The organism is Bombilactobacillus sp. ESL1094 (genome assembly GCF_058107425.1).
Genome location: NZ_JBYLUM010000001.1, coordinates 807,403 through 1,730,148 on the forward strand (window position 1 = coordinate 807,403; position 922,746 = coordinate 1,730,148).

Sequence of the window (922,746 nt, forward strand, 5' to 3'; positions counted from 1 at the left end):
TAGATTTAGTGTTACTCCACCAACCATTTAATGACTACTATGGTGCTTATCGTGCTTTAGAAGAGTTATATCAAGCTGGGCAAATTCGGGCGATTGGTGTTTCCAACTTTTTACCTGATCGTTTTGTTGATTTAGCAGAATTTAACGATGTTCAACCAGCAGTGAACCAATTAGAAACGCACGTTTTCTATCAACAACGTACTGCCAAAAAATATTTAGATCAATACCAAACCCAACTGATGGCGTGGGGACCTTTGGCTCAAGGTCAAAATGATTTATTCCATAATCCCACCTTGGTCCAAATCGGACAACAACATCACAAAACAGCGGCGCAAGTTGCTTTGCGCTACTTGATTCAATTAGGCATTGTCATTATCCCGAAGTCAATTCATCCTGACCGCATGCAACAAAATTTAGATTTATGGGATTTTGCATTAACACCTGAACAAATGCAGCAAATTCAAAAACTAGATGCGCCGAATGCGCCCAGAAAAGATCGGCGTGCTCCAGAAAATGTCAAGTTCTATAAAGACTACGATCAAAATAATCGACCTTCCTAATTAGCTCCGACAGCTGATTAACAAAGAATTACAAATCAAAAAAGACTGGTTCTAGTCATTGATCCTTAAAAACCACTAGCTACAATGCTAGTACGCAATTAACGTGGATCATTGTTCGGCTGATTGCTCCAGTCTTTTTTTGATATACATAGCGAACTAATATTTTATTCAGCAGTCATTTCATTAGTAATCAGGCGAATCTTACTTTGGCCCTGACCCGTAGTCTGAATACGAATTTGATTAGGAATTTGTTCCCGCAATAAATCGACATGACTGATAATTCCGATCAGCCGATCTTGACTTTCCAATTGTTCCAAGGCCGTGAGCGCCGTCGTTAAAGTAGCTTGGTCTAAAGACCCGAAACCTTCGTCAATAAACAGCGTTTCAATACTAATACCACCAGCCTGTTGCTGAATCACTTCCCCCAATGCTAAGGCTAAACTCAAAGCTGCTAAGAAACTTTCTCCTCCCGACAACGTATGAACACTCCGTACTTGGCCGACGTGATCATCATAAACATCAATTTCTAAACCGGTATTTTTCTGATAAACACCTTTTTGTTGGTGCAACAACATGTAATAACGCCCCGAACTTAACTGCTGTAAATGTTGATTCGCGACTTCCAAAATTTCGGCTAGTTGGGCCTGCAAAACAAAACGTTCTAAGCTTAACTTGACTTCATTGTTGCCCGACATTGTTGTCACTAATAAGGTTAATTGCTCTAGTTTTTGCTGAATGGCTTGCAACTTTTGCGCACTAGTTTGGATCTGTTGCAGGAGTTGTTCATTGAATAGAACTTGTTGCTGCAATTGGTCGCAAGATTGTGTTTGTTGCACTAATTGAGCTTGTAGCTGATCCAATTGTGCTTGCAGCTCCTGTAAATCAATCATTTCTTGTTGACCGACTAAATTTTGGTAAATATCAATTTGATTATTCACCTGCTGTAATTGTTGCTGATACTGTGTAAGTTGTGTTTGTAAAGTCGGCAATTGGTCCAGTTGCGATAATAATTGCTGCCATTGTTGTTGCGCATTCTGCGTAAAATGGTCCTGGAGGCGTTGCTGCCAATCAGCGGTTTGCTTGGTCAATTCCGCCGTTAATTGTTGGACTTGTTGAGTTAAAACTTGCGCTTGTGCTTGCGCGGTAACTAGTTGTTGCTTGGTCGTAGCTTGTTGGTGTTCTAGCAACGCTTTTTGATCATTAAATTGGTTAATTTGCTGTTCTAACTCTTCCATACGTTGCTCTAGTTCAGCCTCATGAGGCCATTTGATCGTCAATTGCGCTTGTAAATTCTGCTGTTGACTCTGCAAAACTTGAAGTTTTGTAGTCTGCTCTTGTAATTGTTGCTGTGTAGCCTGTTTTTGAGCAAGTTCTGTTTGCCAAGCTTGGCGTAATTGTGGCAACTCTTGGGTTTGCTGTTGCCAGTGAGTCCAACTAGCGGTACGTTGTTTAATTAATTGTTGGTGCTGAGTAATTTGTTGCGTTAACTGCGACTGTAATTGCTCCAGCGTCACAGCTGAATCCCATGTCAGATTGATACTTTGCCATAATTTTTGTAATTGTTGCTGAGATTGTTGGTAGTCTAACTGTTGGTTTTGTAATTGCTGCGTTTGCTCTTCTACAATAGTTTGCAAACGAACTAACTGTTGTTGGTGTTGCTGTAATTGCGTATTTGTTGCTTGCCACTGCTGTAAACTAACAGTAGCTTGCGTAATCACCGGCGGTTTGGGATGCTTGCGACTACCACAAACAGGGCAGGGCTGGTTAGTTTGTAATTGTGCGGCCAAAGTTTGAATTTGTTGGTGTTGACGTTGGCGCTCTTGCTGTGCGGATTGTTGCTGCCAGTGGCGCACATTTTGTTGCTCTTGTTGCAATGCTTGTTGCTGAAGCTTTTGATCCGCCTGCAATTGTACTTGTTTTTGTTGCAGTGTACTTAATCGTGCGACCTGAGTTTGCATGGTCTGCATGGTTTGCAATTTTTGCCGGTCTGTAGCGATTTGGCTGAGATCTTGTGGCGGACTTTGTAGTTGGGTTTGAACTTGCTCATACTGCGATTGTGTTTGTTCGACCACTAACTGTTGCTGCTGCAATTGTTCTTGCAAGGTTTGTACTCGGGGCTGCAATTGTTGAATTTGTTGCAGTGTTGCTTGCAACTTAGTCAAAATCGGCTGCTGCTGTTGTAAGAGTTCCAATTCCTGCTGCTGGCGGTCTTGTTGGGCTTGCTGTTGTTGTAATTTACTTAATTGTTGCGTTTGTTGTTGATAAATTTGCTGCTGTTGGCACACTTCTTGCTGGACTTGTTGTAATTGCTGTTGCGAAGATTGTTGACGGTCTTGTTGCTGGTGGATCATTTGTAATAAAGGCTGTTGCTGTTGCACCCACTGCAATTGCGTAATTGTTTGTTGCATTTGCGTAAATTTTGGTTGCTCTTGCTTTAATTTATGCTGCTCAGCCTTTTTTTGCTGCAACAATTGAATTTGCTGATTCAATGTTTGAGCATGTGTTAATAACTGCTGCTGTTGTTGTACTTGTTGCTGTAGTTTGGTTTGAGCGCTTTTTTGCTGTGCCAATTGTTGCTCGTCATGGTCTTGTTGTGTCGTTAACTGGGATATTTTACTATCTACATCACTAGTAGTTGGTTTGACCGCCCAGTGAACTTTATCCAATAACAACTTCAATTCTTGCTGCAAATTAGTCTGTGTTTTTTTATAATCTTTCAATTGTTCATTTAAGACTTGCGTCCATTTTTGATACAACTGTGTCCGAAAAATTTTACGTAAAACTGTTTCTTTATCATTACTAGACGCCATTAAAAAGCGTTGAAAGTCTCCTTGTGGCAATAACACAATCTGCACAAATTGTTGGCGGGACAGCTGTAAAACATCGAGTAATTTTAAATTAATGTCTTTGATTTTGGTCAATTCCGCGATTTGTTGGCCCTGTTCAAAAATTGCTAACCGCCCGGTGCTTTCGTAAACTTTTTGTCCCACCCCGCGCTTTTTGGGTAGAACCTGCTTAGGACAGCGAGTAATTTGATACTCACGTTGTTGATGTACAAAGTTTAATTGCACTTGGGTGGGTTCACTGGCAGATGCAAAATCCGAACGAAAACTCTCCGGTGTCCGCGCATCGGTGGTTGTTGCTCCATATAAAGCAAAAGTCAAAGCTTCAAAAATAGTGGTTTTACCACTCCCCGTCGGACCGGTAATTAAAAACAAGCCCGAATGTGCGAAGGTCGTAAAATCCACCGTTTCGTGGACATAAGGTCCAAAATTTTGCATTACTAATTTTAATGGCCGCAAAGCTTACACCTCTTTTTGAGCCGTTTTTAAAGCTGCAGTGGCCCACTTTAATTGCTCAGTTGTTAAAGTTCTTTGTGTGGTTTGTTGATAAAACTTGGTTAATAATTGCATCGGATCTTGATGTAAATCCGGCCGCTTTTTTAAGGTCGTCTGCGGCAGTTGAATGGCTGTTGCCCGTTGCACGCTCAAAATTTTCGGATAAATTTTTCGTAAACGAGATAATACATTGGGAATGATTTGCTGATCAGTTAAGATAAAGCCAAAATAATCATCTAAATTTAACTGCTGATAATAAGTTGGCGTGATTAAAGTTTGAAAATCCTGCGTTAGTTGGTGGACATCATGCAAGGGTTTTAAGGGCATAAAGGTTAAGTGAAAAGGTTCGGTATCCACTAGCCAAACTCCCTTAGTTTGCTGGGATTCGGACAATGAGAATTTAATTGGTGAACCACTATAACGAGCATTCGGCAATCTTAAAGCATCCTTACCATGTAAGTGCCCTAAGGCAACATAATCAAAATCGGCTAACAAGTTTTCTGGTACCGCGGCCAAGCCCCCAATTTTTAATGGCGTTTCGGAATTGGTTTGTAAACTCCCCGCCACAAAAAAATGTGCCACTAAAATATGCTTTTTTTGCGGATGAAACAACTGCTTAATTTTTTGCAACACCGGCACAATCGCTTGCTGTAAGGTCTTAAGCTGAGCGTCCGCAAAATATTGGCGGACGGCGAACGGTTCAAAATACGGCAATAAAAAAATCTGCGTATCCGCTAATTCAATCGGTTCAAACGCCTGTGCCAATTGGGTCGCCAGATACAAATTAGTATTTTGGTACCATGAACTACCTGTTGCCAGCCGCGTGGCACTGTCGTGATTGCCCGCAATCGCATAAATCGGCAAATGATCAACTAAATTAAGTTGCTTTAATTGCTGATTAAAGAGCGCTACTGCTTGTTCGGATGGTAAAGTTCGATCATATAAATCTCCTGCAATAATTATTCCATCGACATGTTGTTGCAAAGCAATTTGTTCAATTTGCTGAAAAGCAAACTCTTGCTCCGCTTGTAAACTAAAGCCGTGTAATTTTCGTCCTAAATGCCAATCGGCCGTGTGTAAAAAACGCATATTTTAACCTCTTTTAATTCATTGTACACTGAAATTTATGTACAACAAAAAAAGTTCGGTTCCATTAACTAGCGACATTAATTTACAATAGGACTGTTTTGAAAATTCCCTTAGCAAACTTTTTTACGTAAAGGATAATTGAAAATCGTGACTATTAAAAAGTCGATGATTAAAAATTCGATTACTAATTAATCCCAAGGCAATGGGTAAGAACAGAAATAAACTTAAAACAATAATCCAGTTAGAACTGGTAGCGCCCATTGTTTCTAAGGCCGTAGCTGGACCAATCAAACCAGAAAAACCAAATCCTGCACTTTGTGTCGTTCCAGTCACTTTAAAGATGGCGCCTACAGCTCCTAGGAAACCAGAATTAATCAATACCGGAATTAATAACTTCGGCTTGGCCATTAAGTTAGGCATCTGCATTTTGGGTGAACCTAAAAAATGGGCCAACGACGTGCCAATGGAATTAACCTGCCAGCCATAAATTGCTAAGGCAAAACTAGCCGCCGTAATCCCCAAATTAGCGCAACCAGCAGCCACACCACTAATTCCAATGGCCGAAGCGATTCCCACTGAAGAAATGGGGGACAAAATCAATAAAGCAAAAATCATTCCCACTAAAGTTCCCATCACAATTGGTTGAAAAGCCATTAATTGTTTAACCCCGAAGCCAATGAAGGCCGTTACTTGTTGGACGTAAGGCAACGTCATTAAGCCAATTCCTCCAGCAATGACAATGACAATTAAGGGGACCAATAAAATGGTATAAGCTTTTAATTTTTGGCCTAAATATAAGATCACCGCCTCAGCAAGCATAATCGTTATCGCTATATTAATCACATCACCACTACCTTGGACCACTAACTGTTGATGACTTAATTTCACATTTCCGGCGCCACACATAGCCGCAATAGCGACAGCTCCAGTTTGAATGGGTGTTAATTTTGCAGTCATCCCCACACAAATTCCGCCCATCACTGGTAATAAGCTGGTCGCAATTCCCGTTAAAAAATTTAAAATTTGAATTTGTGGCCAGATGGGAGTTAGCCACTTCACCAATAAACTGACTAAAACTCCGGGTACCAAGGCTAATACAATTCCCGTCGATAAACCGTTAATTGTTTCCCAACAAATTTTTTTAACATTTGACATTTTGATTCCTCCATCGCACTAAAAAAGCCTACATGTTTGACCATGCAGGCTTTTGACTTCTTACTCCAGCACTACACAGTTCAAAAGATGATGTTTTGATCTGTGTAGTCGTATAACAAAGAATACTGGTACTCAGATCAACGATCGAAAGTACCGGTAAAAATGAATATTCAACTGTCGGTTAATACTTAAACGCATCATGTTCACCTCAAATTGAATTTTAATTAAATATACTTAATTTATGATTAAAAAGCAAGAACTTTTTTTAATTTTATATTGCTTGCTTTCCGCAGATAACCTCTTTAAAGTAATGATTATTAATTATGAAGGAGAAACTTTATGAGTTATTTATACTTGCTCATTGCCGTCATTGGTGAAATCATTGGTACTTCATTACTGAAAGCCTCAAATGGTTTTACCCAATTATTTCCTACTGGTGGGGCCTTAATCTCTTACGGAATTTGTTTCTACTGTCTGTCATTATCGTTACGCAGTATCAACTTAAGTATTGCTTATGCGTTATGGTCAGGCGTAGGGATTATTGCCACCACCATCATTGGCGTCTTATTATGGCATGAAAAATTAAATTGGATGAGTGTTTTAGGTTTACTGTTGATCCTCATGGGCGTCATCTTAGTTAATTTATTCAATCACCATTGACCTAACTTTCTAGTAAATTTTTTCTTGGACAACTATGGTTGTTCTCAAACGTTTCACGTGAAACGTTTTCTTAGTAATAGACTCAAAAAGCCCCAATTACCAGCCATTCAACCGTAATTGGGACTTGCTTTTTTAAGCTTGTTTTTGATCAAATTTACATTGATGCAGTAGTACTTGATAGGACTGTTCTTGCATTTTGGAAATAGTTTTTTGATCCCACGCGTAAAAACCTTGCTTAGATTTAACGCCTAGTTGGTCCGTCATAACTTTATTTTGCAAAACCCAGTCCGTCTGTTTAGCACTGGACAAATTAGAATAAAGATAACTGCTCAAACGCTCCAACACATCTAAACCAATTACATCAGCTTGTGTTAGTGGACCCGCAGTTTGCCAATAACGGGCTAAACCATATTTAAAAATCGTATCAATCGTTTGGGCATCCACTACGCCGTGATCAATCAACGAAGTAGCCTCTCTCAGCACTGCCATTTCTAAGCGCTCACTAATAAAGCCTGCCCCCTCAGCAGTTAAATGCACCGGTTTTTTATTTAACGAAATAAACCAATCCATTAAGTGTTCGACGACCGCTTGAGCGGTCAATTGCCCAGACATAATTTCTACTAGCGGGATTAAATAAACTGGATAGCCAAAACATAGTCCCACAAAACGTTTGGGGTATTGTAATTGCTTTTGAATATCCGTCGGACACAAGTAAGTATTACAGTCAGCCAAGATGGCGTTTTGACTGACCAAGGGTTCAACTTCCTGCCAAAAATGCTGTTCCGCGAGCATCGTCATATGGTTGGTAACAAATACAATATCTGCATCTTGAAAAGCGGTGGCAGCTTGAATTACTAGATGAATATCATTCCAAACTTCTGTCAAAGTTGTTTGTAATAATTTTTGTTGCACCAAATCCGTTAATTGTTGTTGAATCTTTTGGTGGCATGTATCTAAATCAGCTTGCGGTACGATTAAATTAACCTGGTAACCGGACCCAGCCAATTGAATTGCTAAAGAACAACCCAATTTGTTGGAACCAACGATACAGCAGTTGTTTATTAGATTTGACTTCATCAATTAGCCTCCTAATTAATTAAACGTCAAATAATCAATTTAACCCATATCTTCCCCTAGCTTCATCATAGTCTGGTTCGATAACGATTACAAGCGTAACTTGGTGTGAACTTTCTGAAGCCGAGTGGAGAGTAACCTTACGAACCTTCAGCTGTTCAAACAAGACGAGACAAAAAAATGTTCGTATCAAATGATACGAACATCACACTGCTCTAGGGGTCAGCAGTTTATATTTTTTCTGAGTGCTTTTAGTTCTAAATTGTTACTATCAATGAAAAATTTCAGCTTACTTTTCCACTGCTTGTAAATCTTGATTACCATCTAGTTCTGATTTACCAGCAAGATGCTTTCGTTGTAAGAAATCCATACTTAAATATAACAAAGCCAAACTGATCACGATAATTGATACTAAGACAATCACTGCTTGCACAAAGGTATTGTAACCTAATCCCGAAGTCAAAGCTTCCCGAAAACCATTAATTGAATAAGTCATTGGCAAGTAAGGATGAATTACATTATAAAAATGACTCGTAATTGGCATAGGGAAAGTTCCACCAGAACCGCCTAATTGAAGCATCAACAAGACCATTGCTAAAAAGCGTCCTGGATTATCTAATAACATCGCCAAAAACATAATTAGGAACATCGACGTCAGCGAGAATAAAATGGCAATCGTAAAGTACTCGCCTAAATTATCTGGTTGCAGTCCACCGACTAACATCAAGCCTGCATTTAACACGCCCATTGCGACAGCAATCACTGCTCCCACACTAATTTTACTTAAGAACCATTGCCAAGAAGGTTTTCCTGTCTCAGAAACACGACGAATCGGATAAATAAAGTTAAAGACGATAGAACCAACATATAATGCCACTGACAATACATACGGTGCTAGCGCATGACCATAATTAGATACGCGGCTGTAATGATGCTGTTTAACCTTAGTCGGCGCAGCCATCATCTGAGCATTTTTAGTAGTTGGTTTAATTTGACTTAACGTCTGTGAACCTTGATTCAAGGCTTGACCTAATTGACCACTACCACTGAGTAATTGTTGCGCACCCGCGGTTAACGGCTCACCACTAGATGCCAGTTGGCCGGTGGCACTAGCCAACTGTTGCACACCTGAACCCAATTGCTGACTACCAGCATCTAATTGATCAATCCCGTTAGTTAATGTTGGTACAGATTGATTGAGTTGTGACAAACCACTAGCTAACTGATTAGCACCCGAGGTCAAACCTGCCTGTGTACCCGTACCATTTAAAGCACTTTGAATGCCTTGCACACCCGAGTTCAATTGGTTGATTGCCTGACTAGCACCGGGTAAAGCTAAGTTAGAAGCTTGTGCTAATTGTTGGACGCTACCTTGTAGTTGACCTAATTGACCTTGAATTTGTTGTAATTGCGGTTGTGCTTGTTGCACTGCTTGTAAGTTAGCTCCAATGCCTTGTGTAGCGGCACTGGCTGCCTGCAAATTACCAGCTACACTTTGTAAAGCTGGTTGCAAGTTACTGGAAGCACTACTATCAGTTCCTTGAGCTAAACCAGATTGTACCGCTTGACTAACAATAACTTGTTGATCAGCCGTCAGTGGCGTTCCTTGATTAGCTAATTCTTGATTGATTTGACCAATAATTGCTTGGGAACTGGTTGCCACATCAACTCCACTACCGGTATTTGTATTCAAACTGGCCAAAGTTTGACTAGCTTGTTGTAAATTACTACCAATCGTTTGCGTTTGGCTACCAATTCCTGCTAAATTATTTTGAAAATTACCTAAGGCACCAGTATTTGTTTGTTGTAAGGTTTGATTTAATTGTTGCAAACCAGAATTGATTTGAGGTAAAGCCGCAACAACTTGTTGTAATTGTGCTTGTTGACTGCCAGAAGCGCTCGCGCTCACAGCATTTTGTAACTGGGCCAAGCCGGAACTTAATTGATTAGCACCGTTACTTAATTGGCTGACACTGCTTGCTAGAGGTTGCACTTGTTGTTTTAATTGCGCAATCCCGTTCGTTAATGGCGCAACATTTAAACTCAAAGTTTGCACACCATCATTAACCTGGGATACTGCCGCCGTATATTGATTCAAACCATCGCTCAATGTGACCGTACCAACGTTGAGTTGACTAGCACCACTCGCTGCCTGTTGCATGCCATGGGTAATCACATTTAAACCAGCAAACATGGCCTGCGCATAAGCTTGAGTGACCGCAGATCGAACTTGAGAATTTAACTTAGTAACTCCCATCTGACTAATCACACTGCCAATATAATTCAAGGAATCATTAGTTTGGTATTGTAACTTCATTTTCTTAGGATGTTTGTCTAAAGCAGTTGCCGCATTTTTAGAAAAATCCTTCGGAATCGTCACCACTGTAAAATATTTTTGATCTTTCAGACCCTTTTTTGCTTGTTTAGCGGAGACAAAGCGCCAGCCTAACTGGTGATTTTTTTTCAATTTTTTCACCGTTTGCTGCCCTACCGCTAACTTTTTCCCCTCATAGTGCACTGGCTTATCTTCGTTAACCACGGCGACAGGAAGATGTTGCGTTTCACCATACGGATCCCAAACTGAACGCAAGAAGAAAATGGAATACAAAAAGGGAATTAATGCAATGGCAATCAATGAAATCCAAATCATATGGTGTTTGCCAATAAATTTCCATTCTTTTTTAATCATAAATAACAAACTACTCCTTATTAATTTCTCTTAGTTATTCAATAATTTCATTGAGCTGCAACGCCAGAAGTTCTTGAAATGACTGTTGGCGTTGCTTTTGTTCAGATGGTAAGAAACCCATCATTTCAATAGCGGTAAAGCCGAGTACCGCGCTAATAAAAGTTTGGACAAAATTCTTCGCATGCATATGCTTCAAATGCACCCCCGTGACCAATTTATCCAAGATTTGCCAATTACGGGCTGTCTTTTGATAAAACAGGCTATCATGACTAAAGCGATGGACTTCATAAACTAGTTCCACCAGTTTACCCTGACTTTCAAAATAATGATGGGCCACTTCCCCATACTTTTGAAACGCCGCTTTGCCGGACAGACCAAGCAAATTATCCATAAATAATTGATACAAATTGTCCATAAAGTCCGCACCAATCTGATTGATTAAATCTTGCAGATTCTTAAAGTAATTGTACAAAGTTTGCGAACGAATATCCAATTTTTGGGCGATGAGTGGAAATGATAGCGAACGAATGCCATCATCAAAAACGATTTGCTGCGCAACTTGAACAATCTGCTCCTTAGTTACACGTCGATTAACCATTTTCCATCTCCTTATATTTGTAAAAACAATATTACAATGTGTAATTTTAATATAAATTTTTTCGGCTTTCAAGCACAAAATCTTCAAACTTTCAAAATAGTTCTACCAAACAAAAAGTTCTATAATAATGAACATTGGAGGTTCTCTTATGATTCTAGAACGTAATAATTTTTTAAGTATTGACCAAATTGAAATGCAGATTAGTTCCGTCCTCATGAAAGATCAAGACATTGATCTCACTCAACTAATTAACCTATATATGTTACGCCGTTCTGCCATTAAAGAGATCGGCACGAAGTTAGAAAACTTAGATGATGAGTATTCCATCACGCACCATCACAATCCGATTAATCTCATTGAAGAGCGAATCAAAAGTCCCGCCAGTTTATTTGATAAACTAGAACGCAAACAGCTCCCTTATTCAATTGAAAGTATCAATAAAAACATGCTCGATATTGCTGGCATTCGTGTTATTACCAATTATCTGGATGATATTTTGCGCGTTAAAGAAGCCTTAATTAATCAAGACGACGTCAAATTAATCAAAAGCAAAGATTACTTAAATCACCCTAAACCTAACGGTTACCGTGGGTTGCACTTAGTTGTTAGTGTCCCGGTCTTTTTAGCCAATCAAACGCACAAAGATATTCCCGTAGAAGTGCAATTACGCACTAGCGGCATGAACATGTGGGCTAGCCTCGAACATAAATTACATTATAAAAACCTCACTAGTACCGCTAAAGCTGATACCTATACTGATAAGCTCGGCGAATACTCCCAGCGGATCAACGATATTGAAGTCGGAATGCAACAAATTGCTAAAGATTTAGATAAATAGTTCCTACAATATATTTTCACTTTTATCATGATCATTAATCATAAGGTTATCATCAGCCGAATTTATGAAAGTTATGTGACTATGCAAATTGCTTGAAGCCAAGTCTACTGGCCTGAAAATGTTCCTGATGAAATCGTTGAAGGTCATTTTTCCCATTTAGCTTCAGCAAAAGAGCGTTGTTCAACTTGGAAGTTGAACAACGCTCTTTGAATATTCCAATTATTTATCGGAGCCTTGATTAATCACCGAAAACATTGCCTGGCGGGCTTGATTAATTTGTTCAGCCGTAATTTCAATCTCAGTTGAGACAATATACTTAATCACAGAAATGGCATTAATACTAACCAACGACGACTGTAATGAATCCGGCGACCATTGATACTTTTGGTGTAATAATTCTTTAAAAGATTGCGCCAATTGACTCTCAAAATCTTGATGTTGTGAATAAAATTTACTATTAAATAATGCTTGAATCAACTCACGATGTTCAAAAAAATAATGAATGTGCTCAGCACTTTGGTTTGTGATCGCGTTGTCTAACACGTCCTTAGAATCTACAATAAATCTCTGACTTAATTTTTCTACTAAATCTTCTTTATCTTCAAAATAGTTATAAAACGTATTGCGATTAATCATTGCTTTTTGGGCTAATTGATTAATCGTTAATTTGTGATAGCCGTTTTTATTAACCAATTCTATAAAGGCCTCTACAATAGCTTTTATTGTCTTTTTTTTACGTAAATCCATATTTTCTCCTCAAATAGTGAGCACTTTGCTTAAAAATGTCGCAAAACGAACATTTTCAGAAAAATTAACTAATGATTTTTAATATTAATGTGGCTAAAATGGAACAATCACACAAGCAAAGGAGTTTTCACAAGTATGAAATTTTTCAATTTCTTAAAAGCTAAAGGCTTTTGGATTGCGATAATTGCTGCCACCTTAATGGTAACCTTTTTAGGCGGTATTCAAATCGGTGTCCGCAATAACGTAGCTGTTAAAAAATTACCCGTGGCAGTGGTTGATCTGGACAAAGGTCCCCAGTCCCAGAAAATCGCTGATAAATTACATGATGCTGGCACCAAAAAAGATGCCAAAATCAAATTTATTAAAAAAGATTCTGTTTCAACTGCCAAAAAGGCAATTAACGAACACAAGGCTTACGGAATTATTGTTTTCCCAAAGAATTTCTCACAAAAACAAAAACAAATTGGCACTTACGTACAGCAAGTGGCTATCGCCAGTATGACCAACAAGCCGGAGCCAGCTGCGCCACAGCCGATTAAAGTTAAAATCATTATTAGCCAAGGTTCGAACGTCTCAGCCAGTTCTGCTTTAACTACCGGCCTCCCGGTCTTAATTAATAAATTAAACGCAGGAATGAGTAAACAAATCAACCTACAACTTGCTCAAAAATCCGTTAAATTGTCACCACAAGCTTACTCCGCACTTAATAATTTAATGGTGCCCCAAGTTAAGAATATCAATAAAGTACCTGATAAATCAATGAGCGGCATGATGCCAATGATGACCACGGTCTTTATCTGGATTGGAGCCATGATGGGTAACATGATGCTATGGCGCTATTTGAAAGCCCAAACCAAGACCAAGCGTTTAACCACTAGATTAGTAGGACAGCAAGCTGTCTCTGGTATTTTATTAGCTGCTATTGTTACACTAGTAATTTACGGAATTAGCAGTGCCTTCTCCGTACCAATTCCAAATACTGGATCTTATCTCGGAATACTCTTTACCTCAGTCTTAGTCTTCTTCTATTTACTCAGTGCCCTCTTTGATTGGTTGGGGATGGGCGGTCAATTAATCGCAATGGCCGTTTGGATGTTATCAATGGCTGTTGCTGCTTATCCTAAGGAAGCCTTAACCGCATTCCAAAGAGACTTTATCTTTAGTTGGACCCCAATTAAATTCCCAATGGAAGCTTTAACCAATATTTTCTATCTACCTAATGGTAGCACAACTGGTAGTATGATGAGCATCATGGCCGTGATTGGTATTATCTGCTTAATTGTAATGTTCTTAGCTAGTCTAGGACAAAAAGATAAGACCGTCACTGCTTAGAATTAGCTATTTTCAGTCAGTAAAAAGAGTAGAACAAAAGTGAGCAACTTTTTGTTCTGCTCTTTTTTTGTATATAAATATGAGTTTAATAATGAAAATAACTACTAAAATTAAAGCAAAAGTACCTACTCTAGATAACCTGTAACAAACAATAATGGAACCCAGCTAGGCATCTGTAAATAAAACCAGGATGTTGGGATGATGCCGTTAATCTAGCTTTACAAATTCCAGCTAGGCATCTGTAAATAAAACCAGGATGTTGGGACAATAACATTAATTAATTTCTTTCATTACAATGGCAATTTTTAATTAGGTTTGCCAGCAATTACTTTTTTAAGTATACCAGCCGTTTTTAGGACAATTTTCTCCAAAAGAAAAAGATTGAATGTAAAAGCTTAAACAGCAAACTTCACTTCAATCTCTATTATTTCCAAAAATTAAAATTTCTACCGTCCGGTAAACGAACTAAACGTAATATGATAATACTTCCGAAAGCCCCAGCGAGCTGCATAAGCTACGATGGCAATTACTATTTCAGCCCAAGCTGGTAAAATCGGATTGAGGACTGGTGGGACAAGCACCGTTAACATCCAGACAAAGAACATGATCAACAAACCAATAATGATAATCAAAATGGTTTTCCAGAAAGGTTCGCGTTTGTGATCCTCTGCTAACATGCGTTTATTCAACCAACCGAATAAAACGCCCCAAACAATCGCAATCACTAAAATAGATAAAATTCCACTTTGGTTTTGCCGACTAGGATGCTTAATGAATAAGCTCATCACTCCATACATAATGGCAAAAATCGCTACAAATAACAAGGAATTATCCACCGCCATTTGCCAAGTCGGTGTATTGGAAGCTGTAGCCTTCGGCGCCTTTTTATGAATCAACGAATCGATTTTCGTCGTTACGGAACCATAAAGTTGGCGCGCCGGAATCCCCTTAATTTGATTATCAAGGACTTCTTGTAGCAAACCATCAACCAATGTTTGGGCTTGTTGTGGCGTTTTTCCTTGCTGTGTCAGCCCTTTTTGCAACCGAAATAAGTAATCTTCATTTTTATTACTTAGTTTTTGACGTAATTGTTCGGGCGTGGCATCTTTAATTTGCTCTTCAACTTCTAATTGATGTTCTCGTTTTTGAGTACGTTGCTGCTGTTGTTCTTGTTGGTGTTGTTGTGCTTGTTTATTTTTATCTCTGGGATCCATAGCTACTCCTAAACATTAAACCGGAATTCAATAATATCTCCATCTTGAACTACATAATCTTTACCTTCAAGCCGTAAACGTCCAGCTTCTTTGACTGCTTGCATACTACCATATTTGTCTAAATCGGCATACGAAACCGTCTCAGCTTTAATAAAGCCCCGTTCAAAATCTGAATGGATCACTCCAGCCACTTGGGGAGCTTTCATTCCTTGCTTAAACGTCCAAGCTCTGGTTTCTGGACCACCAGCCGTAAAGAACGTCGCTAAACCTAATAAATGATAGCTAGCACGAATCAACCGATCTAACCCGGATTCTTCTACACCTTCAGCTTCCAAAAAGACTTGGCGTTCATCATCATCTAATTCCGCAATTTCTTCTTCCGTTTTGGCTGAAATACCAATCACTTCTGCATTTTCCTTTGCAGCATAGTCTGCAACTTGTTGATAATATGGTGATTGAGTAGGATCGGCCATGTCATCTTCAGCAATATTAGCTACGTATAAAACTGGCTTGGCGGTTAATAAAAATAACCCCTTAACGATTGGCTGCTCTTCCTCACTGAAATCAATACTCCGCACGGCACCGCCTGCTTCTAAGACTGGTTGAATTTTTTGTAAAACGGCTAATTCTGCCACTGCCGCTTTATCTTTGGTGCGTGCTACTTTTTCAACTTTAGCTAAGCGCTTATTGACACTATCCAAGTCCGCAATACTTAATTCCAAATTAATCGTTTCAATATCATCCAAGGGATCAATTTTACCATTGACATGAGTGATATTATCATCAGCAAAGGCCCGCACCACGTGCACAATTGCATCCACTTGGCGAATATTTTCTAAAAATTTATTACCCAAACCTTCACCTTGGCTAGCACCCTTAACAATCCCGGCGATATCCGTAAATTCAAATGTGGTATGAACAATTTTCTTAGCGGGAATTAATTCATCAATCCGCTTTAAACGCGCATCTGGCACCTCAACCATCCCGACATTGGGATCAATAGTGGCAAAGGGATAATTAGCCATTTCTGCTCCTGCTTTGGTAATTGCATTAAATAAAGTTGATTTACCCACATTAGGTAAACCAACGATTCCTGCTGTTAAAGCCATGATCTAAACTCCTTATTAATTTAATTGATTAGGTATTTTTAGTTTTGCAGTTGCGATATAAAATTCTTCTTGAGCGGTTTTAACTTCGTGCTCTTTGGTAATAATTTTTTTGAATTTTTTATTAAATTCCGCCCGAGGCATCATCACTTGGTGGCCGCAGCCTAAACACCGGATCTTAATATCGGCACCTAAGCGCACAACCTCCCAGCGATTATAGCTACAAGCATGCGGTTTTTTCATTAAAACAATATCACCTAGCTGATACATATTGGCCCCCTTAATCAACAGAAATGTCTAATAAATCTAAAATTCGATTTAAATCTTTCGTCGAAGAAAAATCAATTTGAATTTTACCTTTACCATTTTTGCCATCGGTCACCTTCACACTAGTACCAAACTTATCAACCAACTGCTCTTCAGTGGCCCGAATGAAGGGAGATTTGGTTATTTTCTTTTTGGTTTTCACAGGTTGATTAGCCATTGCTTCTAATTGTCGCACAGTTAAGCTTTGTTGGACGGCCATCTTCGCTACTTGATCAATTTTTTGTGGATCTTTAAAAGTCAATAAAGTCCGAGCTTGCGCCATCGTCAATTGACCATTAATTAAGTATTGTTTCGTTTGGTTAGGCAAACTGAGTAGGCGTAAATAATTTGCAATATAAGGTCGACTCTTGCCCAGACGTTCCGACACTTGTTCCTGCGTTAAATGCAATTTTTCAATTAAAGTTTGATAAGCCTGTGCCTCTTCAATCGGATTTAAATCTTCACGCTGGAGATTTTCCAAAACGCCAATTTCCATCATTTGGCTTTCGTCTAATTGCCGAACAATGGCGGGAATTGTTTGTCGTTGAGCTATTTTACTAGCGCGAAAACGGCGTTCCCCCACTACAATCTGGTAACCATTAACACTTTTACGCACCACAATCGGTTGAAACACGCCATTTTCTTTGATTGATTGCGCCAATTCATTTAAAGCTTCTTGATCAAAGCTTTTACGTGGTTGATACGGATTGGGACGAATGGCTTCTAAGGAAATCTCAACAACATTTTCAGAACTAATTTCATTATTTTCAAAATCTGAAAAGATGGCATCAATTCCGCGACCTAAGCCGCTTCTCTTTTTATCGGGCATCGTTGTTCATAACCTCCTTGGCTAATTGCAAATAGACCTCCGCTCCCCGTGACTTACGATCAAAATCAATAATCGGCAAACCATAACTAGGAGCTTCGGCTAAACGAGTATTCCGTGGAATAATCGTTTTATAAACGTGATCTCCAAAATAACTTTGTACTTCCGTTACCACTTGGGTCCCAAGATTAGTTCGCGCGTCAAACATTGTTAACAACACACCTTCAATGGCTAAATCGGGATTAAAATGTTTTTGCACTAAGCGAATCGTATTTAACAATTGACTCAATCCTTCCAAAGCATAGTATTCGCTTTGTACTGGAATAATAATTGAATTGCTAGCAGTAAAAGCATTGATGGATAATTGCCCCAAGGAAGGTGGACAATCAATCAATACGTAATCATAATCAGTAGCAATCGAACCAACGGCCTCCTTGAGGCGGGTTTCACGGGCCATCATTGAAGTTAGTTCCATTTCGGCCCCCGCTAATTGAATAGTAGCGGGCACAATGTCCAAGTTTTTGCGCTGTGTATGCATAATTGTATCTTTCAAGGGCATTTCATTAATAATGACATCGTAAATATCTTGTGCCACATCAACTTTCTTAATACCTAAACCACTAGTGGCATTGCCTTGCGGGTCAATATCAATGACTAATACTCGCTGTCCTAGTTCAGATAAACAAGCACCCAAGTTAATGGTCGTCGTTGTTTTACCAACGCCACCTTTTTGATTGGCGAGTGAAATTACTTTAACCATGCTTGTTCTCCTTTTTAATTGTGATAATCATTTGGTATTCTTGGTCAGTTTCTGTTTCTTGGTAAACAAATTGTGCTCCATTTTTTCGCGCCAATTTCACTGAATCGCGCACAGTATTAATGGCTAATTGTGAACTTTTCGAAGTTAAGGCCCGAATTTTTTTATGCTGCTTAGCAGGCGCTGGTTGTTGCTCTTTTTGAATTAAACGCTCCGTTTGTTGCACCGTTAGGTGTTTAGCTTGAATCTGCGCTAATAACTGACTTTGATGCGCAACCGGTACTTGTAATAAGGCACGGCCGTGACGTTGAGAGATTTGCCCCTGGGCTAAAGCCGTTTGCACGGTGGGGGTTAAGTTTAATAAGCGAATTTTATTAGCGATATAAGATTGACTCTTACCCAAATGTTTCGCCAAATCCTTTTGCGTCAAATGATTCATTTGCATCAAATTTTGATAAGCTTTTGCTTCCTCAATCGGATTGAGATCTTGTCGTTGCAAATTTTCAATTAAAGCTAATGAGGCCGACTGTTGGTCATCATAATCGCGTACAATGGCCGGAATTTTGGACCATTGTAGCTGACTAATAGCGCGAAAGCGCCGTTCACCAGCAATTAACTCATACTTTTGATCAGCTGTTAACCGCACAATAATTGGTTGCAATAAACCATTAGTAGCAATAGACTGCGCTAACTCTAAAATTTTCTCATTATCAAATTTTTGCCGTGGCTGATAGCGATTAACAATCACTTGTGCTAACGGAATTTCTTGAACTTGGTCCGTTTTGGTAGGGCCATTTTTCTCTTTAAAGTGTTCCCAAAATGACACTCCGTACTCCTCCTACTATGACAAAAACTCTTATAACGGTTGTTTCGTGGGCGTTCCGGGCTTGCGGGGATATTTAGCTGGTGTCTTATGGATTTTTTTGATTAAAATTAATTCGCGTAACCCCGCTTGCTCCGGCAATTGCCATTGTTGTAATTTAGTAACTTGACCACCTAAAACCTGTAAAGCATTTTGTGCTTGATCAAGTTCATTTTGTGCTTGTTGAGACTTTAAAGCAATAAAAGTCCCCTCTAACTTCACCACTGGCAAACACAATTCTAATAATGCGGGTAACTTAGCCACCGCGCGCGCCGTCACAAAATCAAAGTGTTCCCGATAATCTTTTTGGCGGCCAAATTCTTCTGCACGCGCATGAATCAACTGGACATTATCTAACCGGAGAGTTTGCACGACTTGCTCCAAAAAATTAATCCGTTTTTTCAACGAATCGACAATTGTTAACTGCAACTGAGGATTAATAATTTTTAAAACTAAGCCTGGAAAACCAGCGCCAGAACCAATATCGGCTAAACTCACAGCTTGTTGTAACTGTGGTTGCACCAAGAGAGCTACTGCCGAATCATAAAAATGCTTAACATAAATTTCAGCGGGATCGGTAATACTCGTTAAATTAACCACTTTATTGGTCTGAATTAATAAATCTAGGTATAGCTGAAATTGGGTCAATTGTTGGGATGACAAATTAACCCCTTCCTTACTTAAGGCTTGTTGAAATTCTTGCGGACTCATGTAAACTCCTCACGTGAAACATAGCTTATGTTTCACAATTATCCTATCTTAATTAGCTAGTAAACGCAATAACTGTCTACTATTATACATGTTTTTTTAACAAACATTATAGTAAAATTAACCCCAAGAATTAGCTCTTTTTCCGCAGCTGTCTGGAATCAAAGTTTTATAGAAAGCAGGACTTTTATGTTACCTTTTTTACGTTTAACCCAAAATAATGATTTACAGCAAATTCAAACCCTCATTACCGCCGCGCAACAACTTCTCGCAAAAGATCACATCAACCAGTGGCAAGATGGCCATCCTAATATTCGTCAAATCCAGCAGGATATCACTCAACACGCCAGTTGGTCGTTATGTTTACAACAACAAGTTGTTGGTACTGCAGCGCTAATTAATGGCCCTGATCCTAATTATCAAACTTTAGCCAATAACAACTATCACAGTCATGAGCCTTATGCTGTTATTCACCGCTTTACCGTTAATCCACAGTTTAGCGGCCAACAGCTGGGCCGTTATCTCATGTCTAATTTAATCACGCAAGTTTATCAACAGGGTTACCAAAATTTACGCATTGATACGCATCCGCAAAATCTACGCATGCAACATTTAATTGAACAAACTGGTTTTCAAAAACGGGGAACGATTGAATTGCTAGATAACCAACATGCTTTGCGGTGGGTTTATGAATTAAATTTGTGAGTTACATCAAACTGTACTGTTTTAGAAACTGCATCAATCTGAATTTGTGCTCCCAAAACAGTAGGCAACATTGGCACTGTGTGACAACTATCATAATCATAAATAATTGGTAAGTCAGGATTATTAAGGACCTCTTGTAAAATATCAATGGGGCGATGGTGACTTTGTTGGTCGTCAAACAAGGCGTGCTTTCCCAAAATAATACCGCCAATTCGGTCAAAGACTCCCGCTATTTTTAGATGCGCAAAACTACGTTCCACCGTCGCCGCATCTTTTTGTGCATCTTCCAGTAATAAAATGTCACCTGTTTGCAGCCGTGGAAAATATTTCGTACCAAAAATCCCCGCCATGGTATTTAAATTGCCGCCTATCACGCGACCTGTTAAATAAGGAGTTACTGTATAATGCCAGTGATTAGCATGGCGCTTTTTAGGGTGTTGCCACTTCTCCCAATTAATAGCTTCCTCACTCCAATATGGACGTTGGTGTAAAGTTACCGTTGTACTAGCCTGTAAAACAGCTAATAAATCTTGCCACATCAAATCCACATACGGTGGCCATTCACCAAAGGAAGCCACCACTGCCGGACCATAAATCACCCGACAATTGGGAGCCTGTGCTTGCACAGCTAAAAGTAAGGCTGTCGTATCCGAATAACCGATAATCGTCTTGGGATGCCGATTCAAATAAGAAAAATCCACATAGGGTAACACTGAATTAGTATTATTGCCACCAATGGCGGCCATTAAAATAGGGATATCGTCCCGATAGATTAATTCGTTAATTTCCTGTGCACGCTGCCGAATTGAGCCCGAACGATAAAACTCACTTTGTCCGGTTAATGCCCCTGCCACTACCGAAACACCTTGTTGTTTTAAGAAATTAACCGCTCGTAAGTAGCGCTGAGGTGCGCGTGCACTAATGGGTGTTGAGGCTGAAAACATTCCTATTTTCATATTTTTCACTTTCTTTTATGATTAAACATGAATATTAAATAAGAGATTAGAAATAATTGGCCTTTGCCTTATCTAATCTCTTATTATCTTAATATTTAACTGTTAAAATTTTCTGGATTAAGCCAATGGATCCCAAGCAGGAACCAAAATTGGATCTTGTTGCCACTGTTGTTGTTCCACAGGAGTCAAGAATGCTTTTTGAACAATAATTTCGTATACATAGTCACTAAACCATTGATCATCCATGACAAAATAGCCCTTCGTACCGACTTGTTCGCCCCAAGAATTTTCCACTTTCCATTTGCGTGCGTGGCCTTGTTCATCTAAATCAACACCAGTCAAAACCATGGCGTGAGACATTTGAGCTTGCCGAGTTTCTAAGCGTTGTTCTTTTGTCATCGTTAAATCCATCGCCAATAATTCTTGATACTGATACAAATCACCCGCTAATAGTCCTTGCTGACGATTAGACTGCGCACTAACATCATTGCCAAACCACACTGTATCTCCCGCTTGTAATTGCTGAATGGCAATTTGCTTTAAACGTTCGATTGGCAAATTTAAATCTTTTTGTTGCTTAGTGCCCACCATATTCGTATCGTCTTTGAGATGATACGTCCGACCGTATGGTTTGCTAGCTTGTGGCGCATTGAGTAAAGAAACATAGTCGTTAAATGGATAAGCACAATATTCTTGTGCAAATTGTTGTGGTGTAATGTTCGTTGCTTGAATTAATTTACCAGTATCCGTTTTTAATTCTAAATCAAAGTTAACTGGTGGCTGGCCAAAACATAGCACACAAATACGGTAAACTTCACTGAGCATGGCTTTGATACTTTGTTGTACTTGTTCATCTGATGCTTGTTGTTGCACTAAAGAGCGCAATTTTTCCGCGTCTTTACGCAATTTAGTATTCAAAACTTGGGAAAATTCCTGCGTATGTTCCGAATTATAAGTTTCCGGCATCACATATTTGGGTACCACCCCGTATTTTTGAACCAAATTATATCCGTAATTCCAACGGCCACCATCTTCATCCGGTCCCGCTAATAATTGGGCCACATACCGATCCGTTAACTCCCGATCAGCGGTTGCAATCACTTGTTGGTAAAAAACATTCGCTTTTTCCAAGCGGTCATAAAAAGACAGGTAATTCTGAGATAATTCAAAATCTTTAATTTGATATTTCATCGCAAACTTCGTGCGCAAAGTTGTGAGCGTTGAAAATAACCAACAGCGCCCAGACTTTTTTTGATTCGAGACTTTACCAGTGGCTACTTCAACATTAAATTCTGGGTTTAACTGCCGCAACTGTGCTTGATTTTGGGTGGCTTTATTAAACCCATTATTCTGCACTAAAGCTCCTTTAATTGCCGCAGCTGGTTGTTGTTTTAAATCTTGATGAAATCGCTGTAATTGTTGTTGGTCAATTGCTTGCAAGTTGATCACTCCTAGACTTTTCTTATCAGACAGTTTAAACTATTGGAGATTAATAGTAAATAGTTTAATGAGGAAATTCTAAGAATGCAACCAGTTAAAATTGCTTATTTATATGAAGATTTAATGAACACCTACGGTGATTCGGGCGATGTCAAAATTTTACGTTATTTTTTAAAGCAGCAAAATTTTGATTGCACCGTAACCAATATTAGCTTAAATGATGACTTCAATGCCTTAGACTACGATTTTTTGTTCTTTGGTGGTGGGCAAGATTTTGAGCAATCGGTGGTCGCGCACGATATTTTACGCCACAAACAAACCATTACCGACTATATTGAAGACAATCGCCCCATGCTCGGAATTTGCGGCGGCTATCAATTCTTGGGCTCCTATTATCAAACGAGTGGCGGGCAAACCATTCAATGTTTGGACATTCTCCCCTTTCACACCGTTTTTAATCCTCAAAAACGAATGATTGGTGATACGCATTTCACCACCAAATTTGGTGAAGTTCATGCATTTGAAAATCACAGTGGGCAAACTTTCTTTGATGATTCCAAGCAGTTAAAACCGTTTGGCAAAATGATTGAAGGTTACGGCAATAATCCAGATGATGGTGTCGAAGGCATGATTTATAAAAATACAATTGGTAGCTATGCCCACGGTCCCTTACTCAAAAATACTAACGTTGCCCAAGGTTTAGTACAATTAATCATCACTAATTATCAGCAGCATCATGCACCAGCTGAGCTAAATAATTAACAGTCACCGCCTCAAGACCGTATAATAATCTATATATGAAACCATAAAACATGATTTTTCTTGTTAAAAATTAAATAATCGCAAATTAAGGAGTGATTTTATGACCAAGATGACTGCAGGTCGTGCTTTGGCTCAAGTCTTAGTCAAATGGAACATTGATCATTTATATGGTATTCCGGCTGACTCAATCAATAATGCCGTAGAAGGTTTATATCAAGAACGTGAACAGCTCAAGTACATTCAAGTCCGTCATGAAGAGATTGGTGCTTTAGCAGCCACCGCTGATGCTAAGTTGACTGGTAAAATTGGCGTTAGTTTTGCTTCTGCTGGTCCCGGTGGTGTCCACCTGTTGAATGGCTTATATGATGCCAAGATGGATCATGTCCCCGTTTTAGCACTCGTCGGTCAATCAGCCACTGGCATTATGAATACGAACTTTTTCCAAGAAATGAATGAAGATCCCATCTTTGCCGACGTAGCAGAATTTCATAAGCAAGCTACTACAGCTGAACAGATTCCTTACTTAGTAGACGAAGCTATTCGTCATGCTTATGCTACTAAATCAGTTTCCGTTGTCATTTTACCGGATGATTTATCAGGCCAAGAAATTGATTTTCAAGGTTTCCAAACAGCTGCCATTGCCCACAAACCGGCTAATTTATTAAAGCCAACTGCAACGGAGATCCAACAGGTTATTACAGCTTTAAAAGAAGCGCAACGGCCCGTTTTGTGGCTAGGTCAAGGCACCAAGGGAACAAGAGAACTGGCAGTACAAGTCGTGGAACAATTAAACTTACCCGTCTTAACCACCGTTCCTGCAACTGGCGTTATTCCAACTGACCATCCCAACTTCATGGGTTCACGGGGTCGATTAGGGACCAAACCTGGCTTTGAAGTTACTAACGCGAGCGATTTAGTTATCTTTGTTGGTTCCAATTATCCGTTTGCGCGCTTTTTACCCGATTCTGTCAAATTTATTCAAGTGAATAATAATTTAGCCGATTTGGGCAAACAATACGATGCCAGCGTGACCGTTTTAGCTGATAGTGCCGAATTTTTCAAAGCGTTATTAGCTAGTGGCTATCAACGACCTGAAACTCCGTTTGTCAAAGCAGCTAAGCAAAACAAAGCTAATTGGGATCAATGGTTACTGCAATGCGCCCAAGATGACAAAGACGGCTTGCGAGCTGAAGGTGTGATTCAAGCCATTAAAGAACACAGTACGAACAATGCCGTTTATGGTTTAGATGTTGGTAATAATACAGAATGGTCTATTCGCCAATTACCATTTAATCAAGACCAATCATTTACCATGTCCCCCTGGTATGGGACCATGGGCTTTGGCTTACCCGCAGGCTTAGCCGCCCAATTGAATTACCCTAACCAACAAGTTTGGAGTATTTCTGGCGACGGTGGCTTTGCAATGGTCATGCCTGATTTATTAACCGAGGTCAAATATCAATTACCAGTCATCAATGTCGTTTTGGAAAATAATTCCTTTGGTTATATCGAACATGAAAAAATTCAAAATCAACAATCCATGTATGGTATCAACTTATTAGGGGCTGATTGGGGACAAGTGGCCACAGCCATGGGTGCTCACGGTTTTACTGTGCAAAACTTAAGTGAATTACAGCAAACCATGCAACAAATTGATGAATTACAAAAGCAAGGTAATCATTTACCTATTGTGTTAGATGCAAAGATTCAAAATATTGATCCAATTGATACCAGTTTTGTTCCCGTCAATGAAGATCTATTTGATCAACCTACAATTGATCATTATCGTAAACTTTACGATGTCTCAGCAACAAGTCAGCCTTCACTGCAGACTTTGATCAAACAATTTTCTGAAGTTGAATAATATTTCTATTAAAAATGCAGTTTACAAAACATTTGTAAACTGCATTTTTTGTTTATTTTTGATTTCTCTGACAAACTTCAATAATTTCATGGTTCGGACCGTAAAAATTAAAATAACTAATTCCATGTTCCCAAAATGGTAAATGCATCACCTGGTCATCAATAAATTCAAAACCCAATTGGTGCACATAATCATAGGCTGCTTGAATGTCATCGGTATCTAATGCCAGGTGATTAATTGCACCATTCACAGGATTAATCGGTGCTTCATATAATTCAATCAGCAAGTCATTTAGTTGCAAGAAACCGACTTTACTGCCTTGATTGTCTTCTTGATTAATTAACTGAAAACCTAATTTTTCATACAAGTCAACACTCTGGTCAAAATCTTGCGTAGTGATACCAACATGTGAAATACCCTTAAAATAAGCCATTTTGCAATCCTCCAATATTATATTTTTCAACTTGATTATAATCTTTTTCTAAAAAACAGACTGAATTAATCTTGTCTTAGAGTCGACTCCAAGGTGTACACTGCCACTAAAATTTGTAATAAAGAAGGTTTTAGCAAATGACTAATATTTTAATTATGGCAGCCAACGGGCAGATTGCGCGGATTGTTGAAGAACGAATTCTGTCCGAACAACAATTTCAAAATATTCATTTGACTTTATTTTTAAGAAACAAACGGCGTCTAGCCCGCTACCAAAATAATTCTCGGGTAACTTTAATCGAAGGCGATTTACTAGATGAGGCGGCAGTAAACCAAGCCATGATAAACCAAGATTTAGTCTTTGTAGCCGTCGTTGATCACGATTCAAAAAATCGCATCACCCAAAACGTAGTTACTGCTATGAAACAGCAGGGGGTTAACCGGGTACTGTTTGCCAATGTGCTGGGATTATATCACGAAGTTGGCGGTGAATTTGGCCGCTGGAACGCTGAATATATTGGACGCGGTTTACCATCTGCTAGACAGAGCGACCAAATCCTCAAAGAATCTGGTTTAAATTACACAACATTGCGTTTACCTTGGTTAAACGACCGCCCCGCAATCAAGTATCAAATTACGACTCAAGCGCAACCTTATTTAGGTGTTTCAGGCTCACGTCAAAGTATTGCGGACGCGGTTTTAAAAATAATTGCCGATCCAAAGCAATATAGTTACGAAAGTATTGGTATCGCTGATCCAGACACTCAAGGTGCAAACCGCCCGGTTTATTAAATTAAGCATCTGCTACTTACTAATTAAAAAAACGGTCCATCACTTGTTTAACTGGCGATGAACCGTTTTTTAATTGTGCTTCAAAATTAGCCGCGATTAGCGGTCAACTTGTTATTTAATTATCAGACATCATATAGACAAATTGGTCTGTGGAAATTTTCTCGTTTAAAGCCGTGACTAGCTCTGGAGCTAACTGATGTTTGCGGAGTTCTTGTTGCACAAATTCATATTCATATTGAAAAGCAATAATAATCAAATCACGTTCTTGGGTTTCATCCGTTTCATTGTTACTGAAGCGCTGATGCCGATAAGCATAATAATGTTGCACTAAATTAACTTCGGCAATATTTTCTGGATCACGTAATTGCTTTAAATATTGACTGACAGCCTGATAACCGACATTCTCCAATTTACGCAACTGCTCCTTATTATAAGCCAACGCTTTACGGTCTTTTTTAGACAACTGCACTGCTCGTTTTCTTCTTAACCGCCGAATCCGCCAGCGCAAAACCACTAGCTTACACCACATCTTCAACTGAATTAATGGATTGGTAATAATTTTGCGCATTTGCAATATCTGTTGGCGATTGTATTGCCAAACAATCTTAGAATCGATATCTTCATTATTTTGCACAAAGTGATCGATTGCTGTAAATTCAATACTTTCGGTTTTTTCTAATAAATTTCGTACTTGCTTAGGGTTAGCTCGGGCATTATCTAATTTTTGGCTATTCAATAATGTAATGACATGGCTGAGTGCTAGTGGATTTTGGTCATTATTTTCACGTAACTCCTGAATCGCGTAGTTGACCAATTTTACTAGTTGGTCAGTAAATTCGTTAATCGTAAATGGACTGACCTTGGCCGGTAAGAGTCTTGGTAACAACAAAGTAGGCACAACTAGACTCAATAAGATAATAATTTCGGCCACAAAAATCAGATCTGTTCGAAAGGGAATCAACTTACCATGTTGCATAATGGGTAACGAAAATGCCATTGCTAAAGTAATTGTGCCGTGAATTCCACTCAAAGCAATGATCAGACTGGTTTTTGCTAAGCTTTGACCTGTATCCGGTAATTTGATCCAGCGCCAGTACACCCATAAAAACCGCAAGGCTAACATCAACAAATACAAACCACTTGCCAATAACAACAATGTGGAAAAATGTAAATTATTATAATCGACGATGGCCAGCAAATTGCGGGGCAAACTAATTCCCAATAAGACAAAGACAAACCCATTTAATAAATTAGATATAATATCCCAAGTTGATGATAAAACCACTTGATTCGATGATGAGGTCAAGCGTAGCTGACGTTTATAAATACCAAATACTACCCCCGCAGCAACGGCGGCTAAAATACCTGACAGATGAAATTCTTCGGCCACTAAATAAACAATAAATGGTGCCAAGACATTAAAGGGAACTGTAATCGCAGTCGCATCAAATAAACGGCGTTGAAAAACAATTTGGATACTAACGAGTACTAATCCTAACAGAATGCCCACAATGACTCCGCCGACAAAAGTCGTCAAAAAAGTCCCAACGCTATGCCAAATACTAAATTTTCCGGTGACAAACGCTGCAAGCGCCAAATTTAAAGCCACTAAGCCCGAGGCATCGTTAAATAACGATTCATTTTCTAAATTCTGCATTAAAGATTCTGGCACTTCAATATCGGCAGTGATGGAAGAAACCGCCACTGCATCGGTAGGCGCCACAATAGCTGTTAAAGCTAAAGCCAAACTTAATGGTAAAGCATCCCACAGCCAGTGAATGAAAAAGCCGCCCACAACAATCGTTAAAATGGCTAGTACAATCGCTAATGACAACACATTACGAAAATTACTTTTTAAACTATGAAAGTCTGTATTCTGACCATCATTAAACATGAGTGGCGCAATAATAATCAAAAAGAAAATTCCAGGTTTTAAATTAAAATGTGTAAATTCCGGTAGCCAAGACAAAGCAAAACCCGTGGCAATTTGATAAAAAGCTAACGGAATTTTTGGATAAAGTGAATAAATGATATTAGCTGCAATAGTTGCACTAATTAACAACAAGCATGTAAAAAATAATGACACAAATTTCCCCCTTATTGTTGAATAGGCAGCTGTGAGTTAATTATTGGTTGACTGAAGAAAATGGGAACAATAATCTTATTAGCAATACATTAATTGTTCTTTATAACCCCGATACTTGCTGGATTAGCGCTCTAAAAACTTATTAGCTTTAAAAATAGCTAAGGAAATAATCGGTACAATGATCACCGCCGCCAATAATTCTGGCACCCCATTACTGCCAACGACTCCCATGATTGCCCAATTTAATCCTTTAACCGGCACTTTATAAGATGCCGCCATCGCTGAAGCATAAAGAATCCGCATTAAACCTAAAACTAATAATGTATTGGTTAATGCTCCAATAGCAGCAGCGACCACCATTGCTGGCGTTTTACTTTTCAGCTTATTAGATAACCAGCGGTAAACCCAACCAGCAAAGTAGCCAACTAAAATCCGTGGCAAGACCGAGATCACCGGATTGGTAAACACAATCGTGTCCAAAATACTAGACGGCGCTGCATAAGCACGTATTAATGAACCTAATCCCCAAATAAAACCAATCAAAGCTCCATCGTTGGGGCCTAACACAATTGCTGCCACAATAACTGTGATATGAATAATTGTAACATTAAGTACCCCTAAAGGAATATAACCTAAAAATGGCGTCATTGATTGAATCAAAATAATGGCAATCAAAATCGCCCGAATGGCAATTTTATAAGCTTTACTTTTACGCAATGTTTTCTCCCTACCCCAATCATCAAAATCAATTCTTGGTTACTAGATTAAAATCAATAATAAGTATACCATTTTTCAAAAAACTAGCTAGACTTGCGAGCAATTAAAGCTTAGCAGCTGCCAAAACTATACCAATTGTTAAATTAGCCGGTTAAAGCTTATTTAAATGAGTTCTTTTTAACCGAACCATTTTGGATTAATTGACTTTTCACCAATTACCACTACTTGCTTTAAGTTGGCTTGACTTTCCAACAATTTGCGCTAAAATTATAAAGCAAACAATCAAAGAAGAGGTTGCTAAATTTAAGAGTAACGTTCAGCCGATTATGAAGAATCTAAGCCTGAACGTGAAAGGACTTTTAGCCGAAATGGTGTTTAACTTCATTTATTCACTGTTGGGTTCAGATTGAATAAGTCTGAGACTGTCGCAATTAATAACAATTGCGGGGCGCTATCTACGATTTTATACTAGTAGCCTCTTTACGATTTTCGTAAAGAGGCTTTAATCGTTTTTAGAGTCCTTCTCACTTAGGAGGATTTTTTTATGGCAGAAAAAGGTTCACAAGATCACGTACAGCGTAATCTTAAAAACCGCCATGTTTCCATGATCGCTTTAGGCGGTTGTATTGGAACTGGTTTATTCATGACCTCAGGTTCGACAATTTCTAAAGCTGGCCCGGGGGGCGGCTTAATCGCCTATCTGGCCATGGGGATCATGGTTTACTTTTTAATGACTAGTTTAGGTGAGTTAGCCACTCATTTGCCCGTTTCGGGTTCTTTTGCTACCTATAATGCTAAATATGTTGACCCCGCACTAGGCTTTGCGATGGGGTGGAATTACTGGTTCAACTGGGCCATTACTGTTGCGATTGATATCTCAACAGCTGCCTTATTGATTCAATACTGGCTGCCCCATACTCCCGGTTGGATCTGGAGTTTACTCATTTTAGTCGTGATCTTTTTAATTAATGCCTTAACCGTTTCTACCTTCGGTGAAACCGAATATTGGCTATCTTTAATTAAAGTGGTGACAGTTATCGTCTTCTTAATCATTGGCTTTGCCATGATTTTAGGAATTATGTATCGTCCGGCTGCTGGTTTAAAGAACTTTACTTATAAAAAGGCCCCCTTTGTTGGCGGCTTTCCAGCCATCTTAAATGTCTTCTTAATTGCCGGCTTTTCCTTCCAAGGAACTGAATTAGTTGGTGTAACCGCGGGGGAATCAGAAGATCCAGAACATGCAGTACCGAAGGCCATTAAAGAAGTCTTTTGGCGGATTTTATTATTTTACATTTTATCTATCTTTGTGATTGCTGCTTTAATTCCTTACACCAGCAAGAATTTATTGAGTGCGGCTAATGGTAATATTGCTGTTTCGCCATTTACCCTAGTCTTTAAACGTGCTGGACTAGCTTTTGCCGCCAGCTTAATGAATGCCATTGTTTTAACAGCCGTACTTTCCTCAGCTAATTCTGGTGCTTATGCTTCGACAAGAATGTTATATGCCTTAGCACACGAAAATTACGCTCCTAAAGCGTTTGGTAAAACAACCAAACATGGTATTCCTTTACTGGCTTTAAGCGCTACTATGTTAATTTCTTTATTAACTTTCGCAACCAGCATCTTTGGGCAAAAGATTTATATGTGGTTAGTGGCCGCTTCTGGCTTAACCGGCTTCATCGCTTGGGTTGGCATTGCCTTAAGTCATTATCGTTTCCGGAGAGCCTTTGTGCTACAAGGTCATGATTTAAGTGAACTCAAATACCACGCTAAGTTATTTCCTTTAGGACCAATTATTGCTTTAATTTTGTGTATCCTAGTCATCGGTGGACAAAATATTGATGCCTTTGTACATTGGGATTGGCAGCAAATTGGAATTACTTATATTGGCATTCCATTAGTTCTAATCTTATATTTTGGTTACAAATGGAAACACCACACTAAGATTATCCCGCTAGAGGAGATTGACGTTTCAAGTGAAAAATAATTATTACTAATAATAATTTAATAGACTGGCCATAGCAGCTTACTGATGACATTCTTGACAATTCGATCAGTAACTCGTTGCTAAAGACCAGTCTCTTTTTGTTAACAAATTAATTACTAGATTTTTCCGTTAATGCAACAATGGCCGTAATCTACGGGCACAAAAAACTGCTACGATCGCTTTGAGTGTATCTCCCGGAATAAACGCCAAACTCGAAACTACTGCTTTACTCCAGGCTAAATGACTTTGAATTGCTAACCAGCTAGCGCCAACTAAATTAACGCCAACAACGCCCAGCAACCAGACCACCAAAAATTCCGTCCACCATTTAGCAGAAAAGAACGTGCGCTTTAAAGTACTGCCGACCAGTAATGGCACAAAAAACCAAGCCACTAAGTAACCCCCCGTTGGGCCAATGAAACTAATTATTCCACCACGTCCGCCTGATAAAAAAGGAAAACCTAGCGCCACTAATAATAAGAATAATCCTACGGCCGCTGTGCCTGCTTTAGGGCCTAACAATTCCCCTGCTAGCATCACGCCTAAATTTTGCAATACAATAGTCACCGGGATAAAACCCAACGGAATTCCCGGAAATAATCCCAAAACGATAATAATTGTCGTCATCAGCGCTGTGGAAACTAAAGCTTTTAACGAATACTTCACGATTTCTCTCCTTCAACAATTACAATTTATTTAATTCAATCTGCGTTTAGTTTACCAGCTACCAGATTAAATTAACATCTACCAATCACCTGGCGTCATAAGCATTTGACTTTATCTTAAGTATCCAGTATGTTTTAATCAATTAATAATGGAGGTTATTTATGCAAACTTATGAAGAATCCCAAGCAACTGGTTTAAGCCGTTTTACTTCCTTAGTTTATCTATATACTGGTTTAGGCATTGTTTTTTGGTTAATGGCAGCTTTTGCTCTTGCTAAAAATCAAGCTTTCACCATGCCCATCATCATGTGGGGCGCACAACATTGGTTATTATCAACCATTATCATTGTGGGTTTGTCCATGATTTTATTAACCATGTGTCAACGTTTTGCGCAAAGTTCTTATTTAATGACGTTTGTCTGTTACCTCGCCTTTTTATTTGTTTTTTCATTTTTAGGAGTACCATTATTTTTTAGTTATTCCGCTAAAAGTATTGCCCAAGCTTTAATTTTGACTTCCGTTGTCTTTTTCGTAATGGCCGGTTATGGTTATTTCACCAAAACCGATTTATCGTCTTGGAGTCGGACTTTATTAATTGGCTTAGTTGCTATCTTAGTGGTTTCCTTATTAGATGTCTTTCTTTTTAAGAGTCCAATGATTGCTTTAGTCATTAATATCTTAACGATTGTTATTTTCATGGGCTATATTGCCTTTGATTCCCAAGACCTCAAACGGATTTATGCCAATAGTCAAGGCCAAAACTTAGGCGCCTTAGCTTTAGTCGCTTCCGTGAATTTAGTCTTAGATTTTATCAATTTACTAATGAATCTGTTAGCTATTTTTGGTAATGACAATAATTAAGAACTTCATGAGCAAATTTCTGGCTACTCTCATTAAAAGAGAGTAGCTTTTTTTATGTTGCGGTGAAAATTCAATCCAAAATCTCGCCCAGTACCTACTTAATACTTAACTACCCAGCTCCAACAGCTTTGAGATTTAACTAGATCATAATTGAACAGCAACAAATTATTTTCAGGAGGAACATTTTTTGAATACTCGTAAAGTACAAATTTCTACTTTAGTCGGTATTATTGCTCTCACCACGGTGACGCGCTTGGATTCCATCATGGCCCCGTCCATCGTCAAAATTCAACAAGCTTTTCCCAACGCTGATGCGACTCAAGTTGAATCCATTGCGTCTATCGGTGATGTAGCATCCATGCTGGCCTCTTTTATTTTTGGTTTTATTTTAACCAAAATCACTTACAAATATGCAGCCGCTATTGGCCTAGCTTTATTAGCCGCTGGTGGCTTACTACCTATCTTCATTCACCAAAGTGTCAACCAACTAATCTTTTTTGCTTTGATTGTCGGCTTAGGTAGTGGCGCGATTACAACTGTTTTGCCTAGTTTATCTGCAGCCAATTACCAAGGTGAACGACGGTCAACTCAATTTGGCTTCAATGTCGCGTTAGAAGATGGTTTTGCTATGGTCTGGATCGTGATTGGCGGCTATTTAGCCAACATTAGCTGGGTTCATAACTATTACATTTACTTCATCACGGTTATCGCATTGATTTTAGCTTTAATCTTTATTCCGAACGTTAAGCCTAGTGAAGATCAAGCTGTTAATGAAACTTATGCTGCGAAAAATCATTGGGGCTTAATTATTGGTTTAGTAGTCATTTCTACGTTTGTGGAAGTCTTAGCCGCTGTAATGTCCAATAAAATGGCCATTTACCTACACACTTATCACATTGGTGGTCCTAGCACTTCCGGTCAAGCCCTCTTGTTTGTCCGCGCAGCTTCTATTGTGGCGGGGTTATTTATTAGTCTTTACCGCAAGGTTTTTGGTAATTATTTATTGGCAGCCGGCTTTGGTTCTGCAGCCATTGGGGCAGCATTATTTATTTTCTCCCATGCGTTTTGGAGTAGTGCATTAGGCGCTTTTCTAATTGGAACTTGTGCTTCAGTTACTTTGATTACTGTGCCTTTTTTGTTATCTAATTTAGCCACAGCTAAAGTTTATCCCATTGTCATGGGTTCGTTCTCTGCTTTAACTAGTTTAGGCTTTTCGTTTTCTGTCTGGTTCTTCAAATACACGGCACCACTATTCAATCCTAATCATTTAATTGGAACTTTTGAATCCATGATCGCTCTAAGCGTTATAATTATCATAGTACTAGTTGGTACTAACTTGCAGAAACGCACCACACAAGTTACTAATTCGTAGTTTTTCGTTTGGAGGTCATAGAAATGAAAATTGGTTTGATCGGTACAGGCGTAATGGGAAATGCAGTTGCTGTGAATCTTTTAAAAGCGGGACATCAACTTTGGGTGTACAATCGTACAAAATCTAAAACTGACAATCTCGTACAACAGGGCGCTACTTGGGAAGATAATCCCCAAAAAGTCGTTGAACAAAGCGACGTTATTTTGACTATGGTCGGTTTTCCTCAAGATGTTGAGCAGGTTTATTACGGCGATAACGGCATTTTTAGTGCTGATGTCCATGATAAATTCTTAATTGATTTAACAACTTCAAAACCGCAGTTAGCACAAAAACTGGCAGCCAGCGGCGAAAAATTGGGCGCCAAAGTTTTAGACGCCCCCGTTTCTGGTGGCGATATTGGTGCCAAGAACGGGACTTTAACCGTGATGGTTGGTGGCCGCCGCGAAGTCTATGACCAAATTAAGGCTTTATTCCCTGATTTTAGCGGTCAAGTTAACCTGTTTGGTCCGGCAGGAGCCGGGCAAAATACCAAGATGGCTAACCAAATTATGATTGCCGGTACCATGACTGGTATGACTGAAATGTTTGTTTACGCTAAAGCCGCGGGCTTGGATTTACAAGACGTGCTCAAAACAGTCAGTGGTGGTAGTGCAGCTAATTGGAGTCTAGAAAACTATGGTCCTCGGGTATTAAAAGGCGATTATACTCCAGGCTTTTTCAGTAAACATTTCTTAAAAGATTTGCGGATTGCGTTAGACACTGCTGACGAAATGCACTTGAATTTGCCTGCCACTAAACAAGCCAAAGAACTATACGAACAACTAGTTGACCAAAAGCACGATGGTGATTTAGGCACTCAAGGCTTAATCAAGCTTTGGTGGGATTAAACACTTCATACAATAACTGAATAATTACTTTCAACTAAAAATCTAGATTAACTTTCAATTCACGAGTAATTTACTTGCTGGTGAATTGAAAGTTTTTTTGATTATTTCTTTTTAATTAAAAACATGATAGTTTTCATTTTCAAAAAGCGTTAAAATGAGCTCATAATTAATGAATCTTTTAAATTAGGAGAGAACCATGCTGAAACTGCAACATATTAAAAAGTACTTCACAGTCGGCGATACGACCACCAAAGCATTAGATGATGTCTCTGTTGCCTTTCGTTCTAAAGAATTTGTTTCAATCCTCGGACCTTCCGGTTCCGGTAAAACCACGATGCTAAACATTATCGGTGGCCTTGATCATTACGATTCTGGTGACTTAATTATTGACGGTAAGTCAACCAAAACTTTTAAAGAAGATGATTGGGATGCTTATCGTAATAATACCGTCGGTTTTATTTTTCAGAATTACAACATCATCAGTCATTTAAGTATTTTAGATAACGTCAGTTTAGGAATGACTTTGAGTGGCGTTTCGAACGCTGAAAAGAAACAAAAAGCCCAACAAGCATTGGAACGTGTCGGCTTAAAAGAACATCTATCTAAAAAGCCCAGTCAATTATCTGGTGGACAATTACAACGTGTTGCCATTGCGCGGGCCCTGGCGAATGATCCCCAGATTTTATTAGCTGATGAACCAACGGGGGCCTTAGATACTAAGACCAGTAACGAAATTATGCAGTTAATTCAAGACTTATCCAAAGAACGATTAGTCATTATGGTGACGCATAATCCCGATTTGGCACACCAATATTCTGATCGCATTATTGAATTTTCCGATGGTCAAATTCAAAACGATTCTAATCCTTATCAAGAACCGGATGAACAACCACACTTTAATCCCGTACGTACTAAGATGAGTTTTTGGACGGCGTTAAAACTATCATTTACCAATATCAAAACTAAAAAAGGCCGCACTTTCCTTACTATTTTGGCGTCCAGTATCGGTATTATTAGTATTGGTGTCGTGTTAGCTTTATCGAATGGTTTTCAAAAACAAATCGACGCCACCCAATCGGAAACTTTATCGCAATTTCCAATTACCATTTCTCAAGTTACAGCGGATCAAAAGCAAATGCAAAAAAGCGACAGTTCTGGTAGCACTGGTAGTCAAAAGTTTGCTTCAGGCAAACAGCTGAAAGCACAAGCTAATCAGTTAACTTCTGCCCAACATTTGAATAAAATCACGCCCAAATATTTAAATTATATTCGCAAGATCAAAAAGTCTGATAGTAAAAATATTGCTTATACCTATACGACCGGCTTAAATTTAATTCGCAAAGTGCACGGCCAATACCGGCCGGTATCTTTTGCCACAACTAATATCAGCAGTTCCGAATCTAGCAATGCGCAAAGCATGGTTACTTCTAACTTAGGTATTGGTGGCAGTGTTTACCCCGTTGATCGCAATAATCAACAAAGTTTCCTCAAGAAAAATTATCGCGTTTTAGCTGGTAAATACCCTACCAATAATCACGAAATTGTTCTGATTACTGATAAGAAAAATAATCTGAACTTAGATGCGTTGAAAAATCTTGGTTTTTCATTCAAAGATCAACAGCACATTCAACCACAACAATTATTGAATACTAACATTCAAGTCATTGCGAATAACAATTTTTACCAGCAATTACCAACTGGCAACTTTGTCCCTAGTAAAGATTACAGCCAAATGGCCACGGCTCATGACACTATTAACTTGAAGATTGTCGGTATTTTACGAACTACTTCTAAAAATTCTGACGGTTTATTATCGAGTGGGATTGCCTATTCTGACCGTTTGACTAAAGAAGTCATTAACATCAATAAGAATTCGCACATTGCGCTAGCTCAAAAGCAGAGTAAGAATAATGTGATCACCGGTACGCCATTAAAAGGTATGGAAGGTGCTTTAACTCTGACTGCTCTGGGAGCTACCGATACGCCTAATTCGATTCAAATTTATCCCAATAACTTTAAAGAGAAAAACAAAATCACCGCTTATTTAGACAAATATAATAAGCATAAGAGTAAAGCTAATCAAGTTATGTATGTAGACTTAGCGGGCAACATCACCAGCATTACCGGTGGTTTAATGGACGCTATCACTTACGTGTTAATCGGATTTGCGGCCATTTCCTTAGTTACTTCCATGATTATGATTGCCATCATCACTTATACTTCCGTTATTGAACGAACCAAAGAAATTGGAGTTTTAAGAGCTTTAGGAGCTCGTAAGAAAGATATTACGCGCGTTTTTGATGCTGAAACTACTATTTTAGGCATTGGTTCCGGAATTTTAGGTGTTATCATTGCTTGGCTCTTAACTTTCCCTGCCAACGTTATTTTAGAAAATATGACCGGTTTAAGTCACGTTGCTAAATTAAATCCGCTCCATGCGATTGTCTTAATTATTGTCAGCACCATCTTAACTGTCTTAGGTGGTCATATTCCGGCCCGCATGGCTTCCAAAAAAGATGCGGCCACGGCCTTAAGATCAGAATAATAGTTGTTAATTGTATGTAAAAAAGAGGTTGGAAATTTAAAATCCAACCTCTTTTTTTATAAATATAAGATTTGTTCAAACACTAACCTTCTTCGCAAGCCTTAATCGCTTTAATCAAAGCTCCGCGAAAGCCGTTTTCTTCTAAAGCGGCCACTCCGCGAATCGTGGAACCACCAGGAGTAGCTGAGTAATCCTTTAAAGCTTCAAAATCTAGTTGCTGATTTTGCACTAATTGGACTGTGCCTTGCAGCATCTGTAAGATAATTTGATGACTATCTTCACGTTTCATGCCGTAATACACTCCAGCATCACTTAAAGCATCCATCATTACCGCCATTAACGCTGGTGTACAACCGGCAATCGTACCATAAATACTCAACTGCTGTTCAGGAACTACGTACACTTGACCTAGTTTGTTAAATAAATTGGTCACCAGTTCTTGATGAGCCGCCGTTTCTTGTTTTTGAAAGCTCACAGCAATTATTCCCTGGGCAATTTCCACTGCCGTATTAGGTACTGCCTTGGCAAAACCAGCTGCCCCGGTTAATGATTGATTAATTTGTGTTAAATCACCACCAGAAACTGAAACAATCATTCCCTCATAATCTTGACTTAACTCTTGAATCACTGCTGGCACCGCTGGTGCTGGAATCGCTAATAAAATAACTTCACAATCCAACAATTCCGATACACTTTGCGCTGCTCCCAACTGATACTGCGCAATTAACTTAGCTGCCGTTTGGTGCCGTCCACCCTTAACGATAATCTGTTGGGGACTAATGCCCGCTTTCAATAATCCTTTAATCATCGCACTGCCAATTCGGCCAGCACCTACAAGTCCAATTTTCATTTAATCACCTCAATTTTTTTCATTGTACAACAGAATAGTTTATTAATAAATTATTGGTTTCAAACCACAGTTTGCGGTAAAATGCAATTAGCTAAACTAAACAAGTACAACAAGTTGATCTAATTCAAACAAAAAACTTAGAGTATTTGTATTAGTTTTAAAAAAGGCAATAAAATTTTGAACTATTCTATATTGACTTTGTTCTAATTTAGATAAAATTCTTATTAGTTCTAACTCTTATTCAATGTTTAAATTATGCTGGAGGTTTTTTTCTTATGAAAATAGCAAGGCTAATTACCGGGATTATTACCATTATCTTAGCCATTGTAATTGTGATTCAATTTAAATTTGATAGTTTTATTCAAGCATTAATGGGTTACGCTGACTTAGGTAGTACCGCTAGTGTCCTAGTAGCCTTATCATATTTAATTGCTGGAATTATTTACATTGTTTGCAATGCTAGTACCAGCATTGTACCAGCTATTACCAGCTTTATTATTCTCATTTTAGGTGGCGTGATGGGCATTTTTAATGCTTTAAGTTTTCCTGGGATTATGATTTGGTCTTGGGTTGGTATTGGCATTGGGACGGTCATGGTCATTGCCAATCTGATCGTTCGATTCTTCTTTACACCAGCCGTTGATGAATACGGTAATGCTTATAGCAATAGTTCTTACGATAACAATAATAACAATTATCAAAATCCTACGAATAACGGTTACACGGATCAAAATAATTTTGTCAACAATCAGCAGCAAATGCCGAATAATTATCAACAACCGGTCAATAATAACTATCAAGCTCCCAATAATTATCAACCAAATTCTAATCCTAACTTTCAACAGCCACCAATGGCACCGAACAACTATCAAAATCCTAACCAACCGCAACCGATGAATAATCCTGAAATGAATAATAATCAATTCAATCAGCCACAGCAAAACTTTGCACCCAATCAAGCTAATCCTATGGCACAAAACCCCAACCCAGCACCACAACAACCTAATCCGTCATTTGATAATAATTATGCTAATAACTATTATCAACCGACCCAAAACTCCGTTCCACCAGCTCCAACTAATAAACATCGTCGCTTTAAAACCAAAAACAAACCCTAATTTTCAAAAAACTAACTTTTACCACTTTTTCTTCACATTTTCATCATAATTAATGAATACTATTATTAGTGTAGATAACCGATAGGTTGCTACAACATATAAATTGTATTCACATCCTTACTCCTCCAAGAAACGACAACTAAGTTGTCGTTTCTTTTTTGTTTTAAAAAATTAAAAAAAGACTGCTTTAATTTTTATTTAAGCGATATTTTAAAAAGCATTTTTAGCCAAAAAAGCGTTTTTCTTGTTCGTTTTGTGGTAAAGTAATAGTTGGTAAGTTATGGATTAATGTAATTAATTTTACATAATTTAAGGAGTGTGAAATTCATGTTAACTTTGAGTTTGTCATTGTTATCATTAGCAAGATTACAATTTGCGATAACAACGATTTTCCACTTCTTTTTTGTACCGTTTTCAATTGGAATGGGTTTTTTAGTTTCAATTATGGAAACCATTTATGCAATTAAGAAGCAGGAAATTTATAAAAAAATGGCCCAATTCTGGGGCAAAATATTTTTGCTAAGTTTTGCGGTCGGCATTGTGACTGGGTTAATCCAAGAATTCCAGTTTGGAATGAATTGGTCCAACTATTCTCGCTTCATGGGCGATATTTTCGGTGCTCCTCTGGCGATTGAAGCTTTATTGGCCTTTTTCTTGGAATCGACTTTTCTTGGCGTTTGGATGTTTACTTGGGATCGTTTCAAACCCGGAATTCACGCCTTATTTATTTGGTTGACTTCCATTGGTACCATGTTATCAGCTATTTGGATTTTAACTGCTAACAGTTTTATGCAACATCCTACCGGTTTTACTATCAACGGTAAAACGCATCATGCCCAAATGACCGATTTTGGTAGTATTGTTGGTAATCCTCAATTGTGGCGGGTGTTCCCCCACGTTATTTTAGGTGCTTTTGCTACTGCCGCTTTAGTTATCGTGGGAATGAGTGCTTGGGGCTTAATTCGGAAGCAAAAGGATCGTGCTTTCTTCAAAAAGTCCTTACATTTCGGTTTATGGTTCAGTTTAGTGGCTTCTATTGGCGTCATGGTTGCTGGTGATTATCAAACCCAACAAATTATTCAAGACCAACCAATGAAATTTGCTGCTACAGAAGGCGAATATAAAGATACTAGTTCCCCAGCTTCTTGGAAGATCGTCGCTACTTTTGATACTAAAGATCATAAAGTTAATCACGAAATCTCCGTACCTTATATGTTGAGTTTATTAGCTTATCATAAGCCTGAAGGCTCAGTTAAAGGTATGAACACGATTAACAAAGAATTAAAACAAAAATTTGCTCATAATAAGAGTAAGAGTATTCGCAATATTAAAAACTTCTATATTCCAACGACCGCTATTTTCTGGAGTTTCCGGGTCATGGCTGGCTTTGGCGCTTTGTTTGCTTTAGTTTCCATCGTTGGCTTGTTCTTGATGCGTAAAAAGCATGACATGATTGAAAATCAACGTTGGTTCTTATATATCTTAGGTTTCGTAATGTGGTGTCCATTCATCGCCAATACTTGTGGTTGGTTAATTACTGAATTAGGTCGCTATCCATGGATTGTTTATGGATTGTACACTATTGCAGATGCTGTTTCACCATCAACAACAGCTGGTGAGTTATTATTTAGTAATATTATTTATCTTGTTTTGTTTACCGTCTTGGGTGGAGTTATGATTTATTACTCACGGCAAACATTGCATCATGGTTTAAGTGCAATTGATGGACCTAGTGCTACACAACAAGACACTGTAACTGCGGATCCTTTTGCAAAGGAGGCCTTTGACTAATGACTGCCTTACAATTTATTTGGTTTATTTTAATCTGTGTGCTCTTTGTTGGCTTTTTCTTTTTAGAAGGTTTTGATTTTGGTGTGGGCATGGCTTCTGGTATTATCGCGCGCACTGATGAGGAAAAACAAACTATGTTGCGCATTATTGGCCCCCACTGGGTAGTCAATGAAACTTGGCTGGTTACAGCCGGTGGCGCCATGTTTGCTTCATTTCCAATGTGGTATGCGAGTTTGTTCTCTGGCTATTACATCATGTTCTTATTAGTCTTAGTCGGATTAATTCTACGGGGTGTTTCCTTTGAATTTGCGGAACATGCCGAAACCAAGCGTGGGCGGCACCTTTGGTATAACGTCTTTGTCTTTGGTAGCTTAGTCGCACCTTTAATGTTATGTATTATTTTCTTCAGCATGATTCAAGGTGTGCCAATCAATGCGCAAGGCGATATGCACGCTGGTTTCTTTGATATTATTAACTGGTTATCATTAGTTGGTGGAATTGCAGGCGTCTTGATGTCTTTAATTCACGGCTTAAACTATACACGACTAACCACAACGGGCATTTTAAGAGAACGGGCACGTAATCTTAATCGCTATCTCTATCCTATTTTGTTCGTTGGTGAAGTTGTCTTTGCCTTACTAGTAATTTTCCAAACAGACTTCTTCACTAATAAACCTGTTTCTAGTACTTTAATTACCTTACTCATCGTTTTGATGTCTATCATCGGGACTTGGGGAACGTACAAAGATCATGAAGTCTGGAGTTTACTTGGCAGTGGCTTATCCTTAGCCTTTGTAGTGATCTTAATCTTTAACGGTTTATTCCCACGGGTCATGATTGCGACTAACCCTGCCAATAGCATTTTAATTAAAAATGCTTCCTCTTCACCCGCAGCTTTAACGATTATGACTATTGTAGTCTGCATTTTACTGCCGATTGTTTTAATCTACTTTACTTGGTCTTACTATATCTTTAAAAAACGGGTACCATCTGGGAAAGCGACCAATTAATTTATGATTGATAAACGTTTATTCAAATTACCCAAAGTTAAATCACTATTCGTAATGCTTGCAGGACTAACCGTCTTGCAAGCATTTATGATTTTATTACAAGCTAGCTTTCTCACGCAGGCCTTAGTTTTTTCTTGGCGGCAATTGCACTTACACGCATTACTCAAGCCCACAATCGGATTTGTAATTGCCTTTTTAATTCGCCACTTGCTGGTCTGGCTGAAGAATATTCTGCTAGATCACTTTGCCACTCAGACAACCGAAAACTTACGCCAAGATATTTTAGACAAAATTTATCAAACGGGGCCCGACTTTATTTCCACAGCCGGTTCGGGCAACTTAGTCACCGAAACACTCGACGGAATGGATAAAGTTAATAATTATTTTAATTTGATTTTGACCAAGTTTATGGACATGATGATTATTCCATGGATTATCTTAATTTATATCTTTTTCCAAAACCGGACATCCGGAATTATTTTGCTGTTAGTTTTTCCTGTCATTATTTTATTTATGATTATTTTAGGCTACGCGGCTCAAGACAAGGCTGACGCGCAATATAATGAATATGTGGTGCTGTCGAATCATTTTTTGGATGCTTTACGCGGCTTGACTACCCTGAAAATGCTCGGTTTAAGTAAAGATTATGCGCATAATATCCAAACCGTTAGTGAAAATTATCGTAAAAAAACAATGAGCACTTTGCGCATTGCTATTTTATCGACTTTTGCTCTAGATTGGTTTACCACGCTCTCCATTGCTTTATTAGCCGTCTTTTTAGGTTTAGCTTTAATCAAGGGCTCAATTCCGTTATACCCTGCCCTGGTAACCTTAGTGTTAGCACCGGAGTACTTCTTACCATTACGAAATTTCTCCAATGATTATCATGCCACCTTAGATGGGGCTAATGCCTTCACTGCAGCCACTGAATTATTAGATCAACCCGTGGTCAGCGATCAACAGCTCGTAACTAACTTTACTTGGAATGAACAAAGCACGTTAAAAGTGTCCCATCTAAACTTTCAATATGATACCCAAAACCAGTTGGTTAATCTCCACGACATTAATTTAAACCTCCATGGTTATCAAAAAATCGCCATTATCGGCAAATCTGGCGCTGGCAAAACCACCCTCTTAGATACTTTAGGTGGTTTTCTCACTCCGAATAACGGACAAATCCAGCTTAATGATCAAGCTTTACCACATTTGTCCCAAACTAATTGGCAAAAACAAATCACCTATTTACCGCAAAAGCCGTACCTATTTAGTGACACAATTGCCAACAATATTCGCTTTTATCAACCTGAGGCCACTGATGAACAGGTTCAACTAGCATCCCAGCAGGCCGGTTTAACCGACTTTATTGCGAGTTTACCGCAGGGATTAAATACTCCTGTTGGTGAAGGCGGCCGGGGCATTTCCGGCGGTCAAGCCCAAAGAATCATGTTAGCACGGGCCTTTTTGGCCCAACAGCGCCGCATTATTCTGTTAGATGAACCAACGGCCCATTTAGATATTGAAACGGAATATCGTCTCAAGCAAACCATGTTGCCTTTATTTGACCAACACTTAGTTATTTTTGCTACGCATCGTTTGCATTGGCTCCAACAAATGGACTATGTCATTGTCTTAGATCACGGCCAAATTGTGGAACAAGGACCAATTGAACAACTACAACAAGAAACGAGTGGCCCCTTTGCTGATCTAACTTTCCAAATGCGAGGTGATCTATAATGTGGAAGCACGATACTTGGGTTAAACCTTACCTGAAACAATATAAATTTCTTTTAGCTACAGCCTTATTCTTAGGCTTTCTGACAATTTTCTGTGGTGGCGCCTTAATGTTTGCCTCTGGTTATACCATTGATCGCTCGGCCACTCATCCGTACAATATTTTAATGATCTATCCGGCCATTTTGTTAACACGTGCTTTTGGAATCGGCCGCCCGACTTTTAAATATCTCGAACGTTTAAAAAGTCATAATTGGGTTTTAAAAGTCACCTCCGATTTGCGAACTCGCCTGTATAAAACAGTGGAAAAAGATGCGGCTTTCTTTAATGAAAAATATCGCAGTGGTAATCTGCTGGGCTTATTATCCGAAGATATTGATCATTTACAAAACCTGTATCTACGAACAGTTTTTCCCACTGTCGTGGGGATCCTTTTAGCTATTTTTGTCACCATTGGTATTGGCTATTTTGACTTATGGTTTGCCATTATCACCGCCATTTTATTGTTACTCGAAATTTTGGTTGTACCTTTAGCTTCAACCGCAATTGAAGCCGCACGTCGTAGTCACCAAAAAGCGTTAACTGATCAGTTATATACTCAGTTAACCGATAATATTTTGGGGGCTAATGATTGGATTTTATCTGGACGCAAACAGGACTTTCAACAAACAACTACCCAGACTATTGCGCAATTAAACAGTTCCAAATTAAAGAGTAAACATTTTCGTTGGCAACGGGATTTCTATCTGCAAGTCATTCTAGTACTAATTTTTCTAGCCATGATTATTTTCACCAATTTGCACTTCACTAATACGCAAATGCGAGCTAACTACACGGCAGCCTTTGTCTTGGCAGTTGCTCCAATTGGTGAGGCCATTGTGCCAATTAGTCAGGGATTTGAAGAATATCCGGTTTATAAAGATTCGATTAAACGTCTCAATAATCTTCATCCCACCCTGCAACAATTACCACCGCAACAAAAATTATCTGCGACAGATTTTCAAACTTTAAAATTAGAAAATTTGCAATTTGAATATGATGCGGATTCTCCAATCCTTTTGACAGACTTTAATCAAACCATTCAACGGGGACAAAAGGTGGCTTTAATTGGGCCTAGTGGTACCGGTAAAACAACCCTACTGCAATTAATCAACGGGGATTTAACTCCCCAAAAGGGTCAAGTTACTTTAAACGGGATCAATGTGCGAGCCCTTCAAGACGAACAAAAGCAATTGTTCTCTTTTCTCAACCAACAACCATTTTTATTTAATACATCTATCTTAAATAATGTGCGCCTTGGTAACGAAACAAAATCGGACGCTGAGGTGAAAGCTGCTTTAGATGCTGTTCAATTAACTAATTTAATTGAGCAATTACCCCAAGGCTACGAAACATCCGTACGCGAAGCGGGCGCGCGTTTTTCCGGTGGTGAACAACAACGCATCACGCTAGCCCGCATTTTATTGCAAGATGCGCCCATTGTGCTACTTGATGAACCAACGGTTGGTTTAGATCCCATTACCGAAAATGATTTATTAAAAACTATTTTTGAAGTTTTAAAAGACAAAACCATCATTTGGGTTACCCACCATTTACAAGGCATTAATCACGTTGACCAAGTGGTCTTTTTAGACCAAGGTCAAATTAAAATGCAAGGTAATCCCAAAGATTTAGCCGCTAATAACCACCATTTCCAAGAACTTTATCGCATGGATCGTGGCTTCTAACTTTAAAAATTACAGCAAGCTAAAATTTTATACGCAGGACTAATTCTGATATGTAACCAGAATTAGTCTTTTTTTTGCTTAAAACACATGGTCATTTGAACATAATTTCAAAAAACAGCTTTACATTTGTCAAATACACTATATAATTTAAATTGGAATTAGAGAAAGGGGTTTCAATCAATGAAAGAACTTAATCAAGCGGAGTTGGCTAAATATTTGGATCACACACTGTTGAATCCAAACGCTACTAAAGAAGATATTTTAAAGACTTGCGAGGAAGCTAAACATTACCAAACAGCTTCTGTTTGTGTGAATGCTTACTGGGCCAAACTAGTACATGAACAATTAGCTGGTACTGATATTAATACTTGCGTGGTTGTTGGTTTCCCATTGGGCGCTACCAGCACAGCTACTAAAGTTTTTGAAGCAAAGCACGCCATGGCAGATGGCGCTGATGAATTAGACATGGTCATCAATGTTGGTGAATTAGTGGGCGGCAATTACGACGCTGTCAAAGCTGATATTCAAAGCGTTGCAGAAGCAGTTCATGCTGAAAACAAATTATTGAAAGTCATCATCGAAACATCATTCTTAAATGACGAACAAGTCGTCAAAGCTTCACAATTATCAGAACAAGCGCAAGCTGATTTTGTTAAGACTTCAACTGGCTTTAGCTCTGCTGGTGCTAAAGAAGCGGATGTGAAATTAATGCGCGAAACTGTGGGCGATCGTTTAGGCGTGAAGGCTTCTGGTGGCATCCACAGTTATGAAGAAGCTATGGGCATGATCGAAGCCGGTGCTAGTCGCTTAGGTGTTAGTGCAACTGTTAAGATTTTAGAAGGCGCTAAAAAGTAAAGGAGAACAAAATGGCTTATAAGAGAATTTTTGGTATTGTTTTAGATTCCATTGGTACTGGTGAAGCGCATGATGCCGCCAACTTCGATGACGTTGGCTCAGACACCTTAGGTCACATCGGTGAATACTTCAAAGGTAAATTGAAATTACCTAACTTACAAAAGCTTGGCCTTTCTAATCAACGTCAAGAAGCAATCTTGGGTGTGCCTAAAGCTGAGCAACCAATTGGTTACTACGGTAATATGCAAGAAGTTTCTGTGGGTAAAGACAGTATGGATGGTCATTGGGAAATGATGCAATTACCAGTTATGACAGAATTATCTTTCTTCCCGAATGGTTTTCCAGATGACTTATTGAATAAAATTGCTGAATTTTCCGGTCGGAAAATTATTGGTAACCGACCAGAATCTGGTACCAAAATTATTGCTGAATTAGGCGAACAACAAATGAAGACTGGTGATTTAATCATCTATACTTCTGGTGATTCCGTTTTACAAATTGCCGCTCATGAAGATGTAATTCCTGTTGATGAATTATATCGGATTTGTGAATATGCACGTAGTTTAGTTAACGGTCCTGAATATACTGTTGGTCGAATCATTGCGCGGCCTTACGTTGGACCTGACAAAGATCACTTTACACGGACTGCTAATCGGCATGACTTTACCTTGAAGCCATCAGCTAAAACTACCTTAAATTATTTGCAAGATAATAATGTAACAACTATCGGCATTGGTAAAATTAACGATATTTTCAGTGGCGACGGGATTGGTGAAGGTTATCATAACGAAAGTAACATGGACGGTATGGATCATTTAGACAAGGTTATGCAACAAGACTTTACCGGCTTCTGCTTTACCAACCTTGTTGACTTTGATGCGATGTATGGCCACCGGCGTAACGCGCAAGGTGATGGTGATGCTTTGATGGACTTTGACCACAGATTAGGTCATGTTTTAGAGCAAATGCATGATGATGATCTTTTAATCATTACTGCTGATCACGGCAATGACCCAACTTATAAAGGTACCGATCATACACGTGAATTAGTACCCCTACTCGTTTACTCACCAAGTATGAAAAATCCAGCTAGTTTAGGTACTCGGACAACCTTTAGCGATTTTGGTGCGACGGTTGCTGAAAACTTCAACATTACCACCAACGATAAAGGTACGAGCTTCTTAAACCAACTTCAATAAAGGCTAACTATGACAAATAACGGTGAAACTAAGTTAAAACAAGCTTTAATTGTGGCACAGCTTTATTACGAAGAGAATCTCAGTCAAACAACCATTGCCAATAAAATGCAGATGTCACGTCCAACAATTTCGCGTTTATTGCAATTAGCGCGCGAATCTGGTTTAGTAAAAATTCAAATTGAAAATCCCTTTATTAATTATTCGGATTTAGGCGATATTTTATCGCAAAAATATCGTGCTCAAATTGAAATTGTCCCGTCACATTATGCCGGGCAAGCATCGAACCTTGATAGCGTTGGTGCTTATGCAGCTAACTTTTTAACCAATTTAGTCAAACCCAATGACATCATCGGCATTGGTTGGGGCAAAACGGTGCACGCCGTCACCACCAATTTAGCCGAACAAACGACTCCCGGTGTCAAAACGGTGCAATTAAAAGGTGGCTTTAGTTTTAGCCATGAGAAAACTTATGCCTATGAGAGTATTAATGAGCTAGCGCAAGCGTTTCAAACCCGGGCTCAATACCTGCCCCTACCCACTATTTTTGATAGCAAAACAACCAAAGAATTAGTGGAACAAGATCGCTTTATTAAACAAATCCTCGATCTAGGGCAACAAGCTAATATTGCGCTGTTTAGTGTTGGGACCGCAAGCAGTAATTCATTGCTCTTTAATTTAGGCTATTTAACTCAAGCCCAAAAGACAGAAATTCAAACTAAAGCTGTGGGTGATATTGTTTCCCGTTTTATTGATAATGATGGACAAATTATTAATCAAGAACTCAATCAACGCACTGTTGGGATTGAGGCGCAGGCTTTAGGACAAAAAGAAAGCTCGATTGTCGTGGCCAGTGGCTTACAAAAAACTGCAGCTGTGCATGCGGTTTTAAAAGCGCATTACGCCAATATTGCAATTTTAGATGTACCTTTAGCCCAGAACTTGATTGATTATGAATAATTTTTCTTAAAGATTACCCGTAGTTGCTGCTTTAATGCTAGCAACGGTAATCTTTAAGGTACTAATAGTAAGCGTTTTCTTAAAATAAGATTAAATCTTTGCTTTCTAATTTTATAAATCCAAAGGAGTGTATGACTCATGAGAATGGTCGATATTATTGATAACAAACGCAATGGAAAAGAATTAACTGCTGAAGAAATTCAATTCTTCATTGATGGCGTTTGTGATGGCACTATTCCTGATTATCAAACTAGTGCCTTATTGATGGCAATCTATTTCCAAGACATGACAGCTCAAGAACGGTCAACTCTGACCATGAAAATGATGGAATCGGGCGATCATTTGGATCTATCCGAAATTCCAGGTATCAAAGTTGATAAGCATTCTACTGGTGGTGTGGGCGATAAAATCAGCTTACCATTAGCCGCAGTCGTAGCCGCCACTGGCATTCCAGTGCCTATGATCTCTGGACGCGGTTTAGGCCATACTGGTGGAACATTAGATAAGTTGGAAGCGATCCCGGGCTACAAAGTAGAAATCAGCGAGCAAGACTTTATCAAACAAGTCGCTGCTGAAAAATTAGCCATTATTGGCGCCACCGGTAACATTGCTCCGGCCGATAAGAAAATTTATGCTTTGCGGGATGTAACCGATACCGTTGATTCAATTCCGCTCATTGCCAGTTCCATTATGAGTAAAAAGATTGCCTCTGGTACTGATGCCTTAGTTATTGATGTCAAAACAGGATCCGGCGCTTTTATGAAGACCTTAGACGACTCCATTGCTTTAGCTAAAGCTTTAGTTTCTATTGGCAAAGGTGTGGGCATGCAATGTATGGCTGTAATTTCCGACATGAATCAACCACTCGGTTACAAAATTGGTAATTCTTTGGAAATCGAAGAATCTATTGATGTCTTAAAGGGCCAAGGCCCCGCAGATGTTACTGAATTAATGCTAACTTTAGGTAGTTACATGGTTGTTTTAGGCGGCAAAGCCAAAGATGCTGCTGAAGCCCGGAAATTACTCGAAGATGCTATTAGTTCCGGCAAAGCTTTAGAGCGCTTTAAAGCAATGATTAAAGCTCAAGGTGGCGATGAGCGCGTTGTTGATGACTATTCCATCATGCCCCAAGCGCAATATAAGATTGAATTACCAGCCCAACAAAGCGGTGTTGTGGCTCAAATCAAAGCCGACGAAGTTGGCATTGCTAGCATGATGCTCGGTGGTGGTCGCCAAAAAGCAGAAGATCAATTAGATTACAGTGTCGGTATTGAACTACACAAAAAAGTCGGTGACGCTATTCAAGCAGGTGAATCATTGTTAACTATTTACAGTAATCGGGAAAATGTCGATGATATCAAAGATTTATTGTATCAAAACATCACCGTGGCCGATCATGCTGATAAGAACCCAATGATTTACAAAATTATTGATTAAATACTGCGACAAGTAACGTTCAGCAGTGGAATATAGCCTAGATAAAGGACTTAAGTTTTGGTCTTTAAACTTGAGATCTTTAGCGTAGCTAGACGCAAACTGTTGCTACTTGGAGCGCTTAACCACTGCGACAAAGGCCGATTTAAAGCTGAGGATTAACCTAGACTAAGGACTTAAGTCGGGCTTTGACTTGAGTTCTTAGTTGTAGTTAAACGTAAGCTTTTAGCTTTTGGAGCGCAAGATCACACTGCGACCAGTAGCCATCTTAGTTAAGGATGCAAGTGTTATTTATAAACTTAAAATCTTAACTATTGAGTGTGATTTTACAATCTTTATACAGATCAGATCCATTACCATATTCACAATTCAGAAAGGTGAAAATTATGCGATTTGTTTTCTTGTTAACCGGAATTTTACTCGTTTTGATAGTTGGTTGGTTAGTCAGTAGTGACCGCAAACATATCAAATTCAAAAAAATGGGAATTATGTTTGCCCTCCAATTAATCATTTCTTTCCTATGTTTAAATACTTCAGGTGGTATTAAAACAATGGGAGCCATTTCCAGTTTCTTCAACTGGTTAATGGTTCAAGCCGCCGGCGGAATCAATTTTGTTTTCGGTGGTTTAGTTATCAAAAAAGGCGCTTCCGTCTTCTTCTTAAATGTTTTAATGCCGATTGTCTTTATTTCCGCTTTAGTAGGAATTTTAAATTATCTAAAAATCTTACCCTTTATTATTAAATGGACCGGTTTTATTTTGAATAAATTAGCTGGCATGGGTGAACTGGAAAGTTATTTTGCCGTTTCCACTGCTATTTTAGGACAACCGGAAGTCTTCTTAACCATTAAAGATGTCATCCCCAAGCTTGACGAAAAGCGGCTGTATACCATTTGTGCTTCGGCCATGAGTGCGGTCTCTGCTGCGGTCTTAGCTTCTTACATGCAGTTAGTTCCTGGTAAATTTGTGGTAACTGCGGTTTTCTTGAACATTTTATCGGCGTTGATTGTTTCTTGCATCGTCAATCCCTATGATGTTTCTGATGAAGAAAACAAAGCCATTAATGCCGACTCCGCGACAACTAATCTTTCCCATGAACCTTTCTTTCAAGTTGTCGGTAATTATATTCAAGATGGTTTTAATCTAGCCATTACCGTTGCGGCCATGTTGATTGGTTTTGTCGCTTTAGTAACTTTCTTAAATAGTACTTGTTCAGTTATCTTCCATATCAGTTTTACCAAGATTTTGGGTTATATCTTCTCGCCAATTGCGTACTTAATGGGTGTTCCGAGCAAAGATATCCAACAAGTTGGTAGCTTAATGGCCACCAAACTCTTGACGAATGAATTTGTGGCCCTAGGTCAATTGCATAAGATTGTGCATGTCTTAAGTCCCAAGGCTGTCGCCATTATTTCTTCCTATTTAATTTCCTTCGCAAACTTTAGCGTAATCGGTATTATTACCGGGGCAATTAAATCCATTAGTGCTAAGCAAGGATCATTCGTGGCTAAATTTTCCATGAAGTTATTATTAGGTGCTACATTGGCTTCTATCTTAACCGGAACGATCGTTGGTCTTTACTTCTAAGACTACCAATACACTAACATTAAAAACTCGCTTCGAACTGACAAGCGAGTTTTTTTGTTGTCTTATAAATAAAATTTGGTGGTTTGATAATTATAGACATTTTGGGAATAATCAAAAATCCGCCCACTAGTTGAATAAAACACTTCTTGAACGACTAAGCCAAAACTAGTTTTAGCCAGAGCTAATTTTTGCGCTTCTAATTCTGTTAAGGGCCGTACAGCAAAATACTTATCCGAAAAACCCACTTTAATCTGATGAACTTGTTGCAAATAATGAAAGATAGACCCGGTCGCAATGGCAACATTTAAAAACGGTACCTCTTCAGTACTATAATATGAAGTTTCCCAACACGAAATCACGCCTTGTGCTAGCTTGATTCTTTGTACTTGATACACGGGCGTTTTCTGTGAACAATGTAAATATTGGGCGATCTCTACTGTGGGATAGATTTTTTTGACAGTCACATCCGCATTCGTTAATTGATTGTCTTCCAAGTCATTGGTCCAACCATGATTGGTCTTAGAAAAGTTCAGATAACCAGCTTTAGGCGGTTTACGCACAAAGGTCCCACTACCTTGCACTTGATAAATTAAGCCCGCTCGTTCTAATTCTGTTAAGGCTTTGAGAATTGTAGTCTTACTCGTCTGATAAGTAGCTTTTAACTCATTTAAGCTCGGCAATTTAGCACCTTGTGGCAACGAATTTTGTTGCATCATTGCAATTAGTTGTTGGGCTAACTGTTGATATTTAAGCATAGAAACCTCCTTAATAATCTAATCATCATTTTAAAAAGCGCTTGCAAAAATTAATTTAGCGTTTTAAACTGTACGTGTACAGTTGTGAAAGCCCTTACTGCTAGTTTAACAGAAAATTGGTATTGATTAAGTCTTGATCTTACTTTGACAATAATGGAGGTTGTTACATATGAAAGACTTTATTAACAAAAAGTTACTACCACCGGTAATGAAATTCGTCAATACTAGGCCCCTCAAAGCGATTAAAGATGGAATGATTTATCCCATTCCCTTTATCATCATCGGCGCTATTTTTTTAATACTAGGGCAACCACCAATTCAGTCCTTACAAAATTATTTTAATAAAATTGGTATTGCTGCTGTGTTCATGCAAGCAAGTGATGCTTCCTTCGGCATCATGGCTTTGTTTGCCGTCTTCGGCATTGCCTATTCTTGGGTCAAAGATGAAGGCTTTGATGCTGCACCTGCTGGACTCTTAGCGGTCACGGTCGATATCATTTTACAACCTAGTACCATCACTAAAGTCACTAGTATCGCCCATCCCGATAAAACATCCACTGCGTGGCAAGTTTCCGGGATCATTGACAAAAACTGGCTCGGCGGGCAAGGGATGATTATCGCTATCTTAGTTGGACTCTTTGTTGGTTGGCTTTACTCCTGGTTTTTGAAGAAAAATATTACTATTAAAATGCCGGAACAAGTTCCCCCTAATGTGGCAGGTTCTTTTACTGCTTTGATTCCGGCGGCCGTCATTGTTTCGTTAGCGGCTGTTGTGTATGGCATCTTCAAATTAGGCTTCAATACTACCTTAGCCGAATGGATTTATAAGGTTATTCAGATTCCACTGCAACACGCTACTGATGGCTTGTTAGGCGTCATTGTCATTTCTCTATTACCAGTCTTTTTATGGTTCTTTGGTGTACATGGCTCCACGATTGTCGGCGGAATTATGGGACCATTATTATTATCAAATAATGCCGATAATTTGGCTTTGTATAAAGCTGGTAAATTATCTTTAGCTCATGGTGCCCACATTGTCACTCAATCTTTTATGGATCAATGTTTAACAGTCACTGGTGCCGGTATGACCATTGGTTTAGTAGTTTTCATGTTTGTTTTTGCCAAATCAGCCCAGATGAAAGCTTTAGGCAAATTGGAGATTGTCCCAGCTTTATTTAACATCAATGAACCAATCTTGTTTGGTTTACCGATTGTTTTAAATCCCATGCTAGCAATTCCCTTTATTTTAACACCGGTCATCTCAGGACTATTAACCTATGCTGTCATTGCCCTCGGCATTATTCCACCTTTCAACGGAGTCTACGTTCCTTGGACCACACCAGCAATAATTTCCGGCTTAATTGTCGGCGGTTGGCAAGGAGCTGTTTGGCAAACCTTAATGTTAATTATGAGCTTCTTTATTTACTATCCATTCGCCAAAAAGTATGACAGCATTTTATTAGCACAAGAACAGGAATCCGTTGCTGAAGACTAAAATTAATTTAGCTTATAAAAAAAGAGCCCCTAACGGCTCCTTTTTTATTGGCTTACTCAACTGAACAACAACTATTTGAATCCCCACGATAAAATTATTTATTTTCAGCTGCCGCACTGGGCAAGAAGAATGAGGCCAGTAAGCCAATGACGGCAAACACAATCATTAAAATAAAACTCCATTGATAGCCAATTTCGGTAGCCTGAACTTGACCGACACTAGTCTTTAGAGTAGCTGCCAAAGCCACCAGCAACATTGCTAAAGCTGTTCCCAGTGAACCCCCGATTTGACGTACCGTCGATGAAGCAGCATTGGCATGAGCCGTTAACTGCGGTTCAATCATATTGATACCGGCAGTAAAAGTCGTCATCATTGTAAAGGAAATACCCACCATCCGAACAGCATAGCACAGTCCAATCAAGACTAAACTTGTCTGAGTATTGAACCACAGCATGGGCAAAGTACCTAACAACAACATGGCAAAGCCAAAGAACGCTAACTTCTTAATTCCAAGTTTATCATAGAGTGTTCCCGAAATAGGATTACAGATAATCATCACAATAGCCCCCGGCATCATGACTAAGCCCGCAATCAAGGCCGATTCTTGCCGTGTCGTCTGTAAATACAACGGCAGAACTAGTTCAATGCCCACCATTGCAATATTACTAATCGTACTTAACATAGTACATAAGTCAAAACGCCAATTTCTAAAGACGCGAATATCTAATAGTGGTTCCTGCATTTTTAATTGGCGCCGACAGAATAAATAAATGACTAAAATCCCGATAAGGAAAACAACCGCTAAACTCACCGTAATTTTACCCGTATTGCCTACTTCCGATAAAGCATATAACAATAGACCAAAGCCAATAATTGATTCGATAAAGGATAAAAGATCGGTTGTCTGTAATTTGGGTGTAGTTAGATTTTGAATCGTAAACAACGCTAAAATGGCCACTAAAGCACTCGTCACACTCAAAATAATAAATAACATTTGCCAATCAGCATATTTCAAGATTAAACCGGATATTGTCGGCCCGACCGCTGGGCCAAAGCCAATCACAAAACCCGTAATCCCCATGGCGAAGCCGCGCTTTTCGGGGGGAAACATCATCAAAATAACATTTTGAATAAACGGCATTAACCCCCCGGCCGCCACAGCTTCAATAATGCGTCCAGTCAATAAAACCCAAAAGTTGGGTGCCACTAGACAAACCATAGAACCGACAAAGAAGATTACCATCATTGTCAAAAAATTTTGTTTCAAATTAAAAGAATCAAAAATCCACGCCGAAATGGGAATCATTAAACCCACCACTAACAAGTATGCAGTCGTTAACCATTGCGCAGTGGCTTGATTGACCTGAAACGCACGCATAATAGTGGGCAAAGCATTATTTAAGAACGTTTCAGCTAACAAAGCAACAAAAGAACCAAACAATAACACGGCCATCATTAAAGCTCGTTTTTTTCCAGAAATACTTTTAACTGTCGTTTGCAATTTTGCTATCTCCTTTTTGTAGCAAGCTACACTTTTACGTAAAATTTAGAAATTTTGAATGATCTGCGTCAAAATCGTCGCTAATTGCGCCTGCTGTTTCTCCGTTAAGCCGGCAATAATTTGATCATTAACACGACTCATTGTCGCGCGAATATCCACAATATGCCGATCTAATAAAGCACTCCCTTGCTGCGTCAACGACAAACTAACTTGACGGCGATCATTCGACAAATGACCCGTATTAATTAACTGGGCCTGTTCCAAACGTTTGACGATGCTTCGCATTGTTGGGTGACTCAAAGCAAACTTTTGTGCCACTTCGCGTTGCGTAATCGTGCGACCGTTAGATTCATATAAATAAACCAGCAATGTAATCTGCGGACCGGTCAAGTTTTGTTCTGGAATGAGTTTAGCGATTTGATTATTTAATTCTTTTTCAATTAAAGTATTAGCTACTTTAATCTGCGGACCCAATTGCCGTAATAAATCAGCAGTCATTCAACCACAACTCCTTTTCAAAAAGGTAGTTTACTACATTTTTTTAAAAAAGCAAAATTTTTTTGAGCATTAATTTACTGCCTACCAAAGTGCTAAACTAGTACTGGGCAAGTTATGAGGGGGATTAAAAATGAAATTCACTTTTGAAACTGCATTTGGAATTTTTCTATTGTTGTTAGGACTATGGGAATTTGTTGCTGTGCATAATCACTTCAAAAGTGTTCAAAAGTATGCCACTGCCAGTACATCACATTTTGTGGCATTAGCCTTATACTCAGGAACCTACTTTGGAGTTTGCTGTTTAATTTTCAGTATATTATTCATTCTAAATCTTGCCTAAAAAATTCGTTTACTGAATCAACTGCCGCTAGGCCCGTTGTTCAATAAACGAATTTTTAATTACTATTTGTGGAGTAGACTTGGAGCATCAATCACTTCTTCAAACGTAAATTGGTGCTGGTTATAAGTAAATTTTAAAATATTACAATTTTTCAATAATGGCATTTGGGCAATATCCTGAGCTTGCGGCCAATGCTTCAATAGAAAGGCATGGCAGGCGCCACCGTGACTAACTGCCAAAACTCGATGATGATCAGGTTGCTCCATAATGTGGGTCAAGGTCTGATCCATCCGTGCTTGAACCTGCGCCACTGACTCACCACCATAATAAACAAAGTAGTCACCATAAGAGTGTGCTTGCGGATCAATTGGCGGATTTAACCGTTCACTTTCACCTTCGTACAAGCCAAAATTCCACTCTTTAATTCCCTTTAGTCGCTGATATGGTTGGCTGGTGACAAACTCCAGAGTATCACTGGCCCGTTCTTGTGTAGACGAATAAGCATGATCAAACGTAATTCCTGCTTGTTTGAAATATTGCCCCACCTCTTTGGCTTGGCTAATACCTTGCTGAGTTAATGGCGAATCGCAAGCCCCTTGAATTCGATGAGTTTGATTAAATAAAGTTTCGCCGTGACGCATAAGATATAATTCTGACATAATTAACAATTTCCTTTCCTCAAAAGTTGGAAACGATTAATTAAATTATACCGCTTATTTAAGGAAACTCTGTATTAAATTAACAACATGTAGAATCATTTTTATCAGTCGTCATAGCATCATAGACGGCTTCTAAAGTTTGGTAAACAGTCGTTGCATCTAAATCATGTTGCGCAAACAGTTGTTGCCACCAATCATTTATCACTTGCCGTAATTGGCAAACTTGATTTTGCCCACGCTTAGTCAGATTAATGCGCTTAGCACGGCGATCATCCACGTCACATTGGCGTTTAATATAATTCTTTTGGGCTAGAGTTCGCAAATCACGGGCCAACAAGCTCGGATCCATGACCATTTTTTGGGCAATTTCTTGTTGCCTGTAATTAGGATGTTCATCAATAAACAATAGTAGATCGGTTTCGGTCGCCCGCATCTTTAAACAATCTAATTGTTTATTACACTCATTTTTCGAACCACGATAAATTCCGGCAATAAACTTGCTCAAGTTATAATAGTCCAATCATTTCCCCTTTCTGTTCGCCAACACACTACTACCCACTTTTGGTCGCAACTTAATTTATTGTTGCCGCTTTAACAGTTTTTTAGTAACCCACCGAATATATTTTTTATATTGATTAGCTGGTAAATCTTCAATCAAAGTCAAAGCTTTTTGGGAATAGTTTTGGGCTAACTGTTGTGCTGCTTTTAAACCGCCCGAAGTCCGAACCCGGTCCGCCACAGCCGTAATTTCCGCTGGCGTTAACTGTTTTTTATCCATTAAAAATTGTTTCAATTCATTATCGAACTGTAAAGCGTAAATCAGCGGAATGGAATAGACACCGTTTTTTAAATCTTCTAATTGGGGTTTGCCAGTTTGCTTATGGCCTTGGTAATCTAAAATATCATCTTCAATTTGAAAAGCCATGCCAATATTGTGGCCGATAAAACGGGCATGATGAATAATTGTCGGATCATCTGTCGCCAACACAGCACCAAATTGTGCACTTAGTTCAATTAACTGCGCCGTTTTACCTGCAATTTCGCGCAAATACATTTTCACAGTGGCTTGCGGGTTATAATTAATCCGTAACTGATCTAGTTCACCTTTTAAAATTTTTTTCATACCGCGCGCATTTAATTGTACTTCTTGTTGATTAGTTGCTACCTGGCTGATTAAATCAAAATAGACGGTCATCAAATAATCGCCGGCATAAATCGCATTGCGATCTCCCAAGTGAACTTGGATAGTTTCCACATTGCGCCGTAACTTAGAATCATCAATGACGTCATCATGGATCAAAGTGGCAATATGCAAAACTTCCATGGCCGCAGCTGCTTGAATCTTTGTTTGGTACGCCACATCGCCAAAATCACTAAAAATTAATAGGCAAGCGGGGCGAATCATTTTACCACCGCTAATCACTTGTTCGCGAATTGGTTGAGCAATTGCTTGATCTAGTGGATCAATTTGTTTTAAAATAAAATTTTGAACGTCCTGCAATTGCTGTTTCAATTCAGGAATTGCAGACCACATCGGGTTAATCATTGACAGGCACCTTTTCATGTATAATCTTTATATAGTATATCAAAAATTAAGTGAGGTTTATTGAAAGTTTGAAACCAAAAGTTTTTTTAGAATTAGTTGAAATTAAAGCCAAAACGGCGAGTGTGTTTCCTTTTTTATTAGGTGTGTTTTATACCATTTACCATTATCAGCAGCTGAACTGGCTCAATACCATTCTCTTTTTTGTGGCCATGTTGTTATTTAATATGGCGGTTGATATTAACGACAACTATTGGGATTACAAAAATGCTGATCATGATCAAGGCCAAAACTTCCGCCAAAAAACCAATGTCATTGGAGTTAATCATTTAAATATTCATAAAATTGGTTGGCTCAACTATTCCTTGATGGTTGTGGCAGCTTTAATTGGCTTATTGTTAGTAGTCAGAGTTGGCTGGTTATTACTAGTTATGGGACTCTTTTGTTTTGCCGTCGGATTTTTTTATGCTGGTGGCCCGTGGCCGTTAAACTCCTTACCCTTAGGCGAATTATTTGCGGGCTTTACGATGGGCTTTATGATCTTTTTCATCACGGTCTGGCTCAACGTACACCAATTAGTCAGCCTTAACTGGTCTTTTATTTTACCAATATTATTGGCCTCAAGTCTAGCAATGTGCGCGATTGCTTCCCTACTTTTAGCTAATAACATTTGTGATTATCAAGAAGATTTAGATTTAAAACGTCATACCATTGTCCGTTATCTAGGAGTTAATAGCAGTCTCTGGTTATATGCACTGTTATTAATTGCTGGTTATTTATTGTTATTACTCGCTGTGATTAAGAATTATTTGCCCTGGTTTGTCATGCTGACTTGGCTAACCATTCCGGTCGTCTACCAAAATACCCGACAATTCTTTGTAGTTCATGTCAAACAACAAACCTTTAAACTAGCAGTGCAAAACTTATTTATCATGACTTTCACCCAAGTCGTCACTTTAGGAATCGGTTTAATTATTCCTTAGTTTTTTGTAATCGCGATTAATTTCTTGGGCGCACCGCATAATACACAAAGTAAAAATGGTATCGACAGTTATATCAATTGTCAATACCATTTTTTGATTATTTAATTAATTGATAAGTGTCCCGCACGATCATCAATTCTTCATTGGTTGGAATCACGAAAACTTTAATGGGTGAAGCACTTTGACTAATTAAAGCAGTTTTGCCACGCACCTGATTGGCTTTCGGATCTAACAGCACTCCTAAATGTTGTAATTGTTGACAAACACCCGCACGCACTCCAGCATCATTTTCACCAATCCCCGCCGTAAAGACCAAAGCGTCTGGCTGTTCATTTAGTAAAGCTAAATAAGATCCTACATATTTAACAATCCGATTAATAAACATTTGTTGCGCCAATTGCGCTTGTTGATTACCTTGTGCAGCCGCTTCATCAATATCCCGTTTATCATTAGACAATCCGGAAACACCGAGCAAACCCGAATGATGATTTAAAATATCTAACACTTCCGAGATATCAGAAATCTGTTCTTTTTTCATCAAGTACTCTAAGATCGAGGGGTCAATATCACCACTTCTCGTCCCCATCATTACACCGGCTAAAGGCGTAAAGCCCATCGAAGTATCAATGGCTTGCCCATTTTCAATGGCCGTCACCGAAGCACCACTACCTAAATGCAACGTAATTAAATTGGTTTGCGCAACTGGTTTTTGTAATAATTGGGCGGCTTGCTCTAAGACATAGCGGTGACTAGTACCATGCGCACCATATTTTCGGATGTGATCTTGACGATAATATTTCATTTCTAAGGGATATAAATAATTGACGGGTGCTAGAGTTGTGTAAAATGATGTATCAAACACTGCCACTTGTGTAGCTTGCGGTAATAATTTGGCAAAAACTTGAATATAATAAGCCTCCGTCGCGTTATGTAGCGGCGCTAATTCGGCTAAATTAGCAATTTCTTGGGCGACATACGGGGTTATTTTAGTTGAACGCTTAAATTTTTCACCGCCTGACACAATCCGGTGCCCGACACCTTTAATATCTTCTAAGTGCTCCACAATCCCCAAGCTTTTGAGACGTGTTAAAATTAGGGTAGCAGCAATTTGTTGATTAGTAATCGCTTCTTGTTGTTTAAACTTGTGGCCCTGATATTCTGCTTCAAACACTGCATCAACTTTACCTAGACGATCGATCATTCCTTGTGCTACTTTTTTTTCACTCGGTAAATCATAAATCTGCCATTTCAAACTCGAACTACCTGCATTGACCGCCATTATTAACATAAAATCCAGCCTCCAATTTCTTAGTTGGCTTAATTATACTTCAAAGAAACCGGTTGCACAAAAATTGTTAATAAAGCCTAGCTAGCGAACAAAATCGCAAACAGCCAGCTAAGAACGCTAAATTATGATTTTTTATCTTTAAGAAATACCGTTTTGGGAATTTGTGGCACACTCTCATTTATACGCATTTCCATTTATCTCAACAACTTCAGAAAACTTTAAAATAAATACAGTATATCGGTTTTCAGAACTTCAGAAAAAGTTTATAATAATTGTTAGAATTACATACAAAGAAAGGATTGGGTTTATGGCTCACATTGTAATTTTAGGAGCAGGCTATGCTGGCTTAGGTACCGCCAGAAAATTAGCAAAAATTGCTCCTGCAGACACACAAATTGATTTAATTGACCGTAACACTAAGCATGTTGAATCAATCGAACTTTATCAAGTTGCTGCGGGTACCGCCAACGCAGACAAAATCAGTTTTGATATTCGCGGAGTATTACCGGATAATGTTAACTTTATTCAAGCGAATGTTTCAAAAATTGATTATGAAAACAAAACGGTTGAATTTGCTGATCATGATGACTTAACTTACGATTATGTTGTTCTTGGTTTAGGTTTCCGTTCTGAAAACTTTGGTATGGAAGGTGCTGATCAATACTCTTACAAACTGCAAGATATTCCTTCCGCCGAAAAGATTTATGAAGTTATCAACTCTAACATTCGTAATTATAAGCAATCCCAAGACCCGAACGACTTAAATATCGTAGTTTGTGGTGCTGGTTTTACTGGTATCGAATTATTGGGTGAATTAATTGACACCGCTAAGATCTTAAAAGCTAAGTATGGTGTTCCCGAAATTAACATTACTAGTGTGGAAATGGCACCGCAAATTTTGCCAATGTTTGACTCTGAGTTGGCACAATATGCTGTTGATTTCTTAAGCAAGAACGGCATTAAAATCATGACCAGTGCAAAAATTAAGAAGATTGAGCCAAATGCTGTTGTTTATACAAAGGGCGACAGTGATGAAGAACAACGCATCTACGCTAATTCTATTATCTGGACAGTTGGTGTTAGTGGTAGTGATGTCATTAAAGACTCCGGCTTCAATGCTCGGCGCAACCGGATTACAGTTACCGACTATCTAAACATTGAAGATCATCCTGAAATTTATGTGGCTGGTGATGATTCTGCTTCCATGGATCCTAAATCCGAACGACCATTACCAACTACCGGCCAATTAGCTTTGGCACAAGCAATTGTTGCTGCAGAAAATATTGTTGCTGACATTCAAGATACTCCAAAGAAGAAGTTTGTTTACCAATCTAAAGGAACAATTGCTTCCTTAGGACCTTCTCATGGTATTGCTGAAATTACCAAACCACACTTGAAATTAAAGGGTGCTGTTGCTGCTATGGCTAAACGCTTCTCCTTTGAACAAGTTTTATATGAAGTTGGTGGCGTTAAGGGTCTCCAAAAGAAATAATTTATCAATCACAATCAGATTTAACAAAAAATTCTAGTTATTTTTCCAATGAAGAAAAGTAGCTAGAATTTTTTATTTGTTTTCTCGTAATTAATAATAGTAATTCAAAGAAACTATTTAAAATAGTGTACATTAAATTGTAAAAAATATTGTTAAGCAATAGTCATTCATCTTTAAATTACACTAAAAGAATTAATGACAAAAAATTAAGTACTTTACTTTGCCCCAATGCCAACAATTTGAAAAATTGTTACTAATTTAGTAAGATAAATTACAAGAATGTAGGTGGTGAAAAATCAAGATTACATATAAAAATAAACGTGTCCAGCAAGTCTGTACAATGCCTAAAAAAGCACAAAAAATTTATGGTAAAGAGATTGCAGTTGCACTCTTGGGATTAGTTAATGCTTTAAACAGCGCAGAGAATTTACAAGATATTAATGCTTTAAGAATTTATCATGTACATAAATTATCTAATAATCGTCATGGTGAATTATCACTTGATATTAAGGGCAGGAAAAATAGTTATCGCCTTATTCTGCAGCCCCTAGCTAGTGATTATCAGCCATTAATTGATTCCACAGATAATTTGGTTTTATTCTACACTGCTGTTGATATTGTTAGGATTGAGGAGGTATCTAAACATTATGAATAAAACAATTACAGATAATTTTGCTGCCTTTCATCCAGGATACTATATTAAACAATATTTAAAATCTCAAAACATGAATCAACATGAATTAGCTAAGCGTTTAAATACTAATGAAAAAACCGTTAGCCAACTAATCAATGGCAAAATACCGCTAACTGAACAATTAATCGAAGGTTTAGCCATTATTTTAGGAACATCGGCACAATTTTGGAGAAATTTAAATAATCAATACCTAGACACTATAAATCAAATTAAATTTGAGCAGCAATTAACTAAAGATAGTGCAATTGAAAAACAAATGGATTATAAATTTTGGCAAAACTTAAATCTTGTACCAGAAACACATCAAACTAAACAAAAAGTATTGGAATTAAGAAAATTTTTTCATGTATCCTCTCTTGAAGTCTTAAAAAATCATGATTTTTTAGTCCAATATAAAACCGCTGTTCCAAAAATTAAAGATACTAACATTATTAATTCTAATGCTTGGGTACAAACTGCCTTAAATTTGGGTAGTAACACTTCCGTGGAACCCATTAATATTACATTTCTCAAGGAAAAATTACCGCAGATTAGATCCATGACCACCCAAGAACCGGAAATATTTTTACCTAATTTAAAGGAAATTTTTTCTAAAGCGGGTGTAGCTTTCGTCATCTTACCCAATCTAAAAAATTGTGGTATTAACGGTGCGGTTAAATGGTTAAGTAACGATAAGGTATTATTAGCTTTAAACGACCGCCGTAAATATGCGGATATTTTTTGGTTTGCACTTTTCCATGAAATCAAACATATTTTTCAAAATAAAAGAGGACACATTATTGTATCCCCTCAAAAAAATGAGGCCATTAATAGTATTTTAGACTTATCTAAATTAGAAAAAGATGCTGATTTATTCGCCCAAAATTATCTAATTCCACCTAAATTGTATCAAGCTTTTATTATGCAAAATAATTTCTCAGCTGAAGCTATCGTCAATTTTGCTAAATCTACTGATTTACACCCTGGCATCGTCGTTGGTAGGTTACAAAGAGAACATAAAATTTCCTTTAATCAATATAACAATTTTCGACAGCAATATAATATCACTAATTAAAGAAAAGATATTTTTTAAAATAGATTCAATAAAACAGTCAATGTTATGACGCTTAGCAACGTGCTCATTAATGTACAGCTCGAAACTAAATCTGGCTCCGTTTTAAATTGAATCGCATATAGTGTAGTATTGGCCGCACTCGGCATTGCCGACATTAACACAACAATCTGTGTCAAAAGCGTGGAAACGCCGACCCAACGACAAATCAATAGTGCCAGCACAGGGGATAAGACCAAGCGCACCAGCACTGCTACACTAATTGTTTTGAACGCTACTGTTTTTGTAGTTACGTCAGCCAATTGCATCCCCAAAATCAACATAATTAACGGAATGGCAATGTTGCCAATCATATTAACACTCTTCATTAAGTTAGCTGGTAATTGAATTTGATAAAAATGTAGTAGAATAGCTGGTAAAATTACGTAATTCATTGGCTGCTTCAAGACGGCCATACCAGCAGCTTTAAATCCAGCTAGGCCGCGTTCATGAGCCGAAGCAGCAATATAGACCCCCACAAAGCCCATCAAAATATTATGAAAAACCATAATCATCATCGCCAGACTAGTTCCTTTAGCTCCAAAAGCAAATAAAACCAAAGGTACCCCGTAATTACCACTATTGGGAAAAACCGTCGCTAACAAAAAGGCATTCACCTGACTCCGCGAAAATTTTAAAATGCGCCCGATTACTACGCCAACTACAATCAAACTCAACATAATTAATGTTGAAGTAATAATAATATTTAAAAAATTTTGATTGAGTGTCTGTTTATAAAAAGTTTGAAAAACCAAAAATGGCAGGAGCAAATAAATTGATAGCGTGGACAATGGTTTAACATCTAAGCGAAAAATTTTTTGAAAAAGATAGCCCGCTAAAAAAATTAATAATACTGGTAGCATTACTTGATTAAAAGCTGTCATTAACTTGATCCTTTCAGGACTTACTTGGTAATTTTTTCAATACTCGCGCTGGTGAACCAGCAAGGACGACGTTACTGCCAAACGATTTGGTCACTGTCGCGTTAGCGCCGACGATTACATTATCACCCAGGCTAACTCCCGGCAAAATTACCGCATTCCCACCGACCCAGACATTATCGCCGAGCGTAATCGCCTGTCCTAAGCCAATGCCTGCACTGCGCTGAATAGGATCCTGCGGATGCGTGGCCGCATATAGTTGTACCTTCGGCGCCAATAAACAGTTATCACCGATCATCACGGGCGCAATATCTAGAATCGTACAATCATAATTACACAAAAAGTTATCACCAACGTGAATATTATAACCAAAATCACAGCGAAAATTCGGTTGAATGTACGGATTGGTCCCCACTGAACCCAACAGTTGTCGAATCACCTGATCTTTTTGTTGCGTAGCTTGATCATCCAATTCATTTAACATTTTACATAAGCGCCGTGCCCTGGTTTCATCAGCCGCCAATTCTGGGTCAAAAATATAATACGGTTTTCCAGCTAAAAATTTTTCTTTTTCTGTCTGTACCATCAAATAATCTCCTCAATCAAAAAACGAGCGGGGAAATCCAGGCCTCATAGCACCGCTAAGCTTGAATTTTCCATCTCGTTTTTATGGTTTTATTCAATTAATTTTATTTTAAAAATTTAGGATTAGCAGTAACATGAAAAGCATCTGCCAAATCATGCAATTGGGCATCAGTAATTTCTTGTTTAATTTGACCGCCTTGCGCACCAATTTGTGAATAAATCGTAGCTGCTTTTTCAACCGTTTCAATTAAACCAAAAGCTTCATCTAATGTCGTACCCGTACCAAAAATCCCGTGGTGGGGCCACATAACTACCCGAAAGTCCTGCATCTTGGCAGCTGTGGCTCGCCCAATTTCATTCGTCCCTGGTGTCATGTAAGGAATGACTCCCACACCTTCAGGGAACACAACTAATGATTCTGCCTGCATCTTCCATAACAACAAAGAAATGCTCTTTTCATCCAATTCGTGCGTAAAAGACAACGCAATCAAATTCGTTGGATGACAGTGCATCACCACGCGGTGGTTAGGATCAACTTTCAACCGTTCAATATGTGACATTAAATGACTCGGAAATTCAGAAGTTGGGGCCGCACCATCTTCATAACCCCATAATAAATCAGCATGTTGCCCATCAGCAGTGATTTTAACCAAACCTAAATCAAGGTTAGGTTGATGAATAACATTCCGGAAATAACGCCCCGTAGCCGTTACCAAAAAGTAACTCCCTACTAACGCACTAGCATCAAAACCCAGGTCAATAGTCCGCTTAACTACAGCAACATCATCAAATGGCGCCACATCTTCAGCCGTCAAACGTAAGGACACATTACCACCATTACGCTCATCCCAGCCTTCTTGATAAGAGGCTTGTGTTATTTCACAAACTTTTTGTACATATTTAGAATCACCAAAACTTGTCATGCTTACAATTCTCCCTTATTAAGTCCATTAATATTTTTAAAAATGCCAAAATTTACGCTGAACCACGAATAAACAATCGAGTCATTGTGATGACTTAATTGTTTATTCCGAGTTAAAACTCAGTTATTGAGTATCATTCAGTTTTATCTTAGCGCTTAAATTGAACGTCTTTTTCATATTGCCGAATTTCTTTGAGCCAATCCATCCCGACTGGAACATTATTCCGCAAACAAAATTCATCCCAAACTGCACCAAATGGATAAGATTTTAATTCTTCAGTTTCTACTAAGCGTTGCGTAAAGTCATAGTGCAACTCGTCTTCTTTTAATTGAGCTAAAGGTGCCAACATTGCTTGTAATAAGGCCTTTTGGGTTGCCCGGGCACCAATGACCCAAGCAGAAACCCGATTAATCGTAGCATCAAAGAAGTCTAAACCAATATTCGTCTTATCTAATTCGTTATCCCGCACTAACGAGCGAGTAATCCGTTGCAAAGCTTCATCAAAGATGACTACGTGGTCACTATCCCAACGAACTGGACGCGAAACATGTAACATCAAGCCGCGACCAAATGGCAAAAAGGCAGAAAATTTGTCGGAAACATCTTCAGTTGGATGCCAGTGACCTGCATCAATCGTCCATAATTTGTTACGAGTAATCGCATAGTTGTTGTAGAACAAATGAGAACCTACCGTGTAAGACTCAATACCTGTACCAAACAATTTACCTTCAAAGGATTCAATCGTATTCTTTTCATCATATTTATCTTTAATAATTTCATCTAAGGACTCAATCATCCGCAAACGCGGTGTCGCTTTATCAATGGGATTATCTTTAAAACCATCAGGCATCCAGAAATTATTAATTGATTGTTGACCCAATTCTTGACCAAAGTAATTTGAAATTTTCCGTGATTGTTTCCCTACTTGAATCCAAAAATCACGAATATCTTTTTCTGGACTAGCTAAGGTAAAATTATTTTTGACTTTGGGATGAGAGAAGAAAGTAGGGTTCATATCCAAACCAATTTTTTCTTCCTTAGCCCAATCAACCCAATACTTAAAGTCTTCTGGACCAATTTCATCAAAGTCTTTTTTGCGATCTGTGACCGCATATAAAGTATGCAGCTGCACTTTATGATGACCAGGAATTAATGATAATGCTTCATGTAAATCACCCGTTAATTCATCAGGCGTTGTAGCAATCCCCGGATAATCACCGCTGACGCCAATGCCACCGGTTAATTCTTGTTCCGGATTCACAAAGCCATGAATGTCGTCACCTTGCCAACAATGCACAGATAATTTAACTTTTTTCAATTGTTCCATGGCAGCTTCTGTATCTACGCCAATTTCAGCATACCGTTCCTTGGCGGTTTGATAAGCATTTTCAACAGTTTCAGATTTAGTCATAATCACACATCTCCTTAAAAATTTAATTCAAATGAAAAACCTCATGTAAGTCAGTCGTCACTGGACTTTGATCCGGATTCGTATCCATAATCGGTTCCATATATGCCCACCACTTTTTGCAGGCATCAGACTCGGAAATCTGATTATATTTATCAAGGTCATCAACTTCTAAATAAGCAAACAAATTGCCCGTGGCTTTATCCAGAAAAATTGAGTAATTATGCGCACCAGCAGCTTTCAAAGCTTGGCGCATTTCCGGAAACAAATTATTGTGTCTCTTTTCATACTCAGCATATTGATCTGGATAAACATGCATTAATTGTCCCAAACGGACTGTCACTTTTGGTCACTTCCTTTTTATCTAAATTTGCTACGCCAAGTTTTTAAATGTTCTTGCATATCTTGTTGCGGTTGATATTGCTTTAAATCAAAGGAATCAGCTATGATCCGCCGTGCCAAATAAACATTTAAAATATCACCTTGCGCAATCATCTGCACAATCAAATTGCCAATGGCCGTGGCTTCAGTGGGGCCAGCAAACACATTCACACCAGCAATATTAGCTGTTAACTGGTTCATTAAAGCTACATTGGCACCACCACCAACAATATTCAACGTGTCAATTTGATAACCTAAAATTTGGCCCAAAATATCTAATTCATTAGCGTAATACAGTGACAAATTCGAATAAGCAGCCATCGCAATTTCACCAGGAGTTTGCGGGACTTTTTGGTGCGTTTCACGACAGTAAGCTTGAATTTCTGGAATCATCGCTGGTGGATTTTGAAAGCGCTGATCATTGACATCAATATATTGTTGAAATGGCGTTTCTTGTTGTGCTAACTGAGCTAATTGCGCAAAACTATATTGATCATGTAATTCTTTTTTAATATTTTGCACAATCCACAAGCCCATAATATTTTTCAAAAACCGATACGTGCCATACGCACCCCATTCATTGGTGTAGTTGTGTTTAAATGCTAACTGGCCGTTCTCTGGAACATTTAATTCGGCTCCAATCAAAGACCAGGTTCCTGAGCTCAAGTAAGCCCAACGTTGCCCGAGTCCGGGAGTTCCTACGACGGCCGAGGCCGTATCATGAGTCGCTACCGTAATTACTTGAGCTCGGGGTAAATCGTAATCGGGGAATTTATCCGTTTGTAATTCACCCAGCATGGTCCCAGGGTCAACTAACTTAGGAAATTGATCGGCACTGACATTAACCTTTTGCAACAAATGTTCATCAAACAAACCTTCGCGTAAACTTAACATTTGCGTCGTGGATGCATTAGTAACTTCCGTTACTGCTTGGCCCGTTAGCACATAACCCAAGTAATCGGGAATCATTAAAATTTTGTCGGTGTGTGCTAATAAATCTTTGTCTTCTTCAAACAATTGGTATAACGTGTTAAAGTCTAAAAATTGAATCCCGGTTTTCTGATAAATATATTCTTTGGATAAATCAGAGGTTAAATCGTGAATCGCATTTTTAGTCCGCGCATCCCGATAAGAAACCGGATCTTTCAAACGTTGACCATCTGAACCGACCAAAACGTAATCAACAGCCCACGTATCAATTCCCACTGTTACTTCCGCATAACCAGCTTGTTTGACTTTTTGCAGTCCCAGTAAAATTTCTTGAATAATATGATCAATGTCCCAACAATCAGCACCATTTTTGGAGGTAAATCCATTGGTAAAACGGTGCATTTCTTTCAATTGCAATTGGCCATCAATTAATTGACCCAGCATCAAACGCCCACTGGAAGCGCCAATATCAATTGCTACATAAGTTTTACTCACTAACTGCACCTTCTATTCTTCTTTGGTACCATAACGTTCCAAAGTGATTTCATCTAAAGATTTACCTTGAGTTTGTGGCGTCCAAATAACACCAATAATCAAAGATACTAACAGCAAAATAATCATGACCGTCCCAGCAACCTTAAAACCAAGATCTGCTAAAATCATTGGGAAAATGATCGACCAAATCCCAGAGCTACCACGGACAATAAAGAACATAAACCCTTGGGAGCCAGCACGATACTTTGTAGGAAACAGCTCCACTGCCCATAAAGCATACCAAGCTTGGGCACCAATTCCGGCAGATAGTCCCCAAATAATTACAAAAGCAATTAAAGCGGCCCAGCCGAAGCCAATATAAGTTAAAATTACCCAAGAAATAACAGCCATTAAAGCCCCTACAAAGAAGAAGCCCCGGGGATTAAGCCGATCGCCAAATAAGGCAAAACCGAAGTAACCAGATAAAGCGGTACATAACCACAAAACTGCTTGTAAAATATTGGCTTGCAAGGTATTTAAGCCACCGACAGTTTCATATACAAATGGCATAAAGAAGCCCATCGCCCCCGCAACTAAATTCCAGAGAGCATAAACACCGCATAAGAAGAGAATACTTTTAATGGAAACCATATTCGAAAATAATTCTTTATATGGATGCGGCTTAATTCCTGATTGCCGTTCTTTTTCCTTTTGTTGCAACCAATCCTGAGATTCCGGTAAGTTTCTTTGCAATAACCACGCAATAAATGCCACAATTGTTAAAAAGACAAATAATAAGCGGTTACCTAATAAACCAAGTGGTGCAAATAATGATGCTGCCACAAAAACTAACGTCGGTCCCATGGACCAGGAAAATTGGGAAATTCCAATATCATGGGCCCGATTTTTTCCATCAGATGTTTCACCAATATACGTCCAAGAAGCAGGAACCCCCGCACCTACAGCCATACCTGTCACTAAAAAACCAATTAGTAACATCGGAAAATTAATAGAAAACACAATTAAAAGTGTTCCGACCATGTAGACCAACATATCATAGGTATAAATCATTTTGCGGCCGTATTTATCAGACAAATGCCCGCCAATGATGGCTCCCAATGCCGAACCAAAAGCATTAGCACTCAATGCCCCTAATAAACCGACGGCAAAGCTACTCAAACCAAAGTGCTTTTGCCACATTGTTAAACCTGCACCGCCCGCAACGATTGAGCCTGAGTCTAAAAAATTGGTTAAGGATACTGCCCACGTTGAAGCGTGCGAACTTTTAGCCATAACTTCAGATCTCCATTCATAATTCTTAATCGTAAACGTTTACTGTATAGATTGTAAGCGTAATCGCTAGACTAGCGCAATGGCATAATTCTTGATAATCAGTATCATATTAATACATTTTTTTAATTTAATGATTTTAGATTCTGGAAATCAACCAGGGGCACAGTTCGTAATTTTTATCTATAAAAGCACTTTTTAGATTATTTTTTTGTAAAAATAAAATATTTAAACCATTCATCGCAAAACTTTATGAATAAAATCACAAGTTTTTATTGAAATCGTTTTTTGATAGTGACATAATCATTGTTGAAAAGGGTGAATTTCAAGAAAGGGGTTTTATTAATGAAAATTACTGCCGCTGTTGTCAAAGAACAAGGAGCACCATTTACCTTAGAAGATGACATTGAACTGCACGAAGTTGGTCCGACTGATCTCCAAATTCACATGGTGGCCAGCGGGATTTGCCATTCTGATGAAGCGATTCGCAAAGGCGATGCTTCGGTAGGCTATCCAGCAATTTTAGGTCATGAAGGGGCCGGTATCGTTGAAAAAATTGGTTCCGAAGTGAAAAACTTTCAAGTCGGTGATCATGTTATTTTATCTTTTTACGCTGATGGAACCTGCGATAATTGTTTAAAAGGGGTGCCCACACAGTGTCGTAATTATGGTGATTACAATTTGTCTGGGGTCCGGGCCGATGGTGAAGATCAATTTACTCAGAACGGTCAGCACATCTCTAATATGTTTAATCAATCCTCGTTTACAACGACTACCGTTGTTGACCAACGTAATGCTGTCAAAGTTGATAAAAGTTTAGATTTACGGAAATTAGGACCATTAGGTTGTGGTTATGTAACTGGTTCCGGTACTGTCTTTAATACTTTGCAACCGAAACCTGGTGATACGATCGCTGTCTTTGGTACTGGTGCCGTCGGTCTAGCTGCTATGATGGCCGGACGCATTTCTGGTTGTATTAAAGTTATTGCCGTGGACGTAGTTCCTCAAAGATTGGCCTTAGCCAAAGAATTAGGAGCTACAGATACGATTAATAGTAATGATGAGGATGCCGTGGCTAAAATTCAACAATTAACTAATGGCTATGGCGTTGATTGGACGGTTGACACTACTGGTATTCCTGCAGTAATCAAAAACAGCGTTTTAGCATTAGCTCAAGGCGGAACGTGTGCTGCGATCGCCGTGACACCAAAATTATTAGAAATTTCTACTTGGAATGATCTCTGCGTTGATGATCGCAAAGTCGTTGGTGTCAACATGGGCGATTCCATTCCTCAAGTTGATATTACCCGCTTGATTGAATTTTATAAGTTAGGTTGGTTTGACTTTGATAAAACTGAAAAGTTCTATGATTTCAAGGATATTAATCAAGCCAATGCCGATTCTGTTTCGGGGAAAACGATTAAACCGGTTTTGATTATTGATCCCGACTACCAACCAGATAAATAATCGTCGTTACTCGACAGTAACTTGGGAATTTAAGAGTATTATAAAAGGAAATGTTTGGCTCAATCTTAATCATTGACCAACATTTCCTTTTTGTTCCGTTATTGATTGCTAATCAGCTTGCGAAAGGATTTTATTATGAACGCACAAGTTATCCAAATGCTCCAACAAAAAACCAGTTTAGAACAACAACAAGAAGCAACTCATCATTTTATTGCCGATTTACCACAAAGTGCAGTCGCTACTTCTGTCGATCATCAAGCACTCCTCACTTTAACTAACGATTACTTTTTTAAGTACCATTCTGTCTATATCAGTAAACATAACCGCTTTGCCCCCTACCCTAAACACACGCATAAATTTTTAGAATTAAATTATATGTTAACTGGCAGTTGCTCTGAAGTCGTCGATGGGCAACTAGTCAAATTACATGAAGGTGATATTCTAATGATGAATGTTGGTTGCAGCCACTCTATCAAAGCACTCGGGACCAACGATTTACTCATCAATGTTTTGTTTCGCGACAGTAGTATTACTTTCAATCTATTAAACAGTATTCACAAAAATAATAGTATTACTTATAGTTTTTTATCTGATATTTCTCTTGGCAAGCATCCTACCCGCAATTATATTTTATTTCCGCAAAACCAAGACATCAAAGAAACCATGGACGAAATTATTGAAGAATATTTTCTTGAAAAATCGTACTCGAGTCGGATCATTGAATCTTATTTAGATATTCTTTTAGCCAAAATCCTCCGTCACCATCCTTTGCCGACAGTAAAAACCACCAATCGCCAACAAGATTTAATCATTCAATGCTTAAACGAAATTGATCAAAACTATGCCACCATTACTTTGGAACAGCTAGCTAATAAATATGGCTATAACAAAGATTACCTGGGTAATTTAATTAAAAAACACACGCATAATACTTTTTCCCAACTAAAAACCAAACAACGGCTCATTCAAGCTAACAGCCTATTACAATCCAGTACTTTACCGATTAATAAGATTATCACTAAAGTCGGGATTAAAAACAAAAACTTTTTTTATCAAAAATACCATGAATTTTACGGCATGTCGCCCGCCCAAAAACGCGCTGACTTTCAAAAGCGCCATCAAGCTTTATAATGCCTATGCAATTGTTAATTGGATTTTAGCTTGTATTATTTGCTGGGCAATATCTGCTGACGGACGTTGATCACAAATGATTTCTGCTATGTTCGTTTGCTGAAAAGAGGACATCAAAATATAATCATGACGTCCAAACTTTGAATGATCCACTAACAACACAACTTTCCGTGCGGTTTGCAACAACATCTGTTTCAAAGCATTTTGTTCTTCATTCGCCATATAAATCCCATGTTCATCTAACGAATTACACGACATAAAAGCAATATCTGGACGGTAATTTTGATCTAAATCACGTAACGCCCGATAACCTAAAATTGAATTTGATTGGTAAGGGACTTCCCCACCTAAGATAGACAGCTTAATATTTTGCAATTGATTAACTTCAGTGGCAATGTGCAAGTTATTCGTAATAATATGCAGTTGGCGTTTGCCAGCAAAATACTTCGGCAAAAAAGCTAAGGTCGAGGAACCGTCCAAGAAAATTGCTTGATTATTGTGAATCCGTTTTGCAGCTAAGGAGCACAGCTTTTTTTTCGCAGCTTCATTCTCACTACGCCTAATAGCATAGGTCATTTCCACATTGGAGTTTTTGAGCAAACTGACATAACCCTGGTCACGTTTGACGGTATTTGTGAGCTCTAAGCCAATGAGATCACGTCGTAAAGTCGAAGTGCTGATGCCCAGCTTTTGTTGTAAAATACTAGTCTTTACTTTTTTGTGATTCGATAAAATCTCAATAATACTTTGAAGTCGTTCTGCTTGTGTCATCTGACAATTCAATTCTTTCAGGTTACTTTTTAATTATTATACAATAATTATTTTAAAAAAATCAGTGAACATTTATGAACATTAACCGTTTTACCAAGCAAAGATTATCTTGTTAAAGCCTTTACTTTAAACTAAAATAAAACTGTAGTCTAATATCAGATGTTTATATTTGTTCATTGAGATGAACGGACGCAGGTGATAATAATGACAGAATACGCCGACCTTTTTAGTAATCAACTGATTTTTTTAAATTCTGAAATATCTGACTTTGCTGCGCTATGCCATCACATTTCACAGAAGTTATTAAAATTAGATTTGGTTACTACTAACTATGAACAAGCCTTGTGGCAACGTGAACAAAAGTTTCCCACCGGCATTAAGACCCCTTATATTACTATTTCTTTACCTCATACTAAACCACAGCACATTAACCATTCGTTTATTACTTTAGTGCGTACGAACAATCCTATTTTAATGCAACAAATGGATCAACAGTTTATCATCCCCGTCCAAAACTTTTTCTTTTTAGGAATTTCGGACAAAACGCCTTCTTTACATAGCCAATTATTAAAGCGCTTTCTGCAACTGTCTAATAGTCCTGATTTTGTGAACGACTTTCTTTATATTAATAACATTAATGATTTATATGATTACTTACTCAACACTTTTTAACTAATGGACAATAATAAGTAGGCCTAGCGGTTCATTTCTCGATATTCTTGTGGGGAATGGCCTTCTTTTTTTTTAAAAAGTTTATAAAAATAACTAGTACTTTGATAGCCAACCTCGCGCGCTATTTCCTCAATTGTGGCCTCCGTTTTTAACAGGCGTTCTTTCGCTTGCTCCAGTTTAGTAGTAACAATCAATTCTGATATATTCCAGCCCGTATGTTGCTTAACATATCTTGATAAATAACTCGCACTAAAATTAAACTGTCGGGCCAATTGCTGAACATTAACCGTGGCATAATTTTGCTCGATATAATTAATGATTTGCATACTGCGATGATCAATTCCCTTAAATGAATAATGAATTTCCTGGGAAATATCGGCTAATAACAATAGAAAATAGCCATATAATTTATACGTATTTTGAAAATTGCTTTGACAATATTCTTGAATAATTTGATTTAAAAAATCCCAAATTTCTAGTTGATGAAAGGTCGGAAAATATAAATATTTTTTGGTTCCGCTTCCTTGCAAAAATTGACTTAAAGGATTAACATCCTGCAAAAATTGTTTAAAAAGCCCCTGCTGAAACAGTGATTGATTGACCCCAATATTAATAACCAATGCATTAGAATCAACAACTTCCAACGCATGTTGACTATGCAAATTCATGATTAAGAGACTATTAGCTAATAAATAAATTCGATCATCTAAAGTTTGATTGATCACTCTCCCATCATTTACAAACACAAATTCATAAAAATTATGTTGATGGAGTGGCGCCGGTTCGTACATTCGGTGGGCGACGATAAAAATATTTTTATCATTAGAGAATAATTGTTCTGAGCGTATTTGACCATCTAAAAAAACTTGCTTATCTACATTCAAGAGAAGCGGTAACTGATTTTTTTGAAAATCCACTGTCATAAGGGTTCCTCCTCAAAGTCACAAAAAAGCAGACATTCATCATAATTGAGCATTGTAACCGTTTGCTAAAACGACAAAAATTAAGACTGTAGCTTATGACAGTTTAGTTAGAGCTTCTATGAAAAAATTTTGGGCCAAAATTTTGTTTTTCTATTCGTATCAAGCATACACCCTTTTCAAATTTTATCTCAAGAATAATTTTTAACTGGAGGAACTCTGTATGAATAAAACCAAAATTAAAGTTGGGATTTTAAGTACTACCTCATTATCCATGAGTGCTTTAGCCATTTCTAGTGCTTTAAATTCTATTATTAAAGCTTTTCCCAATGATTCTATTGCCAAGATTCAAATGATTGCCACCATCCCTAATTTAAGCGCTTTGATATCCACTTTGGTGGTTGGGACTTTAGCCACGCATTTTTCTAAAAAAAGCTTAACGCTAGTAGGCACCCTGGTTTTAGCCTTGGGCGGATTAATGCCATTGGTTTTCCACAATAGTGTCAACGAACTATTAATCTGCGCTTTACTATTAGGAATTGGCATTGGCTTCATTAATACATTAGCACCGATGTTGATTTCTTTGTTTTTTGCAGACGAAGAGCGCGCTAGCGTTATGGGGCAATCTACAGCCATTAATAGCTTTGGCTCGATTATTTTAATGATGGGCGGAAGCTTTTTAGGGGCTAAAAATTGGGTTAACACTTATTTAATTTTCTTATTAACCATCCCTGTTATTTTATTAGTTATTTTCTTTTTGCCTCAAGATAGTACTCAAAAAGCTGCAGCTACCAAAAGTGATACGTCACAAGATCATCATACTTGGCAGATTGTCAAAAGTTTAAGCGGCTATGTTTTTGCCTTAGCCACACTAACTTTTTTACTAGCGCTCATTTATAATATTTTTCCCACCAATCTATCGATCATCATTAACACCAAACATCTTGGCGGTACCAGCTTAACCGGCATCATCAATTCGCTAGGAACATTGGGCGGCGTTTTAACTGGTTTTAGTATGAAGTACTTGAATAAGTTATTTAAGAACCAAACGTTAACTGCCGGCTTCGTTGCCTTAGCGCTAACCTTCTTCTTTATTTACTTCTTCAAGAATATAGTTTTAATTATTATTGGTGCCTTGTTATCAGGTTTTGCCATGTCAATGATTATGTCTACCGTTCCCTTTTTAATTTCTTTAGTTTCCAAACCGGCTCAAGTAGCGATGGCCATGGCTATTTTTCAATTTGCCAATTCCTTAGGTGGAACTATTGCGCCACTAGTTTTAAAACTAATTCACATTAATGCCGGCGTTGATTCCTTTCTGTTTGGCGGAATTTGTAGCATTGTCGTTGCAGTTATTTGTTTAGTATCGCAAATTGGTCGCAAAGCAATGAATTTTCCCAACCGAAATGCTAATGTCGAAGCAGATTAATATCTTTGAGAAAGAAGTGTTGTCATTGAAGCAAGAAAAAAGCACCCAAACTAATTGGCAAGGACGCTGGATTAGCGCCAACAACTGTTGGGTTTCAGAAGAACCAGAATTTACACTGGCAGAAATGTTCTCTGGTCAAACTAAACCACAAAAACCAGTTGCCGAACGGTTGCATCCTGTAGTTTATTTTAAAAAAAGTTTTTTCATCGATAAACGAGTTAAAACAGCCCGCCTGAACATGACTGCCCAAGGAATTTATAAAGCATTGATCAATGGTCGCCCAGTAACTCAAGCTCGTTTTACTCCGGATTACACCAATTACAATGAATTTTTGCAATATCAAACTTATGATGTGACTGATCAGATAATTTCTGGACAAAATCACTTTTGCATCATGGTTGCTGATGGTTGGTACGCTGGACGCATCAGTGTTCAAGGTGGCAGTAATCAATTTGGTAATCAATTAGCATTATTGGCAGAACTAACGCTTGAATATCTCGATGGCACCCAAGAAGTCCTTGGCACAGATGATAGTTTCACTGCCGGTTCCGGTAAACATGTCTATGCTGACATTGATATCGGAGAAAAACAAGATTTAAGACAGACGGATGCTTGGCTAACGGACAATTTAAATCTACCTCTTACGACCTTTATCATTGATGCTGATTATTCGCGTTTACAACCACAACAAGGTCCGCTAGTCTATGCACAAAAGCCCTTAGCTTGTCAAAAAGTTTGGTCAGAAAATGACGACTTAATCTGCGATTTTGGTCAAGTAATTACTGGTGTCGTCCGTTTAACAGCCACTATTCCCAAAAATCAGGCAGTTACACTTCAACACTCCGAAACTTTAGATGAAAACGGCCAATTCTTAATTAATATTATTGGACGTAATAAAGACCAAACCGATATTTTTATTGGTAATGGTATTACGCAAACCATGCAGCCCGACTTTACTTTTCATGGTTTTCGCTATGTCAAAATTTCTGGTCTCCAACAAAGTAATCTCCAACAGATTCAAGCTATTCCACTATATTCCAATATGCCAGAAACCGGCACTATTACCACTGATAACCAACAAATCAACCAATTGTTATCCAATATCAAATGGAGTCAGCAAAGCAATATGCTTTCCATTCCCACTGACTGTCCTCAACGTGAACGGGTTGGCTGGACGGGTGATATGCAAGTTTTTGCGCCTGCTGCCACATTTTACATGAATACCAATCAGTTTATCGAACGCTGGCTTAAAAATGTTCGCATTGACCAACGTCCCAACGGTGAAATCTTAGATTACTCACCTTCACCCAAAGATGCCCAAAAGAGCGTAGAATTTACCGGTTCTTATTCTTCGGCCGGTTGGGGTGATGCTATTATTTTAGTTCCTTGGACCTTATATCAAAGATATAACAACAAACAAGTCTTACAAGATAATTATCAAGCCATGGTTAAGTGGTTTGAATTTTCTAAAAACAGTGCCGCCGGCGACAAGACTGATGATCACCAATATCTGTGGGACACGAAATTTCATTACGGCGATTGGATGTTTCCCAGTTTCATGCTCCAAGATCCTGATCCCATGAAAACGGCGCAAGCCACTAAAAATACTGTGGCCACAGCTTTTCTAGCCCATTCCGCAGATCTGTTGGCCCAAATTAGTACTGTTTTACAGCAAGATGGCGCTCGTTTCAAAGCTTACTCTCAAAAAGTTAAGGCTGCTTTTACCAAATATTTGGTAACTGACAACCACCAACTCAAAGAAGATTATCAAGGCTGTTATGTTTTAGCACTCGCTTTCGACATGGTTCCCCAAAAAATGCGTCCAACTTTAATTAACCGCCTAGTTGAATTGATTCATCACAATCATGATCGCTTAGATACTGGCTTTTTAGCCACACCCTATTTATTAGATGTTTTAAGTGATAATGGTCAAGCACCATTAGCTGCTAAACTATTCTTGCAAGAGCAATGCCCTTCTTGGTTATATGAAGTTCAACATGGTGCCACCACGATTTGGGAATCTTGGGCGGGCATTCAACCAGACGGTAAAGTGGGCCAATTGTCCTTTAATCATTACGCTATGGGCTGTGTTTTGGATTGGTTTGTCCGCAAAGTTGCCGGCTTGCAAACATTGAAACCAGGATTTCAAACTTTTCAAATTCATCCATTAGTTCACGTTTGTGACAAAATTCAACTCCAATATGCCTCTCAAAGTGGCTTAATTAAACTAGATTTAACTACACAAGATCAGACCACCGTCTTAAAACTCAGTGTTCCCCAAGACACTTGTGCGCTAGTTTGCTTGCCTTATATCAATCCAACACAAAAAAGACAGCTACTGCAAAACTATCCTGATGGCGCTCTTAATAAACAACAACATTGTTTACAACTTAAAGTTACTGCTGGTGAATATTTTTATCATTATTAAATAATTTTAAAGGAGTGTTATTTATGCAAATCAAAACTATCCAATTAAGTGAAACAAATCCCGCTGTCACTTTAACCGCCTATTTATTAGACGATTCCGAAGAAACTTTGGCCGGTAAAAAACGGCCTGGAGTTATCATTTGCCCAGGTGGCGCTTATATGAATTGTTCTTATCCGGAAGCTGAACCAGTAGCTTTAAAATTTAATTCTTTGGGTTATCATGCCTTTATCCTGCGCTACAGTACCTATAATGAAGGTTCTTCGGATTTTTCCAATATTACCAATATTGCGCCCAAAAAAGAGCGTCTATTTCCCCAACAATTGTTGGAATTAGGACAAGCCATGGTCTTAGTGAAGCAACACGCTGATGCCTGGCAGGTTGATGATCAAAAGTTAGCAATTTGTGGCTTTTCTGCTGGTGGTCATAACGTCGCCTTGTACGCCACCAATTGGCATCAGGAGTGTTTTCAAAAACATTTTGGCGCTGAGGCCCAATTACTCCAGCCTGCTGCTTGCATCTTAGGTTACGCCATTACCGACTACGTTAACCTTAATGAACATATCCAAAATGAGCTGCAGGGGATGGAACAGCAATTTATGAAAGCTTCCATGGTGGCCTTTTTAGGGCAAGAGAACCCGGACCTAGCCGATTTAAAAAAAGTTAGTCCTCGTTTGCAAGTGAACGAGTTCACACCACCAACATTTATGTGGGCCACTGCTGATGATCCTCTAGTCCCGTCACTCAATTCACTCACGTTTGCCCAAGAATTAAAGAACCACCACGTTCCTTTTGAAATTCACCTCTTTGAACATGGTGCCCATGGCTTAAGCTTAGCCACACAAGCCAGTGCTGCTTCTCAAAATCAAATCAAACCCGACATTGCTATTTGGTTTGATTTATGTGCCACCTGGCTACAACGAAGATTTGCTCTACCGTTACCCGAATTAAGTGCCTTTGAAAAAAATCTCAATTTAGCTGACTAACTAATAAAATCATCTGAATGATAAATTTTCTATTTCAATCTTACTAATACTGTCACAAGAGGCGGGGCCAAAAATCGTTTCACAGTTGCGCACTAACCAGATTAAATTTTCCAGTCCGCTCGCGACTGAAAATAATTTGATTCAATTAGGCAAAAACCTTTGACTTTTAAAACGCAATAAAATTACTGCTCAGATATTTCTATCCAAAATGTGAGCAGTAATTTTATTGTCCCGACCTCTTGTTTATTTTTTAAAGCGAATAAAAAAGTGCTGATCCAATCATCAACACTTTTTAAATAACCTTTTATTTTGTTGCTTGTTCCTGCTCTTGACCAATTTTAGCAATCCGCCCACGTTGGATATAAACCATCAAGATACTTAAATCCGCTGGATTAACACCGGAGATGCGGCTAGCTTGGGCCATCGTGGTTGGATTGATTTTTTGTAATTTTTGCCGAGCTTCCGTAGCCAAGCCTTGTACATCATCATAATCCAACCGCTCAGGAATCTTTTTTGATTCCAATTTTTTCAAATGCGCAATCTGCGCTTCTTCTTTTTTAATATAGCCCGCATATTTGAGTGAGATTTCAACTTGTTCCGTAATCTCCGGCGCCAAAGGTTCACTCGTTGGCCCAATAAATTCCACTAACTTAGCATAATCAATTTCGGGACGTTTCAAAAAGTCTGCCGCGACCACACTATCTTTCAGCGGATTCATTCCCAAACCTTCCAAAAACTCATTCACTTTTTTGGATGGTTTAATTCGGGTCATTTTCAAACGTAAAATTTCCGCCGTAACCTGCTGATACTTATTGAGGAAATTTTGATAACGAGTTTCGTTAATTAAACCGAGGTGATACCCCTTTTCAGTTAACCGTTCATCTGCATTGTCATGCCGTAAAATTAAGCGGTATTCGGCCCGACTAGTTAACAAGCGGTACGGTTCATTAGTGCCCTTCGTCACTAAATCATCAATCATTACACCAATATAAGCTTCATTGCGGCCTAGGATTAATGGTTCTTTATTTTGGGCACTTAAGGCAGCATTGATCCCTGCCATAATGCCTTGCCCTGCTGCTTCTTCATATCCAGAAGTTCCGTTCATTTGTCCAGCAGTATACAAGTGACTAATAACTTTTGTTTCCAAAGATTGCTTCAATTGCCACGGTTCCACAATATCATATTCAATAGCATAACCAGGCCGCATCATTTTCGCATGTTCTAACCCGGCTACGGAATGCAACATCTGTTGTTGAATTTCTTCCGGCATAGAGGTCGAAAAATCCCCTACATAATATTCTTGCGTCGTGCGTCCTTCCGGTTCCATAAAAATCTGATGCCGCGGTTTATCCGCAAAACGCACTACTTTATCTTCAATAGAAGGACAATACCGTGGACCAACACCCTCAATTACGCCCGAAAACATCGGAGCCCGATCTAAATTATCCCGAATAATCTGGTGGGTCTGCTCATTGGTATAGGTCATCCAACAAGAGATTTGGTCCTTTAAATAATGAGTCCGGTCAGTTAAATAAGAAAATGACCGGGGCGTTTTGTCACCAGGTTGTTCTTCCATTTGGGAAAAATCAACACTATCCTTAGCTACTCGCGGTGGGGTACCTGTTTTAAAACGCCGCAATTTTAGACCTAAACGTTCTAAATCTTCCGATAATTTAATCGAAGGCAAAGAATTATTGGGACCCGAAGAATACATTAATTCGCCAATAATAATTTTGCCCCGTGAAGAAGTCCCAGCAGTTAAAACCACGCTCTTTGCTCGATAACGCGCACCGGTACTGGTAATCACTCCTTGACAAACTTGGTCTTCCACAATCAACTGGTCAACTAAGCCTTGCCGCAAAGTCAAGTGCGGCGTGGTTTCAATCGTTTCTTTCATGTATTGATGATATTCATTTTTATCAGCTTGTGCCCGTAATGCCCGCACAGCAGGACCTTTACCAGTATTTAACATCCGCATTTGTAGATAGGTTGCATCAATGGCTTTACCCATTTCGCCACCCAAAGCATCGATTTCACGGACAACTACGCCTTTAGCGGGACCCCCAATCGACGGATTACATGGCATAAACGCAATCATATCTAAGTTCAAAGTCAATAATAAAGTTTCTTGACCCATTCTAGCAGCAGCCAAGGCGGCTTCACACCCAGCATGCCCAGCACCGACCACAATCACATCATAACTTTTGGCGGTTTCATACTCTCTAACTTTCCTATCTGCCATCTATTAAACTCCTTATTTTCCCACGCAAAATTGCGTAAATAACTCAGTAATTAACTCATCGGGAGTACTTTCACCCGTAATTTCACCTAATTTGTCCCAACAGTTAGTCATATCAATCTGGACTAGATCAATCGGCATCCCAGCTTTAATGCCTTGAATGACATCACTTAAAGAATCTTGTGCCTGGTTTAACAGCCCGACTTGGCGGGCATTGGTCACCACTGCACCATTTTGTTGTTGATCCATTCCTGCAAAAAACATCGTTTGTATTTTTTGTTCAATTTGATCAATACCTTGCTGCTCCACCGCGGAAATTTGAATCACTTCCTGTGGATCGGCAGTTAAATCTTGCACACTAAACGCTTGTGGCAAATCACTTTTATTAATAATGACAATGCGTTGCTGCGTGGCAGTTTCGGCTAATAACTGTTGATCTTGCTCACTGAGCGGCCGACTGCCATCCAAAACTAACAAGACCAAATCGGCTTTCTTTAATTCTTGCCGACTGCGATCTACACCAATTTTTTCTACTTTATCATCCGTCGCATGGATGCCGGCTGTATCAATGAGCGTTAAGGGAATGCCATTCACATTAGCCATTTGTTCAATGACATCACGTGTTGTGCCCGCCACATCAGTTACAATGGCACGATCTTGCTTGGCCAAGACATTTAATAAACTGGATTTACCAACGTTGGGTTTGCCAACAATCGCCGTCTTTAAACCTTGATTTAAAATTTGGCCTTCTTGAGCTGTCTTTAACAGATTGGCAATTTGTTGCTGCACTTGTTGGGCTTTTTCTAATAACATCTGCGTTGTCAATTCTTCATTATCATATTCTGGATAATCAATATTGACTTCCACTTGGGCCAAAACATCCAAAATTTCTTGGCGTAGATTTTTAATTAAGTGATTTAATGAACCATCTAATTGCTGTAAAGCTTGATCCATCGCACGATCCGTTTTAGCACGAATCAAGTCCATTACCGATTCTGCCTGCGTTAAATCAATCCGCCCGTTTAAAAATGCCCGCTTCGTAAATTCACCAGGTTCCGCCAAGCGCGCACCATGACTTAACAAAACTTGTAAAACTCGGTTAGTAGCTAACAAACCACCGTGTGTATTAATTTCCACGACATCTTCACGAGTAAAAGTTTTGGGTGCTCGCATCACCGAAATCATGACTTCATCAATTGGCTGCTGATTTTGGGGATCAATCACGTGTCCATAATTAATAGTATGCGAAGCCACGGTGGTTAAATCGACCCCCGTCGTCACTTGGTTAGCAATTTTAATTGCTTGATCTCCTGATAAACGCACAATTGCAATGGCCCCTTCTCCAATGGGTGTCGAAATTGCCGCAATTGTATCAAATTCTGTAATCTCCGTCATCAAACTACTCCTTTGAAAGCACAAAAAAAGTGCTACTAATCCAGATTAGTCGGTTACTAATCTCGATAAAAAGCACTTTGACTACTTTTTGATCTCTAATCTTTCAGATCCCAATGATTTTAAATCTAGTTAATACGGTTAATATACTGGTTAAATGCCATTTTGTCAAAAATTACTTCTGCAATTCACGGACTGGACGAATGACCAAATACTTATCTAAACCGCGTCCTTGTGTCCGCACGAAAACTTGATCATTATTTTCCAAGTTTTGATAAATAATTTTACGTTCAATCGCTGGCATAGCATCTAAATAAACTGGCCGTTTGGTAGCAGCCACTTGTTCCGCCTTGAATGTTGATAAAGCAATTAACGACTCTTGCCGCCGTTTGCGGTAATTACCAATATCCAACAAAATTGGCTGCTCTCGAAAATCTAAGTAATAAGCATACTCTTGCACAATTGTTTGTAGGGCATTGATATTTTTACCATGTTTTCCAATAATTTTCGCTTGCAATTTCTCAGTGACATCAATATCAAACTTTAAACAATCCGAATTTTTAACATATTTGACTGCTTGCTTAAAACCCATCGTCTGCAAAATATGCGCTAAATAATCTTGAATTTGTTGAATCTTATTTTGCGTGGATTGCGTTTGTTCCACAAGATTTTGAATACTTTCCACTGGCTTCAAATCCACGATGGCTGGTTTCCGCCCAATCCCTAAGAATCCAGTTCGTCCTTCACTGATTACATTAACTGAAACCTGCTCTCGTTTAACCTGTAACTGTTTTAACCCCTCATCAATGGCCTTTTGAATTGTTGTTCCCTTAAACTCTGCCATAGCTACAACCAAGCTCCTCCAAATAATAATTACTTGCGCTTTTTATAAGCTTTTTTACGAGCCTTCCGTAAGGCCTTTTGTCGCTCTCGTTCTTGTTGTGCCTTAGCTTCTTGTTCCCGTTTAAATTTAAACGGATTTTGCAACAATAAAGTTTGCAAAACTTGAAAAGCATTAGAAACCACCCAGTAAACAGAGATTGCCGATGGAAAACTAATGGCTGGAATCAAGACGACAATTGGCATAAACCACATCATCATTTTCGCTGATTGCGGTTGATCCGGCTGTGATAAGTTAGCAATCCAAGTACTCAAGAACGTAAAGATCGCAGCTAAAATCGGTAAAACGTAAATCGGATCTGGTTTACCCAATGCCATCCATAAAAAGCTACCATTCCGTAATTGCGTAGTCCGATAAATAGCTTGATATAAAGCCCACATCACTGGTAACTGAATCAGCAGCGGCAAGCAACCAACAAACGGATTAACCCCTGCTTCAGCATAGAGTTTCTTCGTTTCTTCTTGTAATTTTTGCTGCGTATCTAAATCCTTAGCTGAATATTTATCCTGCAAAGCTTTCATCTGCGGTTGAATATCCATTTGCTTTTTCATACTGCGAGTCTGCCACCAATTTAACGGCAACAAAATAATCCGAATAATCACTGTAAATAAGACAATTGCCCAACCGTAATTATTACCGACTAATTTTGCCAACCATAAAATAAAGCGGGAGCCTTGATATAAGACATAATGATTCCAAAATCCACTACTACTTTTCGTAATCGGTTCGTTCAAATTAGAACAACCGCTGACGACCACTACCAGCATTAAAACTGCAACTAATAGTAACCAACGTCGATTCTTTTTCTTCAACATAGCAACTTTCCTTTATCAGTAGTTGAGACAAATAGTGTCACCAAATCACTGTGCTTTTTAGTAACGTAGCAAATCGTCACACAAAGATTTTAGATAGCTATTAATTAATTAACAATTATTTTTGTCTCGTCCACGTTATTAGTCTTCCTATAACATTTTACCTAATTTTAGAAGATGTATCAGATTTTTTTTAGTTTCAGCCATATTTAATTTAGTAGCCGGCTTGCGAGCAATAATTAAAAAATCTACTTCTGCTGGCAGTTGGGACTTTAACTCCAATAAAGATTGCCGTAAATAACGTTTCATCTGATTTCGTAACACAGCAGTATGGGCAATCTTTTTACTAACCGATAAGCCTACGCGAAAATGCGGTTGGTTGGGTTTTTCAATTTGATACAACACAAACGCCCGATTCGCCACGGAATTATGTTGATCAAAAACTGCTTGAAATTCTTTTTCCTTTTTAATTCGATAACTTTTACGCATTTTTTAACCTCATCTAGTGAAAAGTAAATTCCTTCGGCACCAAGTACCAAGCCGTTAGAAACAGACTTAACCGGCCTAATTTTTCTTAAATTTTCGTAACAGTTTAATCGTGATCGCAGTCTGTTTACAATTTTGACTTGGTGCAACGACCACAGTAGTTAACCATTTTTGACAATTGTAGATTCTGGTCAAGCAAAAGTTGTCTTGGCTTTTGGTGAGGATAAATCTGTAATTTAAGACCTTGATCCACGGCCGTTACACCTCATTTCACAAAAATAATTTTAGCATAAAAAAGGACGCCTGAGACGTTAATTCATCCTAAGAATAATACCTTCCTAGGTTGTCTTAACTGGCGTCCTGTATAAAAAAACCACTGAATCTTCAGTGGCTTAGGCGGATAATACTTTTCTACCTTTTTGACGACGACGTGCTAAAACCTTACGACCGTTACTAGTACTCATCCGTTTCATAAAACCATGAACACGTTGACGATGACGTTTCTTAGGTTGATAAGTTCTTTTTGTAGTCATGTTTAAACACCTCCATAACTAATCTCATCGTTTATTATTCTAATGATAATACCATAGTAGTTTACCACATTTGTCGCCCAAATAAAATTATTTTTCTTAAGCGAAGGACGTTCTCATTCTAATTACTTGTTTAAAAAGTTGTGTATAAATTAAAACAGTTTCTAATCCTCAAACTTTTTCCACAAGTAAATCCGCAGTAAATTAACAATTAACTGCTTTGTTAACAGTTTTTCCACAGCTGTTAACATTAAATTAATTTTCTTTTGAAATAGCAAATCTGTTTGCTTTTCTCGCTGTGGAAAACTTCAAATATTTTATTTTCTTAATTGTTTTCCACAATTTTCTGGATGATTTATTGTTGACCAGTTTAAAAGTTAGTTTTTAATATCCACTTGTGGAAAACTTTTTTAAAAAATGCTAAAATAATGCAGTTAATTATCTATTACATTTTAGTTGGAGGAGTAATGTGCCCGAAATAACAAATGGTGAGTTGGATTCTTTTTGGGAATTTTTGCAAAAGAAATTTAAACAAGATTTTGCACCGGTTAGTTATCAAACTTGGATCGAAAGCGCCAAACCCTTAAAATTAGAAAACCAAAAAATTTATATTTCCGTTCCATCATCATTGCACAAAGAATATTGGGAACGAAATATTAGTACTAAAGTAGTTGAAACAGCTTATGAGTACAGTAATCAAGAAATTGTCCCCGTCATTTTATTAGAATCTGAGCTCAAAAAACAACAATTAGAACAAACAATTACCCAACCGCAAACTGTTACTACTAAGACTGCACAGTCACCTATTCAAGCCGCTCATTTAAATAGTAAATATACTTTTGATTCTTTCGTGACTGGTGGGGGTAATCAAATGGCCCACGCTGCCGCTTTAGTGGTCTCTGAAGAACCTGGTACTATGTATAATCCGTTATTTATTTACGGTGGTGTCGGTTTGGGAAAAACTCATTTGATGCAAGCGATTGGACATCAATTACTAGAGCGTGATCCCAGTGCCAATGTTAAATATATTTCCAGTGAATCATTTGCCAATGATTTTATTAATTCCATTCAAAATCGGACCCAAGAACAATTTCGCAATGAGTACCGCACAGTTGACTTACTTTTAGTCGACGACATTCAATTCTTTGCGGATAAAGAAGGTACCCAAGAGGAATTTTTCCATACATTTAATACACTTTATAATACTAAAAAACAAATTGTCCTAACCTCTGATCGGTTACCAAATGAAATTCCAAAATTACAAGAACGGTTAGTTTCGCGTTTTAAATGGGGGTTATCAGTGGATATTACTGCACCTGATCTAGAAACTCGGACGGCAATTCTACGCAAAAAAGCCATCGCCGAAAACTTAGAAATTCCGGATGATGCGTTATCCTATATCGCTAGTCAAATTGACAGTAACGTCCGGGAATTAGAGGGCGCGCTCGTCCGTGTCCAAGCTTATTCAACAATTAACAATGCGGATATTGACATTAGTTTAGCCGCCGAAGCACTCAAAGATCTCAAAGATTCCAAACATCAAGTCGGCTTAACCATCAGCAATATTCAAGATCAAGTTGCTAAATACTACAAAGTTTCTGTGGAAGATCTCAAAGGCAAGCGCCGTAATAAAGCTATTGTCGTTCCCCGCCAAGTGGCTATGTATTTAGCTCGGGAACTAACTGATAGTTCTTTACCTAAAATTGGTCAAGAATTTGGCGGTAAAGATCACACCACCGTTATTCATTCTTGTGACAAAATCGCCAAATTGTTAGAATCCGATCTCAATATCCAACATGATTTGACCAATCTCAAAGCTAGCCTAAAAAATTAACATGTGGATAAAAAAAGCCAAACTCAAGTTTTTCCACAAGAGTTTTGCGCAATTTATTAACAGTCAAAAGTTAAGTAGCTGTTAGCCTTTTAGCTGAAACGCACAGTTTCAACAGCTCCTACTACTATTACTACTATTTTTTTATTAATTATTAAGGAGACTACCATGAAATTTTCAATCAATCGTAATCAATTCAACCGCCAAATCACAAATGTTCAACGAGCTATCTCAACTAAAACAACAATTCCAATTCTCACAGGAATTAAATTAGATCTAAAAGATGAAGGTTTAACGGTTACCGGCAGCGATGTGGACATTTCTGTGCAAACTTTTATTGATCAACAAAATGCTGATAATGAACTAACAATTGAATCAACAGGTTCTATTGTTCTACCAGCGCGCTTTTTTAGCGACATTATCAAAAAATTACCTAATGACCATTTCAGTCTAGAAGTTTTAGATCATTTACAAGTAGCAATTACTTCAGGTAATTCTGAATTTAAGATTAATGGCTTAGATGCCAATAATTATCCACATCTACCAGAAGTTGCTAATTCCGATCAATTAAAAATTCCAGCCGACCTATTAAAACAAGTAATTGACGAAACCGTCTTTTCTGCTTCTAAAGAAGAAAATCGTCCAATTTTGACAGGTTTACATTTGACAGTTAACCAAGACCAATTATTAGCCGTAGCCACTGACAGCCATCGTCTCGCGCAACGGATTATCAAAATTCAAAATCCAAACGCCAACGATTATGATTTAGTCTTGCCCGCGCGTAGCTTAAAAGAATTAGAACATTCAATTGGGGATAATGCCGGTGATATCAATTTAGCAATTTCTGAAAACCAAGTTTTATTCGAATTTGAAAATACTTTATTTTATTCACGGCTCTTAGAGGGCAATTATCCGCGCACTGATCGTTTAATTCCCGAATCATCGACGACCCAGATTGAAATTGAAGCCAAATCACTGTTAGCTTCAATTGAACGGGCTTCACTGTTATCACATGCTAGTCGTAATAATGTCGTACGCTTGGCGATTAATGCTGCCGAACCAAAAGTTATTATCTATGGTAATTCTCCTGAAGTCGGAACCGTTGAAGAAGAAGTGCAATTTGATCAAGTTACGGGTCAAGATTTAGACATTTCGTTTAATCCGGATTATTTAAAAGAAGCCTTACAAGCTTTCGGTGATACAAAAATTAAAGTTGAATTAACCGTAGCACTGCATCCCTTTACGCTGAAACCTTTAGCAGATGATCAAGGCTTTATTCAACTAATCACTCCGGTAAGAACTTTTAACTAAAATTTAAAATTAACTTTTAAGTAGAATGTCCGAACAATCGTTTACGGTTGCCGGACATTTTATTTTGCCTTGAAGCTAAATTTTTGCGTAAATTTTAATTTAAATGGTTTTTAGTCTTTTTAGTCTAAATGAGATCAATGAGCTAAAACGGCTTTAAATTGCTAGTTAAACCAAAAAGCGTTATAATTAGCTTAGATAAGTTTATCTAATTATAAGGATGTGAGTGCAGCAATGAACATCAAATTAAATGGTGATTACATGACATTAACGCAAGCTTTAAAAGAAGCAGGCGTCATCGCCACCGGCGGTCAAGCTAAATGGTACTTACAGGAAAACACAATTTTCTTAAATGGTGAACCAGAAAATCGGCGGGGGAAAAAGCTCTATGCTGGTGATCAACTCCAATTACCAAATGGAGCTCAGTTAACCATTAACTAATGCAATTACAACAATTAGTTCTGAAAAATTTTCGCAATTATCAGCAATTAGCTTTGTCCTTTGGTCAAAATTTAAATATCTTTATTGGCCAAAATGCTCAGGGCAAGACCAATTTATTGGAAGCTATCTCGGTGTTAGCTTTGGTGCGCTCACATCGAACGAATAATAATCAGGAATTGATTCGTTGGGGTTGTGACTTTAGTAAGTTACATGCGGTGGTGCAAAAAAATAGTGGTCGTTTAACTTTAGATTTAATTTTAAGTGCTGCTGGTAAAAAGGCGAGTTTAAATCATTTAGAGCAAAAGAAATTGTCCCAATATGTTGGTCAATTAAATATTATTTTATTTGCGCCAGAAGATTTAACCTTAGTCAAAGGTGCTCCCGGAAAAAGGCGGCATTTTTTAAATATGGAAATTGGTCAAATTAATGCTCCGTATTTAAGTAACAGTTCGAAATATCGGCAAGTTTTAAAGCAGCGGAACCTTTATTTAAAGCAATTACGTTCGAAAAAAGCGCATGATCAAGTATACTTAGAAGTTCTTTCTGATCAATTAGCAGGTTTTGGTGCAGAACTAATTTATGAGCGCCAGCAATTTTTTGAGCAAATTCAGCAATTTTTGTTACCGATTCATCAACAAATCACGCAACAACAAGAAAATTTGCAACTGAAATATTTGCCGGCAGGAATTCAACAAATTACGACGGTCGAACAAGTTTATCAAGAACTATTGCACCAATTGCAAAAAAACCAAGATCATGATATTTGGTTAGGTTCAACCACTACGGGGCCCCATCATGATGATTTTCAATTTTTGATTAATGATAAGGATTTGCAGAAGTTTGGGTCACAAGGACAACAGCGGAGCGCGGTCTTAAGTCTGAAGTTAGCAGAAATTGAATTGTTTAACCAACAGGTTGGCGAATATCCAATCTTGTTATTGGATGATGTTTTGTCAGAATTAGACCAAGTGCGGCAGACCCAATTATTAAAGGTAATTCAAGATCGCATTCAAACTTTTATTACAACCACAAGTTTAGATGGGGTTGATTTAACTAAAATTGATCATCCGAAAATCTTTCAAATAAAAGCTGGAGGGATAGTATGAGTGATAAAGATTCAAACAAGCAGGAGAGCTTGGCGCAAAGAGCCAAGGAATATGATGCCAGTCAAATCCAAGTTTTATCCGGCTTAGAAGCTGTTAGAAAACGGCCGGGGATGTACATTGGCTCAACGAGTGTGCAAGGATTGCATCATTTAGTTTGGGAAATTATTGATAACGGCATTGATGAAGCGTTAGCTGGTTTTGCCACCGAAATTAATGTGGAAGTAGAACCGGATAACAGTATCACGGTCATTGATGATGGTCGGGGGATTCCGGTAGACATTCAACAAAAAACGGGTAAACCCGCTTTGGAAACGGTCTTTAATGTGTTACACGCTGGTGGTAAATTTGGCGGTGGCGGTTATAAAGTCTCGGGTGGTTTGCACGGGGTTGGCGCTTCAGTAGTCAATGCATTAAGTACGCATTTAGATGTTGAAGTGCACCGCAATGGCCAACGCTATTACATGGACTTTGAACGGGGCAAAGTGAAAACGCCAATGAAAGTTTTGGGGTCCATAACTGATGATCGCCCACATGGTACTAAAGTGCATTTTGCACCCGATCCCGACATTTTTACCGAAACGACGGTTTATGATGATCACACCTTAGTGACCCGGATTCGCGAATTAGCCTTTTTGAATAAAGGTTTGAAAATTACGTTTACGGATAAACGGCAAGACACGGCGGAAAAGCTCGAATTCCACTATGAAGGTGGCATTAAGAGTTACGTTGAGTATTTGAACGAAAATAAAGATGTCATTTTTGAAGAACCAATTTATGTCGAAGGCGTTCAAGACGGGATTACTGTGGAGGTTGCTTTACAATATACGGATGATTATCATTCGAATTTAATGACCTTCGCTAACAATATCCATACTTATGAAGGCGGCACACACGAAGCTGGGTTTAAAGCTGCTTTAACCCGGGTGATTAATGATTATGGTCACCGAAATAATTTACTCAAAGACAACGAAAAATTGTCCGGTGATGATGTGCGCGAAGGTATGACAGCCGTGGTCAGTATTAAACATCCAGATCCACAATTTGAAGGCCAAACTAAAACCAAATTGGGCAATTCTGATGCCCGCACAGTTACCGATCGGACTTTTGCTGATCATTTTAATAAGTTTTTGTTGGAACATCCTGCTCAAGCGCGGCAAATTATTGATAAAGGAATGTTGGCTTCCAGAGCTCGAGTAGCAGCCAAACGGGCACGTGAAGTAACGCGGAAAAAATCCGGTTTGGAAATTAGTAATCTGCCCGGTAAATTAGCAGACAATACTAGTAAAGATCCAGAAATTTCTGAATTATTTATTGTTGAGGGAGATTCCGCCGGCGGTTCTGCTAAAGAGGGGCGCTCACGCTTAACGCAAGCTATTTTGCCGATTCGCGGTAAAATTTTAAATGTCGAAAAAGCTTCAATGGATCGGATTTTAGCGAATGATGAAATTCGCACTTTGTTTACAGCAATGGGCACGGGTTTTGGTAATGATTTTGACGTTACCAAAGCGCGCTATCATAAATTAATTATCATGACGGATGCCGATGTTGATGGTGCCCATATTCGGACCTTATTGTTGACGCTGTTGTATCGTTATATGCGTCCAATTTTGGAAGCTGGCTATGTCTATATTGCTAAGCCACCGCTATATCAAGTCCGCCAAGGTAAAATGTCGCGTTATATTGATTCGGATGAAGAATTAAAAGATTTTATGGTAACTTTACAGCCGAGTCCTAAGCCCGTCATTCAACGGTATAAAGGTCTAGGCGAAATGGATGCTGATCAACTCTGGGAGACGACGATGAATCCCGAAAATCGGCGCTTGGATCGAGTGGCTAGTTCTGATGCAGCTGATGCCGATCGAGTTTTTTCAATGTTGATGGGTAATAAAGTCGAACCGCGGCGAGAATTTATTGAACAAAATGCGCAATATGCAGAGTTAGATTTTTAATTGAGGGAGCTGATAGTGCATGGCAGAAACTGATGATCGCCGTATTCAAACGGTTGACCTATCCAAAACAATGCGGAGTTCGTTTTTAGACTACGCAATGAGTGTCATTGTGGCCCGGGCGTTGCCTGATGTCCGTGATGGCTTGAAACCCGTTCACCGGCGAATTCTATATGGAATGAATGAATTAGGTGTTACGCCGGACAAGCCTTATAAAAAATCCGCCCGGATTGTGGGGGATGTGATGGGAAAGTATCATCCCCATGGTGATTCCGCGATTTATGAGTCGATGGTGCGGATGGCGCAAAAATTTAGTTATCGTTATTTGTTAGTGGACGGACATGGTAACTTTGGTTCCGTCGATGGCGATTCTGCGGCCGCAATGCGGTACACCGAAGCAAAAATGAGTAAAATTGCGACCGAAATGTTGCGTGACATTAATAAAGACACCATTGATTTTCAGGAAAATTATGATGGAACTGAACGCGAACCGGTGGTTTTGCCAGCACGCTTTCCGAACTTATTAGTCAATGGTGCGACGGGGATTGCTGTCGGGATGACAACCAATATTCCGCCCCACAATCTGACTGAGGTTATTAATGGTATTCACATGTTGATGAAAAATCCGGATGTGACTACTGCTGAGTTGATGCAGGCCATTCCGGGACCCGATTTTCCTACTGGCGGTGTGGTAATGGGTAAGTCGGGGATTCGGCATGCCTATGAAACGGGCCGTGGAAATATTGTTTTACGGGCCAAAGTAGAAATTGAAACGCTAAAAAATGGTCGGGAACGATTAATTATCACTGAATTACCCTACATGGTTAATAAAGCTAAGTTAATTGAACGGATAGCTGAATTGGCACGGGATCACCGGATTGAGGGAATTACTAACTTGATCGATGAATCAGATCGCACAGGTATGCGGGTGACGATTGATATTCGTCGCGACATGAGTGCTAACGTTGTTTTAAACAATTTATATAAGATGACTGCTTTACAAACTTCATTTGGTTTTAATATGGTTGCCATCGTTAAAGGTGCGCCGCAAGTCTTATCGTTAAAAGAAATTTTGCAATATTATTTAAAACATCAAGAACAAGTTATTCGTCGGCGTACCCAATTTGAACTCAAGAAAGCGCAAAATCGCGCGCATATTTTAGATGGTTTACGCATTGCGTTAGATCATATTGATGCGGTGATTGAAGTGATCCGCAGTTCTAAAACGGCGGAAATTGCGAAAAGCACTTTGATTACCCAATTTTCTTTGTCTGATAAACAAGCTCAGGCAATTTTAGATATGCGTTTGGTTCGTTTGACTGGCTTAGAACGAGACAAAATTGAAAATGAGTATCAAGATTTGATGACCAAAATTGCTGATTATCAAGATATTTTAGCGAAACCTGAGCGGATTGACGAAATAATTTATCAAGAATTACTGGAAATTCAAAGTAAATATGGTGATGCCCGCCGCACGGAATTATTAGTCGGCGAAGTATTAAGTATTGAAGATGAAGATTTAATTGAAGAAGAAAATGTCTTAATTGTTTTGACTCATAGTGGTTACATCAAGCGGTTGCCCGCCGACGAATTTAAAGTACAAAATCGTGGTGGTCGCGGCATTAAAGGGATGGGCGTCAATGATGATGATTTCATTGAACAATTAATTTATACGTCGACGCATGATGTCTTGCTCTTCTTCACTGATGCCGGCAAGATTTATCGTTCGAAAGCTTATGAAATTCCTGAATATGGGCGTAGTGCTAAAGGAATTCCGATTATTAATTTACTAGGAATTGATAACGGTGAACAAATTCAGACGGTGGTTCATTTAAAGAAGGATGCTTCTAGTGCGGATCATTATTTATTCTTTGTCACTAAACAAGGAACCGTGAAACGTACAGCCTTAGATGAATTTCAAAATATTCGCAAAAATGGTTTGCGAGCCATTACTTTAAAAGACAATGACTCGTTAGATAATGTAATGCTAACCAATGGTCAGAATAATATTTTGATTGGCACGCATTTAGGCTATGCTGTTGCTTTTGAAGAGAATGCAGTGCGGATTATGGGTCGCACGGCCGCAGGCGTACGGGGTATTCGCTTACGAGAAGAAGATTACGTCGTTGGTTCAGCCATTTTAGCTGAGCAAAGTGATGTATTGGTCATCTCGGAAAATGGTTATGGTAAAAAAACACCGGCCACAGAATATCCAATCAAAGGGCGCGGTGGCAAAGGAATTAAGACTTCGAATGTGACGGCTAAAAATGGTCCGCTAGCAGGAATTACGACCGTTGCTGGAACTGAAGACATGATGGTGGTAACCAATCAAGGCGTCATGATTCGGTTTGCAGTTAATAATGTTTCGCAAACCGGCCGGGCCACTTTAGGTGTGCGGTTAATTAAATTGGATGATGGCGCCAAGGTTTCGACAATGACGAAGGTAGATCCCGAACCGGAAGTCACCGAAACTCAGCCAGATTCAGAAAACTAAAAATTCTTAAAGTTTTTAACGTAATCTAAAAGTGCAAGGCGCTTGGAACGTTAAAAACTTTTTTGGTAGTATTTTTTGGTAAATGATGGTAGAATACTATTCTGTGAGTATTACACTTTAAGATAGTTAATACTCCTTGAGAATAATCTATTTATTCTCCATTAGTCCATAAGGAGGTAAAATAATGGCTCAAACACATTATGAAATCACTTATATCATCAAACCGGATATTTCTGAAGAAGATAAGAAGGCCTTGATTGAACGCTTTGATAAGGTTCTCAAAGATAACGGTGCTGATGTATTAGATTCAAAAGATTGGCAAAAACGGCGTTTGGCTTACGAAATTGGTGGTTACAATGAAGGTACTTACCATATCGTTAATGTTAATGCCCAAGACCAAGCAGCGATCAATGAATTTGACCGGTTATCAAAAATTGATGACAGCATCTTACGTCATATGATTATCAAGCGCGAAGATTAATCTGTTGGAGACAGTCAAAAAGGAGACAGGAGTATGATTAATCGTAGTGTATTAGTTGGTCGTTTGACCCGTGACCCTGATTTGCGGTATACAGCTGCAGGAACAGCCGTTGCTACTTTTACCGTTGCTGTTAATCGGCAATTCACCAATTCAAATGGTGAACGGGAAGCTGATTTTATTAATTGTGTGATTTGGCGTAAATCAGCGGAAAATTTTGCTAATTTTACGCATAAGGGCTCATTAGTTGGTATTGATGGGCGCATTCAAACTCGCAATTATGAGAATCAACAAGGACAGCGTGTTTACGTGACCGAAGTTGTAGTGGAGAATTTTGCACTGCTAGAACCGAAATCGGCGAACCACAATAATGGAAATCAAAATCAAACGGTTGAAAATAATACGACTCCTGGACCAAGCAACTCTAATAATAATTTTAATAATTCCAATAATAGAGCTGCCAATAATTCTGCTCCATCAATGGATGAAGATCCATTTGCGGATAATACGCAGTCGATTGATATTTCAGATGATGATTTACCGTTTTAAATTTTGTGAATAATTGAAAGGAGCGTTCAACATGGCACAACAACGTCGTGGTGGCCGTCGTCGCCGGAAGGTTGACTTTATTGCCGCTAACCATATTGAATATATTGATTACAAAGATACAGATTTGCTGAAACGTTTTATTTCGGAACGAGGCAAGATTTTACCTCGTCGAGTAACGGGAACAAGCGCCAAGAATCAACGCCGTTTAACAATTGCGATTAAACGTGCACGAGTAATGGGCTTATTACCATTTGTTGCTGAAGATTAATAAGCTTCAATCCCAAAGAAGTCTACTCAAGGTAGGCTTCTTTTTTAATGTAAACAGTATGTTAAAATATAGCTAAATTCTAGTTACAAGAGGGTAAGTATGAAAAAAAAGAGCGTAGCTAAGAATAGTTTATTAGCTATTAGTCAACCACTACGTTGGGGGTTAATTGTCGTAGTGGTTTTGGCTTTAATTTTAGTTAGTTTAATTTTTGGAATTAGTCCAGTTTTAGGTTTATTGGTCTTTATTATTTTTACGTTAATTGTGGCCATTGGTTCTTATTTATTACGCAAGTTTGTGGTGCAAACTAATAAATATCTATACGATTTATCATTTCGTGAAAATCGGGGCAAACAAGAAGCTTTGATTAATATTCCCATTGGGATGTTACTGTATGATAACGACAAACAGCGCACGATTGAATGGGTGAATCCTAATTTACAGCGCCATTTTGTTGATAAGGATTTACTAGGACGTAGTTTAAATCAAGTTAATCCAGAATTAATTCAACTGGTCGAAAAAAATGAACAGCAGCAACAAGCTGCGACGTTATTAACTATTGGTCAAACTCAATTTCAAACTTTTGTGCAACCAAATTTTCGCGTAATTTATTTTTTGGATGTTACGCAGTATGTAGCTATTAAGCAAAAGTATGAAGATGAAAAAATTTCGATTGGGCAAGTGTTTATTGATAATTATGATGAGCTTGTGCAAACCATGGCTGATCGGGATCGCTCAGATTTGAATAGTTATTTAACTAATCAATTAACTGATTGGGCTAATCAAAATGAAATGTATTTAAAACGCGTGGCCAGTGACCGTTTTATTGTGGTGGGCTATGTGAATGCGCTAAAGGCCCTGGAAGCTAATAGTTTTTCAATTTTAGATCAAATTCGTAAGACTACTTCGCAGCAAAATGTGCCGTTAACTTTAAGTATTGGCTTTGCCTATGGTAAAGATAACTTGGCCCAACTAGCGTTAGATGCGCAAAAAAATATTGATTTGGCCTTGGGTCGAGGTGGCGATCAAGCAGTTGTACGTGAGGCGGACGAACCAGCACGCTTTTATGGCGGCAACACCAATCCGATGGAAAAAAGGACGCGTGTCCGGGCACGGATGATTAGCCAAGCCTTAAGAGAGTTATTTAACCAAGTTGATGTTATTTATGTGATGGGGCACCAACAACCTGATATGGATTCTTTAGGTGCCTGTTTAGGCATTCATCGAATTGCACAAATGAATAATAAAACTTGTAAAATTGTGATTGATGCTAACGGAGCGCACACAGATGTTGCACGTTTATTGCAATGGATTGAGCAAGACCAGCATTTATCAAATGATTTAATTACGCCACAACAGGCGTTAGATCAGGCTAATGCGCAAAGTATGTTGATTATGGTCGACTTATCCAAACCATCACGTTCCGCTAGCCCAGAATTGGCGGCGAAGTTAGCCGATCAAACGGTAGTGATTGATCATCATCGGCGTGGTGAAGAATTTCCTGCTAATCCATTACTGGCCTACATTGAGCCTTATGCTTCCTCGGCTAGTGAATTGGTAACTGAAATGATTGAATACCAACCACAAAGTCAACAGTCTTTATCTAAACTAGAAGCGACGGCCATGCTAGCTGGCATTTTTGTCGATACACATTCCTTTTCTTTACGTTCAGGAACACGGACGTTTGATGCGGCCAGTTATTTACGCTCAGTAGGGGCTGACAGCACGAAAATGCAAAATTTGCTGAAAGAAAATGTGTCATCCTATATCCAAAGGAACCATTTAATTGATACCGTACAAATGGTGACGCCGCAAATTGCCATTTGCACGGGTGAAGAAGATCAAGTTTATGATTCCGTGATTGCGGCACAGGCAGCCGATACTTTATTGACCTTATCAAAAATTGATGCTTCATTTGTGATTACTAAAAGGTCCGATGCCAAGGTAGCAATTTCAGCGCGGAGCTTAGGTGACTTTAATGTGCAAGTTATTATGGAAGAAATGGGTGGTGGCGGTCATTTATCCAATGCGGCAACGCAATTAGCTGATTACACAATTGCTCAAGCTAAGAAAGAATTGATTGCAATTATCCAACAAAAAGTAGAAGATAAACCTAAGCAAGCAGACAATAACTAGGAGGCATGAAAAGATGCGTGTAATTTTCACACAAGATGTTCGCGGTAAGGGTCGGCGTGGCGAAGTCAAAGAAGTCGCTGATGGCTACGCGCGCAACTTCTTAATTAAAAATGGTAAAGCTCAAGTCGCTACTGCTAAGGCCATCAGTGAATTGAATGGTAAAAAGCAAGCCGAACAACGAGAAAAAGATGAAGAACAAGCTAGTGCTCAAATGATTAAGACCGTTTTAGAAAAAGATGAAACGGTGGTTGAACTACAATCGAAAGCTGGCAGTGATGGTCGGTTATTTGGTTCAATTCCCAGTAAACAAATTGCGCAAGCTTTAAAACAACAGTACCAAATTGAAATTGATAAGCGCAAAATCGAATTGGCCGAGCCGATTAAAGTTTTAGGTTATATGAATGTACCAGTGAAATTGTATCCAGGGATTGAAGCCTCCATACGGGTGCATGTCAGTGAAAAGTAATACTATTGTTGTAATGTAAATTACAGTATTAGTTGCAGAATTTTTTGAGAAAAATTATAAAGAAACTAGGTTCTTGTGAATTCTAGTTTTTTTAATAGCTCAAAGATGTAAGGGCTTGCAGATTGTGAAGCAATTATCTTGTGAAATACTTGACAAATTCGTGAAAACGTTATAAACCATATGTAGATAGTTTTTAGTTTTTATTAAACTAAAATTTTATCGATTTTGGGAGAAAGAAAGTGATGATTGAACCAATTTATTGTTTATGTCTCTTAGACAATAAGTGCGATAAATTTTAAGAATAGGTGATGTGAAAATGAAACCAGAAGATAAGAAGCCAAAAGCTGCACCATTATTGATTCAAATGTTAATTTATGCAGCAATTTTGTTTGTATCACAGTGGATTTCTAATATGATGCCAAAATCATTCCCTGTACCGACGCCGGTTATTGGCTTGATTTTGTTATATTTATTATTGACTTGTCATATTATCAAATTAGAGTGGGTTGATTCCTTTGGAAATGCCATGATTGGTTTAATTGCCTTTTTGTTTGTACCATCCGGAATTTCCCTAGCTGCTAATTTGAACATTATGGCAAATGAAGGTGTCCAATTAGTTATCGTCATTATTTTATCAACAATCGTTTTGTTGGTAGTAACGGCTTATACAACAAGATTGTTATTATGGATCAGTAAAAAGATCAAACATACTGATACAGATACACAAGAACAAGTAGGAGGAGAGAACAAATGATGGCAGAGTTATTATCGAATCCCTTATTTGGTATCTTACTTTCATTGGGAGTTTTTGAAATTGGGCAATACTTATTTAATTTGACTCATGGCTTTTTCTTATTTCAACCGTTGTTTGTAGCGATGGTTTTGGGAATTTTTCTAATTTTCTTGTTAGGAAAAGGCATGGGAATGACGACTGCAGCAGCTTATACGAAATTCTATAAGCCTGGTGGGGATCTAATCTTCTGGTTCTTAACACCTGCCACAATTGCTTTTGCAATTCCGCTTTATAAACGTAATGATGTGTTTAAGAAGAATTGGCTAGTTATTTTATTGAGTTTGTTAATTGGTACCTTTATTTCCTTATTTGTTATTTTGGGAATTTCCAAACTCTTGGGACTCAGTCGGGTCGGCACAGCTTCCATGATGAGTCAATCAGCTACGACTGCGATTGCTTTACCATTGTCAACAGCTATTGGTGGCAACACTGCTGTTACTGCGATGGCATGTATCCTGAACGCCGTTATCATTTATGCTTTAGGTAAATGGTTAGTTAAGTGGTTCAGATTGGAAAGCGACCCCATCGGTGCTGGTTTAGGTATGGGTACTGCTGGACATACCGTTGGTTCTGCTTTTGCCTTGAAATTAGGTTCTGTTCAAGGTGCGATGGCCGCTGTTTCGGTTGTTATCATTGGTATTGTTGATAATATTGCAGTGCCACTGTTTGCACAAATGATGCATCTGTAAACACTAGTTTATAATTTAAATGATAAAACCTTTTCTAGTTAGTTAATTTAAACGTTGGTAACTAGGAAAGGTTTTTTGTTTACTTTCGATGGTATTTAATGTTATTTTGAATATTTTAAAACATATATTATCCCTATATTATCCGTGGTAAAATTGTAACTAGATATGAGGTTAATTCATGAACGATACAACAATGCAGAGAATTCCACCTAATAATAAAGAGGCTGAACAATCAGTTCTAGGATCGATTCTATTACGTCCAGAAAAAATTGTTGATGCGGCTGAATATTTGACGACTGAGTCTTTCTATTATCATGCGCATCAGTTAATTTTTGCTGTCATGTTGGAATTAAATGAAGCAGACCAGGCAATTGATGTCGTGACTGTTAAAAATCAACTTGAAGCTAAAAATCAGTTAGCAGATATTGGCGGCGTTAATTATTTAGGGGATTTGGCAACAACCGTCCCCACCGCCGCCAATATTGTTTATTATGCCAAAATTGTGGCTGATAAAGCCGTATTACGACAGTTGATTAATACTGCAACTGATATTGTAGCCCAAAGTTTTGATGAGCAAGATACTGATGTGGCCAACGTCTTGGACAATGCCGAGCGAGCTATTATGGAAGTCGGCGAAAACCAAAATAATAACGGCTTTAAAAAATTAGCCGATGTTTTAAATGATACGATTGAAAATATTGACCAGTTAGCCCAAGAAGATTCACAAGTGACGGGGTTAGCTACCGGATACAGTGAATTAGATAGTATGACTGCTGGTTTACATGCTGATGAATTAACTATTTTGGCTGCCCGTCCTGGCGTCGGCAAAACGGCTTTTGCACTCAACGTCGCGGAAAATGTGGCAGTTCATAGTCAGCAAACGGTGGCCATTTTTAGTTTGGAAATGGGAGCTGACCAATTAGCTAGCCGATTATTATGTGCTCAAGGGAGCATTGATGCAAATCATTTGCGCACCGGAACTTTGAACGATGACGAATGGCAAAATTTAATTGTGGCCATGGGTATTTTGTCCAAAACCGATATTTATATTGACGATACTCCAGGAATTAAGATGGCAGAAATTCGAGCTAAGTGTCGCCGCTTGGTTAAAGAGACGGGAAATATTGGTTTAATTATTATTGATTATTTACAGCTAATTGAAGGAACTGGTCAAGAGAATCGGCAGCAAGAAGTTTCGACGATTTCACGACAATTAAAAAAACTAGCGAAAGAATTACATGTACCAGTTATTGCTTTATCACAACTATCACGGGGGGTAGAGCAACGACAAGATAAGCGACCGGTTTTATCAGATATTCGTGAATCTGGTTCCATTGAACAAGATGCGGATGTGGTCGCCTTCCTGTATCGTGATGATTATTATAACGATGGTGCTGATGACGAGGAAGGTAGCGAAGCTAGTGATGATACTAACGCTGGTGAAGTGGAAGTGATCATTGGCAAAAATCGCTCCGGTCCGCGTGGTACAGTGAAGTTATTATTTGTGAAATCATATAATAAGTTTGCTGCAATTTCACCACTGACAGAAGGTTAATTCATGAGTAAAGTACAACAACTGCAACAAGCACAACAAAATCAGCAAATTGTCGATCTGTTTATTCGCCAAACGGGTGACATTTATACTGGTTTTGTCACCGCGTTAGATCATAAGTGGGTCATTGTGCATACCTATAATGATTATGGCTTACTTGATGGTTATGTCTTATTAAAGATTAGTGGCATTGCGTCTATAACCACGGAAGGATTGGATTTAAAGCGGCTGAAACGGCGGATTGATTTAACGGCTACTAATAAGATACACTGGGCAAAAGAACTGGCAGTGCCGCAGTTTGCTGCAAATGATTTGATTCAGCAATTATTGGACTTTTTGCAGCATCAGCAACAAGCTATTTTGGTAATTTTGGCAGGTTCTAATCGTTATTTGCAAGTGAAGTTACAGGACTTTCGGCAACAACAATTGCACTTGCAATTACTAGATTCCTTTAACTTTGCTAAGATTGGGCAAAATTTAACCGTTGATTTAGAGCGCGTTGTTGCTTTGGAATTTGTCGGTGCCCAGTTACAATTAGCCAGTACGATGTTTCAAACACAGCATTTACAACACACACCTTCGGTTTTGGTGAAAAATAATCCGGAACTAAGACCAATCTTACAACGCTACCAGCAACAGCAACAATTAATTTTGTTGTACTGTTCCAAAAGTGCGGATGTATTTTTTGCTGGACAAATTATGCAACTAGATCAGCAATTTTTGGTCATGAAATTATTAGATCATTTGGGCTGTTTTGGCGGCTACGCTTTAATTAACCTGCAGGATATAGATTTTGTTTCTCCAAATTGCGATTATTTACAAATGCTGATTCTATATTTTAATTATCAGCGCCAGCACAAGACTTTAGTGCAACCTGTTTTAGATGATCAATGGCAATTTGGAGCTGATTTTGTGGAAAGTGCCCTGCAAAGGTTAGTGCAACAGCAAAATATGGTCCGTTTTCGCCAACGCGATCAAATGTTAGATCAATTAGCTTATTGTCAGGCACTAGATAAGCAAACGTTAACTTTAGCAGTTTTTGAAGATTTACCGGATACTAGAACGTCTAGCCAAAGTTTGCCTTATCAACAATTATCGGTCTTAACTTGGGAATATTTAAATACATTTTTTACTAAAGACGAATTAATAGATTGATTGTTGCTATTAATGTTCGTAATTGATAGAATATTACTGGACCGAATTTAGTAAAAAGGGATGACATTTATGACAGGTGTTGTAGTAGTTGGAATGCAATGGGGCGACGAAGGAAAAGGTAAAATTACTGATTTTCTTAGTCACGATAGTCAAGTGATTGCACGGTATCAAGGTGGTGATAATGCTGGGCATACGGTGGAAGTTGAGCAAACTGCTTATAAAATGCGCTTAGTGCCCTCCGGTATTTTGTATCCTGATAAAGTGACAATGATTGGTAACGGAGTCGTGATTAATCCCAAATCCTTGGTTGAAGAAATTGCCCGACTCAAGCAGCAACATGTCAGCTTTGAACATTTTTATATTTCTAATCGGGCCCAAATTATTTTACCGTATCACATCCGCATGGATGAATTACAGGAAAAGAGTAAAGGTGCCAACAAAATTGGCACCACTAATCGTGGAATTGGTCCAGCTTATATGGATAAAGCTGCTCGGATTGGCATTCGGATGATTGATTTATTAGAAAAAGATACTTTTGCTGCCAAGTTACGCCAAAACTTAGATTTGAAAAATAAAGAATTTACTCAAGTTTATCAAGGGCAAGCTTTGTCTTTTGATGATATTTTTGCTTCATATTATGATTACGGACAACAATTAAAACCGTATGTGATTGATACTTCAAAAATGTTAAATGAACAAATTGAGCAAGGAACTAATGTCTTATTTGAAGGTGCGCAGGGCATCATGCTCGACATTGACCATGGTACTTATCCATATGTCACTTCTTCAAATCCTGTGGGTGGTTATACTGCGGGAATTGGTGTAGGTCCCACTAAGATTCAGCATGTGGTTGGAGTTGCTAAAGCCTATACTTCGCGTGTGGGCGACGGCCCGTTTCCAACAGAGTTGACGGATCAAACAGGAAACTTTATCCGCGAGGCTGGGCATGAATATGGAGTGGTGACACAGCGGCCCCGCCGAATTGGTTGGTTAGATACGGTGGTGTTACGGCATGCAAAACGAGTTGCGGGAGTCACGGACTTAGCCTTAAATTGTATTGACGTTTTAAGCGGTTTAAAAACTGTTAAAATTTGTGTCGGATATCGTTTGCCTGATGGTTCAACAATTGATGAATATCCAGCCAGTTTACAGCAAATTGCGCAGTGCCAGCCAGTCTATGAAGAATTGCCCGGATGGTCCCAAAATTTACGAGGGCAAATGGATTTAGATAAATGGCCGTTGGCTGCTAAGAATTATTTAAAGCGGGTGCAAGAACTAACAGGGTTACAGCTAATTAGTGTTTCTGTCGGCCCTAAACGGAATGAAACGATTGTTTTAAAAAACATTTGGTAATGATTATTTAATGACTGGAATTAAATAAGTCTTTCCTGGTTAATCTGCTGATTAATCAAGGAAAGACTTTTTTTAATTTGAATAATTGTTTCATGTGAAACAGCCAGTAATTCTAATTTTTTTGAGCTGCTGATTGGATACCATTGAGAAACTGAGTAAAGGCGTTAGTATTACGATTAAAAATCAAGGTGTAATGGTAGTGCTGGTGATTGTTGTATTGCGTAATATAAAATCTTGTTTCACGTGGAACATCACTAAATTCATAAGCGGTAATGGCACTATTTTTTTGATCAGCACCGCCACGATTAATATAATTTTTTAAGCCAGGAGCACTAGTTTGACTTAATCCGATATTTTGAGCTAACTGCTGATACTGTTTCACAGTTGTGGTTGGTTTGGCGGCTACGCCAGAATTTAACATGGTGGAATTAATTTTATCAATAAAATTTGGAACCTTAGAAATACCAGAAATACCGACGCGAGTTGTCCAAGTGATAAATTTGGGTGGTTTATTACTACTAAAATTACCTAAAAAACGAGCTTGTTGTGGCTTTTGCTGGTGATAATAAACGCGGTAACGGTAACTATGAATCTGGTGAGTATCATCGTAGCGATTGACACTGACTGTTACATAATGACCGTGCCGGTTTTGACCGAGGACCAGTGGCGTCACACTATATAAATAGCGGTGCGGCTTTTGTGTAACCCACTGGCGTAATTGGCGGTTTTGCTGTTTAGATAAGAAGCCACAAGATTGTTGTTTACGATTAAAAAGTTTTACAATATGATTAGCATTTTTGAGTTGGTGTTGATAGTCTTGATCGTTGACTTCGTCGAGCGTTAGACTGGTAGGATGCTGACTGTGATTGATAGTTTTAGGATTAACGACAAGTTGAAAAGGAATAGTTTGACTAGACAACCAGTTACTGGTGGCATTAATGATTAATTTCCGGTTATAATAAGTAGGAATTAGTATAACTATCATTAAAATTAGGGTAACTAAACAACCTTTTTTTTTCATATTTCTTTTCACAAGAGCACCTCATTAATTATCTTAATTTAAGAAAGATTAGTTTTTATGAAAATTAATAAACAATCATTATTGCATAATTTAGAATTGACTAGCTGGGCGATGGTGATCATTGGCGTAGTAGGCTTTCTGTTGGAATTGGGCAATGGCTACTTTAATGTTAGTACCCAGCATTTTATTGATTCACAATATCAAGATCGCCAACAGTCGGCTTTAGTTACGCGGGTTAATACGCGTCGGTTAAATTTTACGACCAATTTAGCTAACAGTCCATTGGGGCATTTGACCTTACATCCGACCACGCGGCAAAAACTGACGCGAGTGCAGCAGTTATTAACTTTGCGAGTAGATAATCAGCAACAAATTGCACGTTATTATGACGGATCTTATTACGCTAATCAAGTAACAACGTCACGCTTAAATCGAACAGACCGAAATTTGTTAAAGGAAAAAAATCAAACTATTTATCAAAGAGAAAAAAATCGAATTGATACCATTAGAATTTGGTATGACCAAACCCAAGATGCTAAAACTTATCTAAATAAAAATTTAGCGAAGACTATTAGTCCCAAGCAGTTAACCATGACGAAAGCTTCGACGATTAATACTTATTATAAACTCATCAAAAATCGAGCCCTGAAAAAATATTGGCGCCCGAAAGTTGCTAAAGCTTTAAAGGAATTTAAAGTGGCCCAACAAAATCAAACTCAGGCACAAGTTAAACAGCAGCAAGCGGAACTTAAAGCTTTGAAAAATGCCCCGCTAACACAGAATTATCAACCAGCCAATGTGACTATTATTGATAATGCCAAACAGTTAGATCAGTTTAGTCATAGTTTACAACAAGATGATGTGAGTGCTACTAATGTCTTATTTTATTCTAATGCGGATCAAACCTTGACGTTATTACAACGTAACGGTACTAAATATTTACCGAAAATGGCCAGCTTAATGGCTACGAATAATGGTTTACCTACGGGAACTTATACTGTTAAAAATTTGATTTCTGATCCCGGAATTAATGCGGGCGTGGTTACCGATTTGAGTAGTAGCTCGTTTGGCGATTATTTAGCAGATGCCACGAGTTTTGCCGACCAAGATAATGATATTAGTGATTTTAATCAAGCCGAAACTATTTTTTGGTTGAAGAATAATGTGGCGTTGAAGAATTCGATGCTAATTGAAAATCAAAATCAAATTGGGTTTATTGCTAGTTCGCTGATTAATCTCCATAATACTTTAACTTTAAGTACTAGTGATTTAACGCGATTAATGGCAATTGTAACGCCCGGAACGGTTTTATATGTGCGGTAATTAGGAGAAAGTATGAAAAATTTAGGTAAGCGTTGGTGGCAAAAAGTTTGCGCACATCCAATTAGAAAAGCAATTAAATATCTAATATTACTCGTTTTGGTGCTACTCTTAATTGTCGGCAGTAAAGTTGGACATCAGTATTGGCAAGAATTACAAAAAGATGTGACTGCCGGCTACTTGATTAGTGACGATATTACCACTAAAACTTTTTATCCGAAGCAGCCGACGGTGATCAAAGATCGGCATAATAAGGTGATGAAAACTTTAACGCATAGTCAATCAACGTATGTTCAGCATCAATTAATTAATCCTAAGTTAAAAAAAGGCGTAGTCGCTGTTGAAGACCGTCGCTTTTACCAACATCACGGGGTTGATTTAACGGGAATGCTGCGGGGGGTAGTTTCCTTAGTCTTGAGAAGACAAGTTCAAGGGGGCTCCACTTTGACCCAACAGTTGGTCAAAAATGTGATTTTGAAAGACCAAACGCAGAGCTTTGACCGCAAAATTAAAGAAATGGTAGTAGCGCAAGCCTTAGAACAGAAGTTTTCCAAGCAGCAAATTTTGGAATTTTATTTGAATGATGTTTATTTAGGCCATGGCTGTTATGGGATTGGTAGTGCGGCTCAATATTATTTTTCCAAGTCCCAGCAACAATTAACGTGGGGGCAAGCTGCATTATTAATTGGAATTCCCAACAATCAAGTGTTGTATGATCCGATATTGCATCCGCAACGAGCAATTAATCGGCGGAATACGGTCTTGTATAGCTGGTATCAACAAAAAATGATTTCGAAGAAAACCTATCAACATGCTAGTAAACAATCGTTACATTTAAAAATTCATAACTTTAAGTATGATAATGATATTTCGCAAAATTACGCCTTGAATTATGCGGTGAAATCTGCCGTACAACAATTAATGACGATTCACGGTTTTCAAATGCAGTATTTGTTTAACAATGATCAAGCAAAAAACACTTATAAAAATGAGTATGCGCAAGCTTATGATAAGTACTATGGTGAATTATTAAATGGTGGTTATGTGGTCAAAACAACCATTGATCAAAACTTGCAACAACAGATCGTACAATTGGTGCAACAGCAGTATGCTGCTTACCAACAGCGTGATCAAGATGGCAAATTAGAGCCGCAAGTGGCTAGTACCATCGTTGATAATCGGACTGGCGATGTATTAGCGATTGTTGGTGGCCGAACGACAGATGGTGATCAATTGAATCGGGCGAGTGATGCCTATCGGCAGCCGGGGTCCACGGCTAAGCCTTTAATTGCTTATGCGCCAGCGTTTGAGCGCGGTTATGCGCCACAATCCAAAGTGGTTGATGGACCTGTCGGAAATGTGAGCAACTGGTACAGTGGCTATCGCGGCGCAGTCACTTTAAGAACGGCCTTAGCAGATTCGATTAATACGGTGGCCTTTAAGTTGGCCTTAGGTGATAAGCAACAAAGCTTCTATCAAGATTTGGGTAAAATGCAATTTCAAGGTTTATATCCTGCTGATCAAAATGCTATTATTGCGGTGGGAGGCTTTACGAAGGGAGTAACGACTACTGAAATGGCTTCGGCATATAGTTCGTTTGCTCGACAAGGTAATTTTATTGCCCCCAGTAATGTCCGCAGTATTTATGATACAAATAATTCACGAATTTTATATGAAAATCCCCACGTACCGGTCAATGTTTATTCGGCAGATGCCAGTTATATGATGCTGAATGCGATGCAAAGTGTGGTCAACAATGGTTTGGGCAAGGATGCTGCTTTAAGTGATTATCCTTATGTCGCTGGTAAAACCGGAACGACGGATAAAAATTTAGATAGTTATTTTGTTGGTATGACACCATATTTTACCATTGCTAATTGGACGGGCTTTGATCACCAACAACCATTAACGGCCGAGCAAGAGGAGTTGTCGATTAAGACTTTTAAAACTGAAGGTGATTATTTAGTTAAAGCGTTGAAAGAACCTAAAAAAGATTTTGTCATGCCAAATACCATTCGGCGTGACGGCGATAATCTTTATGTGCGGCGTGAAGCAACGGGTAAAAGTATTGAACAAGTAATCCATGATAGTTACTTGGCCTTTAATAGTGCCGAAATTAATGCAAATAAAAAACGTCTAACGGATTTAGACTACCGATTAATCTATCATTTAACTAAAAAGCAGGAACTGCAACGGGAACGTAAGGTGCAGCAAGCCATTGAACGTTACCAGCAGGTTCCCTTTGATAAATTAAGTCAGTACGGTCACCAATTGACTAAATTACAAAAAGTCCGTTATCAAAATGAGAATGTTAAACGCATGTCAGCTAAAGCAAACTTCAATCAACAAATTATGCAATTGCAGCGAGAATTAAATTTGACGCAAGCGCAATTAGAAGCTAAGAAAGAAAATGGTCGCTTAGCCAAATTTGAAGCTCAAAAGAATCAAATTGAAACTCAACGGGCCACTAAAAAGCAGGCGATGATTGATAAATTAAGACCGCAATATGAGGAGCAATTAAGTCGTGTGAAGGCGGCTTATCAAAATAATGCTGCTGATAAAGAAGCTCAAAAGCAAAAATTAATTGACTTAATTAATCAAATTCGCAGTTATGGTGGCAATGTCCCAGATCCAGTGATTGATGTTAATTAATGGGGCACAGTTATTAGGAAGCAACAGTAGTTGGATCAATTGAGTACAATTATCTCTTGTTATTTTGGCTGCATCAAAAAAGTTTGGGTCATTTGTTGAAACCCAAACTTTTTTAGTAGTGTAATTTAAAATTTAGTTGTTAGTTAGTTCGCTTTTTTGGCGCCGGGCAATCATTGGTAGAATAAAGCCTAACGCAATCAAAACGACAGGCGTAATCACATTGAGACTAATTTGGAACCACCAAGCGTGCGGATTACTGCTGTAATTTAATTTGGGAACCATGCCTAAGATGCAGGCAAAAGCTGTAAATAAGAAACACCATAAGCCCAAAATAAAGCCAGTTAGTGGTTTTCTAACAAACATGTAATCTGCTTGGTGGTGCTTGAGTTGTTTGCTTAACGCCATAAAAGCGACAAAAACCCATAAATACCGGAATGGATTAATGACAGAATTTAAGTTTAATAGCCACTTGTATAAATCATTCATGCCACCAATGCCGAAAGCAGGTAAAATAATTAAAATGGTGACTAAAATACCGGTTAAATAATAACCATTAATAAAAATATTGTTTTTATTTTTTTTGAGAAGCTTCCGCGGAATATACTGAGGATCACTATCTTCTAATAACATGCGTAACGGTGCGTCAATCGAAATGACAGTAGCGGTGGCGGAACCTAAGACATTAGTGATGGCATACATCCAAACGAATAAGTTACCAACATGGAAATATTTGCCCAGAATCTGAAAGGCATAATAAGCACCGTTAGCCATCAAGTCGTTAGGAATATGATTCGAATCAAAAATCATCCCTAAAGCAAATGATCCTAAAATAGCGGAAACGCTGACCATAACGGCCAAGCAGATCATGCCGATAGGAAATTCATGACTGGGGTTATGTGTTTGTTTGACATAGGGGGCGATTTTTTCACTACCTCCGACTGCAAAAACTAACATCGAAATAGTAGTAAAATAATTAAAATCAAATTTCGGTAAGTAAGTATGCAATTGGTTCATATGCGGTGTTTGAATCGTTAAGTGTGTCATGAAAGGAGCGGCTAGGCCTAAGATGATAAAGAGCATCGACATAATGAAAGCAATAATACCGGCAAAACTACCGAGATTTTTTAAAGTAGTAAACCCGCGGGCGGTCAACCATAAAAAGCCCAAAAAGATGACTAAACAAATAATTTGTAACGGCAGTGCTGGCACGGTATTTACAAAATTACCGTTGCCCTGAAACAGCCAACTTAAGCCCACGATAATCATTTGCGGTTTTTGCGCCAAATAAGGAATTTGGACTACCCAATAAGTCCAAGCTGCTAAATAGGCGAGCCGACTACCAGATAATTGTTTAATCCATGAGGCGACCCCTCCGCCGGAATTCTCAAATGTCGAGCCTAATTGACCGACCATTAAGGTGTAGGGAATGAAAAACAACAACATGATTAAAATCCATGAAGTAATAACAACTAAGCCTTGGTTAGCGTAGTTGTTAAACACATTGCCTAAGCCCCAAACGGACGTAAAGGCAATGAAGGCAACGTTATACCAACGGATTTTTTTGGTTTGTTCCATGGTTAAGACCTCCTAATTATAGTAATATGGTTCATAGTGTAACGAATTTTTAAGAAAATAACAATAAAATTTTAATGTGGAGAAAATTATGCAACGTTTAAAACAAATGATAGTTACTTACTGGAGCGTTATTAGCTACTTGATTTTTGGTGGTTTAACGACGCTCATAAATTTAGTAGTTTTTAATTGTTTATATACTTGGTGGCATTTTTGTGGTTACCAAATTGCGAATGTCACAGCGTGGTTATTGTCTGTGATCTTTGCGTATATAACCAATAAACTTTATGTGTTTGATTCACATCAAGATAGTTCTCAAGCCGCGCGCAAAGAAATTGTGTCTTTTTTCTTTTTTCGGATTTTAAGTTTGCTGTTAGATCTGGCCATTATGGCTGTGGGAATTAGTGTTTTACACCAGAATGCTTTTTGGGTAAAAATTATTGACAATGTTTTAGTCGTCATTGCCAATTACTTTTTTAGTAAGATTTTTATTTTCACGGAGCACTAAGCTAGTCATAAATTTAAAAGAAATAGGTTTGTGGTCCTTGATAGAGCACCTCATTGAAACCGGAAGTCATAACATTTAATAGATCATCCATGCCAGAAGCTAGTTGTTTATTTCCTGGGAAATCAGTTAACTTCATCCAAAAGACGGGACCTTCAGTGGATGATTGAATATTACCTTGAAAGTGCGTAGTACGATATAAGAAACAAATAAAGCGTCCATGACTTAAAGGATACTGTTTTAAACCACAGAGTTCTAAATTAGTCACGGTTAAGCCAGTTTCTTCTTGGACTTCACGTTCAGCAGAGTGGGTAATACTTTCGTGAGCTTCAATGTGGCCCCCTGGAAAAGCAATCCCCGGCCAATGAGGATCGCGGCGATATTCAACGAGCACTTGTTGCTTTTGGGCATCTAAAATTAAGACCATATTAGTTAATTCGACTGGTTCAGTGCGCATGTAATTAATCCTTTCCATCGTAAAAAAATATTCTGCTGTTATTATATAACGTTTAGTTGTTTGAAAATGAAAAAAGGCTACGTGAAAGAATAAAAAAATGCACTTTTTAGTAGCAAAGTGGTTATAATATGCTTAACAGGTGAGGAGAAGATTAAAATGAAATTTGAAGAATCCAATTTATTGCAACAGCTGCCCCAACAATTTTTTGCCACTTTAGTTCAAAAGGTCAATGCAAAAATTGCGGCGGGTGTCGACGTGATTAACCTTGGTCAAGGTAATCCGGATCAACCAACGCCTGATTTTATTGTTCAGGCATTAAATACGGCAGCTAAAGATCCCCAAAATCATAAATATTCACCGTTTCGAGGGTTACCAGAATTTAAACAGGCTGCCGCTGAGTTTTACCAACGTGAATATGGAGTGGAAGTGGACCCGGAAACAGAAGTAGCGGTCTTGGGTGGCTCTAAAACAGGTTTAGTCGAATTACCATTAGCTTTATTAAATCCGGGAGAGACTATTCTTTTACCAGACCCCGGTTATCCAGACTATTTGTCCGGAGTAGCTTTAGCACAAGCCAAAACCGCATTAGTGCCTTTGCGAGCAGAGAATAATTTCTTACCAGATTATCAGTCCTTAGATCCGAAAGTAGTTGCCGCAGCTAAATACTTATACTTAAACTATCCCAATAATCCTACTGGAGCGACGGCGACCCCCGAATTCTTTCAGGATACGGTGGCCTGGGCGCAACAAAATCAAGTGGGAATTGTGCACGATTTTGCTTATGGCGCTATTGGCTTTGACGGTCAGCGCCCCATCAGTTTTTTGCAAACACCGCATGCTAAAGAAGTCGGCATTGAGCTGTATACTTTTTCGAAAACATACAACATGGCGGGCTGGCGCTTAGGTTTTGCAGTGGGGAATAAAGAGATGATTGAAGCAATTAATTTGATTCAAGACCATCTGTTCGTCAGTGTTTTTCCGGCAGTTCAAAAAGCCGGGATTGCGGCATTGAGAAGTGATCAAACATCGGTTAAACAATTAGTGGCGCGCTATCAAAAACGTCACGACGATTTTGAACGGGCGGCACAAGCGATTGGTTGGCAACCAGTGCCCGCAGGTGGAACGTTTTATGCGTGGATGCCGACTCCGCAACAGATGACCAGTCAAGAATTTGCTGATTTGTTGTTAGAGCAAGCTGGGGTTGCGGTAGCTGCAGGAACTGGATTTGGCGCCGCTGGTGAAGGTTATGTGCGGATTGGTTTATTGATTGATGAGCCGCGCTATAGTGAGGCTTGTCAACGCATTGCCAAATTAAATTTATTTTAAACTGAACAATTAAAAAACGGTCATTCTGCAAGTTGATATTCTCAGTCAAGCTTGCCAAGTGACCGTTTTTTTAATGAGTTAAATTTCAATTTGTTGAACCTGGTGGTTAGCTGTTTGCACTGCTAAGACAACTGGTTGCTTCATATCATACTTTTGGACAATTGCTAAAGCTCTGCCGTGAAAAGTTTGAGTTTGTGCTAATGGTTCATCCGCTTGAGGTTTAGGATTACCACTACCAAAAGCTAAGATTTTAGCTTGGCCCTGGATAACTTGCAGTTGGCAAGTTTGTTCTTGAAGAGAACAAACAGTGCCATCTGAGCCCGCCAATTGCACGTTCAGATAATATAAAGCGCCATTGATCGGCAAGGCTTGGTAACTGAGGCGCGTCTTCATTTCTGGTAAATAATTTTGCACATGAACTTGTAATTGCGCATCTTGGACAGCAACAGTCTGGAGGCTGGATTGTCCGATTACTTGGTGGTGTTGATCATAAGCGATGGCTGTTAACTGACCAGGGTGATAAGTAGTTTTGAATAATACGCGACAATGTTCATCAACAGCTTGGCTGGCAATTAATTGTTCATTTAAATATAATGCTACATAAGAAGCATTGCTATAAACTTCAACGATCACGGGCGCATCATCAGCAACATCAAAACTCCAACTGTGAATCGTATCGCTTAACATCCACGGCGTAGTCATGAGTTTCTCACCATAATGCTTGGGGTCTTGCACTGCAAGATAAGGTGTGGTTCGTAAGTCAAAAATGATTTCGCGATAATACGAAAGTGGTCGCCGAAAACCAGTTAAGTCAAAATCACCAACGTAAGCTAATTGTGCAGGAAATTGGGCGCCAAACCCGCCTTCACCAAAGTGATAACCGGGAATGCCCACGCCAGCTTCACCGATATAATCCCAACCCGTCCAAGTGAAATCTCCAATAATTTGGGGATATTTTTGAACTAACGGCCAGTTCTGCCAGATTTGTGGCGGATAAGTTTCGGTGCCGACCATTAAGCGCTGGGGGTGATCTTTGACGTCTTGTTCATAGCGAGCAGTCATATAATTGTAGCCCGCTAAATCTGTGATCGGGAAAATTTGGTCTAATTTTTGGGAAATGCGCCGGTCAACGACGATGCGATCTAAATATTGATCCATGGCTACCATAAAATTATTCACGGTAATTGCTTCATGGTTTTGTTGAGGTTCTTGTTGATCAACCACTTCACTAATAATATTTAACAGTTCGTTACCTACCGAATACAAGCCATTGACCGCCGATAAAGTATACCGAGTCGGATCTAACTGTTTAATCAGTTGCTCCATTTTTGTCAGTAAGCTAATCCCTTGTGGGGTTCCAATTTCAGGAATTTCATTGCCCAGGGAATATAAAATGACACTAGGGTGATTAAAATCTTTTTCGACCATGGCTTGAACGTCTTTGGCCCACCATTCTTGAAAATAAAGGCTGTAATCATAATCAGATTTGGCACGGTTCCACATGTCAAAAGTTTCATCAAGGACATACATTCCTAGTTCATCACAAGCTTTTAAGAGGGCGGGAGCCGCCGGCTGATGAGCCATGCGAATGGCATTAAACCCCGCTTGTTTCAGCAATTTAATTTGCCGATAGGCACTGACATCATAAGTTGCAGCTCCTAGCAAACCACTATCATGATGAATACCCGCGCCACGTAATTTGACACTTTGACCATTGACTAATAAGCCTTGAGTGGCATTGAGAGCTAATTGTCGTACACCGAAAACCAGTTCATCTTGATCAAGCAATTGTTCTGTTTGACTTAATTGCAATAAGCAACGATACAGATGTGGTTCTTGGGCACTCCACAAGCTGGGGTGTGCCCATGATAAACGTAGCTGTAAGGGGCGCTGTTCGTTGGCAGCTAACTGCACGGGATAGTGGTCGGTTAAGATGAGTTGTTGCTGTTCATCATAAATTTGAACTTGCAGTTGCAAAGCAGCGGTTGAATTAATAGTTTGGTTTTGAATGGTCGTCTTTAAATTAATCGTCGCTTGGGCAGAAGTGGCTTGCAAAGTTGTGATTTGCGTAGTGGGCGTTAAATAAGTTTTAGTAGCACTAGTTAATAAGTACACATCGCGAATTAAACCAGAGCCCGAGTACCAGCGACTATTAGGCATGGCCCCAGATTTTACTTGGACGCGAATTTCGTTATTAGCTCCAAAATTTAAAAAGGGAGTTAAATCAATGCGAAAAGCGGAATAGCCATACGGACGCTTACCGGCTAATTGACCATTAACGAAGACGAAGGTATTCATATAGGCACCGTCAAATTGTAATTGATAGTTTTTAGTTTGATCTTCTGGTTGAACAAAGAGATTCTTCACGTAAACATAAGTACCACCATCGCGAAAACCAGTGTTGCCGCCGTTCGGACTAGCGCTATAAGCCGGTTGTTCTTGCATAGCGTCATGCGGTAAAGTGACGTTTTGGGCAGTCTTCGGGACATCCCAAATTAAAGCAAAAGAATTATGGTCTTGCCAAAAGAGCCAATCTTGATTCCAGTTAGTTTTTTTCAAAAATAGCACTCCTTTTTTAAAACGATTACATGATTATTATAATGGTTTTATTGACGGAGACAATCACTGATTGACAAAACTACATTTTGCTTGAAGTCAGTAGTCTTGGGGTAAATTTTGAATACAACAAAAAAGCTGTTATACTAACTTTTGAAGTTATAATAACAGCTTTTACTAAGATTGATGGGTGGTCAGGGGATCGAACCCTGGACCCACGGATTAAGAGTCCGTTGCTCTGCCAGCTGAGCTAACCACCCGTAAGCACAGTGAATATATTAGCATATTCTCCAGCTTTTGGCAATAAGATTTAGAGAATTTTGTCATGAATTGCTAAAATCTAGTATACTGGATACGAGAAACCAAGGAGGTATTCTACCTTATGGCTAATAAAGTTTTAATTGTTGATGATGAAAAACCAATTTCTGATATTATCAAATACAATTTAGATAAAGAAGGTTTTCAAACCGTCGTAGCTTTTGATGGTGAGGAAGCATTAGAGCAAGTGGAGAGTGAAGCTCCAGATTTAATTATTTTAGATTTAATGTTGCCGAAAATTGATGGCTTAGAGGTGGCGCGGCAAGTGCGCAAGACCAAAGATACACCAATCATTATGCTGACGGCTAAAGATTCAGAATTAGATAAGGTTTTAGGCCTAGAGATGGGTGCCGACGATTATGTGACTAAACCTTTTTCTAATCGCGAATTAGTAGCACGGGTTAAGGCTAATTTACGGCGGCAAAAAGTTAATTTGAACAATAGTGATGAACATTCAACTGCCGAAATTGAAGTTGGTTCCTTAACAATCTTGCCAGAAGCTTATACGGTCATGAAGAATGGTCGGGAATTGGAATTAACGCATCGGGAATTTGAATTATTGTATTACTTAGCGCAGCATATTGGCCAGGTAATGACTCGGGAGAATTTGTTACAAACAGTTTGGGGCTATGATTATTTTGGTGATGTGCGCACAGTCGACGTCACAATTCGGCGTTTGCGTGAAAAAGTAGAAGATGATCCTAGTAAGCCTGAATATTTAATTACACGCCGCGGTGTTGGTTACTATTTAAAAGCGGAAACTAGTTCGAAGGATCCTAAAAAAGATTAATAGGGGCTTATGGCCGTGACAAAGCGAACAAAATTTTTTAGTTCTATGCAATTCAAAATTGCATTAGTATTTATTTTATTGTTGTTGAGTACGATTGAAATTATCGGAGCTTATTTTGTGCATCGTTTAGAGCAGCAAAATGTAGAAACCTTTGAAACGCAGGTACAATTACCTTCATGGTTAACTACGCCTTTAGCAGTTAATTTGACAAGTAATACAGCTAAGGCTCGTAAAAATATTCGAGCAACAGTGCGGGATTTTACGAATATTCAAATTTCTGAAATGGAAGTAATTGATAGTCAAGGGCGGATTGTGGCTATTAAAGGTGACAACAATCAAGCTTCAGTAGGTAAGCGAACGGCGAATTCTCAAATTAAAGATGTGATTTATTCCGGACGAAAATTAACACAGATTTCACATAATGACCGTGATGGTAGTTATTATTTATCCATTACGCCCTTGTTAAACTCTAATGGTGATAACAATTCAACGGTCGGGGCGGTCTATGTCCGCGCTGATATGGATCCAGTTTATAAAAATATTAACCGGATTGTCTTTATCTTCTTTGTAGCGTCGTTAGTTGCCGGGATTTTAGGGGCGGTGATTTCCATCGTAGTAGCGCGTGCCATTACCCGCCCGATTGTTGAAATGCAGCGCCAAGCCTTACGGATGGCCCGCGGGGACTATTCTGGGCAGGTTCGAGTTTATAGTGAAGATGAATTAGGCCAATTAGCGATTGCGGTGAACAATTTATCGGTTAAAGTTGAAGAAGAACAGGAAAATTCCGATGCCGAGCGGCGCCGGTTGGATAGTGTTTTAACCCAGATGTCGGATGGGGTGCTAGCCACAGATCGGCACGGCAAAATTACGATTATTAATGAAACCGCTCAAGAATTTTTGAATGTGGATTCGAATTCAACGCAACCATTAGATTTAATGGAGTTATTAAATTTAGATCAACATTTAGATTTTGAAGATATTTTAGATAATCAGGAAGAACGGATTATTGAATTGCAAGCTGATGGTGATGAATTGATTTTGCAGGCTGACTTTTCTTTAATCAAACGTAATACGGGGTTTGTCACGGGGGTCGTTTGTGTCTTACATGATGTGACGGAGCAGCAAAAGATTGATCGCGATCGGCGGGAGTTTGTGTCCAATGTTTCGCACGAATTGCGCACACCGTTGACGAGTTTGCGTAGTTATGTGGAAACTTTAAATGATGGTGCGTGGCAAGATCCGCAATTAGCACCGCAATTTTTAAAAGTGACGCAAGAAGAAACGGAACGTATGATTCGCATGGTTAACTCCCTGTTGAGTCTGTCGCGCTTAGATCAAGGAACGGCTAAAATCAACGTTGAGTTAGTTAATTTTAACGAAATGTTCAATTATATTTTGGATCGGTTTGACTTGATGCTGCAAAAAGAAGCCGACCATGCGCAAGCTGAACAAAAGAATTTTGTTCCACATCGAATTAAGCGAATCTTTACAAAACGTGATTTATGGGTTGAGATTGATCCTGATAAAATGACGCAAGCCATTGATAATATTATGAATAACGCTTTGAAGTATTCACCTGACGGTGGTACGATCACTTGCCGCTTATTGGATACCAATCATAATGTGATTTTGAGTATTGCCGATCAAGGCTTGGGGATTCCGCGTAAAGATATCAAACGTATTTTTGACCGGTTTTACCGCGTTGATAAGGCACGTTCGCGCAAACAAGGTGGTACGGGTTTGGGCTTAGCCATTTCTAAAGAAGTGATTGAAGCTCAAGGTGGCCATATTTGGGTGAACAGTGCGGAAAATCGGGGTTCCACTTTTTATATTTCCTTACCATATGATCCTAGTGAAAGTGAGGGTGAGTGGGATGAAGCACCTGAATAATTTGTTGTTGCGCGTGAGTTTGGCAGTAGCAGTTTTGATTAGTTTGATTTTGTCATGGTTAATTTGGACGAATAATGCCAAGTATCAGCAGGCCTTACCGCCAAGCAGTAAACAGCAAACAATTAGTCAACGTAATGCTGGGGTCTCCAAAAAAATGAATGAGATTTTTTTACCAACCAAACTCTTACTCACAAAAAAGCACCAACAGTATGCGGCTAGCAGTAATCAAGCCAATTTGATTACGACAACGATGAATCTTTTCAAGACGGCCAAATTAGATCATGTTAAATTGTTAAGTCAGCATGGTGCGGCTAATTATCAGCATTATTTGCAATTAAATAATACCTTGCAATTAATTTATCCGACGCAATTGAGCATTAATGCGCTGGCGGAATTGATTAATCAACGCGGTATTCAACAGCACGGTGAACAAAAAATTAATCGGATAGTAGTAACTCGACCAACGGGCAAAAAGCGAGTTCAGATTTTTTTATTAGATGATCAAAAGCAAGCCGTTTATCAAGTTCAGCAACGGAAGTTACTGCCCCAGCGCTTACGAAAAATTACGCAAGATGCTAGTTTTACAGTACCAGTTACAATTAAACAAAATCGTAAATTTAAAACTGCTAATTTGGATTATCAAAAGCCGTTACGGCTGAGTAAAGTCAGTTATTTAATTGCGAGACAAACCAATAATACCTATGTGTCTAATCTGTTGAATTCGCAACAGGAATCGGATATTTCCACCCACAAGAACGGGACGATGACGACTTATCGTAGTGGCGTTAATCGCAGTTTAGTGGTGGATAATAAAACTAATTTAGTCACCTATAGTGATTATTCTAAAACCACCGTTCCCCAGACTATGGGATCTTTGTTTGATCAATCTTTTCAAATTTTAGCTAAATCTGGAAGTTCCTTGAACGGGCTATACTTCTTTTCTTATAATGATAAAAATAAGCAATTGATCTTTCGCAATTATGTGAATGGCTTTCCTATTTTTTATCCTGAAGATGTGGGCAGTGTGAATGTTAGTTACACGACTAACGCTCAGCGGTTAACTTTTTCGAAGCAATTTTTGCAAGTGCCTTTACCAACTGACCAAGCACCAGTGCAGTTGCCAGATACCAAAACCGTGATTCAAAAGTTGACCCAGGCAGCTTACAATCCGAAAAATATTCAAAAGATTTTAATTGGTTATACCTGGATGGCTGATGATCAAAACAAGCAAATCGTTAACTTAACGCCAGAATATTATGTTTTGATGAATAATCAATGGCGTTCTTTGACGAGTTGGTTGAATCATGGGAGGTAATTAATGGACTTTCGCAGAATTGAAATTATCTTTTTATGTGTCTTTATTGCATTGGATGTTTTTTTATTTACTTCATATACGCAAACGCGCAAACAAGTGGTAATCACTAATAATATTGCGCACTCCACGTTAGAAAAAGAAATGAATCAAGATAATATCACGATTAATGGTAAGTTAAGCACCAAAAATAGTGCTGGCTATTACTTGGCTAGCCAAGATGATCAACATATTTTGCATACAGGGCAAATGAAATTGCGTGGGATTACGTGGAGTTATGACGATATTAAAAAGCAATTAAATTGTTATTTGGACAATCCGCTAACGTTAACGACCCAAAATGCCGTGACTAAATTGAACAATTTTGTTGCGAAGTCCCAAAATGTTACTCATGGCCGCGAATATCAATATGCGAAGCATTTATCGACGGCTAATACGATCGTTTTTGTTCAAAAGGTGAAATTAGGTCAAGTGTACGAACCTACAGGCCGCATTAATTTTAAAATTGTGAATCATCGTTTAGTCAGTTATGAGCAAACTTATGTGAATGCGATGAATGTTTTGCATGAAAAACAAAGCACAATTAGTGAGCAACGCGCGGTTTATAATTTGTATACTAATAACGAAATCCCGAGTAATTCGCAGGTGAAATGGGCGGACTTGGCCTATGCTAAATTATTAAAAGTTAAAAATAGTACGATTTATATTCCCGTTTGGTACGTTGCTTTTGTGCCGAAAGGTGAGCATACACCACAAATTCGCCGAGTTAATGCCTTTAGTGGCGCAATTTTAAAAAAGAATACTACACAAGGAGTGAAAGTTAGTGACTACAGCAATGCAAGTTAGTGTTTTAGCTAGTAGTAGTCAGGGCAATTGTTTATATATTAAAACTCCCAAGCAACACGTCTTAGTTGATGCGGGGCTCTCGGGCAAGAAAATTAAGGCTTTACTAGCAAGTATTGGTGAAGATATTAACCAGATTGATTCTTTATTTGTCACGCATGAACATAGTGATCATATTCAAGGCGTGGGTGTCTTGGCGCGGCGGTACGGTTTAGATGTGTATGCAAACCAAAAGACTTGGCAAAAAATGAGTGCTAAAATAGGACCCATACCGCAACCACAGCAACATATCTTTGCGGCAAACAGTGTACTCAGCTTAGGTGATTTAGACGTCGAAAGTTTTAGCGTGTCTCACGATGCAGTAGATCCGCAATTTTATAATTTTCATTACCAAGATCATAGCTTTGTTGATTTAACCGATACAGGTTATGTGTCAGATCGGGTTAAATATGTGATTCAAAATGCGGATGGTTTTTTAATGGAATGTAATCATGATTTAGAAATGTTACGACAAGGGCAATATCCCTGGCCTTTGAAGCAACGAATTATCAGTGACGAAGGACATTTGTCTAATCGTGATGGCGCCGAAGTTTTGTTAGATGTGCTTGGGAATCGCACGAAGCAAGTCTTTTTAGGTCATTTAAGTCCGCATAATAATTTACCGACTTTGGCTCATCAAACAGTCAGTCAAATTTTAATGCAACATGATTATGGCGTGGATCATGACTTTTGGTTGCATGATACTTTCCCCCAACAAGCCACGAAGTTAACGGTAATTTGAAAGAATATTCATGATTTTTTAACATCTATTGTTTAAAATAAGAACAAGACTAAAGGTAAAGTCGAAGCATGATAGATTGAGAGATTTAATTTTTGCAGCGTGGGATAACTCATTCTTGTAGTTCAGTACAGTAGGAGATTAGGTATCTCAACAAAAATTGCAAACAAATGTAAGGGGGAAACGTAACTTGAAAAATAATTCGCAATTAGGATTATTAAAAGTCGCAATTGTGGCCTTGGTTTCGGCTTTTATCGGTGTGGGACTGGGTTTTTATGGTTTTAGTCATTGGGGTAATTCCGCCAATAATGCTAATCAAAGTGTGATCACAGGCTCCGGTAAAGCAGGCACCACGAAGGTCAGCAATGTGACTGTGAAGTCGAATAACCAAATGACTAATGCTTTTAAAAAGGTCAAAGGTTCGGTCGTTTCAGTGATTAATTATCAACGTGAAGAGCAAAATGATGATAATTCACTGGGAGCTTTATTTGGCAGTCTATATGGTGATGATGGTTCCAATGCCCAAGGTAATACTGATTCCAATAATAAAAGTAAATTACAAGAATCTAGTGAAGGTTCGGGTGTGATTTATGCTAAACAAAATGGTAAAGCTTATGTAGTAACTAATAATCATGTGGTTTCAGGTTCACAAAAGTTGGAAGTTATTTTGAGTGATGGTAGCAAGATTACGGCCAAGAAAGTCGGAACGGATTCGATTACTGACTTAGCAGTGCTCTCGGTTAGTTCTGATAAAATTAAAGGCACCGCTACTTTTGGCAATTCAGATGCTGTCACACCGGGTGAATCGGTCATTGCCATTGGTTCACCTTTAGGCAGTAAATATGCTACTTCAGTTACCGAAGGGATTATTTCTGCCAAAAATCGGACTATTGATACGACGGATGAAAAAACGGGTCAAAAGACGGGCCAAGCCACCGTTTTACAAACAGATACGGCTATTAATCCTGGAAATTCTGGCGGTCCCTTGGTTAATGCCGCGGGGCAAGTCATTGGGATTAATTCAATGAAACTGGCATCTAGTACAGACGGTACCTCCGTTGAAGGCATGGGCTTTGCCATTCCTAGTAATGAAGTTGTCAAAATCATTAATCAGTTAGTGCAAAATGGTAAGATTCAACGGCCGGCTTTAGGCATTAAAGTGGCCGACTTGGATCAAGTGCCGAGTCAGCAACAACGTTCCATCTTAAAATTACCAGACAATGTTAACTCAGGCGTTTTAGTTTACTCAGTGTCCAACGATTCGGTTGCTAAGATGGCTGGTTTAAAGAAGTATGATGTGATTGTTGCTTTAAATGGTAAGAAAATTAATAATATTGCTGATTTGCACACGCAACTTTATAACCATTCCGTCGGGGATACGGTTAAATTGCAATTCTATCGTGATGGCAAAGAACAGAGTGTTGATATGAAATTAACGAAAGCCGATTAAAACGAGCGCTTTAGCAAAATATCGGTGAAATAAATATGAACTGGGACTAGACAAACTTTAGTTCCAGTTTTTTTTGCAAATTAAGTGAAAAAAATTTGGCCGATTAGACAAGTAAGAGCTATTAGGAAAACTTATCCACAAGGAAGTGGATAAGTTTGTTTATAACTGGTAAGATTGGAAGCAGTTATGCAGAAAAGTTATCAACAGAATTGTGTAAATCTTGTTGATAAGTGGATAAATATCCAAATGGGTCTAGCAAAAGCTATTTGGATTGGATTTTGTTTGAGAGAGAAATTTGTGGAAAAGAGAAGAGCATGAAAGTTAAAATTATTGGTGTAGGCAAAATTAAGAAGAAATTTTTTGTACAAGGAATTGATGAATATGCACATCGGCTGCAAAGTTTTTGTGACTTGCAGATTGTCGAAGTGAATGATGAAAAGGCTCCTGAAAATTTAAGTGCGGCGCAAATGCAGCAAGTTAAGGACTTAGAGGGGCAACGGATTTTAGCTAAAATCAAACCCGATGAGTACGTCTTTGCGCTAGCTATTAAAGGAAGAGAATTATCTTCGCCAGAATTAGCAGCTCAGATTGATGAGTTAGTAACTTATGGTCATAGTAAGTTAACTTTCGTGATTGGTGGATCGCTAGGTTTAAGTCCGGCAGTCTTACGACGGGCCCAATTGCAATTGTCGTTTGGCAAATTTACGATGCCCCATCAGTTAATGCGCTTAGTCTTAACGGAACAAATTTATCGTGCATTTATGATTAATGCGGGTAATCCATACCATAAATAAGGAACAAACGACTAGTTTAGAGGAGAATTGTAATATTTAATTGAGAAAATTGGCTGAAGTTTCCGTGGGGAAATTCTCAATCAGCACGTGCTAAAAATAAAATAGCTCCAACTAAAGTCGAATAAAGCCTAATGACAATACTGGTTGGCGCCGATTGTTTTTTTTAAAAGTCTTTCATTTCACATATAAGCTTAATCTAAAAAATTAATTAGATTCTATGTAACACGTTTGTAATATAGCTCGAAATTTATTATTAGTTTGAAACACTTTCGTAATATTTCTCTGTTAGTATATCTCTTGTTGAACGGTACAGCCCGTTTGGTAAATTTATTTTCGTTTTTTTATTTTAAAGGAGAGTATATATTCTATGAAATTTAGACAAGTAGCCGTTGCCACAGTTTTAAGTATTGTCTCATTCTTCGGTGCTTCACAGGTTGCTAAAGCAGACAGCATTTATACAGTTAAACCAGGTGATACTTTATCCGGTATTTCCTTACAGCTTCGTAATGATCTTAGTTTAATTAATCAAGTTGCTGCTGATAACAATATTCAAGATGTTAATATGATTTATGTGGGTCAAAAATTAGTCATCAAAGATGACGGCCAAGTAGCTCAAGCTACTGATAGCCAAGTTCAAAATACCCCAGCTGTTGATTCAGTCCAACAAGCTGTTAATAATAATGCAGCTAGTTACCAACAACCAGCAGTTCAAGCAACAACTCAGACAAGCCAATCTACAAATGCCGCTACTGGTAATTATGACAGTGCTCGTGAATGGATTGCTGGTCGTGAATCTGGTGGTTCTTATACTGCCCAAAACGGTCGTTACTATGGTAAGTATCAATTAGATTCTTCCTATTTAAATGGTGACTATTCACCAGCTAACCAAGAACGGGTTGCCAATAACTACGTAACTTCACGTTACGGTTCATGGGCTGGTGCACAACAATTTTGGATGAGCCACGGCTGGTACTAAACTAAAATTTTAATCAAATAAATAATTTATCCTCGATATTCACGTGTTGAAAAAGGCGGCCAGTTTTGGCCGCCTTTTTTATGCTGATTGATATTAGAAAAATGATGATTACGCTGATAAGCAATGCTAGTATGATTAAGGAGAGCCAAGGAGGTCATGATATGAAAAAGTTTTACGGTTATAAAAAGTGTTCCACTTCGCGTAAAGCACAAAAATATTTGGATGAACATCATGTCCAATACGAATTTCAAGATTTGGTGGCCCAACCCCCAACGAAAATAGAGTTGGTTCAGTGGTTGAGCGCGCATCAAGATCGTGGTCTGAAATATTTTTTTAATACGCATGGTGTTGATTATCGAGAACAAAATTTGAAAGAACAGCTCCCCACAATGTCGATTGATAGAGCAGCCGAATTAATGTCTCACAATGGTAAGTTAATTAAACGTCCCTTAGTAGTCGAAGGTGATCATTTGACTTGTGGTTTTGATGAGGCAACTTATGATGAAACTTGGCTATAAGTTACTTTGGGTGTGGACTTGGATTGTAAGAATGTTAGACTATAATAGTTCGTTATGGAAGATGAAAAATTGCGAGAGCTTAATTAATCAAAGAAAAGAGTATTTTATTTGAAACAAAAGATTCGTCCTAATAAATGGTGGCTATTAATCATTCTGATCGTGGGATTGTTAGGTATCGTTAATTGGCAGAGCTTTAGCCACCAAACGGTGGCGCAAGTTCAGTCAGTGCAAGTGATCAAGCGTCATAATCAAGAAGATTCTTATCAAAATCATGATCAACGTATTACCCAAAAACTGCGTGTCAAAATTTTAAATGGTTCTAAACGGGGGCAAAAGCGGACTTTATCGAACACTTATCTCCAGTCACAGGCCAATACGAATCGCTATTTTGTGCATACGCAGTTATTTATTGGTCAAGATCAAAAAAATCAACATTTTAATATTATCGGTCCCAAACGAGATGGAGTTTTGTGGTGCATGTTACTCATCGTGAGTGTTTTATTAATCGGTTTGCTCAACAAAGCCGGCTGGCAAGCCTTGAGTAGCGCACTAATCAATGTCTTATTCTTTGTGGGAGCTCTGGTTTTAACGACAAAATGGCAGAATCAGCATATCTTAGCCATTAGTTTAGGTTTGACCTTGTTAGTAACTTTAAGCACGTTATGGATTATCTTTGGCTATTCGCGACAAACTTTGATTGCTGTCGTCGCGACTTTAAGTAGTACGCTACTAGCTTTGGGTGTGAGTGCTTTGATCCTACAGTTAAGTCATAACGAAGGCATCCATTTTGAAACATTGAATTATGGAATTCAACCGTTTGAATTAGTCTTTTTTGCAGAAACCTTGTTAGGGGTTTTGGGAGCAGTGATGGATGAAACGACTGATATTACGGCCTCTTTGCATCAGTTACTGCAGGAACAGCCGCAAATTAGTGCGAAAGAAATTTTTCAATCGGGCTTAGTCATTGGTCGTGAAATTATCGGACCGTTAGTGAATATTTTATTTTTTATCTTTATTGCAGAGTTAATTCCAATTGTGGTTTTATATTTGCGTAATGGTAATACACTGGGGTTTGCACTTTCTAGAACAATGACTCTAGGCTACACGCAAACGGTTATTAGTGCGATTGGCATTGTTTTAGCTGTGCCGATTACCACCGTGTTAGCCGGTAAATGGTTACGAGGATATCAAGCATGATTTATTTAACACTCTTTTTATTAGTTCTTTTATTATTAATTTGCGGCTATCAAGGCTGGAAAATATTTTTAAGTTTAGCCAGTAGTTTTATTGTTTTATTGGCGTTAATTATGTTGATTGCCGATGAATTTCCACCAGTCTTAGTGGGAGTGCTCTTAACAATTGGCTTAACTTGTTTGGCGATTTATCCAAATACGAAAAATTCCCAAGTTCAAAAAACGGCGTTAGTCACCACCTTAATTATGTTAGCAGTGGTCTTATTAGTGACCCTAGTGGTGGTACGACTGTCATTTAGTCACGGTTTTTCGGTTGAGGATACTGAAGAAATTGAGCAATTTGTTTTAGGGGTCGGCGTTTCTTTTCCGCAAATTCAAGTGGTCGTGGTCTTAATCAGCGCCTTGGGTGCCATTGCTGAAGCTAGTATTGCTGTGAGTTCCGGCGTCTGGGAAATTGTGCGTTATCAACCGAACATTGAGGAACACCAGCTGTTAAAGGCGGGGTTAGCGATTGGCCAAAAGAATATTGCCACTGCCTTAAATACATTGCTATTTAGTTTTTTTGGGAGTTATTTGACCTTATGGTTATGGTTCGTCCAGCTCAATTATTCTTGGCAAAAAATTGTTAATAATGCTATTTTTATTGCCGCCGTTTTGGAATTATTAATCTCTTTTTTAGGAGTTATTGGCGCAGTTTACTTAACGAATTATTATATTTTATGGCAAAGACGTCACCATAAAGGGTCAACTAATTAATTTATCGATCACAAAAAAAGCCAACCAAAGCAGGCGAGGGTACTAATAACTGTTTATAGTACCTTAAAAATCAGAAGTTTGGGTCTAATTTGTAGTTAGGCTTTAACTTCTGATTTTTGTCTCACACGTTTTTTAGTTGGCTTTTTTGATATTAATTGTTAAATTCAAAGACTAATTGCTCTGAATCTTTTAATTTATTAGTCCAGCGTTCCATCTGGTAATGCTCTAAGGTGGCAATCGCAGAGTCCATTTGCGGTTGACCGTCTGTAGGATGACCATGAATATAACTAACGGCACCATTAATATATTGGCGCAACAAGCGTTCCAATAATTGATTAGGTGATAACTTAATTTGATTTAAAGAACCTGTTAGTAATTCTAGTTTTTCAATTTGCTTTTTTTCAATTGCCAAAAAAGCTAAGATCACATGAATCTGCACGACCAAACTCATTTCACTCGGGTAATACATATACTTATTGATGTCTTTCATCAAAACTTGCAAAAACTGATCAATGGCCTTATTACTGAAGGCAAAAATACAGTTTAAAAATAAAGTAATGTCATACTGTGACCAATACTCTAAGTGGCTAAAATATTTAACTAACGGATCGGCTTTTTCCGAATGAAATTGGTGCAATAAGTAATCAGATGATAGCTCTGCTTGGATGGCTAAATGTTGGTACTTGGAGTTTGGATCAGAACCGTGGCGTTGTTTAATTTCTTCGGATAATTGGTGTAATTCGGTGGCTTGATGATTGCTTAATAAATCGGCAATTTTATCTTGATAAAGAAAAAAATCGGAACGTTGAAAATCGTTATTAATATATTGAAATTCTTCGAGTGTAATGTGTAACCGATCTAAAAGTTGAAAAAAAACATCAACTGCTAGTTGAGTTTGTCCGTTAATAAATCGATAATATTCAGATCGTGAGACAATATTATCGATTAATTCAGTAACTTTAATACCTTTCATTTTTTGGATTTTAGCAATAGTTTGACCAATATGCTGCATTTACAACTTCCCTACCTATCACTTCTAAATTCAATGATTTATGAAAAAAATAATTTGCTGAAATCAGAAACAGTAAAAAAATAATTGAGTGACTGATGATCTACAAAAAGTATCTACTACTAACTAGTATACCGCTAAATCACACCAATTATTAATTTTTGACTGCAATTTATCTTTTAATTATAAACTATCTTATCAGGGTAAAGAAAAAGTTACCACTCATTTTTGCATAAATGGTAACTTTTAAGTAATAATAAAGTTGGCTGTTAGTTAAAATTAGTTTTACCATGCCGCGCTTTTAAGGCCCATAAAATAGAAACTGTATCAATTACTTCTTGCAGTAGTGCGCCAATAATTGTTGGAATAATTCCGACTGCCGCGATTAACATCAGGCCAATACAAATGAAGATTCCAATTAAAACAGATTGCTTAGCAATGGTCATCGTTTCGCGCGAAATAATCAGTGCTCGAGTTAAGCGGCTTAAGTCGTCTTTGACAATTACGACATCAGCGGCTTCACTAGCAGCAGTTGAACCTTTGGCGCCCATTGCAATTCCCACATCAGCAACGGCTAAAGAAGGAGCGTCATTCACGCCATCGCCGACCATCGCTAAAGGCCGTTGGGTTGAGGGCGTTTGTTTTAAGGCGTTAATTTTATCTTCGGGTAAGAGATTGGCTTTAACGGTAGGGACACCAACTTCATGAGCAACTGTCTCAGCAGTAGTTTGATTGTCGCCGGTTAACATTTGTAAATTGGTTAAGCCTAATTGCTTGAGTTGGGTCATGGTCGTTGCAGCTTCAGGACGAACTTGATCTAAAAAGGTAATTTTACCAGCGTACTGGTCGGCAACACTGACGTAAATTGTCGGTTGGTCGTTATGATCTGCTGGTAAATTAGGTGCCACGAAGTCGAGTTTACCAGCTTTAATTAATTGCTGCTGAATCTGACCTTGCACCCCTTGAGCAGTGACTTCACTTAATTGGTCAACTTCGAGTAATTGATCATGATAAGAGTTCAGTAAAGAAGTAGCTAAAATATGATTCGATTGTTGTTCGACACTTGCGGCAAACTGGAGTACTTGTTCTTTGGTAAAACCATTCTGAGGTTGTACTTGGTCTAAAGCTAATTGGCCTTGAGTGATGGTTCCGGTTTTATCAAAAGCAATGGTTTTTAAGAGCGCCATTTTTTCAATGGAAGTTCCACTTTTAACAATAATTCCGTTGCGACTAGTGCGACTCATTCCTGAAACTAATGCAATGGGCGCTGCTAAAATTAACGGACATGGCGAAGCAACTACTAAAACCTGGGCAAAACGGTTCGGATCTTTGGTAATAATCCAAGCAATGCCCGAAATAATTAAGGCAATAATTGTAAAAGGTACCGCGTAGCGATCAGCTAAACGAACGAAATGCGCTGGTTGGTCTTGAGATTCTTTAACCAAGCGAATAATTTTTTGATACTGTGAATCGGCAGCTAACTTAGTAGCGCGAAATTCAATCGCCGAAGAACCATTGATAGAACCGGACATGAGTTCACTACCAACACTTTTTTCAACAGGTTTGGATTCCCCAGTTAAAGAAGCTTCATCAAAATTGCCGGTGCCCTTAGTGACGATTCCGTCAACAGGAACTTGTTCGCCAGGCTTGACCAATAGCAGATCATTAATTTGAACTTCCTCTAAAGAAATATCATCAATGTCATCCGACTGCTTGATCCGGTGTGCTTGTTCCGGAGCATGATCTAATAACGCCTTGAGTTCACTACCTGCTCGGTTGGCTGCATAATCTTCCAAAGTATCGCCACCGACTAACATTAATAAAATGATCAAACTAGCCCAATACTGGCCCACCGCTAACGTGGAGATAATGGCCAAAATAGCTAATAAATCAACGCCATACTTGCCAGATCTTAACGTTTTAATCATTTCAACAGTCATGGAAAGAGCTAGGAACAAGCCGACTACAGTAATTAAAATTTGCGCCCATAGATTGAGGTGCAATCCAAATTGTAAAACTAAAGCAACTAATGCAATCAAAAAAATAACCAATAATTTCTTGTAGTGCATAATAGACCTTCCTAACTTTCTAGTTTAGAATCATTATAATCTAAAACTAAAAATAGTCAAACTCAAACGAGTTTGACTATTCTTTAGTTTGTTGAGTGACCGGCTTGGTGGCGCAGACTTCTAAGCGCTACTGGTCGCAGTATTATGATAATCTTTGATCTAAAATACTCAAGGAATCACTTAAAAGTTGGATCACACGGGGTCTGTCAACTTGTTGTAAGACTAAGACGTTAGCTGAAGCTTCTTGGTCGGGGTTGACTTGGACTTTGCCACGTAAGTCGCCCCAAGTAGTGTTAACTTTTAAAGCTAATTTTTGACCTTGGAAAATATCAGGTTGTAATAAATAAGAAGCAGTTGATAAATCATGGATCGGAGCCAGATCAAAGCCGTGACTTTTTTGTTCAGCGCGGGAATATGGTACTAAAATTTCATAAGCTAATTGACTAGCTGGACCGCGACCTTTTAAAGCTTGGATTTCCGTGCTGCTTATTGCTGTGTGATTGGTCACGTCTAGGCCACATAAAACAATATCCAATCCTGAAGTCAAGACGATATTCGCTGCATCGGGATCAACGTAAAAGTTAAATTCAGCATCCTTGGTGACATTACCTCCACTCAAAGCGCCACCCATAATGATGATTTGTTTAATCTTTGCTTGATCTTCGGGAAAAACTTTTAGCAATAAAGCAATATTAGTTAACGGTGCAGTGGCCACAATGGTCATGGGTGTACTACTGTGAGAAATCATTTCGTGCAGTAAAGTCACACCGTTCTGGCTGGCTAATGGGTATTCATCCGCTTCAGGGGGAAAAGTTGGTCCCGCCAGACCATTTTTACCATGGAATTCAGAAGCATTTTGTAAATTTTTGATAATCGGTTGCGCTTGTCCCGGCGCCATCGGGGTTGTTTGTTTTAAAAACCATAGAATGTGTTGTAAATTGCGAGTGACGTTACTGAGTACTTGATTGCCTCCAACCGTCGTCATCGCTGTCACGTGTAACTTTTCAGGATGTGCAAAAACTTCAAGAATAGCAATGGAATCATCGCTACCTGGATCACAATCAAAAACAATATTTTCAATCATTTTTCTTTTCCTCCTGGTGGTTAAGCTTGGATAATTCTGCCGGCAATTTTTCTAAAGCTTTGATGAAACTATGGCGCTGAAAAGTACTCAAACTACTGAGTAATTGCTCGTTACTTTCTTCTAAAAAGTGACTGATTTGAGGCTGTAAAGCCTCAGCTTTTGGTAAAACAGAAACAATTTTTAAGCGTGAATCAGACGGTGAAATATTGCGAACAATTAATTCATTTTCTTCCATTTTTTGTAAAACACTAGTTGCAGTTGAACGGCGAATATTAAACTCTCGTTCAATATCTTTTTGATAAACGTATTGATTTTGTGGCAAATGATTTAAATAGTCAATAATTTGAATTTGTACACCAGTTAAACCAAATTGTTTAGCAAAATGATTAATTTGTCGTGATAATTGATTAGAAACAATTTTGATCAAGTGCATAACGTTTTCGGTCACTAACGAACCACCCCCATATACCATAATGTTAGCATACTGCCTAAGGAAATTCATTAGTTCCACGTGCAGGATTACACAGAGATTAAATTTAACTATTGGTGATTGGTTAAGTTATAATAAGAAAAAAGGCTTGCGAGGAGGGCGGCAATGAAACTCAAAAGCTATTGGCTGCCAGTGCTTATTTTCGGATGGGTATTATGGATAGCAAGTTATATGAACATGATGCCGGTTGATGCTGCTTCATTAAATTTAAGTGAGTATCACCAAGCTTTGAATCAAGAATTAAATCGATTGCGGCAGCAAAACGATTTGCCAGTGTTACAAGTTGATTCACAGTTGGAAAGTTTTTCACAACAGCGGGCCCAGGATTTGGCGCAACAACGTAGTTTAAGTCATGATAATAACTGGGGAACCTTTCATCCCAATAGTTATACAGGTGAGAATTTAGAACGAATTATGGACACGGGTAATGTGCGGCAAAATGTCGTCAACGCGTTAGCTTTTTTTTATGATGATTACGGTAATCCGGATTTTGGGCACCGCAAGAACATGCTTAATCCGTTATACACGCAAGTAGGTGTGGGAATTGCTCAAAGTGGTGATGGGGTCTTATACTTGGTGCAAACTTTTTGGACACCAGACACCACTAATTGGTCAATAACGCAGCAACAACAAGCGCAAGCTTATTATCAATACACACAAGCTCAGGGTTTAGCTGCTGATTATCCGTCCACTTATGACCTGTCGCAAAAAGAAGATTGGTGGCAATATCCGCAAAAAAATGCCACGAGTGCCATGTTTCGCTTACACGGCGTAGTACAAACTGTGCAAACTACGCCTGTATATAATCATCTGGGGCAAAAAATAGCTCAACGCTTTTTGCCGAGTAATTCGCAGTGGTACACGAATTGTTTTAAAATGATTGCTGGTCAGCCCTTTTACCAAGTCGCTGCTGATGAATGGTTACCTGCTAGCGCGGTTAAGTGTTTGCCGCATCAATAACGGCCAATTTAGGGTGGTTGATTGGAAAAATAATTTATCAGAATTATGACTTGAATCTTGTTGGTTTTTTACGTAAAATAAAATAGTTGAGTTAAATTAATTTTCGAACAGGGAGGAGGATTACGATGGCTAATACACATAAAGGTGTGACCGGACGTCGCCGCCCAGTTTCCAAGTTGAATTCTGCAAAGCGTCGTCAACATACAGACGAAGTACTTGCTTTTTTGCAAAACGGTTTAGATGATATGAAGAAAGATTATCATAAAGCTGATAAGTAATAATAATTAAGAAAAACTCCCGTTGGTTTTGGCTAACGGGAGTTTTTTTACTTTTTAAGTGGTCAACGGCTATTTATAATAAATAAGCTTTACTTTCATAAGGTCGTAGTTGAGTTCCTAAATCATCAGGATAATTGCCAATGATTAATTGCCCAGTTTCTTGGTGATAGTCGCGCTGGAGAGTTTGGTCAGTAAAGTTATTCATGACTAGTAAAGTTTGACCTTGATAATGTCTGAGATAACTAAAGACTTGCTCATCATCAGCATCTAATAACTGATAATCACCATATTTGATTAAATCGGAATCATGCCGTAATTGAATTAATTTTTGGTAATAGTAAAATACGGAGTCTGGATCGGCTAATTCGTTCTCCACATTAATCTGCGGATAATTAGTATTTAATTGATACCAAGGTTGGGCTGTGGTGAAACCGGCATTTTTTTGTGCAGACCATTGCATGGGCGTGCGGGCGTTGTCGCGGGACTTGTAAGCCAAATAATGCAACATTGTCTGTGAGGGCACGATCTGTTCTTGATCCACTAATTGATGATAAGCATTGATGGATTCAATATCTTCATATTGAGATAATTGGGTAAAATTAGTATTTGTCATGCCCAGTTCTTCACCTTCATAAATGTAAGGCGTACCCTGCAGCAAATGTAAAGTTGTCGCTAGCATTTTGGCAGATAGCTCGCGATATGTTGGATGATCGTTGCCAAAACGGGATACCGCCCGCGGTTGGTCGTGATTGCCCCAGTATAAACTATTCCAAGCCTTGCCTGACAGTGTTTCTTCCCATTTTGAGAGAACACGCTTTAAATCTTTTAATTGCGTTGGTTGGTCGTTCCATTTGCCAAGCCGAGCATCAGGATTAGCACCTAAGTCTACATGTTCAAATTGAAAGACCATATTCAATTCGCGTCCGTCTAAATTCGTATAATTGATCACATCTTCTGGCTTAGAGTTAGGCATTTCACCGACAGTCATAATATCGTATTGTGATAACACTTCTCGGTTCATTTCTTGTAAAAATTCATTCAGTCGTGGCCCATCAGCCACGGTGGCAAAGGTATCACCATACTTAGCACCGTCTTTTTGAAGAGCATCTGGTAAGCCTTGTGGTTTCGAAATAAAGTTGATGACGTCCATTCGAAAACCATCGACACCTTTATCTAGCCAAAACTTCATAAGAGAATATACAGCTTGGCGAACTTGGGGATTTTCCCAATTTAAATCTGGTTGACCTTCAGCAAACAAGTGTAAATAATACTGTTTTCGTTCAGGTACATAAGTCCAAGCAGAACCACTAAAAGCAGAGCCCCAATTGTTTGGCTCGTGACCGTCGACAGGATCGCGCCAAATATAATAGTCAGCATAAGGATTATCTTGTGATTGTTTACTAATTTGAAACCACTGATGCTGATCCGAAGTATGGTTAACCACTAAATCCATCAAAATCTTGAGACCTTGTTGATGTGCTGCTGCCAGCAAAGAATCAAAATCAGCCATCGTCCCAAAAACCGGTTGGATTTTGCGATAATCCGAAATATCGTAACCATTATCAACATCAGGTGATTGATAAATTGGATTGAGCCATAAAACATCCACACCTAATTTTTTTAAATAAGGTAAACGCTGCTTAATACCGTTTAAATCACCAATACCATCATTATTGCTGTCTTGAAAACTGCGGGGGTAAATTTGATAAACTACTGAATCTTTAAACCAATTGGCCATGGGTGTTCTCCTCAATCTGTAAATTGACTTGCTACAAAACTAGAAAAAATTCAACGCTTGCTAGCTGTGGCAAGCTGATAACACAGGTACTCTAACATATTGTACAAACGTTTACAATGAAAATTGATTAATAAAACGTTGTAGATTAGTGAGTGAAAGATTGGTAAATAAAAAGAAAATGTCCGCATTAATTATTGCGAACATTCTCTTAGCTATGGATCTGTTGAAGTTTTAGTGTGATCTAACGCTCCAAGTGCCAAAAACCTGTGTCTAACTACAAATAAACAATCAAGTTAAAAGTCGTAACTTAATTATTTATCCTAGGTTAGTCCTCGGTTTTTAACCGGCACTTGTCGCAGTGTTAGATCTAACGCTCCAAAAGCTAAAAGCTTACGTTTAACTACAACTAAGAACTCAAGTCAAAGCCCGACTTAAGTCCTTAGTCTAGGTTAATACTCAGCTTTAAACCAGCTTTTTTCGTAGTGTGATTAAAGTTTAATAGCATTATCTGGAGTTTGACCTTGAATCATCTTCAGATTTTCATTATGGGCAATTTGTACCATATTTTTCACCGCGGTTTCAGTATAAAAGGCGGTATGGGGGGTAATAATTACATTTTTGCGGTTTAATAAATCGTCTAAAGTGGCGTCTGGAAAAGTTTTACCCCGCCAATCTTCGTTAAAGATGCCAACTTCATTTTCATAAACATCTAAACCAGCGGCACCAACTTGGCCGGAGTTTAATCCAGCTACTAAGGCATCAGTATCAATTAAATCACCTCGTGAAACGTTGATAATCATGACGTTTCGTTTCATCTCTTGCAGACTTTGTTCATTAATCAGGTGAATATTTTCTGGAGTCGAAGGAACATGTAAACTGATAATATCAGCTTGTTTGAACAAGTCATTGAGATCATCGACATAAATTCCTGTTTGTTCCAGTTCCGGATTGCGGTAAGGATCATAAGCAATGACCTTGGCACCAAAGCCTTTTAAGATCTGAATTAAGACGCGTCCAATATGGCCAGTCCCGACAATACCGACCGTTTGCATTCGCAATTCACGACCGATTTCTGGGGCCCAGCGCAAGTCACGTTGGGCAACTTTAGCTGTGGCTTCGGGTTCACGACGTAACAAACGCCCCATTAACCAAACAGCATGTTCAGCAATGGCGTTGGGGGAATAAACCAGCACATTCGTAATTTGAAAATCAAATTCTTTAGCGGCTGCTTGATCAATATTATCAATTCCAATATTGCGCAAAGACATTTTGTTGACGCCATAATCATGTACGGCTTGTAAAGTGGCTCTAGTGTAAGGTAACTGTTGGTAAGTGACAATCCCATCAGCGCCTTGGACTTTGCTGGCACTTTGGGGAGTTAATAATTCAGTTTCAATTTGGACTTCGACTTCTGGATGTTGCTCTTGCCATTCTTGTAAAGCTGGTCGTTCATCGTCTCGGATACTAAAACTAACAATTTTCATGTTTATCTGTCTCCTTATTAATCAACTAAAAGCTACCACGACAATTTACTAAACATCAAGTTTTATTACGTACCACCAGGTGTTGTGGTTTACAGATTCTTATCCATATTAAAAGTTAATTTAGATAAATTGATACTTTGGGTCATTAAATCACCCATAAAGTCTAAAGTTTGTTGCCGGTTAGTGTGCACCAATGCTTGGTTTTGCTGAGTCAAAAAGGTAGTTAAGTCTGCCCCCGTTAACTGAGTTGCCTGTTGATCACTGTTAGCTAAAGCAGTGCGGAATTGTTGTTTACAATTGGTGAGAAAATCAATGTCACTTTGAACAAAATTGATGTAATGACTCTCAACTAAGGCGGACAAGCCATTGTACAGCCAGTAAGCGTCTTTTAAATTAAATTTCATGGCAGTATCGTTAAAGGAAGCATCAGTTTCATTCATGTTGGTGTAAAACGGCAAGTATGGTGCAAAGCTCGGATAACCAAAGCACAGCCACATAACGCCGGCTAAACCAGCTGGAACATCATTTCTAATCTGTAAAATATGGGAATTTTGGGTCCGGTTGAGCCCAATTGGCCGGTAGCGATACTTATCAGCTGATTCACCAGCTTGCAACGGATCAAATGGTGTTTCGTTATAGTGAGAACCAAGGACGTATTCAATATCTTCCACGGAGATTTTATGATCCGTGTAACAAATAAATGGTAATTCACCATCTTCAGGTGCTTGCGCAATTTCTGGATTGAAATATTTTTGGCCGAACCAAACACGGGGATTATTGTAATGACGGTCTTTTTGATTATCAGTTCCAAAAATATGGCGGAAGTTCCAACCAGTTTGGTCGGTATTTAGATGATGCTCACTGACAAATTCTTGAATCTGGTCGGACCACATAAATTCTTGTGGATTGTCAAAATCGACTTGTTGAATGGAAACGCGATTAGCAGCAATGGCGTAGGCATTGTCCGGAATGCGTTGAGCCACCCAATGATGACCAGTAACAATTTCCATATACCAAACATCGTTGTGGTCACTAAATAAAACGGAATTTCCTGCGGGTGAACCGTATTGTTTGATTAATTCGCCCGTGCGTTGGACTGCTTGTTTAGCAGAAGTAACGTAAGGTAAAACCATCCGCACGATACAATCTTCGTCTAAGCCATCCACAACTAGCGGGTCATAAGCTAAGGCCCGTTCGTTACCATAAGTACTTTCAGTGGCGGACATGGCGACATTTTGAGAATTAATCCCACTTTCGTCATAATAGCCTTCGTGTTTGTAATCAACGTTGGGAACTCCTGGCCAACTGAAACTATCTTGAGGCACCGGCGCTTCGAAGTTATTCAACCAAGACTTGACTACTGGTTGGTGGTCTAAGTGTTGTGCTGGATGAAATTCAAACTTGTGTGGTGCTACCGCGTGAAAAGTATCATCATTACGCGCAATCATGGTGGAACCATCTAATGAAGCTTTCTTGCCAACTAAGATCGTGGTACAGGCAGATAAATGTTTTGTCATTTGCTGAACTCCTTTGGTTTTTTAGTTTTAAGTTAAGTCTAACATAAGCTTTCTTAAATTTAAGTTGGATTTCACTAAAATCTTATACGGAGAATTTGGTTGTTAAGACCTTTTTGAACTGCACCGATTTTTATTAGTAACCAACAGCAAAAGCGTCCAGTCCATTTTCGCTGGATTGGACGCTAAATTTGACTAGTGATTAATCAAACACCATTATAAGGGCATTAATTCGGGTCCTGGTTTATTTGTATTGAGTAATTAAGATTTATTCGATATGCAAATTTCCACCATTACTTTTAATTAAAAACTGTTTTCCTAATTGATAGTATTTGGGATTGTGTTGATAAAGTTGACCACCATTAAGATCAGCTTGATATCGTAACTTTTTTGTTGAAGTGTTGTTAAGAGTTATACTTCCACCATCACTATTAACACGAAAATGGGACAATTGATTTAATTGATTTGCTGATAAAGTTAACTTGATATGGGGATTGTTTTTATTAGAGATTAATCCGATTTGATGACTGCTTCTCGAAAAATCAATAATTAAATTATCAGAATTTTGCTTAGACCAATGATTGAGTGGTTGAATCATCTTGACAGGTAAGTAACCTGCTAAATCAATATCATTTACTGATCTTGGTTTTACATTGATTTGTACATCAGCACCGCCCGTTTTAATGACTAAGGAGTTTACCTGTTGTTTCAAGGGAATACTTTGTTGAAAACTTTGGTAAGGATTTTTTAGGAATAAGTTAGTAATTAGCATAATGAAAACTACCATACATAAAATAATAGCTATCCAAATTGTTTTTTTAGTCTTTGCTTGCATTGAACTCACCTCTCTTGTCTGAGTTCATAATAATTTGTTTTTTGAAGAACATGGTAACAAATCTTAAACGGTTCATTTTCAGCTTTATCGGTTAATTTTTCTTAAAGGTGCTTCGATAGACATTGCGATATTGAAGAAGATCTAGGACTTTGTTCTTGTAGTAAATTGGCGTTGCAAGTGATGCCATAAGGTATGTTAAAATTATTTTAGTTAAATTAGGTGTAAGGGTGACTCTAACAACAAAATTAATTGAATATTAATTTGTTAGTTAATGGTTATTTCCAGCAAAGTCTGATTGCTAATGTCGTTTAGATCAATTTTAGGTTTAATCATGTTAATCATTTTATTATTGTATATTGTGACATATTTAGTGAATTTGCAGTTTTTTCAAATGCAATTTTCCAACAAAGAGTTCTTAATTCTTGTAAGCAGTAACGGTGTGATTTTGACGGGTATTATGCTGATAATGAATAGACTGAAAGTGAGCGGGACATTAATTGTTCTATTATTTATGGAAGTTGTCATTGTCGGAATTTATTTACTCTATAAAAAAATCATTCTGCAACAACTGTTTTTCTTATTATTATCTTTTTTAATTTTGCTGACAACTAGCCAGTTGAGTGAAGTACTACTATATAAAGTTTTCAAAATTTCATATTTAATTCAAGAGAATAGTTTAAATTGGATCTGGGTGAATGTTGTAATTGCTTTAATATCTGATTTAATGATTGTTAAGCTCTTAAATTGGGGTTTTGAAAAGTTACACACTTATCAGGTGCTGCAAAAACATAGAGTAACTATGTTAATTACTAGCTTGATAACAATCATGATGATGATTGGTTATTTTTATTTAATGAATCAAGCAGTTACTACCAATCAAACTATTACGCAAATTAGTCTTTTGTTCTTAGGAACTTGTCTTTTATTTATCTTAACGTTTTTGTTATGGAGTCGTGATCGAAATCAACAACGACAATTACAGCTAGAACAGGAAAATCGGCAACAGCTCACTGCTTATTTGAAGACTTTAGAAAATGCGCAGCAAGAATTCCGTAAGTTTAAGCATGATTATCTCAATATTTTGTCAGGTATGGCTGGTTATATTGAAGATCAAGATCTAGCGGGTCTGAAAAAATATTTTTACGGAGTAATTAAAAATAATCAGGTCCAACAAACCACGGATTTATTTAATCTGTCATCTTTGAGTAATTTAAAAATTGTTGAAATTAAAGGTTTATTAGCTGTTAAGTTAGGACAATTGACCACTTTAAAAGACCGCATTCATGTAGAAATTGCTCAGGAAGTGAGACAATTTCCACAGAATGTTTCAATACTGGATTACAATCGTTGTTTGGGGATTTTATTAGATAACGCTCTTGAAGCAATTGAAGATTTAGCCAAAAGCACAGCAGCGCAAAGCTTAATGACTATTGTTATTTATGACGATTCTAGTCAGTTAACGACAATTATCAAGAACCATTATCAAAACTCGATTAATCTCAAACAAATTTATCAAGCTAATTACTCAACTAAAGCTGATCATTCAGGGTTAGGACTGGCAAATATCAAGGAAATTACCCAGCAATATTCCCATCTGAGTTTACAAACTGAAGTTACTAAGGAAGAATTTATTCAAAAATTAATTATCAAAAAAGAGCAGTAAAATGGATATATACCTGTGTGAAGATGACAACGCGCAATTAAAAAGATTGCAAAAAATAATCAATAATTATTTATTGATTGAAAATTTAGATATGCAAATTGTACAAGCCACTGCTGACCCACAAGAAGTTTTAAAAACTTTACAGTTGAACAATTCGACACCCAACATTTATTTTTTAGATATTGATTTGCAGACACAATTAAATGGTTTGGAATTAGCAGCAGAAATCAGAAAATTTGATAGTTTAGGTACTATTGTTTTTGTGACGACACATGATGAATTAGCTCGGGAAACTTTTAAATACCGAGTTGCGGCGTTAGATTTTATAGTTAAAGATAATCCGCAGCAGTTGCAACATGATGTAATTCAAATCTTGATTAAAGTTCAAGAACAGTTAAAACAACAGCAACAACAACGAAAATTACTGGTCGTCAAAACGACTGATCAAATTTTGTATTTAGATTGTCAACAAATAGAGTTCATAGAAACTTTGGGTGACCATAAACTGTTAATTCATGAAATAACTAAACAAGAAACAATAAATAGTGACCTGAAAGATTTGGAGCAGCGCTTGCCCACTAATTTTGTGCGGATTCATAAATCGGTTATTATTAATACTGATTTTCTGTTGCAATTTAATAAAAAGCAAAAGGTAGTTGTTTTACAAAATGGAATTACTTGTCCGGTTGCTCGTCGCAAGGTCAAAACTTTAGAGAATTTGTTAGCTGCTAATTAAGTTGAGTAAGCATGTTGCTAGTTTTAAAAAGTGCGCTAGGTTAGATTGAGAGCTAGGCTAACTTGCAGATGCTTTGAGAAATCGGTATGATTAAGAAAAATTGTAAAGGGGTAGCAAAAGATGTTATTAGGTAGTGTTGAAGCTGGGGGAACCAAATTTGTTTGTGCTGTGGGTAATGAGGATTATCGGATTTTAGATCAGACACAGTTTCCAACGACTGATCCGCAAACGACAATTCAGCAAATGATTACATATTTTCAGAAGTTTCCTGAATTAGCCGCTATTTCGGTCGCTTCGTTTGGACCCATTGAATTACAAAAAAATAATCAATATTATGGTTATATTACCGATACTCCTAAAGCTAAGTGGCATTATGTCGATTTAATTGGCCCGTTAAAGCGTAATTTTGACGTACCTGTTTACTTCACCACGGATGTTAACGGCTCCGCATACGGTGAATATGTGACAGCTAATTTATTTAATGAAAAAATTAATTCTTTAGTTTATTACACTGTCGGTACTGGCGTCGGTGGTGGGGCCGTTTTAGATGGTAAGATTTTGCAAGGTATTGGTCATCCAGAAATGGGACACACATTTGTCAAACGCCATCCTGATGATTTGGATTTTGCGGGTATTTGTCCGTTTCATCATGATTGCTTAGAAGGCTTGGTTTCAGGCCCAACCTTTGAAGCACGCTTAAACAAAGCTGGCAAAGATGTGCCGCATGAACATCACGTCTGGGATATTATGGCTTATTATGTGGCACAAGCTGCTGTGCAACAGACCTTAATTTTACGGCCAAATAATATTGTTTTTGGTGGCGGGGTAATTAGTGAAGATTTCTTAGTGAAAGTACGCCAACAATTTAAAACATTATTGAATGATTATGTACAAGTGCCTGCTTTAGATAAGTATATTACCATGCCGCGAGTGAAGAATAATGGCTCAGCAACTTTAGGAAATTTTGCATTAGCTTACCAAATTCAAAATGCGTAATTAAAATTAAATGTTAAATATAAAAACTGAGTTTAACTGGCGAAAGATCCGCGGTGGCGACTCAGTTTTTTTGTGATTATTTAATCGTTAAGCATTCTTCGTATAAGGCAGTTTTGAGTTGATTAACAGGGATTGCCAAGTTGGGTTGCTTGAGACTGACAATACCCATTTGAATGGGTAGAATTTGTGAGATGATAGGGATAACTTGCAATTGTTTTTGTGGTGCTTGTTGTTGCATAAAATATTCGGTCACCATGCCAGCAATTTCATTTTGCTGCACAATTGCGAGACAAGCGGAGTAATCATTAACCTCATATTCAATATTGGCTTTGAGATGATTTTGCAGAAAATATTCGTCTAAGTGTTGCCGCACAACGAATTGGTGCTTGAGGGCTACTAAGGGGTTTAAGAAAAGTTCAGCAAAAGTAATTTGCTTTTTTTGAGCCAACTTACTCCATTTTTTGGGAATTAAGGCAACGGTTTTATCAGTGAACAAAAAAGTGAATTCTAACAAGGGATCTTGCGTGATGCTACGTGCTAGCGGAGTAATGGCCAAGTCTAATTGATTATTTTTTAATTGCGTTAACATTTGGTTGGTGTCTAATTGAACAAATTCAAAAAGAAATTGTTGGCGTAAATGCTTACCCGCTTGCACAATGAGTGGCGTTAAGTAATTACCACTGACGCCAATATGTATCGTTTGTCTGGAAGAAGGATTTTCCTTAACACTAGGAATTGCGCGACTGATAATTTGGGCTTGTTGTAAAATTAATTTCGTATGGCGATAAAGTTCTAACCCGGCTGCTGTCGGGCGCATTGTGCGGCCTTCGCGCACCAGCAATTTGGTCCCTAATTCTTTTTCTAAATGTTTCATTTGAATACTGAGATTCGATTCAACGGTTCCCAGTGACTGCGCAGCTTGACGATAACTATCGTGAGAAATGATCGCGGCAAAATATCGTAACTGTTTGAGTTCCATAATTTCCCCCTGATTTAAAAATGTGTTTTTAGATACCAATAGTTCATGTTTAAACTAGACTTTGAAACTGGTTATCAACCAATAAATCCCTCATAGTTTGCCAAACAACTACAAGGGATGTGAGAAATTAGCTGGCACTAACAATTGGTGCAGCGCTTATTTGAATGTTAAGAATCTCCTTTGTAGCTTCACAGAACTAATTTTCATTAAAGGATCGTTGTAGGTATCATAGTGTGCAAAATTAGAAAAGTCAAGTCGCGGTCAACGGGATTTGTTATAATAGAAGCAAATTAAAATTGTTGAGGATGATCATTGTGTTAAATATTTTTATCGTACGACATGGCCAAACGGATACTAATAAAAGTAATCGAATTAACGGTGCTCAAACCGATTTACCATTAAATTCTGTGGGGATTCAGCAAGTACAAACTTTACATACTAGCTTTGATATTAAACAAATTGATTGTATCTATGCTAGTCCCTTGAAAAGAGCATTCCAAACAGCCGAAATTTTAAGTGCAGACGCTTTGCCGATAAAGACGGATGTTCGTTTGAAAGAAATTGATTATGGTAATTGGGACGGTCAAGCAACGGATTTAATTTACCAGCAATATCCCCAAGTGTTTGACGAATTGGGATATTTAACTGAGGACTATGTAAAGTATTGCACGGGTGAAAGTTACGATCATTTGGCGCAACGCTTACAGAGCTTTTGGCAGGATTTATTAGCTCAGCATCACGATCAACAAATTTTATTAGTATGTCACGGAACTGTGTCACGTGTTTTGATCCAACGCTTATTTCACATTCCCATGGTGAGTGCTGTGGGTGAAGTCAAGAATGCGGGAGTAATTAACGTTGCTGTCAATGAACAGACGGGGGCCACTTATTTGCGCTATTATAACCGCCAAGCGCCAGGAGTCTTTGATGAAGTTAACTAATTCTCCAAATGTTCAGCGTTGTCCGTGGGTGGGCGCTGATTCCTTAATGATACGCTATCATGACCACGAATGGTGTCGGCCGACGCATGCTGATCGTAAGTTATTTGAATTTTTAGTACTGGAAATGATGCAAGCAGGCTTAAGTTGGAAAACCGTCTTGCATAAGCGTCGAGCGATGAATCAAGCATTTTGTTATTTTGACGTGCAAAAAATTGCGCAGGCAGATCCCTTAATGCAGGCTGCTTGGTTGCAGAATCCAGCTTTAATTAGGAATAAACGAAAGCTAGCGGCGATGGTTAATAATGCCCAAGTCTTTTTATCAGTACAACAACAATTTGGTACTTTCAATCAATGGGTTTGGACTTTAGCTGGTAATCGGGTGCACAATCACCACTGGCAGTCGCCAGAACAGGTGCCTACCACGTCACCTTTAGCGCAAAAAATGACCCGTGATTTTAAACAAAAAGGTTTTAAATTTGTCGGTCCCACGATTATGTATTCTTACTTGCAGGCTATTGGTGTTGTGAACGATCATTTACAAAGTTGCTCTTTTAAATAGTCTTATTTATAGTGCTTCAAAGATGCCTTTATTATGCAGGGTTGATGGTAATTATCAATTCCTTGGTGATAAGGGTATTTTTAATTATCGCTAGAAATTTGAGTGACAGTAGTAGTGCTGATTTCATTTTTTTACAAAAAAAACTTACATCAAATTTTTTATTTTGCTAAGATAATCAAGTTGCGAAAAAATGAATTGAAATTCAAAGGAGTTTTTACATGGATGAAATGAAAGCTGTTGTAAAAGTGCAAAAACCCTGGCTAGTCATGTCTAGTATGTTAATTGGGGCCTTTGTGGGGATGTTATCGGAAACATCATTAAACATTGCACTACCACAATTAATGAAAGCTTTTAATGTCAGTGCTGCCACTGTGCAGCTCTTAGTCACTGGTTATATGTTAGTTATTGGTATTGTGTTACCATTTTCGAGTTTATTAACGAAATGGTTTACGACACGGCAAATTGTGATTTTTGGGTTAAGTGATTTTATTGTCGGCGCGATTATTGCGGCGCTGGCACCAAACTTTGGTATTTTGTTGTTAGGTCGAGTCATTCAAGGCTTAGGGACGGGTTTAATCTTACCGTTAATGTTTACTGTCGCAATGACGATTTTTCCGCCGTATAAATTAGGCGCAGCGATGGGTGTTTGTGCGTTGGTGATTATGTTAGCACCAGCTGTTGGTCCCACGTTAACGGGTTTAATTTTAGGCAAATTAACTTGGCATTGGGTATTTTGGTTGTTTGTTCCGTTTTTAGCCATTGGTTTAATTTTAGCGATTTTTGGTTTAAAAAATGTTGGGCAAATTTCTAAGCCTCATGTTGATCTTTGGTCAGTTTTAGAATCTGTTGTTGGTTTTTCCGCCTTAGTGTTAGGCGTTAGTTTTGCAAGTGAATGGGGCTGGGGTTCACCTTTAGTTTTAGGTTTATTAGTTGTGGGAATTATTGTCTTAGTTTTATATGCTTGGCGGCAATTACATTTGACCACTCCAGTGTTGAACTTACATGTCTTTAGACATCCTGCTTTCACTTTAGGAGCACTAGGCGTCATGTTAGACTTTGCAATTATTTTGTCGGCAATGTATTTATTACCACAATATTTGCAGCAAGGACTGTCACTACCAGTTGCTCTAACAGGAATGATTATGTTACCTGGAGGGATTATTAACGCGATTGTGTCTGCCGTGGCAGGCCGCTTATATGATACCTTTGGGGCTAAAAAACCGGCTGTGGCTGGCTTTTTAATCGCTGTTTTAGGTGTGGTCATGTTATTATTATCCAATCAACATTCAACGCTGTTTTACATTATTTTGGCGCACGTGATCTTAATGATTGGCTGTCCACTAGCGATGTCACCTGCTCAAACGCATGCTTTGAATTCTTTATCTGGAATTGAGTCCGCGGATGGTAGTACGATTTTAAATACAATGCAACAAGTTGTCGGTGCTGTGGCTACGGCCTTATCAACGAGCTTTTTAAGCTTAGGCCAGCATAATATTGCAGGCAATATGGCGACGAAGTTTACCAATGGTGTCCACTATGGCTTGTACTTTACCTTAGCTCTAGCCATTGCTGGGGTCTTAATTGCTTTTAATTTACGCAAGCAAGATCCGCAAACGCATTTAGAAGAAAAATAAAATGTTTGAAAAACAGAAGTTGGAACAATTTTCTGACTTTTGGTGCATCATAAAGCAAAAATGTTCGTATTAAATACGAGCATTTTTTTGTATCCGCTGCTTTTTTAGACGTTTTGATTGACTTAGAGTTAACTATAAGTATTATGATTAAAACGTAGTTGAGTAGTTTTTCAGAAGTTTGATAGCAGTATTTGATATTAGCGCTCCAAAGGACAAAAACTTGCGCCTAACTACGCCCAAGTACTAAAGTTAAAACCGATTTTAGTCTTGGTCTAGGTTATTGCTCAGTTTTTAAACGTCCTTTGTCGCAGTATTTGATATAGCGCTCCAAAGGACAAAAACTTGCGCCTAACTACGCCCAAGTACTAAAGTTAAAACCAACTTTAGTTTTGGTCTAGGTTATTGCTCAGTTTTTAAACGTCCTTTGTCGCAGTATTTGATATAGCGCTCCAAAGGACAAAAACTTGCGCCTAACTACGCCCAAGTACTAAAGTTAAAACCAACTTTAGTTTTGGTCTAGGTTATTGCTCAGTTTTTAAACGTCCTTTGTCGCAGTATTTGATATAGCGCTCCAAAGGACAAAAACTTGCGCCTAACTACGCCCAAGTACTAAAGTTAAAACCAACTTTAGTTTTGGTCTAGGTTATTGCTCAGTTTTTAAACGTCCTTTGTCGCAGTATTTGATATAGCGCTCCAAAGGACAAAAACTTGCGCCTAACTACGCCCAAGTACTAAAGTTAAAACCAACTTTAGTTTTGGTCTAGGTTATTGCTCAGTTTTTAAACGTCCTTTGTCGCAGTATTTGATATAGCGTTCCAAAAACCAAAAGCTTGCGTTTAACTACAACTAAGCTCTCAAGTCAAGAATCGACTTAAGACCTTAGTTTAGGTTAATCCTCAGCTTTTAAGCGGTTTTTGTCGCAGTATTTTATTAAAGGAGAGATGATGATGAGTATTTTAACAGAAGACTATACTTTAGCTAACGGCGTCAAAATTCCTAAGTTAGCTTTTGGAACATGGTTAATTGATAATGATCAAGTTCAACAACCAGTTCAAACAGCTTTGGCTGCTGGTTATCGTCATATTGATACAGCTCAAGCTTATGGTAATGAAGCCGGTATTGGTCAAGCCCTACAAGCTTCAGGAGTTAAGCGTTCAGATATTTTTGTCACTTCAAAATTGGCTGCTGAAATCAAGTCTTATCAAGAAGCAGTGGCTGCCATTGATCAATCACTGCAAACAATGGATTTGGACTATCTGGATTTGATGATTATTCATGCACCGCAGCCGTGGTCTGATTTTCGTAATGGTGAACATTATTTTGAAGGTAACTTAGCGGCTTGGCGCGCTTTAGAAGAAGCCTATCAAGCTGGTAAGTTGCGCGCTATTGGCGTTTCCAATTTTGAAAAGGTAGACGTTGATAATATTGTTAAGAATGGCTCGGTTAAACCAATGGTTAATCAAGTGTTAGCTCATATTGCTAATACACCATTTGAGTTAATTGACTACTGCCAAAAGCAGGATATCTTAGTTGAAGCCTATTCACCAGTCGCCCACGGTGAGATTTTACAAAATCCGCTCGTACAACAAATGGCTGCTAAGTACCAAGTTGAGCCCGCACAGTTATGTATTCGTTATTGTCTACAACTCAATTTGTTACCATTACCAAAGTCACAAACACCAGCGCATATTAAGAGTAATACGCAAGTTGATTTTGAAATTTCAGCCGCTGATATGGAGCAATTAAAGACTATTGAACATATCAAGGATTATGGTCAAGCAAACGATTTTCCAGTGTATGATAAATCGGATAAATAAAAGTTAATCAAAAAGGGCAGCTCACTAATTTAGATTGAGCTGTCTTTTTTTGCTTTGAAAGTGAAATAAAAAAATAGTACGCAGATTTGAGTTGTTTTATAAAGGGTAGAAACTGGCATTTAACTACAAAAAAATCCTCAAGTTAAAAACTAACTTCAGGATTTTTTTTAGGCTATACTCAGTTTCTAAACAAATCTTTTGTCATGAATTTATAATCCTGAGCTTTGACCCGCTCTTTGTCGCAACTAAAATTATTGAACTCGTTGTTCATCACGCTTTTGTTGTTGCTTTTGGGATTGCTTTTGTTCAACTTTTTGTTTGGTATCTTTGGCAGAACCACTCAAGCGATCTTGCAAGCTAACGGAATCTTTTTCATGTTGTTGTTGAGTCTTAATGTCTACGACACTGACATTAACTTCCACGACATCTAAATCAGTCATGGATTTAACTTTTTCAAAAATTTGCTTTTTAATTTGATCATATAATTTTGCGATATCAATGCCGTATTCAGCAACAATATCAATATCAACTGCTACTTGTTTTTTACCGACTTCAACATTAATACCGGAAGTAACATCATCATTGTTGACTAATTTATCCGTTAAATTAGAGAAAAAGCCACCATCAATTGTTAAAAGACCATCAATATCTGATAAAGCAATGCCAATGATTTTTTGAATAACTTTGGAATCATAAGTTAATTCACCTTTAATTTGTTCTGCATTCGTATTTGTTGTTTGTGCCATTTTGATCTTCTCCTTTATCCAAAATTAAATTATTTATCATGCAATTGTTGCAGTAGTGGCCAATAATGACCAACAAGGCCACCGATGATTGCCAGTACTACTAAGAAAATAGTGCTTAAAAAACCTAAAACCAAAAAACAAACTGCTAAAAGTAAACCAATAATCACGCCAATAGTTTCGCCAGCGTGTTGGTCCAACCATTCTTTCATTGGAATGCCTCCTTAATAAACACGCTTTTTCTTCGGATCAGTCTGTGACTCAAAATTGGTAAAACGAATTTCAATCTTGGGCTTTTGTTGGACTCCTAATAACTGACGTAAATTATCTTCTAGTTGCTTTAAGTAGGCCACTAGCTTTTGTTTGACGCTATCACCGGGAGCTAAATCCCCGCTGACTTTAATCCGCAAATGATGGTTGGTTAATTTGGAACTAACTTTGGGATTTTGCAGGTAAGGTAAGTCCGCCAGTGAAGCGTTGATAAAGCCATTAATGGCCTTATTAGTAATTTTGACTTGTCCAGTGGGTTTATGAATTAATTGAAATTTATTGCGTGTCGGCCAGAAAATTAAAATTAGTAATAAGACAATTATTAATAAACCACTCAAGGCACTAATAATTACCAGGTACCAAATCCAAAGATCATTTAGTGAGACTAAATCAGGCAATTTTAGTCCTAGATATTGTTGCCACAAATGATTATTGCTCCATAAAATATAGAGCGGTAGCGGTAATAAAAGAATTAAGCTAATAATTAAAAACCATTTTTTGCTTCGTTTCAATTTTTCACTATCCTTTCTCCAACTAATTGTTATGGTAGCACGCGATCTGTTAGCGGTCTAATAATATGATTATTTGGTGAGAAATATTTTAAATCTTGTTAGTTTTTTGTCCAAAGTAAGACTTGAAACGTGTAATTTAACGGTATCAATTGTAGACTAAGGGCAAATAATGGAAATGGGTGGATAACATGAAGCAAACAATTCTGCAAGCTAACCAATACATTAAAAACGCTAAAGTTTGTGAAGTGGCGACGATTGATCGAATGGGTTTTCCCAGTCTTGTTTCGTTAACCCCCTTAACTTATCAACGCAGTGTGGCGACTATCTTGTTTTACACACGGTTTGAAAACTCTACAGTGGTTAATTTGGCCAATTGTGCCAATGCTGCTGTACTTTTTTTTAACGAACAAGATTATTCGTCAGTGATGTTAAAAGGTAGTCTGAAAATTGTGGCCCCCATTTCGGAACAAATGCGGCATAGTTTAACAACTTTTCAAAAGCAATTACAATATGAACATCCCATTTTTTTACAGTTTCATACGTTATCAGTTAAACTACGCTCTGCTAATTTAAGTAATGATTTTACCAGCCAGCAGGGCAGTAGCGCGCATAATAAGATGGAAACAAAAAATTAATGCTCACATTGGGTCTTAGATCATCCGAGCATTAATTAATGATTGTGTTTTAAAAGTCAACAGTTTTTGCCTAAGCGGATTCAGATTTTAAAATTGAATTCGGTTAGTGCTTTACTGTTAAACTAATTTTGTTTTAGCGATTTGAATTACCTAATTAAGTTAACAATATTGCGTTTAGCAGCGCGGCGGGCGGGAGTATAGCTAAAGATAATGCCTACTAATAAGACAATTACTAAGACGATAATAATGTTGGTGGCTGTAATATCCATGGCAAAATGTTGAATATGCATGGCATTGACAATTGCTTGAATGCTCAGGGCTAGTAATAAGGATACCAACCCACCAGCTAAAGTTAATAGGGTTCCTTCCATTAAAAATTGCAACGTAATATCATGTTTGCTGGCACCGATGGAGCGGCGTAAACCAATCTCTTGCGTACGTTCAGCAATATTAGCAGTCATGGTGGTCATAATCCCCATCCCGGCAGTTACTAATGAGATCCCGGCAATAATGGCAATAAAGGCGGCCAGCATTTTAATAATTTTATCCATTTGTTTTTTGGCACCACTTGTATCCGGACAACTATAATCGCCCAAAGTATGATAAAAACCCTTGTTCTCTAACGTTTGTAAAATTTGAGCTTTGGCGTGTTGTTCTTGTTTTGCGGAGAGGTTCTTTTGTAAAGTGACATCCATTTCATCATAATCGTTAGCATGGCGTCCCTTGAGTAAACGATAATCATCTTGACTGATTCTGCCGCCAGCGGGGCCAGAGCCAATGGCGGGCACTGGTTTACTATAAAGTTTCGTAACTTTAAACGGGCGATCTTGGATGAAGAGATATTCCCCCACGCGGATATTACTAAAATTCGTATCTTTGAGTAAAGCCTGATTTAATTCAATAACATTAGTTTTATGAGCATTGGGCCCAGATTTAATGGCTTCCAAATCCAATGATTTATTTTGCCCTTGCCAAACGAGATTCTTACTCAAAATGTCGTAAGACGGCAGAGTGACTTTTTGAACATGGGGCAAATTGCGAATTAGTTGTAAATCTGATTTTTGAAAGCTCCCAGTCTCTTCGTTGGGAATATATTCAATCATGAGCTTGTCACCTTCGTAACCTTGGAAAAAGAGGTGACTCACCGTTTTACTTAAACCATTACCGATGCCGAGGACTAATAAAACACTTAATGTGCCCACGATAATGCCCATGACCGACATCAGATTACGGAAGAAGCGTTTGCGTACACTATTAATAGCGATGCGCAGGTTGTTAAAAAATTTCATTGATATAACCGCCCATCTTTGATTTTGATAATCCGATCAGCAAATTGTGCCACCATTTCGCTATGCGTCACCATAATGATGGTTTTGTGTTGCTTAGCGTGCAAGTGTTGCATTAATTCCATGATCTTCAGCGAAGTGGCTGAGTCTAAGGCTCCGGTTGGTTCGTCGGCAATAATTAGTTTGGGGTCATTAACCAAAGCTCGTGCAATTGATACCCGCTGTTGCTGACCACCAGATAATTGCGTGGGGTATTTATTGGTTTGATCACTTAAGCCGACTTGCTCCAAGAGTTCTAAAATTCTGGACCTACGCGAGCGAAACGGATTTTTGCTATAAACATTAGGTAAATTGACATTGTCGAAAATAGTATAGTTGCGCAATAATTTGAAATTTTGAAAGACAAAACCAATGTATTGATTACGCAAATGTGATAAGCGGCGATCACTTTTGATTTGTTTCACGTTGGTCCCGTTGAGTTGATAAGTTCCTTGGTAAGCAGTGTCTAATAAACCGAGAATATTAATTAAAGTGGATTTACCCGAGCCTGAAGGCCCCATGACCGCCACGAACTCGCCCTCAGTAATGGCTAAATCGGGAATACTTAAGACATACTGATTTTTTTGATCATAGGACTTATGAATGTTCGAAAGTTGAATTACATTTGTCATTTATTTATCCTTGTCAATTAATTTAGTTTGTGGTTGTAAATAATTACGGTCAACATAATAGTATTGGGGGTCTTTTTGTTGAATTTGCTCCGGACCTAAAGCTTTTTTAGTCCCGTCTGCTAGTTGCACTTGTTGATGATGAACTAATTTTTTCGGAATTTGTGTGTATTTTGAAGGAATGGAGATAATGACGTGTTGCCCTAAACGATACGTTTGGGGAAGTGATGTTTCAAAATTATAATAAGAAACGCCCGCCGTTTGTTTAACGCTATTTAACTGTAAATAAGTGATCTGAGCCGCTTGAGCTGTTGTGTTGTTACCAGTTAAAGCTTTGACCTGAACATTATCGCCGACTTGAATTTTATTTAAATCATATTCTGAAACGGTTCCTTGAGCTTTAAACGGAGTCGTATAAACAGCGTTTTGGTCGTTACCGAGTTCAAAGAAACCGTTGCTTGGAGCTAGTTGGCCGGTAGTATCTAATTTTTCACCGCGATAAACGCTGGCGCCGTTTTGAACTAATAATTGCCAATCGTTAACTTTTACGACCGGATATTTTTGCTGGTAAGTGACGTTGGCAGATAATTCTAATGGGCTAGCAGCATGAACAACATAACTATGTTGCGTGTGCTTCGGTTTAGCAGCAGCTTTGGAGTGGGCTTGTTGACCGTGCCACCACAAACCACCACCCAGTACAAGAATAATGACGACAATAATTGTTATCCAAAGGCTTTTCTTTTTCATATTCAACATCCTTTAACTTTGAAGTATGTAACACATCAGCTGTGTACTACCACACTATAACTCTAAAAGGAGAATTTTGCAATTCACTTTTAATCTGACAGACTAAAATTTAATTTAAATAATAATTACCCTGCTAAATCACTGATTAATTGAATTTCCAACGAACTTTTTGGAAAAAGCATTGAAAAGAAAAAAATTAATTGCACTTTCTTGGTGAAATATTTGTTCTATTGCTGTTAGTCAGCCTGTTGACACCAGTTGCCAATTACAGAAATAATATTAAAAAAGTAAAACTTTCTGTGATTTTTCATGTAAGAAAATGATATAGTGTTCTCTATAGATGCGGTTAAAATTGCTGGTCGGATAAAAAGTAGTAGTTTTATGCTGACCTCTCGCTTGTAATTTTCAATCTATACTAAAAAGTAAGCGCTACAGTTGCATCGTTTACAAATGATCGGCAGTAGCGCTGGTCATAGTTGAAAGTTAACCGCTCAGAATGACTCAAGATTTAGGAGGAAGTTTAATGAGTTTTCCAAAAAACTTTTTATGGGGTGGCGCTACGGCGGCTAACCAATTAGAAGGTGCTTATCAAGAAGGTGGCAAGGGTTTATCACTACCAGATGCTTTGCCCGGCGGTAAGGATCGCATGGCTATTGTGAATGATCCAGAATTTGATTTTTCGATTGATACTGATAAGTATTTCTATCCCAACCATATTGGTAATGATCATTACCATCACTTTAAAGAAGATATCAAATTATTCGCAGAGATGGGTTTTAAGTGTTACCGGTTTTCCATTGCTTGGTCGCGGATTTTTCCCAATGGTGATGAAGAACAACCCAACGAAGCAGGCTTGAAATTTTATGACGAATTGATTGCTGAATGTTTGAAATATAATATTGAACCAGTCATTACGATTTCACATTATGAAATGCCTTTAAACTTAGTAACCACTTATGGCGGCTGGAAAAATAAAAAGTTAATCGACTTTTACGAACGTTTCGCTAGAACCGTCTTGACTCGTTACCATAAGCAAGTTAAGTATTGGATGACTTTTAACGAAATTAATAGTGCCGCCCATTTTCCAGTGATGGGTCAAGGTTTAGTCGTAGCTAATGGCGCCAATGATAAGAAGAATATTTTCCAAGCTTGGCATAATCAATTTGTTTCGAGTTCTAAAGCTGTCAAAATTGGACATGAATTAGATCCCGATTTACAAATTGGTTGCATGATTTTGTATGCTACTAATTACAGCTATGACTCTAATCCGGTCAATCAATTAGCTTCTTTGCAAGATAATCAAGCTAATAACTTCTTCTGTGCGGATGTGCAAGTACGTGGACATTACCCAGCTTATACGAAGAGTTTATTAGCACGCAATGGTGTACAAATTAGTGATTTAGATTATACGGATGAAGAGTTAGACTTGTTGGCTAAATATCCGGTTGATTACATTGGCTTTAGTTACTACATGTCAACAGTGACGGAAGTGACTCGCTCTGATAACAAAACCACTGCTGGTAATTTAATGGGTGGCGTCGAGAATCCGTTCTTGAAGTCTAGTGATTGGGGTTGGCAAATTGACCCTACCGGCTTACGGATTGCCTTAAATGAATTGTCTGATCGCTATCAAAAACCAGTCTTTGTCGTAGAAAATGGTTTAGGTGCGATGGATCAAGCTGATGAGAATCATTACGTGGCTGATGATTACCGGATTGATTATTTACGTGAACATATCAAAGCAATCGATGATGCGATTGATGATGGGGTTGACGTGATGGGCTATACGCCATGGGGGTGCATTGACTTAGTTAGTGCTTCCACCGGTGAAATGGCAAAACGCTATGGCTTTATCTATGTTGATGAAGATAACAATTGCCAAGGAACTTTCAAACGTTACAAGAAGAAGTCCTTTGATTGGTATAAGCAAGTTATTGCCTCTAATGGTGAAAATTTAGATTAAACTAATAAACACTTGTCTCGAAATTATGAGGCAAGTGTTTTTTGATACTTGAATTTGACTAAATAATAAGTAATGATGGTCATAAAAAGAAATTATGTGAAAAAAAGTCAAAATCATTAACTTGAGGGGCGATGTGGAATGGTGAAAGCAAACAATCTAATTGTTTATTACAGTAGAACGGGTAATACAAAAGCGGTGGCGCAGATCGTTCAACAACTAGTTGGTGGCGATTTATTTGCAATCCAAGGAAAAGATACACCAATCCAAGATTACGAAGAACAAGTGCGACAAAATGTATTGGAACAAAACGAAAATATATTACCAGCAATTAAAACGCAAATAACGAATTTTGAAGACTATCAAAAAATTTTTGTGGGGGCCCCCACCTGGAATATGGCCTTACCACAAATTGTCATGACATTTCTGAAACAATACGATTTTACTAATAAAATTGTCATTCCCTTTAATACCCATGGTGGTTTTGGCAGTGGTGCGAGCTTTACGCAGATTAAACAAACTGTGCGGGCACAACAAGTGTTGTCAGGTTTTTCGTTTGAAGGCGGACTAGAAAAACGGGGCATTGGCCTGGCTATTCAAGGACGAAAACGTCAAGAAGCCAGTCAAAAAGTGCAAGACTGGTTGCGTAAGATTAACCTAAAAGCTTAAGGACTGTGATAAAAAATAATGAGCTGCAATAAAAAGAACCACTTAATTTGTCGGGCCTAAATCTGACAAATTAAGTGATTTTTTAAATAACTATTTAATTGTGGGGAGAATTTTAGATAAATCCCGTTAAATAATTAGCACAAGTTAGCGCTAGTTGTTGTGGACTTTCCGGGTTAGCACTAGTTAACCAGTGAATTAAAACGTTAAAGCTAGCACCGGATAAAAAGTAGAGTTGATAACGATCAATGGAATTGGCGGGCATATTGCCGATGGATTCTTCAATATAGCGATCTAAAGTTTGTAATAATAGTAATCCGTAACCCTTTTGATAAATCAAAAGTACGTAAGTCCGATTTTCTAAAAAAACGGTGAGTGATTGGGCAAATTTTTGCACGACTTGTTCATAAGAGAAGACATCTTTTAGGTTATTGTATTCGTGTGTTGAAGTTAATTTATCATGTAATTGATCCAAATAAAATTCAATCAGTTGAGCTTTGCTTTGAAAATTACGATAGAAACTACTGCGGGCAGTGTGGGCTTGTTTAGTGAGTTGAGTAATAGTAATTTCATTTGGTTCGTACTTTTTCAAAAGTTGGAAAAATGCAGTTATTAACTGCTGCTTGATGCGCTGATTTTCATTAGTTCCATAATACATGTTGTTTTCTCCCCTTATTTTAGTGACACAAATAAGTTAAAACTGTTGCACTAAATTATATTGTACTACTGCATTGATAACAGTATAGTAATCCTAATTAAAAATAGGAAGTGTCCATTATTATGCAGGAGATCACGATTAAAGTTAATATTGACGGTGACAATTATTCAGAACAACAATTACGATTGCTGCGATTTGAACGCGAAAAACATGTTTTACAGGAACTGTTGCATTTAGGAGCAAACATCAAATATCAAGGACGGGATTTAACCTATGAAGATGTGAATTACCTAAGTTATGAAGAAGCTACTCAGGTTAATTTACAGGCTAAAGCGGACTTAGGAATTGAAAAGATTCGACAATTATATGCAGAGTCTACCAAACGTTCAGAACAAATGTGGCGCGATATTGTTCAGAACTTTGATGAACAAGCTGAAATGATTCCTGCACGAGCCACGTTAGTGGTGACTGGAATGACTTTGGCACAATATCAAGAAAAATTAGCTTCTGTTTTGAGTGGCAGTGACTTATCTGTGATGTCGGAAAATCCCGAACATTTTCAGTTTACTAAAATGACTAACGGTGATGTAACAGAGAATTTGGGTATGGAAACGATGGGAATGTATGGTGGCCCGACCGAAGTTGTTTTGATGAAAGATGATCCCACGATTCAAACTAAAGTGACCGCAGATCCTGGGTTTCCACCAGCTAAGGCAGGTACTTCACGGTTACTGGATGGCACTTTACGGCATGATATTGCACATCATCAAATGCGTGATATACCAAATGGCTTTGAATTACGGACTTGTGTTTATTTTCCTAAAGGAACGCCTAAAGAGATGATTGAAGGTCATAAAATTCATTTAGCCTTAGAAGCTTATGAAATGATTAAAGCAGCAGCTGAAGCTTAAAATCAAATTTTATTTCAGATGCGATTGAGACAAAAAAGTTTTGTAATCTTTTGTCCCAATTGCATCTTTTTTATTGCAAAAATTGGAATAGTAGTTAGTAGGATAGTCTGTTTCTAAATAATAGTTGCTTTTCAAAATTTGATTGAAAAAGCAAGATACTACTTGATGAGTAAAAAATTTTAAGTACTTCATTGGCTTTTTAATAATCGAGAAATAACCACTTGTGTCCAATGCTGAGACAATTTAACTTTTCTTAGACATACTAACAATAACTGCTAGTAAAGGAGAAAAAAATGTTAATTGAAACTATTGGCTTAACTAAAAAATATGGTTCCAAGGTCGCTTTAAATGCGATTAATCTCCAAATTGCCACTGGACAATTGGTCGCTTATTTAGGAACTAACGGTGCCGGCAAATCAACGACAATAAATATTTTAACAGGTCTGATGAAACCCACGACAGGAATCGTTCGCTATGCTGCCGACTTAAAGATGGGTGTCGTGTTTCAAGACAGTGTTTTAGACAAGAGGTTATCGGTAAAAAGCAATATTTTATCCAGAGCAAAAATGTACAGACATTATGACAAAGACTGGTTAGCGGAGTTAATTGAAGTTATTGGAATCAAGCAATTTTGGAAACAAAAATATGGCACTCTATCAGGTGGTCAAAGACGACGCGTAGACATTGCCAGAGCTTTAATTGACCAACCTAACTTGTTGTTTTTAGATGATCCAACTACAGGTTTGGATCTACAGACTAGGTTAGTAATTTGGGATTTGTTACAGAAATTGCAACGCGAACAAGGTTTAACAATCTTTTTGACCACGCATTATTTGGAAGAAGCAGAAAATGCTGATCAAATGTACATCTTAGAAAATGGTAACCTTTTGGCCAGTGGTTCAACAGCAAGCGTTAAAAAACGCTATGCTCCTAATAAATTGAAGATTCAAGCTGATGATGTTCAGAAAATTAAAGCTACCAGTGGTATACAAAAAAGGTCTGAGCATCAAATTGAACTATTGGGGTTGACTAGTAAACAAGCGATAGAGGTTTTACAAAATAATGCCACTATAATCCGTGATTTTGAATACCAGCAAGGGTCCATTGATGATGCTTTTATTAAAATTACGGGAAAGGAGCTGCAATGATGATAGCTTTGGTTCAGCGCAATATTAAAGTTTACTTTAGCAATGTTACAGGTGCTATGATGTCGTGTTTAGGGGCACTAATTGGTTTTTTTATTTATGTTTGTTTCTTACAAAGGTATCTTTTGGGGTCACTACCAGTTGTTTCTAATAAAAAACAGTTACTGGATTTGTGGATGTTGGCGGGATTAATAGTCATTGCGGGTATTACTACTTCTTTTCAAGCATTGAGTCAATTCGTGATCGATCGAGAAACTCATACAGCAGCTGATTTTCAATTGACCCATGTATCACCAGCCAAACGGAGTTTTAGTTATATTTTGGCGGCAACGTTTATTAGCTTCTTAATGCAAATCTTGGTGTTAGTACTAGCAGGTAGTTATTTTAAGTTAGTTGATAAAGTTGATCTACCAGCTGATTTTTATTTACCAGCAGTGGGTGTCATGTTTGTTGGTGGTCTGGCAGCCACTTTAGCTAATCAATTACTAGCGTTATTCGTTAATTCCAGTACAACTTATAGTCACTGGGCTTCCATTATCAGTGCTGCATCCGGCTTTATCGTAGCCACTTATATGCCTTATGGGATGCTCTCCAAAAGTATGCAAACTTTGGTAAAATTAATTCCAAGTAGTTATGAAGCAGCCAGTTTACGTAGCCTTTTACTCAATGATTTGCGGGGAAGCAATCTGGCTTTGCCCTTGCGATTAAAAATGTTGCAGGATTTGGCAATTCATTTGGAAATTAAAGGACAACTTTTGACTAATGCCTTGAATACTTATGTAGAACTGGTGATCATAGCTGTGCTTTTGCTATTAGTTGCGGGTTTATCAATAATGATGAATCAAAGAAAGAAGTAATGATTTGAAAATTAGCGTACACATTGACCCTGGCCTGAATAAAGACGAGATTGCGGTAGAACTTAAGGCGGGTGCTGAGTCACTGGCGGTTGATAACTTATTATCCTACATTAAGCAATATGAGTTACAGGAACAAACTTTATTACCGATTAAAATAGCAGATCGGATTTTGACAATTAAGATGAAAGATTTAATCAAAATTGAAGTACAGGGTAAAAATTTAACCTATTATACTAAAGAAACTGTCATTGAGTCTAAAGGCCATTTATATCAAGTTTTAGAAAAATTAACTGCTGATTTTATTCAAGTTTCACGACATTGTGTCATTAATCTGGATTATCTGGATTCACTGGAAACGGGTTTTGCTGGCAATATGGTGGCTATTTTACAATTTAATTTAAAGACTGATGTTTCGCGGAAGTATTTAATAGAATTAGAAAAGAAGTTGGGCTTATGATAAAAATATTACGTCAAGCTGTCAAACGGTTTATTACAGGGGTCGGATTTGGATCAATGGTTTATTTGCTAGTTTTGGCATGTATTCCTCATGAAATCAATATTTCTTTACTAACCGTTTGCGGCGTTTTCATATTTAGTGGATTAATGGGTGAAGGATCTTTTTTGATGGATACTGACTTTCCATTTTTAATAGCACTAGGATTACACTTCATTTTGATGTTGATTTTATTTTTAATGATGATGCTAGTTTGTCATTGGCCTATTGCTGTTTGGACGATTGTACTTTTTCTAGTGACATATATTATTATTTGGTTAGTGATTTTAACGCTCCGTGAGCAGCAAGTTCAGCGGATTAACTCCCGGCTACAAAAGCGTAAGTCCAAGTGATGGAAAGAAATAAAGTATAGAAATTAAAAAACCACTGAGTAATCAGATTTTTAATCTGGCTTACTCAGTGGTTTTTGTTTCTTAGTTGTTTAAACTTTGTTGAATTAATTCGGTTTGTAAATCAGCCAATTTAGTGGTGATATAAACCGGATAAAAATCAGGATTAACCGTTCTTAATGTGGCTTCAGGTAATTCCGCTAATTTTTGCTGACATTGTTTTTGAATTTTGAACACGTCAGTTTCGCTTTTGACTACATGACCGTGGTCCAAAATTTGTTGTGATAATTCTTCAGCATCAAAGTTGGCCAGAGTAACCTGCTTTTTAACGGATAACGGATTGGAGTCCACTACTGACAAATTAGTTGGTAAAACTTCATCCGCTAAACTAATCACATCCGCAAAAGCTTGGTGATTTTGTTTGTCGTATAAGCGATAAGTTTTCTTAATACCTGGTAAAGTTAACTTGTCGCGATTATCACTGACTTTAATCTTTGGAATTAATTGTCCGTCGTCAATGACGGCTGCTAATTTATAGACGCCACTGAGGACGGGGGAAGAAGCACTGGTAATTAATTTTTCCCCGACACCAAAGTTATCAATTTGTGCACCTTCATTGAGTAATGATTGAATGACGCGTTCGTCTAAGGCGTTTGAAACCGTGATTTTAATTTGAGACAATCCGGCATCATTGAGAGCTTGACGGGCTTTTTTGGTTAGTTGTGCAATATCGCCAGAATCAATGCGAATCCCACCTTGAACTTGCTGGCCGCCTTGCTGTAATTCTTGAAAGACAGTAATGGCATTAGGTAAACCCGAATTTAAGACGTCATATGTGTCAATTAAAAAGGAAGCATTGTTAGGGTAAATTTGTGCCCATTGGCGAAAAGCGGTAAGTTCATCTGGGAAAGATTCTACCCAAGCATGTGCCATTGTGCCAGCTGGGGGAATGTTAAACATTTGGGCGGCTAAGACATTTGAAGTACTGGTGCATCCACCAATAACTGCTGCTCGGGCACCGTTAACGGCACTGTCCGGTCCTTGGGCGCGGCGCGCACCAAATTCCATCACGGGTTTGTTGTGTGCGGCAAAAGTAATCCGGCGCGCTTTTGTAGCAATCAAGGATTCATGGTTTAAAATGTTTAAAATTAATGTTTCTAACAATTGCGTTTGAATTAAAGGTCCTTGGACAGTCATAATTGGTTCGCGAGGAAAGACTGGGGTACCTTCGGGGATTGCGGTAATGGAGCAGTCAAATTTAAAATTCTTGAGATAATCTAAAAAACTAGGGCTAAATGTGTTCAATGAAGCGAGATACTTAACATCGTCATCCGTATAGTGGAAATCTGCAACCGCTTCAATAACTTGCTGTAAGCCAGCAGCGATAATAAAGCTACCATTGTCGGGAACTTTGCGAAAGAAGACGTCAAACACGCCTTGTTTGTCTTTGCTAACTGCATCATAACCATTGGCCATGGTAAATTCATATAAATCAGTCAACATTGCTAAATTTTTCATGATATAGTTGTCCTTATTAATTTTTTGACAGAGTTCAACCAACCAATATGGTCTGAATAATCGGTCAAAACTATCACAGCTAGTATAGCATTACTAGGAAAGCATGAGTAGTTTTCACCGGTAATTACTTAATTTCTAATTGATTAAGCAGAATACTTGACTTGTACGTTATGCTATGTTAACTTATCATTTGTATTATATATAATTGATAACTAACTAAAAGAATAAAAGAGGCTCCTATTCGGACACATGCTACTGTACAGAAACGTTGCGAAACGCCAATGTATAGGACAGAACTTGCCGACCGAAGGCAAGTTCCCAAGTAGCTAGACTAAGTCTTTACGCCGGGTAGTGCTAAACGAAAATTTTAGGAGTCGCGAATAATTTTTTTGCGGCTTCTTTTTTTGACTGTATCAATTGAAATTGTGACTAATGTCAGTTAGGCATGGTATGAAGAAACATTATTTGTATTACTAATATGAAGATTTTCTTTTTATCTCAACTTCAATGAAAGTTTATCAGGCAGTCAATGGGTGTTTATGAGCCTCCTTTGTTTAAAAACAAGGAGGTCTTTTTTGATGTTATCAAATCAAGAATTATTGAAGTTGGCTCAAGCAACTCCGGAAGCGGTGCAACAACAGTTTCACACGCGAACAACCGGTTTGTCGAGTCAAGAAGTGACAGCTCTTCAACAAAAGTACGGGAGTAATCAGTTAATTTATCACCACAAAACTCCCGTGTATCGCCAATTTTTACGAGCTTTTGCTACACCTTTTACACTAGTACTGCTGGTTTTAGCTGTCATTTCTTTTTGGACGGATTATGTTTTAGCCAGTCCAGCTGATAAAAGTTTCACGGCGACTGTAATTATTTTAGTCATGGTTATTGTCAGTGGCACCATGACTTTAATTCAGTCCATTCAATCAAGCAATGCTGCGGAAAAATTGCAATCGTTAGTGCAGGTTAATGTCCAGGTTTTTCGAGATCGACAATTACAAACAATTGCTTTGGCTGATTTAGTACCCGGAGATATTGTTAAATTAGCTGCTGGCGATTTGATTCCTGCAGATTTAAGAGTGCTGCAAGCCCGCGATTTGTTGGTATCACAAACGGCGTTAACGGGTGAAAGTTATCCGGTGGAAAAAGTAGTACAGTCAACGGACACTCATTATGAGCAAATTACTGATTTAAAAACATTAATTTTTATGGGGAGTAATGTGGTTAGTGGTACAGCCTTGGCCTTGGTTGTGGCTACCGGACAGCAGACGCGTTTTGGGGAAGTTACTCAAGGATTAACGAACAAAAAAACCACTGTGACTAATTTTGATGTGGGGATTAGTCAAACATCGTGGCTCTTAATTCGGTTTATGGCAATTATGGCCCCGATTGTTTGTGTTCTCAATGGTTTAACCAAGGGTAATTGGCTACAAGCCCTATTGTTTGGCGTTTCTACGGCCGTTGGCTTGACGCCCGAAATGTTACCCGTGATTGTGACTACTAATTTAGTCCGCGGAGCTTTAACAATGGCCAAACAGCAAACGGTGGTGAAGGACTTAAATGCGATTCAAAACTTTGGCGCCATGGATGTCTTATGTACAGATAAAACGGGGACGTTAACCCAAGATCAAATTATTTTAGAACATTATTTAGACGTGCATCAACAGGTCAATCCTCGCGTTTTACAGTATGCCTATTTAAATAGTCAGTTTCAAACGGGGTTAAATAATTTAATGGATCAGGCCATTATCCAAGCTGCGACAACTTTGGATTTGGAAGTTACGAATTATCAAAAAATTGATGAAATACCGTTTGATTTTAAACGGCGCCGTTTAAGTACAGTGGTACAGGTGCCCCAGCAAGCTGTCACGATGGTTACCAAAGGGGCGTTTGAAGAAATACTACAAATTTGCTCTTATGTAGAGGACCAAGGACAAGTGGTAGCTTTGACGCCTGAGTGGCAAAAGCAATTGCAACAACAGGTCAGGAATTTGAATCAAGCCGGCTTGCGCGTGTTAGGCTTGGCCTATAAAACCAATCCTCAAGCCTCAACTAATGCTAAATTAACAGTTGCTGATGAACAAGATATGGTCTTTTTAGGCTATTTAACCTTTTTAGATCCCCCGAAGCAATCGGTGAAACAAGCATTATCTTCTTTGGCAGAGTATGGCACACAAGTCAAAATTATTACGGGTGATAATCAATTAGTAACTTTAGCTGTTTGTCAAAAAATTAATTTTGCAGTACAGAATGTGTTAACGGGACAAGAAGTCAGTCAATTAACTCCTGAACAGTTGCAATGCGCGGTGGAAACAACCAACGTTTTTGTGAAAGTCGGGCCTGAGCAAAAAGCTTTAATTGTGCAAACTTTGCGCAAAAATCAACATGTAGTGGGCTTTTTAGGTGATGGCATTAATGATGCACCGGCCATGAAAGCTGCCGATGTAGGAATTTCCGTAGATAGTGCTGTTGATATTGCCAAAGAGTCGGCAGCAATTATCTTATTACAAAAAGATTTGCAGGTCTTAGAACAAGGAGTTTTAGTCGGGCGCCAAACTTTTGGTAACATTATGAAATATATTAAAGCGACGTGTTCTTCCAATTTTGGCAACATGTTATCCGTTTTGTGTGCTAGTATCTTTTTACCATTTTTGCCCATGCAGCCATTACAATTACTATTTTTAAATTTGACTTATGATTTGTCCTGCTTAGTTATTCCATGGGACAGAATGGATCCCGAGTATTTAAAAGTTCCACGCAAATGGGAGGCACGCTCCATTGGCCGATTTATGGCAATTTTGGGACCGACGAGTTCATTATTTGATATTACGACGTATTTAGCCATGTATTTTGTGATTTGCCCACAAGTACTGGGGCATACTTTCGGACAAGTTCATGGTTTGGCGCAACAAGAATTTATGCAAATATTTAATAGTGGTTGGTTTGTAGAATCTCTCTGGACGCAGACTCTAGTTTTGCACGCTTTGCGAACACAGAAAATTCCTTTTGTGCAAAGTCGTGCTGCTAAGCCAGTACTACTTGTCACAATAGGGGCCGTCCTGGTTGGTTCATTAATTCCGTTTACCGCCATTGGACACTTTTTAAGATTGGCTCCTTTGCCAACTAATTTCTGGTGGTTACTCGGATTAACGGTAGTTTGTTATTTAGTATTAGTAACAATCGTCAAAAGAATTTACGTCCAACGTTATGGAGAATTGTTATGAAATCAAAGTTGAAAACTGAATTACGTTATCCTACCCAATTAATTATTGCCTTAACTTGGTTATGTATCGGAATTGCTTGGCTATTCGTGCAACCTGTAACGTGGACAACAGGGTTATTGGCAGGTTTGTTTATTGTTGGTGCCAGTTTAATGATTGTGGATTGTAGTACTAAAGGACACCGATTTGTAAAACGTATTTGGCAAAAATGTTGTAGCAAATGCCACTTAAAAGCCGAAGACTAACCTAAATTAAGGACTTAAGCATTTTTTGCTTGAGTCCTTAATTGTAGTTAGACAGTTAGATACAAGTTCCTATTCGTTGAAACACTACAATGTCTTAATTGATAGACATTCTTTGGCTTTCAAATTTGGCACAATATTTAACTTACTTTGGGTGCCGCAATTTGGTAGCGATATGTTGAAACCAAACTTCCCCAATCAATTGCGCTAGAACGTAGCCTAAAGCAATGGCCCCGGTTAATAAGGTAACATGTAAAACCTGTGTTAAGGCACTGTCACGTTGTCCAGTCATGAATTGTTCCAAGGCTTGGTAGGCACTGGCGCCTGGTACCAATGGGACGAGTCCAGGAATGTTAAAAATGGTACTGGGCTGTTTTTTTACCCGTGCTAAGATTAGTCCACTTAACCCGACGACTAGCGCCCCTAAAAAGTTCGCGGCAATTTTACCAACATTAATTTGAACCAACAACCAATAACAGGTCCAGCCTAAGCTGCCAGCAAATCCGGCCCAGCCTAAAGCTTTGACAGGCACTTGAATAAAGAGCCCAAACGCCACTGTGCCGATAAAACTTAACCCGATTTGTACTAATAAGTGATACATGCTAGCACTTCCTTAACTAATTAAATAAAAAGCAATCCCCACGCCGACAGCAATGGCGCCAACGACCATGCTGGACTCAATGCCGCGTTCAATCCCCGCTAACAAATTGCCTTCAAACAAATCTCGTAAAGCATTAGTCATCGGGACGCCGGGCACTAACGGCATAATGGCGCCAATGATAATGTTATTGATACTTTTACCACCAAAGAAATGAACGTCACCCATAGCCAATAAGGCAATTACTAACGCGCCGATTAATTCGCCGACGAACCGCAAACGACTGTGTTGCCCAATTACGATAGCGATCCAATAACCTAAAGCGCCAATGATAAAAGTACTCACAAAATCCTTCCAGTCGTATTTTTGCGTGAAGATAATCATTAAACACGCACTTTCTAAGCCCGCACCAAAGGTTTGCGTTGCTAAGGAAAATAAGGGGCGATCGCGCTTGATTTGCCGTAATTGTTGCTCAAAGGTAGCTAAATCAATTTCTTGAGCTTCGTACTGGCGGGAGAGTGTATTGACTCTGGTAATGTTATTCATATTGATGCCGCGCCGTGAAATTTGTAAAAAACGAGTATATGGCGCTTTTTTAAAGCTGACTAAAACTCCCGTTAAACTGGTGAAAGCGGCATTATCAACTTCTTGACCACAAAAGGCAATGCGGCGCATTGTATCTTCGACACGATACATTTCTGAACCGGCTTCCACTAAAATCTGTCCGGCTAAAAGACACACTTCCATTAATTGATCTTGCTGCATCTAAGCACCTTCTTTGAAACTAATTAATCATTATTATACTATATTCGTTAAATTGTTTGGGGGAGGTGAAAAGAGTGCAAGTTGGAATTATGGGCGGATCCGGTTATTTAGGACAGCAAGTGATTCGCCAGCTGCACAAACATCCGACTTGGCGAATTATTAGTTTTTCTCGTCATGGGCAGCAAAACTTGCCAACAAATATTCAGCAAATGGCTCAATTTGTAAGCACTGATATTTTGCACGATGATCAGTGGCAATATTGGTTAAACCAATGTGATTGGGTAATTGATTTAGTCGGAATTTTACGAGAACAGCCGCGGCAAAATATAACTTATCAAACGATGACTTTCGCTCCAGCCAAGATTGTGACAGATTATATTGTTCAACAACAATTAACCACGAAGATGTTGTATGTGGCGGCCAATTGGGCGCCGTGGGGCTTGAAAAAATATTTATTTTATAAAGATCAAACAGCCCTGTATGTCAAACACCAGTTACAGCAGCAAGCAGTGATTATCTATCCAAATTTAATTTATGATCGACAACGGCTAACTAGTTGGGGCTTGGCGCAATTATTACGACTGAGTAATTTACCAGCCATTGCGCCGATGACCCGCATAGCGTTTAGTCAAGAAATTGATAAAATTTTGCAACAGCAAGTGAGCTTTTTGCAACAGCGCCGTTTCTTGCATGAAAAAAATATGTAATTTTACTGTAAATTAAATCAAGGGTGTTTTAAACTAAAAACATTATTGTTATTTTACTGAACTGGGAGGAGTAAGGTTGATGTCAAAAAAAGAAAGATTTATGACTACTTTAGGCTGGATTGCTACGGGAACAGCGATTTTAATGTATGTTTCCTATATTCCACAAATTATTAGTAATTTACATGGAGCGAAGGGTAATCCAGCGCAGCCACTAGCGACCGTCTTGAATACCTTATTATGGGTTATCTATGCTTTGTTCAAAGATCATCGTGATTATCCATTGGCTGTTAGCAATGGTGCCGGTGTGATTTTTGGGGCTTTGGCAGTATTAACAGCTTTGTAAAAAAGCAAAGAGAAGTGGGGATCAAAAGAATTTTTCGTAAATTTCAACGAATATTTTCTTTTTACCCAACTTCTCTTTTTTAATTTTACCAACAATTTGGTAAGTCACCTAATTGAGGTATTTAATGATGAATGTTGAAAATTAATTATGATAAAATTCTCAAATTTGAGAAGGAAAATAAGCACCACGTCAGTGATTGATTAAATTGTTCGCACCTTCGTGGCATCACCACTAGCAATGACTTGTAAGCCGTGAGCGGTTTGTAAAATTAAACTGGCTTTTTGAGTAACACCGACAATTTGGCCGTAAACGACCTTTGGCCCCATTTGCACTTGCACTGTCTGGTTTTTCCAAGCCAGCTTGTCTTGATAGTCAGGTAAGAAAAAGCCAGTCGCAAAATGATCTTTGAAGTGCCAGATTTGCTGCAATAAATGGATGATCAACTGACAGATTGCTTGCTCAGTCGGTTGTTTGGTCAAAAGATTGGCCCCAATTGCTAAGTGCTCTTGATAAAGATTAAGACCAATGCCAATAATAGCAACTTGGGGACGCGGCTGTTCGACTAAAATGCCAGAAATTTTTTGATCATTGACTAAAAGATCATTGACCCATTTAATTTGGGTTTCGAGTTGCCATTGTTGTTCAATGGCCTGATTTAAACACCAAGCAATACCGGTTGTTAAGAGTCCTTGATTTTGGGCAGTTAACTTGGGTAAAGCTAAACCAAGTGAGAGATAAATGCCACCAGTTTGAGAAATAAAGTTACGCCCTTTTTTACCATAGCCATTCGTTTGTTGATTACTGATCACTAGCTGAGGTGAAAATTTTTTTTGGCGGGCGACTTGTTGCTTTAATAATTGGTTGGTGGAAGTGACTTGATCATACCAGGCAATTTGCTGAGCTAAAAACGGCAGCTGCTGGTTTAATTGTTGTTCTAACAAAGTTAAATGTTGCATAATTAATTAGACCTCACATGAGTAAACTAATTTGAGCTTCAAAATAAAATAATTACGTAAAAAGAGACGAACTAAAAGCTATTCAAATCGGTCTTTATCATAGTCAAATTTGACATTTTAAGCAAGTTGCAATATGATACTGCCATCAAACAGTTTGATGTTTGAAATAAAATAAAGGAGCTGTTGGAATCTTAATGGAACTAAATTCAAGTGAAATACGGGCGTTAATTCCCAATCGATATCCGATCTTTTTCATGGACGGAGTGCAAGACATGCAAGTCGATAAATCAATTCAAGCGGTGAAGAACGTAACCGCTGATGAATCGTTTGTTGACAGTTATCGACCGGGACAATTTGTGATGCCATCAACGTTGATTATTGAAACCTTAGCTCAAGCAGCCTCAATTTTTATTTTGAGCTCACCGAGTTTTAAAAATAAAACAGCTTACTTAGGTGGGATTCCGAAGGCTGAATTTTTGTTTGATGTTCATGCTGGCGATCAGTTGCAGTTAAAAGTGGAATTAAAAAGACAACGTCAAAATATTGGCTTGGTTAGTTGCGTGGCGTCGGTTCATGATAAGCCAGCAGTGACAGCGGAATTAATGTTTATTGTCGAGGATGCGGTTCGTAGTTAACGGATTAGTTGCAGTTATTTTGACATTCTATAGGAGTAATACGAATGAAAGATAAAATGCAACGGATCAACCGGTTATTGACCACGGTTTATACTGATATTATGCGGGTTGAAGAACGGGAATTAAAAAAGAGTGATTTTAAGGACATTTCAGTTAAAGAAATGCACGCCATTGATGCAATTACTATGTATGATCACAAAACCAGTTCGCAATTAGCAGAAGAGTTAATGATTACTCCTGGTACAGTCACGACAATGGTTAATAATTTGGTACGTAAAGGTTATGTCGTCCGGATTCATGGCGATGATGACCGCCGAATTGTGCGTTTGGGTTTGACGAGAAAAGGCCGTTTAGTTTATCGAGCACATGATTTGTTTCATCGACAAATGGTAGCTAAGTTTATTGAAAACTTTGACGAGAACCAAGTTGAGATTATTGAACATGCCTTACTCAATTTACGAGCCTTTTTAGAATTTCCCGCGCATATCGATAAAACAAAGGAGTAATCCAGATTGGGATTGAGAATTAAGCAAACAGCTTATTATGTACCTGACAAGATTGTCAGCAATGATGATCTAACAAAGTTTATGGATACTTCGGATGAGTGGATTGCTTCCAGAACCGGCATTAAGCAACGCCACATTGCGCAAAAGCAACAAACTTCAGATTTAGCGTTGCAAGTAGCACAGCAGTTATTAGCAGCTAGTGATTTACCAGCAACTAGTTTAGATTTTATTATTGTGGCGACGATGTCACCAGATTATCAAACACCATCCACAGCGGCTTTAGTTCAAGGCAAGTTACAAGCCAATCAAGCATTTGCGTTTGATATTAGTGCAGCTTGTTCGGGGTTTATTTACGGCTTAGCTTTGGCTGATAAACTGTTAGCAACTACTTACCAACGTGGTTTAGTGATTGGTGCGGAAACTTTATCTAAATTGGTTGATTGGCAAGATCGTTCAACCGCGGTCTTATTTGGTGATGGTGCTGCAGGCGTTTTGGTGGAAGCTGATGCTAAGCATCCAGGATTGGTGGCTGAGGATTTGCAAACCTTAGGTGCGCAAAGTTCGGCACTCACAGCTGGGTATTTGCCGTTAAATTCGATCTTTAATCAAGATCAAACTGATCCACAACAGCGTTATTTTATGATGGATGGTCATGCTGTTTATCGCTTTGCCACCCATGAAGTACCCAATTCCATTCAACGTGTTTTAGCCAAAGCTAATTGGAACGTGAATGATATTGATTACTTTTTATTGCATCAAGCAAATGGGCGCATTATTAAAAGTATTGCACAACATTTAGATCAACCCGTAACTAAGTTTTTGCAGAATGTTGCAGAATTTGGCAATACTTCGGCAGCTAGTGTACCATTACTATTGGCGCAAAGTGTTGCAAACAAGCAAATTCAACGCGGGCAAAAGTTGATCTTAAGTGGTTTTGGCGGAGGTTTAACCGTCGGTAGTTTAGCGTTAGTTTATTAATTTTAATTATAAGGGAGTTTTATATTATGTCAGATCAAGAAATTTTTAACAAAGTCAAAGAAATTATTGTCGACCAAACAGGTGAAGAAGAAGAAGAAGTTACTTTACAAGCTAATATCAAAGATGATTTAAATGCTGATAGTTTGGATATTTTTGAAGTAATCAACGAATTAGAAGATGAATTTGACATCAAAATTGAAAATGAAGATGGTATTCAAACTGTGCAAGATCTAGTTGATTTTGTGAAGCAACAACTAGAAGCAAAGGAAGATTAAGCATGAAGTTAAGTCCATTTATTCAAAGTCTGGGATTGAAATATCCGATTTTTCAAGGGGGAATGGCCTGGGTCGCTGATGGTAAATTGGCGGCCGCTGTTTCCAATGCTGGTGGTTTAGGAATTATTGGTGCAGGCAATGCACCAGGTTCTGCAATTGCCGAAGAGATTAAAATTGCGCGGTCTTTAACCGATCGACCTTTCGGGGTCAATGTTATGTTATTGTCACCGCATGTTGAAGAAGTGGTGGAAGTTGTCTTGGAATATAAAGACAGCATCGCTTTAGTTACTACGGGTGCTGGTAATCCTGGCGATTACTTTACACGCTTTAAAGCGGCTAATATCAAAGTTATTCCAGTCGTTGGTTCTGTAGCATTGGCCAAAATGATGGAACGTGTTGGTGCAGATGCCGTGATTGCAGAAGGTATGGAATCTGGTGGTCATATTGGAAAGTTAACGACAATGGCCTTAGTTCCTCAAGTGGTTGATGCGGTTAATATTCCTGTCATTGCGGCTGGTGGTATTGGTGATGGCCGTGGTTTGGCAGCGGCTATGATGCTGGGTGCGCAAGGTGTCCAAATGGGAACCCGCTTTTTAGTAGCTACCGAATCTAAAGTTCATCCCACTTATAAAAAAGCGGTTTTGAAGGCTAATGATGCCAGCACAATGGTTACCGGTGACTTTGCAGGTCATCCATCTAGAGTTTTGAAAAACAAAATGGCTAAGACTTATGTGAAGTTAGAAAAAGCTGAAGCCGCTAAAGAGCATCCTAATTATAGTGATATTGAAGAATTAGGTAATGGTAGTTTGCGGCGTGCAGTTTTAGATGGTGATGCCAAGACCGGTGCTTATATGGCTGGTGAAATCTCTGGTTTGGTTAAAAAAGAACAACCAGCAGCTGAGATCTTGGAAGATGTTTATTCCCGGGCAGATCGGCTTTTAGGCGGTGACTATTAAGATGTTGGGATTACTGTTTAGCGGTCAAGGTGCCCAAAAAACAGGAATTACACAGGACCTGTACGAAAGTTTGCCAAGTTTTAAGCAGCATATTGATCAAGCAGCCGAAATTTTACAGTTAGACTTGCCAAGTATTTTATATGATGCAGCTTTGTCTGATCAGTTAGCACAAACGCGCTTGGCGCAACCGGCTATTTTGGCCATGAGTTGGAGCTTATATCAGGAATTAAAAGACTATTTAACTACTAAAGATTGCTTTGGCTTAGGACTAAGCTTAGGCGAATATAGTGCTTTAACTAGCAGTGGTTACGTTGATTTTGCTACCGGTTTGCAATTGATTAAGCGGCGTGGCGAATTAATGCAACAAGCTAGTGAGCAAACGGCCAGTGAAATGGTCGCCATTATGAAAGCCGATTTAGCTAGTGTTGAACAAGCAGTTCAGCAAGCTAGTCAATTCGGTGCCATTGGTGTGGCCAATGTTAATACACCACAACAGATTGTCATTGGTGGCGTCCCTACAGCAGTAGAGCGGGCTGTTGATTTATTAAAGCAGCAGCAGGAAAAACTGCGGGTTGTTCCATTAAAAGTTAGTGGAGCTTTTCATACACCGTTGATGCAACCAATTCAGGCACAATTAAATTCGGCCTTAACGAAAGTTAATTGGCAGACCGGAACATTTCCAGTATTTAGTACGACCACTAAACAAGAATTTGCTCCGCAAACTTTGAGTGATAATCTTACGCAACAGTTAGTTTCGACCACTTATTTTGCAGCTACTTTACAACAGCAAGCATCAGATTTAACGGCAGTTCTGGAGTTGGGACCTGGGAAAACCTTATTAGGCTTTGCTAAAAAGATTGTGCGGAAGATTCCTACTTATCAAGTTGATAGTTATGATGGACTGCAACAGACAATTACAGCGTTGGAGGCAATGGATTAATGGAACTCAAAGACAAAGTAGTTTTAATAACCGGTAGCTCACGAGGTATTGGTTTAGCAATTGCCAAAGCTTTTGCACAGCAAGGAGCGAATATCGTTTTAAATGCGCGGCATCCCATTAGTGCCGACGTGCAAGCTCAAATTACCGCTTTTGGGGTTCAATGTTTTGATATTAGTGCTGACGTGACGCAGATGGACTCTGCAGAACAATTAATTAAGCAAACATTGGCTGCAGCGGGCCACATTGATGTTGTAGTTAATAATGCAGGAATTACTCGCGATGGTTTATTGAACCGGATGTCACAAGAAGACTTTGACAGTGTCTTACAAACTAATTTAGTGGGAACTTTTAATGTTATTCGTCAGGCATTACGGCCAATGTACAAACAACGTTCGGGATGTTTTATTAATTTAGCCAGTGTTGTTGGCTTGACTGGTAATATTGGTCAGGCTAATTATGCTGCCAGTAAAGCCGGCATCATTGGGTTAACGAAATCAGTTGCGAAAGAAGTGGCTTTGCGTAATTTACGTTGTAATGCAATTGCTCCCGGAATGATTGATACCCAAATGACGCAGCAATTAAGTGATAAACGGCAACAAGAAATTATTAAACAAATTCCACTACAGCGCTTTGGTCAAGTTGAAGAAATTGCCCAAACTGCTGTCTTTTTGGCTCAAAATAATTATATTACTGGCCAAACATTGACGGTCGATGGCGGCTTAACAATGCAGTAAGGAGAATCATTATGACAAGAGTAGTAATAACAGGACTAGGGGCTGTTACCCCTATCGGTAACGATGTTGCTAGTTTTCAAGCAGGTTTAAATTCACAAAAGATTGGTTTTGAACCAATTACTTATTTTGATGCAACTAGTACAGGAGTTACAGTTGCTGGACAGTTAGATGATTTTGATGCGTTACAGCATTTAACAAAAAAAGATACGAAGCGCATGGATGCTTTTACCCAATATGCGGTTTATGCTAGCGATGAAGCCATGGCGCAAGCCCAAATCAATGCTGAGAATACTGATGCCGATCGTTTAGGCGTAATCTGGGGTTCTGGTATTGGCGGTTTAACGACAATTCAACAACAAGTGATCAAAATGCATGATAAGGGTGCGGATCGGGTTTCGCCAATGTTTGTGCCCACTGCGATTGCTAATATGGCAGCTGGTAATTTGTCTATGCGTTACCAGGCCCATAATATTAGTACGACAATTGTGACTGCTTGTGCTTCCAGTACGAATGCGATCGGTGAAGCTTACCGTCAAATTAAAGATGGACGTAGTGACGTTATGATTACTGGTGGTTCAGAAGCTTCCATTAATCAGATTGGGATTGCAGGTTTTGCGTCTTTGTCAACCTTGTCTAAGGCCACTGATCCGACCAAAGCTAGCCTACCATTTGACGAAAGTCGTTCAGGCTTTGTGATGGGCGAGGGTGCCGGAACGTTAATTTTGGAATCTTTAGAACATGCGCAAGCACGTGGTGCTGAAATTTTGGGTGAAATTGTTGGCTATGGAACAACATCTGATGCTTACCATATTACTTCTCCAGACCCGAAAGGTACCCAAGCGGCGCGGGCAATGAGTTTAGCTATGCAAGAAGCCCAAATCACGCCGCAACAAGTGGGCTATATTAATGCTCATGGCACGGGAACTAAAGGCAATGACTCGGCAGAATCAAAGGCTATTAATCAAGTTTTTGGTGCTGATAGTTCAGTTTTAGTCTCCAGTACGAAGAGTATGACTGGTCATTTATTGGGCGCTGCGGGTGCAGTCGAAGCAGTTGCCACAACCTTGGCATTACAATCTGGACAATTGCCAGTGAATGTTGGAATTATGAATCAAGATGCAGACTGTGATGTGAACCTAGTAACAACTAACAATAACCAACGGACAATTGATTATGCACTCAGCAACTCCTTTGGTTTTGGTGGTCATAATGCAGTTCTAGCAATGAAAAGGTGGCAAGCTTAAATGACTTTTGAAGAAATTCAAGCTCTCATGAAGCAAGTTAATCAAAGTAACATTAATGAATTAGATTTGGATTTTGATGGTGGACATTTGTATTTGAGCAAGCAAAGTCAAACTGCTCCAGCCACCGTAACTCCTAGTTCAGTAGTACCAGATAATCAAGCTACTGTGGTAGAAGATACAGCACAATTGCCGCAAATCAAGTCGCCTTTAGTTGGGATTGTTTATCTCCAATCTTCTCCTGACCAACCACAATTTAAAAAAGTTGGGGATCAAGTAGAAGTGGGCGATGTTGTTTGTGTCATTGAAGCAATGAAGATGATGACAGAAGTTAAGAGTGAGATTAAGGGAACTATTAGTGAAATCTTAGTTTCTGATGAAGAGGTTGTGGAATATGATCAACCCCTATTTACTGTCACACCCAATTAGGAGGGCTCAGAAGATTAATGGAAGCAAATGAAAATAAACAAAGTTTAGATGTTGTCCAAATTCAAGAAATTTTACCACATCGTTACCCAATGTTATTAGTCGATCGAGTACTAGATTATCAACCTGGTCAATATGCAATTGGTCGCAAGAATGTTTCTGTCAATGAAAGTTATTTCCAGGGACATTTTCCGGGTAACCCCGTGATGCCTGGAGCTTTAATCTTGGAAGCTTTGGCACAAACAGGGGCAATTGCTTTATTAACGATGCCTGAATTTAAAGGCAAGACCGCTTATTTCGGTGGTGTTAAGAAAGTTAAATTCCGGCAAATGGTACGTCCCGGCGATAGTTTACGTTTGGAAGTTAAATTAGATAAATTACGTGGAAATATTGGTATTGGTAAAGCGACTGCTTATGTTGATGACCAAATTGCTTGTTCTGGTGAATTAACATTTGCCGTACAGTAGGTGAGAGTTGAAATGTTGGAAAAAGTTTTAATTGCCAACCGTGGGGAAATTGCTGTGCGGATTATTCGCGCTTTACGCGAATTAAATATTACCTCAGTAGCAGTTTATTCAACGGCTGATAAAAATGCACAACATGTGAAAGAAGCCGATGAAGCAGTTTGCATTGGTGGCCCACAACCAGCTGATTCCTATTTGAATATGCAAAACATTGTGAGTGCGGCTTTATTAACAGGAGCGCAAGCAATCCACCCAGGTTATGGCTTTTTATCCGAAAGTCCGGAATTTGCACAATTGTGTGAAGAATGTCAGTTGACTTTTATTGGTCCTAAGGCCAAAACCATTGCGTTGATGGGTAATAAGGCTAATGCGCGGATTACCATGCAACAAAATGAGGTGCCGGTTATTCCGGGTAGTGAAGGTTTTGTCGCTAATGCGCAAGAAGCATTAGCAATTGCCCAAAAAGTCGGTTATCCAGTCATGCTCAAAGCCGCTGCTGGTGGTGGCGGTAAAGGAATTCGTAAAGTTTTTAAACCAGAAGAATTAAGTGATTCTTTTGTGCAAGCGCAAGAAGAAGCAAAGTTATCTTTTGGTGATGACCGCATGTATTTGGAAAAGATTATCTCTCCTGCTAAGCATATTGAAGTTCAGATTATGGCTGATCAAGCAGGGCACGTGGTGGCCTTGCCTGAACGAGACTGTTCCTTACAACGACGGCAACAAAAAGTTTTGGAAGAAACGCCTTGCGTAGAGATTAATGAGCAAGAACGGCAACATTTGCAGCAGTTAGCCATTCGCGCAGTCAAAGCAATTGACTATCAAAATGTAGGGACGATTGAATTTTTAATGGATCCGCAACATCATTTTTATTTCATGGAAATGAATACGCGGATTCAGGTAGAACATTCTATTACTGAAGAAGTAGCGCAAGTTGATTTGGTGCAAGAGCAATTAAAAATTGCTGCAGGCGCTGATTTGTCCATGACGCAAGCGGATGTGCAGATCCATGGTGCAGCTATCGAAGCGAGAATTAATGCGGAAGATCCGAAAAAGAATTTTCAACCGCAGGCTGGTCAGATTAAGCAAATGTCCTGGCCCGGTGGGCTAGGGGTTCGCGTTGAAAGTGGCGTGAACAGTGGTGATCAGATATCACCATTTTATGATTCAATGATTATTAAGATTATTGCTTTTGGTTCACAGCGCCCGGTCGTTTTGCGCCGTTTGATTAATTCATTGCGAGAATTCAAAATTGATGGTGTCACGACGAACGATGATTTCTTGATTCAATTATTACAACAAGAGGAAGTTCGCCAAGGTCATTATTTGACCACATATATTGATCAAAAGTTTTTACCGCAATATATGGCACAATCCTCAAAGGGGGCTAGTGACGATGAGTGAAAATCATTTTGCGCCTCATCCGATTCAAGCCTTAAATAGTTATTATCATAATGTTCCACAAGGAATTTTTCGTTATTGTCCTCATTGTGGCAGTAAGTTTTATTTTCGGCGGGCCGGTAAATTTCAAGTTTGTCCGGAATGTGGTTATGGTTTTCGGGTGAATGCTCGCCAACGCTTGAAGATGTTAACGAAAGATTTTCAAGAATGGGATGCTGAGTTAGCCACGACTGATCCTTTAAAGTTTCCAGATTATCAAGAGAAATTGCATAAGGCTCAGACGAAGACAAAATTGTTGGATTCAGTTTTAACTGGACAAGCCAAGTTGGCTCAACATGATGTGGCTTTAGGAATTATGGATCCTAACTTCATTATGGGAAGTTTAGGAACAGCTACTGGTGAAAAAATTACCCGTTTATTTGAGCAAGCAACAGAACGAAAATTACCAGTTGTTATGTTCACTGCTTCTGGTGGTGCTCGGATGCAAGAAGGAATTCATTCCTTAATGCAGATGGCGAAAATCTCGCAAGCAATTAATGAACATCGCCAAGCTGGATTATTGTATGTGGCAGTGATCATGGATCCTACTACCGGAGGCGTAACAGCTAGCTTTGCCTCACAGGCTGATATTACGCTAGCAGAACCCCAAGCGTTGTTAGGTTTTGCTGGGCGGCGCGTCATTGAGCAAACCATCAATAAGAAATTGCCTTCAGATTTTCAAAGTGTAGAAAACGCTTATCAGCATGGTTTTATTGATGAAATTGTGGCGCGACCACAACAACTACAGAAATTAGATCAAATCTTGACAATTTTTGCTGGTCAAAAGTGGAAGGGAGCTGCGCAAAGTGAGTAAACAAGTTAGTACGATCATGGAAGGTGCGCGAAGTGATAGGAAAGCTGACTTGCAACCGCTGATTGATCAATTATTTACGGACTTTTTTGCTGTACATGGCGATCAAGTGGATAGTGATGATCCGGCGATTATTGCCGGCTTTGCTAAGCTCAAGCAACGGACGGTGGCGGTAGTAGCCACGAATAAAGGTCAGGAATTAGAGGAACGCCTAGCCACTCATTTTGGTAGTCCAACCCCGCAAGGTTATCGGAAAGCTTTACGCGTAATGAAATTAGCGCAAAAAATGGGTGCACCAATTGTCACGTTGATTAATACTCCAGGTGCTTATCCGGGTGAAGAGGCTGAAGTGAAAGGTCAAGGCCAAATATTGGCTAAGAGCATCAGTGAAATGTTGCAACTGCAAGTTCCCATTTTAACTATTATTATTGGCGAAGCAGGTTCGGGTGGCGCGTTAGCTTTGGCCTGTTCTGATCAAGTGTGGATGCTAGAACACAGTATGTATACTGTTCTTTCGCCAGAAGGCTTTGCTTCTATTATGTGGAAAGATTCCAAGCTGGCTAATAAAGCAGCGGAAATGATGCATATTGAACCCGCTTGGTTGAAACAAAATCAAATTATTGAACAAGTTTTACCCGAGACGGTTTTAGATGAGCAAGCCAAACAATTACAGACCTTGATTGATCAACAATTGGCTCAATTCGATCAGTTAAGTTTGTCTGATTTATTGCAACAGCGCAAAGAACGATTTCGTAAATTTTAATAAAATGTCTGATTAAGCGCAGCCAGCACCTATTTTGTTGGTTGCGCTTAATTTGTTTAAAAATTTAGTTGATAAAATTTGGTAATTCTTCATAATTATCCTTTAAGATAAAACTATAATTATCAATTAATATAACTGAAATTGAAAGGATGATTTTGATGCAATATTGTCCCAACTGTGGTGCCAAAATCAAAGCTAATGCCAAAAAATGTCCGACCTGTGGTTATCAATTAGTGGCGAAGCCGCAAAGAGCGCACGCTGATGCTGATGGTAGAGATCAAACTTATTCGCGGGCACAGCGTTATCATCAATCTTCGACTAATTCTATGGTCAGTTTTTTGCTCTGGCTCAAGAATAATCCCATTATGGATGTTTTAGCCGTTATTTTTGTTATTTTGACTTATGTTTATATCGGTAAATGGTTGAGCTTAGTGGTCGCACTGGGATTGATTGCGGCCGGTTATTGGCACGCTAATCGGCGGCAAACTAATCTGGATCAAAAAATCCGGAATGCTTTTCGCCGCAAACAGCCGGCAACTTCTGCGGCTATTAAACGGCGTCCAATGATCAAAGCGCGCGCTGATCACTATCAACAACCGAATTTTACCAAACCCTTACAACCACAAACTCAAGCGGGAGTAACAGAAGTGTCAACGGTTGCGCCAACAACCAAGTCAAAAAATCAGCGCTCGTGGCTGTTATTAATTATTGCAGGTATTTTATTGAGTAGCAGCTACTGGCCAAACTTTTTTAGTAATAACTTTTTTGGCAGCAATGTGGTGACTAATTTCTCTTTAGCGCAGACTATTAAACAAGCACTTAACTTGTTAAATTATTACTTACATTTTCAAATTAATCCGGATCTAGGATTATGGATTATTGCTGCCGGACCATTATTGATTATCTTGGGCGCCTTGATGCCGAATCATTTTGGGAAAAAGTTAATTAAGTGGGGTAATGTTTGGAACTTACTGTGGTATTTTGGTGGTTGGTTAATCTTACATGTGAGTTTGAGCTTTGCCGCTAAAAGTGGTGTCATGCAACCACTAAGTCTCGGTGCTAGTGGCAAATCAGCTTTAACATTGAGTATTTTATTATTAATTTTAACAATTTGGGATTGGCATCAATTCAAACAGAGTAATGTGCGGCAATAAGCGTTTCTTAAGATATGGTATGATATGGTTAAGTTTGGGAGATATAAGTTAACTTGTGAGGCGATAATTGTTGAAAATTTTAGTGGTAGACGATGACCAAGATATTGTGGAACTGCTCAGCATTTATTTAAAAAATGAAGGCTATCAACCAGTTGTTGCTAATTCTGGTGTACAAGCGCTCGATCAATTAAAAGCTAATCCGGATATTGCACTCTTAATATTAGACATTATGATGCCCGGCATGTCAGGAATTGAAGTGATTAAAAAATTACGTAAGGATTCACAAATTCCCATTATTGTAGTTTCTGCCAAAACTAGTGATTTGGATAAAATCCAAGGATTAATTACGGGTGCTGATGACTATGTGGTTAAACCTTTTAATCCGTTAGAGGTGATGGCCCGGGTGAAATCTTTGTTGCGCCGGACCCATGCTCAAGGTCACGAAATTTTACCAGATAAATTAGAAATTGGACCAATTACCATCGATAAAAGCTCCCACGAAGTCGTGACCAATGCGGGAGTGAAAGTGCAACTCACAGCATTGGAATTTGGCATTTTATATTTACTAGCCAGTCATCCTAATCGCGTCTTTTCTGCAGATGAGATCTTTGAGCGTGTCTGGAAGCAAAAAAGTGTGATTTCTGCCAAAACAGTGATGGTTCATGTGAGTCATTTGCGTGATAAATTAGAAGAAGCAACTAATGGTGAACAAGTCATCGAAACCGTTTGGGGTGTTGGCTACAAAGTGGAGGCTTAAACATGAAGGCAATGCTATCCCGTCGGTGGGTAGTTTATATAACGACCATTATTTTCGTATTGGCCGTCGGCGGTGAACTCAAATGGGCCACGATGATTAATCAAACGCCCCAGTTATGGTGGCTGATAGGATTGTTAGATGGGTTAATAATAATTCTTTTAGCCTATCAATATTTGTATCAACGCCAATTACATCGTACACAGTATTATCTGCAACATTTGGCGCGTGGCGAAGCGACTAGTGCTGATGGCATTACTATTTTGGAACTACAACAATTAATTCAGCAAATGGATAAAGTGATGCAAACCGCCAGTGAATCCATGAAAAATCAAGTGGCTGCGGAACAAAGTAAAGACGAATTGATTACTAATGTGAGTCATGATTTACGGACGCCATTGACGTCAATTATTGGCTTTTTAGGTTTAATTGAACAAAATCCGCAAACGTCAACGGCCGATGTGCAAAAATACGTGCATATTGCTTATCAAAAATCGTTACAATTACGTTCGTTAGTGAATGATTTATTTGAATATGTTCGTGCTAATAACTCGAACACTAAATTAAATATTCAAACATTCGATATGATTCAAATGCTGGAACAGATTGATGCAGATTTTGAATTAGAAGCTAAAAAACAGCATATTCAAATGGAAGTGGTCAGTGATGTTCCGCAGTTAATCATGCAAGCTGATAGTCAAAAGCTTGGGCGAGTTTTTAATAATTTAGTAATTAATGCCATCAAGTATGGTCAAGGTGCCGATCATATTTGGTTGTGCGCTAAAGAACAACAAGATCACGTAATTTTACAGGTGATTAATAATGGCCAAGCGATTGCTCCAGAAAATCAGCAACACTTGTTTGATCGTTTTTATCGTGTCGATCAGTCTCGTTCGAGTAAAACGGGGGGGACAGGCTTAGGGTTGGCCATTGCCAAAAGCTTGGTGCAAATGCAACATGGACAGATTACAGTCCACTCTGATGCACAACAAACTTGTTTTCAGATTGACTTACCGAAAAATTTAACCAGTGAAGGAGATAAATCATGACTTTGATTTTAAATGGTTGTACTTTATTATTGCAGGAACATAAGTTGCTAAAACAGGCTGATATTGTGTTTGACAATGAAATTACCGCCGTAACTTACGATTCACGGCAGGCACAAAAGGATGGTATGTTCTTTTGCAAAGGAACACATTTTAAAGAAAGTTATTTAAAGCAGGCTCAGGCTAATGGAGCAACAACTTATGTTTCTGAAGTAGCATATCCAGATATCAAGGGCATGAATGCCTTAATTGTAACCGACGTGCAGAAAGCGATGGCGTTATTAGGGGCGGCTTTTTATGGTTACCCACAGAATGATCTGTTTATTATTGCTTTTACAGGAACTAAAGGGAAAACGACTTCGGCCTACTTTACACGTGGAATTTTGCAAAATTATTCGAATCAAAAGACCGCCTTATTTTCGACGATTGATCGGATTTTAGGACCGAAGCCCAGTCAGAAATTTAAGTCCAATTTAACTACTCCAGAATCACTGGATTTATTTCATGATATGCGTGAAGCTGTAGATAGTGGGATGACGCATTTGGTGATGGAAGTTTCATCACAGGCTTATAAGCGTAACCGTGTTTATGGTTTAACATATGATGTTGGCTTCTTTTTAAACATCTCACCTGATCATATTGGTCCCAATGAACATCCCGATTTTGCCGATTATCTTCATTGCAAATTACAGCTCTTAGTAAATTCAAAGAGTTGTGTGATTAATGGAGATACTGACTATTTTGACGAAGTATATTTAGCAGCTAAAGCGACAACTCCTAGTTCTAAACTGTATGTTTTTTCACGCCAAGGTGGCAATGAACAAGTGGCGGACTTTGTTTATCAGAGTAAAGAGAGTACATTGGCAGAAAGTGAATTTACGATCAGGGCTCAAAGTGCTAAAGCTCAGCAACTGAATATTGCTGGTGATTATCAATTAAGTTTGATCGGTGACTTTAATGAAGCCAATGCGACTGCCGCAATTATTGGTGCTGGGATTGCGGGGGCCCCTTATGAATTGGCGCAAACATCTATTATGGATGTGCATATTCCGGGGCGGATGGAATCAATTAAAACCAAGCAACACGGCACGATTTACGTTGACTATGCGCATAATTACGCTAGCATGTCGGCATTGTTACATTTTTTAAAAACGGAAAATCCACAATCCAAAATTATCGTGGTAGTTGGTAGTACAGGCGACAAGGGCGTTTCACGGCGTTCGGGCTTTGCTAAAGCTCTAAGTAAATACGCTAATCAGGCGTATTTAACGACTGATGATCCGGGATTTGAAGATCCTCAAGCTATTTGTGAAGAAATCAATCAGTTAATTGATCATACGAAAGTGCAAGTGGCAATTATTCTAGATCGTCAGCAGGCGATTCAAGCGGCGATTACTACTAGTCAACCGCAAGATATTGTCGTGTTAGCTGGTAAAGGTGAAGATAAGTACCAAAAAATTCGTGGTGTGAATGTGGATTATCCCAATGACTTAAATGTGGCACAACAGATAGTTCAGGAAATTGAGGGATAGCGATGAAAGACTTTTTTACAATTATTGGCGGCATGGGCACGGCAGCCACGGAAAGTTTTGTGCGTCTGTTAAATGCAAGAACCCCTGCAATTAAGGATCAAGAATATTTAAATTATTTATTAGTCAATCATGCTAGTATTCCTGATCGAACCGATTATATTTTGGATCATCAAAAACCGAATTTTTATCCCGATTTGTTAGAAGATATTCAACAACAATCACTCTTACAGCCCGCTTTTATGGTTATTATTTGCAATACTGCGCATTATTTCTATGAACAATTACAACAAGAGACGTCAATTCCATTATTGCATATGCCCCGGAGTGCTGTTAGCTATTTGAAACAGCACTATCCCCGAGCGCAAAAAGTGGGATTAATTGCCACGAAAGGTACTTTAGCGGATCAAGTCTATCAACAAGAATTACAACAACAGGGATTAGATTATACGTTGGGTGATGAACAGCTGCAGGCGGATGTGATGACTTTGATCTATGATTGTATCAAAGAACAAGGGATAGTTGATGCACAGTTATATCATCAGATTCTCAAGCGAATGGTGCATGATTTTGGAGCCGACGTGGTTATTTTAGGTTGTACAGAACTTTCTTTGGCCCAAGAGAAAGCACCGCAACATAATTATTCAGTAGTTGATGCGCAAAGTATTATGGTTGATACTTGTGTCAATTTAGGTCAAAGGCTACAGCAAGGCTTACCCGTAATGATTCAAGCTGGAGTAGCGCAGTCCTAAACTGAAAATTATTTTATATTAGAATTGCATTATTGCTTTGATAATGTATAATTAATAATCTAAATTGTGAAAAGCTTATTTAGCTTAGCGCTAAATCAAAATTCACAGTTGAGTAAATCATTTAGAATTTTGAGGTTAATTGAAGTAATGAATAATTCAGAACCAAATAAATCCTTATTGAAACGCAATCAAAAAGTTTCGATGCAATCACAGCACCAAATGGGAAGTCATCGTTTTTTGAAGAGCATTTTGCTCTTTTTAATTATGGCTATTTTTATCGTCGGGGCTTACGGCTTTCGGATTTACTCGCAAGCTAGTAATGCTTTAGGCAATGCTTATCGGCCGAGTACCGCAATTCGACCTTCCAAAACGATCGCGCAAAAAAAGCCAGTTACTATTCTATTGTTAGGAGTAGATACAGGCGATGAAGGACGCACTGATCGTGGTAATTCAGATACTATGATTTTGGCAACGATCAATCCACAAACTAAAAAAACAGTGTTAATGAGTATTCCACGGGATACTTTATCGGAAATTTATGGGATAAAAAGCGGCCAGCATGTGATTCAGAAAATTAATTCCGCTTATAATTTAGGAGAGTCTGAGGCAGCGGTGAAAACTGTGCAAAAATTAGTTAATATCAAGATTGATAATTATATTACTTTGGACTTTCATTCACTGCCTAAAATAGTAGACGCAGTCGGTGGAGTTGAAGTAGATGCACCGTTTGCGTTCAGTTACGATGGCAGTAGTTTTCATAAAGGTAAGCAAGTCATTAACGGCAAACAAAGTCTGTCTTACGCACGAATGCGTTACGACGATCCGCAAGGCGATTATGGTCGGCAAATGCGACAACGTCAGGTTATTATGGCAATTGTCAAAAAAGCAACTTCTCTAAGTACGTTACCTAATCTTCAAAAAGTGTTGAATAGCATTTCTAATTCGATGAGTACTAATCTATCATTGGATGATATTACTGCGTTAATTCAATATTATCGAGGAGCGTCTAAAAACATGGACTCTGATCATTTGCAAGGGCACGGCACCCTAATTGACGGAATTTCTTATGAAGTAGCGCCAACTAAAGAATTACAGCGCGTATCGGATAAATTAAGAACCAGTGTTGGCCAAGATAAAGAAAAGATTAATAACGTCGAGACACGACAAAATAAAATGAATGTGACGAAAAATGGTTTTGATTTTAAGGAAAAAGTAAATCAAAATTATGTAATTTATGGCGAAAATGTTAATAGTAATTACTTGATTGATAACTAAAAAGCAATTTATTTTAAAAATAAATTGCTTTTTTTATATCATGAAAAAGCAGTCATACCAAGGGATAGAGCAATAAGTAGCAAAAAAGAATAAAAAAAGATGGGCAAAGGGGTTGCAAAAGGGTAAAAAAGTTGATAATATATTTTCTGTTGTCAATGAGTCATGCGCGTCACTGTTAAGCAAATAAAAAAAACAGTTGACAAGCTCATGATAAGATGATAAACTAAATGAGCCACTTAATCAAGTGGTAATCAACAAAAAGTTAAGTAGATCTTTGAAAACTGAACAAAGTTTCTTTAAAAGCCAAGTGCTGGGTTCTTGAAAAAGAACCTGTCAATTTAAAAGTAATAAAGAAGACAAAGAACGTTAGAGTTCTAAGTCTGAGTCAACAAACTAACAAAAAATGAGAGTTTGATCCTGGCTCAGGACGAACGCTGGCGGCGTGCCTAATACATGCAAGTCGAGCGAGCAGAAGTAACGGAATACCTTCGGGTAGGAAGATATGGACGCGAGCGGCGGATGGGTGAGTAACACGTAGGTAACCTGCCCTTTAGCGGGGGATAACAATTGGAAACAGTTGCTAATACCGCATAAAGTGCTTAATCACATGATTAAGGAATGAAAGACGGTTTCGGCTGTCACTAAAGGATGGACCTGCGGCGTATTAGCTAGTTGGTGAGGTAAAGGCCCACCAAGGCGATGATACGTAGCCGACCTGAGAGGGTAATCGGCCACATTGGGACTGAGACACGGCCCAAACTCCTACGGGAGGCAGCAGTAGGGAATCTTCCACAATGGACGAAAGTCTGATGGAGCAACGCCGCGTGGATGAAGAAGGTTTTCGGATCGTAAAATCCTGTTGTTGAAGAAGAACGTGCTTGAGAGTAACTGCTCAAGTAGTGACGGTATTCAACCAGAAAGTCACGGCTAACTACGTGCCAGCAGCCGCGGTAATACGTAGGTGGCAAGCGTTGTCCGGATTTATTGGGCGTAAAGGGAGCGCAGGCGGTTTGAAAAGTCTGAATGTGAAAGCCCTCAGCTTAACTGAGGAAGTGCATCGGAAACTGTCAAACTTGAGTGCAGAAGAGGAGAGTGGAACTCCATGTGTAGCGGTGAAATGCGTAGATATATGGAAGAACACCAGTGGCGAAGGCGGCTCTCTGGTCTGTAACTGACGCTGAGGCTCGAAAGCATGGGTAGCGAACAGGATTAGATACCCTGGTAGTCCATGCCGTAAACGATGAGTGCTAAGTGTTGGGAGGTTTCCGCCTCTCAGTGCTGCAGCTAACGCATTAAGCACTCCGCCTGGGGAGTACGACCGCAAGGTTGAAACTCAAAGGAATTGACGGGGGCCCGCACAAGCGGTGGAGCATGTGGTTTAATTCGAAGCAACGCGAAGAACCTTACCAGGTCTTGACATCTCCTGAAAGCTGTAGAGATACAGGGTTCCCTTCGGGGACAGGAAGACAGGTGGTGCATGGTTGTCGTCAGCTCGTGTCGTGAGATGTTGGGTTAAGTCCCGCAACGAGCGCAACCCTTGTTACTAGTTGCCAGCATTAAGTTGGGCACTCTAGTGAGACTGCCGGTGACAAACCGGAGGAAGGTGGGGACGACGTCAAATCATCATGCCCCTTATGACCTGGGCTACACACGTGCTACAATGGATGGTACAACGAGAAGCGAACTCGTGAGGGCAAGCAGAACTCTAAAAACCATTCTCAGTTCGGATTGCAGGCTGCAACTCGCCTGTATGAAGTTGGAATCGCTAGTAATCGTGGATCAGCATGCCACGGTGAATACGTTCTCGGGCCTTGTACACACCGCCCGTCACACCATGAGAGTTTGTAATACCCAAAGCCGGTGGGGTAACCCTTCGGGGAGCTAGCCGTCTAAGGTAGGACAAATGATTAGGGTGAAGTCGTAACAAGGTAGCCGTAGGAGAACCTGCGGCTGGATCACCTCCTTTCTAAGGAAAAATAAACGGAAAGCAGTTGGCAAGAAACTTTGTTTAGTTTTGAGAGGTCTACTCTCAAACATTAGTACTTTGAAAACTGAATATTATGAGAAGAAAGACACCGAGAATCGAGAGATTCGAAGAAAGTAAGAAACAGTAGTAATTAAGGTTAAGATAATAAGGGCGCACGGTGGATGCCTAGGTACTAGGAGCCGAAGAAGGACGCAACGAACAGCGAAATGCTCCGGGGAGTTGTAAGTAAACGAAGATCCGGAGATATCCGAATGGGGGAACCCGGCTAAGGTAAAGCTTAGTCACACTGCGACGAAAGTTGTAAGTGAGGAAGACGTGGTGAACTGAAACATCTAAGTAGCCATAGGAAGAGAAAGAAAAATCGATTTCCTGAGTAGCGGCGAGCGAAACGGAAAGAGCCCAAACCAGAGAGCATGCTCTTTGGGGTTGTAGGACTGGGACGTGAGATAGTCGAAGATAGCTGAATCAGTTGGGAAGCTGAACCAGAGATAGTGATAGTCTAGTAGGCGAAATCAGAGACACTCTACCAGTATCCTGAGTACGGCGGGGCACGTGAAACCCCGTCGGAAGCAGGGAGGACCATCTCCCAAGGCTAAATACTCCCTAGTGACCGATAGAGAACAAGTACCGTGAGGGAAAGGTGAAAAGCACCCCGGAAGGGGAGTGAAATAGATCCTGAAACCGTGTGCCTACAAGTAGTCAGAGCTCGTTAAAGAGTGATGGCGTGCCTTTTGTAGAATGAACCGGCGAGTTACGATTGCGTGCGAGGTTAAGTTGAGAAGACGGAGCCGTAGCGAAAGCGAGTCTGAATAGGGCGAAAGCGAGTACGTAGTCGTAGACCCGAAACCAAGTGACCTACCCATGTCCAGGTTGAAGGTGCGGTAAAACGCACTGGAGGACCGAACCCACGTAAGTTGAAAATTGCGGGGATGAGGTGTGGGTAGCGGTGAAATTCCAAACGAACTTGGAGATAGCTGGTTCTCTCCGAAATAGCTTTAGGGCTAGCCTCGGAGAAGAGGATCTTGGAGGTAGAGCACTGTTTGGACTAGGGGCCCAACATGGGTTACTGAATTCAGATAAACTCCGAATGCCAAAGATCTTTCTCCGGGAGTCAGACGGTGAGTGATAAGATCCATCGTCGAAAGGGGAACAGCCCAGATCACCAGTTAAGGTCCCAAAATCCATACTAAGTGGAAAAGGAAGTGGAACTGCACAGACAACTAGGATGTTGGCTTAGAAGCAGCAACTCATTTAAAGAGTGCGTAATAGCTCACTAGTCGAGTGGTTCTGCGCCGAAAATGTACCGGGGCTAAGTATGGTACCGAAACTGTGGATGTGCATCGAAAGATGTACGTGGTAGGAGAGCGTTGTAAGCACGAAGAAGCCAGATCGAGAGGACTGGTGGAGAGCTTAGAAGTGAGAATGCCGGTATGAGTAGCGAAAGACCAGTGAGAATCTGGTCCACCGGATGACTAAGGTTTCCTGGGGAAGGCTCGTCCGCCCAGGGTTAGTCGGGACCTAAGATGAGGCCGAGAGGCGTAATCGATGGAAAACAGGTTGAGATTCCTGTACTGTTCAGTGTTGTTTGAACGATGGAGGGACGCAGGAGATGAATTGTGAGCATGCAGCTGGAAAAGCATGTCTAAGCAGCGAGTCTGGATATGAGTCAAATGCTTATAACCGCGAAGGATGAGTTGTGATAGGGAGCGAAATTAAAGTAGCGAAGCACAATAGTCACACTGCCGAGAAAAGCTTCTAGTGAGACACTGAATACCCGTACCGCAAACCGACACAGGTAGTCAAGGAGAGAATCCTAAGGTGAGCGAGAGAACTATCGTTAAGGAACTCGGCAAAATAGCCCCGTAACTTTGGAAGAAGGGGTGCTGGTGTAAGAGCCAGCCGCAGTGAAAAGGCCCAAACAACTGTTTATCAAAAACACAGGTCTCTGCAAAATCGTAAGATGACGTATAGGGGCTGACGCCTGCCCGGTGCTGGAAGGTTAAGAGGATGAGTTAGACTTCGGTCGAAGCCCAGAATTGAAGCCCCAGTAAACGGCGGCCGTAACTATAACGGTCCTAAGGTAGCGAAATTCCTTGTCGGGTAAGTTCCGACCCGCACGAAAGGCGTAATGATTTGGGCACTGTCTCAACGATAGACTCGGTGAAATTATAATACCCGTGAAGATGCAGGTTACCCGCGACAGGACGGAAAGACCCCATGGAGCTTTACTGTAGCTTGATATTGAGTTTTTGTGTAACATGTACAGGATAGGTAGGAGCCGTAGAGATCGGTACGCTAGTATCGAAGGAGGCGCTGGTGGGATACTACCCTTGTTATATGAAAGCTCTAACCCGCGCCGTTGAAGCACGGCGGGAGACAGTGTCAGGTGGGCAGTTTGACTGGGGCGGTCGCCTCCTAAACAGTAACGGAGGCGCCCAAAGGTTCCCTCAGAATGGTTGGAAATCATTCGTAGAGTGTAAAGGTAGAAGGGAGCTTGACTGCGAGACAGACAAGTCGAGCAGGGACGAAAGTCGGGCTTAATGATCCGGTGGCACCGTATGGAAGGGCCATCGCTCAACGGACAAAAGCTACCCTGGGGATAACAGGCTTATCTCCCCCAAGAGTTCACATCGACGGGGAGGTTTGGCACCTCGATGTCGGCTCATCGCATCCTGGGGCTGTAGTCGGTCCCAAGGGTTGGGCTGTTCGCCCATTAAAGCGGTACGCGAGCTGGGTTCAGAACGTCGTGAGACAGTTCGGTCCCTATCCGTCGCGGGCGTAGGAAATTTGAGAGGATCTGTCCTTAGTACGAGAGGACCGGGATGGACATACCACTGGTGTACCAGTTGTCTTGCCAAAGGCATAGCTGGGTAGCTAAGTATGGAAGGGATAAACGCTGAAAGCATCTAAGTGTGAAACCCACCTCAAGATGAGATTTCCCATTCAGTAATGAAGTAAGACCCCTCAAAGAAGATGAGGTAGATAGGTTGCGAGTGGAAGTGTAGTGATACATGGAGCTGAGCAATACTAATCGGTCGAGGGCTTAACCAAGGGTGTCGAGTAAGAACATAATATTCAGTTTTGAGAGGACTAAGGTTCTTTCAGAAGGTAAGAAGAGAGCAAGTGTGGTGGCGATAGCGAGGAGGAAACACCTGGAATCATGCCGAACACAGAAGTTAAGCTTCTCAGCGCCGAAAGTAGTTGGTGGGAAACTACCTGCGAGGATAGGTCGTTGCCATGCTGTTTAAAAAAGATTATCATTTTAATAATGATAATCTTTTTTTGTGTCTTTAAAAAGAATGGGATGAGTACTGATTATGGCTTACAAACAACAACGACGAATAGTTGACGTCGGATTATTAGCGGGAAAAATTATGATTGAATCCGGAGCAGAAATGCATCGTGCCCAGGATACAATGCAACGAATTTTGCTAAAGGGTGGAATTGAACACCCGGAGATTTATACGACGCCGACGGGAATTTTTTTAAGCGCTGATCGTTTGACTAATACAAGAATGGTGCAAATTAACCACGAAACGACTAATTTATATAAAGTGACGGAAGTTAATTCATTATCACGTCAATTTGTGGCTGAACAATTAACTTTAGAGCAATTAGAACAAGGGTTACAGCAAATTGAGCGGTCGATGTTAGATTTTCCATTGTGGTTAAAAGCGGCTGGTGCTTTTTTGTTGAGTTGCACCTTGATGATTTTATTTGTGGGCGAATATGATTGGGTTGATTTTGTGCCTGCAGGAATTGTAGGAATGATTGGTTATTTAATTGATTATTTTGTCAAACAATGGATTGATATTAGTTTTATCAGTACTTTTTTAGCAGCAACCACTATTGCGCTTTTAGCTGTTGTGCTTCAAAAAAGTCACTGTGTGAATAATTTAAACTACTTAATTATTGGTGCTGTGATGCCCTTAGTGCCAGGAGTATCGTTAACGAACGCACTGCGCGACCTGATGGCACGGCACTTAATATCGGGATTAGCTCGAATGGGTTCGGCAATTTTGAGTGCAATGGCGATTGGCGGCGGTATCGCAATGGTACTGAGATTCTTTTAAAGAAAGGAGTTTCGTATATGATACTAAATGCGATTCAAATTATCATTCAAATTACATTTAGCTTTGTCGGCACCATTGGATATGCACTCTGTATTAATATTCCGCGCACAGCGCTCATTACTAGTGGTGTTTGTGGATCATTAGGCTGGATGATTTATTGGATTTTAAGTAATTTTGTGAAATCAGGTAAAGTATTCGCTAACTTAATTGCGGCACTAATGATTGGAATTGTTAGTTATTTATGTGCGCGTTATAAAAAGATGCCCGTGAGTCTATTTAATATACCAGCGTTGGTGCCACTAGTTCCTGGAGCAACCGCATATCAAGCTGTACGAGCACTGGTTTTTGGACAAATCTTCGAAGGGCTGCATTTAACAGTGCTAGTCATTTTAATTATTGGGGCAATTGCAATGGGCTATATCTTAGCCCAATTAATTGTAGATCTTGCATTTCGGCGTTATTCATGATAAATTGATGATATGCGATGAGTCGAGTGATCACTTTTTAGTGATGATTCTGGGAATGTCGATTGTTATTAATAACAATAGCCAGCGGATATGGTGACATCTTTATCATTAGATGTGAACTGATGATAAATATTACTTGAAGTAATATCCCTTTAAAAAAGCCATAACAAAAGTTATGGCTTTTTTTCATTATTAAAATTAAATTGGTTCAAGATGTTTTCACGAATAATGGTTCGAACTTGTTGGTTAGCCAATAAACTGGAATGCTCACTATCGTCACCAGTGACGGTGGCCTGTGTGTATTTAGCGACCGTATTTTGAAAAATATATTTACCCGCTTCGACACTTTGATAAGGTACAGTGCCATCATCTTGATAATTTTTAGTGCCCGCAATGGAATCGACAATTAAATTCTTGGGTAACTTCTTGCGGTGCTGGTGTAATTGGTGAAAAATTGCGGTTTGATTTTTGATATTGGATTCTAAAGAATTGTAGGGCGTACCAATGGTAATTAAATGATTGATGCGCAAAGCGTTTTGATTAAAATATTTTTCTAAATACCACGTCCAAATTAAGCCGCCGTTAGAGTGACCGACGGCAGAGAAGTTGTTAAAGTTATAATTAGCAGTTAAATAATTGATGGCTAATTTTAGCCAGTAAGTTTGCTTTTTAATATTCTGGTACCCGTCAGCGTTATTTTGAAAAGCAATCACAATAAAAGGTTGTTTATCATGAGCAGTAATTTTTCCCGTCACATGCAAGTGATTGTTCGTCCGCACCGTAATTTTGACAATACTATGTCTTTTTTTAGGGGTATTATATTGCTTTAATAAATCATCAAAGCGATTTTGTGAAGCAGAACTGCCAGGGATAAAGATCACCGGGGATAGTGTTGAATTGTGGAACGCTTTTTCACTATAAACAGCCTGCTTCATTTGAAAATAGGCAGGAATACTGCTGAGGACAAAGATCAAGAGAATAATTTTAATCCATAGTGATTTTTTCATGGGCAACCTCCGCTTTCACAAATGGCAAATAAATTAAAGTGGAACTAAGGATGGCTAAAAGAGTCGCGAACAAAGCTGCCCAGTTGCCATTGGTTCCTAAAAAGTTCCAAAGAAAAGTTGGGGTGCCGGCAAAAATTTGGTAAATGGCAGGTGACGCCCATTTCAAATTAATGAAACAGTAACCAATCAACATGCTGACTAAAGGACTCACAATAAAGGGAATTAGGAAGCGATAATTGAATAAGACTGGTAGTTTAATGAGTAATGGGGCGTTCAGTCCAAACATGCTGGGAATCAAATTTTCGAGCACGATTTGGTAGCGATGATAATACAAAAGCGCAAAAATTAACCCCAAACAGCACCCAATTCCTCCTAAAAAGGCATAGCTAGTATAAAGCGAATGGGTATTCAATGGATAAGGCAAACTTTGATGTGATAAAGCAGCACTCAAATTGGCAGTAGCTGCGGGTGAGTTGATGGCTTGACTTTTAGCATTAAAGGGATTGATGAGCCCGAGCCAACTGCCCAGACAACGAATAATTGTCAGAAAAAATAAACTGAGTGGTTGAATTTTTTGAACATTAGTGGAAATACCAGGAATATTATTGAACCAACTCAAAGGGTTTAACCAATTTAAGCTATAGCCTAAAATAATAGCCACAGTAATAATCAAGGTGGGACAGTGGAGACGACTTAAAATTAAGGAACTCATCAAACTAATAATAATCACCAATAAAATCGGTGGTTGATTCAGATAAAGATTGGTATCATGGTTTAAACAAGTTAAAATAATTACTAAGCAAGTGCAGCAATGTGTGACTAAAGATGCTTGCGACTGGAATTTTTGTGAAATAAGATAGCTAAGTAGTAATAAAATACCGAACTCCAATAAATTATTTAAATTTAGGAATAAGGGTAAATAGTGACTGAGGTTCGGTAAATGTAAGAGATGACGTAAAAAACCATTCGGGTTTATAACGCTACTAGTGATGAGATGTGAATAAGCATCAACTAGGACAAAGGGATAGATCCAAGTTAAGATTTGTTGTCCTTGTTGTTTAATATTTAATAAATGAATGTTCAATCTAAATGCTCCTCTTCAAAAGATTGTGGCTAGATGTTAGTAACTATGACTTAATCCAAAAACGGAAAGGAATTCTTCGATGGCAAATGAACAGCAACGGTGGTTATTAATTATGAATGTAATTTTTAATCTCGTTATGGGCTTTATTTTACCAGTGAATACTATTTTTATAACGAAATATTTACACGAATCAATGATTACTGCTGGTTGGGTCCTAATGATCTATTCCTTAGTGATGATGCTGGGTAATGCTTTGGGCGGTTATTTGTTTGATCGGTTTTCGCATACGAAAACGTTGTGCTGTGGCTATTTATTAGCGGCACTCGGTTTTGTGATTATGGCGGTTAATCATCAGTGGCCCTTGTATCCTATTTGGTTAGTGATCGTAGGCTTAGGCATGGGCATTAGTTATACGGCGGTGAACTCATATACGGCGGTGGCAGCTCAGCAAAGTCATACGCCCCAAAAGGTTTTCAATGCAATGTATCTGGCAGCTAATGTCGGGATTGCCATTGGCTCCATGCTGGTGAGTGTCATTTTTCAAAGTAGTATTTTTTTAACTTTCTTTTTGCCAGCATTGTGTTTTGGCTTGTGTTTGGTAATTGTGTTTTGGCGTGGTTCGATCTTGGATGGCGTTCAACAGGTCCAGCATGCAAACTACCACGCTCCTTCAACTAATAATGGGCACACTAACCAGTTAAAGTCCCAACATTTGAGGTTGAATTTGATACTTTTATGCTTAGCCACTTTAATTGTCTGGTTAGGTTACTCACAGTGGGATAGCAATATGTCCTTATATATGTTAGATCGGCATTTAACAATGCACCAGTATAGTTTATTATTTAGTATTAACGCGGCGTCACTGATTATTATTCAGCCCTTGATGAATCAAATCATGACGCATTTGTTTCAATCCTTAAAATTTCAGATTGGTACGGGATTATTGATTATGGCGGGGTCATTTTTATTGTTACCTAATGCGACACATTATAGTCAATATGTGTGGAGCATGTTATTACTAACCATTGGAGAATCAGTTACGTTCCCCACCATTCCTGCCTTACTCAATAAATTTGCGAACGCGGATAACCAAGGACGCTATCAAAGCTTTTATGTCATCTTTGGTTCATTAGGACGGGCTGTCGGTCCTTATTTAGGCAGTCTATTGGCAACTCAATGGACTTTTAATAATCTATTTTTATTGATTTTTATTACGATTACATTAGCTGCCATGGGCGTTTTTTTAGTAAAGGAGGTCCGATAAATGTTTAAGAAAAAATTAGCCGGTGTAACAGTTTTAGGAACAGTTCCTTTACTAATCGGAAAAGTCTTGTTTGAATATGTACAGCGTCGTGACAGTTCAGCGTTAAAAACGCAACCACCACAATATGCATCCACTAACCAAGCCATTAAATGGGCCCAACAGTTTGAACAATTACCACATCGCACAGTCCAGTTAGTAGCCCATGATGGCTGGACGTTAACGGGCTTTTTGACCAGTAATCCCCAAAACTTAGGAACGGTTTTAATTGTTCATGGTTTTGGGGTGGATCATCATTCATTAGATAAAATTGGTGGTTTATTTTATCAATTGGGCTATAACGTTTTACAACCTGATAATCGCGCTGCGGGTTTAAGTGGAGGTGATTATTTAAGTTATGGTTATTTGGAAAAATACGATGTGCAGTTGTGGCTGCAGTGGCTACAACAACAATCTCAATTACAGGCACCTTTGATTTTATTTGGGGCGTCGATGGGAGCAGCGACTGTTTTACAGAGTTTGGCTTTATCTTTGCCGCCACAATTAGCTGGCGTGATTGCTGATTCTAGTTACACTAATGCCCAGGCTATTAGTGAGTATACTATTCATCGTCAGTTTAAGTTGCCTAGTAAAGCCATAACCCAGTTGATTTCATTATGGTCGAAAGTTAAGTTTGGTGCCAGTTATGCGCAAATTGATGTTCGACCAGCATTGCAGCAAACGAAAGTCCCGGTTTTGCTGATTCGTGGTTTAAAAGATACGACGGTGCCCCCACAAATGTCAGCTCAATTAATGCAAGGAGTAACTTCAGCAGTGCAATTGGTGGACTTTGTTGATGGGAGCCATATTCGTTCCATTGAAAGTGATCCGCAGCGTTACGCACAAGTGATTCAACAATTCTGTGCACAGGTCACGGTCAAAAATAAGTTTGAAGCTGGTCAGTGATTAATGACCAGCTTTTTTACTGCAAAAATCTTGAAAGTGGCGGCCCCAAATATCTAAGTCCAAAACTTTGCCTTGATTATTGGCTACGGCCGGTAAGTGACCCCAACGTTGGAAATTATTTTTACTAAATAAATGTTCACTGGCTAAGTTGGCACTAAAAATATAGGCAACAACTGTTTTTATATGCAAACTTTTTAATTGCGGAAAAATAAAATCTAGGGTGGCTTGGCCGAGACCTTGATGTTGTGCATTCTTATCTAAATAAATACTGATTTCACTGGTAGTTTGATAAGCAGCCCGACCATAAAAATCGGATAAGCTAGCCCAGCCCACAATTTGTTGCTTTTGTAAAATAACCCATAACGGACGTAGGGGATTTTGTTGATGTTCTAAAAACCAGCTTTGGCGTTGGGCGACAGTAACGGGTTCTAAATCGGCGGTAATCGTTTGGATAGGAATACTTTGGTTATAAATGGTAACGATGGTACTTAAATCTGGCAGCGTCGCTAAACGAAAAGTTGCTGGCATTAAAAAAATCTCCTCATAATTAATCTTAATAAAAGTGATTATAGTAGTTTTAAACGCGTAACTCAAGTGTTTGGTTCGTGTTGGTCGGGTTGCTGATTATTTTTACATTAATAATAATTATAAAAATAGCCACAACATCTCATTTACTTTTAATTAAAAAGAGAGTAAACTCAACACAACTAAACGGCTACAAAATTTAAGGGAGAAGAGATGGGAGCAATGAAGTTACCAAAGATGTTGCTGGGTGGTGGCATGACCTTGACGGCGGCTGTATTAATGGTAGGCTGTGGTTCCAAACAGGCTCAAGCGCCCACTAATGAAGTGCGGATTATGTCCAAAGACCTGTTAGCAACCATGGATACTTCCATGATGACTGATATTTTGAGCGCGCAAGCGGCACAGAATACCATGGCAGGTTTATATCGTTATAATGGTAAGACTATCGAACCAGAATTATCCACTAAAGTGGTTAAGCCAACCAATAACGGTTTAACTTATACCTTTCCATTACGCAAGAACGCTAAATGGAGCAATGGCGATCCAGTAGTGGCTAACGATTTTGTTAATTCTTGGCGGCGGACGGTTAATCCCCAAACTAAATCTCAATACGCTTATATCTATGAGGGGATTGCTAACGCCAAGGCGATTACTGCCGGGAAAAAACCAGTGGATTCTTTGGGGGTTAAAGCCTTAGATGCACATACTTTACAGGTTACTCTAGAGAAGCCAATTCCATATTTTAATGAATTATTAACGGGCTCGCAATTTTATCCGCAGAATCCGCGGGCCACTAAAAAGTGGGGGAAGAAGTATGGAACCAATTCGAAGACTTTAGTTTTCGATGGACCCTACAAATTGCAGAATTGGAGTAATTCCGATAATACGTGGACTGAAGTTAAGAATAATACTTATTGGAATGCCAAGCACGTTAAGGTCAAAACTTTGAAATACCAAGTCGTCAAAGATGCTTCGACTGCGTTGAATTTGTATCAATCGGATAAGTTGGACCGTGCGGAATTGAGTGGCGATACTTCTAAACAAATGAAGAATTCCAAGGGTTATAGCGTCCAAAAGCAAAATTCGACTGATTATATTGAACTCAACCAGAAGAAGTTGCCGATGTTCAAGAATCAAAAAATTCGGCAAGCTTTATCCTTTGCAATTGACCGCAAACAATTGACGAAAAAAGTTTTGGGTAATGGAACTTCAGTAGCTACTTCTGTAACGGCTGCCGATATGGCTTATGATCCTAAGGATCAATCGAAAGATTTTGTCAGTGAAACGAGTGGCACTGGTAAAGCCTATACCAAATATGATTTGGCTAAAGCTAAGCAGTTATGGAAACAAGGATTACAAGAAAGTGGTCAAACCAAGAAAAAATTTAATTTGGTTTTGTTAAGTGACGATACGGATATTGCCAAACAACAAAGTGAATTTTTACAAAGTCAATTACAAAAATTACCAGGTTTGAAAGTTACATTGAATAATGTACCGTATAAGAGTCGACTCAGTCGCTCAGTGAGTGGAGACTTTGATATGGTCATTACGCAATGGAATGCAGATTTTCCAGATCCGATTAATTTCTTAACCTTATTTATGACTAATAATTCTTATAATAGTGGTAAGTGGAGTAATCCACAGTATGACGCTTTATTGAATAAGAGCATGAATGAAGATGCCAATAATGTCACCGCACGTTGGAACGATATGAAAGCAGCGCAAGATATCATTAATGAACAACAAGGTGTCATTCCGCTATATCAAAATGGTCAAGCCTTTATGACGAAATCTAGAATTAAGAACCTGGAATTGAATCCGGACAATATGTATAACATGACTAACGTCCGTCTGAAAAAGTAGTTGAAGAATGTTTGATAGAATCTTCAAGTGTGTCGAAAGACACCTTTAATGAAGATTCTATTTTTTTTACTTTCCGCATCAAATGAAACGAAATATCAAAGTTTAATCCCTTTTTTGGAAATTCTGTCCCACTTTTGAAACAATTATCCGACAATTACTTTTGTTGTGTCGTTTCTGCAACACTTCAACCGTTCTTGTAGTGGTTCTTTGCCTAAATTTTGGTTAATATACAATTGTCAACTGAGAGAAGTTCTCTCATCTGATCATAATTGTAGAACATTGTAACTTAAGACCTCTTATTAGGAGGTTGTTACAATGAAAACATTTTTAAGTCTTTTAAGCGTTTTAGCATTAAACGCTTCTGTGGTTTTTACTAATCCTGCTGGTTACTCCCCTAGTGCCGCAGCTGATGATGTAAAAACTGAAACAATGAGTGCTGTAAACCCCATATCAAATAATAAAAAACAGCAACCCATTCAAGTTAAGTCGGAATTAGCCAGTACTCCCCATACTGGTAGTTCTCTTAACTACTTCCCCAAAGATACTACTAGTCAAATGAATCAAAGTTCTCCCCAGAACAATGAATCAAAACAAACGGTACCTTCCCCCCAAGCAGATACCGCAAAGACCCCAACGTTGAGTGGTCAGCAAAGTAGTGATACTACTAATGCCATCGCGTTTAACAATGTTAAGTTTCCAATCGGAGATTTCCACGGCAATGGAAATGTTCCCGGAGACGGACATATTTATCGTTGGGATGACGCACCAGTTGATAATTGGTTTTTACTAGAGCGTTCAACACCGCAAGCAAACATGGTCTGGAAGTTACAAGTAGGTTCTACAATTTCGGCAAATAATCAGACATATCATGTATATTCCATTTTAAATGGAGTGAGTCATAGTGACCCACGGCCGATGGAAGCTTTAAAGAGCAATGGTGGGATTTTAATTCAAACATGTGAACAACCAGTTTACAATTCCCCGTTAACCTTTGTGCTCGCTAAATAAATAATTGTAGATAAAAATAAAAGCCTTATCGTTTCTATGATGAACGATAAGGCTTTTTGTCTGCAATTAATCTAGGAATAAAGTCGTATAATCATGGTAAAATGAAAACGGTCAACTAATTTTGGAGTAAAGAGGTTAGATAATTAATGGTGCAAGATACAAAATTGCCACAAGGTTTCTTGTGGGGTGGGGCGACAGCAGATTTTCAATATGAAGGTGGTTTTAATGAAGGTGGTCGTGGCATCTTATCACGTGATTATGAAACTGCCGGTTCCAAAGCCCACCCGCGACATCACACGCTGCAAGATGCTCAGGGCAATTTGCTTCAACCCAAAAGTTCCTTTTTTGACGCTGATTCGGTGCCTGCAGATGCCCAACCAGTATTTTTAGAGCAGCAATATTATCCTAGTCATCAAGCGGTCGACTTTTATCATCATTATCAAGAGGATATTAAGCTGATGGCTGGCATGGGCTTTAATGTTTTTCGCTTTTCGATTTGTTGGAGTCGAATTTTTCCAACGGGTGAAGAAGATCAACCGAATCCAGCGGGTTTAAAATTTTATGATGACGTCATTAATGAATTAACCAAATATCAGATGGAACCGTTAATTACGATTTGTCACGATGAATTACCAATGAATTTGGCACAAAAATATAATGGCTGGGCGTCTACCAAAGTGATTGATTACTATGTTAAATATGCGCGCACATTATTTGAGGCTTTTGGGGATCGCTGTCGTTACTGGTTAACCTTTAATGAAATTAATGCGGTCCGTGGCTTTGGTCCAACGGGTGTGCGACAAGCCAGTGGTCAACAACGTTATCAAGCAGCTCATAATATGTTTGTCGCTTCTGCGAAAGCAGTTCAATTAGGGCATCAACTCATGCCCCAAAGTCAATTTGGGGCCATGTATGCCATGAGCGGTCTTTATCCAGCTACTTGTAAACCAGAGGATGTCTTCTGGCAGCTGCAAGAACGGCGTGAAAATTGGTATTTTATAGATGTGATGAGTCGGGGCTATTATCCTAACTATGCTCCCGAAGTTTGGCAGCATCACGGTTTTCAGCACTTGGACATTACTGCGGCAGATCGCAAAATTTTACAAGCGGGACAATTAGACTACATCGCTTTTAGTTATTATCGTTCAAATACGACGCAAGCTCAGGATCAATGGTTTAATGTTGGCGGTCATTCCAATCCCTATTTACCAACTACACCTTGGGGTTGGCCCGTTGATCCGTTGGGGTTAAGGTATTGTATGAATGAAATCTATGATCGCCTGCAAAAGCCCATCTTTATTGTGGAAAATGGATTAGGAGCGGAGGATCAAGTTGATGAACATGGTTATGTGGCCGATGATTACCGAATTGATTATCTGAAACAACACCTAACTGCGATGGCCGCGGCAATTAATATTGATCATGTGCCATGTCTGGGATATACGATGTGGGGGCCAATTGATTTAGTTTCGCTGTCCACAGGTGAAATGAAAAAACGTTACGGTCTAATTTATGTGGATATGGATGATCAGGGCCGAGGAACTTTAAACAGAACGCCTAAAAAGTCCTATTATTGGCTGAAAAAGATTATTGCAACTAATGGTGCAGCCTTGACTGAATAGCCGTCCTTAATAAAAAGGATTGCATGTTAGGACTGAGAAATGTTTTCTGGAGATTCGTGCGCGAATTGGGTTAAGAGTGCAGCTAACGCAGTAGCGGTTAGCTGCTTTTTTTCAGCGGCTGTAAAGTCAGCTTGAATTTGCCCCTGATTTAAAACAATTAGCCGATTACCATATTGGAGCGCATCTTCAAGATGGTGGGTAATCATTAAACAAGTTAAATGTTGTTGGGTAACAATCTGGTTAGTCTGGTCCAGTAACTGTTGGCTACTATGCGGGTCTAATGCGGCGGTATGCTCATCTAATAATAAAAGCTCGGGTTGGTTTAAGGTGGCCATCAAAAAACTTAAAGTTTGTCTTTGACCGCCAGACAAATTTTCGGTTGGAGTATCGAGACGTTGGTTCAAGCTATTGCCGATGCGGGTAGTTAGTGCTTTGATTTGGGGCCGATTAGCCTGCAAATGACGAAAATGTAACCCCCGCTTTTGCCCTCTTTTAGTTGCTAATAAAATATTTTCGGCCACCGTCATTCTAGGTGCGGTACCACTTTTAGGGTCTTGGAAAACCCGGCTTAAAAATTTAGTACGTTGGGCAATTGAAGTTGTCGTAATATCTTTTTTATGGTGTAAAATTTGCCCATAATTTGGTTTAATATCTCCCGCTAACACGTTAAACAAAGTCGATTTACCGGCACCATTAGCACCAACAATGGTAATGAAATCTCCAGGATAAATTTTGAAATTTAGTTGATTAAGGATAGTAGCCTCATTATTCGTCTTTTGGTTAACTAAAGTGGTAATGTTTTTTAATTGTAGGATTGGTTGGCTATTTGTCATTATTAGGGCCTCCTTTTGCAAAAATAGTGTCTAATTTTAACCAATGTCGCAATTGCGGTAACATCAAACAAATGGCTAAGATAATGGCCGAAATCAAATTTAAATCATTAGTCGAAAAACCTAGTTGCAGAACAATTAGGAGAATAAAACGATAAATAATACTACCTAAAGTGACCGCAATTAAGCGCTGATTGAGGGTTAATTCGCCAAAAACAACTTCGCCAATAATGATGGACGCTAAAGCAATTACAATAATGCCAATACCCATATTAGCGTCAGCGTAACCATTATTTTGAGCGATTAAGGCGCCACTGAGTCCAACCAAACCATTGGAAATGGCTAAACCTAGAATAGTCATATTATCGGTGTTAATGCCTAACGACTGCGCCATGGTCGGATTATCACCAGTTACAATGAAAGCTTGGCCTAAGTCAGTCATTAAAAAGCAGCAAATTAATCCAGTAATAATAATGATAGCCAACCCACCAATGGTAATACTGTCAAAATAACGGGGTAAAGTTTTGAAGAAAGCGGCAGTGAAAAAAGTTTTTTGGCCTAGTAGTGAGACATTAGCGCCCCCCATAATTCGCAGGTTAACGGATAGACAGCCAGTCATAACTAAAATGCCCGCTAATAAGATGGGAATCTTCCCCTTTGTATATAACAATCCAGTAATTAAGCCTCCCACAGCTCCTGCTAAACAACCCAAAATGGTGGCTATTAAAGGTGAAAGACCGTGGGTAATGGCAGTTACAGTAACCGCTGCCCCTAGAGGAAAGGTTCCTTCAACGGTCATATCAGCAAAATTTAGAATACGAAAAGTTAAAAACAACGCAATACCTAAAATAGCCCAGAGTAATCCTTGCCCGATACTTGATGTAATTAAACTCATTTGATAATGCCTCCATCTCTCTGCGCAGCTTGCATAATTTTAGCGGGAACATGTAAATGCAGGCGCTGAACTTCTTTTTCATTGATAAGATAATGTCCTTTGATCACGTGTTGAACCGGATAATTAGCGGTTTGGTGTCCATGTAAAACATTGCCCGCCATTTCACCAGCTACGATTCCTAAATCTTTTTGCTTAATTGCATAAGCAGCACTGCCACCATCAGGCACCATGGTTTCCGCACAAGGAAAAACCGGAATGTTAGCATTATTAGTTACTTTGACTAAAGTCTTCATCGCGGAAGCAATGCCATTATCTTGGGGAGCGTAAACGGCGTCGACTTGCGTCACCATTTGGGCAGCAACTTGTTGTAAATCATTGGTGTTCGTGATAGTGAACAATTTGGGTGTTAAACCTGCTTGGCGGACCACTTTGGCAAAAGCATGGGCGTTAGTTTGCCCACCATGATCAGAGGAAGTATAGATAATACCAATTCTTTGAGCCTGTGGCATGATAGTTCTAATGAGCTTGAACTGTTGTTTAACAGGATTCAAACCGGAAGAACCTGTAATATTAGCACCTGGATGGCGTTCGGACTTGACTAAGCCACTAGAAGCAGGAGCAGAAATGCCGGCTAACATAATGGGAGTATTACTTTGAGCACTGTTGGCTAAAGCCTGTGCAGCTGGAGTAGCGATCCCGACTAACAAATGATCTTTGTTAGCTAATTGTTGGGACATAGTTTTGAGATTGCTTTGATCACCCTGCGCATTTAAAAAATCAATCCGCAAATTTTTACCGACAATAAATCCTTTTTTCTTTAATCCTAGAACTACGCCTTTATGAATTTGATCCAGGGCGGGATGAGTGACCATTTGTAAAATTCCCACACGCGTCACTTGCGTGGAATTGGTAGCAGTTTGGGTGTTTGCTTTGGGATTTTGAAAGAAAGCAAAGCCCAGAAAAATCAATATTAGACTAATAAATGTTAGCATTCGTTTCATGATTCACCTCGTTAAATTATCCGGGCAAATAAAAAAGGCAAACCAGCATTACTCTGGTTTGCCCTTGAGAAGCCAAAGTCTGCTGTGTTAGAACCATGCAGGCTTTGGGAATGAAAAAATAAGTCAGCACGGATACAAACTGTTTGCCAGATCGTATCCGCTTAGAACGATTACGATCAGCAGTGCTGGCTTTGCCAAGATAGTTGAACGTTACTAATTGTTAACTGACTCATGTTGATCATCCTTTCATGTCTAAATTGGCATTAGTATAACTGAGACTTTAAACAATGTCAACTTAATCTGAATAAGAGTTTGGAAGCTATCGAAGCTTTTAATGAGTAACAAAGTATGAAGACAATGAGAGATTATTGGTGCTAGACTAAGAAAAATGGGTAAAATGGATATGAATTTTATTTATTCTCATTTTTTATGAAATAGTGTTTCATTTATGGGACGATTATCCGACAACGTTTTTGATTGTGTCGTTTTTGCAACATTTTAACAACAGCTGTCGTTGTTATTAAGAATTGATGTGGTTATTATATAGTTGTTCCTTAAAAGGGACATTTAAACAAACTTGTAATACTCGTGATTTTGGACCTCTGGCTAATTAAGGAGGCAACCAACATGAAAGGTAAAACTTTATTAACAATTTTCAGTGCTTTAGCAATTAACTTAGCACTACCGATTGGACAGATGAATCGTCAAACTTTGGCGGATAGAAATACTGTTCAGCCGACACAAGAAATTACTGTTAATCATCAAGAACAAGCAACTAAAACCATTAAAACAACTAATAATAATCAACCAGTGAAATCTTCCCCCGCAGTGGTAAACACAACAAGCGGTTCTAGCACTGCAGTTTCACAGGCGAGTGTCACCATTATTGATCCTAGTCATCCTGAAAGTTATCCCCGAGATGTGATGACAATTGATAATTCAACTTATCAAGTCGCAGATTACCACGGCAATGGTATTATTCCCGACTCAGGTAAGGTTTATCACTGGACCGATGCACCACGCGATAATTGGTTTTTACTAGAACGTACAGGAACGCAAGCAAACATGGTTCAAAATTTACGAGTAGGTACAAAGGTTGTAGTTAATCAAAAAAGCTATCAAGTTTATGATTTACTAGCTAAAACTGATCAAAGTACTTCTCGTCCTGCTGCTATTCAAGCAGAAAATGGTGGCATTGTTCTTTACATTCAAACCACTAACAATCAAAAAGTTTCTAACTTTTATGTACTAGCTAAATAATAATTAAGACAAAGCATTGATCTGAAATTATATCAATGCTTTTTTTGTAGGTTAAAATATTGCGGTGGGCACAAAAGCTCTGAGAAGTTGGGTGCTAACTGGTCAGTTAGTGTTACTGGCAAAAGCAACGATTATTTTTACATAAGGTCAGGTTCACTTATTAATTATTGCAAAAGTTGCGAAAAAATTATTTATTTTGTAATTTAATATTGACTAATCTGAGTGAAATTGCACTTGATTTTTCAGAAAAATAAAAGATAATGGGTTGAAATAAATTAATCATTGCACAAGCTTAGCTACTAGCTAGTGGGCAATTTGTTTTCTGAAAGGCTTTTGTTGAGGAAAGGGTGAACAATTACTTTAATTCAAAAACCCCTACTGATGGGGATTTGCCTCAAGATCCAGCAAATAAAAATAATTTAACTGGATTTAGGGTGTTATTTTATAGTTCTACGTGCTATAATATTAATTGTGCAATGATAGAACTTACTTAATTAGACTATGATCCGTTTGCTTGCGGTACTGTACGTTTTAATAAAAGGTAATTATCATTAGTGCGTTAAAAAAAACCAATAAGTTTTAATAGCATATTGTTCTATTGCCGTAGAATAGTTATTAGCTTATTGATAGTAATAGATAAAATAACATTAAGACACTTTATCTGGATTCATTGTTCTGGGGAGGACTTTGGTAATTCGATATGTAGTGTCTTTTTTGTTACATTTATTTGACTTAGGGTTTATGATAAACATGTATGGGTATTGGGGGGATTCTCATGTTAACAAAATCAGCACGTTTTAACTATACTAAACTAATGTTACAAACTTCTTTAGTTCAATTGATGCAGAAGAAGATGTTAGATGACATTACTATCAAAGAGTTGTGCAATGTAGCTAATGTGAATCGATCGACTTTTTATGCACATTATCGTAATACTTATGAAATCATGATAGAAATCATCGAGCAAAATTGTGATCTTTGGATTAATGCGGTAAGGGAGTGCCGTAAACAACCAGATTTCTTGGCAGCATATACTAAAATTTTGACGCAGGCACTTTTGAAAATTAAAGATGATAATCAAAAGTTTCGGGTGTTGTGTAGCGATGAATGTTTCTTTTTATTTGTCAAAACGTTAACTAACTATATTGTTAAAGGAGTATTACCACATAAATCTTTTGATTTAGTTTGGTATAATGTGGAAGGCGGTTTAGGTGCTGTGCGGCAATGGTATTTTGATGGGTCAAAAGAACCGGCCGAGGAATTAAGTCAACATCTAGCAGAGATATCGTATAAGAATTTGTTTTTAGATAATGATTAATCAAGCTACTAAAAAAGACTAGACCAACGTGTCTAATCTTTTTATTTTTATCTACAATTATTTATTTAGCGAGCACAAAGGTTAACGGGGAATTGTAAACTGGTTGTTCACATGTTTGAATTAAAATCCCACCATTGCTCTTTAAAGCTTCCATCGGCCGTGGGTCACTATGACTCACTCCATTTAAAATGGAATATACATGATATGTCTGATTATTTGCCGAAATTGTAGAACCTACTTGTAACTTCCAGACCATGTTTGCTTGCGGTGTTGAACGCTCTAGTAAAAACCAATTATCAACTGGTGCGTCATCCCAACGATAAATATGTCCGTCTCCGGGAACATTTCCATTGCCGTGGAAATCTCCGATTGGAAACTTAACATTGTTAAACGCGATGGCATTAGTAGTATCACTACTTTGCTGACCACTCAACGTTGGGGTCTTTGCGGTATCTGCTTGGGGGGAAGGTACCGTTTGTTTTGATTCATTGTTCTGGGGAGAACTTTGATTCATTTGACTAGTAGTATCTTTGGGGAAGTAGTTAAGAGAACTACCAGTATGGGGAGTACTGGCTAATTCCGACTTAACTTGAATGGGTTGCTGTTTTTTATTATTTGATATGGGGTTTACAGCACTCATTGTTTCAGTTTTTACATCATCAGCTGCGGCACTAGGGGAGTAACCAGCAGGATTAGTAAAAACCACAGAAGCGTTTAATGCTAAAACGCTTAAAAGACTTAAAAATGTTTTCATTGTAACAACCTCCTAATAAGAGGTCTTAAGTTACAATGTTCTACAATTATGATCAGATGAGAGAACTTCTCTCAGTTGACAATTGTATATTAACCAAAATTTAGGCAAAGAACCACTACAAGAACGGTTGAAGTGTTGCAGAAACGACACAACAAAAGTAATTGTCGGATAATTGTTTCAAAAGTGGGACAGAATTTCCAAAAAAGGGATTAAACTTTGATATTTCGTTTCATTTGATGATTAATGGATTAAAAAAAGATTATCTAAAAATATGATAACCGGTTGACATATGAAAACGAAATCATATAATAATATCTGTAAACGTTTTAAGATTATGATAACCGGTTGACAGTCAGAGTCACCGCAGAAAGGATTGAAAATTGTATGTTAAATCTTAAAAAAACGCTGAAGAATCCTTCTTATTTACAAAATTCAGTGACGTTACTTTTGTTTTTTGCATCTTGGGGTGTTTGGTGGTCATTCTTTCAAGTTTGGCTGACTTCTAAACAAAATGGTTTAGGTTTATCTGGTGGTGCTGTGGGAACTATTTATTCAGCCAATTCGTTAGTTACTCTATGTTTAATGTTTATCTATGGTACTTTACAGGATAAATTAGTGATTAAACGTTACTTATTAATTTTTTGTGCAATTTTAGATGCTTTAATCGGACCGTTTTTTGTCTGGATTTACGCACCATTATTAAGTCATCATTTTATTTTAGGAATTATTGTCGGGGCCGTCTTTTTATCAGCCGGTTTCTTATCGGCTTCGGGAATTTTTGAAGCCGTGGCAGAAAAGATGAGTCGCCGCTTTGATTTTGAATATGGTCAAGCGCGGGCTTGGGGTTCTTTTGGTTATGCAATGGTGGCACTATTAGCAGGATATCTCTTTGTCATTAATCCCAAACTGAATTTTGTCGTAGCCTCGGGATTTGGGGTGTTGCTATTATTGGAATTAATCTTTTGGAAGCCTAAACAAGAAAAAACGGTGGATCAAAACCTAACTTTTGAAGGCGAAGGCAGTGATACACCATCTCTGAAAGATATGTTGAGTTTGTTAAAAATGAAAGAGTTATGGCTCATTATTATCTTTATTATGTTTACGAATACTTTCTATACGGTTTTTGATCAACAAATGTTCCCAGATTTTTATACGAAATTATTTGCTAATCCCGCTTTGGGTCAACATATGTATGGTACGTTAAATTCGATTCAAGTTTTTTGCGAAGCTTTAATGATGAGTTTAGTGCCGATCTTGATGCGGAAAATTGGTGTCCGAAATGCCTTATTACTTGGTGTGACAGTTATGTTTGTGCGTATTGGAGCTTGCGGCTTGTTCCATAATCCGGTTGCGATTTCCTGCATTAAAATGTTACATTCAATTGAAGTACCACTGTTTTCGTTGCCGATCTTCCGTTATTTCACATTACATTTTGATACCAAATTATCTGCGACATTATATATGATTGGCTTTCAAGTCGCGTCACAGATTGGTCAAGTGTTACTGTCCAACCCCTTAGGAACCTTGCGCGATCATATTGGCTATAGTAGTACCTTTCATGTGATTGCCATTACAGTTTTGTTAGCGGGAATTTATGCATTCTTCGTTTTGAAAAAAGATGATCAAGATGTTAACGGTGATCCCTTTATTCGTTCATAAATTAAAAGTTGAGGTAAAAAAATGACAGCTTTACAAGTAACTAATCAGCGTTATCGCTTGGGATATCATTTGATGGCTCCAGCGGGTTGGATTAATGATCCCAATGGTTTTTGTTATTTTCAAGGTTATTATCATATGTTTTATCAGTACTATCCGGATGCCCCTAAATGGGGACCGATGCACTGGGGTCATGCGCGCAGTAAGGATTTATTACACTGGGAAACTTTGCCTGTGGCATTAACACCAGGCGATGCGGAAGATCAAAACGGTTGTTTTTCTGGTAGTGCGATTGTTAAAGATGATACTTTGTATTTAATTTATACCGGTAATAACTATTATGATGAAAAAGATCCCGATCGTTACTGGCAGAATCAAAACTTAGCTTATAGCACTGATGGCATTCATTTTACCAAATATGAACATAATCCCGTTATTGCTACACCGCCAGCCGATAATACACAAGAATTTCGCGATCCCAAAGTTTGGGAGCATGACGGTCATTACTATGTTATTTTAGGTGGGCAAACTAAGGCTGGCTTGGGCCGCGTATTGTTGTATCGCTCCGATAATTTAGTGGACTGGGACTATTTAGGACCACTGACGCAAGCTAAAAATAGTCAACTAGAAGGTTATATGTGGGAGTGTCCGGATTTGTTTCATTTAAACGGTCAAGACTTATTGTTGACTTCGCCGCAAGGGATTCAAGCACAAAACCAGCAATATTTGAACTTACACCAAACGGTTTACTTTGCGGGTCAGCTAGATTATCAAACACCGCAGTTTGCCCAGATGGGTTTTCACGAATTAGATTTAGGGCATGACTTTTATGCGACGCAAACGATGCTTGCTCCTGATGGCCGGCGCATTGTGGTTGGCTGGCTAGCAATGTGGGAAAGTGACATGCCAGAACAAGCTGATGGTTGGTCGGGAGCGTTAACTTTGCCCCGCGAGTTAGTTTGGCAAAATGAGCATTTATATATGCGACCGATTCAAGAAGTGCAGTCCTTAAGACAAAAGGTATTGCAACAACAAAGCTGTGCCTTAAGTGAAAAGCCAATAATCATTAGTCAAGATCAAGCCACGGTGGAATGGCAATTAAACGTAGATCTAGTACAATTTCAGGGTACTAAAATCGAAGTTATGTTTCAAGATCCCACCACTACTGCCCAAACAAAGCTCACTTATTTAGTTAAGCAACAGCAATTAATTGTGAGTCGCACCGACCGCGAAACGGCTCGTTATGGTCAATTACAAAATTGTGATCAGTTGCAATTACAAATTTTTGTTGATCGTAGTTCCTTAGAAATTTTTGTCAATCAAGGCGAAGTGGTCTTTAGTGAACGTTATTACTTTAACCAAGCATCTGTAATTCAACTGCAAGCTGACGGTCAAGGAGTAGCTGATAGTTTGGTTTACCAGTTGGAAGCAGCCACGAATCAATATTAAAAAGATTGTTTGTTGAAATTGACGCTCCCTTTCTTTTTGTCCTAATCACTTTTTCGTGACAACTTTTTTGACCAAAATAGTTGAGCTATAATGAAACTAAAAAAGTGGGGAGCAATGTTAGGTGCCAAAATTAGAGGATGTTGCGCAACTGGCAGGAGTTTCAAAAACGACGGTTTCACGTGTCTTGAATCGCCGCGGCTATTTAAGTCAAACGACGATTGATAAAGTTTATGCAGCCATGGATCAATTGGATTATCATCCCAATGTTGTGGCGCGCCAATTGTATCATCATAAAACGGACTTGATTGGTATTTTATTACCATCTGTGGCGGATCCTTTTTTTGGTGAGTTGACTACGAGTTTGGAAAATCAATTATACCAACAAGGTTTTAAAGTTTTAATTGGTAATTCGATGAATAATTCGCGTAAGGAAGCGGACTATTTGGATCAACTATTAATTAAACAGGTGGATGGTTTAATTGTCGGTACGCATAATCAAGGCTTAAGCCAGTATCAGAAAAAAAATTTGCCGATTGTGGCGATTGATCGCATTGTCAGTGATGACATACCCATTATTGCTTCGGACAACTTTCACGGCGGTCAGTTAGCGACCCAACATTTGTTGGATCAAGGCGTCACGAAAATTATTCATACGAATGGTCCCCATGATCTCGCTACGCCCGCCCAACAGCGAAGGCGAGCTTATGAACAAGTGATGCAAGACCATCAGTTAACGCCAGTGACGTATGAACTAGATTTTAATATTAGTGCCGCGGCTAAGCGGCGCGTTTTTCAAAAGATTTTTCAAGAACATCCAGATGTGGAAGCTATTTTTGCCGCTAATGATACAGACGCGATCTTAATTTGCCAAGTGGCTTTAGAATTTGGGCGCCGAGTACCTGACGATTTGTTAGTAGTGGGCTATGATGGCACTACTTTATTACAAAATCTCTTTCCACAATTAACGACTGTTGTACAGCCAATTGCTCAATTAGCGCAACTGGCGGTTGAAGTTTTACAGCAAAGATTACACGGACAGGCCACAGATTCGGAATATATTTTGCCCGTCCAATGGCATGCCGGCCAAACTGGTTTCCAAAAATAAAAAGAGTCCCTTGTACAAGTTTCAATTTGATTACAGTTGCAGTATTTATTGGTAACTGGATCACGAACTTGATGAAGGGACTCTTTTATATTGAATCTTTGGTAGTGTATAACTGAAGTAAAAGTGCTTTTTTAGTAGGGCTTAAACCCAGAATTTGTTGTTCAAATTTTGACCAGGAACCATACACGGCCGTTACGGCCGTCTGAATAGCCACAACAGCAGCTTGATCCGCGGGTGTGAAATTCATTTGTTGAATAGTTTGATCGTTAGGATTATCTAAATAAGCTAGATCAGTGGCGTGGGTGTACATGAGATTAGTCAGGAGATAATCTTGCGTAATATAGTCGATGGGTACTTGTAAAACTAGGAGTAGTAAAATGGCTAAAATGCCTGTGCGATCTTTACCCGCTGAACAATGGAAGACAACGGATTGATTGGGGTGCTGATTTTCTAATAAAACCGCGAAAAAATGATAAAAAACTTGTTGGGAATAATGATCTAAGACAACTTGTTGGTACATGCCGGGTAACCCCGAAAATTGTTGGTCCGGGGGCAATGTTTGATAAAGCTTATCACCGGTAGTAGTACTAGAAGGTGCTGCATAGAGTGGTGCGGCAATTAATGTTAAAAATGAAGTCTCGGGATCCGGCCAATTTTTTCGTTCATATTCAGATCGCAAATCAAAACTGTAGCGTAAGCCGTAATGCTTTAAGTAGCGCAATTCACGCGGTGTTAAGGCACTTAAGTAACCGGCGCGCAAAATTTTGTGCCAGCGAATGTGACGGTGGTCGGTTGTGGGATAACCGCCCAATTCTCGAAAATTATTAGTGTTAGAAAATTGAAAAATTCTTTGCATTGAGAATCCTCACTGAAATTAATACAATATAGGTATTGAAAATTAGGAGACAGTTTATAGTGAAATTAACGTTAGTGATGCCTTTGTATAACGAAGAACAATTGCTCCGACGTAGTTTAACGTCCATTGTTCAACAAATTAATCAGAATTTTGAATTGTTGATGGTTAATGATGCTTCCACTGATCAAACGGTGGCGATTGCCCAAGAGTTTGTCCAACACCACGCTAACTTTCGGTTAATCAGTCAGACAACTAATCAAGGCATTTCGGCGGCTCGCAATCGGGGAATCTTAGAAGCACAGGGGGACTTAATTACTTTTATTGATGGTGATGACTGGCTGGAACCACAATTTACCGATTATTTTTTAACGTGCTTTCAAGATCAACAATTAGACTTAGCCGTGTGTGGTTTTGTTAAAGAATCTGCGAAGAAAGTCCTCAATAAAATCCAACCATTGCCCCCAGCTTATTATTCGCAAGCACAATTAGTTAAACAAATAACTAAAATGACAAATGGCTCGGTTATGGGTTACACCTGGAATAAAGTTTATCGTCTGACAACGATTCGCAAGCATCATTTAACTTTTGCACCCGACTTGTCTTTGATGGAAGATCAGGTATTTAATATCAAATACGTGGCGTTGACAAGTCGCTTCTATGTGGACTCTACGCCATTGTATCATTACTGGCAACATGGTCAAAGTGCAACCCATACGTATAACTTGCAGCATGTTAAAAGTATTGGTCAGGCTAATTATCGAATTTTGAAAACTTTGTATCAAGTTAAAAAGTATCATCTTTGATGAATCTAGGTGTAGAAATGACAAGTGTAGAAGACTATTTAAAGCAAAATGTTTTTGGCAAGCCGCAACTAAAACCCGATGAAAAACGTAAATTTTTGGGTAATTTTCAAGAGCGAGTCGCGTTAGCTTTAACGGTAGCACAAGTGCGCCAAGTGCAAAATTTAGCAGTAGTTAAACAAGTCATGCAAAGATATCCGCAGTATCATTTGTATATTAATGGTCGTTTGAGTCATAGTTATCGTCAGCCATTAGTGAAACTAGCGGTGCAATTAAATTATGCTTTTACGATTATCAATCAACAAAATCTGAGAACCGCCACTAAAGCATTAGGTGATCAAGAAATGGGATTGGTGATTGCGGATGCCAAACAAGCTGTTAAAGGCCCAATTCTGATTTAATTTAAATGATGGTTAACAACAAATTAATCATTCAGTTTACAAAGTCAAACTTCAATTTTTTGCTTAATCGTTCCTCAGCTTTTAGGCGACTTTTGTCGCGGTATTATTTGAAGCAGTAACGGACCAGAAATTCACGTAAAATTTTAAATACCGGATAAAAGGTGATTAGGATGATTAAGCTCCAATAAAGTTGTTGATGGTGAAACAAATTCAACAGCTCAAACGGTTTACCCCAACCAATGAACATGAGTAGATTAGTGATAAAAAGGAGGGTGAAAATAATTAGTGTACCGCGATTAATGGGGCGCGAGATAGTCCATAATGCAGCAAAACTGATCATGCTAACGGCAAAAACTGCCAAGGTGGAAGTTAACGGGTAATGAAGTTGATACTTAGTACCAAATAAAACAAGTAAGACTACAAATAATGTAATATCTAAAGCAGCTGGCAACGCCACTTGCATAACATTTTTGTAAAAGCGGCCTTCAGGAGGACGAAAATCGGGCTGCAAGGCTAAAAATAAGGTGGGAATTCCTACGGTTAAAGCGTTAATCGGCGTTAATTGTGCCGGATGAAAAGGATAGTTGGTGCGCATAACAATAAAACAAATGGTTAACAGCACTGAATACATAGTTTTAATCAGATATAAGGCTGCTACTCGTTCAATGTTATTAATAACGCGCCGCCCTTCATTCAGAACGTAAATCATGGAATCAAAATCTTGGTTTAATAAAACAAAGTCGGCAGCACTTTCAGCGGCATCACTGTTGCCCGCAATAGCAATGCCACAATCCGATTGGCGCATTGCTAAAACATCGTTGACTCCATCACCGGTCATGGCGATTTGGTGCTGGTTTTGTTGTAAACCTTTGATTAATTTTTGCTTTTGCTCCGGTAAAGTGCGCCCGAAAACGGTATATTTTTGGGCAATTTGGCCGTAATCTTCGAGGGGACGGTCTACAGCCACACTGGACATATCAATAGCTTTGATGTCGGTACTTAAATTAACTTGTTGCGCAATGGTTTGAACGGTAGCTGGATCGTCGCCAGAAATGATTTTTAAAGCGACACCTTGCGTTTGAAGATATTGAAAAGTATTAGCCGCCGTCGGTCGCACTTCATCTTGAATCAAAAGATAGCCTAAGAGTTGTGGCTGTTCAATGGTTTCAGTAATGAGTTTTGGTGATTGGACGACAGCCAAGACACGATAACCTTGTTGCGCATAAGTTTGCGCGCGCTTAATTTGGTCAGTGTCATGTAAGATAAAATTCGGGGCACCTAAGGCAAACGAGCCTTGGTGTTTTAAATTAACGGCGGACCATTTACGTTGTGAAGAAAAAGCTACGATACTCTCAATGGCTGGTAAATCAGCTGCTGGTTCTTGCGCTGTTAAAATGGCCTGGGCCGTTTCATTGGTTTCATTGGTAGCACGAACGATAGTTTGACTAATGGCTAACAACTGTTGCGTAGTTAAACTTTCCGCAATTACTTGAGTTAATTGCAGGTTGCCCGTGGTAATGGTGCCAGTTTTGTCTAAACATAGTGTATCAACGCGTGCTAAGGATTCGAGCGCCGTCATAGATTTGACTAGGACTTGTTTATGGCTCAAGTGAACCGCGCCAACGGCCAGGGCCACAGAAGTTAGTAAGACGAGTCCCTGAGGAATCATGCCGATAATGGAGGCGGAGGTCCCTAAAATGGCCGCTGACCAATTATGGGAATGCTGAAAACTGCTCCAAAAGAGCAACAATCCTAAGGGGACAATGATATAGGTGAGAACTTTGATAATTTGGTTGATGATGTTTAATAATTGTGAAACATTGTGTTGTTGTTGCTTGGCAGAATTGGCTAAGCGATTCGCAAAGCTTTGCTCCCCCACAGCCGTTAATTCAACCAGGGCCTGGCCACTAACAACTGAACTGCCGGATAGAACTTGATCATTTTCGGTTTTAATGACTGGAGTTGATTCGCCAGTAAGGTTAGATTCATCAACTTCTAAATGGGAGGTTTGCCGAACGCGACCATCGGCGGGAATTTGGTTACCACGCTGTAAGATTACGAGATCATGCAAGACTAACTCATCTTGAAAGACCGTAGTTTGCTGTCCAGCACGGAGAACTTGGGTTTTTTGGCGATTTAAAAAAGTTAAATGATCCAACTGCCTTTTAGCGTGGATTTCTTGATATGTACCGATGATAAAATTGGCGACGACGGGTCCTAAAAAGAACAGATTAGCGAAACGACCAGTGCTAAAAATCAAAATGGCAATGACTAAATTGACCAGATTAAATAAAGTAATCAGATTTTTTGATATAATTTTAGAGATTGGTGTGGAATTTTGATTTTTGACCTGATTAGTATTGCCATGCTGGCACTGTTCTTGCACCTGTTGTTGACTCAGACCAGTTTGGACGTTAGTACCTTTCATGAGTTCACCTCAATTATGATATACGAATGATTGTAGTCTTATTTTGTAAAAAAATTGTGAAGAAGGAATTAATTTGTTAAGAAATATTTTTTTTGATTTAGATGGAACCCTAGTTGATAGTGGCTTAGGAATTATGAATTCCTTGAAGTTTGCGTATCAAACGGAAGGCTTAGCAGTCCCATCTGATAGCCAATTACGGAAGTTCATTGGGCCACCTTTGATGGAAAGCTTGGCGCAATACAGTCAAATTCCGGCACACAGTGAATTGTCGACTAAACTGATTGCAGATTTTCAAGATTACTATGGTCGAAAAGGTTGGTTAGAATTAAATCTTTATCCGCAGATTACTGAAATGTTAGCACAATTACGCCAATTAGGAAAACAACTTTTTGTGGCAACAGCCAAACCGGAGAATTTTGCGCGTCAAATTTTAGCAGAATTAAACTTAACAGACCAATTTAATGGTATTTACGGCGCTGATTTGAGTGAAACCATGTCTAAAAAAGAGATCATCGCTCAAGCTTTAACTGATAATCAATTAACAGCCGCCGAAACGCTGATGATTGGTGACCGTAATACGGACGTTCTCGGCGCACAAGCTAATCAAATAGCAACGATTGGGGTATTGTACGGTTTTGGTACGGCTCAAGAATTACAGCAGGCGGGCGTCATTGATTTAATTGAGCAACCGTTAGATTTAGTGAAGAAGGTTCAGGCATGATCAAAAAGCACTGGAAAGCATTGGTGATCACTTTAGTCGTGTTGTTGCTCGCGGCAGATTTGGGTGGCGCCTATTATTTGTTTAATTTTGCAATTAAAAAGGGGGGTTACAGTGCCCGTAACGCTGGTCAAGCATTAACGACCAGTGAGCTATGGGCCAAAAAAGCGCCGCAGCAAGTTTGGCAGCAAACAACAAGTGATAAAGCACGAGTTCATTTAAAAGCGCGCTATTATCCAGCTGCTCAGACGACGAAGAAAACGATGTTATTAGCCCATGGCTATGGCGATAATAGTTTAACAATGGGTGCATATATTAAATTATTCCATCAAGCAGGCTATAATGTGTTGGCACCGGATGATCGCGCTTCAGGACGCAGTGGTGGCCAATACTTAGGATACGGTTGGTTAGATCGCAAGGACTATCAAGGCTGGGTGCAGCAAATTTTACGTAAAAATGGCATGCAGAGTCAGATTGGTTTATTTGGCGTTAGTATGGGTGCGGCCACGGTCATGTATTATTTGGGGTTAAACGTGCCGCAGCAAGTCAAATTTGCGGTCGCCGATTGTGGCTACGCTTCGATTAAGGGTGAATTGGAACACGAATTACAGGCCCTCTTTCACTTGCCAAGTTTTCCGTTGATTCCAACCGCTAATATGTTTACTAAAATGATTGCCAAGTATAGTTTTTATGATGCGGATACTGCGCAAACTTTAAAGCATAATCACGTACCACTGTTTATTATTCACGGTACTAAAGACACTTTCGTGCCGACTAAAAATGCGCGGATTAACTATGACAATGACCATGGTCCTAAAAAATTGTGGTTAGTGAAAGGCGCTAGTCATGCGCAGTCTTATCAAAAACAACCACAACAATATCAAACCAAAGTCTTAGACTGGGCACAACATTATTTTAAATAGTTGGGTTTTAATATCAGTTGTATATGTAAAAAAGAACTTTCCGGATGGAAAGTTCTTTTTTTGCTTTGAAGCGGAATTGAGCACAATTTTTATGTGACATTGCTCTCAGAAGCATAAGTTTGTATCTAGCTACAGTAATAGTGTAGCTTTGACCCGCTCTTTGTCACAACTTTAATTTAATCGTGCAAAGTAAATTGTAAATTCATCCGTGGAGCCACTAAGCCCACCATCTCACCTAATAATTCGGTCGAATTGATCAAAGAAATTTGGGCCATTTGGTCATTAACTTGGGTTAAATAACTGGGGACATCACTTTCTTTAATCGCTTGTTGATCGGCTTGAATTTGTAAATGACGACAAGCGGCGACCGTTTTTTGTTCGAAAGCATTCTCGGAATCTTCAACCAAATTAAAATGTCCATCACCAAAAGCGGCTAAAGTATTAGCTAACCAGTACATTTTTTGAGGATCAAATTGGTCAGTGGTATCGCGATAAGTTGCTGGAGTATCATTAATATTAGCATAAAAAGGAATTACTGCGTTAAAAGTATTGGGGCCAAAGGCTAACCAATGAACACCGGCAATTTCTTGAGGAACATTATTGCGAATCTGTAAAATGTGTAACTCTTGATTGCGGTTGATGCCAATAGGCCGGAATAATTTCTTTTGTTCCGCACTATTGGTTGTACCATAAACATCATACGGCGTGTTTTGGTAATGGGAACTTAAGACAAACTTGACATCTTCAATGCTGATTTTTTTCGTTGTCTGACAAATAAAAGGCAAGTCTTGATCAATTGGTGTCGTTTGAAATTCGGGATTGAAATATTTTTGTCCGAACCACGCACGAGGATTATTGTAACGAGTATCTTTGATAGTGGCACTACCAAAAATATGACGTAAATTATAGCCTTCGGGATCGGGATTTAAGTTGTTTTGTTCAATTAAGTCCTCTAAATCGCTACAGCAGAGGGTATCGGGCGATTGAAAATCAAAATCAGTAATGTTAAAGCGATTAGGAGCAATTACATAAGAATCATCAGGAATCCGGATTGCGGCCCAGTGGTGACCGGCAATACTTTCGAAATACCAAACTTCATCATTATCGGCAAAGCAAATGCCGTTAGTCTCATAGGTGCCGTAGTCTTCTAACAATTGTCCTAAACGTTCTACTCCTTGGCGCGCACTGTGGATATAGGGCAAGACAATGGTGGGGATATCTTCTTCTCCTAAGCCATCGTCGACTAAGGGGTCCAGCCCCAAAATGCGACTGTTGGTGGTAATCGTTTCTGTAGCACTCATAGCGACATTTTCACTATTGATCCCTGCTGCTGCCCAGAGCCCGTGACCACTAACAGCTTCCGGAGTGGAAGTATAGCCTAACGGATTGGCTGGTAAATCCAAATTGAATTTACTTAAAACAGCTTGATAATGATGCGGTTGATCTTCAGGTTTCACGTAAACAAATTTTTGTGGATGCAGCGGTGCATTACCGTCTTCATTGCGCGCAATGATGGTCGAACCATCAATGGATGCATTCTTTCCGACTAGAATTGTTGTACAAGAACCTTTTTTTCGGTGTGGTTTCATGATAAGCCTCTCTTAATTATTTATTTCACCTATATTTTAAGCCAATTCCTGAAGAAATACAGTAGGTTTCACGGTTTTTATCGAATTTCCAAATCAAAAAACGCAACTGGCTGAAAAATTGCCAGTTGCGTTTAGTCAATAAATTTAATTGTTATTATTCTTCGTTTAAGGAGCTACGATCAAAGGCAGCAGATTTTAATTCTTCATCAATTGATGGAGTACCTAACCAACCGATCATTTCCTTCATGGAATCAGTAATAGCTTCAGCACCAGGAAGAAGTAACTTACGAGGATCATAACCCTTGTTAGCTTTATCTTCATCTTTGTGTTCTTCAAAGTATTTACGAGTAGCTTCTTGGAAAGCTAATTGGAATTCTGTGTTGATGTTCACTTTAGAAATACCAAGAGAGATCGCCTTCTTGATTTGTTCTTCAGGAATACCAGAACCACCATGCAAAACTAAAGGTACATCAACGGCATCAGCGATTTCTTTCAAACGGTCAAAGTTTAAGCCCGTCCAGCCTTCTGGATAAACACCGTGGATATTACCAATTCCACAAGCTAATTTGTCAACGCCAGCAGCAACAAAGGCTTTAGCATCTTCAACAGAAGCTAATTCGCCACCTTCAGCGCCTTGGTTTTCACCGATTTTACCAATTTCAGCTTCAACAGAAATACCACGTTCATGAGCCAACTTAACGATTTCTTTGGTCTTAGCCAAGTTCTCTTCTGTTGGTAAAGCATGACCGTCAAACATAACTGATGAATAGCCTAATTTGATACATTCAATGGCTGAGTCATAGTCACCGTGATCCAAGTTCAAAACAACTGGAACGGAGATGTTCATGGAATCCATTTGATCTTCGACCATGTCTTTGACGAATTTGTAACCACCCATATATTTAGCAGCGCCAGTAGAAACTTGAATTAATAATGGAGTTCTTGTTTCTTCAGCAGCCCGCAAAATAGCGCGTGTCCATTCAACATTGTTAGTGTTATAAGCACCAACAGCATAATGATTTTTCCGTGCGTCTTTAAAGATTTGATTACCGTTATCTAAATAAGCCATTTAAATACCCTCCTAGATGTACAACCTACAGACACATTGTACCGTAATTCTGAAAATGGAACAATCATTTCCATGATGTAATCGATTTTAAATTGGAATTGTTAGTAATTGTGTGATCTGAGCAACAGAACGAGGTAATTTTTTCTTAATTTAGATAAAAAATGATAAAGAAAATGCCAAGACACAAACACCAATAATAATGTTCCAAAAGTATCGAGCTAAAAATTCCCAACCATTATTAATAGGCTGAGAGCGCTTTTTGTTTTTAGATACAGGGATAGTTTTATTTTTAAAATCTGAACCAAAGAGCAGTTCTTCAACAGGTACCTTGAAACAAGCGGCAATCGCCTGGATTTTATTTAGGTCAGTAGTAGCTTCTTGAAGTTCTCACTTGGAGATGGTTTGGCGGGTAACATTTAAACTTTGAGCTCATTGTTCTTGTGAGATTCCTTTTTCTTTTCTTAATTGTAAGAGTTGAGCTGCAAATTGGATTTTCATAGGTTAAGGCTCCTTGCTTTTTTAATCTAAATATAGCTAAAAATAGCGAGTGCTACCAGCAAATTTTCCCGGGAAATTGCGCACTTTTAGATTGATACGATGCAATTTTGAGTTGCTAAAATGAAAAATAGAAATGTAATAATTTATGTAACCCCCGAAATTAGGGTAACTTAGATGGTCACATCATGACTACGATATTTTTCTAGGGAAATTGTGTCGTAGTTCTTTTATTTTTTGCGTTAGTGTAAAAATTGCCCAGTAGAGAGTGTAAAAATTGTATAATAGAAAGTGTAAAAAATGTTCATTAGAGAGTGTAAAAATTGTATAGTACTTAATCAAAAAGGAGAGTAATTATGTATGATCCTAGAATAATTGATCAACCCTTAAAAGATATTTTGACGGAATTACCTGCTGTCTTGGTTGAGGGAGCAAAGGCAGTTGGCAAAACAGAGACTTGTTTACAGTTTGCTAAAACAAACTATAGTTTGGATAATGAAACAGAGAAGTTGTTACTTACTAATGACCCGAACATTATTTTAAAAGATAAAAAGCCAATTTTGCTAGATGAATGGCAGTATGCACCTGAGTTGTGGACTTTTGTTAGACATCAAGTTGATAATGGTGTCTCAAATGGTAGTTTTTTATTTTCAGGTAGTAGTATTAGAATAAACTCAAAAATTCATGGCGGAGCGGGAAGAATCGTTAGATTGAAACTACGCCCTTATTCAATTCAAGAACGGCAAATGTCTGACAATTATATTCACATCAATGAATTATTTGATTTTTCGAATGAAGGTAGTATCCATGGAGTCACTCAAAAAACACTTAGTGATTACTTAGGCGAAATCTTTAAATCGGGTTTTCCGGGAATTCGTAAAAGACCTCAGAAAGCTCGGGAACTTTTATTACAAAGTTATATTGATAACATTATCGATCATGATTTTGCTGAAAATGGATTTACAGTTAGAAAACCTGCTAGTCTTTTGGCTTGGTTAAAATCATATGCTGCGTCTATTGGTACCACTACAAAATTTCAAACCATAATTGATTCGGCAACTGCTAATGGTGAAAATTTGAATCGGACAACAGCCAATGATTACCGCGAAGCTTTGGAAATACTTTATATTATTGATGAAGTTCCTGCTTTTTTAGGAGTAGGAAAACTGTATCCTAATTTAGCCAAATCGCCAAAACATTATATGTTGGATCCAGCGATTGCTTTAAAATTATTAGGAGTTGATCGTAGTCAGTTGGTGGATTATCAAGTGCCTAAACATGTTGGTAAATTTAATCAGACGTTTATTGGGCAATTGTTAGAATCGTTGGTCTATCAAAGCTTAATTGTATATGCTGATGCTAATAATGCTATATTGTCTCATTTTAGAGATCATCGAGGATTTCATGAAATTGATTTTATTTTACAAAAAGGTGACTCATTAATTTTGTTTGAAGTTAAATCTAGTGCAAATGCAGCATCAGATCAAGATGTTCGTCACCTTAATTGGTTCGAAGATTTGGTTAAAGATGATTTTAAAACAACTAAGGTTTTGCTAAATACGGGTCAATATGCCTACACAAGGCAAAAAGATCATGTTCATGTTTTGCCAATTGCGATGTTAGGAGTTTAAAAGTTCATGAAAAATAATATCAGTTATAGGAATATAAGAAACAGTTATCTTCCAAGCTCCATACCTTTAATATTTACTTGTTTAGTTGAATTGTTATTTTTTGTAGACTTGTTTAACATTATTAACGATAGGACTCAAACTAATATAAAATCACAAAATCATATATTAAATTGTGTAAGCATTGGCTTTATAGTTATATTTATTTTATCAAGATGTTACTGGAAGAAAATGCAATTATCTATTGATTACATGACTACTAAAATTGATTCCAAATATTTAAAACAATTATTGTCCGATTCTAAAGATAGTTTTTTTGCAACTTTGGTACTACCGATAATAACGATTACTATTTCGATGACTACTTTATATTTCACTGTTTTTAACAGTCTTACTGTGTTGTTCAATTCACTATCCAGTAAGGAAATAATCATTTCTAATTATCATGATTTGTTAAATTTATTTCTCCCCATTATAGTTATTTTATTGATTATTGTTTGTATAGTTGCTTTCTTTACCATGGCACAGGGAATTTTTAATTCTATCTTTAGGTATATGATAAAATGTGCAATTTATAGGAAATCTCAGCTGGATTTGACATATCATAAAAAAGAAAATGAAGTATGGGTATTAATTAAAAAGAAAATTAAAGTTCGACGTTCTGACGATGGAAAAAACGATATGGATTTAAAACTTTAATTTATTTTTAATTTAAAACTTGCAATTTTAATTTTTGGTGTTATAGTGATAACCATAAAAACTAAAAACATTCAGAAAGAGGAGTAAAATAGTTGAACTGGACAGTGAGTTGGGAGCGGTGAGAACCCAATACCAGAATTAACTATTTGAAAAACACTTTCGTCAGTTGTAGGCCTGAAAATACTAGTTAAGTAAGGTTTGCCGGTAATGGCCGTTATCATCCATAGCGTATGTTTGTACGTGTTTGAGTTGGCTGCAAAGCAACTAGGGTGGTACCGCGAGTCCTTCGTCCCTTGATTGGGATGAAGGGCTTTTTTTAGTTTTATTTAATTGATAATTAATTAAGGAGGATATTTCCATGACATTAATAATTCCGAAAGACTATGATCCAAAATTATCAGTTCGAGAAACCGAAAAAGCAATTCGGTATATTCGGGAAACTTTTCAAACCGAATTTGGTGCAGCCATGCACTTAGAGCGATTAAGTGCGCCGATGTTCTTACCACATGGCACCGGTTTGAATGATAACTTAAATGGCGTGGAAACTCCGGTAGCGTTTAAGATGAAAGATTATTCTGATGACTCAATTGAGATTGTCCATTCGTTAGCTAAGTGGAAGCGCGCAGCACTTAAAAAATACGGTTTTCAAGTTCATGAAGGTTTATATACCAATATGAATGCGATTCGCAAAGATGAAGATTTGGATAATTTTCACTCGATTTACGTTGATCAGTGGGATTGGGAACGAGTAATTAAACGCGAAGAACGCACATTAGATACATTAAAGCAAACTGTTAAATTAATTTTTAAGGTAGTGAAGCATTTAGAAGATGAAGTCTGGTATCGTTATCCACAAGCAGTTTATCATTTGCCTGATGAAATACATTTCATTACCACACAAGAGTTATTAGATCGTTATCCAGATTTATCGCCCCGGGAACGTGAAAATGCGATTTGTAAAGAATTGGGCGCCGTTTTCTTAATGCAAATTGGCGGCAAATTAAGCAATGGTCAAAAACATGACGGCCGGGCGCCAGACTATGATGATTGGCAATTAAATGGTGATATCTTGTTCTGGTATGAACCGTTGCAAGCTGCTTTAGAGTTGTCCAGTATGGGGATTCGGGTTGACGAAAAATCGCTGCAAAGTCAGTTGGAACATGAAAAAGCAACTGACCGGTTAAAATATCCGTATCACCAAGGTATTTTGCATAACGAGTTACCATTAACGATTGGTGGTGGTATCGGGCAGTCACGCTTATGCATGTTATTGTTAGGTAAAGCACACATTGGTGAAGTGCAAGCTAGTGTCTGGCCCGAAGAAATGCAAGAGCAATGTGCAGCGGCCAAAATCCAATTACTGTAAAAATGGTTTTGCATTAGTTAGTCAAAATTATTCTCATGCTCAATCTGCTCCAGAAAAACGAACAATAATGGTTTTAATTCATAACTCATCCAACTTGAGGAACGTAAATTTACGAATTGTAATAGTTATCATATCAATTTGTAAAATGAATTTAGAACCTGTGGTTCTTAATAATTAAAAAAGACGCTCAAAAACTTTTCTGATAAGTTTAAGAACGCCTTTTTATATTGGTTTAAATCATTGTTATTTAGTTTAAAATTCATATTTGGGTAGTTTTATGGTTCAATTCTAGTCTTTGTCCGCAATCAAATGATCTAAGAAAATCTCTGTATTGTCTGTTGGAGCATGACTACCAATAGTCATATTTGATAAGTCATATTTCAACACGGAACTGCCAAAGTTCATCAAAATTAAATTCAAAACTTCGGCTTCGACGTTAATGTTTTTTTTAATAAGACCACGATGTTGTAATTCTTGAAAAAAATCGACAAACAGACGATAGCGCGTATCAAAAAATCTTTGGCTAGCATCAACTAGTTCTGGAAATTCATGTCCCTCTCGCACCGTGATTAAAAATGATAATTGGTGTTGGTCAATAAAATTTCGGTAATCTTGCATTGCGCGTTGAAAATCAGCCCGCACATCACCGTTGATTTGAAAAGATTTAGCATTTGTTTGAATTTGCTTAATGTAATTATCAACTAAGTACTTCAATAAAGCCTTTTTGTTAGGAAAATGGCGAAATAAAGTACTCTCATTAATGCCAGCTTCTTGGGCAATTTTGCGGGTTGTAGTTCCACGGTAGCCATATTTACTAGCTAATGTAGCAAACGCTAGCATAATTTTTTGGTCGGTATCGTCTGTCATAGTTAACTCAGCTTTCTTAAATCAACAAATGGTTGTTTTTTACGAATAATTATAATAATTAAATTCAAAACAATCAAACTAATTAATAAGAATAACTGGCCTTGAATATTGGCACTTAGACCATGACCGCCATAAAAATTAATCATGTCTGCCTGAATATTGTAATACATCGGTGAGATGTAGTGCATGGTGCGATAAAAGCCATTCATAGCACTCACTGGCAGCATGCCCGCACCAGAAACTACTTGAATCATTGTGAGCAAAATATTTAATGTGACGCCAATTTGACCAATGGCAAAGTAGATAACACTGGTAAAATTAAATGCAGTCAGCATGAAGATACTGTGAACCAACCAGAGTACCCCAAAATTTAGCTGGTGGAGATTTAACATGACACTCATGAACCAGGAAATTAGGCCGCCATTAACGAAAGAAATTAACAAGTAGACAATCTCAATATGGAAAAAAGCTTGAAAACGGCCGATCTGTTGGGCAAATTTGGCATAAGTTCCGTAAAGTAATAGTGCGGCAATCATCGTACCTAAAAATAAAGCAATGGTGGCGAAAAAAGGCGCCATGGAATAATTCATGCCCTGTTTAACGGGATTGGTGGTGTGTAGTTGAACTTTAATAACAGGTTGGCTCTGTTTTTGTGCTTGCTGTTTGGCGACTCGCAGAATTGTTTGCGCTTTGCCCTGGGCTGCTTTTTGCGCCTGCTGTTGTTGCTGTTGAACTTGGCGTTGTAATTGGGCAGTTAATTTGGCCTGTTGATCTTCTGGTGCGGCAGCAATTTGTTGTTTAGCTTGGGTGACTTTTACTTGGGCCGCTTGCTGTTGTTGGACTAGTGTTTGCTTTAATGCAGTTAATTGTGGTTGAGCTAGTTTTAAAGTAGTCTGTTTCAAAGTTAGCTGTCGTGTAAGCTGGAAGCTAACTTTTTGAGTTACCGTGTTCAAACTAGTATTAACACTAGTGGGATTGGCTTGATTAACATAAAAGGTTAATTGTGGTTGCTTATTGTGCAGTGCTTGTTGTGCAAAATGGGCAGGAATATCAATAATTAAATAAGTTTTGCGCGCTGCTAAATTAGCTTGCGCCTGTTGGAGATCTCGAGTTTCATGAATGTGCTTGAAAGGAAGCTGCTTTTTTAATTGCTGACTAATTTGATGATTAGATTTGGATTGATTGACAATAGTCACTGGTAATTGGTCCAAGTTGTTGGGCATGGCTTGATAACCAGTAAAATAAATCAAAAAAACGAAAATTCCAAACAATAAAGTTACTAGAAAACCTAAGATAGTGCCGCGATTACTTAAAAATTTTTTCAAATGCATGATTTCAACTCCTTATTTTGATATAGGAGAGCATACGCGCATTCGTTTTTAAAAGCAAGCACGTACTTGCTAAAAATTGTTAAATAAATTATCTTAAGGAAAGACAAAGTGGTTTGGAATAAAACAATACTCGTCTAAATTGATGACAAAATTTTTTGATTCCAGATTCATTATGTAGGCGCAACAAAGTTTGAATAGTGGCAGCAATGTGTCATCAATGTTCATTTTTGTAGCACTTAGCAGGAAACTCTTTTAATTCTGGAAAATTTTGGCATAATTTGTGGGATAGTCAGATTAATGTGAAGGAAGGCAACAAAGATGAATTACCAAAGTTGGAAAACGTTTATGAACTTCAGTTATTTAGCAACCTTTTTAATATTGCTGTTTTTGGGTGTAGGAACCAATATGCTCTCACAACAATTGGAATTTAATTATTTAATAATTGGGATTGTGTTTATCGCGTTCGGGTTGAGATTTGATTTATTTGATAATCGGTGGTTACCGAAATTAACACATCGTTTTCACTCCCATATTTTAAATCAAATTAATTTTTGGGGACAATGGTTTGTGCTGGTACTTTTGACGCAAGATGTATTTATTAATAATTATGTTTTGAAAACTTGGTTGGCACACAGCTCATTTTTTATCAGCACGTTCTGGCTCATCTTGTTGATGACATTATTATCCATTAGTAGTGTTTTTACTATCACATTAGTACGGCCACATCATCGCTGGTCGTTAATAGTAGTATTGCCATTATTGATTATTTTAGTTTATGAATTCATGATTAATATTTTTGCAGGCTATACTTATTCTGCGGTACCAATCCCGCACGGTCTGCTCTTTTGGAGAAATTCACTCTTGGCTTGCATGGTTTTTATGATCATTCCGTTTATCTATATTTCTATTCAGGAATTACAATTAAAACCTATCATTTTATGGAACTGGACAGGCTTGAAAAAGAAGGGGATTCTCTTTGGTTCCATGATTATTTTCTTTATCATTATCTTTTATTTGGATTCAGCAGTTTGGCTTCATCCTCTCAAAACTTGGCAGTGGCCCAATCTGGAGCAAATAGTCTTTTCAGTTCGTTCGGGAGTGTTGGAAGAACTGCTTTATCGCGGTTTATTTTTAAGCCTGGGATTGTCTTATGTTAAAAAGCATTCCGGTTATGGCTTTGCCATTTGGAGTTCTTCAATCGCTTTTGGTTTAATGCACGTAATGAATCTTTTCAGTGCACCACAGCACTGGCAAGCGGTACTCTTATCGACAATTGATGCGGCGGGCATTGGGGTTTTCTTTGCTGTTTTATATTTAATTACCGATAATCTATTACTAGTGATACTAATCCATACATTGTGGGACTTGTGCCAAAATGCAGTGACTGGAAGTGGCAATATGAGTGTTAATGGGGGATTAGGATTACTGATTGTTTTGAGTGTTTTTGTCTTGAGTGTCTTGTATTCCAGTTGGCTGGCGAAACGCTATCTCACTACTCGGCAAAGTCAATTAGGTTAAAAATATTATCTTAATTCAATTGTACCAACTAAAAAAGCATTACAATCAAAATTAATTTCTGATTGTAATGCTTTTAATTTTTAAAGTTATGGTGCAATTATTCATTTGATGATGGAACCGACTTTTGATTGGCTGGTTTATTAATGGTTACTAAAAATTTATTAACATAAGAATGCTCGAAATCCACCACTTTAAAGGTGAATTTATCTAACTGGACAATACTGTTTAAATGCAAGTTCGGATTTTGATCGAGCATATAGCCGGATAAAGTAACGGAGTCCACGTCTTCAAATTCAGCTAAATCAACTTTGAAGTAACGTTCAAAATCATAAAGTGTGGTTTGTCCACTAACTGAATAAGAACCATCATGATTATTGATGATGTACTCTTCGGAAACATTATCAACTTCATCTTTAACCGTACCAAACAATTCTTCATAAATATCTTTGTCAGTGACAATACCACTGGTACCACCATATTCGTCAACGACGACGACGATGGGCGTTTGCTTGGCAATCATTTGCGTTAAGATATTGTGAATTGGCATGTTTTCGGGCACGGTCACGATGGAACGCAGCATACGACTAATGGGAATCTGGCCATTAACCTGTTTTTGCCGCACTAAATCATAAATATAAACGTAACCTAAAATTTTGTCTTTGTTATTATTCGCCACAACTGGAAAACGTGAAAAACCTTGCTGTAAATAATCTTTAATGACTTCATTGACGGTGTCAGTTACATCGACGACGTAAAGCCGGGTGCGATCAATCATGATATCTTTAGCTACTTTGTCATTGAGATCAAAGGCTCGTTGCATATACAGTAAGTCATTTTTGTCTAATTCGCCGTTGCTGACCGAATCACGTGATAAACGCAAAATTTCTGATTGACTAAAAACTTCACTTTCTGAGTCAGCGGGCTTCATTCCGATCATTTTGACAATGCCCGTTGCCGAAATATTCAGTAGCCAGACGAAAGGATAGGCTAAGGTGTGAAAGGCTTGTAGTGGCGTGACAGTTAATAGAAGCATTTTCATTGGTAAATCAATACTGATATTTTTCGGGACAATTTCAGTGATTACCACTTGCAGGTAAGTTAATAAAAGCAAAGCAACCACAGAACTAATAGCGTGAAGCGTTGTTGAAGATTTCAATGAAATACCCAAAACTTGATCAAAAAAAGATTGTAGGGTGTCTTCACCAATCCAACCTAAAATTAAACTGGTCACCGTTGTGCCCACTTGAGTAGTGGATAAGTACTCATTTAAGTTGTTGACCATGTGTAGTGCACGGTGTAATTTTTTTTGATTTCCTTGCTTATTTTCAATTGCATCTTCAATTTGGCTCACGCGAGTGGTTACTAAGGCAAACTCAGCCAAAATAAAGAAGAAAGCAATCGCAAAGATGACAACAATCCAGATAAGGTTGATAAATATCTGAGCGTCTGACAAAACAATTATTCCCCATTTCAAAGTGAATTTTGAGACTAATTATACCAGTGATAGCCAGATTATTCTATGAGAGAGGTACGGTAATTAGTTTCGATTAGCTATCTAATGATTATTATATAATGGTTGCTGACCTTTTAGGGATGAGAAAAGACAGCTTTTAAAAGTAACGGTGCGACTAATGTTGTGGCGATAATAGCACCAATAATTGCTGAGTAACGATTACTGGAGAATAAGTGACTCTGTAGTCCTAACTGGGCAATAATTAAAGCCATTTCCCCGCGCGAGATCATCCCAGCACCGATGATAGCAGAACTATGTCTAGAAAATTTAGTTAAGCGCGCACCTAAACCAGCACCTAACATTTTTGCGATGATACCACCAATAGCTAATACTAAAAATAATCCCATGTTTTGCATAATTCCGGATAGAGAAATATTCAAGCCAATGCTGACAAAAAAGACTGGAATAAAGATGGCATAGCCGATGGGCTGCAATTCGTGATTGATACTCGTTTGATGGTTAGTTTGACCGATAGCTAGGCCAGCAAAAAAGGCCCCAATAACATCACTTAAACCGACTGCATTGGCTAGAACAGCTAAGCTAAGGCAAATCATTAAGGCCATAATAGTTTCGGAATTGGGAAGAAGCAATTGAGAACTAAGTTGCATAAGATAGGGAATTACCCACCGACCAAGAACTAATAAAACTATCAAATAGCCAACTTGAAGTGTTAGTGTTAACGGTAAATGTTGCTGCTGGGTGTTAGTTGTAACATGACTTCCGACAAAACTAAGCAAGATGCTAAAAACGATAACTGCCAAAATATCATCGACTACCGCTGCACCTAGAATCGTGGCTCCTTCGGCACTGGTCAATTGGTTCATTTCTTGTAAAACAACAATAGAAATGGAAACGGAAGTTGCAGCAAATGTCACACCTAAAAATAAGCTGTCTAATCGTGAAAAATGAAAAAAGCGGCCAGTAAAATAAGCGGTGAAAATTGGTAAAATCATCCCCAATACTGCAACCAAAATGCTGGGACGCCAAAAGCGGCGAAGGGTCGATAAGTCACTTTCCAGCCCGGCCATGAACATTAACAAGACGACGCCAATCTCTGCAAAAGTTTGAAGTAAATTGCTTGGCTGGACCCAATGCAAAAATGCCGGGCCTAAAATGACGCCACTCAGCAGTTCACCGATAACAGTCGGGAGGTGCAATCTACTACTAAGATGACCTAAAATAGTGGTGGTGACTAAGATTAAACATAATGAACTCATAAACTTCATTAGCGAACAAACTCCTTCAAATCATAAAAAAAGACTTTCAAAAAAGTCTTTGGCAACCCAAACCAAAGCAAATTCTTGAAAGTCGAAACTCCAACCAATACTTATTAAAAAATTGATAATCATTGATATCTTAACAGAAATAGTAAAATGTGCAAGAATACGCAGATTATTCCAATTGATGCAAGAGGTTTTTAACTGTGTCAGCTTGACTAGCATCGGTCAGAATAATTAAGGTTTCACCCGCCATGATGAGTGTGTCACCGTGAGCGATCAGGGTTTTGGCGCCTTGGCGAATACCGATTAACAAACAATCCTGTGGCCACTGAATGTCACGTACTTGTTGGCCGTTGAATGAACTATCAGTCGAGATTGGTAACTCAAATTGTATGGGGTGACCACTAATCTGGTGGAGCGTTTTCGGGATAGTCATTTTGGCTAATAAGGATGCGTAGATGGGCGCACCACCGAATAAATCATCAACAATGTAAGCCACTAACGACAAAAGGGCTAGTGGAACGAGATGTTGCAAAGAGCCAACCATTTCGGTAATTAATAAAATAGCAGTAAACGGAGCTTTACTGATTCCGGCAAAATAAGCAGCCATGGCAAATACTAAGAGATTGACGATGTATTTGGTTGACAGTAAACCTAACTTGACAGCGATAGTGCCATATAATGTGCCCGTAATGGCTCCTAAAGTTAAAATTGGTAAAAAAATTCCACCAGCTAGTCCTGAGCCATAGGAAATCATCGAAAAAATAAAGCGCAATAATAATAAAAACAGTAAAGCTTGAAGTCCCAACTTCAATTTACTTAAGTTCAAGATAATACTGTTACCACCACCAAGAGTTTGTGGTAAAAAGTAGCCTAAAGGAATTACTAATAACAAAGGAATTAAACCATGAAAAATACGGGGTAACCAGCCGAAACATTTGGCGTATAACCAAGACATCAGTAATAAAATTCTTTGATAGAAAAAACTGAAAATGCCCAGAATTAGACCAAGAAATAACAAATGGTAGTAGGAATGGAGGGGAAACACGGGTAAATGAGCCATGTACAAAACGGGTTTTAAACCAAAAATATTCATTGAGATTAAATCTGCACTAATGGCAGCGGATAAGGAGGTCATCCAAATTAATGGGGAAAAATCATGATAAACTTCTTCTAAAATAAATAAAGTCCCTGCTATCGGAGCGTTAAAAGCCGCTGATAATCCAGCAGCAGCGCCACTAGCTAATAAAATTCGTTGATTTTTAGCTGATGGTTCCCAGTATTCACCTATTCCTTGACCGACCGCCGCTCCTAGCTGAATGGATGGTCCTTCACGCCCTAAATACAACCCTGATCCGATTGCTAAAACACCAGCAATGAATTTGCGCCAAAGAATGGGCCACCACTTTAAGCTAATCCGTTGAGTTAATAGGCCTTCAACTTCCGGAATACCGGAACCCATAATGTGGGGTTGTCGTTTAGTTAATAAACCAATGATGATGGCAATTGCAACATTAATAAGTAAAATAACTAATAAGAATGAATGCTGGATATGAGCTAATTGGTAAAGTTTGAGCCAAGTAGCTAAAGATTTAACAATTAATAAGCGAAAATTACCAACGACCAGTCCTGTTAAAATGCCAATCAGGATGCCTTTGATAATAAATTTAAAATTAGTTGTATCAAATCGTTTGATATTGATTGCATGTCATCTGCCTTACTCATATTTTGAAGGAACTTAGTCTTTTTTCAACCAGTCTAATTCAGTTTTTGATGTAGATAATCGAATAAATGATCATCAATTAAAGCGTGGAACTCTTGAAAATCTTTGACGGACATATGCGCCAGTAACGGTGGCTCTAAGTAATTTTTGATTTGCCGATAGGTCTTTTTTTGCACGTCTTTGTTTTCTAAGTAGAAAATCATCTTTTTAGAGTAAGCATCAGCAATAAAAACTGGATAGTTGAAAATATACAATAAAATGGCGTCAGCTGTTTCATTGCCAATGCCCTTAATCTTTAAAAGCTGCTGACGCAATTTAGCTTGCGGAAATTCATCGGCTACGGTTTGAAAATTGAACTGATAGGGTTGTAAGAAACGAAACGCCGCTTGAATGGTGTGGGCTTTAGCGTTGTAAAAGCCACTGGGTTTAATTAAAATTTTCAGCTGTTCTAAGGATAAATTACATAATAATTGGGGCTCAAAGTTAGTCTGGCTACGTAAATTACATAGCGATTTTTCAACGTTTTTCCAATTAGTATTTTGCACCAAAATAGCACCGATTAGAGTTTCGTAATCGGATTTTGATGGCCACCAAAATTGGGGTCCAAATAATTGATACATATCTAAGTATACTTGGTAATAGTCGATGGGTATCACCTCTAACTCTTAGCTTCATCATAAGATAAGGGTCAGCTTCTGACAAGTTGAAGTGAATAGTATCAAAAAAGTCAGTACTGTTATTGACTAATTTTATGAATTATACTACTGGCACAGATCAAAACGAAGCTAGGGAGGCCAATTATAAATATGACTGAATACAAGTTTTTACAACCATATCATTTTAAAAATAAAGCTGTGCAATTAAAAAATCGCATTGTGATTCCGCCTATGACAGAACAAATGTCCTTTGAAGATGGAACGGTCACGAGTGATGAAATTGCTTATTATGCTCAGCATACAGGTGGCGTAGGTTTATTTATTACAGCCACAGCAAACGTCAATGCTTTAGGCAAAGGTTTTGAAGGTGAATTGAGTATTGCTGATGACAAGTTTATTCCTGGTTTAAGTCGTTTAGCAGCTGCGATGAAGCAAAATGGTACTAAAGCTGTCATTCAAATTTTTAGTGCAGGACGCATGTCCAATAACAAAATTTTGCGGGGAGAACAACCAGTCAGTGCCAGTGCTGTAGCGGCAGAACGTCCAGATGCTCAAGTGCCCCGTGAATTAACGCCTGCTGAGATTGAACAAACCATTAAGGACTTTGGCTTAGCTACAAAAAGAGCGATTCAAGCTGGCTTTGATGGCGTGGAAGTCCACGGCGCTAACACCTTTTTATTACAACAATTTTTCTCTCCGCATTCTAATCGGCGCACAGATGCTTGGGGCGGATCACTAGAAAAGCGAATGAAATTCCCATTAGCCGTTGTGCAAGAGGTTGCTCAGGTAATTGAACAATATGCGCCGAAGTCCTTTTTGCTCGGTTATCGGTTGTCACCGGAAGAGTTAGAAAATCCGGGGATCACTTTAGATGATACGTTGCAATTAATTGATGAATTAAAGCAATATCCAATTGACTATCTACATGTTTCGCAAGGCGATGTTTGGAAAACATCAAGTCGTGATCCAAAATCGACGGTCATTGTTAATGAAGCTATACAGAAACGAGTTGCTGGGGCGATGCCCTTAATTGTGGTTGGTGGCATCAAAACACCGCAACAAGCTCAAACAGCCAGTGCAGAATTTGACCTGGTAGCAATGGGGCACGAGTCCATTTGGGAACCTAAATGGGTGCAAAAAGTGCAAAGCAATGAGGAACAGGCGATTAGATACCGGCTAGTGCAAGCTGACATGGAAGATTTGGGCATCAAACCGAGCTTTTTAGAGCAAATTGCCGAAACCATGGGCGGTTACGACCAAGTTTTTGCAAAAGATAATAATTAAATTTTGTTTGATTAGTTGGTTGAAAAGAAGTGAAGCTGATGAATTCTGAAAATAAGTATCAAGTGCAATTGGGGATTTCACCAATTAGCTGGCGGAATGAAGATGACCCTAAAATTGGGCAAAAGACAGATTACCGGCAAATTCTGGATGAAGTTGCTTTAGCGGGTTATCAAGGCACCGAAGGAGCGGGTTATTTTCCCAGTGCACAACAAGTGAAAGCACAAGCAGATCTTAGAACCATCAAAATTGCGGGTCAGTGGTTTAGCAGTTTTATCTTGCGAGACGGCATCACACAAGCCTGTCTTGATTTTGAACGGCATTGTCAAAAATTAGCTACTATGCAAGCTCATTTTACAGTCTTATCAGAACAAACTAATTCCATTCAACGACAAGCAGACCAGAATATTTTTACTGATAAACCGATCTTTACTGATGATCAATGGCGACAATTGTGTGCAGGATTAAATGAGTTTGGCAAAATAGCGCAAAAATACGATGTCCAAATTGCCTATCATCATCACTTAGGAACTGGTGTCCAAACCATAGCGGAAGTATCCCGCTTGATGGATCATACTGATCCTCATTTAGTCGGACTATTGCTAGATACAGGGCATGCTTTTGTTTCAGATGGTTCCTATCAGCCACTTTTAGAGCAATATGCTGCCCGGATCGTGTATCTGCATCTAAAGGATGTCCATGTAAAGCAGCTGAAGAAGTTTCAACAAACCGGTTCGGCCTTCGGCAAGACGATTTTAAATGATACTTTTACGGTTCCCGGACAAGGGAATTTGGACTTTCAACCAGTGTTTGATTTTATTCAGCAGGGTTATCATGGCTGGGTCATGGTAGACGCGGAACTAAATCCAGCCCACGTCGATTCACTAGCTTTAGCAATTAAAGCGCACGATTTCTTGAAAGCAAGGTTAACCGAACTAGATTAATTCAGACTTAAAGCAGGATATTCTTCACCAAACTTAGTAATTTCACTTAAAAGTGGTTTGAGTTCTTGTCCCGTCTTGGAAAGAGAATATTGAGTTTTGGGCGGATTAGTTTGAAAATCGGTGCGCACGATGAGCTGGTCTGCCACTAATTCCTTTAAAGTTTGGGTCAATGTATGCGCGGTGATGCCGTATAAAGAACGCTGCAATTCGTTAAAACCATAGCTTTTTTCGGCTAAGTGATTCAGGATTAAAACTTTCCACTTACCACCAATTAAAGATAAAGTTTGCGCTGTGGCACAATTGCATTTGAGTAACTGTTCGTAGGTTTTTTTCATGAGTGAAACGACCTTTCTTGGAGTACGAAATAATAATTCATTATAACAATTGGAGATTGAAAATGACTAATAAATACGCTTTAAATGATCAAGTAGTTTTAGTAACTGGTGGTGGCAGTGGTATTGGCCGCGCCATCGCGCAAGGATTTTTAAATAATGGTGCTAAAGTGGCTGTTTTAGGTCGGCGCCAAAAGGTACTGGAAGAAACTGTTCAAGGCTATGATGCTGCCAAAACTTTAGTCATTGTCGGCGATATTTCTCAGCCGGATACAGCACAAATGGCAGTAACCAAAACAATTTCCCAGTTTGGTCAGTTAGATGTTGTGGTCAGTGATGCGGCCGCCTTTGCTGCCGATGAAATTGCTAATTTAACACAAGCTGACTGGGAAAAAGTTCGAGCAACTAATATTGATGGCTTTTTCTATTTGGCGAAAGCTTCCTATTCAGCTTTAAAAGCAACCAAAGGAACATTAATTGCGGTATCATCAGTGTCTGGCAGCAATGGTGATTGGCAACAATCCATTTACAATGCCAGCAAACATGCCGTGAATGGCTTTGTCAAATCATTAGCGTTAGATTGGGGTAAAGATGGTATTCGAGTGAATGCGGTGGCGCCAGCCTTTACACTGACAGATATGACGAAGGGGATGGCACAATCTGATGAACAATTAAAACCATTTATTAATCGGATTGCTTTACAACGTCCAGGTCGGCCAGCGGATATTGCCCCCGCAGTATTGTTCTTAGCATCCAGTGATGCTGCTTACATTACGGGCACAATTTTAACTGTTGACGGCGGCACGACCGCTTCTACGGGGCAACCTCATCTTGAGTAAGATTTTAGTGGTAAATCCAAGCTGCTGAAGCTAGAATAAATATAATTTTTCGTCAAATTCGACGAACAGTTTTTTTAGAATCAAGCGCTGAATAAATAAAAGTTGGAGAACAAGAATCTGAGACTAATGCTTGTATTAACAAGCATGCTGCGGTCACAGTCTGATTGTTACTCCAACTTTTTTATTTTGAAAGTTATTATTCAATTAATGTAGTGAATCTGTTAGAGAGTAGGTAATAATAAACTGATTGTTTAAACTCGGTCTTTGTACACCATTTTGCCAACTAACACCAAAGCCGGTACTAGCAGGATAATTCCATTGATATTGCTCGCTCGTATTTGCAGTTAAATTTTTACTAGATTGAATCACAGTGTTTTGATTCATAATACTTTGCTGGTTAAATAAGATTGCAACATTTGAACCTTTAGTTTGGCGTGCACTGGCATTTAATTGCCAGTCATTGTTAGGAGTAGGACGATTGTCTTGAATTTCAAATTCTTGTGGCCCTACTAAGGGCGCAGACCCCGCGCGATAATCATAAATGTGATTGAGTGATAAAGAACGAGGATATTTAGATAAGACGACTTTCCAGCTCGGCTGCCAAATATAGGTTTGAACTTGCCCTAATGCCCGTTGTTCAATTTGAGCATTAGTCAAAAGAGCACCACTAGGTTGATAAATGTTAGTGTCACTTGATTTAACTTCTTGCCAATTGTTAGTCAAACTTTGATAGTTATTATTTTCTGGAAAAGCGGTATTATTGCCAGGAGCTGTTGGCAAGTTAGCAGCAAGCGTTAATTTAGTTTGCTTGCCTAAAGTGATTTTCCATAAATTAGTTAAACCAGCCAAGCAATTAGTATCATTAGTCGTTTTAGTAGTGTCCAAATTAGTTAGATCCAATTGTTTCAGACTAGTATCCTGATAAAAAAGATGGTCAATTGAGGCGTTATCAATCGATAAATCATTGAGATTAGAAACGGTTTGTAAATTTTTACAATTGGCCAGTAAGCCACTGGCATTACTGAAATTCACTTTCCCCGTGTTTACAGTCGCGTTAACGCTCGCGCTTTTGATTTGGTCAACGTAAGGCTGCCACGGCCAAGTCCCTAATGGTGAGTTTTGAGTATCAGTGGTCGTTGCTTGTGGTTGATGGACGCTATTATTGCCATCATCAAATAAAACTAAGTTGCCCGTGGTTAATGATAATCCCCACCAGCCTGATTGCCAGACGTAAGTTTTCACAGTTGTGGGATTATTTGTACCCGGGTAAAGTTTGATTAAATCATTATTACTATATAAAGGACCATTGGCCTGATAGTCGTCGACACCAGTCCCTAATTCTTGCCAACTATCGGACGTCGAAAGATGTTGGGGATTGGCTTCAGTTGGATCAGTACTAAAGGCCTTACCATTTCCAGGGGCAGCTCGTAAACCGCAACTGGTTCCTAATTTCAAATACGGACTGAGTGTTAATTTACACAGATTAGTCGTTCCTGTAAACATATTGGCTTGCGCCGTACTGGATTTCATATTTAATTTGCCGATATCAAGTTGGACTAATTGAGAATCATTATAAAAAAGATTATCAAAAAATTTATTTTGACTGCCGATTAAATTGGCGCAAGCAATGGTTTGTAAGCTTGAACAGTTGGAAAACATACTGCCAAGGTTCGTAGCTTGATCTAGGTTCCAAGTACTGATGTTGATGTCTTTCAGTGCAGTACAATGATCAAATAGACCATTGGCAGCTCCGACTTTATCAGTCTGCCATTGTTCAAGTCCTGAGATACTAGTTAGATGAGTACAACCTTGAAACATTTTAGCTAAATTAATAGCATTAGTGCCGATTCGCCAACGACTCAAGTCGAGGGTTGTTAGTGCTTGACAACTGTTAAACAGGTTAGATAAATCTGCAGCATTGGTAACATTTAGTTGTTCAATATTTTGAATAGTTGTTAAAGCGCTGTCCCCGCTAAACATTCCCGAAATATCGGTAAAATTATTGCTGACAAAGTTAGTTCCTAGATTAATCGTCGTTAAATTAGTGCAATTTTGAAACATATTACTAGTTTTGAGACCATTGGCGCTTTTTGACCAGGAGCTTAAATCTAATTGCGTGAGATCCGTACAGCCTTTAAACATATTTGTCGTGGTATTAGCGGCAGATAAATCTAGAGCTGCAATTTGTTTATTCATTTGCGTTGAATCTAAACTCTGGCAACCATTAAATAAACTACTAAAGACCACAACATAATGAGTGTTGAGTTGGTCTAAACCATTAATCTTGGTCAAATTACTCATTCCCCAAAACAAACAACCCAGATCATCATTGGGCGGGGTAAATTTTTGACTACTAGTATTTTGGAAAGTCACTGTTTTGATTTGGGACAAGTCGCCGTTTAAAGCATAATACCACGGATAATATTTGTAATTTTCAGAATTTGTGTAAGTCGGCTGAAATTTGGTACTGTCTTGCTTTAAGGCATCTAGGTTAATGGTTAAAGTGCCGGTGGTTGTAGTAAAATTCCACCAAGAGGTATCGACGGCGTTACCATTAGGTGGAGTCAAACTAGCTAGTGGTTCACTATCTTTGATCAGTGGATTTTGAATTTGCGTCGGAAGTAAATTAATACTTTTCGATTGCAGAACGTTAGTTGGCGGCAAATTAACAGCCGCTTGGGTTAGATGGCTAGTAAATAGGCAGATAAAACCAATTAAGAAAGCAATCGTGCAGTAAGAATTTTTTATAATCAGCCAATTTCGTTTGGCAATCATTCTAGCATCTCCCTGAACCAACTCTGTGAATTACCTAGTTAATAATTGTAATTTTACTCTATTTTTGTGAGATTGTAATAGTTATTCTAATAGTTTTACTGAAAATATTTTATTTGACTTTTGATAAATTTGAGGTGATTGTTCATGGACGCGGATTCATTTTGAAAAAGCTTACCCTGACATGGCATAATAGATTTGATAACTTTCAAAAGTAAGGATGGAAAAATGCATGAGTAAACCAATTTATGTTCAAATTGCCCAAACGATCAAGCGCAACATTACTCACCATCACTATGCTAATCTCAAATTGCCGGATGAACGCAGCCTAAGTGAAAGCTTTGCTGTGAGCCGCAGTTCAATTAAGCGGGCGATCCAACTATTAGCTGATCAAGGTATCATCTTTAAAAAACAAGGTTCAGGCAATTTTATTAATCCGTTATTTTTAAAAAATAAAACTGCACTAGATTATACGGGTGACAATGTTGGTTTAACAACAGCCATGGTTAAGAATGGACAAACTCAGCAAATTCAAGTTTTAGGTTTAGATGTGCAAAAGCCGCCTTTGGAAATCCAACAGAATTTATTTTTAAATGACGACGATTTTGTTTATGTATTTCAGCGGCTCCGCAAGCTGGATGAAATTCCAATTTTAATTGAGACGAGTTATTTACCAGTCCGCTTGTTGCCTAATCTCTCACAAAAAGTTTTGGAAAATTCTTTGTTTAATTACTTAGAAGAACAAAAAGGAGAGGTGATTAATCGGGCGTATTTAGATATGGCTGCCGAACCGTCTTCACCGACGGATCAAAAATTATTGCAGTTAAAACCGACTGAACCAGTGGGCATTATGGCGGGGATTTTCTTTCGCGATGACGGTATTCCGTTTGAATATTCAAGCATGCGTTTGCACTATAAGTACTGGAATTTTGCCACCTTCGTTAATTTAAATAAATAATTGGGTCGTACCATTTTTTAAAATGGTTGACAAAAGTTTGTGCAAGGTTTATAAATATCATGTAAGGGCTCTTAGTGAAGTAGATTTTGCAGTGCTGATTGTCACAATATTTGCAACCGAATTATTTTTAGGAGGAAGAGCAATGACAGATTACAGTAGTCCAGAATATTTTGATTTGATGACCAAGTATTTTGATGCGGCTAATTATATTTCAATTGGTCAATTATATTTAAAGGATAATCCGCTATTAAAGCGGGAACTCAAAGCTGATGATGTAAAGGTTCATCCAATTGGACATTGGGGGACAATTGCGGGTCAAAACTTTATTTATACTCATTTGAATCGTGTGATCAATAAATATAATTTAAACATGTTCTACATTGAAGGACCTGGTCATGGTGGACAGGTCATGGTCTCTAATTCTTATTTAGATGGTAGTTATAGTGAGATTTATCCAGAAATCACTGCCGATGAAGCCGGTATGCAAAAATTATTTAAACAATTTTCGTTCCCCGGTGGTGTGGCTTCACATGCTGCTCCGGAAACTCCCGGTTCCATGCATGAAGGAGGCGAATTAGGCTATTCAATCTCTCATGGTGTTGGTGCTATTTTAGACAATCCCGACGTCATTGCTGCGGCGGTAATCGGTGATGGTGAAGCAGAAACTGGTCCACTAGCCACTTCTTGGTTCTCTAATGTCTTTATTAATCCTGTGACGGATGGTGCTGTTTTACCGATCTTAAACTTAAATGGTTTTAAGATTTCAAATCCAACTATTCTGTCTCGAAAAACTGATGAAGAACTAAAGCAATACTTTACCGGTATGGGCTGGGATCCAATTTTTGTGGAAGGCGACGATGTAGCAAAAATGAATCCCGAAATGGCTGCTGCGATGGATCAAGCCATTGAAAAAATTCATTCCATTCAACAAGAAGCTCGTCAAAATGCAGCTGCAGATGCCAAAATGGCTCATTGGCCAGTAATTATTTTCCGGGCACCCAAGGGCTGGACTGGTCCGAAATCTTGGGATAATGAACCAATTGAAGGCTCATTTAGAGCACATCAAATTCCAATTCCAGTTGATGCTAACCACATGGAACATGCTGATGCCTTAGTATCTTGGTTGAAATCTTATCATCCTGAAGAATTATTCGATGAAAATGGTACTTTAAAGCCAGAAATCAAAGCTTTGACACCTAAAGGTAACCAACGGATGTCAATGAATCCTATTACTAATGGTGGTTTAGATCCAAAACCATTAAAGTTGCCTAATCCTGATGATTATGAATTCAAATTTGACCAACCGGGCACCGTCATTGGTCAAGATATGGTGGAATTAGGTAATTATTTACGTGATATTATTAAACTTAACCCAACCACTTTTAGAATTTTTGGACCGGATGAAACCATGTCCAATCGCTTGATGCACATTTTTGAAACTAGTGAGCGCCAATGGTTGGAACCCATTAAAAAGCCGAATGATCAATTTGAAGCTCCAGCTGGGCGAATTTTGGATGCACAATTGTCTGAACACCAAGCTGAAGGCTGGTTGGAAGGTTATACTTTAACTGGTCGTCACGGAATTTTCTCAAGTTACGAAGCCTTCTTACGGGTAGTTGACTCAATGTTGACGCAACACTTCAAGTGGATTCGTAAGGCCAACGAATTACCTTGGCGGAAGAAGTACCCAGCTTTGAATGTTATTTCAACTTCGACTTCTTTCCAACAAGACCATAATGGTTATACACACCAAGATCCGGGTATTCTAACTCATTTGGCTGAAAAGAAACCGGAATATATTCGGGAGTATTTACCAGCCGATGCGAATACTTTAATTGCAGTTGCTGCACATTCTTTGAATGAACAAGAAGTAATTAATTTAATCATTGCTTCTAAGCAACCACGGCCACAATTCTACTCCATGGCAGAAGCTAAGGAGATTGTGGAACAAGGTGTGAAAGTCATTGATTGGGCCACTAATGATCACGGTCAACAACCAGATATTGTCTTTGCAGCGGCGGGCACAGAACCTAACATGGAATCTTTAGCAGCGATTGATTTATTGCATGCTGCTTTCCCAGAAATGAAGATTCGCTTTGTTAGTGTAGTTGACTTATTGAAGTTGCAAGTACCAAGCAAGAATCCGCGCGGCTTGAGTCAAGAACAATTTGATGCCATCTTTACCAAGAAGGCACCGATCATCTTTGCTTTCCATGGTTTTGAAGATTTATTACGGGATATCTTCTACGAACGGAATAATCATAATATGTATGCGCATGGTTATCGGGAAAATGGTGATATTACGACACCATTTGATATGCGGGTCGTTAATGAACTGGATCGCTTCCACTTAGCCCAACATGCAGCTAACTTGGTTTATGGTGATCAAGCCCAAGACTTTAGTCACCAAATGGATGCTAAGTTACAAAAGCATCATGATTATATTCGGGAAAATGGTGCAGATTTACCTGAAGTTGATAATTGGCAATTCAAAGGCTTTGCAGATTAATTAAATATGTAAATAGCATTATAAAAATCCTTAGGCTCAGTGGGCTTAAGGATTTTTTGGTTTGATGATTGATAAATTATTTACAGTTCGGGAGAAATCAAAACTTTGACCTGTGATTTATCCGTAGTTAATGATTTAATTCCGTCAACAGTTTGTTCTAACGGAATTTTCTTTGTAATTAATTTCTGGAAAAGCTCTTGATGGTTATTAATGATGTTAATTACTGTGGGAAAACAGTTTTCATAGCCTAGGGTGGTATGGATATTGTGACCGTTCATGATGGCATCATTGATATCCAAAGTAATGGATTGACCAAATAAAGCGTCCACTTGAATTAAGCCAGTAGAAGCAGTTACTTGATTAGCAGTATCGAATGTCGCTTGCACTCCAGCACATTCAAAGGCAATATCGACGCCAGCTGGTAAATCAGCATGGATTTTTGCGACCACATCATCGCTAGTAGGATTTAAAGTGTTCGTAATTCCCAGTTCTTGAGCTTTAGCTAGACGTTGTGTGGAGACATCAGAAATATAAACTTTGGTGGCTCCAGCAATTTTGGCAAGTAGTGCCGTGCATAATCCAATGGGACCAGCGCCCATGACCGCAACTGTTTGGCCGGCAATTAAACCACTACGTTTGATGCCTTCATAGGCGACAGAAGTCGGTTCCGCTAAAGCTCCTAAGTCAAATCCCATTTCATCCGGGATAGGATGAACAAATTGGGCTTTAACGTTGGCATATTCTGCCATGCCGCCATCATCTGAAACGCCAATGAAATTACCGCTACCATCAGGGCCAACGGCACTGAGGCAATAATTGTATTGCCCCTTCAGACAATTGGGACAATGACCACAGGCTAAAATAGGCTCAATTGCCACACGGTCATTGAGCGCAATATTTTGCACATTTTTGCCAAGCTTAACTACTTGTCCCGAAAATTCATGTCCTTGAATAATCGGAACAGTTTTGCCAGATAAAGGATTCGGTTCATAAGGTAAAGCAAAACCATCGGCATACATGTGCACATCGCTGCCACAAATTCCAATGAACTTGACTTTGACTTGTACCTGATCATCTTGGGGTTCGGGGAGTTCTACATCTTCAATCCGGATATCCTGTTTCCCATAAATGCGCGCTGCTTTCATAATAACTACTCCTTTCTTTAATAACGACAACTATATTTTAAATGACTAGTGAAAGCGGCGTCAACAACTAATTAACTTTTTCACAATAAATCAGTTATTTAACATTCCACTGATTTTATGAATGCTATGGTAATAATGAATCTATACGACAAAAAAGCTCCTAAACTTAGCATTTGTTAGCCAATTTTAGGAGCTTGAATCATTGCTTAATTGCTTGTTAATCTAAATAAATTTTACGTAAATCTTGTAAATCGCCATCACTGACATTTAGTTCAGTTTGAATAAAGTTTAACCAACTGCCAGCGGTTTTTTTGATTTCAGCATCCGCAATGCGCAGATAATCAGGACTAACAGTTAGTAAGGCTTTGGCGGAAATTAATTGTTTGGGATTTAAGCCTTGGGCCTGCAAATCGGCCAATTGTTGGTCAATATAAGCTTTAGACGCCACATTAGTAAACAGATAGTCTTTGATGATAATGTCAGCATCAACATTTAAAGCGGATAAAAGTAGGGCTGCACCAATCCCGGTTCGATCTTTGCCAGCAGTACAATGGAACAATAAAGTTTCATCGGCTTGATCATTAGCTAATAATTGTTCAAAGAAAATGCGATAGGCTTTTTTGGCACTGTCCAGATTGATGATATCCTGATAAGTATCTAACATGTTAGCGTGGCCGTTTTCAGGAATATCCGATAAAGCCTCTTTTTCCAAGGCGCTTTTATCTTCTTCATCAGCATTAAATTTAGAGGCTTGGGTTAAATCTACTTTGAAAACCGGGTCAAATAAATATTTAGCCTGTGCGGGAACATGATCGGGGACTTTAGCTTGTTCATCGGCAGACCGAAAGTCAATATCAAACCGGACGCCATAATCGTCGAGATAGTCTAAATCTCGCTGATTCAAACTGCCTAAGCTACCAGACCGAATTAATTTATGTGACTTTAAATGGTGACCATCTTTCGTGGGATAGCCGCCTAATTCACGAAAATTATTTCCAGATGAAATATCTAATAATTGTTTTTGATCCATAATGTACCTCCGTAGACTTTTACTTAATTTTATCAAAGATATGGTTCAATAGGCGAGTCATTTTAATTTTTCATTCACGAAATTCCAAGTAAATTGTCTGAAAAATGATAGTATTATGTTATAATTAAATTAATAAAATTATTTATAATTTTAGGACTAGAAACTTCGCCAAGATAGAACTGCAATTGTCTTTGACGAGAAGGGGTGGCAAACCTTATGCAAGAATATCAAAGAATTTTAGTCCCTGTGGATGGTTCTAAGGAATCAGAAACGGCACTTAAAAAAGCAACACAAGTCGCAATTAGAAATCATGCCACGGTTGATGTTTTGAACGTCTTGGATACGCGGCAGTTTGTTGGGGCGTATGGCGGCATGTTAACTAGTGATATCATCTATCAAATTACGGAAGATTCACAGAATTATTTAGCGCAATTAAAAGAGCAAATGGTTGCTGATGGCTTGGATGCTGATAAAATTCAAATTCATATTCGCTTTGGCGATCCGAAAGTAATTATTGCCGCAGATTTCTTTAAGGATTACGATGATGATCTCATTATCTTGGGTTCCACGGGACTGAATGCGGTAGAGCGACTATTGGTCGGTTCAGTTTCTTCATATGTGATTCGCAATGCTGCGACAGATGTGATTGTAGTGCGGACAGAATTGGATAATAAAACCGTACCTGCCAAAAATAAATAATTAATTAAATGATTGTACAAAAAAATCCTTCAAAATTTTTGAAGGATTTTTTGATTATTACTAATTTTTCGGAGTAACGGTAATCAATGGGTTACCATCAGCTTCTGTGTCATCGGTAAATTGGAAATCATAATTGTCCGTATTAGTCACAATCATCATTACCGTATTGTCATAACCGGCTGCTTTGATTGCTTCGTAATCGAATTCAATTAAAGGTGTTCCCGCTTCAACGTGTTGATCTTTTTCAACCAATAATTTGAAGTGTTCACCGTTCAAGTTAACTGTGTCAATTCCTAAGTGCAATAGCACTTCAACACCATCATCACCGGTGATGCCGACAGCGTGTCCAGTTGGATAAGCAACACTAATGGTTCCAGAGATTGGTGACGTTACAACTTTAGCAGTAGGTACAATGGCGATTCCTTTACCCATTGCCTCAGAGGCAAAAACTTGATCACTAACACTAGTAATTGGAATAACAGTACCGGCAACTGGGGCAATTAATTCTGTTTCAGTGCCGTTATTAGTTGTAGCAGTGGAAATATTTTCAGTAGAAGCAGTAGTTGTTTCGGTAGTAGCTGCTGCTGGAGCAACATCTTTGTTGACACCACCCCAGAGATAAGTGAAGATGGCAGCTAAGACGAAGGCCAAAGCATCACCCACACAAGATAAAGCGAAACCTTTACTGATGAAGGTTGGCAAACTCAAGATGCTGGCTAAACCAACGGTATTGGCATGCACACCGGAAAAGGCGACAATGGCCCCACCAATTCCACCAGCAACGACAGCACAGTAAAATGGTTTCTTCATTTTTAAGGTAATACCATAAACGGTTGGTTCAGTAATACCGAAGATTGCGGTAATGGTGTTCGAACCAGCTAAACCTTTCATCTTGTCATCTTTAGTCTTTAAAAAGACTCCTAAAGCAGCACCAGCTTGCGATAAAACAGCTGGTAATAAGATTGGCATTAATGGATCATAGCCCCATTTTGATAAGTCGTTCATCATAACAGGAACAAACGCCCAATGCACACCAAAAATAACAAAGACTTCCCAGAAAGCACCGAGGACTAATCCAGAGAGAATCCGGACATGTTGGTACAAAGCTAAAACAATACCAGCTAAGAAACCACTGATGGCGTTACTGATTGGTCCTACAATTAAGAAGGTTAATGGAACCAAAATCATTAACATACATAATGGCGTTAAAATGTTACGCACTGACTCATGCCAAAACTTGTTAAATAAAGGTTCTAACCATTTTTGAACGACTACCACTAACAAGATAGGAATAACCGTACTTGTATAAGTAGCTTTAGAAACTGGAATGGAGAAGAAGTCTAAGCCTTTCATGTTAACCATGGTTGGATAAACCAAAGCCATCCCAATGGCAACGGTCACATATTGGTTAACTTTCATTTGCTTAGCAGCAGTAAACGCTAAAATAACTGGTAAGAAATAGAAGATTCCATCAGCCGCGGCATACCAAATTTGATAAGCACCAGTCTTGGGTGTCATCCAGTGTAAGACGACAAATAAAGATAATAAGCCCTTTAAAATACCGGCACCAGCCATGGCACCTAAAAACGGTGTGAAAGCACCAGAAATAAAGGAAACAAAAGCATCAAACATGCCCTTAGCAGTTAACTTTTTCTTACCTTCACTGGCCGCTGGTGTAGCAGGTGCATCATCACCTTCACCCAAGCGGGGGTCGATACCAACTAAAGCATCGTATACGCTACCAACATTGTTACCAATAACAACTTGATATTGTCCTCCGGCTTGCACGACAGTAATCACACCATCAAGGCTTTCAATTTTATCTTTCTGAGCTTTACTTTCATCCTTTAAAGTAAAGCGTAAACGCGTGGCACAATGCCAAGCAGCGTTGACGTTTTCATCACCGCCAACGAGCTGAAGGATTTGTCCCGCTAAATCCTTTTCGTTCAATGTAATCCCTCCATTATTAGAGTAATGCTATCAATATTTGATTGATAACGTTTTTAACCTAAAAGTTAATTCTATACTAAAGAAAAAAAATTAACAATATCAATTAAAGTAAAATTAAGATAAATTTTCTGTAATTAGGAAATATTGGTTAAAAATAAAAGCATTATTGCTCATAAAAGCGATTATTACAATTAAATTTCGCAAAAAATAGTAATAAATTAAGTGCTGTTAAAACACTAATTTGTAAATATGTACATTTAAAATCATACTTTTTACATTTTTTTCATAGCTTAAATTGGTTTTTGGCACAGATTAATCTAGCATTTTTTCCAAGAAGTAAAAACGTGAGTCTAACTATGTCCAAAAACTAAAGGTAAAAGCAACTTTTGCTGTGCTTAGCTTTTAAGCGCTGGAGTTGCAGTATAGTTGCTGGTATCTCATAGGCGAAACAGTTATAATTTAATAATAAAAGCCTGTGGCTTGCGGGAGGAAAACTATGGAAACACAAACGATTAGTCAATTAGCCGATTGGTTAGAAGAACACAGCGCGCAAATTGTTGCACAGACTGAAACTTTAGATGTGCAAAAGATCTATGAACTGTTAGATGGTTTGGCCATTTTACGCCAGCCTGTGCAAAATTATTTAACTATGACCGAAGAACAATATTACCAAAATGAATCCGATCATCGCTTAACTTTGCAACATGAACAACAAACTTTAGCCCAACTGCAAGATCGGATTTTAGTTAATCATGTTGATGGCAGTTTTGTGAACAATGAAATTAATTTTGACTATAATCACGAAAATCCTTACCAAACAGGCAGTTATAATGCTCAAAGTGATCTACATCTGATTGAATATGCGTTAGAAGTTATCGGGGCAGTCGCCAGCAATACACTAATGAGTGATTTGCGGAATAATTTATCGCCAGATGCTGTACTATCAATTGCTTTGGCGGCTAATCAAATTGAGCAATGGCAAAAGTAAAAAAATTTTATTTAAAAGGTTGCAATTTGTGATTGACCTATGTACCATGTTCTGGTGTTTCAATTTTGGGAGGGATAGATAATGCCAGTCACATATTTACGGAAAGTTCACGCTGATGAAATTGAATTAGTGGTCGAAATTATTGAAGAAGCGAAAGGTGTCCTTCGCGGTCGGGGTGTCGACTTGTGGCAAGATGGTTACCCTGATCAAGCTATTTTACAAGATGATATTGACCGAGGTATCGCTTACTTTTTAATTAAAGATGATCAAATTGCCGGTGTTGCCGCCTTGGAGGATCAGGGTGAGAGTAATTATGATCAAATTTATGATGGTCAATGGAGTCCGGATTCGCACAAAAATTATGCCATTATTCATCGCGTAGCGATTTGTCAGGGACATCAAGGCGAAGGTCTATCATCAATTTTTATTCAGCACCTATTAACAATTGCCGCTTCGTTGAATTTTAGTGATGTCCGTATTGATACGCACTTCGATAACTTGGCCATGCGCCATGTGATTGAAAAAAATGGTTTTACCCAATGCGGGACGATTGATAATGTAATGCATAAACCATGTGTTGCCTATCAGCGGTTTATTTAATTGAATTCAGTCTGACTATGAGATTTCTAAACTCTGACTTTGCTATGAAAAAGTTAGAATTCAGAAATCTTATTTTTTTCTTTTAAATAAATTGCAGTTGAGTAATAACAAATTTTGGCGTTCATGGTGTGCCCGACTATAATAAGCCTTAGAGAGACTTATTTTTAATTGAGGGGGAGTTTGGCAATGTCAAAATCAAAAATTATCAGTAGTTTCTTATTAATTAGTAGTGTTTGGGGCGTATTCATGGCACAGAAGGGCGAGACAGTCCACGCAAAAGATTATAATTATAAAGTGGTTACTACGACCAGCGGGCCATATACTAATTTATACGATAATCAAGGGCAATTGATTAAACAGCGCTTTGTGCCGGTTAATACTGATTGGCGTGTCGGCAAAATTAAAACGATGAGTAATCTGTTCTATTATCAAATTGCGGGTAACGAATGGGTCAAGAGTAGTGATGTTTGGGCTAATTTTGAACCAACATCGGGTCGCTTGAAACAGCGTTTGGTCGGAACGATTAAAAACCCGATTAGTGCGACTTATTATGCTGATGGTCAACAAGGCATCAATGATGGGGTCGATCTGGCTTATCAATCAACATGGAAAATTGGCAAAGTACTTCAGAATGCCCAAGGCCATTTGTTTTATCAAGTCGCGCCCAACTTGTATGTGCGTGATGATGATTTAGCGGTGAATGGCACGCCAGATCATATTGTGCAACAGCCTGATTTTGGAATTAACGGACATCCGGCGCAAAACATGGGATTGATTGGAACTATCAAAAATTCCACAACGAAAATTTATAATGCGCAAGGTTATTTGTACATGGGCGATGGCGTTGATTTTGCTAAGCAGTCGACGTGGAAAATTGGTAAAGTGATTAAAAATAACCAAGGACAACTATTTTATCAAGTAGCCCCTAATATGTATGTGGGTGATGATGATATGATGTTAAATCAACCACCTAAAAAAAATATTCAGCAAGCGGATTTTGGTTTAAAGCAGCAACCTGCGATTAATGTTAAAGATAGTACCACTAAGACTGATGCTTAAATTGTCAGGCCGCAGGTTCTTGAGCAAATGAGTAAGCGTTCTTTGCCGCAGTATGTTGATTTAGCGCTCCAAAAGCAGCAGTTTGCGTCTAGCTACGAATAGTCCTCAAGTTTAAAGTGCAAAACTTAAGTACTGATTCTTGACTATGCTCAGCTGCTAAGCGCTTTTGTCGCAGTAAAGTTTAAAATTTGGTTGTAATTTGAAATTTAGTGCTATATTTGACGGCTGATTTGGTACAATGTGGTTGTACTTGATCATTGATTATTCCATTGAATAGCTGAGATCAGTTTCGGAAACTCAAAATTAATTAATTCAAACTTAGTAATAAAGGAATGTGAGAGATTATCGATAATCAGAGTGAAGTGAATTTTACACCAGTTATTTTAGGCAGTGATATTAATGCTTACGGTTTTGCGCGGTCGTTTTATGAACTAACGCATCAACCAGTGCAAGCCTATGCCCAAGAAGCTTTGGCACCCACCAAGTATTCAAAAATTATTAATGTCAATTTATATGACGGTTTTACTGAGGATCCAGCATTTATTGAAAACATGCGCCAAATTGCCAAAAAGTATGCTGAACATACAGAACCCGTTATATTATTGGCGATGGGTGACGGTTATGCGGAATTGATTTCTAAGCATAAAGAAGAATTATCACAAACTTTTGTTTGTCCTTATGTCGACTATGACTTGTTACGCAAATTAAATAATAAAGAATCATTTTATCAGATTTGTGAACAATACCATTTGCCACATCCACAAACAAAAATAATTACCAAACAAATGTATCAACAACAGGACTTGACGGTACCGTTTGATTATCCAGTAGCGTTAAAACCAGCTAATAGTGTTGAGTGGTTGGATATTCATTTTGAAGGGCGCAAAAAAGCATTTACTATTCAAGATGAAGCGGAATTTCTGGATATTGTTGCCAAAATTTATGATAATGGTTATGAATCCGACTTGATTTTGCAGGAATTTATTCCGGGAGATGATTCACATATGCGGGTCTTAAACGCCTATGTTGACCAACATCATCATGTCAAGTTAATGTGCTTAGGCCATCCGTTATTGGAAGATCCGACACCGGCGGCAATTGGTAATTATGTGGCAATTTTACCGGAATACAATCAAAAGTTGTACGATGTTTTGCAACGCTTCTTGGAAGAAATTGAATTTACCGGTTTCGCTAATTTTGATATGAAATTCGATGATCGTGATCAGGAATTTAAGCTGTTTGAAATTAATTTACGCCAAGGACGTAGTAGCTTTTATGTTACTTTAAATGGTTATAATTTGGCTCAATTTGTGGTTGATGATTATGTCAAACAAACCTTGGATGAACAGCCAACCGTTTACGGTAATAAGAATAAAGCACAGCATCAACTATGGCTGGGAGTTCCGACGGCTGTCTTTAAAAAGTATGCTTTGGAAAATCAATATAAAGAAATTGCTCTCGAATTATTGCGACAAGATCGGTATGGCACAACTGTTTTCTATAAAGGTGACTTCGGAATTAAACGTTTAGTGTTGTTAAGTTACATGTTTTATCGCTATCGAGGACGATTCAAACGTTACTTTGAAGAAAATAAGGGCCAAAACTTTAAATAATTTTAGTGGAGGTTAGGAATTTGGATTCAGAATTGAAGAATTACCAAGTAACAGAAAAGCGGTTTAAGAAGATTTTAGTAGGCATTGATGTGGACGATTTTACTTCATCTGATCATGCATTTAATGCTGCTTGTACCATGGCGAGAGATTTGGATGCACAACTAGGAATTGTTGCTGTTTTAGAAACGCAAGATGTGAATGTTTTTGACAGCATGTCACCAGAAAAAATGGATGATAAGCGCTTGAACTTGTCACATGACTTGTTAGAATATCTGAAAAAAGCTGATAATTTTGGTGTGAAAGAAGCTAAGCCTATCTTAGCCGAAGGTGATCCCGATAAAGTTATTTTGGATGAAGTTGTGGCTGATTTTCAGCCAGACTTAATTGTGCTAGGTTCTGAAGCCAAAACCTTGTTAGGCAAGACTGTCGGCAATGAAGCCAAAGGAATTATGGAAAAATCACCTGTTAGTGTGTTAATAGTGCGTGACTAATTTTTAAAATAATGATGAGGTACTTCTTCAGTGAAGTGGGAACAATTAATTAAGTAATGCTTATGTAATTCTAAACAGAATTTGAGTATTAGTTTTATTGTTCCGACATTTACTTGAGAAGTACTTTTTTTGTATCATCAAAAAAAGCTGGGATAAATATTAGTAGTTTGCATCTACTACTGATATTTGTTCCAGCTTTATGTTCAAAATATGATTAAATTTCTGCTTTGCCTTCACGTTGCATAAGTTTTTTAACTTCTGCTTTCACGTCGGCTTCTTGGTATAAAACGTGATAAATAGCTTCGGTGATTGGCATTTCGATTTGTTCTTGTTGCGCTAATTCATAAGCAGACTGGCAAGTTTTGACTCCTTCAACGACCATGCCCATATTATCAATCACGTCTTGTAATTTTTGGCCTTGGCCTAATTGTTTACCAGCTCGCCAATTCCGAGAATGAACACTGGTACAAGTGACCACTAAATCACCCACGCCCGATAAACCGGTAAAGGTTAACGGGTTGGCGCCGAGCTTAACTCCGAGACGCGAAATCTCCGCTAAGCCACGGGTCATTAAAGCCGCCTTGGCATTATCGCCATAACCGAGTCCAACGAGGGCCCCGGTTCCTAAGGCAATGACATTTTTTAAAGCGGCGCCTAATTCCACACCAATTACGTCTGAATTAGTATAAACACGAAAATAGTCGTTCATAAAAATCTGTTGGACTGTTTGGGCTGCGGCCAAATCAGCACAGGCTGCAGTAATTAAGGTGATGTCTTTTTTAGCAACTTCTTCAGCGTGACTTGGACCGGATAAAGCAACGATAGCTTGATAAAGATTGGTCGGTAACACAGCCTGTAAGATTTCTGAAATTCGTAAATGAGTTTGTTGTTCTAATCCCTTACTAGCATGCACAATAATCGGTGGTTGTGGCAAAGTTTGTAAAATAGGTTGAATTTGTTGGGCCACACTACGAATGGCAGGAGTCGGTACTGCAAATAAGACTATTTGTGCGCCTGTTAAAGCAGTTGTAAAGTCAGTGGTGGCAATTAACTCTTGCGGATAGTGATAATTTTGAATATAGTGCTCGTTGGTATGTTGTGTGTTTAACTCGTGAACTTGTTGGGCACTGCGTGTCCATAAATGAACATCATGACCGTTTTGAACTAGTACACTGGCTAGGATACTGCCCCAAGATCCAGCTCCTAAAACCGCAATTTTGCTTTTCATAACTTCACCCTTATCTTAATAATTTATCAATTCCATTATACTCTGGAATGAATTAGTTGTATTGAAAAATTCAGTAACTTGTCATGAGAGTCGGTCTTAACGCCGTAATTGAAAATTCAGTTTTTTAGTCAAATCGTTTTTGATGGAATGACTGGTGGTTTCACGTTTTTGAAATTGTTTGGGGGTAATGGCGAAGAGTTTTTTAAAAGAGCGAATAAAAACATCCACATTGGAAAAGCCAACGACGTGGGCAACATCACTGATAGACATGGTAGTCATACTTAATAAATCTACCGCATATTCAATTCTTAAATGGTTCAAATAGTCGTGCGGCGTCATTTGTAAATCTTGTTTAAATAATTTGGAAACGTAAACGCGATCAAAACCAATAGCCTGACACATGGTTTTGACCGTGATTGGTTCTTGAAAATGTTGCGCTAAGTAATCGGTGGCTTTGATCGTACAGGGATGTAAGATGACGGCTTTGTCCGGTGTAATCACGTCTGTTTGATAATGAGCTAACCCTGCTAATAATTGGTAAATAATCCCTGTCATGAATAGTTCATCGACCAAGTTTTTAGATTGGTGTTGTAGACATTGTTTGACGCAATCCACAAAAAAGTTTAATTGGCTGGTTTGAAAGACTAAGCGCTGGTTGGAAAAGCCCATTTTGTCTAAATAAAGATGGGCTTTACTACCTTGAAAACCAAAAAATAAATATTGCCACGGATTCTGGTGATCCGCTTGGTAAGCAATGACTTGTTGTGGCGTTGATAAAAATCCATCACCAGCGCTTAATTGCCAAATTTGTTGTTGCGTTTTGACAATCCCTTGTCCTTTCAAAATAATATGAATTAAATATTCATGGCGCATTGTTGGACCGTAATGATGATCGGCTAAATTAGTGGAAAAACCGGCGTGGGTTAAAAAGAGATTAGCATTAGGATCAGTGGTTTGGTTGAAAATATTGACGATTTTTTGCATGAAAAGCTCCTTATAACGGAATAAAAAACTACATTTAATCGATTTTAACACAATCAAGGCAATTTTAATTTGAAAAGGCTTCATTTACAATTAAATGTAAGCGATTCAAGGAAGCGCAAACATTTTACTTGAATGGCCATAAATACTGAGGTGAGAAAATGGCAAAATTAAAAACACGAGTTTCCTATATGCTGGGAACTTTTGGACATGACTTTTTTGCGGCAGCCATGTTGAATTATTTTATTATGTTCATTACCAATCATTTGTTTATTACCAATAATAATCATTTTAATAACCAAATGATTGGCTTAATTACAACCACGATGGTGGTAATTCGAATTGCTGAATTATTTATTGATCCGTTTATCGGTAATATGGTGGATAATACGCATACGCGCTTTGGTAAATTTAAGCCGTGGGTGATTACGGGAGCCATCGTGTCTGGTATTGCCTTAGCGGTGTTATATACCAGTTTAGGTAATCTAGCAACCAACAATCCGGGATTATATATTGTTGCTTTTGCAGTCATCTACATTATCATGGATGTTTTTTATTCGTTTAAAGATATTGGTATTTGGTCCATGGTACCAGCATTGACACTAGATTCCAATGAACGAGATACTATCAGCACCTGGGGGCGTCTAGGTTCGACAATTGGTGGTAACTTAGTTACCTTAGCGGTAGTTCCGATCGCCCTCTTTTTCTCAGTCCATTATAATGGCGGTCAAGGTGATCGGCGGGGCTGGTTTGCTTTTGGAGTTGTCACTGCTTTGTTATCCATTCTGGGTGCATTAATTATTGGCATTGGTACTAAAGAGCAATCCACACCTTTACGTGAAAATAAGCAAAAAACTAGTACTAAAGATGTTTTTAAAATTCTTTTCCAAAATGATCAGTTAATGTGGACGGCAGTGGCTCACTTCTTCTTTGCGATGGGCTGGGATTTGGTGAATTCATTATTACTCTATTACTTTACCTTTATTTTAGGTAATTCTTCCAAATTTGCGATTTACGGTACGGTCAACTTTATTGTGGGGATGATTTCCGTTTCGCTGTTTCCAGCTTTGGCGCACCGTTTTCAAAGACGGAAGGTCTTTTTAATTGGAACACTGGTGATGATGCTGGGCATCTTCTTATTATTCTTTGCTAACTTTTCCACACCATTTGTGATCTTTTCGGCGGCACTAGCGGCTGCTCCACAACCATTATTGTTCTTGGTTATTATGTTGACAATGACTGATACCATTGAATATGGTCAGTTAAAATTACATCATCGTGATGAATCATTAGTCTTATCTGTTCGGCCGTTAGTTGATAAATTAGCTTCCGCGATCGTTAATGGTTTAGTTTCAATCATTGTTATCGCTACTCACATGTCAGGTAATGCCAAAGTTTCGAGTATTACCAGTGCGGATTCTTGGCAATTTAAATGTTATATGTTAGCAGTGCCACTATTGTTATTATGTTGTTCATTAGTAGTTTATTTACGCAAGGTTAAAATTACGGAAGCTAAACATGCACAAATTGTTAGTCAACTAGAAGCTAGTTGGGGTAGTGAATTTGCACAAACAACAACTAATGCACCAGAGAGCAACAAGACGGATAGTAATGCCGCAGTTGCTGATGACGAACTAGTTTTGTTAGCTCCAGTGACTGGACAAGTACAAACCTTAGCACAAGTAGCCGATCCAACCTTTGCTGCCGGTAAAATGGGTCGCGGAGTTGGCATCATGCCGCAAACGAACCAAATTGTTGCCCCTATTAGTGGGACAGTGCAACTTTTATTACCAAGTAAACATGCAATTGGTCTGTTGGCAGATAATGGATTAATGGTCCTGATTCATGTCGGTATTGATACGGTGCAGTTACGTGGCCAAGGCTTTAATTTGTTGGTCGATCGAGGGCAAGAAGTCCAGTCTGGTGATGTTTTACTAGAATTTGATCCGCAAGTGATTCAAGCTGCTGGTTTGTCAGATGAAGTATTACTGACTATTTTAAACGCTAATGAATTAACTAAATTCGAATTATTAACGCAGCCAGAGCAAAACATTACAGCACAACAACCATTACTGAAAGTACAAAAATAAGGAGTAAAATTATGGCGATTATTATTGATGAAGCAAAAAAAACCTTTCATTTACAAACAAACCATGCCAGTTATTTATTTCAAGTTTTGCCCACTGGTGATTTACAACAGTTATATTATGGAGCTCGCTTAAGTGAGCCTATTAATCTTGCTAATTTAACACAAGTAGCTGGACAAGATGCCACTCCAGCGCAAGAGGTTGATGGTCAAGAATTTCAATGGGACGTAATCAATCAGGAGTATAGTAGTTTGGGCCACGGCGATTTTCGACAAAGTGCTTACCAAGTTACTTCACCGGCGGGGGATCGCATTAGTGAATTTCAATATCAAAAATATCAATTATCTAATGGAAAACAACGCCTAGCACATTTACCGTCCACATTTGATGATAATCAAGATCAAAGTCAAACATTAACCATTTTTTTACATGATCAGTTGGCCAATTTAGAATTGCAATTAAATTACACAGTTTTTCCAACGCAAGATGTTATTGTCCGCAGTGCTCGTTTTGAAAATTTAAGTACCCAAGCAGTACAATTACCTCGGGCTTTAAGTTTACAGTTAGACTTGCCAGATAGTGATTATGACTTCTTACAATTTGCAGGTTCCTGGGCCCGTGAGCGCCATTTAAGTCGTAATCATCTACATGACGGTGTGCAAAGTATTAGTAGTTTACGCACGGCTTCAAGTCATCAACATAATCCGTTCTTTATTCTGGCGCGGCCAACAACAACGAATTTGACTGGTGAGGCTATGGGCTTTAACTTTGTTTATTCTGGCAACTTTTTGGATAGTGTGGAAGTAGATCAGTATCAACAAGCGCGAGTTTTAGTAGGGATTAACCCGGACGAGTTTTGTTGGCAATTAAAGCCTCAAACCAGTTTTCAAACGCCCGAAGCGATTTTTAGCTATACTACAGCGGGCTTAAATCAATTGAGTCAGCAACTGAGTGATTTTTACCAGAAGCACCTCGTAGCGCCCCAATTTGCACAGCAAGAACGCCCAATTTTAATTAATAATTGGGAAGCCACGTATTTTGATTTTGATGAAACTAAGTTGTTACATTTGGCTGATCAAGCAAAAGATTTGGGGATTGAATTATTTGTCTTAGATGATGGTTGGTTTGGCAAGCGGGATGATGATACTACTTCTTTAGGTGATTGGGTGAGCGATCGCCGTAAGTTGCCACAGGGAGTAGCCCATTTAGCGCAAGAGATTCACCACAAAGGATTAAAATTCGGTTTATGGTTTGAACCCGAAATGATTTCTTTAGAAAGCCAATTATATCAACAACACCCCGATTGGGTGCTCCATGTTCCGGGACGTAAGGCAACGCCAGGACGGCACCAGTATGTTTTAGACTTAGCGCGGCCAGAAGTCGTAGATTATTTAGCACAAGCTTTGAGTGAGATTATTGCCCAAACGCAGTTAGATTATGTGAAATGGGATATGAATCGCTATATTACTGAAATGTACAGTGCAGCTTTTGCCCCCGAGCAGCAGCAAGAGTTAGCACACCGTTATATTTTAGGTGTTTACCAATTGTATGAGCGGCTAACAACCAAGTTTCCCAAGGTGTTGTTTGAATCTTGCGCTTCCGGAGGCGGGCGCTTTGACTTAGGACTGATGTATTATGCGCCACAAGCTTGGACTAGTGATGACACTGATGCCATGGAGCGCTTATTGATTCAATACGGAACGTCGTTTGGTTATTCTTTGTCAATGATGGGAGCACATGTTTCAGCGAGCCCCAATGAACAATTGGGACGCAAGACATCCTTAAAAACTCGCGGAGCGGTGGCCTACTTTGGCGATTTAGGTTATGAATTAGATATAACGCAATTAACTCCTGATCAATTAGCTCAGATTAAACACCAAATTCAGTTTTATAAACGTTATCGGAAGATCTTTCAATTTGGTCATTTTTATCGTTTACAAAGTCCGCTGGCAGGCAACCATAATGAGTTAAGTTGGGGTGTCGTTAATGCTGAACAAACAGTGGCCATCATAGCACATTATCAATTACTCAATCAGCCCCAATGTTTGAATTCACGGTTGAAATTGCAGGGCTTAGATCCTAAGAAGCAGTACCAGATTAATGGACAACCAGCTGCTTATTCAGGCAGTCAGTTAATGAATGCGGGTTATGTTTTGCCCAAGTTAACGAAGCAAGAAGCTGATTTTCAAGCACAATTATTGGTAATTAAAGCAATTTAAATTGAAGATTATTCATATCTTGTTGCAACCTTGTTTAATAAAGAAGGAAATTTTATGACCATTACCCCAGCAACTTTAACGAACGCTTTTGTACAACAATTTGCACAGCAACCCACGAACTTTTATTTTGCACCGGGACGGATCAATTTAATTGGTGAACATCTGGACTATAATGGCGGGATGGTCTTACCTTGTGCAATTAGTCTAGGAACCTATGCGGCTATCAGACCACGAACCGATCAAAAGTGGCGACTTTACTCCGAAAACTTTGCCACAAGTGGTATCTGTGAAATTGATTTGGCTAATTTACATTTATTTAAGGATAATACGTGGCTGAATTATGTTGTGGGAACATTAGAATTATTACTACGGCAAAAGTTTCAGTTAACACATGGATTTGACATTTTGATTCAGGGGGATTTGCCTAATAGTGCAGGCTTATCTTCATCAGCTTCTTTAGAGTTATTGCTAGGGATTATTTGTCAAAGCCAGTTTAATCTGTCGATTTCTTTACAACAATTGGCTTTGAATGGACAGCAGGTAGAAAATGCCTTTATTGGAGTCAATTCGGGAATTATGGATCAGTACGCGGTGGCGTTAGGACGAAAGCAGCAGGCTATTTTATTAGATACGAAGACGTTAACTTATCAATATGTACCGGTGAACTTGGGCGACTATCAAATTGTGATTATGAATTCCAATCAACCGCGAGCTTTAGCTGGTTCAAAATATAATGAACGGCGAAATGCTTGTGAAACTGCGTTAAATTTGTTGCAAACCAAATTAGCAATTCAAACTTTGTGTGAGGTTACGCCGCAGCAATTAGATGAATATAGCTATTTGTTGGTGGATGCAGACGTTTTGAGTAAAACCCGCCATGTCGTTTGGGAGAATCAACGCACTTTACGGGCACAAACTGCCTTGAAACAACAAGATCTAACGACATTTGGTCATTTGTTAAACGCGTCGCATGTTTCCTTGGAACAAGATTTTGCTGTTAGTGGCATGGCGTTAGATACTTTAGTACATGCCGCTTGGCAATTTGGCGCCTTAGGAGCTCGGATGACGGGGGCAGGCTTTGGTGGGTGCGCGATTGCGATTGTGCAAAATGAACAAACGACAGCATTTATTCAACAGGTAGGGCAAACTTACCAACAAGCAATGCACCAAACAGCGGATTTTTATGTAGCAGAAATTGCTGATGGACCACATGAGATTAAGGAAGGTTGAACTGAATGGCAACTTTGATTGAAGTGTACGCTGACCGAATTATTCAAACACAGCAAACTTACCAACCGCTAGATCGACGTTATTTAATTAATTTGATTTTGCAAAAGGTTGGTTCTACGCCGCAAGGCTCAGCGCTGCAAGGGTCTTTATTGGAATTAGCACAACAATTAGTTATTTGTGCGCAAAATAATCAGCGAATAACTAAACCGTGGCAATCAGCACAGCTGTTAGCGGAATTAACAGATTTGTATACGCCAACTCCGAGCCGAATTAATCAAACATTTTGGAATCAATATCAATTAAGTCCACAACAAGCAACCACAAACTTTTATCATTTATGTCAATCTAATGGGTATGTTCAAGAAGCCGCAATTAAAAAGAATATTGCCTTTCAAACGCCGAGCCCATATGGTGATTTGGAAATTACGATTAATCTTTCGAAACCAGAAAAAGATCCTAAGCAAATTGCCAAGGCCAAAAAACAAGTTAGTGGCTATCCTCATGATGCTCTTAGTTTTGAAAATGAAGGCTATTTGGGAAGTGAGCAGCAAGCACCGCGTCGCAATCATCGCTTAATTCGGCTGAGTTTAGGTGGTGAAATGTGGGGCTTGCAGTATTCACCGTATGCTTATTTTGAGCAACATTGTATTGTGTTATCACAAGCGGAGCGGCTGATGAAAATTGACGCAACCACTTTTAGTAATTTATTAGCAGCTGTTAAAATTTTGCCACACTATTTTTTTGGCAGTAACGCTGATTTACCGATTGTTGGCGGCTCGATCTTAGGCCATGATCATTATCAAGGTGGTCTGCATCAGTTTGCAATGCAAAAAGCGCCGATACAAACTGTTATTTCGTTAAAAGATTTTACTGATGTGACGGCTGGTATTGTGAAGTGGCCGGTAGCCACTATTCGCTTGCAAGGCACTAATCAGCAACGCCTGGTCGCTGCTGCTACGCGAATTTTACGAGTTTGGCAACAATATTCTGATGAAACAGTCGCGGTGTTAGCACAAACTGCAGGGCAAAATCACCATACAATTACGCCCATTGCTTATCAAAATCAGGGTCAATACGTGTTAGATTTAGCATTGCGCGATAATCGCACTTCAATTCAATATCCGGATGGTATTTTTCATCCACATCAAAATTTGCATCATATTAAACGAGAAAATATTGGTTTAATTGAAGTGATGGGCTTAGCCATTTTACCGCCGCGCTTAGTTCCCGAATTACAAGAAGTAACTAAATTTTTATTACAACAACCAAACCAAATGGCTGATTATCATCGACCTTGGGCGCAAATGATGCAACAGAAGTATCCAGAGATTGATACACATAATATTCAACAAATTTTGCAACAAGAATTAGGTTTGGTGTTTCAACAAGTCTTGGCAGATGTCGGTGTGTTTAAACAAGATAACAGTGGTCAAGCTGCTTTTCAACGGTTTATTCAAGCTGTTAATCAGTCTTAAATTAAATTGGCCCAAAGTCGCTGAAAAGTTTAACCAAAATATCTGACTTTTAAAGCACAAAAATGTTCGTATTAAATGCGAACATTTTTTTGTTCTATACTTTTTGTGTGGAGTCACATCCAAATGACATATTTAATGTTACTAGATTATTGGACAAACCAGTGTCTTTTTAATTATTGTTGAAAATAGTAAGATTTGATTAAAAGTAAATCTTTATCAGAGGTCAATTTATGGTTAATCAATTAAAAAGTTTATTGAAAAGACAATTAAAATTAAAGCATCCGCTCTTAAGTATTAGTACTACCACAGGGATGAGTGCATTACGTGCCTTAAATGCTGGAGCAGACTTTATTATGGTTTTGAATTCTGGAAAATTTCGCCAAATGGGACGCTCATCTTTAGGGGCATATTTACCTTTTACTAACAGTAATCGTCAGATTTTTGATATCACTAAGCAAGAAATATTGCCACTTATTAATGATTTTCCTTGCGTGATTGGTATTAATGCTACCGATCCTTACCTAAGTGTGTCGAATCTTATCAACTTTTTAAAGCAGTATCACATTTCCGGTGTAGTAAATTATCCTACGGTTAGTTTGTTAGATGGTCAATTTAGAGAAGCCTTGAGTGAAGCCAATATTAAGTATGATCAAGAAATTGAGTTGTTAGAAACGCTACATAAGCAGGGTGTTTTTACGGTAGCTTTTGTTACCAATGAAAAGGAAGCGCTAGCAGCTAATCAAGTTGGAGTGGATGTCATTTGCATTCACCTGGGGTTAACAGAAGGTGGTGTACTTGGTGCACGTAGAATGGCTACTTTTGAATCAATTATTGATAAAGTTAAAAATGTTTGTGAAGCTTTGAACCAAGCCTCTTGTCAAAGTATCCTGATGTTGTACGGAGGTGTTATCAATGATTTAACAGAAGTTCGTTATATCTATAATCTTTTGCCGACTATTAGTGGCTATATTGGTGGTTCTACTTTTGAACGTATTATTCAGGAACAGACAATTGCCAAACAAGTTCATGATTTTAAAACCGCTGATCATACACCAGATGATTCTTTGACTATAAAGACTTTAAGTGATGATTGCCTCCATTATCAACCAATTCAATTTATTGAAAATTATATTCAAAATAACTATTCAAGACCTATTCGCTTAGCAGATTTAGCACAGATTTTACATTTATCACCTACTTATCTAAGCACGATGTTTAAGAAGCAAACTAATAAATCATTTACAGAATATCTGGTCCGTTTTCGTCTTAATAAAGCAGTAGAATTGATGAAACATCAAGAGCAATCACTTAGTAAAATTGCGGAATTAGTTGGTTATTCTGATTATGCACAGTTTAATAAAATTTTTAAAAAGTATTTTGGTCAATCTCCTAGTGTTTATTTAAAACACATATAATCACTAGTAGCGTGAACAATATTACCTGTTTTTGTAACCGCTTTTGACATAATATGAATTCATAAAGTTGAAGGGAGGTTAATTAATGAGCACAATTGCTTTAGTAGGGACTTTAGATACCAAAGGTCAAGAGTATGGCTATGTTCGTCAGATACTGGAACAGTTGGGAAACGAAGTAATTATGATCAATGCAGGTGTTTTTGAACCAACGGTACCAGTAGATATTGATGATGATCAAATAGCTAATGTTGAAGAATTAACCATGGATGATATTCGCAGTAGTTATACACGTGGTGAAGCTAATGCTATCTTGGGCCATGGGTTAAGAATACTATTGCCAAGGTTATATCGAGAAGGTAAATTTCAAGGAATTTTATCACTAGGAGGTTCAGGTGGAACTGCTTTGGTTACTCCAGCGATGCGGACATTACCTTTGGGTGTGCCTAAAGTCATGGTTTCGACGATGGCTTCAGGTAATACTAGTGACTATGTAGGAACCAGTGACATTTTAATGATGCCATCAATCGTTGATGTTTCCGGTATCAATAAAATCTCACGGAATGTATTCGAAAATGCTGCCAAAGCTGTTTCGGGAATGGTTAATTTGAAAGTTCATACTGAAAGTGATGACAAGGCATTAATTGGAGCTACCATGTTTGGAGTGACTACTCCGGCAGTGGATCATGTGCGTCAATTATTGACACAGCAAAACTTAGAAACTTTGGTTTTTCATGCTACAGGAACTGGTGGTAAAACGATGGAATCTTTAATTTCCCAAAATTATTTTGAGGGCATTATAGATTTAACTACTACAGAAATTGCTGATGAACTTTGTGGCGGTGTCCTGACAGCTGGACCTACACGATTAGAAGCGGGGATTATATCCAAAATTCCTGAAGTAATTGCTCCAGGAGCTTTAGACATGGTTAATTTTGGAACATTTGATAGTGTTCCTGATAAGTATCGACAGCGCAATTTAGTTAAGCATAATCCGACTGTAACCTTAATGCGGACAACGCCAGCTGAAAATAAAATGTTTGCCGAATATATTAGTGATAAATTAAATCAGGCACAATCACCTGTTACGTTTATGATTCCTTTAAAAGGATTTTCAGAGTTGGATGCTATAGGTGGTCCATTTTATGATCCTGATGCTGATCAAGCATTTGTTACTACATTAAAATCTCGCTTGTATAATCAGTTAGTTACAGTTAAAGAATTACCCTATAACATAAATGATCCACAATTTACCTCTAATTGTGTGACGGAATTAAATTATTTGATGAAAGGAAATGATTAGATTGGATAATAGAAGCAGAAGTCAAATTATTGCAGATTTTAAACAAAAACGCCAAACAGGTGAAGTGTTAGTTGGGGTTGGTGCAGGAACCGGTATTACTGCTAAAAGTAGTGAAGCTGGTGGTGCAGATATGTTAATTATTTATAATTCTGGTCGTTATCGAATGGCTGGTCGTGGTTCTTTAGCCGGTCTATTGTCTTATGGTGACGCTAATCAGATTGTAGTTGAGATGGGCCAAGAAGTGCTACCAATTGTTAAGCATACTCCTGTTTTAGCGGGCGTTTGTGGAACTGATCCGTTTAGAGTAATGGATATTTATTTAAAGCAATTAAAGGATCAAGGGTTTAATGGTGTTCAAAACTTTCCAACGGTTGGTTTGATTGATGGTGTATTTCGTCAAAACTTGGAAGAAACAGGTATGGGTTATGATCTAGAAGTAGACATGATTCATAAGGCTCATGAATTAGGAATGCTAACAACACCTTATGTTTTTGATACTGATCAGGCAACGAAAATGGCTGAAGCGGGTGCTGATATCTTGGTTGCGCATATGGGGTTAACTACCAAAGGTGCCATTGGGGCACAGACCGCTTTAACTTTGGATGAATGCGTTGAAAAAGTACAGGCAATTTTGGATGCTGGACGTAAAGTCAACCCAGATATTATGGTAATTTGTCATGGTGGTCCAATTGCTGAACCTGAAGATGCAGCTTATGTTATTGAACGTGTTAACGGAATTGACGGATTCTTTGGTGCTTCCAGCATTGAACGTTTAGCAGCAGAAAAGAGTATTAAAGAACAAACAGAAAAGTTTGAAGCAATTCGCAAATAATAGTATCCATTTATATTTTAATTAAATTCAAATAGCCCCTAGATGCGATTAGATCTAGGAGCTTTTTTATTGCATTATTATAATGTTGTTTGTAAATATTATCGTCCGTCACTTGATTGTGATAGAATTTGAACTATTAATAAAGTTATAGGAGGCAACGATATGAGTTCAACAATCCAACAAGTAGTTGGTGGTCAAGGCGATACGACTAAAGGTGCAACTGCAACCCCGCAAGATAATTTGTATTTAGCGGTCAATGGTGAATGGCTAAAGACTGCTAAAATTCCTGCTGACAAGTCGCGTGTCGGTGGTTTTTCGGATTTGGATTTAGGTATTGAACAACAGTTAATGCAAGATTTGGCAGATTTTGCGGCGGGTACTAAAGAAATTACTAATCCGTTACTGGCGCAGGCTGTTAAATTTTATCAAGTAGCTGCTGATATGGAGCGCCGCAATCAAGAGGGATTTCAGCCTGCCCAAGCTGGTTATGAGCAAATCAAGCAAGTTACTAGTTTGGCCGATTGGGTTAAGCAATTGCCAGCATGGCTAGCAGCAGGATATCCATTGCCTTTTAGTGTTTATGTGACGGCAGATATGAAGGATACCAGTAAAAATGTTGTCGATTTTTCTGCGCCGGGTTTGATCTTGCCGGATACGACTTATTATGAAGATAATCCGAGTGGTCAAAAATTGTTAGCAGTTTATCAACAAACAGCAACACAATTACTACAAGCCATTGGAGAAACTGCCGCCAATGCTAACCAGATTGCCCAACAAGCCGTGGCGTTTGATCAGTCATTAGCTAAAGTAGTGAAAAGTGCTGAAGAAAAAGCCGATTATGTCAAAGACTATAACCCAACAGCCTTAAGTGATTTGACTAAATTAGGCGGTGTCGTTGATTTTCAGAGTTTGATTGAAGGAGCAGTCGAAGACAATGTAGCCACTGTCAATGTCAGTGAACCGCGTTTTTATAAATACTTTACAGAGATTGTTAATGCAGCTACTTTTGATAACTTAAAGAGCTGGACGTTAGTTAATTATGTTATGGGTGCGGGTGCTTATTTAAGTCAGGATTTACGCGAAATTGCCGGACAGTTCAGTTTGGCTTTGAGCGGTAATCAAGAATTACAGGCACCATTAAAGCAAGCTTATCATTTAGCAGGCTCATATTTTGATGAAGTCATTGGCCAGTATTATGGGCAAACTTATTTTGGTGAGCAAGCCAAAGCGGATGTTGAGCAAATGGTCCGTAAAATGATTGCAATTTATGAACAGCGGATTCAGCAGAATGATTGGCTAAGCTCTCAAACCAAACAACAAGCTGTTGTGAAGTTAGATAAGATGGTGCTCAAAATAGGCTATCCTGAAAAAGTTAATGCTGTTTTCCAAAAGATAACTGTTGATCCAAAGGAATCTTTATGGGCTAATATTCAAGCCATTACTGAAGTTTTGATTGCTGACAATTTTGCTAAATTTAAACTACCAGTGGATCGGGGCGAATGGGCAATGCCGGGGCATTTGGTTAATGCTTGTTATGACCCCTCTCGTAATGACATTACATTCCCCGCCGGAATTTTACAGGCGCCATTTTACAGTTTAGAGCAATCTAGCAGTGCTAATTACGGCGGCATTGGGGCCGTGATCGCTCATGAAATTTCGCATGGTTTTGATAATAACGGTGCTCAATTTGATGAATATGGAAACCTGCATGATTGGTGGACTAAAGAAGATTATGCGAAATTTAAAGAACTAACGCAAAAGATGATTCATGAATTTGATGGGATTGATTTTGCGGATGGCAAAGTCAATGGCAAATTGGTTGTGAGTGAAAATGTGGCAGATGCTGGTGGTTTAAGCTGTGCTTTAGAGGCCACTAAGTCCGAAGCAGATGCTGATTTAAAAGAATTCTTTATGAATTGGGCGCGCGTTTGGCGGACCAAATCCACACCACAATTGATGGAAATGTTTTTGAGTATGGATGTGCATGCGCCAGCTCCTTTACGGGCCAATGTCCAAGCCCAAAACATGGACGAGTTTTATACCACGTTTAACGTTGGTGAACATGATGGTATGTGGTTAGAACCAGAAAAGCGGGTCAATATTTGGTAGTTAATCAAATCAGAAAGTTGGTAAACAAGCAATTTCATTGCCTGTTGCCGACTTTTTTATTGTTCCAATTTGGCCTAATTAAGAATTTGTTTGCCGTCGTTTGGTAGCAATTTCAAAATAAACACTAGTAAAAGTGTTTTTTAGGAATATAATAATTTATAGGAACAAATGTTAGCGCTATCGATGAGTTCGGGGATTAATGAATATATTTTGGCGAAAATTGCAGAATAACTAGTGCTGACGAAAGGAGAGATTATTATGGTTGAGACAGTTCAGATTGGTAAAAGTGATGTAACGACAATTAAGTTAGGTTTGGGTGCTAATAAAGTTGGTGGTCATAATCTATTTCAAAATTTGAAGGAGCAAGATGGCTATGATTTGTTACGCGAATCTATTGCCCAAGGTGTTAATTTTTTAGATACGGCGTTTGATTATGGACGCGGGCGTTCGGAAGAGATTATTGGCGACGTCTTGCAAGAATATGATCGTTCCAAGATAATTGTGGCTGATAAGGCGGCACAAGATCCAGCCCAAAACTTCGCCATGAATAACACTCCACAATTTTTAACAGAAGCTGTTGATAAGGCTTTGAAGCGGTTAAAGACCGACTACATTGATATTTTTTATATTCATTTTCCTGATGAAAAGACTCCTAAAGATGAAGCCGTGGCTGCTTTAGTTGATTTGAAAAAAGCAGGTAAAATTCGCGCCATCGGGGTGTCTAACTTTTCTTTGGAGCAAATTAAGGAAGCTAATAAAGATGGTCAAGTTGACATTGTAGAAGATCAATTTAGTCTAATCTATAAAAGTCCAGCCCAAGAAGAAATGCAATATCTCAAAGATCATCAAATCTCATTTGTACCATATTTCCCATTAGCTTCGGGCTTGTTAACTGGTAAATATACTAAAGCCGATTGGAACAAGTTCCACCAAAGTGACGGCGGTAAGTTATTGGAAGATTTAACTGAATCTAAGTTCAATGATGCAATTACTGGCTTGGAACAAGTTCGGACCATTGCGCAAGCTCATGCTGCGACAGTCACGCAAGTTGTTTTAGCTTGGTATATGGCTAATCCACTAGTTAGTGTGGTCATCCCAGGAGCACGGAATGTCAAGCAAGTTCAGGGCAATGCCGCCGCCTTGAAAATTAATTTAACTGCGAGTGAATATCAAACAATTGATCAAGCATTTAAGATGTTTTAATAGATACTAGATCAAAAGATTAGGTTGAGACAAAAGTTGGAAGTGCAAGCCAAACTTCTAAACAATTTTTGTCGCAACCTTTTTTGTTTTAGTTGTCACTATTTATGTTCGGAAATTATAAATTAAATTGATCAATAAGGTTGGATTAATGCTTGGTAAATGTTAAGATGTTTTCTTGTGCATTTATCTTATTGTGTGAACTATTTTTGCTGTACTAAATCTTGATATATCAAAAATAATAATCAATTAATCAGAGAAGCTTACAATAGATACTTAAAAATTGAAGACTGCCAGTGCTTAATGGTTAAATGATTTTTGTTTTAGTTCTATCATAGAGAAGCGCAGCATTTTGTTTTGCTGCTGTTATTTTGGAAAACTGAGCAGTTTAAAAAATTATGTTTTGGAGGAATCAAAGTGAAGAAAAATTTCTTAAGAATATCAGGATTATTTTTGTTGATGTTCTTTTTCTTTATTAGTAGCGCGCTGAATATTAAGGCGGCTACCAAAACGCAAACCATTACCAGTTTGCCCGAACCAACTTGGATTGAAAATGCGGGTATGAGTAAGGGTAAGTATCATGATCGTCAAGATTTGGGATTTATCTTGCGTGAAAATACGGTCTTGAAAGTTCGGCAAACCAATCCTAACTTTACTGGTAACTTAACCTTGCGATTACTGGGTTATGATTCAAAAATGGAAAAAAGTGTGACGGTCGGTTCCAACTGGACAACTGTGAGTGCGGATTCACCATTAGTACCCTTTGTCGATACTCCTTATGGCAAGACATCTGCGACTTTAGAATATGAAATCGAAGATACGAGAGCGCAAAAGCCGTTACCAATTTATACCTACAAAGGTGATCAAACCGCCTTTTTCAAGACTTGGGACCAATACGACGGTAATTTTGCTTTAATTAAGGGTAAAGACTTTCAATTGTTAATTCCCAAGAGCGATAAAGAAGCTGTGAGAAAGTTAACTGATTACAAAAACTTAGACGAATTAATTGATCACTATACTGAGATTTTTGCTTTTTATAACAAAATGGCCGGTTTTGATGGATCTACACCAACCAACATGAACGGTCAAAATCGTTACTTCTTAAAAGCAGACGCTCATGGTTCTGGTGGCGCTTATTATAGCGATCAGTGGGCCGCTAATACTTCCAGATCCGTTAAAATGTGGCTGACCAAACTTGATTGGGCTACTTTACACGAAATTGCGCACGGTTATCAAGCTGGTTTTGATGGCGTCGGTATGTATACCGGTGAAGTATCTAATAATTTGTTTGGCGTGCAATATCAATATACTAAGTACGGTAAGAAAGCTGATCAAATTGGCTGGCTCTTTAACTATGGTAAAAAAGATGCCGTTGAAAATAGTCTGTACAAAACCTTAGTGACTGACAAAGGTGGTTATGCTGATGTTGATTTACGCGGTAAATTAATTCTATTAACCATGCTCAAGCAAAAAGCTGGTGACAGTTCCTTTACTAAGATGTACCAAGAATATCGACAATTAGCCAACCAGCCGGGATTTAAGAAGAGTGACTACCCATTACCAGACTTGATGAACCAAGTTTACAGTGAAAATAGTCACCAGGATTTTACCCCGGTATTACAACGTTGGGGCTTAAGCGTTAATGGTTCACAACAAGAAAAAAATCGAGCTGCTAATTATCCAGCTGTGGCTTCCTTAGCTGATGTCGTACCACAAGCTCAACTAGCTACTGCGCGGAAATTATTAGACAAAAACATTTTAATTAATTCCAATTTTGAAATGGTTCAAAACAAAGATATTGCCCCGTTAAACTTGACTGGTAACTTAACGTTGAACCTAACTACTGACGATATTCAAAATCTAAAGGGTACTACAATTGCCTTGAAAGATGGTGCTAAAGTGGTGTCTTCGCAACCAATCACGGCTAAGACTATTACCTTTAAGAATGTGCCGAACGGTATTTACACCTTAGCTTTCTCTGGAAAAGCCATGCAGCAATACATGCCGAATAAGAACTACGTTTATGTGAAAGAAGCGAACAACAATACAGCACTGACTTTGAAAAATGTTAGTGTTAGTTCTTTAACTAATCAGGAATTAGATTTTCTGGGTGTCAATGACAATAAGTTTGCCACCTTGAAGACAAATTTAAATCAGCACCAGGCAACTTTGGCAATTACTAATACCACACCGCATTCTTATTACAAGGGTCAAAAGTATGCACAAATAACTGTGAAAGACAGCAACAATAAGACTACTTTTACTAAGACCATTGAAGGTGCTGGTGTCACTAAGGGGAATGTGACCTTTGCTTTAAACCCGGGTGATACACTGGAGATTTATCATGCAGAAACGAAGAATCGCTTAACATCGACAGATAACATTGTTGATAAAACTAATAACATGAACAAGTGGACTGTGACTAAGTTTGGTTTAAAGAACAATGCTTTAAACAATGATCCACAACAAACTTTGATCAATAAAATTAGTAATCAATGTTCCCAATTGATGAATCAACAGGATCAACAAAATATTCCATTAGCACAATCGCCAGTGAAAAAAGCTTTGTTGGCGGACATCAATTTGTTAGATGAACCATATCAGAGTACCTACAAACAGATGTATGGTCTTTTGTTTAGATAATAGCTTCTTTTCAAGAAAAGGGTTTTAGAAATTATTGATTATGTAATTTAAAAATACCGCTTTACTTTTTATATTGGACGTCAGGTGAGTAAAACTAGGAATTTATTCCGCAGATTTATTAACGCCTGTGGCGTCCTTTTTTATTTGCAACAAAGTTTGAGATATTTATTTGGCGTCTGGAAAAGCTAGTCTATAATATGAATTGTGAAGAGAAAATGATTTATTTCTGGTGTTCAGAGGAGAGAAAACTATGTTAACCAAATTTACGGTTAGTCCAAAGCTCTGGCAATTATTTCCAGAGGCCAGTATTTCGGTAATTGTTGCCAAAGATGTTGATAATCATTCGCAAGCTGATATGCCAAAGTTGTTGGCTGAAGCTAACCAGAATGCTGTTAAATGGTTGTCAGAGGATGCTATTGGCCAAAATCCGGTAGTTCAAGATTGGCGGCAAGCTTATCACAAGTTTAAAACCAAAAGAGGGGCTCGTAGTTCAGTTGAAAACTTATTAAAACGTGCTAAGCAAGGTAAAGGTGTCGGTTCGATTAATCCGATTGTCGATCTTTATAATATTGTGTCCTTGACTTGGGCATTTCCTTTGGGTGGACAGGACATGGATTTGTTGCAAGGCCATTTAGAGTTAACGATTGCGCACGGTGGTGAGCAGTTCTTCCCAATTGGCGAAGATTCTGCTGAGGAAGCTTTGCCAGGTGAAGTAATTTATCAAGATGAAGAGTCAGTTGTTTGTCGGTGCTGGAATTGGCGGGATAGTAGTCGCGTAGAGATTAGTGAACATTCTAAAAATGTGATTTTCTATTTAGAAAATGTTAATCCTGAACGTGCGGATGATCAAAAGCAAGCTGTAGAATTGTTGCAAAATCTACTACAGAAATATTTAGGAGTCCAAACGCAAACTTGGCTTGTTAATCAGGAAAATCCAGCGATTGATTTTAGTAAGTAACATCTTTAATATTCTTGAAATAAAAAGGCTGCTCATCGTAAGTTGATGAACAGCTTTTTCCGTATAGTGTTGTGAATGGTAGTGATCTATTCAGTTGCAGAAATAATTGGTAAGTCAGATTTGAACAGCTGAAAACGTGTGGTAAACTTTGGTCTAAAGTGATAGTATCAGGGTATTTATTGTCAAATCAAAGATATATAAGACATCGCTATAGTTAAAATACAAACTAATCTCTAAAATTTAGTTAATCAATAAGGAGAATTTGATATGGAAAATGTAGCATTAGTGGTAATTGATGTACAAAAAACTTTTCGCGATGGTAGCTGGGGAGCGCGGAATAATGAATTTGCTGAAGATAATGTGCAACAGTTGTTACAAATTTTTCGTAAGCAAGAAAAATTAGTTATTAACGTACATCATATTAGTGATGATCCGCAATCGCGGTTTTATTTTCAAAGTCCTGGTTTCCAATTTCAAGAGCAGGCCGAACCTTTATCTTCGGAAATTGTTTTGGAGAAAACGGTGAACAGTGCTTTTATTGGAACTAAATTAGAAAATATTTTACGAGAGCATCAAATTAAAAAATTATTCATTTGTGGATTGACCACGCCGCATTGCGTATCCACCACTACGCGAATGGCTGGAAATTTAGGATTTGATACTTACTTAGTGGAAGATGCAACGGCTTCTTTTGCAATTAAGGATTATCGTGGTCAAAGTTATAGCGCCCAAGAAGTTCAGGATGTGTCAATTGCTACCTTGGATCAAGAATTTGCGACAATTATCAAAACCGTTGACGTGGAAAAATATATTTAAGCTTTCCATTTTGACTTTGAAGACTTGTCAATAGTTACTTAGTTTTGAAATTGAATTAGATTAACTGTTGACATTTCTAAATTAAAGTTTTATAACTAAATTATAAAATACTAAAGAGGGGTAAAACAATGACATCATCAGTACAAGCAACTACACAAATTATTATCAGCATTATCATTATTGAATGATAGGTGCTGACAACTTGTGGTGCCTATCAAAGCCAATTTGGTAGGCAGCTGATGATTCATTTCATAGGTCCGCTGCTTAAAATATAAGCCGCGGATCTTTTTTATTTCTCTAACAAAGGAGAGAGTATCATGACACTGACAGAACAACAAAACCAATTAGCTAAGGATTTATACCAAGCATTTAAGAATAATCAACCACTCCAAAGTTTTGATTATGCTGATGTGGTCAATGATTTTGACACAGCATATGAGGTGCAACAATCAGTGATGAAATTAAAGGGGCAGCCCACAGCCGGTTATAAGGTATCTTTAACTTCAGAGCAAACGCAAAAAATGTTTGATGCTGATTCACCACTTTATGGCGCGCAGGTAGCGGACAAATTTTTAGATTCTGGAACCACCTTGAGTTTGAAAGATTACAATGAGCCTTTGGTCGAAGTTGAATTTGAATTTACTGCTAAACGACCGCTGACCCCTACAATGTCAGAAACCGAGTTGTTACAAAATTGTTATGTTGCTGCGGATATGGAGGTGCCTGATGCGCGGTTTACGAACTGGTTCCCGGATCTGAATAAATATTTAGTATTAAGTGATACGGCTGTTGGGGGCGCAGTCGTGGGTGGCAAGGTGAAAGATGGTGCTACCTTAAAGCTAGCGGATTTAGCTCACGTTTTTGCAGTTTTAACTTTTAATGGTGAGGAACAAGCCCATGGCCAAGGCAGTGAAGTTTTGGGTAATCCAGTGACAGCTTTAAAATGGTTAGTTAAAAAATTGTCTGAGCAAGGCTTTAGTTTCCCAGCGGGGACGCATGCGTCAACCGGAACATTTATCTTGCCGCCACACTTACAACCAGGAACTTGGGAAGCAAAATTTACGGATGATTTTGGAACAGTCACTTTGAATGTAACTGACTAATGTCATTATTAGTGGTCATGTTTTAAATGATTTAAGGGTCTAATGTTCGATCGGTGATCGAAGTTAGGCTCTTTTAATGTTTTATAGCTAAAATTAAAAATGGTATAATAAAAGATATTTTTAGAAAGCGATTACGCAAAATCAAGCTTAATTCTAGAAACAATGGCGAGCGTAACTGTCTTTCTAGGAATATCAAACCAATTAGTCAGAGCAGCAGCTACTAGTTGAGTTACTTGGCTAATATTTACTTAAGCATAACTAAACTTAAAGGAGTAATGATATGGTTCGATTGACGGATGATTATCAACAACAAGCAGCAAGTTTTCGAGAGGCGGGCATTACCGTTCCCCAATACGATCAAACTGCGCTCACGCAAAAAACGCTCCAAGCTCCCATTTGGATTCATTTTGGTGGCGGCAATTTATTTCGTTGTTTTCATGCAAAGATTGCTCAAGATTTATTAAATCAGGGGGAATTAGACCGCGGAATCATTGTGGCGGAAACTTTTGATCCCGAAGTGATTGAAAAAATTTATCAGCCAGCCAATAATCGGATGCTTAGTGTTGTTCTCAAAGAGGACGGCACGTTAGATAAAGAATTGTTAGCTAGTGTGGCCGCTTCACTATTTGTAGATCATAATGATGCCCAGCAGTGGGCGCAATTGACGAACTATTTTGTGGCACCAACACTACAATTGGTGACTTTTTCAATTACGGAAAAAGGTTATTCATTAGTTGATGTGGCCGGCAACTTAACCAAGGCAGCCCAGGCAGACATTGCTCACGGACCGGAGGCACCAATCACCAATATGGGTATTGTGGCGCACTTGTTATATGAACGTTTTAAAGCTGGTCAATTACCACTAGCGTTAGTCAGTACCGATAACTTTTCACAGAATGGTTTAAAACTGCAAACGGAAGTTTTACGAATTGCCAAAGGCTGGGTTGATAATCAGTTGGTAGCAGCCGATTTTATTGATTATTTGACTAATCCTGAGTTAATCACCTTCCCGTGCAGTATGATTGATCGGATTACGCCCAGTCCAAGTGCTGATGTAGCCCAACAATTACAACAAAGTGGTTTTAGTGATACACAAATTTTGACCACAGCTAAAACCACCGTGATTGCACCCTTTGCCAACACTGAGGAAGTGCACTATTTAGTCATTGAGGATAACTTTCCAAATGGGCGTCCGCAGTTGGAACAAGCGGGGGTTATTATGACTGACCGAGCCACGGTTAATGATGCTGATCAAATGAAAGTAACGGCGTGCTTGAATCCTTTGCATACTGCCTTAGCAATCTTCGGCTCGTTACTAGGCTTTACTTCGATTGCTGATGAAGTGGCTGATGCCGATTTATTAGGTTTAATCAAGAATTTGGGTTATGGTGAAGCTTTACCCGTAGTCAAAGATCCCAAGATTATTAATCCACAAAAGTTTATTGCAGAATTAATTGACAAGCGTTTGCCTAATAAAAATATTCCAGATACCCCATATCGGATTGCCACGGATACGTCACAATTATTAGCGATCCGCTATGGAGTAACGTTGCAACATTATGTAGATGATCCCACACGTGATCCGCAAACTTTGGAATTTATTCCTTTAATTTTAGCAGGTTGGTGTCGTTACTTAATGGGTGTAGATGACCAAGGACAGCAGTTTGTGCAAAGTCCCGATCCCCAATTGGCAACCTTAAAAGCTTATGTACAAGACGTACAGTTAGGAGCTTCTGATGTAGATGTGCACCAGGTTTTACAGCCCATCTTAAGTAATCGTAGTAGTTTTGGGAATGATCTCTATGCAATTGGCGTGGGTACTAAGGTTGAAAATTACTTTCAACGCTTAATTGCTGGCCCGGGTGCGGTACGGCAAGTGTTGCACGATACAGTGACCACTAAGGGGGAGCGATTTCATTAGGTGACAGGGATATAATTTGTTACTACGCAATAACTAACTTTAAAAAATTACAATGGAGTGCCTATATTTTAGGTGCTTTTTTGTTGTACAAAATAAGTTTTTACGTTAGAATACGATATTTGTTTGGTGAAGGACAGCACTTACTTGACAAAGCATGGTAAGGCTTTCATAATGCTTCGTATGACAGATGATTCTGAATTAATATACTTAAAATAAAGGAGTTATTATGCTAGATAAAGATTTTTTATGGGGGGCATCATTATCAGCCCACCAAACCGAAGGGGCGGCAAGTGAAGATGGCAAGTCTGCTTCGGTGCAAGACTGTCGCCAACGCGATCCACAAATTGCTGATTTTACAGTGGCTAGTGATCATTATCACCGCTATCAGGAAGATATTGAATTATTGGCTCGGATGGGAGCCAAGGCGTTACGGATTTCGATCCCGTGGACGCGGATTATTCCCCAAGGTGTGGGTGCGGTTAATCCGTTAGCGATTAAACATTATCAAGACGTGTTTAATACAATGCATCACTTTGATATTGAACCGATGGTGACAATGTATCACTTTGATTTGCCCCAGAGCTTGCAGGACCAAGGTGGTTGGACTAATCGACAAACGGTCCAAGCCTATGAGCAATATGCACAAACTTTGTTTGAAAATTTTGGTGATCAAGTTCATTATTGGTTAACTATTAATGAACCTAACATTATGTTGTTAGCTGATCGCAAAATTTTAGGTTTTACTTATACTCATCAGCAGCGCTACCAAGCTTTTTATAATCTAATGATTGCTGAAAAAAAGGCCTTTGCTTTATGCCACCAAATGTTACCGCAGGCTCAAATTGGTCCAGTGCCTAATATTTCTTACGTTTATCCGGGGAGTGCTGATCCGAAAGACATTCGTGCGGCGGAATATTTTAATGCGGTGCGGAACTGGGCGTATTTAGACTTTTCGGTACGTGGGCGGCTGAATCCCCTGTTTAAATCTTATTTACACCAAACCGGCATTGATTTGGAAATTTTACCAGAAGATCAAGCTTTGGTAACCGAGAACTTTCCGGACTTTTTGGGAATCAATTATTACACGAGTGTAACTGTTGAATATCCCAAGACGCACCAAGACCGGCTCAGTGGCGTCAGCGATCAGCAATCAGAAGACGTCTATGAAGAAGGCTTTTATAAAGGCTTGACCAATCCGTATCTACAGAAAAATGATTTTAACTGGACAGTAGATCCTTTAGGTTTACAAACAACACTGGAAGTCATTAATGATCGCTATCAATTGCCAATTTATATTACGGAAAATGGCTTAGGGGCATATGATGAATTGACCAGTGATCACCAAATTCATGATCCATACCGTATTGATTATCTCAAACAACATATTTTTAGTGTGCAACAGGCTGTGGCAGCTGGAGTGCCTGTTAAAGGTTATTTACCGTGGTCAGCCTTAGATTTAGTGAGTGTGCATGAAGGAATGAAAAAGCGTTATGGCTTAATTTATGTCGATCGGACAGAGCAAGATTTAAAAACGCTGGCCCGTTATCCCAAAGATAGTTATTTCTGGTATCAGCAAGTGATTAAACAGCGAGGAGTCGAGTAATGCAAGCAATCTTTGATTTTTTAAATAAGTACTTGTTACCGCCACTCAATAAATTAGCCAATACCAAAATCATTCGGGCCATCATGGATGCCAGTTTGGCAGCAGTGCCCTTTACGATTGTGGCGTCTATCTTTCTAATTTTAAATAATTTGCCACAAATTTTTCCCTTTGCGGCTAATTTTTTCAAAAATACCATTATGAAATTTAGTGGCTTTTACATGTTGGGCAATACCATGGCTTTGGGTTCCATTGCGCTCTATTACGCAGTGGCTTTAGGTTATTATTACATTGAACAATATCGCAAAGCTGGGGAAACTCAACTTAATTCGTTTACCGGAGCTTTACTGTCATTATTTGCGTTTTTGTTAACCATTCCTAGTATTTCTTGGCAAAAAGGATCCGCTGTGGGTGCAGATAAAGTGGTTGCCGCCCATAACTATCTAGCTGGTGGAGTATCCATGGTTAATGGTTGGCTGACTCGCTTTGGTGGCGTCGGAATTTTTATTGCAATTATTACGGGAGTTATTGCCGTGCAGCTGTACCGTTTGTGTGTCAATAAAAATGTCACCATTAAAATGCCCCAAGGGGTCCCGGAAGGTGTTAGTCGCTCCTTCGCCTCGTTAATTCCCGCTATTTTAGTGGCAGTGGTAATGATTGGTTTAGATATTATCTTAGGCTTAATGGGGACCGATTTACATCAACTATTATCTGCACCATTTGGCTTTGTCAAAAATCTGACCGGATCATGGTTAGGCATGATGGTAATTTTATTATTGATTCACTTACTCTGGGCTGTTGGTGTTCACGGGACGGCAATTATCAAGAATAGTTTTGTAAACCCCATTTTATTAGTGGCTTTAACCGAAAATATTAATGGTCAGCATAATATTTTTGCCGGCGATTTTATTAATATGTGGGTCTTTATTGGTGGCGCTGGTGGTACGCTGGGCTTAGTAATTTTAATGCTAACTGTGGCCAAATCGGCGCAATTGAAAACTTTAGGCAAAACAGCGATTTTACCAGCCATCTTCAATATTAACGAACCAGTGATTTTTGGAGCACCGATTGTTTATAATCCATATTTGATTATTCCGTTTATCGTTAATCCCATGATCTTAGCTTCCATTGCCTATGTGGCAATTAAACTACACTTTGTGGGTTATGTTAACGCCGCGATTGCCTGGATTTTGCCGGTGGGTGTTGGCGCTTTTATTGGAACAAGTGGCAATTTGATGGCTGCCGCAGTGGCGTTGTTGAATTTAGTCGTGTCACTAGTCATTTACTATCCATTTTTGAAGATGTATGACAAGAAATTATATCAAGAGGAACAACAAGCAACTTCCGAACCAGTCGCTAATCCAGTAAATTAAAAATTTGTACAGTTCAAAAGTCGCAGGAATCTGCGGCTTTTTTAGTATCAGCAAGTTATTAGAAACAACACGCTGAAAAATTAAGGTTGACAATTGGAGGAAAACGAATACAATAAGATTGTAATTTAGTTAAACGGTTAACTAAATTTGCTCAACCAAATCGGTATTTGGTTTAAAAACTGGCGCCGGTAATCTGTTTGGTGGGAATAAGTTTTAATTGTGGTGCTTGCGAACCACGATCTTTGGTAGTGATTTTTTGATGTAATAATTGAATAGCGGTTTGCCCAATTAAAAAGGAGTCTTGGCGAATGCAGCTAATTTTTGGATTAATCACTTGCATCCAATCAAACTCTTCGTAGGTTGCAACTCCATAATCTGCGGGATAACTATAATTGAGTGTTTGCATAGCTTTTAATAACCGTAGTAGTACCCGCGCATTCATACAGAAAAAACCAATCTTTTTATTGCGTTGTTGGTGCATGATGGTGGCTAGATTATTTGTGAATTGTTCGTATTCTTGATCTAAGCCGTTATGTGGCACGGTTAACAAGTGATCGACCGTGTTGCGATAACCGGTGGCTTTTAAAAAACCTTCAAAGCGCTGAGTCCGAGTACTAATGTTTTGAAAGGGCCAAGTGACAAAGTATAAATCATAGTTTTTCTGCTTCATCTTAGCAACTAATTGTTTGACTGATTCGACGTTATCAGTTGCAACAGTGTCAATATTCAAGGGACTTTGTTGGCGGTCAACCATGACAGTTGTTTGATTCGACAGTGATTTATAGACCGGACTATCCGGATTGACTGGATCGACGATCATGCCTGCCACTTTCTCATTAGTTAAACGGATAATATTATCCATTTCCTTTTGTTCACGATTGTTCGAATTGGTAAAAAGAACGCGGTAGTTGAACCGATCGCATTGATCGTAAATACCAGATAACATTTGCGAAGTAAAAGGATTAGTAATGTCGGCGAGAGAAATGCCAATAGTGTTATTTTCGTTGCGGGCCAAATTGCGGGCACTACCGTTAGGAGCAAAGTTAGTACTGCGAACAATGGTTTCTAATTTTTGTCGCGTTTTTAATGACATTCGTTGGTAATTACCGTTTAAAAAATTAGAGACAGTGGCGGTTGAAACGTTTGCCATTTGGGCAATATCTTTAATTGTTAATTTTGTCATAATGTAACCTTCGAACAGAGATAATTTTTATCTTTAGTATAGCAGATTCGTGCGGGCAAATGGTAAATGACCTTTAGTCGTTAAGTTAAAAGGTTAATCGTTTAATATTGATATTTATTTCACAAAAAATTAAAGGAGGTGATAAAATGCCAAAATATATTGCCAATACTGCTGTTTTTCAGCACTTGATTCAAGCACAGGTGCCATATCAAAAAATTATGCAACAAACTAAATTATTGGGTTTTGATGTGCTGGAGTTACGTAGTGAATGGTTGGATTTGCAGCCATTAGCTTTACAACAACTACAAAAACAAGCCCAACAAATTAATTTGCCGTTGTATTTGAGTATTAATGATGTTTTGTTTCAAGCCGGACAACTAAATCCTAAATTGTCACAGTATGTCCACTTACAGCAAACTTTACAGGCACAGTCGTTAAAACTGAATTTAGGTGAATTTGCGCCTACGAATGCTAATTGGGCAACGCAATTAGCGCAAATTTTGCCAGCAGATTGTCAATTAGAGATTGAGAATAATCAAACCCCGACTCAAAGTGATTTGACGCAAACTGCACAGTTCTTTCAAGGTCTCACCCCACAATTGACAAACGTTCATTATTGTTTTGACGTGGCGAACTGGTATTGGCTAGATGCTAGTATTACTCAAGCCTGGCAAACTTTACAGCCAGTCACGAACTACTTGCATTTGAAAAATGTTCAAAATCAACAAGTGACGACGGATTTAATGCAAGGATCAATTTCATGGTCAGACTTTTTGCCGACAGTGTCGAAAGTTGAGCAAATTGGTTTGGAATATGCCACTGATCAGGCTACGTTAGCGCAAAATTTACAACAAATTCAACATTTGTTAGCGCAGTAAGGAAGGTGAAGTTATGTTAGAAACAGTCAATCAAATATTTCAAGTTTTTGGTGCTAGCGTAGTGGTTCCGATCATGATTTTTATTGTCGCAGTTTGTTTACGGGTAAAAGTTAAAACAGCGATGATGAGTGCGTTCTATGCAGGAGTTGGTTTAACTGGCTTTGGTTGGATTATTCAAGCTTTTACACCAGTTGTCACGAAAATCATTAAGCAAATGGTCAACCAAACGGGAATTAAATTACCGGTCGTAGATATTGGCTGGCAAGCAGGCTCGTTAGCTTCGTTTGGTTCATCAGTTGGTTTAAGTTTCTTCGTTTTTGGTTTAATTGCGGAGTTGTTATTATTTGCTTTCGGTGTGACTAAAATCTTTATGGCTTCGAATTTATGGAATAATTTTGGTTTTATGATTTGGGGCACGTTATGTTATTACGTTACGCATAACTTCTGGTTATCTTTGGGACTATCATTCTTTATGTTACTATATGCACTATTATTAGCAGAAGTCCAAGCGGATCGTTGGTCTGATTATTATGGGGTGAAGAATGCATCAGTCGCTTCGCTACATAATATTGAGCAAGTGATTCCGGCTATTATTTTAGATCCATTGTGGAATTTATTAGGTTTTAACAAGGTTAAGATGACTCCGGAATACTTTAAAAATAAACTGGGTGTCTTTGGCGAACCGACAACGTTAGGAGCTATTTTAGGTTTATTGATTGGCATTTTGGGTAACTTAACGAAACTGGGGACTTTAAAAGCTTGGGGGCAAATCTTATCCTTTGCGATTGAGTTGTCAGCGGTCATGACAATTTTCCCATTAATTACGGACGTCTTTTCCAAAGCCTTTACGCCGTTGGCAGATGAAATTGACAAGCGCAAAAAGCAACAAACGCAAACTGCGAGTCAAGTTGATCCGGTCAAAGATAAAAAGCGGTGGTTCTTGGGCGTTGATGATGGCGTTGGTTATGGTGAACCTGCAACCATTATTTCGGGCGTGATCTTAATTCCAATTATGGTGTTAATCGCCTTTATCTTACCGGGAAATAAAACTTTGCCAATTGTGGACTTGATTTCCTTGCCGTTCATGGTGGAATCCATTGTCGCCTTAACACGGGGCAATATTTTAAAAGTAATCGCGAACGGCATTGTTTGGTTTAGTTTAGGCTTGTATGCTTCTAGCTGGTTAGGCAGCATTTATACGGGAGCTGTGTCACATTACGGTGCGGCAATTCCAGCTGGCATTGTCTTGATTACGAGTTTTAATTTGATGGCACGGCCCTTGAATGCACTAGTCTTTGCTGCCTTTATTTCGAAGAATCCACTGTGGATTGGTTTAGTAATTGTTGTTTACTTGGTACTGTTGTATGTATTACGCAGATATCGGCCACAGATTTGGCGCTATTTGAACAAGATGGCGGATAAAAATGCTGGTTACGCTGGTAGTCAAGAAAAAATTGAGTATTGATTTGAGAAAGGAAGTTTCATGATGAAAAAAATTGATGGACATTTACATTTAGTACGGTCAATTGCTGGCTTAAACGGCAAAGGACGCATGACGCCTTTAGGTCATGGGCAAACGATTTGGGATGATGGTACATTAGTCAAATTAATTCCTGATGGCTGGGGTGATGATAATTTCTTAGCCGAATCAGCATTGCAAGTGATGGATGACAACGGTATTAATAAGGCGGTTTTATTACAAGGTAGTTTGAATGGTTACCAAAACTATTATTCTTACCAAACAGTTAAAAAGTATCCTGAGCGTTTTGTGGCCGCTTTTTCGGTTGATCCTTTTACTGAAAATGCGATGCAAATTGTGCGGCGGCATGTCGAAGACTTAGGCTTTCGGGCTTTAAAGTTTGAAATTAGTGAAGGTGGCGGTCTGCACGGTTATCACAAACCATTTCGCTTAGATACTAATCCAGAAGTGGGTAAGATTTTGCACTATTTAGCGGACTATCCTGGTTTTGTCATTACGACTGATTATGGTGATTATACTCAATTTAGTTATGAACCCGAAGCAATCGCCACCTTAGCACAGCGCTATCCACAGTTAGATTTTGTGGTTTGTCACTTATCTTTCCCGAATGCGGATCATTTGGATCGTTTAGAAAATGCATTAACCCAATGGCAACCGTATGACAATATTGCGACCGAATTATCAGCTATTCAAGACATTGAAGGGGAGACGGAATTTCCATTTCCACGGTGTCAAAAAGATGTGCGCTTAGCTAAGAGTGTCCTAGGTGCTAAACGGATTTTCTGGGGCACAGATTCTCCGTGGTCTTCAACTTTTAACTCCTATCATAATTTAGCAACTTGGTTAGAAGCGACGGATATCTTTACGCCTAGTGAATTAGAAGATGTGATGTATAACAATGCCGAACGCATTTACTTTAAAGAAAAAAATGTGCAAGCCATGCGGGTAGCCGAAGATCCCGTGTTTAAAAAATAACGCAGACTAGTCTAAGCTACTTACTAGACAAATAAAGCTAGTTGAGAGTGCAACTAGAACTTCCAGCTAATGAGTTCACCGATGAATTAATAAAGGAGCAATCAATTAATGAGTAAAGCAAAAATTTTAGTCACAGGAATTATTCCAGAAGCGGGTTTAACGGAATTAAAAGCCACGTTTGATGTGACCTATGAACCAGAAATTGAAACGCGCGCCTGGATTTTGGAGCATTTAAAAGAATACGACGGTCTGTTATTAATGGGCACCAAAGCGGATCGCGAACTGATTGATGCGGGTCCTAACTTGAAAATTATTACCGCTAATGGTGTAGGTTTTGACCATATTGATATTGAGTATGCGAAACAAAAAGGTATTGTGGTAACTAATTGTCCCCAAGGGGTGCGTGTACCAACGGCGGAAATGACGATTGCCTTGATCTTGGCAACGGTGCGGCGCTTACATTTTTATGATCAACTGGTCCGGCGCGGCGACTGGGTTGATGTTTCCGAGCAGAAATACATGGGCATGAGCTTACAAGGTAAAACCTTAGGGGTTTACGGTATGGGCCGCATTGGTTCGCAAGTAGCAGCATTTGCCCAAGTTTTAGGCATGCAAGTTATCTATAATGATGCACGCCGATTAGATAGTGACTTGGAACAAAAATTAGCCGTGAAATATGTTGATTTTGAGACTTTGGTTCAGCAAAGTGATGTAATTACGTTACATGCACCTTCCTTACCATCGACCATTGGTATTTTTAATGCAGCTGTTTTTCGGCAGATGAAACCAACTGCTTATATTGTAAATGCCGCCCGGGGAGTATTAATTAAGCAAGATGATCTCATCAAAGCTTTACAAACCGGCGAAATTGCGGGTGCGGGATTAGATGTTTTTGAGACAGAACCCAATATTCCACAAGCTCTAAGAGACTTAGATAATGTAGTCTTAAGTCCACACGCCGGGACGGGTACGTTAGAAGCGCGCACGGCGATCGCGCAAGAAGCTTCGACTAACTTGATTAATTACTTCCAAGATCATAGTGCGCCTAATCAAGTTAATCAGTAAATTTAAATGAAAAGTTAATCGCAAGCTTTAGCAGATGTTCGTCTGATTCATAGGAGGCTGGGGCAAATTGTTGTCCTAACCTTCTTTTATTTTTGAATAGAGGCAAGGTGTTCCAAATGAAATTTAAAAAAGTTTTTAGTGATCAATTGGATCACTGTTATGCTTTGTTACACTTACAAGCTTTAAATCAGGATTTTTTGATTGTTGCTTCCGAAGAAGACCAACCTTGTTATGCCTATGATTTGAATCATCATTGGCAAAAAATCACTGTCTGGCCCAATATTGGGGGCACGATGACGTTAGTTGCTATTCCTGGCACTTTGAATTTTTTAGCAACACAAAAGTTTTATCCCGGCTTTAACTCAGCCACCTGTCGGATTGTCAAAGAAACTTTTACGGGACACGGTTGGCAACAAACAATTGTCGGTGAGTGTCCGTATATTCACCGCTTTGATATTATTCCCAAAACCGGGCAAACGGGCTTTTGGTATGTTGGTTGCTCGATTGCTAACAGTAAACAAAAGACGAACGATTGGTCAGATCCCGGTAAAATTTGGGTGGGGGAATATGATGATGATCAAGCACGCCTGCTTAACCTGCACGCACTCAAACAGCGCATTACGCAAAATCATGGTTATCAGCGTTTAGCGACTTGTTCTTTAATCACGGGTCGAGAAGGAGTTTTCCGTTTAAGTTGGCCGACTGAAACGCAGTCGTGGCAGTTACAACAATTGACCACAGCCGCGACGTCCGATATTTGTTGTGCGGATATTAATCAAGATGGTGCGCCAGAGTATTTAACCATTACGGATTTTCACGGGGCACATTTACGCTTATATGATCAACATTTTCAGTTATTGCAACAAACAACCACTCCCACCCCCTTTGGACATGCACTTTTTGGCGGGCCGATTGGGAGTCGAGAGTATTTCCTATTCGGTTGGCGAGCTGGGCAACAAGGCTTAGCGTTAATTGAGCATCCCGATTTAAAACTGCAATTAATTGAAACTGGTGTTGGTCCCAGTAATGTTTTGGTTTATCAAAAGCAGCAACAATCTTATTTGTTAGCGGCTAATCGCGAGGCTAATGAAGTGGCAGTTTACCAAATCTTGCTGGATTAGGAGGAATAGGTCATGCGGTATTATTTAACGATTGATAATGGTGGTACCAAAACCAAAGTAGTGATTTGTGACCTGAATGGGCAACAGGTAGCAGTTAGTGCGTTTCCCACTCAAAAAGTCCGAGCAGATGCCGAGGTTCAAGAAATTAAACTGCAAGATTTATTGGCACATTTGGGTCAAGCCATTAGACAAGCTCTGACACAAGCAGCCTTGAGCGCTGAACAAATTGCCGCAGTGACGGTTGTAGGACATGGCAAAGGACTATATCTCTTAGATCGTCACCAGCAAATTTTTCATAATGGTATTTTATCGACTGATCAGCGAGCTATTGAGCTAGCACAACAATTTGAAGCGCAAGTTACTCAAATTTATCCCATTAGTCAACAACATGTCATGGCTAGTCAAGCGCCTGTTTTATTAGCTTGGCTCAAACAAAATCAACCGGCCGTTTATCAACAAATAGGGACCGTTTTTTCTAATAAGGATTTTATTCGCTACCTGTTAACGGGAGAAATCTATCAAGAAATCGGTGATGCTTCGGGCAATAACTTGCTCAATTTGACAACGCAACAGTATGATGAGCGCTTACTTGACTTCTTTGGGATCCCCGAAATCAAAGCAGCCTTGCCACCATTAGTGCAAGCAACCACGATGTGTGGGCATTTAACCGCAGCTGCCGCGCAAGTGACCGGCTTAAAGCCCCAAACACCAGTTTTTGGGGGCATGTTTGATATTGATGCTTGTACGTTAGCGACGGGCGTTTTGGATGAAAGTTTATTAAGTATGATTGCAGGTACTTGGAATATGAACTTACTAGTGGGTTCGGCGCGTGCCCCCCAACAATTAGGTTTGATGAATTCGCTCTTCGTGACACAACAAAATTTAGTTGAAGCCTCTAGCCCGACATCAGCCGGCAATTTGGCTTTAATGATTAAAATGTTGTTAGCTGATGAAACGCTTAACGCAAAGAAACAACAGCGTTCAATCTATGACTATTTAGAAGATTTTTTAAAGGTTACCGATCCGAGTTATGCGCAGGTCTTCTTCTTGCCATTTCTGTACGGGAGTAATGCGCATCCCGATGCGCAGGGAGCCTTAATCGGTTTACGGAGTAATACCAGTAAATCTGAGTTGATTCGGGCAGTTTATGAGGGTATTTGTTTTGCACATAAGACCCATGTCCAACAGTTATTACAAGTCACCACGCAGCCACAAGTTGTTCGCTTGTCTGGTGGAGCGGTTAATTCAATGCAATGGATGCAAATGTTTGCGGATGTTTTGCAATTACCTGTGGAAATTCCGCAAGCTACGGAATTAGGCGGGTTAGGAGGTGCCATTTGTTGTGCGGTGGCTCAAGGGGCTTGGCCCGACTTTAAAACGGCCGTTCACCAAATGACACACGTTAAGCAACGCTTTGAACCAGATTTACAAGCTAGTGCTGTGTATCAAGCCAAATATCAAGTCTATCAAGAATTAGTGCAAGCTTTAAATACTAGTTGGCCAGCCGTAGTGCAGTTACAGCAACAATTGGGAGGTACAAAATGATCACTAATCCATTAGGCATTTACGAAAAAGCATTACCGCAAAATTTAACGTGGCAACAAACGTTTGAATTGGTACATGAATTAGGGTTTAACTTTTTGGAATTTTCGATTGATGAAAGTGATGAGCGCTTAAAACGTTTAACGTGGAGCCGTCGGGAACGACAAGAATTTCGGCAAGCTTTGTGGGTAACGCATAGTCATATTAATACGTTAATGTTGTCTGGACACCGGCGTTACCCTTTGGGAGCGAAGGATCCGGCAATTCAAGAAAAGGCGCTGACTATGATGCAACAAGCACTCGACTTAGCGGTAGACTTAGGCATTCGAAACATTCAATTAGCGGGCTACGATGTTTATTATGATAAAAAGACTCCGTTAAGTCATGAACTATTTATTGAAAATTTACAACGCTGTGTCGATATGGCAGCCTCCAGATTAGTCATGCTCTCCATTGAAACGATGGATGATCCGTTTTTAAATTCCTTGAGTAAAATTCAAGAAGTTAAACAGCAAATTGCTAGTCCATGGCTGCAAGGATATCCGGATATTGGCAATATTTCAGCATGGCCGCAAAATGATGTTATTACTGATTTAGAGATCAATATGAAACAAATTGTGGCGGTTCATTTAAAAGATACTAAAAAAGTAACTACTACTAGTCCGGGCCAGTTCAAAGAAGTACCCTTTGGTCAAGGTGACGTAGATTTTGAAGGGTGCTTACGCGCTTTTAAGCGACTCGGTTATGCTGGAAGTTTTACAGTAGAAATGTGGAGTCAAAAAGCTGCTGATCCCGTGGCTAAAGTGCGCCAAGCGAAGGAATTTTTTGACCAATTGTTTGCGCAAGTGGGCTTAAAGCAAGCTGCTCTATAAAACAGGTGCTAAAAGTTGAGGATTAGTTGAAATCCCAGTTGTCAGCAAATTTTTAATTGAGGGGGGTTAACATGTTAGAACAATTAAAACAAGAAGTTTATGAAGCCAATATGCAATTACCGAAATTAGACTTAGTGACTTTTACCTGGGGTAACGTCTCGGGCATTGATCGTAAGCAAGGTCTCTTTGTCATTAAGCCTTCGGGAGTAGCATATGATGCTTTGCAACCAGCAGATTTAGTTGTGGTTAATTTGCAAGGGCAAGTCGTTGAAGGTGACTTGAATCCTTCAAGTGATACTCCTACGCATGTGGTTTTGTATAATGCTTTTCCCAAAATTGGTGGGATTGTGCACACCCATTCACCGTGGGCAGTTGCTTTTGCGGCTGCTAAAATGGATATTCCAGCTTTAAATACGACCCATGCGGATACTTTTTACAATGATATTCCGGCAGCGCGGGCTTTGACCCAACAAGAAATTGAAGCGGGTTATGAAGAAAATACCGGTCAAGCCATTGTAGAAACTTTTAAGGAGCGCCACTTGGATTATCAGGCGACTCCGGGAACATTAGTGAGTCAACACGGACCGTTTGCTTGGGGAAATGATGCTCAAAATGCTGTCTATAATGCCAAAGTGCTGGAAACAGTGGCCGCTGAAGACTATCATACGATGCAATTAACCCGAGCTAATTGTCATTTGCCGCAATATTTGTTGGATAAACATTATTACCGAAAACATGGTGATAATGCATATTACGGTCAAAAATAATTTTTAAAAATGCTTTTCAATACAATAACTAAATGTGAGTAACGCTGTGACCCCCGAAGCTAGGACAACTTCGGGGGTCATATTAGTTGCAATTTGGTCTGGAGTTCGATGGCGTTAGGACAATGCTGAATGAACCATCTTAATGTGTGGTGTTGACTCAAAGATGAACGGTTGTCCTTGACTGACAAAGTCGAATTTTTGATAGAACGCCTCAACTTGTTGTTGTGCTTCAATAGCAATTGGTTTGCCGGGAAATTGTGCTGTAATGGTTTGGAAGATCTGTTCCATTAATTCTCGTCCTAAGCCTTGACCACGATATTTTTGATCAGTTACCACACGGCCGAAAGTAAGATGGTCGCCTTCTGGAAAAATGCGCGCATAGGCGATAACTTGCTGATCAACAATGTTAAAGACATGCCAAGCCGTTAAGTCGTGAGCATCAACTTCTTGATAGATTCGTTTTTGATCAACGACAAAAGTTTTAGTTCTTAAAAAATAGATTTGGTATAGTTCGTAAGGGGTTAATGTCTCGAAATTTTTTGCCTGCCACATAAAATTTACCTCATTTCTCAAACAAAATCGTATTGATTAATTTAAAAGCTTGATACAATTGGGTCTGCTGTCGTTCAGGAACAGAAGCAATAATTTTTTGGATTTGTGCATCCGATTTTTGATTAAGGTAAGCCACAGTTTGCTGACCATGGGAAGTTAAGAAGATATCCACTGAACGTAAATCCGTTGAAGAAGGTTCTTTTGTGATTTCCTGTTTGCGCACAAGTTGATTGATTAAACGGCTAGTATAGCTTTTATCCAGATGTAACGACCGGGACAGCTTCATCGGCGTGACTGGATAATGAAAACTAATCTCTAAAAGCATTCGACTCTCGGGCCAAGTTAAGTCAGTATCGAAAACTTGCTTATCTAAGATGCCTAATAGTAAAGTATAATGTCGGTTAAAATGCCGAATTAACGCAGCTGAGTTGGGATCCATTTCCATATCACCTCCTTTTGACTTATTATAATAATGGATAGTGGCTTTTGTCCACTAAAAATAATTAAAATTAATTTTTGTGTTCTTATTCAGAGTTAAGGATAAAATACGCTGTGGCATTGTACGTTTAAATTTACAAAAAAATTCGGGGGTTCAGTATGATTAAGATATCCTGAAAATAAAAGCTGGTTTTTCAAGTTTGTGAATTGAATTTGATTATATTTTTTATAAGTTAAAACTTAGTAAACGATATTATGACCTAAAAATAAACGCTTTAGTGTCGCTGAATAGCACAGATAGTATTATAATGATATTGTGAATTTTGAAAGGAGTGTCTCTTATGGCATATCAAACAATCTATCCTTATACAGGTGAACTATTAAAACAGTATGATGATGCAACACCAGCTGACCTTGAAGCAGCGCTAGCTACTGGTCACCAACTCTACAAAGCAATGCGCGACCAACCGGTGGCTGAACGTGCCCAAATTTTACACCAAATTGCGCAAGCGCTCACAGAAAATGAAGATGAGTTAGCGAAGGCAATGACCTATGATATGGGTAAGTTATTGACGGAGGCTAAAGGCGAAGTGCAATTGTGTGCGGCCATTGCCGAATATTATGCGCAGCACGGTGAAGAATTAATGCAGTCAGTTCCATTAGAAACCCCTGCTGGTAAAGCTTATTACTTAAAACAAGCAACTGGAATTATTGTGGCAGTTGAACCCTGGAACTTTCCACTATATCAAGTAGTACGGGTCTTTGCTCCGAACTTTATTGTTGGTAACCCCATGATTTTGAAGCATGCTTCGATTTGCCCAACTTCAGCCCAAAAATTAGCGGACTTAGTTTTAAAAGCTGGTGCCCCGAAAGGCGCATTAACCAACCTCTTTATTAGTTATGACTTGGTGTCAAAAGCCATTCATGATCCGCGCGTAGCTGGGGTTTGCTTAACTGGTTCTGAACGTGGTGGCGCTTCAGTAGCGAAAGAAGCCGGTGATGCTTTGAAGAAGTCGACTTTGGAATTAGGTGGTAACGACGCCTTCATTATTTTAAGTGATGCTGATGACGCTGAATTAAAGAAGATTGCCCCGGATGCACGGTTGTATAATGCGGGACAAGTCTGCACTTCTTCCAAACGTTTCATTGTCATGGCCGATAAGTATGACAGTTTTGTTGCCATGTTAAAGGAAGCTTTTGCGAATGCTAAAATTGGTGATCCCATGGATCCCACAACGGTTGTAGCACCTTTGAGTTCAAAGAGTGCGCAAGAAAAATTACAGCAACAAGTCGATACGGCTATCGAACATGGTGCCAAATTAGTTTATGGTAACGAACCAATTGACAGCAAAGGTTTCTTCTTCCAACCAACAATTTTAACTGACATTGACAAAGATAATCCGATCTTTAATCAAGAAATGTTTGGTCCGGTTGCTTCGGTTTATAAAGTTAATTCTGAACAAGAAGCAATTGATTTGGCGAACGATTCAAGTTACGGCCTAGGCAATACGGTCTTTTCAGGTGATGTCGATCATGCGAAAGCTGTGGCTGCGAAAATTGAAACGGGGATGTCCTTTATTAATTCTGGCTGGGCTTCTTTACCAGAATTACCATTTGGTGGCGTCAAAAACTCTGGCTATGGTCGGGAATTAAGCGATTTGGGCTTAAATGCCTTTGTTAATGAGCACTTGGTATTTGAACCAAAGAAATAAATTTTACAAAATTGAAGTAATCAAAAAGATTCGCCCGTTTCGGCGAATCTTTTTTTACTACTTATTTTTATAAATACGGGTATTGATAAATTCCATGACGGCTAAAATGATTAAACCGCCGCCCAATAAACGAAAGAAAAAGCGCAACATATCAAAGGGATTAAAGACTAAGGCAATACCTAAAATGATTAATAACAAAGAGTAGCAGTAGTCCCACCACGGAGTCACATTGATATATTTGCGATTGCTGCGGGCGTTAAAAAATTGATTGACACCGTTAACTAATAAGACAATGCCTAAAATAACGGGTAAGAGTGGAAGCAAGAGGTGGGCAATGGGAAAGATGAGAATTGCTAGTAAAAAAGAAACTACCGCAGTGGTGTACGGGCTATTATTGTCGCTATGACTTTTGGATAAGAGCCAACCATCATGTAAAGCGATTAATCCTAGACCGATCAGGTAAGCAGAAATTAAATATAAAATCGCGTTTAAACTTTTATCGGGATTAATTAAAATAACAATTCCGGTGACTGCGAGAAAAATAATTCTGAGCCAGCGATACCAATTAAATTGGCGATAATATTGTTTCATAGTCAATAACTCCTCTTTGTGTGAATCACGTTCATAATCAAGGGCAATTTTTGTTAAAGCAATTGGAATTTTAGTTGTTCGAGTCCCTGCCGTTTTAGTTTACCACTGCTGGTTTTCGGTAAAGCTGCGACTTGCCGAAATTCCACGGGAACTTTATAGTGTGCTAAATATTGGCGACCATAGGCGGTTAATTGTGCGGCAGTGACGGGCTGGTTCAATTCGACATAAGCAACGGGAACACTACCCCAGTGACGATCAGACTGGTGGGTCACACAAATATTGTGAATTTGGGGTAATTGTTGGTACAGATTTTCAATTTCGGCGGGGAAAATATTCTCACCACCAGAAACGAACATATCATCAATTCTGCCTTGCACGAATAAAAATTGTTCATCATCCAGATAGCCAATGTCGCCCGTTTTAAACCAGCCATCAGCGGTTAATTTTTGTTGAAATAATTCCGGCTTTTGCCAATAACCCGGGGTTAATGCTGGAGATTGGAGCTGGATCTCACCGTTTGGCGCAATGCGAATTTGATTGCTGAATAAAGCTTGACCACAAGAGCCTAATTTACGTTGTGCATCTGGAGGATTTAAGGCTACAACGTTGGAGCAGGTTTCGGTCATACCATAAGATTGTACTACCGGAATATGTTGGGTTTGACAAACTTGTAAGGTTTTTTGATCAATAGGGGCTCCTCCGAGAAACATTAAGCGAAAGCGGGAGTTGTAGGCAGTAGTTTTAACTTGCAAGAGTTCTTGGAGCATAGTGGGGACCACTGACATAATCGTGATTGGTTGTTGACAAAGTAATTGATTATCGTTGGTAGCGTCAAACTTATCTGCTAGATACAACGGAATGCCGTAAATTAAAGAGCGCAGCAAAATAGAAAAGCCTGAGATATGAAACAATGGTACCACGCACAGCCAACAATCACTGGCCGTAATTTGAAAATTCAATAAAGTGTTCATGGCAGAGGCCCAGTGATTACCATAAGTTTGCAACACACCTTTCGGTTGCCCCGTGGTTCCCGACGTATACATCAAACTAGCCACATCGTCACTTTGAATGCTGAAAGTGGAATAGGGTTGGGGCGCTAATGTGGATAAAGAATGTGGAGTAATGATTTGAACCTTATCTGTTGGCAATTGTAAGTCGTTTTGATCACTCAGACAGAACTTTACTTGAGCATCTTGTAATTGTTGGACTAATTCGGTCGCGGCTAAGCGAATATTGCAAAAGACAATGGTCGCATTTAATTGTTGCAATGCTAAGATATTCAAATAAGTATCTAAAGTATTGTGTCCAAATAACCCCACATGATCTTGGGGGTGAATGGATAAGTTGGCCAATTTTTGGGCACGATGTTTGACTAATTGTTGAATTTGTTGGAATGTATAGTACTGGTCTTGATAATATAAGGCTATTTTGTTAGGTGATAATTGCGTTCGTTTGTTTAACCAGTTTTGCATTAAAAAACTTCTTTCTAAAGGCTGAGCCTCAAAAAAGACTGGAACCACTGTTGGATTTCAGTCTTTGGTTACTAGGTGTGCGATGAAGATCATCAAATGTTTAGGTTTGCAGCTTGATAATTGCGCTCCAAAGAGCAAAAGAATGTATCTAACTACGCCAAATTCAAAGTCAAAAAACGACTTTTAAATTGGGCTAGGTTAGTCTTCAGCTTTTAACCAATTTTGTTCACAGCTTGTTATGGGAACTTGGGGAACTTATCGAAATCGGGTTCGCGTTTTTCTAAGAAAGCGTCACGACCTTCTTTACCTTCATCTGTCTCATAAAATAACATGGTGGAGTCGCCAGCAATTTGTTGCAGACCGGCTAGGCCGTCCGTATCAGCATTCATGGCAGCCTTAATGAAGCGAATGGCGGTTGGTGATTTCTTTAAAATTTCGTGACACCAAGCTAGCGTTTCCGTTTCAACGTCGGCCAACGGAACGACCTTATTGATCCAGCCCATTTCAAAAGCCTCTTGGGCACTATAAGGTTTGCATAAAAACCAGACTTCTTTGGCGCGCTTATGACCAATGACTCGGGCTAAATAAGCGGAGCCATAACCGGCATCAAAACTACCAACTTTTGGTCCTGTTTGCATGAACTGGGCATTGTCAGCCGCAATGGTTAAATCACAGACTAATTGTAAGATATTACCCCCACCAACGGACCAGCCTTTGACCATGGCAATCACGGGCTTCGGGATCACGCGAATTAAGTGTTGTAAGTCTAAGACGTTGAGCCGGGCAATTTTATCTTTACCAACGTATCCACCGTTGCCGCGCACTTTTTGGTCACCACCGGAACAAAAGGCTAAATCGCCTTGACCGGTTAAGATAATTACACCAATACTTGCGTCGTCACGGCAATAGTTAAAGGCCTCAATCATTTCTTGAATCGTGTCCGGAGTAAAGGCGTTACGCACCTGGGGGCGATTAATTGTAATTTTGGCGATTTTATCTTGTCGCTCAAATAAAATTTCTGAATAATTCTTAATAGTTTGCCAATTCGTCATAAAATTTTCCTTTCTGGAGGTCAGAACAATCGATTTAATTCAATATCTCGGGATCAAAATCCTACACCAAGCTCCCCAAACGGTTTTATTGCAATTACCCATTACAGCACAAGTCTTACAACCTTACGGCCAGTTGCATGGAGGCATGAATAGTGTTTTAGCCGAAACCGCGGCTAGTTTAGGCGCTAATTTAAATTTACCAGCTGAGCAAGTAGCCGTCGGCACACAAATTCAAACGAATCATTTACGTTCGGTGAAGCAAGGTGAATTATTTGCAGAAGCACACCCGATTCAAATTGGTCGGCGGATTCAAGTTTGGCAAGCTAGTACTTATCAAACTTCAATCCAAGAGCCAACTAGTATCAGTACTGTCACCTTGATGGCAGTAGCTAAATCCTCTAAATAACATCTTAGCATATCAAAGTTTGGTGTTGAGGAAAAGTGCTAAGTTGATTCTTTAGAATTGGTGGTTCAAATTTTGCAGGAAGGGGGAGATTGTAGCTGTCTTCACAAATGAATGTGAAAATATTAAATTTTTCCTAATTAATTAGGATTGGGCATTTAACTTTTGTTTGTGATTGATTCGTGGTAGAGTAGAATAATGTAATTTCAAGATGTTGTTCAGATTTAATCGGAGATGGAGAGATATAATGAAAATTAATGCTGCCGATAAAATGGTTCAAGTTATGCAAGCTTGGGGCATTGATAATGTATATGGTTTACCTGGGGATTCTGTAGATACAACCATTGAAGCTTTGTATCGCAAACGCGATCAAATTAAATTTACACAAGTTCGGCATGAAGAAGTTGCTGCGTTAGCTGCTGCTTCGCATGCCAAATTAACTGGTCAAGTGAGTGTTTGCTTGTCCATTGGTGGACCTGGTGCCATTCATATGTTAAATGGTTTATATGATGCTAAGATGGATCACGCACCAGTTGTGGCTATTTTGGGTCAAATTCAATCTCATTTATTAAATACTGGTTTCTTCCAAGAAGTCAATACACCACAATTGTTCGAAGACGTTGCTGTTTATAATCGTTTGGTAACTAACCCAGAAACCTTACCAGCAGTTATGGACGAAGCAATTCGGGCCGCTTATACGAATAAAGGCGTTGCAGTTTTGACGATTCCAGATGATGTACCGGATCATAAAATTTCTGATACGTTTAAACCAACGGCTGATCAATTCCGTTTGGATGCTCCCAGTGCTGATGTGAAAGATATTGATCAAGCTTTAGCCATGATCAAAAAAGCCAAAAAGCCAGTAGCTTTGATTGGTGTCGGTGCTAAAGAAGCGCAAGAACAAGCTAAAGAATTTGTGGAACGTTACTCCATTCCATTTATTCAAACAATGCCCGCTAAGGGAACCATTGATGATGATCATCCCAATGCGTTAGGACAAATCGGTAAATTAGGTACGAAACCTGCTTATGAAGCAATGTTTAACGCCGATTTATTAATGTTAATCGGAACTGATTATCCTTATGCACCTTATATCAATCAAAAGATTCCAACAATTCAAATTGATAATGACCCAAGTAAAATTGGTCACCGTCATAATATTGATTTGGCGATCGTGGCAGATACCAAAGATGCATTAACCTTATTAAATACCCGTGGCGAAGTGATCAGCGATCGGCCATTCTTAAAAGCTTGTCAAAAGAATATGCAAACTTGGCGCGCTTGGATGAACGACGTTAAGAACAAGAAGCATAATGGCGTTTTACCATCCAAGATGTTTGCTAAAATGAGTGAAGTGGCACCAGCTAATACGGTTTGGTCCGTTGATGTGGGGACTTCAACTTCATTTGGTGCCCGGTTTGTTGATGTTAAGTCCACGCAAAAATATACGATTTCTGCATGGTTAGGAACTATGGGCTGTGCTTTACCGGGATCCATTGCTTCTAAAATTGCGATGCCACAACGCCCAACTTATGCAGTTTGCGGCGATGGTGCTTTTGCCATGGTCATGCAAGACTTTGTTACTGCAGTTAAATATGATTTGCCAATGGTCGTTGTTGTGTTAAATAATCATTTGTTAGCCTTCATTGAATATGAACAACAATCTGCGGGCCAACAAAATTACGGCATTGATTTGGCAGATATTGATTTTGCTAAATTTGCTGAAGCTTGTGGTGGTATTGGCATCAATGTTACTAACGATGAAGAATTTGCTCAAGCTATGGAACAATACAAGAACCCTACTAAGCCAGTTTTAATTAATGCTGCGGTTTATGATGAAGCTCCATTACCAGGTAAGATTATTAAAGATGAAGCTGAAGGTTATTTGAAGTTTGGTTTTGAATATTTCAAAGACAAGTTCCAAATCCCTAAGATGCCACCATTACGTGAAATCTTACGGCAATTTTTATAAAATATAGTTTGCTGAAAGTCGTTTTCGAGAGAAGACGGCTTTTTTGGTATAACCATTTTTAGAAAATGGATAACAATAAAAAATAAGATTTTAACCAAGTTTTTTCAACTAACCTAGAGTTAAAATCTTATTTTATTTACATATTGAATGAATCATTTCAATCTAAATAAACTAAGGATTATTTTCTTAATTGAAAAGCATTCTCCACTTTCTCGAAACCAATCTTTGGATAATATTCCATTGCTTTGGGTGCCGCTAATAAATAAAGTTTGGTGTGCGGACCAATTTGTGTATTTAATTTGTTAACTAATGTTTTACCAATACCTTGTTTTTGATAGTTAGCATCTACGGCTAGGTCACTTAAGTAGCAAAGATCATAGCCAGAATCAACTAAGGCGCGGGCTACCCCGACTAGTTGGTCTTGATCCCAAGCAGTCCAGAGAATATCAGAATCCTTTAAGACTTGCGCAATCTTTTTAGGTTGCTCGATTGGGCGGCGCAAAGCTAAAGTGGATCTTTTTAAAAGATCAATATAGGTTTCAACTGTCACGTTGACTTGGTTACTGTAAGTAATCATGCTTGCACTTCCCTGAGTATTATAGTTTGTTTTATATGATAAATTAGTTTTGAAACTTATTCAATAATCCGAGCAAAATCCGATACAAGATAGCGTTGTTTATCGTTACCTTGTTCGGCGGCTATACCGACGGATAAGAACATAATCGGAATTAAATGGGAATCAATATTTAAGCAATCCATGACTTTAGGAAAATCAACGCCACGCATTGCCACGGAATCATAGCCAAAACACCGCACCACATGCATTAAATTCATCGCAAATAAACCAGTGTCTAAATTAACACCTTGCGCAGTTTTATCTTCGGGGTGTGTTTGATAAAAGTTTTCTAAGCCCTGTTGATATGCAGTAATGGCCGTTTGATCATGGGCATCTAACAAGCCATGATTAATGGAAAAATCGGTTAGAGTTTCGGTTTGATAAGCAGATAAATCGCCTAAAATAAAGAACAGTGCTGAGGCTGTTTCGACTTGCTCTTGGTCGGAAGCCAACTGACGTAAAACTTTTAACTTAGCTTTGTCTTTGATCACCACGACTTTCCAGGGCTGCGCGTTGTTACTAGAAGGTGCCGTGGCTGCCAACTCCAACATTTTATTAATAGTTTCATCGGAAATAGTTTGGGCCGGATCATATTTACGAATGGATTTACGTGCTACTAAAAAATTAATCATCTCTTGGTTCATGTTTTAGCCTTCTTCTTATTTAATCTAACTTTATTATAGTTTTATTGTTAAAAAATGAAAAGGCTAACATTGGGCTGGTGATTTGGAAAGTCAACTTTAAAAGGTTCCAGAATTGAATTTTAAAAAATTCTATTAAGCTAACAATTTTGGCACATAAAAAAACTATTTATTAAGTTAAAGCTATTCTGAAGTAATACTTTGATACAAGATTGTAGTTAATCTTGATATTGAGCAATAATAAATTAAAAAATGCCATTGACTTTTAATCTTATATTAATATAATTCTAATTACATTCATATAGGAGGATTAAAATATGCAAACTATTAAAGCCAAGGATTCTTTAAAAACAAAAGATTATTTGAAAATTCGAGACAAAAAAGCAAGTGCAAAACTTAATAGATCTTTGGAACAAAATTCAGAACATAAATTTGGATATGGAGGAAGTCTTAAAAGTAATAAATTAACCGAAATACATGATGGTAATAATTACTTTTGTTGTTCTTCTAGTAGTGGTAGTTCTACTGTAAGCAAAAGGTAAAAATATATTATTTTAAGGTCGCATGGTATCACATGTGGCCTTAAATAATATATTGAAGATTATAATAAATTGGCCATATGGAGGAATCATAAAATGAAAGGTAGTTATGAAATATTACCCTTTTTCTTATATAGTGGTGTAAATGAGTTACTTCAAAATGAATATGGTATAACTGTTATCAATGATAAAGATTTGTCAAACCTTTTATTTAAATGGGATAGAGATTCAAGAAAGCTTGTCTCATATGATGAAATATATAGTGTTTTTTGTGAAGATACTGATGAGCTTATATCATTTTTAATAAATAAAAAAGTTTTAAAAAAAAGCATCACAACATATTCAATTGAAATTAAAAATATTGTGATTGTATCAGATGACTTGCATATTAAATCCAATGTTTTTTCTTATTTAAGATCTAAATTAGATTTAAATGTAGAAAGTATTAGTGTTACTGAGGTTCAAGAATTTTTAAACATGAATTTATCTACTGATGATATGATAATAGTTTCTTTAACGAAATACAGTTTTAAGGATGCCAACTTGATTAGAGAAAAAATCATTGATAGCAATAGCATATCATTGTTTGGTTATTATTATGCTGGCAATTATTATATAGATAATTTGTATAAAACCGAATGGTATAATCCTTGTCATCAGTGTAATTTGGAGAATATAAAAGCTCAATTACGTATTAACACTACCGGAGATGTAAGTTATCAAGAAATAATTGATGATATTTATAAAACAGATAGTGAAATGATTATAAGTACACAATTACCAGACTACCAGAAAGACTTTATTTCCTTGTCATTGTTTTCCATAATAAATAATTTTATAGGAGACGGTGAATATTCTAGCATTAATCCAGAGTCGCTTTCGTTAGTTACAAAAATAGATTTAAATAATAACAAAGTATATAAAGACTTTTCTGTATATTGGGAGTTATGTGATTGTTATGAAAAATAATGATAAAAGTGCATCTTCTGAAAAGGAACTTTTAATTGCAAAAAAAATGTCAGAACAATTATTAAGTAAACGAATATTAAATGATATTGAAAAATTTCATCAATCAACGACCTGGCAGGTTCCTTATAACTGGACTTTCAATTCAGGAGTTATAGAATGGGAAAAACTTGTGGAGTATAAAGACATACTTCCAGATAACCCTTTAGATACTATAGAAATGTTTCCTAATTATAAGATACCTAATTATAATTATCCTCAATCTACGAGACATTTTAAAAAAGATAAATATATTGATAAAAGTAAAATAGCAGATATATTAGGTAAGGCGTTTGGTAGATATGAGGGATTAGGCTCAAAAAATTATGGTTCAGCAGGAGGGCTGTATCCAGTAATTCCAGTTATGATTGTTTTTAGTAATAATGAAATACAAGATATTGATGCAGGTGTATATGTTTATGATTCAGAGCATTATTCACTTCAATTGATTAAGAAGATATCCAATAAAAAAGATTTTAAAATGTTATCAATAAATGTTAACTCGGCTTTTCCTGGCCAACTTTTGTCTAATATATGTTTTGCATATGCAATAGATTTAGAAAGAGCTATTTTAAAATATGGTCGTAGAGGATATAGGCATGCACTAATAGAATCAGGATTAATTGCAGAGAGTTTACACTTATCTCATGTATCGTGTTATAAGGAATTCGGGGATTGTATTTGGTCTGGATTTAATGATAATGCGTTGACTCGTGCCTGTGGATTGAATGCGAAAATGACGCCTGTTACTCTTCTACAGTGGTTTGGATTGAAAGATACTAATAGGTGAATATTATGTTTACTGTCTATCCAGATGATAACAACCACATCTATAATACAATGTTTAGTTGTGATAAAACAAAATCTTTTTTTGCATCTTCTAGAATAGGCATTCTATTAAATGAAGATACCTATTCACCCAATGATTGTGGGTCCTTTGGAATTAATAAATTATTAGCAACAAAAAAAGCATTTTCGGAATCAGTAGAAAGAAGAAGTTTGTCTGGAAGTTCAAGCAACGAAATCCTTGTTCAAACTATTGACATTTTTAGCGGTTGTGTAAAAGAAATAAACAAAAATAATTTCTATTTTGCTGATAAAGGATGTCTAGATACAACTTCTACAGCAGCAGATACTAATGGTAACTATGCTGTGTATAATTCCATATTAGAATTGATTGAAAAGAATGCTACAATGCTTTTCTGGTATAACAATGAAGGATATCAATTGTATTCTGAATCAATGAAAAATATTTTGATTAATATCACAGGGGAAAATTATGATCATAAAGTTTTTATCAATGATAGTTTTTATCCTGTTTTAGTTGTTTATGTATTTTTATACGTAAATGGACATCCAATTGTTGTGGGTACGGGGTCTGGTCTTTCTTTAAAGTATTCTTTAGAAAAAGCTGTTAATGAAGCGGTCTTTTTAGCCAAAATAGAAAATGATAATAATAGTATTATTGATTATAAGGGAATGCTTTATGATAACTATACTTCAATGAAGAAAAAGTCTTTTGATGATATTAATACCGAAAGGAAACTATCATCATACTCAAAAAAAGAATCTTTCAATTGGCGTAATGAAAATAATATCTCTATTAAAGACTTAAAATTGTCATTACGTAGATTTACAAATCATTTATATATTCATTCACTGAGCGTTTCATATAAAAAATTGATTTGTATAAGATCTTTTTCTCCTGAATTGATCAATTATGTACCATTTAAGCAAAATCTTAAATTTGATAGAAAGATATATCATAGAATAAGTAGAGATGTTTTAAAAAATGATTTTCCTGATAATCCAATTATGTAAGGACATATTATCATGTATATAAAAAATAATAATGCAAATATAGATAGTTCATTTTTGATACAAAATATATCTTTTGAGGATAAAAAATTCTTAGAAACAAACTTTTGTCATACTTCGATATTACCCTTAAAGATAAAGAACGCAACTGGTAACTCTGCAACGTTTAATAAAAAAAATGCAGTAATGGCATGCTTTGGAGAATATAATGAAAGATTGTCCATGTTTTACAATATTAATTCAAAAATTTCTAAAATACCTGCTTTTTCGTTATTTGATGACAGTGTGTTAAATGTTAATCCAGCTGAAGTATATATGAATTATTCACTAAGAGGATTAAATGGATATAAGAAAATATTTACTGATTCGTGTGGCGTTGCTTCGCATACTAATTCTGAATTAGCACTTTATGCTGCTATTTTGGAGTTTGTGGAGAGACAGTCTTTAATATTGACTTGGTTATCTAAAAAAAGGGGAAGAGAGTACCCTATAAATTTATTAAATAATTATCCTGAAAGTAGGCATTTAATTAAAAGGTTCAGTAGTATTTTTTCTTACTTTAAAGTCTATGATATTTCTTTGTATAGCGATATTTTTGTTATTTTAATAATAGGAGGTAATAAAGATTCATTTTCTATAGGCTTGGATGCAAACCTATCTTTTAGTGAGGCTTTAAAAGGTGCATTGGATGAATTTTGTCAAAGCTATGAATCTATTTTATTGTACCAAAACAACCCCAATTTAAATGAACAAGAGTTATATAAGAGAAATTTTTTAAATCAAACTTCTAAAGAATTTATTCAAAAATATACTTTTTTGGAGGGAGATATTACGAACTATTATCCTGAAAAATGTCAAAACAGCAATTTGATTAATTTAAAAAAAGTTATACAAAAAGTTCCTATAGATTATTATGCTCTTTCAATACCTCCTGCTATTAGTCAAACTAACCTAAGAATAGTTAAAGTTTTTTCCCCTGATGCTTTTCCACACATGAATACTCAAATAATTGATCCACATAAATATAAGATAGCTAATGTGTTTGGAATACAAGACTTTCCTAACATGGGCAAGTCAATTCCTTTTCCGTGAGGTTAAACAACATGAAAATTATTCTTAATTATGCTAAAACCTTTAATAAAATTATTTGGTCTGAAAAAATACCACTTATATATACTTTGTTATTACCAACTGCTTTATATATTTTTTCTAACTTTCGACGATTATCTATAGGAGGTATTTCCATAATTAAATTGTTAGCTTCAACCAGTGATTATCTAGCATATATGATTGTTTCAGTAGCTATCAATGGAATTGCATTACAAATAATTAGTTTTCGCGAAAGTGGTTTTTTAAAAACTGTCACGATGATATCTGGAGGAAATCGCAAATTTCCAGTCTATGGCCTACTAGTGAGTGAATTTATTTTTGGATATTTGTGTGTCTTGATGTTTGGAATTTTTATGGCAATATTTAATTTTAACAAAATAATTATGATTATTTTGATCTATACATTGATTTATATTTGTTCGGCCATACCAGTCATGTTATTTAGCGTATTGCTAACCATTTTTCCAATGCGCGTGAATACAAGTAGCATCTTGGCTAATTTAATACTACTAGGGTTAATCTGGTTATCGGCTGTTCGTCAAGATACGGGTTCCTTTTGGGGAGAGTTACTTTTTGGCATGAATCCAGCTGATTATGTAACACAAGTTATTGTTGTCATACTTAATTTGTTTAAAACTCCACATGTGATTAACCTATATCAAGTATTGTCGATTTTTGTTTTATTTATCATTTATTTTTTCATTGGTTATGTGGCCAGTGCTAAAGTTAGAATCAATTCCTTAACATCTAGAAATTAGGAGTGTGTGGACATGAAAATTGTTTTGGATAATATTTCATTTAGTTATCAGGATCATACAATCTTCAAAAACTGTGATTGTCAATTTTTGCCTGGAAAAATTAATTATTTAATTGGGTATAACGGTTCCGGAAAGAGCACGTTGTTTGACCTGATCAGTGGTGTTCAAAAAGTTGATAATGGAACAATTGTGTCATCGATAAAGACTAACGAAATTGTTTATCAAACGCAAAATCCAATCTTCTTTGGTTCCTTAAATGGTAATGATTTAAAGCAATTTATTTTTGGGATTGCTACTGGCTATCAAAAGATTGAAGTTAATCAATTAAGCCCGCACTTTAAAAAGTTATATTCTGGTTTAATGAATCGTAAATTAGGATCTATGTCTGTGGGAGAAAAGCGCTGGTTGTTAATCTTTTTGGAAAGTTTTTTACAAAAGAATGTTTTTCTACTTGATGAACCTACAAGCGGCGTGGATCCAGTAGCTAATAGACAAATCAACGATCAACTTTTAACTTTAGCTCAAGATCCTCAGAAATTAGTAATTGTTACTACGCATGATTTGCAACACTTGGTAGAAGCTGATTGTTATATTCATCTGCTGAGTCATCAAAAAATTCGAACTTTTAATAGCTTTGAAGAGTTTATAGCCGTCGCACAAAAATCTGATCCTGAAGAAGCTTTTGCTGTCTTAACAGGTAATGAGTAGTAATTAATTAATTTTCGTATCATTGTTAAGTCTTCATCATAGTTAGGAACTTACTGATTATGATGAAGACTTTTTTAGTGATAAAATAATTGATTTTGCTGCAGTTAAAGCTCAAAATCTTTATAATAAACAAGTGAATTTTTTTACAATGGTCAAAGGGAGACAGCGATGACTTTATTTTTTAAAAATATTGAACGGCAAAGTGCAACTTTAAGTACCGCAGAACGGCAAGTGTTTGACTATCTGAAACGCGCGGCACCTGAATTTTTAAAGCAGGATATTGCCCAAATTGCGCGGCAAACTTATGTATCGACAGCAACAGTTAGTCGGACGATCAAAAAATTAGGCTATCAAAATTTAACGGAATTTAAGTTTTATTTGCGTAAAGCGTTGGAAGGCGAGCAGGCAGAGCAAATCACCAAAAGGGATTTTTTAAAGCATTCGGGTGCAATTCCTCTGATTGGGCGCGAAGACTTAGATTTATTACAGTTAAAGCGGGTGACGCAATTAATTAATCAAGCGCACCATATTGAATTTTTAGGATTGGGACCGTCTTATACGGTGGCAGTGGATGGTGCGCGGCGCTTAATGTTTGCAGGTAAAAATTCTTCGAGTCGTTCCGAATGGGATGAGATTGATCGGGTGGTCTCCACGATTGATCCTAGCGATTTGGTATTTTTGATCTCTTGTTCCGGAGAAACCGCGGTGATGGGGCGTTGTGCGGGAATTTTACAGCAACGGTTGGTTAATACGGTTGGCATTATTGGCAATGTTCAGAGTTCTTTGGCGGGGAAAGTCACCGAAGCTTTTGAGCTGCCAGTTCCGAACATTTATTATCAAGATTTGGATTTGTCGACGCGCATTCCACTTTTACGGTTAGTGGAGTTAATTATTGATGAGTATATTTACCAATATTGTTTGTAGTTACCAGTTTTACTAGGTCGTTCGTTTTTTATTGTTAAAATTGTAACCATTTACAAAAAATGTAAATTCCGACATTATCCTTGAAAGGGCTATTTTCGCCAGTAAATTTGTTTTATTCTGTAATCGTATTCAAAAAAAGAGAAGGAGTAACGAGATGTCGGAACAAGAAGAACCAAAGAAAAAAGTTACTGCTTGGGAGTTTTTCCAAGGTTTAGGTAAAACTTTCATGTTACCAGTTTCGTTATTGGCATTTATGGGCTTGTTATTAGGAATTGGGAGTGCCTTTTCCAGCCCGAGTATGCTTAAATTATTACCATTTTTAAAGATCGCACCAATTCACTTGATCTTTCAGTTTATGTCGACAATTGGTGGTTTTGCCTTTACTTATTTACCAATTATGTTTGCGATGGCGATTCCTTTAGGTTTAGCCCGTGAAGAAAAAGGCATCGCTGCTTTTGCAGGATTTGTGGGCTATTTTGTGATGAATATGTCCATTAACTTTTATTTAAAAGTTACCCATCAACTAGTTCCCGTCAGCAAAATGCAAGCTGCCGGTCAATCGAACACCTTTGGGATTCAAACTATTGAAATGGGTGTTTTAGGTGGAATTATTGTCGGTTTAATTGTGTATGTTATTCATATTCATTTTTATCAAACGCAGTTACCAGATTCGTTTGCATTCTTTAGTGGCACGCGTTTTGTACCGATTATGACAGCCTTGGTTATGGCCTTAGTGGGCTTAGTAATTCCTATGATTTGGCCGATCTTTTCAACAGCTATTAACAGCTTAGGCTGGCTGATTCAAAAAGCCGGTGTCTTTGGACCATTTATCTACGGTACTTGTTTACGGTTATTGATTCCACTAGGTTTGCATCATATTTTGTTAGCGATGATTCGTTTTACGCAAGCTGGTGGGACCGCAGTGGTTGCCGGTCATCACGTTGTCGGAGCGTTAAATATCTTTTATCAGGAATTGCAACACGGCTTGCCGATTAGCCACCATGCGACCGCCTTCTTATCGCAAGGTTATATGCCTACGATGATGTTTGCTTTACCAGCAGTCGCATTAGCGATTTATAAAACGTCCTTCCCTGAAAATCGGAAGAAAGTTAAAGGCTTGTTGATTTCGGGAGTGATTGCTTCGTTTGTAACGGGAATTACGGAACCAATTGAGTTCTTATTCTTATTTATTTCACCAGCTTTGTATATTTTCCATAGTATTATGTCTGGTTTAGGTTATATGGTGATGGCCTTATTAAATGTTGGGATTGGCAATACTGATGGTGGTATTTTAGATTGGTTGATCTTTGGTGTCTTGCAAGGACCCGCTACTCGTTGGTGGATTGTCCCAATTGTCGGAGTGGTTTGGTTCGCTATTTATTACTTTGTTTTCAAATGGGCCATTGAAAAGTATAACTTAAAGACTCCTGGTCGTGAAAAGCACGCTAGTGCAACAGATACAGAGGATTCAGGTGAGCAATTCGATGTGCCACAAATTTTGGCAGGTGTTGGTGGTGCCGCTAATATTGTGAACGTCGATAACTGCGTGACCCGCTTACGTTTGATTGTTCAGGATACGGATTTAGTGAATGAAGAACAATTGAAAGCAGCTGGCGCGTTAGGAGTTATGATTTTAGATAAACAAAATGTGCAAGTGATTATTGGCACCCAAATTGCCACAGTGCGTAAACAATTTGATGCGGTATTAAAAGAGCAATCAATCGGTAAAGGAGAAACTACACAAGCTGATGGAGTATAACTTTGATGAAATTATTGATCGTCATGATGAAAAATGTCGCAAGTGGGATCGGACGATTATTGAACACGAATTTGGTCCTATTCCGGACGATTTTATTCCCATGTGGATTGCTGATATGGACTTTCGTTCCCCCCAAGGAATTTTAGATGCTTTCATGAAAGCTAGTCAGCGGGGAACCTTTGGTTATACGTACACGTATCCGGAATTTTATCAAACCGTAGTACAATGGCAACAACAGCAACACCAAGTCTTTGTCGATCCAGCCTGGATTACGTTAGGCTATGGTAGTGTGGCGACGATGTATAATTTAGTGCAACAATTTTGTGACGCCCAACATGGTGTGATGACTTTGACACCCACTTACGGTCCTTTTGGCCGCTGCGCTCGCGATAATCACGTGCCGGTTGGAATGAGTCCGTTAATTTTAAAAAATAATCGCTATGAAATTGCTTGGGATGACTTAGAGCACCAATTACAGGTTCAACAACCACATTTATTATTTTTCTGTAATCCGCATAATCCTTCGGGACGGATCTGGTCGCCACAAGAAATTGAACGCGTGGCCCAACTGTGCTTGGATAATCAAGTAATTATGGTCAGCGATGAAGTTCATAGTGAACACATTTTAAATAATGGTCACCACACTTCAGCGTTGAGTTTACCGGATAAGTATTTACAAAATTTAATCTTTTTGACTTCACCAAATAAAGTCTTTAATCTCGGTGGCTTAAAAACATCATATTCAATTATTCCTAATCCACAATTACGTGCACATTTGCGCGCTAACTATCAAAAAAATTCGATTACGTCACCGAACATCTTCGGAATTACAGCTATTGTTGCCGGTTATCAAACGGGGAACGATTGGCGGCGCGCGATGGTCGATTATGTTTCACAGAATTATGAGTTAGCCCAACAAATGTTAACAGATAAGCGGCTACAATTGATTCCTATGGAATCATCATATCTCTTGTGGGTCAAAGTTAGCGATTTGGGAATTAGTGGTGCAGAGTTTACGCAAGAGTTGGCTACGCAACAAGGTGTTATCTTAGAAGCGGGGACGGACTTTGTCGGTGACGGTCAAGACTTTACACGGATTAATTTAGCAATGCCGCGCTCTCAAATTAAAACGGCTTTATCGCGAATTAAGCAATTTATCGACGGGAGGTTTTAAGATGTTTGGCTTGAAAAAGAAAAAAAGAGTAGCAGATGAAATAGTCGCACCGGCCAATGGGCAATTAATTACTTTAGCTGCTTTGAAGGACGGAGTCTTCTCAAGTGGCATGATGGGGCAAGGTTATGCGGTGATTCCTAGCGACGGTCAAGTAGTCGCGCCCGTTAATGGTACCATTGTATCCATTTTTCCTACGAAGCACGCGATTACTCTAAAGGATCAGCAAGATCATGAAGTTTTATTACATTTAGGGATTGATACGGTCGAATTAAATGGTGCCCCTTTTGAGATTAAGGTGCAAGCCGGCCAAAGTGTGACAGCAGGCACAACTTTAGCACAGATGGATTTGGCCATGATTCAACAGCAGCAGAAAAATCCGAGTGTCATTGTTATCTTTACTAATTTAAAAGAAGAACAACTTCAATTGAATGACTTGCAAACAGTCAATGCAGGAGCTGTCGTGGCAACTTTGGAATAATTCTCATTAAAAAAAACTGTCAGTGAACACTTTTTACGGCGTTCACTGACAGTTTCTTATTTAAGCTATGTTTAACGTTCTGGTTCCTTGATTTTAGCTTTTTCTTCACGATACCAATTTTCCCACAATTGTGGTGTATTGAGTTGTTCCATCTCTAGTCCAGCATTCTTTAACAAGTCTTCCAACAAGGCGTTGATAATATCTGAATGTTGTTTGATTAAAACTGGAACAATATCTTTCATTCGAAAGCTGCGATCATGAGCAATAAAAGCATTTAATTCAGTGACATGATGATCGACATCATATTGAGAAATAACCTCTAAATCATCATCCTGAAAGTGATGTACGTAAAATTGTAAAAATGCAGCAACCGCTTTTTCACTATATGGCTGTGCCAAATATCTCATCCTCCTCTAATTACATACTTTAATCATGACACGAAAACTCTTGATTGTAAAATTAATTTTTTAACCGTTGTTGAAAAAAGGTGCGTAGAAAAATAATGACGCCCATTACTAACGCGATGATAATTTGTAATTGGTAAGTTCCGGTTAGTAAGTTGGGACTAAATTTAGGAACTAAATTGTTGAAAAATAAAGCGGATCCGGAAAATCCAAGACTGGTAATCGCGGAAAAACAGCCCATGACTAGGGGATAATGTTTGGCGGTGGCTAAGCCAGAGAGTAGATAAGGAACTGTCATTAAGGTAAGGGCACTGCCACTTCCAATTAAAAAGGTGGCAATGGCAATGCTAGTGGTGGTGTGCAGTCTTAGTAATAAAAAACCGCCGAGGGCGACTAGAAAGAAATTGGCCACTAAAAGATATTGTTTAAATAATTGGCGTACCCAACGGATAACAAGACCCATCACAATAGCAGCCAAGCCATCCAACATCATAATCCGGCCCGTTAAAGCGGGTGTTCCTAAATGGAAATGTTGAATATAAACAGCATTTTTATTATAGAGCACGGCTTCTAACGCAATCATGACGCTGGCCACAATCAAATAATAGATAATTGAGCCAAACTTAGTTTGAGTAACTTGAGTGTTTTCGTCTGTGTCTGCTTTTTGATCTGGACGTTTATTAGGTACGACAAAACTAATAATAATTAAAGCAATTGCTGCTAAAAAGAAAAGATAGTAAGCGTGTAGCCAATTGTGACTCGCTAACAGCCCACTAAAGAAGACCATCACCATTGATGAACCATTTTCTAAGGCCACAACGCTGCCGAGCATGGTGGCGAGTTGCTCACCTTGGAAGGTATAAGCTTGTAAACTAGGTAAGATGGTCGTGATCCCGCCGGTTCCTAGTCCTGCTAAAAAGCCCCAAAGCAATAATTGATTGACTGATTGATGAAAAAGAAGCGGTAATAAGCCGCCCAACGTTAAAATGCTAACACTAATTAAAGCAATTTGTTTAAAAGTCCAGCGGTCTAACAATTTACCAAAGACTAAAGCGGAAATCACAGCAGCGGCATCACCAATCGTGGCGATGGACTCTACAGCCGTACTATTGGCATGTGGAAAAGCTTGTCCAATGGCCGCAATAGCGGGCGAAGTTGATGATGATAGGCGCGCAATAATTGCTAGAATGACAATGCCGAGTAGCAGTTTTCTGGTTTTGTGATTGAACATAGAATAATAACCCTCAATATTTAAACATTTTTCATTAATTTTATAATATAAATTTGTGTTTGACTAGTTTCATGAGTTTCAGTTAGTATTCAGTTTTGCTCGCAGCTGGTTATAATTGTGCTTGCAAAACAAAAGCTTGCGTTTAACTACAATTAGACTTTTAAGTTAAAAAGCAAACTTCAAAGTCTAATCTAGGTTAGTACTCAGCTTTTATTCAGTTTTGCTCGCAGCTGGTTAATAAAAATTACTGTTTAGTTTTTGAACAATAGTGCCTGCAACTTGGTTAGCTTGCTGTAAAGTATCAGGCCACGATTTTTGCTGCATTAAACCAGCTAAGAGGCCGCCACAATGAGCATCACCAGCGCCGCTGGTATTTTGGATAGTTTTAATTTTTGGAGCAGGAACGCTTTGATAAGTTTGACCATCGTAAATGACGCACCCACGGGCACCTAACGTTACGATAACGGGTTGTTGGGTGACAGCAAAAACAGTCGCTAATTGTTGCTGGAGATCGGTGGTTTGGGGCGCCAAGGTCTGTAATTCAACTTGATTAGCGTGAACCATAGTTGGTAATTGCCAGAGTTTTTGTAAAGTAGCTTGTTCAATGGTGCCAATGCGTGGTGAGGTATCAAATAAAATTGGGGTGTGCGGGGCATGGGTCTGTAATTGGTGCAAAATTAGCTGAGCACAAGATGAATTTTCTAACTCATAGCCACTAAGATAGATATATTGGTAACTGGCCCAATCACAAGCCTGAAACCAATCTGCTTGCCACTGTAATTCAATTCCAGCAAAAGTTAAAAAGCTCCGTTCTCCATTAGGTTCAACTAAACATAAATCCCAGCCGTTGTCTTGGTGACCTCGTGCTGACAAAGGCTCAATGTGCCATTGCTGAAATTGCTGTTGAATAATTTGGGCAAATGGTCCTTGACCAAGCGGCACGAGTAAATCGCTGGCAATTTGTTGCTGTTGTAAAGCACTGTAAACATTGAGCGCACATCCCCCGACCGTGGTCTGAGGCGAACTAGCGCCGATATCGCTGCCAGAAGTCGGTAAACTAGATACTTGGGTCAGCAAATCCACTAAGGCAGCGCCGATAACTAAGACTTTAGGCTGCATTTTGTTTTCCTCCCTGGTTGAAGATCTGTTCAATGGCGATTAAGATTAAGGCTACTAAGGCGGCCACAAAGACACCTAGGCTATTATTTTTAAAAATACCGTAAGCAAAGGGTCCCTGCCAAACAGCATTATTAGTAAATAACAATCCGCTTACAGTAGCAATTAACCACGTTAGAATATTAAACCAGCGATATTTGGGAGCAGTTTGAGTTTGAATCAACTTGAGGTCATAGCCGTGTTGGCGTTTAAACAAAAAGTCACTTAAAAAGACGGCCAACCAAGTTACTAAACAAATACCTAAGAAATTTAAGAAAAGTTCGAAGTTACTTAAGAAGCCAGCAGAAAAGAATAAAACATAAATAGCAATTCCAAAAACGAGCAAACTATGAACAATTAAGGAACTCGATTGTTTGAGATTAATGCCAAAGGTTTGCAGATTAATCCGTGCGGAGCGAAAAGAAACCATACACTGGGGCACTAAACCGCCAGCGGCAATCAAGAAGTATAAGACACCCATCCAAGTTGGTAAGACGCTGTACATCACTTGGTAAGGATCGCTACTATTAGCCAAAGTTGGGGCACTAGTGCTTAAGAAAATCCCACCAATCATTAACACAAACAATGGCAAAGCACCGCCAAGGGTCGTCGACCAAAAAGTTTTATGCAAATTGGTTTGCGGTTGGACGTAAGCGCCCCAATCAGCAGCAGCCATAGACCAAGAAATGCCCGAACCCGCAGCAATGATGCTGACTGCAGGCAACCAACCTTTGATCCAAGAACCATGATGCATAGACCAGGCAGTTTGCCAATTGGTTTTTAATAAGAAGAAAATAAAAATTACAAAGGTTAAAATTCCAAAAATCCAACTTAGCCACGTTTGAATTTTGGCTAATAGGTCTTCTTTTAAAAAGCCGGATAAGACAATTAAACTGGTGAAAATCAACAGACAAATCAAAATGGTGACGGGATTTTTGGGTAAGTGCAAAGTCTGCAACATGGCAACGAATAATAAAGTTCCGGTAATAATATTAACGGCGAGCCAACCGACCATGTTAATCCACGCTACGATATTAGGAATTTTATTGCCATTAATACCAAACGGTGCGCGGCTCAGTTTAAAAGTCGTGATACCATTTTTTTGCCCAATCATGGCGATAAAACCCGGAAAAATAAAGGACAGAGAACCAATTAAAGCGGCTAAGACGGCTTGAAACATTGACAAATGGTAGCTAACAATAATGGCACCATAAACGAATCCCATAATACCAATGTTAGCGGCAAACCAATTATAAAATAAAGCTAGTGGTTTCAAGGTACGTTCTTTTTTTGGAATAATAATTTGTTCTTGTTTAGTCATGATTTACTCCTTATTGGCGAAACTGGTTAATTGCTTGTGCAATGCTCTGCAAATTATGCTGGGGATTTTGTTGATCAATCAGTTGAAGCCAGTTAGGAGGAATTGCCTCAACTCCTTGATAAGCGCCACAAATGGCGGTGGCCATGGCACCAATGGTATCGGTGTCGCCCCCTAAATTAGTGCAGAAGAGTGCACACTTTTGAACATCACGCCAATAATAAGCAATGGCAAACGCTGTGGGTACACTTTCCGAGAGCATTGTGCCGGTCCCCAGCACTTCATAGATTGCTTGGCGAAATTGCTGTGGTTGTTGCCGAAATTTTTGGGCCCAGTGTATGGCTAATTTAACACGCTGGTTGATGTTTGCCGCCCAAGTCGGAGCTCCTTGCTGAAACCCTAGAGCGCTAGTTTGCAACGCAAAATCAACAATTTGTTCCCAATCAGTGTAGACCATGGCCGCACTGACGGCACCAGCAATTAAGCACGCACCACTATAAGCAACATCACTCGAATGGGTAACCTGAGTAACTTGCACAACCAGTTGCACCAAATCATTTTGCTGATCAGGGGTAAATAAAGTACCAATCGGCGCAATTCGCATGGCGGCACCGTTGGTCAAAGCGGTGGCGGTCACAGAAGCTGTAGGTTGATGATGTAGCGCTAAAGTTAAGGCAGCTTTACTACTAGGTCCGAGAATATTATTTTCCCAAGCATTAACATCTTTTGCCCAGGCTAAAAGATGTTGGACTAAATTGTCCGTCTCGGGTTGCCAATTAGTTTGAATCAAAGATTCTAAAATAACTAAGGCTTGGTTAGTGTCATCGGTGTATTGCCCGCGTTGAAAATATTTGGCAATGTCGTTGTTGGCAGGACCGGCAACAAAATCACTAATTCCATTAGGGAAAGTGGCCTGGATTTGTTGTTGCGTCCAGAGTTCAGTGGGCATGCCTAGCGCATCACCGATCGCTTGACCATATAAAGTTCCTAAAATTTTATTATTGGAACGCAATGTTTTCTCCTTTATTGTTAAAAAATAACTAGCAACGTTAATCATTTTTAATGATAGTTTAAAATCGAACAAAAATAAATAGCCATTCAAGCGGACACTTGATTGACTAGGATGAAAAATAGCTATTAAAAATAAAATAATGTAATAATTATTGATGAATGTTGACTTAAGCAATTCATTTTTTTAAAATGGTCTAATCTTTGTAGTAAAATTAATCATATAATGTTGAGAAAAAGGAGTAATTAATATGAACTTTGACCAAGTTAATCAACGTAAAAATACGTATAGTATTAAGTGGGACGGTGCAAAAGATGTCTACGATAATCCCGATGTAATTCCCATGTGGATTGCAGATATGGACTTTCAATCACCCAAGGCCGTGGTTGAAGCAATTCAAAAACAAGCCGCGCAAGGAATTTATGGTTACAATGTGGAACCAAACATGACGGATATTCCCCAGGTAATTGCGCAGTGGTTGCAACAACAAAACAATTGGCAGATTGATCCAGATAATTTAGGCTATAGTGCTGGCGTAGTCAATGGATTGTCGCTGGCCATTCGCGGTTTAACTAACGAAGGTGATGCGATTATTACGCAAACGCCGTTGTACGGTCACTTTAAAATTGCAGTGGAGGAGAGCAAACGCCGATTAATCACTAATCCTTTGAAAAAGACTATGCAGGGTTATCAAATTGACTGGGCGGATTTTGAAGATAAGATCAAAGCTAACCAGGTCAAAATGGCGATTTTATGTAATCCGCATAATCCAACCGGGCGGGTCTGGACAACGGCGGAATTGAAAAATTTTGTCCAAATTTGTCAGAAGTACCACGTGATTATTTTATCTGATGATATTCATAGTGATTTGATTTTACCCGGCAATCATTATGCGCCATTGGCTACAGTTTGTCCTGAATATCAAGATCACATTATTACTTTTAAGTCACCTTCCAAAACGTTTAACTTGGCAGGTTTACAATTTGCCTATTACTACACTACAAATGAAGCTTATCAAACAGCAATGCAACAAGTAGCAGCGTATGCTTCGAATCCGGATTTACCGACAGCGTTTGCTTTGCCCGCTTTAAAAGCTGCTTATACGAACGGTCAAGACTGGTTGAGTGAGTTATTGCGTTATTTAGCAGCCAATTTACAGTTTTTGACGACGCAAATTGAAGAACAAACGCCAGCTAAGGTAACGCGCAGTCAAGCCACTTATTTATCTTGGATTGATGTCAGTTATTTAAAGGTTTCTGAACAAGAATTACAACAAGCTTTAGATCAAGGTGGCGTTGGTGTCCAAACGAACAGTGAGTTTGGTTTAACTGACGCTGATGGGCTGTTTATTCGCTTGAATTTTGCTACTTCCAGAGCCACGTTAGAACAAGGTGTGCAACGCCTGATCAAAGTTCTGCAAGCTTTGGCCAAATAGTTGCGGTTAATTAGTTAGTAATCTGAGTGCAGTACTAAAGTTTTTGGTGCTGACACTTTTCACAAATGCCCAAGACTTCCACATGAAAGGAGTCAATTTGGGCATTTTTTAGTTGCTGTAAAGCTACTTCAAAATCGGGTAAGGGAATTTCATAAGCGCGACCACAAATTTGGCAAATGAAGTGGCTATGTTCCTTGGTAGTGAAGTCACACTGGAATTTCACGCGCAAGCCATTGGTGAACATTTTAGTTTCAACGATCGCCAAGTTTTGCATTTCTTTGACATTACGATAAATGGTTTCATGACTCATTTTTGGAAAAGTTGCTCGTAAGTGTTGATCTAATTGGGCTAAGGAAATGTAGTAATTGCTGTGTTGAACTAAATATTCTAATAAGCTGCGGCGCTGCTTGGTGAGTTTGAGATGATTGTCTTGTAGAATTTGAAAAGCTAGTTGTAATGGTTCCATTGAATTACTCCTAGATAATAATTATGTTGCTCAAAATTATGTAGTGGCTTTCTCAAACGCTTTAATTATAGCATACAGCTAATAGTGAATGGTTTGTTCAAGTTGGCAATAAAAACAGCAGTTGATACCTAACGAGGTAGATAACTAAAGGCAGAGTGGCACTTTAGAAAAGCACATTGCTAGGATTGAACTGCTGAATGAATTTGGTCGCAAATTGGTTTACAAAGAATTGGTTAAAGACCAGGTGATCTTGCCACTGTAGGTGCCAGGATTAGTACCTTTGACTGCATTGAGTTGCCATCTTCCTTCATTAACTAGACTAGTTAAATCAGTTAAATGATCATAATAGCCATGTAAGTCACTATTAGATCCTGAGCTTGGTCCAATGGTTGTGACAGTAGTGCCGCTATTAAGCACGGGTGAATATTGATAGAACAAGATAGAATTTTGGTCGGAATTAATACTGGAGTTATCAGTACTATTTATGAGCCGATTAGCACCAGTATTGTCGTAAGCGACTCGCAATGCGATGCCATTATCAGTACTCTTTTGAAAATAACTGTTCACCAATAACTTACCACTAGTGGATTTATTGGGCATCAATTTGCCAGAAGTTAATACTGTGCCAAAATCCAGGTTTAAAGGAACCTTAGTGAAATAGGCAAAATTTTGGCGTGTAACGGTCACCGTTTGCGGATCAGATGGAATTTGATGTCCGGATGCTAAAGTGCCGGAAACATCTGCCGTATGTTGAACGGATTGGTAACTACTACTGTGCGTACCATCAGGAGAGTTACCAGAGATACCAGTAATTGTTAGGCGCAAGTGATCGCCAGCTTTAAACGGTTCACCATTGCGTTTAGTCACGGTGACTTTGGTGGGCCAATTCGCCGTTGTATGATCAGTTTGAAAAGTTGTTTTTAAATTATCGGAATTGCCGTCAACATCTGCCAACGCATAATTATCAAATGTTAAACCCGAACTACACCTAGTAGTAAAAGTTAATGTCGAAACAGTATCGGTACTATCTGACGAAATTGCATAATCCATATAAAAATCAATTTGATCACCAGGAATGTAATAATTAGGTGGTAAAGTTCGATTAAGTTTTTGGGCAGTTCGGTCTAAAGCGCTGTGTGTTAAAGTTGCAGAAAATTTACTATTAATAACTGGAATGGTCAAAGCTGTTCCTTGACAAGTTGAGCTAGGCTGTTGATCAACTTTTTGATCGATAATGGTTGTCTGAGGGCTCATAGTCAGTGTTTTACCATTAGCGGAATCATTGATTGTTCCTGTAAAAGTGACGGTTGCTATTTGATTATACGCTATCTTCAAAGCATCATTGGCCCCGAATTTCACACTATTAGTAGCAGGATTGTAACTTACTGCTTTAGTTCTGCCATCAGGATTAGTTAGTTGAAAACTTCCTGAAGTCACATCAATACCAGTGGGAACAATATTGGTGATATTGGTTACCTGATATTCACTACCATTACCACTATTACCGAGAGTAACGGTAAATTTTAATTGATTTTGCGTATAATTGTTGCCATCATTTATGGTTTGATTCACCCAGGTTTCTTGTAAAAAGGGTTTTGAAGGAAAATCTTGGGCTACTGTTAAGTTAATTGCTGAACCATAACAATAACTGCTGGGATTATCATCAACTTGCTGTTCGACAATTAACATATTAGGCGTAGTAGACAGTGTTTGCCCATCAGTGGAATTAGCAATTTTGCCAGTGAAAGTTAGTGTGGCAGTTTGATTATACTTCAGATCAATGGCATCACTACTATTTAATACAATACCGCGATTGGCAGCATTGTAACTCACGGTTTTCTTACTGCCGTTAGGCGTGGTTAGTTGGAAACTTCCTGAGTCTACATCAATTCCTGTGGGAACAATATTAGCGATATTGGTAGTTTTGTATTCACTATTGCTCCCTTTATTACCGAGAGTAACGGTAAAGTTAATTTGGTTCTGCGGATAATTTTTGCCATCAGTGCGTGTTTGATTGCTCCAAAGTTCTTGTAAAGATGGAGTTGAATAAATACTTCTCGCAACGGGAATGGTAATTGCATCTGTGGAGAAGTTGTGACTGGTATGGTCACTTAATTGTTGTTCCATATAGTTAGCTTGCGGAGTGGTGGTTAAAGTTGTTCCATTAGCTGAATTAGCAATGGTACCCGTGAATGTTAGCGTCGCAGTTTGATTGTCTTTTAAGTCAATTGCATCAGCAGTGCTTAATACAACGCCATGATTGGCAGCATTATAACTAACAGCTTTGCTACTGCCATTAACACTGAGACGTAAAGAAGATGAATCAACGTTAATACCGGTGGGGACTAAATTAGTTAAATTAGTCGTTTTATATTCACTGTTTTGCCCATCATTACCCAATTGCACGGTAAATTTGATTTGATCATTCGGATTATTTTTACCGGTACTGCGTGTTTGATTACTCCAACTTTCCTTTAGCCAAGGCTTCGAGTAGGAGCTAGCATTAATACCCAGTTCGACAGCGTAGTGCTTAGTTTGACCCACAGGTAGGTTGGATTGATTAGGCCACAGCAAAGCATAGGCCGAATCGGGATATAAGTACTTAGTAGTATAGCTGATCGGAAGCAAGTTGACGCCAGCACCATAATGAGCTGTTTCTTGTCCAGTTGCGTTAGCAAAAGTAGACCCCTTAAAAAGGCGAGTATTAACAGGAGCACCTGTTTCATAATCATTTTTAGAACTAGTTCCAGAGGCATTCACCGTTAAATAATCTTGAAAGTATTCTGCGATCCAACGATTGGGACCATCTTTAATATCAGTGTTGATATTTAAACGATGATAGGGAGATTTGATATACATACCACGATTATTACCTAAGGCATAAATGGGTACGTGATCATTATCATAAGCATTATTATTATTTGAAGAGCTTTCTAATTCGGTATCTTCTTCGTTAGCAACCGTATAACTTTGGGGAGCTGTTGAAATATTTTTGACGTAAAATTCTTGTGCGACGTTACCATTAGAATAACGCGATGGCCGTAAAACTTCTTCAACCTCTAAATTATTGGAATTCAAATAACCCATGATTTTAACAGCTTGGACAGTACCTTGCGCATTTTTGGAAATAAAATAAGTAGCATTTTTCATTGCATAAATAGATCCAGATGGACAATACGAAGAGTTACTATCTAGGACGGTATAGTCTAAACTTGAGCTTGGTCCTATGTCACCACTACCATAGAAGGCTTGAATTTTGCTAGAACCATCTTGTAAAAAAATATTAGCTTCGCGATAATAAGCATTTAGGTTATAAAAGCTCGTATCACTCCAATCACCAAAGGTAAAGCCCATGTTGACGGATTTTCCTTGACTAATAATGGGTGTTGTTTGACCAAGATATCGGTTTTTGTAAGAAGTCAGCCAAGATAAACCATCATTAATGTCGGTAGCTTGGGGGGTATTATCTTGAGTACTTACCTGAATAGCTGGTGCTTGAAAGGCTTGAGCGTTCGGCAAAGTAACCGGTCCTACTATTTTCGTTAAGGATTGAGGACCACTAGTTGGATTGACTTGCGCCTTGACGATAGTTATTTGGATGTTACTTACTACTTCGCCAAAAAGTAGCAGCACAATTATTTTAAATACTTTTAAAAGAAAGTTTTTGCGAATATTCATGATTGGCAGCACCCTTTTACTAATTAAAAACGATTTTTAACAAAATGATATTTAATTATTTTTGGTAACATTATTTTAAATAACTAAAAACTTATTTTAAAATTAGGGCAAAATTTCACAAGGGTATTTTAACATCTTTCTCAGAAAATACCAATTTAAATTTAGTTAGATTCATTGAGGTCTGATTTGTTACATAATTAGGAAGAAGTTAGAGCTTAGTGATTGGTTAGACGACTAAAATAAAGTATGATACAATCTAAAAAGTAATTATTACTATTTAGCTAATACTAATTTATGTAGTGGAGGAATTACTTTGATGAAGGTTCAACAGCGGCGATGGTTGTGGCTGATTTTAGTTTTGACTTTGTTCATCGTTACTGGTTGTCAAAAGCCAGATTCACAGCCGCAAGCGACACAGCAAAAACTGCAGATTGTTACTTCTACGCCGACTTATGCTCAGTTAGCTCGACAAATTGCTGGTTCCCATGCCAAGGTTCAATCGTTAATTACTAATCCCAATGCTGATCCGCACGATTTTGAACCGACAACGCAGGATGCTAAAACTGCCAGTCAAGCAAACATTGCCGTGTATAATGGCTTAGGCTATGACAGTTGGATGGATAAATTATTGGTAGATAACCAGCAAGTGCAAGCCATTAATGTGGGGCAAGTGATGCACAAGTCGCTCGGAGCTAATCCGCACATTTGGTATGACCCGCAGGCTTTAGCACAAACGTCCGTGGTATTAACCAAAAAGTTGAGTCACCAATTACCACAATATCGGCATAATTTTGAGCGCAATCAAACCCGCTATTTAAAAACCTTAGCACCTCTACAAACCCAGTTACACCAAATTAAAGCACAACGCACTAAAAAGTTAGTGGCGGTCAGTGAACCCGTCTTTAATTACTCGTTACACCAAATGGGATATCAAGTAGCTAATAAACAGTTTGCTAAAGCCATTGAAGAAGGTTCTGATCCGACTCCTCAAGCTGTGCAAGAGTTACAGCGGTTAATTACCGAACACAAAATTGCTTTTTTTGTTGTTAATCAACAAACAACCAATACGGTGGTTGATAATTTAGTTCAATTAGCGCAGAAACATCATGTTCCGATTGTCAAAGTAACTGAAACTCAGCCAGCGCATTTAACTTACCAAGAGTGGATGCAGCGGCAATATCGTCAAGTTCAAAAAATTGAGGCGCAAGCACATGAATAAAGTTTTGATTCAAGCAGATCAACTAAGTGTTCAGTTTGAACAAAAAATTGTTTTTCAAAATCTATCTTTTGCGATTACGCAAGGAGATTTTTTTTGTATTACTGGTCCGAATGGTTCGGGCAAAACCACCTTATTACGCGTGATTTTAAAACAATTATTGCCAACTAAAGGACAGTTAATTGAACGTATTAGTTTAAACCAAATTGGTTATGTTCCGCAATTTCGTAATTTGGATGAAGATTACCCTTTAGCAGCTAAGGATTTTGTTACCCTAAAGCTCAGTCATTCTTTGCGTCCGTGGTTGACGACTCAAGAAAAGAGCCAAGTGCAGACTGCTTTAACACGGGTGCATTTACTGAAAAAGCAAACATTACGGATGGGGCAAATGTCCGGTGGTGAGAAGCAACGCGCTTATTTAGCTCAAGCAATTGTGGATCAACCGCAATTACTAATTCTGGATGAACCCACGGCGAGTTTAGATCAACAAGCTAAGTTTGAAGTAATGGATGTAGTTGAAGAGTTGAATCACCAAGGCACGACCGTTATCTTTATTACTCATGATCCGGAATTACTACAGCATTACGGTCAAGCTAAACGCTTAGAATTACAAGGACGTGATTAGAATGTTTCAGTATGAATTTATGCAAAATGCGTTTATCGTCGCCACCATCATTTCATTATTATGTGGGATTATTGGCGTTTTTGTGACTGCCAAAAAATTATCTTTCTTAACGCACACGATGTCTGAAATTGGTTTTTCGGGGGCTAGTTTTGGCTTATGGCTCAATTGGAGTCCTTTAAATGGCATGCTCTGTTTTACAGTTTTGAGTGCACTGATTGCGGGTTGCTTTAATAAAACCAAGGCCTTGAAGGGCACCATTATTAGTTTGATTTCCGCTTTTTTTATGGGTCTAGGAGTTTTGTTTTTGTCGATTTCCAAAGCCAGCTCTTCTTATGCCACCAATATTTTATTTGGTAGTATTGTGGGCATCAGTACGCACGATGTACACCAAATTTTACTCATTGCCATTATCGAATGTGTTGTTTTATTGTTGATTTATCGACGGTTAAAATTTGATGCCTTTGATCCAGTCGGGGCTCAAAATAGTGTGCGACTGAGTTGGTTAATTAATTTAGTTTTTTTGGTGATGATGTCGTTAACGATTAGTATTGTGTCGCAAATTGTCGGCTCACTGTTAGTCTTTGCATTATTAACTTTGCCAGCAGCAACGGCGCAATTCTTTGGCAAGTCGGTACACAGTTTAATCATGATAAGCATTGTTTTAGCCTTAATGGGAACGTGGTTGGGTTTAATGCTCGGTTATTGGACCAATTTACCGGTGACCTTTTTTATTACTACTATTGAAACCATCTTGTATCTGGGCGCCGCTTTGTATCATAAAGTAGTGCGTAATTAAATTGAACGGTCAAGAAAGAGGTAGGGACAATAAAATTAATGTTCAGGGTGAACATTAGTTAATTAAACGATTTGTGTCCCAGCCGCTTTCTTTTTTTATGGTTAAAATTATGATTTAGTTCGTACTTGCCAATGACGGTAAATTTTCATGCCGACATAAAGGGGAACGCCTAAGAGTAATGCACCTAAGCCTAACAATAGTTGGTGATGAGGGACTCGCGTTAGTAACCAGCAACTAACGCCAATAGCCAGTAAGGGAATAAAGGGTCCACCTTTTAATTTAAACTGTTGAGCGGTTAAGGTTTTGGTTTTAGCAAAAACTAAAACGGCCAGACAAGTTGGCAGATATTGAGCAAAACGCGAAACGGCACTAATTTGTGCCAACAAGTTGAAGGATCCTTGCCAAGTAATGATTAAAGTCAAGGCAGTGCCAATTATGATGGCCAACACTGGCGCTTGGTGATGGTTGCGCCAATTTAACCAATGTGGCAGGCTACCATCAGCTGCTAAAGCAACGGCCGCGCGCGGTGTGACAAAACTCGAAGTGATTAGAACCCCGAGCATAGACAGCAGAGTCCCACTAGCCATTACGGCTTGTCCCCACGAACCGGTAACTTGGTGTGCAGCTTGTTGTAGCGGTACGGCAACTTGGGATAATTGAGCTCCCAAAATGCCCGTAGCCACGATTTGAATGAGTAAATAAATACTAGTAACGCAACCGATCACGACGATAATAGCCCGCGGTAAATTCTTTTGGACGTGCTGCATCTCTCCAGCAGCTAAGACCATACTTTCAAAGCCGGTACAGGCATAAAACATGGTCACTGCTGCTGGCGCAAAATTTTGCATGAGCTTTTGTGAAGCGGGCCATTGAGTGTGCAAATTAGTCCCGTGGATAAAAAAGCTACCCACGACAATAAAAAGGATTAAGGGGATTAATTTAGCTAATGAACTACAATTAATCAACATTTTGGAAACTTTCACACCGCCAATGTTTAATAAAGCTAAAGTGATAATCAGGAGGGTAACAATAATCTTTGGGTGCAAAATAGTGGGAAAGATTGCTTGAAGTTCGGTGGCTAAAGCAGCACCCATAGTTGCTTGAGCAATAATGCAAATGGCCCAAGTCATAAAGCCGACTTCAAACCCCACAAAATTGCCAAAGGCACTTTTGGCATACAAATAAGCGCCGCCATCTTCATGAAAGTAAGTCGCCGCTTGGGCGAAACAAAGGGCAAGACTGATGACTAAAAAGGCGTCAAAAATAATGACTAAAAAGCTACCATTGCCGACCAAATGAGCGATTTGTTGTGGCAGTAGAAAAATTCCAGAACCAATGATGCCATTAACGCCAAGTAAAACAATACTGAAAAATCCTAATTTGTGTTGTTGCATGGGGCCACATTCCTCTCAATTATTATTGTCATAAGTTGAGTATAACGAAGTGCATTAGTTTCAGTTAGGATTTTGATTGGTCAAAATAAGTTTAAAACTTGGATTGATGAAATGATTGCTAGTTAGATAATTAATTATTTGTTTTAACTGCACAGCAATTTCTGCTGTTTTGTATTAAAATAAATCTAGAGCTTTCATTATTTTGTAGGAATTTAATTGAAGGAACTTAATTTAATGAAGAAAAAAAATTCATCGCATTTTTCTAAGCGTCATTTTCAAACTTCCATTTTACCTAAATTAACTCCTGAACAAGCAGCGGCTGCCAACGATCACCCTGATACCAGTTCTACTTCTGACAATGCCTCAGAATTGGTAACAGCTCAGAGTATTTACCGCATGTCCAGTTTGGTTTATAGTGCTGATTATCAGCCCTTTCAAATTAAAACTGCACGGACAGTGCGGCAAGAATTATTAGCTAAGGATTGGAGTGAACAGGCGATTGCGGGAGTATTAGGCAATATGTCTGTTGTCAGCCAGTTGCAAGTTAATCTGCAAAATCAAGGTTATGGTTTGTTGCAGTGGACCAAATTAGCGGAACTAGCGGGTTGGTGTCAGCACCAGCACTTGGATTATCAAACGGTTGTAGGGCAGTGTGCCTTTTTAAATTACGAATTACAAATCAGTCAACATTTTCAACCATCAACCATTTATGAAATGACGGGGGTGCAATATATTCAAAGTACTGCCAAACCAGAAGTTTTAGCGGAGGTTTTTGCAAAGAGCTATCGGGGAGTAGCGCCTACTTTGCAACTGCAACGTGGGACACAAGCTCAGTATTGGTATCATTATTTACAACAACCTCAAAACGAAACAGCAGCTGTTCCACGTAATTATACGGTCAATCAAGTTACTCCGATTCGCTTGCAACCTGATGAAGATGGCATGATTGTAGGTGAGTACGCGGCTGGTGAAACAATTAATTATGTTAATACGGAACAAATTGCCGGCCAAACTTGGCTGGTTTATTACAATCCCCGGGGGCAAAAGTGTTATGTATTAATCCCCAGTCAAGCAGCAGCTAATCAAACACCAGTGCAACATGAACCACCACGTCACGCCTATACTTTATTAAAGAAGACGATTGTCTACGATCAGCCCGAAATTACGGCCAAAAAAATTGGAACGCTAGCGGCAGGCAAAGTCATTCATTATGAAAAACAACTCACGAATAGTGCGGGTGATTGGTTAGCTTATCGTTCCGCGTCAAAAGATTTGCGTTACTTATTAATTGCATCGAAACGCATCATTAATACTAGCGGCGAATACCATATTTTAAAAGCGATCCCAGTTTATGATCAACCCAATTCGCAGGCGGATACGATTGGTCAATTGCCGGAACATACGCTGATTAAATATCAACGCAAATTTTATCAAAATGATCATTGGTGGTTAGAATATCGCAGTGCTTCGGGGAATCTCTGCTATTTATTATTACCTGAACCAACGGCAGATACGAATGTTTTGCAAACCTATGTGGTGCAGACTTTATCGAGTATTCATCTAACGCCGAGTTTGCAAAGCAAGATTTTAGGTCATTATAATCCTGGCGAAACGGTGCATTATTTTAAAACCGTCAGTGCTGAAGGCTATACGTGGCTAGTGATTAATGCGGCTGATGGTAGTTGGAATTATGTGCCCAAATTAAATTAAATCTACTATATTAATAGAAGCTGAGACAAAAATTAGTAGATTGTTGACAAAAAATAATTATTAAGTTTAGAAGGACAGGAAGAAAAATCTACAATATCTCTAGCATTTTTTGCGGGGACTGTTGCGAAGTCACTTTCATTTTGCTGGAGGTGACTTTTTTTGTACAATAAAAAGGATTAATGAGCAGATAGAAATTTTAAAAAAGGTTCGTCCGAATTTGGATGAACCTTTTTTATGTGACTCAAACTATATCTAATAGGATTGCCTTATCACTTGATCTAATTCATGAGGTGTTCACATGTGCCAGTACTAATGAGCTGTAAAGTATCGTCTAGGCTAATATCTACCATGTTTTGGACCGCTACATTAGTATAAAAACCCACGTGAGGGGTGATAATGACATTATCCATGGCCTGCAAGATTTCTAATTGTTTGCTTGGTAATGGTTTGTTACGTAAATCAAAGTTAAAGAATTTTTCTTCACCAGAAACAGCATCCAAAGCAGCACCTGCTAAGCGCTTTTCTTGTAGAGCAGCAATCAAAGCATCGTTGTCAACGACTGGTCCACGGCATTCATTGATTAAATAGGCCGTCGGTTTCATTAATTTGAGCTCGGGAGCATCAATCAAGTCCTCGGAGGTGGGGTTTAAGTCCACATGTAAGCATAATACATCGGCTTCTTGCAGTACTTCTGTTTTCGTTTTGAAAGTTAAAATCGAATCCAACTCATGATTAGGTTTGGTATCATAAGCAATTACCTGGGCGCCCAGCAAATTAAATAATTTTGCGGACGTGCCACCAATCCGACCGGCACCGATAATTCCGATGGTTAAAGTGTGAATCTCTGTTCCTTGTAGACCGGCCCAGCGGTAATCTTGTTGAGCAACTCGTTGATCAACCAACTCTTGCTTTCGAATTAAACGTAAAGTATGGGCGAGCGTTAGCTCAGCGACGGAGCGGGGCGAATAAGCAGGAACGTTGCTAACTTGGAGTCCATTTTGTTTAGCTAATACTAAATCAATGACATCAACGCCAGCGGTGCGGGTAGTGATTTGCTGAAGGCCCGCGGCCTTCAAAGCGGGATAAACACTGGATTCAATGGGACTGCGTTGTTGAATAACTAAACCATCATAATCTTTCACTAAGTCAATCGTCTCCGGATGGAGTTCTTGATCAGACATTGTCACTTGGACTTCTGGATGGCGTTCTTGCCAATTGTTAATTGCCTTTTTTTCATCGTCACGAACACTCAATAATAAAATTTTCATTAGTTTTCTCCTTTAGCTTGTCGTTGTTGTTGTACATAGTTAGTTAAGTTTTGCATACCCGTTTTGATGGTGTCTAAACTTGTTGCATAGCTGAAGCGTAAGTAATGTTCACCACCAGGACCAAAATAAGAGCCGGGTACCGCAGCTACGAGTCCATTTTGAGCCAGATCATAAGCAAAGGCTTCATCGTCTTGATTAAGATCGGGCGCAATTTTGGTAAAGACATAAAATGCTCCATTCGGTTGCGCGCAAGTGAAACCTAATTGTTGTAAGTGCTCAATTAAGTAGTCCCGGCGTTTTTGATACTCAACCTTCATAGCTAAAGCGTCATCCAAACCGTTAGCCAAGGCTTCGTAAGCGGCATCTTGTGTGACAGTAGCAGTCGTCGTAATTGTGAACTGATGGATCTTGCTCAATTCATCAGTGATTTTTTGCGGCGCAGCCATGATGCCAATCCGCCAGCCGGTCATGGCATGGGACTTCGAAACCCCCGTAATTAAGATCGTTTGCTGTGGCAATTCATTGACGATCGAAGCGTGCTCGTGATCATAATTTAGTTCGCTGTAAATCTCATCAGACAAGACAAAAATTGGTTGATCTTTCAGAACTTCCGCTAAAGCGTGTAGTTCTGCTTGAGTGTAAGTTACGCCGGAAGGGTTCGCCGGTGAATTTAAGACGAGCATGCGCACGTTGGGATTTTGTGCTAAAGTTTGGCGCAATAAATCCGGAGTTAACTTAAAGCCGGTTGCAGCAGTATTAACGAGGACTGGTTGTCCGCCAGTAATGGTGACATCGGCAATGTAGAGTGGAAAAGTCGGTGTGGGAATGATCACTTGTTCGCCAGGATTTAACACGGAAACAATAGCCGTATAAATGGCTTCGGTAGCCCCTTCGGTAATAATAATTTCACCCGGTTCAAAGTGTTGTTGGTATTTAGTAGCTAAGAAGTTAACCGCTGCTTGTTGTAGTTCCTTGGTGCCGTTAGACGGAGCATAGTGGCTGCGATTAGCATTGATACTGTCAATGGCCGCTTGCTTAATATGTTCCGGAGTATCAAAATCCGGTTCACCTACCGTAAAATTAGTGATGTTGGGAATTTTTTGTGCAAAGGTGGAAAAAGCTAAAATAGCAGATGGCTTCACCTGGGCCAAATTGTGATTTAAATAGTCTGTCATGTCCATTAGGATTCATTCCTCTCTTAATAATGCCAAATAAAAAGCCTAGCAGTTGTTATCTCACTGCTAGACTCAAAAAATTTCAATTTAATTTTGATATCGGCCTAGCAGTTTCAATTTTACCTGCAAGGCCTGATGGGCTAATCTCAAATAAGCCTTCATTTCTCGCGGGTGCGAACAGTTCAGTGTTTGCACTCGCCAGTATTGGAGATTGCAAACACTACCTAAAGAAACGAAAGTTATAATACCAAGTATTCAACTGTTGATAAGTAAATGACTTCATGGTCAAAACTCCTAACTGTTGGAATAAACTTAATTTAATATATTTTGAACAAACTGTCAAGACTTGCTCTCATTTTATTTTAATTTAAAATAAGCACCAGTAATTTTTAGAATCATAAATTTAGCACCACGCAATTTCAAACTGGTCAATTTTAAAAACTGGTATAATGGGTGCTTAGGTCTGTCGACTAATTAAGCTTTTATTTTGGTGCCTGTCAAATTTAGCCGCCAAGCAAAAATGAAATTTGACAGACCAGACAATTTAATTTATTCTAAAAATTAATTTTTGATTAAAGGGAAATGGTGAAAATGTCAATTTGGAAAAAAATGACCCAAAAAGCAGATGTACAGCAATATCTCGAGTCTGATCAACAATTCCAAAAAACCATGACGGCTAAAGATTTAATGGCGTTAGGAATTGGGGCGGTAATTGGCACGGGCATCTTTATTATGCCGGGGACAGTTGCCGCAACGCTGAGCGGTCCGGGAGTAATTTTGAGTTTTTTATTGGCCGCGATTGTTTGTGCGACCGCCGCGATGTGCTATGCGGAGTTTGCTTCATCACTGCCAGTGGCTGGTAGTGCTTATTCATATGGCAATATTGTCTTTGGCCAATTTATCGGTTGGGTAATTGGCTGGGCGTTAATTTTGGAATACATGTTAGCAGTTGCGACGGTTTCAGTTGGTTTTTCAGCGTACTTCAATTCCTTCTTGAGTGGTTTTAATATTCATTTGCCGAAAGCCATTTCGGGTGCTTATAATCCGAGTCAAGGAACTTATTTCAATTTAGTAGCCATGATTGTGGTTGTCCTCATTGCTTTGATGTTATCGCACGGAATGCAAACGTCCATGAAGATTAACGATTGGATGGTGGTTATCAAAATTGCCATTATTATTCTGTTTGTTGTTGTGGGTTGTTTTTATGTTAAGCCTAAGAACTGGACACCATTTTTACCATTTGGCACTAACGGTGTCTTGGCGGGAGCTTCCACTGTCTTCTTTGCTTATCTAGGTTTTGATGCAGTCTCGTCCTCAGCACCAGAAGTGAAAAATCCGCAGCGTAATTTGCCGATTGGGATTATCGGGACTTTGATTGTGGCCACAATTTTATACATGGCCGTCTCGACCGTTCTAACAGGAATGTTACCTTACACCAAGTTAAATGTGGCGGATCCTGTGGCTTTTGCTTTACAATTTTTCCACTTGAACGGGGTAGCTGGCATTATCTCCATTGGCGCGATGGCTGGTATGTTTACGATGATGGTGACCATGATTTATAGTAGCTCCCGGTTAGTTTACGCTATCGGGCGCGATGGTTTATTGCCACGCTTTTTAGGTGATGTGAACGAACATCATTTACCCAATCATAGTTTACTAGTAGTCACGATTATTATTGCGGTAATGGGTGGCGTGGTTGATTTGAACCATTTAGCTGAGTTAGTGAACATTGGAACCTTAATTGCCTTCTCCTTTGTTTCCATTGGTATTATTCCGTTAAGAAAACGCAAGGATATTCATAATGATGGCTTTAAGGTACCTTTGTATCCTATTTTGCCTATTATTTCGTTATTACTGTGCCTGTACTTGATGACCAAACTAAAACTAATTACTTGGATTGCTTCTCTAATCTGGTTTGCGATTGGCGTGATCATTTATTTAGGCTATGGCATTCGTCATGGCACAACAGGCGATAATTTGGACAATTAAAAAATTTTAGTTGAGAGTTACCTATTCACTCAAGAGCAAGATAAAAAAAGGAAATGTTCGTAAATTTGTTCAAAATTTACCAGAACATTTCCTTTTTGCTTGTTATGAAGGGCTTTTAGCCAGCAATTGTGCGCACAGCTTATAATTTTTTGTGTTGTTTTAATAACAGTAACAATAAGAGTGACAACAAGATGATAATGCCAATGATTAGTAACCAAGCACTATGTAATTTGGCAAAAGGTAATTCAACGTTCATCCCGTAAAAGCCGGTAACTACCGTAGGGATCGTTAAGGTCAGTGACCAGACGGTTAATAGTTTCATGGTGCTGTTCAGGTTGTTGTTGGCAATGACATTAAAAGTGCTCGAGATTTGTTCGACAACGCCCAATTCGGTTTCCACCATTTGTTGCACCTGTTGACCTTCAACTAAGGCATCAATTAAAGCAGCATTGACGGCTTTGGTTTCATTGATGTGCTTGACAAATTGGGTCTGAGGCAAGCGTTTAATCACACTGACGTCTAAGGAAATGCCACTATAGAATAAACTTAAGGTTTGTTGCAAGAAAGATAACGCGATTAAGTCACTGTTTTTAATCTTTTGGCGTAAGGTATGTGCCAATTGATTTCTTTTTTGGGTAATTTTATGAATGATCGGCACGAAGCTATCCATCAACTTTAAAATAATATTTAAAATTAATTGTTGGGGTTCTAATTGGGGTCGGTTATTAACAACTTGCTGAATTACCTGATCGAAATAAATACTATTGTCTGGATTAAAAGTAAACAAATTTTCGCGGAATAATAACAAACCAACCGGTTGAGTCGTGTATTGTAAATCTTTGGCTTCTAACAATTTGGGAATTTGGATAATAATTAATTGCGTATGATATAACGGATCATAGTCGTAATTGGGATTTTCATCTAAGTCGGTGACGTAATTAATAATATCCGGTTTGATTTGGTAAAATTCTTGGAGTTGCTTACGGTCCTCCAGTGTTAAATTTTTGGTAACAATAATATTTAAATTATCAGTCATCGGCGTTGCTTTAATCATATAATTAACCTCGCATGCTTTGATCTGAGTATCCAACTCATTTTAGCACTAAACGAAAGTTTAATTAAGCCGGAGTATGAATTGTCAGTGAGAAGTGGGGGGAAAATAATAGGATTGAACAATGAGCAAATGACTAGTTTTAAAAATTTACAATTGTAGTTTTTAGTGCTATATTACATTTGTAAATTAAAGTTGGAGGTGCAAGTTATGCTACAAGTAATCATTACAATCATCGTCGTAGGTTTAATTGGTTTAATTAGTTGGTGGTTCTTTGCGCAAAGAACCACGTCTAAAGAAACGGCACAAATTAAGGGACAGACCCAGGTTGCTAAAATTAAGGTCGACGGCGGCTTCCAACCCGAAGTAGTCACTTTGCAAAAAGATTTACCAGCACAGCTGGAATTTGTTCGTAAAGATCCGTCCAGCTGTTTAGAAGAAGTGATTTTTAGTGATTGGGGTATTAAGCAACATTTACCGCAAAATCAAACGGTGACGATTCCCATTAATACTGATCAAGCTGGGGAATTTGAGTACTCCTGTGGGATGCAAATGTTTCACGGCAAGATTGTGGTGAAATAAACTGGGGTGAAAAGATGAAGTTGAATCTAAGACAACGCTTTGTGATAGCCGTAGTTTTTTCAATTCCGTTGTTAATTTTGATGCTTCTCATGCTGGGACACATTATGATTGACGGAGCTGACTGGCTTAGCTTTGGTTGCACGACCATTATTTTATTATTTGCGGCGGGGCCTTTTTACCGAAGTGCTTGGGCGGCATTGAAGTTGCACCATGCCAATATGGATACGTTGGTTGCCATCGGGACAGCGACAGCTTATTTATATAGTGTCTATGCGCTTTTAACGAAGCACGCGGTCTTTTTTGAGAGCGCGGCTTTTATCGTGGTCTTTATTTTGTTAGGCCAAGTCTTAGAAGAGCATATGAAACAAAAAGCCGCTAGTGCTGTGGATCAGTTACTCGACTTGCAAGCACCGACAGCTTTGTTACAGCAAAATGGTCACTGGCAAGAAGTGCCGCTAGCCACCTTACAAGTGGGGGACGTGGTTCTAGTTAAGCCGGGAGCCAAGGTCCCTTTAGATGGTCAAATCATTCAAGGAACTTCAACTATAGATGAATCTTTGGTTACCGGTGAAAGTTTACCGATTACTAAAACTGTCGGTGATCAAGTGATTGGGGCCACGATTAATGGCAATAATAGTCTAGAAGTACAAATCCAAAAAGTGGGAGAGCAAACTTTTTTAGCCCAAATTATTGCTTTAGTGAAACAAGCGCAAACTAGTCGGGCACCGATTCAAAAATTAACGGATCGAATTTCCAATGTCTTTGTCCCTGTCGTCTTAATTGTTGCGTTATTGACGTTTTGGGTTTGGAGTGTTGGACTAAAAGCTAGTGTCACGCAAGCTTTAACTTATGCGGTGAGCGTGATTATCGTTGCTTGTCCTTGTGCGTTAGGTTTGGCGACGCCAACGGCATTAATGGTTGGTACTGGTTTAGGCGCTAAAGCGGGTATTTTAATTAAAAACGGTACTGTTTTGGAAGCTGTCAATCGGGTGCAGACCTTAGTTTTTGACAAAACGGGGACGATCACAGAAGGACGGCCCCGTGTCGTTGACGTTTTAGGCAATAACAAGCAAGTATTGCAGTTAGCGGCGGCTTTAGAGAAGCAGTCAGACCATCCACTAGCGCAAGCTATTGTTACCAAAGCCCATCAAGCGCAAATAGCACCCTTAGAAGCGACGGCTATTAAGACATTACCAGGCTTAGGATTGCAGGGTGATGTACAAGATCAAACGGTGTTAGTCGGCAGTGGAGCCTTATTTACTCAAGCCCAAAATCCGTGGTCACAAGAGATCAATCACTTAAAACAAGAAGCCAAAACTTTGGTGTTAGTCGGCACTTCCCAGCAAGTTCAGGGCGTGATTGCGCTACAAGATCCACCAAAAGCCAATGCCCAAGCAGTCTTTCACTGGTTGAAACAACATCATTACCAAACTGTAATGCTGACAGGAGATAATTCCAGTGTTGCCCAAGCTGTTGGTCAGCAAGTAGGAGTGCAAAAAGTGATTGCACAAGTGTTGCCCAAACAAAAAGCGCAAACTATTGCCCAGTTACAAAAGCACAACGCGGTAGCGTTTATTGGTGATGGTATTAATGATGCTCCGGCTTTAACCCAAGCAGATGTAGGGATTGCCATGGGCTCGGGAACGGACGTTGCGATTGCGGCTGGAGGGATTGTGTTATTAAAAAATGACTTGCAAGACGTGGTACGCGCTTTAGTGTTGAGTCAAAAAATCTTTCGGCGGATTAAGGCTAATTTATTTTGGGCCTTTATTTATAATTTGTTAGGCATTCCGATTGCGGCTGGTTGTTTTAGTTTTTGGGGGCTGAGTTTAAGTCCTGTCTTGGCTGGCTTGGCTATGGCTTTAAGCTCGCTATCAGTTGTCACCAGTTCAGTATTGTTAAATTATACGTCTTTAAAATTGCACTTCACTCCTGAGTCTTAATCGAGGCTATTATTAATAGTATATTGAATCGTCGCTTGATAATGGCCACCTGTTAAAGTAGCGGGAACATATTGCAAGGTAAAACCAGCTTGAGAATCAGCCGTTAAATCCCAAGTGAATTTTTGATTGTGAATAGTTTGCTTGCGGGGATTTAACTCGTATTGTTGATCTGTTGTTAAGCTGTGGTGATTGAGCTGCAATTGTAAGGATTGGGACGAAGGTGTAAAGGCAGTAGCAGTAATGAGCACATTCCAATTTTGACCTTGAATCGAACTGGCGTGTAAATCTGTGACACTCACGTTTTGCTGCGGGTGTTGATTAGGCTTTAATTGCTTGGTTAATAAACTACTGTCAGCGATGATCGGACCAAAAGTTAAATCAGCGGGAATCTGGGTCAAGTATAATAAGTTGCCAACTTGGGGAATATAAGTGGCAGCTTGTTTTGTATGTTGGGGATTGTCACTTTGGTATTGGGCAATGAGTTCGTTAGAATGATACGTTTGCTCACTAGCAAGGTGCAACCATTTCCCGGTTTTACCTTGCAGGCTGCCCGCCTGGTCATCTTGCGGTAATGCAGCTAAGTTAGTTTGTGCGTTAGGTAAAAAGTTGTTGTCTGCTCCTAAAGTCAAACTGGCTAAACCTGTATCATTCGCGAAAAAGTCCACTGTAGTCGCTGCCGGATTCATCTTTAAAGTTGCTAAATTTAAGAGTGTGAGCTGGGGATTATTGGTCAAAAAGTCATCAAAATTAGTCACTTGGATCGCTTGCTGAAAGTTACTAGGCAAAGTTAAAGTATCCAGGCCTGTTTGCGCGAACATCCCTGCCATATTCGTGGCTTGAGTGAAATTTAAATGATCTAGGCCGTTGATTTGTTCCAAATGACGGTCGCCACTAAAAAATTGAGAAAAATTGGTAGCTTGACTAGTATTCAGATCACTAGGCAAAGTAACTGCGGTTAATTGGGGCATCTGGGCTAAAAATTGTTGGGTATTATTTAAAGTGACATTTTGCCCGAAATGAACTTGTGTCACATTATAACTTTGCGGACTCCAAGGTGGCATTCCCGCGTATTGGCCCACAGCATTATCGCGAATATAGAGAGTTTGATCTTTGATATACCACCAATTATTAGGACTCAGAACTTGTGCGGTGGCTTGTGGGGTAGCAGTTGCGTTTTGATTCAGCAACACTTGAGCAGTATTAGGTACACCATAGTAAGTGTTTTGATCAGTGCCGACGCTACTGGGAAAATCATCGAGAGCTTGCTTAGGATCGAGTTGTCCATAAATTTTGAGTACATACTTGTTATCGTAAAAATAATTGGTTTGGCTGGGGTCGGTGAGATTTTGTAAAGTTGTGGGATCAGCGGTGGCCGTAATTTGATTATGAGGACCAAAAGTTAAGTGAAATAGTTTGCCAGCTCCGGAAACTACGTGATCATTTTGGTCCACCACGCGAGTATTTTGTTGATCGATAATTAAATGGGAGTTTAATTGATCTTGAATTTGGAAACTGTTATAAGCTTTGGCGACCGTAGTCGCATTGGGAATATTTTGTTGCACACGATAAAGTGCATTGTTGGGCGCACTAAAGTCACTCGCAGTGAGCCCAGTTTTGGTAGGTTTGGGAGGTGCGTAAGAAAATAAATTTTGATTAGTATAATCAATTCCGACTGAAGTCCGTTCTTCATTACCTGTGGGATCAGCAAAGCTGTAAGTGAAACTGGTACTGGGGGTGGCGCGGTAGCGCAAAGTTAACGGATTATCCATTTTGCCCGCTTTTTCCTGACTCATGAATTGATAGGCTTGCCCAGCTAGATGGCGGTAGCCGAAAGTGGAGTTAGCCGGATAATAAAGTTGGTCTTGCTGATTATCTAAGGCATCACTATCAATATTTAAAACTTTAGCTTTATTAATGCCTAAAAAGTTCCAATAGCCTTGAACGTTGACCAACTGATTGGTGCCAGTTTTATAAAAACGGATTTGATTAGTAGCTGACCAACCGATTCCGCGGGCTCTGAGATGAACATTCAAAAAATCATTGGCGGCAATGCCAATTGCGCCATAACGTTCGCTGCTAGTACCCGGCAAGTTAAAAGTTGAATGAATTTTCAAATCTAAAGCTTGACCTTGAAAGGTTCCAACGTGACTAAAGGTAGTCGTGGCGCCAATTTTAGTGGCCTGATTTTGAGCAGTTAGCTTCAAATATGGCTTGCCATTCATTTGGGGATCATTGAATACTTCAGAAATTTGGGCATCAGTATCGGAATCGGCGGTAAAATCGGTTTGTGTTTGTTGGGTAAAGGTAGGACGAAAAGTATAAGTGTCATCAGCAATAGGCGCACTGGTTGGTGAAACTTCGTGTGCGTTGTTGAGCTTAGATAACGGTTGAAAGTCTGGTGGGAGTTGTGTTAAATCATTATCCGAAAAATCAACTTGATTAGGATCTTCTTCACCAATGCTATCGGCTAAAATGGTGTTGGGATGACTGATGAGACAAAAGCAGGTACTAATAAATTCTAGCCAAAATAACCAATGTTTGAAACGTCGCATAAGAAGATCTCCTTTATCCAAAGCCGTCTGCCAGTTAAACAAGACTGACCGCTAACAAGCCAGCAGCATCGCGGCCAACAGCAATCACTAATAGTTCAAACCTTGATCTCCTTTTCAGACCTTATGCTAGTACAATTAAAACGATAAATATAATTTTTAGCTCAAAAAATAATTAAAAAAGATAGTTATTTGCTATTGCATAGCTAAAATCTAACATTTTAGACATTTTATTAAAAATAGTTATTATAATTTTGAGATGCATCTTGGAAATTATAGAAAGGAATCGTCAAGATGAAAAAAAGTTACAATTTAGCAGTAGAAGCGACGATTGATGTGATTGGTGGTAAATGGAAACCCGTTATTTTATGTCATTTGGGCATGGGACCACTACGAACGGGGGAACTACGGCGGAAAATTCCGCAAATTTCACAACGAATATTGACGAAACAATTGCGAGAGTTGGAAGCAGATCAGATAATTGAACGCTGTTCTTATGATCAAGTACCCCCTAAGGTGAAGTATTGTTTAACTGCTGAAGGCAAAAGTTTGCGGACCATTTTGTTGGCGATGTCAGATTGGGGAGAAAAGCTAATTCAACGGCAAATTCAGGCAGGACAAGAGATTGAATTACTGCATCCAGAGCCGACTGGGTTTGAAAAAATGTAAAAAATGATAGGAACAAAAAAGTGCCTACTTGTTTTAACTAAAACTGCTTGCATAATGAGAGATGTGAATATGTAGGAGGTTAATGATGACAGAACATTTATTTTTACAACCAATGGACTTGAAGCCTGGGGTAACGATTCAAAATCGCATTGTCATGGCGCCAATGACAACGAAATCTAGTTTTTATGATGGTTCCGTGTCGAATGATGAAATTGAATATTACCGGCAACGTTCAGGAGCAGGAATGGTCATTACCGCAGTTGCAAATGTTAATGACTTGGGTAAAGGTTTTGAAGGTGAATTATCGGTCGCTGATGATCGCTTCATCCCTGGTTTACAACAACTAGCAAGTGCCATTAAAACCAAAGGTTCGAAAGCAATTTTGCAGATTTTTAGTGCTGGGCGGATGACTAATAGTAAGATTTTGCGGGGTCAACAACCAGTCAGTGCTAGTGCCATCGCTGCCACGCGCAGTGATTCGCAAGTGCCACGGGCTTTAAGTGAAGCAGAAATTGATACGGTGATTAAAGACTTTGGTGCGGCTACACGGCGCGCCATTCAAGCAGGCTTTGATGGTGTGGAATTACACGGTGCGAATACTTATCTACTACAACAATTCTTTTCACCACATTCTAATCGGCGTCAAGATCATTGGGGTGGTTCGTTAGCTAAGCGTATGAATTTTCCTCTAGCAGTGATCCAAGAAGTTCGGCAAGTAATTGAACGTTATGGTAATGAGCAATTTATTTTGGGTTATCGCATTTCGCCGGAAGAAATTGAAAAACCTGGTATTCAAATTGCTGATACATTGCAGTTGATTGATCAACTGTCCCAACAACCAATTGATTATATTCATACTTCGATGGGTAATTATCAACGAACGTCTTTAAATGATACTGCGGATTTAGAGCCATTGAACCAAAAGATTTTGCAGGTGCTTAATGGGCGCAAGCCGTTAATTGAAGTGGGATCGATTGCGACACCGCAAGATGCTGATCAAGCTTTAGCGAGTGGCGCGAGTTTTGCGGCGCTCGGTCGAGAATTAATTCGGGAACCATTATGGCTAGATAAAGTGCAGTTAGGTGAAGAACAGAATATTCGCTATCAACTAGACCCAGCAGAAATGGATGAACTCAAGATTCCGCGCGGTTTGCAACGCTCCTTGTTAACAGAATTTTTACAGGTGATTGATTTTACTGATCAAACGGCGGCTAATGATTATTTACATCATCCAGCTCCGATGGAAGGTTTAGGACGTAAATAAATTAAAGACTAAAAAAGAGATTGGAATAACCAACCGCAGATTTGTCATGAGACAAACTTGCATTTTGGTAATTGCAATCTCTTTTATTTTGACATACGTTTAATTCCATTTAGGAATCAATATCTTTCGGTGTGACTTTACTCCGACCATCCGCGGCAGCTTTTTGAATAGCACGGATAATATCACTATCGCTAGCCGCTTTTTCTTGAATGCCTTGGGAACTTAATTCTTGACGAGCTTTTTGAATATCAGCTGCGGTGATTTGTTTACCGTTAGCTGTTTTATTTTTAACGATATCAGTTTCGCCGGGAGCTGCACTATTATTAGCCTGTTGGTTATTAGCGTTAGAAGAATTGGCATGACTAGCTGAATTGGTATTCTGATTGTTGTTTGTGGTTGTTGCGCCAGTCTTTTGTTGCAGTTTTTGTGAGCTATTTAATAAAATTTCAACAGTTTGCTTATACAGATCACTATAATACTTTTGGTGAAATTCGTTGGTTTTTAACAATTTAACTGCTTGTTGGTAGGCATCATTAAATTGATTGTGATCATTAGCTTGCTCGATTTGTTCGAGTTGTTGATTAAAACTTTGGCGCTTGGCTTGCACATGCTTAATCTTGGTCAATTGCTTTTGAGCGATGGTGTGCAATTTTTGTGAGCCAGCGTCAATTTGTTTGGCCTTGGTTAAGGCGTTTTTGGCGTCTGCAAAATGATAATTAGTTTGGTAGCTTTGGGCCAGCTTGAGATAATGAGCTTGGCGTTGCTTGGTATTAGCTTGTTTATCACCTTTTTTGACAGCACCGGCGGCCTGATAGTAGGCATCAGCTGCAGCGTAATTGTGCTGTTGAACGGCGTGATCAGCTTTAGTCATCAAATTGTGATAGGCTGGCTGACTATTGGTGCTATTATCTTTGGTTTGACAGCCAGTTAAGGTTAAAATACTAGCGCTTAGAATTAAAGCCGACGTTAAATATTTTTTCATGATATGAACCTCCGATAAGCACATTATACCATGTTTTAGTAGACGGCTGAAAAACTAGCTAAGGTTGAAAATTAGCAGTGATGTTGGCGGCAGTCGAGAATCCAATTTTTTGATTATGGGAAAAATTTTCAGATTTCCCACATAATCTTGCACGCAAATAAATTGTGCTTGGTATAATAAAGAGACTAAGGTTAAAAATTCAAAGGATTGGGACACTAAAAAAAGCAAATATTCGTTTCAATTGACGGAAAAGCCTTTTTGTCTCAGTTTCAGTTAGCTGGGGATGGTGTCGTGACTTTGAGCTTTTGCCATAGTGAAAAACTGTAATGGAGGACCAATTAATGACACAAGGTCAAGCAGTCGTGAAGTATTTAGATTTACAACGTCAAGAATTATTGCCGGCCAAAACTTTGCAAGGTGAAGTCGGAACGGTGATTGAATATGAAATCCCGCAAATTGAAGGCTATTTGTACTTTTCCAAATTAGAGTTAGATGTTGAAGCGGATCAACAACCAGTCTTTATTGCCGATCAAGTGCAAGAAATTGAACTACGCTATCAAACAGTGGAACAGTTTCAAGAGATGGTTCATGTTTCGAAATTACGCACCCGTAAAATGAGCAATAAATTGGAAGTGTTGGGCGAGCTAGGTGATAGTGTCCCGGTGGTTGATGAAAATAACCATCCGTTATTAGGCACCACGGCTTGGTCGAAGATGTATCTAAATTATTTGCGCCAAAAGCAAGTTGGCGATACCACTTTGTATAACATTGGCAGTGACCAATGGTTGCGAGCTAGTGATGTAGAATTGCGTCCAGAAATTGAAGAAGACTATGGTCCCAGTGAACAGCAAATTAACGCCACTGCCACGGTGAATATTCCAGATAATATGCAAGTGACGTTATGGCAAATTGATGAAAATCAGTCGGTGGCTAATCATTTGCCAGAGCAATTATTGGATAACGGCACGGAGTTGCAAATTGATCGGCAAATCCAAATAGGCCAAGATTTGTTCTATCATATTGTTGATAGCGCCTGGATTAAAGCCAATCGGGTTGTCTTAAAATAATGAATACAACCGTAACGATAACTACCACTAAAAGTAAAGGATCCATAAATTGGTGGATCGGTTTACTATATCTAGTTTTAGGGCTAGTTTTTAGTTATATTTATTTTCGGTACCGCAAATTTATTTGGGGCGACGATTTTAGTTTTCATATGGCACGCTTGAGTGAATTGTTACAAGTGAAGCTCACGCAATTTCCCTACCTAGCGACTCATACTTTTGGGCAAACCGGTAATTTGGTGAATCTATTTTACCCAGCGCAGTTATTGTATCCGCTAGTGATTTTGATTAAATTAACCCATCATCCGGTCTTGGCGCTTTATGTATACGTGGGACTCTGTAATTTATTGAGCTTAATTTTGTGTGATTTTGCGGCTTATAAGGTCACTAAAAAACGCTTAGTTAGCGTCAGTTTTGCCATTTTGTATACTTTTTCTTTTTACCGCATGCAAGTGTTGTATACGCGCTTTGACTTGGGCGAATTTTTGGCAACGATGTTTGTGCCCCTCGCTTTTGCCAGCTTTTATTGTATCGCTTGGCAACAAGGTGGCAAGAAAGCTCTAATTTTGGCAATGGTGGGTTTAATATTTAGCCATGTCTTGACCACGTTGTTAGTCATCGTGAGTTTGGTTGTTTGGTATGTCGGACTAGTAATCCGGCGTACGCTTGGTTGGGCACAAACCAAAACTTATCTCAAGGCGACGCTATGGACTTTGGGGCTAAGCGTTTGGTATTGGGGACCATTTATCCAGCATTATTTAATGACCCCCAGTGGTTTGAAAGCCACGCAAGTAGCTCCTGCCCAAATGAAGGCTTATTCTTGGGAAACGCAAAAAGTGGCCTTATGGCATAATTTAACCTTTCCGGCTCATACCGCGGGTCCTGTTATTTTCGGCCTGAGTTTGCTACTACTGCTGTATCTAATTGTGCGTTGGCGCCAATTATCCCGCGCTTGGAAAGTGATTTTTGCATTAAGCTTAGTGAGCTTTTGGCTAACGACGCCGAGCTTTCCTTGGTTCTTATTTAAAAATTCGGTGATTAATACGTTGCAATTTCCTTTTCGCTTGAATTTATTTTATACTCTCGGCATTACTTGGTGTACCGCACAAGCATGTGGACAAATCACGGCCCGTAACGGGCGCTTAGTGATGACTGCGTTGGTGTTGCTACTCAGTTGTGGTGCCACTTTAAATTCTATGCAAAAAGTAGTTAATTACCGTTTTAATTGGGATAAAATTAATTTAACGGACGCTAATTTTGCCCAGTACGCCAACAATCCAATTCCAAATGATTATTATCCTAAATCCGCACAAAAGGTCATTAAGATGTTACCTTGGGGACAAGGATACGTGAATGATCAGAAAAAGTTATTTCACCCAGTTGGTAGGTTAAATCAATTAACGTATCACTTTCAAACGAAACCTCGAACTGCGCAAGTGCAGTTACCGTTAATTTATTATGGACCATTGTATCAAGTGCGGCTTAATCAGCATTTGGTGCCCGCATATGGTTCAACGCACGGATTATTGACAGTTCAGACCACTAGACGCACTAATCAAGTGACAGTAACTTATCAACCAACTAAAGTTGACCGGTGGAGCTTTAAAGTTTCATGCTTAGTATTACTGATTTTTGTAATGGTGAGTTGTATTCATATTGATGTGACAAGAGATCGTCAGTAACGACAGTTGAGCGAGAAAGCTAGCTAATCCACTACTATAATGGTGGAATCAAATAATAATTTTCATCAATAAAAAAAGTCTACTTATTGAAGTAGGCTTTTTTTATTGATGAAAATTTCGAGTTAGAAACCAAAATTATGAAGCTATAAGATAACTACCTTCTACATTATAGAATAAATTTTATAAAAAGGAAATTCTTTTGACTAATTTGGTTCCGTTTTTATTTGTTGAAACGTTATTAATAGTGTAGCAAGTAATTACCGGCCGGTAACCACTGCTATTAATAGGGAGGAGAATTAATATGGCAGAACAACGTAATTGGCAAGATAGTAGTCTCGTTTTTAACTTAAGTAATGGTGATCAACAATTCAAACAAAATTTAACGAATGTGATTGCTGATCCGAGTGATGACCAAATCGCAACCGTCGGTCGGGCGTTAGCGGCCTTAAATCCAGGGGCAAGTTTAATTGATGCCGCTTTAACAGTCCATTCGCAATTAATTTTTGATCAGGCAAATTAGGAGGTTAGCAGATGAAAGCATTAAAAATGAATTTCACTACCCAAGAAGGTAAGATTGTTTCTTTGACTTTGAAGAATGTGGCCCAAGATTTGACTTCACAAGTTGTGTTAAGTCAAATGCAACAGATTGCCCAAGCTCAGTTGTGTCAAAAAGATGGTGTGGATCTCTATCATCAACCGGCGACGGCTGAATATGTCGAAACAATCGAAACACCGTTGTTTTAAATCAATAAGTTTAAACTGAACGCTTTGCAAAAGAAAAAATTTGCAAAGCGTTTTTTTATGTAATCGATAATAAATATTTTAAATTCACAGTTAAAATGAGTATAATTAAAAGCATTGTACCTAAATTTTATAGAAGAAAGGAAGAATCGTATGGATTTACATTTACCTTTAACCGAAATCATCTTGCGGTTACTGCTAGCAGTGCTTTGTGCGGGGTTAATTGGTTATAATCGCCAGCAAAAAAATCATTCCGCTGGTGTGAGAACGCATATTTTAGTTTGTGTTGGGGCTTGTATTATTGCGATGATGCAAAAAGAGATTGGGTTTAATGCTTTGAACATGGCAGCTAGATATCCGCATTATGCGGGCGTGTTACGCGCTGATGATGCGCGTTTGATTGCGCAGGTAGTTAGTGGGGTTGGTTTTTTAGGTGCTGGAACAATTTTGGTGCATCATCATACGGTGCGTGGTCTAACCACCGCAGCTAGTTTGTGGACGGTTGCTGGTTTAGGCTTGGCAATTGGAATGGGGAATTATGATATTGCTATTGCGGGCACGATTGTGGTCTTTATTGTGTTAGGTTTTTTAAAACGTGTTTTGCATATTACACCCGTCAAAAAAATTATGATACAGTATCATCACAAGAAAGAAACCAAAGAGTTTATTCAGGAGTATTTTAATCAGCATAATATTACGGTGCGTGATGTGAATTTTAATGTGCAACAAGCGGATGCTGACGAGCACATTTACACTAATATATATGAGATTGAAATTCCTAGTAAAATGAATTATTCTGATATCATTGAAGATATTTCAATGAATTCTAATGTAATGTCAATCAAAACAATTAGTGTTTAACAAGTAATAGGAAATTTTGCAAAAAGGTAGTTGAAAAATCAGGAATCTAAGAACAATTTAGCTAATAGTAGTGTTTAGCTAGATACTTGGTGGATTCGACAACTGGATGAAAGTAGTTACTAGTCCGGTTGAATGCTGAATGGGAAGCAATCTGTTGGCAATTAAGGGGATTATAGAGTAAATGAGGACACAAGATCGGCGTGTGGAATATACAAAAAAAGCAATTGAAACGTCGTTAATTGAACTATTACAACATAGCGATTTAATGACAATTACTGTGAAGAAGTTATGTGAAAAAGCGGGCATCAATCGTTCAACTTTTTACATATATTATCGCAATACTAGCGAAGTGTTGGAAGCAATGGAACAAGAGATGATTGCGATCATCGATAACTTTATTCAAACGCAATTAGTGGATAATCATAATCAACCGTTAACGATGTATGACTATTACGTGCGCTTTTTTAATTATATCAAGCGTTACCCGAAGCGCAGTCTGATCTTGATTAATTCTAGCGTTTCAGAAAAATTTGAAAGGGATTTAGCACGCTTGGCGAATCAAATTAGTAGTTTGCAGGGCAACGAGTTAAGTAACTTTCAAGTGACTTATATCATCTTTGGCACATTAGCGGCGGTAAAAATGTGGTTTAAAGAAGATATGCAAACGCCAGTGGAGCAATTAAGTAAAGAATTAGCACAATTAGGTCATGACTAGTTAGCTGAATGAGCGTTTCTTATTTAAATAAAAAATAAATTAAAATTAATTAACGGGATATGTGTTTGTTGCATTTGTCACAATTTTTTGAGTTGGATTTTGAATTTAATTGTGCTAATGTAAAAAGCGCATATTTTTTTGTTTATTTGCCGATAAACAAATGGAATTTTCCAATCGTTAAACAATGAAAAGTCAGTTTTAACGTAATTTATTTTTGTCAATTGTTTGAAATAGTTTTTGCTTAATTGGGGAGAACGTACTAATGAATAAGAAACGAATTTTAGCAACTATGGGTGTGACTTTATTTTCGTCCACTTTGTGGTTGGCTACGAATAAAACGAGCGTGCAAGCTGATGAAACTGCCACGCCAGATAGCGTTAATCAAGTAACGCCTACAACGGATAATCAAAATACTGCTGATACTACTGCAACAACAAGTGATTTAGCAGCTGGCAAAATTGCGGCCAAAAATGCAATTAATTTAAGTGTGCAGACGGCAACTAGCCAGATTAACAATTTAACCATTGATGCTACGCAAAAAGCCAACTTGTTACAACAGTTGCAGGGAATCAATGACCAATTTGCCGCTCAAGTGGAACAAGCCCAAACCACCACTGAGCTCACACAAGTTCAAGCTACGGCGCAAGCTCAAGTGCAAACGATTGTGCAACAAGCAACGAGTTTGACCACGACTAATACGGCGTCAGATGCTAATAATACATCTACAACAAATACGAATGTGACTACTACGTCCACAACTGACCCTGCGTCTGCACCAGCGACGACTAATACTACGGATACCACTTCAACTACTAATACTGATCAAACGCCAGCCAGTGTAGCGAATGTTTCTGGAACGCCAGCCGCGGATGCTAGTCAAAATGTTTCTACAACTCCAACTGCTACTGATGCAACGCCAGCAGCGAGTGCATCTAATTCTATTACAAGTACGAAACCGCACATCGCGAATTACTTATACGACGATGATCCCGCTTTACAACCAGACGATACTGGAACGGTTTATATCAGTACAGCACACCAGTTTTTAGCCGCGCTGGCTCCTCGTAATATTGGTGGGGGTTATTCAGCTGATATTGATAAAATTAAAACTATTGTTTTGTTAAACGATATTACAATCACTGCATCTGATATGTCTAATAGTGATATTTACGTTGGAGATAATCGAACGGTAACTGTTAAATCAGCTGATGATCATCGTTATTATTTAGATATGCGTGGCAATCGAGTTGTTACCTCGGGGGATATTACTTTTCAAAATTTAGATATTTATGGTTCCACCTACTGGGGGGTGGTTAATCCTCAAGGAACACCTACGATTACCTTTGATAATATTTCTTATACTGGAGCCCAGATGATTCATGCTAGCAATGGGCAAACAGTAATCATTAAGGGTAATGTTTCGGCTTCATCAGTACCTAGTTACGTCAGTCCATACGATAATAGTGTAATTAAACCAATTGATGATTATCAACAAGTCATTGAGATTAGTGGTAGTGGGAAAGTTGACTTTACTGAGGGCTCCACTTTTACTGGAACAACTTATAAAGATGATGTAATTGATATTGAAGGGGCTGGAACGGTTACCTTAGAAAAGGGCGCAACTGTTAACCTTAATGCCCATAGTCATGGGCTTAGTGCTCAAAATTCGGGTAGTAATGTTGCTGGAATTTATATTAGTAGTGCTGGAACCATTGATGCTCAAGCTGGTTCTATTTTGAATATTAATGTTGTTGGTGATGATGCTAAAGATACGGCTCAAGCGATTAATTTAGGATCTGGTTCTAGTTTACATCTGGAACAAGGATCCAAAGTCAATATAAAAAACAATGGTTCTATTTACTCGGGATTAGTAAATATTAGTGGTACCTTACAGGTTGATAACAAAGCTGATTTTGAAATTGTCGGCCAAAATATGAATGACTTTAATGGCCCTATTTTGAATATCACTAACGGTACCATTAATTTAACTGGTGGGACATTTAAAGCCCAGGTTGACGGTACAGGGGCGACGACGCTGTTAAATATTGCGGGTGCTCATGTGAATATTGATAACCCCCAAGACTTTGTCTTAGATGCCACTACAAATAGTAATGCCCATTTAATTAGTGACGGGCAATTTGCTTTAAATGATGTGAAATATATTAGTGCTGATGGTACAGTTTCTGGTCCGCTAGATAAGTTAAACATGAATATCAGTAGCGATACAGTTGGTACGATTAACGATCCTGCAGATGCCAGTGCAGCGAGTGATATCGTCGGTGAGAATTATGCTTCCGAACAACCAGTAGTGAGTGATCTAAGTGGTAAGGATTTAACTGGCTCTAGAATCGAATTTGTGTCGGCAGGACCGTTTGTGGACGTTGACCAAGCAACGATTGATCCAGATAAGACGGTTGTATCAGGTCATACCAATAACACCAATGCATATATTTATGTGGTAGTGAAACATAGTAATGGCACAACGACGCCATTACCGGGGACGCTTGACACATCAGATAAGTATTGGCGTGATAGTGCACCTAAGTATGTGGCGCAAAGTGATGCGCAAGGTAATTTCTCTTTTGCCATCCCGGCCAATACATTACAACCAGGTGATCATTTAGAGCTGTCAGCTAATAAGGATTTTGTTGATAGTATTGAACCGTTAGACTTTGATCCAGAGGCTGCCGCCGCCGCGGCTGCAGCTTTACAAAGCACCAAAGATACGGCTATTCAAGCACTGCAAGCCGCCCAAACAGCAGCTAATGACCAAATCGCTAAAGCTAACTTAACTGATGCTCAAAGACAAACTGCTCAACAAGCCGTTGCTGACGCTTATACAACGGCGGCAAAGAGTGTTAATTTGGCTACATCTGCTGATGCAATTAATACTGCTCAAACTAACGGGGTAGCAGCAATTAATGCGGCGGCGCAAACAGCCATTGCAACGGGTGCTTTAGATAACGCAAAGTCTGCTGCCCAAAAGACCTTGGATGATGAATTGACGAAAGTTAATGGTCAGATTAATGGTTTTAAGAATTTAACAGATACGCAAAAAACTACTTTAAAAGCCCAAGCCCAACAAGCACATGACACAGCTGTTGCTCAAGTAACAGCTGCTACAAATACAACTGATATAACTAATGCGCAAACAGCTGGTGTGACCGCAATTGATGCCGTGGCTAAGACGGCGCAAGATGATGATACTACCGCTTTGACGAAGGCTAAAGCGGATGCCATTACTGCGTTAAAGGCTGCGCAAACGGCAGCACATAATCAATTGAGCAAGTCGAAATTAACAGCTGAGCAAAGAGTAGCGGCCATGACTCAAGTCGATAATTTATATACAGCTGCTGAAAAGAAAATTAATGCTGCTACTGATAGCCAGGCAGCCACGACTGCTGAAAAAACTGGTCAAACACAGATGAATCAAGCAGCCATGGACGCAATTAATACTGGTGTGTTGGCTAACGATAAATTAGCTGCTACTCAAGCTTTAGATACTGAGTTAGCAACGGTTAATGATCAAATTGACGGTTTGAAAAACCTGACAACCACTCAAGTCACTGCATTAAAAGCGCAAGTACAAAAAGCTCACGATGATGCTGTAACGAATGTGAACGCCGCTGCTGATCACGCCTCAGTTTCTCTAGCGCAAAAAACAGGGATTACTAATATTGATGCGGTTTTAGATACTGCTAATAGTAGTGATGCTTTGAATGCGGCCCAAACAGCCGCTTTAGCAGCTTTAACTCAAGCACAGACGACAGCCAATACCAAAATTGATGGTTCAAGTTTGAGTGCTGCCCAAAAGAAAGCCGCTAAACAAAAGGTACAGACAGCATTTGATTCGGCCAAGACGCAAGTCAATGCTGCGACTGACCCAACTGTTGTACAAACGGCCCAAAAGAATGGTCAAAGTGCTATTGCCAATGCAGCAGATACTGCGATTACTGCAGGTGAATTAGCCAATGCGCAAGCTAGTGCTAAAAAAGCTTTGGACGCTGAATTATCGCAAGTCAATGATCAGATTGAGCAATTGCAGAACTTAACGGATACGCAAAAAACTGCTGCTAAAGCCCAAGCGCAAACAGCCCATGATGCTGCTGTTACGGCTGTTAATAAGGCCACAACGGTAGCTGATGTCACAACTTCTCAAAAAACGGGAATTAGTAAGATTGACGCCGCTTTAACAACGGCTCAGACTGATGACACTAAGGCTTTGAGTCAAAGTCAAACTGCTGCCTTAACTGCTTTAACTACGGCACAAAATGACGCTAATGCCAAGATTGAAGCTTCTAGCTTAAGTGATGAGCAAAAAAAAGCTGCCAAACAACAAGTGCAAGCTGCTTATGATGCAGCAGTAACACAAGTTAATGGTGCTAAGAATCCGACTGATTTAGCAGCAGCACAAACTGCTGGCCAGACAGCCATTACGAACGCCGGTGCTGACGCTATTGCGGCAGGTGAATTAGTGAACGCGCAAACAGCAGCTCAACAAAAATTAGCTGCTGAATTATCTCGGGTAAATGATCAAATTGATCAATTGCAGAACTTAACGGATACACAAAAAGCTGCTGCTAAAGCCCAAGCACAAACAGCGTATGATGCTGCAATCACAGCTGTGAATCAGGCCACAACGGTAGCTGATGTTACTAGTGCCCAAACTGCGGGTATTACGAAGATTGACGCTGCTTTAACAACGGCTCAAACTGATGATAATAAGGCTTTGGGGCAAAGCCAAACTAATGCCTTAACTACTTTAACGACGGCGCAAAACGACGCTAATGCTAAGATTGAGGCTTCTAGCTTAAGTGATGAGCAAAAACAAGCTGCCAAACAACAAGTGCAAGCTGCTTACAACTCGGCTGCAGCACAAGTTAATTTAGCAACGAATCCAACTGATTTAGCAGCTGCCCAAAGTGCGGGTACAGCTTCGATTACGCAAGCTGGTGAGGATGCTATTGCGGCAGGTAAATTAGCCAATGCGCAAACAGCAGCCCAACAAAAATTAGACGCTGAATTATCGCAAGTCAATGATCAGATTGATCAATTACAAAACCTTTCAGCTGATCAAAAGCAGGTTGCTAAGTCTCAAGCAAAAGCGGATCATGATGCTGCGATTAAGGACGTGAATGCAGCAACAACCATTGCTGACGTAACCAGTGCACAAAATACCGGGATTACTAAGATTGACGCTGCTTTAGAGACAGCTAAGAGTGATGACACTAAGGCTTTGGGGCAAAGCCAAACTAATGCCTTAACTGCCTTAGCTACGGCACAAAACGATGCCAACGCCAAGATTGATGCTTCCAGTTTAACGGCTGAGCAAAAGACGGCGGCTAAACAACAGGTGCAAGCTGCGTATGATAAAGCAGCACAACAAGTTAAGTCAGCGACAAATCCCGCAGATTTACAAGCAGCACAAACTGCTGGTACGACGGCGATTACACAAGCGGGTGAGGATGCTATTGCTGCGGGTAAATTAGTGAACGCGCAAACAGCAGCTCAACAAAAATTAGCTGTTGAATTATCGCAAGTCAATGATCAAGTTGATCAATTACAAAACTTAACCTCTGATCAAAAAGACGCCGCTAAAACACAAGCACAAAAGGCCTACGATGCTGCGATTAAAGACATAAATGCAGCAACAACCATTGCTGACGTAACCAGTGCACAAGATACCGGGATCACTAAGATTGACGCTGCTTTAGAGACAGCTAAGAGTGATGATGCTAGTGCCTTGGCTCAAAGCCAAACTACGGCCTTGACTGCCTTAGCTACGGCACAAAACGATGCCAACGCTAAAATTGAGGCTTCTAGTTTAACGACTGAGCAAAAAACGGCGGCTAAGCAAAAAGTCCAGGACGCTTATGATGCAGCAGCACAACAAGTTAAAGCAGCGACGAATCCCGCAGATTTACAAGCAGCACAAACTGCTGGCACGACGGCGATTACGCAAGCCGGTGCTGCTGCTATTACCGCGGGTGAATTATCGAATGCGCAAACAGCAGCTAAAACGGCTTTGGATTCTGAATTAGATAAAGTTAAAGGTAAAATTGCTCAATTACAGAACTTGACCGCTGATCAAAAGGCCGACGCTGAGAATCAAGCACAAACAGCGCATGATAATGCTGTAACTGCAGTTAACACGGCGACAACGGTAGCTGATGTCACTAGTGCACAGAATACGGGGATTGCCAATATTGATGCTACCTTAACAACGGCCCAGACTGATGACAATAATGTCTTGAGTCAAAATCAAACTACCGCTTTAAATGCTTTAGTTACGGCACAAAACGATGCCAACGCTAAGATTGCTGCTTCTAGCTTAAGTGATGAGCAAAAAACGGCTGCCAAACAAAAAGTTAAGGACGCTTATGATGCAGCCGTAGCCCAAGTTAATAGTGCTAATAACCCAACTGCTTTGGATCAAGCACAAACTGATGGTAAAAATGCGATTCTGCAAGCTGGCGATAATGCCATTACCGCTGGTGAATTAGCGAATGCGCAAGCGACAGCTCAAGAAAAATTAGCTGCTGAATTATCTCAGGTCAAGGATCAGATTGACCAATTACAGAACTTAACAGCTGACCAAAAAGCCGACGCCCAAGCGCAAGCGCAAAAATCCTATGATGATGCAGTTGAGACGATTAATGCGGCGACAACGGTGGCTGACGTAACAGCTGCCCAAGAGACAGGCAAAACGAATATTGATGATGCCTTGAAGACCGCCAATGATTCTGATGCAACAACATTCCAAAATAGTAAGAATGATGTTTTGGCTGCTTTGGTTGCTGCTCAACAATCTGCTAATGATGAAATTGCTGCTTCTAGTTTAAGTGATGAACAAAAGATTGCTGCTAAGCAAAAAGTTCAAGCAGCTTATAATGCAGCCGTAGCCCAAGTTAATACTGCTACTAATCCGTCCGAGTTAGACCAGGCACAAACTGATGGTAAAAATGCGATTATACAAGCTGGCGCTGCTGCTATTTCCGCTAGTGAATTGATCAATGCTCAGGATGCTGCTAAAACTGCTTTAGACACAGATTTAGCCAATGTCATAAGCCAAATTGGTCAATTACAGAACTTGACGGCTGATCAAAAGGCCGACGCTGAGAACCAAGCACAAACGGCGCATGATAATGCTGTAACGGCAGTTAACACGGCGACAACAGTAGCTGATGTCACTAATGCTCAAAAGACGGGAATTGAAAATATTAATGCAGCACTGAATATGGCTAATAATGATGACGCTAGTGATCTTCAAAACAGTCAAAACTCTGCCACTGCTGCTTTAACAACTGCGCAAACTGCGGCCAATAGTCAAATTGATAATTCTACTTTAACAGATGAACAAAAAGCAGCCGCCAAGCAAAAAGTGCAAATTGCTTATAATGCAGCAATAGATAAGGTTAAAGCAGCTACCGGTCCAACTGAGTTAACTTCTGCGCAAAACAACGGCGTTAATGACATCAATACGGCTGCTAATAATGCGATTATTGCTGGTGAATTAGCCAATGCAAAGTCTGCAGCTCACAGCACTTTAGATGCTGAATTACAGACGGTTAACGATCAAATTGATCAATTGCAGAACTTAACCACTGATCAAAAAGCCGACGCTAAAGCGCAAGCACAAAAAGCCCGTGATGCTGCAATGACGGCGGTTAGTGCGGCAACAACGGTAGCTGATGTGACAACTGCACGAGATGCGGGTAAAACGAACATTGATAAAGCTTTGGATACTGCTAGTGCTTCTGATGCTGCAGCTCTTCAAAGTAGTAAGAGTGATGTTGTAGATACCTTGGCTGCTGCGCAAAACGATGCTAATGCCAAGATTGAGGCTTCTAGCTTAAGCGATGAGCAAAAACAAGCTGCTAAACAACAAGTGCAAGCTGCTTATAATGCTGCGGTAGAAAAAGTTAATAGCGCTACTAACCCAACTGATTTGGACCAAGCACAAACTGACGGTCAGGCTGCGATTACACAAGCGGGTGCTGATGCTATTGCAATGGGTGAATTAGTGAACGCGCAAACAGCAGCTCAACAAAAATTAGCTGCTGAATTATCTCAGGTCAAGGATCAAATTGACCAATTACAGAACTTAACAGCTGACCAAAAAGCTGCTGCTAAAGCCCAAGCACAAACAGCGTATGATACTGCAATCACAGCTGTGAATCAGGCAACAACGTTAGCTGATGTTACTAGTGCCCAAACTGCGGGCATTACGAAGATTGACGCTGCTTTAACAACGGCTCAAACTGATGACAATAAGGCTTTGGGTCAAAGCCAAACTAATGCCTTAACTGCTTTAACGACGGCACAAAACGCTGCTAATGCCAAGATTGAGTCTTCTAGCTTAAGTGATGAGCAAAAACAAGTTGCCAAACAACAAGTGCAAGCTGCTTACAACTCGGCTGCAGCACAAGTTAATTTAGCAACGAATCCAACTGATTTAGCAGCTGCCCAAAGTGCTGGTACGGCTTCGATTACGCAAGCTGGTGACAATGCTATTGCTGCTGATGAATTGGAGAATGCCCAAGCAGCAGCCAAGGATACTTTGGATTCTGAATTAGATAAAGTTAATAATGAAATTGATCAACTTAAGAATTTAACGGATACGCAAAAAGCTACTGCTAAGAATCAGGCGCGGCAAGCCCATGATAATGCGATTAAGACCGTGAATGCGGAAACAACCATTGCTGACGTAACCAGTGCACAAAATACCGGGATTACCAAGATTGACGCTGCTTTAGAGACAGCTAAGAGTGATGATTCTAGCGCTTTGGGTCAAAGTCAAACTAATGTTTTAACTGCTTTAACGACGGCACAAAACGACGCTAATACCAAGATTGATGCTTCCAGTTTAACGGCTGAGCAAAAGACGGCGGCTAAACAACAGGTGCAAGCTGCGTATGATAAAGCAGCACAACAAGTTAAGTCAGCGACAAATCCCGCAGATTTACAAGCAGCACAAAGTACTGGCCAGGCAGCGATTACGCAAGCCGGTGCTGATGCCATCGCTGTGGGTGAATTAGCGAATGCGCAGTCTGCGGCTAAGGATGCTTTAGATAATGAATTAGATAAAGTTAATAATGAAATTGATCAACTTAAGAATTTAACGGATACGCAAAAAGCTACTGCTAAAGCGCAAGCACAACAAGCTTATAATGATGCCGTTACAGCAGTTAACACTGCGACAACAGTAGCTGATGTCACCAGTGCACAAGAGACAGGTAAGACAAACATCGACAAAGCCTTAACGACTGCTCAAACTGATGACAAAAATGCTTTAGGTCAAAGTAAAACAGCTGCCTTAACAGCATTAAATGATGCGCAAAAATCTGCTAATGATAAGATTGATGCCTCTAGCTTAAGTGATGAGCAAAAGCAAGCTGCTAAGCAAAAAGTTAAAGTTGCTTATGATGCAGCAGCAGCCCAAGTTAATAGTGCTACTAATCCAACTGATATGAACAAAGCACAGACTGATGGCAAAAATGCGATTATGCAAGCCGGAGATGCTGCCATTACCGCGGGTGAATTATCGAATGCGCAAAAAGCAGCTAAAGCGGCCTTAGATTCTGAACTAGATAAGGTTAAAGGTAAAATTGATCAATTACAGAATCTAACAGCTGACCAAAAAGCCGTGGCTAAATCTCAAGCGCAAAAGGCCCACGATGCTGCGCTCAACGCGGTTAATAATTCAACCACAGTAGCTGATGTTACTAGTGCACAAACTACGGGTGTTACTAAGATTGGTGCTGCTTTAACAACGGCTCAGAGTGATGACGCTAGCGCCTTGGGTCAAAGCCAAACTAATGCCTTAACTGCATTAAGTGATGCACAAAAAGCTGCTAATGATAAGATTGCTGCTTCCAGTTTGACAGATGAGCAAAAGACGGCTGCTAAACAAAAAGTTCAGGACGCTTATGATGCAGCAGCAGCCCAAGTTAATAGTGCTACTAATCCAACTGATATGAACAAATCACAGACTGATGGCAAAAATGCGATTACTCAAGCCGGTGCTGATGCCATTGCCGCGGGTGAATTAGCGAACGCGCAAACAGCAGCTAAAGCGGCCTTAGATTCTGAATTGGATAAAGTTAAAGGTAAAATTGATCAATTACAGAACTTAACAGCTGATCAAAAGTCTGCTGCTAAAGCGCAAGCACAAAAGGCTCATGATGATGCGATGACGGCAGTTAACACGGCAACGAATGTAGGCGATGTGACAAACGCACAAAATACAGGTAAGACGAACATTGACAAAGTCTTGGATACTGCCAATACTTCTGATGCTACGGCACTTCAAAATAGTAAGACTGACGTTTTAGCTGCTTTGTCTGCTGCACAAAAAGCTGCTAATAATAAGATTGTTGCTTCTAGCTTAAGTGATGAGCAAAAGCAAGCTGCTAAACAAAAAGTTCAGGACGCTTATGATGTCGCTGCTGCTAAAGTTAATGCGGCTACTAACCCAACTGATCTAGCCACAGAACAAGATAACGGTCAGGCTGCAATTACCCAAGCCGGTGCTGCTGCCATTGCCGCGGGTGAATTAGCCAATGCCCAAGCAGCTGCTCAGCAAAAATTAGATACTGAATTATCGAATATCAATGCACAAATCGATAAACTCAAGAATTTAACGGATCAACAAAAGACTGACCTGGAGAACCAAGCCCAACAAGCGCATGATGCTGCAATAGCGGCAGTTAATGCGGCAAAGACGGTTGCTGATGTGACCAGCGCCCAAGATGAAGGTAAGACGAATATTGACAAAGTTTTGGACACCGCAGAAGGTTCTGATGCTTATGCTTTAAGCCAAGCTCAAGCAGCCGTAGTGACAGAATTAACCAATGCGCAAACGGCGGCCAATGCTAAAATTGATGCTTCCAGCTTAACAGCCGAGCAAAAAGCCACTGCAAAACAACAAGTGCAAGCTGCTGTTGAGCAAGCAAAAACCAAAGTTAATGACACACATAATCCAACTGATTTGCAGGCAGCCCAAGCTGATGGTACGAAGCAAATTGCTACAACTGCCGATACTGCTATAGCTGCTTTTGAATTGACTAATGCCCAAACTGTTGCCCAACAAGCTTTAGCTGATCAGCTAGCTCAAGTTAATGCGATAATTGATCAATTATCCAACTTGACGGCTAAGCAAAAAGCAGACTTCAAGAGTCAAGCTCAACAAGCGCATGATGCTGCAATTTCAGCAGTAAATGCGGCTCAAACACCAATGGCTGTAACGACAGCGCAAACTGACGGTGTAAAACAATTGACTGCGGTTGTGACTAGCGCCCAACAGGCTGACGCTGATGCGTTAGCAACTGCCAAGTTAAATGCTCAACACGATTTGCAAGCTTCGTTGAATGCGGCTAATCAGGCTATTAATGCTATGAACTTAGCACCTAAGCAAAAGACTGCTTTAATACAGCAAGCTCAACAAGCTTATGATCAAGCACTGACGGCAATTAATCAGGCTACACAAATTACTGCCGCAACAACGGCGCAAACTGCAGGTTCTAAAGCGCTCAATGATTTGGTAGCAGCCAATACTAATCACAACTTAGCGCAAGCGCAAACTGATGCCATTGCAGCGTTACAAAATGCTTTGACTAACGCTAATCAGTTAATCAATGCTATGACAGTAACCGATGATAAAAAGCAAGCTTTACTGGCTAATGCCCAAAGTGCGTTTGATCAAGCCAAATTGCAAGTCAAGCAAGCTCAGTCTTCAGCAGCTGTGCATATCGCTAGTGATCAAGGTATTCAAGCAATTCATGCAGTGACCGTTCAAAATGTTGCTAGTGATGTCAATCAAGCCAAAGCAGATGCCAACCAAGCTTTAGATCAGGCTTTAGCAACGGCTAATAAGCAAATTGATGATTTGCATATTTCTCAAGCTAAGAAGGATCAGTTAAAACAACAGTTAGCTGATAACCATGCTGCAGCGCAACAAGAAGTGAATGATAGTACTACGAATACGGGTGCGGCCTTGAATGGAATTGCTGGTATTGAAAACTTTAATTCTTTATTACGGGATATGGTATTAGATAATCAACCACCAATCATTACGTTGCCAAGCACAGATGATTCGGATGCAGATAAACAACCAACTACGACACCAACGAACACTGCTATTTCTGGGGTAGTTACGGTTAAACCAAACGTTAATGCGGGCTTTGTGACCTTGTATGATCAAAATGGTCAAGCTATTGATCGTGTAGTCGGAGCAAAGACTAGTTGGAAGACCAATAATCGTACCATGATTAATGGTGAACTTTACTATCACGTGGCACCAAACGAATATCTGAAGGCGAGTGACGTGAACTTTAATACGGCTAAGCAAGCAACGGTAGTTGATGGAGTCTTGACCGTACGCTCAGACTTAGCACAAAAGACCGTTCCTGTCTATGATGCCGAAGGACAAATCATTGCTAACCGCAGTTTGACTGCTGGTACTCAGTGGTTGACTAATGGTGCTCAAGAAATGATTAATGGTCAGGCTTATTACCAAGTTGCACCAAATGAATACTTGGCAGCTTCTGATATTAATTGGACACCACAAGCTATGGTTATTAATAAAAAAGTGGGCACATTAGCAGTGAATAATTCTAATGTTGCAGTTTATGTTTATGATGCGGCCAAAAGCTTAATGGTTAAATCGACCACTCAAACCTTAGCGAATACTAATGCATGGCGTTATGATTACCAATTAATTGTTAATGGTCATGTTTATTACCGAGTTGCCGCTAACGAATGGGTTGAACAACAAAATGTTTTAAGTGACTAGAACCAAAGAAAAGCAATTCTTCTAATGTGAAGAATTGCTTTTTTATATGCTTTAAAATGTAATTTTTAATTCATATTTGCAATGTTTTTAATATTATACTTGATTTTTTAATTAATAGTTTTAATATTTAATTATAATTTAAAAAATATGCAAAAAAGGAATCTACGAATGAATTCGAAGAAAAAAATAACAACAGCTGGGGTCTTTTTGGGATTAGTCTGTGGTTTGGTATTGACGCAACAACAAATTTATGCCGATACAACTGCCACTACAGAAACCACAGTTCAAAATACTCCAACAAATTCCACTACTGATGTAAATCCTGTGGCAACAACATCAGATGCGACCACTGAGGTGGCTGCCAATACTTCAGATAGTAATGTACTCTCAGATAGTGCGGCTAATAATAGTTTGCAGCCAAGTGATATTAACGATGCAAATAATAGTCCTGCTTTACAAGCTGGTAGTGCAGCTACTGATTCAACTAGTGAACAATCGGAGTCTACTGCTCCAGCTACTTCTGTGACAATTACTCCGGACAGTAATTCTATTTCAGATAATTCCCCATCAAGTAGTGAGTTAATTACTAGTGGTACTTGGGGAACCAGTAATTGGGATTTTATACATCAAGGAAATGACTATACTTTAACTTTTCATGCCGGACAGATAGAAAATCGAGGAACCGGAATTTATGATGAAGTATTGGGATATGATGAATATAATAATGAAGTAACCGAAATAAATTTTGATCAAGGTGTGTCGGTAAACGATAATTTAGTGTACTTTTTTGCTTACTTACCCAATTTACAGAAAATCAACGGCTTAAATTATCTTGATACGTCTAATGTGACTGATATGAGTTATATGTTTATTCAAGATAGAAGTCTGAAGAATTTAGATCTTAGTACTTTTAATACTGATAAAGTTGACGACATGATGGGGATGTTTGATAATAATATTTCTTTACAAAGTCTCAATCTCAGCAGTCTTAAAATGAATAATTTAGAGAATTATAAATTTGAGTATATGTTTGCTAATGATGTTAATCTTTCTCATTTAGTATTGGGAAGCAACCTGCGTTTTTATAATTATTATGATAATGATATGGAGGCATTTAGTAATGCTGATTTACCAGATGTTCCTGTGCAAGGAACACCAGTAGCAGGTACCAATTTGGTTGTTCAATCACCATATTGGATAGCAACTAGTGGATCAGATCAAGGCACAAAATACACTTCTCATGAATTGATGAATATGCCAGGACGTAATCAAGTTACTACTTATGATTGGGATACTGAAAATCCAGTTCCAAGAGATGTTGAAGCTAGGGCAGTAACACGTACTATTAATCTCCATCAACCAGATGGTTCGATTCAAACGCAGACGCAAACAGGCATGATTCAACGGGTTGTTACTAAGCATGATGATGGCACCACAACTTATGGTGATTGGTCTAAAGTGCAATGGTCAGAATATGATGTTCCAGAGATTGCGGGTTATCAAGCAAATGTCACACAAGTGCCAGCAACTGACATTACAGCTGATTCAATGGATCAAACTGTGGATATTTATTACACACCAGCTGAACAAACTGTTACAATTCAATATGTTTTAGCTGGTCAAGTAGTTGGTACTCAAAAATTAACTGGTTATCTTGGTGATGTATTGAATATCAATTATCATGCCCCTGCTGGTTACGATATTATTGATTTTCCGCAAGCAACAGTAACAGTTGATGCGTCTGGAGATCAAGTGTTGCAAGTTGCAGTCGCTAAACAAACGCAAATGCAAACGAAGACGGTGGTGCGGACTATCAATATTCATTATCCCAGTGGCATTATCAAGACACAAAACCAAGTAGTTGTTCTCAATCGCAGTGTTGATCTTGATGTAAATACTGGACAGACAGTTTACGGTGATTGGAATACCGGCAAATGGGCTGCAGTTACTGTTCCTACAATTAACGGTTATCAAGCCAATCAGTCTAAGGTTGATGCGCAGGATGTTGTAACTACTGATACTAATCAAATTGTGGATATTTACTACCTAAAAAACTAATTAATTTAAATTAAAAATATTTAAAAAACGACAATTACTCCAACAATTGTCGCTTTTTTGTTGCTATAAAGTTATATATCAATAAAAATAATGCGAATAATTGGCTATTTTTATATAAAAGTGGTTAAATTTAAGTATTAAATTAGTTAATATTCTTATTTTAACGATAATTTTTGCGGTTTTTGGCAACTAATAAAAAGCAATTAGCTGACAATTATTACTTAATCTGAATTGAGGGGACTCATAATGAAGAAAAAGAAATTACTTATGACTTTAGGGGTGACATTATTTTCATCAACTTTATGGTTGAGCGTTAATAAGACTAACGCCGCAGCTGACAATGTTGATGATAATAATGCCGCCAGTCAAGCCAATGTCCAAGCAACACCGGATACCACTACGTCTACCACGAATCAAACAACTGATTTAGCAGCTGGTAAAGTAGCGGCCAATAGTGCTTTGCAACTGAATGTTCAAACGGCCAAGAATCAAATTACTGATTTGCAATTAGCAGCAGAGCAAACATCTTCCTTGCAACAAAAGTTGCAGGAGATTAGTACGCAATTTGCTACTCAAATTGACCAAGCACAAACCAGTTCTGACTTAACTAATATCCAAACTACGGCGAAAGCCCAAATTCAAACCGTTGTACAACAAGCTAATAGCTTACAAACTAAAACTGTCGATAATCAGGCTGAAGCAAACAATACAACAACTACTCCAGCACCAACTCAAGATGACACCAATACTGCTCAAACTACGACAGCAAGTGCTACTGACGCGACCCCGACTACTGCTAACGACGAATCAAGTAGTAATACGGACACGTCAACCAATACAGGAACCAATGAGCAACCAGATGAAACTGCGGCTACAAATAATGAACAACAAGTTAAACCTGCTGCAGTGGCAGCAACGAACACCACAACGAAGCCACAAATTAGTAATTTTGATGACACAGTTGCACATGTCACGAATCAAGTAGAGTTAGCTGCTGCTGCCGCTAATGCCAATGTTAATACGATTATCTTGGACAATGATATGACATTAACTGGTAATACCGATATGCAGATAGTTAATCGAGATGTGACAATTGAGTCAGCTGGAACTAATCGCTATTATTTGGATATGCGGGATATGCGTTTTACTACAGGTAATGGTGACAATACAATTACCTTTAAGAATATTGATTTCTATGGTTCTAATTATTGGGGGATTATTAATCCATCAGGTAAATCCAATACTGTTAATAGTGATGGTAGTATTAATCGTGGTCAGACCATTGTTTTTGACAATATTACTTATACCGGCAAACAGATGATTCACGCTAATGGGCAAACCGTGGTGATTCGGAACAACGTTCAAGCCACGTCAGTTCCAAGTTATGATGCACCAGATGGGTCGGGCACGGTTACTAGCACGGGCTACAATCCGCAACAAGTTATTGAAATTAGTGGTTCTGGTGCCGTTGAATTTGAATCAAATGCAACATTTACAGGTACTAGTTACAGAGATCAAGTTATTCAAATTGGTGCTGGGGGCAATGTTACTTTAGATTCTGGTTCTAAGGTTACCTTAAATCCTCATAGCCATGGCCAATGGTCAGAAGCTTTTTATAGTAATATTGCTGGTATTTATATTAATGGTGCAGGAACTATTGATGCCAAAGATGGGTCCACTTTAAATATCAACGTAGCTGGTGAAGACGCTAAAGATACAGCGCAAGCCATTAATATTGGTAATGGTTCTAAAATTAATCTTGAATCGGGTTCCACTGTAAACATCAATAGTGATGGTACCATTTATCAAAACTTGGTATCCGTTGGTGGTAGTTTAAACCTTGACGAAGGCTCTAGCTTCAATATTAATGGTCAGAACATGGATACATTTAAGGGCTCTATCGTTAATATCAGTAGCAACGGTTCTATCAATAATACCGGTGGAACTTTTAAGGTGGCGGTTGATGGTACCGGCGCCATGACCTTATTGAATATTTCTGGAGCCAAGGTCAATATTGATAACCCGAAAGACTTTGTCTTAGATGCCAGCAATAACGCCAATGCTAAATTGATTAACAATAGTACCTTAACGTTAAATGATGTGAAGTTTGTTCACGGAACAGAAACTTCCGGTCCATTAGATAAGTTATCTTTAAAAGTTAATAACAATACTATTGGCACAATTAATGCACCTAGTGATGCTAGTGCGACGAGTGATATTGTGGGCAAAACTTCTGACGCTGAACAACAAGTTGTTGGTTGGTTAAGTGATCAAAGTTTGACAGGTAAGAAGTTAGAGTTTATTTCCGCAGGTCCGTTTATTGACGTGGATAATGTGGCTATTGATACTGATAAGACACACGTTACAGGTCATGTTAGTTCGAAGACTGCTGGTGCTGATCTCAGCAATACCTATATCTACGTGACTGTGAACCACGGTAGTACGCAGACACCAATGACAGGTACTGTCGCTGCTGATTATTGGCGCGATACTACTCCTAAATATATGGCGAAGACTGATGCTGCTGGTAACTTTAGTTTTGATATTCCCGCTGATACATTACAACCCGGTGACACTTTAACTTTCAGTGCCAATAAAGATTTTGTTGACGGTTTGACACCATTGAATGTGGATCCTGAAGTGGCCGCTGCTTTACAAACCAGTCGTGATACGGCCGATGACGCCATTGATGCTGCTGCCACGGCTGCCAAAACAGCGATTGAAAGTAATTCGAGCTTAACACCGGAGCAAATTGCTGCTGCCAAAACGGCGGTTGATGATGCTGTAACGGCAGCTAAAAACAATATTGCCTCTGCTACGACTACTGATGGTATTACCGTTGCTCAAACAGCCGGTGAATTAGCAATTAGTAAAGTCAAGGCGCAAGCGCAATTAGATAACGCCCAAGCGAGCGCCTTGAAGCAATTAAGTGACGCTGGCCTAACGGGAACAGACTTAACTACTGCACAAAATGCCATTAGTCAAGCTTACCAAACGGCTACTGATCATTTAACGAATGCTAATGATCAAGCTGGTGTCGATGCCGTTATTAATAACGATTTACCAAAAATTACCGCTGCGGCTACAACAGCTGTGAACGATCATCAATTGCAACAAGCTAAGTCTGATGCGGATGCAGCCATTGATGCCGCCGCCAGTGCTGCCAAAACGGCAATTGAAAGTAATTCCAGCTTAACATCGGAGCAAATTACTGCTGCTAAAACGGCGGTTGATGATGCTGCAGCCAATGCTAAAACCAATATTGCCTCTGCTACAACCACCGATGGCATTAACACTGCTCAAACAGCCGGTGAATTGGCAATTAGTAAAGCTAAAGCGCAAGCGCAATTAGATAACGCCCAAGCCAGCGCCTTGAAGCAATTAAATGATGCTGGGCTAACGGGGACAGACTTAGATAATGCAACAGCTGCAATTAGTCAAGCTTACCAAACAGCAAATACGAATTTAACGAATGCTAATGATCAAGCCGGTGTTGATGATGTCATTAGTACTGATTTACCAAAAATTACCGCTGCGGCCACATCTGCTGTGAATGATCATCAATTACAACAAGCTAAAGATGAAGCTAATGCGGCCATTGATGCTGCCGCTAATGCTGCTCAGACTGCAATTGATAACGATACGAGCCTGACACCAGCTCAACGTAATACGGCTAAGAATCAAATTACGACTGCTGCCAATCAAGCTAAGAATAATGTTAATACTGCTACAACTACAAGCGCTGTTAATTCTGCGCAAACCGCTGGTAAGTTAGCAATCAATAAACTAGAAGCCCAGGCGCAATTAGATAATGCTCAAGCTAGTGCTTTGCAGCAATTAAGTGACGCTGGCATTACTGAAGATCCAGAATTAAGTACTGCGAAAGCTTCCATCAGTCAAGCGTATCAAACAGCTACTGACAATTTGACGGCAGCAACTAAACAAAGGGCGGTTAATCAAGTAATTAGTACTGATTTGCCCAAAATTACGCAAGCTGCTACGGCTGCTGTCAGTGCGCACCAGTTACAACAAGCTAAGGATAATGCCGATGCCGCGATTGATGCCGCCGCTACGGCTGCCAAAACGGCAATTGAAAGTAATTCGAGCTTAACACCAGAACAAATTACTGCTGCCAAAAACGCGGTTGACAATGCCGCAACTAGTGCTAAATCAAACATTGATTCTGCTACCACTAACGATGATGTTACAACGGCGCAAACTGCTGGTGAATTAGCTATTAATAAATTACAAGATCAAGCCCAATTAGATAACGCAAAAGCTAATGTGGAAGCCCAATTGACGAGTGCTGGCATTACAGGAACTGCTTTGACAACAGCACAACAAGATTTGACAGCTGCTTATAATGAAGCTTCAGCTAATTTAACGGCAGCTAAGACGCAAACAGCTGCTGATCAGGAAACGTCCGCGGGCGTCAAAGCCATCAACCAAGTTTTAGCCACTGCCCAATTAGCTGCTGCTAAAACCAATGCGCAACAAGCGTTAGCTAATAAGTTACAATCGATCACCACGGATATTAATGGCTTGACTAATTTAACAAGTGCACAAAAGAAAACCTATCAAGATCAAGCTAAAGCTGCTTATGATCAGGCCTTTGCCCAAATTAGCAAGGAAACTGATCCAGCTCAAATAGCCACTGAACAAACAACTGGCGAAGAGCAAATTGCAGCCGCTTTGACCACGGCCCAAACAGAAAATACAGCCGCATTAACGACTGCTCAAACTAGTGCCAAACAAGCTTTAGACCAAGAACAAGCAGCTGCTTTAGCTAAAATTGACCAATTAAATTGGAACACACCAGCACAAAAAACGGCGGCTGAACAGCAAGTCAACCAAGCCCATGATGCTGCCGTAACGGCTGTTGATAATGCAACCACCACCGCAGCTGTCACGACTCAACAACAAACGGGTATTGACCAAATGCAACAAGCAGCGACGGATGCCCAGAATTTGGTTAATGATCAAGCCAACGCCATTGCTGTTTTACAAGAAACTAAGACGCAGGCTTTAGCTAAGTTAGACCAATTGAATTTAACACCGGATCAAAAAACTGCTGCTACGACTGCTGTGAATACTGCCTTTGACCAAGCGGTGGCTAATGTCAAAGCAGCTGGTAATGTGCAAAGCATTGCCCAAGCGCAAGCAGATGGAGTGACGCAGATTAATAATGCGGTTGCCGATGCCAATAGTACAGCGACGGCCTTGCAGCAAGCTAAAGATTTGGCTAAGGAGCAATTAGAGTCTGCTAAAGATACCGCTGAAAAGCAGGTTAATGCGCATGCTAATTTGACGGATGCACAAAAACAAGATTATATTCAGCAAATTGAATCAGCCTTTAAAGAAGCTAATGATAATTTGGCTAGCCAAACGGCGATTAGTGCGGTGCAAAATGTTGCTAATGCTGGTATTAAGCAAATCAATGATGTCGTGACGACGGCTGCTGACCAAAACGATTTGCAAAAAGCACAAGCTGATGCGCAAACGCAATTAACGACTGCTAAGCAAAAAGCTGATGCCCAGATTGATGGGAATACGAAATTGACGGCTGCGCAAAAAGCGGCGGCACACCAACAAGTCACATCTGCTTATAAGGCGGCGCAAGCTAATATTGACGATCAAACAACGATTGCTGATGTCAATACTGCCCGCGATGACGGCATTACGGCCATGAACGCTGCCGTAATTGCTGCCAATACAGATGCTGAAAACCTCAAACAATCACGTTTAGATGCGATTCAAGCGTTGGCAGCTGCTCAGGTCAAGGCCGACGATGATATTGATAATAGTTCTTTAACAGCGGCTCAAAAACAAGCTGCTCATCAACAAGTCGCAGCTGACTACACCAGTGGGGTAGCGTCCATTAATGCTGCGAGTGATATTACTGGCGTGACAACGGCACAAAGTACTTGGGTGCAACAAATTCAACAAGATGTTGTGGATGCTAATAATGCGTCCCAAGCCTTGAAGAATAAGCAACAAGCTGCAATTGCCGAATTAGCAACAGCCAAAGGCCAAGCAGATCAAGCCATTGATGCTAGTTCGTTAAGTGATGCCCAAAAGACTGCCGCTCATCAAGCTGTCGCTACCGCTTATCAAGATGGAGTAGACGCGATTAACGGTGCCACATCGACGACTGAAGTTGACCATGTTAAAACGCCAGCCTTAGACCAAATCAATGCAGCATTAACTAATGCTCAACAAGCTGCGGCTGATTTATTAGATGATAAAAGTGCTGCTAAACATGCTTTGATGACTGCACAAAATCAAGCTTATCAAGCAATTAATGATTCTGACTTAACGCCAGCTCAAAAGCAATCTGCTAAAGCTGCGGTGGACGATCAATATGACAATGCAATTAATAATGTTGATCAAGCGGCTACGCCGACAGCTGTTCAAACTGCTCAGGATGATGGTGTCACTGCGATTGACCAAGCAGTCACGGATGCTAAGAAGGCTGCGGCTGATTTAGCAACAGCGAAGACGGACGCCATCAAATCCTTAGATGATGAACAAACTAAGCAGAATACGGCTATTGACGATGATACTAATTTAAATGCTGACCAAAAAGCGGCGGCGAAACAAGCAGTTAAACAAGCCCATGATCAAGCTGTAGCGCAAGTTAATGCGGCTAACGATACTGCTGGAGTTACCAGCGCACAATCTGCCGGCATTAGTGCAATTGATCAAGCCTACACGGATGCACAAACTGCGGCCGCTGATTTAGCAAATGCGAAAGCTACTGCCTTATCCGCGTTAGATACGGCGCAAGCGGATGCTAATAATCAAATTGATGCGGATGACAATTTAAATGCTGATCAAAAAGCTGCTGCTAAAGCTAATGTCCAAGCCGCTTATGACGCTGGTAAGCAAGCCATTCAGACCGCAACTACGACGTCTGATATTACAGATGCTAAAGACGGTGCGACATTACAAATTGAGCAAGCCGTGACTGATGCCCAAGGTAAGGCGGATGCTTTACAACAAGCGAAAAATCAGGCCTTATTGGTTATTGCGCAAACACAGGCTGATCAATATAACAAGATTGACCAAGCTGATTGGACACCTGCACAAAAGCAAGCTGCTAGAGCAGCCGTTAAACAAGCTTACGATCAAGGTGTCAGTGGTATTAATGCCGTGAGTGATGTCAATGATGTGCCGCAGACGCAACAAGCTGCCCAAACGGCCATTATTAATGCTTATACGCAAGCTCAACAAGCCGTTAAAGATTTAGCAGCTGCTAAGACTTCGGCCCAACAAGCTTTACAAACGGCCAAAGATAATGCAGATAATGAAATTAATAATTCTAATTTAACTGACGCTCAGAAGCAAGCTGCTTTGGCGGCGGTTGACCAAGCCTTTAAGCAAAGTCAAGCTGAGGTAGAGGACGCTACCACGACGAAGGCAGTTGATACAGCACAAACTGATGGTGTGACCGCTATTGCTGGGGCTGTCATTGCCGCTAATACGAGTGCTAGTGAATTAGCAGCTGATAAAACAGCGGCTTTAGCTGAGTTACAACAGACCTTAGACCAAACGAATTCAGCAATTGCAGCTGATTCTAATCTAGATGACGCTCAAAAAGCTGCCGCTACTCAAGCTGCGCAAGCTGCTTATGATGACGCTGTAAGCAATGTACAAACTGCTAATTCTGCCACAGCCGTGATTAATGCCAAGAATACAGGTAAGCAAGCTATTCAAGCGGCTTTAAGCGATGCGCAAACTGCTGCTCAAGCTTTACAAACTGCTAAAAATAATGCTTTACAGGACTTAGATAATGCTCAGCAAGCTGCTGATGATGTTATTGATGCTGATCCTAGTTTAGATACTGATGCTAAAAAGCAAGCGGCAAAAGCTCAAGTTGCTGCTGCTTATAATCAAGCAGTCACTGCCGTTACCGCCGCTAGTGATGTAGACGGGGTTAATACGCAAAAGACTGCGGGTGTGGCTGCGATTAATCAAGCACAAAGTGATGCACAAGCATTGCAAGCTGCCAAGGATACGGCTTTAGCCGCTTTAGCAGATGAGCGTGATACTGCCCAACAAGCGATTATTGATGCTAATTTGGATCCGGACGCTGCCGCTGCTGCGCAACAAGCAATTACTGCTGCTTATGGACATGCGGTTGACCAAGTTAATAATGCACAAGATGTGGCGAGTGTTGATACGCAAAAAGCAGCCGGAATAACTGCGATTGATCAAGCAGTAACGGATGCGCAAACTGCTGCACAAGCACTACAAACGGCAAAAGACTCAGCTTTAGCTGCTTTACAAACGGCTAAAGAAAATGCGGACAGTCAAGTAGCCAGTTTAGATGCCAGTCAACAAGCTGCTGCTAAAAAAGCTATTCAAGCGGCGTATGATCAGGCCGTTGGCAAGGTTAAGGCTGCTACGACTCCGGCTGATGTCACAACCCAACAAGCTGCGGGCGTAGCTGCGATTAACCAAGCTGTAACAGATGCACAAAATACAGCTCAAGCTTTACAAACGGCAAAAGACTCAGCTTTAGCTGCTTTACAAACGGCCAAGGAGAATGCTGATAGTCAGGTTGCTAGTTTAGATGCCAGTCAACAATCTGCTGCTAAAAAAGCCATTCAAGCGGCTTATGATCAGGCTGTTGGCAAAGTCAAGACTGCTACGACTGCAGCTGATGTCACAACCCAACAGGATGCGGGTGTGGTTGCAATTAATCAAGCTGTAACGGATGCGCAAGATACATCTCAAGCCTTACAAGCTGCTAAAGATACAGCATTAGCGGCTTTGGCAGATGAACGTGATACCGCCCAACAAGCGATTATTGACGCCCATTTGGATCCTGCAGCTGCAACTGTGGCCCAACAAGCCATTCTTTCGGCTTATGGCCATGCTGTAGATAAGATCAGTGCTGCCAATGATGCAGCGGAGATTACTACGCAAAGAGATTCCGGCATTGCTGCCATTGATCAAGCCGTTACAGATGCCCAAAATGCCGCTCAAGAGTTACAATCTGCAAAAGACTCAGCCCTCGCAGCATTACAAACGGCCAAGGAGAATGCTGATAGTCAGGTTGCTAGTTTAGATGCTAGTCAACAAGCGGCAGCTAAACAAGCCATTCAAGCGGCGTATGATCAGGCCGTTGGTAAGGTCAAGGCCACTACAACTCCTGCTGATGTAACAACCCAACAAGATGTGGGCGTAGCAGCAATTAACCAAGCTGTAACTGCGGCTCAAGATAAAGATTTGGCTCAGGCAAAAGCAACCGCCTTAGCAACTCTACAAGCGGCAAAAACAACTGCTGAAAATGCTATTAATAGCATGAACTTATCGGCTACTCAAAAGCAGTCTTTGCGGCAACAAGTGCAAACGGCATATGATACTGCTGCTGCTAATATTACGCAGGCTAATACAATTACTGCTGCTCAACAAGCAGCACAAACTGGGGTAGCAGCGATTGAAGCGGTGATTGATCAAGCAAATGCTGGCATTGATCTAACTAATGCTCAGCAAAATGCTTTAACAGCTTTACAAAATGCACAAGCTAGTGCATTACAATTAATTGAAAACATGACGTTACCAACTGCTGATAAAACTGGTCTTGAACAACAAGTTCAAGATCAATATGCTCAAGCTGCTGCTAATGTTGCACAGGCTAAGACGCCACAATTAGCACAACAAGCTAGCTCTACGGGTGTCACAGCGATTGCAGCAATCGTGCAACAAGCAACGAATGCACAATTAGCACAAGCCAAAACGGATGCAGATGCAGCGTTAACCAGTGCTAGACAACAAGCAGAACAAGATATCCATGCAATGGCCCTAACGCAAGAACAAAAGACTGAGTTGTTAAATCAATTAGAACAAAAGTTTGAAGCTGCAAAGGCCCAGATTGAGAATGCTACGACGCCGGATACAGCTAATGCTGCGGCATTGGCAGGTATCACAGAGATTAATGGAGTCGAAGACGCTGCTATTAATCAAGAGACTGCAGATAAAGCCCAAGCAAGTGCAATGGCAGCCTTGGATCAGGCTCATGAACAGATTTTGCAGGATATTGCAGCAGCAAGTATTTCACCAACAGATAAAGCTACTTTGACAGCGAAGGCTGATGATATTTACTCTGCTGCTCAACAACAAATTATCACGGCACATGATAGTAATAACTTAAGTGCTATCCTAGCAGCACAAAATAATGGTGTAGCTAGACTCAAAGCCTTGCATGATGAACTGGAAAATATGCCAGTCTGGCAGCCAACAGTACCAACTATTCCGACTATTAGTTCTGAACCTACAAAGCCAACACAACCAACAATGGAGCGGCAAAAAGGTGTGGTTACAGTGAAACCTAATGTTACTAATGGTTATGTTGTTTTGTATGATCAAGATGGCAACCAGATTGATAGTCAAGTATTGGGTGCGAATACTGCTTGGAAGATTGATTATAAGCGTATAATTAACGGTCAAACTTATTATCGTGTTGGTGCTGATGAGTATGTCAAAGCTAGTGATGTTGATTTGACTCCAGAGCAAGCTGGCAATAACCAAATTGTAGATGGCGTTGTAACAACTAATAAAGCCCAAGTGCCAGTCTATAATGCCCAAGGGCAGGTGATTGCCGAACGGACTTTAGGTCATAATACGCAATGGTTGACGAATAATCAGCAAACAATTAATGGTCAAACTTATTATCAAGTGGCTCCGAATGAATTTGTCTCAGTCAACGATGTTACTTGGACACCACAGGCGATGATTCTAAATCGTAAAGTGGGTGCCTTAGTCATTAATCAAGCCAGTGCGCCCGTTTATCATTATGATCCGGCTCGCAGTTTGATGGTGAAGTCCAATAGTCGCACAGTTACCAACCAAAACCCTTGGCGATATGATCGTCAATTAATCGTTAACGGCCATACTTATTATCGGGTGGCTGCTGATGAATGGGTAGAAGCTGACAAAGTACTTTTGAATTAATTTGAATCTTTAAAATGAAAATAACTCCTGATAGTTTAAGCTGTCAGGAGTTATTTAATTAGAATGAAAATTAAGCTTTTAATCAAATGAAAACAAAAATTGAGGTTTCAGAAAAATCAAAAAAGATTTCATACACTTTTAGACTATTTGTTGGATAAGTTGTATGATAGATCATAGTATGATCAATAAATAACAATTAAGGAGACATATTATGGCAAAAGAGAATCGGCGCGTCCAACGGACGAAAACTCAGATTCAACACACACTGATTAATTTGATGCAAAAAAATGACTTAGATGATATTACAGTGACGCAACTATGTGATCAGGTTCCAATTAATCGGTCGACGTTTTATGCGCATTATAATTCAACGTATGATGTGTTGTTAGAAGTTGAAGATCACGTCATGCATGCCTTCATAGAATATTTGTTCCAACAAAAGCAGTTATCAATGGCCGAATATCAGTCACAGATGGACCAATTGTATTTAAAAATTCTGACGTTTGTGCAACAAAATAAAGAAGCAATGAGAGTGATGTTTACTTATCCAATTAATGATAAGTTTCATACCGATTTACTGAACTTGTCCCAGGAGAATAATACCTATACGGGGAATGTTTACCAGCAGATTTATACAATTGCTGGAGGCTTAGCCATGGTGCAACTGTGGCTCAAGAATGACTTAGACATTTCCCCTGAAGAGTTGAGCCAATTGATGATCGAAATGGGACCATTTAATAAATAAGAACAAATATAAATGACGAATAGTATCGGTTGAGTCTCCCTTTTGAAAAAGGGGGACTTTTTTCGTTAAGTGAGAGTCATTTTAGTGCTGAATAAAAATCATCAGTTTATCTTTTAATAAATTCATCAAGATAGTTCGTATAAAGTACAACAAAAGCAATCACAACTTGTACTATAATAGAACTAAGCGATGAGCTAGGTAATAATAACGACTGTTTTTGTCTTAAATAAGTAAATACTTTCTTACTTAAAGTAAGGAGGTGACTTAATGAATATAGCATACATATTAGAAGTAGCGTTACCTTTGCTAACTGAAACAATTTTAAACAATAACTCACATTTATTAGTTTTATCATTGAATAATTACAATTCAATGATGAGTTTCCTTCTAAGAAAACTGTTTCTTACGATAATTGAAATAATTCTGAAAAGATTAATTAAATTAACAATTAGTTATTTAATTAATTACTTAAGTAAACATAGCCAAAAATATATTAATAGACTATTACTTGAACTTTTGAACCAAATTAAAAACATATTTTTTAAATAATTATGTAAGTTCTTTACACAAATGTGTATATCACAAAAAGTATTTAAAATTATTTTGAGACAAAATATGCCAGGATATATCTTGCAACATCGCTTAAATTCACATACCAGTCAATTTAACTTTGGCTTTAAAATATATAATTTATAAACTATGTGTTTTTGAATTGCTATATTAGAGTTGAAATGTGGTAAAATTATAATTTTTTTTATTAATTGAGAGACTTTAATTGATTTTTTATGTAAAATGTGATAAAAGGAAGTTAGAGAAAAAACGTTTACGGCTGGACCACCTTAAACGTTTTAGAACATATTATCACAACAAATTAACTATACACTATTTATCTTTATTATAAAAGATATTTTAACTGTATTGTTCCTAATTTTGTAATATGTTTTTCTCAACAATTAATTAGGAGGCTCAACTAATGGTAAGGTATCTTATACCAGAAGCAAAAGGAGAAGATGGAAAAATATATACTCCTGAACAGCTAAATTTAATAAAGCAAGAAGATCCTACTAATGAGATTTTTCAACAACTACACTGTAAATACTGTGGTGTAAAATTAGAATTTAGAAGGGGGACACAAGCCAAAAAAGCATTTATTAGCACTTGGCCAAAATTTCATCATAAGGATAGTTGTCCTATAGCAAGTACTGCTCAATTATTCAGAAAAGTTTCATCATATGGTGGAAACATAGAAGTTGAACTTAGTAGCGAAGATAAGCGCAATAAGCGTGATTATTTATATACGGTACTACATTCAAAGCAAAAAATAAATTCTCGTGATTTAAAGCCAAGGACTAAGAGAGAGATTATTACAGAAGGCCAAGGTGAACCAAAAGGGGGCATAGGAACAGGTACTATTAATCCGAAGAAGGGGGAGAATTCTGTTAGGAATAATAGAAGTCCTAGGATTAATCATATGGCTGCTGGACATTTGGATAAAAGTCTGATAGGTAAAACTGTTCTTTTTTGGGGAACACTGGAGCAAGTTAAAATTTCTAGTAATTCTAAAAGTGCTTCTATAGTTTTGAAGCATGGAAACGATAGATTAGATATTCATACATCTCCTAATTATTTTCAAACTGATAAAAATTTAATCAAACGATTTAAGTCTTTGAAAAAAAAGCTTGGAATGCTAAGTGAAGGACCTGAAACTTATGCGTTTGGGGCAGTTCAATATAAGATTAATAGTACTGAAATTGAAGCTGTCATGTATTATGAAAATGATATGGGATTTCCTAAAAAAAAATTTGTCTGAATATTTAGGACCAGTACTTTAGTTTTATCATTGATTGAGATCTTTTGATACGGTTATCGATTAGTATAAATTTTGGGGATCATTTTTGTCTAATTATCTAAGCAAGACAAAATTGAGATTTGCAATTTATGAAAAAATTGTGATATTAGTTTCGCGAAATCAAGCTACAGGTATAAGGGGGTATAGGGGGTGGGACTTAATTCCATTTATTCATAATAAGGTGAAAATAAACCACAAGTTTTACTTGTGGGGGTCAGAAATAGCTTTAGCGTTAAAAACTCCCTTTCGATATAATAGTTTTTGGCTACCAACCAACACTGTTATCGAAAGGGAGTTTTTCTAAGCTTGAAACAAGATACTAATAGCCTAGTACATACAAGATGGAATTGTAAGTATCACATTATTTTTACACCTAAATATCGTCGAAAAGTAATTTATGGAGAATTACGGCAAGACATTGGACGAATCTTAAGGCGTTTGTGTAAATTAAAAGAAGTGGAAATTATTGAAGCCCATGCGATGCCAGATCATATCCACATGTTGGTGAAAATACCGCCTAAAATTAGTGTTTCTAGTTTTATGGGTTATTTAAAGGGAAGAAGTGCAGTTATAATTCATGAGCAACATGCCAATTTAAAATATAATCATGGCAACCGTAGTTTTTGGGCGCGAGGATTTTATGTGAGTACAGTGGGACTTAATCAAAAGACAATCGCCAAATATATACGCGATCAAGAACTGGAAGATCGGATCAAAGATAGTATTAGTAAAAAAGAATACATTGATCCGTTAAAAAGTAAGAACAAATAAAAATCACGAGCAGTAGCAGTTAGTAGTGTTTTGTTGGGTCCCTTAAAGTCTTTTTTGCGTCGGGTGAGAGCCCTTTTTATTTAGGGACGAAGTCTTTACACATCCTCTTTACTTGTTCACAAATTTGAAAAGAATTTTTTTATCCGCCTGCAAAATTATTTTATATGTTTTTGATAGTTCTATCATTTCATCAAATTTCTTATCATTATGATGATTTGTTCCGAATTTAATAGTTTTTCCTACCATAGATATTAGCTGGTCAAACAATTTATTTACATCAAGATTAACGTTCATAGATTTTTGAATGTCGTATATAGGTTGGCCCTCTTCATTATAGGCCTGCAATGATTGCACTATTTTATCATAAAAATTATATTTGTCTGATTCATCTTGTATAACAAAGAAATCTTTTTCTTGTTTCATGTAATTAACAGCTTTAGATGGACTTTTAGCAATATTTATCATCATTTTACTTTTTCTCCGCAATCAAAAGTATTGATTAAAATTATTAAATCACCCAAAATCAAATTAATTAAAAGTTAAAAAGCTATATTTTTCGTTTCATAATGTACCATCTCTCTTCTTAGAAAGAATCTTCTATCTCTCACAAAAATTATACATTGGCTAAAACACTTATGCAATTAAATTAGCTATTTAAAAAGTAGTAAGACACCGAGATAGACATTTGTTGTAATTAAAGTTTTCAAAAAGATATGAAAAAGGATTTTATCTGTATGCAAGAATCTTTTTATAATTTCTTCAAGTATCTACAAACATTGCTCTAGTCGAATTAAAAAAACAGCTAAACAATGAGACCAATTACGTTCAATATCGAACATTTGGTTCCATTGAGCAAAAACTGTTTCAATTTTTTTGCGTCGCCGATTCAGAAAGGTTTGACTAACTTTGTTAGATTTTTGGTTCGTATTTTCTCTAAATGGTGTCCAAAAATTAGTTTATTTTTGAGATAGTGTTTGTTTTAGCTTTTAGCCTAAATAACCTATAAAGGATAAAATAATTGAACAAGGATATTGATTTAATAATTCAGGGGATATTTTTATATTATGCCAGTTCGCTGAGGTAATGGTATAAGCAACGACAATACCTTGATCTGCCATTTCGAAGCTAACTTTGAAACCATACCATAATAGTGTGATTTTTTGGTGGCAGTGTATTCTTTAATTTGTCATAAAATTTTAGCACATAAAATGCGGATTGGCTGACAAACAGGCATTGGTAAACTATCAATAATGGTGTATTGTGGCTTAACTTTCTGATTAACGATGCCAATTCTAATGCATTGAAAAAAAGCACCATTTTTCAACTAGCACCGCGCGTTCTTTTTACGATTAAGATTTATTTCTTAGGAAGTCTAATAAATTCATTCTTTGAATATGTTATTTATGTAACAAAACATTTACAAATTAATAATATTCTCCATATGTAAAAGAATATCGCTTGCAAAAGAACATAATTGAGTTAAAATAACAGTGTTGGTAATGAAAGATGTTGATTACAGATAGTTGATGAGAAAGTACAGTGACGACTACCAATTACTATCATTTAGTGTACTTTTTAGCAACTTTTGTATGTATGATATAATATGAATGTCTTTCAAAATTATAATAGCTCGAGGAGGAATACCAATTATGAAGAAAACTTCATTAGTGAGCGCTAGCGTTGTAGCTGCTGCTTTATTAGCAGTTGCTCCAGTTGCTGCTCCAGCAATTAGTTCCGTTTCTGGTACACAAGTTGTTAAAGCTGATGCAACATCAGATGCAACAAATGTTTTAAATGCTATTCAAAGTACCAGTGTAAATTATGATTTAAATAAAACAGCTACTACAGATAAATTAGGTAGTTCTGCATTTAATCTTGCAACTTCTGATTTATCAGCTTATGCATTTCCACGTGAACATAAACTTACAGTTAATGATTTGATGGATGAAAGTAACGCTGTTAAGAGTAACTTCTTAAAGGCTTTCCAGACATCTATTCCTGTAACAGATTCTCCGTTAGTTGATGCAGTTAAGAATGATACAGTTAAGGTTACTGTTAGCTCTGGTTCTTTACAGTTAAATACTGTTGATGAAGTAACTAATAAAATTAATGATATCAAATTAAATGGTGGTTCTTTGACTGCCACATATACTATTTATGACAATGCTAATAAAGCTATTGCTTCTAAGGCATTTACAATGAATGCTACAGTTCCTACTACGGCTAATACTATTAGTTCAGTATATGTACAGTCTCCAGCATCATTTGATGTAAAATCTGGCACACCAGTTTCTAACTACAATTACGGTGGAACGGCTGATGTAAAGGCTGTTGATCAAAATGGTAAAGCTATTAGTGATGCAACCGTTACTGCACTAGTCCAAAAATTGACAAATAATGGTTCAAATACTGAAAATTGGCTTCCCGCTAGTGGTAATTTTGAAGATTCCACAGAAGTTAATGGCGTGAAAACACCTAACTATTATCGTCAACAAGTTACAATGAAATTGCCAGCAAGTGCTGCAAAGGCTACCGTATACGTTAATGGACAACAAGTAGCAGCTGATACAAATGGTAACTACGTGTTTAATCGTACTATCAATTTAGGCGGTGTTGAGAATACTACTGGTACAACTCTTGAAAAAGTTAAGGGCGTTGCTGTAGTTAACTCTGATATCACTTATGCTCAATTAGTTGACAGACAAGGTAATGCTATTTCTGCTCGTGTTTTACCTGCTAATACAAGCTGGGCAGTTGATGGTAAATTAACTACTTTAATTAATAATAAAGTATATTACAAAGTATCACCTAAAGAATATGTTGCAGCTTCTGACGTAACGTTTACGCCTTCAGATTCTTCAACATCAAATTCTGACAATAATTCGTCAGCTATTACAACAACTAAAGAAAAGGGTGTATTTAACACTGCTACTGATGGTGTTGCCACTGTTCTCTTTAACTTAACAAATGGTAAATTTGTTTCTAATCCAGCACGTTTAATTCCAAGTGGTACTTCATGGAGTTATGATAAGAAAGCCGTTGTTGGTGGTACAACTTATTATAAAGTTTCACCTACAGAATGGATTTCTTCTGCATCTAAAGGTACAGCAGTTCCTGCTAAATAATTGAATTAATTTCAATTTTGAAAGTCTCTCTGATTGAGAGGCTTTTTTTGTACAATAAATGAATGTTGATCTCAAAACAACTCTCTATGAAGCGGCCATTAAATATATGTTTTATTTTAGTTACAAATCATCTAATGACTTGCAATCACTTAGTGAAAACTTTAATATCAAAGTGTAATCAATTCTGGAGGGATTTTCTTGAAGAAAACATTCATTACTTCAACTTTAACAGCTGCTTTGTTAACTACTTCCGTTTTACCAAGTGTAGCTAATTTAACGCAAGCAGCTGACAATAACTCATCAACTATTAGTGATGAGCAGGTTAGTTCAAAACAACAAGTAACTAATAATTCACAAGTTACTGATCAAACGGCTGCACAGGCAACGCAAGCAACACAAGATAGCGGTCATGCAATTTCGACACAAAATAGTGATCCAACGGTTAGTCCAGTGTCACCAGCAGCAACCCCGGCTATTAGCCCTAAAATGGTCACTGAAGGGACTTTTGCGACAACTAGTACTCAGCAAGCCTTTATTCAACAAATCGCTCCTTACGCTCAACAAGCTGCTAATTCGCGCAATTTATATCCATCAGTCATGATGGCTCAAGCTATTTTGGAAAGTGGTTGGGGAACATCAGCTTTGTCCCAAGCCCCCAATTACAATTTATTTGGCATTAAGGGGAGTTATAATGGTGCCTCAGTGGATATGCCGACTTTAGAGTGGATTAACGGTCAGTATGTTTCAGTTGATGCCTATTTCCGTAAATATCCTAGTTATTTGGAATCTTTTAATGATAATGGGGATAAATTACGTTATGGCGTCAGTTGGGATAGCTCCTATTACAGTGGTACTTGGCGTGAGAATACAACTAGCTATCGCGATGCAACAGCTTGGTTGCAAGGACGTTATGCAACGGATCCAACTTATGCTAGCAAGTTAAATGACATTATTGATACGTATAATTTGACGCAATATGATAATACAGCTGCTGCTGATGCCACAGTACCAAGTGGTAGTTCTACAACGACTGACAATACTAGTGATAACTTGCAGCCAGGTCAAGTTCAGACTTTTCGTCACGTAGTACGGACAACGAACGTTGTGTCGTATGCTTGGTTATATGATGAAAATGGTACTAGAATAGAAGCACGGGTTTTGCCTAAGAATACCGATTGGAAAGCTGATAAAGTTAAAAATATTAATGGTTATCGGTATTATCGAGTAGCTGGTGATGAATGGGTTTTAGCTAATGATGTAACTATAATGCAGTAATTTTGTCTTTTAATTTATTTGTTTATATTTATGTATAATTAATGCTTGCAAAAAGGATCTCTGAATTTATTATAACTTCGGAGATCCTTTTTATGTAAGCAAATTTAAAAAAGGATTTTTCCATATTGTCAAATCAAGTCTAATCAAGTCTTCAATTTAGTAGTTAACAGTATGACTATATGGGCATTACTACGGTTTTGAATATCAAGTGATACAAAATTATTCGAGAGAAATTAGTTAAATATTGAAAGATTCTTGATTGTGTTATCTGACATAGAGGATTAATTTTTTTGAATAATGATAATCCAATTTCAACCAAACTGATATTTTTATTTTGTTTTTTTAATTGTTATTTATACCTGAAATATCAGTTATGAAATTGTAGGATCTTAAGCTTATGATTTGAACGTCAAAAAAATGTAATTATATTAATTTACAAATTAAACTAGCTATAATTTATTTTTTCTATTAACCATAAATATTTTCTTTTCTTCTTTGATTTAAATTTATCAAATTATAAATTTTTGCTAAAAATAAAAACGTTAAGAGATAAAAACATAGCGTTTAATTGGATTTTATTAATTTTTTAATTTTTGGTGTTATAATTTAATCGGTTTCAAAATAAAGGTATTATAAGGAGGAAAAAGTAATGACCTGGAAATCAAAGATAGTAGTGCTAGCTGCAAGTTTAACAATGGCTGCCCCGGTAATAAGTACAGGACTGACTAATGTTAGTGCGGATACAGTCAATGATAACTCTGCACAGATTAGTACTCGTAATATTGTTATTAGTCCAACCCAAGGTGTAGTTACCGTATCTGCATCAAAAGGACGTCTGTTTACGGATAATTTTGAGCTGGTAGCTGAGCGTTATGTAACATACCAATCAGCTTGGAAAACTGATAAAATTGCATACGATTCAGCAACAGGGAAAGAATATTTTCGGATTGCACCGAATGAATGGTTAGTTTCCGACGATGTAGTATTTTCATACTAATTTAGTTATTGACGGTTGGAATATTTCTTTTAAGTTAGAAGGTATTAAAAAATCATGAATCTTAAATCAAATTTAATGATGTTGGCAACAAGTGTATTGATGTTGGCTCCAGTTATTAGTACTAGTTTGACTAGTGTTAGTGCGGACACGGTTAATGATAATTCTGAACAGGTTAGTCCCCGCAATGTTGTTATTAGTCCCACTAAAGGTGTAGTAACTGTTACTGCAGAAAATGGTCGTCTCTATACTGATGATTTTAAACAGATTACATTGCGTTATATTAAGTATCAATCATCATGGAAGACAGATAAAATTGCCTATGATTCAGTCACAGGAAAAGAGTATTTTCGGATTGCTCCCAATATGTGGGTAATTTCTGATGATGTAGTATTTTCTTAATATTTTTATACTATTTTCAGATGAAAAGGCTTTCTGCTATACTTGCAGCTTTGCAGTTAATATTTAGCATTGATATTTTTTAAGTAAAATTAAATTTATGGAGGATGAATATTATGAAAATAAAGTCAGGTTTAATGATGTTAATGACTAGTACTATGATGTTAGCACCTGTTATTAGTACAGGTTTAACTAGTGTGAGTGCTGATACGGTTAATGATAATTCCACGCAAGTTAGTACCCGCAATGTGAATCTTAGTCCTACTAATGGTGTAGTTACCATTACGGCACAATGGGGTAGAATTTACGATGATAATTTACAAGTGGAACCTGGTAGGGTTTTAAAATATCAATCTGCATGGAAGACAGACAAAATTGCTTATGATTCAGCAACAGGAGAAGAATATTTTCGGATTGCTCCTAATATGTGGGTAATTTCCGATGACGTAGTATTTTCTTAATAATTTAGTTGTTATATTTACTAATTTGATTGATAGAGTTAGGGGCTAAAAATTATGAAGTTAAAATCAAATTTAACTATATTGGCAACAAGTATGTTGATGTTAGCACCTGCTATCAGTACTAGTTTAACTAGTGTTAATGCAGCTACTGTTAGCAGCACTTCAGGACAAATTAGCACCCGTAATATGGTTATTAGTCCAACCAAAGGTACGGTAACCATAACTGCAGCAAATGGTCGAGTTTACAATGATAGTTTTGCTCTTGTCCAAGGGTTAACCTTCAAATATCAATCATCTTGGAAAACCGATAAAATTGCCTATGATACGGTTACTGGTAACGAATACTTTCGCGTAGCACCTAATAAATGGGTTAATTCTTATGACGTTGTTTTTTCATAATAATTGGTAAAGTTTTATTTGTAAGGAGGAGCTTATAATGAGATTCAAGTCAAGTTTGATTATGTTAGTAACTAGTGCAGCCATGCTTGCCCCTGTTGTGACGACTGGATTAACTGCTGTTTCAGCAGACACGGTTGCCCCCGATGTAACACAAGTTAGCACTCGAAATATCACGATTAGCCCAACTAAGGGCGTGGTTACTGTAACTTCTAACTTTGCTCATTTTTATAAGGATAATCTAGAAATGGTGCCTGATTGTGGTGTCTATTATCAATCATCTTGGAAAACTGATAAAATCGCTTATAACTCATCCACGGGTGAAGAATTCTTTCGAATTGCTCCTAATAAGTGGTTGTCCGCTTCTGATGTAGTATTCTCTTATTAATTAAAAACTGTAATGTAATTTTGTGATCACAATTTACTTATTAGCTTTAAAGACCTCTTACATAAAAGGGGTCTTTTTTATTCAATTTAATTACTTTAATTACTAATATAAACAGCTTGGTGGTTTTTGTAAGAAAGGTATGAATATAACTATGGTAAATAATAATTCTTTAAATCAGAATTTAACATCAATTAATGTTAATAACTTGTTAATTCAATATCAGACTAAAAGAGCTGCTGTGATTAGGTATAATCTGATTTACTCTTATCTGATTGATGCATCTCGTTCGCAAAAATTATCAGAATACTTGATGTTAAAATATTTTATCAATCAATGCTTTTGCAATATATGTGAAGAGATAATTATGCAAAGAATTTCTAATCAACAACATTCCCAAATACTTCAATATACCTATTTAAAGCCCTTAAAGAATGATAGGGCTATCATGACAAAACTTAATTATAGTAATTCTAGTTACTATCGTCACAGAAAGTTAGCCCTATGTGATTTTGCGGAATTTTGGCCCAATCGCTTTGATTCGTTAAAAGTATATGATTAAACATTGATAATAGTTGGGATATTTTTGACACATTAAAGGAACACTCTTGGGATAATATCCATTGCATAATAGTATTGTTGAAAGTTTTGAAAGACATTACAAGGAGGTTAACAATGAGAAGAAGAAGAGAGTCACAATTACTTAATATTGAACAAACAGCTATTAATGCAGATAATATTTTAAGTCAATATCAACATAAGAAGGATTTACTTCAAAGATGGAACTTTGGTATTCAATCGCCTAGTTTTGAAACCGTTACCCAAAATGATCATTCTAAGAATCATGTAGAAGATCGATTAGTGTCACATATTGATGAAAAAACTTTTTGTGGTTGGTGTGAACAGATTATTAACGAGATGATTAATGACAAGCAGCATGCACAAATTTTAAAGTACACTTATTTAACTCCGCTAGATAGTGACCAGGAAATAATGGAGCGTCTACACTATGAACGTTCTAGTTATTATCGTCATCGTAAGTTAGCTTTGTGTGACTTTGCCGAATTTTGGCCACCTGTTGTTCAAGAATTAGTAGTTTACAATGAACAAGTGAAACAAATTTAAGACAAGTTTGAAACACCTATGATATTTAAATCATTGCATAATGATAGCGTAGAAAAAGATAGCTAGTTAAAGCACTTCTAATGAAGTGCTTTTTTTGTACCCAGAAAGGGGGTGATTGTTATGGATTAATTATATATTTCAATAATGTGGATGTAGAAAGGAGTTTTATAAATGGATAATTCAGGAATTGTGACTGTCTTAGAAAGTAAAGCCAAAGTTTATTCAGCTGTTGCTGGTAGTTTAACTGGCCAAACATTAGCTTTCAATACGCAATGGAAATACAATCTTACTTCTACTGACAGTCAAGGTAAGAATTGGTTTCATGTTGGTGGCAGTCAATGGGTTTGCGAGACAGAAGTTGGCGTGAAAATTCAAAGCGCCGTTCATACTAGCGGAACTTTAAAATCTAATGGTGCTTTTGTGCGGGTTTCACCGAATGGTTCTGGTGCAGGCTTTAATTTAACTGCTCAAGAGTCATATCAATATGATACCAAGGTAATCGATGCTTGGGGCTACACTTGGTATCATGTTGGTTTTGCTAATTGGGTTGCCGGATTGGATGTCAATTTAAACATTTCGGGGGTTGTAACGGTTACGGAAAGCAAGGCCAAAGTCTATTCGTCTGTTAACGGCAGTGCTACTGGTCAAACTTTAAGTTTTAATACGCAATGGAAGTATAATTTGGTGGCTATTGATGGTCAAGGACGTAATTGGTATCACGTTGGTGGTAGTCAATGGGTCTGTGAAACAGAGGTTGGCAATCAGTTACAAAGTTTAACTCATGTTAGTGGAACTTTGTCCTCCAATGGCGCCGTTGTTTATCATGCGCCTCAGGGTTCGGGAGCTGGTTTTAACCTAACAGCAGGAGAATCTTATAAATACGATACTAAGGCCATTGATGTTAATGGTAATGCTTGGTATCACGTGGGATTTGCTAATTGGGTGTCAGCTAACGATGTCATCTTGGCTAGTTCCAAACCAGGTAATGGAGCGCGTGTGAAAGTTACTTTCTATGATCCAGCAGTTTTGGGATCTTCGATGGGATATGGTGGTGTTGCGGCCAACTTAAATGTTTATCCTAAAGGAACTAATTTGAAGATTGTTTTGGATCAACCAGTTAATGGACAAACAGTACTTTATCGCCAGGTGAATGATACTGGAACTTTTGTTAATCAAAATCCAAATCAAATTGATATTGCTTTGCCTAATTCGCAAATTCCAGCTTATGGCGTCACTTATGCAACGATTTATGTTCTTTAAGTTTATAAAATAATGGAGGAAAGATATTATGGATAGTTCAGGAATTGTAACAGTTTTAGAAAGCAAGGCTCAAGTGTATGCTACTGTTAATGGTAGTAAAACAGGACAAACTCTAGCGTTTGATACGCAATGGAAATATAATAATACTTCTACAGATGACCAAAGTCGCAACTGGTTTCATGTTGGTGGTGGCCAATGGGTTTGTGAAACAGAAGTTGGCGTGAAAATTCAGAGTGCTACACACACGAAAGGAGTACTAAGTTCTAGTGGAGCCTTTGTTCGGATATCTCCTAATGGTTCGGGAGCTGGTTTTAATTTAGGAGCCAATGAACCTTACTCTTATGATACTAAAGTGGTTGACGCTTGGGGGTATACTTGGTATCACGTCGGTTACGCTAATTGGGTTGCCGGCTTGGATATTACCTTAAAAACTTCAGGAGTTGTTACTGTGCTAGAGAGTAAAGCACAAGTCTATGCTACTGTTAATGGGAGTTTAACTGGTCAAACCTTAGCCTTTAATACGCAATGGAAATATAATTCTACCGCCGTGGATAAGCAAGGACGTAATTGGTATCATGTTGGCGGTGGCCAATGGGTTTGTGAAACAGAAGTGGGCGATCAAATCCAAAGTGCTACTCATGTAAAAGGAACCTTAAACTCAAATGGAGCTTTAGTTCGTTTTGCTCCGAATGGTTCTAGTTCAGGACATAATTTGACTGTGGGTTTAGCTTATAAATATGATACGAGAGTTGTTGATAACTGGAATTATAGTTGGTACCATGTAGGCTACGCTAATTGGGTTGCCGGTTTAGATGTAACGGTGAGTGGTTCCGGTAGTGAGATTGTCAATATTGCTGAAAGCATGTTAGGCTACTTCACTTATAGTCAGGTTCACGGAGTATCATATATTGGCTCGGTTGCCAATCCTAATCGTTATGGTCAAACCGATTGTTCCGGTTTTGTTTGGTTAGTTCTTAAAAAGGCTGGCTGCAATGTCCCGGACAATATGCAATGGTACACGGGATCTATGGAAAGTGATGCTCGTTATAATCACAATTGGTTAAAGCAGGTCTCAACTAGTGAAGCTCAACCAGGTGATATTATTATTATGAATTCTGGTTCGGGAGCAGGTAACAACGGACATACTGCGATCTTAACTAGCAACTGGAATGGCAATGCCACTTCGATTATTGAAATGGGGGGTAACCCTAATGCCAATGGTGTCAATACTTGGACGGTGGGTAATGCATTTTATAGTTTATTAAATGCTGGAGCATCGCAAGTATTGGCTCGACCTATCTAAATTAGGTAAATCAAGTGACTAGAATTAAATTAGGAGAAAAAGTGATTAAAGAAATAGAATTGCATTTCTATTTGTTTGATCGCTTTTTTTGTTTTAGGAGTTAAAGGAGATGATCTGAATGAGTCTGTGGTCTTGGATTGAAATAATTATCGCCTTATTACCAATTCCAGCAGCCTATTTGGGATGTAAAAAAGCACTAAAATCTATGCATGATAATTCACGTGTCTCTAAAATGGATGCGCGCGTCACCCATACAGAACAAGCTATTCAAGCAATTCTGCATGATTCTTTGTATAAACGATGTACTTTTTTTATTAGTAAAGGTTCAATTTCCTTAACGGAGTTGGATAATATTGAGCACTTGTATAAAGGTTATGCAAGTGTCGGCGGCGATGGAACTGGTAAAACTCTCTACAATAAAGTGCTAGCTTTAAAAATTTTAGATGATGATAAGGAGTGATGATGTTGAAAAAAGTTCATGTGAATTTGTTTTGTGGAGTAGTTATGGAACTACTCTTTTTTACTATGTCAGTTCAAGCTGCTAATACTGATATGGTGGATGTATCTAATCATAATGGCGATATGACTTATGCTAATTTTGTAGATATGCGCGACCATTATGGCGTTAAATCAGTGGTCACCAAAATTAGTGAGGGAACTGACTATCAAGACCCTACGGCAGCTAATAATATTAAAACTGCCCAGCAAGCAGGTCTATATATTAATGGTTATCATTTTGCCCGCTATCAAACGGTTCAACAAGCTAAAAACGAGGCAGACTATGCTTGTCAAACCGCTAAGGCTGATGGCTTACCTGTTGGGGCTGTTTTGGTAGCAGATGTTGAAGCTTCTGAACAACAAGCACTGAGCTATTCGCAAAATCAAGCCAATAATGAAGCGTTTGAGAATGTTGTTCAGCAATATGGCTATCGTCCGAATATTTATACTATGGCTAGTTGGGTGGGGGTCAAATTTCCCGTATCTAAAGGGTGGATCGCTCAATATCCTGCTAATCCTTGGAACTTAACTTCTTATAGTAATCATCATGCTTGGCAATTTGCATCAGATATGTCATTTACTGGTAGTTATGGGCAGTTTGATGTATCTAATTTATATGATGATTTTTACACTGCTGGACAAAAGACTGTTAATACTATTAATAATGTTGTTACCACTCAAACCACGGATAAGAATGCTGCAACTATGTTTCACGGTGATAGTTCTGCTTTTGATACGACGCCGTTATTCAATAATACTAGTTGGGCAGCTTCTAAGATAATACCTGATAACAATAATCGTCCGATGTTTTTAGTCGGCGGTGATAGTTATCTACCACAAAGAAATACTAATCTTAAAGGCTTACTGACGATTAATTATTTAAACGGTTATGGTCCCAATGCTGTCGATAGTACTGGTAAGGAAATTGCAAATTCCAATCTAACTTTTAAAGGGGGAACACAATGGAAAACGAATGATAAACTGTATAATATTTCTGGGGTTGGCTATTGTTATAAAGTGGCAGCAAATGAATATGTCGCAGCGAAGTATCAAGTTGGATCTGGATTTAAAGGATAATTAATTGAAAATAAAGGGCTTAATGTTCCATTAATTATTTTCCTCCGAGTACGAATCAATATTAATGGTATGATGGTTTAGTTCAATGTCAAAATTTAACATCTATATCTCAATGACTATTATCGAGATTATAAGTCTTTTGCGTTTATGTTACACAAATGTTAAAGATATTGTTCTGAAATTTATTTATTGTTAAAATGATTACAAGATTAAAAATGGAGGAAATAAAAATGCTGAAACGAAATTTAAAAATAATTATTTCGTTGATGTTTGGTTTAGTTATTGGCTTTGGCTTCACCAGTCAAAACACAAAAGCTGAAACTGTTAATGAATACATTCAGCGCAATAATATTCAACCAAGTAACATTCAACAGGTCAATGGGACTTTTGACCAAATGTTTGGTTATGAAAATGGTGTTGGTAAGCCTGAAGGGGTTGTTATCCACGAAACAGCTACTAAAAATGCTACTGCTTGGGATGAAGTGACCTACTTCAACCGCGAATGGCAAACCGCCCAAACTTATGTACATGCGTTTGCGGATGCTAACCACATTTTACAAATTCATAATACTGACTATGGGGTTTGGGGAGCTGGTTATTGGGCGAACCAACGCTTTATCCAAATTGAATTATGTGAAGAAAACACTTATGATGGTTTTGCTCGTTCAGTGAATAATCAAGCTTACTTTACTGCTTATATGTTGAAGAAGTATGGCTTGAAGCCGTCATTGGCTGATCATACTGGTAGTGGTACGATCTGGTCACATAATGCGGTTAATCAGTATCACCCTTCTGCTGGTGGGCATACTGACCCAATTGGTTGGTTTAGTCAATGGGGTTACTCCATGGATCAATTCTATCAATTGGTTCAAAGCCAATATGATAAGTTGAACGATACTGCCAATAATGCTGCTGCTGGCAATAGTAAAGATGGTATTATTCAAGTAAATTCTGATCAAACTTATTCCAATTTGTATACACGCAATTCTGATGGAACTTTTACTAAGAGTGATGCACGGGTAATTCCTGCTAATACAAAGTGGGTTTACAACAAGTCTGCTGTTGATAAGGGGATTACGTACTACAAAGTTGACCCAACCGAATGGGCTATTAGTACTCAAACAACAATTTTACGTTATTCCACACACTAAAAAGAACTATCATAATTATTTAAAGACTATTAGTGGTTTTTTACTAATAGTCTTTTTTTGTGATCTTTTTTACCAAAAAGAGTAGTCTTTTTAAGCGATTCGCGTTAAATTGTTATTGTTGCAACCGTTAACACGCGACTGCTCCAATCATAAGGAAGAGGTATTGGGATATGAAAGATTACGATTTAACCAAAGTACCAGTGATGAATAAAGAGGTGTTAAAAGCAGCGATTGCGCACCAACAATTACCCATTCGCCAGGAATTTCAATTAACGGCACAAACCATTGCTTTATTTGATTTACAAGGTCAAGCGGCATATCCAACCGTCATTTTTGACCGCCAATTGGGCTATTTTGGCCTTCGCCAAACGACTCGTCAAATTTGGAATAACTATTTTCACCAACATATCTTCGATTTGTACCATACCCGTCGTTTGATTCAATATCACGGGCACTCACGATTATTGGCGCTGTCCTTAGGTTCATTGGTGTATTTTCCGTTAGGGGCGATTGGTCATGGCAATAGTGACTGGGTCGGTTTGCACGGGCAGATTGATTGTGCACAAGACCTTCAACACCAACAAGCAACTTTTTATGATGAGTCCGGACAGCAATTACAATTTACTTATAGCCGTCGGCATGATTTGTGGACGGCAATTCATCAAGCTGGCTTTTACGCGCAATATAATGTGCGGGCATTTGAACTGGCAGCTCAAGAGTTAGGCTTAGAACTTAAACCGATCGTTTGGAGTAGCTTATTGAAGCAGGTGATTAACTGTCACTGCTCCTTACATCGTCAATTACCAACCACATACTTAGAAGTTAAAGACTTTTTACAAAGTTTTCAGACCTGGTCTTTAACCCACTTATTAAAGGATCCCGACTTGGATTTAAATGAGCAATTGCAGCAAGAGCAACTGCGTTTTTGGCAAAGTAATTTACATGCGGCGCACTATTTATGGTAGTAATTGCGCCCGCGGTTGCAGATTAGTTGCGTGCAACCAGTAGTAATTAATTCACAAAAGGTGTATTCAATCCTTTGGTAGTCGTGTTTAACGCGTGTTTTATGAGAAATTCATTCTTGTTATCTTAAAGCTACACAAGCGCTTGTGCAAACTTAAGATGGGAGTTTGAACTAGTGAAACATTCGTTACAGCAAGGTTTTGATTTAGCCTTAACTAATCAACGCTTAATTGGCGGTGCCTTGAAACAAGCTGGGGTTTGGCGCAATAATCTGAATTATGAAGATTATTTTCAGGATGCCTTAGTACTGTATGCCACGACGTGGGTCCAATTTGAGCAATCAGCTGGTCAATTTGCACCGTATATTTTTCAAAAGATTGTCTGGCGCACGCAAGATCAATTGCGCCAAAGTCACCGCCAGCAACATGAGTCGGTGGAAGAACTCTTTTATTTACCAGATCAGACGACCACGGCACTTAGCGACTGGCAGGTAGTGTTACACCAAAAGGCTCGGCAATTAGGACCATTAGAACGGCAAGTATTGCAAGCCTGTATTCTAGAAGTACCACTAACGCAATTGGCGAAACAGGTTCATAAAAGTCCGCGGTATTTACGTAAAATTCGCGCCCAAGTTCGTCAGAAATTAATATCATAAAGTGATTGATTGAAAAAACACAACTAAAGTTTAAAGACATTTGAATAACTTTAATTGTGTTTTTTTTAATATTTTTCTAATAATTATCCTGCTTAGAATAACATAAATATTATTAAGGATTTTAAGATTAAATGAATTATGGTTTACTGCCAATATATACTCAGTTTGTTTGCCTTAATATCAAATAAAGTGATTTTTTAAAGGGGAAAGTTTCATTGACTTGGTGAATTAATGAGCACTAAAATGGAGTATCAATTGTTACGTAGTAGTTGATGCACAAACAGTTTATTGAACTTTTTTACAAAATAATTAATTATTTTTTGATTAAATGCTATAGCTAAATAAATTCTTTGATATCAAAGACACTGATAATTTGTATTATTTTTCAAGTAAATCTTTACTGGAAAAATTGTTTAATTTTGCATCAAGAACCATGAGAGATGCAGTGAGAATAGGTGTAGTGATGTTAAAAAGACAAAAAGTTTTCCAAATTTTCATTGGTTTGGTAACTGTTAGTTTAGTGAGCGTTATTTTATTTAATCAGCAAAGTTGTAATCCCACAGTGGTGGCTGCGCAAATTTCGTCATTGCTGCCTTGGACTAGCAAGCAACTTAGCAAAACGCCAACTGCCAGTTTGATGGCAACAGAGCCTTGGGCGCGGATGAGTGAACCTGTATATAACTCGCAGGTTTATCAACCGGCAAACTTTCGCTTAACTGGTACGAGTACTTGGAATCCGCAGTCGAAAAGCTGTGATGTGGCGTTAAAGTGGGATGATTTGACAGCACCAGCGGCACCATATCAGCTTAATGGTGGCTATAAAGTTTATTCTTCATCAGCGAGTAATGCGAGCTGGTTGATGGAACCAATCAATTATGGCAAGCACCTCAAAGTTTTGAATGTGTATCCGGATAAAGGAAATTTTTTGAAAAAATGGCTTGCTGGCTATGATAAAGATCCCTCTGACGGTTCGAGTTTGTTAGATATCACTGAAGTGCCACTGACGACTTTTAATAAAAATCCCGATTATTATTTATATCAAAATCATCAAAATGGTGCCTATCAATATGATTCCCTCTTTTTTGGCTCCAAAGATAGCAATGGGAATCAAGATATTAGTGATGTGGCGGGCCAAGCTGTGACCAAGTTCGGGAATACGGGTCGCGCAGTGATTATTGGTCATGATGTTGTCGCAGGCAATCATTCGCTAGCACAACATGCTAACTTCAACAAATATTTAGCCGATAAATTAGGAATTCAAGTCGTGGCAGTGCCCGATGGGCAAGTGCAACCGCGGGTAGGCTCGACCAAAGTTAAATTTGTGAACGCCGGTTTTTTAACTGAGTATCCTAATGAATTACCTACGGATCAAGATTATACGATTTCCAAATCGCATACTTTTGGGCAGTACTATCTCTATGGCGGGCAAGCCCAACGCTGGATGCAATTTGATCAACCTTATTCAGATGCTGAAAATAGTCATTTCTTTGCCTTAAACGCTGCCAGTAATCCTTATGAATTAAGCAGTGGTCAAACACCAGCGGCGAGCGATTTAGGCGATAACAATCATTACTTAATTACCAAAAATAATTATGCGATGATTCAGACCGGTCACACTTTAGGAGCTTGTACCCCTGATGAAGCGCGGATTATCGTGAATACCATTTATTATGTTTCGTCCTTAACGACGACGAATACCGCTAATATTAAAACCGCCAAAGATACGACAGCGCCCAATGAACCCGACGTGAGCCTGGCTAATACTAATCCTGGTAATCCGAACCGCCTCAATATTACTTTAGATAAGCATGTGGCTACTGGAATGAGTTATAACGCGCAAGACGGCGATAATGGTAATCTTTATAATTTTAAAATTACGGCTAATGTTGCCGGGAGGAATGAAGAACTGGATTCGGATGCTATTCATCAAAAGGTTGAAAGTGGTGTTTGGGGTTATCTCTACCAAATTGATAATCAGCCTACCGCCACTTTGACGCCCAATCATGATAGCTATGGGAATGTTACTTTAACCGACATTGACCGCAGTGATGGGAGTGGTGAACACCTGACACCAGATATTAATAATTTAAAAGTTAGTTTTACCGCCCAACGTTCACTCGGCCATTCGCAATTTTTGCATGTTGCTACCGTCGATCGGGCGGGTAATGTTTCCACAACTAAAACGGTGAATCTGAATAGTTATAATTTGCCGTATCAAGGCACCTTAACGACAACAGGGCAAGTGGATGGACAGGCTGCTTCAACGACACCAACTTTTCGTCCCGGCGCGACTGTCCAGTTGAAGAGTGATTATCAGATGCAAAATCAAGCTTATAGTTATCAAGATTTACAAGCACCCATCCACTTCAGTGATCATTTACCAGTCGGCTTAACGTATGTGCCTAACAGCTTACAGGTAACACTGCGAACAACTAGTGGACAAAGTTATACTTTGACGCCACAGCAATTACAGGCTAATCAGCCACTGGACTTTAGTTTATTGAGTCCAGATGGAATGGCTATTTTTCCACCGGGGAGTTTAATTGAAGTAACTTTTCAAGCTGCAACGTCAGCGCAAGATAATTTAGTCCAAATCATGAATCATGCCGAAGTGACGGGCAAGAGTAGTGATCAACTATCCCAAAAGGCCACTAGTGATCTAACGCTGACGCGGGCTGGTGTGTTAGAAATTACGAGTGTGCCCCAAGAGATTGCCTTTGGGACTGTGAAGAGCGCACCAGTCAACAATGATAATACTAAAACGATTGGTGATCTGAAAGTGCGGCATTTTAGTTCGACTACTGCTGCTAGTCAGCACTTCAATGTGCAAGTGGCGTTTAATCAGCAATTACGTAATTCATTGCTCACGCCGGTAACGGGGTGGAATTTACAGTTGGATACGGACAATGGTTGGCAATCGGTCACTTCTGCGACAAACTTGGGTCAACAAACGCAATTCAGTGGTAATGTGCAGGGAGGTATCGTCGATTTTGTTAAGCAAATTGGAGTCGGTAAATGGCGGTTAACCATTCCCCGAACACATCCGAAAAGTGATGATTATCAAGGAACCATCACTTGGAGCGTGGTCAATGGAATCAATTAAGTGAACGACATTTTAGCAAAGGCTGGAACAAAATAATTAGAGGTTGAGGTAAAAAGGATTGTTCGTCAATTTCAACGGACATTTTCTTTTGATAGTGCCTTAAACCTCGTTATTGTTCCAACCTTTTTCATTTGCAATTTACATAGTTTTTAAAAACTAAGATCTGACAAGAGGCACTAAGAATCTATTTGGTGAAAGAAAGTAAATTCACGCACAAGAATATGTGGATTCTAAATGATAATTAAATTAAATTTGCTTCGATATCAAAAAAGTTATTTCTTTCAATCAATGTTTGCGTAGTAATTGGATTTTTATTGACTTTAATAATTATTTTGCATTAAAATTATTGCGTAAATAATCCATGTGTTTTTAATTAAAATTAGGCTTTATTTATTAAATAAATGCTATTTTGAAAATGATTTTCGGAAATATTTTTAATTATTGTAAAAAATAATCTTGCTGGAATCGAATGTGAGTTCAGAGTTGGTTGGTTTTAGTTGCTAAATGTCAGTTGCGATGAAAAAAGGTGTAATGATGTTTAAATTACAAAAGCTAATTCAAAAGACAATCATAGTAGTGGCGACCGGTTTCTTAGGCATTAATGTTGGGGTGGTACCAGTTAGTGCCCAACCAATTCAGGTCACAGGTTCTGCTAAAAAGCAAACAGGCACTGATTTAAAATCGATGATTGACCAAGTCCAAGATTTGGGACAACCAGTTGCTCAGTCCACACCCACGATGCAACAATCGCCTACCAAAGCGATTCGCGTTGCTCACACGCCTACAAAAGCTGCTTCTAATTTAGCAAGAACGGCAGTTCCCGAGCCGGTCTATAACTCTACGACTTATGGACAATCCAAGTTTGGTTTAAAGGGTCATAGTACTTGGGATCCACAATCGAAAAGTTGTGATGTTACTTTGAACTGGGATGATTTAAGTTCTCCTAATTCTAAATATACGTTAAATAGTGGTTATAAGGTTAATTCGGCATTACAAGGTGCCAAAACTTGGACTATTGAGCCCATTAATTACGGGCGCCATTTGAAAGTCTTGAACGTTTATCCTGATGATGGTAAACACAACGGGCGTTTTTTAAAAAGTTGGTTGACGGGCTATGATAAGAATCCTGATCCGGCATCAGCTCATGAAAGTATGTTGAATGTAACGGAAGTTTCGTTGCCTGATTTTAACAGTAATCCTGATTATTATTTGTATACTAATCATAGTTCGGGTGCGTTCCAATATGATGCCATTTATTTTGGCTCGCGAGATAGTAATCTACACCAAGATATTAGTACTACTGCTAGTCAGGAAGTGGCGAAGTTTGGCAATGCTGGTCGGGCGGTCATTATTGGTCATGATGTCGTGGCGGGTAATCACTCAATTGGCCAACACACCAACTTTAACAAATATTTAGCTGATAAATTAGGTATTAAAGTTGTTCAAGTCCCTGATGGCCAAGTCCAACCACGCGTGGGTTCACAACAAGTGAAATTTGTGCATACTGGTTTTTTGACGGAGTACCCCAATGAATTACCAATTGATCGCGATTACACCATTTCTGAGTCGCACACTTTTGGCCAATATTATATGTATAGTGGTCAGGCAGAACGCTGGATGCAATTTGACCAGCCGTATTCGGACGCAGAAAATAGCCATCCGTTTGCGATTAATAGTGCTAATAATTTGTACGAATTAGCGGTGGAGCAGAATCCAGCGCCTAGTGATTTAGGTGATAATAATCATTATTTAATTACCAAAAATAACTATGCTATGATTCAAACGGGTCATACTACGGGAGCTTGTACACCGGATGAAGCGAGGATTATTGTCAACACAATTTATTATGTTTCATCTTTGTCAATGACTAATTCAGCGACGATTAAAACTGCTCAAGACAAGGCCGCACCGAACACGCCTACTATTTATGCTACTAAACCAACTGATCCAGACAAAATTCATATTACATTAGATAAGCAAGTGACAGCTAACAATTCCTATGCTACTCAAGATGGTGATAATGGGTCGGTCTATTGTTTTAAAATTCAAGCCAATGTTTCTCAATTTTCAGATAGTGAAATTGAATCAGATGCGATTGACCAAAAAGTGGAAAGTGGCGTCTGGGGCTATTTATATAAGATTGATGATCAAGATTCGGAAACACTCACGCCACGCCATGATGCTTACGGTAATGTAACTCTGACAAATGTAGATCGTCCGGACGGAAGTGGTGAACATTTGGTACCAAACATCAATGATTTGAATGTGGGTTTTGACGCTTACCGTGCGCAAGGACGCTCGAAAATTTTACACGTTGCCACGGTGGATCGCGCGGGCAATGTTTCGAAAACTGTAGATGTGGCTTTTGGCGATTATTATAATGCACCGTATCAAGGACAATTAACGCAAGCAACTCAAGGAGCAGAACAAACAAGCTATAATACCACAACGACCTTTCAACCGGGTGATCTAATCAATTTTAAAATGGATTATCAAATGGATGATAAGTCATATGCCTGTCAAAACTTGACTTCACCAATTACTTTTAGTGATCATTTGCCAACGGGTTTAACCTATGTTCCGGGCAGTCTCAAAATCAGTTTAACTAATCCTAGTGGAACTAAGTATAATTTGACACCAAGTGTTGCTGACGCAGCACAGCCCTTAGATTTTAGTATGAACAGCCCTTCCGGAACGATCTTTCCGCCGGGCAGTTCGATTGAAATTACTTTTCAAGCAAAAACTTCCGCACAGGATAATTATGTTAATTTAGTCAATCACAGTGAATTAAGTGGCACTAGTAGTGATGGTACTAAGCAATCATCCGAAGCTAATGTAACTTTGACACGGACGGGCGTGCTGACGATTAAGGAAGTACCGTCGGAAATCAAGTTTGATAAAATTCGTATCCCCAAAGATAGTGGGACAAATGCTTCGACCGTGGGGAATTTAAAAATTCAACATTTTAGCCCTGACAGTACTAATGCGGCCACAGGTTCGCAGAATTTTAACGTGCAAGTTTCGTTTAATCAAGCTTTAGTCGGTAAAAACAAAAAAACTACTAAAAATTGGAGCTTAGATTTGAAAACAGATCAAGACTGGCTGCCAGTGGAGACTGGAACGAAGTTGGGCCAAAAGACTGAATTTACCGGTAATACTACGACGGATGGCATTGTTGATTTAACTAACAAAGTTGGTAAAGGCCAATGGAAATTGACAGTTCCTAAGGTTCGCCCTCAAAATAGTGATTACAGTGGTACTATCACTTGGACAGCAGTAAATGGACTGAGTTAAGTTTTAGAAAATATTGACGTAAAAAGACTCAGTATTCAATTAGGAGCTAGATTTCTAAAATTCTGGTTCGAGTCATAATAGCAGTGTTTTTAGTTTTCACCATAGTAATTGTTTGTTGGTTCAAAATAGTTCATCAAATTAATTTAAGAGATACAATAAAGTGGCTAGATCCTTGTAAATCAAGGATTTAGCCATTTTTGATGGTATACTTAATAAGTAAAGTTAAATGCTAAGGCGGTGGCTATTCCAGAAATGGGGTGGTGCTTATGGTGTAAAAACTGTAAACATAAATCCTAAAGAAGGGAGTAGCAAAGTGTTTCATTGGAACATTCATGATTTTTGCCAAATAATCAATACGATTATCGATGTCGCAAGTTTCGTTTGGATGGTCAAGCAAAGCACAAAAAAATAGCTGTCCTTAGCCACGCCAGACTAGATAGCTATTTAAAGTAGGTTTAAAATTTTGAATAGTCACCGCTTTGGCAACTTTACGGAAAGGTTAGTGTTACAGCACTGACCTTTTCTTACATACAAATAATAACATAGTTGGAAATAGATTTCATGCCAAAGGATCGCATTGATGAGCTTGAGGCTACTTTTCTATTATTAAATTTCGAATATTAATTATCCCTACTTTTCATATTTTGCTATAATGAAGCTTGTTATCTACATATGCATTAAAGCGCAATTCATTGGTCAAATAATGAGGGGATTATTTAATGAAGAAACAGCGAAGTTGGGGAACAGGATTGCTAATAATTTGCAGTTTGTTGGGACTGCTGTTAGTTGGGTGTCACAAGCAGGCAGTTAATCAACAAATTACGCAATCGAAAACAGCTTGGTATTTATACCAAAAGCCCAATCAAAATGTGCAACGCTTGCGTTTTTATCGCAATCAGACAGTAGGGGTGCAACATGTTAGCTTATTGGGCGATCGCCATGGCTCAAGCGTGTTGAATGCTAAGTTTGCGAATCCTACCTATCAGCTCAATCAAGATGGTCAAGAAATCACGATTAATACGACTCATCCGAAAATGATTTTAGCTGTTAAAAAAGCCTACCATGAACAAAAAGCTGGTTACACACTAACCGGCTTTGATGTGACTTATCAGGGTGAAAAGTGGAAGTTGGGTCAGATTACAAAAGTTAATCACGCTAAAAATAAGAAGTATCGTCAGTATCAAAAGCAACAGCGTCAAGCACAGTTAACGACGAAGCAATCAGATCAATTAGGGCCAACTTTATTAAAGCATTTGGTGACACCGTCTTTGAAAAATGCAAGTAGCCAATTAAATAATCAATCAATTGCGGGCGAGTATAATTATCGCGCCCTGTTAGGCATGAGTCGGGTTTACGGGCATTTAAGTATTGATACCAAAGGGCATTTTACGAATACTTTATATGTTCACGCCAAGCAAAGCGTGAAAAATCCTAACCAAGATAATCCAGTGATGTTAGAACAACAGACAATTTCTGGAATTTTAACAAGTTTATATGGTAAATTATATTTTAAGCCGGCTAATGTTTTAAGTGTCAAATACTTTACAGCGGGGCAAAATCCTGAAAATCCGGCGATTAAGTCGTTTAATTTGACGACTAATTCCAAGAGATATGGTCAAAATATTAAATTGGCCAAGTACCGCATTGAAAAAACGGATCAAGGGCTAATGCTTTATAATCAAGACTTAGCAGCATGGACTGATCAAAATCAGTCCACGACTGACGGTGTTCAGCTCTATGAAAATGCCAAAGCAGGCCCCACTTTAAAGCAGCAGTACGATAGGTTGTATCAGCATTATCAAGATTTAAAGAAAGCGCCAGTTACCTCGAATGCAGATTTAAGGCAATATGTTGCAGTTAGCGCTAGTCAACATGATAATACGTTAGCGGGAATTGGTATTAATTTGGCGGGCAAATTTAGCATTACACAAGATGCTAAAAGCTTTACCGGAATTGATCGTCAAGGTCATCAACAACCAACTCGCCAATACGTGGCGTTATTAGAACCGGCTATTTTGCAAGATCAAAAAAGTAAACATACCGTGAATACCCCCGCTGGTCAATTCTTGGTTTTTGGTGTTTATCAACAGCGTTTATATCTATTACAGCAACCCGATAGTGATTCCACGACCACTACGTGGACGGGGTTTAAGAATCTAAAATTAAAATTACCAATTGCGAATATTACGTGGAATTAATGAGGTGACCACATGAAATTATATCGAGAGTTTTTACAAAATCAGCAACTGCGCCGGAGTGTGGTGCTGTTATTATGCATTTTTGTTATTTGGTTAATGCGAGGGATCATGAGTATCGTCTTGTTAACGTTTATTTTTACTTTTTTGTCCATTAATTTTGTCCGGTGGGTGCAAAAACGCCTGCATTGGTCGCCATTTTGGATTGTCACTCCGTTGTACTTAATTATTATCGGGGTGATTTATCTGTTTGCGACGCACTATATTCCTAATATTATTAATTCCACGGTGCAATTATCCAAAAAATTATTTAGTTTTTATAATAGTAATCAAGTGCAAAATAATTCAGTTTTGGCTTACATCGTCGATAGTCTGAAAAGTTTAAAATTAGATGACCAGCTCAAAAAAGGTGTTGCTCAAGTAGTGAAATATTTGACTAGTGTCGGGGCTTTAGGTGTTACAATCGTTTTATCCTTTTTATTGAGTTATTTTTATAGTTTTGATGCGGATAAAATGAATGATTTTGGGCGTTCTTTTCAAAAGGGACACTTGGCATGGTTCTTTCAAGATATTAATTATTTTGCCCAAAAATTTGTGAACACCTTTGGCGTAGTTTTAGAAGCCCAGTTGGTGATTGCAGTTGTCAATACAATTTTAACGAGTATTGTCATGATTATTTTGAAGTTTCCAGGTATTCCGAGTTTAGCAGTCATGATTTTTGTGTTGTCCATGATTCCGGTAGCGGGTGTAATTATTTCCTTGGTCCCATTGTCAATCGTGGCTTATTCTGTGGGCGGTTGGCAACCAATGATTTATATCTGGATTGCTGTTTTATTAATTCATACGCTAGAAACCTATGTCTTAAATCCCAAGTTAATGTCTAGTCGCACCAACTTGCCGATTTTTGTGACCTTCGTAGTGTTACTCATTGCCCAAAAAATGTGGGGTACTTGGGGGTTAATTGTGGGTATTCCAATTTTTACTTTCTTTTTGGATTTACTAAAAGTTAAAACAATTAAAGTCTGATGAAAGTTAGTGTTCTGTATATTACTTTTATGTTAAACTGATATTAGTTGGTAATAGAGTGAGGTATTTTATATGTCATTATTTAATAAGCAACATTCTAATAAACAATCGGATTCTAATCAGCCGCAAGAACAACAAATGGCTAATAATCAACAACCTAATCCGAATATGATGCCAAATCAGGCGATGAATAATAACAATTATGGTGGCGCTAGTCAGCAGACACAGCAAATGCCCGTCCAAGACCCCAATATGGCGTTAAACCAGCAAACACAACAAATGCCGGTCCAAAACCCGAATAACGTAGCTTTGAATCAACAAACGCAGCAGATGCCAGTGCAAGATCCCAACGCGGCGTTGAATCAGCAAACACAACAAATGCCCGTCCAGGACCCGAATGCTTCCATGGGCCAACCGACTCAGCAGATGCCAGTTCAAAATCCGCCGGCCAATGATCAAAACGCGGCTAACGCCAATAATTCGGGTTATTTTCAAGATGTTGCTGAATATCCCGTGCAAAATCCTGCGCCTCAGAATAATGATACCAATTTATATCACTCCAGTAATTTTAATAAGCCCAATGTGACAGTTAATGAAGTCACTGAAAAAACGGCTTCGAAGAATACCGGTTGGGATCAGTGGCGTCAAACTGAAGAACAATTAACCAATCTCAAGTCTGAACAACAAGAATTGAAGCACGTATTGAAGGGGCAATTACTGAGCAGTCGGACTTTTTATCATCAAACGCTTCAAAGAAAGCAAGAGAGTGATGACCCGTATGCCCAAAATGTTAATTACGACTTGCAACAAATTCAACAAATTAATGATTCTTTGAAACGCTGGTTTGGAACCGATGCTATTTCTGGTGAGGTTATGTTTGAAAAAGGACAACAGTATTTAGTTTTAGAAGAACGTTTGGCCCAACCGGATGATGAAAGTACTGATGATTTAGCTAATTTGAATTTTTATTTAGATTCATTTCATGTGTTGCCTAATTTAGTGACGTTAAACTTTGATGAAGAATTAGCGGCCAATTGGCAAGATAACCTGGACGCAGGGGTTGTTAATCCCGAATCACAATTATTAAACTTGTACCAATATTTTCAAACTGAAGCAGACGCCAAAGCCAATGTGAAGCGTTCTGGGATGGGCATTGAAATTAGCCCTCATGCACGTGTAGAAACGGACTCGCAACAAAATATTGATCGCATTTATGAGCGAGATAGTTTAGTGATGAAGGTGGTCAAGGATGAAGACGGGCAACCAGCTAATATCTACCACTACTATAACGGTCAATTGTTAAGCTTAGACTATTTAAATGAAGCAGGAATTAATCTGGTAACAGAGTTTTTTGATAGTCGGGCGAAAGATCAATTGTTGCGTAAGAATTTTTATCGTTTAGATGGCACGTTGGCGGTGATTTTGAATTATCAAGAATCCCAACCGCGGGTTCAGGTCTTCAATCATAATAATTCTTTAGTCCAAGCTTTTGAAACGGAGCAAGATTTTGCAGCTTGGTGGCTGGTCAATAAGGTCTTAAATGATAAGACGACGATTATTGTGCCCCTGAGCTCACCGGTTTGCATGATTCTGCTAGAATATCCGGATGCTAATTATCAAGTAATGCCTTATATTGATGATTTTAAACAGCAACAAACTGAAGTTTCACAGTTATTGCCATTGACGGAACGCTTGAGTGCTGGAATTTTAGTTAAATCGGCTGATGATCAAAAACGTTTAAGTGAATTGACGCAAGGGCAAGTTAATGTTTCCATTGTGAATGCGGATGATGAACAGTAAGAATACTAAATTATAATTTATAAAAGCTGAGACAGGGCGATTAATGAAGCAGCATTAGTTGGTCATTAATTCGAAAGTCGCCAGCTTTTTTTTGCTGTTGCAATCCATGCTAAAATATAAAGTGATATCTATTTTGTTAAATAAGTTAGGAAAGGATCTTTTGATTAATGCGCAAGCAGCAAATTGATAGTCTGGATGCAATGAAAATCTTAGCTGCTTTAGCAGTAGTTAGTATTCATACAGGCTTTGTTGATGTTTTAGACCGCTTGAGTCACAGTCATTTTTTTACTTTGACAGTTCGGATGGCTGTGCCATTATTTTTTATTGCTGCAAGTTTTTTATTGGCGCGTCATATTAATGTCCATCATGATCGTTTGCCAGCTTTAAAAAATTATACGATGCGGATTGGTAAGTTGTATATTTTTTGGTTGATCTTATACGGGTATTATATTGGGCGCGATGCGTGGGATAGCTTTCGCATATATGGTTGGAATTTGCCACGTTTTTTATATACTTGTGGTCAATGGTTACTGGTGGGTCCTTGGACCATGTTAGTAGGCTGGTATTTAAATGCACTCTTATTTGGAGTTTGGTTTGTTTATTGGTGGGGACGTAAAAGACCTAAATTGAGTTTTAGCACTGCCTTAATTATTTTTTTGACGATTGTGTTCTTTAGTGCCTATGTACCTGTGAACACCGGTATTTTAATCGCTTGCACACTTTTTGTCGGTCCGATTTATGTTTATTTGGGCCAATTTATTGCCCATTTAACGACTTTGCCAAGTTGGAAAATCTTGGGCACGACGTTGGTTGCCGCGCTTATCATAGCTTACTGTGAGTTACATTTTGTCTTACAAGGACATGGTCACAGTGATCAATTAGTGAGCTACTTATTGTTAGCTCCCGTGTTATTTATGATAACTTTAAAAATACCGCTCCATTTGCCACATGCTAAATGGTGGCGCAATTTAAGTACGGTGATGTATTTTAGTCATTACTTATTAATGAAAATTGGTTACAATTTTTTGTATTATCAAATTCATAGTACAACGTTACGTTATGGCTTAGTCGTTATTGCAGCTGTGCTTTGTTACTTGTTGATACTTGGCTTACAGCACACGCGGTTGCGGTTTTTGGTCAAGTGGTCTTATTGACACTAGTTTACTGAAAACATATAATATCTTGTGAGAATGTAAACCTAATAAAAGGGGTATTGCGATTATGGCAAAATTAGTATTTATTCGTCATGGCCAAAGCCAATGGAACTTATCAAATCAATTCACTGGCTGGGTTGATGTGGATTTAAGTGAAGAAGGCGTTGAACAAGCTAAAAATGCGGGTCGGTTATTGAAGGCTGAAGGCATTGAGTTTGATCAAGCTTATACTTCTGTCTTGACACGGGCTATTAAGACTTTGCACTATGCATTGGAAGAAGCCGGTCAATTATGGATTCCGGAAGAAAAATCTTGGCGTTTGAATGAACGTCATTATGGTGCTTTACAAGGATTAAACAAGCAAGAAACAGCTGATAAATATGGTGATGAACAAGTCCATATTTGGCGGCGTTCTTACGATACTTTACCACCATTATTGGATGCTAGTGACGAAGGTTCTGCAGCACAAGATCGGCGTTATGCTGACTTAGATCCACGGGCTATTCCTGGTGGCGAAAACTTAAAGGTTACTTTGGAACGGGTTATTCCATTCTGGCAAGATAAGATTGCGCCGAAGTTGTTAGACAACAAGAATGTGATCATTGCTGCTCATGGTAACTCTTTGCGGGCTTTGACTAAGTATATTGAAGACATTTCTGATGAAGACATCATGGATGTTGAAATGGCTACTGGTCAACCTGTAGTTTATGATTTAGATGATCAATTAAATATCATTAGCAAGACTAAATTAGGCTAGAAATCAGTAATTTTAAGAGAAACTTCCTTAAATGGGAGGTTTCTTTTTTTGTTGTGAAATTTAAAGTTAAGTACTATTTATTTTTGTGAATAAAGGAAAAGTCTAATGAGTAAAGTTGTCTTATATCATGCAACCGATAACTCTAGTAAGGACAAAATATTAATTAATGGTTTTAATATTAAAAAAATTAATTGGAATTATCTTTATGGAAATACATATCGTAAATACTTGAAATAGCCAGGCAGTTTAGGATATGGCATTTATGGTTTTTATAATGATAAGAATTTAGCAAGAAATTATTGGGATAGCTTACAAAATAGTAAAAATTGCTCAATTTTAAAACTTGAGGTTGATATAGATGAGGATAAATGTTTAAACTTTGTCGATGATTTAAATGATATGAGGGCTTTTAGAGAATTTTTGATGAATCCCAAAACGCAATTAATCATAGGTCAATTGAATAACAAGTATAAAAATAAGATTACTCAGCATGAATTAGATGGAGCTTTGTTAGAATACTTTATACAAAGTAATAAAGAGTATATTTGTATTGACTATGTTTGTTGTGCTACAACAACTAACTTATATCAGACGATTCATAGTTATATTCCTAATGGGATAGAGTATTGTATTCGAAATAAAAACAGCATTTATAATGTTGAAGAAATATCATTCGAGGAGGATTGAGAACATGGCTAAATATTTAAAGGGCTATGATGCTTTACTAAAACATAATGATGAAATAGCGGAACAATTAACAGTTGAAGATTTGACCAATTTCATAGAAATGACGTCGGATCATGGTAAATATGAGTACTCTGATGAATTATATTTGTCAGGTATGGTGGCTAATGAAAATTTTAAGTCTTTGTCTTCTGAATTTAATGAATGTGATTTATTGAAACATCAAAATGACAGTGAAATCAATGATTTGACAAGGAAGCGGTGTGAATAAATTGTCCAATTCTGAACCGATTATTAGATTTAAAAATTATAAAATTCATAGAATAGATTATCAAGTGATCGATCAACAGCAGTATAAAAAGGAGTTTGGGAAAGCCAATGTTAGGGTTGGGTTAGGTATAGGTAACAAAATCAAAGAGCATACAGGTGTTGTTCAAACTAAAGTTACTTTTGGTAATCATAGTGATGAAGAACTTTATCGAAAATGTTATTTAGAAGTTGAGGCTTTTTTTGAAGTTAGTGAGGAGCTAAAAGAAATAGAAAAAATATCTAGCTGTTAATGGATCTGCGATGCTTTATCCGTATGGTAGAATGATCGTGTCAATGATTACGTCCTTGGATGATTCTAGAGTTAAGCTGTTGCCAACGCTTAACTTTACGGATGCTTTTAAGGAATGGCATGAGTAGGTTTTTCAATTAATTTAAAAATAACGTTTCTGCAAGAGCTGTTCACAAGTGAAAATTGTGAACATTTTTTGTACTGTTGTTTTGGATAAGATTATAGGGGATTATTTTAGTTTTTGGACAATAATTTAAAGTTATTATAATTAACTGTCAACGTATAGAAAGAATCACGCTTAATTAATGGTTCTAGACTTAACTATTTGGCTAGATCTGCTACAATGATAGGTAATTAAGGATTTGGAGGAGAGACATTATGATTGAAGCAGTAAGTTTACGTGCTGGGATGACATTTATTCAAGATGGCAAATTAATCAAGGTAATGAAGGCTGATCATCATAAGCCAGGTAAGGGCAATACTGTAATGCGCTTGAAGCTTAAGGATTTGCGCAGTGGTTCAATTGTCGACACAACCATGCATCCAGATGTTAAATTGGAGCAAGCAGTTATTGATACAAAAGCGGCACAATACTTATACACGCAAGATGATGTAGCGGTGTTTATGGATTTGGAAACATATGATCAATATGAAGTTCCTTTGGCAATTATTTCCCAGGAAATGAAATTTTTAATGGAAAATATGGAAGTAAAAATTGATTTTTATGGTTCTGAGGTGGTTGGAATTAGTTTACCAACAACTGTTGTATTGACGGTGACGGACACGCAACCTTTAATTAAAGGGGCTACGGCAGCGGGTTCGAATAAGCCGGCAACAATGAATACAGGTTTGGTGGTCGCCGTTCCTGATTTTATTAATGTTGGTGAAAAACTGGAAATTAATACGCAAGACGGAAGTTATGTCAAACGTGCCAATAAGTAGACCAGATCAGCACTTCTTAGTAGCTGAAGATTGGTCCAGTTGGGGCAGTATGTCTTTGCAGGTAGCGACCACTGTCTTGCAAAATTTGGGAATACCTAGTGTCAGTTTACCAGTTAACATTTTGGCAACGCATCCAGGACATGATGTGCAGGCGCCTAAATTAGATGTGAGTCAATGGCTCCAGCAAGTGCTAACTTATTGGGATCAAGTCGCGTTTAGTGGTTTGGCACTTGGTTATTTGGGTACGAAGCAATTAGTTACTATTTGGCAAAAATATTTAGCAAGACATCGCTTGCCGTTAGTCGTGCTTGATCCCGCGATGGCTGATCATGGCCAATTGTACGGTTTATTGAATTATGATTATGTGAAGGCGCAACGCCAGTTATTACCATTCGCTGATGTTTTGACCCCCAATTTCACAGAAGCGCAGCTGTTATTAAATACTACAATTACGACTCCAGACCAATTAGTTCAAGCATTGAAGCAATTAACACAACAAATTAAAGGCAATCAAGTGGTGATTACCGGTGTTGCTAAGCAGGACAAGATTGGCTGCGCTTATCTCATAGCAGGAAAATTACAATATTTAGCGTATCCGAAAGCTCATCATTCTGTGAGCGGTAGTGGTGATTTATTTACCAGTATTTTGGCTGGTTGTTTACTACAGCAAATGGATTGGTTATCAGCAGTGCAAACAGCAACACGATTAACGACGAAGGCAGTAACATTAACACCAATAGAGCAAAGTGATGTCCAAGTAGCGACAATCGCGGCCGATTTAGAACAATTGAGGATGAGAAAATGACATCAAAAACATTACGGAAAACGATTTTTACCGGTTTGTGTGCCGCAATTATTTTTATTGGAATTAGTCTGTTTCGAATTTATTTGCCAGCACCAACGGGGCGGCCCTTTATTCATTTTGGCAATACTTTTGCGGTTATTTCAGTCATGTTGCTAGGCTTTCGAGCAGGTGCGTTAGCTTCGATGATTGGTCTGGGACTATTTGATATTTTCAATGGTTATGCGGCAACATCGTGGTTAACCATTTTGGAAGCTTTGATTTTAGCCTTTGTCACTTCCTGGGTCTTTAAACGAGTACATTATGCAACTGACAAGCGGATCAGTAAATTGTATGTAGTATCGTTTGCCGCGGGGGCTATTAAGTTGTTAACTTCTTGGTGTACGGGGATTATTGAAGGGTTAATGGTTGGAACGCAATTACACGTAGCGATGATTAATGCGTTTGTTAGTTTGCCAGCGACTTTGATTAATTCGCTCGCGACTTTTATCATAGTACCGTTAATTTATGTAGCATTGGAACGAACCTTATTGAAACGGATGAAAATATAATTATATGATTGAATTAGCTGATGGAACTAGAAGACGTCTTAAAAGTTCCGAAATGATTTTTTATTTGGGCTTTTCCATTATTTTAAATTCACTGGCCAATGGCTTAACAGTTGCTACTCATTTAGGTAGTGCTGTTTGGACGGCCTCAGCGGTTAATCTCGAAGGTCAGATTTCTTGGAGCTTAGGTACAATTTTGTTGGTTTATGCATTGCTGGTTCAGTGCTTAAACACCCTGATTAGTCAAAAATTAGATTTGACCATGTTTATCAGTAATATGTTGTTTGCACTGTGCTTTAGTTATCTCGTGCAATTTAGTAATCATTGGTTTACTTTATTGAAAGTTCCCCAATTACCATTAATTTGGCGCTTAATTCTCGATATTTTAGGTGTTTGCTTAATTGCCACGGCGGTGTCCGTATATCAACGTGTGAATGTGATGTTACATCCTAATGATGAATTTAGTTTTTTATTACGGTTTCATTTTTTTCACGGAAATGCCGCGTGGGGGCAAATTGTTAGTTATATTATTCCAGTATTAATTATGATTTATTGCTGGGTACGTTCAGGGCAATTGCAGTCCGTGGGCATCGGAACTTTGTTCTCACTGTTTTGCCAGGGTTTTGTCATTGGCTGGGCTGATCACCACATTTTTAGCAAATTACAGCACCGTTTTACAACTAAGCCGGCTGAATAAACTAACTGCAAAATGTTAGTGTAGTTGTCTATACCACTAATTTTTGCGTGCTAAAATTAGGACATGATGAGAAGTGAGAGTTTTGGCAATTAATTAGAGTTTTGATAACCTCTGAGACTTTTAGCCTTCCAAATTAATCATTAAAATAACTTGTGTCTTATGAACATTATGTTAAACTTAGCGCGAGTAAATTAAAGCATATCTGTAATTTCAGATAATTGATAAGGTGTAGTAGACGATGACAATACTTGACCACGGGACGCCGATTACATTAGCTGCCATGAAGCAGAATCAAATTTGGCGTACTCAACAACAAGCAACTCTGACAAAAAATTACCGTATGGATGTACTTTTAACAATTCGGTTGATAATTCCTGGCAATGTCAAGAATAATGAAGCTTTACGTAGAGTTTTTATTGCAGGTTTAAAAGAACTAGAATTAATTTGTTCCAAAGAACAACTGCCTATAATTTATTTTGAGAACTATTTACATCGACTGACAGGGCCAGAAGCTTTTTTGATTTTGTCAGAAAGCTCAGTGCTAATTAAACGGCGAATGGTTCGCTTTGAAGATCAATTTACTTTAGGCTGTTTATTTAAAATTGATATTTGGCCGTATGGTTCAGACAAGTGTTTATCACGGACCGATGTTGGTCGTAGACAACGACAGTGCTTAATTTGTTCGCAACCAGCTCAACAATGTTGTCGCGAGCAAAAGCATAGCTTAGAGCAATTAAAATTAGCAGTTGATCAGTGCTATTGGGCATATTTTGGTCAATAATTTTTAGTAAAAGTATAAGACTGAAGCAAGCAAAGTTAGTGTTCAAAAATGAACCATTTCGGCTTGTTGCAGTCTTATTTTAGTGGTGAAAATTATAGTGCTCAGCTTTTGTTCATCCGGTGGTGTAGTCTGCTATTTGGGACTTGAACCCCCTTCCAAAAAAGTGTAGTTTAAAATTAGTTAATTTTAATGCTGAACATTTTAGGAGATGCTTAGGATGTGGCTGACAACAAGTGACGGAATCCAGTTAAATTATCAAGTCCGTGGGCAGGGACCAGTCTTAGTCTTTGTTGCGGGTTATTCTGGAACGCAGTTAGAATGGCAACAAGAAGTCGATTTTTTTGTGCAACAACACTATCAAGTAGTGACGATTGATCAACGCAATCACGGTCAATCACAACGGACGCGGCATAATTTACGAATTGCTCGCTTGGCCGCCGATTTGGCGGAATTATTTGCGGCCTTGGACTTACATAATGCAGTTTTAATTAGTCATTCCATGGGCGCAGCCGTGATGTGGTGTTATGTTAGTTTGTTTGGAACGCAGCGCATAAAAGCGTTAGTTGATGTGGATGAATCCCCTAAAGCTTTGAATACGCCGCATTGGCAATACGGAGCTTTAGATCTAACTTGGGAAACTGTGCGGCAACAGCAACAGCGCATTTTACAAACGAAAATGACTTATCAACAAGTACCCACGTCGATTTGGCAAGCATTGAAAGCACAACAGCAGGCGCATCCATTTGATCCAGAATTAAATGCGCCCTTATTAACTAATCACTTGTTGCAAGATTGGCGCGATGTGATTGCTACCTGTTTGTTACCGCAATTATTTTTAGGTAGTGTGCATTCGCCGATTTGGCACCCCGGTTATGTCGACTTATGCTTGCAGTTAGCTCCCAAAGGTTATGCCCAGATTTTTCAAAATTCGGGGCACTTACCGCATTTAGAAGAAGCGTCGCAGTTTAATCAGTGGGTATTAACGTTTTTGCAAACGGTAGTTTGAGAGTTATTGGTTCAAAAGCGGGTTTAGCTGTATAATAAAAGCTTACAGAGTTTGCTAATAAGTTAGCAAGCAGAGTCTGATGGTAAAGAATTTCAAAAGACAACTAATTGTTCTAGGTAATCCAAGAAGGGAAGATTGACATGAGTGATTTAGAATCCAAAATGAGTACAGCTGCATTGCAGTTAAAACCACAAGATATTTTTTTGTTTAATGCTCAAGCTAATCAAACACCAGGCATTGTGAATATGACAGTCGGGGAACCAGATTTTATTACGCCCCAGCATATTCGTGAAACGGCTAGTCAAGCAATTTTAAATGATAAGATGCACTATACAATTCCGGAAGGCAAACCTGAATTAACACAGGCAATTGCGGACTTTTTAAAGACCAAATATGATCTACAATATGATCCCAAAACACAAATTGTCACTACAATTGGTGTGACGGAAAGTGTTTATACCACTTTAACAGCAATATTAAATCCTGGTGATGAAGTAATTTTACCGACACCTTGTTTTACTATTTATGAACCGGATATCTTATTAAACCAAGCAAAACCAGTTTATTTAGATACTTCACAAACTGATTTTCGGATTGATCCTCAAGTTTTATTAACGTTGTTACAACAACATCCGAAAGCTAAGGCTATTATTTTGAATTATCCGAATAACCCGACAGGGGTAACCTATGATCAACAGCAGCTACAAGCGTTAGCTGATGTGTTACGGCAATTTGAAATTTTTGTTTTGAGTGACGAAATTTATAGTGAACTATCTTATGATGTTCAACACGTTAGTTTAGCGAAGTTTTTACCGGAGCAAACAATTTTAATGAACGGTTTATCTAAATCGCATGCGATGACTGGTTGGCGCGTGGGCTATGTTTGTGGTCCCCAAAAAATTATGGCTCATTTGTTACATGTGCATGAATTAGTTACCACTTCCATTCCAGAAGTTAGTCAGGATGCGGCCATTGCGGCCTTGACAGCTGGTCAAGATGATACAAAAGCGATGAAAGTGGAATATCAAAAACGGCGGGATTACTTGTATCAACATTTAACACAGTTAGGTTTTCAAACTTCTAAACCGCAGGGAGCTTTTTACCTGTTTATTAAATTGCCAGCCAGTTTGCCGCAAGATGACGTCCTAGTGGCGCAAGAGTTAATTGCACAAGAAAAGTTGGCTTTATTACCAGGTAGTTTCTTCGGTTTAGGAGGTGCTGGTTATTTGCGGATTAGTTATGCTGCCAGCATGGAAAAAATTAAAACGACGGTCACGCGTTTAGCTGATTACTTGAAGAAAAAGGAAGGTTCTATTGCTTGATGGGTGCAACTTTCCAATCATGGATGACTAAAGTTTTAAAATTGGTTTTAATTGGCTTTAGTGGCTTGATGGTTGTCGGAGCCATTTTAAATAGTTGGACGCTGTTAAAAGAACAGGTAGGTACAGATCGGTGGCTATTGGTAGTGAGTTGGTGTTTGCTACTAGGCTTAATCACAGTTTGCACCTGGTTATTAGTCAAAATTCCCGATCAACCAATTAACAATTTAGTGGTGGTCACACTTTTATTAATTATTTTTGCGGGGCTTTTTTTAGCTTGGATTTATCAAACACCAACTAAACAATTTAGTGACTATCATAAATTTTGGCAATTGGGCGCTCAAGCAGTTCACGGACACCCGATTTATCATACTGATAACAGTTATTTTTCTAAGTGGGCTTATCAAACCGGTTTTTTAGTTTACGTAATGGGTTTTATTAAACTATTTGGTGTTAATTTGCGACTGTTTCAATGGTTCACGGTCGTACAACAAGTTGTGGTGCTAGCTCTAACTTATGTGTTGGCACAAAAGTTATTCCACCAAGTAACAATTAGTCGCCTTAGTGTATTTTTTATTGGGATTAATCTGGAATGGTGGGCACTGAACAATCGGGTGACCAGCCAATATTTGGCGTTAATCTTTTTCTTGTTGACCTTTATTCTGCTAATTGATGCTAGACCGTTTCACTGGTTAGCAGCGGGAATTTGCTTAGCACTCGGCAATGTCTTACGGCCCTTAGGGGTCGTCTTTGTGGCTGGGATTGTCGTATTTTGGCTTATTTATCGGTTGTGGACAGTACCAAGCAACTGGAAATCTTCAATAGCTCAGCTATTGGGTTTAGTCGCAGTTTATTTTTTGCTACTGGCTAGTTTGGGCTCCGCCATTAAATTATCTGGTTTAAACGCGTACGGATTAAGTAATCGCGATAGTGAATGGAAATTTGTTATGGGCTTAAATTATCCGACCGCTGGCGCTTACTCAAATGAAGTACGGCACCAGTTTAATTTACATGATAGCCGGCAAGTGATGTTACACAAAGAAAAAAATGTCACCCAGCAGCATATTCGTTATTTGAACAAGCATCACCTCTGGCTGAAATTATTTGTAAAGAAATTTTTTGTTCTATGGTCTAATCCGTCTAACACGCTGTCTTTTTCCCTTTTTGACCAAAATCATACGCCACGACATACTTGGTGGGTAACGATTATTGCTTACGGGATTAGTGTGATTGAGATGGGATTAGTGTTGCTGGGAGCTGTGGTATTGTGGTTGAAGCAGTCCAGTAATTCAAAGTTTAATCTCTTATTACTGGTGTTATTTGCCTATGTTTGCGCGCAACTAATCATCGAAGTGCAAGGGCGTTATCGCTTAGAGTTCGTGCCGATATTAGCGATCATTGCCAGTGTTGGTGTTAATCAGTTTTGGTTGGGGATAAAAGAGTCGAGGTGCGGTCAGTGAGCACAAATAAATTAAGTATTGTGGTGCCCTGTTTTAATGAACAGGCGGTTTTGCCACAATCCATTCCGGTTTTAAAACAAGTCTTACAAAAGCTGATTGTTCAACACCAAATTGCGATTGATAGTCAAATCGTTTTGGTAGATGATGGCAGTAAAGATCAAACTTGGTCGTTAATTGAACAATATAGTAATGCTGATCAAAACGTGACCGGAGTTAAGCTCAGCCGTAATTTTGGACATCAAGGTGCGCTACTAGCTGGTTTAAGTACTGTGGTGCATGATTCCGCTATGGTAGTGTCGATTGATTCGGATTTACAAGATGATCCCCAAGCCATCATTGAAATGGTAGATAAGTATCATCAAGGCTACGAAGTAGTTTATGGTGTACGCAATAATCGCGCTACTGATAGTGCGTTTAAACGTTCAACGGCCGAACTATTTTATCGAGTGATGAGTGTTTTAGGAGTTAAAATGATTCCGGATGCGGCAGATTTTCGATTAATGAGCCAACGAGCTGTTCAAGTACTATTAGATTATCCCGAACGCAATTTGTTTTTACGGGGATTGGTACCATTAGTCGGTTTTCAGAGTGCTAAAGTCTATTACCGACGGGCAGCGCGTGTCGCAGGGGAATCCAAGTATCCGTTAAGTAAAATGTTGAAGTTAGCTATTGATGGCATTACTTCCTTTTCAATTGCGCCGATTAAATTAATCATGGGTCTAGGCTTTTTTATTGTGCTAGTAGCCTTGTTATTATTACTGTATACTATTGTGCAGAAAATACGGGGCGCCGTGGTATCTGGCTGGTCGTCGTTAATGATTTCAATCTGGGCGTTAGGTGGCGTACAACTGATCTGCATTAGTGTGATTGGTGAATATGTGGGGAAAATTTTTCAAGAAGTAAAACAACGACCGCGTTTTACAATTGAGAAAGATTTGTACCATGCTAAAGAATCAGCTAACACAAAAGTAAAAAATTAGGGTCAATTTTCTAGTTAAAATTAGCTATAATGAAAGATAAATACTTGCTAAAGGAGTGAGGTTCGTGACTAAAAATATTATTGATGAATTAACTTGGCGCGGTGCCATTAATCAACAAACTGATGCAGAAGGTTTAAAGTCTTATGTTCAAGATCATCAGATTGCACTATATTGTGGGGTTGATCCGACCGGTGATTCGTTACATGTGGGTCATTTAGTAACTTTTATGATTTTAAAGAGATTTCAATTATTAGGTCATAAACCAGTGATCGTTATTGGCGGAGCAACGGGTTCAATTGGCGATCCGTCGGGTAAAAAATCTGAACGTGTTCTACAAACAATGGAGCAAGTGCAAAAGAACCAAGCGGCTTTAACTAAGCAGATGGTGGCTTTATTTGGAACTGATAACTTTGAAATTGTTAACAACTATGATTGGTTGTCAAAAATTGATTTACTCACCTTTTTACGAGATTACGGCAAATTATTTAATGTCAATACAATGTTGAATAAAGAGATTGTCTCTTCGCGCTTACAGGTAGGAATTTCTTATACCGAATTTACTTATCAAATTCTACAGGCGATTGACTTCTTAACGCTTTATCGCCAACATCAAGTTCGCTTGCAAATTGGTGGCGGTGATCAATGGGGCAATATTACCGCGGGCATTGATTTGATTCACCGAGTTGAAGGCAATGATACGCAAGTCTTTGGCTTAACTATTCCGCTCTTACTGAAAGCCGATGGGACTAAATTTGGTAAAACGGAAGGGGGCGCAGTCTGGTTAGATCCGAAGAAAACTAGCCCGTACGAATTTTACCAATTTTGGTTTAACACTGATGATCGAGATGTGATTAAGTACTTGAAGTACTTTACTTTCTTAGATCAAGACCAAATTTCGCAATTAGAACAACAAATGCATTCAGCTCCGGAAAAACGGGAAGCCCAACGCGTATTAGCTCAAGAAGTTACCCGCTTTGTGCACGGTCAAGCGGCTGTTGATGAAGCAGAAAAAATTTCAGCTGCCTTGTTTAGTGGAGATTTACTTGCTTTATCTGCGCAAGAAATTGAACAAGGTTTTAGCTCGGTGCCATCAGTGAGTGTTACTGGTCAAATTAGTAACTTGGTGGAATTTTTAGTTGATCAAACTCAAATTGAACCTTCAAGACGTCAAGCTCGTGAAGATATTCAAAACGGAGCAATTTATGTTAATGGTCAACGTCAACAAGACGTTAACTATGAATTAGATCCAACCCAGGCGTTTGATGGGCGATTTGTGATTATTCGTAAAGGTAAAAAGAAGTACACTTTGGTTCGCATCCAAGGGTAGTTAGAAAGTATAGGTAAAAAAGATTGCGACTTCCCCAAAATATTTATGAAATTAAGCGTCAAGCCCGTCTCAATTTAGCGAAACATTCGCGCAGTTGGTTGTATTTAGGATTAGTACCAACTCTAGTATTAATATTGATTATTTATTTAATTTTTTGTTTAGCCGTAAAAATAACTAATCAATTACCTAGTGGGTTAGATTCACAGCAATTATATCGTGTTGTGCAGCAGTTCGTTAGTGCCAGCCCTAAATTATTATGGTATAGCCTTGAAGCACAATTAGCTTACGCTTTAGTAGCGATTGGCACTCAGTTCGCAGCTTTAAATTGGACGCGTGGTCTGAATTATAAAGGCGGCGTATCGCAAAGTTTACAAGTCTTTTCGGGAGTGTATTTCTTTCGCGTTTTGTTTTTATGGTTGATTTGCTATGGCATTTTTGAATTAGGTTTGCAACTATTATGGATTTTCGGGCTTTATTTTAGTTATGGTTTACGTATGGTTTACTTTATCCTGAAAGATCTTTCTCAAGTTCAAAAACTATCTTGGACCCAGACTTTGAAAACTCTTTGGTTTAGTTGGCAAATGATGCGGGGCAATAAATGGCGGTTATTTATGTTGGATCTGAGCTTTTTAGGCTGGGATATACTGAATGGTTTAACTTTCGGGTTGACTAACTTATATGTAGCACCTTATAAAGCAGCTAGTTATGCCGCCTTTTATCAAGATATTTTGGCTGTTCGCATGAAATCTCAATTTTAGCTGAATAATAAGTAACAAAAAACAATACCAGAAAGGACCATTAGTCTGAACTGGTATTGTTTTTTTGTGTTCATTGTATGAAGTGCGCCGAGGAATTTGAAGAAATACTTAATTGATAAGCAACTTACTCATAGTTCATTAACTGGTTCGACAAAAATGTAATTAGCTAATTTTTGACTTAAAGAAATCTTTTGTTGCTCATCAGTAATGATTAAAACTGAATGATCAAAGCTGGAGTGTTCCGTAACGGTAATGACTTGGTTTAATTTTAAGCCTAAGCTAGCAAAATGTGCCAAAAAGTCGCGATTATCAAAAATCCGCACGATTTTGACGGGCAGATTAGGTTTCACCTGACTTAAAATGAGATCATCGGCATCGGTTTCGCCTTGACCATTGCCCGGAATGATACCGCCGTGTGGACACTTTTGTGGAAAGTTCAAATAACGATTTAAAGCAGCCGTCATTTGGGCATCAGTCGCATGTTCTAAAGCATCGGCCTCCGGATGAACTTCCACTAATGGATAGTGTAATTTGTCAGCTAAAAAGACTTCCCAAAGCCGATGCTTCTGGACTAACTTTTCTGCTAAAGCTTGACCTTTGGCAGTTAAGGCAATGGAATTATATGGCGTGTGCTCGATAAAACCATTTTGACTGAGGGTCAAGAGCATTTCAGTAACGGATGGGGCACTAACATTCATCATGGCTGCCAAGCGCTTATTCGTAACTTTTTGTGCGCTTTGCTGTAATTCAAAAATGTTTTTTAAATAATTTTCTTGACTGGGTGACAAATTCTTGCTACCCCCTATAATTTAGGATACTATGCTCATTATAAAGTGTTCGTAAAAAACGTGCAATTTAATTTTAAAAATCGAGGCGAATAGTTGATGAAGACCCGGAAGTTTGATTTCTTTAGTCTAATTATTGGAATATTTTCTTTGTATGTTGGCTACTTGATTATGAGCCATCCTCTGACCGGCTTATTGTCCATCATTGTCGTAGTTGGTATTTTTGCGTTCGTGCGTGGCATTTATCAATTATGGTTAAGCTATCGCTTGAGGAAAGTGACAAAGCGACAGACGGGGTGGTTAATTTTTGCAGCCATTGTAGATATCATTTTGGGCATTATCTTCTTATTCAATTTACCATTGGCAGTTTCTACTTTAATTTATATTTTTGCCATTTGGTTTATTGTTGATGGTCTGGCAGAAATTAGTATTGCGCCTTTATACCGTACTATGGGCAAAAGTTATCATTGGCTAATTATTGGGCTGGCAATTTTGAGTATCGTTGCGGGCGTCAGCTTATTATTTCGCCCAATGTTAGCTGCCATATTGATCGTGGCGTTGGCGGCAACTTATTTCTTTGTCGCTGGTATATTAGAAATCGTGGAAGCTTTTTAAATTGTTAATGAGACTACCGACAGTTGACAATTCATAGTATAATTAATGCTGTCAATTTTGCTGTTTCAGCAAATCATTGATGGTACTACATATTAGTCAACAGAGGGGTAGTTATTAGCATGGATCTTTCATTAGTTATTGTGGCGTTGGCGGCTTTTTTGACACCAACGATTTTGGCGCGGTTCAAAGTTTCTTTGATACCGTCTAACATTGCGGAAATTATTGTTGGAGTGATTTTAGGCAAAAGTTGTTTGAATGTGATTCACATTAATTCCGTTTTAGATACGCTCGCTACTTTGGGAACCATCATGTTGTTGTTTTTAAGCGGGATGGAAATTGATTTTTCATTATTTAAAAAACCGGAACCGACCACCACTTTAGAAATTAAGCGGGCCCAAACAGCAGACAATGTCTCACCATTAAAAACGGCAGCCATCGCTTATGGCTCAACGTTAGTGGCTTGTATTGTTTTAGGGATTTTATTTGCCGTGGGTGGCTTGTTTAAGGACGTTTTCTTATCATCAATCCTATTTGCGACAGTTTCTCTAGGCGTCATGATTGGAATTTTAAAGGAAAACAATTTATTGGGTAATACTTATGGTCAAACGTTATTATTGTTTGGTGTATTAGGAGAAATTATTCCCTTAATGGGGTTGACGATTTTCTCAGCCATTAAAGGTGGCCATGGTACGACTTTGTGGTTATTGTCCTTAGTTTTTCTAGCAGCAGCCTTTTTGTTAGCACGTTTTCGGAATTTCTTTAAAAGTGTCATTAAGCTCAATAAATCGACGACACAACTAGATATGCGCTTTGCCTTTTTGGTAATTATTATTTTGGTAGTGCTTGCCATGTCGGTAGGGGCCGAAAATATCTTGGGGGCCTTTTTAGCAGGAATTGTGATCAAACTTTTGGAGCCACAGAAGGCAACGGAAGTGAAGTTGAATGCCATTGGCTACGGCTTTTTAATTCCCTTTTTCTTTATCTTAACGGGAGTTAAGCTGAATTTGATAACATTATTAAGTTCGAAAAAGACTTTAATTTTGATTCCACTATTATTAGTGGCCTTCTTAGTAGCTAAATTACCAGCTTATTGGAGCTTCAAACGTCTATTTTCTAAGTCGAACGCGATCGCGGGAACGTGGTTAGTGGAAACGACGATGACCCTAGTGATTTCCGGCGTAGCCATTGCGCAAGATATTCACGCTTTAACTAGTCAGCAAAGTGGCGCTTTTACTTTGGCGGCAATTATCACTTGTTTACTGGGACCGTTATTGTTTAAGAAATATTACCAACCCCAAGAACAAAAAGTGACGAAGACGAATGTGCATATTATTGGCACAACTGCGTTGGCAGTAGCTGCCGCTCAGCAATTGCCGAAAGAATGGTATGAAGTGGCGCTTTATACCAACCATCAGGATAGTTATGACACATTTAAAGCTAGTTATGACATTACTTTACTGCCAGACTTAGATGTTTCCAAATTAATTGCCGCAGGCATTTTTGATACTGATATTTTGGTGATTTCACACATTCATTCGAATATTAATTTTCAATTAGCGTTAGCGGCTAAAAAATATGGTGTCCCGCGAGTCTTGGTTCGATTAGATAATCCAGATCCTGATAAATCTGGCACGATGGCCCAAGAATTGACGCAAGCTAATGTTGAGTTCTTCAATACCTTTGATGTGGGCGCAGGCGTTTTGCGTTCAGCCATTGAATCTTCACGAATTTTACCGTTAATTACTTCGAAGCATTCACGTATCTTTGAATTTAAATTGGTTAACCCTAATTTTGCTGGAACAACAGTGGCGCAATTGCCGAAAGATGTGGTGGTCAGTCGCATTATTCGCAACGGCAAGCCGTTAATTCCACATGGCGAAACGTTGTTGCAGCAAAATGATCACTTAATTTTGACGGGACCATGGGAGTCGATTGTAAAATTACGGACGACTTTAGGTGAACAGAATTAAGGACACGGAGATAAAAATAAATTTGCGATAAATACAAATTGGGCTTGGCAAATAGGTAATTGTTTGCTAATATAAATAAGTGCTCAATTGCCATCTTAGCTCAGTAGGTAGAGCGCCACCGTGGTAAGGTGGAGGTCGTCGGTTCAAACCCGATAGATGGCTTATTATGTAATAGGATGAGATTTTTGATCTCATCCTATTTTTGTATTTAAAAAATGCAACTCCTAACTTAGTTGAGCGGGGCTGGATTATATAAAAAAAGATTGCAACCAAAGTTGTTTCAAACTTGGTCACAATCTTTTTTAAACGGCATCAATTTAACTAATTATTTAAGCACACCGATACTTAACTTCTTACCTTGAACAACAGCGGTTACTTGGTAATGATTCAACTTCTGATTTTGTTGTTGTCCTTTATTACTTTTAGCTTTTTTAACGAGGTTATTCAAGTCAGCCCGTTTGATCTTCAACCCACTGGCAAAAGCATTGACGTTAGCTTTGACTTCATTACTCTTATAATCGTTGAAAGTTAAAGCAACCCGATAGAGGTTCGTTCCATCACTGAGCATTTTATAAGTCGTTGTTGGACTAAATAAAAGTTCCATTGGTTGATTTAATTTTGGCAATTTAGCAGCCATCTTAGCTTGAAGTTGCTTTGAATTATTAAAGTTATTAGCAAAATCTTGCAAGGATAAAATTTTCTTCGGCTTTTGCACCGTTACTTTAATTGGCTTTTTCAAAGCTTTGCTTTGACTAACTTTCACTTGACGCTTTTTAGTTGCTGCTGGTAAAGAGATCGTATACTTATCGTTTTTGACAGTCACACTTTGCTTAGGATTATCTGCAACTTGGTAATAAACTTTGCTACCTTTGTTGGAATTACCTGTAATTTCTTGTTTAAAAACTTTAGTGCCCGTAGTATTGTGTGCGCTAAAGGGCTTATTATCTGCGCTATTATTTGAATTTGAGCAGCCTGCTAATAAGAATGCAAAACCTGCCACAGCAACAGTTAATTTTTTATTAAACATTGTTGTTCTAACCACACTTTCATTTTATTTGTTAACAATCACATTATAGCAGTTTTTCACGTTTAGTCCTATGATGAGTCACAAAACTTTTGACTTTGATAATTAAGTTGTAGTCGCGACTTTGATAATGGTATAATTCGCTAAGGATAACTGTTACAAATGGAGAATAATATGAATGTTTTAAAATCACCAACTTTACGTGGAATTTGGTATGTCATCTGGTTAATAATGGTTGTAATTTCGCAGCATTTGGAACAATTAAGTATTGGTAGTAAGTCGATCCGTTGGGCTTATGCCGTGCTTTTTTTGATTGTTTCAGCATTTTTTTTGTTAATGATGGTCGGGCGCTATCGCCATGAGCAGCTATCGTTTGAAGGGTCAGCCCCCAACTTATTCGAAGGATTGGGGTTGTTTTTTGGCTTTGTGACTTTTATAGCGCTCATTATTGGTATTTTCTTATTCCTGATTAGTTATTTAAAAGCGCAAGGGCGGTTACCATCATTAAGGGTCTCCTCGGACTATCTGGATCGGGGACTGTTAGTTTTTTGGTTTGACTTGTTGGCCTCTGCTTTTATAGTGGCTGTGGAACAACAATTTGTTGTCACGGGCTTTTTCTTTAATTATTTCTTTCGAGAAAATACTTTAACCAATGCTTTATTAGGCATTATTATTAGTGGTATTTTGTATGGACTACTGAACATGGAAGTCTTTCATTTTATTAATTTCTTTATTTACTGTGCAATTGGTTGTTTATTAGCCGTGGTTTATTTAGCGACACAAAATTTTCAGATTAGTTTGTTATTAGGAATTTTTGTAGCTATTTTACGAGTGATTTTGATTTAAAAAAGGGAGACGTGATTGCATGACAGAGTCGAAGCAAGTTGATAGTATTTTAGTTTTAGATTACGGTAGTCAATACAATCAATTAATTACCCGGCGGATTCGTGATATGGGGGTTTATTCCGAGTTATTACCACACACCATCAGTGCGCAGGAAATCCAGGCAAAACAACCGCAAGGTATTATCTTATCTGGGGGTCCCAATAGCGTTTATGATCATGATGCTTTAACGATTGATCCGCAAATTTGGCAATTAGGAATTCCTATTTTGGGAATTTGTTACGGTATGCAATTGATGATGCATGATTTGGGGGGGCAAGTGCAAGCCGCAGGCAAACCAGAATATGGTCGGGCGCAAATTAAAGTGGCAGATACCACGAATTTATTATTTGCTGACTTGCCCCAACAGCAATTTGTTTGGATGAGCCATGGCGATCGGGTGACCCAAATCCCGGCAGAGTTTACGGCAGTAGCCGTGAGCGATAGTACCCCGTTTGCCGTAGTTGCTGATACCCAACGTCAATTTTATGGCGTCCAGTTTCATCCGGAAGTGCGTAATAGTGAGTATGGCTTGGAGATTTTACGCAACTTCACATTTCAAATTTGCCAAGCTACGGCTAATTGGAGCATGCAAGATTTTATCACTGAACAAATTGCTAAAATTCGTGCCACAGTGGGTAAGCGCCGAGTATTATTAGGCTTGTCTGGCGGCGTTGATTCTTCAGTGACTGGTGTCCTGCTACATAAGGCCATTGGTTCACAATTAACTAGTATCTTTGTCGATCATGGTTTGTTACGCAAAGGTGAAGCGCAGGAAGTAATGGCGAGCTTAGAGGGTAAGTTCGGTCTGAATATTATTAAGGTTGATGCCCAACAACGGTTTATGGACAAATTAAAAGGTGTTACTGATCCAGAGCAAAAACGGAAAATTATTGGTAATGAATTTATTCAAGTTTTTAATGATGAAGCACGTAAGTTAGATGGCATTGATTTCTTAGCGCAAGGTACTTTGTATACTGATGTAATTGAAAGTGGCACTAACACGGCGCAAACAATTAAGTCCCACCATAATGTCGGTGGTTTACCTGAGGATTTGCAATTTACCTTGATTGAGCCCTTGCGGACGTTATTTAAAGATGAAGTGCGTGAACTCGGCGAAAGATTAGAGATGCCCCACGATTTAGTTTGGCGGCAACCGTTTCCCGGCCCCGGACTGGGAATTCGAGTTTTGGGAGAAGTCACGGCGGATAAACTCCAAATTGTGCGGGACAGTGATTGGATTTTACGCGATGAAATTAAAAAAGCGGGTTTGCAGGAATCAATCTGGCAATACTTCACCGTGTTACCAGGTATGCGCAGCGTTGGTGTGATGGGTGATGGACGCACATATGATTATACTGTTGGTATTCGCGCAGTAACTTCCATTGATGGCATGACAGTCGACTTTGCCCAAATTCCGTGGGCCGTGTTAGCCAAAATTTCTACGCGCATTACGAACGAAGTCGCCCACGTTAACCGCGTCGTGTATGATATTACTTCTAAGCCACCAGCAACGATTGAGTGGGAATAAAATTTGTTAATCTGTTGAATAGAAAAGGCAATGTAATCAGTTATTTTTGATGACATTGCTTTTTTGATTATTAAGTCAGATGTTGTTTAATATCTAAGGCAATTTGCACCATTTCAGTGGGCGACTTGGTAGCACCGCGGTTTAACCAATTAATTAACATCGCAAACATACCCCCAATGGCAAAATTTTGTAAATAACTGGCGTTGTCCGTGGGAAGGTTAGCTAAGGCACTCTGTTGTAAATTATCTAACCAAGAACGTTCTAATAAATGAAGTAATTTATTTTTTTGTAAAAGTAACAAGACTTGGCGATGTTGTTGCCAAAAGTTAAAAAAGTAAAAAACAATTTCAGTAAACTGTTGGTGATCTTCTTGGGCTAATTGACTGAATAAGGTACAAGTTAGCTGGTTCAAATAAGTCGTTAAAACATCTTCTAAAGATTGAAAATAATGGTAAAAAGTCCGGCGGGCATAACCAGCTTTGTTGACCACATCAAGGACTCTTAAGGAGCTAAAAGAATGATCTGTTAATAAAGCTAACAATGCGGTGATAAAATCGGCCTGTGTTTGACGGGCTTTAGTAGTTTGTTTAGCAAGATAAATTGGCTCATTATTTGACAATTGTGCAATTCTCACTCTCATTGGATTAAGTTACTATGCAAAATTATTTGCAGTTATTATAATCTAAAGTGACTAGCTAAACAATAACGAGTGAGGCATCAGAAATGAAGCGATTAGTTCAACATTGGTACCAATGGGCAGTTTATGTGGCAGGTTTGTTGACTGTCATTTTGGTTTGTGGCGACTGGACATTGCTGCAACAAACGTTATTGGCTTCTTTAGTAGTTTTACATCTACATTTTTATGAAGAAATGGGTTTTCCCGGTGGTTTTCCCTGGATCGGGATGAAAATTGAATTGCATTTAACTGATGATGATTCTCGTCAGTGGGATTTAAATCAAGCTTCATCATTTTTTGGCAATGAATGGTTCGCTGTGGTCGTGTACCTTTTGCCATTATTTGTACCACAAGTTCACTTTTTAGCCTTGGCAGCAGTGATTTTTGCTTTTGCAGAAATTGCGATGCACCTGTTTTATTTCAATTGGGCCATGAAAGTTTGGTATAACCCGGGCTTATTAACTGCATTATTGGGACTATTACCTATTTCGGTTAATTATTTATGGCGTGCGATCCCACAGGGGCAATATTCATGGCTCGACTTAGTAATGGCTGTGATTTGGATTGCCTTTAATTATTGGGTCGCTTTTCGTTCGCCAATCTATAAAAAATTAGGATCACTGAAACAATATTCTTTTACTACTGAAGAAGTGAACCGTGCGCAGTATTATATGAAGAAAATGAATAAGGAGTAATAGCAATGAAATTTTTATGTCGACACTGGCAGCACTTAGCTACAATAATGTTTGTGGGATTGGCGTTTTATATGGGTTTTTGGGGTGGCCGTCAATTAAACACTCTGCAAGTTTTTATGATTATGAGTTTGATGGCTTTATTAGCGCACCAATCTGAAGAATACATTTTGCCTGGTGGCGCAGCCTTAGTGATTAATTTAGGAATTTATCATGAGCCGCAGAATTATCGCAATTTCCCGGGAAATACTTTATCCTCCATGTTAGTTAATGTCATTTCATGGTTGTTTTACTTGTTAGGAATAATTTTTCCCCACTGGATTTGGTTAGGACTAGGGATTATGTTCTTTAATTTGATTCAATTACCCGGGCATGCTTTGATGATGAATAAAGCGTTAAAGACGTGGTACAATCCGGGCATGGCTACCGCGATTTGTTTGTTAATGCCAGTCAGTGTGGGCTATTTCATTTATATTGTAGAAAATAACTTGGTGGTGCCATTAGACTGGTTGTTAGGCGTTGGAGTATTGATTGTGGCAATGGTTGCAATTATTGTTTTACCAGTGCAGTTACTCAAAAATCCTAACTCACCATACAAAGTCGCAGATTGGCAAGTGCAACAATATCGTAAAGTTAAAGCTTTTGCTAGCTGGCAAAAGTAACTCTGCTTAACAGATTATAATTCTAATTGCTTGGCAATTCTCCGCTTTTTAACTATCATAATCAATGAGGCTCAAAGGAAAGGGAGTTAAGTAGAATGTTTTTACAAGTTGATTCAGCTGCACAAACTAAATTGCAACCGTATTTGGATGATCCAAATGCTTTGATACTATTAAACTTTGATGACGGAGTAAGTGATTATTCGCATACGCAAGCTAGTTGTACCTTAAATGTGAACTTTAACTTGACTGTGATTCAAAAGAGTGCTGATCATCATGATTTTCAACAGACGTTAACAACCTCGGTCGGCGACTTTTTAATCAAATCTTATTCACAGGACTTTTTAGACGAACAAATGCAATTAAAAGCTACCGCCGGTGGTGTTTTACAGTTGACCGGGTCGCATGCTGGGATGATTGCTAGTCGCGTACCAGTTGTCGATGAACGTTAACATTTAGGAGTACCACTTACTTAATCTTAAACAAAGTACGTGTGATTTTTTAATTACGCGTATTTTATTTTTTAAATAATTGCGACTATTGCAACACTGATGGAAATTGACAAATTGCTTTGTAGCATCTTAAGAAATTCTTAAACATTTTGCTTCACATTTGGCACAATTCGTTGTAAATTAGTATTAGTAAATTACAACAGGAATTGAGTGGAGATAAGGGATGATTTATGGTGAAACAATTAAATAAAGTTTTAGCAGCTGGTACTTTGATGGCGGCTGGTGTAGCGGCGGTAACGACTCAAACTTCACCGACTAAAGCTGATACTTACAATGCCAAGATTGCCACAACTAATGCGCAAACGAGTACGGTTAATTTATATAATAACCAAGGGCAAGTAATCCCTAATCGACAACTACCGGCCAATACGCAATGGCGCGTTGGTAAAGTTGCTTATTTTCAAGGTGGAAGTCAAAACTTACAAAATGTTTTGATGTATCAGGTTGCACCTAACGAGTGGTTACGCGCTCAAGATAGTTCTTTAAACGTCACGCCCACTAACGTAGTGACTAAGAATTTGGATACCGGCGTGACAACACCAGTCAGCCCAACACCAGTTACTAATGCTACTAGTGTGACCAATACTCCTGCTACCACTGCTACGCCAGTTAATAATGGTGATGTAGTGACGACGGCTAAGAGTATGTTGGGTTACTTCAATTATGGCGCGACTCATGGTATTAGTAACATCGGTTCCGTGGCCAATCCCAATCCTAATGGTGTTACTGATTGTTCTGGTTTTGTTTGGCTAGCTTTAGCCAAAGCTGGTTATCGTGTTCCGGCTAATATGGGTTGGTACACACAAACCATGGAAAACGATGCTAAAGGTGCTCACCAATATTTACAAGCGATTGATCCTAGTCAAGCTCAAGCAGGGGATATTGTTATTGTTAATACCAATGATGGCTTTGGACAAAATGGACATACTGCGATCTTAGAAGGACCGTGGCAGAATGTGACACCTGGTAGTAACATGACACCAGTGATTCAGATGGGTGGTCGCACTACTGCTAAGGGTGTTAATGAAGATGGCTTTGCTACGTCATTTTTGAGTTTATTACAAGGTAATTATACGTTAACGATTGCGCGGCCAATTCGTTAAAATTGCTAAAATATTGGAAATTAATCAACCGAATAGTAATAATCTTCACTACGTTGGTGAGACAATCTTCACTACGTTGGTGAGACAAGGTAATTGAGACTTTTCTCATCAATTAATTACGTTTAAAAAATGTAATAGGTGATTGATTGTTACTGCGGTCTAATGATAACTTTGGAACAATAGTTTCAAAGTTATTTTTTTGATTTTAAATTTAATTAAAATCTTGCAATTTTTGCTTATTATTTTATAATGTGAGTTATTAAATAAAGGAGGTATTATTTATGAACAAGCATAAGTCTTGGTTACAAGTATTAATTGTAATTTTGACGGTCATTTGGGGAGGATTGACGGCGACCACACAAGCGCAAGCCGCGGGAACAAATGGTCAAGTGCAAGATGACTATTTGCAAAAAGTGCAAGCTAAAAAAGAGCTAGTGATGGGAACTAGTCCTGATTTTCCACCATATGAATTCGTTAAAAATATTCATGGCAAATCAACAGTTGTCGGAATGGATGTCGAAGTCGGTCAAAAAATTGCGTCGGACTTGGGTGTGAAATTAGTTATTGAGCGGATGGATTTTGATTCGTTGTTGGTGGCTTTAGAGACTGGCAAGGTTGATATGGTCATTTCAGGTATGAATAACACGCCACAACGGGCGAAGAGTGTGGCTTTTAGCAAGGATTATTATCAAACAGGGCAAGATTTATTAATTCGGCAAGCTGATGTACATAGGTATCATAATTACCGATCATTTTCAGGCAAAACTATTGGCGCACAAACAGGTTCTATTCAGTATTCATTGATTAAACAACAAGCTAAAGCTTCGAAACTCAAAGGCATGGATAAAGACAATGATTTAGTTTTGGCGTTGCAAACACATAAGATTGACGCAGTGGCAGTTGATACGGCAACCGCTAAAGCCTTTGTCAAAAATACTAATGGTTTGGTTCGGATTCCTTCGGGTTTTAAGATTTCGTCAGCGGGTTCTGCAATTGCTTTTCCTAAAGGGGCCAATTCTTTAGTACAAGCAGCCAATAAATCCATTGATACGATTCACAAGGATAATTTAATTAATAAAGTCTATTTACCCAAAGTTGGTAAATATATGACCAATAATAAATCTAAGAAAGCCAAGCAAAAAGCTAACTCCATGTGGGCTTATAAAGATTTCTTTGTTGCTGGTGTGGGTTATACCTTAATGATTTCCGCAATTTCGGTCTTCTTTGGGTTCTTATTAGGAATCATCTTAGGTTTAATGCGGTTAAGTCAGAGTTCTTGGGCGCAAAAGTTAGCAGGAGCTTATATTGAATTTGTGCGGGGCACACCGTTGATGGTGCAATTACTGTTTATTTATTTTGGTTTAGGTGTGGTTGTTAATATTCCCGCTTTATTATCGGGAATTATTGCGGTTTCGCTAAATTCGGCAGCTTATGTGGCTGAAGTGATTCGTTCCGGTATTAATTCGGTTAATGTTGGGCAAAGAGAAGCTGCCCGTTCGTTAGGAATGTCACGGGTTTTAACCATGCGGTATGTCGTCTTTCCACAAGCAATGAAAAACATTTGGCCCGCTTTAGGTAATGAATTTATTTCTTTGATTAAGGAAAGTTCGATTGTGTCTGTAATTGGAGTTAAAGATTTAATCTATCAATCGCGTTTAGTGCAGGCGGATACGTATCGTGGCGTAATGCCTTTAGTCATCACCATGATTTTGTACTTTATCATTACGTTCAGTTTGTCGCGTTTAATGAAATATTTTGAAAGGAAAATGGGCCATGGAAACGACTAAACAACAGCCAGTTTTGTTAGCAACGAAACAATTAACAAAAGCATTTGGCACCAATACAGTGCTCAAAAATATTGATTCACAAGTACACGAAGGTCAAGTAATTTGTTTAATTGGACCTTCAGGAGCCGGGAAAAGTACCTTTTTAAGATGTTTAAATTTATTGGATCAACCAACTTCGGGGGCGGTCCTTTTCAAAAATCAAGACTTAACACAGTTAGCGGATAAACAGCTGGATCAGTTGCGTCAGCAAATGGGGATGGTTTTTCAGCAATTCAATTTGTTCCCTCACATGACAGTTTTGGATAACTTGACCTTAGCACCGCTGAAAGTTAAGCAAATTTCAGAAACGGCAGCGACTGCGAAAGCACAAGAACTGTTAGAACAAGTAGGTTTGAGTGATAAACAAACGGCCTATCCGGCTAATTTATCAGGGGGCCAACAACAAAGAGTGGCCATTGCGCGGGCCTTAATGATGGATCCGCAAGTGCTACTTTTTGACGAACCTACGTCGGCCTTAGATCCCGAAATGGTGGGCGAAGTTTTGAAAGTAATGCAGGATCTGGCTCAAAAAGGAATGACGATGATTGTCGTTACTCACGAAATGGGTTTTGCCCGTAACGTTGCTGATCAGGTTTGGTTTATGGCCGATGGTGGCATTCAAGAGTCTGCTACACCAGCACAATTCTTTCAACATCCTCAAACTCAGCGGGCACAGGACTTTTTAGATAAGATTTTAGAGTCTTAGGGGTTATTTTATGGAACAACAACAAGCGTTAAAAATTTTAACTGATTTAATTGCAATCGAGACCGTTGATCAAAACGAAAGCCAGGTCGCCGACTATATTGCACAGTTGTTTCAGCCGTATGCCGATCAAGTAGCAATTCAACGCGTTAATTTTGCTCCGGGACGCGATAACTTATTAGTTACAATTGGACAAACCGGACCGATTTTGGGTTTTAGTGGTCATGAAGATGTCGTTGCAGCTGATGCTCATGCTTGGCAAACGCCGCCTTTTGCAGGAACTGTTCGTAATGATAAAGTTTATGGTCGCGGTGCGAGTGATATGAAATCCGGCTTAGCAGCAATGATTGTGGCCATGCTTGATTTATTAGCGGCCAAACAGCCGTTGGCAGGACGAGTCCGACTATTAGCCACAGTTGGTGAAGAGACGGGCGAATATGGTGCAGCTCAATTAGTCAAGTTGGGTTTAGTCGATGATTTATCCGGACTAGTTATTGGTGAGCCATCCAATTTGCAGCTGGAAGTTACGCATAAGGGCGTCATTGATTACTGTGTCACTTCACGGGGAAAGGCGGCTCATGCTTCGACACCAGCAGCGGGCAAAAATGCGATTTGGCCATTAATAGACTTTGCCCAAAAAGTGCAAGCCTATTTTGCACAAGCTGAGCTAGCGGATCCTATTTTAGGTAAAATGACGCATGTTCTGAGCCAAATCCAGGGCGGTGAACAGATTAACTCCGTCCCCGCACAAGCAAGTTTAACGGGAAATATTCGGACAACGCCGGCTTACACTCATGAACAAATTTATCAATTTTTAAATGAGCAAATTCAACAATTAAATGCTCAAGGGGCCGATTTAACCATTGAGTATCGTTATCCGGAGTTACCGTTACCGGATCAATCGCAAAGTAAATTAGTGACTATAGCCCAGTCTGTTTTACAAAAGCAACTGCATTTGCCAGGCGAAATCATCGCGGGTCAAGGAGCAACTGAAGCTTCAGAATATATTCAAGTTGGTAAATTTCCGATTGTCATTTGTGGTCCAGGTGAAGGAGTGAGTGATCACCAAGCTAATGAATGGGTCAGTGTCCAAAATTATTTGTTAGGCTGCCAATTTTATCAAGCTTTGGCACAAAATTTTTGGCAAATGAATTAAAAATAGCACTTCACAATAGTTGTTGTGTTAAGTTTCATTACTCAGAAATTTGTTTTCTGCTTTTTAAGAAAAAGGTTGACAAAAAGTTGTTGCTGTTTTAAAGTTGCAATAATTAAAAATTGCTGAGAAAAGATGAGTAAATATCACGCTAATTTAGAGAGTCACGGTGGCTGAAAAGTGATTTAAAACGGATATTGAAGATGGTCTGGGAGCAATCTCAAGTTTAACTTGCGGTTAACAACTGATAACTTGTTTCAGTATGAAAGGTACTGATTAAGAGTAGTATTGTGAGATACTGCTAAAAAAAGGTGGTAACACGCTAAGTGCGTCCTGCATGAATTCATGTAGGACGCTTTTTTGATTTTCGCCAAGGCCGATTTCGCAGTAATCTAAGGAGGATAATTATGAAACAACAGGTTAATCCATTAGCAGCATTACATTATGATATCGTCGGTAGTTTTTTGCGCCCAGCAAATTTAAAACAGGCGCGCCAGGCTTTTACTGAACACAAAATAAGTGCCCAGGATTTAAAACAAGTTGAGAATCAAGCGATTATTGACTTATTAAAGCAAGAGGCGAATTCGGGCTTAAAAGTTGTGACGGATGGCGAGTTTCGCCGCAGTTGGTGGCACTTAGATTTTTTCTGGGGATTAAATGGTTTACAAAAGGCTCAAGCGCAAACGGGTTACCAATTTCATGGTGAACAAACTCGAAATGAGACCGTTAATCTGAACGGTCCGATTAGTGGAGAACAACATCCGTTTGTGGAGCACTTTAAATTTACGCAGGCGCACACGCCGGATAATTTATTAGTTAAGCAAACCATTCCAGCACCGAGTCAATTATTAGCGGAGTTAAGTCGACCAGAAAATCAGGATAGTGTGCGGCAGTTTTATCCTCATGAGGACAAATTATTGCAAGCTATTACAACTGCTTATCAACAGGTTTTAACAGATTTAGCGGCAGCAGGTTGTCAGTTAGTTCAGTTTGATGATTGTTCTTGGGGGCAGATCATTGACTGGACGCTGCATCAAACGCAAACTCCAGCTCGTATTGCCCAAATTAAGCAACAATTTGTCGATTTGAATAATGCAGTGATTGCTTGTGCTCCGTCAGAGTTAACTATTAATACGCATATTTGTCGTGGTAATTATCATTCCACTTGGTTTGTGTCCGGGGGTTATGAGAGCGTGGCAGATGTTTTATTTAAAAAAGAGCAGGTTCAAAGTTTTTATTTAGAATATGATACAAAGCGAGCTGGCAGTTTAGAAGTAATTCAAGCTATTCCAGCAGATACGCGCGTGGTTTTGGGCTTAGTGACGAGCAAGTCGGGGCAATTAGAAGACAAAGCCCAATTAATTCAACGGCTGCAGGTGGCTAGTCAGTATCATCCATTAGAAAACTTGGCTTTGAGTCCTCAATGTGGTTTTGCTTCAACTGAGGAAGGAAATATTTTAACCGAACAACAACAATGGGCTAAAATTCAGCTGCTTCAAGACGTGGCGCATGAAGTTTGGGATGCGTAGTTTAAAAAGAGCAGTATAATTAAAATATGTTTAATAAAGATGATGGAGGCAAGCAAATGGATAATGAAGAAGCGGATTATTTTTGGCAGCAAAAGCTAACTAATGGGCATACACGCGTTGGTTTGGCGCCTAAAGGACAAGAGGAAGTGGGAAGTGTCGGGTTTGTTGATTTGCCGCAAGTTAGCGAATTAAACGTCGGCGATTTCTTACTATCAGTGGAGAGTGATAAAGCAGTGACGGAATTGCATACGCCCTGCGCTGGCCGAGTTGTTCAGTTTAACCAAGCTTTGGTAGAGCATCCAGAATTGTTAAACGAAACTGATCAGCAGCATAATTGGATTGTAGAATTAGCTTAAATTAAAAGCTTAATGGTTGATCAATTTTGCTACTTAAAAGTCTCACGACTGGTAGAAGCATTTTACTGAAAATAGGTATGCTATAATGAAAAGCAGTTGATTAAATTTTAAATTGTACAAAAAAGGTTGGCGAATTTAGTGCCTAATGATAAAAAATTACAACCCCATTTTCATTTAGCTGCGAAAAATCATATGGATATTCCCTGGTCCCGAGTTGTGGCACAGCATTTAAAGCAAACTGCAGTCAATGCTTCCTTGATGGAAAAAGCTACGATTATTGGACGAGTGGGCATGATTATGTTAGCTTCCGGTACGGGAGCGTGGCGTGTGCGCGACTCAATGAATACGATTGCGCGAATTTTAAAAGTGACGTGTTCAGCGGATATTGGTTTGGTTTCGATTTCGTACAGTTGTTTTGATGGGCAAGATGAGTACCGCAGTGTGACAGAAGCTTTATCGCTAGCTAGCAGTGGGGTAGATACGACTAAATTAGCAGCCATGGAAAATTTTGTAGCGCTTTTTGAAGAAGAAGGCGCTTTTTTAAGTGTTGGCAAAATTCATCATTTACTGGATAAAATTCAACAGCGACCCAAAAATTATTCTCCTTTGATATTGGGGCTAGCCGCGGCAGTAGCTTGTAGTGCCTTCGTCTTTTTGTTGGGCGGTGGTCCAGTCGAAATGTTTTGTACTTTTGTCGGGGCTGGTTTAGGTAATTATGTCCGGTCGTTAATGAATAGTAAGCATTTAACACTCTTTGCAGGTCTAGCAGCAGGGGTAGCGGTGGCTTGTTTAACTTATTTAGTCATTTCCAGAACCTTAGAATTTAGTTTGCATATCAATGTGGCACATGAAGCGGGTTACATTGGTTCGATGTTATTCGCTATTCCGGGATTTCCGTTTATTACCAGTGGTTTAGATATTGCTAAATTGGATATGCGCTCGGGCATTGAACGCTTTGTCCATGCTGTCACGATTATCATGGTCGCGACCTTAGTCGGCTGGATGGTCGCCTTAGCCAGTGACTTACGGCCCGATAATTTTGTGCCCTTAGGGTTGAATCCGTGGTTGTTAGCAGTGCTTCGGTTTCCGGCCAGTTTTTGTGGAGTGTTTGGTTTTTCTGTGATGTTTAACAGTTCCAAAAAAATGGCGACTCTGGCCGCTTTTAATGGCGCCATTGCCAATACTTTACGCTTAGAATTAGTTGATTTAACCACATTGCCGCCCGCTGCGGCCGCTTTTGTTGGGGCCTTAGTGGCCGGTTTATTAGCATCAATTATCCATAAAAAGTTTCATTATCCGCGGATTAGTTTAACCGTGCCTGCTATTGTGATTATGGTTCCGGGTTTGTATATGTATCGAGCAATGTATTATTTAGGCGTCGGTGCGATTTCACAAGGTTCTCAATGGCTATTGAATGCGATGATGATTGTCATCTTTTTACCACTAGGTTTAATCTTAGCGCGAGTCTTGATGGATTCTGATTGGCGACGGGCGAGTTAAACTCAAAAGTGCAATTTTTTCAAGAATGGGGTTAATTGGTCTAGACTAGCTCGGCGCGTTTGCCTATTCTTGAGCGGATTTGCGGGTAAATAAATGACAACTTAATTATTTTAGAGTAAAATTATGACTTAATATTTATTATGCTGAAGAAGCGTTAATGGTGTATCATTAAACTTTAATTTAGAATAATTTAGCAAAGGAGATGTTGAAGTAGTTACCACTGAGTCTTTAGGAATTAATGGAGGGTTTAAATTTATTTAATAAATGGAGTGATATTGATGAAAAGTCATTTAAAAACACTAAGTAGTTGGTTAGTGTTGATATTTAGCTTCTGGACATGCTTTAGTCTTACTAGTCATCATGTCCAGGCTAAGACCTACCAAATTGGAACCGACGTTACTTATCCGCCGTTTGAATTTGCAAACGATCAAAATAAATATATCGGCATTGACATTGATATTATTAATGCCGTCGCTAAAGAAGAGGGCTTTAAAGTCAATACCAAACAAGTTGGTTTTAATTCTGCTGTGCAGTCCGCACAAGCAGGACAGTTGGATGGTGTCATGGCCGGAATGACAATTACTCCGGAACGACAGGCCAAGTTTGATTTTGGAACCCCCTATTTTAAAACTGGGGTTGTCATGGCTGTTGGCAAAGATAGCTCCATCAAAGATTTTAAACAGTTAAAAGGTAAACGAGTAGCGATTAAAACAGGAACAGCGGCTGCTCAATACGCCACGAAGCTGAAGAAGCGTTACGGTTTTAAAACAGTCACGTTTGATGATTCTAACAACATGTACCAAGACGTTGTAACGGGCAATTCGGTGGCCTGTTTTGAAGATCAACCAGTGATGCAATATGCGATTAATCAAGGTATGAAATTAAAAATTGTTACCAAACCAGCACAAGGTGGTTGGTACGGTTTCGGTGTGAAAAAGGGTACGCATCAGGAATTGCTCCGGCAGTTTAATGCCGGCTTTAAAAAGATTAAGGCTAATGGAACCTATGACAAAATTGTGGCCAAGTATTTGGGCGGTAAGACGCACTCCGCAGTTAAAGGTCAGACTTTTACCATTGGGACTGATGTGACTTTTCCACCGTTTGAATTTGCCAATAAAAATAATCAATACGTCGGTATTGATATTGATGTTGTCAAGAAGATTGCTAAGGATCAAGGCTTTAAGGTAAAGATCAAACCGCTGGGCTTTAATGCTGCTGTGCAAGCCGTTGAATCTGGCCAAATTGACGGGGTCATGGCCGGCATGTCAATTACACCAGAACGTCAAGCCAAATTAGATTTTTCCGATCCGTATTATCATTCTGGGGTCGTCATGGCTACTTCGGATAAGGGTCGAGTAACTAGTTTGAGCCAGTTACGTGGTAAAAAAGTAGCAGTTAAGACAGGGACGGCTGGTGCGCAATACGCTAATAGTATTAAACACAAATATGGTTTTAAGACAGTCACGTTTGATGATTCCAATAACATGTACCAAGATGTGTTAACTGGTAATTCGGCGGCTTGTTTTGAAGATCAGCCAGTCATGCAATATGCGATTAAAAAAGGCACTAATCTGAAAATTGTTACCAAGCCGGCATTAAAAGCACCGTATGGTTTTGCTGTTAAAAAAGGCCAAAATCAAGAATTACTGAAAGCTTTCAATCAAGGCCTAACCAATATTAAGGCTAGTGGTACCTATGATGATATTAAAGCTAAATATCTTGGTGGTAAGGCAGATAAAGGCGTTGCTAAAGCAGGAGCTGATCATGAAGATCGGAGCTTTATCGGTTTGTTGAAACAAAATAAAGGTGCGCTGTGGTCCGGTTTTGTTGAAACCATGTGGTTAACCGTAGTTGCCATTATTTTTGCAACAATCTTTGGCGTCATTATCGGTTTATTAGGTGTTGTGCCAATGAAATTCTGTCATTGGATTTCTAGTACAGTGATTTATCTGTTCCGGGGCATGCCGCTATTAGTCTTGGCATTATTTATCTATACTGGAATTCCTAGCTTAACTGGCCAAAAAATTCCCGCCTTTTTAGCTGGAACGATTACGTTAACCTTAAACGAAGGCGCGTATATTGCCGCTTTTGTTAAAGGCGGAATTGAAGCAGTTGATGTGGGACAGATGGAAGCGGCTCGTAGTTTAGGTTTGCCATTTGGTAAAGCAATGCGTAAAGTTATTTTGCCGCAAGGAATTAAGATTATGATTCCGTCATTTATTAATCAGTTTATTATTACGTTAAAAGATACGTCCATTTTATCTATTATTGGAATTTTGGAATTAACCCAAACCGGAAAAATTATTATTGCTAGAAACTTAGAAGGCTTTAAAGTTTGGACCATTATTGCGATTATTTACGTCGTTGTAATTACTCTATTAACTTGGTTATCTAATTGGGTGCAAAGGAGGACACAAGGATGAGTACCAAAGTCGAAGTGAAAAATTTAGTTAAAACCTACGGCACTAATGAAGTGTTAAAAGGAATTGACTTAACGGTTCAAGATAATGAAGTTGTGGTCATCATTGGTCCTTCTGGTTCTGGTAAGAGTACGCTTTTACGGACACTTAATAAGTTAGAAGAACCAACTTCAGGTAGTGTTTTAGTTGATGGTATTAATATTGCTGATCCCAAGACGAATATGAATCAAGTGCGGGAAAATATTGGAATGGTTTTTCAGCATTTTAACTTGTTTCATAACTTAACTGTGGGCCAGAACATTATGTTGGCGCCAGTCGAATTAAAAAAGCAAACCAAAGAACAAGCGCAAAAGAGTGCCCAACAATTGTTAGAAACGGTCGGTTTGTCCGATAAATTTGATGCGACTGTGCAGTCTTTGTCAGGTGGGCAACAACAGCGAGTGGCGATTGCCCGCGCTTTGGCGATGGATCCGAATGTCATGTTATTTGATGAACCAACCTCAGCACTAGATCCGGAAATGGTTGGGGACGTTTTGGCAGTTATGAAAGATTTAGCCAAAAGAGGAATGACCATGATTGTGGTGACGCACGAAATGGGTTTTGCCAAAGAAGTTGCCGATCGGGTAGTCTTTGTGGATTCGGGTAAGATTCAGGAACAAGGCGAACCCCAACAAATTTTTGAGCATCCACAAAATCAACGTTTGCAGGACTTTTTAGATAAAGTTTTGAATGTTTAAAAATAAGATTTAAAAAATTAATACTGTATTATTAGCCAACTTGGTCTAAAAAAGATCAAGTTGGCTTTTTGTTCACAAGCGTTTTAATTTTATTTTGGGTGGAAACGCTATATTATGAATGCGTATTAAGAATGTTCTTATTTTTTGAACAATAGACATAATGGAGGCTGGATGATGTCGAAATATACAAAATATACGCAAGACCAAAAAGTTCATTATAAAATGTACAAAGCTAAGAAGCACTGGGTGTTTGCAGCAATTACGACGTCAACTATTTTCTTGTTTGGCGCTAATTTAAATAATATGACAACGCAAGCGGCAACCGTAAGTGGTGATGATGCCAAAAGCGTCGATCAAGTACTGGCTAGCAGCAATTCTGATAGTTCTACTTCATCTGTTACACCATCGGTGCCAACCGAGCAAGAAAAGCCTGCTCCAGTGGCGCAAACGCCAGCATCTGCCACTCCTATTGCTGAATCTGCTGCGACAGTTAATTCAAATACAACAACTACTAATCAAATTCCGGCAGCAACAGCAGTTCAGTCGAATAATACAGTTCAGTCAACTACTAATTCTACAACTAATAATCAAACTGCTATTCATGAGCCAGTAACTACTACTCCAGCAAGTTCAACGGCTGTACAGTCGAACGCCACTAATTCTTTATTACGTAGCACTACTGCAACAGCACCCCAACAAGTTTCCTATCAAGATGTTTTACGAGATTCGGGGATTGACCAGAATGGGATTGCCACCGTTACCAAAGATAATTTCTTAGACTATTTTGATTACAGTGGTAGTGGTTCCTACGATCCAAGTACCGGTTTGTTTACTTTTACACCAGATGATCGTTCTCATGTCGGCAGTTTTAGCTTAAAGAAAAAGATTGATTTAAGTAATGACTTTTCGTTAAGTGGCAAAGTTCGTTTGGGCGATAAGCCCAGTTATTATGGTGGTGCTGATGGTGTCAGCTTTGCCATTCATACTGGTAATACCGATGATATTGGAGCCTTTGGTGGTAACCTCGGGATTGGTGGTTTACAAAATGCTTTTGGCTTTAAGCTAGATACTTATCCAAATGAAGATTATCAAGCCCCCGATCCAAGTAATTCTGATAATGAGTTTGGTTGGGATGCTGATCAGCCAAATGGTTATTACGCTTATGGTGCCTTTGTCACGACTTCTTTTAAAAATGTCAAAGGAACTGATGGTAAAGATTATCCACGTTGGTGGGCTACTGTTGACCAAAAGTCTGTTCAAGGTTTGGCCGATAATAATTTAAATAATTCGCTACATGATTTTACGGTAACTTATACCGCTAGCACTCGTGAATTAAAAATTACGTTCAAGACTACTAATGGTGTCACCATGGTTTGGACGAAAGACATTCCAGATACCGATATGTATCGTTCAGTATCCTTAATGATGGCGGCTTCGACAGGTTGGAATACGAACTTACAAGAATTCCAAATTGATCAATTTAAATTCAAACCTGCCCAATTTGTTAATTTGAATTATGTTGATCTGAACGGTAATCCTATTGGCAAAGGAACAGTTTCTCAAACAGTTACGATCAGTGCAGATGGTAAGACTTATACTGCCCAAGAACCGCCAGAGATTGCGGGTTATCAATACGTAGCTGTAGATTCCACGGGACTGCCAAAAACCGGAACTTTAGACAGTAGTACGAGTGGTAAGACGGTTACTTATGTTTATAAACCCGTAGCACAATCCGGCCAACAAGTCATTACTGATCAAGATAATTTAGTAGAAGGTAGTAATTTACCAGGAACTAGTGTTGCGGCCCCCGCAGAAGCTTATAAATCCAACTTAGTTGTCCCAATTACGCGGACGATTAATTATTTAAATGGTGCAACTAATCAATCAATTGCGCCTACTGTGACGCAAACTGTTAATTATTATCTCTCAGCAGTTGTGAGTGATGATGGAACTTTTTTAGGCTACGATACTAATGGTGATGGCCAAGCGGATACGAAAGATAAAACCCAAGCATTGCAGACCATTGGGGCAGCAGGCTCGACAACGAATCCTAATGCTAAGAGCTTTGCGGCAGTAACTTCACCGAATGTTGATGGGTATAATGCGCCTAGTCAAGCGGTGGTAGAACAAGCCATTGCGCGCCAAGAAGATGAACCATATGATGTTGATGTTTATTATGTTCAATCTAAGCTTCCCGATACTGGTTTAGCAATGGTGACGACCGGCGATGATTTACCCGATACAGTAAAAGCTGATGATTTAGTAGATACCGTTCATCGTACCATTCATTATCAAGATCAAGCTAAACCGGGGATTCCGATTAGTCCGGATGTTGTCCAACAGGCTGATTACCAATTAACGGGGGTCATTGATAAAGGAAATAATGATCAATTCTTAGGTTATGATACCGATAACGATGGCAAAGCTGACGTCTTGTTAAGTGATTTTGCTTCTATTGCTGACGCGAAAGACGCAGCGGTGACAAAAGTCGCTAAAAACTTCCAACAACAAGAGTCTCCTAGTGTGTCAGGTTATTCCACTCCGGATCAGCCATTTGTAACTGCTAGTTCGGCTGTGCCTGGGACTAAAGATGTGACAGTTTATTATTCTAAATTACCAGTTTTGAGTGAAGATACAATTCAAGCAAACGCTGCGATGGATTTACAACCAGGTTATCTTGTTGATCAAGATGACTCTGATAGTCCTCAATGGCCGCAAGAAGCCATGGCAAGCAATTTAAGAAAGAAAATTACGCGCACGATTAATTATGTTGATAAAGATACAGGAGCTCAAGTCTCTAAGCCAGTCACGCAAATTATTGATTACCAGGTGATTGCACAATTTACCGAAGAGAAGACTAACGGCAAAGTTACCGGCATTCACTTTGATGGTTACGTTTTACCAGATGGTTCTTTAACCACTGATAAGCAGACAGCTATCAATCAGAACTATCCACAATCATTAACGGCAGCAGCTGTTGTTTCGCCGAACTTAAGTGCTCAAGATTATGGAACTCCCGATGTGGGCACTGTAGCAGCTGTAGCAATTCCTTATGATAGTAGCGATCAAACTGTAACAGTTAACTATACGAAAAATCGCTTTATCCCAGTGAAGGATTCTGCTAATGCGAAGGGTGATACACCAGTAGAAACTGACAGTTCGGTGAAGATGCCCGAAGAAGCTTGGAAAATTAACTTAACGGGTAATGTGCAACGGACAATCAATTATGTAGTACCAGCTGATGATCCAGCTGCTTTGAGTGAGATCAAGGAGGCTTTAGGTAAGCAAGAAGAACCTGATGGTAGTGTCGGTGTGCCATATCTAATATTAACTGATGATGATGGTAATACGGTCGTTTCAGTGCCGCAGTTGGTGGATTATCATTTAACAGCCGTGGTAAATGCGAATACTGGTGCTTTTGTTGGCTATGATACCGATGGCGATGGTAGTACCGCCGAAACTAAAGATAAAAAAGCTGCTGTCACTTCCTATATTAATCAAAACCAGCGTTCATTTTATGCTCAACCAACACCAACGGTTGCAGGTTATACACCTGATCAAGCAACTGTCGCTGCTACTGACGCAAATATGGATAATTTGACCGTAACCGTCAAATATGCAAAGAATCGTACGATTGCCATTACTGGTGGTGATCAAACTACTGATGATTTAATTGAACCTGGTAGTCAGTATAAGGTTCCAGAAGAAGCTACAGGGGCTAACTTAAATGGTACAGTATCTCGGAATATTATTTATGTCGTCCCGAATAGCGATAATGCTTTGGATGAAATACAGTCTAGCTTAAATTCTCAAGTTGAACCTGATGGTAGTGTAGGCGTTCCTAATCATCCTTCAGATGATAATACAACAGTCATAGTTCCACAATCGGTTAATTATCAATTAACTGGTGTTGTGGATGCCACTACCGGCAAATTCCTTGGCTATGATACCACGGGTGATAAAATGGCAGATACTCAGGATAGAGACACAGCGATTGCGGCTGCGTTAAAAGATCGGACCTTTTATGACCAACCGTCTCCAACCGTAACTGGTTATACTCCAAGTACGAAAGAAGTAGCTGCGAGCCGTGATACGAAGGATATTAAAGTTTATTACACTGCGAATGATTTGATTCCGGTTAAGGGTGCAGATTTAGCAGACGATGCTACGACCATTGATCATGAAGGAACAACGATTACTCTGCCAGACGAAGCTAAACCAGCAGCATTAAATGGAATGGTTAATCAAACGATTCATTATGTAGATAAAGATGGTTCACCTGTAGCTGACGATAACGTCCAGACAGTTCCTTACTATTTAACAGCAGTTGTGGATTCCACTGGTGCCTTCATGGGTTACGATACAACTGGTGATGGACAAGCTGATACGCAAGATAAAGATTATGCGATTGATGAATATTTAACAAAAAACAAGAGTGAGTTTGCAGCGGTAACCTCACCAACACAATTAGGCTATTCAGCAGATACACCAATTGTAGCTGCTAGCCCAGTAACTCATGTTCCTCAAGAAGAGACGGTTACTTACACTAAGAATCGGACGCTACCAATTTCTGGCGGGGCAGCTCATACGGTTGATCAACCAGTGGAACCTGGTAGTAAAGCAACTACGCCAATAGAAGCGACGAAGGATAATTTAACGGGTAATGTAACACGGACGATCAATTATGTCATGGCTGATGGTAGTTCTGCAGCAACCTCAGTAGTCCAAGTGGTACCGTATAGTTTGACGGCTATCGTGGACTTTACCGGAGCTTTCTTGGGCTATGATACCAACGGTGATGGTAACGTTGATATTGCGGCTAATGCTACTGATGCTAAAAATGAGGCTATTAAAGCGGCAATTAGTGGTCGAACTTTCTATGCAGCTCAATCGCCAGAAATTGCTAATTATACACCTGATCAAGCAACTGTTGCTTCAGAAAATGCTAATTTGAATGCTGAAACCGTAACAGTCACCTATACACCGCAAGCAACTGTTACGATTAAAGATAGCGATAATCATGATAAAAATACGCCATTGCAAACCGGCAGTAACTTACTAACACCAGCGGCTGCTTGGAAGGAAAATTTGACTGGTTCTGCCAAATTGGTAATTAAGTATGTTAAAGCTGATGGTACGGAGATTGCTGCGGAAAGTTCTCAGGAAATTCCTTATCATTTGACGGCGATTGTCAATGCTGTCACGGGAAAATTTATTGGTTACGATACTAATACTGATGACAAAGTTGATACGACGAACCAGCAAGATGCTATTCGGCAATCATTTGGAGATAAGACTTTTACTTCTGTAACTTCGCCAACCGTTACTGGCTATAAACCTGATAAAGCAGTGATTGAAAATGTTGCACCGGTCTTAAATGGTAATGCTGATAAAAATGCTGCCGGTGACGCTGCTGCTAATCAGAATACTTTAACAGTGACCGTCACTTATACGCCTGATAACATGGCAACTGGTACAATCCCAGTAACTGCTGGTGATAACGCTAATGGTAATACCCCAGTCGGTGATAGCACTACGTTGAAAATGCCACAAGAAGCATGGGCAAGTAACTTAACAGGTGAAACCACGAGAACGATCAATTATGTCAAGAGTGATGGTTCTCAAGTAGCTACTCCTGTTACTCAAAGTAAGACTTATCAGTTAACAGCAATTGTGAATAAAGCTGACGGGACTTTCTTAGGTTATGATACAACTGGTGATGGAGTGGCTGATACGAAAGATAAGACAACAGCGATTGCTGCTGCCATTACTCAAGATCAATTTGCTGCAGTAACTTCACCAACAGTTTCAGGTTATACACCAGATCAAGCTACAGTGGCAGCAGGCACGCAAGCCGGAACAGTGACGGTAACTTACACTGCTGATGGTACAACTCCACCTGAAGAAAATGATACGATTCCAGTGACAGCTGCTGATAATGCCAATGATCAAACACCAGTAGGTGATAGCACTACATTGAAGATGCCACAAGAAGCATGGGCAAGTAACTTAACAGGTGAAACCACGAGAACGATCAATTATGTCAAGAGTGATGGTTCTCAAGTAGCTACTCCTGTTACTCAAAGTAAGACTTATCAGTTAACAGCAATTGTGAATAAAGCTGACGGGACTTTCTTAGGTTATGATACAACTGGTGATGGAGTGGCTGATACGAAAGATAAGACAACAGCGATTGCTGCTGCCATTACTCAAGATCAATTTGCTGCAGTAACTTCACCAACAGTTTCAGGTTATACACCAGATCAAGCTACAGTGGCAGCAGGCACGCAAGCCGGAACAGTGACGGTAACTTACACTGCTGCTGATAATGGTGGCGGAACTACACCGCCAGTAACGGATACGACTTCAGTCAAAATTAACGGTACGGCCACCAGATCTGTTTATTATGTCATGAATGATGGTAGTTTAGCTCCGGATTCACAATTACAAACGAAAGATTATAGTTTAACCGCGATTGTTGATAAAGCGGGTCAATTGTTGGGTTATGATACCAACGGTGACGGCTCAGCTGATACGACTGATAAAGATGAAGCTATCAAAATTGCTTTATTTATGGTACCGTTTGATGCGATAGATTCGCCAAGTGTTTCTGGTTATGATCCAAGTCAAACTACAGTTGCCGCAAGTAATGACCCTAATGATATAGTTGTTGTTTATACAAAGCCGGGCACCACCCCAGCAACAGGAACTACTGCTGTAACTATGCACGGTACTGCAACAAAGACTATTAGTTATGTCATGAGTGATGGAACTACTGCTCCAGCTGCTCAGCAAGAAAGCCAAGCTTATAGTTTAACGGCAATTGTTGATAAAGCAACGGGTCAAATTAAGGGCTATGATACTGATGGTAATGGGTCAACTGATACCACTAATAAGAATGTGGCAATCAAAACAGCTTTGGCAAAGACCCCATTTGCTGCAATAACATCGACACCAGTTTCAGGTTATACTCCAAATCAACAAGTTGTGGCTGCAACTAGTGATCCTAGTGATGTTATTGTTCTTTACACTAACGATGGCGGTTCAGTTACTCCACCCGAAGAAACTGGTACGATTCCAGTAACGGCTTCTGACAATGCCAATGCACAAACACCAGTCGGTGATAGCACTACACTGAAGATGCCACAAGAAGCTTGGGCAAATAATTTAACGGGTGAAACTACAAGAATCATTAATTATGTCAAGAGTGACGGTACTCAAGCAGCTACTCCTATTACCCAAAATAAGACTTATCAGTTAACGGCAATTGTGAATAAAGCAGATGGTAGTTTCTTAGGCTACGATACTGATGGTAATGGTACAGCTGATACCAAGGATAAGACAGCTGCGATTGCTGCTGCCATTACTCAAGATCCATTTGCTGTAGTAACTTCACCAACAGTTTCAGGTTATACACCAGATCAAGCTACCGTAGCGGCAAGCACACAAGCTGGCACCGTGACCGTCACTTATAAAGCTGATAATAATGGTGGTGGAACTACGCCAACTGTACCTGATAATAACCAGCCAAGTGACAATAATTCTGATAATAATAGCAATGACATTATTGTTGTTAAACCAAGCGATAATGTTAAACCAGGTCAATCAATTGACAGCAATAATCCAAGCGTTGTTTGGCCGACAGGAACTGCGCAAGAAGATCTGCAAAAGACAGTTACGAGAATTATTAAGTATCAAGATCAATATGGTAATACTTTGAGCTCACCAACGATGCAGCAAGTTGTTTATCAAATTGCTGCTGTGGTCAATAAAACAACCGGTCAATTGTTAGGTTACGATACTGATGGTGATGGTCAAGTTGATACCCAAGATTTAACTGCAGCATTTGCCAAAATCAATCGCACGCAAAACTTTGCTACACAAGTAGTGCCAGATTTAAGTAAGCAAGGTTATGTTCCAGATACTCAAGTTGTTGCCAGTGCAGTGGCTGATACTAACGATCCGGATGTGATTGTGGTTGCTAACTATCAAAAGACTGCTTCAGGTAATGATTCAACTGGAAATACTCCAGGTAATAACACTACAGGTGCCAATGGTAATGGACAAACTCCAAATTCTGCGGCAACTAATCCTAATGGAACGATAACTGGCAACCAACCTGCAGCGCATAATCTACAATTTGATCCGAATGCATTATCCGGACAGAATTTAAAGAAAGCACAGTCTGCTGCTCAAAATAAATTACCACAGATGTCTGATGATCAACAACAAGATCACACCGCATCATTGTTGGGATTCGGATTATTAGGAACACTATTAAGCTTCTTTGGTTTAGCAAGTAAGAAGCGAAAAGATGAAAGGGATGAATAGTTAAAAAGATTATTAATAAAGATTAACTGAAAAATGCTTCATAGCTAGTTGGAAATTTAATCAACTGTTATGAAGTATTTTTTAACTTTTTAATTGTGAATTGTAGTTATAACATCTTTAAGAACACAGAAGCGATAATGACTGAAGCCACCGAAACAGTGGCAAAACCACCCACTAACATTTTGGGGAGCATTTGGTCACTTAAAACTGCTTCTTCCTTAGGATTGGTAGCTAATTGACTACAAATTTCAGTAGTTAAAATATAATCAGCAGGAAAACCGAATAAGGCAGTTAGAGAACAAGCAAAGGCCATTATCGGGCTAGCTTTAAAACCATGTCTAATAAAGGTACCATATATTTAATTTTTAAAATTAGTGAACATAAATTAAGCTTATTTTCTTAACTAAAAAATAATCATAGATTAATGAAGAAGGCGTGACTTTGTGTGGATAACGTGGTAAATTACCATATATAAAATTTTAATTATATTTTAATCCAGAAGAGGGCTCTTTAATGACAACAGTCTATAAAAATTGTAACTTGTTTGTGGGTACTAAAGATGAAGTATTGGCGAATGCCTGGTTTGAAGTGAATGACCAAGGTAAGATTACACAAACTGGAACGGGTAAGGCACCTCAATCTCAACAAACGGTTGATTTAGCGGGTCAATATGTAATGCCGGGAATTATTGATGTGCATACCCATATTATGATGGATCCAAATGACGGCGATATCTCATTCGTCAATGAAACGGATGCAACTGTGGCAGCTTTGCAGAATCTACAAGCATTGTTAAGAACAGGTGTCACTTATATTCGTGATTGTGGTTGTGTCTTTGATGTTGATATTAAATTAAATAAAATTGCACAAGCTGGCGTCTATCAGATTAAGGGCCCGAAGATTTGCCCATCAGGACGACCAATGTCGATGACTGGTGGTCACGGAGATTTTCAAGAAGGAACTTATGGTGAAAAGAACTGGGGTTATTTAACTGATTCGCAAGATGAAATGCGTAAAGCTGTGCGCACTGCGTTTAAACATGGTGCTAAAAATATTAAAGTGATGGCGACCGGTGGGGTAATGTCACCGACGGATCAAATTGATGATACAGAGTTGAGTTTGGCAGAAATTCAAACTGCGGTTGAAGAAGCCCATTCTAAACACATGACTGTCGCAGCCCATGCCGAGGGACGTCAAGGCATCCATAACGCGATTGTTGCGGGAGTTGATTCCGTGGAACATGGTTCTTATGTGAGTGATGAAGACATTGAGTTAATGTTAGAAAAGGGAACTTTCTTAACGCCAACCTTGATTGCTGGTTATACGATTCCAACCTATGGTCAAGGCAAGTTGCCCCAATATATGCTTGATAAAGCGAGTGCTTTTTTAGATGATTATTTTGCTAATATCGGTAAAGCTATCAAAGCTGGTGTGAAGATTTCTTTTGGAACCGACTCAGGAACGCCATTTAATGATTTTACGGATGTCCCAGTAGAATTTCAATTAATGACGCAAGTCGGTGCCACGAATTTTCAAGCATTGCAGGCAGCTGGTCAATCCGCGGCCCAATTGTTGAAGATTGACGCAGAGTATGGAACTTTGGAAGTTGGTAAATATGCGGACTTTCTCGTTTTGAAGCAAAATCCCTTAGCTGATATTCAAGCTGTTGCCCAAAAAGACAAGCAGGTCTATCAACAAGGGATCCGCCAATATTAAATTTAATGAAAAATAGGCTAAAGCATTGTGTAGTCGGATTAATAAGAAGTGAATCAAAGTTCAACTACTTGTTAAAACTAACTGCAGATGCCATAGCCTATTTTTGTCTAATTAATTACAAAATTAATCGGTGAAAACTCACCAAGACTAATGCCAGTAAACCAATGATAGCTAAACTGGTGGTGCCTACGCGTTCGCTCGGAGATAAGGAAGTATTTAATTCGTGATGGTTAACATGATAGTATAAATAAATTCCGGGCAAATAAATAATGGTGCAGACTAGTAAATATTGTAGTCCGGATAAAGTAATCCCGATAATTTCAAAACTGATGGTTCCTAAGCCCAAACAGCAGGTCCGCCAATTTTTTTGTTGCCATGAAAACTTAATTTCAAAAGCGGCGACTATGATGTAACAAACAATTACTGCCGCGGTACTTAAACTATAAGCTAATTCGTAAGCTTGGTCAGTAAAGAGCAGGGTTAATAAAAAGATTTGTACCATTAAGCCGGTGACAATTAACGCTAAAGTCGGTGCTTGATGCCGATTCTTTTTACCTAAAATTTGGGGCAAGAGATGATGCTGTGCCATGGTGCTGAGAGTTTCAGCCGGCAACATGGTCCACGAAATCCAGGCGCCAAAAATGGAAATTAAAAGACCAATACTAATGAAAGTTCCACCCCAAGGGCCCACAATTTTTTGAAATAAGTAAGCCATCACCGGTTGCTGCGCATGAATTAATTGAGCTCGACTAAAGTAACCATAAGGTAAGATAGAGGCTAGAATATAAATCAGCAACAAACAGCTAACACCAATAATTGTTGCTTTACCAGCAGTTTTTTGACTCTTAGCGCGTGAAGACAATACGGTCGCGCCTTCAATACCGACAAACAACCACATCATAATCATAAAACAGCTTTTAACCTGGGGAGCAACACTACTCCAGACCAAATTGTTGTGCAGATTACCCCAAAACTGAGAACTAAAGACATGGGTATTAAAAACGAGTAAACATGCCACAATAAAGGCGAAAATAGGGATGAGTTTACACAGGGTAATTAAGGAATTAATCAAGGCAGCATTTTCCACGCCTTGATTCACTAATAACGTCAGTAACCATGAACACAGGCTGGCTACTAAAATTGCTGGCCAACCGTTGGCCTTTTGAAAAATGGGAAAAAAATAGCCCAAGGTACTCATAAAAACGGTTGAAAAAGCTACATTACCAAGCCAACCGGACATCCAATAGCCCCAACCACTGATAAACCCCCAAAAATTGCCAAAGCCAGATTGACCATAACTAAAGATTCCCTGTAAATCGGGCCGCTTTTGTAAGAGATCGTTGAGAGTCATAGCTAATAATAAAATACCACCGCTAATAATTAACCAAGCAATTAATGCTGGACCGGGGGCGGCCGCTTTGGCTAAATCACTACTTAAGGCAAAGATTCCCGAACCAATCGCAGTAGTGACAACCAGCGTTGTTAAGGTAAAACCGTTAATTTTTTTTGCTTTATTTTCCATGAAAGCAATTTCTCCTTAATACTATTTCAAATGGTGAAAAGTTGATTGATCAATAGCTTCAGTTTTTCCAGAACGTTTGAACTTTGAGATGATTTGTAATTGAGGTTGAAAACTAAGCCTTACTATCATAGCAAATTTCAGCAGTTAACTAAAATCTTTTTGAAAAATCCATTGACTTTTACATTTTAAATCAGTAACCTAGGTCATAAGTTTAGTCCTTTTAACCTAATCCTGTGAGATTAAGAAAGGAGCACGGTTTCAGTTCTGCTCGGAGGTTTGAACTTGCGAGCTTTTTTTGTACCTAAAATGACAAAGGAGAATTTAAAATTGGGATTTAAACAGCAAAACGTCATCAGCAGTTCTGAACAAAATATGTCTAATTGGGATATGTTTGCCACTTGGATTGGGGCAAACGCCAATAACGGTACTTGGTATGTAGGCGGGGTCATTGCCGCTTGTGGTTTTTTGACTTCGTCAACGTTACTCATTATTGTGGGGATTATTTCCTATTTGTTATTGGCTTTGGTTTCATTAGCCGGATATCAAAGTCGCTTAAACACGATGACGTTAATGCGCGGTTCCTTTGGAGTTAAGGGGTCGATTCTACCGTCATTGATTAATATTGTTCAGTTTATCGGTTGGGCTGCGGTTAATACTTACATTGCGGCAGTGTCTGTAAGTTATATTTTGCGGGAAATTTTTGGTTGGTCCTCGCACAATCAAACGTTAAATCGGTGGGGCTTATTTGCTGGCATTCTGATTATGTCCTTACTACATTTAGGTAGTATTTCGTTAGGCGAAAAGTCAGTTAAATGGATTGAACGCATTGGCATTATTTTGGTCACCATTTTTGTTCTTTGGGAATCAATTATTGTTTTAAGAATGGTGCCCTTGAGCCAAATTTTATCTTGGCAACCACCGGTTAAATTACATTTAGCTAATGGTGTAGCGATTGATACGATTGCTGCCTTTAACTTGGCTTGGGTCACCGCCGCTGCGGACTTTAGTCGCTTTGCCAAGAAAAGATCGGGCGCCACTTGGTGGTCATTTATTGGCGCCAACTTGGGTTTAGTTTGGTTTGCTTTAATGGGCATTGTTGCGACCATTGCGACCGCGATTAGTCTGAATAAATTTGATCCCAATAACTCCGATCCAAGTACGATTGCTACCAAATTGGGCTTGGGTGCATTGGCCTTAATTGTGATCATGCTGACTAGTACGACGGCGAATGCGGTGAACTTGATGGCCGCTGGTTCAGCGGCTACGAATATTTTCCCAAAATTAAAATTAAAGGTTGCACTGTGGATTGTGACCTTAGTTGCGACAGTAGTAACATTTATTCCGGCTTATGTGACAACTTTCTTAGAAACTTTTGAACTCTTTTTAGATGGAGTGGGTATGTTCTTAGGACCCGAAATTGCAATTTTCTTGGTTGATTATTTCATTTTAAATCACCGGCAATATCAAATTGATGACTTTGATCGGCCCAACGGTCGTTATTGGTATCATCACGGTATCAATATCAATGCTTTTGGAACTTGGATTGTAGGAGTGATTTTGTATTTTGTTTTGCGGCGCTGGGCAATCATTAATGACAGTGTTGGCGCAACATTTATTGCCATGTTAGTGAGTGCTATAATTTATTGGGCTTTAATGAAAAGCAAGGTAGTCAGGAAAAAAGCTTAATCTCTTAGTAGGTAAAGTTGGGATCATCAGGTATTAATAACGGGTCTGCGGACTTTTTATTAAGCTGATTGTCCCAACTTTTTTAATTCTTGACAATCGTTTAGTTAAGTGTAGAATATATTTTTTGAAAGGTTAGCTAGCTAACGTTTGAAATGTGAGGTGAATCTAGTGCGCAACACTGGTCGGTTATTACAAAAAGCTGCGCGGCAAATGACGAATGATTTTGACCAATTTGCTAAAAAATATGATTTAACTAGTATGCAGATGTCATTTATTGATTACTTAAGTGATCATTCGCAGATTGAGGTTTTACAACGGGATTTGGAGCAAGAGTTCAATATTCGGCGTTCTACGGCGACTTTAATTTTACAGCGTATGGAAAAAAAGCAATTAGTGGTGCGCCAAACCAGTCAAGTTGATGCGCGCCAACGGGCAGTATTTTTGACTGAACATAGTCAAGCAATTGTGCAAGTGATTAAGCGTTATATGAAACAGGAGCAAGCACGATTAGAACAACATTTTTCCACCCAACAGGTGCAAATATTTGAAGAGATTTTAACTTATTATCAACAAGGAGGACGCAAAAAAAATGAAAACTGATAAAGCCATTACGCCGAAAGTCATCGGCGCCATTGTAGCTGCAGGGTTAATGTCATTTTGTGGGGTGGTTGTGGAAACGGCCATGAATATTACTTTTCCCACTTTGATGCGTGAATTTCACATTTCCACAGCTACTGTTCAATGGATGACGACGATTTATTTATTAGTGGTGGCAATCGTAGTACCGCTATCGGCCTTGTTAAAACGAAACTTTAAAACTAAAAAACTCTTTTTAACAGCTAATTTTTTGTTTATTGTTGGATTAATCATTGATGCCTGTGCACCAATTTTTCCAGTGATGCTTTTGGGACGGATGGTTCAAGGACTAGGAACAGGGATTGCCTTACCATTAATGTTTAACATTATTTTAGAAGAAGTTCCGCCGGCAAAAATTGGATTTATGATGGGAATTGGTTCCTTAATTACCGCAGTAGCACCAGCCGTTGGGCCAACTTTTGGCGGAGTGGTCGTTAATCTGTGGGGTTGGCGCTTTATTTTTGTTTTGTTACTGCCAATTCTAGTAATTTCTTTAATTTTGGGTTTAAGTTGTATCCAGCAAGTCAGTCAATTGGTCAAAACTAAATTTGATTGGTCGGGGATCATTAGTTTACTAATCTTTTTTGTGGGCTTAATTTTTGGCTTTAGTAATTTAGGAACCAAAAAACTGTGGAGTTGGTCAGTTAGCGGTGCTTGGCTATTAGGAATTATTGGTCTCATCTTATTTATTATTAGCTATCAACACACCCAAGAACCGGTCTTAAACTTAGGTTTATTTAAGCAAGCTAGTTTTAGCGGACATCTAATTAGTTTTTTCTGTTTTCAAATTATTAGTTTGGGAACTTCGTTTTTATTACCTAATTATATTCAATTGGTGAATCATCAAAGTACCACGATTGCCGGTTTATTAGTTTTGCCAGGCGCAGCTTTAGGAGCTATTTTGGCACCGTTTGGCGGCCAATTGTTAGATAACTTTGGTGCCAGGAAACCAATTTTGAGTGGTGTTTTGTTAGCAATTGTGAGCTTGTTGATCTTTACTCTAGCAACCGCTCATCTGAACTCAGGATTATTAATCTGTTTGTATGTTCTGTATATGGGTGGCGTTGGCATTGCTTATGGCAACATTATGACTAGTGCTTTACAACAGTTAAATAATCAACAACAGGCGGATGGTAATGCTTGGCTGAATACTTTGCAGCAATTAGCGGGTGCTGTGGGCACTTCTTTAGTCGCTGCGATTGTGGCTCAGAGTCAATTACAGCAGAATCTATCTTTGACTCAAAAAACGATTCAAGGAACACAGCATGCCTTTATTTTGTTGTTAATTTTAGCTATTGTAGTCTTCGTTATTTTGTGGAAATTCTTACCTAAAAAGCAGCGTTAATTCGTTTTTTGAGCACTATAACGGGAAAATATGTATAAAGTTATGAAACTGTTTTTTCTTGGCATAGTATCATCTTGATGTTTAAAATCATATTCAAAAAATAAGTTATGTGTTAAGATAGTAATGAAAAAGGGACTGGTGCTCGAACACCAATCCCTGAACGCCCCGCTTTAAAGGCGGTGACTAGTTACATGACATCTTTAAATCGTCCTATAACCGGTCAAAGTTATTAGTAGGACGATTTTTTGTTACTTTTTGTTGTTCATGATTGTGGCAACTAGTGTGCCAAAAGCAATCATTAACATTAATACCTGATAGGTATTCAAGTAAGACTGGATATCCTTTCCGTTGATTCTTCCGTATTCTCATACGCAAGCACCTCCTTGAGAACAAACAGTCACCGCCCATAAAACTTATCGCACTAACTATTGTAGCATATTACTGAGATTAAATTATTTATCAATTGAAAAATGATTTTTGCCAAAAAATATGTTATATTGGTAATGAAAAAGGGATAGGCGTTCAAGCACCAATCCCTCAGCGATCCGCTTTAAAGGCGGTGACTAAGTTATTACAACAATATTAAATCGTCCTATAACTTGCCAAAGTTGTGATAGGACGATTTTTTATTACTTTTTGTTCATGATTGTGGCAACTAATGTGCCAAAAGCAATCATCAACACCAATACCTGATAGGTATTCAAGTAAGACTGGATATCCTTTCTGTTGATTCTTCCGTATTCTCATACGCAAGCACCTCCTTGAGAACAAACAGTCATCGCCCATAAAACTTATCGCACTAACTATTGTAGCATATTTTGTTTCTGCTTTGATTAAGCATAAAAAATTTAATCTCAAATTTTTATATAGAATGTCCGTTAATTAAGGCGGTTCGGATAAACTATTCTTCAGCTTTTTATCAGTTTGCTACTAAAAGCTTTATTTTAGATAAATCAATAAAAAATAAGCAATTAAGTCGTTTTTTGACTTAACTGCTTATTTTTTTAGTATTCAATTTCTAAGTGTTTCTTGTTGCAGTGCGTTAGAATTGCGCTCCAAAGAGCAAAAGACTGCGTCTAACTACGCCATATAAAAAGTCAAAAACCGACTTTTAAATTGGGCTAGGTTGGTTTTCGCTTTTTAATCGTTCTTTGTCACAGCTTAATTAAACTAGCGTTCCGTTATCCATAAAGGCTTGCACATCCGGTTGCATGTGTGCATATTTCTCAACGGTACCGTCAAAGTCAATAAAGTACAATTGATACCAAGTTAAGAAAGTATAGATGTTCCAAATTTGCCGCCGAGCGTCAATTTTTTCATCGTAATTATCTTGCAATAATTGTAAAATTTTATCTTGATCAAAGAACTCACTGACCCAGTCTTGGCTAAATAAGTCTTGAACTTTATCAAAGTACTTATCTTCCCGGAGCCAGGTTTTAACCGGAACAGGGAAGCCTAATTTAGGACGTTTGGCCCAGTCTTCTGGTAAGTGACGATTGGCAGCCTTACGGAAAATATATTTAGTATCATGCCGATTAATTAATTTTTTCGAAGGAATGGAGTTAGCTAATTCGGCTACTTTTTTATCCAAGAAAGGCACTCTTAATTCTAAAGAATGAGCCATGGAAATCTTATCGGCTTTTTGCAAAATATCATTGAGCATAAAGTGATGTAAATCAATATATTGCATTTGTTTAACTTCTTCAGCATCTTGGACCTTGGCAAAGTCTTCTTGATAGATACCATTGACTGTTAAATCATTTTGATACGGTTTTTGTAAAATAGCATTGGCTTGCTGTGAGGTGAAAATAGTCGGTTGTTGTAAATCAAAAATTAAGGATTCACCAACGTAATAATCTGATGGTTGGGCGCTTTGGCAATATAAATGAACTTTTCCCGGGAAATTAGGCGCATGCTTGATGTCCTTAGCCAAGTGCTGACGGATGCCTTTGGGCAATTTGTGTAAGCCACTGCCAAAGACTTTAATAGTCATATTATGCGAATGCATTCCGTAATTAACATAGCCAGCAAATAATTCATCAGCCCCTTCACCTGATAAGGCGACGGTTACTTTTTTGCGGGCTAAGCGGCACAAATACCAAAGGGGAATCACCGAAGGGTTACTATCCGGTTCATCTAAGTGGTATTGCATTTCGGCAAAGTCATTAAAAGCTTCGTCACCATTAACGGTGACTTGATTAAAGTGAAGTCCTTCTTCATCCGCTAATTGCTTAGCAACACTAGCTTCATCGTAAGGACCGTTATCGAAGTTGACGCTGAAAACTTCTTGTGGATGTAAAACGGAAGTGACATAACTGGAGTCCACTCCCTCAGATAAGAAGCTCCCCACGGGCACATCAGCGATATTGTGCAATTTAATAGAATCTTTGATTGTTTTGTCGATTTCAGCGACTGTTTCTTGATCTGAACGTTGGTGGTTAATTTGATATTGCGCATCCCAATATTCATGAATTTGCAAGTCTTGATCATGTAACTCAAACCAATGCCCTGCTGGGAAGCGATAAACATTTTTGAAGAAAGTTTCTTTCAAATCATTATATTGATTCATCAAAAAAGGTTTGATCGCTTCTTGGTTTAATTCCTTCTTAAAATTAGGGTGCTTCAAGAAAGATTTAATTTCAGAACCGACAATAAAGGTTTCACCATTTTGATAATAATATAGCGGCTTAATACCGAAGAAATCTCGCGCACCGTATAAAGTCTGTTTATTATTATCCCAAATCAAATAAGCAAACATGCCGCGCACGCGTTCTAGCGTGCCAGCCATACCCCATTCTTCATAGCCATGTAGCAATACTTCAGTATCTGTTTCAGTAGTAAAAGTATGACCAGCTTTGAGTAATTCGCTACGTAAATCTTGATAATTGTAAATTTCACCATTAAATGTCACTAAAATTGAATTGTCTTCATTATAGATTGGTTGCTTGCCACCTTGAAGGTCAATAATACTTAGTCGGCGAAAGCCAAGGGCTACTTGGTCGTTGGTATAAAAACCGCTGCCTTTGATATTAGGACCACGGTGTTCAATCATTTTCATCATGGACTGGATCGTTGTTTCTTTGTCGTCAACAGTCGGGTCGCTAAAAGCGATAATGCCGCACATTAAATATTCCTCCTATATACTGATATCATCAGTTTAATTAATGATAGTCAGAGTGTCAATTTATCAAAATTAATTTTAAGCTGTTCCGCCAAGCTTTTAAAGGGTTTTAAAAAATAAAATATTGATAATCAGCTAAGGATTGATTCGTTGAAAAAATTTTAGTGAGCGAGAAGTGTCATAGTTCAATTTAATTGAAACTAGTATTTAACTGAGCACGTCCGGAAAAAAAGCTTATCAAAAAATATGAAAAATGCTGATTAACTATGACAGTCAATATACTGAGGAAACGTTTGAGAAGTTAAAATTCAACCGCTAAATATCTTTTACATCAATTGCGCTGGAACAATCAAATTAATTAGTGAAAAATAGTGCAAGATTTTTTGTAATAAATTGATTAAATAAATATGTCACAAAATATTACTTTTGTAGCACTTGTTTGCGAACTATTCATTTTTACAAAACCTAGGTTAATAATAAGCAATATTGCGAATTGTTATGTGATGATGAGAAAATTATTAATTTAGGTTGGAAGATAAGTAATGATGAATAAAAAGCGGTTAATCTGGTTTTTTAGTATAATTTTCAGTTATTTGGTTCTGTTAATAGTTGTTACACCAGTCCAAGGCAGGGTGCTTTTCAAAAGTAATCCAATACTGCAATCTCAGGCTAGTAGTTTATCGGTTCATAACTTTTTATCGCGTACAGCATTACCTAATTATGAAGTGAACGACTACGATCCAACTACTTTAAATGGTGCCAAAATTAGTTTAATTGAATCTCCGCAAGGAACGTTGAGTAATCCCGCGGGGAGTAACTCCGCTGTCACCATCGATATGATCATCACGCACAAAAATCGAGCACAAGTAATTCCCGCTAATACCAAGTTTAAGATGAGCATCACAGCTGGCAATAGTACTTATCCAGTGAGTAGTGATAACTTCTTGCGGATTTTGTCAGTCAGTTTACCGAGTGATCAAACTGGTAATAGCTATTTTAGTTATGATAAGCAGAGTGATGGTTCGATGATTGTTACAACTATTAAGGACGTGCCCCCGGGAGTGGATGAAATTCATTTTAATTACCAAAGTGGTACCAATGTTTACAATTGGGATGGTCAAAACAAAGGAACTCCCATCCCGGGAAAAATTCAGACGCAAGTGCAGACTGCTGATAGTCTCGTTAATTTACCCGACTTAGATTATTATATTAAAACCATTCCCAAAAGTAATGGTAGTAGCAGTGTCCCCGGTTATCTGTCAGCCATTGATCATTCCGCTGCGTTTATTGATCCTTATTATCCTAATAAAAATTTAGGTAGTCATACTACCAATATCAATACAAGTGGTGTCAGTGTTGGTGGTTCGATTTGGTCGTCTTATACATTCAATGGTCAAGATAAAAATGGTGCCGGTCAGTATTATTTTGGTTATGAAGTTAATTACCAAGCATCAATTGGCAAGCCTGATGGTGCTAAGTTAGGTCTCAAATCACAAGACCCGATCGATTTACAACACGTTCACTTATTAAAGCAAGCGGATTCTGGCTTAGTAGATATTACGCAAGATCCCACTTTGAAATGGACCATGACGGCTAATTCAGTCCAAGTCGATGCCAGCAAATATCGTGATGCTAATGGTCAAGTTAATTGGAAACCATTATATTTACAAGTTTATGTACCTGAAGCCTCTTTAAAGAATATCAATTATGTCAACGCGACAGTAGGCTTTTTTAAAGAATTTTCGCTGGCGACTTATTTTAGTTCGGTTACGGATAAACGAACGGTTTATTTTATTAATCCAGATAAGACTATTTATGAGAATCAAACTTATGATCCTTATACAGATATTACAGCCATCAAAGGCAACAGTGCATTAGCTAAAAAACAGCTTACGATTACCGATTATGATGGCTACCCAACAGATGGTACTAATCTAGTGCCTGGCAACTATTCTTTACAGTATCATGCCGTAGATCCAAGCGATGCTACGAATGTTGCTGATACAACTCGGAAAATTACAGTTTTGAAGAATCAAACTAGCTTAAAAGCTCAAGATAGTCAAATTATGCAAGGTAATTCGTGGCAAAAGTACGATAATTTATTGGCTGTGACTGACCAAGATGGTAAAGTTTTGAATGCTACAGATTATCCCAGTCAAGTGCAAGTTAATGCTAATGTTAATACCCAAGTTCCAGGTGATTATAATGTTTTTTACACCTATATCGACTCCACGGGCAAACAAGTTTCTAAGTCAGTAACGGTGACCGTCTTGGCTGCTCCTAGAATCAAGACTTGTCCCAGCTCTCTTGATTTTGGAACCCATTATAGAGGAGCAAAGACCACATTCTTAAATCCACAGTTGAATGCTAATTTGACAGTGGAAATTGGTATTAAGTTAAATTCTAATTATCAATTTTTAGTTCAGGCACAGAGCAATTCACAATTAGCTGGTAGTTTACTTTTAAAAGATCAAACCAATCAATGGCAGAATTTGTCAACACCCACTTTGCTACCTGTACCAGTGCCAACGCAAACAGCTAGCGATAACTATCCGTATACTTATGATTTTTCCACCTTAATCAAGTCCGATAAATGGAAATTAATGGTCCCAGTTACCGCTCAAAAATCAGGACTGGCTAATCGAACTGTTACGTGGACTATTTCGAACTCGTTATGAGTTCGTAAAATTGAGCAGTAATTCAATGGCAATATTCAAGACGTCATGGTCTGCTATTTTTAAGCTGGATGTCATGAGGAAAAAGCAATTAGCTGCGGCGCAGGATTAAAACAAAAACTACTACTTTGAATTAGTAACGAGCAGGAGTAAACGATGAATGGCAAAGAACAAACTAAAGAACAATCACGTCAATGGTTATGGCAATCATTTCTCCAACTGTTGACTGAGGAGGATTATTCACAAATCACAGTCAAAGAAATTGCCGCTAATGCTTTGTTGGATAGACGGACATTTTACCGCTCTTTTGCTAATAAGGGGGATTTAATCGACTGGTATTGTCAGACAACCTTTTGTGAATATCGCCAAATTATTTTAGCAGAAGACTTTCAAAAATTGACTGTGGAAGAATCTCTGGGTAATTTGTTTAATTTTTGGTGGGATAAACGCCAAACAATTAGAATTTTGATTCAACAAAACTTGGCAGATCATTTTTTAAAAATTTGGAATGATAAGTTTATCGACATATACGATGATTTGAAACTACCAACTCATATACAAGGTACACGAACAGAAATTGAATATTTACAAACTTTTACTTCGGGGGGATTTTACTTTGTCATTATTACTTGGTTAGCTAAAGAAAATCCAGAGCCACCGAGTTATCTGGTGCAATGTTTTGCGCAGGCATATAAACAGATTTGTGAGTAAGAGAACTAAGTGAATTTTGATTACTAACAATTAGCTATAGTAGCAAAATAAGCAATTAAGTCAAAAATCGACTTAATTGCTTATTTTTGTGTATTACATTGTTATCCATCATTTTTAATTTTATTTTGAGATATTTTTATAGGTACTGACTTTAAAGTTTTTGGTAAAATCATTCCATATTTATTTACTATACGTATTATACGTACTAAAATAATCTTTGTCAGGAGGTAAAGTGCACATGCCTATGACACAAAAGGAAATGGTTAATTTGCTTCAAGCCCATGGTTGGAAAAAGACCAAGGGTGGTAAAAGTTCGCACATTAAAATGAGTAAACCCGGCAAAAGACCTATTACTGTTCCACACGGAGAATTAAATAAATTTACCGAACGTGGAATCAGAAAAGAAGCCGGTCTCATGTAGTCGGCTTTTTCCTTTCGGAAAGGGGAAAAATTATGTTATCAAGTTATCCAGCGTTATTTTATTATGACGATTCAGACTTAGAATCAGTTCCATTTTTCATTACTTTTCCTGACTTTGAAAATTCAGGTACACAAGGTGAGAATATTTCTGATGCATTATTCATGGCTTCTGATTGGCTAGGAATAGTTGTTGCAGATTATATAGATAATTCAAAAAAGCTTCCTAAACCATCAAGAATTCAGGATTTATCCTTATCTAAAAATAATCCTTTTCCTGAAGAATTAAATTATGATAAAGGTCAATCATTTATTTCAATGGTGTATGTAGACGTTACTAAGTATGTAGAAAATAATAAGTTGGTCAAAAAGACCTTATCCATTCCGAAATGGGCAGATAATTTAGGCAAGCAAATGAACATTAATTATTCGCAGACTTTAACTAATGCTATAGCAAATATGAATATCAACAAATAGACAAGTATAAGAGCACTCTATAGGGTGCTTTACATAGCGATATTAAGATTGAATTAGCTTATTTTTGCATGACTCTCGCAAAGTTTTTAACTACAATAAAATTAATATGCTTAAATATAGTTTTAAGAATTTTATTATAGTTATGTCCAAGTGTTAAGCAAATTTGCTGCGGATTTTTTAATTGCGTTCCAAGAAGCAGAAGTTTGTGCCTAGCATAAAACAAATAGCCAAGCCAGAATTAGCTTAGCTATTTGTTTTAGGTTAATGCTCAATTTCTAAGAGCTTCTTGGCGCAGCTTGATAATTGCACTCACAAAACTAAAAGCTTGTGCCTAACTTAGATCAAGCTTTCAAGTTAAAAACCAACTTAAAAGTTTAATCTAAGTTAGTTCTCAGCTTTTGCCCAGTTTTGTTCGCAGCTTGTTAAATAACTTCACCCTCGTATAATTTAGTAGGTAATAGATTGAAGTCATAAGATTTTAATTCATCAACGTTAGTCAAGTATGCTTTAATCCCTTTGACTAACATCAAATTGAGACCTTCTTTTTGCACATCATCTTCGCATACTAGGATGACGGGCTTATGAATAGCTTTCATATAACCCATTTCCCAAGCGGTTCCCGTATCTGGATCACTGTTATCCCAAGAAACGACGGCAATATCCGCTAAGTTCATAGCTGTGATATCATTTTGATAGGTCTCATTAGCCCATTCGTAACTACCAAAAATGCCTTCTGGATCGTGGTCGACACTGGCACCTTTGTATTGATGGTCGCGGGGACTATGCAAATAGCCCACGGTTGCATTTTGTTTTAAGGCTGCTTCGACGCGATCTAACAAGGCAATTTGTTTGGGGGTAAAAAAGCCACCAGCAAGATAAATGTGTTTTTGCATGAGAAGATCTCCTTTATTATTAATTGTCTTTGTTATAATTTTAATCTAAAGACCAACTAATTCCTAGTCTTTTCAGGATGAATTTTAAATATCGGGTGAAAGAATGTACATTAAATTTACTAATCAGCAACAGCAGTTAACTTTAAAAAAATTTTTACAGCAGCAAGGCATTAGTCATCGTCTTTACCAAAAGTTGAAACAACAACCAGACAGTTTCTTGGTTAATCAGCAAAGGGTGTTAGGCAACTACCTGGTGCAACCCCAAGAGCAAGTGCAAATTAAGCTACCGACGGAAGTTGACGATCCCCAAGTAGCAACGAGCTACCGACCGCTAACTATTATCTATGAAGATGATAATTTTATGGTGGTTAATAAGCCCCAGAATTTGAGTTCGGTCCCAGGTCCCAGTAATCGGGAAGATACTTTAGTTAATCGCATTAAAGGACACCTGAAACAAGAACATTCTGCTTATTTAGTACCGCACTTAATTACGCGTTTAGATTTTGACACCCAAGGTTTAGTCTTGGTGGCTAAGCATTTGCTGGCTAATAGCTTGGCTAATCAATTAGTGGCCCAACATCAAATTACTAAGTATTATTACGCGTTGGTTGCTGGCAATTTAGAGCAAGATCATGCGGTGATCAATCAACCAATTGGGCAAGTTCCGGGCCAAATTGCTCGGCAAGTGCTACCTGATGGTAAAGCAGCCGTGACAGAATATTGGGTTTTGCAGCGTTTTTTGGACAAGACTTTAGTTAAAGTGCAATTGCATACGGGACGCACCCATCAGATTCGCGTGCATTTTGCCAGCTTGCAGCATCCACTACTAGGCGACCATTTATATCAGGGCCCCTTAGATCAAGGTTTTCAACATCAGGCCTTACAGGCGTATTATTTACAATTTTTTGATCCGCTTGCGCAATTACAGCGCACCTTTGAATTGGAAAATTGTTTAATTTAAGTTATCAGTTGGTGAATACTAAGTAATCAAGTATACTAGTAAGTAAAAGTGTTTGATGGAGGATTTTTGATGGATGCGTTAGTGAAATGGCTTAATAAATATTTAGTACCAATTGCTGCCAAAATTGGTTCCATTCGCTGGTTAGTGGCGTTACGTGATGCTTTTATTGCAATTATGCCCGCCACGATGGCTGGGGCAATTGCCACAATTTTGAATGTTTTTGTGCGGGATATTCCCCAACAAATGCATCTCAATAGTTTTGTCAAAGCAATGGAGCCCATTATTGGGATTAATACACAGGTGTGGACTGGTTCCTTAGCCATTCTTGGTTTGATTTTTGCGTTTACCTTTGGTTATCAAATGGCAATTCAGTATAAGGTTGAACCGATTACTGGAGGTATTGTGACGCTGGGAACCTTTTTAATGACGTTGCCGCAAACCTTTACTTTACCGCTCAAAAAAGCGTTAAGTGCTGCTGATGTGCATACAATTACTCAAGCAGGAGCAACTGTCAGCAAAAACACGATCAGTGGTCCAGGGTATTTTAATTTTAATTCTTACTTTGGGGCGACCGGCTTCTTTACCGTGATGATCATGGGGGGCGTCGCCATTGCCGTTTATATTTGGCTCATGAAAAAAAATATTACGATTAAGTTACCGGACTCTGTCCCGCCCGCTATTGCGTCTGCTTTTACGGGTATTATTCCGGCAGCGGCCGCTTTATATGTTTCGGGAATTGTCACATATTTAGTCACTAAATTAAGCTCACTGACTTTAATTGAAATTATTTCGAAAACCATTCAAGAACCGTTATTGAACTTGTCGCAAGGTTACGGAGCCGTTTTATTAATGACTATTTTGGTTCAAGTCTTTTGGTTCTTTGGCTTGCACGGAACGAATGTTTTAGGACCGGTGTTAGATTCTATTTGGTTTACTGCGCAGGTCGCTAATATCAACGCTTTTGCCCAGCACAAAGCTTTGCCATATTTTTGGACACGAAATTCCTTTGATTTGTATGCGTGGATTGGTGGTGCTGGTTCGACATTACTATTATTGATTGCCATTTTGATTTTTAGTAAGCGAGATGATCAGCGTGCAGTTGCAAAAATGGCGATTGCGCCTGGCTTTTTCAATGTGAATGAACCAGTGATGTTTGGCTTACCTGTGGTCTTAGATCCAATTTACTTTATTCCATTTGTTTTAGCACCAGTGGTCATGGTCAGCACTTCTTATTTTGCATTATCTCAAGGTTGGGTTTCGCCCGTTAAATCACAGATTGTCTGGTCAATGCCGCCGATTATTAATTCGTTAATTGCCACATTAGATTGGCGAGCACCAATTTTACAGATTATCAATGCTTTCATTGCCTTTATTATTTATGTACCATTTGTGAAAGCTGCTAATAAGATTAAACCGCAGGATTAAAAATAATGAAGCATAAACAAAATCGAACGTTGTTTGCTATCAGTGGTGGTTTGCTGATTATTGTTGTGAGTCCACTTTTGCGTTCTTATTCAGAATTTTTTTATTACATGTTTTTATTAGCCGGGGTCGTTTTAGTCTTTTCCAATACGTATCTCTGGTGGAAAAATCGGAAGCATTAACACTACGGCTAAAGGGGCAATGATTGTTTGTACTGTTGAATTGTGAAGCGTCATTGTTCGCAGCTTATGAAATTGCACTCCCAAAGTCAGCAAATTGCGTTTAGCTACAACTAAGAACTTAAGTTAAGAACCAACTTAATCACTTAGTCTAGGTTAGCTTCCAGCTTTGAAGCGGCATTGTTCGCAGCTTGTATCTTTAAAAGGGGTTTTATTATGAAAATGACACTGGACTTTGCTGTTCCGGCACAATATTTATTTGAACAGCTAACTAATTCGGTTTTATATGATATTAAACAGCAAACTGGCAAGAATGTTAAACCACGACAATTGCCTAACTTTAAGTTTGACAAAACCTTTAATAATCAAGTTACAGGACACTTTCAAATAACAAAATATCAACCTGATCAAGATTATGCCTATCAATTAAAAACGAGTAAGAACACTTATCAAGTTAGTTATCATTTGACACCGTTAGATGCAGACAATGTTAAGTTTGAATATCAAGAAATCATTCAAGCAAAGACTAAGACTGGTGATGCTAATAACAACTTATTACAGTTTTTAATTGGCTGGCAACGTAAAAAACGCTTTAAAAAAATGCGCCAACAGATTGTTCAACAGTACCAAGCTAGTCATTAATTAATGGAGAACGATAGCTTTCGCAAATAATCGTCAAACTTTTTAGTAAAGTTGGATGATTATTTTTTTATGAACACTAATTTATGAATTTAACTTAAAGAAGTGTAAAAATCTGTTGCAATTATGCGAATTGTTGCTTAAATTAATTGATGATAATTGTTATTTTTACTAAATTTGAGTAAGATTAAATTATACTGATTGTCGATTGTAATAACAAAGATAATTAAATATTATGGGGGATATTGGGGTGGATTTTTCATATAAAACACGAACAAATATTATCCAAAATTTACAAACTTCGGAATTAGACTTGTTAATTGTTGGTGGCGGTATCATTGGTGCGGGTGTGGCTTTGCAAGCAGCGGCTAGTGGTGCAAAAGTTGGCCTGATTGATATGCAAGATTTTGCAGCAGGAACGAGTTCCCGTTCTACCAAATTGGTTCACGGTGGCATTCGTTACTTAAAGAATTTTGAAATTGGTGTTGTGTCAGATATTGTCTCAGAACGACAAATTGTGCAACATATTGCGCCACATATTCCACGGCCATTTCCAATGTTGATGCCGATTTATGACTCTAAAGAATCAACTTTTAATATGCAAAATATTAAAGTTGCGATGAATCTTTATGATCAATTTGCGGGAATTATTGGGGGACAATATGCTAATAAGTTGTTAACGCGCGATGAAGTATTACAACGCGATCCCTATCTCAAAGCTGAAGGTCTTCAAGGTGGCGGTATTTATTTAGACTTTGTGAATAATGACTCACGCTTAGTAATTGAAAATATTAAAGGGGCCGTCGAACTGGGGGCACTAGCTGCTAGTAATGTCAAAGTAGAACAAATTACGCATAATGACTTAGGTGTGGTTAATGGCGTTATTGCCAAAGATTTATTGACAGATGAGACCGTTAAGATTCGCTCTAAGTTACTGTTAAATGCTACAGGTCCGTGGTCGTCTAAATTTATTGGCCTTGATGACAAAAATGGTTTAGGCCAGATTATTCGTCCCACTAAGGGCGTCCATTTAGTTGTGGATCATCATCGCTTACCGGTGTCCCAACCCACTTACTCAGATTCGGGTGAAGGTGACGGGCGCATGTTATTTGTAGTACCGCGTGAAGGCAAGACTTATTTTGGGACTACAGATACCGATTATTATGGCGATTACCAGCACCCCAAAGTTGAGCAAGAAGATGTTGATTATTTATTGCGCGCCATTAATAATCGCTTTCCAACTCTGCACATTACGTTAAATGATATTGAAGCTAGTTGGGTGGGGTTACGGCCACTGTTGGAGTCCAATGGGAGCTCTGATTATAATGGTGGAACTTCCAATATGGGTAAAATTACGGACGAAAGTTTCAATTTATTAGTTGAGATTATTGATGATTATAATCGAGGGTTTGCCAAACGGCGTGATGTGGAAAAAGTTATCAGTAGTTTGGAAACTACGAATGCGGAATCTCAGCTCAATAACGATCAAATTTCACGCGGTTCTTCGTTAGATGTGGGTGATGATGGTTTAATTAGCTTGGCCGGTGGTAAAATTACCGATTATCGAAAAATGGCAGCGGGCGCCATGGCAAAAATTCGGCAAGGTTTAGCCAATAATTTTAATGTTCAACTAAAAGATATTGATTCAACCAAATTACAGGTTTCTGGGGGGCACTTTGATCCCAATCGTGTACAGCAAGCGTTGGATTACTATCAACAATTATTTATTCGAAAAGGCATTAATCAAACTGAAGCCAAAGAATTAGCCAATTTATATGGTTCTAATTCGAATCAAGTGGCCGCTTATATTGGCAAGATTTCGCCAGCTCCGGGTTTAACCTTAGCAGATACGATTAGCTTACATTACGCCATTGATCATGAAATGGTGCTGACCCCTGTTGATTATTTGGCTCGGCGCACGACTTACTTATTATTCCATCAAGATCGTTTAGCACCGAAAAAGCAAGCCTTTGTTGACGAAATGGCGCATGTTTTACACTGGTCGACCACGCAAAAGAAACATCAAGAACAAACCTTAGAACGATTAATTTCCCAAACGCGTTTAGATTATTTAAAAACAGATTCAGCAATGAATAATATAAATTAAATATTTTTATATATTATGATATTTAATGGCTTGAAATAGTTAAAGCAAGCAATTGACTACACATTAAGCAAAAATTATTATATAATTCTGTTATGCTAAGTAAAATTAGCACAACAAAACAGCAGGCAGTAGAAAAACTCCTTGATTTTCTCCCTTTCTTAAAAAAGATTGTCAAACCTCAATTGTCTGCTGAGTTGTTTTGAAAAAGGACTAGTGCAATACTAGTCCTTTTTTGCTTAGTTGAAATTGTCGGTTAGTTCAGAAGTTCATGCTGGTTGTGCTTCTTTTTGTAGGTAGCGGCCCACCAACCAGCCATGATTAATCCTAAGCTACCCATAAAGGCTAAGATATTAGCCCACCGCTCTAACCAAGTTGGTTGGTAAATAATTTGGAGTTGGTTGTGACGCGTGGTGGTGTGAATTAAAAACGTTCCACGGCGTGAAATACGATACTTGATAGCATGTCCATTATTCAAGACTTGATAATTAGGACCGTTGACTAAGAAGGGAAGGTCAAACGTATTAGTAGTTTGCTTGGTATTTAATTGATACGTCATTTGGTTAAGCCCCGGTTGTCCTTGAAAATAACACTTTTGGTGATTGATATAGCCAGTTGCCTCTGACAATTCATTAATATAAGGGCGGGCTTGTTTGGGATAGTAGTCGACTTTCGCATTTTGAACTCCAACGGTGATGGGGTGCGCAAAAGTGGTTTGTGTTAAGTTGAGCTCATGCCAATCTTTGCGATAATTAACGACTTCAACTAAAGCTAGGAAAGTCAGCATTACACTTAAAATAACTGTCCAACTCATGAATAGTTTTTGCAGTAGCAGGGGCTTAATTAAAGTTAAAAATTGGCCCAATAAGAAGCTCGCTAATAACGTATAAAATGGTCCAAAGCGAAAGGCAAACTGGATTACTGTGACGGGCGTGTGGTTGAACCAAGACCAGGGAAATGCTGGTGTTTGTAACCATAAAGTAACGAAGAGCATAATTGCTAGAATGGTAGTGGTGGCGGAATACTTGCGGTAGTGAATGAGAAAATAGCCGCTCGCTAGGAGTCCGCCGAGTAATAACATTAAGCCCACAGTATGTGGGGTAAAAGTGCGATTTTTTAATAAAGTCGTCAGTTGCTCTGACCAACTGGACACCAAAACGTGGTTGAGTTGATAGTTAGTCGGCTGAAGTTTGGAAGGCATCAAATATGTGTGTTGCAGCACGGGCGCCCAGTAACCAAAACTCACGACGAGTGTCGCGGCACTAATTTGCAACCAATGCCAGATCAGTTGCCGCCGGTGTTGATCCAAAATTAATTGGACTATTAAGACCAAGCCCACTAATACACTAGCTAAAACAGCTGTTAATAAGTGCGTGTACAATAAGCCACTGAAGGCAATAATGGTTTGAGTGCGGCCCCCTTTTTTGTGTGCCACTTTGATGACGCCGACTAATAAAAGCGGTAAAAAAGTCATTGCTAAGAATTCACCAATACCAAAATGAGCATAAATGGCTGCCATGCGGTAAAACGAAAAAGTATACAGTAAAGCAGTGGTGATACTTTGGGACCGCTTTTTAGTTAATGAATAAACAGCGTAGTCAGTGATTATTAACGTGAGCAAGTTGACTAAACCTAAATAAAGATATAGGGCCAGAAGATCGTTATGAATTAACTTCATTAAGATAATGAGTGGGTATAAAAATTGTGTTGGATAAAATAAATTAACCAAAGAACCAATGCCAGCAAAAGTATGGGTGGTGATGTAAGGAAAAGCACCAAGTTTAGTTTGGGCTAATTCACTGATGCGCTCAATGTGAAATTGTAAGTCACTACTCCAAATAAAATTATGATAACAATACATATATTCAAATAAACCAGAAAGTATTAAATAGAGGAGCCCCAGACTGCAGTTTTTCCAGAAGTTATTGGTTTTCATGATTGTTTAATTCCTATCCCTTTATGATAGCTTCATCATAATATATTTATTTACGAATGATAAACCAATTAGATAGAAAAATTAATATTTTTGGAGCATTGTAAAATAATAGGTTGTGACTAAAGTTGCTTGAAGGCTGAGTACAGTTAAACACAAACGGCTGACTTGGAAAACACTATAAAAAAATGTTCGTATCAAATACGAACATTTTTAAGAAGAATTTTTATATCATTGAATTTTGACTAAAAGCCAACCGACGAATCCTAAAATAACTAATAAGAGCACATTAATTTTTAAAGAGACACCCAAAAAGTGTGTGGCTTCTGTTTTGTGGGTGAAAAAGGAATATTGTTTGTACGATAATAAATTAGCCATGGAAGCAATAATCGTTCCTAGCCCCCCAATATTCGATCCTAAAAAGAGCGCGTGAATATGGTGTGTAAATTTAGCTACTAGAATAGTCGTAGGAACATTACTGATTGCTTGACTTAAACCCAATGAAGTCCAATAAGTGGAGGTTGGACTGGCTACTAAATTGTTAATTACTTTAGCGACAATCGGGAAGCGACTGATGTTGCCGACAGCGATAAAGAAACAAACGAAAACTAAGATAGTAGCGTAGTCAACTCTTTTTAAAGTTTGCGGGCTGACGATTAAAGCAAAAATAACAGCGGCAATTGTCGTCCACCAAACCGGAATCACTTTAAAGATTCCCAAAAAAATAAACGCAGTTAAGACTAAAGTTGCCGTTAATTTACCTAGTTGAATTTCAAAGGGCGTAATTTGAACGTCCATCGGTTCCGGTTTAGTTAAAAGATAAGCAACAATGACTAAGATGATTAATTCAATCAGCATGAGGGGTGTGGAAACGCGAAAGAAATGACCCGCTGTCAAATTGAAATGGGAAAGTAAAAAGAGATTGTGGGTGTTACCAAACGGAGTAAACGAACTACCCAGATTGGCAGCCACGGTAATCATTGTCATAGTTAGCGCCCGACTTAGAGGAACGTCGGAAGCAATTTTAAAGAATAGCGGTGCTAGAATTAAGATGGTGACATCGTTAGTAATGAACATGGCGCCAAAAAAAGCCAGCAAGACTAATGCTTCCATTAGCTGCCGGGAGTTTTTGGCTTTGACAGTTAAGTGCGTTGACAAGAACTGCAATAACCCGATATGTTCTAAAATTTGGACGAGAATCATCATTGATAATAGTGAAAAGATTGTATGAAAATTAATGTCCGCTAATTGTGGTTTACTAACTAAAGTGGATAAAACAGCTACCGTGGCTGCTATCCATAACATCTTATCCATAAAAATATTTTTGAGAACGGCCATGTATAAACCTTCTTATCTACGGATTGGATCATTAACTTGAAACCATTAATATTGTACTTTAATTAGCAAGCAGAATAAAGAGAAAACTTTATGGTAGCGCTTGTAATTGGAAGAAATTCAACTAATACGTAATTAAAAGGGGAATTTGCTGAATTATTTGACTCTTTAGTTAGGTTATTGTACCAAGGTGATTTGATTTTTGCCGTGCTAGCCAGAAGAAAAGTTTAAGCAATCGGCTGTAATAATTCTACGTCAGTTCAAAGCTCATGCAAAATTATCATGGCTTTTCATCATTCGTTTCATAATAATTAAGAAAACGGTATAATATGCTTATTCTTTTATTGGAGGATTATGATTTTATGACGGAAAAGTCCGCAGCAACAGCCATTGTTGAAACAATGATTGAGTATCAGATTGAATATGTGTTTGGAATTCCCGGTGCCAAAATTGATCGGCTCTTCGAAGAACTAGAACACAATGAAAATGTTCATAAGCCTAAATTAATCGTGGCGCGTCATGAACAAAATGCTGCCTTTATGGCGGCAGCAATTGGGCGCTTAACAGGCAAACCCGGGGTGGTATTAGTAACATCAGGCCCCGGAGTTGCCAATTTAGCCACAGGTTTAGTTACCGCTACGGCGGAAGGTGATCCGGTAATTGCTTTAGGTGGTCAAGTTCCGCGGGATGATTTAGCGCGGTTAACACATCAGAGTATTCCTAATCAATCTATTTTGGCACCTGTGACCAAGAATAGCGTTGAAGTTCAAGATCCTAATAATCTGTCTGAAGCTTTTGCAAACGCTTATCAAGAAGCGACCGATACCAAAAACGGTGCGGTATTTATTTCAATTCCCCAAGATGTGATTAATGAAAATGTGACGCGGCCAATTATGAAGCGCCATCCGACAGTAGAGCAAGGGGTTTTAACTGCCGATAAATTACAGGCAGTAGTTCTGGCCATCAAACAAGCTAAAATGCCCGTGATTTTGGCCGGCATGCGCGCTTCGCAACAAAAAGTCACGCAAGCTTTACGTAATCTTTTACGACATACCCCGTTACCTGTTGTTGAAACTTTTCAAGGTGCAGGAATTATTTCCCGCGACTTAGAGAATTTATATTTTGGCCGGGTGGGGCTCTTTCGCAATCAAACTGGCGATATTTTATTAAAGCAAGCAGATTTGGTGATTGCCATTGGCTATGACCCGATTGAATATGAAGCTCGTAATTGGAATCAAGATCGCCAAGGTCAAGTCATTAATTTAGATAATGTCGTCCCTGAATTGACCCAAGATTACCAACCTGATTTAATTTTGCAAGGCAACTTAGCTGCTACGCTTCAAGAATTGACTACGTTGTTAGCAGATTATCAATTGTCAGCAGCGACTAAAGAACATTTGCAAGCTATCAAGCAAGAATATGATCAAAAAGATGTTCCTAACGTTTCAGCTCAAACTACGGGAGTTCAAGATCCGTTGGCCATTGTGCAAGAATTACAAAAACACGTTGATGATTCAATGGTTGTGACAGTCGATGTTGGTAGTCATTATATCTGGATGGCCCGGCATTTTCGTAGTTATGAACCACGGCATTTATTATTTAGTAATGGGATGCAAACCTTAGGTGTAGCCTTACCTTGGGCCATTAGCGCCGCGTTATTAGATCCAAAGCGTAAAGTGGTGTCTGTAGCTGGCGATGGTGGGTTCTTGTTTTCTAGTCAAGAATTGGAAACGGCGGTGCGCTTACACGCTAATATTGTGCAATTAGTGTGGGTTGATGGTTATTATGATATGGTGCGTTTTCAAGAGCAGTCTAAATATGGCCACGATGCGGGGGTGCAATTTGGTCCTGTTGATTTTGTCCAATATGCGCAAAGTTTCGGGGCTGCTGGTTTACGTGTTGATCAAGACCATAGTTTGGCAGCTGTCTTAGATCAAGCATTTAAAATGTCTGGGCCAGTCGTCGTTGAGATTCCAGTTGATTATAGTCGTAATTCTAGTTTGAACCAGGCATTGTTACCTGATCAATTCCATTAATAAAACAATTACTGCTACAAATGCTGGTTAAAAGTCGAGGACTAACCTAGGATAAACAATTAAGTCGGTTTGAGACTTAATTGTTTATTCATAGCTAGACGCAAACTACTGCTTTTGGAACGCTAAATAAAATACTGCGACCAATAGCTTAAAAATTGAGCGATTAAATTAATAGGAGGTAAAAATGATGGATGATGTTTTATATCAACATGGCACATTAGCTTTATTAGTACCAGGTTTGTTAAAAGGAACTTTAACAATCAAAGAATTGCTGCAACACGGTGATACTGGGATTGGTACTGGTGAAGGTTTAGATGGTGAATTAGTCATCTTAGACGGGACTCCTTACCAAGTCGATGGGCAAGGACAAGTTAATATTGTGTCAGGCGATTTTACGGTGCCATTTGCGACAGTGCATCAAGCTGATTTTCAGCCATTAGTAAATTTAGAACAGTTACCAGCTACCGCAGTTTATCAACAAATTGCCCAACAAACGCAATCCGCCAATATCTTTTATGCGGTGAAATTAACCGGTGTGTTTCAACAAATGAAGACTCGCACAGTTGTGAAAGCACAAGAGCCTTATCATACTTTAGTGGAAGCATCGCAAAAGCAAAGTGTCTTTGAAGCACAAAATATTGCTGGCACTTTAATTAGCTATTATTCACCCCAAGTCTTTGATGGAGCCAGCGTAGCTGGTTTTCATAGTCATTTTTTGGCGGCTGATCATTCGCTGGGAGGGCATGTTTTGGACTTTACCTTGCAACAAGGCCAGGCTTTATGGCAACCATTTGCGACTTTACAACAACATTTGCCAGTTACTGATTCAGCTTACATGCAGCATGATTTCACTAAAGATCGAGTTACCGAAGCTATTGATCAAGCTGAACGCTAGGCTATAATTTTGTTGATTAGCATGAGCGGACTTGAGTGTTGTAGTTATTCACGGTAAAATTAAGTCAAAATAATAAGGGAGTAAATTTATGTCAACCACGTTAATTATTATCTTAATTGTTATAGTTTTAGTTGTGGTCTATGCCTTGCTATATAACGGCTTAGTGCAAAAAAGAAACCAAGCCCAAGAGTTTCAAAGTCAAATTGCCGTGCAATTAAAGCGACGCACAGACTTAATTCCTAATTTAATCGAAACTGTTAAAGGCTATGCACAACATGAAAAGCAAACTTTGACCGAGATTGTTAATTTGCGAAACTCGGTAATGAATGCAGAATCATTACAAGAAAAAGTAGACGCTGACAGCAAGTTAACGACTGCCCTGGGACCGATTATGGCCTTAGCTGAAAATTATCCGGATTTAAAAGCTAATCAAGAATTTGGAAAATTAATGGAAGAGTTAACTAATACTGAAAACAAAGTTGCTTATGCCCGCCAAGCTTATAATAGTTCAGTCCAATATTACAATACGGCAACGCAGACTTTTCCACGGAATTTAGTAGCGAAGTTACATCACTTCTTGCCGATGGAATATTTACAAATTCCCGAAGCTGAGCAAGCAGTTCCTCAAGTCAAATTTTAAGAGGTTAAGCCATGCTATATCAACAAATAACACAAAACAAGCGTCGTACTTATTTAGTTTTGGCGCTTTTTTTCTTAATTCTTGGTTTAATTGGTGGAGTAGTCGGGCAACTTTTTTGGCATAGTTATCAAGTCGGAATAATCGGTGCGTTAATAATTGCCTTGTTTTATGCTTTAGGCACTTACTTTCAGTCAACTGAGCTAGTGATGAAAATGAACCACGCTCAGCCGATTACCAGTAGTGACCAGGCTCCTGATTTATGGCATATTGTGGAAGATTTAGCGTTGGTCGCACACATTCCACAACCAGATTTATACTTCATTGATGATCCCAGTCCCAATGCTTTTGCCACGGGGCGCGATCCCAATCATTCGGCCGTGGCAGTAACGAGTGGCTTATACCAAATGATGGATCGTGAAGAACTAGAAGGGGTCTTGGCCCACGAATTGTCGCATATTCGTAATTATGATATTCGCGTTTCCACTGTTGCTTTAGCGTTATCTTCTGCTGTCGTTTTTTTGTCCTCTATGTTATCGAATATGTATCGGTGGGGCTGGCTTTTTGGCAGTGATCGCGATGACCGTGAAGACTCTAATAGTAATAACTTAATTCAGTTGGTGTTATGGTTAGTCGGATTAATATTTTCGATTGTGGGTCCTCTAGTAGCTTCATTGATTCAATTAGCCATTTCGCGTAACCGTGAGTATTTGGCGGATGCGTCAGGCGTGGAGTTAACACGTAATCCGGCGGGGTTAATCAGTGCGTTACGTAAATTGCAGCAAAATGAACAACCCATGCATCAAGTTGATGAAGCTAGTGCTGCTTTGTATATTACTAATCCGCTAAACAAGAAACATTCTTTGGAACATCTCTTTGATACGCATCCTCCATTAAGTGAGCGGATTGCGCGTTTGGAAAGGATCTAATGTAATGCGTAATGCTAGTTAAAAATAGCAGTTTAGATCGTGAGAAATGTTTATGCACGTGTTTGGTGTTTAACTTATAAATAAAAAAGTAGCCCTTTGAGCATATCAGAACTCAAACGGGCTATTTTAGTGTTGGCTTAGAATTAATGGGCAATTAATTTTAAAATATCTTGTGGTTGTTCAAAGATATAATCGGCATCACTAAAGTCATCTTGATCGTTAGCGCCCCATTTAGCGAGCCCAAATTTTAAACCAGCATGATGCGCACAACCAATATCATTGCGGGAGTCTCCAATTAAGAGCGTGGTTTGGACCTGGGCATGCAACAATTCTAAGGCCTTTTGTGCCGGTTCGGCGGCCGGTTTAGGATTTTGGACGATGTCGGCAGTCACAAAATGTTTAAAATAAGGTTGCAAGGCAGTTTTCTTGAAGATGGCGGTCACTTCGCGTGAATCTTCCGAAGTAACAATGGCTAAACCAATGTGCTGATGAGCTAGTTGTTGCACTGTCGAGACGATTCCAGGAAAAGGTTGCACTTCGTCAATAAAGCCAAAGGCATTTTTAAACACACTTTGGGCCGCTTTGAGATGCTCTTCTTTAGGAATCTGAAAATAATTGAGAGTATTTTCCGCTGTACCAGAAAAAGCAAACTCCAAATCAGCCAGTTCAGTTTGAATGTGATAATCCTCTGCTAAAGTCTTTTGTAAAGCTAGTAAACTAGCCTCTTTTGTGTCTAATAATGTACCGTCAACGTCAAAAATAATATTCGTAAACATTTCAGTTCTCCTTTTATGAAAGGTAGCTATGAGTGCTATTATAGTATTGTGTCAGAGTTTTGGGCAATAGAAAGGGAGAGATTTTATGAATTTTCAACAGACAACGGCTAATTATGAAGCACAAGGACTTTATTTTAGTGGTCGTTGGGCACAAACGAGTCATGGGATGTATACAACTAATTTAGGTGCACGAATTATTACGCAAGTGCAGGGTACAACCACTGTGCAATGGTCATTTTCAACTAAAGCCAATGCGGGGGATACTTGGTTAGCTTACCAGATTGATGATCAGCCTTTTGAACGTTTGGCATTGACGAGTGAACCATTTACCGTGACACTGCCTGATGAACAAAGCCATGTTTTACAAGTCGTTTATAGTGGTAATTCAACTGAAGATAACGTTTGGAAAAGACATCAAGGCTTGTACTTCGACCAAGTACAAACAACGGGGCAATTACAAGCAGTGAAACCTACAGGCACACCTTTAGTGTTTGTGGGCGATTCGATTACGGCGGGTTCTTGGGTTGCTGGAACGACTCCTGGTCAAGATTATCGTGCTGAAAGTAATTATGCAGCTTTAGTGGCTGAGCATTTTAACCGTGAAGATATTCGAATTTGCTATCCGGGTACTGGTGTGGTTAAGCCCGGTACTGGTGGTGTTCCTAATGCCCAAACATTCGTTGATCATTTAGCTGATCAAATTGATTGGCAACCGGATTTTCAGGCTGATGATGTGATTGTTAATTTAGGAACGCCTGATAAAAAGATTAACGATAATGATTTTCGGGTTGGTTTTGAAGTTGTGATGCAAAAGTTGAAATTGCAATATCCCAAGAGTCGTTTGTGGGTCATGATTCCGTTCAGCCAAAATCATGCTGCTGTTATTCGTGAAGAAACTCCTGAATATGAAAATACACGGTTGATTGAAACTAAAGATTGGGACTTGACCTTTACTGATGGCATGCACCCAGATTTAGCTGGTAGTCAAAAAGCAGCTGACTATTTAATTCAAGTTTTAAAACCAACTTTAGGTTAAGCAAGTTGTAGTTAAGTGGCGGTCTTTTGTTGCACCTGAAAAGTTACGAGCTTGACTTTGAATTTGTTCTAAATGCGAAGTTCTCCTGATTGATTTTTGTCAGTTAGGAGAATTTTTTGTATAATAAAGTTTCATTGTTAGTAGATCGAGGAAAATCAAATGGATCAATCAAAGACAACAGCAACTAAAACACTGAAACAAGATTCATTATTGTCTGGCTCAGCTTGGATCACGGCCAGTGGGATCGTTTCGCGCGCCTTATCAGCTTTATATATTATTCCGTGGAACATTTGGATGGGTTCGGCGGCGACGGTGGCTGCAGCTAATGCGCTATATGGCAAAGTATACAATATTTACGATTTTTTCTTACTTGTGTCGACGGCCGGCTTGCCGAGTGCCATCTCGAAACAAATTGCGCATTATAATGCGTTAGGTGAGTATGAAGCCAGCAATCAATTATTCAAGCAAGCTTTGAAAGTAACGGCAATTATCGGTGTGATTTTTGCCGGAATTATGTATTTTGGCGCTAATTTGGTAGCAGATGTCTTTACCAATGGTGATCCACGGAGTATTCCGGCGCTGAAAGCTTTAGCTATTGCTGTGTTATTGTTACCAACGTTAAGTATTATGCGGGGTTATTTTCAAGGCCACGGTCAAATGGGGCCATCGGCAATTTCCATGATGCTAGAACAATTAGCGCGTGTTAGTTATATGTTATTAATTACGTATATTATCATGCAAATTAAACATGGTAATTACGTTGACGCCGTCACCAAATCAACGTTTGCTTCCTTTATTGGAGCGGGAATTTCGATGTTGTTTTTGTTGTGGGGCTTTTGGCGGCAGCGCAAGCCGCTAACCCAATTGGCAGCTACTGGCAGTCACGAGATTAGTTTTACGGCCAAAGATTTTACCAAAGAAATCTTGTTACAGGCGATTCCGTTTATCATTATTGATTCCGCCATTACAATTTTTAAGTTATTCGATCAGTCGACTTTTAATCCGATGATGCAGAGCTTTATGCACATTTCGCGGCAACAATTGGACTATTATTACTCACTCTTTGGTTTTCAAGCTAATAAATTAATCATGGTCGTGGTTTCTTTAGCGACAGGGGTCGTATCCTCAGCTATTCCGATTGTTTCCTCTTTATATACCACTAAAGATACGGCCAAGATTCAGGCACAAATTGTGAATATCATCAAAATGTTTGCTTTCTTTATGTTGCCGGCAGCGTTGGGGATGTTAGCCGTTTCGCGTCCATTGTGGAGTGCCTTTTACGGTTTTGACGCCTTAGGAATTAAAATTATGCAATTATCTTGTGTGATGGCGTTGCTATTAGGCTTTTTCATGGTCTTGGCGGCTATTTTGCAAGCACTATATCGTAATGTATTAGCCATTAAATATTTAGTAATTGGCTTTCTATTTAAAATAGTAATTCAGTGGCCCTTAGTTTATGTTTTTCACGAATATGGTCCGATTGTGGCGACGATTTTGGCCATGGTTTTAATCTGTTATTTAATGTTGAAAAAAATTCATGCCTTATATCCGTTTAATTTGGCAACTTTATTTAAACAGGATCTTAGCAAAATCTTACTAGGAGCTGTAGTGATGATGATTGTGGTTCTTCTAGTGGATAGCGGCTTTTACGGCTTTGATCACCATATTGGGCGCATTAAAGCAACTAGTTACATGTTAGTTGAAGTAGTCGTGGGCGCTGTGATTTACGGCTTCTACGTGTTAAAAACGCGGTTGATGGATCAAGTTTTAGCAAAAGATTTGACACGTTTACGTCAAATTTTGCATATTAAATAAGTTGGTGAAAAAATGATTGCAGTTAAAACTGTTAATTTAAGTAATGGAAAAATTGTGTATTTGACAGAGGACCTAGGGGCAACTGCAAATACAATATTCTTGCCAGATTTAACGCAAAGTGTGAATAGTTGTCTTCAGATCATGACGTTTAATGGCCTAACGAATAGTTATGCGCTGGATTGGCGCTACCATGGTCAGTCAGTAGCTCAAGGTCCAGTTGATGTCATGAGCTTTGCTCAAGATTTACAAGAATTTGTGACGACTCTTCAGTTAAAAAATTACCAAATTGTCGCAGCTGGTTTAAGCTTGTTTGTGGTATTACAAGCAATGCAAACTGGTCTCAAACCGCGTCAAGTGGTGGTTCTAGATCCTCAGTGGCAGCCCGCGTTGCCATATAGAACTACACCTCAGATTGCGACTTATCAAGATTTAATAGCTTTTGGCCAACAACAGGTGCAAACTTTACAGCAAAAACAGGACTTAGATGATTATCAACGCCAAATGCTCTTAAATGCTGTCATGGCCAATTTTCATCAAAGACCGGGCGGCTTTGGCTTGTATGTTGATCTAGAGTTGCAAGCGGAATTTGTCCAAAGTTTACCTAAGAAATTGTTACTAAATACGAAAGTGCCAATGACGTTATTGATTGCCCAATCAACGCAAGATCAATTACCTAAACAATTAGCGCAACATCCACAATTGCGTACGATTTATCAGCACTTTAGCCAAAGCTATGTTTTACAAACGATTTATAGTAAGCAGTTGTTACAGGTAGCACCGTTAGAAATTCTCAATTTTTTGGCATAATAAAAACCTCCAACAAAATGTTGGAGGTTTTTTAATTTAAATTATTGAGGGGGATTCAAAATTTAAATATTGAGGGGGAGAAGTGAGATTTTTTCTATCTCATCAACTTACAAACTATATATTACACAGAACATATGAAGAAGAAACTTTTAAAATGTGAAGAAATTGTGAATATTTGTTAAGTTTAAGTAAAAGTTAGCAAGGGCAAGGCTTGGAGGCTTTCAAAAGATAAAAAATCCCAAAATGACGGCAATGCAGCTCAATTAAGACCTGCTTTTTAGTAAAAGGCGAACATTATTATTGATAAAGTTTAAAATATATCGTAAAATACTAGATTTTTAGCATCTTAATCCGTATAATAAAAGACGTTGTTTCTGAAAAAAGAAACTATTGGGAGGAATTAAGATGAGCAAACAGCCGCAGGGACTGTTAGAAAAAGTTTTTGATTTGAAAGCCAACCGAACCAATCCGCGCCAAGAAATGATTGCGGGTACAACGACGTTTATGGCGATGTCTTATATTTTATTTGTTAATCCCAATGTTTTAGGCGATGCAGGGTTGAATCAGGGAGCGGTCTTTGTAGCCACGGCGTTGGCGGCCATTGTTGGTTGCTTAGCGACCGCCTTGATTGCTAATTATCCGGTGGCGATTGCACCTTCATTAGGGAGTAATGCTTTTTTTGCTTATACAGTGGTTTTGGGCATGAAAATTCCGTGGCCGACGGCTTTGGCTGGGATTTTTGTAGCTTCTATCTTATTCATGTTAGTCACAGTGTTTAAAATTCGAGAAAAAATCATCAATAATATTCCCGCTGATTTGAAATCGGCGATTGCGGCCGGGATTGGTTTATTTGTGGCCTTTGTCGGCTTACAAAATGGTGGCTTGGTCAAAGCTAGTTCGTCAACCTTGTTGACGATTACGGATTTTCATAATCCGACTGTTTGGTTAACCGTTTTTGGCTTAGTATTTACATTAATCTTGGTAGCTTTAAAAGTGCCAGCTAATTTTTTGTTGGGCATGGCGGCAACTTCGATTGTGGGCATTTTAACCGGTTTGATCAAGATGCCGACGGCAATTGTCGCCGGCGTGCCAAGTTTAAAACCCACCTTTGGTCAAGCAATTTTTCACGTGCAAAATGTTTTTACACCGCAAATGATCACCGTGATTTTAATTTTCTTCTTAGTGGCCTTCTTTGATACAACGGGAACTGTAGTGGGCTTAGCGGAGCAAGCCGGTTTTATTAAGCGCGGTGAAAAAGTACCGCCGCGTTTAAGCAAGACACTATTAAGCGATGCTTTGGCGATGACGAGTTCTTCCATTTTTGGTAGTTCACCAACTGCAGCTTACGTTGAATCGTCAACAGGGATTGCTGTTGGTGGCCGAACAGGGTTAACTTCTTTAACAGTAGCCTTTTGGTTTGCGTTAAGTTTATTCTTCTCCCCATTATTAGGAGTCGTGACTTCCCAGGTCACAGCCCCGATCATGATTATTGTGGGTTCATATATGGTCACTTCATTGGGTAGAATTGACTGGAGTAAATTAGAAAGTTCTTTCCCAGCATTTATGACAATTATTGGAATGCCATTTTTCTATGATATTGCTTACGGTTTTGCTTTTGGGGTCATGTCTTACGTTTTGATTATGGTCTTTGAAAAAAAGGGTAAACAAGTTCATCCAATTATGTATGGTGCTTTTTTCGTATTCCTGTTCTTATTAATTGCCATGAACCAAGCACATTATTGACCAAATAGATTAAATTAAAAAAAGCTATATCTTAATAGGTATACAATTAGGATAAACTTAAAGGACTAACTGACGATATTTAATCGGAGCTAGTCCTTTTTGCCTGCTAGCTTGTTACTTTGATTCAACAAAATAGATAAATATCTACGACTGAAATAATCGCAGATATAAAAATGACCGCCAAAGTTATTCGAACTTTGAGGGTCATATCATTAATATGGACATTTTTTATAGTATTCAACTGTTAAGTGTTTTTTATCTTTCAGCTTCATTTTTGGTTTTGTGGAAATTATTAATCTAATTTGGCACCAATTAATTGTTCTTTACTGTGAATTAATTGGGTTAATAAACGACATTCAGGAGTCGGAATGCCATATTTTTCACCCTTACGCCAGACGGCACCATTAATAAAATCAATTTCGGTTAAACGATGATGGTTGACTAAGTCTTGGTACATAGAGGGATAGTGATTAGCAATGTTGCCATAGAAAGTTTCATCAATATGGTGGAACACTTCATCTTCGTCAAGATCGGTACCTTCATGGCGGGCAACGGCAGCAAATTCAGCGATAATATCCTTCAAGTAAGTTGTAGCTTCTTTAGTTTTACCGAGTTCGCCCATGTTACATTCCAAAAGTGAACATAATGAATTTAAAGTTCCATTCACACAGGCTTTACGCCAAATTGAGTAACGAGCACTATTACTATAAACGGACTTAAGACCGGCATCATTGAAGACAGCAATTACTTTTTTCGCAAATGATTCGCCTTGAGGGCCTAAGTTTTGAATTTCAACGTTGCCATCACCAAATAACTGTGCATGTCCCGGTTTGTCATAACCAGCAGTAAACATCGTGACCCCAATTAATAACAAGTTTTGATCAACATACCGTTCAAGAATTTTTTCGTGACCCATTCCGTTCATCAAGCACAAAACGTAAGTTTTGGGGGTCAACAAAGATTTAATTTGGTCAAAATACTCTTCTAGTTGATAGGACTTAGTAAAGACAATAATTAAATCGGCAGGATCTTTGATTTGGTCGCTTTCATTAGGATAGTAAATCGGCAATTTAGCACTGACTTCAACGCCATCTAAATTGGCAGAAATCCCATTTTGGCGAATAGCTTCAACGTTCGGTTTCCAGCCGTCAATTAATGTCACATCATTACCCGCCTTTTGCAATGCGTAACCAAAACGGGTACCCATACCGCCGACACCAAGCATTGTGATTTTCATAAATGATGCTCCCTTCGTAATTTGTAATTACTATCTTAGCACCATGATTAATTATTTGCCATCTATTTTTAATAAAAAGTTAATTAAAATGAATATTAGCTAGCGATTTAGCTGATTTGAAAAAGATCTATTATTAATTTTAATTTAATAAAAAAGTTTAACACAGTGATAATTATTTGACATTTGGTCTATGAAATTTTATATGCTTCTGCTCACAGGTTTAATATAATTGCGTTCGCAAAACTAAAAGCTTACGTCTAACTACGATTAAGCTTTCAAGTTAAGGATCAAACTTAAAAGTTTAATCTAGGTTAGTCCTCAGCTTTTGCCCAGTTTTGCTCACAGCTTGGCGAAATTGCGTTCCCAGAAGCAGAAGTTTGTGTCTAACTACGGAAAAGTTCTTAAGTTTAAAAGTCAAAACTTAAGAACTTTACCTAGGTTATACTCAACTTCTTAACGCTTCTGCTCACAGGTTTAATATAATTGCGTTCGCAAAACTAAAAGCTTACGTCTAACTACGATTAAGCTTTCAAGTTAAGGATCAAACTTAAAAGTTTAATCTAGGTTAGTCCTCAGCTTTTGCCCAGTTTTGCTCACAGCTTGATTTAATGATGACTAGTTCGGTAATGTGGCTGACTCTGATGTTTGCCTGGTAAGTGTTGATACTTAGGGGTGGCAGTTTGGGTTAATTGGTAATTTTTGATCTTACCAGTGACAATTTTGCCCTGCAACTTTTGTTGTTGCCAGAATTGTAAAGTTTGGATTAAAGTTTGCGCTTGTTGTACTCTGGTTAAATTCTGTTCTTGCTGTTGAGCCACTGGAATGACTTGTTGCTGAAGATATTGAATTTGTTTTTGATTGTACTCTAATAGTTCTTTGGTTAAAGGAGCATGTAAGTATTGGTTGGCCAGTTGCTGAATCATGCGCAAGGCATCTTTGGTATTTTGTGGTTGATAAGAATTTGACATGAACTTATCCTTTCTGCTAATAATGTCATTATATTATAATAGAATTAAATTAGTAGGAAGAAAAGGAGTTTAATATGCGCCAAGTTCGTTTGGTTCCATTGTTAGGGGTGGCCTTCTTTAATGAAACGGCCTATAGCATGATGTGGCCGTTAGCAACCATTTATATTAATACTATTTTGCATAAATCATTGACGGTGGCAGGCATTGCGTTGATGTTTTTTTCGGCTGCTAACGTGTTAGGTGCGATGGTTGCCGGCAAAATGTATGACCGGTTTAATCAATTTTACCTAACAGTGGGGGCCATGTTAGCCTGTTTAGCAATCTGCGTTATTGGCATTTGGTTCACTGGTTGGCCCAATTATGCCTTGGTGTTGACGGCTTTTGGCGTGACAACGGGTTGGCTAACCACGGCAGTGAACGTCTACGGCACCTTATTGCCCCATATCTCAACCACTAAAGCTTTTAACCTGATTTATTTAGTCTTAAATGTCGGCTTGGTCTTGGGCACAATGCTGATCAGTGAAATGTTTAAACGATCAGTTGCTCCGATTTTTATTTTGGCAGCAGTTTTATACTTATTGTCTTTAATCATTCAAATCGTTTGTTTTCCTAAGCAACGCTTGGAATACCAAGTTGCTGCAGCAAAGCACGCTAACAGAACTCCTAAAAAACATCCGCAAGCGCGTGTGCGCCAATTATTTGTGGTTAGCTTTTTAACATTAGTAGTCATGTGGACAATGTATTCGCAATGGGAATCGAACTTTTCCGTTTACTTAATTGATAGTGGTTTTGCCTTACGCGTTTATAGTTTATTATGGGCATTAAATGGAGTAGTCATTATTATAGTGCAATGGCTATTGACGTGGCGACCACAAATTATCAAAAACTTGGATCACCGAATTGTGATTGGCTTATTCTTTTTGACAATTTCTTATTTTGTCACGATTGCTAGCAAACAAGTCGCCTTAATTTATTTAGGGATGATTTTGTTGACGATTGGCGAAGCCATCTATGTCCCAACGGTTCCAGTCATTATTGATCAATGGACGCAACCGGAAGATAAAGGGCGCAGTCAGGGCTGGGTTAGTGGCTTTTCTTCGCTGGGCCGCGCCATTGGTCCGGTCTTTGGGGGACTAGTGATTGATCATTCTTCTTTTAAGATGCTCTTTATTATTGCGGGAATCTCGATGATTGTGATTACTCTGTTAAATACGTGGAATATTCAACATTACCGAAAGAATAAGACTAACTAAAAAAGCAAGTTCTGAAGTCTGAATTAGGCTTAAGAAATTGCTTTTTAAGTGCCAAACTAGTGCTGATTAGGCATTAATTTTAAAAATTTCTTCATTATAATAGCTTACACTATGTTCGGATGAAAAAATCAGCACTAAATTGTGTATTGAACACTACTTATTCGTTTTGATCTAATTGAGCCAAAACTTGGTCATAATTAGGTTCATTGGTCATCTCGGGCACCACTTCTTGGTAGCTAATCGTTTGATCGGGTTCAACAATCCAGACGGACCGGGCTAATAAACCACTGTCGGCCATTAACAAATGAGTTTGTTGACCGAAATCCTGTTTGACGTCAGAAAGCAATTGCATTTTTTTAACGCCTTGAGCTGCACACCAACTAGCTTGTTGCTCAGCGGTGTTCGTTGAAATAGTGACAAAATTGATGTTAGGATATTGATCCATTGTTTGATTAAAATGTTTCGTCTGTAAACTGCAGACACTGGTATTAATATCGGGTACTACACTAATGAGCAAGGGTTTGTTCAATAATGATGTTAAAGTAACGGAGTTTTGATCTTGATCAAGAACCGTAAAGTTGGGCATCTGGCTGCCAACTTGGGGAATGTCAGTGAGCGTACAAAAGTCTTCACCATGACGAGTTATTTTCATTTTTCTTCACCTCTATCTTAGTATACTATGTTTGAAATCTTCCCGTAAAAGAAAAGGTTTTGTTTGCTATAATAAACTTCAGATCAAAGGGGGCATAGTAGCATGAATTTTTTTTAACGATGGATTTATCTAATATTTCGGCTGGCATTGAGCATTCTGAACTGAATCGCTTGCGCTTATTTCAACAACATCAAGTTCCAGCCAAGATTGTGACGACTTATTATCGCAATGATTGGGCCGCTGGTCCGGGCAAGTTTGGTTTAGACTTAGATGACGTTATTAATGTCTTTGACTACTTTGGGGAAAATCATGTGGATTTTTATCAAACGAATACTGTCCAAGATTATTGTCGCACGCATAATTATCAATTAGTGCAGGAGTTAGGCTCTGATGGTGCAGAACTGGGTTTTAAAATTCAAACACACGACGGTCGGCAAGGTCTGATTCGGGCTGATGAAAAATCGCAACAATTGACTTCGGTGGTCTTTGCTCCCTTGGGTAGTCAAGTTCCGAGTGTTGCGGAAGGCTATGATACCCGCGGCTTTTTGTCTAGCAAGTATTACTACGATCGCCATGGGCAGGTCACCAAGCAAGAAGTGCTTAATCAACAAGGCCAAGTTACTTGTACGCAAGTTTATAAGGCTGATCAAAAGAGTGTGGCTTTATATAAGCTAAAGTATCACGGCAAGAAGTATCGGTTTACGGATTTGCGTGATTTCCAGGCCTTTTTTTATGATTGTTTAAATCAAGACTATGGTTTGAATAATTTATTTATTGCCGACCGTGTGGAATGCGTCGAGAGTTTGCCACGAATGCAAACCGCAGCTCAAAAAGCATTTTATATTCATAATCAATTCTTAAATGGTTGGCAGGCTGATGTCATGACGGGGGGATTAAACTATAACTATGAGTATGGTTTAACCCATAATGAAGAGTTCGATTATATTATCTGTCCGTCCAATTGGGAGAAGCAAGAGATTAATCAACGCTTTCACATTGGAGAGAAAGTGGTGGCTATTCCGGGTAAACCCAGCCAAATTGATGTTCCTCAAGTTGAATTCTCCCAACGCGATCCGCACTTGATTATCATGGTGGCCCGAATTTCACCCGAAAAACAAGTTGATCAAGCCTTAAAAGTTTTACAGCGCGTGCGCCGTGAAGATCCGCTAGCGCGCTTAGAGGTTTATGGGGGCATTACTTATCAGCAAGAAGCAAAAAAAATTAATCAGACCGTATTGAATTTAAAATTACAAGATGCTGTGCAATTTAAGGGTGTCGTGGCCAATATGGCAGAAGTTTATGATCGAGCTCGCGTTTTAATTTTGACTTCTTTTGCGGAAGGCTTTCCTTTGACGTTATTAGAAGCAAGTAGTCATGGGGTACCCATGGTGAGCTATGATTGCCGTTACGGCCCTCGAGAAATTGTGCATGATAATGAAAATGGTTATTTAGTTCCACAAGACGCAGTATCCACTGCAGCCCACAAAGTGATTGCAATTTTGCAAAATGATCAATTAGCTCAAAAATTAAGTCAAGGTGCTTATCAAAGTGCACACCAATTTGAGCCGGAAGCAGTATGGCAATTGTGGCAACCATTAATAAGCTGAAAGTTGTTCAGTTATAATTAATTGTGTTTGAACTTCACAAAATTAAGTGCTATATTAACAGTGTGTCTAGAGCTTCTAGTCTTACGAAAGGAGTCGTGATTTTTGGAAAAGCAAACTCACAAAGTATCAAAACGACTCCCTTGGCGTAAGGTAACTGGTTTAATTGTTGCGGTAATTGCTACTGTGGCAATTGTTGTTGGCGCTTATTCGACAGCCATGTGGGCGGGAACCGATTACGATTATCAAGGTAATGAAGTTGCCCAGGCCCTACCAGTTACTCAAGGCGCTACTCGAGGGGGAGGTAGTTCTAACTCACAATCTAAGTCATCAACTGCTTCAGTAATTATTCCACAGTCTAACACGGGCGCTAATAGTCAACAGGCGAAAACTCCTAAGTTAGATCAGTTGAATTACCCACAAACTGGCGGTGCGGATCAAAACGGACCAGTGCAAGTTGTGGGTACGCCATCATATCCACAAACGGGAAATGATGTCAGCTATGGAGCAATTGCGTTAGGTGTTGGTTTACTGTTTGGGTTAGGATTATGTTATCGTAAGCAGTTCATAACATTTTTTGATAATTTTAAGCGAATTTAGTTATTCTTTGAAAATAAACTATTGCAAGATTAAAAAAAAGTGTTATTGTATTTATGTACTGAGAATACCATTCGGTATTTGAAATTTTTTGGGGGGATTTACTAATGAAAATGAATAAATTATTTGCTTCTGTAGCAACTGCTGTTGTTGCTTTAGGTGCAGTTGCACCTGTCGCTACTGTTAGTGCGGCTTCAAGTAAGTTGCCAGCTACTACAATGTCAACTGACAATCCAGCTAATAAGAACTCAAGAAGTGGTTCAGCACAAGGAACATCTACAGCTAGTGTTAACGTTATCGATGGGTTCTTAAGCTTAGATAAAGTTCCTGATTTAGCTTTTGGCTCTGCCGTTAGTGGTAGTACAGCATACCTTAAGGATAATAGTAGTTTAGCAAGTCAAACTAATAACAATAACTATGGTACTGATGGCAACAATGCCGGTTTATTGGAAATTACTGATTCTCGTCATTCAGATGGTGCTTCCGGTAATATGGGTATGGGTTATGTCGTTAAGGCTTCATTAGGTCAATTTGCTGGCGATGAGTTAGCTACGACTGATTCTGCTGCTAGCCAATTTACATTAAGCGCTAATACTATTCAAGCAACTGACAGTAAAATTTATACTGCTGATTTGACTGGTGCGAATGCTATAACATCTAATGGTGGCGCTGGTAAAACTGTTGTTAGTGTTAAGAGTGGTGTTCAACAACGTGGTTCTGACCAATTTGTATTTGGCTTAAATCATGGCATTAAAATGAGTATTCCAGAAGGTGTTAAAGCTGGCGCTTACACAGCTCCTATTACTTGGACTTTAACTTCTCAACCAGATCCATCAACGGGTGCTCCACAAGCTTAATTGATTGTTTTGTAAATAATTAAATAAGTTTTAACTTTAGAAGTATTGATAACTTTTGCTATCAATACTTCTTTTATGTTTCTGAAACTGAAATTAAGTTTAACTTTTATTGTTACATTGACTTTTAATTATAAAAGATTAAGATTATAAATGTAATTTCTATAATTAAATTATTTGGGGTGTAAAAAATGAATCATTTAAAGCAATGGTTAATTGCAATGCTATCTGTTTTAGCATTAGTAATTGTTTCGACAGTGCCTGCTCAAGCATCAGTGGGCAATTATGGTATTAAACCAAATTATGGTAAGAATCAATCAGCACAAAATGGTCAGGTTGATATTTTTGGCAATCCTGGCAGTCAACAAGATATTTCAATTGCAGTAGCTAATAAGGATACTAAGAGTCATCGTTATACCGTTACAGTTAATACTGCAGGAACTGGTACTGATGGCACTTATTCTTACAACAAAGACTATACAGATCCATCAATGAATATTAAATTGTCTAAGTATGTAAAACCACGAGTACAGACTATTACTGTTCCTGCAGGACAAGTTGTGGATGTACATTTTCAAGTTCATGTTCCTAAGCAAAAGTTTCCTGGATATTTGATGGGCGGTATTCTTGTTCGCCCAGCTAAAGGTGAAAAAGCCGTTAAAACAGTTGCTAAAAATGGTTCATTACTGACTAATAAATTTGCTCAAGGTGTTCCTTTACGTGTACGTCAAAAAGAAGATGCAGTTATGCATCCTAAATTTAGAGCTCTGAAAGTAACACCATATGCTTTAAGTGCCGGTAAAGGACAGCGTGGTGTTAATGCTGATATTCAAAATTATGTCAAGGGTTTTGATACGGGCATCAAAGCTAAAGCAACAGTTACCAAAAAGCCTAATGATCATAAGTTTAAGAAAACCTCTACTTTAACCGCTATGTCACCAGCTCCTAATTCTAATTTTAATTACGCTATTGACTGGGGAGATACACCTTTACAAGCAGGTAACTATCACCTACATGTTAAATTAGTTTCTAGTGATAAGACTAAATCATGGATTGTTGACAAAGACTTTACCATCACTTCTGCTGATGCTGGTAAATACAACAAGTTATCTGGTATTAAGCCAAACTACATGTGGCTATGGATCTTAATTGCTGTCTTAGTCATCTTGTTAGTCTTAGGTTTAGGTATTTACTTCGGTCGTCGGAACAATAACAAGAATAATAATTAAACTTAAAAGTGTTTAATAAAATTGTGTGGATACTTAACAGTATCCACATTTTTTTGTATAATTATGCTATCATTAATCCGTTATGGGGGATCTATGAAAAAATTTAGCCTATTTATCATTAGCGTCTGTACTTTGCTTTTGGCGCTCACACAAATACAATCTGTTAAAGCGGATGTCAATAATATTTCGGTTACACCAATTGTCGATAATTCGAACGTCACGGACCGTTTTCAAATTGTAGCTAAGCCTAATCGCGTGTACCAAGTTAAATTATCAATTACTAACTTTGGCGCAGTGAATACCAAGGTGCGGATTCGTCCTACCAATGCTTCCACGACGTCGCAAGGTGGGATTACTTACCAAAAAGTTGTTCATTCGGGCGATAGCGATTTGCGTTATGCTTTTAAAGATATGACGCAAGCTAAGATTATTAAATTAAAAGCTAACCAAACTAAAGAAGTAGCGTTCAACATTCAAATGCCACCCAAGGCCTTTAAAGGTTTGATGCTCGCCGGTTTTTATATTTATGATATTAATGATTCAGCTAGCCAAGGCTTGAAAGTTCCTGTGTGGCTCACGGAAGATAATCACCCAGTGGGTGGGGTTTTGGTATTGAATAATGTGACTCCTCAAGCAGTCGAACATAAGCCGTTTATCAATGTTAATCTATCCAATAATCAACCAGGATTGATGAAAGATGTCGTGGTGCATATGACCTTGAAACGCAAGGGACTGCTCGAATTGTTTGGCATGGGGTTCAAGCCCGTGAATGTGGATCAAGTTTATAAGAAGATTGCCCCTAATTCTAACGTTCCGATTGCGTTTGATCAGCAATCACTGCCAATTAAACCAGGCATTTATCAAGCCGTGGGAACTGCTAAGAGTGGTAAGACGCACTGGAAGTTTTCCGGAACGTACCACATCACTAAGAAACAAACTGATAAGGTTAATAATGATTGCAAAGGTTTAACGCCTGATAAGACAGTTTTGTATTTGATGATTGTGTTAGGTCTCATCATCTTAATCATGTTTGTGGTTGGTGGTTTATGGAGCCAATCTAACAAACAAAAGAAAGCACAACAACAGCGTCAAAACCAGCAGCAACAGAATCAATCACAACCCAATAATCAAAATAATAATTTTAATCAATATCCGAGACAGTAAGCTTTAGATTTAAATGGGGGAATTTATTCATGAAGCAACGACGGATTTCAATGATAGTGATCCTGACGTTACTATTGGGGTTTTGGACGCTTTCCACCAATTCAGTGGCAGCAGCCAAAAAATTACCGACGCAGGAACGTTCATTTACTGTAAAGGCGATTTTACCCAAGAATCAAACGACGGATCAGGAGACGTTTTTTGATTTACAAACTAAGCCACAACAAAAGCAACACTTACGCTTATTAGTGTCGAACATCGGCAAGAAGCCTTTGAATATTAAGGTTCAGATCAATGATGCTTATACTTCCGGCAATGGGATTATTAGTTATGATCGCCCAAAAGTGAAGTTATATAAGCCACAAAATCCTGCTTTATCTAGCTTAATTAGTAGTAAACGCACTTATCACGTGCATGTTAAACCGCAGTATTCCAAGATTGTGACCTTTACCTATCAAGCACCTAAGACGGAGTTTCAAGGAATTATCTTGGGGGCGATTGTCGCAACTGCGGGAGTCAGTTCCTCAAAGAAAAGTGAGTTTGCTATTCAAAACCAAGTTCAATATGTCACAGGTGTGGTGTTGCGTTCCAAAAAAGATACTGTTAAGCCAGCAATTACCATGGATAAGCACGTAATTGCCACAACTCGCGCACAACAGACGGGGTTAGGCTTTACTTTGTATAATGCTGCGCCGATTAATGTTAGTCAGCTGAAGATGACTAGTTCAGTCAAACGCAAGGGTCATAGCAAAGTCATCACGAAAAAATTGCATAATTTGCAGATGGCACCAAGCTCGACGTGGAATGTGTTATTACCACAAAGTAAGATTCATCCTGGTTCTTATACATTGACTTTGCATTTGCAAGCTAAGAATCATTATCAAAAAACTTTTGTACGGCACTTTACAGTTACTAAAGCCAACGTCAATGCAATTAAGAAAGCTACACAGCCAAAGCACTATAATCGCTTGTTGCCGTGGATCTTTATTGGATTAGTATTAATAATTGTCTTAGGATTATTATATTTACTGTGGATTTATTTAAAAGGTCAAAACAAAAATGGACGTTCTTAGTTCAAGTTGCTATAATGACTTCGAGGGGTGAGATCTTGAAAAACATGGGGAAAATGATCATCTCAACTGTTTGTCTCTTAATTTTTGGTTGGGGAGTTAATGAACAATCTTTAATGGTACAAGCTGATAGTGATGTGACGCGGAGTGATACTGATCCAACTTTACAAGCGGGTGATGTTTCCACGCGCGACGGTGATAATAGTACTGATGGTACGACGGGCAGTACAAATGTAACGGTCACTTTTATCAACGGCAGTATTTACATTGTCCAGATGCCCAACTTTGATTTTGGTACGGGGCATGATTACCGGGATACGAGTTTTAATTTGAACAGTCCTAGTAGCAATAAAAAAATTGATCGTTCTTTAATCGTTAACTCACCAGATAGTGCAGTTGGCTTTTATGTGTCAGTTGCTAATTACGGTAGTACATTGATTGATTCTAGTTCAAAAGCAGATGTAACTAGTTCTGCTGGCTTGTCAAATACTAAACTCGGTAGTTTAGATTTGGATAGTGGTGTTAATGATAATCCAGTTTCAACACAAACTGGTTTGCCAGGAACTGATAGGGCTCCTGTAACAGCAGGTTATACTTATGGAAATAATAGTACTAAAAATCCATTCGGTGAAATTCCTCTTACCAGTGACCCATCTAAGTCAGTGACTCCTATCACAGTTTTAAATGCTGATAGTGGCTTTCAAGGCTATATTCGTTTATCATTTGTTGCTCCAACTAGTGCTACTTTGAATTTAAATAGTACTGTTTTAGGGAATGTACAAACTTATATTCATGATAATAAAATAGATAATGCTACATTCATTTTTCCATTGCATTGGACGGCTAATTTGAATAATGTAACTAAAACAATTGCCAATGAACAAATGTAAGTTTTTAAAAAATTGGGCTTGGTTGGTTATCTTGTTGGTAGCATGTTGTGGTTTGGGTAAAAGTCAAATCGTTCACGCGGCGGGGGGCACATTCAGTGTCGAACCCGAGCAGTTAACAAATCAAATTGGTTCAGTTAAGGGTGGTTGGTACTTACATGTTCAGCCAAATCAAACGTATCAATTGAAGTTTAAAATTCTCAATTTAACTAACCAGTCCAACGTTATTACGGTCAAGCCAATTCCTGCTCAGACTAATTCAGATTTACAGTTGATGATTGATAATCCCTATGCTAAGCCGGGACCCAAGGCCCAGTTTGATTTACGTAAACTAGTTACTCCTTTGAGTGTGGAAGTTCCAGCTAAAAAAGAAGTCGAAACGTCCGTAACATTAAAAATGCCACGGCAACGGTTAATCGGACTTATTATGGGAGGGCTGTTGTTTCAGTCACAGACTGACTTCCAGCAACAGGAACAACAGGCTGTTAAGAGTAAACAAGGTTCGGCAACGATCTCAACAGCCAATATTAGTTATGGTTTGAATTTGCGCCAAGATGATGCCATCTTATTACCTCATTTTCAAGTGGGGACACCAATTTTAACTTCACAGGCTAATCGGGTGGTGATACAGACACCAATTAAAAATACCGCGCCGTATCCTTTTTTAAAGGGGCACTTGCGAGTTAAGATTAGTAAAAAGAATTATTCACGGGCGAACTGTACCATGGTTTTAAAAAACGTTAATTTTGCACCTAACTCGCAGACTAAGTTATTATTACCTTGGCGTAAGGGTCGCTTGATGCCGGGAACATACAATGTTACTTATATATTGGATCATCATAAGCAACATTATGTATTTCACCGCCATATTATTTTGAGCCCACAGCAGTCTAAAAAGTTAAATTACTTTTTGCCACGAGCACAACGCAAGTATCGAAATGTGATCATTATTTTAGTACTGTTTTTGGTGATTTTGATGGGCTTAATTTCTTGGTGGGTTTATGCTTATGGGCAGAATTTATCGAAGAAAAAGTAGCGCCGATTTTGGGGGATTAAAATGAAGAATACTTATAAGACAGTAATGTTCACCAGCTTAGTTTTAGCAGCAGTAGCCGGTTCTAGTGTTAATGAGTTGAATGTTCAAGCAGCAGGTAATGCGCTGGATGGCGTGTCAGGAGTAGATCCTGGACAAGCTTTAGGAGCTAATAGTGGCATTGATTTTAATAGCGCTGCTGCAAATCCGTCTGATGCAGCGACTGATAGTGCTAATAATCATGACTTTCAATCTTTCGGTGGCATTGATTTTGCAGAAGATCGGATTTCACGGCCAATTTTCTTAATGGAAGTTCCTAATTTTGATTTTAATATGAAAGTCGGTGCTACTACTGCTGAAATGACGGCCTCTTCTGGTAATCGGTATTTAGTGGTCAATGATACTAATGCTGGCTCTGGCGTGCATAATCTATGGGAGGTGGATGTAAAAGTGGGTTCTTTTTATAAAACTTCCGGTTCTGCTCAGATTAAATTATCTAAGATTACGCCGACAATACCGTCAATTAATTTACCATCTACTAATGTAGGCAAGCGAACGAGTTATGGAAATTGGAGTGGTAGTGGTTATACTCCGTCTAAAATATCTGGTGCTTTACAGGGTCCACCAACTCCGGCAGACAATTCAAAGCCTGATGGTTTGATTTTGTTAGCTAAGGATGGTAGCGACGCCGATCCTAATCCTTCGCAAAGGGTCATGCATATAACCGGTAGTAATTATGATTCTCATTATTATGGCTTAGATTTTAACGATCCTAGTTATGCTAAATTAAATGATTTTCCCACCACTAAGATAGAAAATTTAAAAGATAAGTACGTTGCTCCAATTACTTGGACTTTGCAGTTTACACCAACTGGTCAGGCTTCCAAATGAAAAATAAATTACGTTTTAAACAATTAATTTGTGCACTAGTCATGGTCTGTGGTTGGTGCCTTTTTTTTCAAAAGCAACTGGTACAAGCTGATCCCGGTTCACCCGTACAGGTGCAATTACAAGTTCCCAAAGAAAATCAAGTTCCGGCTAGTAGTGGCGTTGTGCAAGTTGATTTAAAGCCTAAGAAGTCCGCAAAATTTGCATTATACTTAAAAAATTTGACTAATCAACCAGTGCAATTAAAGATTTTTGGCGGAACGGCACAAACCACGGAACAGGGGGGCTTGAGTTTAGCATCAAATAAACATTTATTGATGGATCGGTCGTGGCACTATAGTTTGGCAGACCTGGGTTTAAAAACGCAATACTTAGTGCTCAATGCCAATCAGGAACAGGCTGTACCTTTAAAAATTAAAGCACCAGCTCATTTTAAAGGTTCAATTGCGGGTTCAGCGGTTGTGCAAACTTTGTTGACTAAACAATATAACAATCAAGTAAATAATTTTCAAATGGCCTTTGGCGTGTTAGCTAATGTGGGGGCTGTGGATAAATTACAACCCAAATTACGCCTGGGTAAGGTGCGTGTCCGTTCTTATGCGGGACAGCCACAAGTAGTAGGGCAAATCCATAATCAATGTCCGATCTACTATGGCAATGGAGCGGTCAATTATGACATTCGCGTTCGCGGTTTAACCAATAACTTTGACAAGCATTTGAACATTCCTCAAGGCGCCTTAGCGGCCAATTCGATTGCGCCAATTACTATTACGTTAGGTAATAATCCTATTAAAGCGGGCAATTATCAGTATAGCGCACAGGTTAATGTGGGCAATCGTAATTTTCATTTTCAACATAACTTTACGATTAGTCCCAAGCAAGCTTGGCAATTGAATCGCCAAAATCCTAATATTAAGCGCACCAAATGGCCATTGATTGTTGCTATTATCATTTTTGGTTGCTTATTGTTTGGGTTATTTTTGTGGTTGTTGTTTAAGTTTGCCAAGAATCGTGGACGAAAACAGAAGTAAATAATAAGAACTAAATACAAGGTCACTCCTAACCAAACTAGGAGTGGCCTTTTTCGTGTAGTAGTTTAAGTTATTTGTAATTGTCTTGCGCTATATATAAATATTGTGACTTTTTTCACCTTGAATTCTTCCAAAATGAGATTTAAAATTAGCATGAAATTGTTTTGAAACGATTTCAAAAAATGATATGGGGGGAATGAAGAGTGAATATAAAGCAAAAAAGTTTTACGACTGCTGGAGCATTGTTAGGACTGGTCTGTGGTTTAACTTTAATTCAACAAAATGTGCAAGCTGCTGATAATGAGCAAGTAGCGAATGTTTCAGATCAGGTAGAACCAGTAGCTACTGAACAAGCTCCAACGAGTTCAGCATCGGCAAGTACAACAGTAAGCCCTGCTACCAATGCGACTCCTGTGACTGAGCAAATACCACAAACTAACGTCTCAGTTGATGGAACGACAGCAGTTAATAACGATGTACCTATTACGGAAAACCAAGCTACCACTACAACGGACGTTAATTTAGCAACGGATGCAGCTGCGAACAATCCAGCTACACCTGCTAATAATTCTAATGCAACGGTATCAGCAACTAATAATGACACGCAACCGGCGAATGCTGGTGCTACGGCAGATAGTAACGTTATTACTAGTGGTGTTTGGGGAACTAGTAAGTGGGATTTTGTTCATGAAGGTGACGATTATACCCTGCATTTTCACGCAGGAATTTTAGGAAATGATTCTGGTGGATATTTTATTAATGGTCATAATTATGGTGGAATAGGTACAAAAGTTTTGAACGGTAATTTCACATATAGTAATGAATTAACAAAAGTTATATTTGATCCAGGCGTAGTTGCGGACATTAACTTATCTTATTTATTTGCATATTTAAAAAATTTAAAGATTATTGAAGGGTTAAACAATCTTGATACATCAAAAGTAACAAATATGGATGGTATGTTTGATGGATGTTCAGGATTGACAAGTTTGGATGTAGGCAAATTTGATACATCAAAAGTAACAAATATGGATGGTATGTTTGATGGATGTTCAGGATTGACAAGTTTGGATGTAGGCAAATTTGATACATCAAAAGTAACGAATATGTATGGTATGTTTGGTGGATGTTCAGGATTGACAAGTTTGGATGTAGGCAAATTTGATACATCAAAGGTAACAAGTATGGGTTTTATGTTTGATGGTTGTTCAAAATTAACAAGCTTGGATTTAAGCAAGTTTGATACATCAAAGGTAACAAGTATGAGTTTTATGTTTGATGGTGATTATAAACTATATCAACTAACGTTAGGATTAAAAACAATTCTGAACAAAAACGCTTATCTTCCAGCTGTTCCAGCAAAGGGTACTAAAGTATCAGGTACTAATAAAGTTATTACTTCACCATATTGGGTTGCAATGAATGGTACTAACACGGGAACAAAGTATACTTCTTATGAATTAATGGCAATGCCTGGTCGTTCTGAGGTAACGACTTATGAGTGGGATACTCAACCAGCTATGGCCAATCGAACTCAAAGAAAATCCGTTACTCGAGTCATCAATGTTCATCAACCAGATGGACAAGTTAATACAGAATTACAAACTGTTACCATTCAACGTAATATTAAGGATAATGAAGATGGAACGGTGACTTACGGTGATTGGTCCAAAGCTAATTGGACATTGTACGCTGTGCCAGAAATTGCGGGTTATCAAGCAAGTCAAACTGCGATATCTGAACAGGCTGTGACTGGTGACACTAAAGATCAAACAATTGATGTATACTACACACCAATTGAACAGACAGTAACAATTGAATACTTGTATGACGGTGACGAAGTTGGCACGCAGCAGTTAACTGGTTATGTCGGTGATGTCTTAAATATTAATTATCATACTCCAGCTGGTTACGAAGTTATCGATCAACCACAAACAACGGTAACGGTTGATGCTTCAAGACAGCAGATTATTCAAGTTGCTGTTGATCATCAAATCATACCTAGCTTAGAAACTAAGACTCTTACGCGAACAATTAATTTCCATTATCCAGATGGACAAGTTAAGAGTCAAAACCAAGTGGCAATTTTAAAACGGAACATCTATCAAGATGCAGTTACAGGTGACAAGGTTTATGGTACTTGGCATGGTGATACTTGGGATGCTGTGATGGTACCGAAGGTCAGTGGCTATACTGCCAGCCAAGATACAGTGGCTGAACAGGCAGTGACTACAGATACTACTGATCAAGTGATTGATATTTTCTATCAAAAAGCGTAGTGCTTGCGAAACTTTATCAAGTGATTTTTGCGACATGAGTCCATGGTAAATGGGCTCTTTTCATTTGGGACGCTGAAAAAATTGATTTATTTTTAAGAATTTAAGTGCTTTGTTGAAAAATCTATTGTATAATTAGTTCGATGTAAATAAGTAAAGATTTTTTTAAGGTGGGGGACTTCTTTATGAAATTAAATAAATTATTGAGTATGGGAATTTGTGCTACTTCTTTGTTAGCTATTGCCGCTCCAATGTTGGCACAAACTGTTAGTGCTGATGATGCTACTTTGGTAAGCGGTGCTGGTAATACTGTTACTGCTGCTTCATCTGCTTCAGGATCTTCTCAAGCTTCAGTTGGCTTTAAACCAGGTGATTTGACTTTATATCAAGTACCAAACTTCAATTTTGGTACAGGTAAAGTTGCAAAAGCTGGTGCAATTGATATGGCTGGTTCAGCTGCTAATCGATTGGCTGTTGTTGTTGATAATCGTTCTACTGCTAATGCATCTGGTAATGGTAATGTTAATCCGTGGACTTTGAATGTATCTGTAGATAAATTTAAAACTTCTTCTACTGATACTGGCGTTGAAATTCCTTTGGGAATTAATGATAAATCCGATACGTCTGCATTTAAAATGTTGAATTTAGATCAGTCCACTTATAGTTATTCTAATAATGATGTTTATAGTATTGATAGTAACAATCCAGCTAAACCACTTGGTTCTATGGCTAATGGAGATATTTCTGGAGATACTACGCTTGCTCTGGTTTCTGGTTCAAAACGATTTGGCGTAACTGGATTTGATTTTAGAGATCCAGCTTCTGTAAGATTGCTATTAGATGCAAATAACGTATCTAAAGTTGATCCTAATAGTAATTATACTGCCACGGTTAATTGGAATCTGTCTATTGATCCGACGACAACACCAGCTCCAGCAGGCGGTGCCGGCGCATAGTATTAATAACCAAAAACTTCTAGTTTAGAGGATACGATTTTGCGAAAATTATTACGTCCATTGATTTTTTTAATGGCTTTAATAGGCAGTTTCTTTATTATTCATCCCGTGTCAGCGGCAATTACTGGTGCAGCTGGTTTTTCTGTTGAGCCTGAGGGCAGTCAAGGTGCTGCACAATCGGATTACTTTTTGTTAAATGTGGAATCTGGTAAAAGTTATCCACTAAACTTAAAGATTACTAACAGTAAAAAATATCCCATTGACGTGGTAGTTAAACCGACGGTTGCTGGAACGACTAATCAAGGTCAGATCAATTATGCTAATTTAACTAGCGTTCGTGACTCCAGTTTGAAGTATGACTGGACGAAAATGGGACCAGTTAAGCAAAAAGTTACGATTCCAGCTAAGGGCTCTCAGACGGTTTCAGAAACCATCAATGTGCACGCACCCAAGTTTAATGGTGTACTGTTGGGTAGTTTTTATATCTATTCACCAACCATTAACCATAAGATGCATCATAAGAAGTCTAAAGGCATGAGTTTAACTAATAACTATTCTTATTCAGTTAGTACCTTGTTTAAAGTTGGTAATGTTGATAAAGTGCAACCAGATCTACGCTTAGTTCGGGTTCGGCCGACTTTATTAGGCATTCAACCTGCTGTGAATATTAATTTGCAAAACTTTGAACCTAAGTACATTACTAATAATGATATGCGGGTCAAGGCAAAGATTTATCCGGCTAAGAGTAACAAACTACTCTTCCAGAATAGTCAAAAGCAAATGAACTTCGCGCCGAATTCTAACTTTAACTTTCCAGTTAGCTGGGGGAATAAGCCGATGAAAGCTGGTAATTACCAAGCTCGCGTGCGGATTAATACTTCAGGTAAGAGTTGGTATTTCAAGAAGAACTTTACGATTTCGCCAGCGGATGCTAACCGGTTGAATCGCAATAATCCGAATACAAAACGTAATTATTGGCCATTAATTATTACGATTATTGTCATTGTTTTACTATTGATTGGCGTATTATTCTATTGGTTCTATAAGCGAGGACAAAATCAAGCAACTAAATAGTTATGGGGGGGATAACTTGAAAGTAGCAAGATTTAATGTTTTATTAATAAGTTTAATTGCTGCCATCTTCATCTTTAGTACTCCCACTATGGCTGCGGATGATGCGAATGTCGTTAATCGACCGGCGGATGCTACTTCAGGCACAGTAGAAGCCAACAGCTCAGCCAATGTTGGTTTTGCGCCAGGTAAGCTGGATTTACGAGTTCCTAATCCCGAGAATGTCGGTTTTCCAAATTTTGGTACGCAATATGTATTTACCAAAAGTATCTGGAAATATCGACCAGTAATCCAAGCCGGACAAACCGAAGCTAAACCGATGCTAGATAATACGATTATTGTGACTGATACTCGGGGGGCTGAGAGTGGCGGTTGGAATTTGAGTGTTTCTTGCTCTAAATTTCATAATACCGACACGAGTGTTGCTCCTGATGAACAAGTGCAGCCCATTTCGTCGCTAGATTTTACTAGTGCTAAAGTTGTACAAGCCAATGTAGATAGTGCCGATAATTTTTCCTTAGCGCAAGATTTTGATTCGAGCTCATCGGGAATTACTGGTTTGAATACTTTAACGGGTTCGCAGAATTATCCTTGGGTTTATCCGAGTGATGATATCAATGATCCTAATACGACAACCACTTTATTTACGGCACAAAAGGGGACCGGTTTAGGTTATTGGGGCTTATTCTTAACAGGAGCGCAGTTAGTAACTCCAAGTCAGAATGGGCAAGTTGCTGGTAATTTTAAGGCAACGTTAACTTGGACACTCAATGGTGGTAATCCTACGACACAAGCGTAAACTTCTCGTGTTAATTTAACTTAATAAATGAAAAAGGACATGTTTCATGTCCCTTTTTTGTATAGAACATTTTTTATAAAAATCTGTTTTAAATTATTTTTTATTGATTGTTTTTAGTAATAATAGTTGAAATCTGTGTTATCTTGGATTACATTAAAATTGGTTGTACATTATAATATTTATTATATAATGATTATTATTTGTTAATTTTAAATGCTTAAATCTTAAGTAATGAAATTAATTAATGGGGGGTATCACATTGGAAAAAGAACAAGACTTATTTTTGTCAGTTTCTGATATGGAGAAGTTACGCTTGTTTGAGCGGGTCAGACAATTAAAGATTATGGAGATTTCTTATCGCGATGATCTTAAAGCTCATCAAAGTCTAGATTTTGATATTAAAGATATTAATTTTCGCCAAGCAGCTGCACAAATGAATAAAAGTTACGGCAGTATCTATAATACTTACGATGGTATTATTCAAGATATGAAGGAATTATTGGGGAAAGATGATCCAACAATCGAAGAAATTTTTTCTGTTGACAATGATCAGTATCACTTTTTTTTAGTTTCCCATTCGGATGCTTACAACTTCATGATGGCAATTTTGGAAGATACTTGTCAGTCATTTGATGATTTTTATCAAGAGTGTGGCAATAGTAAAGCAACTGCTTTGCGCCATTTAAAACCGATGCGTTTATTTTTGAAAACTTTTAACGTACGAATTACTTATGAAAAGATGCGCTTTGTCGGGGAAGAAACAGATGTTAGATTAGCAATATCCGCGATGTTTTGGGAAGCAACGCGGGGATTTGCTTGGCCTTTTAAGACTATTTCTGAGGAAGAAAGCGAGTGGCTCGTCAATCAAGGCTTAGAGGCCTTTCAAGTAGTAGCGCAACCGAATCCGATGACTTTTCGGGTTTATCAAATTTATGCCACTGTCAATTGCTTACGGATTTATCATGGTCATTTTGTGGAACGCAATGCGAAAATCGACTGGGTTCGCTATCCAAATCTGAATGTCTATGAAAGCTTCATGACTGAGGATAGTTATGAACGATTTGCGGACAGTGACTTTGCTAAAATCATTCAGTACTATCGAGATTTGACGCCCGCCCGTTTAATGAATGAATCTTATAATATGTATAATTTGGTTAACTGTTCATTATCCATTGTTCCTTGTGGCAATGAAAAAGCCGATGAAATTCTTGACCATATTCAAGAGTATGATACTAAGATTTACGACTTTGTGGGGGCATTCTTACAATCGATGCCTTATAATATTCAGCGACAATTTAATTTATCCGATGAAATTGTTAAGCTCTATCGCATTGCCTTGATGCGGGTCTTAATCGGGGGCTTGGCATTTGGTAATAGCTATTACCAAATGGTAGAAGTCTACACGGGAGAAAAATCAGGGCTATCCAGTATTGATTTGCCAGAGTTTAAGAAGACCATTCGGAATATTTTACAGCATTTATTTGAACAAAATGAATTTCAAGATTTTCAAGATAAAGTTAATTTGCTGACCAATGCGGTTTACAAGATTTTGCTTCGAGTCGTGGTCATGTTTTCTGATCATTTTGCAGTTCAAGTCTACCTCAGTATTGAAGAAAATCAGTTATACCGTTTTGATATGGTAGAAACAATTGATAGTTTGCCTTACGTGCAACTAGTTCAAGATCCTAATGATGCAGATTTGATTGTGACGACTTCGAGTCATTATACGTTAGATCCTACACAACATGACATTTATATCTTTAAGTGGGAACATGATGCTAATAGTGCCCAATATGGCCAGTTGATAAGTTTAATTCGGGATATTTGGACGGAGAAAAAGATTTCCAAATAAAACTTGCCTTTTAATGTTAGTTATATTACTATCAACCTAGATAACGTAGATATCTTACCGACTTTACAGAGAGCTAGTGCAGTGCTGAGAGTTAGCAGTTGGTGTTCCAATATCGTTTCAAACGGATAATGAATAAATTATACGGTCAGCCCCGTTATAGCTGTTAGAGCGTAGTGTGAAACACTAAAATTGGGTGGTACCGCGATGAAGAGTTGATTCGTCCCTTTAATGGGGATGAAGACAACTCTTTTTTATTTAAAGGAGGAAATTATGTTAGATTTAAAAGTGATTCGCAATAACCCTGATTGGGCGAAAAAAAAGTTAGCTGAGAGAAATATTGCAGGGGAAGAGATTGATCATTTACTAGACTTAGATGTTAAGCGCCGCCAAGTGATGGCGCAAACTGAAGATTTGAAAGCTAAGCGCAACGAAGTTTCGAAGCAAATTGCTCAAACTAAGCGACAAAAACAAGATGCTACTGCCGCGATTGCTGCCATGAAAGAAGTTGGCGCGCAAATTAAAGATTTGGATGAGCAATTAGCAAAGCTTAATGACCAAACGGATTATATTTTAGTCCGCTTGCCCAACTTTCCCGATGATTCAGTGCCTGTTGGCAAAGATGAGTCTGCCAATGTGGAAGTTCGTAAGTGGGGCGAAATTCCGCACTTTGACTTTGAAGCCCAAGCTCATTGGGATATTGGCGAACAATTGGGAATTTTGGATTTTGAACGGGCTGCGAAAGTTTCGGGTAGCCGCTTTGTTTATTATTTAGGTGCCGGTGCGCAATTAGAACGGGCTTTATACAACTTTATGTTAGATGAGCATCAAAAAGATGGTTATACAGAAGTTATTCCACCTTATTTGGTCAATAGTGATTCCATGTTTGGTACTAGTCAGTTCCCTAAGTTTAAAGAAGACGTTTATACCATTGTTGATGAAGAACGGCCATTGACTTTAATTCCTACTGCCGAAGTTCCCCTAACTAACTATTATCGTGGCGAGATTTTGAGTGAAGATCAATTACCAACTTATCTTACGGCTTTGACACCATGTTTTCGTTCTGAAGCCGGTTCTGCTGGCCGTGACACCCGCGGTTTGATTCGTATGCACCAATTTAACAAGGTGGAAATGGTTAAATATGTTAAACCAGAAGATTCCTGGAATGAATTAGAAAAATTAACCGCAAATGCGGAAAATATTTTACAGAAGTTGGAATTACCATATCATGTCATTACTTTGTCCAGTGGTGATGCTAGTTTTAGTTCTGCAAAGACGTATGACTTAGAAGTTTGGATGCCCCAGCAAAATATGTATCGGGAAATTTCGAGTTGTTCTAATTGTACAGATTTTCAAGCACGGCGCTCACAAATTCGTTATCGTGATGAAAATGGTAAGTTACAATTTGTCCACACCTTAAATGGTTCCGGGCTCGCAGTTGGTCGGGCAGTGGCGGCTATTTTAGAAAATTATCAAAATGCTGACGGTAGTGTCGATATTCCTAAAGTTTTAGTTCCATATATGAATGGTAAAACTAAAATTACTAAGTAATATGTAGGCAATTGAATCCTAAGAGAAGATGAAATATCTTTTTTTAGGATTTTTTTATATCGTAAAAAAGCAGTCATACCAAGGGATAGAGCAATAAGTAGCAAAAAAGAATAAAAAAAGATGGGCAAAGGGGTTGCAAAAGGGTAAAAAAGTTGATAATATATTTTCTGTTGTCAATGAGTCATGCGCGTCACTGTTAAGCAAATAAAAAAAACAGTTGACAAGCTCATGATAAGATGATAAACTAAATGAGCCACTTAATCAAGTGGTAATCAACAAAAAGTTAAGTAGATCTTTGAAAACTGAACAAAGTTTCTTTAAAAGCCAAGTGCTGGGTTCTTGAAAAAGAACCTGTCAATTTAAAAGTAATAAAGAAGACAAAGAACGTTAGAGTTCTAAGTCTGAGTCAACAAACTAACAAAAAATGAGAGTTTGATCCTGGCTCAGGACGAACGCTGGCGGCGTGCCTAATACATGCAAGTCGAGCGAGCAGAAGTAACGGAATACCTTCGGGTAGGAAGATATGGACGCGAGCGGCGGATGGGTGAGTAACACGTAGGTAACCTGCCCTTTAGCGGGGGATAACAATTGGAAACAGTTGCTAATACCGCATAAAGTGCTTAATCACATGATTAAGGAATGAAAGACGGTTTCGGCTGTCACTAAAGGATGGACCTGCGGCGTATTAGCTAGTTGGTGAGGTAAAGGCCCACCAAGGCGATGATACGTAGCCGACCTGAGAGGGTAATCGGCCACATTGGGACTGAGACACGGCCCAAACTCCTACGGGAGGCAGCAGTAGGGAATCTTCCACAATGGACGAAAGTCTGATGGAGCAACGCCGCGTGGATGAAGAAGGTTTTCGGATCGTAAAATCCTGTTGTTGAAGAAGAACGTGCTTGAGAGTAACTGCTCAAGTAGTGACGGTATTCAACCAGAAAGTCACGGCTAACTACGTGCCAGCAGCCGCGGTAATACGTAGGTGGCAAGCGTTGTCCGGATTTATTGGGCGTAAAGGGAGCGCAGGCGGTTTGAAAAGTCTGAATGTGAAAGCCCTCAGCTTAACTGAGGAAGTGCATCGGAAACTGTCAAACTTGAGTGCAGAAGAGGAGAGTGGAACTCCATGTGTAGCGGTGAAATGCGTAGATATATGGAAGAACACCAGTGGCGAAGGCGGCTCTCTGGTCTGTAACTGACGCTGAGGCTCGAAAGCATGGGTAGCGAACAGGATTAGATACCCTGGTAGTCCATGCCGTAAACGATGAGTGCTAAGTGTTGGGAGGTTTCCGCCTCTCAGTGCTGCAGCTAACGCATTAAGCACTCCGCCTGGGGAGTACGACCGCAAGGTTGAAACTCAAAGGAATTGACGGGGGCCCGCACAAGCGGTGGAGCATGTGGTTTAATTCGAAGCAACGCGAAGAACCTTACCAGGTCTTGACATCTCCTGAAAGCTGTAGAGATACAGGGTTCCCTTCGGGGACAGGAAGACAGGTGGTGCATGGTTGTCGTCAGCTCGTGTCGTGAGATGTTGGGTTAAGTCCCGCAACGAGCGCAACCCTTGTTACTAGTTGCCAGCATTAAGTTGGGCACTCTAGTGAGACTGCCGGTGACAAACCGGAGGAAGGTGGGGACGACGTCAAATCATCATGCCCCTTATGACCTGGGCTACACACGTGCTACAATGGATGGTACAACGAGAAGCGAACTCGTGAGGGCAAGCAGAACTCTAAAAACCATTCTCAGTTCGGATTGCAGGCTGCAACTCGCCTGTATGAAGTTGGAATCGCTAGTAATCGTGGATCAGCATGCCACGGTGAATACGTTCTCGGGCCTTGTACACACCGCCCGTCACACCATGAGAGTTTGTAATACCCAAAGCCGGTGGGGTAACCCTTCGGGGAGCTAGCCGTCTAAGGTAGGACAAATGATTAGGGTGAAGTCGTAACAAGGTAGCCGTAGGAGAACCTGCGGCTGGATCACCTCCTTTCTAAGGAAAAATAAACGGAAAGCAGTTGGCAAGAAACTTTGTTTAGTTTTGAGAGGTCTACTCTCAGGGCACCAAGAGACAAGCGCGAAAGAAAATCGGGCCTATAGCTCAGCTGGTTAGAGCGCACGCCTGATAAGCGTGAGGTCGATGGTTCAAGTCCATTTAGGCCCATAGAAATAGTACGGGGGTTTAGCTCAGCTGGGAGAGCACCTGCTTTGCAAGCAGGAGGTCATCGGTTCGATCCCGTTAACCTCCATTGACAGGAAACTGTCAAGGACATTAGTACTTTGAAAACTGAATATTATGAGAAGAAAGACACCGAGAATCGAGAGATTCGAAGAAAGTAAGAAACAGTAGTAATTAAGGTTAAGATAATAAGGGCGCACGGTGGATGCCTAGGTACTAGGAGCCGAAGAAGGACGCAACGAACAGCGAAATGCTCCGGGGAGTTGTAAGTAAACGAAGATCCGGAGATATCCGAATGGGGGAACCCGGCTAAGGTAAAGCTTAGTCACACTGCGACGAAAGTTGTAAGTGAGGAAGACGTGGTGAACTGAAACATCTAAGTAGCCATAGGAAGAGAAAGAAAAATCGATTTCCTGAGTAGCGGCGAGCGAAACGGAAAGAGCCCAAACCAGAGAGCATGCTCTTTGGGGTTGTAGGACTGGGACGTGAGATAGTCGAAGATAGCTGAATCAGTTGGGAAGCTGAACCAGAGATAGTGATAGTCTAGTAGGCGAAATCAGAGACACTCTACCAGTATCCTGAGTACGGCGGGGCACGTGAAACCCCGTCGGAAGCAGGGAGGACCATCTCCCAAGGCTAAATACTCCCTAGTGACCGATAGAGAACAAGTACCGTGAGGGAAAGGTGAAAAGCACCCCGGAAGGGGAGTGAAATAGATCCTGAAACCGTGTGCCTACAAGTAGTCAGAGCTCGTTAAAGAGTGATGGCGTGCCTTTTGTAGAATGAACCGGCGAGTTACGATTGCGTGCGAGGTTAAGTTGAGAAGACGGAGCCGTAGCGAAAGCGAGTCTGAATAGGGCGAAAGCGAGTACGTAGTCGTAGACCCGAAACCAAGTGACCTACCCATGTCCAGGTTGAAGGTGCGGTAAAACGCACTGGAGGACCGAACCCACGTAAGTTGAAAATTGCGGGGATGAGGTGTGGGTAGCGGTGAAATTCCAAACGAACTTGGAGATAGCTGGTTCTCTCCGAAATAGCTTTAGGGCTAGCCTCGGAGAAGAGGATCTTGGAGGTAGAGCACTGTTTGGACTAGGGGCCCAACATGGGTTACTGAATTCAGATAAACTCCGAATGCCAAAGATCTTTCTCCGGGAGTCAGACGGTGAGTGATAAGATCCATCGTCGAAAGGGGAACAGCCCAGATCACCAGTTAAGGTCCCAAAATCCATACTAAGTGGAAAAGGAAGTGGAACTGCACAGACAACTAGGATGTTGGCTTAGAAGCAGCAACTCATTTAAAGAGTGCGTAATAGCTCACTAGTCGAGTGGTTCTGCGCCGAAAATGTACCGGGGCTAAGTATGGTACCGAAACTGTGGATGTGCATCGAAAGATGTACGTGGTAGGAGAGCGTTGTAAGCACGAAGAAGCCAGATCGAGAGGACTGGTGGAGAGCTTAGAAGTGAGAATGCCGGTATGAGTAGCGAAAGACCAGTGAGAATCTGGTCCACCGGATGACTAAGGTTTCCTGGGGAAGGCTCGTCCGCCCAGGGTTAGTCGGGACCTAAGATGAGGCCGAGAGGCGTAATCGATGGAAAACAGGTTGAGATTCCTGTACTGTTCAGTGTTGTTTGAACGATGGAGGGACGCAGGAGATGAATTGTGAGCATGCAGCTGGAAAAGCATGTCTAAGCAGCGAGTCTGGATATGAGTCAAATGCTTATAACCGCGAAGGATGAGTTGTGATAGGGAGCGAAATTAAAGTAGCGAAGCACAATAGTCACACTGCCGAGAAAAGCTTCTAGTGAGACACTGAATACCCGTACCGCAAACCGACACAGGTAGTCAAGGAGAGAATCCTAAGGTGAGCGAGAGAACTATCGTTAAGGAACTCGGCAAAATAGCCCCGTAACTTTGGAAGAAGGGGTGCTGGTGTAAGAGCCAGCCGCAGTGAAAAGGCCCAAACAACTGTTTATCAAAAACACAGGTCTCTGCAAAATCGTAAGATGACGTATAGGGGCTGACGCCTGCCCGGTGCTGGAAGGTTAAGAGGATGAGTTAGACTTCGGTCGAAGCCCAGAATTGAAGCCCCAGTAAACGGCGGCCGTAACTATAACGGTCCTAAGGTAGCGAAATTCCTTGTCGGGTAAGTTCCGACCCGCACGAAAGGCGTAATGATTTGGGCACTGTCTCAACGATAGACTCGGTGAAATTATAATACCCGTGAAGATGCAGGTTACCCGCGACAGGACGGAAAGACCCCATGGAGCTTTACTGTAGCTTGATATTGAGTTTTTGTGTAACATGTACAGGATAGGTAGGAGCCGTAGAGATCGGTACGCTAGTATCGAAGGAGGCGCTGGTGGGATACTACCCTTGTTATATGAAAGCTCTAACCCGCGCCGTTGAAGCACGGCGGGAGACAGTGTCAGGTGGGCAGTTTGACTGGGGCGGTCGCCTCCTAAACAGTAACGGAGGCGCCCAAAGGTTCCCTCAGAATGGTTGGAAATCATTCGTAGAGTGTAAAGGTAGAAGGGAGCTTGACTGCGAGACAGACAAGTCGAGCAGGGACGAAAGTCGGGCTTAATGATCCGGTGGCACCGTATGGAAGGGCCATCGCTCAACGGACAAAAGCTACCCTGGGGATAACAGGCTTATCTCCCCCAAGAGTTCACATCGACGGGGAGGTTTGGCACCTCGATGTCGGCTCATCGCATCCTGGGGCTGTAGTCGGTCCCAAGGGTTGGGCTGTTCGCCCATTAAAGCGGTACGCGAGCTGGGTTCAGAACGTCGTGAGACAGTTCGGTCCCTATCCGTCGCGGGCGTAGGAAATTTGAGAGGATCTGTCCTTAGTACGAGAGGACCGGGATGGACATACCACTGGTGTACCAGTTGTCTTGCCAAAGGCATAGCTGGGTAGCTAAGTATGGAAGGGATAAACGCTGAAAGCATCTAAGTGTGAAACCCACCTCAAGATGAGATTTCCCATTCAGTAATGAAGTAAGACCCCTCAAAGAAGATGAGGTAGATAGGTTGCGAGTGGAAGTGTAGTGATACATGGAGCTGAGCAATACTAATCGGTCGAGGGCTTAACCAAGGGTGTCGAGTAAGAACATAATATTCAGTTTTGAGAGGACTAAGGTTCTTTCAGAAGGTAAGAAGAGAGCAAGTGTGGTGGCGATAGCGAGGAGGAAACACCTGGAATCATGCCGAACACAGAAGTTAAGCTTCTCAGCGCCGAAAGTAGTTGGTGGGAAACTACCTGCGAGGATAGGTCGTTGCCATGCTGCTCTTATTCCGGTTTAGCTCAGTTGGTAGAGCATCTGACTGTTAATCAGGGTGTCGTCAGTTCGAGTCTGACAACCGGAGTTATAGTCGGATGTTTAACCGGCTTTTTTTATTAGTTTCGAATTGTTCGCCAGCTTAGCTCAGTTGGTAGAGCATCGGTATCGTAAACCGAGGGTCACAGGTTCGAATCCTGCAGCTGGCAGTATTATTATAAACAAAATAAAAAACGTTATATTAAGTTATAGCGTTTTTTATTTTGTCCATATTTATTTGATTAAACAGCTTTAACCATTTTATGGTGTTTGATACCAGCATCTAAAAATTGATTTCCTTCGACCTGATATCCTAAATTAGTATAAAAATTTTGAGCTTGATCTTGCGCATTTAAGACGAGAGTTTTAATTCCTTGCGTTTGAGCGTGTTGTTCAATCATCTGCATTATTTGACTGGCAAATCCTTGATGCCGAAAATTTTGGCGAACAGCAACTCGTTGAATATGCCATTGGGTTGGCGTTTCTTTTAAAACGCGCGCTGTGGCAATTGGCTGGTCGTTATGTTCATCGTAACCTACATAATATTGACAATTTGCTTCATCCTGATCAATTTCTAGATCAGCCGGAACATGTTGTTCTTGAATAAAAACTGCTTTTCTTAAAACTAAACTATCTTGATAAATTTGATCATTTAAATCGTCCGTGAATTTGATAATCATTTTTTCTTCCTTTCTTAACGCAAATTAGTTGACGAATTTGTTTTTTTAGCTCAATAATTTAATTGGATATTAAATTGCAAGACTTAATAATATTAGTTCTGTTTAACCATTGTGAAAATAGAGCTAATGTTTTTAATTTTACCATAAAGTATTTAGAAAGGAGGTTCTTATGAGTTCAATTACAGCATTTTTAACCAGTCAATCAACGATTCAATTAGCTCAAGATTTGTTAGGACATGAATTACAGTATCACTCTGCCTATGGTTTAACTGCTGGTTTGATTGTTGAGACAGAAGCATATTTAGGTACGCCGGATTCTGCTTCACATGCATATCGTGGTCATCATTCTCGCGCTAATCAAGCACTTTATCAAGATCCAGGGACCATTTATATTCATTCACAGCGCGGACATTACTTATTGGACATTGTTGTTCAAATGTCAGGACAACCAGAAAGTATTTTGATTCGGGCTCTGCAACCGACTAAGGGGTTAACTATTATGCGAGAACTACGGCAACAGACAACGACGACTAATTTAACAAATGGACCTGCTAAGTTGACTCAAGCGTTAGGAATTACGTCGCGTGATTTAAACCAAACCCCCTTGAGTTTCAAGACGCTGAGTTTAAGTGATCAACGAATTAAAACGCCCAAAATTATTAAAACTTCTGCGCGGATTAATGTTAGTCAACGTGGTAATTGGGCACAAAAACCTTTACGTTTTTTTGTTGCGGGTAATCCTTATGTTTCTAATTGTCGCAAAAAAGATTGTTTATTTACTAGTTTGGGCTGGAATCGCTAAATTGGGCATTGTTTTTTGACATTATCTATTAGAAAGATTAAAATGTTAGGGCATTGTTTAATATTTAGGGAGAATATTTATGGATACAAAAAAGGAAAAGACGTTCTTTGGTCAGCCTATGGGGTTAAAGACCCTATTTATGACTGAATTTTGGGAACGATTTAGTTATTATGGCATGCGGGCAATTCTGTTGTACTACATGTACTATGCGATCAAGCTCGGTGGCTTAGGCTTTAAGCAAGAAACTGCTGCGTCCATTATGTCTATTTACGGATCATTGGTTTATATGACCAGTGTTTTAGGAGGTTATATTAGTGATCGTATTTTAGGTAGTCGGCGAACCGTCTTTTGGGGCGGGGTTTTGATCATGTTTGGTCATATCTTCTTGTCGTTGCCGCTAGGTTCTACCACGTTATACTTGTCGATTTTGTTCATTACAATTGGTACTGGTTTGTTAAAACCCAATGTTTCGGACATGGTCGGTGATTTATATAGTGCTGAGGATAACCGCCGTGATGCTGGATTTAGTATTTTTGTCATGGGAATTAACTTAGGTTCCTTAATTGCGCCCGCAGTAGTTAGTCAAGCTTGGAAGAGTTTTAACTTCCATGTTGGCTTTTCACTAGCGGCGATCGGGATGTTCTTTGGTTTAATCACGTATTATATTCAAGGAAAGAAATATTTACCAGCAGAAACTTTGAAACCCACTGATCCTATTACTGATGCTGAAAAAAGTAAACTTTATAAAAAGGTCATTGTCTTTGTCTTAGCAATTGTCGTTATTGTTTTATTAATGATGGTCATGAAGTTAGCTAGTTTACAGAACTTTATTAGTTTAATCAGTATTTTTGGCATTATTTTACCAATTGCATACTTTATTATTATTTTAAGTAGTAAAAAGGTGACTAAGATTGAAAAATCGCGCGTTTATGCTTATATTGGCTTATTTATCGCTGCGGTAATCTTCTGGGCCATTGAAGAGCAAGGTTCTTCTATTTTGGGCTTATTTGTTGCTAATAATACGCAATTGCATTTGGGGAGCTTTGAATTGAATCCAAGCTGGTTCCAAATGTTAAATCCATTCTTTATTATTATTTATACACCATTATTTGCTTCTCTTTGGACTAAGCTAGGTAAAAAGCAGCCTTCGTCACCGACTAAGTTCTGGTTAGGCTTAGTCTTTACCGGTATTTCCTATTTAGTTTTGGTTTTACCGTTAATGGGCGGTTCACACGGCAAAGTTAACCCATTATGGTTAGTTTTGAGCTGGGGCATTGTAGAAATTGGTGAAATGTTAATCTCACCAATTGGTCTTTCAGTTACGACTAAATTGGCGCCCAAAGCTTTCTCATCCGAAATGATGAGTATGTGGTTCTTAGCAGATGCTGCGGGACAAGCTATTAATTCCCAATTAGTTAGATTTTATCCACACCACGAAATGGCTTACTTTGGTGTAACGGGGTTAGTAGCAATTGCCTTTGCTATTCTCTTGATTTTCTTTACACCAAAAATCAAAAAATTAATGTCCGGAATCAATTAATAAAAGTTCACCTTTTGGTGAACTTTTTTCGTTTTTTAAAAGAATTATTGGTATAATATTCGTGGAATGTTTCGGAAGTTATCAATAGAAAAATAAAAAATTTGTTATAACCTCTTGCAAAATGGAACAAAATTGGTTATTATATTTAATGTCCTATTGATATGTTGGAAGGGTAGCGAAGTCTGGCTAAACGCGGCGGACTGTAAATCCGCTCCTTCGGGTTCGGTGGTTCGAATCCACTCCCTTCCATTGATTGGGTTATAGCCAAGTGGTAAGGCAATGGACTTTGACTCCATTATGCGCTGGTTCGAATCCAGCTAACCCAATAATTGACTGAAACGTTGGTTTCAGTCTTTTTTTATTTTTAATTTGAGGGGGGTAATCTCCGTGTCCGAAGTACCAATTTATGTTCAGATTCATAACCAAATGAAATCCGAGATTGCCCAAGGAAAGTGGCAAGTAGGCCAAAGAATTCCGTCAGAGCGCTGGTTAGCACAGCATTTTGCTGTGAGTCGCATGACCGCACGGCAAGCCATTCAGACCTTGGTTGATGAAGGAATCTTGTCACGTAAGGTTGGTTCTGGGACTTATGTTGCTAGTCAAAAAGTTCAAGAAAAAATGTCCGGAACGACTAGTTTTACAGATATTATGAAATCACAGGGCAAAAAGCCGGCTAGTCGCGTCGTCTCCTATCATCTTGCCGAACCAACGCTCAGTGAGAAAGAGCATTTACAATTAGCCGATAAAATTGATGTTTTACGAATGGAACGCATTCGCTTAGCCGATGGCGTGCCCATTTGTTTTGAAATCACTACTGTACCGTGGAATCTCGTTCGGGATTTAAGTCAACAGCAAATTACACAATCGCTGTATCACGCTTTAGAGCAAAAGGGCTTAAAGCTCGGACACGCTCAACAGAATGTGTCAGCAATGTTAGCCTCAGAAAAAGTAGCTGAGCTTTTAAAGGTCAAGCGGGGTGCTCCTGTGCTAAGATTACGGCAGGTTACTTTCTTAGATGATGAGCAACCGTTTGAATATGTTCGTTCACAGTATGTGGGTGAGCGCTTTGAGTTTTATTTAGAAAGATAAAAGATAATGGAGAATTATTGTGAAATCTAGTTCAATTCAACGTTTTAGTTGGTATTTAATGATTTATTTTTTAATACAACCAATTTTGGATGTGATTACCGGTTGGCAAATGAAAGTATTGCCTAACTTTAGTTTGACACTGGGCGTAGCGATTCGTGCAATTATGCTAGTTTTAATTGTTGGCTTTATTTTAAAAGTTGCGCACCAGCGTGATGATTGGCTGGATCGTTATGTGCCGTGGTTCTTAGGACTATTATTAGTATTAGTTGTGATTAATTTGGTGGTTAATTATTTCAATAAGCCCGCTTTTTCGTGGTTTACAGAAATTTCGGCGTGTTTTAAAAGTCTGCATTACTTAATTATTATTTTGGGCATGTACTACGCGTTTAAGAATTTATCAGCACAGCAATTAAAGCGTTCGGTGCCGGTTTTTGTTTATTGGGCACAAATGATGATTAACGTGGTCATGATTGTAGCAGTTATGACCAAGACGGCTTTTCATACCTATCCCCAGGGAAAATTAGGAACAAGTGGTTGGTTTAATGCTGGCAATGAGTTAAGTGCAATTTTGGCAATTGCCTTTCCAATTGTTTTGCTATATGCGCTAGAAAAGTCTCAGCAGCAACATAATTATTGGTACTTTGGCGGCGTGATTCTATCCGTCAATTCTATTACAATGCTCGGAACGAAAAGCTGTTTCTATGGGATGATTTTAGCGCTCATTTCGGCCTTCTGTTTGCAGTTAATACGAATCTTTGTGACGCATGAAAAAAAAGCTGCCAATATCATTAATACGGTTCTAATTGCCGTTTTATTGGGGGGAGTTTTAGCAATTTATCCGCATTCACCAGTTCATGATAATAGTGTGATTCAAAATCGAATTATTCGCGAAAATCAACAAAATAAAAAGAAAATGTTGTCTGATAAAAAGCACAGAAAGCATATGGATCATTACGAGCGTTTCTTATTGCAAAATAAGGAATTAAGTAATCCGCTACTAGCGAAGTTATTAAGCGGCCGGACCAATTATTATCGCCTAAATAGTTATGAATATAAAAAATCTGCCTTGGCCCAAAAATTATTTGGGATGGGCTACGGGGGTAATTATCGTAAGCATCCACGAACTGTGGAGATGGATTGGTTAGACTTCTTCTTCCAATTTGGAATTATTGGTTTCGTGATTACAATTTTGCCGTTAGTCGGCATTATCTTCTATTTATTGTTTGAATTCTGCCGTTACTTTTTCCAACCAAAAATTCAAACCAATTTATTGTATTTTGTGGCCTTTGGCTTGGGAATTTTTATGTCAATCTTTTCAGGGCATGTTCTCAATGCGCCCGGAGTTAGCATGTATTTTGGTTGGGTCACAGCATACTTGTTGTTTGTCTTACAAAAACCCAAACCACAACATCTAGCCTCTAGAAAAACTAAAGTTATGTTTCCTTAAAGCTGAACTTTTTTCTAAGTAATCAAAAATTCCGTTCTTAAAAATTAATTTAGGAACGGAATTTTTTTGCGTCGTTGGCGTAATTTGAAAGGTAATGATGCTGTTACAAAAATTAAAAAGATATTATTAGGACACTATTAAGTGCGGAACTACTCAAAGATTTTCAGGGTTAATGTTGCTGATTAACTAATTTTAAAAAGCGCGGTAAAGCTAAGAAACGTTTAAAACGACTAGGATGGCTTAATAAGCGATAGAGCCATTCTAAGTGCCAGTTTTGAATTAATTGCGGGGCGCGTTTGACCGTTCCAGATAAGACGTCAAAACTGCCTCCCACGCCAATCCAAATTGCAGGCGTCAGTTGGCGGTGGCGATAAATAAATTCTTCCTGTTTGGGAAACCCTAAAGCGACAGCCACGATATCAGGCTTAGTTTGTTTTATTTCTTGGACAATGGGTTGTTCATCTTGAAAATACCCGTCATGTGATCCGACAAGTTTTAGTTGGGGATATTTTTGGTGAATATTTTGGACGGTTTTAGTAATAATTTCGGGTTTAGCACCTAATAAATATACTTTTAGGCTACACTTATTGGCAATTTCTAGTAAACTAGTAAGTGTATCAAAGCCAGTAATTCGTTCGGAGAGTGGTTGATGCATCATTTGTCCTGCTTTAATAATCCCGATACCATCAGGAGTGATGTAGTCGGCTGTTTGAATTAATTTGCGATATTCTGGATGATCGTAAGCATAAACTGCAATCTCAGGGTTAGCAGTAACAATAAAGGTATTTTGATGATTAGTGATACGTTGCTGGAGTAACTTTATAAAATTTTGATTAGTAGTACTAATAAAAGGCAAATCTAAGATTTTAATTTGTTTTGGCAATTTTTCTAAACTCCTTTTTTAATACCTTTAGTTTACGATAACTAGATTTGTTTAACAATTTATTGTGAGGATTTAATTTATGAAAACTTTACACGTGAACGCCGGGAATGAAAATGGCGGCGGACGAACGATTATTATTAATATTTTACGGGGCTTGAATCAACGAGATATTGATTCGCAGCTCTTAGTTTTTGAACGGGGGCCAGTTTCTGATCTAGCAAATGAATGGCAAATTCCCACTACTATTATGAACCAAGATGGGCAGTTGGATTTGCGGGTGCTCGGGCGTCTCAAGAAGTTCATTAATGATAATCAAATTGATATTGTGAATACGCATGGTCCCCGGGCTAATTTTTTAATGAGTTTGATTTATAGGCATGTGCATGCAAAGTGGATCATTACGGTTCATAGTGATCCTTATGTGGATTTTGCTGACAATTTCAAAGGAAAGTTAATGACTTCTTTAAATTTACGGGCCTTGAAAAAAGCTGAGCTATTGATGCCAGTAACTGCTAAATTTAAGCCAATTTTAGAACAAGTGGGGATTGCCGCAGACAAAATCAAGCCGGTCTTTAATACAATGTACTTTCGCGAAAAAGCGCCCCAAACGACGCGACAAGATCCGTTTACGCTATTGAATGTTGCTCGTTTAGTGCCTGTGAAAAACCAACAATTACTCTTAAAAGTTTTAGCAGAGCTAGATTTTGACTGGCGCTTAAAGCTAGTGGGTGATGGAACTTCGCGGCCCCAATTGGAACACTTAGTACAAGAACTAGATTTGGCACAAAAAGTCGAATTTATCGGCTTTCAAGACAAAACAGAGCAGTATTACCAAAACGCGGACTTATTTGTCCTACCATCATTATCGGAAGGCTTTCCACTAGTTTTACTAGAAGCAGCTAATAATGGTTTACCCGTGGTCGCTAGTGATGCTGGTTCGGATGCGCAAGCCGTTCAACCGGGGCTGGGTTGGATTACCCCTATTAATGATTTTGAAAGCCTAAAACAGGCGTTAATTCAAGCTCATGACTTGTGGCAAAAAGATGAATTACGCGCTTTGGGCCAGAAATATTATGAATATTGTGCTGCCAATTTTTCTAACGAACGTTTGGCTCAAACAATCAGTGAAATTTATCAAACTGTGTTAAAGTAATTGTATTTGAGAAATGAGGTTTTAAGATTGCGTCCATTACAAAAAGAAATTATTGCTTTTGAAAAAGTTGCGCCCCAGATTGATCCCGAACAAGAAGTACAGCGGAGTGTGGACTTTTTAAAGCATTTTTTACAAAAAAATCAATTAAAAACATTAGTGTTAGGAATTTCTGGTGGTCAAGATTCGACTTTAACAGGTCGCTTGGCCCAGTTAGCTGTTAGTGAATTACGAGCAGAACAACCCCAATCTAGTTACCAATTTATTGCCGTTCGTTTGCCTTATGGGCAACAAGCTGATGAATCAGATGCTTTACAGGCTTTAGACTTTATTCAACCGGACAAGACTTATCGGGTGGATATTAAGCCAGCGGTAGATGCAGTCGTGGCTAGTATCACACCTAATGGCTTAACCATTAGTGATTTTAATAAAGGCAATATTAAAGCGCGTCAACGCATGATTGTACAGTATGCGATTGCTGGTGAAACTAAGGGCGTTGTAGTGGGAACCGATCACGCCGCGGAAAATATTACGGGTTTTTATACTAAATACGGTGATGGTGCCGCCGATGTTACGCCTTTATTTAGGTTAAATAAGCGCCAAGGCCGTCAATTATTGCAATACTTGCAAGCCCCGGCCAATTTATATACTAAAACCCCGACGGCTGATTTAGAGGATGGTCGGCCAGGCTTAGCTGATGAAGTTGCTTTGGGGGTAACGTATCAAGAGATTGATGATTATTTGGAAGGCAAAGAAGTCACAGCATCAGCAGCCCAAAAGATTGAAAATTGGTATTTGAAGACTGCTCATAAGCGGCAGTTGCCGTATACAGTTTTTGATCAATTTTAAGGAGGCAAAGACATGGTTAATAAAGCACAACAGCGGGCAATCAAGTATGCCCAAACGTTAAATGATGTTTTACAACGGACGCAGGAAATTCAAGAAGAGTTGAATCCTAAGTTTCAAGAAATTAAAACGGCTTTGCAAAAAAACGAATTAGAGCAAATGCAATCTGCTCATTACTTGGCAATTCAGGGTGATTTTCAGCATGGGACTGATGAATATGCCCAATTAACCCAACAATTAGCCGATTTAAGAGCTCCAGCACGTTTTATGGGCATTCATATGAATTTAGTTCAAGCCTATCAAGCTTATGTTCAAGCTTGCCAGCAAATGATTGATAGTATGAAAGATAATCGTACGGTGGACTTGGATCAATTTCAGCAGTCTGAACAAGATCAAGACCAAGCAACGGCTGAGATTGCTAAGTGTTTACAGCGCTTAGGTTAAAATTTTTTGTTCCAGCTCCCAATTGGAGTTAGATGCCAGTTGCCTCATAAAAATAAAAGATTTGTGTTAATTGATGCTAATTTATTTTTGCCGCAGTTGCTTGCAAAATTTGCCCATTCATATTATGATGAATGAGTATTGTTTTTGCGGGCATGGCGGAATTGGCAGACGCGCAAGACTAAGGATCTTGTGGAGAATTATCTCCGTGGAAGTTCGAGTCTTCTTACCCGCATCTTAATTAAAGTAGCTACGGCTACTTTTTTTTGTTGTCATATATGAAAATGATTGAACAAAAATCGCTTAATACTTAATTTTTGGCGAATATTTAAACAAGTGGCACTACGACAATTTGGATAAGAATATTATTCACTTTACTAGATTTTTTAATTTTTTGATTGCTGGTTTCTTAATGTGAAGAAGTGGTTCTTGTTAGGCTCTAGGAGCGCAAAGAGCTGTTTAAAGTGTGCTTTCCATATTAAAATAAATTTAATAAATTTAGCAAAACTTGATTGATTATCTTTTGTGAGCATGTTAATATAAAGACGTGTTTTTGAATGGTTATGGTTCGATGGTTCATGTGTAACTAACTTCCATATCGGCCACAAAGAAATGCAAAAAGTGTTTTGAGGAGGATGTTCACATGGAACATGGAACAGTAAAATGGTTTAACGCTGAAAAAGGTTATGGTTTTATTACTCGCGAAGATGGTAGTGATGTATTCGTACATTTCTCCGCTATCAACGGTGAAGGCTATAAGACTCTTGAAGAAGGTCAATCAGTTACTTTCGATATCGAAGAAAGTGATCGTGGACCACAAGCAGTTAACGTTAACAAAGACTAAGCTTAAACTCTTAGTGCTGACCAGCCCACGGGCTGGTTTTTTTTTACATAAATCTTGGGTGCATGTTATCATAATTATGAGAAAGATATCGGTGAAAAATTTGGCAAAAAGGCGTAGCCGGGCAACTCAGCAAAATAATTTTGCGAATGGCTTGGTGGCAATTTTAATCTTAGGTTGTGGATTTGTTTTAGCGGTCATAATGATTAATCATTGGCGACAAGAAGTTGTGAACTCGCAGCCGAATATTCAAGTACAGAATCAATTTCGGCAAAAACAGCAATTTATTAAAAAGTTAGCGCCAGCGGCTGTTAAATACGGGCAACAGTATCATGTATTACCAAGCGTGACGTTGGCCCAAGCCGTTTTGGAAAGTAATTGGGGTCAAAGTAGTTTGGCTAGTGATTATCACAATTTGTTTGGCGTGAAAGATGACAATCCCCAAGAGTCGCAAGAATTACAAACTCAAGAGTACCAAAATGGACAGTGGGTCACAGTGACCGCCCGTTTTAAGGTTTATACTAATTTTGAAGCATCCATTGCCGATCATGATGCATTGTTGGCAAACGGTACTACTTGGAATAAGCAGCAGTACCAGCACGTACTAGCGGCTGACAACTATGTCGAGGCGGCGCGAAGTTTGCAAAAAGATGGTTATGCTACAGATCCAGATTATGCTAAAAAACTAATCAAAATTATTCAGACTTATAATTTAGATGAATATGATACCAAATAAATTAAAGTATTTCACTAATGCAGTGATAATGGTAATCTTAAAGTAAAGCTTAGGGAGGCACCACAATGCGTGAACTAGAAGAACGAATCAAGCAGGATGGTCGAGTTTTAGGCCAAGATGTGCTCAAAGTTGACAGTTTCTTAAATCATCAAATTGATCCGCTGTTAATGCAAAAAATGGGTCAGGCTTTTTATCAGCATTTTCAAAAATTGCCGATTACCAAAATTTTAACTGTTGAATCTTCGGGAATTGCGCCCGCCGTTTTAACGGGCGTTGCTTTTCAAAAGCCAGTGGTTTTTGCTCGGAAGCATCGTTCTATTACAATGAGTTCGGATTTATATGTTGCGGATGTTTACTCCTTTACTAAAAAAGAAACTAATCAAATTAGTATTGCTAAAAAGTTTTTGACTGCTCAAGATCACGTTTTAATTGTGGATGATTTTTTGGCTAATGGACAAGCAGTTTCCGGCTTGACCACGATTATTCAACAAGCAGGGGCGACGTTAGAAGGAATTGGGATTGTCATTGAAAAGACTTTCCAAAAAGGGCGGCAGCTGATTGATGAACAGCAGATTCCGATTCTGTCCTTAGCTAGAATCAGTGGTTTTGAGAACGGAAAGGTAATTTTTGCAGAAGAATGAGGCAGAATTAAGCATGGAATTTATGGAACCGAACAGTAAATTAGGAATTATTCATGGTGGTAGTAGTGATCAACAATTGGCCATTCAAGCGCAAAATATGGGCTTTCAGGTGACAGTTTTGACTGACCGGCCGAAGCAATGGACCAATGTTGTTAGTAAATTAATCGTGGGTGATTACCACAACTTAGAATTGTTAGAACGCTTGTTTCAAGCTGTGGATTTAGTTTTATATAATGATAGTCAGATCGAATTACCTGATCCGCAACAATTAGCCCAGCCGGAAAAATTAGTTCAAGGTACTGAAATTCTTGATTTGATGCAAGATCGTTATTTAGAACGGTGCTTTTTGAACGAACATAATTTGAATATTACTCCGTATGTCACGGTTGTGAATAAAGCTGACTTACAAATGGCTGTTTCAGAAATTGGGTTTCCATGTCTTTTAAAACCGATTCAACGCGCGGTGGATCCTGATTTTCAAGAAACATTTTATAATCAAGCACAAATTGACAATTATCAATTGCCACAAGGCTCCTTTATTTTGGAATCATTGGTCGATATTCATCAAGAAGTCTTTGCCATGGTTACGAAAGATTACACGGGCGACATTAAAACTTATCCGTTGATCAAGGTTACACGCCCGCAAGGCTTGAAAACGGCTTTAGTTACGAAAATTGATGAAGTCGCTTTGAAACAAGAAGTGCAAGAAATTGCCCAAACCATTGGCAGTCATTTGCATTATCAAGGCTTGTTTGCGATTAAATTGTGTACTACCCAATCGGGAATGCTCTATGTTGAACGGTTATATCCGGGAACCGTGTTTTCCGCGCAAATTTTTGCAGCGGTGACGCAAACCTCTCAGGAAGAATTGTTAATCCGCAGTTTGTGTAATTGGCCCCTGCCTAACTTAACCCCCTGGATGAATGGCTGTGAGTTACAGGTGACTAAACAGCATTTGTCCACAGCGGTGGCTTTGATTCAGCAACATCCACAATGGCAATTAAAATTTAATCATCGTGACTATTCGTCTGCCACAGACCAAACAGAAGTTGGAACTTTAGTGGTTTTTGCGGAAAATGAACAACAATTACTCAATTATGTGAACGCCACAGAGTTGTGGCAGATTTAAAAATAGCGGTAGCTTTACAGTTAAGGGATAAAGGAGAAGTTCATGGTTATCAAACGGTATCAGAATCCAGCAATGGCCCAAATTTGGAGTGAGCAAAATAAATATCAGGCGTGGTTAGAAGTGGAGATTGCCGTTGACCGAGCTTGGAATCGTCTCGGAAAAATTCCGGATGCTGATTTAGCTGCCATTGAACACAACGCTAGCTTTCAAGTAGCAGATATTATCGCAATGGAAAAAATTACGAAGCATGATGTGGTAGCTTTCACACGGACTGTTTCCAAAAGCTTAGGTCCAGAAAAAAAGTGGATTCACTTTGGAGTTACTTCGACAGATGTCGTCGATACAGCGTATGGCTATTTGTTAAAACAAGCTAATACTTTGTTGCGCCAAGACTTAGTGGAGTTGTTACACGTAGTGGCTCAAAAGGCGCAACAATATAAAACGGCGGTGATGATGGGCCGGACTCATGGTGTTCATGCTGAACCCACCACCTTTGGCTTAATATTGGCCAATTGGTATTCAGAATTAAAACGCGATTTACAACGGTTTGATCATGCTGCTCAAGGTGTTCAAGCCGGGAAGATCAGTGGTGCGGTAGGGACCTTTGCTAACGTGCCTCCCGAAGTCGAACAAATGGTGTGTGCCCAGTTAGGTTTGACAGCGCAGGAAATTTCTACACAAGTGTTACCGCGTGATTTGCATGCTGAATATATCATGACATTGGCTTTGATTGGGGCTTCCTTAGAACGTTTTGCCTTAGAAATTAGACACTTACAACGCACTGAAGTGCGCGAAGTCGAGGAGCATTTTGCGCCAGGACAAAAAGGTTCCTCAGCGATGCCTCATAAGCGTAATCCGATTGGTTCAGAAAATATTACGGGTTTAGCGCGTGTTTTAAAAGGACATGTGTTTACCGCACTAGAAGATATTGAATTGTGGCATGAGCGGGATATCTCGCACAGCTCAGCGGAACGGATTATTTTGCCAGATTCCACGGAAATTTTGGACTATATGTTACAACGTTTTACTAAAATTTTAAGCAATTTAACCGTTTTTGAAGATAAAATGGCTGCTGATTTAAATGTTACGCATGGCTTGATTTATTCACAACGTGTGTTGTTGAAGTTAATTGATGCGGGGTTAAGTCGGGAGCAAGCCTATGATTTGGTGCAACCCAAGACGGCTCAAGTTTGGGAAGAGCACGTGGACTTTCGGTCGTTACTAGAAGCTGATGAGCAAATTATGCAGTATTTGAGTCCCGCTGATTTAGATGAAGCCTTTGATTATCACTGGCATTTAAAACATATTGATGAAATTTTTACCCGGGTGGGCTTAAACTAGAGTGATGTTTGACAAAGCTGACTTGTTTGAAAATAAAAAATAATAAATCAAGGTTGGGGTCAATCAGCTTAATGATTGTATGTGATCATTAAGCTGATTGAATTGAAAAAGCCAGCAGTTCAGTTCAGCTTGAACTGTCAGCTGACTTTTAGCCCAACCTCTTTGTTTGGCATTAACAGCTGCAGAAGATGCTAAATATTGGGAGTTAGACGCACTGAAAAATTGGTGGATAATTTTTGCGATTGTATGATAGATATTCTTTTCGTGTGGCTGGATTGTCCGCGGGAGTTTGCTATAATTGAGACTGTAATTTAGAAAAGAAAAGGAAGAATTTAATGTCAGAAACAGCTATTTTACAGGGACTAAACGATAAACAAAAACAGGCAACAACGACAACAAATGGTCCCTTGTTGGTTTTGGCTGGAGCTGGTAGTGGTAAAACGCGAGTTTTGACACACCGGATTGCTTATTTAATCGAAGAACAAGAGGTTTTGCCGTGGCACATTTTGGCGATTACGTTTACCAATAAAGCTGCGCGTGAAATGCAAGAACGGGTTCAAAAATTGTTAGGTGAACATGCACAGGGAGTTTGGGTCTCGACCTTTCATTCGATGTGTGTGCGAATTTTGCGCCGTGAGGCAGAAGCAATTGGCTATAGTCGCGCTTTTACAATTACGGGTTCATCAGAGCAATTAACTTTGGTGAAGCAAATTTTAAAGCAGTTAAATCTTGATCCCAAAAAATATGATCCGCGGGCTTTATTGAGTGTGATTAGTGGTGCCAAAAATGAGTTACTAACGCCTAAAACTTATGCTCAACAAGCTAATAGTCCGTTTGAAAAAGTTGCTGCCCAAGTTTATGAACAATATCAGGCGCGCTTACAAGATAATCAAAGTATGGATTTTGATGACTTGATTATGCAGACGACGATTTTATTTGAGCAAAATCCGCAAATTTTAGATTCTTATCAAGAAAAGTTTCATTACATTCACGTGGATGAATATCAGGATACGAATGATGCTCAGTATCGCTTAGTTAGTCTGTTAGCAGCCAAATACCAAAACATTTGTGTCGTGGGTGATGGCGATCAGAGTATCTATGGTTGGCGCGGTGCTAACATGGATAATATTTTGAATTTTGAACAGGATTATCCTCAAGCACAAACAATCTTATTGGAACAAAATTACCGCTCGACCAAAGTGATACTACAAGCAGCTAATGACGTGATTGCCAATAATAATAATCGGCAACCGAAGAAATTATGGACAGATAATCCGCAGGGTGAAAAAATTGCTTATTATCGTGCTGCTTCCGAACGGGATGAAGCGTTATATGTAATTGACCAAATTGTCAAATTACGCCAGGCGGGAGCCTATCAGTTAAAGCAAATGGCCATTTTGTACCGGACTAATGCACAATCGCGAATTTTCGAAGATCAATTGTTGAAGGCGAACCTACCGTACAAAATTATTGGTGGGCACAAATTCTATGATCGCAAAGAAATTCGGGATGTTTTAGCCTACCTACAATTGGTTGCTAATCCTAAAGATTCCTTAAGTTTTCAACGAGTAATTAATGAACCTAAACGCGGGATTGGACAGGGTTCCTTGGCGAAGTTGCAGCAAGCTGCCGATCAAAAACAAATTAGTTTGTTAGAAGCAGCTTTCAATGCTGATACCATTACAGGCTTATCAGGTAAAGTTAAACTCAACCTGCAAAACTTTGCGCAGATGATCCACAAGTTGCAACAACCCAAGGCTTATGCCAACATGACTGATTTAATGCAAGCGGTACTTGAACAAAGTGGCTATGTGGCTAACTTAGAGCGGCAAGATAGTCTTGAGGCCCAAACGCGTTTAGAAAATATTCAAGAATTATTAACGGTGACACAAGATTTTGATCAAAATTATGAGCCAGAGGATGAAGCAGCTGATTTTCTGGTCGATTTTTTAGCAGAATTAGCGTTAGTGAGCAGTGAAGATACGGAAGCTGACCAAAGTGATCAGCTGACGTTGTTAACATTACACGCGGCAAAAGGTTTGGAATTTCCAGTAGTCTTTTTAGTGGGCATGGAAGAAGGAATTTTTCCTTTAAGTCGCTCACTGAATGATGCTGAGCAATTGGAAGAGGAACGGCGGTTGGCTTATGTCGGCATTACCCGGGCACAGGAACGACTATATTTGACTAGTGCCTGGTCCAGAATGTTATATGGTCGTACCCAGAGTAATCCTCAATCGCGATTCGTTGACGAAATTACTCCTGATTTATTAGAACAAAAAGCTGTGCAGCCACAAGCTAATACGACGCAATACCCGTTTGATCAACGTCGTTCTATTCGTCGACCACGTAAACCTCAACAACACCCACAGGCTCCGAGTGTGGCGAATCAAAGTGCTGCTGGTCAAGTACATTGGCAAATTGGTCAACAGGTGCAGCATAAAGCTTGGGGCATTGGGACGATTGTAAAAGTTACGGGACAAGGAGAAAGCGCCGAGTTAGATATTGCCTTTGAACAACCGACCGGCATTAAACGCTTATTGGCTGAGTTTGCCCCGATTAAAAAAGTTGAGTCAGGAGAATGATATGGATCAATCTACAGCTCAAGAGCAATTAACTAAGTTACGCACACAACTGAATCAGGAGCGGGCAGCTTACTATACTAAAGATGCCCCCTTAGTTGAAGATTATGTTTATGATCAACAATATGAACAATTATTACAATTAGAACAGCAGTTTCCCCAATTAGTAACGCCAGATTCTCCTAGTCAATTGGTCGGTGATGCTGTTTTACCAGAATTTTCAAAAGTTAATCATGCCATTCCGATGTTATCAATGGGTGATGTTTTTTCGTTTGAAGAGCTGCAAACTTTTAATAATCGTTTAAAAATGGCTTTAGGTCATCCTGTAGATTATTGTGTGGAGTTAAAGATTGATGGCTTGGCGTTATCACTGCGCTATGAACAAGGAAAATTAGTCCAAGCTTCCACCCGTGGTGATGGTCAAGTAGGTGAAGACGTGACTGCTAACGTGCGAACAATTAGTGATATTCCACAGACTTTAGCTCAGCCTTTGGATCTGGAAGTTCGTGGTGAATGTTACATGTCCAAGGCTGCTTTTCAACAATTAAATCAAAAACGTGATCAAAACGGTGCCAGTGCTTTTGCCAATCCGCGCAATGCTGCTGCGGGTAGCTTACGGCAATTGGATGCGCAAGTCACGAAACAACGGCAATTAAGCACTTTTATCTACACTTTGATGCAACCGCAAGCTTTAGCTGTGAATAATCAAGCCCAAGCTTTGACGACAATGCAAGATTTGGGTTTTCAAACGAATCCTGACCATTTTGTCAGTCATGATTTAGAAGGTGTGCAAGATTTTATTGCTAAATACCAAGAATTACGGACTGATTTACCCTATGGCATTGACGGAGTAGTTTTAAAAGTCAATGATCTCCAAGCCCAAGCAACTCTGGGTAATACGGTCAAAGTTCCACGGTGGGAAATTGCTTATAAATTTCCCCCCGAGCAAGCTAAAACGCGGATTAATGAGATTGTCTGGACTGTGGGGCGGACAGGTGTGGTGACACCGACTGCTGTGATGGATCCTGTACAATTGGCGGGCACGACAGTGGCGCGGGCCACGTTGCATAATCCAGATTTAATTAAACAAAAAGATATTCGCTTGCATGACGTGGTATTGCTTCATAAAGCGGGGGACATTATTCCCGAAGTTTCGCAAGTTTTGGTTGATCAGCGTTCTCGTGATAGTCAACCATACGTCATTCCACAACAATGTCCTTCTTGTCAATCACAACTGGTGCATCTGGAAGAAGAAGTAGCTTTACGTTGCATTAATCCGATGTGTCCGGCGCAGGTGCAAGAGGGCTTAACTCATTTTGCATCACGGAATGCCATGGACATTACAGGTTTAGGCCCGAAAATTATCCAACAGCTGTGGCAAAAACACTTAGTACGTGATGTCGCTGATTTGTACCGGCTAACAGCCAGTGACTTGACGGAAATTCCGGGTTTTAAAGATAAATCCATTCATAATTTGTTAACAGCTATTGACCGCTCGAAAGCTAATTCCTTAGAACGCTTATTATATGGTTTAGGGATTCGCCATGTTGGTGCGAAAGCAGCGTTATTATTAGCACAAAATTTTCAAACTTTAACCGCGTTGATGGCTGCTTCCAAAGAGCAAATTGCGCAGATTGCAACTTTAGGGGAGATTATTGCGGACAGTGTGACTGTTTATTTCCAAAATCCGAAAGTGCAACAACTAGTTACAGAATTAGCCAAGTTACAAGTCAATTTAACTTATCAAACTGCTGGTGCTTCAAGTGATAATACCATCTTTAATGGTAAAACAATTGTCTTGACGGGCTCTTTGCAACACTATACGCGGGCGCAATTGACGACACAACTAGAACATTTGGGAGCGCATGTTACTAGTTCCGTTTCCAAAAAAACCGATATTTTAATTGCTGGTGCAAAAGCGGGTAGTAAATTAACAAAGGCTCGGCAATTAGGAGTAGCTATTTGGGATGAAAGCCAATTACAACAACAACTTGAGGAAGTGTAAATATGCCAAAAAATAAGATTGCGGGGATTATTACTGTCGTTTTGACAACGTTATTATTAGCTGGTTGTGGTAACTTAAATAATTCCACTTTGTCTTCACATAGTAATGAAAAAAGCAGTAAGATGACGACTACCGGGGCTTCGAAAACCGGACAATATAGTACCTTACTGAACAATGGCAAGTATCATACCAGCCCGATTACGGGTTTAACGGCTGATAGCGATAGTGATAATGATGGTAATCAAGCAGCCTTTGAAAGTGGCCTACTGGATATTTCGAAGAAGGAATTTTCTACTGACCGTTATTCTTTTCAAGAAGGTAAAATTATTTCAGCCAAAATGGCCCAGAATTGGTTAGATCGTAAATCAGCCAAAAATCCGACGGGATTAAATCCGGAAGATAATGGTTCACTAGAGCCCGATAAGCGCAATCCTATTTATCTGCAGCAATTATTGGAACAGGATTTTTATACACAAAATGATAAAAGTTATACTTTATCCGGTGTGACAATTGGCTTGGCAATGAATGATGTCGATTATTATACTAAGGAAAAGTATGGCGCTCAGTTTGAAACGAAAATTACCCCGGAACAGCGTTTGGCGCAGGGGAAGAAAATGGCTGATGAGATTGTTACGCGCTTACGCCAAAAAGCTAGTTTAAAAAATGTGCCTATTACAGTTGGTTTGTATAAACAAAATGTGAATGACTCGCTAGTCGGAGGGACTTTCTTTAGTTATGGTGTGAGTCAGCCGAAGCAAAAGCAAGTTGCTGACTGGAAAGCTATTAAACAACAAAATCAAGTTTGGCCGGTGGTTAATGATGAATCACCAATTAATAGTAGTGATGCCGATAGCTTCTCTAACTTTAAGAACCATGTGCAAAGTTATTTCCCTAATTTAAGTGGGGTAACTGCGCAAGCTCATTACCAGGATGGTTCTTTACAAGGATTAGCTATTACAATTACGACTCAATTCTACGGTGTGGCACAGATCAATAGTTTCACGCAATTTGTCCAAGATTCAGCTAATCGATATTTACCACAACAACCAGCCGTAGAAATTAAAATTCAAACCGTTCAGGATTTGCAGTCGTTGTTAACAAAAGATTATAATAGTAAACAGTATAGCAGTCATGTTTTGACTTCTTATTAAAGTTAGAGAGCTCATTTATTAAATATTGTGTTTATGAAGGGATGATTTAATGCTTGATAAAGAATTAGTGCGCCATGTGGCTGACTTATCAAAGTTAGAATTTGATGATGCCAGTTTAGAACATTTTACGGTGCAGTTAGACGACATTATTCGAATGGAAGATGAATTAAGTCAAGTGGACACGGCAGGAGTTGCGCCAACGACGCATATTGCACGGCAAGAGAGTACTTTTCGACTTGATGAGCCTCAAGAAGGTCCGGGTCGCGACACACTTTTAAAAAATGTTCCAGAACAAGAGAGTGGCTTTATTAAAGTGCCATCAATGTTAAATCAGGGGGACAAGTAACGTGAATTATTTTGATGAAACAATTGCGACGCTCCATCAAAAACTGGCTACGAAACAAATTAGTAGTCAAGAGTTAGTACAAGCAACTTTAGAAAATATCCAGGCACTGAATCCACAGTTGAATTCCTTTATTACTGTCAATGACGCTGCAGCCCAATTGGCACCAGTAGCGGTGGGTCCTGATGAAACCTTAAAGGGAATTCCGTTGGCCATTAAGGATAATATTTTAACTAAGGGCATGACCACGACTGCTGCTAGTAAAATTTTAAATAATTTTGTGCCAACTTATGATGCCACGGTGACGCAAAAAGCGTTTGAGGCTGGTTTAATTAATATTGGTAAAACCAATATGGATGAATTTGCGATGGGTTCTTCCAGTGAAACATCTTATTTTGGACCCGTTAAAAATGCTTGGAATACGCAAAAGGTTCCCGGCGGTTCTTCTGGTGGTTCGGCCTCGGCAGTGGCTTCAGGTCAAGTTATTGCTGCTTTAGGAACTGATACTGGTGGTTCCGTGCGCCAGCCGGCTTCCTTTAATGGTGTTTTTGGAATTAAACCGACTTATGGTCGCGTTTCGCGTTGGGGCGTGATTGCCTTTAGTTCAAGTTTGGATCAAGTGGGCGTTTTGTCACGCCACGTGGCTGACTCAGCTCAAGTTTTACAAGCGATCAGTGGTTTTGATCAACATGATAATACAAGTACCCAACAACCAGTGCCTGATTGGAACATTCAAGCTGATGTGCGTGGCTTAAAAGTTGCCGTTCCCGAAGAGTTTATGGGTGAAGGTGTCGATGAACAAGTCAAAGCGCAAGTTGAACGGGGCATTCGCATTTTAGAACAAAATGGTGCCACGATTGATACCGTCCAATTACCACATGCGCAATATGCGGTGCAAGTTTATTATATTATTGCATCAAGTGAAGCTTCTTCTAACTTACAACGCTATGATGGCATTCGGTATGGTTATCGAGCACAAGATGTTCATAACCTGGATGATGTTTACGTTAAGTCACGTAGTGAAGGTTTTGGTGATGAAGTTAAGCGCCGGATTATGTTAGGTAGTTTTGCTTTATCAGCTGGGTACTATGATGCTTACTTTAATAAGGCGGCACAGGTGCGGACATTAATTATGGATGATTTTAATAAAGTCTTTCAAGATTATGATTTAATCGTGGGACCGACCGCACCAACAACAGCCTTTGATTTAGGGAGTCGGATTGAAGATCCAGTAGTTATGTACATGAACGATATTTTGACTATTCCGGCCAACTTAGCTGGTTTACCAGCAGCTTCAGTGCCAGTGGGCTTAGCTGAAGGAATGCCAGTGGGCTTACAGATGATTGCCAAGCCTTTTGCAGAACAAACTATTTTTAATGCTGCCCAAGTTGTCGAAGATGAATCAGCATTTTTACAGCAACGTCCACAGTTAGGAGGCAATAATTAATGAATTTTGAAACGACAATTGGCCTAGAAGTGCACGTGGAACTCAAAACAAAATCCAAGATGTTTAGTCCCGCCCCTGTTTCCTATGGTGCTAGTCCCAATACGATGACTAATGTGATTGATTTTGGGATGCCGGGAACCTTGCCGACCGTTAATCAAAATGCTTACCGTCTAGGAGTTATGGTTGCTCTAGCTTTGAATGCGGAAGTTGAACACCATACGCATTTTGATCGGAAGAATTACTTTTATCCAGATAATCCCAAAGCTTATCAAATTACGCAAAAAGAAAAACCGTTGGCTCATGATGGCTGGATTGAAATTGAAGTTAATGGACACAAGAAAAAAATTGGTATTGAAGAAATGCATGTTGAAGAAGATGCTGGTAAAAATACCCATGCGGATGATGGTTACTCGTATGTTGACTTGAATCGGCAAGGTACACCATTAATTGAAATTGTGTCCAAGCCTGATATTGCTTCACCAGAAGAGGCTTATGCTTATTTAGAAAAATTGCGGCAAATTGTCCAATTTACTGGTGCTTCAGATGTCAAAATGGAAGAAGGCTCCATGCGGGTGGATACTAATATTTCTATTCGCCCCATTGGCTCAGATAAATTAGGCCAAAAAGTTGAATTAAAGAACTTAAACTCGTTTAGACATGTGTTAAATGGTTTAGCTTTTGAAACCAAGCGGCAATCCGAGATTTTAATGGCAGGGGGTTCAGTGGCGCAGGAAACGCGGCGTTACGATGAGGCCACAGCTTCAACGATTTTGATGCGGGTCAAGGAAGGCTCCGATGATTATCGTTATTTCCCAGAACCAGATTTGCCAGATTATCATATTACTAGTGAATGGATTGAACAAATTAAACAAGCCATTCCAGAAATGCCTGATAAAAGACGGCAACGCTATATTGACGAATTGGGCATTCCAGAATACGATGCGGGTGTTCTAACAGATACCAAAGAAATGTCAGATTTCTTTGATCAAACCGTCGCTTTAGGTGCTGATGCCAAGCAAGTTTCTAATTGGTTGATGGTCAATGTCAATGCTTATTTGAACGAAAACGATTTGGATTTGGCGCAAACGAAGTTGACACCGCAAAACTTAGCGACAATGATTAATTTAGTTAAAGATGGCACGATTTCTTCGAAAATTGCGAAGAAAGTTTTTGCAGAAACGATTGCTAACGGAACTGAACCGAAGGCGTTCGTTGAGGCTAAGGGAATGGTTCAAGAATCTGATCCTAACGTGTTGACACCAATTATTAATCAAATTTTGGATGATAATGAACAATCAATCGTTGATTTTAAAAATGGTAAAGATCGGGCTATCGGCTTTCTAGTTGGTCAGATTATGAAACAAACGCGTGGTAAGGCTAACCCTAAGATGGTGAACCAAATTTTAAATGCAGAAATCAAAAAACGCTAAGAGGTTAATGAATGAAAGCTCGGTTGATTTATAATCCAACCTCGGGAAATGAAACAATTTTAAAAAGTGTTGCGGGCATTTTAAATGTGTTGGAAGAAGCGGGGTATGAAGCGAGTGCTTTTCAAACGACGCCAGAACCGTTATCTGCCCAAAAAGAAGCCCAGCGGGCAGCTTTAGCAGGGTTTGATTTAATTGTGGCTGCTGGGGGCGATGGAACCTTAAACGAAGTGGTGAACGGCATTTCACCATTAGATAAGCGCCCGCCCATGGCAGTGATTCCTGGTGGGACAACGAATGATTATGCGCGGGCTTTGAAAATTCCCCGCAATGATCCCGTAGCTGCGGCCCGCGTCATTTTAAAAAAGCAATTATTGCCAATGGATATTGGCAAAGCAGGCGACCACTATTTTATGAATATTGCTGGTGGAGGCTCCATCTCGGAAGTGACTTATGAAGTACCGTCAGAATATAAGTCCATTTTGGGGTATTTAGCTTACTTAGTTAAAGGCGCTGAGATGTTGCCCCGAATCAAACCAATTAACATGCATATTGAGTATGACGATGGCGTCTATGATGGTGATGTGACACTGTTCTTATCGGGATTGACGAATTCCGTTGGTGGCTTTGAGCAAGTTGCTCCCGATGCAGAATTGGGTGATGGTAAGGCATCTTTGTTAATTGTTAAAGGCGCCAATATTGCCGAAATTCTAGTGTTAATTGCCAAAGCTTTGAATGGCGGTAAGCATATTGATGATCCAAAGATTATTTATACTAAAACCAAAAAGCTTTTTGTTCGCCCCAATGATGATCAGCGGATTATGATTAATTTGGATGGCGAATATGGTGGTGACGCACCGATGGAGATCAAGGTTTTACGGCACCATATTCAAATTTTTGCCGATATTGATGCCATCCCGGATCACTCGTTAAATACAGAAACGCCTGATGAAAAGCAAGCTGAAGAACAGTTTGTTCAAGGTGTTAATTCATTAAAAGAATAACTATTAAAGTTGTCTCGAAGTTGTTAGACTTCAACTCAGCAAATGTTTTTGTTGGGGGAGACAACTTTTTTAGTCAAATTAGGTAAAAGGAAAAATTATGCAAACAACCAATTTAAAAAAGAATCAAGTTGTGACGTTGGAGATTTTAGATTTGTCCTATGAAGGCTTAGGCGTGGCTAAAGTTGACGGCTACTCGTTATTTGTGGAAAATGCCTTGCCACAAGAGCAGGTTAAAGCAGTAGTCACGAAGGTAGGCCGCAAGTTTGGTTTTGCTAAAACTTTAGAAGTTTTACAAGCTTCACCAGATCGGGTGAGCCAATACGATCCCAAATATATTCAAACGGGTATTGCACCGCTCATTCATTGGCGTTATGAGCGGCAGTTAGAATTTAAACGGCAACAAGTGGTGAATAATTTTCAAAAGCATCATTTAGACATCGCCGTTCAACCGACCGTGGGGGCAAAGCAGCCGCTAGGTTATCGCAATAAGGCACAGATTCCAGTACGGACGCTTCAAGGTCAAGCCACGACCGGTTTCTTTCGCAGTCGCTCCCATGATTTAGTGCCATTAGATGATTATTTGATTCAAGCGCCAGCAATTGATGCGGAAATTAATCAAATTCGGGACTTATTACGACAATTTGGTTTACAAGGCTACGATGAGATACACAATCGTGGTCAAGTGCGTCATATCATGGTGCGGCGCTCTGCAACAACTGGTGAGCTGTTGGTAGTGTTGGTCGTTATGTCTGATAAAATTAAACAGTTGCCACAGTTATGTAAAGCAATTATGCAAAATGCTACTGTTAAGTCTCTGTATTTAAATATCAATGCGAAGAAAACGAATGTGATTTTGGGTTCGAAGTTTGAATTAGTAGCAGGTCAAAGTTATATTACGGATCAAATTTTAGGAAAAGAATTTCGCATTTCGCCGCAATCTTTTTACCAAGTTAATCCGGAGCAAACGCAAAAATTATATCAATTAGCGATTGACGCAGCAGCTTTAACGGGACAAGAAATCGTTGTGGATGCTTATTCTGGGATTGGAACGATTGGTTTGAGTTTAGCCGACAAGGCGCAGCAAGTGATTGGCATTGAAGTAGTCAAACAAGCCGTGCACGATGCGCAAGTTAATGCCGCGATTAATCAAATTGATAATGCCCAATTTATTGTTGGTAAGACAGAAGATGTCTTACAAAAATGGGCACAAGAACAACGCCCAATTGACGTGTTAGTGGTGGACCCACCACGCAAAGGCTTAGATGCTAGCTTAATTGAGAGTATTCACAGCTTAAAACCCCAGCGTATCGTTTATATCAGTTGTAACCCAGCTACGCTGGCTCGCGATGTAGATTTATTACGTACGGATTATCAAGCCAAAATTAGCACTCCAGTCGACATGTTTCCAATGACTAAGCACGTGGAAAGTGTTACCCGGTTAGAGCGAATTAATTAATTGGGTTAGGTTCAAAAGTTCTGTATGAGGAGGAACAATGAATGGATCAACGACCAGAATTTAGTTCCCAGTTAACTAGTACAACTTTTTTGCAATATTATTGGTATAAGCAAGAATTACAATCTTTTTGTCGTCAATATCACTTACCGACTTATGGGACTAAGGCTGAATTAACCCAATATTTAGTCCAATTTTTAGATGGAATACCAGTAGCACTGATTAAACCGCGACGTAAAGTTCAATCTAATAATTTAAAATGGCAAGATTTGCAGCCGACGACTAAATTGTTAGATAGTGGTTTTACCTTGAATAATGAAGCCCGGAAATTTTTTGCGCAGTATTTTGGAGTGGCAAAGTTTTCGTTTAAAAAGGCTATGGCTATTAAGCTGCGTTCTGTTCAGCTTGAGCAGGATCATGAGGCAACGGTTCAAGATTTAATTGATGCTTATCAAACTCCGTCTTGTACGGTTGTTACGGCTGAAGAACAGACCTATCAATGGAATAACTTTGTAAAAGATTTTTGCCAAGATCCATTAACAAAAGACTACCAGCCTAAAATGAAAGTAGCCGCCATTTTGTGACAACACGTTAAACAACGGCGGGGTTCTAAAAAATATCGGTCAAAATTATTGGCAGAATTTGCGGCGGAAATTAAGAATTATCAAAAGGCTGGAACAGCATAAAAGAGAAAAAATTGCGCACCTCAAAAATCTTTAACTAGGGTGTAACAGTTACTATGTCGATAAAAAATGTAAAGCAATGACACAAAATTTTGGCGTAAAAACTCTGGATTTATCAAAATAGAACTAATTAATTAAATTTAACAAGTAAATTTAAAGGCCAAAGTCAGATAAATAAAGTTTGAGATGGTAGTTAATCTATTTCAAAGTTCATATTTATTTTGATTTGAGGTCTTTTTTTCTTTTATTAGATAAATACGTACTATATTATAGATTATACAATTTATAGTTCTGTATATACGAATTATGTTCTGGCTTTATACTGATATAGTTCTTGAATTAGTGGTATAATAAGATTGAATTATAAAAAATAAAGGAGATTGTTATCATGACAGTTGTTGATCAGCTTTTTATCAATGCACAGGTTTTTAATGTTTACTTAAAAAAATTTCAAAAAGTCAATATTGCCGTGAAGGACGGGCAAATTTATTGGGTAACGAAGGAACAGCCACAAGCCCAGCAAGTGATTGATTTAAACGATAAATTTGTGATTCCCGGCTTAGTTGATGCACATATGCACATTGAAAGTTCAATGACCACCCCTACGGCTTTTGGCGCCCAAGCTGCCAAATTTGGCACCACGACGATTGTGGCGGACGACCATGAAATTGCTAACGTGGCTGGATTGAGTGGACTGAAAGAGTTTATGGATCAACCGAGCTTAATTGATATCTTTTTTGCTATTCCGTCCTCGGTGCCGTCAACTAATTCCCAGATGGAAACGACGGGAGGAGTCATTGACGAACAAGCAGCCAGTCAATTATTAGATGATCCGCGGGTGGTAGTTCTGGGCGAAGTTATGAACTTTAAAGGCGTAGTGGCGCAACCGGATTCTCTGATTAATAAGTTAATTGCCGTGTGTCGCAAAAAACGACCGACGATGCCGCTGGAAGGACATTGCCCCAAGTACTTAGACGAAGATTTAGCCCGCTTTATTGCCGGTGGGATTACATCGGATCATACTCAGCAGACACCCACGGGGATGTTACAGCGCATTGCTAACGGAATGTTTGTGGAGATTCAGGCCAAGTCGTTGAAGCCGGAGATCATTCAAACGATTATTGATCAGCAACTGTACGAACATGTTTGTTTTGTAACCGATGATGTAATGGCTGATGATTTACGCGAAGGCCATTTAAATAAATTGGTGGCACAAGCAATTAGTTATGGTCTCAGTCCAGAAATGGCTATTTATATGGCAACTTATACACCTGCTCGTCGCATGGGACTATGGGATCGAGGTGCGATTGCCCCGGGCCGGGTGGCCGATTTAATCGTTTTAGACGACTTAGCAACTTTTAAAATTAATTCAGTGTATAAAAATGGTCGCTTGGTTCAAGATATTAAACCCCAACCAGTGCATTTTAGTGAACAATTAAGCCATTCAGTACAAGCTAGTCCCTTAACGGTCAAGGATTTAGATTTAGCAGTTGCCCAAGAAAATGGGCAAGTAACGGCCAATGTCATTGCAATTGAACCAACCAGTACCTTTACCAAATGTGAACCCACTACCCTTACAGTCAAAAACCATCACGTACAATGGCAAGCGGCTGGTTTAGCTTTATTAGTAGTCCAAGAGCGTTATGGGCACCATTATCCATTACAATTTGCTCTGATCAAAGGCGCTATTAATCAGCCCGGAGCAATTGGAACCACATGGGCACATGATCACCACAATTTATTAGTTTTGGGCACTGATTTAAAAGATATGGTCGTAGCACAAAATCAATTAGTACAACAGCAAGGCGGTTATATAGTAGCTAAAAATCAGCAGATCATTGCTAACGCGCCACTACCAATTGGTGGGGTGGTATCTAATGCTCCGATTCCAGAACTGGGGCAACAATTAGCGGAGGTGCGTCAAGGAATGCAAAGCTTAGGCTATCATCATTTTAATGAAATTATGTCTTTGTCGACGTTATCGCTCTTGGTTTCACCGGCATTAAAGATCTCTGATCAAGGAATGTTCGATGTTAAATCACAACAACCAGTACCGTTATTTCCGGCTGAATGATTGATATTTAGTTTTTATGGGGGATAGACTTAATGCAAACTATTCTAATCTTGTTAATTAGTTTAATCGCAGTCAGTATTTTAGTTTATATGTTGATTAAGAAGAACGATATTAAAATGACACTATTACTGTTGGGGCTAATTTTGATGTATGTTGCCCTTATATTGGGACAAAAAGTCAAAGTTACTGTGCCAACGGGAAATGTGTGGCTCAATCCGTTTCAATCATTAGCTGATCAATTTAGTAACACTTTGGTGGGTCCAGGATTTGTGATTTTGTTATTGGGTGGCTATAGTTCTTATATGAACCAAATCCAAGCTAATCAGGTAACGGTTGCTGCCTTAAGTAAGCCCATTAAAAAGATTAAATCTGTGTATATCTTAGTGCCAATTGTCTTTTTATTAGGCACCCTCATGTCCTTAGTTATTCCCAGTGCTGCTAATTTGGCTATTATTCTCTTAGCAACTTTATATCCAGTTTTAAGAACTGCGGGCATGTCCAGGTTTAGCGCGGCGGCTGTGATTGCTACTTCCGCGACCATTGTCCCCACGCCCTTAGGGGCCGATAATGTGGCTGTAGCAGCTCAGTTGCACTTACCGGTTAGTACCTATGTCTTTAAGTACCATGCTATTATCTCTATTCCAACTATTTTAGCGATGGCAGTCGTGCATTACTTTTGGCAAAAATATCAGGATAAAAAGTATCCAGAAAATTTATCTTATTCAGCGGAATTGGCGCAAAGTTCAGATCCCAACCAGGCCAAAGAGGTTCAACAAGTTCCAGATTATTCTGGGGGCTGGCGCTTGATTTATGGAATCTTACCATTATTGCCAATTATTTTATTATTAGTTGTCTTTTTTATCAATTTAGGACTGAAACATCAATTGACTTTAAGTGTTCAGGTCGTCTCAATTATGAGTTTTATAATTGCGGTCTTTGTTGAATTTTGTAAAAAGCGGCAAATAAAAAGTGTGCTCAAGGAAACTAATGCGTTCTTTAATGGGATGGGCAACGTAATGGGTGTGGTAGCTCTGTTAGTATCAGCACAGGTCTTTGTCCAAGGTTTGACTTCTATGGGCTTAATCAATCTGATCCAAACGATGATGCACCATTTAACAGGAGCTGGTTTTATCCTGCCAGTCATTATGGTTATTTTTACAGCAGTAATTGTTTTACTAAGTGGCAGTGGTATGGCCTTAATCTTTGCGATGATTCCCTTAATTGTGCCATTAGCTAAAGCCGCTGGGATTGCGCCAATGGCATTATCGGTACCGATGCAATTAGCAGGCAATTTGTTTCGAGCAGTTTCGCCCGTAGCGGCAGTAGTCTTGATTGTTGCAGGTGAAACTCAGTTGGCACCTTTACAAATTATTAGACGCACTTGGGTACCAATGTTTTTTGGTGTAATAATGATGTTGATTTTGTCGTTAATCATCTTGTAAAGCAATAATTGGAACAATTACAAATAAAAAATATCCATTAATTGAATTTCATTAGTATTAACTAACTCAGAACATTCAATCATGGATATTTTTTTAGAGGTATTTTACAATTTATTCGCCCTTAAAACTGTTAATCGTTGGTTCGTCAATTGATTCAATAATCTTGACGGCTAGTTTAACGGCGTTTTCAAAATCATCAAGATTTGCCCAGTTGAAAGCTGTGTGTTCATAGCGCACTGGAATGCCAATGACAATAGTTGGAGCTCCGCGATAGTATAAAATCGGAGCGCCATTAACACCGCCGCCGGTCCGGACCGAACGAGTATGCGGAATATGATTTTTGGTAGCTAAATCATCAGCGTATTGTTCAAATAATGGATTAGCAATAAAGGATGTATCCATATCACGGAGCATTGGTCCGCGTTTGAGACCAGTTTGCGCTAACCAATCAGGCGTAAAAGTATCATCACATGGACAACCTTCAAAGACAATTGACAAGTCAGGGTCAATGTTACGCACAGTAACTTCAGCCCCGCGCGTTCCAACTTCTTCTTGAGTTGACAAAGCCATGGTTAAATCAACATTTAAATCTTGATCAGCTAAATCAGATAAAGTGGCAACTAAAGCAGCGGCACCAACGCGATTATCAAAGTCTTTGCCGAAGAACATGCGGGTGGTGTCAAAGTATTCGCAATCAGCATCCACCACAATCGGACAACCAGTGTTAATTTTGAAGTCATTAATAGTTTCTTCACGACTAGTGGAACCAACATCAACCGATAAGTCGGCAATTTGGGGCACAGCGTTACGTTCGGCGTCAGTCATAAAATGTGGTGGCTTAGTGGCTACGACACCTTTAATATATTGACCGTCTTGATTGCAAACCCGCACCCGCATAGCTGGAATATTAGTTGGAGCCCAACCGCCTAACGGTACGAATTTAATTAAACCATTTGGTCGAATGGCTTGAACAATAAAACCGACCGAATCGGCATGTGCATCCATTTGAATCATTGGGCGTTTGCCAGTATTTTGCTGGCGACTGACGTAACTATTAAACATTCCGTCAATTTTGGTTTGCCCAAAGGGTTTAGTTTGTTCTTGAAAATATTTAGCGACTTCCATTTCAAAACCGGAAGCACCATTTAAATTGGAAAAATGTTTAATTAGTTCAATTTCTTGATTTTCTTTCATTTACACTACTCCTAATTAGTCTTGAGTACCAGCTAACATAACAATGGCAATAATTTCATTTAACAGAGCTTTCATGGATGGGCATTGAACTTCCACTGTGCGCCCATCAACGCGTGTTACATCTTGCATTTGTTCAACGGCATCTGCCTTAGCAGTATTAGCTAATTGAATCTTTAAAGTTAAAGGTGTGCTTAATGGTTGCACAGCAGTATAAGGCGCCGGATTGTCAATTACTTCTTTGGCACCATTGATAATATCAGCTTTAACTTGTTTGCGCGGATAACTCATCGCGGAGAAGCGATTTAAGGATTTTTTTGTAACAACTACTTTAGGAGTTGGACACATTTTTTCGTCGACGAGTTGTTCTTTAAGTGCCGAGTCACCAATGACTAAAGTTACCGGAACACCCAATTCGTTAGCATAAGCGACATTAATAGTCGTTTCGTTTTGATATTGACCATTAATCCAGACATTATAAGCAGAACGGGCACTGTAACTATGATCCATATTGCCGTGTAATTTACCAATTCCTGAGTGGTAACCAACAAAGAAAATTTGGTCAAAGGAATCATCCAAGCCACTCATCATATAATCTTCACGCGGATAACCACTAATTAAAGAGATCCGGTCGTCAATATCTGATAAATAGTCATAATCTAAGTTCGTACCTCTGGCGTGCGAATCAGAAATCAAAATTTCATCAATTTGACTGTTGTTCGTTGCTTGTTGAATGCCTTGAAGGGTCCAAGCAACTTGTTCGTTATAAAGCTTCCGGAACTTGGCAGTATCGTGATCGTCCATGTTCCAATCAGTAATACCTGCTAAACCTTCGACATCAGTAGAAATATAAATTTTCATAATTGAATTTACTCCTAATAGTTATTTTTTATTTCATGTAGGCATTTTTATAATATGGGAAGCCCATGGGACCCATGACAACATTCTTTAATTTTGGATTAATTAAATAGACCATTGAGACATAATACATAGGAACGACGGGCGCTTTTTGAACCACCATCTTATTAGCAGCTTGCAAACTATCCCAACGTTGTTGTGGTTGTGTAGCATATTGTCCGTTAGCATTGTCGACTAACTGATCGTATTTACTATCGCTGAATTTGCCTTCATTGTTCTTGTTGCCGGTCTTTAAGAGGTTCAAAAAGTCAGTAGGGTCATTAAAGGTTGGTGTCCAACCATTAATGACGGCATCAAAATCTCCGGATTGACTGGATGATAACCGACTATTAAATGGGACTGATTTGACTGAAACTTTGAGACCAGGCAGATGCGTCTGCAGTTGTGACTGTAAGAATTCATCGACTTTTTTAGTTTGATCATCGTTGCTAGAAAGAATAGTGAAATTAGCCGATTTGAGTCCCAATTCGCTCAACCCACTTTGCCAGAGTTGCTTAGCTTGTTTAACATCATATTGGTTTAATTGCCCTGCTTCTTTGGAGAAATCTTTACCAGTCTGTTCGTTTTTAAAACCAGTTGGCACAAAGCCAGAAGCTGGAACTGATTTATCTTGTAAAACTTTGCCGGTCAGTTGTTGGCGATCAATAGCCATGGACATGGCTTGGCGAATTTTTTCATTACTAAATAATTTGCGTTTAGTATTGAATTCCAGATACATAGTTCCCGGAAGTTTACGAACATATAATGATTTGCTCTTAGCGTGATTTTTAATCTCCTGCCCGGTTAAGGGCACCATTGCCAATTCTTTGGATTCAAATTGGTAAGCACCGGTATCCTGACTTTTAATAACGGAGACTTTGATTTTGTTCAAGTGGACGTGCTTTTTATCCCAATAATGGGGATTCTTGACATAGGACCAAGTGTCACTAGTGCCATCCCAATCTTTTAAGACAAACGGTCCATCATATAAAGTATGTTTGGCATCGGTACCGTATTTCTTACCTTGAGCTTGAACATACGGTTTATACAATGGGAACGAAGCACTCATCGCTAAAACGGATGGGAAGTACGGCACGGCTTGATTTAACTGAATTTTCAGTTGATACTTACCAGTGGCTTTGATGCCGAGGTTACTCGGGGCTAACTTACCACTATTAACTTCTTTATAGTTTTTAACGTTTTCCAAAAAATAAGATTGCTGTGATTTAGTTTTGGGATCAACAGTCCGTTGCCAACCATAAACAAAGTCTTGCGCGGTCACAGGCTTGCCGTTGCTCCAGTGACCATTATGTCTCATGTTAATCGTATAAGTAGTTTGATTGTTTGACAATTTCGGCTTACTCGTGGCTAATGCTGGAATAATTTCACCTTTTTTATTGAAATTATATAAGCCCTCATTGACTTGCTCGGCAACTTCGGCAGATTCATTATCCATCGCCAGTGAAACATCGGCAGTGCTTAACTCTGCGGAAGTCCCAATGGAAATGTCTTTTTTGTTGGTGGCATTATTATGACCGCAACCAACAAGGCTTAGGCTACTAAGTAAGGTCAAACCCATTAAATAGATTTTCTTCATGAACATCCCTCCTTAAATAATTTAGAAATTAATTTTATTCTAATTCGACATTAATTTAATTGCAAACTAAAATTAAAAATAAATGTAAAAAGTTTTTAAAAATTAAATTCAGAAATTTAAAAAATAATAATAATAATTTGGCTAATAATTTTTTGACTAAGTGACTGAATATTCATGCCTAGACGACCTTGGCTAAGCATTATACTTCATAAAAAAACTGCGTTTCAGCTAATCGGATTGTATAATCAACAATCTTGATTGTGTGCTAAAACGCAGTTAAATTAATTAAAAATAGTCTTGATTATTAATATCTTTTGGTCAATTGGTAATTTTATTTTAATTAACCAATGAATTTAATTAGTTCATGATGGCATTTTTGTAATATGGAAAGCCCATAGGTCCCATCACAATACCTTTGAGTTTGGGGTTAATCAAATAAACAAGAGATAGGTAATACAAGGGAACGACTGGCGCTTTTTGAACAACTAGTTTGTTGGCGGCTTGCAGATTATTCCAACGTTGTTGTGGCTGCGTAGCATATTGATTATTAGCAGTCTTGACTAACTGATCATATTGGCTGTCGCTAAATTTGCCTTCATTATTTTTGTTACCTGTTGTTAAAAGATTTAAGAAATCTGTCGGATCGGCAAAAGTTGGTGTCCAGCCATTGATGACGGCGTCGTAATTGCCAGCTTCACAAGAGGCTAGGCGACTGTTAAACGGGACTGGTTTGACGTTAACTTTGAGTTTGGGTAAGTGGGTTTGTAATTGTGACTGCAAAAATTCGTCCACTTTCTTAGTCTGATCATCGTTACTAGATGTAATAGTAAAACTAGCCGATTTCAATCCCAGTTCGCTGAGTCCACTTTGCCATAATTGTTGCGCTTGCTTGACGTTATATTGGGTTAATTGTCCAGCCTGTTTGGCAAAATCTTGATGAGTTTGCGGATTTTTGAAACCGGTAGGAACGAACCCTGTGGCTGGTACTGATTTGTCTTGTAAAACTTTGCTCGTCAATTGTTGGCGATCAATGGCCATGGCCAGGGCTTGGCGAATTTTTTCGTTACTAAAGAGTTTACGCTTATTGTTGAATTCTAAATATTGCGTGCCGGGTAACTTGCGGACATATAAAGCTTTACTTTGGGCGTGATTTTTAATTTCTTGACCAGTTAAAGGTACCATGGCTAATTCTTTAGATTCAAATTGGTAAGCACCAGTATCTTGACTCTTGATCACAGAGACTTTAATTTTGTCCAAGTGGACGTGCTTTTGATCCCAATAATGCGGATTTTTGACATAAGACCAAGTATCGCTGGTGCCGTCCCAGTCTTGGAGAGTGAAGGGACCGTTATATAAAGTATGTTTGGAACTGGTACCGTATTTTTTACCTTGGGCTTGGACATATGGTTTGTAAAGAGGGAAGGAGGCGCTCATGGCTAAAACTGATGGAAAATATGGGACGGCGTGTTCTAGTTGAATTTGCAGTTGATACTTGCCAGTAGCTTTAATGCCAAAATTTTGTGGGCTCATTTTGCCGGAATTAATTGCTTGATAATTTTTAACATTTTCTAAAAAGTAAGATTGCTGTGATTTGGTTTTGGGATTGACAGTTCGTTGCCAGCCATAAACAAAATCTTGGGCGGTGACAGGTTTACCATTACTCCAGTGGGCGTTATGGCGCATGTTAATGGTATAAGTAGTTTGATTGTTCGATAACTTAGGCATTCCGGTGGCCAGTGCGGGGATAATTTTGCCTTTTTTATTGAAGTTGTAAAGTCCCTCATTGACTTGTTCGGCCACTTCGGCAGATTCATTATCCATGGCTAATGAAACGTCGGCGGTACTTAATTCAGCTGATGTTCCAATGGCGATTTCTTTTTTAGCATCTGCATTCTTATGACCACAACCGACTAATCCAAAACTGGTGAGTAAAGTAAGGCCAATTAAAGCTATTTTTTTCATAAGTAGCACTCCTTTAACTTTAAATTAACGCAATTCTAATTTAAAGCTAATTAAAAAGCAAGGAGTTAGTCGCAAAAACTTTGATATAACAATGTTGATTATTGCAGCCTAAAATTAAAATGCTTTTAAATGAATTTTAATTATTAGCTAATAAGATCAAAAAATGCTCGGAAATCATGTTAGATTGCCGAGCATTGCTGAAATTAATTAGAAAATTAAAGTAATTGAGTATAAATATCACAGACATCTTGTTGAGTTAAAGTAATGGGGGAATTAATCATTAATCGTTGTTGATTGTCCATCACTGATTGGGCAAACTCTTGGCAAGTTTGTTCAGTCATGCCAATTTGACTTAAACTTTGATTGGGTAAAATTTGGTCAATTAGTTTTTCTAGTTCAGAGAGCGTAGCTTTAGGAGCAACAGGTAAAACCGTTGCTAAAATATTTTCTAAAGCAGATAAATCAGCTCCCAATTCTTGATATTTTCTGAAGGTGCCACTAAATACTAAATAATTGGATTGGCCATGAGCGATATGATAAGTTGCTCCGATCGGGTATGCTAGAGCATGAACGGGGCCGCAACCAGCATTGCCGAAGGCTACACCGGCCATAGTACTGGCTTCTAAAAAGTCTAAGAGTAATTGACCTTGAGGTGTTTGCCCGACTTGTTGTTGGATAATAATTTGATTGTAGCCTTGAATAATTGTTGTCATAGCCTGCACAGAAAACAGTTTACTAAAGCTAGTAGCTTTGGGTGACAAGTAAGATTCAATTGCGTGGACTAACGCATCAATGGAACTAGTAGCAAACACTTTATAAGGCATAGTTTTCGCTAATTGCGGCACTAGATAAACTTGATCGGCATACATTTGCGGGTAGGCTAAGCCAACTTTAGTTTGTTTAGCTAAAAAGTTGAAGACGGCAACATTGGTAACTTCGCTGCCGGTACCAGTGGTCGTTGGCACAATAATCAATTGCCGCTTTTTAGTTAAATTAGCGCCGTTTGCAGCAATTTGCTGCATATTAACTCCAGCACCGTAAACCAGTAATTTAGCGTTATCAATCACGGAACCACCGCCAATAGCAAGAATGCGATCATAATCTTTGGTATTGACTTGTTGTAATAGTTGATCGGCCGCTTGATCAGTGGGTTCACCCTGAATATAATTTTCGAGATAAACCACGTCGAGTGGAAGTTGATCGAGGTCCAAATGGGGTTCAATAATATACTGATTAGTTAAGAGCAAATCATGTTGACCCACTTGTAATTCTTGAAATAAAGTTGGTAAATCAGGCACACTAGTAATTGCGGGTTTGATACTAAATTCATTCATAAAACTTTGCCTACTTTCTGTTTATTAAAGAGAAATCGTAACTTGACCAAGTTTGTCAATTAACTTCATATTTTCGGAGTAATCAACGGGACAAACAATAACATTGACTTGTTGATTATTTAAGCTAGCTTGCAAGGTTTGTACTAAATCTTGCCGGCTTTGGACTAGATGAGCATTAGCACCAAATGATTGAGCGTAGCTAATCAAATCGGGATTTTTAAAATCAACCTCTGAGTGATGACCTAATTCCATATCCATCTTCCATTTGATTAGGCCGTAAGATTGATCAACCCAGACTAAGTTGGTCATTGGGACTTGATAACGTACGGCAGTTTCGAGTTCTTGCGAGTTCATCAAAAAGCTACCGTCGCCCATAACCGCCAAAATATTTTGGTCAGGACAAGCAAGTTTGGCACCAACAGCCCCTGGTAAAGTCCAAGACATTGTCGATAAACCATTATCAATTAACACGGAGTTTGGCGTGTAACTTTGATAGAGACGGGCCATCCACATTTTGACAGCACCAGTATCTACTAACACAATGCCTTGGTCATCGACGGCTTCACGAGTAGCAGTGACAATTTGTTGGGGAGTGAGGGGAACTTGACTTTCTTGTTGACCAAAAGTTAATTCAGCTTGCACAGCTTCTTTGATCGTAGTTTTTAAGGCAGGTACTTGAAAGTCAGTGAGTTCAGCCTGTAATAACGGAACAGTAGCTTTTAAATTACCGATTAAATTTTGACTAACGGTATAATGCGCATCGGTATCTTCTTGAAAATCATTTAAATGAATAATCTGTTTGTCACCCTGTGGATTAATCCGGCTAGGATCAAATTCTGATAGTTCATAACCAATCGTAATGATAACGTCGGCTTGATCGTAAGCAAAGTTTTCATAGTCGTGGCGCATGAAACCAATGACACCGAGAGCTGATGGTAAACGATCATCAATGGCTCCTTTTCCCATAAAAGTGGTGGCTGCTGGTAAATTAGTTTGTTTGATGAAATCATTGACGACTTGACTAGCGTGATCGCGAATGACCCCCATGCCAATTAAGGCAATCGGATGTTGGGCTGTTTTGATAATAGCAGCAGCAGCCTTTAAATCAGCTGTTTGTGGGATAGTTTGATTAGCGGGAGTGGAAGCAGCTAGGGGAATATTAGGCACGGCCTTTTGCGGTTCAATATCCTGGGGAATGCCCACATAAACGGGACCAGGACGACCATTGACAGCTTGATTAAAGGCTTTGTTGATGATTTCTGGAGCAGCCTGGGCTTCATAGATGTTTTCGGACCACTTAGTCACTGGCTGAAACATAGTTCTTAAGTCAATCACTTGGTGTGATTCTTTATAAATTCGATTCAAACCACCTTGGGCAGTGATCGCAATCAGTGGTGTCGAGTTGGTCTGGGCATCAGCAACACCTAAAAGTAAGTTAATTGCGCCCGGTCCTAAGGTTGCGGTAGCAACGCCTGGTTGCCCTGTTAAGCGGCCGTAGACGTCAGCCATAAATGAAGCACCTTGTTCATGGCGAACCAAAATAAATTGAATTTTATCTGAATCATGGATAGCATCGACGATGCGAATATTTTCTTCACCCGGGATACCAAAAACATATTTGACGCCCCGATCTTCTAAAACTTGAACGATTTGTTGTGCAATATTCATTGGAATAAACTCCTTTATTGATTAAATTAAATGCCTAAAAATACGATAATAAAACCTAAGGTGATGACTGATAAAACGGTACTTAAGAACAGTGTTGAAGCCATCTCGCGCTCGGCTAAGTGATATTGGTTAGCAAAGATTGTACAAATAGCAGCGGTGGGGATGCCCAGGGAAACTAGAGATTCTTTTAATGTCTGCGGTGCTACTTGGCACCACTTCATGAGTAGATACATAATTGCGGGGATAATCACGATTTTAGTTAACGTGTTGCCCCAAACCGGTAATGATAGTTTAGGCTTTTTCTCAAAGAGCACAATTCCTGAAGAAAAGAGTGCTAAACCACCAGTAGCTTGACCTAAGACAGAGAAGCAACGTTCCCAATCAGGAGAAATAGTGAGGCCACACATGACTAAGATAAACGCCAAAATTGGGGCCCAGACCACTGGTTTTTTAAAGGCATTTTTTAAGTTAGTGCCTAAGCTGATCTTTTGATTAGAATCACTGGAAAGTAAAATCACGGTTAACGGCACTTGAATAATGTTCATGACTAAACCACCAATTGAAACTAAAAGGGCGCTTTTGTCTGGAAATAAAGCTCCCAAAACAGTGGGACCCACGAAGGGAATTGCCGGTCCAGTAATAGCTAAAGTTCTCAGTGCTGCAAGTGAGAGGCTATTTTTAAACAAGTAGCGTAATACTAATAGGACAATTACATAACCGCCAACCATTCCGATAAAAATCCATAATGCAACTTGCACATTTTGCAATAAAATGTGGCCATTAGTGGCTACAATGCCGCCAAATAGGCTGAGCGGCAAAGTATAACTCATGACTAATTTGTTAATTTCAGTCGCACTATTACCGTTAAAATCTTGGCGAAAGCCGGCATAATAGCCCAGCATTAAAGTGACAACTACAGGTAATAAGGCGCTAATTAAAGTAGAAATCACTAAGGTCATCTCCTTTTGTTTGTAAAAGTTAAGTAGTGAACGTTCACAATGCAACAATAGTTCTTTGTGAAAAAATTGTCAATCACTTTTTGCAAAAAATATTTAATTTAATTAGTGAAATAGTATTCAAAAAAATTGCCAATTACTTGTAACAAAAGTGGTTAGCTAAATTCACATTTGGCCGTAATTTTTTCTTTAAAAAATTTCAAATTAAGTGAGTCATTTCAAAAATCTGTCAATAAATCGTGAAAAATCTGGTAAACTAAATTTAAAGGTAGGTAATTAAAAAAGATGACTGATAAATTTTATCCGGGAGATTTCGCACAATATTTTTCTGTGATTCACCGGGCATTTTTACGAGATACACATGCGGCCTATCAACAATTACATTTGAATGCCACGAGTGCTTATATTTTAGTTTTGTTATGTAAAACCGGCTCCCAAAGTCAAAATGATATTGCCAAAACATTATTGATTAGTAAGGGCCAAATTACCCGGGAAATACAACGTCTAAAAGCGCTGGAATATGTAACACAAGAAGTTTCCGATCAAAACCATACGCGAAATATTATTTCGATAACTAAAGCAGGACAGCAGGTTTTGTCGCAGGTGCAAGTGATTCGAAATGATTGGTGGCAGCAACAAATTACTCAAAACCAAATTACGGAACAATCGCTGTTTGAACCCACCTTGAAGCAAATTACCCAAAAATTAATTGCACGTTCACAAAAAGAAAAGTAATTAAAAAAGTCAACTTCAAAAGCTTGCCATAATTGGTAAACGTTGGAAGTTGGCTTTTTTTGATTTAAAGATAGTTAAAATAAATTTCCTATGATCCAGAATTAATGAAAAAAGTTATTGCTAATTTGTGTAAAGATTCAGATGCTAATTGTTTACAATTGTATTATTGCAATACTTTCTTACAAAACGTTTTATATTGCTCAATTAACGTAAATCATGCATTTTAATTTGATCCATATCATCATACGTTTGATTTTCGCCACACATAGCCCAAATAAATGAATAGTTTTCAGTTCCAACACCGCAGTGAATGGAGTAGCTAGGATTAACAACAGCTTGTTCGGATTCTAACCAAATATGTTTTGTATTAGCAGGTGTCCCCATGATATGCATAACACGTGTATCTTTTGAGGCAAATTCGCAATAAAAGTAGGTTTCCATACGCCGAGCGTGAGTATGAGCAGGCATTGTGTTCCAAGAGCTTCCAGATTCAAGAACTGTGTAGCCCATTTGTAGCTGGCAAGTCTTCATTTGCGATGCATCAATATATTTATGAATAATCCGCTTGTTCATATGTTGTTGATCACCTTTAGGCAAAGCAAGAGAATCTGCATAAGGCAGCTTTTTATTGGGATAAGCATGATGGGCTGGGGTAGAAACTACGTAAAACTTAGCAGGATTATTTGGATTACCTGACGCAAAGATAATTTGCTTAGTGCCCATTCCAATGTAATAACCATCATGAGGGGCAATATTTTCCTGTTGACCATCAATGGTGATTGAACCGCTACCACCAATATTAATAAAGCCCAGTTCACGGCGTTGCAAAAAATATTGAACGCCCAATTCTTTGCTTAGAACGATTTCTAAAGGTTTATTGGTAGGATAAACGCCACCAAAAATCATTCGGTCATTGTAAGTGTAAGTTAGATGAATCTCTCCGGGAACAAAAATTTTTTCGGTTAAAAATTCCGTTCGCATTTGTTCGGTATTGTAATGGTCTATATCTTGTGGACTATGTGCATATTGAATTTTCAGGTCTGGTATCATAATATTTTCTCCTTAATAATTTTTATAAAATTAATGATTTTGAGTTTTGGGTTCTGAAAATAGCAAAAAGTGGTGAATAGTAATCCTTAAGAATTGTCTATCCACCACTTTTAGTAATCAGTAAATTATTTGTGATCTTTGTTAATTGCTTCCCATAAGCCATTGAGATAGGTAATCCCCAAAGCACGATCATATAATCCATATCCAGGGCGTCCTTGTTCACCCCAAATATCGCGACCATGATCCGGTCTGATATAACCATCAAATCCCGTATCGTACAAAGCTTTCATAATTTGATACATGTCTAGAGAACCTTCAGAAGACAGGTGCGGTGATTCATGAAAATCACCGTTGTTCCCCATAAATTTAATATTACGTGCATGAACGAAAGGCACACGATCTTTGGGAACAAATTCTCTAATAATGGCAGGAACATCATTGTTAGGATTCTCACCTAAACTGCCTGTACAAATAGTAAAGCCGTTATATTTTGATTCATATAGCTGTTCAATGGTTAACATATCGTCCCGGTTTTTAAAGATCCGCGGTAGTCCAAATAATGGGCGGGGGGGATCATCTGGATGCATGGCCATGCGAACATCATATTGTTCACAAACAGGAATGATAGCATCTAAGAAATATTTCAAATTGTCAGTTAACTTTTGCGTGTCCACATCTTTATATAATTCAAAGAGATGCTTAACTTCCGCTAAACGCTCAGGTTCCCAGCCGGGTAAGATATAACCGTTGGAGTCTTTTTGCACAGCAGCTGCAATTTCATCGGGACTACCTTCGACGTATTTTTGCTCAAAAGCTAAAGCATGAGAGCCATCTTTTAATTGATAATGAAGGTTAGTTCTTACCCAATCGAAGATGGGCATAAAGTTATAACAAATAACTTTGATACCATAGTAAGATAAATTTTTAATGGTTTCTTTGTAGTTCTCAATATACTTATCTCTAGTTGGTAAACCAATCTTGATATCATCGTGAATATTAACCGATTCTATCACTTCTAATTTTAACCCAGCAGCTTCGACTTCGTCTTTGAGATTTTTGATTTTGTCTTTTGGCCAAACTTCACCTACGGGCACATCATATAACGCTCCAACTACTTGAGTTGTTCCGGGTATCTGACGAATATCTTGTAACTTAATTGAATCATCATCAGAACCAAACCAGCGAAAACCCATATTTTTCATTTATATCAAACATCCTTTGTCATATTATATTTTACAAATTAATAACTTTTATTAGTGACTGTTTCATGCAACGTTTTTCTAATTGCTCCTTGGGAACTAATCATTTCTGTAAAGTAATTTTCAACTTTATCGCCCAAGCCAATTTCGTATAAATTGTTACCAAAAATACTCTGATTCTCTAAAATTGGTTTTAAAGCTTGATGAACATCATTATTTTGGCTACCTAATTGAATTTTAACTAAATAGTGTTTTAAAGTTTCCAATAATGGATCACGACTTTGTTCGAAAGCTTTGCCTTGGTCATCAAGTCCCATTAAATAACGACACCAACCAGCTATGATGAACGGGATAAATTCCAAATCCCGCGGATCACGATCAGGGTTATCAATGTACCGTTGTAATGTCACGCCATAACGAATTGGAATTTTTTGGGAGGTATCACTGGCAATTCGTTGTGGAGTATCTGGAATATTTTTATTTGGTAAACGCTTATTAATTAATTCATCGATGAATTGTTTGGGATTGATAATTTTGGGATCTGGAACGACTGGTAAGTCCTCACCATAACCTAAATTTTTAATTAAGGCTTTTAAATCAGCATCAGCTAATTCACTAGAAATGGAATTAAAACCTAGTAAGCAACCAAAAATTGCTAGTGCAGTATGCAGTGGATTCAAACAGGCCGTAACTTTCATTTGATCAGCATCATTTACCGTTTCACGATCCGTTAAAATTACACCCGCTTGCTCCAGAGGAGGACGACCATTAGGAAAATTATCTTCAATCACAAGATAATGGGTTTCTTCAGTATTCACAAAAGGAGCAATATTAGTGTGTTTGGGTGTGTGGATGATGTTGGTATCTTCAAAACCCTCTGCTTTTAATTGTGCTGCTACCTTTTCGGATGGATTAGGAGTAATTCGATCAATCATCGTCCATGGAAAAGACACTTTCTGTGGATTTTTTAAATAGTCAATAAAACCGGAATCCACAAATTTGTTATTCAACCAGCCGTTGGCAATTCTTAAAATTTCGGTTTCTAATTTTAGACCATTTTGTGAGAAATTATCGGTACTAACCATGGCTATCGGTAGTTGGCCGGCTTGATAACGAGCCAGTAGTAAATGAGCCACAGCGCCCATATTAGTAGTGGGATTACTTGGACCATTTTGAATATCTAATTTGGCCTCTGGTGTTAATTCACCATTAATATCGGTTAAAGAATAGCCTTTTTCTGTAATAGAAAAGGTCGCTAATTGTAGAGATGGTTTGGTGAAAATATCAGTTAATTGTTCCCAGCCACTTTGATTATTTTGATTAAAATACAATGCTTTGGCGACACTGGCAAGAACTTCTTGTTCTAAACTTTCATCAGCTTTCATGGTAACGCTCAAAATCCGATTATGATATTTGTCGTAAACTTGGTCAATTACATTTTCATCATAAGTTTCTGCCACAATAATACCACTATTAAGTTGATCTTGATTTAATAAATCTTGGGCAATTTTAGCATGAAAGCACCGAAAAAGATTACCACCACCAAAATGCACCCAAGTTGGCTTGGCTAAAGTGTTATGGGTAATGGTTTGAGAATCATAATTTGGTGTTTTGATATTTTTTTCAATAAATAAATGTTTGTCTGTGAGATAATCATCTAATAATTTAACCATATTAATCACTCCTTTAATAATAGTAAAAAATTGCTTTTGGTATACTAATATATCACTTACTTTTGCTACTAATGTATTCGTTTTATGTATTGTTGTCAAGCCATATGAAAGTCGATTATCAAGTTATCTGGTAACGAAATTTCACATCAATGTTTATTTTTATCATAATTCTTGTCAAAAATAACTTATGATTATTGTGGTTTCATATATAATTATAATAAATTTTTTGTAGGATTCATTTAAGCATTAAACGGTATGTGATCAAACCTCAATTTGAAAATTTAACGTAACTTTTTATCTACAGTGAGATTAAAATGATGTTAAGATTATTATCGATAGTGAAGTATTTACTTATTAAGTAATGAGTCGGTTTAGATATTAATGCTTATTTTGAGATACTAATTAAATTTAAGCTTGTTTTATTTTTAGAATAGGAGTTAAAGAATTGATAGCAATTCAAACGATGAAAGATCAAGTGTATAACATTATTTTGCATAGAATTATCAATTTATATTACATTCCTGGTCAAAAAATCTCGGAAAAAGATTTAAGCAAGGAGTTAAAAGTTGGTAGAACCCCCATTCGAGAATCTATCTTGCAATTAAGACAAGAAGGCTTGGTTAATGCGGTTCCACAATCGGGTACGTACATTTCAAAAATAAATTTGAAAATGGCTAAAGATGCTCGTTTTATGAGAGAAAGTGTGGAAGTTAAGGTTATTAGTGAAGCTGTGAAAGTTTTGAAAGATTCGGATTTTACTTTGCTAAAACAAAACATTGAGCGGCAGACATTGGCTGAAAAAGAAAATAATAAATTAGAAAAATTTTTTAACGAAGATGAAGCTTTTCATCATTATTTTTATACCATTACTTCTCATGAACAATTGTGGATATGGTTACAACTGATTAACATGAATTTAAATCGATTTAGATTTTTACGTTTAAAAAATAAAGACTTATCTTGGGATTCATTAATTAATGAGCATTTAGATTTAGTTAATGCATTAGCGGCTAAAGATGAATCTAAGTCGGTCAAATTGGTTTCTTTGCACTTGCATAGAATGTTAGATGAAGAGCCCAAATTACTCAAAGCTTTTCCGGAATATTTTGAATAGCGGAAAAGATATTGATTAGGTGAATAATTTTAAAAAACTGTTTTTATTAATTCTATTGGATTATTAAAAACAGTTTTTTTATGCTTTGAAAGATCACTTTGTTTAGTAAATCGGTCTAGAAAGTGATGTTAAAAAACAACTCATAATCGAAATACCATCTTCTGAAATTGTATAAATAAAGAAATGATTAGCCCTAAGCAAATTACTTGACTATTGACAGATTGATTTTTGTAAGATATTATGAAACCGTTTTAAAGATATACTAATATATTACTGCTTGAAATTGGTAAACTTTCTGACGTTTGATTTTTGAAGGAGGATTAACAATGGTTTTATTGAATAAAGATTTTTTGTTAACAAATGATTTTGGAAAAAAATTATTTCATAATTATGCCGCTAAAATGCCGATTATTGATTTTCATTGTCATTTAGATCCTAAAGAAATTTACGAAAATAAAAATTATCCTAATCTAACTAGAATTTGGATCAATGATGGTTCAGCCGGAGACCATTATAAATGGCGTTTAATGAGAGCCAATGGTGTGCCAGAAGAATTAATTACCGGTGATGGTGATGATTATCAGAAAATGTTGGCTTGGGCTAAAACTATTGAAAAGGCAATTGGTAATCCATTGTATGAGTGGACTCACTTGGAATTACAAAGATTTTTTGGAATAAAAGCTCCTTTAACCAGTAAAAATGTTCAAGAAGTTTGGGATAAAGCCAACCAAATGTTAGCAACTGCTGATTTTAAGCCGCGCAATTTGATTAAAAACTCGAATGTCAAAGTAGTATGCACGACTGATGACCCTGCGTCTGACCTCCATTATCATGAATTGTTAGCAAAAGAAGAAAAAAGCAATGGTTTTAAAGTTTTGCCAGCAATGAGACCAGATAAAGCCTTTGATATTCAAAGTAGCTCTTATAAAGATTATCTTCAAAGTTTAGGAACTGCAGCTAACGTGACGATTAATGATTTTGCTAGTTTAGTTACAGCTTTAGAACAGCGGTTTGAATACTTTTCTAATCATGGCGGAAAATTATCAGATCATGGTCTAAATACCTTCCATTTTGTGAAAGTTAGTGCAGAAGAATTAGATCAGATTGTTGCTAAGGGACTTACAAACCAACAATTATCAGCTACTGAGGTTGATGCTTATACTACAGGCTTAGTGGAAGCTTTAATGCGCTTAAATAAAAAATTTAATTGGACGATGCAATTTCATATTAATGCGGTGCGTAATGCTAATAAACCAATGTTTCAAAAGGTTGGCCCGGATGCTGGCTTTGATTCTATGGGAACTCAACCCGATATTGTTGGACAAATGATGAACTTATTGAGCGATATGCAGAATGAAGATAATATTCCTAAAACAATTTTATATTCTTTAAATCCGAACGATTGGATGCAGTTAGCAACCGGTATGGGCGATTTCTATGAAGGCAATGTGCAGAAGATGCAATTAGGTTGTGGCTGGTGGTTTAACGATACACGTGAAGGAATGATTAACCAACTCAATACGATGGCACAGCAAAGTTTATTAGCCAATTTTGTTGGAATGTTGACGGATTCACGGAGCTTTTTGTCATATCCACGACATGAATATTTCCGTAGAGTTTTGTGCAATTTAATTGGTGAATGGGTAGAACGCGGCCAAGTTCCAGAAGATTACGATTATTTGGGGAAAATTGTCGAAGATATTTCTTATAACAACGCTAAGACGTATTTTGATTTTTAACAATCTAATCATTAGCTATTGAATTTTAAGTAAAATTTGTGTTTTGAAAATTAAGTTGAATGGTCAAACTGCTAAAGCTTGGGTTCAGATTTTAGCGACTAGTAGTTGAGATTTTTTTAGTTTAACTTTTGTTTTTAGATGAGATCAAGATTTAAAAAAGATTGTCGTTAACAATTAATTGTAATCGCTTTTTTGTGTTTTGAACGAAAAGTACTCTAAATATTTAGGAAGGAAACTAAATTAAATATGAAACTTTCTGAGAAAATTTCAAAAAGAATTTACACTCCACGAAAGATTAATATGTGGACATCTTTAGGGTTTGGAATTAATGATTTTGTCGGTGGTGGTGGAATGACCATCATGGGCGCGTGGTTACTGTATTTCTTTACCACTTTTTGTGGGTTAACTGCGACGCAAGGTGGTATAATCATGGCCACTGCTCGGGTGCTCGATGCCATCTTAAGTTTATTCGCTGGTGCTTTGACCGATAATTTTTATAAAACTAAGTTGGGTAAAAAATATGGTCGTCGTCATTTTTGGTTAATCTTTGGTGCACCATTTCTATTTATTTTTGCCATCATTTGGATTCCTAAAATGAACTTTTGGTATTACATGTGTATTTACTGTGCTTATGATTTATTATCTAGTTTTTTGTTAATACCATGGGAAACTTTACCTACAGAAATGACTAAAGATTACAATGAAAGAACTAAATTGTCATCTACAAGAATGTTCATTTCTGCTGGTGGAACTTTTTTGGCTACATTTATTCCGGGACAATTATTCAAGATTTTGGGTCAAGATTCTCCAAGTCCCTTCTTTATTAATGGTTTAATTTTTGCAATTATTTTTGTGATTGGAATGTTTATTTCAAGCTTTTCTACTTGGGAAAAACCAGTTAGTGAAGTGGAAGCGGAAGCCAAGGCTGCTAAGCTTAATTCTGATAATACTAATGAAGGTAATAGCATTAAGAAAATGCTTAAGGAAACCTTTGGTGGTTATGTTGATGCCTTAAGAATCAAAGCTTTTCGGCAACACTTATGTATCTATCTATTTTCATTCACAGGTAAAGATGTTTACAATACAGTCTTTACGTACTTTGTTGTTTTCTGTTTAGGTGCTACAGCAACATTATCTGCTAATTTGTTATCGCTTTCGATCGTTGGTGTTTTAATTCCATTAATTGCGGGACCGGTTATGATTAAGTATGGTCCACGAGTACTTTATAGCTTTTCTTATATTACTATGATAGTGATGCTTGGAGGCTATTACTTCTTGTTCAAATCTAATATTAAAATTGTAGGAGTGATGGTAATTGTCATCTATATAATGTCCTTTATTTATCAGGCAGCACGGGCTACATTGGAGTTTACACCGTGGAATGTTTTCCCATTTGTTCCGGATTTAGATGAAATGGTTACAACTGAAAGTCACTCAGGCGCTTTTGCTTCACTAATGAATTTTGCTAGAAAATCAACTGTTGCATTGTCAACAGTGGTCGTAGGAATGATTTTAGATCACAACGGCTTTGTTAAGAACAACTTACACCAAACTATGCAAGCACAAAATACGATTGCTAATATTCTTTTGTTTGGTGCTGGTGGGTTATTGTTAATTGCGTTAATTATTTCTTGGACGTTTCATTTAAATAAAGATACCCATAAGATCATTACGGACGAAATTGAACGTTTGCGTAATGGCGGTTCCAAGGATGATGCTACAGAATTAACCAAAAAAACTGTTAAAGATTTGACTGGTGTTTCCTATGAAAATGCATGGAAGAAAAGATAATTTTTAATTGGCTTTTGGGCAATTGTTGAGGAGATAATTATGATTTTTACTGTTGAAAAAATACAAAAAATTGCTGATGATTTGGGAGAATATCGCTATAAAAATAGAAAGCATATTTCTGGTTGGAAATGTTTGAATGCTTCTCCTCAAGTAGGAAATGAGATCCCTGATGACAATCAAAATTGGAAGGAAATTGTTTTAGGCCATATTTGGAGTGGAATTGATCAATATTTTTGGATTAAGTCTCAAGTAGAAATTCCAAATAGTTCTGATGACCAGGTTTTGTTATTTGATTTAGGCTTGTTGGGAAATTTAAAGCATACTGGCATTGAAGCACAACTTTATATCAACGGTGAGATGTATCAAGGAATTGACGCTCATCATAAAGAAATTTTTTTAGATCAACAATATAAGGGTACTGTGATTCAGTTAGCTTTAAAGTTATGGACGGGCTTGCCAGGGAGAAAAGGCGATTCTTTAGATCCAATGTTGCACATTTTTAAAATGGCCGATTTAGTTTCTTTGGATAAGCAAGTAGATAATCTGTATTTCTTAGCTAAAAATGGTATAGAGACTGTTCAACTATTAAATGATGATGATCCCCGCAGACAAAAATTGTTGAATTCTTTGGACTTTTCCTTAAAAAAGCTAGATTGGTCCAATCCAGGTTCTGATGAATTTTATAATAGCTGCTATCAAGCTCAAGAAACATTAGAACAGCAATTACAATCTCAAAAAGAAGATAAAGAAAATTATACGGTCAACGGCATTGGACACACGCATATTGATTTAGCTTGGTTGTGGCGTGTTAAAAATACTAAAGAAAAAGGTGCTCGTTCTTTCAGTACAGTGCTTAAATTAATGGACAAATATCCAGAATATACATTCTTAGCATCAACGCCACAACTATATGATTATATTAAACAGGATTATCCTCAGTTATATGCTCAGATTAAGTCAAAAGTTGCAGAAGGACGTTGGGAACCTGAGGGTGCAATGTGGGTGGAAGCCGATTGTAATATTTCTTCGGGAGAGTCTTTAGTTCGTCAAATTCTCTATGGAACTAGATTTTTTAAGAAAGAATTCGGTAAAACATCACATACTCTCTGGCTGCCAGATGTTTTTGGTTATTCTTGGGCTTTGCCACAAATCTTAAAAAAATCCGGGATTACGACTTTCATGACAACTAAATTGAGTTGGAACGAATTTAATCGGATGCCCCACGACACCTTTTTGTGGAAGGGGTTAGATGGAACTAAGATTTTAACGCATTTCATTACTACTCCGGATCCTAATGATAGTAAAGGTCCATTTTATTACACTTATAATGGAACGATGACTCCTGAAACGGTTAAGGGAATTTATAAGAGTTACCAAGATAAAGATGTTAATTCTTCGTTGTTGTTGGCTTACGGCTATGGTGATGGCGGTGGTGGTACAACCCGGGATATGATAGAAAATATTCGGGCCATGAATCAATTGCCAGGTTTACCGAAAATTACAACTAATGCCACTGGCAAATATTTTAAAGAATTGCACCATAATATTGATAATGCGCTACAAAATGGTCAATATGTTCATACTTGGGATGGAGAATTATATTTTGAATATCATCGGGCAACATATACTGGCCATGCAGCTAATAAAAAAAATAACCGTAAAATAGAAATTCTCTTGCGTAAATTAGAATTATTAGAAGTTATTATGATGTTGAATAATGATAGTTGGCAATATCCATCTGAAATTCTTGAACAGTCTTGGAAATTACTTCTAAAGAATCAATTTCATGATATTATTCCAGGATCAGCAATCCATTCGGTTTATGAAGATAGTCAAAAAGATTATCAACAAATTTATGATAACTTGTCATTGTTATTGAAGGATATTTCTGGTAAATATCAAACTCATCCAAATGAATATTCTATTTTTAACTCTACAGCTTGGAGTATGAACGATCTTGTCACAATTTCTGAACCTAATAGCGGTTTGTTTTACGATGAATCAGGTCAGCAATTAGTTAGTCAAAGAGTTGGTGACAGTTATTTGGTGGCGACACCAAATATCAGTCCGTTTAGTAGTCAAAAAATTAAATTTGTTAATCAGTCAAAGGAAACTTCCGTTCAGCAGTATGATGAAGCTCAAGTTAAAGATAATGTCTTGAAAAATAAATTTTATCAAATCGCATGGAATGCTGATGGTCAATTATTAGAAATATTTGACATTCAAAATAATCGCCAAGTTTTGGCTCCCCATGAATTAGGAAATGTTTTAGAAATTTTTGAAGATCGACCGCGCGAGTATGATGCTTGGAATTTGGATATTTCATATAAAGAAAAAAAGCAGGAATTAAAAGCTAACAAAATAGAAATTATTTCCCAAGGACAATTATGTACGATTGTAAGATTTTATTATCACTTTAATCAATCTAGTTTGAAACAAGATATGATTGTTTACAATAATCAACAGCGGATTGATTTTAAGGCGCATGTTGATTGGCATGAACGGCAAAGAATTTTAAAAGCATCATTTTATACCAATGTTAGATCGACGGAAGCCACTTATCAGATTCAGTACGGTAATGTTAAGCGGCCAACTAATTGGAATAATAGTTGGAATATGGCAAAGTTTGAAACTGTTGGTCATCAATGGGCTGATTTGTCGGAATACGGCTATGGTATTGCCTTAATGAATGAAAGCAAGTATGGTTATGATATTTTTGACAATAAGATGAGCATTTCACTGTTAACTGGAAGTGTTAGCCCAGATAAAACAGCAGATATTGGGGCACATGATTTCACATATAGTTTATTGCCACATCGAGGAAGTTTTGTAGATGGCAATGTCGAAAAAGAAGCTTGGCTATTAAACGATCCATTAACTGTTTTCCAGGGCACCGATTTGAATAAGGATTCTTTAATTAATATTTCTAATTCAAATACTGTGTTTGTTGATGCTGTGAAGAAAGCTGAAGATAGTGATGATGTAATTGTTCGACTACACGAGTACGCTGGTGGTTCGGAGCAAATTTCTTTAATGCCACACTTTAAAGTCAGTTCAATTAGCGAAACTAACTTAATGGAAGAAAAGGAAGCTTCACTTTCAATGGCTGCTGATGATACGGTTAAGTTAAGCTTTAAGCCTTATGAAATTAAAACTTTGCTGTTGAAACGATAAAGCTTGACTTCAAGTATCAAAATGTTTGGACAAAATGAAGACGTTCGTATTGAATACGAACGTCTTTTTTAGTGCAATAGATTGGCATTTGAACTGACGTTAGTAGAGGTAACATTGAAGAAAAGAAAAAACTAACTGGATCAATTTACTGATCTAGTTAGTGAATGAATCGTTCTTACTAATTGATAACAATTTTATTTAAGTGAGTGAAGTTGCTATTCCCAAATTATCTAACGACCCGCATGCCATCTTGTTTGTTCATAACGGACATGATTTCCGAATCTGTGACTAAGTTTAAGTCGCCACTAATAGTGAGTTTTAAAACACTAGCAGCGAGTGCATAGTTTAATAATTTTTGAGTATTAAAATCATGTATCAACCCATGAATTAAACCAGCGGCAAACGCATCGCCACTAGCCACGCCTTCCCAGACATGCATGTGATAACTAGGAGTCTCTAACACCCCATTTTGATTGACTAAAAGAGCCATCCATTGAGAATCTTCGACAGAATGAACGTTTCTTAAAATGCTAGCCACAGTTTGACAGTTAGGATATTTTTTCATAATTTGCTGCATACCGTGAATAAAATCAGCTTTTTGATCAATACCATGAGCCATATTACCATCAAAAGCCTTAATGCCTAGAGCGGCCTCAAAGTCTTCATCATTAGCTAAACAAATGTTTACATAAGGCATTAATTGATTCATCGCTGTTTGCGCAGCTTCTTTACTCCACATCTTAGCGCGATAATTCAAATCGCAAATGACGGTAATGTGATTTTTTTGACAAAAATCTAAAGCAACAAGTAAAGTTTGGTATATTTCTGACGAAACTGCTGCTGTGATACCAGAAAAATAAAAGTAGTCAGCATCTTTTAAAATATCTGGCCAATGATATTCGTTAGCCTGAGAAGTGGCAAAAGAACTATTTTTACGATCATAAACAACACTAGTATTGCGAATACTGGCACCTTTTTCAAAGAAATATATTCCTAAACGCGGGCCACCTACCATAATATTAGTCGTGTCTACACCATAGCGGCGTAAGGTTCCCAAGGCTGCCTGCCCGAGGGCATTATTCGGAACTTTGGTAACAAATTGTGAGTGATCACCTAAAAGAGCTAAAGATGTAGCAACATTGGCTTCAGCTCCACCATATAATCCAGAAAATTGATCAGTTTGAATAATTCTTTGGTTTTCAGCCGGTTTGAGCCTGAGCATTATTTCGCCAAAGGTGACTATCTTTTGCATTGTTAATCACATTCTCCTTGAATACGCAAGATTTCTTGATGATAAGCTTCAGCCCGCTTTTTTACGGAAGCAAAATCTTGTTGACGAGCAGCACCAGTTAAATCACTACCAGTTCCAACTATCACGGCGCCTGCTTTAAACCAACTACTCATGTTGTCTAAGTTGACACCACCGGTAGGCATGATATTGACATAAGGTAAGGGAGCTTTAACGGCTTTGACAAAATCCCAGCTAACAGTACTTCCGGGAAAGACTTTAACGACTTCGGCACCATAACGCATGGCAGTTTGAATTTCGGTAATTGTCATACAGCCCGGCATGTAGGGGATTTGATATTCGTTACATAATAGAGCGGTTTCTTTGTCAAAGGCAGGACTAACTATAAATCTGGCACCTGACATGATAGCAATCCGAGCTGTAATAGCATCTAAAACAGTTCCTGCGCCAATAATGACATCCTTATCAAGAGAATACTTTTTATTTAATTCAGCAATAATTTGATCAGCTGCAGGAGCTGTAAAGGTTAATTCAATTGCTTTGACACCACCATCAATACAGGCTTCCGCGGTCTTATAAGCTTCATCTTTGGAATCACCTCGAACTACGGCAACAATTTTTGCAGTTTTTAATGCTAATACAGTCTCAGTTTTTTGCATAATGTCCTCCTTGAAATATTAATATATTACTTTTACCACAATTATGGTAAACCTTTACTTCGTTAGTTTCAAGTGTTTTGAAGACTATCAATTAATGACTAGTTATGGTCAGAACTAAAAAACTCCTTCAAAATAATTTTCTTCAATCGAAATGTCTTTGAAAGAGATTTATTGATTTGAGACGGTCAATTTAAACGTGATTTGCTATTGTAATTAACCTTAAGGTGTTAAAGCAAACGACTATTATTATAACTGCGAATAAAATCTTTAAAATAAGGTAATAAAAAAGTGACCTTGCCGCGCTCAGGGATTGTGATTAATTGCGAATCTTTTAATCGCGCACGATAAACAGAGAGGTAATTCTTGGGCTTGCCCAATGTGGTTTGAACAAAGCTAATCGGTACAATTTTTTGTGTATAACTAGCCATAGCTTGTAAAAATTTTTGATCAGTGGGAGACAATTCAGTGTAGAGCTTTTCATAAGAATTACGGTAGAGGTCTTGTTTAGTTGCAGAGATAGTTTGTTCAATTACTGTTTGGTTAATAACGTCTTTACTGAAGCGCCAAGCATAATAACCAACTGTTTGAAACGCGTAAGGATATCCGCCAGCACTTTTTGCTAGCAATTCTAAGTCTAGTGGGTCAATTAATTTATTTCCCTGTTGAAAAGTCGTCTGGTATTTATTGATCACGTCATCTTGCGCTAATTGGCTGAGGTAAATGCGATTACTTCTCAATAAAAAAGTTAGGACTTGATCATTTTGTAATTCGGATAAGCGATTAGGTAGTCCGGTCATTAATAAAGCTAAGTTATATTCTTCGCCAATCAGCATTTGGTACATGGAAGCAAATGCGCGAACATCGGAACTAACTTCCATTTCATCAATTTCGATTAAGACAAAAATGTTCCTTTTCTTAAGAGAACTCAGCATTTGTTCTAAAATTTCTTTATAGTCAATTACTGGCGTTGAGCTGTTACTTTTAAATGTAATACCAAACATACTAAAATTTAATTCTGCAGAAAAATGTTTCAAAACTTGTTTCCAATTAATACCCTCAATTTTTTGTAAACCCAGAATTAATTGCATTATTAAATTATCCTGGCTGAGAGTTAACCTGAGACAATACCAGTTTTTTAGTAACTTTAAATTTTGTTCAACATTAAGTAAAAACACAGTTTTGCCTGATCCGCGAACACCATAGACCAAGGAAGTTTGGTATTTGCCATCTTGACTAGTTAGTCCAGCCAAATAATCATGTAGGATGCTTTCTTGGTTTAAAAGGATTGTGGGTAAACGGCCAAAACTAGGAACAAATGGATTTTGGGATATTTGGGTATTACTCAAGCTTAAAACATCCAATTTTATACTTTCTTTATACTTCTGATTTATATTTTATACTTCTTTTATACTTACGAAAAGAATAGTATTAAGATAAAAGTTATTTAACTTGGATGTACATTTTGTCCTATTAAAAATTAGCCAAAAAAATAACCTGCAGCCATCTTAGCCACAGGTTATTTGGTTTGACGTTAATTTAGATAAGCGATATCTTCATCATCTTGAACTTTGAAAGTCTGATAATCAGTTTCTTGCAACAATTCTGGTGTTAAACGAACGCAATTAATGCGTTGATTGCCATAAGTGGAGTAGTAGTAACTGCGTGATTCTGCACAGATGTAAGCACTGTAACAAGTGTAATCGAAAGTATCATCAGTGGTTACCACAATTCCGCGCGGAATGCTGACAGGTTCTAACATATGATGAGCGAGGCTGACACCGGCAGCTTCATCAGCAGCTTGTTCGACATTTTGCTTCATAAAAGCAGTCCGGACAAAGCGACTGACAGGTGTGTAGTCACCAGGTAAACCAAAAGTACCAGAACCTTGACTAAATGGCTTGAGAGTTTTGCCTAAGAAGTTCACATCTTCATGTTGCTTAGGCGTGACAGATAAGTAATTACGTAAGTTAGTTTCATGCCAGTGGTAATCAGGACTATTAGTCATGACACCAATTGAATTATCAATCAAATGCACGCCGTCAGCTTGAGGTTCGACGATTAAACTAGCTCCGGTCGTATCGGAGAAGATATAGTGCAGTGGTGACACAACTTTCAAAGTTGGATTGGCATCATTTAAAATGGTAATTTGTTCTTGGAATAATTGTTTGATATCAGCTAAGTTAGCAGCTTGTGACAAAATAACAGAAATCACTTTGTCAGGGGAAACGCCCCAAGTACTAGCAGCAGCTTCGTCGTGATAGCTACAATAACCAGGAAAATAAAGGGTGCCACCCATCACGCCTTGATCATTAACACCATCAAAGGTAATTGGTGCTTGATTCTCTAAAGTCCCCATACCTAAGAAGGCATGCTTACTAGTAACCTGTTGGTCACTGCTGTAAGCCGAAGCAAACGTTTTGTTCTGCGGAACGAAGACGACTTCTTGAGCCATCTCCATCATAAAGTCCATGGTGCGCGAAAAGAAGTGTTTCTTATCTTTAGTTTCCATGGTAAAACTACTACAACCGATCATGTTATCACTCCATATTCAATTAGTTGGTAAGCATTATAAGCGTGTCAAAGCGGGAATGCAATCGTTCTGGAGAAAATTATTTGAAGTGATGAAGGTTAATAATTTTGATGTTTGAAATTAATCAACTATTCAAGTTGAAAGATTAATTTTGTTCTTGTTTAGCGAGCAGATCCAAATCAACTTTGCGAATAAATGGATAGTAAACAATTGTTGAAAAGATAATGATAATTAATTGCCATAGAGCTGTTTTCCAGCCACCAATTAAAAAGCCTGAGATGATGGGCGGCGTGGTCCAAGGAACCATCACTCCAGAAAACAACGGTAAGACTCCCCATGCCATTAACCAATAGCTGGCGGCACCAACAATCATTGGAAAGGCAATAAAGGGAATAATGAGATATAGATTTAAGACAATCGGTGTTCCAAAGATGACGGGCTCATCAATATTGAAGACGTTAGGTAAGATAGATAATTTACCTAATTCTTTGAGCATGCTTGACTTGGCAAAAAAGGTCATATAAATGACCATGCCGACGACGATCCCGGCTCCCGTCATGCAGAGATAATTATCCCAAAATTGCTGGGTAAAAATGTGACCACCATTCGCAATCGTTAACTTTTTGCCAGCATCGAGTAATGCTTGGTTGGCCGACATATTAGATTGGAGAATGGGAGCCAAAATAGCGCCACAAATTGCACCACCGTGCACGCCACACCACCAAAGTAAAGACATGACCATCGACATGATTAAGACACCACCAAAAGAATCGGTGACGCCTTGCAGGGGCGTTTGAATAACAGAATAAATAATTTCAGTAAAACTGATGTTGGCAGTAAATTTAAAGATCGCGTAAACAATACCGGCAACGATTAAAACAACACCTGATGGAATTAGGGAAATAAATGAATTAGAAACTGCTGGTGGAACACCCGCTGGCATTTTTATTTGCCAATTTTTGCGGATACAAAAGCTGTACAACCAGCCAGCCGCTAAACCAACGATGATAGCAGTTATCATACCTTGACCAGCAGTCCAATCTTTGGAAATAGCATTGGTAACCACGACGCCTTTAGCAGCCTTAATTTTGAAAGGCATGAGTAAAATAAAAGCTCCTAAGGCGCTTAAACTGCCGGCAAAGGCGGTTTCAATTTTGTCATTTTTTAAATAAACATAGGTAATTCCGGTTACCGCAAAGAAAGACATAAGGGCAAACGAACTAGCATAAATTTGATTGAAGACGTTAGCTAAACCACAGTTGGTGATGGCTTTGGCAACTGCTGGAATAGGAATGTTGGCTAATAACAGAAAAAGTGAGCCGACAATTAGAAACGGTAAAACAAACATCATGCCATCTTTGAGAGCCTGAATAGCTTTAGTATTAGTAAACTTTACGACAAGGGGAACTAACTTTTCATTGAGAAATTTTTTCATTTGTGCGCCTCATTTTTAACTCCAAGACAAGCACCATTGGTGGCAATGATATTTTTGTACCAATAAAATGATTGCTTTTTATAGCGCTTGAAAGTTTGGGCATCGACATAAATAAAGCCGTAACGTTTTTCGATTTCTCCAGTCGATGCACTAATTAAATCAATCGCAGACCAAGGGGTGTAACCGAGCACGGCAACACCGTCCAGTTCAATGGCTTTGAGCATTTGGGTGATGTGCTGTTGTAAATAGTTGATGCGATAGTCATCATTAATTTGGCCGTCAACTAATTGATCATAAGCACCAAAACCATTTTCTACGATGAATAAAGGTTTTTGATAACGTTCATAAACCACATTTAAGATATAGCGTAAACCAATCGGATCAATGGCCCAGCCCCAATCACTTTTGGGGACATTGGGATTAGCAACTTCGGTAAAATCTTTGGTGGCGTTAAATTTGGCAGTGGTTGATTTGTAATAACTAAAACCAATATAGTCCACAGTTCCGTGCTGAATTGCAGCTAAATCTTGTTCTGTAATATCTAAGTTGAAATGTTTACGCTCCCATAATTTGGTAACGTAAGTAGGATAAGAACCACGAACTTGTACGTCACTAAAGAAAAAGCGCCGGTCCATCGCTTTGACACTGGCCATAACGTCTTGGGGCTGACAAGAATGCGGGTAAATGGGTCCAAAGTGGAGCATACATCCGATTTGCAACTGTGGATTGATTTTTCTGGCGGCTTGAACAGCTAAAGCACTAGCAACAAATTGATAATGACTGATTTGGTACATGGTTTGTTCAGCATTTTCATCAGCTTGATATAAAACGCCTGCACCAGTCCAAGCGTTGAAGGGATTATCAATATCAATCAGGTTATTAATTTCGTTAAAGGTCATCCAGTATTGAACCTTATTAGCGTAACGGTTGAAACAAGTGGTAGCGTAGTGGACAAAAAAGTGAATCAGTTTACGATTACGCCAGCCGCCGTACTCTTTAGCTAAATGGTAGGGCATTTCAAAATGCGAGAGGGTAACCACTGGCTCAATACCATATTTATGGCATTCGTCAAAAACGTGGTCGTAAAACTCTAGCCCCATTTCATTAGGATATTGTTCATCGCCTTGCGGAAAAATGCGTGACCAAGCAATACTTAGCCGAAAACATTTAAATCCCATTTCGGCCATTAGTTTAATATCTTCCTTATAATGATGGTAAAAATCAATTGCTTGGTGGTTAGGATAGATTGCGTCATCTAAGACACCAGCAGTGATTTGACGAGGATGCTTGACGTCGCCTTTGGTCATGACATCAGTGACACTAACACCTTTGCCCGCTACATTCCAAGCACCTTCGTATTGGTTGGCAGCAACGGCACCACCCCATAAAAAATTACTTTGCAAAATTATTTTCCTTCCTTTGACTGATCAACTTGGTGTGAGATACATTGGACTGATTGATAATTGGCTAACATTTTAAAAGAAACCAGAACATCAAAGAGATACTGTAAGGCGGCCACGTAGACCACGTTACTTAAATCCAGTGTTCCTTTGGTAGTCATAATGACAATTGTTTCATCACAAAATTGGCAAATTGCGCGTTGTGTGCTATCACAAACAACTATGGTGCGATAATTTTGTTGGCGCAATTGTTGAGCAACTTGATACATTTGCTCATTGTTGCCCGTGTGTGTCAAAATAAAAGCGACTATTGGTTTTTGATTAGCTTGAGCCGTATTAGTGTGCATCGGATTGGGTGCATTATAGGCATTGGCATTGCAACCAACTTCTTCTAATTCCCAACAAAAACTCCGCGCTAATTCATAATTTAAACCTTGGCCATAAATTTCAATACGTTCAGCTTGTTGAACCAGCTTAATGACGCGTAAGATAGTTTGGGCGTCTAATAAACTGTTGGTATATTCAATGGCGCGTTGATGAATTTGCTCCACGCGTTGAAAGACGTCCGTGATAGATACACTAGTATCTAGTGGTTTGACATCTAAGTCTTCTCGTAATTTGATAATATTGGGCAGTTCCGAAGCAAAATGATACTTGAATTGAGAATAGCCACTAAACCCCGCCTTTTGACATAAACGAACCACGGTTGCTGCACTGGTATAACTAGCCTTGGCTAGTTGGTTGATGTTTAATTCCAATATTTTTGTAGGATTTTGGATAATATACTCTAAGACTACTTGTTCCTGTGCTGTTAAATTAACAATCGCTTGCATCTCATCTAAGATCATAAAATTTCAAGTTCCTTTCCAGTCGACATGGAAGAGAGGCTGCAGCTTTAAGACAACCTCACAAGTATTATAAGAGGGTAAAAATAGCGATTCAATGCTTATTGATTATATTGGTAATCGTTTTCAAAAAAGGTACGATTTTTATTTTAAAATTGGAAGAGAATTTCAAAAAAAGGTAACAGCTATAAAAAATGACCAGTTGCGGATTAGGTGGCAACTGGTAATTGGACAAAATTTTTTAATGATACTGCTAAAATTAAGGTAGACTAATTAAAATCGTTTAGCTAACAAGCTTAATTAGTTGTGGCTACGCCCCCTTCGATATTACAAACTGTGGAGGTGAAAGCCATGCTAATTAGTCAAGAATTAGTAGTATTCTACGATTAAAGTCGCTATTACATTTTAAAAATAACTTATTGATTGCACTTCAAGAAAAAGAAATTGCGTCTAGCTACGCCTAAACTCTCAAGTCAAAAACCGACATAAAGGCTATATCAATTCTTAACGATTTCTTTACATAATTTATTTTAGTCAGTATTTTTTTGACAAGTATTTTATTAGTGGTGTACTTACAGTATTACAAAAAATTATCAACTGCTCTTATATTTAGTTGCAATCTTTTTATTTCTCAATTATTAGCTTTTAAAAAGCAACTGGTAGTGACGAAGTTAATTTTTATTCATTACCTTAGCCGTACAAGAATTGCTCACTTTTATGAGTAATAGCATCTAAAAGTGTTTTTGAAAGATCCAGATCTAAATTTCGACTTAAATCATCTGCCCATTGAGGGATAGTTAAAATTTTTTCTATCAGTTGATCAGCTTTTAGGAACTTGGTGACATTGACCATAACCATAGAGATAAAAGATTTATTGGGATCATGATCAAACTAGCCAAGTAATGGATAATTTTTAACTAATGATACCGGATTTTTATCTTGGTGTAATTTTATTTTTTAAGAAGCTTGCTTATAAGAGGATAACTTAATTGTAAAACTTACGATTAGAATTTACTAAATACTGATTGAAATTAGCTGTTTAATCTGATAGCTTCTTACATGAGTGTGTTGTTATAAATTAATTTTTAGGGGAAGAGATTAATGAATTGAAAGGTTATGTTTGAAAAATTAACTGGCACCATACGTTAAAATTATATATATCTAAAGATGATTAACTAATCTTTATGTTAAAAAAGTAGTGATAAAATGATATTTATGAAAAGAATTGATTAAGAAGGTAAATTAATAATGGAAGAAAACGTGGAAAATATAATTAATGAATTAATAAAATTTCGTGATGATAAAAGTTGGCAGAGATTTCATTCATTGATTAATTTATCAAGGGCTTTAGAGATTGAAGCTTCTGAAGTTAATAAAGTATTTTTGTGGAAAAATAATGATGACGATTTAAGTGAAAAGGATAAAGATGATCTAAAATTAGAAATAGCAGATGTTTTAATATATTCATTTTATATGTGTGAAAAATTAAAAGTTGATCCTTTAAAGATTATGGATAAAAAAATTAATATTAATAAAAATAGAAGTTGGTGTTTTGATGAAGAAAAATAAGAGTTATTTTGTGCGTTAAAAAATAGAGTTAATATTGATTTTAGTTTGTAAATTAAGTTTTTCTTAAAAAAAAACAATCTTGAATTTTTTTGATTGTCTTTTTTTATCTTGAATATCACTTTCTTAAAAATCAAATATTTTTATTACTTATCATTTATTCTGTTGAGAATTTTTTAGTTTGTTGCGCAGTTGATCATCAACTGCATATATATACAATCCGTGTACACCTCTGGTCATTAACACGTTAAATTCATTATTTAATAATTCTTTGGCGTAACTTTTACTGGAATCACGTTTATTTATGGCTTTTGGGTTATGACTTCCATTAGGATCATGAATTATTCTTCCGTTACGATATTTTACAGATGGGCCTAAAATCACACCTGCATAATTTAAATCGAATCCTTGAATAGTATAAGTTGATCCAATTTCATTGATAGTATAGTCTTTTTCTGCCCAAGATAAATCACTGTATTTTATATCTTGATGATGTTTGACTTCGTAATTATCTCTCCTTTTTATTTCATAATTCCATGGCATTGACCAATTGTTAATACGTACTTCCCAGTATTTTTGATCACTTGGTAATTTTTCCTTGCCACCAGAGTATTTCCAGTCGAATGTTGCAATCATTCTGCTGATTCCCATATTTTTGTCTTCATTTTTTTGTACTATTTGATTTTGCATTTCTTGTGGAGTATCAAATACTTTTATTTCATATTTATTGTCTTGTGGTATTTTACCTATAACTCCACAATCTATCATATTATTTATCCATTGGATGGTTTGTTTATTGGCATCTATTCTCATTTGATTATGCAAACAAATGGTTTTCCCATGTGTTTTATCGACTAATTCTTCTATATAATTAGGTTCTACTACTGAAGCTATAGATAATATTTGTTTGGGGTCATATACCGCAATTACAATTTTTGATCTTCTTAGAATGTCTTCAATCATTTTTGTTCCGTGATGGTGGTATGACTGACTCTGTTGAGTTAACAATAAGTGTGCTTCATCAACAATAACTATATCTTCCTTGTTGTCTGTATCTACTTTATTTATAAATTGACTTGGTTTAAATACCCTCATACTGTTGTTTTTATCAAAAAACTTTTTAGCAATTTCTTTATAAACTTTTAACTGTTCAGATTGGTTTACAATCATAGAAATTTTTAAGTTATTCTTTGAATTATATTCATTCATAATTTTACTTTCATTTACCAAATCATAAAAAATGTTACTTACCAAAACAGTTTTTCCTGATCCTGCCATTCCTTCAACTAGAATCAATTTACCAAAACCTTCTTTATCAATTGGATGATAAATACTTTCTAATAAGGAAGCTTTTGCTGAATTAATAATTTCGTTTTTTGCTTTTAATTGCTCATAATTTAGTTTATTAAATGGTGAGGATTTAAAAATAGCTTTATTTTCAAGTTCTCTTTTTCGGGGAAATAAATTTGGATTTTTACGATTCAATTCATTCCAAATGTTATTAAAAATAATATCGAATTGCGTTGAATCGTAGTATTTGTTTTGCTCATTAAAACGTCTATTATTTAATTTTTTAATTGCAGGTACACTACTCAAATATTGCATTAATTTGTTTTCAATGTCTAAAGTTAGTGATTTATTAAAATGTTTTTCTCCTATTACGTACATGCCAGCATCTTTAGATTTCTTGATTTCTGCAAAATCGTCTCTATTTCTTGGATCAACTATTAAGTGTTCAAGTGTTCTTCTTATTATGTCGTTTGTCTCTCCAACATACGCTGAAAAATTATCCTTTTTATTTGAATTTGAAGAATTGATAATATATACAGTTGGATATTCAAGTAATAGTTCCTGGGCTTTGCTGTCTAAATTTGTATCAACAACTTTTTCTTTTAATTTTTCAACACTTTCAATATTGTAATTTGTATAAAATACTATAGGCTCATATTTATTATTCATTTTTATCTCCTAAAAAATCATTACATATATTATAAAAATATTTTGCATGATCTCATTTTCTTAATTCCAATCAATATAAATTAATACTTTAATCCTTGATTTTAATTATACTGAAAAATCATATGGTTGCTTAATTTTTTATTCAAATTGCCATATTAAGTTAGTAACTAGCTAAAGGGCTCATTAATAAATTATTTTGATAATCATTTAGTTCTAAATTACTCTGTTTATTTTTGATATGCTTATTTTAATACTGATTAAAAAACAGTTACTTATTCTCTGTAGGAGATAATTTGAGAAAAATAAGAAAAAGTATGGGGAATATGAGCATTGAACAATTTTCAGAAGTGGTTAACTTGTCTTCAAAAACAATTAGTAATTATGAACTTGGTAAAAATATGATATCCATTGAAAGCTTAATCAGTATATATGAAGGAATTTTGAATTACCAAGATCAAGATAATGATGAATCAGCCCTAACTTTTTCAACTTTAACCGAGTTATTTGATGCAGTTATAACTGATGTATATAACAATTAGGTTGTCTTAACTTCATTTTTACTATCTTCCCCGATCATCCGCAAAACCTTCATCTTGCTGTTGTTGAGCTAATTGGTTAGAACGATAATAATGCATATCCGTCCACATTCCTGCACCACTAGCTGCAAATAAGACGGGCGTTTGCTGGCCATCAATGTTTTCATTCATCATGTAGTAATATGTTCCATCACCAGCACTTTGGTACCAGCCACGTAAGTCAACAATTGGCGAAAGTGGTGCAGTATCAAAATTCGCGGTTTGTGGATCAATAGTAGATAAAGCAATCCAATTTTGCATTCGATTTTGCTGGTCTGTGTTTAGAGAACTTACGTTACCATCTAAGGCTTCTTTATCGTCAGCAGGGCGAACGCTGCCATCGTAGGCATAACTATCTTGACCATCGACACTAATCTTATTGCCTGTAAAAGTAATGGATTTAACAGCATCGGAATCTTTGTCATAACCGTACCAAGTGCCCTGCATACTTGCTGGAAAATCGACTTTTTTAAATTCACTGTCACTCGTAGTTGGTTGGGATTGCGTTTTGGCGGCTGACGTTTGCTCATTTTGTGCAGTTGCCGCTTGAGGTTGTTCAGGATTAGGATTAGTCGTCCATAAATTGGCAGCAATTTTGGCTAATTGCTGTCCGTGAATGTTCTTGGTTGTTATGATTTGCCATTGACTTCCGGCAGCTAACAACTTTCCTGGTACCTTGTGACCATTGGTAGAATAGAGGGTTGTTGTTTTAGCAGTTGTAGTCAGTTTGGCGGCTGTTAGTGGTTGTTTATGCAATTGGCTACCGCCAATACTTAATAAGGTAGCGCTAAGTAACATATAAATTGTTCTTTTCTTCATCTTAAATCCTCCTTAAATTATAAATAGCACTTTGTGTAATTAATTTCAAATGAAATTGGCAGTGCTCTGCAGAATTAGAACAATTGATAATTTTTTCACAATAAAGTATTGCTTTTTAAAACCAAAGCGATTACAATTTCTGTGTAAAGTTAGTTAACCGTTTTAGTAAAAAAAGAATAATTAATAATTATTTATTAGTTGTTATCTATTGATTTACTACACAAAAAAGTGAATTTAATTAATATTAAACGGTTAACTAAAAATAATTAAGACAAACCGGTAGCTTAATTTGCTTTACATTAAATAAGTTAAGCGCTTAACTTTAGCTCAATTAAAAGGAGGTCAGTGTTGCCGTGTTATTAACAAAACTCAGCGATTATCAAGCCTGCGACTATCAAAAATTAGCTAGGGCCATTCAGTTTTTACAAGTAACAGATTTGACAAAGACGCCGTTAGGGAAAAGCCATCAACAAGGGGAGAGCTTTTATTGTCAAACATTGGAATATACGACTCAAAAAATTACTGATTTTAATTTTGAAATTCATCAACAGCGCTTGGATCTGCATTATCTAGTCGAAGGTACTGAAGAGATTGACATTACGACGGATACCAATGTGCGATTATTAGGTGCTTATAATGCGCACCGGGATTTGCAATATGTTCAGCCACCGATAAATTATCAAAAAATAATTTTACATGCTGGTGATTTAGTTTTAATTGTGATGCATGAACCACACCGCACCAACGGTTTAGTTCATGAACCAACACACGTACGCAAAATTGTTTTGAAACTTGGCAGTGAGGAGGAATAAAAATGGCTGAGTCTGCAACTGGTAAATGGAATGCCAAGCAGATTTTAATTCTAGCAGGTATCTGGTTCGCTTTTTTAATTAGTTTTATTACGCGGCTATCGTGGTCAACAATTATGCCGGCGGTGATTGATTCGTTACATTTCACAGTGCAACAAGGTAATTCATACGTTACGGCCTTTTATATTGGCTATGCAATTACGGTTTTGCCAGGAGGGATGCTGGCTGATAAGTTTGGTTATCGTAAATTGTTATTGACTGCGGTGGCTGGCAATTTGGTAGTGATGTTTGCCATGGTCTTTATGCGCGGTTATTGGGACGGGCTGATTTTACGTTTTGTCTTAGGTTTAGTTAGTGGTCCTGATTTATCAGCGTGTTTAGGTATTATTACAGAATGGTTTGATGGTAAGAAACGTGCCACGGCCACTGGAATTTTCAATACTTGCACCTCGTTTGGTTTAACCGTCATCAATCTATATGCGCCCACTGTTTTGGTTCATTATGGTTGGCGGGCAGCTCTAGCAGTCACGGCTTTGTTTCCGCTAGCAGCGTTAATTTTTTCCTATTTTACTTTAAAAGGAACACCACCATTTCCGCAACAATTTAAGGTGAAAACTAAAACTGGTCAAGTGACAGAAGAATCAGCTTTGATGCGTTTGAAACACGCCATTAACAATCGCAGTGTATGGTTATTAGCGTTGACCGGCTTATTTGCCACAGGCGCCAAGTGGGGTGTGACTAATTGGGCTAATTTATTTATTGTGAAAAGCTTAAAGTTTAGTTTGGTGAAAGCCGGTACTGCCATGTCCATCTTTGGGATTACTTCGGTGATTTCAATGGTCGTAGCGGGGTGGATTTCTGATCATTCTAAACTATCGCGCCATCTTTGGGCAGCAATTTTTATGGCAATTTTCACACCCACGATTATTGGCTTTGCTTTAACGCCACATGGCAACTTAGCCTTGTTGTACTTTTGGACAGGGGCAATGGGCGTCGGAGCATTTATGTTTAGCACGATCACCAATAATCTGTCCGTGGAAGTGGCTCCCGCCGATCAACGTGGGACGGTTTCAGGCTTCATCAACGTCTTTAATCAAGTTGGTTCTTTTATTGCGCCCGTGATCTTAGGCCAAATCTTGGCGGTTACAGGTAGTTATGTGACTTCGTATTTAATCATTGCCGCGTTTCCGTTAGTTGCGGTAGTAGCACTTTTATTTGTACGCGAAGAAAAAGAATAGAGGAGAGAATAATTATGGAATTTGGAGCAAGTAAACAACATCAATTTAATACGACCGTTCAAAAACGGATTCAAACAGCTTTAGATTGGCTAGATGCGCGTTCAACCCAGGAATTGTTAGCTAAACCGTTGGGTAAAAAGCAAATTGCGCCGGGCGTCGAATTACGGTTTCAAGAATATGACACCCGAGATTATCGGACGATGAACTACGAAACCCATCGGGAACATATTGATATTCACTACATGATTACGGGTGCTGAATGGGTGCGTTTTAGTGATGCAGGAACTGCTAAACCCGTTAGTCCTTATGATCCTAAAGAAGAGATTCAATTTTTTAGACATCCTAAGACGCACGGTAAAGCTTTATTGACTGAACGACATTATGCAATCTTTTATCCGTCGGATTTGCATGCTGCTCATGGGATGGTTGCTAACAAAGTAGGACATAATCATAAATTGTGTGTCAAAATTGCTATTAATTAAGCATTTTAGTTAATCGCTTAACTACAAAATAAATGAAGCATTATTGGATTACAGTAATCTAATAATGCTTTTTTTGTGTGATGGTGCAGTACTTGCACCAAGATTTCGGATGATTTGCACTATTAAAGCGCTTTTATGAATGGTTAAATAAAACGTGAACAGAAATAGCAGCCAAAGAGAAAGGGGGGAAGTAAAAGTTGAATCTTTTGAGTTCTCAGTTAGTATTTGCGCAAGTTGAAGCAAAAACTTCATCTGAAATCATTCAATATTTGGCACAACAATTGCAAACGGCTGGCAAAGTACAACCAAATTTTTCTCAGGCAGTTCAAGACCGAGAGTTTAAGCAACCGACGGGGTTACCTAGCGGTAAAATTGCGGTTGCTATCCCACATACAGACGTTGAATACGTCAAGCAACCGGCGTTAGCTTTTGCGACCTTAAAGCGGCCTGTCAAGTTTCATAATATGGCCGTCACTGAACAACTGCTGGATGTGCAAATTGTGGTGATGCTGGCCTTGAAAAACCCGCATAGTCAGGTACAGATGTTACAAAAGCTGATGACTTTGTTTCAAAATCAGGTTTTATTAGAACAACTAGTTCAAATTCAAGACCAGCAGCTTTTATTTCAACAGCTTGTGGCAAATTTTTAGTTAATAATTGAGGAGATAGGTATGAAACCGATAATTAATTTCATTATGTATATTGTTGGACTGGGGCCAACGGTTTTGATTCCCATTATTATGTTGATTTTTGGTTTGTGCGTGCGGGTACCTTTTACTAAAGCTTTACGTGGTGGCTTAATGGTCGGTATTGGTTTTATCGGCTTAAATGCCACGGTTTCGATTTTGACCAGTGTCATGAATCCCGCCATTAAACATATGATTGCCGTGATGCATTTAAATTTACAGGTTATTGATGTTGGGTGGCCGTCTGCTTCAGCGATTGCTTACGGAACAGCAGTCGGAGTTAGTATGATTCCTCTCGGAATTGTGATCAATTTGATAATGTTAGTTACGAAAACCACTTCAACTATTGATGTCGATATTTGGGATTTTTGGCATTTTGCTTTTAGTGGTTCTTTGGTTTACGCTTTAACTAAAGATATTGTCTTGAGCTTGTTCTTGGCGAGCGTCAATATGATTGTCATTATGGTCATTGCTGATCGTACCGCTCCGTTATCTGAAAAATATTTAGGTTTACCGGGAATTTCCATTCCACATGGTTATGCCGGTTCCTTTGTTCCAATCGCCATTGTTTTTAATTGGATTTTAGATAAAATTCCGGGAATTAATAAGATCCATCTAGATGCGAAAGACTTTAACAAAAAGTTTGGCTCTTGGGGTGAACCAACATTATTGGGCTTTATTATTGGACTGGTGATTGGTATTTTGGCTTATGGCTTTATTCCGGGCATGACGCTGGCTACTAAGTTAGGCAAAATTATGTTAATGGGGGTTACGCTTTCCGCCGTCATGATCATTACGCCTAAAATGGCAGCGCTATTATTACAAGGCGTCGTGCCTGTTTCTAATGCGATTCAGTCTTTTACGCAGAAAAAATTTTCCGGTAAACGCAAAATCTACATTGGAATGGATACGGCAGTGGGCATTGGTAGCCCGGTTGTTTTGGCCTGCGCGACTTTAATGATTCCAGTAGCATTGTTGTTTGCTTTTATCTTACCAGGTAATCAGTTCTTACCAACCATTGGCTTAGTTGGTTTTGTCTTTATGTTCCCGTTGATTGTTTCGATTACGCACGGTGATTTTTTCCGGTCCTTTATTATTGGCGCAATTAATGTGGTGATTGGTTTATGGATTGGGACGAATTTAGCACCCTTGATTACGAAATGTGCTCGGGCGGCGCACTTTGCTATTCCCAAAGGTTCGTCATTAATCTCCAGTATTGATTATGGTTCCAATCCATTTCCGTGGTTATTTGTTCAAATTGCACCTTTCAAGTTCATTGCTTATGTCATCGGAATTGTCCTTATTGTTGGTTTATGTTGGTGGAATCGTTCGAAAATCATTGCTGAAGAAAAAGCACTTGATCAAACAGAAACACCTACCAAATAATTTAGTTGAAGGAGTGTCTTTATTATGAAGAAAATTTTAGTAGCTTGCGGTGCTGGCGTGGTTACAAGTACGGCAGCCATGAATAAGTTAGAAGAAGAATTGGCTAATCGTGGTATTTCCAAGGATGATTATACTTTAGGTCAAGCTTCTGTGGCTCAAGTAGAGTCCATGGCTAGCGACTATGATTTAGCAATTACGACCACGCAATATGATAATGATGCTGTTAAAATTCCAGTAATTAACGGTTTGCCACTATTAACCAATATTGGTGTGGATAGCGTAATTGATGATATTATTTCTAAATTAGATTTAGGAAAATAACAATCAAAGTAAAACTTTTAAAGGATGATGGATGTGATTACTGGAGAGGTTGCAGCCACAGCGACAGGTTATCATAAATTATTGAATTATTTGCTGGTATCTTCAGGCTACGTTAGTTTAACAGAAATTATGACAATGTTTAATGTCTCGCGCAGAACAGCCTTTAATTGGTTGGCAGCCTTGAATCAGCAATTACAAAGCCAACACCTTGAAGAAATTGTTAATGTTCCTCGCTATGGATACCAATTAACTGATCATACCAAGCAAGTTTTAAAGCAGCAACCTAGTGTTAAATTGGATGAGCGGGGGATTCACTTTAGCTCTAGGAAACGCCAGACATTAATTATTTGGACATTGTTGGATAATTCTAAAGGAGTGTCTATTAACCAGTTAACACAGCGCTTTGCTTGTTCGCGCAATACGATCATTAAAGACTTTAAAGTCTTGAGAACGCGTTTTCCAAAATTAGAAATTGTCAGTACCCATCAAGGTCACAAAATTCATGGTAATGAACGAGCAGTGCGCTTAGTTGTTTATGAATTACTACAAAATAATGATGCCACACTTTTTCAGTGTATTCAGCAATTAAACTACCCATTTTCACAATTTGAGAAACAATTAACTATTTGTCAGACAGCTTTAAAAATTAGTTTTTCGGAAAATGCGTTGCAACAATTAATTTATTTATTAATGTTTACTAAATGGCGTTATCAACAAGGAAAAAAGTTAGCCACTGAGCCCGGACAAGCGTGGTTATCTAAAAATACAACCGGGATTTTGCCGGCTTGTCAGAAACTATTGGAAACTATCTGCCAAGAAACTGTAACTAATAATGAAGTAGTCTTTTTAAGCAAAATCATGCTGTGCGCACAAGCAACCGCGGTTTGGTGTGTTAGCCCCAGATTATATGATAAATTAACACAAATTGCCCGGGAAATAATTTTTCGGTATAAACAATTAACCGGAAATCCGATTTCTGATCGACATTTTGTCGAAGTATTGTGTAACCACTTGTATGCGACTTATTTTCGAGTAATGTTTAGGATTCCATTTGTTTCGGATGAAATTGCAGATATCAAAAGAAATTATCCGCAGTTACTCAAATTAACTACAATTGCCTGTGCCCCGTTAGAACAATATTTAAAACAGGAACTGCCTGTTAATGAAATAGCATTGATTTGTTTATATTTTGGACCTCAAAGTGATGTCGTTTACCAAGACTGGTCGGTAAACAAAACGGATAAATATCAACTGGCCGCCTTGGCTGAGGTGTTAGTTGTGTGTTCCAGCGGTATTGGGACTTCTGTAATGCTTTATCATGAATTAATGCAAGCTTATCCGCTGATTAAATTTTCGCCACCACTCAAAATAGCAGATCTAAACAATATTTTTCAGGCTAATTATCAGGCTAAGTTAATTATTAGTGCGGCCCCATTAGGGCAAAGTTCTTACCCAGTCCCCGTTTTAACTGTTAAAGCAATCTTAACAGAGCATGATTATGGTCAAATTGAAAATTATTTACGCACGCAAGTGCCACAAAAAATTGAGCACAATAGTAATGCTGTGAATCAACTGCTGACTATTATTAAAGAATACGCGGATGTAAAAGATGAGATGGGTTTACGTTCAAGTCTAGATAAATTTATATTACCAGCTAATGATTTAGCTTTGACGGATACTTTACCTTCTTTAGCTAGTCTTTTACCTGTGCAACATATTAAGCTGTTGCATCATTCGTGCAATATGCAGTGGCAAGCGGTATTACAATTAGGCTGCCAGTTATTAGAACGCGATCAAATTATCAATAGCTTTTATTTTTCTGATATTACCAATTTGATCAATAAATACGGACCGTATATGTTGATTGCAGATCATGTTTTTTTAGCCCATGCAGCCCCCAGTTCTCATAGTCAAACAGTCGGTTTGGCATTGGTGGTACTAGATCAACCAATAGAGATTTGTGCTCAACACCAAACAGTTGCTATTAATTGTTTATTTGTTTTATCACCAGGGACAAATCATGAACATGAAAAAGCGCTAACTGAATTAATTGATGTTGTGAAAAATCAGCATTGTGTTGAGAACTTAGTCAATGCTCAAACAAAGCAAGAAGTCAGAAATATTTTGATTTAGTTATTGAATGGATTAATTTTGAGCTTAATTAATAAAATTGGTACCGATATAAATTTCGTTCCGCATTTATATTGGTACCAATTTTTTTGAGAATTATTTGAAGTGTCTTCCCAAGATTTATTTGGAATATGTTCCAAATAAATAAGACTAGAACTGAATTGTTGACTGTTTGAATAACTTATTCATCCAATTAATTTGCTCTAGTCTCATTTTTAAGTTTCAGATACTAATCGTCTTTTGAATGGCGTTCACCAATTTGAAATTCTGCTTGGTGTTCAAACATGTAACGCACAGATATTGGTTGACTACCTGTTAATTTATAAAAATCATCGGTATAGGTATTCATTTTACCTTCACGAATGGCCTTGGCAAAAGTGACCATGCCATCAGATGAGAAGGGTGCTTCAGAATCTTTTTTAAATTGGCCATCAGTGGTTCGAGGGACACCCATGGCATCAAAGATTTGGTAATTTTCTTCATCACTAATGGCGTGATATTGAATGGAATTACCTGTGACGTCATTAGCAATATTGATAAAATCGCTGATGGTTAGTAAATCTTTACCATTGATGTTTAAAATTTGGTGGTGCAAATTATCAGCTAATAAGGCATACGCAACGGCTTTGGCACAGTCTTTACGTGAAATATAGGCCATTTGACCGTCCCCTTGGCTATTGGCTAAATCTTGTCCTTGTTTAACAAAGGTAAAGTAGTTGGTGATCATAGCTTCAGCATATTGTGAATTACGTAAGAACAGATAATCAAGTCCACTCTTTTTTAAATAGTCTTCGGTATAAGCATGGTCAATTTTTTCGATACTAGGATTACTAGGGTCGCCGGCATTGACTAGTGAAGTATAGACAATTTTAGTTACACCGGCTTGTTGAGCAGCATCAATGACATTTTTATGAGCTTGCTGGCGTTTAGCACCCACAAAAGGCATGGAAATCAAAGCAAGGACGTCACCGCCAGTAAACTTTTCCACTAAACCAGCCTTAGAATTAAAATCAGTTTGGCGAACATCAATTCCTTGCTGTGCATAGTTGGCGAGCACGTTAGGATCATAACCACAAAAGATGAGTTGTTGTTTATTGGCTAATTGGATTAGTTCTTGCGCAGCTTGACTACCTAAATTACCATCGACACCTGTTAAGATTAACTTTTTCATGAATTTTTCCTTTCTAGATAAAGCGGAAACAAGCTTATTAACTAACCTGATTAAATATCAAGTGGCGTCACTATACTTGCTTTCAACTTTTAATTAGCTTAATCATATGTGATTATTTGAGCAATTGCCAATATAAAAAATAACTAGGTTAGAGGTTAAACCTCTGCTGAGATTGAATGAGCTTGGTGAATAATTTGTGCTAATTTAGCATGATTAAAATCTTTCCGATAAGCTAAGACGATTTTAAAATGATGATGAGTTTGGTTAATAGGCAATAATTTTAAATTGGAAGTTTGGTTGGGCAGCGGGTAGTTGTCCGGAAAAAAGCCGATCAAATGTTGCGTTTGAATCAAAAAAAGTTCTGTTTCTAAATCCTGTACTGTTGCTTTTATTTGAGGTGTAAAGCCATCTTGCTGGGCATGTTTTAACATTAGTTGATAAGATTTACCAATTGTCTGTGGAGCAAGCGTGACGAGTGTATAGTGATATAACTGTTTCAATGTGATTGCTTGGCAGTGATATAAAGGATGCTCGCTATCAATAAGTGCACAGTATTTGCCTTGATATAAGGTAATGGTTTGCAATGAGGTCTCATTGTGAAATTCTGAATCAAAACTGATGGCTAAATCGTATTGACCATTATTTAAGTTATGAGCCACGTCTTTAAGTTGCTCTTTTTCTAATTCCAAAATTAAGTGTGATTGCTGCTTTAAAGTTTGCGTGATTTTGATTAAAAAATTTAAATCGATAAGGGAAGTATATTCTAGGCGAATACGTTGCTTGTCAGTACAAAAATCGGCCATGTCCTGCTCTAATTTTTGATACTGTTGACAAATTAAGACAGCTTTCGAGTAGAACAACTGTCCTGCAGCCGTAGGAACAATTGGTTGTACACTACGATCAATTAATTGAACATTGAAATGATTTTCCAATGAACGAATTTGCTGACTAACACTTGTTTGTGCAATATGATTTTTTTGTCCAGTTTTCGTAAAACTGCCAGTATTTACTAGATCAATAAAATATTGCAATTTGTCTAAATTCATGTAAAAACCTCTCACAACCTTGGACTCAGGTCTCAATATTGTCTTAGTGATAAATTGACTGAAATTGGTTTTAGTTTAATCAATAATTAATTTAACTACAAGCAGCCTTGATTTTTCAGAAATTTACATATAATTTACACAATTAATAATAAAGTTTTACATTGATTTGCTATACTGCTCCCGGAGGTTGAACCAATGAAAAAATTAAATTGGGGATTGCTATTGATCATGGCTGGTCTGCTATTAACTGGCTGTCGGCGTAACCATCAGGAACAGAGCATTACAGCAGTGGGTTCGTCAGCGTTACAACCCTTAGTGGAAGCAGCTGGTGATCAATATAATAAGTCTCATCCTAATTCTTTTATTACAGTTCAAGGCGGTGGGAGCGGCACCGGATTATCGCAGATTCAACAACGAGCAGTGGCAATTGGCAATTCAGATGTTTTTGCAGAACAAAAGACCGGGATTAAGGCTCACAAGTTAATTGATCATCGTATTTGCGTGGTAGCGGTCGTGCCCGTCGTTAATTCTCAGGTAACGGTCAAAAATGTAACTTTGCCGCAACTACAAGAGATTTTTGCAGGTAAAATTACCAATTGGCAAACTTTGGGTGGCCCTAATTTGAAAATTTCAATCGTTAATCGGGCACCAGGAAGTGGCACTCGCATGGTTTTTGAACAACAGGTTATGCAAGGACTAACTAGCGTCAAAGCGCCCGAACAAGATTCTAGCGGGATGGTCCGCCAAATTGTGAAAAATACGCCGGGAGCGATTAGCTATGTAGCTTTACCGTATTTGACGCATGATTTACGAACTTTGAAAATTGACAATATCGCGGTCTCCGCCAAAAACGTGCAAACCAATCGTTGGAAAATTTGGTCGTATGAGCATATGTATACCACTAAAAATCCTAATTTATTAACTAGAAAATTTATTGATTATCTATTAAGTACTGCTTTTCAAGAGCGTGAAGTTAAACAAATGCACTATATTCCAATCCAGTCCATGCAATATCAACAAGATGCTCACGGCAAAGTCACGAAAGTTAGGGGAAAGTAAAATGTCAGATTCCATTACGAAAAAGTTAAATCGACCTTCCGTATCTGCCAAATTAGAACAGCGGGGCAAGTTAATAACACAATGTTTAACTGTTTTGGTCGTTTTATTGGTTTTGGTCATTTTAGGTTTTATTGCCACCAAAGGGGTAGCAGTTTTTTTTCAGGATCATGGTAGCTTGGTGGATTTTTTAACAGGGAAAACTTGGAGTCCCGAACAAACTAATGGACATCATGAACCGTTGATTGGGGCATTACCGATGATTGTCGGCTCTTTTGCGGTGACCTTACTGGCAGTTTTTGTGGCTACGCCGTTTGCCATTGCAGCGGCCATTTTTATGACTGAAATTGCACCGCATAAAGGTAAGCAAATTTTGCAGCCAGTGATTGAACTGTTAGTGGGGATTCCGTCGGTTGTTTATGGCTTTATTGGTTTAGAAATCGTCGTACCCATGGTACAAAAAGTTGCTGGTGGTAGTGGCTTTGGGATCTTGGCAGGAGCCATTGTGTTATTTGTCATGATTTTACCAACAATTACCTCAATGACGGTTGACGCTTTAACTGCAGTACCGCGTTATTACCGCGAAGCGTCACTGGCCTTAGGAGCGACCCAGTGGCAAACCATTGCCAAAGTAGTGTTAAGAGCAGCAGCACCGAACATTATGACGGCCATTATTTTTGGGATGTCACGGGCTTTCGGTGAAGCCTTAGCTGTACAAATGGTTATTGGGAATGCTATTTTAATGCCTACTAGTTTGGTAGCGCCTGCTACGACGTTAACGAGTGTCTTAACGATGAATATGGGGAATACAATTATGAAAACAACAGCTAACAATGCTTTGTGGTCCTTAGCCTTGTTATTGTTATTGATGTCTTTGTTGTTCAATATGCTTGTCAAATATTTGAGCAAACGAGGTGCGTTAAAATGAATCCACAAAAAGTTAATAAAATTATGACAGTGTTAATTTATTGCCTGTCGGGGCTGATCATTTTAATTTTGTTGGCGTTATTACTATATATTTTTATCAAGGGAATTAGTGTAATTAATTGGCACTTTTTAACTAGTCCAGCTAAAAGTTTTCAAGCTGGTGGGGGAATTGGGGTGCAATTATTTAATTCACTATATTTATTGGTCTTATCAATGGGGATTTCGCTGCCCTTCGCTCTAGGAGTGGCTATCTATTTGTCTGAATATGCGCAAAATCTCCGTTTAACGAATTTGATCCGTTCAGCAATTGAAGTGCTCAGTTCTTTACCATCAATTGTGGTCGGTCTATTTGGCTTTTTAGTTTTTGTGATTAATTTACATTTACAATTCTCAATTTTATCCGGTGCCTTAACGTTAATGGTGTTTAATTTGCCCTTATTAATCCGGAATATGGAAGACGCTTTACAAACAGTTAGTCTGAGCCAACGTGAAGCCGGCTTAGCGTTGGGATTATCACGTTGGGAGACAGTGCTGCATGTTGTTATTCCGGAATGTTTGCCCACGATTGTGACTGGCGTAATTTTAGCGGCGGGGCGAGTTTTTGGCGAAGCAGCGGCTTTAATTTATACTGCTGGGCAAAGTGCACCACCGTTAAACTTTAGTAATTGGAATATCTTGAGTTTAACGTCACCACTTAATCCGCTACGGCCTGCGGAAACTTTAGCCGTTCACATTTGGAAAGTGAATTCCGAAGGCTTAATTCCTGATGCACAGGCAGTTTCTTCAGGGGCATCGTTAATTTTAGTATTAGTGGTTTTAAGTTTTAATCTCTTGGCGCGCTATTTAAGCAAAAAACTATACCAGCATTTAACAGGAGAATAAGGTGATGGCAGAATTATTAACTTACACGGCCGCCTTAGCTGACCAGGCAGAAGTAGCGTTAGCAACCCAGAATTTGTGTGTCAGTTACGATGCGAAAGAAGCTTTACACGAAGTGTCTTTACAATTCGAACGTTATAAAATCACATCGTTAATTGGGGCTTCTGGTTCGGGCAAATCGACGTTTTTACGCGCGCTCAATCGGATGAATGATACGGTTTTTGGTGCGCAAGTTCAGGGGAAAATTATGTATCGCGGAGTTGATATTAATGCTCCTAAAGTCGATGTTTACACGGTTCGTGAACAAATTGGCATGGTTTTTCAGCGTCCGAATCCGTTTGCGAAATCAATTCAAGATAATATTACTTTTGCTTTAAAACGGCGGGGGGTGACTGATCCACAAAAGTTGTCTGAAATTGTAGAAACTTCATTAAAGCAAGCGTCTTTATGGGAACAAGTCAAAGATAATCTGCATCAGAGTGCTTTATCATTGTCCGGTGGCCAACAACAACGCTTGTGTATCGCTCGAGCCTTAGCTTTGCAGCCAGATATTTTGTTGATGGATGAACCAGCTAGTGCCTTGGATCCGATTTCAACGGCAAAATTGGAGAATACGATGCAGCAACTAAAGCAAAACTATACCATTATCATTGTGACTCATAACATGCAACAAGCGGCGCGAGTGAGTGATTATACAGCCTTTTTTCATTTGGGAAAGATGGTAGAGTTTGACCAAACGCGTAAAATTTTTACGCGGCCGAAAGTGCAATTAACTGAAGATTATGTATCGGGGCATTTTGGTTAAAGGGGGAGTATATGACAGCAGATATTTTAACGGCGCAAAATGTACATGTGTTTTATGGTACTAATGAAGCGTTGAAAGGAATTAATTTAGCCATTAAACAGCATGAAATTACTGCCATGATTGGTCCTTCCGGGTGTGGCAAATCAACTTTTTTGCGCTGCTTAAATCGGATGAATGACCTAATTGCAGATGTTAATATTCAGGGACAAATCGAATTAAAAGGACAAGATATTTATGCGCCTACTATGAATACTGTTCAACTGCGAAAACAAGTTGGCATGGTCTTCCAGCAACCCAACCCGTTTCCATTTTCGATTTATGATAATGTGATTTACGGATTAAAATTGGCGGGGATTCGTGAGCGGCAAGTTTTGGATGAAGCTGTCGAGACTAGTTTAAAAGCAGCGGCTGTTTGGGACGATGTTAAAGACAAACTACATCAAAGTGCCCTGGCCTTATCAGGTGGTCAACAACAGCGAGTTTGTATTGCACGGGTTCTAGCAGTTAAGCCCGAAGTCATCTTATTAGATGAACCAACTAGTGCTTTAGATCCCATTTCAGCCACTAAGATTGAGAATATGTTATTGGAACTACGCCAGAATTACACCATGGTAATTGTGACCCACAGTATGCATCAAGCGTCTCGAATTTCTGATCAAACGGCGTTTTTTTATCAAGGTGAGTTAATTGAAATGGATCAAACTAAAAAAATATTTCTGAATCCACAACAGCAAACAACCGAAGACTATATTAGTGGACGGTTTGGCTAGAAAGAGGTTTTTATGCGGAGTGATTTTACAACAGAATTAAACAATTTACATGTTCGCTTTGCGGAGATGGCAATGATGGTGAATGAAGCTCTCAAAAAAGCGATGACCGCTTTTATGCAGAATGATTTAACCATGGCACAAGCAGTAATTGATAATGATCAATATATTAATAATCGTGAAGTCAACTTAGAACAAAAGTCATTTGAAATGATTGCTTTGCAGCAACCTGTGACGTCTGATTTGCGGATGATTGTAACTATTTTAAAGGCTAGTTCAGATTTAGAGCGGATGGGAGATCATGCGGTTCGCATTGCTCGCACGACCTTGAAACTTAAAAATAAAAATGCAGTTGGCCAAGTGAAACTACAGTTAGAACAACTAGCCCAACAAGTTGAAGTTATGTTTAATCAGGCATTAGATGCGTATTTAACCAATGATGCGCAAAAGGCGATAGTTGTTGCTCAGCAAGACGAACAAATTAATCAACTGGCTCATGAAATTGATCATCTTTGTGTGGCAGAAATGAAAGCTAATGCGCAAAGTATTGATGATGGAACTTCTTATTTATTAGTGGCGACCCATTTGAAACGCATTGGCGATTATGTCACTAATTTATGTGAGTGGGTCGTCTATCTTCAAGAAGGAAAAATCTGCGATTTAGGTTAACCAAAAGTTGCTGTAGGCGGGTTAGAACAATAGTTAAAAAATGTCATTAGAAAGTTTTAGACTAGCTGGTGGTGTTTTTACAGACTTTGTTCTAACCTATTTTTGTTTTTGAGCAGAAAGATAAATTTTGTTAAAGAATTAACTTATTTCATCTAGAATTATTTTGAGCAAAGTGATATTATTTACATGTTGAATACGGTTGCATTAAAAAGCAAATAAATAAATTATGCAGCGATATCTGACATTTAGTTATTGAATAATTGGGAGGCAAAATCATGAAAGCAGCAAGAATCTATGGTAAACAAGATTTACGAATCGAAGATGTTGAATTAGATGAGCCAAAATCTGACCAAGTTCAAATCAAGGTGAAAGATATTGGTATTTGTGGCAGTGATATTCATATGTACCAAGAAGGCACTGGTATCCCATATAAGAAGCATCCGTTAACCGGTAAAACTGTACCAATTACTGAAGGACATGAATTCTCTGGTGAAGTTGTGAAAGTCGGCTCCGACGTAACGAATGTTCAAGTTGGTGATCATGTTTGTGTTGAACCTATTATTGCCTGTGGCAAATGCGAATTTTGTCGCAAAGGCTTGTACAACTACTGCACACGTGGTGTGGGTCCCGATGGCAGTTTGCAATTTATTGGTTTTTCCGATGATGGTGCCATGGCTGAATATGTGAATGTGAAAGATATTTATACGTTCAAGTTGCCTGAAGGCATGGACTATGAATTAGGTGCCTTAGTAGAACCGACAGCTGTCACTTATGAAGCAGTGCGTGATAGTGGTTTGATTGCTGGCCAAACAGTTGCTGTTATTGGTGCAGGCCCAATTGGCTTGTTAACAGCTTTGGTAGCTAAATATGCTGGTGCAACTAAAGTTTATATTGCTGATTTATCACCTGAACGTTTGGCTAAAGCTAAGGAATTAGGCTTTAGTGACGTTATTAATTCTGGCGAAGTGGACCTAGTTAAACATGTTTATGAAGAATTACCACAAGGAGTGGACGTAGTCTTCGAATGTGCTGGTGCGCAACCAACTTTAGACCAGGCGGTGCAATTAGTTGCTCCAGCTGGTGTTTTAGAGATTGTGGCTTTATTTAATGGCGATTATAAATTCGACATTACCACTTTGCAGAACAAGGGTGCTGATGTGCATACGATTATGGGTTATGCCAATGCTTTCCCACCTTCCATTGGAATTATTAACCAACACCGCGACGTCTTCAAACAATTAGTAACTAAGAAGATTAGTTTGGATGATGCTGAAGAAGGTATTAAGTCATTGATGACTGATAAATCACAAGTGAAAGTAATGATTTCTCCCGAACTTTAAAAAATAGTTTTTGACTAGCTGATTTTGATTTGTTTCATACTATTGCCTGATGTCTATTAGGCGCAGTTGATACAAGTTGAGATCAGCTTTTTTTTATTATTGCCATTGAAAAAATGATTGCTTTTCAATTGGAGCAAAAATGATTCGAACGTTGTTCAAACAGAACCACGGTGATGTATGCGGGATATGCTATAATGAAAAAATAATGTTAAGGAGAGCCGAGCTTTGAAATTAATTTATCAGACCGTGATTAATACTTTGCTATTTATGGCCATTGCCAAAGTCCTGCCAACACTGTTTTATCTGAGTGATTGGATTACTGCTTTAATTGCTGGTTTTGTTCTAGTTTTGTTGAATTTAACAATTAAGCCATTACTGAAGATTATTTCTTTTCCAATTACGCTACTGACCTTTGGCTTGTTTTCGATTGTCATTAATGCCTTAACTTTAGAGATCATTGCCACCTTAGTTCCAGGTTTTGTATTTCATAATTTTTTAGCCGCAATGTTGACGGCTGTTCTAATGTCATTTGCAAATTCATTTGTTGGTTATCATGTTTTTCAAAGATAAAGTTGAGAGAGGATTTAATTGATGGTAACAGTTCAAGATTTAATCGATCATACGAATATTCAAGTTTACAGTGGAGCAGAATTTTTAAGTGAACGCAATATTACAGAAAGTGAAATTTCTCGACCAGGATTGGAACTAACTGGTTATTTTGATTATTATCCTGCGGAACGGGTTCAATTATTTGGTCAGACGGAGACCTCTTATGCGCAATCAATGACCTCCAAGAATCGTTACCATATTTTACGAGAAATGGCGACTGATCAAACACCAGCGTTTGTTTTTTCTAGAGGCATTCAGCCGTCAACGGAGATGCAGCGTGCCGCGAAAGAACATCGTATTCCTATTTTGACGTCACCCTTAACGACCACTCGAGTTTCCAACATTATTACGCAATATTTAGAAAAGGTTTTGGCGCCCCGGAAAAGTATTCACGGCGTCTTGATTGATGTTTATGGCTTAGGAATCTTGATTAAAGGTGATTCCGGGATTGGCAAAAGTGAAACAGCCTTAGAATTAATTAAAAATGGTCATCGTCTAGTAGCGGACGATCGCGTCGATGTTTACCAACAAAATGAGCATACGATAGTTGGTGAAGCTCCCCAAATTTTAAAAAATTTAATGGAAGTACGCGGAATTGGCATTATTGATGTGATGAATTTGTTTGGTGCAAGTGCGGTCAGAACCTCTATGGAAGTGCAATTAATTGTTAATCTAAGCGCTTGGTCAGAAGATCAGAATTATGATCGGATTGGGACAGACAATCAAACGGAACGGATTTTTGATGTTGATGTACCTTCAATGGTGATCCCGGTCAAAGTCGGGCGAAATATCTCTAATATTATTGAAGTGGCCGCTATGAATTATCGAGCTAAAAAATTAGGATATGATGCTGCCGCCCGTTTTGAAAAACAATTAAATAATTTAATCAAAGAACATTCAGAAAGTGAGTAAGTATGAGTTTAGCTTTAAATCCAATTTTTGTGCAATTTGGCCCCTTTGAGATCCATTGGTATGGGGTCATTATTGCTTGTGGTGCGATTTTAGGAGTTTTGTTAGCTTTAAACGAAGCTCCTAAACGGCAAATTATGAAGGATGACTTAATTGATCTAGTGCTCTGGGGAATTCCGTTTGCACTCATTGGTGCACGTATTTATTACGTGGTGTTTCAATGGTCTTTTTATTCGAAATATCCGAGTGAAATTATTAAGATTTGGCATGGCGGTATTGCCATTTATGGTGGCTTGATTGCTGCTTTTATTGTGGCAATTATCTTTACTTATGTTCGACAACTACCGTTTTGGTTAATCTTAGATATTGCTGCGCCGAGTTTATTAGTGGGACAGCTGATTGGGCGCTGGGGCAATTTTATGAATCAAGAAGCTTATGGTGCAGTGACTTCAGCACATTTTTTGCATGCTTTACATCTACCACCATTTATTATTCATCAAATGTATATTGCTGGGGCTTATCGCCAACCAACGTTTTTATATGAATCATTGTGGAACTTAGTCGGTGTGATTTTACTATTGAGTTTGCGTCACCGACCGCATTTGTTTAAGCAAGGTGAAGTCTTTTTAAGTTATGTATTATGGTATTCTTTTGGCCGCTTTTTTATTGAAGGAATGCGGACTGATAGTTTATACTTATTGAACATTTTAAGAGTTTCTCAAGTTTTGTCGTTAGTTTTGTTTATTGGCGCTGGTGTCCTAATATATTATCGGCGTAAAAAAGTGCAACCACCAGATTATTTGGCCGGAAGTGGCTTAAAATTTCCCTATCAACGTTAGTGGAAAGCACAATACTAGCTTTTGGTCAATTTAACTCTTATGATTATTATGTGATAAAAAGTAGAAAGTGTGGCTCAAATGCAAGAATATGATGTAATTGTAATTGGCGCGGGACCTGCCGGCTTAACGGCCGCTTTGTATGCTTCACGGGCTAACTTGAAAGTCTTAATTTTAGATCGGGGCATTTACGGCGGGCAAATGAACAATACTGCCGAGGTGGAAAATTATCCCGGGTTTGATTCCATTATGGGACCGGATTTAAGTGAAAAAATGTATCATTCAACCATTCAATTTGGCGCCAAGTATCAATACGGAATGGTGACGGCTGTTGAGGATCATCAATCTTATAAAATCGTTAAAACTAGCGATGAGACTTTTAAGACGGGAGCTTTAGTGATTGCTACTGGCTCAGAGTATAAAAAAATCGGGGTTCCTGGCGAAGAAGATTATTCCGGTAAAGGTGTCTCTTATTGCGCTGTTTGTGATGGGGCTTTCTTTAAAAATGAAGATTTAGCGGTCATTGGTGGTGGTGATTCTGCTGTTGAAGAGGGAATTTATCTAACTCAACTAGCTAAATCAGTCACCATCATACACCGGAGAGACCAACTACGGGCCCAACCAATTTTACAAAAGCGGGCCTTTGCGAATGACAAAATTAAGTTTATTTGGAATGCCGACGTTGAGGAGATTCAAGGCGACCAAGCAAAAGTCACTGGCGTGAAATACCGTGATAAAATCTCTGGTGCCGAGCAAGTGCTACCAGCTAGTGGTGTGTTCATTTATGTTGGTATTCAACCTAATACACAGCAATTCAGTGACTTAAAGATTACTGATGAAGCTGGTTGGATTATTACGGATGATCAAATGCAAACCCCAGTTCCAGGAATTTTTGCAGTGGGTGATGTGCGCAAAAAGACTTTGCGGCAAATTACCACAGCAGTTGGTGATGGTGGCTTAGCAGGTCAAAATGTCTTTAATTATTTACAAACTTTAACTGATGAAAAATAGCTAGTTTAGTTAATTATTTGAATTACAAGAACAAGTCGCGTGGAAAAGTTTTTAACTTTTGTACGCGGCTTTTTTGGTATCAATTAGTATTTGTAGCTTTTTGAGAGCAAGTACTTGCATTTAAAAACTATTACTGATACGATTCATTTGTGTTAGAAAGGAGTGGCGACAATGTATCAAAAGTATATGGACAATGAGCAATTTAATTTTCAAATTAATCGTTTTTTAGAACCGTATGAAAAAGACGTAGCAGTACAAAAGGTTATTGCACGAACAGCTTTGCAGATTAAAAGTCGTCAAGATTGGTATGAAGCTTGGAATCAGCTAGCAATGAAGACGGCACAAAAAGCCACAGCAACTCAGCAAATGAAAGATTATGGCTTAGCTTCGACTTATTACCAGTTGGCAGATTTCTTTTTGACTGAGCAAGATGAACGCAAGCAAGCAACTTATCGAGGATATGTTGATAATTTTTACCATAGTATTGACACCACTAACTTGATTTTTGAAGATGTTCCTTATCAAAAAGGTATTTTGCCAGTAGTTCGAATCAATCATCCGCATGCGCAAAGAACTTTACTATTTCATGGTGGTTTCGATTCTTATTTGGAAGAAATGCTTCGTTTAGTCTTTCAATACGGTTTATATGATCAATTACCAAATTATAATTTTGTTTTGTTTGAAGGTCCTGGTCAAGGACGAGCTTTACGTTCAGGGTTAGCTTTAACTTCTAAGTGGGAAGAACCCGTGGGGTATTTGCTTGATTATTATCAATTAGACTCAGCTGATTTATTGGGAATGTCTTTGGGCGGATATTTATCTGTGCGAGCCGCTGCTAAAGATCATCGAATTCGGCGCGTGATTGCCTATGATGCAATGTTGAGTTTAAGTGATGCATTGGTAATGAAGTTGCCCCAAGCTAGCCAATATTTAGACCATTTAGACGATCCGAAAATTGCGACTAGTTTTAATGACTTTTTGGTTAAATTATCCAATAATAATGTTGATTTAGCTTTTAAAATGCAAAAAGGCATGGATATTACGTTAACTAAGCAGCCTGTTGATTTTGTAAAAGAGGCTTTAAATTATACCTTGAAGGGAGTATTAGATGAAGTAATAGCAGATGTATTATTAATAGGCGGGACTAAAGATTTATACGTTCCTGCAGCTGTTACTTTAAAAGAAGCAGCAGGTCTAGTTAATGCCAGATCTCTGACGGTGAAAATTTTAACGGAGGCTAGTGGCGGTGCTAGACATTGCCAAGTTGGAGATAAGAAATTGGCTTTTCAAATATTAACTGAATTTTTAAGTTCGAATAATTTAATGACGAATAAAAATTGAGTTGAATTAATTGCTTAAGTTAGCCACTCGAAAAGTAAAGGGCACCGAGATAAAAATTCAGCATCATTTTTTTAACAAAACTCCCAGCAGTTAAATTATTTCTTAAATATTTGGAACGGTCGCGTTTTTTCATTTAGAATAATTAAGTTGTCGTAACCACTTTTCTTAGTTGAACGGTATAATGAATTAGGAAGCTTTAAATAACTAACAAGGTGGAGGCTGAACCATGAGTTGGCAAGATAATTATCAAGTATGGGCACAATATCCGCATTTGGATCCGACTTTACAACAACAATTAACGAAATTAGCAACAGATACGAAACAATTGGAAGCCGCTTTTTATGAACCATTAGAATTTGGAACGGCTGGCATGCGGGGGTTAATGGGTCCGGGCATTCATCGGATGAATTTATATACTGTTCGCCAAGCGGCAGAAGGTTTGGCCAAATTGATGGATACTTTGACACCACAAGAAAAAAACAAAGGCGTGGTCATTAGTTTTGACTCTCGGTACAATTCTCTTTTGTTTGCACAAGAATCTGCGCGGGTTTTAGGTCAACATCAAATCCCAGTTTACCTATTTGACAGTTTGCGACCGACACCGGAATTGTCATTTGCCGTCCGGCATTTGCAAACTTATGCAGGCATTATGATAACGGCCAGCCATAATCCGGCCCCTTATAATGGCTTTAAAATTTATGGTCCTGATGGTGGGCAAATGCCACCGAAAGAATCAGATTTGATTACCAAATATGTGCGCCAAGCAGCCGATTTATTTCAAATTGCTGTGGCGGACTTACATGAATTACGGCAGCAACATTTATTAACAATGATTGGCGAAGATGTAGATCAAGCTTATCTCAAAGCTATTCAAGCAGTTTCAATTGACCGCCAGTTACTGGCTGATTATTCGCAAATGAAATTTGTTTATACGCCATTGCATGGAACGGGTAAAATGTTGGCGGGTCGCGTTTTTGAACAAGCTGGACTGAAAAATATGCAGTTAGTGAGTGAACAGGCGATTTTTGATCCCGAATTTGCCACGGTTCAATTTCCAAATCCGGAATTCGCGGAAACATTTAATCTAGCGATTCGCGATGGTCAAAAGAGTGCGGCTGATGTTTTAATCGCAACAGATCCCGATGCCGACCGCCTAGGAGCAGCTGTCTTGCAACCAGATGGCAATTACCAATTAATGACGGGCAATCAAATTGCTTGTGTTTTGTTGGAATATATTTTAAAGACTAAGCAACGCTTGCATCAATTACCTAAGAATGCGGCAGTGGTTAAATCAATTGTCTCTACCGAATTAGCAACGAAAATTGCCAATCATTATCAAGTTCAAATGATTAACGTTTTGACCGGTTTTAAGTTTATTGCGGAGCAAATTCAACAATTTGAACAAACGGGGGAACATCAATTTTTATTTGGGTTTGAAGAAAGTTATGGTTATTTGATTCAACCGTTTGTCCGGGATAAAGATGCGATTCAAGCTAGTTTATTATTAGCTGAAGTGGCCGCGTATTATAAGAGTCAGAATTTGACTTTGTATGATGGCCTACAACAAATCTACCAACAATACGGTTACTTTAAAGAACAAACGATTGCGAAGACGTTTGCTGGTGTCGACGGTGTACAGCAAATGCAGACTTTGATGCAACAATTTCGTCAGCAAGTGCCCCAAACCATTAATGGGACCGCTGTTGTTAGTGTCCAAGATTTTCAAAGTGGTCAACAAATAAATTCTGATGGAACCCAAGCAACATTAAATCTGCCCCAGTCCAACGTCTTGAAATTTATCTTAGCAGATGAAACTTGGATTGCGGTGCGGCCATCGGGTACAGAACCCAAGATTAAAAATTATGTGGGAGTTTGTGCCGATAACCAGGCCACGGCTGATGCTAAATTAGCTGCTTACGCTCAAGTGGTTAATGCGTGGTATGACTAAGTTGAAAACTTTTTGACTGCGGATTAGTTTAAGGTTATATGTTAATGGCGAAAATATGTTCGGAGTGGTATGATATGAACCACTAGGTTAAAAACTTTATGAAGAGTCAAATTACTAAAGTAAGTTTATCCTTTAGAATTTGGCTTTTTTGACTTTAAAGATTTAAAGTGAGTCGCACTTGAGACGAAAAGAATGCTCGTATTGATGTTAAGGAGGACTCAGAGTGATTGATCGGATAACAGATAATCAATTTGAATTAGTTTCTAAGTATCAGCCGGCAGGTGATCAACAACAAGCTATTGATCAATTAGTAACAGATTTTCAAAAGGGTAATCGTACGCAGGTGTTAAAAGGAGCTACCGGAACTGGAAAAACTTTTACCATGGCCAATGTTATTCAAAAATTGAACAAACCGACGCTCGTGATTTCCCATAATAAAACGCTGGCTGGTCAGTTGTATGGTGAATTTAAGGAATTCTTTCCTCATAATGCGGTGGAATACTTTGTGAGTTATTATGACTATTATCAGCCGGAAGCTTATGTGCCTTCTAGTGATACCTATATTGAAAAAGACTCCAGTATTAATGATGAAATTGATAAATTACGTCATGCGGCGACTTCGGCATTACTAGAACGTAATGATGTGATTGTGGTTGCTTCCGTTTCGTGTATCTTTGGTTTAGGTGATCCGCGGGAATATCAACAAAGTGTCATTTCCTTGCGGTCGGGGCAAGAGATTAGTCGCGATGAATTACTCAAGAACTTAATTAATAATCAATTTGAACGTAATGATATTGACTTTCAGCGGGGCCGTTTTCGGGTACGCGGTGATGTGGTCGATATTTTTCCAGCGTCACGCGATGATCATTCTTTACGCATTGAATTTTTTGGCGATGAAATTGACCGGATTTTAGAAATGGATCCATTAACTGGGGAATTAATTGGCGAACGTCCGCAGGTTTCGATCTTTCCGGCAACGCATTTTATGACTAATGAAACACAAATGCAGGCCGCTTTAGAACGCATTTCTTTGGAATTGGACCAACGTTTAAAAGAATTAAAACAGGCTGGTAAATTGCTGGAAGCCCAACGTTTGGAGCAGCGTACTAATTATGATATTGAAATGATGCGAGAAATGGGATATACGTCAGGCATTGAAAATTATTCGCGACACATGGAAGGGCGTAGCGAAGGCGAACCGCCGTTTACATTACTTGACTTTTTTCCCGATGATTTTAACATTATGATTGATGAATCTCATGTGACGATGCCCCAAATTCGTGGCATGTATAATGGTGATCGCGCCCGTAAGCAGATGCTAGTCGATTATGGCTTTCGCTTGCCAAGTGCTTTGGATAACCGCCCGTTAACTTTAGCGGAATTTGAACAGCATGTTAATCAGATTTTGTACGTTTCTGCAACGCCGGGGCCTTACGAAATGGAACAAACTAACGAAGTGGTGGAACAAGTAATTCGTCCGACTGGTTTGTTAGATCCTGAAATTGAAGTACGGTCGATTATGGGCCAAATTGATGACTTAGTAGGGGAAATTAATCAGCGTATTGAGCAACACGAACGGACGTTAGTGACGACTTTAACTAAAAAAATGGCTGAAGATTTAACCGACTATTTAAAAGATTTGAGCATTAAAGTGGCCTATTTGCACAGTGATATTAAAACTTTGGAACGCACGGAAATTATTCGGGATCTGCGGTTAGGCAAATACGATGTATTGATTGGCATTAATTTATTACGTGAAGGCATTGATGTACCAGAAGTGTCCTTAATTGCAATTTTGGATGCCGATAAAGAAGGTTTCTTACGTTCCGAACGGCCGTTAATTCAAACTATTGGGCGGGCTGCACGGAACGTTCATGGTCATGTCATTATGTACGCTGATCATATCACCGATTCGATGAAAGTAGCGATTGAAGAAACTAAACGGCGGCGGCAAATTCAGCAACATTTCAATGAAGTCCATCATATTCAACCGCAAACAATTCAAAAGCCAATTCGCGCAGCGATTACGGCCTTAAAGACTGTTGATAATAGTAGCAGTCAAGAACAAGCAATTACGCAAGATCCGTTTGATTTTAATAATATGACCAAAAAGGATCAGACAGAACTGTTGACGCAATTGACTGATCAAATGAACCAAGCTGCCAAAAAATTAGACTTTGAACAAGCAGCCAATTTACGCGATACAATTTTAGAATTGAAAGCAGAGATTGATTAATGGTAAACGAAAATATTGTCATTCACGGTGCCCGTTCGCACAATTTAAAAAATGTCGACGTCACAATTCCACGCAATAAACTAGTGGTCATGACCGGTTTATCCGGTTCTGGTAAAAGTTCTTTAGCCTTTGATACTTTGTATGCTGAAGGACAAAGACGGTATGTACAAAGTTTATCTTCTTATGCCCGCCAATTTTTAGGACAAATGGATAAACCGGATGTGGATTCAATTGATGGCTTAAGTCCCGCCATTTCTATTGATCAAAAAACAACATCCAAAAATCCGCGTTCTACCGTCGGCACTGTCACTGAAATTAACGATTATTTACGATTATTATGGGCGCGTGTTGGGACTCCGATTTGTCCGAATGATGGAACACCAATTACAAGTCAATCAGTGGAACAAATGGTTGACCGGTTATTACAATTACCCGAACGTACCAAGGTGCAAATTTTGGCGCCAGTTATTCGTGCCAAAAAAGGCCAGCATAAAAAAGTTTTGGCCAAAATTGCAAAGCAAGGTTATGTCCGTGTCTTAATTGACGGTGAGCAGCATGAAGTTAATGAACAGCTAGAGCTCAACAAAAATCAAAAACACGATATTTCTGTTGTGGTGGATCGGGTAGTTATCAAAGAACAGATTCGTTCGCGGCTGTTTGATTCGATTGAATCGGCCTTACGGTTATCCGATGGTTATATGACCGCCGATGTGATTGGTCAAAAGGCGTTAGTGTTTTCAGAGCACTATGCCTGTCCTTTATGTGGTTTTGGCGTTGGCGAGTTGGAACCGCGCTTATTCTCATTTAACGCTCCGTTTGGTGCTTGTCCGGAATGTGATGGTTTGGGGATGAAACTAGAAGTTGATCCCCAATTGGTGGTTCCTGATCCTGATTTGACGATTGCACAAGGGGCAATTGTTCCTTGGAGTCCAGAGCATTCTCAATATTATCCACAGGTATTGGAACAAGTTTGTGAGCAGTTGCAAATTCCTCAAGATGTGGCTTTTGCCAAATTATCACCTGCACAACAACAAACCGTTTTATATGGTAATGATCAACAAGAAATTCATTTACACTTTGATAATGATTTTGGCAGTGTCCGTGATGTTGATACCTATTTTGAGGGGGTCATTCCTAATATTAAACACCGGTATGAAAAACCTTCCAGTGCTTTTATGCGGGAAGTGATGCGGAAATATTTTACAGAGTTACAATGTCCGCTTTGTCATGGGCAACGGTTAAACCAAAAAGCCCTGTGCGTTCAAGTCAATGGTCAAAATATTGCCGCTGTGTCCGATTTAGCCATCAAACAAGTTTTGCCGTTCTTTCAAAGTGTTAAGCTGTCGCCACAAAATCAGGTGATTGCGCAACCAATTTTAAAGGAAGTTATTGATCGTTTATCCTTCTTACAAAATGTCGGTTTGGACTATTTAACTTTATCACGAGCAGCGGGAACTTTGTCTGGTGGTGAAGCTCAGCGGATTCGTTTAGCCACGCAAATTGGTTCCAACCTCTCCGGGGTTTTGTATATTTTAGATGAACCCTCCATTGGTTTACATCAACGGGATAACGAACGTTTAATTCGCTCCTTAAAAAAGATGCGTGATTTAGGCAATACGCTCATTGTGGTGGAACACGATGAAGATACGATGCGGCAAGCTGATTATTTGATTGATGTCGGTCCAGGCGCTGGTGCTGCTGGGGGCCAGATTGTGGCAGCAGGAACGCCGGCAGAGGTTCAGGCGAACCCGCAGTCGTTGACAGGACAGTATTTAGCTGGTAAAAAATATATTGCCTTACCAGCACAACGGCGCGCAGGTAATGGGCAATATATTGAAGTAACTGGTGCGGCGGAAAATAATTTAAAAAAGATTGATGTACAATTTCCGCTAGGCAAATTTATTGCGGTGACTGGTGTTTCGGGTTCCGGCAAGTCATCATTAGTTAATACGATTTTACAACGCGCTTTAGCTCAAAAAATCAATCATAATTCGCAACGCGCCGGTCAATATCAAAATATTACGGGTTATCAACATCTAAAATCTTTAATTAATATTGATCAAAGCCCGATTGGTCGCACTCCCCGGAGTAATCCTGCAACGTACACAGGGGTCTTTGATGATATTCGGGGCTTGTTTGCGCAAACTAACGAAGCCAAAGTGCGGGGTTATACAAAGGGCCGGTTTTCTTTCAATGTCAAAGGTGGTCGGTGTGAAGCCTGCAAAGGTGACGGCATTATTAAGATTGAAATGAATTTCCTACCAGATGTTTATGTTCCTTGTGAAGTTTGCCATGGAACTCGTTATAATTCAGAAACCTTGGAAGTAACTTATAAAGGCAAGACGATTGCCGACGTGTTGAAAATGACGGTAATGCAAGCTTTGGAATTCTTTGATCATTTACCAAAGATTAAGCGGAAGTTACAAACTATTGTTGATGTGGGGCTAGGCTATGTCCAATTGGGCCAATCAGCAACAACTTTGTCTGGTGGTGAAGCTCAACGGATGAAACTAGCTTCTGAACTATACAAGAAAGTCGATGGGCAAAACTTTTATATCTTAGATGAGCCGACAACTGGGTTGCACGTTGATGATGTCAAACGACTTTTGGCGGTTTTACAACGCTTGGTGGATCAAGGAAATACCGTTTTAGTGATTGAACATAATCTGGATGTCATCAAATCGGCAGATTGGTTAATTGATTTAGGACCTGAAGGCGGTGACTTGGGTGGTCAAGTTGTGGCCACAGGAACCCCAGAAGAAGTAGCTGCTAATCCGCACTCATATACCGGGCATTATTTGCAACCTGTGTTAGAACAAACACCACGGGCAAAAGACTTGGATTAATATCCAAGTTTTTTTAATACTACGGGCTAATTATTTAATCGATAAGAATTGTTAATTGATAAAATAATCTCTATAATAAGTTTGTTAATTTCAGTAAGAGTAGTTGAAGTTTAAATTTGCTAGGACTTGTCAGTAAAAATTTTGCTGTCAGGATAGATACTGCAACTTAGTGGCGAGTAAAGGAGCGGATGACTGAGTGACTAAGCAACAAAAAAAGACGGATTTAGTAATTATTTCCGGAATGAGCGGTGCTGGTAAGACAGTAGCGGTTCAGGCTTTTGAAGACATGGGTTATTTTTGCATTGATAATTTACCACCAGCTTTATTAGGTAAATTTATTCAGCTAGTTCAAGAAGCAGGTAATATGAACAAAATTGCTGTAGTCATTGATTTACGGTCACAGGTTTTTTATGATCAGCTTTTGAGTAGTTTAACGGGACTAGAAGATTACTCAACGATTCAAACAAAAATTTTATTTTTAGATGCGACTAATGAAGAGTTAGTGGCACGTTACAAAGAAACTCGACGCTCACATCCATTGGCTATGGAAGGACGCTTGATTAATGGCATTGTCAAAGAACGCCGTTTATTAAAGCCACTATACCAACGAGCGGCTTTAATCGTTGATACCACTAATTTAACATCGCGCCAATTACGCGCCGAAATTTTTCATCAATTTGATCAACAACAAGTAACGCCGTTTCACATTGTGGTCATGTCCTTTGGCTTTAAGTATGGTGTGCCTATTGATGCAGATGATATGATGGATGTGCGCTTTTTACCTAATCCGTATTATGATCCAGTGATGCGGCAACAAACGGGGCTTCAAAAAAATGTTGCGGCTTATGTTTTTAGCCAAACCGCAGCACAGCAATTTTATCAACAATATTTTACTTTAATGAAAACGATCATTCCGCAATATCAACAAGAAGGCAAAACGATGTTGACAATTGCCATTGGTTGTACTGGTGGCCAGCACCGTTCGGTCGCCATCGCTCAACGATTAGGAGAAGATTTACAACAATTAAATTATGATGTCAAAATTGATCATCGAGATATCAATCGACATAAGGAGTCGGTGAATCGTTCATGAGAGATACTACGAAGACTATCAAGGTTATTAAAGGGCGGAAGCCTAAAATCACGGTAATTGGTGGTGGAACAGGCTTACCTGTTATCCTACACAGTTTACAGCAATTAAATGCTGACATCACAGCCGTAGTGACTGTAGCAGATAATGGTGGCTCCTCCGGAGCTATTCGTAATTATATTAATGTGGTTCCCCCAGGAGATATTCGTAATGTGTTAGTTTCTTTGTCTAATTGGGAGCAATTACCGTTAGACGTTTTTCAATATCGCTTTAATAGTGATGATTCTTTTTTGGCGGGGCATGCGATTGGCAATTTGGTGATTGCGGCTTTATCAGAAATGTATCAAAATGATATTTTTGATGCAGTGCAACAGTTGGCCAAAATGATGGAGGTGGAAGGACACGTCTTTCCAGTATCTAATTCACCACTGACTTTGCATGCTGAATTTACAGATGGTACGCAATTAGCTGGTGAACACGAAATTACTTACGCAGGTAAAAATATTCAACGCGTCTGGGTGAGTGATACCAATAATCCCCAGCAAAAGCCCGCGGCAGTTTTGCCGGTCTTAGCAGCTATTATGCAGGCCGATGTGATTGTGTTAGGACCGGGAAGTTTATTTACGAGTATTTTACCGAATTTAATGATTAGTAATGTGCAGCAGGCTTTGCAACAAACTTCAGCAGAAGTGGTTTATATTTGTAATATTATGACGCAGATTGGCGAAACTGTTAATTTTACAGATGCAGATCATGTGCGGGTGTTGAATCGTCATTTGGGCGGGCACTATATTAACACCGTGTTAGTTAATGGTAAGCCAGTTCCGAGTGATTATATGGATCATGAAAAATACAATGAATATTTGGCGCAAGTTAAGTCGGATTTTGCAGGCTTACGGCAACAAGGCTGTCGTGTCATTACGGATGATTATTTATCGTTGCATGATGGCGGTGCCTTTCATGATGGTGATAAAGTGGCGCGAGAATTGTTAAACTTGGCTTTTCAAGCGGGCACTAGAAAACAATAAAAATGAGTTTTGTATGTAAAAAAGGTGGTATGTCTGATGGCTTCTTATGCCAGCACTGTCAAAAAAGAATTAACTAGTCTAGAAGTTCATCCAGAGCATGCGCGGGCCGAATTATCGGCTTTAATTCGAATGAATGGCAGTTTATCGTTAGTTGATCATCATTTTATTTTGGATGTTCAAACAGAAAATCCCGCGATTGCGCGGCGGATTTACGCGTTATTGCAACAGTTGTATACCGTGGAGGCGGATCTAGTGGTTCGTCGCAAAATGAAATTGAAAAAGAATAATCAGTATATTGTACGCTTGCGCCGGCAGGTGCAGCCTATTTTAGCCGATTTACGTATTGTAGAAGTTAATGGCTTTCAAATTCGGACTGATATCCCAGCAGATGTGCTGAATTCCAAACAACGCGCGCGGTCTTATTTGCGGGGGGCCTTTTTAGCTGGGGGAAGTGTCAATAATCCGGAAACTTCTAGTTATCATTTAGAAATTTATTCCTTATATGAAGATCAGAATCAGGGGATTTTGCAATTGATGAATCAATTTAACTTGCATGCGCGGGCGACGGCTCGGCGCAGTGGTTATATTGTTTACTTGAAAGAAGCTGAAAAAATTTCGGACTTTTTACGGGTGATTGGCGCCACGTCAGCAATGTTAAAGTTTGAAGATATTCGCATTGTGCGCGATATGCGGAATTCAGTTAATCGTTTAGTCAACTGTGAAAATGCCAATATTAATAAGACGATTAAGGCGGCGAGTCAGCAAGTTGAAAATATTAAATTTTGGCAAGATAATTTTGGTTTAGAAACGTTACCCCCGAAGCTTAAGGAAATTGCGGAATTACGTTTAGCTAACCCGGAGATGTCTCTAACCGAATTAGGACAGCTAGTACCCAGTGGCTCAATTTCTAAGTCCGGAATTAATCACCGTTTACGCAAACTTAATGATTTGATTAAAAGTAAAAGAACTGCTGGATTAGAAGTTTAAGGAGATAAAGTAATGCGTGTTTTAGTGGTAGGAGCTCATGGTCAAATTGGACGATTAGTAGTTCAACAATTACAGTCAGAACCACAAATTCAGGTTGTGGCGGGTCTAAGACAGTCTGCGCAAATCGCTGCTTATCAAGCTCAGGGTGTGGCTACGCAATTCATTGATTTGGCCGGTGAGTTAAATCAACTGGTGCAAGCAACCCACAATATTGATGCAGTGGTGTTTGCCGCGGGTTCTGGTGGCAAAACTGGGGCGGATCAAACCATGATGATTGACTTAGATGGGGCGATTAAAATGATTCAAGCTGCTCAGTTAGCGCAGGCCCAACGTTTCGTGATGGTTAGTGCTCTCCAAGCTGACAATCGTGGATTATGGTCTTATCAACGGCAGGCGTTATCAACGGGAAATTATTATTACGCTGCTAAATATTATGCTGATCAATGGCTACTACACAGCGGCTTGAATTATACAATTATTCGCCCGGCAGTTTTAACTAATGCTGTTGGGCAAGGACGTATCCAACTAGCACCACGGTTGAGTTTACAAGCTGATGCGGGCTTGCGCTCTATTGCCCGCGCTGATGTAGCGGCAACCATTGTGGCTTGTTTAAAAAATCCGCTCACGATTAAGCAAGCATTTGACCTCAGTAGTGGGGAACAACCAATTGAGCAAGCAATTGCCAGTTTTTAAGTAAAATTATTAATTGAAAAATTACAGCTAGGATCAAAGTTGTCTAACCATTAGACACTAGAGGTCCTAGCTTTTTTAGTAATTTAAGCCAGTAATTGTGATAAAAAATATTGCAAAAAGGTTTGAAATTGATTAAGTGTCAGTTTGTTTTATGGTTCAATTAAAAATATTTTGCATTTTAAACAATACTTTCGTTTTTGAATTTGTTCACATATGTTATTATTAAACTAAAATAAAGTTTTTGTGTATTTTTTAATTAATGAATTGAAGGGATAATTTTTGAAAAAAGACAAATTAATTTATTTAATTCAAGCAGAAATCAGTAGCCTTAACCAAAGTATCAATGAAAATAATCTATCAACTATTGTGGTGCGGATGCAGGAACAATTAAATATTTTATCAGCCATTGATAAAGCTACTTTTTTGGATGCTGACGTGCCTCTATCGGCACGGGATTTGCCAGCAGAATTATCAGCTGGCGGTCCTAAAGCACAGGAGGTTACGGGATATTTTAAGCAATTATTACGCGGAGGAATGCTTGATCTAACTCAACCTGTTCCAGTTCCGGAAGCAGTTGTCCGGCAATTAAATTTACGTTCAGGAGATCTTGTCCGCGCCACCTTGACATCAGAAACTGTTAATGTGCAAAACACTGTAGAATCACCATATCAGTTTGAAGTTTTGGATCGTAGTTGTGAAGTCGCGTTGGCTGTGCGAGAAGTTAAGTCGCAATTATTAGTGCAACAGCAATCTGATTCTGATCAATTGTATATTGAATTTAATGATGATTCTGGAACGCAAAAGATTATTTTATTAACTGATGAAGATATTGAACCTTTTCAATTGGCAGCAGGAGATGTGGTTGATTATGCCCACGAAATTAATAATCCAGCATCTGGCAAAATCATTTGGAAATATTCAAATACTGAAAATATCACTAGGCCCGTGCTCGAAGCGACCACTGCTAAACATAAACGGCGCAAGTTTAAGCCCCTTTTTAAGGGATTAAAGATTTTAACTATTGGTAGTAAATTGGCGGAAACGAAAGATACAATTACTTTAAGAGCTGGCGATTATCGCTCCTTAACTGGTCAGGAAGCACCGCAAGTTTTAGCAGAGCAGATTCAGGATGCAGATTTAATTGTGGTCTTTAATAAGAATCTTAGTTCCACTGAATTAAAAACTGTGCGGCAAATTTGTAAAGAATATCAGAAAGTGACGACTTATACCAAAGATTTAACCGGAACGCCCTTAGCCACCCGATTATCATTAATGAAAAAGCAGCTGAATAAATAAAGTTGAGATATTTTTTGGCTTGAAATAATTAAAATCTAATCAAATGATTATAAATAGATTAAAATGATTTTGATTATGGGCGAAAAGTAAGCGTTAATAAAATATTGCTGACTAATTTAATTCTTGGACTATAATATCAGTTATAAGGGAGGTATTTATTATGTTGAAGAATTTATCAGATACAGAATTACAAAAAGTTACCGGTGGTGCACAAGCTTCTACAATGGCAACGGTAGTTGCACCAAATGAACCACTTCATGAATGGATATGGCACTTAATTCACAAACATGGATAATAGATGATTTTTGTTAATTTATGGGTTGATATTTTTGATAATTTTTTTATCTTATATTTGGTGTTAAATCTTATTCATTACTTTAATCGTAAATATCATTTGTACTTTATTCTTACGGATCTATTAGTAGCATTCTTTTGGGGGTGTATTGGTAGTGAAGTAGGTAATTTGTATTTTTTATTATGGCTAATTTCTTCTATATCTTTTTCATTTATTAAATATAAAAAGTTGGATTATTTTAGCTATACTATTAAGACTGTATCTATTGTCCTTTTAATTTTTATCAGTATTTTTGTACAATTTATATTTAGAATATCTAATGTTTACAATCTTTATAATAATGTTGGGGTGGTATTTTGGGCTAACTTTATTACCTTAATTTTAATAGTTTGCTTTATAAGCATAGATGCTTTTTATAAATTTAAAATAACAAATTTTTTATTTTATTTTAAAACTATGGATTTATCTAAGTACTTGTTTATTTTTATTTTTACGCTGTTTCTTATTGTAGAAGCTATTTTAGTTACTAGTGATAAAGTTAAATCCACTTATACTGCATTATCATTAATTTTGTTATTATTTGTGGTCTTTGCGACATGGACAATAGTTTACGCTTGGCTATTTTTTAAGGCTTATGTAGCGCGGCAACAGGCCGAGCAAAGGGTTAGAGAAGATCGCCAACTGCGTGCAGATTTATCTAGTATTGAACAGCAATATTCAGAGTTACGCAAATTTAAGCATGACTACCAAAATATGTTATTGGGTTTAGAAGGTTTTGTCAAAAATGGTAATAATCAACAATTAACTGATTATTATCAAGAGCTACTAAAGCAACAACCGATTAAGCAAGATTTGAAGCAGATGACCATTGCGAATATTGATTATTTAAAAAATGATCCAATTCGTGGCTTGGTTATCCAAAAGTTTTTAACAGCTCAACATGCCGGCGTTCAATTACGGCTTGAATTAACTCAAGAAATTCGATTACAACAAGTTAATATTTTGACAGTTGTTAGAGTTCTGGGAATTTTGTTAGATAATGCGATTGAACAAGCACAAAAAGAAAAAGATCAAGTTGTTGGCTGTTCGTTTGTGGCATCTACTGGTCAAGTCGAGATTGTGGTTGATAATGCAGCATCGAATATTAAAAATGTGCATCAATTATTTGAATCCGGGTATACAACGAAAGCTGCTCATCAAGGTGTGGGATTAACTAATGTCCGGCAGTTAATTAGAGATGATGAACAACTTTGGTTAGATACGCAACTAGGTGAGAACCACTTATGTATTACATTAATAATTACAGAGGAGGGATAGTGATGCTCCCAGTATATTTGCTTGAAGATAATCAAGAACAGCAAATACAGTACGCTAAGATTATTCGTAGTGCAATTAGTGATAATCATATGGACATGGAGTTGATTTGTCAGACACTATCGCCACTGGAATTATTATCAATGGCTCAAGAAAGCGATAGCAATTACGGCTTGTTTTTCTTAGATATGGAAATTAATAACAATACGCATGCTGGTCTGCAATTGGCGGTAGAAATTCGTCACTTATTACCACAAGCTAAGATTGTTTTTATTTCTATCCATGATGAATTAGCCGTGATGACTATTGAACGGCGAGTAGCACCATTAGATTTTATTGATAAAGATCATGGCTTGGATAGCGTTGAAACCAAAATACGTGAAGATTTACATTTAGCCATTTTGGACTATCAAGCGATAGAACAACCACAACAGCGAATGTTTTCTTACCGAATTGGTAGTCGTTATTTCACGGTTCCGTTAGATCAGGTATTATATCTGACGACGGCAGAAGTTGCTGCTGGTCATGTCTTGTTGCATACCAAAACGCGGGAAACTGAATTTTTAGGTAGTTTGAATAATTTGGCACATCGTTATCAAGAGCTGTTTCGGAGTGATAAGAGTTATTTAGTCAATTTGCAACAACCTTGTAAGTATGATAACAAAACTAAACAATTAAGGTTTCAAGATGGTAGTAGCGCATATGTTTCTTTGCGTCGGGCGCGAGAATTGATTAAATATTTGCGTTAATTAGTGAAGAATTGCAGTAATAAAAAATGTTCGTGTAATCTGTTAAGATTTGCGAACATTTTTTGTGTAATTATTGCTTAATTACAATGATCTACTAAAATAAAAGTTATTAAATTGGAAAGGGTGAAGTTAGATGTTCTGGCCTTGGTTACATTTAATTGTCGTACTAATTTTAATAATTGCAGTCATTAGTGGTTTACGAAAAAATGGGCAACATCCCAAATTATGGGCAATGATTGCGCGGCTAGGTTATTTAGTATTGTTAATCAGTGGAGTAGTCATGTTACCTTATCCGTGGCATGAACATCCATTATTAACAATTATCAAACTTTTGGCAGCGTTGGTCTTAATCGGAATTATTGAAATGGCTTTTGCGAAAAAGCAGCAACATAAATTAACTAGTAACTGGTTATGGCTGATGCTATTGGGAGCTGTCATTGTCATTACCTTAGGCTTTTGGCTCACTAGTGGTTTTCCATTATTTTAAAAAGTGAGGATTATTTTGTATGAAAGTAACTAGAAGTAGCCAACGAAATGTACGGCACATTGCAGTTTTAGTTGGTTATTTTTTATTGTATTCGTTGGCGCAAACGCCTATTGCTATCCCCTTATTGCAACGACAAGTGTCAAGCTTAGAATTGATCCTACTGCTTGTCTTATTGTTCATCTTGATGGGAGCATTGATTGCTGCATTGTGGAATAAATACCGCCACTTACCAGCTTTGCGAACAACTTGGCCACCTGTCAAACATGCGGGGCTTACTTTTGTCGGCTTATTTATTATAATGTTCTTGATTGGTCTTTTAAGTAATTTGTTTCCGACCTCTGCTAATCAACAAGAACTGGATTTATTGGCTAAAAAATCGCCAATTATGTTGAACTTGTTTACGATTATTTTTGGTCCCATTATCGAAGAATTCATTTTTCGTGGATTATTTTTTAAATATTTTTTTCCAAAGTTAAAAAATAATGGACAAACGGTCTTAGCAATTGTTTTGTCAGGTGCAATTTTTGGATTGATGCATGCTCCGGCTTTTAGTTTAGTAGTCATTCCCTATATTTTAGCTGGTTGTTTGTTAGCAACCACGTATGTTTTGTATCAAGGCGATATGCGCTATAACATTGCTTTACATTTTTTGAATAATTTAATTGCATCATTGTAAGGAGAATCATATGAAAATTTTACCAATTGGCTCAGTAGTAACCTTAAAGGGTGATCAGGAAACGCCCTTAATGATCGTGAACCGTGCAGCACTGTTTGAAGAAAAGAAAAATCAAATTGGTTATTTTGATTATTCGGGTGTTTTGTATCCCAATGGTGTCGATGAAACCGAAGATTTTTGCTTTTTTAATCAAGAAGATATCAAAGAGGTACTTTTTGAAGGGTATCGTAACCAAGAAGAACAAGAATTTGCTCAGCAATACGATCAATTGGTGGCGCAAAGTGGCTATCCTAAGTTAAAGAGTACGTTATAGTTATGACGGCAATTGAGCAGCAGAAGGCGCAGTTACGTCAAGAACTTTTAAAACGGCGGGCGCAGCTATCACCGAGCTATCGTAAACAAGCAACCAAAGTTATCACGAACTTGTTAATTAATTTGCCACAGTTTCAAATGAGTCATACAATTTTTACTTATTGGTCCGTGGGTTCTGAATTAGCGACGCAGCCTTTGGTTAAGGTGGCGCAAAGTGAGCAGAAGGTGATAGCCTTACCGCGAGTTTATGCACAACATCGGATGCAAGCGCAACTGTTTCAAGGACAACGAGCACTACAAAAAAGTTCTTTAGGAGTTTTAGAGCCACCAATCACAGCGCCTATTATTGCTCCAGCAGAATTAGATTTAGTGATTGTACCGTGTTTAACTTGCTCCTTAGTGGGCAAACGTTTGGGTTATGGTGGCGGTTATTATGATCGTTATTTACAACAACAGTCTTTAACAGCAACGACAGTGGCATTATGCTTTGCGCAGTTGCAAAGCGCACAAGTACCAGTAACGCCGCTAGATTATCCTGTTGATTTTGTGATTACTGAACAAGGTGTTAGTAAAGTGATTGAATAAAAAAAACACGGCCATCAGGTCGTGTTTTTTGTAATGATTAATGTGCCCAATTATTTATTTGAATTGTTAGTCATAATATCATCAATTAAGCCATAATCTTTAGCTTCTTGAGCGGTTAAATAGTTATCACGTTCAGTATCGCGTTCAATGGTTTCGATATCTTGACCAGAATTATCTGCTAAGATTTTATTTAAACGTTTGCGGGTTTTTAAAATCTCTTCAGCCACAATTTCAATTTCGGTTTGTTGACCTTGAGCGCCGCCAGAAGGTTGGTGAATTAAGACCGTGGAGTTTGGTAAAGCAAAGCGTTTGCCCTTAGCACCAGAAGATAATAAGACACTAGCCATTGAAGCAGCCATTCCCATAGCAATGGTTTGCACATCGGCTTTGACAAAATTCATAGTATCCATAATTGCTAAGCCGGCGGTTACAGAGCCACCAGGAGAGTTGATGTACATATAAATATCTTTTTCAGAATCTTGAGCATCCAAGAATAACAGTTGGGCAATGACCGTATTAGCTAAATCATCAGTAACTTCGCCCGATAACATAATGATGCGGTCTTTTAATAAACGAGAATAAATATCGTAGGCACGTTCACCACGTGAATTTTGTTCAATAACTGTAGGAACTAACATAAAAAAGCCTCCTATTGCTTATTAGCACTCTATACATTACTCTGCTAATTTATCATATATTTAAAAAAAGTCAACTCTCATGACTTCATTTTCAGATTGCTTAATAGTAATAAATTGATTATTAAAAAAAGGACTCTAAGAGTCCTTCATGTGCGAACTTGAAAAAAGTTCTGATTGAATATCTTAATACCGATTGATCAATTCAACAAATGCATCAACAATGGATTGTAAGAATTGCTTTGTATTGTCATTATTAACTTGACCATTGTCATCTAAGTAATTCATTACATTGCCTAGGTAAGCTTCAGGCTGTTGCAAAGTTGGCATATTTAAGAAGACTAATGATTGGCGTAAGTGGTGATTAGCACCAAAAGCACCAGGGGCACCAGGTGAAACACTAACAACTGCAGCAGGCTTCTTATCCCAAACGCTTTGTCCATAAGGACGAGAACCGACATCAAGGGCGTTCTTTAAAACAGCAGGCGTGCTGCGGTTATATTCTGGGGTAACGAATAAAATAGCATCCATGTCTTTAACATCATTACGGAAACGGCTGTAACTAGCTGGCTCTTCTAATTCACCATCTTCAAAATCTTGGTTGAAGATTGGCAAGTCACTGATATCGATTAATTGTGCATCGTAGCCTTCAGGAAACATTTCTTTCATTGCATTAGCGATTGCCTTGGAAAAAGATTGCTTACGTAAACTACCGACGATAACTCCAATTTTTTTAGTCATAATTTTTCCTCCCAAATTTTATTACAAGAACATAGTATACATAACATTATTGGAAAAGAAAGTTTTTTGCTTCAAGAAAAAGAACGATTAGATACCATTGCAAAGCTAAAAATACCGTCATTAATGGATTTGTCCACCATTTTTAGTACTTGAAATTTATTTTCCAAAATCATTTGAAACTAATCAATAGATTTAAGTAGTAAGCACCCAAAATGAAACTTATCATTTTACTATGAGGTAAGATCTGCAGTTAAAGTGTTGAAAATAATTAATAAAAAATCTATTTAGGTATTGCCAAATGTTCTTTCATCGTGTAATATATCTCATGTATTGCGCCGCTAGTGTAATGGATAGCACACAAGATTCCGGTTCTTGGGATCTGGGTTCGACTCCCAGGTGGCGCATAGTTGGTGGTTCATTACAATTTTGTGATGAACCATTTTTTCTGTAAAAAAGTGGTTTTGTTTATTGCAAATTAAAAATTAAGTTGTTATAATCTTGTTGTGAGTTGGAAATGTTACTCACATATATTTTTTGATTGGATGGGTCTTAATATGCCACACAGGGACAAAATTAGTCCCACGGCAAATGCATCGTCAGTCAACGATGAACTTGGTTGGATCGAAGCCATTGCACCAGATTTTTTAAGTACCCTGCGAAAGCGTTATCGAATTTTGCAGGAAATTCGCTGGATGCAACCAATTGGTCGGCGGATCTTGGCAAGTGAGTTGGATCTTTCAGAACGAGTTTTGCGGCGGGAAACAGATTTGTTTAAAACTAGTGGCTTAATTAGCTCCTCTAAATCAGGGATGATGTTAACCGAAAAAGGCGAAGAGATTGTTGCTCACCTCGATGTGGTTATTGGTAAGTTAAATGATACTTCCGTTATTGCAACGCGTTTAGCTTCCTTTTTAGGAATTGAACAAGTTATAATCATACCGGGTGATAGTGAACATCATCGACGGGTCTTGGAACTAATGGGTCAAGAGTTAAATCAGATGATGGATCATTTTTTGCCTAACGGACGTTCAACCATCGCGGTAATGGGTGGTACAACAATGGCTGCTGTGGCGCAGGCATTGACTCCTAAGTTGTCACAGGAACGGAATTTATTGTTTGTACCTGCCCGCGGTGGTTTGGGCGAAGGAGTTTCAATTCAGGCCAATACGGTCTGTGCTGAAATGGCACATCATGCTAAGGGACATTATCGTGCACTCTATGTTCCTGAAGATATCAGTGCTAAAAGTGTGGCCCCTTTACTGGAAGAACCTGTAGTTAAGTCGGTTTTGGATTTGATTAACCAAAGCGATGTGGTAATTCACAGTATTGGTCGTGCCAAAACTATGGCCAATCGGCGCAATATGTCGTCGAAAGAAATTGAGTTATTGGAAAACAAACAAGCTGTTTCAGAAGCTTTTGGTGTTTTTCTGGATGCTCAAGGTAACGTCGTTTATAAGATACCGAAAATTGGTTTACAGGTTTCGGATCTAATTAATGTTTCACATGTGCTAGCAATTGCTGGTGGTGCTAGTAAAGCTGCTGCAATTTGCTCATATATGAAAATTGCTCCTCAGCAGACGGTTTTAATTACTGATGAGGCAGCCTCAGAAGCGATTTTAAGGGATAAAAACCTTTAAAATAAAATATTTTATTTTTCCTGAAGGAGGAAATCTTACATGACTACAAAAGTAGGTATTAATGGTTTCGGACGCATTGGACGTTTAGCTTTACGTCGTATTTATGAAGTTGCAAATGATGACTTGGAAGTTGTTGCAATTAACGACTTGACATCACCAGATATGTTGGCTCATTTATTAAAGTATGATACAGCTCATGGTAACTTCAAACATGAAGTTTCAGCTACTGATGATGCAATCGTAATCGATGGTAAGAAGATTCCTGTTTATGCAGAATCAGATGCCCGCAACATTCCTTGGGTTAAGAATGACGGTGTTGAATTAGTACTTGAAAGTACTGGTTTCTACACATCAAAAGAAAAGTCACAAGCTCATATTGATGCCGGTGCTAAGAAAGTTTTGATTTCTGCTCCTGCTGGTGATTTAAAGACTGTTGTTTATGGTGTAAATGACGACACAATCACTAAAGATGATCAAATTATTTCTGCTGCTTCATGTACTACAAACTGCTTGGCACCACTTGCTAAAGCAATGAACGATGCTTTTGGTATCCAAACTGGTACAATGACAACAATCCATGCTTACACAGCTACTCAAAAGTTACAAGATGGTCCTGATCGTGGTGGTAACAAGCGTAATGCCCGTGCTGCTGCTCAAAACATCATTACTCACTCAACAGGTGCTGCTAAAGCTATTGGTTTAGTTATTCCTGAATTAAAGGGTAAGCTTGATGGCCATGCACAACGTGTGCCAGTTATTACAGGTTCTTTAACTGAATTAGTTGCTATCTTGGATAAGAAAGTTACAGCTGATGAAATTAATGATGCTATGAAGAAAGCTACTGATGGTAACGAATCATTTGGTTACAATGGTGACGAAATTGTTTCTTCCGATATCATTGGTACAGAATTTGGTTCTGTCTTTGACCCAACTCAAACACAAGTTGTTGAAGGTTCAAACGGCGAACAAATCGTTAAGACTGTTGCTTGGTACGATAATGAATCAGGCTTTACAGCTCAAATGATCCGTACTTTGCAAAAATTTGCAAGTATGTTGTAATACCTTAGCTCATAGTAGATGAATTACTGAAGAAGGCGGAGGGAGGATTTCTCCTTCTGCCTTTTTTGATTGAAATGATGCAATCGTAATTAAAATTACAATTTGAGATAAAATCCTTAATAGTTTGAATTTTTGAAGAGAGCATTTTTCTAAGTAAATTAGGAGGCCAATTATGGCAAAATTAATTGTTTCTGATGTTGATGTCAAAGACAAAAAGGTCTTAATGCGGGCAGATTTTAATGTTCCGTTAAAAGACGGTAAAATTACTAATGATAACCGGATTGTGGCAGCTTTGCCAACAATCAAGTATATCTTAGATAATGGTGGTAAGTTGATTCTATTGTCTCACTTAGGTCGTATTAAGAGTGACGCTGATAAAAAAGAATTAGGCTTACGTCCAGTTGCCGAACGTTTAAGCGAATTATTAAAGAAAGATGTCAAGTTTGTTCCTGAAAACGAAGGTCAAGCTGTTGAAGATGCTATTGCTGCAATGCAAGATGGCGATGTAATCTTGTTAGAAAACACACGTTTCCAAGACATTGATAATGATTTTGGCAAGCGTGAAAGTAAGAATGATCCTAAGTTAGGTGAATATTGGGCTTCTTTGGGCGATGTATTTGTTAACGATGCTTTTGGTACAGCTCACCGTTCGCATGCTTCTAACGTCGGGATTGCTACTGCTATGAAAGCAGCCAACAAACCGGTTGCTGCTGGTTTCTTGATGGAAAAGGAAATTAAGTTCTTAGGTAATGCCGTAGAAAATCCAGTTCATCCATTTGTGACAATTTTGGGTGGTGCTAAGGTTTCTGATAAAATTGCTGTGATCGAAAACTTAATTCCAAAATCCGACCATATTATTATTGGCGGTGGCATGGCTTATACTTTCTTAGCTGCTCAAGGTCATAAAATTGGTAAGTCATTATTTGAAGAAGACCGTGTACCAATGGCTAAAGAATTATTAGCTAAAGCTGGCGATAAGATTGTCTTGCCAGTTGACCATGTTGTGGCTACTGAATTTTCTAATGAGGCACCGCATGAAGTTACTGAAGGTGTCGATATTCCCGATGATATGATGGCTTTGGATATTGGTCCAAAGACTATTAAGTTATTTGAAGATACTTTAAAAGGTGCTAAAACAGTGGTTTGGAATGGACCAATGGGTGCTTTTGAAATGAGTAACTTTGCTAATGGTACTTTGCAAATTGGTCGGGCTTTAGGCGACTTGCAAGATGCTACGACAATCGTTGGTGGGGGCGATTCAACTGCTGCTGCCCAACAATTAGGAATTGCTGATAAGTTAAGCCATATTTCTACTGGTGGTGGTGCTTCCTTGGAATACTTGGAAGGTAAAGAATTACCAGGTATTGCTGCTATTTCTGATAAATAATTTAAAATTAAGGGAGAATTTAGTTATGCGGACACCAATTATCGCGGGTAACTGGAAAATGAATAATGCTCCAGCAGATACCACGAAGTTTGTTAATGCAGTTAAGGATCAATTACCTGATTCTAGTAAAGTTGAATCAGTCATTGCTGCTCCTGCTGTTGATTTACCAGCTTTATTAGCAGCTGCTAAAGGTAGTAATTTAAAGACTGCTGCTGAAAATTGTTACTTTGAAAATTCCGGTGCTTTCACCGGTGAAACTAGTCCTCAAGTTTTGGCTGAAATGGGCATTGATTATGTTATTATTGGTCATTCTGAACGTCGGGATTATTTCCATGAAACTGATGCAGAAATTAATAAAAAAGCACACGCAATCTTTGCTAACAAGATGTTACCAATCATTTGCTGTGGTGAAACTTTAGAAACTCGTGAAGCTGGTCAAGCAGAAGAATGGGTTAAAAACCAGGTTACAGCTGCGTTGAAAGATTTATCAGCACAACAAGTATCCCAATTAGTGATTGCTTATGAACCAATCTGGGCGATTGGCACGGGTAAGACGGCTACTTCTGATCAAGCTCAAGAAATTTGTCACGTTATTCGCCAAACTGTTGCTGATTTATATGATGAAACAACAGCTGAAAACGTCCGGATTCAATATGGTGGTTCAGTAAAGCCTGCTAACGTGAAAGAATTAATGGCTAAACCTGATATTGATGGTGGTTTAGTTGGTGGCGCCAGCTTAGATCCAGAATCTTATTTACAATTAGTTAATTATCAAGATTAAGCAGTTTAATTAATTTAGTTTAAATGTTAAAATTAAGTGTGTTGATCATTTAACAAAAGGAGAATATTAAATGTCTGTTATTACTGATGTTTTAGCTCGTGAAATTTTAGATTCACGTGGCAACCCAACTGTTGAAGTTGAAATGTATACTGAATTAGGTGGCTTTGGTCGCGCTAGTGTTCCTTCTGGTGCTTCTACCGGTGAACACGAAGCTGTTGAATTACGTGATGGCGACAAGTCCCGTTTTATGGGCAAGGGCGTTTTGAAAGCTGTTAAAAATGTTAACGACGTAATTGCCAAAGAAGTTATTGGTATGGACGTTACTGATCAACGCGCTATTGATCAAAAAATGATTGAATTAGATGGTACTCCAAACAAGGGTAAGTTAGGTGCCAATGCTATTTTAGGTGTTTCTTTAGCTGCTGCTCATGCTGCTGCTGATGAATTAGGTTTACCTTTGTACGAATATTTAGGTGGACCAAACAGCCATGTTTTACCAACACCAATGATGAATGTTATTAATGGTGGTAAGCATGCTAACAACAATGTTGACTTCCAAGAATTCATGATTATGCCTGTTGGTGCTAAGAGCATCCATGAAGCTATTCGGATGGGTTCTGAAACTTTCCATAACTTAGCTTCTATTTTAAAGGAACGTGGCGACTCTACAGCTGTTGGTGATGAAGGTGGCTTTGCACCAAACAACATGAAGAACAATGAGGAACCATTCCAAGTTTTAGTTGAAGCTATTGAACGTGCTGGTTACAAGCCTGGTGAAGATATTGCCATTGCTTTTGACTGTGCTTCATCTGAATACTACAATACCGAAACTGGTAAGTATGATATGAAGGGTGACGGCAAGTCTTATACGGCTGAAGAAATTGCTGACTTGTTATCAGACTTAGTTGACAAGTACCCAATCGTTTCCATTGAAGATCCTTTGGATGAAAACAACTGGGAAGATTGGCAAATGTTGACCAAGAAGTTGGGCGACAAAGTCCAAATCGTTGGTGATGACTTATTTGTAACCAATACCGATTACTTGAAGAAGGGTATTGATATGGGTGTTGCTAACTCTATCTTAATCAAGGTTAACCAAATTGGTACTTTGACCGAAACCTTTGAAGCAATCGAAATGGCTAAAGAAGCTGGCTACACAGCGATTGTTTCTCACCGTTCTGGTGAAACTGAAGATACCACGATTGCTGACTTAGTTGTTGCTACAAATGCGGGTCAAATCAAGACTGGTTCTATGAGCCGGACAGATCGGATTGCTAAATACAATCAATTAATGCGGATTGAAGAACAATTAGGTTCCGCTGCTGAATATAAAGGTGCTAAGAGTTTCTACAGCATCAACAAATAATCAGTAAAAAATAAAAGCAGTGTTGGTGCGTTCACGTACCGGCACTGTTTTTTTGTATAAAAAAACTTAATTTTCAATTTACTATCAAAAATTAAGCTACATAATCATACAATTTTTCTATTGCTAAATCTTTAAGGGTACAAAAACCACACGGGTTAAAAGTTATTACCATAGGTGGTTTTTCTATTGCTAAATCTTTAAGGGTACAAAAACCAATAGCTTAAACGGTATGAAATCTGTTTAGTTTTTCTATTGCTAAATCTTTAAGGGTACAAAAACCTCTAGCTAAAAACTAGGGAACAAATCTGCGTTTTTCTATTGCTAAATCTTTAAGGGTACAAAAACCTAGTGTTGGTGTCGACGGTTCAATTCAACGTTTTTCTATTGCTAAATCTTTAAGGGTACAAAAACTTATAGCTGTCTTTACTCCTTGTTGGCTGTGTTTTTCTATTGCTAAATCTTTAAGGGTACAAAAACTCGTGTCCTAAACCATCCCACATGCCACCAGTTTTTCTATTGCTAAATCTTTAAGGGTACAAAAACAGCTTCTCTTCAGGCAACGGATTCTCATCTGTTTTTCTATTGCTAAATCTTTAAGGGTACAAAAACTCACTGTCAAGCTTTTCTTTAGACTGATTAGTTTTTCTATTGCTAAATCTTTAAGGGTACAAAAACCTCAAATTTGCTCTGAGATTTTAGATACCCTGTATTTGAATTATAACATAGCAAGTAAAAGATCTTTAATACAATTTTATCTTGCGAAAATTTATTATTTTGATTATAATGAAAACGTTAAAAAATATAAGCAAGGGGTGCCAATTTGGGCTGAGACAGATTTTTAATCTGAACTCTTTGAACCTGTAAGTTAGAACTTGCGTAGGGATGTGCTATTAAAATTAAGACTATTGATTAATAGGCGTCTCAATTGAGGCGTCTTTTTTAATTGCATTTTTACGAGAGCAATTAATTTAGAAGTTCTGTGCATATTAGGAGGAATTTTAGATGAAGTTATCATTGTTAGATGATTTACGTAAACAGAATCCGGTTGTATTGAACATTTCTAATTTCGTGACTGTTCAAGATGTGGCCAATGGTTTGAATGCATTGGGAGCATCACCAATTATGTCAGAGGAAATCGCAGAAACCAAAGAAATGGTGGGAATCAGTAATGCTGTTTCTTTAAATTTAGGTGCTTTTACTCAAGAACAAATTGAACACTTAAAGACGATGGGCCAAGCGGCTAACGCTGCTCAAAAGCCCGTTGTTTTGGATCCAGTGGCAGTCGGAGCTATTAATTATCGTAAGCAAGTCGCGCTAAAGTTGTTACAAGATTTTCAGGTATCGGTTATTCGAGGTAATGCTGGGGAGATTGCAGCCTTGGCAGATTTTGATTGGCAAGCTAAAGGGATTGATGCAGGTGCTGGAACTGGCGATGTGATTGAAATTGCCAAAACTGCTGCACAAAAGTTTCATTGTGTTGTTTTGATGAGTGGTGCAACGGACTATATTACCGATGGTCAGCAGGTAGTGGCTGTACACAATGGTACGCCACTATTTGCGGCCCATGTTGGCTCGGGAGATATGTTGACTAGTATCGTTGGCGCTTTTTGTGCAATTAGTTCAGATAATTATTTTGAAGCAGCACAAACGGCGGCATTAGTTTTTGCAGCAATCGGTGAATTAGCAGTCGGTAATCAAAAAGTTGGTCCCGGTAGCTTTACTGTAAATTTATTAGATCAATTAGCTTGGGCGACAACTGATCAAATTAATTCAATCGCTCAATATGAGGAATTATAATATGATTGAAAAAATTAATTCTTTTCCACAAACATTAACGATTGCTGGAACAGATTCTGGTGGTGGTGCTGGGATGATGGCTGATTTTAAAACGATGCAAGCATGCCATGTTTTTGCCACAGGTGTCGTAGTGGCTGTCACAGCTCAAAATACTTTAGGCGTACAACAATCGTTTATGTTGCCTGAAGAAATGGTCAATGCCCAGTTTGCTTCGTTGGCCGCGGATTTTCAAATTCGTGCTTGTAAAACAGGGATGTTAGGTGACGCTAACCATGTAGAATATGTTGTGAATAATTTAAAAAAATATGATTTTGGACCGTTGATTGTTGATCCGGTCATGATTGCTAAAGGTGGAGCTGCCTTATTGACTGATGATGCGATTGAGGTTGTTAAGCAACAGTTATTACCGTTAGCAACAGTAGTTACACCTAATTTACTGGAAGCGCAACGGCTAGTTGGACATGAAATCAAAACTTCAGCTGATTTTCAACAAGCCGCTTTAGAAATTCAGGCTATGGGCACCCAAAATGTGCTGATTAAAGGTGGTCATGCTCAAGGTGATGCAGTGCGGGATTATTGGTTATTTCAAGATGGAACGGATTTGTGGTTAAGTGCCCCCCGTATTGCAACCAAGCGAACTCACGGAACCGGTGATACTTTATCATCATGTTTATGTGCCGAGTTAGCAAAACAAAGACCGCTTAAACAAGCAGCAAAAATTGCTAAAGACTTTACGCAAGCTGCAATTAAGAATACTATTCAAGTCGGTCATGGACATGGTCCGCTGAATCACTGGGCGTATCAGGAGGAAAAACAAGATGACTAATTTTCAAGCAAGTATTTTAAAAGCATATTTTATTTGTGGAACGCAAGATCTTTTGCCTACTAAAACTTTACCTGAAGTAGTCGAACAAGCTTTAAAATCTGGCATTACTGCATATCAATTTCGCGATAAAGGTCCGCAAGCTATTAGTGATAAGCAACAACGTTTGTTAATGGCTCAACAATTGCGTCAACTATGTAGTCAATATCAAGTTCCCTTCATCGTTGACGATGATGTTGAATTGGCACAAGAAGTTCAAGCTGACGGTATTCATGTCGGTCAAAGTGATGAAAGAATTCAACAGGTTATCAAGGAAGTTGGTGGTCAGATGATTGTGGGACTATCTTGTTCGAATGAACAAGAAATAACATCGGCTAATCAAATTCAGGGAATTGATTACTACGGCTGTGGTCCAGTATTTGCTACGAACTCCAAGGCTGATGCTTCACCCGTGATCGGAATAAAAGGCTTAATTCAATTGAATCAACTGGCGCAACGACCGATTGTCGCCATTGGCGGCATTGCTGCAGATAATGTACGGGAAGTAGCTCAAACTGGAGTGGCAGGTAGCTCTGTTATTTCAATGATTGCTCAAAGTCAAGATATTGCAGCAAGTGTGCAATTATTAAAAGCAAATTAGCTTAAAAATCAACCATATTAATTACTGATAATTTGACGGATAACAACCAATCAATTATGTAAGGGACAGTAATGAAAAAGATTTTTTGAGAATCTGGAAGAAATTGACTAAAAGTTGATTATGCCAAAGCAAATGCTTGTTTCCAATTAATCATTGGATAGGTATTTGCTTTTTTATTTGGTAATTATTTAAAAATAATTGACGAATGAATTAGGCTAGTTAGGTTGCAACTAGTAAATGCTAAATCTTTATGTTATGCTATCAGTAGTGCCATAACGGAGGTTATAAACGTGTACAGTTTACTAACAAATATTTTAGTTATTGATTCTATTTTGATTGTTATTGCCGTTATGATGCAACCACAAAAACAGCAAGACGCGTTGAATGCTTTATCTGGCGGAGCAGGTGATTTGTTTAACACGCAGAAGAAACGTGGCTTTGAAGCATTTATGGAAAAAGTTACGACAATCTTAGCAATTATTTTCTTTGTTTGTGCGCTTGCATTGGCTTTTATGTCATCAAAATAAACTTAAATCCTCCTGTTTTTACAGTGGGATTTTTTTATTGAGTTTGCGAGGTGTAAAGATGAAGCGAGTTCCTCCCAAAACGTTGTTTGTTGATCAAGGTGAACGAACGGTTATTTTTTTACATTCATATACAGGTAGTCCCAATGATTTTTTGTCATTGACTCGGGTTTTAGCCAAACAAAATATCAGTTCTTATTTACCGCTATTTACAGGTCATGGAACTTTAAATGCGGTCGATATTTTACAACAAGGTAATCCAGCAGCTTGGTGGGCGGATACTAAAGCTGCCATTGATTTTGTCCGTCAAACAAAGCGAGGTCCTATTAGTATTGTTGGGTTATCGTTAGGTAGTTTGTTTGCTTTAAAGGCTTTAGCAACGATGCCAGATTTAAAAAGTGGTGCAGTGTTAGGTTGTCCGATTTTTAATGATGATTTAACTAATGTCTCAGCTGGATTTTATCAATATGAAACCTATTTAGAACAACAACAAGAATTAAGCGTTGGCCAAAGAGCCATACGAAAACGTCAAGTGGAACAATTACTACCGCAGGCGTTGGCAGGAATTAAGCAAACTGCTTTGACAGTTCGCCAACAATTAGACAAAATTAAGCAGCCTTTATTTATTGGTCATGGTCAAAAGGACCAAATGGTTGATATTCAGTCAGCCCAACGTTTAGCAGCTGTTTTGTCACCAAAACAAGTAGTGACGCACTTTTATCAAAACGCCGGCCATGTCATTACAGTGAACCAAGCACGGCCCCAGTTAGAACAAGATTTAGAAAACTTTTTATTGGTAAATTAGGAGTAAAAATTGAATGGCTTTAGAAAAAAATAAATTAATTTCAGATGTTTTAGAAGTGTTTCGCAATTATCCGGATCGCAAATATACTGCTCAAGATATAGTAGATTTATTGAGATTACACGGTTCTGAATCTTATAATCACGTTTTAAAAGCGTTAGCTGTGTTAGAGGGTGAAGATAAGATCACTGCTCATGATCGTAACCAATTTAAGATGACACCCATTGATCAAAAAGTTAGTGGGACTTTTCGGGCTAATGACCGCGGCTTTGGTTTTGTTCGGTATGACGATGAAGAACCAGATATCTTTATTGCGCGAACCAATACCTTGAATGCGATCAATGATGACGAAGTTGAAGTCCAGATTTTAAAACCTGCTAATCCTTGGGGAGATAATGGGGCTGAAGGCAAGATTACTCAGATTTTAGACCACGGCCTGAAACAAATCGTTGGTGAATTTATGCCTTATAGCGATGTGCAAGTTAAAAAGACCGGGTTAGTTGGTTATGTCAAGAGTCATGAAAAAAAGATGGCCAATAATCCGGTTTTCATCAAACAAACGGGAATCACGCCTCAAATGGGTGACATGGTGCAAGTAGAGATTACTAATTATCCAAGTGCCGACTTTCCACGCAGTATGGCAGGCATTGCACTGAAAACTTTGGGTAATAAAAATGCTCCCGGTGTCGATGAATTGTCCATTGTTTATCAAAATGATGTGAAAGATGAATTTCCAGAAGCAGTTTTGGCAGCTGCTCAACAAGTCCCAGATCACTTAACCGAAGCGGATTGGCAAGGTCGAGTAGATAATACTGAACAAGTAACTGTAACGATTGATGGCGATGATTCGAAAGACTTTGACGATGCCGTCACTTTATGGAAATTGGAAAATGGCAATTTTCATTTAGGAGTACACATTGCTGATGTAACCCATTATGTTAAGCCCGGCAGTCCTTTAGATCAAGAAGCTTACGAACGTGGGACAAGTACGTATCTCGTCGATCGGGTTATTCCAATGCTGCCATTTCGTTTGTCGAATGGTATTTGCTCTTTAAATCCGGGTGAAGATCGTTGTGTTTTGACCTGTGACATGGAGATTAATCCGCAGGGAGAAATTATCAATCATAAAATTTATCCTAGTGTTATTCGCTCACATGCGCGTTTGACGTACAATAATGTGAATAAAATTTTAAATGGGGATGCTCAAATCCGCGCCCAATATGCCGATTTGGTACCAATGCTGGAAGAAATGGCGCAATTACATGAGATTTTATTTGCTATGCGACATCAGCGTGGGGCAATTGATTTTGAAGAAACAGAAGCCAAAATCATCGTTGATGATCAGGGACATCCTACAGATATTAAACTACTGGAACGTGGTACAGCGGAAAAAATGATTGAATCCTTTATGCTGGCAGCCAACGAAACAGTTGCAGAACATTTTAATAAGTTACACGTTCCGTTTTTGTATCGGGTGCATGAACAACCGGATCCGGAAAAGGTAAAGAATTTCTTTGAAATTGCTAGTTCGTTTGGTTTATCAGTTCCGGGTGATGCTAAGCATGTTACCCCCAAGATGTTTCAAACCGTTTTAGAAAAAGTAGCTGGTAAACCCCAAGAAGCAGTAATTACCACGATGTTATTACGGAGTTTACAACAAGCTAAGTATTCTCCGGATCCATTAGGCCACTTTGGCTTAGCGGCCACTTATTATACGCATTTTACGTCCCCAATTAGACGTTATCCTGATCTAATGGTACACCGGATGATTCATAGTTATGCTGACGAGGGTACCAGCGAAGATATTCAAAACCAATGGGCAGAACAATTACCAGAGGTTGGTGTTCACACTTCAGCTTGTGAGCGAAAATCGATTGATGTAGAACGAGCAGTTGATGATTTGAAAAAAGCTGAGTTTATGGCTGATAAAGTGGGACAAGAATTTGAAGGTGTCATTAGTGGTGTTACCAGTTTTGGCATGTTTGTTAGCTTAGAAAATACGGTAGAAGGTTTGATTCATATTTCTAATATGCTAGATGATTATTATGAATATAATGAAAAAGCCTTATCCATGATTGGCAAACGCACCCATAAAGTGTACACAATGGGTGATAGTATCAAGGTAAAATTGATTCGTGCAGATGCTCAGCAACGCCAAGTGGACTTTGAGCCAGTGCTAAGTCCAGAGGAACAAGAACGGGCCGATGCAGAAAAAAAACGCCGTGAACAGGAACATCAAAAATTCTTGCAACGGCATAAAAATTCAGGACGACGTTCTCAAAAAAATACTAAACAGCGCTCGGGCAAATACGAACGAAATAATCAAAAGTCCCGTCATTAGGGGGATTGATAGTTATGAAGAAGCATCATCAAAAAGCAGCGAATGAAGTTGCTAACAACAAAAAAGCGCGTCATGATTATAATATTTTATCCACGTATGAAGCTGGGATTGCTCTAACAGGTACCGAAATTAAGTCAGTGCGCGCTAGTCGGGTTAATTTACGGGATGGATTTGTGCAATTTCGACGAGGAGAATTGTGGTTAGCTAATGTTCATATCAGTACTTATGACCAAGGTAACCAGTTTAATCATGATCCCTTACGCGATCGTAAATTATTACTACACAAAAAAGAAATTAAAAAAATTAGTGGTGAATTGTCTAAAAAGGGAATTACAGTAGTTCCACTAAAAATGTATCTCAAACACGGTTTCGCTAAAGTTTTAATTGGTGTGGCTGAAGGTAAAAAACAATACGATAAACGAGAAACTATTAAACGCCGTGATCAAGATCGAGAAATGCGGCGCAATTTAAAAAATGTTTTACGATAAAAGATGATATATAAATAAATTTATTCGAGGAGTTAATGATGAAACGTGCAGTAACCATTCATTATTTAATCCAGCATTTGGAAGAATTGCTCAAAGCAAAAGCGACTAATGTTTTGACCGTTAGTGACTTAACTAATAATTTGTCGATTAGTCGCAGTACTTTTTATCGTTATTTTCCGAATGGAACTGCTTCTATTTACCAATCACTGATTCAAGAGCACTTGGCAAAATTGCAGCAGCGAACTTTTAGTGATTGGCATCAACTGGTGAGTTACTGCGTATTTTATTTAAATAATCATCAAACAAGTTGTCGTTTAATTTATCGGGTGCTGTGCCAGCAAAATTTATTAAATTGGTTTTATCATGAAATTTTAAATTTTTTAAATACGTATTCGACGGATAATTTAGCTATTTTGGAAGTTTTACAAAATAATTGGGATGAATTAGAGTTAATAACTAGCGCAATTTTTCACCAATTAAATAGCTGGTTGGAAACAGATTTTCAAATTGAAGTAACTATGGTGTTAAAAAGGTTAGATGTGGTCGGCTATCTGTTAACATGTCAAGCCATTAATGAAGCAATGTGATCTAAATGTATCAAAGTAAGGCGTTTAGGGTAAATTGTTTCTTTTTTTATCATTTATTCTTTTGTATATTATATTTATATCATGATATAAATAAAAAAATCAGGAGGAATGGATTTTTAAAGAATTCAATTTAAAATAGAGTTTGGACGAAAGTTTCGGTCAATTAGAAAAAACGAATAACCTCTGAGAGGAAGATGGGAATTTTTTCTAGCCAGAACTTCTAACAACAATAAGAGGCAGACACCAGCTTGGTAAAGTTTTGGAGAAAACCTACTTGTTGGTCCAAACTCTATTTTTTTGGAATTGGGTACTTGACATTTAATTTTTAGGATTTATAATTTCACTATATGTTAATATTTTTTAATCTAAAAGATGAGTAAATTAGATTATTCTTACAGAGAGACATTGGTAGGTGTGAAATGTTAGGTAATCTAGTTGAATATGGTCTTTGATTAAGATTAATTGCCGAGTTCAAGGAATAAGGTAATTATGGTGATGGCCATTAGCACATAATGAAGAATAATAACCTAATCGTTTCGAGGTTGTGTACAGACCAAGGTTATTGTTATTCATAAGCGGTTTTATTTTTAAGATCGAAAACCAGGTGGTACCACGTCTTTGTCGTCCTGCAAGTCAATAATTGACTTGCAGTTTTTTAGTTTGGAGGAAAAATTAATGACTCATCAATGGAAAAGTTTTTGGGGAATCTTGCTCTGTACTTTGGCTTTAGGAACACAGGCTAATTTACAGATAGCGCAAGCTAAAACCAAAAATACGTTGAATTGGACAGAAAGTTCTGAATTGGCTACTGCAGATATTTCGCAAGCTTCTGACACCTTAAGCTTTGACGTTTTGTTGAATACGCAAGAAGGTTTGTATCGTTTGGATGCTCATGGCAAGGCGCAACCAGCTTTGGCTACTAAAACCAAAGTTTCAGCTGACGGATTAACCTATACGTTTAATCTTCGACCAAATGTCAAGTGGTCCGATAATACGCCCGTTACCGCTCAAGATTTTGTGACTTCGTGGCGGCGGACGGTAGATCCCAAAACGGGTTCCAGTGATGCGTTTTATTTAAATCAAGTACAAAACGCGAAGCAGATTAATGCCAATAAACTACCAGTTGATAAATTGGGAATACAGGCTTTAAGTAAGCATAAATTACAGGTGAAATTAACTCAGCCGGTACCATACTTTAAGAAATTGTTAGCGTGGCCGTTGTTCTTCCCTCAAAACCAAGCAGCAGTTAATCGTTGGGGGAAAGATTACGGTACCACTTCTGCTAAAACGGTTGCGGACGGACCATTTATCTTAAAAGGTTGGAATGGCAGTAGTGATAATTGGCGTTTAGTTAAAAATCCGCATTATTGGGATAAAAAACATGTCCGTCTACAACAAGTTAAGGAGGATGTCGTTAAGGATCCGCAAACCGGGTTAAATTTGTATCAATCCAATAAAGTGGATGAAACAATTCTTTCAGGCACGCAAGTTCCTAACTTAAAAGGCCAAAAAGATTTCTTAGTGCGCAAATCGTCTAATATGACTGATATGAATTTGAATCAAAACAAAGTACCAGCCTTTAAGAATCAAAAAGTACGGCGGGCCTTTTCTTTAGCAATTAATCGGCATCAATTGGTTAAAGGTGTTTTAGAAGATGGTTCTTTAGCGCCCAAAGGTTTTGTACCACAAGGATTAGGATCTTATCAAAACAAAGATTTTGCACAAGTTAGTCAAGTTCCTAATTCGACGAGCTCTAACTTAAAACAAGCTAAAAGTTTATTGCGTCAAGGATTGAAGCAAACTAATACCAAGCAATTGAACTTAAGTTTACTAATTGATGATACGACTACTTCCAAGCAAACGGGTGAATTTATTCAAGGCTCATTAAATAAGTTACCCCATGTCAAAATCACATTGAAGACTTTGCCCAAGGTGCAGCGTTTAGCTCGGGAACATCAAGGTGACTATGATTTAGTGATTACTAGTTGGCAATCAGTATTTTCGGATCCTATTAACTTTTTGGATATTTGGGAAAGTGATTCATCTTATAATACTTCTAAATTCCATGATGCTCAGTTTGATCATGATTTGGATTTGTCGGAAAACAAGCTTTCTCAAAATAAAGCCCAACGTTGGCAATATCAAGTCAAAGCTGAAAAGCGTTTAATGAAATTACAAGGAACAGTGCCGTTATATCAAGGTGTCAAAGCGCAATTGTTGAATACCAAAGTTAAAGGTTTAGTTTACAATGGTTCTGGTGTTCCTTATGACTTTAAGACCACTTATTTCAGTTCAAAGAAGGATTAGTGAATGAAGTACGCAATTAATCAACAACAATTACTAGATGATTTCTTAACTTATGTAAAAATAAATACGCAATCTGATGCTTCGCAAGCCTTAGATCAAGTGCCGACCACTGCCGGTCAAACGCAGTTAGCACACTTATTAATGCAGCAACTGCAGGATTTAGGTTTGCACGAAGTTAAATTAAATCCGCAAAATAGTTTTGTGACAGCTTTATTACCAGGAAATACGCTGGCCATGCCCGCTATTGGTTTTATTGCACACTTGGATACTGCGGCTGACTATTCTGGAGCTCATGTGCAACCACAGGTTCATGCTAATTATCAAGGGCAAGTAATTGAGTGGGCTAACGGGTTAAAGTTAGATCCACAGCAGTTTCCTAATTTACAGAATTATATCGGTCAAACTTTGATTACTGCCGATGGAACGACGCTCTTGGGAGTTGATGATAAAGGCGGGATTGCGGGATTAATCGCGGCTTTGCGCTATTTGGTTAACAATCCTCAGTTGTTACACGGACCGATTAAAGTGGCTTTTGGTCCAGATGAAGAAATTGGGCGCGGTGCAGATCGCTTTGATGTACCGGATTTTGCGGCTGATTTCGCCTATACGTTGGACAATGGTTTAGTCGGAGATATTGAATATGAGACATTTAATGCTGCACAAGCCGTAATTGATATTTCCGGAGTTAGTGTTCATCCTGGACAAGCCTATGGTCAAATGGTTAATGCGATTAGTTTGGCTGAACAAATTGATCAACGATTGCCCCAAAAAGAACGGCCAGAATTAGTTCGAGGCTATGATGGCTTTTATTTATTAAATCAATTTCAGGGTGACGTTTCCCATGCGCATTTGGTTTATATTATTCGTGATTTTTCGCGAAGTGCTTTTGAACAGCGCAAACAAGATCTGCAAAATATTGTCGCCCAATTAAATGCTCAATTTGCTCAACCGCGGATTCAGTTAACACTGACGGATCAATATTACAATATGGCAGACATTATTAACCAAGATCGTTATCCAGTGACCTTGGCGAAAGGGGCTTTAAAGAATTTACAAATAGATCCACATGTGAAACCTTTTCGTGGTGGGACAGACGGTTCTAAGATTACCTATTTAGGTATGCCGACGCCCAATTTGTTTAATGGTGGCGAAAATTTTCATGGCCCGTATGAATTTGTAACAGTAGAGGCCATGGCCCAATTAGCTCAGACAATTATTGAAATAGCTAATCTCTACGCTCAAGATCATAAGCATGTGACAGATTAGTCTGCAACCGATGCAGTGGCCAATTTTTGATTGAACGTTGATTTTTGGATAATCGGCTGGTTTGGTTTAAAACAGCAGCTAATAAAAGTCCAATTTGCGCATCTACTTGAGGACTGATTTGGAGTAGGTAGCCTTCATGACCATTTTTTAAATAAATGTTATCAACAGACATGATTAAATGATGGTGAAAATCATGGACCAAGTAATTATTGGTTAATAAATTACCAGAAACTAACCAATGTAAACTAGGAGCAATCATTAACTGGCGGCGATGATTAGTGATATGAATTAATTTAGTGATTAAAATATCGGCTAATTTAATTTGGTAATTAGCCCATGGATGCGTGCTAGTTTGAATGATATCACCCAACTTAGTTTGGCGCGGTGTTAATAGTTCATAATTAATTTTCCAACGGGGAGCTGTGCGAATAAGATAGTAGCACAGCTCTTGTTGTTGATTAGTAACTTGAATGACTCCTGGTAAATTAGCGGCATTAAATTGGAGATAATAAATCATTTTAAATTGGCTGCTTGCTGTTTATTTAAAGCAATCGCATGGTAAATAGCTTGCGCAACGCCATTTTGACTATTACTGCTGGTTTGGTATTGTGCTAGTTTCTTAATTGGCGCAATTGCATTGGCCATGGCGACACCAATTCCTGCCGCCTGGATCATTGATTCGTCATTTAAATTGTCACCAATCGCCATGACCTCACTCATCTGTAAACCTAGCTTATGAGCAAAAGTGGTTAGTGCGCGGCCTTTTTGGGCCTTAACATTATTGATTTCAATATTATTGGGTGATGAGGAAGTAATGACAATTTCGGAATTTTGTTGTAATTGTGCTCTTAATTGTTGCAATTTTTGCGGATGACGGTCACTAAAGACTAACAGTTTCATCACATTGATTTGAGGATCATGCAAAAGTGCGTCAAAACTTTTCACATAATTGATGTTCATTAATTCGGCCCGTGAAGTAGCACGTGCTACGGCCATTTTATATAAGAGATTGGGGTTTAATTTGACCAATAAATTAGCCGTATGTTGAATACGCTGAATGCGACTATTGGAATAAATTCCTTGATCGGTAATGATTTCAAAATAGAGTTTACTAGTTTTAATATGCGTTAAATATTGTTTTAAATTAGAACGATCAATGGGAATTTTGACGACAGGTTCACGGTCTTGATTATAAACTAAGGCTCCATTTAAAGTGATAAAGTCCGGTTTGACCGTTAAATTGCTGACCAACGGAGCCGCTTCACTTAAACCACGACCAGTGGCGACAACAAATTGAATTCCTGCTTGGTTTGCAGCTTGAATTGCGGTAATATTTTCTTTAGATACAATTGATTCACTATTTAATAACGTTCCATCCATATCTGAAGCAATTAGTTTAATTGTCATAAGTTCCTCCTATATCAATAATCAAATTTTACCATAATAGGTGGTGTGAAGTTGAAGCAATTAATAAAAAATGATTGGCAACAAATTCTAGAACCGGAGTTTGAAAAAGATTACTATCGACGCTTACACCAATTTTTAAAACGTGAGTATCAAGAGCAAACTGTGTATCCAGATATGTATAATATTTTTCAAGCTTTTGATTGGACCTCATTTAAACAAACTAAAGTGGTTATTTTAGGTCAAGATCCCTATCATGAGCCAAATCAAGCTCACGGACTGAGTTTTTCAGTTTTGCCGGGAAACAAAGTACCGCCATCTTTACAAAATATTTATAAAGAATTGCAAGCTGATTTAGGTTATCCACCAGTGCAACATGGTTATTTAAAATCATGGGCTGATCAGGGCGTTTTGTTGTTGAATTCTGTTTTAACGGTTCGCCGTGGCCAGGCTTATTCCCATCAAGGTAAGGGATGGGAACAATTAACTGACCAGGCAATAAAAGCGCTCTCGCAAAAAGGTGGTGTCGTCTTTATTTTATGGGGAAAGGCTGCTAAATCAAAGATGAACTTAATTGATACTAATAAAAATACCATTATTAGTTCAACTCATCCCAGCCCTTTTTCCGCTAATTATGGTTTTTTTGGCTCGCGACCATTTTCTAGAACCAATGAAGCTTTAAAAAAGTATGGTAAAACGCCAATTAATTGGCAATTACCACAAACAGTCACAGAAAATTAGGAGGATTGAATCATGGAATTATTTGAATCGTTGAAGCAAAAGATTAGTGGTCAAAATAAGAAGATTGTTTTTCCAGAAGCTACTGATGAACGAATTTTAAAAGCTGCTGTGCAATTACGACAAGATCAATTATTAGAACCGGTTTTTTTAGGTGATCCTACTCAAGTTCAAGCTAAGGCGAACGAATTAGCTTTAGATATTTCAGGAATTAAGATTTTAAATCCGAAAGATTATGACCAATTTGATGAAATGGTCACAGCTTTTGTCGATCGGCGTAAAGGTAAGAATACTGCTGAACAAGCACAACAAATGTTACGCGATCCTAATTATTTTGGTACTATGTTAGTTTACTTAGATCAAGTAGATGGCATGGTCTCTGGAGCAATTCATCCAACTGGTGATACAGTGCGCCCAGCTTTGCAAATTATCAAAGTTAAACCAGGTTTAACGCGGACTAGTGGGGCCTTTATTGTTCAAAAAGAGCAACAACGTTATTTGTTTGCTGACTGTGCAATTAACATCAATCCAAGTGCAGAAGAGTTAGCCGAAATTGCGGTTACTTCAGCTAAAACTGCCAAATTATTTGATATTGATCCTAAAGTTGCGTTATTGAGTTTTTCAACTAAAGGTTCAGCGAAGAGTGATGAAGTAACTAAGGTTGCTCAAGCAACTAAATTGGCTCAAGCACAAGCACCCGATGTTCCTATTGATGGTGAATTGCAGTTAGATGCAGCTATTGTGCCTTCAGTTGCTGCGCAAAAAGCTCCTGGTTCTAAAGTTGCTGGTCAAGCAAACGTCTTTGTCTTTCCAGAACTACAATCAGGTAACATTGGTTACAAAATTGCCCAACGGTTTGGTGGCTTTGAAGCTATTGGACCAATTTTGCAAGGTTTAAATAAACCGATTTCTGACTTATCTCGGGGAGCCAATGTTGAAGACGTATATAAATTAGCTATCATTACGGCCGCCCAAGCATTATAATCAAATAATGGAAAAAATAACTTATAGTGCATCCGAAACGATCCAGTATGGTTGTCAATTAGCACAACTTTTATTGCCTGGTGATTTATTGCTCTTAGATGGCGATCTGGGAGCTGGCAAAACGACTTTTACACAAGGAATTGCCCAAGGGCTAGGGATTAAGCGTCCAGTTAAAAGTCCGACTTTTACGTTGATTCGCGAGTATCCGCAAGCTAGATATCCGTTGTATCATATGGATATGTACCGCTTAGAAAATTCCTCGGCTGATGATTTAGGTTTGCAGGAGTACTTTGATGGGGCGGGGATCGTGATTGTAGAATGGTCACAGTTCATCAAAGAGCAATTGCCACCGAATTATTTGCGAATTAATATTGAACGGATGGATGAAGTAACCAGAAAATTGCAATTTCAACCACAAGGTACGCGTTATCAAACGTTAGTACAAAAACTTGCGACAATTAATTAACTAAAAAATCTCTGTTGAATAAAAATATTTGACAGAGATTTTTTATTAATCTTTTAATTGAATTAAATCTTGTAATGCGTCGGCTCCAAATTGTGCTTGTGTTTGTAATAAAATCTCAGCACAAGCTAATGTATCATCTAAGGCATGATGGTGATGTTCTAAATCAATTCCTAAGGCTTCACAAACGGTATTTAAACGATGATTTGGTAAATCGGGAAAAAATTTACGAGAAGTTTTGAGGGTATCAATCACGTGATAACATGGCGAAGTGATTTGATACTTTTGTAAGCAGTTTTTTAAAACGCGGGTATCAAAGGCAGCATTATGCGCCGTGATTAAATGCTGCTGATTAAATAATACTTTAATGTGCGACCATACTTGCTCAAAGGTCGGTGCTGTTTGGACATCCTGCGGGCGAATGTGATGAATCGCAATATTACGCCGATTAAAGGGTGCCTGGGGATTGATCAATGTATAAAAAGTATCGATAATTTGATTGTTTTCAATTAAAGCTAGCGCTAAAGAACAAGCACTATCAGCTTGATTATTGGCCGTTTCAAAATCCATTGCCACAAAATCCATGGAAAAACCTCACAATTACAAACTTATTTTTAAAATTCATTATATACTATAATGGTGTTATTAGGGAAAACAGTTAGTTAGGAGATTGATCATGCAAGACAAAGTAAGAAATCAATTTTTAGATGATCTACAATTAAAAAAACAATTATTAGCATTACCAGTGGAAATTAAAGTTGCTGATTTCCTGAGTAACTATACATTTACTAAAACCGGTGGTCCGGGCGATTATGTTGCTTTTCCACAAACTTTGGCGGAATTACAATTATTGACTGACTTTGCGCGAGAAAAACAATTGCCGATAACGGCTTTAGGTAATTCCAGTAATTTAATTATTAAAGATGGTGGTATTAAAGGTTTAGTCATTATCTTAACTAAATTAAACCAAATTGCAGTGCACGAGCAACAAATTACCGCTCAAGCGGGAGCCAGTTTAATTGAAGTAACTAAAGCTGCGAGTCGAGCGGGCTTAAGTGGTTTAGAATTTGCCGCGGGTATTCCGGGCAGTGTCGGCGGAGCCGCTTTTATGAACGCCGGAGCTTATGGTGGTGAAGTTAGTACAGTAATTACACAGATTCAAGAAATTTTACCTACGGGCCAATTAGTAACTATTAAAAAACAAGATTTAAATTTTGCTTATCGCCATAGTGTGGTGCAGGACAATCACGGCATTGTGACGGCTGTGACGTTTACGTTAGTACCTGGCGATGCACATAAAATTCAAGCTAAAATGGACGAATTAAATGCTTTAAGGCGAGCTAAGCAGCCACTAGAATATCCATCTTGTGGGAGTGTTTTTAAACGTCCAGAGGGTTACTTTACCGGTCCTTTAATTATTAAGGCGGGTTTACAAGGGAAGATTATTGGTGGTGCGCAGGTTTCACAGAAACATGCGGGCTTTATTATTAATTTGGGAACAGCGACTGCCAGTGATTATTTGGCGTTAATTAAATTAATTCAAGCCACTGTGCAAGAAAAATTTGGTGTTGCTTTAGAAACTGAAGTGCGGATTATCGGTGAAGATCAGAGGTGAAAGTAAGCGTGCAAAATTGGTTAAGCCATCTTTTTACGTTAAATTCTTTAACAAATGTTATTGATATTTTATTTGTGTGGTTTTTAGTTTATAAATTATTAATGATGATTCGGGGCACTAAGGCCATTCAGCTATTAAAGGGACTATTTATCATTTTGATCATTAAACTAGTCAGTTGGTTCTTTAATTTACGGACGATTGCCTATTTGACAGATCAAATTTTTAATTGGTCAGTCATAGCAGTTATCATTATTTTTACTCCAGAGATTCGTCGCGGCTTAGAAAAATTGGGCCGTTCGCCATTGTTTTTTTCCATGCGTGACGAACAGAAAGATTTAAGTAATAATTTAATTGATGCCTTGGATAAAGCAATTCAGTATATGTCCAAACGCCGAATTGGGGCTTTAATTACGTTAAAAATGAATACCGGCTTAGAAGAATATGTAGAGACTGGAATTAAGCTGGACGCTGATGTGACCGGCGAGTTATTAATTAATATTTTTATTCCTAATACGCCTTTACATGACGGTGCAGTGATCATCAATCAAAATAAAATTGAAGTTGCTGCAGCATATTTGCCGTTGTCGGAAAGTAATGCCATTCCGAAAAAATTAGGCACTAGGCACCGAGCGGCCGTGGGGATTAGTGAAGTAACTGATGCTTTGACGATTGTGGTTTCGGAGGAAACTGGTGGGGTGATGATTACGCATAAAAACCATATGATGTTAGATCTTAGCCGGGATGATTACTTGAATTATTTACGGGCCCAATTAGCTCCCACAACGCCACAATCCAATTCAATTTTTAAGAAATTTTTGGCACATTTCCAGAAAGGAAATAACTAATGAAAAAGTGGCGCAAATTCATTGATTCTAAATATTTTTATTTGTTATTATCCTTTTTGGTAGCCTTATGGCTGTACTGGAGCGTCTCCTTACCTAGTATTGGCAGTACCCGAAATGGAGTAACTGCTGGCAATGTGGTTAATGCTAACAAAACTGTTACCTTTAATATGAAATTACAGGTAAATTCCGATGCGGAAAATTATTTTATTACTGGTTATCCTAAACAAGTACGCGTCAAATTGGAGGGCCCCTCAGCCCTAGTCACGGCAACCAAGAACACACATAATTTTACGGTGTACATTAATCTGCACAATTTAAGTGTAGGTCATCATCGTGTTTTAATTCATCAAAGTGGTTTAAATCGCGATTTAAAGTATTCGATCAAGCCGCATTATGTCGAAGTTGATATTGAGCCAAAGGCTCAACAAGTATTTCCGATTCAAGCTAAATATAATGCAAAGCAAATTGCTCCGGGTTATATCGGTGGCGATGCTAGTGTGGATCCGCAGGTGGTTCAAGTCGTTGGTGCACGCAGTGAAGTTCAGCGAATTAGTCAAGTGGTGGCACATGCTAAGTTACCTCATGGTACATCAACCGATTTTCATCAAGAAGTTTTATTGCAAGCGTTAGATGCTCAAGGGCGCACGTTATCAGTCCTGTTAACTCCACAGACTACCCGGGTTAAAGTTCCTGTCAGTTTACCGAGTAAAAAAGTAAACTTAAAATTTGTACCAAAAAATCTACCCGAAAATAAAAATTATCACATCACTTCGGATGTCGCTGCAGTACGCGTTTATGCTAAGAAAACAGTATTGGATAATCTTAATGAATTAGAAATTCCAATCGACGTTTCTAAGATGGGAACTAAAAAATCAAAAGTTGTTACAATTAATCAAGTAAAATCTGATATTATAGATTCGAGTCCACGAACTATTAAGGTCTATTTAAAAACTGGTGATGATCAATCTTCAACAGTTAATCCAGCTTCAATAAATAATTAGAATAAGAGGATAAAAATGGTTAAATATTTTGGTACTGATGGTGTCCGCGGTATTGCGAATAAAGAATTAACACCGGAGCTAGCTTTTCGCTTGGGACGTGCTGGTGGGTTTGTATTGTCCCAACAAAAAGATAGTGACGAAGATCGAGCAGTAGTTTTGGTGGCACGTGATACTCGTAAATCGGGACAAATGTTAGAAACAGCATTAATTTCCGGATTATTATCGGTCGGGATTGAAGTTTTAAATTTAGGAGTGATTACGACTCCAGCAGTGGCTTACTTAGTTAAAGTCCAAGGAGCTGATGCCGGCATTATGATCTCGGCGTCACATAACCCAGCCAGCGATAATGGTATCAAATTTTTTGGTCCAGATGGTTATAAGCTCAAGGATGCTACTGAAGAAGAAATTGAACACTTCTTGGATCAACCAGAAGATTCTTTGCCGCGGCCTTCAGCTGAAGGCATTGGTACTTTGGAGGACTATAAGGAAGGCTCTTTGAAATACTTAGAGTTCTTACGGCAGAGTATTTCTGATGATTTATCAGGAGTAAAAGTGGTGTTAGATGGTGCTAACGGTTCAACTAGTCAATTAGTCAGCAAGTTATTTGCAGATTTGAACGTCGATTTTACCACGATTGCTACTAATCCTGATGGGGTTAATATTAATAATGGTGTTGGTTCTACGCATCCGGAAAAATTAGCGCGAGAAGTGGTTAAGCAGGGGGCGCAAGTCGGATTAGCTTTTGATGGTGACGGTGACCGCTGTATTGCTGTTGATGAAAAGGGGAATATTGTTGACGGTGATAAAATTATGTTTATTCTGGGCAACTATTTTAAAGCCCACGGTCGTTTGAAAAAGGATACTATTGTTACTACAGTGATGAGTAATTTGGGCTTATACAAAGCTATTGAAGCGAACGGTATGAAGTCCGTTCAAACGGATGTTGGTGATCGCCATGTGGCTGCTGAAATGGTTCAGAATGGCTATAACTTAGGTGGCGAACAATCAGGTCATGTGATCATTTTTGATTTGCATAACACGGGTGATGGGATGTTAACCGGTATTCAGTTGTTAAACGTTGTTAAACAAACTGGTCAACAATTGTCGCAACTAGCAGCGCCAGTAAAAACTTATCCACAAGTATTAATTAATGTGAAAGTGCAAAATAAAAATGATTGGCAAAATTATCCTGCCATTCAAGAGGCCATTGATACAGTTGAAAAGGAAATGAATGGTGATGGTCGAGTTTTAGTTCGCCCTAGTGGGACTGAAGCTTTACTCCGGGTAATGATTGAAGCTGCTACTAGAGAAGATGCCCAACGTTTTGGCAACCAAATTGCGAGTGTTGTTCAAAAAGAAATGGGATTGGATGCTTAAATTATTTTGATTGATTAAACAGGCTAGCCTCCGTGAAAACTAAAATAGTAATTTACGGAGGCTAGCTTTTTTATTGCTCTCATAAAGATTAGTTAATTGTTGACAACTACTAGATTTAGTAGTAACCCAAAGTTGAGCTACAATATGTGTGGGGTATGTGCTATTATAGATAAGGATTTTTTAAGGAGGGCAAACATGATGATAGTTTTAAGTGGTATGATTGGGGCAGGTAAAAGTAGCCTAGCAACGCTTGTTTCAGAGCATTTAGGAACACAAGCTTTTTATGAACAAGTTGATGATAATCCCGTCTTACCCTTGTTTTATGATGATCCTAAAAAGTATGCATTTTTATTACAAATTTATTTTTTAAACAAGCGTTTTGCTTCTATTAAGCGAGCTTTGTCTGATGATAACAATGTTTTAGATCGTTCAATTTATGAAGACTCTTTATTCTTCCATATCAATGCCGATATGGGACGAGCTACTAAACAAGAAGTGCAAGTTTATGATGAATTATTAGATAATATGATGGAAGAGTTGCCATATGCTGCTCATAAAAAAGCGCCTGATTTATTAGTACATTTGGATGTTTCTTATGAGAAAATGTTGGAGCATATTAAAAAACGGGGGCGCTCTTATGAACAACCTGAAAATGACCCTTCACTAATTGATTATTATCATAATTTGTTAGGACGCTATGATCGGTGGTACGAGGATTATCATTATAGTCCTAAAATGAAGATTAGTTGTGATCAATATGACTTTGTTGAAAATGAAGAGGATCGCAAAAAAGTTTTACAGTTAATTGATAATAAGTTACAAGAGCGTGATTTGTTATAAAAAAATTTGAGACAGTTTGGAGAACTCCAGGAAAACCTGTCTTTAAACAAAGATGATGGAGGATTTATTTTGAAAAAATATTTTGCAGAGTTTTCAACTCATGATTGGATTTTAAATGCGCTAATGGCAGCAATCTATGTGGTATTGACCATTACCCCACCTTTAAATTCTTTAGCCTACGGCAATATTCAACTACGCATCTCAGAAGTTTTAGTCATGTTACCTTTTTACAATAAAAAGTTTATTCCCGGCTTAACCTTAGGCTGTTTTATTACTAATTTATTTAGCCCGACGGCGGCGGTGGATATTTTTGTCGGAACTTTTGCGTCGTTACTAACTTTCTTATTAATAATTCATCTTCACAAAGGCTATTGGGTCCCCGTGATTGCTGGCATTGTTAACGGTGTGATTGTGGGGTTGGAACTCAACATTATGACGAAGGCACCATTATTTTTAACGATAGTATATATTTTTATTGGTGAGTTTATTGCAGTATTGATTGGATATATTTTGTTTTCCATTTTATGGAAAAATCGGCAATTTAAAAAGTTGCTTTCCTAAAGCAGTTGAAAAACTGCTTTTTTTATTACGATAATATGTTTTGGCGACTTATTTTGTTATAATTAGGCATATCAACCTGATTTAAGGGAGTATGAAATAATGAATATTGGGATATTTACGGATACTTATTTCCCCCAAGTTAGTGGTGTAGCAACGTCTATTCAAACTTTAAAGAATGACTTAGAACGTAAGGGAGATACAGTTTATATTTTTACAACCTCTGATCCGCATGTTGCTAAAAATACTGTGGAACCTAATATTTTTCGTTTAGGCAGTATTCCGTTTATTTCGTTTACCGATCGGCGTATTGCGTATCGTGGAATGTTTCATGCATTAAAATTGGCAAAAGAATTAGATTTAGATATTGTGCATACGCAAACGGAATTTTCACTGGGACTGATTGGTAAGTTTGTTGCGCATAGCTTAAAAATTCCGTGTGTGCACACGTATCACACGATGTATGAAGATTACTTGCACTATGTTTTGAATGGTCATTTATTAAAGCCAGCACACGTTAAGCAAATGTCCAAGTTATTTATTTCCGGAATGTCTGGTGTGATTGCGCCTAGTCAACGCGTTTATGATACTTTACGCGGTTATGGTATTAAAACGCCGATGCAAATTATTCCGACCGGAGTTGATTTGTCGGCTTTTACCCAGCAACTTGACCCACAACCGTTGTTACAACGTTGGCAACTAACTGATCGGCATCCTATTTTATTGACGCTCAGTCGTATTGCCAATGAAAAAAAGATTGAATTATTAATTCAACAGTTACCACAATTAATTAAATATTATCCCGAACTAATTTTAGTCATTGTTGGTGGTGGCCCTGATAAATCTGATTTAGTCCAACAGGTTCAACAGTTAAGTTTACAGCAACACGTTTTATTTACTGGTGAAGTTGATCATGATCACGTGGCGCCATATTATCAAATGGCAGATTTGTTTGTTTCCGCTAGTGATACGGAATCACAGGGCTTAACATTTATTGAGGCATTAGCTTCTGGTTTAAAGTGTGTGGTGCGTTCGAGTCCTTACACTGATAATTTACTTGATGATCCAGCACTTGGAGTCACTTATGAAGATCCCAAACAGTTCGCTAATTTAGTGTTACAATATTTGGATCATCCAAGAGCTTTTGATGATCCGGAACCACGAAAGAAAAAATTACATGAAATTTCAGCCGATTTATTTGGTGATCAAGTCTTAAACTTTTATCAAGATGCTTATAAATATTTTTTACGTAAAAAATTAGCTAATGAGCCATTAAAGGACGGTCAATATTACGATGATTAAAATCACGATGTTTTCGTCATCACAAAAAGTAGCAGGTCAAGGAGTTGGCAGTGCTTATACTGAGTTGATGCAATTATTAAACACTTCTTTAAGTCAAGATTTTCAAATAAATGTCAATGACTTTGTCCACACCAGCGATATTAGTCACTATCACACCGTTGATCCGCAGTTTTATGCTTCTACTTTTATGAAAAATCGCGGCCGAAAAATTGGCTATGTTCATTTTTTGCCAGAAACACTACAAGGTAGTTTGCGAATTCCTAAAATGGCACAAGGGCTAGTTAGCAAATATATTATTTCATTCTATCAACGCATGGATCATTTGATTGTGGTTAATCCGAGTTTTATTCCTAAGTTAGCACAACATGGGATTGACCCACAAAAAGTGACGTATATTCCAAATTTTGTCTCGAACATGGAATTTTACCGGTTTTCTGACAAAAAACGGAATCAAGTTCGGGCTCAATTGGGTTTGGCTCCAACTGATTTCATGGTTTTTGGCGATGGTCAAGTGCAAAAACGTAAAGGTATTGATGATTTTTATCGCTTAGCGGTGGAAAATCCTGATGTCCAATTTATTTGGGCCGGTGGTTTTTCGTTTGGCGCAATTACTGACGGCTATGACCGTTATAAACAGATGATTCGCCAAGCACCGAAAAATTTAACTTTTACAGATATTATTCCGCGTACGCAATTAAATGAATATTTAAATGCGGCTGATTTATTTTTATTACCTTCGTATGATGAATTGTTCCCAATGTCGGTGCTAGAAGCCTTTAATACAGGCACACCAGTAATGTTGCGTGATTTGGAACTTTACCAAGCAATTATTGCTGATAAATATCGTCCAGCTCAGGACTATGCAGCCATGAATCAAGCTTTACGAGAATTGCAACATGATCCAGAACAATTAGCGGCTTTAGCACAAAAAGCGATTAGTGCTGCTCATTATTATTCACAAGAACATTTGAGCCGAATTTGGCATGATTTTTATTTAAACCAATTTCAACAGATGAGGAACGATTAATGAATCGTAAAAATTTTGGAGCAATGTTAGTAATGCTCGCGATTGGCGGGGGAATCTTTGCTTTTGAAATTCATAAAACTAACTTGCAATCATTGTTGCATCAAGCAACCACCATCAATTGGTGGTGGCTACTGATCGCTTTTGGATCAATGTTTTGTTCGTTCTTTTTTGAGGCTTTAGTTTTAAAAGTTTTGTTGCAGAATCGTGATGATGAGTTACATCATTGGTGGAATATTTTAAGAATTCCTTGGATCCAAGCTTTATTTAACGCGATTACACCTTTTTCTTCGGGGGGACAACCCGCACAAATCGTTTCTTTAGTTCAATCAGGGGTCGAGGTAGGCCGTGGTAGTTCAGTTCTATTAATGAAATTTGTTATATATCAAACGATTGTTTTAATTAACTTTATCATTGCAATGCTTTTTCAATTTGACCAAATTGCGCACCATTTTGCCGGATTAGCTATCTTGATTGTTTGTGGTTTTTTGTTACACGTTGTGACAATTGGTGTATTATTAATGATTATGTTTTATTATCGTTTTACGCGCCAAGTAACATTATTAATCATGAAATTTGTCGGTTTGTTTGTTAATACAACCAAAGTACAGCATTGGACAACTAAGGTGCTTAATAAAATTGACAATTTTTACCAAGAAAGTTTAATTTTAAAAAAAGAACGGCGAAAAGTTTGTAAAGCAGCTGTTTTGACTTTTATTCAATTAATTTTTTATTATTTAGTGGTTTATTTCACTTTGTTGGCTTTACACGTGCAACATGTTAATATCATTAACGTTTTAATTACACAAGTAATGATTGTCATGATCACATCCATTTTTCCTATTCCGGGTGGTACAGGTGGCGCTGAATATAGTTTTCGCACTTTATTCTCACAGTACATTAGCTTGCCAAGTCAACTGGTTTTAGGCATGTTTATTTGGCGCTTTATAACTTATTATTTAGGCATGTTTTTAGGAATTATTGCCATTGCATTTAAACCAATTAATGAACGTACTCAGTATTCGGTACGTGGAGGAAAGATTTCAGAATGAAGAACTTCGGAAAAAAATTAGCAAAAACTTTCAACACTAAGCTAGGCTTTTTTACATTAGCGGTAGTTTTGTGTTGGATTAAAACTTATTTGATTTGTTTGAATAAGTTTAATTTAGGAATCAAGACGAGCATGCAGGCGTTTTTGTTATTCTTAAATCCTATTCCAACAACCATTTTATTATTAGGAATTGCGCTTTATTTGAAGGGGCGTAAATCATACATTTACATGATGATTATTGATCTAATTACGTCAACTTGGCTCTTTGCTAATATTTTATATTATCGAGAATTTTCGGATTTTTTAACTTTGACGTTAATTAAGGGTTCTAGTTCTGTTTCGAATAATCTGGGTACCAGCATTGTAGGAATTATTAGACCAACTGACTTTTTAGCTTTTGCAGATGTTTTAGTATTAATTATTTTGTTAGCTTTTAAAGTTGTGAAAATAGATATTCAAAAGTTAACTACGAAAATCCCTTTGACAATTACAGGGATTGCCATTGTTAGCTTTGGGATTAACTTAACTTTGGCGCAACAGGATCGTTCAGGCTTATTAACCCGGACGTTTGATAATAATTATATTGTGAAATATTTAGGCTTAAATGCTTATTCGGTTTATGATACAGTCAAAGCTGCGAAAACTAGCGCAGTCAAAGCTAGTGCTGATAGTTCTGATATGAAGACAGTTAAGAACTATATGAGTAACAATTATGTTGCTCCGAATGTGCAATATACCGGAGTAGCTAAGGGTAAAAATGTTTTTGTGATTCATTTGGAAAGTTTCCAACAATTTTTATTAGATTTTAAATGGGATAATCAAGAAGTTACTCCTAATTTGAATAAGATTTATCATGAAAGTAATACCTTGAGTTTTGATAACTTCTTTAATCAAGTAGGACAAGGTAAGACTGCAGATGCCGAAATGATGATGGAAAATTCTTTATTTGGCTTGCCTGAAGGGGCAGCGATGGTAACTGACGGTACATCGAATACCTTTCAAGCTGCGCCAGCTATTTTAGATCAGCATGGTTATACAACCGCATCTTTTCATGGCGATGTACCTAGTTTTTGGAATCGCGATAACACTTATAAATCCTGGGGGTATAACTATTTCTTTAGCTCCAATTACTATAAGCAAAAGAAAAATTATAATGTTGGTTATGGCATGAAAGATAAGATCTTTATGAAGGATACTGCTAGTTATATCCAACAGTTGCCGCAACCTTTTTATGCTAAAGTGATTACCGTTACGAACCACTATCCGTATTTGTTAGATAAAAAGAATCAGACCATTTCTAAAACTAATACCGGTGATAAAACTGTTGATGGTTATGTACAAACAGCACATTATTTAGATCAATCAATTGGTGAATTTATGAATTGGTTGAAAGCTACAGGCTTAGATAAAAACAGTATGGTAGTCTTTTATGGAGATCACTACGGTATTTCAGGTAATCATAAGAAGGCTGTTGCTAAGTTATTAGGTAAGGACAAATTTAACGATTTTGATAATGCCCAATTTCAACGGGTACCATTTATGATTCATATGAATGGTTTGCAAGGTGGAGTTAATCACACGTACGGCGGTGAAATCGATGCATTACCAACAATTTTGAATTTATTGGGTGTTAATAATCGTAATAATATTCAATTTGGTTCTGATTTATTGTCGAATAAACATCCACAATTAGTTGCCTTTCGGAACGGAGACTTTGTATCCCCAGAATTTACGAAGGTCAACGGTGCTTACTACTATACTAAGAATGGTAAAGCGGCAAAAGACTTGACCCCAGAACAAAAAAGTCGTGTTGATGCTATGTCTAATAAAGTAGCAACTGAATTATCATTGTCGGATAAGATTATTACTGGTGATCTGCTGAGGTTCTACACACCAAAGGGGTTTGACAAAGTAAATAAAAAAGATTTTAATTATTCTAAAAAGAAATCCTTAAAGAAATTAAAGGCTCAGAATAAAAAAGATAAGTCTAGCTTGGAATATAAGAATAATAATAAATCATTAATGAATCTCTATCACACAGACGCTCCAGAGCTAGCTAATTAAGAAAGGAGTGGCTAAGTTTGGATACTGATCAATTTGAAGAAGAATTTCAGGAACAAGTTCAAGACCTAAGGCAACACAAAGTAAGGATGACTGAACAGAGATTGCTTATTTTGAAATATATGATGACCCATCAAAATCATCCTACAGCGGAAATGGTTTATAACGATCTCAAAGATGAGGTCACTTCCAATGTTAGTATTGCTACTGTCTATAATAATCTCAAGTTTTTGTCTAAAATAACTCCAATTAATGAATTGACCTATGATGATAGGTCAATTCATTTTGATTATTATCACCAAGAACATTTTCATGCAATTTGCCGAATTTGTGGGCAAGTTTACGATATTAATTATCATGATTATGAATCTTTAAAACGGCGGTTAATCAAGGATTCAGGGTTTGAAATAGAAAAAATCGAATTAAATATCCAAGGAATTTGCAAAAAATGTCAAAAAGGGGTTGCAAAAGGGTAAAAAAGTTGATAATATATTTTCTGTTGTCAATGAGTCATGCGCGTCACTGTTAAGCAAATAAAAAAAACAGTTGACAAGCTCATGATAAGATGATAAACTAAATGAGCCACTTAATCAAGTGGTAATCAACAAAAAGTTAAGTAGATCTTTGAAAACTGAACAAAGTTTCTTTAAAAGCCAAGTGCTGGGTTCTTGAAAAAGAACCTGTCAATTTAAAAGTAATAAAGAAGACAAAGAACGTTAGAGTTCTAAGTCTGAGTCAACAAACTAACAAAAAATGAGAGTTTGATCCTGGCTCAGGACGAACGCTGGCGGCGTGCCTAATACATGCAAGTCGAGCGAGCAGAAGTAACGGAATACCTTCGGGTAGGAAGATATGGACGCGAGCGGCGGATGGGTGAGTAACACGTAGGTAACCTGCCCTTTAGCGGGGGATAACAATTGGAAACAGTTGCTAATACCGCATAAAGTGCTTAATCACATGATTAAGGAATGAAAGACGGTTTCGGCTGTCACTAAAGGATGGACCTGCGGCGTATTAGCTAGTTGGTGAGGTAAAGGCCCACCAAGGCGATGATACGTAGCCGACCTGAGAGGGTAATCGGCCACATTGGGACTGAGACACGGCCCAAACTCCTACGGGAGGCAGCAGTAGGGAATCTTCCACAATGGACGAAAGTCTGATGGAGCAACGCCGCGTGGATGAAGAAGGTTTTCGGATCGTAAAATCCTGTTGTTGAAGAAGAACGTGCTTGAGAGTAACTGCTCAAGTAGTGACGGTATTCAACCAGAAAGTCACGGCTAACTACGTGCCAGCAGCCGCGGTAATACGTAGGTGGCAAGCGTTGTCCGGATTTATTGGGCGTAAAGGGAGCGCAGGCGGTTTGAAAAGTCTGAATGTGAAAGCCCTCAGCTTAACTGAGGAAGTGCATCGGAAACTGTCAAACTTGAGTGCAGAAGAGGAGAGTGGAACTCCATGTGTAGCGGTGAAATGCGTAGATATATGGAAGAACACCAGTGGCGAAGGCGGCTCTCTGGTCTGTAACTGACGCTGAGGCTCGAAAGCATGGGTAGCGAACAGGATTAGATACCCTGGTAGTCCATGCCGTAAACGATGAGTGCTAAGTGTTGGGAGGTTTCCGCCTCTCAGTGCTGCAGCTAACGCATTAAGCACTCCGCCTGGGGAGTACGACCGCAAGGTTGAAACTCAAAGGAATTGACGGGGGCCCGCACAAGCGGTGGAGCATGTGGTTTAATTCGAAGCAACGCGAAGAACCTTACCAGGTCTTGACATCTCCTGAAAGCTGTAGAGATACAGGGTTCCCTTCGGGGACAGGAAGACAGGTGGTGCATGGTTGTCGTCAGCTCGTGTCGTGAGATGTTGGGTTAAGTCCCGCAACGAGCGCAACCCTTGTTACTAGTTGCCAGCATTAAGTTGGGCACTCTAGTGAGACTGCCGGTGACAAACCGGAGGAAGGTGGGGACGACGTCAAATCATCATGCCCCTTATGACCTGGGCTACACACGTGCTACAATGGATGGTACAACGAGAAGCGAACTCGTGAGGGCAAGCAGAACTCTAAAAACCATTCTCAGTTCGGATTGCAGGCTGCAACTCGCCTGTATGAAGTTGGAATCGCTAGTAATCGTGGATCAGCATGCCACGGTGAATACGTTCTCGGGCCTTGTACACACCGCCCGTCACACCATGAGAGTTTGTAATACCCAAAGCCGGTGGGGTAACCCTTCGGGGAGCTAGCCGTCTAAGGTAGGACAAATGATTAGGGTGAAGTCGTAACAAGGTAGCCGTAGGAGAACCTGCGGCTGGATCACCTCCTTTCTAAGGAAAAATAAACGGAAAGCAGTTGGCAAGAAACTTTGTTTAGTTTTGAGAGGTCTACTCTCAGGGCACCAAGAGACAAGCGCGAAAGAAAATCGGGCCTATAGCTCAGCTGGTTAGAGCGCACGCCTGATAAGCGTGAGGTCGATGGTTCAAGTCCATTTAGGCCCATAGAAATAGTACGGGGGTTTAGCTCAGCTGGGAGAGCACCTGCTTTGCAAGCAGGAGGTCATCGGTTCGATCCCGTTAACCTCCATTGACAGGAAACTGTCAAGGACATTAGTACTTTGAAAACTGAATATTATGAGAAGAAAGACACCGAGAATCGAGAGATTCGAAGAAAGTAAGAAACAGTAGTAATTAAGGTTAAGATAATAAGGGCGCACGGTGGATGCCTAGGTACTAGGAGCCGAAGAAGGACGCAACGAACAGCGAAATGCTCCGGGGAGTTGTAAGTAAACGAAGATCCGGAGATATCCGAATGGGGGAACCCGGCTAAGGTAAAGCTTAGTCACACTGCGACGAAAGTTGTAAGTGAGGAAGACGTGGTGAACTGAAACATCTAAGTAGCCATAGGAAGAGAAAGAAAAATCGATTTCCTGAGTAGCGGCGAGCGAAACGGAAAGAGCCCAAACCAGAGAGCATGCTCTTTGGGGTTGTAGGACTGGGACGTGAGATAGTCGAAGATAGCTGAATCAGTTGGGAAGCTGAACCAGAGATAGTGATAGTCTAGTAGGCGAAATCAGAGACACTCTACCAGTATCCTGAGTACGGCGGGGCACGTGAAACCCCGTCGGAAGCAGGGAGGACCATCTCCCAAGGCTAAATACTCCCTAGTGACCGATAGAGAACAAGTACCGTGAGGGAAAGGTGAAAAGCACCCCGGAAGGGGAGTGAAATAGATCCTGAAACCGTGTGCCTACAAGTAGTCAGAGCTCGTTAAAGAGTGATGGCGTGCCTTTTGTAGAATGAACCGGCGAGTTACGATTGCGTGCGAGGTTAAGTTGAGAAGACGGAGCCGTAGCGAAAGCGAGTCTGAATAGGGCGAAAGCGAGTACGTAGTCGTAGACCCGAAACCAAGTGACCTACCCATGTCCAGGTTGAAGGTGCGGTAAAACGCACTGGAGGACCGAACCCACGTAAGTTGAAAATTGCGGGGATGAGGTGTGGGTAGCGGTGAAATTCCAAACGAACTTGGAGATAGCTGGTTCTCTCCGAAATAGCTTTAGGGCTAGCCTCGGAGAAGAGGATCTTGGAGGTAGAGCACTGTTTGGACTAGGGGCCCAACATGGGTTACTGAATTCAGATAAACTCCGAATGCCAAAGATCTTTCTCCGGGAGTCAGACGGTGAGTGATAAGATCCATCGTCGAAAGGGGAACAGCCCAGATCACCAGTTAAGGTCCCAAAATCCATACTAAGTGGAAAAGGAAGTGGAACTGCACAGACAACTAGGATGTTGGCTTAGAAGCAGCAACTCATTTAAAGAGTGCGTAATAGCTCACTAGTCGAGTGGTTCTGCGCCGAAAATGTACCGGGGCTAAGTATGGTACCGAAACTGTGGATGTGCATCGAAAGATGTACGTGGTAGGAGAGCGTTGTAAGCACGAAGAAGCCAGATCGAGAGGACTGGTGGAGAGCTTAGAAGTGAGAATGCCGGTATGAGTAGCGAAAGACCAGTGAGAATCTGGTCCACCGGATGACTAAGGTTTCCTGGGGAAGGCTCGTCCGCCCAGGGTTAGTCGGGACCTAAGATGAGGCCGAGAGGCGTAATCGATGGAAAACAGGTTGAGATTCCTGTACTGTTCAGTGTTGTTTGAACGATGGAGGGACGCAGGAGATGAATTGTGAGCATGCAGCTGGAAAAGCATGTCTAAGCAGCGAGTCTGGATATGAGTCAAATGCTTATAACCGCGAAGGATGAGTTGTGATAGGGAGCGAAATTAAAGTAGCGAAGCACAATAGTCACACTGCCGAGAAAAGCTTCTAGTGAGACACTGAATACCCGTACCGCAAACCGACACAGGTAGTCAAGGAGAGAATCCTAAGGTGAGCGAGAGAACTATCGTTAAGGAACTCGGCAAAATAGCCCCGTAACTTTGGAAGAAGGGGTGCTGGTGTAAGAGCCAGCCGCAGTGAAAAGGCCCAAACAACTGTTTATCAAAAACACAGGTCTCTGCAAAATCGTAAGATGACGTATAGGGGCTGACGCCTGCCCGGTGCTGGAAGGTTAAGAGGATGAGTTAGACTTCGGTCGAAGCCCAGAATTGAAGCCCCAGTAAACGGCGGCCGTAACTATAACGGTCCTAAGGTAGCGAAATTCCTTGTCGGGTAAGTTCCGACCCGCACGAAAGGCGTAATGATTTGGGCACTGTCTCAACGATAGACTCGGTGAAATTATAATACCCGTGAAGATGCAGGTTACCCGCGACAGGACGGAAAGACCCCATGGAGCTTTACTGTAGCTTGATATTGAGTTTTTGTGTAACATGTACAGGATAGGTAGGAGCCGTAGAGATCGGTACGCTAGTATCGAAGGAGGCGCTGGTGGGATACTACCCTTGTTATATGAAAGCTCTAACCCGCGCCGTTGAAGCACGGCGGGAGACAGTGTCAGGTGGGCAGTTTGACTGGGGCGGTCGCCTCCTAAACAGTAACGGAGGCGCCCAAAGGTTCCCTCAGAATGGTTGGAAATCATTCGTAGAGTGTAAAGGTAGAAGGGAGCTTGACTGCGAGACAGACAAGTCGAGCAGGGACGAAAGTCGGGCTTAATGATCCGGTGGCACCGTATGGAAGGGCCATCGCTCAACGGACAAAAGCTACCCTGGGGATAACAGGCTTATCTCCCCCAAGAGTTCACATCGACGGGGAGGTTTGGCACCTCGATGTCGGCTCATCGCATCCTGGGGCTGTAGTCGGTCCCAAGGGTTGGGCTGTTCGCCCATTAAAGCGGTACGCGAGCTGGGTTCAGAACGTCGTGAGACAGTTCGGTCCCTATCCGTCGCGGGCGTAGGAAATTTGAGAGGATCTGTCCTTAGTACGAGAGGACCGGGATGGACATACCACTGGTGTACCAGTTGTCTTGCCAAAGGCATAGCTGGGTAGCTAAGTATGGAAGGGATAAACGCTGAAAGCATCTAAGTGTGAAACCCACCTCAAGATGAGATTTCCCATTCAGTAATGAAGTAAGACCCCTCAAAGAAGATGAGGTAGATAGGTTGCGAGTGGAAGTGTAGTGATACATGGAGCTGAGCAATACTAATCGGTCGAGGGCTTAACCAAGGGTGTCGAGTAAGAACATAATATTCAGTTTTGAGAGGACTAAGGTTCTTTCAGAAGGTAAGAAGAGAGCAAGTGTGGTGGCGATAGCGAGGAGGAAACACCTGGAATCATGCCGAACACAGAAGTTAAGCTTCTCAGCGCCGAAAGTAGTTGGTGGGAAACTACCTGCGAGGATAGGTCGTTGCCATGCTGCTCTTATTCCGGTTTAGCTCAGTTGGTAGAGCATCTGACTGTTAATCAGGGTGTCGTCAGTTCGAGTCTGACAACCGGAGTTTTTATTTGGAGAGTTGTCCGAGTGGCTGAAGGAGCATGATTGGAAATCATGTATACGGGCTTTTACCTGTATCAAGGGTTCAAATCCCTTACTCTCCGTTAGCTTTTAGCTGACCCGTTGGTCAAGTGGTTAAGACACCGCCCTTTCACGGCGGTAACATGGGTTCAAATCCCGTACGGGTCATTTTTGGAAGATTAGCTCAGTTGGGAGAGCGTCTGCCTTACAAGCAGAGGGTCACAGGTTCGAGCCCTGTATCTTCCATTTTATTTTATAAATAAATATTTGTTCTGACCCGTTGGTCAAGTGGTTAAGACACCGCCCTTTCACGGCGGTAACATGGGTTCAAATCCCGTACGGGTCATTTTTGGAAGATTAGCTCAGTTGGGAGAGCGTCTGCCTTACAAGCAGAGGGTCACAGGTTCGAGCCCTGTATCTTCCATTTTTAATATCTTGGTAAAGCATTGATAATTAATTAATGCTTTTTTTGTGTTTATACTAGGTTTGACTAAAAGTGTTAAAGTTATTTGACATTATGAAGTGGAATACAATATGGAAAATAAGATTGCCAATTTTAAAAAAACAGCGTTATTCACAGGCGCAGTTAGCTGAATTAGCTAATGTTATACGGCAAACTGTTAATGCTATTGAAAATAATAAGTATGATCCGTTGTTGTTGGTTTGGGAGTGGTCATATGTTTTTGCATATTGTCACTTGGACCATTAAAAAATGTATACAATCAAAAATGGCACTTCCTAATTAGAAGTGTCATTTTTAATTCAGGTTTATGTTGATAAGCTAGACTATTTTGTTATCTTTGCTTTTATAAGGGAATTTTTCCTTTAGCGTTAGCTTCTTGTTTGCGAGTGGTTTAGTTACTGCTAATTATTAAAATTAGATCTGGATTACCAGCCAGACTGTACTTTTACTTTCGCAAATATTTTAGCATTAAAATTTAAATGAAGTAATTTAAAAAACTAAAAATTCCTCGCACAATATCTAATTGGTAATCGTTTAGTTTTAAATGGAGTAAATATTTAACTATTAAAATTATTAAAAAGCAACCTAAATAGCTCACAACTGCTAAGTTGGTTAAATAATGTAGTAGGTATAATCCCAATAAAACTACTCCAATGCAAAACCCACCGATAAAAATCTGGTGCGAGTTGTTAGTTAGTGTAGTCAGTAAAGTAAAAAAATTAATTAAAATAATATTTAAAATAATTTGGGCGGATAAAAAATGAAGTATTGGAAAAACAATGACAATACTACTAAAAATCGGCAGAAAAAAATTCCAGATAAAAGTTGAAACAGAATTATTAGCAATAAATAAGCAAATTAGTAATTCGCATAACCAAAGAATAAAGAGGTAGTGAGGGTACGATTGCAATTTTAACAAATAAGCAATTGCCAGACTGAATACGAAATAAATAAGATTGAAATATTTATTGGCTTTTAAGGGGTGGAAAATATTACTATAAACAACAATCAGAATTGTTAAGATTAACGACACCATACTATTGTGATCATAGTTGGTGGGGTATTTTAAAGTTAAAATCATCGGATAAATTAACAAACTTATGAGATTAGTTGCGGAATTGATTAGTTTCATTGCTGAACTCCTTTATGAAGACTAGTTTAATTTTACTAAATTTGAAGATTATTAGCTAATGGTGTAATGTAGGACTATTGGATTGAGAAATGAGGTCAATAATCTATGTTAGAAAAAACTTTTTATAAAGAGTTATTAAAAAATTCGTTTAATATTCCTCTTAAGGTAACCTATTGGGATGGTAAGACTGAAACTTATGGTACTGGCGATCCCCAAATTCATATTACTATTCATGAAGCTATTCCAATTAAAGAGATTGCAGCTAACGCTTCAATTGCTTTAGGTGAAGCGTATATGGATAAGAAAATTGAGATCGATGGCAGTATCGAAGATTTAATTTTAGCCGCTTATCAAAGTAAAGATAGCTTTTTATACAATAAAAAATTTAAACAATTTGTTTCCAACCGTCAACATTCAGAGAGTAAAAATCAAGAATATGTTCAAGATCATTACGATATTGGTAATGACTTTTATAAACTTTGGTTAGATGAGACGCTAACTTATTCTTGTGCGTATTTTGAACATGAAGATGATGATTTAAAAACTGCACAGTTGAATAAAGTTAATCATATTTTGAAAAAGTTAGATCCTCAACCAGGCAAAACGTTATTAGATATTGGTTGTGGCTGGGGTACTTTAATGCTGACTGCTGCACAAAAATATGATTTAAAGGTTACGGGCATTACTTTAAGTGAAGAACAGTATAAATATGTGACTGCACAGATTGAAAAATTAGGTCTGCAAGATCGCGCAGAAATCTTATTGACGGACTACCGTGAACTGAAGGGCCGTCAGTGGGATTACATTGTTTCTGTGGGCATGTTTGAACATGTAGGTGAGGAAAACTTGCCAGGTTATTTCCAAGATGTTAGTGATTTCTTAGTTGACAATGGTAAAGCGTTGATTCACGGAATTACGATGCAAACACAACATGGTGGTTCCAATGGCTGGATTGATAAGTGGATTTTCCCAGGTGGGTACATTCCCGGCTTAACAGAAAATATCCAAAATATTATTGGTTCCGGATTGCAAATTGCTGATACTGAAATGTTACGTAGACATTATCAAAAAACCCTTGAAATTTGGGATCATAATTTCCAAGCTAAATTACCAGAAGTCATTGAGATGATGGACGAACGTTTTAGTCGCATGTGGGATTTGTATTTACAAGCTTGTGCTGCTTCCTTTGCCTCCGGACATATTGATGTTGTGCAATATCTGTTAACTAAGGGTCCTTCTGGAACTGGCTTGCCAATGACTCGTGATTATGTTTATAAATAATTAAGTATTAATGTTTTTAAATATGTGATAACATATTTTAGTTAACTAAATTCCCGATGGGGCTATTTAGCTTACCTGTAACCTAAATTCAAGGGGGAAGTATTTTTATGGAAAAAGAACGTCATTTCTTTACATCGGAATCTGTTTCAGAAGGACATCCAGATAAAATAGCTGATCAAATTAGTGATGCTATTTTGGATGCTATTTTAGCTAAGGATCCGCAAGCACGGGTTGCTTGTGAGACTACAGTGACCACTGGATTAGTTTTGGTTGCTGGCGAAATATCAACGACCGCTTACGTTGATATGCAAGCTATTGTACGTCAAACGATTCGTGAAATTGGCTATACGGATTCGGCTTACGGTTTTGATGCTGATACTTGTGCCGTGATTATTGCGGTTGATCAACAATCGCCTGATATTGCGCAAGGGGTGGATGACGCCTTAGAAAAAAGAGATTCAGACAATGATACTGATCCGCTAGATCAAATTGGTGCTGGCGATCAAGGCTTGATGTTTGGTTATGCTACCAATGAAACACCAGAGTTTATGCCTTTGCCGATTATCTTGGCTCACAAGTTGGTTTATAAGGTGACTCAGGTCCGCAAACAACATGAATTGACTTATTTACGCCCAGATTCAAAGGCGCAAGTTACTGTCGAATATGATGATAACTGGAAGGCTTTACGGGTTGATACAGTTGTTTTAAGTACGCAGCATGATCCAGATGTCAAGTTAGCTGATTTACGGCAAGATGTGATTGAGAAAGTGATTAAACAAGTTATTCCGGCTGAACTATTGGATGCTGAAACTAAATTCTTTATTAATCCAACTGGACGCTTCGTTTTAGGTGGTCCAAGTAGTGATACTGGATTAACTGGTCGTAAAATTATTGTCGATACCTATGGTGGTTTTGCTCATCATGGTGGTGGAGCCTTCTCTGGCAAAGATGCGACTAAGGTTGATCGTTCGGCTAGTTATGCGGCACGTTATGTGGCTAAGAATTTAGTTGCTGCTGGGGTCGCTGATCAAATTGAAATTCAATTAGCTTATGCGATCGGGGTAGCACGTCCAGTTTCTATTAATGTTAATACCTTTAATACAAGTGATTATAGTGATTCGCAAATTGTGCAAGCTATTCGGGAAGTCTTTGATTTAAGACCAGCCGGAATTATCGAGATGTTAGATCTAAAGCGGCCAATTTATAAGCAAACGGCTGCTTATGGCCATTTTGGGCGCACTGATGTGCAATTGCCATGGGAACAATTAGACAAAGTTACAGCGATTCAGCAAGCTATTAAAAAGTAGGGATATTGTGAATTCAACAGTAAAAAAAACAAACGTTAAGTGGGTCACGGTTGCAGTCTTTGTAGCAACTTTCATGACAGCCGTCGAAGGAACGATTGTTTCGACGGCGATGCCGACAATTATTAGTGATTTACATGGCTTGAAATTAATGAATTGGGTCTTTTCAATCTATTTATTAATGAGCGCGGTCACGACGCCGATTTATGGTAAATTATCTGATCGCTATGGTCGTAAAATTTTATTAAATATTGGCTTATTAATTTTTGTCTTGGGTTCTTTTTTATGTTGTATTTCGCATTCTATGTTGCAACTAATTTTGTCACGGGTTTTACAAGGACTAGGTGCTGGGGCAATTCAGCCGTTGACGTATACCGTTTTAGCTGATATTTATCCGTTAGAAAAAAGGGCCAATATGATTGGCTTAAATGGGTCTGCCTGGGGAATTGCCTCAATTGTGGCGCCTTTGTTAGGTGGTTTTATTGTTGAACAACTGTCTTGGCATTGGGTCTTTGCCATTAATATTCCCATTGGTTTGATTACAATTATCTTGATTCAATTATTTTTGCATGAACCTAAGCGCAGTCAAGCTGTGCGTGAGCCGGTTGATTTTCAAGGTATTATCTTATTAACGTTCGTCTTAGTTTGTTTAATGCTCGGGCTACAGAACTTAAATAATGCCCATGCTTGGCTAATTAGTTTAATTTTGTTAGTAGCAGCCGTATTAGGTGCTTTTGTATTTGTGAAGGTCGAACGGCAAAAAGCAGATCCAATTTTGCCGTTAAAATTATTTAAAAATCGTACTTTTGTTGTACAAAATGTGTCGATTCTATTAATTTCTGGTTTTTTGATTGGTTTTGATGCTTATTTGCCAATTTGGATGCAGAGCGTTTTAGGACTGAAGCCGTCGATGGGGGGCTTTGTGGTTACACCTAGTTCGGTAGTTTGGTTATTTGGTTCTTATATTTCTGGTAAAATGATTGCTAAATATCCACCGCATAAAATTACGTTATTTGCACTTAGCTTTCTAGTGGTTGGCTGTGGGTGCTATCTGTTGTTACCGTTAAAAACGGCCTTTGGCATTTTTCTAATTATCTCTGCGGTGGTTGGTTTTGGTTTTGGTTTGTCGATTACAACTTCCACGGTTACTTCGCAAAGTGTAGTCACAGCAGATGAAGTGGGAACGGCCACCAGTTTCAATACGTTAGCTCGTAATTTGGGGCAAACCTTGATGGTTTCCGTCTTTGGAATTGTGATGAACCTAAAAATGGCACAAGGAGTACAACAACATTCAGGTTTAACTTTTAAAATGTTGGATCAAATGATTAATTCTTCGACCGCGCATTTGTTAGCAAAACAATATTTAGCACCAGCTAGACAAATTGTTTATGAAGGCTTGCACTGGATTTTTGTAGTGGGAATTATCATTTTAATTGTGGCAGTTATTCTCAATTTCTTTGACCATAGTGATTATTTGTTAAAGGATTTTCAAAAAAGCCAAGGTAAATCAGCAGAGTAATTCCACTAGCTAAACAGGTACCTGCTAAAACGTCAGAAAAATAATGAACGTGTAAAATGGGACGACTGATAATAATGATGAGGGCAATTACCATTAAAAAAAATGGTAATTGCTTTTTTTTCGTAGTTTGGTAATAGATGAGAATTAAACTCCCAATTAAAGCAGTGGTAGCCATAGCATGACCGCTAGGAAAACTAAAGCCAGTTGCTTGGACGAGATGATTTAAGTTGGGACGAGGTCTGTGAATGAGCGCTTTTAAAACTTGGTTTAATAATAAATTACTTATTACGTTACTAAGCAGAAAAAATCGTTGGCGTTGATTCTTTAAAATGAAGCTAATAAGGATAGTTAGACTAAAGACGACTTTAGGCGCGCCAATAGTGGTAATGTATTTGAAGAAGGTTCGATTATGTTCACTCAAAAAAGCTAAGTGTTGAAAAAACCAGAAATCACAGTGCCGTAATGCTGGCTGATGATGAAATAACATCATTGTCAAAATTAAAAAACAAGAGATAAAGAAAATGCTAAGAAAAAGTAATAGTTTTGATAATTTCATTAATAATCTCCTAAAAAATAATTAATTTTTTGGTAAATCTTACCGGAAAGGGCATTGATTAAGTTCATTGGTGACTATAATTAGCTTGAAGTAGTGGGAAGTTTAACTAATAAATGAGATTGGGACAAAGACCTTAGTATATTTTTATCCCAGTCGCAAATAAAGGGGGTCTGTTTGATGAAAAAACATTTAAGAAGATCAGTTAAACTAGTTGCAATTAGTTGCTTAAGTTGTTTAACTGCATTAAATGCTTTAAAGCATAGTAGTGTGACGAGTTATGCTGATAGTTTTGATCAAGTGACAATTAACGTCAATGATGCTGATAACTTGGAAAATGTGGTCACATCGTCCGGATATGGGGATCAAACATTTTTAAATTATTTGGGTTTATCGGCGCAAAAGTTAGCCAATAATAATGATCTTTATGCTTCAGTTATGTTAGCCCAAGCACTCTTAGAAAGCGGTTGGGGGACAAGTACTTTAGCCCAGGCGCCTAATTATAACTTGTTTGGTGTTAAAGGCAGTTTTCAAGGATCAGCGGTTAATATGGCCACGCAAGAAGATGATGGCAGTGGTAATTTGTACGGTATTCAAGCTAATTTTCGCAAGTATCCCTCCTATCGTGAGTCCTTAGAAGACTACGTTCGTTTACTGCGCGATAATGGCATGTATTCTGGAGCTTGGCGTAGTAAAACTAGTTCCTATAAAGATGCTACTAGCTTTTTAACGGGGCGTTATGCCACGGATACATCATATGCCGATAAATTGAACAGTTTGATTGAAAAGTATAATCTAACGCGTTTTGATCAACCAGTTGATGCTACTAAACCAAGTGTCAATGACATTGTAGTCAATAATGTTAGTTTAGTCACAAATAATGTGAACCATAATTCTACAAGGAATACTTATCAAAATCAACAAGCCCCGGTAATTGTGAGAAATAAATTTCAAAATCCAGCAGCTGATGCTTCAGCTACTAATGAAACACAAACGCCGGCTTTACCGGTTATTGTTAATAATTCCCTGAATGAATTAATTAATACCAACAAGGAAATATTGCAAGCCCCTAGTACTAAACCAAGCAATCGGCCTAAGGATGCAAAAAATGAAACTGATTTTTCACGGACAATTCCTAGTGGAGATCATGCTGATCCAGCTGCTGTTATTAAAAAAGCACCAGTTGTGCAGGCTAAAGCAGTTTCTAATACTAAGTCAACCCCAGCTACTGATAATTCAATTCAAGTTTCGCCACAGGAAGCTGCAACTGAAAATTCGTCAGACTAGTTGCAATTAGCGTGATTTTTATTTATAATATGCGTCAGATTAGTTTTTACCAAAGGAATAGTAATTGAAAAATTGATTATCAGAGAGTGGAAGGTTAGTGTGATTTCACAGATATTTTTTAATGAACTCATCTTTGGAGTTTGATTACTGAACTAATAGTAAGTAGTCACGGGGTATCGTTAAATACTTGAGAGTTATATAGTTAATATATAAAACTTAGGTGGTACCGCGGGTAAATTTCGTCCTATTGCAATAGCAATGGGACTTTTTTTGTAGGAGGGTAATTATGGGTTATAATCACAACGTTATTGAAAAAAAATGGCAAGCCTATTGGGCCGAACATAAGACGTTTAAAACAACAGAAGATCCAAATAAGAAAAACTTTTACGCGTTAGATATGTTTCCTTATCCGTCTGGTAAAGGTTTGCATGTTGGTCATCCAGAAGGGTATACCGCGACCGATATTATTGCCCGGATGAAGCGGATGCAAGGCTACAATGTCTTACATCCCATGGGGTGGGATGCGTTTGGCTTACCCGCTGAACAATATGCGCTGAAAACTGGACATAATCCCATTGATTTTACGCAACAAAATATTGATACATTTAAGCGACAAATTAATTCGCTAGGTTTTTCTTACGATTGGGAGCGCGAAATTAATACTACTGATCCTAATTATTATAAATGGACACAGTGGATCTTTGAACAATTGTATAAACAGGGGTTAGCTTATGAAGCCAAAGTTCCTGTTAATTGGAGTCCAGATTTAGGTACAGTAGTCGCTAATGAGGAGATTGTCAACGGTAAAACTGAACGTGGTGGTTTTCCAGTTTACCGTAAGCCAATGCGACAATGGATGCTCAAAATTACGGCTTATGCGGATCGTTTATTGGATGATTTAGATTTAATCGATTGGCCCGAAAATATTAAGGAAATGCAGCGCAACTGGATTGGCCGGTCAGTCGGTGCTGAAGTTAAGTTTGAGATTGCCGATCATGATTTAACGTTTAATGTCTTTACGACACGGCCAGATACGTTATTTGGTGCTACTTATGTAGTCATGGCTCCAGAGCATGAACTAGTGGATCAAATTACTACCCCACAACAAAAAGCACAAGTTCAACAATATCAGGAAGCAACTGCTAAAAAGAGTGATTTGGATCGGACCGATTTAAATACTGAAAAAACAGGTGCTTTCACAGGCGCTTACGCTATTAATCCGATTAATGGCGATCGATTACCAATTTGGATTTCTGATTATGTCTTGGCTAGCTACGGGACGGGTGCTATCATGGCTGTTCCAGCACATGATGACCGGGATTTCGAATTTGCTAAAATGTTTGACTTACCAATTAAAGCAGTCATTGCGGGTGGTGATGTCAGTGATCATGCTTATACAGGTGATGGTGAACATATTAATTCGGAGTTTTTAAATGGTTTAAATAAACAGCAGGCAATTGATAAGGTTTTGGCGTGGTTAGAAGATCATCAGGTTGGCCAAAAGAAAGTTAATTACCGCTTGCGAGATTGGGTCTTTTCACGGCAACGTTACTGGGGTGAACCCATTCCAATTATTCATTGGGAAGATGGAACCACGAGTTTAGTTCCTGAAGATGAATTACCATTACGTTTGCCAGCAGAACATGATATTAAACCTTCAGGTACGATTGAAAGTCCGTTGGCTAACTTGACTGACTGGGTCAATGTGGTTGATAAAAATGGCCGCAAAGGTCGGCGGGAAACCAATACAATGCCACAATGGGCTGGTAGTTCTTGGTATTTCTTGCGTTATGTAGATCCACATAATGATGAAGCAATCGCTGATTATGAAAAATTAAAACAGTGGATGCCCGTTGATTTATACGTCGGTGGAGCCGAACATGCTGTGCTGCATTTACTGTATGCAAGATTTTGGCATAAGTTCTTATACGATTTAGGTGTTGTACCGACACCAGAACCGTTCCAAAAATTATTTAATCAAGGAATGATTTTGGGTAATAATCACGAAAAAATGTCGAAGTCCAAAGGCAACGTTATTAATCCTGATGATGTTGTCGATGAATATGGTGCTGATACGTTACGTCTTTACGAAATGTTTATGGGACCGTTAGATGCTTCCATTTCTTGGAGTGAAGATGGCTTAGCTGGTTCTTATCGTTTCTTAGAGCGGGTTTGGCGCTTATATATTAATGCAGATGATGACAACACTTTGCGGACTGATTTTATTACCGAGCAGCCGAATGCTGATTTGAAAAAGATTTATAGTGAAACTGTGAAACAAGTTAGTGATCATTATGAAAAGTTACAATTTAATACGGCAATTTCGCAAATGATGACTTTTGTCAACGCTGTGCAAAAGCAAGATCAGTTTCCAAAGGATTACGCTGAAGGTTTAATTAAAATGTTAGCCCCAATCGTACCGCATATTGCTGAAGAAATTTGGCAAAAATTAGGTCATGATGAATCCATCACTTATGCTCAATGGCCAACTTACAATGAAGAAGATCTAGTTAGTGCTGAAGTCGAAGTTATTTTGCAAGTTAATGGTAAGTTAAGAAATAAGATTACGGTGCCAGTTGATATTTCCAAAGCTGATTTAGAACAAAGAGCATTAGCTGATGAAAAGACACAATCATTTATTGCTGATAAAAAGATTGTAAAAACCATTGTGGTTCCGCAAAAAATTGTGAATTTTGTGGTAAAATAATAATTCATCAATTTTAGAGAGGATCAATTTGATGGATCAAGATGTCGAAGAGAATACAGTGACAACTGCGGTAACTGGTGGCAAAAATGATTTAATTAAGGGTTCAGCTTGGATGACGGCGGGAAGTATTTTTTCGCGAGTCTTGGGTGCTATTTATATCATTCCGTGGAATATGTGGTTTGGTTCCGTTTTAACGGCTACCTTGGCCAATGCCCTATTTGCTAAGGGCTATAATATCTATAGTCTGTTTTTGATAATTTCGACGGCGGGTATTCCCGGGGCAATTTCCAAACAAATTGCGCATTACAATGCTTTAAACGAGTATGCGGCGGGAAACCAGTTATTTAAACAAGGCATCAAAATCATGGCTTGGATGGGCATAATTAGTGCAGCGCTGATGTATTTTGGCGCACCGCTTTTGAGTGATTGGTTTGCTGATGGCAATGCCAATGCCATTCCAGTTTTAAGAGCCTTGGCGATTGCGTTATTAATCATTCCGTTGATGAGTCTCATGCGGGGCTATTTTCAAGGCTATTCACAAATGGCACCTTCAGCGGTTTCTCAATTAATTGAGCAAGTGGCGCGCGTAATTTATATGTTAGCGGCAACGTATTTAATTATGAAGGTGCAAAAGGGCAGTTATGTTAGTGCCGTAACGCAATCGACCTTTGCGGCTTTCATTGGTGCGGTCTTTGGTTTAGGAGTGTTGGTAATTTACTTTTTAAAACAATTACCGCAAATTCGCCGTCTATCACGACAAAGTAAATTTGAAATTGATACACGTCATCAGAATTTTTTTGGAGAAATTATTCGCCAAGCAGTTCCTTTTATTATTCTGGATTCTGGCATTATCTTATTCCAATTATTTGATCAGTCGACGTTTAATTCAATGATGTCGTCGTTTCAACATTTTAGTAAAGACACATTGAATGCCATGTATGCTCTATTTGCCTTTAATGCAAATAAATTAATTATGATTGTGGTTTCTTTATCAACAGCGATGGCTGTTACTGCGATCCCCTTATTGTCAGCAGCTTATTCGCGTCATAACCAAAAAGAAATTCAAGATCAAATTGGTAATATCTTACAATTGTTTTTCTTAGTTATGTTACCGGCAGCTTTAGGCATGTATGCAGTAGCTAAGCCTTTGTATATTTTGTTTTATCGATATGATCAGTTGGGGATTTACTTGTTACAATTTAGTTGTGTAGTAGCTATCTTGTTAGGGTTATTTACGGTTTTGTCAGCTATTTTACAAGGACTATATCAAAATAAAATGGCGATTAAATATTTTGTGATTGGTTTTATTGTTAAAATGCTTGTACAATATCCATGTATTTTAATTTTTAGTAGTTTTGGGCCCTTAATGGCGACTGCTATTGGCATGGCGGTCACGTGTTGGCTGATGTTGCGATTATTGTGTGTGAAATTTGAGTTTAAATTACAGCCGACCATTAACCGTACTTGTGGCATTTTTATGTTAACAGTTGTGATGTTAGTAGCCATTTTAATCTTGGATTTTGTTGCATATCATTTGGTGAATAATCAAGGTCGCCCGTGGGCTATTGTGTTATTATGCCTGGAAGTTGTATTAGGTGTTGGGATCTATGGTTATTTAATTTTAAAATCGCACTTAGCGGAGAAGATTTTAGGCTCCAAAGTTGCTAATTTACGGCAAAAATTGCATATCAATTAATCTGTTTTAAAAAACAATAAGGTTGGAACGCAATAATGAATTAATGTTCGTTTACTTCTAGATAGAGTACGATCATTAATCTTATTGTTCCAACCTTATTTTTTTGCTATTACAAGTTGATTAGAATCAGAAACAGTGGCTGAAAGTCTGAATAATTAGCGATTAAACGGTGGTATATAATATGTTAGTAATAAGCAATTTACCAAGCATGGAACGCTATTGATAGAATGGTCTGAAAATAATATGGAAGTAATTGATTTAAAAAAATATACGACTCCTCTTCAAAAAGTTAAGCAGCATCCGAAGTTGATTAACGTACAAGAAGTCGCAGAATCAGGTTTTTATAATACAATGTTTGCACAAAAAATAGGCCGCTTAAGAAAGCGCGTCTTCGTTTTGTTAGAACAACAGCAACCAACTGCCATTATCACTTCCTTAATTCCCAACCGCTTTTTACCACAATTGGATCAAAGTGATTTAATGGATTTGGAAAATCTAGTAGATTATCAATGTCAGGTTAATCAAATCACTCAAAATGTGATGTTGACATGGGCTAATGAACAGGAACGTAAATTGTTCAAACAAGAAGTTGACCGCTTACAAGTTTTGGTAGAAAAAGCAATTTTTCGTAACAATCAAGGAACGATTATTCGCTCGGAAGAAACAGTGCTGTTGCCGGACCAATTTATTTTTCAAAAAGGAGAAGGAGATTGAAGACCTATTTGTATATTGAAGCTAAGGAAAAAATTCTCAATTTAATTACTAGTGGGACTTTTAAATTTAATGAACGGATTTGGAATGAACGAACTTTAGTTAGTCAATTAGGTTACAGTCGTACAACTATTAAAAATGCGATTAATTCATTAGTGGCTGATAATATTTTGGAAAAAAGGCGCGGTGATGGGACGTATTTAGTGGAAGTGGGCACTAACAATTTGGTGAAAATTGGTGATGATGCGCCCAATTCGTTTACACAAATTATGCGTATTAATAAAAGAAATACTACTAGTCGTGTTTGGTCATTTAAAGCCATTTATCATTCTCCAAAATTGCAATTGATTTTTGATAATAAATATGAAGATTTTTACGAGTTAATTCGGACTAGAATGGTGTCACAACAAGTAATCGCCTTTCAAAAATCTTATATTCCGTTTAGGGAATTTGAAGATGCCCATCGCTATGATTTTGGAAAATTGTCGTTGTATGATTATATGGCTTTTAGAAATAAAAAGCCAATTATGTTTCATACGATTTTTCAGGCCCAATCTGTTGAAAAAGCGCCCTTTGTTGCGGAGCAGTTGAAGTTAGCCGAAGAGCGTTATTTGCTTTATTTTGAATATCAAGGTTTTACTAAAAGAAAAAAATTAGTTGAATATACACAGTCATGGTATAATCCTAATTTTATTAATTATAAAAATACAATTCAGAGATGATTGGTCCCTAAATTGGTTTTAAAAATGAGGTCATTTTAAGAAATGGTCTTTTTTTTATTGCCTGAATTTGAAAATAGCTCTAGATTTAATAAATGAAGATATGGCTATAAAGAAGGTGAAAACTGTGGAAATAGTACTGGCAAGTCATTCAACTTTGGCGTTAGGAATGTATCAAACGGTGTCATTAATTATGGGGCAACAGCCGAAATTACATTATATTACAGCTTATGTTGATGACAATCTTAGTTTTCAGGAGCAATTATTGAAAATCATCACGCCCATAAAGAATGAACAAATTATTTTCTTAACTGATGTGTTAGGAGGATCTGTGAATAATGAGTTAGTTCAATTTGTGCAAGGAGAAGATAACTACTTTTTGATTACCGGAATGAACTTGCCCTTGGTCTTGGAACTGATCAATTACGTTAATGTAACTAGTCAAGTTGATGCGGTCACATTAATGCAAAAATTACAGGAATTAGTTGCCATGGGCAAGGATGGTTTACAGATCGTTATGGATGTCGCAGATTCCGTCGAGGATGAAGATTTTTAAGGAGAAACGAGAATATGATTGTAATGACTAGAATTGATTACCGTTTGTTACACGGCCAGGTGGCTTTTGCTTGGACCAATAATTTGTCTGCGAATGCGATTTTGATTGCTAATGATGCAGTAGCACAAGATACTTTTCGCAAAAAAACTTTACAATTAGCCAAACCAGCTAGTGCCAAATTGATTTTTAAATCAATTGCAGATTCTGCCAAAGCAATTAAGAGTGGTGTGACGGATAAATATCGAGTGTTTATTATCGTGGAGACAATTAATGACGCTTATCGCTTAGCTAAGTTAACACCAGATATCAAATTAATTGATTTAGGTTTAGCTAATAAAACAGAAAATAGTCAAAATATCGCTAAATCAGTCTATGTAACGGCAGCTGATGTGAGACAGTTAACGGATTTAGAAAATAACGGGGTTAAAGTGGTAGTTAAGCAGGCACCTAATGATCCGGACACTGAATTTTCAGCTTTAATTAAGTAAAGGAGAAAGTAATGATATTACAAGTTATCGGCATTTTCATTATTTCCTTAATTGCTAATATGCAAGATTTTTTGGGATCATCTTTTATTGGACGGCCAATTGTAACCGGTTTTTTGGTAGGCGTTTTGTTTGGTGATATTAAGCAAGGACTATTGATGGGAGCTACTTTAGAGTTAGCTTTTATGGGCTTAATGGGAGTTGGAGCAACTGTCCCGCCAGATGAAATTATTGGAGGAATTTTGGCAACAGCCCTGGCTTTAAAAAATGGTTACGGCGTGAGTGTTGCCTTGACATTGGTTTTACCAATTGCCACTTTGGGTTTACTAGTTAAGAATTTGTTGTACGTTGTCGTCTTTCCAGCCATGACACACAAAGCTGATCACTTAAGTGATGAAGGTAAAATCAAGGCTGCGGGCAACATGCATCTCTGGGCTGCCTTGACTAGAATTTTAGTTATGACTTTAGTGACAACGATTTCTTTTGCTTTGGGTAGTGGTTTGGTTAAAGCATTCGTACAAATCATTCCGAAAGCTTTAATCGATGGGATCACGATTACAACTGAAATTTTACCGGCAGTAGGTTTTGCAATGCTTATCAATATGTCGTTTTCCAAAAGTGTTGCGCCCTTCTTTTTCTTAGGTTTTGTCTGTTCCGCGTATCTAAAATTAGATATGGTTGCTGCATCGATTATCGGGGCTATTTTTGCCGGAATAATGTACTTAATAATGAATGAAATTCATAAAAATTCAACGACTAGTGCGAATACGCAGACGGAGGTACAAGAGGATGACTTCTAAGTCTCAAGAGCAAAAAAAGTTAACTAAAAAAGATTTACGTGGCATTTTTTGGCGCAGTATGCCCATGGAAGCGTCGTTTAACTATGAGCGGATGATGAGTATGGGCTTTGCTTATACGATGTCTGGAATTATTGATAAGTTATATGATCGTGTTGAAGATAAAACTGCTGCCTTAAAACGGCACCTAGAATTTTTTAACTGTACTTCAGCAACTTCGCCGTTTATTGCTGGTGTCTTGGCATCGATGGAAGAAAAAAATGCCAATGATCCTGAGTTTGATCCGAGTGCTATTAACGCTATGAAAACTGGATTAATGGGTCCTTTATCTGGCATTGGTGATTCTGTTTTCTGGGGTAGCTTGAAAATTATCGCTAGTGGAATTGGCATTTCTTTAGCGCAAAAAGGCAGTGTTTTGGGACCCATATTATTTATTCTAATTTATAATATTCCCAATTTATTAGTTCGCTATTATGGAACGATGTGGGGCTATCAATTAGGCAGTGCTTTTGTGGATAAAATGGCCAACGGTCTCATGAATATGATTACTTACGCCATTAATATTTTAGGTAATACGGTGATTGGGGCCATGGTGGCTTCCATGGTGGTCATTAAAATTCCGGTAGCAATTAGTGCAGGTAAGCACCCTGAAACAATTCAATCGGTTTTAAATTCAATTATGCCGGACTTAATGCCATTGCTGGTTACCTTTTTTATTGCCTGGCTGTTAAAGAAAAAGCATATTAAAATGATTTGGATTTTATTAGCAATTCTAGTCATTAGTGTTGTCGGTGCATTCTTTGGCTTCTTGAAGCCTTAGTTAAATGAGGAGAATAAATCAATGTATTTTGATAAGCAAGTTTTTATCACCAATTATGAAGCAGCTGTCAATGAATTAGAACATGTCAGTACTGTGGCTGAGCAATTACAAGCAAAGTCAATTAGTAAAATTATTTTTACAGGGTGTGGTGGCACCTATACGAAATTTGTAGATTTGCGGCCCATGATGTTCAAACAGTTAAAAATGCCGTTTTTAATCGTTAGTCCCGAAGAATTAATTTCAGAATATTTTTCAGTGATTGATGAACAAACTTTGATTATTGCTGGCAGCAAAACTGGTGCCACTCATGAATTAATCCAAGCATTAACAACTATTAGAGCGCAGAAAAAATGTCTGATGATTGGATTTATTGGTGATGACAATAGTCCTTTGGAACAGGCTGATTTGTTAGATGAACGCTTAAAGTCTATCGACACTGACGCTAATTTAATTGAGTTAGGTTGGTTAATTTTAAATTTATCAGGCAATTTGGCTAATGTTCAGGTGACCACCATCCAAAAGCAATTGTCTACTTTAGATACTAATTTAGTTCGGGGAATGGAAACTTTAATGCCCCAAGCTTTAGATAAAGTTAATAATACTGATTTAAAAGCACATCAGTTGTGGGTCGGTTCAGGTTTAATGTGGGGTGAAGTTTGCTGCTTTGCCAATTATTTATTAGAGGAGATTCAACGGATCAAAGCGCAAGCGGTTCATTCTGGAGAATTTTTCCATGGGCCAATGGAAATCGTCGATCGCAAGCAAAATGTCAATATTGTAGTTAACAGTGGTGGCAATCGGCAGAATGATTTGAGAGTGGTGAATTTTGCCAAGCAATTTACGAATGATTTGTTGGTAGTTGATATGCAAGCCTTTGAATTGGATCAATTAGACCAATCTTTGCGCGATTTTATTGAACCATACGCTTTAAATCACTACTTTGATACTTTGTTTAATATGTATTCAGTTAAGACGGGGCGCTCCGCCAAAACTCGTAGATATTATCGTTTATTAAATTATTAATTCAACAAAAAAGCTCCCAAATTGGGAGCTAATACATAGGCTTTACTCATATAATATATGTTAAACTGATGTTGAAAAAAATTAATTCATAGTTTTAGCGGACATATGGTGAACCAATGCTTGCAAAACGTTGATAGATCAAGCGATTTTATGCCGTTGACAGGAGTCGAACCTGCACATGGTAACCCATACAGCGACCTGAACGCTGCGCGTCTGCCAATTCCGCCACAACGGCTTTACAAACAATTATTATAACAAATTTATACCAGAAAGTAACTAAGGATTTGATAAAAATGGAAAAATTAACAACAAAAATTTTACAAACGGTCATTCAACCACGGCCAGTTGACTCGTATAAAGGTACTTTTGGCAAATGTTTGATCATTGCAGGCAGTCAACAATTTGGTGGTGCGGCTTTAATGGCAACTGGTGCGGCACTTTATACCGGAACCGGATTAGTGACTTTAGCTACTGATCCAGAGAATCTCACTAGTTTAAGAACCACATATCCAGAAGCGATGGGCTTAGACTTGAATGATACAAGAGCCATTTTAACAATGGTCCAAACTGTTGATGTCGTAGCGTTTGGTCCGGGATTACAAATCACAGCACCAATGGGCGATTTGTTAATTCAAATGGCGACCTTGTTGACGTCCAAACAAACACTGATTTTAGATGCTAGTGCTTTTGGATTGATCGCGCAAACTAAACTGAATTTAAAAAAAATTCAGGCGCATTTGATTTTGACACCACATGTGATGGAATGGAAAAAGCTCAGCCATTTATTACCATCACAACAACAGTTTGAGCGCAATCAGGCGACGCTTGATCAATTAACATTACCCCAAACGGCTTTGATCTTGAAAGGCGCCCCTAGCCATATTTATTTTAGTGGTAGTCAACAAATTTTTGAAAATACTGCTGGAACTCCTGCGATGGCTACCGGTGGCATGGGTGATACCTTAACTGGGATAATGGCCGGCTTTGTAGCCCAATTTGATTGGAGTCCAACAACTGTGTTGGCGGCTACTTTTGCACATAGTTATTTGGCAGAGCAATTAGCCCAAAAGCAGTACGTAGTTTTGCCAACACATTTAATTCAAGCGTTACCTCAGTTTATGAAATTGTGGCAATAATTGTTTTAAACTGGTTCGTGGCAAAGCCAAGTGCCTTTTTTCCAGCGCAATAAAAAAGAGCCCCTCAGGCTCATTGGTCAGTAAAATTATGAAGCGGATGACGAGAATCGAACTCGCGACGCCAGCTTGGGAAGCTGAAGTTTTACCATTAAACTACATCCGCAAAATATAAAATTATTATACACCTATTTAAACAAAATAGATATTTTTTTTGATATTTTTTTCAATTTCAGGCATAATATAGTTATGATAACAATTAGAAAAAACAAATACATCAAAAAAATATCGCGAATTTTGGGCGTGTTAGTGGGCCTGGAATTAATTGCAGTTAGTGTTTCAATGTTCTTCGATCCTCATAAAATTGCTGCTGGTGGGGCCACAGGAATTGCTATTTTAGTTAAGCAATTGTGGCAGGTGCCGCTATCCATGACACTTTTAATCTTCAATGTATTTATGTGGATTTTAACTTTGATCTTTCTTGATAAGGTTGCTGCAGCTAAAATCACGTTTGGCAGTTTGGTATTGCCACTCTTTTTAGCGATCACGCCGGATTTAATGATTATTAAAAATCCGCTGTTATCGGACATCATTGGTAGTATTGTTTTTGGCTTTGGGTTGTCGATTATTTATCGCTCAGGTTATTCAGCAGGTGGTACCACGGTTCCACCCATGATTTTTAATAAATATTTTCGCATCCGCAATGCCAATAGCTTGTTTGTTATTGATGGTATTGTCTGTTTGGGGAATATTTGGGTTTCGGGATTTGAGTATTTCTTCTTAGCTATTTTATCAGTTGGTATTTCCACAATGGTGATGAATTATATTCAAACCGGTTTAGATAAAAAATTAGTTGTTTATGTTATGAGTGAACAACACCAGGATGCTATTCAGACTATTTTGGAGCAAGAACTACAACTAGGAAGTACGGTGTTTGACGTTCGTGGTGGTCGTTCTAACGAACCGAAAGAAATGTTGATGATTGTGACCGATACGCAAAATTATCGGAGTATTTTAGATTTGATTTTTGATATTGATGCTGGTGCGTTTATTTTGGCGGATAGCATTGCTGAAGTGCATAATGGCAGTTTTTAATCCCTAATTAAAAATTTGCGAGGCGTTAACTTTTAAATTAGAGCTGATGCATGATTGGTAAAAGTTCAGAGTTAAGGGCGAGCAGAATTTCTCGTTAATTTAGTTTAGATAACGTTTCAAAAGCCAGAAGTTGGTGTTTAATTGCGCGCAGCACTAAAGTAAAAGTTCGTACTTTAATGTTGGCCGCAGTTAATACTCAACTTCTTTTTAATATTTTTGATTAATTCTTTAATTTATTTGTTAAAATAAAATTATTAAAAGGAAACGGAGCAAGGTTATGGCACAATCAATCAGTCTAGGCTTAGATATTGGGGTATCATCAGTTGGTTTTAGTGTCCTGGATTATCAAAAAGGGCATGTTCTAGAACTGGGCTCCAGGTTGTTTAACGCAAGCATTTCGGAAGAAAATGAGACGCGGCGCGATCGGCGTGGAAGTCGGCGATTGTTAAGACGGAAAAAACAACGCCGAATTGATACGGTTAATTTATTTGAACGTTCCAAGTTACTTCCTACACGTTCCAAAACCGATCCGTATTATATTAATTTGCCGCAAAATGTGAATCCGTATGCTTTACGAGTTAAAGGGTTAACGCAGCAGCTAACTCAATCGGAATTAGTAAGCGCTTTATACAACATCGTTAAGCACCGAGGAATTAGCTTTACCTTGGATGATCTAAAGAGCAGTAGTGACTATAGTCAGAGCTTAGAAATTAATGAGACTGACTTACAAACACAGACGCCAGCGCAAATTCAGCTGCAACGATTGCAAAAATATAATCAAGTACGTGCAAAAATTGAAAATACTGAGAATAATCAAGTTTTACTAAATGTTTTTCCCACCGCCGCTTTTGTCAAAGAAGCGCGGCAAATTATTGCTACCCAGCGGCAATTTTATCCCACCATTTTGACTGCCGAATTTGAAGAACAATTTTGTAAGATTTTACAGCGTAAGCGGGGCTATTATCAAGGACCTGGTAGTGAGAAATCACGGACGGATTGTGGTATTTATAAAATAGACGGTCGGACCTTGGATAATTTATTTGAGGAGTTGATTGGGCGTGACAGAATACATCCTGAAGAACTGCGGGCTTCGGCCGCTTCTTATACTGCGCAAGAATTCAATTTATTAAGTGATTTAAATAATTTAACGATTACCACTTATGAAGATGGTAAGATGCCGCCGGCTGATAAATTGCAAATTATTGACGAATTGCGGCAAGCTAAGGGTAATCCGTCAATGATGAAATTGATTAAAAAAATTAGTCATTGTGAAGAGCAAGATATTCGCGGTTACCGAGTGGATGAAAATGATAAACCAGAACTGCATTCCTTAGCTATTTATCGAAAAATACGCAAAGCTTTTTTAAAACAAGATATTGAGATTAATACTTGGAGTACGGCTTTTCTTGATGATTTAAGTTTTATTATGACGCTTAATACTGAAGATGGTGAGATTAGAAAACAACTGCATCAACGGCTGCAACCCCAATATGATTTCTTGGACGATAGTTTAATTCAGGCTATTATTGATAATAAAGCAGCGTTTGAAATCAAAAGTAACAATAAATGGCACCGCTTTTCAATTAAAACAATGCGCGAATTAATTCCTGAAATGCAAAAGCGTCCAGTGGAACAAATGACATTGCTTCAGGAAAAAGGTTGGTCTTTGCGCGATCAACATCGTTTTCAAGATGACGAGTATTTGCCCTACCGTAAGATTACGGAGGATATTTATAATCCGGTTGCCGCTAAATCCGTGCGGGAAGCGTTAAAAATTGTGAATGCTGTAACAAAAAAATATGGTCAACCAGATTATATTGTTGTGGAAATGCCGCGTGACAAAAACGAAAAGGATATGAAAAAGTATCTGGATCAATTAAAAAAGAATAATCGCAAAATTAAAGATCAAGCCATGCAAGAATTTATAACATCGGTTGGCAGTAAACAAGACGTTGATGATGGTTTACGTAAACAGGGTGGTAAATTATATACCAAAATTCGCCTGTGGTATGAACAACAACATAAGTGTTTGTATAGTGGCCAAACTATTGATGCATATGATTTATTACATTATCCAGAAAATTTTGAAATCGATCATATTATTCCCCAGTCAGTATCCTTCGATGATAGTTTAAATAATAAAACGTTGTGTTACAAAGAAATGAATCAACAAAAAGAAAAACAGACACCATATGAGTTTTTTAATATGAACCATGGTCAAGGTTGGAAAAAATTTGAAGCTCAAGTGTTAAACAATACCAATTTTTCTAAAGCCAAACGCGATAATTATTTATGCGATGAAGATTTAAGTGATTTAGAAGTGCGGCAGCGCTTTATCAGTCGTAACTTAGTTGATACACGTTACTCTTCACGCGTGGTCTTGAATAGTTTGCAAGAGTTTTATCGAGAGAAAAACCAAAAGACGAAAGTAGCCGTCATTCGGGGTAAATTCACGTCTAATATGCGTAAGCATTGGCATTTACCGAAGTCTCGAGAAACTTATCATCATCATGCAGTTGATGCGACGATTATTGCCGCGACACCGTTTTTGAAGTTATGGAAAAAATCAGGTGGTACGATTTTTCCAGTGAAAGTGTCAGAACATACGATTGATATCAAAACAGGTGCTATTTTAGACGATAAAGAATATGATCAGCAACTACTGAATTTGCCTGATAGTCATTTGGTGACAGAATTACAAGAGATAAAACCACGAGTGCAATTTTCGCACCAAATTGATAAAAAGATGAATCGTAAGATTAGTAATGACACTATTTATTCAGTCCGTAATGGTCAATTAGCTAAAGATAAGCAGCCAGCAGATTATATCATTGCTAAAATTAAAAATATTTATGATGCTACGGATTATGCCAAATTCAAAAAAGTGTATGATAAAGATCCATCTAAGTTTTTGATGGCTAAATTAGATCCACAAAGTTTTGCTTTGTTAGAGCAAGTGTTGCAACAATATCCTGATCAAATAGAAGAAATTGATCAAGCAGGTAAGGTGAAACCTAAAAATGTTAGTCCGTTTGAACTATATCGACGCGATCATGGTTTTTTGCACAAATATGCGAAGCATAACAATGGTCCGATTATTAAGCAATTGAAGTATTATGATAAAAAGATGGGCTCAAAAATTAGTGTTACGCCTCAAAACGCGCGCAATAAGCAAGTTATTTTGCAATCTTTGAAACCATGGCGCACTGACGTTTATTTAGACGAAGCTACTGGTGAATATCAAATCATGGGGATTAATCATTCTGATTTGAGTTGTGTTCATGGCACCTTTGGAATTAAAAGGGCTGATTATCTCGAAATCAAGGCACGAGAAGGGGTTCAGTCTGATGCAAAGTTTTTATTTTCGCTGTACCGGAAAAATCGGATTAAAGTGCAAAATTTAAAAACGAAAGAGCAAATGGAATTACTATTTTGGTCACGGACAACCAGCAATAAGAATTATGCAGAATTAAAATTATTAGATTCGTATGATAATTATTTGACGAAGATTCCACTATATGGTAACGCTAAAGAAGGCAAGCAAATTATTAAGCCGCTAGTACCCAAGGACTGTAAACTTTGGAAAGTCAATACTGACATTTTAGGTAATCCATACTACCTAGAGCAAGAAGAAAAACAGCCACAAAATATTCTTGATTGATTCTAATAAAGGTGTTATACTTACTCTCGTAGGGGACGCCTTATATGTTTGAATGTTCAAGCGACTTAAAGTTTTTCTATTGCTAAATCTTTAAGGATCTACAAAAATAAGGGTTCATCCCGAATTTATTGACTGCCTTTGGCAGTCATTTTTTTTACATAAAATTTTCCAATGTAGAAATTTTCTTAATTTTTGACAAAAAAAGATTGTCAAAGAATAAAATAAGCCTTATTATGAAAACGATAACACTAAAAAGAGGCGTTTATTTTGGGTTGGCGGATCGTACATATTAAAGAAGGAGAATTATTGCGACTTAAATTAGATAATGTAGAAATTGTCAAATTATCTAAAACAGTCTATATTCCGTTATCTGATATTAATACCATTATTTTGGAAGGCAATCGCACCACGATTACAACCAAACTGTTGGTGGGTTTAAGTCATAATAATATTGGCTTAATTATTTGTGATGATAAATATTTGCCAGTAGGCATGTATCTGCCATATGGTCAATACCATCATTCGGCTCAAAGAGTAATTGCTCAAGCTAATTGGACTAGTCAACAGAAAGCTAGAATGTGGAAACAGGTCATTGCACAAAAAATGCTGAATCAAATTGCATTTGCCCGTTACAAGGGAGTGGAATTAGAACGCTTAGAAATGATGGAACAATTGGTCATGGAATTAACCGATGGTGATTTAACTAATCGTGAGGGTCAGGTAGCTAAAGTTTATTTTGATTCGCTGTTTGGCAATTCATTTACTAGAGATGCTGAGGTGTTAGTTAATTATGCAATGAACTTTGGTTATGCAATTGTCCGCTCCTGCGTGGCGCGGTGTGTGGTAGCCGATGGCTTAAGTTCAATGTTAGGCATTTTTCACCGAAATGAATTTAACAGTTTTAATTTGGCTGATGATTTAATGGAACCCTTTCGGCCATTGATGGATTATTGGATTGATCAACAAGTTTTGTCAACAACCGACTATTTGAGTTATGAGTCGCGGATGAGCTTAATTAATTTTATGAATCAAGAAATGTTGATTAGCAATAAGAAAATGACGATGGATCATGTGATTCAGAAATTTGTGCAATCGTTTGTGACCGCCATGAGTACAGATGATCCACAAGCTTTGTTGACGATTAGCTTGCAAGATTTTATTCAGGCAAATAGTATTAAGTAAAGTTTTTTGTGGAATTAGTATCGTTAATTTATAGGAGGATCAGGTGAAATATCAAAATATGCGCTTACTTTGTATGTTTGATTTACCCATGGAAACAATTAATGAACAACGACAATATCGAATTTTTCGCAAAGAGTTAATTCGCAATGGTTTTACCATGCTACAATATTCAGTTTATTATCGGACTTTACCCAATCGTGCGGCCGGTAAAAAATATGAACATAATATTCAGGCTTTTTTGCCTAATCATGGTGAAGTTCGCTTATTAGCAGTTAGTGAGAAACAATTTGATGATATGAAAATTTTAGTTGGTAGTCGCAGTAATCAGGAAGCCTTGGTAGGTAGTAAAAAGCTGGTGCAAATATGAATTTACAAATTGAGTATCAAGATCAGCAATTTGTGGAAGCTGACTTAGACCAAATTCTTTATTTCGTGGGTCCTAATCATGATATGCTGTGGAAAATATTTCGTAGTTTTTATTTTTATCGTCAAAAGTTGGATGTTTCTGAGGCCAATATTTATGGTGAAAATGGTATTGAGTTACTGATTGATGATCATTTAATTGATTTAAAACATAATCACTTTTATTTTATTAATAGTCGTCAAGCGATTTATCAGCAAGTCATCTATCATAAACCATCTTTGTTCTTTGATTATCTGAATCAAAAGGAAAACGAAGTAGCTGTTACTCAACATTTAGAGCATATTAACAATGAATTATATCAACTATCTTTTTTACTACAGGATTATGTTGATAATTTTGCAGATAGTCTGCAAGTGGATTTAAGGGATCTAAATTATTTAGAGTTGTTAAAAAATAATTTGGTAGTCGGTTATCAAGAAAATCAAATCATGACACCAATTGAATTGATGAGTACTGATGAATTAGTGGATGAGTATCTCAATTTAATTACGGCTGTTGCCCAACGAACGGCTGATAAAATGTGGTTAATTATGTATAACCCTACGAGTTATTTATCAACTGATAAAATTGAAGAATTAGTAACTAAGTTAAAACAAATTATGCTTCAAACTAATTTACAAGTTATTTATATAGCGAATGATTTTCAAGGCGTCAGATTAGATAGTGCTGATATTTATAAAATAATTTTGGTTGGTCCTCATATTGAACAATTACCACCATTTGATGTTGTTATTCAAAGTCTAAAAAATCATTATCCCAATATGATGAATTTGTCTAATCAGCAAATCTTAAAATCTTTAGCCCAGTTACTACCCTTGATAGGTAGTAAGCGAGAGGTTGCATTATCATCAAAAGATTTGGTATTATTAAAAATAATAAATGATTTGCTGGATTATGAGACGTCATTTAATTTAGAAGATTATTTATTAACTGATGCAGAAATCTCTTTTTTGAAAAATTAATGATTATTTTCAATTTGAGGTTTTTGTACCCTTAAAGATTTAGCAATAGAAAAACAAAATTATCAATTTGACCATCATCAATTGAGTTTTTGTACCCTTAAAGATTTAGCAATAGAAAAACAATGAAAGGAGAGAGCTTTATGAAGACTAAGTTTTTGTACCCTTAAAGATTTAGCAATAGAAAAACTCCTTACTATCAAGACTTTTTAAAGCAATGGTTTTTGTACCCTTAAAGATTTAGCAATAGAAAAACGGTAATTTAAGTTAGTCGTCTTTGAGAGTTGTTTTTGTACCCTTAAAGATTTAGCAATAGAAAAACCACGTGCGAAAATCGACCACTAAGTATTATGTTTTTGTACCCTTAAAGATTTAGCAATAGAAAAACCCGTGACCAATAACGCCTAGCATGCTTGAAGTTTTTGTACCCTTAAAGATTTAGCAATAGAAAAACAATTAAATGCAGATAACTAGTGAGGCCCTTGTTTTTGTACCCTTAAAGATTTAGCAATAGAAAAACTAATGGTCAACTGCTACTCACGGACCTAATGTTTTTGTACCCTTAAAGATTTAGCAATAAAACAACTATTTTTATTAAAACTCATTGATTGTAAAAATAAAATAAATTTTATTCTCTAAGTACAATTGTGAAATCAAAGTATTACGTATTTGCTAATTTAAACAATATGCACTATGATAAAATTACGCTTAAAATAAAAGCGCTACCAAAAGATCTATCACGGGAGATGTTTATTTGAAATTTGAGAAAGTCATTACTGTTTTAGGATGGATTGCTTCTATAACTGCCATTATTATGTACGTAGCGTATATTCCACAAATTATTAACAATTTACACGGTGTGAAAGGAAGTCCGATTCAACCGTTGGCAACAGCTTTTAACACATTGTTGTGGGTAATATATGCACTATGCAAAAAAGATCGTGATATTCCACTAGCATTGTGTAATGGTGCGGGAGTAATTTTTGGTTTGATTACTTTCTTAACAGCTTTATAAAAATAATTTAGAAAGGATTAGTTATGAAAACTATTAAAATTAGTGATACCTCTAAAAAAATCAAAATTAATGTGCCAGTTGTTTTTTCAGTTACAGAAGATCTCTCAGGCGATTTGTGGTTAGCTCATGATCAAGAAAATCATGAAATTATTTGTCAACGCTTACAAAAAGAAGACAATAAATTTATAGCAATAGTGTCTTTTGCACAAGGTGATGTTCAACTGCAATTAGATCATGTCTTGGAGCCTAGTGAAGTAGACGGCATCCAGGAGATCACATCAACTCAAGAGACAGATACTTATGTTCATTTAAATACAGGTGTTTTTGATTTGGAACTGTGCCGTGGTAATGCTCAAGGTGAGGGTTCCTCCAAATGGGGTTTACGTCATTTTAAATCAGTTCAGGAAGACAAAGATTTATTACCATCAGGTAATAATGCAATGGGCGGATTTTATGGTCCATTCTTCACCCCTGATAATGGTTTAATCAATCCTGCGGAACACTTGATTGTAGATATTCAGGCTTTGGAAGATGGCCCAATTTTTAAAAAATATCGTCTATCTGGCAGAATTCCTGACGGGTTAAAACCGGAACTATATGGTAAGCATTTTAGTTTGGATTGGTCTTTTTATTATAATGTTCCGTTCTTTTCACGTGTTTACCATGTGGATCATTTTCAAACAACAGTTAATCATCGTTCCATTACTGATAAGATTACCGTCGGTGATGAATTTGAAAGTGGAATCGGTCATCAAGTGTTTGATCGCTTTATTACCGATAGTGGCGTTTGGTATCGTGCCGGTGATCCGTATGCCAATGATTTGGCTGATAAGGTTCAAACGTTAGTTAATGATGGTCAAACGCGAGGAACAGCTTTTGAAAAGTTTCGGTCTTTGTTGACTGGCGATATGGCATCAGCACATTGGGATTTATATTGGCGGTTGTTTTCAGTCTGGGAAAATGCTTTGGAGCGCTCGGAAGATGAAGCGCAATTGGCAGATATTCGAGCTCAAGCATTTGTAGAAGCCGAAACTAACGACCGACCATGGACTTATTCACAGCAACCAGTCGATGTTAGCCAGGTAGCTGATCAAACTATCTTTGCGGGACCAGCAACTAAATCAGCCGAAATTAATACGCAAACGCATCAAGCAATGATTTGGCAAACTGCGCAAGCAGCCGGTGCTTTTCAAATTGTTCAACGTCCTAATTCCGGTTGGCAGAATTGGGGTACTAACGGTGAAAATGAGTGTCCCGCTTTGCCGACCAATACTTTGATTCAGACAGCTTATGGGCCTTTCGAGGATAATTGGCAAGACGTTGCTGATAGTTTGGAAGCTTTAGCAAAAGTTGCTGTACAAGTTCAATAAAATAGTTCAAATGTTTTTGCTTGACATCCTAATATGTTCTGAGTAGAATAAGCAGAATTATATCTAGGAGGTAATGAGCATGAAAAAATTACGCATTCAACTTGATACAGCTTCACAAACGTTCATTGCCGTTGATCCCAGCAGAAATGTCAGTGGACAAGGCAAGACAATTCAAGAAGCTATTATGCATTTAAAACATTAATTAAAAACTATTTTAAAGGTTACTAATTTTTACCGTTGCTTGAAAATTTAACTTGAATCCTTTAAAATGAGTTTTGCAGAGAGTTAAGGTACATTTGGTTGTTTTAGTGAGGTCTTGTGAGTGTGAAAAGGCTACAGTCAAGTACCGTCGTGTCTTTGTGTTTTTTAAAATATGTTTAAATTAAAGTGGATTACTAATCAATTAGAGTGGTACCGCGGGTTAACTCGTCTCTTTCATATTTAATATGAAAGAGCTTTTTTTATGTTATGGAGGATCAGATAATTATGGATTTACAACAAGCCAAAGTAAGCATCCAAGAAGCCTTGCAACCAAATTTAACGAACAGTGATTTGACTGCTGACCAAATTTTGAATTTGATTGAAGTGCCGAAAAATACGCAAATGGGTGATTTTGCTTTTCCAACTTTTCAATTAGCCAAACAGTTACATCAATCACCAGTGGTCATTGCGCAAGATTTAGTCAAACAAATTGATCCAAATGTCTTTGCTAAGGTGGAGGCTAAAGGACCTTATGTCAACTTCTTTTTACAGCGTCCAGCCGTAGCACAAACGACTCTGCAACAAATTCTTAATGAACAATTGAATTATGGTGCAACGAAACAGGGCAACCAACAAAAGATGGTGATTGATATGTCATCACCTAATATTGCAAAACCGATGTCGATGGGCCATTTACGTTCCACTGTAATTGGTAATTCTTTGGCCAAAATTTTAGCCAAGTTAGGTTATCAACCGATTAAGATTAACCACTTGGGTGATTGGGGCACGCAATTTGGTAAACTAATGGTGGCTTACAAAAAATGGGGTTCTGAAGCAGAAGTTAAAGCTGATCCGATTACCAATTTACAAAAATATTATGTTAAGTTTCATCAATTAGATCAAGAACACCCTGAATTAGATGATGAAGCGCGAGAATGGTTTAAAAAATTGGAAAATGGTGATGCTGAGGCTACGCATTTGTGGCAGTGGTTCCGCGAAGAATCACTCAAAGCTTTTACCAAAGTTTATGACGAATTGGGAATTAGCTTTGACTCTTATAAGGGTGAAGCCTTTTATAATGATAAAATGGACGAAATTGTTGATTTATTGGAACAAAAAGGTCTATTGCAAGAAAGCCAAGGGGCCGAGATTGTTGATTTAGGTGAACAATTACCACCAGCGATGATTAAAAAGTCTGATGGGGCTACTTTGTATATTACACGTGATTTAGCAGCGGCTTTATACCGTAAGCGAACTTACGATTTTGATAAAGCTTTTTATGTTGTTGGTAGTGAACAGAGTGTGCACTTTGAACAATTAAAAGCAGTATTAGCTAAAATGGGCTTTGATTGGGCAAAAGATATTGAACATATTAAGTTTGGTTTAATCACTTCGGGTGGTAAAAAATTATCTACACGAGCAGGCCGGGTGATCTTATTAGAAGACGTGTTGCATGATTCGGTGCAATTGGCCCAAAAACAAATTGCCGAAAAAAATCCTAACTTAGCTAATCCAGAGCAGGTCGCTCAAGAAGTTGGTGTCGGTGCTGTAATTTTTCATGATTTAAAAAATAATCGGACCGATAATTTTGATTTTCAATTAGATGAAGTCGTGCGTTTTGAAGGTGAGACTGGCCCTTACGTTCAATATACTCATGCACGAGCAATGAGTATTTTACGTAAGGCAGATTATCAAGCCCAAACTACAGAAATAACAGCCGCCACTTTAAATGATGAAGCTTGGGACATCGTCTTAACCTTAGCCAATTTTCCTAAAACGATTCAACAAGCTGCTCAACAAAAAGAACCTTCAGTCATTGCCAAGTATGCATTAAAGTTGGCTAAGTCGTTTAACCATTATTATGCTCATAACAAAGTTTTAGTGGATGATGACCAATTGCAAGCACGCTTAAACTTGGTGCAAGCACTAGCTTGGGTTTTGGCAGCTGCCTTAGACTTATTAGGGGTTAAAGCACCTGATGAAATGTAATTAAAAACTTTATCTAAGCAGCAAAATATAATGTAAAATTAAGGGTGATTGGGATAAAAAACTAGTCTACAATTAAGACTAGTTTTTTTAAATACTTCAAAATTCAAATTTTTGTTGTTAAAAATGCTAAACTACAAAATAAAATTCTTTTTTAAAATTTATTGCAGTTGGTAGTTGATTGCTCTATGACTTTGGTCCTAACCGCATTTTATCTAATTAACTAGTTAAGTCTAAAAAATCTGGCGGAATTTTGGTGGTAACTGTCTGTGTTTGCCAATCAAAGGGTTTTTGGTATTGTAATTGGTAAGCATGTAAATACATTCTGGAAGCTTTCAGTGGACTGTACAAGGGATCACCTAGAATTCCCACTCCTACAGCTTGTAAGTGAACGCGAATTTGATGGGTTCGCCCCGTTGTTAATTGTAGTTGCACTAAAGCCCAGTTTTTATTATGTTGTAAGATTTGATAATGTGTGCTAGCAAATTGGCCTTTGGGATCAATGCGTCGTTTGCGAGGATCTAAAGGATCACGGCCAATGGGAGCAGTAATAGTTTGAGTTGAGGGTAAAGTGGAACGATAAGGAATCACGGCCACATAAGTGCGTTGGAGTTGTTTCAAGGCTAATTGACGCTCAATAATAGGGACGATTAAAGGATCCTGCCCAACCATGATTAACCCACTAGTCAACATATCTAGCCGGTGTAACATAAGTGGTGGGCTTGGCAAAATAGCGGCTAAATGGTTAAATAAAGTATGAGTTTCTAAGGGTTGATTGGGATGTGTTTTAATACCGGCAGGTTTATCAACAATAACTAAATCTGAATTTTGAAAAATAATTGGACAATTGGTTGTCAATTGGGCTGAATAATGTTGCGGCGTGAGGTTGGTATTAAAGGCCAAATCAATTTGTTCGCCATTATGAACTAATTGATTGAAATAACGATAATGATGATTCACAAAAATTGAACGCTGTGTTCGTAGTTCGTGCTGCCACTTACGTGGTAAATACCAATTGTTTAACAATTGACGAATAGTGAAAACTTGCGGTGCATGTTGTAGAATTAAATGACGTTCTAATATCAATGAGTTACTCCATTTTTTGAAAAAATTAGGTTTGAGGGATACGATGAAACACAGTGAAAAATTTGACTGGTCTGCCGGAATCAAGTATTTATTGGCACAAATTGGTCACGGACTCCATTATATAACGAAACGATTCCACTTGTTACGGTGGTTATTGTTAATTACGATGACCATTTTTTTGGTTTTTAGTGCAATTTTAACTTTTAAGGCGAAAACTGCTAACGTGAGTCATTTAAAAGCTTCTTTACAAACGACAACCACTATTATGGACGTCGACAATCATAAAGCTGGTTCGTTGTATTCACAAAAAGGAACGTATGTTGGTTTGCGGCATATTTCAAAAAATATGCAAAATGCGGTAATTGCTACTGAAGACCGCACTTTTTGGACCAATCATGGTTTTAGTCTGAAAGGTTATGCTCGTTCGGCGATTGGCTTATTACTTCACCATCAAATTGTGGGTGGTGGTAGTACTTTGACACAACAATTAGCGAAAAATGCTTTATTAACGCAAAAACAAACTTTAACTCGGAAAGCAGAAGAATTTTTCTTAGCCGTTGAAATAAATCGTGTTTATAGTAAACAAGACATCCTTTCCATGTATTTAAACAATGCTTATTTTGGTAATGGGGTGTGGGGAGTCGAAGATGCTTCCAAAAAATATTTTGCTGAATCGGCCAGTGAATTATCGCCAGCACAAGCAGCCACTTTAGCGGCTATGTTACGTAATCCCAGTTTTTATGATCCGTATCGCCATCCAGATAATTCTAAAGCTCGCCGCAATTTAATTTTAAATTTAATGGTGACTAACAAGACTTTGTCGAAGCAACAAGCCCAGATTAATCAACAAACGGCCTTAAGTTTAGATGATGGTTATCATAAACAAAGTGGTTATCGCTATCCTTCTTATTTTGATGCGGTCATTTCTGAAGCAGAAAGTCGTTATCACTTAAGTGAAAATCAGATTTTAAATAAGGGTTATACGATTTATACTAGCTTAGATCAAACCGTGCAACAAAAGATGCAAGCTAGTTTTGATAATGATTATCTCTTCCCGCAAAGCGCTAGTGATAATACTTTATCACAAGGTGCCTCTATTGCATTAAACCCGCAAACAGGTGGTGTTAGTGCAGTTGTTGGGGGACGTGGTCCGCATGTCTTTCGTGAACTTAATCGAGCTACACAAATGAAACGGCAGCCGGGTTCAACAATTAAACCATTAGCGGTTTATACCCCCGCCATTGAAAGTGGTTATAAGATTGATTCACCATTGCCTAATCAAGTGACGAGTTTCGGTAAAAATCACTATACGCCGACGAACGCTGATGGTTCTTATACTACTGAATTACCATTATATCAAGCACTCAGTAACAGTGAAAACGTGCCAGCAGTAGCTTTGCTGGATAAAATTGGTGTGAAAAAAGGCGTCGCTTCAGTGGAAAATTTTGGGATTAAAGTGGCTAAAAGTGATCAAAATTTAGCCTTAGCCTTAGGCGGACTACAGACCGGAGTGACACCTTATCAGATAGCGCGGGCTTATACAGCCTTTGCGAATAATGGTAAGTTAGCTAGTACGCATTTTATTACGAAAATTGTGGATGCTACGGGAGCCGTGGTTGGCCAAGATGAGCAAACCGCGTCTAAACCGATTATGAGTAAAAAGACTGCGCAAACAATGACTAGTTTGCTGCTGAATGTCTATGATCAAGGAACCGGCGCCGTCGCTAAACCAGCAGGTTATCAATTAGCGGGCAAAACTGGTTCCACAGAAGTACCACAAGATTATGGTAATGGTACGAAGGATCAATGGATGGTGGGTTATACACCGGATATTGTTGTGGCTACTTGGGTCGGATTTGACCGAACTGATCGTCAACACTTTTTACAAGAGGGTAGTGAGCAAGGAATTGGGCCCTTGTTTAAGAATGAAATGACGAATATTTTGCCGACTACTAAAAATACTAGTTTTGAAGTCAAAGATGCTGCTCAAATGGTGCAGCAGCAAAAACATCACGCAACTGGTAATTGGACCCAAGGATTTGGTGATAATTTGAAGCACAAAGTCCAAGATACGATAAATAATTTTAATAATGCCAAACAAAGTGTCAGTCAATGGTATAATCAGATAAAAGGTCGCTGGGGCCAAGAATAATAAGGAGAATTTAGTATGGTTAATGTGTATGATACTGCTAATCAATTAGAAAAAGATTTGCGTCAATCAGAAGAAGTTTTAGGATTACAGGCTGCTTTTAATCAAATGAAAGCTGATCCGATGGCTTACCAAATGTTTCAACAAATGCAAACAATGCAGGATAAATTACAGCAAAAGCAAGTTAATAACCAAGAAATTACGGATGATGAAATTAAACAACTGCAAACTCTGTCTGGTCAATTAGCTAAATTTGATTCTGTACAAAAATTGATGGACCAAGAACGTAAAATTAATGCGATGATGGAAGAATTAAATAAAATCATCTCTAAACCGATTGCTGATATTTATAATAGTTAATCCTAAAAAACGATACCTTGGTGGGTATCGTTTTTTTGTTATCTTGAGTTTATAGACGATTGCATTTAATGGTGACGTTTATTAAACTAAGCTTAATCAAAAAGCTTGGGTGTTCTTTGCTGTATTTTAGATTAGAAAGAGGATGAAACATAGTGACTGATAAATTAGCTGCTTTACGCACTGGCGATATAATAGATGCACCGGTTTTAATTGAACAAATGCACGTGCGTACTGCCAAGAATGGTAAACAATTTTTAGATTTAGTATTTGCGGATACTTCTGGTAAGATTTCAGGTAAATATTGGCAAGCTAGCGCAGAAGATGCCCAGAATTTTGTAGCGGGACAAATTGTCCAGTTAAAGGGGCAGTGTGAAACTTATCGTAATATATTACAAATCAAAATCGAAAGTTTGAAGTTGACACCACCTGATAGCTATTCCGTTGCGCAATTTATGCAGCATGCACCATTAACCAAACAAGAGTTACAAGATCAAATTAATGAATTAATTTTAGAAATTACCCAACCCCATTGGAATCGCATTGTCCGGTACTTAATTAATCAGCACCAAGATAGTTTTTTTGAATATCCTGCAGCTAAAAGTAATCATCATGATTATGCAGGTGGTTTGGCTTTTCATACTGTTAGTATCGCGCGATTGGCTAACAATGTTTGTCAGCAATATCCGCAAGTTAATCGTTCATTGTTAATTGCGGGAACCATTTTACATGATTTGGGTAAAACTCGAGAATTAAGCGGTGCTGTTAATACCCAATACACGCTTGAAGGTAATTTGTTAGGACATCTAGTGATTATGGATGCGGAAATTGTGGCGGCTTGTCAGCAATTAAAATTGGATACCGAAGCAGAGGATATTGTCTTATTAAGACATATGGTCATTGCGCATCATGGCTTGCTAGAATATGGTTCAGCTAAGCGTCCCCAAATATTAGAGGCGGAAATTTTACATGCGCTGGACGAATTGGATGCGACGATTACGATGGTTACCAAGGCTGAACGTAAAATTCACCCCGGAGAATTTAGTGAACGGATTTTTGGCTTGGATAATCGGCGCTTCTATCGTCCGCTTGAGCATACCACTAAGGATTAAAAAGGGCATTGAATTGAGACTTTGCCCCCCAATGTTTTTTGAAGAAGCTGGTAAGCTATAATTAAATGATTTTATCGTACAAAAAAACGCATCGCAGTTTGTTCACTGAAATGCGTTTTTTTGTAATTAATATTTAGAACTCTTATTTAGAACCACTAGTGGATTTAGCATTATCTTTCTTGTTATTGTTAGATAAGAATCCAGACAAGACGTTCTTTAAGTCGTTATCTTTGATAGAAATATCAGAACGCTTCAAGACTTTCGTGATCACTTTTTGCATAGTTGCTGAATCATTCATCCGAGAAGCATAAATTTGATTCTTCAAAGTTTGTTCATGTTGCTTCATAGTACCTTTAGCTGGACGCTTAACCATCTTAATGACATGGTAACCGTAAGATGATTTGACAGGTTCTTTAGTATATTGACCTTGCTTTAATTTTAAAGCAGCTTTCTTAAAGTTAGCATCTAAAGAAGTGTCATTGTTATTGAAGGCTGGTAATTTACCACCTTTATTCTTAGTACCAGTATCTGTGGAGTACTTCTTAGCTAATTTATCAAAGCTTTGACCAGCATCTAATTTAGAGATTACTTCTTTGGCTGTTGCATCATCTTTAACCAAGATATGTTGTACTGTAACTTTTGGTGTATATTTTGCCCATTGTTTCTTTAATTGCGCATTAGAAATGTTGGTTTCCTTGCGAATGGCCACTTTGGTTAACAGTTGGGTCCGAATGGTATCTTTGAAATCACTCGCATCCATACCATTTTGTTGTAACAATGTATTGAATTGAGAACCATATTTATTCTTATATTGGTTAAATTCTTTGTTAACTTCTTTATCGCTAACTTGTTTACCATATTGTGACTTCAAAGCCTGAGCAATCACCATTTGTTGCAATTGCTGTTGTCCAGCTTGAGATTTTTTCATTTTTTGGTAAAGCTGTTCTTGAGTGATTTTACCACCCTTCATAGTTACCACAGCCTTATTGCCGGAACAACCAGCAACTAAGGTAACGGAGAATAAGGCAACTAAAGTCAAGATCCATTTACTAAACTTTTTTGACATAATCTACTTACACATCCAATCTTATTTTATCTTGAATTAAGATAACAAATACAAAGATAACACATTTATTATCTTTTTCCTACAAGTTAAATTATAAATTCATTAAAAAATCACAATTTAGTCGGAAAATCTTGCTGTAACTGTTTCAATTGTTGTTGTAATTGTTGCAAATCGGCAACAATGGGTTCTTTGCCCTGCATTAAAGTGGTTTGTAAATCTTTGAGGATCGGTAATGATTCGTCAGTTAATTGTTGCTTCAATTTTTTGAGTTCCAAATTTAAATTCTTCCAAGCAGCGATGCGCGGACGTTGTTGTTGCATAATTCTGTTGGCTCCAGCGAATAAACCAATGCCTGTTAATAAACCGAGGTTAAAACTTTTCATGCTTCATCTCCAAAATTCGTTTGAATAGTTGTGGCGATCTGATCTAACTTAGCAGCATCATACTGATCAGTATTGTCTGCCCATTTCATAGAAAAGCCGTCTTCTTCATTATAACGCGGAATTAGATGAATGTGGGAGTGAAAGACTGATTGATAAGCAATCTTGCCGTTGTTAATACAAATATTCATGCCCTGAATTTTCGGATCAAGTTGTTTAATCGCGCGGGCAATTTTGGGAATTCGGCTAAAGACCAAACTGGCCTGTTGGCTATCATAATCAAAAATATCTTTAATATGTTGCTTGGGAACAACTAAAACATGGCCTGGGGTGACTTGTGATAAGTCTAAGAAAGCTTTAACGACATCATCTTCATAAACGGTGTGACTGGGAATATCCCCAGCAATAATTTTGCAAAAAACACAATTTGGATCTAGGTTGGTCATGATTTATTCCTCCTTAAGAATAAAAAATTATATCGGGTTAATTTCATGCTATCATAAATACAAAGCAATAACAGAGGGTAGGTAAAATTTTATGGCTTTAGTAGTAGAGCATTTAACTGGGGGCTATGGACGTATCCCGGTGATCAAAGATGAAAGTTTTACAGTGCGATCTGGAGAGACGGTAGGGTTAATCGGTTTAAATGGTGCCGGCAAATCAACAACAATTAAACATGTCATTGGTTTGTTAAAGCCACAAAAAGGGACGATTAGTTTAAATGACACTCAATTAGACCAAGACATTACCGCTTACCGCAGCCAAATTGCGTATGTCCCAGAATTACCAGTCTTATATCCTGAGTTAACTCTGAAAGAACATTTGGAGTTAACGATGATGGCTTATGATCTAAATCATGAAGCTGCTTGGCAAGATGCAAACCAATTACTCAAAACTTTTCGTTTAGCTGATAAGTTAGATTGGTTTCCGATCAATTTTTCTAAGGGAATGAAGCAAAAAGTGATGATTGTTTGTGCTTTCATGACTCAAGCGAAGCTATTTATTATTGATGAGCCCTTTACAGGCTTAGATCCGTTAGCTGTGAACGATTTATTGAAGTTGGTACAAGCCAAAAAACAAGCGGGTGCGGGAATTTTAATGTCCACACATATTTTGGCGAATGCTGAACAAAGTGCCGATCGTTTCCTTTTGTTAAATCATGGTCAAGTCAAAGCTCAGGGCACCTTGGCTGAAATTAAAGCCCAATTTGGGGCGCAGGATGATAATTTAAGTGACTTGTATTTACGTTTGGCTGAGGAGGGCTAAGTTAGCATGAAATCTCTATGGCAACAACGCCTGACACAGCATTTAAAAGAACAAGCCAAGTTTTTAAAATTGGTCTTTAATGAATATTTTATTATTGCCATTATCTTTATGATTGGCGCTTTTGGCTATTGGTATTCACAAGCTTTGACTCATTTGACGTTAAATTCGTGGTGGGTCAAACCCTTAGGTATTATTATCTTAACGGTTTGCGGATTATTTTTTAAAGTGGCGACGTTAATGCAATCCGCGGATACAACTTTTTTATTACCTAAAGAAGTGGCTTTGCGCGAATATTTGGTCAAGGCCCGTAATTATAGTTGGTGGTTACCGTGCTTGACTTTAATTTTGGTCAATTTTTTCTTAACGCCTTTTTGGGCTAAGGGCGCAGGTTTTAAGCCAACCACTGTGGTATTGATTGCATTGGCCACTTTAATTTTGGAAGTTGGCGTGATTAACAATCGCTTAGCTAGTAATTATGTGGAACAACCTGCTAAACTGTGGTGGGAAAGTTGCATTAGTTTTGTGGTGGTTTTGATTGTGGCCTTGTATTGGCTGCCGTTAGTCGGTGTTCTTTTAGCTTTAATCGTAACGGCGCTCAGTTTTTATCAATTACATCAACTCTTAAATCAATGGCCATTGCAGTGGACTTATTTAGTGCAGCAAGAACAGCAACGTAGTTACCAGCTGAAAAGATTTTATAATTTGTTTACCGACGTGCCAGGAATGAAGGGCAAATCACGACGTTATCGTTGGTTAGATGGCCTTTATCGTCCTATTAAATTGCAACAGGCGCAGAGTGGTCTCTATCTTTTTAGTCGCGGCTTTGTACGTAATACTGACTATAGTGGCTTATTTTTACGTTTAACCATTGTTGATTTGGTATTAATTGCCTGTTTGAAGAATGTCTGGCTGATTAGCATCATGAGTTCATTGTTTTTATATTTAGTCGAATTTCAATTGGTGCCACTATATAAAAGTTATGATACTAATGTTTTGTTTCAAATTTATCCGTTGAGCACACACCAAAAGCAGCATAATTTTCAAACATTACTCAGTGTAATTTTAATGAGCCAATGGTTGTTAGGATTAGTAGTTTTAGTTATTGTCTATCATCTGCAACAAGTAACGCTCATTGCTGGTTTAGTCGGATTAATTATGGTAATATTTTTGCTTAAAGTTTATTTACCACACCAATTAAAAAATTTGGAAAGATAGGAATTATGTAGTTATGCGTTTACGAAACAAACCTTGGGTGCAAGGCTTGATTGCCGAACATCCTGAATGGATTTTAAATGAACCTGAGCCCCAAAGTATTCAAGGACAGTGGCAACAGCGGTTTACAAAGAACCAGCCGATTGAATTAGAATTAGGTTCAGGCAAAGGCCAATTTATTATTGCAAAGGCACAACAAAATCCAGAGCGAAATTTTATTGCAATGGAATTACAACCAGTTGCTGCAGCGATGATTCTGAAGAAACAGTTGCAGGCACAATTGCCTAATTTACAAATTTTAGTAGCTAATGGGCGGCAGTTGCCAGAATTATTCGCTACTGGAGAAATTAGTAAATTATATTTAAACTTTTCGGATCCGTGGCCCAAGACACGCCATGAAAAACGTCGGTTAACGGCACCCAATTTTTTGAAATTGTACCAATCGGTTTTACCGGCACACGGTGTTATAGAATTTAAAACGGATAATCAAGGTTTATTTGAATACTCCTTAGGCAGTTTTAATCATTATGGAATGCAATTTGATAAAATTAGCTTAAATCTCCATCAGAGTCCGTGGGCTGAACATAATATTATGACAGAATATGAAGCTAAATTTTCGCAAAAAGGCCAGCCCATTTATTATTTAGTTGCACATTTTCCTAATTAACGGTCAGTTTTTAGTCAAAGTCAATTAATTGCAAGTTGATAGGAAGAGTTGGTAGTTTTTGTGTACTGGTAGTTATAAAATTCAGATTATGTAATAAAAAAACACCAATCCGGAAATTTTCCAGTGGTGTTTTTTTAATAGTTAAACGCGTTGAATGTCTAATAGTTGTCCTGTTAAAGCTGATGCAATAAAATGATATTGTGCTTCTTCATCATCTTGCACAGCAGTAACGCCACCAACTAAAGCCCAGGTATCAGAGCCTTCAACATTAACTTTTTGGAACATTGGTTCAACCCAAGTAGTAATAATGTTGGTATCAGAACCTAAATTATTTTTAATTCGCTCAATTACTTGTTTACTATCAATTTGATGTATTAAGTATAAAGCACCAGCTCCGACAACAGCTGCTGTTGTTGAAGCAACGAGGGTTGATTTAACTAATCCCTTTAAACTCATAGATCTAACCTCCTCAGTTTATATATCTATTTTATCATTATATTATAAATAACGTTGGTAATTGACAACTTTTTTTTAGTTTGTAATATAGTTTATAGGTCAGAAAGGAATTGAAGACAATGAAAAAGCTAGAAGATCAAGCAACAACAAATATTGAACAATTAACGAAAGATGGTAAATTTATTTTATTTTTTGAAGCCGATTGGTGCCCCGATTGCAAATTTATTGAACCCGAGATGCCAGCAATTGAACAAGATTATCCAGAATATGAATTTATCCAAGTTGATCGAGATCAATTCTTAGACTTAGCCAAAGACTTAGGAATTATGGGTATTCCTAGCTTTGTTGCTTTTTCTAATGGCCAAGAAATTGGACGTTTAGTTAACAAGGAGCGCAAAACTAAGGCGCAAGTAGAGAGTTTTATGGATTCTTTAAATAAATAAAATTTAATTGGGAAAGATATGGTGAAACGATTGCAGATTAGTGTTTACAATCCAGCAGTTTTTGGTGACGTAGTTTTGATAATTTTAGGAGCCAACACTGCGGAGCAAAGTACAGTACAGAAGGGTAACATTGTACAAATTTTAAATGATCAAAATGAAGTAATTGGCTATAACTTCTTTGATGTGTTGGCCAAGTTGAATTTAAGTACACAAGCAGCGGGCCAGTTTCATTTGACTGCACCACAAATTCAAGTGTTAAATCAACAGTTACAAGCCGCAGGTTTTGCTGAGCAATTGGAAGTAGATACGACTGAGTATTTTGTGGCAGGTTTGGTCAAAGAAATGACCCCTCATCCTGATTCTGATCATTTGCATGTGTGCCAAATTGAATTAGATCAAGGTCAAGTTGAGCAGATTGTTTGTGGTGCACCCAACATTGCCGTTAATCAAAAAGTTGCAGTAGCCAAAGTGGGAGCCATGATGCCCGTGGGCCAGATTATTTATCCAGGTGTTCTTCGAGGTGTCAAAAGTAATGGAATGGTTTGTTCACCTCGTGAACTAGCCTTAGCTAATGCCCCACAAAAACGTGGCATTTTAGTTTTAGACGACCAAGTACCTACGGGTTCAGCGTTAGACTTTGACCAATTGAACCAAATTTTTGTGAAATAAGTAAATTTTACAGCAGAGGTAAACAAATGGAACAACCAATTTATCATTTTATCGGTATTAAAGGAACCGGTATGAGTGCCTTGGCGTTAATCTTGCATGATTTAGGATATGAAGTTGAAGGTTCTGATATTAGTAAACAAACTTTTACGCAAACTGGTTTGCAACAAGCAGGCATTCAGATTACCGACTTTGCAGCAACTAATATTCATCCCGGTTTGACGATTATTTTAGGGAATGCCTTTGGTGATGACAATCCGGAAGTCGCGCAAGCCCAAAAATTAGATTTACCAATCTTTACTTATCCACAAATGGTGGGCAAATTGGTGAATGAATATACGTCGATTGGGGTAGCTGGTGCTCATGGTAAAACTAGTACAACGGGCCTATTAGCTCATGTTTTACAAGGAATAGCTCCTACTAGTTATTTAATTGGTGATGGTACAGGTAAAGGTGACCGGCAAAGCCAATTTTTCGTCTTTGAAGCTGACGAATATCGGCGCCACTTTTTGGATTATGCACCGGATTATTTGATTATGACGAATATTGATTTTGATCACCCAGATTATTTTGCCGACATTGATGATGTCTTTTCAGCATTTCAACAAGAAGCTAATCAAGTCAAAAAGGCAATTTTTGCTTGGGGTGACGATCCTTTATTACAGAAAATTCAAGCACCCAAAGGTACACAGTTATTTTATTATGGTTTGAATGATCGCGATGATTTTCAGGCAATTAAGATCCAAAAAACGACGCATGGTTCCAGCTTTGAAGTACTGTATCATGGGCAAAATTTGGGGCAATTTCAAATTCCATTATTTGGTCAACATAATATTTTAAATGCGTTGGCGGTAATTGGTGTCAGCTATTTAGAAAAGATTGCGCCGACAGAGATTCAACGAGAGTTACAAAGCTTTCACGGTGTCAAGCGGCGCTATAGTGAAAAGAAAGTGGCAGATATGGTGGTAATTGATGATTACGCTCATCACCCTTCCGAAATCAAAGCCACGATTGATGCAGCGCGCCAGCAGTATCCAGATAAACAAATTTTGGTTGTATTTCAACCACATACCTATAGTCGCTTGCTGGCATTGCTGCCTGGATTTGTGCAAAGTTTAGATTTAGCAGATCAAGTCTTTTTAACGGAAATTTTTGGTTCGATTCGGGAAAATCAAGGCCAAATTTCTAGTGCAGATTTAGGAGCACAATTGCAGCATGGTGGGCAAGTAATTACCCAAGATCAGATGCAACCTTTATTAGACTACCATGATGCTGTGGTCATCTTTATGGGTGCAGGTGACATTCAAAAGTATGAAGTTAGTTATGAGCAACAATTAGCGCAACGCTAAAATTTGAAAATGAAGATTGAAACGAGCATTGAGACAGTTCAAGTTAATGGATTAAAACTGTTGATTAGCTTTCGCTTCAATCTTTTTTTATTATTTTGAAAAAGAAATCTTCAAGTTCTTTTGTATTTTCAAATCTATTTAACGAATAGTTTGTTAAAATTAAAGTATTAGAAGATGAGGTACGATGATGAAACCAACAAAATTAGTTTTAGTAGACGGTAATAGCATTGCTTTTCGAGCTTTTTTTGCGATGCATAATGTCCTAGATAAATTTGTCACGCCAGATGGATTGCATACTAATGCCATTTATGCGTTTAATAATATGTTAGATTTGATTCTTACTAAAAGTCAGCCGGATGAAATGTTGGTTGCGTTTGATGCAGGAAAAACGACTTTTCGCACCAAAATGTATTCGGAATATAAGGGAAATCGTCCCAGTACGCCACCGGAGTTTCGCGAACAATTGCCTTTTATTAAGCAGTTGTTAGTGGCCCGGGGCATTAAAACTTATGAGTTAGCTAATTATGAAGCTGATGATATTATTGGTACTGTAGCCAAACAAGCGCAATCTTTGGGCTATGAGGTGCTAGTCGTGACCGGCGATCATGATTTGACACAACTAGTGACGGAGCAAATTACAGTTGCGGTAACTATTAAGGGTGTTTCCGATTTAGAATTTTATACACCTGAGCATTTTCAAGAAAAATTAGGAATTACTCCTACACAATTAATTGATTTAAAAGGTTTGATGGGCGATACTTCAGACCATTATCCTGGGGTTAATAAAGTTGGTGAAAAAACTGGACTGAAATTATTAAAGCAATATGGTTCGATGGAAAACTTATACGCTAACTTAGATACTATGAAGACCAGTAAGCTCAAGGAACATTTACAAGAAGATCGTGAAATGGCTTTTTTATCTAAAAAGTTAGCAACGATTGATTGTCAAGCACCAGTGACGATCTCTGTTGATCAATTAAGTTATGACGGTGATCAAACGGAAATGTTAATTGAATTTTATCGTAAATTGAATTTTCAATCATTTTTGAACAAAATGGATGTTCCACTAAATCCCATTGCCCAAGAAGCTAAAAAACAAGCTGCTTATCAAGAATTTACGTCTGCAACATTAGCTAGTTTTATGCAGGATCACCAACCAGCTAGCATTATTATTGAAATGTTAGATGATAATTATCATGAAGCACCAGTCATCGGCATTGCATTGGGCAATCAAGATACAATTTTAGTAACTGATCAAATAGCAGTTTTACAAAATTCTCTATTGAAAGACTGGCTCCAAGATCCGCAACAGGAAAAATATGTTTTTGATTATAAAAGAGACTTAGTAGCATTAAATCGTTATCAAATTAAGTTGGCTGGTGTTAGTTTTGATGGGTTACTAGCGTCTTATTTGATTGATGTGAATGACAACGCTAATGATTTAGGTGAAATTGCTCAATCTTATGGTTATAATGATTTATTACCTGATGTTGAGGTATATGGCAAAGGTGCCAAGCGCGCTGTTCCAGAAGCTAAGAAATTATGCGATCATTTAGCCAATAAAGTAGCGGCTTTGAATTATCTCCAAACACAATTGCCGCAGCAATTACAACAGCATGATCAAGACCAATTGTTTGATGAAATCGAATTACCTCTAGCCCGAGTTCTAGGGAAGATGGAAATTGCGGGAATTAAAGTTGACGCGACCACCTTACAGCAGATGAAAGTGCAATTAGATGAGCGGTTAACAAATTTAGAAGCAGCTATTTATGATAAAGCTGGTCAAAAATTTAACATTAATTCTTCGCAACAATTAAGCAAAATTTTATTTGAAGAGATGGGCTTAAAGCCCATCAAAAAGACTAAAACGGGCTATTCCACTTCTGTAGATGTTTTGGAAAAATTAAAAGATCAAGCACCAATTATTGCGGATATTTTGGAATATCGCCAGGTCGCCAAAATTCAATCAACGTATGTGCTTGGTTTATTAAGTGCGATTGCCCCTGATGGCCGGGTTCATACTCGTTATTTACAAACACTGACGCAAACGGGACGGCTTTCGTCAATTGATCCCAATTTACAAAATATTCCTGCGCGTGATGAAGGACGTGCTATTCGTAAAGCGTTTGTACCTAAAGAGTCATCTTGGCAATTATTTTCCAGTGACTATTCCCAAATTGAATTACGGGTTTTGGCTCATTTATCAGGTGATGAGCATATGCAACAAGCCTTTCAAGCTGATTATGACATTCATGCGCACACGGCCATGAAAATTTTTAATTTGGATAGTATTGATGATGTGACTGCGAATATGCGCCGGAAGGCCAAAGCAACTAATTTTGGGATTGTTTACGGGATTAGTGATTATGGCTTAGCCAAAAATATTGGCATTTCCCGCCGTGAAGCGGCGGAGTTCATTCAAGCCTATTTTGAACAGTATCCCAAAGTGAAACAATACATGGATCAAATGGTGCAAAAAGCCCGCGAAGATGGTTATGTCGAAACAATTATGCACCGCCGGCGCTATCTGCCAGATATTCATGCAAAGAATTTTCACTTACGATCTTTTGCGGAACGGACAGCCATGAATACCCCGATTCAAGGTAGCGCTGCTGATATTATTAAGATTGCCATGATTAATATGCAACGGCAGTTGCAACAACAACATTTACAGGCACGAATGTTACTACAAGTGCATGATGAATTGATTTTTGAAGCTCCTAGTACGGAAATTCCCATTTTGCAAGAATTGGTGCCACACGTGATGGATACCGCTGTGAAGTTGGATGTACCTTTGAAAGTAGAATCAGCAGCTGGTCAAACATGGTTTGACGCGAAAGGATAAAATAATGCCAGAATTACCAGAAGTAGAAACAGTCCGTCGAGGCTTAAATCAATTAGTTAAAGGACAAAAGATTGTTAATATTGAGGTGCTGTATCCGAAAATTATCGTCAATCCCTTACCAGAATTTAAGAAAGATTTGATTGGAGCGACGATTACCGATGTGGGGCGCCGTGCTAAGTATTTACTATTTCATTTTGATAATGATTTGACAATGATTAGTCATTTACGAATGGAAGGTAAATATCAAGTTCGGGATCAAAAAAGTGATTTTGATAAGCATGTGCATATTATTTTTGAGCTAGCCAATGGCCAGTATTTAGGTTATCGTGATGTTCGCAAATTTGGGCGCATGGAAGTTGTGCCCCGAACTGATGAGTTAACCACTAAAGGAATTGCTAAACTAGGTCCGGAACCCTTAACGCCGCAGTATACCTATGATTCATTGGTTAGCGGTTTACAGCGTAAAAAGAAAAATATTAAAGCTGTGTTACTGGATCAGCAAGTAGTTTCAGGCTTAGGTAATATTTATGTCGATGAAGTTTTATGGATGGCTAAAATTCATCCCGAGCAACCAGCCAATCAATTAACTGACGAACAATTACAGGCATTATATCCGGCCATTGCGGATGAAATTCAAACCGCCATTGCCGCTGGCGGAACCACGATTCGCAGTTATGTTGATGCCACCGGTCAAAAGGGCCAATTTCAATTACAATTAAAAGTCTATGATCAAGAAGGCCAACCCTGCCAACGTTGTGGCACGGTAATTGAAAAAATTCGCGTGGCGGGCCGAGGGACACATTATTGCCCGCATTGTCAACGGTTGAACTAATGGGGCGTGCGATTGGAATTACCGGTGGTATCGCGAGTGGCAAAACAAGTGTCCGTCAATTACTTAATCAAGCGGGCTTTTTAGTGATTGATGCTGACCACATTGCTCACCAAATCTTGGATACCAAAACGCCAGCTTTTAAAAAAGTGGTCCAACAGTTTGGAACTCAGGTTTTAACTGCCGATGGGCAGTTGAATCGCTCTGCTTTGGGGCAAATCGTCTTTGCCGATGCGAAACAATTGGATTGCTTAAATCAAATTGTGCAACCAGCAATTCGTCAAGAATTGGTGCGACAAATTCAACAAGCACAAGCAACTTCGCAAACTGTTTTTTTTGAAATTCCACTTTTATTCGAACAACATTATGAGCAAATTGTGGATCAAGTTTTAGTGGTTTATGTAACCCAGCAAGTTCAATTACAACGTTTACAAGAAAGAAATCATTTAACAGTTCAACAAGCATGTAGTAGAATAAAAAGCCAATTACCACTTCAACAAAAATGTCAATTAGCCGATTTTGTTCTTGATAATACTGGTGATTGGCAGCACTTACAGCAACAAGTTGACCAGTTTTTACAACAAGTAATTAAGGAGTAAATTATGATTTGTCCTCAGTGTCAAAAAAATTCTTCTCGGGTTATTGATAGTCGCCCGAGTGACGAAGGCCGGGTGATTCGTCGGCGCCGTGAATGTGAAAATTGTGGATATCGGTTTACAACTTTTGAGCGGATTGAGCATACTCCCGTTTTGGTCATCAAAAAGAATGGTAATCGTGAAGAATTTAGTCGTGAAAAAATTTTACGGGGCATTGTGCGTGCCGCTGAAAAAAGACCAGTGACTTTAGAGGCGATGAATCAATTAGTTAGTAAAGTCGAAGCTAAGATCCAAGCAACGGGTGAAAGTGAAATCAATTCGCGCCAAATTGGTGAATTTGTGATGCAAGAATTAGCCGGTGTCGATGATATTGCTTATATCCGCTTTGCCAGCGTTTATCGTCAGTTTAAGGATATTAACGGTTTGATGCAGGAAGTACAAGAAATGATGTTAGCTCAAAAAAATCAGGCAGAAAGCGAGACAACTGACGATGACGCAAGCGATGATTGATCCACTGTGGGGCTATTGGGTAATTGGTAGTAGTACGCTCACACAATTGGATTATCAGGTTTTAATTGACTTATATCAACCCATTATTGGGAGTGATGCTTTGAGCTTGTATCAGTTATTGTGGCAGCATCAAGTCCCCTTAGTTTCCCAGCGCAAAGCGCATTCTCAACTTTTAAATTTATTGGATCTTGATAGCCAGCATTTTTATCAAGCGCGGATTAAATTAGAAGCCGTCGCTTTACTGCAGACTTTTCAAAGTAAAGATAGTTGGGGTGATTATTTAATCTATCAATTGCAAAGGCCACTAGCAGGTGCTAATTTTTTTCAAGATAGTATTTTAACCACTTATTTACAAGAAAAAATTGGTCAACCCGATTTTCAACAGTTATTTAAAAAGTATCATCCTCAACTCCGCAATTTAGACCAAGCCAAAGAAATTACGAAAAGTTTTTTGGAAGTATTTCACCTGTCTCACAAAGTAGTAGATGCCAAAGTTGAGTCTGATGCTCAACTTTCTACTGTTAATCAGCCCAATTATCGACCGACGGAATTAGCGACTTTTGATTGGGATTTCTTAAAGATTACTGTGCGTTCATACCACGTTGCGCCCCAGCAAATTGATCAAAATCAGTCAGAGTTATTTAATTTGCATACTTTCTATGGCTTATCCGAAGTTGAATTAGCGCAGGCAATTGGGCAAACGCTAAATGTGCAAACTGATCAAATTGACTTGCGTCGTTTAAAGTCCTTGATTCAAAAGCAATATGAACAACGGGTTAATTTGAAGACTGCAGCTTTGCCTAGCGCAGCTAAAAGGCCACCGGTGACTAATTTATCCACTAGTCAAAAAAAATTAATCAAGGCCGCGCAGAACCAAGCGCCGGCAGAGTTTTTAGCTAATAAAAAGCACCAAAAAAATGGTTTTGTGGGTAGTTCTGAAACTAGTATTTTGCGGAAATTACAGGCACGCATGGTTTTACCAGCAGAAGTAGTGAACATTTTGGTAAATTATGTTTTGGATAATTCGCCTACTTTAACGCAAGGTTTTGTAGAAAAAATTGCTAATGATTGGGTGCAGCACGGAATTAAGACCGCACCACAGGCAATTAAATATTTACAGGACTTTCCGCAAAAGCAAACCAAGAAAAAACGTTCAACCACAAATAAAAAAGAGTCCGGAACTGATTGGTCCAAAACCCCAAGTCAACAGGTTAATTCCGAACAATTAGCGCAGATGCAACGGCAATTGCGACAGTTACAAGATCATTCTGAGTGAGGTTAGATAATGGAAAAGTTATCGCAATCATTAGCCAAAATCATTAAAGGCCACCAATGGCAAAATCATTATCAAGATTTATTAAGAAATGCGTTAAGCGATGAGGATGTGCAACACTTTTTAACGGCACACAAAGACCAAATCACCCAGCCGATTTTACAACAAGGCTTGGATGCTATTTATGAATTTGTGCAAGCTAAAAGCCATATGCAAGAATTTGCTGCGGGTTATCAGCCGCGGCTGATTTTTAAGAATCAAATGATTCAAGTTACCTATGCTCCTGATGCGCAATTGGTAGCACAAAAAAAGCAGCAACGCTTTGAACGAAACTTTATGACCATTGATATGGCAAGTGATATCCGGCAAGCGGATTTAACTGACTTTGGCACGGGTGCTAGTGGGCGGCAAACGGCGTTGATGGCCGCTTTGAAATTTGTCTTGAATTATTCCAAAAATGAATTTACACCAGGCTTGTATTTATCAGGAGATTTTGGTGTTGGTAAAACTTATTTATTGGGAGCGATTGCCAAAGAGTTGGTTAATCAACAGGTGGCAGTTTTATTAATGCATTTTCCAACTTTCGCGGTGCAAATGAAGAATGCCATTTCTGATAATTCTGTCTTAACGCGGATTGACGAAATCAAAGCGGTACCGATTTTGATGTTGGATGATATTGGCGCTGACTCATTGAGTTCGTGGGTGCGAGATGAAGTTTTAGGAGTCATCTTACAATACCGGATGCAAGAGAAATTACCGACCTTTTTCTCCTCTAATTTTGCCATGAATGATTTACAAAAGCACTTGGCAGTCAACCAACGTGGTGATCAAGAACCGGTGAAAGCAGCACGGATTATGGAGCGCATTCGCTTTTTAGCACGAGAGGTGGTTTTATCAGGACCCAACCGGCGCTTTCAGAAATAATTATGGATTGTAACTTGCAAAATTGAAAAGCGCGTGGTTTAATATGGACATAGTCATAAAGCTTGGACTGCAGGGAGAGTTAGCCAGAGACTGAAAGCAACTCATTAAAAGCTGAACCATTACATTGATGTTAATAAGTACGTGGTTGGTCGCATTAAAGACTGTGAGATAAAGTTTGGTTACTTTAATGTGGGTGGAACCGCGTCAATGACGTCCCTTAGACAATTTGTCTAAGGGACTTTTTTATTTGTAGGAGGATAAAAATGTCCCAAATTTCTTTAGAATTTCCTGATGGCTCAAAACGTGATTTTGAACAAGCAATCACACCATTAGAGGTTGCTGGTTCTATTAGTAACAGTTTGAAAAAGCAAGCCGTAGCGGCCAAAATTAACGGTACTTTAGTGGATATTAAACGTCCAATTACACAATCTGCTAAGATTGAAATTGTGACCAATAAAGATGCAGCAGCTGCTGAAGTGGCGCGCAATACCGCCATCTTCTTGTTAGAAGCAGCGCTCAAGCAAAAGTATCCGGATTTACATTTAGGTGAACAAGCAGTGAATGATGACGGCTTTTTTGTGGATACTGATAAAGCTGGCAGTCAAGTCAGTGCTGATGAATTGAGTGCTTTACAGGAACAGATGGCACATTTCATTAAAGCTAATCAACCAATTGAACGCCAATTAATGGATAAGAGTGCTTTGGTGGAGCAATTCCAAGCTGATCCTTACCAAACAGAGATTTTAAAATCCATTGATAGTGTGCAGATTCCAGTCTTTAAAATGGGCGACTTTGTGAGCTTTGGTGAGACCGCACTTTTCCCGAAAGCGAGTGATTTAAAACATTATCAATTATTATCCGTTGCCGGAGCTTATTGGCAAGGGAAATCCAGTAATCCGATGTTGCAACGAATTTACGGTACAGCGTTCTTAAATGATGAAGATTTGCAAGCTGACTTAAAACGGCGGGCCGAAATTAAAGAACGTGATCACCGGACGATTGGTCGCGATTTAGATTTATTCTTCGTTGATCCTAAGGTTGGTGCCGGCTTAGCTTATTGGATGCCAAAAGGTGCGACCATTCGGCGGACCATTGAACGTTATATCATTGATAAAGAAATTGCTGCGGGTTATGAACATGTTTATACGCCTGTGTTAATGAATTTAGATACGTATAAGACTTCTGGTCACTGGGATCATTATCGCGAAGACATGTTTCCACCAATGGATATGGGCGATGGCGAAATGTTGGAATTGCGGCCAATGAATTGCCCTTCACATATTCAAATTTATAAGCATCATATCCGTTCGTATCGGGAATTGCCGATTCGGATTGCTGAATTAGGCATGATGCACCGTTATGAAAAATCAGGTGCTTTATCTGGTTTACAACGGGTGCGGGAAATGACCTTAAATGATGGTCATACCTTTGTTGCTTTAGATCAAATTCAAGATGAATTTAAAAAAGTTTTGCAATTAATGATGGATGTTTATCAAGATTTCAACATTGAAAATTATACTTTCCGTTTGAGTTATCGTGATCCGGCCAATACGGAAAAATATTTTGATGATGATGAAATGTGGGATCGTTCGCAAGGCATGCTTAAAGCAGCCATGGATGATTTGGGCTTGGATTATTATGAAGCTGAAGGTGAGGCAGCCTTTTATGGTCCAAAGTTAGATGTGCAAACTAAGACGGCTTTGGGTAATGAAGAAACCCTCTCGACGATTCAATTAGACTTTATGCAACCTGAAAAATTCAATTTGAGTTATGTAGGTGAAGATGGTCAAGAACACCGACCAGTGATGATTCACCGGGGCGTGATTTCTACCATGGAACGCTTCATTGCTTATCTGATTGAAATGTATAAAGGTGCCTTTCCAACTTGGTTGTCACCAATTCAAGTGGAAATTATCCCTGTTAATAATAAATATCATTTAGATTATGCCAAAGACTTACAGACGAAGATGCGCCAACAAGGTTTGCGAGTTAATGTTGATGCCCGTAACGAAAAGATGAATTACAAGATTCGTGAAGCGCAAACGCAAAAGGTTCCTTATACGGTGGTTGTTGGTGATCAAGAAGTCCAAAATGCCAAAGTTTCTGTGCGGAAGTACGGTGAACAAGACAGCGTTGAAGAAGATATTAATATGTTTGTGGATAGCGTGATTGCTGATGTTAAGAACTATTCACGGACAGGTAATGAATAATAATCTGGTAAAAGATTTATTTTGCCTCAGACTAAAGGTTTAGGCACAAATCCATTACTTGTATCATAAAGATTGAGGTTATAGAAGATTGAGACTGGGCCAAAAGGTTTAGCAGTTGAGCACAAACTGTTGACTTTTGGAACGCAATAATTAATGTTCGCAGCGTTTTAGAAAACGTAGGAGCATTAATCTTGTTGCCCCAGTCTCTTTTTGTGTGCCAAAAAGTTTAAGTAACAAAGCAGAGTTAACTTGTACAAAATTATCATAATACAATAATTGTTGATCTTAATCAAAGATTTAGATTAGTAAAGAAAAAATATTTTTAATTTATTTGAACGTGGAATTTGACTAGATAGAATTAATCTAATCATTAGTCAATTGGTGTATTATAATAACTTTAAAAACGTATCAATAGTTAATTTTTAACTAATATAAAGTCAAAAAAAGAAATTGAAGAAGAGATTACAAAGTTAGGACTTAATATGCTTGTGTGAGGTCAATGAGTAATTTTTAATTAGCAAATAAGTGCTTGGTTAAATTACAGATGATTAAAACGGAGGACTTTTCGATGAATAATAAATATTCTAAAATCGTGACCTTATTTGTCTTATTATTTGGATTTTTATTGCTTCAAAGTTCCAATTTGCAAGCTAAGACTTTGAAGCCACACACTGACTTTAGTCAAACAATACATACAGCTAATGATCTCTTGACCAGTCCACAGAACTTCAGTTCACTAACGTCGAGCAGTGCTAGGCAAAGTCGCGATCTCTTAAAAACTAAGCCAGCAATTAGTAACTTTACAGCTTTAACAGCGCCGGTCAGTGGAGTAGCAGGTACTTGTCCGTGGACCCTTGATGTTGATGGTACACTAACGGTGGGCGCGGGTACGTTAGATACTTACGGTTATTATAGAGACGTTAATACTAATTTTACTTACGAAGGTGAAAGTTGGTTGGAGCATAACAGTAATATCAAAAAAGTAGTTCTGCAACCAGGAGTTCAACTCCCAACTAACTGTGCCTATGTTTTTGCTAATTTAATATATTGTACTGAAATTGATGGCTTAGACAAGTTGGATACGAGTCAGGTTACTAATATGGCCAGTATGTTTTATAGGTGCTCCAAGCTTAGTGAACTAGACTTGAGTAACTTTGATGTCAGTCACGTTACTGATATGAGTTATATGTTCGATTATGTGGCTACGGGCAATATATTAAATGTTAATTTAAGTGGCTGGAAGACCAGTCAATTAAAAAATACTTCTGGCATGTTTATTGGAGATGATTTGACTGATTTTAATTTTCAAAATATTGACACTTCTAACGTCACTAGTATGGATTATATGTTTAATAGCGTTACGTGTACTGGAACATTGGATCTGAGATCTTTGGATACTTCTAATGTTACTACAATGTCAAACATGTTTGGTTATTCGCAAATTAGTGCTGCTGATTTAAAAGGATTTGATACAAGTAAAGTTACTGATATGAGTTATATGTTTAGAAATTCGGAATTTCAAAAACTAGATTTGAGTAATTGGGATACCAGTCAGGTCTATAATTTGGCAGCAATGTTTGACGAATGTCAACAATTGACGAAATTAAATGTCGGTGGCAAATTTGGAACATTTAGCAGTAGTCAATCTGTAATCACCAATAGTGACCTCGATGGTTCGAGTTTGTTTTTAGGTTGTTCCAAGTTGATCAATTTAAATCTGACTACATGGCGAACAGAGAACGTGATTAGTATGAAAAGTTGGTTTAAAGATTGTTCTGATTTGCAATCTATTACATGGAATAAGAAATGGTTTAATACCAGTAACGTAACTGTTATGTCTTTCATGTTTTACGGTTGTAGCAGTTTATTAAGGTTAGATGTCAGCGGTTTTGAAACAAGTAATGTTACATCCATGCCTTCTATGTTTTATGGATGTAGCAGTTTACCAAGTTTGGATGTGAGTGATTTTGAAACAAGTAATGTTACGTCCATGTCTTCTATGTTTTATGGCTGTAGCAGTTTACCAAGTTTAGATGTGAGTGATTTTGATACTAGAAATGTTACTGATATGTCTTCTATGTTTAGTGTCTGTAGCAGTTTACCAAGTTTAGATGTGAGTGATTTTGATACAAGTAATGTTAAATCCATGTCTTCTATGTTTTATGGCTGTAGCAGTTTACCAAGTTTAGACGTAAGTAAATTTGATACTAGCAATGTTAAGGATATATCTTCTATGTTTAGTGGCTGTAGCAGTTTACCAAGCTTAGATTTAAGTAATTTTGACACCAGAAAAGTCACTGATATGTCTCACATTTTTTATGCATGTGAAAATTTAACCAATTTAGATTTAAGTAGTTTTGACACTAGTCAAGTTACTGATATGTCTGATATGTTCTATAATTGTAGAAGCTTACCAAGTTTAGATTTAAGTAATTTTGACACCAGTCAAGTTATTAGAATGTTTTATATGTTCTATAACTGTAGCAGTTTGACCCATTTAGACGTCAGCAACTTTAACACCAGTAAGGTTGTTGATATGGAAAGTATGTTCTCTGGTTGTAGCAATTTAACGAGTTTAGATTTAAGTAAATTCGATACCACTAAAGTTCAGTACAAAGAATCTATTTTATATTTTACGCAAGGTGATCATAATTTGTGGAAAATTAAAGTAAGTTCTAAGGTGCTCTTTCCTAATGCCTATCATTATAGCTCTAGTAGTAAGTACGATTGGTATAATGATTATGTAGACATGCCACAATTAGGTTTGACTTTTCAAGATGGCGCTTATCAATATAAAGTTTTAGGTCAGGCTGGGCAAAAGACCGGCGCTTGGCAAGCCGTGGGTGCAGGAACGGACCATCACCCAACTGGGACCATTTATCCGACCCGAGATTCATTGGATGATGATTTTTTACGTAATGCTAATCGTCCGAGTCAAGATCAAGATTCGGACGCCAGTAAGGGAAATCCTACGCAAACTTTAGTCTGGCAGCATCAGTTAAAGAATCAAACACCGCAAGTAAGGTTTGGGACATTGGGCACTACAAATATGGACCTAGAATATTGCCATGATTATCAAGATAAGAGTTTGCCCGCTATACAACTAAGTGGAAGCGTGATTGATAACGATAGTTCTCAAGTACAGTTGTATTATGCTATTGATCCAGTGGATATTACGCCGACTTTAGCTGAAATTGAAAATTATCAAAAATTACAGCTTACACCTTTGATTATTCAAGATCCGTCATTGGCGCAATCTTGGACAGCAAATATTATTGATCAGACTGATTTAAAGACTTTAGCCACTCCCAAGGCTGGCGGTCATCAAATTAAAATTTATGCTGTGGATAGTGGAGGACAATTCACTAATGAAAATCCGCAGGCTTCAACAGCAGCAACAGTTAATGTAGCAGAGAATAGTATTGTTCAGCTTAATTATTTGGATAATAATACGAACCAACCAATTTTTAATACCGATGAAAATGGAACCAAGCCTGCTAAGACGGTTGTCGGTGTGGTTGGCAAGCCGATAGATCCGACAGATCAAGCTAATTTTCCAACTGCAATTAAGACAAAGCATTATCGTTATACCTTAACTAACGCTTTAGAAATACCACCAGTTTTCCCAGCTATTACTACAGATCCCTTGTTACCATTAACACCTTATCAATTAGATTTGAAATATAATTCAGGTACGATGAACTTGATTGTGCCGGATACGCTAGACTTTGGCACCAAGATTGTACAAACGGCTAAGCAAGCGTACGATTTGCCATATGATGCCACACGAACAGCATTAAAAGTAACGGACACGACGGGAGCACCGAGTTGGCAACTCAGTTTAGCGATTGCAGATTTCACTAGTGATCAAACGACAACGCCATTAACAGACATTTTCCAATATTTACCTGCTGGTAGTAGTACGCCAACTGCCATTTCGCAAACGCCGGCAGTAATTGATCAGTATGACAAGCATCATACGCTTGTTGATGGTTCTGGTAAGGCGGTTACTGATATTTCAACAGGTTGGTGGGATACTAGTCATCACCAAATCGCGGGTCCAAAGCTCGATTTGCGGCAATTACAAGTTCCAGTCTATAAAGCAGATTATCATGCTACAGCAACATGGTCGTTAGTCAACTCACTACAATAAAACAAGCTGTTAGTCTTGTGAGCGCAATTGTTTTCAGATTTAATGTTTTGAAATAAGAACTAATTATATATATGTAAATAAAAGGTTTATGTAAAGTAGTGTTGATAATTAATTTTGAACTAACTAGATTGGCAATTTACCTAGTTAGTTTTTTTCTTCTAACATATGAACAGTATTTAACTATTATTTCTGGCTAGATTATTAAAATGATAGCGCTTATTATAAATGACAGGGACAACTTTGTATTGATTACTCAATGATACAAGGTTTAATCCTAGAGATAAGAGTTTTAATTTCAGTATTAAGAAGATCATTGGGAGGTTGTTTGAATGAAGATTCAGACTTTTTCGTTAAAAGCTGATAATCCAGCAGTGACGTTGACAACGTATTTACTAGATGATTCAAGCGAAACTATTAATGGTGGTAATCGGCCTGCCATTATTATTTGTCCGGGTGGTGGCTATTTTAATTGTTCAGATCGCGAGGCGGAACCCATTGCTTTAAAATTTAATGCATTGGGTTATCATGCCTTTGTTTTACGATATAGTACTTATAATGATGGTTCCGCAGATTTACCGGATTTAGTTGATTTACCACCGAAAAAAGAGCGATTATTTCCACAACAGTTATTAGAATTAGGCCAGGCTATGGTTTTGGTCAAGAAAAACGCAGCAAAATGGCATGTGGATCCACAAAAAGTGGCCGTTTGTGGCTTTTCCGCTGGTGGACATAATGCCGCTTTGTACGCAACTAATTGGCATCGTGCTTGGTTTACCAAGCATTTTGGAGCCGATAAGAATTTATTACAACCAGCGGCTTGCATTTTAGGTTATGCTTTAACAGATTATGTTATGTTGAATCAACAAATTAAAGAAGTTATGCAAGGAATGGATCAGCAGTTTATGAAGGCGTCGATGGTCGCTCTATTAGGTCAAGAAGAACCTTCATTAGACCAATTACAACAAACTAGCCCGGTTTTACAAGTTGACCAAAATACGCCTGCTACTTTTATTTGGGCGACTGCGGATGATCCGTTGGTTTCATCATTACATTCGTTGAAATTTGCAACAGCCTTAAAAGAACAGAATATTCCGTTTGAGTTACATTTGTTTGAACATGGTGCGCACGGTTTGAGCTTGGCAACGCAGGCGACTGCTGCTTCGCAAAGTCAAATTGTAAACGATGTTGCTCTGTGGTTTGATTTGTGTGCTACTTGGTTACAAAAACGTTTTGCGTTACCGTTACCCAAATTGAGCGCTTTTGAACAAATGTTAGCTGACAATCAAAAAGCTTAGCTAGTATTGATTTTTTAATACAAAAAAAGCTCCCACATCGGGGAGCTCATACATAAACTAATCAATCATAATATCACCCGTACGGGAATCGGACCCGTAACTCCACCTTGAGAGGGTGGCGTCTTAACCATTTGACCAACGGGCAATCAAACAATAACTATCATACTGAAAAATCGATTGTTCGTCAAGCATTGTTTTACAAAGCCATCAGGATAGCTGCAAGATTGTTTAATAGATGTAAGCAAATATCACTTTTAATATTTTGGGTACGCACATAGAGTAATCCGAGTAACAAACCGATGAGGAATTTAGATAAAAAATAGATAGGGTCTTTCGAGAGATGGACTAATCCGAATAAAACGGCGCTGATAAAAGCTCCGAGATATAAGTGATCAGCAAAAAACCAATTAATGATTAGGCCACGAAAAAGAATCTCTTCAGTAATTGGGGCAATGAAAATGGCATAGATCACAAATAAAACTGGAGATGCTTGGGCTAAGTGGAGTAAACTATTCACGTTGGTATTGTCAGTCGTTTTCATTAATGGTAGCAATACTAAATTGATAACGATTACTAAGACAAACGCAATACCAATCAATGTATAAGTGGGCTTAGATAGCTTGTGCGTAGGGAAAGTTTGGCTGTGTTGCAGTCCCCACCACATAATTGTGATGACTATTAAAATACTAAGACCAAAGCTTAATGTAATTTGGAAAGGAGCTAGGTGTTCTTTAGCAGTTAGTTGCAAAATAATTAAAGGTAATTGTTGTAATAAATAAAAAAAACATAGTCCTATAATTAAAAAAATTGTGGTAAGATAGTGGTTATTTTGATGCTTAAGTTTCATAAAATTAACCTTTCTAATTAAGGGAGTGGATTAAATCGCATGTTTCGAATTATGAAAAATCGAATTCCTCTATGGAGTGTATTAGGGGCAATTCTCTTTATGGTTTTACAAGTAATGGGCAATTTGTATTTGCCTAATATTACTTCAGATATTGTTAATAATGGGATCACTAAAGGTGATACTCATTATATCATAATGGCGGGAATCAAAATGATCGGAGTGTCGTTACTGGTTATTATTGCCGCAACGGTCAATGTTTCTTTAGCTTCACAAGCGTCACAAAAGTTAGGGAAAAATTTACGGAGTGACATTTATCGTAAAGTTTTGTATTTGTCGAATGATGAATTTGATCAAGTGGGAACTTCTTCATTGATTACCAGAACGACCAATGATGTGGTGCAAATGCAAAATGTCACAATGATGATGTTACGAATGATGATTATGGCACCAATTATGATGTTAGGCGCTAGTTTTATGGCTTATCAAAAAGATCAGCAGCTGACTAAGATTTTCATTATTGTCTTACCAATTCTTATCGTGGTAGTCGGCGTGATTTTATATTTTGCGGATCCCTTGTTTCGTAAAATGCAGGAAAAGACCGATCGGTTGAACTTAGTTTTTCGTGAAGGTTTAACTGGCGTGCGCGTGATTCGAGCTTTTCGCCAGGACGACTGGGAGCAAAAGCGGTTTGCGGCCGCCAATCAAGATTATACGCACAATGCCCAAAAAGTCTTTTCCATTGTAGCCGTGATGTATCCACTAACGACTTTAATCATGAGTGCTACTAATATTGCTATTACATGGCTAGGTGCGAAGTATATTTCCATGCAAGTGATGCCCATTGGTAATTTGTTAGCCTTTATGACGTATGCTTCACAAATCTTAATGAGCGTTATGATGTTATCCATGATTTTTGTGGTCGTGCCCAGAGCTCAAGCTTCCGGGGTGCGGATTAACGAAGTTTTACAATTACAAAACCAGATCGTGGATCCAAAACAACCACAAGAATTGCAACAAGCTAGTGCAGCGGTAGCGATGCAACAGGTTACTTTTAGCTATCAAAATGCGCAGCAACCGGCCTTGCAAAAGATTGATTTTCAGGCGCAGGCCGGGCAAACTGTCGGAATTATTGGAGGAACTGGTTCTGGCAAGACAACCTTAATCAACTTGTTATGTCGGTTATATGATCCGCAGACCGGACAAGTTTTGGTTGATGGTCATGATGTCCGGCAAGTTAAGCAACAAGATTTGCGGCATGCTATTTCTTTGGTACCACAAAAATCAATTTTATTTAAGGGTACGTTACGCCAAAACTTACAGTATGGTAACCAACAGGCAACCGATGCCGAGTTGTGGCATGCACTCAAAATTGCGCAGGCCGATGATTTTATTGCCGCTGAAAAGGGCTTAGATACCTTGGTGGAACAAAATGGTGATAATTTCTCTGGTGGTCAAAAACAACGCTTGGCGATTGCGCGCGCTTTAGTGAAGCCAGCTGATATTTATATTTTTGACGACTCTTTTTCCGCGTTGGATTTTAAAACTGATTCCCAATTAAGAAAAGCCTTAAAAACTGATCCAGCGATGCAAGATAAAGTCGTCGTCATTGTCGGCCAACGAATTTCAACAATTTCTGATTCCGATGTTATTGTTGTCTTAGATCAAGGTCAGATGGTTGGTTTAGGAACACATCAAGAGTTGAAACAATCTAATACAACTTATCAAGAAATTATTAAATCTCAATTGAAAGGAGATACAATGAATGCCTAAAAATCATTCTGATCGTCGAAATTTTGGTCAACGTAAACCCCAAAACTTTTGGAAGACCACTTGGCGTTTATGCCGGTATTTATCCGATTTTTGGTTCTCAATTATTTTGGTACTAATTTTGGCTGTCACAGCCACGATTTTTCAAATTAAAACACCGAAGATTTTAGGTGAAGCGACAACGGAAATCTTTAAGGGTGTCATGACCGGTTTAGCCAAACAAAAGGCGGGTTTTAATATTACGCAATTCCCAGTTAATTTTGGCAAAATTGAACAAATTTTAGCAATTGTTGCTTTAATGTATTTGGGTTCGGCCGTTTTTAATTTCTTACAACAAATTTTGATGACGCGTGCTTCCCAGCAAACGGTTTACAAATTGCGGCGGGATTTAAAATTAAAAATGAAGTTTTTGCCGATTAATTATTATGATACCCATGATAATGGCGATATTATGTCGCGGGCGATTAATGATATGGATAATATTGCTAGTACGTTACAACAAAGTATTACGCAATTAGTTACCAGCATTGTCACTTTGGTCGGAACATTATGGATGATGTTCTCGATTAGTTGGAAATTGACTTTAATTGCCTTAATCACCGTTCCGGTTAGTATCATTGTGATTGGCTTGATTGCGCCCAAATCGCAAAAAGCTTTTTCTGCTCAACAAGCTTCTTTGGGATTGTTGAATAATCAAATTGAAGAAAATTATGGTGCGCATTTAGTAGTTAAAGCCTTTAATCATGAACCAGAAGCTTTAGCAGAATTTGAAGAAGAGAATAATCGCTTATACCATTCTGCTTGGAAAGCACAACTCTGGTCCGGGTTAATGATGCCGTTAATGACTTTTGTGAACAATTTAGGTTATGTGGGCGTCGCTATCTACGGAGGCATTCAAGTAGCTCATGGCCGTTTGCCAATTGGTGATATTCAAGCTTTCTTGCAATATACGCAACAGTTTTCACAACCGATTAATCAATTAGCTAATTTATCCAATACGATTCAAGCAACAGTTGCTTCAGCAGAGCGGATTTTCGCTATCATGGATGAGCCGGAAATGCCACATACACATGTCGATATTGCTGACGAAGAAACTGATAATTTGATTGAATTGGATCATGTGCAATTCGGCTATCAGGGACAACCACTGCTTTTAAAAGACTATTCGCTACAAGTTAAACCGGGTGAAATGGTGGCAATTGTGGGACCAACTGGCGCCGGTAAAACAACGATTATTAACTTGTTGGAACGCTTTTATGATATTAGTGGTGGTTCGATTAAACTAGCTGGTCAGGATACGCGTAACTTAAAGCGTGAAGATTTGCGGAGTCACTTTGCGATGGTGCTGCAAGATACATGGTTATTTACCGGCAGTATTTACGACAATTTAAAATATGGCCGTGAAGATGCAACTCAAGAAGAAATTATGGCGGCTGCTAAAGCGGCGCACGTCGATGAATTTGTGCAACAATTACCACAAGGCTATGACACAATTTTAAATGAAGAAGCTTCTAATATCTCTCAAGGACAACGCCAGTTGTTAACCATTGCGCGCGCCTTTGTAGCAGATCCGGAAATTTTAATCTTAGATGAGGCGACTTCCTCGGTTGATACGCGCACTGAGATTCATATTCAACATGCTATGGAGCGTTTATTAAAAGGCCGGACGAGCTTTGTGGTGGCGCACCGTTTATCAACCATTCAAGATGCTGACCAGATTATTGTCATGAATCAAGGATCAATTATTGAAACAGGCACGCATGACGAGTTATTAGCCCAAAACGGCTTCTATGCTGATTTATATAATTCTCAGTTTAGTGGTAGTGTGGCGCTTTAATGGCAGTAAGGACAGATTATCTACTGGCTAAAATTCACCAACTAGTGGTAGAGCAAGTAGTTCCTGGAGTCAGTTGTGCTTTGATTACACCGGACAATTGCTATCAAAATTGTTGGGGGTGTAATGCTTGGCAGCCGCAAGTTACGCAACTGCACCAAAACAGTTTATATGACTTAGCTTCGTTAACCAAAGTTTTAGGTACGACGACTGTTTTACTAAAGTTGATTGAACAGGGAATATTATCCTGGGATAGTAAAGTAGCGACTTATTTGCCATTATTTACTGATCAACGTGTGACTTTGACGCATCTAATGACGCACACTTCTGGCATTCGGGGTTACATTCCTAATCGTGATCAATTATCGGCATCGCAATTGTTAGTTGCCCTACAAGAATTACCGATCACAACTGAGTTTGAGCAAGTAGTGCGGTATACCGATACGGGGCCAATTTTAGCAGGCTTAATCATTGAACAAATTTATCAACAACCAGTACAAACGTTCATTGAACAAGAAGTTTTACAACCCTTAGGGTTAACGACAGCAACGTTTCATCCGGAGGCAGCAAAATGCGTCGTAACTAATCAACGGGCTGGTCATTGGTTACAGGGAGAAGTTCATGATCCTAAGGCTTATCAATTAGGTCAGCATTGTGCTTCGGCCGGTTTATTTGCTTCTATGACGGATTTAATCCGATTTACGCAATTTATGCTGGGACAATTATCAATTTCTCAACCGCCAATTCAACAGGATATGGTGACCGGTTTATTTCAAGATTTTACCCAGCATCATTTAGGACGTTCATTTGGTTGGGATCTCCGCAAAAATGCGCAACAACAATGGGTGTTGTATCATACCGGCTATACAGGGAACTTTTGGTTGATTGATCGCTTCCGTCAGCGAGCGTTAATTGTGTTGAGTAATCGGGTACACCCGTTTAATAACAATCAACTTTTCTTAAGTCAAAGAGACGCAATTGTGAATTTATTTTTACAATAATGAAAAATAAAGACAGTTTATTGAGGATCAAGTTAGAATCCCATCTAAACTGTCTTTTTTAGTAGTTTTGATAGTAATAAATAGCTAATTGAGTGCGATCGCGCAACTGAAGTTTGGTTAATAATTGACTGATTTGATTGCGAATCGTGCCCTCACTTAAAAACAAAGTTTGAGCAATTTCCTTGTTGTTTTGTCCAGTGGCCACTAATTGGAGGATTTCTTGTTGCCGTTGAGTCAAAGACTCATGGGTAGCATTTAATTTAGACGGAATGTTGGGCCATTGATGTTGGATTTTAGAAACAATTTCATCGCCATAAATGTATTGATTATTGGCAACGGCGTGAATAGCGGGCACGATACTTGTGAACTTTTGTTTGATTAAATAACCTTTAACACCAATGGCCAGTGCTTGACTAATATATTCATTATCACTAAAAGTTGTCAGCAATAAAATTTTTGCTCGTGGATACTTTTGTAAGATAGTTTGTGCCGCTTTTAAGCCTAACTGATCTGGTAGGCGAATATCTAACAATAAGACATCAGGTTGAATTTGTTCGTATAGATGTATAGCGGCTTGTGAATTATAGCCACAAGCACTAACTGTTAACTGTGAATCAGCTTCAATAATAGTGGTTAGAGCTTGTGTAACCAAATGATCGTCATCAATTACGATTACCTTGAGCATTAGTTAGTCCTCCTTTAGGAATAATTAAAGTTACGAAAAATTGGTCTGCTTTGGTGTGAAAGTGAATTTGTCCATTTAATTCTTGAGCACGTTGCGTCATGTCCATTAATCCCATTCCTGGCTGATAGTTGGTGGGCGCACCATTATTAATGATTTGTAAACGATTAAAAGCCGGTAATTCTTGAAAATTAAATTGAACTAAAGTTGCATGAGAGTGTTTCATAATATTAGTTAAAGCTTCTTTAATAACCAAGATAACATTGGTTTGTTGCCGGGAATTAAGAACAAAAATTTGTCCGTGGCACTTTAGTGAGCAAAACTGAAAATTATTACATAAAAGTTCGAATTCTTGTGAGAATGATAAGGATTTATGCTGTAATTGGTGAACGTTTAAACGAATACTATCTAACGCTTGGTTCATGGTTTGTTCTAAATTAATGAGTAATGGTTTTAATTGTTCATTTTGATTGATCGTTTGTAACGCGGCTACTTGCAAGAGACTGCTAGATAATAAGTGACCGACGTTATCGTGAATGTCACGGGCAATTTTGTTACGTTCATTGGCAATTTGTAATTGTAATTGTGTTTGATTAGCACTTTTTAAAGCAACATTTTGTTGCTTCAATCTTTTTTGTTGTTCAAAACTATCATCTTGTAACTTTAAATTGGCTTGATAAAGTTGTCGAATCAACTGATTGCAATAATTCAAGATGAACGTTATGAAAATTAATCCCAAAAGCAAACTACTGGTCCAGTTAAAATGCCAGATAAGAGGAATACTAATGATTAATAAACAATATTTCCAGGGAAATTTAGTCCATTGTAGAGTGAATAAACAAACCATTGGCAGAAAAAAGCAAAAATTTGGTTGCCAGATGCTTAAACAACTAGTTGTGATTAGTGGAATCCAGCCGGGATTAAAGGAAACTGGTAATAATAAGCTACCTAAACATAAGATACTGGTTAGAGGGTAAATAACTGCAGTAGTTGTTGTTTGCTGATGATAAAATAATAGTCCACAAATGACTGTAATAATTAGTAGTGACCATTGATTGTATTTAGTTGGTGAATGCAGCATTTTGACTCCTTTATGACAAATGTCATTAGTTGTTTGAATAAATGTAACTATCTAATATGGAACACTTCTATTATATTAAATTTAAAGTTCAAAAACAGGGGGCTTCTTATTTTGATAATTGATGTGCACAATTTGGTTAAACGTTATGATAAGCAAAAAGTTTTAAATCATTTGAATCTGCAAGTTAAGCCAGGTGATATTTTGGGTTTGTTAGGCCCCAATGGCAGTGGCAAATCAACTTTAATTAATTGCATTTTAGGCCTATTAAAATATGATCGGGGTGAAATTAAAGTTTTTGATCAAATCATGACTCCGACTAATTACGCAGTGAAACAAAGGATCGGTTTAGTTCCGCAAGAATTAGCATTGTTTGCTGAATTGACCGTACAAGAAAATGTTGATTATTTTTGTGGTTTGTACGTGCAAGACAAGCAAAAACGTCGGACTTTAGTTAATCAAGCTTTAGAATTGGTGGAACTTCAGGACTTTAGGAAATATTATCCCAAACAATTAAGTGGTGGCTTTAAACGACGGTTAAATATTGCTTGCGGGATTGCTCATCAACCAGAATTGATTTTCTTTGATGAACCTACGGTTGCCGTAGATCCACAAAGCCGAAATAAAATTTTGGAAAGCATCAAACAGTTAAACCAAAACGGCGCTACCATTATTTATACCACGCACTATATGGAAGAAGCTGAATATTTATGTGATCCTATCGTAATCTTGGATCGAGGCGAAATTATTGCTCGAGGGACTAAAGACCAATTAATTGCAATGATTCAAACTGATTCTAAGTTAATGATGGAAGTCCCACAAATTACACCTGAACAATTGCAGCAGTTAACCAAGCTTCCAGGAATGGTGCGTGTGGAATATCAATCTCGACAGTTAGTTTTATGTAATCAAAATTTGAATCAAAATTTAGTAACGATTTTGGAGTATTTTACCCAAAATCAAATTTTATATGCCAATTTAAAAATGCAACAACCTGATTTGAATGATGTTTTTTTAACGATCACGGGACGTAAATTACGCGATTAAGGAGCAGATGATGAGACTATTAATTAAATATCGTTTAAAGATATTGATTAAACAGCGTTGGTTCTTGTTTTGGATGGCAATATTTCCATTAGTTATGGGAATCTTAATGAAATTAGCTTTTAGTCAATTAGACCAAGATGCTACCACGTTTAACTTAGACCAAATTTCAGTGGCAGTTGTTGACCATAAACAGACAGATACGCACTTATTAAAGCAGGCTTTAACACAATCTAGAATGCAACATCAAAAATTGTTTAAAGTGCATCAATTGTCACAAAGTACGGCTCAACAACGACTACATTCGAACCAAATAGCCGGTTATTTTGAATTTAAACAAGGACAATGGCGGCTAAATATTATCAATTCGGATGACAAACAACGGATTTTACAAGATTTTTTGACGACTTACTTACAAAATTACCAAATTATTCAACAACAAATTGCCAAAAAACAAAGTATTAACTTACCGACAAATCGCCAGTGGTTGAGTAATCAAGCGCGTCCCCGAAATTTTAGTATTTTGAGTTTTTATTTCTTTGCGCTATTGGCATTGTCAATTATGGATGGCTTTACGATTGGATTGACATTGAATTATGATGAACAACCGCAACAATCAGCCCGTGGAATACGTCTACAAATCAGTCCGCTTAATTATTTGAAAATTTGGTTCAGTGATTTAGTGGCTGCTTGGGTCATTTTTTATATCATTATGTTAATAGCTGTCAGCTTCTTTCATTGGGTACTACGAGTCAGCTTTGGTTCCCACATAGGTTGGTTATTGGTAACGATTGCATTAGGCTGTTTATTAGCCATTACTGGTGGTCAATTATGGGGAAAATTACTTGCAAAAAAGAATCTAAATCAACAACTGAGTTTAGGGTTGGTACTAGTTTTAACCAATTCATTTTTGAGCGGAATGATGGGTGATACTGATTTTAAATTTTGGATTGATGTTCATTTACCGATATTGGGACAATTAAATCCTAATAATTTACTGACTAATTGTTTTTATCAATTATTCTCCTATCGCAAACCGCAAGCATATTATCAAAACTTATGGTGGTTGATAATTTTATTAGTAATCTTATTTGTGATTAATCTTGTCTTACAAAGAAGGAAGAGCTATGACTATTTATAAAACTGTGTGGAAAATTTTGCGAAAGAATTATAGCACTTTATTAATTAGCTTAATTGTGACAATGGCGATGGTGATTTTTATTAGTTTCCAAACCCAGACCACTTCTTTAAGTCAACCAAAAATTGTTGTCTTAAGTTCAAATGAAAATAAGACAGTGAAGGCTTTTAAGGCTTATTTAAAAGATCAAAAAGCTTACCAGGCAGTTGGAAAATTTCTGACTAATAAATTAAGTGATGCTTTATACTACCAAGAAATTGACGCCGTGGTTAAATTGCCGGCTAATTTGCAGCAGCGATTACAAGCACACCAAAAGTTTAAGCTGAAGGTCCAACTAGCTCCTAATGCTAGTTCTCAACTAGCAGGAAAATTGATTAATCGCTATTTTAATACACTAGTTAATTATCAAAGAAATAATGCTCAATTGTCCTGGTCCCAAATTTTAAGTAAAACAAAAACTAACTTAAAGATTAAAGGTCAAATTGATTATGATCATGATTACTACAGACAACGACAAAATACGATCGCAGCCGCTTTTTATGGTGCTTTAGCTTATGGCTTAGCAATGACCATTTTTAGTGGTTTTCAAACCGTAAGTTTAAAATTTAATAAATTTGAAATCTATCAACGTAATTTTTGTTCACCCAATTCTCTCAAAAAAATTCGTACTCAAATTAACAATGGTTTGTTGAGCTATTTAGCAATTATTTTTGTCTTGTTTATGATTTTAATCGAAGTATTTGCACAAAGTTCTTGGAAAGTAATCGGTTTTTATTGGCTCAATTCTTTCTTATTTGCATTAACAACTACAGCTTTAGCTTCATTGGTTGCTAGTATTGCTAAAAATGCAGCTACCATGAATAGTTTTTCGACCATCTACGTTTTAGGATCATGCTTTTTAGGCGGAGTTTTTATTAGTCAAGAGTTTTTGCCGAAGATAGTGCATCAAGTTGCAGCTTTAACACCGACTTATTGGTTTGTGAAGGTCAATGATTTGATTGCGAACGATCAAATGCTTTCAGGTCAATTTTGGAAATTTGAACTCATTTTAATTTTGTTTGGCTTAGTTTTTCTTGTTTTACAGGCCCTGTATCAACGCTTACAAAACCAACAATTGGTGTTTAATGAATAATAATTATAAAAAGACGCAGCCAAGAATCAATAAGATCAATCATCTTACGATCCCTGCTGCGTCTATTTTAGTTTGACTAACCATTAAGCTAAATTCTTTTGTTTAATGTAGCCTTGATCGACTAATTTTTTGCGTAATTGTAACATTGCCGTATAAGTAGCTAAAACATAAATCTTTTCGGGTGCTTGTTGTTTCAACTTAGTTAAAAAGGTATCTAAATCAGGAACATGTTGTAATTGTTCTGCTTTAACGCCAGCGACCTGAAAGCGAAAATGGATGTCATGCCAACGTTCACCGCCAGTAATCACTTGGGGAATCTTGGTAAATGGTAATTGTTCAAAATTACCATCCCAAATCCAACTAGTATCAATACCGTCAGCATAATTAGCATTTAATAAAAATCCGAGACTATATGGATCATCGTCGGAATTTAAGGTACTGATCACTTGGTTTAAGCCCACGGGATTTTTAACGAGAATAATGGTTAGCTGCTTATCATCTAATGTGATGACTTCTTGGCGACCAAAAACTTGTTCATTATAGCTGAAAGCTTGCTTAATTTGATTAGGCGAAACGTTAAACTCACTACCAGTAGCATAAGCAGCTAAAGCATTGTAGATGTTATACATGCCCCCAATATTAATGGTAAAGTTAGTTTGATCAATTGCAAAGCTAGATTGATTAGGCATTAACTGTTCAGTACTGGTCACTTGATAATCTAATTGTGGTCGGTGGAAATGACAATGAGGACAGAAATAATCGCCTAAATTAGCATAAGTAATCATATGATAATGCATAATCTGATGACACTTAGGGCAAAGAACGCCATCAACATTAAAATCGGCCCGTAAATCAGTGGTTAATTGCTGCTCGTTGCCAAAGCCGTAATAAATTTTAGGATTGGGCAAGTCATCAACTTGAAAAATGGCGGCATCGGCATTGATAATTAATTTAGCTTGCGGTGCTAATTTAATGCCCGCTCGAATTTTGTCCCAGGTAGTATAGATTTCACCGTAGCGATCCATTTGGTCTCGAAAAATATTAGTCAAAATAAAAGCGCTGGGCGTCATGGCTTGACAAATTGGTTCGACATTAGCTTCATCAACTTCTAAAATGGCAATTTTTTTAGTAGCATCATCTCGCCGATCACTTAAAAAAGCTGATGTAATTCCTTGAATCATATTGGAACCAGTCGGGTTGGTTAACAGATGATCGTATTCTTGCTGTAAGATTTTAGTAATTAAGGAAGTAGTTAAAGTTTTGCCATTAGTCCCCGTCACAATAATCACTTGATAATCTTGACTGAGTTCTTTTAAGACGTTGGGATCAATCCGGTAAGCTAATTTCCCGGGTAAGGAACTGCCGCGATGAAAAACATCATGCAAAATTTTATAAGTTACTTTGCCGCAAGTGGCTGCTAGTTTTGATTTTAAGCTCATGTAAACACCCTTTTTAATTAATAAAAAAATCATACCATAAAAATTCTGCTAAGGTATAGTTGATTAGTATTTATCTATAGAAGTTTGTTCAGAATTGCGTATAATAAAAAGCGGTGAATCTAAATAAAGGAGTTCCAAGTTGTGGCACAATTATTCTTTCGCTACGGGGCAATGAATGCTGGTAAATCAATTGAAGTTTTAAAAGTAGCTCATAATTATGAAGAACAAGGTAAGCATGTTCTTTTATTGACCAGTGGTTTAGATAACCGTAATGGTGTGGGTAAGATTGCTAGTCGGATTGGTCTAACGCGTGACGCATTAGCATTGATGACTCAAGATAATTTATTTGAACTAGTTCAGACGCAAACTTTAACTCAAACAATTTCTTGTGTTTTAATTGATGAAGCCCAGTTTTTAACAGCTGAGCAAGTCAAACAAGCGGCTCGAGTAGTTGATGATTTGAGTATTCCAGTGATGGCGTTTGGTTTAAAGAATGATTCATTAAATCACTTATTTTCTGGCTCAGAGGCCTTATTAATTTATGCTGATAAGATTGAAGAAATGAAAACAATCTGTTGGTTTTGTGAAAAAAAAGCTATCATGAATCTCCGTGTAACTAATGGTCAGCCCGATTACGGTGGTCAACAAGTGCATATTGGAGGTAACGAATCATATTATCCTGTTTGCCGGCGGCATTATTGGCATCCAGCAATTAAAACAGAAGGTGAGAAATAAATGGACAAAATTTTTGATCAATTGCAGGGCTTAGTTGAACGTTTTGAAGAACTGCAAGAAATGATGAGTGATCCAGAAGTGATTAGTGATACACCTCGTTATTTGAAAATTTCTAAAGAAGCAGCTGATATGCAAGAAGTTGTTGATCAATTTAAAAAATATCAACAATTAAAATCAGATATTACAGAAAGCAAGGAAGTTTTAAACGAAAGCCATGATGTTGATTTGGAAGCTTTAGCTAAGGAAGATTTGGCAGAAATGGAACCGCAGCTACAAGCAACTGAAGAAAAAATTAAATTACTGATGCTTCCGAAAGATCCCAATGATGATAAAAACATTATTATGGAAATTCGGGGGGCTGCTGGCGGTGATGAAGCCAGTTTATTTGCCGGTGATTTGTTAAATATGTACGAACACTATGCTGAAAATCAGGGTTGGCATTTTGAAATTATTGATGAAAATAAAACCGAAGTTGGTGGCTATAAAGAAGTAGCCATGATGATTACGGGTAAAAATGTTTATTCCAAATTAAAATTTGAAAATGGCGCTCATCGGGTACAGCGAGTTCCTTCCACAGAATCTGCTGGGCGGGTGCATACTTCAACGGCTACGGTAGCAGTGATGCCCGAATATGATGAAGTAGATTTAGAAATTGATCCGAAAGATATTCGAGTTGATGTTTACCGTTCTTCCGGTGCTGGTGGGCAACATATTAATAAAACTTCTTCAGCAGTCCGTATGACCCATTTACCGACCGGTATTGTAGTGGCAATGCAAGATCAACGTTCACAGCAGCAAAATCGGGAAAAAGCCATGCAAATTTTGCGTTCGCGCGTTTATGATTATTATGAATCCCAAAACCAAAGTGATTACGACGCAGAACGGAAATCAGCAGTAGGAACTGGTGATCGTTCTGAACGGATTCGGACTTATAATTATCCGCAAAATCGGGTGACTGATCACCGGATTGGTTTGTCGTTAAACAAACTAGATAAAATTATTGGTGGTCAATTAGATGATATTATTGATGCGTTAATTTTGTCAGACCAAACTCAAAAATTGGAGCAAATTCAAAATGGTTCCACCAAGTTATATTGATGCCCAACAATGGGCTTTTTTAATACTTCAAAATCTGCCGCAAGGTCCAGAAATTGCCCAATATTTATTACTGGAATTAACTAATTGGACGCCGAGTCAGTTACAGTTTCATCAAAAAGATGTTGTTCCGTCAGAACTTTGGCAAAGATATCAAGCTGTTATTCGTCAAGCTCAGACGGGAGAACCGCCCCAATATATTTTGGGTCAAGCGTGGTTTTATGGCCGCCAGTTTCAAGTTAATGCCGCTACTTTAATTCCACGGCAAGATAGTGAAATGATGATCGCACAGATCTTGCAAGAGCACCCCCACGGCCGCTTGTTAGAACTGGGTACCGGTTCAGGAGCATTGGTAGAAACCTTGGCTATGGAAGGTCAATATCAAGCCGTCACTGCGACCGATATTTCCTCAGCGGCTTTACAAGTGGCTAAGGCTAATGCCCAACAATATCAGCTGACAATTGACTTTCGTCAAGGTGACTTATTTGCACCCGTGGTCGAGCAATTATTTGATGTAATTGTTTTTAATCCACCATATATCGGTGAAGAGGAACGTAAGTATATGGATCAATCAGTTTTAGAGTTTGAACCGCAGCAAGCATTATTTGCCACAGAACAGGGTTTAAGTTATTATCGGCGCATTTTTGCCCAATTTAGTCAATTTTTAGCACCAAATGGCCAACTTTATTTAGAATTTGGCTTTCAACAACAAGAAAAACTTAGTAAAATGTTTCAAGAGCAGGTCACGGGCTACCAAATTCAATTTTTCCGTGATTTGTCAAATCAACCGCGTTTTTTGCGAATTCAACGAAAAGAGGTGAATTAAATAATGGAAACGAAAATGTTTACTCGTGCTGATTTACCACAAGCAGCCCAACTACTAAAAGCTGGTCAATTAGTTGCTTTTCCAACCGAAACGGTTTATGGCTTAGGTGCTGATGCAACTAATGCCCAAGCCGCAGCAGCGGTTTATGTAGCTAAGGGGCGTCCGAGTGATAATCCGTTAATTGTTCATGTTAATTGTCCCGAGATGGTGTGGCAATACGCTGATGTGCAATTTAAATCCTTAGCTGAGCCTTTAATGAAGGCTTTTTGGCCGGGACCGTTAACCATCATCCTACCAGTTGCCGATCATAAGCTCTCTAAAACTGTTACCGGCGGCTTAAAGACGGCGGCTTTTCGGATGCCTGATAATCAATTGACTTTGGATTTAATTAGTGAGGTACAACGTCCTTTAGTTGGGCCTTCAGCTAATACTTCAGGCAAACCGAGCCCAACTTTACCGGAACATGTTTACCATGATTTACATGGTAAAATCGCGGGGATTTTAGCTGATGGTGCCACACGCGTCGGGCTTGAATCCACTGTTTTAGATTTAACTAGTGAGGTGCCCACAATCTTACGTCCGGGTGCTTTAACTGAGCAACAATTGTCCAAAGTTATTGGTACAGTTCAAACTAGTCATCATAAGGTTCAGGCTGGTGAAATTCCGAAAGCTCCGGGGATGAAGTATAAGCATTATGCTCCTAAAGCCCAGGTAATTGTTGTGGATCAGCCCCAAGATTTTGCTGCAGCATTAACTTGGGTGCAACAACAAAAGAAAGCTTTTGCCGTTATGGCCACTACTTCAGTTTTACAGTCGTTAGATTTACGACAAGCAACAGATACTTTTTCATTGGGAGATTCTTTAAATTCAGCCAGTCATTTACTGTTTGCTGCCTTAAGACAATTTGATTTAAATGATCAAATTGAATATATTTTGGCGCAAGGCAGTTCTGATCAAGACTTAGGAATCGCTTATATGAATCGATTAAATAAAGCAGCTGGTAACCAGCATTTTAAAGCATAGGAGGAATTTAGGATGTCTAAATTTACAGTATTAAATCATCCCTTAATTCAACATAAATTAACCATTATCCGTAATAAAGATACGGGTACTCGCGTCTTTCGGGAGGTCGCTAATGAAATTGCCGAATTAATGGTTTATGAAATTACCCGCGATTTACCATTAGAAGATACCGAAGTAATTACTCCAATGGGTAAAAGTACACAAAAACAATTAGCTGGTAAAAAATTAGCCGTTATTCCGATTTTACGGGCTGGTTTAGGCATGGTTGACGGTGTTTTACGATTGATTCCAGCTGCCAAAGTTGGGCATATTGGCATGTATCGTGATGAAGAAACGTTAAAGCCACATGAATATTTTGTTAAATTACCACCTGATATTGATCAACGTGATTTGTTGATTGTAGATCCAATGTTAGCTACTGGAGGTTCTGCTAATATGGCCATTGAAGCCTTGAAAAAACGCGGTGCGCAAAATATGCGTTTAGTCGTTTTGGTAGCAGCGCCCGAAGGTGTACGGGCCGTACAGGAAGCGCATCCTGACGTTGATATCTATGCAGCATCTTTGGATGAAAAAATTACTGAAAGTGGCTATATTTTCCCAGGATTGGGTGACGCCGGCGATCGCTTATTTGGAACTAAATAAATTTTGAATTTTATGAGAAAATGTCTTTGATTTTATAACTTTTGGTGGTAATCTAGCCATGTGCCTTACTTTTTATTAAAAGGCAATGAAAAATAATGAAAGGGAGGAGTTGTGCTGGTTGGATGATTCATATCAATTTCTTTCAATTGGTGGGTTAACTTTTAATGTTGCCAACTGCTTGTCAACATTAATAGCTGCCGTGATTGTTTTTTTGGCCTTCTTTTTTATGTCACGCAAAATTAAAATGCGTCCAGGAAAAGCCCAAAATATGCTGGAATGGTTAGTTGATTTTACGAATAATATTGTTAAGTCATCGTTTCCCCAGAAGAGTGAAGCTCAACCATTTATGCTGTATGCATTTGTAATGTTTGCGTTTATCTTTATTTCCAACCAATTAGGCTTAATGTTTGAAATCATTGTTGGTGGTAAAACGTATGTTAAATCGCCAACATCGGATCCGATTGTAACAATGAGTTTAGGCATTATTACTTTGGTTTTATCGCATTATTTTGGCGTCAAAAAGCACGGCTTTGGTGGTTATTTAAAAACATATCTACAACCGATTGCTTTTTTATCACCAATTAACCTTTTGGAAGAGTTTACAAACTTTTTAACACTATCTTTACGGCTTTATGGAAATATCTTTGCTGGTGAAGTTTTGTTAAGTTTGATAACGAAACGTCTGGCACCATCATACGGAGTATGGACTTATATTGCTTCATTTCCATTAAGTATGATTTGGCAAGGTTTTTCTGTCTTTATCGGCGCTATTCAGGCTTATGTTTTTGTAGTTTTATCAACGGTTTATATTTCTGAAAAAGTAGTTAGTGAATAATGGAGGTATTTTAAATGAAATTTTTAGGTGCAGGTGTCGCAGCGGGTTTAGCAGCTTTGGCGGCTTCTTATGGTAATGGACACGTTATTTCCAAAACAATTGAAAGTATGGCTCGTCAACCAGAAATGTCTAGTAAATTACAATCAACAATGTTTATTGGTGTTGGTTTAATTGAAGCTGTTCCTATTTTAGCTATAGTTATTGCTTTCTTATTAGTCTTTTAATTACGAGAAAAACTTCTTTAGAAAGGAATGACGGTCGTGCAACCAGGATTATTATTGGCAGCACAATCATCCTCAACTGGTGATTCACTATTCGTCTTAGTATCCTTTATTGTCTTAGTGCTTTTAGTTAAGCATTTTGCCTGGGGTCCGATTACCAAAATGATGGATAAACGGGTAGATAAGATTACTGGTGATCTTGATTATGCAGATAAAGAGCGTAAACAAGCCGATGAATTGAAGCAAAAGCGTGTTGCAGCTTTACAAAATTCTAAAGCTGAAGCTGTCCAAATTGTTGCTGATGCCAAAAAGTCTGGTGAAGATCAACGAACTTCAATTGTTGATCAGGCACACTCAGAAGCACAAGATATTCATCAACGTGCTCAAGCAGATGCCCAACAGGCGAAAGCGGATGCGATGAAGTCAGTCCAACATGACGTGGCTCAATTATCAGTAGATATCGCGACACAGATTATTGGTCGTGAGTTGTCAGTTTCGGATCAACAAGACTTGATTGACTCATACATTAAGGAGTTGAATCCAAGCCATGAAACTAAATAAGGATGAAATTGGTCGCCGTTATGGAAGAGCTTTGTTTGAATTAGCTACAGAGCAAGATCAACAAGTTGAAATTCTTGAAGAGTTAGATGCTATTCAAGCAGTTTATGAACAAATTCCTGATTTAGGCGATATTTTAACTGATACGCGTTTATCTTCTTTGAAAAAACAGAAACTATTAGTTGTAATTAAGCAAAATGCTAGTACGTTAATGCAAAATTTTTTGCAGTTATTGTTTGAATATCATCGCCTAGATGCTTTTACCGAAATTAGACGATTTTATCAGGACTTGTATAATCAAGCAACGGGTGTTTATCAAGCAACGGTAACCACGGCTATTGAATTAAGTGATCGTCAACAAACCGCTTTAAAAAATGCAATTGGTCGCCAGTTTGCTGCAAAAAAGGTAATTTTAACGATTCATTTGGATCCGCAAATTATTGGTGGTTTGATTGTACAAGTTGGTGATCAAATTATTGATGGAAGTGTTAATTCGCGCTTGAAGCGAATGAGCCAATTATTGCTGAATAGTTAATTAAAGTATAGAGGTGAATTTGATGAGCATCAAAGCTGAAGAGATCAGTTCTTTAATTAAAGAGCAGTTAAAAAATTATCAAGATGATCTTGAAGTTGAAGAAATCGGTACTGTAACCTATGTTGGTGACGGAATTGCTCGTGCTCATGGATTAGATAATGTCATGTCCAATGAATTACTAGAATTTACTAATGGTTCATTTGGAATTGCCCAAAATTTGGAATCGACAGATGTCGGCATTATTATTTTAGGTAAATTTGATGATATTCGTGAAGGCGATAAAGTTAAGCGAACTAAACGGATTATGCAAGTGCCTGTTGGTAAAGAGTTAATTGGTCGGGTAGTGAATCCATTAGGTCAACCAGTAGATGGTTTAGGCAAGATTGACACTGATAAGACTCGTCCTATTGAAACGCCGGCTCCAGGTGTTATGGATCGCCAATCAGTTTCTGAACCTTTGCAAACCGGCTTAAAAGCGATCGATTCGTTAGTTCCAATTGGTCGTGGTCAGCGGGAATTAATTATCGGTGATCGGAAAACTGGTAAAACGTCAGTAGCGATTGATACTATTTTGAATCAAAAAGATCAAAATATGATTTGTATTTATGTAGCTATAGGTCAAAAGGAATCCACCATTCGTGCGCAAGTTGAAACGTTGCGGAAGATGGGAGCCATGGATTATACAATCGTTGTGGAAGCTGGTCCTAGTGAACCAGCACCGCTACTTTATATTGCACCTTATTCTGGGGCTGCGATGGGTGAAGAATTCATGTATAACGGTCAACACGTGTTGATTGTTTACGATGATTTAAGCAAGCAAGCTGCGGCTTATCGTGAAATTTCGCTATTGTTACGGCGGCCACCAGGGCGTGAAGCTTATCCAGGTGATGTTTTCTATTTGCATTCTCGTTTATTGGAGCGGGCTGCGAAGTTAAATGACAAATTAGGTGGCGGGTCCATGACCGCGTTACCGATTATTGAAACGCAAGCCGGCGATATCTCTGCTTATATTCCTACGAATGTTATTTCGATTACTGATGGACAGATTTTCTTACAAAGTGATATGTTCTATGCCGGCAATCGACCAGCTGTTGATGCGGGAACTTCAGTCTCTCGGGTCGGGGGCGATGCCCAGATTAAAGCTATGAAAAAAGTTGTTGGTACTTTGCGGTTAGATATTGCTTCCTACAATGAATTAGAGTCCTTTGCCCAATTTGGTTCTGATTTAGATGAAGCTACACAAGCAAAATTAAATCGTGGTCGTGTGACGATGCAAGTGCTCAAACAACCATTACATGATCCAATTCCGGTCGAAAAACAAGTTATTATCTTTTATGCCTTAACCAAGGGCTATATGGATAACTTGAATGAGGATCAGGTTGCTGATTATCAAACACAATTGTGTGATTATTTTGCTGGTAATCATGCTGATTTGTTAAAAGAGATTAAGACCACTGGTAATCTGCCGGACACTAAGAAGCTAGATAGTGCCGTTCATGATTTTACTGAAGGTTATCAAGCTAATTCAACTGAACAGCAAGCGCAGTAATAAGGAGGAAAAAGGCATATGGTAGAATCCTTAATGGATATTAAACGCCGCATTTCTTCGACTAAAAAAACTGGTCAAATTACGCATGCGATGCAAATGGTTTCGGGATCAAAATTAACGCAAATTGAGAAGAAATCTATTGCATATCAGTTATACGAACAAAAAATTAAAGAAACGATGGGGCATTTAGTTGCTAGTAAAATAGTTAATAATTACGAAAGTGAAGACCCCCAAAAAGGGGTTTTATCGCTGGATCACTTGTTAAAAGTGCGGCCGGTGAAAAAAACTGCTTATATGGTAGTTACTTCTGATCGTGGTTTAGTTGGCAGTTACAATTCAACTATTTTAAAGGCAACAATGGAATTATTAGAAAAGAATCACCACAATGATAAAAGCCAATTTACAATTATTGCTGTTGGTGGCACCGGAGCAGACTTTTTTAAAAAACGAGGCTACGATGTTGCCTATGAATATCGTGGTGTGGAAGATGTTCCAACTTTTTTGACTATTTCTAATTTGGTAAAAGCGTGCGTTGAGTTATTTGATGATGGCGTATTTGACCGTTTAATTTTATGTCATAATCATCATGTTAATTCATTAACTTCACAATTTGTGACCGATGAATTATTACCTATTTCACGCGATGTTGCAAACAAAAAAGATTTACAGCATCCCAAATTACTCCAAGAGTATATCGTTGATCCTGGTGTGGAAAGCGTCTTAGAAAAAATTGTGCCACAATATATTGAATCAGTAGTTTTTGGTTCAATTATGGATGCCAAAACAGCCGAACATGCTGCTTCAATGACTGCAATGAGAACGGCTACTGATAATGCTGATGATCTGATTGATAGTTTGTCATTACAGTATAATCGTGCGCGGCAGGCACAAATTACGACCGAAATTACCGAAATTATTAGTGGCGCGGCGGCTTTGGAATAAGGAAAGGAGTTATTTGAATGAGTCAAGGAAAAGTAGTTCAGGTTATCGGACCTGTTGTTGATGTATCATTTCCACTGGATGGCTCCTTACCAGATATTAACAATGCTTTACTTGTTAAGACTAATCAAGGAAATGAAATTACTTTGGAAGTTTCTTTGGAATTAGGTGATGGAGTAATGCGGACGATCGCGATGGCCGGAACCGATGGTTTACAACGGGGAACGGCTGTTGAAGATACTGGTCATCCGATTAGCGTTCCAGTTGGTGATGTGACTTTAGGACGAGTCTTTAATGTTTTAGGCGAACCAATTGATAATGGTGAGCCCCTTGAAGCGGATGTTCAACGGGAAAGTATCCATAAAGAAGCTCCTAAATACGAAGATTTAAATACGACTTCTGAAGTTTTGGAAACTGGTATTAAAGTGATTGATTTACTGGAACCTTACTTGCGCGGTGGTAAAGTCGGCTTGTTCGGTGGTGCCGGTGTTGGTAAAACTGTGTTAATCCAGGAATTAATTCATAATATTGCTCAAGAACATAATGGTATTTCTGTCTTTACCGGTGTGGGTGAAAGAACCCGTGAAGGTAATGACTTGTACTATGAAATGAAAGAATCTGGTGTGCTGGCTAAAACTGCGATGGTCTTTGGTCAAATGAATGAATCTCCCGGTGTGCGGATGCGGGTGGCTTTAACTGGTGTTACGATGGCTGAGTACTTTCGTGATGTGGAAGGTCAAGATGTGTTACTATTCATTGACAATATCTTCCGCTTTACACAGGCTGGTTCAGAAGTTTCGGCTTTGTTAGGGCGTATGCCTTCAGCGGTTGGTTATCAGCCAACTTTGGCGACCGAAATGGGGCAGTTGCAGGAGCGAATCACTTCAACTAAAAAGGGATCCATTACTTCTATTCAGGCGGTTTATGTGCCGGCGGATGATTATACTGATCCTGCTCCAGCAACAGAATTTGCCCATTTGGATGCCACTACCAACTTGGAAAGAAGTTTAACCCAACAAGGAATTTATCCAGCTGTTGATCCGTTAGCTTCAACTTCTAGTGCTTTGGATCCAGAAATTGTGGGTCAAGAACATTATGAAGTGGCAACCGAAGTACAGCATGTTTTACAACGTTACCATGAATTGCAAGATATTATTTCGATTTTAGGTATGGATGAATTATCTGATGAAGAAAAGCAAATTGTTGCTCGTGCACGGCGCATGCAGTTCTTCTTATCACAGAATTTCCATGTTGCGGAACAGTTTACCGGTCAGCCAGGTTCTTATGTTTCTATTGAAGATACCGTTAAAGGCTTTAAAGAAATTTTGGCTGGTAAATATGATGATGTACCTGAAGATGCCTTCAGAAGCGTTGGAACTATTGATGAAGTTTTGCAAAAAGCTAAGCAAATGGGTTATCAACCAGCTGATGAAGCAGCTTCTACCACTAAAACTGATGATGTAGCAGCTAGTTAATGATAGGAGGTTAAGGTTATGGAAGACGATTCTGTCTTAACTGTCAATATTATTACTCCCGCTGGTCAAGTTTATTCTCATCATTCCAAACGTGTAGTAGCTCGAGCTAGCGATGGTGATTTGGGAATTTTGCCGAATCACTTACCAATTATCGCTACTTTGAAAATTGCTGAAGTACGCGTATTGCGAGCAAACAATGAACATCAAGAAGATGCGATTGCGGTCAATGGTGGCTATTTAGAATTTAAAGATAATGTATTAAATATTATTGCTGATAGTGCTGAACGGGCACGTAATATTGATTTGCGCAGGGCACGTTATGCTAAGCAGCGAGCGGAAGAACAAATCAAGCACGCAGAGACTATTCAAGACATTGATGAAGTTAAACGAGCGCAGGTAGCCTTGGCCCGGGCAATTAATCGGATCAATGTTTATAATCATCGTTAAAATCCTCTTATTGATAAGAGGATTTTTTCTTTTCTAGCGATTGGTATGATAAAATCAATGATAGAAGTTTAGTAGAGTTGTTTGACAACTAGCTCTCAAACAGTTTTGGATTAAAAGGAGATTTTTCTGTGAAACAAGTCGGAATTCAAAGTTTATTAACTTTGTGTAGTCACGTTTTTTTTATTTGGATCGCGTTTTTAGCAATTCAAACGTTAAACTGGGATAAGTTATTACACAATCATACTAATAATTTAGGGAAAATTTTAATTACCTTTTTGGCGATTGCTTTAGGATATACTGTGAGTTCTTTTTTTATTAGTTTAATTCAAACTTTTCAAAATTTGATTTTTATGTTTTAAAGTCATTGTAATTTATCGCTAATATCCATTTAGCGCAGCCAGTTATGTTATAATCCTATCTTGTGAAGACTTTTTTTGGAGGCTTAAAATGGCAAAATCGATTGGAATTGATTTAGGAACAGCTAATGTCTTAATTAATGTTCAAGGTGAAGGTATCGTTGTAAATGAACCCTCTGTAGTGGCAATTAATACGGATGATAATCATGTTTTAGCAGTAGGTACGAAGGCTTATCAAATGGTTGGTCGAACACCGGGCAATATTAAGGCTATTCGGCCTCTGAAAGATGGCGTAATTGCTGATTTTGATATTACGGAAAAAATGTTACAATACTTTATTGATGAAATAAATGTTAATTCCCGTTTCTCTCATCCCACGATTATGATTTGCTGTCCAACAAATATTACTTCTATTGAACAGCGATCAATTATTGAAGCGGCTGAACAAACAGGTAGTAAAGATGTTTACTTAGAATTGGAACCAAAGGTAGCAGCTGTGGGCGCTGGTATGGATATCTTTAAACCACAAGGTAACATGGTCATTGATATTGGTGGTGGAACCAGCGATATTGCTATTTTATCCATGGGCGATATTGCAGTCAGCAAATCAATGCGGTTGGCTGGTGATGAGATGAATACTGCCATCCAAAACTATGTCAAATTACACAATAATATTATTATCGGTGAACGCACAGCCGAAGATATCAAAAAACAGATTGGTTCAGCGTTTGAACCCGATCCTAATAAGCAAATTACGATTCGCGGTCGGGATGTTGCTACTGGCTTACCAGTGGGAGTAACTATTTCTGAAGTAGAAACTCAGGCAGCTTTAGCGGATATTTTAAATTCGATTATTGCAGGGGTTAAGACAGTTTTAGAACAGGCAGCTCCGGAATTAGCAGCTGATATTATTGATCGGGGAATTATGCTCACTGGTGGTGGTTCCTTAGTAAAAGGCATTGATAAATTGTTTGCACAGGAATTACAAGTTCCAGTGATTGTAGCTGAAGATCCATTAGATACAGTAGCTAAGGGTACTGGCATCTTATTAGAACGATTAGCTAATAATAAAAAGCGTTAGGTTGAATTATGAACGGATCATTTGGAAATCATTTAGTTAGAGTTATTTTAAAAATTATTTTAGCTTTTATTATTTTATTCATATTAGGCATGATGATTGGAGCTGTTATTGGCGGCGGTAATCCTTTAACGCCGTTGTTGCCAAGCACTTGGATTCATATCTTTAAGTTTTCTAATTAATTACCATGTTAATTAGGTTAATTAAGTTATATCAAAAGTATCTCTCTCCTTTACTGCCACCTAGTTGTCGATATTATCCGACTTGTTCGGCCTATATGATTGAAGCTATCAAAAAAGAAGGTAGCTTGCTTGGATTTATTATGGGATGTGCGCGGATTTTAAGATGTCACCCTTTTGTTAAAGGTGGATTTGATCCAGTTCCAGATCATTTTACGTTATTGAAAAATCGCCATCCTGAACAGTATGAAGATGAAATTATCGCGCAGCGGTTTCATCCTAAAAAATGAAAGAGGAATTTATGAGAACAAAAGAACGTAAATTTAATGTTAACTTAGTTGAAGCGGGTACCAACAGTTGGAAAGTGACTTTAGCTAAAGGACGTCAAGACCAAACCATTGCTCGAATCAATCAAAGTGATTCCAAGCATTTTGAAGTGACACTGATTGATGATAGCAATTCGACTAAATTAGTTGCGTCGGATTTAAATGAAGCGTTAAATATTGCCTTAATGCAATTTAATCTACATTTACACTAGAGGATTCGTTATGGGATTAGGAAGTAAATCTAAAAGTAATCTTGATGAAGATAATTCTCGCATTGATTACGGGGTTATTTTTTCGGTAATGCTCTTGGCTTTGATTGGTTTGGTTTCAATTTATGTAGCTGCTTCGCACGATTTAAGAAGTGGTGGCCCGTGGCATATGGTTCTTTCGCAATTGGTTTGGTATTTGATTGGGGCTATCGGTGTATTTATTATCATGCACCTTGATGCAGAACAATTATGGAGTATTGCTCCGTATGCTTACTGGATTGGTATCGGTTTATTAATTGCAGTATTGTTTTTTTATAGTCGTGAATATGCGGTGAAGACTGGCGCTAAAAGTTGGTTTGCTTTGGGTCCATTTTCCTTTCAACCATCGGAGTTAATGAAACCAGCTTTTATTATCATGTTAGGGCGCGTGGTGACGATTCATAATCACGCTTATCCTAAACATGATTTACACAGTGATTTAATTTTAATTGGACGAATTCTGTTATGGTCCTTACCAGTTATTTTATTGATGCTCTTACAAAAAGATTTTGGGACGATGTTAGTTTTCTTAGCCATTATTGCAGGTGTCATGTTAGTCTCCGGTATTGATTGGCGCATTTTGCTAACGTTGGTGGCCATTGTAGGAGTTTTAGGTGGTGGCGCCATTTATTTAGTGTCGACTGGTGATGGACGGCAGTTTTTGAGTCATTTAGGTTTTCATGCTTATCAGTTTGAAAGAATTGATTCTTGGTTAAACCCGTCGGGAGATACTTCGAATTCTAGTTATCAATTGTGGCAAAACTTAAAAGCAATTGGTTCTGGTAAATTATGGGGTAAGGGTTTTAACCATTCTAATGTCTATGTCCCTGTTAGAGAGTCGGACATGATTTTTTCAGTTATGGGTGAAAATTTTGGTTTTATTGGCTCCTGTTGCTTAATTTTGATCTATTTTATGTTAATTTCACAAATGGTAAAAGTGACCTTCGATACTAAAAATGAATTTTATGCGTATGTCTCCACGGGGATCATTATGATGATTTTATTTCATGTCTTTGAAAATATTGGTATGAGTATTGGTTTATTACCAATGACGGGTATTCCATTACCATTTATTTCACAGGGTGGTTCTGCACTATTAGGTAATATGATTGGAATTGGAATCATTATGTCGATGCGTTATCATTATAAGAGCTACATGTTTAGTAATAACGATTTTAAGTAAGCAGACGAATTGAAATGAATTTATTTTATAATGATGTAACAATTAAAAAAACACTTTAGGGTAATATCTAAGATGATTGATGCAGATATTAACTAAAGTGTTTTTTAGTTGTTAAATTTTTACTTTGATTCAGTGCCGGGCTGTTCTTTAATAGTCTGATTTTGTAAGTCGGTTCTCACGACCATGACATCGCAAGGAGCATTGCGAGTGACAAATTCTGTGACGGAACCAATTAATAAACGTTCGACAGCATTTAGACCAGTAGCGCCAATGACGATTAGGTCAATATTTAAATCTTTCGGAATAGTGCGGGCAATTTTGGTTTTGGGTGCACCATACTGAATTGAAGTTTTGACGGAAGTAACGCCTTTTTTTAAAGCTAATTGTTCATATTCATCAATGGTTTGTTGAGCGGTTTGAGAAACTTGTTCCACCATTGAGGAATCAAAACTAGAAACATCCTGAAAAGCTCTTGTATCCACAACATGTAAAATTGTTAATGCGGCCTGGTTGCGCTTAGCAACCTCGACTGCTTTGTTAAATGCCATTTCTGCTTCAAAAGAACCATCAACTGGTACTAAAATGGATTGGTAATTTTGTAACATCAAATCCCCCCTAATAACTTATCTGCGATACAATAGCTATTTTAATTGATTTATAACAAAAATGCACATGTGAGTTACTTATCTAGTTGGACAACTATTAAAGAAAAACCACCGACAATTAAACTACCAATGACTAAAGTCGCTAAATTCCAATCAAGTGGTGCCCAAATTAATAGAATGATTCCTAGTAAACTGACTAGAAATAGGAAAGTGGCCGTAATGAGAGCCACTTTTTTTAATTGTGGTAAATTTTCTTGTTTAACAGCAATGAAAGGGTGATCTTTAGTAGTAATTAATAATACTGCCAAAATTAGCATAATAATAATAAAAATAGCAATTAAGAGTTTAATCATGACTGGTCCGCCTTGTTGGATTTATTTTGTAATATTTTTAAATGCTGGTAAGTCTTTTGTAAATTAGTTTCATATTGACTATTATTTTTGGCGTGATAATATTGCGTTCCTTTTAATTTAGTGGGTAAATATTGTTGAGCCACCCAATCATTTTTAAAATCATGTGGGTATTGATAACCTAAACCATGCTGCAAGAGCTGAGCACCTTGATAATGAGTATCTTTGAGATCATCAGGAATAGTGCCAATTTTACCGGCTTGAACGTCGGCTAATGCCGCATCAATTGCATTAATGCCCGAATTTGATTTGGGACTTAAACAGAGTTCGATGACACTATCAGCCAAGGGAATTCGAGCTTCTGGCAGTCCAACTTGCTCGGCTGCTTGACAAGCAACTACTGTTCGTTGGCAAACTGGAGGATTAGCTAGTCCGATGTCTTCATACGCACAGATCATTAAACGACGAATGACTGTTTTTAATTCACCAGCTGCCAGTAAACGAGCCAAATAATGTAATGCCGCATCTGTATCGCTACCACGAATCGATTTTTGAAAAGCTGAAATGACGTCATAGTGACCATCACCGTTTTTATCAGCAGTTAATGTTTTACGCTGCAGGGATTCACTAATGATTTCGGCGGTAATAACAATTTGTTCTTGCTCATTTTTCGGAGTCGATTTGACTGCCAATTCTAATCCATTTAATGAGCTCCGTAAATCGCCTCCGGTAGCAGTAGTTAAAATTTCCATAGCAGAATCGGTGATTTGCACAGGATATTGACCTAGTCCTTGAGCTTGATCGCTTAAAGCACGCTGAATAGCTTGTTTAATATCAGAAGCGCTGAGCGGTTTAACTTCAAAAATTTGGGTTCGACTGCGAATTGCGGGATTGATAGCAATATAAGGATTTTCGGTGGTGGCCCCAATTAAAATAATTTGCCCACTTTCTAACAAAGGTAATAAAAAGTCTTGTTTGGTTTTATCTAAACGGTGAATTTCATCCAGTAGCAAAACAACCGTGCCACTCATCTTGGCTTCCTCGGCTACAATTTGTAATTGTTTTTTAGAGTCCGTGGCCGCATTAAGTTGGCGAAAAGCATATTGACTACTGCCAGCAATGGCACTAGCAATGCTGGTTTTGCCGGTCCCGGGTGGACCGTATAAGATCATGGATGATAAAAGTTTAGCTTGCACCATACGCCAGATGATTTTACCAGGGCCGACTAAATGTTGTTGTCCCACGACTTCAGATAAGGTTTTAGGACGCATACGATAAGCAAGAGGTTGACTCAAATTATGATCCTTTCTCACAAAAAAAAGCAACCCGAAGATTGCTTTTTTTGTGGAACAAAAGTAAATTACAAAATTTGGTTGTAAAATTCAACGACTAAGGATTCATCAATTTCTGGAGCTAATTCATCACGTTGTGGTAAACGAATTAACTTACCAGTCATTTTATCTTCGTCAAATTCTACAAATGGTAAACGTGCTACGTTAGCTTCCAAGGCATCCTTGACAACTTGTAAGTTTTTGGAACGATCACGTAAAGAAATTTCTTGTCCTGGTTGAACTTCATAAGAAGGAATGTCAACGCGTTTGCCGTCAACAGTAATATGACCATGGTTAACCAACTGACGTGCTTGTGCCCGTGTAGTTGCTAAACCTAAACGATAAACAATGCTGTCTAAACGAGTTTCCAATAAAATCATAAAGTTTTCACCATGTTTACCTTGGCGAATTTTACCGGCACGTAAGAAGACATTTCTAAATTGACGTTCATTTAAACCATACATTAAACGTAATTTTTGCTTTTCTTGTAATTGAGTACCATATTCTGATAACTTGTTCCGATTCTTGGGACCATGTTGTCCCGGAGCATAAGGACGACGAGCTAATTCTTTACCAGAGCCAGATAAAGAAATTCCTAACCGACGTGACTTTTTCCAAGTAGGGCCTGTATAACGCATAAAAAATTCCTCCAAAATTTTGATTGGAGTAAAATAATGAACGTTTGAGTTCAACATTCGTGCAGTTAATATTACAATCTTCACCTTTTGCAGCTGGAGGTTACACAATTGAACATTCGAGCTATTAACTGTTGACGAGCTTGTCACTCAGTGCTGCAATTATTTTACACGCAGTTGATTTTAGTTACTTTAATAGAAAAAGTCAAGCTTTTAAGCAACACGATTAATGGCTACAATAATAGTAGAATAGATTTTAAGACTTTTTTAAGGATTAATGATAGCTTTATTTGTTATAATAAAAATAAATTGCTAATTAATGTTCATATGAGAGGCTTAAATTTGATATTTTTTATTTTAGTCATTATTTTAATCGTTGTGATGATCATTGGTATCATTTACTTTTATCAGAAAAATTTAAAAACTATTAATCAGTTAACGGCACAATTTGATCAGCTCAAAGAAGACAACCTAGATACTATTTTGGATCAAATAGCCGATTTAAAATTAACTGGCGCTAGTTTAGATCATTTTCAAAAAGATCGTTCAGCTTATCAAGCTAGCAAAGGCCAAATTATAGATTTACAAACACAGTTGATTAGTATTTCAGAAAAGAATGCGAGTTTTCGGGTGTTTACGGCTTGGCATCAATTGAAGCACTTGACACAAATCCTCACGGAGCAGAAGCAAAAATTACTAACTGCTAATAAGGGTTTAAAACAATTATTTCAAAGTATTCAACAAAACCAAACGACATTAAAAGATTTGCAGACCAAAGTTCAACAACAACAACAGTTGTTAAATGATCGTGAAGAATTAGCTGATTTGGTCGTCCCTTTAAGTGAACAGTTAACACAAATCATGACGCAATTTGCACTCATTGAAGATAAAATTAATCAAGGTGACGCTTTGGCGGCCCAACAAGATCTACAACAAATTAAAGCTGCTTTAGCCAATTATCAGCAACAATTACAGCAAGTGCAACAGCGTTTAAAGATTGATTATTCCGAACAATTAAAAGAGTTACAAGCAGCGGAGAAGAAGATGCAATTTACCAGTATCAAAATGACTGATCCGCAGATTAGTACGGAATTAAAAGACATTAAGCAATTACTGCAACAAATGCATTTGTTACTGGTGAAATTAAATTTTGACGAATTTGATCAGCTTAATCAGCAAGTCCAGGATAAAATTGACTATTTATATCATCGAATTACACAGGAATGGCGAGATAAACGCAAAGTTCAGCGTAATCAACCAGTAGTTGGCGATTTTATCCGGCATGCTGAACGTCAAAATCGGTTACTCAAACAAAAAATTAATCAGTTATTAGACGAGTACGTTGTGAATGAAGGTGAGCGGCAGCTAGCCAATTCCTATTCACAAAAAATTGCCCAGATTAAGACTGAATATCAAAAGCAATTGAAATTGATTCGGGATGAACAGGCTATTTTTTCCCAGGTTTGGCAACAGTTACAACAATTAAATCAACAATTACAAGATATCGAGCAACAACAAATTAAGATTGAGCAAAATTTAGATGGTTTAGTAGATGGCAGATCTGTGGCAACTAATTCTTATCAAGAATTTACGATTAAGTTAGATCATTTACAACGCCAAGTAGCTGTTTTGCACTTGCCTGGAACATCGAAAGACTATCAAAAATATTCTGCCATGGTTACAAAGGAAGTCAATAAAGTCGGGAAAATGTTAAAACAATTGCCGATAGATGTTGAAGAATTGACCAAGCAATTATTTGTGACACAAGAAGATTTAAATAATTTTGAACAGTTAACCCAGCAATTACTTGCTGATGTACAAATTACTGGGCGCCTGTTACAATATGCTAATAGATATGTTGCAACGGTGCCCGAAGTAAAAACTGCTGCTCAAAAGGCCCAGATGCAGTATGATCAAGAATTTGATTATCATCAGGCCGTACAAACGATTGCTACAGCTTTAGAGAAAGTTGAGCCAGGAGCAGTGCAACGAATTGAAGATTTGTATTATTCAGATTATCCTCAAAAGTCCTAAGCTTCGTAGTTAGGATTTTTTTCTTGGAATTGGGAGTGTTGAAGCTTTATGATTTATTTTGATAATAGTGCCACCACCTTAGTTGAACCATCAGTTTTAAAAACATATCAACAGGTGAGTCATGATTTTTGGGGCAATCCTTCGAGTTTGCATCATCTAGGAGATAAGTCGACCCAAATTTTAGAGGCAGCGCGTCACCAAATTGCCACTAGTTTGGGTTGTGATAGTGATGAAATATATTTTACTAGCGGTGGTTCTGAGGGTGACAATTGGATTATTAAGGGGACTGCTTTAGAAAAGCAGGTTTTTGGAAAACATATTATTTCCTCACAAATTGAACATCCCGCGGTGACTAATACTTTGCATCAATTAGAAAAGTTAGGCTTTGAGGTCACTTACTTGCCAGTCGATAAAAGCGGTCATGTTCAGGTCGCTGATGTTCAACAAGCATTGCGTAAAGACACGATCTTGGTAACGATTATGGCCGTGAATAATGAAGTGGGCGCAATTCAACCGATTAAGGCGATTGGTGATTTACTGAAAGCTTATCCTAATGTTCATTTTCATGTGGATGCTGTACAAACAGTTGGTAAAAATTTACGTTCACAATTAATGCATCCTCGGATTGATTTTGCTACTTTTTCAGGTCATAAGTTTCATGCTCCGCGCGGCATTGGTTTTATTTATGCCAAAAAGCAACGGAAAATTGCGCCGCTAATTAATGGTGGCGGTCAAGAACAGAATTGGCGTGGTGGAACAGAAAATACACCCGCGATTGCCGCTATGGCCAGAGCTTGGCGTTTAGCCACAACTGATCAAGCAGCTAAAGCTAAAAAACAACAACAGTTGCGACAGATGTTATTTGATCATTTACAGACATTACCAAATGCTGTTATTTTTTCACAAATGGATGATAGTTTTGCACCGCATATTTTGTGTTTTGCGCTCAAGGGTGTGCGTGGTGAAACGATTGTGCATGCTTTTGAAGAGTATGATATTTATTTATCCACAACTAGTGCATGTTCGTCACGAAACGGTGAAGAATCGATTACTTTAAAAGCAATGCACGTTCCAGATCAGATTGCGACTAGTGCGGTACGAGTGAGTTTGGATGAAATGAATACAGTTGCAGAAATGCAGCAGTTTATTGAAGCACTAGATAAAATTTATCAACATTTTCAAGTTTTAAATTAGGAGAGCCACAAATTTATGGAATATACAGAAATTATGGTACGCTACGGAGAATTATCGACTAAAGGCAAAAACCGCCGGAGTTTTATTGACCGTTTACATGGCAATGTCGAAAAAGTTTTACATCCGTATCCGCAAGTACGAATTCATCCCAAACGAGATCGCATGCATATTGCCCTAAATGGTGCTGATGCTCAAGGCGTTATGCAGCAGTTAAAATCGGTATTTGGCATTCAAAATTTTTCACCCAGTGTCCGGATTGCTAAGGACTTAACGGCCATTAAACAACTAGCTTTAGCGATGGTTCAAGAGCAATATAGCGGAACGCAAACTTTTAAAATTACTACTAAACGGGCCGATCATACGTTTGAGTATGATACGAATCAGATTAATTTGGCTGTAGGCGATTTTGTCAGTGAAAATTTACCAGATATTCAAGCAGAGATGCGCCAGCCCGATATTAAAATTCGGATTGAGATTCGGGTAGACGGAGCTTATTTATCCAGTCAGACCTATCAAGGCGCGGGCGGCTTACCAGTAGGAACCGCCGGTAAAGCGCAGCTAATGTTATCAGGGGGAATTGATTCACCAGTTGCTGGTTATTTGGCGCTCAAACGCGGTGTTGATATTGAGATGGTGCATTTTTATAGTCCGCCTTATACGAGTGAACATGCTTTACAAAAGGCAAAAGATCTAACTGTGAAGTTAGCCAAATATGCTGGTCATATTCAGTTTATTCAAGTACCTTTTACGGAAATTCAGGAAACGATTAAGCAGCAAGTTCCTGAGGGATACTTGATGACTGTTCAACGGCGTTTTATGTTACGTTTGACAGACTTGATTCGCCAACAACGTCAAGGCTTGGCCATTTTTAATGGTGAGTCGGTGGGGCAGGTAGCTTCTCAAACGTTAGAGAGTATGGCAGCGATCAATGATGTGACAACGACGCCAATTGTCCGTCCGGTTGCTACGATGGATAAAACCGAAATCATTAAAATTGCTGAAGAAATTGATACTTTTGACTTGTCAATTCAACCATTTGAAGATTGCTGTACTATTTTTGCACCACCACGTCCAAAAACGAAGCCTAATTTACAAAAAGCCCGGAAATATGAAGCGTTGTTAGATGTTGATGGGCTAATTAAACGGGCCTTGGCTGGAATTGAAGTAACTAACATCACACCATTTGATAGTTTTTTACAACAAAAGGATGAAGAAATTGAATCTTTGTTGTAATAAAACTTGACGTGTTAACTTTTTTTTCTTATTATTAAATAAATATTAAAAAGCAATGAGCAAGAGGCTTTGAGCAGTTGATTTACAGCGAGACTATCATAGTGAGAGTTAGTCGGTGAACTAATCAAAGTAGTAACTTGTGAGCTTGTCTGAATGACCGGGAATCCGTTATCAAATTAAGATAAAGTCATTGACTTTAAATTAGGTGGTACCGCGTATGCCCACATTCGTCCTAAGTAATTAGGACGATTTTTTTATTTTAGGAGTTGAAAATATGTCTGAAGAATTTACAATGTCCGCTAAATATGATCATAACGAAGTTGAAGCAGGACGTTATCAACAATGGGTGGATGATGGTTTGTTTAAGCCCAGCGGTGATAAAAAAGCCAAACCTTATTCGATTGTTATTCCACCACCAAATGTCACTGGTAAGTTACACTTGGGACATGCTTGGGATACAACTTTACAGGATATTTTGATTCGTCAAAAACGAATGCAAGGTTTTGATACATTATATTTACCGGGAATGGATCATGCAGGAATTGCGACCCAGGCCAAAGTTGAGGCTAAACTGCGTGCGGAAGGTAAGACTCGGTTTGACTTAGGGCGTGAGGCCTTTGTTGATGAAGTGTGGAAGTGGAAAGAAGAATATGCTCAAATTATCCGTTCACAATGGGCTAAGATGGGCTTGTCCTTAGACTATTCCCGCGAACGGTTTACCTTAGATGAAGGATTATCAAAAGCGGTGCGCAAGGTGTTTGTTGACCTTTATAACAAAGGTTTGATTTACCGTGGTGAGTATATTATTAATTGGGATCCCCAATTACAAACAGCTTTGTCAGATATTGAAGTGGAGCATCAAGACGATGCTGGAGCTTTTTATCATGTTAAGTATCCGTTTGCTGATGGTTCCGGTTTTATTGAAATTGCGACAACGCGTCCCGAAACGATGCCGGGAGATGTGGCAATTGCAGTGTATCCAGGAGATGAACGCTACCAAGATATCGTGGGTAAGGAAGTGATTCTACCATTATTTGGTCGCAAGTTACCAATTATTGAAGATCATTATGTTGATCCTGAATTTGGAACTGGGATGGTTAAAATTACGCCCGCACATGATCCTAATGACTTTAAAGTCGGTAATCGTCATAATCTAGAGCGGATTAATGTCATGAACGCTGATGGAACGATGAATGAGCAAGCCGGTAAATATGCGGGAATGGATCGTTTTGAAGCGCGTAAGGCAATGGTTCAAGATTTAAAGGATCAAGGCTATCTTCTTAGCGAAGAACCAATTACTCATAGTGTTGGGCATTCAGAACGTTCGGGAGTGCAAGTTGAGCCCCGTTTATCCACTCAATGGTTTGTGAAGATGAAACCCTTAGCTGAGATGGTGTTAAAAAATCAACAAACTGACGACAAAGTCCACTTTGTGCCTGAGCGTTTTGAACATACCTTTGAGCAATGGATGGAAAATGTCCATGATTGGGTAATTTCTCGGCAATTATGGTGGGGACATCGCATTCCCGCTTGGTATAATAAAACTACTGGTGAAATGTACGTAGGCGAAACTGAACCTAAAGATGCCGAAAATTGGGAACAAGATCCAGATGTGTTGGATACATGGTTCTCTAGTGCGTTGTGGCCGTTTTCCACTTTAGGTTGGCCAGATGAACAAAGTGCTGATTTTCAGCGGTATTTCCCAACCAATGCCTTAGTTACTGGATATGATATTATTTTCTTCTGGGTAGCACGGATGGTCTTTCAAGGATTAGAGTTTACCGGCGAACGGCCTTTTAAAGATGTTTTGATTCACGGATTAATGCGTGATGAAAAAGGCCGTAAGATGAGTAAGTCTTTAGGCAATGGTATTGACCCGATGGATGTCATTGATCAGTATGGTGTTGATGCACTCCGGTGGTTCTTAATTACTGGTTCTGCACCTGGGCAGGATACGCGATTTAGTTACGAAAAAGTGGGCGCTGCTTGGAACTTTATTAATAAAATTTGGAACGCTAGTCGGTTTGTAATTATGAATTTAGCCGATACCCCAGCACCAAAGACTATGCCTCAAGCACAACAACTAGATTTAGCTGACCAATGGATTTTATCAGAATTAAATTCCACCGTAGAAAATGTTCTCCGATTGTCTGATAAGTATGAATTTGGTGAAGTCGGTCGCGCACTGTATAACTTTGTTTGGAATGAATTTTGTGATTGGTTCATCGAATTTAGTAAGGCCACGCTCAACGGAACGGATGAGACTAAGAAACAAAATAAACGCTATGTGTTAGCTTATGTTTTAGATCAAATTTTGCGTTTATTGCATCCCATTATGCCATTTGTCACTGAGAAAATTTGGTTAACGATGCCACATGAGGGTCAATCTTTGGTCGTTGCAAAATATCCACAAGTTCATCAAGAATTGGCCCGGCCCCAAGCAGTGGAACAAATGCAAATTGTGATTGCGATTATTAAAGCCATTCGCCAAATCCGTTCCGAGGCCAATGCTCCCTTAGCGAACCCGATTGACATCTTAATTAAGCCGCAAGATACAACGAAGTTAGCTTTGATTCAAGCTAGTCAAGACTATATTGAACGTTTAGGTCATCCTAAAGATTTACAAATTGCCGTTGATTTAACGGCTCCCAAATTAGCGTTCAGTGCCGTTGTTGATGGAGCAGAGGTTTATGTACCATTAACGGAATTAGTCAACGTGCAAGATGAAATTGCGCGCCAAGAAAAGCAATTGGCTAAGATTCAAGTCGATATTGATTTCTTAAATAAAAAGTTAAGTAATCAAGGATTCGTTGATCACGCACCCCAAGCAGTGGTTGAACAACAACGCAATAAGTTGCAAGATAATCAAGAACGCTATGCTAAAATTCAAGCGCGCATTCAAGAATTGAAAAATAATTAGTTTTTATTGGAAAAGATAACGATAAGAGGTTGAGACCAAGGTCTTAGTCACTAATTGTAGTCAAAGTGCACAAAAGGCTTCTGGCGAACGATTGTGATTATAAGTATAGCGGTGGAAAGGCACGCTGGTCTCGCCTCTTTTTTGTGTAGTAAAAAAGGAGTAATGACATTGATTACTAATTATCAAGCGGCATTAGATTACATTCACAGCTTGCCCCACCTGCATCAACAAAATACGTTAATGTTTGTTAAGCGGGCTTTAGCCTACTTTGATAATCCCCAGAATCAAATCAAAACTGTCCATGTCACAGGAACTAACGGTAAAGGGACTACTTGTTATTATTTAACGCAATTATTAGTAAAGAGTCATCAAAAAGTCGCCACCTTTGCTTCACCATATGTAGTAGACTTTACCGAGCGCTTCTTAATTAATGGTCAGCCGATCACTCCTCAAAAAATTATTGCCTTGACTAATCAAGTCAAACAAGCAGTGAGTGATTTACAGAAATTAGATGAGCAGTTTTATTTAGTTGAATTTGAATTTTTAGTAGTGATGATGTTCTTATTATGTGTCCAAGAAAGAGTAGATTATGGTGTTATTGAAGTCGGAATTGGGGCACAACATGATAAAACCAACGTGATTACACCTGAGCTATCGATTGTGACAAATGTAGCCATGGATCATGCCGCTTTGATTGGTCCGACACTATTGGATATTGCTCAAGAAAAAGCCGGAATTATTAAACCCCAGACGCCAGTGATTTTGGGGGCTTTAACTTCTGCTGTGCAACAAGTTTTTCTACAGCGGGCGCACCAATTAAAGGCCCCAGTTTATAGTTGGCGAAAGGATTTTCAAGCAACTGATATTCACGTTCAAGCTGTGCAACAGACTAATTTTACTTGGTCTAATAAACAGTTTGTTTATAAAGATTTGCAATTAAAAACTTGTGCGCAATCACAAATTATTGACGTTGCTTTAGCGTTACAAGCGTATCATTTGTTAATGCCTAATCCGCAACCAGCAGTCATTCATGCTAGTTTAAAAGTGCCCGGTTTGTTAGCACGGATGCAAGTCTTACAAAGTAAGCCCTTGGTAATTGTTGATGGTGCACATAATTTAGCAGCCATTCAACAGTTAATCAATGATTTACAGCCTATTAGGAAAAACCGTTCGTTAAAAATTTTGTATGCTGCGATGAATGATAAACAGCATCAAAAAATTTTACAGCAATTGGCCACGGTAGCTACAAAAATTGTGGTGACTAGTATGCCAGAAGCCCGGGCAGCGACTGCTCAAGATTATTGTTTACCGGCCAGCGCAACTTTTATTGCACCATGGCAAACAGCGTTAGTACAAGCGCTTCATGATTTACAAAATTCTGAGATCTTATTAATTTGTGGCTCACTACATTTTGCCGGAGAGGTGTTGCGTTATTACAAAGAAAAGTTTTGATTTTGCATAGTTTATTTTGAGGTGAAGAAAATGAACTTAGAGCAACGACTCGCGCAATGCGGTGGTCAAAACTTAACCTTATCACAATTATTGGTCAGGCTGTTAGCTGATGACACTAATCAACAAACAGTGCAACATTTTGTGCAAATGGTGGCTTTTGAAAGTAATGATTTTAAAAATCTCGCGGTATTAGATAATTTTACTGATTTTAAATGGCGCCAATTTGATTCGAATTTAATTATTCAATTTCAAATTCTTTGGGAAACAGCCCAACGTTTGGTAGCCCAGCAGCAGTTAGTTTTGGGAGAAAAAATAACGATCGCACAATTAGCGCAGCATTTATTAACGAAATGGCGTCAATTACAACATGAAGAGTTAATCGGCTATTTTTTTAATAATCAAAGCCAGTTGTTATTAGAAAAAATTATTTTTAGAGGTTCATTACAACAAGCAGCTGCGCAACCGCGCGAAATTTTACGATTTGCTTTACAACTACCTTGCAGTCAATTGTTAATTGCGCATAAGCATCCGAGTGGTAATCTCCAGCCATCTACCGCGGACATTATTTTTACACAAAGATTACAAAATTGTAGTAACTTGTTGGGAATTAAATTGCTGGATCATTTGATTATTGGCGACGATCAATTTAGCAGTTTTCAACGACTAGAATTATTGTAAAGATAATGCAATAAATATTTTTGAATTAAATTTTTGTATGATATACTTTAATAGATAGACTAAGTACTGTTATTTAAGGAGATAGTGTTTTGTTTGGAATGCGGTCACGAAAAGTAGGTATAGATTTAGGAACTGCGAATACAATTGTTTATGTTGATGGGCAAGGAATTGTTTTGCGTGAGCCCTCAGTAGTTGCCAAGAAGACGGCAACTGGTGAAATCGTTGCTGTAGGTGCTGAAGCTAGAGCAATGATTGGCAGAACTCCCGGAAGTATTAAAGCCATTCGGCCGATGAAAGATGGAGTTATTGCAGATTATGATACAACTGCAGCCATGATGAAGTACTTTTTGGATAAAGCAGTAGGCAATACCAAACCTGATGTGATGGTTTGTGTCCCTAGCGGCGTCACTGAAGTAGAAAAACGAGCAGTTATTGAAGCTACACAAAATGCTGGTGCTCAGGAAGCTTATCTAATTGAAGAACCGTTTGCTGCAGCCATTGGTGCTGGTTTACCAGTTATGGATCCAACCGGTAGCATGGTGGTCGATATTGGTGGTGGAACCACTGATGTGGCAACTATTTCTTTAGGTGGCATTGTGTCGAGTCGTTCTATTCGGATGGCTGGTGATAAATTTGATGAGTCCATCATTGCATATGTTCGTAAACAATTCAGTTTGTTAATTGGCGAACGGACTGCTGAACAACTCAAGATTGAAATTGGTTCAGCTTCATTACAGAGTGCAGAACAATTGGGAGACACGAGCATTCGAGGACGTGATTTAGTCAGTGGTTTGCCGAAGACCGTTGACTTGTCAGCAATTGATGTGGCGACCGCGATTCATGAAGACATTGAAGAAATTGTGACAGCTATTAAAGAAACTTTGGAAGCTACTTCTCCAGAAATTGCCGCAGATATTATTGACCATGGCATTGTTTTAACCGGTGGCGGCGCTTTATTAAAGAATTTGGCGGATGTTATTTCGGATTCGACGAAAGTTCCCGTTTTTGTGGCACAGGATCCTTTGGATTGTGTGGCTATTGGAACTGGTGAATCACTGAAAAATCTGGAAGTAATGAAGCGTAATAAATAATAGGTGGGGCAGCCCACTTTTTTAATTATCTGGAGGTTTGCAATGCGAAACTTTTTTTCTAATAAAAAGTTGATTATCATCATGTTAGTAGTCATTGCCACCTTCGGCATGATTGCTGCTTCAGTGACTTTTAGTGATCGTAAGTCACAACCATCAGTCATCCATCAGTTAGGAAATGATACAATTGGTGTTGTTGGTAATGTGATAGCTTATCCTGCTAATACGGTACGGAGTTGGGGAAGCGAAATCAGTGATTTAACAAAGACGTATCAAGAAAATCGGCATTTGAAAAAACAAATTGATGATTTAGCACAAACGAAAGCACAAAATAGTGTTTTAAAAAAAGAAAATCAAGATTTAAAAAAGCAAGTTAAATTGAATAAGACGTTAACTGATTACCATCAGATATCGGCTGCTGTGACAGCAAGATCACCTAATGAATGGCAAAACTATTTAATTATTAATAAAGGTTCGATTGCTGGTTTGAAAAAAAATATGCCGGTGATGTCCGGATCTGGCTTGGTTGGGCGAATTATTGAAGTTAATCGGACTAACTCCAAGGTTAGTTTAATTTCCACTGACAAATCATTAAGTAATAAATTTGCGGTCGAAATTGTCAAACCACATGGTAATGATGCGAGCGGAATTATTGGGCGTTACGATAAGGACAATAATTTGCTAGTTATGACCAATGTCACTTCTACTAAAGGCATTAAAACCGGTCAACAAGTGGTTACTTCTGGTCTGGGTGGTTTGACCCCTCGTGGTTTGTTTGTTGGTAAGGTAGTTGCCATGAAAAAGGATGATTATGGCTTAGTTTCTTCAGTTTATGTGAAACCAGCAACAGATTTAAATAACTTTACGATTGTGACGGTTATTAGTCGAGATGTTTAAACAGATTGATTTGAGAAATAAGACTACTAAATATATTTTGCAAGTACTGTTATTATTAGTCGGCTTTTTTTTGGACGGCTTGTTAAAGCAATTTTTTGCAGTCTTTAATTTACCGTCTTTTCAAGTTTCAGTGCAGATCTTACTCATCATTATTGTTATGATGATTTTACGCGATCAACAAGTGGACAGTCACTTGTTTTGGTATACTCTAATTTTAGGAATTGTTTATGATTCTTATTATTCACATATTTTTGGTTTGTACACTATTGTGTTACCACTAGTGGGTTGGTTGACTAATAAGATTCGGAAATTTGTGCCGAAAACGCTTGTTTTTGAATGGTGTATTTACTTTATCAGTTTGACGGTTTCTTTAATTTATTTATTTTTGATTGGTAATTTTTTAAGTTTAATTACAGTAGACATTGCGCATTTTGTCACTGATTGGTTAGGTCCAACATTGTTAGTTAATTCCATCTTCTTTGTCATTTTGTATTATCCTTTGACCAAAGTTTTAGACTGGTTGATGTAAAATAAGTGGGGAGATTAGTATGAAGAGTGCAGTTTTGAAGGGAAAAGGTCAAACTTATTTCTTAGAAATTATTGACGGTAGTGATTTTTCAGAAGCTTTAATCCAGGTACAGGAGTTATTAAAGCAAATTCAAACGCAGACTCCCACGCAACAATCGCTAGATCTAACGGTCGATACTCAAACTCGGTGGTTAAATTTACAACAAAAAAAAGATTTAAAAGCGGTGATTGCGCAGTTTCCAGTATTTAAGTTACAGCAAATTATCAGTCAGGTGATTCCTAAAAGTGTTGTACAACAACATTTGCTTCAAGGACAATTGAAATTAGAAACGCGGATTATCCGTTCTGGACAAATTATGAATTACCCGGGAAATGTGTTGTTATTAGGTGACGTCCATGCAGGCGCACAAATTCGCGCTGCTGGTAGTGTTTTTGCAATCGGTTCTATTGAAGGAATTGTGTGTGCGGGTTATCCAAATAATGATACAGCTGTGGTCGTGGGTGATATGACGCATGCTAGTCAAGTTCGAATTTGTGATTTGATTCAAATTGTGTCGGATATTGATGATGCGAAGTTTGATGCTAAGTCTTTTTTCTATGTCAACGATTTGCATTCGTTAACAACAGCTTCACTTGATCAATTATTGAAGATTAGACCACAAATGGAAATTATTTTAAATTAGGGGGAGTTTGATGGGAACGTCAATTGTTGTCACTTCCGGTAAGGGCGGTGTCGGTAAAACTACAACTAGTGCTAATTTAAGTTTAGCTTTAGTACAAGCCGGTAAGCGAGTTTGCGCGGTAGATTTGGATGTTGGTTTGCGTAATCTTGATGCTATTTTAGGATTAAGTAATCGGATTATTTATGATTTGGATGACGTGTTGAATGATCGCGTTAACTTGATGCAGGCGTTGGTTCAACATCCCGATCATCCTCAAGATTTTTCGTTATTGGCTGCTTCACAAAATGTTGGACAGTCTAGTTTAAATATCTCCAAAATTAAAACTATTATTACTGAATTAAAACAAAATTTTGATTTTGTTATCTTGGATTGTCCTGCAGGAATTGAAACGGGTTTTAAAGCTGCGGTGGCGGTAGCTGATAGTGCAATTTTGGTCACGACCCCGGAGGTGGCAGCGGTTAGTGATGCTGATCGGGTGGTCGGTTTATTGGAGCAATCTAATTTAACTTACGGACTGCATTTAGTTATTAATCGAATTCGCTTACAGATGATTAAAAATGGTAAGTCTATGGATATTCAAAGTATCGTAAACCGCTTGTCAATTCCTTTAATTGGTGTTATCATCGATGATGATGAAGTAATCGCTACTTCTAATCAAGGTCAATCAATATTGCAGGAGAAGCTTGATAATCCAGCGGCCGTTGGTTATCAGAATTTGGCTCACCGGATTCTCGGTGATCAAATTCCATTAAATGAGATTAGTCTTAATCAAGAACAAGCAACTGCTAAAAAAGACGGTTTTTGGCGACGAGTATTTCATCATAATGAAAAATAAAATATTTAATTATGCGACAATGAACAAGATAGATATGTGCGCTAATTTAGAGAAGCTGTGGTTGGTGCAAACAGTTATTAGTGACAGCATAGAACACACTTGTGAGTCAAAAGGTTTAAAGCCCGTTCGGTTTAGCATCCGTTATTTTGTGCAGTTTATAACTGCCTAAGTTGTCAAATGTGAGTTTGGCAAAAAATGGGGTGGCACCGCGGAAAATTTCGTCCTCTTGAGTTTTTTAACTCAAGGGGATTTTTTAGTTGAAGGAGAAATTATGAAATATATTGGAGAAATTTTACCATCATTATTGAGTGGCACCAAAGTAACCGTGGAGTTATTCATTGGGACTTTAATCTGTTCGATTATTCTCGGAATTATTGTCGCTTTAGGGTTACGAAGTCGTTGGCATTTGTTACGTTGGATTTTAGATGCTTACGTTTGGCTGATGCGGGGCACGCCATTATTGCTCCAATTAATCTTTATTTTTTATGGATTACCAACGATTGGCATTGTTTTTGAACGGATGACAGCCGCTTTCGTAGCTTTTATTTTAAATTATACAGCTTATTTTGCTGAAATTTTTCGTGGGGGGTTGCAGGCGGTTAGTCAAGATCAGCGTGAAGCAACAGCCTTATTAGGATTATCGTCATGGCAAAGTTTTCGCTTTGTGATCTTGCCACAAGTAGTCAAAATCGTCTTACCATCCATGGGTAATGAAGTTATTAACTTGATCAAAGATTCGTCATTAGTTTATGTATTAGGAATTGGTGATTTATTACGGGCAGGTAATGTGGCCACAGCGCGTGACGTCACGTTGGTCCCCTTAATTTTAGTTGGTATTATTTATTTAATTATGACAGGGGTTTTGACATTAATACAAAATTGGATTGAACGGAGATTTTCATACTATGAATAGACAACCGAAATTACAACTGAAACAAATTACTAAAACTTTTGGCGATAAATTAGTTTTAGACAATATTAACTTACAAGTATTGCCCGGACAAATACTATCAATTGTCGGTCCCAGTGGGGTTGGTAAAACCACGTTATTAAGAACTATTCTGGGATTGGAAAGTGTAGATCACGGCGAGTTCTTCTTGGACGGACAGCCGTTTACACCGCAAGATCATAGTCAAAATAACGTGGGGGTTGTCTTTCAAGATTATCGACTATTTCCTAATTTAAGTGTTTTGGATAATTTACTACTGGCCCCCATTCAAGTTCAAAAACGCTCGAAACAACAAGCTCTGCAAAAAGCTCAAGAGTTGTTAGATTTATTACAAATCGCACCGCAAGCTAAGCTTTATCCGTTTCAATTGTCCGGAGGTCAGAAACAACGAGTAGCAATTGCCCGAGCTTTAATTTTAGAACCCAAAATTTTATGTTACGATGAACCGACGAGCGCACTGGACGCACAGAATCGGCAACAAGTCACTAACTTATTACGCAAATTTCAGGCCGACCAAATGACGCAACTAGTTGTGACGCACGATTTAGATTTTGCTCAGCAAGTTTCTGATCAAACATTTGAGTTGAGGACAAGCAAATGAAAAAAATTTGTAAATATTTAATTTTATTAAGCTTGTTAGTATTTGTTGGCGGGTGTCAGCAAAACACGCACCGGATTGGTAGTAGTAATAATACATTAATTGTGGGCTTGGATGATTCTTATGTACCTATGGGATTTGTGAAAAAGTCGGGCCAATTAACTGGCTTTGACGTTGATCTGGCCAAATTAGTTGGCAAAACCATTCATCGAAAAATTATTTTTCAACCGATTGACTGGTCCATGAAAGAAACGGAATTACGCAACGGAACGATTGATTTAATCTGGAATGGTTATACTAAAACGCCGCAACGTGCTAAGAAAGTTGCCTTTTCACGGCCGTATTTAAAAGATGAACAAGTTATCGTTGTCAAAAAGGCTTCAGGGGTTCACCAAATTAAGCAATTAACGGGAAAAACTTTAGGAACCCAATCTGGCTCAGTGGGTTATTCCGATTTAATGCAGCAACCGCGTTTATTGAAGAATAAAATTAAAAATCAAACGCCGGTTTTGTATGATAATATCGAAAATGGTTTTTTGGATTTAAAAGCAGGACGAATTCAGGGCTTTTTATTTGATCGGGTGTTTGCTGAATACTATTTAGCCCATACTAAAAATGCACAGCAATTTCAAATTTTGGATACGCCGTTTCCCACTGAAAGTTTTGCAGTTGGGATGCGTAAACAAGATACGCAGACGCAGCATTTGATTAATTCAACATTGCGGAAATTAAAAATCAATGGTCAATTGAAAAAATTGAGCGAGAAATGGTTTCAACAAGATATTTCTGAGTAAACTTGTAGTAATATAAAAAAGGATGAAGTTTATACGACCTCATCCTTTTCTTCTGGTCAGTTTAGAAACCACCCATGACAGCAGGAATTACTACACCAGCGATGGTTACAATAATCATGGCCCAAACAAAAATCTGCGTAATTATAGTAAAAACACTTTTCTTTTTTTTCTTCAAAAAACTTCACCTGAAATCTTTCATATTGGAATTATCTTACTTGAATCTTCAGAAAAAAGCAACTATCACTAATCATGAACATATGTTCAAGCTATTAGCGATAGTTTTTTGACAAAAAAGACTAAATTAGAATATTTTTTACTGATTAGTGGTGCTAAAAGTGAGATTGTGGTAACATTCATACAGAGAAGTGGGACCAATATACCTACTTTTAATAGTAGTGAGTTATTTTTTTACAGATAATTTGTGACAAAATTATTTTTAATTAAATGATTGTTCGGTTTATCTTTAATGTAGAATCTTACTTTTATATTAATAATTATTTTTAGGTGGTATTATGTTCCAACATAAAACAGTGCTTTTAAATCCGACTGTCGATGCTTTACAAGTTCATGATGGTGGTGTTTATATTGATGCCACTTTTGGTCGTGGCGGTCACACACGTTATTTATTAAGTCAGGGTCATCATTTAACAGTGATTGCTTTTGATCGTGATCAAGAAGCTATTTTAGCAGGTCAAGCTTTACGTCAAACAACCAATGAAGAAACTGATAATCATTTAGAATTAGTGATGGCTAATTTTGCGGATTTAAAAGAGCAGCTAGCAGCGTTAGGTATTACGACGGTCGATGGGATCTTATATGATTTGGGGGTCTCTTCACCACAGTTTGACGATCCTCAACGTGGCTTTAGTTATCGCTACGATGCGCGATTAGATATGCGGATGGATCAAAGCCAAGAATTAGATGCTTATCAAATTGTTAATACTTATTCAGCTGCTCAGCTAGCAAACATTTTTCAACGTTACGGTGATGAACGTTTTGCTAAGCGCATTGCCCAGGCAATTACTCGGCAGCGTTTAAACCAACCAATCACAACGACCTTTGAATTAGTTGATTTAATCGAAGCTTGTTTGCCAGCGCCAGCACGTCGAAAAATGAAGAAGCATCCTGCTAAAAAAGTTTTTCAGGCTTTACGAATTGCGGTTAATGATGAGTTAGCATCGTTAGATCAATCTTTAGAAGCGGCGATTGATTTGTTAAAATTAAACGGTTTTCTGAGTGTCATTACTTTTCAATCATTAGAGGACAAAATTGTGAAACAGGTTTTTCGGCGTCACAGTGAAGTTAATGTTCCACGCGATTTACCGGTTATTCCTCCAGAAATGCAACCAGAATTGAAAGTTATTACCAGAAAGCCGATTTTACCTAGTTCAACTGAAATTGAACAAAACCACCGTGCTCATAGTGCGCATTTACGAGTAGCTCAAAAGATTAAATAAACAAGATTAGGAATCGAGATAGTTGAATGGAACCCAATACTGTACGTCAATTAGACTCTTTAACTGAAACTAAAACTCAAACTAATAAAGTACAAACAGCTGTAGAATTAAACACTAAAAGTGTGCCTTTTTCCGGGTTTGAAAAAAGTTTGGTTTGTTTAATTGGCTTAATCGTAATTATCATGATGTATGGTTTGGTTCATTTACGAACACAGACAATTGTTCAGCAGCATCATGCCCAGGACCTGGCTGAACAAACCCAAAAAGTATTAAATTCGAACACAGATTTACATCAAGAAATTATTGAGTTAAGTAATTCAGGTCGACTGTTAAAGATTGCTCAAAAACACAATTTACAGTTACATTCTGATAATATTAGGAATATTTCTAAATGAGTCAAAAGTTTAATTCTAATAATGACAAAATCAATATCAGCAAGGCAAGACGTGATCGAAGAATTATCGGCCGATTCTTCCTTCTTGTTATTGCCTTATTTTTTATAGTTTGCTTGGTGCGGTTTAGTTACATCGCACTGAGTGGGCATGTCGGTAGTGTTGACTTAACACGGCGCACAGAGCAAAAATACCGCCATAAAAGAGTTCTATCATCTAAGCGGGGCAATATTTATGCGGATGATGGTTCTAAGATTGCTTATAGTGATCAATCGTACGAATTATTTGTCGTTTTGGATCATACATATAAAGGAGCTGGTGGTAAACCTCTATATGTTCAAAACAAAAAACATACGGCTCAGGTTTTGAGTCAGTATATTCCACTGAGTCAGAAAAAAATCTTACAAATCTTGCACCCCCAAAACCGGCATGTGTTTCAAGTGGAATTTGGTTTAGCGGGTCAAAAGATTAGTTTGAGTGTTAAAAAAGCAATTGAGAAACACCATCTCCCGGGGGTTTATTTTGATGCAGTACCGGATAGATCATATCCTAACGGCACTTTTGCGTCTAATACGATTGGTTTAGCACAGGTTGGTCGTCACGCTCAGCGCGCCAAAGATCAAGGCCTAATGGGATTAGAAAGTTTTTATGATAAGATTTTACAAGGTAAAAATGGCTATGAGGTTCGTTATACTGATCCTGAAGGTTATACACTGCCACAAACGCATAAGAAAACAGTGCTGCCAGTGCAAGGGGATAACGTCTATACGACGATTGATGTTAATTATCAACACTATTTAGAACAGTTACTGACCAAGGTTTATCAAGAATATCGGCCTCAATCCATGCAGGCTATTGTGACCGATCCTAAAACAGGACATATTTTAGCTATTTCACAGCGACCGACTTTTGATCCCCAAACTCAGAATAATCTGATGCATTCTTGGCGAAATATTAATTTACAAGATAGCTATGAGCCAGGATCAGTTTTTAAAGTTTTGACTTTGGCAGCTTCTATTAACTCACATCATTACAATCCTAATCAATATTATCGTTCCGGGGCAATCACTATTGGCGGACGAACTATCCATGATTGGAATACCAGTGGGTGGGGCGAGATCCCTTTTAATCAAGCTTTTCCACGTTCGAGTAATGTCGGAATGGTTGCTTTGGAGCAACAAATGGGTGCGAAAACTTGGCTAAAATATATGCATAAATTTAAAATTGGCCAGTTAACGCATGTTAATTTGCCTGGTGAAGTAGCTGGTCAAATTAATTTTCAGCATGCTTCTGATCAAGCCATTACTGCTTTTGGTCAAAGTGTTTCGGTGACCGGCATGCAAATGGTGCAAGCTTTGGGCGCAATTGGTAATCATGGCAAAATGATGCAGCCCCAACTAGTTAGTCGCATTGAAAATCCCAATAACGGTTCTGTTCAAACGATTAAACCCAAACAAGTTGGACAGCCAGTGACGGACCAAACGACTAAACAGGTTCTAGCTGCAATGCGCGAAGTGGTCCAAGATAGTTACGGCACGGGCACAGTTTATAAAATTCCTGGTCAAGATGTTGCAGTTAAAACGGGGACAGCACAAATTTCGGGGACTAACGGCTATTTAACTGGCAGTAATGATTATCTATATTCGGTGGCTGGCTTAGCACCGGCCAAATCACCTAAGTATTTAGTTTATATTACGATGGAGAAACCGAGTGTGATGACTAAGGCTCCTGAACAAATGTTGTCTGAAGTCTTTAATCCGATGATGCAACGATTGTTAGGAACCGGTAAAATAGAAAATGTACAATCGGATAATACTGCAATTACGATGCCTGAATTATCCAATCAAAATTTAACTACGGTGCAACAAGCGCTACAAAAGCAACAGTTAAAGGTTGGTATTGTCGGCACCGGTTCCAAGGTAGTACAACAGTTGCCGAGTGCTAAAGCAGCTGTGACACCTGATCAACGTGTCATTTTGTTAACCAATGGCGCAATGACTATGCCTGATGTTCATGGTTGGTCGAAAAACGATTTATTAAAATTAGCCGATATTACTGGTAAAAAGATCGTGATTAAAGGTCAAGGTTATGCGGTGCGGCAAAGTGTGCCACCGCAGGCAGTGTTGAATAGTGTGAAGGAAGTAGTTATTCATCTGAAACAAAAATAAAGCGAGGATTGAGAAATGAATTTGGGTAAAATGATAATCCCATTAATTAGCAGTTTAATTTTGGTAGTAATTTTTATGCCACTATTTATCAAGGTGATGTTGTCTAATCGTGAAGGTCAACAAATCCGTGAAGAAGGTCCTAGTTGGCAAGAATATAAAGCCGGTACCCCGACAATGGGAGGCGTGATCTTTTTATTGGCGATGGTGCTGACTAATATTTGGGTTGGAACATGGTTGGAATTATTTACTAATTCCTTGATGCTGATTAGTTTAATGCTCCTACTGTTTGGCTTAATTGGTTTTTTAGATGATTTTATTAAATTAAAAAATCATCGTAATTTAGGTTTATTGGCTTGGCAAAAATCCTTATTACAGCTGTTATTTGCAATAGTTTTTTGCGGACTCTATCTTTACTATCAATTACCAACAGATTTACAATTTTTTGGTTATATTTTTCATTCTCTGATTATTTATGTAATTTTTATGCTAGTTTGGTTGGTTGGCTTTTCTAATGCAGTTAATTTAACGGACGGTTTGGATGGCTTAGTAACTGGATTAACGATCATTGCTTATTTGACTTATGCTTATATTGCATACAAACAAACTAACTTTGATGTTGTTGTAGCTTGTTTAAGTGTTGTTGGCGCAATGATTGGCTTTATGATTTTTAACCATAAACCGGCTAAAATTTTTATGGGCGATGTTGGTTCCTTAGCTTTAGGTGCTGGCTTAGCAGCTGTTTCTTTGGTGTTAGGAATACCGTGGTCGTTATTGTGGATTGGAATTGTATTTGTTGTGGAAACGGCGAGTGTGATGATCCAAGTAGCTGTGTTTAAAACAACAGGGCATCGAGTGTTTAAGATGTCGCCAATTCATCATCATTTTGAAATGTTAGGCTGGTCAGAATGGAAAGTTGTGTTAGTTTTTTGGGCAGTTGGTCTATTGGCAGCATTAAGTTATATAATCATATTTGTGAGTTAAGGAGGACTTAATGAAAGAGATTAATGATTATCAAGGTCAAAAAGTGCTAATTTTGGGTTTGGCCAAAAGTGGTTTTAATGCAGCATTATTACTAAACAAATTAGGTGCAACTTTAACTATTAATGATCAACAAGACAGTTCGGAAGCCCAACAATTACGGGATCGAGGACTGAAAGTGCTTACGGGTAGTAATCCAGTTTCATTACTTGAGCAGGATTTTGATTTGATTGTTAAAAATCCGGGTATTTCGTATGAATTACCTTTAGTCAAGGCGGCAATGGAACGCAATATTCCTATTATTACAGAACCGGAACTGGCTTACGAAGTCTCGTCAGCACCTTTTGTGGGAGTAACTGGAACTAATGGTAAAACCACAACGACGACTTTAATTCAGTTAATTTTAGACCAAGAACGGGCAGCGGGACACGCTTATAAAGCAGGTAATATTGGCATCCCTGTTTCGCAGGTTGTGCAACAAGCAACTCCTGTTGACGATATTGTAGTTGAATTGTCCAGTTTTCAATTATTAGGCACTACCAAGTTACGTCCGAAGATTGCGGTACTGAACAATATTTATGAAGCACATTTGGATTACCATAAAACGCGAGAGAATTATGTGCGGGCCAAAATGAAAATTACACAAAATCAAACTGCAGACGATTACTTTGTGGTGAATTTTGATCAAGAAAAATGGCGAACTTTAAGCCAGCAAACCCAAGCACAGGTAGTGCCTTTTTCACGGTTGGACGTTAGTGAACAAGGAGCTTATCAAAAAGGGCAGACACTCTATTTCCGACAAGAAGCAATCATTGATGTTGATCAAATTGTTCTACCCGGACAACATAACATTGAAAATTGTTTAGCAGCGATTGCTGTGGCTAAGTTAATGGGTAAATCGAATCAAGCTATTAAACAAGTTTTAACTACTTTTCAAGGGGTTAAGCATCGGATTCAGTTTGTTAAACAATTACATGGTCGTAAAATTTATAATGATTCTAAAGCAACTAATATTGAAGCAACCATTGTGGCATTGCAAGCTTTTAAGCAACCATTAGTTTTAATTGCCGGTGGATTAGATCGCGGTTTTGAATTTGATGACTTAGTTGAACAATTACGTCATGTCAAAGCTATTGTGTTATACGGTCAGACGAAATATTTAATGCAAAAGGCCGCACAAAAGGCGGGAGTCGCAACTATTAAACTAGTTGATAATTTAGATGAAGCGGTACCTTTAGCTTATCAATTAACGGCACCAGGGGATGTTTTGTTATTATCACCGGCAGCTGCTAGTTGGGATCAATTTGCAACTTTTGAACAACGTGGCGATCAATTTATCAGTGATGTTGAAAAACTGAATTAGGATGGTTAATTATGAGAATAATTGTATCTGGTGGCGGAACTGGTGGACATATTTATCCAGCTTTAGCTTTAATTAAGCGATTGAAAGAACGACATTTAGTGAGCGAAGTTTTGTACGTCGGCACTGAGGCAGGCTTAGAGCAAAAAATTATTACGCAAGAAAACATTCCGTTTCAAACTTTGCGTCTGCAAGGTTTCAAGCGTAAATTGTCCTGGCAGAATGTTCAAACTTTATGGCTATTTGCTAAAAGTATTCAGCAAGCTAAAAAAATTGTTACTGATTTTCAACCAGATATTGTAGTAGGGACTGGGGGCTACGTTTCTAGTGCAATTGTGTTAGCCGCCCACTTAAAAAAAATTCCGACGGTCATCCATGAACAAAATTCAGTGGCTGGTCTAACTAATAAATTTTTGGGGCATTTTGTGGATCGGATTGCGTATGCTTTTCAGGATGTGGTAGGACAATTTAAGGAAAAATCTAAATTAGTATTTACGGGTAATCCTCGGGCACAAGAAGTAGCTAAGTTGCAACCTAATCAACGCTTACAAGAATTTGGTTTGGATCCAAAACAACCTACTGTTATGATTTTTGGTGGTAGTCGTGGGGCTCGTCCAATCAATGAAGCAGTAGTTGCTAGCTGGGATTATTTCAGTCAAGCAGCATTTCAAGTTTTATTTGTAACTGGTCAAGTACATTATGATAAGGTACGTTCGCAGTTGCCACAGCAACTGGCCGCCAATGTGCAAGTAGTTGCTTATATTGATGATATGCCAGCTATTTTACCTGATTTAGCGTTGATCGTTGGGCGCAGTGGTGCGACCTCCATTGCTGAATTAACAGCTTTAGGAATTCCAGCGATTTTTATTCCTAGTCCTTATGTCACTAACGATCACCAAACTAAGAATGCCCAATCATTGGTCAAAGAACATGCCGCTTTGTTGTTGCCTGAATCAGAATTGACCGCTGCTAGTTTGGAACAATTGTTGACTAAAACAGTAAATGATTCCCAACTATTACACCAAATGTCCATGCATGCCCGCCAATTGGGGGTAGCTGATGCTAGTGATCGGTTAATTCAGGTCTTATTAGACTTGATTACTACTGAGAAGTAGATTGATGAAAAAAAATAAGTCCAATGAATTATTACAATTTAAAAATCAATATCATCGCTCACAATCGGAAGCCACTAAGTCGCAGACTTATCACCAGCGGTTGCGCAAAATATTACCCGGAAGTTTAATTATGCTAGGCTTAGTTAGCTTAATCTTAATGATTGGCTATTTATTTTCGCCGTTGGGTCATGTCCAAAAAATTTCAGTTGTGGGAGTTAACTATTTAGGTGCGCAACAAGTAATTGATGCCTCCAGAATTGATAAAAATACGTTAGTGCTGCAGACATTAGTTGAACGTTCCAAAATTGAAAAGCAGATTAGAACCAAAGTGCCTTTAATTAAAAAAATCAGTTATCATTATCAACAATTTAATCAATTAACTTTTACAGTTCAGGAATATCAAACCGTCGGTTTTATTACAAAAAAGCAAGGCTATTATCGTGTTTTGGAGAACCAGCAATTAGTTAATCAAAAGTTGAAACAACCCATTGGTAATTTTCCTGTTTACCAAAACTTGAATACTAAAGTTACGTTAAACCAAGTGGTTAAATTATACCTGTCTTGCTCGCCAAGTTTACGGAGTGATATTTCAGAAATTCACGGTAGTAAAAATACGAAGGAACATCCCTATCGGGTCAACTTATATATGAATGATGGTAATTTGGTCGTAGGGGATATTCGCACTTTAGCTGCTAAACTCAAATATTATCCTGCTATTTCGAAAACTATGTCTAAAAATGGTGTTATTAATTTGGAAGTGGGGGCTTATTCAAAACCTTTTGGTACAGCAGGTCTGAAGGTGGAATAGTTCTAAAAACTTTGGTATCATTAATTTAATAGGTTTATCCATTAGTAAATCTGAAAATGTTGTAGGAGGATCATAGAATGGATGATTCACGAATCATTGTTAGTTTAGACATTGGAACCACGTCAATGAAAGTAGTGGTGGCCAATGTTACAAACTCACAAGCTAATATTATTGGCGTGGGAAGTGCCCATTCGCAAGGAATGAATCGCGGAACGATAGTGGACATTGATCAAGCAGCAATAGCGATTGGTGAAGCCGTAAAAAAAGCTGCCTCGCAATCTAATACTGAAATCAGCGATGTAGTGGTTGGTCTTCCTGCTAATGGTTTACAAATATTTAAAGCACATAGCATGATTGCTTTAAATGAACCTTCTAAAGAGATTACTGCTGCTGATGTGCAAAAAGTAATTACAGCTTCCATGGTCCAAACTTTGACCCCTGAATTAGAATTTGTGGCGCTGTTACCAGATAATTTTTGTGTAGATGGTTTTAAAAATATTAAGGATCCGCGCGGCATGATTGGTAGTCGCTTAGAGTTTAATGGCATTTTATATGCGTTACCGAAATCTATCATTCATAATATGCAGCGTGCAATTCAAAAAGCAGGTTTAAATATTATTTATGAAGTTTTAGCGCCTTTGGCTTTGAGTAAGGTAGCTTTAGATAAAGGTGAGCGTAACTTCGGTGCAGTAATTATTGATTTAGGTGGTGGTCAAACTTCAGCCTCCATTATTCATGATAATAAATTGAAATTTACAGCGATTGATCCAGAAGGCGGTAATTTGGTAGCTCACGATATTTCTGTGGTTTTAAATACAACGTTGGACAATGCTGAAAAGTTACAACATTATTATGGTAATGCTGATGTGGGAGCAGAAATGGCGGAGGAAACCATCCCCGTGGAAGTCGTTGGTCAAGATCAACCGCAAAACATCTCCAGTCAGTACTTAGCTTCGATTATTGCTGCACGGATGCAACAAATTTTTCAACGGTTGCAGCAAGGATTAACTAGTATTCACGCCCAAGATTTACCAGGTGGAGTCATTTTGACGGGTGGTTTGGCTGAAATGGCGGGAGTCAATACTTTAGCACAGCAAATTTTAAAAATGAAAACTAAAACATTTATTCCGGAACAAATGGGATTACGGCATCCGGCTTTTACTGAAGGGCTAGGTTTGGTATTATATGCACAAGGGTTAAATGATTTGGATTTGATTGCTTATAATGTTGTTCATACTTCTAAAGGTATGACAGCAGTTAAAGCAGATACAAATCGTCCTGATTCTTTAGACAATATTAAAACAACGCCAGTCAAAGAAAAATCGCATAAATCAAGAACAACTAGTGAAAAAATTAAAAACTTTTGGAGTCGTTTTTTTGATTAAAAAAGCGTGAGGCAGATCAGGAGGAATTTGTTAGAATGGACAGTTCAATGGACAGGAAAGAAAAAAATTCGGCAGTAATTAAAGTCATTGGTGTTGGTGGTGCCGGTGGTAATGCTGTTAATCGAATGGTTGAAGAAAATATCAAGGGCGTTGATTTTATTGCAGCTAATACTGACATGCAAGCTTTAGATCTTTCACAAGCTAATACTAGGTTGCAATTAGGACCTAAGTTAACACGAGGATTAGGAGCAGGTTCTGATCCAGATATTGGTCAAAAAGCTGCAGAAGAAAGTGAAGATGTGATTTCTGATTTATTAAAAGAATCAGATATGATCTTTATTACTGCTGGTATGGGGGGCGGCACTGGTACGGGGGCAGCCCCAGTGATTGCCCGGGTGGCCAAAGATTCTGGAGCTTTGACGGTTGGTGTTGTTACTAGACCATTTATGTTTGAAGGACCCAAACGTGCGAAGTTTGCTGATCAAGGTATTGAGGAATTAAAGCAACATGTTGATACCTTGGTGATTATTGCTAATAATCGTTTATTAGAGATAGTTGATAAAAAGACGCCGATGAATGAAGCATTACATGTTGCGGATGATGTTTTAAGACAAGGTGTTCAAGGTATTTCAGATTTGATTACTTCGCCCGGTTTTGTGAACTTGGATTTTGCGGATGTCAAAACAGTTATGTCTAATCAAGGCTCAGCCTTAATGGGTATCGGTACAGGCAATGGTGAAAACCGGATTGTGGATGCTACTAAAAAAGCTATTTCTTCACCATTATTGGAAGTATCGATTGATGGCGCACAGCAAGTTTTATTAAATATTACTGGTGGTCCTGATTTATCATTATTTGAGGCGCAAGAAGCAGCAAGTATTGTTTCTGAAGCAGCTACAGAAGACGTTAATATTATTTTTGGAACTTCTATTAATGACAGTTTGGGCGATGAAGTCAAGGTTACGGTGATCGCAACGGGAATTGATGACGAACACCAAAGTTCTAAAAACGCAGCTGTAACTAAAAAGCCGACGCCAACGACTGCAACAGAAGACAATGCAGATCAACAATTGGATGCTTGGGGAGTTGGTAGTGATAATTCTAATCAAAATCACGGTTCAAAGTCTGGAACGAATGACTTTGATATTTTCCGACAATCCAATGTATTAAATGATACGGATAATGAAGACGATGATTCCATGCCTCCTTTTTTAAGACACAATCCTAAGAACTAAGGAGAGATATTAAAATGGCCTTTGAAAAATTAGCTAGTTTTTTTGGTTTAGATGATGATGCTGAGATTCCAACTCAAAAAGAACCAGCAGAACAATCGTCTAAAAATAATAATATTGTGGCGTTAAATGCCCACAAAGTAGCCAAACAAAGTGAAATTCAAATTGCACGGCCACTTTCTTATCCGGATGCTAAAAAAATCACGCAAGAATTGTTAAATCAAAATGCCGTTATTGTTAATTTTCAACAAGTCAATGATGAGCAAATGCGGCGAATTGCTGATTTTTTAACGGGTGCGGTTTATGCCTTAAAGGGTGATATTCGTCAGATTGATGAGCGGGTATTTTTATATACACCTTTGAATTTTCAGATTGATAATATAACGATGGATTTTAATGATTAAGTTGAGGTTAAGTTAACGTGGCCAATTTAATGTCTGGTCTGCCAGTTGTTTTAGTAAATTTGTTAGATCTTTATGAATGGTTGATTGTGATTTGGGCTTTGTTAACTTGGTTGCCCGGAGCTGCCCAATCAAAATTAGGCTTATGGCTGAGAAAATTAGTGGAGCCTTTTTTAGGTATTTTTGATCGGATTATTCCACCGATCTTTGGCCTTAGTTTTTCACCAATTTGGGCTTTTTTAGTCATTGGTTTAGTTAAGCAATTAATAGTACGGTTGTTTTAATGGATTTTAATTCGCAGAATAAGGCAATTTTATTTAAATTACAATCGCTCATGCAAACGGCCATGACAACCTATCAATCACAATTGAGTCCGTTTTTGAATCCTTATGAGCAGCGCTTGGCAAATCAATTATTGACGCAATTTACAGAATTAACTCCATATTGGTCCGGTGGTTTTCAAAGAGCCCAACGGAGAAGATTACTGGTAGTACCGCCTTATATTCCTTTTCAGTCCACGGATTTACAGTTACAATTATTTCAAATTAATTTTAATCATAAATTTATTGATTTACAGCACCACCAAATTTTAGGTAAGCTGCTTAATCTGGGGTTAGACCGGAACAATTTTGGCGATATCATTACTGATGGGACTAATTGGCAATTTGTTTCTGAGACAAATCTTACTGACTTATTAGTCAATGAGGTACACCAAATCGGTAAAAATACGGTTAGGTTGCAGCCAATATCTTGGCAACAGCTATTATTAATTAAAAATGACTATACAATGTTAACTCTGAATGTCCATTCCATGCGCTTAGATCAAATTCTCAGTACGGGTTTTAAACTGAGTCGTCAGAAGGCAAAAGAATTAGTGCAGCGTGGTTTAGTATCCATTAATTGGCAGCATGAAAAACGCAGTGACTATCTTTTGACAATTGGTGATACAATTAGTGTGCGTGGTAAGGGACAATTGAGTATTGTTGATTTACTGGGACAAAATAAGGATTATTGGCAATTGTACGTTCAGCTTTATCAGCATTAAGTTAATTAAAACCAAGGAGGCTCTTTAGTATGACTTTAACTCCCCATGATATTCAAACTCAGGAATTTAAAACACAGTTGCGTGGTTATGATAAAAATGAGGTTGATCATTTTCTGGAACAGATTATCCAAGATTATAGTGAGGAACTTAAGACCAATCATCGTTTAGAGTATGATCTCAAGGATTCCAAGGCTCAAATTGCTTATTTTAATGATTTACAAAATACAGTTAATGAGTCCATTATTATTGCCCAAAATGCTGCTGATCAGGTTAAAAAACAAGCTGATGAACAAGCTCAAACAGTAATTGCCCAAGCGCGAACTAACACTGAAAATATGGTTGATCAAGCAATTCAACAAAGCCGCCAAATTATTCAAGACGCCCAGACTCAGGCGCAAAATTTAGTCACACAAACGCAGACTTTGCAAAAGCAAATGGCTGAAAGTTACCAAGCTTTACAACAAGTTGTAGATGAGCAACAGCATTTATTAAGTTCGCAGTCTTGGCAAGGATTGTTAACTGCGGATGATAATCAAACGTTAGTTGATAATATTCATACAACTGTACAGAATTACTTAAACAAATTGGATCAAGTAGCGGCAGAGATTAAAAATGACGACTATGATGATTTGGTTCCAAAGAAAGATTCGACAAAAGTAGTTGACAAAGCAAATAATAATGTTGATAATCAATAATAAATATTACAAAAGATTCAAGTAACTTCTGATCTTGTCAGCGAATTTGGGATAGTGTAAGCCAAATCAAGCGCTCGAAGTTTACTTTATCAGCTTTTGTTTTACACATCTGTAATTTATATACTTACTTTTTGGGTGGTATAGCGAGTGATTCGTCCTAATTGAGGGACGAATTTTTTTATTTAAGGAGGTTTTTAAACGATGAAAATTAAAGAAACCCTAAATTTAGGTAAAACCGATTTTCCAATGCGTGGTAATTTACCCAAAATGGAGCCCCAGTGGCAAGCAGATTGGGAAGAAAATCAAATTTACCAACGTCGGCAAAAGTTAAATGCCGATTGTCCAACTTTTGTGTTACATGATGGACCACCGTTTGCCAACGGTAATATTCATATGGGCCACGCCATGAATAAAATTACTAAGGATTTTATTGTGCGTTACAAATCAATGGCTGGTTTTCGGGCACCTTATGTTCCTGGATGGGATACACACGGCTTACCAATTGAACAACAGTTGACAAAGCAAGGTGTCAATCGTAAAGAAATGACCTCGGCCCAATATCGCCAATTATGCTATGATTTTGCAATGAAAGAAATAGAAAAACAACGTACGGATTTTAAGCGTTTAGGCGTCAGTGGTGATTGGGATAATCCATATATTACATTGCAACCTAAGTATGAAGCTGAAGAAGTACGGGTTTTTGGTAAAATGGTGGAGCGCGGACTGATTTATCGTGGTAAAAAGCCGGTTTACTGGTCTCCATCTTCTGAGTCAACTTTAGCGGAAGCTGAAGTGGAATATCATGATATTAAATCCCCGTCTTTGTATGTGGCTTTTCCGGTCAAAGATGGTAAGGGTGTAGTAGATGATGATGCGGAATTTTTAGTTTGGACCACAACACCTTGGACGTTACCAGCTAATGAGGCGATTGCCGTTAACCCACGGTTTGAATACTCATTAATTAAATTACCAACAGGCAAAAAATATGTGGTAGCTAGTGACCGAATTGAATACTTGGCACAAACTTTAGAGTGGGATCAATGGCAAGTAATTCGTGAATATAAAGGTTCCGAGTTTGAATATTTAGTGGCCAGTCATCCTTTTTATGATCGTGATTCAGTCTTAATTTTGGGTGATCATGTTACCTTAGATGAAGGAACTGGTTTAGTGCATACGGCTCCTGGTCTTGGTGGCGATGACTTTAATGTCGGAATGAAATACCATTTAGACGTATTATCACCAGTGGATGGTCAAGGACGCTTAACTGATGAAGCACCAGGTTTTGAAGGTGTCTTTTATGACGATGCTAATAAGATGGTCACAAAACTGTTGCAAGAAAAGCAGACATTAGTTAAATTAGACTTCTTTACGCATAGTTATCCGCATGATTGGCGAACCAAAAAGCCAGTGATTTTCCGGTCTACGCCGCAATGGTTTGCTTCCATTGACAAGATGCGGGATGAGATTTTAGATCAAATTGATCAACTAGATTTTCAACCAAGTTGGGGTAAAACTAGACTTTATAATATGATTAAAGATCGTGGTGATTGGGTCATTTCTAGACAGCGGATCTGGGGCGTACCTTTACCAATTTTCTATGCTGAAAATGGTGATGCAATCATGACTCCCGAAACAATTGAACATGTAGCGCAATTGTTTGAACAATATGGTTCCAATGTTTGGTTTGAAAGATCTGCCAAAGAATTGTTACCAGAAGGTTTTAGTTACCCGGGGAGTCCGAATGGCCAATTTACTAAAGAAACAGATATTATGGATGTTTGGTTTGATTCTGGGTCCAGTAATCAAGCAGTTTTGAAAACACGCCCGGACCTACATTTTCCATCAGACTTGTATTTGGAAGGTTCTGATCAATATCGGGGTTGGTTTAATTCTAGTTTAATTACTTCGGTGGCAGTTACGGGTCAAGCACCATATAAAAAGATTTTATCGCAAGGCTTCACCTTAGACGCTAAGGGACGTAAGATGAGTAAGTCATTGGGCAATGTCATTGTTCCTAGTGATGTTGAACGGCAGTTCGGTGCGGAAATCATTCGCTTGTGGGTAGCTTCAGTTGATACCAGTTCAGATGTTCCTGTTTCTATGGATGCCTTTAAACAAACGTCAGATGCGTACCGGAAGATTCGCAATACACTACGTTTTATGTTGGCCAATACCAGTGATTTTGACCCTCAAGTAGATACAGTGGAATATGCTAAGTTAAGTTCAGTTGATCAATATATTCTTGTTAAATTAGATCGCTTAGTTGCTAAGGTTTTGGCCAACTATGATCATTATGATTTTGTCGATATTATTAAACAAGTTAATGAATTTTTGATTAATGATATGTCTGCATTTTATTTAGATTTTGCTAAAGATGTGGTTTATATTGAATCCAAGAATTCGTTAGCCCGGCGACAGATGCAGACGGTTATTTACGAAGCGACAGTTAAGTTAACTAAATTATTGACACCTATTTTGCCACACACAATGGAACAAGTTTGGCTACAATTAAAAGAACCTGAAGATTATGCCCAATTAACACAGATGCCCACGGTTGAAAACTATGACAATGCTGAACAGATTTTGACTGATTGGCAAGAATTTATGGACTTTCGCACCGATGTTTTGAAGTCATTAGAAAATTTACGTGATCAAAAATTGATTGGTAAATCGATGGAAGCCGCAGTAACTATCTATCCTAATGATCATTTAAGACAACTTTTGACCAAATTAAAGGTTAATGTTGGACAATTATTGATTGTTTCGCAATTTAATATTTCTGACCAACCGTTAACTCAAGCTGATGAATATGATGATGTGCAGGTTAAAGTTACTCCTGCTAGTGGTCAAGTTTGTGAACGGTGTCGCATGACTAAGGAAGATGTTGGTCAAGACAAACAGTTAGCAATGTTATGTGCCCGTTGTGCACAAATTGTCCGTCAAGATTATCCAGAAGCTGTAGTAGAAGGATTGGAAAAATGATTACCGGAACAGTAGATTGGTTTGATGATAAAAAGGGGATTGGCGAGATTATTACTGCGAAAACGCAGCAAAGGGTATTTGTATATTTTACAGCTATCAGTGGTACGGGGTTTAAAACCTTAACCGCAGGCCAAAAAGTTTATTTTGAAAGGGCGCAAGGATTTAAAGGTCCACAAGCGGTTAATGTCCACGTGCAACCGTCAGTCACAGATTAAATACAAATAAAAATGCTCTATGGCAGTTTTAGCTGCTATAGAGCATTTTTAGAGATGATCAGTCAGCATGGTGAGTTAATTACTAACTAAAAAGAAAATCTTACAGTATAATGGTAATGTTATTTGACTAATTTTCAAAAAAATAAACAATTAATCAAAAGTTATGTTTAGCAGAACTTAATGTTGAATACCGTAAGGAAAGATGCGCAGTCCTTCGTGGTCCACCATGGCGATATAAATGTCGGAAATTTGATAGCCTTGTTGGTTTAACTGGTCGGTGACCCATTGTTCAGTGTGATTAGTGTATTCCAAACCGAGTTGATCAAGTTGTCCATCCATAATGACCGGAAATTGATACTTGAGATCTTTTTTAACGGTAAAACTAATTTGACCATTTTGTTCCCAAACGGCTTTATCAATATCGTTCAAATCATTGATACCAGCTTGACGTAACTTGAAAGCTAAGTCATGCGCGGATAGCCCCGCTTTGGCAGTTCTTTCAGATAAAATTTTGCCATTCGAAATAATAATTGTGGGTTCGCCGTCTACAAAATGTTTAATTAAGTGATTATGATTGGTTAAAAATTTCATCGTAAAGACCACCAAGGTCCAGATTAGCAAAACAATGAAAAATTGTAATAACGTAATTTCAGAGTTATATAAAACGCCACCAATAATTCCGCCTAAGACAAAATTTTGCATTTGATCAATCACGTTACTAGGAGCTAAATTGGATTTACCTAATAGATTAATTTGAATAATCATGGCAAAAAATCCCATAATGAGTTTAATAAAAGTTTGCCAATAAAAAGTCATTTGTTACCTCCTAGTGGTTAATAATGTGAATTTTCGGATTAGTTAAGTGAACGCGAACTAATTCAAAACTGGAATTGTCATTATTTAAATTGACTTTCATAATTTTAGAATTAATTTTGATTAACATACCGTTAGTTAGAATTGTTGAATTAGAATAAATGTGCTTAACTGGAATATGTTGATTGAGACTAACTTGTTTGATCAAGCTGGCAACTTGACTATTACCATTGGCAGAGTTGCGGTTTTGTTGCCAATTATCATATTGGATAGTTAATGTTAGTAGCAGAGCTAAAATCGTGATAATAGTCAATTCACGGTACTTGCCATCATCGCGATGACTCAAAAAAAGTAATAATGATATGATGACAATAGTCAGTAAAATAACATTAATCAATAAGATAATATTGTTGACGTGGCTAGGTTGTTGCGTTAGGTAATGATAAGTATAAAAGTTAGACAAACTAGACCCCCCATTCTCTAACGCTGATTATAGCAAGAAAATTCGAATTAATAGGGATTAACGCATTATTTTAAACGGAGGGCTAAATTGGACTTCACGGAAAAGAAATTAAGTACTAAGCAAATTTTTTCAGGACGGGTGATTGATGTCGCTGTAGAGACCGTGCTGTTACCTAATCAGAAACAAGCGACGCGAGAAATTGTTCATCATCACGGAGCTGTTGGGATTTTAACGGTGATTGATCAACAAATTTTATTGGTGAAGCAATGGCGGGAACCACTCCGACAATTGACTTTAGAAATTCCAGCCGGTAAAGTGGAACCTGATTGTGTTGATCTCAAAAGTGAAGCTTTACGAGAATTGAACGAGGAAACTGGCTATACTTGTTCAAAGTTACAATTTTTGACGGGTTTTTATTCTACGCCGGGCTTTAGTGACGAATATATAACTTTATATTATGCGCCAGCGGTCCAACCAGTAGCGCACAAGCGACCGCTAGATCCGGATGAATTTTTATCAATTGAATTATTGACGTTAACTCAAGCCCAAAATCAAATTCAACAAGGGTTAATTTGTGATGCTAAAACGATATTAGCCATCATGTTTTGGCAACAATTAATGGGAGCTTAATTGAGATGAAAGAAACTACAGATTTAGATCAACAAGATACAACATCTGAGACCGTTCCAACTTGGAGCCGCTTTGATCCGCAAGCTAAGTCTAGTCGGTTAAAACAATGGTTGAATCGGTGCATTATAATAGTTGGCTTGTTAATTGTGTTAGTTTATTTAATTTTATTTTTTGTTTAACTTAATAGGAGGAATGAAGTATGAAAATTGGTGTTATTGTAGCAATGGCTGAAGAAATGGGTGTTTTAACTAATTCTTTGTCTAATAAAACGGTGGAAAAAATTGCCGGAATCGAGTTAATAGTTGGCTGTTACCAAAAACACCAAGTAGTGGTGGCACAAAGTGGTATTGGCAAAGTACAAGCGGGGATGGTTACGACCATCTTATGTAATAATTACCAACCAGATGTGCTAATTAATACTGGTTCAGCTGGCGGAATTGGTTCAGGCTTAAGTGTGGGTGATGTTGTGGTTTCTAAGCAGGTTGCTTATCATGATGTGGATGTAACGGCCTCTGATTATCCGAAGGGACAGCTGCCACAACAACCGCTTTATTTCCAAGCTGATTCTAAATTGGTTCAGCAAGTAGTGGACGCCGGACAAATGGTTGGGCAAACTAGCCGTGTGGGCTTGATTGTTTCAGGTGATCAATTTATTGGTAGTCAGCAGCAAAAGGATCAAATTTTACAAGATTTTCCGGATGCTTTAACTGTAGAAATGGAAGGTGCAGCCGTCGGACAAGTGGCTACACAATTTAAAATTCCATTTGTCATCATTCGAGCAATGAGTGATGTTGGTGATGATCAAGCCAATGTTTCCTTTGATGAATTTGTCCAAGATGCGGGTCAACGTTCAGTACAGATGTTATTAAACTTTATGGATCATAATTAAGAAGGTAATAATAATCATGGAGCATGTTTATTTAGATAACGCCGCGACGACGCGGTTGGCGCCGGCAGTTGTGACTACTATGGAACAACAATTAGCTAATAATTTTGGTAATGCCTCTACACCTAATTTTTACGGCCGCCAAGCACGAGCAGTTTTGGATGATACCCGAACGGTAATTGCTCAAAGTATTAATGCGCAACCGAGTGAAATTACGTTTAATAGTGGTGGTTCCGAAGGTGACAATACTGCGATTATTATGGCTGCGTTGAGCCAGCAACAGTTGGGTAAGCATATTATTACGACAGCAATTGAGCATGAAGCCGTTTTAAAATCTATGGCTTATTTAGAGCAAAAAGGTTTTGAAGTTACTTATTTACCAGTCGACGAATTTGGCCGGATTAGTTTAACTGATTTTCGGCAAGCCTTACGCCCTGACACGATTTTGGTGTCTATTATGACCGTTAATAATGAAGTGGGGACACAAAACCCAATTGCAGAAATTGGTCAAATTCTCAAATCACACCAAGCTTTGTTTCATACAGATGCGGTACAAGCTTACGGCCATCAAACTTTGGATGTACAGCAATTAAATGTCGATTTATTAACTACTTCGGCTCATAAATTGAATGGACCTAAAATGTTGGGCTTTCTGTATGAACGAACTGGTGTCAATTTACCGTCTTTGATTCATGGTGGTGATCAAGAAAACAAAAAGCGGGCTGGTACGGAAAATATTCCTGCGATTGCTGGTTTACAAACTGCTGTGCAATTTCACGATAGTCAACAAATTCAGCAGGATCGAGAGCGTTTTACGGGCTATAAACAGTTAATCATTGATCAATTAACAGCACACAAGGTTGATTTTGCAGTTAACGGCCCCAAAATAACGGCAAGTGCGCCCAATATTTTGAATTTATGGTTGAAAGGCTGGGCAACTTCGGTTTTACAAATTAAATTGGACCTAGCAGGGGTCGTTATTTCGGGTGGCTCTGCTTGTACGGCGGGGAGTTTGGAACCGTCGCATGTGTTAACTGCAATGTTTGGCCCAACTAGTGACCGTGTTAATGAATCGATTAGGATTAGTTTTGACACTTTTACAACTAAAAGTGATATACTCAAACTTACTGATAATTTAATTCAAATTGTTCGTGAAAAAATTTAGGAGGTGGTTAAATGCCAATGTTAGCTCAAGTAACTGGTGATTCAGATCAGTATCAAGTTCATCCTCAGATTAAAGTGTATGCTCTGCAAGATATTGGCTTTACTAAATCAAGCCAAGGAAATTTTTCATGGGAACAACCACTGAGTGCGCTGTCGCCATACCAGGCTGCTTATGTGTTAAAAGTTAAAATTAAACGGGATTTAAAAACTTTGAATCTGGCAGTGACGGATAGTAGTGGTTTGCAAAAAATTAATATTTTTAAATTGAAAGATAATGAAGAATTGCTGGAGCAGTATCATTATGCGTTAGATAATTTGCTTCAACGACAGATTATACAAAAAGTAAATAATAGTTAGAAAAGGTGAATTGATTGGCAAAAAAGCGTGTAGTTGTAGGTATGAGTGGTGGAGTTGATTCTTCCGTCTCAGCTTTATTGTTAAAGCAACAAGGTTATGATGTCGTCGGAGTGTTTATGAAAAACTGGGATGAAAGTGATGATTCCGGAGTTTGTACAGCGACCGAAGATTATGAAGACGTGGCTAAGGTAGCTAATCAAATTGGGATTCCGTATTATTCTGTGAACTTTGAAAAAGAATATTGGGATCGGGTTTTTGAATATTTTTTGGCTGAATATAAACTCGGTCGGACACCAAATCCTGATGTAATGTGTAATAAAGAAATTAAATTTAAAGCATTTTTGGATTATGCGCTGCAGTTGGATGCTGATTACATTGCAATGGGGCACTATGCTCAATTACAACGTGATGAATCCGGATTAATTCATATGTTGCGGGGAGCTGATCCTAATAAAGATCAGACTTATTTTTTAAGTACAGTGGCTCAGGATCAATTACAAAATGCCTTATTCCCGATTGGTCATTTACAAAAATCGCAAGTTCGGCAAATTGCCGAAGAAGCTGGCTTAGCAACTGCTAAAAAGAAAGATTCTACTGGTGTTTGCTTTATTGGTGAGCGTAATTTTAAGCAATTTTTAAGTGAGTTTTTACCAGCTCAAAGTGGCCGTATGTTGACTCCTGATGGTCAAGAAGTTGGGACACATTCTGGCCTGATGTATTATACAATTGGTCAGCGCTCAGGTTTAGGTTTGGGCGGTAATGGTCAGTCTAATGAGCCGTGGTTTGTTGTGGGCAAAGATTTACAGCAGAATATTTTGTATGTAGATCAAGGTTATGATAATCCTTTATTGTATGCGGATAGTTTAGAGGCAACCGATGCATCTTTTATTCGACCAGTAGATCTAACACAACCATTGCATTGTAGTGCTAAGTTCCGTTATCGTCAGGCTGATACTGATGTCGTGGTCACCAAAACAGCGACGGGTCTAACAGTTGATTTTGCACAACCTGTGCGGGCCATTACTCCTGGTCAAGAAGTAGTTTTTTATGACGGAGCAGAATGCTTAGGTGGTGCGACGATTAATCGGGCTTATAGTAAGCAACAACAATTGCAGTATGTTTAAGTTCAGATTTACTTGCTAAAATTTAGAATTTAATTGAGATTGGAACCAAAGTGTCTGGCCATTAGCGAAGCGGTTTAAATTTGAAAGTCTGGACTGAGACTTTCAAAATTTAATGCCGTGAAATGTTAATGAAGGACTTTTGTCAGACTAATTGTTCGTTGCGCTGATGAACAACGATCGTTAATCTGATGGTTCCAATCTCTTTTTATTTACCATGAAAATCATTTGAACTTGAATAATTTAGTTGAATCAACGATAATATTAAGCATTAGTAAGGTAATTTGGGATTAGGGAGTTTGAGATTATGACTAAATTTTATTTTGTGAGACATGGTAAGACACAATGGAATTCTGAGGGGCGTTATCAAGGAGCAAAGGGTGATTCACCTTTACTAGAATCAAGTTATCGCGATATCAGTTTATTAGCACAACACTTATCCGACCAAAAGATTGATCATATTTATTCAAGTCCGATTAAAAGAGCATACATAACAGCCACTACTTTGGCTCAAGATTTGGGTGGGAGTATTCCGGTGACAACGACGGCGGCTTTGAAAGAGTTTGATTTGGGTCTGTTAGAAGGACAAAAATTTAGTTCAGCAGAACAAAAATATCCGCAATTAATTTGGGCTTTTCGCAACGATCCCAGTCAATATGATCCGCGCCTAATCAACGGTGAGACTTTTACGCAAGTTATTGCCCGAGCTGATCAATTTATTAAAGATTTAGCCCAACAAGATGTTCAAGGTGATCAAACTTATTTGTTAGTCAGTCATGGGGCGGCCTTAGTAGCAATGATTAAAGCTTTGTTAGGCGTATCATTAAAAGATATGCGCAAAGAAGGCGGCATGTCTAATACCGGTTTAACCACTTTAGCAACGCAAGATTATGGACAAACCTTTGATTTAATTAAGTGGAATGATACGAGTTATTTACATCGTAACTTAGATCAGACAGATACTATTTAAAAATGGAGTTGACGAAATGAATCAACAAGCAGCTAAATTATTTCAAGCAGGTCACAAGCAAGCAGCAGTTGAATTGTTAGCTAAAGCATTGCAAACTGACTGGACACATTTAACTTGGTTCTTACAGTTAGCAAGTTATTTAGTAGCGGGTGGTGATTTAGCTGAAGCAGAAGAGCTGTTATTAAAAGCTAAACAATTATTTCCCAATGCCCAAGAAATTGATTATAATTTGGCTGTGATTTATTACCAAGCGGGCAAATTAGACCGCGCCAAAGCTTTATTAATGACAATTAAGCAACCTGATTTGTTAAGTGATGCGTATTATTTATTAGCTCAAACAGCACAAAAGAATAATCAATTACAGCAGGCTTTAGTCTATGCTTTAACAGCGTTAGATCACAATAAGCAGGTGGTTGCTAATTTTTTGTTGGTGGGGGACTTATTAATACAATTACAACAATTTCAACAGGCGCAAACTTATTATCAACAAGCATTACAATTGAAGCCACAAGCGGAGAGTTATTTTAAATTGGCGTTGTGTGAAATGGTCAATGGTGATCGTCATTTTTCACAACATTTTCAACAAGCACAACAATTAGATCCTGCCTATGTAAAGCAGCATCAGCAGCAATTAGCGGAGATTGAACGTTACGTACAAGCACAGCAGAAAGATGATCAAGATAAATGAGTGAAGACTATGTAGTTGGCGCTGTTCAAGCGGTTTTTTTTGAAAAACCTGAAGACTTTTTTAAAATTATGCTCATCAAAGTTCAAGAAACTTCTTTTGCTTGGTCCGACAGTGAAATTGTTGTAACAGGTACCTTTGCAGAATTGACAGCGGAGCAAAATTATCGCTTCTTTGGACAATTAGTAACCCATCCTAAATATGGGCAACAGTTAAAGTGTGAACGCTATCAAAAGGAAACACCTAATGGTTCGAAAGCATTAATTGAATATTTTTCTGGTGAACAATTTCCAGGGATTGGTAAAAAAACAGCTGAAAAAATTGTTGATTTACTAGGTGATCAAGCTATTCAAGTCATTATTAATAATCCAGAAGTAGTACAACAGTTGCCGTTAAGTGCGGCTAAAAAAAAGCTCTTGCTTGATGTTTTGCAGGAATCTTATCAAACGGAAGAAATTATTTTACAATTAAATCAGCTGGGGTTTGGTAATAAATTATCATTTAAAATTTATCATCGTTATCAAGAGGAAACCTTGGATATTTTGCATCAAAATCCGTACCGGTTAATTGATGATATTAAAGGCGTTGGTTTTCGTCGCGCTGATCAGTTAGCACGGACTTTTGGTCTGGCAGCTGATGATCCGAAACGTATTCAAGCGGCGGTCATTCAAACGCTGCAAACAAATGTTAATACGACGGGCAATACTTATTGTTTACAAACAGAGTTAATTAATGGGACGTTACAATTAATTAATATTGCTAATTTGACTCCAGTTACACAATCGTCCATCATAACGGCTTTGAAAGCTTTAATTCAGCAAGGGCGTATTTGTGTTGAAGCGCCAGAGCGGTACTTTTTAAAATCTTTATACGAACAAGAATGGTCGATTGCTCAGCAATTAAAGTTATTACAGTCACAGTTTGTCCCGGAGAATTTGTCTGCTAAAAAATTAGCGGCAGTGTTACAGCAAATTGAACAACAGTTGCATATTAGTTATGATGACAATCAAAAACAAGCAATATATCAAGGACTAACGAATGCTGTTGTCTTATTAACGGGGGGCCCCGGTACTGGAAAAACTACGATTATTAATGGCTTAGTCAATGCTTTTGCTCAAGTTCATCATTGTTCGTTAGATCCTGATGATTATCAAGACAAGCCTTTTCCCATTGTGTTAGCGGCGCCGACTGGTCGCGCAGCCAAACATCTGATGCAAAATACGGGTTTGCCAGCTGGAACGATCCATCGTTTACTAGGTTTGACTGGTCAAGAAGATCCGACAGAAATTACAGTGAATGAAATTCAAGGTCAATTGCTAATTATTGATGAAGTTTCGATGGTAGATACGGAGTTATTTGATTTACTAATTCAAGCGGTGCCCGCGGGAATGCAAGTGGTCTTAGTTGGTGATCGTGATCAATTACCGTCGGTTGGACCAGGACAAGTGTTTTCGGATTTAATTGCTAGTCAAGTTTTTGCAACAGTTTGTTTAACCAAAATTTATCGCCAAAATCAAGATTCAACGATTATTGAATTAGCACATCAAATTAATCAAGGACAAGTTACTGAACAATTATTTCAAAATTTTGCCGATCGCAGTTTTATTAATTGTGACGCGTATCAGGTGGCGCATGTTTTACAGCAAATCGTTTTAAGGAGTCAGCAAAAAGGCTTTGATTTGAGTAATATTCAGATTTTAGCACCTATGTATCGCGGAGCAGCGGGAATCGATCATTTAAATCAGGTGATGCAAGAAACATTGAATCCGTTAACGCCAGACAGTAAAGTTATTCACTTTGGCAAAATTGAATACCGGATTGGCGATAAGGTAGTTCAATTAGTTAATAATGTTGAAAAAAATGTTTTTAATGGCGAAACAGGATTGGTAACAGGAATTACTTTAGCCAAAGATAATCCCAACAAAAAACAGGGCGATTTAATTCATTTAAATTTTGATGGTCGTGAAATTTCTTATGCACGGGCTGATCTTAATAATATTACTTTGGCGTATTGTACCTCAATTCATAAAGCTCAAGGTAGTGAATTTGATTTGGTCATTGTGGTTTTAGTACAACAGCAATCGCGCATGTTGAAAAGAAACTTATTATACACAGCAGTTACACGGGCTAAGTCCAAGTTAATTCTGCTGGGCAATCAAAGTGCTTATCGGCAAGCCATTGCTGATCAGTCCAGTCAACGGCAAACTTGTTTAGCAGCGCGTTTGCAGGAAGTTTTTGCATTAAAAAAACCAGTAACTACTACGTCAGAAGTTACTGATCCAAAAACACAAACGTTAACTTTAAAAATGATTTTAGAACAACAAATTGACCCATTAATTGGGCTAAATGGATTAAAACCGACAGATTTTTTAAAAAATTAAGTAACACGAAATGATTATAACCAAAAGTTTTGTTCAGCACAATTGATGTCTAAGTCTAAGATATGCTCTTTGACTAATTCACCATCCACTTGGATGAATTGCTGAGAATTTATTTGCAGGTGTGCTTTTTGAAGAATAAAGTGGTGCACAGCTGGGTTTTGTAAGTGATCCCCTGTTAGAAAAACTTGTTTAACTAGTTTAAAGAGCGCTTTCCAGGAATGCGCCTGAGCCGTGGCTAAACTTAATTTTTTTTCTTGCAGATTTGCAGGGGGGATTAAGGGAACACCGCCGCCAAAATAAGGTTGATTAGCTAACACGCACAAAAAAATATTGTTTAAAGTGATAGATTGATTGTTAAATGTTAATTTAACCGAAAAAGTAGGACGCTTGAAAGCCTTGAAAATTTGGGAAACATAGATTAATTTACTTAAGTGGAGCTGATTAAATCGTTTTTTCCAAGGTGAAGTTAAGGTCAGTTGAATAATATTGGCATCAAAACCAATGCCAAAGTTATTAATAAAGAATAGTTTTTGCTGGTGATAAGTAACCTGACCTAAATTTAATGCTTTGCTGGTGGGCTGGTGACAAAGATTTTGTAAAATTTGTTTTTCATGATGCGGTTTGTAATTCAACGCGCGCGCAAAATCATTACCTGAACCAGCAGGTAAATAGGCGAGTGGTGTGTTGGGCCTATTAGACTGCTTGACACCATTAATGGCTTGATTTAAAGTTCCATCACCACCAATAATAATAATTTTTTGTTGTGATTGTAAGCGCCGATTGATTAAATTTTTAACTAATGTCTGTGCTCCTTGTGGTGGTGTGGTGAATACTTGATAGCTTTGACGCAATTGGTTTAAGTATTTGGTCGATCTTTTTAGACAATATTTAGCGTGATTGCTAGCAGCGTGTAGATTAACCACTATAAAAAAGTTTACACGGCTGTTGTCCATAAGCAACTCCCTTTCTAGTTTAATAAGTGATAGTCTTATTTTAGCAGACAAAAAGCTGAGAAGAAAAAACTTCTCAGCTTTTTTATGATTTTTGAATTTTTTTAAACTTCGACGGAAACAATCATCGGTAAAATGACTGGATGTCTTTCGGTTCGACGATACAAAAATTCTTGTAAATTATCAATAATATCCTGCTTTAAAGTTGCTTCGGAAAGATTTTGTTTGTTATCTAAGTGAGTTTTAATTGTGTGGAAAACATGCTTTTGTGCTTGATTGATTAAAGTACCAGATTCGCGCATATAAACAAATCCGCGCGAGAGAATGTCGGGTCCTGATAAAACGAGCCCTTTTTGATAATCAATAGTAGCTACCACAATTACCAAACCTTCCTCGGACAATATTTGACGGTCTTGGATAATTTTATTACTAATATTACCAATTCCATTTCCATCAATATAAACGTCGCCAGCAGGAACATGATCAGCTTTACGTGCTGAGTCTTTGGTTAACGCCAAGACATCACCATTTTCAAAAATAAAAGTATTTTCTTTGGGGACGTCACATAATTGTGCTAATTCGGTGTGAATCTTGAGCATGCGGTATTCACCATGAATGGGCATAAAATATTTCGGCTTGATTAAGCGCAACATTAATTTTTGTTCTTCTTGACCACCGTGACCAGAAGCGTGAATGTTATTAACTTTGCCATGAATAACATTGGCGCCAGCTTCTTCTAATTCGTTGATTAAATGGTTTACACTAATCGTATTACCCGGAATGGGATTGGACGAAAAGATCACTGTGTCATTAGGCTGAATCGAAATTTGGCGATGAGTGCCATTTGCAATTCGACTCAAAGCAGCCATGGGTTCACCTTGAGAGCCTGTGCATAATAACATGACTTTATTAGCCGGTAATTTACTAATTTCTGCGGAGTCTAATAATTCACTATCCGGGATATCTAAATAACCTAACTCTCGTCCATTAACGATGGCTTGTTCCATACTGCGTCCAAAAACTGCGACTTTCCGTCCATTTTTCATGGCAGCATCGACTGCTTGAGAAACTCGATACAGGTTGGAAGCAAAAGTGGCGAAAATAATTCGACCATCAATGCGTTCAACAATTTGGTGAATCGTATTACCTACAAAGCGTTCAGATTTAGAAAAAGTAGGAATTTCCGCATTAGTACTATCAGATAGTAGTAGTAAAACACCTTCAGATCCTAACTTAGCCATTTTTTGTAAATTAGGAGCTGGTTGGTTACCTACGGGTGTCAAATCAAATTTGTAATCTCCCGTTTGGACAATAGTTCCTTGCGGTGTATGAACAGCAATGCCTAACGTGTCTGGAATTGAGTGCGTGGTTCTAAAAAATTCGACACTCAATTTATCAAAGGAAACAACATCATCTTCTTGAAGAACATGCATTTCAGTAGAATTTAGTAAGCCATGTTCTTCTAGCTTCCCCTTAATTAAAGCCGTAGCGAGCGGACCCGCATAAATAGGAACATTTGGAACTTTTTGTAAAAAGTAAGGAATACCACCAATATGATCTTCATGACCATGAGTAATAAATAAACCCTTGATTTTTGCACGATTGTCAATTAAATATTGATAATCAGAGATAACATAATCAATTCCTAAAAGTTCATCTTCAGGAAATTTAATACCAGCATCTACGACAACAATCTCATCTTGATACTGAATAACGTACATATTTTTACCAATTTCGCCGAGACCACCAATGGCAAAAACTGCAACTTCATTTTGCTTAATATTCAAATTCATATACTAAAGCTCCGAGAGTTTAGTCAATTGAAAATTAGGACTTTTTTGTTCGTACTCCAAATAATTGCCAGTTAATTCTTCAATTGACTCAATATTGTAATCAGTTTGTTCTTCAATTGCAGAGCGAACATCAATGGCAGATTCAGCCTCTGTGTAAAGAGTCTCGGTAGTTTCTCGACGCGGATTTTGAACATTATTAGCTTGATATAAAACTTTGTAGATCAATGGAATTCTCCTTTAATTCTTAATTAAATAATTAAACGTTGTCAGTGGTTGATTAAATCAACAGTTAAATAAATGGTATCACATCTAGAGTTGCTTGTATATAAACAACTCCCTTCAAAATCAGAGCATTGAAAAGACTAATTAAGAAATTATAATCGTATTTTCTTCAGCAGCAAATGGGGCGGACATATTAATATGGTCGTAAAATAAATGTCCATTTAAATGATCAATCTCGTGCTGGCAAACAATTGCTGGATAATTTTTAACACGCATAGTTTGGGTTTGACCATCAAAGTCTTGGTAACGAATGGTAATCCGTGCACTTCGTGGCACGTAGCCCGGAATATCTTTGTCAACTGATAGGCAGCCTTCGCCTTCAGCTAATTGGGCTTTTTGGACAGAATTGGAAATAATCACTGGATTAATTAAAGTGATCTTTAGTGCATAATCTTTGTCTGAGTCATTATCTTCATTAGGAACTAAAACGGCCGCCATTTGCTCTGAAACACCTACTTGTGGAGCAGCTAGACCCACACCAGCACGTAAATGATGCTTTTGTGCAAATTCAGGATTTTGACTGTTGATTAAGTATTCCATCATATCATGTGCGAGTTGTTGATCTTTTTGACTTAAAGGAAATTGGACAGGTTGGGCTAATTGTCTTAAAACAGGATTACCATCACGGGTAATATCTTTCATCATATACATAAAAAATTAAACCTCTTTTGTTAGCATAATATTATTATGAATAATAATAGCATACTCAATTTATAGAGTGCCAATACTAAAAAAAATTTACCAAAATTAGTTGGAATTATCCCTTGGATTTAATTCTAAAAAATGTTAAAATACTTTCTGGAAACCCTTACAAATAAAATTGAAGGTTGCGAAAGGAATGGTAAAATATGGCAAATAAGTCTATTGTTGATTTTTCCAAAATTAAGCAAGATCTTTCAGAATTTCCTGATCCAATTCAAGTTGTCGATGAAAAGGCAAAGGTTGTTAATAAGACTGTATTTGACAGTTTTAGTGATGAACAATTAGTGGAATTTATGGAAAAAATGGTCTGGGAACGTGCACTACATGAACAGACGATGAATTTCTCTCGCCAAGGTCGGATGGGTTTTTATGCTCCGACAGCTGGTGAAGAAGCCACTGAAATGGGAACAGTTATGGCAATGAAGAAGCAAGATTTCCTTCTGCCTGCTTACCGTGATATTCCTCAATTAATTCAACATGGTGCTACAGTAACCGAAGGATTCTTATGGTCACGTGGTCATGTTAAGGGTAACGAATTTGAAGCTCGTGCTTTGATGCCACAAATCATCATTGGTGCGGCTTATCTAGAAACAGCTGGTGTAGCTTTAGGCTTAAAGAAAAATGGCGAAGATGCAATTGCCTTTAGTTATACTGGTGATGGTGGTACTTCTCAGGGTGACTCCTATGAAGGTATGAACTTTGCTGGTGCGTTCCAAGCTCCTGCTTTGTTTATCGTTCAAAACAACAACTATGCTATTTCTGTTCCAAGAGAAAAACAAACTGCTGCCAAGGCTTTAACCTTAAAGGCTGCTGCTGCTGGTATTCCTGCTGTTCAAGTTGACGGAATGGATATCTTGGCTTGCTATAGTGTTGCTAAAGCTGCTCGTGAGTATATTTTAGCTGGTAATGGTCCTGTTATGATTGAAACTTTGACAGACCGTTATGGTGCTCACTCTTCTGCTGGTGATGATCCAAGTCGTTATCGTTCTAAAGAAGCACAACAACCATGGTTAGACCGCGATCCATTAATCAGAATGCGCAAGATTTTGACTGATAAGGGATTGTGGACTGATGAACATGAAGAAGAATTAACTAAACAATATAAAGATTCATTTAAAGATGCATTAAAAGAAGCTGATGCAGTCGAACCAGACAAAGTTTCTGATATGTTGAAGCGGACTTTCGAAGTTCCTACTCCAGAAATGCAAGCTGAAATTGCTGAATTTGAAGAAAAGGAGTCCAAATAACATGACTAAAAAATCATATATTCAAGCTATTACAGATGCCTTAGATATTGAATTAAAAGATGATCCTAAGACTTTGATTTTCGGCGAAGATGTTGGTAAAAATGGTGGTGTATTTAGAACTACTCAAGGTCTTCAAGAAAAATATGGTGAGGACCGAGTATTTGATACCCCATTAGCTGAATCTGGTATTTTGGGTCTGTCAATTGGTTTAGGTTTAACTGGCTGGCGGCCATTACCAGAAATCCAATTTTCTGGCTTTACCTTAGAAGGTGTTGACTCTATTGCTGGTCAAATGGCCCGGATGCGTTATCACTTTAATGGTAAGAAGACAAGCCCAATTACTATTCGTTCACCATATGGTGGTGGTACACATACAGCTGAAATGCATTCAGATAACTTTGAAAACTTCTTTGTCGGCGTACCTGGATTGAGAGTTGTAATGCCAAGTAATCCATATGATGCTAAAGGCTTATTAATTTCTTCTATTGAAAATAATGACCCCGTACTTTATTTGGAAAACTTGAAATTATATCGTTCAATGAAAGATGATATTCCTGATGAAAAGTACTCTGTACCGCTAGATCAAGCTAATGTTGTTCAAGAAGGTAATGACATTACATTAGTTGCTTATGGTGCTCAAGTTCAAGAAGCTCAAAAAGCTGCTGAAGAATTAGCTAAGGATAACGTTTCTGCAGAAGTTATTGACTTACGGACTGTTTCTCCAATTGATACAGCAACCATTTTCAAATCAGTTGAAAAGACTCATCATGTAGTTGTAATCCAAGAAGCTCAAAAAATGGCTGGTGTTGGTGCACAAGTTGCCTCTGCGATTGCTGAAGATGCTATTATGTCTTTGGATGCACCAATTGGTCGGGTTGCTGCACCTAATTCAGTTTACCCATTTGCTTTGGGTGAAGAAGTCTGGATTCCTCGTAAAGATGCAATTGTTGCTAAAGCAAAAGAAATTCTAAATTACTAATCGGAATTGAAAGGTAGGATTAATTCATGGCATTTAAATTTACACTTCCGGAATTAGGCGAGGGAATGGCTGAAGGTGAAGTCGCTAACTGGTTAGTTAAAGAAGGCGACGACGTTAAAGAAGACGATTCTTTAGTTGAAATCCAAAATGATAAATCAGTTTCTGAATTACCTTCACCTGTTGCAGGTAAAGTTAAACAAATTGTTGCCCAAGAAGGTGACACAGTTGAAATTGGTGATCCGTTAGTTATTATTGATGACGGTTCACCTGATACACCTGATGATGATGTTTCTAAAGATGATACAGCTGATGCTGCTGAGAAACCTGCTGCTGATGATAAAAGTGTAGCACAACCAGCTCCAGCAGCTGCACCAACAGGACAAGCAAATCAAGATTATTTAGCAATGCCATCTGTTCGGCAATATGCTCGTGATAAGGGTGTTGATTTGGCACAAGTTACTCCTTCAGGAAAACATGGTCAAATTACAAAAGCTGATGTAGATAACTTTAACGGTTCTGCTCAACCTGCTCCAGCAGCTGCAACTGCCGAAGTTGAGGCTACACCAATTAAGCCATATCAATCTGATGAACCTGAACTTGAAACTCGTGAAAAGATGAGTATGACACGGAAGACAATTGCTAAAGCAATGTCTGAAAGTAAAAAGATTACGCCACATGTTACAAGCTTTGACGATGTTGAAGTTTCAGCTTTGATGGCTAATCGTAAGAAATATAAACAAATTGCTGCTGATAAGGGTATTAAGTTAACATTCTTGCCTTATTTAGTTAAAGCAGTAGTTGCTGTTTTGAAGGAATTCCCTGAATTTAATGCTTCCATTGACAGTTCAACTAATGAAATTGTCTATAAGCATTATTACAACATTGGAATTGCTACTAATACAGATCATGGTTTATATGTACCAAACATTAAGAATGCTGATTCTAAAGGTATGTTCGAAATTGCTAAAGAAATTACTGAAAATACCCAAGCAGCTTATGATAATAAGTTAAGTGCTAAAGCCATGAGTGGTGGTTCAATTACTATTAGTAATGTAGGTTCTATTGGTGGTGGTTGGTTTACACCAGTTATTAACCAACCTGAAGTTGCTATTTTAGGTATGGGTAAGATTGCTAAAGAGCCTTACGTTGCTGAAGATGGTTCTATTAAAGTTGGTAATATGTTGAAACTCTCCTTGAGTTATGATCATCGTTTGATTGATGGTGCTTTGGCACAACAAGCTTTGAACATGATGAAGAGTTTGTTACACGATCCAGAAATGTTATTGATGGAGGGTTAATCAAAGTATGTCTGATGTAGAACAAAAAGATACTGTCATTATCGGTGCTGGACCTGGCGGCTATGTTGCAGCTATTCGGGCAGCTGAATTAGGACAAAAAGTTACTATTATTGAAAAAGAATATTATGGTGGCGTTTGTTTAAATGTTGGTTGTGTTCCTTCTAAATCTTTGATTCAAGCAGGTCATCGTTTACACGAAACTCAAGATGGCTCAACTTATGGGATTGCCACTAGTAATGTAAAACTTGATTTTTCCAAGACTCAAGCTTGGAAAGATGATAAAGTTGTTAAACGTATGACTAATGGCGTTAAAATGTTGTTGAAAAAGCATAAAGTTGAAATGGTCGAAGGCGAAGCTTTCTTAGACAATGATCATCAATTACGGGTTATGTCTACTGGACCTAAACAATTTATGGATAATGGTGGCGGTCAAACTATTCAATTTAAGAATTTAATTATTGCCACTGGTAGTCGTCCAATTGAAATTAAAGGCTTTAAGTTTGGCGATCGTGTGCTTGATTCAACTGGTTTATTAAATGTTAAAGAAGTTCCAAAGGAATTAGTCATTGTTGGTGGTGGCTATATTGGAACTGAATTAGCTGGAGCCTTTGCTGATTTAGGGTCACACGTTACTATTCTTGAAGGTACGGATAAGATTATTCCTAATTTTGAACGCGACATGGTTAAAATTGTTGAAAAGAATCTGAAAGCTAAGGGTATTGATATCGTTACAAGTGCCATGGCTAAAGAGGCTAAATCTTCTAAAAATGATGTTGCTGTCACTTATGAAGTTGACGGTAAAGCTTCAACAATTAAGGCTGATTATGTAATGGTTTCTGTTGGACGTAAACCAAATACTGATAATTTTGGTTTGGAAATGACAAGTGTTGAATTAACTGATCGTGGTTTGGTCAAAGTTGATGAACAGGGTCGTACTAATGTACCAAACATTTATGCTATTGGTGATATTGTAGCTGGTCCTGCGTTAGCACACAAAGCCTTCTTTGAAGGTAAGACGGCTGCAGGTGCTATCTCTGGTGAAAAGACAGCCAATGATTTCTTAAGTGTTCCAGCAGTTTGCTTTACTGATCCTGAAATGGCTAGTGTTGGTTTAACTGAAGCTGACGCTAAAGAACAAGGCAAAGAAGTTAAGACTGCTAAGTTCCCATTTGCTGGTAATGCGCGCGCTGTATCATTAGATAGTGCTGATGGCTTTGTTAAATTAGTTGCTGATAAGAAGACCGGTACGATTCTTGGTGGACAAGTAGTTGGACCAAGTGCAAGTACTTTGGTTTCCGAATTAAGTGTTTTGGTAAATTGCCAATTGAATGAGGAAGATGTTGCTCTAACTATTCATCCACATCCAACTTTAGGTGAACCAATTCAAGAAGCAGCAGATGTGTTAATGGGTTATCCAACCAATATTTAATTTTATTGATTAATTCTGAAAAAATCGGCGTTATGCGTCGATTTTTTTGTTGTTTTGCCATAAAATTGGGTTGAAATGGTTATTATTTTATGACATATGACAAAGGATTTTCTATATATGATTGACTTATTGAGGATACAAAAGCAAGTTTTATATATATTGACACAGGTTCAAAAACAATTGAGAAGTAATCGTACTTTTAAGCAAGTACAAGAAAAATCGGGCCGAACAGATCTAGTAACTGAAAGAGATATTAATATTGAACAGTTGATCATTCAAAACTTGAAACAGCAATTTCCACAAGCACGTTTTGTGAGTGAAGAAGGATTTGGAGATCAAGTTCATGATGTGCGTGGACTGATTTTTTATGTAGATCCAATTGATGGAACGATGAATTTCGTTAAGTTACATGATCAATTTGTATCAATGATTGGCGTTTATTTTAATGGTAACCCAGTATTTGGAGCTATAGCGGATGTGATGGCAGACAAATTATATTACGGTGGTCCTAAAATTGGGAGTTTTATGAATGGTCAACCCCTAACAACATTAGCTAATAGCCATCTAAAAGAAGGCTTGGTGATGATTAGTAATCGCTTTTTAAATCAGACTAATTATCAAAAAATAAGACAAACAAGTTGTGGCTTACGTATTTATGGCAGTGCAGGCATTAGTTTTTTACATTTGATTAATCAGCAAGAAATTCTGTATATCTCACAACTGCAACCTTGGGACTTAGCGGCTGGATGGGCCATTGGTTGCTCGCTTGGGCTCCAAGTGCAAACCATTGACGACACCCCAATAAATATGTTACAATCACAAACTGTAATTGTCGGAACAGAACGCGCAACAAAAGAAGCTAAGAAACTATTATCTTAGTTGATGAGCTGTGATCGTATGTATCACAGCTTTTTTATACACTGAGATCCAATGGAAGGAAGCTAAGTTTTGAAAACAAGAGAAGATATTCGCAATATTGCTATTATTGCTCACGTCGATCATGGAAAAACAACATTAGTTAATGAACTTTTAAAACAATCAGATACATTGCCTGAACATATGGAATTAGGCGATCGGGCAATGGATTCCAATGCCATTGAAAAAGAACGTGGAATTACAATTTTATCTAAGAATACTGCTGTTAAATATCAAGGAACGCAAATTAATATTTTGGATACTCCGGGACACGCCGATTTTGGTGGCGAAGTCGAACGGATTATGAAAATGGTTGATGGTGTTTTGTTGGTTGTTGATGCTTATGAAGGTACCATGCCACAAACTCGCTTTGTGTTGAAAAAAGCTTTAGATCAACATTTAACACCCATTGTTGTGATCAATAAGATTGACCGTCCTGGTGCCCGTCCGGAAGAAGTAGTGGACGAAGTTTTATCATTGTTTATTGATTTGGGTGCTGATGAAGATCAATTGGAATTTCCAGTAGTCTATGCTTCAGCTGTTAATGGAACTTCTAGTTATGACTCTGATCCTGAAGCACAAGAGCATACAATGAAGCCAGTTTTTGATACTATTTTAAAGACGATTCCCGCTCCTGTTGATAACAGTGATGAACCCTTACAATTTCAAGTTGCGATGTTAGACTATAATGATTATGTTGGTCGTGTCGGCATTGGTCGTGTCTTTCGTGGTAAGATTAAAATTGGTGATCAAGTTTCTGTTTTGAAGCTTGATGGTTCAAAACAAAACTTTCGGGTAACGAAAATTTTTGGTTTCTTTGGGTTAAAACGCGTTGAAATCCAAGAAGCGCAAGCCGGTGATTTAATTGGCCTATCGGGTATGGAAGATATCTTTGTTGGTGAAACGGTTACGCCAGTAGATCATCCTGATGCTTTACCAATTTTACGGATTGATCCACCAACCTTGAGAATGACCTTCTTGGCGAATGATTCACCATTTGCTGGTCGTGAAGGTGATTTGGTAACTGCTCGGAAAATTCAAGACCGTTTGGAACAACAATTGCAAACCGACGTTTCTTTAAAGGTTGAAGATGCTGGTACTGCAGGTGCTTGGATTGTTTCGGGCCGTGGAGAACTACATTTGTCCATTTTAGTTGAAGAAATGCGGCGTGAAGGCTTTGAACTGCAGTTATCTCGACCGGAAGTTATTTATGAAGAAGTTGATGGCAAAGTTTGTGAACCGTTTGAATTAGTGCAAATTGATACTCCAGATGAATATGTTGGAACAATTATTGATTCAATGGCTCAACGTAAAGGTGAAATGAAAAATATGGAAAGTACCGGTAATGGTCAAACACGGTTAACTTTCTTAACACCTTCACGTGGTTTAATTGGTTACTCTTCTGAATTTTTATCTCAAACGGGTGGCTACGGTATTATGAACCACGCTTTTGATTCATATCTTCCAGTTATTAAAAACTGGGAACCAGGCCGGCGCAGTGGCGCTTTAGTTTCCATTAATCAAGGTCCATCAACGACTTATAGTTTACAATCTGTGGAAGATCGGGGCCAGTTATTTATTGGTGCTGGTGTTGATGTCTACGAAGGAATGATTGTTGGTCAAAGTAGTCGGGATCAAGATATTGCGGTTAATGTTACTAAGGGTAAAAATTTGACGAATACGCGGGCATCTGGTAAGGATCATGCTGCTGCTATTAAAACACCAAAGAAGATGTCTTTGGAACAGTCCATCGAATTTTTGAATGAAGATGAATATTGTGAAGTTACTCCACAAAGTATTCGCTTGCGGAAAAAGATTTTAAATACTAACGAACGTAAAAAAGCTGATAAAAAGCGGAAAGTTGTTAAAGACTAAAACTTTAACTGCTATGAGCTGAACATCAACAAGTAATTAATTGATTATTTTTTATTTGTAATTCAGGCAATCTTTCGATCCAATTTGATTGAAAGATTGCTTTTTATATATCAGAATAAATCGTTTTAAAAATGATATAATAAAAAAAACTAAGAAAAGAGTGACAGTAGATTATTGAAGGTTAAATTGAAAAATTTGGATTATTGGATTTTAATTCCCTTTATTGTTCTTTCAGCTTTAGGGGTAATCATGGTCTATTCAGCTAGTTCTAATGCAGCAGTTTTGCAAGGAATGACCAACTTAGTTTATTTAAAGCGGCAATTAATTTATGTAATAATCGGATTCTGTTTATGTTTATTATTTTATTTATTTAAAATTGATTTGTTAAAAAGTCGGTTCTTTGTACAAATTTTTTTAATTGGTGTCACAGTACTGTTAATTTATTTATTACTACGAAAACATTTTCGACCAACTTCGATGATTAATGGTGCGTCAGCTTGGATTAAAATCGGACCGATTAATTTGCAACCGTTGGAATTGGCTAAATTAGCTTTGATTTTGTACTTGGCTAAAGTTTTGAGTGCTCGCACTTTAAGAATTCGCCAACAAAATTTAGTTCCAATGTTGCAAGAATTATTTCCTCCCATTTTGTTATCGGGCTTGATTATTTTACTGACGCTCTTACAACCAGATCTTGGGGGCGCGGCTATTTTAGCATCCATTGTTTTTTTACTGACATTTAGTTCAGGCGTTGATATGAAATATGTTGTGTCCGTAATCTTGATATTAGTGGCGTTATTTGTGATTGCTTATTTTTGGTTTAAGCATCAATTAGTCGTTGGCGCTAACTCGTCTTATAAGTTGAAACGGTTAATGGCTTTTTTCCATCCATTTGAGTTAGAAAAAACAGGCGGGATTCAATTGGTTAATTCTTATTATGCGATTAATAATGGTGGTCTGTTTGGTCGCGGCCTGGGTAATAGTATTCAAAAGTTGGGTTATCTACCTGAACCATATACCGATTTTATTCTTGCAATTATTAGTGAGGAACTGGGTGTGGTTGGTGTGATTTTAGTTTTAGGATTACTCTTTATTTTAATTGCCCGTATTGTTTATTTAGGGTTGCATTCCACCAATGCTTATTGGACATTGTTATGTTATGGCATTGCTACCTTGTTGTTTGTACAAACTTCGTTTAATGTTGGTGGCGTTGTAGGTTTATTGCCCATTACAGGTGTGACGCTACCGTTCATTAGTTATGGTGGTTCTAGCCAATTAGTGTTGTCAATTTGTATTGGAATTTGTTTAAATGTTTCTTTAAATCTTAAAAGAACCGCTAAGCTAGAGAAAGTAGGTTGATGAATTAATGAAATTAACACCACGACAGGAAATTATTGTCTGGATGTCTAATAGTCATCCTAGTAAGAGATTGCGCCGTTTTGGGACAGTAATATATGTGTCCTTTAAAATGAATTATGCCATCATGTATTTAGATCAAGCTAATCTCCAGAGTCAAATTAAGGTCATTGAAAAGTTATCATTTGTTACCAAAATTGAATTGTCACCCCGGCAAGATTTAGAAACGGATTTTGATGATAAGATTGGGAACGTGGCTAGTTTATTAATTCCGGAAGAACAAGATAAACGGATAAATAATAATGGGGGTAACGAGTAATGCGAGTGATCGCCGGAACTTTCCACGGGTTAAATTTATTACCGGTTAAAGGGCGTAATACGCGGCCAACGGGGGCAAAAGTTAAAGAAGCCATGTTTAATATTTTGGCGCCATATTTATCCGCTGTTACTACTGGTTGTGATTTGTTTGCCGGCACGGGATCTTTGGGAATTGAAGCTGTTTCCAGAGGGGTCGAACAAATGTATTTAGTCGATTCTAGCAGGCAAGCTCAGCAAACCATTCAAGCTAATGTTTTGAAAACACATGCTGAACCTCAGTTTCAATTGCTAAAAATGACCGCAGAAAAGGCTTTAACAGCTTTACAACAAAAACAAGTCCAACTAGATCTGTTACTCCTCGACCCACCTTATGCACAACACGTTACTGTAAAATTAGTTCAACAAGCGATGCAATTAGGCTTAATGTCATCGGGAGCCCTTATTGTGATTGAAACGGATTATGCTTTACAACCACCTGATTTGCAGCAATTTACAGTCATTGCAGACAAGCAATATAATCAGACCTATGTTCAAGTATGGCAATTAAATTAAAGAGGTAATAACGGAAATGGTGAAAAAAATTGGTGTTTATGCTGGTAGTTTTGACCCTGTAACTAATGGTCATTTAGATATTATCACGCGTGCGAGCCGTTTATTGGATCAGTTATATGTAGTGATTTTAAATAATACGAGTAAAAAATATACTTTTTCCTTTACAGAAAAATTAACGTTATTAAACCAAGCGGTTGCTTCCTTACAGTTAGATAATGTTCATGTACAATTGGCTGCTGATCAGTTATTAGCCACGGTTGCGCAACAATTACAAGCACATTGGTTGGTGCGCGGCTTGCGCACAGCGGATGATTTAAATTATGAGATTTCAATGCAACAAATTAATCAATTGCAAAATGCTGATTTAGAAACAATTTATTTAGTAGCTAAACCCCAGTATATGTATTTATCTTCCAGTATGGTTAAGGAAGTGATTGCTTACGGTGGGCAAGTGGATGGTTTGGTTCCCGAGGTCGTAGCCAAAGCATTAACGCAGAAGTTGCAGTCTCAACAATGAAAGCTAAACATTGGTTAATAACGTTGATAGTTGTGGGATTATTAATGTTACTATTTTTTTGGCCCTTGCCCGCTTTTATTGAGTCTCCCGGCTCAGCTAGTCATACTGATCAGGTGATCACCGTTAATCATCATAGCAAGTCGTCACCGTTATTATTTACGACAGTACAAGTGATGCAGGCGACGCCTATCACTTGGCTAATAGCGCACGTTTTACCTTATCATGAGGTCTTGAGTCAACAAGATTTAATGGCTAACGATAATACAACTGAATATGCGCAAATGCAGAAGTATTATATGAGAAATGCCAGTAATAATGCCATTGCTGCCGCCTTTAAAGAAATTCATCGGCCGGTTAAGCAACGCTATCAAGGTGTTTATGTTTTGTCAGTTTTAAAAAACTCCCATTTTCAGCATTCTTTACACGTGGGTGATGTCATTACTAAAGTTAATGGCCGGGCTTTTCAAAGTTCTCAGGGATTAATGCATTATCTTCAACGTAAAAAAGCCACTGAGAAAGTAGCAGTTACTTATCAACACCGAGGCAGAATCCAAACAGCACATCAAAAACTGATGCGTTTGCCACATGAAAAGAAATCTGGTTTAGGGATTCAATTAGTTGATAAAGTTCAAGTTCAAACTAATCCTCAGGTGAAAATTAACGCTGGTTCTGTTGGGGGACCATCGGCAGGACTGATGTTTACGTTGCAAATTTACGAGCAATTAACTCAACAAAATTTGACCCAAGGGCAAATAGTAGCTGGCACGGGAACTATTACGCCACAAGGTCAAGTGGGGCCGATTGGCGGGATTGATAAAAAGGTGGTGGCAGCTAACCGCAAAGGTGCTAAGATCTTTTTGGCACCACGTGATCCAGTAACGCCAGCTAAATTAAAACTTGATGCACATTACCAAAGTAATTATCAATTGGCTAAAAAAACGGCTCAAAAGTTGCATTCTTCGATGAAGGTTGTACCAATCTCTAATTTAAAACAGGCCATTCATTATTTAAAAACGCATCCTTAGAAAAAAAGGGGCGTTTTTTTTGTAATTAAAATTGGGTGATGAAGAATGCAGAAAATAAAAAATTGGTTAGTAGCTTATTGGCAGTTGTTAGTTGGAGGACTAATAATTTTGGCAGTAGTATTGTGGAAATTTTGGCCCAGTTCCTTAATACCGACGAAAAATGATCCGCCAACAGTGCAACAGACAACCATGGTTAAATCTACTCCTAAAAAATCTCCAACGACGATTGTTGTTGATGTGCAAGGTGAAGTGAATAAGCCGGGAGTTTATCATTTATTGGCATCGGCGCGGATTTATGATGCTATTCAACATGCCGGGGGTCCCACGGCTAATGCTAATCTCAAGGGTATTAATCAAGCTCAAAAATTGCATGATCAAAGTCAAGTCATTGTCCCAGATCAAACCACAGCTGCACCGAATGCGAATGCCGCTGCCACAACCGCGACTACGACAGCCAATGCAAGTGTTAATTTAAATTCTGCAACGGCTGAAGAATTGCAGCAAGTTAATGGTTTAGGACCGAAAAAAGCACAGGCAATTATTCAGTATCGGCAAGATCATGGTAGTTTTACTAAAGTGGAAGATCTGACTAATGTCAAAGGATTTGGTGAAAAGACCGTGGACAATTTGAAGGATCAATTGTGTGTTTGAACGAGGTTGGTATTTATTTGGAGCTCTTTTTTTACAATTAACCATTGCTTTTGTAATCACTCAGAATGTTTGGTGGCTGATTTTAGGTATCGGTGTGATTGGCATTGTCTTACGCCATCAAAAATATTCAGTTTTAGTGCTGCTAACGGTGATGGGAGTGCTGGGGTGGATAATCGGTCAACAACCGCATATTGCTCAACCACAAACTCATGTCATTACAGTTTATCCTGATCAAGTTACCAACCGAACTAATTGGTTGTATGGTCAAGGACAAATTAATGGTTCACAGAAAGTTAATGTTGGAATCAATAGTAATTTTCAAGTGAAATCCCCCCAAATTATTATCCTACAGGGAGATTTTGTTTGGCAAAAAATCAAGCCCGCCACTAATCCAGGAGAATTTGATTTTCAAAAATATGAACGAACGCAAAAGATTTATTATCAAGCTACCGCTCAACATGTTCAAATCAAGTTACGAGCTCCCCGGGGAATAATTGAGTGGTTACACATTTGGCGTTATCGCTTGTTGTTACAAGTGTACCATTTACCACATTGGTTACGTTTAAATGCTAGTAGTTTGTTATTGGGACAATTTGATAATCAAGAGCAAGATTTGCGGCAAGGATTAACAAACTTAGGTATTATTCATATCTTTAGTATTTCGGGGTTGCATATTTACTTATTGGTTAATTGGATCAGCCAATTGGCAGGGGCTTGTAAACTTCGTAAAGAGTATGTTGATTGGCTAATTTTAGTCAGCTTACCAGCGATTGTTGTATTAACCGGTAGTGGTATAGGTGTTTGGCGAGCTTGTATCAGCCAAATTTTAAAAATGTTAAATGAGAAATATCGTTGGTATTTATCCCGCAATGATATCTTTGCGGGGACTTTGATTATTCATAGTTTTTTGATGCCACAAGTCCTGTGGACATTGGCAGGACAATTGAGTTATTTATTAGCTTATGGCTTAATTGTCTTGCAACAGAAAACGGTGTGGCAACAATCATTGCTGATGAATTTATTGAGTTTACCAATTTTAATTTTTCATAATTACAGTTTTAGCTGGTTAACGTTTTTAGCTAATTTATGTTTGACACCGATCTTTGAAAAAATGATTATCCCGCTAACTTTAATTAGTGTTTTTTTAAGGCAAGCTAATTGGTTGATTACTCCGCTGGAATCTTTGTTTACTTTGATTTATGCGCCAATTCAAGTATTAGCCCATGCTTCCTGGTCGCAAGTGACGGTTGGTAAAATTAATCTGGTAGTTTTATTACTGCTGTTATTTATGACCTTAGTTATCGCTCAACATCCCACCAAAACAGTTTTATTAGGCTTGCTGATTGGTTATTGTTGCATTATTTTGTTTAACCGCTATCCAATGACCGGTGAAGTTAGTTTGATAGACGTGGGACAGGGCGATAGTATTTTAATTACGACGCCTTTTTTAAAACGCACCTATTTGATTGATACTGGTGGAAAATTAAATTTTGGTCACTATCATTCGACTAATAATCGGGTTCAATCTATTACCATTCCATACTTGCGGTATCGAGCTATTACGCATTTGGATGGGGTGTTTTTATCACATCAAGATGCTGATCATATTGGTGATTTGAAAGTTTTATTACAAAATTTTCCGGTTAAGCATGTTTATTTAGCAGACGGGATGCAAAAAATACCGGCAGTTGTACGGCAATTACAACCGTTTATGCATAAAATTGCAATTGTTAGATTACATGTCCATGATCAAATTTTATTACCCCATCAAGATTTTATGCAAGTGGTCTGGCCTCCACATTTATCTAATGGAAAAAACGAAGATTCACTGAGTTTAATAGTGAGTTTACAGGGCAAGAAATGGCTTTTTACGGGTGATTTAGATCGTGCCCACGAATTAAAATTATTTAAGCAACATGCTCCTAGAATTGATTTTTTAAAGGCGGGGCATCATGGTAGTAAAACAGCCAGTTCTCAACGCTTTTTACAACAAATTAAACCAAAATTAGTATTAATCTCTGTCGGGCGCCATAATCGTTATGGTCATCCTAGTCCGGAAACACTACGGACACTCAAAAAATTGCACATTCCTAATTTAAGTACAGCAAAACATGGTATGATTACTTGGAATTACAATTATGACCACCAGGAGAAATGGCGAGTTTTTTCAAGGAAAGAATTAAATGAAAGTCAATGAATTACAACAATCATTAAAGCAACAACAAATCGCACCCTTGTATTTAGTCGTGGGTTCTGAAAGTGAACTGATGCAACAAGTACGACAAATTTTTGTGCAATATTTGACGCCGGAAGAACAAGAGTTAAATGTGGCGGAATTTGATTTAGAGCAAGTCGATGTGCAAGAAGCTGTTGGTGAAGCTAATACTTTACCCTTTCTAGGTGAGCATCGTTTGGTACTAGTTACTAATCCAATCTTTTTGAGTGGTAATAAAAATAAAACGGGAATTGAGCAAAATGTGGCAGCACTCATAGACTATGTACAAGATCCACAATCAACAACTATTTTTGTGATTTTTGCGCCATATGAAAAATTAGATCAGCGTAAAAAAATTACGAAAGTATTGAAGCAAAAAGCACAAGTAATCGATGTGCAAAAATTAACCACTCAGTCTTTACAAAGTACTCTGCAAAAACAGATTACGGCTCAAGGCTTTACGATTGTGCCGGCGGCTTTAACAGCATTAATTCAACGAACCAAAGGGGACTATTCACTCGCCAATTCAGAATTAAAGAAATTGTTTTTATATGCGCAAAAGCAAAAAATTATTGATTTAGCTATGGTGCAACAATTAGTGCCCCAGTCTTTGGATGATAATGTTTTTGATTTGTTAGATGCCATTTTACAGCATAATTTACGGCAAGCTGAAAATTTATACCAACAATTGTTGATCCTAAATAATGATCCAATTTTGTTGACAGCATTAGCTCAAAGTCAAATTCGGGTATTGTTGCAAGTGAAGATTTTGGCTGGTCAGGGAATGTCACAAGGAAAATTGGCACAGTTTTTACAGATTCATCCTTATCGAGTGAAATTAGCGTTACAGCGAATTAAAAATTACGATTTAGGACAATTAAAAAAAGCCCTTTCCGACTTAATCGAAATGGACTATCAAATGAAGACAGGTCAGGCCAATAAAACGCAATTATTTGAATTGTTCATGATTGCGTTCATTACAAATAAAAAGACGGGCTAAGGTCCGTCTTTTTTAGGGTTAATTATTTAATTTTAGCGGCCAAACGTGATTTATCACGTGCAGCTTTGTTTTGTTTAATTAAGCCCTTGGACTTAGCCATATCAATGGCACGTGCAGCTTGACGATATAATTCTTGAGTATCTTCAGCGCCATTAGCAGCAGCAGTTTCAAACTTCTTAATAGTAGAACGCATTGCACTACGTTGAGCAGTATTACGTTCATTTGCTTTGGCAGATGTCCGTACACGCTTAATAGCTGATTTAATTTGTGGCATGTTCAATTCACCTCCGTGACCATCCCAATACCCTAAAAGTATACTAAAATCAGCTTCGATTTGCAATCATTCTGAAATAAATTCTTGATTTTTTCGACAGCTTAAGTTATATTCAACTATGTATTAGCTATGCTTTGTTTGTTGTGACACCGGCGCAAGCACAGTTTAGCTGAATTAATTTTATGAAGGTGGTTTTTGACATGGCAATAACTAAAGCAAAGAAACAAGAATTAATTGAAAAGTACGGTCGTAAAGCAGGCGATACTGGTTCTCCAGAAGTCCAAATTGCAATTTTAACTTATGAAATTAACAATTTGAACGATCATTTGAAGATCAACAAGAAGGATCATCATTCTTATGTTGGTTTGTTAAAGAAGATCGGTCATCGTCGTAATTTATTAGCTTACTTACGGAAGAGCGATATTAATCGTTACCGTAATTTGATTCAAAGTTTAGGCTTACGTCGTTAATAATTATCCAAAATTTAAGGAACTGTTCGAATTTATTCGAACAGTTTTTTTGTGGTTTGGATTTGAGAATTCTTTGCTGACAATCCCCCAGTCAAATTTTGAAATTTTACAGTGATAAGTCAATTCCAGATTGGTGTTTTGTATAAAAAATTAGAGAGTTGTGCTACAATGAGACAAACGCATTCAGGTAGTCACGAAGTGACAGCAAGATCTTGCAAGATTTTGAAATACTTAACAGCAGAAGGGTGAGATATTTGGCAAATTTAAAAATAATTCCGTTAAGTGGCTTACGAGAAAACGGAAAAAATATGTATGCCGTTGAATACGGGGATGAAATTGTTATTTTAGATTGTGGATTACAATATCCGGAAAATGAATTATTGGGAATTGATGTGGTGATTCCAGATTTTACTTACATTCAAGAGAATATCGATAAAGTAGTCGGGGTCTTTTTAACACATGGTCATGCTGATGCAATTGGAGCTTTACCTTATTTAGTCGGAGACTATGATATTCCCGTTTTTGGTTCCAAATTGACAATTGAGTTGGCCAAAATTGCAATTAAAAATAATAAAAATAGTCGTAAATTTAATAATTTTCAAGTAATTGACGCGCAAACGGCGATTGATTTTGAGCAATTGAGTATTTCCTTTTTCAAAACAACGCATTCGATTCCTGATTCTTTGGGAGTAGTGGTTCGGACACCAGTTGGTCAAGTGGTTTATACGGGTGATTTTAAATTTGATCAATCAGCAGATTCAATTTATCAAACTGATTATCAGCGTTTGGCCGATATTGGTCGAGAACCAGTTTTAGCCTTATTAAGTGATTCGGCTAATGCCGAATCACCTTATCCAGCAGCGGATGAGCGGGATATCTATAATTATATTTGGGAAACTTTTGAATACCAAACGGGGCGGATAATTGTCGCTTCGGTCGCTTCTAATATTTTACGGATGCAACAAATCTTTAATGCTGCGCAGAAGACGCAGCGCAAAGTGGTGTTGACAGGTCAAAGTGCATCAAAAATTGTACGGACGGCGATTAAGTTAAATTATTTGACGGTGCCAGATGGTTTATTAGTCAGTGCGCGTCAAGCTGAAAAATTACCCAAAAATCAAGTTGTCATTATTGAAACTGGCCGCATGGGCGAACCAATCAAGATTTTACAAAAAATGGCTACTAGTCATCATCATTTTTACCATATTGAAGAGGGCGATTTAGTCTTTCTAACGACGACACCATCACATGCAATGGAAACGACGGTTGCCAAAACGCGGGACTTGATTTTTCGTGCGGGCGGTGAAGTTAAAAGTTTAAGTGACTCGGGGTTGTATACCTCGGGACATGCTGCCAAAAGTGATTTGCAGTTGATGATTAATATTTTACGACCTCAAAATGTAGTTCCGATTCAGGGTGAATACCGTAATTTGGATGCGCATTTGCATATTGCTTTAGAAACCGGATTAGATCAAGATCATGTCTTTGTTTTAAAAAATGGTGATGTTTTAAGTTATGAAAAACAACAGTTTCATTTAGCTCAAGCAGTAACTGCTGGTGATACTATGATTGATGGTGTGGGCATTGGTGATATTGGAACCATTGTTTTGCGCGATCGGCAATTATTGTCCCAAGATGGTGTCTTTATTGCTGTAGTAACTATTGATCGCAAGAAAAAGAAAATTATGTCTCAGCCACAGATTACAGGCCGTGGTTTTGCTGGTTTGGAAGAAAAGCCGGAATTACTGGCTGGCAGTCGCGAGGTGGTTGTGCGAGCAGTAGAACATAACTTATTGCATAAAGATTTTGATTGGTCGGAACTGAAACAAGACGTTCGTGAAGACTTGAATCATTATTTATGGGAACAAACTAAGAGTCATCCAGTTATCTTGCCAGTTATCATGGAAGTTAACCAAAATCGGCATCGTAAAGCGCAGCATAGTCATCAATAATTAATGAAGTTATGTGTAAAGAAGTCAAATGCTAAAGAAGCTTATTGTTTAGTAATTTGACTTTTTTACTATCTAGCTAGAGGTAATCAAACTTGGAAGAAAAAAGCTATCAAGCTCTATTACAAGCAGCCCAAGAATATCAACGAACAAAGAATTATTTAGCCGCTGCGGAATCGTTAGATCAGGCTTATCTACTCCAACCGAGCTTTTCCGTCCAATTGGCGTTAGTTAAAGCAAGACATCAAGCCCAACAGGATCAATTGGCTTGGCAATTACTTCAGCCTGATGTAGAGCTTTTTTTAACTACGGCATCGAATTTAGCCTTGGTGATTGATGTTTTGATTGGAATCAATAATTTCCTTCAGGCCCAACAATTATTATTACAAGCGCCGTCGGATTTAAATTCTATTAAAAAAAAGTTACAAACAGTAATTGACCAACATCAACAGCGTTACTATCAACGACATTTAGCTGAAATTAAACAGTTAAAACAGCAGATTTTATCCATTGTAACCTTGCCTTTAATGCAACAATCTAATTTGATTTTACAATTACATTGTTTAACGAGTTGGGATTTTGAACAAAGCAGTCAAGTGCTTTTGCAAAACCCTTATTTGCATCCGTTATTGAAAGCGGGCTTGACGGAAGATTTAGTCAAGTTACAAATTCAACATCTCGTTAAAATTAATTTTTATGGTACTGACAAAAAGTTTTTGCCAGCAAAAACCCCGTTAATTTATCAATTGAATAGTTTAGTTAGTTGGCAAAAACAGCTAGTGGATAATCGTTTAAAGGATGAAACCAATTTATTAGCGGCAATGTTATATCCGTTTACGGATCAGATTATTTGCGATCCAGATTTATGGTTGCAGCGGATCAAATCTCGCTGGGAGAATGAAAAAAATACCCAATCACTTGAAAAACCAGCAAAAGCTGTTAAAGTAGATAAGTGGTTGGATAAATTAGATGAATTATTAAGTTTATTCAATTAATTTAGAAAATTGGTTTACATTTGATAACTCAGTTTGTATACTACTAAGAGTATATTTTTGGTCGGTATCGCTTTGTTTTTGGAACCAAAAGTAGTATAATTCTTGCATAAAGAGTTGTCTTTGCAATACTCTTTATATTTTTTTGTGAAGATAATTCAGATGACAAACAGGAGGTTTCTTTTCATGGCAGAAAAAGAACATTATGAAAGAACTAAGCCCCATGTAAATATCGGTACAATCGGTCACGTTGACCACGGTAAAACAACTTTAACAGCTGCAATTACTAAAGTTTTGGCTGATAAAGGTTTAGCTAAAGCTGAAGATTATTCTGATATTGACAAGGCTCCAGAAGAAAAAGAACGTGGGATTACAATCAACACTGCTCACGTTGAATATGAAACTGAAAAGCGTCATTACGCTCATATTGATGCCCCAGGACATGCTGACTACGTTAAAAACATGATCACTGGTGCTGCTCAAATGGACGGCGCAATTTTGGTTGTTGCTGCAACTGATGGCCCAATGCCTCAGACTCGTGAACATATCTTGTTAGCTCACCAAGTTGGTGTTGACTACATCGTAGTCTTCTTAAACAAGACTGACTTAGTTGACGATGATGAATTAGTTGACTTAGTTGAAATGGAAGTTCGGGAATTATTATCCGAATACGATTATCCTGGGGATGACATTCCAGTTATCCGTGGATCCGCTTTGAAGGCTTTGGAAGGTGACCCTGAACAAGTTAAGGTCATTGAAAAGTTAATGGATACGATTGATGACTACATTCCTACACCTCAACGTAGTAATGACAAGCCATTCTTGATGCCTGTTGAAGATGTCTTCACAATTACTGGTCGTGGTACTGTTGCTTCTGGTCGTATTGACCGTGGCGAAGTTAAGATCGGTGATGAAGTTGACATTGTTGGCTTGCATGATGAAGATGGTCATTCAACAGTTACTGGTTTGGAAATGTTCCGTAAGACGCTTGATTTAGGTGAAGCCGGCGATAACGTTGGTGTCTTGTTACGTGGTATCAACCGTGATCAAATCGAACGTGGTCAAGTTTTGGCTAAGCCAGGTTCCATCCAAACTCATAACAAGTTTAAGGGTGAAGTCTACATCTTAACTAAAGAAGAAGGTGGACGTCATACTCCATTCTTCTCTAACTATCGTCCACAATTCTATTTCCATACAACTGATGTTACTGGTGTTATTGAATTACCTGATGGCGTTGAAATGGTTATGCCTGGTGATAATGTAACTTTTGAAGTTGACTTAATTGCTCCAGTTGCTATCGAAAAAGGTACTAAGTTTACTGTCCGTGAAGGTGGACGTACTGTTGGTGCCGGTGTTGTTACTGAAATTTTAGACTAATTTTCATGGCAACTAAAAGTCTGGTGCGCCAGACTTTTTTTGTACATAAATTTTGGTCTAATAACGCTTTGGAACATTTACAAGTTATTTTATTTAGGGTAAGATGGATAAAGTATGAGATAATTAGTACCGGAGGGATATTATGGCTGCTAAAGCTGAATGGACGAAAGAAAAAGATCAAGATGGCAAATTAACTTTTGAAATTGATCAAGAGACAATTAAACAAGGATTAGATACCGCATTTAAACGTGTACGCAAAACTTTAAATATTCCGGGTTTTCGGAAGGGTAAAGTGCCACGTGTGGTCTTTGATCAAATGTATGGTGAAGAAGCATTATATCAAGATGCTTTAAATGCCGTTTTACCAATGGCATATTCTCAAGCAATTGATGAAACTGAAATTAAACCTGTTGGCCAACCAGAAATTTCAATTGATAGCATGGAAGCTGATCAACCTTGGAAAATTTCTGCAACCGTCGCTGTAGAACCAGAAGTAACTTTGGGTGACTATAAAGGTTTAGAAGTTAAGAAGCAAGATACTACGGTTTCTGCTGAGGATGTTGACAAAGATTTAGAACGTTTGCAAAAACAACAAGCTGAATTGGTCTTGAAAGAATCCGGCAAATCACAAAAAGGTGATACTGTTGTGATTGATTATAAAGGAACAGTTGATGGCAAAGCTTTTGATGGTGGCAGTGCCGAAAATTATTCATTAGAATTAGGTTCGAATTCTTTCATTCCAGGCTTTGAAGATCAATTAATTGATCATGAAAGTGGCGATGAAGTGGATGTCAAAGTTACTTTCCCAGAAGACTACCAAGCTAAAGATTTAGCGGGTAAAGAGGCTCATTTCCAAACGACAATTCATGAAATTAAAACCAAAGAATTACCAAAATTAGATGACGATTTTGCGAAAGACGTTGATGAAGACGTTGATACTTTGGCAGAATTGAAAACTAAGATTGAAGATCGTTTGAAAAAGCAACGGAAACAAATGGCTGAAGATGCAATTGAAACTGAAGCTGTTGATAAAGCTATTGATAATGCAACCTTCGAAGCAATTCCGCAAGCAATGATTGATACTGATGTTCAAAATCAAATTGATCAATACTTGGGCAACATGCAACGTCAGGGTATTAATCCCCAAATGTATTATCAAATGACTGGTACCACTGAAGATGATCTAAAGAAGCAATTTAGTCAAGATGCTGAAAAGCGCGTTAAGACTAACTTATTATTAGAAGCTATTGTTAAAGCTGAAAATATTGAAATTACGGCTGAAGAACGTGATCAAGAAGTTAAAGAATTAGCAGCTGATTATGGTATGCAAGAAGATGCTGTCAAGAATGCTTTGTCTGAAGAAATGCTTGACCATGACATTGCAATCAAGAAGGTCGTTGATTTAATGACTGACTCTGCAGTACAAAAATAATCATTTTGATCAAATAAAAAGCATTTTTCATTTCCCAGAATTTTTGTGGAGGAATTGAAAGATGCTTTTTTTATTGACTATTGACTAATTATTATCAGTAGCTATTTACTTTGCAACTTTAGCATAATTAGCTTTAATGGCAGTTACTGATTTTTGATAAGCTTGTTGTTCAGTTGCATCTAAAGGCACCGGAACGATGGCGCTAACGCCGGTTTGGCCGACTACGGCAACTTGTCCAATATAAATTCCATTGTGTGCGTCATAAGAACTAACGGGCATCGCAACCTGAGCGTCAGTCAAGACAGCTTCGATAATCTGATTAACAATCGTGGCAATACCGTTGTTAGTATATTCTTTGCCAAAGAAGATTTCATAACCACCGTTGGCTGTGTCATGGGTTAGTTGTGGTAAATCTAACGTCCAATTGTCAAGCGTTTGACCAGCAACCTTGACACTAGACCAAGCGACAAATAATGTGTCCCCGTGTTCTCCTAAAACGTAACCGCTAACATCATGAGGATTATGATTAGTGGCTTTGCCAACTACCCGGTGCATCCGCGCAGTTTCCAAACCGATACCCGTACCAATAATTTTCTGTGGCGCTAAACCAGTTTCTTCTTGTAATAACTTGGCGATCACATCGCAAGGATTGGTGATTGTGACGATGACACCATTGAAACCGGAGGCTTTAATTTTAGGTGCAATTTCATGAACCATCTGACTAGTTAAACCTAGTTCATAGTCCCGCTCGCCACCATGATCTAGTAAAGCTGAGATTTTACCAGGACAAAAAACTAACGCATCTAAATCGCTTAACTGAGACCAATTCTCGGCTTGATAATCTTGAATTTCAATTGTCATGTCGTTAGGTAATAATGCAATTTGATCTTGTAAGTCCAATTGCTCTGACTGAGCCTTTTTCATATTCTTATCGACCAAAACTAATTTGCCGACTTGTCCTCTTTGCGCCATTACTAATGCCGTCGTGGCTCCAACATGACCTTGTCCAATAATTCCAACCTTATTCATATCTGTGCTCCCTACTTTCGTGTATAATTAAGAAGAGTAAAAGTTTCTTTTTTTACTTTTCTTAAGGTCTATGCTAAGCTTTTTATTGCAAAAAAGATAGCTTGAGACTGAAATTGGGAGGAAATAATTTTATGTTTGATAGTACCAGTGATAACGGGGCAATTGTTTGCTCGTTTTGTGGTAAGTCCCAAGACCAAGTCCAACGAATTGTTGCTGGTCCTGGAGTTTATATTTGTAATGAATGTGTTGATTTATGTAAACAAATTATTGATGATGCAGTCGATGAAGAAGAAACTCTCGAAATTACGGATTTACCTGCACCCAAAGAAATTATGGCCATTTTGGATCAATATGTCATTGGTCAACAACAAGCTAAGAAAAATTTGGCAGTGGCAGTTTATAACCATTATTTACGTGTCAATAGTCAAGTTAAAGATGACGATCAAGCCGTAGAAATGCAAAAAAGTAATATTGCGTTAATCGGACCAACAGGTTCTGGTAAAACTTATTTAGCACAAACTTTAGCCAAAATTTTACAAGTTCCTTTTGCTATTGCTGACGCTACTACGTTAACAGAAGCGGGCTATGTTGGTGAAGATGTTGAAAATATTTTGTTGAAGTTATTGCAAAATGCGGATTTTGATGTCGACAAAGCCGAACACGGCATTATTTATATTGATGAAATTGATAAAGTTGCGAAAAAAAGCGAGAATGTTTCCATTACCCGTGATGTTTCTGGTGAAGGAGTGCAGCAAGCTTTATTAAAGATTTTAGAAGGTACAATTGCTAATGTTCCACCACAGGGCGGTCGGAAACATCCACAACAAGAAATGATTCAAATTAATACGCGCAATATTTTGTTCATTGTTGGTGGGGCTTTTGACGGCATTGAAGAAATTATTAAAAATCGCCTGGGTGAAAAAACGATTGGCTTTGGCATGGACAATAGTCAACAAGTAAATGTCGATGATTCAGCCCAGTTAATGAGTCAAGTTATTCCGGAAGATTTAATGAAGTTTGGGATTATTCCTGAATTTATTGGCCGGATTCCAGTTATTACGACTTTGGATCAATTAACCCGGAATGATTTAGTTCAAATCTTAACCCAACCTAAGAATGCCCTAGTTAAGCAATATCAACGCTTATTTGCTTTAAATGATGTCAAGCTAGAGTTTAATCAAAATGCTTTAGAAGCAATGGCCGATTTAGCTTTGAAGCGCAATACTGGTGCGCGGGGCTTAAGATCAATTATTGAAGCCACTTTGATGGATACGATGTATGAAGTGCCTAGTCGGGACGATATTAAGCGCGTGGTGGTTACGAAAAAGTCAGTTGAAGGTTCACAAAAGCCTTCACTATATGATAGTAAAGGTAAGGTTGCCTAAACTAATGCAGATTAAAGATGTTACTATGGACTTAAGTGCCGTGAGTGCTAGTCAGTATCCTACTGATGGTTGGCCTGAAATTGCCTTGGCGGGGCGCTCTAACGTTGGCAAATCATCCTTAATTAATACTTTAATTCAACGGAAAAATTTTGCACGTACTTCTAGTACTCCCGGTAAAACGCAAACTTTGAATTTTTACGGAATTAATCAGCAGTTATACCTGGTTGATGTTCCCGGTTATGGTTATGCGAAAGTTTCCAAACAAAAGCGGGCGGCGTTTGGCGCAATGATTGAAGAATATTTGACCACGCGCAAACAATTACGGGGAATGATTATTCTAGTAGATGGTCGCCGGGCGCCCAGTGCAGATGATGTTTCTATGTATCAATTCGTCAGTTACTATAAAATTCCGACATTGGTAGTGGCCACGAAGATGGATAAGGTTAAACGCAATCAATGGAATAAAACGGTCTCACTAGTTAACCATACGTTAGACTTGAATCAACGTGATTCATTACAATTATTTAGCTCAATGACCAAAGCAGGCCGCGATGAAGTTTGGACTTGGATTGCAGATCATTGTTAACTGATATTAGTATATTTAAAAAAAACTAGAACTAACTGGCAAAGTGGTTCTAGTTTTTTTATGGTGGGGCTTAATAATTTATAAACTGGCTTTTAAATCAGTTAAAATCTGGTCAAGTGAACCATTGATGAAGAGATGGATCTGTTGTGGGACATTAATAGGTTGATCATTTAAAACGACTAATTGAGCTTGATTAGCGGGTAAGCCGTGTCCCAATTTTGTTCCTAAAGCAAGAATTAAATCGGCTGTTTGGATTAATTTGTTTCCGGCTAAGACGCGTTTTTTGATTGCCACCATATTCCGTAAAACAAAAACCGGTAAAATTAGTGAATGATCAATGGGACAATAGGGGACAGTGTGTTGTTGGATGAAGTTCAGATCAAAAAGGTGATGCTGTTTGACACAATAGTTTTCATTAATACTGCCCCAATATTCAACGACGTTTTGCGTCCCAGCTAAAGCGTGTAGATGATCTAAGTTATAAGTGATAATACCTTGAAAATACTGTTGTTCAGTTAATTGATTAATAATTTGGTGAGCAATGCTAGGTTGACTAGCGGGACGAAAATGGGTCAAGCGGTATAATTGATAAAACGTTTGAGGCTGCTGCTGAGCAAACCGGTTCGTCAAAAGTTCCATTAAAGGTACGCAAGCAATTGGATTGTGCAAAGCTAGCTGGTTCATGGCGTTTAAATCAGGATAACCGCTAGCAGTTGATAAACCTGCACCTGTAATTAAAACGGTCTTGCGTGCAGTTAAGAGCATTTGCTTTAATGTGCTCAGTTGCTGTTCATAGTTCATTTTTGAAGGCCTCCCACCAGTCTTAAAGTAATTATGGTGTTATAATAACGCCATTCTAGTTAGAAAACTACAAGGAGGTTGCAGGATGTTTGTAAAGCTTGATCAGTCTGTTCAGAAAAGGTTACAACAGTATGCAGATAATTCCAAACTAACAATTTTACTAAATTTTGATGATGGGGTCGGCGTTTATTCAAAAGTGCAAGCAACTTGTGGACTGGAAGTTAGTTTTAATTTAACGATTGTTAACTCCAGTGCGGATTTAATTGATTTTAACGACCACGTTGAAACTAGCTTAGGGAACTTCTTAGTTAAAGGTTATTCGAAAGAATTCTTAGATACCAATAACCGTTTAATCCAAGACGCTGCTGGTACGATTCAATTAATTGGTGATAATTCTGGTGTGATTGATAATAGTGTGCCAATTATTGACTTATCTAAGGAGCAACAACCTCCTCAAACGCGTTTGGAAAAGATTGACAATATTGCCAATTAGGGTTGGGTGTTTGGTCAAATGATGTTAGTTGTACGAAATAATTGGTCAGATTCGTAGAAATTAAAAATCCCCGAAATGAAACTTAATTTCGAGGATTTTTAGTTATGTAGAGTCAATATCTTCTGTTAAATCCTAAACTGATAGGCTTTTGGTATGAAACTGGAATTAATTGGTATTCATTCTGGGAAGTGATTATAATAAAATTAAATGAAATAATAGACGTTTTCTCAATGGAGGTTTGACAATGGCAGTTTTAGTTTTAGGTGGTGCGGGTTACATTGGCTCACACATGGTAGACTTATTGGTGCAAGAGCAAGAGGACGTGGTCGTGGTCGATAATTTAAGCCGCGGTCATCGTGATGCGGTTCCGGCCAGTGTGCCATTCTATCAAGGCGATATTCGTGACCGGGACTTTTTGGAGCAAGTTTTTACAGAACAAGATATTGAAGCAGTTTTTCATTTCTGTGCTTATATTCAAGTACCCGAATCAATTGAAAAGCCTAATGACTATTTTGATAACAATGTAGTCGGTCTAATTAATCTGATTCACGTGATGAATGACCATCAAGTTAAAAAGTTGATCTTTTCATCTTCAGCCGCGGTTTATGGTACGCCAAAGCAAGTTCCAATTAAAGAAGATGACCCCAAAGATCCCATTAATCCTTATGGACTAACGAAATTGATGATGGAACAAATCATGCGCTGGGACGGCGCGGCATATGACATTCAGTGGTTAGCTTTTCGGTACTTTAATGTGGCAGGGGCCCGGTTAGATGGTGACTTGGGTGAAGATCATCATCCGGAAACACATTTGATTCCGATTGTATTGCAAGCTGCTTTAGGCCAACGTGATCATGTCGATATGTGCGGTAATGATTATCAAACTCGTGATGGTTATAATGTGCGCGATTATGTACATGTCTTAGACTTAGTTCAAGCTCATTACTTAGGTCTCAAATATTTACGGCAAGGTGGTCAAAGTGACTACTTTAACATTGGTTCTAAACAAGGTTTCACTGTTAAGGAAATCGTCGAGGCAGCGCGCAAAGTTACCGGTGTGAATATCAAAGCTATGGATGCGCCCCGCCGTGGTGGTGATCCAGATTCTTTAGTAGCTGATAGTAGTAAAATTCAAACCATTTTAGGTTGGAAGTCCCAGTATACGGATATTGATACTATTATTGATTCCGCTTGGCGTTGGTTACAAAGACACCCTGAAGGTTATGCTAAATAATTAATGCAATAGTAAAAAAATAGAGGTTGAATTCAAAGTCATTTGGCAATTGAGTGCTAGAACTTTGATTTCGACCTCATTTTTATTAATTATTTTTTCTTGTGATCTTTAGCCTGTTTCAATTTGTTTTCGGTTTGTTTAACGGCATCTAGATTTTTTTGAGTTTCATCTGGTAAAGAAGCAAATTTATCAAATAAACTTTCAAAATTATTTTCTTGTTTGACAGTTAGACCCACAATTTCACCTTCTTTAACTAGGTTAATTACTCTGTCAGTATAGCATATTTCAGCTATTTATTGTTGAAACTCAGATTTGGTAAATCAATTGGTATTTTGTTAAACACGGGTTAAAATATAAACAATAGTTGACGCAATTAGGAGATAAAAAATGGCGACAGAATATTTAGAGCATAAACTAGCATTATTGCCAGATCGACCGGGCTGTTATTTGATGAAAGATATTAATGCGAAAATTATTTATGTAGGTAAAGCCAAAAATTTAAAAAATCGGGTTCGATCTTATTTTAAAAGTTCGCATGAAGGCAAAACGGCTAAGTTAGTCAGTGAAATCCGCGATTTTGAAACGATTGTGACGTCAACTGATAAGGAAGCTTTTTTACTGGAAATTACTTTAATTCAAAAGCATCAGCCCTACTTTAATATTAAATTAAAGAAGGGGACTGGGTATCCATATATTAAAATTACTAATGAACGCAACCCCCAGATGATTATCACTGGTCAAGTCAAAAAAGATGGTGGTTTTTATTTTGGCCCTTATCCGAACGTGTATGCGGCAGAAGAAACCCTGAATTTTTTACAGAAAGTGTATCCTTTAAGACGGTGTAGTGGTTATCAAGGCCGGCCGTGTTTATATTACCATATGGGACAGTGTTTGGGAGCCTGCTTTCAAGAAGTACCAACGCAAAAATATGAACAGCAAATCAAAAAAATTAAAAGTTTTTTGAATGGTAATGTCGGGACCATCAAAAAGCAATTAACACAAAAAATGAACACCGCGGCGGCTGATTTAAAATTTGAACGGGCAGCGGAATTACGCGATCAAATCCACTATATTGAACAGACCGTGGAAAAGCAAAAAATTATTTCGAATGATCATACACCGCGTGATTTATTCAACTTTTATGTTGATAAAGGCTGGATTTCTATTCAAGTCTTTTTCATTCGCCAAGCTCGCTTAATGAAACGTGAAAAACGAATTTTCCCTTGCATTAATACGCCTGAGGAAGAATTGGCAACGTTTATTTTACAATTTTATAATCGGAAAAATAATGTGTTACCGCGTGAAATTTTAGTTCCGAAAGAAATCGATCAAGCTTCATTGACAGAAATTTTGCATGTCCCTTTTCGGACTCCACAACGGGGGACCAAACGTGATTTGTTGGTAATGGCTAAAGACAATGCTAAATTGTCATTGGAAGAAAAGTTTCGGCTATTAGAATTAGATAATCGCCAAACAGTTGGGGCTCAAAAGCAAATTTTTGATGCTTTAAGTTTACCGTATGGGCATGTGATTGAGTCCTTTGACCATTCGCATATTCAAGGTGCTGATGCGGTTTCGGCCATGGTGAGCTTTGTTGATGGTAAGCCGGTTAAGTCCAATTATCGCAAGTATAAAATTAAAGATATTTTAGAACAACATAATGGAGCGGATGAAGCTGCTAATACGCGGGAAGTGATTTATCGTCGGTATTCACGGTTATTAAAAGAACATAAGCCCTTGCCGAATTTAATTTTGATGGACGGGGGCTTGATCGAACTACGCGTAATTTTAGATGTTTTGCATAATGAATTAGGGATTCACATTCCGGTGGCAGGCATGGTTAAAGACGACCATCATAGTACGTCACATCTGATTACTGGTGAGGACGGGGCTGTGGTACCGTTAGATCGCAAAAGCCAAGGCTTTTATTTGTTGCAACGGATTCAAGACGAAGTGCACCGTTTTGTTATTACCTATCACCGCCAAACGCATAGCAAAAATGCGCTGTCTTCACAATTAGAAAGTATTAAGGGTGTGGGGCCAAAAACGCGGATTAAATTATTGAAAAACTATGGTTCAGTTAAAAAAATTAAGGATGCTCCTGTCGAAGATTTGATGAAACTAGGAATTTCGCAAACGACAGCACAAACGATTAAATTATCGTTGTCTCTGACACCAACGCGCAAGATTGGTAAGTAAATTAGTTGCATCAAAGAGTAGTTATAATTGCTAGCGAGGAAAGAAATTCTGAAAAATAAAGCGGACAAAAGACAACTGCGTTTTGGTGTAAGCTTCAAAGAAAGCGTTGACAAAAATGAGTGATTTTATTAACATTTTTAAGTAAAGGTTAATTTTACGTCTTTAGGAGTGATTGTTAATGAAATTAAAGCATATGCAAGGAATGCTGTCGTTTTTGTTAGTACTTTTAGCTATTTTATTGGCGTCAAACAGTAATCTTGTCTCTGCTGCTAGTGCCACTAAGTATGAGAGTTATCAGTCGTTTAACCATGCTTATATCAACATTGCTGATGTAAACATCAATTTTAAATTAGGCAAAAAGTTTCATGTGGTGCTGCCGACCAAGTATCATACGTTAACTTTTCGTGATAAAAATAATTATCTTTATATTAATCAAGAAGATGAAGTTCAAAAAAAATTTCCTAAACCTACTTTGACCATTACTGTACCGAATCAAAATTCTATTCACAAATTAAATCTAGATGTAGATGATTGTGATCACGTGTCTATTAGTGGCTTGTCAATTAAGCAAATTAAGCTGGATACCTCAAATACCCATTATGATTTGAACAAGGTTTCAGTATCCCAAAAATTCAAAATTAGTAGCGATGATAGTAGCTATCATTTCCAGCAAAGTCAGCTACAGCATCTTACTTTTGATGATGATAGTGGGCGATATCAGTTTGCTAATTGTCAGTTAGATAACGTCAAAACGATTAGTGATGATATGGATGATACACATTTAAGCTTGAATCATTCTAGTTTAAAAAATGCGCAGGTCAATTTTGATGAACTATATATGAAAGCTACTAATGGTGCCCAATTTCTGGGGGAAAATGTTTTTAATGGTGATGAGATGCACCTAACTTTGGGCAAGATCAATCCTGATGTACGCTTAATGGACGATGACGTATTAACAGTCAATGCGCCAAAACGCAATTTAATTAAGAATTTAAAGCATAATCAGAGCAAAGATAATCGATTAAAAATTGAGGTTGAAGAAGGTACGCTTAAATGACGCTTAATTCGTTTTTATTGTTGCCTTAACTTTTTATGTTTATCATTTGAATTATTTGGGGAGAAAATTTTTAATGAAGTCAAAATATTATATTCAATACTTAATATCAATTGTGCTATTATTGTTTGCGGTCTTGATAGGCGTAAACAATAATTGTGCAACATCCGTAGCTGCTAATGTGCGAACATATCAAAGTAATCAGCCCTTTGATCATGTTCATATTGGTATTGTTGATGCCAATGTCAATATCAAACAGGGCAAACAGTTTCGGGCATATTTCCCGACAAACTATCATATTATAACTTTTCGCAATCAAGATCATTACTTGTATATTGAACAAAAAAATCATGGGGTGCGCAAACATGTGAAGCTGAGTTCACCCAAACCGACGATTACGATTACGGTACCGAACAAAGATGCTATCAAAAAGTTAGACCTTGGTTTAGACGACGGTCAGGTGACTCTCAATGACTTGTCCATTCAACAACTGAAGATAAATTCTTCTGATGCTCAGTACAACTTGCAAAATCTGGCGGTTACCCAAAGGTTGAGGATTGATAACGAAGGTGGTCGTTATCAGGTACAAAATAGTAACCTCAATAATGTAGCGTTTGATGATGATGATGGTCAATACCAATTTGATCAGTGTCATTTAACTAATGTTACTACCATTAGTGATGGTTTTGATGATACAAATTTGAAATTCAAAGATGCTGTTTTAAATGGATCTAATATTAATTTTGAAGATTTGAAGATGAAAGTCACTTTGAAGAACACTAAATTGCTCGGGCAGAATGTTTTTCATGGTGATGAATTAGCCTTAGCGTTAGATAAAGGAACTTCTGATGTACATCTAATGAGGAAGGGTAAACTCAAAATTAGTTTTTTCAAGCGTCAAACAATCCAGCGTCTGCAAAATAATCATAATAAAAAGAATGTGCTAAAAATAAAAGTTACAAAGGGGACAATTAAGTAATTAGCTTTAGAAATAATGTGGCTTGAAGTTTTATTAAAATATTTGAATTATCTGAAGTGTTGCTGAATGATTTCAGCAACACTTTTTTTGTATTGTAATTTTGAAGCTGACGTTTAAACATTCTATTGAATAATAAATAGTTATTATTATTTTTTAGTTCTTTTAGCAGTAATTAACTCAAGCTATCAATGCTAATCTATTAATTTTGACTATAAAAATTAGTAGTTAGTACATTATTCGAAAATTTAAATAGAATTCAACTTTGCCTTTTCTTAAAGTATAACAATCTGTTCTTTTTATATTAATAATTGACTAAAATAATATTAAAAAAATAATGAAAATTTTAATATTATTGATATAATATGCTTATCTCTTTTTTAAGAGGTTTAAATTTAGGAGGGATTACTGTGGCAGGACAAATAGCCGTTACACCAGAAGAACTGAGATCACAAGCAACGCATTATACACGTGGAGCGGACAGTGTAGATAACGTATTGAGTGATTTAAAGAGTACTCAAGAACAAATTCGTGCTGAATGGAAGGGGAATGCTTTTGAAAAGTATGATGTGAAATTTCAAGAATTATCCGGAAAAGTAACACAATTTTCACAGCTCCTCAGAGAAATTAAGGCGCAGTTGGATAAGTCAGCGCAAGCAATGGAAGATGCTGATAATCAAATTGGTCAAGCTTGGAGTTAATTAGTTTTAGTCAAGAGTGGTTTATTAAGGATCGCTCTTGGCGTTACATAAGTAATAAAAGTCCGTACATAGCTTTATAACCTTGGTTTATTAAGTAATTTAACCAGCTATGACTCAACTATGATAGTACAGGAAGATAGGTTTTTGATTAAACGACTATTACATTTTATACAAACCAACAATAAAAATATTGTCGCGATTATTTTAATAATATTAGTGACTTTAACGATTGCCTTATTTGCATTCAGAACTAAGCAAACCAAAGATCCGAATGCGAATAAAGTATTGCAAGTAGGCTTAGTTAATGAAGATAACGGTGGTCAATTTAATGGCAAACAATATAATTTTGGCCGAGATTTTGTCAACCTATTAACGCGCAACCATGATATTTCGTGGTATTCCATTCCACGTGATGTTGCTGAAAATGGCTTAAAGCATCGACGGTATGATTTGATTGTGATTTTACCATTTAATTTTTCTAATAAGATTCTCCAGTTTCAAGCGGCTGATTTTAAAAAGATTCGGGTTTTATATAAAATTCGTGAAAATAAAAATCCTACTTTACGCAATAAGATTACACAATTGAATAATCAAATCTTAAATAAACTCAATTACAAAGTTACAGAAATGTATTTAGCTAGTATTTTGTTTAACTTACACCAAGCGCAAAAACATCTAGAAGTAGTTAATATGAATGAACAACAGTTGAGTAGTAATTTAAAAGGTAACCTGAATAATCCCTTGGCTGATTTGATTAAAGAATATAGTCAGACGCAGCCCAATGCTAGCGATAATCCGGTCAGCGATTCGAAGGATAATGCAGGTGCTGAGCAATTACAAAATTTATTGCAAAATCAAGGCATTAATGGTTTACAACAAATTAATCCCCAAGCTCAAGAGCTGCAAAGTCAAGCTAATCAGCAATTAAATGAACTTAATACGCAAGCTAATTTTGTAATTCAAGCTAATAATCGGCACTTTTTAGATTTAGTATCTAATCAATATGATGCTTTTCAAACCATTATCAATGATGACTATTTTAATTTGAATCAATTACAAGCTCCATCTATGCAAAAACAAATTAGTGACTTATTGAATTCACCTGTTTGGTTATCAGAGACTGATGATGCGCTGGTTCAAGAATTGCAAAATCAAAAGCTACAATTGGGGTTAACTCGGGATAAATTAAATCAATGTTTAGCAACATTGCAATCCAATGCAGTAGGTAACGCCAATGGCACTAGTGTAGTTGGTGATGAACAAGTTAGTTCTGTGCGGCAGCAATTGCAAACAATGATTAATACAGCCATCACGCAATTACCTAGTAATAGTAGTCAAATTTTGCAACAAATCAGTAGTGACGGTGAGTTAACGAGAGAGCAAACTCAAAGATTACAAGTCGAGTGGGCTGCTGTCAATGACTTTCAAACAACAGGTTCCTTTCAAGGACAAGAAGTTGCGCTTCAACAAGCAACTTTACCACCAGCTAATCAACCCCTAGTGTTAAATCTGCCAGCCCATCAAAGCGTCTTTTTGAATATCAGCAGTACCCAAGTTGACCTCAATAACCTAGCACGTCAGTTGGAAGAAAATAATTTGCCAGTAGTTATTCAAGATCAAGGTTTAGCTATTAATAATTTGGGCGACCAACAAAGTTTAACTTTATATCCGCAAGTTTTGACTGAGCAACCCGTCAATTATGCCATGACAATTGATGCTCCAGCACTAACGCAAGGAATACTCACTAACTTGGTTCAGAATCACAGTGGCAATTTAAGTCAACCATATTTGGATTTCATCATTACTTTAAATCAGGCTTATACGTTCATCACCACGTTCAACAGCTTACAATTAGAGCCCAAGACAACAGCTACAGTACCGGCAAAGACTGTTTCTACGTTTGATGCGAATTTAGAACAAAAATTATTAGCCATTTTAATCAACGTGCATAGTGCTGAAGATTCCATCACTAAATTACAAACGCAGTATGAGGAACAATTACAACAAAACCACCAAGCGCAGGCGGATTTTCAACAATTGGTTGTTAAGATTCAAAAGTTGTATCAGGAACAATTAGCTAGTTACCGGCAACATCAAACCATGATTTCACCGGTCGTGGAGTTCAATACACAATTGTTAAGTGACCCCGCACCATTAGATTTTTCGCCACTGATGAAATTGGCACAACAAAGTAGTACACAGGCCGAACAAACAAATTCTCAATTGCAAGCGTCCTTACAACAAATGCTGAGTCAGTCGCAACAATTAGATCAAAACTTGACGAGCCAAGCGCAAGCCACAGCGACGATTGATAGTGATTCTAAAGCATTTGTCCAGCATGGTAATAAATTACTGCAACAAGCGAAGGTACTCCTTAATAATTGGCAGCAAGTTGTGGCCACTAATGCTGACTACAATCACAATTTTGGTCAGTCAATGAGTAATACTAAAAATGATGATAATGCTGCTCGCAAAATTTACGGCAATCTGGCTCAGCCGCTAAAATTTCAAAATGTGGGGACAATTCGCAATCTTAGTTCGATTTTTCCTTATTTTTTAACACTAGCTAACATTATTATTGGCGGTTTTGCGGCGTTGCTGATTGTCGGTAATGATCAGCACAATCGCCAACTTAAACCATTTAAAGTAGCAGACCATTGGGAATTACCGACAACCGGTTTGGGGTTGTACCAACAATATGCTTTGATTTTAGTTTTAGGAATTAGTTTCTTAGTGGCCTGGACGACGCGCCCGTTATTGCGCCACCTTTTGTATCCACAACTGTGGTTAATAATCGAAACTTTGATTCAAGCGACAGTGATTGAAGCCGCCATCGCGTTATTCAAATTTTTGCGGTCAGTCGGTAAATTTATTTTTGTTTTCTTCTTTATTGAATATATTTTTTACACGCCGGCATTGGGTCAATATTTAACCAAAAGTCCTGGAGTTGGTTTCTTTTTGAAATATACTTCGCCATTTCAACAAATAGAAGACGTTTACTCAAATGTTTTTACTAATCAAGCAGATAATGTCCTGATCATTCTGATTTTTAGTGTGTTGCTATTAGTTTGTTTAATGGTTAATTGGTTATTTAAGGAAAAATTATATGTTACAGAAATTGAAACTTAGCTGGTTATTAGTTGTAATCATCCTTATTGGCGGATGGAGTTTCCAAAATATTGATCTTTTGGCAGCCCGAAGGTCTTTGGATGACGGCAAGATGACAATTAATAATACGATTTTAAACAGCAATCAAGATACCAGTGAGGCAAGTTCAGCTAGTGCTAAGCTGAGTGCGAATGATTTCTTTTTTCGGCAGGATAGTTTTGAGCAACAACAACGCCAACGAAGACAGCGTTTTTCACAAAATACGCAATTAACGCAACGGCAATTATTTACTAACCAATGGTCTGCTAAACCAGATTTATTAGTTCAACACACCAAAGGACGACTTTTTCAAGTTCCAGAATCAATTTCGGCAGCTCATACCAAACGTCATCAGCAGACTACTTCATGGCGAAAACTGAAATACATTCTATTAATGATGCTGGCATTATTTTTTATTGGCATCGGTTGTTGGTTAGGGAAGCACAAACGCATGATTAGGAGATTTTTTAAACGATGAAATATATTAACGTCACCATTTTGATCCCAGCTGCGAATCATTATGTCCAAGATTTGAGACTGCCCATACAATTGACAGTCAATCAACTAATTGCGCTCTTAATTGATGATTTAGCTCAACGAGCAATTGCTCTCAATACAAGATTACTTAATGTAATTAAAGTGCAGACGAAAAGCTTATTGTTGGTTAACACAGATTTATTAGCAGACTTTCCTTTAGCAGACGGCGATATTTTACAAATTTTTTAGTGGAGGAGCAGCAATTGGCTAAGCAAAGACAAGGATTTGAAATTGATGGCTATCAATATCAATTCAATTATTTAAAATCAGGAAGCATTACCGAAGAATTAACGGCTGATAGTGTTCAAGATGCTCAATTGATTGATTATTTAGGATTAAAGCAAGATCAATTAGTACCATTAATAATCAAGCCACAAGATCAAGCTTGGCAACTGCAATATCAGGTGGCTGCTGATTGGCACAATTTTCAACAATTGGCTAGCGACTTATCGCGAGTTGATAAAATTCGCTTATGTTTGAATTTACTAGAGCTTTGGCAATTACGTAATTCACGAATTGTGCCCGTAGTGCACCCTGATAATATTTTTTTTGACGTCAACTTACGACCCAAAGTTTTACACCGTGGAGCGGTAGGTATTGTGACGCCCCAAACGCATGCTCATTTATTAAAGCAATTGAAAGCTTTTATCGTGATGGTGTTAGCCAATAAGTATACATTTAATCGCTTGTATAAAGGCTTAATGGCTGATAAGAGTTTTGCTGGTTTGAAGTATCAGAAAATCATTCGTGCCAAAAGCGTTGCCACTTTAAAAGAGCAGCTACAAGTTTTGTATCAACAAGCTTTGACTGTTGAACAGAAGCAATTAGTCGTCGCCTCAAAAAAGCAATTTAATCTTTATCACTGGGGATTTTTATTGGAATCAGTGGTCACGACACTGGTCGGTTTAGCGCTGATTTATTTATTAATGGTTGTTGTGCCGCAAAAACAATCCTTAGCTGAAGGAACGGGCTCTTATTTGCAGCAAGATTATGATCAGGCCATTAATCACCTGAGCAAAATTAGAGTTCAACAAATGCCGAAAGTTCAACAATTAATGCTCGCCAAATCTTATGTTCATGTTGATAATCTCAATCATCAACAAAAAGCTAATATTAACAAATCACTAAATATGAATTCTGATCCTAACTATTTAAAATATTGGATTTATGATGGACAAGGCAATTTTAACCAGTCATTGGATGCTGCCAAATACTTAGGAGATCAGCAATTAATCTTGTTTTCGTATACTAAATTATATTCACAAGCGAACAATAATCCGCATTTAACCGGTGCTAAGAAGCAGAGATTATTGAATAAATATTCGAAACTAATTAAAGCTTATACGAAAAAATTACAGAAAGAATAGAAGACATGGCTGAAATTTATCAATTATATATCTGGTTAAAGACGAGCTACTCAGTGTTGAAATTAGATACCACTGAACAAAATAATTTTACTTTAAGTACTGATTATCATGATACTTATTATGTTCCAGAACTAGAGCAACCACTTGAATTGACGATTAATACGGATGCTCAGTTTTGCTTAGCTGACCAAGTATTAGAATTGGGACAAGTAATAACAATTCAACAACATATCCAACTTTTAATCTTGGCTGATACACTAATTCCACTCAGTTTTGATGTTAACCAGCTCAACATGGGACAGCCTTTAAGTTTAGGAGCTAACGCATTCAATGATATTCAAATAGCGATTAATTGTGATTTTCTCATTCAAAAGACAGCTGATGCCAAACAGTTTCAAGTAATGGGCGCTTTTAAAACGCCAGTCTATTTAAATCATAGTTTAATAACAACCACAGTAATTAATTTTACTTATGGGGATGTGCTGGCGATTGATGGGTTAGAAATAACTTTGCAGCCTGATAATTGGTTAATCGTGAAAGATTTGTTGCAGCAATTTGTCAAAAGTACCCTGTTTTATCGGCAACAAATAAAGCACTGTTATTCAGATGATTATCCAGAGTATCATCGCTCACCGCGGGTGATCCGTGCTTTACCGACAGCTAAAATAACTTTAGATGCACCACCCATGCCCGCAGAAATTACTAAAAATAAATTATTAAAAACGATTACGCCGCCGTTGGTAATGGTTGCTGCTTCGGTTGTAATGGCAGTAATTAGCCATAACATGACCACCATGATTATGATGGGAGCGATGAGTTTGACAACGACTGCTTTTGCGATTAGTAGTTACTTTAATGATAAAAAAGAACAAAAGCAAAAAGCTAATCAAAGAGTGCAAGATTATCATGATTATTTACAAACTAAAATTGTGGAGATTCAATCACAAAAGCACCAAACGCGCTCGGCCTTAACTTATCACTTACCATCACCGCAAACGATTAGTCAATTGATTTTGCGTAATAGTGCGCGGATTTATGAGAAAAACAAATTTCAAACGGACTTTTTAACGGTCCGTTTAGGGTTAGGTAATTTTACCGGACAATATCAAGTTAATTTTTCGCCGCAAGAATTAAAGCATGATGCGTTATTAGACAAAGCAAAAAAGATTTATCAACAGGCACTTCAGGTGGAACACTCGCCATTAGCAATTAGTTTGTTGTCCGCAGGGGTGGGACTAATTGGTGATCAAGTCCAAGTCAATCAGGCTTTGCAGAATTTGGTGCTACAAATTGCGGCCTTTCAAAGTTACCATGATGTCCGGTTCGTTCCAATTTTTGATAGTCAGCAACAAGATTTTTGGCAAGAGTTTCGATGGTTAAAACATTTTCGTTCTAGTGATAGTAATACGTTAAATTTTGTTGATGATGATCAAACGCGTGACCAAATATTAACGGCCTTATTGCAACTATTAAAAGAGCGCGAACAAGCTGTGAAAGAAAAAGAAAACAAAGATCAAAAAATTAGCTTCGCACCGTATTACATTTTGATTGTACAAAATGAAGAATTGATTATTAATCATGGTATTATGGAATATTTGTCACACGATATTTCTGAACTTGATGTCGCAGTGATCTTTGTAAAGCAGACATTGGCTGATTTACCGGAACATATTGAGACAGTGGTCGAATATTATGATAGTCAGCAGGCAGAAATTGTGATTGAGAACGGTCAACTAACTTCTCAAAAATTGGTTCCGGACGCTCTGGAAACAATTGATTTAGAGGCGACCGTGCGACATTTAGCCGCCTTAGACCATAAAGAAAGTCTCAAAAATTCTTTACCAACATCTGTGGGTTTATTGGAATTGTACGATGTTAAAACCGTGACAGAATTACAATTGCAAAAACGTTGGTCAGTCAATCTTCCCTATAAAAGTTTAGCTGTTCCGTTAGGATTACGTGGTAAAGATGATTTAGTTAAATTGGATTTGCATGAACGGGCACATGGTCCACACGGTTTAATTGCCGGAACGACAGGTTCAGGAAAATCCGAATTAATTCAATCGTATATTGCTTCATTAGCAATTAACTTTCATCCCGACAACGTGGCCTTTTTGTTGATTGATTACAAGGGCGGTGGCATGGCGAACCTTTTCAGTGAATTACCGCACTTATTAGGGACCATTACAAACTTAGATGGTAGTCAAAGTTTAAGAGCTTTAGCGTCAATCAAAGCTGAGCTAGAAAAGCGGCAACAGTTATTTGGCCAATATCAAGTTAATCATATTAATGAGTATCAAAAATTGTATCATGACGGCGTTGCCGAAGAAGCTATGCCCCATTTATTTTTAATTAGTGATGAATTTGCTGAATTAAAATCCGAACAACCCGATTTTATGCAGGAATTAGTTTCAACAGCGCGCATTGGGCGTTCATTAGGTATCCACTTAATTCTTGCAACGCAAAAGCCGAGTGGAGTGGTTAACGAACAAATTTGGAGTAATTCTCGCTTTAAAATTGCGCTAAAGGTTCAAGATCAAGCGGATTCCAATGAAATTTTGCATACGCCGGATGCAGCTTCAATTGTTGAACCAGGGCGCGCCTATCTGCAAGTTGGTAATAATGAGATTTATGAGTTGTTTCAAAGTGCATATAGTGGACAAGATTATCAACCAGTCGCTTCTAAAAAGCGCACAGCGCCACCGCTTTATTTAATTAATGAGTTAGGCCAATATGAAAACTTATCAGTTGATTTAAGTGGTCTGACCTATCTTGATACGCAATCTCAAGCAACGAAGGTTTCTGAGTTGACGGCGGTGATCAATTACATTGCACAATTTGCGCAAGATCAAAATATTGCGCGGTTACCTCGACCATGGTTACCACCTTTAGCAGCCCAATTATTTTTGCCAGATTATGTTCAAACTGATTATCAACAGAATTGGTCGCAGGCGCAATTTAATTTACGAGTGACGCTTGCGATGACTGATTATCCGGACCAACAAGCGCAAAGGCCTTTGCTTTTGGATATGCTGCAAGCCAAGCATTTAGCAATTTTTGGGAGTCCTGGTTATGGGAAAAGTACATTCGTTCAAACTTTAATCTTGAGTTTATGCCAACAAAATTCGCCCGAGCTGTTGAATGTTTATTTACTAGATTTTGGAACCAATGGCCTGTTACCTTTGCGCGATTTACCACAGGTGGCTGATTGGATTCGAATTGATGAAACAGAAAAGATTTTAAAATTTCAAGAGATTATTGAGCAGGAATTGAATCACCGCAAGCAATTATTGAGTTTAGTAGGTGTTGCCAGTTTAGAACAATATCTTACAACAACTTCCGAGCAATTGCCGATTATTGCAATTGTGGTTGACGCAATGGATTCAGCGAAAGAAGTGGCTTGGAGTGAGCAGTTTAATTATCTTTTGGACAAGATTACTCGCGAGGGAGCTAACGTCGGGATTTATCTAATAATTACTGCTAATCGCCAAGCAGCTTTGAGAATGCAATTATTGGCTAATATTAAAACGCAAATCTCATTGTTCTTATTTGACCGGAATGAAACTACTGATATTGTGGGTCGTTCGCAGCTGGTTGTTGATGATCAACCGGGGCGAGGATTGATGAAGTTAGATACTGTGCGCTTATTTCAAACTTTGCTTCCAGCTAAAGGTAGCAGTTCTTTGGAAATCTTGGAAAAGGTCAAACAATTAGCACAACAAATGCAGGCCAGTTGGCAAGGAAAACTGCCCGATAAGATTCCAATGATTCCTGAAGAATTAACTTTGGCACGCTTCCAGATGATGGCAACGACCAGTCAGCGACAGTTAGCGTTAGGTTTGGATACAGCAACAACCAAGCCAGTGGTTTTTGATTTTGATCAAGATAAATATTTTGTGATTTTAAACGATACCGAAGAACAGCAACATCTGTATGACAATTTAGTTAGACAGCAATTAGCCCAAAGCGAGCATTGTGCCACAATAATTATTGATAATCAACAATCAGAGTCTGAGATTGTTGCGGTTTTACATCAAATGGAAGCAATCATTCGTTCAGAGCACACAATGCAAGAATATTTAATTTATTTCGCCGATTTTGAAGAAATTGTTAACATCGCTGAACAAAATCAGATTAAGTTATTGTATTTATTGCATCAGGGGCAAGCCAATGGCTTACACATTGTCATTAATACTTATCTTAGTTATTTAACCAGTAGTTTTGATGAGTTAACCCGAACCTTAAAAGCGGAAATTAAAGTTGGCATTCTGGGAACGCGCTTAACAGATCAAGATTTAGTTAGTTTTAAATATATCTCTAACGAAGATTATCTGAAGGATGACGAGGGCTATTACTTCAAAAGACGATCTTATAAGAAAATTCGCATACCCAAATAAAGGAAGTGTTAATTATGAAAAAGCAAACAATAAAAGCGCTCTTGTCTGGGTTAATCATGATCTGTAGTTTAGGCTTAATTGGCTATGGCGTAATTAGTAGTCCACCAGGACATGATTGGTTGATGGCGCACTACTTAAAACAAGATCAAATGCTGACGCGGCAAAAAATTGTGCATAATCAACATCAAAAGGCTAATTTTGATCCACAAGAAGTTCATGCCATTAAGGCGCAAGACTTATTACGAGCGTGGAATAATTCAGTGCAGCCGATTGGTTACATGGCGATTCCTGCAGTCCAAATGAAAAATCGAATTTTTAAAGGCTACGGATCGCGTGGTGATAACTTGCTTTACGGTGTAGCCACTATGAAGCCGAAGCAGGTGATGGGAGCAGGAAACTACGCTTTGGCTGGTCACTATATGCACAATCAAACCATTTTTCATAATTTACATCGTGTCAAAGTCGGGAATAAGGTTTATCTAACAGATTTAAAATTGATTTACAAATATCAAGTAACTAGGGTTTTAACCGGTGTTTCGAATCGACGGGTGGACTTGATTGATGATCAGCTAGTAGCACCACAAATTACACTGATAACGTGTGAAAATTTGACGACTAGTAATTTGCGGACTGTGGTCCAAGGCGATTTGTTGGGAACTTACACAGTTACAGCAGCAAAATTGCGCAAATTAGGGATTTAGGGGAGATTGGATATGAAAATTAAACTGACGACTATATTTTTGATATTCACTTTATTGATGGGAACAGTAGTTAGTAGTTGGACTAGTGTTCAAGCTGAAACTTTTAACTTGAATAACACGCGAGCAGATAACTTACAGCAGTTACAAAAAAGTTATGTAAAACAAAAAACCATTACTGAAACGCAGCCAACTGCTGGTGGACCGTTGGCTGATCCCGTGGAAATGGGAAGTGTGACAGTTTTATATATTAACTTTGATACTGGACAAACAATGGACAGTGTTACCTTAAAAGGTCAAGTTGGGGCTCCCTATTATGCTGAAGAAAAAACATTTCATGATATGAAATTAAAAGATGTGACGGGTAATGTGAACGGCACGTATGCTAAAGAGCCCCAGTATGTATATTTTAGTTACCGGTCCAAAGATAGTGCAGTTAACGATAATCAAAACCAAGTAGCGGCTACTGGTGCGGTTAATGTTCAATTTGTGGATGAGGCGGGTGAATCTATTCAGAATGCAGTGACAATTACGGGCAATGTGGGTAGTAATTACAGTGTGGATCCGCACAATTATGCGGTGAACAATTATGAATATGTCAAAGCAGATGGTAATTTAACGGGGCAATTTACCGCTAGTCCCCAAACTGTAACTTTGGTTTACAAGGGAAAAATGACTACAGGGAAGTTAACGGTTCGCTATTTGATTGAAAACTCTACTCTGAGTGTAGCCAGTGACTTGGTCATGGCTGGCAAAATTGGTGATGCTTATACTGTGTCCCAAAAAGATATCCCAGGCTACATTTACGACCATGCTGAGGGGCAAACTTCCGGCACATATACTAAAGAGCCTCAAACAATTACTTTTATTTATAAGAAAGATCAACAAGTAACCGGTCAAGATGTAACAGTGCGGTATTTAGATGAAAAAACCAATGAAGAAATTGCTAATAACGTCATTTTACGGGGCAATGTGGGTGAGACCTACACAATTGAGCGTTTGAAAATTAACGGTTACTCGTTTGAGCGTATTGTTGGTGCAGACAATGGGACTTTTACTAACAACAAACAAACAGTAACACTTTATTACAAAGCAGGTTCTAATAATAATGCTGATAGTGATTCAGGTAAGAATGATGCTAACACTAATCAGTCCAATACTACAGACCATGCCAATTCGAGCTCAACCAGTCAACCGACTGAAAATTTAAATAATGGTGGAACCAATGATTCTGGTGGCGGCGGTACACAACTACCGCCCAAGTCAAATGGCGCGATAGATCCGACTAGTAACGACTCGGCAACTAAGGGAGACAGTGCAACGTTGCCGCAAACTGCAGATTTGCATGAACAAACAACGGGGTTATTAATCTTAGGAATCTTATTGATGACAAGTGTCATTGGAAGATTGGTTTGGAAAAGAGTGAGGGGGTTTCAATAATGGGAAAAAATGCGGTGGCAATTCGAGCATTACAGATGAAGATTGCTAAATTACAAAAAGCGAAAATCAATTTGCAAAAAGGCCAAACTAAGTTAAAAGCCAACATTGATAAAATTACAACAGGTTATACGTCTATTTCTAATAGCGAATGGCGTGGTGAGCGAAAAAATAAATTAGCTAATGACTATGATCAATTTCAACAAAGTAGTCGGCACGATTATAATGTTTTTCAACAAAATATGAGCATAATTGATGACAAAATTCAGGAATTACAAGCAGAATGTGCGCGGCTAGCAGCGGTTAATTGATGAGGAGATAAGTTAATGGTAAAGATAGCAATTAAGATTAATGCTTTTGAACAAAGGGTGACTGAGGCTCGGGGAGCGGCAACTGATTTAGGACAAAAGAATTTAAAGTTACAGCACTTTTCCCAGACTAATGCTGCACCGTTTATGCAGATGCTAACATTAAGTAATAAAATGGATAGTCTGATTAAAAAGTATTGTAGTGTGGTTAATAATGATGTGGCACAATTTAAAAAAACAGAAGCGCAATTAGTTAAACAAGATCAGAAGTTAGCACAAGATCTGGGAGGTCGTTAATTATGGTCAAAGTCCGTATCAAAGAGGTGATTGATAATAAGCAAGTGCTGGATCGTAAAGGACAGGCGCTGCAGAGTAGTTTGGTTACAGTCAGTACGAAGATGACGGCTGTACCACAAACACCAGGTTTTTCCGGTCAAGCCAAGCGTGCGATGGCCAATTATGCCAATAAAACTCATCAAACCTTAAATCATAATTTAGTTAATGACTTAACGGAATTACAGCAACAGTATCAACGTTTAATTCAAGTGTTTGCTAGTGAAGTGGACTCCAGTCCAGATGCGGTGTTAGATTCCAATTACATCAAAGCAATTGCAACTAAGTTCAAAGCGAGCCAAGCACCGCTAGAAGATGCGCTTGAAGAGTGTAACCGAGCGATTAGTTCTGTTGCGGATATTGTAAGCTTGCGGCGTCTCAGTAATGATCCTGTGAACGATGTCAAAAAGATGGTGCGCTCAGCTAACAAAACGGTGGAGAAATTGCAGCAATTTAATAGTCGTCGCCCAACAGCAACGATGCAAGGCCTGAATCAACAAACTGTGAAATTGGGATCGGAAATTAAAAGTATTGACACAGTCAAGAGTCAAAAGGAACAACGCTTGATTAATAAGTTGATCGAAAATCTTAAGGGTGTGGTTAATAGTGATGACTACAAACGGATCAAGATGTTAGCAAAAGCTGATCCTAAAAAAGCTCTGACAGCAATTTTGGAATCTAAAGAGATGATGACTGCCATTAGTGAGAGTCCTAAATTAGTTAAGGAAATTAGAAAGGTGGTAGTAGCAGCGACTATTTCCGCTAGTGGACGCGAACTAACGATATTAAATCAGTTTTGGCAAGGGGTTAAAAAGGGAACGGGATACTTTAACAAATTTAATAGATATGTTCCAGACGTCATCAATGGCAGGCTGGGACATCTTGGTAAAACGGCACTAGGAAGTTTTAAAGCTATCAAAAAAACCGGCATTACCGAATATGCGACGAAGAAAGCTTTAGGTTGGGATTGGATATTAAATTCTGGAGCAGATTATGCTGATCAAAAGCACCATGATTTAGGACGAGCTATTAGTGATGGAGCGATTGATACTATTTTTGATACTGGACCAGTTAAAGGGGCATTGTTAACAGTTGCTGCAGTTGGAGCATTTGTTAGTCTTACGCCAGAAATAGTATTAGCATCTGTAACAGTTGGTTCATTATTTGGAGGTTTTATTTTGTATAAAAAATTTAGAAATCCTACAATTATAGATAAGACTAAAAATAACATTTATAAAATAGAGAGAAAATATGGTAAAGATGTTTCTAAAATAAATAGGCAGTTCTCTTTTTAGAGTTATAAGGTGTATATGCTATGAAAATATTTAATTTATCTTTTAATCAGAGCCATAAAATAGTTAAGTTCGAAATTAACAGTTTGTTAAATGAATCAAAAAATAAAATATATGGCAGAAAAAGGAAAAACATAAATACTTTTTTGGGATTTTTAATACTCTATGTTATAGAACTGGTTTTTTTTATATTAAGTCATTTAAACAAAACATTTTTGATAAAGCCTATATCAATATTCTTAATTTTTCAATTTATAATATCTTCTTTAGTGCTTTTTAGGTCTTTTTTATATAAAAATATAATATTAAAACGAATTTCAGAAAGTGCAGTTATACTACCCATATTTTTTATAATATCAATTATTATTGTAACTTATATTATTTTTGACATACGACGATATTTTTTGGGATTAGAAAAAATGTTATTACAAATACTATATTTTAATGCTATCATATTTGGCGCTTTTATAACTTGTAATTCTTATTTTAGACTATTTAAGCTTTTTTTTAATACCAATAGCTTACTATTTAATTTGTTCTACAAAGTTTACTTTTCTTTTAATGCTGTATTTTTGTTATTTATATTGATTTATACAGTTAATAATTTTTTTTTGGAAGGAAAATTTTCTAACAATTCTTTTAAAGTTTGGCTTATGTTGATTTCCTTTTTTCCGCTTACAATTACATTTATAATTTATTTATATTTTTATTTTTTTCCGGTAAAAACTTTTTTAGCCTATTATTACCTATACAAATATCAATTAGAATACGAAGAAGAGTACAATGTTAATCTTGGATATCGTAAGTATAAAAAATAGTTTAGTTATTAATTTGACGAAAGCCGACCTGAAAAGCAATAAAAGCAATTTTAGATTCTGACCATATTATGACAGCCATTAGTGAGAAGCCTAAGTTAGTCAAAGGATTGGTTCAATCAGTAATGGCTTATATGATTGCAACTGGTGCTAGGAATTTAAAGTATTTAAATAAGTTTTGGCAAGGAGTCAAAAGAGGTACGGGCTATTTTAATAAGTTCAATAAGTATTTACCAGATGTCTTGAATGGTAGTTTTGGACACGTGGGTAAAAAACAATGTTAGGCAGTTTCAAAGTAATTAAAAAATCAGGATTGACAGAATATGGAACTCCAAAAGCATTTGGTTGGAACGTGATATTAAATACCGGAGCAGATTATGCTGATCAAAAACATCATGATTTAGGACGAGCAGTTAGTGATGGAATGATTGATAGTATTTTTGAACTTGGTCCAGTTAGTGCTGCTTTAACGGTGGCATTAGTTGGCGTTAGTACCCCATTAGTAGTTTTGGCAGCTTTAAGTGGTACTGGAATAATGTTAACTAAGTTTTTTAATCCTCATTTTGTTGATCAAGTTAAAAGCAATGCTCATAATTTTGAAACTGGTATTGGTAAAACAGTTTCGAAAATTAACTGGAAAAATATTATAAAGGATGAAAAATATGTCCAATCTATCATTTGAAAAAAGTAAAAAGTTAGCAACCAATAACTATACAATTAATTTGTTGTTAGATTCTATAAGAAAAAAGAGCTTTATCAAACAGACTTTTAAAGATTTACTTGGAATAATTTTGTGTGGCGTTATTGGCATCTTTTTGGCAGTAATTATTTCACTATCTTATAGCAAGTTGGCTTTAATTATGAAAAAACTAGCTTTTATTTCTATTATGTTAATGATTTTTAGTATTTTTATTTTAATTATAGTTTTCTTTATATCAAAAAATTGGATAATTGAAACTATTATTACTAATGTATTAGAGACAATTAGTTTAATTAATGTATTTGTAATGATGATTTTATTTATTTATTTTGCAATAATTAATAAAATGACCTTAATCAATTCAATAATTTTTTATTTGGCTTGTTTATTAGTGCTTATTTTATTTGTGAAAAGTGTTTATAGAAACTATTCTGGTTTTTACAAAAAAATTAATGATGGTACACAAAAGAAATTAGGCATAGATAAAATAGATACTTGGTTAAGAATAATCGCTAAATACAGTGGCTTATTGTTGCTTATTGTTTTTACTTTTGATTTTTTAAAAAAAATGATAGTTAAACATTTTTCAATAAATTATAGATCTTTACAGTATGTTTTTTATTTCTTTATAATGGTGCCTTTTTTTATGTATCTGATACTTTACTTTCTGTTTATTTATTTTCCATTTAAAGTTATCGTACCGTTGTATTACTTTTATAAATATCAATCCGAATATGAAGCAGAGTACCATGTTAGTTTTGGACGTAAAAAACGAATGAAATAAATTTTGATAGCTGACTTCAGTGAAAGAAGGTGATATTAATTTTCAAATAATCAGTTTTAAAATCAATTAAAAATTATTGTAGGGGAATAAATAATTATATGGAAAATAAAGAGTTGTTACCTTTAGGATCATTGGTTTATCTTAAAGAGGGTACTAAAAAAATGATGATTATTGGTCGAGGCGTTATGTACCAAGATGAAACAACGCAAAGTGAGCAGTTTGTTGATTATCTTGGGTGTGGTTATCCCGAAGGAGTTGATCCAAAACAAACATTTTTCTTTAATCGTGAAGACATTGACCGAGTTATTTTTAAAGGCTTCAGTGATGAAGATGAGGTACGCTTTAATCAAGTTTATCAAGAATGGGAAAAAGAAATTGCATTGGAAGATTAAAATTTTAGGGGAGAAACTTTTATGAACAGAAAAGAGATCAAGCAAAGTGCGAAGAGTAAATTAAATCTTCACTTTAGTTTTTTTCTACAAATGTTTTTATTAACGTTGTTTTTTTATTTAGCTTTGGTAATTCTGAATACTGTCCGCACTTTATCAGGCAATCGTCCAGTTAGTACATTAATGATGTGTTCAGCATTAATAGTTTTTATTGGTTATCAAGTTTTTAATTTGAGTAGTAGTTTGGCGGCAGTTGATGTGATGAGAAATGATGCCCCACTAACCAAGCCATTTACTAAATCTTTGGTGCTATTTGAACGGGGCGAAACTTTTATCGGTAGTTTGCTAGTGTCTATTTTGGCTGGAATTTGGATATGTTTGTGGTCATTGTTACTGATTGTCCCTGGAATTATGAAAGCGATTAGCTATTCACAAGCAGTTTATATTTATCGGGATAGTGTCAAAAATAATAAGCCCGTTAAATATCGTGAAGCAATTACTTTGAGTCGTCAGATGATGAAAGGTCATTGTTGGGAGTATTTTGTTTTTAGCTTGAGTTTTATTGGCTATGAAATGCTGGTGTCTATCACTGTGGGCTTAGCCGGAATTTGGGTCTTTCCCTATCGGACATTGGCTGAAGCCAACTTTTATGTCCGGTTGTGTCAAGTTCAAGAACAGTCCAGTCAAGATATTGTTCCAGCTGGTTAAGAATAACGGTCCTCAAATAAAAGTAGTGATTGAGTCAAATTTGGACACCAATGCTGCTTTTTTATTTTGCCTTACACAATTCTTGAACCATGCGCTTGTTCGACACCTAATAAGTGGGTAATATCTTGAACATTACTGTGAGTAACGCCGCCGCCTGGTAAAATTTCAATGCGGCCGTTGGCATATTCGATTAATTCTTGTAAGTGTTTAATATTTAATGGTTTGTTTAATGGACCACCATGCGTTAAAATTCGTTGAAAATTATGCTGAATCAACCAGTCCATGGCAGCTGGTTGATTTTTAATGTCGTCAAAGGCCATATGAAAGACCTTAATAAGTGGTAAAGTACCCAAAACATATTCTAAAGCAGCAGTATTAATTTGCTTTCCAGAAGTTAAAGTTCCCACGGCCACACCATCGGCACCAGCTTGAGCAATTAATTGGGCGTCTTCATGCATAATTTTTAACTCAGCGGCGTTATAGATGAAATTTCGTCCGCGGGGCCGTAACATGACGATGACGGGAATTCGATATTGGTGGGCATATTCAACGGTTGCTTTGATAACGCCTAAGCTAGGAGTGATGCCACCTTGGGCGAGATCGGCATTTAATTCAATGCGTTTGGCACCGCGCTTAATTACTTTGGGAACTTGTGAAAATTCTCCAACACAAGCTTCTAAAATCATCATTATCACCTCTTAATCAAATTTGATTGTTAAATTAATTATACAAAAAAGATGGGATCAAACGAAACTTTTAATAATTTGATTTGTTATACAAAAAAAGCCCGCATCATAATGACGGACTTTTCCAAGAAAATTTATTTTGCTTCAGCTTTTTTGAGTGCAGGTTTCCAAATACCGTAAATTAAACCGGCAATGACTGCTCCAATCACGACTGATAATAAGAATAACCATGGTTTATTGGATAATGGTGAAACAAAAATTCCACCGTGCGGTGCGGGAACGTTAACGCCCCAGAATTGAGTTAAACCACCACCAATAGCAGCACCGATCACACTTGGAACGATAACGTGCAATGGATCACCGGCAGCAAAAGGAATGGCACCTTCGGTGATAAAAGCAGCACCTAAAATATAGTTACTCATAGCAGCTTGATGCTCTTGTTCGGTGAACTTGTTTTTCCAAATGGTTGCAGCTAAGGCAATTGCCAATGGCGGAATCATTCCACCAGCCATTACGGCAGCCATTAAAGCACCATCTTTAGTATTAGTAAAAATACCAATTGCAAAGGCATAAGCAGCTTTGTTGAAAGGACCACCCATATCTAAAGACATCATTCCAGCAAGTAAGGCTCCTAATAAGACAGCATTACCAGTACCCATGTGAGTTAAGAAATCAGTAATGGCTTGGTTAACCACGGCAAAGACTGGGTCAACAGCAAAGTACATAATGGCGCCGACAATTAGTAAACCAAAGACCGGATATAACAGCATTGGTTTCATACCTTCAAGTGACTTAGGCACAAATTTGAAGACTTTCTTCATGCCAACAACTACCCAACCAGCTAAGAAACCACCGATTAAACCACCAATGAAGCCGGCAGGGCTAGATGAATGAACAAAACTAGCACTAGCTTGTGAAGCCATAAAACCAGCTACAAAACCAGGCATTAAAGCAGGTAAGTCAGCCATTGAAACGGCAATATAAGCTGCTAAAACTGGAATTAAAAAGTTAAAGGCGTAATTACCGATACTATTAAAGAATAGGAAACTTGTTGATTTGGGACCAGCCATGTTTTCCAATAGGAAAGAAATGGCCATTAAGATTCCGCCACCAACCACGAATGGTAACATGTGAGAGATACCATTCATTAAGTCAGCGTAAATGCGCGACCACATGGACTTACCTTCAACTTCGCCGTCGCTACTATCAGCTTCATCCGGATTAGCATGGTAAGTGGGAGCATTACCGGCTTCGATTTTTTGGATCAATTCTTCCGGTTTATTAATACCGTCAATGACAGGCCGGTTGATTAATTTCTTACCGTCAAACCGTGCCATCTCAACTTTTTTATCGGCAGTAATCACGACGCCATCCGCGCGTTTGATTTCAGCCGGCGTTAATTTATTCTTGACACCTTCGGAACCATTAGTTTCGACTTTAATGTCGACCCCTAATTTTTCGGCGGCTTCTTTTAAACCAGCTTCTGCCATGTAGGTGTGGGCAATTCCGTTAGGGCAAGCAGAAACTGCCACGATATAGCCCCGGTCAGTATTAGTTGTCTGATTAGCAGCTTGCTGGGCCTTTTTTTCTTGTTGCGCTTTTTCTTTTGCTTCTTTTTGTGCTTGCGCTTGGTCAAATAATTCTTGAACTTGTTCTGGAGTTGTTGCTTCTTTTAGAGCAGCGACTAACTTAGGATCAATCAATAAGGCTGACAAAGCGGCCAAAGCTTGTAAATGCAGGCTATCAGCACCATCGGGAGCAGCAATCATAAAGAACAAGTAGACTGGTTGACCATCTAAAGCATCGTAATCAACACCATGAGCACTTTTGGCAAACATAACTGTGGCCCGTTTGACAGCTTTATCGCGCGCATGTGGCATGGCAATGCCATCACCGATACCAGTACTGGTTTCGGCTTCACGCTTTAAAATATCCGCCTTAAATAATTTTTCATCATCAACGACGCCTTTTTGGACGTAGTTGGCGACCATTTCATCAATAGCGGCTTCTTTGGTAGTCGCCTTTAAATCCATGATCATGACGTCTTTACGTAATAATTCTTTTAAATCCATTTTAAACGCCTCACTTATTATTGAATTTGAGTAACCTGAATTTGTTGATAGACGGCTTTGATTTTAGTAATTTGCGCTAAATCTTCACTAAATGCAGTAGCAGAACCACAAGCAGCACCGACATGAAAACTTTCCAAAACATCGTGGGTCTTCATATAAGTACCAACAAAACCAGCAATCATTGAATCACCTGCACCAACCGAATTTTTCACGATGTCCTTAGGTGCGTTACATTGATAGGCAGCATCTGGTGTCACTAATAAAGCTCCATCACCAGCCATCGAAACCAAGGCATGTTGAGCACCTTGAGTTAACAGCTTACGAGCTGCCTGAATGATATCGTTTAAATCATGGAAACTAGTTTGAAACAATTCAGCCAATTCGTGATGATTTGGTTTAATCACTAACGGATGAAAAGCTAAGGTATCCAGTAAGGCTTGACCAGTAGTGTCGATGACAAATTCTGCACCATTAGCAGTAACTTGCTGAGCAATGTCTAAATAAAATTGCTGGTCTAAACCTGGTGGGGTGCTACCGGCCATAATAACCACATCGCCTTGTTTTATTTGGGCGATTTTTTGTAATAAACTAGCTTTTTCTCCAGGGGTGATTTGTGGACCGCGGCCATTGATTTCGGTTTCTTCTTGATCGGCCTTGATCTTGACATTAATGCGGGTATCGCCATGAACTGGGGTAAAATCAGTCACGACAGCAGCTTTTTTGAGCAGTTGCGTAAGCAAATCTCCCGTTGCGCCACCAATAAAGCCTAAAGCCGTTGATGACAGTTGTAACTCTTGCAAAATCCGTGAAACGTTGATCCCCTTGCCGCCAGGCAATTTAACGTCATTTTCTACTCGATTGACTTCACCTAAAGTCATTTTTGATAACTGCAAAACATAATCAATCGATGGATTTGCAGTAAGGGTATAGATCATTGCAGGACCTCCATTATTTTAGTATATGAGGTAAGGTGCTGACTAATATCAGCAGCTAGATGATCAGTAATTAAAATAGCGTCATCTAATTTAGCAAATTTACTAAAACGCGTTTGCTGATATTTGGAATTATCTGCTAAGACGTAAGTCTGATCAGATTGTCGAACAGCTGCCTGCTTGACTAATGATTCTTCAGGATCAGGCGTCGTAAAACCATGTTGGACATCAAAGCCATTAGTGCCTAAAAAAGCTTGATCTAAATGGCAATCACTCAAATATTGTGTTACATGTTGACCGACAGTGGCTTTAGTAGAGCTTCTTAAAAAGCCCCCCAGCATGATAGTGTGCAATTGTTGATCCGCTAATAAAGCAGCGTTGTCGACACTATTAGTTAAGACCAATAAATCCTTTTTATGTGCTAAAAAAGGGATCATGGCATTAGTTGTAGTTCCAGAATCTAAAAAAATAACTTCATGATCGTGAACTAAATTAGCAGCAGCTTTTGCAATTGCTCGTTTTTCAGGCAAAGCCATGGTAGCTCTTAAAGCTACTTTGGGTTCTGCGAGCAATGAGGAATTGATTTTTTTGGCACCACCATGAATCCGTGATAATAGTTTCTGATCTTCTAGCTCATACAAATCACGACGAATGGTTGATTCTGAGGCGCCAGTTAGGTTAACTAGGTCATGCACTGTGACAATATTTTTTTGTTGTAATTGGTTTAAAATAATTTGCCGTCGACGTTCTGTAATCACTTACATCTTACCTCCATACAAATATCATACTCTGTTTTTTGTCAAAATCAATCATAACCATTCAAAAACAATCAAAATCGTCAAAAAAACGTCATTATTATTCTCAAGGAACAACCACTTTTTCCAGTAAACTATGTTAAAATTAGTGTTTGATAAGAGTTTTGCGGAGGTTTTCATGTTTATAGATAATGTCAAAATAACAGTTAAAGCAGGAGCCGGTGGCGACGGTGCTGTTGCTTTTCGACACGAAAAATACGTCGCTAAAGGTGGCCCTTACGGCGGTGACGGTGGTGAGGGTGGCAATATTATTTTAAAAGTGGATACCGGTTTAAGAACCTTGATGGATTTTCGCTATCAACACCAATTTAAAGCCCCAGCTGGCGGAAACGGCATGACTAAGGCAATGCATGGAGCTAATGCACAGGATGTTTATGTTAGTGTTCCTCCTGGGACGACAGTTAGTGATGTTGAAACGGGAGAAATTTTGGGTGATTTGGTATCCGATCAGCAGGAATTAATTGTTGCTCACGGTGGTCACGGAGGACGAGGTAATATTCATTTTGCTACGTCTCGCTATACCGCTCCGGAAATTGCGGAAAATGGAACTCCTGGCGAACAACGCGTGATTCAATTAGAATTAAAATTATTAGCAGATGTTGGATTGGTTGGTTTTCCGTCAGTTGGTAAATCAACGCTATTATCAGTAGCGACAAAAGCTAAACCGAAAATTGCAGCCTATCAATTTACAACGCTCAAGCCCAATCTAGGAATGGTGCGTTTAGCAGATGGTCAGGATTTTGTTTTGGCAGATTTACCCGGACTGATTACTGGCGCAGCTCAGGGTGTGGGGCTGGGTTTTCAATTTTTGCGGCACATTGAACGAACGCGAGTCATTTTACACTTAATTGATATGGATCCGAATAATGGTCGTGATCCCGTAACAGATTATCAACAAATTAATGAAGAATTAAAACAATATGATCCTAAATTATTGCAGCGTCCGCAGATAATTGTGGCAACTAAGATGGATTTACCGGGAGCAAATGATCGGTTACAGAAATTTAAACAAACATTGCAAATTGAACAAGTTTTTGAAATTTCTAGTGTAACGCACACAGGAGTGCAACAATTATTGCAAAAAACTGCTCAAGTTTTAGCTACTGCGCCTGATTTTACTGCTGCATTACCAGAAAAATCGACACCGGAAAAGAAGACCTATAAGTATCAAGCTGCACCGGCCGATGACATTCAGATTGAGCAAGTTGACGAACATACTTTTGTGGTCACTAGTGCAGCGGTAAGTTCTTTATTACAACGTAGTAACTTGAACTATCAAGATGGCATAATGCGTTTTGCACGCAAACTCAAACGGATGGGTGTTGACGAGGCATTAACTAATGCAGGAACGCAAGTGGGCGATACTGTAGTAATTGATGACTTTGAATTTGAGTTTATGTAATCAACAGACTATCGCAATATAATAAGTTGGAGTGTTAGACGTAGTGGAGCAAATGGAGAAAAGCCGACGTTACATTACCGGATTTGACGGTTTGAGAACGCTAGGTGTTGTTGGAGTTATTTTGTATCATTTAAATCCTGAAGTGTTTTCAGGAGGTTACTTAGGAGTTCCGATTTTTTTAGTTTTATCAGGTTATTTAATTACAGATCAAATTTTACGTTCTTTGAGGGACCAAGGTCATTTTAACTTGGGCAAATACTACTTTAAAAGAATAAGACGATTATATCCCGGATTATTGATGATGCTATTTAGTGCAAGTGCCTATATTGCATTTTTTCAAAAAAATCTCTTAAAAAATTTACGAGCTATTTTTACCACTAATGTGTTGAATGTTTATAACTTTTGGCAAATCGCACACGGTCAATCTTATTTTGAACGTTTTGCGAATAATGAATCACCATTTACGCATATGTGGACTTTATCAATTCAAGGGCAATTCTATTTGTTATGGCCGTTGATTATCTTAATTTTATTACGTTTTTTATCGGCTAAAAAAGTTTTATTGGTGACTTTGGTGTTAACTCTAGTGTCTGCGGGATTAATGGCCTTGTTATATAATCCCCATGCTGATCCAAGTCGGATTTATTATGGCACTGATACTCGCTTGTTCTCGATTTTATTAGGCTGTGCGTTAGCATTTATTTGGCCCAGCAATCGACTGCGTCAAGATGTGCGGCAATTTGATCGTCAGCTGTTAAATGTTGGTGGTGCGATTTGTTTAGCATTGATGCTCTTTTTTATTTTTAAAATGAAAGCCACCGACGCTTTTACTTATCGAGGTGGCATGTTTCTCTTTTCGATCTTGACTACGATTTTAGTCGCAATTGTGGCGCATCCGGCAGCTATTTGGAATAAATTATTAACTAATCCGCTGTTTGCTTGGATTGGGAAACTCAGCTTTGGTTTGTATCTATACCAATTTCCGGTGATGATTTTTTTTGAATCTAAGTTTACTAACGTGGCAGATCATCGCTTTTTATACCCAGTTATCGAAATTGTATTAATCTTTTTAGTTAGTTTGATTTCTTATTATTTTGTTGAGCGCCCATTAAGTACCTATGGCCGCAAGTCACAGCACAAAAAGCAACGTTCTGTCAAAGTGGTCGGCACCGTATTAGTGCTAGCGGCAGTTGTGACTGGTAGTTGGGGACTTTTCCAAGATAATGGACAAGCTAGTGATGCTAATCATAGTCAGTTAGCACAAAAAATTAAGCATAATCATCAAATTAATAAGCAACACAATCAGCAAGTTTTGCATGACTTGAAGAAGAAACCAACCGTGAAACATAATCAACAACAGGTTCAAAAATGGCAAAGTTTGGCAAAGAGTCATCCAGTTAATTCTAAATACCAAAAACTGGGGATTACGCAGTTTGATTTACAAAGAGCGCAAGACCTATCAGCGTTAGCAATTGGCGATTCAGTGATGGTAGATGGTTCAAACGGACTGCGAGCAATTTTTCCCAAAATGTTAATTAATGCTGACGTGAGCCGCGGCATTGATGTGGCAATTGATTTATTACAAAAATATAAAGCAGAGGCGGCTTTGCCACAAACGATCTTAATTGGAATGGGGACTAACGGGGCTATTAGCTCTCAACAAGTTCAGCAAGTGATGCAGTTAGCTGGTAAGCAGCGCCAAGTTTTTTGGATTAATGTTCATGTCCCCACTCGCTCATGGGAAAAACCAGTTAATCAAGTCCTTAAAAAGGCAGCTCACGACTATTCTAATTTGACAGTTATTAATTGGTATGCAACTAGTCAACATCATCCTAATTGGTTTTATGATGATCAGGTGCATACTAATGACCAAGGATCGGTTTATTATAGTCTGCTGATTGCGCAAGAAATTTTGAAGCATACGAAATATTAAAACATGGAAGAGTAAATATGGAATTAGAATTTTTAGGAACAGGTGCGGGAGTTCCTTCTAAGGGAAGAAACTTGTCTAGCTTGGCGTTGAAATTATTAAATGAACGCAATGAAGTATGGTTATTTGACGCTGGTGAAGGAACACAACAGCAAATTTTGGCTACAACCATTCGACCACGTAAAATTAATAAAATTTTTATTACGCATTTGCACGGCGACCATATTTTTGGTTTGCCGGGGCTATTGTCTTCACGTTCTTTTCAAGGTGGTGACCAACCATTAGATCTTTATGGTCCTGTCGGCTTGAAAGAATATGTGCAAACTAGTTTGCGCTTATCAGATAGCCATTTAGGCTATACCATTAATTATCATGAAATTAAAGATGCAGGGGTCGTTTTTGAAGATAATACTTTTAAAGTTACCTGTCAGAAACTAGATCACCGAATTTTGTGCTATGGTTATCGTGTTGAAGAAAAGCCGCATGTTGGGGAATTATTGGTTGATCGTTTGGCGGAATATCACTTGCCTAATGGGCCTATTTGGGGGCAACTAAAGCGCGGGGAACAAGTGGAACTTGCTGATGGTACCATTTTAAATGGGGCAGATTTTATTGGTCCAAGTCAACCAGGCAGAGTAGTTGCGATTATTGGTGATACGCGTTATTGTCAAGCAAGCATTAAATTGGCCAAAAATGCTGATGTATTAGTACATGAGAGTACTTTAGCTGGCCATGAAAAAAAATTGGCACGCCAGCATTTTCATTCAACTAGTGCTCAGGCAGCACAAATTGCCCGGGCGGCTCATGTTAATCAATTGTTGTTGAATCATATTTCAGCACGTTACGTTGGTAATAAGTTTTATGAACTTTTACATGATGCTCGGCAAATTTTTCCTAATTCTTATGTAGTTAAAGATTTTGATCGCTTTGAAATTAAATTACATCACCCAGAGGAGACGTCAGCATGAACATAGCGGCCTTACAACATTTGCAAAGTCAAACAGTCATTATTACTGGAGCATCATCAGGGATTGGTCAACAATTGGCTTGGCAATTAGCACATAAAAACGCTAATTTAATCTTAATCGCGCGCAATGAAGAAAAATTAGCGCGCATTACCCGTCAATGTCAAGCGCTAACTAGTGGCTTTGTCGAAAGCTACAGCTTAGACGTGAGCATTGCCAAGCATGTGGAACGTACTTTAGAGCAGATTTTTGCGCGCCATCAACAAATTGAGATTCTGATTAATGCAGCAGGGTTTGGCGATTTTTCTCAATTTAATACTACAGAATACCCACTCTGGAACAAAATGTTAAAGGTCAATGTTTTAGGCACAATGCTTTTGACCCGTTATGTAGCAGAACACATGATGCAGCAACGTCTAGGACAGATTATTAATTTGGGGTCGATGGGTGGTAAAATTCCCACACCCAAATCAGCTGTCTATGCAGCGACTAAAGCAGCGGTCATTGCTTTTTCTGACAGTTTACGCTTGGAACTTCGTCCTTTTAATATTCAGGTGACAACGGTTAATCCAGGGCCAGTGGCCACGAATTTTTTTAAGATTGCTGATCACACAGGTAATTACTTAAAGTCGGTAGGTGCTATTAAATTAGATCCACAAAAGTTGGCACAAGCTATTATTCATTGTATCGGCCGACCGGTGCGAGAATTGAATCGGCCACGCATTATGCAATTAGGTTATGTAGCTTATCAATTGGTGCCACATCTGGGTGATATGTTGACGCAAAAATTAGGCAATAAAAAGTAACTTGTGACTAAAACTCGGGAAAAATAAGTAAAAGGACTTGCCCTCTATCTGAAATGATAGTAACATGAATAAGTAATTACGAATGTTATTTGATTTTAAATATATTTGTAGAAGCAAGTTTAATCAAAGGAGAGTTATTAAATATGGCAGTTCCAGCAAGAAAAACTTCTAAACAAAAGAAGCGCCAACGTCGGGGTCATATCAAGTTGAGTCAACCTAATATTCAATTTGATCCCACGACTGGTGAATATCGTATGAACCATCATGTTTCACCAAAAGGTTATTACAAAGGCAAACAAGTAGTAACAAGTAATCAAGCAAATTAATTATAATTATTTCAAGGCAGATTAATTCGGTTAGTCTGTCTTAAATTTTATTCAGGTGATAATTCATGAAAAGATGGTTATGGCTCATTATTCTTCCCTTGTTATTAGGCTTAACTGCCTGTTCTAATCATAATTATCTCAAAACTAGTCGGGAAAGTTACCCGGTAAATGTGATGCAAGCCACGATTAAAGGTCACGTTCCTCGACAAGCTAAAATTAGTTACCGTGTAGGGACTCAAAGTTCTTGGCATGCAGTAACTAATCAACAAGGTAATTTTGTGATTAACGTCTGGGGCACTAAACACCAACAAAAAGTAACATTGCGTAGTCGCTTACAGGGACAAACAGTGACTAAACAAGTACCTGTTCAAGCAATGAAATCTTTGGGAAATTATGCGCAGTTTGCTCAAAAATATAATATGATGATGCGTCAAAGGGTGTTACCACTAACAATGACCAATACGATTACTGATCTGCTCCACACGCCACAGCAAACATTGCGGGCTAGTGTCCAAGATCAACAATTAATGGGGTTGACCTTAATTGCACCCTTGCAAAACTTGAAAAAGCCCAAAGATTTGCAATCATTGGTACAATCGTTAATGATTATCTGTACTTTATCAGGGGCTAATGGCCGTCAAGTATTGAAACAAATGCAACATGAATTAACAAAAACGCGTAGTCAACAAACTACTTTTAAGGCCATTCATTCGCAACATCGGGTATTAAAAATGGCATTGTCACAAAAGCAAGTCTATTTTTACCTAACGGCTGAATAGTTAACTAGCTGGCAATGTACTGGAACTAAGTTAGTTAATCCATAAAAAAAGAGTAACTTAATCAAAAGTTACTCTTTTTTAGCTTTCGAAGGTGAATCTAACGCAGCCGTTAAAATCCAGAAAAGAATCGTAAATACAATAGAAATAATTAAGGCGGTCATCGGTTGGTATTGGGTGCTAGTTAAAGCTGCTCCCATATAACCTAAGATTTGTCCGTAGATTAAAATCCAAAATAAACTAGTGAAATATCTCATCTTATTCATCTCACTTTCATAATTGGATTTTACCACAAAATTCACTTTATTTGCGTGAAAACTCATGGAAATTTAAGATAAAATAGTTAAAGAGGTGAACTGGCTAATGACAACGCAGTTGCAAGTTTTAAGTAGCTATTCTTTATTACAAAGTACCATTCGCTTGCCACAATTAATTCAGCAAGCAAAACAATTGGGATATCAATCAGTTGCTCTAACAGATGTTAACGTGACCTATGGTTTGGTAGACTTTTATCGGTTAGCTAAGCAAAATCATTTACGCCCGCTATTAGGGATGACGTTGTTAATTCCCGGGTTATTAGATCAAGAAAATGATTATCCACTAATTGTGCTTGCCAAAAATGTTCGTGGATATCATAATTTATTAAAATTATCTACGCAAATTCAGACACAAACGACGGCGCTAGATTTAACACAATTTTCCTCATTATTAACGGATTTAGTCTTAATTGTTCCTCAGGGGCGCAGTGAATTAGAAGTTTTATTAACGCGCCATCAACAACAAGCACCCGAATATTTACAACGGTTACAGCAAATCAAACCCCATGATTTGTATGTTGGTTTAGATTTACGTAATTTTACAACAGAGCAAATTAATTTACGGCAGCGGTTAAGTCAACTACAAAATTTGGCTTGTGTGATTTTAGATGATGTTCAATACTTGCAACCCCAAGATGCTTTTAGTCAAGAGGTATTGCAGCATGTAGCAACAGGAGATAAGTTGACGACGACAACTAATACGCAAGATCATTCGTTACGTTCAGCCCAAGCTTGTCAAAAGCAATGCCTTAATTTGAATTTACAAACAGCTTGGCAGCAAACTTTAGCATTAGCACAAGAATGTCAAGTCGAATTACAGTTTCAACGCACCCAGTTACCTCATTTTGCCACGCCAAAACATTTAACTGCTGCTCAATATTTAACTGAGCTAGCGCGAGCAGGATTAAAACAGTATTTTGCGCCCCAATCCATTCCAAAGAATTATCAGCAGCGGTTAGCATATGAATTACGAGTTATTAACCAAATGGGTTACGCGGATTATTTTTTGATTGTTCGAGATGTTGTGCAAAAAGCACATCAATTGCAGATTCTAACCGGACCAGGGCGGGGCTCAGCAGCTAGTTCGTTAGTCAGTTTTGCTTTACAAATTACCCAAATTGATCCTTTAAAATATGATTTATTATTTGAACGCTTTTTAAACCCAGAACGCGTTGATATGCCAGATATTGATTTGGATATTCCTGATAATCGCCGGGAAGAACTAGTGCAGTATATGCAGCAAAAATATGGTCAAGAACACATGGCGCAAATCATCACGTTTGGTACTTTTGCAGCTAAACAGGCCTTAAGAGATGTAGGACGTGTAATGGGATTGAGTCAGGTTGAATTAAAGCGCTGGTCTCAAGCAATTCCGCAGCAATTGGGGATTAAATTGGCTACAGCTTATCAACAATCTTCAGCGTTACGGACTTTGGTGGGACAATCTAGTCAAAATCAAACTCTATTCCAGGTAGCACAGCAAATTGAAGGCTTACCACGACATTTTTCAACCCATGCTGCGGGAATTGTCTTGAGTCAACAACCATTAACGGACACCGTCGCTTTACAAGCGGGGGGAAGTGAAGGTACTTGGTTAACTCAGCAAACGAAGGGTAATGTGGAAGCTTTAGGACTTTTAAAAATTGATTTTTTAGGTTTACGTAATCTGACAATTTTGGCGCAAGCTTTAGAATTAGTTCAGCAATCTCAACAAGTCACAATTGCCCCCATGCAAATTCCATTGAATGATCCAGACACTTTGCAACTTTTTAAAACGGCCCAAACAGACGGTATCTTTCAATTTGAATCGCGCGGCATTCGTTCGGTTTTACGCCAATTAAAACCTGATGATTTTGCTGATATTGTGGCAGTTAATGCTTTGTATCGTCCTGGTCCCATGCAAAATATTGCCCATTTTATAGCGCGCAAACATCATCAAGAACCTATTACTTATCCTGATGATTCCTTGAAAGAAATTTTACGACCCACTTATGGTATTTTGATTTATCAAGAACAGGTTATGCAAGTGGTAGCGCAAATGGCCGGTTTTAGCTTGGCCCAAGCGGATTTATTACGCCGTGCTATTGCCAAAAAAGATAGCCAAATTATGCAACAACAGCGGCAACAATTTATCCAACAAGCCGTGAGTCGCGGTCATCAATTAAAAAATGCACAGCAAGTTTTTGAATATATAGAAAAGTTTGCTAATTACGGTTTTAATAAAGCTCATTCGGTAGCGTATAGTCAATTAGCTTATACGTTGGCTTATTTAAAGGTTCATTATCCGCAGGCTTTTTTTGCAGCTTTATTAAACGCTAATTTGAATAGTGATAAAACTATCATTTATTTACAAGATTTACGACAACAAAAGATTAAACTGCTCAGCCCCGATATTAATTTAAGTACCCTCAATTTTACGATTGAACAGCAGAGTTTACGTTTTGGGTTATTGTTTATTAAACACGTTCGTCGTGATTTTTTGCAAAATATTTTGCAAGTTCGACAACAAGGTCAATTTACAAGTCTGTTAGATTTTGTCAAACGAATTGATGAACGTTTTCGCAATGTAGAACTGATTACGCCGTTGATTAAAAGTGGTTGTTTTGACCGCTTACATGAAAATCGCAGACAAATTGTTGACCAGTTACCGGATCTCTTGGAAAGCTTACATTTGGCGCATAATAGTATTTCTTTGTTTGATGTTTTAAAACCCAAAGCTAAAAAAATTCCAGATTATAGTCATTTGGAAAAATTGGATCAGGAACAACAATATTTAGGTAGTTACATTTCGGGACATCCGGTTGATAAATACCAGACTTTAAAGTGGCTGTATCCCATTGTTTCTAGCCAACAATTGGTCGTTGGTCAAACGGCCAATATTTTGCTATTTATTCAGAATATTAAAGTGATTCGAACTAAAAAAGGGCAACAAATGGCTTTTGTAACCGGAAGCGATCAGTTAGGAACTCTTAAAGTGACGGTCTTTCCCCGCACTTTTCAAACGATAGATTTAATTAAAAATCAGGTGTATCTAATGCGGGTGAAAGTTACCACCGATCAGCAGCAACGCCCAGAATTAATCGCTGATAAAATATTCAAAGCAGCTCCGTTATTAAAAAAGGTGCCGCCACATCGCGTTTTTGTTAAATTTCAGAAAAAAGATCCAAAACATATTAAAAAATTAATGACTTTAACCCAAAAATATCCCGGAGAGACGCCAGTAATTGCTTGTTTTTCTGAAAATAGTGAAAATTTTTTATTGAATCGAAAATATTGGATTAAATACGATGAACAAAGCCGCAATTCGTTAATTCAGGCCTTCGGCAAAACTAATTGTAGTTATCAATAAAGCAACTTTTCTGGAAAGTAGTACTGTTTTTTTTCGAAAATAATGGTATATTTTGTATGTAGTTTCATTAACTGTGAGGTGTGATGATGAAAAAAATTGGTGTCATGACTAGTGGTGGCGATGCGCCCGGAATGAATGCCGCTATTCGTGCGGTAGCGCGGCGAGCAATGTCACTAGGCTTTGAAGTGTACGGGATTAATTATGGTTATGCTGGATTAGTCGCTGGTGATATTTTTAAGATGGAACGTTCTGACGTTGGTGATATTATTACGCGGGGCGGTACTATGCTGTATTCTGCTCGTTATCCAGAGTTTGCTCAAGTTGAAGGCCAACTTAAAGGAATTGAGCAATTGAAGAAGTTTGGTATTGATGCGCTAGTGGTTATCGGCGGTGATGGTTCTTATCACGGTGCTTTGCGTTTAACCGAGCATGGCTATAATGCGGTTGGGTTACCAGGAACCATTGATAACGATATTCCGTATACTGATTTTACAATTGGGTTTGATACTGCGGTTAATACTGTAGTGGAATCCATTGATAAAATTCGTGATACTGCGGCTAGTCATGAACGAACTTTTGTGATTGAAGTGATGGGCCGTGGTGCTGGTGATATTGCCTTGTGGGCTGGTGTTGCTGGTGGTGCTGATGAGATTATTATTCCCGAAAAAGAATTCGATATTGCCCAAATTGCGCAAAATATTCAAGCTTTACGGGCGCGTGGCAAAAAGCACACAATTATTGTGCTGGCTGAAGGAGTCATGCATGCCGATGAATTTATGGAGCAATTAAAACAATATGGTGATTTTGATGCTCGAAGTACAGTCTTAGGTCATGTCCAACGTGGTGGTTCCCCGACAGCTCGTGATCGCGTACTTGCTAGCAAAATGGGAGCTTATGCGGTTGATTTGTTGGCTGAAGGTAAAGGCGGAATTGCTATTGGTACAGAAAATAATCAATTAACCTATCATCCAATGACCGATTTATTTGACGAAAAACATCAACCAGATTTAAGCTTATACGGTATAAACAAGTCTTTAGCTAAGTAATATTTTCTGGTATGCTAATTAAGTTGTGTGATTAATTTATTTGAGGAGAAAATTAATGAAAAGAACTAAAATTGTTAGTACTTTAGGACCTGCAAGTAACGATGTTGAAACAATTTCTAAATTGATTGAAGCAGGTGCTAATGTCTTTCGCTTTAACTTTTCTCATGGTGACCATGAAGAACATTTGTCACGGATGAAAATGGTTAAAGAAGCTGAAAAGTTAACTGGTAAAATCGTTGGTATTATGTTAGATACTAAAGGTGCAGAAATTCGGACGACTGTTCAAGAAGGCGGTAAGTTTGAAGCTCATACTGGTGATGTAATTCGCGTTTCGATGGATCCTGATTTTACAGGTAATCCTGAAAAAATTGCAGTGACTTATCCTGGTTTATATGATGACACTCATGTTGGTGGTCACGTCTTAATCGATGATGGTTTGGTTGATTTAAAGATTACTGAAAAAGACGAAGCTCATAAAGAATTAGTTACTGTTGTACAAAATGATGGTGTTATTGGTTCTAAGAAGGGTGTTAATGCGCCTGGCGTGGAAATTCGCTTACCAGGTATTACCGAAAAAGATACTGATGATATCAACTTCGGTTTAGATCACAACATTAACTACATCTCTGCTAGTTTTGTACGGAAAGCTCAAGATGTGTTAGACATTCGTGAATTATTAGAAGCTAAGCATCAAGAACAAGTTCAAATTTTCCCTAAAATTGAATCACAAGAAGGTATTGATAACATTGATGAAATCTTAAAGGTTTCTGATGGTTTGATGGTTGCTCGTGGTGATATGGGTGTGGAAATTCCATTTGAAAACGTCCCATTTGTTCAAAAAGATTTAATCAAAAAGTGCAATGCTTTAGGTAAGCCGGTTATTACTGCTACACAAATGTTAGACTCGATGCAAGAAAATCCACGTCCTACACGGGCTGAAGTTACTGATGTTGCCAATGCTGTGTTAGATGGTACTGATGCCACAATGTTATCTGGTGAAAGTGCTAATGGTGATTATCCTGTGCAAGCTGTTGATGCTATGAGCCGCATTGATGTACGGACACAAGAACAACTTGATGGTGCCAATACTTTAGCTTTACAACGTTTTGAAGAATATAAGGGTTCTAACGCAACAGAATCCATTGGTGAATCTGTAGTGCGGACAGCCCAAGAATTAGGTATCAAGACGATTGTTACAGCTACTAATTCTGGTTATACAGCACGGATGATTTCTAAATATCGTCCAAGTGCGGATATTTTAGCCGTTACTTTTGATGAAAAAGTTCAACGTGGTTTGACAGTTAACTGGGGTGTTTATCCAGTTGTTGCAGATCGTCCAGAAAACACAGATGAAATGTTTGACTTAGCAGCGCAAAAAGCTCAAGAATTAGGCTTTGCTAAGGAAGGCGATTTGATTTTAATTGTTGCCGGTGTGCCAGTTGGCGAAAGTGGTACAACTAATTTGATGAAAGTTCAATTAATTGGTTCTAACTTAGTCAAAGGCCAAGGCGTTGGTGATGAAACAGTAATTGGTAAAGTAACTGTTGCCCATAGTGCTCAAGAAGCTATTGATAAAATGAGTGATCAAGATATCTTGGTTGTCGAAAATACTGATAAAGACTATTTCCCAGCTATTGAAAAAGCTAGTGCCTTAGTGGTAGAAAATGGTGGTTTAACATCTAATGCTGCAGTCGTGGGAATTGCTTTAAGTATTCCAGTTATTGTTGGTGCTCAAGATGCTACTAAGTTAATTAAAGATGATGAAGTTATTACTGTTGATTCACGTCGTGGTAATGTTTACCGTGGTGCTTCGAACTCACTTTAAAGTTCAATTAATTAATTAGTAAAAAAGTAGGATTAATTTCCTGCTTTTTATTTTGCCTTCAAATTGTCACTAAGAGTCGCCAAGCAAGAAAGACGATTATATGGTAAGATGTTGAATATTGAGGAGATTTTATGGAGAGTTGGTTATTTTTAGCTATTATCTTAGTAGTAGCTTTTTTAAGCAAAAATAATTCATTATTAATTGCTACATTAGTGGTATTAATTTTAAAAGCTTTACCGCAAACGGGGCATTTACTGGGTGTGATTCGTTCACAAGGAATTAATTGGGGGGTCACTGTCATTTCGGTTGCCATTTTGGTTCCGATAGCCACTGGAGAAGTGGGTTTTCGTGATTTGATTAATGCTTTTAAGTCACCTGCAGGTTATGTAGCTGTGCTTTGTGGAATTCTCGTTGCTATTTTGTCCGCTAAGGGTGTTCACTTACTGTCGGCGTCTCCAGAAATGACGGTGGCGTTAGTTTTCGGTACGATTGTGGGAGTGGTCGTTTTTAAAGGTATTGCTGCTGGCCCAGTTATTGCTTCAGGCATTGCATATTGTATTTTAACGGTGTTAGCGAATATTGGAATTAAATAAAATGAGGTGCTAACTTGGAATTACAAGATTTATTAGGAACTATTCAAACTGGTCAAGTCATTGACCAAAATCAAAATGCTTATTTTGTCTCAATTGCAGGACAAACTTTTCAGACACCTAAAGAACAGGTTGAAAAACCGGTTGATAATTTACAAGGTTATCTGTATGAAAATAAGGCCCACAAATTAATTTTAACGCCACAAATTCCCACTGTTGGTGTAGGGAGTTTTGGTTGGGGCGAAGTAGTTGATGTGCGGACTGACTTAGGAGTATTTGTGAATATTGGCTTGCCCGACAAAGACTTAGTCGTGTCATTAGATGATTTACCAGAACTCAAAAAATTGTGGCCGCAAAAAGGTGATCGCTTATTATTAAGTGTAAAAGTTGATCGCAAAAATCGCATGTGGGGCAAGTTGGCTGATGCTAATATTTTTCAACAAATTAGTCGCCGCGCTAATCAAAATTTACAAAATAAAAATGTTCAAGCTACTGTTTATCGTCTTAAGATGAGTGGCACCTTTGTTTTGACTAATGATTATCATTTGGGCTTTATTCATCCTAGTCAACGAGAAGTAGAACCTCGTTTAGGTCAGGTAGTTAAAGCGCGCGTCATTGGTAGTAGTTTTGATCATTTAAATTTATCACTGAAACCGCGGGCTTATGAAGAGATTGGTGATGATGCGGCTATGGTTTTGGCTGTGTTAAAGCATCAACCTAATTTTGATTTGCCATATAACGATAAGAGTGATCCCCAAGAGATTAAACGCTATTTTGGTATTAGCAAGAGCAGTTTTAAGCGGGCTTTGGGGCATTTGTTAAAGCAACAGTTAATTGAACAAACTGCTACAGGAATTGTTCTTAAAAATAAAGAGTAGACACTTATGTTAGTTAAGTATAGTCATAATTATCAAAAAATTGCGATGGGCTTTTTATCGTATATGCCAGAGTTGAAAGATTTAGATCATGTGCGTATGGAATTGCAATTATATAATGACAATCAACAGCATCAATTGTTTTTGTATAAACCTCAACAAAATACGGATTTTATTGGGGCGGTAGCATTAGAAGTGCAGCCACAAATTATTTTGGTGCGTTATATTTCGTTGAGTCCCGCCGAGCGTTCACAACAGATAATGTTTCAGATTTTGGATGAAGTTCAGGAATATTATCCAGATGATAAAATTATGGGCAGTATAGAACTAACACCACTAATCATACGCTGGCAAAAAAATAGCTGAATGCTGCGGGATTGTTAATGCTAAGGCCATTTCATGGCGTACTACTTGAGCTTTTAGATCATTAATTGCTTTGCTCCGGTATCAAAAAATATTAGGTGGTCAGTAGTGGAACAACTAGAGTTAATTTTAACTGATTTTCAGGGTCCCCTGGATTTGTTATTACATTTAATTAAAAAATCACAAATTAATATTTACGATATTCCGATTGCCGCAGTGACGCAACAATATTTAGATTATCTGCATCGAATGCAATCTTTGCAGTTGGATATTGCGGGTGATTATTTGGTTATGGCGGCGACCTTGATGCGGATTAAAAGTCAATTATTATTGCCGCAAACTCCGGCGTTTGATGATGATTTGGCAGAGGATGTAGTTGACCCTAGAACAGATTTGGTCGCTCAATTATTGACTTATCAAGCTTATCAGGCGACTGCTCAAGATTTACAGGAATTAGAACAGCAACGTCGGCAGTTGTATAGTCGCCCTCCAAGCACAGTTGCGGCTCCGCATCAGCGGAGTTTGCGACCAGGAACTTATTTTGGTAATGACTTAGCATTATGTTTGGTTAAATTATTAGATCGGTTGCAGCAACAAACTGATTTGGCGCAATTGCCGTTTTTAGAAACTATTTCGGTGACGCAAGCGCAAGAGCAAATTATGCAACAATTGCAGCAGAAACACCAATTAACTTTTCAGCAATTGTTGCAACAGAGTGCTCAGGTTGAAGAAGTAGTTACCAAATTTATGGGCTTATTGGAATTAGTTAAAGATCAAACGGTTTTAGTCACACAAATTGATTATCAAAGTGATATTTTGGTAAAGTTGAGGTAAAAATAAGTGCAGCAAGAATTAATCGTCTTGTTATTTGTCGCGGGTGAGCAGGGTTTATCCTTGCAGGATTTAGCCACTTTATTAAACAAAGACTTAGCTAGTGTGCGGCAACAATTGGCCAACTTAACTGAAGTCTTAGAGACTACTGACCAGTATCCTTTGATAATTAAGCAATTTGGTGAGCAGTATCAGTTATTAACCAAAGCTAAATATCATGATTTGTTAGATCAATATTGGCAGACTGAGCAAGCTAATAAGTTGAGTACTGCTGCACTAGAAGTTGTAGCAATCATTGCTTATCAGCAACCGGTCACACGCATTGAAATCGATGAGATCCGTGGTGTGAAAAATAGTAGTGCGACTTTACAAACATTGCTTGTCCGGCAACTAATCAAAGTAACAGGCCATAAAGATGCCCCCGGACGTCCCATGATGTATGGTACTACGAAGGAATTTTTAAATTACTTTGGATTAACATCATTGGCAGATTTACCACCCTTAGCGGCATTTCAAGAACAAAATTTGGATCAGCAAGGAAATGTTGATTTATTTTCAAAAAAGGATAGAGACGAATGAAACAGACAGAACGATTACAAAAATTGATTGCCAATGCGGGGGTTACTTCGCGCCGGAAAGCAGAAGATTTAATTACGGCGGGGAGAGTGCAAGTTAATGGCAAAGTAATTCGCGAGTTAGGGAGTAAATTTTCCACACACGACTTGATTGAGGTCGATGGCGTAGCGATTGAAAAACGGCCCAAAGTCTATTTATTATTTTATAAGCCACGCGGGGTGATTTCATCGGTTCATGATGAAAAGGGACGCAAAGTAGTAACGGATTATTTTAAAGATATTATTGATACGAGAATTTATCCAGTAGGACGTTTGGATTATGATACTTCCGGTTTATTACTAATGACGAATGATGGCGATCTAACCAACCATTTATTACATCCAAGTAATCAAGTTAATAAGGTTTATATTGCTAAATTGTCTGGAATTGTAACTTCTCAAGCGTTAGAACAATTACGACATGGAGTTAAGATCAAGGGCCGTAAGACTGCTCCAGCCAAATCGGAAATTATGAGTATTGATCGTCAACGGCAAACTTCACTAGTAAAACTAGTGATCCACGAAGGCATGAATCATCAAGTTAAGGAAATGTTTAAACAAGTCGGCTTTAATGTGGTAAAATTAAGACGAGAGCAAGTTGGATTCTTAACGTTAGATGGTCTAGTATCTGGCGACTGGCGCTTTTTGACGCAAGATGAAGTCAAAGCTCTTAAAAAATTATAATAAATATCGTTTTCAAGGCAAGGTGAAATTCCTGACCGGCGGTGATAGCCCGCAACCCAGCAATGGTGGATTTGGTGTAATTCCAAAAGCCGATGGTATAGTCCAGATGATAGAAAACGCAAGATCATTATTTAATGATCTCATTTGCCTTGCAACGATTTGTTGGAGGTCTTTTTTTATGGAAAGAAGTAAGTTAGCGCACAATAAAGTCATTGGTGGTGCTTTATTAACCGCTTTGGCAACTTTAGTAATGTATATTGAAATTCCATTGATTCCAGGCTTTTCTTTTTTGAAAATGGATGTTAGTGATGTTGTGGTGTTATTGGCCTTTGGTCTTTATGGAATGTCGACCGGAACGTTAGTAGCTTTTTGTAAAGTATTATTACATTGGGTGTTAATGGGAATGAATGTGGCTAGTTTAATTGGTGATTTTTCATCACTCTTGTCTAGCTTGGCATTTATTATTCCGATTGTTTTGTTACTGCGTAACGATCATGCTAATTGGTTAGCTTACGGTTGTGGAACTTTGAGTTTAACTATTGTGCTGTCTTTGGCTAACTACTTTATTTTAATGCCCTTATATATGACCGTTCTGAATTTTCATATCGGAATGCCGGTGGCAAAATACGTATTATTTGGGGTTGTGCCATTTAATTTAGTTAAAGGTGTTATTAATTCGATTTTGAGCATTTTATTAACTAGACGTTTAAAATTTTGATAAAAAAATCTTCAGTTTTTTCTTTTTTAATGAAATTTATCCATTTAACTGGTAAACTTAATAGTTATTAGAGGTGAGATTAATGAGCGATAAAAAACCTAAACTTTGGGAAGCAACATTTGGAGATTCTGCTGATCAAAAAGATACATCATCTGTGACAGACTCTACAACGCCAGAAACTTCTGCAGAGTATTCACGGGTTCAACGTAAAGAAACTCAAAAAAGTAATAAGGTTTTGGTTTGGTCATTAGTGATCGTGCTACTGGCAATTATGTGTTTGCCAATTGTTTGGTCGGCTGTTTCAGCCGGTCATCAAAAGACGGCAGTTGATAGTACTAGTCAAGTGGCAGTTAGTTCGAAGCCTAAAAGTACTGCAACTCATAAAAAAGCAAAAAAGCAAAAAGCTAAAAAAGTAGCATCGCATTTGAATCAGTCGACCAATAAAAAATCTGAATCTCCATCTGATAAGACTGCTAAGGAAACTACAACTAATCAGTCGGAAACTACTAATACACAACAAAGTCCAACGAATAATACCGCTGCAGCTGATAATAATACTGCTGAGCAGGCTAATACTAATCAGCAAGCAACTACGGCAGCAAGTTCTTCGGCAACTAATTCTTCTTATTATGTTGTACAAGCTCATGATAATGCTTATCGAATTGCACTGAATCATGGGATGACAACTCAGCAGTTATACCAATTAAATGGAATGTCTAGTAACACCGTGTTACGACCAGGGATGCGCTTGCGTGTTCACTAAATTTTGAGAGGCTGGGAGCAAAAGTCATCAAGTAGTTGAATGAAATTTTTAAGTCTAAAACTGAACGAAAGACTTTAAAATCGTTAGACTCAAACTGCTGACTTTTGAAACACAATAATGACTGAATGTTCATTTTGTTAGATGAGTATGAGTCTTATTGGCCCAACCTCTTTTACTGTTTATTAGGAGTGCTTAAATGCAAATAGCTATTGATGGACCAGCTTCTGCTGGTAAAAGTACAATTGCAAAAGCAGTTGCACAAAAATTAAATTTTTTATATGTTGATACGGGAGCCATGTATCGCGCAGCCACTTGGTTAGCAACGCAATTGCAGCTTGATTACGGTGCTGAAGCTGCAATTGTTCAAGCGTTGCAAGCCAATCCAGTTACTTTTCGATTAGAAAATCAACAACAGTTAGTTTACGCCGGTCAAGAAGATGTCACGGCGGCGATTCGGACACCAATCATTGCGCAAAATGTTTCACAAGTTTCGGCATTACAAGGGGTACGGACATTGTTAGTACAACAACAACGAGCATTGGCACAAAACAACGATGTAGTCATGGATGGCCGAGATATTGGGACTGTGGTCTTACCCCACGCACAAGTTAAAATTTTTATGACAGCGAGTGTTCAAGAACGTGCACAGCGGCGTTATCAAGAAAATTTAACTCGTAAAATTACCACACCTTTAGCCCAAATTGAAGAAGAGATTACGCAACGTGATTATAAAGACTCTCATCGAAGTATTTCACCATTAATTCAGGCGAAAGATGCGCAAATTCTTGATACGACTGGCTTGAACATTGATCAAGTTATTGACAAAGCACTGCAAATTATTCAAATAAAATTAAAGAATTAATTAATAGCACTGGTAATTGAAGTGATTTTACATTAAGATAGATTTCGAACGATGGCGAGGAGGATGTAAAAATGGCTGAAGAGAATAACAGCATAAATCCCATGGAGCAAGCGCTTGATAGTTTTGATCAAGTACAAATTGGCGATGTGGTTACCGCGGAGGTATTATCAGTTGAAGACAATCAACTGGTTGTAGGTATTGATAATTCTGGAGTTGAAGGAGTTGTCCCACTGCGTGAACTAACTGCAGATCGGAAGGCTGATATTCATAAGCTGGCACAAGTTGGCGATAAATTAGAATTATTAGTCGTGCGGCATTCTGCGAGTGACAAAGAAGACGGTAGTTTTATTTTATCTCAACGCCGTATTGAAAATCAAAAAGCCTACGCTAAAATGGCTGATTTGATGAATCAAGATACTACAGTTCAAGGAAAAGTTACCGGAACTGTCAAAAGTGGTTTGTTAGTTGAAGTTGACGGTTTGCGTGGTTTCATTCCGGCTTCGATGATTTCAGATCATTTTGTTCGTGATTTAAAGCCTTACGTTGGCCAAACTTTAGATTTGAAAATTATTGAAGTGCAACCAGCTAAGAATCGCTTTGTTTTATCACATAAAGAAATTGCAGCTCAAGAAAAGAAGCAACGTGAAGCTGAAGTTATGGAACGAATCTTACCAGGTGATATTATCGAAGCTAAGGTTTCTCGTTTAACTAATTTTGGCGCCTTTATTGATTTAGGCGGTATGGACGGCTTAGTTCATGTTTCACAAATTTCTTATGAACGAGTTAATCAGCCAGCTGATGTTTTAGAAGTTGGGCAAGAGGTTAAAGTTAAAGTTTTAGATGTTGATAAAGAACGTGGACGAATTTCTTTGTCTATTAAAGCTGCACAACCAGGACCTTGGGAAAGTGTTTCCGAAAAGATTGCCGTTGGTGATGAAATCGACGGTGTCGTCAAACGCTTGACTGATTTTGGCGCCTTTGTTGAAGTCTTACCAGGGGTTGAAGGATTAGTTCATGTTTCCCAAATTTCTTGGAATCATGTCGATAAGCCAGCTGATGTTTTACAAGTTGGTCAACAAGTTCACATGAAAGTCTTAAATGTCGATCCAGAGCAAAAGCGTTTAGGTCTGTCAATTAAAGAATTAACGGAAAATCCGCATGCTAAAAAAGAAGCTGAATCTCAAGAAGAAGAGATTGATTACACTTTGCCTGATGAAGAACGTGGTTTTGCTTTAGGTGATATTGTGGATGATGAAAATTCTCAAAATTAATCAAACTTATTGTGCAAAAGCTGACTCTTTGGAGCCAGTTTTTTTGATTAAATAATTTTAAGAAGGTGAAAATATGGCAATGCCAGTAGTAGCATTAGTTGGACGCCCTAACGTTGGAAAATCTACCTTGTTTAATCGAATTGCAAGTGAACGAATCGCTATTGTTGAAGATACTCCTGGAGTAACTCGCGATCGGATTTATACGCATGCTGAATGGCTAAATAAACAATTTACGGTGATTGATACAGGCGGAATTACTTTAGAAGATACAACGCTCAATCAAGAAATTAAAAGCCAAGCAGAAATTGCCATCGACGAAGCTGATGTCATTGTGATGGTTGTTGATGGTCGGGTGGGCGTCGTTAAAGAAGATGAAACGGTAGCTCATATCTTGTTTCAAGCTAAGAAGCCCGTCGTTTTAGCAGTTAATAAGGCCGATAATTTAGAGCAGCGTCAAGATATTTATGAATTTTATACGTTAGGTTTAGGTGAACCATTCCCCGTTTCCGGAGTTCATGGTACAGGTTTGGGAGATTTATTAGATCAAGTGGTTCAAAGTTTTCCTGATGACCAATTAGTTGATGAAGATCCTGCTATTAAATTTAGCTTTATTGGACGACCGAATGTCGGTAAGTCGTCATTAGTTAATGCCATTTTAGGCGAACGGCGTGTAATTGTTTCCAATATGGAAGGGACGACACGTGATTCGATTGATACCAGTTTTGTGGATGATGAAGGCCAATTGTATACGATGATTGATACTGCGGGCATTCGTAAACGTGGTAAAGTATATGAAAACACGGAAAAGTATTCAGTGATGCGGGCTATGCGCGCGATTGATCGTAGTGATGTAGTCGTTATGGTGATTGATGGCGAGCAAGGGATTCGTGAGCAAGATAAACGAGTTGCTGGTTTAGCGCACGAAGCTGGTCGTGGGGTCATTATTGCGGTTAATAAGTGGGATGCTGTCCAACATAAAGATCAAAAAACGATGCAAGAATTTACAGATTATTTGCGCCAAGAATTTCGATATTTAAATTATGCACCAATTGTTTTTGTGTCAGCACTGAAAAACCAACGCTTAGATCAAATTGTTGAACTAGTAACGGCAGTTTATGAAAACCAAAATCGGCGGATTCAATCGTCATTGCTGAATGATTTATTGTTAAAAGCTACTGCAATTGCGCCAGCACCAACTGTGAAAAATAAACGTTTGCGGCTATATTATTTGACGCAAGTTGCGGTTAATCCACCAACCTTTGTCGCTTTTGTGAATGATCCGGAGCTCTTTCATTTCTCGTATGAGCGCTTTATTGTAAATCAGTTACGGGAAATGTTTGATTTTACTGGTACGCCGATTAAGATCATTGCGCGAATGCGGAAATAGACTGTTTTGGTGGATTTAAATAAAATTTTTATTAAGAATTACAAAAGTTCGTAAAAAAATGTGATTATTCCTTGCTAGCTTGGGAATCTTATGATAATTTGTTAAAGAATGATGGTGTGGTAGTCGTCATTTTGATTAAGTAATGATCACTTCATTGCTTCACGGAGGTGAAAAAAATTATGGCAAATAAAGCAGAATTAATTCAAAATGTAGCTGAAAAAACTGGTTTAACTAAGAAGGATTCTACTGCTGCAGTTGATGCAGTTTTCAGTTCTATCCAAGAAAGTTTAGTTAAGGGCGAAAAAGTTCAATTAATTGGTTTTGGTAATTTTGAAGTTCGTCATCGTGCTGCTCGTAAGGGTCGCAACCCACAAACGAATGAAGAAATCACAATTCCTGCTAGTGATGTTCCTGCCTTCAAACCAGGTAAGACATTAAAAGACGCAGTTAAATAATTTTTTAAAAGATTGTTTATCACGGGCGATTATAATATTTGTTATAATCGTCTTAGCTTACATAAGGAAATTGTTCTGGGAAAATGTGCTTAACCGCTGGTCAGCTAATTAAGTCCGCTTTTCCCAACTATTATTTATTTGCCGGTATAATTGATAAGGATGCAACTAGCCTGAAATAGAAGTTAGGACAAAAGTAGATGAGAAGTTGCGTACTAACGATATTCCAGATTAAAGTCTGAACTTTAATTTTCGAATTGTATAAAGTTGGATACGAGCTACTGACTTTGGGAATATTATCAAAAGAAAATGTTCGTCTCAATTGACGCCAAATTCTTTGGGTCCTAGTTTCTTGAAGGTTCATGCGACAATACTAAATCTAAAAGTTATTAAAAAATTAGTCATTAAAACTGACTTTTGGAAATTACTGATTAAGTAGTTTTTTCAGAGGATTTTATATAACTTGGGAGTTTTTAAATACTTTAGTGATTGTTGTGCTAGTCGTACCCTTATTTTTTTGGATCAAAAGTGTCAAATTGATTTAGAAAATATTTTATGACAGATGTAATACTGGTAAGTCTCTTAATTTGTGTTATCTTGAAATTAACGGAATTAAAGGAGTATTTTAAATGACATATAGCAAACAGGCGGTGGCGGCTTTACAACAAGGTGATTTTGACCATGGACAGTCACTGTTAAAACAAGCTTTACAGCGTGATTCTGTAGATGATTTGTATGAAGCGGCACAACAGCTACAGCAGTCAGGATTAGTGGATAGTGCAATTGTAGTTTACCGCTCCTTGTTAAAACAATTGCCTCAGGAGGATATTCTAAAAGTTAATTTGGCAGAGACGCTGATTTCTAATGATGAAGTTGATGAAGCAACCAATTTGTTGGCACAAATTCAGGCAGATTCACCGGCTTATGTCGCATCATTAATGGTTAGTGCGGATCTTTATCAAACCTTAGGTCTTTATGAGGTTAGTGAGCAAAAATTGCAACAAGCATTAAAATTAGCACCACAGGAACAAGTGATTCAATTTGCGTTAGCGGAATTATATTTTAACGAAAATCAATTTCAACAAGCAGCTGATTATTATGAGCAGTTAATTGATCAAGATGTTTTCGAATTTTCAGGAATTTCACTGTACCAACGCTTAGCTGCAGCGCAAGTGGGACTAGGTGATTATGAAGCGGCGGAGGCCAGTTATCAACAAACCACACCCGAATTTTTAAATGCGGATAATCTATATAATTATGCTAATCTGGAATTAGAATTAAAACATTATCAACAAGCACAGACTTTAATTGAACAATTATTACAACTAGCACCGGATTATACTTCAGGTTATATTTTGGAAAGTCGCTTAAATTTGGCCCAGAATCAGCCAGCTGCGGCATTTAAAGCAGCTCAGCAAGGATTGAGCTATGATCCTTATAGTGAATTGTTATATGAATTGGTAGCTACCAGTGCACAACGACTAGGTGATTTAGATCCAGCAGTGACTTTATTAAAACAAGGTTTGAAGATGTTAGATGCGCCAACTAGTTTAATTTTAGCTTTGAGTCAAATTTATTTATTAAAAAATGAACACCAAGCAAATTTGAATTTATTGGACCAATATGCAGATCAGTTGCGTGATGATGGACAAGCACAATGGAACCGGGCCCGCTCCTTGAGCGCTCTCGAACAAATTTCGGCCGCCCAAACGGCTTTTTTGAGTGTTTATGATCAATTTAAGGATAATCCTAATTATTTAAAGGACTTGATTACTTTATTACGGAAAAGTTCAGCTCCAGATTTGCTGAAAAATGCTGTTCATAATTATCTAAAATTAGTACCTAACGATTGGGAAATGAATGAGTTGGAACAGGAGTTGAATTTAAACAATGAGAATTGAACATTTTCCGACTGCGATTGCAGCAGCAATTCCTGTTTTAGAGCAAATTAATGCGGCTGGCTTTGAGGCTTACTTTGTTGGTGGTTGTGTCCGTGACATGTTATTACAACGTCCGATTCATGATGTGGACTTGGCGACTAGTGCCTATCCGGCAGAAATCAAAGCTATTTTTAACCATACTGCAGATACCGGGATTGATCATGGAACAGTGACCGTCATTACTGCTCATCAAACTTATGAAATTACCACTTTTCGGACTGAATCGGGGTATCAAGATTATCGTCGTCCTGATCATGTAGAGTTTGTGCGGTCTTTAAAACAAGATTTAAAACGCCGCGATTTTACGATCAATGCATTAGCTATGACGACTCAAGGTCAGATTATTGACTTATTTGGGGGAGTAGCTGATTTACAACACCGCCGGATTAAAGCCGTTGGCAATCCTCAAGAACGTTTTCACGAAGATGCTTTGCGCATGCTTCGCGCGGTCCGCTTTCAAGCACAGCTCGACTTTACAATCGATGCTGCGACACAAGCAGGGATTGCAGCTAATGCGAATTTATTGTCTAAAATTGCGGTTGAACGAATTCGCGATGAGTGGCTGAAATTAATGCAAGCACCGTGTTGGCAAGTCGGTTTAGAAACGATGCTACAAACACAATTGAATCGGTATTGTCCACAACTGGCTGATGCTCAAGTATCCGAATTATTAACGTTAGATGCCCAGCTAAATTTACAAAATCAAACGCAAGTTTGGACTTTATTGGGCTGGCAATGGCAGCTGGATAAAGCCCAATTGTTACAATTTTTGAAAGCTTGGAAATTGGCGAATGCTGTTATTAAAGTCACCATGAAGAGCGTGCAATTATTGCAACAATTACCACAACTAACGACTTGGGATATTTACCAGGCTCAAAAACCAGTGGTCCAAAATTGTTGCCAATTGTTGGGCTTGTTAAATCAAAAAGATCAAGCACAGCAATTGGCAGCAGTTTATCAACAATTGCCCATTAAAAGTAGTCATGATTTGGCAGTGGACGGACAATTGCTCATGCAAGAATTAAACTTGAAACCGGGGCCAAAGATTGGTCAAGATTTATTGTGGATTCAGCAACAAATTGTAAGTCGACAATTAGCTAACCAGCAACAAGAAATACTCAAAGCTTTACGACAACGTGATGCTCAGATTAAAGGTGATTAAGTTATGAAAATGTTTAGTGTCAATAATTTGCAACAATCATTTGGAGCACGAACTTTATTTAAGCAAGTTAATTTTAAAATTCAACAACCGGATCGCATTGGCTTGTTAGGATTAAACGGGGTTGGTAAAACGACGCTACTTAATTCTTTGGTTGATGAAACTTTACTCAAGCAAGGTGTGATTGACCATCCGCGCGATTATCAAATTAGCTACTTGAAGCAGAATCCGTATTTAGATCCGCAAAAAACGGTGTTAGAGGCCATTTTACAGGGGGACGAACCCTTGTATGTCAGTGTGCGGCAATACGAAGCAGCATTAAGTCAATATAGTAGAGATAGCGATAATCCCCAAGTTGCGCAGAACTTTTTTCAAGCACAAGAACAAATGGATCGCATTGATGGTTGGGAGTTTCAAGCAACTGTCGAAACGATTTTGACGAAATTAGGCATTACTGAATTTAATCAACGAATTCAAGAATTGTCGGGTGGTCAGGTGCGCCGAGTCAGTTTAGCGCAAATTTTAGTTTCTGATTCTGATTTATTAATCTTAGATGAACCGACTAATCACTTGGATGAAACAGCTATCAGCTGGCTAGCTAATTTTTTAAATAATTATGCTGGTGCTGTGATTTTCGTGACCCATGACCGCTACTTTTTAAACTTAGTTGCTAATCGTATTTTTGAATTAAGTAATCAAACATTACAAGAATATAGTGGTAATTATGAAGACTATTTACAAAAGCGGGCCCAAAATGAGGCCACTTTAGCAGCAACGAGACAACACCAGCAGAATTTATACCGCCATGAATTAAAATGGATTCGGGCTGGGGTTCAGGCCCGAGGAACCAAACAAAATGCCCGTGTGGAGCGGTTTAAAGAACTAAGTCAAACTTTAAAAAATCAATCTCAGTTTTCAGAGCAACAACTCAATATTGATATACAACACCAACGCTTGGGTAAAGATGTATTCGAATTAAAACAAGCACAATTGGCATTTGGCCAACAAGTCTTATTACAAGATTTAACATTAAGAATTAATTCTGGTGAGCATGTAGGAATTATTGGCGCTAACGGTGCCGGAAAAACCACTTTTTTGAATGTTTTGGCAGGTCGCCAGCAGTTAACAAAGGGTCAATTAAATGTTGGTCAAACAGTTAAAATTGGTTATTATACGCAACAAGTAGAACAAATGGACCCAAGCCAACGAGTAATTACTTATCTAGAATCTATTGGCCAAAATGTGGCTAACAGTGAGGGCGATAAGATGTCAGCTTCACAATTACTGGAACAATTTTTATTTTCTCCTAAACAGCAGGGGGCGTTTATTCGTGACTTATCCGGCGGTGAACAACGGCGGCTATATCTGTTAGCCATTCTCATTCAACAACCGAATGTTTTATTGTTTGATGAACCAACTAATAATTTGGATATTGAAACCATGACAATTCTGGAAGATTATTTAACCCAGTTTAGTGGTAGTGTCATTACGGTTTCGCATGATCGTTATTTTTTGGACAAAATTACTGATGATTTATTAATTTTCCACGGTCACGGTCAAGTGCAGCGTTATTGGGGTTCTTATTCACAATATTTAACAAGTAATCAAACTAAAGCGAAGAAAGCCGCGTCAAATAAAGCGGCTGCGCCGCAAGTCAAAACAGCGCCAACTAATAAATTAACTTATGCGCAACAATTGGAATTAAAAGATCTAGAGCCTAAAATCACTCGGTTAGAACAACAAAAAGCGCATTTAGAACAGTTAATGAGTACGGAAGGTAATAATTATCAAGAAATTTTGAAGCATCAAACAGAACTGACTGAGGTTAAACAGCAATTAGATATGGCGAGTGATCGGTGGTTAGAATTAGCAGAGAGGGATAACTAATGGCAACAACTAAAAATGAAGAACAGTATTTACAGTTGTTACACACGGTTTTAACGACGGGGCAATTTAAGACGGATCGCACTCAGACCGGAACTTATAGTTTGTTTGGTTACCAAATGAAGTTTGATTTACAAGATAGTTTCCCCCTGTTAACGACTAAAAAAGTCCCTTTTGGTTTGATTAAATCGGAATTATTATGGTTTTTACGGGGTGATAGTAATATTAAGTATTTATTACAACATAATAACCATATTTGGGATGAATGGGCTTTTCAAAAATATGTCCAAAGTTCTGCTTACCAAGGTCCCGATATGACAGACTTTGGGCACCGAGCATTACAAGATGCGCAGTTCAATCAGGAATATCAACGACAAAAGCAATTGTTTTGCCAACAAATTTTACAAGATGATCAGTTTGCGCAAAAATTTGGTGACTTGGGTAATGTCTATGGGAAACAGTGGCGTCATTGGCAAGCTGACGGACAAGAAATTGATCAAATTGCCCAGGTGATTGAACAAATTCAAACGAATCCTGATTCTCGCCGACTAATTGTGACAGCTTGGAATCCGGCAGAATTAAAAAACATGGCTCTTCCTCCTTGCCACACCTTGTTTCAGTTTTATGTTAACGATGGTTATTTGTCGTGCCAGTTATATCAACGGAGTGCAGATTTGTTTTTGGGTGTGCCGTTTAATATTGCCAGTTATGCGTTATTAACACAATTAATTGCCCAAGTAACTCATTTAAAACCGGGAAAATTGATTCATACCTTGGGTGACGCCCATATTTATCAAAATCATTTAGCCCAAGTTAAATTGCAACTACAACGTCAACCAACGGCGGGACCGCAACTGGTTTTAGATCCGCAAATAACGAGTATTGATCAGTTAACGTTGCAACAAATTAACGTACAAAATTATCATCCCCAGTCCAGTATTTCGGCCCCCGTGGCTGTTTAAGGAGTAAAGCATGCTAGCATATATTTGGGCCGAAGATCAAAATCACTTAATTGGCCAAAACGGGCATTTGCCGTGGCAGTTACCAGCAGATTTACATTATTTAAAACAAACAACGCTACACAGTACAATCGTGATGGGTTCTAAAACTTTGCGTAGTTTTCCTCATGCGCGACCTTTGCCAGAACGGAGAAATATCGTTTTGACACATTTTCCTGAGCAATTTTCGCAAACAGCCGACTTAACCGTGGCGACCTCGCAAAGGGAAATTGAGCAGTTAATTAGTCACGATGAGCGGGTATTTATCTTTGGAGGACCAGCTTTATTTACTATGTTTGCCCAGCAAGTTCAACGTTTATATGTAACTAAAATCGCCGCACAATTTAGCGGCGATACGTGGATGATTCCCATTGATTACCAACAATTTCAACTCATTAAGCGACAAACTGGTCAAGTTGATGACCAAAATCTTTGGGCTCATGAATTTTTAGTTTATCAACGGCGAGATCATTATAAAAATAAATAAACTGAGAAAAACATCAAAGTGGTACCCAGCATCACAAAGATGTGCCAAATAACGTGAATGTATTTAATACCCCGCATTGTATACAGTAAAGCGCCAATAGTGAAGGCAATTCCTCCAAAAAACAGGAGCAAAATTCCAGTAGTACCTAAGGAATGATGTAGGGGCTTCATGGCTAAAATGACTAACCATCCCATGATAACGTACAGGCTAGTATCAATGATAGGGTGCGCGCCCAAGTTAAAAATTTTGTAAATGATACCACCAATAGTAATGATCCAAATAGTACTTAATAAAACAATATTAAATGGTGCGGGGATTCCGAGTAGACAAAAAGGTGTGTAAGTCCCCGCAATTAATAAGAAGATAGAACTGTGGTCTAGAATCTGAAAAATGTGTTGAGCTTTAGTAAAGTAAAGACTATGAAAAAGTGTTGAACAAAGATACAAAAAAATAAGTGTACAGCTATAAATTAAGTAGGCGCTCAAAGTTTTAGCCATGGGGTGCTGATGGACAGCTTTAATAATTAATAATACAGTACCGGCGATCGCCAGTAGTAGACCGATTCCGTGAGTAATGGCACTGAAGATTTCGTTAGTAATTCGGTAAATTTTCGAAGTTTTTTGAGGTTTGGCAAAAATATTGGTCAAGACAAGCGCTCCTTTAATTAATAAAAATGTGCTAAAGTTGTGAACGTTTGATACAATCTTTAAGTAAACAACTCTTTTAGAGATTATAGCTTAAAGACCTGAAATGATAAAGGTAGGTTTCCACAAATGACAAATGTAAAAATCTTAACAGATTCTTCTGTGCAACTGACACCAAAAGAAATTACAGACTATCAAATTACAGTAGTGCCATTAACTGTTGAAATTGATAATCAACAATATGTTGATGGTCAAGACATTACTCGCCAGGAATTTTCCCAAAAAATGTTGGCTAGTACTAATTTTCCGAAAACGAGTCAACCACCCATCGGTCGCTTTGTCGAGGCCTTTAACAAATTAGGTCAAGATGGCAGTGAGGTATTGGCCATTACCTTGACTAAGGGATTAAGTGGTACGGTAGATGCTGCCAAGCAAGCAGCAGAGTTGACTTCCACCAAAGTGACCGTGGTTGATAGTGGTTCAACAGATCGAGGAATGGCTTTTCAAGTTTTAGCAGCTGCGAAAATGGCACAGCAGAAAAAAACAGTGGCCGAAATTTTACCCGCGATTAAACATATTGCTGAACAAACGCAATTATACGTTTGTATTCCTCATCCAGAAAATATTATTAAAGGCGGCCGTCTAGGCAAAATGGCTGCGACATTGACGTCATTATTAAATATTGATGTGGTTGTGCAGTTACAAAATCATAAATTGACGATTGCCAAAAAGGGACGCGGAATTAAAGTGATTAAGAATTTTATTCAATCACGTATTGAAGATATTGATGCACATGGCGACCAAATTAGTGAAATTGGCATGTCTTATGTGAGTGATGATACTTTGCCGCAACAAATTAAACAACAAGTTCAAGCTCAATTTCCGCAGATTAAGACCACAATTGAACTAACTAGTCCGATTATTATGACCCATACTGGCGAGGGTGCCTTTGCGATTATTTATTATCGGCAATAATAAGCGGTTAACAATTTGATAAATTGAAGGAGTTAACTTTGCGAAAAATAAAGATTCTCATTAATTTTTTGTTAGCTATTAGCTTAGTCAACATTCACGTTCATCAAGTTGCTGCTAAGAGTCAAACAACTACTTTAAAAGTGGTGGCTGTGGGTGATTCTTTGACTTATGGCGTTGGTGACGGTCACCATCAAGGCGGTTATACGTATTTGATTCAAAAACCTTTAAGAACAGCCAGTCATCGCCGAGTAAAAATGCGAAATTTTGGTATTAGTGGTGAAACGAGCGGACAAATTTTAAAGCGGGTTCAACATAACGCTGCTCTCAAAAAAGCATTGCAGAAAAGTGATATTGTTATCCTGACAGCTGGTGGTAATAATATTATGCATGTTTTACAAAAACATGGTTTAAACTTGTCCAATCAACAATTTCAAGCGGCTAATGATGCTTATGTGCAACAAATGTCTCAAATGGTGATGACTATTCGGCGCTATAATGATAAAGCGCCGATTTATTTGATTGGCATTTATAATCCGTATGCTATTTATGTTAAAAAAGCTCGGAGTGTGCAGCAGGCGGTTTTGCAATGGAATCAATCCAGCAAAAATTTAGCCCATAATAATTATCGAATGCATTTTGTGGATGTGTCAGCTATTGCTCAACCTAAAAAATTGAAATATTCGAAAAAAGAACAAACAACAACAAATCCGTTGTTATATACGAAAGACTATTTTCATCCTAATCATCAAGGTTATCAGTTAATGACCAAAAAATTATGGCACCAACTGCAATTAAGCCAAAAGGAGTGGATTAATTTAAAATGAGACGCAGTGTAGATACAAAACGTAATTGGTGGAAATGGGCTTTTTTAATATTAGTGGCAATCCTGATTCTGGGAGGTGCGGGTATGTGGTATGCTGTAACGCGCCCGATTGACTCTGCGGTTATTTCTAAACAACCTGCACCAGCCAATGATTCTCAACCAGTTTTTGAAGTAACATTAACTAAGCAGCAAGCACAGAGGTTAGCCAATCATTATATTAATGAATATTTAAACAGTAAGGATATTCAATATCATTTAAAATTTGATCAACATATTTCGTTAGTAGGGAGTGCTGATTTGTTGGGATCAAAAATTGATTTTCAGCTACAAACGGCTTCTTTTCCTACTGCTAGTGGTGGTGTCCAATTAAAAGCCCAACATCTAAAAATTGGTCACTTGGGTATTCCATTGGGCTTTGTTCTCGGTTATATTCAACATAATTATCATTTTCCTTCTTGGGTAAGCATTAATAGTAGTAAGCAATTAATCAATATTAATTTACAAGATTATCAAAATGACAGTGGTTATTATTTTAAAGTCAAAGATTTAGATTTACACAAAAATAAAATTGTCGTTAGTGTTTATTCGAGCAAGTTTTAGGAGTGTTAGTTGATGGAAAAATCTTTTTATGAATATTTAATGACGCAACGAAATCCTAATAGTACTAGTCCCATTGCTCATTTTGCGGAAGCGGCTTTTTTTGACCAAACTTTTCCCAAACAAGCGCAAGACTATACAGAAATTTCGGAATATCTGGAATTGAATGGATCGTATTTACCGACAATGGACATTTATGATCAGGCTTTTGCTAAATATCAAGAGTCCCAGGCACATTTTAATTCTTAAAGAAACGAGTGATTCGGCATGAAAAAAAAGTTTTCTTGGTCAACAGTAATATTTTCCATTGTTGGTGGAATTTTAATTGGGGTTGCTGGCGCATTTATTTTTATGGCAGTGGAACTTAAGAATCAAGGTTCTATGGGTAATTTTAGCCAAGTTCAACAAGTATATGAAACAATTAATCAAAATTATTATCAGAAAGTATCTTCTAAAAAGCTAATCAATGGTGCAATTAAGGGAATGCTGGAGTCTTTGGATGATCCTTATTCGGAGTTTATGGCGGACCAAGATCAAGATTCATTCAATAGTAATATTTCTGGGAAAATTTCTGGGATCGGAGCTACGATTGAACAAGCTAATGCTGGCATTCAAATTGTTTCAGCAATGCCGAAATCACCAGCGGCTAAAGCCGGTTTAAAAACTAAAGATATTATTACCAAAATTAATCAACATTCCACGCAAAAAATGACAGTTGATCAAGCTTCGCAATTGACCCGTGGTAAAGCAGGGACCAAAGTTCATTTAGAAATTAGACGCGGCACACAAACCTTTACTAAAACTTTGGTTCGAGCACCGATTAAAGTGGCGACGGTAATGGGCAAAGTGGTTAATCATCATGGAAAAGTAGCCGAAATTACGATTACCCAATTTTCCGAACATACTGCTAGTGAGCTGAAGCGAGAAATACAAAAAGTTCAACGTCAAGGCGCCCAAAAGTTAATTATTGATGTTCGAAATAACCCTGGTGGAGTTATGGAACAAGCGTTAGCGGCCTCTAGTATGTTTCTGACCAATGGTCAAAAGATAATGACTATGGTTTCACGAACGGATGGGACGAAGACGTATCGTGCTAGTGCGAAATATTTAAAAAATTATAAAGTTAAATTACCGACGGTCGTTTTAGTTGATAAGGGTACCGCCAGTGCTGCTGAAATTTTTGCAGCAGCCTTAAAGCAGTCTGCACAAATACCAGTGATTGGTGAAAAGACCTTTGGTAAGGGAGTGGTGCAAACTTTAAGTCCGTTAAGTTCAGACTCAGAGATGAAAATCACTACCGCTAAGTGGTTGACCCCCAATGGTTCTTGGATTAATCACAAAGGCTTAGAACCGACACTCAAAGTTAAGTATCCAGATTATTTAAATATTAATGCTTTTACCAGTCAAAAAACGATTACTGCTCAGCAAACTAGTGGCGATGTGAAAGTTGCTCAAAAAGTGTTAAATGCTGTGGGGTTAGCGGTTCCAGTTACCGGTCAGTTGGATGCTACTACTCAACAACAATTGACAGCTTTTCAAGTACAACAGCAATTACCACAACAAAGGGGTAATTTGGATGCTAAAACTAGACAAGCTTTAACCCAAGCTTTAATGCAAAAGGCTCAAGGACATGATCCGATGTTGAACCAAGCATTTAAGGTACTAGAAAGGAAATAAGGACATGACGATTCAATGGTATCCAGGTCATATGAATAAGGCTAAAAATCAAATCCAAGACCATCTGAAATTAGTAGATTTAGTCTTAGAAGTGCGTGATGCCCGGTTGCCTTTTTCTTCGTTGAATCCGGTTTTAGATCAAATGATTAATTCCAAACCCCGGTTAATTATTTTGAATAAAGCTGATTTGGCCGATGAACGAATGACTAAGGCCTGGATTAATTTTTATCAAACAAAACAGCAATCAGTTATTGCTTTAGATGCACAGCATACTAATCAGTTACAACCGCTATTGAAGGCAATTGAACAATTAATGGCGTCAAAATTAAAAAAATACCAACAAAGCGGGGTCAAAAATTATACAGTGCGCGCCATGTGCATTGGCATTCCGAATGCTGGTAAATCAACATTATTAAATAAATTAGTTGGTAAGAAAGTGGCTGTGACGGGTAATCGCCCCGGTGTGACTAAAAATCAGAATTGGTTAAAGACTAAACACCATTTGGAATTGTTGGATACCCCAGGAGTTTTATGGCCCAAAATCACGCAAGAACGAGTCGGATTTAATTTAGCTTTGACGCAAGCGATTAGTGATAAAGTTATTCCCCAACAAGACTTGGCTATTTATGCATTAGAATTTTGGCAACAGCACTATGAAACAATTTTACAACAAAAGTATCAATTAACCGCCCAACAATTGACTCTGACAGGTGCCCAATTATTAGTGCAATTAACCACTCAGTGGCATTTTGAGCAGGATTTTGATCGTGCGGCTCATAAAATTATTAATGATGTGCGTCAAGGATTATTGGGTAGATATACTCTAGATTGGGTGCAAGAAATCAATGACTGAATGGTCACAATTAAAGATTCACGAGATTAAAGAGTTAATTAGCCAGCAATCATTAACGAGTGCAGATTGGCAAACGTTGGCGCAAGATTCCCGCGCTGGCGTGCAAAAATTAGCTCAGTCGCATCAACGCCAGTTAACTAAAACGATGGCGTTAAAAGCAGCTTTTTTACGACGGCAAAAATTTGAACAACCTTTTTGGCAACAGCAACAATTAGTAGCCGGAATTGATGAAGTTGGTCGGGGACCGTTAGCGGGACCAGTAGTTGTCGCCGCCGTTATTTTACCTGCGGATGTTAATTTAATTGAAATTAATGATTCCAAACAATTAAGTGATCACAAGCGCCATGAATTATATGGGCAAATTCTAGATCAAGCCATTGATGTTAGTGTAGCCGTAGGTAGTCCGCAATTAATCGATCAAGAAAATATTTATCATGCGACGGAGTTAACAATGGCACAAGCTGTTAGTCAATTATTGGTCCAACCTGATCATCTATTAGTTGATGCCATGCGGATTCCAATTCCCATTTCGCAAACTAAATTGATTAAAGGTGATGCGCGGAGTGTTTCGATTGGTGCTGCTAGTATTGTGGCTAAAGTTTATAGAGACGAATTAATGGTTAAGTATGATCAAGTTTATCCCGGTTACGGTTTTGCCCAAAATGCTGGCTACGGTACTAAAATTCATTTAGCAGGTTTACAGAAGCAAGGAATCTGTCCAATTCATCGACGTTCATTTGCGCCTGTCAAAAAATATTTGGCAGTAAATTCGTAATTTAAAAAAAATTACGGAGCTGGTGTTTGTTATGCAATTACGTCAATTATTATATCAATTATCCCAAACCCGTTGTGTGAGCAACAAAATAATGCTGCAAGTTTGTCAATTAAGCTTGCAGCATTATTCCGTTAGTCAATTAATTCAATTTGTGAAACAGCAACTAACGGTGACTAAACGCTCGTTATTTCAGCAACGCTTGCAACAAGATTATCCCATGATGCCACCATGTTTAACATTCTTGGACGCTGTTTATCCACAAAAGTTACGCGAAATCTATAATCCACCGGCTTTGCTATATTACCAAGGAAATTTACAGTTATTGAATCGCCCAACGGTTGCAATTGTTGGGGCGCGGCAAAGTAGTTTTTATACGCAAACAGTCGTACACAGTTTAGTTCCTGCTTTAGTGCAAGCTCAAGTAGTGACAGTGAGCGGGCTAGCTAAGGGAGCAGATGGTTGGTGTCACCAGATAACTTTAGACAATCAGGGGCAAACGATTGGGGTTGTGGGTAATAGTTTAGATTATTATTATCCGGCGGTTAATCGGCAATTACAAATGACTATTGCCCAACAAGGGTTATTGCTGTCTGAATATCCCCCTACAACGCACCCACAAAAATATTTTTTTCCACAGCGTAATCGCATTATTGCCGGTTTATGTCAGACATTAGTTGTCACACAAGCTAAAAGACGCAGTGGCAGTTTAATTACGGCCCAATTGGCACTGCAAGAAAATCGGAACGTTTGGGCCGCTCCAGGACCGCTAGATAGTTCGTTATCCCAAGGTTGTAATGAACTAATTGCGGCGGGAGCGCGACCATATTTTGCTGCTGGTGATTTATTGGCTGAGTTAGGGCTTGAACAAAAAAATTTGACAAATAGGAAATGACTGGCATATGATTTGAAGCGACTTGATTAAGGAAAGGAGCTTCATGTTGGTTAGCTCAAAAACTACCAAACGCCGTCCGGCTAAAAAGAATTTGGTAATTGTCGAATCTCCGGCCAAGGCTAAAACAATTGAAAAGTATTTAGGACGTAATTACAAAGTTTTAGCCAGCAAAGGCCATGTTCGTGATTTACCTAAAAGTCGCATGGGTGTTGATATTGAACACGATTATGAACCCACTTATATCTCTATTCGAGGTAAAGGGGATACTATTAAAGAATTAAAAAAAGAAGCCAAAAAAGCTAAAAAAGTTTATTTAGCAGCCGATCCCGATCGCGAAGGTGAAGCGATTGCTTGGCATGTGGCCCATTTATTAAATTTAGATTTAGCAGATGATAACCGAGTAGTATTTAATGAAATTACGAAAGACGCGGTTAAAGATGCTTTTAAGCATCCGCGAAATGTTAATATGGATTTGGTTGATGCGCAGCAAGCCCGGCGCATTTTAGACCGGTTAGTGGGTTATTCGATTAGTCCGATTTTATGGCAAAAAATTAAGAAAGGGCTCAGCGCGGGCCGTGTACAATCAGTAGCTTTAAAACTGGTGATTGATCGTGAAAAGTCAATTCGTAATTTCCAACCAGTAGAATATTGGACGATTCCTAGTCGTTTTCAGGCTGGTAGATTAAAGAAAAATCAATTTAATGCCAATTTTTATGGCGTGCATCATAAGAAGACTGAATTGCACTCGCAAGCAGAAGTTCAAACTGTTTTAGGACAATTAGATCGCAAACAACCGTTTGATGTGACAAAGGTGTTAAAAAAAGAACGCAAACGTTATCCAGCACCACCATTTACGACGAGTTCTTTACAACAAGAAGCTAACCGCAAGTTGAATTTTAAAACGCGGAAAACAATGATGTTAGCACAACAACTATATGAAGGAATTAATCTGGGATCGCGACAAGGCAATGTTGGTTTAATTACTTATATGCGAACGGATTCAACGCGAATTGCAAGTGTTGCTAAGCACGAAGCATCTCAGTTTTTGCAAAAAGAATATGGCGAAGAGTATGCGGCTACTAAGGTTCACGCTACGAAAAATCCCGAAGGCGCTCAAGATGCCCATGAGGCTATTCGCCCTACTGCAGTGCAAAGAACGCCGCAATCTTTAGCTAAAATCTTAACGCGTGATCAATTACGACTATACACTTTAATCTGGAATCGTTTTATGGCAAGTGAGATGACGCCCGCTGTGTTAGATACGATGACAGTGACTGTCGAACAAAATGATGTTCAGTTTCGGGCAAATGGTTCTAAAATTAAATTTGACGGTTTTTTGAAGCTTTATAAAGATGATCAAAAGACAAAAGATAATTTATTGCCAGATTTAGTAGAAGGGCAACAAGTTAAATTAATTGAAACCAATCCAGAACAGCATTTTACGCAACCCCCAGCACGTTTTAGTGAAGCTTCGTTAGTTAAAACTTTGGAGGAAAACGGTGTTGGTCGTCCCTCGACTTATGCACCAACTATTGATACGATTCAAAGACGCTATTATGTCAAATTAAATGGTCGTAGTTTTGAACCGACGGAATTAGGAGAAATTGTTGATGATTTAATTGAACAATATTTTCCAGACATTGTTAATGTCGACTTTACGGCTAATTTGGAAACTGAATTGGATGGCATTGAAGCGGGCAAAGAAAATTGGCGCCAAGTAGTTGATGAGTATTATCAACCTTTCTCTAAGGAATTAACAGCTGCCGATGAACAAATTGAAAAGCTACAAATTAAAGATGAACCGGCTGGGATGAATTGTGACATTTGTGGTGCACCGATGGTTATTAAATTAGGGCGTTACGGCAAATTTATTGCATGTAGTCGTTTTCCAGATTGTCGTAATACTAAAGCCATTATTAAAGAAATTGGTGTGACTTGTCCTAAATGTCAGGAAGGTCAAGTAGTGGAACGGAAATCGAAGAAAAATCGCTTATTTTACGGTTGTTCGCGCTATCCGGACTGTGATTTTGTGGACTGGAATAAACCTGTTGGTCGTAACTGTCCTAAAGACGACCATTATCTAGTTGAAAAGAAGGTCAAGGGTGGCCGCCAAGTAATCTGTCCTAATGGCGATTATCAAGAAGAAGTTCAAAAGTAGCACTTGTCTACAAATTGCTGAAAGTTTCTTCGGATAGATTAGAACGATCGTTGACTAAAAGTGTTACCATAGAATTGTAGTGGTTTTTAAGCTTAAAGTTCGAAAACTAAAATTTTGAGACTACTGAGATATAAGGTCTGGAAGCAAGATAAACCGCTACTAAGTTAGCAAATCAGCTTAGTAAGTTAAATTTATTTTCAAAAGTTTAGAACCAATACAATTCACAAAATCTAAAATATTAAGAATAATGAAATATAATTGAGGTAAATTATGACAACAATTTGTGCAGTCAGACATCACAACCAAATTGCAATTGCTGGAGATGGGCAAGTTACTGCTGGCGAAAAAACCGTTATGAAAGCTTCCGCACATAAAGTGCGGCGGATTTTTAATGATCAAGTAATTATTGGTTTTGCCGGCGGTGTGGCTGACGCTTTTACTCTAGAAGATTGGTTTGAAAAGAAGTTGCAAAGCTATGCTGGAAATTTAAAGCGTTCCGCAGTGGAATTAGCTCAAGATTGGCGTAAAGATCCGACTTTGCAAAAATTAGAGGCAATGATGATTGCTTTTAATCAAGAGGATTTATTACTAATTTCGGGTAATGGTGAAGTGATTGAACCTGATGAGGATGTAATTGCTATTGGCTCAGGTGGTAATTTTGCCCAAGCTGCCGCCATTGCTATGATTCGCCACAGTCCAGACATGACCGCTCAAGAAATTGCTCATGAAGCTATTAATATTGCCTCAGATATTGATATCTTCACTAATAAGAGTATTTTAACGGATCAAATTTAGGAGAGAACAATGCCAGAACAAATGACACCCAAACAGATTGTTAAAGCTTTAGACAAATATATTGTTGGTCAAGATCAAGCTAAAAAATCCGTCGCCATTGCTTTATATAATCGTTATCGGCGGATGCAATTATCGCAAAGTATGCAAAAAGATATTACACCCAAGAATCTCTTAATGATTGGACCAACGGGAGTTGGTAAAACCGAAATTGCACGCCGCTTGGCGGATGTGGTGCAAGCACCTTTTGTCAAAGTAGAGGCTACTAAGTTTACCGAAGTGGGCTATGTTGGTCGCGATGTTGAGTCGATGATTCGTGATTTGGTCGATGTTGCGGTCAAAATGGAAGAAAAACAAAAATATCGTGAGGTTCGTTCACAAGCTAGTCGACAAGCTGATAAGATTTTAGTTAAATTATTAGTGCCGGGTAAAAAAACACAGGCAGTTCAACCCAATATGAATAATTTACAAGATCTCATGTCGGCGTTTAATGCGATGACACGTGGAGAAACACCACAAGCTGCTAATAATAATGAGGAAATCACGGATGAAGTTCGAGATCAACGTTTAAGCGTGAAAGAACAATTAGATCGTGGTTTACTTGAAGATCAAGAAGTAACGATTGAAGTATCGGAAAGTAAAAAAATCAATCCGATGAATGATATGATGGGACAAATGGGGATTGATTTAAACGGCGCAATGGACTCGTTAATTCCTAAGAAAACCATTAAGCGAACCTTACCAGTTAGTCAAGCACGGGAGATTTTGATTGAACAAGAATCAGCTAAGCTGGTAGATTCCGATGTGATTTATCAAGCTGCCATTCAGCGTGCTGAAAATGACGGAATCGTCTTTATTGATGAAATTGATAAAATTACGGCTGGTAATAAGAAAACATCAGGTGAAGTTTCCCGTGAGGGTGTTCAACGTGATATTTTGCCAATTGTTGAAGGTTCTAGTGTCAATACTAAATATGGTAGCGTTCAAACGGATCACATTTTGTTTATTGGCTCTGGGGCTTTTGCTGAAAGTAAACCGAGTGATTTAATTGCTGAATTACAAGGACGTTTTCCAATTCGCGTCGAATTAGATGATTTGACGGAAGCAGATTTTGTTCGAATTTTGACAGCTCCAGATAATGCTTTGGTTAAACAGTATATTGCTTTGGTAGGTAGTGATGGCATTAAGTTAACCTTTACGCAAGAAGCGATTGAAACAATTGCGCGGTTAGCTTATCAGGTTAATCATGAAAATCAAAACATTGGAGCTCGTCGTTTAGCAACTATTTTGGAAAATGTCTTGGCTGATATTATGTATGAGGCACCCGATATGCAGATGGGTGAAATCATGATTACGCAGGAATATGTAGAAGATAAAGTTGGCAAGATTGCTAATAATAGTGATTTAACTAAGTATATCTTATAGGAGGACTAATGGCTGTTGTCACGTTACAAAACACAAAGTTAACTGTTCAAGTTGATAGTTTGGGAGCCCAAGTAGTCAGCGTCCAGGATCCAACGCAGACGCAACGGATGTGGAATGGTGATCCAGCAATTTGGGGACGACATGCGCCGATCTTGTTCCCTATTGTTGGCCGACTAAAAAATGATACTTATCGTTATCAGGGTCAAACTTATTCAATGAAACAACACGGTTTTGCTCGTGACCAAGAATTTACCGTAATGACGCAAGAACCGACTTTATTGGAGTTAGGATTAACCAAAAAAGTTGGTCAAGAAGAGTCCAATTACCCCTTTAGTTTTTCGCTGTATGTGGGGTATCAACTAGTGGGTGATCAAATTCAAGTTTGTTATAGTTTGAAAAATTTGAGTTCGCACCCGATGTACTTTTCAATTGGTGGTCATCCGGGCTTTATGTTTAATTATCGGGCTCCGGGAGCCAAGTTGGTTTTGCAACATCCAGAGCGACTACGTAGAATTGATTTTACAGAAGACCATTTGCTTGATACTAATCATACCTGGGTGCCCAAGGCGATGATGCCACTTAATGAAGATAGTTTTGCTCACGACGCTTATGTTTATCATAATCGAGGGCGCAATGCTTTTGAGCTATGGGCTAATGATAATTGGCAAATTAGTTTGACGACTGATGCACCTTATATTGGGGTTTGGTCTGCTTATCCTAAGACAGCTGATTTTGTTTGCCTGGAACCTTGGTGGGGAGTGGCAGATACTGTTAATAGTGATGGTCAATTAGAACATAAATTTGGCATTAATCTGTTACAACCACAGCAAATCTTTAATGCTAGTTGGAGTATGCGGTTTTATTATTAAAATAAGATAGCTAGTTAAAGCACTTGGTAAAAAGATAGGTATTGACCGTTTTTTACCAAGTGCTTTTTATGATTCAGAAAAGTGGTCTTTGGGTTGCATTTAAGTGCGAGATGCTCATAATAAAAAGAGATACTAATCATCAAAGAAAGGATTATTAATTCTGATGTATAAGCCTCAGAAAATTGCGCAGATCAAGGTCAGTGCAACTACGCAAAAAAAATTATGCTCTTGGCTCATTGAAGGCGCTAATCGGGCACAAATTGTTAGGCAAACTGATCTCAGCAAAAGTACGCTGTTACGTTATATTAAAAAAATCAAAGCTCAAGATGCAACCATTGAAGAACTATTTACTTTAAGTGAGATACAAATCTTGATTCAGATTGCTAATGAAGATTATGCAACTTATCAAGCAAAAAAACGTGAGGGACCAAAAAAGGCGCAAACAGTTGATTTGTCGCAACAAGAAAAATCATTAAATCATGCTTTACGCAAAGAAGGCTGGGGCTTATCTACGGAACAATTAGACTTTGCCAAAATCTTACGCTTGAGTTCTGGCGACTTGCAGGAGCAACAAGCTGCTCAGCAACAGTTGGCTACTTGGTCAAAGGCTAAACAACAACGTTATTTAGATTATCGACAATCAGTGACAAATTAAGTATGAGGTTAGAAAAGAGAAATGAGTGAATGGCAAGCAATTATCCCTTATCCACCCATGGCAACGCCGAGGCCACGTTTTAAACAAATTACTAGTAATGGTCAACATCATACAATTACTTATTATCCGAGTCACTATTTTGATTATATGCAGACCGTGCAGCAATATCTGCAAGATCACGATTTGTATAATAAGGACTTTGAACAGGTGGTCAATGCTCCATATGGCATTTTGGTAGAAGTGATGTTTTACCTAGCTATTCCGAAAAATCAAAAGCAAGTACGGAGTTTAATGCGGAAGACGGCGCCGGATATTGATAATTTACAAAAAGCAATTTTTGATAGCATTTTTAAGGGGTTGAAGGTGCGAGATAGCCGAATCGTTGGCGTTAAGGCGTTAAAGTTAAATGAAAAGTTCTATCCGCGCACGGAAATTAAATTAATAGGAATTGAACAGGATGATTAATAATAACGATAAAATTTTGCATTTGTTGACAGGTTACCGCCAGTTAAAACCTTTATTCGTTCCCTTTTTAAAACAACTGCAACGGCGCCAAGAACAGCAATTACTAGAACAGCAATTAGTGCGGCAGGTTCAAAAAAACCTAAGACAATGTCAGACCAAGTTATCTAAACAATTGGCGTCAGCCGAGTTTAAAGTTATTGATTCTAAGATTAAGCGTTGGCAAAAGCGGGGGTTTAATCATTATCGTGATTATCAAAATCTGACTGTGGCAGCTCAAAAGCGCTTATTAAAACAAGTTATGCGGGAATCGTTTGTTCATTCTCAACCTAATTTAGTAATATTAATTCAGCGCTTACAACAATTAGTTATTCCAAAATATCCTGATGGCACAGCAATCATTAAACAAATTCATCAGATTAGACAACGTAATTTGTATATTAAACGAGGCTACCAGGTTTTAGTATATGTCAAACCGGTTTACCAGGCGCTCACACGTTTGCGGCGAGTTTTGGTTAATCAAGCTCAGTATACAGGGTGTCAACACGCGTGGACTAATTATTCGCAGCAAATTACGGCTTTGAAGAATTATTATCAACAGCATTATGTTCAGGCTGGTGGTCATCCGCGTAATTATCATGGACATCGGGCCGGTGAACATCAGTAATTGTCCATTGTCACTAGTGTGATATATTGAGAATTAAGCAGTATTAAATTATGGAGAGTGATTATTATGCGGGCTAATATTTTGCAGCATACACCTAATGAAGGGCCGGGCATGATTGCCGATTGGTTAGCGGAGCAGCACTATGAAGTCTATATTTATCATCCCTATCAATTTGGTCATTTGCCGTCAGCTGAGACGACGGATTTATTGATTATTTTAGGTGGGCCTATGAGTCCTAATGATCAATTACCTTGGATTTTACAAGAGCGGCAATTGATTGCGGATTTAATTACTAAGCGCGTTCCGATGTTAGGCATTTGTTTTGGTGCGCAGCAAATTGCTAAAGTATTAGGTGGTTCTGTCTTAACAGCACCTGTCAAAGAAGTGGGGTGGGGGAATGTTTGGCGTCAAAGTACCGCCATCACTAACTTACCCGCACAATTATCCGTATTACATTGGCATGAAGAGATGTTTACCTTGCCACCGAAAGCGCAATTGTTATTTTCCAATCATCATTTAACGAATCAAGGCTTTTTATGGCAAGATTTTGTGGCGGGTTTTCAGTTTCATTTAGAGCCTACGACTAGTAATGTCCATGAAATAGTGGTTAATGATTATCCTTATTTAACAGACTCTGTGTTAAAACAGTCAGCAGCTGAGATTATGGCTCAGCCCGTTCCTGCGGCTAATAGACAAGCGTTATATCGCATTTTAAATTATTTGACGCAGTCACCGACAAGCTAGAATTCGTCTTGCTTATCGAATTATTAAGTTTTATACTAAAAAACGATTAATAATTTTAAGTTACAGACAAATCCATCAGTACTTTCAGAAAAAACCGCTTCATTGACTAATTGTTGAACTAAATGTGCTTGTTGGATGAAAAATTATCTTAATGTTATTAATGAATTTTATTTGTGGGGAGATCTAACTTATGGAAATTGGACCAATATCAGAGTGGTTAGCTGCTATTTCTGAATTTTTAGCTGTCTGTGTGGCATTATTGTTGCCATATTATACTGATCGGAAAAATACCAAAAGAAAACGGCGCAATATTTGTTTGGGGATTAGACGTTTAGCTAATCAGGCACTGGCTCATGAAGAAGATGCTACCAAAAATTTAGAATTGTTTTTGACAATTTCTTTTATCAGTAATGATGATGCTACCACGGAAAAGGTTTTGTTGTCAGGACAAGAAATTCTACGAGCCATTAAGAATTTACCAGCGGAACAAGACACTGATTATCAAACAAAATTAACGGACGTCAAACAATTAATTGCCAAAATACCTAGTAAGTAATAAACACTGAGAAGATCATAATGATGCTCAAGCAATCGCCAAAGATTGCTGAGCATTTTTTAGTTAACTTCACAATAAATTGTCTATTCAATCTTCAATGGTCTACAATTAAATCAAAGATGACCAAAGGAGTGTCCTATGAAATTTATTTCTTGGAATATTGATAGTATTAATGCAGCTGTCACGCATCAATCCAAACGTGGCTTAATGACTTGGGAGGTGTTACAACATTTAGCAGCAATTCAACCAACTGTGTTGGCCATTCAAGAAACTAAATTGAAGCCGACGGGTTTGACGCCTAAACAAAAGCGAGCTTTGCAAGAATTATTTCCAGATTATCAAATTTATACGCGTTCGAGCACGGGGCGGGTAAGTTATGCGGGTACCATGATGCTGAGCAAAGAGCAACCCATAGCAGTTGATTATCCCCAAATTGGGGCTCCAGGGGAAATGGATCAAGAAGGACGAATTATTACCTTAGAGTTTGAACATAGTTTTGTTTCGACCGTTTATACGCCAAATTCAGGCAGTCAATTGGCTCGTTTAGCTGACCGTCAAAGTTGGGATGATGATTATCGTCAATATCTGCAACAATTGGCGCGCCAAAAGCCAGTCATTACTTCTGGTGATTACAATGTAGCCCATCAGGCAATTGATTTAAAAAATCCTCAAGCTAATCATCATCATGCGGGTTTTACTGATGAGGAGCGTGCTAAATTTGGCGAATTACTAGCTGCGGGTTTTACTGATACTTTTCGCTATTTAAATCCCCAAGTGCATGATGTTTATACATGGTGGGCACAAATGTCCAAAACTTCGAAGGTTAATAATTCCGGCTGGCGTATTGATTATTATTTGACCTCACAACAATTAGATGATCAATTGGCTGATTTTCAGGTGATTGATACCAAACAGCGGCAAGACCACGCCCCCATTGAATTGACTATGAAAACGGATTTTTGTCTGTAATCGGGTGCTGGGTCAGCAACTATTGGTTCAACTTTATCCAGATTCATTTATAGTCGAAGTTATTGCAAGGTTTAATTTTGTTTGGTCCAATGATTATAAATTTTAAAAATTGAGTTACAATGTATCTTATATGTAAAGGTAAGTTAGGTTCAATTCACTACCTAACGACAAAATAGAAGGGAATGATCATATGTGTACCAATATTAGTATTCAAGCAACTAACGGTGACGTTTTTTGGGGCCGAACGATGGATTTTACGTTTGATCCGTTTAAAGCGAGTGTTAATTCACAAATCACTGCTTATCCAAAAGGTAGCCAATTAACAGGGTTAACGGAAACTTGGGCTAGTAATTATGCTTTTATGGGTATTAGCATGAATAACTCATTATTCTTCTATGATGGCATGAATAGTGCAGGGGTAGTCGGTGATGCCCAATATTTAGAAGAATGTAGTTGGGCGAGTGCTGCCAGTTTGCAACAACGAGGTCTTAAACCGTTAATCGGTGAAGAAATTGTGGCGTACGTGTTAAGTCACTTTGGTAGTGTGGCGGAAATTAAAACCGCTTTTCAAACCGTGGGCTTATTACAAAGTCAATATCCAGCTTGGGAACAGGCTCAAACTGGAATTACTGGTCCCGTGCCGATGCACTACACGTTCAGTGACCCCAGTGGCGCCAGTGTAATTTTGGAACCTGTGAAGAACGGGGCTTTTAAGATTTATGATGGAATTGGTGTGATGACCAATAGTCCGGAATATTCGTGGCATGTAGATAATTTACGAAATTATTTACAATTAACCAATCATAATTTGGGCCAAAACAAATTATCAGATAAATTGCAAGTTAATCAAATTGAAAGTGGCTCAGGGTTATTAGGCTTGCCTGGTGATTATACGGCACCTTCTAGATTTGTTCGGGGCACTTACTTGGCCAACTTTTTAGATCCATTTACTTCGGAGCAAGGAATTACGCAGTTATACAATTTATTTAAAACCGTCATGATTCCTAAGGGGATTGAACACGTTCATGAAGGTAGTACGAACAGTGATTATACCGGTTATTGGATTGGTTATGATGTCAAACGGCAAACGTTATATTTACAACCTGAAGACACACCAACGTTAACGCAATTTACTTTACCAACTAATTTAACAGACAAGATTAATTTACCAATTAATCATGAATTTAAAGCTGTACGCGCGAAATAGTGATAATTATTACAGATTGAGTGTTGATGAGGTATTCATTGACACTTTTTTTGTATACAAATTTATTTGTAAGTGATTAATGTTCCGCGATAAAAATATTCGAATAATATTTGACAAATAGATTCTTCTGCATTATTGTTTACAATGTAAATTAAGATTACGAAGTAAACAAAAAGGAGAGAAAATGAATATTTTACAAGTAAGTCACATATCAAAGATTTATAAGAACAATAAAAAGGTTTTAACTGATTTAAGTTTTACAGTGAAAAAGGGAGAAATTTTAGGTTTTCTAGGTCCTAATGGTGCAGGAAAAAGTACAACTATTAATATTATTGCTACTTTACTGGAGGCAGATGAAGGTTCAATTGTTTATTTTGATAACAAAAATTTAAGTTCAAAAGAGATCAAAAAACGTTTAGGTATTGTTCCGCAAGAAATTGCTATTTATGAGGATTTATCAGCTTATGAGAATGTTAAATTTTTTGCATCGCTGTATGGTGTTAAAAGAAAATTGTTAGATAAAAAAGTATTAAGTGCCTTAACTAAGGTGGGACTACTGGAGCGAAAAGCTGATAAACCGAAAACCTTTTCTGGCGGAATGAAACGGCGGTTAAATATTGCTTGTGCAATTGCCCATGAACCCGAATTGCTTATTTTTGATGAACCAACAGTTGGTATTGATCCACAATCGCGGAATCATATTTTGACTGCCATTAAAGAGATGAGGGCTACCGGTGCAACAATTATTTATACTACGCACTATATGGAAGAAGTCCAACAACTTTGTGATCGCATTATGATCATGGATGGTGGCAATGTTTTACTCAATGATACTTTGCAGCATATTTTACACCATTATGCTGACACTGAAATGAATCCGCAAAGTTTGGAAAATATTTTTTTGCAATTAACGGGCAAAAAATTGCGAGACTAGAAAGGAATAAAAAATGTTAACAATAATGTTGCAGGATTTGAGAAGTTTACTTAATAACAAGCCCATTATGGTTTATCTGATTGTTTATCCACCGTTATTAATAATTTTAATGGGTTTTGTCTGTAATAGTATGTTTAGCGGTGATGTATTGTCAGCTTATGACTATTATGGTGTAACAATGATAATTTATTTATCGATGGCAACGGTCATTATTTTGCCAGAAATGTTATTTGGAAGTCAGGTCAAGTTGGCAAACCGGAGAATTATTTACACACCAATTGCTCGCTGTAAAGTTTATCTATCTAAGCTAATTGTTGCCACTGCTGTTTCTTATTTAATCTTGGCAGTTTATCTAGTTTTGTTCAATATCACAGGTTTGGTTAACTTCGGTGGTCGAGAAATTAAGTATTTATTGTTATTGGATTTGGCACTTGTTATTTTTTCAATTACCTTAGGAGGAGCATTTTGTGTACTGGTTAAAAAGGAAGATTTGGCAACAAAATTGTTAAATATTTTAATTAATGTTTTAGCAGTTATATCGGGGCTATTTTTTCCAATGACAATTTTTGGTAAAAAGATTGCTCAGATAGCTAATTGGTCACCAATTGCTCAAGTTACGAATAGTTTTTTTGGTTTAATTTATGATCATGATTTAAGACAGTTAGTTAGTACAATTGGAATTTTATTAATTTGTTCAAGTATCTTCTTATTAATCATTCATTGTTTGTATAGACCAGAAAAGTTTGAGGAGTAATAGAATGCTAATTTTTAAAAATAATTTTTTACGTTTTTTGCATGAAAAAAGCTATGGCGTGCTAACGATTCTTGTGTTATTAGTCATGACAGTAGCTTCAACTTATTTTGTGAAGATGAAAGCTCCAACTGCTGAAATAGGTGTTGATCCTAGCGCAATTGAAGTACTGTCATCTAATCCAAGTACTGACAAGATTCATTTTAGTAAGGTAACTAAGAATAAAGATTATTATCGAAATTTACTTTTAGGTAAATATGATGCTTATATCACTAAAAATCAAAACGGTGATTATCATGTGACAACAATTCGTAATACTACATTAAAAGCTAAGCTTAATGCTTTTTTAAACCGGAATGCAGTTCGAAAACAAGCCAAACATACCACACATAATTTCAAGATTTTATGTAATATTTTGGGTTTAAGCACGATGATGTTAGCAATAGTTTTAACTAAATTTTATTTTGATGATCGCGATCAAATGGATAAACGCATTTTTTTAAGTGGGACAACCATTTTTTCATATATCATACAAAATTGGCTTTTTATTTTTTTAGTCTTATTTGCGGTAAGTACAGTATGTCTAGCCATTGTCTTGCCTATATTTAAAATTAAATTATCAGTAACACTATTTGTAATCAATGGTTTAATTAATCTTTTTGCTGCTTCATTTGGCCTGATGTTAGCTACTTTAGTTACTAATAATGAGGGAGCACTTAGCGTAGGAACAATGATTACGTCGATAACATTACTATTATCAGGTGCTGTTTTTACTATTAAAAAGTATTCTATCCAATCAGTAATACAAGATTTTTTTCCTCAGCATTATATTGCTGATTTAGGTAAATATTTAGATGGCAGTAAACATTTGGTGGCTGCAGCAGCATGTCTCTTAGCTTATAGCGTTTTGTTTATGGTAATTGCTTTTAGCATGCAAAAAAGGAGGATGGAAGAATAATGACAGGGGCAAAACGAATTATTAGTTTCATTGGCTTAACGATTGCCATGTTTATGGGAACGCTGGATAGTACGATTATTAATATTGCTTTACCTAAGATCATGAATCAATTTAAAGCCAGTTTAAACAATACTAGCTGGGTGACAACCATTTATACCTTAGCCTTAGCCGTATTTATGATTACCGGTTCAAAATTAGCCGATCGCTATGGCCGCAAAAAGGTCATGTTGATTGGACTATTACTATTTGGTAGCTTTTCAGCTGCTTGTATGTTTGCCCCTTCATTACTGACCTTGATTGCTTTCCGTTTTTTCCAAGGAATTGGTGGTGCAATTATTACCCCGATCGTTTTACCGATGGGTATCGAAATATTTGGTAAAGAAAATACTTCGAAAATTTCTAGTGTAGTCGGCGCTATTACTGCCCTAGCCGCTGCTACAGGACCGGCAATTGGGGGGATTATTTTACAATACAGTTCTTGGCGTTGGGTATTTGGTATTAATGTTCCATTGGTAATTTTGGCTTTTATTATTATTATTTTATTTATTGGTGAATCTTATGATGAAACCTTAGTTGGTGGTGTTGATTGGCTGGGAATGCTTGCCTTGTCCATTTCTTTAGGCGGTATCGTCTTTGGAATGTTGGAAGGCCGCCAATATGGTTGGACTTCACCAGTCATTATTACTTGTATCGCAGTAGGTATTTTGGCTTTGTTTGTCTTTTATTTCATCGAAAAGAAAGTTGCTTCGCCTTTGTTGGAATTGAATTTACTAAAAGAAAAGACTTTAACAGCTTCTAGTTTAGTTTACTTTGTTACTGGTTTTTCATTGGTTTGCCCAATGTTAATCATTAACTACTTCTTGCAAGACGTTTTGAACTACACACCTTTACATGCTGCAATCATTATTATTCCTGTTTCTTTAACGGTGGTTGTTGCGATGCCTTTAGGTACCAAGATCTTGGATGCAATGGGAGCTAAAATTATCACATTTATGGGTTTAATTCTCATAGCTTGTAGCTTAGGGCTGTTATCGTTAGTAAAAACCAATACACCAACCGCTATTATTATCGTATTCTTGATTGTGAATGGTTTTGGTTTCGGTTTTTCTTCAGTTTCGTTAGTTGCCTCGGTGAAATACTTGCCAAAAGAAAAAACTGGTGTAGGTTCAGGAATTGTAAATGCTATGCGCCAAATTGGTACTTGTTTAGGGGTCGCTTTGTTAGTGACGGTTTTGAATAATAATGTCATGAATTCAAAAAATGATATTAAAGATAATTCGATACAAATTATTCAAGCTCATCGTTTGTCACCACAAGTTAAGGAGGTGGCTAAAAACGAAATTAGAAATGTTTTTAAAACTAATTCTAGTGGCAAAAATATAAAAACCAGCACTACAGGACTTCAAAAGAAAGTCGCTAAAGCAGCAAAAAAGACAAGCAATTTGCCGATACCAAAGCAGAATAGTTCACTGGGACAATTATATCGAGCTCAAAAACAAATGATTAAGGGGACTAAGCGGTTAAACGTTAGTTTGACGCAAGTTAATACTTTGGCAACTAAAACCAATAATCCGGATGCTGGAGTTATTCAACCATTAGCCAGTGGTGTTAATTCCTTAGCTGATGCACAGAAGAAATTGTTAACAGGTACGCAATTATTAGCCCAAAAACAAGAATTGAAGTTAGTGATGAAAGATATCAAACGTCAAAAGAATCGCCAATTGACTAAAGCCTTTAGTAAAACTTATTTATTAGGTGCTATTATCGTATTACTTTGTTCACCAATTACTTGGTGGACAGACCGAAATAAAGGATAAGATTTCTTTGCTAAGAATAATTATTTGCGGTATATTTGCTTTAATTTAGTTTGTAAGAAAGGAACTAATTAAAGTGGTTACAAGACCAACTAAAGAGACTTTAAGTGACTTATATATTTTGCAAGTAGCTCTAGAATTGATTGATCGAGAAAGTTTGGAAAAGTTTACAATGCGTAAGTTAGGTACTGAATTAGGAGTATCTGCTATGGCAGTTTATCGCTATTTCCCTAATCAAAAGGTTTTGTTTGATAATCTAGTTGAGAAAATTTGGCAAGATGTCTTGAAAGTTAAATTGGATAAAAAGCTAACCTGGCAAAATCAGCTGACTGATTTAATGTTGCATTTACGTAAAGTATTAACGCAACATCCTAATATTTTACCGTTGATTTCAACTAGGCCAATTGTAACCGATAAAGAATTTGCCTTAGTTGTTCCAATTTTGACTAATTTTGTCAAAGCGGGCTTACAAATTAATTCAACGACGGTTTTTTTGATTAATTCATTGACTTTTTACACAGTAGGCTTTGTTTGGGATGAATGCATTGGTCAAGAAAATACTAATCTTGATGTGGCTGCATTAGAAAAGTTTCAAACCAAATCAGTTGCCTTCAAGAAATTTATGCAACCTTTGCAGGAAAATGAACATCGATTGACAGCAGATGATCAATTTTTGATGGGGATTCAGGCTATTTTAAAAGGTTGGAAATAAAGCTTGTTTAGTTATTTAAGGTTAACGATAATGTTTAAGCTTTATCAATTAATAACTGTAATGACTATTAATCTTTTTTAATTTTTTAGTTGACATTTAATTAAAATAATTATATGATTCTATCAATGAATATAAAAACAAGTTGATCGGGGGAAGTAATTAGTTCTAACGCGTACAGAAACTTCCAGTAGTTGAGAAGGAAGCCCGTTAGCTAATGAAAATGACCCGTGATTGGTGCACTGAGTTCTTTTGGAATAAGGTGGCAATGGTTGGTACTCTTTATTGTACACGCATATAGATGTTTTGTATGTTGTTGAGTTGAGTATCTTTGCATACCCAAAATAGAATGGTACCGTGGCGAAAGTCGCTTCTAATAAATCTTCGTAAGGAGATTTGAGAAGCGACTTTTTTTATTTGTTTTTATAATTCAAATTAAAATTAATGGGGTGTTGATGATGAAAAAATGGCAAAAAATTATTAAGTATTTATTAGTGAGCGGTGTGGCAGCGTTATTCTTCTTGGTAGCTGGTTGTGGCCAACAAAGCAAGGAACAAACTGTCAAAGTTGGAATTAATAACGCCGATACACCAATTTGGAAGATTGTTCAGAAAAAAGTAAAAAAGGATAATATTAATTTAAAAATTGTGGAATTTTCGGATTATAATCAGCCCAATACGGCCTTATTACAAAATGAATTAAATATTAATGCATTTCAACATCAATATTTTTTAAAGAATTGGAATAAAGCGCATCATAGTGATTTAGTAGCAATTGGTAAAACGATGATTCAGCCAATGGCTATTTACTCAAATAAGTTAACCAAATTGAGTCAATTAAGTGACGGTGCCAAAGTCGCTATTCCCAATGATAGTTCTAATGAAGCTCGGGCTTTGCAATTACTAGAGGCTGCTGGATTGATTAAATTAAAAACGACCGGTTCACAGTTGCCATCGACCAAAAATGTAGTAAGCAATGCGCATCATTTGAAGTTTCAAATTTTAGATGCTGCTCAGACGGCGCATTCATTAAGTGATGTTGATATTGCGGTAGTCAATGGTAATGTGGCTAGTGCCGCCAAATTGAGTCAAAAGAAATTGATTTATCGGGAAAAAGTTTCGAAACAGTCACGGCCATGGATTAACGTGATTGTTGCTAATAAGAAAGATCGGCATAATGCTACGTATCAAAAAATTGTGAAAGCTTATCAAAGTGAAGCAGTCTTAAAAGAAGTTCATAAGGTTTATGGTCCGAATGCTGTTGCTGCTTGGAAAGTTAAATTTTAAAATCATCAGATGAGAAAGGACGATTTTTATGGTGCAATTACAAGACCAATTGATTCAAGATTCATTGCAACAGTTAGCTGATTATATAGCGTTACCGTCAGTTTCTGCGAAAAAACAGGCTCAAGTGCAAACAGCCAATTTTTTAAAAAAATTATTTGAAGAACAATTATCAGCTCAAGTGCAAGTGTTGACTGATTATCCAGCACCATTAGTTTTTGCCCAGATTACGCCTCAAAAACCGAGTTCTACGACTATCTTAATTTACAATCACTACGATGTTCAACCGGAGGAACCGCTAGAATTATGGCAATCTGATCCTTTTGAATTAAAAATTACTGATCAACAACTATTTGGCCGTGGTGTAGCCGATTGTAAAGGTGATTTGATCAGCCGCATTACTGCATTAAAGTTGTATCGCCAAGAAAATGGTGATTGGCCGTGCAATGTTAAGTTTTTAGTGGAAGGTGAAGAGGAAGTTGCCAGTGAACATTTAGCTGCTTATTTAGACAAGTATCATGATTTATTAGCGGCGGATCTGGTTTTATGGGAATCCGGTAGTAAGAATGATCATGAGCAGTTTAGTATTGAGGGTGGTAACAAAGGAGTTTTGTGTTTTGAATTAACGGCTAACTCCGCGGCTAGTGATTTACATTCATCATTAGCTGCTGTGGCTGATAGTGCCACGTGGCGCTTGGTGGCTGCTTTAAATGCTTTACGGGCAGCTGATGGGACAATCAAAGTGCCAGGCTTTTATGATGATGTTGTGGCTCCCAGTGCAGTGGAACAAGAATTAGTGGCCCAAGCACCAACTCCTGATCTTGCTCAGAAATGGGATTTAAAATTACCCTTGTTAAAAAATCCGAGCGTTAATTATAATTTAACTTTTGCACCGACCATTAATATTGAAGGTTTCAAAAGTGGGTGGCAAGGCCAAGGTGTTAAAACGGTAACGCCCTGCACGGCCCAAGCTAAGTTAGAATTTCGCTTGGTGCCGAACCAAGATCCTCAACGAATCTTTCAGCAATTGAGCGCTTATCTGAAAGAACAAGGCTTTGCAGATATTGCAGTCACTTATCTTTTGGGAGAACGCGGTTATCGTTGGGATTTACAAAATCCATTAGTGGAACAGTTGCTTGCCACCGCCAAAGCGGTTTATGGTGAAAATCAAGTGGTGGCCTTACCTTCTAGTGCCGGTACTGGGCCCATGTATCTAATTAATCATTACACGCAGGCGCCGATTATTGATTGTGGAGTCGGTTATAGTCATTCGGGACCTCATGCTCCTAATGAGAATATTCGGATTGCCGATTATTTACAGTTTATTGAATTTTTTAATCAATTTTTAGACAAGTTGTAGGACAATTATGGACGAGCAAACCCCAATTATTAAATTAAAAGATATTTCTGTGACATTTCAGAACAAAGAACAAACCATTCAAGCTGTGAAACACGTTTCTTTAGAAGTTGAACGTGGTGATGTGTTTGGCATTATGGGCTACTCCGGTGCAGGTAAAAGTACGTTAGTCCGTGTGATTAATTTATTGCAGCGACCAACTGGCGGTGAAGTTTTTGTGAATGGGCATGATCTTTTGAGCTATAAACCGAAAGCTTTACGCCTAGCACGTCAAAAAATTGGCATGATTTTTCAACATTTTAACTTGATGGCTTCCAGAACGGTGTTTGGCAATGTGGAATTTCCATTACTGAACACTAAGGCGACCAAACAAGAACGGCAAACTAAAGTTAATCAGTTGTTAGAATTAGTTGGATTAGCAGACAAAGCGAGCGCTTATCCCGCGCAATTGTCTGGTGGTCAAAAGCAGCGAGTAGCGATTGCTCGCGCCTTAGCGAACGATCCCCAAATTTTAATTTCGGATGAAGCAACGAGTGCTTTAGATCCAGAAACTACGACTGAAATTTTAAATTTATTAAAATCGTTAAATCAAAAACTCAAGATTACGATTGTGGTGATTACGCACGAAATGGAAGCTATCAAACAAATTTGTAATCATGTCGCTGTCATGGATCAAGGAGAATTGATTGAGCAGGGAAGCGTGTTACAGATTTTTGGGCGGCCACAACAGCCTTTAACACAAAAGTTTGTCGATTCAGCAACGCAATTAGGCCCCGTACTCCAGGAAATTCAAAGTCAACGGCTACTTAAAGCTTCAACCAATTCCTTGATTGAATTAGATTATTTTGGTGAAGTAACGAATGATCCGATTGTCGTTGAGCTTTATAAGCGCTTTGGTGTGGAAGCTAATATCTTGTTTAGCAATATTGAACAATTGCAGGGAACCACTGTGGGAATTATGCTCTTAGAGTTGAATGGTTCAGCAGCCGATATTGCTGCCGCTTTAGCGTATTTAAAACAATTGCAGGTCACGGTTAAAACCATTACCTTGCCCAAGGAGGAGGAACAATAATGCATGCATTTTTACAAACCTGGTTACCCAATGTGGTCGCTAACTGGTCAGGCGATAATGGCTTTGTTGTTGCAATCTATCAAACTTTATATATGACTTTTATTAGTGCCGTGTTTTCCGGCGTCTTTGGTTTAATATTAGGCTTAACGTTAGTTGTGACTGCTGACAACGGAATTTTACCGCATAAGAAATTTTATTACTGTTTAGATAAGTTGGTTAATTTGTTTCGTTCGATTCCTTTTGTAGTTCTACTAGCAGTGATTGGACCATTCACAAAATTAATCGTCGGGCAAACCATTGGCCCAACAGGTGCTTTAGTGCCCTTAATTGTCGGTACGTCGCCTTTTTTTGCTCGTCAAGTTCAATTAGCGTTGGTTGATGTTGATCCGGGAGTTATTGAAGCGGCACAAGCGATGGGCAGTTCACCTTGGGAAATTATTTACCGGGTTTATTTAAAAGAAGGTTTACCCGAGTTGATTCGTTCGGCCACCTTAACCATGATTAGTTTAATTGGCTTAACAGCGATGGCGGGTGCTATTGGCGGTGGTGGTTTAGGTAATATGGCCATTGCTGTTGGCTATCAACGTTTTCAAAATGATGTGACGTTAGTTTCTTTAGTTTTGATTTTAATTTTAGTATTTATCGTCCAAGCGATTGGTGATTACTTTACCCGAAAACTCCAACATTAATGTTGAGGATCCCCAGTAATTTTATATTTTTAATAATAATTAGTGTAATTAAAAAAGAAGGACTTAAGGTTGAATTAACTTTAAGTTCTTCTTTTAGAGTGTAGCCAAAATCTAAAATATGATATAATATCCTTGCACGAACATGTGTTCGAACAAAAATAAAGATTGAATTAACGCAAATTTTGGTTAAAATATATTTTGCTGAATTTTATCTGGTCTTTTTTTGCTGGTGCTTTTGTAAATAATAAACTAAGCCGATGTGGACGAGATTTTCATCATGATGCATGAGCCGTTTAATATTCGGCCAGTGCCGCACGTAGACGACGATGGTCACTAAAACAGCTGCAAATAAGAAATAAGGGTCATGGGTGCGCCAAATTAAAATGGTTAAGACGGGTAGAGAAATCAAACTGGCTAAACTGACAGTACTACTTATTAAGACGATAATGGCGAATAAACTAAAAGCTACGCCGAATAAGGGTGGGTTATAAGCTAGTAAAATGCCTGAAGCTGTAGCGACTGCTTTACCGCCAGTAAAATGCATAAAAATAGAATAGCAGTGTCCGATAACTGCAGCTAAGCCCACGACAATCATCCATTGTTTACCAGGAACGTGAAAGAAGACAGGTAAACTGGCGCCCAGTGTGCCTTTGAAAATGTCTAATACTAGAACGGTAATTCCTGGCAAGACGCCAAAGACCCGAAACGTATTGGTAGTACCGATATTACCACTACCACTGTCTCTAATATCTTGATGAAAAAAAACTTTTCCTAGCACATAAGCTGACGGAAATGAGCCCACTAAATATGCTAAAATAAAACAGATTATGACCTTTAAGAACAAGTGTAAAACCTCCGTTGGATAATGAATAATAATGCCGAAATAAAAGCTGTTGATTAATTGAGTAACCTAGTACTAGCGGTTACTGAATAGCACAAAGTCTGCATGCATTATGCCTATCCCCGGTTGTCCTGAAGAATTTAGCGTAGTTACAAACACACTCTATGAAATAATATTAGGTTTAATCATACAAGATTTTATCTCGGTCTTGTCTATTTTAATACAAACTAATAAAATATTCTGTTCTTTTTTGAAAGTAGGATTTTATGACGAATAATTATGATGATTCATCGATTCAAATTTTACATGGTTTACAAGCTGTCCGCAAAAGACCGGGCATGTATATTGGTTCGACCGATGCTCGGGGATTACATCATTTGGTGTATGAAATTGTGGACAACGCAGTGGATGAAGCCTTAGCCGGTTTTGGTCAAGAAATTAATGTGACGTTGAACCAAGATGGTTCGGTAACGGTGGCGGATTTTGGTCGGGGGATGCCCACTGGAATGCATGAGTCAGGGATTCCCACCATTGAAGTAATTTTAACCGTCTTACACGCGGGTGGAAAATTTTCTGATAATAGTTATAAGACTTCTGGTGGTTTGCATGGTGTTGGTTCGTCAGTAGTTAATGCTTTATCTCAATGGTTGCAGGTCCGTGTTGTTCGTGAACACGAGGCTTATGAAGAGCGGTTTGAAAATGGCGGTCAGCCCGTTGGTACTTTGAAAAAAGTGGGTCATGTCAAGCAAGCTAGTGGAACTACAATTTCCTTTTTACCGGACGCCACTATTTTTCAAACGACTAAATTTAACTTTGATACTTTGGCAGAACGATTACGCGAATCAGCTTTTTTGTTAAAAGGTGTCAAAATTACGTTGACTGATCAACGTGTCCAACCAATTCGTCAGGAAGAATATTGTTATGCGGATGGGATTCAGTCATTTGTTAAATACCTCAATGAAGGTAAAGATGTTATTAAAGATATTTTTTACTTTGAAGATACCAAAAACGATATCGAAGTCGAATTTGCCGGTCAATATAATGATGGCTATTCAGAAAATATTTTATCATTTGTCAATAATGTTCGAACCAGTGATGGTGGTAGCCATGAAGCTGGTATGAAATCGGGCTTAACTAAAGCTTTTAATGAATATGCTCGAAAAGTTGGATTACTCAAAGAGAGTGATAAGAATTTAGAAGGTTCAGATGTGCGCGAAGGTCTGAGTGCAGTTTTGTCTGTCCGTATTCCTGAAAACTTGTTACAATTTGAAGGACAGACTAAAGGTAAATTAGGGACTCCGGAAGCACGAAGTGCCGTAGATAATCTCATTTATGAAAAAATGACATATTATTTACTGGAAAATGGTGATTTTGGTCAAACTTTAGTCAAAAAAGCTTTAAAGGCACGGCAAGCACGCGAGGCTGCCCGCAAAGCCCGAGAAAATAGTCGGGGTAAAAAGAAGAAAAAAGATCAAGGTTTACTATCTGGTAAATTGACACCCGCACAATCTCGCAATCCGCAAAAGAATGAACTCTATTTAGTCGAAGGAGATTCTGCTGGGGGTTCTGCTAAACAGGGCCGTGATCGAAAGTTTCAGGCCATCTTACCATTACGGGGTAAAGTGTTAAATACGCAAAAAGCCAAGTTGGATGATATTTTTAAGAACGAAGAAATTAACACAATGATTTATACGATTGGTGCGGGAGTAGGTCCGGAATTTAATTTAGCCGATAGTAATTATGACAAAATTATTATCATGACTGATGCAGATACTGATGGTGCTCATATTCAAATTTTATTGTTGACGTTCTTTTATCGCTACATGCGTCCTTTAATTGAAGCTGGTCGAGTTTATATTGCTTTGCCACCACTGTATAAGCTACAAAAAGGCCGTGGCGCTAAGACACAAATCAAGTATGCTTGGACAGAAGAGCAATTACGTGCGGGTATTGCTCAGTTCGGTACTGGCTACAGTTTACAACGCTTTAAAGGTTTGGGTGAGATGAATGCGGATCAGTTGTGGGAAACTACGATGGATCCAGAAAACCGGACATTAGTGCGCGTTCGGATTGATGATGCCGCCTTAGCTGAACGGCGCGTGACCACGTTAATGGGGGATAAAGTTGCTCCTAGACGACAATGGATTGAAAATAATGTCAAATTTAATCTAGAAGATGATGTGAGTTTAATTGATTCCACCAATCAAGCAGCAATTGCAACGACTGATTTGAAAAAGCAGTTAAATCATAAGCAAGGTGAGTGAACAAATTGAGTGAAGATTCACGAATTCAAGAATTATCCTTAGAAGAAATCATGGGTGATCGCTTCGGGCGTTATTCGAAATATATTATTCAAGAACGTGCTTTACCGGATGTGCGTGATGGTTTAAAGCCTGTCCAACGGCGCATTTTGTACGCGATGAATATTGATAATAATACCTATGATAAAGCCTTTAAAAAATCGGCTAAATCGGTTGGTAATGTTATGGGTAATTTTCATCCGCACGGCGATAGTTCTATTTATGAAGCCCTAGTGCGGCTCAGCCAAAACTGGAAATTGCGGGCACCATTAATCGAAATGCACGGTAATAATGGTTCAATGGATGGTGATCCTCCCGCAGCAATGCGTTATACTGAAGCGCGTTTGAGTAAAATTGCGCAAAAAATGTTACAAGACATTGATAAAGATACTGTTGATATGGTTTTAAACTTCGACGATACGCAAGAAGAACCCACGGTTTTACCAGCACGTTTTCCCAATCTTTTAGTTAATGGAGCCACCGGGATTTCGGCAGGTTATGCCACGGAAATTCCGCCACACAATTTGGGCGAAGTAATTGATGCCACGATTGCTTTAATTGATAATCCGGCTTTAACCCTGGAACAGGCCATGCAGTATGTAAAAGGTCCAGATTTTCCCACTGGCGGCATTTTACAAGGAGTCGATGGTATTAAACAGGCATATGAAACTGGTCGGGGGCGCGTGGTTTTGCGTTCCAAAACAAAAATTGAAGCCTTAAACGGCCATCGTAGTCAAATTGTAGTCACCCAGATTCCGTATGAAGTTAATAAGGCGCAGTTAGTTAAAAAAATTGATGAAGTGCGCTTGCTCAAAAAAATTGACGGGATTGCTGAAGTGCGTGATGAGTCTGACCGGCACGGTTTATCCATTGTCATTGAATTAAAACGTGATGTGGACGGTCAGGGTGTTTTAAATTATTTATATAAAAATACGGATTTACAAGTCACTTATAATTTTAATATGGTGGCTATTTCACAAATGCGACCACAGCAGTTAGGTCTATTACCAATTTTAAAAGCTTATGTTCAACATCAACAAGAAGTGGTACTGCGGCGGACGCAATTTGATTTACAAAAAGCACAACGGCGTTTGCATATTGTTGATGGCTTAATTAAAGCCTTGTCGATTTTAGATCAAGTAATTCAGACCATTCGTGCCAGTAAAAATAAACATGATGCGCAACAAAATTTAATGGCGGCTTATGATTTTAGTGAGCAACAAGCCAGTGCGATTGTGGCTTTACAGTTGTATCGTCTAACTAATACTGATGTTTCATCTTTACAAAAAGAACAAGCTGATTTACAAGCAAAGATTGCGCAATTTCAAGAAATTATTCAACAGCCACAGGCTTTACTGCACGTCATTAAAACGGAATTAGAAGAAACCAAGCGAGAATTTGCGACGCCACGTTTAACGGAAATTCAAGCTCAAGTTCAAGAGTTGAAAATTGATCGCCGGGTCATGGTTGGTAATGAAACAGTGCGGGTTTTGGTGAGCGAACAAGGTTATTTAAAACGTAGTAGTTTGCGTTCCTACCAAGCTTCGAAATTAACTGATAATGGTTTACAAAAAGATGATGTAATAGTTTTAGATCAAGAAGCTTCAACGCTTGATCATCTGTTTTTATTTACTAATTATGGTAATTTAATTTATCGGCCGATTCATGAATTGGCCGATGTGCGTTGGAAAGAAACTGGGCAACATTTATCGCAAACTTTTACTTTACAAAAAGATGAAATTATTTTACGGGCTTTTATTTTTACCGATCTAAAGCAAACGGGTAACTTTATTCTAGCAACTAATGATAGCTATATTAAGCAAGTTAACTTTCAAGATCTTTTACCTGGCCGCACTTATCGCACCAAGCCACTGACGGCCATTAAGTTGCACGCAACGACTAGTCAAGTGGTTAATGTTATTTATCAGGTCCAATCAGTAGCTACAGGAGTTGTCTGTTGGACTAACAGTGCGTATGCCTTGCGTTTTTCTTTGACCGAAGTTCCAGTGGTGAAAGCTAAAGCTGCCGGAGTGAAATTAATCAAGCTCAAAGCTAATGAAGTGGTAGTCAATTGTGAAATTTACGCTGAAAGTGAATTGGAACAGCTTGATGTGGGCATTTTGACGCAACGGGGTGCCTTTAAAAGAATGAAATTAACCGAAATTCCTGTGGCCAATCGTGACCGCAGAGGCGTATTAGTTTTACGAAAATTAAAAAAAAGTCCACATTTCATAAAATTTGTTTCTTTATTTGCTAAAAATGATATATTAGAAGTTGAAACTAAAAATCATTATTGGAACCAACTTAAATTAGCTGATTTTACAAAAGTTGATCGTTATTCTAATGGTTCATTTGTAATTGACGTTGAAAAGAATGGACCGATAATAAAAACAAAAAAGATAATTCAACAGCAGCTTGCTGATGAAGACTAAGTGAGGTAGATTTATGACTGTTAGCAATGATGATTTTACACGGGTATTTACTTCTAAATCATTAAGTTATTTTGCTAAGTTAGCAGATAATCTGAATTATACAAAGACCGCACGGTCTCTAGGAATAACCCAACCAGCTTTAACCCAACAAATTAAGAAAATTGAGCGGAACATTGGGACGCCTTTATTTTATTCAGTTGGCAAACAAATTCATTTAACCGATGCCGGACGAATTTTACTCAAATCAGTCCAAGAAGTTTATGGAACAATGATAACGGCAATTGATAAGATTCAAAAGTCCACCTTATCATCGACCGGTTCGATTAAAATTGGTTTATTGTCAACGATTGAAGATAGTGTGATTGAAGATTTTATTATTCGTTATAATGATTTACAACCAGATGTTGTTTTAGAGACATTATTGTTGACACGCCGAGAATTATGGGACAGTTTGGAAAACAACCAGATTGATTTGGCAATTATGTATTTGCCAGATGATTCTATTAAAAATTGGCGTCCTTACAGTACCAAGAAAATTATGAGCGAAAATTTAGTATTGCTCAATGATAATCCGCAATGGCAAGATGGCCGGATTTTACAATTAAGGGAAACCACGGTGAAGTCATGGGTGAGTTATCCAAGCAATTACTATTTAACTGAATTATTGCGGGAACAATTTAAGAATCAGTTGGTTGATCCGCCTCATTGTATTGCACGCTTTTCCTCACCAGATCAAATTTTACATTTTGCACAACAAAAGGGGATTTACGCAGCTTTTCCTGAAAGCTATGTCATTGCTAATGACGCCCAAATTACGTTACAAAAAAATTACATTGAACCAGCAATTGATTTTGAATTAGACTTTATTTATCGTAAAGAAAAGTCTAGTATTCCACGCATCGAAACTTTCCTGAAAGCTTGGGATAATTATGTGACGGATGTTACCTACGAGCAACGGTTAAAAGACGCTGCGCAAAAATAAATCCTTTTTGTTTTGTTAAGAAATTTTGTGCGAAAGGTTTGATTGCGGTAATTACGTATTATAATAAAGATAATTAAATCCATTTTGGAGGGGATATTGTGGCAAAAGAATATATTTTTGGACACCAAAATCCAGATACTGATGCAATTGCAGCAGCAATTTCTTATTCATATTTACAAAATAAGTTAGGTTTAGATACGCAAGCCGTGGCTTTGGGCGAACCGAATGACGAAACAAAATATGTGTTAGCTCATTTTGATCAAGCAGCACCTAAAGTGATCACAACAGCCAAACCAGATGTTGAAAGCGTAATGTTGGTCGATCATAATGAAGCCCAACAAAGCGTTAGTGACATCGACCAGGTAACAGTGACGCATGTAGTTGACCATCATCGGATCGCTAACTTTGAAACAGCAGGTCCCTTGTATTATCGGGGCGAGCCATTAGGTTCGACGAATACGATTTTATGGAAAATGTATCATGAAGCGGGAGTAGAAATTCCGGCAAAAATTGCTGGTTTGATGATGTCGGCTATTATCTCTGACACTTTGTTGCTAAATTCACCGACTACGACTGATACTGATCGGCAAGCAATTGAAGATTTAGCACAGTTAGCCCATGAGGATTACCATACTTATGGGATCACAATGCTAAAGGCCGGAGCTAATATTGCGGATAAATCAGCAGCTGAATTAATTGACGCTGACGCTAAGAGCTTTGAAATGGGTGGTCAAGCTATTCGGATTGCGCAAGTTAATGTAGTTGATATGGAAGAAGCAGTGGCCCGGCAAAGTGAGTTTGATGAAGCCATGGCTACTAGTTGTCAAGCAAATGGTTATGCACTATTTCTATTGGCCATTACTAATGTTTTAAATAGTGATACAACGCTAATTGTGAATGGTGATACAACCCTAATGCCGAAAGTAGAAGCTGCTTTTAATCAGAAGTTAACTCAAGGTAAGATGCATTTACCAGGAGTTGTTTCACGGAAAAAGCAAATTGTTCCGCCATTACAACAACAATTTTAAAGTACGCCATAATAAGAAAGAGGAGACAAGTTAATTGTCGAATCTTCTTTTTTTGAACCAAAATATTCGAATTACGTTGAACTTTGTTATAATTAAGCCAATCTTGATTAAAGGGGAATTATTATGGATCAAACACAAAAACTAGCTATTTTAGAAAAATTAATCAGTTTTAAATCGGTTAATGATCACGAAAAGCAAGTTGCTCAATATTTGCAATCATTATTAACTAAAGCTGGTATTGCCAGCCAATTGGTTCCTGTTGCTGGCGATCGGGCTAACTTGGTAGCTGAAATTGGTTCCGGCAAGCCGGTTTTAGCGATCACTGGACATATGGATGTTGTAGATGTGGAATTAGATAATTGGCAGACGGATCCATTTAAATTAACTGCTAAAGGCGATAAGTTGTACGGCCGAGGTGCAACTGATATGAAAGCTGGGTTAGCAGCCTTGGTGATTGCTTTAATTGAACTCAAAGAAAGTGCCACACCAATTAACGGGACTATTCGTTTACTAGCCACGGCTGGTGAAGAGGTTGGTCAACAGGGAGCACAAGTTTTATTTGAACAGGGATATATGAAAGATGTTGATACTCTATTAGTAGCGGAACCATCGGGTTATATGGCTCCTTATGCTAGCAAGGGTGAATTAGATATCCATTTAAATTCAATTGGTAAAGCGGCTCATAGTTCAATGCCTCAGTTTGGTAATAATGCTGTGGAACATTTAATTAATGTCTTGCAACAGATTGAACAAAAGGTTAAGCCTTTGATGGCCGCGGCGCATAATGAAGTGCTCGGAGATACGGTCTTTAATATTGATGTAATTCATGGTGGTAGCCAAGATAATGCTATTCCGGGCTCTGCTTATGCAGTGTTAAATATTCGAACGATTCCCGAATTGGCCAACCAAGAAATTTTGACAGCCATTAAAACTGTCATTGCTGATTACAATCAGGCTACCACGGGGCAAATTTCCATGGATGTTAATATGGATATTATTCCTATTTTGGGCAATCCAGATGCAAAAATCATCAAGCTAATTCAACAAGTTGCAGTACCATTTGAAAAGAAATATTACCAAGAGGCTGTGAGTGCTGCTGATTTAGCACAGAAACAGCAAGCTAGCCAATTAATGAATTTGGAATTGGCAACTGATAAAATCATTCCCGTTGGTATTTCTGGCGGGACGGATGCTTCTAAGTTACTGTTTAATCATCCAACGGGTGCTAATTACGTCATGTTTGGTCCCGGTAATGATAATCCGCATCAAGATAATGAATATGTTTCACAGACGATGTATTTACAATTTGTAGAAATTTACAAACAATTGTTTACAAAATTTTTTGGATAAATAATAATAATGAAAAAACATTTTTTAAGTATTGATGTTGGCGGTACCAATCTCAAATCCGGTTTGATTGATTTAACAGGCCAGCTGCACGAACAAACAACCGTTCCAACCGTGACCACTGACTTGCAGGCTTTTATCCGGCAATTGCAATCTATATTGGATCATTTTGCAGGTCAGTATCAGGGTGTGGCTTTCAGTGTACCGGGCAAAGTAGCACATCCCTCGGAGCAAATTAGTGGTGGAGGTTTACTAAGCTTTTTAGATCAGCAATCACTGCCACAATTGCTGCATGTAGATGAGGGCGTCGTTATCACTGTCGAAAATGATGGGAAAGCTGCTGCTTTAGCAGAAATGTGGTTAGGTAATTTACAAGGCATAGCGAATGGTGCAGCGATTGTGTTAGGTTCCGGAATCGGTAGTGGCTTAGTTTTAAATCATCAACTTTTTTATGGGCAGCATTTTCAAGCTGGTGAAATCAGCTTTATGTTACAAAACCAGACCGCTACTTTGGACAATTTAAGCGGCAAGAATTGTTCGGCAGTTTTGATGATTAAGACCATTGCACAACAATTAGGCTTAGCTGATTTAACTGATGGTCGGCAAGTGTTTGCTGCTATTCAGGCGCAAGATACCAGAGCTACAACTATTTTTCGGCAATATTGTCAAAATGTAGCGCTACTCTTGTTAAATATGCAAGCTGTTATTGATGTGCAACGCTTTGTCATTGGTGGTGGAATTTCTGCACAACCGCTTGTTACCACCACTATTCAACAAGAATTGCAAAATTTACGGACGCAATTACCTATTATTGAGCAAACTTTAGCAATGCCAGAAGTAATGACTAGTAAATTGCAGAACGATGCGAATTTATATGGTGCTTTGTACCATTTATTATTGGTCACCGGACAAGTTTCTGAGCATTAAATTTGTTTTTTTGTTTAAAATATTGTTAGATATATTAATTGTAAGAATAATATTGGAGGCAAAATGATGAAAATTGCAGTTATTGGTGCAACGGGTATGGCAGGATCTGCATTAGTACAAGAAGCTTTGACTAGAGGACATGAAGTGACTGCCATTAGCCGGACCCAAGCTAAGTTAGCGCAGTTAGCTAAGGATTTGCAAAATGTCAATTTGAAAATTTTGGCACAGGATGCTTTTGCTTTAATGCAAGCTGATTTAATGCAGTATGATGTCGTGATTGATGCATTCGCTTGTGCTCCAGACCAAGCTTATCTACACGTTGATTTAGCCACTCACTTAATTGCTGAGACCCGGCAATTAACCAAACCACGCTTAGTGTTCATTTTAGGAGCTGGTAGTTTATTAACCGGTTCAGATCAGCATTTATTTGTGCGGGATATGGAAAAAGATCCAGCTAATCAGGCGTTTATCAGTGTGCCACAGAATCAATTATCCGAATTACAATTTTTACGGACGGTTGATAATGTTGATTGGGTTGGTATTTCACCGGGAGTTAACTTTGTTGCTGGTGCGGCCACTGAATTACAATTAGGTCAGGATGAGTTGCTATTTAACCAACAGGAAGTTTCGCAAACTACTGCGGGGACGATGGCGGTTGCGGCCTTAGATGAAATTGAGCAACCACAGCATCAACAAGAACGTTTTACAGTAATTAATCGTTAATCATAATTATTAATTAAAGACTAGGACAGGGCAGGCTAAAAATAGTCAAGCTACGCTTTTGTTTTCAAAAATTCAAAACATTCTAACCAACACTCAATACTCAAATTAAAGTTTTGATTATTGATAGATTATATTTAGCTTGTTTGGTTTTTGGAAGTGTCCCAGTCTTTTTTTGTACGATGAAACTTTTTAGAAGTCATGCTATTATTAAGACAACATCATAGCTATTTTTTCAATTCATTAAGCGTTCATCTAAGAGACGGTGAAGAAGGGAAGAGATTCAATTGGGTTTACCAAAACCTTTAAAGAATTCATTGAGTTTGACACAACCAGGACCCAAAAATTTAATTACTGATGTACCTGGCGTATTGGTTGGGCAAACGACCATTCACACCAACCATTTGCAGACAGGTGTAACAGCAATTATTCCGGCTTCTGGTAATGTGTTTCGGCAAAAATTAGTCGCTAGTTGTCATGTGATTAATGGTTTTGGTAAAAGTACAGGTTTAGTCCAAATTAAGGAATTGGGTACTTTAGAAACACCGTTAATTTTGACAAATACTTTTGCTGTGGGAACAGCTTATACTAGTTTGATGAAGTATATGTTGCAAAATAATCCAGAAATTGGGACAACGACGGGAACTGTTAATCCGGTTGTTTTAGAATGTAATGATGGCAAGATCAATGCTATTCGCGCTTTAGGAATCAAAGAAGCTGATGTCCAAGCAGCTTTAAAAAACGCCAGTCCCGACTTTTTGGAAGGAAATGTTGGCGGTGGCACAGGAATGCGCTGTTATAACTTAAAAGGCGGGATTGGTTCAACTTCGCGGCAAATAATGATTGATCAAAAGCCTTTTATGTTAGGAGTCTTGGTAATGGCCAATTTTGGCTTTTTAGAAGACTTGACTATTTACGGTCAACCCATTGGTCAACAATTAGTGCAACACCGCAATTTACCGGAAAATGGTAGTATTATTACAGTGATTGCCACTGATATTCCGTTTAATGAACGTCAATTGCAGCGTCTAGCTAAGCACTCTAGTGTTGGTATTACCCGTAGTGGTTCGTTTGCTGGTAATGGTAGTGGTGAAATAACGCTTGCTTTTTCTACAGCAAATCGTGTGGATCATTTTGCTCAACAAGAATTAAGTGTTCAACAAGTCATTAATGATACGCAGATGGATCGCTATTTTCGAGTCATCGTCGATACGGTTAACGAGGCTATTTTAAGTGCATTGGTTCATGCCCAAACAGTGGTTGACCGCCAGGGTCAACCTTGCTTTAGTTTACGTGATGCGCTGGTTAACTTGGGTGCTGATAACCAAATGGCGCAAGATTTATTACGAGATTTAGGATTAAAATAACTAATCATAGGAAGTGATATTAATGGCCTCTTCGACCCGCGATTTATTAAATGCCGGTAATACGACGATTAATAATGTATTATTGACAAATATTGGTCATTTAAATATGACTGGTGATGAGTTTTTAGTTTGGGCCAATTTAAGAATGTATCAGGAACAAGGGATCCAGTTTCCAGCGACGGATGATTTGATGCTCAATACTGGTTTCAGTGCAGAAAAAATTTATCAATTAATTCAGAGTTTAATAGATAAAAAAATATTAAAAATCGTGTCGCAGACTAAAGCTAATTCTGTTTATCAAGATGCCTATGATTTAACACCAGCATATGAACAATTATTAAAGCAATCAGTGGAGACTGCTGAAAAAACGTCACAACAGGCAAATCTAAGTCGGAGTCTACAAGTTAGACAACGCTTATTTCAACAAATTGAAGTGGAGTTTGGACGACCACTATCGCCAATTGAACAAGAAACTATTCAAGAATGGCTAACGAAAGATCATTATGATTACCAATTAATTCAATTGGCTTTAAAAGAGGCAGTTTTAAATCAGGCTTATTCTTTAAAGTATATGGATCGTATTTTGCTAAGTTGGGAAAAACATAATATTAAAACGGCCGCTCAATTACAACGTCAAAAAGAAAATCTGGAGGGGTACTAATGTTGCTTGATGACGCACAAATTCAAACAGCGTTGTTATTAATTATTCAACAGTACCCCAACGCTGCACCAAGTTTGGTCGCAAAATCAAACTTTCAGTATTTAATTGCCGTCATGTTAAGTGCGCAGACAACTGATAAAGCAGTTAATCAAGTCACGCCACAGTTGTTTCAAATTTTTCCGGAGGCGCAATCTTTAGCACAAGCGACTATTTTACAGGTTGAGTCTGTGATTAAGACTCTAGGACTTTATCATAATAAGGCACGCAATCTGATTAAATGTGCTCAGCAATTAGAACAGAATTTTGCGGGACAAGTTCCTGCTAATAAAGCGGATTTAATTACTTTAGCTGGTGTAGGTACTAAAACAGCGAATGTTGTTTTGAGTGATCGCTTTAATGTTCCCGCTTTTGCCGTAGATACGCATGTCAGTACGATCGCTAAACGGCTACATTTTGTTGAACCCACTGCTACAGTTCAGCAGGTGGAACAACGGGTGACTCAAGCGTTAGCTAAACAATATTGGACAAAGGCGCATCATGCGTTGATTGATTTTGGACGTGAGTATAATTTTCATCGTGAACAACAAATTAAAGATTTACCGGTGGTGCGATTATGCGACCAATGGGTGACAGCTGAAAATAAAAGCTAGAGATAATAAAAAAGGGTTTTGATTGACACTAGTGATTACTAGTCTGAATCAGAACCCTTATTTTTAATTTATTGTGGATTAGTAGTAGCAGGTGGTGTTGCTGGCGTAGTTGGGGCAGTATTACCAGGACTCACGGAACCGGTTGTCGGATTAGTCGTGGTGTTGTTAGTAGTATTATTATTAGAACTAGATGAGCTACTATTATTATGAGAATCATTAGTAGTTTCATGATTATTATTGGTGTCTGGTTGATTACTTGAGGCACTATTGCCGTCAGTAGTATTAGTGGAACTTTCGCTGGAACTGTCAACTTCAGAGTCATTATTACCAGTACCACGATTGGGAATCACAGCATCATTATCTTCAGCATTAGTTAGAGAACTATGACCGGTATTATGCCGTGCTGGTGGTAAGTTCTTTGGCCGCTTACTACGTAAATATAAAACATTAGTCCCACTGACACGTACGACACTATGTGGTTTTTTCCAATCTGAATTGGTTTTGGAAGCAGCCAGATAGCGCATTAGACGTTGGTAAACTTGACCGGCAATTTTTTGCTGATTCTGGTCAACGCCGGCTTGACTCGGATTATCAAAGCCCGTCCAAACGCCAATTGCGTAATGCTTAGTGTAACCGGCAAACCAAGAATCCTTGGCGGTATTACTTAAAGCTGGATTTCTCGCTAGTTCAGTGTCGCTATAATTAGTCGTACCGGTTTTACCAGCTTGATGTAAGCCACTAATATAAGCTTGAGAACCCATTCCACTAGGTTGAACAACGTCCTTTAAAATATCGGTAATCATATAAGCAGTCCCGGTACTCATGACTTTTTTACTAGTAGCATCATAATCGTGGACTAAACCATCTGTTGTTTGAATTTTGGAAATATATTGTGGCTGATGGTAAGTTCCACCGTTAGCAAAAGCGCTATATGCGCTTGCTAATTGTAAACTGGAGACGTCACTACCGATACCAGCCGAGAGCCCCTGTTTATACGGAACGTTAATCCCCAAATTGTTAGCAAATTTTCGTGCTTTGTTAAAGCCGACAGCTTGTAGAGTTTTAACAGCGGGTACGTTACGCGATTGGGCCAAGGCAGTTCTAATTGTCATCGCGCCATCGTAAGAATGATCCCAATTTTGTAAAGCAATGCTAGTACCAGGATAAGTGTAAGGTTCATCCGTAATAATATGGTTAGTACTCCATTTTAGATTTTGAATTGCGGGACCATAATCTAGGATCGGCTTCATTGTGGAACCGTTACTACGAGTAGTTTGCACTGCTCGATTCAGGCCCAATTGGACATTACCTAATTTACGACCACCAATCATGGCTACTACAGCTCCAGTATTCGGATCAACGACCGAAACGGCAGTTTGTAAATGTTGACTATTAAATAAGCCATAGGCATCATTATTAACTAAATCGTAGAGATATTTTTGGGCTTTTAAATTCATATTAACGGTGATTTTTAGATTATCGCGATAAGGATCTAAGCCCTTGGCCTTGGTTTCTTGGATAACTTGTTTAATATAAGAATCTACAATCATTTTATTTTCACCGACCCCAGAATTAGGCCGATAAGGTTTTAAACCTGTAGTGATAGGAGTTTGTTGGGCTGCTTGTAATTGGCTAGCGGAAATTTTGTGATTGTCATACATGGCTTGTAAGACACTGTCACGTCTTTTTTTTGCCGCCTGAGGATTGCTATAAGGATTATAGTTATTAGGAGCCTGAGGCATGCCAGCTAGTAACGCAATTTGCGGTAGTGTTAATTGATTTAACTTCTGACCAAAGTAATACTGTGCCGCTGTTTGAAAACCATAGGTGCCATTAGCTAAATAAACCTTATTCATGTAATATTCTAAAATTTGATCCTTAGAAAAATTACGTTCAACTTTCGCGGCTAACCAGACTTCTTGCATTTTACGTTTAATCGTTTGATCGGATTTTTTAGTGGAGAAGACTGACAATTTGATTAATTGTTGAGTCAAAGTACTACCACCTTGTAGTTGTCCGCCTCGTAAATTGTTAACAGCCGCCAACAAAATTCGAATCGGATTCACGCCGAAATGTTCTTTATAAAAGTGCCGATCTTCAATCGAGACCACAGCATTACGCATATTTTGTGGCACCTTATCAATAGTGACGTAAGTCCGATTTTGGTTACCTAAAGTAGTAATTTCGTGCCCGTGCTGGTCGTAAATACTGGAGGAACCACCACTTTGTAAAACTTCAGAATTAATTTTAGGTGCACTCAAACCATAATAAATAAAAATGGCAATTAAAATTGCCATGATTGCAATAATTAAAGAAACGAACAGTTTAATAATGGAATGCTTGTGTTTGGGAGTTTGATGATAGCGTGCTAGGCGTGAATCATTCATATAATTATAAATCCTCCTGGGCTGCTTGAATTAATTGTTGACAGGCTTGTAAATAAGGTAGAATAGGATTATAGCCTGCTTGAATTTCAATAGAATTTTGTTGAATAAAAGTGAATGTCATAGATTTTTTGCCGCCCTGTTTGGCCTGAGCCCAAAATGTAATTAATTTGTGGGCGGGTAAAATAAAATAGCGACCTAGGGTTACAAATTTAATAATAACAAAACAGATCCCCTTTTGCTGTAAACATTGGTCTAAGTGCTGAATCTGATGTTCATGAAAGTTACTTAGTGGAAAAGAAGTTTTGTGGCGCGTTTCTTTGGCTTCAAAATCAATATAGTATCCTTGATAAACGCCATTATAATCCGTCGTTGAAGCTTGTCGAAAATAAGCTTCTTTAATGACTGCGCGGCTGCGCTTAGGATAATCAACTTTCACAATTTGAATAGGAGTAGGTTTTTTATAAATCACGGCTAAATTATGATGACGATAATAATTATTACTTTCGTTAATTTCTTGTTCTAAGGTCATGCCCCGGTCACCAAAGATTGTTGGTTGATTAATGGCTGACTTGTGGGGAGAAATTCCTTTGGGATAATTGATAGTCAAGTTAAGTCACTCCTAGTCGATGAATATTATAGCATGCTTAAAGTTCTGTGTTAGGAAGAATGGATTAAAATGCAAACAATTCAAAATTTATGGATTAGCGGCTACCGTGCTTTTGAATTACAAATTTTTAAAGCCGATGATCCCAAGCAAAAAGTTTTAGAAGCTTTTTTAGTCAAACAATTATTAAGTTATTGTGATCAAGGCTTGCAGTGGGTTTTGACGGGCGGCTATTTGGGAGTCGAGCAAGCAGCGGTTCGTGCGGTGCAAGATCCTAGCTTAAAAGCTTACCAATTAAAAGTAGCGGTCATCTTACCATTTCAGGGCATAGCGGATCGTTGGAAGGAAAAAAATCGGCAAGTATATGCCCAAACTTTACACTTAGCTGATTATCACAATAGTGTGAGCCATCAATCATATCACACTCCACAGCAATTTAAAAATTGGCAGCAATTTATGCTAACACATACTGATGGCAGTTTTTTAATTTATGATCTAGAGCATCCTGGTAAAAGCCAATATGAGTATCAAGCTATCCAACAGTACCAACAGCAGCACGACTACTCGTTAAAATTAGCTAGTTTTTATGATTTACAGGATTTTGTAACTGATCAACAGGAATTTTAAGAAAAACTAAAAGTGATGTAGTTTTTTTGTGTGGTTCCCAAACTTTTTGCTATACTTATTAAGTAAGATAGGGGTGTAAGCCAAATGAAAGAAATCAAACTAGATCCAAAACAAATTGTTGAAAAAAGATTCAAAAATGCAGTTCATGGCTACAACGGTAAAGACGTTGATGCTTTCTTGGATGAAGTTATTCAAGATTATGAGGCTTTTGCTGCTAATATTGAAGAGTTAAAAACTAAAAATCGGGAATTAACTGAAAAATTAGAGCAAGCTCCCGCACAACCCAAGGTCGTTCAGCAACGCTCAGTGGAAGCTGAGTCAGTAGTTACACCAGAAGCCACGAGTGAAACTTCTGCACCGGGAACTACCAATTATGATATTTTAAAACGTTTATCTAATTTGGAACGACATGTTTTTGGACAAAGTGTCGAGCCACGAACTACTAATAATTATGCCTCAACCAATACTACAACGGCGCAACAACCAATTATTCATTCTAGTGAACAATTACGAGATCAAAATAATTAAGCAATTAGTCTGGTAATTAAATTTAAAATAGCGTATGATAATAAGAGCAGGTTTTGAGTAATCGCTGCTTGTTTGAAACAAGTTGAGGAAAGTCCACGCCGGCACAGGCTGCAATGCCTGTAGTGTTCGTGTTCAGCCCAATAAGCTGGAGTATTCATTTATTTGAATAACGGCGATGAAATGGCTAAGGTCAATGGCTAAGTCAAAGTAATCTGAAAGTGCCACAGAAACGCAATTTTTTGGAAACAAAAAAATGGAACGGGTAAACCCCGCGAGCAGGAAACCCAAACTTTGGTAGGGGAGTTTTGACACGGGAAATTAAACTCACGTCAAAAACACATTTTGTGTAGATAGATGATTACTGAAAGTCAGTTTGGTCACACTGACTGGAACAAAACGTGGCTTATAGAAACCTGTAGGCCAAAAGAGGCGGACGTTAAGTTCGCCTCTTTTTTTAGAAATTGAAATAAAAACTTCTGTCAACGTGTATGACTTTTTGGTCTTAATGGTCTGTAATTGCGTTAAATGGCAGAATAACTTGACGTAGTCAGTATTATTTTGGGTTCGAACCTAATTTTTAAGAATTAAACTGAATGACCCAGTCATAATGTTTTGGTTGAATTAATATTTTTAGAGTATTTTTGGTAAATCATTGATGAAAAATTGAACTGTTTAGATTGAAAGTAAGAAGGAGATTCATATGAAGTTATTAGCAACCATGGCCAGCGGATTTGAAGCGGTCACTAAAAAAGAATTGCAAGAACTAGGCTTTACCATTTCGCAAGTTGATACAGGCAAAGTTTATTTTGATGGTGATTTAGCAGCCATTGTACAAACGAATTTGTGGTTACGCAGTGCGGATCGGATTAAAATTGTCTTGGCCGAATTTCCGGCAACGTCCTTTGAAGAATTATTTACAGGAGTTCAGAACTTAGCTTGGGATCAATGGCTGCCCTTAGATGCTGCTTTTCCAGTGAAGGGTCGGTCGGTCCGCTCGAAACTGCATTCGGAACCAGATATTCAAGCCATCACTAAAAAAGCAATTGTTGATAAAATGGCTGCAGTTTATCACCGCCGTGGGCGTTTGCCTGAAAGTGGGAGCATTTTTCAAATTGAGGTGCGCATTGTCAAAGATCAAGTGGAGTTGACCTTAGATACCACGGGCGATTCTTTGTTTAAACGTGGTTATCGGATCGAACATGGTGGTGCACCACTCAAAGAAAATTTTGCCGCCGCGTTAATATTGTTAACGCCGTGGCGAGCAACTGATCCTTTTTATGATCCAACGACAGGTTCGGGCACAATTGCTATTGAAGCGGCCTTGATTGGGCGCCATATTGCTCCAGGACTGCAGCGCCATTTTGCGTTTGAAAATTTTGATTGGTTTGATGATCAATTGTTAGTACAAGCAAAACAAGCAGCTACTGATCAAATTTTGCCGAGTGGTCAGTTACAAATTGGGGCCAGTGATATAGATGGCTCGATGATTGATGTGGCTAAATTAAATGCGCATCAAGCAGGTGTTTTGCATGATATTAATTTTAAGCAATTAGCGGTCAAAGATTTACGTTTGCAACGACAAGACGGCATTTTAATTGCTAATCCGCCTTATGGTAAACGTATGCAGGATCAGACAAAAGTGCATCAATTATACCAGCAAATGGGGAATAGTTTTCGGCAGTTGACGACGTGGAGTAAATATTATTTAACTAGTGATTTAGAATTTGCTAAATATTACGGTCAAAAACCGACTAAGCGACGCAAACTATATAATGGTGCCTTGAGAACCGATCTATTTCAATATTGGGGTCATCCAACTTATAAAAAATGACGCCGAATCATGTCGATAATTAGTAAAAGTGATAATAAAATCATAATAATAATGGAAATGATCCAAGACCATGGACTGCTAGCTAAAGGCAAATGCATATTCATTCCGTAGAAGCCGACCACGATTGATGGAATTGTTAATATTAACGAATAAACCGTTAAATAACGCATGACATCATTGGTTTCATTATTTAATAAATTGTTATAAGTTCCCGATAGTTGTTGGGCAATTTCATTGATTAATTGAAAGTTTTTGAAAGCTTGAGTAGCTTCGATGCGTGCGGAATTAAAATGCTGATGAGTGACATGATCTAGTTGCAAATGATTATCATTTGAATTAAAAAAAGCAGTTAATTCATCAATTAAATCTGCATTGCCCGTGGTGGAAGTGACACCAAAGGTAATTTTAGTTTGTAAATTAGCTAATTGATTGATGGTTGCTGAACGATGGCGATGGTGCTCAAATTCCATCTCAATCTGTTCTTGTTCATCATAAAACTGTTTAACTTTATCTAAAAAGTCATCAGAAATTTGCTGAATTAAATCAGCGAAGATACGAAAAGTTAAATTTTGCTCGTCTGGATAATTGCTAACAAAATCGCGTAAGTATTGGATGATGTGTTGACTTTGGTCATTGGTAAAGCAAATTATTTGTTTACGGTTAGCAAACAGAGTGACTGATTGAACTGAAGTGGTGAGTGTTTGTTTTTGGTTTGGAATAGATAAAACCATTAAAAAGCTGTGGGTTAATTGATCATAGGTAATACGGGGGCGCTCAAATTTATCAAGTGCGTAATTGATGATTTCACGTGTGACATGGTAGTTTTGGATTAAGTCACTTTGTTCAGTCGCGTTAATATTATGAGCGTCGATAATTTGGATGGGTAATTGGTGAGAATAATTTGTGATCATCGGTTTGTCCTCAATTATTACAATTTTGGTTTTATCATAAACTTTTTACAATTTTTTGTCAGCAAATTGGGAATCAAACTGCAATATGGTAAAATTTGCTTAAATCATTCAAAGTTAATTGTGAGGTTAACATGCTTAAAAAATTTCATTATCAAAAAGTTAATCAGATTAACGCCTTGTTATGGTGTTGGCTCTGGATTTTATTATTTATTGGCGGTATTTTACAATTAGAATCAGATAGACTCAATTACGGAGCACTTGCCATCATAATTGGGACTATTTTAGTCGGCGGCTGGATTCTGATTCATAGTCGCTTACAGATTAATGTCCAACAACAAACAATCCAATTATCCGGTTTAATAGCTTCACAACAACGGCAAATTTTAGTTAAAGAAGTACAAATGATTAGTTATCATCATGGTGTTTGTACTATTAAGATTAATTCTCGTCAATCCGGATTATTCAAATTAATAATTCTACCGAAAGCTTATCATGTACTGCAACAATTAATTAATGATAGGAGGGGTATTTAATGAAAACAGATATTGAAATTGCTCAGGAGAACGAACGTACAGCTATGTGGCCAATTCAAAAGGTTGCTGCCCAGTTAGGTTTAACTGCTGCGGATTTGGAACCTTATGGCAATGATAAGGCCAAGATCACTGTCCAAGCACAACAAGCGGCCCAAAAAAGACCTTTAGGTAAACTGATTTTGGTCACAGCGATGAGTCCGACACCGATGGGTGAAGGCAAATCGACGGTTTTGATTGGTTTAGCAGATGCGTTAAAGCAACTGCAACAATCAGCTGTGGTAGCCATGCGTGAGCCTTCTTTGGGACCGGTGATGGGACTAAAAGGTGGGGCAGCTGGCGGTGGTTTTGCGCAAGTAGTACCCATGGAAGATATTAATTTACACTTTACTGGTGATTTGCATGCTTTAACGGCGGCTATTAATACGTTAGCAGCTTTAATTGATAATCATTTACAACAAGGAAATCAGTTACAATTGGATCCAAGACAGATTACTTGGCAACGGGCATTAGATGTGAATGATCGGGCTTTACGCCACACGGTCATTGGTCTAGGTGGTAAAACTTCCGGTTATGTTCGCGAAGAATCCTTTCAAATCACTGTAGCTTCTGAATTAATGGCCATTTTATGTCTGGCGACTGATTTAACAGATTTGAAAAAGCGTTTGGGGCAAATTTTAATTGGCTATACTTATGATCAACAGCCAGTATTTGTACGGGATTTAAAGGCACAAGGAGCGTTAGCGTTATTACTAAAAGATGCCATTAAACCCAATTTGGTGCAAACACTAGAGCATACACCGGTTTTAATTCATGGCGGTCCGTTTGCTAATATCGCTCATGGCTGTAATAGTTTAATTGCTACTAATTTAGCCTTACATTTGGGCGATTATGCTTTAACGGAAGCCGGTTTTGGTGCTGATTTAGGTGCGGAGAAGTTTTTAGACATTGTGACGCCACATTTGGCTAAAACTCCCGATGTAGCAGTGGTAGTAGCGACTGTCCGTGCTTTAAAATATAATGGTGGCCAAGCTCAAGCGAATTTAACCACACCCGATTTGGCTGCATTAGAAAAAGGTTTTAGTAACTTAAAGCGGCACATTCAGAATTTACAAAAAGCGGGCGTATCGGTATTAGTGGCTTTGAATCAATTTGCTAGTGACAGTGCAGACGAATTAGCGTTAGTGCAGACATTATGTCAAAAATTAGGAGTCAAAGCTTATCCTGTCACAGTGCATCAAGATGGTGGTGCTGGGGCTTTGAATTTAGCCCAAGCCTTAATTGATCAAACTACCGTGAATCATTATCAACGTCTGTATCAAAATTCATTGCCTATCGTTACGAAAATCAAAACCATTGCCCAACAGGTCTATGGCGCGCAAGATATTGTTTTAAGTCCGAAAGCGCAAAAGCAAATTCGGCAAATTGAACAGCAAGGCTGGGCTAATTTACCAATTTGTATTGCTAAAACACAATACTCCTTTAGTGATGATCCGAAAAAATTAGGAGCTCCCAGTGATTTTGTGTTACATGTCCAAGAATTACAACCCAAATTGGGTGCCGGCTTCTTAGTAGTTTTAACTGGCAATGTTTTGACCATGCCTGGTTTACCGAAGCAGCCCGCTGCTTTAAATATGGATATTGATGAACATGATCAGATTACTGGCTTATTTTAAAAAGCTATGATCAAAGCTGAAAATTAACCTGGGTTTTTGGTGTTTGGAATATGATAATAATGAACGCTTCGTGGCAATTGGTACAATTTTTTGCCGTATCGCTGTAACTTGATTATGTCGATCAGGGTGACAATCAATCTATTTTATTTATCTTTGAGGATTACTAATGATAATTTATATTTTAATAATTTTGCTGGGTTTACTGGTTGACCAATTAGTTAAATGGTGGTCAATTACGCAGATCCCGTTTGAACACGTGCGGACAATTATCCCGGGTATTTTGGGATTGACGCGGATTAATAATCACGGTGCTGCCTATAATCTTTTTTCTGGAAAAATGTTATTATTTTATGGAGTAACATTGATTGTAGTTGTTTGTTTGGGTTACATGCTGTTTCAGGGCAAAGATCGTTCCCCCTGGTTATTAACCAGTTTATCCTTGTTAATAGCTGGTAGTTTGGGTAATGTCTGTGATCGTTTGTTTCGGGGCTATGTAGTTGATATGATTGCCTTAAGTTTGGGTAATTGGCCGTTATTGAACTTTGTTTGTAATGTTGCTGATATTCTTATTACAGTGGGCGTAGTTTTATTAGTAATTTATCTATTTAAATCAGAACAGGAAGAGTCTTAAGTTGCAAACATTTACTTTTATTAATTTACAAGCTAATCAGCGTTTAGATAAAGCCATTTTAGCGCAAAGACCGGATTTAACGCGTTCGCAGTTACAAAGATGGATTAAAGCTGGTCAAGTGTTAGTTGATGGTCAAGCTGTTACCAAAACTGGGACCAAAATTAAGGCTGATGTGACGGTGCAAGTTACCCCCTTAGCTTTAAAGCCCTTAAAGGCTTTTGCACAAGATTTGCCTTTAGATGTGGTTTATGAAGATGCCGATGTTTTAGTAGTCAACAAGCCACAGGGAATGGTCGTCCATCCATCGGCTGGTCATCCAGATCAAACTTTAGTTAATGCTATTTTGTATCACACTAAGGTTCAAAGTTCAGATACGATTCGTCCGGGAATTGTTCATCGAATTGATAAAGATACGTCAGGACTATTAATGGTGGCTAAAACTCAGTTAGCCCAAGACTCTTTAAGTCAACAATTGCAAAATAAAACTAATTTACGCCGCTATTTAGCAATCGTGCATCATCCTTTTACAGAACAGGAGGGGACGATTGAAGCGCCAATTGGGCGTGATCCCAACAAACGTCAGCAACAAGCGGTAGTAGCCACCGGAAAAAAAGCTATTACCCATTTTAAAGTGTTAGAGAATTTTTCAGATTATGCTTTGATTGAGTGTCAATTAGAAACGGGGCGTACGCATCAAATTCGGGTGCATTTACAGTATATTGGTCATCCAGTAGCGGGTGATCCACTGTACGGACCACGGCATACCTTAGCAGGTAATGGACAATTTTTACATGCACAGTGTTTAGGCTTTACGCATCCCCGAACGAAGCAGTGGTTAGAGTTTGAAGTACAGCCACCGCAGATATTTCAGCAACAACTGCAACAATTACGAGCAATGACGCAGATGTCGCACCATCTTTAATTAAAGTACAGATCAGTTGACTAGGGGAGAATCAAAATGGAAAAAGAAATTGTTGATAGTAAGACAATGAAACGGACTTTAACGCGCATTACCTATGAAATTATTGAAAAAAATAAAGGTGACCAAAATTTAGTTTTAATAGGTGTTAAAACGCGCGGCGCCTTTTTGGCACAACGTATCCAAAATCGTTTACGTCAATTAGAGGAATATGAAGTTCCACAATTTGATTTAGATGTGTCTGAGTTTCGTGATGATGAAAAAAAGACACACGGTGCACCACCCCAGTTTACGGCTAGTGATATTGATAATAAAAATGTGGTTTTAGTAGATGATGTTTTGTATACGGGCCGGACCATTCGGGCAGCGTTAGATGCTATTATGAGTATTGGTCGTCCTGGGAAAATTTCTTTGGCCGTGTTAATTGATCGTGGTCATCGTGAATTACCAATTCGGGCCGATTATGTGGGCAAGAATATTCCAACTTCTCGGCAAGAGGAAATCAAAGTCTCAATGGCCGAAATTGATGATGCAGATGGCGTGGAGATTATCCATGATGACAACCGAAACTAGATATTTAATTTTAGAAGATGGTACAGCGTTTGTGGGGGAAGCCATTGGTGCGCCAATTATTTCGACGGGTGAATTGGTTCTAACCAATAATATGAATGGTTTTGAGCATGCTATTACTGATCAAACGTATAATGATCAAATTATTGTCTTTGCTAGTCCCATTGTTAGTACATCAGGGATGAATCGGGATGACTATGAATCGATTACGCCTAGTTGTAAGGGTGTAATTTTTGGTAGCGTGGCTTACCCACAGTTGGATAGTAATGATCCTAATTCGCTAAATTCTTTTTTGAAAAAAAGACGAATTCCAGGGATTACCAATTTGGATGTGCAAGGTTTAACGCAACATCTACAACAAACTGGTTCCTTAAAAGCTAGTATTATGGACACCGCTGATGAGCATGCTCGTGATCAAATTCGCGCGTTGGTAATTCCCCGGGATCGGGTCAAAACGGTCTCCACTAAGCAACCTTATCCTAATCCTAATGTGGGATTTAAAATTGCAGTCGTTGATTTGGGATTGAAGTTTTCGTTGTTACGTCAATTATCTATTCGTAAGTGTGATTCGGTTATTTTGCCTTACAATACTTCAGCAGCGGAAATATTGGATTTGGCGCCAGATGCGGTGTTATTTACTAGTGGTCCTGGTAATCCACAAGAAGTTCCGGATACCATTGCCACTTGTCAAGAATTAGAAGGCCAAATTCCGATTTTGGGAGTGGGATTAGGCCATTTGGTGGTGGCGTTGGCGAATGGTGCCGTGGTGCAAAAAATGCGTTTAGGGCATCATGGTTCGAACCTACCAACGCTCGAAATTGCTACGGAGAATATTGAATTTTCAAATCATAATCATAATTATGAAGTTAAATTAACGCCGGCGGCGCGGCGAAACTTCTTTGTGACATACCGTTGTTTGACGGATAATGTCATTGAAGGTTTACGACATCGCCGCGATCCGACTATGACCGTTCAATTCCAACCTGAAGCCGCTCCAGGCCCTCATGATGCTGATTATATTTTTGATGAGTTTATTGATATGATTAATTCCTTTGTTCAAGGTAAAAAATTATGATGAAAACCATTTTAGTTGTTGGGAATACTACCGGCTTGATGACTAACGAAAAGTTAGAACGTGAACGAGCCTTACGCGTAGCAATTCGCTGTTTTAAGCAAGATAGTTATCGAGTAGTTTTATTAACTGAAAATCGTGAATCACTAGCGAACTCTTTAGCGGACGAAGCAGTGATTGTTTATGATGAGATTAATGTCGCGACAATCAAAACCTTAATTAGTGAATATGCGATTGATTTAATCTTTCCAGGCTTTAGTGGAATTAATACACTGAACGTTTTTCGAAGTCTATTAAAAGATGAAGCTTTTCAAGCTAGCACTGTGGAACTTTTGAATTTTAATCAACAAAACTTAACACTCAGTTTAAGCAAGCGTTCCCTGAATAAATATTTGCAAGATCACGGTTTCCGCTTAATTGAACATCAAAATGTTCAAACCTACCAAGAAGCGTTGGCATTTGCTCAACAGCAGACGTTTCCTGTAATTATTCGTTCTAATACAGTTGAACAAAAAATGCATTGGAATACGGTCAACAATACCAAACAATTAGTGGACTTTTTTCAAGCAGGAATGACGGCTGATGGCTTTGAAATGGAGCGGGGCATTAATAACTTTAAAGAATTAACTTTGGTGACTTTGCGTGATAAATTTGATAATAGTGCTTTGATTTTTTCGTCAGAGGATATGGATCCTATTGGAGTGCACTCGAATGATTCGACCAGTGTGACCCCCGTTTTTTCCATTAATGATGCGCTATTTCAGCGTTTACGCAATGCCGTTTTGAAATTAACTTCACTCTTAAAAATTATTGGTACATGCACTTTTCATTTAGCTGTGGATGAAACGACAGCATCATTTTATGTTCTAGAAATTTCGCCCGTTTTTCGTAGTAAAATCTTACCCTTAATTGCTAGTACGGGTTATCCTTTGTTTGAAGTGATTTGTCAGGTAAGTGTTGGTCAAAGACTGCAAAATCTGACAACTTTAACCAATTATCAGATGAACGCAGCCGTCGAACTAACGCCGAACCATTTGACTGCGCGCGTGCCTATTTGGCAAACCCAAGATCGTAAACAATTGAAAGTCTTGTTAGGACCGCACCAAACTTCCAATGGAGCCATTGTAGTTAATGGTAATAACTTGGAAACTGTAATTATGAAAGCTTTTGCTGGTTTAGACTTACTGCACGATATCTTTTTGAAGCGTCCACTCAAATATTATAGTGATGAGCAGATTGAAGCTGATTTATTTCAAACCAAGGTGCGGCGAGTTTTGGTGATTTGTGAAGCTTTAATACGGGGCTTTGATTTAAAAGAAGTGCAAAGTTTTACCCATTATAACTGGGAATTTTTGCAGGCATTACAACATCTAATTAATTTAGCCCAAACATTGAGAGAACAAAAAGGTAATTTGCAATTGTACGCTCATAGTAAATTGTATGGTTTTGATGATTATTTATTGGCTAAGTTTTGGCATTTAACACTGAGTCAAGCGCAGAAGTTAACGCAACAATTAGCGATTAACTCGGTGGAACAGCCCACCGCAACTTTATTGGATTTAGCGGCAACTAGTAAGATTAATGGTCATTACAGTACTTTTTTGTATGCGCCACATGTGATGCAACATTATCAAGTAGAAATTGATGGCTACCAAAATTCCGATATGTTGTCTAATTATGAACAAGTTTTGTTAACTCATAATTTGGTTCATTCGTTTCAAGATGATGGTTTTTCAACGGCAATTTTTGGTAATTTGTTAAGTAATGTGGACACTGCAACAACCGTGGATTTTTATTCTGATTCGCGCTGTTTACAGTCACATTTGTATAGTGAGCAAAATCAACTGCAATTGCGAATTAATACGCAAGAATTAAGTCATCAAAGTTACCAATTGACTATTTTTAATATTAGTAATTATTTAAAAATTTTACCAAGTGATGCGATTCAAGAAGTTGTCTTTGTTCAAGATCAAGAGCATCATACTTGGCTGTCGTCACCAATTACCACGATTTTTAAACATTTAAGTGCGCGGCGCTTAGAATTAACGTCGGTTCCAGGCAAGCACCGACCCAACTTAGTTAAGCAAGTTAACCATTATATTAAAACTTTTTTGCCATATGTTCGTTATGGGACGTTAATTTTGCAAAAGCAACAAGTCATTCAAACCTTGGCTGGATTCACTACTAATATTGGTTTAATTCAACAAATTAATTCGAATTTTGTCAGCAATTTAGGCCACGTTTTATTAGGGATTAATTCGAATTACGCTAACAAACAGCAAGATTATTTTGGTAGTAAAATCACCTTAATTCAGCAAAAGAACGGCTTATATAGCAGTCGCTTGAGTTACTTTACGTTGCCCAATAAATAATCATGTACTTTAATCTAGTTTCATGAAATTTGTATGATTTTATTGCAAATAATCCTTTCAAAATTTTTAATTTTGGAAGGATTATTTTTTTAAAGAAAAGTGTTTTAAAGTTTCACAAGGAATATTATTGACTGATTGGTCAAAAAAAGAGTATATTGGCTTTGAAAGGGGGATTGAATAAATGGGCAGAAAAAAATCATTCGATCAAGAAAAAATAATATTACAAATGAGTCAACTTTTTGTAAAAAACGGTTATATAGGTTCATCTTTGGATGATTTAGTTCAAGCAACAGGACTATTAAGGGGCAGTTTGTACAGCACTTTTGGTAGTAAGTTAAAAATGTTTATTGCCTGCTTACAGAGAAGCTTGTCTTGTGATAATGAGTTCAAATGGGATTTAGTAATGATTGCTCTATTAGAAGTTTCCTCGCAAAGCTTGACAGTCAAGCGAATTCTTCAAAATTGGTATCAACAAGATAATAGTCAAAATGTTTCCGAAAAATTAGGTCAAAGTTTGTTATTACATGGTGGCATTATAGGAGGGGCAAATAATGGAAAATACAATTCAAATAATGAATGATCAATTGGTGGTGATTCCGCAAGGAAAATATAAAGTTGCTAGCTTAAAGAAGAAACTAGTTATTCCATTAAAAAATGTATTGGGAGCAACGCTTGATTCAGGTATCTTAAATGAATTTAAAGGACTTCGCTGTCCAGGAACCAACCTTCCTAATTATGCTGGCGGTACTTATTTAAAAAATAATGAAAAAGTTTTTTTCAATGTTAAGCATTCGAGTCGTCCGATTGTGATTCAATTACAGAATGAGCAGTATTCTAGACTAGTTTTAGGAGTTGACGCTCCTGAAAAAACAGTTAATCTAATCAATAACAATATTTAGATATGTGCTTCAGGTTTTAATTCAGAGTAAAGAGAGTTGATGTTAATGTTGATTACAAATAATGGTATTAAACTAAGACACTTCAATGTTTCGGATGCGCAGCAAATGTTTACTAATTGGGCAAGTGACAGTTTGGTGACTAAGTATTTAACGTGGACACCACATCAATCTCAACAAGAGAGCTTAAGACGGATTCAGGCAATTAAAAAGAACGATGATCAATTTGTTTGGGGGATTGAATTGCCCAGCCAACAATTAGTGGGTGAGATCTCCGTGGTCCACCTAAATCAATCCTTGAAAATTGCCGAAGTTGGTTATGTTTTAGGCTCTAAATGGTGGAATCAAGGAATTATGACAGAAGCACTAGTCAGGATTAATCAGTATTTATTATTAGAATGTAGTTTTAACCGGGTTGAATGTCGCTATGATTTGCGTAATTCAGCTTCGGGAGCTGTGATGAAAAAAAGTGGCATGCGGTTTGAGGGAGTGGCACGCCGAGCCGGAAAAAATAATCAAGGAATTTGTGACGAGGGAATCTATTCGATGATTCCAGCGGACTATAACTAAATTTAGTAATGAATGACAAATTTTTAATACCAGTTATTGTTTCCATACAGTTGCTTTAAATCTTAAACGGACGTAATTTTTTGCTTTGTCCAAACTGCAGGATCATTTTTGGGTTTCATTACTTTTCTGCTGTGTTTTCCTTATAAGAGTATCATGAAAAGATTTAGATCTTATTAATTTTTGATATAAAGAACGTCAACAAAAAAAGAAGTGTTTACGCGTATTACTTTCAAAATTGTAGTTTGCTTGGAATTTCTTGAAAGTAATGAGCTCAACACTTCTAATATTCAGATACTAAATTAGTAAATAATGTTACACACAAGTCTTAAGTGAAACTTATTTGCTTTGCCGATTGGCGGCGTTGCGCGCAAAGATTAAAACTAAAATAAAGTTTAACAAGATAGTGAAACCGGTAGTCCAAAAAACGGTCGCGTAATTGTAAACGCCAGATAAGGTAGACCCCATCAAAGAACCAATCACTGAACCTAGAGCTTGAAAAGACTGATTGTAACTAAAAATTCGCCCAAAACTAGCAGTCGGACTATTCAAAGTTAAAACGGTTTGGGCTGCTGGTAACATCGCCGCACTAGCAATTCCTAGTAAAAACCGCAGGGCTGCTAAGACCCAAGGCGAGTTAGTCAAGGCCATTGGTATGAATAAAAGTCCGCCGACAATTAGGCCAACACGCAAAACTTTGATCGGACCAATTTTGTCCATTTCGTGACCAACTTTCGAAGCAGCCAATAATGTTCCTAGTCCGGGTGTAGCGGCAACAATACCCGCAATTAAAGCAATACTATGACTATGGGGCACCATGGATTTAACGTATAGAGAAACGATTGGGTCAATCGACATGGTTGCTGATTGAACTAACATCGTAGTAATGAACATGATGATAATTAATTTTAAATTGGGCAAGGACCGCATAATTTCTTTCATTGGTTGCATTTTTTCACGAGCAATGGGTGTGAAGTCTTCGTGAACCAAAGTCGTTGTTCCCAAAAAGACGACAAACATTAAAAAGCCCGTAATGAAAAACGGAATGCGGTAGCCCCAAATATTACCAAATAAATGACCAAAAAAACTGGATAACGCTCCGCCTAATAACGGACCGATTAAATTGCCAGCAGTTCCGGCGGTCATCATTTGACTCATCACAAGACCACTTTTTTGATGTGGTGTTTCACTAGCGATTAAAGCAGTTGCGTTATTAATATAACCTGAAAACGCCCCCTGAATTAAGCGCATGATGATGATGTATAAGGCATTGGGGGCAAAGCCAATAGCTGAAATGGTGAGTGCCATGACCCCCGAAGCTCGCATACACATTAATTTACGACCCTTGCGATCAGCTAAATTCCCCCAGTAAGGAGAAACAATTGCCTGGGCAATAAAAGTGACGGCAAAAGCTAAACCGGAGTACAAATTGATTTGTAATTTGCTGTAGTGCCCTAGATCAGCAATAAACAACGAGATAAAGGGCATAGTCATCGAATAGCCCATCCCAGTAATAAAGCTGCCTAGCCACAAAGTATAAAACGCTTTGTGCCAGCCAGCAGGAAAGTGCACTGAATCTGCCATGAAAATCTTCCTTCATATTAAAGTTATATATTTAGTCTATCACATTTGCAATTTTTGAAAAAATTATTATTAATTACAGAAAAAGTGTTTTCCATTTGCCAGTCACATAAACTGATAGCGGTCAAAAATGGTTAATGAGATGTAGATAATCAAAGGCATAATCATCTTTTGTTTAAACGTTAATTAAGTGTTGATTTTTCTACTTTGGCTGCTATTTTAACTGCTTTAAGCGTAAGTGAGGATCCACCAAGAGCGTTTTTTGATCGGTATAAATCACAAAACCTGGTTTGGCGCCATTAGGTTTGTGCACGTGTTTAACTAATGTATAATCAATGGGAACTTTATTAGCATTCGCCCCAGCTTTAGAAAAGTAAGCTGCTAGTTCAGCCGCTTCCAGAATGGTTTGCTCACTAGGAGCTAATGATTCAATAATGACGTGTGAACCTGGTAAGTTTTTGATATGCAACCAGGTGTAGCGTTTATCTGCTAATTTATTAGTCAGGTAATCATTTTGTAAGTTATTTTTGCCAACCCGGATAATAGTTTGATCACTAGCCTGAAAGGCTGCTCCGGATTGGATTTTAGTTTTGCGCTGTTTTTTGCGTGCTTGTTTTTTAATGTAACCTTGTTGAGTTAATTCTAATTGGATATCGGCTAAATCCTGAGGATCAGCATAATTAATTTGCGCCAAAATACCTTCTAAATAAGCAATTTCTACTTTGGTTTGCTCAATTTGCTCATTTAAATGGCGAATAGAGTTTTTGAGCTTTTGGTAAGTTTTAAAATATTGCTGGGCATTCGTTGCCGGGGACTTAGCGGGATCTAACTTGATAGTTAACAGTTGGTTGTTATCATAATAGTTTGGCAATTGGACGCTTTTTTGTCCCCGCTTGACTTGGTTTAAGTAGGTCGTTAATAATTCACCTTGAATGCGATAATCTTCAGCGGATTCGGTTTTGGCTAAATCTTGTTGTAGTCGTTTGAGCTTGGTCTGATTTCGTTTTAAATATCGTTTAATTAATTGTAAAATATTGCTAGCTTGTTGGCGCACACGATCTTGCCGGGCACGGTCACGATAAAAGTCATCTAACATTTGACTTAAATTAGTGAAAGTTTGTTGCTGAAAACCGTCCGAAGTCAAGGACACATAGGGCTGAGCAGTAAAAAGCTGACGGTATTGTTTCGTTGCAATTGTTGCTTGTGGTTGATTAAAACCTGCCAAAAAATCCTGCCACACCTGAATTAAGTGGGCATCGTCAGTACTTGCTTGACTACGGGTACTTAATTCTTGAGCACTATTTTTATCAAAGCCTTGAAAATTAGCTTGAATGTTGTGTGCTGCTTGTGCAAGATCACTTTGCAAGAGTTGTTGGCCATTTTGTTTGAGCCATTTTTCACGCTCAAAGACATCAAACGGATTGATTTTATTTTGGGCAGGTGGCAAGCGATAGGTTTCTTTAGGCAATAGTTGCCGATAACGGTCTTGAGTAAGATCGACGTGTTTAATCGCATCAATAATTAATTGTGATTGATCATTCACAACAACAATATTACTATGACGATTCATGATTTCGACGTAAAAAGTAATTTCTTGTAAATCACCTAGTTCGTTACGATTCTGAAAGGTTAAGGTTAAAATGCGATCATTCTCAATTTGCTGAATTGTTTGTAAAATGGCGCTATCCAATTGTTTGCGTAAAGTCATCACAAAATTGCTGGGAGTTTTGGGACTTTGAAATTTGAGCTCCGTTAGTTGAACCCGAGCATAGTTCGGATTAGCAGATAATAGTAGGCTATAATTTTGTCGATGATTGCGGATAGTTAAGACTAATTCTTGGGCAAAAGGTTGTTGGATACGACTGAGGCGGCCACCGACAAGGATGGGGCTTAATTCTTGGACCAAAGCATGGGTAAATAAACCATCAAATGACATAAAAACTCCTTTAGATTGACAAATAAAAGATACTAACTTATCATTTTACACCAATATATTAATTATGGTAGAATGTTCGCTATTAGACTTATCTGATAGTAATCAAATGAAATGGGTGAGGTAGTACATGAAAATTGCCGTCGTAACTGATAGTACTGCGTATTTAACTGCAGAAGAAGCGGCACGCTATAACATTACAGTTGTTTCTATTCCGGTCATTATTCAAGGGCAAGTATATCGGGAAGGTATTGATATCACGAACCAGGAATTTTATGACCAAGTTCGTAATTTAAAAGAACTACCTAAGACTTCACAACCAAGTTTGGGTGAGATGGATCAATTATATGATAATTTAGCTGATCAAGGTTATGAAGCAGTGATTTCGATTCATTTAGCCGCTACAATTTCGGGCTTTATTAATAGCTTAAAGACTTTAGCGGCTACTAAAACAAATATTAAAGTCATTCCTTACGATTCACGGATTACTGTTAAATTAATGGGCTATTTGGCTATGGAAGCTGGGAGATTGGCTCAAGCTGGTGCTAGTCTTACAGAAATTTTGGCACAATTAGATGCTTTACGCGCAACGATTGATGAGAATATTGTTGTTAAGGATTTAAACAATTTAGTTAAGGGTGGGCGCTTATCCAATGCCTCAGCTGTGATTGGGACAATGCTGAATATTAAACCGTTGTTAACATTTGATAATCAATCAGATGAAATTGTGGCTTATGGCAAAGTTCGTTCGGAAAAAAAGGCGTATTTAAAGAGTGAGGAACGTTTTGAAACAGCTTTAAAACAAGCTGATTTTCCGTATCGTTTACTAGTGATTGATGCGAATGAT

793 protein-coding genes, 21 tRNA genes, 9 rRNA genes, 1 other RNA gene, 5 pseudogenes, 2 CRISPR repeat arrays, 4 riboswitches and 3 other annotated features (2 of these 838 cut by a window edge) are annotated in these 922,746 nt (G+C 38.2%); of the genes and pseudogenes, 632 read left to right on the top strand and 197 right to left on the bottom strand.

Translation table 11 applies throughout. The features are described from left to right. Window positions 1-560 carry the 3' portion of an aldo/keto reductase gene (locus tag AC3B5S_RS04080; RefSeq protein WP_489790102.1) on the top strand. Its footprint begins 310 nt before the window's first position, so the window shows 560 of its 870 coding nt (coding positions 311-870); its start codon lies beyond the left edge, outside the window; it ends in the stop codon at window positions 558-560. 164 nt (window positions 561-724) lie between these two features. Here AC3B5S_RS04080 and AC3B5S_RS04085 read toward each other — a convergent pair whose 3' ends face one another. From AC3B5S_RS04085 to AC3B5S_RS04095, 3 genes are all read right to left on the bottom strand, one after another. Then, window positions 725-3,862 (bottom strand): AAA family ATPase, encoded by a 3,138-nt coding sequence (locus AC3B5S_RS04085; protein ID WP_489790103.1) that lies wholly within the window; start codon window positions 3,860-3,862, stop codon window positions 725-727. A 3-nt stretch (window positions 3,863-3,865) separates the two neighbouring features. Next, the gene (locus AC3B5S_RS04090) at window positions 3,866-4,987 is read right to left on the bottom strand and encodes an exonuclease SbcCD subunit D (protein ID WP_489790104.1); all 1,122 of its coding nucleotides are present in this window, start codon (window positions 4,985-4,987) and stop codon (window positions 3,866-3,868) included. 123 nt (window positions 4,988-5,110) lie between these two features. Next, complete coding sequence (locus AC3B5S_RS04095; protein ID WP_489790105.1) at window positions 5,111-6,142, bottom strand: PTS sugar transporter subunit IIC; 1,032 nt, start codon at window positions 6,140-6,142, stop codon at window positions 5,111-5,113. A gap of 339 nt (window positions 6,143-6,481) precedes the next feature. Between AC3B5S_RS04095 and AC3B5S_RS04100 the strand changes: the two genes are divergently transcribed. After that, a complete protein-coding gene (locus tag AC3B5S_RS04100; protein ID WP_489756959.1) occupies window positions 6,482-6,802 on the top strand; it encodes a DMT family transporter in 321 nt (106 codons plus the stop codon). 132 nt (window positions 6,803-6,934) lie between these two features. On the opposite strand, the gene AC3B5S_RS04105 is transcribed toward AC3B5S_RS04100, so the two are convergent. From AC3B5S_RS04105 to AC3B5S_RS04115, 3 genes are all read right to left on the bottom strand, one after another. Next, on the bottom strand, window positions 6,935-7,879 hold the full coding sequence (locus AC3B5S_RS04105) for a 3-hydroxyacyl-CoA dehydrogenase family protein (RefSeq protein WP_489774673.1): 945 nt from the start codon (window positions 7,877-7,879) through the stop codon (window positions 6,935-6,937). A 286-nt stretch (window positions 7,880-8,165) separates the two neighbouring features. Continuing rightward, window positions 8,166-10,565: a YhgE/Pip family protein gene (locus AC3B5S_RS04110; RefSeq protein WP_489790106.1), complete on the bottom strand. Its 2,400-nt coding sequence runs from the start codon at window positions 10,563-10,565 to the stop codon at window positions 8,166-8,168. Between the two features lie 34 nt (window positions 10,566-10,599). Further along, window positions 10,600-11,163, bottom strand: coding sequence for a TetR/AcrR family transcriptional regulator (locus AC3B5S_RS04115; RefSeq protein WP_489756956.1), 564 nt, complete (start codon window positions 11,161-11,163; stop codon window positions 10,600-10,602). Between the two features lie 148 nt (window positions 11,164-11,311). Here AC3B5S_RS04115 and AC3B5S_RS04120 point away from each other — a divergent pair, with 148 nt between their 5' ends. Next, window positions 11,312-12,001: a GTP pyrophosphokinase gene (locus AC3B5S_RS04120; RefSeq protein WP_489790107.1), complete on the top strand. Its 690-nt coding sequence runs from the start codon at window positions 11,312-11,314 to the stop codon at window positions 11,999-12,001. Window positions 12,002-12,220: 219 nt separating this feature from the next. On the opposite strand, the gene AC3B5S_RS04125 is transcribed toward AC3B5S_RS04120, so the two are convergent. Next, entirely contained in the window at window positions 12,221-12,748 is a 528-nt protein-coding gene (locus AC3B5S_RS04125; protein WP_489756954.1) for a TetR/AcrR family transcriptional regulator, read from the bottom strand. Window positions 12,749-12,883: 135 nt separating this feature from the next. Between AC3B5S_RS04125 and AC3B5S_RS04130 the strand changes: the two genes are divergently transcribed. Next, a complete protein-coding gene (locus AC3B5S_RS04130) occupies window positions 12,884-14,080 on the top strand; it encodes a YhgE/Pip domain-containing protein (protein ID WP_489790108.1) in 1,197 nt (398 codons plus the stop codon). A gap of 446 nt (window positions 14,081-14,526) precedes the next feature. Here AC3B5S_RS04130 and AC3B5S_RS04135 read toward each other — a convergent pair whose 3' ends face one another. The 7 genes from AC3B5S_RS04135 to rsmG are packed head-to-tail and all read right to left on the bottom strand — an operon-like array spanning window position 14,527 to window position 19,862. Further along, entirely contained in the window at window positions 14,527-15,294 is a 768-nt protein-coding gene (locus AC3B5S_RS04135; protein WP_489790109.1) for a DUF1129 family protein, read from the bottom strand. An 8-nt stretch (window positions 15,295-15,302) separates the two neighbouring features. Continuing rightward, complete coding sequence (gene ychF / locus AC3B5S_RS04140) at window positions 15,303-16,403, bottom strand: redox-regulated ATPase YchF (protein WP_489756951.1); 1,101 nt, start codon at window positions 16,401-16,403, stop codon at window positions 15,303-15,305. Between the two features lie 15 nt (window positions 16,404-16,418). Continuing rightward, window positions 16,419-16,670 (bottom strand): DUF951 domain-containing protein, encoded by a 252-nt coding sequence (locus AC3B5S_RS04145; protein WP_489756950.1) that lies wholly within the window; start codon window positions 16,668-16,670, stop codon window positions 16,419-16,421. A 10-nt stretch (window positions 16,671-16,680) separates the two neighbouring features. After that, a complete protein-coding gene (locus AC3B5S_RS04150; RefSeq protein WP_489756949.1) occupies window positions 16,681-17,535 on the bottom strand; it encodes a ParB/RepB/Spo0J family partition protein in 855 nt (284 codons plus the stop codon). After that, on the bottom strand, window positions 17,525-18,292 hold the full coding sequence (locus tag AC3B5S_RS04155) for a ParA family protein (protein ID WP_489756948.1): 768 nt from the start codon (window positions 18,290-18,292) through the stop codon (window positions 17,525-17,527). The genes AC3B5S_RS04150 and AC3B5S_RS04155 overlap by 11 nt, the downstream gene beginning before the upstream one ends. Further along, window positions 18,285-19,115, bottom strand: coding sequence for a nucleoid occlusion protein (gene noc, locus AC3B5S_RS04160; protein ID WP_489790110.1), 831 nt, complete (start codon window positions 19,113-19,115; stop codon window positions 18,285-18,287). Before noc ends, AC3B5S_RS04155 begins: the two co-directional genes overlap by 8 nt. A gap of 30 nt (window positions 19,116-19,145) precedes the next feature. Next, complete coding sequence (rsmG, locus tag AC3B5S_RS04165; protein WP_489790111.1) at window positions 19,146-19,862, bottom strand: 16S rRNA (guanine(527)-N(7))-methyltransferase RsmG; 717 nt, start codon at window positions 19,860-19,862, stop codon at window positions 19,146-19,148. Between the two features lie 186 nt (window positions 19,863-20,048). Here rsmG and AC3B5S_RS04170 point away from each other — a divergent pair, with 186 nt between their 5' ends. Further along, on the top strand, window positions 20,049-20,564 hold the full coding sequence (locus AC3B5S_RS04170) for a GNAT family N-acetyltransferase (protein WP_489790112.1): 516 nt from the start codon (window positions 20,049-20,051) through the stop codon (window positions 20,562-20,564). Here AC3B5S_RS04170 and AC3B5S_RS04175 read toward each other — a convergent pair. Continuing rightward, window positions 20,546-21,520, bottom strand: coding sequence for a S66 family peptidase (locus tag AC3B5S_RS04175; RefSeq protein ID WP_489790113.1), 975 nt, complete (start codon window positions 21,518-21,520; stop codon window positions 20,546-20,548). The two genes, AC3B5S_RS04170 and AC3B5S_RS04175, sit on opposite strands and share 19 nt — an antisense overlap. Window positions 21,521-21,637: 117 nt before the next feature. After that, a complete protein-coding gene (locus tag AC3B5S_RS04180) occupies window positions 21,638-22,960 on the bottom strand; it encodes a C1 family peptidase (RefSeq protein WP_489790114.1) in 1,323 nt (440 codons plus the stop codon). 84 nt (window positions 22,961-23,044) lie between these two features. On the opposite strand from AC3B5S_RS04180, the gene AC3B5S_RS04185 reads away from it, so the two are divergent. After that, window positions 23,045-23,722, top strand: coding sequence for a type 1 glutamine amidotransferase (locus AC3B5S_RS04185; protein ID WP_489769327.1), 678 nt, complete (start codon window positions 23,045-23,047; stop codon window positions 23,720-23,722). A 100-nt stretch (window positions 23,723-23,822) separates the two neighbouring features. Further along, window positions 23,823-25,586, top strand: a complete 1,764-nt coding sequence (locus AC3B5S_RS04190; RefSeq protein WP_489769328.1) for a thiamine pyrophosphate-dependent enzyme — start codon at window positions 23,823-23,825, stop codon at window positions 25,584-25,586. 52 nt (window positions 25,587-25,638) lie between these two features. Here the strand turns inward: AC3B5S_RS04190 and AC3B5S_RS04195 are convergent, their stop codons facing one another. Beyond that, a complete protein-coding gene (locus AC3B5S_RS04195; protein ID WP_489769329.1) occupies window positions 25,639-26,019 on the bottom strand; it encodes a VOC family protein in 381 nt (126 codons plus the stop codon). Between the two features lie 137 nt (window positions 26,020-26,156). Here AC3B5S_RS04195 and AC3B5S_RS04200 point away from each other — a divergent pair, with 137 nt between their 5' ends. After that, entirely contained in the window at window positions 26,157-26,810 is a 654-nt protein-coding gene (locus AC3B5S_RS04200; protein WP_489790115.1) for an NAD(P)H-binding protein, read from the top strand. Window positions 26,811-26,925: 115 nt separating this feature from the next. Here AC3B5S_RS04200 and AC3B5S_RS04205 read toward each other — a convergent pair whose 3' ends face one another. Together AC3B5S_RS04205 and AC3B5S_RS04210 are read right to left on the bottom strand one after the other, a co-directional pair. Beyond that, window positions 26,926-28,896: a cation:proton antiporter gene (locus AC3B5S_RS04205; RefSeq protein WP_489769331.1), complete on the bottom strand. Its 1,971-nt coding sequence runs from the start codon at window positions 28,894-28,896 to the stop codon at window positions 26,926-26,928. 123 nt (window positions 28,897-29,019) lie between these two features. Beyond that, window positions 29,020-29,613 carry an ECF transporter S component gene (locus AC3B5S_RS04210; RefSeq protein WP_489756937.1) on the bottom strand — a complete coding sequence of 198 codons (594 nt, stop codon included), beginning with the start codon at window positions 29,611-29,613 and terminating at the stop codon, window positions 29,020-29,022. Between the two features lie 280 nt (window positions 29,614-29,893). Beyond that, window positions 29,894-30,075: riboswitch (Lysine riboswitch) on the top strand. Window positions 30,076-30,157: 82 nt separating this feature from the next. Between AC3B5S_RS04210 and AC3B5S_RS04215 the strand changes: the two genes are divergently transcribed. Then, window positions 30,158-31,600: an amino acid permease gene (locus tag AC3B5S_RS04215; protein WP_489790116.1), complete on the top strand. Its 1,443-nt coding sequence runs from the start codon at window positions 30,158-30,160 to the stop codon at window positions 31,598-31,600. A gap of 129 nt (window positions 31,601-31,729) precedes the next feature. On the opposite strand, the gene AC3B5S_RS04220 is transcribed toward AC3B5S_RS04215, so the two are convergent. Further along, complete coding sequence (locus AC3B5S_RS04220; protein ID WP_489769332.1) at window positions 31,730-32,266, bottom strand: biotin transporter BioY; 537 nt, start codon at window positions 32,264-32,266, stop codon at window positions 31,730-31,732. A gap of 161 nt (window positions 32,267-32,427) precedes the next feature. Between AC3B5S_RS04220 and AC3B5S_RS04225 the strand changes: the two genes are divergently transcribed. The 4 genes from AC3B5S_RS04225 to AC3B5S_RS04240 all read left to right on the top strand — a co-directional run bounded on the left by AC3B5S_RS04225 (window position 32,428) and on the right by AC3B5S_RS04240 (window position 37,930). Then, entirely contained in the window at window positions 32,428-33,126 is a 699-nt protein-coding gene (locus AC3B5S_RS04225; RefSeq protein WP_489756934.1) for a Bax inhibitor-1/YccA family protein, read from the top strand. Window positions 33,127-33,313: 187 nt separating this feature from the next. Beyond that, on the top strand, window positions 33,314-34,498 hold the full coding sequence (locus AC3B5S_RS04230) for an MFS transporter (RefSeq protein ID WP_489769333.1): 1,185 nt from the start codon (window positions 33,314-33,316) through the stop codon (window positions 34,496-34,498). A gap of 23 nt (window positions 34,499-34,521) precedes the next feature. Next, window positions 34,522-35,385 carry an NAD(P)-dependent oxidoreductase gene (locus AC3B5S_RS04235; protein ID WP_489756932.1) on the top strand — a complete coding sequence of 288 codons (864 nt, stop codon included), beginning with the start codon at window positions 34,522-34,524 and terminating at the stop codon, window positions 35,383-35,385. 196 nt (window positions 35,386-35,581) lie between these two features. Beyond that, window positions 35,582-37,930, top strand: a complete 2,349-nt coding sequence (locus tag AC3B5S_RS04240) for an ABC transporter ATP-binding protein/permease (protein ID WP_489756931.1) — start codon at window positions 35,582-35,584, stop codon at window positions 37,928-37,930. A gap of 82 nt (window positions 37,931-38,012) precedes the next feature. Here the strand turns inward: AC3B5S_RS04240 and AC3B5S_RS04245 are convergent, their stop codons facing one another. Further along, window positions 38,013-38,780 carry a pyrroline-5-carboxylate reductase family protein gene (locus AC3B5S_RS04245; protein ID WP_489756930.1) on the bottom strand — a complete coding sequence of 256 codons (768 nt, stop codon included), beginning with the start codon at window positions 38,778-38,780 and terminating at the stop codon, window positions 38,013-38,015. Window positions 38,781-39,055: 275 nt separating this feature from the next. On the opposite strand from AC3B5S_RS04245, the gene AC3B5S_RS04250 reads away from it, so the two are divergent. The 10 genes from AC3B5S_RS04250 (at window position 39,056) to AC3B5S_RS04295 (ending at window position 52,188) form a co-directional block, all read left to right on the top strand. Continuing rightward, entirely contained in the window at window positions 39,056-39,898 is an 843-nt protein-coding gene (locus AC3B5S_RS04250; protein ID WP_489756929.1) for a hypothetical protein, read from the top strand. Between the two features lie 327 nt (window positions 39,899-40,225). Next, window positions 40,226-41,689 (top strand): cytochrome ubiquinol oxidase subunit I, encoded by a 1,464-nt coding sequence (locus tag AC3B5S_RS04255; protein WP_489756928.1) that lies wholly within the window; start codon window positions 40,226-40,228, stop codon window positions 41,687-41,689. Next, window positions 41,689-42,699, top strand: coding sequence for a cytochrome d ubiquinol oxidase subunit II (gene cydB / locus AC3B5S_RS04260; RefSeq protein WP_489774658.1), 1,011 nt, complete (start codon window positions 41,689-41,691; stop codon window positions 42,697-42,699). The genes AC3B5S_RS04255 and cydB overlap by 1 nt, the downstream gene beginning before the upstream one ends. Before the next feature lie 3 nt (window positions 42,700-42,702). Next, complete coding sequence (cydD, locus tag AC3B5S_RS04265; protein WP_489756926.1) at window positions 42,703-44,433, top strand: thiol reductant ABC exporter subunit CydD; 1,731 nt, start codon at window positions 42,703-42,705, stop codon at window positions 44,431-44,433. Beyond that, entirely contained in the window at window positions 44,433-46,157 is a 1,725-nt protein-coding gene (gene cydC, locus AC3B5S_RS04270; protein WP_489790117.1) for a thiol reductant ABC exporter subunit CydC, read from the top strand. The genes cydD and cydC overlap by 1 nt, the downstream gene beginning before the upstream one ends. 180 nt (window positions 46,158-46,337) lie before the next feature. Continuing rightward, window positions 46,338-47,012 (top strand): deoxyribose-phosphate aldolase, encoded by a 675-nt coding sequence (deoC, locus tag AC3B5S_RS04275; protein WP_489774656.1) that lies wholly within the window; start codon window positions 46,338-46,340, stop codon window positions 47,010-47,012. A gap of 11 nt (window positions 47,013-47,023) precedes the next feature. Beyond that, window positions 47,024-48,211, top strand: a complete 1,188-nt coding sequence (locus AC3B5S_RS04280) for a phosphopentomutase (protein WP_489790118.1) — start codon at window positions 47,024-47,026, stop codon at window positions 48,209-48,211. Between the two features lie 9 nt (window positions 48,212-48,220). Further along, the gene (locus AC3B5S_RS04285) at window positions 48,221-49,168 is read left to right on the top strand and encodes a sugar-binding transcriptional regulator (protein WP_489756922.1); all 948 of its coding nucleotides are present in this window, start codon (window positions 48,221-48,223) and stop codon (window positions 49,166-49,168) included. 138 nt (window positions 49,169-49,306) lie between these two features. Beyond that, complete coding sequence (locus AC3B5S_RS04290) at window positions 49,307-50,605, top strand: pyrimidine-nucleoside phosphorylase (RefSeq protein WP_489769341.1); 1,299 nt, start codon at window positions 49,307-49,309, stop codon at window positions 50,603-50,605. Window positions 50,606-50,988: 383 nt separating this feature from the next. Beyond that, window positions 50,989-52,188 (top strand): NupC/NupG family nucleoside CNT transporter, encoded by a 1,200-nt coding sequence (locus AC3B5S_RS04295; protein WP_489756920.1) that lies wholly within the window; start codon window positions 50,989-50,991, stop codon window positions 52,186-52,188. 62 nt (window positions 52,189-52,250) lie between these two features. Here AC3B5S_RS04295 and AC3B5S_RS04300 read toward each other — a convergent pair whose 3' ends face one another. After that, complete coding sequence (locus AC3B5S_RS04300) at window positions 52,251-52,943, bottom strand: GntR family transcriptional regulator (RefSeq protein ID WP_489756919.1); 693 nt, start codon at window positions 52,941-52,943, stop codon at window positions 52,251-52,253. Between the two features lie 169 nt (window positions 52,944-53,112). Between AC3B5S_RS04300 and AC3B5S_RS04305 the strand changes: the two genes are divergently transcribed. Further along, entirely contained in the window at window positions 53,113-54,438 is a 1,326-nt protein-coding gene (locus tag AC3B5S_RS04305) for a PTS sugar transporter subunit IIC (protein ID WP_489790119.1), read from the top strand. Between the two features lie 94 nt (window positions 54,439-54,532). On the opposite strand, the gene AC3B5S_RS04310 is transcribed toward AC3B5S_RS04305, so the two are convergent. The 5 genes from AC3B5S_RS04310 to AC3B5S_RS04330 all read right to left on the bottom strand — a co-directional run bounded on the left by AC3B5S_RS04310 (window position 54,533) and on the right by AC3B5S_RS04330 (window position 58,982). Beyond that, window positions 54,533-55,939 (bottom strand): MDR family MFS transporter, encoded by a 1,407-nt coding sequence (locus AC3B5S_RS04310; RefSeq protein ID WP_489769342.1) that lies wholly within the window; start codon window positions 55,937-55,939, stop codon window positions 54,533-54,535. A gap of 45 nt (window positions 55,940-55,984) precedes the next feature. Continuing rightward, window positions 55,985-56,437: a MarR family winged helix-turn-helix transcriptional regulator gene (locus AC3B5S_RS04315; RefSeq protein ID WP_489769343.1), complete on the bottom strand. Its 453-nt coding sequence runs from the start codon at window positions 56,435-56,437 to the stop codon at window positions 55,985-55,987. 402 nt (window positions 56,438-56,839) lie between these two features. Further along, window positions 56,840-57,436, bottom strand: a complete 597-nt coding sequence (locus tag AC3B5S_RS04320; protein ID WP_489769344.1) for a histidine phosphatase family protein — start codon at window positions 57,434-57,436, stop codon at window positions 56,840-56,842. Between the two features lie 79 nt (window positions 57,437-57,515). Further along, complete coding sequence (locus AC3B5S_RS04325; RefSeq protein WP_489769345.1) at window positions 57,516-57,956, bottom strand: MarR family transcriptional regulator; 441 nt, start codon at window positions 57,954-57,956, stop codon at window positions 57,516-57,518. Between the two features lie 57 nt (window positions 57,957-58,013). Beyond that, window positions 58,014-58,982 carry a polyprenyl synthetase family protein gene (locus AC3B5S_RS04330; RefSeq protein ID WP_489769346.1) on the bottom strand — a complete coding sequence of 323 codons (969 nt, stop codon included), beginning with the start codon at window positions 58,980-58,982 and terminating at the stop codon, window positions 58,014-58,016. 68 nt (window positions 58,983-59,050) lie between these two features. On the opposite strand from AC3B5S_RS04330, the gene AC3B5S_RS04335 reads away from it, so the two are divergent. Further along, on the top strand, window positions 59,051-59,962 hold the full coding sequence (locus AC3B5S_RS04335; RefSeq protein WP_489756912.1) for a 1,4-dihydroxy-2-naphthoate polyprenyltransferase: 912 nt from the start codon (window positions 59,051-59,053) through the stop codon (window positions 59,960-59,962). A gap of 97 nt (window positions 59,963-60,059) precedes the next feature. Here the strand turns inward: AC3B5S_RS04335 and AC3B5S_RS04340 are convergent, their stop codons facing one another. Next, a complete protein-coding gene (locus AC3B5S_RS04340) occupies window positions 60,060-61,250 on the bottom strand; it encodes an acetate/propionate family kinase (protein WP_489756911.1) in 1,191 nt (396 codons plus the stop codon). A gap of 307 nt (window positions 61,251-61,557) precedes the next feature. Here AC3B5S_RS04340 and AC3B5S_RS04345 point away from each other — a divergent pair, with 307 nt between their 5' ends. The 3 genes from AC3B5S_RS04345 to AC3B5S_RS04355 all read left to right on the top strand — a co-directional run bounded on the left by AC3B5S_RS04345 (window position 61,558) and on the right by AC3B5S_RS04355 (window position 64,490). Further along, window positions 61,558-62,742, top strand: a complete 1,185-nt coding sequence (locus AC3B5S_RS04345; RefSeq protein ID WP_489756910.1) for an NAD(P)/FAD-dependent oxidoreductase — start codon at window positions 61,558-61,560, stop codon at window positions 62,740-62,742. Between the two features lie 340 nt (window positions 62,743-63,082). Then, window positions 63,083-63,397: a hypothetical protein gene (locus tag AC3B5S_RS04350; RefSeq protein WP_489756909.1), complete on the top strand. Its 315-nt coding sequence runs from the start codon at window positions 63,083-63,085 to the stop codon at window positions 63,395-63,397. Further along, window positions 63,390-64,490 carry a helix-turn-helix domain-containing protein gene (locus AC3B5S_RS04355; protein WP_489769347.1) on the top strand — a complete coding sequence of 367 codons (1,101 nt, stop codon included), beginning with the start codon at window positions 63,390-63,392 and terminating at the stop codon, window positions 64,488-64,490. Before AC3B5S_RS04350 ends, AC3B5S_RS04355 begins: the two co-directional genes overlap by 8 nt. 14 nt (window positions 64,491-64,504) lie before the next feature. Here the strand turns inward: AC3B5S_RS04355 and AC3B5S_RS04360 are convergent, their stop codons facing one another. The 7 genes from AC3B5S_RS04360 to AC3B5S_RS04390 form a co-directional block, all read right to left on the bottom strand. Then, the gene (locus AC3B5S_RS04360; RefSeq protein ID WP_489790120.1) at window positions 64,505-65,410 is read right to left on the bottom strand and encodes an AEC family transporter; all 906 of its coding nucleotides are present in this window, start codon (window positions 65,408-65,410) and stop codon (window positions 64,505-64,507) included. A 13-nt stretch (window positions 65,411-65,423) separates the two neighbouring features. Further along, the gene (locus AC3B5S_RS04365; protein WP_489790121.1) at window positions 65,424-65,993 is read right to left on the bottom strand and encodes a sugar O-acetyltransferase; all 570 of its coding nucleotides are present in this window, start codon (window positions 65,991-65,993) and stop codon (window positions 65,424-65,426) included. A gap of 103 nt (window positions 65,994-66,096) precedes the next feature. Further along, complete coding sequence (gene rhaD, locus AC3B5S_RS04370) at window positions 66,097-66,915, bottom strand: rhamnulose-1-phosphate aldolase (RefSeq protein ID WP_489790122.1); 819 nt, start codon at window positions 66,913-66,915, stop codon at window positions 66,097-66,099. Window positions 66,916-67,063: 148 nt separating this feature from the next. After that, window positions 67,064-68,326, bottom strand: a complete 1,263-nt coding sequence (locus AC3B5S_RS04375; protein ID WP_489756904.1) for an L-rhamnose isomerase — start codon at window positions 68,324-68,326, stop codon at window positions 67,064-67,066. 22 nt (window positions 68,327-68,348) lie between these two features. After that, a complete protein-coding gene (gene rhaM / locus AC3B5S_RS04380) occupies window positions 68,349-68,666 on the bottom strand; it encodes an L-rhamnose mutarotase (RefSeq protein ID WP_489756903.1) in 318 nt (105 codons plus the stop codon). A gap of 17 nt (window positions 68,667-68,683) precedes the next feature. Further along, complete coding sequence (gene rhaB / locus AC3B5S_RS04385) at window positions 68,684-70,129, bottom strand: rhamnulokinase (protein WP_489774647.1); 1,446 nt, start codon at window positions 70,127-70,129, stop codon at window positions 68,684-68,686. Window positions 70,130-70,141: 12 nt separating this feature from the next. Then, entirely contained in the window at window positions 70,142-71,401 is a 1,260-nt protein-coding gene (locus AC3B5S_RS04390) for an MFS transporter (RefSeq protein WP_489756901.1), read from the bottom strand. 342 nt (window positions 71,402-71,743) lie between these two features. Between AC3B5S_RS04390 and AC3B5S_RS04395 the strand changes: the two genes are divergently transcribed. Both AC3B5S_RS04395 and AC3B5S_RS04400 read left to right on the top strand, forming a co-directional pair. Further along, window positions 71,744-72,865: an NAD(P)-dependent alcohol dehydrogenase gene (locus AC3B5S_RS04395; protein WP_489756900.1), complete on the top strand. Its 1,122-nt coding sequence runs from the start codon at window positions 71,744-71,746 to the stop codon at window positions 72,863-72,865. A 135-nt stretch (window positions 72,866-73,000) separates the two neighbouring features. Next, on the top strand, window positions 73,001-73,996 hold the full coding sequence (locus AC3B5S_RS04400) for a helix-turn-helix domain-containing protein (protein ID WP_489756899.1): 996 nt from the start codon (window positions 73,001-73,003) through the stop codon (window positions 73,994-73,996). A 3-nt stretch (window positions 73,997-73,999) separates the two neighbouring features. On the opposite strand, the gene AC3B5S_RS04405 is transcribed toward AC3B5S_RS04400, so the two are convergent. After that, entirely contained in the window at window positions 74,000-74,767 is a 768-nt protein-coding gene (locus AC3B5S_RS04405) for a DeoR/GlpR family DNA-binding transcription regulator (protein ID WP_489774646.1), read from the bottom strand. A gap of 204 nt (window positions 74,768-74,971) precedes the next feature. On the opposite strand from AC3B5S_RS04405, the gene AC3B5S_RS04410 reads away from it, so the two are divergent. Continuing rightward, window positions 74,972-75,439, top strand: a complete 468-nt coding sequence (locus AC3B5S_RS04410) for a PTS sugar transporter subunit IIA (protein WP_489756897.1) — start codon at window positions 74,972-74,974, stop codon at window positions 75,437-75,439. 23 nt (window positions 75,440-75,462) lie between these two features. On the opposite strand, the gene AC3B5S_RS04415 is transcribed toward AC3B5S_RS04410, so the two are convergent. Beyond that, window positions 75,463-76,362: an AraC family transcriptional regulator gene (locus AC3B5S_RS04415; protein ID WP_489756896.1), complete on the bottom strand. Its 900-nt coding sequence runs from the start codon at window positions 76,360-76,362 to the stop codon at window positions 75,463-75,465. A gap of 220 nt (window positions 76,363-76,582) precedes the next feature. Here AC3B5S_RS04415 and AC3B5S_RS04420 point away from each other — a divergent pair, with 220 nt between their 5' ends. Genes AC3B5S_RS04420 through AC3B5S_RS04430 form a run of 3 tightly spaced genes read left to right on the top strand, consistent with a single transcriptional unit; the run spans window position 76,583 to window position 81,199 of the window. Next, the gene (locus tag AC3B5S_RS04420; protein WP_489774644.1) at window positions 76,583-77,788 is read left to right on the top strand and encodes an MFS transporter; all 1,206 of its coding nucleotides are present in this window, start codon (window positions 76,583-76,585) and stop codon (window positions 77,786-77,788) included. Between the two features lie 16 nt (window positions 77,789-77,804). Next, entirely contained in the window at window positions 77,805-80,216 is a 2,412-nt protein-coding gene (locus AC3B5S_RS04425; protein WP_489774991.1) for a family 78 glycoside hydrolase catalytic domain, read from the top strand. Between the two features lie 23 nt (window positions 80,217-80,239). Further along, window positions 80,240-81,199: an alpha/beta hydrolase gene (locus tag AC3B5S_RS04430; protein WP_489774643.1), complete on the top strand. Its 960-nt coding sequence runs from the start codon at window positions 80,240-80,242 to the stop codon at window positions 81,197-81,199. A gap of 307 nt (window positions 81,200-81,506) precedes the next feature. Here AC3B5S_RS04430 and mnmG read toward each other — a convergent pair. From mnmG to rpmH, 6 genes and pseudogenes are all read right to left on the bottom strand, one after another. Next, window positions 81,507-83,441: pseudogene (mnmG, locus tag AC3B5S_RS04435) on the bottom strand (tRNA uridine-5-carboxymethylaminomethyl(34) synthesis enzyme MnmG); the annotation flags it as partial. Between the two features lie 12 nt (window positions 83,442-83,453). Continuing rightward, window positions 83,454-84,836, bottom strand: a complete 1,383-nt coding sequence (gene mnmE / locus AC3B5S_RS04440) for a tRNA uridine-5-carboxymethylaminomethyl(34) synthesis GTPase MnmE (protein ID WP_489774642.1) — start codon at window positions 84,834-84,836, stop codon at window positions 83,454-83,456. Between the two features lie 169 nt (window positions 84,837-85,005). Beyond that, window positions 85,006-85,674, bottom strand: a complete 669-nt coding sequence (gene jag / locus AC3B5S_RS04445) for an RNA-binding cell elongation regulator Jag/EloR (RefSeq protein ID WP_489756892.1) — start codon at window positions 85,672-85,674, stop codon at window positions 85,006-85,008. A 29-nt stretch (window positions 85,675-85,703) separates the two neighbouring features. After that, window positions 85,704-86,546, bottom strand: coding sequence for a membrane protein insertase YidC (gene yidC, locus AC3B5S_RS04450; protein ID WP_489756891.1), 843 nt, complete (start codon window positions 86,544-86,546; stop codon window positions 85,704-85,706). Window positions 86,547-86,693: 147 nt separating this feature from the next. Next, window positions 86,694-87,032, bottom strand: a complete 339-nt coding sequence (gene rnpA, locus AC3B5S_RS04455; RefSeq protein WP_489774641.1) for a ribonuclease P protein component — start codon at window positions 87,030-87,032, stop codon at window positions 86,694-86,696. 389 nt (window positions 87,033-87,421) lie between these two features. Next, on the bottom strand, window positions 87,422-87,562 hold the full coding sequence (gene rpmH, locus AC3B5S_RS04460) for a 50S ribosomal protein L34 (protein ID WP_249512191.1): 141 nt from the start codon (window positions 87,560-87,562) through the stop codon (window positions 87,422-87,424). A gap of 475 nt (window positions 87,563-88,037) precedes the next feature. On the opposite strand from rpmH, the gene dnaA reads away from it, so the two are divergent. The 16 genes from dnaA to AC3B5S_RS04540 all read left to right on the top strand — a co-directional run bounded on the left by dnaA (window position 88,038) and on the right by AC3B5S_RS04540 (window position 106,121). Then, window positions 88,038-89,393, top strand: a complete 1,356-nt coding sequence (gene dnaA, locus AC3B5S_RS04465) for a chromosomal replication initiator protein DnaA (RefSeq protein ID WP_489790413.1) — start codon at window positions 88,038-88,040, stop codon at window positions 89,391-89,393. A gap of 165 nt (window positions 89,394-89,558) precedes the next feature. After that, window positions 89,559-90,701, top strand: a complete 1,143-nt coding sequence (dnaN, locus tag AC3B5S_RS04470) for a DNA polymerase III subunit beta (RefSeq protein ID WP_489790123.1) — start codon at window positions 89,559-89,561, stop codon at window positions 90,699-90,701. A 231-nt stretch (window positions 90,702-90,932) separates the two neighbouring features. Continuing rightward, a complete protein-coding gene (yaaA, locus tag AC3B5S_RS04475; protein ID WP_489756888.1) occupies window positions 90,933-91,139 on the top strand; it encodes a S4 domain-containing protein YaaA in 207 nt (68 codons plus the stop codon). After that, window positions 91,139-92,245, top strand: a complete 1,107-nt coding sequence (recF, locus tag AC3B5S_RS04480) for a DNA replication/repair protein RecF (RefSeq protein ID WP_489769358.1) — start codon at window positions 91,139-91,141, stop codon at window positions 92,243-92,245. The genes yaaA and recF overlap by 1 nt, the downstream gene beginning before the upstream one ends. Next, the gene (gene gyrB, locus AC3B5S_RS04485; protein WP_489756886.1) at window positions 92,242-94,194 is read left to right on the top strand and encodes a DNA topoisomerase (ATP-hydrolyzing) subunit B; all 1,953 of its coding nucleotides are present in this window, start codon (window positions 92,242-92,244) and stop codon (window positions 94,192-94,194) included. Before recF ends, gyrB begins: the two co-directional genes overlap by 4 nt. A 19-nt stretch (window positions 94,195-94,213) precedes the next feature. Next, window positions 94,214-96,685, top strand: a complete 2,472-nt coding sequence (gene gyrA, locus AC3B5S_RS04490) for a DNA gyrase subunit A (protein WP_489756885.1) — start codon at window positions 94,214-94,216, stop codon at window positions 96,683-96,685. Between the two features lie 184 nt (window positions 96,686-96,869). After that, entirely contained in the window at window positions 96,870-97,166 is a 297-nt protein-coding gene (gene rpsF, locus AC3B5S_RS04495) for a 30S ribosomal protein S6 (protein ID WP_489756884.1), read from the top strand. Between the two features lie 33 nt (window positions 97,167-97,199). Beyond that, window positions 97,200-97,712, top strand: coding sequence for a single-stranded DNA-binding protein (gene ssb, locus AC3B5S_RS04500; RefSeq protein WP_489756883.1), 513 nt, complete (start codon window positions 97,200-97,202; stop codon window positions 97,710-97,712). Between the two features lie 31 nt (window positions 97,713-97,743). After that, on the top strand, window positions 97,744-97,980 hold the full coding sequence (rpsR, locus tag AC3B5S_RS04505) for a 30S ribosomal protein S18 (protein ID WP_489754979.1): 237 nt from the start codon (window positions 97,744-97,746) through the stop codon (window positions 97,978-97,980). Window positions 97,981-98,079: 99 nt separating this feature from the next. Further along, the gene (locus tag AC3B5S_RS04510) at window positions 98,080-100,113 is read left to right on the top strand and encodes a DHH family phosphoesterase (RefSeq protein WP_489756882.1); all 2,034 of its coding nucleotides are present in this window, start codon (window positions 98,080-98,082) and stop codon (window positions 100,111-100,113) included. Window positions 100,114-100,126: 13 nt separating this feature from the next. After that, window positions 100,127-100,579: a 50S ribosomal protein L9 gene (gene rplI, locus AC3B5S_RS04515; protein ID WP_489756881.1), complete on the top strand. Its 453-nt coding sequence runs from the start codon at window positions 100,127-100,129 to the stop codon at window positions 100,577-100,579. A gap of 316 nt (window positions 100,580-100,895) precedes the next feature. After that, window positions 100,896-101,333, top strand: coding sequence for a CidA/LrgA family protein (locus tag AC3B5S_RS04520; RefSeq protein ID WP_489790124.1), 438 nt, complete (start codon window positions 100,896-100,898; stop codon window positions 101,331-101,333). Next, on the top strand, window positions 101,333-102,061 hold the full coding sequence (locus AC3B5S_RS04525) for an LrgB family protein (protein ID WP_489757696.1): 729 nt from the start codon (window positions 101,333-101,335) through the stop codon (window positions 102,059-102,061). Before AC3B5S_RS04520 ends, AC3B5S_RS04525 begins: the two co-directional genes overlap by 1 nt. A gap of 178 nt (window positions 102,062-102,239) precedes the next feature. Further along, entirely contained in the window at window positions 102,240-103,616 is a 1,377-nt protein-coding gene (gene dnaB, locus AC3B5S_RS04530; RefSeq protein WP_489769362.1) for a replicative DNA helicase, read from the top strand. Window positions 103,617-103,619: 3 nt separating this feature from the next. Then, window positions 103,620-104,768 (top strand): hypothetical protein, encoded by a 1,149-nt coding sequence (locus tag AC3B5S_RS04535; RefSeq protein WP_489790125.1) that lies wholly within the window; start codon window positions 103,620-103,622, stop codon window positions 104,766-104,768. Between the two features lie 69 nt (window positions 104,769-104,837). Then, window positions 104,838-106,121, top strand: coding sequence for an adenylosuccinate synthase (locus AC3B5S_RS04540; RefSeq protein WP_489790126.1), 1,284 nt, complete (start codon window positions 104,838-104,840; stop codon window positions 106,119-106,121). A 112-nt stretch (window positions 106,122-106,233) separates the two neighbouring features. On the opposite strand, the gene AC3B5S_RS04545 is transcribed toward AC3B5S_RS04540, so the two are convergent. Continuing rightward, window positions 106,234-107,154 (bottom strand): hypothetical protein, encoded by a 921-nt coding sequence (locus AC3B5S_RS04545; protein WP_489756876.1) that lies wholly within the window; start codon window positions 107,152-107,154, stop codon window positions 106,234-106,236. Window positions 107,155-107,199: 45 nt separating this feature from the next. Between AC3B5S_RS04545 and AC3B5S_RS04550 the strand changes: the two genes are divergently transcribed. Both AC3B5S_RS04550 and AC3B5S_RS04555 read left to right on the top strand, forming a co-directional pair. Continuing rightward, window positions 107,200-108,465, top strand: a complete 1,266-nt coding sequence (locus AC3B5S_RS04550; RefSeq protein ID WP_489790127.1) for a hypothetical protein — start codon at window positions 107,200-107,202, stop codon at window positions 108,463-108,465. A gap of 12 nt (window positions 108,466-108,477) precedes the next feature. Beyond that, complete coding sequence (locus AC3B5S_RS04555) at window positions 108,478-111,114, top strand: transglycosylase domain-containing protein (protein WP_489756874.1); 2,637 nt, start codon at window positions 108,478-108,480, stop codon at window positions 111,112-111,114. A 132-nt stretch (window positions 111,115-111,246) separates the two neighbouring features. Here the strand turns inward: AC3B5S_RS04555 and AC3B5S_RS04560 are convergent, their stop codons facing one another. Then, a complete protein-coding gene (locus tag AC3B5S_RS04560) occupies window positions 111,247-112,689 on the bottom strand; it encodes an APC family permease (protein WP_489756873.1) in 1,443 nt (480 codons plus the stop codon). Window positions 112,690-112,774: 85 nt separating this feature from the next. Here AC3B5S_RS04560 and AC3B5S_RS04565 point away from each other — a divergent pair, with 85 nt between their 5' ends. Then, entirely contained in the window at window positions 112,775-113,194 is a 420-nt protein-coding gene (locus AC3B5S_RS04565) for a GtrA family protein (protein ID WP_489775307.1), read from the top strand. 13 nt (window positions 113,195-113,207) lie between these two features. Here the strand turns inward: AC3B5S_RS04565 and AC3B5S_RS04570 are convergent, their stop codons facing one another. Continuing rightward, on the bottom strand, window positions 113,208-113,648 hold the full coding sequence (locus tag AC3B5S_RS04570; protein ID WP_489790128.1) for an 8-oxo-dGTP diphosphatase: 441 nt from the start codon (window positions 113,646-113,648) through the stop codon (window positions 113,208-113,210). Between the two features lie 156 nt (window positions 113,649-113,804). Between AC3B5S_RS04570 and AC3B5S_RS04575 the strand changes: the two genes are divergently transcribed. After that, on the top strand, window positions 113,805-114,974 hold the full coding sequence (locus AC3B5S_RS04575) for a pyridoxal phosphate-dependent aminotransferase (protein WP_489790129.1): 1,170 nt from the start codon (window positions 113,805-113,807) through the stop codon (window positions 114,972-114,974). A 78-nt stretch (window positions 114,975-115,052) separates the two neighbouring features. Here AC3B5S_RS04575 and AC3B5S_RS04580 read toward each other — a convergent pair whose 3' ends face one another. Both AC3B5S_RS04580 and AC3B5S_RS04585 read right to left on the bottom strand, forming a co-directional pair. Further along, complete coding sequence (locus AC3B5S_RS04580; RefSeq protein WP_489790130.1) at window positions 115,053-117,533, bottom strand: glycoside hydrolase family 2 TIM barrel-domain containing protein; 2,481 nt, start codon at window positions 117,531-117,533, stop codon at window positions 115,053-115,055. Between the two features lie 184 nt (window positions 117,534-117,717). Next, window positions 117,718-117,790: transfer RNA gene (locus AC3B5S_RS04585), tRNA-Lys, on the bottom strand. 122 nt (window positions 117,791-117,912) lie between these two features. Here AC3B5S_RS04585 and yycF point away from each other — a divergent pair. From yycF to AC3B5S_RS04640, 11 genes are all read left to right on the top strand, one after another. Further along, window positions 117,913-118,638, top strand: coding sequence for a response regulator YycF (gene yycF, locus AC3B5S_RS04590; RefSeq protein ID WP_489756869.1), 726 nt, complete (start codon window positions 117,913-117,915; stop codon window positions 118,636-118,638). 15 nt (window positions 118,639-118,653) lie between these two features. Further along, the gene (gene walK / locus AC3B5S_RS04595; RefSeq protein WP_489756868.1) at window positions 118,654-120,528 is read left to right on the top strand and encodes a cell wall metabolism sensor histidine kinase WalK; all 1,875 of its coding nucleotides are present in this window, start codon (window positions 118,654-118,656) and stop codon (window positions 120,526-120,528) included. Then, the gene (locus AC3B5S_RS04600; protein ID WP_489790131.1) at window positions 120,512-121,843 is read left to right on the top strand and encodes a YycH family regulatory protein; all 1,332 of its coding nucleotides are present in this window, start codon (window positions 120,512-120,514) and stop codon (window positions 121,841-121,843) included. Before walK ends, AC3B5S_RS04600 begins: the two co-directional genes overlap by 17 nt. 3 nt (window positions 121,844-121,846) lie before the next feature. After that, on the top strand, window positions 121,847-122,686 hold the full coding sequence (locus AC3B5S_RS04605) for a two-component system regulatory protein YycI (RefSeq protein ID WP_489756866.1): 840 nt from the start codon (window positions 121,847-121,849) through the stop codon (window positions 122,684-122,686). After that, the gene (locus AC3B5S_RS04610; protein WP_489769847.1) at window positions 122,676-123,464 is read left to right on the top strand and encodes an MBL fold metallo-hydrolase; all 789 of its coding nucleotides are present in this window, start codon (window positions 122,676-122,678) and stop codon (window positions 123,462-123,464) included. The genes AC3B5S_RS04605 and AC3B5S_RS04610 overlap by 11 nt, the downstream gene beginning before the upstream one ends. Window positions 123,465-123,651: 187 nt before the next feature. Then, entirely contained in the window at window positions 123,652-124,911 is a 1,260-nt protein-coding gene (locus tag AC3B5S_RS04615; protein ID WP_489756865.1) for a S1C family serine protease, read from the top strand. 314 nt (window positions 124,912-125,225) lie between these two features. Beyond that, the gene (gene rlmH, locus AC3B5S_RS04620; protein WP_489756864.1) at window positions 125,226-125,705 is read left to right on the top strand and encodes a 23S rRNA (pseudouridine(1915)-N(3))-methyltransferase RlmH; all 480 of its coding nucleotides are present in this window, start codon (window positions 125,226-125,228) and stop codon (window positions 125,703-125,705) included. 367 nt (window positions 125,706-126,072) lie between these two features. After that, complete coding sequence (gene apf, locus AC3B5S_RS04625) at window positions 126,073-126,681, top strand: aggregation-promoting factor (protein ID WP_489756863.1); 609 nt, start codon at window positions 126,073-126,075, stop codon at window positions 126,679-126,681. Between the two features lie 161 nt (window positions 126,682-126,842). Continuing rightward, complete coding sequence (locus AC3B5S_RS04630) at window positions 126,843-127,199, top strand: arsenate reductase family protein (protein WP_489756862.1); 357 nt, start codon at window positions 126,843-126,845, stop codon at window positions 127,197-127,199. Between the two features lie 108 nt (window positions 127,200-127,307). Next, window positions 127,308-128,396, top strand: a complete 1,089-nt coding sequence (locus tag AC3B5S_RS04635; RefSeq protein WP_489756861.1) for a YibE/F family protein — start codon at window positions 127,308-127,310, stop codon at window positions 128,394-128,396. After that, entirely contained in the window at window positions 128,393-129,148 is a 756-nt protein-coding gene (locus AC3B5S_RS04640; protein WP_489756860.1) for a YibE/F family protein, read from the top strand. The genes AC3B5S_RS04635 and AC3B5S_RS04640 overlap by 4 nt, the downstream gene beginning before the upstream one ends. Window positions 129,149-129,299: 151 nt before the next feature. Here AC3B5S_RS04640 and AC3B5S_RS04645 read toward each other — a convergent pair whose 3' ends face one another. The 4 genes from AC3B5S_RS04645 to AC3B5S_RS04660 all read right to left on the bottom strand — a co-directional run bounded on the left by AC3B5S_RS04645 (window position 129,300) and on the right by AC3B5S_RS04660 (window position 133,758). Beyond that, entirely contained in the window at window positions 129,300-130,160 is an 861-nt protein-coding gene (locus AC3B5S_RS04645) for a helix-turn-helix domain-containing protein (RefSeq protein ID WP_489756859.1), read from the bottom strand. A 266-nt stretch (window positions 130,161-130,426) separates the two neighbouring features. Further along, the gene (locus AC3B5S_RS04650; RefSeq protein ID WP_489775019.1) at window positions 130,427-132,226 is read right to left on the bottom strand and encodes a heavy metal translocating P-type ATPase; all 1,800 of its coding nucleotides are present in this window, start codon (window positions 132,224-132,226) and stop codon (window positions 130,427-130,429) included. Window positions 132,227-132,368: 142 nt separating this feature from the next. Beyond that, window positions 132,369-133,310, bottom strand: a complete 942-nt coding sequence (locus AC3B5S_RS04655) for a nucleoside hydrolase (protein WP_489790132.1) — start codon at window positions 133,308-133,310, stop codon at window positions 132,369-132,371. Continuing rightward, complete coding sequence (locus tag AC3B5S_RS04660; protein ID WP_489756856.1) at window positions 133,303-133,758, bottom strand: MarR family winged helix-turn-helix transcriptional regulator; 456 nt, start codon at window positions 133,756-133,758, stop codon at window positions 133,303-133,305. The genes AC3B5S_RS04655 and AC3B5S_RS04660 overlap by 8 nt, the downstream gene beginning before the upstream one ends. 147 nt (window positions 133,759-133,905) lie before the next feature. Between AC3B5S_RS04660 and AC3B5S_RS04665 the strand changes: the two genes are divergently transcribed. After that, window positions 133,906-134,760 carry a CAP domain-containing protein gene (locus AC3B5S_RS04665; protein WP_489790133.1) on the top strand — a complete coding sequence of 285 codons (855 nt, stop codon included), beginning with the start codon at window positions 133,906-133,908 and terminating at the stop codon, window positions 134,758-134,760. A gap of 125 nt (window positions 134,761-134,885) precedes the next feature. Then, window positions 134,886-135,038: a hypothetical protein gene (locus AC3B5S_RS04670; RefSeq protein ID WP_489756854.1), complete on the top strand. Its 153-nt coding sequence runs from the start codon at window positions 134,886-134,888 to the stop codon at window positions 135,036-135,038. Between the two features lie 73 nt (window positions 135,039-135,111). On the opposite strand, the gene AC3B5S_RS04675 is transcribed toward AC3B5S_RS04670, so the two are convergent. The 4 genes from AC3B5S_RS04675 to AC3B5S_RS04690 form a co-directional block, all read right to left on the bottom strand. Further along, window positions 135,112-136,776 carry a glycoside hydrolase family 13 protein gene (locus tag AC3B5S_RS04675; RefSeq protein WP_489769377.1) on the bottom strand — a complete coding sequence of 555 codons (1,665 nt, stop codon included), beginning with the start codon at window positions 136,774-136,776 and terminating at the stop codon, window positions 135,112-135,114. A gap of 488 nt (window positions 136,777-137,264) precedes the next feature. Further along, entirely contained in the window at window positions 137,265-138,260 is a 996-nt protein-coding gene (locus tag AC3B5S_RS04680) for a D-2-hydroxyacid dehydrogenase (RefSeq protein ID WP_489790134.1), read from the bottom strand. Between the two features lie 89 nt (window positions 138,261-138,349). Continuing rightward, complete coding sequence (locus AC3B5S_RS04685) at window positions 138,350-139,777, bottom strand: C69 family dipeptidase (protein ID WP_489790135.1); 1,428 nt, start codon at window positions 139,775-139,777, stop codon at window positions 138,350-138,352. Between the two features lie 265 nt (window positions 139,778-140,042). After that, window positions 140,043-140,609 (bottom strand): hypothetical protein, encoded by a 567-nt coding sequence (locus AC3B5S_RS04690; protein WP_489775021.1) that lies wholly within the window; start codon window positions 140,607-140,609, stop codon window positions 140,043-140,045. 466 nt (window positions 140,610-141,075) lie between these two features. On the opposite strand from AC3B5S_RS04690, the gene AC3B5S_RS04695 reads away from it, so the two are divergent. The 3 genes from AC3B5S_RS04695 (at window position 141,076) to scrK (ending at window position 144,004) form a co-directional block, all read left to right on the top strand. Continuing rightward, a complete protein-coding gene (locus AC3B5S_RS04695; protein WP_489756849.1) occupies window positions 141,076-142,272 on the top strand; it encodes a GHKL domain-containing protein in 1,197 nt (398 codons plus the stop codon). 1 nt (window position 142,273) lies between these two features. After that, the gene (locus AC3B5S_RS04700) at window positions 142,274-143,008 is read left to right on the top strand and encodes a LytR/AlgR family response regulator transcription factor (protein WP_489790136.1); all 735 of its coding nucleotides are present in this window, start codon (window positions 142,274-142,276) and stop codon (window positions 143,006-143,008) included. 120 nt (window positions 143,009-143,128) lie between these two features. Beyond that, window positions 143,129-144,004 (top strand): fructokinase ScrK, encoded by an 876-nt coding sequence (gene scrK, locus AC3B5S_RS04705; protein ID WP_489756847.1) that lies wholly within the window; start codon window positions 143,129-143,131, stop codon window positions 144,002-144,004. A gap of 76 nt (window positions 144,005-144,080) precedes the next feature. On the opposite strand, the gene AC3B5S_RS04710 is transcribed toward scrK, so the two are convergent. Beyond that, window positions 144,081-144,983 (bottom strand): LysR family transcriptional regulator, encoded by a 903-nt coding sequence (locus tag AC3B5S_RS04710; protein ID WP_489756846.1) that lies wholly within the window; start codon window positions 144,981-144,983, stop codon window positions 144,081-144,083. Window positions 144,984-145,297: 314 nt separating this feature from the next. Here AC3B5S_RS04710 and AC3B5S_RS04715 point away from each other — a divergent pair, with 314 nt between their 5' ends. From AC3B5S_RS04715 to AC3B5S_RS04730, 4 genes are all read left to right on the top strand, one after another. Continuing rightward, window positions 145,298-145,924: a histidine phosphatase family protein gene (locus AC3B5S_RS04715; protein WP_489769382.1), complete on the top strand. Its 627-nt coding sequence runs from the start codon at window positions 145,298-145,300 to the stop codon at window positions 145,922-145,924. Further along, window positions 145,911-146,483 (top strand): DNA-3-methyladenine glycosylase I, encoded by a 573-nt coding sequence (locus AC3B5S_RS04720; protein WP_489756844.1) that lies wholly within the window; start codon window positions 145,911-145,913, stop codon window positions 146,481-146,483. Before AC3B5S_RS04715 ends, AC3B5S_RS04720 begins: the two co-directional genes overlap by 14 nt. Before the next feature lie 227 nt (window positions 146,484-146,710). Further along, on the top strand, window positions 146,711-148,117 hold the full coding sequence (locus AC3B5S_RS04725) for a DHA2 family efflux MFS transporter permease subunit (RefSeq protein WP_489757693.1): 1,407 nt from the start codon (window positions 146,711-146,713) through the stop codon (window positions 148,115-148,117). Window positions 148,118-149,064: 947 nt separating this feature from the next. Further along, window positions 149,065-149,934, top strand: coding sequence for an aldo/keto reductase (locus AC3B5S_RS04730; RefSeq protein ID WP_489756843.1), 870 nt, complete (start codon window positions 149,065-149,067; stop codon window positions 149,932-149,934). Between the two features lie 251 nt (window positions 149,935-150,185). On the opposite strand, the gene AC3B5S_RS04735 is transcribed toward AC3B5S_RS04730, so the two are convergent. From AC3B5S_RS04735 to amaP, 3 genes are read right to left on the bottom strand one after another with little or no spacing between them, the layout of a single operon-like run. After that, the gene (locus tag AC3B5S_RS04735; RefSeq protein ID WP_489756842.1) at window positions 150,186-150,680 is read right to left on the bottom strand and encodes an Asp23/Gls24 family envelope stress response protein; all 495 of its coding nucleotides are present in this window, start codon (window positions 150,678-150,680) and stop codon (window positions 150,186-150,188) included. Between the two features lie 29 nt (window positions 150,681-150,709). Then, a complete protein-coding gene (locus AC3B5S_RS04740) occupies window positions 150,710-150,889 on the bottom strand; it encodes a DUF2273 domain-containing protein (RefSeq protein WP_489756841.1) in 180 nt (59 codons plus the stop codon). A 12-nt stretch (window positions 150,890-150,901) separates the two neighbouring features. After that, window positions 150,902-151,459 (bottom strand): alkaline shock response membrane anchor protein AmaP, encoded by a 558-nt coding sequence (gene amaP / locus AC3B5S_RS04745; RefSeq protein ID WP_489769384.1) that lies wholly within the window; start codon window positions 151,457-151,459, stop codon window positions 150,902-150,904. A 188-nt stretch (window positions 151,460-151,647) separates the two neighbouring features. On the opposite strand from amaP, the gene AC3B5S_RS04750 reads away from it, so the two are divergent. After that, window positions 151,648-152,094: a pyridoxamine 5'-phosphate oxidase family protein gene (locus AC3B5S_RS04750; protein WP_489790137.1), complete on the top strand. Its 447-nt coding sequence runs from the start codon at window positions 151,648-151,650 to the stop codon at window positions 152,092-152,094. A gap of 146 nt (window positions 152,095-152,240) precedes the next feature. Here AC3B5S_RS04750 and AC3B5S_RS04755 read toward each other — a convergent pair whose 3' ends face one another. From AC3B5S_RS04755 to AC3B5S_RS04765, 3 genes are read right to left on the bottom strand one after another with little or no spacing between them, the layout of a single operon-like run. Continuing rightward, a complete protein-coding gene (locus AC3B5S_RS04755) occupies window positions 152,241-153,383 on the bottom strand; it encodes an ABC transporter permease (RefSeq protein ID WP_489756838.1) in 1,143 nt (380 codons plus the stop codon). Further along, window positions 153,380-154,051: an ABC transporter ATP-binding protein gene (locus AC3B5S_RS04760; protein WP_489756837.1), complete on the bottom strand. Its 672-nt coding sequence runs from the start codon at window positions 154,049-154,051 to the stop codon at window positions 153,380-153,382. The genes AC3B5S_RS04755 and AC3B5S_RS04760 overlap by 4 nt, the downstream gene beginning before the upstream one ends. Then, window positions 154,052-154,795, bottom strand: a complete 744-nt coding sequence (locus AC3B5S_RS04765) for a hypothetical protein (RefSeq protein ID WP_489790138.1) — start codon at window positions 154,793-154,795, stop codon at window positions 154,052-154,054. A 523-nt stretch (window positions 154,796-155,318) separates the two neighbouring features. Here AC3B5S_RS04765 and AC3B5S_RS04770 point away from each other — a divergent pair. Both AC3B5S_RS04770 and AC3B5S_RS04775 read left to right on the top strand, forming a co-directional pair. Next, complete coding sequence (locus tag AC3B5S_RS04770) at window positions 155,319-156,758, top strand: glycoside hydrolase family 1 protein (protein ID WP_489790139.1); 1,440 nt, start codon at window positions 155,319-155,321, stop codon at window positions 156,756-156,758. A gap of 138 nt (window positions 156,759-156,896) precedes the next feature. After that, window positions 156,897-157,424: a flavodoxin gene (locus AC3B5S_RS04775; protein WP_489790140.1), complete on the top strand. Its 528-nt coding sequence runs from the start codon at window positions 156,897-156,899 to the stop codon at window positions 157,422-157,424. A gap of 112 nt (window positions 157,425-157,536) precedes the next feature. Here AC3B5S_RS04775 and AC3B5S_RS04780 read toward each other — a convergent pair whose 3' ends face one another. Then, window positions 157,537-158,079, bottom strand: a complete 543-nt coding sequence (locus AC3B5S_RS04780) for a TetR/AcrR family transcriptional regulator (RefSeq protein WP_489769390.1) — start codon at window positions 158,077-158,079, stop codon at window positions 157,537-157,539. Window positions 158,080-158,201: 122 nt separating this feature from the next. Here AC3B5S_RS04780 and AC3B5S_RS04785 point away from each other — a divergent pair, with 122 nt between their 5' ends. From AC3B5S_RS04785 to AC3B5S_RS04805, 5 genes are all read left to right on the top strand, one after another. Beyond that, on the top strand, window positions 158,202-158,990 hold the full coding sequence (locus AC3B5S_RS04785; RefSeq protein WP_489769391.1) for a hypothetical protein: 789 nt from the start codon (window positions 158,202-158,204) through the stop codon (window positions 158,988-158,990). A 293-nt stretch (window positions 158,991-159,283) separates the two neighbouring features. Further along, entirely contained in the window at window positions 159,284-160,138 is an 855-nt protein-coding gene (locus tag AC3B5S_RS04790; protein WP_489790141.1) for an ABC transporter ATP-binding protein, read from the top strand. After that, complete coding sequence (locus AC3B5S_RS04795) at window positions 160,138-160,992, top strand: ABC transporter permease (RefSeq protein ID WP_489775032.1); 855 nt, start codon at window positions 160,138-160,140, stop codon at window positions 160,990-160,992. The genes AC3B5S_RS04790 and AC3B5S_RS04795 overlap by 1 nt, the downstream gene beginning before the upstream one ends. A gap of 4 nt (window positions 160,993-160,996) precedes the next feature. Then, window positions 160,997-161,449, top strand: coding sequence for a LytTR family DNA-binding domain-containing protein (locus AC3B5S_RS04800; protein WP_489769394.1), 453 nt, complete (start codon window positions 160,997-160,999; stop codon window positions 161,447-161,449). Continuing rightward, the gene (locus tag AC3B5S_RS04805; RefSeq protein ID WP_489769395.1) at window positions 161,446-161,838 is read left to right on the top strand and encodes a DUF3021 family protein; all 393 of its coding nucleotides are present in this window, start codon (window positions 161,446-161,448) and stop codon (window positions 161,836-161,838) included. The genes AC3B5S_RS04800 and AC3B5S_RS04805 overlap by 4 nt, the downstream gene beginning before the upstream one ends. An 81-nt stretch (window positions 161,839-161,919) precedes the next feature. On the opposite strand, the gene AC3B5S_RS04810 is transcribed toward AC3B5S_RS04805, so the two are convergent. Beyond that, window positions 161,920-163,356, bottom strand: coding sequence for a nicotinate phosphoribosyltransferase (locus tag AC3B5S_RS04810; protein WP_489790414.1), 1,437 nt, complete (start codon window positions 163,354-163,356; stop codon window positions 161,920-161,922). A gap of 209 nt (window positions 163,357-163,565) precedes the next feature. Beyond that, window positions 163,566-163,728, top strand: a riboswitch (M-box (ykoK) riboswitch). A gap of 203 nt (window positions 163,729-163,931) precedes the next feature. On the opposite strand from AC3B5S_RS04810, the gene mgtA reads away from it, so the two are divergent. Together mgtA and AC3B5S_RS04820 are read left to right on the top strand one after the other, a co-directional pair. Continuing rightward, the gene (gene mgtA / locus AC3B5S_RS04815) at window positions 163,932-166,574 is read left to right on the top strand and encodes a magnesium-translocating P-type ATPase (protein ID WP_489790142.1); all 2,643 of its coding nucleotides are present in this window, start codon (window positions 163,932-163,934) and stop codon (window positions 166,572-166,574) included. After that, a complete protein-coding gene (locus tag AC3B5S_RS04820) occupies window positions 166,571-166,816 on the top strand; it encodes a hypothetical protein (RefSeq protein WP_489769397.1) in 246 nt (81 codons plus the stop codon). Before mgtA ends, AC3B5S_RS04820 begins: the two co-directional genes overlap by 4 nt. Window positions 166,817-166,958: 142 nt before the next feature. Here AC3B5S_RS04820 and AC3B5S_RS04825 read toward each other — a convergent pair whose 3' ends face one another. Next, window positions 166,959-167,414 (bottom strand): threonine/serine exporter family protein, encoded by a 456-nt coding sequence (locus AC3B5S_RS04825; RefSeq protein WP_489769398.1) that lies wholly within the window; start codon window positions 167,412-167,414, stop codon window positions 166,959-166,961. A gap of 12 nt (window positions 167,415-167,426) precedes the next feature. Then, window positions 167,427-168,176, bottom strand: coding sequence for a threonine/serine exporter family protein (locus AC3B5S_RS04830; protein ID WP_489769399.1), 750 nt, complete (start codon window positions 168,174-168,176; stop codon window positions 167,427-167,429). A gap of 74 nt (window positions 168,177-168,250) precedes the next feature. On the opposite strand from AC3B5S_RS04830, the gene AC3B5S_RS04835 reads away from it, so the two are divergent. Both AC3B5S_RS04835 and AC3B5S_RS04840 read left to right on the top strand, forming a co-directional pair. Further along, window positions 168,251-168,883 (top strand): NAD-dependent epimerase/dehydratase family protein, encoded by a 633-nt coding sequence (locus tag AC3B5S_RS04835; RefSeq protein WP_489769400.1) that lies wholly within the window; start codon window positions 168,251-168,253, stop codon window positions 168,881-168,883. Window positions 168,884-168,962: 79 nt separating this feature from the next. Next, a complete protein-coding gene (locus AC3B5S_RS04840) occupies window positions 168,963-169,226 on the top strand; it encodes a SemiSWEET family transporter (RefSeq protein WP_489756828.1) in 264 nt (87 codons plus the stop codon). A gap of 200 nt (window positions 169,227-169,426) precedes the next feature. On the opposite strand, the gene AC3B5S_RS04845 is transcribed toward AC3B5S_RS04840, so the two are convergent. Further along, complete coding sequence (locus AC3B5S_RS04845) at window positions 169,427-170,182, bottom strand: biotin--[acetyl-CoA-carboxylase] ligase (RefSeq protein ID WP_489769401.1); 756 nt, start codon at window positions 170,180-170,182, stop codon at window positions 169,427-169,429. Between the two features lie 194 nt (window positions 170,183-170,376). Between AC3B5S_RS04845 and fabZ (AC3B5S_RS04850) the strand changes: the two genes are divergently transcribed. From fabZ (AC3B5S_RS04850) to AC3B5S_RS04965, 24 genes are all read left to right on the top strand, one after another. Beyond that, window positions 170,377-170,817: a 3-hydroxyacyl-ACP dehydratase FabZ gene (fabZ, locus tag AC3B5S_RS04850; RefSeq protein ID WP_489756826.1), complete on the top strand. Its 441-nt coding sequence runs from the start codon at window positions 170,377-170,379 to the stop codon at window positions 170,815-170,817. A 44-nt stretch (window positions 170,818-170,861) separates the two neighbouring features. After that, window positions 170,862-171,323 (top strand): MarR family winged helix-turn-helix transcriptional regulator, encoded by a 462-nt coding sequence (locus tag AC3B5S_RS04855; protein ID WP_489756825.1) that lies wholly within the window; start codon window positions 170,862-170,864, stop codon window positions 171,321-171,323. Window positions 171,324-171,329: 6 nt separating this feature from the next. Continuing rightward, window positions 171,330-172,301: a beta-ketoacyl-ACP synthase III gene (locus AC3B5S_RS04860; protein WP_489756824.1), complete on the top strand. Its 972-nt coding sequence runs from the start codon at window positions 171,330-171,332 to the stop codon at window positions 172,299-172,301. Between the two features lie 26 nt (window positions 172,302-172,327). Then, on the top strand, window positions 172,328-172,576 hold the full coding sequence (locus tag AC3B5S_RS04865; RefSeq protein ID WP_489756823.1) for an acyl carrier protein: 249 nt from the start codon (window positions 172,328-172,330) through the stop codon (window positions 172,574-172,576). A gap of 2 nt (window positions 172,577-172,578) precedes the next feature. Further along, window positions 172,579-173,532 (top strand): enoyl-[acyl-carrier-protein] reductase FabK, encoded by a 954-nt coding sequence (gene fabK, locus AC3B5S_RS04870; RefSeq protein WP_489756822.1) that lies wholly within the window; start codon window positions 172,579-172,581, stop codon window positions 173,530-173,532. Window position 173,533: 1 nt separating this feature from the next. After that, on the top strand, window positions 173,534-174,472 hold the full coding sequence (locus AC3B5S_RS04875; protein ID WP_489790143.1) for an ACP S-malonyltransferase: 939 nt from the start codon (window positions 173,534-173,536) through the stop codon (window positions 174,470-174,472). Then, entirely contained in the window at window positions 174,472-175,206 is a 735-nt protein-coding gene (fabG, locus tag AC3B5S_RS04880; protein ID WP_489756820.1) for a 3-oxoacyl-[acyl-carrier-protein] reductase, read from the top strand. The genes AC3B5S_RS04875 and fabG overlap by 1 nt, the downstream gene beginning before the upstream one ends. An 11-nt stretch (window positions 175,207-175,217) precedes the next feature. Next, complete coding sequence (gene fabF, locus AC3B5S_RS04885) at window positions 175,218-176,450, top strand: beta-ketoacyl-ACP synthase II (RefSeq protein WP_489769403.1); 1,233 nt, start codon at window positions 175,218-175,220, stop codon at window positions 176,448-176,450. Beyond that, entirely contained in the window at window positions 176,451-176,876 is a 426-nt protein-coding gene (locus AC3B5S_RS04890) for an acetyl-CoA carboxylase biotin carboxyl carrier protein (RefSeq protein WP_489756818.1), read from the top strand. A 17-nt stretch (window positions 176,877-176,893) separates the two neighbouring features. Beyond that, the gene (fabZ, locus tag AC3B5S_RS04895) at window positions 176,894-177,340 is read left to right on the top strand and encodes a 3-hydroxyacyl-ACP dehydratase FabZ (protein ID WP_489756817.1); all 447 of its coding nucleotides are present in this window, start codon (window positions 176,894-176,896) and stop codon (window positions 177,338-177,340) included. Window positions 177,341-177,352: 12 nt separating this feature from the next. Then, window positions 177,353-178,738 (top strand): acetyl-CoA carboxylase biotin carboxylase subunit, encoded by a 1,386-nt coding sequence (locus AC3B5S_RS04900; RefSeq protein WP_489756816.1) that lies wholly within the window; start codon window positions 177,353-177,355, stop codon window positions 178,736-178,738. Further along, window positions 178,731-179,588, top strand: coding sequence for an acetyl-CoA carboxylase carboxyltransferase subunit beta (locus AC3B5S_RS04905; RefSeq protein WP_489756815.1), 858 nt, complete (start codon window positions 178,731-178,733; stop codon window positions 179,586-179,588). Before AC3B5S_RS04900 ends, AC3B5S_RS04905 begins: the two co-directional genes overlap by 8 nt. 16 nt (window positions 179,589-179,604) lie before the next feature. Continuing rightward, window positions 179,605-180,348 (top strand): carboxyltransferase subunit alpha, encoded by a 744-nt coding sequence (gene accA, locus AC3B5S_RS04910; RefSeq protein ID WP_489757691.1) that lies wholly within the window; start codon window positions 179,605-179,607, stop codon window positions 180,346-180,348. Window positions 180,349-180,506: 158 nt separating this feature from the next. Further along, window positions 180,507-181,502 carry a zinc ribbon domain-containing protein gene (locus AC3B5S_RS04915; protein WP_489769404.1) on the top strand — a complete coding sequence of 332 codons (996 nt, stop codon included), beginning with the start codon at window positions 180,507-180,509 and terminating at the stop codon, window positions 181,500-181,502. Between the two features lie 70 nt (window positions 181,503-181,572). After that, window positions 181,573-182,259, top strand: coding sequence for a response regulator transcription factor (locus tag AC3B5S_RS04920; RefSeq protein WP_489790415.1), 687 nt, complete (start codon window positions 181,573-181,575; stop codon window positions 182,257-182,259). 2 nt (window positions 182,260-182,261) lie between these two features. Then, complete coding sequence (locus AC3B5S_RS04925) at window positions 182,262-183,305, top strand: sensor histidine kinase (protein ID WP_489769405.1); 1,044 nt, start codon at window positions 182,262-182,264, stop codon at window positions 183,303-183,305. Beyond that, on the top strand, window positions 183,302-184,834 hold the full coding sequence (locus AC3B5S_RS04930) for a UDP-N-acetylmuramoyl-L-alanyl-D-glutamate--2,6-diaminopimelate ligase (RefSeq protein WP_489756812.1): 1,533 nt from the start codon (window positions 183,302-183,304) through the stop codon (window positions 184,832-184,834). Before AC3B5S_RS04925 ends, AC3B5S_RS04930 begins: the two co-directional genes overlap by 4 nt. A 2-nt stretch (window positions 184,835-184,836) precedes the next feature. After that, window positions 184,837-185,583: an aspartate/glutamate racemase family protein gene (locus tag AC3B5S_RS04935; protein WP_489769406.1), complete on the top strand. Its 747-nt coding sequence runs from the start codon at window positions 184,837-184,839 to the stop codon at window positions 185,581-185,583. 147 nt (window positions 185,584-185,730) lie between these two features. Further along, a complete protein-coding gene (locus AC3B5S_RS04940) occupies window positions 185,731-186,858 on the top strand; it encodes an LCP family protein (RefSeq protein ID WP_489756810.1) in 1,128 nt (375 codons plus the stop codon). A 399-nt stretch (window positions 186,859-187,257) separates the two neighbouring features. Next, window positions 187,258-188,824: ribosomal RNA gene (locus AC3B5S_RS04945) — 16S ribosomal RNA — on the top strand. Window positions 188,825-188,979: 155 nt separating this feature from the next. Continuing rightward, window positions 188,980-191,896: ribosomal RNA gene (locus tag AC3B5S_RS04950) — 23S ribosomal RNA — on the top strand. Between the two features lie 73 nt (window positions 191,897-191,969). Then, window positions 191,970-192,086 (top strand): 5S ribosomal RNA (gene rrf, locus AC3B5S_RS04955). The 16S, 23S and 5S rRNA genes sit together here, the layout of an rRNA operon. A gap of 76 nt (window positions 192,087-192,162) precedes the next feature. Further along, on the top strand, window positions 192,163-192,918 hold the full coding sequence (locus AC3B5S_RS04960; protein ID WP_489756809.1) for a threonine/serine exporter family protein: 756 nt from the start codon (window positions 192,163-192,165) through the stop codon (window positions 192,916-192,918). 17 nt (window positions 192,919-192,935) lie between these two features. Continuing rightward, window positions 192,936-193,385, top strand: a complete 450-nt coding sequence (locus tag AC3B5S_RS04965; RefSeq protein WP_489756808.1) for a threonine/serine exporter family protein — start codon at window positions 192,936-192,938, stop codon at window positions 193,383-193,385. A gap of 173 nt (window positions 193,386-193,558) precedes the next feature. On the opposite strand, the gene AC3B5S_RS04970 is transcribed toward AC3B5S_RS04965, so the two are convergent. Further along, on the bottom strand, window positions 193,559-194,392 hold the full coding sequence (locus AC3B5S_RS04970; protein WP_489756807.1) for an alpha/beta hydrolase: 834 nt from the start codon (window positions 194,390-194,392) through the stop codon (window positions 193,559-193,561). After that, window positions 194,370-195,476 (bottom strand): hypothetical protein, encoded by a 1,107-nt coding sequence (locus tag AC3B5S_RS04975; protein WP_489769410.1) that lies wholly within the window; start codon window positions 195,474-195,476, stop codon window positions 194,370-194,372. Before AC3B5S_RS04975 ends, AC3B5S_RS04970 begins: the two co-directional genes overlap by 23 nt. A gap of 79 nt (window positions 195,477-195,555) precedes the next feature. Between AC3B5S_RS04975 and AC3B5S_RS04980 the strand changes: the two genes are divergently transcribed. Then, the gene (locus tag AC3B5S_RS04980; protein WP_489790144.1) at window positions 195,556-196,740 is read left to right on the top strand and encodes an MFS transporter; all 1,185 of its coding nucleotides are present in this window, start codon (window positions 195,556-195,558) and stop codon (window positions 196,738-196,740) included. Beyond that, window positions 196,741-197,682: an alpha/beta hydrolase gene (locus AC3B5S_RS04985; RefSeq protein WP_489756804.1), complete on the top strand. Its 942-nt coding sequence runs from the start codon at window positions 196,741-196,743 to the stop codon at window positions 197,680-197,682. It abuts the gene before it with no gap. Here the strand turns inward: AC3B5S_RS04985 and AC3B5S_RS04990 are convergent, their stop codons facing one another. Continuing rightward, window positions 197,683-198,210: a GNAT family N-acetyltransferase gene (locus AC3B5S_RS04990; protein WP_489756803.1), complete on the bottom strand. Its 528-nt coding sequence runs from the start codon at window positions 198,208-198,210 to the stop codon at window positions 197,683-197,685. 219 nt (window positions 198,211-198,429) lie between these two features. Between AC3B5S_RS04990 and AC3B5S_RS04995 the strand changes: the two genes are divergently transcribed. The 3 genes from AC3B5S_RS04995 (at window position 198,430) to AC3B5S_RS05005 (ending at window position 202,700) form a co-directional block, all read left to right on the top strand. Then, window positions 198,430-200,070 carry a peptide ABC transporter substrate-binding protein gene (locus AC3B5S_RS04995; RefSeq protein ID WP_489756802.1) on the top strand — a complete coding sequence of 547 codons (1,641 nt, stop codon included), beginning with the start codon at window positions 198,430-198,432 and terminating at the stop codon, window positions 200,068-200,070. Between the two features lie 315 nt (window positions 200,071-200,385). Beyond that, window positions 200,386-201,078 (top strand): hypothetical protein, encoded by a 693-nt coding sequence (locus AC3B5S_RS05000; RefSeq protein ID WP_489756795.1) that lies wholly within the window; start codon window positions 200,386-200,388, stop codon window positions 201,076-201,078. Window positions 201,079-201,224: 146 nt separating this feature from the next. Beyond that, entirely contained in the window at window positions 201,225-202,700 is a 1,476-nt protein-coding gene (locus tag AC3B5S_RS05005) for a glycoside hydrolase family 1 protein (protein ID WP_489756801.1), read from the top strand. A gap of 26 nt (window positions 202,701-202,726) precedes the next feature. On the opposite strand, the gene AC3B5S_RS05010 is transcribed toward AC3B5S_RS05005, so the two are convergent. From AC3B5S_RS05010 to trpX, 3 genes are read right to left on the bottom strand one after another with little or no spacing between them, the layout of a single operon-like run. Beyond that, on the bottom strand, window positions 202,727-203,533 hold the full coding sequence (locus AC3B5S_RS05010; protein WP_489790145.1) for an ABC transporter ATP-binding protein: 807 nt from the start codon (window positions 203,531-203,533) through the stop codon (window positions 202,727-202,729). Further along, window positions 203,523-204,425, bottom strand: a complete 903-nt coding sequence (locus AC3B5S_RS05015) for an ABC transporter permease (protein ID WP_489756799.1) — start codon at window positions 204,423-204,425, stop codon at window positions 203,523-203,525. Before AC3B5S_RS05015 ends, AC3B5S_RS05010 begins: the two co-directional genes overlap by 11 nt. Next, window positions 204,422-205,426: a tryptophan ABC transporter substrate-binding protein gene (gene trpX, locus AC3B5S_RS05020; protein WP_489775045.1), complete on the bottom strand. Its 1,005-nt coding sequence runs from the start codon at window positions 205,424-205,426 to the stop codon at window positions 204,422-204,424. The genes AC3B5S_RS05015 and trpX overlap by 4 nt, the downstream gene beginning before the upstream one ends. Window positions 205,427-206,053: 627 nt before the next feature. Between trpX and AC3B5S_RS05025 the strand changes: the two genes are divergently transcribed. Both AC3B5S_RS05025 and AC3B5S_RS05030 read left to right on the top strand, forming a co-directional pair. Beyond that, complete coding sequence (locus AC3B5S_RS05025) at window positions 206,054-206,686, top strand: hypothetical protein (protein ID WP_489756797.1); 633 nt, start codon at window positions 206,054-206,056, stop codon at window positions 206,684-206,686. Window positions 206,687-207,461: 775 nt separating this feature from the next. Beyond that, entirely contained in the window at window positions 207,462-208,004 is a 543-nt protein-coding gene (locus tag AC3B5S_RS05030) for a TetR/AcrR family transcriptional regulator (protein WP_489756796.1), read from the top strand. A 61-nt stretch (window positions 208,005-208,065) separates the two neighbouring features. Here AC3B5S_RS05030 and AC3B5S_RS05035 read toward each other — a convergent pair whose 3' ends face one another. Beyond that, on the bottom strand, window positions 208,066-208,758 hold the full coding sequence (locus tag AC3B5S_RS05035; RefSeq protein WP_489756795.1) for a hypothetical protein: 693 nt from the start codon (window positions 208,756-208,758) through the stop codon (window positions 208,066-208,068). Between the two features lie 384 nt (window positions 208,759-209,142). Here AC3B5S_RS05035 and AC3B5S_RS05040 point away from each other — a divergent pair, with 384 nt between their 5' ends. From AC3B5S_RS05040 to AC3B5S_RS05050, 3 genes are all read left to right on the top strand, one after another. Beyond that, window positions 209,143-210,417 (top strand): MFS transporter, encoded by a 1,275-nt coding sequence (locus tag AC3B5S_RS05040; protein ID WP_489756794.1) that lies wholly within the window; start codon window positions 209,143-209,145, stop codon window positions 210,415-210,417. 21 nt (window positions 210,418-210,438) lie between these two features. Further along, window positions 210,439-211,863, top strand: coding sequence for a glycoside hydrolase family 32 protein (locus AC3B5S_RS05045; protein ID WP_489790146.1), 1,425 nt, complete (start codon window positions 210,439-210,441; stop codon window positions 211,861-211,863). Between the two features lie 121 nt (window positions 211,864-211,984). Beyond that, window positions 211,985-212,968 (top strand): LacI family DNA-binding transcriptional regulator, encoded by a 984-nt coding sequence (locus tag AC3B5S_RS05050; protein ID WP_489756792.1) that lies wholly within the window; start codon window positions 211,985-211,987, stop codon window positions 212,966-212,968. A gap of 85 nt (window positions 212,969-213,053) precedes the next feature. Here the strand turns inward: AC3B5S_RS05050 and AC3B5S_RS05055 are convergent, their stop codons facing one another. Next, window positions 213,054-213,824, bottom strand: coding sequence for a tyrosine-protein phosphatase (locus AC3B5S_RS05055; protein WP_489769416.1), 771 nt, complete (start codon window positions 213,822-213,824; stop codon window positions 213,054-213,056). A gap of 59 nt (window positions 213,825-213,883) precedes the next feature. Between AC3B5S_RS05055 and AC3B5S_RS05060 the strand changes: the two genes are divergently transcribed. Together AC3B5S_RS05060 and AC3B5S_RS05065 are read left to right on the top strand one after the other, a co-directional pair. Next, entirely contained in the window at window positions 213,884-214,627 is a 744-nt protein-coding gene (locus tag AC3B5S_RS05060; protein WP_489769417.1) for a glycosyltransferase family 2 protein, read from the top strand. Between the two features lie 17 nt (window positions 214,628-214,644). Continuing rightward, entirely contained in the window at window positions 214,645-215,025 is a 381-nt protein-coding gene (locus AC3B5S_RS05065; protein ID WP_489769418.1) for a YueI family protein, read from the top strand. 103 nt (window positions 215,026-215,128) lie between these two features. Here AC3B5S_RS05065 and AC3B5S_RS05070 read toward each other — a convergent pair whose 3' ends face one another. After that, window positions 215,129-217,453: an HAD-IC family P-type ATPase gene (locus AC3B5S_RS05070; protein WP_489756788.1), complete on the bottom strand. Its 2,325-nt coding sequence runs from the start codon at window positions 217,451-217,453 to the stop codon at window positions 215,129-215,131. Window positions 217,454-217,526: 73 nt separating this feature from the next. Between AC3B5S_RS05070 and AC3B5S_RS05075 the strand changes: the two genes are divergently transcribed. Both AC3B5S_RS05075 and AC3B5S_RS05080 read left to right on the top strand, forming a co-directional pair. Beyond that, on the top strand, window positions 217,527-218,174 hold the full coding sequence (locus AC3B5S_RS05075) for an HAD hydrolase-like protein (protein ID WP_489775003.1): 648 nt from the start codon (window positions 217,527-217,529) through the stop codon (window positions 218,172-218,174). Then, complete coding sequence (locus AC3B5S_RS05080; RefSeq protein WP_489790147.1) at window positions 218,171-219,094, top strand: alpha/beta hydrolase; 924 nt, start codon at window positions 218,171-218,173, stop codon at window positions 219,092-219,094. The genes AC3B5S_RS05075 and AC3B5S_RS05080 overlap by 4 nt, the downstream gene beginning before the upstream one ends. A 176-nt stretch (window positions 219,095-219,270) precedes the next feature. On the opposite strand, the gene AC3B5S_RS05085 is transcribed toward AC3B5S_RS05080, so the two are convergent. Next, window positions 219,271-220,683, bottom strand: coding sequence for a C69 family dipeptidase (locus tag AC3B5S_RS05085; protein WP_489790148.1), 1,413 nt, complete (start codon window positions 220,681-220,683; stop codon window positions 219,271-219,273). 154 nt (window positions 220,684-220,837) lie between these two features. After that, window positions 220,838-221,752: a class II fructose-1,6-bisphosphate aldolase gene (gene fba, locus AC3B5S_RS05090; protein ID WP_489756784.1), complete on the bottom strand. Its 915-nt coding sequence runs from the start codon at window positions 221,750-221,752 to the stop codon at window positions 220,838-220,840. Between the two features lie 851 nt (window positions 221,753-222,603). Between fba and AC3B5S_RS05095 the strand changes: the two genes are divergently transcribed. From AC3B5S_RS05095 to asnA, 3 genes are all read left to right on the top strand, one after another. Then, window positions 222,604-223,878, top strand: a complete 1,275-nt coding sequence (locus tag AC3B5S_RS05095) for an ATP-binding protein (RefSeq protein WP_489790149.1) — start codon at window positions 222,604-222,606, stop codon at window positions 223,876-223,878. 6 nt (window positions 223,879-223,884) lie between these two features. Continuing rightward, window positions 223,885-224,574 (top strand): hypothetical protein, encoded by a 690-nt coding sequence (locus AC3B5S_RS05100; RefSeq protein WP_489790150.1) that lies wholly within the window; start codon window positions 223,885-223,887, stop codon window positions 224,572-224,574. Between the two features lie 61 nt (window positions 224,575-224,635). Then, window positions 224,636-224,871: a binding site (T-box leader), on the top strand. Between the two features lie 61 nt (window positions 224,872-224,932). Beyond that, a complete protein-coding gene (gene asnA / locus AC3B5S_RS05105; RefSeq protein ID WP_489790151.1) occupies window positions 224,933-225,940 on the top strand; it encodes an aspartate--ammonia ligase in 1,008 nt (335 codons plus the stop codon). 288 nt (window positions 225,941-226,228) lie between these two features. On the opposite strand, the gene AC3B5S_RS05110 is transcribed toward asnA, so the two are convergent. After that, window positions 226,229-226,807 (bottom strand): TetR/AcrR family transcriptional regulator, encoded by a 579-nt coding sequence (locus tag AC3B5S_RS05110; RefSeq protein WP_489790152.1) that lies wholly within the window; start codon window positions 226,805-226,807, stop codon window positions 226,229-226,231. Between the two features lie 2 nt (window positions 226,808-226,809). Further along, complete coding sequence (locus tag AC3B5S_RS05115) at window positions 226,810-228,138, bottom strand: YhgE/Pip domain-containing protein (RefSeq protein WP_489756774.1); 1,329 nt, start codon at window positions 228,136-228,138, stop codon at window positions 226,810-226,812. Between the two features lie 318 nt (window positions 228,139-228,456). On the opposite strand from AC3B5S_RS05115, the gene AC3B5S_RS05120 reads away from it, so the two are divergent. Further along, window positions 228,457-229,656 carry a CPBP family intramembrane glutamic endopeptidase gene (locus tag AC3B5S_RS05120; protein WP_489756773.1) on the top strand — a complete coding sequence of 400 codons (1,200 nt, stop codon included), beginning with the start codon at window positions 228,457-228,459 and terminating at the stop codon, window positions 229,654-229,656. A gap of 97 nt (window positions 229,657-229,753) precedes the next feature. On the opposite strand, the gene AC3B5S_RS05125 is transcribed toward AC3B5S_RS05120, so the two are convergent. From AC3B5S_RS05125 to AC3B5S_RS05140, 4 genes are all read right to left on the bottom strand, one after another. Further along, a complete protein-coding gene (locus AC3B5S_RS05125) occupies window positions 229,754-231,109 on the bottom strand; it encodes a hemolysin family protein (protein ID WP_489756772.1) in 1,356 nt (451 codons plus the stop codon). 134 nt (window positions 231,110-231,243) lie between these two features. Continuing rightward, window positions 231,244-232,395 carry a cation:proton antiporter gene (locus AC3B5S_RS05130; RefSeq protein WP_489790153.1) on the bottom strand — a complete coding sequence of 384 codons (1,152 nt, stop codon included), beginning with the start codon at window positions 232,393-232,395 and terminating at the stop codon, window positions 231,244-231,246. 166 nt (window positions 232,396-232,561) lie between these two features. Further along, a complete protein-coding gene (locus AC3B5S_RS05135) occupies window positions 232,562-234,091 on the bottom strand; it encodes a ClC family H(+)/Cl(-) exchange transporter (RefSeq protein WP_489790416.1) in 1,530 nt (509 codons plus the stop codon). Between the two features lie 56 nt (window positions 234,092-234,147). Beyond that, on the bottom strand, window positions 234,148-234,768 hold the full coding sequence (locus AC3B5S_RS05140; protein WP_489756770.1) for an endonuclease III domain-containing protein: 621 nt from the start codon (window positions 234,766-234,768) through the stop codon (window positions 234,148-234,150). 150 nt (window positions 234,769-234,918) lie between these two features. Between AC3B5S_RS05140 and AC3B5S_RS05145 the strand changes: the two genes are divergently transcribed. Continuing rightward, the gene (locus AC3B5S_RS05145) at window positions 234,919-236,052 is read left to right on the top strand and encodes an NADH-dependent flavin oxidoreductase (protein WP_489790154.1); all 1,134 of its coding nucleotides are present in this window, start codon (window positions 234,919-234,921) and stop codon (window positions 236,050-236,052) included. A gap of 38 nt (window positions 236,053-236,090) precedes the next feature. Beyond that, complete coding sequence (iolE, locus tag AC3B5S_RS05150; protein WP_489790155.1) at window positions 236,091-236,993, top strand: myo-inosose-2 dehydratase; 903 nt, start codon at window positions 236,091-236,093, stop codon at window positions 236,991-236,993. Here the strand turns inward: iolE and AC3B5S_RS05155 are convergent. Then, window positions 236,990-237,328, bottom strand: coding sequence for a winged helix-turn-helix transcriptional regulator (locus AC3B5S_RS05155; RefSeq protein ID WP_489756767.1), 339 nt, complete (start codon window positions 237,326-237,328; stop codon window positions 236,990-236,992). The genes iolE and AC3B5S_RS05155 overlap by 4 nt on opposite strands. 62 nt (window positions 237,329-237,390) lie before the next feature. On the opposite strand from AC3B5S_RS05155, the gene budC reads away from it, so the two are divergent. Beyond that, entirely contained in the window at window positions 237,391-238,164 is a 774-nt protein-coding gene (budC, locus tag AC3B5S_RS05160) for a meso-2,3-butanediol dehydrogenase (protein WP_489790156.1), read from the top strand. 204 nt (window positions 238,165-238,368) lie between these two features. Here budC and AC3B5S_RS05165 read toward each other — a convergent pair whose 3' ends face one another. Beyond that, a complete protein-coding gene (locus tag AC3B5S_RS05165) occupies window positions 238,369-240,939 on the bottom strand; it encodes a BspA family leucine-rich repeat surface protein (RefSeq protein WP_489790157.1) in 2,571 nt (856 codons plus the stop codon). 229 nt (window positions 240,940-241,168) lie between these two features. Between AC3B5S_RS05165 and AC3B5S_RS05170 the strand changes: the two genes are divergently transcribed. After that, entirely contained in the window at window positions 241,169-241,894 is a 726-nt protein-coding gene (locus AC3B5S_RS05170; RefSeq protein WP_489790158.1) for a GntR family transcriptional regulator, read from the top strand. A gap of 142 nt (window positions 241,895-242,036) precedes the next feature. Continuing rightward, window positions 242,037-244,403 (top strand): phosphoketolase family protein, encoded by a 2,367-nt coding sequence (locus tag AC3B5S_RS05175; RefSeq protein WP_489790159.1) that lies wholly within the window; start codon window positions 242,037-242,039, stop codon window positions 244,401-244,403. Window positions 244,404-244,483: 80 nt separating this feature from the next. On the opposite strand, the gene AC3B5S_RS05180 is transcribed toward AC3B5S_RS05175, so the two are convergent. After that, window positions 244,484-245,548 carry an alcohol dehydrogenase catalytic domain-containing protein gene (locus AC3B5S_RS05180; protein ID WP_489790160.1) on the bottom strand — a complete coding sequence of 355 codons (1,065 nt, stop codon included), beginning with the start codon at window positions 245,546-245,548 and terminating at the stop codon, window positions 244,484-244,486. Between the two features lie 217 nt (window positions 245,549-245,765). Next, window positions 245,766-246,578: a tyrosine-protein phosphatase gene (locus AC3B5S_RS05185; protein ID WP_489756761.1), complete on the bottom strand. Its 813-nt coding sequence runs from the start codon at window positions 246,576-246,578 to the stop codon at window positions 245,766-245,768. Window positions 246,579-246,794: 216 nt separating this feature from the next. Between AC3B5S_RS05185 and AC3B5S_RS05190 the strand changes: the two genes are divergently transcribed. After that, window positions 246,795-247,277 carry a universal stress protein gene (locus AC3B5S_RS05190; protein ID WP_489756760.1) on the top strand — a complete coding sequence of 161 codons (483 nt, stop codon included), beginning with the start codon at window positions 246,795-246,797 and terminating at the stop codon, window positions 247,275-247,277. Between the two features lie 60 nt (window positions 247,278-247,337). On the opposite strand, the gene AC3B5S_RS05195 is transcribed toward AC3B5S_RS05190, so the two are convergent. After that, the gene (locus AC3B5S_RS05195; RefSeq protein ID WP_489756759.1) at window positions 247,338-249,227 is read right to left on the bottom strand and encodes a beta-glucoside-specific PTS transporter subunit IIABC; all 1,890 of its coding nucleotides are present in this window, start codon (window positions 249,225-249,227) and stop codon (window positions 247,338-247,340) included. A 496-nt stretch (window positions 249,228-249,723) separates the two neighbouring features. Here AC3B5S_RS05195 and AC3B5S_RS05200 point away from each other — a divergent pair, with 496 nt between their 5' ends. From AC3B5S_RS05200 to AC3B5S_RS05220, 5 genes are all read left to right on the top strand, one after another. Next, entirely contained in the window at window positions 249,724-250,215 is a 492-nt protein-coding gene (locus AC3B5S_RS05200; RefSeq protein ID WP_489756758.1) for a hypothetical protein, read from the top strand. A gap of 81 nt (window positions 250,216-250,296) precedes the next feature. Then, a complete protein-coding gene (locus tag AC3B5S_RS05205; protein WP_489756757.1) occupies window positions 250,297-250,815 on the top strand; it encodes a GNAT family N-acetyltransferase in 519 nt (172 codons plus the stop codon). Window positions 250,816-251,001: 186 nt separating this feature from the next. Continuing rightward, a complete protein-coding gene (locus tag AC3B5S_RS05210) occupies window positions 251,002-251,874 on the top strand; it encodes a hypothetical protein (RefSeq protein WP_489769436.1) in 873 nt (290 codons plus the stop codon). Between the two features lie 362 nt (window positions 251,875-252,236). Beyond that, window positions 252,237-253,487: a carboxylate--amine ligase gene (locus AC3B5S_RS05215; RefSeq protein ID WP_489769437.1), complete on the top strand. Its 1,251-nt coding sequence runs from the start codon at window positions 252,237-252,239 to the stop codon at window positions 253,485-253,487. Between the two features lie 20 nt (window positions 253,488-253,507). Beyond that, window positions 253,508-253,978 carry a universal stress protein gene (locus AC3B5S_RS05220; protein WP_489756754.1) on the top strand — a complete coding sequence of 157 codons (471 nt, stop codon included), beginning with the start codon at window positions 253,508-253,510 and terminating at the stop codon, window positions 253,976-253,978. Between the two features lie 214 nt (window positions 253,979-254,192). On the opposite strand, the gene AC3B5S_RS05225 is transcribed toward AC3B5S_RS05220, so the two are convergent. Both AC3B5S_RS05225 and AC3B5S_RS05230 read right to left on the bottom strand, forming a co-directional pair. Beyond that, window positions 254,193-255,206, bottom strand: coding sequence for an NAD(P)H-dependent glycerol-3-phosphate dehydrogenase (locus tag AC3B5S_RS05225; protein ID WP_489769438.1), 1,014 nt, complete (start codon window positions 255,204-255,206; stop codon window positions 254,193-254,195). Between the two features lie 96 nt (window positions 255,207-255,302). After that, complete coding sequence (locus tag AC3B5S_RS05230) at window positions 255,303-256,190, bottom strand: AraC family transcriptional regulator (RefSeq protein WP_489756751.1); 888 nt, start codon at window positions 256,188-256,190, stop codon at window positions 255,303-255,305. Between the two features lie 158 nt (window positions 256,191-256,348). Between AC3B5S_RS05230 and AC3B5S_RS05235 the strand changes: the two genes are divergently transcribed. From AC3B5S_RS05235 to celB, 16 genes are all read left to right on the top strand, one after another. Continuing rightward, complete coding sequence (locus AC3B5S_RS05235) at window positions 256,349-258,277, top strand: sugar MFS transporter (protein ID WP_489790161.1); 1,929 nt, start codon at window positions 256,349-256,351, stop codon at window positions 258,275-258,277. Window positions 258,278-258,288: 11 nt separating this feature from the next. Further along, window positions 258,289-260,493, top strand: a complete 2,205-nt coding sequence (locus AC3B5S_RS05240) for an alpha-galactosidase (protein ID WP_489775071.1) — start codon at window positions 258,289-258,291, stop codon at window positions 260,491-260,493. A 54-nt stretch (window positions 260,494-260,547) separates the two neighbouring features. Further along, complete coding sequence (locus AC3B5S_RS05245; RefSeq protein ID WP_489775072.1) at window positions 260,548-261,723, top strand: galactokinase; 1,176 nt, start codon at window positions 260,548-260,550, stop codon at window positions 261,721-261,723. 5 nt (window positions 261,724-261,728) lie between these two features. After that, window positions 261,729-263,198, top strand: coding sequence for a UDP-glucose--hexose-1-phosphate uridylyltransferase (locus AC3B5S_RS05250; RefSeq protein ID WP_489775073.1), 1,470 nt, complete (start codon window positions 261,729-261,731; stop codon window positions 263,196-263,198). A gap of 230 nt (window positions 263,199-263,428) precedes the next feature. Further along, the gene (locus AC3B5S_RS05255; protein WP_489756746.1) at window positions 263,429-264,613 is read left to right on the top strand and encodes a phosphoenolpyruvate hydrolase family protein; all 1,185 of its coding nucleotides are present in this window, start codon (window positions 263,429-263,431) and stop codon (window positions 264,611-264,613) included. A gap of 85 nt (window positions 264,614-264,698) precedes the next feature. Beyond that, a complete protein-coding gene (locus AC3B5S_RS05260) occupies window positions 264,699-265,913 on the top strand; it encodes a Tm-1-like ATP-binding domain-containing protein (RefSeq protein WP_489756745.1) in 1,215 nt (404 codons plus the stop codon). Between the two features lies 1 nt (window position 265,914). Then, entirely contained in the window at window positions 265,915-266,745 is an 831-nt protein-coding gene (locus AC3B5S_RS05265) for a phosphoenolpyruvate hydrolase family protein (RefSeq protein WP_489756744.1), read from the top strand. 162 nt (window positions 266,746-266,907) lie between these two features. After that, complete coding sequence (locus tag AC3B5S_RS05270; protein WP_489756743.1) at window positions 266,908-268,854, top strand: M13 family metallopeptidase; 1,947 nt, start codon at window positions 266,908-266,910, stop codon at window positions 268,852-268,854. 258 nt (window positions 268,855-269,112) lie between these two features. Then, a complete protein-coding gene (locus AC3B5S_RS05275) occupies window positions 269,113-270,057 on the top strand; it encodes an aldo/keto reductase (protein WP_489769445.1) in 945 nt (314 codons plus the stop codon). 414 nt (window positions 270,058-270,471) lie between these two features. Further along, window positions 270,472-272,697, top strand: coding sequence for a putative mucin/carbohydrate-binding domain-containing protein (locus tag AC3B5S_RS05280; RefSeq protein WP_489790162.1), 2,226 nt, complete (start codon window positions 270,472-270,474; stop codon window positions 272,695-272,697). A gap of 250 nt (window positions 272,698-272,947) precedes the next feature. Next, entirely contained in the window at window positions 272,948-273,655 is a 708-nt protein-coding gene (locus AC3B5S_RS05285; protein ID WP_489756740.1) for a B3/B4 domain-containing protein, read from the top strand. A gap of 267 nt (window positions 273,656-273,922) precedes the next feature. After that, window positions 273,923-274,471: a cysteine hydrolase family protein gene (locus AC3B5S_RS05290; protein WP_489756739.1), complete on the top strand. Its 549-nt coding sequence runs from the start codon at window positions 273,923-273,925 to the stop codon at window positions 274,469-274,471. 317 nt (window positions 274,472-274,788) lie between these two features. Beyond that, the gene (locus AC3B5S_RS05295; RefSeq protein WP_489756738.1) at window positions 274,789-275,574 is read left to right on the top strand and encodes a 2-keto-4-pentenoate hydratase; all 786 of its coding nucleotides are present in this window, start codon (window positions 274,789-274,791) and stop codon (window positions 275,572-275,574) included. A gap of 280 nt (window positions 275,575-275,854) precedes the next feature. Continuing rightward, window positions 275,855-277,495 (top strand): mannitol dehydrogenase family protein, encoded by a 1,641-nt coding sequence (locus AC3B5S_RS05300; protein ID WP_489756737.1) that lies wholly within the window; start codon window positions 275,855-275,857, stop codon window positions 277,493-277,495. 226 nt (window positions 277,496-277,721) lie between these two features. Next, on the top strand, window positions 277,722-279,098 hold the full coding sequence (locus AC3B5S_RS05305; RefSeq protein WP_489756736.1) for a glycoside hydrolase family 1 protein: 1,377 nt from the start codon (window positions 277,722-277,724) through the stop codon (window positions 279,096-279,098). Beyond that, window positions 279,098-280,468 carry a PTS cellobiose transporter subunit IIC gene (gene celB / locus AC3B5S_RS05310; RefSeq protein WP_489756735.1) on the top strand — a complete coding sequence of 457 codons (1,371 nt, stop codon included), beginning with the start codon at window positions 279,098-279,100 and terminating at the stop codon, window positions 280,466-280,468. The genes AC3B5S_RS05305 and celB overlap by 1 nt, the downstream gene beginning before the upstream one ends. Window positions 280,469-280,640: 172 nt before the next feature. Here celB and AC3B5S_RS05315 read toward each other — a convergent pair whose 3' ends face one another. Then, a complete protein-coding gene (locus tag AC3B5S_RS05315) occupies window positions 280,641-281,651 on the bottom strand; it encodes a LacI family DNA-binding transcriptional regulator (RefSeq protein ID WP_489756734.1) in 1,011 nt (336 codons plus the stop codon). A 146-nt stretch (window positions 281,652-281,797) separates the two neighbouring features. Between AC3B5S_RS05315 and AC3B5S_RS05320 the strand changes: the two genes are divergently transcribed. From AC3B5S_RS05320 to AC3B5S_RS05355, 8 genes are all read left to right on the top strand, one after another. After that, a complete protein-coding gene (locus AC3B5S_RS05320; RefSeq protein WP_489790163.1) occupies window positions 281,798-282,529 on the top strand; it encodes a hypothetical protein in 732 nt (243 codons plus the stop codon). A 13-nt stretch (window positions 282,530-282,542) separates the two neighbouring features. Then, window positions 282,543-283,994 (top strand): PTS transporter subunit IIC, encoded by a 1,452-nt coding sequence (locus AC3B5S_RS05325; protein WP_489756732.1) that lies wholly within the window; start codon window positions 282,543-282,545, stop codon window positions 283,992-283,994. A gap of 21 nt (window positions 283,995-284,015) precedes the next feature. Then, complete coding sequence (locus AC3B5S_RS05330; RefSeq protein WP_489756731.1) at window positions 284,016-284,984, top strand: amidohydrolase family protein; 969 nt, start codon at window positions 284,016-284,018, stop codon at window positions 284,982-284,984. Window positions 284,985-285,092: 108 nt separating this feature from the next. Beyond that, window positions 285,093-286,049 (top strand): NAD(P)-dependent oxidoreductase, encoded by a 957-nt coding sequence (locus AC3B5S_RS05335; RefSeq protein ID WP_489756730.1) that lies wholly within the window; start codon window positions 285,093-285,095, stop codon window positions 286,047-286,049. A gap of 116 nt (window positions 286,050-286,165) precedes the next feature. Then, window positions 286,166-287,170, top strand: a complete 1,005-nt coding sequence (locus tag AC3B5S_RS05340; protein WP_489756729.1) for a hypothetical protein — start codon at window positions 286,166-286,168, stop codon at window positions 287,168-287,170. A 12-nt stretch (window positions 287,171-287,182) separates the two neighbouring features. Beyond that, window positions 287,183-288,715, top strand: a complete 1,533-nt coding sequence (locus AC3B5S_RS05345; RefSeq protein WP_489756728.1) for an FGGY-family carbohydrate kinase — start codon at window positions 287,183-287,185, stop codon at window positions 288,713-288,715. Then, complete coding sequence (locus AC3B5S_RS05350) at window positions 288,712-289,584, top strand: L-ribulose-5-phosphate 3-epimerase (RefSeq protein WP_489756727.1); 873 nt, start codon at window positions 288,712-288,714, stop codon at window positions 289,582-289,584. Before AC3B5S_RS05345 ends, AC3B5S_RS05350 begins: the two co-directional genes overlap by 4 nt. 71 nt (window positions 289,585-289,655) lie before the next feature. Next, complete coding sequence (locus tag AC3B5S_RS05355) at window positions 289,656-290,351, top strand: L-ribulose-5-phosphate 4-epimerase (RefSeq protein WP_489756726.1); 696 nt, start codon at window positions 289,656-289,658, stop codon at window positions 290,349-290,351. 114 nt (window positions 290,352-290,465) lie between these two features. On the opposite strand, the gene AC3B5S_RS05360 is transcribed toward AC3B5S_RS05355, so the two are convergent. Both AC3B5S_RS05360 and AC3B5S_RS05365 read right to left on the bottom strand, forming a co-directional pair. Next, entirely contained in the window at window positions 290,466-290,903 is a 438-nt protein-coding gene (locus AC3B5S_RS05360) for a GNAT family N-acetyltransferase (RefSeq protein WP_489756725.1), read from the bottom strand. A gap of 10 nt (window positions 290,904-290,913) precedes the next feature. Continuing rightward, on the bottom strand, window positions 290,914-291,342 hold the full coding sequence (locus tag AC3B5S_RS05365) for a MarR family winged helix-turn-helix transcriptional regulator (RefSeq protein ID WP_489775086.1): 429 nt from the start codon (window positions 291,340-291,342) through the stop codon (window positions 290,914-290,916). Window positions 291,343-291,682: 340 nt separating this feature from the next. On the opposite strand from AC3B5S_RS05365, the gene AC3B5S_RS05370 reads away from it, so the two are divergent. After that, entirely contained in the window at window positions 291,683-293,053 is a 1,371-nt protein-coding gene (locus AC3B5S_RS05370; protein ID WP_489756723.1) for an NAD-dependent succinate-semialdehyde dehydrogenase, read from the top strand. 57 nt (window positions 293,054-293,110) lie between these two features. On the opposite strand, the gene AC3B5S_RS05375 is transcribed toward AC3B5S_RS05370, so the two are convergent. From AC3B5S_RS05375 to menB, 3 genes are all read right to left on the bottom strand, one after another. Continuing rightward, window positions 293,111-293,644 (bottom strand): DUF308 domain-containing protein, encoded by a 534-nt coding sequence (locus AC3B5S_RS05375; protein WP_489756722.1) that lies wholly within the window; start codon window positions 293,642-293,644, stop codon window positions 293,111-293,113. Window positions 293,645-293,697: 53 nt separating this feature from the next. Then, a complete protein-coding gene (locus tag AC3B5S_RS05380; RefSeq protein ID WP_489756721.1) occupies window positions 293,698-295,116 on the bottom strand; it encodes an o-succinylbenzoate--CoA ligase in 1,419 nt (472 codons plus the stop codon). A 236-nt stretch (window positions 295,117-295,352) separates the two neighbouring features. Beyond that, window positions 295,353-296,168 (bottom strand): 1,4-dihydroxy-2-naphthoyl-CoA synthase, encoded by an 816-nt coding sequence (menB, locus tag AC3B5S_RS05385; protein WP_489756720.1) that lies wholly within the window; start codon window positions 296,166-296,168, stop codon window positions 295,353-295,355. A 37-nt stretch (window positions 296,169-296,205) separates the two neighbouring features. On the opposite strand from menB, the gene AC3B5S_RS05390 reads away from it, so the two are divergent. Further along, window positions 296,206-296,574 carry a PaaI family thioesterase gene (locus AC3B5S_RS05390; protein WP_489775311.1) on the top strand — a complete coding sequence of 123 codons (369 nt, stop codon included), beginning with the start codon at window positions 296,206-296,208 and terminating at the stop codon, window positions 296,572-296,574. A 244-nt stretch (window positions 296,575-296,818) separates the two neighbouring features. Then, entirely contained in the window at window positions 296,819-298,543 is a 1,725-nt protein-coding gene (locus AC3B5S_RS05395) for a pyruvate oxidase (protein WP_489756719.1), read from the top strand. 178 nt (window positions 298,544-298,721) lie between these two features. Here AC3B5S_RS05395 and AC3B5S_RS05400 read toward each other — a convergent pair whose 3' ends face one another. Beyond that, on the bottom strand, window positions 298,722-299,120 hold the full coding sequence (locus AC3B5S_RS05400; RefSeq protein ID WP_489756718.1) for a GNAT family N-acetyltransferase: 399 nt from the start codon (window positions 299,118-299,120) through the stop codon (window positions 298,722-298,724). A gap of 56 nt (window positions 299,121-299,176) precedes the next feature. Beyond that, complete coding sequence (locus AC3B5S_RS05405; protein ID WP_489756717.1) at window positions 299,177-299,803, bottom strand: nitroreductase family protein; 627 nt, start codon at window positions 299,801-299,803, stop codon at window positions 299,177-299,179. Window positions 299,804-300,117: 314 nt separating this feature from the next. Here AC3B5S_RS05405 and AC3B5S_RS05410 point away from each other — a divergent pair, with 314 nt between their 5' ends. The 11 genes from AC3B5S_RS05410 to AC3B5S_RS05460 all read left to right on the top strand — a co-directional run bounded on the left by AC3B5S_RS05410 (window position 300,118) and on the right by AC3B5S_RS05460 (window position 310,073). After that, window positions 300,118-300,342 (top strand): hypothetical protein, encoded by a 225-nt coding sequence (locus AC3B5S_RS05410; RefSeq protein ID WP_489756716.1) that lies wholly within the window; start codon window positions 300,118-300,120, stop codon window positions 300,340-300,342. Between the two features lie 93 nt (window positions 300,343-300,435). Further along, the gene (locus tag AC3B5S_RS05415) at window positions 300,436-301,308 is read left to right on the top strand and encodes an McbB family protein (RefSeq protein WP_489756715.1); all 873 of its coding nucleotides are present in this window, start codon (window positions 300,436-300,438) and stop codon (window positions 301,306-301,308) included. After that, on the top strand, window positions 301,298-302,134 hold the full coding sequence (locus AC3B5S_RS05420) for a nitroreductase family protein (protein WP_489756714.1): 837 nt from the start codon (window positions 301,298-301,300) through the stop codon (window positions 302,132-302,134). Before AC3B5S_RS05415 ends, AC3B5S_RS05420 begins: the two co-directional genes overlap by 11 nt. A 5-nt stretch (window positions 302,135-302,139) precedes the next feature. After that, entirely contained in the window at window positions 302,140-303,165 is a 1,026-nt protein-coding gene (locus tag AC3B5S_RS05425; protein WP_489756713.1) for a YcaO-like family protein, read from the top strand. Between the two features lie 12 nt (window positions 303,166-303,177). Continuing rightward, window positions 303,178-304,254 carry a YcaO-like family protein gene (locus AC3B5S_RS05430; RefSeq protein WP_489756712.1) on the top strand — a complete coding sequence of 359 codons (1,077 nt, stop codon included), beginning with the start codon at window positions 303,178-303,180 and terminating at the stop codon, window positions 304,252-304,254. Between the two features lie 11 nt (window positions 304,255-304,265). After that, a complete protein-coding gene (locus tag AC3B5S_RS05435) occupies window positions 304,266-305,030 on the top strand; it encodes a hypothetical protein (RefSeq protein ID WP_489756711.1) in 765 nt (254 codons plus the stop codon). A gap of 12 nt (window positions 305,031-305,042) precedes the next feature. Further along, window positions 305,043-305,738 carry an ATP-binding cassette domain-containing protein gene (locus AC3B5S_RS05440; protein WP_489756710.1) on the top strand — a complete coding sequence of 232 codons (696 nt, stop codon included), beginning with the start codon at window positions 305,043-305,045 and terminating at the stop codon, window positions 305,736-305,738. A 168-nt stretch (window positions 305,739-305,906) separates the two neighbouring features. Then, window positions 305,907-306,662 (top strand): MurR/RpiR family transcriptional regulator, encoded by a 756-nt coding sequence (locus AC3B5S_RS05445; protein WP_489756709.1) that lies wholly within the window; start codon window positions 305,907-305,909, stop codon window positions 306,660-306,662. A gap of 154 nt (window positions 306,663-306,816) precedes the next feature. After that, window positions 306,817-308,421 carry a maltose/glucose-specific PTS transporter subunit IIBC gene (gene malX, locus AC3B5S_RS05450; protein ID WP_489790164.1) on the top strand — a complete coding sequence of 535 codons (1,605 nt, stop codon included), beginning with the start codon at window positions 306,817-306,819 and terminating at the stop codon, window positions 308,419-308,421. Beyond that, window positions 308,411-309,595 (top strand): MalY/PatB family protein, encoded by a 1,185-nt coding sequence (locus tag AC3B5S_RS05455; RefSeq protein ID WP_489790165.1) that lies wholly within the window; start codon window positions 308,411-308,413, stop codon window positions 309,593-309,595. Before malX ends, AC3B5S_RS05455 begins: the two co-directional genes overlap by 11 nt. A gap of 1 nt (window position 309,596) precedes the next feature. Next, window positions 309,597-310,073 (top strand): PTS sugar transporter subunit IIA, encoded by a 477-nt coding sequence (locus tag AC3B5S_RS05460; protein WP_489790166.1) that lies wholly within the window; start codon window positions 309,597-309,599, stop codon window positions 310,071-310,073. Between the two features lie 71 nt (window positions 310,074-310,144). On the opposite strand, the gene AC3B5S_RS05465 is transcribed toward AC3B5S_RS05460, so the two are convergent. From AC3B5S_RS05465 to AC3B5S_RS05485, 5 genes are all read right to left on the bottom strand, one after another. Then, a complete protein-coding gene (locus AC3B5S_RS05465) occupies window positions 310,145-310,471 on the bottom strand; it encodes a hypothetical protein (RefSeq protein WP_489756705.1) in 327 nt (108 codons plus the stop codon). Between the two features lie 61 nt (window positions 310,472-310,532). Next, complete coding sequence (locus AC3B5S_RS05470; RefSeq protein ID WP_489790167.1) at window positions 310,533-311,708, bottom strand: MFS transporter; 1,176 nt, start codon at window positions 311,706-311,708, stop codon at window positions 310,533-310,535. 234 nt (window positions 311,709-311,942) lie between these two features. Beyond that, window positions 311,943-312,827, bottom strand: coding sequence for a PfkB family carbohydrate kinase (locus AC3B5S_RS05475; protein WP_489790168.1), 885 nt, complete (start codon window positions 312,825-312,827; stop codon window positions 311,943-311,945). Further along, complete coding sequence (locus AC3B5S_RS05480) at window positions 312,817-314,184, bottom strand: purine-cytosine permease family protein (RefSeq protein ID WP_489756703.1); 1,368 nt, start codon at window positions 314,182-314,184, stop codon at window positions 312,817-312,819. The genes AC3B5S_RS05475 and AC3B5S_RS05480 overlap by 11 nt, the downstream gene beginning before the upstream one ends. 10 nt (window positions 314,185-314,194) lie before the next feature. Beyond that, a complete protein-coding gene (locus AC3B5S_RS05485; RefSeq protein WP_489769471.1) occupies window positions 314,195-315,193 on the bottom strand; it encodes an ADP-ribosylglycohydrolase family protein in 999 nt (332 codons plus the stop codon). Window positions 315,194-315,440: 247 nt separating this feature from the next. On the opposite strand from AC3B5S_RS05485, the gene AC3B5S_RS05490 reads away from it, so the two are divergent. Next, window positions 315,441-316,625 carry a MalY/PatB family protein gene (locus tag AC3B5S_RS05490; RefSeq protein WP_489756701.1) on the top strand — a complete coding sequence of 395 codons (1,185 nt, stop codon included), beginning with the start codon at window positions 315,441-315,443 and terminating at the stop codon, window positions 316,623-316,625. 34 nt (window positions 316,626-316,659) lie between these two features. On the opposite strand, the gene AC3B5S_RS05495 is transcribed toward AC3B5S_RS05490, so the two are convergent. Together AC3B5S_RS05495 and AC3B5S_RS05500 are read right to left on the bottom strand one after the other, a co-directional pair. Further along, window positions 316,660-317,091: a Fur family transcriptional regulator gene (locus AC3B5S_RS05495; protein ID WP_489756700.1), complete on the bottom strand. Its 432-nt coding sequence runs from the start codon at window positions 317,089-317,091 to the stop codon at window positions 316,660-316,662. Between the two features lie 219 nt (window positions 317,092-317,310). Next, complete coding sequence (locus AC3B5S_RS05500) at window positions 317,311-320,769, bottom strand: hypothetical protein (protein ID WP_489775098.1); 3,459 nt, start codon at window positions 320,767-320,769, stop codon at window positions 317,311-317,313. Window positions 320,770-321,085: 316 nt separating this feature from the next. Between AC3B5S_RS05500 and AC3B5S_RS05505 the strand changes: the two genes are divergently transcribed. The 3 genes from AC3B5S_RS05505 to AC3B5S_RS05515 are packed head-to-tail and all read left to right on the top strand — an operon-like array spanning window position 321,086 to window position 323,406. Then, window positions 321,086-321,988 (top strand): metal ABC transporter solute-binding protein, Zn/Mn family, encoded by a 903-nt coding sequence (locus AC3B5S_RS05505; RefSeq protein ID WP_489775099.1) that lies wholly within the window; start codon window positions 321,086-321,088, stop codon window positions 321,986-321,988. Continuing rightward, a complete protein-coding gene (locus tag AC3B5S_RS05510) occupies window positions 321,981-322,610 on the top strand; it encodes a metal ABC transporter ATP-binding protein (protein WP_489775100.1) in 630 nt (209 codons plus the stop codon). Before AC3B5S_RS05505 ends, AC3B5S_RS05510 begins: the two co-directional genes overlap by 8 nt. 1 nt (window position 322,611) lies before the next feature. Continuing rightward, on the top strand, window positions 322,612-323,406 hold the full coding sequence (locus AC3B5S_RS05515) for a metal ABC transporter permease (RefSeq protein WP_489756697.1): 795 nt from the start codon (window positions 322,612-322,614) through the stop codon (window positions 323,404-323,406). 107 nt (window positions 323,407-323,513) lie between these two features. Here AC3B5S_RS05515 and AC3B5S_RS05520 read toward each other — a convergent pair whose 3' ends face one another. Next, entirely contained in the window at window positions 323,514-324,800 is a 1,287-nt protein-coding gene (locus AC3B5S_RS05520) for an APC family permease (protein ID WP_489769475.1), read from the bottom strand. A gap of 234 nt (window positions 324,801-325,034) precedes the next feature. Here AC3B5S_RS05520 and AC3B5S_RS05525 point away from each other — a divergent pair, with 234 nt between their 5' ends. Then, window positions 325,035-326,510, top strand: a complete 1,476-nt coding sequence (locus tag AC3B5S_RS05525) for a phage tail tip lysozyme (protein ID WP_489769476.1) — start codon at window positions 325,035-325,037, stop codon at window positions 326,508-326,510. Window positions 326,511-326,788: 278 nt separating this feature from the next. On the opposite strand, the gene AC3B5S_RS05530 is transcribed toward AC3B5S_RS05525, so the two are convergent. Continuing rightward, entirely contained in the window at window positions 326,789-327,778 is a 990-nt protein-coding gene (locus tag AC3B5S_RS05530; RefSeq protein ID WP_489790169.1) for a D-2-hydroxyacid dehydrogenase, read from the bottom strand. Further along, a complete protein-coding gene (locus tag AC3B5S_RS05535; protein ID WP_489790170.1) occupies window positions 327,778-328,959 on the bottom strand; it encodes an aminotransferase class I/II-fold pyridoxal phosphate-dependent enzyme in 1,182 nt (393 codons plus the stop codon). Before AC3B5S_RS05535 ends, AC3B5S_RS05530 begins: the two co-directional genes overlap by 1 nt. A gap of 585 nt (window positions 328,960-329,544) precedes the next feature. Between AC3B5S_RS05535 and AC3B5S_RS05540 the strand changes: the two genes are divergently transcribed. Beyond that, window positions 329,545-330,942: an amino acid permease gene (locus AC3B5S_RS05540; protein WP_489756692.1), complete on the top strand. Its 1,398-nt coding sequence runs from the start codon at window positions 329,545-329,547 to the stop codon at window positions 330,940-330,942. Window positions 330,943-331,081: 139 nt separating this feature from the next. Here AC3B5S_RS05540 and AC3B5S_RS05545 read toward each other — a convergent pair whose 3' ends face one another. Then, window positions 331,082-331,996 carry a magnesium transporter CorA family protein gene (locus AC3B5S_RS05545; RefSeq protein WP_489790171.1) on the bottom strand — a complete coding sequence of 305 codons (915 nt, stop codon included), beginning with the start codon at window positions 331,994-331,996 and terminating at the stop codon, window positions 331,082-331,084. A 207-nt stretch (window positions 331,997-332,203) separates the two neighbouring features. On the opposite strand from AC3B5S_RS05545, the gene AC3B5S_RS05550 reads away from it, so the two are divergent. Continuing rightward, window positions 332,204-332,575: a cupredoxin domain-containing protein gene (locus tag AC3B5S_RS05550; protein WP_489775102.1), complete on the top strand. Its 372-nt coding sequence runs from the start codon at window positions 332,204-332,206 to the stop codon at window positions 332,573-332,575. Window positions 332,576-332,595: 20 nt separating this feature from the next. Next, window positions 332,596-334,518, top strand: coding sequence for a copper-translocating P-type ATPase (locus AC3B5S_RS05555; RefSeq protein ID WP_489790417.1), 1,923 nt, complete (start codon window positions 332,596-332,598; stop codon window positions 334,516-334,518). Here the strand turns inward: AC3B5S_RS05555 and AC3B5S_RS05560 are convergent. Beyond that, window positions 334,515-337,070 carry a hypothetical protein gene (locus tag AC3B5S_RS05560; protein ID WP_489790172.1) on the bottom strand — a complete coding sequence of 852 codons (2,556 nt, stop codon included), beginning with the start codon at window positions 337,068-337,070 and terminating at the stop codon, window positions 334,515-334,517. The genes AC3B5S_RS05555 and AC3B5S_RS05560 overlap by 4 nt on opposite strands. A 291-nt stretch (window positions 337,071-337,361) precedes the next feature. Here AC3B5S_RS05560 and AC3B5S_RS05565 point away from each other — a divergent pair, with 291 nt between their 5' ends. Together AC3B5S_RS05565 and AC3B5S_RS05570 are read left to right on the top strand one after the other, a co-directional pair. Beyond that, window positions 337,362-337,736: a winged helix-turn-helix transcriptional regulator gene (locus tag AC3B5S_RS05565; RefSeq protein WP_489756688.1), complete on the top strand. Its 375-nt coding sequence runs from the start codon at window positions 337,362-337,364 to the stop codon at window positions 337,734-337,736. A gap of 85 nt (window positions 337,737-337,821) precedes the next feature. Next, window positions 337,822-339,000: an NADH-dependent flavin oxidoreductase gene (locus tag AC3B5S_RS05570; protein WP_489790173.1), complete on the top strand. Its 1,179-nt coding sequence runs from the start codon at window positions 337,822-337,824 to the stop codon at window positions 338,998-339,000. A gap of 109 nt (window positions 339,001-339,109) precedes the next feature. Here the strand turns inward: AC3B5S_RS05570 and AC3B5S_RS05575 are convergent, their stop codons facing one another. Beyond that, window positions 339,110-339,982 (bottom strand): hypothetical protein, encoded by an 873-nt coding sequence (locus AC3B5S_RS05575; protein WP_489756686.1) that lies wholly within the window; start codon window positions 339,980-339,982, stop codon window positions 339,110-339,112. Between the two features lie 341 nt (window positions 339,983-340,323). Between AC3B5S_RS05575 and AC3B5S_RS05580 the strand changes: the two genes are divergently transcribed. From AC3B5S_RS05580 to tnpA, 12 genes are all read left to right on the top strand, one after another. Next, the gene (locus AC3B5S_RS05580; protein WP_489756685.1) at window positions 340,324-341,049 is read left to right on the top strand and encodes a MucBP domain-containing protein; all 726 of its coding nucleotides are present in this window, start codon (window positions 340,324-340,326) and stop codon (window positions 341,047-341,049) included. Beyond that, complete coding sequence (locus AC3B5S_RS05585) at window positions 341,049-342,728, top strand: hypothetical protein (RefSeq protein ID WP_489790174.1); 1,680 nt, start codon at window positions 341,049-341,051, stop codon at window positions 342,726-342,728. The genes AC3B5S_RS05580 and AC3B5S_RS05585 overlap by 1 nt, the downstream gene beginning before the upstream one ends. Before the next feature lie 301 nt (window positions 342,729-343,029). Next, a complete protein-coding gene (locus AC3B5S_RS05590; protein ID WP_489756683.1) occupies window positions 343,030-343,248 on the top strand; it encodes a DUF1659 domain-containing protein in 219 nt (72 codons plus the stop codon). 11 nt (window positions 343,249-343,259) lie between these two features. Further along, a complete protein-coding gene (locus AC3B5S_RS05595; RefSeq protein WP_489775107.1) occupies window positions 343,260-343,472 on the top strand; it encodes a DUF2922 domain-containing protein in 213 nt (70 codons plus the stop codon). A 150-nt stretch (window positions 343,473-343,622) separates the two neighbouring features. Further along, window positions 343,623-344,330: an MgtC/SapB family protein gene (locus AC3B5S_RS05600; RefSeq protein ID WP_489769485.1), complete on the top strand. Its 708-nt coding sequence runs from the start codon at window positions 343,623-343,625 to the stop codon at window positions 344,328-344,330. A 181-nt stretch (window positions 344,331-344,511) separates the two neighbouring features. Then, window positions 344,512-345,045: a TetR/AcrR family transcriptional regulator gene (locus AC3B5S_RS05605; protein WP_489756680.1), complete on the top strand. Its 534-nt coding sequence runs from the start codon at window positions 344,512-344,514 to the stop codon at window positions 345,043-345,045. A 262-nt stretch (window positions 345,046-345,307) separates the two neighbouring features. After that, window positions 345,308-357,838, top strand: coding sequence for a DUF1542 domain-containing protein (locus tag AC3B5S_RS05610; protein ID WP_489790175.1), 12,531 nt, complete (start codon window positions 345,308-345,310; stop codon window positions 357,836-357,838). A gap of 168 nt (window positions 357,839-358,006) precedes the next feature. Further along, window positions 358,007-359,896, top strand: a complete 1,890-nt coding sequence (locus AC3B5S_RS05615; protein ID WP_489790176.1) for a mucin-binding protein — start codon at window positions 358,007-358,009, stop codon at window positions 359,894-359,896. A 246-nt stretch (window positions 359,897-360,142) separates the two neighbouring features. Next, the gene (locus AC3B5S_RS05620; protein WP_489790177.1) at window positions 360,143-370,855 is read left to right on the top strand and encodes a DUF1542 domain-containing protein; all 10,713 of its coding nucleotides are present in this window, start codon (window positions 360,143-360,145) and stop codon (window positions 370,853-370,855) included. 211 nt (window positions 370,856-371,066) lie between these two features. Then, window positions 371,067-371,600, top strand: a complete 534-nt coding sequence (locus AC3B5S_RS05625) for a TetR-like C-terminal domain-containing protein (RefSeq protein WP_489790178.1) — start codon at window positions 371,067-371,069, stop codon at window positions 371,598-371,600. Window positions 371,601-372,573: 973 nt separating this feature from the next. After that, window positions 372,574-373,410, top strand: coding sequence for a hypothetical protein (locus tag AC3B5S_RS05630; RefSeq protein ID WP_489790179.1), 837 nt, complete (start codon window positions 372,574-372,576; stop codon window positions 373,408-373,410). 345 nt (window positions 373,411-373,755) lie between these two features. After that, window positions 373,756-374,220 (top strand): IS200/IS605 family transposase, encoded by a 465-nt coding sequence (tnpA, locus tag AC3B5S_RS05635; protein WP_489790180.1) that lies wholly within the window; start codon window positions 373,756-373,758, stop codon window positions 374,218-374,220. A gap of 108 nt (window positions 374,221-374,328) precedes the next feature. On the opposite strand, the gene AC3B5S_RS05640 is transcribed toward tnpA, so the two are convergent. Continuing rightward, window positions 374,329-374,688 (bottom strand): hypothetical protein, encoded by a 360-nt coding sequence (locus tag AC3B5S_RS05640; RefSeq protein WP_489790181.1) that lies wholly within the window; start codon window positions 374,686-374,688, stop codon window positions 374,329-374,331. Between the two features lie 1,181 nt (window positions 374,689-375,869). Between AC3B5S_RS05640 and AC3B5S_RS05645 the strand changes: the two genes are divergently transcribed. From AC3B5S_RS05645 to AC3B5S_RS05820, 36 genes and pseudogenes are all read left to right on the top strand, one after another. Continuing rightward, a complete protein-coding gene (locus tag AC3B5S_RS05645) occupies window positions 375,870-377,345 on the top strand; it encodes an SLAP domain-containing protein (protein WP_489790182.1) in 1,476 nt (491 codons plus the stop codon). 198 nt (window positions 377,346-377,543) lie between these two features. Continuing rightward, window positions 377,544-378,620: a glucosaminidase domain-containing protein gene (locus tag AC3B5S_RS05650; protein ID WP_489775114.1), complete on the top strand. Its 1,077-nt coding sequence runs from the start codon at window positions 377,544-377,546 to the stop codon at window positions 378,618-378,620. A gap of 649 nt (window positions 378,621-379,269) precedes the next feature. Beyond that, complete coding sequence (locus AC3B5S_RS05655) at window positions 379,270-379,617, top strand: hypothetical protein (RefSeq protein ID WP_489775115.1); 348 nt, start codon at window positions 379,270-379,272, stop codon at window positions 379,615-379,617. A 54-nt stretch (window positions 379,618-379,671) separates the two neighbouring features. Continuing rightward, a complete protein-coding gene (locus AC3B5S_RS05660) occupies window positions 379,672-380,016 on the top strand; it encodes a hypothetical protein (RefSeq protein ID WP_489769495.1) in 345 nt (114 codons plus the stop codon). Between the two features lie 113 nt (window positions 380,017-380,129). Then, a complete protein-coding gene (locus AC3B5S_RS05665; protein ID WP_489775116.1) occupies window positions 380,130-380,474 on the top strand; it encodes a hypothetical protein in 345 nt (114 codons plus the stop codon). A 54-nt stretch (window positions 380,475-380,528) separates the two neighbouring features. Further along, on the top strand, window positions 380,529-380,873 hold the full coding sequence (locus AC3B5S_RS05670; RefSeq protein WP_489775117.1) for a hypothetical protein: 345 nt from the start codon (window positions 380,529-380,531) through the stop codon (window positions 380,871-380,873). Between the two features lie 37 nt (window positions 380,874-380,910). Next, the gene (locus tag AC3B5S_RS05675; RefSeq protein WP_489775118.1) at window positions 380,911-381,258 is read left to right on the top strand and encodes a hypothetical protein; all 348 of its coding nucleotides are present in this window, start codon (window positions 380,911-380,913) and stop codon (window positions 381,256-381,258) included. Between the two features lie 364 nt (window positions 381,259-381,622). Next, entirely contained in the window at window positions 381,623-381,817 is a 195-nt protein-coding gene (locus tag AC3B5S_RS05680; protein WP_489769853.1) for a DUF1492 domain-containing protein, read from the top strand. A gap of 113 nt (window positions 381,818-381,930) precedes the next feature. Beyond that, window positions 381,931-382,380: an ArpU family phage packaging/lysis transcriptional regulator gene (locus tag AC3B5S_RS05685; protein WP_489769499.1), complete on the top strand. Its 450-nt coding sequence runs from the start codon at window positions 381,931-381,933 to the stop codon at window positions 382,378-382,380. 984 nt (window positions 382,381-383,364) lie between these two features. Beyond that, window positions 383,365-383,640, top strand: a pseudogene (locus tag AC3B5S_RS05690) (hypothetical protein); the annotation flags it as partial. Between the two features lie 28 nt (window positions 383,641-383,668). Next, window positions 383,669-384,943, top strand: a complete 1,275-nt coding sequence (locus tag AC3B5S_RS05695) for an NlpC/P60 family protein (RefSeq protein WP_489769500.1) — start codon at window positions 383,669-383,671, stop codon at window positions 384,941-384,943. Window positions 384,944-385,061: 118 nt separating this feature from the next. Further along, window positions 385,062-385,403: a hypothetical protein gene (locus AC3B5S_RS05700; RefSeq protein ID WP_489769501.1), complete on the top strand. Its 342-nt coding sequence runs from the start codon at window positions 385,062-385,064 to the stop codon at window positions 385,401-385,403. Between the two features lie 2 nt (window positions 385,404-385,405). Continuing rightward, window positions 385,406-386,518: a GH25 family lysozyme gene (locus AC3B5S_RS05705; protein ID WP_489790183.1), complete on the top strand. Its 1,113-nt coding sequence runs from the start codon at window positions 385,406-385,408 to the stop codon at window positions 386,516-386,518. A gap of 230 nt (window positions 386,519-386,748) precedes the next feature. Beyond that, window positions 386,749-387,669, top strand: a complete 921-nt coding sequence (locus tag AC3B5S_RS05710) for a peptidoglycan recognition protein family protein (RefSeq protein ID WP_489775120.1) — start codon at window positions 386,749-386,751, stop codon at window positions 387,667-387,669. A 170-nt stretch (window positions 387,670-387,839) separates the two neighbouring features. Then, a complete protein-coding gene (locus tag AC3B5S_RS05715) occupies window positions 387,840-388,634 on the top strand; it encodes a hypothetical protein (protein ID WP_489769504.1) in 795 nt (264 codons plus the stop codon). A 173-nt stretch (window positions 388,635-388,807) separates the two neighbouring features. Continuing rightward, window positions 388,808-389,287, top strand: coding sequence for a sigma-70 RNA polymerase sigma factor region 4 domain-containing protein (locus tag AC3B5S_RS05720; RefSeq protein ID WP_489769505.1), 480 nt, complete (start codon window positions 388,808-388,810; stop codon window positions 389,285-389,287). Between the two features lie 463 nt (window positions 389,288-389,750). Then, entirely contained in the window at window positions 389,751-392,390 is a 2,640-nt protein-coding gene (locus tag AC3B5S_RS05725) for a hypothetical protein (protein ID WP_489790184.1), read from the top strand. Between the two features lie 534 nt (window positions 392,391-392,924). Continuing rightward, window positions 392,925-395,684, top strand: a complete 2,760-nt coding sequence (locus AC3B5S_RS05730; RefSeq protein ID WP_489790185.1) for a hypothetical protein — start codon at window positions 392,925-392,927, stop codon at window positions 395,682-395,684. 719 nt (window positions 395,685-396,403) lie between these two features. Then, window positions 396,404-397,882, top strand: coding sequence for a hypothetical protein (locus AC3B5S_RS05735; RefSeq protein WP_489758107.1), 1,479 nt, complete (start codon window positions 396,404-396,406; stop codon window positions 397,880-397,882). A gap of 12 nt (window positions 397,883-397,894) precedes the next feature. Continuing rightward, complete coding sequence (locus AC3B5S_RS05740; protein ID WP_489758108.1) at window positions 397,895-398,905, top strand: AI-2E family transporter; 1,011 nt, start codon at window positions 397,895-397,897, stop codon at window positions 398,903-398,905. Window positions 398,906-398,977: 72 nt separating this feature from the next. Next, a complete protein-coding gene (locus AC3B5S_RS05745) occupies window positions 398,978-400,705 on the top strand; it encodes a hypothetical protein (protein ID WP_489758109.1) in 1,728 nt (575 codons plus the stop codon). 167 nt (window positions 400,706-400,872) lie between these two features. Continuing rightward, the gene (locus AC3B5S_RS05750) at window positions 400,873-401,859 is read left to right on the top strand and encodes an acyltransferase family protein (RefSeq protein WP_489790186.1); all 987 of its coding nucleotides are present in this window, start codon (window positions 400,873-400,875) and stop codon (window positions 401,857-401,859) included. Between the two features lie 67 nt (window positions 401,860-401,926). Further along, window positions 401,927-402,616: a 2,3-diphosphoglycerate-dependent phosphoglycerate mutase gene (locus AC3B5S_RS05755; RefSeq protein ID WP_489758111.1), complete on the top strand. Its 690-nt coding sequence runs from the start codon at window positions 401,927-401,929 to the stop codon at window positions 402,614-402,616. 691 nt (window positions 402,617-403,307) lie between these two features. Next, window positions 403,308-403,571 (top strand): hypothetical protein, encoded by a 264-nt coding sequence (locus tag AC3B5S_RS05760; RefSeq protein WP_489758113.1) that lies wholly within the window; start codon window positions 403,308-403,310, stop codon window positions 403,569-403,571. Continuing rightward, the gene (locus AC3B5S_RS05765) at window positions 403,564-403,860 is read left to right on the top strand and encodes a hypothetical protein (RefSeq protein ID WP_489790187.1); all 297 of its coding nucleotides are present in this window, start codon (window positions 403,564-403,566) and stop codon (window positions 403,858-403,860) included. The genes AC3B5S_RS05760 and AC3B5S_RS05765 overlap by 8 nt, the downstream gene beginning before the upstream one ends. A gap of 377 nt (window positions 403,861-404,237) precedes the next feature. Continuing rightward, the gene (gene efp / locus AC3B5S_RS05770; protein ID WP_489758115.1) at window positions 404,238-404,801 is read left to right on the top strand and encodes an elongation factor P; all 564 of its coding nucleotides are present in this window, start codon (window positions 404,238-404,240) and stop codon (window positions 404,799-404,801) included. Beyond that, window positions 404,788-405,606 (top strand): PfkB family carbohydrate kinase, encoded by an 819-nt coding sequence (locus AC3B5S_RS05775; protein WP_489790188.1) that lies wholly within the window; start codon window positions 404,788-404,790, stop codon window positions 405,604-405,606. Before efp ends, AC3B5S_RS05775 begins: the two co-directional genes overlap by 14 nt. After that, complete coding sequence (locus AC3B5S_RS05780) at window positions 405,603-406,154, top strand: ECF transporter S component (protein WP_489790189.1); 552 nt, start codon at window positions 405,603-405,605, stop codon at window positions 406,152-406,154. Before AC3B5S_RS05775 ends, AC3B5S_RS05780 begins: the two co-directional genes overlap by 4 nt. Before the next feature lie 4 nt (window positions 406,155-406,158). Continuing rightward, window positions 406,159-406,848: a DUF6198 family protein gene (locus AC3B5S_RS05785; protein ID WP_489758118.1), complete on the top strand. Its 690-nt coding sequence runs from the start codon at window positions 406,159-406,161 to the stop codon at window positions 406,846-406,848. A 238-nt stretch (window positions 406,849-407,086) separates the two neighbouring features. Next, window positions 407,087-407,629, top strand: coding sequence for a citrate lyase holo-[acyl-carrier protein] synthase (citX, locus tag AC3B5S_RS05790; protein ID WP_489769513.1), 543 nt, complete (start codon window positions 407,087-407,089; stop codon window positions 407,627-407,629). A gap of 217 nt (window positions 407,630-407,846) precedes the next feature. After that, on the top strand, window positions 407,847-408,635 hold the full coding sequence (locus tag AC3B5S_RS05795; protein WP_489790190.1) for an alpha/beta fold hydrolase: 789 nt from the start codon (window positions 407,847-407,849) through the stop codon (window positions 408,633-408,635). A gap of 140 nt (window positions 408,636-408,775) precedes the next feature. After that, complete coding sequence (locus tag AC3B5S_RS05800) at window positions 408,776-409,957, top strand: aminotransferase class I/II-fold pyridoxal phosphate-dependent enzyme (RefSeq protein WP_489758121.1); 1,182 nt, start codon at window positions 408,776-408,778, stop codon at window positions 409,955-409,957. Further along, window positions 409,957-411,414 (top strand): hypothetical protein, encoded by a 1,458-nt coding sequence (locus tag AC3B5S_RS05805; RefSeq protein WP_489790191.1) that lies wholly within the window; start codon window positions 409,957-409,959, stop codon window positions 411,412-411,414. Before AC3B5S_RS05800 ends, AC3B5S_RS05805 begins: the two co-directional genes overlap by 1 nt. Beyond that, entirely contained in the window at window positions 411,411-412,394 is a 984-nt protein-coding gene (locus tag AC3B5S_RS05810; RefSeq protein ID WP_489790192.1) for a glycosyltransferase family 2 protein, read from the top strand. The genes AC3B5S_RS05805 and AC3B5S_RS05810 overlap by 4 nt, the downstream gene beginning before the upstream one ends. A 64-nt stretch (window positions 412,395-412,458) precedes the next feature. After that, window positions 412,459-413,721, top strand: a complete 1,263-nt coding sequence (tyrS, locus tag AC3B5S_RS05815; protein ID WP_489758124.1) for a tyrosine--tRNA ligase — start codon at window positions 412,459-412,461, stop codon at window positions 413,719-413,721. A gap of 23 nt (window positions 413,722-413,744) precedes the next feature. Further along, window positions 413,745-414,479, top strand: a complete 735-nt coding sequence (locus AC3B5S_RS05820) for a DUF975 family protein (RefSeq protein WP_489790193.1) — start codon at window positions 413,745-413,747, stop codon at window positions 414,477-414,479. Window positions 414,480-414,607: 128 nt separating this feature from the next. Here AC3B5S_RS05820 and AC3B5S_RS05825 read toward each other — a convergent pair whose 3' ends face one another. Continuing rightward, complete coding sequence (locus AC3B5S_RS05825) at window positions 414,608-415,267, bottom strand: metal-dependent transcriptional regulator (RefSeq protein ID WP_489790194.1); 660 nt, start codon at window positions 415,265-415,267, stop codon at window positions 414,608-414,610. Window positions 415,268-415,363: 96 nt separating this feature from the next. On the opposite strand from AC3B5S_RS05825, the gene AC3B5S_RS05830 reads away from it, so the two are divergent. The 3 genes from AC3B5S_RS05830 (at window position 415,364) to AC3B5S_RS05840 (ending at window position 418,011) form a co-directional block, all read left to right on the top strand. Then, window positions 415,364-415,879: an HdeD family acid-resistance protein gene (locus AC3B5S_RS05830; protein WP_489790195.1), complete on the top strand. Its 516-nt coding sequence runs from the start codon at window positions 415,364-415,366 to the stop codon at window positions 415,877-415,879. Between the two features lie 119 nt (window positions 415,880-415,998). Further along, a complete protein-coding gene (locus AC3B5S_RS05835; protein ID WP_489758128.1) occupies window positions 415,999-417,849 on the top strand; it encodes a cation:proton antiporter domain-containing protein in 1,851 nt (616 codons plus the stop codon). 89 nt (window positions 417,850-417,938) lie between these two features. Beyond that, window positions 417,939-418,011: transfer RNA gene (locus tag AC3B5S_RS05840), tRNA-Thr, on the top strand. A 163-nt stretch (window positions 418,012-418,174) separates the two neighbouring features. Here AC3B5S_RS05840 and AC3B5S_RS05845 read toward each other — a convergent pair. Further along, window positions 418,175-418,876, bottom strand: coding sequence for a hypothetical protein (locus tag AC3B5S_RS05845; RefSeq protein ID WP_489769519.1), 702 nt, complete (start codon window positions 418,874-418,876; stop codon window positions 418,175-418,177). Between the two features lie 171 nt (window positions 418,877-419,047). On the opposite strand from AC3B5S_RS05845, the gene AC3B5S_RS05850 reads away from it, so the two are divergent. Next, window positions 419,048-419,719 carry a hypothetical protein gene (locus tag AC3B5S_RS05850; RefSeq protein ID WP_489769520.1) on the top strand — a complete coding sequence of 224 codons (672 nt, stop codon included), beginning with the start codon at window positions 419,048-419,050 and terminating at the stop codon, window positions 419,717-419,719. A gap of 19 nt (window positions 419,720-419,738) precedes the next feature. Further along, window positions 419,739-421,286, top strand: coding sequence for a glutamine-hydrolyzing GMP synthase (gene guaA / locus AC3B5S_RS05855; protein ID WP_489790196.1), 1,548 nt, complete (start codon window positions 419,739-419,741; stop codon window positions 421,284-421,286). Window positions 421,287-421,356: 70 nt separating this feature from the next. Here guaA and AC3B5S_RS05860 read toward each other — a convergent pair whose 3' ends face one another. Then, window positions 421,357-421,905, bottom strand: a complete 549-nt coding sequence (locus AC3B5S_RS05860) for a TetR/AcrR family transcriptional regulator (protein WP_489790197.1) — start codon at window positions 421,903-421,905, stop codon at window positions 421,357-421,359. Window positions 421,906-422,009: 104 nt separating this feature from the next. Here AC3B5S_RS05860 and AC3B5S_RS05865 point away from each other — a divergent pair, with 104 nt between their 5' ends. The 14 genes and pseudogenes from AC3B5S_RS05865 to AC3B5S_RS05930 all read left to right on the top strand — a co-directional run bounded on the left by AC3B5S_RS05865 (window position 422,010) and on the right by AC3B5S_RS05930 (window position 443,483). Further along, the gene (locus AC3B5S_RS05865) at window positions 422,010-422,657 is read left to right on the top strand and encodes an HXXEE domain-containing protein (RefSeq protein WP_489790198.1); all 648 of its coding nucleotides are present in this window, start codon (window positions 422,010-422,012) and stop codon (window positions 422,655-422,657) included. Between the two features lie 5 nt (window positions 422,658-422,662). Next, the gene (locus AC3B5S_RS05870) at window positions 422,663-423,316 is read left to right on the top strand and encodes an HXXEE domain-containing protein (RefSeq protein WP_489790199.1); all 654 of its coding nucleotides are present in this window, start codon (window positions 422,663-422,665) and stop codon (window positions 423,314-423,316) included. Window positions 423,317-423,411: 95 nt separating this feature from the next. Continuing rightward, window positions 423,412-423,765: an iron-sulfur cluster biosynthesis family protein gene (locus AC3B5S_RS05875; RefSeq protein WP_489790200.1), complete on the top strand. Its 354-nt coding sequence runs from the start codon at window positions 423,412-423,414 to the stop codon at window positions 423,763-423,765. A 230-nt stretch (window positions 423,766-423,995) separates the two neighbouring features. Beyond that, window positions 423,996-424,928: an NlpC/P60 family protein gene (locus AC3B5S_RS05880; RefSeq protein ID WP_489790201.1), complete on the top strand. Its 933-nt coding sequence runs from the start codon at window positions 423,996-423,998 to the stop codon at window positions 424,926-424,928. Between the two features lie 281 nt (window positions 424,929-425,209). Further along, a complete protein-coding gene (locus AC3B5S_RS05885) occupies window positions 425,210-426,715 on the top strand; it encodes an ABC transporter substrate-binding protein/permease (protein ID WP_489758137.1) in 1,506 nt (501 codons plus the stop codon). After that, entirely contained in the window at window positions 426,702-427,460 is a 759-nt protein-coding gene (locus AC3B5S_RS05890) for an amino acid ABC transporter ATP-binding protein (protein WP_489790202.1), read from the top strand. The genes AC3B5S_RS05885 and AC3B5S_RS05890 overlap by 14 nt, the downstream gene beginning before the upstream one ends. 10 nt (window positions 427,461-427,470) lie before the next feature. Then, a complete protein-coding gene (locus AC3B5S_RS05895) occupies window positions 427,471-428,613 on the top strand; it encodes an ArgE/DapE family deacylase (RefSeq protein ID WP_489758139.1) in 1,143 nt (380 codons plus the stop codon). 404 nt (window positions 428,614-429,017) lie between these two features. Beyond that, entirely contained in the window at window positions 429,018-430,139 is a 1,122-nt protein-coding gene (locus AC3B5S_RS05900; RefSeq protein WP_489790203.1) for a 5-methyltetrahydropteroyltriglutamate--homocysteine S-methyltransferase, read from the top strand. A gap of 56 nt (window positions 430,140-430,195) precedes the next feature. Next, entirely contained in the window at window positions 430,196-430,495 is a 300-nt protein-coding gene (locus AC3B5S_RS05905; RefSeq protein ID WP_489758141.1) for a glycine cleavage system H family protein, read from the top strand. 138 nt (window positions 430,496-430,633) lie between these two features. After that, window positions 430,634-431,995: a threonine/serine exporter family protein gene (locus tag AC3B5S_RS05910; protein ID WP_489758142.1), complete on the top strand. Its 1,362-nt coding sequence runs from the start codon at window positions 430,634-430,636 to the stop codon at window positions 431,993-431,995. Window positions 431,996-432,273: 278 nt separating this feature from the next. After that, window positions 432,274-432,558: pseudogene (locus AC3B5S_RS05915) on the top strand (transporter substrate-binding domain-containing protein); the annotation flags it as partial. Window positions 432,559-432,981: 423 nt separating this feature from the next. After that, a complete protein-coding gene (locus tag AC3B5S_RS05920) occupies window positions 432,982-434,418 on the top strand; it encodes an amino acid ABC transporter substrate-binding protein/permease (RefSeq protein ID WP_489775313.1) in 1,437 nt (478 codons plus the stop codon). Further along, window positions 434,415-435,152 (top strand): amino acid ABC transporter ATP-binding protein, encoded by a 738-nt coding sequence (locus AC3B5S_RS05925; RefSeq protein ID WP_489758143.1) that lies wholly within the window; start codon window positions 434,415-434,417, stop codon window positions 435,150-435,152. Before AC3B5S_RS05920 ends, AC3B5S_RS05925 begins: the two co-directional genes overlap by 4 nt. 174 nt (window positions 435,153-435,326) lie before the next feature. After that, window positions 435,327-443,483, top strand: coding sequence for a mucin-binding protein (locus AC3B5S_RS05930; protein ID WP_489790204.1), 8,157 nt, complete (start codon window positions 435,327-435,329; stop codon window positions 443,481-443,483). Window positions 443,484-443,589: 106 nt separating this feature from the next. On the opposite strand, the pseudogene AC3B5S_RS05935 reads toward AC3B5S_RS05930, so the two are convergent. Then, window positions 443,590-443,841: pseudogene (locus tag AC3B5S_RS05935) on the bottom strand (hypothetical protein); the annotation flags it as partial. 155 nt (window positions 443,842-443,996) lie between these two features. Here AC3B5S_RS05935 and AC3B5S_RS05940 point away from each other — a divergent pair. After that, on the top strand, window positions 443,997-445,199 hold the full coding sequence (locus AC3B5S_RS05940; protein WP_489790205.1) for a metal-dependent hydrolase family protein: 1,203 nt from the start codon (window positions 443,997-443,999) through the stop codon (window positions 445,197-445,199). A 115-nt stretch (window positions 445,200-445,314) separates the two neighbouring features. Here AC3B5S_RS05940 and AC3B5S_RS05945 read toward each other — a convergent pair whose 3' ends face one another. After that, window positions 445,315-446,721, bottom strand: a complete 1,407-nt coding sequence (locus AC3B5S_RS05945; protein ID WP_489775145.1) for a basic amino acid/polyamine antiporter — start codon at window positions 446,719-446,721, stop codon at window positions 445,315-445,317. Window positions 446,722-447,027: 306 nt separating this feature from the next. On the opposite strand from AC3B5S_RS05945, the gene AC3B5S_RS05950 reads away from it, so the two are divergent. The 3 genes from AC3B5S_RS05950 to AC3B5S_RS05960 all read left to right on the top strand — a co-directional run bounded on the left by AC3B5S_RS05950 (window position 447,028) and on the right by AC3B5S_RS05960 (window position 450,388). Further along, window positions 447,028-448,407, top strand: a complete 1,380-nt coding sequence (locus tag AC3B5S_RS05950; protein WP_489769855.1) for a cytosine permease — start codon at window positions 447,028-447,030, stop codon at window positions 448,405-448,407. A 168-nt stretch (window positions 448,408-448,575) separates the two neighbouring features. Next, complete coding sequence (locus tag AC3B5S_RS05955) at window positions 448,576-449,007, top strand: MarR family winged helix-turn-helix transcriptional regulator (protein WP_489758148.1); 432 nt, start codon at window positions 448,576-448,578, stop codon at window positions 449,005-449,007. After that, window positions 448,997-450,388: a DHA2 family efflux MFS transporter permease subunit gene (locus AC3B5S_RS05960; protein WP_489769532.1), complete on the top strand. Its 1,392-nt coding sequence runs from the start codon at window positions 448,997-448,999 to the stop codon at window positions 450,386-450,388. Before AC3B5S_RS05955 ends, AC3B5S_RS05960 begins: the two co-directional genes overlap by 11 nt. A gap of 210 nt (window positions 450,389-450,598) precedes the next feature. On the opposite strand, the gene AC3B5S_RS05965 is transcribed toward AC3B5S_RS05960, so the two are convergent. From AC3B5S_RS05965 to asnB, 3 genes are all read right to left on the bottom strand, one after another. Continuing rightward, the gene (locus AC3B5S_RS05965; protein ID WP_489758150.1) at window positions 450,599-450,757 is read right to left on the bottom strand and encodes a hypothetical protein; all 159 of its coding nucleotides are present in this window, start codon (window positions 450,755-450,757) and stop codon (window positions 450,599-450,601) included. A 213-nt stretch (window positions 450,758-450,970) separates the two neighbouring features. After that, entirely contained in the window at window positions 450,971-451,135 is a 165-nt protein-coding gene (locus AC3B5S_RS05970; protein WP_489775146.1) for a hypothetical protein, read from the bottom strand. 418 nt (window positions 451,136-451,553) lie between these two features. Next, the gene (asnB, locus tag AC3B5S_RS05975; RefSeq protein ID WP_489775147.1) at window positions 451,554-453,512 is read right to left on the bottom strand and encodes an asparagine synthase (glutamine-hydrolyzing); all 1,959 of its coding nucleotides are present in this window, start codon (window positions 453,510-453,512) and stop codon (window positions 451,554-451,556) included. Between the two features lie 629 nt (window positions 453,513-454,141). Between asnB and AC3B5S_RS05980 the strand changes: the two genes are divergently transcribed. From AC3B5S_RS05980 to AC3B5S_RS05995, 4 genes are all read left to right on the top strand, one after another. Beyond that, window positions 454,142-456,187, top strand: coding sequence for a bacterial Ig-like domain-containing protein (locus AC3B5S_RS05980; RefSeq protein ID WP_489775148.1), 2,046 nt, complete (start codon window positions 454,142-454,144; stop codon window positions 456,185-456,187). 153 nt (window positions 456,188-456,340) lie between these two features. Beyond that, window positions 456,341-456,895: a TetR/AcrR family transcriptional regulator gene (locus tag AC3B5S_RS05985; protein WP_489758154.1), complete on the top strand. Its 555-nt coding sequence runs from the start codon at window positions 456,341-456,343 to the stop codon at window positions 456,893-456,895. Between the two features lie 238 nt (window positions 456,896-457,133). Further along, window positions 457,134-457,316 carry a type II toxin-antitoxin system HicA family toxin gene (locus AC3B5S_RS05990; protein WP_489758155.1) on the top strand — a complete coding sequence of 61 codons (183 nt, stop codon included), beginning with the start codon at window positions 457,134-457,136 and terminating at the stop codon, window positions 457,314-457,316. Between the two features lie 32 nt (window positions 457,317-457,348). After that, window positions 457,349-457,789 carry a type II toxin-antitoxin system HicB family antitoxin gene (locus tag AC3B5S_RS05995; RefSeq protein ID WP_489758156.1) on the top strand — a complete coding sequence of 147 codons (441 nt, stop codon included), beginning with the start codon at window positions 457,349-457,351 and terminating at the stop codon, window positions 457,787-457,789. Between the two features lie 422 nt (window positions 457,790-458,211). On the opposite strand, the gene AC3B5S_RS06000 is transcribed toward AC3B5S_RS05995, so the two are convergent. Beyond that, complete coding sequence (locus AC3B5S_RS06000) at window positions 458,212-458,682, bottom strand: nucleoside 2-deoxyribosyltransferase (protein WP_489758157.1); 471 nt, start codon at window positions 458,680-458,682, stop codon at window positions 458,212-458,214. A gap of 103 nt (window positions 458,683-458,785) precedes the next feature. Here AC3B5S_RS06000 and AC3B5S_RS06005 point away from each other — a divergent pair, with 103 nt between their 5' ends. From AC3B5S_RS06005 to glpO, 5 genes are all read left to right on the top strand, one after another. Next, window positions 458,786-459,643, top strand: coding sequence for an RluA family pseudouridine synthase (locus AC3B5S_RS06005; protein ID WP_489775149.1), 858 nt, complete (start codon window positions 458,786-458,788; stop codon window positions 459,641-459,643). A 69-nt stretch (window positions 459,644-459,712) separates the two neighbouring features. After that, window positions 459,713-461,068, top strand: a complete 1,356-nt coding sequence (locus tag AC3B5S_RS06010) for a PTS sugar transporter subunit IIC (protein ID WP_489758159.1) — start codon at window positions 459,713-459,715, stop codon at window positions 461,066-461,068. Window positions 461,069-461,073: 5 nt separating this feature from the next. Further along, entirely contained in the window at window positions 461,074-461,247 is a 174-nt protein-coding gene (locus AC3B5S_RS06015; RefSeq protein WP_489758160.1) for a hypothetical protein, read from the top strand. A 213-nt stretch (window positions 461,248-461,460) separates the two neighbouring features. Then, window positions 461,461-461,886: a DUF3284 domain-containing protein gene (locus AC3B5S_RS06020; RefSeq protein WP_489758161.1), complete on the top strand. Its 426-nt coding sequence runs from the start codon at window positions 461,461-461,463 to the stop codon at window positions 461,884-461,886. A 247-nt stretch (window positions 461,887-462,133) separates the two neighbouring features. Further along, the gene (glpO, locus tag AC3B5S_RS06025; RefSeq protein WP_489758162.1) at window positions 462,134-463,990 is read left to right on the top strand and encodes a type 1 glycerol-3-phosphate oxidase; all 1,857 of its coding nucleotides are present in this window, start codon (window positions 462,134-462,136) and stop codon (window positions 463,988-463,990) included. A gap of 253 nt (window positions 463,991-464,243) precedes the next feature. Here glpO and AC3B5S_RS06030 read toward each other — a convergent pair whose 3' ends face one another. Further along, on the bottom strand, window positions 464,244-465,923 hold the full coding sequence (locus AC3B5S_RS06030; RefSeq protein ID WP_489775150.1) for a hypothetical protein: 1,680 nt from the start codon (window positions 465,921-465,923) through the stop codon (window positions 464,244-464,246). A 228-nt stretch (window positions 465,924-466,151) separates the two neighbouring features. Next, window positions 466,152-467,258, bottom strand: coding sequence for an SLC13 family permease (locus AC3B5S_RS06035; RefSeq protein ID WP_489758164.1), 1,107 nt, complete (start codon window positions 467,256-467,258; stop codon window positions 466,152-466,154). Window positions 467,259-467,617: 359 nt separating this feature from the next. On the opposite strand from AC3B5S_RS06035, the gene alsS reads away from it, so the two are divergent. From alsS to htpX, 4 genes are all read left to right on the top strand, one after another. Further along, the gene (alsS, locus tag AC3B5S_RS06040; RefSeq protein ID WP_489775151.1) at window positions 467,618-469,291 is read left to right on the top strand and encodes an acetolactate synthase AlsS; all 1,674 of its coding nucleotides are present in this window, start codon (window positions 467,618-467,620) and stop codon (window positions 469,289-469,291) included. Window positions 469,292-469,475: 184 nt separating this feature from the next. After that, window positions 469,476-470,186, top strand: coding sequence for an acetolactate decarboxylase (gene budA / locus AC3B5S_RS06045; protein WP_489775152.1), 711 nt, complete (start codon window positions 469,476-469,478; stop codon window positions 470,184-470,186). 88 nt (window positions 470,187-470,274) lie between these two features. Continuing rightward, the gene (locus tag AC3B5S_RS06050; RefSeq protein WP_489758167.1) at window positions 470,275-470,826 is read left to right on the top strand and encodes a LemA family protein; all 552 of its coding nucleotides are present in this window, start codon (window positions 470,275-470,277) and stop codon (window positions 470,824-470,826) included. Between the two features lie 11 nt (window positions 470,827-470,837). After that, the gene (gene htpX, locus AC3B5S_RS06055; RefSeq protein WP_489775153.1) at window positions 470,838-471,752 is read left to right on the top strand and encodes a zinc metalloprotease HtpX; all 915 of its coding nucleotides are present in this window, start codon (window positions 470,838-470,840) and stop codon (window positions 471,750-471,752) included. A gap of 143 nt (window positions 471,753-471,895) precedes the next feature. Here the strand turns inward: htpX and AC3B5S_RS06060 are convergent, their stop codons facing one another. Then, window positions 471,896-472,528, bottom strand: a complete 633-nt coding sequence (locus AC3B5S_RS06060; RefSeq protein ID WP_489758169.1) for an HAD family hydrolase — start codon at window positions 472,526-472,528, stop codon at window positions 471,896-471,898. Between the two features lie 85 nt (window positions 472,529-472,613). On the opposite strand from AC3B5S_RS06060, the gene AC3B5S_RS06065 reads away from it, so the two are divergent. The 4 genes from AC3B5S_RS06065 to AC3B5S_RS06080 all read left to right on the top strand — a co-directional run bounded on the left by AC3B5S_RS06065 (window position 472,614) and on the right by AC3B5S_RS06080 (window position 477,929). Continuing rightward, window positions 472,614-473,564 (top strand): SGNH/GDSL hydrolase family protein, encoded by a 951-nt coding sequence (locus AC3B5S_RS06065; RefSeq protein WP_489769545.1) that lies wholly within the window; start codon window positions 472,614-472,616, stop codon window positions 473,562-473,564. 159 nt (window positions 473,565-473,723) lie between these two features. Further along, entirely contained in the window at window positions 473,724-475,379 is a 1,656-nt protein-coding gene (locus AC3B5S_RS06070) for a putative polysaccharide biosynthesis protein (RefSeq protein ID WP_489790206.1), read from the top strand. A gap of 12 nt (window positions 475,380-475,391) precedes the next feature. Then, entirely contained in the window at window positions 475,392-476,186 is a 795-nt protein-coding gene (locus AC3B5S_RS06075) for a hypothetical protein (protein WP_489775155.1), read from the top strand. Between the two features lie 405 nt (window positions 476,187-476,591). Further along, window positions 476,592-477,929 (top strand): NCS2 family permease, encoded by a 1,338-nt coding sequence (locus AC3B5S_RS06080; protein WP_489758173.1) that lies wholly within the window; start codon window positions 476,592-476,594, stop codon window positions 477,927-477,929. A 292-nt stretch (window positions 477,930-478,221) separates the two neighbouring features. Here the strand turns inward: AC3B5S_RS06080 and AC3B5S_RS06085 are convergent, their stop codons facing one another. Then, entirely contained in the window at window positions 478,222-479,166 is a 945-nt protein-coding gene (locus AC3B5S_RS06085; RefSeq protein ID WP_489758174.1) for a 2-dehydropantoate 2-reductase, read from the bottom strand. Between the two features lie 605 nt (window positions 479,167-479,771). Further along, window positions 479,772-480,134 (bottom strand): hypothetical protein, encoded by a 363-nt coding sequence (locus tag AC3B5S_RS06090; RefSeq protein WP_489758175.1) that lies wholly within the window; start codon window positions 480,132-480,134, stop codon window positions 479,772-479,774. Between the two features lie 74 nt (window positions 480,135-480,208). Here AC3B5S_RS06090 and AC3B5S_RS06095 point away from each other — a divergent pair, with 74 nt between their 5' ends. Beyond that, window positions 480,209-481,387 carry an MFS transporter gene (locus AC3B5S_RS06095; RefSeq protein ID WP_489790207.1) on the top strand — a complete coding sequence of 393 codons (1,179 nt, stop codon included), beginning with the start codon at window positions 480,209-480,211 and terminating at the stop codon, window positions 481,385-481,387. 157 nt (window positions 481,388-481,544) lie between these two features. On the opposite strand, the gene tpx is transcribed toward AC3B5S_RS06095, so the two are convergent. Then, window positions 481,545-482,039, bottom strand: a complete 495-nt coding sequence (tpx, locus tag AC3B5S_RS06100; protein WP_489775157.1) for a thiol peroxidase — start codon at window positions 482,037-482,039, stop codon at window positions 481,545-481,547. A 119-nt stretch (window positions 482,040-482,158) separates the two neighbouring features. Between tpx and AC3B5S_RS06105 the strand changes: the two genes are divergently transcribed. From AC3B5S_RS06105 to AC3B5S_RS06215, 23 genes are all read left to right on the top strand, one after another. Next, window positions 482,159-483,646 (top strand): glycosyltransferase, encoded by a 1,488-nt coding sequence (locus tag AC3B5S_RS06105; protein ID WP_489769551.1) that lies wholly within the window; start codon window positions 482,159-482,161, stop codon window positions 483,644-483,646. Window positions 483,647-483,748: 102 nt separating this feature from the next. Then, the gene (locus AC3B5S_RS06110; protein WP_489769552.1) at window positions 483,749-484,243 is read left to right on the top strand and encodes a hypothetical protein; all 495 of its coding nucleotides are present in this window, start codon (window positions 483,749-483,751) and stop codon (window positions 484,241-484,243) included. Between the two features lie 104 nt (window positions 484,244-484,347). Next, the gene (locus tag AC3B5S_RS06115; protein ID WP_489769553.1) at window positions 484,348-485,097 is read left to right on the top strand and encodes a WxL domain-containing protein; all 750 of its coding nucleotides are present in this window, start codon (window positions 484,348-484,350) and stop codon (window positions 485,095-485,097) included. Window positions 485,098-485,285: 188 nt separating this feature from the next. Next, window positions 485,286-486,323: a DUF3324 domain-containing protein gene (locus AC3B5S_RS06120; RefSeq protein ID WP_489769554.1), complete on the top strand. Its 1,038-nt coding sequence runs from the start codon at window positions 485,286-485,288 to the stop codon at window positions 486,321-486,323. 93 nt (window positions 486,324-486,416) lie between these two features. Further along, entirely contained in the window at window positions 486,417-487,487 is a 1,071-nt protein-coding gene (locus tag AC3B5S_RS06125; RefSeq protein WP_489758182.1) for a WxL protein peptidoglycan domain-containing protein, read from the top strand. Between the two features lie 29 nt (window positions 487,488-487,516). Then, window positions 487,517-488,557, top strand: a complete 1,041-nt coding sequence (locus AC3B5S_RS06130) for a DUF916 domain-containing protein (protein ID WP_489775158.1) — start codon at window positions 487,517-487,519, stop codon at window positions 488,555-488,557. Window positions 488,558-488,592: 35 nt separating this feature from the next. Next, window positions 488,593-489,444, top strand: coding sequence for a hypothetical protein (locus AC3B5S_RS06135; protein ID WP_489758184.1), 852 nt, complete (start codon window positions 488,593-488,595; stop codon window positions 489,442-489,444). A gap of 52 nt (window positions 489,445-489,496) precedes the next feature. Beyond that, a complete protein-coding gene (locus AC3B5S_RS06140) occupies window positions 489,497-490,477 on the top strand; it encodes a WxL protein peptidoglycan domain-containing protein (protein WP_489758185.1) in 981 nt (326 codons plus the stop codon). Window positions 490,478-490,498: 21 nt separating this feature from the next. Then, entirely contained in the window at window positions 490,499-491,365 is an 867-nt protein-coding gene (locus AC3B5S_RS06145; RefSeq protein WP_489775159.1) for a hypothetical protein, read from the top strand. Then, the gene (locus AC3B5S_RS06150) at window positions 491,362-492,393 is read left to right on the top strand and encodes a WxL protein host-binding domain-containing protein (protein ID WP_489775160.1); all 1,032 of its coding nucleotides are present in this window, start codon (window positions 491,362-491,364) and stop codon (window positions 492,391-492,393) included. The genes AC3B5S_RS06145 and AC3B5S_RS06150 overlap by 4 nt, the downstream gene beginning before the upstream one ends. A 203-nt stretch (window positions 492,394-492,596) precedes the next feature. Further along, the gene (locus AC3B5S_RS06155) at window positions 492,597-494,672 is read left to right on the top strand and encodes a BspA family leucine-rich repeat surface protein (protein ID WP_489790208.1); all 2,076 of its coding nucleotides are present in this window, start codon (window positions 492,597-492,599) and stop codon (window positions 494,670-494,672) included. 182 nt (window positions 494,673-494,854) lie between these two features. Continuing rightward, window positions 494,855-495,625 (top strand): WxL domain-containing protein, encoded by a 771-nt coding sequence (locus AC3B5S_RS06160; RefSeq protein WP_489775162.1) that lies wholly within the window; start codon window positions 494,855-494,857, stop codon window positions 495,623-495,625. Window positions 495,626-495,664: 39 nt separating this feature from the next. After that, window positions 495,665-496,699: a DUF3324 domain-containing protein gene (locus AC3B5S_RS06165; protein WP_489775163.1), complete on the top strand. Its 1,035-nt coding sequence runs from the start codon at window positions 495,665-495,667 to the stop codon at window positions 496,697-496,699. Between the two features lie 16 nt (window positions 496,700-496,715). Next, window positions 496,716-497,495, top strand: a complete 780-nt coding sequence (locus AC3B5S_RS06170; protein WP_489775164.1) for a WxL domain-containing protein — start codon at window positions 496,716-496,718, stop codon at window positions 497,493-497,495. Between the two features lie 259 nt (window positions 497,496-497,754). Beyond that, window positions 497,755-499,347 (top strand): helix-turn-helix domain-containing protein, encoded by a 1,593-nt coding sequence (locus tag AC3B5S_RS06175; protein WP_489758192.1) that lies wholly within the window; start codon window positions 497,755-497,757, stop codon window positions 499,345-499,347. 270 nt (window positions 499,348-499,617) lie between these two features. Further along, window positions 499,618-500,895, top strand: coding sequence for a serine--tRNA ligase (gene serS / locus AC3B5S_RS06180; RefSeq protein WP_489775165.1), 1,278 nt, complete (start codon window positions 499,618-499,620; stop codon window positions 500,893-500,895). A 420-nt stretch (window positions 500,896-501,315) separates the two neighbouring features. Beyond that, window positions 501,316-502,882 (top strand): 16S ribosomal RNA (locus tag AC3B5S_RS06185). Between the two features lie 97 nt (window positions 502,883-502,979). Beyond that, window positions 502,980-503,053: transfer RNA gene (locus AC3B5S_RS06190), tRNA-Ile, on the top strand. Between the two features lie 12 nt (window positions 503,054-503,065). Then, window positions 503,066-503,138: transfer RNA gene (locus AC3B5S_RS06195), tRNA-Ala, on the top strand. 108 nt (window positions 503,139-503,246) lie between these two features. Next, window positions 503,247-506,163: ribosomal RNA gene (locus AC3B5S_RS06200) — 23S ribosomal RNA — on the top strand. Window positions 506,164-506,236: 73 nt separating this feature from the next. Next, window positions 506,237-506,353 (top strand): 5S ribosomal RNA (gene rrf / locus AC3B5S_RS06205). Between the two features lie 9 nt (window positions 506,354-506,362). Continuing rightward, window positions 506,363-506,435, top strand: a tRNA-Asn gene (locus tag AC3B5S_RS06210). Between the two features lie 48 nt (window positions 506,436-506,483). Then, window positions 506,484-506,556, top strand: a tRNA-Thr gene (locus tag AC3B5S_RS06215). A gap of 72 nt (window positions 506,557-506,628) precedes the next feature. On the opposite strand, the gene AC3B5S_RS06220 is transcribed toward AC3B5S_RS06215, so the two are convergent. After that, window positions 506,629-507,066: a GNAT family N-acetyltransferase gene (locus AC3B5S_RS06220; RefSeq protein WP_489775166.1), complete on the bottom strand. Its 438-nt coding sequence runs from the start codon at window positions 507,064-507,066 to the stop codon at window positions 506,629-506,631. A 169-nt stretch (window positions 507,067-507,235) separates the two neighbouring features. Here AC3B5S_RS06220 and AC3B5S_RS06225 point away from each other — a divergent pair, with 169 nt between their 5' ends. The 6 genes from AC3B5S_RS06225 to AC3B5S_RS06250 all read left to right on the top strand — a co-directional run bounded on the left by AC3B5S_RS06225 (window position 507,236) and on the right by AC3B5S_RS06250 (window position 511,944). After that, complete coding sequence (locus AC3B5S_RS06225; protein ID WP_489758195.1) at window positions 507,236-507,868, top strand: DNA-3-methyladenine glycosylase; 633 nt, start codon at window positions 507,236-507,238, stop codon at window positions 507,866-507,868. A gap of 79 nt (window positions 507,869-507,947) precedes the next feature. After that, a complete protein-coding gene (locus AC3B5S_RS06230; protein ID WP_489775167.1) occupies window positions 507,948-509,408 on the top strand; it encodes a peptide MFS transporter in 1,461 nt (486 codons plus the stop codon). A gap of 166 nt (window positions 509,409-509,574) precedes the next feature. Then, window positions 509,575-509,657 (top strand) — tRNA-Tyr (locus tag AC3B5S_RS06235). A gap of 5 nt (window positions 509,658-509,662) precedes the next feature. Then, a tRNA-Gln gene (locus AC3B5S_RS06240) sits at window positions 509,663-509,734 on the top strand. Between the two features lie 61 nt (window positions 509,735-509,795). Next, a complete protein-coding gene (locus AC3B5S_RS06245) occupies window positions 509,796-510,497 on the top strand; it encodes a GntR family transcriptional regulator (RefSeq protein ID WP_489758197.1) in 702 nt (233 codons plus the stop codon). Between the two features lie 19 nt (window positions 510,498-510,516). After that, a complete protein-coding gene (locus AC3B5S_RS06250) occupies window positions 510,517-511,944 on the top strand; it encodes an O-antigen ligase family protein (RefSeq protein ID WP_489769568.1) in 1,428 nt (475 codons plus the stop codon). A gap of 169 nt (window positions 511,945-512,113) precedes the next feature. Here AC3B5S_RS06250 and AC3B5S_RS06255 read toward each other — a convergent pair whose 3' ends face one another. Further along, window positions 512,114-512,827, bottom strand: a complete 714-nt coding sequence (locus tag AC3B5S_RS06255) for a WecB/TagA/CpsF family glycosyltransferase (protein WP_489775168.1) — start codon at window positions 512,825-512,827, stop codon at window positions 512,114-512,116. A 79-nt stretch (window positions 512,828-512,906) separates the two neighbouring features. On the opposite strand from AC3B5S_RS06255, the gene AC3B5S_RS06260 reads away from it, so the two are divergent. The 20 genes and pseudogenes from AC3B5S_RS06260 (at window position 512,907) to dcuC (ending at window position 535,560) form a co-directional block, all read left to right on the top strand. Next, window positions 512,907-513,980: a glycosyltransferase family 4 protein gene (locus AC3B5S_RS06260; protein WP_489775169.1), complete on the top strand. Its 1,074-nt coding sequence runs from the start codon at window positions 512,907-512,909 to the stop codon at window positions 513,978-513,980. 27 nt (window positions 513,981-514,007) lie between these two features. Then, entirely contained in the window at window positions 514,008-514,826 is an 819-nt protein-coding gene (gene nadE, locus AC3B5S_RS06265; RefSeq protein WP_489775170.1) for an NAD(+) synthase, read from the top strand. A 12-nt stretch (window positions 514,827-514,838) separates the two neighbouring features. Then, a complete protein-coding gene (locus AC3B5S_RS06270) occupies window positions 514,839-515,267 on the top strand; it encodes a hypothetical protein (protein WP_489758202.1) in 429 nt (142 codons plus the stop codon). 146 nt (window positions 515,268-515,413) lie between these two features. After that, window positions 515,414-515,499 (top strand) — tRNA-Leu (locus tag AC3B5S_RS06275). Between the two features lie 408 nt (window positions 515,500-515,907). After that, window positions 515,908-516,108 (top strand): cold-shock protein, encoded by a 201-nt coding sequence (locus AC3B5S_RS06280; protein WP_489756232.1) that lies wholly within the window; start codon window positions 515,908-515,910, stop codon window positions 516,106-516,108. 91 nt (window positions 516,109-516,199) lie between these two features. Next, entirely contained in the window at window positions 516,200-516,841 is a 642-nt protein-coding gene (locus AC3B5S_RS06285) for a glycoside hydrolase family 73 protein (RefSeq protein WP_489758203.1), read from the top strand. A gap of 65 nt (window positions 516,842-516,906) precedes the next feature. Further along, window positions 516,907-517,482 carry a xanthine phosphoribosyltransferase gene (locus AC3B5S_RS06290; RefSeq protein ID WP_489758204.1) on the top strand — a complete coding sequence of 192 codons (576 nt, stop codon included), beginning with the start codon at window positions 516,907-516,909 and terminating at the stop codon, window positions 517,480-517,482. A gap of 13 nt (window positions 517,483-517,495) precedes the next feature. Further along, window positions 517,496-518,611: an ATP-grasp domain-containing protein gene (locus AC3B5S_RS06295; RefSeq protein ID WP_489790209.1), complete on the top strand. Its 1,116-nt coding sequence runs from the start codon at window positions 517,496-517,498 to the stop codon at window positions 518,609-518,611. A gap of 42 nt (window positions 518,612-518,653) precedes the next feature. After that, a complete protein-coding gene (purB, locus tag AC3B5S_RS06300; RefSeq protein ID WP_489790210.1) occupies window positions 518,654-519,952 on the top strand; it encodes an adenylosuccinate lyase in 1,299 nt (432 codons plus the stop codon). Window positions 519,953-520,287: 335 nt separating this feature from the next. After that, window positions 520,288-522,534, top strand: a complete 2,247-nt coding sequence (gene pcrA, locus AC3B5S_RS06305) for a DNA helicase PcrA (protein WP_489790211.1) — start codon at window positions 520,288-520,290, stop codon at window positions 522,532-522,534. 1 nt (window position 522,535) lies between these two features. Then, window positions 522,536-524,536: an NAD-dependent DNA ligase LigA gene (ligA, locus tag AC3B5S_RS06310; RefSeq protein WP_489769576.1), complete on the top strand. Its 2,001-nt coding sequence runs from the start codon at window positions 522,536-522,538 to the stop codon at window positions 524,534-524,536. A gap of 2 nt (window positions 524,537-524,538) precedes the next feature. Next, entirely contained in the window at window positions 524,539-525,687 is a 1,149-nt protein-coding gene (locus AC3B5S_RS06315) for a CamS family sex pheromone protein (RefSeq protein WP_489758209.1), read from the top strand. Window positions 525,688-525,736: 49 nt separating this feature from the next. Beyond that, a complete protein-coding gene (gene gatC / locus AC3B5S_RS06320) occupies window positions 525,737-526,033 on the top strand; it encodes an Asp-tRNA(Asn)/Glu-tRNA(Gln) amidotransferase subunit GatC (RefSeq protein WP_489758210.1) in 297 nt (98 codons plus the stop codon). 1 nt (window position 526,034) lies between these two features. Beyond that, on the top strand, window positions 526,035-527,477 hold the full coding sequence (gatA, locus tag AC3B5S_RS06325; protein WP_489758211.1) for an Asp-tRNA(Asn)/Glu-tRNA(Gln) amidotransferase subunit GatA: 1,443 nt from the start codon (window positions 526,035-526,037) through the stop codon (window positions 527,475-527,477). Further along, complete coding sequence (gene gatB / locus AC3B5S_RS06330) at window positions 527,477-528,907, top strand: Asp-tRNA(Asn)/Glu-tRNA(Gln) amidotransferase subunit GatB (RefSeq protein ID WP_489790212.1); 1,431 nt, start codon at window positions 527,477-527,479, stop codon at window positions 528,905-528,907. Before gatA ends, gatB begins: the two co-directional genes overlap by 1 nt. An 11-nt stretch (window positions 528,908-528,918) precedes the next feature. After that, window positions 528,919-529,908, top strand: a complete 990-nt coding sequence (locus AC3B5S_RS06335; protein WP_489758213.1) for a diacylglycerol kinase family lipid kinase — start codon at window positions 528,919-528,921, stop codon at window positions 529,906-529,908. 97 nt (window positions 529,909-530,005) lie between these two features. After that, window positions 530,006-531,364 (top strand): 23S rRNA (uracil(1939)-C(5))-methyltransferase RlmD, encoded by a 1,359-nt coding sequence (rlmD, locus tag AC3B5S_RS06340; RefSeq protein ID WP_489790213.1) that lies wholly within the window; start codon window positions 530,006-530,008, stop codon window positions 531,362-531,364. A 41-nt stretch (window positions 531,365-531,405) separates the two neighbouring features. After that, window positions 531,406-532,047, top strand: a pseudogene (locus tag AC3B5S_RS06345) (SAP domain-containing protein). Window positions 532,048-532,432: 385 nt separating this feature from the next. Next, window positions 532,433-534,118: an adenine deaminase C-terminal domain-containing protein gene (locus AC3B5S_RS06350; RefSeq protein WP_489790214.1), complete on the top strand. Its 1,686-nt coding sequence runs from the start codon at window positions 532,433-532,435 to the stop codon at window positions 534,116-534,118. Window positions 534,119-534,150: 32 nt separating this feature from the next. Beyond that, the gene (dcuC, locus tag AC3B5S_RS06355; protein ID WP_489790215.1) at window positions 534,151-535,560 is read left to right on the top strand and encodes a C4-dicarboxylate transporter DcuC; all 1,410 of its coding nucleotides are present in this window, start codon (window positions 534,151-534,153) and stop codon (window positions 535,558-535,560) included. A gap of 111 nt (window positions 535,561-535,671) precedes the next feature. On the opposite strand, the gene AC3B5S_RS06360 is transcribed toward dcuC, so the two are convergent. The 7 genes from AC3B5S_RS06360 to AC3B5S_RS06390 all read right to left on the bottom strand — a co-directional run bounded on the left by AC3B5S_RS06360 (window position 535,672) and on the right by AC3B5S_RS06390 (window position 545,159). Then, window positions 535,672-536,754, bottom strand: coding sequence for a M42 family metallopeptidase (locus AC3B5S_RS06360; protein ID WP_489769584.1), 1,083 nt, complete (start codon window positions 536,752-536,754; stop codon window positions 535,672-535,674). Between the two features lie 15 nt (window positions 536,755-536,769). Next, window positions 536,770-537,612 carry a M55 family metallopeptidase gene (locus AC3B5S_RS06365; protein WP_489769585.1) on the bottom strand — a complete coding sequence of 281 codons (843 nt, stop codon included), beginning with the start codon at window positions 537,610-537,612 and terminating at the stop codon, window positions 536,770-536,772. A gap of 28 nt (window positions 537,613-537,640) precedes the next feature. Continuing rightward, window positions 537,641-539,245, bottom strand: coding sequence for a peptide ABC transporter substrate-binding protein (locus AC3B5S_RS06370; protein ID WP_489769586.1), 1,605 nt, complete (start codon window positions 539,243-539,245; stop codon window positions 537,641-537,643). 357 nt (window positions 539,246-539,602) lie between these two features. Beyond that, window positions 539,603-541,207: a peptide ABC transporter substrate-binding protein gene (locus AC3B5S_RS06375; protein WP_489758221.1), complete on the bottom strand. Its 1,605-nt coding sequence runs from the start codon at window positions 541,205-541,207 to the stop codon at window positions 539,603-539,605. A gap of 215 nt (window positions 541,208-541,422) precedes the next feature. Then, window positions 541,423-542,541 (bottom strand): iron-containing alcohol dehydrogenase, encoded by a 1,119-nt coding sequence (locus AC3B5S_RS06380; RefSeq protein ID WP_489790216.1) that lies wholly within the window; start codon window positions 542,539-542,541, stop codon window positions 541,423-541,425. A gap of 24 nt (window positions 542,542-542,565) precedes the next feature. Next, window positions 542,566-544,209 (bottom strand): acetolactate synthase large subunit, encoded by a 1,644-nt coding sequence (locus AC3B5S_RS06385; protein WP_489790217.1) that lies wholly within the window; start codon window positions 544,207-544,209, stop codon window positions 542,566-542,568. A gap of 26 nt (window positions 544,210-544,235) precedes the next feature. After that, window positions 544,236-545,159: an AEC family transporter gene (locus tag AC3B5S_RS06390; RefSeq protein WP_489790218.1), complete on the bottom strand. Its 924-nt coding sequence runs from the start codon at window positions 545,157-545,159 to the stop codon at window positions 544,236-544,238. Between the two features lie 291 nt (window positions 545,160-545,450). Here AC3B5S_RS06390 and AC3B5S_RS06395 point away from each other — a divergent pair, with 291 nt between their 5' ends. Then, the gene (locus AC3B5S_RS06395) at window positions 545,451-545,900 is read left to right on the top strand and encodes a MarR family winged helix-turn-helix transcriptional regulator (protein WP_489790219.1); all 450 of its coding nucleotides are present in this window, start codon (window positions 545,451-545,453) and stop codon (window positions 545,898-545,900) included. 204 nt (window positions 545,901-546,104) lie between these two features. Here AC3B5S_RS06395 and kduI read toward each other — a convergent pair whose 3' ends face one another. The 3 genes from kduI to AC3B5S_RS06410 all read right to left on the bottom strand — a co-directional run bounded on the left by kduI (window position 546,105) and on the right by AC3B5S_RS06410 (window position 549,822). Beyond that, window positions 546,105-546,950, bottom strand: coding sequence for a 5-dehydro-4-deoxy-D-glucuronate isomerase (gene kduI, locus AC3B5S_RS06400; RefSeq protein WP_489790220.1), 846 nt, complete (start codon window positions 546,948-546,950; stop codon window positions 546,105-546,107). Window positions 546,951-547,075: 125 nt separating this feature from the next. Continuing rightward, the gene (uxuA, locus tag AC3B5S_RS06405; RefSeq protein ID WP_489758227.1) at window positions 547,076-548,152 is read right to left on the bottom strand and encodes a mannonate dehydratase; all 1,077 of its coding nucleotides are present in this window, start codon (window positions 548,150-548,152) and stop codon (window positions 547,076-547,078) included. A 38-nt stretch (window positions 548,153-548,190) separates the two neighbouring features. Further along, complete coding sequence (locus tag AC3B5S_RS06410; RefSeq protein ID WP_489790221.1) at window positions 548,191-549,822, bottom strand: mannitol dehydrogenase family protein; 1,632 nt, start codon at window positions 549,820-549,822, stop codon at window positions 548,191-548,193. A 445-nt stretch (window positions 549,823-550,267) separates the two neighbouring features. Between AC3B5S_RS06410 and AC3B5S_RS06415 the strand changes: the two genes are divergently transcribed. From AC3B5S_RS06415 to AC3B5S_RS06430, 4 genes are all read left to right on the top strand, one after another. After that, entirely contained in the window at window positions 550,268-550,936 is a 669-nt protein-coding gene (locus tag AC3B5S_RS06415; RefSeq protein ID WP_489769593.1) for a GntR family transcriptional regulator, read from the top strand. A gap of 326 nt (window positions 550,937-551,262) precedes the next feature. Continuing rightward, complete coding sequence (gene uxaC, locus AC3B5S_RS06420) at window positions 551,263-552,675, top strand: glucuronate isomerase (protein ID WP_489790222.1); 1,413 nt, start codon at window positions 551,263-551,265, stop codon at window positions 552,673-552,675. 300 nt (window positions 552,676-552,975) lie between these two features. Further along, the gene (locus AC3B5S_RS06425) at window positions 552,976-554,466 is read left to right on the top strand and encodes an MFS transporter (RefSeq protein ID WP_489758231.1); all 1,491 of its coding nucleotides are present in this window, start codon (window positions 552,976-552,978) and stop codon (window positions 554,464-554,466) included. A 39-nt stretch (window positions 554,467-554,505) separates the two neighbouring features. After that, a complete protein-coding gene (locus AC3B5S_RS06430) occupies window positions 554,506-557,640 on the top strand; it encodes an alpha-mannosidase (protein ID WP_489790223.1) in 3,135 nt (1,044 codons plus the stop codon). Window positions 557,641-557,866: 226 nt separating this feature from the next. On the opposite strand, the gene AC3B5S_RS06435 is transcribed toward AC3B5S_RS06430, so the two are convergent. From AC3B5S_RS06435 to AC3B5S_RS06465, 7 genes are all read right to left on the bottom strand, one after another. Next, window positions 557,867-558,892 (bottom strand): sugar kinase, encoded by a 1,026-nt coding sequence (locus AC3B5S_RS06435; RefSeq protein WP_489790224.1) that lies wholly within the window; start codon window positions 558,890-558,892, stop codon window positions 557,867-557,869. Window positions 558,893-558,894: 2 nt separating this feature from the next. Then, the gene (locus AC3B5S_RS06440) at window positions 558,895-559,548 is read right to left on the bottom strand and encodes a bifunctional 4-hydroxy-2-oxoglutarate aldolase/2-dehydro-3-deoxy-phosphogluconate aldolase (RefSeq protein WP_489790225.1); all 654 of its coding nucleotides are present in this window, start codon (window positions 559,546-559,548) and stop codon (window positions 558,895-558,897) included. 227 nt (window positions 559,549-559,775) lie between these two features. Next, window positions 559,776-560,636, bottom strand: coding sequence for a DUF8462 domain-containing protein (locus AC3B5S_RS06445; protein ID WP_489790226.1), 861 nt, complete (start codon window positions 560,634-560,636; stop codon window positions 559,776-559,778). Window positions 560,637-561,079: 443 nt separating this feature from the next. Further along, window positions 561,080-562,081 carry a choloylglycine hydrolase family protein gene (locus AC3B5S_RS06450; RefSeq protein ID WP_489790227.1) on the bottom strand — a complete coding sequence of 334 codons (1,002 nt, stop codon included), beginning with the start codon at window positions 562,079-562,081 and terminating at the stop codon, window positions 561,080-561,082. 142 nt (window positions 562,082-562,223) lie between these two features. Continuing rightward, window positions 562,224-563,513 (bottom strand): PTS sugar transporter subunit IIC, encoded by a 1,290-nt coding sequence (locus AC3B5S_RS06455; RefSeq protein ID WP_489790228.1) that lies wholly within the window; start codon window positions 563,511-563,513, stop codon window positions 562,224-562,226. Beyond that, a complete protein-coding gene (locus tag AC3B5S_RS06460; RefSeq protein ID WP_489790418.1) occupies window positions 563,510-564,919 on the bottom strand; it encodes a 6-phospho-beta-glucosidase in 1,410 nt (469 codons plus the stop codon). The genes AC3B5S_RS06455 and AC3B5S_RS06460 overlap by 4 nt, the downstream gene beginning before the upstream one ends. Beyond that, entirely contained in the window at window positions 564,919-565,761 is an 843-nt protein-coding gene (locus AC3B5S_RS06465; protein WP_489775205.1) for a MurR/RpiR family transcriptional regulator, read from the bottom strand. The genes AC3B5S_RS06460 and AC3B5S_RS06465 overlap by 1 nt, the downstream gene beginning before the upstream one ends. 1,245 nt (window positions 565,762-567,006) lie before the next feature. Here AC3B5S_RS06465 and AC3B5S_RS06470 point away from each other — a divergent pair. Continuing rightward, complete coding sequence (locus tag AC3B5S_RS06470) at window positions 567,007-567,327, top strand: MazG-like family protein (protein WP_489790229.1); 321 nt, start codon at window positions 567,007-567,009, stop codon at window positions 567,325-567,327. Between the two features lie 150 nt (window positions 567,328-567,477). On the opposite strand, the gene AC3B5S_RS06475 is transcribed toward AC3B5S_RS06470, so the two are convergent. Further along, entirely contained in the window at window positions 567,478-569,283 is a 1,806-nt protein-coding gene (locus AC3B5S_RS06475) for a DUF2075 domain-containing protein (RefSeq protein WP_489790230.1), read from the bottom strand. Between the two features lie 293 nt (window positions 569,284-569,576). Between AC3B5S_RS06475 and AC3B5S_RS06480 the strand changes: the two genes are divergently transcribed. Then, on the top strand, window positions 569,577-569,822 hold the full coding sequence (locus tag AC3B5S_RS06480) for a helix-turn-helix domain-containing protein (protein WP_489790231.1): 246 nt from the start codon (window positions 569,577-569,579) through the stop codon (window positions 569,820-569,822). Window positions 569,823-569,843: 21 nt separating this feature from the next. Here the strand turns inward: AC3B5S_RS06480 and AC3B5S_RS06485 are convergent, their stop codons facing one another. Further along, the gene (locus tag AC3B5S_RS06485; RefSeq protein WP_489790232.1) at window positions 569,844-570,677 is read right to left on the bottom strand and encodes a hypothetical protein; all 834 of its coding nucleotides are present in this window, start codon (window positions 570,675-570,677) and stop codon (window positions 569,844-569,846) included. A gap of 353 nt (window positions 570,678-571,030) precedes the next feature. On the opposite strand from AC3B5S_RS06485, the gene AC3B5S_RS06490 reads away from it, so the two are divergent. From AC3B5S_RS06490 to AC3B5S_RS06520, 7 genes are all read left to right on the top strand, one after another. Further along, entirely contained in the window at window positions 571,031-571,489 is a 459-nt protein-coding gene (locus tag AC3B5S_RS06490) for a NanQ anomerase/TabA/YiaL family protein (protein ID WP_489790233.1), read from the top strand. A gap of 2 nt (window positions 571,490-571,491) precedes the next feature. Continuing rightward, on the top strand, window positions 571,492-572,724 hold the full coding sequence (locus tag AC3B5S_RS06495; RefSeq protein ID WP_489790234.1) for an MFS transporter: 1,233 nt from the start codon (window positions 571,492-571,494) through the stop codon (window positions 572,722-572,724). A gap of 14 nt (window positions 572,725-572,738) precedes the next feature. Then, window positions 572,739-573,206, top strand: coding sequence for a YhcH/YjgK/YiaL family protein (locus AC3B5S_RS06500; protein WP_489790235.1), 468 nt, complete (start codon window positions 572,739-572,741; stop codon window positions 573,204-573,206). A 197-nt stretch (window positions 573,207-573,403) separates the two neighbouring features. Beyond that, entirely contained in the window at window positions 573,404-573,856 is a 453-nt protein-coding gene (locus tag AC3B5S_RS06505; protein ID WP_489790236.1) for a PTS sugar transporter subunit IIA, read from the top strand. Window positions 573,857-573,877: 21 nt separating this feature from the next. After that, a complete protein-coding gene (locus AC3B5S_RS06510) occupies window positions 573,878-575,278 on the top strand; it encodes a PTS galactitol transporter subunit IIC (RefSeq protein WP_489790237.1) in 1,401 nt (466 codons plus the stop codon). Window positions 575,279-575,302: 24 nt separating this feature from the next. Next, on the top strand, window positions 575,303-575,599 hold the full coding sequence (locus AC3B5S_RS06515; protein ID WP_489790238.1) for a PTS sugar transporter subunit IIB: 297 nt from the start codon (window positions 575,303-575,305) through the stop codon (window positions 575,597-575,599). A 33-nt stretch (window positions 575,600-575,632) separates the two neighbouring features. Beyond that, window positions 575,633-577,732, top strand: a complete 2,100-nt coding sequence (locus AC3B5S_RS06520) for a BglG family transcription antiterminator (RefSeq protein ID WP_489790239.1) — start codon at window positions 575,633-575,635, stop codon at window positions 577,730-577,732. 226 nt (window positions 577,733-577,958) lie between these two features. On the opposite strand, the gene AC3B5S_RS06525 is transcribed toward AC3B5S_RS06520, so the two are convergent. Beyond that, the gene (locus AC3B5S_RS06525) at window positions 577,959-578,900 is read right to left on the bottom strand and encodes an NAD(P)H-binding protein (protein WP_489775219.1); all 942 of its coding nucleotides are present in this window, start codon (window positions 578,898-578,900) and stop codon (window positions 577,959-577,961) included. Window positions 578,901-579,055: 155 nt separating this feature from the next. Next, window positions 579,056-579,946 carry a LysR family transcriptional regulator gene (locus AC3B5S_RS06530; RefSeq protein ID WP_489790240.1) on the bottom strand — a complete coding sequence of 297 codons (891 nt, stop codon included), beginning with the start codon at window positions 579,944-579,946 and terminating at the stop codon, window positions 579,056-579,058. Window positions 579,947-580,141: 195 nt separating this feature from the next. On the opposite strand from AC3B5S_RS06530, the gene AC3B5S_RS06535 reads away from it, so the two are divergent. The 27 genes from AC3B5S_RS06535 to AC3B5S_RS06665 all read left to right on the top strand — a co-directional run bounded on the left by AC3B5S_RS06535 (window position 580,142) and on the right by AC3B5S_RS06665 (window position 607,637). Then, window positions 580,142-581,005 (top strand): phosphate ABC transporter substrate-binding protein PstS family protein, encoded by an 864-nt coding sequence (locus tag AC3B5S_RS06535; protein WP_489790241.1) that lies wholly within the window; start codon window positions 580,142-580,144, stop codon window positions 581,003-581,005. 1 nt (window position 581,006) lies between these two features. Continuing rightward, window positions 581,007-581,930, top strand: coding sequence for a phosphate ABC transporter permease subunit PstC (gene pstC / locus AC3B5S_RS06540; protein WP_489790242.1), 924 nt, complete (start codon window positions 581,007-581,009; stop codon window positions 581,928-581,930). Continuing rightward, window positions 581,927-582,811 carry a phosphate ABC transporter permease PstA gene (gene pstA / locus AC3B5S_RS06545; protein WP_489790243.1) on the top strand — a complete coding sequence of 295 codons (885 nt, stop codon included), beginning with the start codon at window positions 581,927-581,929 and terminating at the stop codon, window positions 582,809-582,811. The genes pstC and pstA overlap by 4 nt, the downstream gene beginning before the upstream one ends. Before the next feature lie 4 nt (window positions 582,812-582,815). Beyond that, the gene (gene pstB / locus AC3B5S_RS06550; RefSeq protein WP_489790244.1) at window positions 582,816-583,613 is read left to right on the top strand and encodes a phosphate ABC transporter ATP-binding protein PstB; all 798 of its coding nucleotides are present in this window, start codon (window positions 582,816-582,818) and stop codon (window positions 583,611-583,613) included. A gap of 11 nt (window positions 583,614-583,624) precedes the next feature. Beyond that, entirely contained in the window at window positions 583,625-584,383 is a 759-nt protein-coding gene (gene pstB, locus AC3B5S_RS06555; protein ID WP_489769617.1) for a phosphate ABC transporter ATP-binding protein PstB, read from the top strand. A gap of 12 nt (window positions 584,384-584,395) precedes the next feature. Continuing rightward, complete coding sequence (phoU, locus tag AC3B5S_RS06560) at window positions 584,396-585,049, top strand: phosphate signaling complex protein PhoU (protein WP_489758261.1); 654 nt, start codon at window positions 584,396-584,398, stop codon at window positions 585,047-585,049. 275 nt (window positions 585,050-585,324) lie between these two features. After that, window positions 585,325-586,389, top strand: a complete 1,065-nt coding sequence (locus tag AC3B5S_RS06565) for a 2,3-butanediol dehydrogenase (protein WP_489758262.1) — start codon at window positions 585,325-585,327, stop codon at window positions 586,387-586,389. A gap of 225 nt (window positions 586,390-586,614) precedes the next feature. Next, window positions 586,615-586,959 carry a phage holin family protein gene (locus AC3B5S_RS06570; protein ID WP_489758263.1) on the top strand — a complete coding sequence of 115 codons (345 nt, stop codon included), beginning with the start codon at window positions 586,615-586,617 and terminating at the stop codon, window positions 586,957-586,959. Window positions 586,960-586,980: 21 nt separating this feature from the next. After that, on the top strand, window positions 586,981-587,910 hold the full coding sequence (gene hprK / locus AC3B5S_RS06575; protein WP_489758264.1) for an HPr(Ser) kinase/phosphatase: 930 nt from the start codon (window positions 586,981-586,983) through the stop codon (window positions 587,908-587,910). A gap of 2 nt (window positions 587,911-587,912) precedes the next feature. Further along, complete coding sequence (gene lgt, locus AC3B5S_RS06580) at window positions 587,913-588,746, top strand: prolipoprotein diacylglyceryl transferase (protein WP_489758265.1); 834 nt, start codon at window positions 587,913-587,915, stop codon at window positions 588,744-588,746. 69 nt (window positions 588,747-588,815) lie between these two features. Next, complete coding sequence (gene trxB, locus AC3B5S_RS06585; RefSeq protein WP_489790245.1) at window positions 588,816-589,754, top strand: thioredoxin-disulfide reductase; 939 nt, start codon at window positions 588,816-588,818, stop codon at window positions 589,752-589,754. A 171-nt stretch (window positions 589,755-589,925) separates the two neighbouring features. Further along, entirely contained in the window at window positions 589,926-591,095 is a 1,170-nt protein-coding gene (locus AC3B5S_RS06590; protein ID WP_489790246.1) for an alpha/beta fold hydrolase, read from the top strand. A gap of 226 nt (window positions 591,096-591,321) precedes the next feature. Further along, complete coding sequence (locus AC3B5S_RS06595; protein WP_489790247.1) at window positions 591,322-593,043, top strand: phospho-sugar mutase; 1,722 nt, start codon at window positions 591,322-591,324, stop codon at window positions 593,041-593,043. Between the two features lie 223 nt (window positions 593,044-593,266). Then, window positions 593,267-595,279, top strand: a complete 2,013-nt coding sequence (gene uvrB / locus AC3B5S_RS06600) for an excinuclease ABC subunit UvrB (RefSeq protein ID WP_489790248.1) — start codon at window positions 593,267-593,269, stop codon at window positions 595,277-595,279. Next, window positions 595,279-598,125, top strand: a complete 2,847-nt coding sequence (gene uvrA / locus AC3B5S_RS06605; RefSeq protein WP_489790249.1) for an excinuclease ABC subunit UvrA — start codon at window positions 595,279-595,281, stop codon at window positions 598,123-598,125. Before uvrB ends, uvrA begins: the two co-directional genes overlap by 1 nt. A 196-nt stretch (window positions 598,126-598,321) precedes the next feature. Then, entirely contained in the window at window positions 598,322-599,218 is an 897-nt protein-coding gene (rapZ, locus tag AC3B5S_RS06610) for an RNase adapter RapZ (RefSeq protein WP_489790250.1), read from the top strand. Then, the gene (locus tag AC3B5S_RS06615) at window positions 599,215-600,243 is read left to right on the top strand and encodes a gluconeogenesis factor YvcK family protein (protein WP_489769623.1); all 1,029 of its coding nucleotides are present in this window, start codon (window positions 599,215-599,217) and stop codon (window positions 600,241-600,243) included. The genes rapZ and AC3B5S_RS06615 overlap by 4 nt, the downstream gene beginning before the upstream one ends. Before the next feature lie 36 nt (window positions 600,244-600,279). Further along, a complete protein-coding gene (whiA, locus tag AC3B5S_RS06620; protein ID WP_489758273.1) occupies window positions 600,280-601,230 on the top strand; it encodes a DNA-binding protein WhiA in 951 nt (316 codons plus the stop codon). Between the two features lie 12 nt (window positions 601,231-601,242). Continuing rightward, window positions 601,243-601,923, top strand: coding sequence for an SDR family oxidoreductase (locus AC3B5S_RS06625; protein WP_489790251.1), 681 nt, complete (start codon window positions 601,243-601,245; stop codon window positions 601,921-601,923). A gap of 279 nt (window positions 601,924-602,202) precedes the next feature. After that, the gene (locus tag AC3B5S_RS06630) at window positions 602,203-603,219 is read left to right on the top strand and encodes a hypothetical protein (protein WP_489790252.1); all 1,017 of its coding nucleotides are present in this window, start codon (window positions 602,203-602,205) and stop codon (window positions 603,217-603,219) included. 160 nt (window positions 603,220-603,379) lie between these two features. After that, a complete protein-coding gene (locus tag AC3B5S_RS06635; protein ID WP_489769626.1) occupies window positions 603,380-603,514 on the top strand; it encodes a bacteriocin in 135 nt (44 codons plus the stop codon). Window positions 603,515-603,988: 474 nt separating this feature from the next. Beyond that, window positions 603,989-604,831 carry a sensor histidine kinase gene (locus AC3B5S_RS06640; protein ID WP_489769627.1) on the top strand — a complete coding sequence of 281 codons (843 nt, stop codon included), beginning with the start codon at window positions 603,989-603,991 and terminating at the stop codon, window positions 604,829-604,831. A gap of 2 nt (window positions 604,832-604,833) precedes the next feature. Further along, window positions 604,834-605,577, top strand: a complete 744-nt coding sequence (locus tag AC3B5S_RS06645) for a response regulator transcription factor (protein WP_489758278.1) — start codon at window positions 604,834-604,836, stop codon at window positions 605,575-605,577. A 133-nt stretch (window positions 605,578-605,710) separates the two neighbouring features. Continuing rightward, window positions 605,711-606,064 (top strand): YisL family protein, encoded by a 354-nt coding sequence (locus tag AC3B5S_RS06650; protein WP_489758279.1) that lies wholly within the window; start codon window positions 605,711-605,713, stop codon window positions 606,062-606,064. A gap of 19 nt (window positions 606,065-606,083) precedes the next feature. After that, entirely contained in the window at window positions 606,084-606,740 is a 657-nt protein-coding gene (locus AC3B5S_RS06655; RefSeq protein ID WP_489769629.1) for a CPBP family intramembrane glutamic endopeptidase, read from the top strand. 10 nt (window positions 606,741-606,750) lie between these two features. After that, entirely contained in the window at window positions 606,751-607,053 is a 303-nt protein-coding gene (locus AC3B5S_RS06660) for a DUF4176 domain-containing protein (RefSeq protein ID WP_489769630.1), read from the top strand. A gap of 2 nt (window positions 607,054-607,055) precedes the next feature. After that, window positions 607,056-607,637 carry a 5-formyltetrahydrofolate cyclo-ligase gene (locus AC3B5S_RS06665; protein WP_489790253.1) on the top strand — a complete coding sequence of 194 codons (582 nt, stop codon included), beginning with the start codon at window positions 607,056-607,058 and terminating at the stop codon, window positions 607,635-607,637. Between the two features lie 50 nt (window positions 607,638-607,687). Here the strand turns inward: AC3B5S_RS06665 and clpP are convergent, their stop codons facing one another. Both clpP and AC3B5S_RS06675 read right to left on the bottom strand, forming a co-directional pair. Then, window positions 607,688-608,275 carry an ATP-dependent Clp endopeptidase proteolytic subunit ClpP gene (clpP, locus tag AC3B5S_RS06670; protein WP_489758283.1) on the bottom strand — a complete coding sequence of 196 codons (588 nt, stop codon included), beginning with the start codon at window positions 608,273-608,275 and terminating at the stop codon, window positions 607,688-607,690. A gap of 183 nt (window positions 608,276-608,458) precedes the next feature. Then, window positions 608,459-609,013, bottom strand: coding sequence for an NADPH-dependent FMN reductase (locus tag AC3B5S_RS06675; protein WP_489790254.1), 555 nt, complete (start codon window positions 609,011-609,013; stop codon window positions 608,459-608,461). Between the two features lie 332 nt (window positions 609,014-609,345). On the opposite strand from AC3B5S_RS06675, the gene AC3B5S_RS06680 reads away from it, so the two are divergent. The 16 genes from AC3B5S_RS06680 to pepT all read left to right on the top strand — a co-directional run bounded on the left by AC3B5S_RS06680 (window position 609,346) and on the right by pepT (window position 626,818). Beyond that, window positions 609,346-609,417: transfer RNA gene (locus AC3B5S_RS06680), tRNA-Arg, on the top strand. Between the two features lie 150 nt (window positions 609,418-609,567). Beyond that, complete coding sequence (locus tag AC3B5S_RS06685) at window positions 609,568-610,650, top strand: sugar-binding transcriptional regulator (RefSeq protein WP_489790255.1); 1,083 nt, start codon at window positions 609,568-609,570, stop codon at window positions 610,648-610,650. Between the two features lie 39 nt (window positions 610,651-610,689). Beyond that, a complete protein-coding gene (gap, locus tag AC3B5S_RS06690; protein ID WP_489758286.1) occupies window positions 610,690-611,709 on the top strand; it encodes a type I glyceraldehyde-3-phosphate dehydrogenase in 1,020 nt (339 codons plus the stop codon). Between the two features lie 172 nt (window positions 611,710-611,881). Next, the gene (locus AC3B5S_RS06695; RefSeq protein ID WP_489790256.1) at window positions 611,882-613,096 is read left to right on the top strand and encodes a phosphoglycerate kinase; all 1,215 of its coding nucleotides are present in this window, start codon (window positions 611,882-611,884) and stop codon (window positions 613,094-613,096) included. 25 nt (window positions 613,097-613,121) lie between these two features. Then, a complete protein-coding gene (tpiA, locus tag AC3B5S_RS06700) occupies window positions 613,122-613,877 on the top strand; it encodes a triose-phosphate isomerase (protein ID WP_489758288.1) in 756 nt (251 codons plus the stop codon). 70 nt (window positions 613,878-613,947) lie between these two features. Continuing rightward, entirely contained in the window at window positions 613,948-615,243 is a 1,296-nt protein-coding gene (gene eno, locus AC3B5S_RS06705; RefSeq protein ID WP_489769635.1) for a phosphopyruvate hydratase, read from the top strand. Window positions 615,244-615,354: 111 nt separating this feature from the next. Beyond that, window positions 615,355-615,918: direct repeats of the CRISPR family, unit length 36 nt; unit sequence GTTTTTCTATTGCTAAATCTTTAAGGGTACAAAAAC. A gap of 123 nt (window positions 615,919-616,041) precedes the next feature. Beyond that, a riboswitch (TPP riboswitch) is annotated at window positions 616,042-616,143 on the top strand. Window positions 616,144-616,245: 102 nt separating this feature from the next. Next, on the top strand, window positions 616,246-617,040 hold the full coding sequence (gene thiM / locus AC3B5S_RS06710; RefSeq protein ID WP_489769636.1) for a hydroxyethylthiazole kinase: 795 nt from the start codon (window positions 616,246-616,248) through the stop codon (window positions 617,038-617,040). A 1-nt stretch (window position 617,041) separates the two neighbouring features. Then, on the top strand, window positions 617,042-617,866 hold the full coding sequence (gene thiD / locus AC3B5S_RS06715; RefSeq protein ID WP_489790257.1) for a bifunctional hydroxymethylpyrimidine kinase/phosphomethylpyrimidine kinase: 825 nt from the start codon (window positions 617,042-617,044) through the stop codon (window positions 617,864-617,866). Next, window positions 617,859-618,503: a thiamine phosphate synthase gene (gene thiE / locus AC3B5S_RS06720; RefSeq protein WP_489790258.1), complete on the top strand. Its 645-nt coding sequence runs from the start codon at window positions 617,859-617,861 to the stop codon at window positions 618,501-618,503. The genes thiD and thiE overlap by 8 nt, the downstream gene beginning before the upstream one ends. A gap of 290 nt (window positions 618,504-618,793) precedes the next feature. After that, window positions 618,794-619,030: a preprotein translocase subunit SecG gene (secG, locus tag AC3B5S_RS06725; RefSeq protein ID WP_489758293.1), complete on the top strand. Its 237-nt coding sequence runs from the start codon at window positions 618,794-618,796 to the stop codon at window positions 619,028-619,030. 58 nt (window positions 619,031-619,088) lie between these two features. Further along, the gene (locus AC3B5S_RS06730; protein ID WP_489790259.1) at window positions 619,089-619,832 is read left to right on the top strand and encodes an alpha/beta hydrolase; all 744 of its coding nucleotides are present in this window, start codon (window positions 619,089-619,091) and stop codon (window positions 619,830-619,832) included. Between the two features lie 13 nt (window positions 619,833-619,845). Then, window positions 619,846-622,170, top strand: coding sequence for a ribonuclease R (rnr, locus tag AC3B5S_RS06735; protein WP_489758295.1), 2,325 nt, complete (start codon window positions 619,846-619,848; stop codon window positions 622,168-622,170). 14 nt (window positions 622,171-622,184) lie between these two features. Next, window positions 622,185-622,658, top strand: a complete 474-nt coding sequence (gene smpB / locus AC3B5S_RS06740) for an SsrA-binding protein SmpB (protein WP_489758296.1) — start codon at window positions 622,185-622,187, stop codon at window positions 622,656-622,658. A 38-nt stretch (window positions 622,659-622,696) separates the two neighbouring features. Next, window positions 622,697-623,245: a TetR/AcrR family transcriptional regulator gene (locus tag AC3B5S_RS06745; RefSeq protein WP_489758297.1), complete on the top strand. Its 549-nt coding sequence runs from the start codon at window positions 622,697-622,699 to the stop codon at window positions 623,243-623,245. A gap of 355 nt (window positions 623,246-623,600) precedes the next feature. After that, window positions 623,601-623,877 (top strand) — a binding site (T-box leader). Window positions 623,878-623,920: 43 nt separating this feature from the next. Then, window positions 623,921-625,552, top strand: a complete 1,632-nt coding sequence (locus tag AC3B5S_RS06750; RefSeq protein ID WP_489790260.1) for a peptide ABC transporter substrate-binding protein — start codon at window positions 623,921-623,923, stop codon at window positions 625,550-625,552. 3 nt (window positions 625,553-625,555) lie between these two features. After that, complete coding sequence (pepT, locus tag AC3B5S_RS06755) at window positions 625,556-626,818, top strand: peptidase T (RefSeq protein ID WP_489790261.1); 1,263 nt, start codon at window positions 625,556-625,558, stop codon at window positions 626,816-626,818. Here the strand turns inward: pepT and AC3B5S_RS06760 are convergent. Next, entirely contained in the window at window positions 626,778-627,335 is a 558-nt protein-coding gene (locus tag AC3B5S_RS06760; RefSeq protein ID WP_489758300.1) for a hypothetical protein, read from the bottom strand. The two genes, pepT and AC3B5S_RS06760, sit on opposite strands and share 41 nt — an antisense overlap. Beyond that, window positions 627,332-628,225, bottom strand: a complete 894-nt coding sequence (locus AC3B5S_RS06765) for a Cof-type HAD-IIB family hydrolase (protein WP_489790262.1) — start codon at window positions 628,223-628,225, stop codon at window positions 627,332-627,334. The genes AC3B5S_RS06760 and AC3B5S_RS06765 overlap by 4 nt, the downstream gene beginning before the upstream one ends. Window positions 628,226-628,276: 51 nt before the next feature. On the opposite strand from AC3B5S_RS06765, the gene AC3B5S_RS06770 reads away from it, so the two are divergent. Genes AC3B5S_RS06770 through tsaE form a run of 3 tightly spaced genes read left to right on the top strand, consistent with a single transcriptional unit; the run spans window position 628,277 to window position 630,410 of the window. Continuing rightward, a complete protein-coding gene (locus AC3B5S_RS06770) occupies window positions 628,277-628,963 on the top strand; it encodes a uracil-DNA glycosylase (protein ID WP_489790263.1) in 687 nt (228 codons plus the stop codon). A gap of 12 nt (window positions 628,964-628,975) precedes the next feature. Continuing rightward, window positions 628,976-629,944 carry a phosphate acetyltransferase gene (gene pta, locus AC3B5S_RS06775; protein WP_489790264.1) on the top strand — a complete coding sequence of 323 codons (969 nt, stop codon included), beginning with the start codon at window positions 628,976-628,978 and terminating at the stop codon, window positions 629,942-629,944. 7 nt (window positions 629,945-629,951) lie between these two features. Further along, on the top strand, window positions 629,952-630,410 hold the full coding sequence (gene tsaE, locus AC3B5S_RS06780; protein ID WP_489790265.1) for a tRNA (adenosine(37)-N6)-threonylcarbamoyltransferase complex ATPase subunit type 1 TsaE: 459 nt from the start codon (window positions 629,952-629,954) through the stop codon (window positions 630,408-630,410). Between the two features lie 45 nt (window positions 630,411-630,455). Here the strand turns inward: tsaE and AC3B5S_RS06785 are convergent, their stop codons facing one another. Continuing rightward, window positions 630,456-630,992 (bottom strand): 3'-5' exonuclease, encoded by a 537-nt coding sequence (locus AC3B5S_RS06785; protein WP_489790266.1) that lies wholly within the window; start codon window positions 630,990-630,992, stop codon window positions 630,456-630,458. Window positions 630,993-631,083: 91 nt separating this feature from the next. Here AC3B5S_RS06785 and murB point away from each other — a divergent pair, with 91 nt between their 5' ends. The 26 genes from murB (at window position 631,084) to AC3B5S_RS06915 (ending at window position 653,666) form a co-directional block, all read left to right on the top strand. Then, a complete protein-coding gene (murB, locus tag AC3B5S_RS06790) occupies window positions 631,084-632,022 on the top strand; it encodes a UDP-N-acetylmuramate dehydrogenase (protein ID WP_489790267.1) in 939 nt (312 codons plus the stop codon). An 8-nt stretch (window positions 632,023-632,030) separates the two neighbouring features. After that, window positions 632,031-632,867, top strand: a complete 837-nt coding sequence (cdaA, locus tag AC3B5S_RS06795) for a diadenylate cyclase CdaA (protein ID WP_489758307.1) — start codon at window positions 632,031-632,033, stop codon at window positions 632,865-632,867. After that, a complete protein-coding gene (locus tag AC3B5S_RS06800) occupies window positions 632,867-633,868 on the top strand; it encodes a CdaR family protein (protein ID WP_489775239.1) in 1,002 nt (333 codons plus the stop codon). Before cdaA ends, AC3B5S_RS06800 begins: the two co-directional genes overlap by 1 nt. A 15-nt stretch (window positions 633,869-633,883) precedes the next feature. Then, window positions 633,884-635,245 (top strand): phosphoglucosamine mutase, encoded by a 1,362-nt coding sequence (gene glmM / locus AC3B5S_RS06805; RefSeq protein WP_489758309.1) that lies wholly within the window; start codon window positions 633,884-633,886, stop codon window positions 635,243-635,245. Window positions 635,246-635,443: 198 nt separating this feature from the next. Then, window positions 635,444-636,085: a deoxynucleoside kinase gene (locus AC3B5S_RS06810; RefSeq protein WP_489758320.1), complete on the top strand. Its 642-nt coding sequence runs from the start codon at window positions 635,444-635,446 to the stop codon at window positions 636,083-636,085. A 69-nt stretch (window positions 636,086-636,154) separates the two neighbouring features. Next, a complete protein-coding gene (locus AC3B5S_RS06815) occupies window positions 636,155-636,646 on the top strand; it encodes a QueT transporter family protein (RefSeq protein ID WP_489758310.1) in 492 nt (163 codons plus the stop codon). A gap of 99 nt (window positions 636,647-636,745) precedes the next feature. Then, entirely contained in the window at window positions 636,746-637,945 is a 1,200-nt protein-coding gene (locus AC3B5S_RS06820) for a glycosyltransferase family 4 protein (RefSeq protein ID WP_489769646.1), read from the top strand. Continuing rightward, on the top strand, window positions 637,938-638,972 hold the full coding sequence (locus AC3B5S_RS06825; protein ID WP_489769647.1) for a glycosyltransferase family 4 protein: 1,035 nt from the start codon (window positions 637,938-637,940) through the stop codon (window positions 638,970-638,972). Before AC3B5S_RS06820 ends, AC3B5S_RS06825 begins: the two co-directional genes overlap by 8 nt. Then, window positions 638,972-640,021 (top strand): lysylphosphatidylglycerol synthase transmembrane domain-containing protein, encoded by a 1,050-nt coding sequence (locus AC3B5S_RS06830; protein ID WP_489769648.1) that lies wholly within the window; start codon window positions 638,972-638,974, stop codon window positions 640,019-640,021. Before AC3B5S_RS06825 ends, AC3B5S_RS06830 begins: the two co-directional genes overlap by 1 nt. Beyond that, window positions 640,018-642,084, top strand: coding sequence for an LTA synthase family protein (locus AC3B5S_RS06835; RefSeq protein ID WP_489758314.1), 2,067 nt, complete (start codon window positions 640,018-640,020; stop codon window positions 642,082-642,084). The genes AC3B5S_RS06830 and AC3B5S_RS06835 overlap by 4 nt, the downstream gene beginning before the upstream one ends. A gap of 17 nt (window positions 642,085-642,101) precedes the next feature. After that, the gene (locus AC3B5S_RS06840; protein WP_489758315.1) at window positions 642,102-642,557 is read left to right on the top strand and encodes a Fur family transcriptional regulator; all 456 of its coding nucleotides are present in this window, start codon (window positions 642,102-642,104) and stop codon (window positions 642,555-642,557) included. Between the two features lie 273 nt (window positions 642,558-642,830). Beyond that, window positions 642,831-644,397, top strand: a 16S ribosomal RNA gene (locus AC3B5S_RS06845). A gap of 97 nt (window positions 644,398-644,494) precedes the next feature. After that, window positions 644,495-644,568 (top strand) — tRNA-Ile (locus AC3B5S_RS06850). Between the two features lie 12 nt (window positions 644,569-644,580). Further along, window positions 644,581-644,653, top strand: a tRNA-Ala gene (locus tag AC3B5S_RS06855). A gap of 108 nt (window positions 644,654-644,761) precedes the next feature. Further along, window positions 644,762-647,678, top strand: a 23S ribosomal RNA gene (locus AC3B5S_RS06860). Between the two features lie 73 nt (window positions 647,679-647,751). After that, window positions 647,752-647,868 (top strand): 5S ribosomal RNA (rrf, locus tag AC3B5S_RS06865). 9 nt (window positions 647,869-647,877) lie between these two features. Next, window positions 647,878-647,950 (top strand) — tRNA-Asn (locus tag AC3B5S_RS06870). 9 nt (window positions 647,951-647,959) lie between these two features. Beyond that, a tRNA-Ser gene (locus tag AC3B5S_RS06875) sits at window positions 647,960-648,050 on the top strand. Window positions 648,051-648,063: 13 nt separating this feature from the next. Further along, window positions 648,064-648,135 (top strand) — tRNA-Glu (locus AC3B5S_RS06880). A gap of 5 nt (window positions 648,136-648,140) precedes the next feature. Then, a tRNA-Val gene (locus tag AC3B5S_RS06885) sits at window positions 648,141-648,213 on the top strand. 28 nt (window positions 648,214-648,241) lie between these two features. Next, window positions 648,242-648,313: transfer RNA gene (locus tag AC3B5S_RS06890), tRNA-Glu, on the top strand. 5 nt (window positions 648,314-648,318) lie between these two features. Continuing rightward, window positions 648,319-648,391, top strand: a tRNA-Val gene (locus AC3B5S_RS06895). 93 nt (window positions 648,392-648,484) lie between these two features. Continuing rightward, window positions 648,485-648,676 carry a helix-turn-helix transcriptional regulator gene (locus AC3B5S_RS06900; protein ID WP_489769649.1) on the top strand — a complete coding sequence of 64 codons (192 nt, stop codon included), beginning with the start codon at window positions 648,485-648,487 and terminating at the stop codon, window positions 648,674-648,676. 991 nt (window positions 648,677-649,667) lie between these two features. After that, window positions 649,668-650,843: a class I SAM-dependent methyltransferase gene (locus AC3B5S_RS06905; protein WP_489757722.1), complete on the top strand. Its 1,176-nt coding sequence runs from the start codon at window positions 649,668-649,670 to the stop codon at window positions 650,841-650,843. 107 nt (window positions 650,844-650,950) lie between these two features. Beyond that, window positions 650,951-652,150: a methionine adenosyltransferase gene (metK, locus tag AC3B5S_RS06910; RefSeq protein ID WP_489757723.1), complete on the top strand. Its 1,200-nt coding sequence runs from the start codon at window positions 650,951-650,953 to the stop codon at window positions 652,148-652,150. 7 nt (window positions 652,151-652,157) lie between these two features. Then, on the top strand, window positions 652,158-653,666 hold the full coding sequence (locus AC3B5S_RS06915; RefSeq protein WP_489790268.1) for an MDR family MFS transporter: 1,509 nt from the start codon (window positions 652,158-652,160) through the stop codon (window positions 653,664-653,666). On the opposite strand, the gene AC3B5S_RS06920 is transcribed toward AC3B5S_RS06915, so the two are convergent. Next, entirely contained in the window at window positions 653,596-654,222 is a 627-nt protein-coding gene (locus tag AC3B5S_RS06920; RefSeq protein ID WP_489775244.1) for a phosphatase PAP2 family protein, read from the bottom strand. The two genes, AC3B5S_RS06915 and AC3B5S_RS06920, sit on opposite strands and share 71 nt — an antisense overlap. 177 nt (window positions 654,223-654,399) lie before the next feature. On the opposite strand from AC3B5S_RS06920, the gene AC3B5S_RS06925 reads away from it, so the two are divergent. The 10 genes from AC3B5S_RS06925 to AC3B5S_RS06970 all read left to right on the top strand — a co-directional run bounded on the left by AC3B5S_RS06925 (window position 654,400) and on the right by AC3B5S_RS06970 (window position 665,020). Further along, window positions 654,400-655,506 carry a glucosaminidase domain-containing protein gene (locus tag AC3B5S_RS06925; protein WP_489790269.1) on the top strand — a complete coding sequence of 369 codons (1,107 nt, stop codon included), beginning with the start codon at window positions 654,400-654,402 and terminating at the stop codon, window positions 655,504-655,506. 42 nt (window positions 655,507-655,548) lie between these two features. Beyond that, window positions 655,549-655,756 (top strand) — a binding site (T-box leader). A gap of 36 nt (window positions 655,757-655,792) precedes the next feature. After that, window positions 655,793-658,213: a leucine--tRNA ligase gene (leuS, locus tag AC3B5S_RS06930; RefSeq protein WP_489790270.1), complete on the top strand. Its 2,421-nt coding sequence runs from the start codon at window positions 655,793-655,795 to the stop codon at window positions 658,211-658,213. 31 nt (window positions 658,214-658,244) lie between these two features. Then, window positions 658,245-659,909: a putative polysaccharide biosynthesis protein gene (locus AC3B5S_RS06935; RefSeq protein WP_489769655.1), complete on the top strand. Its 1,665-nt coding sequence runs from the start codon at window positions 658,245-658,247 to the stop codon at window positions 659,907-659,909. Between the two features lie 219 nt (window positions 659,910-660,128). Further along, window positions 660,129-660,623 carry a hypothetical protein gene (locus AC3B5S_RS06940; protein WP_489769656.1) on the top strand — a complete coding sequence of 165 codons (495 nt, stop codon included), beginning with the start codon at window positions 660,129-660,131 and terminating at the stop codon, window positions 660,621-660,623. Next, entirely contained in the window at window positions 660,620-661,342 is a 723-nt protein-coding gene (locus tag AC3B5S_RS06945) for a GntR family transcriptional regulator (protein WP_489769657.1), read from the top strand. The genes AC3B5S_RS06940 and AC3B5S_RS06945 overlap by 4 nt, the downstream gene beginning before the upstream one ends. 124 nt (window positions 661,343-661,466) lie before the next feature. Continuing rightward, a complete protein-coding gene (locus tag AC3B5S_RS06950) occupies window positions 661,467-661,895 on the top strand; it encodes a PTS sugar transporter subunit IIA (RefSeq protein ID WP_489790271.1) in 429 nt (142 codons plus the stop codon). A gap of 14 nt (window positions 661,896-661,909) precedes the next feature. Then, window positions 661,910-662,383: a PTS sugar transporter subunit IIB gene (locus tag AC3B5S_RS06955; protein ID WP_489769659.1), complete on the top strand. Its 474-nt coding sequence runs from the start codon at window positions 661,910-661,912 to the stop codon at window positions 662,381-662,383. Window positions 662,384-662,394: 11 nt separating this feature from the next. Beyond that, entirely contained in the window at window positions 662,395-663,180 is a 786-nt protein-coding gene (locus AC3B5S_RS06960; RefSeq protein ID WP_489757733.1) for a PTS mannose/fructose/sorbose/N-acetylgalactosamine transporter subunit IIC, read from the top strand. Further along, window positions 663,170-663,997 carry a PTS system mannose/fructose/sorbose family transporter subunit IID gene (locus AC3B5S_RS06965; RefSeq protein WP_489790272.1) on the top strand — a complete coding sequence of 276 codons (828 nt, stop codon included), beginning with the start codon at window positions 663,170-663,172 and terminating at the stop codon, window positions 663,995-663,997. The genes AC3B5S_RS06960 and AC3B5S_RS06965 overlap by 11 nt, the downstream gene beginning before the upstream one ends. Before the next feature lie 21 nt (window positions 663,998-664,018). Further along, on the top strand, window positions 664,019-665,020 hold the full coding sequence (locus AC3B5S_RS06970) for an SIS domain-containing protein (RefSeq protein ID WP_489769661.1): 1,002 nt from the start codon (window positions 664,019-664,021) through the stop codon (window positions 665,018-665,020). A 151-nt stretch (window positions 665,021-665,171) separates the two neighbouring features. On the opposite strand, the gene AC3B5S_RS06975 is transcribed toward AC3B5S_RS06970, so the two are convergent. Continuing rightward, window positions 665,172-665,255 (bottom strand) — tRNA-Leu (locus tag AC3B5S_RS06975). Window positions 665,256-665,313: 58 nt separating this feature from the next. On the opposite strand from AC3B5S_RS06975, the gene AC3B5S_RS06980 reads away from it, so the two are divergent. Then, on the top strand, window positions 665,314-666,156 hold the full coding sequence (locus AC3B5S_RS06980) for an NAD(P)H-hydrate dehydratase (protein ID WP_489790273.1): 843 nt from the start codon (window positions 665,314-665,316) through the stop codon (window positions 666,154-666,156). 92 nt (window positions 666,157-666,248) lie between these two features. Here AC3B5S_RS06980 and AC3B5S_RS06985 read toward each other — a convergent pair. Then, a tRNA-Gly gene (locus AC3B5S_RS06985) sits at window positions 666,249-666,319 on the bottom strand. Between the two features lie 83 nt (window positions 666,320-666,402). On the opposite strand from AC3B5S_RS06985, the gene AC3B5S_RS06990 reads away from it, so the two are divergent. From AC3B5S_RS06990 to argS, 9 genes are all read left to right on the top strand, one after another. Further along, window positions 666,403-667,248, top strand: coding sequence for a YitT family protein (locus tag AC3B5S_RS06990; protein WP_489757737.1), 846 nt, complete (start codon window positions 666,403-666,405; stop codon window positions 667,246-667,248). 277 nt (window positions 667,249-667,525) lie between these two features. Then, window positions 667,526-670,909: a type II CRISPR RNA-guided endonuclease Cas9 gene (gene cas9 / locus AC3B5S_RS06995; protein WP_489790274.1), complete on the top strand. Its 3,384-nt coding sequence runs from the start codon at window positions 667,526-667,528 to the stop codon at window positions 670,907-670,909. Window positions 670,910-671,176: 267 nt separating this feature from the next. Further along, window positions 671,177-672,091: a type II CRISPR-associated endonuclease Cas1 gene (gene cas1 / locus AC3B5S_RS07000; RefSeq protein ID WP_489790275.1), complete on the top strand. Its 915-nt coding sequence runs from the start codon at window positions 671,177-671,179 to the stop codon at window positions 672,089-672,091. A 58-nt stretch (window positions 672,092-672,149) separates the two neighbouring features. Beyond that, window positions 672,150-672,458, top strand: coding sequence for a CRISPR-associated endonuclease Cas2 (gene cas2 / locus AC3B5S_RS07005; protein ID WP_489769858.1), 309 nt, complete (start codon window positions 672,150-672,152; stop codon window positions 672,456-672,458). After that, complete coding sequence (gene csn2-St / locus AC3B5S_RS07010; RefSeq protein WP_489790276.1) at window positions 672,455-673,477, top strand: CRISPR-associated protein Csn2-St; 1,023 nt, start codon at window positions 672,455-672,457, stop codon at window positions 673,475-673,477. Before cas2 ends, csn2-St begins: the two co-directional genes overlap by 4 nt. Window positions 673,478-673,496: 19 nt before the next feature. Continuing rightward, window positions 673,497-674,060: direct repeats of the CRISPR family, unit length 36 nt; unit sequence GTTTTTGTACCCTTAAAGATTTAGCAATAGAAAAAC. Window positions 674,061-674,228: 168 nt separating this feature from the next. Beyond that, the gene (locus tag AC3B5S_RS07015) at window positions 674,229-674,489 is read left to right on the top strand and encodes a SemiSWEET family transporter (protein ID WP_489757742.1); all 261 of its coding nucleotides are present in this window, start codon (window positions 674,229-674,231) and stop codon (window positions 674,487-674,489) included. Window positions 674,490-674,512: 23 nt separating this feature from the next. Continuing rightward, complete coding sequence (locus AC3B5S_RS07020; RefSeq protein WP_489790277.1) at window positions 674,513-675,859, top strand: hypothetical protein; 1,347 nt, start codon at window positions 674,513-674,515, stop codon at window positions 675,857-675,859. Window positions 675,860-675,938: 79 nt separating this feature from the next. Continuing rightward, entirely contained in the window at window positions 675,939-676,061 is a 123-nt protein-coding gene (locus AC3B5S_RS07025; RefSeq protein WP_489757744.1) for a hypothetical protein, read from the top strand. Between the two features lie 284 nt (window positions 676,062-676,345). Continuing rightward, window positions 676,346-678,049, top strand: coding sequence for an arginine--tRNA ligase (gene argS, locus AC3B5S_RS07030; protein ID WP_489757745.1), 1,704 nt, complete (start codon window positions 676,346-676,348; stop codon window positions 678,047-678,049). Window positions 678,050-678,265: 216 nt separating this feature from the next. On the opposite strand, the gene AC3B5S_RS07035 is transcribed toward argS, so the two are convergent. Beyond that, window positions 678,266-679,132 (bottom strand): RluA family pseudouridine synthase, encoded by an 867-nt coding sequence (locus AC3B5S_RS07035; RefSeq protein WP_489757746.1) that lies wholly within the window; start codon window positions 679,130-679,132, stop codon window positions 678,266-678,268. A gap of 43 nt (window positions 679,133-679,175) precedes the next feature. On the opposite strand from AC3B5S_RS07035, the gene AC3B5S_RS07040 reads away from it, so the two are divergent. The 3 genes from AC3B5S_RS07040 (at window position 679,176) to AC3B5S_RS07050 (ending at window position 682,750) form a co-directional block, all read left to right on the top strand. After that, window positions 679,176-681,284 carry a transglycosylase domain-containing protein gene (locus tag AC3B5S_RS07040; RefSeq protein WP_489757747.1) on the top strand — a complete coding sequence of 703 codons (2,109 nt, stop codon included), beginning with the start codon at window positions 679,176-679,178 and terminating at the stop codon, window positions 681,282-681,284. A gap of 15 nt (window positions 681,285-681,299) precedes the next feature. Then, window positions 681,300-681,641: a YlbF family regulator gene (locus AC3B5S_RS07045; protein WP_489757748.1), complete on the top strand. Its 342-nt coding sequence runs from the start codon at window positions 681,300-681,302 to the stop codon at window positions 681,639-681,641. Window positions 681,642-681,793: 152 nt separating this feature from the next. Beyond that, window positions 681,794-682,750: a 3'-5' exoribonuclease YhaM family protein gene (locus tag AC3B5S_RS07050; RefSeq protein ID WP_489790278.1), complete on the top strand. Its 957-nt coding sequence runs from the start codon at window positions 681,794-681,796 to the stop codon at window positions 682,748-682,750. A 142-nt stretch (window positions 682,751-682,892) separates the two neighbouring features. On the opposite strand, the gene AC3B5S_RS07055 is transcribed toward AC3B5S_RS07050, so the two are convergent. The 3 genes from AC3B5S_RS07055 to AC3B5S_RS07065 all read right to left on the bottom strand — a co-directional run bounded on the left by AC3B5S_RS07055 (window position 682,893) and on the right by AC3B5S_RS07065 (window position 684,642). Then, a complete protein-coding gene (locus AC3B5S_RS07055; RefSeq protein ID WP_489757750.1) occupies window positions 682,893-683,816 on the bottom strand; it encodes a peptidylprolyl isomerase in 924 nt (307 codons plus the stop codon). Between the two features lie 110 nt (window positions 683,817-683,926). Continuing rightward, a complete protein-coding gene (locus tag AC3B5S_RS07060; RefSeq protein WP_489757751.1) occupies window positions 683,927-684,199 on the bottom strand; it encodes a hypothetical protein in 273 nt (90 codons plus the stop codon). Beyond that, window positions 684,196-684,642 (bottom strand): HIT family protein, encoded by a 447-nt coding sequence (locus tag AC3B5S_RS07065; protein WP_489769671.1) that lies wholly within the window; start codon window positions 684,640-684,642, stop codon window positions 684,196-684,198. The genes AC3B5S_RS07060 and AC3B5S_RS07065 overlap by 4 nt, the downstream gene beginning before the upstream one ends. Window positions 684,643-684,733: 91 nt before the next feature. On the opposite strand from AC3B5S_RS07065, the gene AC3B5S_RS07070 reads away from it, so the two are divergent. Genes AC3B5S_RS07070 through trmB form a run of 3 tightly spaced genes read left to right on the top strand, consistent with a single transcriptional unit; the run spans window position 684,734 to window position 687,341 of the window. Then, window positions 684,734-685,462 carry an ABC transporter ATP-binding protein gene (locus tag AC3B5S_RS07070; RefSeq protein WP_489757753.1) on the top strand — a complete coding sequence of 243 codons (729 nt, stop codon included), beginning with the start codon at window positions 684,734-684,736 and terminating at the stop codon, window positions 685,460-685,462. Window positions 685,463-685,468: 6 nt separating this feature from the next. After that, complete coding sequence (locus tag AC3B5S_RS07075) at window positions 685,469-686,677, top strand: ABC transporter permease (RefSeq protein WP_489790279.1); 1,209 nt, start codon at window positions 685,469-685,471, stop codon at window positions 686,675-686,677. 13 nt (window positions 686,678-686,690) lie between these two features. Then, complete coding sequence (gene trmB, locus AC3B5S_RS07080; protein WP_489775259.1) at window positions 686,691-687,341, top strand: tRNA (guanosine(46)-N7)-methyltransferase TrmB; 651 nt, start codon at window positions 686,691-686,693, stop codon at window positions 687,339-687,341. 141 nt (window positions 687,342-687,482) lie between these two features. On the opposite strand, the gene AC3B5S_RS07085 is transcribed toward trmB, so the two are convergent. Then, window positions 687,483-687,797 carry a hypothetical protein gene (locus AC3B5S_RS07085; RefSeq protein ID WP_489757756.1) on the bottom strand — a complete coding sequence of 105 codons (315 nt, stop codon included), beginning with the start codon at window positions 687,795-687,797 and terminating at the stop codon, window positions 687,483-687,485. 119 nt (window positions 687,798-687,916) lie between these two features. Between AC3B5S_RS07085 and AC3B5S_RS07090 the strand changes: the two genes are divergently transcribed. The 12 genes from AC3B5S_RS07090 to AC3B5S_RS07145 all read left to right on the top strand — a co-directional run bounded on the left by AC3B5S_RS07090 (window position 687,917) and on the right by AC3B5S_RS07145 (window position 704,890). Beyond that, entirely contained in the window at window positions 687,917-688,240 is a 324-nt protein-coding gene (locus tag AC3B5S_RS07090; RefSeq protein ID WP_489757757.1) for a thioredoxin family protein, read from the top strand. Window positions 688,241-688,258: 18 nt separating this feature from the next. Next, entirely contained in the window at window positions 688,259-688,909 is a 651-nt protein-coding gene (gene ytpR / locus AC3B5S_RS07095) for a YtpR family tRNA-binding protein (protein ID WP_489790280.1), read from the top strand. A 26-nt stretch (window positions 688,910-688,935) separates the two neighbouring features. Further along, window positions 688,936-690,255: a UDP-N-acetylmuramate--L-alanine ligase gene (gene murC, locus AC3B5S_RS07100; RefSeq protein WP_489790281.1), complete on the top strand. Its 1,320-nt coding sequence runs from the start codon at window positions 688,936-688,938 to the stop codon at window positions 690,253-690,255. Between the two features lie 184 nt (window positions 690,256-690,439). Beyond that, the gene (polA, locus tag AC3B5S_RS07105) at window positions 690,440-693,100 is read left to right on the top strand and encodes a DNA polymerase I (protein ID WP_489790282.1); all 2,661 of its coding nucleotides are present in this window, start codon (window positions 690,440-690,442) and stop codon (window positions 693,098-693,100) included. A gap of 4 nt (window positions 693,101-693,104) precedes the next feature. Then, a complete protein-coding gene (gene mutM, locus AC3B5S_RS07110; RefSeq protein ID WP_489775260.1) occupies window positions 693,105-693,932 on the top strand; it encodes a DNA-formamidopyrimidine glycosylase in 828 nt (275 codons plus the stop codon). After that, on the top strand, window positions 693,905-694,528 hold the full coding sequence (gene coaE, locus AC3B5S_RS07115; RefSeq protein ID WP_489757762.1) for a dephospho-CoA kinase: 624 nt from the start codon (window positions 693,905-693,907) through the stop codon (window positions 694,526-694,528). The genes mutM and coaE overlap by 28 nt, the downstream gene beginning before the upstream one ends. Before the next feature lie 3 nt (window positions 694,529-694,531). Beyond that, the gene (gene nrdR / locus AC3B5S_RS07120) at window positions 694,532-695,035 is read left to right on the top strand and encodes a transcriptional regulator NrdR (protein ID WP_489757763.1); all 504 of its coding nucleotides are present in this window, start codon (window positions 694,532-694,534) and stop codon (window positions 695,033-695,035) included. Continuing rightward, window positions 695,016-696,311, top strand: coding sequence for a DnaD domain protein (locus AC3B5S_RS07125; protein WP_489757764.1), 1,296 nt, complete (start codon window positions 695,016-695,018; stop codon window positions 696,309-696,311). Before nrdR ends, AC3B5S_RS07125 begins: the two co-directional genes overlap by 20 nt. A gap of 9 nt (window positions 696,312-696,320) precedes the next feature. Then, window positions 696,321-697,232, top strand: coding sequence for a primosomal protein DnaI (gene dnaI / locus AC3B5S_RS07130; RefSeq protein ID WP_489790283.1), 912 nt, complete (start codon window positions 696,321-696,323; stop codon window positions 697,230-697,232). Between the two features lie 263 nt (window positions 697,233-697,495). Further along, window positions 697,496-699,442 carry a threonine--tRNA ligase gene (gene thrS / locus AC3B5S_RS07135; protein WP_489757766.1) on the top strand — a complete coding sequence of 649 codons (1,947 nt, stop codon included), beginning with the start codon at window positions 697,496-697,498 and terminating at the stop codon, window positions 699,440-699,442. A gap of 568 nt (window positions 699,443-700,010) precedes the next feature. Continuing rightward, window positions 700,011-703,595 (top strand): BspA family leucine-rich repeat surface protein, encoded by a 3,585-nt coding sequence (locus AC3B5S_RS07140; RefSeq protein ID WP_489790284.1) that lies wholly within the window; start codon window positions 700,011-700,013, stop codon window positions 703,593-703,595. 329 nt (window positions 703,596-703,924) lie between these two features. Beyond that, a complete protein-coding gene (locus AC3B5S_RS07145; protein WP_489757768.1) occupies window positions 703,925-704,890 on the top strand; it encodes an alpha/beta hydrolase in 966 nt (321 codons plus the stop codon). Window positions 704,891-704,963: 73 nt separating this feature from the next. Here AC3B5S_RS07145 and AC3B5S_RS07150 read toward each other — a convergent pair. Beyond that, a tRNA-Glu gene (locus AC3B5S_RS07150) sits at window positions 704,964-705,035 on the bottom strand. Window positions 705,036-705,086: 51 nt separating this feature from the next. Next, on the bottom strand, window positions 705,087-705,737 hold the full coding sequence (locus AC3B5S_RS07155; protein WP_489775265.1) for a CPBP family intramembrane glutamic endopeptidase: 651 nt from the start codon (window positions 705,735-705,737) through the stop codon (window positions 705,087-705,089). A gap of 39 nt (window positions 705,738-705,776) precedes the next feature. Here AC3B5S_RS07155 and AC3B5S_RS07160 point away from each other — a divergent pair, with 39 nt between their 5' ends. Genes AC3B5S_RS07160 through AC3B5S_RS07170 form a run of 3 tightly spaced genes read left to right on the top strand, consistent with a single transcriptional unit; the run spans window position 705,777 to window position 710,339 of the window. Beyond that, entirely contained in the window at window positions 705,777-707,507 is a 1,731-nt protein-coding gene (locus AC3B5S_RS07160) for an ABC transporter ATP-binding protein (protein ID WP_489757770.1), read from the top strand. Next, window positions 707,500-709,341, top strand: a complete 1,842-nt coding sequence (locus tag AC3B5S_RS07165; protein ID WP_489790285.1) for an ABC transporter ATP-binding protein — start codon at window positions 707,500-707,502, stop codon at window positions 709,339-709,341. Before AC3B5S_RS07160 ends, AC3B5S_RS07165 begins: the two co-directional genes overlap by 8 nt. Then, window positions 709,341-710,339 (top strand): serine hydrolase domain-containing protein, encoded by a 999-nt coding sequence (locus AC3B5S_RS07170; RefSeq protein ID WP_489790286.1) that lies wholly within the window; start codon window positions 709,341-709,343, stop codon window positions 710,337-710,339. The genes AC3B5S_RS07165 and AC3B5S_RS07170 overlap by 1 nt, the downstream gene beginning before the upstream one ends. Before the next feature lie 58 nt (window positions 710,340-710,397). Here the strand turns inward: AC3B5S_RS07170 and AC3B5S_RS07175 are convergent, their stop codons facing one another. After that, on the bottom strand, window positions 710,398-711,024 hold the full coding sequence (locus tag AC3B5S_RS07175; RefSeq protein ID WP_489769682.1) for a response regulator: 627 nt from the start codon (window positions 711,022-711,024) through the stop codon (window positions 710,398-710,400). Continuing rightward, entirely contained in the window at window positions 711,002-712,102 is a 1,101-nt protein-coding gene (locus AC3B5S_RS07180; RefSeq protein ID WP_489790287.1) for a sensor histidine kinase, read from the bottom strand. The genes AC3B5S_RS07175 and AC3B5S_RS07180 overlap by 23 nt, the downstream gene beginning before the upstream one ends. A 111-nt stretch (window positions 712,103-712,213) precedes the next feature. Here AC3B5S_RS07180 and AC3B5S_RS07185 point away from each other — a divergent pair, with 111 nt between their 5' ends. From AC3B5S_RS07185 to AC3B5S_RS07195, 3 genes are read left to right on the top strand one after another with little or no spacing between them, the layout of a single operon-like run. After that, window positions 712,214-713,146, top strand: coding sequence for an ABC transporter ATP-binding protein (locus tag AC3B5S_RS07185; protein ID WP_489757776.1), 933 nt, complete (start codon window positions 712,214-712,216; stop codon window positions 713,144-713,146). A 10-nt stretch (window positions 713,147-713,156) separates the two neighbouring features. Beyond that, window positions 713,157-714,284 carry an ABC transporter permease gene (locus AC3B5S_RS07190; protein WP_489769684.1) on the top strand — a complete coding sequence of 376 codons (1,128 nt, stop codon included), beginning with the start codon at window positions 713,157-713,159 and terminating at the stop codon, window positions 714,282-714,284. Further along, window positions 714,271-715,413, top strand: a complete 1,143-nt coding sequence (locus tag AC3B5S_RS07195; protein ID WP_489769685.1) for an ABC transporter permease — start codon at window positions 714,271-714,273, stop codon at window positions 715,411-715,413. Before AC3B5S_RS07190 ends, AC3B5S_RS07195 begins: the two co-directional genes overlap by 14 nt. Window positions 715,414-715,496: 83 nt before the next feature. Here AC3B5S_RS07195 and AC3B5S_RS07200 read toward each other — a convergent pair whose 3' ends face one another. Beyond that, window positions 715,497-716,852, bottom strand: a complete 1,356-nt coding sequence (locus AC3B5S_RS07200; RefSeq protein WP_489757779.1) for a MurT ligase domain-containing protein — start codon at window positions 716,850-716,852, stop codon at window positions 715,497-715,499. Window positions 716,853-716,993: 141 nt separating this feature from the next. Between AC3B5S_RS07200 and AC3B5S_RS07205 the strand changes: the two genes are divergently transcribed. The 19 genes from AC3B5S_RS07205 to AC3B5S_RS07295 all read left to right on the top strand — a co-directional run bounded on the left by AC3B5S_RS07205 (window position 716,994) and on the right by AC3B5S_RS07295 (window position 731,102). Further along, window positions 716,994-717,587 carry a thymidine kinase gene (locus AC3B5S_RS07205; protein ID WP_489757780.1) on the top strand — a complete coding sequence of 198 codons (594 nt, stop codon included), beginning with the start codon at window positions 716,994-716,996 and terminating at the stop codon, window positions 717,585-717,587. Further along, window positions 717,588-718,685: a peptide chain release factor 1 gene (gene prfA, locus AC3B5S_RS07210; RefSeq protein WP_489769686.1), complete on the top strand. Its 1,098-nt coding sequence runs from the start codon at window positions 717,588-717,590 to the stop codon at window positions 718,683-718,685. Continuing rightward, complete coding sequence (gene prmC, locus AC3B5S_RS07215; RefSeq protein WP_489769687.1) at window positions 718,663-719,508, top strand: peptide chain release factor N(5)-glutamine methyltransferase; 846 nt, start codon at window positions 718,663-718,665, stop codon at window positions 719,506-719,508. Before prfA ends, prmC begins: the two co-directional genes overlap by 23 nt. A 3-nt stretch (window positions 719,509-719,511) precedes the next feature. Next, window positions 719,512-720,531: an L-threonylcarbamoyladenylate synthase gene (locus tag AC3B5S_RS07220; RefSeq protein ID WP_489769688.1), complete on the top strand. Its 1,020-nt coding sequence runs from the start codon at window positions 719,512-719,514 to the stop codon at window positions 720,529-720,531. Window positions 720,532-720,543: 12 nt separating this feature from the next. Next, window positions 720,544-721,173 (top strand): uracil phosphoribosyltransferase, encoded by a 630-nt coding sequence (gene upp, locus AC3B5S_RS07225; RefSeq protein ID WP_489757784.1) that lies wholly within the window; start codon window positions 720,544-720,546, stop codon window positions 721,171-721,173. 118 nt (window positions 721,174-721,291) lie between these two features. Then, a complete protein-coding gene (atpB, locus tag AC3B5S_RS07230; RefSeq protein ID WP_489757785.1) occupies window positions 721,292-722,008 on the top strand; it encodes a F0F1 ATP synthase subunit A in 717 nt (238 codons plus the stop codon). Between the two features lie 14 nt (window positions 722,009-722,022). Further along, complete coding sequence (gene atpE, locus AC3B5S_RS07235) at window positions 722,023-722,232, top strand: F0F1 ATP synthase subunit C (RefSeq protein ID WP_489757786.1); 210 nt, start codon at window positions 722,023-722,025, stop codon at window positions 722,230-722,232. Between the two features lie 27 nt (window positions 722,233-722,259). Continuing rightward, window positions 722,260-722,790 (top strand): F0F1 ATP synthase subunit B, encoded by a 531-nt coding sequence (atpF, locus tag AC3B5S_RS07240; RefSeq protein ID WP_489757787.1) that lies wholly within the window; start codon window positions 722,260-722,262, stop codon window positions 722,788-722,790. Beyond that, complete coding sequence (gene atpH, locus AC3B5S_RS07245; RefSeq protein ID WP_489757788.1) at window positions 722,777-723,322, top strand: ATP synthase F1 subunit delta; 546 nt, start codon at window positions 722,777-722,779, stop codon at window positions 723,320-723,322. Before atpF ends, atpH begins: the two co-directional genes overlap by 14 nt. A 22-nt stretch (window positions 723,323-723,344) precedes the next feature. Then, a complete protein-coding gene (gene atpA, locus AC3B5S_RS07250) occupies window positions 723,345-724,871 on the top strand; it encodes a F0F1 ATP synthase subunit alpha (RefSeq protein ID WP_489757789.1) in 1,527 nt (508 codons plus the stop codon). Window positions 724,872-724,889: 18 nt separating this feature from the next. Beyond that, the gene (locus AC3B5S_RS07255; RefSeq protein ID WP_489757790.1) at window positions 724,890-725,813 is read left to right on the top strand and encodes a F0F1 ATP synthase subunit gamma; all 924 of its coding nucleotides are present in this window, start codon (window positions 724,890-724,892) and stop codon (window positions 725,811-725,813) included. Between the two features lie 17 nt (window positions 725,814-725,830). Further along, window positions 725,831-727,285: a F0F1 ATP synthase subunit beta gene (atpD, locus tag AC3B5S_RS07260; RefSeq protein WP_489757791.1), complete on the top strand. Its 1,455-nt coding sequence runs from the start codon at window positions 725,831-725,833 to the stop codon at window positions 727,283-727,285. Window positions 727,286-727,303: 18 nt separating this feature from the next. Beyond that, window positions 727,304-727,732, top strand: a complete 429-nt coding sequence (locus AC3B5S_RS07265; protein ID WP_489757792.1) for a F0F1 ATP synthase subunit epsilon — start codon at window positions 727,304-727,306, stop codon at window positions 727,730-727,732. 128 nt (window positions 727,733-727,860) lie between these two features. Then, window positions 727,861-728,091 (top strand): DUF1146 family protein, encoded by a 231-nt coding sequence (locus AC3B5S_RS07270; RefSeq protein WP_489769689.1) that lies wholly within the window; start codon window positions 727,861-727,863, stop codon window positions 728,089-728,091. 88 nt (window positions 728,092-728,179) lie between these two features. Continuing rightward, window positions 728,180-729,169: a rod shape-determining protein gene (locus AC3B5S_RS07275; RefSeq protein ID WP_489757794.1), complete on the top strand. Its 990-nt coding sequence runs from the start codon at window positions 728,180-728,182 to the stop codon at window positions 729,167-729,169. Between the two features lie 8 nt (window positions 729,170-729,177). After that, the gene (locus AC3B5S_RS07280) at window positions 729,178-729,348 is read left to right on the top strand and encodes a DNA-directed RNA polymerase subunit beta (RefSeq protein ID WP_489769690.1); all 171 of its coding nucleotides are present in this window, start codon (window positions 729,178-729,180) and stop codon (window positions 729,346-729,348) included. A gap of 5 nt (window positions 729,349-729,353) precedes the next feature. Then, window positions 729,354-729,635: a membrane protein insertion efficiency factor YidD gene (gene yidD / locus AC3B5S_RS07285; RefSeq protein WP_489757796.1), complete on the top strand. Its 282-nt coding sequence runs from the start codon at window positions 729,354-729,356 to the stop codon at window positions 729,633-729,635. Between the two features lie 11 nt (window positions 729,636-729,646). Then, window positions 729,647-729,883, top strand: coding sequence for a DUF2969 family protein (locus AC3B5S_RS07290; RefSeq protein WP_489757797.1), 237 nt, complete (start codon window positions 729,647-729,649; stop codon window positions 729,881-729,883). Window positions 729,884-729,893: 10 nt separating this feature from the next. Continuing rightward, entirely contained in the window at window positions 729,894-731,102 is a 1,209-nt protein-coding gene (locus AC3B5S_RS07295; RefSeq protein ID WP_489769691.1) for an FtsW/RodA/SpoVE family cell cycle protein, read from the top strand. A gap of 119 nt (window positions 731,103-731,221) precedes the next feature. Here AC3B5S_RS07295 and AC3B5S_RS07300 read toward each other — a convergent pair whose 3' ends face one another. From AC3B5S_RS07300 to rpsD, 4 genes are all read right to left on the bottom strand, one after another. Then, entirely contained in the window at window positions 731,222-731,707 is a 486-nt protein-coding gene (locus AC3B5S_RS07300; protein WP_489757799.1) for a universal stress protein, read from the bottom strand. Between the two features lie 74 nt (window positions 731,708-731,781). After that, window positions 731,782-732,060 (bottom strand): hypothetical protein, encoded by a 279-nt coding sequence (locus AC3B5S_RS07305; RefSeq protein ID WP_489769692.1) that lies wholly within the window; start codon window positions 732,058-732,060, stop codon window positions 731,782-731,784. Further along, window positions 732,057-733,352, bottom strand: a complete 1,296-nt coding sequence (locus tag AC3B5S_RS07310; protein WP_489757801.1) for a replication-associated recombination protein A — start codon at window positions 733,350-733,352, stop codon at window positions 732,057-732,059. Before AC3B5S_RS07310 ends, AC3B5S_RS07305 begins: the two co-directional genes overlap by 4 nt. 65 nt (window positions 733,353-733,417) lie before the next feature. Next, entirely contained in the window at window positions 733,418-734,026 is a 609-nt protein-coding gene (rpsD, locus tag AC3B5S_RS07315) for a 30S ribosomal protein S4 (RefSeq protein ID WP_489757802.1), read from the bottom strand. A gap of 339 nt (window positions 734,027-734,365) precedes the next feature. Here rpsD and AC3B5S_RS07320 point away from each other — a divergent pair, with 339 nt between their 5' ends. From AC3B5S_RS07320 to AC3B5S_RS07385, 14 genes are all read left to right on the top strand, one after another. After that, window positions 734,366-736,057, top strand: coding sequence for a septation ring formation regulator EzrA (locus AC3B5S_RS07320; protein ID WP_489790288.1), 1,692 nt, complete (start codon window positions 734,366-734,368; stop codon window positions 736,055-736,057). Between the two features lie 48 nt (window positions 736,058-736,105). After that, window positions 736,106-737,251 carry a cysteine desulfurase family protein gene (locus AC3B5S_RS07325; RefSeq protein WP_489757804.1) on the top strand — a complete coding sequence of 382 codons (1,146 nt, stop codon included), beginning with the start codon at window positions 736,106-736,108 and terminating at the stop codon, window positions 737,249-737,251. 15 nt (window positions 737,252-737,266) lie between these two features. Next, complete coding sequence (gene thiI / locus AC3B5S_RS07330; protein ID WP_489775273.1) at window positions 737,267-738,484, top strand: tRNA uracil 4-sulfurtransferase ThiI; 1,218 nt, start codon at window positions 737,267-737,269, stop codon at window positions 738,482-738,484. A gap of 274 nt (window positions 738,485-738,758) precedes the next feature. Beyond that, complete coding sequence (locus tag AC3B5S_RS07335) at window positions 738,759-741,404, top strand: valine--tRNA ligase (protein ID WP_489790289.1); 2,646 nt, start codon at window positions 738,759-738,761, stop codon at window positions 741,402-741,404. 168 nt (window positions 741,405-741,572) lie between these two features. Then, complete coding sequence (locus AC3B5S_RS07340; RefSeq protein WP_489790290.1) at window positions 741,573-742,856, top strand: bifunctional folylpolyglutamate synthase/dihydrofolate synthase; 1,284 nt, start codon at window positions 741,573-741,575, stop codon at window positions 742,854-742,856. 30 nt (window positions 742,857-742,886) lie between these two features. Then, window positions 742,887-743,534 carry a JAB domain-containing protein gene (locus tag AC3B5S_RS07345; protein ID WP_489790291.1) on the top strand — a complete coding sequence of 216 codons (648 nt, stop codon included), beginning with the start codon at window positions 742,887-742,889 and terminating at the stop codon, window positions 743,532-743,534. A 98-nt stretch (window positions 743,535-743,632) separates the two neighbouring features. Then, complete coding sequence (locus AC3B5S_RS07350; protein WP_489758052.1) at window positions 743,633-744,625, top strand: rod shape-determining protein; 993 nt, start codon at window positions 743,633-743,635, stop codon at window positions 744,623-744,625. 42 nt (window positions 744,626-744,667) lie between these two features. Then, window positions 744,668-745,519: a rod shape-determining protein MreC gene (gene mreC, locus AC3B5S_RS07355; RefSeq protein WP_489757809.1), complete on the top strand. Its 852-nt coding sequence runs from the start codon at window positions 744,668-744,670 to the stop codon at window positions 745,517-745,519. Beyond that, window positions 745,512-746,048, top strand: coding sequence for a rod shape-determining protein MreD (gene mreD / locus AC3B5S_RS07360; RefSeq protein WP_489769697.1), 537 nt, complete (start codon window positions 745,512-745,514; stop codon window positions 746,046-746,048). The genes mreC and mreD overlap by 8 nt, the downstream gene beginning before the upstream one ends. A gap of 19 nt (window positions 746,049-746,067) precedes the next feature. Then, window positions 746,068-746,730, top strand: a complete 663-nt coding sequence (locus AC3B5S_RS07365; protein ID WP_489757811.1) for a septum site-determining protein MinC — start codon at window positions 746,068-746,070, stop codon at window positions 746,728-746,730. Between the two features lie 10 nt (window positions 746,731-746,740). Next, window positions 746,741-747,565, top strand: coding sequence for a septum site-determining protein MinD (gene minD / locus AC3B5S_RS07370; protein ID WP_489757812.1), 825 nt, complete (start codon window positions 746,741-746,743; stop codon window positions 747,563-747,565). A 271-nt stretch (window positions 747,566-747,836) separates the two neighbouring features. Then, window positions 747,837-748,478: an amino acid ABC transporter permease gene (locus AC3B5S_RS07375; protein WP_489757813.1), complete on the top strand. Its 642-nt coding sequence runs from the start codon at window positions 747,837-747,839 to the stop codon at window positions 748,476-748,478. Further along, window positions 748,471-749,115 carry an amino acid ABC transporter ATP-binding protein gene (locus tag AC3B5S_RS07380; protein ID WP_489790292.1) on the top strand — a complete coding sequence of 215 codons (645 nt, stop codon included), beginning with the start codon at window positions 748,471-748,473 and terminating at the stop codon, window positions 749,113-749,115. The genes AC3B5S_RS07375 and AC3B5S_RS07380 overlap by 8 nt, the downstream gene beginning before the upstream one ends. Next, on the top strand, window positions 749,112-749,906 hold the full coding sequence (locus AC3B5S_RS07385) for an amino acid ABC transporter substrate-binding protein (protein WP_489790293.1): 795 nt from the start codon (window positions 749,112-749,114) through the stop codon (window positions 749,904-749,906). The genes AC3B5S_RS07380 and AC3B5S_RS07385 overlap by 4 nt, the downstream gene beginning before the upstream one ends. A gap of 61 nt (window positions 749,907-749,967) precedes the next feature. On the opposite strand, the gene AC3B5S_RS07390 is transcribed toward AC3B5S_RS07385, so the two are convergent. Then, the gene (locus tag AC3B5S_RS07390; RefSeq protein ID WP_489757816.1) at window positions 749,968-750,081 is read right to left on the bottom strand and encodes a DUF4044 domain-containing protein; all 114 of its coding nucleotides are present in this window, start codon (window positions 750,079-750,081) and stop codon (window positions 749,968-749,970) included. Window positions 750,082-750,415: 334 nt separating this feature from the next. On the opposite strand from AC3B5S_RS07390, the gene rsmH reads away from it, so the two are divergent. The 15 genes from rsmH to AC3B5S_RS07465 all read left to right on the top strand — a co-directional run bounded on the left by rsmH (window position 750,416) and on the right by AC3B5S_RS07465 (window position 766,139). Next, on the top strand, window positions 750,416-751,363 hold the full coding sequence (gene rsmH / locus AC3B5S_RS07395) for a 16S rRNA (cytosine(1402)-N(4))-methyltransferase RsmH (protein ID WP_489758053.1): 948 nt from the start codon (window positions 750,416-750,418) through the stop codon (window positions 751,361-751,363). A gap of 26 nt (window positions 751,364-751,389) precedes the next feature. Continuing rightward, a complete protein-coding gene (gene ftsL / locus AC3B5S_RS07400; RefSeq protein ID WP_489757817.1) occupies window positions 751,390-751,758 on the top strand; it encodes a cell division protein FtsL in 369 nt (122 codons plus the stop codon). Then, window positions 751,755-753,923 carry a penicillin-binding transpeptidase domain-containing protein gene (locus tag AC3B5S_RS07405; RefSeq protein ID WP_489769698.1) on the top strand — a complete coding sequence of 723 codons (2,169 nt, stop codon included), beginning with the start codon at window positions 751,755-751,757 and terminating at the stop codon, window positions 753,921-753,923. The genes ftsL and AC3B5S_RS07405 overlap by 4 nt, the downstream gene beginning before the upstream one ends. Before the next feature lie 15 nt (window positions 753,924-753,938). After that, window positions 753,939-754,904: a phospho-N-acetylmuramoyl-pentapeptide-transferase gene (gene mraY / locus AC3B5S_RS07410; protein WP_489757819.1), complete on the top strand. Its 966-nt coding sequence runs from the start codon at window positions 753,939-753,941 to the stop codon at window positions 754,902-754,904. Between the two features lie 10 nt (window positions 754,905-754,914). Beyond that, window positions 754,915-756,264: a UDP-N-acetylmuramoyl-L-alanine--D-glutamate ligase gene (gene murD / locus AC3B5S_RS07415; RefSeq protein ID WP_489790294.1), complete on the top strand. Its 1,350-nt coding sequence runs from the start codon at window positions 754,915-754,917 to the stop codon at window positions 756,262-756,264. 11 nt (window positions 756,265-756,275) lie between these two features. Further along, window positions 756,276-757,376: an undecaprenyldiphospho-muramoylpentapeptide beta-N-acetylglucosaminyltransferase gene (murG, locus tag AC3B5S_RS07420; protein WP_489790295.1), complete on the top strand. Its 1,101-nt coding sequence runs from the start codon at window positions 756,276-756,278 to the stop codon at window positions 757,374-757,376. Window positions 757,377-757,380: 4 nt separating this feature from the next. Then, window positions 757,381-758,184: a cell division protein FtsQ/DivIB gene (locus AC3B5S_RS07425; RefSeq protein ID WP_489790296.1), complete on the top strand. Its 804-nt coding sequence runs from the start codon at window positions 757,381-757,383 to the stop codon at window positions 758,182-758,184. Window positions 758,185-758,261: 77 nt separating this feature from the next. Next, window positions 758,262-759,569: a cell division protein FtsA gene (gene ftsA / locus AC3B5S_RS07430; RefSeq protein WP_489757823.1), complete on the top strand. Its 1,308-nt coding sequence runs from the start codon at window positions 758,262-758,264 to the stop codon at window positions 759,567-759,569. 35 nt (window positions 759,570-759,604) lie between these two features. Next, entirely contained in the window at window positions 759,605-760,804 is a 1,200-nt protein-coding gene (gene ftsZ / locus AC3B5S_RS07435; protein ID WP_489769702.1) for a cell division protein FtsZ, read from the top strand. A gap of 14 nt (window positions 760,805-760,818) precedes the next feature. Beyond that, entirely contained in the window at window positions 760,819-761,205 is a 387-nt protein-coding gene (locus AC3B5S_RS07440) for a cell division protein SepF (RefSeq protein ID WP_489769703.1), read from the top strand. Between the two features lie 17 nt (window positions 761,206-761,222). After that, window positions 761,223-761,486 carry a YggT family protein gene (locus AC3B5S_RS07445; protein ID WP_489757826.1) on the top strand — a complete coding sequence of 88 codons (264 nt, stop codon included), beginning with the start codon at window positions 761,223-761,225 and terminating at the stop codon, window positions 761,484-761,486. Beyond that, window positions 761,486-762,247 carry a YlmH family RNA-binding protein gene (locus AC3B5S_RS07450; RefSeq protein ID WP_489769704.1) on the top strand — a complete coding sequence of 254 codons (762 nt, stop codon included), beginning with the start codon at window positions 761,486-761,488 and terminating at the stop codon, window positions 762,245-762,247. The genes AC3B5S_RS07445 and AC3B5S_RS07450 overlap by 1 nt, the downstream gene beginning before the upstream one ends. Before the next feature lie 29 nt (window positions 762,248-762,276). Further along, complete coding sequence (locus AC3B5S_RS07455) at window positions 762,277-762,942, top strand: DivIVA domain-containing protein (protein WP_489757828.1); 666 nt, start codon at window positions 762,277-762,279, stop codon at window positions 762,940-762,942. Between the two features lie 201 nt (window positions 762,943-763,143). After that, window positions 763,144-765,924, top strand: a complete 2,781-nt coding sequence (ileS, locus tag AC3B5S_RS07460) for an isoleucine--tRNA ligase (RefSeq protein WP_489757829.1) — start codon at window positions 763,144-763,146, stop codon at window positions 765,922-765,924. Next, window positions 765,921-766,139, top strand: a complete 219-nt coding sequence (locus AC3B5S_RS07465) for a cold-shock protein (RefSeq protein ID WP_489790297.1) — start codon at window positions 765,921-765,923, stop codon at window positions 766,137-766,139. The genes ileS and AC3B5S_RS07465 overlap by 4 nt, the downstream gene beginning before the upstream one ends. A 177-nt stretch (window positions 766,140-766,316) precedes the next feature. Here AC3B5S_RS07465 and AC3B5S_RS07470 read toward each other — a convergent pair whose 3' ends face one another. Beyond that, entirely contained in the window at window positions 766,317-766,955 is a 639-nt protein-coding gene (locus tag AC3B5S_RS07470; RefSeq protein ID WP_489757831.1) for a DUF421 domain-containing protein, read from the bottom strand. A 10-nt stretch (window positions 766,956-766,965) separates the two neighbouring features. Next, window positions 766,966-767,415 carry a DUF3290 family protein gene (locus tag AC3B5S_RS07475; protein ID WP_489757832.1) on the bottom strand — a complete coding sequence of 150 codons (450 nt, stop codon included), beginning with the start codon at window positions 767,413-767,415 and terminating at the stop codon, window positions 766,966-766,968. A gap of 87 nt (window positions 767,416-767,502) precedes the next feature. Between AC3B5S_RS07475 and AC3B5S_RS07480 the strand changes: the two genes are divergently transcribed. From AC3B5S_RS07480 to recD2, 9 genes are all read left to right on the top strand, one after another. Continuing rightward, on the top strand, window positions 767,503-768,045 hold the full coding sequence (locus tag AC3B5S_RS07480; protein WP_489769705.1) for an NUDIX hydrolase: 543 nt from the start codon (window positions 767,503-767,505) through the stop codon (window positions 768,043-768,045). A 5-nt stretch (window positions 768,046-768,050) separates the two neighbouring features. After that, complete coding sequence (locus AC3B5S_RS07485) at window positions 768,051-768,224, top strand: hypothetical protein (protein ID WP_489757834.1); 174 nt, start codon at window positions 768,051-768,053, stop codon at window positions 768,222-768,224. A gap of 20 nt (window positions 768,225-768,244) precedes the next feature. Next, entirely contained in the window at window positions 768,245-768,934 is a 690-nt protein-coding gene (locus tag AC3B5S_RS07490; protein ID WP_489757835.1) for a 5'-methylthioadenosine/adenosylhomocysteine nucleosidase, read from the top strand. A 16-nt stretch (window positions 768,935-768,950) separates the two neighbouring features. Continuing rightward, on the top strand, window positions 768,951-770,096 hold the full coding sequence (locus tag AC3B5S_RS07495) for a cysteine desulfurase family protein (protein WP_489790298.1): 1,146 nt from the start codon (window positions 768,951-768,953) through the stop codon (window positions 770,094-770,096). 11 nt (window positions 770,097-770,107) lie between these two features. Beyond that, window positions 770,108-770,452, top strand: coding sequence for a cysteine desulfurase (locus AC3B5S_RS07500; RefSeq protein ID WP_489757837.1), 345 nt, complete (start codon window positions 770,108-770,110; stop codon window positions 770,450-770,452). Between the two features lie 14 nt (window positions 770,453-770,466). Further along, the gene (gene mnmA, locus AC3B5S_RS07505; RefSeq protein WP_489757838.1) at window positions 770,467-771,576 is read left to right on the top strand and encodes a tRNA 2-thiouridine(34) synthase MnmA; all 1,110 of its coding nucleotides are present in this window, start codon (window positions 770,467-770,469) and stop codon (window positions 771,574-771,576) included. Window positions 771,577-771,880: 304 nt separating this feature from the next. Then, window positions 771,881-772,543 carry a histidine phosphatase family protein gene (locus AC3B5S_RS07510; protein WP_489757839.1) on the top strand — a complete coding sequence of 221 codons (663 nt, stop codon included), beginning with the start codon at window positions 771,881-771,883 and terminating at the stop codon, window positions 772,541-772,543. A 16-nt stretch (window positions 772,544-772,559) separates the two neighbouring features. After that, window positions 772,560-773,231 (top strand): tetratricopeptide repeat protein, encoded by a 672-nt coding sequence (locus tag AC3B5S_RS07515; protein WP_489790299.1) that lies wholly within the window; start codon window positions 772,560-772,562, stop codon window positions 773,229-773,231. Beyond that, on the top strand, window positions 773,228-775,609 hold the full coding sequence (gene recD2 / locus AC3B5S_RS07520) for an SF1B family DNA helicase RecD2 (RefSeq protein ID WP_489790300.1): 2,382 nt from the start codon (window positions 773,228-773,230) through the stop codon (window positions 775,607-775,609). Before AC3B5S_RS07515 ends, recD2 begins: the two co-directional genes overlap by 4 nt. Window positions 775,610-775,623: 14 nt before the next feature. Here the strand turns inward: recD2 and AC3B5S_RS07525 are convergent, their stop codons facing one another. From AC3B5S_RS07525 to def, 4 genes are all read right to left on the bottom strand, one after another. Then, window positions 775,624-776,562, bottom strand: coding sequence for a diacylglycerol/lipid kinase family protein (locus AC3B5S_RS07525; protein ID WP_489757842.1), 939 nt, complete (start codon window positions 776,560-776,562; stop codon window positions 775,624-775,626). Window positions 776,563-776,663: 101 nt separating this feature from the next. Beyond that, window positions 776,664-778,352, bottom strand: coding sequence for a ribonuclease J1 (rnjA, locus tag AC3B5S_RS07530; RefSeq protein WP_489790301.1), 1,689 nt, complete (start codon window positions 778,350-778,352; stop codon window positions 776,664-776,666). 3 nt (window positions 778,353-778,355) lie between these two features. Next, window positions 778,356-778,577, bottom strand: coding sequence for a DNA-directed RNA polymerase subunit epsilon (locus tag AC3B5S_RS07535; RefSeq protein ID WP_489757844.1), 222 nt, complete (start codon window positions 778,575-778,577; stop codon window positions 778,356-778,358). Window positions 778,578-778,718: 141 nt separating this feature from the next. Then, complete coding sequence (gene def, locus AC3B5S_RS07540; RefSeq protein ID WP_489757845.1) at window positions 778,719-779,285, bottom strand: peptide deformylase; 567 nt, start codon at window positions 779,283-779,285, stop codon at window positions 778,719-778,721. Between the two features lie 197 nt (window positions 779,286-779,482). Here def and AC3B5S_RS07545 point away from each other — a divergent pair, with 197 nt between their 5' ends. From AC3B5S_RS07545 to holA, 14 genes are all read left to right on the top strand, one after another. Then, complete coding sequence (locus AC3B5S_RS07545) at window positions 779,483-780,583, top strand: thiamine pyrophosphate-dependent enzyme (RefSeq protein ID WP_489757846.1); 1,101 nt, start codon at window positions 779,483-779,485, stop codon at window positions 780,581-780,583. A 1-nt stretch (window position 780,584) separates the two neighbouring features. Beyond that, entirely contained in the window at window positions 780,585-781,562 is a 978-nt protein-coding gene (locus AC3B5S_RS07550) for an alpha-ketoacid dehydrogenase subunit beta (RefSeq protein WP_489757847.1), read from the top strand. A gap of 26 nt (window positions 781,563-781,588) precedes the next feature. Then, the gene (locus tag AC3B5S_RS07555) at window positions 781,589-782,860 is read left to right on the top strand and encodes a 2-oxo acid dehydrogenase subunit E2 (RefSeq protein ID WP_489790302.1); all 1,272 of its coding nucleotides are present in this window, start codon (window positions 781,589-781,591) and stop codon (window positions 782,858-782,860) included. A gap of 7 nt (window positions 782,861-782,867) precedes the next feature. Then, window positions 782,868-784,289, top strand: a complete 1,422-nt coding sequence (gene lpdA / locus AC3B5S_RS07560; protein ID WP_489790303.1) for a dihydrolipoyl dehydrogenase — start codon at window positions 782,868-782,870, stop codon at window positions 784,287-784,289. 117 nt (window positions 784,290-784,406) lie between these two features. Beyond that, on the top strand, window positions 784,407-785,168 hold the full coding sequence (locus tag AC3B5S_RS07565; RefSeq protein ID WP_489790304.1) for an inositol monophosphatase family protein: 762 nt from the start codon (window positions 784,407-784,409) through the stop codon (window positions 785,166-785,168). Between the two features lie 69 nt (window positions 785,169-785,237). Then, window positions 785,238-787,079 (top strand): translational GTPase TypA, encoded by a 1,842-nt coding sequence (gene typA, locus AC3B5S_RS07570; protein WP_489757851.1) that lies wholly within the window; start codon window positions 785,238-785,240, stop codon window positions 787,077-787,079. A gap of 186 nt (window positions 787,080-787,265) precedes the next feature. Further along, the gene (locus AC3B5S_RS07575) at window positions 787,266-788,438 is read left to right on the top strand and encodes an FtsW/RodA/SpoVE family cell cycle protein (RefSeq protein ID WP_489775289.1); all 1,173 of its coding nucleotides are present in this window, start codon (window positions 787,266-787,268) and stop codon (window positions 788,436-788,438) included. A 7-nt stretch (window positions 788,439-788,445) separates the two neighbouring features. Next, entirely contained in the window at window positions 788,446-788,754 is a 309-nt protein-coding gene (locus AC3B5S_RS07580) for a YlbG family protein (RefSeq protein ID WP_489757853.1), read from the top strand. Next, on the top strand, window positions 788,754-789,305 hold the full coding sequence (rsmD, locus tag AC3B5S_RS07585) for a 16S rRNA (guanine(966)-N(2))-methyltransferase RsmD (RefSeq protein WP_489790305.1): 552 nt from the start codon (window positions 788,754-788,756) through the stop codon (window positions 789,303-789,305). The genes AC3B5S_RS07580 and rsmD overlap by 1 nt, the downstream gene beginning before the upstream one ends. Window positions 789,306-789,321: 16 nt before the next feature. After that, window positions 789,322-789,822, top strand: coding sequence for a pantetheine-phosphate adenylyltransferase (coaD, locus tag AC3B5S_RS07590; RefSeq protein ID WP_489757855.1), 501 nt, complete (start codon window positions 789,322-789,324; stop codon window positions 789,820-789,822). Continuing rightward, window positions 789,819-790,847: a SepM family pheromone-processing serine protease gene (locus AC3B5S_RS07595; protein WP_489790306.1), complete on the top strand. Its 1,029-nt coding sequence runs from the start codon at window positions 789,819-789,821 to the stop codon at window positions 790,845-790,847. Before coaD ends, AC3B5S_RS07595 begins: the two co-directional genes overlap by 4 nt. A gap of 45 nt (window positions 790,848-790,892) precedes the next feature. Then, a complete protein-coding gene (locus AC3B5S_RS07600; protein ID WP_489790307.1) occupies window positions 790,893-791,498 on the top strand; it encodes a ComEA family DNA-binding protein in 606 nt (201 codons plus the stop codon). Continuing rightward, complete coding sequence (locus tag AC3B5S_RS07605; protein ID WP_489769717.1) at window positions 791,491-793,695, top strand: DNA internalization-related competence protein ComEC/Rec2; 2,205 nt, start codon at window positions 791,491-791,493, stop codon at window positions 793,693-793,695. Before AC3B5S_RS07600 ends, AC3B5S_RS07605 begins: the two co-directional genes overlap by 8 nt. Further along, on the top strand, window positions 793,682-794,713 hold the full coding sequence (holA, locus tag AC3B5S_RS07610) for a DNA polymerase III subunit delta (RefSeq protein ID WP_489769718.1): 1,032 nt from the start codon (window positions 793,682-793,684) through the stop codon (window positions 794,711-794,713). Before AC3B5S_RS07605 ends, holA begins: the two co-directional genes overlap by 14 nt. A gap of 22 nt (window positions 794,714-794,735) precedes the next feature. On the opposite strand, the gene rpsT is transcribed toward holA, so the two are convergent. Continuing rightward, window positions 794,736-794,987, bottom strand: coding sequence for a 30S ribosomal protein S20 (rpsT, locus tag AC3B5S_RS07615; RefSeq protein ID WP_489757860.1), 252 nt, complete (start codon window positions 794,985-794,987; stop codon window positions 794,736-794,738). A 200-nt stretch (window positions 794,988-795,187) separates the two neighbouring features. Here rpsT and rpsO point away from each other — a divergent pair, with 200 nt between their 5' ends. The 5 genes from rpsO to tig all read left to right on the top strand — a co-directional run bounded on the left by rpsO (window position 795,188) and on the right by tig (window position 801,207). Further along, window positions 795,188-795,457, top strand: coding sequence for a 30S ribosomal protein S15 (gene rpsO / locus AC3B5S_RS07620; RefSeq protein WP_489757861.1), 270 nt, complete (start codon window positions 795,188-795,190; stop codon window positions 795,455-795,457). 254 nt (window positions 795,458-795,711) lie between these two features. Then, a complete protein-coding gene (locus AC3B5S_RS07625; RefSeq protein ID WP_489757862.1) occupies window positions 795,712-797,409 on the top strand; it encodes a ribonuclease J in 1,698 nt (565 codons plus the stop codon). A gap of 92 nt (window positions 797,410-797,501) precedes the next feature. Next, window positions 797,502-798,401: a hypothetical protein gene (locus tag AC3B5S_RS07630; RefSeq protein WP_489757863.1), complete on the top strand. Its 900-nt coding sequence runs from the start codon at window positions 797,502-797,504 to the stop codon at window positions 798,399-798,401. A 183-nt stretch (window positions 798,402-798,584) separates the two neighbouring features. Continuing rightward, complete coding sequence (gene tuf / locus AC3B5S_RS07635; protein ID WP_489757864.1) at window positions 798,585-799,775, top strand: elongation factor Tu; 1,191 nt, start codon at window positions 798,585-798,587, stop codon at window positions 799,773-799,775. Between the two features lie 142 nt (window positions 799,776-799,917). After that, window positions 799,918-801,207, top strand: a complete 1,290-nt coding sequence (tig, locus tag AC3B5S_RS07640) for a trigger factor (protein ID WP_489757865.1) — start codon at window positions 799,918-799,920, stop codon at window positions 801,205-801,207. A 105-nt stretch (window positions 801,208-801,312) separates the two neighbouring features. Here tig and AC3B5S_RS07645 read toward each other — a convergent pair whose 3' ends face one another. Then, on the bottom strand, window positions 801,313-802,236 hold the full coding sequence (locus AC3B5S_RS07645; protein WP_489757866.1) for a lactate/malate family dehydrogenase: 924 nt from the start codon (window positions 802,234-802,236) through the stop codon (window positions 801,313-801,315). A 131-nt stretch (window positions 802,237-802,367) separates the two neighbouring features. On the opposite strand from AC3B5S_RS07645, the gene clpX reads away from it, so the two are divergent. Together clpX and yihA are read left to right on the top strand one after the other, a co-directional pair. After that, complete coding sequence (gene clpX / locus AC3B5S_RS07650; protein ID WP_489757867.1) at window positions 802,368-803,621, top strand: ATP-dependent Clp protease ATP-binding subunit ClpX; 1,254 nt, start codon at window positions 802,368-802,370, stop codon at window positions 803,619-803,621. A 4-nt stretch (window positions 803,622-803,625) separates the two neighbouring features. Further along, on the top strand, window positions 803,626-804,207 hold the full coding sequence (gene yihA, locus AC3B5S_RS07655; protein ID WP_489757868.1) for a ribosome biogenesis GTP-binding protein YihA/YsxC: 582 nt from the start codon (window positions 803,626-803,628) through the stop codon (window positions 804,205-804,207). Between the two features lie 78 nt (window positions 804,208-804,285). Here the strand turns inward: yihA and AC3B5S_RS07660 are convergent, their stop codons facing one another. Next, a complete protein-coding gene (locus tag AC3B5S_RS07660) occupies window positions 804,286-805,008 on the bottom strand; it encodes an SIR2 family NAD-dependent protein deacylase (protein ID WP_489757869.1) in 723 nt (240 codons plus the stop codon). A gap of 85 nt (window positions 805,009-805,093) precedes the next feature. On the opposite strand from AC3B5S_RS07660, the gene AC3B5S_RS07665 reads away from it, so the two are divergent. Then, a complete protein-coding gene (locus AC3B5S_RS07665; RefSeq protein ID WP_489757870.1) occupies window positions 805,094-805,501 on the top strand; it encodes an iron-sulfur cluster biosynthesis family protein in 408 nt (135 codons plus the stop codon). A gap of 244 nt (window positions 805,502-805,745) precedes the next feature. Then, window positions 805,746-806,735, top strand: a complete 990-nt coding sequence (galE, locus tag AC3B5S_RS07670; RefSeq protein ID WP_489790308.1) for a UDP-glucose 4-epimerase GalE — start codon at window positions 805,746-805,748, stop codon at window positions 806,733-806,735. Between the two features lie 89 nt (window positions 806,736-806,824). On the opposite strand, the gene AC3B5S_RS07675 is transcribed toward galE, so the two are convergent. Further along, window positions 806,825-806,971, bottom strand: coding sequence for an SPJ_0845 family protein (locus AC3B5S_RS07675; RefSeq protein ID WP_489757872.1), 147 nt, complete (start codon window positions 806,969-806,971; stop codon window positions 806,825-806,827). Window positions 806,972-807,122: 151 nt separating this feature from the next. On the opposite strand from AC3B5S_RS07675, the gene uvrC reads away from it, so the two are divergent. From uvrC to AC3B5S_RS07765, 18 genes are all read left to right on the top strand, one after another. Beyond that, the gene (gene uvrC / locus AC3B5S_RS07680; RefSeq protein WP_489790309.1) at window positions 807,123-808,934 is read left to right on the top strand and encodes an excinuclease ABC subunit UvrC; all 1,812 of its coding nucleotides are present in this window, start codon (window positions 807,123-807,125) and stop codon (window positions 808,932-808,934) included. 178 nt (window positions 808,935-809,112) lie between these two features. Then, entirely contained in the window at window positions 809,113-809,991 is an 879-nt protein-coding gene (locus AC3B5S_RS07685) for a hypothetical protein (protein ID WP_489757874.1), read from the top strand. A gap of 73 nt (window positions 809,992-810,064) precedes the next feature. Then, entirely contained in the window at window positions 810,065-810,967 is a 903-nt protein-coding gene (locus AC3B5S_RS07690) for a DUF4097 family beta strand repeat-containing protein (protein WP_489769722.1), read from the top strand. A 407-nt stretch (window positions 810,968-811,374) separates the two neighbouring features. Then, window positions 811,375-811,665, top strand: a complete 291-nt coding sequence (locus AC3B5S_RS07695) for a WXG100 family type VII secretion target (protein WP_489757876.1) — start codon at window positions 811,375-811,377, stop codon at window positions 811,663-811,665. Window positions 811,666-811,809: 144 nt separating this feature from the next. Continuing rightward, entirely contained in the window at window positions 811,810-814,794 is a 2,985-nt protein-coding gene (gene esaA, locus AC3B5S_RS07700; protein WP_489790310.1) for a type VII secretion protein EsaA, read from the top strand. Continuing rightward, a complete protein-coding gene (locus AC3B5S_RS07705) occupies window positions 814,772-815,290 on the top strand; it encodes a hypothetical protein (protein ID WP_489790311.1) in 519 nt (172 codons plus the stop codon). The genes esaA and AC3B5S_RS07705 overlap by 23 nt, the downstream gene beginning before the upstream one ends. Continuing rightward, on the top strand, window positions 815,287-815,538 hold the full coding sequence (locus AC3B5S_RS07710; RefSeq protein ID WP_489757879.1) for an EsaB/YukD family protein: 252 nt from the start codon (window positions 815,287-815,289) through the stop codon (window positions 815,536-815,538). Before AC3B5S_RS07705 ends, AC3B5S_RS07710 begins: the two co-directional genes overlap by 4 nt. 14 nt (window positions 815,539-815,552) lie before the next feature. After that, complete coding sequence (essB, locus tag AC3B5S_RS07715) at window positions 815,553-816,716, top strand: type VII secretion protein EssB (RefSeq protein ID WP_489769725.1); 1,164 nt, start codon at window positions 815,553-815,555, stop codon at window positions 816,714-816,716. Between the two features lie 5 nt (window positions 816,717-816,721). Beyond that, window positions 816,722-821,113 carry a type VII secretion protein EssC gene (essC, locus tag AC3B5S_RS07720; protein ID WP_489790312.1) on the top strand — a complete coding sequence of 1,464 codons (4,392 nt, stop codon included), beginning with the start codon at window positions 816,722-816,724 and terminating at the stop codon, window positions 821,111-821,113. Between the two features lie 14 nt (window positions 821,114-821,127). Further along, window positions 821,128-821,814, top strand: coding sequence for a class A sortase (locus tag AC3B5S_RS07725; protein ID WP_489769727.1), 687 nt, complete (start codon window positions 821,128-821,130; stop codon window positions 821,812-821,814). A gap of 12 nt (window positions 821,815-821,826) precedes the next feature. Further along, window positions 821,827-823,251, top strand: coding sequence for a MucBP domain-containing protein (locus AC3B5S_RS07730; RefSeq protein ID WP_489757883.1), 1,425 nt, complete (start codon window positions 821,827-821,829; stop codon window positions 823,249-823,251). Next, window positions 823,251-823,559: a YwqH-like family protein gene (locus AC3B5S_RS07735; RefSeq protein ID WP_489757884.1), complete on the top strand. Its 309-nt coding sequence runs from the start codon at window positions 823,251-823,253 to the stop codon at window positions 823,557-823,559. Before AC3B5S_RS07730 ends, AC3B5S_RS07735 begins: the two co-directional genes overlap by 1 nt. 15 nt (window positions 823,560-823,574) lie before the next feature. Next, window positions 823,575-823,853, top strand: a complete 279-nt coding sequence (locus tag AC3B5S_RS07740) for a TIGR04197 family type VII secretion effector (RefSeq protein WP_489757885.1) — start codon at window positions 823,575-823,577, stop codon at window positions 823,851-823,853. A gap of 2 nt (window positions 823,854-823,855) precedes the next feature. Continuing rightward, the gene (locus AC3B5S_RS07745) at window positions 823,856-825,184 is read left to right on the top strand and encodes a T7SS effector LXG polymorphic toxin (RefSeq protein WP_489790313.1); all 1,329 of its coding nucleotides are present in this window, start codon (window positions 823,856-823,858) and stop codon (window positions 825,182-825,184) included. A gap of 1,089 nt (window positions 825,185-826,273) precedes the next feature. Beyond that, on the top strand, window positions 826,274-826,678 hold the full coding sequence (locus tag AC3B5S_RS07750; RefSeq protein WP_489790314.1) for a hypothetical protein: 405 nt from the start codon (window positions 826,274-826,276) through the stop codon (window positions 826,676-826,678). Beyond that, entirely contained in the window at window positions 826,659-827,480 is an 822-nt protein-coding gene (locus AC3B5S_RS07755) for a hypothetical protein (protein WP_489790315.1), read from the top strand. The genes AC3B5S_RS07750 and AC3B5S_RS07755 overlap by 20 nt, the downstream gene beginning before the upstream one ends. 98 nt (window positions 827,481-827,578) lie before the next feature. After that, window positions 827,579-827,872, top strand: a complete 294-nt coding sequence (locus tag AC3B5S_RS07760) for a DUF4176 domain-containing protein (RefSeq protein ID WP_489757888.1) — start codon at window positions 827,579-827,581, stop codon at window positions 827,870-827,872. A 21-nt stretch (window positions 827,873-827,893) separates the two neighbouring features. Next, a complete protein-coding gene (locus AC3B5S_RS07765; protein ID WP_489790316.1) occupies window positions 827,894-828,577 on the top strand; it encodes a DUF975 family protein in 684 nt (227 codons plus the stop codon). Between the two features lie 71 nt (window positions 828,578-828,648). Here AC3B5S_RS07765 and AC3B5S_RS07770 read toward each other — a convergent pair whose 3' ends face one another. The 4 genes from AC3B5S_RS07770 to AC3B5S_RS07785 form a co-directional block, all read right to left on the bottom strand. After that, window positions 828,649-829,266: a copper homeostasis protein CutC gene (locus AC3B5S_RS07770; protein ID WP_489757890.1), complete on the bottom strand. Its 618-nt coding sequence runs from the start codon at window positions 829,264-829,266 to the stop codon at window positions 828,649-828,651. Window positions 829,267-829,397: 131 nt separating this feature from the next. Further along, complete coding sequence (locus AC3B5S_RS07775; RefSeq protein WP_489769734.1) at window positions 829,398-831,335, bottom strand: PTS fructose transporter subunit IIABC; 1,938 nt, start codon at window positions 831,333-831,335, stop codon at window positions 829,398-829,400. 17 nt (window positions 831,336-831,352) lie between these two features. Beyond that, window positions 831,353-832,270 carry a 1-phosphofructokinase gene (gene pfkB, locus AC3B5S_RS07780; protein WP_489775432.1) on the bottom strand — a complete coding sequence of 306 codons (918 nt, stop codon included), beginning with the start codon at window positions 832,268-832,270 and terminating at the stop codon, window positions 831,353-831,355. Then, complete coding sequence (locus tag AC3B5S_RS07785; RefSeq protein ID WP_489757893.1) at window positions 832,267-833,025, bottom strand: DeoR/GlpR family DNA-binding transcription regulator; 759 nt, start codon at window positions 833,023-833,025, stop codon at window positions 832,267-832,269. Before AC3B5S_RS07785 ends, pfkB begins: the two co-directional genes overlap by 4 nt. A 175-nt stretch (window positions 833,026-833,200) precedes the next feature. Between AC3B5S_RS07785 and obgE the strand changes: the two genes are divergently transcribed. The 6 genes from obgE to AC3B5S_RS07815 all read left to right on the top strand — a co-directional run bounded on the left by obgE (window position 833,201) and on the right by AC3B5S_RS07815 (window position 839,290). Continuing rightward, window positions 833,201-834,484, top strand: coding sequence for a GTPase ObgE (gene obgE, locus AC3B5S_RS07790; protein ID WP_489757894.1), 1,284 nt, complete (start codon window positions 833,201-833,203; stop codon window positions 834,482-834,484). Window positions 834,485-834,536: 52 nt separating this feature from the next. Beyond that, complete coding sequence (locus AC3B5S_RS07795; protein ID WP_489790317.1) at window positions 834,537-836,417, top strand: acyltransferase family protein; 1,881 nt, start codon at window positions 834,537-834,539, stop codon at window positions 836,415-836,417. 17 nt (window positions 836,418-836,434) lie between these two features. Next, window positions 836,435-837,382: a ribonuclease Z gene (rnz, locus tag AC3B5S_RS07800; protein WP_489757896.1), complete on the top strand. Its 948-nt coding sequence runs from the start codon at window positions 836,435-836,437 to the stop codon at window positions 837,380-837,382. Further along, window positions 837,379-838,185 carry an SDR family NAD(P)-dependent oxidoreductase gene (locus tag AC3B5S_RS07805; protein WP_489790318.1) on the top strand — a complete coding sequence of 269 codons (807 nt, stop codon included), beginning with the start codon at window positions 837,379-837,381 and terminating at the stop codon, window positions 838,183-838,185. Before rnz ends, AC3B5S_RS07805 begins: the two co-directional genes overlap by 4 nt. Window positions 838,186-838,328: 143 nt before the next feature. Continuing rightward, window positions 838,329-838,511, top strand: a complete 183-nt coding sequence (rpmF, locus tag AC3B5S_RS07810; RefSeq protein ID WP_489757898.1) for a 50S ribosomal protein L32 — start codon at window positions 838,329-838,331, stop codon at window positions 838,509-838,511. 65 nt (window positions 838,512-838,576) lie between these two features. Then, window positions 838,577-839,290 (top strand): hypothetical protein, encoded by a 714-nt coding sequence (locus AC3B5S_RS07815; RefSeq protein ID WP_489757899.1) that lies wholly within the window; start codon window positions 838,577-838,579, stop codon window positions 839,288-839,290. A gap of 68 nt (window positions 839,291-839,358) precedes the next feature. Here the strand turns inward: AC3B5S_RS07815 and AC3B5S_RS07820 are convergent, their stop codons facing one another. Continuing rightward, a complete protein-coding gene (locus AC3B5S_RS07820; RefSeq protein WP_489757900.1) occupies window positions 839,359-839,544 on the bottom strand; it encodes a YjzD family protein in 186 nt (61 codons plus the stop codon). Between the two features lie 106 nt (window positions 839,545-839,650). Here AC3B5S_RS07820 and dnaE point away from each other — a divergent pair, with 106 nt between their 5' ends. The 20 genes from dnaE to AC3B5S_RS07920 all read left to right on the top strand — a co-directional run bounded on the left by dnaE (window position 839,651) and on the right by AC3B5S_RS07920 (window position 861,702). After that, window positions 839,651-842,953 carry a DNA polymerase III subunit alpha gene (gene dnaE, locus AC3B5S_RS07825; protein ID WP_489790319.1) on the top strand — a complete coding sequence of 1,101 codons (3,303 nt, stop codon included), beginning with the start codon at window positions 839,651-839,653 and terminating at the stop codon, window positions 842,951-842,953. Between the two features lie 86 nt (window positions 842,954-843,039). Further along, entirely contained in the window at window positions 843,040-843,999 is a 960-nt protein-coding gene (gene pfkA, locus AC3B5S_RS07830; RefSeq protein ID WP_489757902.1) for a 6-phosphofructokinase, read from the top strand. Window positions 844,000-844,054: 55 nt separating this feature from the next. Further along, window positions 844,055-845,824 carry a pyruvate kinase gene (gene pyk / locus AC3B5S_RS07835; RefSeq protein ID WP_489757903.1) on the top strand — a complete coding sequence of 590 codons (1,770 nt, stop codon included), beginning with the start codon at window positions 844,055-844,057 and terminating at the stop codon, window positions 845,822-845,824. Window positions 845,825-845,955: 131 nt separating this feature from the next. After that, window positions 845,956-846,417, top strand: a complete 462-nt coding sequence (locus AC3B5S_RS07840; protein ID WP_489757904.1) for a DUF441 domain-containing protein — start codon at window positions 845,956-845,958, stop codon at window positions 846,415-846,417. Between the two features lie 14 nt (window positions 846,418-846,431). Next, on the top strand, window positions 846,432-847,292 hold the full coding sequence (locus AC3B5S_RS07845; RefSeq protein WP_489757905.1) for a CvfB family protein: 861 nt from the start codon (window positions 846,432-846,434) through the stop codon (window positions 847,290-847,292). Between the two features lie 6 nt (window positions 847,293-847,298). Further along, the gene (locus AC3B5S_RS07850) at window positions 847,299-847,655 is read left to right on the top strand and encodes an N-acetyltransferase (RefSeq protein WP_489757906.1); all 357 of its coding nucleotides are present in this window, start codon (window positions 847,299-847,301) and stop codon (window positions 847,653-847,655) included. Window positions 847,656-847,760: 105 nt separating this feature from the next. Further along, window positions 847,761-848,486, top strand: coding sequence for a segregation and condensation protein A (locus AC3B5S_RS07855; protein WP_489790320.1), 726 nt, complete (start codon window positions 847,761-847,763; stop codon window positions 848,484-848,486). A gap of 6 nt (window positions 848,487-848,492) precedes the next feature. Continuing rightward, window positions 848,493-849,062 carry an SMC-Scp complex subunit ScpB gene (scpB, locus tag AC3B5S_RS07860; protein WP_489790321.1) on the top strand — a complete coding sequence of 190 codons (570 nt, stop codon included), beginning with the start codon at window positions 848,493-848,495 and terminating at the stop codon, window positions 849,060-849,062. Next, window positions 849,059-849,781, top strand: coding sequence for a pseudouridine synthase (locus AC3B5S_RS07865; RefSeq protein ID WP_489757909.1), 723 nt, complete (start codon window positions 849,059-849,061; stop codon window positions 849,779-849,781). Before scpB ends, AC3B5S_RS07865 begins: the two co-directional genes overlap by 4 nt. A gap of 4 nt (window positions 849,782-849,785) precedes the next feature. Next, a riboswitch (FMN riboswitch) is annotated at window positions 849,786-849,903 on the top strand. Window positions 849,904-849,959: 56 nt separating this feature from the next. Beyond that, the gene (locus tag AC3B5S_RS07870) at window positions 849,960-850,499 is read left to right on the top strand and encodes an ECF transporter S component (RefSeq protein WP_489757910.1); all 540 of its coding nucleotides are present in this window, start codon (window positions 849,960-849,962) and stop codon (window positions 850,497-850,499) included. Between the two features lie 82 nt (window positions 850,500-850,581). Next, window positions 850,582-851,262, top strand: a complete 681-nt coding sequence (locus tag AC3B5S_RS07875) for a LysM peptidoglycan-binding domain-containing protein (RefSeq protein WP_489790322.1) — start codon at window positions 850,582-850,584, stop codon at window positions 851,260-851,262. A gap of 196 nt (window positions 851,263-851,458) precedes the next feature. Beyond that, a complete protein-coding gene (gene cmk / locus AC3B5S_RS07880; protein ID WP_489757912.1) occupies window positions 851,459-852,124 on the top strand; it encodes a (d)CMP kinase in 666 nt (221 codons plus the stop codon). 71 nt (window positions 852,125-852,195) lie between these two features. Next, complete coding sequence (gene rpsA / locus AC3B5S_RS07885) at window positions 852,196-853,395, top strand: 30S ribosomal protein S1 (protein WP_489775427.1); 1,200 nt, start codon at window positions 852,196-852,198, stop codon at window positions 853,393-853,395. 73 nt (window positions 853,396-853,468) lie between these two features. Next, complete coding sequence (der, locus tag AC3B5S_RS07890; protein ID WP_489775426.1) at window positions 853,469-854,782, top strand: ribosome biogenesis GTPase Der; 1,314 nt, start codon at window positions 853,469-853,471, stop codon at window positions 854,780-854,782. A 179-nt stretch (window positions 854,783-854,961) separates the two neighbouring features. Then, window positions 854,962-855,237 (top strand): HU family DNA-binding protein, encoded by a 276-nt coding sequence (locus tag AC3B5S_RS07895; protein WP_489757915.1) that lies wholly within the window; start codon window positions 854,962-854,964, stop codon window positions 855,235-855,237. Window positions 855,238-855,863: 626 nt separating this feature from the next. Further along, window positions 855,864-857,135 carry a tetratricopeptide repeat protein gene (locus tag AC3B5S_RS07900; RefSeq protein ID WP_489790323.1) on the top strand — a complete coding sequence of 424 codons (1,272 nt, stop codon included), beginning with the start codon at window positions 855,864-855,866 and terminating at the stop codon, window positions 857,133-857,135. Further along, window positions 857,125-858,336 carry a CCA tRNA nucleotidyltransferase gene (locus tag AC3B5S_RS07905; protein WP_489790324.1) on the top strand — a complete coding sequence of 404 codons (1,212 nt, stop codon included), beginning with the start codon at window positions 857,125-857,127 and terminating at the stop codon, window positions 858,334-858,336. Before AC3B5S_RS07900 ends, AC3B5S_RS07905 begins: the two co-directional genes overlap by 11 nt. Window positions 858,337-858,339: 3 nt before the next feature. After that, window positions 858,340-860,220 (top strand): ABC-F family ATP-binding cassette domain-containing protein, encoded by a 1,881-nt coding sequence (locus AC3B5S_RS07910; protein ID WP_489757918.1) that lies wholly within the window; start codon window positions 858,340-858,342, stop codon window positions 860,218-860,220. Next, window positions 860,220-861,179 carry a thymidylate synthase gene (locus AC3B5S_RS07915; protein ID WP_489757919.1) on the top strand — a complete coding sequence of 320 codons (960 nt, stop codon included), beginning with the start codon at window positions 860,220-860,222 and terminating at the stop codon, window positions 861,177-861,179. Before AC3B5S_RS07910 ends, AC3B5S_RS07915 begins: the two co-directional genes overlap by 1 nt. A gap of 10 nt (window positions 861,180-861,189) precedes the next feature. Beyond that, window positions 861,190-861,702: a dihydrofolate reductase gene (locus tag AC3B5S_RS07920; protein ID WP_489757920.1), complete on the top strand. Its 513-nt coding sequence runs from the start codon at window positions 861,190-861,192 to the stop codon at window positions 861,700-861,702. On the opposite strand, the gene trhA is transcribed toward AC3B5S_RS07920, so the two are convergent. Beyond that, window positions 861,687-862,349, bottom strand: coding sequence for a PAQR family membrane homeostasis protein TrhA (gene trhA, locus AC3B5S_RS07925; RefSeq protein ID WP_489757921.1), 663 nt, complete (start codon window positions 862,347-862,349; stop codon window positions 861,687-861,689). The two genes, AC3B5S_RS07920 and trhA, sit on opposite strands and share 16 nt — an antisense overlap. A gap of 126 nt (window positions 862,350-862,475) precedes the next feature. Between trhA and AC3B5S_RS07930 the strand changes: the two genes are divergently transcribed. The 28 genes from AC3B5S_RS07930 (at window position 862,476) to AC3B5S_RS08065 (ending at window position 889,009) form a co-directional block, all read left to right on the top strand. Next, window positions 862,476-863,321, top strand: coding sequence for a DegV family protein (locus AC3B5S_RS07930; protein ID WP_489757922.1), 846 nt, complete (start codon window positions 862,476-862,478; stop codon window positions 863,319-863,321). A 38-nt stretch (window positions 863,322-863,359) separates the two neighbouring features. Continuing rightward, a complete protein-coding gene (locus AC3B5S_RS07935; RefSeq protein ID WP_489757923.1) occupies window positions 863,360-864,145 on the top strand; it encodes a GDSL-type esterase/lipase family protein in 786 nt (261 codons plus the stop codon). Continuing rightward, window positions 864,142-864,744: a YpmS family protein gene (locus AC3B5S_RS07940; RefSeq protein WP_489757924.1), complete on the top strand. Its 603-nt coding sequence runs from the start codon at window positions 864,142-864,144 to the stop codon at window positions 864,742-864,744. Before AC3B5S_RS07935 ends, AC3B5S_RS07940 begins: the two co-directional genes overlap by 4 nt. Window positions 864,745-864,756: 12 nt before the next feature. After that, on the top strand, window positions 864,757-864,990 hold the full coding sequence (locus AC3B5S_RS07945) for a YozE family protein (RefSeq protein ID WP_489757925.1): 234 nt from the start codon (window positions 864,757-864,759) through the stop codon (window positions 864,988-864,990). Window positions 864,991-865,008: 18 nt separating this feature from the next. Continuing rightward, complete coding sequence (locus AC3B5S_RS07950; RefSeq protein WP_489790325.1) at window positions 865,009-866,418, top strand: S41 family peptidase; 1,410 nt, start codon at window positions 865,009-865,011, stop codon at window positions 866,416-866,418. A 4-nt stretch (window positions 866,419-866,422) separates the two neighbouring features. Further along, entirely contained in the window at window positions 866,423-867,271 is an 849-nt protein-coding gene (gene ylqF, locus AC3B5S_RS07955; RefSeq protein WP_489775417.1) for a ribosome biogenesis GTPase YlqF, read from the top strand. Beyond that, window positions 867,264-868,046 carry a ribonuclease HII gene (gene rnhB / locus AC3B5S_RS07960; protein ID WP_489769746.1) on the top strand — a complete coding sequence of 261 codons (783 nt, stop codon included), beginning with the start codon at window positions 867,264-867,266 and terminating at the stop codon, window positions 868,044-868,046. Before ylqF ends, rnhB begins: the two co-directional genes overlap by 8 nt. A gap of 31 nt (window positions 868,047-868,077) precedes the next feature. Continuing rightward, complete coding sequence (gene dprA / locus AC3B5S_RS07965; RefSeq protein WP_489769747.1) at window positions 868,078-868,938, top strand: DNA-processing protein DprA; 861 nt, start codon at window positions 868,078-868,080, stop codon at window positions 868,936-868,938. A 43-nt stretch (window positions 868,939-868,981) separates the two neighbouring features. Beyond that, complete coding sequence (gene topA / locus AC3B5S_RS07970) at window positions 868,982-871,096, top strand: type I DNA topoisomerase (RefSeq protein ID WP_489769748.1); 2,115 nt, start codon at window positions 868,982-868,984, stop codon at window positions 871,094-871,096. 270 nt (window positions 871,097-871,366) lie between these two features. Beyond that, on the top strand, window positions 871,367-871,891 hold the full coding sequence (hslV, locus tag AC3B5S_RS07975; protein ID WP_489757931.1) for an ATP-dependent protease subunit HslV: 525 nt from the start codon (window positions 871,367-871,369) through the stop codon (window positions 871,889-871,891). 9 nt (window positions 871,892-871,900) lie between these two features. Next, the gene (gene hslU / locus AC3B5S_RS07980) at window positions 871,901-873,313 is read left to right on the top strand and encodes an ATP-dependent protease ATPase subunit HslU (RefSeq protein WP_489769749.1); all 1,413 of its coding nucleotides are present in this window, start codon (window positions 871,901-871,903) and stop codon (window positions 873,311-873,313) included. A gap of 8 nt (window positions 873,314-873,321) precedes the next feature. Further along, a complete protein-coding gene (locus AC3B5S_RS07985; RefSeq protein ID WP_489769750.1) occupies window positions 873,322-874,182 on the top strand; it encodes an aldose 1-epimerase family protein in 861 nt (286 codons plus the stop codon). Between the two features lie 163 nt (window positions 874,183-874,345). Then, complete coding sequence (locus AC3B5S_RS07990) at window positions 874,346-874,837, top strand: hypothetical protein (protein WP_489769751.1); 492 nt, start codon at window positions 874,346-874,348, stop codon at window positions 874,835-874,837. A gap of 21 nt (window positions 874,838-874,858) precedes the next feature. Beyond that, window positions 874,859-875,302 (top strand): RusA family crossover junction endodeoxyribonuclease, encoded by a 444-nt coding sequence (locus AC3B5S_RS07995; RefSeq protein WP_489769752.1) that lies wholly within the window; start codon window positions 874,859-874,861, stop codon window positions 875,300-875,302. Continuing rightward, window positions 875,295-875,966, top strand: a complete 672-nt coding sequence (locus tag AC3B5S_RS08000) for a hypothetical protein (protein ID WP_489769753.1) — start codon at window positions 875,295-875,297, stop codon at window positions 875,964-875,966. The genes AC3B5S_RS07995 and AC3B5S_RS08000 overlap by 8 nt, the downstream gene beginning before the upstream one ends. A gap of 66 nt (window positions 875,967-876,032) precedes the next feature. After that, window positions 876,033-876,710 (top strand): type 1 glutamine amidotransferase, encoded by a 678-nt coding sequence (locus AC3B5S_RS08005; protein ID WP_489769754.1) that lies wholly within the window; start codon window positions 876,033-876,035, stop codon window positions 876,708-876,710. A gap of 190 nt (window positions 876,711-876,900) precedes the next feature. Then, window positions 876,901-877,266 carry a hypothetical protein gene (locus AC3B5S_RS08010; RefSeq protein WP_489775413.1) on the top strand — a complete coding sequence of 122 codons (366 nt, stop codon included), beginning with the start codon at window positions 876,901-876,903 and terminating at the stop codon, window positions 877,264-877,266. 138 nt (window positions 877,267-877,404) lie between these two features. Continuing rightward, window positions 877,405-878,235, top strand: coding sequence for an exodeoxyribonuclease III (locus AC3B5S_RS08015; RefSeq protein WP_489790326.1), 831 nt, complete (start codon window positions 877,405-877,407; stop codon window positions 878,233-878,235). A gap of 190 nt (window positions 878,236-878,425) precedes the next feature. Beyond that, window positions 878,426-879,442, top strand: coding sequence for a choloylglycine hydrolase family protein (locus AC3B5S_RS08020; protein WP_489769757.1), 1,017 nt, complete (start codon window positions 878,426-878,428; stop codon window positions 879,440-879,442). Between the two features lie 184 nt (window positions 879,443-879,626). Next, a complete protein-coding gene (locus tag AC3B5S_RS08025; RefSeq protein WP_489790327.1) occupies window positions 879,627-880,376 on the top strand; it encodes an ABC transporter ATP-binding protein in 750 nt (249 codons plus the stop codon). Between the two features lie 13 nt (window positions 880,377-880,389). Next, entirely contained in the window at window positions 880,390-881,130 is a 741-nt protein-coding gene (locus tag AC3B5S_RS08030; RefSeq protein WP_489790328.1) for an ABC transporter permease, read from the top strand. A 4-nt stretch (window positions 881,131-881,134) separates the two neighbouring features. After that, window positions 881,135-882,085: an ABC transporter permease gene (locus AC3B5S_RS08035; protein WP_489790329.1), complete on the top strand. Its 951-nt coding sequence runs from the start codon at window positions 881,135-881,137 to the stop codon at window positions 882,083-882,085. Further along, entirely contained in the window at window positions 882,085-883,902 is a 1,818-nt protein-coding gene (locus AC3B5S_RS08040; protein WP_489790330.1) for an MFS transporter, read from the top strand. The genes AC3B5S_RS08035 and AC3B5S_RS08040 overlap by 1 nt, the downstream gene beginning before the upstream one ends. Before the next feature lie 67 nt (window positions 883,903-883,969). Continuing rightward, the gene (locus AC3B5S_RS08045) at window positions 883,970-884,611 is read left to right on the top strand and encodes a TetR/AcrR family transcriptional regulator (protein ID WP_489758054.1); all 642 of its coding nucleotides are present in this window, start codon (window positions 883,970-883,972) and stop codon (window positions 884,609-884,611) included. Window positions 884,612-885,066: 455 nt separating this feature from the next. Next, on the top strand, window positions 885,067-885,894 hold the full coding sequence (locus AC3B5S_RS08050) for a MetQ/NlpA family ABC transporter substrate-binding protein (protein ID WP_489757944.1): 828 nt from the start codon (window positions 885,067-885,069) through the stop codon (window positions 885,892-885,894). 28 nt (window positions 885,895-885,922) lie between these two features. Next, on the top strand, window positions 885,923-887,251 hold the full coding sequence (locus AC3B5S_RS08055) for a M20/M25/M40 family metallo-hydrolase (RefSeq protein WP_489769761.1): 1,329 nt from the start codon (window positions 885,923-885,925) through the stop codon (window positions 887,249-887,251). Between the two features lie 7 nt (window positions 887,252-887,258). Beyond that, window positions 887,259-888,320 carry a methionine ABC transporter ATP-binding protein gene (locus AC3B5S_RS08060; RefSeq protein WP_489769762.1) on the top strand — a complete coding sequence of 354 codons (1,062 nt, stop codon included), beginning with the start codon at window positions 887,259-887,261 and terminating at the stop codon, window positions 888,318-888,320. After that, window positions 888,320-889,009: a methionine ABC transporter permease gene (locus AC3B5S_RS08065; RefSeq protein ID WP_489757947.1), complete on the top strand. Its 690-nt coding sequence runs from the start codon at window positions 888,320-888,322 to the stop codon at window positions 889,007-889,009. Before AC3B5S_RS08060 ends, AC3B5S_RS08065 begins: the two co-directional genes overlap by 1 nt. 208 nt (window positions 889,010-889,217) lie before the next feature. On the opposite strand, the gene plsY is transcribed toward AC3B5S_RS08065, so the two are convergent. Continuing rightward, window positions 889,218-889,853, bottom strand: a complete 636-nt coding sequence (plsY, locus tag AC3B5S_RS08070) for a glycerol-3-phosphate 1-O-acyltransferase PlsY (RefSeq protein ID WP_489769763.1) — start codon at window positions 889,851-889,853, stop codon at window positions 889,218-889,220. A 263-nt stretch (window positions 889,854-890,116) separates the two neighbouring features. Between plsY and parE the strand changes: the two genes are divergently transcribed. From parE to AC3B5S_RS08120, 10 genes are all read left to right on the top strand, one after another. Next, on the top strand, window positions 890,117-892,114 hold the full coding sequence (parE, locus tag AC3B5S_RS08075; protein ID WP_489769764.1) for a DNA topoisomerase IV subunit B: 1,998 nt from the start codon (window positions 890,117-890,119) through the stop codon (window positions 892,112-892,114). A 5-nt stretch (window positions 892,115-892,119) separates the two neighbouring features. Beyond that, complete coding sequence (gene parC / locus AC3B5S_RS08080) at window positions 892,120-894,582, top strand: DNA topoisomerase IV subunit A (protein WP_489790331.1); 2,463 nt, start codon at window positions 892,120-892,122, stop codon at window positions 894,580-894,582. Between the two features lie 13 nt (window positions 894,583-894,595). Next, a complete protein-coding gene (locus AC3B5S_RS08085) occupies window positions 894,596-895,564 on the top strand; it encodes a LysR family transcriptional regulator (RefSeq protein WP_489757951.1) in 969 nt (322 codons plus the stop codon). 98 nt (window positions 895,565-895,662) lie between these two features. Then, entirely contained in the window at window positions 895,663-896,592 is a 930-nt protein-coding gene (locus tag AC3B5S_RS08090) for a manganese-dependent inorganic pyrophosphatase (RefSeq protein ID WP_489769766.1), read from the top strand. 123 nt (window positions 896,593-896,715) lie between these two features. Next, on the top strand, window positions 896,716-897,942 hold the full coding sequence (locus AC3B5S_RS08095; RefSeq protein WP_489790332.1) for an ArgE/DapE family deacylase: 1,227 nt from the start codon (window positions 896,716-896,718) through the stop codon (window positions 897,940-897,942). Between the two features lie 9 nt (window positions 897,943-897,951). After that, window positions 897,952-898,866 carry an ROK family protein gene (locus AC3B5S_RS08100; protein WP_489790333.1) on the top strand — a complete coding sequence of 305 codons (915 nt, stop codon included), beginning with the start codon at window positions 897,952-897,954 and terminating at the stop codon, window positions 898,864-898,866. 66 nt (window positions 898,867-898,932) lie between these two features. Next, window positions 898,933-899,589, top strand: a complete 657-nt coding sequence (locus tag AC3B5S_RS08105; RefSeq protein WP_489757955.1) for an NAD(P)-dependent oxidoreductase — start codon at window positions 898,933-898,935, stop codon at window positions 899,587-899,589. 284 nt (window positions 899,590-899,873) lie between these two features. After that, a complete protein-coding gene (locus AC3B5S_RS08110; RefSeq protein ID WP_489790334.1) occupies window positions 899,874-900,953 on the top strand; it encodes a DmpA family aminopeptidase in 1,080 nt (359 codons plus the stop codon). A gap of 22 nt (window positions 900,954-900,975) precedes the next feature. Beyond that, a complete protein-coding gene (locus AC3B5S_RS08115) occupies window positions 900,976-901,614 on the top strand; it encodes a DnaD domain-containing protein (RefSeq protein WP_489790335.1) in 639 nt (212 codons plus the stop codon). Next, the gene (locus tag AC3B5S_RS08120; protein ID WP_489790336.1) at window positions 901,614-902,264 is read left to right on the top strand and encodes an endonuclease III domain-containing protein; all 651 of its coding nucleotides are present in this window, start codon (window positions 901,614-901,616) and stop codon (window positions 902,262-902,264) included. The genes AC3B5S_RS08115 and AC3B5S_RS08120 overlap by 1 nt, the downstream gene beginning before the upstream one ends. Before the next feature lie 68 nt (window positions 902,265-902,332). On the opposite strand, the gene AC3B5S_RS08125 is transcribed toward AC3B5S_RS08120, so the two are convergent. Then, complete coding sequence (locus tag AC3B5S_RS08125) at window positions 902,333-904,651, bottom strand: transglycosylase domain-containing protein (protein ID WP_489790337.1); 2,319 nt, start codon at window positions 904,649-904,651, stop codon at window positions 902,333-902,335. 4 nt (window positions 904,652-904,655) lie between these two features. Beyond that, the gene (gene recU, locus AC3B5S_RS08130) at window positions 904,656-905,258 is read right to left on the bottom strand and encodes a Holliday junction resolvase RecU (RefSeq protein WP_489790338.1); all 603 of its coding nucleotides are present in this window, start codon (window positions 905,256-905,258) and stop codon (window positions 904,656-904,658) included. 69 nt (window positions 905,259-905,327) lie between these two features. Between recU and AC3B5S_RS08135 the strand changes: the two genes are divergently transcribed. The 4 genes from AC3B5S_RS08135 (at window position 905,328) to AC3B5S_RS08150 (ending at window position 908,241) form a co-directional block, all read left to right on the top strand. Then, entirely contained in the window at window positions 905,328-905,882 is a 555-nt protein-coding gene (locus AC3B5S_RS08135; RefSeq protein WP_489757961.1) for an SLOG family protein, read from the top strand. An 84-nt stretch (window positions 905,883-905,966) separates the two neighbouring features. Beyond that, the gene (gpsB, locus tag AC3B5S_RS08140) at window positions 905,967-906,410 is read left to right on the top strand and encodes a cell division regulator GpsB (RefSeq protein WP_489757962.1); all 444 of its coding nucleotides are present in this window, start codon (window positions 905,967-905,969) and stop codon (window positions 906,408-906,410) included. 49 nt (window positions 906,411-906,459) lie between these two features. Next, window positions 906,460-906,821: RNase P RNA component class B (rnpB, locus tag AC3B5S_RS08145), an RNA gene on the top strand. Window positions 906,822-907,104: 283 nt separating this feature from the next. Next, a complete protein-coding gene (locus tag AC3B5S_RS08150) occupies window positions 907,105-908,241 on the top strand; it encodes a THUMP domain-containing class I SAM-dependent RNA methyltransferase (RefSeq protein WP_489790419.1) in 1,137 nt (378 codons plus the stop codon). On the opposite strand, the gene AC3B5S_RS08155 is transcribed toward AC3B5S_RS08150, so the two are convergent. Further along, window positions 908,229-909,152: a magnesium transporter CorA family protein gene (locus AC3B5S_RS08155; RefSeq protein ID WP_489757963.1), complete on the bottom strand. Its 924-nt coding sequence runs from the start codon at window positions 909,150-909,152 to the stop codon at window positions 908,229-908,231. The two genes, AC3B5S_RS08150 and AC3B5S_RS08155, sit on opposite strands and share 13 nt — an antisense overlap. Before the next feature lie 131 nt (window positions 909,153-909,283). On the opposite strand from AC3B5S_RS08155, the gene AC3B5S_RS08160 reads away from it, so the two are divergent. From AC3B5S_RS08160 to AC3B5S_RS08205, 10 genes are all read left to right on the top strand, one after another. After that, window positions 909,284-909,685, top strand: a complete 402-nt coding sequence (locus AC3B5S_RS08160) for an EbsA family protein (protein ID WP_489757964.1) — start codon at window positions 909,284-909,286, stop codon at window positions 909,683-909,685. Then, window positions 909,685-911,358, top strand: a complete 1,674-nt coding sequence (locus tag AC3B5S_RS08165; RefSeq protein WP_489769773.1) for a formate--tetrahydrofolate ligase — start codon at window positions 909,685-909,687, stop codon at window positions 911,356-911,358. Before AC3B5S_RS08160 ends, AC3B5S_RS08165 begins: the two co-directional genes overlap by 1 nt. 166 nt (window positions 911,359-911,524) lie before the next feature. Then, window positions 911,525-911,989 carry a signal peptidase II gene (gene lspA, locus AC3B5S_RS08170; RefSeq protein WP_489757966.1) on the top strand — a complete coding sequence of 155 codons (465 nt, stop codon included), beginning with the start codon at window positions 911,525-911,527 and terminating at the stop codon, window positions 911,987-911,989. Between the two features lies 1 nt (window position 911,990). Continuing rightward, window positions 911,991-912,911 carry an RluA family pseudouridine synthase gene (locus AC3B5S_RS08175; protein WP_489790339.1) on the top strand — a complete coding sequence of 307 codons (921 nt, stop codon included), beginning with the start codon at window positions 911,991-911,993 and terminating at the stop codon, window positions 912,909-912,911. Between the two features lie 36 nt (window positions 912,912-912,947). Beyond that, window positions 912,948-913,481: a bifunctional pyr operon transcriptional regulator/uracil phosphoribosyltransferase PyrR gene (gene pyrR / locus AC3B5S_RS08180; protein WP_489775398.1), complete on the top strand. Its 534-nt coding sequence runs from the start codon at window positions 912,948-912,950 to the stop codon at window positions 913,479-913,481. Continuing rightward, window positions 913,462-914,553, top strand: coding sequence for a carbamoyl phosphate synthase small subunit (locus AC3B5S_RS08185; RefSeq protein ID WP_489790340.1), 1,092 nt, complete (start codon window positions 913,462-913,464; stop codon window positions 914,551-914,553). The genes pyrR and AC3B5S_RS08185 overlap by 20 nt, the downstream gene beginning before the upstream one ends. Further along, window positions 914,550-916,922, top strand: a complete 2,373-nt coding sequence (locus AC3B5S_RS08190) for an ATP-binding protein (RefSeq protein ID WP_489790341.1) — start codon at window positions 914,550-914,552, stop codon at window positions 916,920-916,922. Before AC3B5S_RS08185 ends, AC3B5S_RS08190 begins: the two co-directional genes overlap by 4 nt. A 181-nt stretch (window positions 916,923-917,103) precedes the next feature. Next, window positions 917,104-917,502: a TetR/AcrR family transcriptional regulator gene (locus AC3B5S_RS08195; RefSeq protein ID WP_489775395.1), complete on the top strand. Its 399-nt coding sequence runs from the start codon at window positions 917,104-917,106 to the stop codon at window positions 917,500-917,502. Then, complete coding sequence (locus AC3B5S_RS08200; protein ID WP_489790342.1) at window positions 917,474-917,821, top strand: hypothetical protein; 348 nt, start codon at window positions 917,474-917,476, stop codon at window positions 917,819-917,821. Before AC3B5S_RS08195 ends, AC3B5S_RS08200 begins: the two co-directional genes overlap by 29 nt. A gap of 45 nt (window positions 917,822-917,866) precedes the next feature. Continuing rightward, the gene (locus AC3B5S_RS08205; protein WP_489790343.1) at window positions 917,867-918,388 is read left to right on the top strand and encodes a GNAT family N-acetyltransferase; all 522 of its coding nucleotides are present in this window, start codon (window positions 917,867-917,869) and stop codon (window positions 918,386-918,388) included. 336 nt (window positions 918,389-918,724) lie between these two features. Here AC3B5S_RS08205 and AC3B5S_RS08210 read toward each other — a convergent pair whose 3' ends face one another. Together AC3B5S_RS08210 and AC3B5S_RS08215 are read right to left on the bottom strand one after the other, a co-directional pair. Beyond that, the gene (locus AC3B5S_RS08210) at window positions 918,725-919,969 is read right to left on the bottom strand and encodes an MFS transporter (protein ID WP_489769776.1); all 1,245 of its coding nucleotides are present in this window, start codon (window positions 919,967-919,969) and stop codon (window positions 918,725-918,727) included. 211 nt (window positions 919,970-920,180) lie between these two features. Next, complete coding sequence (locus AC3B5S_RS08215; protein ID WP_489790344.1) at window positions 920,181-921,902, bottom strand: Rqc2 family fibronectin-binding protein; 1,722 nt, start codon at window positions 921,900-921,902, stop codon at window positions 920,181-920,183. 127 nt (window positions 921,903-922,029) lie between these two features. Here AC3B5S_RS08215 and AC3B5S_RS08220 point away from each other — a divergent pair, with 127 nt between their 5' ends. Then, window positions 922,030-922,746, top strand: the 5' portion of a protein-coding gene (locus AC3B5S_RS08220; RefSeq protein WP_489757974.1) for a DegV family protein. Its footprint extends 153 nt past the window's final position; only the first 717 of its 870 coding nucleotides appear in the window; the start codon lies at window positions 922,030-922,032; the stop codon falls past the right edge of the window.

Excerpts from the sequence above, each read along its gene's own strand:
- recD2 (WP_489790300.1), top strand. The coding sequence starts at position 773,228 with ATGAGTGAAGACTATGTAGTTGGCGCTGTTCAAGCGGTTTTTTTTGAA.
- der (WP_489775426.1), top strand. The coding sequence starts at position 853,469 with ATGGCAATGCCAGTAGTAGCATTAGTTGGACGCCCTAACGTTGGAAAA.
- AC3B5S_RS05715 (WP_489769504.1), top strand. The coding sequence starts at position 387,840 with ATGAAAGATTACGATTTAACCAAAGTACCAGTGATGAATAAAGAGGTG.
- AC3B5S_RS04980 (WP_489790144.1), top strand. The coding sequence starts at position 195,556 with ATGGCAAATGAACAGCAACGGTGGTTATTAATTATGAATGTAATTTTT.
- atpD (WP_489757791.1), top strand. The coding sequence starts at position 725,831 with ATGAGTCAAGGAAAAGTAGTTCAGGTTATCGGACCTGTTGTTGATGTA.
- AC3B5S_RS06595 (WP_489790247.1), top strand. The coding sequence starts at position 591,322 with ATGAGTTGGCAAGATAATTATCAAGTATGGGCACAATATCCGCATTTG.
- AC3B5S_RS06030 (WP_489775150.1), bottom strand. The coding sequence starts at position 465,923 with ATGAAAACCAATAACTTCTGGAAAAACTGCAGTCTGGGGCTCCTCTAT.
- AC3B5S_RS07020 (WP_489790277.1), top strand. The coding sequence starts at position 674,513 with ATGAAAACTATTAAAATTAGTGATACCTCTAAAAAAATCAAAATTAAT.
- AC3B5S_RS06085 (WP_489758174.1), bottom strand. The coding sequence starts at position 479,166 with ATGAAAATCACAATGCTTGGTGTCGGCGGTATGGGTACCCGTTTTGGT.
- AC3B5S_RS07055 (WP_489757750.1), bottom strand. The coding sequence starts at position 683,816 with ATGTCAAAAAAGTTTAGTAAATGGATCTTGACTTTAGTTGCCTTATTC.
- AC3B5S_RS07450 (WP_489769704.1), top strand. The coding sequence starts at position 761,486 with ATGGATTTTAATTCGCAGAATAAGGCAATTTTATTTAAATTACAATCG.
- lpdA (WP_489790303.1), top strand. The coding sequence starts at position 782,868 with ATGTCTGATGTAGAACAAAAAGATACTGTCATTATCGGTGCTGGACCT.
- AC3B5S_RS04400 (WP_489756899.1), top strand. The coding sequence starts at position 73,001 with ATGAACGCACAAGTTATCCAAATGCTCCAACAAAAAACCAGTTTAGAA.
- prmC (WP_489769687.1), top strand. The coding sequence starts at position 718,663 with ATGGTTCCACCAAGTTATATTGATGCCCAACAATGGGCTTTTTTAATA.
- rsmG (WP_489790111.1), bottom strand. The coding sequence starts at position 19,862 with ATGAGTCCGCAAGAATTTCAACAAGCCTTAAGTAAGGAAGGGGTTAAT.
- AC3B5S_RS05070 (WP_489756788.1), bottom strand. The coding sequence starts at position 217,453 with ATGAAAGGTACTAACGTCCAAACTGGTCTGAGTCAACAACAGGTGCAA.
- AC3B5S_RS05560 (WP_489790172.1), bottom strand. The coding sequence starts at position 337,070 with ATGCGACGTTTCAAACATTGGTTATTTTGGCTAGAATTTATTAGTACC.
- AC3B5S_RS08205 (WP_489790343.1), top strand. The coding sequence starts at position 917,867 with ATGTTGATTACAAATAATGGTATTAAACTAAGACACTTCAATGTTTCG.
- AC3B5S_RS07200 (WP_489757779.1), bottom strand. The coding sequence starts at position 716,852 with ATGAGCTTAAAATCAAAACTAGCAGCCACTTGCGGCAAAGTAACTTAT.
- AC3B5S_RS05120 (WP_489756773.1), top strand. The coding sequence starts at position 228,457 with ATGAATTACCAAAGTTGGAAAACGTTTATGAACTTCAGTTATTTAGCA.
- AC3B5S_RS04190 (WP_489769328.1), top strand. The coding sequence starts at position 23,823 with ATGACCAAGATGACTGCAGGTCGTGCTTTGGCTCAAGTCTTAGTCAAA.
- AC3B5S_RS04795 (WP_489775032.1), top strand. The coding sequence starts at position 160,138 with ATGATAGCTTTGGTTCAGCGCAATATTAAAGTTTACTTTAGCAATGTT.
- gyrA (WP_489756885.1), top strand. The coding sequence starts at position 94,214 with ATGGCAGAAACTGATGATCGCCGTATTCAAACGGTTGACCTATCCAAA.
- AC3B5S_RS06270 (WP_489758202.1), top strand. The coding sequence starts at position 514,839 with ATGGTTAATAAAGCACAACAGCGGGCAATCAAGTATGCCCAAACGTTA.
- AC3B5S_RS07645 (WP_489757866.1), bottom strand. The coding sequence starts at position 802,236 with ATGAATAAGGTTGGAATTATTGGACAAGGTCATGTTGGAGCCACGACG.
- AC3B5S_RS04930 (WP_489756812.1), top strand. The coding sequence starts at position 183,302 with ATGACTTTGATTTTAAATGGTTGTACTTTATTATTGCAGGAACATAAG.
- AC3B5S_RS06730 (WP_489790259.1), top strand. The coding sequence starts at position 619,089 with ATGAAGCGAGTTCCTCCCAAAACGTTGTTTGTTGATCAAGGTGAACGA.
- AC3B5S_RS05340 (WP_489756729.1), top strand. The coding sequence starts at position 286,166 with ATGAAATTTAAAAAAGTTTTTAGTGATCAATTGGATCACTGTTATGCT.
- AC3B5S_RS04235 (WP_489756932.1), top strand. The coding sequence starts at position 34,522 with ATGAAAATTGGTTTGATCGGTACAGGCGTAATGGGAAATGCAGTTGCT.
- AC3B5S_RS08125 (WP_489790337.1), bottom strand. The coding sequence starts at position 904,651 with ATGAATGATTCACGCCTAGCACGCTATCATCAAACTCCCAAACACAAG.
- AC3B5S_RS07280 (WP_489769690.1), top strand. The coding sequence starts at position 729,178 with ATGAACGGATCATTTGGAAATCATTTAGTTAGAGTTATTTTAAAAATT.
- nrdR (WP_489757763.1), top strand. The coding sequence starts at position 694,532 with ATGATTTGTCCTCAGTGTCAAAAAAATTCTTCTCGGGTTATTGATAGT.
- AC3B5S_RS07380 (WP_489790292.1), top strand. The coding sequence starts at position 748,471 with ATGAATAGACAACCGAAATTACAACTGAAACAAATTACTAAAACTTTT.
- AC3B5S_RS06005 (WP_489775149.1), top strand. The coding sequence starts at position 458,786 with ATGTACATTAAATTTACTAATCAGCAACAGCAGTTAACTTTAAAAAAA.
- ileS (WP_489757829.1), top strand. The coding sequence starts at position 763,144 with ATGAAAATTAAAGAAACCCTAAATTTAGGTAAAACCGATTTTCCAATG.
- AC3B5S_RS05505 (WP_489775099.1), top strand. The coding sequence starts at position 321,086 with ATGAAGGTTCAACAGCGGCGATGGTTGTGGCTGATTTTAGTTTTGACT.
- AC3B5S_RS06955 (WP_489769659.1), top strand. The coding sequence starts at position 661,910 with ATGATTGTAATGACTAGAATTGATTACCGTTTGTTACACGGCCAGGTG.
- thiD (WP_489790257.1), top strand. The coding sequence starts at position 617,042 with ATGATTGAAAAAATTAATTCTTTTCCACAAACATTAACGATTGCTGGA.
- AC3B5S_RS04175 (WP_489790113.1), bottom strand. The coding sequence starts at position 21,520 with ATGAAAATAGGAATGTTTTCAGCCTCAACACCCATTAGTGCACGCGCA.
- AC3B5S_RS07820 (WP_489757900.1), bottom strand. The coding sequence starts at position 839,544 with ATGAGATATTTCACTAGTTTATTTTGGATTTTAATCTACGGACAAATC.
- AC3B5S_RS07875 (WP_489790322.1), top strand. The coding sequence starts at position 850,582 with ATGAGCGATAAAAAACCTAAACTTTGGGAAGCAACATTTGGAGATTCT.
- AC3B5S_RS06920 (WP_489775244.1), bottom strand. The coding sequence starts at position 654,222 with ATGAAATTATCAAAACTATTACTTTTTCTTAGCATTTTCTTTATCTCT.
- topA (WP_489769748.1), top strand. The coding sequence starts at position 868,982 with ATGTTGGTTAGCTCAAAAACTACCAAACGCCGTCCGGCTAAAAAGAAT.
- AC3B5S_RS05205 (WP_489756757.1), top strand. The coding sequence starts at position 250,297 with ATGCCAGTCACATATTTACGGAAAGTTCACGCTGATGAAATTGAATTA.
- atpE (WP_489757786.1), top strand. The coding sequence starts at position 722,023 with ATGAAATTTTTAGGTGCAGGTGTCGCAGCGGGTTTAGCAGCTTTGGCG.
- AC3B5S_RS08055 (WP_489769761.1), top strand. The coding sequence starts at position 885,923 with ATGGTGCAATTACAAGACCAATTGATTCAAGATTCATTGCAACAGTTA.
- rpsT (WP_489757860.1), bottom strand. The coding sequence starts at position 794,987 with ATGCCACAAATTAAATCAGCTATTAAGCGTGTACGGACATCTGCCAAA.
- pstB (WP_489769617.1), top strand. The coding sequence starts at position 583,625 with ATGACAGCAGATATTTTAACGGCGCAAAATGTACATGTGTTTTATGGT.
- AC3B5S_RS07455 (WP_489757828.1), top strand. The coding sequence starts at position 762,277 with ATGACTTTAACTCCCCATGATATTCAAACTCAGGAATTTAAAACACAG.
- AC3B5S_RS04940 (WP_489756810.1), top strand. The coding sequence starts at position 185,731 with ATGAATAATTCAGAACCAAATAAATCCTTATTGAAACGCAATCAAAAA.
- cas9 (WP_489790274.1), top strand. The coding sequence starts at position 667,526 with ATGGCACAATCAATCAGTCTAGGCTTAGATATTGGGGTATCATCAGTT.
- scrK (WP_489756847.1), top strand. The coding sequence starts at position 143,129 with ATGTTATTAGGTAGTGTTGAAGCTGGGGGAACCAAATTTGTTTGTGCT.
- AC3B5S_RS04365 (WP_489790121.1), bottom strand. The coding sequence starts at position 65,993 with ATGGTACAGACAGAAAAAGAAAAATTTTTAGCTGGAAAACCGTATTAT.
- AC3B5S_RS04905 (WP_489756815.1), top strand. The coding sequence starts at position 178,731 with ATGAGTGAAAATCATTTTGCGCCTCATCCGATTCAAGCCTTAAATAGT.
- AC3B5S_RS05460 (WP_489790166.1), top strand. The coding sequence starts at position 309,597 with ATGTTTGGCTTGAAAAAGAAAAAAAGAGTAGCAGATGAAATAGTCGCA.
- AC3B5S_RS06060 (WP_489758169.1), bottom strand. The coding sequence starts at position 472,528 with ATGTTTACGAATATTATTTTTGACGTTGACGGTACATTATTAGACACA.
- AC3B5S_RS07910 (WP_489757918.1), top strand. The coding sequence starts at position 858,340 with ATGAAAATGTTTAGTGTCAATAATTTGCAACAATCATTTGGAGCACGA.
- fabK (WP_489756822.1), top strand. The coding sequence starts at position 172,579 with ATGAAGTTAAGTCCATTTATTCAAAGTCTGGGATTGAAATATCCGATT.
- AC3B5S_RS06960 (WP_489757733.1), top strand. The coding sequence starts at position 662,395 with ATGATATTACAAGTTATCGGCATTTTCATTATTTCCTTAATTGCTAAT.
- AC3B5S_RS05700 (WP_489769501.1), top strand. The coding sequence starts at position 385,062 with ATGAGTCTGTGGTCTTGGATTGAAATAATTATCGCCTTATTACCAATT.
- AC3B5S_RS05950 (WP_489769855.1), top strand. The coding sequence starts at position 447,028 with ATGACAAAGGAGAATTTAAAATTGGGATTTAAACAGCAAAACGTCATC.
- AC3B5S_RS05795 (WP_489790190.1), top strand. The coding sequence starts at position 407,847 with ATGTGGCTGACAACAAGTGACGGAATCCAGTTAAATTATCAAGTCCGT.
- AC3B5S_RS04240 (WP_489756931.1), top strand. The coding sequence starts at position 35,582 with ATGCTGAAACTGCAACATATTAAAAAGTACTTCACAGTCGGCGATACG.
- malX (WP_489790164.1), top strand. The coding sequence starts at position 306,817 with ATGTCGGAACAAGAAGAACCAAAGAAAAAAGTTACTGCTTGGGAGTTT.
- AC3B5S_RS04570 (WP_489790128.1), bottom strand. The coding sequence starts at position 113,648 with ATGCGCACTGAACCAGTCGAATTAACTAATATGGTCTTAATTTTAGAT.
- AC3B5S_RS05600 (WP_489769485.1), top strand. The coding sequence starts at position 343,623 with ATGGATTTACATTTACCTTTAACCGAAATCATCTTGCGGTTACTGCTA.
- alsS (WP_489775151.1), top strand. The coding sequence starts at position 467,618 with ATGACGGAAAAGTCCGCAGCAACAGCCATTGTTGAAACAATGATTGAG.
- AC3B5S_RS07690 (WP_489769722.1), top strand. The coding sequence starts at position 810,065 with ATGAAGTCAAAATATTATATTCAATACTTAATATCAATTGTGCTATTA.
- AC3B5S_RS05620 (WP_489790177.1), top strand. The coding sequence starts at position 360,143 with ATGAAGAAAAAGAAATTACTTATGACTTTAGGGGTGACATTATTTTCA.
- uvrA (WP_489790249.1), top strand. The coding sequence starts at position 595,279 with ATGGTAAACGAAAATATTGTCATTCACGGTGCCCGTTCGCACAATTTA.
- AC3B5S_RS04610 (WP_489769847.1), top strand. The coding sequence starts at position 122,676 with ATGCAAGTTAGTGTTTTAGCTAGTAGTAGTCAGGGCAATTGTTTATAT.
- gatB (WP_489790212.1), top strand. The coding sequence starts at position 527,477 with ATGAATTTTGAAACGACAATTGGCCTAGAAGTGCACGTGGAACTCAAA.
- AC3B5S_RS05405 (WP_489756717.1), bottom strand. The coding sequence starts at position 299,803 with ATGAACCAAGAGATGATTAATTTTTTAGTAGCACGTAAATCCATTCGT.
- AC3B5S_RS06050 (WP_489758167.1), top strand. The coding sequence starts at position 470,275 with ATGTCAACCACGTTAATTATTATCTTAATTGTTATAGTTTTAGTTGTG.
- AC3B5S_RS04700 (WP_489790136.1), top strand. The coding sequence starts at position 142,274 with ATGGATATATACCTGTGTGAAGATGACAACGCGCAATTAAAAAGATTG.
- AC3B5S_RS06260 (WP_489775169.1), top strand. The coding sequence starts at position 512,907 with ATGAAAACTTTACACGTGAACGCCGGGAATGAAAATGGCGGCGGACGA.
- AC3B5S_RS05175 (WP_489790159.1), top strand. The coding sequence starts at position 242,037 with ATGACAGATTACAGTAGTCCAGAATATTTTGATTTGATGACCAAGTAT.
- celB (WP_489756735.1), top strand. The coding sequence starts at position 279,098 with ATGCAAGCAATCTTTGATTTTTTAAATAAGTACTTGTTACCGCCACTC.
- mgtA (WP_489790142.1), top strand. The coding sequence starts at position 163,932 with ATGTTATCAAATCAAGAATTATTGAAGTTGGCTCAAGCAACTCCGGAA.
- AC3B5S_RS05030 (WP_489756796.1), top strand. The coding sequence starts at position 207,462 with ATGTTAACAAAATCAGCACGTTTTAACTATACTAAACTAATGTTACAA.
- argS (WP_489757745.1), top strand. The coding sequence starts at position 676,346 with ATGGATTTACAACAAGCCAAAGTAAGCATCCAAGAAGCCTTGCAACCA.
- AC3B5S_RS06695 (WP_489790256.1), top strand. The coding sequence starts at position 611,882 with ATGGCAAAATTAATTGTTTCTGATGTTGATGTCAAAGACAAAAAGGTC.
- AC3B5S_RS04985 (WP_489756804.1), top strand. The coding sequence starts at position 196,741 with ATGTTTAAGAAAAAATTAGCCGGTGTAACAGTTTTAGGAACAGTTCCT.
- AC3B5S_RS05595 (WP_489775107.1), top strand. The coding sequence starts at position 343,260 with ATGAAAGCATTAAAAATGAATTTCACTACCCAAGAAGGTAAGATTGTT.
- hprK (WP_489758264.1), top strand. The coding sequence starts at position 586,981 with ATGGTAACAGTTCAAGATTTAATCGATCATACGAATATTCAAGTTTAC.
- AC3B5S_RS05865 (WP_489790198.1), top strand. The coding sequence starts at position 422,010 with ATGAAGCGATTAGTTCAACATTGGTACCAATGGGCAGTTTATGTGGCA.
- leuS (WP_489790270.1), top strand. The coding sequence starts at position 655,793 with ATGGGTTATAATCACAACGTTATTGAAAAAAAATGGCAAGCCTATTGG.
- AC3B5S_RS05930 (WP_489790204.1), top strand. The coding sequence starts at position 435,327 with ATGTCGAAATATACAAAATATACGCAAGACCAAAAAGTTCATTATAAA.
- AC3B5S_RS05380 (WP_489756721.1), bottom strand. The coding sequence starts at position 295,116 with ATGCAAAACTGGTTAAACAAACGAACGCAATTATCACCTAACAAAATA.
- AC3B5S_RS07995 (WP_489769752.1), top strand. The coding sequence starts at position 874,859 with ATGAGTGAATGGCAAGCAATTATCCCTTATCCACCCATGGCAACGCCG.
- AC3B5S_RS05785 (WP_489758118.1), top strand. The coding sequence starts at position 406,159 with ATGATTGAATTAGCTGATGGAACTAGAAGACGTCTTAAAAGTTCCGAA.
- AC3B5S_RS05250 (WP_489775073.1), top strand. The coding sequence starts at position 261,729 with ATGGCAACTTTGATTGAAGTGTACGCTGACCGAATTATTCAAACACAG.
- AC3B5S_RS05490 (WP_489756701.1), top strand. The coding sequence starts at position 315,441 with ATGAACTTTGACCAAGTTAATCAACGTAAAAATACGTATAGTATTAAG.
- AC3B5S_RS05985 (WP_489758154.1), top strand. The coding sequence starts at position 456,341 with ATGAATGGCAAAGAACAAACTAAAGAACAATCACGTCAATGGTTATGG.
- AC3B5S_RS04925 (WP_489769405.1), top strand. The coding sequence starts at position 182,262 with ATGAAGGCAATGCTATCCCGTCGGTGGGTAGTTTATATAACGACCATT.
- AC3B5S_RS04670 (WP_489756854.1), top strand. The coding sequence starts at position 134,886 with ATGGCTAATACACATAAAGGTGTGACCGGACGTCGCCGCCCAGTTTCC.
- AC3B5S_RS04305 (WP_489790119.1), top strand. The coding sequence starts at position 53,113 with ATGAAAGACTTTATTAACAAAAAGTTACTACCACCGGTAATGAAATTC.
- AC3B5S_RS05500 (WP_489775098.1), bottom strand. The coding sequence starts at position 320,769 with ATGAATATTCGCAAAAACTTTCTTTTAAAAGTATTTAAAATAATTGTG.
- AC3B5S_RS05435 (WP_489756711.1), top strand. The coding sequence starts at position 304,266 with ATGAAAATTATTCTTAATTATGCTAAAACCTTTAATAAAATTATTTGG.
- AC3B5S_RS06485 (WP_489790232.1), bottom strand. The coding sequence starts at position 570,677 with ATGAAGAAAAGAACAATTTATATGTTACTTAGCGCTACCTTATTAAGT.
- AC3B5S_RS07145 (WP_489757768.1), top strand. The coding sequence starts at position 703,925 with ATGAAGATTCAGACTTTTTCGTTAAAAGCTGATAATCCAGCAGTGACG.
- AC3B5S_RS05005 (WP_489756801.1), top strand. The coding sequence starts at position 201,225 with ATGGTGCAAGATACAAAATTGCCACAAGGTTTCTTGTGGGGTGGGGCG.
- AC3B5S_RS06465 (WP_489775205.1), bottom strand. The coding sequence starts at position 565,761 with ATGATCTTAGATGAGATGCAAGCGATTGTTAATTTAACAGCACAGGAA.
- mraY (WP_489757819.1), top strand. The coding sequence starts at position 753,939 with ATGAATTTGGGTAAAATGATAATCCCATTAATTAGCAGTTTAATTTTG.
- AC3B5S_RS06035 (WP_489758164.1), bottom strand. The coding sequence starts at position 467,258 with ATGGCCGTTCTCAAAAATATTTTTATGGATAAGATGTTATGGATAGCA.
- AC3B5S_RS04680 (WP_489790134.1), bottom strand. The coding sequence starts at position 138,260 with ATGAAAATTGTTAGTTTTAGTATCCGAGACGATGAACGACCAGCTTTA.
- AC3B5S_RS04415 (WP_489756896.1), bottom strand. The coding sequence starts at position 76,362 with ATGACAGTGGATTTTCAAAAAAATCAGTTACCGCTTCTCTTGAATGTA.
- AC3B5S_RS06535 (WP_489790241.1), top strand. The coding sequence starts at position 580,142 with ATGAAAAAATTAAATTGGGGATTGCTATTGATCATGGCTGGTCTGCTA.
- budC (WP_489790156.1), top strand. The coding sequence starts at position 237,391 with ATGACTAATAAATACGCTTTAAATGATCAAGTAGTTTTAGTAACTGGT.
- fabZ (WP_489756826.1), top strand. The coding sequence starts at position 170,377 with ATGGAACTAAATTCAAGTGAAATACGGGCGTTAATTCCCAATCGATAT.
- asnB (WP_489775147.1), bottom strand. The coding sequence starts at position 453,512 with ATGTGCGGCATTATCGCTTTTAGCGACCCGACTGTTGACGACAAAGAA.
- AC3B5S_RS06590 (WP_489790246.1), top strand. The coding sequence starts at position 589,926 with ATGTATCAAAAGTATATGGACAATGAGCAATTTAATTTTCAAATTAAT.
- phoU (WP_489758261.1), top strand. The coding sequence starts at position 584,396 with ATGCGGAGTGATTTTACAACAGAATTAAACAATTTACATGTTCGCTTT.
- AC3B5S_RS04300 (WP_489756919.1), bottom strand. The coding sequence starts at position 52,943 with ATGCTTAAATATCAACAGTTAGCCCAACAACTAATTGCAATGATGCAA.
- AC3B5S_RS05835 (WP_489758128.1), top strand. The coding sequence starts at position 415,999 with ATGGATCTTTCATTAGTTATTGTGGCGTTGGCGGCTTTTTTGACACCA.
- parE (WP_489769764.1), top strand. The coding sequence starts at position 890,117 with ATGACGAATAATTATGATGATTCATCGATTCAAATTTTACATGGTTTA.
- AC3B5S_RS06440 (WP_489790225.1), bottom strand. The coding sequence starts at position 559,548 with ATGCAAAAAACTGAGACTGTATTAGCATTAAAAACTGCAAAAATTGTT.
- AC3B5S_RS04510 (WP_489756882.1), top strand. The coding sequence starts at position 98,080 with ATGAAAAAAAAGAGCGTAGCTAAGAATAGTTTATTAGCTATTAGTCAA.
- AC3B5S_RS06445 (WP_489790226.1), bottom strand. The coding sequence starts at position 560,636 with ATGCAATTAATTCTGGGTTTACAAAAAATTGAGGGTATTAATTGGAAA.
- AC3B5S_RS06450 (WP_489790227.1), bottom strand. The coding sequence starts at position 562,081 with ATGATCGGTTGTAGTAGTTTTACCATGGAAACTAAAGATAAGAAACAC.
- eno (WP_489769635.1), top strand. The coding sequence starts at position 613,948 with ATGTCTGTTATTACTGATGTTTTAGCTCGTGAAATTTTAGATTCACGT.
- AC3B5S_RS07580 (WP_489757853.1), top strand. The coding sequence starts at position 788,446 with ATGAAATTAACACCACGACAGGAAATTATTGTCTGGATGTCTAATAGT.
- AC3B5S_RS04805 (WP_489769395.1), top strand. The coding sequence starts at position 161,446 with ATGATAAAAATATTACGTCAAGCTGTCAAACGGTTTATTACAGGGGTC.
- AC3B5S_RS05960 (WP_489769532.1), top strand. The coding sequence starts at position 448,997 with ATGAAAACTGATAAAGCCATTACGCCGAAAGTCATCGGCGCCATTGTA.
- AC3B5S_RS04730 (WP_489756843.1), top strand. The coding sequence starts at position 149,065 with ATGAGTATTTTAACAGAAGACTATACTTTAGCTAACGGCGTCAAAATT.
- AC3B5S_RS05165 (WP_489790157.1), bottom strand. The coding sequence starts at position 240,939 with ATGATTGCCAAACGAAATTGGCTGATTATAAAAAATTCTTACTGCACG.
- AC3B5S_RS05870 (WP_489790199.1), top strand. The coding sequence starts at position 422,663 with ATGAAATTTTTATGTCGACACTGGCAGCACTTAGCTACAATAATGTTT.
- metK (WP_489757723.1), top strand. The coding sequence starts at position 650,951 with ATGGAAAAAGAACGTCATTTCTTTACATCGGAATCTGTTTCAGAAGGA.
- AC3B5S_RS04360 (WP_489790120.1), bottom strand. The coding sequence starts at position 65,410 with ATGACAGCTTTTAATCAAGTAATGCTACCAGTATTATTAATTTTTTTA.
- AC3B5S_RS05585 (WP_489790174.1), top strand. The coding sequence starts at position 341,049 with ATGAATACAACCGTAACGATAACTACCACTAAAAGTAAAGGATCCATA.
- AC3B5S_RS06515 (WP_489790238.1), top strand. The coding sequence starts at position 575,303 with ATGAAGAAAATTTTAGTAGCTTGCGGTGCTGGCGTGGTTACAAGTACG.
- AC3B5S_RS04520 (WP_489790124.1), top strand. The coding sequence starts at position 100,896 with ATGAAACCAGAAGATAAGAAGCCAAAAGCTGCACCATTATTGATTCAA.
- AC3B5S_RS04135 (WP_489790109.1), bottom strand. The coding sequence starts at position 15,294 with ATGGATCCCAGAGATAAAAATAAACAAGCACAACAACACCAACAAGAA.
- gyrB (WP_489756886.1), top strand. The coding sequence starts at position 92,242 with ATGAGTGATAAAGATTCAAACAAGCAGGAGAGCTTGGCGCAAAGAGCC.
- AC3B5S_RS04665 (WP_489790133.1), top strand. The coding sequence starts at position 133,906 with ATGAAACTCAAAAGCTATTGGCTGCCAGTGCTTATTTTCGGATGGGTA.
- trpX (WP_489775045.1), bottom strand. The coding sequence starts at position 205,426 with ATGAAACGAATGCTAACATTTATTAGTCTAATATTGATTTTTCTGGGC.
- AC3B5S_RS04820 (WP_489769397.1), top strand. The coding sequence starts at position 166,571 with ATGAAATCAAAGTTGAAAACTGAATTACGTTATCCTACCCAATTAATT.
- AC3B5S_RS05000 (WP_489756795.1), top strand. The coding sequence starts at position 200,386 with ATGAAAACATTTTTAAGTCTTTTAAGCGTTTTAGCATTAAACGCTTCT.
- AC3B5S_RS05110 (WP_489790152.1), bottom strand. The coding sequence starts at position 226,807 with ATGACAGACGATACCGACCAAAAAATTATGCTAGCGTTTGCTACATTA.
- AC3B5S_RS05270 (WP_489756743.1), top strand. The coding sequence starts at position 266,908 with ATGAGTTCAACAATCCAACAAGTAGTTGGTGGTCAAGGCGATACGACT.
- AC3B5S_RS05750 (WP_489790186.1), top strand. The coding sequence starts at position 400,873 with ATGCGCAAGCAGCAAATTGATAGTCTGGATGCAATGAAAATCTTAGCT.
- AC3B5S_RS04875 (WP_489790143.1), top strand. The coding sequence starts at position 173,534 with ATGTTGGGATTACTGTTTAGCGGTCAAGGTGCCCAAAAAACAGGAATT.
- fba (WP_489756784.1), bottom strand. The coding sequence starts at position 221,752 with ATGGCTTATTTAGATAACGGTAATCAAATCTTTAAAGACGCACGGAAA.
- thiE (WP_489790258.1), top strand. The coding sequence starts at position 617,859 with ATGACTAATTTTCAAGCAAGTATTTTAAAAGCATATTTTATTTGTGGA.
- AC3B5S_RS04340 (WP_489756911.1), bottom strand. The coding sequence starts at position 61,250 with ATGTTAATAATGGCGGTCAATGCAGGTAGTTCGAGTTTGAAATGGCAG.
- AC3B5S_RS07275 (WP_489757794.1), top strand. The coding sequence starts at position 728,180 with ATGGCAAAATCGATTGGAATTGATTTAGGAACAGCTAATGTCTTAATT.
- AC3B5S_RS05400 (WP_489756718.1), bottom strand. The coding sequence starts at position 299,120 with ATGATTACTTACAGTAACCAAGTCAACGTGACAGTTGAAACCTATATT.
- AC3B5S_RS06685 (WP_489790255.1), top strand. The coding sequence starts at position 609,568 with ATGCCACACAGGGACAAAATTAGTCCCACGGCAAATGCATCGTCAGTC.
- coaD (WP_489757855.1), top strand. The coding sequence starts at position 789,322 with ATGGTGAAAAAAATTGGTGTTTATGCTGGTAGTTTTGACCCTGTAACT.
- AC3B5S_RS04185 (WP_489769327.1), top strand. The coding sequence starts at position 23,045 with ATGCAACCAGTTAAAATTGCTTATTTATATGAAGATTTAATGAACACC.
- minD (WP_489757812.1), top strand. The coding sequence starts at position 746,741 with ATGGGAACGTCAATTGTTGTCACTTCCGGTAAGGGCGGTGTCGGTAAA.
- AC3B5S_RS06475 (WP_489790230.1), bottom strand. The coding sequence starts at position 569,283 with ATGAATAATAAATATGAGCCTATAGTATTTTATACAAATTACAATATT.
- AC3B5S_RS04125 (WP_489756954.1), bottom strand. The coding sequence starts at position 12,748 with ATGGATTTACGTAAAAAAAAGACAATAAAAGCTATTGTAGAGGCCTTT.
- tuf (WP_489757864.1), top strand. The coding sequence starts at position 798,585 with ATGGCAGAAAAAGAACATTATGAAAGAACTAAGCCCCATGTAAATATC.
- AC3B5S_RS06820 (WP_489769646.1), top strand. The coding sequence starts at position 636,746 with ATGAATATTGGGATATTTACGGATACTTATTTCCCCCAAGTTAGTGGT.
- AC3B5S_RS05665 (WP_489775116.1), top strand. The coding sequence starts at position 380,130 with ATGAAAATAAAGTCAGGTTTAATGATGTTAATGACTAGTACTATGATG.
- AC3B5S_RS04395 (WP_489756900.1), top strand. The coding sequence starts at position 71,744 with ATGAAAATTACTGCCGCTGTTGTCAAAGAACAAGGAGCACCATTTACC.
- AC3B5S_RS06935 (WP_489769655.1), top strand. The coding sequence starts at position 658,245 with ATGGATCAAGATGTCGAAGAGAATACAGTGACAACTGCGGTAACTGGT.
- AC3B5S_RS08200 (WP_489790342.1), top strand. The coding sequence starts at position 917,474 with ATGGAAAATACAATTCAAATAATGAATGATCAATTGGTGGTGATTCCG.
- AC3B5S_RS04720 (WP_489756844.1), top strand. The coding sequence starts at position 145,911 with ATGAAGTTAACTAATTCTCCAAATGTTCAGCGTTGTCCGTGGGTGGGC.
- AC3B5S_RS07375 (WP_489757813.1), top strand. The coding sequence starts at position 747,837 with ATGAAATATATTGGAGAAATTTTACCATCATTATTGAGTGGCACCAAA.
- AC3B5S_RS04855 (WP_489756825.1), top strand. The coding sequence starts at position 170,862 with ATGAAAGATAAAATGCAACGGATCAACCGGTTATTGACCACGGTTTAT.
- AC3B5S_RS07300 (WP_489757799.1), bottom strand. The coding sequence starts at position 731,707 with ATGTTACAAAATTACCAATCCATTTTAGTACCAGTTGATGGTTCTTTT.
- tsaE (WP_489790265.1), top strand. The coding sequence starts at position 629,952 with ATGGAAAAAATAACTTATAGTGCATCCGAAACGATCCAGTATGGTTGT.
- AC3B5S_RS06395 (WP_489790219.1), top strand. The coding sequence starts at position 545,451 with ATGACTGATAAATTTTATCCGGGAGATTTCGCACAATATTTTTCTGTG.
- AC3B5S_RS05015 (WP_489756799.1), bottom strand. The coding sequence starts at position 204,425 with ATGAGTTTAATTACATCAAGTATCGGGCAAGGATTACTCTGGGCTATT.
- AC3B5S_RS07755 (WP_489790315.1), top strand. The coding sequence starts at position 826,659 with ATGTCCAATCTATCATTTGAAAAAAGTAAAAAGTTAGCAACCAATAAC.
- AC3B5S_RS07735 (WP_489757884.1), top strand. The coding sequence starts at position 823,251 with ATGGGAAAAAATGCGGTGGCAATTCGAGCATTACAGATGAAGATTGCT.
- AC3B5S_RS04320 (WP_489769344.1), bottom strand. The coding sequence starts at position 57,436 with ATGTCAGAATTATATCTTATGCGTCACGGCGAAACTTTATTTAATCAA.
- jag (WP_489756892.1), bottom strand. The coding sequence starts at position 85,674 with ATGGCAGAGTTTAAGGGAACAACAATTCAAAAGGCCATTGATGAGGGG.
- AC3B5S_RS07125 (WP_489757764.1), top strand. The coding sequence starts at position 695,016 with ATGACGCAAGCGATGATTGATCCACTGTGGGGCTATTGGGTAATTGGT.
- AC3B5S_RS04915 (WP_489769404.1), top strand. The coding sequence starts at position 180,507 with ATGCAATATTGTCCCAACTGTGGTGCCAAAATCAAAGCTAATGCCAAA.
- AC3B5S_RS05990 (WP_489758155.1), top strand. The coding sequence starts at position 457,134 with ATGCCTATGACACAAAAGGAAATGGTTAATTTGCTTCAAGCCCATGGT.
- AC3B5S_RS05145 (WP_489790154.1), top strand. The coding sequence starts at position 234,919 with ATGACTGAATACAAGTTTTTACAACCATATCATTTTAAAAATAAAGCT.
- AC3B5S_RS07195 (WP_489769685.1), top strand. The coding sequence starts at position 714,271 with ATGACTATTTATAAAACTGTGTGGAAAATTTTGCGAAAGAATTATAGC.
- AC3B5S_RS07290 (WP_489757797.1), top strand. The coding sequence starts at position 729,647 with ATGAGAACAAAAGAACGTAAATTTAATGTTAACTTAGTTGAAGCGGGT.
- budA (WP_489775152.1), top strand. The coding sequence starts at position 469,476 with ATGATGGATGATGTTTTATATCAACATGGCACATTAGCTTTATTAGTA.
- rpmH (WP_249512191.1), bottom strand. The coding sequence starts at position 87,562 with ATGACTACAAAAAGAACTTATCAACCTAAGAAACGTCATCGTCAACGT.
- AC3B5S_RS05095 (WP_489790149.1), top strand. The coding sequence starts at position 222,604 with ATGTATGATCCTAGAATAATTGATCAACCCTTAAAAGATATTTTGACG.
- AC3B5S_RS07190 (WP_489769684.1), top strand. The coding sequence starts at position 713,157 with ATGAGACTATTAATTAAATATCGTTTAAAGATATTGATTAAACAGCGT.
- rnjA (WP_489790301.1), bottom strand. The coding sequence starts at position 778,352 with ATGAATTTGAATATTAAGCAAAATGAAGTTGCAGTTTTTGCCATTGGT.
- AC3B5S_RS07685 (WP_489757874.1), top strand. The coding sequence starts at position 809,113 with ATGAAATTAAAGCATATGCAAGGAATGCTGTCGTTTTTGTTAGTACTT.
- AC3B5S_RS05845 (WP_489769519.1), bottom strand. The coding sequence starts at position 418,876 with ATGTTTAATAAAAAATTAACTGTTGCTGTGGCAGGTTTTGCATTCTTA.
- AC3B5S_RS04105 (WP_489774673.1), bottom strand. The coding sequence starts at position 7,879 with ATGAAGTCAAATCTAATAAACAACTGCTGTATCGTTGGTTCCAACAAA.
- AC3B5S_RS07140 (WP_489790284.1), top strand. The coding sequence starts at position 700,011 with ATGAATAATAAATATTCTAAAATCGTGACCTTATTTGTCTTATTATTT.
- AC3B5S_RS04295 (WP_489756920.1), top strand. The coding sequence starts at position 50,989 with ATGCGATTTGTTTTCTTGTTAACCGGAATTTTACTCGTTTTGATAGTT.
- mreD (WP_489769697.1), top strand. The coding sequence starts at position 745,512 with ATGTTTAAACAGATTGATTTGAGAAATAAGACTACTAAATATATTTTG.
- AC3B5S_RS07515 (WP_489790299.1), top strand. The coding sequence starts at position 772,560 with ATGAATCAACAAGCAGCTAAATTATTTCAAGCAGGTCACAAGCAAGCA.
- AC3B5S_RS04280 (WP_489790118.1), top strand. The coding sequence starts at position 47,024 with ATGGCTTATAAGAGAATTTTTGGTATTGTTTTAGATTCCATTGGTACT.
- AC3B5S_RS05925 (WP_489758143.1), top strand. The coding sequence starts at position 434,415 with ATGAGTACCAAAGTCGAAGTGAAAAATTTAGTTAAAACCTACGGCACT.
- AC3B5S_RS04255 (WP_489756928.1), top strand. The coding sequence starts at position 40,226 with ATGTTAACTTTGAGTTTGTCATTGTTATCATTAGCAAGATTACAATTT.
- AC3B5S_RS04990 (WP_489756803.1), bottom strand. The coding sequence starts at position 198,210 with ATGCCAGCAACTTTTCGTTTAGCGACGCTGCCAGATTTAAGTACCATC.
- AC3B5S_RS07265 (WP_489757792.1), top strand. The coding sequence starts at position 727,304 with ATGGAAGACGATTCTGTCTTAACTGTCAATATTATTACTCCCGCTGGT.
- AC3B5S_RS06150 (WP_489775160.1), top strand. The coding sequence starts at position 491,362 with ATGAAAAATAAATTACGTTTTAAACAATTAATTTGTGCACTAGTCATG.
- AC3B5S_RS08155 (WP_489757963.1), bottom strand. The coding sequence starts at position 909,152 with ATGATCACAAATTATTCTCACCAATTACCCATCCAAATTATCGACGCT.
- tpx (WP_489775157.1), bottom strand. The coding sequence starts at position 482,039 with ATGAAAATAACTCGTCATGGTGAAGACTTTTGTACGCTCACTGACATT.
- AC3B5S_RS04100 (WP_489756959.1), top strand. The coding sequence starts at position 6,482 with ATGAGTTATTTATACTTGCTCATTGCCGTCATTGGTGAAATCATTGGT.
- AC3B5S_RS05580 (WP_489756685.1), top strand. The coding sequence starts at position 340,324 with ATGACACAAGGTCAAGCAGTCGTGAAGTATTTAGATTTACAACGTCAA.
- AC3B5S_RS05085 (WP_489790148.1), bottom strand. The coding sequence starts at position 220,683 with ATGAAACCACACCGAAAAAAAGGTTCTTGTACAACAATTCTAGTCGGA.
- murD (WP_489790294.1), top strand. The coding sequence starts at position 754,915 with ATGAAAGAGATTAATGATTATCAAGGTCAAAAAGTGCTAATTTTGGGT.
- AC3B5S_RS08020 (WP_489769757.1), top strand. The coding sequence starts at position 878,426 with ATGTGTACCAATATTAGTATTCAAGCAACTAACGGTGACGTTTTTTGG.
- AC3B5S_RS05655 (WP_489775115.1), top strand. The coding sequence starts at position 379,270 with ATGACCTGGAAATCAAAGATAGTAGTGCTAGCTGCAAGTTTAACAATG.
- AC3B5S_RS05885 (WP_489758137.1), top strand. The coding sequence starts at position 425,210 with ATGAACAAGCATAAGTCTTGGTTACAAGTATTAATTGTAATTTTGACG.
- ychF (WP_489756951.1), bottom strand. The coding sequence starts at position 16,403 with ATGGCTTTAACAGCAGGAATCGTTGGTTTACCTAATGTGGGTAAATCA.
- AC3B5S_RS07705 (WP_489790311.1), top strand. The coding sequence starts at position 814,772 with ATGTTACAGAAATTGAAACTTAGCTGGTTATTAGTTGTAATCATCCTT.
- AC3B5S_RS06010 (WP_489758159.1), top strand. The coding sequence starts at position 459,713 with ATGGATGCGTTAGTGAAATGGCTTAATAAATATTTAGTACCAATTGCT.
- AC3B5S_RS04390 (WP_489756901.1), bottom strand. The coding sequence starts at position 71,401 with ATGGCTAAAAGTTCGCACGCTTCAACGTGGGCAGTATCCTTAACCAAT.
- AC3B5S_RS07255 (WP_489757790.1), top strand. The coding sequence starts at position 724,890 with ATGGTAGAATCCTTAATGGATATTAAACGCCGCATTTCTTCGACTAAA.
- AC3B5S_RS07075 (WP_489790279.1), top strand. The coding sequence starts at position 685,469 with ATGAAATCTCTATGGCAACAACGCCTGACACAGCATTTAAAAGAACAA.
- AC3B5S_RS05900 (WP_489790203.1), top strand. The coding sequence starts at position 429,018 with ATGAAACAACAGGTTAATCCATTAGCAGCATTACATTATGATATCGTC.
- AC3B5S_RS05640 (WP_489790181.1), bottom strand. The coding sequence starts at position 374,688 with ATGATGATAAATATTGCTAAAAGTCCATCTAAAGCTGTTAATTACATG.
- AC3B5S_RS08195 (WP_489775395.1), top strand. The coding sequence starts at position 917,104 with ATGGGCAGAAAAAAATCATTCGATCAAGAAAAAATAATATTACAAATG.
- AC3B5S_RS07565 (WP_489790304.1), top strand. The coding sequence starts at position 784,407 with ATGATTGACTTATTGAGGATACAAAAGCAAGTTTTATATATATTGACA.
- dnaE (WP_489790319.1), top strand. The coding sequence starts at position 839,651 with ATGACAACGCAGTTGCAAGTTTTAAGTAGCTATTCTTTATTACAAAGT.
- AC3B5S_RS04865 (WP_489756823.1), top strand. The coding sequence starts at position 172,328 with ATGTCAGATCAAGAAATTTTTAACAAAGTCAAAGAAATTATTGTCGAC.
- AC3B5S_RS06650 (WP_489758279.1), top strand. The coding sequence starts at position 605,711 with ATGTTCTGGCCTTGGTTACATTTAATTGTCGTACTAATTTTAATAATT.
- AC3B5S_RS05755 (WP_489758111.1), top strand. The coding sequence starts at position 401,927 with ATGGCAAAATTAGTATTTATTCGTCATGGCCAAAGCCAATGGAACTTA.
- AC3B5S_RS04110 (WP_489790106.1), bottom strand. The coding sequence starts at position 10,565 with ATGATTAAAAAAGAATGGAAATTTATTGGCAAACACCATATGATTTGG.
- AC3B5S_RS05470 (WP_489790167.1), bottom strand. The coding sequence starts at position 311,708 with ATGTTCAATCACAAAACCAGAAAACTGCTACTCGGCATTGTCATTCTA.
- AC3B5S_RS04195 (WP_489769329.1), bottom strand. The coding sequence starts at position 26,019 with ATGGCTTATTTTAAGGGTATTTCACATGTTGGTATCACTACGCAAGAT.
- rlmD (WP_489790213.1), top strand. The coding sequence starts at position 530,006 with ATGCAAACAACCAATTTAAAAAAGAATCAAGTTGTGACGTTGGAGATT.
- AC3B5S_RS08185 (WP_489790340.1), top strand. The coding sequence starts at position 913,462 with ATGATGACAACCGAAACTAGATATTTAATTTTAGAAGATGGTACAGCG.
- AC3B5S_RS07295 (WP_489769691.1), top strand. The coding sequence starts at position 729,894 with ATGGGATTAGGAAGTAAATCTAAAAGTAATCTTGATGAAGATAATTCT.
- AC3B5S_RS06220 (WP_489775166.1), bottom strand. The coding sequence starts at position 507,066 with ATGATTATCAAATTCACGGACGATTTAAATGATCAAATTTATCAAGAT.
- AC3B5S_RS05680 (WP_489769853.1), top strand. The coding sequence starts at position 381,623 with ATGCAAAGAATTTCTAATCAACAACATTCCCAAATACTTCAATATACC.
- AC3B5S_RS07170 (WP_489790286.1), top strand. The coding sequence starts at position 709,341 with ATGGCAGTAAGGACAGATTATCTACTGGCTAAAATTCACCAACTAGTG.
- holA (WP_489769718.1), top strand. The coding sequence starts at position 793,682 with ATGAAAGTCAATGAATTACAACAATCATTAAAGCAACAACAAATCGCA.
- rhaD (WP_489790122.1), bottom strand. The coding sequence starts at position 66,915 with ATGACAAGTTTTGGTGATTCTAAATATGTACAAAAAGTTTGTGAAATA.
- AC3B5S_RS07770 (WP_489757890.1), bottom strand. The coding sequence starts at position 829,266 with ATGATGATTTTAGAAGCTTGTGTTGGAGAATTTTCACAAGTTCCCAAA.
- AC3B5S_RS06660 (WP_489769630.1), top strand. The coding sequence starts at position 606,751 with ATGAAAATTTTACCAATTGGCTCAGTAGTAACCTTAAAGGGTGATCAG.
- AC3B5S_RS05010 (WP_489790145.1), bottom strand. The coding sequence starts at position 203,533 with ATGACAAATAGCCAACCAATCCTACAATTAAAAAACATTACCACTTTA.
- AC3B5S_RS05430 (WP_489756712.1), top strand. The coding sequence starts at position 303,178 with ATGTATATAAAAAATAATAATGCAAATATAGATAGTTCATTTTTGATA.
- rnpA (WP_489774641.1), bottom strand. The coding sequence starts at position 87,032 with ATGCGTAAAAGTTATCGAATTAAAAAGGAAAAAGAATTTCAAGCAGTT.
- AC3B5S_RS08015 (WP_489790326.1), top strand. The coding sequence starts at position 877,405 with ATGAAATTTATTTCTTGGAATATTGATAGTATTAATGCAGCTGTCACG.
- AC3B5S_RS04640 (WP_489756860.1), top strand. The coding sequence starts at position 128,393 with ATGATTTATTTAACACTCTTTTTATTAGTTCTTTTATTATTAATTTGC.
- thrS (WP_489757766.1), top strand. The coding sequence starts at position 697,496 with ATGTCCCAAATTTCTTTAGAATTTCCTGATGGCTCAAAACGTGATTTT.
- AC3B5S_RS07660 (WP_489757869.1), bottom strand. The coding sequence starts at position 805,008 with ATGAACTATGAACAGCAACTGAGCACATTAAAGCAAATGCTCTTAACT.
- atpH (WP_489757788.1), top strand. The coding sequence starts at position 722,777 with ATGAAACTAAATAAGGATGAAATTGGTCGCCGTTATGGAAGAGCTTTG.
- AC3B5S_RS04600 (WP_489790131.1), top strand. The coding sequence starts at position 120,512 with ATGAAGCACCTGAATAATTTGTTGTTGCGCGTGAGTTTGGCAGTAGCA.
- AC3B5S_RS06020 (WP_489758161.1), top strand. The coding sequence starts at position 461,461 with ATGAAAATGACACTGGACTTTGCTGTTCCGGCACAATATTTATTTGAA.
- AC3B5S_RS04525 (WP_489757696.1), top strand. The coding sequence starts at position 101,333 with ATGGCAGAGTTATTATCGAATCCCTTATTTGGTATCTTACTTTCATTG.
- AC3B5S_RS04430 (WP_489774643.1), top strand. The coding sequence starts at position 80,240 with ATGCAAATCAAAACTATCCAATTAAGTGAAACAAATCCCGCTGTCACT.
- AC3B5S_RS07985 (WP_489769750.1), top strand. The coding sequence starts at position 873,322 with ATGGCTGTTGTCACGTTACAAAACACAAAGTTAACTGTTCAAGTTGAT.
- AC3B5S_RS06925 (WP_489790269.1), top strand. The coding sequence starts at position 654,400 with ATGAAAAAACATTTAAGAAGATCAGTTAAACTAGTTGCAATTAGTTGC.
- AC3B5S_RS08025 (WP_489790327.1), top strand. The coding sequence starts at position 879,627 with ATGAATATTTTACAAGTAAGTCACATATCAAAGATTTATAAGAACAAT.
- AC3B5S_RS04765 (WP_489790138.1), bottom strand. The coding sequence starts at position 154,795 with ATGAAAAAGAAAAGCCTTTGGATAACAATTATTGTCGTCATTATTCTT.
- mutM (WP_489775260.1), top strand. The coding sequence starts at position 693,105 with ATGCCAGAATTACCAGAAGTAGAAACAGTCCGTCGAGGCTTAAATCAA.
- atpF (WP_489757787.1), top strand. The coding sequence starts at position 722,260 with ATGACGGTCGTGCAACCAGGATTATTATTGGCAGCACAATCATCCTCA.
- AC3B5S_RS07550 (WP_489757847.1), top strand. The coding sequence starts at position 780,585 with ATGACTAAAAAATCATATATTCAAGCTATTACAGATGCCTTAGATATT.
- AC3B5S_RS04535 (WP_489790125.1), top strand. The coding sequence starts at position 103,620 with ATGAGTAAAGTACAACAACTGCAACAAGCACAACAAAATCAGCAAATT.
- AC3B5S_RS04285 (WP_489756922.1), top strand. The coding sequence starts at position 48,221 with ATGACAAATAACGGTGAAACTAAGTTAAAACAAGCTTTAATTGTGGCA.
- murG (WP_489790295.1), top strand. The coding sequence starts at position 756,276 with ATGAGAATAATTGTATCTGGTGGCGGAACTGGTGGACATATTTATCCA.
- AC3B5S_RS05545 (WP_489790171.1), bottom strand. The coding sequence starts at position 331,996 with ATGATTAAAGCAACGCCGATGACTGATAATTTAAATATTATTGTTACC.
- AC3B5S_RS07865 (WP_489757909.1), top strand. The coding sequence starts at position 849,059 with ATGAAACAGACAGAACGATTACAAAAATTGATTGCCAATGCGGGGGTT.
- pta (WP_489790264.1), top strand. The coding sequence starts at position 628,976 with ATGGAATTATTTGAATCGTTGAAGCAAAAGATTAGTGGTCAAAATAAG.
- rpsR (WP_489754979.1), top strand. The coding sequence starts at position 97,744 with ATGGCACAACAACGTCGTGGTGGCCGTCGTCGCCGGAAGGTTGACTTT.
- polA (WP_489790282.1), top strand. The coding sequence starts at position 690,440 with ATGATGAAACCAACAAAATTAGTTTTAGTAGACGGTAATAGCATTGCT.
- AC3B5S_RS04890 (WP_489756818.1), top strand. The coding sequence starts at position 176,451 with ATGACTTTTGAAGAAATTCAAGCTCTCATGAAGCAAGTTAATCAAAGT.
- AC3B5S_RS06455 (WP_489790228.1), bottom strand. The coding sequence starts at position 563,513 with ATGAAAAAATTTCTCAATGAAAAGTTAGTTCCCCTTGTCGTAAAGTTT.
- AC3B5S_RS05350 (WP_489756727.1), top strand. The coding sequence starts at position 288,712 with ATGATCACTAATCCATTAGGCATTTACGAAAAAGCATTACCGCAAAAT.
- AC3B5S_RS04215 (WP_489790116.1), top strand. The coding sequence starts at position 30,158 with ATGGCAGAAAAAGGTTCACAAGATCACGTACAGCGTAATCTTAAAAAC.
- AC3B5S_RS05040 (WP_489756794.1), top strand. The coding sequence starts at position 209,143 with ATGTTAAATCTTAAAAAAACGCTGAAGAATCCTTCTTATTTACAAAAT.
- AC3B5S_RS07775 (WP_489769734.1), bottom strand. The coding sequence starts at position 831,335 with ATGGATTTAAAAGAATTATTACGTAAAGACGTCATGATCATGGATTTA.
- AC3B5S_RS04830 (WP_489769399.1), bottom strand. The coding sequence starts at position 168,176 with ATGCAGCAAGATCAATTAATGGAAGTGTGTCTTTTAGCCGGACAGATT.
- AC3B5S_RS05550 (WP_489775102.1), top strand. The coding sequence starts at position 332,204 with ATGCTACAAGTAATCATTACAATCATCGTCGTAGGTTTAATTGGTTTA.
- AC3B5S_RS05675 (WP_489775118.1), top strand. The coding sequence starts at position 380,911 with ATGAGATTCAAGTCAAGTTTGATTATGTTAGTAACTAGTGCAGCCATG.
- AC3B5S_RS07850 (WP_489757906.1), top strand. The coding sequence starts at position 847,299 with ATGTTAGTTAAGTATAGTCATAATTATCAAAAAATTGCGATGGGCTTT.
- accA (WP_489757691.1), top strand. The coding sequence starts at position 179,605 with ATGGAAGGTGCGCGAAGTGATAGGAAAGCTGACTTGCAACCGCTGATT.
- AC3B5S_RS05695 (WP_489769500.1), top strand. The coding sequence starts at position 383,669 with ATGGATAGTTCAGGAATTGTAACAGTTTTAGAAAGCAAGGCTCAAGTG.
- AC3B5S_RS05590 (WP_489756683.1), top strand. The coding sequence starts at position 343,030 with ATGGCAGAACAACGTAATTGGCAAGATAGTAGTCTCGTTTTTAACTTA.
- AC3B5S_RS06290 (WP_489758204.1), top strand. The coding sequence starts at position 516,907 with ATGCGTGAACTAGAAGAACGAATCAAGCAGGATGGTCGAGTTTTAGGC.
- AC3B5S_RS04825 (WP_489769398.1), bottom strand. The coding sequence starts at position 167,414 with ATGTATCACTTATTAGTACAAATCGGGTTAAGTTTTATCGGCACAGTG.
- dprA (WP_489769747.1), top strand. The coding sequence starts at position 868,078 with ATGCAATTACGTCAATTATTATATCAATTATCCCAAACCCGTTGTGTG.
- AC3B5S_RS07595 (WP_489790306.1), top strand. The coding sequence starts at position 789,819 with ATGAAAGCTAAACATTGGTTAATAACGTTGATAGTTGTGGGATTATTA.
- AC3B5S_RS05710 (WP_489775120.1), top strand. The coding sequence starts at position 386,749 with ATGCTGAAACGAAATTTAAAAATAATTATTTCGTTGATGTTTGGTTTA.
- AC3B5S_RS07525 (WP_489757842.1), bottom strand. The coding sequence starts at position 776,562 with ATGGACAACAGCCGTGTAAACTTTTTTATAGTGGTTAATCTACACGCT.
- AC3B5S_RS06315 (WP_489758209.1), top strand. The coding sequence starts at position 524,539 with ATGCCAAAAAATAAGATTGCGGGGATTATTACTGTCGTTTTGACAACG.
- AC3B5S_RS07990 (WP_489769751.1), top strand. The coding sequence starts at position 874,346 with ATGTATAAGCCTCAGAAAATTGCGCAGATCAAGGTCAGTGCAACTACG.
- AC3B5S_RS07070 (WP_489757753.1), top strand. The coding sequence starts at position 684,734 with ATGGCTTTAGTAGTAGAGCATTTAACTGGGGGCTATGGACGTATCCCG.
- AC3B5S_RS04630 (WP_489756862.1), top strand. The coding sequence starts at position 126,843 with ATGAAAAAGTTTTACGGTTATAAAAAGTGTTCCACTTCGCGTAAAGCA.
- AC3B5S_RS06160 (WP_489775162.1), top strand. The coding sequence starts at position 494,855 with ATGAAATTAAATAAATTATTGAGTATGGGAATTTGTGCTACTTCTTTG.
- AC3B5S_RS07065 (WP_489769671.1), bottom strand. The coding sequence starts at position 684,642 with ATGACCAACCTAGATCCAAATTGTGTTTTTTGCAAAATTATTGCTGGG.
- hslV (WP_489757931.1), top strand. The coding sequence starts at position 871,367 with ATGACAACAATTTGTGCAGTCAGACATCACAACCAAATTGCAATTGCT.
- AC3B5S_RS06905 (WP_489757722.1), top strand. The coding sequence starts at position 649,668 with ATGTTAGAAAAAACTTTTTATAAAGAGTTATTAAAAAATTCGTTTAAT.
- rnr (WP_489758295.1), top strand. The coding sequence starts at position 619,846 with ATGGCTTTAGAAAAAAATAAATTAATTTCAGATGTTTTAGAAGTGTTT.
- AC3B5S_RS05290 (WP_489756739.1), top strand. The coding sequence starts at position 273,923 with ATGGAAAATGTAGCATTAGTGGTAATTGATGTACAAAAAACTTTTCGC.
- AC3B5S_RS05200 (WP_489756758.1), top strand. The coding sequence starts at position 249,724 with ATGGAAACACAAACGATTAGTCAATTAGCCGATTGGTTAGAAGAACAC.
- AC3B5S_RS06435 (WP_489790224.1), bottom strand. The coding sequence starts at position 558,892 with ATGCAAAAGATAGTCACCTTTGGCGAAATAATGCTCAGGCTCAAACCG.
- AC3B5S_RS07745 (WP_489790313.1), top strand. The coding sequence starts at position 823,856 with ATGGTCAAAGTCCGTATCAAAGAGGTGATTGATAATAAGCAAGTGCTG.
- pstB (WP_489790244.1), top strand. The coding sequence starts at position 582,816 with ATGGCAGAATTATTAACTTACACGGCCGCCTTAGCTGACCAGGCAGAA.
- AC3B5S_RS08120 (WP_489790336.1), top strand. The coding sequence starts at position 901,614 with ATGTTGCTTGATGACGCACAAATTCAAACAGCGTTGTTATTAATTATT.
- AC3B5S_RS04960 (WP_489756809.1), top strand. The coding sequence starts at position 192,163 with ATGGCTTACAAACAACAACGACGAATAGTTGACGTCGGATTATTAGCG.
- AC3B5S_RS07710 (WP_489757879.1), top strand. The coding sequence starts at position 815,287 with ATGAAATATATTAACGTCACCATTTTGATCCCAGCTGCGAATCATTAT.
- rlmH (WP_489756864.1), top strand. The coding sequence starts at position 125,226 with ATGAAAGTTAAAATTATTGGTGTAGGCAAAATTAAGAAGAAATTTTTT.
- AC3B5S_RS05830 (WP_489790195.1), top strand. The coding sequence starts at position 415,364 with ATGAAGACCCGGAAGTTTGATTTCTTTAGTCTAATTATTGGAATATTT.
- AC3B5S_RS05285 (WP_489756740.1), top strand. The coding sequence starts at position 272,948 with ATGTTAACCAAATTTACGGTTAGTCCAAAGCTCTGGCAATTATTTCCA.
- AC3B5S_RS04575 (WP_489790129.1), top strand. The coding sequence starts at position 113,805 with ATGAAATTTGAAGAATCCAATTTATTGCAACAGCTGCCCCAACAATTT.
- AC3B5S_RS05300 (WP_489756737.1), top strand. The coding sequence starts at position 275,855 with ATGGTTCGATTGACGGATGATTATCAACAACAAGCAGCAAGTTTTCGA.
- AC3B5S_RS05360 (WP_489756725.1), bottom strand. The coding sequence starts at position 290,903 with ATGTGGCAGGCAAAAAATTTCGAGACATTAACCCCTTACGAACTATAC.
- AC3B5S_RS04245 (WP_489756930.1), bottom strand. The coding sequence starts at position 38,780 with ATGAAAATTGGACTTGTAGGTGCTGGCCGAATTGGCAGTGCGATGATT.
- AC3B5S_RS04120 (WP_489790107.1), top strand. The coding sequence starts at position 11,312 with ATGATTCTAGAACGTAATAATTTTTTAAGTATTGACCAAATTGAAATG.
- AC3B5S_RS04225 (WP_489756934.1), top strand. The coding sequence starts at position 32,428 with ATGCAAACTTATGAAGAATCCCAAGCAACTGGTTTAAGCCGTTTTACT.
- upp (WP_489757784.1), top strand. The coding sequence starts at position 720,544 with ATGTCTAAATTTACAGTATTAAATCATCCCTTAATTCAACATAAATTA.
- serS (WP_489775165.1), top strand. The coding sequence starts at position 499,618 with ATGTTAGATTTAAAAGTGATTCGCAATAACCCTGATTGGGCGAAAAAA.
- AC3B5S_RS06745 (WP_489758297.1), top strand. The coding sequence starts at position 622,697 with ATGAAACGTGCAGTAACCATTCATTATTTAATCCAGCATTTGGAAGAA.
- AC3B5S_RS06825 (WP_489769647.1), top strand. The coding sequence starts at position 637,938 with ATGATTAAAATCACGATGTTTTCGTCATCACAAAAAGTAGCAGGTCAA.
- AC3B5S_RS06990 (WP_489757737.1), top strand. The coding sequence starts at position 666,403 with ATGATAACAATTAGAAAAAACAAATACATCAAAAAAATATCGCGAATT.
- AC3B5S_RS05365 (WP_489775086.1), bottom strand. The coding sequence starts at position 291,342 with ATGGATCCCAACTCAGCTGCGTTAATTCGGCATTTTAACCGACATTAT.
- AC3B5S_RS05730 (WP_489790185.1), top strand. The coding sequence starts at position 392,925 with ATGTTTAAATTACAAAAGCTAATTCAAAAGACAATCATAGTAGTGGCG.
- rpsF (WP_489756884.1), top strand. The coding sequence starts at position 96,870 with ATGGCTCAAACACATTATGAAATCACTTATATCATCAAACCGGATATT.
- AC3B5S_RS05670 (WP_489775117.1), top strand. The coding sequence starts at position 380,529 with ATGAAGTTAAAATCAAATTTAACTATATTGGCAACAAGTATGTTGATG.
- AC3B5S_RS05330 (WP_489756731.1), top strand. The coding sequence starts at position 284,016 with ATGAAAAAAATTGATGGACATTTACATTTAGTACGGTCAATTGCTGGC.
- clpX (WP_489757867.1), top strand. The coding sequence starts at position 802,368 with ATGTTTGATAGTACCAGTGATAACGGGGCAATTGTTTGCTCGTTTTGT.
- AC3B5S_RS05080 (WP_489790147.1), top strand. The coding sequence starts at position 218,171 with ATGATCAAAAAGCACTGGAAAGCATTGGTGATCACTTTAGTCGTGTTG.
- AC3B5S_RS05520 (WP_489769475.1), bottom strand. The coding sequence starts at position 324,800 with ATGCAACAACACAAATTAGGATTTTTCAGTATTGTTTTACTTGGCGTT.
- AC3B5S_RS05325 (WP_489756732.1), top strand. The coding sequence starts at position 282,543 with ATGTTAGAAACAGTCAATCAAATATTTCAAGTTTTTGGTGCTAGCGTA.
- AC3B5S_RS08065 (WP_489757947.1), top strand. The coding sequence starts at position 888,320 with ATGCATGCATTTTTACAAACCTGGTTACCCAATGTGGTCGCTAACTGG.
- AC3B5S_RS07470 (WP_489757831.1), bottom strand. The coding sequence starts at position 766,955 with ATGACTTTTTATTGGCAAACTTTTATTAAACTCATTATGGGATTTTTT.
- essC (WP_489790312.1), top strand. The coding sequence starts at position 816,722 with ATGGCTGAAATTTATCAATTATATATCTGGTTAAAGACGAGCTACTCA.
- AC3B5S_RS08060 (WP_489769762.1), top strand. The coding sequence starts at position 887,259 with ATGGACGAGCAAACCCCAATTATTAAATTAAAAGATATTTCTGTGACA.
- AC3B5S_RS04290 (WP_489769341.1), top strand. The coding sequence starts at position 49,307 with ATGAGAATGGTCGATATTATTGATAACAAACGCAATGGAAAAGAATTA.
- AC3B5S_RS04540 (WP_489790126.1), top strand. The coding sequence starts at position 104,838 with ATGACAGGTGTTGTAGTAGTTGGAATGCAATGGGGCGACGAAGGAAAA.
- AC3B5S_RS04605 (WP_489756866.1), top strand. The coding sequence starts at position 121,847 with ATGGACTTTCGCAGAATTGAAATTATCTTTTTATGTGTCTTTATTGCA.
- AC3B5S_RS05945 (WP_489775145.1), bottom strand. The coding sequence starts at position 446,721 with ATGGAAAATAAAGCAAAAAAAATTAACGGTTTTACCTTAACAACGCTG.
- AC3B5S_RS04750 (WP_489790137.1), top strand. The coding sequence starts at position 151,648 with ATGAAGCAAACAATTCTGCAAGCTAACCAATACATTAAAAACGCTAAA.
- cas2 (WP_489769858.1), top strand. The coding sequence starts at position 672,150 with ATGCGCTTACTTTGTATGTTTGATTTACCCATGGAAACAATTAATGAA.
- asnA (WP_489790151.1), top strand. The coding sequence starts at position 224,933 with ATGACATTAATAATTCCGAAAGACTATGATCCAAAATTATCAGTTCGA.
- AC3B5S_RS04935 (WP_489769406.1), top strand. The coding sequence starts at position 184,837 with ATGAAAGACTTTTTTACAATTATTGGCGGCATGGGCACGGCAGCCACG.
- AC3B5S_RS08105 (WP_489757955.1), top strand. The coding sequence starts at position 898,933 with ATGAAAATTGCAGTTATTGGTGCAACGGGTATGGCAGGATCTGCATTA.
- AC3B5S_RS06665 (WP_489790253.1), top strand. The coding sequence starts at position 607,056 with ATGACGGCAATTGAGCAGCAGAAGGCGCAGTTACGTCAAGAACTTTTA.
- AC3B5S_RS08000 (WP_489769753.1), top strand. The coding sequence starts at position 875,295 with ATGATTAATAATAACGATAAAATTTTGCATTTGTTGACAGGTTACCGC.
- AC3B5S_RS05045 (WP_489790146.1), top strand. The coding sequence starts at position 210,439 with ATGACAGCTTTACAAGTAACTAATCAGCGTTATCGCTTGGGATATCAT.
- yidC (WP_489756891.1), bottom strand. The coding sequence starts at position 86,546 with ATGTTGAAGAAAAAGAATCGACGTTGGTTACTATTAGTTGCAGTTTTA.
- pstC (WP_489790242.1), top strand. The coding sequence starts at position 581,007 with ATGTCAGATTCCATTACGAAAAAGTTAAATCGACCTTCCGTATCTGCC.
- AC3B5S_RS04685 (WP_489790135.1), bottom strand. The coding sequence starts at position 139,777 with ATGACAAAACATTTATCTGCCTGTACCACGATCTTAGTTGGCAAGAAA.
- AC3B5S_RS05515 (WP_489756697.1), top strand. The coding sequence starts at position 322,612 with ATGTTTCAGTATGAATTTATGCAAAATGCGTTTATCGTCGCCACCATC.
- AC3B5S_RS05850 (WP_489769520.1), top strand. The coding sequence starts at position 419,048 with ATGAATGTTTTAAAATCACCAACTTTACGTGGAATTTGGTATGTCATC.
- AC3B5S_RS05740 (WP_489758108.1), top strand. The coding sequence starts at position 397,895 with ATGAAATTATATCGAGAGTTTTTACAAAATCAGCAACTGCGCCGGAGT.
- AC3B5S_RS07440 (WP_489769703.1), top strand. The coding sequence starts at position 760,819 with ATGGCCTTTGAAAAATTAGCTAGTTTTTTTGGTTTAGATGATGATGCT.
- cydD (WP_489756926.1), top strand. The coding sequence starts at position 42,703 with ATGATTGATAAACGTTTATTCAAATTACCCAAAGTTAAATCACTATTC.
- AC3B5S_RS05345 (WP_489756728.1), top strand. The coding sequence starts at position 287,183 with ATGCGGTATTATTTAACGATTGATAATGGTGGTACCAAAACCAAAGTA.
- AC3B5S_RS07665 (WP_489757870.1), top strand. The coding sequence starts at position 805,094 with ATGTTTGTAAAGCTTGATCAGTCTGTTCAGAAAAGGTTACAACAGTAT.
- AC3B5S_RS06495 (WP_489790234.1), top strand. The coding sequence starts at position 571,492 with ATGGCTGAGTCTGCAACTGGTAAATGGAATGCCAAGCAGATTTTAATT.
- AC3B5S_RS04845 (WP_489769401.1), bottom strand. The coding sequence starts at position 170,182 with ATGCAACATTTAACTTTGTTAGAACAACAATTAAACCAGCAGCTGCCG.
- pfkB (WP_489775432.1), bottom strand. The coding sequence starts at position 832,270 with ATGATCTATACCCTTACTGCAAATCCATCGATTGATTATGTTTTGCAG.
- pyrR (WP_489775398.1), top strand. The coding sequence starts at position 912,948 with ATGGAAAAAGAAATTGTTGATAGTAAGACAATGAAACGGACTTTAACG.
- AC3B5S_RS05745 (WP_489758109.1), top strand. The coding sequence starts at position 398,978 with ATGTCATTATTTAATAAGCAACATTCTAATAAACAATCGGATTCTAAT.
- AC3B5S_RS07335 (WP_489790289.1), top strand. The coding sequence starts at position 738,759 with ATGTCTGAAGAATTTACAATGTCCGCTAAATATGATCATAACGAAGTT.
- pepT (WP_489790261.1), top strand. The coding sequence starts at position 625,556 with ATGAAGTACGCAATTAATCAACAACAATTACTAGATGATTTCTTAACT.
- AC3B5S_RS04695 (WP_489756849.1), top strand. The coding sequence starts at position 141,076 with ATGAATAGACTGAAAGTGAGCGGGACATTAATTGTTCTATTATTTATG.
- AC3B5S_RS05295 (WP_489756738.1), top strand. The coding sequence starts at position 274,789 with ATGACACTGACAGAACAACAAAACCAATTAGCTAAGGATTTATACCAA.
- deoC (WP_489774656.1), top strand. The coding sequence starts at position 46,338 with ATGAAAGAACTTAATCAAGCGGAGTTGGCTAAATATTTGGATCACACA.
- AC3B5S_RS06425 (WP_489758231.1), top strand. The coding sequence starts at position 552,976 with ATGTGGACATCTTTAGGGTTTGGAATTAATGATTTTGTCGGTGGTGGT.
- AC3B5S_RS07465 (WP_489790297.1), top strand. The coding sequence starts at position 765,921 with ATGATTACCGGAACAGTAGATTGGTTTGATGATAAAAAGGGGATTGGC.
- AC3B5S_RS05940 (WP_489790205.1), top strand. The coding sequence starts at position 443,997 with ATGACAACAGTCTATAAAAATTGTAACTTGTTTGTGGGTACTAAAGAT.
- AC3B5S_RS05705 (WP_489790183.1), top strand. The coding sequence starts at position 385,406 with ATGTTGAAAAAAGTTCATGTGAATTTGTTTTGTGGAGTAGTTATGGAA.
- AC3B5S_RS07805 (WP_489790318.1), top strand. The coding sequence starts at position 837,379 with ATGAACATAGCGGCCTTACAACATTTGCAAAGTCAAACAGTCATTATT.
- AC3B5S_RS04550 (WP_489790127.1), top strand. The coding sequence starts at position 107,200 with ATGAAAATTAATAAACAATCATTATTGCATAATTTAGAATTGACTAGC.
- AC3B5S_RS05540 (WP_489756692.1), top strand. The coding sequence starts at position 329,545 with ATGTCAATTTGGAAAAAAATGACCCAAAAAGCAGATGTACAGCAATAT.
- AC3B5S_RS07365 (WP_489757811.1), top strand. The coding sequence starts at position 746,068 with ATGAAGAGTGCAGTTTTGAAGGGAAAAGGTCAAACTTATTTCTTAGAA.
- AC3B5S_RS04355 (WP_489769347.1), top strand. The coding sequence starts at position 63,390 with ATGAATAAAACAATTACAGATAATTTTGCTGCCTTTCATCCAGGATAC.
- AC3B5S_RS04710 (WP_489756846.1), bottom strand. The coding sequence starts at position 144,983 with ATGGAACTCAAACAGTTACGATATTTTGCCGCGATCATTTCTCACGAT.
- uxuA (WP_489758227.1), bottom strand. The coding sequence starts at position 548,152 with ATGAAAAATATGGGTTTTCGCTGGTTTGGTTCTGATGATGATTCAATT.
- rnz (WP_489757896.1), top strand. The coding sequence starts at position 836,435 with ATGGAATTAGAATTTTTAGGAACAGGTGCGGGAGTTCCTTCTAAGGGA.
- AC3B5S_RS08010 (WP_489775413.1), top strand. The coding sequence starts at position 876,901 with ATGGAAATTGGACCAATATCAGAGTGGTTAGCTGCTATTTCTGAATTT.
- AC3B5S_RS05370 (WP_489756723.1), top strand. The coding sequence starts at position 291,683 with ATGGCATATCAAACAATCTATCCTTATACAGGTGAACTATTAAAACAG.
- AC3B5S_RS07740 (WP_489757885.1), top strand. The coding sequence starts at position 823,575 with ATGGTAAAGATAGCAATTAAGATTAATGCTTTTGAACAAAGGGTGACT.
- rpmF (WP_489757898.1), top strand. The coding sequence starts at position 838,329 with ATGGCAGTTCCAGCAAGAAAAACTTCTAAACAAAAGAAGCGCCAACGT.
- AC3B5S_RS08135 (WP_489757961.1), top strand. The coding sequence starts at position 905,328 with ATGCAAACAATTCAAAATTTATGGATTAGCGGCTACCGTGCTTTTGAA.
- whiA (WP_489758273.1), top strand. The coding sequence starts at position 600,280 with ATGGCTTCTTATGCCAGCACTGTCAAAAAAGAATTAACTAGTCTAGAA.
- AC3B5S_RS08035 (WP_489790329.1), top strand. The coding sequence starts at position 881,135 with ATGCTAATTTTTAAAAATAATTTTTTACGTTTTTTGCATGAAAAAAGC.
- AC3B5S_RS05260 (WP_489756745.1), top strand. The coding sequence starts at position 264,699 with ATGAGCACAATTGCTTTAGTAGGGACTTTAGATACCAAAGGTCAAGAG.
- AC3B5S_RS05255 (WP_489756746.1), top strand. The coding sequence starts at position 263,429 with ATGGTTAATCAATTAAAAAGTTTATTGAAAAGACAATTAAAATTAAAG.
- AC3B5S_RS04770 (WP_489790139.1), top strand. The coding sequence starts at position 155,319 with ATGAGTTTTCCAAAAAACTTTTTATGGGGTGGCGCTACGGCGGCTAAC.
- trmB (WP_489775259.1), top strand. The coding sequence starts at position 686,691 with ATGCGTTTACGAAACAAACCTTGGGTGCAAGGCTTGATTGCCGAACAT.
- AC3B5S_RS05375 (WP_489756722.1), bottom strand. The coding sequence starts at position 293,644 with ATGAAACAATATTATCGCCAATTTAATTGGTATCGCTGGCTCAGAATT.
- AC3B5S_RS04155 (WP_489756948.1), bottom strand. The coding sequence starts at position 18,292 with ATGGTTAAAGTAATTTCACTCGCCAATCAAAAAGGTGGCGTTGGTAAA.
- yihA (WP_489757868.1), top strand. The coding sequence starts at position 803,626 with ATGCAGATTAAAGATGTTACTATGGACTTAAGTGCCGTGAGTGCTAGT.
- AC3B5S_RS05065 (WP_489769418.1), top strand. The coding sequence starts at position 214,645 with ATGACAAGTGTAGAAGACTATTTAAAGCAAAATGTTTTTGGCAAGCCG.
- AC3B5S_RS04555 (WP_489756874.1), top strand. The coding sequence starts at position 108,478 with ATGAAAAATTTAGGTAAGCGTTGGTGGCAAAAAGTTTGCGCACATCCA.
- apf (WP_489756863.1), top strand. The coding sequence starts at position 126,073 with ATGAAATTTAGACAAGTAGCCGTTGCCACAGTTTTAAGTATTGTCTCA.
- AC3B5S_RS06385 (WP_489790217.1), bottom strand. The coding sequence starts at position 544,209 with ATGAATATTGCACAACAAATCGTTCAAGTTTTAGAAGATCGGGGCGTC.
- AC3B5S_RS08030 (WP_489790328.1), top strand. The coding sequence starts at position 880,390 with ATGTTAACAATAATGTTGCAGGATTTGAGAAGTTTACTTAATAACAAG.
- AC3B5S_RS05525 (WP_489769476.1), top strand. The coding sequence starts at position 325,035 with ATGAAGAAAAAAAATTCATCGCATTTTTCTAAGCGTCATTTTCAAACT.
- AC3B5S_RS07950 (WP_489790325.1), top strand. The coding sequence starts at position 865,009 with ATGAAAAAAAAGTTTTCTTGGTCAACAGTAATATTTTCCATTGTTGGT.
- ytpR (WP_489790280.1), top strand. The coding sequence starts at position 688,259 with ATGGTGAAACGATTGCAGATTAGTGTTTACAATCCAGCAGTTTTTGGT.
- rpsO (WP_489757861.1), top strand. The coding sequence starts at position 795,188 with ATGGCAATAACTAAAGCAAAGAAACAAGAATTAATTGAAAAGTACGGT.
- AC3B5S_RS07325 (WP_489757804.1), top strand. The coding sequence starts at position 736,106 with ATGATTTATTTTGATAATAGTGCCACCACCTTAGTTGAACCATCAGTT.
- AC3B5S_RS05970 (WP_489775146.1), bottom strand. The coding sequence starts at position 451,135 with ATGAGAATACGGAAGAATCAACAGAAAGGATATCCAGTCTTACTTGAA.
- AC3B5S_RS06375 (WP_489758221.1), bottom strand. The coding sequence starts at position 541,207 with ATGAAAAAAATAGCTTTAATTGGCCTTACTTTACTCACCAGTTTTGGA.
- dcuC (WP_489790215.1), top strand. The coding sequence starts at position 534,151 with ATGCAAACTATTCTAATCTTGTTAATTAGTTTAATCGCAGTCAGTATT.
- smpB (WP_489758296.1), top strand. The coding sequence starts at position 622,185 with ATGAAGAAGCATCATCAAAAAGCAGCGAATGAAGTTGCTAACAACAAA.
- AC3B5S_RS07085 (WP_489757756.1), bottom strand. The coding sequence starts at position 687,797 with ATGAGTTTAAAGGGATTAGTTAAATCAACCCTCGTTGCTTCAACAACA.
- rnhB (WP_489769746.1), top strand. The coding sequence starts at position 867,264 with ATGACTGAATGGTCACAATTAAAGATTCACGAGATTAAAGAGTTAATT.
- AC3B5S_RS05880 (WP_489790201.1), top strand. The coding sequence starts at position 423,996 with ATGGTGAAACAATTAAATAAAGTTTTAGCAGCTGGTACTTTGATGGCG.
- AC3B5S_RS06565 (WP_489758262.1), top strand. The coding sequence starts at position 585,325 with ATGAAAGCAGCAAGAATCTATGGTAAACAAGATTTACGAATCGAAGAT.
- AC3B5S_RS07765 (WP_489790316.1), top strand. The coding sequence starts at position 827,894 with ATGAACAGAAAAGAGATCAAGCAAAGTGCGAAGAGTAAATTAAATCTT.
- AC3B5S_RS05605 (WP_489756680.1), top strand. The coding sequence starts at position 344,512 with ATGAGGACACAAGATCGGCGTGTGGAATATACAAAAAAAGCAATTGAA.
- ftsL (WP_489757817.1), top strand. The coding sequence starts at position 751,390 with ATGGAACCCAATACTGTACGTCAATTAGACTCTTTAACTGAAACTAAA.
- glmM (WP_489758309.1), top strand. The coding sequence starts at position 633,884 with ATGGTTAAATATTTTGGTACTGATGGTGTCCGCGGTATTGCGAATAAA.
- AC3B5S_RS06900 (WP_489769649.1), top strand. The coding sequence starts at position 648,485 with ATGAAGTGGAATACAATATGGAAAATAAGATTGCCAATTTTAAAAAAA.
- AC3B5S_RS07920 (WP_489757920.1), top strand. The coding sequence starts at position 861,190 with ATGCTAGCATATATTTGGGCCGAAGATCAAAATCACTTAATTGGCCAA.
- ssb (WP_489756883.1), top strand. The coding sequence starts at position 97,200 with ATGATTAATCGTAGTGTATTAGTTGGTCGTTTGACCCGTGACCCTGAT.
- AC3B5S_RS05190 (WP_489756760.1), top strand. The coding sequence starts at position 246,795 with ATGCAAGAATATCAAAGAATTTTAGTCCCTGTGGATGGTTCTAAGGAA.
- AC3B5S_RS06980 (WP_489790273.1), top strand. The coding sequence starts at position 665,314 with ATGGAAAAATTAACAACAAAAATTTTACAAACGGTCATTCAACCACGG.
- AC3B5S_RS05305 (WP_489756736.1), top strand. The coding sequence starts at position 277,722 with ATGCTAGATAAAGATTTTTTATGGGGGGCATCATTATCAGCCCACCAA.
- fabG (WP_489756820.1), top strand. The coding sequence starts at position 174,472 with ATGGAACTCAAAGACAAAGTAGTTTTAATAACCGGTAGCTCACGAGGT.
- AC3B5S_RS06225 (WP_489758195.1), top strand. The coding sequence starts at position 507,236 with ATGAGTTCAATTACAGCATTTTTAACCAGTCAATCAACGATTCAATTA.
- AC3B5S_RS04965 (WP_489756808.1), top strand. The coding sequence starts at position 192,936 with ATGATACTAAATGCGATTCAAATTATCATTCAAATTACATTTAGCTTT.
- AC3B5S_RS05875 (WP_489790200.1), top strand. The coding sequence starts at position 423,412 with ATGTTTTTACAAGTTGATTCAGCTGCACAAACTAAATTGCAACCGTAT.
- AC3B5S_RS05170 (WP_489790158.1), top strand. The coding sequence starts at position 241,169 with ATGAGTAAACCAATTTATGTTCAAATTGCCCAAACGATCAAGCGCAAC.
- AC3B5S_RS07945 (WP_489757925.1), top strand. The coding sequence starts at position 864,757 with ATGGAAAAATCTTTTTATGAATATTTAATGACGCAACGAAATCCTAAT.
- AC3B5S_RS05130 (WP_489790153.1), bottom strand. The coding sequence starts at position 232,395 with ATGAAGTTTATGAGTTCATTATGTTTAATCTTAGTCACCACCACTATT.
- yycF (WP_489756869.1), top strand. The coding sequence starts at position 117,913 with ATGGCTAATAAAGTTTTAATTGTTGATGATGAAAAACCAATTTCTGAT.
- AC3B5S_RS06410 (WP_489790221.1), bottom strand. The coding sequence starts at position 549,822 with ATGGTTAAATTATTAGATGATTATCTCACAGACAAACATTTATTTATT.
- cmk (WP_489757912.1), top strand. The coding sequence starts at position 851,459 with ATGCAAATAGCTATTGATGGACCAGCTTCTGCTGGTAAAAGTACAATT.
- obgE (WP_489757894.1), top strand. The coding sequence starts at position 833,201 with ATGTTTATAGATAATGTCAAAATAACAGTTAAAGCAGGAGCCGGTGGC.
- AC3B5S_RS05315 (WP_489756734.1), bottom strand. The coding sequence starts at position 281,651 with ATGACAAAATTAACAATTAAAGATATTGCCCAAATGGCAAACGTTTCA.
- AC3B5S_RS07045 (WP_489757748.1), top strand. The coding sequence starts at position 681,300 with ATGGTTAATGTGTATGATACTGCTAATCAATTAGAAAAAGATTTGCGT.
- AC3B5S_RS04420 (WP_489774644.1), top strand. The coding sequence starts at position 76,583 with ATGAATAAAACCAAAATTAAAGTTGGGATTTTAAGTACTACCTCATTA.
- AC3B5S_RS05035 (WP_489756795.1), bottom strand. The coding sequence starts at position 208,758 with ATGAAAACATTTTTAAGTCTTTTAAGCGTTTTAGCATTAAACGCTTCT.
- AC3B5S_RS05995 (WP_489758156.1), top strand. The coding sequence starts at position 457,349 with ATGTTATCAAGTTATCCAGCGTTATTTTATTATGACGATTCAGACTTA.
- AC3B5S_RS05445 (WP_489756709.1), top strand. The coding sequence starts at position 305,907 with ATGACTTTATTTTTTAAAAATATTGAACGGCAAAGTGCAACTTTAAGT.
- AC3B5S_RS08160 (WP_489757964.1), top strand. The coding sequence starts at position 909,284 with ATGCTTAAAAAATTTCATTATCAAAAAGTTAATCAGATTAACGCCTTG.
- murC (WP_489790281.1), top strand. The coding sequence starts at position 688,936 with ATGGAACAACCAATTTATCATTTTATCGGTATTAAAGGAACCGGTATG.
- AC3B5S_RS05725 (WP_489790184.1), top strand. The coding sequence starts at position 389,751 with ATGTTAAAAAGACAAAAAGTTTTCCAAATTTTCATTGGTTTGGTAACT.
- AC3B5S_RS04785 (WP_489769391.1), top strand. The coding sequence starts at position 158,202 with ATGCAGGAGATCACGATTAAAGTTAATATTGACGGTGACAATTATTCA.
- AC3B5S_RS07545 (WP_489757846.1), top strand. The coding sequence starts at position 779,483 with ATGGCAAATAAGTCTATTGTTGATTTTTCCAAAATTAAGCAAGATCTT.
- atpA (WP_489757789.1), top strand. The coding sequence starts at position 723,345 with ATGAGCATCAAAGCTGAAGAGATCAGTTCTTTAATTAAAGAGCAGTTA.
- AC3B5S_RS07730 (WP_489757883.1), top strand. The coding sequence starts at position 821,827 with ATGAAAATTAAACTGACGACTATATTTTTGATATTCACTTTATTGATG.
- AC3B5S_RS04150 (WP_489756949.1), bottom strand. The coding sequence starts at position 17,535 with ATGCCCGATAAAAAGAGAAGCGGCTTAGGTCGCGGAATTGATGCCATC.
- AC3B5S_RS06810 (WP_489758320.1), top strand. The coding sequence starts at position 635,444 with ATGATAGTTTTAAGTGGTATGATTGGGGCAGGTAAAAGTAGCCTAGCA.
- AC3B5S_RS06370 (WP_489769586.1), bottom strand. The coding sequence starts at position 539,245 with ATGAAGAAAATCTATTTAATGGGTTTGACCTTACTTAGTAGCCTAAGC.
- AC3B5S_RS06645 (WP_489758278.1), top strand. The coding sequence starts at position 604,834 with ATGCTCCCAGTATATTTGCTTGAAGATAATCAAGAACAGCAAATACAG.
- AC3B5S_RS05440 (WP_489756710.1), top strand. The coding sequence starts at position 305,043 with ATGAAAATTGTTTTGGATAATATTTCATTTAGTTATCAGGATCATACA.
- AC3B5S_RS05685 (WP_489769499.1), top strand. The coding sequence starts at position 381,931 with ATGAGAAGAAGAAGAGAGTCACAATTACTTAATATTGAACAAACAGCT.
- AC3B5S_RS05185 (WP_489756761.1), bottom strand. The coding sequence starts at position 246,578 with ATGGATCAAAAACAATTATTAGATATTTCATCTGGAAATAATTTTCGT.
- AC3B5S_RS07305 (WP_489769692.1), bottom strand. The coding sequence starts at position 732,060 with ATGATTAAACTCTTAATTGCTATTTTTATTATTATTATGCTAATTTTG.
- purB (WP_489790210.1), top strand. The coding sequence starts at position 518,654 with ATGGTTATCAAACGGTATCAGAATCCAGCAATGGCCCAAATTTGGAGT.
- AC3B5S_RS04345 (WP_489756910.1), top strand. The coding sequence starts at position 61,558 with ATGGCTCACATTGTAATTTTAGGAGCAGGCTATGCTGGCTTAGGTACC.
- AC3B5S_RS08095 (WP_489790332.1), top strand. The coding sequence starts at position 896,716 with ATGGATCAAACACAAAAACTAGCTATTTTAGAAAAATTAATCAGTTTT.
- AC3B5S_RS04725 (WP_489757693.1), top strand. The coding sequence starts at position 146,711 with ATGAAAGCTGTTGTAAAAGTGCAAAAACCCTGGCTAGTCATGTCTAGT.
- AC3B5S_RS04655 (WP_489790132.1), bottom strand. The coding sequence starts at position 133,310 with ATGATTGAAAATATTGTTTTTGATTGTGATCCAGGTAGCGATGATTCC.
- AC3B5S_RS06750 (WP_489790260.1), top strand. The coding sequence starts at position 623,921 with ATGACTCATCAATGGAAAAGTTTTTGGGGAATCTTGCTCTGTACTTTG.
- rpsD (WP_489757802.1), bottom strand. The coding sequence starts at position 734,026 with ATGCGTTATACAGGCCCTACTTGGAAAAAGTCACGTCGGTTAGGAATT.
- AC3B5S_RS04690 (WP_489775021.1), bottom strand. The coding sequence starts at position 140,609 with ATGCAAGCAAAGACTAAAAAAACAATTTGGATAGCTATTATTTTATGT.
- AC3B5S_RS06800 (WP_489775239.1), top strand. The coding sequence starts at position 632,867 with ATGAAAAAGTGGCGCAAATTCATTGATTCTAAATATTTTTATTTGTTA.
- gpsB (WP_489757962.1), top strand. The coding sequence starts at position 905,967 with ATGAAAGAAATCAAACTAGATCCAAAACAAATTGTTGAAAAAAGATTC.
- AC3B5S_RS06470 (WP_489790229.1), top strand. The coding sequence starts at position 567,007 with ATGGAAGAAAACGTGGAAAATATAATTAATGAATTAATAAAATTTCGT.
- AC3B5S_RS06295 (WP_489790209.1), top strand. The coding sequence starts at position 517,496 with ATGGAATTTATGGAACCGAACAGTAAATTAGGAATTATTCATGGTGGT.
- AC3B5S_RS07025 (WP_489757744.1), top strand. The coding sequence starts at position 675,939 with ATGAAAAAATTACGCATTCAACTTGATACAGCTTCACAAACGTTCATT.
- AC3B5S_RS06230 (WP_489775167.1), top strand. The coding sequence starts at position 507,948 with ATGGATACAAAAAAGGAAAAGACGTTCTTTGGTCAGCCTATGGGGTTA.
- AC3B5S_RS07165 (WP_489790285.1), top strand. The coding sequence starts at position 707,500 with ATGCCTAAAAATCATTCTGATCGTCGAAATTTTGGTCAACGTAAACCC.
- AC3B5S_RS05180 (WP_489790160.1), bottom strand. The coding sequence starts at position 245,548 with ATGAAAGCAGCGCGCATTTATGGGAAACAGGATATCCGGATTGAAGAT.
- AC3B5S_RS06380 (WP_489790216.1), bottom strand. The coding sequence starts at position 542,541 with ATGAATGAATTTAGTATCAAACCCGCAATTACTAGTGTGCCTGATTTA.
- AC3B5S_RS04410 (WP_489756897.1), top strand. The coding sequence starts at position 74,972 with ATGACAGAATACGCCGACCTTTTTAGTAATCAACTGATTTTTTTAAAT.
- AC3B5S_RS07040 (WP_489757747.1), top strand. The coding sequence starts at position 679,176 with ATGAAACACAGTGAAAAATTTGACTGGTCTGCCGGAATCAAGTATTTA.
- rplI (WP_489756881.1), top strand. The coding sequence starts at position 100,127 with ATGCGTGTAATTTTCACACAAGATGTTCGCGGTAAGGGTCGGCGTGGC.
- AC3B5S_RS04350 (WP_489756909.1), top strand. The coding sequence starts at position 63,083 with ATGCCTAAAAAAGCACAAAAAATTTATGGTAAAGAGATTGCAGTTGCA.
- lspA (WP_489757966.1), top strand. The coding sequence starts at position 911,525 with ATGATAATTTATATTTTAATAATTTTGCTGGGTTTACTGGTTGACCAA.
- AC3B5S_RS04560 (WP_489756873.1), bottom strand. The coding sequence starts at position 112,689 with ATGGAACAAACCAAAAAAATCCGTTGGTATAACGTTGCCTTCATTGCC.
- dnaN (WP_489790123.1), top strand. The coding sequence starts at position 89,559 with ATGAAATTTTCAATCAATCGTAATCAATTCAACCGCCAAATCACAAAT.
- AC3B5S_RS04735 (WP_489756842.1), bottom strand. The coding sequence starts at position 150,680 with ATGGCACAAACAACAAATACGAATGCAGAACAAATTAAAGGTGAATTA.
- fabF (WP_489769403.1), top strand. The coding sequence starts at position 175,218 with ATGACAAGAGTAGTAATAACAGGACTAGGGGCTGTTACCCCTATCGGT.
- AC3B5S_RS06675 (WP_489790254.1), bottom strand. The coding sequence starts at position 609,013 with ATGACTAAAAAAATTGGAGTTATCGTCGGTAGTTTACGTAAGCAATCT.
- AC3B5S_RS05630 (WP_489790179.1), top strand. The coding sequence starts at position 372,574 with ATGGTAAGGTATCTTATACCAGAAGCAAAAGGAGAAGATGGAAAAATA.
- AC3B5S_RS06145 (WP_489775159.1), top strand. The coding sequence starts at position 490,499 with ATGAAGAATACTTATAAGACAGTAATGTTCACCAGCTTAGTTTTAGCA.
- rsmD (WP_489790305.1), top strand. The coding sequence starts at position 788,754 with ATGCGAGTGATCGCCGGAACTTTCCACGGGTTAAATTTATTACCGGTT.
- yidD (WP_489757796.1), top strand. The coding sequence starts at position 729,354 with ATGTTAATTAGGTTAATTAAGTTATATCAAAAGTATCTCTCTCCTTTA.
- AC3B5S_RS06365 (WP_489769585.1), bottom strand. The coding sequence starts at position 537,612 with ATGAAAATTTATATTTCTACTGATGTCGAAGGTTTAGCAGGTATTACT.
- AC3B5S_RS05615 (WP_489790176.1), top strand. The coding sequence starts at position 358,007 with ATGAATTCGAAGAAAAAAATAACAACAGCTGGGGTCTTTTTGGGATTA.
- AC3B5S_RS06015 (WP_489758160.1), top strand. The coding sequence starts at position 461,074 with ATGAAGCATAAACAAAATCGAACGTTGTTTGCTATCAGTGGTGGTTTG.
- mreC (WP_489757809.1), top strand. The coding sequence starts at position 744,668 with ATGCGAAACTTTTTTTCTAATAAAAAGTTGATTATCATCATGTTAGTA.
- AC3B5S_RS07495 (WP_489790298.1), top strand. The coding sequence starts at position 768,951 with ATGGAGCATGTTTATTTAGATAACGCCGCGACGACGCGGTTGGCGCCG.
- AC3B5S_RS06070 (WP_489790206.1), top strand. The coding sequence starts at position 473,724 with ATGGATCAATCAAAGACAACAGCAACTAAAACACTGAAACAAGATTCA.
- cydB (WP_489774658.1), top strand. The coding sequence starts at position 41,689 with ATGACTGCCTTACAATTTATTTGGTTTATTTTAATCTGTGTGCTCTTT.
- AC3B5S_RS07175 (WP_489769682.1), bottom strand. The coding sequence starts at position 711,024 with ATGCTCAAGGTAATCGTAATTGATGACGATCATTTGGTTACACAAGCT.
- AC3B5S_RS04675 (WP_489769377.1), bottom strand. The coding sequence starts at position 136,776 with ATGGCCAATTGGTTTAAAGATTCAGTAGTTTATCAAATTTACCCCCGC.
- rpsA (WP_489775427.1), top strand. The coding sequence starts at position 852,196 with ATGGCTGAAGAGAATAACAGCATAAATCCCATGGAGCAAGCGCTTGAT.
- yaaA (WP_489756888.1), top strand. The coding sequence starts at position 90,933 with ATGAACATCAAATTAAATGGTGATTACATGACATTAACGCAAGCTTTA.
- AC3B5S_RS04650 (WP_489775019.1), bottom strand. The coding sequence starts at position 132,226 with ATGCACTACAAGAAATTATTGGTTATTTTTTTGATTGCATTAGTTGCT.
- def (WP_489757845.1), bottom strand. The coding sequence starts at position 779,285 with ATGTATATGATGAAAGATATTACCCGTGATGGTAATCCTGTTTTAAGA.
- AC3B5S_RS04330 (WP_489769346.1), bottom strand. The coding sequence starts at position 58,982 with ATGATTAACCCGATGTGGTCTGCAATTCCTGAATTGAAACAGCAATTG.
- AC3B5S_RS07725 (WP_489769727.1), top strand. The coding sequence starts at position 821,128 with ATGAAAAAGCAAACAATAAAAGCGCTCTTGTCTGGGTTAATCATGATC.
- ftsZ (WP_489769702.1), top strand. The coding sequence starts at position 759,605 with ATGGACAGTTCAATGGACAGGAAAGAAAAAAATTCGGCAGTAATTAAA.
- AC3B5S_RS06765 (WP_489790262.1), bottom strand. The coding sequence starts at position 628,225 with ATGACAATTAAACTAATTGCTTCAGATATGGATGGAACGTTATTAAAT.
- AC3B5S_RS06105 (WP_489769551.1), top strand. The coding sequence starts at position 482,159 with ATGGATTTATCTAATATTTCGGCTGGCATTGAGCATTCTGAACTGAAT.
- kduI (WP_489790220.1), bottom strand. The coding sequence starts at position 546,950 with ATGATACCAGACCTGAAAATTCAATATGCACATAGTCCACAAGATATA.
- menB (WP_489756720.1), bottom strand. The coding sequence starts at position 296,168 with ATGACGAATTGGCAAACTATTAAGAATTATTCAGAAATTTTATTTGAG.
- AC3B5S_RS04780 (WP_489769390.1), bottom strand. The coding sequence starts at position 158,079 with ATGTATTATGGAACTAATGAAAATCAGCGCATCAAGCAGCAGTTAATA.
- AC3B5S_RS07345 (WP_489790291.1), top strand. The coding sequence starts at position 742,887 with ATGAACTTAGAGCAACGACTCGCGCAATGCGGTGGTCAAAACTTAACC.
- AC3B5S_RS07940 (WP_489757924.1), top strand. The coding sequence starts at position 864,142 with ATGAGACGCAGTGTAGATACAAAACGTAATTGGTGGAAATGGGCTTTT.
- AC3B5S_RS06000 (WP_489758157.1), bottom strand. The coding sequence starts at position 458,682 with ATGCAAAAACACATTTATCTTGCTGGTGGCTTTTTTACCCCCAAACAA.
- AC3B5S_RS06760 (WP_489758300.1), bottom strand. The coding sequence starts at position 627,335 with ATGATTTATTATCTCCAATTTAATGCCGCTAATTTACCAGGAGTCATT.
- AC3B5S_RS07385 (WP_489790293.1), top strand. The coding sequence starts at position 749,112 with ATGAAAAAAATTTGTAAATATTTAATTTTATTAAGCTTGTTAGTATTT.
- AC3B5S_RS07405 (WP_489769698.1), top strand. The coding sequence starts at position 751,755 with ATGAGTCAAAAGTTTAATTCTAATAATGACAAAATCAATATCAGCAAG.
- AC3B5S_RS04775 (WP_489790140.1), top strand. The coding sequence starts at position 156,897 with ATGGTGAAAGCAAACAATCTAATTGTTTATTACAGTAGAACGGGTAAT.
- AC3B5S_RS06075 (WP_489775155.1), top strand. The coding sequence starts at position 475,392 with ATGATTGCAGTTAAAACTGTTAATTTAAGTAATGGAAAAATTGTGTAT.
- AC3B5S_RS06430 (WP_489790223.1), top strand. The coding sequence starts at position 554,506 with ATGATTTTTACTGTTGAAAAAATACAAAAAATTGCTGATGATTTGGGA.
- AC3B5S_RS05495 (WP_489756700.1), bottom strand. The coding sequence starts at position 317,091 with ATGGAACCATTACAACTAGCTTTTCAAATTCTACAAGACAATCATCTC.
- AC3B5S_RS08115 (WP_489790335.1), top strand. The coding sequence starts at position 900,976 with ATGGCCTCTTCGACCCGCGATTTATTAAATGCCGGTAATACGACGATT.
- AC3B5S_RS07510 (WP_489757839.1), top strand. The coding sequence starts at position 771,881 with ATGACTAAATTTTATTTTGTGAGACATGGTAAGACACAATGGAATTCT.
- AC3B5S_RS05780 (WP_489790189.1), top strand. The coding sequence starts at position 405,603 with ATGACATCAAAAACATTACGGAAAACGATTTTTACCGGTTTGTGTGCC.
- AC3B5S_RS05155 (WP_489756767.1), bottom strand. The coding sequence starts at position 237,328 with ATGAAAAAAACCTACGAACAGTTACTCAAATGCAATTGTGCCACAGCG.
- AC3B5S_RS06120 (WP_489769554.1), top strand. The coding sequence starts at position 485,286 with ATGAATCATTTAAAGCAATGGTTAATTGCAATGCTATCTGTTTTAGCA.
- AC3B5S_RS08005 (WP_489769754.1), top strand. The coding sequence starts at position 876,033 with ATGCGGGCTAATATTTTGCAGCATACACCTAATGAAGGGCCGGGCATG.
- AC3B5S_RS06785 (WP_489790266.1), bottom strand. The coding sequence starts at position 630,992 with ATGGATTTTGTGGCAATGGATTTTGAAACGGCCAATAATCAAGCTGAT.
- AC3B5S_RS08085 (WP_489757951.1), top strand. The coding sequence starts at position 894,596 with ATGACTGTTAGCAATGATGATTTTACACGGGTATTTACTTCTAAATCA.
- pcrA (WP_489790211.1), top strand. The coding sequence starts at position 520,288 with ATGTCAGAAACAGCTATTTTACAGGGACTAAACGATAAACAAAAACAG.
- AC3B5S_RS05425 (WP_489756713.1), top strand. The coding sequence starts at position 302,140 with ATGTTTACTGTCTATCCAGATGATAACAACCACATCTATAATACAATG.
- AC3B5S_RS04375 (WP_489756904.1), bottom strand. The coding sequence starts at position 68,326 with ATGACTAAATCTGAAACTGTTGAAAATGCTTATCAAACCGCCAAGGAA.
- AC3B5S_RS04645 (WP_489756859.1), bottom strand. The coding sequence starts at position 130,160 with ATGCAGCATATTGGTCAAACTATTGCTAAAATCCAAAAAATGAAAGGT.
- AC3B5S_RS04200 (WP_489790115.1), top strand. The coding sequence starts at position 26,157 with ATGACTAATATTTTAATTATGGCAGCCAACGGGCAGATTGCGCGGATT.
- AC3B5S_RS05455 (WP_489790165.1), top strand. The coding sequence starts at position 308,411 with ATGGAGTATAACTTTGATGAAATTATTGATCGTCATGATGAAAAATGT.
- tpiA (WP_489758288.1), top strand. The coding sequence starts at position 613,122 with ATGCGGACACCAATTATCGCGGGTAACTGGAAAATGAATAATGCTCCA.
- AC3B5S_RS07180 (WP_489790287.1), bottom strand. The coding sequence starts at position 712,102 with ATGCTGCATTCACCAACTAAATACAATCAATGGTCACTACTAATTATT.
- AC3B5S_RS07750 (WP_489790314.1), top strand. The coding sequence starts at position 826,274 with ATGTTAGGCAGTTTCAAAGTAATTAAAAAATCAGGATTGACAGAATAT.
- AC3B5S_RS06080 (WP_489758173.1), top strand. The coding sequence starts at position 476,592 with ATGAGCAAACAGCCGCAGGGACTGTTAGAAAAAGTTTTTGATTTGAAA.
- AC3B5S_RS05535 (WP_489790170.1), bottom strand. The coding sequence starts at position 328,959 with ATGGACATGACAGACTATTTAAATCACAATTTGGCCCAGGTGAAGCCA.
- AC3B5S_RS06090 (WP_489758175.1), bottom strand. The coding sequence starts at position 480,134 with ATGTCAAATTCTTATCAACCACAAAATACCAAAGATGCCTTGCGCATG.
- AC3B5S_RS05610 (WP_489790175.1), top strand. The coding sequence starts at position 345,308 with ATGAATAAGAAACGAATTTTAGCAACTATGGGTGTGACTTTATTTTCG.
- AC3B5S_RS05335 (WP_489756730.1), top strand. The coding sequence starts at position 285,093 with ATGAGTAAAGCAAAAATTTTAGTCACAGGAATTATTCCAGAAGCGGGT.
- AC3B5S_RS05565 (WP_489756688.1), top strand. The coding sequence starts at position 337,362 with ATGAAAAAAAGTTACAATTTAGCAGTAGAAGCGACGATTGATGTGATT.
- pyk (WP_489757903.1), top strand. The coding sequence starts at position 844,055 with ATGAAAAGAACTAAAATTGTTAGTACTTTAGGACCTGCAAGTAACGAT.
- AC3B5S_RS06835 (WP_489758314.1), top strand. The coding sequence starts at position 640,018 with ATGAAGAACTTCGGAAAAAAATTAGCAAAAACTTTCAACACTAAGCTA.
- AC3B5S_RS05480 (WP_489756703.1), bottom strand. The coding sequence starts at position 314,184 with ATGACTAAACAAGAACAAATTATTATTCCAAAAAAAGAACGTACCTTG.
- AC3B5S_RS07490 (WP_489757835.1), top strand. The coding sequence starts at position 768,245 with ATGAAAATTGGTGTTATTGTAGCAATGGCTGAAGAAATGGGTGTTTTA.
- AC3B5S_RS07060 (WP_489757751.1), bottom strand. The coding sequence starts at position 684,199 with ATGAAAAGTTTTAACCTCGGTTTATTAACAGGCATTGGTTTATTCGCT.
- AC3B5S_RS05420 (WP_489756714.1), top strand. The coding sequence starts at position 301,298 with ATGAAAAATAATGATAAAAGTGCATCTTCTGAAAAGGAACTTTTAATT.
- fabZ (WP_489756817.1), top strand. The coding sequence starts at position 176,894 with ATGGAAGCAAATGAAAATAAACAAAGTTTAGATGTTGTCCAAATTCAA.
- thiI (WP_489775273.1), top strand. The coding sequence starts at position 737,267 with ATGGAATATACAGAAATTATGGTACGCTACGGAGAATTATCGACTAAA.
- AC3B5S_RS06335 (WP_489758213.1), top strand. The coding sequence starts at position 528,919 with ATGAAAGCTCGGTTGATTTATAATCCAACCTCGGGAAATGAAACAATT.
- AC3B5S_RS06360 (WP_489769584.1), bottom strand. The coding sequence starts at position 536,754 with ATGAAAGAAAATCAAGAAATTGAACTAATTAAACATTTTTCCAATTTA.
- thiM (WP_489769636.1), top strand. The coding sequence starts at position 616,246 with ATGAAGTTATCATTGTTAGATGATTTACGTAAACAGAATCCGGTTGTA.
- AC3B5S_RS04790 (WP_489790141.1), top strand. The coding sequence starts at position 159,284 with ATGTTAATTGAAACTATTGGCTTAACTAAAAAATATGGTTCCAAGGTC.
- AC3B5S_RS07600 (WP_489790307.1), top strand. The coding sequence starts at position 790,893 with ATGCAGAAAATAAAAAATTGGTTAGTAGCTTATTGGCAGTTGTTAGTT.
- AC3B5S_RS07760 (WP_489757888.1), top strand. The coding sequence starts at position 827,579 with ATGGAAAATAAAGAGTTGTTACCTTTAGGATCATTGGTTTATCTTAAA.
- AC3B5S_RS05275 (WP_489769445.1), top strand. The coding sequence starts at position 269,113 with ATGGTTGAGACAGTTCAGATTGGTAAAAGTGATGTAACGACAATTAAG.
- AC3B5S_RS04760 (WP_489756837.1), bottom strand. The coding sequence starts at position 154,051 with ATGACAAATGTAATTCAACTTTCGAACATTCATAAGTCCTATGATCAA.
- AC3B5S_RS07840 (WP_489757904.1), top strand. The coding sequence starts at position 845,956 with ATGGAGAGTTGGTTATTTTTAGCTATTATCTTAGTAGTAGCTTTTTTA.
- AC3B5S_RS04250 (WP_489756929.1), top strand. The coding sequence starts at position 39,056 with ATGAAAATAGCAAGGCTAATTACCGGGATTATTACCATTATCTTAGCC.
- prfA (WP_489769686.1), top strand. The coding sequence starts at position 717,588 with ATGGACAAAATTTTTGATCAATTGCAGGGCTTAGTTGAACGTTTTGAA.
- AC3B5S_RS04755 (WP_489756838.1), bottom strand. The coding sequence starts at position 153,383 with ATGAAATTTTTTAACAACCTGCGCATCGCTATTAATAGTGTACGCAAA.
- citX (WP_489769513.1), top strand. The coding sequence starts at position 407,087 with ATGACAATACTTGACCACGGGACGCCGATTACATTAGCTGCCATGAAG.
- AC3B5S_RS04090 (WP_489790104.1), bottom strand. The coding sequence starts at position 4,987 with ATGCGTTTTTTACACACGGCCGATTGGCATTTAGGACGAAAATTACAC.
- AC3B5S_RS06125 (WP_489758182.1), top strand. The coding sequence starts at position 486,417 with ATGAAAAAATTTAGCCTATTTATCATTAGCGTCTGTACTTTGCTTTTG.
- AC3B5S_RS05965 (WP_489758150.1), bottom strand. The coding sequence starts at position 450,757 with ATGAGAATACGGAAGAATCAACGGAAAGGATATCCAGTCTTACTTGAA.
- AC3B5S_RS05475 (WP_489790168.1), bottom strand. The coding sequence starts at position 312,827 with ATGCAGCCTAAAGTCTTAGTTATCGGCGCTGCCTTAGTGGATTTGCTG.
- AC3B5S_RS06615 (WP_489769623.1), top strand. The coding sequence starts at position 599,215 with ATGAGAGATACTACGAAGACTATCAAGGTTATTAAAGGGCGGAAGCCT.
- AC3B5S_RS08190 (WP_489790341.1), top strand. The coding sequence starts at position 914,550 with ATGATGAAAACCATTTTAGTTGTTGGGAATACTACCGGCTTGATGACT.
- AC3B5S_RS06510 (WP_489790237.1), top strand. The coding sequence starts at position 573,878 with ATGAAACCGATAATTAATTTCATTATGTATATTGTTGGACTGGGGCCA.
- AC3B5S_RS05905 (WP_489758141.1), top strand. The coding sequence starts at position 430,196 with ATGGATAATGAAGAAGCGGATTATTTTTGGCAGCAAAAGCTAACTAAT.
- AC3B5S_RS07815 (WP_489757899.1), top strand. The coding sequence starts at position 838,577 with ATGAAAAGATGGTTATGGCTCATTATTCTTCCCTTGTTATTAGGCTTA.
- AC3B5S_RS08100 (WP_489790333.1), top strand. The coding sequence starts at position 897,952 with ATGAAAAAACATTTTTTAAGTATTGATGTTGGCGGTACCAATCTCAAA.
- AC3B5S_RS05625 (WP_489790178.1), top strand. The coding sequence starts at position 371,067 with ATGGCAAAAGAGAATCGGCGCGTCCAACGGACGAAAACTCAGATTCAA.
- htpX (WP_489775153.1), top strand. The coding sequence starts at position 470,838 with ATGCTATATCAACAAATAACACAAAACAAGCGTCGTACTTATTTAGTT.
- AC3B5S_RS05100 (WP_489790150.1), top strand. The coding sequence starts at position 223,885 with ATGAAAAATAATATCAGTTATAGGAATATAAGAAACAGTTATCTTCCA.
- AC3B5S_RS05235 (WP_489790161.1), top strand. The coding sequence starts at position 256,349 with ATGGCAAAATTAAAAACACGAGTTTCCTATATGCTGGGAACTTTTGGA.
- AC3B5S_RS05890 (WP_489790202.1), top strand. The coding sequence starts at position 426,702 with ATGGAAACGACTAAACAACAGCCAGTTTTGTTAGCAACGAAACAATTA.
- uvrC (WP_489790309.1), top strand. The coding sequence starts at position 807,123 with ATGGCGACAGAATATTTAGAGCATAAACTAGCATTATTGCCAGATCGA.
- AC3B5S_RS06065 (WP_489769545.1), top strand. The coding sequence starts at position 472,614 with ATGAATTTTCAACAGACAACGGCTAATTATGAAGCACAAGGACTTTAT.
- AC3B5S_RS04315 (WP_489769343.1), bottom strand. The coding sequence starts at position 56,437 with ATGACTGCTGATTTATTACGGCAATTGGGTCCGCAGATTAAAGTAGCT.
- AC3B5S_RS05660 (WP_489769495.1), top strand. The coding sequence starts at position 379,672 with ATGAATCTTAAATCAAATTTAATGATGTTGGCAACAAGTGTATTGATG.
- AC3B5S_RS07350 (WP_489758052.1), top strand. The coding sequence starts at position 743,633 with ATGCGGTCACGAAAAGTAGGTATAGATTTAGGAACTGCGAATACAATT.
- AC3B5S_RS06500 (WP_489790235.1), top strand. The coding sequence starts at position 572,739 with ATGGAATTTGGAGCAAGTAAACAACATCAATTTAATACGACCGTTCAA.
- AC3B5S_RS04095 (WP_489790105.1), bottom strand. The coding sequence starts at position 6,142 with ATGTCAAATGTTAAAAAAATTTGTTGGGAAACAATTAACGGTTTATCG.
- AC3B5S_RS06280 (WP_489756232.1), top strand. The coding sequence starts at position 515,908 with ATGGAACATGGAACAGTAAAATGGTTTAACGCTGAAAAAGGTTATGGT.
- AC3B5S_RS04405 (WP_489774646.1), bottom strand. The coding sequence starts at position 74,767 with ATGACACAAGCAGAACGACTTCAAAGTATTATTGAGATTTTATCGAAT.
- AC3B5S_RS04170 (WP_489790112.1), top strand. The coding sequence starts at position 20,049 with ATGTTACCTTTTTTACGTTTAACCCAAAATAATGATTTACAGCAAATT.
- AC3B5S_RS05115 (WP_489756774.1), bottom strand. The coding sequence starts at position 228,138 with ATGCATTTGAAAAAATTTTTAAGTAATCGCGGCACTATCTTAGGTTTT.
- AC3B5S_RS08210 (WP_489769776.1), bottom strand. The coding sequence starts at position 919,969 with ATGGCAGATTCAGTGCACTTTCCTGCTGGCTGGCACAAAGCGTTTTAT.
- recF (WP_489769358.1), top strand. The coding sequence starts at position 91,139 with ATGCAATTACAACAATTAGTTCTGAAAAATTTTCGCAATTATCAGCAA.
- AC3B5S_RS07795 (WP_489790317.1), top strand. The coding sequence starts at position 834,537 with ATGGAGAAAAGCCGACGTTACATTACCGGATTTGACGGTTTGAGAACG.
- AC3B5S_RS04995 (WP_489756802.1), top strand. The coding sequence starts at position 198,430 with ATGAAGTTACCAAAGATGTTGCTGGGTGGTGGCATGACCTTGACGGCG.
- AC3B5S_RS07500 (WP_489757837.1), top strand. The coding sequence starts at position 770,108 with ATGCCAATGTTAGCTCAAGTAACTGGTGATTCAGATCAGTATCAAGTT.
- pfkA (WP_489757902.1), top strand. The coding sequence starts at position 843,040 with ATGAAAAAAATTGGTGTCATGACTAGTGGTGGCGATGCGCCCGGAATG.
- cydC (WP_489790117.1), top strand. The coding sequence starts at position 44,433 with ATGTGGAAGCACGATACTTGGGTTAAACCTTACCTGAAACAATATAAA.
- AC3B5S_RS05575 (WP_489756686.1), bottom strand. The coding sequence starts at position 339,982 with ATGAAAAAATATTTAACGTCGGCTTTAATTCTAAGCGCTAGTATTTTA.
- AC3B5S_RS06095 (WP_489790207.1), top strand. The coding sequence starts at position 480,209 with ATGCGCCAAGTTCGTTTGGTTCCATTGTTAGGGGTGGCCTTCTTTAAT.
- AC3B5S_RS05800 (WP_489758121.1), top strand. The coding sequence starts at position 408,776 with ATGAGTGATTTAGAATCCAAAATGAGTACAGCTGCATTGCAGTTAAAA.
- dnaB (WP_489769362.1), top strand. The coding sequence starts at position 102,240 with ATGAACGATACAACAATGCAGAGAATTCCACCTAATAATAAAGAGGCT.
- murB (WP_489790267.1), top strand. The coding sequence starts at position 631,084 with ATGCAAGACAAAGTAAGAAATCAATTTTTAGATGATCTACAATTAAAA.
- AC3B5S_RS06970 (WP_489769661.1), top strand. The coding sequence starts at position 664,019 with ATGTATTTTGATAAGCAAGTTTTTATCACCAATTATGAAGCAGCTGTC.
- hslU (WP_489769749.1), top strand. The coding sequence starts at position 871,901 with ATGCCAGAACAAATGACACCCAAACAGATTGTTAAAGCTTTAGACAAA.
- AC3B5S_RS04970 (WP_489756807.1), bottom strand. The coding sequence starts at position 194,392 with ATGAAAAAATCACTATGGATTAAAATTATTCTCTTGATCTTTGTCCTC.
- tig (WP_489757865.1), top strand. The coding sequence starts at position 799,918 with ATGGCTGCTAAAGCTGAATGGACGAAAGAAAAAGATCAAGATGGCAAA.
- efp (WP_489758115.1), top strand. The coding sequence starts at position 404,238 with ATGATTGAAGCAGTAAGTTTACGTGCTGGGATGACATTTATTCAAGAT.
- ftsA (WP_489757823.1), top strand. The coding sequence starts at position 758,262 with ATGGATGATTCACGAATCATTGTTAGTTTAGACATTGGAACCACGTCA.
- galE (WP_489790308.1), top strand. The coding sequence starts at position 805,746 with ATGGCAGTTTTAGTTTTAGGTGGTGCGGGTTACATTGGCTCACACATG.
- AC3B5S_RS05570 (WP_489790173.1), top strand. The coding sequence starts at position 337,822 with ATGACAGAACATTTATTTTTACAACCAATGGACTTGAAGCCTGGGGTA.
- gap (WP_489758286.1), top strand. The coding sequence starts at position 610,690 with ATGACTACAAAAGTAGGTATTAATGGTTTCGGACGCATTGGACGTTTA.
- AC3B5S_RS06635 (WP_489769626.1), top strand. The coding sequence starts at position 603,380 with ATGTTGAAGAATTTATCAGATACAGAATTACAAAAAGTTACCGGTGGT.
- gatC (WP_489758210.1), top strand. The coding sequence starts at position 525,737 with ATGCTTGATAAAGAATTAGTGCGCCATGTGGCTGACTTATCAAAGTTA.
- AC3B5S_RS07900 (WP_489790323.1), top strand. The coding sequence starts at position 855,864 with ATGACATATAGCAAACAGGCGGTGGCGGCTTTACAACAAGGTGATTTT.
- AC3B5S_RS07915 (WP_489757919.1), top strand. The coding sequence starts at position 860,220 with ATGGCAACAACTAAAAATGAAGAACAGTATTTACAGTTGTTACACACG.
- AC3B5S_RS07160 (WP_489757770.1), top strand. The coding sequence starts at position 705,777 with ATGTTTCGAATTATGAAAAATCGAATTCCTCTATGGAGTGTATTAGGG.
- clpP (WP_489758283.1), bottom strand. The coding sequence starts at position 608,275 with ATGTTAGTTCCTACAGTTATTGAACAAAATTCACGTGGTGAACGTGCC.
- AC3B5S_RS05245 (WP_489775072.1), top strand. The coding sequence starts at position 260,548 with ATGACCATTACCCCAGCAACTTTAACGAACGCTTTTGTACAACAATTT.
- lgt (WP_489758265.1), top strand. The coding sequence starts at position 587,913 with ATGAGTTTAGCTTTAAATCCAATTTTTGTGCAATTTGGCCCCTTTGAG.
- AC3B5S_RS05415 (WP_489756715.1), top strand. The coding sequence starts at position 300,436 with ATGAAAGGTAGTTATGAAATATTACCCTTTTTCTTATATAGTGGTGTA.
- AC3B5S_RS05395 (WP_489756719.1), top strand. The coding sequence starts at position 296,819 with ATGAAAATTAATGCTGCCGATAAAATGGTTCAAGTTATGCAAGCTTGG.
- AC3B5S_RS05055 (WP_489769416.1), bottom strand. The coding sequence starts at position 213,824 with ATGCAAAGAATTTTTCAATTTTCTAACACTAATAATTTTCGAGAATTG.
- iolE (WP_489790155.1), top strand. The coding sequence starts at position 236,091 with ATGAATTCTGAAAATAAGTATCAAGTGCAATTGGGGATTTCACCAATT.
- AC3B5S_RS08215 (WP_489790344.1), bottom strand. The coding sequence starts at position 921,902 with ATGTCATTTGATGGTTTATTTACCCATGCTTTGGTCCAAGAATTAAGC.
- AC3B5S_RS05645 (WP_489790182.1), top strand. The coding sequence starts at position 375,870 with ATGAAGAAAACTTCATTAGTGAGCGCTAGCGTTGTAGCTGCTGCTTTA.
- AC3B5S_RS05230 (WP_489756751.1), bottom strand. The coding sequence starts at position 256,190 with ATGCAAAAAATCGTCAATATTTTCAACCAAACCACTGATCCTAATGCT.
- AC3B5S_RS05895 (WP_489758139.1), top strand. The coding sequence starts at position 427,471 with ATGGAACAACAACAAGCGTTAAAAATTTTAACTGATTTAATTGCAATC.
- AC3B5S_RS08165 (WP_489769773.1), top strand. The coding sequence starts at position 909,685 with ATGAAAACAGATATTGAAATTGCTCAGGAGAACGAACGTACAGCTATG.
- ylqF (WP_489775417.1), top strand. The coding sequence starts at position 866,423 with ATGACGATTCAATGGTATCCAGGTCATATGAATAAGGCTAAAAATCAA.
- AC3B5S_RS07425 (WP_489790296.1), top strand. The coding sequence starts at position 757,381 with ATGAAAAAAAATAAGTCCAATGAATTATTACAATTTAAAAATCAATAT.
- AC3B5S_RS06625 (WP_489790251.1), top strand. The coding sequence starts at position 601,243 with ATGCGTGTTTTAGTGGTAGGAGCTCATGGTCAAATTGGACGATTAGTA.
- AC3B5S_RS05025 (WP_489756797.1), top strand. The coding sequence starts at position 206,054 with ATGAAAGGTAAAACTTTATTAACAATTTTCAGTGCTTTAGCAATTAAC.
- AC3B5S_RS05805 (WP_489790191.1), top strand. The coding sequence starts at position 409,957 with ATGGGTGCAACTTTCCAATCATGGATGACTAAAGTTTTAAAATTGGTT.
- AC3B5S_RS07090 (WP_489757757.1), top strand. The coding sequence starts at position 687,917 with ATGAAAAAGCTAGAAGATCAAGCAACAACAAATATTGAACAATTAACG.
- AC3B5S_RS05410 (WP_489756716.1), top strand. The coding sequence starts at position 300,118 with ATGCAAACTATTAAAGCCAAGGATTCTTTAAAAACAAAAGATTATTTG.
- AC3B5S_RS06965 (WP_489790272.1), top strand. The coding sequence starts at position 663,170 with ATGACTTCTAAGTCTCAAGAGCAAAAAAAGTTAACTAAAAAAGATTTA.
- AC3B5S_RS08050 (WP_489757944.1), top strand. The coding sequence starts at position 885,067 with ATGAAAAAATGGCAAAAAATTATTAAGTATTTATTAGTGAGCGGTGTG.
- AC3B5S_RS04145 (WP_489756950.1), bottom strand. The coding sequence starts at position 16,670 with ATGTATCAGCTAGGTGATATTGTTTTAATGAAAAAACCGCATGCTTGT.
- AC3B5S_RS05225 (WP_489769438.1), bottom strand. The coding sequence starts at position 255,206 with ATGAAAAGCAAAATTGCGGTTTTAGGAGCTGGATCTTGGGGCAGTATC.
- AC3B5S_RS04900 (WP_489756816.1), top strand. The coding sequence starts at position 177,353 with ATGTTGGAAAAAGTTTTAATTGCCAACCGTGGGGAAATTGCTGTGCGG.
- AC3B5S_RS04130 (WP_489790108.1), top strand. The coding sequence starts at position 12,884 with ATGAAATTTTTCAATTTCTTAAAAGCTAAAGGCTTTTGGATTGCGATA.
- AC3B5S_RS05240 (WP_489775071.1), top strand. The coding sequence starts at position 258,289 with ATGGCGATTATTATTGATGAAGCAAAAAAAACCTTTCATTTACAAACA.
- AC3B5S_RS06530 (WP_489790240.1), bottom strand. The coding sequence starts at position 579,946 with ATGAATTTAGACAAATTGCAATATTTTATTGATCTAGTAAATACTGGC.
- guaA (WP_489790196.1), top strand. The coding sequence starts at position 419,739 with ATGACAGAGTCGAAGCAAGTTGATAGTATTTTAGTTTTAGATTACGGT.
- AC3B5S_RS07895 (WP_489757915.1), top strand. The coding sequence starts at position 854,962 with ATGGCAAATAAAGCAGAATTAATTCAAAATGTAGCTGAAAAAACTGGT.
- AC3B5S_RS07220 (WP_489769688.1), top strand. The coding sequence starts at position 719,512 with ATGGAAACGAAAATGTTTACTCGTGCTGATTTACCACAAGCAGCCCAA.
- AC3B5S_RS07930 (WP_489757922.1), top strand. The coding sequence starts at position 862,476 with ATGACAAATGTAAAAATCTTAACAGATTCTTCTGTGCAACTGACACCA.
- AC3B5S_RS08040 (WP_489790330.1), top strand. The coding sequence starts at position 882,085 with ATGACAGGGGCAAAACGAATTATTAGTTTCATTGGCTTAACGATTGCC.
- AC3B5S_RS04840 (WP_489756828.1), top strand. The coding sequence starts at position 168,963 with ATGTCAAAAAAAGAAAGATTTATGACTACTTTAGGCTGGATTGCTACG.
- AC3B5S_RS05735 (WP_489758107.1), top strand. The coding sequence starts at position 396,404 with ATGAAGAAACAGCGAAGTTGGGGAACAGGATTGCTAATAATTTGCAGT.
- AC3B5S_RS07555 (WP_489790302.1), top strand. The coding sequence starts at position 781,589 with ATGGCATTTAAATTTACACTTCCGGAATTAGGCGAGGGAATGGCTGAA.
- AC3B5S_RS06350 (WP_489790214.1), top strand. The coding sequence starts at position 532,433 with ATGACAGTTGTTGATCAGCTTTTTATCAATGCACAGGTTTTTAATGTT.
- AC3B5S_RS06655 (WP_489769629.1), top strand. The coding sequence starts at position 606,084 with ATGAAAGTAACTAGAAGTAGCCAACGAAATGTACGGCACATTGCAGTT.
- dnaI (WP_489790283.1), top strand. The coding sequence starts at position 696,321 with ATGGAAAAGTTATCGCAATCATTAGCCAAAATCATTAAAGGCCACCAA.
- AC3B5S_RS07870 (WP_489757910.1), top strand. The coding sequence starts at position 849,960 with ATGGAAAGAAGTAAGTTAGCGCACAATAAAGTCATTGGTGGTGCTTTA.
- ligA (WP_489769576.1), top strand. The coding sequence starts at position 522,536 with ATGGATCAATCTACAGCTCAAGAGCAATTAACTAAGTTACGCACACAA.
- AC3B5S_RS04115 (WP_489756956.1), bottom strand. The coding sequence starts at position 11,163 with ATGGTTAATCGACGTGTAACTAAGGAGCAGATTGTTCAAGTTGCGCAG.
- AC3B5S_RS06130 (WP_489775158.1), top strand. The coding sequence starts at position 487,517 with ATGAAGCAACGACGGATTTCAATGATAGTGATCCTGACGTTACTATTG.
- AC3B5S_RS07155 (WP_489775265.1), bottom strand. The coding sequence starts at position 705,737 with ATGAAACTTAAGCATCAAAATAACCACTATCTTACCACAATTTTTTTA.
- AC3B5S_RS07485 (WP_489757834.1), top strand. The coding sequence starts at position 768,051 with ATGAAAGAAACTACAGATTTAGATCAACAAGATACAACATCTGAGACC.
- AC3B5S_RS06115 (WP_489769553.1), top strand. The coding sequence starts at position 484,348 with ATGAAAATGAATAAATTATTTGCTTCTGTAGCAACTGCTGTTGTTGCT.
- uxaC (WP_489790222.1), top strand. The coding sequence starts at position 551,263 with ATGGTTTTATTGAATAAAGATTTTTTGTTAACAAATGATTTTGGAAAA.
- AC3B5S_RS05760 (WP_489758113.1), top strand. The coding sequence starts at position 403,308 with ATGGCTAAATATTTAAAGGGCTATGATGCTTTACTAAAACATAATGAT.
- AC3B5S_RS07905 (WP_489790324.1), top strand. The coding sequence starts at position 857,125 with ATGAGAATTGAACATTTTCCGACTGCGATTGCAGCAGCAATTCCTGTT.
- AC3B5S_RS05510 (WP_489775100.1), top strand. The coding sequence starts at position 321,981 with ATGAATAAAGTTTTGATTCAAGCAGATCAACTAAGTGTTCAGTTTGAA.
- AC3B5S_RS05320 (WP_489790163.1), top strand. The coding sequence starts at position 281,798 with ATGCCAAAATATATTGCCAATACTGCTGTTTTTCAGCACTTGATTCAA.
- AC3B5S_RS06525 (WP_489775219.1), bottom strand. The coding sequence starts at position 578,900 with ATGAAAAAGTTAATCTTAACAGGTGTCGATGGTAATTTAGGTAGTCAA.
- AC3B5S_RS06830 (WP_489769648.1), top strand. The coding sequence starts at position 638,972 with ATGAATCGTAAAAATTTTGGAGCAATGTTAGTAATGCTCGCGATTGGC.
- AC3B5S_RS05210 (WP_489769436.1), top strand. The coding sequence starts at position 251,002 with ATGTCAAAATCAAAAATTATCAGTAGTTTCTTATTAATTAGTAGTGTT.
- csn2-St (WP_489790276.1), top strand. The coding sequence starts at position 672,455 with ATGAATTTACAAATTGAGTATCAAGATCAGCAATTTGTGGAAGCTGAC.
- AC3B5S_RS05530 (WP_489790169.1), bottom strand. The coding sequence starts at position 327,778 with ATGAAAATTTTATTATTGAGTGTTCGTGACGATGAAAAAAAGGCAATT.
- AC3B5S_RS04740 (WP_489756841.1), bottom strand. The coding sequence starts at position 150,889 with ATGAAAGAATGGTTGGACCAACACGCTGGCGAAACTATTGGCGTGATT.
- AC3B5S_RS05355 (WP_489756726.1), top strand. The coding sequence starts at position 289,656 with ATGTTAGAACAATTAAAACAAGAAGTTTATGAAGCCAATATGCAATTA.
- pstA (WP_489790243.1), top strand. The coding sequence starts at position 581,927 with ATGAATCCACAAAAAGTTAATAAAATTATGACAGTGTTAATTTATTGC.